Consider the following 922,746-nt stretch of genomic DNA (forward strand, 5'->3'; position numbering starts at 1 on the left):
CTGGCCGTCCGTTCTCGGTGGCGACGGCCAGGACGTGCCCCGGGCCGGGGTGGAGCAGGTCGAACCACCAGCGGGCATCGGTCCCCGCCGGCTGCTGCGGGTCGTGCACCGCGATCCGGTCCGCGGTCCGCGGCGCGAAGGAGAAGCCGCCGAGGCCCCGGGACAAACCGGTGCCCAGCGCCTTGAGATACGCCTCCTTCAGCACCCAGAACTCGCTGACCAGCGCGGCGCGGACGCCGGGAGGGGCGGCGGCGAGCTCCGCGCGTTCGGCGGGGGCGAGCCGGGGCGCGAGATGGGTCGTCAGCCGGTCCGTGGAGGGTGTGGGGCCCACATCGACGCCGCATCCGCGCCCCCGGGTGACGACGCAGGCGATGAGGCCTTCGGTGTGGGAGAGGTTGAACCGCACGCCCCCCTCGTCGGGTTCCGGTTCGGGGCGCCCGAAGTCGCCGGTGCGAAAGCGCCACCGGTCCGGCGGCCGGCCGGTGCGGGCGCTGAGCGCGTAGCGGCACAGCAGCCGCGCACCGAGGTACCGGCGCCGCGCACCCGCGGAGAGCCGCCGTTCCATCCCGGCGCGTTCCTGCGCCGTGAGCAGCCGCGTCCCGCCGAGCGCGGTGGCGAAGCCGTCCACGGCATGCTCGGGCAGCAGCCACAGGAACGTCGGGTCGGATTGCATCGGCGTCGGTCCCCGGCCCGTCAGCGCCGGGTGGCGGCGTCGTCGACGGTGCGCTCGGCGAGCGGGAACTGCCAGTGCGAGAACAGCAGGTTCTCGCGGTGCAGATGGCGCAGTACGCGCATCACCTCGTCGATGACCACCTGGTCCGTGACGGACTCGTACGGGTAGAGGTGCTTGCGCAGCCGTTCCATCTGGAGCAGCAGCAGGGCGCCGCTGGGCAGCGGGTCCTCCAGCACGTCGTGCGAGTGGACGAAGGTGAGCACGCAGGCCGCGGTGGCGTGGAGCAGGCAGTACTCCTTGGACAGCTCGAAGAGCTCCGTCGACTGCGCGTACTCGCGGCCCAGTTCGGCTTTGAGCGCCACCGACCGCTCACTCATCGAGGCGACCCGGCCGAGCAGCTCGTCGGCCACGTCGGCCGCCTTCAGCAGCCAGTCGCGCTCGTTGCCCTTGGCGTCCTCGGCCAGGACACGCAGCCGGCGTACCGCGTCGGGTCCGGCAAGCAACGCGTCGTCGAGCCCGCGGCTGAACATCTCCTGCTTCACCGGCTCGTACGGCGGCAGCTCGCTGTCCATGCCGAAGAGGGTGGCGGCACGTTCGGCCGATGCCTGACGGACCTCCGGGGCGGCGCCGCCCGCGCTGGTCAGCAGACCGCCCAGCTGCTGGCCGATGTTGCGCAGGTTCACCACGGTGTTGCCGTCGGCGAAGTTGGCGACCATGAGGTCCCGCAGCATCTTCTGGTGCATGCCGTAGTGCGGGTGGTCCCGCAGGAAGAAGCGCGCTCCGAGGATCACGTTCAGCTGCGACATGGTCTTCTCGAGCAGCGTCGGCACCAGGTACTTGACCACCGACGACCACACGCTGATCTGCTCGGGCGCCGCCTGCAGCGCGCGGACCGCGCCGAGGCTCACTGCGTCGGCCAGCATCAGGTCGGCGAAGGACTCGGTCAACTGGCGGCGGCTGTAGGGGACATCGCTGACGGTGTCGCCCATCAGCACCCGGACCTCGGTGAAGTCCAGTACGAGCCGCAGCGTCGTGTCGGCGGCCGACATCGCGAAACTGCTGATCACGGCGCGCGCCAGCTGGCCGGACTTGAGCGCGAGCTCCAGGCCCTGGCCCTCGGCTCCGATGCGCGCGGACTCGGGGACGAACGCCCCCTTGAAGCGCAGTCCGCTCAGGTCGAGTGCGCGCAGCCCGTGCAGCTTCTCGACCGGCAGCTCCTCGACGGTGTCGGCGTCGAGCAGCCACTTGTCCACCATGAGGATGGAGTGGGCCGCGGGGCCGCCGCGCTTGCCGGTGCGGGCGTGGACGGCCACCTTGTCGCACACGGTGGCGTTGCCGATCAGCCACTTCTCGCCGGTCAGCCGATAGCCGCCGTCGACCTTCTCGGCGACGACCTCGTTGGCGAGCAGATCGCTGCCGTGCTCGCGCTCGGTCAGTCCCCAGGACAGTCCGCGGCCCCGCTGCATCTCCTCGATCAGGGAGCGCTTCTGCTCGTCCGTACCCCCCACCCACGCGGGCAGGAAGCCGAGCACGTTGATGACCAGGGCGGTGGCGGTCGTCACGTCGCGACGGGCGACGAGCCGCATCAGGTTGAAGCCGGTCTCGATGTCGTCGGCCCGGGCGCCGTGTGCGGCGGGCAGGGTGTGGTCGAGCACGCCCCAGCGGCGGAGCTGGTTGACGAAGGCGTGCGGGTACTCCTGGTTCTCGTCGTGGTCCAGCACCCGGGTGAACGGAATCCGGCTGCCCGAATCGTGCGGGTCGCCGAGGTGCTCCTCCAACTGCGCGGCCAGCGCGGTCAGGTCGGCCTTGGACATGAAGAACTCCTATCGGGTGGTGGCCAGTCGGACGGGCAGGGCGGAGAACAGCCGGCCGGTCTCCCGCAGCGCCACGACGGCGTCGAGCGCCGGCGTCAGTACGGCCCCGTGGTGGCGGGGGTCCACGCCGTCGGCCCGCGCGAGCAGATAGCCGAGCGTCGCGCCCAGCCAGCCGGCGGAGCCGGGCTGCGTGCCGTACAGCGAGCGGTCCCGGTTGGCCCACCACAGATGGACGCAGGACGCGGCGGCGTGCAGCCAGGCATACCGCTCGGCGGCGTCGACCAGCGCGTTCGGGTCGGCGCCGCGCTCACGTGCGGCCCGGGTCAGATCGCCGAGCCCGGCCACGGCCCGGGCAAGCTGCCCGACCAGCTCGACGACGGGGGCCGCGCTCTCGTCGTCGCCCAGGGCGTCGGCCACGTCGGTGGCGACGTCCGGGAGTCCGGCGAGCACGGGGTCGACGCCCCGGGCGAACATGTCGAGCCTGGCGGGTTCGTACGCGGGCAGATCGGCGTCGAGGCCGTAGACGGCGGCCACGGCCGCCGGGTCCGGCTCCGCCGCGCCCTCCGTCAGCGTGGGCAACTGGCCCGCGAAGGAACGGAGGTTGGCCAGGGTGCTCGCGTCGATGACCCGGACGACCGCCGAGTCCCGCTGAAGCTTCTGGAACAGGCCCGCCCCCCGCTCGCCCTCACGCAGGACCGAGCGAGTGGCGAGCACTGTGCCGCAGCGGCGGATGAGCTCGTCGGTAGCCTCCGCCACTACGTGTTTGGCGGCCAGCGCCCAGACGCTGAAAGCCTCGGGCACCACATGGACGCCGCGGGCCGCGGTCAGCGCCACCGTGTCGGCGGCCAGCAACGCCGCGGCGGCGACGGCCAGTTCACGCCGGGGGTGCGGCGATTCGGTGAGGACGGTACGGCCGATCCTGCGGGTCGTGGCGAAGTCCAGCGCGAGCCGTACCGCGGTGTCCGCGATGCCCAGGCTGCCCGCCATGCTCATCAGCCGGACGGCCTGCTGGGCCTTGACGGCCGCCTCCAGCCCCTCGCCCTCCTTGCCGACCAGTGCCTTCTCGGGCACCGTCAGGCCGTTGAAACGCAAGCAGGCCATGTCGATGCCGCGCATACCGCCGGTTCGGACCGCGGGAGTGCGCTCCAGCTGCCCGTCGGGGACGTCCGCAAGATCGAGGAGGACCGCAGAGAAGGCGCCGGGGCCGCGCTCGCCGGTGCGGGCGATCACGTACACCGCCTCGCAGCTCATACCGAGGCCGACCATCCACTTCTCGCCGGTCAGTTCGCCTTCCGGGCTCAGCCGGACCTCGTTGGTGAGCAGATCGCTGCCGTGCTCCGCCTCGGTGAGCGCGAAGGCCACGGCCCCGCCGCGGGTCAGGATCTCGGCGGCCCGGCTCTGCTGCTCCGGTGTGCCGTGCAGTTGCAGACAGGTCGCGGCGATGATGCTGAACATCGTGCCGGGCATGATGTTGACGTCCCGGCGGGCCGCCGACCGTACGAGGGTCAGGCTGCGGTCGAAGGACTGCAGCTCACCGCCCCACTCCTTGGGCAGGTAGTTCAGGTGGAACCCGGCCCGGCGCAGCTCGTCGCAGAGCGCGGTGGGGAACTCGTCGCGCTCGTCACGCTCGACGGCTGCGGCGAAGCCGTACGGATTGGTGTTGTCGCCGGGGTCGCCGAGCAGCGCCTCCAGCTCGTCCGGCGTGAGCAGGGTCATCGCATACCCGCCGGGGAACCGTGGGCCGGGGTCTCCAGCGGCACCGGACGGTAGTCGCCCGCCGTGGAGGGGATGTGCACACCGGCGCTGCGCAGTTGCGCGAGCCGGGTGTGGAAAGCGGCACCGAGCATCAGGTGGTGGGCCACGTCGGCGACCCGCCGGTTGCCCGGGGTCTTCAGATAGCTGCCGGTCACCCAGTCGTTGAAGCTGCCCATCGCCGGGCCGCACCAGATCTGGTAGTCCATGGCGCGGTCCTTGTCGCCGACGACCGCCCAGCGCGAGGACATGCCCAGATACCAGCGGAAGATCAGCGCCATCTTGCGCTTGGGGTTGCCTGCCGCGCGGGTGAGCTGCTCCGGGTCGCGGCGCTGGAAGTAGCCGACGCACTCCTGCCAGACGTCCTCCAGCGGCCGCCGGAAGATCTGCTGCTCCAGCTTGGCCCGGTCGGGCGCGGGGATCGCATCGATGCCGTCGTAGGCCTGGTAGATCTGGTACAGCCGACGGGCCCGCATCGGGAAGAGGGTGCCCTTCTTCAGGACCTGGAGGTCCACCCCCATCTCGAACATGTCGGCGGCCGGGGCCATGTCGACATCGGCGATGCCCGCCTCGGCGAGCATCGCCTTGGACTCGGTGGACGCCCCGGACTCCAGGCAGGACTGGTTGACCGAGCCGGTGACGACATACGCGGCGCCCATCGCGAAGGTCGCGGCCACCGCGACCGGTGTGCCGAGGCCGCCGCCGGCCCCGACCCTGATCGGCACGGCGTAGCGGTGCTCGCGCTGGACGGTGTCACGCAGCCGCAGGATCGTCGGCAGCAGCGCGGGCAGCGGGCGCCGGTCGGTGTGGCCGCCCGAGTCCGCCTCGACGGTGATGTCGTCGGCCAGCGGCACATGGTGGGCAAGTGCCGCCTGGTCGTGGGTGATCAGGCCCAGCTCGAGCAGGGAGCTGACCAGGGTGGCCGGGGCCGGGCGCATGAAGCGCTCGGCCGTCTCGGCCCGGGAGATCTTGGCGATCAGCCGGTTCTCGGAGACCACCCGGCCGTCCTGGTCGGTGCGCAGTCCGGCCAGCCGGTAGCGCACGACATGCGGGGTGAGGTCCATGAAGGCGGACGCCTCCACACACCGCACACCGTGCCGCAGGAACAGCTCCACCGCCTCCCGCTCGAGCCGGTCCTCGCTGGGGCTGTGGATCAGATTGACGGCGTACGGAAGTCCCGGGATCTCGGCGGCGAACCGGCCGAGCGCCTTCTCGATCGTCTCGGGGAGCAGCCCGGCCGCGCCGTACGAGGCGAGGAAGCCCTCACGGGCCAGGGCGATCACCATGTCGGCCGAGGCGATCCCGCCCGCCATGGCGCCCGCCATGTACGGCTGGCGCACCCGGTGTGCGGCCAGGAAGGCGGCCGAACCAAGCCGCTGCGGGGGCAGCGGCTGGGCGGCGGCGAGCAGCGGCAGCCCCGTCGAGGAGGCGCTGCCGCCGGTCACCGAACCGCCGGAGACGGCACCGATCCCGTCCGGGGTGACGACGATGAAACAGGGCTGGTCCAGGTCTGCCAGCGCGTTGTAGATCCCGGCCGGGTCGGTGCTGGGGTACCGCTCTCCGGTCCACCGGAGAGGGGTGTCGCGAATATCCATGGGGAAACGAAGCTCCTTGGGCTGAGCGTCAGGCGCCGGCGGGACGGACCTCGATGGCCACGTCGGTGAGTTCGTAGATGCGCAGGCCCGGCTTCGACAGATCCGCGTCGGCGATGATCAGCAGGCGGTCCGCCTCGCGCCGGACCTCCTTGATGTGCACGTCGAACTGCAGCTCACGGTCGTGGCGCAGGATCTGGCCGCGGTACTTCCAGGCCATCTCCACATCGGTGGCCATCGCGAACCGGGGCTGCTCCATCCCGTCGGCGAGGTTCTGGTCGATCACGAAGAGGCGCATGGCCTGGAGGATCGCCTCGACGCCGAGCGAGCCGGGCATCACCGGGTCGCGGTGGAAGTGGCAGTCGAAGTACCACTCGTCGGGGCGGATCTCGCGGTACCCGTGCAGATAGCCGTGTCCGTGCCGGCCGCCCTTGTCGACGACATCGACCCGGTCCACGAGCGCGAACTGGCCGCCGGGAAGGTGCAGATGGCCGCCCGTCGGGTCGGTGAAGGCGGGTGCGCCCTCGGGGAGTTCGATCCGGCGGATCCGGTCGGCGGGGATCTGCTCGGTCTCGATCCAGGGGGCGACGTACTTCCCGTTGTCCAGGCCCACCTGGTTGGCGAGGGCCGCGTCGCTGAAGTAGCCGAACAGCGACTCGCCGGTGTAGAAGACCTCGCCGTCGGCGGAGAGTTCGTAGCTGAAGTTCTGCAGGACCGCACCGGAGACGGCGCTGGTCATCAGCAGCTTGGAGTGGTGGCGGATGGTCTTGCCGCGCAGGTCGATGTCCTTGACCAGGGTCGCCCGGCCGTCCAGGTTGCGGATCGCGTACTGCTCCTCGGGCCGGGTGAGGGTGGCGCCGAGGTAGTAGCCGAGGAAGATCGCCGCCTGGAGCGAACTCTCCATGTAGACCGCGTTCGGCATGTGCGGGTGGGAGTTCTGCTCGTAGTACCAGGCGTCGGCCGGGGAGTCGTACTCCGTGACCATCTCCGAGCCGGGGCTCAGATCGCCGCGGGTGCCCTTGAGGGACATGACGCGGTCGACGAACTGGAAGGCCCCGTTGGGGATGTACGGCGCGCGGCTGTTGCGGTAGACCTCGAACTCCGGTCCCATCGCCATGTCCAGCCGGCCCTTGGCGGCGTGCGCCAGGTGCAGCTCGTTGATCATCGCCGCCTCGCCGTCACGGTTGCGGCGGCCCAGGAACTTCGGCACACCGCCGGTCTCGGGACGGTAGGGCGAGCCCTCCTTCTCGCGGACCTGGAGGCCGAGGCCCTTCATCTTGATGACCGGCTTGTCGCCCAGGTAGATCAGCACGTCGGCGATCACCGTGGCGCGCGGCAGGAGCGTGAGCTCCATGACCTCGACCTCGTAGCGGATCTCCTCGTGCTGCTGGGTGATCTGGCCGCGGACCTGGACCTCGATCGGGACGTCGGTCACGCACTGGAAGCGCGCGTCCGGCAGCGTCAGGTGCATGCCCTGGTGCATCAGGTAGATCTGCAGCAGCTGCACCGCGCCCTCGGCCACCAGCGAGCCGGCCAGCACGTGGTCGTCCGGGAAGTGGCAGGTGAAGTACCAGGCGTCGGGCGTCAGCTTCTTGATCGCGCTGAGTGTGCCGAGCCCGCGCGGACCGGCCTTGCGGTCGATGGTGACCTCGTCGACCATCCGCAGCTTGGCGTCGGGCAGCCGGATCGCCGGGTTGATGCCCGGGTCCTGGGCATGGTCGGGGCCGAAGACCTCACCGATGCGGCCCTGGGCGAGCAGCTCCAGGTCGCCGGAGGTCAGATGGTTCTTCTCGGTGTACGCGAGCGGTTTGAACCAGCCCTTGGTGAGCTTCGCCCGCTCGGCCTTCTCCTTCTCGGTGATGACGACACCGAGGGGGGTGTCGAGCTCCGCCTGGCTGAAGAACCCGGCGCAGGCGTCGTGGAGTTCGAGGATCAGCTCACCGTCGGCGTAGCACTTGTAGCTGAAGAAGAAGAGCGTGGTGTCGCCCTGGTGGACGAAACGGTCGATGGAGATGTCGTAGCGCAGGGTCTGGCCGACCTGCGGCAGGTTGCCACGGAAGATCAGCGTGCTGTCGAGCAGCCGGTAGACGCGCTCGCCCTTGTTGCGGAAGTCGATGCCGAGGTAGCTGACGAGCAGCAGGTCGCACTGCCCGGCCTCGACGGTCACGGCCGGCGGCACGCCGCCGTCCACGGCGTACCAGGCGTCCTCGGGGACGTCGTACTCGGTGGTGATGGTGGCGGGCTTGAACTCGCCGGTCGTACCGCTGAGTTCGGTGACCCGGGTGACGAAGTGGTAGGGAGGTGCGGGCAGCCGGACGCGCTTGGCGTATCCGTCGATGACGCCGAACTCCGGGCCGAAGACCTTGGCGACGGAGCCGACGGCGAACTCCAGCAGATCCGCCTCGTCCCAGATCACACCCTCCTTGACCTCGCGGTCCGCGGGTGCGGCGGGCGGGGGCACGGGCGTGCCGGGACCGGACGCGACGGGCTCCGCGGGGCGGGCGGGAGCGGCCGGGGGCAGGGCCGGGCGTACGGCCTGGTCGGACACGGCCGCCGTCAGAGCCGGCTGCTGTGCGAGGTCCGCGGTACGCGGGGCGGGTGCGGGTGCCGGGGCGGTGGCCGGGTCGAGGAGCGCCTCCATCCGGCTGAGCGTGGCGCCCTGGAGGATGCGCTGGGTCTCCATCACCACCGAGTGGGTGGCGACCATCTGCCGGCGGATCTCGCGCACCAGATCGGCGGCAGGGTCCCCGGAGGCGGCGGCCGGGGCAGGGGCGGCCCCGGTCGCGGCAGCCGGTGTCGGCGTGGAGGCAGCCGGTGCGGCGACCGGCAGGGCGACCGGCGCCGAGGGCACCGGGCCTGCGGCAGCGGGCTCGGGTGCCCCGGGCGCGGGCGGCGCCCACGGCAGGAAGGAGATCGGGGTGCCGTCGAAGGCGATGACCTCCGCGTCAGCGAGAGTCGGGTCGGCAGGCATGACGGAGTCCTCCGGCGGTACGGACGGGACGGGCGCGGGCGATACGGGAACAGGAGCAGGGGCTGGGACGGGGGCGGACGCGGCGGGTGCCGCCGCGGCGGCCACGGGCCGGGGTGCTTGAACCGGGCCGGCCGCGGGAGGAGTTGCGGCGATCCCCCGGGCGACGCGCGCCGGTACGGGGTCACCGCCGCCCACCCGGAACCGGGAGGCCCGGGCGGACCTGGCCGGGGCCCGGTCCGCGTCGGTACCCAGCAGCGGCGTCAGGTCCAGCTGAACACCGTGGCTGACCAGACGGGCCACGAGCTGGGCGACGGACTTCGTGGCCGGCGCCCCGCGCCGGTCGACCGGCAGCGCGACATGGGCCGCGTCGCCGAGCGTGTCGTGGATCCAGCGCGAGCAGGTCGCGCTGGGGCCGACCTCCAGGAAGTAACGGAATCCGCGGTCGTGCGCGCCCTGGATGAGGCGCGGGAAGTCGATCGGGGAGCGCAGAGTGTGGGCGATGCGCCGGGCGATCTCCTTGCGGTCCAGGACGGGCAGCGCCTCGTAGTCGTAGGCGCTGAACAGCTCCAGATCGCCGAACGAGCCGGTGGGGTAGTCGTTCAGACCGGCCAGGCCGCCGACTTCGGCGTCGACGACCGGGCAGTGCATGACCGCGTTGACGGGAGAGCGCGCCGCGGGGCAGCCCAGTTCCTTGACCAGTGCCTTGCACTGGGCCGGGTCTCCGGCGATCACGAGCTCGTTGGGGGTGTTGATGTGCGTGAGGTGGACCCGGTCGTAGCGCGTCAGCGCGTCCCGCACGGTGTCCGCGTCGGTCAGCAGCACATGGCTGGCCCACACCTCCCCGTCGGGGACGGACCCGGGCAGGTCCCAGTACGCGCGCACCGTCCGCTTCGCCCCGCACAGCCGGTCCTTGAAGACAGGCGTATCGCTGATCACCTCGTCGCGGCGGCTCTCGGGCAGCCAGCCCCGGGTGGCGAAGAGCATGCTCGACTCACCCAGGCTGTAGCCGAATCCGCCGTGTGCCCGGACGCCGAGCACATCCCGGACCAGGTCGGTGTAGAGGATCGCGAAGCTGGTGCCGGTGGCGAGCATGAACGGGATGTCCTCGCCCAGTTCGGCCTCCAGGCCCATCAGTTCGCGCCGCCCGGGAGTGACCTGGGTGCGCGGGTAGAGAGCGCGGGAACGAAGGTGCAGTGCAGGCTCGTCGGCCTGGCTCTCGAACCGGTCGAGCAGCCCCGGGAAGGCACGGAAGAAGTCCCGGCCCAGCCCCGGGTAGGAGTTGAACGCGCCCGGGTAGACCAGGGCGACCTTGCCGTCGGGTCCGATGGGCCGGGCGGTGAAGAAGCTGCCGGCCGGAGTGGCCCACTCGGCGCCCTCGGCGTTCACGCCGGGCAGATCCCTTGCGGCGAGCTCCAGTTGGGCCCGCAGCTCGCCGCGGTCGCGGCCCACGAAGACCGCGCGCAGCTTCCTGCCGACGAGCTCCTTGGCCGCTTCGCGGGCCAGCGCGTACGGGTCGGCGACTTCCAGCAGTTCCAGATGCTGCTCGATCGAGGCGTGCAGGGCGTCGAAGGAGTCGGCGGCGAGGGGCAGTACGACGGGGCCGCCCGCGCGCTGCCAGTCGCTCGGCGCGACCGTGCCGCGGGTGGCGTCGGCGGAGAGCACGAGGTGGCCGTGGGCTCCGGAGGCCCCGATGAAGCTGAGCGCCGCGTACCGCCGAGCGTCCTTGGTCTCGCGAAGCCACGGGCGTGACGCGTCCGGGACGTACAGCGAGGAGGCGGCGAAGTCGTCGGCCAGCTCACCGGCGGGGCGGCTCCAGCCGCTGGTGCCGGGGAGATAGCCGTGGTGCAGACAGAGCACGGACCGGATGAGTCCGGCCATGGTCGCCGCACAGCCCGCGTCGCCGATCTGCGCCTTGGCGCTGCCGAGGGCAACACTGCCGCCGTCCGCCGGGTAGACCCGGGCCAGTCCGGCGATCTCGGCCCGGTCCTGGATGTCGGTGCCGCCGGCGTGGGCCTCCAGATAGCCGATGTCCGCGGCGGTGACGCCCGCGGCGGTCAGTGCTTCTTCGGCCGCGGAGGCCAGGGTCGCCGCGTCGGCCTCGGGCACCGCGCCGTCCACCGGTGCGGCATGCCGGATGGCGACCGAGTCCAGGCGCGCGTACACCGTCGACTCCCACTCGCCGGGCCGGGTGACGACGACGGCGCCCGCGCCCTCGCCGATACGGCGGCCGCGGCTGCCCTCGCCGAAGGTCAGCCCCGCCTCCGCGACCACATCGGGCCGCAGCAGCAGGTTCTCCGCCGAGCCCGCCAGGTCGACCGCTCCGACCAGGACCGCCTCGATGCTGCGGTCGAGCAGCAGCAGCCGTGCGACCTCCAGGGCCTCGGCGGTGCCCGAACCGTCGGACGAGACGGTGAAGGACGGTCCGGTCAGGTTCCACAGCGAGGAGATACGGCTCGCCATCACGTTGCCGATGAAGCTGAGGACCTCGTTGGCGACGATCGGGTCGACCACCGCGTCGCGGCCGACCGCCGTCACGGCGGCCAGCTGCTCCTCGTCGATCGCGACTCCGGCCCGCTCGAACTCCTCACGTACGAAGGCCCCGAGCGTGCGGCGGGTCAGCCGCAGATGCGTCATGGGCTCGATCTCCATGGCCACCACCACCGCGACCCGGCGCGGTTCGGGAGCCGTCCGGCCCTGGGCGACGGCGCGGCTGAAGCCGGCGTCGTGCAGGGCCTCGTCGGCCACCTTGCTGGCGAGCGCGTGCTGGAGGTTGTACGTCCGCAGGTCCGACGGCGGGATCTTGAGGTCCACGGGGTCGATGCCGAGCCCGTCCACGAAGGCGCCGTGCGGGAGCGCGTCGGGCGAGACGCCGGTGCCGTGCTCCAGGGAGCCGCCGCGGGTCTGGTCGAGGCCGCGCCAGCGGCGTTCGGGCAGCGGGCCCAGTGCGTCGCTGCCCTCGTGGACGGCACGTTCGAAGGCTTCGAGGGAGTCGAAGGAGCCGAAGTGCGCGCCCAGGCCCACCACATCGAGGGCGGGCACGGTGGCTGCGGCCGCCTCGGTGACGGCCTCGGCGACCGGCTCGGAGAGCACCACATGCGCGTTGGTGCCGCCGAAGCCGAAGGCGGAGACCGCTCCGCGGCGCGGGTCGTCCCCGCGCGGCCACTCCCGGCCCGTGCGGACCAGCGTGTCCTCGCCGACACGTCCGTCCTTGGAGGCGACCGGCTTCGAGACGCCGATGGTCGGCGGGATGTGGCCGTTGCCCATGGCCAGGATGACCTTGAGCATGCTGCTGAGCCCGGCCACGGTGAGGAGGTGGCCGATGTTGCCCTTGACCGAGCCGATCAGCGGGACCTTGCCCGCGTCACCGAAGAACGTGGCGACGGAGTCGGCCTCGGTCGAGTCGCCGATGGGGGTGCCGGTGGCGTGGCACTCGAGGTAGTCGATGGCAGTCGGGTCGATGCCGGCCTGCTGGTACGCCAGCTCGTACGACTGGAGTTGGCCGCCGCCCTGCGGGACCAGCAGATGGCGTCCGCTGCCGTCGTTCGTCAGGCCGATGCCGTCGACGACCGCGTGGATCCGGTCGCCGTCGCGCACCGCGTCGGCCAGCCGCTTGACGGCGACCATGCCGGCGCCCTGGCCGGTGAGGATGCCGCCGGACCTGTCGTCGAAGGGTTGGCTGAAACCGTCGCGGGGGTAGGCCTGAAGGTCCGAGAAGGAGAGGTGGATCAGCGTCGGGTCCGGTGCGCAGACGCCGCCGGCCAGCACCAGGTCGGCCTGGCCCGCGGCGAGGTGGTCGCAGGCCAGCTTGAGCGCGTAGAGGGCGGACGAGCAGGCGGCGTCGAGCGCGTAGCGGGGGCCGCCGAGGCCCAGCGCGGTGGCGGCGACCGACGACGGGGAGCCGCTGACCCGCAGGTCCTCCGGCTTCAGGGCGTCGCGGTCGATACGGCGGTCCTGCCCGGCGAGCGCGCCGAGCGCCGGGTGTCCGGCCCGGCGCAGCCCCTCCAGCACCGCCTCCTGGACCAGCGGCACGCTGACCTCGGCGGAAGTGGGCGTGGGAAAGGAGTAGTTGCCCAGGATCAGGCCGGTGCGGGCGAGGACCTCGGGGCGTTCCGCGTGTCCGCTGTCGCGCAGCGCCTCCCTGGCGACATGCAGGGACCAGTGGAAGATCCGGTCGAGCCCCGCGAGATGTCCGGGGTCCAGGAGATAGCCGGACGGGTCGAAGTCGAAGTCGGTGATGAAGCCGCCCCGGCTGCAGTAGATGCCGTGCTGGGGGTCGGTGTCCCGGGCGTCGAGGGCGGGGCCGAAGACCTCTTCGCCCCCTTCCTTGCGGCTGTCCGCCCCGGTACGGAGGTTCTGCCAGAACTCGGCAGGTGTCTCCGCTCCTGGAAACAGGCAGGAGAGGCCAACGATGGCGTACTTGCTCATGAGAGCTCTGGGGTCCCTTCTGAGGGGCGGCCGGCCCGGACGGCTGGGGCACACAGTGAGCGCCGTCCGGGCCGACCCGATCGCTTGCGTCAGCTACGAAGCGTCAATCAGCTGCTGATGAACTTGGCCGCCAACTGCGGGGCCGAGACCACGGATACGCCGTCGAAGCGGGTGAGCACCCGTCCGTCGGGGGCGCAGGCGGTGATGGTGAGCGAGGCGCCGATGCTGCTGCCCGACGGTGCGGGCTCCACCACGATCAGGAACGGCTCGCCGTCCGGCAGCGGGTGGTGCAGATCGGCCCGGCCCACGGAGAGGGGCAGCCCCGCGGTGCCGCGGAACAGCCTCACCCACACAAGGCCCGCCTGGAGCAGCAGGTCCGCCGTACCCGGCGCGAAGCGGGAGCCGCCGAAGGCGCCCCCGGCAGGCCGGAGTTCGGGCAGTTCGCACTCGAGGACCAGCCGGGACTCGTCCTCGGCCAGCACCCGGCGCACACCGCGCAGGGCAGGTCCGTGGAAGAGGGTCCCGTCGCTGTAGAAGCCGGCGGCGTCCCTTCCCGAGCCGAGCGCGGGCAGTCCGACGACGGTGGCGCCGGCGAGCGACGTGCCCGGGGTGACGACGGCCGCGTAGCGCGGTCGTGCGACTCCCTCCGCGTCGGTCGCACGGATGGCCACCTTGACGGCGTCACCGGCCGGGGTCATCGCGAGGCTGACCTGCTCGGGCTGCGTACCGTCGAAGACGATGCCCTTGTGGACCGAGAAGTCACTGACCTGCGCCACCTCGGTGGCACCGGCCCGCTCGACCGCGCCGATCGCCCAGCCGAGCGCGACGGCCGCGGGCAGCACCGGCGCATCGCCGATCACATGGTCGGTGAGGATCGGGTCGCCCGCCAGCTCGCCGAGCCGTCGCTCGACGGTGACGGTGTCCGTGGGAACGGTCCGCTCCGGCTCCGAGAGGGGCGTCGTCGGGCCGAGTACGGTCACCACGTCCCCGGCGTGCTCGGGGGCGAACTGCTCGGTGAACATCTGCGCTCCGACGTTCGCCGGGATCAGCGTGATGCCGCGCTCCTGGAAGACGGCCTTGACCTCCGGGGAGACCATTCCGCTGTCCCAGGCGCCCCAGTTGAGCGAGGTGACGCGGGCGGCCGGGTGGCGCTGCTTCCAGGAGGACGCCCAGGCGTTGAGGACCTCGTTGGCCATGGCGTAGTCCGACTGGCCTCGGTTGCCGAAGAATCCGGCGACCGAGGAGAAGAGCACCACGTGGCGCAGTGCGTCGGCGGGCAGCGCGGCGGTCACGGCGCGCAGTCCGGCCAGCTTGGGCGCGAAGACCCGCTCGATCTCGGAGGCCTTCTTGTTGGCGATGAGCTGGTCGGCCAGGACACCCGCACCGTGCACGAGGCCGCTGATGCGCACCTTGTGCGGGGCGAGCGCGGTGGCGACGGCGGCCGGGTCGGTGATGTCCACCGCCAGGTACTCGACCTGGCTTCCGGCGGCCCGTACGTCCTCGATGGTCTTACGGATCTCCCGGGCGCCGACGACGGCCCGGTAGAGCTGCTCGACCCGCTTGGGGGTGGGCTTCTCGCCCGCGGCCTTCAACCGGCCCGCCGCCGCGGCCTTGAGCGCGGGGGCCTCGACCCCGCGCGCCCACTGCGGCTCCTCGTCCAGCGGGGTGCGGCCGAGCAGCAGCAGACCGGGCTTGTACTGCCTGGCCAGCTCGATCACGCAGTCGGCGGTGATGCCGCGTCCGCCGCCGGTGACCACCAGTACGTCGTCGGAGGTGAGCTGCGCGATGTCGGCGCCCGTGCCGGTCAGCGGCCGCTCGGCGAGGGTGAGGCCGACCCGGCGCGTGCCGTCGTGACCCACCTGCACCGTGTCGGTGACGGCGTCGTGGACCTCGTTCAGGATGAGGTCGGCACCGGCCTCGGGGGTGAGAGCGGGGGCGAGGTCGAGTGCCCGGGTGAACAGCTGGGGCGCTTCCACCGCCAGGGTCTTGACCAGGCCCGCCACACCGCCGGCGGGGGCGAGCTCCTCGTCGACTCCGCCGAGGCCGAAGGCACCGTCGAGACGCGTGACGGTGACGAAGGCGGCCCGCCCGGCGGCGGCCGCGGTGGTCAGCGGCTCGACCGCGTGCTTGGCGACGAGCAGCGTGTGGGCGAGGCGGCGTACCGATTCGGTCCAGTCGCCGCTGTGCGCGGCGGAGAGGTCGAGGACCAGGCTGATCCGGTCGGCGAGGATCTCCTCCATCCGGTCGGCGAGTTCGGTCACTCCCCAGCCGGACAGGGAGTGGTCCTTGACGCCGCTGACGCGCTGGGCCACGCCCGGCAGCCGCAGCACGTGGACGTGGCGGCCCGACTCGATGAGACGGTTCACGACGACCGGCGCGAGGTCCGCACCGTCGTCCACGACCAGCGCGCCCGAGTCCTCCGGGTAGGCGCCGACCAGCAGGTCGGGGGTGGCCAGGGTGACGAGCGCGGCCTGGGCCCGGCCGATACCGGCGCGGGAGTTGTCAGCGGCGGGCTCGGGGGCGGTCGCGTCGGCGGCCGGGGTCGCGGAGGTCTGGGCGGCGACTGACGTGTCAGTGCCGCCCGCCATGAAATCCACGATGTGGCGGAGCGTACGCAGTTCACCGAGCTGCTCGGGACCGGCGGCGACCAACTCGCCGAACCGCTCCTGCATCACGCCCATGATCTCGACCCGCTTGATCGAGTCGATACCGAGGTCCGCCTCGATGTCCATGTCCAGCTCGAGCATGTCCGCGGGGTAACCGGTCTTCTGACCGACGACCTCGAGGAGCGCGGCTTCCAGACCGGCGGCGTCCGGACCCGCCGGAGCGGCGGTCTGAGCGGGGGCAGCGGCGGGCTGCGGGGCGGCGGGGGCGGCAGCGGAACCCGCGGCCTCGGCCATGAAGTCGACTATGTGGCGCAGCGTACGCAGTTCACCGAGCCGCTCGGGACCCGCGGCAACCGTCTCGCCCAGGCGCTCCTGCAACACGCCCATGATCTCGACCCGCTTGATCGAGTCGATACCGAGGTCCGCCTCGATGTCCATGTCCAGCTCAAGCATGTCCGCCGGGTAACCGGTCTTCTCACCGACCACCTCGAGCAGCACAGCCTCGACATCCACCGCAGGCCTCGCGGCAACCGCAGCCGCCGGAGCGGGAGCAGCAGCGGCGGCGGCAGCGGAACCCGCGGCCTCGGCCATGAAGTCGACTATGTGGCGCAGCGTACGCAGTTCACCGAGCCGCTCGGGACCCGCGGCAACCGTCTCGCCCAGGCGCTCCTGCAACACGCCCATGATCTCGACCCGCTTGATCGAGTCGATACCGAGGTCCGCCTCGATGTCCATGTCCAGCTCAAGCATGTCCGCCGGGTAACCGGTCTTCTCACCGACCACCTCGAGCAGCACAGCCTCGACATCCACCGCAGGCCTCGCGGCAACCGCAGCCGCCGGAGCGGGAGCAGCAGCGGCGGCGGCAGCGGAACCCGCGGCCTCGGCCATGAAGTCGACTATGTGGCGCAGCGTACGCAGTTCACCGAGCCGCTCGGGACCCGCGGCAACCGTCTCGCCCAGGCGCTCCTGCAACACGCCCATGATCTCGACCCGCTTGATCGAGTCGATACCGAGGTCCGCCTCGATGTCCATGTCCAGCTCAAGCATGTCCGCCGGGTAACCGGTCTTCTCACCGACCACCTCGAGCAGTGCGGCCTCGACATCCACCGCGGGCTGGGCGACCACGACCGCCGCCGGAGCGGGAGCCGGGGTGACCGGGGCGGGTGCGGGGGCGGCGGGCGCAGCCGCGGGCAGGGCCTGCGGCGCGGCGGGAGCCGTGGCCGAGGCGGCCGTCAGCGCGGCCGGGACCTGGGCGGGAGCCACGGCCTGCGGCGCCGTCGCGAGGGCGGCCGGTGCCACCTGTGCAGGGGCGGCCGCGCGAGTCGGGGCCGGGGCGTTGCCCAGCTCCAGGCCGGCCAGGTCGCGCAGGATCTCGTTGGCCCGCAGGTGGCTGCGGCCGATGTCCAGGCCGTGCTCCTTGACGGCGTTGACCCCGGCCAGCACCTGGCCGAGCTGCCCCTGGTCGGCGGCGCGCTCCAGCAGACCAGTGAGGCGTTCGGCGCTCTGCAGCTGGCCGTTGAGGTACTCGTCGTGCAGGGAAAGATGGTCGGCCACAAGATCGGCCAGGCGGTCACTGTCCACGTGGGCTGTCTCCATGACGGTGGGAGCGGGGGCGGGGGCGGGCGCCGCCTGAACCGGAGCGGGTGCGGGGGCCGTGGCCAGGGCGGTGGCGGTGGCGACGCCGGTCGCGGCGGAGGCGGGTGCCTGTGACGCGATCGCGGCGGGCTGTGCCGCCGGGGCCGGAGTCGGTGCGACCGCCGGTTCACCGGGGCTCCGCCCCGGTCCCCGGTCCTCGATCGCCGGACGGGCCGGGTGCGCCGGGACCGCGATGCGGTAGCCGTTGTCGATCGCGTCGCGGTAGGCCGCCTTGCGCTCGGGCGAGACGTAGTTGATGCCGTTCAGGAGGATCGACATCCCCTTGGTCGGCGCGTTCTCCACCGGCGCCGCCACATAACGGTCGGTGGTGGCCAGCGGCAGTCCGAGGACGGCGAGCTGGGCGACGGCCTGCTTGAGCGCTACGTCCGCGTCGCGTCCGGGACCGGCGTCGAGGTTGACGACCGTGTGCTCGCGGTCGCCGAGGATGCGGCGTACCAGCTGGGTGAGCACGCTCTTGGGGCCGAACTCCACGAAGACCCGGAACCCGGCCGCGTACATCTCCTCGACGCGGGCAGCGAAGTCGACCGGGTTGATGAGCTGTTCGGCCAGGACCGTGCGATTGGCGGCGACGTCGTCGCCGTAGACCGCGCCCTTGGTGTTGGCGAAGACGGTGCCGCTGGGCCGGCGGACCTCGAAGCGCTCCACGTCGCCGCGGAAGGCGTCGACCGCGTGGCCGACGAACGGGGTGTGAAAGGCGGCCGAGACCGGCAGGCGGCTGGCGCGCAGGCCCGCCTCCTTGGCGGCCGCGACCAGTCGCTCCACCTCCTCGGTGCCGCCGCCGATCACGATCTGGTCGGCCGCGTTGCGGTTGCAGACGGCCAGACCGGCACGATCGGCGAGCAGTTCGGCCACGCGCTCCTCGGGGGCGGAGACCGCGGCCATCGCACCGGCGTCGAAGCCGGTCTCCGGCGGCGGGGCCATCGCCTTGCCGCGGGCGCGGGCCAGCGCGAAGAAGGCGTCGTCGTCGAGTGCCCCGGCCGCCCACAGGGCGGTCAGCTCACCGAAGCTGTGACCGAGGAACCCCTCGGCTGCGAAGCCGAGTTCCGAGAGGTAGCGGAACTGCCCGGCTGACAGCGCGCCGATGGCGGGCTGGGCGTAGGCGGTCGCCTGGAGTGCGGTCTCCTGTGCCTGACGCACGGCGTCGCCGAACAGCGGCGGCGGGAAGGCGATGCGGGACAGCGGCTCGGCACCCTCGAAGTGCAGGTTGGCCCGGTCGAAGGCGGCGCGCAGCGGCGGCAGCGCCATGACCGCGCTCTGGCCGAGGTTGACGTACTGGCTGCCCTGACCGGCGAAGAGCGCGGCGACCTTGCCGGCGGGTGCGGCGGTGCGGCGGAAGTGGACGCCCTTGGGGTGCGACCAGGCGTCGGCCTCGGACCGGGCGCGCAGTTCGCCCAGTGCCAGCTCGCGGAGCGTCTTCAGCTCGTCCTCGGTGCGGGCGACCAGGGCGACGCGGGCGTGGCCCTCGGGGGCCGGGCCTCCGGTCGCGGGCGTAGTGGCGGCGAGGGCCTCGATGAGGGCGGCGGTGTCCGGGGCGTGCCACAGGTGCACGGCCGCGACCGGGTAGCTGACGCGCAGGTCGTCACCGTCGCCGTGCTCTTCGAGCACCATGTGGAAGTTGGTGCCGCCGAAGCCGAACGAGGAGATCGCGGCGCGTCGCTTGGGGCGCTCGGGGTCGCGGATCCAGGGGCGGGCCTCGGTGTTGACGTAGAACGGTCCGGAGTCGAAGTCGATGGCGGGGTTGGGCTCGTCCACGTTGATGGTGGGCGGAAGCACCTTGTGGTGCAGCGCGAGGGCCAGCTTGATCAGGCCGGCCGCGCCGGCGGCCGCCTTGGTGTGGCCGATCTGCGACTTCACACTGCCCACGGCCGCGTACTGGCGGCTCTCGTTGCCGTCGGAGACGACGGCCGAAAGGGCACTCAGCTCGGTGGCGTCACCGACGGCGGTGCCGGTGCCGTGGGCCTCGAAGAGCTCGATGCTCGCGGGCTCGCAGTCGGCGTCCTCGTACGCGCGGCGCAGCGCGACCATCTGCCCTTCCTTACGGGGGGCGTAGATGGACTTGAACCGGCCGTCGCTGGAGGTGCCCATGCCGCGCAGCACCGCGTAGATCTGGTTGCCGTCGCGCTCGGCGTCGGCGAGGCGGCGCAGGGCGAGCATGCCGATGCCCTCGCCGATCAACGTGCCGTCGGCGTCCTTGTCGAACGGGCGGATGCGCCCGGACTTGGACAGCGCGGGCGTCTTGCTGAAGCACAGGTACATGAAGATGGTGTTCTCGGCGTCGCAGCCGCCCACCAGCATCGTGTCGGAGCGGCCTTCGAGCAGCTCGCTGGCCGCGGCGCGGACCGCGCCGAGGGAGCTGGCGCAGGCGGCGTCGATCGTCATGTTGATGCCGCCGAGGTCGAGCCGGTTGGCGACCCGTCCGGCGACGACGTTGCCGAGCATGCCCGGGAAGGAGTTCTCCTCCCACGGCGCGTACGCGAGGCGGAACTTGGCGACGATCTCCTCGGCGTCCTCGGCGGACAGTCCGCAGCTCTGGACGACCTCCTTGAGCACGCCGCTCTGGAGTCGCGCGGTCAGCGGCTGGGTCAGCTGGTTGGCGCCGGTGATGCCGAGGACGACGCCGGTGCGGGAGGCGTCGTACCACGACTGACCGGGCTGATTGGCTCCGGCGTCCTTGAGCAGGTCGCGCGCGACGACCAGGCTCAGCAGCTGGAGTACGTCCGTGACCTCCAGCGTGTTGGGCGGAAGGCCGAACTCCAGGGGGTTGAACGGCACGTCGGGGATGAACCCGCCGCGCGTGGAGTACGTCTTGTCCGGCACCGTGGGGTCGGGGTCGTAGTGCTCGGCGACGTCCCAGTGGTCCGCGGGCACATCGTCGATGCAGTCGGCGGCCGAGACGACGTTCGCCCAGAACTCCTGCAGGTTGCTGGACTTCGGGTAGAGCGCGGAGAGGCCGACGATGGCGATGGGGTCCCGGGCGAGCCGACGGTCGAGGTCGGATTCCTGCGATGAGTTCACGGCAAGTCTCTCTGGATCTGGGCGAACAGGGACTTCGGTCTCGGCGCCTGTGGCACTGGGCCGGCGGTCCGAGGTGGACGGCGCACGCCCTCGGGGCGGCGGACCGGGTCGGCGAGGGTTGCGGCAGTGGGCGGGTCCGCGTCGTGGAGGGGTCGCCTGGTGCGGTGTGCGCGGCAGGGCCGTTCGGCGCGGGCCGGGGTGTGCTCGTCCCACGGGATGGCGGACGGGGCTGTGTCGCCTCTCCCGTGGGACGAGGCTCTGGGGCCGTACCCGCAGCGGCTGTACGGACTCGGGCGCCCGCGTACGGACGCGGCCGGCCGCGCTGTCCAGCGGCGCCGGCCAGTGCGACCGGCCGGGCGCCGAGGCAGCTACGCGGCGGCGGTGCGCCGCTCGCACTCCTCGGCGATGTGCGCCGCCAGGGCCTCGATGGTCGGGTGGTACCACAGCGCCGTCGTACCGAGCTCGAAGCCGAGCCAGCTCTCCATCTCACCGGCGATGATGAGCGCCTGGGTGCTGTCCAGGTCGAGCTCGTCGAAGTACTGGTCGGCCGGGACCTCCGTCGGCTCCACACCCAGTCGCTGTGCGATCTCGTCGATCAGCCATTTCTGGGCTTCTTCGGCCGTAACGTTCGCCATTTCCCATCCTCTCCCACGGCTTATTGCACGCCTTCGGGGACGTTTGGCATTCCCCGTAAGGGCGCCTCGCACATGGAGGCGCAAACATTCGTCAGCAATGACCGAAAACCCGGCCATTAATCGGGACTTGCCCGCGAGCCTGACCATAGGTCTGAGCCCCTGTCCGGGCAACCGAACTCCGCACCGGCAAAGGCCGATTTACCTCGTGGCAATCGTTCGTTCGGCCTGTGCCGGGCGGAATTCCCGTGCTGAGCTGCGGTGATTGAGTGGAAGAAGACGGGAGAAGACGTGCTGTCAGCCTCGCGCAAGGCTGTCAGCGGTCATGTCAGCCGGCGCCACTGGCCGTTGCCCGCATTGCGTGACCTGCTCGATGTCACGGACTGCTTCGACCTCAGCGCATATGAGTGGTCGGCCGCCCTTCTCGCGAGTTCTGCCACGAGTGCGTGGATCGAAAGGTGCGGTGTCGCCGCGAGCCTGGCGACGGCCATACGCAGCTCCAGCGGATACTGCCCGCAGACCGCCGCCAGTTCGGCCGTGGCCTCGGGCTCCGCCTGCGTACGCTCCGGACCGAGATGGGTCTCGATCAGGGCGTACGACTCCGCCGCGGACAGGACGTCCAGGGGAATGGACTGCGCGCCCTCACGGGTCACCAGATCGATCAGCGGTGATCTGCTGGTGACGACCACCAGGTTTCCCGGAGTGCCCGGCAGCAGTGCCCGGACCTGTGCCGCGTCCGCCGCGTCGTCGAGCAGCACCAGGAAGTGGCGGCCGGCGAGGAGGCTGCGGAACAGGGCGGACGACTCTTCCCGGGTGTCCGGGATCCAGGCGTCCGGCACTCCGAGGGACCGCAGGAAGCGGGTGAGCACCGTACGCGGGTCGACCGGCCGTCCCGTGGCTTCGGCGCTGCCCCGCAGATCGGCATAGAGCTGCCCGTCGGGAAACTCCTCGTGCCGGTGATGGGCCCACCGCACGGCCAGTGCCGTCTTTCCGATCTCGGGCGGTCCGTGGATGGCGGCAATACCCACGGAGGGATGGCCCTTGCGCTGGTGCGCCAGGAGACCGTCCAGAACCTCCAGTTGCTCCTGCCGCCCGATGAAGGGCGTGATGACCGGCGGGAGTTGCGCCGGTGGTGCCAGGCTTCGGGGACGGGAGTCGGACGACGAGGCCGTCCGCGGCTCCTGGGGCGCGGGCCAGGAGCCGCGGGCGGTGCCGTACGCCTGGGTCGTGGCCGAGCCGGGCGGTTGTGCGGCCGTGTGACCGGCGTGCCTTTCGGGGCCGTTCGGGCCATCGGGGCCGCTCGGGCCATCGGGGCCGTAGTGCGTCAGGATGGCGTTGCGGGCCTGCCAGATCTCTTCGCTGGGCTCGACGCCCAGTTCCTTCTTCAGCCGTATTCGCAGATCGGCGAAGAGGCGCAGCGCGGCCGCCCGCCGCCCGGAGCCGGCGAGCGCGAGCATGATCCGCGCCTGGAGTGCCTCGTGCAGCGGCTCCTCGTACGACGCGACCCTGAGATGTTCGACCGCAAAGGCGGAACGGTTCAGTCTGATGGCCAGATCGGCGAATTCGATGGCCACATCGATGTGCCGCTGCGCCACCCTGACGACGGCGGGGTGCTGCCACAGCTGCGACAGATCCTGGAGCAGCCGCCCCTGCCAGCCGCGCAGGGCCTGGCCGAACAATTCGAGTGCGGCCATCGGGTCGGCTGCCGCCGTCTGCTTGGCCTGTGCGCTGCGCTCCTCGAACTGACGGAGGTCCAGCTCAACGCCTCTACTGTTGAAGACGTATCCACCGCGCACCGTACTGATCCGGCGGGCTCCTCTTGCGTGCCTTCCCTGCCCCGGCTCAATGAGGCGGCGCAGTCGCGCCACATAGGTGTGCACCAATTTCTGGTACGCGGGCGGCGCTTCACCGCTCCAGAGCACATCCGCTATTTCTTCGTGGCTCACGGTCTGGTCCGGCTGCACGGCAAGCAGACCGAGAAGTGCCCGCTGTTTCAGTGGCATGGCCACGGGCAGCCCGGTGCACAGGACCGTCAGCGGCCCCAACAGGCGTATCTCGTAGTGGAATCCTGGCTGGTCGGGCTGCTGATCCGCATCGGGCTCACTGCCCGGTGCGGCGGCACCGTAGTCGTACCCGACCACCTCGGCCATCCGCGCCAAGGTCTCGTGGCGCGGGTTCTTCACCTGGCCACGCTCAATATGGCGGACGGTTCTGACGCTGATCTCGGCCCTTCGCGCCACTTCGTCCTGAGTTAATCCTGCCTTGATGCGTGCGGCCCGAAGACCGTCCCCCCTGGCAATCCTCAACCATCCCCCCACCCTTCAAGTGCATTTGGCCACGCCAGTTCACATAGGACTGGCACGTCTCGCCACCGGCCACTCTATTGTGAAGATTCTGCGGAAGTGAAGGCTCCGACTTTGTCATTGCCAACATTCGTACGAAACACGGCCCCAGGGTGTTGACACCAGGTGACCACGGACTGCTGCCTTACAAGAATCCAGTCGAAACCTCAACCAAATTCCCCCGGGTCCGCCGGTCGGTGACCGGCGGACCCACGCACCACTCTCAGGCGGTCCGAAGCGGACTTTCCGCCGCCGGCGACTGCCCGTCGTACTCGGGAACACCGGCGTCCGGCTGTTCGGCCGACCGGCGCACCAGCACCAGAACGAGCATCCCGGCGAGCACTGCCGCGATACCGCTGATCAGGAACACCTGGTCGAGACCCGCCGCCCAGGCGTCCTCGATCGCCGTGGTCGCCGCGGCCCGCGACTGCTCCGGGAGACCGGCGACCACGCTGGAGGCCTGACCGCTGGTGACCAGCTCGGCCACATCGTGCGTTCCGGCGAACGCCTTGCTGTCGTCGAGGTTCCGCCCGACGGCGCCCGCCAGGATGGCGCCCACAACCGGGATCCCGACCGCGAAGCCGAGCTGCCGGAACGTGTTCGCCGCGCCGCCCGCCATGCCCGCCCTGCTCGCCGGTGCCGCGGCCAGCGCGGCCGATGCAAGGGTCGGCGAGGCGATACCGACGCCGACACCGGTGACGATCATGCCGGGGAGCAGGGCCGTCCAGCCCGAGTCGCCGGTGACGAGCATCTCCAGGAGCGTGCCCGCACCGATCAGCAGAAGACCGATACCGATCGGCCACTGCGGAGCCGCGCTCGCCAGGAAGCGGCCGGCAAGTCCGGCGGCCAGGAAGGACATTCCGCTCAGCGGCGTGAGGATCAGGCCCGCCTTGACCGGGCTGAGGTCGAGCACCGACTGCGCCCACACCGAGACGAACACCAGGTTGGCGAAGGCCGCGGCGCTGAACACCACGGCTCCGGCCATCAGCCCGCCGAAGGACGGTGTACGCATCAGAGCCAGGTCCAGCATCGGATCCCGCTTGCCGCGCTCGACCAGGATGAAGGCCACCAGCGCGAGCGCCGCACCGCCGAACAGGGCGAGCGTCGTGTTCGCGCCCCAGCCGTCGTCGCCCGCGCGGATCAGGGCGAAGATCAGCAGCGTCGCCATCAGGGTGAAGCCGATCGTGCCGGGCAGGTCGATCCGGCGGTCGGTGCGGATGGCGGAGCCCTCCAGGTACTTGCGGCCGACGATCAGCGCGAGCGCCGCGACGGGCAGGTTGACCAGGAAGATCCACCGCCAGTTCAGATGCTCGGTGAGCAGTCCGCCGAGGATCGGACCGGCCGCGGCGGCGGCGCCGTTGACCGCACCCCAAAGGCCGAACGCGATCCCGCGGTCGCGACCGCGGTAATTGCCGGCCAGCAGGGCGGTGTTGGTGGCGAACATCGCTGCGGCACCGAGGCCCTGCACACCGCGCGCGGCGATCAGCGAGCCGCTGTTGTTCGCGAGGCCGCAGGCCAGCGAGGCGAGGGCGAAGACGGCGAGGCCGACGAGATAGACCTGCCGGGCGCCCTTGAGGTCGGACAGCGAGCCGATCGCCATCAGCAGGGCGGCCAGGACCAGCACATAGACGTCGACCACCCACTGCAGATCGGAGAACGACGCGTCGAGCGAGTCGGTCATCTGCGGCAGGGCGACGCTGACGATGGTCACGTCGATCAACAGCATGAAGGTGCCAAGGCAAACCGCCAGCAGCGGCATCCATTTGCGCATGACGCGGAGCCTCTCAGATTGCGGGACGAAAAGTGGACAAATGCACCGGCAAGCCGGTCGGGTCGCCCGGTGGCCGGGTCGTGCACTGCTGCTTGAAAAACCGGTGCCGCAGGACGCGGCGCCGGTGACGGGCGGTCTGTGCGGGCACCTCTTAGACAGTGGCTAATAGGTTAGGCTGACTCTATGCCCTGCGGGTCGCCGGGCGTCAAGTCGCTTCGGTCACACCCCCTCCAGCGTTAGGTTCCTCGTCATGTCTGGGTCAGCGCCCCGCCGCCGTTCACGGGCCTCGGCAGGCCTGCCGCCGATCACGGCGGACAAAATCATCGATGCCGCGGTCGAGTTGACCGCCGAGCACGGGCTCGACGGCTGGTCGATCCGGCAGATCGCCACCAAGCTGGACGTATGGCCAGGTGTGGTCGCCCATCACGTCGGCGACCGCGAGGCGGTGGTCATGGCGGTCACCGACCGGGTGATCGCACGCATTCCGGTGCCCGACGCGGACGTGCCCTGGCGCGACTGGTTCAGCGTGCTGATGCTCGAAGGGCGCGCCGTCCTGCGCCAGTACCCGGGCGTGGCCCGCCGCCTGGTCCTGGTCGGCCCGAACGTGCCGGCCGCCCTGCCGACGATCGACGTCGGCATCAAGGTGCTGCTGGGGGCGGGGTTCGGCAAGCACGCGACCGAGATCTACCGCTACCTGCTCAACAGCGCGTTCATGCTGGTGGCGGTGGAGGACGACCGCGACAACTACTTCCCGGCGGCACGCGCGGAAATGGGCCGCGCCATGGCCGCGTTCGCTGAGGACGAGACACGGCCCGGTCTGGCGGCGGCGGGTGCGCAGGCGGTCGCGAGCGACGATCCGGCGGATCTGGCCGCGCAGGATCTGGCGTTCTTCAAGCTGACGGTGGAACGGTCGCTGGACGGCGCGGAGGCGCTGCTGAAGGACTGAGCTGCCGCCCGGGGGCCGCCCCGGATGCCCCGGACCGGTTGCGCCGCCGCGATCAGTTCACGGGTCCGTGGCCGGTGGTGCCCCGCGCGGACGCGGCGATCAGCGCTGGACCCCGATGAACGGACCTGAACATCCCCGGAGCACAGAGACCCGCCGGCCGGCCTGGATGTCCAGGCCGGCCGGCGGGTCAATTCAGCCGCGGGGCAGGGGAACAGCCCCGCCCCAAGCGCGCCTACGCCGAGGTGCGCCGTTCCTCGTCCGCGTTGGCGGCACCCTCCCCCAGCACTCCCGCCAGGAAGCCCGCGATCTCGCTCACCGTGGGGTAGTTCCACAGCAGCGTCGCCGGCAGCGCCACGCCCAGGTCCCGTTCCAGCGCGACCCGTACCGCCGTCGCCAGCAGTGAGTCGACCCCTGCCTCGGTGAGCGGGCGGTGGACGCCGACGGCCGCGGGCTGGACGCCGAGGACTACGGCGACCCGCCGGCGTACGTCGTCGAGCAGATACGCGGCCAGTTCGTCCCCGGTGAGGCCGACCCAGTCGGGCACTTCGGCCGGCTGGGACGCGTCGTCCCGGGCCAGTTCCGCGAGCAGCGCGGGCCGCGGACCTGTGTGGCCGCGCAGCAGGCTCAGGACCGTGACCAGGGCGCTCGGCGCACGGCCGACGGTCTGGTCGAAGGCGCGCAGCGCCTGGTCGGGGGCGATGTCCGCGGTGCCCCGGGCGGCCAGTTCGGCGTCGGTGGCCGAGGCCGCCGTCGCCATGCCCATTCCGCGCCAGCTGGTCCAGGCGATGCTCACCGTCTCGTCGTGCCCGGTGGCCCGCCGGTGCGCGGCCAGTGCGTCGAGGAAGGCGTTGGCCGCCGCGTACGCACCCTGGCCGGGCAGTCCGAGCAGGGGGCCGCACGAGGAGAACAGGACGAAGAAGTCCGTCGACCCGGGCGGGAACAGCTCGTGGAGCACCATCGCGCCGTCGGCCTTGGGCCGCATGACGTCCCGCAGATGCCCCGCCTCCAGCCGGTGCATGAGCGCGCTGTGCACCGTGCCCGCGGCGTGGACCACGCCCCGGATCGGCGGCAGTTGGAGCGCGTCGAGCGCTGCCCGGGTCGCGTCGAGGTCCGTTATGTCGGCGGCCACGGTGGTGACGCTGACTCCGGCGGCCTCCAGTCGCCGCAGCGCGGCAATCCGGGGGTCGTCGTCGGACCACTGTGCCCGCGGGGGCACCGCGGTGCGGCCGAGGAGCACGATGCGGCGGGCGCCGCGCCGGGCGAGGTGCTCGGCGAGCACCAGGCCGAGCACTCCGAGACCGCCGGTGATCAGATACGTTCCGTCGGCCCGGCAGGTGAACTGTTCGCCGCCCTCGGCAAGTTCGGCCGGTACGAGCCGGGGCACCCGCACCTCGCCGTCGGTGACGGCGAGCACCGGCTCGGCCGGGCGCAGGTGCAGCAGGCTCAGCAGCAAGCCGGCGGGCAGTTCCTCCGTCGGTCCGGCCGGCAGGTCGACCACGCCGCCCCAGAATTCGGGGTGTTCGCTCGCGGCCACCCGGCCCATGCCCCACAGCGGGGCGTGGCTGAGCTCGTCGGCCGAGGCGGCTTCCCGTACTCCCCTGGTCAGGCACCACAGCGTGGGCTTGCGGCCGGGCAGCGCGGCGATGGCGCCGACCAGTTCGGCGAAGGCGACTGCGACGTCGGCGGCCGGTATCGCGTGCGGTGCGAAGAGCACATGGTCCGCGCCGTCCAGGTCGGCCCGGTCGACGCTGACCGTCGCGCCGTGCTCGGCGCAGGCGGGAACGAGCGCGCGGGCCAGGTCGTCGGGGCCGAGCACCAGCACCGTACGGTCGGGGAGGGCGGTGTGCGAGGCGGTGTCCACCGGGAAGGGCTGCCAGTCCAGTTCGAAGCGGCCGCTGGCGCTCTGCTCCTCCCCGGACAGGTCGCCCTCGAGCTCGCTGTAGCGCAGCCCGCGCAGGGTGAGTACGGACTCGGCGCCGTCTGCCTCGCCGCGGATGTCGACGTGCACGGTCGTGGGGTGGTCCTCGTCGAGCCCGACCGAGATCGTCGCCCTCCGGGGCGGCAGCCCGGTCCGGGTCACCTGATCCACGTACGAAGGCATGCGCAGCACGCCCGGGCCGGGGAAGATGACCGAGGCCATGGAGAGGGCGGCGTCCAGGACGGCGGCCCAGCTGCGGTCCAGGTCGGCGCTCGCGGTGGCGGTCAGTGTGCCCTCACCGCGGTGCAGTTCCTCGATCTGCCAGGGGTAACCCATGTCGGCGACGCCCAGTTCGGCGAGCCGCTCGATGACATAGCCGGGGTCGAGGGTCTCCGAACTCTCCCCCGTCCGTACGGGCTCGGGCTCCGCTCCCCCGCCGACGGTGGCCATCGTGTGGGTGGACCAGGCCGAGTCGGGTGCGCCGAGCCGGCGGGAGACGAGGGTCAGCGCGGTGTCGTCGCGGACGATCTGAAGTTCGCGCGTCTCCTGCTCCGGCACCACGACCGGCTGACGCAGCCGCAGATCGGTTAGCACATCGGTGCGGCCCGCGGTGAGGAAGGTGTTGACCAGTACGGCGGCCGGAACGATCTCCGTGTTCAGCACGGGGTGGCGACGCGGGTAGGGCCGGGTGCGCAGATCGAGTGTGGTCTGCCAGACCCGCAGTCGGGAGCCGTGGACCCCGGTCTCGCTGCCGAGCAGTGTGTCGACCGGTGACTGGCTGCCGCCGCGTGCGTCGACCCAGTGCCGGGCGTGCTGCCAGGCGGTGGTGGGCAGGTCGGTGCGGTTCCCGGCGGGCTGAAGGACCGACCAGTCGACCGGGACGCCCTGGCAGTGCAGTGCGGCGAGCGAGGTGAGCAGGGTGGTCCGCTCCGGGCGGTGGCGGCGAAGGCTGGGCGTGACCAGGGTGTCTCCGGCGCCCGAGACGGTCTCGTTGATCGAGTGGCCGACGACGGGGTGCGCGGAGATCTCCAGGAACAGCCGGTGGCCGTCCTCGAACGCGGCCTCGACCGCCTGCTGGAAGCGCACCGGATTACGCAGGTTGAGCCCCCAGTAGTCGGCGTCCTGGCGTCGCGTCGAGCGCGGGTCGTCGAGCGCGGTGAGGTAGAGCGGCACCTGTGCGGTCCCCGCCCGGAGATCGGCGACGGCAGCGGCGAGGTCGGCGCTGATCGCGTCCATGTGCGCGCTGTGGAAGGCGACGTCGGAGTCGACCCTGCGTACGGTCCAGCCCAGTTCGGCCCACTGCTCGGCGGCTTCGTCGACGGCGGGGATGTCTCCGGCGACGACGGTGGACGAGGGGGCGGCGGCGATGGCGGCGCAGAGGGTGTCGGTGGCTCCAATCGTCTCCTGCACCTCGTCGAAGGGCCGGTCGACCATGATCATCGCGCCTCTGCCCGCCACCTTGCGCAGCAGTCCCGAACGACGGCAGACCAGCCGCGCGCCGTCCTGTTCGGACAGCACTCCGGCGACGACCGCCGCGGCGATCTCGCCGACGGAGTGGCCGATCACCGCGCCGGGAGTGACGCCGTAGCGGCGCCACACCTCGGCGAGGCCGATCTGCATGGCGAACAGCATCGACTGGATGATGTCGACCGAGCCGAGGTCGCCGCTGGTGAGCACCTCGCGCGGGGTGACGCCCAGTTCCTCGGAGTAGATGGGGCCGAGCCGGTCGATGGCCGCGGCGAACACCGGCTCCTGGGCGAGCAGGTCCTGGCCCATGCCCGACCACTGGGCGCCGTGCCCGGAGAACACCCAGACGGGCGAGCGCGGCGGTCCCGACGTCTCACCGGTGACGACGGTGGGAAGCGCCTCGCCCTCGGCCAGGGCACCGAGACCGTCGGCCAGTTCGGCCCGGTCCGCCGCGACCACGACGGCGCGGGCGGACAGGTGCGCCCTGCGGTGCGCGAGAGTGTGCCCGACATCGGGGAGCGCGTGCGCGTGCAGCGCCTCGCCCAGCCGGGCGGCCTGGGCGGCGAGTCCGGGCGCCGTCGCCGATGACAGCGGGTAGACGGTGAGCCCGGTGGAGTTCGCCGACTCGGCCTTCTCGGCCTCGTCGGTGACGCCCGCGGTGACCGGGGCCTGTTCCAGGACCGCGTGCGCGATGGTGCCGCCGTATCCGTAGCTGGCCACTCCCGCGAGCCGCGGCCGGCCGGAGTCGGGCCACGGCGTGGCCTCACTGACCAGGCTGAGCCCGGACTCGGCCCACGGAATGTCCTTGCGCGGACCGTTCACGGTCAGGGTCGGCGGGATGATCCCGTGCTGCATGGCGAGCGCGGTCTTGATCAGCCCGGCGATGCCCGCCGCCGCCTCGCAGTGCCCGATGTTGGTCTTCACCGAGCCTATGAGGCACGGCCGTTGTCCGTCGGCACGGGCGCCGACCACCTCGGCGAGTGCGGCGGCCTCGATCGGGTCGCCCACCTTGGTGCCGGTGCCGTGCGCCTCGACGTAGTCGACGTCGGAGGGCGCGACGCCCGCCGATTCGTACGCCTTGCGCAGCAGATGCGCCTGCGCCGAGGAGCTGGGCGCCATGATGCCGTCGGTGCGGCCGTCCTGGTGCACGGCGCTGCCGCGGACCAGGGCGATGATCCGGTCGCCGTCGCGCTGCGCGTCGGCGAGCCGCTTGAGTACGACGATGCCGCAGCCCTCGCCGCGGCCGTATCCGTTGGCGGCCTCGTCGAAGGCCTTGGACCGGCCGTCCGGCGAGATGGCGCCGGCGATGTCGAGCACGGTGGTCAGCCCCGGGCCGGCCATCAGCATGATTCCGCCCGCGAGCGCGACCGGTACCTCACCGCGCTGGAGGCTGGCGCACGCCTGGTGCAGGGCGACCAGCGAGGACGAGCAGGCGGTGTCCACCGCGACGCTCGGACCGCGCAGATCGAGGGTGTAGGAGATCCGGTTGGGCACACCGCACAGCGAGGAGCCGATTCCGGTCCAGGCCTCGACTCCGGGAAGGTCCTCGAGGAGACGGCGGCCGTAGTCGTCGGTGCCCACGCCGACGAACACGCCGGTGTCGCTGCCCGCGAGGCTGGAGGCGGGGATGCCCGCGTGCTCCAGCGCCTCCCACGCCACCTCGAGCGCCATCCGCTGCTGCGGGTCGAGCTGGCGGGCCTCGGTGGCCGAGATACCGAAGAAGGAGGCGTCGAATCCGCTGATGTCACCCAGAAAGGCGCCGTTGGAGGTCACCCGCGACAGGACGGCGGCGTTCTCGCGCGACTGGGCGCGCTGCGGGGCCCACCGGTCCTCGGGAATGGGGCCGGACGCGTCGACCGCGCCCATCAGCAACTCCCACAGCTGTTGTGGCGAGTTGGCGCCACCGGGGAAACGGCAGCCGATGCCGACGATGGCGATCCGGTCTTCGGGGGTCGGCGGCAGGGGGGACAACTCACTCACCATGGGGGTCACCGCTTACGGGTCGGGCGTCGTCCACAGTGGACGACGACGGGACAAGAAGAAGTCGGCCGGAATCGGCGGGGCGCGCCCGGAGCTCGGGAACGGCGGGCATCAGCGGGAGGCGGATCATGCGTACATGACCGCCTTGTCCCAGTCCTCGCCCTCGCCGAACAGATAGCGGGCCTTGAGGATGTCGCGTTGCGCCGTGAGCGCCTCGCGGGGCACGAGCGTGCCCAGCGGCTGCCCGGTGATGCGGTGCGGTACGCCGAGCTCGCGGTCGATCAGTTCAGCCAGCTCCTTGGCCGCCGTGTCGCGGCTCTCGTCGGGTGCCTCGAACTCCACGCGCAGGACGTCCCGGTGGGCCATGGCCCGCCAGAACATCACCTCGTAGCTGCCGGGGAGGCTGAACACCAGCTCCTCGAGCCGCTGTTGGGTGACCGTCGACGCGCCGACCGGATAGCCGGTGCCGGAACGCCCGAGCACGCGGACCGTCGGCAGCAGCCAGCCGCAGGAGCACGCCGCGTGGGACACCTCGACGTCGTCGGCGAGGTTGTAGCGCAGCAGCGGCATGGCCTCGCGGTAGAGCGGGGTCACCACCAGCTGGCCGCGGCCGGACGCGGCCAGTTCACCCGTCTCGGGGTCGAAGACCTCGAAGACCGCGCGGTCCGCCCACAGGTGCAGGGCGCCGTTCGGGCACTGGCCGGCGATGGTGCCGGTCTCGGTCGAGCCGTACTCCTCGACGATCGGGATGCCGCCCCAGATCTCGCTGAGCCGGCGGCGGCGCACCTCGGTCAGAGGTTCCGCCGCGGTGAACATGGCCCGCAGTGCGGGGAAGTCCTGGTCCGGGCGGAGCCCGGCGGCCTTGGCCGCGGCGGCGAGCATCATGATCTCGGTCGGATTGCACCAGGTCAGCGAGACGTCCAGGGCCCGCATGACGCGGATCATCCGGGGCAGCGGGGTGGCGAGCGAACGGGCGTCGCCCGGCACGATCGTGGCGCCGCGCAGCCGTCCGGCGGCCTGGGCCAGATGCGCGGTGATCACCAGACCGTAGGGGGTGCGCACCAGGAAGGTGTCCGAGGGAGTGATGCCGACCCACTTGCGTGCGTAGCGTTCGGCGAGGTCGGCCCAGTCGTCGTCGGTGTAGTACGAGGCGGTGGGATCCCCGGCCGTGCCGCTCGACTCGTGGTAGGTGGCCAGCTTCTCGCGGTCCACCGCGAGCAGTCCGAAGGGGTACTGGTCGCGCAGATCCTGCTTGGTGGTCAGCTCGATGCCGGCGAAGTCCTCCGAGTCGCGCGGCACGGCGCGGCCGTCATAGCGGGCGGCGTAGAACGGCGAGCGCATCGCCTGGGCGATCACCCGCGGCAGCTCCGCCCGCTGCAGCTGCGTGAGTTCGGCGGGACTTGACCAGTCGCCCAGTTCCGGACGCGACCACGACATCGGATCTCCTCGTCTGTGCCGGGGGCCGCGAGCGGACGGCACGCGGCGGATACCCGCCCAGCACACACCGCGGTCCGGGCCCGGGCCCGAGTAGTCGCTACTCAAATCAGCCAACGGGGGACCGGACCGGCAGGGGCCGGATCACCTGCGCAGGGGACCCTAAGTCGACCCCTTTCTTAGACGCCGTCTAAGAGCGGACGTTGAGTACCGCCTACTCATGAGGCCCGTCAGCCCCCGTGTTGTGCTTGCCGCGAAACGCATCCACCCCACGAAGGAGTCGGCGCGATGAGGACCGAGAACCTGTACCTCGCCGGGATCGGCAGCCATCTGCCGCCCCTGTACCCGGCCGAGCGCGCGGTCGAGGAAGGCCTGTACGCCGAGGAGAGCAGGCAGGCCTCCGGCATGCGTTCAGCGGCCGTCAGCGAGTCGACACCCGCGCCCGACATGGCGATCGACGCGGCAAGGGCTGCACTGTCCGCATCCGGCCACGGGCCCGAGGACATCGGCATCCTGCTGCACAGCTACACCCACCACCAGGGTCCCGACGGCTGGTCGGCCGTGCACTACATCCTCAACAACACCGTGGACCGCCCGATCCCCGCCGTGGAGATCAAGCAGGGCTGCCTCGGCATGCTCGCCTCCGTCGAGGTGGCGGCCAACCGGCTGATCGCCAACCCCACCCACGACGCCGCCCTGATCACCACGGGCGACAACTACTCAACTCCGGGTGTGGAGCGCTGGCGTGCCTCCGGTCTCTTTGTGCTCGCCGACGCCGGCTCCGCCGTGGTGCTCTCGCGGCGCAGCGGCTTCGCCGAGCTGCTCGCGGTCGGTTCGCTGTCCGACTCCTCGATGGAGATCCTCCACCGGGCGGGCGAGGAGCTCTTCCCGCCGGGTGTCACCAGGGGCCGCGGCCTGAACTTCGGCGAGCGGGCCGAGAAGGTCCGTGAGCAGTGGGCGGCGGGCCAGGCCCCGCCGATCAAGAACTTCGGCGACAAGGTCGCCGAGATCGCCGAGCGCACGCTCAAGGAGGCGGACCTGACCTTCGATCAGGTCGCCAAGGTCTGCCACGTCGGCTTCGGCCGGCCCGCGCTGGAGGCCATGTTCCTGCTGCCCCTGGACGTCGACGAGGACAAGGCCCTGTGGGAGTACGTCAACACCATCGGGCACACGGGCGCGGCCGACCTGTTCCTGGGCCTTGAGCACGTCTGGCGCACCGGCCAGGTCGGGCCCGGCGACCACGTCCTGCTGATCGGCGCGAGCACCGGCATGGAGGCGGGCGCCGCCGTCGTACGCATCACCGAATCCGCACCCGAAGCCGAGTAGGAGCTCCTGATGCTTGCCGGATGCACTCCATGGCCGTCCGATGTCGCGCAGCGCTACCGCGAGCAGGGCATCTGGCGCGGTGAGACGCTCGGCGCGCTGCTGCGAAGCGCCGCGCGCCGCTACGGCTCCGCCACCGCGCTGGTCCACGGCGGCCGCCGGATCAGCTATGTCGAACTCGACCAGTGGGCCGACCGGCTGGCCGCCGGGTTCGCCGCGCAGGGCGTGCGCGAGAACGACCGGCTCGTGGTGCAGCTGCCCAACGTCCCGGAGTTCGTGGCGATCGCCTTCGCCCTGATGCGTATCGGCGCGAAGCTGGTCTTCTCGCTGCCCGCGCACCGCTCGACCGAGATCTCCCACCTCGTCGAGCTGAGCGGGGCCACCGGGTACGTACTGCCCGAGACGCACCGCGGGTTCGACCACCGCGAGATGGCACTGGAGATCCAGGCCTCGGCCCCCGAGCTGCGCACGCTGTTCGTGCTGGGTGACAAGAGCGAGGGCTTCGTCTCGGTGTCGGAGCTGGAGCTCGCCTCCGCCGAGTCCCGTCCGCTGCCGGAGCCCGATGCGGCCGATGTGGCGTTCTTCCTGCTCTCGGGCGGAACCACCGCGCTGCCCAAGCTGATCCCGCGCACCCACGACGACTACGTCTACCAGTCCCGGCGCGCGGCCCAGGTGTGCGAGCTGACCAGCAGCGACACCTATCTCGCCGTGCTGCCGGTCGAGTTCAACTTCGCGTACGGCTGCCCCGGGGTGATCGGCACCTTCCAGACCGGCGGAACCGTGGTCCTGGCCGACACCCCCAATCCCCTCGACTGCTTCCCGCTGATCGAGCAGCACGGCGTCACCGTCACCTCGATGGTGCCCTCGATCATGCAGCTGTGGCTGGAGGCCGCCGAGTGGAGCGAGGACGATCTGAGCAGCCTGAGGCTGGTGCAGGTCGGCGGGGCACGGATGACGCGCGAGTTCACCGAGCGCATCGCGCCGACGCTGGGCTGCTCGCTCCAGCAGGTGTTCGGCATGGCCGAGGGTCTGCTGACCTTCAGCAGGCCCGACGACCCGGCCGAGTCGGTGCTCACCACCCAGGGCAAGCCGATCTCGGACGCCGACGAGCTGCGCATCGTCGACGAGGACGGCAACGTACTGCCCACCGGATCCATCGGCGAGCTGATCACCCGCGGCCCGTACACCCTGCGGGGCTACTACGGGGTGCCCGAGTACAACAAGCGCGCCTTCACCGAGGACGGTTTCTACCGCACCGGTGACCTCGCCCGGCTCACCGAGGACGGTGACCTGGTGATCGAGGGCCGCATCAAGGACATGATCATCCGCGGCGGAGACAAGATCTCCGCGGGCGAGGTCGAGGACCATCTGCTGGCGCTGCCGTCGATCAATCAGGCGGCCGTGATCGGCGTGCCCGACGAGTTCCTCGGCGAGCGGATCTGCGCGTATCTCGTCACGGACGGCGAGCAGATGGCGCTGGCCGAGCTCAAGAAGGCCATTCACTCCCACGGCGTCGCGGACTACAAGCTGCCCGACGTGGTGCGTTATGTGCCCGAGCTCCCGCTCACGCCGCTGGGCAAAGTCGACAAGAAGGCGCTGGCCGTCATAGCCGCGTCCGAGCAGGAAGGCTGACGTGGACATCACTCCGACCCCTACTGAGCTCGATCTGCGCGCAACGGTCGCGCCGCTGCTGGGCCTTGAGCCCGAGGCGATCGAGCCGGACGCCAACCTGGTGGTTCTCGGCCTGAGTTCGCTGGAGATCATGCGGCTGGTCAGCCGCTGGCGCAAGAACAAGATCCCGGTCCAGTTCGACGAGCTGGTGGCCGCTCCCACGCTGAACGGCTGGCTCGCGCACTTCGCCTCCATCGCGTCCGCGTCGACCGAGCCCGGGGTGGCCTGATGAACGTCCAGCTGATCACCGGCGGCACCGTCTACACGGCGGACGCCGAGGAGAGCGTCCATGCCGGCGGCGCGGTGCTGATCGTGGACGGCACGATCGCCGCGGTCGGCAGCGCGCCCGAGGTCGAGGAGTCGGCCGCCGCCCTCGACCCGGCGCAGAAGGCCGCGATGAAGCGGACCGACGCGGGCCGCATGATGGTGCTGCCCGGCTTCGTCAACGCGCACTGGCACGAGATGTTCGCCATGCGCTTCCCGATGCGCGGCGCCCTGCGGCCGGTCTCCGACCGCGATGACCAGGTCGCGTTCATGGGCGGCGGCGGCGACATGCACCAGATCTCCGCCACCTTCGACCGCTTCGACGACCTCATCGACGGCATGACCCCGGACGAGGCACAGGCCATCGCCGAGTACTCGATGTGGACCCAGCTGCGCGGCGGGGTGACCACGCTCGGCGACATGGGCTCGCTCAACCGCCCGCAGTCGATGGTCGCCGCGGCGCAGCGCCTGGGCATCCGGTTCTCGGCGAGCACCTGGGCGAGCGACGCGATCTGCCCGCCCGACCAGGACACGTTCGTACGGACCAGGGACGCCGACGGCGTTCTCGCGAACTTCGAGTCGCTGCTCCAGCTGGTCAACAAGGACACTTCGGGGCGCATCAGGTGCCGTCCGAGCATCGCCTACGTCACGAACATGACCGACGAGCTGGCGCGCGGCATGGCCGACCTGGTCGCCGCGCACGACCTCGGGTTCGCGACGCACGTCGGCGCGCTGCGCAACGAGGTCGAGCTGATGCGCGCCTACTACGGCGAGACGGGTGTGCGCCGGCTGGCCGAACTCGGTCTCGTGGACGAGCGGTTGATGGCCGGGCACTGCGCGTTCCTCGACGAGCAGGAGCAGAAGCTCCTGCTGGCGGCCCGGGCCCACATCAGCCACTCCCCCGGCAAGTACGGGCCCTCCGGCGAGTCGTCGCTGACCGAGACCGGCGTCGTCCCGGCGCTGCGCAGGGCGGGCCTTGATGTGTCGCTGTCGACGGACGGCTCGTCGATGCCGAGCGCGGGGATCGCCGAGACGATGCGCGCCGCCTGGCAGATGTACAACGAGATGAGCGCCGACCAGACCGAGGTGCTGCCCAGCGATGCGCTGGCGATGGGCACCCGGATCGCGGCGAAGGGGCTGCGCTGGGACGACGCGGTGGGCAGCCTGGAGGTCGGCAAGCAGGCCGACCTGGTGCTCGTACGGGCGGACGACTGGCGCTATCTGCTCAACCCCCGGCCCCTGGAGAGCTTCCTGTGGCTGGCCGGTTCGGCCGATGTGGACACCGTGATCGTCGGCGGCCGGACGCTGCTGTCCGGCGGCAAGGGCGTCGAGGTCGACGAGGCGGGTCTGCAGGAGCGTTACCTCGAAGCGCTCGGCGCGTTCACGACGCGCACGCTGCGGGTGCCGTCGGAGGTGGTCGGGCGGGTGCTGGGCCCTGTCCGTTCGGCCGGACAGGGCCAGGTGACACGGTGACCGGCGGGCTGTCCGGAGTCGCCGTCGTCACGGGGGCGGCCGGCGGGATCGGTGCCGAGATCGCCAGGTCCCTGGTGGCCGCGGAGACGCCGGTCGCGCTGCTCGACCGCGACGTTCTCGCCCTGTGGGAGCTGGCGGCCGAGCTGGACTCGACCGGAGTGCGCGTCCTCGCGGTGGCCACCGATGTCACGGACAGCGGAGACGTGGACAGCGCGGTGGCCAAGGTCGAGGTCGAACTCGGCCCGATCGAGTACCTCGTCAATGCCGCCGGGGTGCTGCGCAGCGGCCAGGCCGCCCAGCTGACCGACGAGGAGTGGGACACCACCTTCGCCGTCAACGCGGGCGGGGTCTTCCACATGAGCCGCGCGGTGGCCCGGGTAATGGTGCCGCGCGGCAGCGGCGCGATCGTCACGGTCGCGTCGAATGCCGCGGCCACCCCGCGGATGTCGATGTCCGCGTACGCGGCGTCCAAGGCGGCGTCGGCGATGTTCACCAAATGTCTCGGCCTGGAACTGGCCGCGCACGGCATCCGCTGCAATGTCGTCGCCCCGGGCTCGACCAGGACGCCGATGCTGACCGCACTCCAGGGCGACGCGGCCGAGCGCGCCTCGATCGAGGGTGTGCCCGACGCCTACCGGGTCGGCATCCCATTGCGGCGTATCGCCGAGCCGTCGCACATCGCCGACGCCGTGCTGTTCCTGCTCTCGGAGCGGGCGTCCCACATCACCATGCACGACCTGACCGTGGACGGCGGCGCCGCGCTCGGAGCCTGACCGACCGACGAGAAGAGGACACGACCAGTGGCGATTGCGCCGATCGACTCCTATCCGATGCCGCGGCCCGTCGACCTACCGGCCAACACCGCAACATGGACCGTCGACACCCGCAGGGCCGTGCTGCTCGTGCACGACATGCAGCACTATTTCCTCGCCCCGTTCGCCGGCGGCAAGCAGCCGCTGACCGATCTGATCGCCCACACCGCCGCGCTGCGCGAAAGCTGCGCGGAGCGCGGCGTCCCGGTGCTCTACACGGCCCAGCCGGGCGGAATGACTCCCGAAGAGCGCGGCCTGCTCCAGGACTTCTGGGGACCGGGCATGTCGGCCGCGCCCGAGGACCGGGGCATTCCCGACGCCATCGCGCCCGGTGAGCACGACACCGTACTCACCAAGTGGCGGGCCAGCGCCTTCCACAAGACCGGGCTGCTCGACCTGATGTCCGCGCAGGGCCGCGACCAGCTGATCATCTGCGGTATCTACGCGCATGTCGGCATCCTGCTCACCGCCTGCGACGCCTTCGCCCACAACATCCAGACCTTTGTGGTGGCCGACGCGATCGCCGACTTCACGCCCGAGTTCCACCGGATGGCGCTGCAGTACGCGGCGACCCGCTGCGCCATGACCCTTCCGACCGCGACGGTGCTCCAGTCGCTCGCGACGGTGACCACCGCGTCCGTAGGAGACTCATGATGACCCCCCTCGACGAACTGGCCGCGGGCGGAAGGCCGTTCGCGGTGCTGCACCGTCCCGAGAGCGGCCGGGAGCAGATGGTCGACCTGCTGGTCGGCGAGTTCACCGAGGTCGCGGGCACCGCCGAGCTACCGGTCCCGGACCTCGGCGAGCCCGGCACGCACGAGACGCTGGTCGTGCTGCCCTACCGGGTGATCGGCGAGCGCGGTTTCGACCACCACGACGACGGCGAGCCCGTGCTGGCGATGCCGGTCGACGAGCAGTCGCTGCTGCCCGTGGACGAGGTGCTCGACCTGGTGCTGCGCTGGCCGATCGAGATGAGCGAGGGCACCTTCGACCTGGACGACCAGGAGTACGGCGATCTGGTGCGCCGGGTGCTCGCCGAGGAGATCGGCCATGGCGCGGGCGCCAACTTCGTCCTCAAGCGCACCTTCGTCACCGAGATGCCCAACTGGTCGGTGCGTACCGCGCTGGCGTTCTGGGGCCGGCTGCTGCGGGCCGAGCCCGGCGCGTACTGGACGTTCCTGATCCACACCGGCGAGCGCACCTTCATCGGCGCCAGCCCGGAGCGCCATGTGAGCCTCGACGACGGCGTCGCCGTGATGAACCCGATCAGCGGCACCTACCGCTACCCGGCCGGCGGCCCGGCCCCGGACGGCGTGCTCGACTTCCTCGCCGACAGCAAGGAGACCAACGAGCTGTACATGGTGCTCGACGAGGAACTGAAGATGATGAGCCGGGTCTGCGACGACGTGCGCGTGGTCGGGCCGCAGCTCAAGGAGATGGCGCACCTCGCCCACACCGAGTACCGCATCGTCGGGCACAGCCGCCGCGACGTACGGGAGATCCTGCACGAGACCCTGCTCGCGCCCACGGTGACCGGCAGTCCGGTGCAGAGCGCGTGCGAGGTGATCGCCAAGTTCGAGCCGGCCGGGCGCGGTTACTACTCCGGCGTCGCCGCACTCATCGGCCGGGACGCCGAGGGCCGGCGGCGGATGGACTCCGCGATCATGATCAGGACAGCCGATGTCGACCTGGAGGGACGGATGCGGATCGGCGTCGGGGCGACGCTGGTGCGCGACTCCGACCCCGCGAAGGAGGCGGCGGAGACCGCGGCGAAGGCGGCCGGGCTGCTCGACGCCCTGGGCCGCGTCGCCGAACACGCCCGCCCCGCGGGCCTCGACCAACACCCGCAGATCAGAGCCGCACTCACCGACCGCAACAGGGCACTCTCGGACTTCTGGCTCGCACCCGCCGTGCCCAGGATCGCCACCCGCGGCAAGCTGCTGATCATCGACGCCGAGGACAACTTCACCGCGATGGGAGCCTTGCAGCTGCGGGCGCTGGGCTTCGAGGTGACGGTGCGCCGCTTCGACGAGCCCTACCGGCTGACCGGCTACGACTGCGTCGTACTCGGTCCGGGTCCGGGTGATCCGCGCGACGAGAACCACCCCAAGATCGCGTATCTGCGGGCGGTGACCCGCAGCCTCCTCAACCTTCGTGTGCCGTTCGTGTCGGTGTGCCTGAGCCACCAGATCCTCAGCGGACTGCTCGGCCTGCCCCTGAACAAGCTGGACTTCCCGAACCAGGGTGTGCGGCGCACGATCGATCTCTTCGGCAGCCGGGAGCCGGTCTACTTCTACAACGCGTTCACCGCGAACTCCGGCAGCGATCTGCTGGAGAGCCCCCTGTGCCGGGACTTCGTGGAGGTCTCGCGCGATCCGGTCACGGGCGAGGTGCACGGCCTGCGCGGTCCCGGCTTCACCTCCGTGCAGTTCCACCCCGAGTCGGTGATGACCCGTCACGGATCAGCAATCCTCGACAGCCTGGTCACCGGTGCTCTCGCGCCGGTGCCTCACAGAGTGGAGCTCACGGCGTGACCCCCATGGTCGACGTCCCTTCCGCACGCGCCGGGCAGACCTGGCGCTCGCTCCCGGCCAAGCAGCAGCCGCAGTGGCCGGACCCCGCGGCGCTCGACGCCGCGGTCGACACCCTCGACGGCAGCCTTCCCCTGGTCGTACCGCGCGAATGCGACCTCCTCATGAAGCGGCTGGCCGCCGTCGCCCAGGGCGAGGCGTTCCTCGTCCAGGGCGGCGACTGCGCCGAATCCCTCGACGCGGTCAACGCCACGTCGATCAGCCGCAGCGCGAGCACCCTGCAGCAACTGGCCACGGTCTTCGGGTACATGATGTCGCTGCCGGTGGTCACGGTGGGGCGCATGGCCGGGCAGTACGCCAAGCCGCGCTCGGCGACGACCGAGACCCGTGACGGCGTCGAGCTGCCGGCGTACCGCGGCGACGCGGTGAACGGGTTCGCGTTCACCGCCGCCGCCCGTACCCCCGACCCCCATCGCATGGTGCGCGTCTACAACGCGTCCGCCGCCACTCTGAACCTGGTCAGAGCTTTCGGCACGGGCGAGTCGGCCAGCGCCGGACAGGCCCTGGAGAACATCAAGAAGTTCGCCGTGGACTCGCCGGAGCGGGCCCGCTACGAGAGCCTCATCGCCGAGATCGAAGAGGCCGGGGGCTTCACCGGAACCGACGGCTGGCACACGCCCGGCGAGCTGTTCATGTCGCACGAAGGACTGCTCCTCGACTACGAAGCCGCACTGACCCGGACCGACTCGGGCACCCAGAAGCCCTACGCCACCTCCGGACATCTGCTGTGGATCGGCGAGCGCACCCGGCAGCTCGACGGCGCGCACGTGGAGTACTTCTCCGGCATCAGCAACCCGATCGCCGTCAAGATCGGGCCGACCGTCGAGCAGGACGAACTGCTCCGGCTGATGGACCGGCTCGACCCGAGGCGCGAGCCGGGCAGGCTCACCCTCGTCGCCAGAATGGGCGCCGGAAAGGTACGCGCCGTACTCCCCGGCCTGGTCGAGCGGGTGACGGCCGAGGGCCTGCCCGTCGCCTGGGTGTCCGACCCCATGCACGGCAACACGATCAGCGCGCCGTGCGGGCGCAAGACCCGCAGGTTCGACGACATCCTCGACGAACTGTCCGGGTTCTTCGAGGTGGTCGGCGGACTGGGCGCGCACCCCGGCGGCGTGCACCTGGAGCTGACCGGCGACGACGTTGCCGAGTGCGTCGGCGGCGGTGCGGGGCTCGGATTCGACGATCTGCCCGCGGGCTACCGGTCGGTCTGCGACCCCCGGCTGAACCGGGAGCAGTCGCTGGACCTCGCGTTCCGGCTCGCCGACCTCGTCAGTGCCCGGACGTTCGGGTGACCGGTAGGGCCGATGTCAGCACCGTGGCGGAGCAGGTGGCCGCCGCGGGGCTGACGCATGTCTGGCTGCTGCCCGAGCACGCCGTGGACGCCTTCGCCGCCCCTCTCGGCGGCACCCGGCTCCTCACCGATGACGAACGCGCGCGCATGGACCGGCTGGTGACGGCCACGCTGCGGCGGCGCTTCCTCGCCCGGCGACTGCTGTGCCGGTACGCGCTCAGCGAGCGCACCGGCCGCCCGCTCGACCACTGGCGCTTTCGGGCCGGCCCGCACGGGCGCCCCGAGGCCGAACCGGACGACGACGGCATGCGGTTCAGCCTCTCCCACACCGAGGGGCTCATCGTCTGCGCGGTCGCACAGGGCCGGGTCTGCGGAGCCGATGTGGAACGGCTGCCCGCCACCAGTGAAACCACCGACTACGTGAGCCGCTACTTCGCCGCCGACGAGCGCGCGGAGCTGGCCGCTCTCACCCCCGCGGGGCGGATCGCCCGCGGCAGCGAGCTGTGGGTGCTCAAAGAGGCGTACCTCAAAGCACTCGGCACCGGTCTGCACCGGAGTCTCGACGGATTCTCCTTCGCCGCGCAGCCGGCGGGCAGAGCGGGACGCATCACCGTCAACGACCCCGAGCAGCGCGAGAGACCGGGCGACGGCTGGTCGTTCGAACTGCTCCACCCCGGTCCCGAGCACATCCTCGCCATCGCTGTCGAGGGAACGCACCCCGGTGCGCTGCGACGGACCGACTTATCCGGCATATAGCGCGCTGGTGCAGCGCAGAGATTGGAACCTTGCCATGAACCGAGACCTGCACATGAGTGTTGCCCTCTTCCCCGGGCAGGGCGCCTACCGGCCGGGGACCCTCGCGGGACTCTGGGAGCGCGGCGACGACACCGTACGCGACACCTACGAAGAGGTCGACGCGGTCGCCAAGGAAAAGCTCGGCCGCAATGTCTCCTCCACCGTCTTCCGGCCCTCGCCGCCGAGCCCCGCCACCCTGCTGGCATCCGCCCCGGACACCCTGCAACTGGCCGTCTTCACCACCTCCGTCGCCGCCCACCGACTGCTCGCCGAGCGCGGCGCGCAGGCCTCGGTGCACCTCGGACACAGCCTGGGCGAGCTGGCCGCGCTGACCTGCGCGGGCGCGTACGACCTGGCGGACGCCGCGGCCGTCCTCTGCGAGCGGATCTCCGTACTGCGCGAGCACGACCACAGCGGCGGCGCGATGCTCGCGCTCGGCTGCGGGCGTGAGCGTGCCGAGCGCGTCGTGGCGCTGATCGACCATCCCGACCTGGTCCTCGCCGTCGACAACAGCGCGGGCCAGGCCGTCGTCTCCGGCCCCGCGGACGCCGTCGCCACGGCCGCGGCGATCGCCGCGCAGCTCGGCATCACGTCCACTCAGCTGCGCTCCCCGCACCCCTTCCACAACCCGCTGCTCGCCGAGGCGCGGCGGCAGCTCGCCACCCGTATCGCTCCGCTGCGGACCCGGCCGCTCACCGCCCCGGTGTACTCGCCCATCCTGGGCCGCTTCTACCGCGACGGGGACGACCTCGCCGAGTTGCTGGCGCTGCACCTGGTCACGCCCGTCGACTTCCGTACCTCCTTGTCGGCGCTGCATGCCGCCGGTGCGCGGGAGTTCGTGGAGATCGGCGCGGGGCGCGTGCTGACCGCGCTGGTCACCGAGGCGCTGCCCGGCGTGCACGCGGTGGCGCCGCTGGCGGGCCGCGACGACGAGGCGGGCCTGACGGCGGCGGCAGGGGCTCTGCGGGACCCGCTGAGCGGGGACGCGGTGGCGCGTCCGGCCCCCGTGGCTCCTGCTGCCGCGGCGGCTGCTGCTCCTGCGGCGGCTCCGGCTCCGAGCGCTCCGGTCCGGATCGACGTCAAGGAACTGACCAGCCAGGTACGGGCGTTGTACGCCGAGGCGATGGAGTACCCCGACGAGGTCTTCACCGACGACGTGCTGCTGGAGGCGGACCTCGGGATCGACTCCGTCAAGCAGACCGAGCTGCTGAGCAGGCTGGGCGACCGCTTCGGGCTCGGCGTCCCGCCGGCCGGACTGCGAGTGGCCGACTACGACACCTTCGGCAAGGTCGTCGAGTTCGTCGCCGCCGGGATCGCCCCGTGAGCCCGCACCACCCCACGGCAGGTGGGGAACCCGAGTTCTCCGGGCGGATCGCACTGGTCACCGGCGGCGCGGGAAGTGTGGGCCGGGTGATCGTCGAGCGGCTCGCCGAGCGCGGCGCCACGGTCCTGCTCAACTGCTTCCACTCCTACGACTCCGCCAAGGAACAGGCCCGCGGCCTGGTCGAACGCGGCCTGGACGTCAGGGTGGTGCGCGCCTCGGTGGCCCGCCCGGCCCAGGTCGAGCGGATGTTCACTCAGATCGGCGAAGAGCACGGCCGCCTCGACATCCTGGTCAACAACGCGGCGGCGGGGTCGTTCGTCCCCTTCGACGAGATCACCGAGGATCTCCTCGACCGGACCTACGCCACGAACGTCAAGGGCCCCCTGTGGTGCGCCCGCTACGCCCGCCCCCTGCTCGCCGCGGCGCGGGGGCGCGGTGGCTCGGTGGTCAACGTCTCCTCGCTGGGCGCGGTCACCACACCGGCGAACTACCTGCCGGTGGGCGTGTCGAAGGCGGCGCTCGAGGCACTGACCCGCTATCTGGCGGCGGAGCTCGCCGAGGACCTGATCCGGGTCAACGCCGCGTCGTGCGGCCTGATCGACAACCCGGTCGGCCAGATGTTCCCGGACTTCGCGGGCGTGAGCGCGAACACGGTCGCGGCCACCCCGTTGTCCCGCCTGGGCCGCCCGGAGGACCTGGCCGAGGTCGTGCTCTTCCTGGCCTCGGAACGCTCGGGCTGGGTCACGGGCCAGACGGTCCTGGCGGACGGCGGCCTGACCCTGCTGAGGTCGGCAATGTCGCCACCACGGGAGGCGGCGGCTGCCCTCGAGGGTGTTGAGCCCCGGGCGGGGCTCACGGCCGACACCCTGCGGGGCGCCCCGGCAGACCTCGTAATCGACGGTTCGGCAGAGCCTCGGATCGAGACCCGGGCCGACCTTGTGGCCGAGGCCTCCCCGGGCGAAGTGACAAAGCCCCCGGCCGGGTTCGTGGCCAAGGCGCGACCGGACGTCGTGACCGGGACCCGCCTGGGCCGCGAGGCCCAGGCCCCGGCCGGCGCCTCGGCGGACTCAGGGGCACAACCCCTGGCTGGGAACGCGGCCAAGGCCCGGCCGGGCGTCGCGGCCGAGACCCCGGGCGAGGGGCCGATCAAGACCCGGGCCGACCTCGTGGGCCGCGCCTCGGTCGGGGCGTGGGCCGAGGCGGTGGCGGATGCCGTCGTCGAACCGGAGGTGCCGCAGGCCGAGTCGGGCGCGCCCCGCGACGACGAGGCGGACGACGATCCCATTGCCGTCGTCGGCATGGGCATGGCCGTCCCCGGCGCCTCGTCCCCCGAGGAGTTCTGGCGACTCCTCATCGACGGGGCCGAGCTCTTCGTCGACGCTCCCGCCGACCGCTGGGACATCGCTCGCTTCCACGCCACCGACCGCGGCGCCCCCGACAAGACGTACCAGCGCCGCTCCGGCTTCATCACCGGCTTCCGCCCGCACGAGAAGCTGCGCGCGGAGGGCCTGGCCGATGCCGGTCTCGATCACACCGCGCTCTGGCTGCGGCACAGTCTCCACCAGGCGCTCGAAGGGGTACGACGCCACGAGCAGGACCGGTTCTCCTTCTGCGTCGGCTACACCCCGGACGGCAGCCAGCACTTGGAGGAGGCCTTCGTCCTGCGCTCGGCGCTGGACACCCTGGCCGAGGACGGCGACGACGCCGTCGAAGGACCGATCGGCGACGCGCTGCGGCGGCGCTTCAGCCGCGGTGACGACCCGTCGGCCTCGTATCTGCCCCACCGCATCGGCCAGGACGCGATGGCGGGCATCCTGCCGCCCGGCACCCGGGTGCACATGGTGGACACCGCCTGCTCCTCCTCGCTGTACGCGATGGATCTAGGGGTGCGCGATCTGCTCTCCGGGCGCAGCGACATCGCCGTGTGCGGCGGTTCGTTCGCGCTGGCGCCCAGCGGCTCCATCCTGTTCGCCAAGCTCAACGGCCTCTCCGCGGGCGGTGCCGTACGCGCCCTGGACGCCGGCGCGGACGGTGCGCTGTTCTCCGACGGTGCGGGGCTCGTCGTGCTCAAGCGGCTCTCGCGCGCCCGCGCCGACGGCGACCAGGTCCTCGGCATCGTCTCGGCGATCGGGCTCTCGGCCGACGGCCGCGGCAAGGCGATCTACGCTCCCGCCCGCGCCGGTCAGGAGCTCGCCATCGAGCGGGCCTTCGACCGCAGCGGGCTCGGCCCGGACGACGTGGACTGGATCGTCGCGCACGCCACCGGCACCCCGGCGGGCGACGAAGCGGAGTTCACGAGCCTCGGCCAGCGGTACGCCGGTGCCCGGGGGACCCTGGTGACCTCCAACAAGTCGCTGGTGGGGCACTGCGGTTGGGCCGCCGGCGTGGTGTCGGTCATCCACACCCTGCTCGCCCTGCGGCACGGCACCATCCCGGCCCAGTACCGCTTCGAGCGGCTGCCGGACGCTCTGGCCGACGAGGCGGACGGGCTCACGGTGCCGGAGCAGCCGGTGCCCTGGCCCGCCCGTGCGGAGCGTCCCCGGCGCGCCGCGGTCTCCGGCTTCGGTTTCGGCGGCACCAACGCTCACATGATCATCTCCGAGGACCACCGGGGAACGCGGTCCGGCCACCCTGCGGCGCTGCCCGCACCGGTCGGCGAGGACCTGGTACTGGTCGGCTGGTCCTCGCACCAGCCCGGCAGCCCCGACTCGGACGCCGTCGCGGCCTGGGCGGCCGGTCGGGGCACGGATCCCGAGCCCTCGTTCGGGGCGACCTATCCGGTGCCGCCGTTCCAGCAGCTGCGTATGCCACCGCCCACCGCGCGCGCCACGGACCGTACGCAGCTGATGATGGTGCGCTGCATGCAGGAACTGGACGAAGCGGTACGCCAGTTGTGCCTGGACCACCACAAGACCACCGGGGTCGTGGTCGGGCACACCGGCGCCACCCGTAACGCCCTGCTCTACAAGACGCGTGCCTATCTCGACGAGATCGGGCATGCGGTGGCCGGTGCGGACGAGCGGGCCACGACGGCGAAGTTCCTCCAGCGGCTCGAAGAGCGGGCCACCGGCCTGATCGCCGCGCCGACCGAGGACTCCTTCCCTGGCGAGATGCCCAATGTCATCGCCGCCAGACTGTCGAACTACTTCGACCTCCGCGGTCTCAACATCACGGTCGACGCGGGCGAGGCCTCGCTCCTCGAAGCGTTCGACGTGGCGGGTTCCTACCTCGACTTCAGGGAGATCGATGTCGCCCTGGTGGCCGGAGTCAACGGAACGGCGCTGCCCGGCTGGAACGACACGGCGGGACGGAACGCCGCGGAAGGCGCCTTCCTGTTCGTCGTGACCCGCAGGTCGCTCGCCGAAGAGGCCGGTCTGCCCGTGCTGGCCGTCATGGAAAGGAGCGTGGGAGCGTGAGCGCCCCGCGTCAGGGTTCCACCACCCTGCTGGGCGCCGAGGGCGCCCGTGAACTGATCGCGTTCCTCACCGCCCCCGCGCCGTCGCGGTCCGCGGTGATCGAACGCGCCGTACAGGAAGGCGGCCCGGTCCACCGGCTGCGGCTGCGCCACCCGGAGGCTGCTGCGGCGGACGGGGGGCAGGAACCCGAGGCAACGGAACCCGAGGCGAAGGAACCCGCTGCCCCTGCCCGCCCCACCGAGCCGCATCTCCTCGACCGGCATGTCCTGCGGCTGGCGCCCGCGCCCCGTCCGGCTCGCGCCGAGGAGCCGCCGCCGCTCTTCCCGCCCGGCACCGCCGTCCTGACCAATCTCAACTCCGCGCAGCTGCCCGGCGGCAGCACGGTTCTCCAGGACGACGAAACGATCGAGGCCGACGTCCTGCGGGCACGCCCCCGCCATGTGCGCGTCCTGGTCGACCTGTCCTCCCAGGACAAGAACACCGGTCCCTCGGAGCGGCTACTGCGCCTGCACGACAGCCTCTTCCGTACCGCCAAGGCCTGCACCGAACTCCCCGAGCGGCCCGAGTCGTTCGTCGTGCTCGTCCTCGGCGGCATCGACGCGGCGCGGGTGCCCCACCCGTGCAGCGGCCTGTTCACCGGCTTCGCGAAGAGCCTCGCGCTCGAATGGCCGGACTCGTCCGTCGTCTCCGTCGTCCACGAGGCCGCCGACATCGCGTCCGCCGAGGCGGACACCGCGGCCGAGGCAGTGGCCGAACAACTGCTGCCCGTCGTCTCCTTCGCGGGCGGCACCCGGCTGCTGTGGCAGGCCGCCCCGAACCCGGGCCGGAGCCGGCCCCAGCAGCCCGGACCGGACAGAGAACCGGCCCCCTACACGGTGGTCGCGGCCGGCGGCGGACGCGGCATCGGCGCCGAACTCCTCGCCGCGCTGGCCCGCCGCGATCGCCCCCGTCTCCATGTCATCGGCTCCACGCGCCTCGACACGGTGAGAGAGGCCGACGTCCTGCTGACCCGCAAGGACTTCATCCGCACCCGCACGACCGCGGCCGGCGCCGACCGGCTCACCGTGCGGGAGGCGAACGCCGCCTTCGACCGGCTGTCCGCCGCCCGCGAGGTCAAGGCCAACCTGACGGCTCTGGAGGAGATCTGCGGCGCGGGCAGGGTCACGTACCACGCCTGCGACCTGCGGGACCGTGCCGCGGTGGACGCGGTCGTCGGGCGGATCAACGACGCGGAGGGTGGCGGCCACGTCGACCTGCTGCTCAATATCGCAGGGACCAACCGCGCCGCATCGGTGGACCAGAAGAGCCTCGGCGACTTCCGTACGGTCCGCGACCTGAAGGTGCGAACGTACGCCAATCTCAAGGCGGCCTTCGGCGGCGGACAGCCGCGCCGCTGGTGCAACTTCGGATCCTTCGTCGGCTTCACAGGACAGACCGGCGAGACCGACTACGGCGCGGCGAACGACTATTTCAACACCGCTGCCCTGTACGGCAGTTCACGCGGTGCACGGGAGTTCACCATCGGCTGGACGCTGTGGCGGGACGTCGGTCTCGGTGCCACACCGATCATGCGGACGTTCCTCGCGAAGAGCGCGCAGTTCACCGCGATGCCCACGGCCGAGGGGATCGACCACTTCCTGCACGAGCTCGACCAGGCCGAGCACACGCCGGTCACCGTCCTGTTCGGTGACCCGGAACGAGCCGCGATCGAGGCGGCCGTCCCCGGCTATCTGGACTTCTGCCGCACACCGCCGAAGCCGCCGGCGCCCACCGCGCCGGCACCCGCCCGCGCCCTGCCGGACTTCTTCGTCGACGACATCACAGGCCGCGGCCCCGACCGGCTCACCGTCGTACGCACCTTCAACCAGGACCGGGACGCCTACCTCCACGAGCACGTGGTCAACGGTTTCCCGACGCTGCCCGGCACCTTCGTGCCCGAACTCGCTGCGCAGGCCGCCATGCACCTCGTGCCCGGCCGTGTCCCGGTCGTCTTCGAGGACATCCGGCTCGACTCCTTCCTGCGCGTCTACCGGCCGGGCCGCGACGAGACCAAACGCATCAAGGCCCACCTCGTCAGCCACGGACCGCACGAGTCCGTCGTCGACATCGAGGTGACCGGTGACGTGCTGGCACCGGGCGGGCGGCTGCTCGTGAAGGACCGCCGCCACTTCTCCGCCCGCGTACGGCTGCGCGACGAGCACGTCGCACCGCCGCGCTGGGACCACTGGGACGACCAGGGCGCCGAGCGCATGGCCGACCCCTACCACGTGCCCAATCCGGCGGTGCTGCTCAGCGGTGTCTTCGTCTCCACCGCCGACACCCGTACGCATCCCAACGGCCGCCGCGCCCGCTACGTACCCGACCGGCCCGGCATCGAGCGCTGGTTCTCCTCGCTCGTCGTTCCGTCCGTCCTTCTGGACGGCCTGGCCCGTGTGTCGGTCCTGGACCGCAGCGAGGGCGACTGGACTCCCCTGGCCGTGCCGCGCACCATCCGCCGAATCGATCTGTACGGCGGCCACACCGACGCCTCACTCGCCTCCGCGGGCACCGGGGTCGAGCTCTACTCCCTGCCCTCCCGTCTCGATCTCGAGAGCGAGGAGGACAACAGGGCGCTCGCCGTCACCGCGGCCGGAGACGTCGTACTGCAGATCAAGGACATGACCGGCGTCGTACTCGGCCATGTGAACCAGTCCACCGGCGAGTACCGCGAGCGCCGGCGCCCCGCCGAGGAGGCAACAGCGTGACCGAGAAAAACGTGACCCAGGGCGTCTGCCCGGTGACGGGTGCCGGGCCCAAGCAGGTCGAGGGGCCGACGGGCTTCCCGATGTCCTCGCCGGTCATCTCCACCGTGCGGTACGCCGCCGATCCGCCGGGCTTCTCGCTGCGTGCCCAGAAGGACTACGGCACGGTCGTCAAGATCCCGATCCTGCCCCACAATCCGACGGTCCAGCTCTCCTCGCCCGAGGCGATCCGGCGGGTCCTCCAGGGCAATGCCGACAACTACTCCCGTGGCGCCTACTACGAGGCGTTCGAGCTGTTCATGGGCCGGGGTCTGCTCACCCTGGACGACGGTGACTGGCGCGGCCACCGCAAGGTCGTCAACCCCGCCTTCACTCCGAACGCGATCGCCGCGCGCGCGGCGGAGTCGGACGCGGCCGTCGCCGATCTGCTCGACCGCTGGGCCGAACACGCCAGGGCGGGCCGCTCGTTCGACCTGTTCACCGAGTCGATGAAGCTGACCTGCCGGGTGATGGGCCAAGCCCTGGTCGGCAAGGATCTGTCCCAGGACGGCGGCGAGTTCGCCGGCGCGGTGTCCGTCGCGCTGGAGGCGATCTTCAAGAACGTCGGCTCGGTGGACAAGGCGATCCCCTCGTTCATCCCGACCCCGTACCGCCGCAAGGTGGCCAGGGCACGGCGCACGCTGGAGCGCGTCATCGCGGAGGCCGCCCGGAACGTCGACCTCGGTGTGGGCGGCGAAGTGGCCACCCTCATCCGTGAGTCGGACCTGCCCGAGGACGCCCTCTGGGCCGACCTGGTGACCCTCTTCCTCGCCGGTGTCGAGACCACCGCGCTCTCCTTGTCCTGGACGCTGTACGAAATCGCCCGTGACCCGGTGGCCCGCGACCGTCTGGAGGAGGAGACGGACCGCGTGCTGGGCGGCCGGATGCCCACCACGAAGGACCTGGCCGACCTCCCGTACGCCGGCATGGTGGTGGACGAAGGACTGCGGATGCACCCGCCGGTCTGGCAGTTCACGCGCGAGGCGATCGAGGACGACGTGCTCGCCGACCACCACATCCCGGCGGGCACGCCCCTGCTGGTGTCCGTGTACGGCGCGCACTACAACCCCGAGCAGTGGGAGGACCCCGAGCGGTTCGACCCGGAGAGGTTCCGGCCGGGCAGTGCGCCCAGCCAGGACCGTTCGGCGTATCTGCCCTTCGGCGGCGGCCGCCGGCAGTGCATCGGCAAGAGGATGGGGCTCGCGCTGCTCCAGCAGGCGGTCGCCGCGGCATCCGGCCGGTTCCGGCTCACGCTCGCCCGCGAGGACGCCCGCTCCGGCGCGTTCATCACGCTGTTCCCCAAGGGCGGGATCCATGTCACGGCCGAGGAGCGGCACCGATGACGACCACAGATCTGCCGGCCGCCGGCGCGTGGCCCGCGATCCGCCCGCACCTGTCCTCCTTCGACCCGGACGCCTTCGTCCGGCCGGTCGACCGGTTCGTCTGGGAGCCTGTCCACGTCCCGCACACCGGGGCGCGCCAGGCCCGCCCGCTCGCCGGGCGCAGGCTGCTGCTCGTCGGTGAGTCGGCGGACCTGGTCGGCGCCGTCGCCGGGGAGCTGGGCGAGCGCGGCGCGCTGGTCGTCCGTTCCGATCCCGATACGCCGCTGAGCGCGGGCGGATGGGACGGCATCGTCGACCTCAACGTGATGGGCGAGACCTACGAACTGGGCGACACCACCTGGCGGTCGGCGCTCGCCCGCACCACCGAAGCCGTCCGCGGCGCCTACCAGCAGTGGGCCGCCGAGCCGCGCTTCGGCCGCCATGTCTATCTCGCCGTGACTCATCTCGGCGGGCACGCGGGTCACGGCGAGGGACAGGTGCCGCAGCCGCTGGGTGGCATCTGGGCCGGTCTCGCCAAGTGTCTGCCGCGCGAACTGCCCGCCGCAGGCATCGTCGTCGTGGACCTCGACCGTGCGGATGCCGCGGCGATCGCCGACGCGGTGGAACGTGAATACGTCAGCCCCGGGCACTTCGAGGTCGGCTACCGGGACGGCCGCCGCCATGTCCTGGTCGGCCGCCCCGCACCTCTCGGTCCGCCCGGCGAACGGCCTCCCGGTACGGATGACACCGTCCTGATCACCGGCGGCGCGCGTGGCGTCGGCTTCGCGGCGGCCCGCGCGTTCGCCGAGTCGTTCGGCTGCCGCGTCGTCGTCACGGGCCGGGGCGAGCGTCCCGCGGCGAACGAGGTGAACTCCCTGGACGACGAGGAGTTCGCCGCCTGGCGACGGCGGCGGCTCTCCGGTGCCCGTACCCCGCAGGACCTCGCCACGGCCCGGAACGAGATCCGCCGCGCGGACGAGGACCGCACCGTCCACCACAACCTCACGGGGGCGGCGAAGGACGGGCTGCGCATCGACTATCTGCGCTGCGACTGCACCGACATGGAGCAGGTCGAGCGGGCCTTCGCCGCACTCGGTGACGGCCCGCAGTTCGTCGTCCACAACGCCGGCATCGACGATCCGGCCCGTTTCGACCGCAAATCCGCGGACAGCGTGGTGCGTACGGTCGATGTCAAGGTCACAGGCTTCGCAAACCTGGTCGCCGCGATCCTGGCCCGGCCCGAACGCCGGGACGCACTGCGCCTGTTGAGCAATGTCGGATCGCTCGCGGGCCGGATGGGCGGGATGGTCGGCCAGATCGACTACGCGGCGGGCAACGAGGCCCTGGCCCGGCTCGGGTTCTGGGCGCGCGACAACCTCGGCCTGCCCGTGCAGACCCTGTGCTGGCCGACCTGGGAACGCCTCGGCGTGATCGCCAACTACTCTGCCGCCGTCCGCTATGTCTCCACACTCGACCCGGTGGAGGGCGCACGGCGCTGGACCGGGGAACTCGCCTCCGGTCACACCGACGAGGCCGTGTTCCTGGGCAGGATCGGCGCGGTGCTCGCCCCCGGCCAGCTCCGCGGCTTCGGCATGCTCACCGGCCACCCCGATCTGCCCCGGCTCCACGCGCTGGACCATCACCTCGGTGAGGTCGAGGAGTACGAGATCTTCCGGTCGCTGCGCACGACCCTGCGCCTGAACGCCGGTCAGCATCCCTGCCTGTCGGAGGTACGTGTCGGCACGGCCCCGGCGGTCCCCGTCAGTGTCGTGCTGGAGCACGCGGTGGCCGCGGGCGACTGGGTGGTGCCGGAGGGCTGGCCCCTGCTGCATCTGCGCGAGTTGCGCGCGCTGAAGGTCAGGCTCGACGGGCTGCGGTTCGGCGGCGGGCATCTCGATCTGCACCGCGAGGCGCGCGGCGGTTACACCGACGGCGAGTGGTGCGTAGAAGTGACCATTCGCGACCGGGAAGGCGCGGACATCGCGTCGGTGACACTCGTCTACGGTGCCGAGCCCGCCGCGCGGACCGCGGTGCCGGCCGAGGAGGGAAGCCGCGACCGGCCGACAAGGCACGACGGTTGGCTGAGCTGGGCCGGTGTGGTCTTCCCGGAGAGCGGGGCCCGGAAGGCAGGCCCGGGGCTGAGGCTCGACGTGACGCCCGTACTGCCCGCCGATCTGTGGACCGTGCCCTTCCCGCCCGACCCGACGGTCGCACCCGCGGCCGTCGAGGCCATCGTCCGTGAGACGGACCGCCACACGGCACGGGGCGCGGCCGGGACGCTGACGATCCGCCGGCTGGTGCTCAGCCCGGGCGCGCAGCGCGTCGAGCGCCTGTACGCGACGGACGGCCTCAGCTGCTGGGCGGGGACCCGCGAGGGGGTTGGGGTGCTTCTCGCCGAGGGCGTCGGCCTGACGGTGTGACGCCCGCCCTGCCCGCCCTCCTACGGCCTGGCGGCCGCGGGAGGGCGGGCAGGGGAACAGCCCCGCAGGGCGCTGGGCGCACCTCCACCGCTCACTCGGGTTCGGGGCGCCAGCCCAGGACGACGGCGCGCAGCGTGGCTTCGTAGCAGTCGCCGATGTCGAGACCAGGGGGCTCGTTCCCGGACAGCTCCAGCGATACGAGCCCGTGCGCGGAGCCCCAGCAGGAGAGCGCGATGACCTCGGCCGGCGCGTCGGGTGCGAACTGGCCGGCCTTCTGTCCCCGGACCACGGCGTCCACGAGCGGCTGGATGGTGTCTCCCACCTCGCTCTTGCGCTCGTCCGTCGGCTCGTACTCCACGGTGCGGTCGGCGAACAGGATCGCGTACAGGTGAGGATTTGCCAGTGCGTACTCGCGATAGGCGACGCCGAGCCTGATCACATCATTGGCCGGATCGTCGCTCGAATCGACCGTGGCCAGGCGCGCGACGAAGAGCCGGGCCGCCTCCCGGTACAGGCTGTCGAGCAGACCCGCCTTGTTTCCGAACAGCGAATAGACCGCCGTGGTCGAGGTCTTCACATCGGCTGCGAGCCGCCGCAGGCTCAGCGCCGCGGTGCCCCGGTCGAAGACCGTGGCGGCAGCGCGGTTGATCAGCCTGAGTCGGAGTGCTTCGTCGTAAGTCTTGAGCCTGGCCATACGTTAAATGTACCGCAACAGTGTTTTACAAGCCGGGTCGCCCTGCGTAGACACTTCCGGCCTACGCTCCTCGGTAAAAATTCCTCCGTACATCGATGCAGGTCAGAGCACACTTACTCGTGCTCACCCACCGACCACGACGCCCGGCTCCTCCCTGAAGGCGATTGATAACGGTGTTACTGTTGCCGTACCGTCGAAGCCAGGCAAGCAAGCTGCGCTCGCTGACGATCTAGGGAGAGACGTGATGTTCGAGGGGTTGGGGCGGTTCATTCACCGGGGGCGCAAGCCCCTGCTGATCTTCACGCTGTTGTTCGCCGTACTGTCCGGGGTCTATGGCGTCGGCGTCTTCGGCGACATGAAACCGGGTGGCTTCGAGGACCCGAAGTCGGAGAGCCGCCACGCGGCGGCCCTCGCCGAGAAGGCATTTCCCCAGCGGGCACCCGACGCGGTCGTGGTCTACCGCAACGACGACCTGACCGTGGACGATCCGGCGTTCCAGAAGGCGGTCACCAGCAAGGTGAACTCGCTGCCTCGCTCGGTGGTCACCGGGTCGGCCCACTTCTGGATGACCAAGATGCCGGAGCAGGTGAGCCGGGACCGGCACGCGACCTATGTCGCGATGAACCTGCACGGCAGCGACGACAACATCAAGGAAGAGTCCTACAAGGCGATCAAGGACAAGCTGGATCTGCCGGGCTTCAAGACCCTGCGCGGCGGTCCCGTCCCGACGGGCCATCAGGCAGGTGAGGAGATCGGCGAGGACCTCGGAGCGGCCGAGGGCTTCTCCTTCCCCGTGCTCTTCCTGTTCCTGGTGATCGTGTTCGGCGGACTGGCCGCGGCCAGCCTTCCGCTCCTCGTCGGCGGTCTGTCCATCCTGGGATCGATGGCGGTCCTGCGGGTGATCGCGCAGTTCACCGATGTCTCGGTGTTCGCGATGAGCCTGGTCACCGTGCTCGGTCTCGCGGTCGCCATCGACTACGGCCTGCTGATCGTCAGCCGCTACCGGGAGGAACTGGAGCGCGGGCGCACCGGGGCCGACGCTCTCTCGCGTACCGTCGCCACCGCCGGACGCACGGTGGTGGTCTCCGGAATCACCGTCGCGGTCGCCCTGTTCGGAATGACCTTCTTCCCCTTCGCCTTCCTGAAGTCCATGGCGTACGGCGGGGTGGCGGCGGTCGTCCTGTCCGTCTTCTTCTCGATCATCGCGCTGCCGGCGGCCCTGGCGGTCATGGGCCCGAAGGTCAACGCCCTCTCGCTGCGCCGCAAGAAGTCCGCCGCGCAGGCACCGGCGGCTCAGGCACAGGGCGAAGGCGCCTGGTACAAGCTGGCCCACGGTCTGATGCGGCGCCCGGTGGCCGTCACGGTCGTCACGCTGGGCGTGCTCGTCGCCCTCGCGGCGCCGTTCCTGCGGATCGACTTCGGCGCCAACGACGCCCGGCAGCTTCCCAACACCGCTGAGGGCCGCCAGGTTCACAACATGCTGGAGAAGGACTTCGACGGCGACGGCGTGAAGTCCATCGACTCGCTGCTGACCCTGGCGGGCGACGCCAAGTCCAAGGAGCAGGGCGCCGCGCTCCAGGCGTATGCCGACAAGCTCGGCAAGGTGCCCGGCGCGAAGGGCGCGCAGATCACCGGGGCCGAGGGCACGACCGCGCGGGTCTCGGTGAAGTTCGACGGGGTTGCCGTCTCCAGCCCGGCCCGGGACCTGGTGAACGATCTGCGCGAGGTGACACCGCCGCCCGGCGCCAAGGCGTACTTCGGCGGTGAGACCGCGGTGTTCGACGACACCCTGGACGCGCTCGCCGAGACGCTGCCGATGATGCTGCTCTACATCGCCGTCGCGACGTACATCCTGCTGTTCCTCGCCTTCGGTTCGGTGCTGCTGCCGCTCAAGGCGATCGCGATGAACCTGCTGTCGCTCTCGGCGACCTTCGGAATCCTGGTGTGGATCTTCCAGGACGGGCACCTCGCCGATCTGATCGGCTTCGATCCCACGGGCAGCATCGAGCCCAATATGCCGATCATGCTGTTCGCGCTGATCTTCGGGCTCTCCATGGACTACGAGGTGTTCCTGGTGTCCAGGATCCGGGAGCAGTACGACCTGCTGGGCGAGCCCACGGCCGCGGTGGCCACCGGACTGCAGAGCATCGGGAAGCTGATCGCCAGCGCCGCGCTGCTGATGTGCGTGCCGCTCGCGGCCATGGCGACCAGCGGTGTGCTGACCATGACGCTGTTCGGTGTGGGCATGGTCATCGCGATCCTGCTGGATGTGTTCGTGGTGCGGATCCTGCTGGTGCCTGCCGTCATGAAGCTGATGGGCCGGGCCAGTTGGTGGGCTCCGGGCCCGCTGCAGCGGCTGTACTCCAAGTACGGCATCAAGGAGGGCGAGGGCCTTGACGCCCCGGACTCCAGCGAGCGTGTTCCCGTCCCGAGCTGACCGGTCGCCGGTTCGCTTCCGGGCCGAAGTGCCGTGCTCCCCCACGGTACTTCGGCCCGGGCTCGGCGGTCGGCCCCCTGCCGTCGGGCTTCCTCCCGCCGTTCTCGCCGGTCACCGGTGATGTCCGGCACTACGTAACACCCGTCAACGCTTGACGCACCAAGTCGCGCGTCGGGTACAGTCATTCCATCTATTAGACACCGTCTAACTGAGCCTCTGGAGGACCGGATGGCCGCGGAAAAGGCCGCACTTGGCGAGATCCTTCGCCCGATCAAGGGACGGCTACGACTGGCCGTCGCCGCCCAGGCCGTTTCGGCGGTCGCCGGCGTCGTCCCCTTCATCGCCATCGCCGAACTCGGCCGGGTACTGCTCGACAACGAGCCCGACCGCTCCAGCGATGCATGGACCATCACCGCGATCGGCGCGGGCGCCCTCCTGGTGCGGCTGATCTTTCTGCTGGCGTCGGGCGCCATCTCCCACTTCGCGGACAACGAACTGCAGTTGCACATCCGGCGAAGCCTCGTGGACCGGCTCGGCCGCGTGCCGCTGGGCTGGTTCTCCGCCCGTAACTCCGGCTCGGTGAAGAAGGCCGTGCAGGACGACGTCGACGCGATGCACCACATGATCGCCCACTCGGTGCTCGACATGACGGCCGCGACGGTCGTGCCGGTCACCTCTCTGGCGTATCTGTTCTGGGTCGACTGGCAGATGACCCTGGTGACGATCGCCCCGCTGGTCATCGGGCTCGGTCTCTACAGCATCACGATGGCCGGGATGGCGAGCCACCTTCCCGAATACGACAAGGCGATGGGGCGGATCAACGGCAGCGCCGTCGAGTTCGTCCAGGGCATCGCGGTCGTCAAGACCTTCGGGCAGACCCGCAGGGCCCACCAGCAGTTCGCCTCGGCGGCCGACGACTTCTCCTCGTTCTTCCTCAACTGGGTGCGCTCCACGCTCAACTCCAAGGCCGCGGCCGAGATCGTGCTGTCCCCCATCGCCGTCCTGGTGGCGGTCCTCACCGGCGGCGCGGTGTTCGTGACGAACGGCTGGATCGCCGCCGTGGATCTGCTGCCGTTCGCCCTGCTCGGGATCGGCCTCACCGCGCCGGTGCTCGCCCTGTTCTACGCGAGCTACGAACTGCGGTTCGCCAAGGGCGCGGCCGAGCGTGTCAGCGAGATCCTCGCCACCGAGGAACTTCCGGTCTCCGACGCGCCCCGCACCCCGTCCGGGAACCACGTCAGCTACAAGGACGTGCACTTCTCCTACGACGGCAAGAAGGAAGCCGTGGCCGGCGTCGATCTGGAGCTCGCGCCGGGTACGGTCACCGCGCTGGTCGGCCCCTCGGGTTCGGGCAAGAGCACCCTCGCCACACTCCTTCCCCGGTTCGGCGACGTGACCGGTGGCTCGATCACCATCGGCGGCGTCGACATCAGGGAACTGGCCCTGGAGGACCTGTACAGCCGGGTCGCCTTCGTCTTCCAGGACGTCAAGCTGACCCAGGACACGGTCGCCGAGAACATCCGGATGGCACGGCCCGACGCCGATCTGTCCGAGGTGCAGGCGGCGGCCCGCGCCGCATGCGTCCACGATGTGATCGAAGCGCTGCCGCGCGGCTACGACTCGGTGATCGGCGAGGACGCACGGTTCTCGGGCGGCCAGGCGCAGCGCGTCTCGATCGCCCGGGCGCTGCTGGCCGACACCCCGATCATCGTCCTCGACGAGGCGGCGGCCTTCGCGGACCCGCAGTCCGAGGCCAAGGTGCAGGACGCGCTCTCCGAGCTGACCCGCGGCAAGATCGTGCTGCTGATCGCCCACCGGCTGTCGACGGTGGTCGACGCTGACGTGATCGCGGTACTGGACGACGGACGGATCGTCGAGCGGGGCACGCACTCGGAACTGGTCGCCCGGGGCGGCAGGTTCGCGCGGATGTGGCACGCCCACGAGAAGACGGCTCAGTGGCAACCCCACCAGCCCACGTTGATCACGACCGTGAGCGCCGCTCCGGTGGGAGGGAACAACTGATGATCCGCCAACTGCTCAATGTGGTGGGCCCCGAGCAGGGAGCTCCCGTACGCAGGATGCTCGTCGCCCTGGCGGTGGGCGCGGTGCTCCAGGGCATCGCCTTCGCCCTGCTCGTCCCTGTCCTTCAGGCGCTGTTCGGCTCCGATCCCGATTCGGTCTGGCCGTGGATCTGGTCGCTGCTCGGCGTGTCCTTCCTGTACTGCGTGGTCTATTACGACAGCCTGCGCACCGGCTTCCAGGCGGGCGCGACGCTCTCGAGGACCCTGCACCACCGGATCGGTGACCAGGTGGCCTCGCTGCCGCTGGGCTGGTTCGCGCCGGAGAGGGTCGGTCAGCTCGGCCAGCTCGCCACGAAGAGTGTCATGGACATCATGGGCGTTCCGGCGCATCTGCTGCGGCCCCTGGTGACCAGCTTCCTCACCCCCGCCACCGTCGTGCTGGTGATGTACGCCTTCGACTGGCGCCTCGCGCTGGCGGCCACGCTCACCGTGCCGGTGATCGTGGTGGTCTACCGCTGGAGTGCCGGTCTCAACCAGAAGGCCGACGCGGCACGGACCGCGGCGCACGCCGTGACCGGCGGCCGGGTCGTCGAGTTCGCCCAGCTCCAGCCTGTTCTCCGGGTCTTCGGCCGGGGCGGCAGGAACGCCGGTACGCGCGGGCTCGACGACGCACTGCACACCCAGTACGAAGCGTCCCGCAAGGTCCTCGTCACCGGGGTGCCCGGACTGATCAGCTTCGCCCTCGTGGTCCAGGCGGCGTTCACCGTCATCCTGGTGACCGGCACGTATCTGGCCCTCGACGGGGGCCTGGACGTGGCCAAGCTGCTGGCGATCCTGGTTCTGTCGGCCCGGTTCACCGAACCGATCGCCGAGACCGCGGTGCTGGGCTCCACCCTGCGGACGGCGCGCTCCGCGCTCGACCGGGTCTCCGACCTGCTCGAGGAGCCCCAGCTGCCTCAGCAGGACGACCCGCGGCTCCCGCTCGGCAACGCGATCGAGTTCGAGAACGTGTCCTTCAGCTATGACGGGACTCCCGTGCTCTCCGGGGTGTCGCTGGTCATGGAGGAGGGCACGATGACCGCGCTGGTTGGCCCCTCCGGTTCCGGCAAGACCACGGTCAGCAAGCTGATTCCGCGGTTCTGGGACGTGGACTGCGGTGTGGTGCGGGTCGGCGGCGTCGACGTACGGGACATCGATCCCGAGATGCTGATGTCCCGTATCTCCGTGGTGTTCCAGGATGTCTACCTCTTCGAGGGCACCATCATGGAGAACATCCGGGTGGGCCGCCCCGACGCCACCGACGGCGAGATCCGCGAAGTCGCCCGGCTGGCGCGGGTGGAGGAGATCGTGCAGCGGCTGCCCGACGGCTGGGACACCAAGGTCGGCGAGGGCGGCGCCCTGTTGTCCGGTGGTGAACGGCAGCGGGTTTCGATCGCACGGGCGATCCTCAAGGACGCACCGATCGTGCTGCTCGACGAGGCGACAGCCTCGCTCGACCCGGAGAACCAGCAGGCGGTCCAGGAGGCACTGAGCCATCTCACCGCCGGCCGGACGCTCCTGGTCATTGCGCACAGGCTGCAGACCGTGGCCGCCGCCGACCAGATCCTGCTGCTGGACGACGGCAGGATCGCCGAGCGCGGCAGGCACGAGCAGCTGATCGCCGCGGATGGCCGGTACGCCGACTTCTGGGCGGAGCGGAGTCGCGCTCAGCGCTGGCGGCTGACCCGTCAGTACTCCTGACGGATATTCAAATCAGCCACCGTGCACGGTCACTTGTCCCCGGTCCGAGGCCGGGGACGAGTGACATCCGGACCCGGTCGCGAAGGAGGCCCCTCCCCCCTCAGCACGGCAAACGGAACCCTCCAGCAGAACCCATGGCTTGAAGTCCCCTCAACCGGAACGGCGTCTTTCAGGATGTCAGAATTGCCGGTCCAGATTGCCGCTCCCCTGCCGCGCAGGACCCGAATGCCGGAACCACCAGGCAATTCCCCGTCTGCCGCCCCCGCCAGAATCATTCAAGTCCCGCTTGCAACATGCCGGTCTATACTTGTAATCGTCCTGATGACCCACCAGGTACGGATGACCAAAAAGCGGCGCTGATTTTCGGCCGACCCGGGGAGCAGAGTAGTTGAAAAAGCAGCTTTCACCCTGGTTACAGGCACATTAATCGGCCAAGACTTCACGTCACCTGAGGGTCCCGGGGCATTCATCGAAGGGTGCTGACATTCTTCCTGCGGGGGCTTGAGAACATATGTCAACAGATGTTGTTTTCCACTGGCCAATAACTGCACGAGATACCGAACTCCACGCCGTCGAAAGCGCCCTGGGGCGGGGCAGCGGAGCGATTCTGGTAGGCGGCTCCGGCGTGGGCAAAAGTCTGCTCCTCTCCACCGCACTGGAGCGAGCCGCCGACGAAGGCCGGACGGTCCTGTCCGTCGGCGGAGCAAGCTGGAACAGCGGCACACGGGCCAAGGGATTCGGATCGCTCGCCGAATGCCTGGAGTCCGTCGAGCCGTCCACGCTGGGCGGCGCCGCGGCCGAGCGCCCGGTCGTCGGCATCGACGACGCGCATCTGGTCGACGCGGCATCCGGCCACCGCCTCCACCGCCTCGTCGCGGCGGGACGCCTCAGCGTGCTCGCCACCAGTCGCAAGGACGCGATCACGCCGGCCGGCATCGACAAGCTCTGGGTCGACAGGCTCATAGACCACGTCGAAGTGGCTCCGTTCGACAGGGCCGCGCTGGGCGACGTCCTGCGCGCCCGCCTCGGCGGCCACACCGACACCTCCACGCTGGAGCGTCTGTGGGCAGCCACCCACGGAAACGCGCTGATGCTGCGCGAACTCATCGAGCACTCCCTCGAGGACGAGTCGCTGCGCTGCCTCAACGGAACCTGGGTCTGGCAGGGCCTGACCGAACGCCCCGGCAAGCGACTGTCCGACGTCATACGGCTCGGACTGCGCGATCTCAGCCACGACGAGAACGAACTCGTGAACATGCTCGCCGTCGCCGAGCCGCTCGAGGTCGACATCGCCGCCGCGTCGGGCCTCGCCCACGCGGCGGAGTCGCTCGACCTGCGCGGCATCGTGAGGGTCGAGCGCACCGGGGCCCGCGTGGACCTGCGGCTTGCGGTTCCGCTGAGCCGCGTGGTGGTCGCGTCCCGGATGTCCGACCTCACCGCGCAGCGGCTGCGCCGGCAGGTCGCCGACGCCCTGGAACGTACCGGCGCCCGCCGGGTCGAGGACGTCCTGCGCATCGTCTCCCTGCGGATGGAGGCGGGCATCGTACCCGAGCGGGACCAGCTCCTCGCCGCGGCCCGAACCGCGCTCCAGCGCCGGGACTTCTCACTCGCGGAACGCCTGTGCCTGCTGGCGCTGCGCGACACCCCCTCGAAAAGCGACTCGGCGCCCTACCGCCCCGTGCCGGACTCCGTGGAGTACGGAACGGACCTGTGCCACGTGGTGACCCGCGCCGCCCGGAGTTCCGAGCCCTCGGACTGCATCCGCGCCGCGCTGCTGCTCGGCCAGGTCCTGGTCGGCAAGGGATCCCACCAGGAGGCCGAGGCCGTCCTGGCCACGGCGCTCGAATGCGGGGTCGACGTGCCGCACGCCGAGTACATCGCCGCGGTGCACACCCGGGTCATCAACCTGGCCTGGAGGCTGCGGCGGGTGCCGGACGCCGGTGCCGTACTGGCCCACGCCATCAAGGCCGTCGGCTCCGAGCAGGCGGGAGTGCTGCACGGCAGCCGCGCCATGATCGCTGTGATGTCCAACCGGCTGCAGGACGCCGTCGCCATCGGTGACACCGTGCTGGGCGCCCAGACCGCCGGCCTTCCCGTCGCCCAGGCCCTGGTGCCCGTCGTCGCGTTCGCGCGGACCGAACTCGGGGACCCCGCGGGCGCCCTGGAGCTGCTGAACAGCTATCGGGACCTCTCGTACGACTGGGACACCGACGCCCTGGTCCTCCTCGACGCCGTCGCCGCACGCTGCTCCTACCTCTCGGGCAACCTCCAGGAGGCCGCCGAAACCCTGGACGCCCCGCGCCGCTACGACTCCACCGACCGCTGGCCCGTACTGGTACAGAGCATCATCGCCAGGTCCAGGCTCCTGCGGCTGCTGGGTCAGCCCGAGCGTGCCGTCGTTCTGCTGCGGCAGTCGATCGCCTTCGACACGGGCCACGAATGGCCGGCGACGCGGGCCTGGCCGCTGGCCCAACTGGCGGGTGCGCTCGCCGAGTCGGGGATGCACTCAGAAGCCCTTCGCACCCTCGTCGAGGCCCGCCTCGTCCAGCGCGAGGCGGTCTCGCACCCGATCGCCGAGGACGAGATCGCGCACGACCGCGCGCTGGTGCTCGCCCACACCGGGGACTTCTCGGGAGCCGTGTCCCAGGCCGTCGAGCTGGCCGAGGGCGCGGCGGCCTCGGGCCGCACCGGCACGGCGGTGATCGCGCTGCATCTGGCGGCCCGGCTCAAGGAGAGCGCCGCGTGCCGCTTCCGCAACCAGGCACGCGAGCTCGCCGCGCAGAGCACCGGGGGCCTGGTGCGGGTGATGGCCGATCACATCCAGGCGCTCGCCGAGGCCGACGGCAACGCGCTCTCCAAGGTCGCCAAGCAGTTCCGCGACATGGGAGCGCTGCCACTCGCCGGCGAGGCCGCCGCGCAGGCTGCGCGCGCGTACCGGGCATCAGGCCAGCGCCGCAAGGGCCGTGAGGCCTGGGCGGCCTGCCAGGACATGCTCCGCGCCTGTGGTGGCGCCCTGCCGCCGTGGATGGTGAGCGAGAGCCGCGGCGAGAGTGACATCGCGCCGCTGACCCCGCGGGAACGCGAGGTCGCCGCGCTCGCGGCGACGGGTCTGTCGAACCGTGACATCGCGAACCAGCTGGTGGTCTCCGTACGCACCGTGGAGAACCATCTGCACCGCATCTACCACAAGTTGGGCATCACCGCCCGCAACAACCTCAAGCAGGGTCTGGAGCAGGCGACCACGCAGTCCGACGGCACGAACCGGACGGCACCGATGCAGCTGATCCGCTCGGCAGAGCCCGGATCTCCGGCTCCGGAGATGAAGGACTCCGACCGGCGCACGCCCCGTCAGTCCGTCCTCCGGTTCGTCGACCGGCCCGCCTCCTGAGGTCCGGCGGCACTGAAGGGCCGCTGACATGACGGTGTCCCGCGAGGTTCCTCGCGGGACACCGTCGTTTTGTCAGCAGTTCACAGAACCGGGTCCGGCAGGACGTCATGACGGACGAAGTACGCCACATAGGCGGCGAACACCTTCTCGTCGATGTCCGGGCATTCGACCCCGGAGCCACTCAGGAACTCCCGTGTGTCGCCGTCGGCGAATTCCGCGACCTCGACCTTCTCCAGATCGACGATCATGGCCATCAGCGGGTACATGGAGTTGTGGATGTCGGCCGAAATGCCCTTCATCCACTTGATGATGCTGACTTCCTTCAGCTCGTAACCGGAGCTGCGGATGAGGCCCAGAATCTCGTCGGAGTCCAGCGAACCGGGGCTCACCTCGTGGAACGCCCTGCCGATGGACGCCGGGTCCCGGGAGATGGCGACGATCGCGGCGCTGACGTAGTCGACCGGCACCATGTTCATGTCGAGGCGGAACTTGCGCGGATACAGACCCGCCTGGATGGATCCCTTGATGAACCGCCAGACGAAGTCGTTCGGCTGGCACGCCCCCGTCCGCGTGTCACCCCACACCTGGCCGGGGCGGTGGATGGTCGTCGGGACACCCCTGCGTCCGGCCTCGCGGACGAGCTGCTCGGCAACCCACTTGCTCTTGGTGTACCCGAGCGACAGCTTCTCCGGCGGGCCGGTGGGGTCGGCCTCACGCCTCGGTCCCAGGGATGCCTTGGGCTCGAAGACGCCCGTGGTCGACACATGGTGCAGGGCGGCCTTCGCCGCGCACGCGAAGCGCAGGATCTCGTGAGTACCGTCGACCGTCGACTTGCGCAGCCACTTGTACAGCGTCAGGAAGTTGACCTTGGCCGCGGAGTGATAAATGGCGCCGATACGCCCGGCCACTTCGGCATAAGCGGGCTCATCCATACCGAACCGGGGCTTCGTCACATCCCCGGGAACGATCCTGACCCGGTCCAGATCGACATCGTCGATTTCGTACGTATCCAGGTTGGCCTTCAGCCGGCCGAGTCCCGCTTCGGCGTCGGCGGCTCGCACCAGACAGTGCACAACAAGGCCGCGCGCCAGCAGGTCCTTCAGCAGAAATGCCCCGAGAAAACCGGTCGCGCCGGTGAGGAACACTTCGGATACGGTGTGCGGATCCGGAGCCGTGAAACCGGTGATGTCTTCGTGCAGGACGACATCTTCGGCGAACTCCTCGGTGACTTCTGAATGCGTGAGCGAAGTCATCAGTTATCTTCGTTCCTTCCCCGGGACATTCGTCCGGTTCGGTGCCGCGGGCTATGCGCCGGCGGCGGCCTTTGCGATCGCGCCGGCGAGAAGCGACAGCGCCTCTTTCACGTCCTCGTCGGTCGCGACGATCGGCGGGAGCAGCCGCACGGTCGTCGGACGGCTGATGCAGGGCGAGACCACCAGACCGCTCTGGGCGAGTCCCGCGAGTACGTCGCCGGACAACTCGGGCGAACGAAAGTCGATGCCCCACAGCAGTCCACGGCCTCGCACGGCGACCACGATGTCGCTGTACTCCTCCTGGATCCGCGCGAGACCTTCCGCCATCGCCGCGGCGACGCGGGCGCCGTCCTCGGCGTGCAGCTCGATGGTGTCCAGCGCCACGGGAATCACCGCGGTGCCCAGCGGATGACCGCTGAAGGTGGCGGTGTGCTTCATCGGGTCGCTCAGCAGGGGCTGGAAGAGCCGGTCGTTGCCGACCGCGGCGGAGACCGGGACGACGCCGCCGCCCAGGGGCTTGCCCAGCAGTACGGCATCCACCGCCAGCCCCGCCTCCAGCGCCACGGACTTGGCGCCGCACCGCCGCAGGCCGACCTGGATCTCGTCGGAGATGACAAAGGCACCGTGCTCGTGGGCGTCGGCGCACCACTGCGCCAGGACGGCCTCGTCCAGCACCTGCACACCGTTCTCGGCCTGTACGGGCTCGAAGATGACGGCCGCGACGTCCTGTTCGGCGATGACCCGGGCAACCGCCTCGGGATCGCTGGGGTCGACATGGACGACGCCCTGGAGCAGCGGCTCCAGACCCGTCCTGAAGCGTTCGTTGTGGGTCAGAGCGAGGGCGCCGAGGGTCTTTCCGTGGAAGGCTCCGTCGACCGCGATGACGGTCATCCGGCCGGTGGCCATACGGGCGAGCTTGAGGGACACCTCGACGGCGTCCGCCCCGCCGCATCCGAAGTAGACCCGGTTCAGGGCTCCTCCGAAGTACTCCGTCAGGCTCTCCGCGGCCAGCGGGCCCACCGGGCTCTGGACCGTCCTGGTCGACGCCGGCATCACGTCCAGCTGGCTGCGTACGGCGTCGACGATCGCGCTGTTGCGGTGCCCGAGGAGCGCGACGGCGTACGAGCCGAAGTCGAGGACGGAACGGCCGTCCGAGAGGGTCACGCGGCAGCCGTCCGCCGAGGACTCGACGGCACCCTGCCCGGAGAATTTACCGGCCACCGAAAGCGCCGGAGAAAAATGCCGCTTCACGCGCCGGAAGGTTTCCTTGGCGTCGCCCGAGCGAAGGTCACTCATTGCTACTCCTTCTGGAGGCTCTGGTCCTGGATGCCCTGGCCCTAGAGGCTCTGGCTGACAATTCCGGCCTGGTAGCCTTCCAGCGCCTTGGCCACCGCGGGATGAATCATTTCGGCCACCATCGGCAGACCGATGTCGAATTCCACGTTCAGTTCGAGGCCGACTCCGTCGGTGTCCTCGACGACCTGCCAATAGCCCTCGTAGTGGGCGAGATCCCCTTCGGTCTGGCGGAACTCCAGACGCCGCCGCTCGACGTCGATGACGTCCTCCTGGTCCCACTCCATCTCGGAACCCTTGAGTTCGACCACCCAACTGCTGGTCCGGCGGCCGTCCTCCTCACCGGTGATGGTCACCTCGTTGACGCCCTCCATGTACGAAGGGAACGCCTCGCAGTCCAGAAGCACCTTCCACACCTGGTCCGGTGTCCCGGCACTCTTGTGAGTTGTGTGCAGCACGGCCACGGAAATCTCCTCTCAGAAATCGAATTCCCGCTCATCAGCTCATCAGCGATTCGCATCGTAGTTTGACGCGCCACTCACCTGGGCATTCAAATGCCCATATCTGACACGCAATTGACAGACTGACAAACGAGTCCGGCCCAGCACCCGGAGTTCACGCGGAATCCCTGCGCCGGGCAGGGAAGCGTTCCTCCACCAGTGCCATGAGGCGGTCGAGTTCCGAGCGGAGTGTGTGCTGTTCGGAGGTCAGCTGCTCGACCCGTCGTCGCAGCCGCAGAAGTTCGAGGCTGGCCGCACCCTCGCGGTGGGCGCTCTCGCCGTCGCCGTACTCCTCCGCCACCGCGTGCTCGACCGTGCCCTGCGCCTGCCACCGGCTCCCGGCCTCGTGGATCTGACGTACGGGCGCGGTCAGCACCGGCGCCGAGCCCGCAGCGACCTCGGCGGTGCGCCGTCGCCGTACGGTGTCGCGCACCGTACGGGCCTCCCCCGGCCGGCCACTGCGCTGGAGCGAGAGGGCCAGCTGGTCGCGGAAGCGCTCCCGCAGAGGGTGGTCGGCGACCAACTCCTCCAGTTGGGCGATCACTTGACGGTGCTGGCCCATCCGGAGCGAGGCGTCGCACAGGTCCTCCAGCGCGAGCAGCCGCTCCTCCTCCAGGCGGGCGGCGACCCCCGCGCTCAGCGGTCCGTGCGAGCCGCCGGCCAGCGCGGGTCCGCGCCACAGCTTGAGGGCCTTGCGCAGCAGCACACACGCGGAATGCGGATCGGACTCCAACTGCCGCTGCGCCCGCGCCACCAGGAGCCGGAACTGCACACTGTCGAGTTCGTCGGGCCGCGCCTGCAGCAGATAACCGGAACCCCGCGCGACAAGCCGCGGCGTATTGGCCCGGGAGGGCTCCACCTCGATCAGCTGCTGCCGCAGCCGGGACACGTGCGCCTGTAGTGCGTTGATGGCCTTGTCCGGTGCGTTGTGTCCCCAGAGCTCGTTGATCAGCGCTTCCGTGGGCACCGGAGACCCCATCCGGACCAGCAGCGCCCCCAGCAGCACCCGCTGCTTGGGACTGGTCAGCTGGACGCTCCGTTGTCTGACCTCGTCATAGATCTCGGGAGTCCCCAGTACACGGAATTGCATCCAAACCTCCACGGTCGTCGCGCGCTGCACCGCGCGGCACCATGAGCTGACCACGCGCCCGGACCCCGGTTCATGAGTACTCAGGTACTCAAACCCTTTTCGCGTCCCCAGTCTGCGGCGTCCCGACCCGGCGTGGGACGGCCCCCGGGCGGGGCGACGGCCAGGTGATCAGGGGCGGCCACAAGGTGAGTAGCCAGTACTCAGGCATGCGCGCGGGGGCGCGTGGTGGTGTGGACCCTGAGCACCTGACGACAGGCGGGAGTGAGTGGCATGACTCGGTGGGACGCTGAGGCTGCGGTCGTGGGACTCGGGGCCTGGGGCGCCTCGGCCCTGTGGAAACTGGCGGCCCGGGGCGTCGACGTCCTGGGCTTCGAGCGCTTCACACCAGGTCATTCGCTCGGCTCATCCCACGGCGGCGCCCGGATGTTCCGGCTCGCCTGTCTGGAAGACCCTCGGCTGGTCCCGCTCGCACAGCGGTCCCGTGAGCTGTGGTCTGAACTCGAAGACGCCGCGCAGGAGCAGCTGTTCGTCCCCACCGGCGGGCTCCTGATCGGACCCGAGAACGGCCGTATCGCCGGCGGCACCCTCCGCTCGGCCCGCGAACACGGCATCGACGTACGCACCTTCACGGCCCGCGCCCTGCGCTTCCAGTACCCGCGCCACACGGCCGTACCGGACCATCACATAGGTGTCTGGGAGCCGACCGCCGGGATCGTCCGGCCGGAGAGGGCGGTCCGCTCCGCCGTCGCACTCGCCCGGCAGGCGGGCGCCCGCGTGTACACCGACACCCGGATCACCTCGATCGAGAAGGTGCCGGGCGGAGTCCTGCTGCACACGGCGCAGCGGACCGTGCGGGTGCGGCAGGTCGTCGTGACGGCCGGCTCCTGGCTGGCGTCCCTCGAACCGGGACTGCCGCTGGAGACGGTACGTATGCCGATCACCTGGTTCCGGCAGCTGGAACCGGACGACAGCTTCACCCTGGACAGCTTCCCCGTCTTCATGAGGGAGCTGGACGACGTCCGGGTGCTGCGGGGCAGCGGGACGGAGGGCGGTCACGACATCCGGATCGGCCTGGAGGACCGCAGTGTGTCGGCCAAGGCGATCGACCCCGACGACAGCGACCGGTCCGTGGCGTCCGAGGACTGGTCGGACCTGGCGGCCATGCTGCCGGCCAAGATCCCGGGCCTCGAGGCGGTGCCCGCACGGGTCGCGGTCTGCATGGCAACCCGCACCCCGGACGGCCAGTTCGTGATCGGCCGCCCCGGGGGTGACCCCCGCGTGGTCGTCGCGGGCGGCGACAACGCGCACGGCTTCCAGCACGCGCCCGGCATCGGCGAGGCCCTGGCGGATCTGGTCCAGTCCCGGCCCACGAGGGTGCCGCTGGACTTCCTCTCGCCCGACCGGTTCGCCTGACCGCCGCCTGACCGTTAATCGTTGGCCGACGGCTGCGCCCCTCGGGTACAGAGATCGTCATGACGACCTGGACCCTGGCCCCCGAGGCCTTCGACTCCCCCGACGCGAGTTCGCTGCGTCGCGAGTACTACGACGAGGTCGCGAGCCGCTACTGGAAGCGGCCCGCGACCGACGAGGAGATCGAGCAGGGCCTGGACGGGGACGGGGTGGAGCGGCTCGTGCCACCCACGGGCCAGTTCGTCGTCGGCCGCTACGAAGGCAGGCCGGCGGCCTGCGGCGGCGTCCTGATGCTGGACGCCGAACGGGCGGAGCTCACGCGGGTGTATCTGCGGCCGGCTTTCCGTGGCAAGGGGGGCGCCGGTCTGTTGATGGAGCTGCTGGAGACGCAGGCGCGGCGACTGGGCGCCCGGCGCATGGTGCTCAACACGCGCCTGGACCTGGTGGAGGCGCGGGCGTTGTATGTGCGGCACGGTTACGGGGAGATCCCTGCGTATTGCACGGGGCCGTACATGGAGGTCTGGTACGGCAGGGAACTGTAGGGGCGCAGAATTCAGCCCCATGGGGACGCGCCGGACGGTCACGGCGCGTGGTGGTCCCCAGGCGGCGGAGGACTGTACGGACGCTCCGCGTCCGAGCCGCACAGCTCCGCCGTCAGCTCCTTCACCAGCTGCACCAGATCCGTCGGCCTCTCGGGCCCCCACCAGTCCCCCAGCAGTTCCGCGAGCGACTCCTCCCGCGCCTTCGCCAGCTGGACGGCGACCTCGTCGCCCCGGTCGGTGAGCAGCAATTGCAGCCCCTCGCGGCGGGCGAGGCCCCGCTCCTCCACCTGGCGTGCGGCCTCGGTGATGGCCCGCAGCGGCACCGGCGTGGTGTCCGCGAGCAGCACGGGCTGCACGGTGCCGTGGCGCCGGATGCGCAGCAGCAGCCAACTGGCCGCGGGCAGCAGGTCGTACCCGGCCCGCGCCGTGATCTTCTCGTAGATCTGCTGCCTCCCCTCGCGCGAGCCGAGCAGCGACAGCGCCCGCGACACCTCCTCGTGGGAGGAGCGCTCGACCGGGTTGGACGCCAGGGTCTGACTGGGGTCGGGCGCGGTGACCGAGCCGCGCAGTTTGTCCTCCTTGAGGAACCAGGAGACGAGGAAGGCGAGGAGCACCACGGGTATCGCGTACAGGAAGACATCCGTGATGGACGAGGCGTACGCGTGGAGCACCGACGGCCGCAGTGCGGGCGGCAGTTCGGCGATGGCGCGCGGGTCGGCGGCCAGCTGACCCGGGCCGGTGCCGGGTGGCAGGGGGTGTCCGGTGAGCGCGTCGGAGAGGTTGTCCTCCAGCCGGCCTGTGAAGATCGTGCCGAAGACGGAGACGCCGAACGCGGCCCCGATGGAGCGGAAGAACGTCGCGCCGGAGGTGGCGACCCCCAGGTCCTCGTATCCGACGGAGTTCTGGACGACGAGGACGAGCACCTGCATGACCAGGCCGAGCCCGGCTCCGAAGACGAAGAAGTAGGTACTCATCTCCCAGGTGGAGCTGGACTCGTCGAGCTGGTGGAGCAGCACAAGGCCGACGGCGGTGATGCCGGTGCCCGCGACGGGAAAGACCTTCCAGCGTCCGGTGCGGCTGACGATCTGCCCGGACGCGGTGGAGGCGATCAGCAGGCCGAACACCATCGGCAGCATGTGGACGCCGGACAGGGTGGGCGATACGCCCTGCACGACCTGGAGGAACGTCGGCAGATAGGTCATGGCTCCGAACATCGCGAAGCCGACGATGAAGCTGATGACCGCGACGAGTGTGAAGGTGCGGATCCGGAACAGTCTGAGCGGCAGCACCGGTTCGGCGGCGCGTCGCTCTGCGTACACGAAGGCGACCAGGAGTACGGCGCTGAGCGCGGCGAGGGTGATGATCTGCGCCGAGCCCCAGTCCCAGGTCGTGCCGCCGAGCGAGGCGACGAGCACCAGACAGGTGGCGAAGGAGGCGATCAGGAAGGTGCCGAGGTAGTCGATGGTGTGCCGGGTCGGGCGGACGGGGGGGTGCAGGACGGCTGCGATGACGAGAAGCGCCACGACTCCGATGGGGAGGTTGATGTAGAAGACCCAGCGCCAGCTGAGATGTTCGGTGAACAGACCGCCCAGCAGCGGGCCGAGCACGCTGGTCGCGCCGAACACCGCACCGAACAGGCCCTGGTACTTTCCCCGTTCGCGAGGCGAGACGATGTCGCCGACGATCGCCATGGACAGCACCATGAGGCCGCCGCCGCCCAGGCCCTGCAGCGCGCGGAAGCCGATGAGCTGTGGCATGTTCTGGGCGACGCCGCACAGCGCGGAGCCGATGAGGAAGATGACGATCGCGGCCTGGAAAAGCTTCTTGCGGCCGTACTGGTCACCGAGCTTGCCCCACAGGGGGGTGGCCGCAGTCGAGGCCAGCAGATATGCGGTGACCACCCACGAGAGATGGTTCAGGCCGCCGAGTTCGCTGACGATGGTCGGCAGGGCGGTGGAGACGATCGTCTGGTCGAGCGCGGCGAGCAGCATGCCCAGCAGCAGTGCACCGATGGCGACCATCACGGTCTGCCGGCTCTGCCCTTCGCCGGGGGCCGGGCTCACGGCCTCGGTGCTCATGTCCTGAGCCATGCCGATGTCACTCCTTGGTCTTCTTGACCACGCTCCTCCCCATCCTGGTGGGTGTGGCCGGTTATGGCCTGCCGAGTGCGCGACCCGGACGGGCGGGCGCCGTTTGGCGTCGCGACGGGCGGCTGCATAATCGCTCGCAGTGCAAGGGGAGGAACCAGCCATGGCCGGACACCAGTGTCCTGAATGCGGTACACCGCGAGATGCCGAGGGCGCAGCCGGGCCCGGCTGCGCATGTGCGGAGCGGGCCGCGGACGCGGTGCGGGCCGAGCGGGAGGCAGATGCGGTGCGGGCCGAGTTCGATCCGCTGCGAGTGCGGCCGTATGTGACGTTGCAGCACGTGGCCGAAAGCGGGGCGGCACCCGACGGGGCAACTGTGCCGCTGCCGCGCGTGGTGGATGCCGCGCCGCACGACGAGCCGGATGCTCCCGGGGCGGAGATGCTCGACCCGGTGAACCTCACGCGAGTGAACTTCACGCCGGTGCGCCACCGTCGGCGCAAACGCTCGTACAAGGGGCTCATCGTGGCCGCGGCGGCGGTGACGGTGGCCGGGACCGTTGTGTACGCCGGTGGCCTGTTCTCCGGGGACGACGATGACGAGAAGGCTCTGCCTGACAGGGGGACGGTCGCACCGACCAACCTCATGCCGGATCTGCCCACAGCCGGGCCGACCCGTACCGCGTCGCCCAATGCGTCGGCTTCGGCGTCCCGTACGGCGGCTACGTCCTCGGCCTCGGCGACACCGTCATCGGCGGCACCGTCCTCAACCCCCTCGCCGTCCACGGCGAAGGTCACGGCTGCACTGTCCCAGGACCCACAGCCGCAGAGCTCGGGCACGCTGCGCAGCGGGGACAGCGGACCGGCGGTCGTCGATCTGCAGCAGCGGCTCGCCGGGCTGCTGCTGTACATCGGTCCGATGGACGGGGAGTACGACCAGTCGGTCGCGGACGCGGTGCGGTCCTACCAGAACAGCCGGCACGTCAAGGGCGACCCCAAGGGCGTCTACGGCCCGAAGACGCGGCGGGCACTCGAGGCGGAGACCGGGTAGGCGGAGTGGACGCGGGAGCCCGCGCTTTGTATCGTGGTGGAACAAAGTGGTTCCGCCCGTATTCCCTGACCGGCGGGCGGAGCCGCTTGTTCCCTTCTCCCGCGCCCTGGAGTACGCCGATGCCGGCAGCCACACCGTCCGTGCTGACCACCCGTGCCCTCCTGCTTGACATGGACGGCACCATCGTCAACTCGGACGCGGTGGTGGAGCGCTGCTGGCGTCAGTGGGCGATCGAGCACGGCCTGGACCCCGAGGCGGCACTCGACGTCGTGCACGGCCGCCAGGGGTACGCCACCATGGCCGCGCTGCTGCCGGACCGGCCGATGGAGCAGAACTACGCCGACAACCGCGTGATGCTCGCCCAGGAGGCAGCGGACACCGATGGCGTGGTCCCCGTCGCGGGCGCCCCCGCCTTCCTGGCCGCGATCGCCGGGCTCCCGCACGCCCTGGTCACCTCGGCGGACGAAACCCTCGCCCAGGCGCGGATGACCGCGGCGGGCCTGCCGATGCCCCAGACGCGCGTCACCGCCGAACATGTCGGCGCCAGCAAGCCGGACCCGGAGGGCTTCCTCAAGGGCGCGGCGGAACTGGGCTTCGCCCCGGCGGACTGCGTGGCCTTCGAGGACTCCGAGGCAGGCATCGAGGCGGCACGCGCGGCGGGCATGCGGGTGGTGGGCGTGGGCCCGCGCGCGAAGTCGCTTTCCCCGGATCTCCACGTGGAGGACCTGACCGGCCTGCGGGTCACGGCGTCGCCGGACGGCACGATCCGCCTCGCTTTCAGCCCCTCCGGCGTCTGAGACGCCGGCCCCGCGGCGAAGCCCCATTGCCCGGCGCACCGCCCGTCACCCCGCCACGGCCTCCACCGGGCTCACCCCCGCCGGCCCCAGCATCACGCCCGCCGCCACCCTCGTGATCAGCCGCAGCGGCACGTACCTCATCAACGTCCGCCCGCCCAGGATCCCGATGGCCGCGACCGCCCACAGCGCCGACACCGCGCCGATCCCGACCGAGACGGGGCTGTCGTAGCGCGCCGCGAGATTCGCGGTGCGAGTTGGACCGCCGCGCGCACTCCCGCCACGGCGATCTCCCGCGCCCGGCCCAGGTGGGCGACAGCGGCCGCCGTCGCCGCCGCGGTCAGCAGCACGCGAGTACGACCCCGAAGGTGACATGGGCCGTCGGCAGCACCCTGCAACCCTACGACGCAGCAAGGTGTGTGCCGGGGCGTCAGAAACCTTGATATGACGTGCCCATGTCGCCACCCTGTTACCTGGCGCACCCCCCAAGGAAACCTGGCGCCTGAACCATGGCCACGCCCGAACGGCCAAGTTCCCCCCACAACAAAGGAGTTCGCATGCCTGGTGTCTACGCGCGTAATAGCCGCCGAATAGCCGTACTCGCCGCAACCTCCGCACTCGCCGCAACCGGCCTGCTGGCCACCGCCCCCGCGGCTCAGGCCTCCCCGCCCACCCCGGTCAGCGCCGCCACCGCCCGTACCTACCTCGGCGAGCTGACCGTGAAGCCGGAAGGCTCCTCCTCCGGCTACAGCCGCGACCTGTTCCCGCACTGGATCACCCAGTCGGGTGCGTGCAACACCCGGGAGGTCGTCCTCAAGCGCGACGGCACGAACGTCGTCCAGGACTCCAGCTGTGCGGCCGTCAGCGGCAGTTGGTTCTCCGAGTACGACGGCGCCACCTGGACCGCCGCCTCCGACCTCGACATCGACCACGTGGTGCCTCTCTCCGAGGCCTGGAAGTCCGGCGCCAACAGCTGGACCACGTCCAAGCGCCAGGGCTTCGCCAACGACCTCACCCGCCCGCAGCTGATCGCCGTCACCGACAACGTCAACCAGGCGAAGGGTGACCAGGACCCTGCGGAGTGGCTCCCCTCTCGCACCTCGTACCGCTGCATGTACGTGCGGATGTGGGTGGACGTGAAGCACTACTACAACCTGTCCGTGGACTCGGCCGAGAAGAGCGCGCTGCAGAGCGTCCTGAACGGCTGCTGACCAGCGACTGACGGTTCGGCCACGATCACGGCCGGAACCTGGCAGCCCGTCTCCGTCGTTCCGTACCGTACGGGGCGACGGAGGAGGGCACATATGGCGGGCCTGCGGCTCGGACCACTGCTGAGGTATGTCGACTGGGAGACCGGCGGGAGCGCGACCGTCTGGGTCGAGGCCGACCGGCCGTGCACGGCCGAGATCCGGTGCGCGGACGGCGCCCAGGGCACCTCGCGCACGTTCCAGATCGCGGGGCACCACTACGCCCTGGTCCCGGTCACCGGACTGACGCCCGGCACGGCGACCGCGTACGAGGTCGTGCTGGACGGCCGCCGCGTCTGGCCGCTCGAAGGCTCCGGCCTCCCGGCGAGCACCATCCGTACACCCGACGTGCCCAGCGACGGCGTCACCGTCTCCTTCGGCTCGTGCCGCTGGTCGGCCGCGCCCGCCGGGGGGCACGACCCGGTCGGCCCGGACGCCCTGGACACCCTCGCCGCCAAGCTCGCCGCCGAACCCGCCGCCGAGCGGCCCGATGTGCTGCTTCTGCTCGGCGACCAGGTGTACGCGGACGCGACGTCCAAGGCGACACAGGCCTGGCTCGCCGCACGCAGGGATCTGCGCGAGCCTCCCGGCACACAGGTCGCGGACTTCGAGGAGTACAGCCGCCTCTACGACGAGTCCTGGCTCGACCCCGAAGTGCGCTGGCTGCTCTCCACGGTCCCCAGCTGCATGGTCTTCGACGACCACGACGTGATCGACGACTGGAACACCAGCGCGTCCTGGCTGGCCGAGATGCGCCGGACGCCGTGGTGGCAGGAGCGCATCCTCAGCGGACTGATGTCGTACTGGGTCTACCAGCACCTGGGCAATCTCTCCCCCGCCGAGCTGGAGTCGGACGAGCTCTACGCGGCGGTACGGGCAGCGCCCGACGGGACGGACCTGCTGAGGAGCTTCGCCGCGCGGGCGGACGCCGACCCGGCCTGTGTGCGCTGGAGCTACCGCCGCGACTTCGGCCGGACCCGGCTGCTGATGGTGGACACACGCGCGGGCCGGGTCCTGGACGAGCAGCGGCGCTCGATGCTGGACACCGACGAGGCCCGATGGCTGCGCGAACAGGCGCTGGCCGGGCGGGGTTCGTACGACCATCTCCTGATCGGCACCTCGCTGCCCTGGCTGCTGCCGCCCCTGATCCATGACGCCGAGGCCTGGAACGCCGCGCTGTGCCGGGGCGAGCGGGGCGGACGATGGGCGCGCTTCGGCGAGGATCTGCGCAGACGGGCGGACCTTGAGCACTGGGCCGCGTTCCCCGACTCCTTCGAGAAGCTGACGCGGCTGATCGCCGAGGCGGGCAGCGGCCCGGACGCCCCGGCGACGGTGTGCGTGCTGTCTGGCGACGTACACCATGCATATGTCGCCGAACCCGAGTGGCCCGGCGAGGCGCCCGACGCCCGGGTTCTGCAACTGACCTGCTCGCCCGTGCACAACTCCATCCCCCGCTCCGTCCAGCTCGGCTTCCGCTTCGGCTGGAGCAGGACGGGGCGGCGGCTCGGTCATGCGCTGGCCCGGCACGGCAGGGCGGGAAAGCCGCCCGTCGACTGGGGGCGCACGGGCGGTCCCTGGTTCGGCAATCAGCTGATGACGCTGACGCTGCGCGGGCGTTCGGCGGCCCTCCGGCTGGATCAGGCGCGGGCCGTGGGAGCCGGCCGGGAGACGGGTCCGGGCGGTGGCGCGCGGCTGGTCACGGCGGAGGAGCGGGAACTGACCGCGCACCGTGATCCTTCCCACAGCACAGGGTGATACTCGGCCCCAGGGGTTCGACTCCCGGCGCGGTCCCGGCATGATGAGCCGGACACTCCGCTTCCAAGCACCCCAGATGCACCGGGAGTTCCCGTTTTGTCCGACGTACCCGACGACGCACGGTCCGCAGTTCCGCCTACCGACGCCCACGCCGTCGCAGTCGTCGGGGCGGGCCCGCGCGGCACCTCGGTCCTGGAGCGGCTCTGCGCCTCCGTGCCCGAGCTGACCCCGCGGACGCCGCTGACGGTCCACCTGGTCGACCCCGCACCGCCCGGCCCGGGCCGGGTGTGGCGCACCGACCAGCCGTCGGAGCTGCTGATGAACACGGTGGCCTCGCAGGTCACCCTGTTCACCGATGACAGCGTTGCCTGCGAAGGGCCGATACGTCCCGGTCCGAGCCTGTACGAGTGGGCGAAGGCGCACACGGACGAGCAGGTGGACCCGGACGACTATCCGACGCGGGCCTGTTACGGGCGTTATCTGGAGTGGGCGTTCCGCAGGACGGTGGACGCCGCCCCGCACACGGTCACGGTCCGGGTCCACCGGGCGCGGGCGATACGGCTCGAGGACGACCGGGACGAAGCGGCAGTCCGGGCCCACGCCCTGCACAATGCCGCTCGCGCCGATGACCGGGGCGAGGTCCGGCGTCCGCCCGCACCGCGGCAGACGCTCACGCTGGACGACGACACCAAGCTCACCGGCCTGTCCGCGGTGGTCCTCGCCCAGGGCCATCTGCCCGTCGTCTCCCGCCAGGCCCAGGCGCATCTCGCCGAGTACGCCTCCCGCCGTCCGCGCCTGCGCTACTACGAGCCCGCCAACCCGGCCGATCTCGAACTCGCCGCCGTAGCCCCGGGCGAATCGGTTCTGTTGCGCGGCCTCGGCCTCAACTTCTTCGACCACATGGCCTTGTTGACGACCGGCCGCGGCGGAACCTTCATACGCGACGGCAAGGCCGGCACGCTCGCCTACCGTCCTTCCGGGCGCGAGCCGCGCCTGTACGCCGGGTCGCGCCGCGGCGTCCCGTACCAGGCACGCGGCGACAACGCCAAGGGCGCATCGGGGCGGCACGAGCCTCTCCTTCTCACCCCTGATGTGATCGCGGTCTTCCGGAAGCGCGCGGACGAGGGCGATCCACCGCAGTTCCTCACCGAGATATGGCCACTGGTCGCCAAAGAAGTGGAGACCGTCCATTACGAGGCGCTCCTCGCGGGCCCCGACGGCCTTGTGCCCAGGGGCTTTCGGGCCCGCTATCTCGACGCCCCGCAGGGCAGCCCCCAGGAGACCGCCGTACTCGACGAGTTCGGGATCGCGCGCGCGGACCGCTGGTCCTGGGACCGGATTTCACGCCCGTACGAAGGCCTGAGCTTCAACAGCCCGGCCGAGCACCGCAGCTGGCTTCTCGCGCATCTGCGTCAGGACGCCGCCGAGGCCGCGCTCGGCAATGTCGCGGGCCCGCTCAAGGCCGCGCTCGACGTCCTGCGCGATCTCCGCAACGAACTGCGGCTGATCGTGGACCACGCGGGGCTGTCCGGCATGTCCCGGCGCGACCACCTGGACCGCTGGTACACCCCGCTGAACGCCTTCCTCTCCATCGGCCCGCCGCGCCGCAGGATCGAGGAGATGAAGGCGCTGATCGAGGCGGGTGTCCTGGATGTGGTCGGCCCGCGCACCTGCTTCGGGTCGGCGGACGGGGTCTTCACCGCCGAGTCGCCGGACGTGCCCGGATCGCTCGTGACGGCGACGACGCTCATCGAGGCGCGGCTGCCGGAGCCGGACCTGCGAAGGACCTGCGACGAGCTGCTGGGCCGGCTGCTGAAGACGGGCCAGTGCCGTCCGCACGCGATCGACGGTTACGAAACCGGAGGGCTGGACGTGACGCAGCGCCCGTACCGGCTGATCAACCGTCAGGGCCGTCCGCACTCCAGGCGTTTCGCGATCGGTGTGCCCACCGAAGGCGTGCACTGGGTGACCGCGGCCGGGGCCCGGCCCGGCGTCGACTCGGTCACGCTCTCGGACGCGGACGCGGTGGCACGCGCCGCACTGCGCACCCTCAAAGGGCCGCGGGAGAGCGAACCGGACGGCGGGACGGACAACGAAGCGGAATCCGCGGCGGAAATCGGCAGCCGATCAAATGTTGAACTTGCAAGTATTGATTAGGTCCGCCTAACCTGAGGCTCCCTCGTCGGTTCACGTCCCCAGACCGAAGGAGCCCCCATGGCACATCCCTCGCTGTCCACCCGCCTGAACTCGGCCCAGCCGTACGTGCTCAGCCTGTTCCGCATCGTCGTAGGCCTGCTCTTCACCTGCCACGGCGCCCGCTCGCTCTTCGGCGTACTCGGCGGCACCACCGTCCCGGCCGGCACCTGGCCCGACTGGTACGCCGCGGCGATCGAACTGGTCGGCGGCTCACTGGTGCTGCTCGGCCTCGGCACGCGCAGCGCCGCGTTCACAGCCTCTGGCTCGATGGCGTACGCGTACTTCAACGTCCACCAGCCCGACGGCCTCTTCCCGATCCAGAACAGCGGCGAGGGAGCCGCGATGTTCTGCTGGTCCTTCCTGCTACTGGTCTTCACCGGTCCCGGCCCGCTGGCGCTGGACCGGCTGTTCGCCCCTGGCGAGGGCCGGGCGGCGAACGAGGATCGGGGGGAGCAGTCCGCCCCGGTCACTGCCTAGCGTCCGTCCGGCCACCCGAATTTCCGTAGCGCCCGGGTCCCTTGGAGTGGATCCGGGAGTTCCGTTTTGCCCGACACATGACGATCACGACATCGCCCACCCTGGCGATCCTCGAGCCGAACCCCAGGCGTACGCTGTACAGCTGTACTTGCCGCCCCTGCCGCTCCCCTGCGACGTCGCGGCCTTATACGAAACCGGGGAGTTCGGGTGCTCGAGAGTGTGGGGTCGCTGACCGGCAGCCCATGGATCTACGCCGTGGTGGCGCTGTCCGTACTTCTCGATGTCTTCCTGCCCGTCCTCCCCAGCGGAGTGCTGGTGATCACCGCGGCGACCGCGGCCGCCGCGGGGTCGACCACCGCGGCAGGCGGCCCCGTCCAGACCGCGGCCGGGCACGTCCCGCACGAAGTTCCCTCGCTCCTCGTCCTCGTCCTGTGCGCGGCCACCGCTTCCGTACTGGGCGACCTCGTCGCGTACCGCGTCGCCTGGCGCGGCGGCGACCGGCTCGACCGGGCCATCGCCCGCTCCCGCAAGCTGACCAGCGCGCAGGAACGTCTTGGCTGGGCTCTCAGCCGTGGCGGCGGCGCCCTGGTCGTGGTCGCACGCTTCGCCCCGGCCGGGCGCTCGGTCGTCTCGCTGGGCGCGGGCGCGGCCCACCGCAACGTGAGGGACTTCCTGCCCTGGTCCGCCGTGGCGGGCGTGGCATGGGCGGGGTACAGCGTCGGCCTCGGCTACTTCGGCGGCCAGTGGCTCGGCGCGACCTGGATCGGCGCGGCCGTGTCCGTACTGGCGCTGTTCGCGGCGGGCGCGCTGGCGGCCTACGTCATGCGGCGTCCGACGCAGGAACCGGCTCCGGAGCCTGCTTCCTAGGCCCCGGCCGACTGCCACCGGACCCGCGCACCTCAAGCCCTTCGAGGAGCCTGCGGGTCGCCTCGGCTATCCCGTCGACGGCCTGCTCGAAGACCTCGCGATTGTGCGCGGCGGGGGCCCGGAAGCCGGACACCTTGCGTACGTACTGCAAGGAGGCGGCACGGATGTCCTCCTCCGTGGCCTCTTCGGGGAGGACGGGCGGGCGGAGAGTCTTGATGCTGCGGCACATGTATTCAGTGTGCCTCGCGGGTCTGACAGCCGCCGAGAAAGGCGTTCCGGGGGCCGCGATCCGTCACAGCACATGCACCCCCCGAAACGAGGACCGTCAGGCCGCGGCCGCCGCCCCCACCACCGCTTGCGCCAGCCGGTCGTTCTCCGCGGCTCCGCCACCCGGCGGGTAGGCGAAGCGCCGGCGCACATAGCCGTAGGCGACCTGGGATGCCGGGTCGGCGAAGCCCATCCCGCCCGCCGCACCGCTGTGCCCGAAGGCGTCCGGGGCGAGGAAGGGATACCGCACGCCCATCGCCTCGAAGCCGAGACCGAAGTGGTCCACATCGCCGGTGACCACATCCGTGCCCGCGGTGTGAAGGCGGCCGAATTCCGCGATCGTGTCGGGCTTCAGCAGGGGTGCCCGTCCGCCGGTCTCGCTGATCGCCGCCGCGTACATCCCCGCGACACCGCGCGCGTTGCCGACCCCGCCCCCCGACGCCTGGCCCAGTACGCGCGCGTCCCGCCTGTTGGCGAAGCGCACCAGGTCCGTGGGCGGCTTGGCGTGGGCGTTGAAGGCGATACCCATCAGGCTGTCGCGCGCCGGTGCGTTGGCCACGAGATCGGCGAGCTGCTCGCGCGTGGGCTCCATCGGCTGGACGTCGAGCCAGCGCGCCTCGAGCGGTTCGGGCAGGCCGAGGTAGAAGTCGAGACCGTACGGAACCCTGATCCGCTCCTCGAAGAGCTCCTGGATCGACTGTCCCGTGACCCGGCGCACCACCTCACCGGTGAGGGCGGCGATGACCAGGGCGTGATAGCCGTACGCCGTGCCCGGCTCCCAGAACGGGCGCTGGCCCGCCAGCCGTTCGGCGATCAGCCGGTCGTCGGCGAGCTCCGCCTTGCTGAAACCCCCGTCCGCGCCGATCACCCCGGACTGGTGCGTGAGCAGCTGTCGCAGCGTGAGTGCGCTTTTGCCCTCCGCCGCGAACTCCGGCCAGTAGTAAGCGACTTCGCGGTCCAGCTCGAGCGCGCCCTCCTGTACCAGCAGCGCCACGATCAGATGGGCCGCGCCCTTGGTGACGGAGTAGACGGCGGTGAGCGAGTCGCCCTCCATGTCCTGACCGGCCCACAGATCGACGACCAGCCTCCCGCCGACACAGACCGCGAGCTGCGCCCCCGAGGTGGTGATCCCCTCGTCGAGTACGGCGGCGAATTCCTCCCGTACGACCTCGAAGCCCTCGGCCACGGTCCCCTGCACGCCGGCTTCGGCGCTCATGCATCCTCCCCAGTCCGCTGCACGTTCCGCGCATCGCCCGCAACATACGTCACACCGCCTGCCGCGTCCGGCAGTTCACGACCCCGGACCGGTGCACCGGCGGTCACGGTCGCGCCGGGGCCGTACCCGCGGTAGCCGATCACGACCACGATGGTCGCGACGACGAGTGGGTGCCGGTACCAGCGCCGGTGCCGGTGCCGGTGAAGAGCACGAGGGTAGCGCCGCGACGAGGCTTGACAGCGGGCCACCCCAGGCGCATGCTCAACCTATCGGTTAAACAACTAGATGGTTGATTACAGATGCCAGACGACCCGCTCAGCACCACCTTCGGCGCCCTCGCCGACCCGACCCGCCGCGCCATCCTGGCGCGCCTCGCGGACGGAGCGGCGACGGTCAACGAGCTGGCCGAGCCGTTCGACATCAGCCTGCAGGCCATCTCCAAGCACCTGAAGGTGCTCGAACGCGCCGGCCTGATCACGAGGGGCCGCGACGCCCAGTACCGGCCCTGCCATCTGCGGGCCGGCCCGCTCAAGGACGTCACCGCGTGGCTGGAGCGCTACCGCAGCTTCTGGGAGGAGAGTTTCGGCCAGCTCGACGAGTACCTGATCGAACTTCAGGAAAGGCAGCGGAACAATGACATCGAAAGCCAGTGAGCACCCGACGACGCTGACCACCCCGTCGGACCGGGAGCTTGTCATCACCCGCGTCTTCGACGCCCCGCGCAGCCTCGTCTTCGAGGCCTGGACCAAGCCCGAACATGTCCGCCAGTGGTACGGACTGCGCTCGCTGACGACATTCGTCTGCGAGATCGACTTCCGCCCGGGCGGCGCGTGGCGCTGGGGCCAGAGGGGACCCGACGGAAGCGAGGTCGTGTTCTCGGGCGAGTACAAGGAGATCGTGCCGCCGGAGCGCATCGTCTACACGGAAGTCTTCGAACAGATGCCGGGCCCCGTCGTCCTGACCACCCTCTCCTTCGACGAGGAGGACGGCCGGACGACCCTGACCAGCCGCTCGGTCTGGCCCTCGGCGGAGATCCTCGCCGGAGCGATCGCCATGGGCATGGAGGCGGGAGTCGTCGAGCAGTACGAACGCCTCGACGAGCACCTGCGGACGATGACCTGAAAGGCGGCGGGGGCAGGTGCGGAGGGCGCAGGCCTCCAGCCGTGATCCGCTGGAGACCTGCCCTCTGACGAGTGTCAGGATGGCGAGGATCCGTCCAGCAGCCGCGTGCGCAGCCGCGAGATCAACGGTTCGTCGACGCCGAGGTGCTTCACCGCGTAGGCGGGCCGAGCCGCTCAGCCTGCTCGTGAACTCCCGGCGGACGCCATGTTCGTCGAAGACGCCGACCCTGGGGCGTACCCGGGTCCGTCCTCATGAGCGGTGAGCTCATGACGCAACACCATCACGCCGGTACGGATCCCGGACCGCCGCATCCGCACCAGGGTGCGGAGCTCCGACAGGCCCCTGCCGACCGCGAACGGGCCCGCGAGGACGAAAAAGACCTGACCGAGCCGGGGTCCTCCTGCAGCTCCTACGGCGCGCCGCAAACCGGAGCAAATGCTAGACTCAATCTAAGTAAGAATGAATCTACGTTTACTTGCTGCTACGGAGGCGGTCATGGAGTTCCGGGGCCGGGCTGCGGATCTGGACGCACTGAGACAGCAACTGAGTGAGATCGCAGCCGGCCGCTCGGCCACGCGCGGCCGAGCCGTGATCATGACGGGACGGCGACGCGTGGGGAAGTCACGCCTGGTCCAGGAATTCTGTGACCGGTCGGAGGTTCCGTACGTTGTTTTCCAGGCCACGCGGGGCCGCAATCCGGTCGCCGAGCGGTCGGACTTCACCGCAGCGATTGCGCAGTCGCCGCTGCCGGGGGCTGAGCTCGTCTCCGGTTTGCAGGCAGGAGACTGGAACCAGGCTCTGCGGTCGCTGGCTATGGCAGTTCCGGACGACCGGCCGAGCATTGCCGTCATCGACGAGGTCCCCTGGCTGGTCGAGCAGGACCAGGAGTTCGAGGGCGCTCTCCAGACCGTATGGGACCGGCACCTTTCCTCCAAGCCCGTACTGCTGATGCTGGTCGGCAGCGACATGTCGGTGATGGAGGCGTTGCAGTCGTATGGGCGTCCGTTCTTCGGACGGGCGGCGAAGATGACCGTTCAGCCGCTGCACCTGGCCGACGTGCAGGCCATGACTGACCTGGACGCGGCAGAGGCAGTGGACGCGCTGCTGATTACCGGTGGCTTCCCTGAGATCGTGCAAGCGTGGCGGCCGGGCATGGGCCGACTGGATTTCCTGCGGGAGTCGGCGGCCAATCCGCTGTCGCCGCTGCTGGTGGCAGGAGAGCTCACGCTGCTTGGCGAGTTCCCCGAGGCCTCGTACGCCCGGGCGGTGCTGGAAGCGGTGGGCAGTGGTGAGCGCACGTTCAGCACCATTGCAGCCAGGGCCGGAGGCGCCAGCGCGCTGCCCTCCGGCACACTTTCACCGCTGCTGAACATGCTGCAGGCCAAGCGGGTGCTGGCCACCGACCTGCCACTGTCGAACAAGCCCGACACCAAGAACAAGCGCTATCGCATCGCCGACCCCTACCTGCGGTTCTGGCTGGCGTTCCTGCAGCGTGCCATCCCACTCATCGAGCGGGGACGGGGCGATGTGGCGCTGGAGCGCATCGAGCGGTCGTGGCCGACCTGGCGTGGACGCGCGGTCGAGCCGGTGATCCGTGAATCTCTGATGCGGCTGCTGCCCGATGACATCTGGCCGGAGACGGAAGCGGTGGGAGGCTGGTGGAACCGGCAGAACAGACCCGAGATCGACTTGGTCGGTGCCGACCGTGAGCCGGTCGCCAGGAAGATCCACTTCATCGGCTCGGTGAAGTGGCTGGAGAGCCATCCTTTCGGTCGCCGGGAGTACGACGCCTTGGTGCGCGACGTGCTCGCCGTCCCGGGCAGCGAGCCGGACACCGCGCTCGTCGCGGTGTCCCGCTGTGGCGTGGCCGACGGTTTGCCGCTCGCCGCGCACTGGGGACCGGAGGACCTCGTACGGGCCTGGCAGCGCCGGTAGCCGCAGGCACCGCAGACGGGGTGGCGCGCACCGACCTCGTACTGCAACCGCGTTTGTGTCAATGGGGCGATACAGCCACTTTCCAACCAGTTCGCCAGGGAGGGGCAGGTGGCTTTGAACCGGTATCGTCCTCCGTTGCACCGCAGGTCCCCCGGGTCCCTATACTCTGCGCCCATGTCCTGGCAGCCTCAACACGGCAACGGCGCGTACGACGCAGGCGGCACCAATGGCGTGTACCACGCGGAACAAGCGAATCTCGCGGACGGCGCCCTTGGCGTGTACGCCGGAAACGGCGCCTATCAGGACTGTGGCGACACCCAGGGCCTCCCGCTCGTGGCTCCCCTGTACGGCGACAGCCCCCCGGCTTATGACGGATACGTCTATCCGGCGGCCGGGCATGGGTGGCAAGAGTCGGCGACGACCGGCCAGGGGGTTTCGCCCGGCGAGGCTTTCGGCCGTCCCCCAGAGGCGTACGACCGTCACGATGCGTACGGTGGCGGCCACGACACCCAGGAGGGGGGCTTCGGACCCCATGAGACCGACCGTGGGACCTACGGCTTCGAGCACGACCACATATATCGAGACGCCGGACACGCCCACGGCGCCAACAACGGCCAGGTCGACGCAGGGCAGGCTGATGGCTCGGTCTTCGTCGATGCATCGGGCCGCCGCAGTCGGCTGATCCGCCGCGCGGCCCTCGGTGTCGCGGCGGTCTGTGTTGTCTTCATAGCCGTCGTGATCGCAGGATTCTTCAGTCCGGTGCCGTCCGGCGGCGTGCTGCCCTGGAGCCAGAAACAGGAGCCGGAACGGGAGCAGGGACAGAAGCAGGAGGGCTCGACGACGGCCACGGGCCAGCCCGGCTCGACCGACCGGCCCACCGGTGGCCCTTCCGCCACGCCCGGGGAGTCAGCGGCCCCCAACCCCTCGCTCTCGGTGAGCGCCACCAAGACTGACGGCGCGACCACGGCCGCCCCCACCAAGGCGCCTACGACCACGGCCGCCCCCACCACAAGCGCGCCGGGCCAGGGGAACTCCGGCGACCACCCCGGCGGCGGCCAGGGATCGACCAGCGGCCAGGGATCGACCAGGGGACCTAAGTGAGTCAGGCACAGCGCGACACCGGAACGAACCGCTCCGCCGGCAGCAGCCGTTCCCCCCGCCCCAGACGCTCGGCACGGCTGCGGTGACCCGCTCATCGCAGACGGCGCCGCCTGCCAGAACCAACCGGCACGCCCTGCGGCGCGACCCCCGCGCCCACTGGCTGCTGCTTGTGCTCACTCTGGCAGTCGCCGCCACCGCGCTGCTGTTCAGCGGTTACGGTCGGCACGAGATAGCCCCCACCGCCGCCGCGCATCACTGCACCGCCGCCGCCCCCGCGGCGATACGCACGGGCGGCCCCGTGCTCAGCGAGGCCGGCGGAAAGCCGAACAGCGCGCGCCTGCCCGCCGGGAGGGTCGCCCTGACCTACGACGGCGGCCCTGATCCCACTTGGACTCCGCCCCTGCTCGACGTCCTGAAGAAGCATCACGCCAAGGCGACGTTCTTCCTGTCCGGCTCCCAGGTGGCTGCCCACCCGGACCTGGTGCGCAGGATCCACGGCGAGGGCCACGAGATCGGCTCGCACACCTACACTGACGCCAACCTCGCACAGGTCTCGGCGCCCCGCGCGCGGTTCGAACTCGCCATCACCCAGAACACCCTCGCCGGCGCCGTCGGCCTCGGTACCCGCCTGGTGAGGCTGCCGCATACCGGGGACATCGCGTCCATGTGCGCCGACCAGTGGGCGGCCGGGCGGCGCGCGATCGACGACGGCTACATCCTGGTTGCCGCCGACGCCGCCGACCGGAGCACGAAGCAGGGTGCGATCCGCCAGTTCGCCGGCTCGCAGGAGGCCGTCGACGCCACTGAGAAACTCTTGGCGTCCGCGCCGCACGGCGCGCGGTTCACGACGGTCGGAGCGGCGCTCCGGATGAACGGTGCCAGCTACCCCGTCTCGGAGACCACCGAGGCGAAGGGCACGGCCGTCCTGTGGGCGCAGACCCTGTCCCGCGGCTTCGCCGACTCCATGACCTGGTTGCTGGTGGCCGCGGGTGCAATCTCCGTGGGGCGCCTCGTGCTGTTGTTCACAGTCGCCCGCGTGCATGTGCGCCGCACCCGCCGGAAAAGGCGCCGCGGCAAGCGGCTGCCACCGGTCAACGACCCGGTCACCGTGATCGTGCCCGCGTACAACGAGGAGGCAGGCATCGAGGCGACCCTGCGCTCGCTGCTCGCCTCCACGCATCCGTACATCCAGGTCATCGTGGTCGACGACGGATCGAGCGACCGCACCTTCGAAATTGCCGAGTGGGTGCGGCAGGGGGATCCACGCGTAATGGTGGTGCGCCAGCCCAACGCAGGGAAGGCGGCTGCTCTCAACACCGGTCTCTCCTGGGCACACTTCGACATCGTGGTGATGATCGACGGTGACACGGTCTTCGAGTCGGAGGCGATCCGCAACCTGATCCAGCCGCTCGCCGATCCGCGCGTCGGTGCGGTCAGCGGCAACACGAAGGTCGGCAACCGGCAGGGCGTACTGGGCCGTTGGCAGCACCTCGAGTACGTCGTCGGCTTCAACCTCGACCGCCGCATGTTCGACGTGCTCGAATGCATGCCAACCGTGCCGGGAGCGATCGGCGCGTTCCGTCGGCAGGCCCTGACGGACGTCGGCGGGGTCAGCGAGGACACCCTTGCCGAGGACACCGATCTGACGATGGCACTGTGCCGCCTGGGCTGGCGGGTCGTGTACGAGGAGTCGGCGATCGCCTGGACGGAGGCGCCGTCCACCGTCCGACAGCTATGGAAGCAGCGCTACCGCTGGTGTTACGGCACCCTCCAGGCGATGTGGAAGCACCGCAGGTCGCTGTTCGAGACGGGGTCGGCGGGCAAGTTCGGCCGCCGCGGACTGACCTATCTCGCCGTCTTTCAGACGCTGTTGCCATTGCTCGCCCCGCTCGTTGACGTGTTCGCTGTGTACGGACTGCTGTTCCAGAGCGCCGCCCAGGCCGGGGCCGTGTGGCTCGGCTTCACGGCCGTGCAGGTGTTCAGCGCTCTCTACGCGCTCCGCCTGGACAAGGAGAAGTTCGAACCGCTGTGGACGCTGCCGCTGCAGATCTTCGTCTACCGGCAGCTGATGTACCTGGTGGTGGTGCAGTCGGTCGTCACGGCACTGCTGGGCAGCAGGCTGCGCTGGCACCGGATGCAGCGCACCGGTTCGGCCACGGACACGCTGCAGCGGCAGCCGGCGTGAGGTTGTACGGCCGGACGCCTCCAGGACGTCGCAGGCCGCGCGAACGGCAGCTCACGGTCCTTCTGGCACGGATGCGGCACGCGACAACTTCGCCACCCGAAGCCGGGCAACAGAGGGGCCCCTTGCATCCCCCAATTCATCAGGATCGGATAGGACGCAGGCAGGAGGCGACGACCAAAAAGGGCCACAGAGACTGAGCGGACGTCAGGACACGTTCAGCGATACCGGCAGCGCCGTGACCATGCAGTTCGATCAAGAACCATGCTGCGCCCACCCACATCAGCGCACTCACCACGATCGACACCGCGGGCCGGAGCCCCCACGGTGCAACTCCACTGCGATCCGCGGCCAGCACTGGCCACAGTGCCAGGAGAGCGAACCCGACCGCGACCACTGCGCCGTGTTCCAGGGAACCCCCGCTCCTCGGCACGGGGAGCAGCGCGAGCACAATCGCCGACACTCCACCAGCACCCAGCGCCACACGTCCGGCGAGCGCAGCTGGGCGCAGTCCACAAGCTGTGAGCAGGTGACAGATCCCCAGGGCGCCCAACGCCCCCTTCATCACCCAATAGCCGGGAACACCGTCGGCCGCCAAAACGCTGATCGTTTGAGTGACGGGCTCATAGCCGCGCCCCCGGAGCAGCGCCGCGACCAGCCAGCCACCGACCAACAGGAGAGGCGCAGACCCCGACGAAAGCAGGGCCCACCAAGACACAGGTCGCACCAGGAGACCGTAAGACTCCCGTTGTGGCGCAGGGCGCCGCGAACCGCCGACCTTTGATTTGTAAGTTTGCCTGCCTCGGATGAAGTTCCCGGGGCCCAGGCTTCCGGTTCGGTACCGGTGACCTGGGCCTTCGTCGTGCTGTGCACTGGTGGGCGCGGACGGTTTCGAACCGCCGACATCTGCTTTGTAAGAGCAGCGCTCTACCCCTGAGCTACGCACCCGTGGATGAGGCAACAGCGTACATGGCACATGGGGCCGCCCCGCAAACCCGTTCCCCGTGACCGGCCATTACGGGGGTTATCCCCACCCACACACGGTGGTCGCCCAGATCGTTCCGTCACCGCCCCTTACATAGGGTGATGGCACATCGGCGACACCGACTTCACCTGACCTTGGGGGACGATCACCATGCACGCGCTCCGCACCCGCCACACCCGCCGAACCGGCCGTCGTGCGCTCGTCGCGTTCGGGGGTACGGCAGTACTCGGTCTCTCGCTGACCGGGTGCGGGAGTGCCGATGCCGGGGAGGCGCCCGTCGAGAAGCGGGCCTTCCCGTTCGTGGGGAAGGCTCTCACCATCGACACCGACGACTCCGACATCGAGCTGCAGCCGGCCGATGTGAAGGACGTGCAGGTGACGCGGCAGGTCGACGGGTGGGCGTTCCTCGGGGACGGGCCGGAGGCCTCCTGGAAGATGGAGGACGGGAAGCTCACCCTCCGGGTGAACTGCGACGCCGTCGCCAGTGACTGCGAGGCGCGGCACATCGTGAAGGTGCCGCGGGGCGTCGCCGTGACCGTTGAGGACGACAACGGGAGCGTGACTGCCAGTGGATTCGACACCGCGCTGACGGTTCGGTCCGACAACGGTGCGGTGACGGTACGGGACTCCAGCGGGCCCTTGCAGCTGGACAGCGACAATGGGGAGATCGTCACCGAACGCGTCAGGGCCAGGACCGTGAGCGTCAAGGTGGAGAACGGGGACGTGCGGCTCGGGCTGCTCGCCGCGCCCGAGCGGGTCGAGACGGTCACTGACAACGGGTCGACCCTCATCGAGCTTCCGCGCGCCGGGGCTCCGTACGCCGTGACGGCCAAGAGCGACAACGGCGGCGTGGACGTCGACGTGCCGAACGACAGCAGCAGCACGCATGTCGTGAACGCGCGCAGCGACAACGGCAAAGTCACCCTGCGAAGCGCGAACTAACGGGCTGGTGTGTTCGTCCTTACCTGGTGGGAGAATGAACCGGGCAGGGCGACACAGCACGGGAGAGGGATGTGACGGCGACACACGCGCGGCCGTACGCCAGAGCGCAGGCGCGAGCGAGTGCCGTCCGAGACGTCCTCGCGCTTGTGTTGCTGCCCCTGCCCTTGATGGCCGTGGCGCTGCCGGGCGCGTTCGCCGGCGGGGGGACGCGCCGCTGGTTCGGCGGGCGGGGTGAGAGTCTGCGGGCAGATGCGCAGGCGGCGAAGGATGCCGCGGCCGCCGCCTTCTACGAGCTGGACACCGCCCAGCGCGATCTGCGGATCTCCATCGAGACGATCATGGCCGTCGACAGTTCGCCGGGCGCCCGCCGGGCCGTGGACGACTTCGCCGCCCTGGGACAGCGGATCGACGAGGTGAGCAATCGGTACATCACCGCCGTCGATGCGCACGATCTCGACCGGGACGATCTGGACGCGTCGGTCGCCACGCGGGCGCGCGGGGAGCTGGACCGGGCCAAGGACGAGCTCGTAAGGGTCAAGGGCGATCTCGACCGGTTCGCTCAGGGGCTCGGGCCGCTGCTCGACAAGGCGGAGACACAGCTCGCCCGGCTCGCTCCCGCCGTCGAGCGGGCAAGACAGGCGCTCCTTTCCGCGAGCAATGCTCTCGATTCGGTGCGGAGCTCCGGACTGCGAGCAGACGATCTCGCGGCCCGCCTCGCCGCCCTCGCCCCCGAGCTGACCATGCTCAATCAGGGCGCCGGCCGGCACGGCGTCGCCGAGACTCTCCAGCGCGCCGACCGGGTTCTGCGCGACGCCGAGGCCGTACGGGCCGAGGCCGAGCGGCTGCCCGAGCGCGCCGCCGAGACCGACAAACGCCTCGTCTCCCTCCGTACGCGCGCCCAGGCCCTCACCAACCGCGCCGGATCCGTCGAGCCCGTCCTCAGCGAACTCCGTCGGCGCTTCTCCGCCGCCTGCTGGCAGGACCTGCAGCCCGTCCCCGAGCAGGCTGCGGTCAGCGTCCGCCAGGCCGAGGAAAAGCTCAGGGAGGCAGCGAAGGCGCGCGACGAGCAGCGGTGGCCGGACGCGACGGCCCTGCTCAGCACGGTACGGGCGCTGCTGAACACCACCGATGAAGCCGTATCGGCCGCCGGCGACCGCCTGCAGCGACTCAACGCCGTGGCCAAGGACCCGCAGAACGAGATCGAACGCACCCGCTTCGCCGTCCGGGACGCGCAGCGCCTCGCCATGGCCGGGCGCAACACCCCCGATCCCCGGCACGCTCGACCGCTGGACGACGCGGTGGGGCGGCTGGAGCGGGCCGTCGCGGGGCTCGAGGGCCGTCACCCCGACTACTGGCACTTTCTGATGGAGACCGAGGCGGTACGGAACACGGCCGCACGCGTGGTCGAGCAGATCCGCGACGAGCGCGGCGCGGGCCACGCCTGAGTGCCGGCCACGCCTGAGTGCCGGCCACACCTGAGTGCCGGCCACACCTGAGCGACGGCCTCTGGGCAGCGGCCACGCCTGAGCGGCGGCCACCCCGACGGCCCGGCCCAGGCAGACCGGGCCCCGACCGGCCCGGCCCTTCCGCCCCACCGATTGAACGCTGCCGCACTCGGGCGGATCCTAGGAGTACGTACGTCCAAAGGAGGCCGGACATGGCCGCACACGTACCTGTCCCCAAAACCAGCCGGACCCGGAGCGCGCCCCTGCTCGACGAGCACCTCCCCGTCGACCACCGGCTCAACCAGGTCTACCGCGTAGGCGCCGGGCTGATGGGGCTCGTGCTGCTCGTCTTCGGGATTCTCGGGCTCATCGACGAAATCGGCTTCTTCGACACCCACGGCGACACCGTCGCAGGCCTCAACACCAACGGCGCGCTCAGCGTGCTGTCCATCTGCATCGGAGTGCTGCTCTTCGTCGGCATGGTCGTCGGCGGGAACTTCGCCTCGACCCTCAACATGGTCCTCGGCATCGCCTTCATCCTCAGCGGCTTCATCAACCTCGCGCTGATCGACACGACGTTCAACCCCCTCGCCTTCGAGATCCAGAACGTCCTGTTCAGCTTTGTGGTCGGCGTACTGCTCATGTTTTTCGGGATGTACGGAAGGGTCAGTTCGACGCTGCCGCACGACAACCCGTACTGGAAGGCCCGCCATCCAGGCAGCGCGGCGGCTCAGGAACAGCCCGCCGCTCCCGCCGAGGCAGGACCGGGCCCGGCCGAGGGCAAGGACGCCGGGGACGCCGAGAACGCCGAGGACAAGGACAAGGGGCGACAAGGGGCAGGGGAGCCTGGTCAGGGCGGCTAGCCTGAGGCCATGCCTCGTTACGAATACCGCTGCCGCAGCTGCGGCGACACCTTTGAAGTGAACCGGCCGATGGCCCAGTCCTCCGACCCGGCGAGCTGCCCCGCCGGACACGAGGACACCGTCAAGCTGCTGTCGGCCGTCGCCGTCGGCGGTACCAAGTCCGCGCCCGCGCCCAGCGGCGGAGGCGGAAATGGAGGCGGCGGAGGGGGCTGCTGCGGGGGCGGCTGCTGCGGCTGACCGCCCTCACCGCCGCCCGCCCCCACCCGCCCTGAGGCTGTCGCGGCGCCCCTGAGGCTGTCGCGGCGCCCTCAGGCCGTCGCGGCGCGGCCGAAGCGGCGCAGGATCTCCTCGCCCGCCGCGACTCCCGTCTCGGACAGCACCTCGACGTTCGGGGCGTCCCAGCCGGTGTCGGCGAGTTCGCCGTGGCCCGGGCGCCAGGCGCGGTCCGCGGCGAGCAGCAGATCGGCGTCGAGGAGGGAGTCCCCCGCCGCGAGGATCTGCTCCGCGCCGCTGCGGCGGGCCACCTCGCGCACCGCAGCGCTCTTGGTGAGCGGCTGCGGCACGGCGTAGATCTTGCGGCCCTGGAGCGAGACGGTCCAGCCGCGGCGCTCGGCCCACTCGGAGAGCTCCTTGACCCAGCCCTCGGGCAGCAGGGAGCGCTCGACGACGAGATAGGCGAACAGGTCCTCCGCGACCCGCTCCTTGAGAAGCCAGCCGGGGTCGGCCGCCGCCAGGAGATGGTCGCGGACCTCGGCGAGCGAGGCGCACTCGTCGGCGAGCCGGGCGGCGACCTGCCGCTGCCAGCCGCTGTCCGAGGCGCCGTCGACGAGCAGATGTCCGCCGTTGGCGCAGATCGCGAACTCGGGGGCGGGGCCCGGGAGATGGATGCGTTGATACTGCTCCCGGGTGCGGGTGGTGGTCGGTACGAAGTTGCTCGTACGGGCCACCTCGTCGAGCAGCCCGGCCGCGGTCTCCGTGATGTACGACAAAGGCATGCTCCCGTACACCTCGACGCAGAGCAGACGGGGCGCGTCGGCGTCCGGCATGCGCAGATCGAGCGCGGCGTTGGAGTAGATCAGGGTGCGGTCGAGATCGCACGCGATCAGGGTGGTCCCGGGCGTGCTCACAGCGCCGACACCGCCTTGCCGTCCGCGCCCGTCGCGCCGCGGGTGTACTGGGGGTGGATCAACCCGACGCAGGTGTACGGGAGTTCGTCGATCTCCTCCACCGGTACGCCGCGCTGTTCGGCGAGGAGCCGGACATGGTCGAGGTCGGCGCCCGCGCCGCGCTTGGCGAGGATCTTCCAGGGGACGCGGCGCAGCAGTACGCGGGTCGCCTCGCCGACACCGGGCTTGACGAGGTTCACATTGTGGATGCCGTACTCCTCGCTGATCCGCTCGACGGCGGCCCAGCCCTCCCAGGTGGGTGCGCGGTCCGCCGCGAGCAGTTCCTTGACCTCGGCGTCGACGGCGGTGGAGACCTCGTCGAAGCGGGCGGCGACGGTGTCCAGGAAGTGTTCCGAGACATCGCTGGCGACGAGTTCGCGGTAGAACTTCGCGCCGTGGAAGTCGCCCGGGCCGACCAGGTCGGCGCGCAGCACCGTACGCGATATCAGGCCGGAGACGGTGGAGTTGAGGCAGGCGGAGGGGATGAGGAAGTCCTCGCGGGTGCCGTAGGTACGGACGCAGCCGCCGGGGTCGGCGAGCACCGCGATCTCCGGGTTGAAGCCCTCGAACTCCTCAAGCGCATCGGCCAGTTCGCGGGTGATCGCGCCCTTGCCGGTCCAGCCGTCGACGAACACGACATCGGCCGGGTCGTGGTGCTGCCGCAGCCAGCGCAGGGCGTTGACGTCGATGCCGCGGCCGCGGACGATCGACACGGCGTAGTGCGGCAGGTCCAGGCCGTGCCGGTGCTGCGCCCAGCGGCGCATCAGCACGCCGACGGGGGTGCCGGCGCGCGCCAGCGACACGAGCACGGGGCGCGGGGACCGCTCGGCGATGACGGTCTCCGTGACGGTGCCGACGGCGCGGGCGATGCGGGCCGCGGACGCGTCCAGGGCGGACTTGAACAGTTCCTGGTACTCGGCGCTGGGCTGGTACTCGACCGGCAGCGACTCGGCGTAGTGCGCGCCGCCGCTCTGGATGGCCTCTTCGCGCTCCTCGGTCGGGGCCTCGAGATCGACCTCGGAGAGGTCCTGGAGCAGCCAGCCGACCTCGTCCGGGGCGTAGGAGGAGAAGGCGGGGCCGCGCAGGGGCTCGGGCAGCATGGACGCCCTTTCGGGGGCTTCGGGGGCTTCGGGTGCTCGGGGTACTTCGGGTACGTAGCTCGGTACGACGGCCAGGACGACGTGCGGGACATGCGCGGCGAGCCGGGCCAACAGGCCTTCGGGGGCGTGCAGTTGGGGCGTGTCGGCCGCCGAGTCCACCACGGCGACGACGGCGTCGAAACCGGCGCCCGCGACGTTGTAGGCGTACCGCTCGCCGGGGCCGTCGGCAGGGTCGTCGTGCGCGGGGAACACCAGCCGGGTGCGGATCGCGTAGCCGGGGTCGTCGACGGCGAGGACCGGTGAGCGGGTGGTGGTGGAGTAGCGGACGTCGGCGTCGAGGACCTGCTCAAGGGCGGTGCCGAGGCGCAGCGGGGCGTACATCAGCTCCTCGAAGCCGAGGACGAGTACGCGCGAGGCGTGGCCCACGGCCGCCGCTATTCGCTCTGCCATACCGGGCAGAGCCTCTTCGAACACGGCCCGCTGCCCAGGCGTGAAGCCGTGCCGACCGCCGTCGGGCACACCGCTCGGCCAGCCGAGCTCGACACGGGTAGGAGCAGAGACTGCCAGCAGGGCCTCGGGGGCAGCGACTGCCTTCGCCTCCTGCTCCGCCACCAGCGCCTGGCCCTTCTCCAGCACTCCCTCCGGGAGCCGGACGGTTCCCGATGCCAGGGCCACCAGGTCGACCCGTGCGCCGATTTCCCCGGCGAATCGCTCGAAGCGCTCGCGGTCCGCCTCCGAGCGCATGTCGACCAGCGCCACGATCACGTACCGCTCCCGCGGATACCGCTCGTGCAGGTCCCGGATCGTGTTCAGCACGGTGTTGCCCGTCGAGAACTCGTCGTCGACCAGGATCAGCGGTCCGTCACCGGCCAGCAGCGCCGGATCCTCCGGCAGCAGCAGATGCGAGGTCGCGTGCGAGTGGGACTCCTCGAAGCCGCCCGCCTGCCCGACCCCGTCGACCGGGCGGCGCGTGGAGTGCAGATACGGCGCGAGGGCGACCCCGTCCGCCACCGAGTGGCCCAGCCCCGTCGCCGTCTCCGCGTAGCCGAGGACGACCGCGCGGGCCGCCTCCTCGTCGCCGAGCAGCTTGCGGACCTGCTCGCCGAGCCCGTACCCCGCGTCGTACACCACCGACGGCGACTGCGGCACATGCTTGCCCAGCACGTTCGACACGAGCAGGTGCGCCCGCTTGGGATTGCGCCGCAGGGCCAGTCCCAGCAGTCCGCTCAGCTCGGCGTCTCCGACAAGCCCGACGCCCAGCCGTTTCGCGACCCATGCACCCGTCCACACCACGCTTACAGTCTCTTCCCTCTTCATGTCAGCCGGAGAGTCCGGCCGTGAGCAGCTCCACGAAGCCGACCTCTTCCCTGGCCACCCCGAAGACCTCCGCGCGCAGCAAGGTGCGCTCGGCCCAGGCCCGGTGGGGCTTCACTTCGTTCATCTTGTTCGTGTATGCGGAACGCATCACGCCTCCGCCGCCCCGCTCCGGCCGCACGATGTCCTGTGCGTCGCTGAACTCTTCGTGACTGACGACCGACAGAGCGTGCACGGGCGGTACGTGCGAGGGATGGATGCAGGTCTTGCCCTGCAGGCCGTTGGCCCGGTCCAGTTCGATCTCGCGGAGCAGGCCGTCCAGGTCGTGCTCGATCAGCGCGGTGCGCAGTTCCTCGGCCCGGCCCTCCATGAAGGGGCTGCGGCGCAGCTGGGGCTTGAACATGCGCTCCTGGAGCCGGAAGTACTCCCATACGGGTCCGGTCACCGTGAAGCCGGTGCCGTCCGCCCGCCCCAGCACGTTCACCACGTCGCCGATGACCGCGGCGACGATCTGGACGTCGTACGCCGTCATGTCGGGCGACCTGCGCAGCCCGTACGCGGAACAGAAGTCGGTGACGCCGAGCCGCAGCGCCAGGACCCGATCGCGGTACTTGTCGACGGTGCTCGCGATGCCGGTGAGCGTCTCGGTGCGGGTTTCGAGGTGGAGAAGTTCCGGGGATTCCAGGACGGGCATCGCGAAAAGCCGGTGTCCGCTCGCGCTCTCCGCTTCGGCGAGGGCTTCCAGGAAGGGCACGCCCCGCTCTTCGGTGAATTTGGGAAGTACGAAACCGGACAGCCGTCGGACCGAGGGCCCCAGCCGCTCCACGAGATCCGGGATCTGCCCGGGTTCGCGGACGCGGATGAACAGCAGCGGCAACTCGTCGCCCCGCGCGTCGAGGTCGGCGAACTGCCGGACGAGGTTCGCCTCGGCCCCCGCGACTTCGGCGTCGTCGATGGAATCCTCCAGGCAGAGCACCATGGAGACGACTCCGCGCCCGGCCAGCTTGAGCACGTCGTCGGCGAGCCGGGGACGGGTCGCGGGGCTGTAGAGCGTTGCGCCCAGCGCGGCCGCGAGGGTTCGCGCGGGCGAGGCGGCGCTGAATTCGCACGGCTCCTGATGGAACAGACTGTCACGCACAGCAGGCGAAATGTGCCCAAAGTGACGCATATATTTCCCCCGTACTGCCTTGGCGACCCAACTGGCGTGGCCGGTAATAGTACGTACGACTATGTGTCACGAGTTCCCCAAGCCCATGAAATCCAGGTAACCCGCTTGCACCATGCCCATGTCCTGCCCCGACGACAAGGGGGTCTGTGCCCGACAGGCCCCTGGAGCCCCCGCGTTGTAAGGGCGGCCACCGGGAAGGCAGGATGACGGACATGACGCACGCGATGGTGAAGGGCTCGAACGTTCCTCTCGATGCCACGGCCGTACGGGCCGTGCTGCGCTGGACCCCGGGCGCCGGGGTCCCCGACGTGGACGCCTCGGCCCTGCTGCTCGGCGGCGACGGGCGTGTGCGCTCCGACGAGGACTTCGTCTTCTACAACCAGCCGCGGCACCCGTCGGGCCTGGTGCGGCGACTGCCCAAGAAGCGCGTCGCGGAGCATCTGACGGACACCGTCGAGGCGGATCTCTCCTCCCTCGACCCGTCCGTCGACCAGGTCGTGCTCGCCGCCTCGTCCGACGGCGACACCTTCCAGCATGTACGGGACCTCCAGATATTGCTCTTCGACGCGACCCTGGCCGACAGCGACCCGCTCGCCGTCTTCGATGTGAGGCCGGAGACGGGCGCGGAGACGGCGATCATCTGCGGCGAGCTCTACCGGCGCGGGGAGGGCTGGAAGTTCCGAGCGGTGGCGCAGGGGTACCCGACCGGTCTGGTGGGTCTGGCCACGGCATTCGGCATCTCGGTGGACGAGGCGGAGGCGGCCGCCGAGCCGTCCGCCCAGCCCGAGCCGGCGCCCGACCCGCACCCCGCGCCGCCCGCGCAGTCCACGGCCCCCCAGCCCGGCTACGGTTACCCACAGCCCGCGTACGGTTACCCACAGTCGCCCGCGACCCAGCCGGTCCCACCGCCGGCGTACGGCTACCCGCAGCCCGCCGCCGCGGCGGCGCCCGCGCCCGACCCGAATTTCCGGCTGCCGCCCATGGGCCCTCAGTTCGTACGCCCCTGAGTTCGTGCCGAGCCCTCCGCCCCTACACCCGGTTCTTGTAGCCGCGTCCCCACTGCAGACCCCATCCGTACAGCCGGTCCAGCTCCGCCTGGAAGCCGTAGACGAACTTCACCTCCCGGCGGACCACCAGCTCCCCCTTGACGTGCTCCATGGAGAAGATCGCGCAGGAACGGGCCTGCGGCGCGCGTTCGTCGAGCTCTATCTCCACCCGCGGCCCGTTACTCGGGTAGAGCGTCACATGCGCGTGCGTACGGTCGAAGGCCGGTGTCTGGTCGTAGATGTACGCGAAGAACAGCAGCCGCTTGATCGACTCGCGGTGGTCCAGATTGACGTAGACCGTCTCGCCCGAGGGTGAGCCGAAGCGGTCGTCGCCGCTGAGCTTCACATAGGGCGGCTCGTTGATGTTGCCGAAGAAGCTGCCGAGGGGCTGCACCACACCCTTGCTTCCGTCCGTCAGCTCGTAGAGACAGCCCAGGTCGAGGTCCACGTTGACCACGCCCTGGGTGTGGGCCTGGACCACATCGGGCTGGAAGAGCTTGAAGGGGTGCCGCAGCAGTCTGCCGCTCTGCCGGGACCTGCCCTCGATGTCGGACGTACGCATCCGCCAGGAGAGATTGACGCGCAGATTGCCGGTGGCCGCGCCCTGCTTGGTGAGCGAGACCGTCGGGTGCCGTTTGGTCAGCTCGATCGAATTGGTCGCTGCGCTGCCGGAGTCGAACTGCAGTGACCTGCCCCGCCACAGGCCGTCCCAGAAGGCCATGCCCCACCCCCACATGCGTCGTTGAACCCAGCGGGGCGGCTCCGAGGCCCAGCCTCGGAGCCGCCCCGCTCAGAGCGTTCCTCAATCCTCTCCGGGTCACACCCCGGAGGTGACTTCCTGCTTCTCGTCGGAGCTGTCCCCGTCGCCCCCGGCAAGTGCCCGGTTGCGGCGGACGGAGGACCAGAAGGACCAGGCGATGAGGATGACGCCGACGAGGCCGGTGATGACTTCGTTGATCTCGTACTGGATGGTGACGAGGAGGATCACGGCGAGTGCGCCGATGGCGTAGTGCGCGCCGTGTTCGAGGTAGACGTAGTCGTCGAGGGTGCCCTGGCGGACCAGGTAGACGGTGAGCGAGCGGACGTACATGGCGCCGATGCCGAGGCCGAGCGCGATGACCACCGGGTCGTTGCTGATCGCGAAGGCGCCGATGACGCCGTCGAAGGAGAAGGAGGCGTCGAGGACTTCGAGGTAGAGGAACATGAAGAAGGCGGCCTTGCCGACGAGTTTGACGGCCGAGACCGGCTTGCCGGCCTTCCTGGCCTCCTCCTCGGCCTCGTGCTCGCGCTCCTCCTCTTCCTCGAGTTTGTTCTCGAAGTAGCCGGAGAGGCCACCGACGACCATGTAGGTGATCAGGCCGGCGATGCCCGCGGTGAGGACGGTGGCGGACTTGTCGGCGTGGTGCCCGCCGTACTGGTGGGCGTTGACCGCGAAGGTGGCGGCGGTGATCAGCAGGACGATCAGCGCGATGCAGGCGGCGAGCATGTCGACCTTGCCGAGCTTGGCGAGCGGACGCTCGATCCAGCCCAGCCACTTGATGTCACGGTCCTCGAAGATGAAGTCGAGGAAGATCATCAGCAGGAAGATGCCGCCGAATGCCGCGATCGCCGGGTGTGCGTCGGTGACCAGCTGCTCGTACTTGTCGTGGTTGTTCAGTGCGAGGTCGACGGCCTCGATGGGCCCGATCTTCGCGGTGATCGCGACGATCACCACGGGGAAGATCAGCCGCATCCCGAAGACGGCGATCAGGACACCAATGGTGAGGAAGATCTTCTGCCAGAACTCGCTCATCTTCTTCAGCACGCCGGCGTTGACCACCGCGTTGTCGAAGGAGAGCGAGATCTCCAGAACCGAGAGGATGGCGACGAGCCCGAAGGCCGACCAGCCCCCGTAGAACACCGCCGCGACCAGGCCGAGCGCAGTGACTGCGAACGACCAGCCGAAGGTTTTCAGTACCACTGGCTACCCAATCGTTGTGTACGGGTCTCCCCCGCGCCGAGTACGGGTCTCCCCCGGGTTACGCGCGGCTTTACGCTGCATTGCCCCGGGGAGGACCCCCGGACCCCCAGCAGACACCCCCGGGGACCGGCCCGGGTCTTTGATCAACCCGGACACGAGCTTTAGGAAACATTGACCCCGAAGTCTAGAGCGATGCCCCGCAGACCCGACGCGTACCCCTGCCCCACGGCTCGGAACTTCCATTCGCCGCCGTAGCGGTAGAGCTCACCGAAGATCATCGCGGTCTCGGTCGAGGCGTCCTCGCTCAGGTCGTAGCGCGCGAGCTCCTGGCCGTCCGACTGGTTGGCCACCCGGATGAAAGCATTGCTGACCTGGCCAAAGGTCTGGCCCCGGTTGTCGGCCTCATGGATGGAGACCGGAAAGATGATCTTGTCGACATTGGCCGGCACCTGCGAGAGGTCCACGAGAATCGATTCGTCGTCCCCCTCGCCCTCGCCCGTGAGGTTGTCACCGGTGTGCTCGACGGAGCCGTCGGGGCTCCTGAGGTTGTTGTAGAACACGAACCACTCGTCGCCGAGCACCCGGCCGGACTGGCAGAGCAGCGCACTGGCGTCGAGGTCGAAGGGCGCTCCGGTGGTGGAACGCGCGTCCCAGCCGAGCCCGACCAACACCTGTGTGAGGTTCGGTGCGGCCTTGGAGAGGGAGACATTGCCTCCCTTGGCGAGCGTGACGCCCATGTTTATGGTCCTCCCCGAGATGACGAAGCAAAGGTGGTGCAGGCGCGTCCGGCGCCGCACTGGAAGGTGCGGCGCCGGACAGGGAATGAACCGCTCGCTCAGACGTTGACGCCGAAGTCCTGCGCGATGCCGCGCAGACCCGAGGCGTACCCCTGGCCGATGGCACGGAACTTCCACTCCGCGCCGTTGCGGTAGAGCTCACCGAAGACCATGGCGGTCTCGGTCGAGGCGTCCTCGCTCAGGTCGTAACGCGCGAGTTCGTTGTTGTCGGCCTGGTTGACGACGCGGATGAACGCGTTGCGCACCTGGCCGAAGGACTGCTGGCGGCTCTCCGCCTCGTAGATCGAGACCGGGAAGACGATCTTGTCGACGTCGGCGGGCACCGAGGCGAGGTTCACCTTGATCTGCTCGTCGTCGCCCTCGCCCTCACCAGTGAGGTTGTCACCGGTGTGCTCGACGGAGCCGTCGGGGCTCTTGAGGTTGTTGAAGAAGACGAAGTTGCCGTCGTTGGCGACCTTGCCCTCGGCGTTGGTCAGCAGGGCGCTGGCGTCGAGGTCGAAGTCGGTGCCGGTGGTGCTGCGTGCGTCCCAGCCCAGGCCCACGGTGACCGCGGTCAGGTTGGGCGCGGCCTTGGTCAGCGAGACGTTGCCGCCCTTGCTGAGGCTGACTCCCACGAGTCCCTCCATTGTTTGTCAGGGGCAGCGCCCCCGTCGTGCGGTGATGTATCGGATCAACGAGTGGATCCTAGTGACCGGTTCCCGTCGAAAACACCCTTTCGGGCAGGGGTCGGCCGATGAATCGGGGCGTGCTCAGAGCGCTTCGAGCGCCCTGGCGTAGTCGTTCAGGTCGCGCGCGTCCGGCAGACCGTTGACGACGGTCCAGCGGACCACGCCCTCCTTGTCGATGATGAAGGTTCCGCGCACCGCGCACCCCTTCTCCTCGTCGAAGATTTCGTACGCCTGGGAGGTCTCACCGTGCGGCCAGAAGTCCGAGAGCAGCGGGTACTCCAGACCCTCCTGCTCGGCGAAGACGCGCAGAGTGTGGATGGAGTCGGTGGAGACGGCGAGCAGCTGGGTGTCGTCGTTGACGAAGCGCGGCAGCTCGTCACGGAGCGCGTGCAGCTCGCCGGTGCACACACCGGTGAAGGCGAAGGGATAGAAGAGGAGCACCACGTTCTTCTCGCCGCGGAAATCGGCGAGGCTCACGGTGCGGCCGTGGTTGTCCTTCAGCTCGAAGTCCGGGGCCTTGGTGCCGACCTCGATCGCCATGACGTTGCGTCCCTTCACTGGGCTGGGCCCGACTGGTCCGTTCGGGTGGGTCCACCCTACGCAGAGGGCCCCCGCCGGCGGTTGCCGACGGGGGCCCTCAGGGCGTACGGGGGCTCAGCGCTTGGATTTGGGTGCGCTCAGCCGGGTGCCCGACCAGTCCTTGCCCGCGTTGATGCTCTTGGTCTGGGAGAGACCGGAGGTCTGCGCGGCTTCGTTGATGTCGCTCGGCTCGATGTAACCGTCCCTGCCGGTCTTCGGCGTCAGCAGCCAGATGTCGCCGCCTTCGTCCAGCAGGCCGATGGCGTCCACCAACGCGTCCGTAAGGTCGCCGTCCTCGTCACGGAACCAGAGCACGACGACGTCGGCGACGTCCTCATAGTCCTCGTCCACGAGTTCCTGGCCGATAACAGCCTCGATGCCCTCACGGAGCTCCTGCTCGACGTCGTCGTCGTAGCCGATCTCCTGGACCACCTGTCCGGGCTCGAACCCCAGCCTGATGGCCGGGTTGGTCCGCTCCTCCGCGTGGTCCGCGGTCGCGCTCACGGCTTGCCTCCTGATCATGTTTGGAAAATGCTGCAGCCGCGCGCGTACGCGTGGCGTTGGCCGTAGTCCACACGGGCGGGGCGGATCGCGCAAGTACCCGGCCGTTCAGACCGCCGAAACGGTGACGTTTGCGGCCGTCTCGGCGCAACTCCTGACACGCTCAACCCCGTCTCGTGATGCTCGGCACACCATTCGGCCATCTTTGCGGCATTCTTCCCTTCGATGGGCCAATCGGAACCGAACAGCCAAACGAAACGCATTGGCGGGTTGCGCGTAAGGTTGCGATTTGACCGGACCCGGAACCGGGGTTGGGTCAGGATGTCAGTCAGAACAAGGGTTACCCCCCGGTAGAGATGACGTTTTCCTCCCCGCGGTACACGATGGGAGGCGGCGCGACACCGCTTGGACATCCCGTATCTCCCGCAGGGGCAGAACCCACCGAACAGCGAAGGATTAGCGTGGCTTCCGGATCAGATCGCAACCCGATCATCATTGGCGGCCTTCCCAGCCAGGTCCCGGACTTCGATCCAGAAGAGACCCAGGAGTGGCTGGACTCCCTCGACGCCGCCGTCGACGAGCGGGGCCGGGAGCGCGCCCGCTACCTGATGCTCCGCCTGATCGAGCGAGCCCGCGAGAAGCGCGTGGCCGTGCCCGAGATGCGCAGCACGGACTACGTCAACACCATCGCCACCAAGGACGAGCCCTTCTTCCCCGGCAACGAGGAGATCGAGCGCAAGGTCCTCAACGCCACCCGCTGGAACGCCGCGGTGATGGTCTCCCGCGCGCAGCGCCCGGGTATCGGCGTCGGCGGCCACATCGCCACCTTCGCCTCCTCCGCCTCCCTCTACGACGTGGGCTTCAACCACTTCTTCCGCGGCAAGGACCAGGGCGACGGCGGCGACCAGATCTTCTTCCAGGGGCACGCGTCCCCCGGTATCTACGCCCGCGCCTTCATGCTCGACCGGCTCAGCGAGGGGAACCTCGACGCCTTCCGCCAGGAGAAGTCCAAGGCCCCCGACGGCCTGTCCAGCTACCCGCACCCGCGGCTGATGCCGGACTTCTGGGAGTTCCCGACCGTCTCGATGGGCCTCGGCCCCATCGGCGCGATCTTCCAGGCACGGATGAACCGCTACATGGAGGCGCGCGGTATTGCCGACACCTCCAGGTCGCATGTCTGGGCCTTCCTCGGCGACGGCGAGATGGACGAGCCCGAGTCGCTGGGCCAGCTCTCCATCGCCGCCCGCGAGGGCCTGGACAATCTGACCTTCGTCGTCAACTGCAACCTGCAGCGTCTCGACGGGCCTGTGCGTGGCAACGGCAAGATCATCCAGGAGCTGGAGTCCCAGTTCCGAGGCGCCGGCTGGAACGTCATCAAGCTCGTCTGGGACCGCTCCTGGGACCCGCTGCTCGCGCAGGACCGCGACGGCGTGCTGGTCAACAAGCTGAACACCACCCCTGACGGCCAGTTCCAGACGTACGCCACCGAGACCGGCGCGTACATCCGCCAGCACTTCTTCGGCGAGGACCACCGGCTGCGCGCCATGGTCGAGAACATGACCGACGACCAGATCCTGCACCTGGGACGCGGCGGCCACGACCACAAGAAGGTCTATGCGGCGTATGCGGCGGCCAAGGCCCACGCGGGCCAGCCGACCGTGATCCTCGCCCAGACGGTCAAGGGCTGGACCCTCGGCCCGAACTTCGAGGGCCGCAACGCGACGCACCAGATGAAGAAGCTGACGGTCGACGACCTCAAGCGCTTCCGCGACCGTCTGCACATCCCGATCACGGACCAGCAGCTGGAGAGCGGCGCGCCGCCGTACTACCACCCGGGCCGCGACTCGGAGGAGATCCAGTACATGCACGACCGCCGCAAGGCGCTGGGCGGGTACGTCCCGACCCGTGTCGTGCGGTCCCAGCCGCTGGTCCTGCCCGAGAGCAAGACGTACGCCCCGGTCAAGAAGGGATCCGGCCAGCAGTCGATCGCCACCACCATGGCGTTCGTACGGCTGCTCAAGGACCTGATGCGGGACAAGGAGATCGGCAAGCGCTTCGTGCTGATCGCGCCCGACGAGTACCGCACGTTCGGAATGGACTCGTTCTTCCCGAGCGCCAAGATCTACAACCCGCTGGGGCAGCAGTACGAAGCCGTGGACCGTGAGCTGCTGCTCGCGTACAAGGAGTCGCCGACCGGCCAGATGCTGCACGACGGCATCTCCGAGGCGGGCTGCACGGCCTCACTGATCGCCGCCGGTTCGGCGTACGCCACGCACGGCGAGCCGCTGATCCCGGTGTACGTCTTCTACTCGATGTTCGGCTTCCAGCGCACCGGCGACCAGTTCTGGCAGATGGCCGACCAGCTCGCGCGCGGCTTCGTCCTGGGCGCGACCGCGGGCCGCACGACGCTGACCGGTGAGGGCCTGCAGCATGCGGACGGCCACTCCCAGCTGCTGGCCTCGACGAACCCGGGCTGTGTCGCGTACGACCCGGCCTTCGGTTTCGAGATCGCGCACATCGTCGAGGACGGTCTGCGCCGGATGTACGGCTCCTCCGAGGAGCACCCGCACGGCGAGGACGTCTTCTACTACCTCACCGTCTACAACGAGCCGATCCAGCACCCGGCCGAGCCCGAGAACGTCGACGCCGAGGGCATCCTCAAGGGCATCTACCGCTTCAAGGCGGGCGAGGCCGGTGCGATCCCCGCTCAGATCATGGCCTCGGGTGTGGCCGTGCCATGGGCGGTCGAGGCGCAGAAGATCCTCGCCGAGGAGTGGAACGTACGCGCCGACGTGTGGTCGGCGACGTCCTGGAACGAACTGCGCCGCGAGGCCGTCGAGGTCGAGCAGCACAACCTCCTGCACCCCGAGGAGGAGCAGCGCGTCCCCTACGTAACGCAGAAGCTCTCCGGCGCCGAGGGCCCGTTCGTGGCCGTCTCGGACTGGATGCGCTCGGTCCCGGACCAGATCTCGCGCTGGGTTCCCGGCACCTACCAGTCGCTGGGTGCCGACGGCTTCGGCTTCGCGGACACCCGGGGCGCGGCGCGGCGCTTCTTCCACATCGACCCGCAGTCGATCGTCCTCGCCGTGCTCACCGAACTCGCGCGTGAGGGCAAGGTCGACCGCTCGGTTCTGAAGCAGGCGGTGGACCGCTACCAGCTGCTCGACGTGGCCGCGGCGGACCCGGGCGCGGCCGGCGGCGACGCGTAGCACCTGTCGGCGTGAAGGCGGCGGGACCCGGCCGGGTCCCGCCGCCTTCACGCGTCTCTAGCATGCAGGCATGAAGCAGCGAACAGCGCAGGTCCGCTGGGAACAGCGCATGCAGACCCCCCTTCTGGTGCTCGCCGTCGCGTTCGGCCTCGCGTACGCCGCGCCGATCGTGGCGCCCGACGCCAACGGGTGGGTGATAACGCTCTGCACGATCACCGAGTGGGTGGTGTGGGGGACCTTCGCCGTCGACTACCTCGTACGGCTGGCGCTGGCACCGGCCAAGTGGCTTTTCGCACGCAAGCATCCGCTGGACCTGGTGGCGGTGGTGCTGCCGCTGGTGCAGCCGCTGCGCCTGCTGCGGGTCGTCTCGACGCTGCTGCTGGTGGGCCGCCGGGCCAGGATGGCACCGCAGATCACTCTGACGACGTATGTCGGTGGCGCGGTGGTGGGGCTGATGATGTTCGGCTCGCTTGCCGTACTGCATGTGGAGAGGGACGCGCCGAACGGGAACATCAAGACGCTCGGTGATGCGGTGTGGTGGTCGTTCACCACGATGACGACGGTCGGGTACGGCGATCATGCGCCGACGACGGGTCTGGGGCGGGTGCTCGCGGTCGGGCTGATGATTTCGGGGATCGCGCTGCTCGGTGTCGTCACCGCCAATATCGCGGCATGGTTCATCTCCCGCTTCGAGCGGGACGACGCCGAGGAACGCAAGCAGACGGCGCTGCTCCAGGCGCTGGCGGCGGAAGTGCGGGCGCTGCGGGAGCAGGTGGCCGCGCTGTCACAGGCCGGGGCGGTCACGGAGCTTCCTGCAACGGCGGTGCAGGCGGAAGCCGGGGCGGGCGCCATGCCCACCCCGGCCGGTCTGTCCGACGAGCCTGCGGTGCGTGGCTGACGATCACCACATCCCGCTTGCGGGAACCGTGGCTCCCGCGAGCCAGACGATCGCCAGCAGGGTGTCGATGCCGCCGAGCACGACTGCCGCCAGTGCCGGGACCGGCTGTGCACCGTTCCAGCGGCGGCCCATACCGAGCCATCCGCAGACGATCGCGATCGGGCCGAGGACGATCCCCAGCACGAAGAAACCGGCGATCGCACAGATCAGGCCGATGATTCCGAGTGCCGCGCGATCCGGCCCGCTCCTCGACCAGTTCCGGCCGCGTGAGCGGGGGTGCCTGCGCGTTGTGTGTCCGAAGCCCGCCATCATCACTCCTCGAGTCGTCGAATCGGGGCTCGGAGAGCGGGTACCCCGCTTCAGCGTTCCCAGACCTTGAACGCCCTGACCCGGTACGGGGATTGGGGCACCCAGGTGCCATCGCCCGGGTAGGTCTCGAACTCGCCGGTCTCCTCGCACTCCTGCGACTGGTACGTGGTGACCGGCCGCCCGGTCCGGTTGGCGAGTGCCTCGGCGCTGGTGCCGGGCGGCAGCGGAACACAGCTCTCGACATCGGTGCCGTAGAGCTCATGGACCTGGCGGATGCCCTTGAAGTCCCCTTTCTCCCACAGGCACAACTCGCCCACCGCGCACTCCCCGAGGCGGGGTGGCGCGGCGGCAGCCGTCTGCGGCGCCAGTAGGGCTGCGGCCAGGACTCCGGCCGTGAAGATCATGCGCATGTCGGTAACCCCCGTGTCGTACTGATCACTTGACCGCAGCGTGACCGGAGGCCGGCGGCCGGGGGAAGGGCGTTCGATGCACGTCACCCTGATAGGCGACAGTCCCGGCGGGTGGGAGCGGGGCGGGGCGCACCCCAAACCGGGTGACCGCAGCGGCGCGCCCGCGCACGGAATGTGACGACATTCCCTTCGTACTCTCTTCGGACACGTGATCTGCCTCACGGTCTTCGCGAGCCGCCTCGCGCGTCTCCTAGGGTGTCCCGCAGTGACTTCCTTCGACTCCTCCCCCACCCTCACCGCCTGGCGCGCCCTGCTCGCGCTCGCGGTCGTGTTCATGATGCTGGCGACCACCGGCTGGACCGCAGTACGACATCAGAGCGGTCCCCGCGACGGTCTCGAGGCTGAGCTCGCGGGCTGGGCCAAGGCCCGGGTCGGGGTGCGGGCGCTGCCCGATCCGGATTCACCGCCGCAGCGCCTCGCCGCGTTCTTCGGTTCCATCGGCAGCACGCAGCGGGCCCGTCTCGCCGACCGGTACCCCCTCCTCGTCGGCAATCTCAACGGGGCTCCGGTCACCCTGCGCTACCGCGCCAACCGCAAGGCCCTCGCGCTCTCGCTGACGGAGGAGCGCAAGCGCGCGAAGGACGTCAACCTGACCACGGCCGGCCATCACCAGGCCGTCCGCCGTATGCACCGCTTCGAGGCACTCATGAGCCCCGAGCGGCAGATCCTCGCCTTCGATCCGTCCGGTCCCGGCAAGGTCGCCGAGGTGCTCGGCGACCTCGACCGGGCCCAGCGGGTGTCGGTGATCGTCCCAGGCGTCGACACCAATCTGCTCACCTTCCAGAGGACCTCGCGCAAGTACACCGCGCCGGCGGGCATGGCGGAGTCCCTGTACGCCGCCGAGCGGGCCGCGTCCCCGCGTACGCGTACGGCGGTCATCGCGTGGGCCGACTACACCGCACCCGCCGGTATCGGCATGGACTCGGCCACGGGCCGCCGCGCCGAGGACGGTGCGGTGCGCCTGGCCGCACTCACGGGCGCGCTGCCCGGCCGCTCCAAGATCGCGCTGTTCTGCCACAGTTACGGCTCCGTCGTGTGCGGTGTCGCCGCGCGCCATCTGCCCGCCCGCGTGCGTGATGTGGCGGTGGCCGGCAGCCCCGGCATGCGCGCCGAGAACGTGGCCGGGCTCCACGCCCGGGCCCGCGTCTGGGCGATGCGGGATCGGGACGACTGGATCCAGGACGTGCCGCATCTGGCGGTCGGCGGCCTCGGCCACGGCGAGGACCCGGTCACCCCGGAGTTCGGCGCGCGGGTGCTGTCCGCGGCGGACGCGGTCGGTCACACCGGCTATTTCGAGCCGGGTACGGAGAGCGTCAGCAACTTCGCCGAGATAGGCGTCGGTTCCTACGACGGAGTGACCTGTCACAGCGGCGACGACACGTGCCGCAGTGGTATTTACGGCAACGAAGCGGCCTGACGCGCGTAGAGCATCGTGGCCGGGCCTGAGCACCGAGGGGCGACGCGAGGGCACGCGCCGCCTACGATGAGGCGTATGGGTGATGTTCTGGCCGGAATTCAAGCCACTTGGGAGTTCGAGACCGACTCCGTGCTCATCCGCTTCGAACGGGGACTCCGCGCGCCGAAGCTGTTCCAGACGCTTCGCGAACGCCGAATCCCCCACGAGGCGTTGGCGTCGGTGACCCTCTCCCCGGGCAAGCGCGGCACGGTGGTGCTGCACGCTGCGCCCAGACCCGGTGCCGATCCGCTGATGGATGCCGCGGCCGGGCAGCTGAAGGAGGGCTGCGACCCGTACCGGCTGGTGCTGCCCGCGGAGCGCGAGACACTCGCCGAGTACTACGCCGACGAACTGCGCGCCCTGCTCCCCGCCGATGCCGAAACCCCGGCCGAGCGGTACGCCGTGGCCGCGCCCGAGGGCCCGATGCACTTCAAGGCGTACGACGGAAAGGCCTTCTTCGACGGCTCGATGGTCTCGTTCCGCTGGTCCCGGACGGCCGCGTCGTCCGCCAAGTGGCGGGCGGGCGACCAGAGTTTCCCGGTGACGGAGCTGAGCGGCCTGGAGTGGCGCTCGCCGGAGGCGTTCGACGGGTATCTGAGGCTGCTGCGCCACGGTGACGATCCGGGTGACGAGTCGGCCGCGCCCAGGCAGGTGGACCAGGATCCTGCGTCGGTGCTCTTCGGGGTGAGCCGCGGGCCGGTGCACGAGTCGCTGCCCTTCGCCGCGGCGGTGCTGGAGTCCGTACGCAACAGTGGCTCCGCGCCGGTGATGGCGCTGCGGGCGGGGCGGCGCGACCCGGCGGACATCGCCGAGCGGATACGGCACCTCGGGGAGCTGCACCAGGCGGGCCTGGTGACGGACGAGGAGTTCAGCACCAAGAAGGCACAGCTGCTCGCGGAGCTGTGAGTCGTGTGCGAGTGACGGAGCCCGCCGCGGCACTGCTCGCGGCGGGCAACGCTTCGGCCCGTACGGCTACTCGCGCGCCGCCGACGTCGACGACATGTCCGGGTAGCGGTCCCCCGCCACCTGCCCGGCGATCGGCTCCAGCACCACCAGCTCCTCCGCGGTCAGCTTCAGCCGGGTGGCGCCGACGTTCTCGAGCAGCCGGCTGGTCCTGCGGGTGCCCGGGATCGGCACGACGGCGAGCGAGTGCACGTCGGCCCGATGCTGCACCCACGCGAGGGCCACATGCGCCGCCGTCGCCCCGTGCGCCGCGGCGATCTTGTGGACCGGCTCCAGGAGCGCGGCGTTGGTCTTGGCGTTGTCGCCGGTGAAGCGCGGCTGGTGCCTGCGGAAGTCGCCCTGGGACAGGTCCTTGCCCGCGTCGGCGAAAGCTCCGGTGAGGAAGCCGCGGCCGAGCGGCGAGTACGGCACGAACGCGACGCCGAGCTCGGCCGCCGCGCCCACCGCGCTGCGCTCCACGTCCCGGCTGAACAGCGACCACTCCGACTGCAGCGCGGCGATCGGATGCACGGCGTGCGCCTCGCGCAGCTCGGCACCGGTGACCTCGCTCAGCCCCAGGTGCCTGACGAGGCCGCGCTCCACCAGTTCGGCCATCGCGCCGACGGACTCGGCGAGCGGCACGGCCGGGTCGCGGCGGTGCATGTAGTACAGGTCGATGACATCGGTCCTCAGCCGCCGCAGGCTCCCCTCGACGGCCTTGCGGATGTACGCCGGGTCATTGCGGACAGCCCGGAACTTCGAGTCGTCACTCCGCTCGATGGCGAACTTCGTGGCCAGGGTGATCTCGTCGCGGTGCGCTCCGACGAACGGCGCGAGAAACTCCTCGTTCGCCCCCCGCCCGTACGCGTCCGCCGTGTCGAAGAGCGTGACGCCCGCCTCCAGCGCCGCCTCCAGGGTCTCCCGGGCAGCCGCCAGGTCGGTCTCCCCGTAGAACTCGCTCATGCCCATGCAGCCCAGGCCCTGTATGCCGACCAGCGGTCCGCCGGTGCCGAGCCGCACCTGGGCGATCTTGCCGTCACTCCTCGAGAATTCAGCCATCAGGTTTCAGAGCCTCTCCGACGCCCGCCGGGCGTCCGCATAAAAGTCGATCTTGTGATCCAGCACGGCGAGCGTGTCCTGCAGCTCCGCGATGCGCCTGCGCACATCGCGCCGCGTCCGCTGCAGCAGCTCCTGCCGTGCCTCGAAGGTGTGCTCGCCCTCGCGCACCAGCTCGGCATAGCGGACCATGTCCGCGACCGGCATCCCGGTCAGCCGCAGCTTGCCGACGAAGGCGAGCCAGTCCAGATCGCGATTGGTGAAGCGCCGCTGCCCGGTGTGCGACCGGTCGACGTGCGGCATCAGCCCGATCCGCTCGTACCAGCGCAGGGTGTGCGCGGTGAGCCCGGTGAAAGCGACGACCTCGCTGATCGTGTAGCGGTCCTGGCCCTCGGGGCGGGGATGCGCAGGGGGAGCCGACTTGCAGAGGTCCACTCGTACCTGCGTGCTCTCGATCAGCGTCATGTCCTCAACGCTAAAACCTTCGAGTGCACTTCAAGCAAGCAGAAATGGATGGCAGTTTCCCGGCGACGCCCCATAACCTCCAAGACCATGAGCCTCGCACGACGCGCCACCCCCGATGACGCCGAAGAGCTGGTCCGCCTCCGCAAGGTCATGCAGGACTCGTATCTCGGGCCGTTCCGCGAGCGCGGCGTACGCAAGATCGACCTGCGGGCCTCCTCCGACGGCGAGCCCCTGTACACCTCGCTCGGCTTCGTCCGCACCCCTGATCCGGCGATGAGACTCACCCTTTAGGCTCGTACGCATGCAGAGCCTGGCGATGATCGAGAACTGGCCGGTACCGACCGCGGCGGCCGCCGTCGTACGAGCGGACGGCACCGTCGCCGGATCGCACGGCCTGCTCGCGCACCGCTTCGCGCTCGCCTCCGTCACCAAGCCGCTCACGGCCTACGCGGCGCTCGTGGCGTACGAGGAAGGGGCCATCGAGCTCGACGAACCGGCGGGCCCCGAGGGCTCCACGGTCCGTCATCTGCTCGCCCACACCTCCGGCCTGGCCTTCGACGAGCACCGCGTGACGGCCCCGCCCGGTACCCGCAGGCTGTACTCCAACGCGGGCTTCGAGGCGCTCGGCGACCACATCGCCAAGGCGACGGGCATCCCGTTCGCGGAGTATCTGCGCCAGGCCGTCCTCGAACCACTGCGCATGACGGCGACCACGCTGGAGGGCTCCCCCGCGAAGGACGGCGTCTCGACGGTCGACGACCTGGTGCGCTTCGCCGCAGAGGTGCAGGCGCCGCGGCTGCTGGACGCCCGTACCGTCCTCGAGGCCATGACGGTCGTGCACCCGGGCCTGTCAGGCATCCTTCCCGGCTACGGGCACCAGAAGCCGAACGACTGGGGTCTTGGCTTCGAGATCCGGGACTCCAAGACACCGCACTGGACGGGCAGTTCGTCCTCGCCCCGCACCTTCGGCCACTTCGGGCAGTCGGGCACGTTCCTGTGGATCGATCCGGATGCGGGCGCGGCGTGCGTGGCGCTCACGGACCGGCCCTTCGGGCAGTGGGCGATCGACGCGTGGCCGCCGTTCACGGACGCGGTGCTGGCGGAGCTGAGCTGAGTACCGGTCTCAGGACCGGTCTCAGGACCGGTCTCAGGACCGGTCTCAGGACTCGTACAGCTCCCAGAGCAGCAGCTCGGCCTGAACCACGGCGGCCAGCTCAAGGCCGTCCGCGTCCGTGATCCGCGCCGCGTCCCCCTGGGCCAACTCCGCATCGACCAGACGCACTTCGCCCCGCACCACATGCACGTACACCGCCGGCGCGTCCGGCACTGCCGTGCGCTCTCCTGGGGAGAGGCGGCGGACATGCAGCATCGCGCCCGCCTCGGGGAGTGCGTAGGGCGTCGAGTCCGCGATACCGCGCACGATCTCGTACGCGGGATCGCCGCCCGGCGTCAGCGGAGCAAGCCACATCTGCACGAAGGTCAGCGGCACGTCCGCGTCATTGCGCTCCACATGACGCACGCCGTCCGCGGAGCTGAGCCGCTGGACGTCGCCGGGCCGGACGACGGTCGCACGGCCCGTCGAGTCGCGATGGGTCAGCTCGCCCTCGACGACCCAGGTGACGATCTCGGTGTGGCTGTGCGGATGCTCGTCGAACCCGGCACCGGGATCGAGACGCTCCTCGTTGCAGGCGAGGATCGCACCGAATCGCAGGTTGTCGGGGTCGTAGTGCTGCCCGAAGGAGAAGGCGTGCAGGGACTCGATGCCCGAGGCGGGATCGCCGCCGCGGAAGCGGTCGGCGGAGCGCCGTACGTCAATCACGACTCCCACCGTAGACCCGGGAAGGGGGCCCGATGCGCGTACCGGAGCCCCGCCACTCCGCTCAGCCGTCCCGATAAGGCAATCTTGTCCCCGTGCCCGAACCTGCAGCGAACTCCGCCCACCCGCATACCGCGACCCTGCGCCGTCTGGAGCAGTCCTCCGGCCGGCTCGCCGCGAACGCCATCGCACGCATGGACGAGACGCTGCCGTGGTACCGCGCGATGCCCCCGGAGAACCGGTCGTGGATCGGCCTTGTCGCCCAGGCCGGTATCGCCGCGTTCACCGAGTGGTTCCGGCATCCGGAGACCCCGCAGGCGATCTCGACCGACGTCTTCGGCACGGCTCCGCGCGAGCTGACCCGCGCGATCACCCTGCGCCAGACCGTCGAGATGGTGCGCACCACCATCGAGGTCATGGAGGCGGCGATCGAGGAGGTCGCGGCGCCCGGTGACGAGTCCGTACTGCGCGAGGCCCTGCTCGTCTACGCACGCGAGATCGCCTTCGCGACCGCGCAGGTGTACGCGCAGGCCGCCGAGGCCCGCGGCGCCTGGGACGCCCGGCTCGAATCGCTGGTCGTCAACGCCGTACTGTCCGGCGAGGCCGACGAGGGGGCGGTGTCCCGCGCAGCCGCGCTCGGCTGGAACTCCCCCGAGCACGTCTGCGTCATCCTCGGCACCGCGCCCGACGGCGACAGCGAACTCACCGTCGAGGCCATCCGCCGGGCCGCCCGGCACGCCAAGCTCCAGGTCCTCACCGGAGTCCTCGGCGACCGGCTCGTCGTCATCGCGGGCGGCAGCGACAACCCGCTCCAGGTCGCCAAGGCCCTGATCGGGCCTTATGCCGCGGGTCCGGTGGTCGCGGGGCCCGTCGTGCCCGACCTGCTCGCCGCCACCAAGTCCGCGCAGGCCGCGGCCGCCGGGCTCAAGGCGTGTTCCGCCTGGCAGGACGCCCCCCGCCCGGTCCTCGCGGACGATCTGCTGCCGGAGCGCGCGATCGCATCGGACCCGGGCGCGCGGGAGCAATTGGTGGAGGAGATCTACAGACCGCTGGAAGAAGCGGGGTCGGCGCTTCTGGAAACCTTGAGCGTCTATCTGGAGCAGGCGAGTAGCCTCGAGGGCGCTGCAAGAATGCTCTTCGTCCACCCCAACACCGTGCGCTACCGGCTGCGACGTGTGACCGACGTCACCGGATGGTCACCCTCCGATGTTCGCTCCGCGTTCACGCTGCGGATTGCGCTCATCCTCGGGCGTCTGGCCGACGCAGATTCGCAGCCCTAGACTTTTGTCGAACACCAACAATTCCCCTGACGTTTCTTGGTCCCTGTCCCCACGGGCGGTTGGAGCCGTCCACAAGAGAAAGTGTGAGGGTGCTCGTACTCGTCGCTCCCGGCCAAGGCGCTCAGACGCCCGGCTTCCTGACTCCCTGGCTCGACCTCCCCGGCGCTGCCGACCGCATTGCGGCCTGGTCCGACGCCATCGAGCTCGACCTTGCCCACTACGGCACGAAGGCCGACGCGGACGAGATCCGCGACACCGCCGTGGCACAGCCGCTCCTCGTCGCCGCCGGCCTGCTCTCGGCCGCGGCGCTCGGTGAGGTTCGCCCCGGCGCCGTCGCAGGTCACAGCGTCGGCGAAATCACCGCGGCCACATTCGCCGGTGTCCTCGACGAGGTCGCCGCACTCGGTTTCGTCCGTACGCGCGGACTGGCCATGGCCGAGGCCGCCGCGGTCACCGAGACCGGTATGTCGGCCGTCCTCGGCGGTGACCCCGAGCAGGTCGTCGCCCATCTCGAAAGCCTCGGCCTGACCCCGGCGAACGTGAACGGAGCCGGCCAGATCGTCGCCGCAGGCACCGCCGAGCAACTGGCGGCACTGGCCGAGAACAAGCCGGAGAAGGCCCGTGTCATCGCACTGAAGGTGGCCGGCGCGTTCCACACGCACCACATGGCGCCCGCGGTCGCGGCCCTCAAGGAGGCTGCCCGGAACCTCACGGTCTCCGACCCGGTCCTGCCGTACGTCTCGAACAAGGACGGCCACATCGTCTCCACCGGCGACGAGGTCATCGCCCGGCTGGTCGGCCAGGTCGCCAACCCGGTCCGCTGGGACCTGTGCATGGAGACCTTCAAGGAGCAGGGCGTCACCGCCCTGGTCGAGGTCTGCCCCGGCGGCACGCTCACGGGCCTCGCCAAGCGCGCCCTGCCGGGCGTGCAGACGCTCGCGCTCAAGACCCCCGACGACCTCGACGCGGCCCGCACGCTTGTCGCCGAGCATTCAGCCTGACAAGGAGCCGCAGAGCATGTCGACGAAGATCAAGCCCAGCCAGGGCGCCCCGTACGCACGCATCATGGGTGTCGGTGGCTACCGCCCCACCCGCGTCGTGCCGAACGAGGTGATCCTCGAGACGATCGACTCCTCTGACGAGTGGATCCGCTCGCGCTCGGGCATCGCGACGCGTCATTGGGCCTCCCCCGAGGAGACCGTCAGCGCGATGTCCGTGGAGGCGGCAGGCAAGGCGATCGCCGACGCCGGGATCACCCCGGAGCAGATCGGCGGCGTCATCGTCTCCACCGTCTCGCACTTCAAGCAGACTCCGGCCATCGCGACCGAGATCGCGGACAAGATCGGCGCGGTCAAGCCGGCCGCGTTCGACATCTCCGCGGGCTGCGCCGGCTTCGGCTACGGCCTCACCCTCGCCAAGGGCATGGTCGTCGAGGGCTCCGCGCAGTACGTACTGGTCATCGGCGTCGAGCGGCTGAGCGACCTGACCGACCTGGGGGACCGCGCGACGGCCTTCCTCTTCGGTGACGGCGCGGGCGCGGTCGTCGTCGGCCCTTCCAAGGAGCCGCAGATCGGCCCGACCGTCTGGGGCTCGGAAGGCGACAAGTCCGACACCATCAAGCAGACCGTGCCGTGGGACGACTACCGCAACGGCACCGTCGAGAAGTTCCCGGCGATCACCCAGGAGGGCCAGGCGGTCTTCCGCTGGGCCGTGTTCGAGATGGCGAAGGTCGCCCAGCAGGCGCTGGACGCGGCCGGAATCAGCGCGGACGACCTGGACGTCTTCATCCCGCACCAGGCCAATATGCGGATCATCGATTCGATGGTGAAGACTCTGAAGCTGCCGGAGCACGTCACGGTCGCCCGTGACGTGGAAACCACCGGCAACACCTCGGCCGCCTCGATCCCGCTCGCGATGGAGCGGCTCCTGGCGACCGGACAGGCCAAGAGCGGCGACACCGCGCTCGTCATCGGCTTCGGGGCGGGTCTCGTCTACGCAGCCACGGTCGTTACCCTCCCCTAGGCAACCGGATCTTCCGGACGCCACACCCTCTGATACAACACCGAAGGAGCGCCACATGGCCGCCACTCAGGAAGAGATCGTCACCGGTCTCGCGGAGATCGTCAACGAGATCGCCGGCATCCCGGTCGAGGACGTCCAGCTGGACAAGTCCTTCACCGACGACCTGGACGTCGACTCGCTGTCCATGGTCGAGGTCGTCGTCGCCGCCGAAGAGCGTTTCGACGTCAAGATCCCGGACGACGACGTCAAGAACCTGAAGACTGTCGGCGACGCCGCGGACTACATCGCCAAGCACCAGGCCTGAGCCTGAATCGCGTTTGTCGCCACCCGGCGGTGGCGCCGTGACAATTCAGCACCCTCTACACGTGGAGAAAGAATTCCTGTGAGCTCGACCAATCGCACCGTGGTCGTCACCGGTATCGGCGCAACCACACCGTTGGGTGGCGACAGCGCATCGACCTGGGAGGGTCTGCTCGCCGGGCGCTCCGGAGTGAAGCCCCTCGAGGGCGAGCGCTTCGCCGAACTCCCGGTCCGGATCGCCGCACCCGCGGCGGTCGACCCGGGCGAGGTCCTGCCGCGCCCGCTCGCCCGCAAGCTGGACCGCTCGGCGCAGTTCGCGCTGATCGCGGCCCGTGAGGCCTGGGCGGACGCCGGCTTCGGCGCACCGGCCGGTAAGGACGTCAACGTTCTCCCCGAGCGCCTGGGCGCGGTCATCGCCTCCGGCATCGGCGGCGTGACCACTCTGCTCGACCAGTACGACGTGCTCAAGGAGAAGGGCGTACGCCGCGTCTCCCCGCACACCGTGCCCATGCTCATGCCCAACGGCCCCTCCGCCAACGTCGGCCTGGAGGTGAACGCCCGGGCGGGCGTGCACACTCCGGTCTCCGCCTGTGCGTCCGGCGCCGAAGCGATCGGCTACGCCGTCGAGATGATCCGCACCGGCCGCGCCGACGTCGTGGTCGCCGGCGGCACCGAGGCGGCCATCCACCCGCTGCCCATTGCGGCGTTCGCCAACATGATGGCGATGTCCAAGAACAACGACGAGCCCGAGAAGGCCTCCCGCCCGTACGACACCGCCCGTGACGGCTTCGTCCTCGGCGAGGGCGCGGGCGTCGTGATCCTGGAGTCGGCCGAACACGCCGCCAAGCGCGGCGCGAAGGTCTACTGCGAGGTTCTTGGCCAGGGCCTGTCCGCGGACAGCCACCACATCGCCCAGCCCGAGCCGACCGGCCGCGGCATCGCCACCGCGATGCAGAACCTGCTGGAGGCGACGGACCTCAAGCCGTCCGAGGTCGTCCACCTCAACGCGCATGCCACGTCGACCCCGCAGGGCGACATCGCCGAGATCAAGGCCCTGCGCAAGGTCCTGGGCGACGAACTCGACCATGTCGCGGTGTCGGCCACGAAGTCGATGACCGGGCATCTGCTCGGCGGCGCCGGCGGCATCGAGACGGTCGCCACCGTGCTGGCGCTGTACCACCGCACGGCGCCGCCGACGATCAACATCGACGACCTCGACCAGGCGGTCGACGCGGACATCGTGCGCGGCGAGCCCCGCAAGCTCCCCGAGGGCACGATCGCGGCGATCAACAATTCATTCGGCTTCGGCGGCCACAACGTGGTGCTCGCGTTCCGCACCGTCTGATTCCTCTACGCCCGAAAGGGCCCCCACCAGGCTGGGGGCCCTTTCGGCTACGTCATTCAGACGACCTGGTGCAGCCAGCGGACCGGTGCGCCCTCCCCTGCGTACCGGAACGGCTCCAGTTCGTCGTCCCACGGCTTGCCCAGCAGCTTGGAGATCTCCCCCTCCAGGTCCGTCTCGCCCTGCGCCGACCGCGCCAGCGCGGCGCGAAGCCGGTCCTCGGGGATCAGGATGTCGCCGTGCATCCCGGTGACGGCGTGAAAGATGCCGAGTTCGGGCGTGGCACTGTAGCGCTCGCCCTCGGCCGTGGAGCAGGGCTCGGCGGTCACCTCGAAGCGCAGCATCTGCCAGCCGCGCAGCGCCGAGGCGAGCTGGGAGGCCGTGCCCACCTCGCCCTGCCAGGAGAATTCGGATCTCCAGGTACCGGGCGATGCCGGCTGACGGATCCAGTCGAGCTGGACCCGCACGCCAAGTACGCCCGCGACCGCCCATTCGACGTGCGGGCACAGCGCGCGCGGTGCGGAGTGAACGTACAGAACGCCACGTGTCGTCACCGGGACCTCCAGTGTGGGACGAGGATCGTCTTCCCAGCGGCCTCAGTAAACAGCATCGGGAGTGAAACTCCACAAAAGGGACAGCATGTGACGTGATGTAATTTACTGGGGCCGATGGGCACGGCACCTCTGGGTCGACGGGAAAAAGCTACCGTGAGTAGATGCCCGAGGGGTGACGTAATGTCGGTCACGGGGCCCGTACGCACCAAGCATTCACTCGGCAGGACGTCTGGGACCGATATTACGGAGGGGAACTGGGGATGCAGGAGACACGTCGGACGCGCCGCTCGCGCACCACGGCGGCAGCCCTGACGGCGGCCTTCCTCCTCATGACCGGCGCACTGGCCGGCTGTGACTCCTCCTCGGACCCGCACACGCACGGCTCCCCCGCCAAGCGGCGGCCCTCCCCCACCCCCGTCTGGGACCGCAGCCCGGACTCGATCGCCGCGGTCGGCGACTCCATCACCCGCGGGTTCGACGCGTGTGTGGTGCTCTCCGACTGCCCGGAGGTCTCCTGGGCGACCGGCACCGACGCGAGGGTACGCAGCCTGGCCCTGCGCCTCATCGGCGAGTCCCAGGTCGCCGAGCGCAGCTGGAACTACGCACGCTCCGGGGCCGATGTCGCCGACCTGCCTGGGCAGATGGCCCAGGCGGCGGCGAAGAAGCCCGAACTGGTGACGGTCATGGTCGGCGCGAACGACGCGTGCGCGGACACGGCGGAGAGGATGACGAGGGTCGAGGACTTCCGCCGGTCCTTCGAGGCCGCGCTGAAGCAGTTACGGCGTACGGCACCGAAGGCCCAGGTGTACGTGTCGAGCGTGCCGGACCTCAAACGGCTGTGGTCGGCCGGGCGCGGCAACCCGCTGGGCAAGCAGATCTGGAAACTGGGCATCTGCGCGTCGATGCTCGGCGACGCGGACGACGTCAGTGTGCGGGCGCAGACGCGGCGGACACGGGTGCAGGACCGGGTCGTCGCATACAACGAGGTGCTGAAGGACGTCTGCGGAAAGGACCCGCGCTGCCGGTACGACGGCGGGGCGGTGTTCGACTTCCGCTTCAGCGGCGAGCAGTTGAGCCGGTGGGACTGGTTCCACCCGAGCAGGGACGGGCAGGAACGCCTCGCGGAAATCGCCTACCGCAACGTCACGTCGTCGAAGCCGCCGGCCTGAACCGGGGCTCTGCCGCAAACCCGGCGTCTCCGATGTGACCTACTGGCGGGGGTAGTTGGGCGGCGGCGATACTTCCGCCACCCGACGGAAGGAATCCCGTGTCCCGGATACGCGTCCGCCTGCACTTAGTTGGCGCCGCTCTCGTCAGCCTCACCCTCGCCGGCTCACCTCTCGCCGCGGCCGAACCCGCCGCCGTCTCACCACCCACCGTGGAGGAGCAGCGGCTCGACCGGACCGTGCCCCAGGTGATCCTGCGGCGCAGCGGATTCGACGTGGTGGCACCACGGTTGGCGGACGCGCTGGCGGCGGCGCGGACCTACCGGCAGGCCGAGTGGGCCGTCGTACGCCAGGGCTCGCAGCTGTGGGACAGGGCCGTCGACCGCGCCCAGGGCCGCGGACCGGCACTCGGCGATCTGAGCCGGGACGACGACCGGCCGCTGTACTGGGCGCGGCTCGGAATGACCCGTGAACTGCGGCAGTGGCAGCCGGAGTTCGCGCTCTCCGAAGCGCGGCGGGCCCGGCTCCTCGACCGGCTCGAGCGCTCCTCCCGTGGCCAGGACTCGATGAATTTCCCCACGGGCAAGGGCATCAAGCGCATCGTGATGACGGGCTTCGACCCCTTCACGCTGGACCGTGACATCCGTATCAGCAACCCGTCCGGGGCGACGGCGCTGGCGCTCGACGGGACGTGGATCCGTACGGCCGACGGTCCCGCCCGTATCGAGACAGCGGTCTTCCCGGTCCGCTGGCAGGACTTCGCGGACGGCACGGTCGAGCGAACGCTGCGCCCGCAGCTTCCGAAGGCGGATCTGTTCACGACGGTGAGTCAGGGCCGGGTCGGCCGTATCGACATCGAGCGCACGAACGGCGCATGGCGGGGCGGGTTCGGCGACAACGACAACATCTCGCGTACGGAGACGGTGCCGGTGAGCGACCCGGCGTCGCAGCCGCAGTGGACGTCGACGACGCTTCCGTACAAGGCGATCGTGGCGGCGCGGACGGGGCGCTTCCCGGTGTACGACAACACGACGGTGACGGAGATCCCGGCCGGCGCCTCGGGCCCGGTGGTCCGCCCCGACGGGCCCACGGCGGGCTCGACGGCGCGGGCCGGGGGCGGGGGCGACTACCTGTCGAACGAGATCGCGTACCGGGCGACGCTGCTGCGGGACCGGCTGGGGCTGACGATCCCGGGGGGTCATGTGCACACGCCGGTACTGCAGTTCGGGCCGGGCAACTCGACGGAGATCACGGACCCGGAGTTCGTCCGCAACCGGATGGAGATCATCGCGCAGGTCCGCGCGATCATTCGCGTGGCGGCGGAGTCGGCTGAGTGATCCCGGGACTCAAACGCCGGAGGGGCTGAGGTTCAGCCCCTCCGGCGTTTGAGGGCGCGCGGCCGAAGGTCGCATACGGGGTCTGGGGCATTGCCCCGATGGGGAACAGCCCGCCGCAGGCGAGGACCAGGCCGTCTTCGGCCATTGTTGGCACCAGATTCGCCATGTACCGTTCAAGAGCGCGTCGTCCAGCGGTTCGCCGCCCGCTGTTCTACGCGCGCAGAATCGGCGCCCGCACCGCCTCTCCCCACCCCTCACGGAGGTACTGCCGGATGCTCGGATCCAGAAGTTCGAGAAGTTCGAGAAGTTCCAGAGGCTCCGGAAGACCCGGACGCGCCCGCGGACTCGTCAGCGCCCTCGCCGTCTTCGGCGCCCTCGCCGCCGGGACCACCGTTCAGGCCGCCACCGCCCCCGCCGCGGCCGCGGCCACTCCCCACCGGATTCTCTTCGACAACAGCAAGGCCGAGACCGCCGGCAACGCCGACTGGATCATCGGTACCAGCCAGCCCGACCCGTTGGGGCAGGACTCGACTCCCTCGGCGGAGACCGATTGGACCGGCGCCATCTCCGCCTGGGGTGTCGCCCTCCAGAAGACCGGCAACTACCAGCTCAAGACGCTGCCTTCCGGCAACAGCATCACGTACGGCACCGGCGCCGCGCTCGATCTGCAGAACTTCGACACCTTCGTGCTGCCCGAGCCGAACGTGCTGCTCAGCGCGGCCGAGAAGACCGCGGTCATGAAATTCGTGCAGAACGGCGGCGGGCTCTTCCTGGTCTCCGACCACACCGGGGCCGACCGCAACAACGACGGCTACGACGCCGTCGAGGTCATCAACGACCTGATGAGCAACAACAGCGTCGACAGCACCGACCCGTTCGGCTTCGTGGTCGACACGCTCTCCGTCTCCACCGACAACCCGCGCGCCATCAGCGACACCGCCAACCCGGTACTGAACGGCTCCTTCGGCAAGGTCACGGGCAGCATCATCCGCAGCGGTACGACCGTCACCCTCAAGCCCGCCGACAATCCGGCCGTCAAGGGCCTGGTCTACCGCACGGGTTACTCGGGCAACACCGGCGCGTTCTTCGCCACCAGCACCTTCGGCAGTGGCCGGGTCGCGGTCTGGGGCGACAGTTCGCCCATCGACGACGGGACCGGCCAGTCCGGCAACACCCTCTACGACGGCTGGAACGACACCGCGGGCACCAACGCCGCGCTCGCCCTCAACGCCACCGAGTGGCTCTCCGGCAGCACCGGCGGTGGCGGCGGCACCTGCACCGCCGCCCAGCTCGTCGCCAACCCCGGCTTCGAGTCCGGCGCCGCCTCCTGGTCCGCCACCAGCGGCGTCATCACCACCGGCAGCGGTGAGGCCGCCCGTACCGGCTCCTACAAGGCCTGGCTCGACGGCTACGGCTCCGCCCACACCGACACCCTGTCCCAGTCGGTGACCATCCCGTCCGGCTGCACGAGTGCGACGTTCAGCTTCCATCTGCACATCGACACGGCCGAGACGACCACCAGCACGGCCTACGACACCCTCAAGGTCCAGGTCCTGAGCAGCAGCGGCACGGTCCTGTCCACGCTCGCCACGTACTCCAACCTCAACGCGGCGAGCGGCTACACCCAGCGCAGCTTCAACCTCGGCGCTTACGCCGGCCAGAGCGTCACGCTCAAGTTCACCGGCACGGAAGGCTCCCAGCTGCAGACGTCGTTCGTCGTCGACGACACGGCGCTTCAGGTGAGCTGAGGCTGCGGCGGTCTCCCCCGGCAGGGCCACCGGGGGAGACCGTGTCCGATGATGGACGCATGAAGACAGCCGCAGGGCAGTTCACACCCGTACCCGGCGACATCGGGGCCAACGTCCACTCCATGTCCGCCCTGATCCGTGCGGCGTCCGCGCAGGGCGCTCGGCTCGTGGTGTTCCCCGAGCTGGCGGTGACGGGATACGACCTGAAGCTGATCGCGCAGGACCCGGGGCTGTGCGTGGCGCCGGACGATCCGCGTCTGGAGCCGGTCAGGGCCGCCTGTCGCGCCACCTCCACCGCGGCCGTCGTGAACTGCGCGGCGCGCGGATCCGGCGGGCGGCCCACCATCGCCTCGCTCGTCATCGGCCCGGACGGCGAACTGATCGCCCGCTACGACAAGCTGCATCCGTACGGCGACGAGCTCGACCTCTTCGAGGCGGGCACCGAGGACGGCCGGTTCACCCTCGACGGCGTACGGTTCGCGACGACGATCTGCTACGACAACCGCTTCCCGGAGCTCGCGGAGCGGGCGCGGGCCGACAACTGCCGGGCATACGTGGCGAGTTCCGCACTCGAGGTGGGCAATGACTCGTTCGAGTCGGTCTACCCCGTCCGGGCCCGGGCCAACGGCCTGTACGTGCTCCTCGCCAACCCGGTCGGCCCGAGCGGGGTCGGGGAGTGCGCGGGCGGCAGCGCGATCTGGGGCCCGGACGGCGCGCTGCTGACCACGGCGGGCACGGGGACGCCGGGCCTGGCGGTGGCGGAGCTCCGGCTCTGAACCAGCCCGTAGAGGTCCCGTCGGCACCTATGCCTTGTTCAAGCCGTACGGGGCCGGCGCCGGCGGCGCATCCGCATCGTCCGCATCCGGCCCCACCAGGTCCCGCACCATCAGCGTCGCCCCCGCCACCGCTCCCGGCATCAGGAACACCGCGACGAACGGCACCAGGAAGGCCAGCGTGAGCGGCACCCCGAAGCCGAGAGTGAGCAGCCGGCGGCCCCGGAGCAGACCGAGGCGGTCCCTGAGTTCCATCCCGCGCCGCTGGAGGGCGACCGCCGTGAGCTCCTCGGCGAGGAAGAAGCCCGAGACGCAGAAGCCGATCACGGGGACCACGGTCTGACCGACGACCGGGACGAAGCCGAGGGCGAAGAGCAGCACTCCGTACAGGACGACGCGCGTCAGGACCCGCAGCGAGTCGCGGGCGGAGATCCACAGCTCCCGCCACAGCGGCAGCCCGGACTCGGGCACGTCACCGCCTTCGGTGCGGTCGACCTGCTCGGACAGCGACTCGTAGAAGGGCTGGCCGACGAGCAGGGTCACCGCGGTGAAGGTGATCACCGCGGTGAACAGCCCGAAGCCGATGACGAAAGCGGTCAGGAAACCGCGGAACAGGCCCTGCCAGGGCGAGGACCAGTCGTCGGCGAAGGGTGTCGCCCACGCGGTCAGATCGTCGGCGCCGGAGCCGAGTCCGACCAGCGCGGCCGCGTACAGCACCAGGGTCACGAGCCCGGGCAGCAGCCCGAAGCCGAACCACCGGCCGTGTCCGGCGACCCAGCGCTGCCCCTTCATCAAGTAGCCGAAGCCAAGCCCGAGATCACGCATGCGGATCACCCTATCGGGGGGCTCTTGTTGCAGACCGGCTGGATCCGGTAGACCCCTGCGTACTGATCGTTGTTCTGTTCGATGACGACACGATGGAGGCATGTGCGCATGGGCATTCCCAGACCCGCCCTGGTCGCCGCCGCAGCGCTCGCGGGTGCGCTGTTACTCGCGCCGCCGCCCGCGACCGCCGTCCCCGGCGCACCGGGTCGCGACGGTCCGCAGCCCGTACGCGAAGGCGGCGGACGCGACACCGAGGTCGCGAAGACTCCTCTTCCGGCGGCCGTCAACGCCCTGCGGACGGGGACCACAGCGGCCCCAGGGCTCGCGAAGAGCGGCGGCTATCCACGCCGCACCGTCCTCGACGTGCCGCCCGTGAACTCTGCCGACAAGTCGATCAAGCTGGGGCTCGCGCCGTACCACGCACTCGCGCCGAGGCTCAACGCCCTGCAGAAGCTGGGCGACCGGGTCAGTGTCGAGGTTGCCGGGCGCTCCGCCGGCGGGCATGAGCTGTACCTGGTCACCGTCACCGCGCCGGAGAGCCCCGGGCAGGCCCGGGAACAGGAGCGGATGCGGGAACGGATCGAGAACTCCCCCGCCGCCGCGGCCGGGGACCGCCGTATCAAGGCCTCGTACAAGACGCCGGTGTTCATCAACAACAACATCCACGGCAACGAGTGGGAGGGCACGGACGCCGCCCTGCGGCTCGTCGAGCAACTGGCGAAGGCCAAGGACGCGCCGACCCGCGAGCTGCTGTCGAAGAGCCGTATCCATCTCAATGTGACGGCCAACCCGGACGGCCGCATCGCCGGTACCCGTACCAACGCCAACGGCTTCGACCTGAACCGCGACTTCATCACGGGATCCCAGCCCGAGGCGCGCGCCATCCGGCAGATCGCCATCGACAAGCAGCCCGCCCTCATGCTCGATCTGCACGGCTACGTGAACGGCACGCTGATCGAGCCGACGACTCCGCCGCACGGCGAGAACTACGAGTACGACCTCTTTCTGAAGAATGCCTATGCCAATGCGCTGGGTATGGAGAAGGCGGTCAACGGGCTCGGCTACACGCCCGCGAAGGACGGCGTCGAGCCGGCGGTCATCCCCTTCCGGGACCAGCAGGAGGGCTGGGACGACTGGCCGCCGATCTTCACCCCGCAGTACATGCCCTTCCAGGGCGCGGTCGCCGCGCACACCGTCGAGTTCCCGATGACGGTCAACAACGAGGAGTACGACTCGCTGCCGGTGGCCGAACTGCGCCGCCGGGCCGCGATCAACACCGCCATCGCGGGCGCGGCGATGCGCGCGACCCTCGACTACACGCGTACGCACCGCACGTCGGTGATCGCCGACCAGATCGAGACTTTCCGGCGGGCGGCGGCCGGCGAGGCGCAGCGTCCGGTGTCGGAGAAGACCGTGCCGGGTGTGCCGGGCATCGGTCCCGAGGATGTGTACACGACGACCTTCCCGCGCGCCTATGTCATTCCGGCCGGGCGCGGTCAGAGGTCGTCGACCGCGGCGGCCCGGCTCGTGGACCATCTGCTCGCCAATGACGTACGCGTGGAGCGGGCGTTGCTGCCCTTCCGGCTCGGCGGCCGCGTCTACCGGGCGGGTTCGTACGTCGTCGACATGCACCAGCCGAAGCGCGCCGTCGCCAATGTGATCCTGGACGACGGCCGGGACATCAGCGCGAAAGTCAGCACGATGTATGACATCTCGGGCTGGAGCCTCGGCCGGCTGTGGGGCGCGACGGTCGACAAGGCGGTCACGGGCGACCTGCATGTGGTGGGCCGGCCGGTGCATGCCGCGGCACCCACCGGCTCCGTGGCCCCCTTCGGGGACCTGCGGCTGCGGCTCGACGACCCGAAGGAGATCGCCGCGCTCAACTCGCTTCTCGCGCAGGGGGTTTCGGTACGGCGTACGGCAGACGGGTCCGCGATCGTGCCGGGGTCCGCGCGGGAGCGGGCCGCCGCGCTCGCCGACCGCTTCGGAGTCGCGTTCACCGCCACGAAGGTGCGCGGCGTCGCACCGCTGAAGCGGACCCGGGTGGCGGCTGCGGTGAGCGCGGGTGAGCTGTTCGCGCTGCGCGAGATGGGCTTCGAGGTGCTGCCGGTGTCGACTGAAGCCCTCAACGCGGGCTTCGACTGGTCGAAGGCGGACGTGCTGTACGTGTCGGCCGGGCTCGCGTACGGGAAGCTGAAGCCCGCCGCCCGCGACGCCTTGCGCAAGAGCGGTGTCGGCGTGGTCGGGCTCGGCTCGCAGGGAGCCGCGTTCAACGCGGACGCCGGGCTGCTGGCGGCCAAGGCGGTCGCGGGCAACGGCGACGCCAACGGTGTGGTGCGCGTGACCAACGCGGGTGGTGCGATCACGGGCGGCGCGCCCGCCCACGCCTTCGTCTACTCCCCGCTGTGGTTCACCGGCCTCGGCCGGGGTGTGCGTGCCGACCAGTCGTACGGCAGCGGCAACCCGCTGGTCGCGGGCCACTGGCGGGCGCTGGAAGACGGCACGGGAGGCCCACGGGACGCGGCCGGCCGGGCGTCGGTCGTCAGTGGTACGTCGGCATGGGGCGCACCGGTGGTGCTGTTCGGCACCGAGCCGCTGTTCCGCGACCACCCGAAAGGGGTCTTCGCACAGGTCGGCCGGGCGCTGCTGACGCACTGAGCATGCGCTGAGGGCCGCGCCCCCGTGGCGGTTTCTAGGGGTGCGGCCCTCACCTACGAGGTGGCGCTCAGACCGCGAGCTCGACCGTGATGTTGCCGCGGGTCGCCTTGGAGTACGGGCAGACCTGGTGGGCCTTCTCGATCAGGTCCCGGGCGGTGGCGGCGTCCACGTTCGGTATCGTCGCGGAGATCTTGACGATGATGCCGAAGCCCTCGTCGTTCTTGCCGATGCCGACCTCGGCGGTGACCGTCGAGCCGGAGACGTCGGCCTTCTCCTGGCGGGCGACGACACCCAGCGCACCCTGGAAGCAGGTGCTGAAACCGGCGGCGAAGAGCTGCTCCGGGTTGGTGCCCGCGCCGGAACCACCCATCTCCTTCGGCGGGTTGACGACGACATCGAGCTGACCGTCGTGCGTGGCGACGCGGCCGTCACGGCCGTTCTCCGCGGTGGCGACGGCTGTGTAGAGGACGTCGGAGTGCTGGATGGACATGAAGAGATTTCCTCCTGCCGATTCACCGCGGCTCGCGCCCACGACCGCGGTGGCTGGGGCCGAGACTACTGGGTGAGCGAAACGATCATCTTGCCGGTGTTCTCACCGCGCAGCAGGCCCAGGAAGGCGTCGTAGCCCTTCTCGATGCCCTCGACGACGGTCTCGTCGAACTTGAGCTCGCCCGAGGCGATCCAGCCCGCGACCTCACGGACGAACTCCGGCTGGAGGTCCTTGTGGTCGCCCACGAGCATGCCCTGCAGGCGCAGCCGCTTGCCGATGACCATGGCGAGATTGCGCGGGCCGGGGGTCGGCTCGGTGTCGTTGTACTGGGCGATCATGCCGCAGATGGTCGCGCGGCCGTGCACGTTGAGCGAGGAGATCGCGGCCTCCAGGTGCTCCCCGCCGACATTGTCGAAGTAGACGTCGATGCCGTCGGGGGCGGCCTCCTTCAGCTGCTGGGCGACGGGGCCGTTCTTGTAGTTGAACGCCGCGTCGTAGCCGTACTGCTCGACCAGGAGCTTGACCTTCTCGTCGGATCCGGCCGAGCCGATGACCCGCGACGCGCCCTTGAGCCTGGCCATCTGGCCGACCTGACTGCCCACCGCACCGGCCGCGCCGGAGACGAAGACAGCGTCGCCCTCCTTGAAGGACGCGACGTCGAAGAGACCGGCGTAGGCGGTGAGGCCGGTCATGCCCAGCACACCGAGGTACGCGGAGAGCGGGGCGAGGGAGGCGTCGACCTTGGTGGCGTACTGGGCGGGCACCTCGGCGAACTCGCGCCAGCCGAGCCCGTGCAGGACGTGGTCGCCGACGGCGAATCCCTCGGCGCTCGAAGCGATGACCTCGCCGACAGCGCCGCCCTCCATGGGGTGGTCGAGCTTGAAGGGCGGGAGGTACGACTTCACGTCGTTCATCCGGCCGCGCATGTACGGGTCGACCGAGAAGTAGTGGTTGCGCACAAGGATGCTGCCCTCGCCCGGCTCGGTCACCGGAGCCTCACGCAGAGCGAAGTCCTCAGCCTTGGGCCAGCCGTGCGGGCGGGCGATCAGGTGCCATTCACGGCTGGACGTGGGAAGTGCGGACATGCTGCGTTCCTCCTAGAAAAGCTTCACTATCTGAAACAACCATGCGCCTGGATATTTCATGTTGTCAAGTATCTGGGTATCCTGGCACCCATGGCCACTGAACGCACAGACCCCCTGACCATCGAAGTCGTCGAGCTCATCGGCGCCGTCGTGGCCCGCTACCACACGGAGTACGACCAGGCCGCCGCCAAGCACTCACTCACCGGGGCGCAGGCCCGGGTGCTGGGGCTGCTGGCCCTTGAGCCCCTTCCCATGCGGCAGGTCGCCGAGACACTGAAATGCGAGCCGTCGAACATCACCGGCATCGTCGACCGGCTGGAGGCACGCGGCCTGGTGGAGCGGCGGCCCGATCCGGGCGACCGCAGGGTCAAGCTCGCCGCCCCGACGGAGGACGGCATGGACACCGCGCGCCGGCTGCGTCAGTCGCTGGACTTCGCGCGCGAGCCGCTGGCCCAGCTCTCGGACGAGGAGCGGACGGTGCTGCGGGACCTGCTCAAGCGGATGCTGGGAGACCAGGCCCCCGCGGCGCGCTGAGCACTCCGCGCAGCCCCTAGATGCACCACCAGAGGAACTGGTCGCACGTCTGGCTGGGGCTGGGGGTCGGAACCGGGTCCTGCGGAGCGGGCTCGCCCGAGCCCGACGCGGTCGGCTGCGCGGAGCCCGACGGCTGCGCACTGCCCGAGGGATCCGGGGCGGAGGACGAGGCGGGCGGTCTGCCGAGCGAGCCGGACCGGGTCACTGTCGGCTTTCCGGTACCGCTGCCGCCCGTGGCGCGCCGGGTACCCGTTGCCCTCGGGCGCGGGGAACCGGACGAGGTCACCGCCGCCTCCGTCACCTCGTCGGGGCCCGGCGGAGTCACATCGTCCGTCGGCTCCGGAGCGGGCTCCGTCTCGACGCTGTCCTCTTCCTTGACCGCGGTGGCCGCGCCGTCGTCGCCCCCGTTCTCGTAGGCGAGCTCGGCGAGGCTCAGCGCACCCGCGGCGAGGACCAGACCGACCGTGCCGAACAGCACCTTGCGGCCACGCCGCTTACGGGCCCGGCGCCTCGCGGGCGCCTTCCGGCGGGGAGGGGGCTGACGGCGCGCACGCCTGTGGCCCACGGGCTCGGACACCTCGTCGAGTTCGAAGACGGTGTCCGCCGCGGGCGCACTGGGGCTGAGATGCCGTAGCTCCTCGACGGGCGTGCCGCAGCCCGCACAGGCCAAAGCGCCGTTGAGGTGCCGTTGACACTGGTGGCAGTAATCCATGGCGCCCGCAGATTATGCGGCCCGAGGGCACCAGCGGTGAATGACCTTGTGAGGGTTGTGTGTGGAATCCTCATCTCCGCGGAGAGTCAGCTTCTCCAGGTTGACGGCGCGTTCGAGCCGGTCAGCGGGGCAGGATGTCGGGCATGACCCCAGCCGCGCCTTTCGGCCCCCGCGACTTCCAACTGGTGCTGCTGCGCCGCATGGCCGACCATCAGCCGGGCCTCGTCGAGGACGCCCGCCACGAACTGGGGGCCTCGCTCGCCGAGATGCGCGAGGCCAACCGCCGCTGGCAGGCGATGGTCCACGCGCCCCGAAGCCGCGGCGCACTGGCCCGCTACCGCTCGGTGCTCGGCGAGCCGGAAAGGGTCGTACGCCGCAGGATCGGCGACCTGGAGTGCGACGCGCTGCTGTGGCCCGTACCGCTCTGGCCCGATCTGCGCTTCGAGGTACTGGTGGCGGGGCGCGGGGCCGTGTGGAACGAATGGCTGGTCCGCGCGCCCGGGGCGCCGGGCCCTTCGCTGCGAACGCCACAGGACCTCAAGCCGTGGTCGTGCACGGTGGACGAGGCGGCGAGGGCGTTCCCGCCCGCACGGCCGATGGAGGGCTCGGCTCCGACGAGATGGCAGCTGGAGCTGACGCTTCCGGGCGGCGAGCGGTGCGTGGCGGAGTTCACGTGGGGACTGCTGCAGAGGCTGCGCCCGTGAGTGTCACCCGTGGCACCCCTGGGGAACCCCTCGAACGGCGGAGCTGATCTGGCGGGTCGTCAGCTCCGTACCCCCGACCGGCTCACCCAGCGCGCGCACGTCTGGCGGCGATCGCACGATGCGAACACGTACCGCACTCGGGAGGATCCGCCGTGACCGTCAGCCTTGAGCAGTTGCGCCGTTGCCATGTCGCCGTCGACCTGGGAGCCGCGAGGACCAGGGTCTTCGTGAAAGGGGCGGGGCTCGTCGTCGACGAGCCGAGCGTCGCCGCCGTGAACACCCGCACCGGCGCGCTGATCGCCGTCGGCTCGTTCGCCGAGAAGATGACGGGCCGTACGCCTGACTACATCCGCGTCGCCCGCCCCGTCTCCGGCGGCACCGTCGTCGACATCGACATGGCTCAGCGGATGCTCCGTCACCTCCTCGGCGAGAAGCTCCGGCGCCAGCTGCGCCGCAAGCCCAGGCTGCGCGCCGCCGCCTGCACTCCGCACGACAGCGACCCGCTCGCCCAGCGCGCCGCCGTCGAGACCCTCGTCGGACTCGGCGCCCGCCGGGTCGAGCTCGTCGACACCCTGATCGCCGCGGCCGTCGGCTGCGGGCTGCCGGTGGAGCAGCCGGTGGCCACCATGATCCTCGTGTGCGGCGCGGCGACCACACAGGTCGCCGTCCTCTCGCTCGGCGCGATCGTCACCGCCGAGCGGATCCCGGTGGGCGGCAACGCCATCGACCACGCGGTGATCCAGCACCTGCGCCACCAGCACGAGCTGATGCTGCCCAGCCAGTCGGTCCGGCCCCTGCAACTCGCCCTGCACGGCAACGGCCTGACCCCTCACGGCCCGGCGTCGACCGAGATCCACGGCCGGGACGTGGCCACCGGCCTGGCCCGTTCGGTGCGCGTGGACACCGCTGCCGTACGCGACGCGATCCACACCCCGCTCACCTCCGTCCTCGACGGCATCGGCAAGGTGCTGCGGGACTGCCCGCCGGATCTGGTGGCCGATCTCGCCGACCGCGGGATCATGATGGTCGGCGGCAGCGCGCTGCTGCCGGGCCTGGACCAGATGCTGCGAGATGCGACCGGTATGCCTGTGCACATCGCCGAACGGCCGGACGTCTGCGCCATCCTGGGCCTCGGTTCGATGCTGGAGAACAAGATCCAGCCGCTGGTCCTCGATCCCCTCGCCGGGGCCGAATGAGCCAGGGGCACGGGACGATCACCTGGCAGGTCCCCCGGTAGCGGCCCGCAGCGCGATCCGGGTGCTCGACTGGGCGACGCCCGCCTCGCGCTTGAGGGTGCGCAGCAGTGCGTCCAGTTCGGCGGGGTCGGCGGCTCTGGCGCGTACGAGATAGTCGTGCGCGCCGGTCACGTGCACGACTTCGGTGATGCCGGGCAGCTTCAGCACGACCCGCTCGAACTCCTCGTTCGTCGTGTCGAGCCGGAGCGTGACGTCGATGAAGACGACGAGGCCCGCGCGGGAGTCGGCGGTGGGGTCGATGATCGTGGTGAACCCGCGGATGACACCGTCACGGAGCATCCGGCGCACGCGCTCGGCGGCTGCGTTGGCGCTGAGGCCCACGCGGACTCCGAGATCGCGGTAGGAGATCCGCGCATCCTCACGCAGGACACCGAGGATTTCGCTGTCGAGACGGTCCATACCGCGATTGTCGCAGTACCAGGCGGAATACGGCCGCGCCGTTGACAGCCGCGGCCGGACAGTGGCCGCCATGAACATGTGGACAACGGCGATGGCGGGGGCGGCGGCGGGCCTGGGAGTGGCGATGCCCCTGGGGGCGGTGGGCGTGCTGCTCATCCAGCAGGGCATGCGCGACCGCCGCGGAGCCGTGGCCGCAGCGGCCGCGGTCGCCGTCGTCGACTGCGCCTATGCCGCGGTGGCGACGGCACTGGGCCCGCTCGTCGCCGCCGCGCTGTCCGGCGTGGAGTCCTGGGTGCGGCTGGTGTCGGCAGCCGTGCTGGCGGTGATCGCGGTGCGCGGACTGCTCGCCTCGCGGCGCCCTCGCCCCGCCGCGGAGGGCGGAGACGAGGCCAGGGACGCGGGGGCCGTGCGGACGTTCACCCGGTTCGCCGCGATCACGCTGATCAACCCCACCACGGCGCTGTACTTCGCCGCCCTGACCACCGCTCAGGGGGCGAGCCTGAGCACCGGCGCGGCGGGGGCGGTGTTCGTCGGCGCGGTGTTCCTCGCCTCGTTCGGCTGGCAGCAACTGCTGGTGGCGGCCGGCGGGTTCGCGGGCGCCCGGATCTCGGACACCGCCCGTGCATGGACGTTCCGGATCGGGTACGGGCTGGTGGCGGTGTACGCGGTCAAAGTGGCGCTGCCGCTGCCGCCGGGACTCTGACCGGTCATCGGGCCGGCCTGGGCGATCGTGCTCGCAGGGGGCGGCGCGCCGTGCGCTGCCCCCGTGCGAACACGGTGGACCGGCGGTCAGGTGGTGACGCGCAGTACGAGCTTGCCGCGGGTGCTGTCGCTCGCGCCGCGGGTGTGGGCCTGGGCGGCCTGCTCCAGCGGGAAGACCTCCTCGACCTCCACGCTCACCTCGCCGGCGTCGATGAGTCCGGCAATGCGGGTCAGGGCCGGGCCGTCGGGCTCGACCAGGAAGGGGCTGGTGCGCAGCCCCCGGGACTGGGCCTCCTGGAGGAGTTCGGGCGAGACGCCGCCGGGGACCGCGACGATCAGTCCACCGGGGCGCAGCACGTCCAGTGAACGGGTGCTGGTGCGGTCGCCGGAGACCGGGCCGCCGGTGGCGAAGCAGCCGCCGGCCGGGCCGCCAGGGTGCTCGGTCATGGCGCCACCGGCGGGGCTCGGTCATGGCCGGGCCCGCTATGACTCCGGCACGGCCGCCCGATGAGCCTCCTCGTCAGCGGGGACCCGCGATTCCGGGGCGCCGGTCGCACTCTTGGACCTCGACTCCAGCAGGCTCGTCACCGCCGCCGGGCGCACCCGGAGCTCCCGCTCAGCGCCCGGGGCGACGGCCGGACCCGTACCGCCGCCGTCGTTGACGCGGCGCACGCTCGACCGGGTCTCGCCGTACCGCTGCGTCGGCGCCGGGTCCGCCGCGCCGCCCGTACTGGTGGGGTGCCCGCCGGAGCTGCCCACGGGCGGCACGTTGACTTCCTTGGTCGAGGGATGCCCCGTGTCCGCGCTCGACCGCGCTCTCGGCACCCCGGGGGCAACGTTGTCAGTGGCCCATCGCTGCCCCGGCGACCCGTCCCTCATCTTGACGACCACCGCCGACCCGGCCTCGGGCGACGCGGGCACGAGAGCCAGTCCGTCGTTCCAGCGCGGGATCACATCGCCCTGGATCGTCACGTCGTACCGCACGTCCCCCGCATCGGCCGCCGACGCCTGCGTACAGGCCCCGAGTTCGGCGACCCCGTCCAGCTGATGGGAGTCGAGGCAGAGATCGAGGGCCGCCGCGCTGCGCAGCAGCCCGTCCGTCTCGTACACCCATTGCTGGGTCACCGCCGACGAGCACGCCGCCAACGTCGCCTCGGCACCTGCCTCCACCCTCTGGTCCTTGATGTCGAGGCACAGATCCGCGCCGACATTGCGCAGCCTGGTGTTGAGCGGGCCGGTCGGCAGCGCGGCGGAGGTGGTGGACGGCTGGGGGCGTGGGCTGGACGGCATACGGGATCCGGGGGCGGGCATCGCCGTGACGGAGCCGCTCGGCACCGCGGGCCCCGCGTGGCTGCCGTCTTCCGGCCAGAGTTCGGTGACGACCGCCGCCACGACGAGGAGGCCGGTCACGATCCCGAGCCCGGTGACGACCGCGCCGCGCCCGCGCGGGGTCAGCGGGAGGCGGGGCAGCGCGCGCGGGCGTCCGCCCCGCGAGTGCCGTCCGGCGCCGCGTACCGCCGCGCGCACTCCGGCGACCCCGGATCCCCCCGCCGCCCTGGCGGCCTTCGCCTGGAAGCGGGCGTTGTTGCGGGCGGGCCGCGAGTCGAGATAGGGCTGGGCGGCCCGGCCGAGTACGGCCTCGGCGATCAGCAGGGCGAGCCGGTCGCCGACCTGGTCGAGTTGTTCCGCACCGAAGCGGCAGTGCTGACATTTCGCCAAGTGCGCCTTGATGTCCGGGATCAGCGTGCCGCCCCGCCGCAGGGATACGTCCAGCAGCCTGCTGAAGTGACGGCATTCGCTGTCCGGGGCCAGCTCCACGTGCAACCGCAGGCATGCCGCGCGGAAGATTTCCCGGGCCTGCTCCAGCTGGGCCGCCGCACCCCGCGGATCAATGGCCAGCAAACCAGCCGGTACGGATATGCCCTCAGCCTCGACCTCGGCGTGCCAGAGCAGGCATTGGGCGGGCCCGGGCAATGCCTGGAATGCCCGTGCGACGAGCGCCCGATTCTCCGGGATGGTGAACATGTCGACCGGAACCGAACGGCCGGTGTCCGGATTCTGGAGTTCGGGCAGTGCGGTGACCCGCTCGTCGGCCGCCCACGCCTTGCCGATTTGACGGGCCGTCACCAAGAGCAGCGGACGAAGTGCGGCCGTCGTCCGCACCTGCCGGAGATTCTCCAACACCTTGTTGCAGGCGGCGGTGGCGAGCATGGACGCCGCTGTGGCCGATGGAGAGCAGATCGACGTGTAGTCGAAGACGGGTTGCCAGTGCCTCGCCAGCAGCACCGCTACGGGACGTATCTCGTCCTTCCCCCCGCCGGTCCGCAGTGTCGCCGCGAGACCTTCGTCGGAGTCCCCGGAGCTGAGGCCGGTACGAGAGGGAGGGACGGGACCCGGAGTACGGGGATTTTGCATGACGTGTTCCATCCAGGGCATTGCGGTGGGGGGTTGAACGGTTACCGGTTCCCCGGCCCGAGTTGCCGGCCCGGAGAAATATCTGTCGCTTGAAAGAGTGCGCCCTACTTGGTCTGTACCGCAGTGAAATTCGAACGACTGAACAAGAATCACCATGTTCAGACGCGAGGAAGCTCACCCTTACACAAACCGCAGGCATGGAACAAGAGTTCCGGAACCGCGACCATTTCCCACTTCTGCCTGGTAAAGAAAAGGAGCGCTCGACTTTTGTTCAGGGTTGGCCGGTTCCTCGCCCCGCCCGGGGGTCATCACTCTCAGAGCGCGACAATCACGGCTTCCGTCACCCTGACACTCGTCCTACGGAAGTCCCGTCGGGCCTCGGCGCGCGGGACGCCATGGGCGCGCGGTTCGTAGGCCGCACCGAGGGCCCTACAGGGCTACATGGTTGACAGAGGGTCAGAGAATCCCCTGGTCGCCGTATGTCGGGCCGCCGCATCGCTCGCAAACCTGCTAGCTGTGGGCGCGATGCGAACCGAATATTTCCAGGGCAAATGACCAGGAAGTGCCGGTTCGGCTCGCCCCCACAGCGCTCACGAAAGGTCCGGGATGCATAAATTCTTCGGCGTCGCCGTCCTCGCTCTTGCCCTGCTGACGGCTTCACCGACCTCTACCGCGGCCACGGAGTCTGCCCCCTCCAGCCACTCGGGCCAGATCCCCGGCCGGTACATCGTGACCCTCGCCGACACCACCGAGGACGCCGCCGACATGGATGCGGCTGTGGACGCGTCTGTGCAGCAGGCTTCCACCCTCGGTGCGGTGGTGCGCCACGTCTATCGCTACGCGGCCCACGGCTATGCGGCAACCATGACCCCGGCCGCCGCAGCCGCGCTCGCCGCCGACCCGCATGTTTCGGTGCAGCCCGACCGGTGGGTACGAGTCGCCGCCCAGACGGTCCCGACCGGTGTGGACCGGGCGGAGGCGGACAAGAGCCCAACCGCCGCCATCGACGGCAAGGACACCCGGGTCAATGCCGATGTGGCTGTCATCGACACCGGAGTGAATCTGAGCCACCCGGACCTGAACGTGTACAGGGCCGGAGGCAAGAACTGCACGGCCCCCGCGCTGCCCTTCCTGCCCCCGATGCCTCCTGAGGACTACCACGGCCACGGCAGCCATGTCGCCGGAATCATCGGCGCCCTGGACAACAACACCGGAGTCGTCGGTATGGCACCGGGTGTCCGGATCTGGCCGGTGCAGGTGCTCAGCGCCAGCGGCTTCGGCAGCACGGCGGACGTCATCTGCGGCATCGACTACGTCACCCAGCACGCCGGCCAGATCGAAGTCGCCAACATGAGTCTGGGCGGCGAGGGCACCGACGACGGCAACTGCGGCAGGACCAACGGCGATGCCATGCACCGGGCCATCTGTGATTCGGTCGCCAAGGGCATCACCTACACCGTTGCGGCCGCCAACGACCACGCCGACGCGAAGAACACCACCCCGGCCGCGTACGACGAAGTGATCACCGTCAGCGCCCTGGCAGACTTCGACGGCAAGCCCGGAGGCGCCGGCCGGCCCACCTGCCGCACCGACCAGGACGACACCTTTGCCGACTTCTCCAACTACGGCGCCGATGTCGACCTGATCGCACCAGGCGTGTGTATCCGCTCCACGTACAGATTCGGCGGCTACTCGACGCTGTCCGGCACCTCGATGGCGGCACCCCACGTCGCGGGCGGCGCGGCACTGTACAAGGCCACCCACCCAGGCGCATCCCCCCTGGCCGTCAAGTTGGCCCTGCAGGCCGCCGGCGGCGTCGACTGGACCTGGCCCTCCCAGGACCCCGACGGCATCAAGGAGAAGCTCCTCAAGGTCTCGTCCTTCTGATCGACGGTCACAGAACTGTGGGCGCGCCCCGATGAGGGGCGCGCCCACGCGCGTCCGGCGCCTCCCGAGCGCCGCCGGGTGAAGGCGCCGCCGTGCCAGATTGCCTGGAGCATGCCGCAAGCGCGCCGACCGGCCGCCTCCCCCGCCCGTGGCTACGGTGCTTCCATGAGCCTGAGCATGCGCAATCAGATCCCCGGCACGGTCGTCTCCGTCACCCCCGGGGAGGTCATGGCGACCGTCGGGGTCCGCCTTCAGGGCGGCCAGGAGATCACCGCCGCGATCACTCTGGAGGCCGTCCGGGCGCTGGGCCTCGCGCCGGGCTCGGTCGTACGTGTCCTGGTGAAGTCCACGGAGGTCTCCCTGGCCACGGCCGCGGTCGAGGGCCTGAGCATCCGCAATCAGATCCCGGGCACGGTCAACGGCATCACCGCCGGTGCCGCGATGGCAAGCGTCAAGGTCGGCGTCGTCGGCGGCGAGCTGACGGCCGCGATCACGAAGGACGCGGTGGCCGATCTGGGCCTGGCGGCGGGGTCCTCGGTCGTCGCGCTGATCAAGGCGACGGAGATCTCCCTCGCGACGGACTGACGACCCCAGGTCAACCGTCGCATCGGTCCGTCCCGGCAGGCGCCGTGCCCCCTCCTGACGGCGCGAAGGGCATCGGTCCGGTCACCCTGGTGGCCGATGGTCACCCAGTTGGCGGATCCGGGCATCACAACGCTCCGTCACCACCAGAAATGCCGGGCCCGTGCTCCGCCGTGCTTCGCTGCGCGACGGAGCGGGTCAGCCGTGGCAGCGCGAGGAAGACCGTCGCGGCGGCGAGCACGGCCGCCGCACAGGACACGCGGTAGCCCGCCGTCGTGCCCGCCGCGTCGACCACCCACCCGGACGCGGCGTAGCCCAGCGCCACCCCGACGGATAGGCCCGAGACAAGCCAGGTGATGCTCTCGGTGAGCTGAGCGGGCGGCGCCAGGTGGTTCACCAGCCCCATCGCGGTGATCAGGGTCGGTGCGATGGCCACGCCCGCCACAAAGAGCATCCCGGCCAGCGCCGCGAGACTCGGCGCGAACAGCAACGGTGCCATCGTCACCGCCATCGCGCAGACGCTGACCAGCAACCGCCGTGTGATCGACCCCCGCGGGCTGATCGCGCCGAAGGCCATGCCCGCCAGGCCCGAACCGAGCGCGTACACGCCCAGCAGCACGCCGGAGAGCCCCTTGTGGTCGTGTGCGCCGGCGAACGCCACCGTCGCGACCTCCACCGAACCGTAGGTCACGCCCACCGACGTCAGCGTCAGTACCAACAGTCCCAGTCCCGGGACGCGCAGGGCGCTTCCCCCGGGACGTTGCGACTCGTGGCGCACCGGCGGTTCCGTACGCCGCTGGGCGGCGAACAGCAGGACGCCGACCGCGAGCAGGATCGCGGTCGCCAGCGGTCCGGCTTCGGCGCTGACGCTGGTCGACAGAGTGATCGCCAGGATCGGGCCGACGACATAGATCACCTCGTCGAGCACCGACTCCAGCGAGTACGCGGTGTGCAGCAGCCGCGGTGACTCCCGGTGAAGCTCCGCCCAGCGGGACCTGACGAGTGCGCCCATGCTGGGCATGCAGCCTGCTGCCGCCGCCGCGACATAGAGCGTCCAGGCCGGGGCGGCGTACCGGGCGCACAGCAGCAGCGCACCGATGGCGGCGACCGTCACAGCCATCGCCGGGACGACGACCCGGCGCTGGCCGTGACGGTCGACCAGCCGGGAGATCTGCGGTCCGATCGCCGCGGCGGCGAGCGCCTGCGTGGCGGAGACCGAGCCGGCGAGCCAGTACTCGTCGCCGAGCTGCGACAGCATGGTGACGATGCCGACGCCGATCATCGACATCGGAAGGCGTGCGATGAAGCCCGCGGCAGAGAAGAGCACACTGCCTGCGGGCGAGAAGATCCGGCGGTAATCGGAGAGCATGGGACTCCACGCTCCGTCAGGAGCCGATCGTCGCTGGGCGGATCCGGTTCGGTTCCGCGTCCACCATTCTCACGTATGGCGCGGTGTCTCGCGACGCGACGCGGTATCTCTCCGTGCGCGTGCGGGAAATGGCGAGCCGGGTAAGCTGGAGACACGGACACGTCGATGTCTTGGCGAAAAGGAGCCCGTACACCGGAGAACGACCACACCGGTGACTGCGTATTAGCGGCGATCGTGTTCCCTGGCGACCAGGCCGGTTCCCGGCCCCGGAGAATTCCCCTCACCCCAGCCCGATCCCACGGGCCTCTCCGCTGACGCCCGGTGCCGTTTGCCCTGCTTGGCCCGCCCGACAAGTGGCCCTCCCTGGAGGTGAGTTGGGGTGAACCAGCGACTGCGAAGCCAGTCCGCGATGGCCGTCGTCAGCGCATGCATCGTCCTGCTGACCGCGCTCTACTACACATTTCCGGAACAGCGGCTGATCTTCGTAGGAATTGGAGCGATCGGCGTTATCGGTATTGTCCTGGGTGTCTTTCTCAACCGCCCGGCGCATCGACTTCCCTGGCTGTTGCTCGCCGCGGGAAACTTCGCCTTCGCCGCGGGCCAGGCAACCCAGATCATCCTCATCGAGTTGCTGCACGAGGAGATGCCGTTTCCATCGATCGCCGACGGCTTCTATCTCGCGGCATATCCGCTTTATGCGGCCGGGCTGCTGGGCTTTGTCCACTGGCGCACGGGTTGGCGCGACCGCGCGAGCCTCGTCGACGCACTGACACTGACAGTTGGCCTGGCACTGCTGTCGTGGCTCTTCCTCATCAACCCGTACGCCCAGGCCCCGGGTCTCACCTGGGTGCAGAAGGCGTTCTCCATGGCCTATCCGCTCGGCGACATCCTCGTCCTGGCGATGCTGCTGCGGCTGCTCGCCGGCCGTGGCGGCAAGAGCCCCGCGCTGATGCTGCTCACCGCGGGCACCGTCGGCCTGCTCGTCGCAGACGTGATGTACGGCCTGATCCAACTGCACGGGACCTGGCGCACGGGTACCGCGGTCGAACTCGGCTGGGCCGTCCTGTACGGCGCCTGGGCGGCGGCCGCGCTCCACCCGTCCATGCGGACGATGACCCAACCGGCTGTTTGGCGCGGTGAGACCGGCATAGGCCGGCTGAGCCTGCTCACCCTGGCGTCGCTGATCGCACCGGCCATCCTCCTGAGCGAGGCGGTACGCGGCGTGAGCTCCAACGTCGGCGTCATCGGGGTGTTCTCCGCGGTGCTGTTCGTCCTTGTCCTCTACCGCCTGGCGGGCGTGGCGGCCACCCACCGACAGGCGCTCGGCCGGGAGAAGGTGTTGCGCAACGCGGTGTCCTCGCTGGGCGGAGCGGGCGATCTGCGGGATGTGGCCACTGCCGTCCACTCCACTGTGAAGGAGCTGGTGTCGCACGGCCCGCCGCGTTCCGCGCTGCTCACCGTCCCGGACAACACGCTCTGGGTGAACGGGGCGCAGGGTGTCCGCGGGGCGGCGTACACGCGTGTGAACGCGGCCATACGGGAACTGACCGCGTCCGGCGAGAACCACCTGGTGACCCTCGACGGTGTGGGGCCCGATCTTGCCGCCTACCTCACGAGCTCGGACGAGGTGCCGGGCCGTCAGGTCTACGCGCTGGTCTGCCCGCTCACCTCGCAGGATCACCCTTCGGGTGATCCGCTGGTCGGGGGGATGACCGTGGCCGGGGACGAGCAGGACCTGCTCGTACTCCGCGAAACGCTGGCGACTCTCGCCGCGCAGACGGCCCTTGCCGTCGCACGGGTCACCCTCGCCGAGGAGGTCAACCAGCGCAACAGCGAGGCGTACTTCCGCACGCTGGTACAGAACGCCTCCGACGTCATCCTGATTCTCGACGACGACGACCGGGTCCGTTACGCCAGCCCGTCCGCCGACCAGGTGCTCGGCGTTCCGCACCTCGAGGGCACCCACATCATCGATCTTGTGCCGCCGAAGGACAGCCGCACGGTGGTCGAGACGCTCGGCCGGATGCGGAGCCACGAGTACCAGACCAGGCGCGAGCACTGGCACATGGTCCGCACCGACGCGTCGACCATCGAGGTCGAGGTGAGGTGGAGTGACCTGCGCGAGGAGACGACCGTCGGCGGGGTGGTGCTCACCCTGCGGGACGTGACCGAACAGCTCAAGCTCGAACGCGAACTCACCCACCAGGCGTTCCACGACGCGCTCACCGGCCTGGCCAACCGCGTGCTCTTCCAGGACCGGGTCAGCCACGCCCTGGCACAGGCCCAGCGCGACGGCACGGTGGTCGGCGTGCTCTTCGTCGACGTGGACGACTTCAAGGTCGTCAACGACATACACGGCCACGGCGTGGGCGACGAACTCCTGGTCGCGCTGTCGCTCCGGCTGCAGACCACGGTCCGTGCCTCTGACACCGCCGCGCGCATAGGCGGTGACGAGTTCGCACTGCTGGTGGAGGGCTCGGCCTCCCTGGACGGCGTGGAGCGGTTCACCGAAAACGTGATGACCGTATTCGCCGAGCCGTTCCGGCTCAGTGTCGGGGCGGTGAGCACGTACGCCAGCATCGGCGTGGCGACGACCGAGGACAGTATCGACTCGGTCGAACTGCTGACCCACGCCGATCTCGCGCTGTACGCGGCGAAGACGGCGGGCAAGCGCCAGTGGCGCCGCTACTACCCGGATCTGCAGAGCGGCATGGCCGAGCGTGCCAAATTGCAGGAGGGCCTGGACAATTCGCCGATCGAGACATCGTTCCTGGTGCTCTACCAGCCCATCGTGGAGCTGGCCAGCGGGCGGATCTCCGGCTTCGAGGCGCTCGTTCGCTGGCCCCACTCCACGCGCGGCATGGTGCTGCCGGAGCAGTTCATCACGCTGGCCGAGGAGAGCGGGCAGATCGTCCCGCTCGGCGCCTGGGTGCTCAACCAGGCGACGGCCGAAGCCGTCCGGTGGCACGACTCCGTGCGAAGCGACGGGGCCGCCGGCCGCAAGGAACCGTACATCAGCGTGAACGTGTCGCCGCGCCAGTTCCGGGACGCGGAGTTCTGCAACGTGGTCCAGCGCGCCTTGGATCTCTCCGGCATCGAGCCGTCGTCTCTCGTACTGGAACTGACCGAGAGTGTGCTGATGTACAACGACGAACGAATCCTGCGTGAGATGAGTGAGCTCACCGATCTCGGGATCCGTATCGCGATCGACGACTTCGGAACGGGCTACTCGTCGCTGAGCTATCTGCGTGAGTTCCCCATCTCGATCCTCAAGATCGACAAATCGTTCGTCGACGACCTCGGGCGCTCGCCCGAACAGTACGCCCTGGTCGAGGGCATCGCGCATCTCGCCGACACACTCGGTCTCACGGTGATCGCCGAGGGAGTGGAGGACGTGAGGCAGCGGGAGTCGCTGATCTCCATGGGCTGCGAGCTGGCCCAGGGGTATCTCTTCGCCGAGCCGGTCAGCGCCCAGGAGGCGGAGCAACTCATCCTCGCGCCGCCGCTCGGCCGTCTGGCCGAAGTGCCTGAGGTGCACGCGGACAGGAAGCGGTGATGGCCGCGGCTTCTGCCGCGAGACGTGCGGGCCGTGCTCCGCAGGGCACCGCCCGAGGCAGGAGGCTCAAGGTGACAGAACGTGAGGACTCACCGGCAGAGTCGGCTGCGCCGAGCGTCGTGCTGGGCAACGACGAGGAGCAGTACGCCATTTGGCCCGCTGAGCGCCGGATTCCGGCCGGGTGGCGCCTGATCGGCGGACCGGCGTCCGCCGAGTGGTGCGGGAGCCAGGTCGAACGCCTGTGGACCGACATGCGGCCGGCGAGTGCCCGCGCCGAGCGGCGGCTCCCGGGATCCGGGCCGGGCATCGTGCCCGAGCTGGTCCGGGAGCGGGCGCGGCATGAGCCGTCCGCTCCCGCGGTGCTCTCGGACGAGGGCCGGCTCACCTACGCCGAGTTGACCGACCAGGCCGACCGGCTCGCCCGTGACCTGCGGGAGTCGGGCGTCGACGCGGAGTCCGTCGTCACCGTGTGCCTCGACCGCGTGCCGGAGCTGATCGTCGCTTTGCTGGCGGTGCTGAGCTCCGGTGGCGCGTTCCTCCCCCTCGACCCGGCGACTCCGCAGCAGCGGATCGTCGCACTCGTCGGGGAGACCAGTTCACGCGTCATCATCTCGAGCCGCGAGCACGCCCCGTTGTTCGCGGGATGCGAGGCGCGGATCCTCTACGCAGGGGAACCTGCCACGCAGGCGCCGCAGGAGAAACCGCGTCCCGCCCGCGGCCCCCGGCCGGACGACCTCGCCTATGTGATCTACACCTCCGGATCCACCGGCCCCCCCAAGGGTGTGATGATCACCCACCGGTCGCTGGCCCACTCCCTCTCCGTGGTGGCCCGGGCCTACGAACTGACGCCCGGCGACCGGGTGCTGCACGCCGCGGCGCTCGGTTTCGACACGTCGCTGGAGCAGATTTTCGCCACGCTGATCAGCGGCGCGACCCTCGTCCTCGCGGGAACAGGCACCTGGGCGCCCACCGATCTGCTGCACCGCCTCCCCGAGCAGGGCATCACCGTCGCCGACCTGACCCCCGCCTACTGGCATCGGCTCGTCTCCCTCGCGGACCGCGGCGACGTCCTCTCGTCGCTGAGGCTCGGCATCGTCGGCGGCGAGATCGTCACCGCGACGGACTGCCTCGCCATTCTGCGCCGGATCCCGGGCGGGCGGCTCGTCAACGCCTACGGACTCACCGAGACCACCATCACCTCCACGCTCTGCGACCTCAAAGAGGAAGTGCTCTCCGCGCCGGACACCGCCGTCGCCCCGATCGGAAGGGCCCTGGAGGGGAATCACATCCATGTGCTCGACGCCGAACTGAACCCGGTGCAGCCGGGCCGGCGCGGCGAGATCTACATCGGCGGCGCGGGGCTGGCGCGCGGTATCTGGCAGCAACCCGCTCTGACCGCACAGCAGTTCCTGCCCGACCCGCACGGCTCCGCTCCGGGGGACAGGATGTATCGCACCGGGGATCTGGGCCGACGGCGCCCGGACGGCAGCCTGGAAATACTGGGACGGGTCGACGACCAGATGAAGATCCGCGGCTTCCGGGTCGACCCGGCCGAGATCGAGGCCGCGCTCGCCTCCCACCCGGAGGTGAGCCAGGCGATGGTGGTGGCCCGGAGTCGCGACAACGGCGACCGGCATCTCATCGCGTACTACACACCCGCCGGACCGCCGGACGGCGGCGAGGCGGCGCTGCGCACCCGGCTGCGGTCGGAACTCGGCGAGGTCCTGCCGGGCTATATGATCCCGGCGGCCTTCCACGCGGTGGAACAGCTGCCCCTCGCGCCCAGCGGAAAGCTCGACCGCAAGGCCGTGCCGGAACCCAAGCCCGCGGCGACGACGGCCGACACCGAGGACCGTCCGGTGCCGCAGGGGATGGCGCAGTTGTGGAGCCAGCTCCTGGGTGTGGACTACGTCCGCCCGCAGGACGACTTCTTCGAACTGGGCGGCAACTCGCTGCTGGCCATGGAGATGCTCGCCCGGACCCGCGTCATCTTCGGCATAGGCGTCTCACAGATACGCGAGCTGACCCGTTCACTGCTGCGGCAGCCGATGCTCGGCGCGTTCACCGAGTCCGTGCGCCAGGCACGTGCCGGCACACTGGCCCACCCGGAGGGCGGAAGCGTCGACTTCACCGCCGAGACCGATCGGCGCGTTCCGGCAGTGCGACACAACGCGCCCGCTCCGCACCCCCGGCACCCCGGCGACGTCCTCCTCACCGGCGCGACGGGGTTCTGCGGCGCGTACATGATCGACGAGCTGCTGCGCACGGCCACGGGTCGGGTCCTCTGCCTGGTCAGGGCCTCCGACGAGCTGGAGGGAATGGAGCGGCTCCGCGAGAGCCACAAGCGGTACGTCCTCAGCGATCTTTTCAGCGACCGCGTGCAGCCGGTCGTCGGCGACCTGGGCAAGCCCGGACTGGGGCTTTCTCCCGGCGCCTTCGAGGAGCTGGGGTCGACCATCGACGCCGTCTACCACTTCGGCGGCCAGGTCAACTTCATCTACCCGTACCACGACTTGCGCGCGGCCAACGTCGAGGGAACCTACGAGATCATCCGCCTCGCCGCCGACAGGGCCGTGCCCGTCCACTTCACCTCCAGCATGGCGGTGCTCGCCGGGTTCGGGCCGGCCGGGGTGCGTGAGGTGACAGAGAACACGCCGCTGCGCTTCCCGGAGTATCTGTCGGTGGGATACGTGGAGAGCAAGTGGGTCGGCGAGGCGCTGCTGAAGAAGGCGTCCGACGCGGGCCTGCCGGTAGCCATCCACCGCCTGATGGACATCACGGGCGGCAGCACCACCGGCGTGATGAACACCAGCAGCGAGATGGCCGCCCTGTTCGGCTTCATCGCGCGGACCGGGCTGTGCCCTGACGTCCGGCTGCCGCTGGACTTCCTGCCGGCCGACCACCTCGCCCGCGCAATCGGGCACATCTCCACCCACCATCCCGCTCGTGGCGAGGTCTACCACCTCACCAACCCCCGTCCCACGCTGCTGGATTCGCTCGCCGAGCGCCTGCGCCGGCGGGGCTACCCGGTCCAGGCGATCCCGTACGCCGAATGGATCGCCGCTCTGGTGAAGTACGCGGCCGGGCACCCCACCGACCCGATAACCCCGTTCGTCCCGCTCTTCGTCGACCGCTGTGCCCGCGCCGACATGACCGTGAGCGAGATGTACTTCCAGGGCGTTTTCACGGAGTTCACCCGCGACAACGCGGAACGGGCCCTGGCGGACGCCGGGATCGACACTCCGCCGGTGGACGCGATGATGGACGGCTACATCGACTACCTCCAACAAGCCGACTATGTGAGGCCGGTGAAGAACCAGGAGCAGGGAGCGTCACGGTGGTGAGCCGATGCCCGGGCTGGGAGACGCTGGACGTGCTGGGAGCCGCGCCCGACGGTCCGGTGGCCTTCTCCGCCGACCTCAGTCCCACCAGCCTCCTGAAGGCGTACCGGGCAGGGGTCTATCCGTTCCCGGCATCCGACGAGTACACCCGCGTCCTCAACGAGGTGGTCTTCGCCGACCAGGTCGAGGACGGCCGCATCCCGCTCGTGGGGGAGGACTCGGCCGATCCCTACGCCGTCTCCTGGTGGTCGCCCGACCCCAGGCCGGTGCTGCCCGTCTCGGCCGCGCACCTCAGCCGGAGCCTCGCCCGGCAGCTGCGCAACAAGCTGCCGTGGTCGACCAGCATGAACCAGAGGTTCGAGCAGGTCGTCCGCGAATGCAGCACCGACCGCGACCCCCTGTGGCTCACCGAAGAGCTGATCGCGAGCCTGATCAGCCTCCACGAGCTGGGGCATGCTCACAGCGTCGAGGTGTGGGAGGGCGACGATCTGGTCGGCGGTGTCTTCGGCCTCCAGGTCGGATCGGTCGTCAGCATGGACTCGATGTTCTTCCATCGTCCAGGTGCCTCGAAGGTCGCGGTGTCCGACCTCGCGGCGCGCTTCGCCGAGGCCGGCGGTGAGCTGCTCGACGCGCAGCGGGACAGCCCGCACGTCCGCGGCCTGGGCGCCCTTCTCGTACCGCGGAAGGAGTATGTGCGACATCTCCGCGGCACCGGGCGCGACGGCCTCCCGATGCCCACCGCCACCTTGCCCGCCCGCCGCCTCGCCGAGCCGGCGGCCGGACACGGTGCTGGGGTCGCCCCGTCGCGCTGACACGAGCCACGCTCGATGGCACAGCCTCGAACTCGGGCACATGCAGCGGACCGGCGAACTCCAGTGCCGGTCGCAGGCTCCGCCCGCCCAGCAGCACAGCGTCCCGTAATAGTCGATGGTGAGCACCGAGCCCAGTCCGATGACCAGTGCCGCCAGATGTACGAACAGCGCGACCGTGCGGGCCGTTTGGCCGACGTCCACGTGCAGTCGGTATCACCTCGCGCGCCGACCTGATCCGCCGGTTCGCAGCCCGGACGTGCTCCGGCACATGATCCGCGGTAGCCGTCGCCGTGCAGAAGGCTGTCGGGCAGGTTCACAGACGGAGCGGCGTGCGGGTTGGCGGACCGTCAGTCGTCGAAGTGCGTCTGGGAACCGGCGGTGGACGTGGTGGTACCGCACGCCAGCAGCAGGTCGTGGTCGTTGACGGCCGGGCGCCCGTCGGACAGGACGTTCAACTGGAGCGTGGGGTCATAGGCGTAAGGGACCACGTCCGGGGCAGGCACGGCGGGACGGGCATAGTTCAGTGCGAACGGTCTCATGATGTCTCCTCATACGTGCCGGTGGGGCGGCAGGCTCCGAACTTCCTCATCGGGCAGGGGTGTTGGGGCGGTGGTTGCGCGCAGCCACCGACAACGTCCTTCCGGACCGCAACGACAGCCGCCGATTTCCGGGCCCGCCGAACGGGCACCGGCTGTCGCGCTCGTACGGATGACGGGTGACCGGGGTCCACGGCTGAGGTCGCATCGCGCTGCGCCTGGGCGAAGCGTCGACCAGGGCGACGTGTCAGGTCTCCGCGCGATGGTGACGCCGGACGGCACATCGATACGGGACAGCAGCCCGTACTGCGTGTACTCGCCGACGGCGTGCTTGATCAGGACCTCTAGCCGAATGTTTCGCCTCGGCCGACGGCACAGGCGCGGCTGACGAGCTGCCGGGTGGCGGCCTGGTGATGTGGGACGCGTTGTCGTCCGACTGCAGATGTCAAGGTGGCTCCGTACTCCGAACGCCTACGAGGTGAGCTGTCGGGTTCGGGCTGGAGTTGCCCGGCCGTGGTTCTCACGGCTTCACCCCAAGCCGCCCGGGTACGTGTTGTCCCGTACGGCGCAAGTGGGTCCCCCGCTCCTGCCAGGCGGTGTGGTGATGTGCTGCCGCGCGCCGGGGGCAGGATTAGGCGGTCCGGCCACGCGGTGTTCGACTTCTCCGAACGCCGAGCACGTTAGGGGGACCTTGCGTTCGAGCACAAGGTCTCCACAACCGGACTTGCATCAACTGGCTTTTCCTACAAGTGAGTTCGTGATAGGTACACCCGGTACCCCCGGTAAGGAGTGATGCGTGCAGGCGTTTGCGTGTCAGTAATCCAGGCTGCTAAGACGGTGCCGACCCGCGTCGACAGCGCTTGCCTTGCCGGCTCCGGACGGAGTGCGGGCACTCCCCCGAGCACGAGGCAAACGGGCGCTGCGGCCTTGATTACCGGGCCGCCCGACGGGGGCCGCGTGGTGCCTTCAGGGCGAGGAGCGGGCCGATGGCGAGAAGTACGGCGAGGGCGGCACAGCCGTGGGTGAGGGTGGAGAGAGCCAATACCGGCGACGAGGAGCGAGGTGACGGCGTCCTCGCTGAACCCGCCGAGGTTGGCGCCGATACCGTGGGCGCCGAGGGCGGGGTGAAGCCGGCGGCGTAGAGCGGCCACATGGCCCGCTTCGAGGCTATGGCGGTGGCGGGTCACGGGGTCGGCTCCTCGTCGGGGGCGTGCAGAGCGGCGAAGACGCGCTCTGCGTAGTCCTCACAGACGGCGGTGCAGTGTTTGAGGCGCCCCGGTGGCCTCGGTGGCCTCCGGGGCGCCAGTCACATCTCGGGAACCCAGGTAAGTACGGCCTTCCTGGAAGTCGTACCGGTCTGGTGAAACGATGTCCGTAGGCAGCAGCCGCCGGTGCGGCGCTTCTCCGTGCCCGCCCGGCCAGGAGCAGGGAGGCAGGAGCCATGCAGGGCGACCCCGAGGTCCTGGAGTTCCTCAACGAGCAGCTGACCGCGGAGCTGACCGCAATCAATCAGTACTTCCTGCACGCCAAGATGCAGGAGAACTTCGGCTGGCCCAAACTTGCGGCGCACACCCGGCACGAGTCGTTCGACGAGATGAATCACGCGGAGGTCCTGACCGACCGGATCCTCCTGCTGGACGGTCTGCCGAACTACCAGCGGCTCTTCCATGTACGGGTGGGCCAGAGCGTCACCGAGATGTTCCAGGCCGACCGCGAGGTCGAAGTCGAAGCGATCGACCGCCTCAAGCGCGGCGTCGAGGTGATGCGGGCCAAGGGCGACATCACCTCGGCCAACCTCTTCGAGTCGATCCTTGCCGACGAGGAAGCCCATATCGACTACCTCGACACCCAGCTCGACCTGGTCGAAAAGCTGGGTGAACCGCTCTATCTCGCCCAGCTGATCGAGCAGCCGGAGAGCTGAGCTCGCGGGTTCACACTCCGGCCGCGGTGACCACGGCGTCGGTGGCGAAGCCGAGCAGCAGGCCCAACAGGATCATCCAGGTGGTCAGTTCCTTCATGGCGGCCCGGCGGACAACGGCGAGCAGCTCGATGATCACGTAGAGGATGGACCCGGCAGCCAGGCCCAGGAAGGCGATGCTGAGGGTTTCGTTGACGACCTGCTGGCCGACCAGGGTGCCCACGAAGGTGGGACCGCCGCCGATCAGGCCGAGCAGCGCGAGGGTTCCCCACGAGGGCCGTTCGCCCTCTGCGGCCAGCGGGGCGACGATTCCGAAGCCCTCGGTCGCGTTGTGCAGCCCGAACCCGATGACCAGCAGGACGGCGAGGGAGATTTCGCCCTGTGCTGCGGAGTTGCCGATCGCCAGGCCCTCCGCGAAGTTGTGCAGGCCGATGCCCGTGGCGATCATGAAGGCGAGACCGGCGGCCCGTGAACGGGCCCTGGGGGCCAGTTCGGTGGCGGTTGCCGCCCCGGGCCCGTCGGGCGAATCCGCAGCGGAAGCCCGACGGCGGGAACTCCACCGGTCGTAGTACACAAGGCCGCACAGTCCGACGGCGAGGCCGGCGGTGAGAACCACGCCGCCCGTGGCCGCTGTCGCCCAGTGGTGATCGCTCAGCGAGGCGTCGGTCGGCTCCCAGGCTGCGCCGAGGACGTCCCAGAGCAGGAAGAGCAGGATGCCGACGGCAACCGCGTTGAGACCGGCGCTCAGGCGGGGAACAGGCCTGCGCAGTCGGCCGACGGGCAGGCCGAGACAGATGGTGAACCCGGCGATGGCGCCGAGCAGGGCGATCTGCACATCGGACACGGCTGTTCCAGGTGGGCGCTGTGCTGGGAGTGGCCTCGCAGCTTCAGGGAGGTAAGCCTTACCTAACAAGTTTCGCCCCGCCGAAGATCCGCCGCAAGTCGGGGCGGTTCCCCCAGCGCCTTACGTGATCTGGGCGGCTGCCCACTCTGCCCAGTCGCGGCGCATGGCGTTGAATCGCAGGCCGTATTCCAGAGCGATCCGGCCGTAGACCGCGAGGTTGTCGCCGCCCCAGTCGCTGGATTCCGCCAGTCGACGCAGGTCCTCCTCCCCCTGGGCGGACATCTCGATCAGTTCCATGAGATAGGCGCGCGCTTGCCCGGGAGTCAGCACGCCGAGGAAGAACACCCGCAGCAGGATGTCGCTGCGGGTGTTCCTCTGCGGCTGGGTCTCGGTCAGCCAGCGCCGCAGCTCGGCCAGCCCCGGGTCCGTAAGGGCGTACTCCTTACGGCCTCGCGGCCCTTCCGTGGCCGCGACGATCAGCCCGGCGTCTGCGAGCTTGCTCAACTCTGTGTAGATCTGGCTCTGCGTCGCGGGCCAGACGGCGGCCAGTGAGGTGTCGAACAGTTTCAGGAGGTCATAGCCGCTGGCGGGGTGCTCGGAGAGGAGTCCGAGCAGTGCGTGTCGGAGGCTCATGCCCGCACTCTACATTCCAGTATTGACATGTCACTACCAGACGCTCTAGTTTCGACATGTCAGAAGTGGAATGTCGAATGGAGAGCAACCGATGTCGTACCTGCGCACCTTCCTCCCGTGGATCGTCTTCGCGGTGCTGCCCTCCGGCCAGTGGCATTGGGCGGCGCTGGCCGCCATGGTCCTTGCGGTGGCATTGATCGCCTCGCAGGTTCGGGCCGGAGCCGGACTCGACTCCCTGATCATCGAGATGGGCTCGGCGGCGTTCTTCGCGGTCCTGGCCGTGATGGCCTTCGCCGATCCGCATTCGGGCGTGCACGACTACTCGGCGGCCCTCTCGTCGGCCACACTGGCGGTCATCGCCGGGATCTCACTGGCCATCGGCAAGCCATTCACCCTGGGCATCGCCAAGCACAGCACGCCGCGCGAGATCTGGGGCCTGGCGCCGTTCATCCGTACCAACGTGATCATCACCGCCGTGTGGGCAGCCGCCTTCGCCGTGACCGCCATCGCGCTCGCTGTCGTCGCGCACGCCGGGTACGCCCACTCCACTCCCGCCACCCTCATCCAGGTCGCCGGATTCGTCTGCCCGATGGTGTTCACGATCCGCTACGTCGCCGCCGTTCAGGCCAAGGCGGCCGGCGCCGGTGCCCGGTGACGTTCACGCCCACCGCCGGGCGGCAAACCCCCGCGCACCTGTTACGGGCAGTAGCGGTCGGCACTTCCGCCGGCCTGCGGGTCACCGGTTCGACGCAATGGTTCGGCAGTGGCGGCGAGCAGGGCGGTGTCGTCGTCGACCCGGTCGGGGGTGTTCAGCAGCTCCAGAGCCCGTTCGATGATCTGCTGGGGGTCGGTGCGGGCGGCGGCGGGCAGCGCGCCGCAGGTCTGGCGCAGGGCCGCCAGGCAGTCGTTCAGGGACAGAGCCCGGTTTTCCACCAGGCCGTCGGTGTACAGCAGCAGGCTGGTGCCGGGCGGGAACGCCACCTCACGGTCGACTGGGGTGCTGCCCAGTCCCAGCGGCAGCGCCGGGGGCAGCTCCAGGTAGCCGGTGTCGGCGGATACCAGCAGGGGCGGCAGGTGCCCGCTGGCGGCGTAGCGCAGGCGGTGGCGGTGTGGGTTGTAGACCGCGTACAGGCAGGTGGCGAAGCGTTCGGTGGCGAGGGACTGCAGGTAGGTGTCCAGCCTGGCAAGCACCAGGGCCGGGCCGGCGCCCTCCATCGCCAGGCTGTGCAGGGCGGAGCGGAGTTGGCCCATCACGGTGGCGGCTTCCACGTCGTGGCCCATGACGTCGCCGATGGCCAGCCCCACGGCACCGTCGGGCAGTGCGAGCACGTCGTACCAGTCGCCGCCGACCTCGGCGCCGCGGTTGCTGGCACGGTAGTGGGTGGCCAGGCGCACCCCGGGCACCTGGGGCAGGCGGTGGGGCAGCAGGGCGCGCTGCAGAGTCAGGGCGAGGCGGCGCTCGTTGCGGTACCGGGTGGAGTTGTCGTAGGCCAGGGCAAGGCGGTGGGCGAAGTTCTCCAGATACTTGTGTTCGACCGCGGAGTAGTCGGTGTGCCGGACCAGTACCAGGGCCCCCAGTGTCTGGTCGTGGGGGTGCAGCGGCAGGGCCAGAACGGCGGCGGGCGCCGGGTGTGGGCCGGCTGGGGCTGGGGCGGTGCCGTTGATCGCGTGGGCGGCGGCGGTGGCCAGGGCCTCGCGGGCAAGAAGGGGGGTGCCGGCGATGTATGCCGGGGGCGCCTGCGCCGGGGCGGGTGCCGCGGCGGAGAGGTGGATGCTGATCTGGTCGGCGAAGTCGGGCAGCAGGATCTGGCCGGCAGTCTGCAGTACCTGGTCCGGGTCGAGGGTGGCGGACAGCCGCAGGCCCGCGTCAGCCAGGGAGGCCAGCACGGCCAGCTGGTTGCGGGTCTCGGTCAGGACCTGTTCGCGCAGCCGGGACAGTTCCAACCCGGTGCGGACGCGCGCCAGCAGCTGGCGCGCGGAGAAGGGTTTGGCCAGGTAGTCGTCGGCGCCGGCGTGCCGGCCCTGCACGGATTCCTCCTCGCCGACTCGGGCGGTGAGCAAGACGATGGGCAGGCGGGCGGTGCGCGGGTCGGCGCGCAGCGCGCGGACCAGCTCGAAGCCGTCCATGCGGGGCATCATCACGTCGCTGAGCACCAGCTCCACCGGCTGCGCCAGGGCCATCTCCAGGGCGGCCCGGCCATCGGCGGCGAGCAGCAGGTCGTAGTCGGGCTGCAGGAGCTGGGTGAGGTAGGCGCGCATGTCGGCGTTGTCGTCGACGACCAGCAGGCGGGCCCGGTGGGGGCGGTCGTTTTCGTGCGGGCCGGGGCCGTGGGGGGCATCGTGGGTCGCCGGGGCGTGCGAGGTGCCTGCCGCGGCGGGGACGGGGTCGGTCGCCAGCCAGCCCAGCGCCTCGTCCACGTAGGCCGCGGCGCGGCCGGGCCGGCCGCCTCCGCCTTTCCTGGGGGTTTGCCCGAGGGATCCGGCGCCGGCCGCGGGCGGGTCCGGGCGGGGCCGGTGGGCGGCGGCGAAGGGGAGGTCGATGGTGACGGTGGTGCCCTGGCCGAGCCGGCTGTCCACCCCGACGGTGCCGCCGTGCGATTCCACCAGGTCCTTCACCAGCACCAGGCCGAGGCCGCTGCCCTCGTGGGAGCGGGAGCGGGCGCCCCGGACCCGGTGGAATCGCTCGAACAGGCGCGGCAGCTCGTCTGCGGGGATGCCGATGCCGGTGTCGGTCACGGTCAGCCGGACCCGGTCGCCGGCCGCGGCCAGCTGCACCCGGGCGCCGCCGGTGAAGGTGAACTTCAGGGCGTTGCTGAGCAGGTTGAGGATGATCTTCTCCCACATCTCCCGGTCCAGGGACACCGGCTTGGGCAGCGGCGGGCAGTCCACCTCCAGCGTCAGCCCGGCCGCCTCGAAGGCGGAGCGGAACACCCCGGCCAGCTCGGCCGTGGCACCGGCGAGGTCGACCGGCTCGAGGGCCGGGCGCATCTGCCCGGCCTCGGCATTCGCCCTGCAGTCGCTGGTGCGGCCGGTGCTGTCCGCGCACGGCGCCGGAGACTGGGGGATGACCGAGGAGGACATCTGGTGCCGGGTGAGCCCGCCGGACCGTCCATCCCGCGTCCAGGGATGGAAGCTGCACATCTCGGCCACCCCACTGTCCGCCCCCACAACGCTGCACAGGTCCGCGCAGGTCCTGATACGTCGCGGGTGCGCGTTCAAGTTCGCGGCCCGCACGGAGTACGTCGAGACCCTGACATCCAGCCGCAGCGACCGCGCGCAGTGCGGCAAGTTCATCACCGCCTATCCGGACGACGATCACTTCTGGGAGCTGGCGAAGGCGCTGGACGCGGCGACGGCCGGGCTGCCCGGTCCGGTGATCCTGTCGGACCGGCCGTACCGCAGGGGGAGCGTGGTCCACTATCGCTACGGCGCGTTCCGGGGGGTGCCCCACTGGAGTAACGACGGTGTGCTGGAGGCGCGCCTCCGCGCGCCGGACGGAACCGTCGTCAAGGACGAGCGCAAGCCCTGGTTCTGTCCGCCTCCGTGGGCGAAGCTGCCTCCCACGGAGGCGGATTCGGGGGCGGGGGGCGGGCCGCCCGCACCGCCCCCTCAGGTGCTCCTCCGCGACAGGTACGTGGTCCGTTCGGCGATCCGGCACTCCGCACGGGGCGGTGTGTACCGCGCGGTCGACCGTGAGACAAGGCGGAATGTCGTCGTCAAACAAGCGCGCGCCCATGTCGGTGCGGGATTCACCGGACTCGACGCGCGGGACGGGCTGCGCCATGAGGCGGCGGCGCTGGCCACGCTCCACGGCTTGAGCGCCGATCTGGTGGAGCTGTTCGAGCAGGAGGATCACGTCTTCCTGGTGGAGACAGAGATCCCTGGTGTCACGCTGGACCGCTGGGTACGGGCGGAGTTCCGCGCGCTGGACGCCGGTGACCTCGGTCTGCACACGGACCGGGTCGTCGCTCTGGCGGCGGGGCTGGCCGCTCTGCTGAGTGAGGTCCACGGCCGGGGGCTGGTGTACCGGGATCTCAGCCCGACAAACGTCATGGTGACCCTCGGGGACCGGCTGCGGCTGATCGACCCGGAATGCGTCGCACGGGCCGGGCAGTGGAGTCATCGTGTCCACACACCGGGTTACGGCGCACCGGAGTACGCGTCCGGGCCCAAGTACGGTCCGGCGCCGGAGCAGACCGCCGATCTGTTCTCCCTCGGGGCGATGCTGTTCTACCTCGCGACCGGCATCGACCCCGCCTTCGCGTCCGTCCCGGCGGACCCCCGGCCGCCTGTCGAACGGCTGAGCCGCGTGCTCGGCCCGGTCGGCCTGCGCAGCCGCTGCGCGCGGCTGCTGGCGCCGGCGATACGCGGCCTGTGCGCGCAGGAACCCGTGAGGCGCTGGTCGCTGGGACAGCTCAGAGAGTTCCTCGCCGATCCGGCGCCCCTGCCGGCCGCGGCGGCCGTCACCTCGTCGGCAGGGCTTGAGGGCGCGCTGCAGGAACGGCTGATCGACGACGGCCTCGCTCATCTTCTCGTCACCATGGGGGAGCACGGCGCCGACCGCCTGTGGCCCGTGGCGCCGTCCGGTGCGGGCACGGACCCGTGCAATCTCCAGCACGGTGCGGCAGGCGTTCTTGGTGTGTTCACCCGTGCGAACGAGCTGCTGGGACGCCACGACCTGCGTACGGCGGTCGCTCATGTGGCGTCCTGGATCGACGCACGCCGTGCACACGTGCCCACGGTGCTGCCCGGTCTCCACTTCGGCGGGGCCGGAATCGCGTGGACACTCCACGACGCCGCCCGGCATCTGGGCGATGACGAACTCGCCGAGCAGGCGGTACGGCTCGCGCTGGCACTGCCGGTGCGCTGGCCCAACCCGGACGTGTTCCACGGCGCCGCCGGCACCGGCCTGACCCAGCTGCGCTTCTGGCAGCTGACCGGGCGGCCGGAGTTCCTCGACCGGGCCATCGACTGCGCCGACGGCCTGGCCGCCGCCGCCGAGCACGCCGACGACGGCGTGTTCTGGCGGATACCGACCGACTTCGATTCCGTACTGGCGGGGGTCACGCATCTGGGCTTCGCGCACGGAGCCGCCGGAATCGGTTCGTTCCTGGTGAGCGCCGCCACGTCAACGGGCCGGGGGGACTACCTCGACCTGGCACACGCCGCAGGCCGGACCCTGGTCAACGCGGCCGAGCGCGGCCCCTGGGGAGCGCGCTGGCGCACCGACCGTACGGGCAGGGACGGCGAGGGGATGCTGCACCATCTCTGCAGCGGCGCGTCCGGGGTCGGCACATTCCTGGTGCGGCTGTGGACTGCCACCGGCGACCCGGCGGCCCGGGAACTGGCCGAGGAGGCGGCCGGTGCGGTCCACCGGGCCCGGTGGACCGCGGGATCCTCGGTCTGCCACGGGCTGGCCGGTGACGGCGAGTTCCTTCTCGACATGGCGCAGGCGTTCGGCGGTCCCTACCAGGGCTGGGCCGAGGAGTTGGCCGGGTGCCTGTACACCAAGCACACCGTGCGCGACGGGCGGATGGTCGTACCGGACGAGTCGGGCACGCACGTCCGCGCCGGCTTCGGCGTGGGTCTCGCCGGTGTGATCGGGTTTCTGCTCCGTCTCCGGTACGGCGGGCCGCGGTTGCTCATGGCCGATACCGACCGGCCGCGGGCCACGAAGGGCCCCCCGAAGGCCGCGCCTCGTGGGGGCGCACTGGCTCCCGGCTCCGCACAGCACGAGAGCCGGGGTTCGAGGAACAACCATCAGGAGGAAGCACCATGGAACTGACCATCGACGCACTGCAGATGCTCACAGCGGAGGAAGAACAGCAACACGGAGCCGATCCGGCGATGTGCTACAGCATCATCTCGTGCTGGTTCTCCGTGGATCCCGACGTCGACGGCGGTCGGCGGGAAGCGGCAACGGCGGCCGCGTCGACCTTCTGACGGCGTCCCGGACAGCCGAGGCCGGCGGACACCAGCCCATGGCGGTCGGTGTCCGCCCGGCACCGTTCACGGCCTCGACCGGCGGTCAGACCTGCGAACCGGTGCCTTCGTCGGCCTGATGGATCCGGACGTTGGCCGCGGAGAGATAGAGCGCGCTCTTCAGCTGAAAGGGCGTCATGCGGGGGTATCTGGACAGGATCCTGGCGCACAGCCCGGCGATGAACGGCGACGCGAAGCTGTTGCCGGTCGCGCGCACGGTCGTGCCGCCGAGCCAGGCGACCTCGACGTTTTGCCCGGGGGCGAAGAACTCCACCGGGGGGCGGGGGTTGTACAGGTAGAGGTCGGGATCGTCCTCGTGGTGACTGCCGACCGACAGGACCGATGCGAACCGCCAGGGGAAACTCTCCACCGGGGTGTTGTGCGCCGAGGCGACGATCACCGTGCGGTTGAAGTACGCCTCGTCGGCCAGCGCGTGGAGTTCCTCGGCGAACCGTGTCCTGGTGGTGGACAAGCTGAGGTTCACCACGTCGAAGCCCTGTCGCACGGCCCAGCGCAGCCCGGCGAGCAGGATCTCGCCGGTGCCGGCGGACCGTTCGTCCAGAACGCGGACGCTGTGCAGCTCGCAGCCCGGTGCGATCCGGCGGATGATGCCCGCGCAGGCCGTGCCGTGGCCGGAGGTGTCGCCCGTGTCGGTCTCGCGAACCCGGACACCGGTGCCGTCCTTCACGACGGCCCAGGAGCCCTCGACCTGCCCGACCAGAGGGTGGTCGCCTTCCACACCGGAGTCGAGCAGGCAGACACGTGTCCCCTGCCCGGTGCCGTCGTCGGGCTCCACGGACGGCGCGGGCTCGCCGTTCGCCATCACCTGTATGTCCTCGGGGCGTTTGCCCCGCAGGCTCCAGGTCAGCCCGCTGGCCGGCACGGTTGCGGCGGTCGTCATCGTGCTGCTTCCTTTCTCCCCGCGCGGACGACAGGGCCGTTCGCGCAGCCGTGGGCCCCACGTTGCTCACCCCGGAGGCCGGCGCCCGGCGGGATGAGCCGCTCCCCCGGTACGCCGCGCGGGCGCGCGGGCCAGGGCGACCCACAGTGTCCGTGCAGGCGGGTTCGGATCCGGTCGGACGGCGGTTCACAACCGGCATGTCCGCTGCTCGCGCGGGGCGGCCCGCTCTCCGCGCCGGCCGACGGGGAGGTGATCGGGTGTTGCCGCGCGGCTGCGCCCTTCCGCTGAGTTGCCGGAACACCGTTCCCATACCGCTGCTCGGACCGTATCGAACTCCCCCCGCATAGCTTCCAGTTCGCCGGGCCGCTCGAGTGCCGTCCGGTACCTCGGCGCCGGTCGGCTCTGCTCGTGACCTGAGCTGTCCGCGCCGAGCGTGTACATCCCGATTCCCCATGTGAGGAGATCACCGTGACCGACAACGCCGAGTACACCGCCCGACCGACCGAGGACGCCCCCGAGGTCGAGGCGCACGGCTCCGTCCTGGAGCTGCAGAACCTGTCCGTCCGTGAGCCCGAGGGCGGCGAGCTGGCCGAGTGGAGCACCTACAGCATCAGCTGCCAGAACACCAAGGCCCAGGTCTGACCTGACGCGTCCGGCATCCGCCGGGCGGGATCCCTCGCCCGGCCGCGCGAGGCGCCGTGCGGCGGCGCCGGATGCCACCCGCCCCAGTCCCTTCCCGACACGAGGAGATCACCGTGACCGACAACGCCGAGCCCACCACCCGACCGACCGAGCACACCCCCGAGGTCGAGGCACACGGCTCCGTCCTGGAGCTGCAGAACCTGTCCGTCCGTGAGCCCGAGGGCAGCGAGCTGGCCGACTGGAGCACCGCCAGCATCGACTGCGGCAACACCAAGGCCCAGGTCTGAGCCGACGCGGCCGGCATCCCCCGGGTGCCGGCCGCGGACCGTTACGTCCCCCTTCCCGACACGAGGAGATCACCGTGACCGACAACGCCGAGCCCACCACCCGACCGACCGAGCACACCCCCGAGGTCGAGGCCCACGGCTCCGTCCTGGAGCTGCAGAACCTGCCCGTCCGTGAGCCCGGGGGCAGCGAGCCCGCCGGCTGGAGCCTCGCCAGCGTCACCTGCGAGAACCAGACCAACAAGCCGGTCTGACGTGACCAGTGGCCGGCATCCCCCGGTGCCGGCCACATCCTTACCGCTCCCGCAGCCCCGGAAGGACACCGTGAACGGCAGTCCGCCTCTCCCCCTCCACCGGAACCGTGACTACCGGCGCCTGTGGGCGGCCCACGCGCTGTCCGCCTTCGGCTCCCAGGCCACATTCATCGCCCTCCCGCTGGTCCTGCTGGCAGCCACCCACTCAGTCACCGACTTCGGCATCGTGACCTTCGTGGAGATCGGCTCGTCCGTGTTCCTGGGACTGCCCGCCGGGGTGCTCGTGGACCGGATCTCCCACAAGAAGCTGCTGCTGTGCTGCGATCTGGGGCGCGCCTGCGCGTTCGGGCTCTTCGCCCTGGCCGTGCTGTCGCACCAGGTCTCACTGCCGCTCGCCGTCCTGCTCGCCGTCCTCAACAGCGTGCTCGGCGCACCCTTCGGTCCGGCCGCATCCGCCGCGCTGCGGGGCGTCGTACCGCCATCCCAGCTCGCCGGCGCGCTCTCGTACAGCCAGGCGCGCGCCGCCACCGTGACCCTGGCCGGACCGCTGGTCGGCGCGGCGCTCTACACCGTCACACCAGTCCTCCCGTTCATCGTCGACGGGCTCTCCTACCTCGCCTCGGCCGCCTGCGTCGCGACGGTCCGCCTCCCGGCCCGGGGTCCGGATCCCTCCCGTACGGCGGCCACTCCGCACTTTCTGCGTGATCTGACGACCGGGGTCCACGAGGTACGGCGCAGCGCCTTCCTGGGCTACACCCTGGTCAACGCGGCCGTGGTGAACTTCGCCTTCCACGGCATCTTTCTGGTGCTGATCGCCCAGGGCGCCGCCGGCGACGACGGGTCGGCCTTCCACAACGGCGCGATCATCGCGATATCGGGCGTTGGCAACCTGGTCGGATCGCTGTGCGCCGCCTGGGCGGGCCGGGTGTTCTCCCCGCGCGCCCTGGTGCTTGTCATCGGGTGGACCACGGCCGGCCTGGTCCCCCTTCTGCCGCTCAGCGGAAACGTCGCGTTCACCGGCCTGATCATCGGACTGTGCGGTCTCACGGCGCCGGCCGCCAACGTGGTGATCTCCGCCGCCCGCCTGCGCTCGATCCCGGAGCACCTTCAGGGACGGGTGCAGACAGCATGCGACCTCATCCCCGCGCTGATCGTCCCCTTCGGCCCACTCACCGCGGGGGCGCTGCTCGACCGGCTCCCGGCCGACACGGTGCTCCTGCTCTACGGGGCCGTACTTGCTCTCCTCGCGGTCTTCAGCTCCGCGAGCAAGGGCCTGCGGCGGATCCCCGACCTGCGGGAGACCTCGGTACCCGAACCCCACCCGGTGCGTGTCCAGCCCGAGACGCACCCCTGACCCGAGAGGACGCCGTGGCGCACGACAACCATCGCTACGCCGATGCCGATCCGCATTTCTACGACCACCCCGCCGATCCCCCCGACGAGCAGAGGTACACGGCCGCCGACCGGACGGCCCCGGCCGGCTGGCGCCGTGAGGAGAGCAGGGCCTGGGTGTATCTGAGGCCCGAGGACCTCCGCATGCCCGACCAAGGCTGGAAGATCCACGTGTCGGCGGCGCCCGGGAACGCCGCCGAGGTCATCGACGTCGTCAGCGCCTACTGCACCGGGGCCGGTGTCGCGTACAAGTTCCTGCCGAACCGCCGGATCCATCTGATCACCAACAGCAAGTACGCCCGTCGCGGCAGCAGCGGCAAGCTGATGACCCTCTACCCGACGGACGACGGGGCCCTGACCCGGACCCTGGAGGAGCTGGACCCGCTGCTTGCCGGGCAGCCGGGTCCGTACATCCTCGGCGACCTGCGCTGGCGCGAGGGACCGCTCTATCTGCGGTACGGCGGTTTCCGGGAGCTCTGGTGCACGCAGAAGACCGGCGAACGCGTGCTGGCCGTGGCCGAGCCGGATGGCACTCTCGTCCCTGACCGGCGCGACCCCGTCTTCCGCGTCCCCGAGTGGCTCACCCCGCCGGAGGTCATCACTCGGCAGCTGCGTGCCGACGAGGAGGCCGACCGGGACTGCCGCCTTCCTTACCCAGTCGAGCGCGCGCTGCACTTCTCCAACGGCGGCGGTATCTACCTGGCCCGTGACAGGGACACCGGAGACCCGGTGGTACTGCGAGAGGCCCGGCAGCTGGCCGGTCTGGACGGTTCCGGGGTCGACGCGGTGGCCCGGCTGCGCAAGGAGGCGCAGGTCCTGAAGGACCTGTCCGGCCTGGAGTTCGTCCCGGCGCTCCTCGACGAGTTCACGGCGTGGGAGCACGAGTTCCTCGTCGAGGAGTACATCGAGGGCGAGACGCTCCGCCAGTTCACCGCCCGCAACAACCCGTTGGTCAGACCCGACCCGCAGGCGGCCGACATCGCCCGGTACACCGGTAAGGTCCTGGACATCGTCGACCAGCTGCAGCGTGCCGTCGACGCCCTGCACGAACGCGGTCTCGTCTTCGGCGACCTGCACCCCTCCAATGTGCTCGTGCAGCCCGACGGCCGCGTCCGCCTGGTCGACTTCGAGGCCGCCCACCGTCCGGACGTCGATCCCCGTCCCGCGCTTCAGTGCCCGGGCTTCGTCGCACCCCATGCCGTCGAGGGCTTCGCCCGGGACCGGTACGCGCTGGACAGCATCAGGCTGACGCTCTTCCTGCCACTGACCGTCCTGCTCGACCTGGCTCCGGACAAGGTGGACGAGTTCGCCGACACCATCGCCGGGCTGTACCCCGTGCCGCCCGCCTACGTCAGCCGTGTCCGGGCCGGTCTGCGCAGGCCCGACCGGCCGGAGCCCAAAGCTCCCTCGGCAGCCGGGCTGTTCACCGGATCCTCGACCGAGGAACTCCGCTCGGCCCTGGCCAGGGCGATCACGGCATCGGCCACCCCCGAACGTGAGGACCGGCTGTTCCCCGGCGACCCCGCCGGACTGCACGACGGCGGCTACACCCTCGCCCACGGCGCCGCCGGCGTCCTGTACGCGCTGGCCACCACCGGACAGCCGGTGGACCCGGAACACACCGAGTGGCTGTGGCAGGCCGTCCGACGCGCCGCCGACCCCCGACCTGGCCTGTACAGCGGACTCCACGGAGCGGCGCTGGCCCTGGGCACCCTCGGCCGTGACGACCACGCCCTGGAAGTGCTCGGGCGGGCCATCGACGCGACCGGCCCGGACACCCCCGCGTCACTCCACGGCGGGCTCGCCGGAGCCGGCCTGACGCTGCATCACTTCGTGGCGCTCACCGGCGACGGCGGTCTGCGCGACGAACTGGCAGCCATCGCCGAACGGCTCGCCGGCGCGCTTGCAGCCCACGCGCCGGAGAAAGCCCGGGCCGGACTGATGCACGGACCCACCGGGACGGCCGCGTTCTTCCTCCGGCTGTACGAGACCGACCACGACCCAGCCTGCCTGGAACTCGCCCGGCAGGCCCTGCGCACCGACCTTCAGCGGTGCGCCACCAGCGACGAAGGTGCGGTCAACCTTCAGGACGGCAGCCGACTGCTGCCCTACATCGAACCGGGAAGCGCGGGCGTGGGCCTGGTCCTGGGGCAATATCTGCGGCACAGGTACGACGAGGAGTTCGCCACCGCCCTGCGGGGCATTCTGCGCGCCGCCCGGGGACAGCTCGTGACCTTCAGCGGTTTGTGGTCCGGCAGGGCGGGGCTGATGACCCTCCTGGCACAACACCCCGAGGACCAGGGCGCGGCCGCCGCACTCACCCGCCACATCCGCCAACTGGCCTGGCACGCCATTCCCTACCGCGGCGGCGTCGCCTTCCCCGGCGACCAGCTCTACCGGTTGTCGATGGACGTGGCGACCGGAACAGCAGGTGTGCTACTCGCCCTCCGTGCGGCGAGCGGTTCCGCCCCCGTCGCCCTGCCCTGCCTTCCCGGCAGAGCGACGGCCGCGCCTGCGCACTGAGCTGGGCGGGAGCCGTCGCCGGGAGGCACTCCTGGGCCGGTCACCACACCGGCCCAGGACCAGACCGTGTCTCCGCGTCATCCGGGGGCTGCGGTGCTTGGCGCGCCCCCTCGGGCTTCGAGCAGGGCGCACCCCAACCCCCGGGCTCTTCGAGCAGGGGGACTCGCGGCCGCGTTCGCCGACTGCCGACTTGGCCCCTCGGCCGCACTCGAGCAGGAGGCGCCCCTTCGCCCCGCTCACCGGCGTGCGTCACGCGCCGCACATCCGGGTCAGGCTGTTCCGGAAGGCACCGTCTGCACCTGCTCCGCCCCCGCAGGTCGGACGGCCATCTCATTGACGTAGAGATGGGTCAGGTACGACACGGCGTACAGCGCATCGGACACAGTCATCTCGCCCGCGGGAGGAGCGACCGCTCCCACCTCGATCAGGCGCTCTATCGTCCGCAGGGCCACCCTCTCCGCACAGCCGAGCGCCGAGGCCGCCTCCTGCAGGGTGAACAGCGGAGGCAGCGGTCCGAGGCGGAGCAGGGCGGAGCGGCTCGAGTCGTCCAAATGCCGCCACTGGTCGGCGACATGACGCCGCACGGCGATGTCGCCCGCGGAGAGCTCGTCCAGCGCGGTCGCGGGGTCGGAGAACCGGGCCGCGTACTCGCTGAGCGGCAGATGGCGCAGCACCGCCAGTTTCAGGCCGGCGGCCCGGACCGCGAGCGGCAGCATGCCGCAGGCTGCCACGATCCGCTGGGCGGCGGCCGGATCGGATCGCATCCTGCCCAGGCCGATGATCCGACCGAGCAGCTCCAGTGCCTCCGCCATCGCGTACGGCGGCACCTCCACCCGCACGACGGGAGCGAGCCCGGCGAGCTGGGTCCGCGCGGTCACGACGACCGACCCGCGACCGGTGCCGGGCGCCAGCAACCGGACGCAGTTCTCGTCGGCGGCGTCGTCGAGGACCAGCAGGGCCCTGTTGGCCGCCAGCCAGGCACGCCACAGCGCGGCGGCGCGCCTGGGGTCATCGGTCATCTGCTCTTGCATGCCCGCGAACGAGGTCAGTTCGGCAGTCAACGACGCGAGGGACCGGGGCCTGCCGTCGTCCCCCCGAAGCCGTACCAACACCTGGCCATCGGGGAACTCGTCGTGCAGGCGGTGCGCAACATGGACCGCGAGTGCGGTCTTCCCGGCACCGGGCGGCCCGACGACGACAGCGATTCGGGTGCTGCTCGTGACGGCTTCGCGCAGTTCCCGTATCTGGATGCCGCGCCCGGTGAAGTCCGCCGTGTCCGGCGGCAGCAGGGTGGAGCTCCCGGGGTGCGCGGACGGGCCGGGGCGGCCCGGCACGGTTCCGGGCGGACGGACGGTGCGTATTTGCCGATCGGTCAGGATCGAGTTGTAGAGCGACTCCAGCGCCGGGCTCGGCGACAGACCCAGCTCGCGCGACAACTGCTGCCGTAGACCGTCATAGGCCGCCAGGGCCTCGGCGCGGCGCCCTGAGAGGTGCAAGGCTGTCATCTGTGCGGCCCTCAGGCGCTCCCGTAAGGGGTGCTCCTCCACCAGGTCGGCGACGGCCTCGGCGACCTCGCAGGCGTGGCCCAGCTCCAGTTCGGTCTCGGCCCAGTCTTCGCAGACCGCCAGGTAGCGGTTGACCAGGCGGTCGGCCTCCGCCTGGACGGGTCGGGAGTTCCCGAGTTCCGGCAGCGGAGGTCCGGCCCACAGCTCCCTTGCCTGCCGGAGCAGCCGGGCAGCCGAGTCCAGGTCACCGCCGGCGGTGGCTTCGCGCCCGGCCCGGACCAGGGCCCGGAACCCCAGGGAGTCGAGGTCGCCATCGGCCAACTGGAGCAGGTAGCCCCCCGCGCGGTGGACGAGGCGGTCCCCCATCCCGGCTTCGGCCAGGAGTTTGCGCAGCGCCGAGATGTACACCTGGAGGTTCTTGCGCGCGGTTCTGGGCGGCTCGTCGTCCCAAACCGCCTCGGTCAGCAGGTCGACCGACACCAGTGCGTTGGGGCGGCACAACAGCATGGCGAGAACAAGCTGCTGCTTGTGGGGGCCGAGTGGGAGCACACGGCCGTCGGCATCGGCGGACAGGGGTCCAAGGATACGGAACCGCACCGCCCCCGGCGGCGGCCCGCAACCGGGGCCCGAGGCCTCAGGCATGGACCGTGTCCGGAGTGACGCCGCCTCTTCCGTCCCACTGACCGGGGAAGTGACCGTCGTCCGTACGCCGTAACCGCGCCGGCCTTCGCTCCGCTGGTCGTGCACGGCACATGGCTCAGCCATGGAGACTCCTTCCTGCCCCGCGTAAAGGCATGTGAGGAGCGGACGCTAGGAGCCATGATTGTGAAAATTCTGTGACCGGTCATGGCGGCTGGGGGCCAGGAGGGTCAAGAGGTTCGTCCGTTGCTCGGACATGGGGATCCGCCCCGCCGGCGGCCGCGGGACCGTCGCCCCGAGCAAGACGGTGAGGGCGGCGAGAGCCACCGCCGTGGTCGTCCTGCGCGGCATGCGGTTCTCCTTCTGCCCTCGGCTGTGACGTGTCGCCACTCCGGGCTAGGAGCTCCAGGAGCGGCCTTTGTGGGAACTCTGTGGCTCCGCGGTGTCCGCCGAGAGCCAGTTCCGGCGCATCCGGGGCAGCACCACGGTCGCCGTATCCTCTGTGCCAGTGAGGGGAAGACGTACCTCGAACCGCGTGCCGGGCCCGTCGTGCCGGTCCTGGACGGTGATCCGGCCGCCATGCAGAGCGGTCTGCTGGGCGACCAGCGTCAGTCCCAGGCCGGATCCAGGACTGTCGGGACGTCGGTGGAAACGCTCGAAGACCGCTGATCGCGCCGCGGCGGGAATCCCGGGACCCCGGTCGTCCACGGTGAGTACGGCGGTCGGACCGTCCTCGTCGTGGACGCGGCGCAGGGAAACCTCGACCTCCGCCGCACGTCCGCCCGTACGGCCGTGGACGAGGGCGTTGACCAGGAGGTTGTCCACCGCCGAGCGCAGCCCCGGCTCCCAGCCATGCACTCGCAGGCTGCCATCGGCTCGCACCACCACCGCCGCCCCCGGATGCAGCCGCCGCACGTCGGCGGCCGCTGCGTCGACCACCTCGGCCAGGTCCACGGATCCGAACGCGTCCACCTCCACCAGATCTCCCTCGGCGAGTGCACGCAGCATGACCAGCAGACCGAGCACCCGGCCGTGCTCCTGCCGCAAATCCTCCACCACCTCGGTCCGTTCGGCCTCAGGAAGTCGGGGGTGCCCGATGAGGATGTCCAGGTTGGTCCCCATGCTCATCAGCGGATTGCGCAGTTCGTGGGAGGCGGACGCGGCGAACGAACGTGCGGTGGCCAACGCCTCGGCCGTACGGGCGGCTTGCTCGTCGTAGCGCGTGAGGACGGTCCGCAGGGTGTGGGCCAGATCGTCGACCTCGGTGACCCGGGTCGGAACGTGCTCCAGGCGGGCGACGCTGGTCCGGGGATCGAGGCCGGAGGCGCGCTGCTGGAGCTGCCGCAGGGGACGGGCGGCGCGGGTGGTAGCCACCCAGGCCAGCAGGCCGGACACCAGGGCGGTGAGCAGGGCGATGGCCGCCACCCGCCGTCGTACGAAGCCCAGTTGGGTCCTCGCTGCGCTGTCCGGTGAGAACAGCCACAGGGTTCCGCGGCCCCCTGGCCCCGCCCCGGTCACCGACACTGAGAGCACCCGCCAGCGGGCGCCGTCCGCCCGCACCGTCACCGGAACGCGTGTGCCGGCGGGCAACGGCACGGAGGCATCCGGCTGCGGGCCTCCCGACACTGTGCCACCGGGGCCGGTGAGGCGAATGCCGACATCCAGCGCGGAGTCGAACAGCTGCCGTTGCCGGGCCTGCTCGGTAGCCTGCGGACGGTGCTTCGCCACGGCGCGCAGGAGTGCCCTTGCCTCGGGAACCACCGCCGAGGCACGCTCACGCAACAGGGCGTCCTGCTGTTTGTGCAGATCGTTCGCGACCATCCGCAGGAGCACGGCACCCCCCGCCAGGACGAGCAGCGGTACGAGCGTCCCGACGACCAGCGCCACCCGGGTGGACAGCCTCATCACCCGCCCCCGTTCGCCCGGTCGTCGCGCAGGACGAAACCCACGCCGCGTACGGTGTGCAGGATCCGAGGGCGGCTGCCGGCCTCCAGCTTGCGCCGGAGATAGCTGATGAACGTGTCCACCGCGTCGGTGCGCACATCGAAGTCGTACCCCCACACACGCTCCAGCAACTGGTCGCGGGTGAGCACCAGTCCCGCGTTGCGCGCCAGCACTTCCAGCAGGCCGAACTCGCGCCGGGTCAGCGTCAGCGGTGCGCCGTCCAGCCGGGCCACACGGGTCCCCGGGTCGATCACCACCCCCCCGGCGCGCACCTGGTCGGTGGCCGCCGGGGGCCTGCGCCTCAGCAACGCGCGCAGCCGCAGCACAAGCTCCTGCAGGGCGAACGGCTTGACCAGGTAGTCGTCACCGCCCGCCTGCAGACCGGCCACCCGGTCGGCGAGCTGGTCCAGGGCGGAGAGCATGAGCACCGGGACGTCGTCGCCCTCGTCGCGCAGCGTCCGGCACACCTCGATCCCGCTCAGCCCGGGCATCGAGACATCCAGCACCACAACGTCCAGCTCCTTGTCCCGCACAGCGGCGAGCGCGTCGCGGCCGTCGGCCGCCAGGACCACCGAGAACCCGTGCAGCCGCAGTCCGCGTTCCAGGGAGCGCCGGATGGCCGCGTCGTCGTCGGCGACGAGCACTCGCTCCGTCCCCTGCGTATCCGTCCTCACCGCGGCGATAGTACGGCCGCCGAGTCATGGTTTCTACGGGGTGAGGTCTGGGCACGGACTGAGGCAGTGTCTACGAGGCGCACGAGGCATTCGGAGCAGCAGGAGCCTGACCATTCCCGGACGCTTCGAGTTGCCTGCCCAGGGAGCCGACGTAACTGGCGTGTCCCAGGCCTCGCTGCTCCAGTCCGAGTCCCGTCGCAGATTCGGAAGTAGCCGTCGCGTACGTCGAGTTCGCACACGGTACTGTCGCCCGACGGGGTCGTTGCCAAGCCCGCCCTCCTCGAAGGCACCGCCGAGAAGTTCCTCCAGCCTGGAAGCAACCCGAGCGTACGTATTGGCCCTTGCTCCCACTGCGTAGAGGGATCACCCCGACGTGACAGTCTCAGTCGCGAGCCGTGATGCGGTGGTCGGCGGTGCGTACACCACCGGCATCGGCGGGTTGCCCGGTTCAGGGTCGAATCGCTTCGGTGTGCCCGGCCGGATGACGGGCGACAGCGCCCGCCATACCCGCAGCACGCGATCGTCGTTCGACCCCCGCCTGGAGTCCGCCCGGCGCCTCCTACCAGGACCTGATCGACGCCGCCCACGCCAAGGGCATGAAGATCTACCAGGACGTGGCCTACAACCATTCCTCCCGCCCGGCGCCCGGCCAGATCGGCACGGAGGGGCCGTACCTGAAGTGACGGCTCAGCTCCCGCGCGAGCCCGCGCCCGGCCCGAACAGGGCATCCACGATGCTCCTCACCCGGCCGGGCGAGGCTTCGTGTCCGGCGAGGTAGTCGGCCCGGTCAGGTGCGCAGCGCCGATGCCGGCGCCTCCGGATCGGCGCCCGAAGGCGCGCAGCCCTGCGCACGGGCCCGTTCGAGGACCGCGCGCGGGCGTCCCGGCGAGGCAGGACCGCGTGCTCGCGCCATCCGCGCAGAAGCCGCGGTGTATGGGACTCCTCGACCAGGCAGGCGCCCAGCACGGCCATGCCGTGCCCTTGGGTGCGTGCCTGGGCGAAGTCGTGGAGGAGCGTGGCCCGTCGGCGCGCGGGTCATTCGCCCGGTCGACGCCCTCCTGCGGGCGCGCCAGGGACGCGGCACGGTCAGGGCGCGGCGGCCAGGTCGGCCTTCGTCCACCACCGCAGGAGGACGGTCGTCTTGCTCACACCCGCGGCACGGGCGACATGGCCGAGGGTCACCCGGGTGAATCCCTGTTCGGCCGGCAGCGTCAGCGCCGCGTCGAGCATCTCCGCCTGTTTGCCCGGGCAGCGCGGCCGCCCCACCGTGACGGGGCCGTCGTCCCTCTCCGTCTTCCGCTTGGCCACCACCCTCCCGCTTGCAATACCGAACCACTCGGTTTAGTTTTTAGGGGTGCCGAGCGGAGGACGCGCGTCGGCACTCAATCCCGGAAAGGAAGCCGCCCTCATGCGCTACGCAGTCCTCGGCACCGGCATCGTCGGACAGACGATCGCCGGCAAGCTCGCCTCCCTCGGCCACGAGGTCGTCATCGGCACCCGAGACCCGCAGGCCACCCTCGCCCGCACCGAACCCGACGCCTACGGCAACCCGCCGATCGCCCAGTGGCTTGCGCAGCACACGCAGGTGCGGCTGCTGTCCTTCGCGGACGCCGCGGCCTTCGGTGAGGCACTGGTGAACACCACCGCCGGAGCCGTCTCGCTCCAGGCCCTCGAGACCGCAGGCGCCGACAACCTGGCGGGCAAGCTCCTGATCGACATCGCCAACCCGCTGGACTTCTCCCAGGGCATGCCGCCCTCGCTGAACCCGGTCAACACCGACAGCCTCGGCGAGCGGATCCAGCGCGCCTTCCCCGGGACGAAGGTCGTCAAGACGCTCAACACCCTGAACGCCGCGGTCATGGTGGAGCCGTCCCGGGTCGCCGGAGAGCACAACGTCTTCGTCTCCGGCGACGACACCGGTGCCAAGAAGCTCGCCACCGAGTTCCTCGCGGAGTTCGGCTGGCCTCGGGAGAGCGTGATCGACCTCGGCGACATCACCACCGCCCGCGGCACCGAGATGCTGCTGCCGATCTGGCTCCGCCTGTGGGGCTCGCTCGGCCACACCGACTTCAACTTCCACATCCAGGGCGCCCGCACCGGCGCCTGACCTCGAGCCGGGCGGCTGTGCGCCGGGGGTATCCGCCGAACCCCGGCACGCGGACGCCCCTCCGTCCACGACGTCCCGCTATCAGCCCTTCCGAGGAAACGCCCGCCATGACCGCTCTGCACATCGTTTCCTTCGACGTCCCCGTCGGCACCGAGGCCATCGCCCCGGTGCTCGCACCCATGGCCACCGTCATGGACGGCAAGACGTTCTGATCACCGGCGAAGGGATAGCCGGACCGAACCACTCGGTACGGTAAGCCATTATCCTGCGACAATGCGCGAAACGAACACGACGAAAGGCGCGGGGCGGCCGCGCTCCGCGGAGAAGGACGCGGCAATTCTCGGCGCAGCCCTGGAGTTGTTGGCGACCCACGGCTACACCCGTATGAGCCTGAGCCAGGTCGCCGCGGCCGCCCAGGTCAGCAAGTCCACCATCCACCTGCGCTGGAAGACGAAGGCGGACCTGCTCACCGCGGCTCTGGAGGCCATGCGCATGGCCGACGCCCCGCCCGCCTGCGGGGAGACACGAGCGGACCTCGTGGCGATCCTTCAGGACTTCGCAGCGACCGTGGAACAGGTGCGCGGCATGGCCCTCATCGGCACCTGCCTGGCCGAGGAGGCCCACACCCCCGACCTGCTCGTCCTGCTGCGCGAACGGACCGTACTGCCCCGCCGGGCCCTGCTGCGCCAGGTACTTGAACGGGCCGAACACCGGGGTGAGATCCGGCAGGGCTCCGACCTGGAGGCTGCCGTCTCCGCGCTCCTCGGTCCCTTCTACGCCGATTACATGGCAGGACGCGGCGGCCGCCCCGAGTGGGCCGAGCAGGCAGTGGGCCTTGTCCTGACCGGTCTGCGCGCACCTCGTGTGTGAGCCCGTGCTCGTACGGGCTCCGCGTCCGGCGGGCCTGCGACACCGGTGACACGCGGGGTGAGGCTTTGCTCTACCCCGCGGCCCCGGTGCGGGCCGCGCAGACGAGGTCGTCGTCATGCAGGCGTTCGTCGGCGAACGTCACCGCGGCCACCGGCCCGGCCGCCACACGCAAAGAGCGGGAGCAGCGCCACCGACGCTGCGGCCACCGACCGCCAACAGACCCGGCAGCGGTCATCGAGGCCGCCATCGGCCTGCTGACACACGGTGGCCGCGAGGCGGTCACCACCCGTGCTGTCGCCGATGCGGCGCCTGCAGCCACCGGCCCTCTACCGGCTGTTCGGCGACAAGGACGGACTGCTCGACGCGGTGGCCGAGCACGGCTTCACCGCGTTTCTCGCCACCAAGCACATCGACCCCGACCCGCAGGACCCCATCGAGGACCTGAGATCCGGCTGGGACGTCGCGGTCGAGTTCGGGCTGGCCAATCCCGCGCTGTACACGCTGATGTACAGCGAACCCACGAGGGCCACCTCAGCCGCCTTCAAGGCCGGCATGGAGATCCTGATGAGCCGTGTCCGGCGCCTCGCCGCCGGCGGCTGGCTCCGCGTCGACGAGGAACTCGCGACACGGCCGCCCGTCGGCCGGTTCCGGTCGTGGGACCGCAGGCCCTCCTGGCCAGGCCGAACGTAACTGGCCGCCGGGGCGGCGCGGTGCTGTCATGGGTGGGGAAGACGGGCGTGGACGAGGATGGCAGAGCCGCGGAGGCTGAAGCGCCGCGTCGTACGCCGGGCGGTCCGACCGCAGCCGCCCCGTCGCAAAGCGGAGGAGGTCGATGCCATGCTGCACCGCCGCACGGTCGGCGACGTGATGACCGAGGAGGTCGTCACCCTCCGCCCCGACACACCGATCCATGAGGTCGCCGCCCTGCTGGATGCGAATGACATCGTCGCGGCCCCGGTCGTCGAAGACGACGGCGGCGCCCCCATAGGCGTCGTGTCCGCGTCCGACGTGCTGCGGCACGAGACCGGCATGCCCGATCCGCAGGGGCAGCACGGGAACGACGAGCGCGCCTGGGGCAAGGCCCGGGCCCGGACCGCGGGCGCGCTCATGAGCAGCCCCGTCTTCACCGCCCGCGCCGACTGGACGATCCCCCGGGCCGCGCGGGAACTCCGCAGGCGGCACGTCAAGCAACTGCCGGTGGTCGGCGACGACGGGCTCCTCACCGGCATCGTCAGCCGCAGCGACCTGCTCGACGCCTTCATCCGCTCCGACGTCGAGATCCGCGTCGAGATCGAGCGGGATGTCCTGGGACGCATCCTCGGCCTGGACGAAGGCACCGTCGCGGTCGAGGTCCACGACGGTGTCGTCACCCTGCGGGGCCACGTTCCGGAACCGCGTCTCGTCCCAGTGGTCGTGGGCCTCTGCCAGGGCGTCGACGGAGTCGTCGCCGTGGACGCCCGCCTCGCCGCAACCCGACAGGGCTAGCGAGCCCTGTCGTCAAACTCCCACCTCCGGCGGCGACATGGGAACCGGGCTGTTCATATCCGATCCGTTCCCGGGAACAGCGGCAAGGGGGCAAAGCCCGTGCAGTTCGCCTTGCCGCCGGCGAGGGTCGTATGGCGCGCACAGGGGTCAACAGGCCCCTGGGAGCACCCCGGAGCCTTCGGAACACTGAAGGCGGCACGGGAAACGGAGCCTTGTGGACCACAGACAAAGGGGGTGTGCCATGGCTGGGTTGCTTGCCATCGGCGCCATCACTTCGATCGGTTTCGGCGCCATCCTCACCTTCGCCGTGGACTGGCAATGGCGCAGCGCCGACCGGCCGCTCGTCGGACTGATCATGATGGCTGTCGGGGCCATCGCGCTCGCTGTCGCCCCGAGCGCGGACCGCCAGGGCAGCGGGACGGGGAAATCGCCCTGAGTGCTCGCCGTGGGTGCGGACCACCCACGGCGGCCATCGTCGGACGCTCCTCACGAGCCATGTGCCCGGGTCCACGCCTCGCCGCGTCACGGGCTCCGGCGTCTCTTGCGCAGATGGTGGCGTCCGACCGCCAAGGCCGAAACCCAAGCAAGCGCGCCGCTGACCGCTCTCCTGCCCCTCGGTCGCGGCCATGAAGATGGTGTAAGAGCGCGACCTGATCCAGGAGTTGGCTCCGGCGTCGGGGGCAGCGGTCCGTTGGTGTTTTCGTTCATGCCCCCGTTGCCAGGGGCTGTGAGGGCCGGCGAAGTAGACCTGCAGCCAGGTGTCGATGTGGGAGTTGGGCATGCTGAGCTGGCTCCTTGCCGGGGACGCACTCCGCCGCGCACTGACCTGTGCTGGACTCCTTCACGTCCGCCGCCGCGACGAAGTCGTTGTCCACATGGAGCACGGCGTGGCCGTGGTGGACCGCCGTCGCGCAGACAAGGAGATCGATAGGGCCGGCCGCACGGTGCTGTCCGTGCTGGGTGAGCTTGTACTGGGCGGTGTCCACCCAGCGCCAGGCGTCCTCGGGACGCCCCGGCTACCGATTCTCGGACCCGAGCGTGTTCTCGAAGTCGATTCCAGGCACCCACGGGCACCCGGCCACCCTCCTCATCCCGTTCGTCGTCGGCGGCGGCGCGGGGCGCGGCGGCGACGGTCGCTGCCTCCCGACCCAACGGGACACAAACGCGATGCTGTCGGGACGGGTATCCGGCCGGACCGTTTTGCAGGCCCTGTCCACGCCCCGGCCCGGACGACCCGCCGCCGACCCCGACTTCGTCGTCTGGCACGGGTTGCAGGTCTTCAAACGGCCTGGAGCACAGGCTGCTTAGTTCATCGGGTCCGGCGGCGCCCCACATCAAGACGAGGGTGCGTAATCCGTCTCGCCCCGGGCTCCTCCATGTCGATGAGCCGCCTTCTTTGAGCGCCCTGACGGTCGCAGCGTCGTACGGCGGAGGGCTGTTGAAGCGTGCCGCGGTCAGGTGCGTACGTCCCGCTGCTGCACTTCCTTGAGTACCGCCGCCCCGGCGACAAAGTCGTTGTCCACGTGGAGCACGGTGTGACCGTGGTGCATTGCTGTCGCGCACACCAGGAGATCGATTGCGCCAGCGGCGCGATGCTGCCCGCGTTGAGTGAGTTTGTACTGGGCGGTGTCGACCCAGCGCCACGCGTTCTTCGGAACTGGCGAGAGCTGACACAGGGCGTCCAACTCCTCGGCGAGCTCGTCCCGGTGAGCCGGACTGGTGGCCGAGTAGAGGAACTCCGCCCTCGTGGGCTCACAGACGTGAAACACGCCGGCGGCGATGTGCCCTTCCCATGGCCGCAAGGCTCCCGGCGTACGGAACAGGTGCCACAGAGCCGACGTGTCGAGGAGATACGTGATCACTCGAAGGCCGCCCGCCGCGCGCGCTTTGCAGCGTCATGCGCGGCCGCCGCAGCCTCGAACTCGCCCCGCGAGGGCGGCCCCGGCGAAGGGCGCAAGGGCGGCTGCCACGTGGCCGGGCGCTGTGAGGAGTCCGGAAAGGCGGCCGTAGTGAGTGGTGCCCCAACGGTCGGTGACAGCGGTGGCCTGCAAGAGGGTGAGGTTGCCGCGGATGGTTCCCGCCAGCACTGTGAAAACGACGAGAAGGCCATAGGGGCCGGGCGTGATGGCGAGGGCTGCGGTGGTGAGGCCACCGAGCCCGACCAGAGCGGCCGTGCGGGCGGTCACGCTGGTGCGGCGGGCGAGTGTCGCGTACAGGGTCCGCCCGAGCGTCTGTCCCGCGCCGCCCAAGCCGAGTGCCAAGGCAGCCTGCGCAGTGGAGTAGCCGCGTTCGAGGAGGAGCGGAACGAGGGCGATGACGACGGCGTACATCGCGAATGCCGAGAGGGTGAGCGTGGCGGCCAGCATCCAGAACGGCCGACTGCGCACGACGTCCTTTGTTCCGCGGTGGAGGTGGGCGGGACCGCCTGCGGCCGGTGGCCACGGTGGGTTCAGCGCCAGGGCGTGGGCGGGAACAGTCAGCAGGGCGAGGATCCCGGCGAGCACCGTGTAGGTCGCGCGCCAGGACAGGTGGCTTTCCAGGGCCGCGGTGAGGGGGGCGAAGACGGTGGAGGCCAGGCCGCCGGCCAGGGTGACGATCGTCAGGGCGCGGACGTGGTCGGGCGCCCACCAGCGGGTGAGGGCGGCGAAAGCGGGCTGGTAGAAGGTGGATGCCATCGCGAGCCCGGCGAGCAGCCACCCGGCGGTGAATACGAAGAGGTTGGGGGCGGCGGCCACGATGAGAAGGCTCAGCACGCCCAGGATCGAGCCGGCGGTCATGACCGTGCGCGGGCCTCGGCGGTCGAGGATCCGGCCGACGTAGATCCCGGCGAGGGCGGAGACCAGGAGGGCGGCGGAGAACGCGGCCGTCGTCGCTCCGGCGGGCCAGCCGGTGGCCGCGGTGATGGCGGGGTTGAGGACGGGGAAGGCGTAGTAGACGATGCCCCAGCTGGTGATCTGGGTGGCGCACAGTGCGGGCAGTACGGCGCGCGGCCGCGATCGGACCCCCGTCCCGGTCGCGGCCGCGGTGGCCTGGGTTATGGGCACGGTGGTCAGCAACCGCCGGAAGAGGCGGGGACACCGATGGTGAGGGTGGTCGGGGCAGCACAGCAGCCTCCGCCGCCGGTTTCCTCAGCGGCGGGCTGGTCGAACAGGCCCGCGCCGCCGCAGACGCCGGTCTCGGGAAGGGTGAGTTCGACGCGGTCGGCGGCTTCGATGTCCCCGGCGATGGCCGCGGCGACGGAGCGGACCTGCTCGTAGCCGGTCATGGCCAGGAACGTGGGCGCGCGGCCGTAGGACTTCATGCCGACCAGGTAGACGCCCTGTTCGGGGTGGGACAGCTCGCGGTGGCCGTGCGGGTAGACGGTGCCGCAGGAGTGCTGGTTGGGGTCGATCAGCGGCGCGAGCTCGGTGGGGGCCTGGAGGCGCTCGTCGAGGCCGAGGCGGATCTCGGACAGGAACGACAGGTCCGGGCGGAGGCCGGTCAGCACGATGACCTCGTCCACCGGGTCCAGGCGTCGCCCGTCCTCACCGATCAGGACCAGGCGGTTGTCGTCCGTCCGGTCGATCGCCTCGGTGCGAAAGCCGGTGACTGCGACCGCGTGGCCGTTGTCGACGGCGGCCTTCGCTGCGAGCCCGAGGGCGCCGCGGGCGGGCAGCTGGTCGGCTTCGCCGCCGCCGAACGTGGAGCCGCTGATGCCGCGCCGCAGGATCCACACCGCGTGCGTGCCCGGCTCGGCCTCGGCGACGTCGGAGAGCGTGGCCAGTGCGGTGAAGGCGGAGGCGCCGGAGCCGATGACGGCGGTGCGCTTGCCCGCGTAGCGGGCGCGGATGGCCGGGTCCTTCAGGTCGGGGACGCGGTAGGTGATGCGGTCGGCGGCCGTCTTCTCCCCGAGTGCGGGCAAGCCGCTGGCGCCGGCTGGGCTGGGCGTGGTCCGCCGGAGGCGTCGATGACAGCGCGGGCAAAGACCCGCTCCTCATCGCCGTCTGGGGTGGCGAAGTGCACGACGAAGGGCTTGCCCTCGCGGTCGGCGTCCACGATCCGGTCGCGGCCGGTGCGGGAGACCCCGGTGACGGTGGCGCCAAAGCGGACGCGCTCGCCAAGGATGTCGGCCAGGGGCTGGAGGTACTGCTCGGCCCAGTCCCCGCCCGACGGGTACGTGGCTGCGTCCGGCTTCACCCAGCCGGTCGGGGCCAGCAGCTTCTCCGCGGCCGGGTCGGTGAGTTCGCCCCACATGGAAAACAGCCGCACGTGGCTCCACTCCCGCACCGCGGCACCGGCGACCCGTCCGGCCTCCAGAACCAGCGGCTCGAGGCCGTACTCGATGAGGTGGGCGGCCGCGGCCAGGCCGGCGGGACCGGCTCCGATCACGACGACGGGCAGCTCGGCGGTGGTGCTCTTACTCATCACATGTCTCCGGACTCGTACGAAGGGGCGGGGGCGGGTGGTGGGGTCGGCTTGTCAGCAGCAGCCGGTGCCGGTGGCGACGGCTTCGCGCTTGGCAGCCGGCTCGCAGCAGGCCCCGGCTGCCTTCGCGCCCTCGCTGGTGCCGCAGCACGGGGAGGACGCGGCCGGAGCCGTCACATCGGAGGGTTGTGCAGGAGCCGGTCCGCAGCATGGGGGCGCGGCCTCGGTGGAGTTGGGGGTGGTCCCGGTGTCCGGGGCGACGGGCTCGTTCATGACGACTCCTCGGTATTTCGATGCATGTCGATGTCTTGCGCTGCCAGCATGCCACCTGCTTCGATGAACGTCAACATAGACATTCATCGAATCGGAGAGTTGTTTCATGGAGCCCGTTGACGTCGCGGTGATCGGGGGGCGGCCAGTCCGGGCTGGCCACGGCGTATGAGCTGATCCGGCCCGGACTCAAGCCGGTGGTGCTGGAGGTGTCCGACCGGGCAGCCGGCTCGTGGCCGCGCCACCACGACAGCCTCACCCTGTTCTCACCCGCCAGGTACAGCTCCCACCCGCACCGCGACGAGGTCGTCGCCTACCTGACCTCCTACGCCGCACGCCCGGATGCCGACATCCGCACCGGCACCCGCGTCACCGAAGTCCGCCCGGGCGCGACCGGCTACATCCGCAGCCTGGAGGGCGGCGGCCGGCTGTCAGCGCGCGCAGTGGTCGCAGCGTCCGGGGCCTTCGGACGCCCGCACCGGCCGGCATTGCCGGGCCTTGAGCAGTTCCCCCGAAGGGTGCTGCACGCCGCCGACTACCGCGACCCGGCCACGTTCGCCGGACAGCGGATCGTCGTCGTGGGGGCCGGGAACTCCGCCGTGCAGATCGCGGCCGAGCTCGCCACCATGGCGCAGGTGACGCTCGCCAGCCGCCACCAGGCTAAATTCGCCCGCCAGCACGCCTTCGGCCGTGACCTGCACTTCTGGCTCAAGACGGCAGCCTCGACACCGCGCCGCTCGGCCGCTTTCTGCGCACTCCGCCGGGCCAGCTCGTCATCGACGATGGCCGCTACCGCGCCGCACTGGCCTCTGGCATGCCAGACCGCCGGGAGCCGTTCACCGCCCTGGAGGACCGCAAGTCGACGTGGACGGACCGCACGGCGGAGGAGATCGACGTGATCCTGCTGGCCACCGGATACCGCCCTGACCTGCCCTGCCTCGCCGGGCTCTGCACCCTCGAGGCCGAGGGGCGGCCGAGCCATCGCGACGGCGCCTCCCTGACGCACCCCGGGCTGGCGTTCGTCGGGCTGGAATGGCAGCGCGCGCTGTCGTCGAACTCGCTGCGGGGCGTCGGCCGGGGTGCCGCCCGGGCGGCCCGCCGCCTGGCTCACCGGCTCAGCCGAAGCTGACGGCCCCTGGCCGCGATAATTCGATGTATGTCAACATAGACGCATGTCGAATGTGAACGTGCTGCCGCTGCTTGAACCTGCCGAGGCCGTGGCGCCGTGCTGCCCGCCACTGACTGAGCGCCCCATGAGCGCCGAGGAAGCCGAGACCGCCGCGAAGATGTTCAAGGCCCTCGGCGACCCGGTCCGGCTGCGCCTGTTCTCCGCGGTCGCCTCCCACGAAGGCGGCGAGGCGTGCGTCTGTGACATCTCCGACGTCGGCGTCTCCCAGCCCACCGTCTCCCACCACCTGAAGAAGCTCAAAGAGGCCGGCTTGCTGACCTCCGAGCGGCGGGGCACCTGGGTCTACTACCGCGTCGAGCGGTCAGTCCTCGCCGCCATGGGCAAGCTCCTCGCCCCCACCGCCGCAACCGCCTGATCTCGGCACCGAGGGGGCCGTGAGCCCGCGACCGCCGCGCGGCCCTAACAGTCGCCTCGCGCACCGACCGTAAGGCTGTACCCGAGTACCGGATTCAAGAACGCGCTCCAACCACCTGTGAGCGTGGGCGCCCCCGGGCGGCAAGGATCAGGCGGCAAGTGCGCGACATCGTGAGACAGCGCCTCGAGTCCCGCGAACTGCACAGCGTGCCGCCAGAGGTTCCCCAACTCGGGGCGGCCGGCCGACACCCGCCGGAGCCGTACCTGGGTGCGGGTGCAACCCCGCGATCCGGTAGGCCACTTCGCCCGACCCCTTCCACCCATACCATTCATCGATTATCGTCGATAATCAATGAAGACGACACAGACAGGGCCGTCTGCCGCGCCGCTCAGCCCCGAAGACGCCGCGCTGTATGCCGGGTGGTTCAAAGCCCTGGCCGACCCCATGCGGGTCCGCGTGCTGAATCTGCTTGCCACCGTGCGGCGACCGATGGCGGTCGGGGAGATTGTCGAGCGTCTGCCGATCAGTCAGTCGACGGTCTCCCACCACCTGAAGGTCCTGGCCGATGTCCGCTTCGTGCTCCCCGAGCGGCAGGGCACCTCGACCCGGTATGAGGTCAACGACGCCTGCCTGGAATGCTTCCCGGCCGCCGTCCGAGCGATCATGGCCCAGACGTGAACATCTCGCCGCTGACCGCTGCGCACGCCGAGCAGGTTCTGCGCTCGCGGCGGCGGCAAACCCAGCGACGTCCATCACGTCGTTGGGGTAGACCAACGCGGAAGGGAAGCGCGCTGCGCAAGGACACGATCCCCACAGCGAATCGGACCCTCGACAACCCAGATCGCCGATCGGCCGCAACACAAGCAGCACGCTCCCTCGGCACCACTGGTAGCACCGGCATGCGCTACACCCAGTGCGCGCGGGTACGTGACCGAACGCGCTGCCGACGACGGCCCACGGCCGGCAAATGAGAACCGTCCCTGCCCGGAGTCCCGCCGAGGCGACGCATCCGCGCCGTCCTGGCCCCCGGGTGTCGCCCTCGAGCGCGCCTGCCCCTGCGGCCGACAGCAACCAGCACGGAGTTGCGGGCGCAGCGCATTCCGGCGAATTCTTGTTCCATCGCCGGAGCGCCGCGCCCGCACCCGGCTCAGGGGTAGCTGATCACGGGGCTGGTGCCGTACGAGCCGACGACCGGGGTGCCGACCTCGTTGACGGTGCGCTCGATGCCGCCGCTGCCGTCGAGGAAGACGGTCACCGCATCGTGGAAGCGCACCCCGGCCCGGTGTGGCGACTCGATCGCCCGGTCGCAGCGGATGTCGACGCCCTGGTTGAAGTACGAGTAGACGCCCAGCCCCCACGCCTCGTGCTCGCGGACGTCGTCGACGACCTTGTACGACGCCCAGCCCCGCCCGGTCGGGCTTTGCCAGGCGGCCTGGCTCGGCGGATCGTACGGCAGCTCGCTCTGGTAGAAGACGGTCCGGCCGCGCTCTCCGTTCCAGACGGTCTGCCACCGCTGGTAGTGCTCGACGAAGAGCCCGTACGCGATCACATCGTCGCCGTTGACCACCACGCCTGTGTCGGCGGTGTTGACGGTCCAGCCGATGGTGCCCGCCTTGCCGTGGTCGCCGCGCCAGGCCCAGATGTTGTCGATCAGGGTGTGCCGGCTGTTGACCACCAGGCTGGTGACCGCCCGGCCCGCGTGCGCGCCGCCGATCCGGAAGAAGACGTCCTGGAGCGAGATCGGGTTGGTCGCGTGCGACCGGTGACTGTGCCGCTTGCCGACCTCGACCAGCACCTCCGACTCGACCGGTCCGGCGTCGACCAGCACTCCAGCGATGCGTACGCCGTCCACATCCTCGATGCGCAGGGCCGCGTCGCCGGTGGTCGGGGCGAGGCTGGGCATGCCGAGGCCGAGCACCACGGTGTCCGGATGCTTGACCCGCAGCGCCCGGTCGAGGTGGTAGACGCCGGGGGTGAGCAGCAGGTGCCGGCCTCGGGACAGCTCCTGGTTGATCCGCTGGGCCGAATCGGTCGGCCTGGCGATGAAGAAGTCGGCCAGCGGCAACGCGGACACCGGCCGGGCGCCCGCGCCCCAGGTGGTGCCGACGGTGTCTCGCCGCAGCCCGGGTACGGCCACCCGCCAGCAGCCCTCCCCGTCGATGAAGAGGTACGGCTTCTCCCGGGTCAGCGGGCTGGTCGGCAGCGTGGTGTACGGCGGGTTCGGGTAGCCCTGCGCGGGCGCGCCGACCACGCCGGAGAAGACCTGGTTCCAGACCCCGTTGGTCCAGTCGCCACCGAGTTCGCTGTTCCGGGTCAGCCACTGCTGCTGAGAGCCGTTGATGGTGATGCCGTCCACCTTGGAGTCGGCGATGTACCCGCCGCTGGAGTAGCCGCCGTTGCCGGGCTCCAGCCAGAGGATGCCCTTGACGTGCACCCGGCGCATCGGTGACGCCTGGGAGACCGCCCACTGGTTGGACCAGTCGGTCGGGCTGATGGCGAGGTTCTCCACCGAGCGCCAGAAGTTGGTGAGGGCCGAGATCCCTGCCGGCGAGTTCGGGTCCGGCTGGCCGATCACGCGTACCGAGCCGTGGATCTCCACGTCGTCCGGGTGCGCGCCGAGGCCGGCGACGGTGGTGTAGTAGCCGAGCTTCGCGTTGACTTCGTAGCGGCCGGGCTTGAACAGCACGGCGTACCGGTCGGCGCCCATCTCGTTGCGTTCCTGCGCGGCGAAGAGCCGGTCCAGGGTGGCCTGGATCTCCTCGGCCGGGGTGTCCGGGCCGTACACGAAGACGTTCGGGCCGAGGTCCGGGTCGGCGCAGTCGGCACCATCGGCATCGCGGGGCGCGGCGGCGGCCGGCAGGGCCGGGAGACCGAGGGCGGTGAGGGACGCGGCCGAGGCGGCGGTGAGGGTGAGGAAACGGCGGCGGGAGCGGTCGAGTGGTTTCATCTGCCTGCCTGTCTAGGGGTAAGGACGGGCCGACCACGAGGAGAGAGCGCTCTCACGGTCGGGTGCTGCTGTTCCTGCCCCATCCAGCCCGACCACGCCTGCCTGCGCCGGTTCCGGAGCTACTGGGGGCCGTCAGTTCGCTGCTGTCGTCTCACCGCGATCCTCTTCTGTTGCGGCTGGGCGAACAGCGATGCCGGGACGAGGGCTCTGGGGCTGCGAGTCACCGTGCTGCGGCTGTCCACCGTCGACTACCTGCCGGCCGGCGTGGACACTCCCTTCCTGCCGGTCTGGCTGCCGGCTGGCGCGGCGTTGTCGGCCACGGCATGCGCCATGGGATGGTGCGAGAGCCGCAGCGCGCAGCGGTGACGCCTGCACGATCCGCACGGCGCACACTGCCGTGATCGGACAGCCGAGGAACGGTCAGGGATGGGATGACACTGCGTCGTTCCACCCCTGCCGATGAGTGTCAGGACTGAAGGATCTGCACATAGTCGACCACCATCGGGTGGCCGGGCTCGGTGGCGCCGGTCGGGCCGCCGCCGAACGCGTTCGGGAAGGCGCCGCCCATCGCCACGTTCAGGATGACGAAGAAACCGTGGTTGGTGGCGTTGGCCCAGGTCGTCGCGTCCATCTGGTTCGCCGTGACGGTATGGTAGTTGACGCCGTCGACGTAGAAGCGGATCGTCTCCGGGCTCGCCGATCGGTTCCACTCCATGGTGTAGGTGTGGAAGCCGGACTGGCACGTGGTGTTCGGGCACGCGGTGGAGTTGCCGATGCCGTTGGTCTCGTTGCACGGGCCGCCCGGGTTGGTGCCGCAGTGCATCGTCGCCCATGTGGTGTTCAGGCCCTGGACGTTCTCCATGACATCCAGCTCACCGATGCCCGGCCAGTTCTGGTAGTTGCCCCGGAAGGGTGCGCCCAGCATCCAGAACGCGGGCCAGTAGCCCTTGGCGGCGACGCCCGTGACGTTCGGCATCTGCAGGCGCGCCTCCACCCGCAGCTTTCCGCCCGCCGGAGGCTGGAAGTCGGAGCGGACGGTCTCGATGCGGCCCGAGGTCCACTTGTTGGCGCTGCGGCGCGGGGTGATGAGCAGGTTGCCGTTGCCGTCGAGCGCGACATTGTTCGTGCTGGAGGTCATCGTCTCGACCTCGCCGGTGCCCCAGTTGGCGGGGCCACCCGGGTACGACGTCCCGGTGGCGTACTGCCACTTAGACGTGTCGACGCCGGAGCCGACCGGGCCGTTGAAGTCGTCGAGGAAGACTTGGGTCCAGCCGGTCGGGGCAGCGGGGGCCAAGGCGTTTGCGGACGGCGTGGCGGCCGTGGCGACGGCCACGGCGAGCACCGTCGTGCTGAGGACGGCGACGAGCGCCCGCCTCAGGGAACGCCGTCTGCGGAGGGTGCCGGAAGTATCACTCATGGGGGCCTTCGGGGTACGGGGAGTGGACGCGCGAGCGACTGAGAGCGCTCTCGAGCGCTGGATGAGGGCTCAATGTGCTATCCGCCCCTTCTGCTGTCAAGAGGTGAAGCGGAGAAGGCCCTTCCGGGGAGGGAGGAGCCGGTAAGTCCGGCCGGAGGTGCGGAGAGGTCGGCCAGGCATCGCCCCCCTGGCATGTCGGCGCTGCCAGACGGCTCCGTCCTTTCCGGCCCCGACCCCACCACGGACCGCTGTACCTGCGTTGCACCCAGCACGAACGCACCGGGTTCATCCGTCAGGGCTGCGCGATGCACCGCCGCACGCACGGGGGGACCTCCCCGGCGCTGCGGCCGCCGCCGCGGTGTCAACCGCTTCCTTCCCACCACCACCGCTCCCCGCGGTGCGGTGCGCACCGGTCGCCAGCCCCACGCTCCGGCACACCTTGACCCTGCCGTTCCGTGTGGCCGGACGAGGCCCGCCGGCGACATCCCGGCCGGCGACCATCCCGCTGCAGCCGCCCGGCACGGGTGCACCAGGAAGCTCCCTGTCCCCCCTCAGCCCGGTTCTCGCGAAACAAGCCCGCCCCTGAACGTCGCCGACAGCGCCCCCGGCGGGCGGAACCGGGGGCGGGGCCGGCTCGGACCGATCCGTTACGAATTCGATTCTTGACGTGCCCTGCGCCGCTGCGGCAGTCTCCTGAGCACCGCTTGAGAGCGCTCTCTCGAGCGGTGCTCCACATCTCACGCCCCGCATCCCGTCCCGAAGCCATGGGCGGCTTCCATGCCCATCTCCCGAGCCGCCAGGCGCACCACCCTCAGACTCGGGGCGGTCGCACCGTGCGCCACCTCATCACGCTGGGACGTTCACGCATCGCGACCATCACCGGGCCGATGGACCAGACGGCCTCCGTGGACCGGCTCCACGGCTACCACGACATGCTCATGGACGCCGACCCGAAGCTCATCGCCAAAGGCGACTTCACCGAAGCAGGCGGCGCACGGGCGATGGCCGAGCTGCTGGACCGCGTCCCGGACCTGGACGCCGTCTTCGTCGCCTCCGACCTCATGGCCTGCGGAGCACTGCGCGCCCTGCGGGAGCACGGGCGCCGGGTGCCGGAGGACGTCACGGTCGTCGGCTTCGACGACATGGCCAAGGTGGCCGAGCTGACCGACCCGCCGCTGACCACCGTCCGTCAGGAGATCGAGGAGATGGGTCGGCTGATGGTACGGCTCCTTCTGCGCAGTCTCGGCCAACCGGCGAAGGAGGGCAGCGTCGGCCGCCCCCTGTCCTCTGTGATCACCCCCACCTGGCTGGTCCGTCGGGCCACCGCCCGACCCACGCCGACGCGCCGGCGGCCGACCGTGCGGCAGTGACCGGCGCAGGCGGTCTCCGGGCAGGCGTGGACAGCGCCGAGGCCGTCGGTCTCTGCGCACGGGCCACCGGGGTCGGTATGTGCAGGCTGTCGGCGCTCTCCCTCATGCGAACTCGGCGATGTCCGGCCAGAGCTGGTAGCTGCACCGCCAAGTGGCGCCCGTGGTCCGGAAGGCCGGCCAGCGGCCCTGAGCGGCGGCACGGTGACGTTGGATGGTTCGATCCCGCGCCGGTGTCCGACGGGCCCGCCCCCGGTGTCAAACCCGTACAGGACAGCACCGGTTGGCCGCGAGTGCGGACGAGTCGTACCGGCCCACTTGGGACCAGTAGGGCTCCAGCTGTGCCGCAGGTCGGCGTGCAGCGGGACGCAGCGGCGGGCGAGGTAGCCCCAGAGACACCGGGCGCGAGGCAGGTCGTCGTCCTCGCTGTGCGCGAGCGCCTGGTCTCGGGCCTCGTCTGGCCTCGCGTTCCGGCTAAGAAGCCCGCCGATCAGGACCAGGCTGGAGCCCGCCCTCGATATACAATGGATCAGGTATACTGATACACATTGCCGTATACACAGGGAGTTGCCGTGAGCCGAACTGTCATCGATCTCGACGACGAGGCACTGGAGGCAGCCGCCAGGGAACTCGGCACCACCACCAAGCGCGACACGATCAACACCGCCCTGCGCGAGGTCACCGCTCGCTACCGGCGCCTGCGCGCACTCGAAGACTCCCGGCAACTGGTGGCCGACGGAGCCCTGGACATCAACATCCTCCTGGACAAGAGCCAGTACCGGCCGTGACCGTCGCCGACTACCTCATCGACACCTCCGCCCTCGCCCGCGTCCTTCTCGCCCAGAACACGGCCGATTGGGACGACAGGATCGCCGCCGGCCTCGTCGCGATCTGCGACATCACGGAACTTGAGGTCCTCTACTCCGCCCGCTCTTCCGCGGACCGCGCACGGCTGAAGGCGGCACTCGACGCCCACTACGTCTGGTGTCCGATGCCGGACGGCATCTATCGCCGCTCCCGCGTGGTCCAGGAGCAGCTCACCGCGAAGGGCGAACACCGCAGCGCGGGCCCGGTCGACCTCCTCGTCGCAGCCGCCGCCGAAGAAGCGGGCCTCAGCCTGCTCCACTACGACCGCGACTTCGAAACCATCGCCCGGACCACGGGACAGCCGGTACGCACGATCGACCTCAGACAGTGATCCCTTTCCAACCTGACATTGGAACGTGGTAAAGGACGAGTACCGGCCTCGACGATCGCGGTGGCGCGGTTGGCGCTGCGGCAGACTCTCCGCAGGCGCCGGCCCTTGAGGGTGGCGTCGCCTGCTCGCCGGCACAGTGAATCCTGGCGCGAGCGCCGCCGCGCAAGCCGTCGCCCGCGGAAGGGGGCGCGGATCGGGCAGCCCGTTCCTTGGTGCGCCTTGTCCGCCCAGCATCTGATCCCGGCATCGGCCAGGGCTTCCACGATGCAGTGCTCGCCGTCGGCAGCCAGGGCGTGGGTGGTACCAGCCGGGGTGGGCGAGGCCCGCAGCAGGCGACCAGGCCGAATCCGGCGCCCGTGCAGAGCTTTTCACGGCTACGGTTCCCTCTCGCCGTTCACAACCGCCCCAATGTCCACGAATCTCTGACGACGGCACCTGCGGCACCCGCCGGATGCACCATGCTTGGAGGCCGTACGGCACAGCGCGTCTCGCCCGGCTGCCGGCGCGAAGCGTGGCGTTCCCCTCAACGAGGTGCACTGATCAGTGAAGTCCGGCAAGTCGACCCTCACAGCATGGCTCCACCGCCTCGACACCGAACACTTGGAGCAGGTACTCGCTGCACGGCCCGACGCAGTGTCCCCGTCGGCGCCCCGCTCGGTGAGCGAACTGGCCGAACGCCTACAACGCCCGGGCTCGGTCGCGCTCGCGCTGCCCCGGCTCCCGCTGCCCGCCCTGCAGGCAGCCGAAGCACTGGCGGCACTGAGTGCGCCGGCCTCTCGGGATGTCCTGGCGGATTTGCTGGACGCGACGGAGGACGAGGCCGCACGCGGTCTGACGACGGCGCTCCAGACGCTGGCCATGCATGCGCTGGTCTGGCCGGACAGCGAGGGAACACTGCGCATGGCCGCGCCCCTGCGGCAGGCGTGGGACACGCCGCTCGGACTGGACCGGCCGCTGGCGACGCTGTTGATGGACACGACTTCCGAGGAGTTGCGCCGCATGCTCACGGCTCTGGGCGTGCGGCCTCCCGGCACCAAACCGCAGCGCCTCGCGACGCTCGTGGAACACCACAGCGACCCGGCACGTGTCGCCGCGGTGGTCGCACAGGCACCGGCCGACGCCCGGAAACTACTGGACCGCAGGGCGGAGCCCGCGTACCGGCCACAGGCATTCGTCGTCATCGGGAGCCAGTCCGCCCCTGAACCGGGTGCACGCTGGGCGCTCGAGCGGGGACTGCTGGTGCAGGGTCGATACAGCTACGGCCCCGTACGGATGCCCGCCGAGGTGGCGCTCGCACTGCGCGGGCCGGGCTGGCATGCTCCCTTCGACCCGGCGCCGCCCGTCACACTGCTCGTACCCGTCACCCCGGCGGAGGTCGACAGTGAGGCGTCCGCCGCGGCCACGGCGTTCGCCGCACACGCCGCCTCGGTCCTGTCGGTGTGCGCGACAGCTCCGCCCGCCCGGCTGAAGTCCGGCGGCGTCGGAGCCCGCGAACTGGCCAGGATCGGCAGGGCGGCACGCTGCGAGGAGACCGTCGTGCGCCTCACCCTCGAGATGGCGTACGAGGCCGGCCTCATGGCCCGTGACCGTGACCGGGTCGCGACGACGGACGCCTACGACACCTGGGCCGAGTCGGAGCCCGCAGAGCGGCTCCCGGTACTGCTGCACGCCTGGTGGACACTCGGGCTCACCCCCTCGCAGGCCCGCGACGACGACAACAAGGCGCTGCCGGCCCTGGCCGGGGCCCCGCCCTGCGTCGGCTGTCTCCAGGCCCGGATGGGGCTGCTCACCGCCGCTTCCTGTCTCCCGGCCGGGCAGGGCGCGAAGAACTCGGCCGAACTGGGTCCTCTCACCCACTGGTCACGGCCGCTCGCCGAGGTGCTGCCACAGGACGCGACACCGTTCGCCACCGTGATCCGGGAGGCGGAACTCCTCGGCGTGCTCACCCGCGGCGCGTTGTCCCCGATCGGCGCCGCTCTGCTGGCCGACAGCACCGAGGGGCTGGCCACCGCCTGCCGTCGGCTCCTTCCCGCCGCCACCGCGACGGCTCGCTTCGGCAGCGACCTGACCGCCGTCGTCATTGGCACACCCGCCGCGCGGCTGGTCGTCCTGCTGGACTCGGTCGCCGATCGGGAGACCAGCGGCACCGCCTCAGCGTGGCGGTTCAGCCCGGCGAGCGTCCGCCGAGCCCTGGACGCCGGCCGTAGCCCGGACTCCATCGAGGCCGACTTGGCCGCCGTCGCCACCACTCCGCTGCCCCAGCCTCTGTCCTACCTGATCACGGACACGGCGCGCGGCCATGGGCGGATCCGCATCGCCTCGGCCGCCTGCGTCATCCACAGCGAGGAACCCGCCCTGCTCACCGAGATCGCCGCCCACCGCAAACTCTCCGAACTGGGTCTGCGGCCCCTCGCCCCGACCGTCCTTGTCAGCCGCACCCCGCTGGACAAGACCCTCGCCGCACTGCGGACCGAGGGATACGCGCCGGTCGCGGAGACAGCTGACGGAACCGTGCGCGTCGAACGACCCCGCAGCCACCGGGCGACCGCGCCGGTACCGCCCCCGCGCAGAGCGGTCAGGTCCAGCACCCCATCCCGTACGACCACCACCCCGAAGCAGGGAGAGCTGACCACGCTGGCCGCCCGACTGGCGGGCGCCTCACTCGCCCATCCCGCCCTCGACCCGTACAACGGCGTCTCCTTCGCCACCGATACGGAAAAAATCATCGCCGGACACACGATGCAGATTTCCCACGCCGATGTCCGTCAACTCGCCCACGCCGTGGACAGTGGGACGGCGGTCACCATCGAGTACGTCGCCACGACAGGCAGCCGCACGATCCGCACCGTCAGCGGCCTCGACCTCGACCCTCCGTATCTGTACGCCTGGTGTCATCTACGTGATGCGGAGCGGGTGTTCACACTGTCGCGGATCCACGGTGTGATGCCCCCGGCGTAACGCCCGGGCGGCGGGCCAGGGCATGCGAGGCGACCGTACCCATCCCGGAGCATCGTCACCAGGAACATGACCTCACGTGGTCGGTGCCCGCCCGCCCCACCACACCGCCGGCCAAGTGATCCGTGCTCGGCGCATTGGTATGACACCGCCTCGACGGACGGAGCTCTTCCGCAGCGGTTGCCGGCGTCAGGCACCTGCGTCCGGCTGCTGCACTTCCTTCAGTGACCGCCGCCCCAGCAGTGAAGCCGTTGTCCACATGGAGCACCGTGTGACCGTGGTGCACAGCAGTGGCGCACACCAGGAGAGCGATGGCCCCCGCGGAGCGGTTTAACCCCCACTGCGGGAGCTTCTTGGACCTGGACCAGGCCCCGCCACGGCTGCAGTGGACCGCCCGGCTGCTGCCGCTGCACCACTCGAACCAGCCATGCCGCTCTGTATTCAGCTCCAGGCCCTCGCGTCCACTGTGCGTCCACTGGATCTTGGAGCACGGAGCCGCGAGGTGGTTTCCAGCGCACCCGATCGCTCGCAGCACTGCAGGCAGGGGCCATGCCCGGATCAGTCAGGTCACTCTGCGGCTTCCAACAGCGTCCCTGAGCAGCGGATTCTCTCCGTTGAGCCAGAGTTCCTGATCTCCCTGCCAGAAAAGACGTTTCCGCAGGTCAGAGACCTGCACTGTGGGGCGGGTGGGACTCGAACCCACGGCCGACGGATTATGAGTCCATTGGTGATCGTGACGGCCTTTGCATCTCTAGTCTGACTCTTGGCGTTCTTGCTGGTCAGATGAGGTGCGCGCCACTGGTCTTGCTCGATGCTTGCAGATCTGTGCGAGTCCTTGTGTCCCCTCTATGTCCCCTGACAGCTGACTGGGGACAGCCGTGAGGCACCTGGCCTACGTCGCCCCAGCTCGCCGGAGCGGATCGAACCTGCGCGCGGCGGATTCCCCTTCCAACGCGGGTCGCGTGTCAAGCTCCTGCCAACGCCGCAGCCTGCGGCTGTCTTTGACTACCAACCACTGGCCACAACGTCCAGAGCGCCGGGAAGGGCTCGGTGACGCCCCGGCGGGTCGGCTCCGGGGGCCGGCATCCGGCACATGCCGGGTCCGGAGGGGAGTACGGTTGCGGCACCGAGCGCACCTCGCACGCCGTCATCAGTTTCGGCGTCGCCCTCGGGCCGTCGCCCTCGGGCATCGGCATAGGCCGGCGTACATCGGATCCGGCCGGAAATGAGCCGCCTCATGCCTCCTGGCTCGCACTGTCACGCCGTCTTCCGCATCCGGCGTATCCGGTCCCGCGCAGCGCGGTAGCGGATTTCCCGGCTTCCGGGATGCCCCGAGGCATTCCGGCATCTCGCACGGCCCTGGTCCGATCAGCACGTCCGAACCGATCAGCACGGCTCTGAACCGATCAAGAGGATGTAAGACGCATGTATTCACAGGACTCGATTTCCGGCCGTCGTCGCGGCCGTCCCGAACCGACCGCGGAGACGCTCTCCGGACTGGCCTGCCTCGTCTGCACCACCGACTACCGGAACGCAACCGACACGGAGGCAGTGGTGGTTTCCCACCGCGACGACCAGCAGCTTCTCGCCTGCCACTAGACGTGCGCACGCATGGCGAGCGGGGCGGTCAACGGTCTGGACGAGACGCCCCTCCCGCTGGCCGAGCACGTCCGCAGGCACCGGGCCGACGGGTCTTGACCGGGGTCGCGGGCAGCCACAACACGCACGCCAAGAACGACGCGAACGAAATGATGAGGAAGCGCATGAGCCTGATGAGTCTCGGAGTACTCGCCTCCTCCCGCAAGGAGAACGAGTTCCGCCTGCCGTTGCACCCCGCCCACCTCAACCGGATCGCCCCGGACGTACGCGAGAGGATCTTCCTCGAACAGGGCTACGGCGAACGGTTCGGCGTCGCCGACGACGCGCTCGGACCGCTCGTGGCCGGGTTGCGCTCCCGCGAGCAACTCCTCGCCGAGTGCGACGTGTTGCTGCTGCCCAAACCCATGCACGACGACGTCGCCGCGCTGCGCGAGGGCCAGGTGCTGTGGGGATGGCCGCACTGCGTGCAGGACGAGAGGATGACCCAGTTCGGCATCGACCGACGGCTGACTTTCATCGCCTGGGAGGCCATGAACCACTGGACGTCCACGGGCGCCTTCAGTGTCCATGTGTTCCACAAGAACAACGAGCTCGCGGGCTACTGCTCGGTGCTGCACGCCCTGCAGCTCGGCGGGCTGACCGGTAGCTACGGGCGGCGTCTGCGCGCCGTGGTCATCAGCTTCGGCGCCACAGCGCGCGGAGCGGTCACGGGCCTGGGGGCCATGGGGGTCTCCGACGTCACAGTGCTCACCCAGCGCGCCGCGGCAGCTGTGGCCTCGCCGATGCCGTCGGTCGTGATGAGCCACTTCGAGGAGGACGAGGACGATCCATCGCGTCTGCAGGCACTCACCCCGGCCGGACCCGTGCCGCTCGCGGAGTACCTCGCCGGGTTCGACATCATCGTCAACTGCGTCCGGCAGGACACTGACGCGCCGCTGACGTTCGTCAACGACGAGGAACTTGCCCTGTTCCGGTCGGGCTCCTTCTTCATCGACGTTGCCTGCGACGCGGGCATGGGCTTCGCGTGGGCCCGTCCGACCACCTTCAGCGAGCCGATGCCCACGGTGGGGCCGGGCTGCCACTACTACGCGGTGGACCACAGTCCGTCCCACCTGTGGAACTCGGCCACGTGGGAAATCAGCGAGGCGCTCCTCCCCTATCTGCGCAAGGTCATGAGCGGCCCTGCGGCATGGGAGGCCGACCCCACGGTCAGAAAGGCCATCGAGATCCGCGACGGCGTCGTCCTGAACCCGAAGATCCTCTCTTTCCAGCACCGGACAGCCTCCTACCCCCACACCCCCGAGATCCCGCCCCCCTCCCTCCCCCCGGTGCTGCACTCCGCCGCGCAGCCGGCCTGACATACCCCGAGCCGGGCGTGGTCTCTTCCCTTGCGGAGCGTCACCCGGCCAGTCATCCTCCGCGAAGAGTCTCCGTGCCTGACGGTCCCCGTGCACGTGCACGGCACGGCGCCCCGGCGTCGGTGTCACTCGCCGAGAGCCTCAGTCAGTTGGCGGATTTCCTGCTCAACCGGCCCGCTCAGGCGGAGTGATGGGCCAGTTCCAGATGCGGGTCAGGAGCATCCGGCGCTGGCACCGGGTCAGCGTGCACGAGAGCGGCTGTCAGTTTCGGGACGGCGTGCAGCAGCGCGTGCTCGGCGTCGACCGCGACGCGGTGGGCCTCTCGTGCACTCATCTCCCCGTCGACGACGACCGCGACCTCCGCGCGCAGCCGGTGGCCGATCCAGCGCAGCCGCAGCTCGCTCACCGCCCGTACGCCCGCGACCTCGCCCAGCGCGTGCTCGGCGGCGTCGACCAGAGTGGGATCGACCGCGTCCATGATCCGGCGGAAGACCTCCCGGCAGGCATCGCGCAGCATCAGCAGGATCGCGGCCGTGATCGCCAGGCCCACGATCGGGTCGGCGAGCCGCCAGCCGAGCGCGGCGCCGCCGACGCCCAACAACACGGCGAGGGAGGTGAATCCGTCGGTACGTGCGTGCAGTCCATCGGCGACCAGCGCGGCCGAGCCGATCTCGCGGCCGACACGGATGCGGTAGCGGGCCACCCACTCATTGCCGAGTAAACCAATCACAGCCGCGACGGCCACCGCGGGCAGGTAGCTGATTTCCTGCGGATTCAGCAGCCGGTCGATGGCAGTCCAGGCTGCGAAGGCGGCGGAGCCCGCGATGGTCAGCACGATGATGATGCCGGCCAGGTCCTCGGCACGACCGTAGCCGTAGGTGAAGCATCGGTTCGCCGCCCGGCGCCCCAGCACGAAGGCCACCCCGAGCGGCAGTGCGGTCAGGGCGTCCGTGGCGTTGTGCACGGTGTCGCCCAGCAGTGCCACCGAGCCCGACAGCACCACGACGAGCGCCTGCGCCACCGCCGTCACCCCCAGCACGACGAGTGAGGTCCAAAGCGCCCGCAGGCCCTTGGTCGAGGACTCCAGCGCCCGGTCGACCTTGTCGGCGGACTCGTGGGAATGGGGCTTCACCAGATGCCCCGCCTTGTGCCGCCAACGCGCCCAGCGGTCCGTCGCGCCGGGGCCGCGACCGTGCTGGTGCTCGTTGATGTGGGTGGGGCCTTGCTGCAGGCTCACGAGTCTGACCTTCCGACGCGGGACGGGGAGCTGGACGGGGGGAAGCGCTCCCTCATTACTGCGTATGAGTGCACGCACGCACCCGTCAACCGGGCACAGTTCGCACCCGCAAGCTCCGGGCGCCAAGCAGTTCACCCGCGCCGCCGAGGTTCTGGGCCGCTCGCCGACCGCACGTGCCTGGTGCTGCTGAACACTCTCGGCAACGGCGAGGCCGACGTCACCACGCTGACCGCCGAGTCAGCACCTGGCCAAGCTCCGCCTCGCGGGCCTGGTCGATGCCCGCAAGGACGGCCGCCGCGTCGTTTACGCCCTGACCGACGGCCACCTCGCCCGCCTGATCGGCGAGGCACTCAGGCACGCCGACCACGATCTGTCGGGCATCCCGCGCCACGGCTGACGGGGAGTGCGCCCTGCCGAGACCTGCTCCGCGCCAACCAGCGCCGTCCTGCCAGAGCAGCCGCAAGGTGTGCCACAAGACCAATGGCAACCATCGCCAGACCGACCTTCGTGCTGATCCACAGGTGCACCGCGACACCCGCGACCAGCAGCAGCGCGAAGGCGATCCGCAGAAGGCGGTTCATGAGCAGCATCCGGCTCACCGCACGATTTCCGGCCGGACGGCCTGGACATAGCGCAGGTGCGGGCGCACGTCGCCGCGTGCCCGCACCTCGAAGCCGGCCTCGGCGGCGAGGCCGTCGAGGAGATCCACCGGGTTGTGCTCCATCGCCGGGCCGGTCAGCGCGCCGATCAGGTGGCGGCCCAGCCGACTGCGCGGTGGCCGGAAGTCGGCGAGCAGCAGTCGCCCGCCGGGGCGCAGCACCCGGAACATCTCGCGCAGCGCGGCGGGCCGCACATTGGCCGGGATGTGATGGATCGCCAGGCTGGTGACCACCACGTCGAAGGAGGCGTCGGGCGCGTTGAGCGCCTCGGCGACCCCGGTCTCGTGTGTGCAGGCGGCGCCGGCTTTGCTCCGCGCGTAGCCGATGACGGTGGGCGAGGGATCGATGCCCACCGCGCTGCCGCCGGGTACCACCGCAGCGGCGACCAGCCGGGTCAGGTAGCCGGTGCCGCAGCCCACGTCCAGGACCTTGTCCCCGGGACGGGCACCGCTGAGTTCGACCAGGCGCGAGTACGCGCGGTGCCGCCGCCCGCCGAAGAAGACCGCGGTGAACACCTCGTAGGCGCGAGCCGGGCCGATCGTCTCTCCCCGTGTTGTCGTCTGCGGATCGCCGTGCAGGAGTCGTCCGAGGGCCATCACCCCTCCTTAACTTAGTCATGACTAAGAACGCTCGCCAGCTTAGTCACGACTAAGTATGCATGCAAGGGGGTTACGCTTTGCCCCGTGACCGACTCAAGATCCACCACCCGGAAAGGCGCGCCACGCGTCCGGCTCCCCTCCGCGCAGCGCAGGGAGTCGATCCTGACCGCGGCCACTGAGGTGTTCGCCGAATCCGGGTACCGGCGCGGCAAGGTCTCCGAGGTCGCCGCCCGGCTCGGGGTGAGCGAACCGGTGGTCTTTCAGAACTTCGGCTCGAAGGCGGCACTGTTCGCCGCCGTCCTGGACCGGGCCGTCGCCCGGGTCCGCGATGCCCTCAACGCGGCCCTCGACCAAGGCGCATCGGTGTCCGAACTCCTGGCGGAATTCCTGGCCCCCGACCACATGGACCGCTTCCACACACCGGGATCGCTCGGCTTCCTCTTCGCCGACGCCTCCTCGCTCACCGCCGAGCCCGGCGTCGATGACGCAGCCCGCCGCGCCCTCCAGCAACTGGCCGAGGCTTTCGCGAGCCTGCTCCGCAGCGGACAGCGCGACGGCGACATCCGCCCCGACCTGGACCCGGCTGTCGGCGCATGGTGGCTCATGTCAATGCTTTCGGCACGAACCTTCCGCGCCGCCGTCATCTCCGACCGGGCCGCGCTGGAAGCCCGGCTCACCGCCATGACACTCAACGCGCTGACCACACGGGAGCGGTCCGCCGAACCGTAGGCCGGAAACGGCGCTGCGAGCTCTTCCACTCTTCCGCCGCTCACAGACGTTGGCATCATCCGTTCCATACGGACTGTTTCACAACGCCCGCGCGTAGGTCAGATTCGAGCCTCGCCACTCAAGCCAAACAGGCGCATTTCAAACAGACCCTGTCCCCTGACTTGTCCCCAGGGGCACCATGGGCCGCCAAAGAGCCACTGCGAGGCTGCCGAACCAAACGAGCAGCACGAAAAACCGCAGGTCAGAACGATTCTCCTGACCTGCGGTGTAGTGGGGCGGGTGGGACTCGAACCCACGGCCGACGGATTATGAGTCCTTTGGTGATCGTGACGGCCTTTGTTGGGCTTGCTCAGTCTGTGAAGTTCTTGCAGGTCAAAGCGGTTGTGCGCTGGCATCCCTTGCCGGTGCTATCCGATCCGTGCAGATCCTTACGTCCCCTCACCGTCCCCTGGACGTCCCCAGGGGGCGTGTGCTGAGGCACAGTTGACCAGTCACTCCACTTCGGGACGTGGACTACAAATCTCTGCGCAGCGGAGAGCCTTACCGACGAAAGAGACCGGGGCCTTTCGCCCCCGGTGGCACAATGTGCCTCCACTGGGATCGGCACGCACGCCCACCAACTGGCGTGCAATCGCTTCCCAGGCCGTCTCCGCGCGCCGGCACTGGGCCACCGCCCAGACCGCAAGGTGCCGCACCTCGGCGTCCTTGTGTTCCAACAAGGGGAGAAGCAGCGGGAGTTGCGCAACCACTGCATCATGGGCTGCCCCGGCCCGGATATCGACCTCGCTTTCGGTCGCAGTGATGCGGCCCAGCATGTACAACAGCGCGGAGGTCGGACTCCCGCGGCGGCCAGCCGTGCGATGAAGGGCACGGTCGGCACTGTCGCAGGGAGCACCGTCTCCTGGTTCAACACCCGGTCGTAGAGATCTTCGATGGCCTCGTCCGAGTAATCTGGATCTGGGGATGTCAAAGCGCGTATCACGGTAGGGAGATCTGCCCATCCGTAGGACCACCACGGCACCCGATCAAGCTCTTTGAATTCCTGCCTGAGATTCATCGAAGCGCCACCTGCCAGGAAGCAAGCCGCACCTTCTCGGCGACATCAACTCGTGATCAAGCGCCTTTGGAGCGTCGCATATCGGCCCACTCGGTGAACTGCTTCTTGAGGGGAGAGCTGTCGTCGAGCTCGGACAACAAACTTTCCATCTCGTGACGCGAATACTCGTCAACCATCAACACAATCTCTGATTCAAGAGCGCCCCAGCGTCGGATGGACGGACTCTCTGTTGACCGGATCGCATCCAGGAGATTCTCTCGCACCAGCAGATGCCGAATTCTAGGCACGACATCGGACCGCAGAACATCACTGAGGATCTTCCCAGAAGCCTGGCGCGTATTTTCATCAAAAGCCCACCGAGTGCGCGCAAGCCCACCCGCCTCAGGGGTATGCGCTGCCTGCGGCGGCGGCACGACGGAGAATGCCGCGATAGCTCCGGAGGAATTGGGCTCAGGGACCCCTGCAGCCAAGTACTGCCTGTTCATCCACTGCCAATAGGGCTCCGGAACAATAAAGCACTGTGCGTGGAAGACCACGAAAGTCGAATCGATCCGGAAGGGCGAAAATTCAAGAAATGCAACATCCCCGGAACTCGCATCAATCCGAAATGCCGTCCCTTTCTTTTTGAATCCGGCAGACTTCGCCACAGGGGTTGCATACTCTTTCAGGAAATCATTAAGAAGCTTCATGAATAACCACCAAATATCGCAAGTGAGGGCCCTCGCGAACAGTATCATCCGCGAGGGCCCACACGTCAGGCTGCCAAGGCGTAAAGAGCTGCTACTCCCGCTCCTACTGCTACCTCAGGGCTCGCCATAGCCGCCCCTCCGACGACTCCGAGCGCCCCAAGTCCCAGCAATGGAATCACCAGGGGATCGAAACCACCACCGTCGGACAACGGTCGTGTTCCCACCCCCGGCTGATACGCCGTTCCCGGGTACTCGCCCGAACTGGGCCCGGCGGACGGCTGCGGCGTCGCATTCTGGGTCGCTTGTTGCGCCGCAGCCATGGGGCTGTTGTTGTAGATTTTCTGGAATTTCTTGTTGTTCTGCCTCCCGTAGATCACGGCGCCTTCGGTCGGGCCCATTACCTTGTCGCCATTGCCGACATCGTAAGGACCACCGATCATCCATCCCAGCACCGCTTTCTTCCCCTGACTCTTGAGGCGGTTCACATACCACTCAGCCTCGGGCACGGCCTTGCTGGCATCTCCTGCGGACTTCACTTCCCAGACGTAGTAGACATCGGATTTGGCGTCATACCCGAGGATGTCGGGCGTGCCATAGCTACAGTCGGGAACTGCCAGCCCTCTGTTCCTCCTAGGCGTCCCCTTGTTGCCGTTGCGAGGATACATGCATTCTTTGTTCGCCCCAGCAACCTTGGTGGGCGGCAGCACCTGGAAATCAGAGGCTCCGATGCTGGCAGCCTGAGATTCGATTTCCAGGATGGCACGCGCCTGTGCCTGATCGTGGCGCGTCAACTTGTTCCCGTACTTTCCGGGCAGCGCGGCCGCGGCGAATCCGACGTTCCAGCCTCCAGCACTGTTCATGGTGCAGGTGGCGCCGGGCTCGTTGCAGTCGGCGGGGCGGTGTCCATCAAGTTCGACGAGAGTCGATGGGTTTCCGCCGCCGAAGGCGTAGCGGTTGCCGGTGTAGGGGTCGGCACCGAGGTTCATGTCGGCGAGGGCGCCGTTGTACATGTCCCGGGTGGTGAAGCGGTTCAGGCCCGGGCTGTAGTCGCGGAAGCCCATGTCGTACGTGCCGGACTGGGCGTCCCAGCGTTTGGAGTTGAAGCGGTAGGGGTTGTAAGCCTCCCTGGTCGGGTCGGCGGCGTCGGGTTTGTCGATGCCGGTGAAATCGTCCTTGTCGTCGGCGCCATAGGCGGTGTAGCCGTATGTGGCCTTGGTGTCACCGTTCTGGTCGGTCACTGTCTCGACATCGGTGTGTCCGTTGTAGCCGTAGTAGCCGTCCTCCGCCGTCCCGTCGCTGTTGTGCTTGACCTGCGACAGACGCTCACCCCACGGGCTGTACTGGTACGACTTGGTCAGCTCGCCGGCGACCTTCTCGTCCAGGACCTCGCTGGAGAGGCCGAGGTAGTCGAAGTCGGTGGTCTTGCCGTCCGCCGACTTCGACGCGGTGCGGTCCAGCGGGTCGAAGGTGTACTTTGTGGACTTCAGCGCACCCGCATCGTCCGCCTTCTGGGACTCCACGACGTGGTCGAACCCGTCGTACACACTCCGCTCGATGACCTTGCCGCCGAAGGTAACCGACTCCTGTCGGCCGAACGGGTCATAGGTGTAGTTGGAGGTCTGGCCGCTGGCGGACGCGCTCAGCAACCGGTTGCGGTCGTAGTTGTATGTCGTTGTGGTGCCCTTGACAGTCTGGCTGACGACGTTGGCGTTGTCGTCGTGGACATACGTCTCAGTCCCCTGCCCGTTGCCGGTCTTAACCGACTTCGCCAGCCTGCTGACCGGGTCGTAGGTGTAGTCGGTCGTCGACGAGAGATACGCCGCGTGGTTGTCGGCGTTCATCTTCTTCGCGTCGTCCTGCGCCTTGTTCCCGTTGGGGTCGTAGGTGTAGGTGTGCGACGAGATGAGCGTGCCGTTCGGCTTCTTCTCCACGGTCGACCTCAGCGCACCGTCGAGGAAGTACGTGTAGTCGACGGTGTTGCTGTTGGCCTTGGTCTCCTTCAGTTTTTGGCCGCGATCGGTGTAGGTGTACGAGGTGGCCTTCGGTGAGGCGTCCGTGGACGACTTGCCGATCGACACCGTCTTGACCAGCTCACGTAGGTCGTACGTGTACTTGGAGAACTGGTCTGGGTGTGTGACCGTGTCCGGCTGGCCGTTCGCGTCGTACATGTACGACGTGGCCTTCTTCTCCTGACCGGCCAGCGCCTCGGTGACCTTCTGTACCTGATTCAGTCCGGTGTAGGCGATCGTGTACGCATCGATCCTCGCGCCGGAGGAAGTGTCGTCGATCGACGTCAGGTTGCCGTTGACGTCATACGCGTAAGCGAAGGACTTGTTCTCGGTGTCGGCAGGGTCACCGCTCGTGTCCCTTACCAGCTTCACACCGTCCGCGACGGCGATCCCGCCGCTGTTCTGGTCCAGCTTCAGCTTGGCGTCCTCGCCCTGCTTGAGGCTGTACGAGCCCAGCGACACCCAAGCCGCGGTGGCGGCGTTCTGGTCCTTCGTCACCGAAGGCTCAGTTGTCGTGCCGTGCGTGAGTGTGTACTTGGCCGTGGTCGCGGCGCCGGTCACCTTAGGGAACTTCACGTACGCGGTGTACGTGCCGTCCTGGGGGATGTTCAGCGTCCAGGTGAAGGCATCAGTGCCTGTAGCCGCCGCGTGGGTGCGGTGGTCGTAGCCCTGCTGCCCGACGACATCTCCCCCGGTCCAGGTACCTGTGGAGGAGGTGTTCTGGGTGTCGGAATTGTCGACGAGGACCACACTCTTGCCGACTGGGATGCCAGCGTCCGTCTTGGACTTGAGCTTTCCGTCCGGGTAGTAAGCCCACGTCATGGTGCGGTCGGAGGAACCACCGGCCGACGTCAGCGTGCGCTTGGTCTGCTTGCCCAGATCGTCGTAGTCGTACGTGGTGACGATGTCCCACGGGTCCGTCGACGACTTGGGCCAGTTGTTGTCAAAGTACTCGAACGTGGTGTCGCTGCGGACGGTCTGGCCCTCGGACGGCGGCAGGGAGGCCTTCGCCACTCGGCCCACCGCGTCATAGGTGGTCTCGGTGTAGACGTTCGCCTTGTTGTAGCGGGCGTCAGCCGGATCGTAGGGCTGGTACTGCCGCTTGGGACGATTCAGTTCGTCGTACGTTGTGCGGGCCGCGAAGTCCTCGGTATTGGCCGTCGCCGTGCCGCGCGGGGTGATCACCTTTGTTGTGTTGCCGACCTGGTCGTATTCCAGCTTGGCCGTCCGGTAGGTGATCGTCGAGGTGCCCTCGTGCGGGACCCTTATCTCGGTCTGCTTGCCGCGCTCGTCATAGGTGACGTACGAGATGTTGTTCTCGGCATCCTTGGTCTGGATGACCAGGGAGTCCTTGTCGTACGTCCGGGAGACGGACTTGCCCGCCGCATCCGTGACGGCCGTGACCCGGTGGTTCAGGTCGTAGTCGGTCTTGCTTGAGTAGTCGTCTGGATCCGAGGTGGCGTTCTTCTTCGGGTCCACCACCTTGGTGAGGTTGCCGACGGTGTCGTACGAGTATGAGATTTTGTCGCCCGCAGCATTGACTGCTGATGTCAACTGGTAGATCTCGTCGTACGAGTTGGTCGTCAAATAGTCGGTCGCGTCCGACGCCGTTAGGGAACCCTTCGGCTCCGTAGACGTCTTCGGATTGCCGACCTTGTCGTATGTGTAGACCGACCTGCGCTCGTCGGAGGTGGCTGTGTCCTTCGGTGCAGTCGCCGAGGTGACCTGGTCCGCGGCGTCGTACACCGCCGTGGAGACTGCGCCGTTGGGCGCAGTCGTCTTCGTGACGTTGTCGTTGGCGTCGTAGTCCGGGGCAGGGGTGGTGATCAGGACGCCCGCGCCCTTGTCCTTCGGTACCGTGTTGACCAGCGGACGTCCGAACGCGTCATAGGTCTGTGTGGTCTGCGTGCCCAACGCGTCCGTGACCTGCGTGACCTGACCCCGCTCGTCGTACACGAACGAAGTCGACTTGCTCAAAGCGTCCGTGATCGTCCCTGGGTAGCCGATCGGGCCGAAGTCACTGTTGAACGTGGCGTGCCCGTTGGCGTCCGTCACCTTGGTCATCTCGCCGTACGCGTCATAGTCGTACGATGTGGTGTAGTCTCCGGCCGTTCCGGTGGTCGCGACACCCTTAGGGTCCGTTACGGTTTTCAGATTGCCGAACGCGTCATAGCCGAACTGCCACTTCCGTCCCTCCGGAGAGGTCTTGGTGAACAGGTCGGCGGAGTAGCCGTCCAGACGGGTCTGGTACTCGTACTTCTGCGCGTTGGCCGGGTAGGTGCCCGGGGCGCAGTCCGAGGACGGCGGGACCCCTGCCTTGTTGTTCTCCGCGTCGCGCTGCCAGAGCGGGTAGCCCGTCTTCTGGTCGTAGCAGTACGCGGTCTTGGCGTTGTTGGCCTCTTCGAGGTAGGTGACGTTGTTGTCAGCGTCCCACGACATCTTCATGATCTGGGACTTGGCGTTGGTCGTCTGGACGGGGCGGCCGAAGTCGTCCGTGACGTACTTGGTGGAGTGCGTCTCCGCGTCCGTGACCGTGGTGTCGACGAACTTGGTGTTGCCCGCGTTCACCGCATAGGCGAAGCCGGTGTTCCCGTTGAGACGGTCGGTGATCGTCTTGGTCCACCAGTGGTACTTCGGGTCGTCACCGGCCTGCGGCGCGTAGTACGCCATGTTGGTGGCGTTGCCGCGCGGGTCGGTGGCCTTGACCAGCTTGACGTTCTTGTTCCCCTGCGTGGCGTCGTAGGTGAACTTGAACACCTTCGGCTGCACGGAGCCGTCACCGTCGGTGAACTGCCCCAGCAGGCCCTTGTCGGTGTAGTAGAAGGAGATCTTGCGACCGGATATGTCCGTCATGGACTTCACGTGGTCGTAGATCTTCGAGTTGGTCAGGTTCGAGCCGGTGACCTTCGCGCCCGTGGCGTCGATGTAGTCGTAGGACGCGTCACCCTTGTTGAAGTAGGTGATGGTCAGCGACTGCCGGCCAGCCGGGTCGGTGATGTACTTGAGGAACTTGGTCGGCTTGTTGTTGGACTTGCGCTCCTCGTAGGTGAACGTCTGCGTGTTGCCGTTCTTGTCGACCGTGGACGTCATGTAGCCGTCGCAGCCGAACAGGAAGCGGGTGCCGTCAGGACGGGTGAGCGTCCAGGCATCCGGTACTGGGTCCTTGGTCGGCTTGCAGTCCAGGCCGGACTTCATCGTGACCTTGTAGTGCACACCGGCGGGGGCCTTCCACACCGAGTTGGTGCTGTCCCAGCGGAAGATGTGCGTGGTGCCGTCACCGTCCGGGAGACGGATCTCCGTCGGGTTCGGGTTGGGGTGGAAGTCCAGCGGGGCGCCCAGTCGGATGGGACCTGCCGCCTGGAACGACCAGCCGTGACCAGCGACGGTGTCGCTCGTGTCCAGCGAGTTGTATGCGAACCTCGCAAAGGTGCTCAGGCCCCGGCCCGGGTTCGTGAACGCGTTGTACGACCAGACGCTGTTGCCCGAGGCCAGGTTGTTCATGACCGTGGAGCCGGCGCCGGTGTTCTTGCCGGTGTAGGAGTAGAACTTCTCCAGACCCAGGTCGTTCGAGGTCGGGTCCTCCACCGCCACGTTCTGCTTCAGCGACGGAATGGCGCCCGTCCCGGCCGACAGCCAGCTGCCGTCCGAGATCTTGCGGACGTCCCAGCCCAGCACGTACTCGGTGCGCTTGGAGCCGTTGTCCGAATTGATGGGGGTCTTGACCTGCGCCTGGATCGTCGCCGACTTGCCTGGCAGCAGCGCCGGGATGGCCGTGGACAGCTGGTTGCCGCCGTTGGTCATGTCCGTGCCGTCGGGCAGCTTCCAGGTGTAGGACAGCTCCCGCTCACCCGCAGCCCACGTCGTGGACGTGGTGTTGGTGACCGTGAACTCGACCGTGTACTGCGAGTTCGGCGTCATCCGGGCCGGCGTCTGCGGCGCGTAGTACGTGTCCTCCGTGGTGGAGTCGACGTAGATGACCTGCATGTACGGGCGCAGCTGCGGGTCGGAGGCCTCCGACGACAGGAACAGAGTGCGCTCCTGCGGGCCGGTGGTCGTCTCGTCCTTCAGCTTGACGGCCACGCCCTTGTTGTTGGCGGGTGTGCGTACCCAGGACTGCATGAGGCCGGTGGCGTCCCACCAGTGGCGGCCGACTTCGTCGGTGATCTGGGGGACGGTGTCGGCGACGGTGGCGGACATGTCGCCGCCCGGGGTGGTCCACGCGGTGGTGGACGTGGCGTTGTTCCAGGTGGCCTGGGTCTCGGTGAAGTCGCGGGTCAGTGAGTGGAGTTCGTAGATGGCACCGTTGGTGGTGCTGGTGGTCTCCGCTCCCCACATGTACATCTTGTTCTCCAGCACCGTGGCGGTGGTGGGAATGTCAGTGGTGGGGAACTTCAGCACCGCGCGGGTCTTGCCGTACGTGGTGGAGTTGTTGCCGACACTCAGCCAAGTCTGGCCCACACCGAAGGACTGGATGGCGTCCTGGTTGACGGTGGGCTGCGCGGAGGACAGCGTGGTGTCCGTCTGACCCGCCTGGATGATCTTCATCGTCCGGCCGGCCTTGGGGATGCCCACCACCCGGGTCGGAGAGCCGAGCAGCTCGCCGCTCTTGGTCTTGACCGCGAGCTGGTAGAAGTACGACTTCCCGATCTCCGAGGAGCTGGAGTCGGGGGTCGGTACCGCCGTGGTGTCCGTGTAGGAGGTCGCCGTGGACGCGATCGGGGCGATCAGGGTCGCGGCGGACGGGGTGAAGACCTGTTGCGTGGAGCGGTGCAGCTGGTACTCGACGATGTCGTCGTTCGCCGCGCCGCTGGTGTTCACATACGCGGGCCAGGACAGCTCCGGGCCCGTGGAGTGCACCACGGTCGGGGAGTTCAGCGCGGTGCCGATCTTGCCGTAGGTGACGGTCAGGCGCGGAATGGTGGAGGTCTCACCACCGTAGTCGCCGTCGCCCGCCTCGTAGCGCGGACCGCCGGTCAGCGTCCCGGCCAGGGTGTCGTCCTTGGCCTGCACCACGAACCCGTAGTTGGGATTGACCCCGGACACCCAGCGTTGGACCGTGTCGGTCACCGGGAACTTGTGCCACTGGTTGTACTTGCCCACCGGCTTCACGATCTGAGCCGGGTTCACCAGCCGGACCGAGTCCGCCAGCGTCCGCGTCGTCGAGCTGCCCGTGTCACCCAGCACGATCTTGCCGGTGTTGCCCTTGACGAAGCTGTACTCGGCGGCATCCAGGGTCTTCCAGACCCCGCCCGTACCGGTCTGGTTGACCGTGTAATTCTTTGTACCGCCGTTGTAGTTCACGGTGTACGGGGCTGCCGTGGCCGCGTCCGCCGCCGCCGGGTAGTGCACATCCACCCGGTAGGAATCGCTCTCCGCCACCTGCGGCTGCCAGGAGTACGACTCACCCGTCAACGCGTTCTTGTTGTACGCGAAATCGTCGTAGGTCGCAGCCCCACCAGTCGTGGTGCCCCCCGGCCACTCGCCAACCGCCGCCGTCCCCACAGCCCCGTCATCGATCATGACGGTGGTGGCGGACAACTCACCCGCCAAAGCACTGGTGTTGGACCACGTCGCCGTCGTCTCGTCCCACGCACCCGTCGCCCGGTGCGCCTCCAGGGTCACCGCGTTGGAGTTGGTGGTGTGCGCCTGGTCGTAGTACATCTCCAGGCGGGCGGCATCGACCTTCACGCCCGCCGGGACCTCACTCAGCGGGAACTTGATCAGCGACCGGGCGATACCGGTGTCCGTCTTGCCGGCCGACAGCTTCCACGTGGAGTTGAAGTTCACCCCGGGCTGATCGGACAGGACCATCGTGTCCTGCGAGTCCGCCGGCGACGGCGCGATGGTGATCGTCGGGTCGATCACCACCGGGTACTGACGCTCCTTCGCCGCCAGCCACTTCGCGTCCGGCGCAACCGTCAGCTTCCAGTTCTTCCCGTCCCGGGTCAGCTTCTGGGAGACCTTGGTGGAATACGTACCACCGGTCGGCGACAGCGCATCCTTCCTGGCGTCCGTCATATACGGAGCGGGAATCACCATCACCGGCGTGCCCGGCGCCTCACCGTAGAACGCGACCGAACCGTCCTTGCGCGTCTTCGGCGTCAGCCCCTCGGCATTCAGCGTGAAGGTGAACGACACCGGACCGGCCGGACGCTTGGCCAGGACGATGTTCTCCTTCACCTGCCCCCGGCCCACCTTGTACTGCAGATCCGCGCCCGAAGCGGCATCCTTGTACGTGACCGTGTCACCGCCGGCCTGCGGCTTCAAGGACTTGGCGGCCGCACCCGTCAGGCCCAGGCTGATGGCCCCGCCGCCCGCGGACTCAAAACGCAGCAGCCTGCCCGGATCAGAACCGAACCAGCTCCGGCCCGTGTTGGCCGTGTTCGCGAAGTCGAAGCCCGCCTCCTCGGTGGCACGCACCGCGGTGTCGATCGGCTTCCACGACGTCCCGGACTTGTACGAGACCGGAACAGCCGACAGCTCCGCCTCCACCCGGCCGTCCGACATCTGCCAGAACCGCGCCTGCGACGTGCGCCGCTCGGTCAGCTCCTTGACCCGCTTCGCCTTCGGACGCTTCTTGCCCTTCGGCAGCTTCTCGCGGCTCGGTATCTCCAGCTTCCCGCCGACGGGCGGCTTGCCGGCCTCTTCGTCGTCGTCCGAGAACCAGCCCTTGACGGTATCGACTATCCCCTTACCGCCGTCATCCGACGACGACGCCGGGGCCGCATAAGCGACCTGCGGCAGCAGCGTTCCCGCCACCGCCGAGACCACCAGACAGGAGATATATCTCCCGTACGGAACTTTCACCTTGAAACCTTTCCGCAGGCGCCCATTCCGGCCCAGGCAGAAATGGGCGCGCCAAACGAGCCGACGCGGAATGGCCCGGCCGCCCCGGTGCAGTGCGCCACGGCCGAAGACCCGAAGGCCATGCAGGCGAACCCTCCTGTTCAGAAGGCGCGCCAAGAGACACCTCACCCCTCCCGGCAGAACATCGATCGCAGCAGCGTGATTCTTATGCAGAGGACTGATATCCCGTCAACCCAGCACGCAATTAGGACAGTTGACCCTCGGAGTCGGTTCGATTCGCCCGGTTCTTCCGCTCGTTCGCCCTCACCGGATCCCATGGTGTATAACCGCCCGGTTCCACCCCGGGTTAATTGCTGAAAGCGGGCCCACATGTCATCCGCAGAATCCGCTGCATCCTGCGAGCCGACCGAAATCGCGGAGCCGACGAACACCGAGAAGGGCTGCCCGAACCGGCGCAGCACGGCCCGTACATGCGGTACGTGCACGCGGACGGCGAGCGTCGGGCCGCGCCGCGCCCGGTGGCTTGAGTGGCTGGAGGACTGGGCGCGCAGCGGGCGGCAAAGGTATACGTACCCGAAGCAGTCGGAGGCGACGGCCGAGTTCCTCGCCCGTCAACCCCCGATCGGCGAGTAGTAAAGGGCTGGTTCGATCGGCCCTTGCGGCTTCGCTCTGTCAGAGATGGCGGAGCGAAGGGCCGCGAAGTGGCTGGTGTGGACCCAGGCCCTCGCGGTGCCAATTAGGTGACGGGGCGATGCGGGTCAGGTTGATCGCTGTGAGTCGCCAACCTGCCGTACTTCATGCAGCACGCTTGGGGTCGCGCCACCTTCGGTAGATGCGCACCACGGCAGTCATCGATACCAGACGGCCCAGGGCAGGCTCGCAGTGGATACCAGCCTCTTCCAGCGCGAGTTGCAGCTCCATGGCTTGGCCCTTGCTCAAGCGAGCCCGCTGCGACTTCATCCACTCAGCAAGCACATCCCGCGGCTCGTCCGGCGGCTCGGCCTCGCCGGTCATACGCGGATCGTTCTTCCAGGACTCAAAGAGGCACAGTCCCTCTGCACGGCGCCAGATCTTCGTCAGCTCACGGCGGGGCAGGAAGACCGAGACCGAGTCCGTGTCCGCGAGGCGTCCGCGGATGTCGTCCACGGCGAGAGGTACGCGAGCGTCAACAGGCATGGCTGTCCTTCGACAAGGATTTTGTGGGCAATTCCGCGCGGCGCTCAATAATTAGAGGGTGCGGCGCAGGGCGGCGTCAACCCGTTCCCACAAGGAAGAGAGGAAGAGTTAATCTTTGCAGGTCAGAGCCTTGCAAGGCGTGGGCGATGTCCGATCTAACTTGGCGAGGGAATATTGATCCTCGCGACGCGAATTTAATTTCGGCGTCTGCCTTGTAATTGGATTTCGGGGTGAGTTATTTCGGGCGGGAGGGGGCCCTGAAGGCCGTGGCGGCTCTGGCGCCGGCTGCCCTACGCGTCCGCCAAGCCGTCACGGGGTCTGAGCTGCCGACCGCCTGCGAAGGGGTCTTGCCTGGCCTGCAACCCCAAGACGACCAGCGACGCCCGCCGAAACACCGAAGAAGACGGCCAAAGCCGACGACACACTGGGTACCACGGGACGAGGTGGGGAACCGCTGTCGACGACGCCCCGCGTCCCCTGCGCGTCCCCTCGATCTTGTATTCAAGACCGACAGCGGCCGCCGGGTAAGCCAGCTACAGCCTTGATCGCTTACATCATCGCAGGTCAGAGAAGTCGGCCACTCTTCGGGCCGCGCAGGCTGCACAAGGACCCAATGAAGTGAGCAGCGGATTCTCTCCGTTGAGCCCTACTTCGCGTACCAACGCAACCGTTGGCTCGTTCAATGCTTGCAGATCTGTGCGGGTCCTTGCGTCCCCTGGATGCCCCCTGGACGCAGCGTTCGCACGGTGGGTGGCCAAGGTCGGTGTGGCGGCACCGCAGTGGCTCAGGGAGCCGATGCAGTCCAGGGGGTCGCCGATGGCGAGGATGCTCCAGCGCGTCGGTGTGGTCGGCGGCGGACAGATGGGCGCCGGCATCGCGGAGGTGTGCGAGCCCTTCGTTGTGCCGCCCGCCGGTGAAGGTTGAGAAGACGATCACGGGCAGGACCTCGCGGGGACGTTACGTCATCACGGCGCGAGCAGAAGGCTGTCGCCGCGCTCCTTGGCGGCGGCGTAGCGCCGCGCGACATCCTGCCAGTTGACGACCTGCCACATGGCCTCGATGAAGTCCACCTTCTGGTTCTTGTACTGGGGGTAGAAGGCGTGCGACCAACCCGTTTGCTTCCAGGGCGTCCAGCAGGGGGCGGTGCGGGACGGGCAACCCGGACGGACCGTTTGTCAGTTCGGGCTGTTTTCAGTTCGGACCGCTTCAAGCCCAGCACCCTCGCCGACTCCCGCTTGTGTACCAGTGCCAAGACGAGCAGCCCCGCGAAAGTGATCTTGCTCTCCAGCACCCGAAGACGACCACACGGGGCACTCGCCAGACACCTCAGACCAGGCACACGAGACGTGGTCGTGGACTGCTACCAATCCCCCGCGTCCCCTCTACGTCCCCTGGATCTCGAATTCAAGCTCGACAGAGGCACAGGAGCCAGCCAACAGCGACCTTGATCGCTCACATCACCGCAGGTCAGAGAAGCCCTTTATCCCCGAGCAACATGAGGAACAGCATCCTCCGAAGACCTGAGCAGCGGATTCTCTCCGTTGAGCCCCACTTCGCGTACCGAAGCTCAAGGAAAGTCGTTTCCGCAGGTCAGGGCACTGCTGTGGTGGGGCGGGTGGGACTCGAACCCACGGCCGACGGATTATGAGTCCTTTGGGGATCTTGGCGGCCCTTGTAGATCTACGCCGATCTACGACGTTTTTGCTGGTCAGGTGAGGCGAACCGTGCCGGTGCTGCTTCGTCCTTGTCGGTTTGTGCCTGTCCTTGTGTCCTGACCGCGTCCCGAATGCGTCCCGGTTGGACAGGACCGAAGGGGACGAGAGCGATCTCGCCAGCTTGAAAAGGGACCCGAACGTCCGCGCAGCGGATTTCCCTTCCGACGCGCAGAGGCTCCGTCCTCCGGATCTTGCGTGTCCTACCAGCCCCACGTGGGCGGCCAGTTGGAGGGAAAGGCCGTCCGGCTCACAACTCAGGCGCCGACCGAGGCGCCCTGTGGGCCGCGACGGTGGAACGGATTACACGGGCTCAGTCGCCGCCTTCAGGTGCTGGGTCAGTACGTCGAGCGTGCTCCACGTCTCCGCGTTCGTCCCGTCGCCCAGGACGTAGTGGAGGGCCGGGTGCGTGGAGGGGCCGAGCTGGACGGGGCGGAGAGGGAGCGGGGGGCGGCGAGCGTGGGTAAGAGTGGTGTCGGCGACCGCGTCCGCGCCGAGCGTGAAGGCGACCGGGACGGGCGGCGATTCGAAGTGTGAGGGGACGGCCAGGTCGCGCCGTGCCGGGCGGACGGTGGTGAGCATTGTGGTGAGGCTGTGCTGGGCGACCAGGGCGGCGGCGAGGGCCTCGACGGCGTCGAGCGGCACGGTCTCGCCCGGTCCGTAGCCCAGCGTGAGAGTGATGTCCTCCTCGACGCCCGCCGTGGTGCGGGTGATCCGCGCGTTTGCGATGGCCGGGCGGTCCGGATGGCCGACGGCGGTGAGCAGTGTCGGCTCGGGGACACGGCTTCGGGCCAGATCGGTCAACTGCCTGGTGGACCATGGCAGGTTGACGGGTTCGGCTGTGCCCCAGCCGACGGGCGGCGCGCCCGTGAGCAGCTGCCAGGCGGTCTCCAGTGAGCGGCCGAGCAGCAGATCGTCATCGGCGTCGTACCGGGTGCGGAACGAGACGGTCAGCTGGCGTTCTTTGGAGGCCGTTACGCGGCTGAACGCCCTGGCCACGTGCGCGGCGCCTGATTGCGTACGTGCAGGGGCGAACGTACCTTCCTGCCATCGGAGTACGGCGCCGGACAGTCCGTCGTAGTAGCCGCAGTCGGTGTCCTGGACGACCCAGCGGTTGGGCGCGCCGCTGAGTGCCATGCGGGTGAGCAGGCTGAGCTGAGCGTGTGGCGGAGTGACTATCTGCAGGGCGCGGTTGGTGTTGGCAGTGGTGCGCAGTACGTCGGAGAGCCAGGCCGTCAGTGGGATGACTCGTCGGTCGGCGAGTACGACAGCGGTGGAATCGGTGACCACGTCGACGGCCGGCAGTGCGTCGCTCGGAGCGGGGACCGCGGCAAGGCCGGAGGTGACGGGGACAACATCGAGCGCAGTCGCTCCGGGAGGCCAGGAGGCGCCGCCGAGCAGGGCGGTCAGCCGGCCCACGACAGATCCCGCCAAGCGTTCGGCTTCGGGTACGGCGGTGGAGGCGCGGGTTTCGGTCCACCACACGGGCGTGTCCACGGCAGCGGCTGCCTCCGTGCCCAGGAGTCGGGCGATCTCGCCCGGGACCTGGACCAGGACGGGCGCCTCGACGGAGACGACGGGTCGCCCGCCATGGCCGCAGAGCTGGATGACTGCACCGTCGGCGGTGGCGGTCACGTCGAGGTCGGGCCCTCCGGCGTACAGGCCAGCCAGTAGGGCCCAGGTGTCGGGCATCCTCGGTGTGAGGGCGATGACGTCCTTGGTCATGGTGCGTCCCGGTGGGCGAGGGCGGTCTGGATGAGCTGGTGGGGGCGGCCGCGGCGTACGAGGGTGCCGCGGCCCGGGGGCTGGGCGCTGGCGTACAGGCCAGGGAACAGCTGGCCCTCGCCGCGCTCGCCGGTCATGACGAGGGCGGCGGTGCCGGTTTCGCGGAGGGTCGTCAGGAACGGTTCGTACAGGGCGCGCGAGGAGCCGGCGACGCGGCGGGCGACGATGAAGTGCAGTCCGATGTCCTGGGCGGAGGAGACGTACGGCAGGAATGGGGCCAGGGGCTGCTGCCCCGCGGTGGTGAGGATGTCGTAGTCGTCGACGAGGATGACAATGCGGGGACCGGTGAACCCGAGCTGGTCGGTGAGGGCATCGTGGTCGACGCTTTCATCGGGCAGCCGTTTATCGAGTTCCTTGGCGATTCCGGCCGCCAGCCCCGCGGAGATCTTTGCGTTGTGCGCGTAGCCGCCCCGGTACGGCTCGGGGACCACGCCGCGCAGCCCGCGTCGCGGGTCGAAGACGGCGAAGACAAGTTCCTCGTCCCGGTAGCGGTCGATGAGCTGCTGGGAGATCAGCTTGAGCAGATTGGTCTTGCCGCACTCGTTGTCGCCGAGGATCAGCAGATGCTGGTCGTGCTCGAACAGATCCAGCAGCACAGGCGCGAGGGTGTCTTGATCGACACCAATGGGCGTCTTCCGCGGTTCCGCGGCGGCCGATGGCAGCTTCGCACAGTCCAGGCGGGTAGGCAGCACCCGTATCGGAGAGGCAAGTTCGCCGTGCCAGGTGGCGCGGATCGTGCGGGCTGCCTCTTCCAAGGCCGGCCCGAGGTCCCCGGTGGACACCTGGGCGTCGATACGGGGAAGGGCTGCCTGGGCGAAGAGCTTGCTGTCGGTGAGCACTCGGCCGGGGGTGTCGGGCGACAGCGTCTCGGAGAGCTTGCGGTCCACGCCGGAGTCGGCCGGATCATTGAGCCGCAGCTCGACCCGTGTGCCGAACATCGACTGGTTGGCGATGCGTACGTCGTTCCAGCGGAGCATGCCGGCCACCACATGAATGCCGTACCCCCCTCCGCGCTTGAGCAGATCAGTGACCGCGTCGTCCAGGTTCGCGAACTCGTCGCGCAGGGAGCCGAGTCCGTCGATGAGCAGCACCACGTCCGTGGAGGGGAGCTGGGGCAGTCGGCCCTGGGAACGCAGATTTCTCAACTGGTCGATGGAGTCGATGGAATGCTCGCGGAAGAGCTGCTCTCGGGCCGCGAGCATGGCGCGCACCTCGGCCACGGTGCGGGCGGCACGCTCGTGGTCCGCGCGCCCCGCGATGCCGCCGACATGGGGCAGCCCGGCGAGCGCGGAGAGGCCGCCGCCCGCCAGGTCGAGGCCGTAGAGCGCCACTTCCTGTGGAGTGTGCGTAAGGGACAGCGACAACGCGATCGTACGCAGCAGGGTGGTCTTTCCGGATTGCGGACCGCCGACGATGGCGGTGTGGCCGCCCGCCACGGTGAGATCGAGCACCCACGGCCCCCGCCACTGCTTGGCAGGGTCGTCGAGGACACCCAGCGGCACTCGCATGGCACCCGGCCGGTGACTGAGGTGAAGCCCGCGCTCCGACGCCTGGACAGGGCCAGCAGCAGCATCGAGGGTCACGGCGTCGGGCAGCGGCGGAAGCCAGATGCGGCGCACGGGATCGGTGGCCGTGCGGAGCTGATCAACGATCACCGACATCACGGTCGGACCGGTCTCTCGCGCGGTGGCGGCGGGCCGATTCTCGTCGGGGACGGGGTCGGGCTCCTGAAGTGTGTTGAAGGTGGGGTAGGGCAGCGCGAGTGGCGCCTGCTCGTCTGCGTCCCGCGCGGTGGGGCCGCGGTAACCGCCCGACACGTAACCAGCTTTAAAGCGCGTATACGTGGACGTGTCGACCTTGAGATAGCCGAAGCCCGGCAGCGGCGGCAACAGGAACGCGTCCGTGGTGTCCAGCACCGTGCGCGACTCGTCGGCGGAGAAGGTACGCAGGCCCAGCCTGTACGAGAGATACGTGTCCAGGCCCTTGAGCTTGCCTCCCTCGATGCGCTGGCTGGAGAGCAGCAGATGCACACCGATCGACCGGCCGATCCGGCCGATCGACAGGAACAGGTCGATGAAGTCCGGCTTCGCGGTGAGCAGTTCACCGAACTCGTCGATCACGACGAACAGATGCGGCAGCGGCTCCAGGTCGGTCCGCTCTGCGCGCAGCGCGGCATAGTGCCCGATGTCCGCCACATTCCCGGCGTCCTTCAGTACCTGCTGACGGCGCTTGACCTCGCCCGCCAGGCTGGTGTGGACCCGCTCGACCAGCCCGGCCTGGTTCTCCAGGTTCGTGATCACGCCGGCGACATGAGGGAGCTGCTCGAACGGGGCGAAGGTGGCGCCGCCCTTGTAGTCGACCAGCACCATCGCCAGATCGTCCGGAGAGTGCGTGGCGACGAGCGCCAGCACCAGGGTGCGCAACAGTTCGCTCTTGCCGGAGCCGGTCGCGCCCACACACAGTCCGTGCGGGCCCATGCCCAGCTGTGAGGACTCCTTCAGGTCCAGCAGTACCGGCCTGTGCCGGTCGTCGACCCCGATCGGTACGCGCAGGAAGTCCCGGTCACCGCGCGGCGCCCACAGCCGGTTGGTATCCAGCGCGGCCGGATCATCGATGCCCAGCAGGGCGGGAAAGTCCACCGGGCCGGACACCGGGGTGCCCTCCGCGACCGACTCGGCGGACAGCCGCAGCGGGGCCATCATGCGGGCGATGCCCTCGGCGCCGGGGATGCTCACGGCGTCGCAAGTGCCCTGAGCGGCAGGGGCGTCAGTCGTGCGCAGGTCCTCGACAGTGATGTGGTCGCCCGTGACGGAGATCCGCACCGAGACCTCATCCGGCTCGTGCACCTGCTCGGCCAGCAAATGGAGGACAGTGATGCCCATGTCCTGCAGCCCTACGGCCGTGTCGGGACGGGGCAGTTCAGCTGCCGTCTCGCCGTACTCGTCGCTGATCACCATGAGCCGGCCGGTCAGCCGCAGGGCCTGCTTGTCGGAGAGCCCGCGCCGCACCTCGGCCGCATAAGACGCACGGCGGCGCAGATCCTGAGCGAGCACACCGGCCAGCTGCGGCAAGCTGGGCGCGATCCGTCGGGCAGCCACCGGCCCCTCGTGGTCTTGTGCGTCCAGTGCGTGGGGAAGCCACTTGGCCCACTGCCAGTCTTCCAGCCGCTCGCCGGGGACGCCGAGAGCGATGGCGACATCGTCCGGCGCATGCAGCACGGCCGTATGGACCAGCAGCGCCCGGGCCACCCGCAGGACCCCCTCACGGTCGCCGACGATGCTCACGTTGCCCGCCCGGTCCAGCGGGACCGTCAGCGGAAAGTCGTTCGCCCAGGAGAATCGAGACCGCAGGGCTCCGGCCTCGTTCAGCATGAAACGGTCCGGTGGGGTCAGCACGCCACCGCTGTTCTGGCCGATCGACAGGTTCTGCACCAGCACGTCGCCGGTACCCAGTCGCACCCGCAGGAAGTCCGCGTCGAGGCGGCGCCGCTCCCAGCACCGCGCGGGGTCGCGCACAATGTCGTACAGCGCCGCCGGCGGAGGATTGAGCAACCGTGCCTGATCGCGCAGTTCCCGTTCCGCAGCCGCCAACTCCTCGCGCAGCTCTTCCAGATACTCCAGATACCGCTCTCGTTGCGTACGACGGGTGCGCTGTGCCTTGCCGCGCTGTGACCAGAACAGGGCCACGGCACCGAGCAGCGCGAAGACCAGGACGATCGCCCCGACCGCGGCGAACTGGCTGTTGCGGATGACGGTCATCATCACGACCGAGCCCATCACACCGGCCATCGGCAACAGCGCGGTCGCTGGGGTACCGATCTTGCCTTCTGGCAGATTCGGCGGAGCCTCGATGATGCGCGCGGCGGCGGGGGTAAGCGGACGAGAGCTGCGGGCGGGTCGGTGGACGAGCTGCTGGGTCACCGGGCACCCGCCGCGCGCTGCAAAACCTCGGCAGCCAGGCTAGTGGTGGCCTGCCGGGTCTGAGCGCAGAGCAGGGGTGTACGAATCGCGCCGCCGGCGGCCAGATGCCGATCGTAGGGCAGCGTCACCACCTCCACCCCCGTCTCGCGCAGCTGCTTGACGGCCGCCGTCGTGTCCAGTGCCGCGTGCGGGGTGGCCACGGTCAGTGCCACGACGGTGCTTGAAAGAACGGAGACGGGCAGTGAGGTGAGCCAGTCGAGCACCGCGCGCGTGGAGGCCACGCCCTCCGCAGTCGCCGGGGTGACGAGCACCCGGGCGTGCGCAGTGTCGAGCGCGGTGCGGGCCACCTCGCCCGGCAGCGTCTCGCAGTCCACCACCGTCACGCCGAAGTAGCGGCGCAGCGCCACCATCACCGTCCGGTACGTCGCGATGTCCACGCGTGCGCCGATCCGCCCCTGGCTGCCGGGCAGCAGCCAGCCCCCGTCCTCCAGCGGGACGAGATAGCCGGTGATGTCGGTCAGCTGCATCGAGGGCCGCGCGATCTGAGCCAGGTCCGCCAGTGACCAGCGAACGGATTCCGCGCCCAGGCGCATCGGAAGAGTGCCGAGCGCGGCATCCGCCTCCAACGTGAGCACCGGATCATGCCGGTAGTGATTGAAGGTACGGCTCAGCAGCGCCGCCACCGTTGTCTTGCCCGCCCCGCCACGGATGCTGGTCACGATGATCTGACGACCGGTGGTGACCGGCTGCTGCACCTGCTGGGCGATGTGGGTCCGCTCGGCCACCGCGCGGGCGGCCGAGGAAGAGAACGTGTGGAGCAGCGCGCGCAGGGAGCGCCGTGCGAACGGATCACCGTGCTGAGGCCGACCCGAAGCGCCGAATGCCCCGGATCCGAGGACGGGTACGGACTCCGGCGTGGGAGCGGGCCCGCGAGTGGCGCTTTCGTAGGGCTGCGGGCGATGCGCGGGCTGTTCCGCGGGAGGCTCTTGCGCAGATTGCGGGAGCTGCGGTTCCGCTGCGGGTGCGGCAGGAACAGGTGGTGTGCTCAGGGCCCCCAGCTCGTTCAACACGCCTGACTGCCAGTCGTTCTGGGACATGCCGCACCCCTACGCGAATGTGCCGAGCAGCCGCCCGTACACGCCGAACACCCCGATGAGCAGAGGGAACAAGGCGATCACGCCGACCGATTCGGCGGTGTCCCCCATCCGCCGCAGCCGCACCCGCACATGCTCAGGAGGCTGCACGGCCAACACCGCCAGCGGAATCACCGCCAGGGCAACGAGCGTGGCCAACGATCCGTACGCTCCAGACCGCTGCGACCACACCATGATCAGCCGGACGGCCACGGCGGCTCCCGCCAGCAAAAGCACCACGACCTCGACGACCAGCGGAAACGCCCGCGCCCGCAGCCACAGCACCGCCGCGACGACCACCGCCAGCAGCACCGTCCACACATTCGGAGCCCGGAGCGCCATCACCCCTGCGGCGGCGCCAGAGACGGCCAGTACGACCGTGGCCAGCGCCAAGCCGCGATGCGTCGCACCGAGCGCCGTCGCCACCCGATAGCGGCTCACCGACGCCCCGCCCGAGCGGCGGTCGTCCAGAGCGGTCAGACCGGCTGCCGCCAGCGCGAGCCGCGGCAGCAGCCCCAGCACCACCACGGACGCCACAGCCATCACGTCACCTGTACGAGCCTGCTCCTGTGCCGACCCCGCGCCGCCCTGCGCCGCTGCGACAAGTTCCCAGCCTACGGTCACCACCGCGACGGCCGCAGCGCCGATCAACCCACCGCGCCCCAGCGGAGAGAACCAGCCCAGCAGGACCAGATCCAGCGTCAGTGCGGCGGCCACTACCGCGAGCCGCAGGGCACCGCTCCAGGCATGCGCGTCCGCCAGTGTCCACGCTCCCATCACACCCAGAGCACCTGCTGTGACGATCAGTGTGGTCGCGAGGCCACGCTGACCGAAGCGGCCGACCAGCCCACCGATGACGGCGGTTACCGTGGCCACGACCAGCAGCGCGACGGCGACCGTGGACCAGGCGAACTCGCTCCGTGCGAGCATTCCGGCAGCCAGTGCCCAGGCGGCCATGGCCGCCCCGGCCGTTACCCGCCGCGCGGCCGGGCGCCAGCGCCAGGCCCGTACATCCAGGTCCCGTGCGACCTCATCGGTGACGTCATGGACCACGGGCGCGGATGGCACGTCCTGGACCCGTACGAGCCGCAGCACCGCACCGTCCTGCACGGCGGACGCGTCCAGCGTGCTGTCATGAGGGAGAACCGATCCGTCGGCCATGACCAGATGCCGCAGCATGGGCTGCGCCGCCACCCGGTCGTCCAGCAGCCGGATAACATCCGGAAGTAGCCGCCCGATGGGTTCATGGGAGGGCAGGACGAGATCTATTCTTCGGCGCTCGCCGACCAAGGTGACCCGGCTCAATCCCGTACGTCTGGTTGCCCCCATGCTCACCACGTGCTCGAACTTATCATCGGGCCGAGGGCGTTGCGGCGGGCGTGGATTGCTGCACCGAAGGTCCCAGAGGCGACTTCCCGATCAGCCGATGCGAGATGAAAGACCAGCCCACACAACCGGCGCACAGCACCGCGGCGATGACCAGTCCCGCGAGCACCTTGCCCACGCGCTCGTCAGCCGAGCGCCGCGCGCGCTGTGCGCCGAACAGTAGGGCGTCACGCATGCGTCGGCGCCGCACCGACACCGACTCCAGCAACTGACTGTCGTAATCCTGCGCTGCCATGACCCCTTGTTACCAATCTGGCTTTCTGTCCGTGTGCCCGGCTGTCGAAGCCACTCATCAGCCACGTATCAGCAGCTTGCCAGGCAAGTCCCCTGGCTCGATCTCCCGTCAGAGCAGATCCGTGAGGTTGGGACCGCGCCCGTCGACGACGTCAGGGCCATGGATTCCGTACCCCACTGCGCGACCGAAATAGGTTGCCTCGCCAGGCTCCGCAGCCACTCCCAGCATTGCATCGAGCGCCTGAAGGGCCGCGGCGAGGCGTGGAGCATTATGCTTCCAGACGTCCGCGTGCGGCTGACCACGAAAGTCGAACTCGCCCCAGATGTCGTGGTGTACAGCGAGTTCCGCCGAAAGACCGATGGGGACGGGAGAGACAGAAAGATCCACCAGGCGAGGCTCGGAATGAGGCTTTCCCTCCGCGTCGATCCAGGTTCCTGAACCCACGACGTGGACGTCGTCGACTTCGGCATTCGGGAAGCCGGAAGGACGGCTGCGGAGAACCCGTTCAGGCAGACGCGCGTCGCCCAGCGGAACAGTCAGTGCCAGGCCGGTCGAAACGCCAATACCGCCCCAGTCGAGGACGTACCAATCGTATTCGAGCCTGTGCGGCGGCATCAGAAGGCCGTACTCGCCGAGAACTTCTGCCATCCGTGCCGCCATGACAAGCGCGGATTCCAGGCCGGGTGGGGCTACCTCTTCAAGGTCCCAGAACCATGAACCGCATTCGCGCGGAGCGCGCATCAGCGGGCGGCTATACGTCACGTTTCGAACTCGCCCAGCCAGGCCCTGTTGAGCAATTCACTGGGCAGGTATTCGGACTCGACCTCGATCGGGAAGCCTGCGTCGTAGGCGAGGCAGGTGATGGCCAGTGGGCCAAGGGCGACGAGCCCTTGGACGCTTCGTGTCCGTTTCTCATCGGCGGTCCAGTAGGCCTTGTGAGCCTCGAGAGCTTCCACGAGTGCCGCGTTGAAGCCTTCGTGGTCCTTGCGAAGGAAGCGGTGGAACAGGTTGATCGGCTGGTAAAGAATCTTCTCCAGAAGATCCCGGTCGGCGATACGGGCGATGTTCGGGTAGGACGCTTCGATCGCCGCGACGAGCTTGTCGAGCAGTCCTGGCCGTTCCAGCCAGTACGCCTGGAGAGCGTCCACCCAGTGATAGATGTACTCGTCGTACTCCTGACCGGAGGCGCGCAGCAGCTCAAGCGGCACCTCGCACAACTGGTTCATGCGGTTCTGGTCACGGCAGACGATGGCAAGCCAGAACGTGGTGAGCCAGTTTCCTGCGTTGGCGTAGGACTGTGGTCCTGTGGCTGGGATGGTCCGCAGTTCGTGGTTGATGCGGTACTGCACGGTTCCCTCGGTCGCGCTCGCCGTTGCGAACAGCGCGGACCCCACCTGCATCGCCGAGACCACGGCTTCCCAGGTGTCGATACCGGACCCGTCCGGATTGACCGCAAGGCGGGCCTGCATATACGTGAGTGCCTCGCTCAGCGCGATGTCGAACATGCGCGGAGACTGCTCCAGCGTGCCGAACGTGTCGGCGACGTCCTCGCCCAGCTCCTGCGCGTAGCCCTCGTCGTCGGGCCCAGGGCTGCCATGTCGGGGCACCCTCACCATCACCACGTACTCCTGTCAGCCGATGTCGAATTTACGCATGGTGTATCCAGCGTACTGGCCGGTGTTGGCGTTTCCCTTAACGAGGATGTAGTCCAGCTTGCCCTGTGCGAGGGCTTTCTTGAGCTCCCGCGCCAGTCGGCGTTCACTCGGGTTGTAGCGTCCCCGTTCGCGCATCTCGCGAAGAATGTCGTTGAAGTACTCCTTGGTTCCCTGCATGACGCGTTTTCCGTCCGCAAGATTGCGCGCACCTAGGTCCGTATTGACGCTGCTCTTCGCTTCGACCACCACATAGCTTCCGTCCTCGCGCCGCCATACCTGGTCGAACTGGTCGTTGCCGTTCGCGGGCCCGTCAAGCGTCTCCCGTGTGGAATTCGGGTAGTGCTCGGGAATCACATGGTGCTCGGCTATGGCCTCGCCGTACGCCTCACTCGCCTCCGACATGTGCCTGTGCAGCGGTTTGTGTGCAGCATCCGCTGCATCCGCTGCTGCTTGGCTCAGTGGCGTGTCCGTCTCTCCGAGCGCCTTCCTGGCGTCCTTGAGGGTGTCTTCGGCCAGCTGGTCCGCGGCTATCGCGGAGTGACGCGTGCGCGCCGCACCGTCGAGTGTGTGGAGGGCCTCGGCGGTCGCTGTTCCCCGGCCCGTCTTGAGGGGACCTCCGATGTACTTCTCCGGAAGCGGTGGCGGTGCATCGGAAGCCGAGATCCATTTGCCAGCGGGATCTTTCACCAGCTGGGGTGGAACGAGTCCGCTTTCGTCGGCCACCTTAGTGCTGAGCCGGTTGCCGTTGGACTTGTAGTACTTCTCGAAATACCCCGGCTCGTTGTTGGCCCGGTCGACTTGCCGACGCATGACTTCACTGGGGTCGGCGGAGGTGCCACCCTGGCCAGCCGTCCCGCGGTTGTCGCCACTCGTCCCACCACCATGTTGATCCGGGTGAGCGCCGCCATGCGTCACATCACCGGCGCCGCCGCCAGCGACATGACCAGCATTGGGCGCCCCGTTGTGGGGCGTGTCGCCGACCCGCGATCCGTCACCGTGACCGGACGAGCCGGATTCGCCATGGGCCGGCGAGGGGTCGCGCCCGCCGGGGAAGTTGTCGCCAACGTGAGCCCCGACCGCGACGGGTTCCCTTGGGCCCACCCTGACGGGATCGTGATGGGGTGTCGCGGGGGTGTGGTCGGCCCCGCGTTCGGCGGCGCTTACTTCCCTGGGGATGTCGTCAATGTTCTGGACGACTTTGCCGTTCTGGTCGAGCAGTGCTCCGGTCTTGCTGTTGAGGTAGACCGTCTTGCCCTCGGGGTTGACAAGCTTGACCGTGTTGTCGGGTAGCACGACCGCGTTCTGGGGCAGGCTGAACTTCCCGGCTGCCAGGTCGGTGTAAACGCCGGCGTTGACGTTCTTGAGGTTCGCGAACAGGTCGCCGACCTTGACTGTGGCGAACTTGCCGGCCTTGCCGACATACGTGATGGGGTCGATCAGTCGTCCTGCCTTGCCGACGACCGAGACAGCCTTGGCGACCGCCCCACCCTTCGCGGCGGCGCCCGTGCCGCCGGTGAAGACGGTGGTGACGACGTTGAAAGTCACCGCACCTGCAGCACGGGCGGGGTTCTTGCCCCATTCGTCCCAGGCGACGAGAGCTTTGCCGGTCTCCTTCAGCGCGGTACGGGAATCACGAACCCAGCTCGGCAGTTTGTCGTCGGGCAGGGCCCAGAAGGCGATGTTGACGCCGGGCGTGATGGTTATGGCCAGGCCGGTGGCCACCTTGGCCAGGCCGGTCCACGCCTGCCCGGCGGCGTCCCAGCCGTCCACTCCGACCAGAGTCCCCAGGCCGCGGATGGTGCCCCAGACGCCGTCAACGATGATGCCGTCCCAGACGAAGGACTTCGCCCAGTGGCCGATCTCCCACCAGCGGTGGGATTCCTCCACCTTTGAGCCCCAGGGAACACCCTCGGCGTGGTCGAGGTCGTCACCTTTGAAGCCGTACATGTTCTTGCCGTGGGAGCCGTCGTCAACCACGTAATGCGTGCCGCAGAACAGAGCGGTGATCTTGTTCGCGCAAGTGCGTTCGGCTTCCCAGAACGCGGCGACGGTGGAATTGACGTCGTGCAGCAGGTCGTTGTTCTTGTCGACCTTGTCTTCGTCGTCCTTCCAGTGCTCGTCGCCCCTGATGTCCCCGACGAAAGTGGTGGCCTCTTCCTTCAGCCGCTTGAGCTTGGCCGCGAGCGGCCGCACCTCCGTGGCGTACGCGTCCAGTGCTGAGGAGACAGTCTCCAGCTGGTCGGCGAAGAAGTCCGAGTCCGCTTTGACCGGAGCGGTGGTCGCGAACAGTTTCTCCGCCTCGGGGGCGGCATAGAAGGCGGACAGGCCTTGGAACTCGGAGTGCACCAAGGCACCGGAGGTTCGGAACATCACCGCATCCGCGGTGAGCACCAGCGTGTCCGTCTCCAGTTGTTCCAGATCCCCGGTGAACTGCGGTATCTCGGAGGGGTTGATGGCGTCGCTCACTTCGCCCCCTTGCCGTCGCCGACACCCGGCAGATCAATCTTGGGTTCCTTGAGCGCCTCGCGCTGCGCGTCGGCAGCCATGTCCAGGTCACCCTGCACATAGGCGTTGGTCGCCTTGGCCGCACCAGTTAGCGAATTGGAGGTACGCGCGGCGATGTACGCCAGTCGGCGCTGATGGGCCTCGATGAACTGGCCCAGGGCTCCCGCCACCAGGCCCATCGTGCCGTCCTTCTCATGACCGCCCTGGGTGACGGTGCCTGCTGACTTCGCTGCGCTGGTCATGGTGGTCTCCAGCGTCTTGCCTGCGTTCGACAGCCCCTCGGCCGCCTTGCCTGCCTTGGTGAGGACGCCCTGCACCCCGGAGGGCGAGATATCCCATCCCACGACGAAAACCCCCTGATCAAACACCCCGTATACGCACCCCTGCCCACTGGGCGCGCACTTTTGTCAGTCGACACCGTGCGCAGGTGCCGTCAGCCGATGCCGTCATCCGAGGCACCGGCAAGACCGTCGTCAGCCGATGTTGTCGACCGCCGCCTTGGCTTTCGCCAGAGTCGCCTGAGCGGTGCCGTCGTTCTGCTCCAGCGTCGAGCGGACGAGGCGGATGATGTCCCGCACCTCGTTGGCGGCTCGGTGCCAGCGGAGTTCCTTGCCGTGGTACTCGTCTGACACCCCGTCGGCAGTGAAGTCGGCCATCGCCGCCTTCACTGCGCGGTCACGGTCACTGAGCACTTGCTCCAACTGGCCGATGATCCCCTGGATGCCACCCTGCACCTCGACTGAGGCACCGGTGTCGTAGGACCGGCGGTCCTGGTTCTGTCCCATCGTGGATTCCCCCTGCCGCTTCAGCGCGCGCCGAAACGGGCGGCATCGAAGTTCGCTGACCCCATGTTCTGGTGGGCGTTGCTCTCTTGCTCCTGGTCACCGGTTCCGAACGCGCCGTCCATGCCCGTCTGACCGCCGAGAATCGCCTGCAGAGACCCGTTTAGGGCACCTGTAATCTCGTCCGCACGAGACTTGAACGAATCGAATGCGGCCTTGCCCGCTCCGTTGAACTTGCCCTCCAGCGGATCGGCCGCCGCGATCAGCAGTCTGATCAGCGTGCCCAGATCGCCGCTGGATCCCGTTGTGCTGTTGCCGAGGTCGGACAGGGCCGTACTGCCCATGTCGAACTTCATGCACTTACCCCCGAAGTGTCATGTGAGCGTGGCTCGTTGAGATCTGCGCCCGTACCACTGGCACCTTCCGGCACAGAGTTCATGTCTATCGAAGAGCGGCTGCAATCACAACGCAGTTGTGAGCCACACCGCGTGATGCTGCCCACTCGCAGCGGTCGAGGTCCGCCTCGACTTTGATGGCCCGTCAGCAGACCGACAGGCCTCACAAGTCCACCGCAGCAGCCGATCTCGCGCACCGCCAGTCCCCCACCTTCGGATCAGCGATTGAAGCCGTCGACTGCCAGTGCTCGGCGGCGCGAGCGACTCAGCTGAGCCAGCCTGCGTGCGCCTCATGCGCCGCCGAACAGCCGGTCGCGTTGCGCCTCCCGTGTCGTCCCGTCGCTTTCACCGCATAGCAGTTCGAATACAGGGATCATCAGCTCGGGGCATTCCGACCACCCGCCCTTGGCGATGTCGTGGCTGTGGTCAACCTCCAGGATCGGCCACCCGGAGTCCTTCACGTCGCTTGGCGCGCCCTCACATCCCCGGGACGTCATAGGCGCCGCCCCAGGGCGTCAGCAACGCGTCCCGCGCCTTGGCGCGGCGTCGTGTTCGGTCGCAGCGGCTCGGCGTACAGCCGCGCGAGGCTACCGGGCGACATCTAAGAGGTCCGGCAGTCCCGCAGAAGTACACACGCAACAGGGCCGACCGTTGCAACGCACTCGACCACAAACCACCGAGGTCGCATACACGGCCCCAAGGTCACTGAACCTTGCCCAGACCGGATCGCTTCCCCGCCCGGGACGTCGCATCGGCGCCCTACTCGACAGCCCCGAGGGCACGACTTGCGCCGCATGCCCCGTTTGCCGGAAATCGGCGTCCCGAATTCCGTCCCGCCGACCACGAAACCATGATCAATTAGGCTCGCTCGGACCTCTCGAGCACCCGACGAAACGACAAAGTCGCTGGTCAGAAGGTCTCTCCACGCGTAGCGCGCAGTGGGGCGGGTGGGACTCGAACCCACGGCCGACGGATTATGAGTCCATTGGGGATCTTGGCAGTCCTTGCCGATCAACGTCGATACACGACGTTTTCACAGGTCAGCGGCGGTGAGCCTTGTCAGCCCTTCCCCGCCTTTGTCAGTCTGTTCCAATCCTTGTGTCCCCAACGCGTCCTCAATGAGGCCCTTCGGGGCCAGGTCAAGGGCGGTGGAAAGGATTACCCCAGCTCGACAACGGGTTTCGAACCCGCGCGCAGCGGATTCCCTTTCCAACGCGCAGAGGCTCCGCCCCTGAGCATCGGGGTGGAGCCTCACGGCCGTTATTGCAGGCCAGACGTGGCCCCATCAGCCTATTCGACTCAGCATGCTTGTTCCAGGATGAGCTGAAGGCGCCCCTGGGTCGGTCATACGGGGTCAGGCGGTGCTGGCCGTCGGCGGCGCTTGGGAGTGGGCTTGCGGGGGCGCCCGTTCGCCGTGGGGCTGGTCTCGTCGGCGGAGGTTGGCTCCGGAGCTGGCTCGGGCGGGGCGTCGGCCTCGCGGTTCGGGGTCTTACCCTTCGGGTCCGGGTTCCTGGTTGGGCGAGGTTGCGGCTGAGCGCCTTCCTCGTCCTCCGGGGTGGGCTCGCGCTCTATTTCCCGGTCGGCGTCGACGCCCTTGGTGTCCTCGGGCTCGGTGTCCTCGTCGGTGTCGGCCGGGGCCGACGGGGCGTCGTGCTCCGCGGTGACGGCCGCGAGGGCGTTGTGGAAGAGGTCTATCCACGGCCTGTGGCCGACGTACCGGGGCTTGTACTCGAAGGCGGGGAGGAGGTCGTCTTCGAGGGTCCGCAGGATGATGACGGCAGGGTCCTCCTCTTCCTCGGTGACGAGGGTGGTCGCCTTGTTGTAGCGGTGCCCTTGTGCGAGGCGCGCAGCGATCTGCGCCTCGTGGGTGGCTCGTTCGGCGGGGGTGGCGTCGTCCGGAAGCGAGGGCGCGGCGTTGCCGGTGATCCAGAGCTGGACGGTGGCTCCACCGAAGATGGGACGGAAGCTGATGGCCCGTCCGTCGCTGTGGATGAGGTGGGCTGCGCCGTCGGCGGGCGCTTCCGGGTCCAGAGCCCAATCTCCCCCGAGCTTTTGGGTAAGGGTGGCCGCCGTTTCTCGGACTGCGGCGTCGGTGATGAGCATGCGTGTGTCTCCAAGAGGTCTGCTGGTGGAACGTCGGGCCCGCCCTTGTGCGGGGCGGGCCCGACGGGGCTATGCGGGGCGTACCTCGTCGCCGTCGTCCAGGAGCATCGAGAGGGTGGAGCCGCTGTCCCAGGTGACGTTGAGCTGGGCGAGGTTGGGGTCGTACCGCGTGACGGTGCCTTCGTCGCCTTCGGTGAGGTCGGTGTGCGGGTCGGTGGTGTGGACGAGCGCGATGCGGTCGCCTCGCTTGTAGGTCATCGGAACCCTCTCGTTAGTTCTATTCTATATGCGTTCAAGCCAAGGTCAAGATCACCTACAGAAGACTTGGGGGTATCCGCCCTGCTCAAGCGGCCACCTCGCGGACAAGGGCCTCGACCTTCTGCATCGCGGCGAGGAAGACGGCCTGCGAGTGCAACTCATCGCGCCGCTCGAAGGATTCGCGTGCCTGCTGGGCGGCCTTCTCGGTCAGGTTGCCTTCGCGCAGGGTGTCGCCGCAGGCGATCAGGACGTGCGGGCCGAGGTCCCAGATGATCGCGTTGACGGCGGCCCCGGCCGCCGCCAGGTCGTCAATGTCGGCCAGCGACCATCCGAAGTCGTGCGGGTCGATGTCCTTTTCCCGCATGACCTGCACAGCCGCGCGGTACATGCCACCGGTCCCGCCGGCAGGCTCATCGAACTTCATCCCGGGCTGGAGCGGCATGTCATCGAGGAGCATTCGGGCCATCAGTTCAGCGACTTCCGGGGGCGTGTGGATCTCCGCGAGGGCATCGTGGGCCCCCTGGGAGCGCATCACGGCCAGCAGCGCGCCCATCACGTCCGTGGTGGAGCGAGCGTCTGGGTCATCGCTACTGGTCAGGTGCAGCAACCCTCGAGTGAGAGCGGCCTCGACCACGGCCCTGACGGCGCGAGCGCGAGTCGGACCCGGCTTCTCGTCGTCAACCCACTTGTGCAGTGGCGTGGCTCGGTCGATGAGGTCAGGACGCATGATCCACCAGCGCGCCCAGCATTCACGGAAGGCTGTGAGGAGCTGGTCGTCATCGAGACTGAGCCACCAGTCGGCGGCGAGATAGGCTTCCGGGCCGCGCAGAGGCCACAGGGCGAGCGTGGCCACCACACCGATGGGGACTTCGATGCCTGCCCCGCCCTGGGCGTGATGCCAGGCGTAGCTGACGGCTTCGGCGATGTCGAAGGCGGTCTCGTGCGGGTTGCCCAACGAGGGGCGGTAGTGGGCCAGTTTTGGTTTGACCGTGGCCAGCTTGGGGCGGGGCTGGGCCGACATTGTGACGGGGGCTGGCGCCGGCGGGAGGTCGGCGAGGTATCTGCGGGGCGTTGCCGCGGGGGCGGGCGGAGCTGGGGGTTCGTTGGGAGTGTCGGCGTCGGCGAACAGGTCGAGCTGGCTCATGCTGTTCCTCCTGGATCGGTGAGTGTCGGGCGGCGCGTCGTTGCGTGGCGGCCCGCGCGGGTGCGGGCCGCCACGCAACGGGGGTCAGCGCGCTGCGCGATGCATGCGGCGGAGCGTCGCGGCGGCTTCCTCGGTGTGCCCAGCGGCCGACAGGGCGGTGTGTCGCAGCAGCTCGGTCATGTCCTCGGTGGTGACCTGGGCGAGGATGTCGGTGAGGCTCAGGTGCCGCTGATGGTGCGCGCGGTACGGGTATCCGGTGGCCAGCGTGAGCACGATGCCCGGTACGAACTGGTCGGTCTGCTCGTCGATGAGGCCGAGTCGGCGGCCGATGCGGTGGATCGCGTCGGGGTCGCCGAGGAGGACGGTCGGCGGGACGGCCCGGTGAGCACGCTTCGCGGCCGATATCTCCCGCTGTACGTACGCCTCCCAGTTCAGTCGGGCGTCAGCCTCCCTGCCGTCTGCCAGGAGTGCGCTGGATGAGAGGGTGGCCGCGAAGCGGGGCGTCTGGACGGCCGTGTCCATGTACTCGGCGGGCGTGAGTCCTGCTCGGAGGACCGCGGGGTTGTGGGATTGGGCGTGGAAGTGCTCAACGGTGGCGAGCAGTGCGCTTCGGGCGGCAGCGGGGTGGACGCCCAGTCGGCTGACCAGGCTTGCGCAAAGGATCTCCGACGCGATGGTGAGCATGTCTTTCTCCAAGGGGTCTAGTGGGTGCGGTAGTTGGGCGTCTGCTGCGGCCAGGCGCGCCGGGCTGGCGACGAGTTCTTCCGCCCAGACGCGCAGGGCGATGTCGCCGGCGGTGTCCGCGTCGGGGGCGGTGATGATGTAGGCGTGCTGTTGGGCTTCCTGGAGCTCAGCGCACCGCTTGTCGTGGGCGGTGTCGTCGCCGGGCGGGAGTTCGACTGCCACGACTTCGATCTCGGCGGGGCTGGGCTCCCGGTAGATGACCCACCACGGCTGCTGGGGTGGACTGGTCACAGGTCTCTCCTTCGGGTGTGGCGGCTTTGGCGGGCGGGTCAGCCCTGGGCCTTCGGCGAGGGGTGGTGGATGAGGAGTTCGGCGATCTCCCGGGCGATGTGCTCCATGAGGGTGCGGATCTTCTTCCTGTCGCCGCCCAGGTAAAGGGCCAGGTCGAGGACCTGGGGGGCGGCGGTGTAGTCGAGGAGCTGCCGGTACTGCTGCTGGCTGAGCGTCCCGAGATCGTCGGGTCGCAGCGCCCAGGACGCGGTTGCGGCGTTGTCCACGAGACGCGCGGCGGCGCGAAGGGTCGCGTCGTCGGGCGCGCGGGTGAGGATGACGAGGGACATGGCGCCGAGGTGGTGCTCCGGCGTACTGGTGACCGGCGTCGAGGGGCGGGCAGACATGGGGCCTCCGGTTCGGGGTGGGGGCGAACCACCTCCGAATGCTTCTTTTCTATAGGCATTCGGGGCAGGGTGCGCCCGTGGTCGGGACGGGAAGGGGTGGCTAGTTCTGGGGAAAGTCCACGACCGGGGCGGTCGCGTCGTCGGAGACGTCGTCCGGCACGGCGACTGTCAGCGCGTCAGCGACGCACGTCGTAGCCGCATCCTTGGCGTCGGTGGCGAGGTCGAGGATGTCGCCGACTCCGCGCCCCCGTTCGCCCAGGGGCACGTGGACCGTCGGGCTGGACGACCAGAGCAGGGGTTGTGGCGATCACTTGAGCGGTCCAATCGTGCGCGGGGCAAGGCCCCGGGGATTGGAGGGCAGGGGGATGGCGATGTCGCGGGGGTCCGGCAACGGATGGACGTAGAAGTAGCCGGGCGGATGGGTACGGAGGTCGGCCAGCCGGGCGAGGAAGCACACGTCGCCGGCGAGGGTATTCCATGCGGCGCCGGGCTCCTGAAGCAGGTCGAACTGGAGGAGGAGGCGCCCGTCGTCACCATGCAGGCGCCACAGGGCGTACCCCCTGGGGCCGTCGGTCCGCGTGGCGGTGATCGTCTTAATGCGCGGCTCGATCCCGGCTGCAGTCTCACTGAGGCGCCGCAGCACCGCACGCGAGAGGTCGCGAGTGGCGAGGCAGACCTGGCGGTCCGCGATCGGACAGGGGTCGACTGGTGTCACGTGTGTCCTCCTTGGCGTAGGGCCGCCCGGCGGCCGGGTTGTGATGCCACCGGCCGCCGGGCGGAGTTCGGGTGGGGTTTCCCCCTTCTTCTTAGTTCTATTCTATATGCATTCGTGGCGTGTGCAAGATTTCCGGTGAACTTTCTTGATCGACGCCTGCATTACTTCCGCAGCTCAGCGGGCGTTTCGGCCGCTGCCAGCTCTCGTATGTGGAGGACGAGGCGTGACCCGCTGACCACATGTCCGATCCTCATGTCCGGCCCGACGACTCGCGTGTGGTCGTCGTCGTCCAGGACACCTTGGTCCACGAGTCCGTCGACGCACGCCTTGAAGCTTGGGTACCAGTTGGCTGGGTCTCGCCTCTGCCGGTCCTCGGGGTGCAGAACGCCGATGATGTGCGCCCGCTCCAGGTGCGGGACGTCCCGCGAGGCTGCCCAGGCCGCGCGCCGCAGGACCCTGGTGATGTCGGCCCGGCGGTGATGGTGAAGCCTCTGGTTGGAGTTGAGGAGCAGCAACCGCGGGGGCATGGCGACCCTGAAACGGCGCCCCGGCCTTCCGTCGAACCAATCCGTCGTCTCGGCGGGAGGGTTGTGGAGCTGGCGCGGCGCCGACGGGCCGGTAACCCTGGGCGCGTCCTTCATGGCTGTCCTTCTGTGAGTTGGGGTGGAATGCGGCCGAGGTCAGGCGGCAGGCTCGCCGAGCGCCAAAGCCCAGTGGTTGGCGGCTCGGGGGGCGGCGTGTGGCACGTAGGCGACGGCCTCGACGGGGACGTCCGCGTAGCTGCCGTAGGTACGGCGGCACAGGTTGCCCTGCGCGGTAGTGGCCGGATTGGTGTGCGAGTCCGGGTCGTTGCTGCCGATCAGGTGTGCCCACCGCTCGTAGACGCCTGCCTGGGGCTGGTGGATGTGCAGCCGGACGCCCATGCCGTACTCCACGCCGGCATGGAAGATGGCGGCGAACTCGATGCCGGGCGCGGGCAGGTCAGGGTTGAGCTGCGCGATGAGCGCCACGGCCGCGACCGGTCCGAGCAGTGCGCGCATCGATCGGTTGTGGGTCATGTGTCCTACTCCTTCGGTGGATCAGGCGACGTCGGGGAGTTCGAGCTGCTGGGCGTCGGACTCGTCCTCGTCGTCCAGCGGGTTGGGCCCCGGTCTGTAGAAGGGCTCGCACCCGGGGCACTGCTGCTCGACTGCGCGGCGGTGGGCGCGCGACCCGGCGGCTGTTCCGCACGACTTACGGAAGACCGGCAGCGGCAGCTCGGACGGGTCGGTGTCCGGCAGGGCGTGAACGATCACGCCGTTGAGCCAGATTCGGCCGCCGCAGACGCCGTCGAAGCCGTTCTTGGCGGGCAGGACCTGTCGAATGCAGGCAGCCCGGTCGGGGCAGCCGCCGCAGACGTAGAGGACGGGTTCGCAGATGGCCACCAGGTCCTTGCCGTTCTTCCACCGGTTGTCGGCCACGGCGAAGTCGGGATCGCCCCAGCAGGGGGCGTGGCCGGTGACGTGCGTACCGGTCAGGGAGTTGCGAGAGCCGGTCACAGGACGGGCTCCAATCGCTGGCCTATCCACCGCGCGACGTTGACGGAGACCGCGTTGCCTGCCTGCATGGTCTGTTCCGCCTGGTTGCCGTAGACGACGTACTTCGCGGGGAACCGCTGCCCTTCGAGCTGTTCGCGGGGCTTGAGCATTCGGAAGTAGCAGTCGCTGATGTCCGGAGCGGAGCGGACCAGAGCGGCCGAGTCGCGGGTGGACAGGGTGTGGACGGGTTCGGTGGCCGTCTTCACCGCGGCCTTGCGGTACGGCACGACGAGGGTGTTCCGCGCCCGCTCGAGCACTCGGCCGGCGTGGGTGACCAGGCCGTGGTGATTGCCCTTCGCTGTGACTCCGCTCAGCGGATTGCTCGCGGGGCTGGCGGTGGCGTGGTTGCGGAACTCGACGATGAACGGGTTCACCGTCAGGAGGGCTTCGCTCTCGCGGGTGGTGCGGGTGCGCAGCGGCACGTCGACGGGAACGGCGTCGGTGTTCCATGAGCCGCCGGTCGGCACCAGGAGAGCGTCCCCCTGCTTGGCCGTGCGGGTCGGTAGTGGCCGTTCCTCGACGGCGTACGCCCTGTCGCCGCCCTCTTTGCCATGGGTGAGGGTGATCGAGCTGGGGCGGTATGGGAACTTGATGATGCCCGCGCGGATACGGTCCATCGTGGTGTCTACGAGGGGCTTCTTGCGGTCGCCGATGCGCGTGCCGAGGTCGTCCCAGTTGATGATGTCGCTGGCCGGGCGGACGTACGGCTCGACCATGGCGTGACGGCAACGGGCGTTGGGACAGCGGTAGATGTAGTCGCGCCGGTACTTCCCGATCCGTACGCCCTCGACGTTCCAGGACTGGACGGCGTGCACGTCCTCGCCGCAGTGCACACACGGCGCGAGCGGCTTGGGCTCCAGGTCCGGCTTGCGCATGGCCTTGAGGGTGAAAACCACGTACATCCGATCGCGCCACTGCGGTGCGCGCAGGTTGACGTCGTCCCCGATGTGGGCGCTGCTGACGCATACGATCTGGTACTGGTAGCCGAGCAGTTCCATCGCTTCGAGCCACTTCGGGAACAAGATCCAGTCGAGACCGAACTCAACGACGTTCTCCACAACGATGGCCTTGAAACGCTTGGCCTCGGCTGCCCGGACGACACACCAGCCGGTGACCCGGGTCCGTTCGAAGGCGTCCTTGGTCAGGGCCTCCCAGTCCTCGCCCTCATCGATCAGGTCGAGCAAATCCATCTGGTTGGTCTCGCGCCGTCGCCCGCCCGCAGGGCTGATCTCGGTGCAGATGACCGATGCCCACAGGACGTCGGCGTTGGGCAGGTAGCGCATCGGGAAGCCGGAGATGTCGATGCAGGCGTGGTCGGCGTTGCGGTGGTTGGCAGCGTGCGTGTCGATGGCGAGCTGCCAGTGGTTGATTCCGAGGATCAGTTCGTACCCGGCTTCTACGAGCCCGGTGCTGCTGCCTCCTGCGCCGCACAGCAGGTCGATGACGGTGGTCATGGTGGTGGTCGTTCTCCAAGAGGTCTGCGGTAGTCCGGCCCGTGGCGAGCGGGCCGGACGGGGGTCAGCGGTGGGCGGCGTGGCGGTGGTGCTGTTCGCCGCACGTGGTGCACCATGGGAGCCGGTCTCGGGTCTCCCGGCGCAGTTCGTCGACGACGAGCACGGCGAGGCCGGCGGCGACGCCGAGGGCGAGCGCGAGCAGCACGAACGTGATGGTCATCGCGTCACCGGCTCGTCGCGGGCCGGGCAGGGTTGCATGAGCTGCATGCAGGCGACCAGCACGGCGTGGGCGTCGTTGGTCGCCACTGCGTTGTCCAGCGCGGCCTTAGTGTGGGCTCGCTCCTCGGCGTTCTGCACGTGGGCGATCACGCAGATGCACGGGCGCTTGGTGGTTTCCTCAGCCGCGCTCGGCTGGCCCGCTTCCGCGCCGGGCATCAGGCGCTCACCTGACCGACGTGCGCGAGGTACACGGTGATGATCTCGCCGTTCAGCTCCCAGACGGTCAGCGGCCAGTCCGTGCCGCCCTGTTCGTGGATGCACCGCCAGCCGCGCTCCATCAGCTCGTGGGTGGCGTAGCCGTACTCCTTGACCGCCGCGTGGCGGTCATCGAAAGGGCCCTGTACGAGTTTGCTGATGCGCCTGTGGTCCTTCGTCACACCGTCGAGCTGGACGGACATGAGGTCGATCAGCTTGGGCGCGAGGCGCCGCGCCGTGACGAAGGTGGTGATCGCCTGGACGAGGGGGACGACGTTGTTGCCATGCTGCGCGTGCTCCCCGTCCTCGGTGGAGTTGTAGACCAACTCGTCGACGGTCGGGTTGTCCTCGTGGCCCCGCCTGACGTGCCAGCCCTCCACCTCCGTGGGGTCGAGGGGCAGGTCCTCGACCGAGGAGATCCACAGATGCGATCCGTCGGTGAGCTGCGCGGTGATGCCGAACATGCCGCCGCAGATCTCGACATCGGCGACGAGCGGGATGCGCCGCAGCGCAGTGATGACCGGCTCGTAGGCATTCCACAACTTGCGCCACAGCGGGTCGTCGGTGTTGTTGTGCACGGGCATCGGGGCCATCTGCGCGAGGTCGTCGCTCACGGGCTTCTCTCCAAGAGGTCTTGTGCCGCTCAACAGTACAGAGTTGGGATCTATTTTGGAACGGATTGAAACGCTTCGACTAGTAGACGGGGGGCTTCCGGCGCTCCTCTCGCGCCCCTCGCGCCACGGCGGTCAGGACCGCCAACTCGTCGGCGCGCTGCTGCGCCGCCTCGGCGATACGTCGCGCCTGGTAGGCGAGACTGCGCGCCTGCATGAGGGCGTAGTGGTTGTCGCGGGGGTCGAGGTGGATCTCCGCGCCACCGATTTCATTGAGGAGTTCGGCGACGATCTCGTCTCGCAGGTGCTCGGCGCGGCCGAGGCCGTCGAGGTCGCGCTCACGCTCGGCCTGGTCCTTGAGGCTGGCGACCTGGATGAGCATGTCGCCGACACCCTCGGGGTCTTCGCGGTAGAGGTCGGCGAGGGTGCGGATCAACTCGTGGGCGGCATCGCCGCCGTCGAGCACGATTGCACCCTTTTGCTCGTGACGAAGGGTGGGCAGGTAGCTCATGTCGTCCTTCCGATCCGAGGGGGCCTTTCCCCTTCTTCTGGTTCTATTCTATATGCAATACCAGGGATGTCCAGATTCCTGATGAAATATTCTTTCGGAAGCCTAAGTTTTTTGCTGCCTGCGGGCCTTGGAGTCGAGCACCGCCTGACGCGCAGCTCTGCGGGCGGCCTCCAAGGACTCGGGCCGCTCCTCGACCTGTTGACGGCGGCTGACGGCATCCTCGTGCCACTCGTCCCAGAAGTGCCCGTGCGCCTGACGCTCCGCCGCCTTGGCCTGCTCCCGCTCCCTCTCGCGCCCTGCGCGCGGATTGGTGCCGCATCCACGGCAGGAGGCAGCAGGGCGGCCTCGGTGGCGCACACAGCCCGTCTGCGGCGCCTCGCGGTCAGGCGTCGGGGTGCCTGTCGGAGCGGGCGCAGGCTCCCTTGCGGCGACAGCCGCGGGGGTAGGGGGGAAAGGAAGGACAGAGGAAGAACCAGGAAAGGAAGGGGTTTCACCGCTGGAACCCAGTGGGTTCCCCCCGTGAAACTCATCGGGTTCCACCGGTGGAACCCGGCCTTCTGCCCCCTCCGGGTTCCCCTCGTGGAACCCCGCCTCTCCCCCTGGGTTCCCCTCGTGGAACCCTGCGTCCACCTGCGGTTTTTCAGCCTTCTGCTGTCGTTGATCCTCGCGGGCTTCGACGTCCTGATACGTCATCGCGGGCTTGGCCGGAGCTGAACGCAGGACTCCGGAGCGGGCCTTGCGGGGGTTCTTGGGTGCGGCCCTACGGGCTTCCGCAGCCGCCTTGAGGTCCGATGTGGTCGGCGTGGGCGGTACGCCGAGCGGGAAGACCCGGTAGACCGCAGAACGGCCCGCCTTGCCGGTCGCGACACGTTCGACGAGTCCCTTGGCTATCAGCTCCGTGACGATGGTGATGGCGCGTTTGTCAGTCACACCGACCCAGGCGGCAAGGCGAGTCAGGCCGGGCCGCGCGAGACGCGTCTCGTCGTCGGCGCTGTCCGCGATCTTCATGAGGGCGAGTTTCTGGCTCTGGCTGAGCACGTCAGGCGGCAGATAGGCCGCAGCGATCATCAGTTGGATGGACACGGCTCCCCTTGGGCGGTACGAGCATGGCGGCAGGACGGGGCGCCCCGCCCGTTGTCCACGGGCGGGGCTGAGGAGTCAGGGGGTTCCGGGTCAGGCCGGCCCGACGTTGATGACCGGGGCCGTCTTCTTCCCGGTCTTTCGCTGCGGGACGGGCAGCCCGGCTGCCTTGAGGTTCTTGACCATGCGATCGGTGTCCGGCCTCATCGGCACGGGGATGCCAGCGACCTCGTGGAGGTCGACCATCGCCTTCACGTCGTCCTTCTCCTCGTCGTTCCCGCCACGCCAGGAGAGCCTGTTGGGCCCGTAGACCCCGGCCGGGGACTGGTCCAGCTTCTTGCGCGCGAACTTCTTGATCCGGTCGCCTTCGCTGGCGAGTTCGTGACCCTTCACGTAGTCGATGAGCGCCTGCTCGCGGTCGGTGTCGTTGTGGATGAGCGCCGTCTGCTCCGGTACACCCGGCGCCATACCCGGCCAGCACAGGGAGCGGAAGGGGCAGTAGTCACAAATGGCGTCTAGGCCAGGCCCGTTGAAGTCGCGCGGCATCTCTTCGGGGTCGCTGGTCTCGCGTACGCGCTCCACCCACCACTGAGCCTCGGCGGCCCGCTGAGGGTCGAAGTCGATCTCCTGGATGTGCTCCGCGCCGCTGTCGCGGTTGATGAAGCGGAAGCGGATGCGGCCGATGTCCAGTGGCCCCAGGCGGGACAGGTACCGCTGGCCGGGCACGTCTTCGAACCCGAACTCGTGCAGCGCGCCCGCGTACAGGTGGACCTGGCGCAGCTCGGCGGCCGTGGCACCGTAGCGCAGGACGCGGTCCCACATGTATGTGGACTTCGTCTTCACGTCCTCCACGGTGAGCACGTCAGCGGGTATCGCCGGTCTGTGACGGGCAGGCAGTCGAGCGGCTGTCGTCGCGTCGAGCTGCACGACGTCGACGTGGCCCCGGATCAGGTCGTCCTGGACGCTGCGCTCCACCAGCCATCTGTACTCCGTGCGCGCCGACTCCAGCAGGCCGTAGTGGATGAACGTGCCGAGGATCGCAGCGCGCTTGTCGGCGTGGTCGGTCGGAGCGACGCCGTGCAGGATGTAGGCGGCGCGTCGGCCGCACACGGTGTCGGATGCCCCGAGCTGGGTCTGTAGGGAGCGGGGGCGGCGCGCGTCGACGTCGTGGGCGGCGTCCCAGATGGAGGGTGCGGCGCCGTCAACGATGGTGGCTACGGACATGGGAGTTCTCCAAGAGGTGAGTGCGGGCCGGTCACTGCTCGGCGTCCGCGTCCTGCTCGGCGGCCTTCCGCTTGGCGGCGGCGCGGAGCTTGTCGGCGTCGGTCAGTGGGCCCTCGCCCATCTCCGAGCGCGGGTTGTCCAGTTCAGCCGCCCTTTGCTCGGCGGCGGCCCGGACGGTGGCGATCTCCTCCCGGCTGAGGCGGTTGGCCGGGTCCGGGACGGAGCGCCACAGTGCGCCGAGGGCTTCCTTGTCCTTGAGGTCAGCGATGCGGGTCAGCCAGGGCTGTACCACGTCACCGGCGAGCGCGGGCATGACACGCGGCTGAGATTCGATGGAGCAGCCCAGCCCGTTGAAGACCAGGTCCTCGATGCTGAAGTCCCGCAGGGTCAGGGGCTTCCTCTGCTCCACGCGCATGCGCAGGGACCGCACCTTGACGATCTGGGGGTCGGCGTCGCGCTTCATGCGCACCCAGCAGGTGGAGTCGAAGCCCAGGTCCTTCTGGGCTGAGACCTTCCACTCCGTCTGGTTCTGGATCGGCTGGCCGTTGTCGTCCGTGGCGCTGACCTGCTTGCCGCGGGCCAGGACGATGGCAATGCCGGGGAGAGTGCGCAGCAGGTAGATGATCCTGTTCCACCGCTCCAGCGCGTCATTCCACAGGTTCCGGCCGATGTCGAAGGCGGCGTCGGGGTCCTCCTGGAGCAGCTTGCGGTTCTTCCGCGTCCTGCGGCCCCGCTCGTAAGTCCAGTTGGTCAGCATCCGCCACAGGGCCGAGCCAGAGTCGATGGTCAGGACGACCGGCGACTCTCCGGCCGCCGCCGCGCGCCGCGCTTCGGCGTGCACGGCCTCGACCTGTTCGAGGATGTCCCGGTAGGTGCCGTCGTGTTCGATGATCAGGTAGTTCGCGCCCTCGATCGCCGCGTACTCGTCGGCCGACCCCTCATCGAGGTCGATCCAGTACATCTGGCCGATGCGCTCGGATGCGGAGAACTGGGCCGCCGAGTAGGTCTTACCGGCGCCTTCTTCCCCTTCGATGAGGATCAGCGGCCACGGCACGATGCCGGTCGGCTTGCGGGTCTTGAGCTTGATGGCGGGCGGCTTGGCGGCGCCCGCTGGTGCGTTCACGATCTGGCTCCAAGAGGTCGTGGTCAGTCCGTACGCAGGGCGCGGACTTCAAAGAGCGGTGACCACTCCGGGTGTTCGGCCAGCAGGAGCCGGACGTACCGGGAGCGGTAGTCGTTGTTCAGCGCGAACTCGTCGCCTCGGGTCGCCGCGCCGTACTGGTAGCGCAGGAGCTCGAAGAGCATCCCGATGCCGATGCGGCCGAACCCCTTCTCCGCGCAGTCGGCAGTCATCCGGGCCAGCGCCCTGAGAACCCAGGGGTTGAGCGCGTGGAACGCCTCGAACCGCTGCTGGATGGTCAGGTCGCCAACGTCGGCGGGGTGGCGAACAGGCTGGATAGTGCCGAACAACGGCGCTTGTTCGATCAGCAAGGCTCTCCCCCTCAGAGATGATACGAACACCTTGGAGTGTTGGAATCTATCTTCGGGCAAGAGGAATGTCGACCTACAACGCCATCGACCCCCGCCCGGCGGCCCCCTGGAAACCTGCATCTCACCCTCGATCAAATAGAAGCGCACCCCTTTGAGTGCGCTTCTATTCTATATGCAAATAGAGGTTAGATCAAGAACAAGTCGCCCTGAACAATGGTTAGTTGGCGGCCTTATGTGCGGCCTTACCGCGCGGCACGATCTTGGCGCCGGGCCCGTCGTACGTACCGTCGCGCAGCGCAGCCAGGACCCGTTCATCGACTGCCCAGTCCACACCGCGGGCTCCGGCCTGGAGCGCGGGCACGTCCTCCACCACCGGCTCAAGGAGCCAGATCGGCGACCCGGACAGGGTGTAGTCGGCTGGACGGAAGCGGCCCGTGCCGATCGCCTTCCTCAGCAGCGCGCCAGAAGGCAGCCGGAACAGCGCCACCAGCTCGGCCTGGCCCACCAGCGGTGGGAGCTGGTCGACCTCTCCGACCCAGCGCCCCGGGTCCTGCTCCTTGACCAGCCGCGCAAGCTCGATCTCGTTGACGTACTTCGTGCGCGGGGTGGTCTGACCGAAGCCCTTCACAAACTGGAGAAGCCAGTAGGGCGACCCGCTGATGATCTTGGCGTACCGGTAGTCAAGTGTGTGGTCACGGCTGATCCACTGGCTGACCTGGAGCCGTTTCACGTCGTAGAGCGCGGCGAACTCGGCCCCGCCGGCCAGGTACGGCTTCCTCGCCTCTGGCCTCTGATCCTCTGCCACTCCATCGCCTCCCGCTCGCGGCACGTATGCATATAGATTGTAACCAGTGTGGGAGCGGAGTCCGTATCCCCCGGAGACACGCGTAGTGTGGGTGCTTCCAAGAGGTCGAAGGCCCCCGTCGCGAGACGGGGGCCTTCTTCCTGTACCGACGGTCAGTGCGACGGCAGCGAACGCTGGCGGCTCAGGTACTCCGGGGGTCGCGCAAATCCCAGAAGCCAACCGAACCGCGGCGACAGATACTTCTCTGCCAGCCGAAACACGGCGTAGTAGACGAATATGCAGACCGGTGTCAGAACACCTGTGAGTGCCGTCGAGTCGAGGTCGAGGCCGTATCGGGTGGACAGGGCGAACAACCACCCCACGAGGGCGGGGATCCCTGTGCGGAGGAGGGAGGCGTACAGGTTCACGTCGTGCCTTTCTCGGTAGTGATGGTCAGGCGAAGAGCCGTAGCCAGGTCTCGGGGCCGGGGTAGCCGTCGGCGTCGGAGCCGGACCACTTCTGCGCGAGCTGGAATGCCTGCACGTTCAGACGGTCTGCTTCGCCCCATGTGCGGGAGGGGCCGACCTTGTAGTGCGTGCCGTAGCCCTTCTTCACGAGCTGCTGACCGAGCCGCAGGATCGATTCGTTGACCTTGCCCGGGCCGAACGCTGCGCGGCCGGGGTAGGCGGGCGCTTTCGGCTTCGGCTTCGGCTTCGGCGGCGGTTTGCTGTCGCCGTCCTTGAGCAGCTGAGCGACCCGCACCCGGAAGGAGTCCATCGAGAATCCGTGAGGATCTATCTTTCCGGGCTGCCATTCCAGGTGCCCGATTACCGATCGCTCTGTCCAACCGTGAGCGCGGCATAGTGCAGCCGCCCACCGGGCCGCTGCCTCGATCTGTTCATTGGGCCAGGGGTCCTTGCCGTCACCCCGGTTGATGAGCTCGGTTCCGTAGAAGTGAACGTTGCCATCTGCGTTTGCTTGTCGGTCGGCCGGGAGCGGCTCCTCGTTCTTGACTGCGGCGAGCACGGCCGCGTCGCCGCGACCGGCGTGATTGGCGCGCCCCCAGCCGACCATGTGGCAGTGGCCCGCTTTGTCGATGACGGTGTGGCACAGCGGACCGGGAAGCTCGGAGTGTCCGCTGTAGCACATGGCCACCATCTGGGCCTGGCTGGAATAGGTGCCGGTGTGATGGATCACCACACCATGCATCGGGCCCCAAGGGCCCTTGTGATTACGGTTATTGTCGCGCCAGGACCGGACCTGGATTACCTCCAGGCCAGCGGCCTCCAGCACGGCTACCGCCTGGTTTGCGGACAGAGGGGTTGCCATCGGGCGCTTTCCGTTCTCCCCCGCGCCTTGATGACTAGTGCTACGACAAGCCGAGTGCCGCCAGGACCACGGCGACGGTCACAGCCACCACAATGGGGGCGACCAGCGCGGACACGGCCAAGCGGCGATTAGTCCGGGCTTCGAGCTTTTCGCTCTCACGCTGCTGTTGAACGTCTCGCAGGTCGTCTTCAAGACTGGCCATGCGCTGTGCGGCCGCCCGTTGATCCGCGGCGTAGACGTCCTTTGTGACCATTTGCTCGAGTCGGGTACCCAGGGCGGCGAGGTCGGCCCGCAGGTCATCGCGCAGCTGCTGCATCGCGCGCATGAGTTCCCACGGCGTGGGGTCCTGATTGGGCGCGGTCACGTCGCTCCTCCGAATGGCGTTCCCGCACCGGTGATCAGCTTACGGGACTTCCGCGCTTCCTTGAGCATTGCTGGGCAGTTAGCTCTACGGGCCGTTTGCACCGCGAACCGGCTCGCGCGATCTGCTTGCAATTCGAACCGCCCACACACGGCCGTGCGGCAGAACATCGGTAGATGCCAATGACCGTTGCAGCAGTGAAAGTTGTGGTTATCCGTGGAAGGCGAGGACGCTGACGCCTTCGCTGTCGCCGATCGCCAGGGTAGTGCCGTTGGCGGCGATGGCCCGGACTTCTGATCGACGGCGCAGGGCCACAGGAGCTGTCGCCGCAGTGACGTCCCATAGCTGTAGCCAAGCTGCGCCTGCCGAGAGGACCACCAGGTGGCCGTCCGCAGTGGTGGAGACGGTCAGGAACTGGATCGGGCTGCGCCGGCCTCTGGGAGGTTCAGCGAGCTGCTCGCCGGTTACTGGGTCCAGCAGCCGTACGAACCCCTGGTCGTCACCGGTGGCGACCAGGCACCGGCCGCTGGAGGTGGTGCCGCAGACCAGCACACCGGGCAGCGGTGTGTCGCTGAGGGGGCTGTGAACGGGCTGCTTCGTGTGGCAGTCCCAGAGCCGGATCGATCCGTCGCTGCCTCCGGAGGCGAGCAACGTGTGTCCGTCCCGCCCTGTGCCGAACGTCGCCGTCCGCACGGCGTGCTGATGGCGATACAGCTCCTGCACCGCACCGCCGTCGCCGTCCGACAGCCACACGCGTCCTTCGTCGTCTCCGAGGGCGAGCACGGAGTGGTCCTCGGTCGAGAGGCCGAACGCGGCAGTGGTGATGGCGTGGCCGGTGCCGGTAGAGAGTTCGCCGATCTGTTCCCGCCGGTCCGGGCGCCACAGCTTGATCTTGCCCGTCTCGCCGCCGGAGGCCAGCACGCCATGCCTGGCAGGGTCCATGTCGAATGCCAGAGTCCGAGCGCCGGTGCGGTGCTCCCCGAGCCGGTGCGGCTCGCCGTTCCCGTCCCACAGTCGAACGCTCCCGTCGTCACTGCCGTACGCCATCGGGGAGCCGCTAGCTCCGTTCGGTCCGACGGCGACACTCAGCACATGTGTGTCCGGTGCTGGGAGTTCCTCGTGCCTGGCCGTGAGCGGATCCCACACCCGTACGGTCGTGTCCTCGCTCCCCGATGCCAGCAGGGGCCGTCCGTCAGGGCCAGCCACGGCGGCCACCGAACGCACGGCCAGCCCGTGGCCCGCCAGCGGAGGACACGCCGGGCTGCCGCTTGGAAGCTGCCAGACACGCACCTTGCCGGAGGGGTCGGAGTCCGCCACGTACAAGTGGAGTTTGCCGTCGGAGGATCTGTGCAGGTCCAGCGACCGCACGGCACCGTGGTGGTCGACGACGGGCTCGCAGAACTGTTCACCCGTTATGGCGTCGTCGATCTGGACGGCTCCGTCCTCGCCCGCCGAAGCCAAGAGAAGGCGATCCTCATGCGCGACGAAGGCCACCGCGTTCACTGGGCCCGTCCGCCTCGTCACCGCGCCCCTGAGTTCCTGCCCCGTGGTGGGGCTCCACAGGCGGACCGTCCCGTCAGCGCCTGCCGAAGCCAGCATGGGCTGGCCCTGGAACGTGCCGATGGCGACACAGTTCACCGGTCCCGCGTGGCCCCTCAGGGGACCCTGGAGGGCGCTGCCCGTCATGGGGTTCCAGAGCTGGACCGTGCCGTCGTCGCCCCCAGAGGCCAGCAGGAGTCGGCCGTTGCGGGCGGTACCGAAGGCCACCGAGTTCACTCTGCTGACGTGGGCGGGGATGCGCTGGATCTGGGTTCCGGAGGTCGCCTTCCATACCCGTACGTTCTGCCAGCCAGCGGAGGCAAGCAGCAGCGTTCCCTTTCTTGTTGTGCCGAAGGCGACGGTGCTGACGCTGCCGATGTGCATCCTTAGCGGTCGTTTGTACCTTAGGTTGGTGATCGGGTTCCACAGGCGCACGGTTCCGTCGTCGCTCGCTGCGGCCAGCAGGAGGTTGCCGTCGGCTCTCCTGCCGAAGGCGATGGCGTTGACCTTGTCGGTGTGTCCTGTCAGGGTCCATTTGCTCTGGTCGTGCCGGATCGATGCCAGGAGTGTGCTATACCAGGGGCGGATCGAGCGGTCTTCACGCGTGTGGGGCCCCCGGGCGAGAGCTGTGGCGGCTTCCTCCAAGTATGCGGCGTTCGCAGGCGGGTTGCTTGTGAGCAGAGGACGGGCTCGTCGGTAGATCCTCTCGACACCGGCCAGCGAGGGAGCCGCGGCCAGCGTTGACTCGTTGGTCAGCACGGGTGTCAGAGTGACCGGGTCAGCGACGGCCAGGAATCCGCTTTCCTCCATCAGCCGTGCGAAGACGTCGGGGCCCGCTTCGGCGGCGTGCTGGGCGAGGTAGGTGCGCAGATACAGGTGGGCTGAGAGCCATTCCCTGTGTCCCTCGGCGTCCTGCGGCACGGTGGCAAGGAGAGCGTTCGTGACTGCCTGTTCGACGCCGGCTTCGTGTCCTCGCCGATGCGGGGTCGCTGCAGGGGGCTCGTTCTCCGGTTCGCGGCGAAGGTGGGTGACGAGCGCAGGGTGGAAGGGCCTGAACACGGACTTCTCTCCAGGGCCCAGGTCTTCGACGATGTAGGCTCCCGCGTGCTTGAGTAGCCAGCGCACGTCGTAGTCGGTGATTGGTGGGCGGGATTCCCGCGGCCCTGTGTGTCGTCGGTCGGCGAGGGCTTGGGCAACCGGGACCCAAAGCTTCTCCCACGGCATTCCCGGTCCTCGGGCCCATGCCAGCGCCTCCAGGAGCGGGCGGGCCGAGGCGGCTCGCGTTCCGAGGTCTCGCAGGTCTTCGTCGAATGCCTCTCCCAGGTCGGCCGGCAACGACGTTCTCCATGCGGCGTCGGATGTGTCGACGCGCTCGGGCCGGCTGCGGATCGTGCGTGCCATCAGCTGCGCCGTGAGGAAGGACTGGGTCACGGAGCCGTCTGCGCTGACCTCAGTAGCGCGCTTGGCTATCTCTTCCGCCACCTGTGTGGTCGAGGCGTCGTCCGGGTACGGCGTGTGGATGCCGCTCTCACGCGAAGCGGTCAGCAGTTCGCGGACGTAGTCGGTAAGAGCTTCCGGGTCCTCGTACTCAGGCGCGTCCAGATCGATGGTCAGGTCGCTGGCACCCACCTGTGCCCGTTTGTTGCTTCGACAGCCCACGACGACCTTCAGTCTGCGGGCAAGAGGCTGGAGGAGGACCTGGCTGAGGGTGTCGGGGTGGGCGGTTTCGTCGACGGCGTCGACGACGACCGTGGCACCGATGGGATCGGGATGCGCGTTGAGGTCCTCGAGCAGCGTACTCACCGTTTCGGCCTCGCGGCCCAATGCGACGGCAATGGCGCGGGAGACTTGGTCGCCGTTGAGACCTCGAGCGTGGACGGCCACGAGTCGTGTCTCCTCCGGCAAAGCTTCGGCGGTCCGCGTGATCAGACGATCGGGCTTGGCCCCTTCGATGAGTGACCGGCCCCCCGGCCCGCAGAGGAGAACCGGCAGCGACAGCAGCGCCGACTTACCCGTCCCTACACGTCCCGTGACAACGGCCAGACCCCCGGCCTTGGGGTCGCGAGTCAGCCATTTCACGAGGTCCTGCGCTGCCTTTACCCGGCCGGTTCTGCCGGTGAGGTAGAAGCCAGTCATCGTTGCGTTCGGGGCGCCGCGCAACCGGGAGAGCCAATGCTGTTCGGCGGTGGTCAGCCCGGCGACACCTTCCTCAAAGAGAGGATTGGGTATGAACGGCGGAGTGACCGTGTCGCCCTTTGCGGGCGGAAGGCAATGGACAACCTGGCCCGAGCCTGGGTGGGCTGTATTGATGGCATCCGCGAGGAGGTTGACGGGGAGCCAGGGAGTGGAGCGCCCCAAGGGGGGAGGCTTGCGGAGGGCCTCGGCGAACCACTGAGCGAAGAGCCCTTCCTGGGCAAATTCCAGTCCTGAGGCACTGGCCAGGACCCACAGGTTCTCACTGCCGACGCCTCGCAACGCCTGATCGAGGATCTCGGTCCCGCCGGTGCCGGAGAAGCAACAGTCGAGGATCAGCAGGACCTTCGGTTGCTCGTAGACCTCACGCCCTTGGCTGCGCATGAGCTGCCTGGAGATCTCCGCGGCGGTCACAGCGGAGTCGTAGGCGCCTACTTGGGTTTCGTGGAGAACCAAGTAGTAGGCGTCGCGTTCCGGAAGGGCACCGTGACCCGTGTAGTACACGATGACGACCTCGCTCGCGTGCGCCGCGTACCTCAGTTTCTCGCACAGGTCCCCGCGCATGAGGTCGACGTCGTAGCCGGGCGGTTCGCCGATCGTGGCATAACCGAGGGGTTGTAGGGCCTCAACGACCGTACGCAGGGCCCAGGGAACCTTGGGGAGATCGTCGAACCCCTCCTGGTAGGTCGCCGTACCCATGGCCACCAGTTGAGAGTGGAGCCTCTCCGCCTGCTCAGCCGATCGCTTCATGGAGAGCACTTCCCGTCTGAGGTGCGTTGAGATAACGCTCGACGGAGTGCGCATCGCTGCCGTTGTCGACCAGCCGGTCGTCAACGTTCTCGGAGTCGGGCCCCGGGAACAGGCCAGCCAACTTCTTGCGCATCGCGACGATGTCGTTGACATCCGCCACGTTGACCCATGTCGGCACGTTTCCCGCCCAGGCACCTTTTCCGTCCTCCGGGCGGGGAGTCAACCGGTTGAACACCAGCTTGGGAATGCCGAGCGGTGATCCGAGTGTCAGCAGCAGCCTCACCGATGCCGGCTGGAACCGGCACATATACTCGTAGGCAACGACCGAACCCAAGGAGTGGCCGATGACCACCCGTGTATCATCGCCGATTCCGTCGTGGAGGCGGTCCAGCACTTGCTCCTTCAACGACTCGTCCTCGAGATAGCGGGTGACCTGCTTGAGGTTGCCGATGAAGGCCCTCTGTGCGATCCCGCCGAAGAGGGGCATGCTCAGCAGGTGCGCGAGCATCGCCTGCACGGGAACACTGCCGGGGAACATCGCTCCCTCGCCGGGCCCTAGGGAGGGATCTTGCTCCACTGCCGCCTTGTAGAGCGTCTCCAGGAGGTCCTTCTCCGGTCCTGCCTGGATGTCCGCGGCTGAGTACGGCGGATCCTCTGCCGCCATCGTGCCGGTACTCGGCCGGAACAAACCTCCGAAGAACATCACCCGGACGTCCCCTGGCTGTACCTGCTCTGCCTCCGCATCATGGCCCGCCTCTGCAAGTCCGTCCCTCAGTGCGCTCAGCCAAGCCTCGGAGAGGGAATACTTACCGCGATACTGTTGTCCGATTCCATGAATTCCGACAAAAGTAGCCATACATCCAGAATTGCCCAGTTGGTATGTCTTCGCATCCTCGACGGCAGCGGCGTCCACGACCGGCGCTGCGGTCACCGAGACGAACGCCCACTGCGCGCGGTTCCTCGGGCGTCGACTACCTGTACTACGTCGACAACCTGGGTGCCGCCGTAGTACACCGGGATCCACAGGAGTCCGTTCGTAGGGTTCAGAGAGGTTCTGAGACCTGCCTAGAAGAGCAATTCGTTGCGTGTGGGCGCGGGGCCGCAGGGGGAGTCTCGACCCGGTGCCGGAAAGGCAACGGCGTCCCCAGCTAAGGGTCCCGGAACGTCGAGATCCGGCTGTGCCGTGCCTGTTAGGGGTGGGCGAGGGTCAGCGAGGCTGCCTGTCCTAGCCAGCTGGTCGGCTCGTACTGACCAAGTCGTAACGGCGCGGCTCTCGTTTCATCTGCCGACGTCAAATCTCCGGCAGAGGCGGTCAGTCGACCGGAAATCGGATGTTGTTCAGGCTGAGGTAACCCGACCCTGTGGACAGATATGTGGCGGCTGCGGAGCTGATGTTATTGATGGTGACCGAGCCTGTGGCGCCGATGGTCAACGACAGGGCGCCCCCAACCGTGCCGGCATGGAGATTTACCTGGACGCTGATCGCTGGCCGATAGCCCGCAGGCAGCGTGAACAGCACCTCCCCGGCTGCGGGGGCACTGCTCTGGGTTCTGCGAATCAGGTCGCGCAGCGCGAGGGTGCTGTCGGGGTAGAGCCGGAATCGGCCGACACCGTACTGGCTGCCGTAGCCGGTCCAGCCGGAGGCGAAGGCGATCGGCTTCCACGCTTCTCCGCTCCTGGTGAGCCAGCCGTCCTTCGTTACTGTGAGGCTGTTGAGGCGGACGGTGTCGCCGTCCACGGACAGGCCGTCCTCAGTCAGAACGGTCTTGGCCAGCCCTGATCGCAGGAATACCTGGGTGCCCTCCACTATGGCGACTGACGCCGGGCCCGCAGAGCCGTCCTGTGCGAACAACTCGATCCGCGAGGCGCCGGTCTGCGTCGCGCCGCTGCCCTTGATGTAGCAGTAGGCGCGCGCACTGTTCGCATCCAACTCAAAAGAGCCCAGGCCTCCTTGAGCAGGCGAGCGCAGATACAGCTCGGCATGACCGGAGTCGACGCGCGGCGCCTCCAGACGTGCAACTGGCTGCAAGGCAGTGCCCACGGTAGTGGTGGTAGAGCTGACCGTTCCGGGCGCGGTCTCCTGGGGATGACCCGAGTAGAGCGCAAGCGCAGGAACACCCGTGCCCCCGGCGGTGGGTGACATCACCAGGCGGGTGCCGGACGTGCCGGTCTGGACGACGCCACCTGTGACGACCTTGCCGGTGATGGCGTCCGCGGCCAAGGCAGCGGCCGTGACGGACCCCGCCACGAGGTTGTCGGGACCGACGGCCCCGAAAGCCAGGTCGTTCCGGGATGTCTGGCGGGGCTTGGCTGTGACCGCTGCCGATGCCGGACCGGGGATGCCGGATGTGTTCACGGCGACGAGGCGAACCCACAGTCCTTCGTACGAGAACCGGGCGATGGTGACCGATGCCCCTGAGCCGGCCTCGATGGTCGCCGTGGGCGACCGCACGTCGGGGACGGCGTCGGCGGAGGGCATCAGGTGTACCTGGACGCGCGCAAGGTCGAGAGGCGCTGCCAGCGCATCGGCGAAGGCTCCGTCCCAGGTGACGTGGAGCCCTGCGAGTGCTGGTTCGACCAGCGGGAGGCTAGGCGTCGGCGGCGGGGGCCCGTTGACCGCGATCGCTCCGGTGGTGCCGTCCGGCTGTTGGCCGATGACTCCTCGCACGCCTCCGTCCTCGTCGTGGATCTCGATCGCGCCGTTCTCGATCGAGGAGTAGGCGAGCCTGGCTGTGCGGGAGGTGCGAGTCAGCTCTCGCTCCACCAGAGCCAGGCGGGCCGCGAGCTTCGAGAGTGTGTCCGTCACGTCAAGCTCCGTAGGTGAAGCGGTCGGCGCGCTGGAGCTGGACCACCATTTGCTCCTGCTGCTCTCCGCTGGGTGGTTTGATCTGCCAGCCGATGATGCGTGCCCAGCCGTCGAACTCGTTCCACTGGTCGTGCAGGCGGAGACGCACTTCGTCGCCGATCTGGAATGACCCGATGCGAGCGGCCGGATGGTCCCGAAGTACCACCTCGGTGACTTCGCCGATGACCTGGCGGGCAGTGCGCTCCGTGCGGGCTCGGGCGGCGAGGCGGTCGTTTCCCTTCTCGCCGGGGATCTCGAGGACGTGTTCCAGCCGCAGCCGTCCGTCTCGCACGGCGTCGACGGCACGGCGACGATTACGGCCCTCGCCAGCTCCCAGTCCAATGACGACCTGCGCATAGTTGTCGGCGTCGTATTCGACGGGAACAGCGGAAGCAATGTTGATGCCTGACGTGAATGCCAGGTCGGTGCGCCTGGTGCCCAACCGCGGCCAGCCGATCCGAATGCGCGGGGCAGGCTTGCCGTCGCTGGCCCATGCCACGGATTCGGTCCACTCGGGGCCTGACTCGACGGCAGTCATGTCTTCGATGACCGAGCCGAGGGTGGGTGCCTCCCACCAGTCGATGGCGTACGGCTCGGCCGGCGTACCCACAGTCGCTTTCGACATGGTCGAGTCGAGCAGCACGCGAAGGTCTCCGTCAGGCTGTTCCTGGCAGTAGGCCCACACGTCCCTGATGACCTTGCACGGGTCCGCGCGTACGTAGGGGCCGCGTCCGGCAAGGTTTCCGTGCAGGTCGTGGCGGCGGTGCGGGTACGAGCCGAATCCAGAAGCTTCTATTCGGAGTTGCTGGCCCTCGGGGTCTGCTCGCCACACGATCCCGCCCCACAGCAGACTGTCGTCGCGCTCCGCGAAGACCAAGGTGGTGCCTGGATCGAGCTGTTCGCGCGCAAGGTGGGCGAGCCGGGGCTCAACTACTGCCGTGAGAGAGCCTGAACCGTTGAGTTCCGGGCCGAACTCCACCTGGGACAACGGCAGGTCGGTCGCGAGCAACTCGCTGGTGAGAGCGTGCTGTGTGAGGTAGCGGTAGGAAGGCATCGTCAGATGACGCCCTCCGTGAATTCCACGTCGAGGATGAACGTCGTGGCACCGTCCACGACCAGGTCGCCGCTCTCGCTCTTGTACATGTAGGTGTCCAGGTGGATCGGCACCGTGGTGCCGCGCAGGGCGGGCGGTACGGCGAGGGAGTCAGCGATCACCACTGTGTTGCGACGAGTGTTGTTGCCCTGGTCATCGTCGATAGCGATGTGCTGACCAGTCACCGTGCCGATGACGTTCCGCATGAGAGCGAAGACATCTGCCCGCCGGAGGGCAAGGCCGGCAATCGTCGTCACGAGCTTCACATTCGTAGCCCACGGCGGCACGAGGATGTTCCATCGGGCGGCGGTAGGCCAGACATGCCACTTGTTGTCCGAGTACCCCAACGTCGAGGCGGTGCTGGGGAATGCGGTGAACAACTCACGCGTACGGCGCGGATTTGCGATGCCCCGCAGATCCTTGATCATCGCGGCGGTGATCGTGGCAGTGTTCGCCGGGATGTCGAGCCGGGCCAGGGGTATCGCCGTCATTCCCGCCGGCGGCGCAGTCGCGTTCGCGGATGCGCCACTGATCACGTGGAAGTAGCCGATGTCCTGAGTCTCAGGGTTGCGCGTTCCCTCGTACTCGGGGTCCTCCACCCTCAGAACCAGCAGGTCGGAGCGGGCCGAAGCGCCCGTCGGCGCGACTGGCACCGTGGCGTCTCCGACGTTGTACTGGGTGTAGGTGCCCTGTCCCCAGGCTGCACCACGGATCACGCCGGAGCCGTCGCCGACGCGTACACCCGCGCCTGGCGTGAAGAGCGGGCTGACTTTCAGGTCATTGCCCTCGGTCACGCCCGAGCTGCCACGAGCGAGGTCTTGGATCATCATCCGCATCGCTCGGGCGGGGTGCGTTCCGCCGTGGACCATCATCGGGGGCTGGATCAGCGCCATGGGTCGTTGGCCTCCTTATAGGGCGGTGTAGGCGTCGCGCCACGAGATGGCGAGGCGGGAGGTGTTGGTGTAGTCAGTGGCCGTCCACCGCAGTTCGCTGCGGCCGGGTCGGATCTGAAATAGATCCAGCCGGGAGCTCGTGGACAAGGCGGAGGAGGCGTTGCCTGACCCGTTGCGCAGGACCCATCGGGTGCCGGGGCGGGTGTCGATTTCGACGAACTCGCCAACGCCGATGGTCAGCAACAGTTCCAAGGACCGTCCGGTCTCGACGAACCAGACCCGCGGGTTGGTGACTGGGCCGTCGATGCGCAGCGTCGGGTGAGCGGCGAGGTCGCCGAGGTTGGTGAGCCATCCCGGACGGGCGGACGGGTTGGAGACGCCGGTGGTGATGGGCGCTGTCAGTGGCGCGCGGAAGCCGGGCACATTCTGCGAGATGTCCAGGGGCAGGGTCAGGGACTGCTGAACGTCGTCGTGGAAGCGCGGGTCGGTCGCGTTGAACTCCAGCTCAAGCGGGATCCAGCCGTGGATGCTCTGCGATGTGGAGATGGCTTCGGCTCGCCGGACGCGGCCGTACAAGCGACGCACATCCCGTCCTGGCCACTTCAAGCGCAGAACGGCGAGGGCGCCGGCTGCCTTTCGCACGGATGGAACTCCCGCGGCTTCGTGCAGACGGGCTAGAGCGTCTGTGGCGGCTGCCGGATCACCGGGCGTGCGGATGGAGGCTTCGATCCGCACGACGCGTCGGCCGTAGTAGTCGACCCCTGGATAGGCGCCATCGTCCACGGGGTTGTCGACATCTTGAGTGCGCAGTTCGGGAGCACCGAGACCGACCACGTCGGACACCAGGTACGGGGTACCCGGGCCCATCAGAATTCCCGCGAAATCGATTTGCCAGTCCTGGTTGAGACCCGCCATCACAGCCGCCCTCCTCGCTGTGCGTTGCGCAGCCGTCGCATGATTTCACCGGACAGTTCCTGTGGAGAGGTGTCGCGGCCTTGAACGGTGATCGGCATGTGCTCAACCAGGGCCTTGGTCTGCTGCTGGACAACGGTGACCTTGATGGCGGTCTGCGGTCGAGCCTCGACGAGGCGCATTGTGGGGGCGGCGGACGCGCTGGACAGGCGCATCCCGAACCGTGAGGCGACGTCGTTCAGGACGGCGGTGGCGCTGCTGCGCTTGGCTGCGCCGAGCGGGATGTACGCCTCGCCCTGCGCCTCCGGCTCGGCGAACTTGATCAACCCCCCGGAAGTTGCGTAGAGACCAGGGGTGAGGATGCCGCCGTTGGCGTACGAGAGCCCCTTGTTCGCTCGGGCCAGGTCGGCGAAGAACTTTGCACCCTTGGAGCCCAGTGCGCTCTTCAACCGCGACAGCGCGAGGTTGGCGATCTCGATGATGTGGTCCTCGTCGAGCCCGGTTGTGTTGGCCACTGCGTGCAGTCCCGTCGACTTGCTCTTGACCGCGCTGATGATGGCCACCAGATCCGGGAGGTCATCGCTGGGGACTGTCTTGCCTGCGCTGCGGGCGGCGTCGTTCGCGGCCTTGGCCTTCTTCTTGTCCTTCACGGCCTGGGCAGCCAGGTCGGCCGCGTCCTGATCGCCCTGCGCGGCAAGCCGCTTGGCCAGGTCGCCGTAGCCGCCAGCGGCCAGCTTCGCGAGGTTCGTCTCGAAGCCGGTCTGGTCCTTCACCGCCTGGCGGAGCTGCCCGGTGTACTCGCCGAGGTTTGCCTTGGACGCGGCGGCCAGGTCACGGAGGTCCTTCGCCATCGACCGCACATACCGCGAGCTGCCTGTGGCCATCTTGCGGGTGAGTGAGACTCCTTCCTCGCCCATCTCTGCCAGGGCGTTCGCGACGTCCTGTCCGGCGCGGCGGGCCACCGTGTCCAGGTCCTTGCGCCAACGCCTGGCGGTGGCGACAGAGGAGTGGAGCTTCTTGGCGAACAGGGAGAGGCTGAAGTTCCCCTTCTTGTCCTGAGAATCGCTCGCGATGCCGGACAAGGTGTAGAGCGACTGCGGCCGGTAGGTGAACCCGGACAAGCCACCGTCGGCGTGGTAGCTGACCTCACCGCCGAAGCGCCGCGCGACTTCCTCGAGGATGCGCTTCGACCGAGCTCGCTTGGCCCCGGCTAGCGGTATGTACGCCTCACCCTGTGTCTCTGGCTCCGCCCACACGCGCCAGGAGCCACCTGGTGCAATCTGTGCCGTGTGCTCTTCACGACGACGCATCCCGCCGTTGGCGTAGAAGTCGAGCAGACCGCCGTTCGCCTGCCTCGCGGGGGCCTGGATCATGTCGGGGATGCCGTTGGCGTCCTTGTCCGATGGTGTGGCCTGGACCTTCGCAAAGAAGGGGATGGTCACGGCGGCAGGCTTGTTGACGCTGACGGTGATGGTCTTCGTCCCAGGGATGCGGCCCACGGCCGCGCCGATCCCGTCGAGCTGTGTCTGTACGGCGGCCATGTCGCCGGACAGCAGCGCGGTGGTGAGAGCGGTGGCGGCCGCGGTTCCCTTGGTCTGGGACACCGCGACGATGAGGCTGAGCATCCCCGACCACTCGGAGTTCGACTGGACGCCTGCCGCCTTGAAGGCGTGGACCACTCCGGACAGGTCCGGGCCCTTGATGGGCATGTCCGCGCCGTACAGGTAGCCGAGCTGCGTGCGGATCTCCTCGACGTCGCCTTTGAGGAAGGACTGTGCGAGTGAAGTCGACGCTTCCTTGCCCCACTTGGCGGAGACGTCCGCCAGGAGGCTCATGCCCTGTTCGAGTTGTGCGGAGGCTGCCTTGGGCAGCTTCTTCGCGGCGTTCGCCATGTCCGTCACTGCCATGTCCTGCATGACGTGGGCGAGCTTGCCTGGGTCGTTGGTCGCCGCGGCGTCCGCCCAGGCCTCGGCGACCTTCTTCCCGTACTTGGCAGAGATCGCGGGCAGCTGTTCCAGGCCGGCGCGGAAAGCGGGGGTCGAGCGTGCAGAGGACTCCTGGATGATCGATTCGAGTTCGTCGGCGACCTTGCCCTTGCCGTTGCTGAGCTGCTTCACCAGCTCGTCGAGGATCGGTGCCGAGTCCGGGCCGAGATTGGAGAAGTGGTCGGCCAAGCCCAGGTGGCCTTCGGAAGCCAGCAGCCCCAGGTTCTTCTGGAACTCTCTCTGCGCCTTGAGCTGCTTACGAAGTTCCTCCACGTAGTCGGAAAGCGATGCCTTGGAAGCATCGGCGGATCGGCCTGCCTTCCGGTTCGCCTCGGCGACCTTGTCCTGGGCGGCCTTCCATGCCTTCGCGGGGTCAACGATCGAGGCGAGCGCCTTGCTCATTGCCTCCATCTGCTCGGTGAACTGCGGCGACCCGTTCTTGTCCGTCGGCAGGGCCTGCGTCAGGTCCCAAGCTCCGAGCATTTCCCTGCGGTTGTTCTTGATCTTGTTGTTGACGATGGCCATGTTTGCGGCAAGCTCGTTCTCCTTCTTGACCGCGTCGGACCAGATCTTGTGCTGCTTGTTCAGCACGTCCTTCGCTCGGTCGAAGGAGATGTCGTAGGTGTAGGCACCGCCGGGGAGGATTTCCCACGACTCGGCCTTCTTTGCCTTCAGGTCATCCTTGAGGCGTTGCAGCCTCTGACCACCGGAGGTGATCGCGTCGATAGCGGTGGCGACGTCGACACCGGCGTCCTTGAGCTTCTTCACGTCGTCGCTGTTGGTCAGTTGCTCGGTGAGGGTGCGCAGTCCCGCTCCCTGCTCGCCTTCGTCCCGTTCCTTGCGCAGGGCATCGACCAGTTCCTCAGTGGCGGCCTTGGCCTTCTGTTTGCTGGCCGAGTACGCGGCGTAGACCCCAACCCCGATCGCCATCAGTGCGGTCAGACCGGCGACGGCGATTCCCGCGCCGCTGAGGACAGCAGGAAGCATCGAGCCTCCGGCTCGGGCGGCTGCGAGCTGTGTGCGGAACAGCGTGAGCTGCGCGCCGAATCGCAGGAACGCGGCCTTGCCGAGCAACGCGGCTGCCGACAGGGCGATCAGGACACCCATCAGCGACTTCACCGGTCCCGGCAGGTCGTTGACGGCTCCGGCGAGCACGTTCAGGTACTCGCCGACAGTCTGCAGTGCGGGTAGCAGCACACGGGCCATGTCGATGCCGAGGGCAGTTGCCTGGTTACGGAAGAGACTCCACTGGCCTGCGGTCGTATCCATCTGGATCGCGTACGCCTTCTGAGTCGCCCCAGCTCGTTCGACCTCCAGGCTGATGCCCTGGTACACGGAGGCATAGTTCTCGCCGTCGGCCGCTGAAAGGGCCAAGGCTGCGCGGACGGCTCGGATGTCCTTGAGAAGAGGGACCATCTTGTCCGCTGTACCGCCGGTGGCGTTGCGGATCTTCTCCATGACGACGTACAGGCCGTCTTGCTGGAGAGCGGCGGCGGCCGACTCGTACCCGAAGCCCTTGATCATGTCGGACAGCTCTTGGGTGGGCTTCATCATGCGGGTCATCAGCATGTTGAGCGCGGTGACGCTCTCCGCTGCCGGGATGCCGGCGAGGGTGACGGCCGCGACTGCTGCACTGATGTCCTCGAACTTCACGCCCGCGGCGGCCGCCATCGGGATGACGTCGCCGAGCTGCTGGGCCAGCTCATCGAACGACACCACGCCGTAGTTGACCGTCTGGAACATGATGTCCATGACGTCGTTGGCCTGCGAGGCGTCCATGCCGTACGCCTTCAGCACCCCGAGCAGGGCGCGCGCGGACGTCTCGGTCGTCGTCAGGCCGGCTGCGGCGCCGCGGGCGGCGACTCGCAGGATAGTCATCGCGTCCGCGCCGTCGAATCCGGTCGAGACGACCTGGTACAAGCCCTCAGCGAGCTGGTCGGCGGTCTGGGGAAGCTGCGTGCTCAGTTCGACGATCTGGTTCGTGAACTGCTCGATGTTCGTGCTGTTGATCTCCTTGGAGATCGTGATCACGTTCGCCATGTGCTTCTCCAGCTCAATGGCGTTCCGCACGCCGATCACCAGCGCGCCGCCCAGTGCGGCGCCCATCAGCGTGAACCCGGTGACCATCGCTCGCCGGGTCCGGTCGGACCTCGCGGCAAGCTGGTTGAGGTCGCCGTCGAGACGGCGTATCTGTCCGCCGAACGCGGTCACTTGGCCTGCCGCAGTGCGCAGACCGCCGACTAGACCAGATACGCCCGCTTGAACCTGGACGTAGAGGGTGTAGGCCCCAGCCACTGGCTACGCCTTCTTCCTGGGCCGCAGCCCGACCTTCACCCCACGCCCCTCCGGACCATCCGGGACCTGCTCTTGCTCCATGGCGATCAGTTCGCAGCCGATACACCGGTGTGTCTCGGTGACGTACGCGAAGCGGTCGCCGCCCTCGCCCTCGTCCCACTCCTCCGGCCGGGTTCCGCACGACTCGCACAGCGACCGCGAGTAGGCGAGGTACGCGATGGCCTTCGCCCGGTCGAGCGCCGACCACCGTCCGTCTCCCGCTCCGGTGAACTGCGAATGCGGGATGCCGTACGAGGCACAGACCTCCATCTCCGCGCGGAAACCCGAGTCGGAGATCAGCCTTTTCCCAGGTCAGCCCTCAGCGTCTGGTTGACCAGGAGTGCGCACGTGAACAGGGCCTTGGCTTCGGAGTCCGGCCAGGCGTCGAGGAGTTCCTGCGCCTCCTGCTCGCTCATGCCGGGGACTTCGCCGCCCGAACCGTCGCGCTCGATGTGGCAGCCGGCGATGAGGGCAGCCGGGTAGGTCTCGACGTTGTACTCCATGCCCTGATCGGCCTGGGCTTCCGTCGGCGGGTGGTCGCGCAAAAGCTGTTCCCAGGCCGGTCGAGGCAGAGCCCGGAAGGTCAGGACGACCGTCGCTTCCTCCAAGGCACGTTCGGCGCTGTCGAGCCGCAGTTGCGCGGCGGCCACAGCCGGGCGGGCGACCGTCCACTCCTCGCGGTCAACTTCCGAGATCCCCTGCTCGATGGACTCGGCGCGGGCGACAGTGCGGGCCTTGGCCAACTCCAGGGCGGCGTCGGTGGCGTTCTTCTTCGCCTCGTCGTCATCGCACAGGCGGAGGCAGCGTTCCGGCAGCTTGCGCGCCTTGAGCCGAGCCATCTTGGCGGACCAGTGGGCGTCCCGGGCAACTGAGGCGGCGGGCGGTTCGATGGTCGTGGCGGTGGTCACGCGGCACTCCCGGCTCAGAGTGTCTTCGCCGGCACGGCGGCGTCGAGGGTGGGCTGGTCGGTGATGCCGAAGGTGACCTTGAACTTCGCCGGTTCGCTGGCTGTGCTGTACGACGGGCTACGGCTGCCGACTCGGACGGGGAACACGTCGAGTGACTTGGACGCGGGCACGTCTCCCTTGCGCAGGATCGCGATGAAGCCGATGACCCCCTTGGACAGCAGGGTCTCGATGACATCGCTGACCTTGTCCTCGTAGAACGTGAGCGAGGAGTTGTCCGCCTTGTCCTCGCCGGGAATCGTCGTGGCGAAGGTCGATCCCATGTCAGGGGTATCGATCGGGGTGTTCTCCAGCGACCACCCTTCGACGTCAGAGATGGTGTCCGAAAGGTTGGTGGCGTTGGCTGGCCCTAGTTCGGCGCGGGTGGGAATGTTGTCATCGGAGGCGATCTTCTGCAGGAAGTAGAAGAGGGTGGTGCCTCGGCGCATGAAACGCTGCTGCGTGGTGGACACGCGACTCTCACTCTCCGGGGACGCTGATGGCCCCGGAATACGGCAGACCCGTCCCCAACAGATGAAGCTGGGAGTCGGCCCGTACCGAGTGGTCGGGCGTCCGCGATGGCCCTCCGCGGTGAGGTGCGGCGGTTAGCTGCTGAGAGTGGTGGCCTCGATCGCGAACCGCTGAACGTAACTGTATACGCCGCTGATGACAGTCACACCTTCCTCTTTGTCCAGCTCACGGGACATGACCGCGTAGCCGGCGGCGGCAATCGGATAGGTGTAACCGAGAGCCGTACGGGCGAGCATCCCCGCACGCACCTTGTCCGCCATCCACTCGGCCTGCTCGGCAGTCGTCGCAACAGAGGTGACCTGATAGACGACTCGGGCATCTGCACTGGCGTCGCCGAACGGCGGCCCGTCGCTGGTCGAGCCGACCGGATAGAGCACGCTGTATGGCGTAGCCGCGCCGGTCGGCAAGCTGCTGGAGGTGGGGGCCGTTCCGTAGCCGCACGAGCGGCCGGTCGCGAGAGCGAGCATGGCCTGCACGGCAAGGCTGAGTACGCGTCCCGATACGGCCATCAGTCACCCACCGCCGCACCGATGGCGGCCAGGAAGGCGGGCCTGATCTGCTCGACAGCCGGTCCCACGTGGGGAAATGGGGGCTGGTTGTAGATCCTCCCGAGGATGTCGGCGCCGACGAAGCCGTATTCGAGGCGCCTGCTCTGCGGCTTGTTGGTCCCGACTACCGCTTCGACACTCATGCCGTTGGTGCTGATCTCGTGTGTCCAGGAACGGCGGTAGTCGCCGGTCGGGGCATTCGGCCCCGGCCTGCCGCTCGCATTGGCCTTGATCGCGGTCTCCAGCAGCATGGCGTAGTGCTGCACGACACTGGCCACAGCAGGTATCGCGGCTGCCGCGCGGGCATTCAGCCTCGCCGCAATCTGCGGGGCGTTGGAGTACGCCCCCGCACGCGGGTGCGCGTTGGGGTTTGGGTTCTGCGGGGATGCCATCAGCTCGTCTCCTGGGCTTGGTCGAACTCCCCCCGCGCCCACTGCTGGAGCTGTGCCAGAACCGCCTTGGTGAATCCGTGCGGACCGCCGTCGAGGTCGGGGCGGGTGAGGGCTGCTTTCTCCAGCAGACCCGCGTCAATGGCCGACAGGAAGTGGGCTGCGGCCGGCCCCGGCTCGTACGGGACTCCGACGGCTACCCGGGCGCAGCCTTCGAAGTCTGGGCTGGTCCTGCCCTTGGCGAACTGGATGACCAAGTCTGCTGTCTGCCCAGCCTGTTGATGGATCGTGTACCCGGATACGACGCGCGAGTAATCGATCCCGCCTATGTGTAGCGACGCCTTGCTGCCGTCCGCCGTGACCCTGACCTGCTGAAGGTCGGCGAGCGGCGTGTCCGTGATCTCCATACGCCGAGCGTAGGGCGATTCACGGAAGCCCCGATTCGCCTCATGACGGCGGCGTGATCTCGTCCAGTCGCGTCACCCGCACCAGTTCGACTGTTGACGCTTCGGCCGGATCGAGAACTTGCCACGTACGGCCGCCAGTTGCCGCGCTCCCAGAATGCGCGACGGTGACCTCCACTCGGTCATACCGGGCTGGTACGGGCGCGCTGAGCGGAGTCAGTAGCCGGTACCAGGAGACCGTGTCGTCGAGCCACTGCTTCCCGACGATGCCCTCCGCCGTGACCTGGCCATGCCCAGACAGCACCGCACCAGACCCCTCGTAGATCAGCTCGGCAGGTATGTCACCGAGGAGCCCGGTGTTCGGATCGAGAACCGGCGTACCGGTAGGTCGGGTCACCCGCACCGTGTCCAGGAGGAGCTTGGCCTCCAGCTCCTTACGGACTTCCTCCGGATCGATCGCTGTGGTCACTTCACGCCCCCGTCGTCTGGGTGTTCTGGTCCACCCACGTGGTGCGGACGATGCTCAGCGTGGAAGTCTCCCCGATGTCGATCACTCGCCAGGTCCGGCCGATGGCCGACTCGTCCTCGGCCGCCACGACGGCCACGGTGTCCTCGCGGGAGGCCACAGGCGCCGACAGCGGCGTCAGAAGCCGGTATCGGGACGGAGTGTCGTCCACGTAAGCCTGCCCGGCGATATGCAGGACGACGGATGGTCCGCCCGTGGGGAAGATCGCACCCGGGCCTTCGTAGATGGTGACGGGCGGACCAGGCTCGTACTGTCCGGTGTCAGGGTTGAACACGGGCTCACCCTTCCGCTCAACCCTGATCTTGTTGGTGAGGATCTTTCTCTCGACGATGGCGCTGACCGCCCCCAGAGTCAGCCCTTCAGTAGGCGCGCTCATACGTTCGAGCGTAGCCGTGCCAACCGAGAGCCCGGATTCGCAAGCTCTTGTTCTGTCTCATCGGGCCTCAGAGGCCGGACAACCACTGAGAGCTCGGCCACGATGATGAAAGGTGCCGCTCGGTGGGGTGACCAAGCGGTGCACTGCCGCGCACCGTTGAGCACGGCGCCTACCGAGGCATTCTCGCCGATACGGGAAGGGTCTGCGCCATGTTGTTCCTCGGATGGGTCTGATTGAGGAACCACTTTCGAGCCGAGACGAGCCACCACGTGCCGGCGCAGGCGAGCACCACTCCGACGGCGAGGGGAGCGTAATTGAACGTCTCGATAGTCACGGGCGCGGACTGGGGCAGCATGAAGAGCACGGTGATCACCACGACCCACGCCACTGCGAGCACACCGATGGGCTTGGACCAGCGGCCCAAGTGCCAGGGGCCGCGCCTGAAGTGTTCGCCTTGGCGCAGGCGCAGGAAGGTAGGGACGACGTACGCGATGTAGAGGCCGATGGTCGCGATGGAGGTCACGGCCGCATAGGCGGTCGTGTTGAACAGATAGGGCAGACCGAGGACGAACGCGCTACCGGCGGCGAGCCAGACGGCGTTGGTGGGGGTGCGGGTTCCGGGGTGCAGCTTGTGCCAAACCGTGGAGAGAGGCAGGGCACCGTCGCGAGAGAAGGCGTAGATCATGCGGGAGTTGGCTGTCACCGAAGCCATGCCGCAGAACAACTGGGCGCCGATGACGACGAGGAGCATCATTTCGCCGGCGCTGGCGCCGAGTGCGTCCATGAAGATCTGGGCAGGTGGCACGCCGGTCTCTGATTCGAGGGCACCGGCGTAGGACTGGATGGCGAAGGTCAGGCCGAAGAGCAGGACGAACCCGGCAGCCCAGGAGACGAGGATCGAGCGGACGATTCCCTTCGGCCCCTCCACAGATGCGTTTTTCGTCTCCTCGGTCATGTGGGCGGACGCGTCGTAGCCGGTGAAGGTGTACTGCGCCATCAGCAGACCAATGAGGCCGACGTAGACGGCCGACCCCCATCCGGTGTTGTTGACGAACTCAGTGAACACAAACTCTGGGGCTTGATGCCTGTCCGGGATGGCCAAGAGCGCGCCGACGATCAGCACGACACCGATCAAATGCCACCACACGGAAACGGTGTTGAAGAAGCCCACGACACGCACCCGGAAGGTGTTCACGACGGCGTGTAGCAGCAGGATGAGGCCGAAGAGCGTGATGGTGTGGCCGGGGGTGGCGGCGTAGCCGAACTGGAGGTTCAGATACGCATTGAGGAATGAGGCGGCGCCGAAGTCGATGCCAGCGGTGACCGCGACTTGGCCCAGGGTGTTGAACCAGCCGGTGAACCAAGCCCAAGCGGGGGCAGAGTGTTGGGGGGCAAGCTTGTGCGCCCAGAAGTAGAGGCCGGCGGAGGTGGGATAGGAGGAGCAGACCTCGGCCATGGCCAGGCCGACGAACAGGGTCATCAGGCCGACGAGCACCCAGCCCCACATGATCAGGGCGGGACCGCCGGTGTTCATGCCGAACCCGTACATGGTCAGGCAGCCGGACAAGATGCTGATGATGGTGAACGAGACGGCGAAGTTCTGGCGCCCCGACATGGAACGGTCCAACGTCTGGGTGATGCCTAGTTCAGCGAGGCGTTCCTCTTCTGACGGAGTGACGCTCGCTATGTCCAGAGGCATGAGGATGCCCTCTCTTGTCTTTGATGAACGGTGAACAGAAAGGCGCGGTTGGTGAAGGTCACCGCCGCCCGGGTTTACGGTGCGGACGCCCGGACCGCCCAGGTGCGATGGCGCGAGAACAGCGTCTGAGCGTCCCCGCAGTAGCTCCACGGCACATCGGTTGCATGCGGGCCGATGGCGTCGAAGACTTCTGCAGCGTCCTTGTGTCGGTTGGCGAACGACAGGCCGTGCGCAAGGTAGTTGGCGTCCTCATGGAACGCGGCATGGGGCCACGCAGGGGCCCGGTAGGCCCACCAGTTGTCCCACGCCTGCTGCGTCGACGGGTTGTCAGTCCACGGATGGACCGTCAGCCCATACCGATCGCCATGCTTCTCCATCCGCTGCCGGTGCGACTCGGCCAGGGCGACCAACGGAAGGATGTGCAGCGGCAGTCCGCGGGGAGCGTGCGCGCACCGCTCCTGCGCCCAGTGGAACATCTCGCCCCCCATGCCGTGCCAGGAGGGAAACATGTAGGTGAGGAGCTCGTGGTGCGCTTCCCGATTCCACCGGTCCCTCTGCTCCACCTGCTCCCATATCTGCCGCACCGTCGCCCGCCACCCCCGGTCGCGTGCTGGGGAGTGGAAGCGAAGCAGGGCAAGCATGACGATGTACGGCGCCGGGTCCGTCGGCAGGGCGTCGGTGGCGGCATCGCACGCTTCCCATGCCCGCTCCATCGCCTCACTGCGGCCCCTCCCCCGGCCGCCGGCCATGGACCGCAGGGCTTGCACATGGGCGTAGAGCACCAACGCATGAGGGGATCGAGGTTCGGCCTGCACCCACGTATCGGCAAACGTCAACCGTGCGCCGACACGGGCAAGGACCTGGAGACGGAAGATACGCCGGTCCCAATCCGCACCCGTTGCCGCCAGCATCTGCCGGGCACCTTCCCATCGGCCCATCGCCGCGTCCTCAACAACTCCTCTCAGAGCGGCATCGTCACGTGCGGGATGCCTGCTTAGGGTCGCGGCCGCGGAGGCGGGAGTGGCGCGCTGCCGTCCCTTCATGTCTCGACCCCCCAAGAAATCTCAGGAGTCTCGCCCCGGACGGAATCGAATGACACGTACAAGAGGAGTTCGCCTTTGAAGCGGAAGCAAATGGGCGCGTAACGGCTGGGCGCCTCGCTCGGGCGGTTGAAGTCCATTGCCGCCATGGGTGCAGCACTCGTATGCTTCCGATCAACGCGTTGACGGAGACAAGTAACTGCGGGATCACGCGAGCCGAGAGAGCTGCCGGGAGCTGGAAAGGCAGCCTTGCGTCCCAGGGTGAAGACCCTCCTGAGCGCGGGGAGAAAAGGTCCGATGGACCCAATGCCCCGCCGGTTGGCCCCCGTCATCGGGCATGAATGAGGCCATCGCCTTGTCGCGGTGGCAAAGGCGTGGTGGCACCGCGAGTACCCTTCTCGCCCACGCTCCCAAGGGATCATGACGACGCCCCTGGGAGGGCTGCGATGATCCACACCACTAGCCGCGTATTGGTCTCTGACCTGCGAGAACACGTCGGCAAAACTGTTTCGATCTCTGGCTGGGTGAACGCCCTCCGCCTGCAACGCAAGATGCAGTTCGTCCTCGTGCGGGACCACACTGGCACTGTCCAGGTGACCCGCAAGCGTGACGATGGGCCGCTGGAGGCCCAGCTCGAAGCCCTGACTCCCGAGTCCGCAGTCAAGATCACCGGCCGTGTCGTCGACGCCGCCCAGGTCAAGCTCGGCGGCCTGGAGATCGTCCCCGATGCGGTCGAGGTCTTGAACCTGGCCGCTACGCCGCTGCCGATCGACGAGCACACCGGCCTGGAGCAGCGGCTGGACTGGCGCTTCCTGGACGTGCGCCGCCGTCCCGCCACCCAGCTCATGTTCGCCGTACAGACGACCCTGGAGCAGGGGATGCGCGAGTACGCCTACGCGCAGGGCGCCACGGAGATGCACACCCCCAAGCTCATGGGCACCGCCTCGGAGTCGGGCGCGGAGGTCTTCAAGCTCGGCTACTTCGACCGCAGCGCCTACCTGGCGCAATCGCCGCAGTTCTACAAGCAGATGGCGATCTCCGCGGGCATCGACAAGGTGTTCGAGATTGGGCCTGTCTTCCGCGCCGAGCCGTCGTTCACCTCCCGGCACGCCACCGAGTTCACCGGCGTCGACGCAGAGCTCGCCTGGATCGACGGCGTCGAGGACGTGATGGCGTTCGAGGAACAGATGCTCGCCCACGCCACCGCCAAGGTCGCCGACGCGCACGGTGAGGCGATCCGCGAGCACTTCGGCGTCGAGGTCACCGTCCCCACGACGCCCTTCCCTCGCATCACGATGGCCGAGACACACGAGATCCTGCGCAAGGGCGGCTGGGACCCTCAAGGAATCAAGGAGGACTTGGACCCGGAGGGCGAGCGGAGCATCTCGGCTCACATCAAGGAGGCCACCGGGCACGAGTTCGTGTTCATCACGCACTACCCGGTGAGCATCCGGCCCTTTTACCACATGCGGTCGGCTGAGGACCCGAGCGTGACCTTGAGCTTCGACCTGCTGTGGAGAGGACTGGAGGTCACCACCGGCGCCCAACGTGAGCACCGGTACGACGTGCTGCTGAAGCAGGCCGCCGAGAAGGGCATGAGCCCCGAGCCGCTGCAGGACTACCTGAACGCTTTCCGGTACGGCTGCCCGCCGCACGGCGGTCTCGGCATGGGCCTTGGTCGGGTGCTGATGGTGATGCTCCGCCTGGATTCGATCCGCGAGGCAACCTTCCTCTTCCGCGGGCCGAACCGGCTCACCCCGTAACCGACCGTGGGTCACTTCCCACGACACGGGCCATTGCCTCGTGTCGTGGGAAGCGGTCTCAGTAGCGAACATTGCGCAGGTCATGCGTCCACGCCTCACCGGGGTTCTTGTCCCAATAGGCGCGCAGCGCCAGCTCCCGCTCGGAGAATCGGCCCTGGTGACACAGGCCCCCGTGGGAGAGAGTGACGCTCATGGCAAGCGCCGACTCGGTGGTGACCCAATGGGGTGTCAGCGCGTGACTCCACAGCTGGTCGCCGGGGCGCATGGTGACAGAGTGGCGATCAGCCGCATCGTGTGCGGGCGGCTCCTCACCGGTGGTCTCTCCGATGACCGCGGCTTCGGCCGACAGGTGCTTGCGGGGGTCGAGGTAGCTGTGGAAGGTCTTGATGCCATGCACCTGCCAGACCAAGCCGTGCGAATTGTCGTTGTGGTAGGTCGAGGACGCGCCCACGGTGGAGAGAAACAGGATGGGCGCGAGCCGCTGCCAGGTGAAGCCCCGGGCAGACAGATGAGTGCGCCAGGGGATCATGACCTCATGCTGGAAGCAGTCCAGGAGGTCGTCGTAGAAGCGGCTGAGGTTGAAGTGCACCAGCCGGAAGGGCCAGGTGACAATCTCCTCGAGCGGCGCGGTGCGGAAAGCAGCGGTGCGGTCCATGCGCACCTGCCAGTCCTCCTCCCCGAGAAGCGTGAACCGGACCTCCTCGTCCTTGCGGAGGTAGTCGAGGACGTCGACGGCGGGCAGGAACGTGTAGTCGAAGGGGACTTTCATCGGGAAGTTCGGCGGCTGCAGCCAGCGACGGGTGAAATCGCCGGTTGTCGTGATCGTCATAGAGCGGTCCATGGAGTCGTGGGCGTCGTGCCGCCCTCACGTCGGCGCGGAGCACGACGCACTGCGGTCGTCGGAGGTGGCGGAGGGGTGGCAGATGGCAGCGCAGTCCGGGATCACCCGGTCCTGCGCCGGACCGGTCAGGAACTGTCTGATCGCGGCACGGGGAGCGTGGGCGCTGACTGACGCCCGGCCGTAGGGACAGCGCCGTATGTGACCGTCGGCGGAAACGTACGCGGACGCCGAGCGGCACGACCATCGCTCGCCCCCGGTCGCGGGGAGCTGTAGATCCCGCAATTCGTCGAGGTAGGCCCGATACCGGTCGGACAGGTTGAAGTAGCGGCCCAGTGCGTCGGCATCGAGCTGCTGCTGCACCAGATAGTCCTGGACCGACTTGCCGTCGCGGCGCAGGGCACGCTCGTCGAGGACGACGGGGCTGAACTGGACCTCCACCCCTGCCTCGGACACGAGTTCGGCCAGGTTCTGGCACTCCCCGTCGCTGAGACTCCAGCAGGTGACGTGCAGAATCTTCGTCTCAGTGCTGATGGCGCGCAGCGTTTCGATTCCCGATGTCGCGGTGCGGGTGGTGCGGCCCAGCAGCATCGCGCCCTGTGAGTCGGCGGAGACGGTCAGGTTGGCCAGCAGACGCGCCACTCGGGAGAGAGCGATGACCTCGGCCACGGTACGGGCTGAGGTCACCATCGACACCGACATGCCGAACTGGTGGGCCAGCCGCACGAGCTGCCGGAGCTGAGGGTGGTGGGTCGGCTCGCCGCCAGTCAGGCATAAGCCCTCCACGCCTGTCTCCTTCAGCCGCGACAGGGTGCGGGTGTAGGTCGCGGTGTCGAGGAAGCCGTGGGCCCGGTCGGCCCGGAAGCAGAACCCGCAGGCCACCTTGCAGTGCCCGGCTGTGGAGATCAGCGCCGTACGCACGTGGGTGTTCATTGCACCCCCGTGTTGTCCCACACCGCGATCTCCACAGTGCTCGTGTAGAAGGTGCACATCTCAGGGTCCGGGGTGCCGCCGATGAGGGCCCGCTCGTTGCGCGACGGCCCGCCGCAGATGGCGAGTGCCGGGCAGTCCCCGCACTCGGGGATGGGTGCGACCTTCTTCGCCACGCCGGCCAGGAGGCCGGAGTCGGCCCGCAGTTCGTCGAGGGTGTGCAGGAACGACGGCTCGGTGAAGTTGATGTCGCACAGGCTGACCCGGTTGCCGGGCAGCAGGGCGGCGTTCAGGCTGCGGTCGCCTTGCATATGGTCGAACAGCATCGGCCGCCGGGTATCGAGGGCCTGGAAAGCGCGGTCCAGGACGGAGAACAGCATCCCGCCCCGCCCCAGGGCGGCCATGCGGGCCTCGTACAGCTCGCGGGCCAGGTCGGCGCCCTTGACCTGCCAGTGGCCCGCCGTGGGAATGGGCGTGTTGACGTAAATGAACTTCAGCCCGAGGTCATCGATGATCCACCGGACAGTCTCGGCAAGGCGCCCGATGTTCGCGGCCGTCGGGGTGAGATTGCAGCCCACGTGCAGCCCGTCGGCCTCGACGAACCGGGCGACGTTACGGCGAATCCGGTCGTCCGCGGGCTGCCCGCCGAGCAGAAGGCGATGGGCGGAGTTGATGCCCGGGGGACCGTCGACTGAGATGCCGACCCCGTACTCGTACGCGACGAAGTGGTCGAGGGCTTCGTCTGTCAGGCGGGCACCGTTGGTGACTACCGTGCGCCGCACCCTGGCAACGCCATAGCGGTCAGCGAGGGTGTCGGCGAACTGGTCACCGTACTGCATGAGATCGAAGCGGATGGTCGGCTCGCCGCCGAACCACTGGATGGACACCTCGTCCTGCCCGGCGTTCTGCTCGAAAAGGAACTCCAGCCCCTCCGAGAGCTCTTCCTTCGTCATATCCGGCTTGCCGGAGTTGGTGTCGACGAAGCAGTAGGTGCAGGCCATGTTGCAGCGGTCGGTGAGGACCACGCGCAGACCGCTGATACGGCACGGGGTGGCGTCGAGGCCGAGGAATCGAAGACGATCACGGAGTGCTTCGCGCCGGTCGGCCACGGGGCCGCCGGGGGTGAAGCCGAGCCCAGCAAGGGCGTCATGGGTCGCAGTCGGGGGGACCCCGGCGAGGTCGTGGACCTCGCCGGAGTCGATGAACACACTGTCCAAAGCGACCGGGTCGAGGAGAACCGCTTCCCCGTCCCGCTCGTACTGGAAGTACTTCCCCCACAGCATCCGGGGGGCGGCCATGGTGGTCAGGCCGCCGTTTCCTCTTCGGCGATCCCGAGCTCGCTCATGACCGCGCGGACCCTCTCCTCGGCGGAGGCCTGGAGCTTCCCCGATGTGGCGGGAGAGCCACCGTCGGCGAGGACGATGACACCGGGCAGCGTCGGGTTCGGCGCGATGACCGTAATGCCGGCCGGGTCGGTACCGATGACCAGGATCGCATCCTTCAACTCGACCCAGTCGGTCCGCTCCTTGAGCGCCTCGATGATGCGGCCCTGCTTCTCCTGGAAGGAGGCGCGCTCACCCATCCACACGCCCGCCTTGGACTTGGAGTCCACGACGTCCGCGTAGATCAAGTGATCCTTCTTGTCTCGCCTGGCTTGGGGCATGACTGATCCTCCTGTGTGCTGGATGTGCTGGAACAACCCCTAGAGTCCGCCGAGGTCCGGCGAGTACCACCCCCACTCCGAGAGTTGTGGGTGGGCGGCGCTTGGCGGTCCTGCGGCGACCGGGCACAGTGGCACCGGCCCTCGTCCCCCAATCCCGCCGTCCTGTGGTGCGCGGAGCAGTGTGACGGGACGTGGTTTCGTAGTGACGAAGTGCCATCATGCTGACCCAAGACGTCCTATTCGAGGACTCTGACAGGTCATCAAGCGGACTTATACAGGGCTTTGTTGCGGCCCCGTGGATGATTTTGCGCCGCCGTTAGGACATCGCATGTCACTCTCTGACGAGAGCTCGCCCCGGAGGAAATCTATGTCCCGTCCCTCAGGCAACACCAGGCTCAAGGCCGCACGCCTGGCCGCCGGATACAACTCCCAGCAAGCACTGGCCGACGCCATCACCAAGGCGGCGCCGAAGCTGGGCATCAGAGGTCTGGCTGTCGGCGTTCGGCAGATCCGACGCTGGGAGTCCGCTACACCACCCTGGCCGCAGCCCGATGTCCACCGAGTCCTGACTCACCTGCTGGGACAGAGCATGGTGGACCTCGGATTCACGCCTCCGTGGGGAAGCACGCGAACCCAGCCCAGCACAGCAATCGACAACACGCCGCGCGCTTCCCTGTCCGGAGCACGGCTAGCGTCCGTCCCCGCTCAAGGTGGAGCCCCAACGCAACCAGCAACTGTCGGCAGGGACTTCGAGGCTGTCACGCGCTCGCATCGGCACCTGTACTGGTCTGTCGCCCCTGCCGTGTTGCACCCGGCGGTCTTGGAGCATGCCCGTCTCGGCTGCGCCCTCCTCCCGGAGACGGCGAACCCGGCCCGACAAACCCTCGCGGCCGCGCTGGCCGAGTCCTACCTGCTGGCCGGCCGTATCGAGTTCTTCGACCTGCGACAACCCGACCAGGCTGCAGAGACTCTTCTTCGGGCCCTGCAGGCGGCAGGCGAAGCAGACGACCCACTGCTCGGAGCAGCCATCCTCACGCACATGGCCTTCATCCCGGGCTGGGCGAAGGACCGGGAGGCAGCGATCGAGCGCATGCTGGCCGCCCGTACATACGCTCGCCGCGGACAGGCGTCAGGGGAGTTCTGGGCGTGGCTGGATGCCGTTGAAGCGGAATGCGAGACACGCTGCGGAGATCCACACGCGGCGCTGCGCTTGATCCGTCATGCCGAGGACACACTTTCCACAAACTCTGAGCACGCCACTCCTGAGTGGCTGGACTGGTTCAGCCCTGTCCGCCTGTCCGCATTCAAAGGCAACACGCAGTTGAAGGCCGGCCACGTGCCGCAAGCGCGCCAAACACTCCACGAGGTGCTCGACGGCCTGCCACCCGAATCGGACAAACAGCGCACCGTCGTCCTCGGCGACCTAGCTGCGGTCGAAGCCGCGGACGGAAGGCCAGAGGATGCATGCCGCTACGCCATCCAGGCCCTCGACCAGTTGGCGATCACTTGGTACGCCACCGGCATGGACCGCATCCGCGAGGTCCGGCGCACGCTCGCCCCTTGGCAGAACGAGCAGTGCGTCCGGGACCTCGACGACCGTCTCTACGACTGGGGCACGACGGTCAGCGCCCTTCAGCGTTGAACTTGGCAATCTTCTCTGGCAGTTCCGCGAGCGAGTCGATGCGCATCGTCGTGATCGCATCCGCGTCCGGGTCGCGCTGCTGGATCGTGCCCCAGGGACCACGCCGGATCAGGGCAGTCAGTAGCCCCGCCTGCACGGCCGGGCGGATGTCGTTGTCGAGCCGGTCCCCGACATACAGAATCTCCCCCGGGTCAGCAGGCGTCGCGTCGATGACATGCTCGAAGAACTTCACGTCCGGCTTCGACGCCCCCCAGTCGTCACTGGTGGCGATCATGTCGGAGGGAAGGTCCAGCCCCCGCAGCAGACCGCCAGCCCGCACGGTCTGGTTCCCGGCGATGCCCACCCACAGCCCCGCCTCACGCAGAGAAGCCAGCGAAGGCCGGACGTCCGGGTACAGGTCACCCTCGCCGAACCACTCCGGCTTCCCGGCAGCCGCACGCTTCTCCCGCTCGTCGGTCAGGTCGAACCCGGGACGGAACTCCTGGAACGTCTCCCGGTAGTCGCGTCCCTGCGCGATGACCGCCCCGAACATCGCCGCGAAGGTGTGCCGCGGCACTCCCAGCCAGTCAGCCCACGTCCCGTACTCCCGGGTTTCGTCAACAAGACACTCGCCCACGTCGAATACCACCGCACGAATCATGCTCCGCAGGTTAGACGGTCCAGTACGACAACGAAGCAGCCCTTTCAGACTGCGTACGAGGGTTCCCCCCAGTCCCTGGCTTGATCACAGGGGCGGGCACCACGTTCCCAGCACTACTTGCCGGTGCGTCACCCCTTTCGATCACTGACCCGTTTGATCACCTAGCCCTGGGAATCGATCATCTAGGCCAACGCCCAATCAGGCCGCGGGCCAAAGGCACGTCGGCATCGAGGATGTGAGATCGGCCATTCCGCCGCTTCTTCAACCGTCCGGAGAGTCCTCGCAGCCTTGTCCGGGTCCTGGTGAGAGGTCCAGCCGCAGTCGAAGCCGTCGAAGACCTCCACCACGCTGAAGCCGGCCTGGCGGGTCCGGTTGAGCGTTCCCGCGTTGTAGGCGACGGCCGACTTGGTGAGCGTGGCGGCCTCGGCCCACGCGCGGACCGGAACCCGGGCGCCGTTGCGGTAGATGACATGAGTCAGCTTGTGGCTGGCGGCGAGCCTGTAGGCCAAGTTCTTCACGGCCTGCTTCGCCGTCTTGTTGCCCGCGGCGAGCAGCGGAACTTCTCGGCGTGCGGCTTCCCTTGCTGCTCGGTAGAACTGGTTCGCCATCCGCTCGGCTTCCTGAGAACGGCGCAGGAAGTCTGCGTACGAGTCGGAGGCGAGCAGCTGGAGGGCGTCGCGGTGGAATGTGGTCCAGGTGAAGGTCACCCCCAGGGCCTCGGCGGCGGCACGTCCGCCTTCCTCGTACAGGTGAGGCAGCTGCCGCTGGACGAATTGCTGGGCCTCCTGGTCGACACGTCGGCGGAAGGCCCGGATCGCCTGCTTGAACTCCTCCAGCGTCACAAGGGTGTGTGGCGTCCTTGGATTGTCCGCAAACCGGGCAATGACGGCGCGCTGTTTGTCAGCTAGACGCTGCCACGCTTCCTCGAGTACCGCCGCAACCCGGCGAGCGACCTCGTCCGGGTCGCCAGGCACCAGCGGTGGCCATTCGTACGGCATGCCGGTCTACCGTGCGCGGCGGGCGGGAAGGAGGGGAGCAGTCACCAGGTCGGCGCCAGCTTCGCCTGCTGCCGAGTCGTCCGGTGCGACCAGCCCGGCCAGTCCGGCGATCTGGCGTTCCAGGCCGGCGAGGTTGTTGCTCTGGTCGATGGTGACTACGCCGTCGACCGTCATGCGCAGCGGCTCGGCTAGGAGTTTGGCGCGGCGCTCGGCCAGGACTTCGGCGGCAACGGCGCGGGCTCGGCCGAGGCGCGCGTAGCGGCCCGCGAGTTCCTGCTCACCGGTGGCGGTGCCGAGCTGCGACCGCAGCCAGGCCAGAAGGCTCGGGTCCATCATTGCTCCCGCTGGATGGCCTTGCCCGCCCGCGCCCGGGTGAGGGGCGTGGGCGGGTGAGGTTGGTCGTCTGCTCTTACTCGCTGGCTTCGGTGGCCTTCCTGCGCCGCCTGGGCGCGGCGAGTTCCGGCTCCGGCTCCGGCTCCGGCTCCGGCTCCGGCTCCGGCTCCGGCTCCGAGGCAGTCTCCAGCGTTCCCGAACCTGTGAACCCGAACGCTGGCGACTCCTCGCCTCCTGCGTCCGAGGCGTCCGGCAGTTCGCCGTCCTCCCATGCTGCGGGGTTGGTGATCTCGGCCGCCAGCTCCGGACCGGGCTCCTCGCCCGGCTCCAGGACGACCCATTCCCGCGTGACGGGATGCTGGACATGGACGGCAACAGCGAGGCGAGCCATCAGATCACCTTCGCCACGATGTGGGCGTCCGGTGTGTGCAGCACCGGCATGCCGACCGCCGCACCCTTGGTCCAGATCTGCACCGGGTCATCCTGAGCACCTCGCGTGATGATGATGCCCGGACGGTCCTCCTTTATGATCTCCGGGTTCGTGCCGCGTGAGAGGGCCAGGCCCTCAGCGGTCACGCCGAAGATGGTCTGTCCCCACTTCGTACGGTCCGGCGGCAGCATGATCCACCGGTCCTCCGGCAGCACCTTCGTCTGCACGCCGTCGACTCGCACCTGCCCCTTGTAGAAGGTGACCGGCGGCAGGCCGTAGTTGTCGCGCACCACGTTGATCTGCTGCGGGGTCAGCGTCGCGGTCGGCGTGTTCGACGGGTTCACACTGCCGTAGTAGGCCGCCCGGTAGGCGTTGTTGGCAGCCAAGAAGCTGAACGCCTTCCGGCTGGTGAGCACCATGTCCGGGGCCGGAGCGCCCCGGTCATCGAGGTACTGAATCCACGCCAGCTCGTCCTTGATCGGGTCCGAGGTGGGGTCCGACCACAGCTTGGGCGCGGTCGGCATGTTGCCCGCCGGCACGCCCCAGTCGACTTCAATCGTCAGCCCGTTCTCCGCGTTCAGGGAGAACTTGCCGTCAGTGAGGACGTCGCCCCAGGCGAGTTCGACGCGAGAACGGATGGCCTCGACATGCCGCTCGGTGTCGTCGTACAGCAGCTCGATGAGCCGGTCCTCGTCCGCACCGCGAGACGCCTCCAGCAGGATCTGCTCCTGCTCGCCGACCAGGAGCTTCTGGCCGAGCGGCGGCAGCATGCCCTCGCGGGTGGTCTGCCACGCCTCGCGGCTGGCGAACGGCACCGAAGCGTCGAACGCCCGGTACTTGGCGACGTTGACGTACCGGCCGTTGTCCCGGATGCGCCACTTCACCTCGTCCTGCTCCAGCGTCGGGATGATCCCGCCGTCCTGGGTGAGCAGGTGATCCTTCTGCGAGGGGATGGCGCGGGCAAAGGTCGTCAGGTCGTGGGCGCTGACGTTCTTGATCAGGTCCTGGATAGTCATCGCTGGCCGCCCCTCACACGAACCGGATCTGAGGTCCGGTCACGGACGGGGCGACCTTGGTGGTGTCGATGCCGCCGGGCACCTTCGCGGCGACGACAACGCCATGCCACAGCAGAGCTGCGGGGACCTTCGTCGCGGTCGGCGCGAACAGCGTCTCGGCGAAGACGAGACCGGCGAGGGTCTGTCGGCCGTCGGTTGCGGCGGGGTCGAACGAGCCGTAAAGACCGGACGCGGTGATCTTGCCGACTGGTACGCCGGACATGACCCGGCTGTACGGCTGGGCGGTGTCCGTGGACGCCTGGGTGTGTCCGGCGTTGAGCTTGGCGACGTCGAGTGTGATGGTCTCGGTGGAGTCGGTGCCGTGCAGTGCCGCGAGCCAGGCGCGGTCAGCGGTGTACGACGTCGACGTGGTGATGGGCTGCAGTGTCACAGCCGTCCTCCCGGTGGACGTGAAGCGAATCGGATTCGCGCACTCACCGAGCGGTGGCGCCGTCCACGGGAGGAGAGAGGGGCGTGGTCCCCATGTCCGGCCTTCCCGCCGGTGGAGTCATGGCCGAGCATGACGGCGTGAGTGTGGTCAGTCGGTGATGAAGCCCCGGCGCCGAGCCATTTCGAGTCCGGCCGCGCCAGGCTTAGGCGGTACGCCGCCGCGCGACGGCGGTCCGCCGGCGGGAGATCCTCCCGGGGCGGGCGGCGTGGTCTCGCGGGTCTGGCCGAAAAGCTCCGGTCGCCGTTCCTTCAGCTGCTCGGCCGCCGCGGCGACCGCTTCCTCGTCGGCGTCGCGCTTGTCATCGAGGGCCCTATCGATGAGGAGCACTGCATCGGCCAGGTCGTCCCCGGCCGCGCCCAGCCCCGCCAGAGCGGCCCGTCGGCTGGCGGCGCGCTCCCGCGCTGTTGCCTGTGCCTCGCGCGCCTCGGCGGCCCTCAGCTTCTCGTCAGTGGCCTGTTCTCGTCGCTGGAGCTCCGTCAGCGCGGCCTGCTCGGCGTCACGCCTGGTGGTAACGAACTCGGTCAGGGCCTCGGAGTCTTCGAAGCCGAGTTCTCCGAGCAGCTTCTTGACGGCCGCGCGTCCGCCCTGCGTCTTCTCACGGGCGAGCAGCCGCGACAGGTCGTCCTGCGTGACACCACCACTCGGGGTGCCGCTGGCCTCACCGGGCCTGATCGAGTCGTCGTTGGGCGAGGGGCGTGTCATGCGTGAACCATCCACAGGTCTCGGCGCCCCCGCGCCAGTAATCAGTGTAGCGATCATCCAGACCGGGCCGTTCCCTCATGGGGCAGTTACCCAGCCCGGCAGCTCACATCGCGTGATGCCCTGGACCGTGGTATCACTCCTCAGGAATGGGAGTTACCGGGTGTACGGTCGTGGCAGCGTGTTCACAAGCGATCCGTCCGCGACGGGCACGAGCACCCCGACCGCGAACCATGCCCACCCCGGGACCTGAACTTCACGGTTGAAACGCGCTCTTTGCAGACGACGCCGTGCAGCGGCCCTCAGGCGCCAAGAAGAGGAGCATGCAGCCGCAACTCCACCGCCTACCGCAGATAGTCATCAGTCGTGTTTGCAGGCGGCTTCCCTGTTTGCCAGGCGATCAGGGAGAAGCGCAAACATACGCAGGCACCACGCAATTCAGCGGATCCTTCCGCCTCATGGCGCTGCCCACTTCAATTGTGGACGCATACCACTGGGCTCAGACCTTCACTCCGTAAGTCACCCCAAGCGCCTCCAGGCGACTCCTCAGCCTACCTATCACGCCCATCAGGTATTCATCTAGATCATCGGGGAACGGTATGCGGTTTTTTGATTGATTCTCTCCCCGTTCCCACGATATGCGCAGCAGTCTGACGTGTGCGATGAATTTACTCAGAATGTCCGGCGGAGGGAATGATTCATACAGTCCCGCCTTCGATGTCAGTATACTTTCAATCTCAGAATTGATTTCTAGTATCTGCTCGACGGCCTCCACTTCGGCATGGTCGGCGCCTGACTTGACATCTTCAATGTGATCGACCAGTCGCCACGGACTGCCATCAGCTTGCTCGTGGGGAAGGATATCGCGCAAACTCTCGCTGGCGCGCCTTCGCATATAAATTGGTCCGTATAGCTCGTTCAGTTGCTGACGAAGGAAATCTACCTTACGTTGCTTTTCCGCATTTGCAGCTTGAGACTTCGCCGATCGCAAAGACAGTACTGCCGCCGAAATTGCCGCAAAGGCTGCGATTCCAGCAACAACAAGCGTTACCCACCACTTCGCATTGTTGGCCTCCGCTGCTATCCGCGACAATATGGCCATCATCGACTCCTCCTGGCGTATACATTCACCCAATCGCCGCCGATTGTTCCAACTTCTGTGGTAACGTTCATTATTTCATAACCAGAAGCGTCTAGGGCATTTCTCATGTCTGCCTCTGAATAGCGGTGAAACCATCGTTCGCCCATATAACGGCACGCCTCCCTCCATTCCCCTGTGCCGTGGCGTACTGTTACGAACAAAGCTCCTCCCGGTTTCAGGACCCGCCAGAATTCTGCAAGCGCACGTGCCGCCTGCCCTGCAGACAAGTGAACAAGAGACGCGCATGACCAGACGCCAGAAAAGCTCATACTCCGAAAGGGGAGTGCTCGAATATCTGATTGAATGAGTGGAGTCGACGGCAAACGAGAATGAGCAATCTTTAGCAGTCCGTAGGACAAGTCACAGCCTACGACTCGGACGCCACTCCGCATTAGGGCTTCACAGTCCCGCCCTGCACCGCAACCAGCATCTAGGACCCAACCATTCCGACTTGGCAGTGACTCCAGAAAATACTGCCGGAGTGTCCGCAAGTCTGCATCCTCGAAACGTGCGGCATAGTGCTCTGATCTCAGGTCGTAGCTTTCAATGGTCTTCCTGAGGCGACTTTCGGCGATCGGTTCTTCCATTAGGATGAGCCACTTCCCATTGGGGAGAACTGTTTTCGTCAGATCGGCTGATGCGCGCCTCGCAAGCCCATTATCGCCTGCGATCAATTCTGCATAATCGGCGGCTTGATGGAGGCTTCTCTTAGGTCCTCCTTGCCGACGCCCTAAATAATAGGCTAGACCCATTGGCCTCTGACCGTCCACTCGCAACCGGTCGGCCCGGGCGACGTTCGCCGAGTCCGGCGTCGAGGAGCAACCAGCCACGCCACTGTTGCCGACGGCGGTTACCAGGCACCCTCATCCCGCACCGCCGCCGGGCCGTACACATCCCTCCGCCTCCATGACCGCCGTAGCCACGACACGCTTCCGCCTGGCCGAGCCACAGGCCCTTGGACGGCCTCACTCGCCCCTGCCCGTCGGCCACTCTTCGCCCTCGGTGCGTGTTGGGAACGTCGTCACGCCGTAGTGGCGCTCCGCACCCAAAAGTCCTGACGCCGAAAATACGGGCGACCACTGACATCGCACGCGCGATCCGTAAGGGCCCACGGGGAGAAGGGCATCGGCAACAACGGCGTCACTGTCCTCGCGGATGCCGGTCGCGCACCCGACTGGGTGCGTCCCGAGCGAGGATTTGCACCGCCAGCGGGCCAATGACGCGATGGCACAGTCAGGAGACGCGGCGGCGGACTCGTGATCCGGCCGTTGAACACCGGCCGGTCCACCCATCCACGTCCGCGTCAGAGATGGCAGACGGAGCAGCCGGCTTCGTCGTCGTCGGAGTCGAGCGCGTCCGAAAGGACTTCCAGGAGGGGCCGGTTGGGCTTGATGCGCTTGGCCGCGCGCTCAAGGGCTGCCTGATGCTTGGCCTCGATCTCGTCCTTGCGCTCTATGAGCTCTGGGAGCGACTCGCCCTGCGACCAGGTGTAGTTGCGGCCTTTCATGGCGGTGTGTCGGTATCGGACCTTGTCCTCATACTCCACGGCCTTGGCGTACAGGTCGGGGTGGCGTTCCTTGAGGCCGACCCACTCGTGCTTGCGCTGGAAGAAGCAGAAGTAGCATCCCGAGCGAGTGCGCCACTCGTAGTAGCCGGGCAGGCCGATGCCTGCCTCGTCGAGGATGCGCATGACGCCTTCCTTATCGATGCCTTCCTCTCGGAAAGGAAAGACGGCATCGATGTTCGGCTTGGTGCTGACGTAGCCGATGCGGTTCTCGTCCGCCCGGATGGCGACATAGGAGATGACCTTGTCGTCGCCAACCCAGTCTTCCAGGGGCTTGATCTTGAGGTTCTTGGTGCACCAGCGCATCTGAGGGCTGGGCAGGGTGCCCTGGTAGACCTCCATCCAGTGGTCGAAGTCGCGGTCGGCGTTCAGTCGCACGATGGACTTGCCGAGGGCGGCCTCAAGCCGGTTGAGGTACTCGTACGTTTCCGGGAGTTCGGCACCGGTGTCGCAGAAGAAGTACTCCATCTCCGGGACTCGGTTGCGCATGTAGACGGCGAGAGCTGAGGAGTCCTTGCCGCCGGAGATACCGAGAACGTGCCGGACCTTCTGGGTGTCGGCTCCATCGGTCATCCCTGTGCCTTCCTTTCACTCGCCGCTGTCGCGGCATCGGTCACGCGCTGGGCGAGGGCCGCGAGCAGGATCCTCGCTCCGTCCGGCCCGAGAGCCTTCTCGGCCTGCTTCAGGACGTCGGCCGCGAGGCTGCTTGCCTCGCTGCGGGCCTGTTCCGGCACGTAGATCAGGGTGCGTTGTTCCACGCCGGCGCTGTCAGTCAAGGTCAACAACTGAGCGTCGAGTTTCTCTTCCCGGCCGCGAACCTCCTTCCCGGCGTGGTGCAGGTGCCCGACTCGGTCAAGGGCCGCAGCCATCGACCGGGCCTTCTGCGGGAAGACCTCGGCTTCGTGGTCGTCCCAGTCACCGAGGGCGGAGTTGGTCAGGCGCACGACGATGGGCTCGAGCCAGTCGTCGTCCTCAAGGCTGTCACTGAGGACGAAGTCGACAAAGCCGCGTAGTTCCGGAGTCAGCACCGCGCCGGCGAAGCCGCGCAGCCGGGCAGCGAGCTGTGCGCGCAGTTCTGGCAGTTCGGCCGGCAGGCGGAACTCCTGTGCGAGGACGCTGATTACTTCGGCCCGCAGCTTGCTGTCGATGGCCACGAGTTCGTCGGCCGCCGCGGTGAGACGTTCAACGTGGATGTTCGCCGCTTCCGCATTGGCGCGGGTGCGGGCCGGGATCTCGGGCAAGCCGAGCGCCTTCGGCAGCGCATGGAAGATCAGATCGTCGGGATCCAGGGCTCCGACGATCGTGGTGCGTACGGTGCGGGCGTCGGCGGAGATGTTCTTGGTGGTGCGGGCATACTTGTGCAGGTCGGCCACACGCACGATCAGGGCGCTGGCTACGGAGAGGAGGTCGGGGTTGCGCAGGGCCTTGGAGCGCGGTGCCTCCACGCCGAGCGAGACCATCAGCTTCTTGATGATGCTGCCGCGCTGCCCGTCTCCGGCCGGCGTGTACTTCACCGAGAAGCGTGCCGGGCCCTTGACGAGTCGCTCGACCACGTCGATGGTCAGCCGGGGCAGGTAGGTGCCTTCCTCGAACAGGGCGATGTCGTGGCGGCGGATGACCAGGGCGGGGATCAGGAAGACCGGGACCACGCCGGCCTTGAGACCGAACGGCGGGCTCATCAGGACACGGATGACCTCCTCGATACTGACCCGCTCGGTGGCACTGGTCAGGACCTCGTTGAGGGCGTTCCAGGCGGGCTGGGCGTGCTCGTGGCCCTCGCCGGGCGGGGAGAAGCCGTACGGGAGCAGGCTCTCTTGCTGGCTCTCGGCCTGAGCCACCCCGTTCTCGCGGTGCAGGCCGAGGTAGGCCAGAACGCCGCTGTACATGGCACGTTCGGCCTTGTAACCGCCGCCAAAGCCAAGGTTCTCCTCCCCCGAGGAGGAGAGCATGGCCGTCAGCAGTATGCCGCGCGCCTGAGCGGCCTGGCTGGTGAGGACGTGCCGACCGAGCATCTCGTTGCGGATGTGCGGGGTGTGCGGGTACACCGACTCGCAGGCGAGGGAGACCAGGCCGCTCAGGCTGCGGGCCGTCAGGCCGGAGGCGGCGGGTTCTTCGCCGGGGGCGATCCCGGTGTGCCACAGGCTCCAGGACGCTTCGGAGGACGGCGGGTAGAAGGCGTACTGCAGCAGCTCCAGCAGCTCGGCCTCGGCCTGCACGAGCCGCTCGATGACTTCCCGCCGGGCGACGTGGTCGATGTCCTGCTGGTTGCTGAGTTCCTTCAGCGCAACGAGGTAGGTGGCCGTGGTCAGCACCACGTCGGGGTGGGGGGTGGTGCCGATGAGCACCGGCAGGGGCGAGTGGACATCGGGCCGGTCAGCGTCGGTACCGAGGTGAAAGACAACAAGGCCGTCAGCAGGCTCCTTCAGCTCGTCCGGGGCGGCGACAGACTTGGTCTCCGGGCCGCTGACCGCGGTGTAGAACACGCGCATCATGCCGGTGACCTGGCTGTGGCGGCCCGCCACGAATGCCTGCGGGACGAGGCTGCCGAGCCGGTTGATGACCGAGGCGTCATCGAAGCGGCTGATAATTTCCTTGAGCCGGCCGTCGATGTCGACGTCCGTGCCCTGCCAGACCCGGTATTCACCGCTGAACTCACGGTGGACCACAAAGCCCCGACGGACAAGGTCGGCGAGCCGCTCTTCGAGAGCCTGGAAGGCATCGGAGTCAGCGACGTCCGTGGGGTCGTGAAGCGCGAAGTGAATCATCGGCGCGGTGGCGCTGAGCGCCCCGTCGGAATCGATCAGGTTGAGGACACCGATGGTCTTCAGCACGTCCTGGTCGGCATCCGGGAGACCGTTGGCATCCCGGATGCGCGAGTCGACCTCGATCCACCGGCTCGCGTTGGCGGAGGCGAGCAAGGTCGTGCGCCCGGAGTTGAGGAAGTAGTCGTACAGCTGCGGCAGTCGCACCGTGCTGGCGTGCTCCGCCTTCTGGGTGCTGTGCCGAGACAGCGAGTGGCGGATGGTGTTGGGCTCCCCGCTGTTGAGGAAGCCCGACAGGCTGCGGTCGTGCTGGCCGATCTGAGCGGCAAGAATCGGCGCGGCCAACGCCGTGATCGGGTGCAGCGGGTAGAGGTCCGCGAAGTGGTCGGGGCCGAGTTCAGCCAGAACGCCGAGCCCGTGCTGCGTCCAGATGTCCGCGGATGCCTCGGCTGACGCGGTGATGAGAGCCTGCCCCGCCGAGTTGACGGCCGAGCGGTCGAGGCGGCGGCGCAGCAGGTGCAGGGAATCGCCGTGGTGGGGGACGAAGGTGATGTCTTCGAAACGCCCCTGGATCTTGGCCCATTCGCGGGTCTTGAGTTCGCTGGACCGTGAGGCGTAGTCCATGAACGACAGGTGCTGCAAGGTCATCAGGTAGACGGGCAGCCCGTTGGGGCCAGCCGCCCTCTCGGCGAGTTCCTGCAGCAGGAACAGGTCATGCTGGGCGTCGGCGAACTCGTTGTGACCGGCGAGGTGTTCCAGCGTCTTGCCGAACTCGTCGATGACGAGGAGCAGAGGCTGACCGTCGGCGGTCAAAGCCGTGACGGCGCCGAGAATCTCCTTGGCCCCGGCGCGCTCTGGGTCGGCGCACGCCGCCAGGGCGGCGGCGATGGTCTTCGGGACACGTTTGCCCCAGCGTCGCGCCGCCGCGGTGTGCAGGGCACGGGCGAGGGTGGCGACGACGGATTCGCGGCGCGCGGTGGCCACGCCGCCGAGGAATCCCTCGGGGGCGATGGCGTCGCGTGCTGTGGCAAGGCGCTGGGCGAGGGCGGGGCTGGCCTCTTCGAGGATGCGCTCGGCCTCGCCGCGCCGCTTGGCATCCCGCCCCAGCAGAGCGTCGATGATGTTGGACAGGGTGGATTTGCCGGAGCCGTAGGGGCCGGTGAATGACCAGGCACGGGTGCGGCGTTGGTCGGCCAGGGCGCTCGTGATGCGCTCCATAACATCGACGGCCCGGGCGCCGACGTAGGGGTCGTGCAGGGCGTCCTCGACATCGCGCTCAAGGTTGGTCGAGCGCATCTGGGAGCCGACAAGTTCGATGCCGACGGGGAACTGCGGGGCGGAGCTCGCCGGGCTGCTCGGGGTCCGCGCGGGGGTTGCGGTGGTCACGCGGTCTCCTCAGCAAAGAGCATCTCGGTGGTGTCGGTGGCGTCCGTGGCCTTGGTGGTGAGTTCCTTCTGCTCTGCCTTGGTGAGCTTGGGGAACTTGGCGGCCCACTCTTCACGGGTGGGGAAGCCCGGACGGCGGGTGACGAAGTCGTACTGCTCGTCGAGCACTTCCCAGGCCAGATCGAAGGGGTCGGCCGTGAAAGCGAGGCTGCGCTGTCCCACGGCCTCGGTCAGGTTGAGCTGCTGGTGGTCCGCAGTGACCTTCTGCAGCGCATTGACGATCTCGTTCTCCCTGACGCGGAAGGCGCGCCCCGGGGAGCCCGGTTCGTTGGCGAGGCGGGCCACGGAGATCGAGTTGGCCTGGCGGGAGAACTTGGCGGCGTAGTCGAGGCAGGCATAGGCCAGGACCCGGGCAGGCAGTGAGGTGCGGTGCCCGCTGGTGAACTGCCACTCGGGCTTGCCGCGCGTTCCTACGAAGGTGAGCAGGTCAAGGTCACGGAAGGGGCAGGCGAGCAGGTCCTCGTAGCTGCCCGGCGAGCCGGCCTTCTCCGGGGCGCTGCGCGCATACATCTTGGTGATGCAGTCGATGTCCCGGACGATCGACGCCTCTTCCGGACTCTTGTCGTAGGAGAAGTTCACATGCCGGGTGACCACCTGCGTCATGTCTGCGGTCGTAAAACGGGAGAACGGAGCCAGGTGGAAGGCCGTGTACCAGGCCGGCGCGTGACTCTTGGCTCCGGGGCGGGAAGAGACCAGCCACCAGTGCAGCAGCCACAGGCTGCCCGTCTCCTCCAGATACGGGTCCGCACCGTCCTCGTCCAGAAGCCAGCGGGCTTCCCAGGTGGGATAGGAGAACTTGGCCTGTGTGCCCTTCGAAGGCGAGTGCTCGCGGGTCAGCTTGAACGCACGTGACCAGTAGCGCATGGCGTTGACCATGTTTTTGCCCACACCGAGCAACACCGGCGCGTCGGCCGCGAGGAACGCACCCTGGTCGCTTTTGACCTGCATGTACGCCTTGTGCAGCCAGCCGAAGCGGGGCGCGAAAGTTTCGTGTCGCGCGAAGGCAAAAAGGGCGGCTTCCCCAAGCCGGCTGTCTGACATCTGGGACCTCTCTGTGTCCAATGCGATTGCTCTAACGAGGTGGCAAACGAGGTAACGGTCAGCGGGGACCGTCGGCTTCGGCCAGCGCGGCACGAACTTGCGCCACGGCGCGTTTGACGGCCTGCGCGGCGTACTCGATCTCGGCATCCGTGGTGGCGTAGCCCAGCGAGAAGCGGATCGTGCTGTCGGCGTCCGCCCGGGACAAACCCATCGCCAGGAGCACGTGGCTCGGCGTCGGAGCGCCGGATGCACACGCGCTGCCCTCCGAAGCGGCGACGTCGGGCATGGCCGCCAGGAGCGCGTCCGCCGGCACTCCAGGGAAGGTGAAGCTCGTCACGCCCGGCAGGCGCTGATCGCGCCGACCGTTGATACGGCATTCGGGCAGGGCGCCGGTCACCAGGTGTTCGAGGCGGTCACGCAGGGCGGCGACCCGTTCAGCCTCCTCGCCGAGACCGCGCGACGCGGCCTCGGCCGCCGCCCCCATGCCGATGATCCCTGCCACGTTCAATGTGCCCGCGCGCCAGCCCCGCTCCTGTCCGCCACCCACGAGGAGCGGACGGTGCGGGAGTGGGGTCCCACGCCGTACATACAGCGCGCCGACTCCCTGCGGTCCGCCGAACTTGTGGGCGGACAGCGACAAGAGGTCGACGTCGAATTCCGCGACGTCCGCGGGCAAGCGGCCGATGATCTGCGTGGCGTCCGTGTGGAGGAGCGCGCCGGCTTCACGGGCCGTCTTGGCCGCGACGCGGAGGTTAGTGAGGACCCCGGTCTCGTTGTTCGCCGCCATCAGGGAGACCACTCCCCCAGGACGCGCGGCGAGGACCTGATCGAGAGCGTCGAGATCCACCAGGCCGTCGCCGCCGACCGGCAGGAGCGCAAGATCTTCAGGACTCTCGGCGGTGACCGCGCGAGCCGTCTCCAGGACAGCCGGATGCTCAACAGGGCTTGTGACGAGGGGCTTTCCAGCGGTGAACGCTGCCCGGAGAGCCAGGTTGTTCGCTTCGGTCGCCCCGGAGGTGAAGATGATCTCGCCGGGCGAGCAGCCGAGAAGGTCGGCTACCTGCCGACGGGCGACGTCGACCCGATGAGCCGCCTGCCGCCCCGGGGGGTGCATGCTTGAGGCGTTGCCGACCGACTGCATGGCCTCGACGACGGCCGCGAGGGCCTCGGGCCGGATCGGAGCGGTGGCGTTGTAGTCAAAATAGGACGTATCCGACCCATTCGGCCCGTTCGTCATCTGCCACCCCGCCTCGCTCGTGTCGCACACCAATGTACTGCTGGTGGAAACCTTCTCCCGCATCCGGGGTTCCACCAGGAGCTCGCGGTGATCCTAGCCGCGAGCCGAGATCCACTCTTTGAATCACCCGAACGCGGGGTGTCGCAAGCCGCTTGCCGAACGAATGTTCTATGGCGCGCGCCTTACGCGCAATCCACATGCGGCAAGAGCCGTTCCTCGGCCGGGCAGACGGGCAGCGGTGTGGCCAAATGCCGTCCCTGGCTGGGCTATTCGCCTGATGGTGCTCCTGTTGTCAGTGGTCCCGATTAGGGTGGTCCGCACGCTTCATCGTCGCAGTAACTGGACGCTGAGCGCTGCTTGTTGTGCGTCGAGCTGGGGGAGGAACTTCACGATGATGGTCGGTCCGAGCGGCTCACGGCTCGTCGTCAGCCGCATCGGTCAGGTGAAGCTGTGACGACATGGTCACCGGGATTGCCCTTCGAGGCGCTCCTGGCAAACGCCCCCATGGACTACATCCGCCGGCACCTCGGCAAGGAGCTGTGCGGCCTCCTCGACCTCATCGAAGGGGGTACCGCCGGTGACGAGCGGTTGCGAGCTGTCGCCGCGATCGCGATCGATGCCGAGCTCCTGGTCGCCGACGAGGACGAGCGTGCCGCGCTGATCGGTCTCGTTCCCGCGCCCAAGCAGGGGGAGCTGGCGCAGCGGCTCGGGTCGCTGGGCGACCGGCAACCGCTGGAGTATCTGCACTCGTTGAAGTGGACACCTGACGAGCGCAGGGAACTTCTGGAGTTCTTCGGCTTCACGGTCGAGCGCGCACAGCCTCAACTCCCCTCCTTCAAGCGGGAAACGGCTCCCGACTACGCTCTGTTCCCTCATCAGCTCCGCGCGGCGCGCCGGACCAAGGAGCTGCTGTACGACGGCCCTCGGCGGGCCGTGCTCCATCTGCCGACGGGCGTGGGCAAGACGCGGACCGGCATGAGCATGATCTGCGACCACCTGCGGCAGCACGGACCTGCCCTGGTGGTGTGGCTGGCTCACGGGCAGGAGCTGCTGGAACAGGCCGCGACCGAGTTCGAGCGCGCCTGGAGCAAAGTCGGCGACCGTCCCCTGCCGGTTCTCCGTGTGTGGGGCAGCTCTTCCCCGGATCTCGCGGACGTGACCGACGGACTGGTCGTTCTCGGGCTGGAGAAGGCCGTCTCAATCGCCAGATCGGACCCGCAGTTCCTGCGCACGCTGGCCGCCCGCAGCACTCTGACCGTGTTCGACGAGGCACATCAGATCATTGCCCCCACGTTTCAGGGCGTGGTGGACGACCTGACGGTACGACATGACTCCAGCCTACTGGGCCTCACCGCGACCCCGGGCCGCACCTGGGCGGACATCGCCAAGGACGAGGAACTCGCCGACTTCTTCTCCCGCCAGAAGGTCATGCTGGAAATCGAGGGCTACACGAACCCCGTGACAGCCCTCATCGACCAGGGCTACCTGGCTAAACCGATCATGCGCACGGTGGCCGCGGAAGCCGGCATGCAGCTGTCGGCCCGGGACCAGCAGAGCCTGGCGCGAGCGTTCGAGATCCCGGACAGCATCATCGCCGAGCTCGCGAAGGACAAGCAGTGGAACCTCAAGGTTGTCCAGACGATCATGGAGCTGCTTGAGAAGCAGCACCGCCGCATCCTCGTGTTCGCGGCATCGGTGCAGCACTGCCGACTCATCGCATCCGTGCTGTCCGCGGCCGGCTTCGACGCGGTATTCGTGACCGGCGAGTCCTCCCCCAGACACCGAAGCGACGCCATCCGTCGTTTCAAGAGCGCGGCGCGACGCCCCATGATCCTGTGCAACTTCGGAGTTCTGACCACGGGCTTCGACGCACCGGCAGCCAGCGCCGCCGTCATCGCCCGGCCGACCAAGTCCCTGGTGCTCTACAGCCAGATGGTCGGCCGGGTCATCCGCGGCCCCAAGGCCGGCGGAACCGAAACCTGCGAGATCGTCACCGTCGTCGACCCGGAACTTCCCGGGTTCGGCGACGTCGCCGAAGCATTCACCAACTGGGAAGACGTATGGGAGACAGCGTGACCGGCGAAGGAAACAACTACCGGATCGTCAGCCCTTCGCTGACCGTCAAGGCCATGCGCGACAGCGGCTACAAGAACACCGCCTACGCACTCGCCGAGCTGATCGACAACAGCATCGACGCCGAAGCCGCGCTGGTACAGGTCTTCGCCTGCGAGGGCCCCATCGAGGGTGCCACCCAGACCAGGTACCGGGTGGACAAGATCGCTGTCCTCGACAACGGCAAGGGCATGGACAGCGAACTCCTACGCCGTGCTCTGAAATACGGAGACGGTCTCGGCGACGACCGCAATCGAATCGGCCGCTTCGGCATGGGCCTGCCCAACTCCAGCATGTCCCAGTGCACCAAAGTCGAGGTCTGGTCGTGGAAGAACAACGCTGCGAACGCTCTGTACACCTACCTTGACCTGGACGAGATCACCAACGGGCAGGATGAGGTTCCCGACCCCGTACCTCGCCGGGTGCCGGAGTGCTGGGACGACCTGAGCGAGGTGCCACTGGGCACCAGCGGCACCCTCGTCGTCTGGACGAACCTGGACCGCGTCAAATGGCACAGTGCTGGGGCCACCCTGCGCAACACCGCCGAGCTGATCGGTCGTGTGTACCGTCACTATCTGCACGACGGCTCCGTGGACATCAAGATGGCGCCCGTTCGCGACGGGAAGGTCCTCGAAGGGGACAACGGCGCTTACTACGCCGAACCCAATGACCCTCTGTACCTGATGGCGAAGACCGGAACGCCCGCGCCGTTCAGCAGCACTCCCATGTTCGAGCCCTTCCACATGGGCAACGAAGCGGAACCCGGGGTCTACCGCTATCCCATCACGGTCGATGGCATGCAGCACACCGTAACCGTGCGGGCGTCCATCGCCCGGCCTGAAGCCCGCCGTTCCGACGTCTCCGGCCATCCGTGGCCTGACACTGCCAACCCCAACCGGGACCCAGGTGCCCAGAAGTGGGGGCAGCACGCCCGTCGGAACATCGGCGTCTCCCTGGTCAGGAAGGGGCGCGAACTCGACCTCGATACTTCGTGGGCGATCGGCTACGACCCCGTGGAGCGGTGGTGGGGCGTCGAGGTGGACTTCCCGCCCGAGCTCGACGAAGTGTTCGGCGTCACCAACAACAAGCAGACCGCCGTCGTGTTCTCGTCACTCGCCGACTTCGACTGGTCGGCTGAACAGGACCCCGACGAGACGCCCAAGCAGTTCAAAGACCGCCTCCGCGAACTCGGCGACCCCCGACTGCCGCTGATCGACCTCGCCCAGTACCTCAAGGGTCTCCTGGGCAAAATGCGCAAGAAACTGAAGCAACAGACGCTGGGAGGCCGGAAGGGCAAGAAGCGGTACGACCAGGACGTCACCTCCAAGGCCACGGACGCCGTCAAGCGCCGGCAGGAGGACGGGTACACCGGTACGACCGACCTCCTCGCCGAGGAGGCGACGGAATCCGACAAGCGCCAGGAGCAGCTCACCGCGCTGACCGAGCGACACCACATCGACGAGGACACCGCCCAGACCCTGGTCGACGAGGCCCTGGAGAACGACTGGCGCGTCCGCTGGATCTCCAGCCCCCAGGACTCATCCGCCTTCTTCAACATCGACCTGCTCGCAGGCATGCTCCAGGTGTCCTTCAACACCGAACACCCCCTGCACAGCAAGCTGATGGCCGTCCTTGAGGACGTGCCCGAGGACGCGAACGAGGCAGAGCTCCGCCAGCGACTCGCCCGCGCGACCGAGACCTTCAAGCTGCTCATCTTCTCCTGGGCACGGATGGAGGACGAGATCCCCAACAAGAAGGCGCGCCGGGTCATCGCGGATGCCCGAAGCGACTGGGGCCGGTACGCCCGTGACTTCATCGAGGACGGGAGCGAAGAGGAGTGACACAGCCGGACCATGTCTGGCAGCAGATCGCGGACCTGATGGAGAACGCCACCGAGGAGGTGGTCATCATCGCCCCCTTCATCAAGAAGGCGATCTTCGAGGAGACCATCGCCGCGGTGCCCTCCTCCGTCCAGAAGATCACGTGCGTCACTCGCTGGACCCCGGCGGAGGTAGCCGCCGGGGTCTCCGACCCGGAGATCATCGAAGCTGCCCAGAGCGACGAACGCATTTCCATCGCCTTGTGCCCGTCCCTCCACGCCAAGCTCTACCGGGCCGACGACCGCTGTCTGGTCGGCTCCGCCAACCTCACCGGCAAAGCCACTGGACGCGTACCGAACGCCAACGTGGAACTCCTGCTGCAGGTGCCGGTCGACCACCCCGAAGTACAGCGCGTCCTCGGCCAGATCAACGCCCGCTCGACTACAGCCACACCCCACACAGCAGCCCTCGTACGGCAGCAGGCAGAACTCCTGAGAAGCGAGCGCGTCACCCCGCCGTCCGAGGACGAAGCAGCCCCGTACTGGTTCCCGGAGACAAGGAGACCGGAGAACGTCTACGCCCTCTACAGCGGGCGCCATAAATTCACCTCGCTGGTCGAGGCCGGCATCGTGCGAGACCTGGCCATGCTCGATGTTCCCGCCGGCCTCTCTGAAGACGCCTTCAACGCTGAGGTCGAGGCCCGCCTGCATGCGATCCCGGAACTCGGTCAGCTGACCGCAGACCAGCGTCTCAGCAACATCGAGCTTCAGCGGGCCATCGCCGAGCGGACAGGAGACACAGACGAACAGGCGCGCAGAACGACCGAGACGCTTGCGGCCTGGCTCCAGCACTTCGGCCGGTACTACACCGAAGTGGGCTCGTGGGAGCTGCGACCCGGCATAGAGCACGCCTAAGATCACAGCCACGGCGTGGCCTGCCAGCACACCGCCGACGAACGCGACCACAGGGTGATGGGGAAGGCCGTCTCATGGCAAAGGTACGCGTCCCGCTCCTCCTCGGGCACGCCGAGATTGCCTTCCTCTTCCACGTGGAGCGGCAGACATCCCAAAGATGGCGGACAGCGGGCACGCTCGACGATCCCGACCTGATCGCATCGGGCAACCCGTACTGGCTACTGAGCACAGTCATGCGACTCGACGGCGAAGGCGACCGAAAAGCCGACCGAGAACGGCTAGCGACGTACAAGGCCGGTATCCCTCTCGGCTACGACCTCGGGGACAAGGAGCAACTCCCGGTCGTCGTCGGTATCCAGGAGACAGCTCGCGTGCTCGGCCAGGACGCACAGGCCATCTCTCGGTGGCGCAACCGGCACAAGATCGCCGAGGCCGACCTGATCGTCTCCGGCTCTCCGCTCTGGCTCCTTGAGACGATCCTGGACGACGGGCGACAGCGGCAGCGAACCATCGTGGCCTCCGAAGTCGCCGCGCTCCGCGCCGGACAGCGTGCTAATCAGAAGCCTCGTGGCCGAAGGCTGAGCGCCCCCGAGGCGCGCCCTCCTCGACAGTCACCGCCCGCCCCACGGACCTTCACCAGCGCCGACCAGGGCGCCGCAGCCGAGTTTCTGGCGTCCGTCCTGGCTCAGGGGTATTCCGTCACCATCAAGGCAAAGCCGCAGCCCACCGCTTAGCTAAGCCTTGGTCGCCAGCGCCCGCCGCTAGCTTCCACTGTTCACCGACGCAGTGAGAGAAACACTTGCCCATCACCTTGCTCATCCATAGTATCTCTCATATGTCGATCTTGCAGCAGACCCCAGGAGCCCATCACGCCGATCCAACCGACCCCGCTCCTCGATCCGCTTCCAGCGAGCCCGACCGGCACCCCACGAAAGTCATTTCCTACGGCGGCGGCGTCCAGAGCACAGCCCTGCTCGTACTGGCCGCTCGCCGCGAGATCGACTTCAGCACCTTCCTCTTCGCCAACGTCGGCGACGACAGCGAGCACCCTGCGACGCTGGCCTACGTTCGCGAGATCGCCATCCCGTACGCCGCCCGCGCCGGGATTGAAGTACATGAGCTCAAGCGCCGCCGTCGGGACGGAACCACCGAAACGCTCATGCAGCGACTAAACCGGCCAGACACGCGGTCGATCCCCATCCCGGTCCGCATGGCCAACGGCGCTCCGGGCCGACGCAACTGCACAGCAGACTTCAAGATCAAGGTGGTCGGGCGGTGGCTCCGGGAGCACGGCGCCACCGCAGAGCACCCAGCGACGGTTGGCATCGGCATATCGCTCGACGAAATCCACCGAGCCAACCGCCGACGAAGGGAAGCCCACGAGGTCATCGAATACCCGCTGCTCGACCTCGGGCTCCGCAGGGACGACTGCGAGCGCATCATCGCCGAAGCCAGTCTGCCGGTGCCGCCCAAGAGCTCGTGCTTCTTCTGCCCCTTCCGTACGGTCGGCGCATGGCGCGACCAGCGTAGGCACGAACCGGAGCTGTTCGCCTTGTCGGTCCGGCTGGAGGAGACGATCAATCGGCGCCGGGCCGCGATCGGACGGGACGCCGTGTATCTCACGAGGTACGGCATCCCGCTCCCCCAAGCCATCCCCGATGCGTCCCCGAGTAATGGCAGCGTCGACGAGGACGAGGGCGCTTGCGACTCGGGATGGTGCATGACCTGAAACGCCCCGAGCAGGCCGCGAGCGGGGGCCGGCAGCCATGGCTGCCGGCCCCCGCTCGCGTTCCCCCTGAGGACGCAGGAGTGAAACCCTGCACTGGACCGAAGTCCGGGCGGAGCTGGCGATGTTCGCCGTCGATCCGGTCCGCAGCCCGCGGAGAGCAGACGGTGTGGTGACCTCAGAGCTCGGGCGGCTCGCCGGGGGCAAGGTGAAGAACGGCCAGATACTCGCCGTAGGGCATCTCTTCGTCCACCCACCGGCTGTCACCGGAGGCGTCGGGAATCCACATTCCGTCGAGGAGGTACTTGTCGTCGAAGGCCGCGACCCGATCCTCCTTCACCGCAGCTGCCATCAGCAACTGGATCCCCAGCAGAAGCACCGTGGAGGCTTCCCTTCCGGCGCAGACCTCAGCGTGCCCAGCGGCGAAGATCTTCATGTCCGCGTCGTTGGTCGGCTCGGGAATGCCCGCACTGCCGTGTACCGCCTTCTCGTGCAGGGCAATCGCCTGCGCCACTCCTGTCGCGACCGGCGCGTCGCTGCCACCCGCGTAGGCCGGAGAATGTGTCCCCAGATGCTCGGCGACCGCTCGTGCGTGCAGGGGCAGTGCTTCGGCGTGGTGCTGCAGCTGCCGCTCGGCCGCCTCGATGGCGAGCCCGGGCTGCGCGGCGTCGGGGTGCAGCAGCCGGACGAACCCTTCGAGTGCTGCGCGCAGGTAGCCGAACCGGACCTGGTGCAGCTGCCATTCCTCCATCATCTCTGTCCAGACGGCGTCGAAGTCGCCGCCTACCGAGCACATACCGCCATCGTCGTAGGACATGTCGAAGGTCATCGTGCGCAGCCCCTGGGCGAGGCGCAGCCACTTGTAGGCGTTGTCCCAGACCTCCTGCGCCCCCGGCACTCCGGTGACCGCGGAGGCGTGCTCGACCCAGTCGGTGAGTTCGCGGACGTGGTCCTCCAGCTCGGACAGTGCAAGGGTTGACTGCGTTCGGTAGGAGGGCAGACAAAAGCCGCCCGTTCGGGTGGTGGTCATGCACGGAGCGTCTCACGCACCACTGACAACCACACCGGGATCGAAGACTGGTCGGAGGCTCATGTGCTGGTGGTTCGCCGCACGAGCCGGTGGCCGCGCAATTCTCTTTCGCAGCGGACGAGTTCGCGTTCCCAGCCCTCTTCCGTACCGATCAGGTGCGGGCTCTCGTAGAGGCCGGCGCGCACTTCGGCATCGGTGAGCCGCCGATACTTGGGCGCATCGGGATCGTCCTCCGCGAGGAACTCGTGTTTGCGGTGCAGTAGGGGGCGGTTGGTCGAGTCTGCGTACGAGGTGAAGGATGACTTGAGGGTCTTCAGGTCGACGGCGTACGACGCGGCCAGACGTGGGTGAGGGTCTGTATCGAATTTCGGGTAGTCGAGCCAGCTCACACCGCGGCTCTGGTGGCGGAGCTTGACAACGGACCACTCGCCAGGTCGGCCGGCAGCGATACTCGCGCACTGCTCGTACAGGCGCAGCACGGTGGGGATCCGGTGGAGTGCGCGGCTGTGAACATAGAGGGCGGTCGCCGTGAACTTGCCAGCGATCGATCCGTTCATGGCCCGGCGAATGTAGGCGTCATCGCGCAACTTGAATAGCAGACGATCCGCTCGCTGACACGCTTCGGCATACGAGGGGAAGAAGGCGCGGATGTCCAGCTGAATGGGCAGCGGCAAACTGCTGACGGGACCTCGGCCGTGGAAGAGCTCCAGAGCGAGGAACTGCAAGGCATCGACAGCACTGCGTTCTGCACTGCGTTCCACCTTGAGTGGGTCCGCTTCCTGCTCGGCGAGGCGCTTCAGTTCGGCAGGACGAAGGTGGCCAAGCAGGCTAATAATCGGTTGGGGCATTTCTTCAAGATGCGGCATCCGACCGCGCTGTTCGAGATGTGAGACGACCGAGGTGATTGCCGACGCGGTGTCCTCGGACGCCAGCCATTCGCCTTCGGGGGCAATCTGGCGGGCCAAATAGCTAAGGCGCGTTTCGTCGTCCTTGAAGGCGTAGACGATGCCGGGCGCTGCCGACACGCAGCGCACGCCCGTCACTTCCTCAACGTAGTCGCGGAGCTCACCAGCCGCGAAGAGGCGTTGGAAGGTGCGGCGCTGGGTGAGGATGCCGTCACCGTATTCAATCCCCTTGATCTGGTTGCGCTCCCAGCGCAACCGCGCGGAGACGACTAGTACAGACTTGGCGAGATCCCAGGCACGTAGCAGCGTCTCGCGGCGTTCGGAGGGGTCCTCAATGACGTTCAACACGTAGGTCAGAAGGACAGCCTCGGCCGGCTTCCGCTCCCCATCGGGGAAGTGCACTGGATCCCACCCTGTGGCGTCCAGGCCCAGGCGCTGGAGAGCGCGTACATCGCCGCCCCTACCACAGCCATAGTCCAGCACTCCCAGGCCAGGGTCCAGTTGGAGATCACCAACGGCACGACGGGCAGGAAGTGAGAGACCGACCCGCCCGATTGCGGTGCGGTGCCTCTGACTGGTCCAAAGCTGCTGTGTCATCGGTGTCCCCTGATTCCACGGACAGGCCAGCATGCAACAGCACGGAACCCCACGTCGCGCATTGTGCGCACTCGGCCTTCAACGAGGCGCAGCCTATGAGGTCGCCAGGAGTCCCTCAATGAGCCGCGCCTTGCCCCAGGCTCCGCTACCCAAGAGGGACCTGCGGAATGTCGCTTGCGGCTTCCGGCAGACCGAGGTATTGGCGCACCGCAGCGTTGTCACCAGTTGCGTCGGCAAGCCGGGCGGCAGCGTCGAAAGCCCGCGCTTGAATGCGCTCGATCTCTGCCTGCACATCGTCGATCGGGTAGCCCACGTCGACGAGCATCCGGATGCCGGTCTCGACGGACAGCACACCGGCCCCGACGCCCTTTACGACCTCGTCGAGGACTGCGGCGCGGTCAGTCGGGGTGTGCGGGCCCCACATGAGGTGTGCGCGCACAGACTCCCCAGTGAGCCAGCCCTCAGCCTGCCCTGCCTGGTGGAGCCGCTGCACCATCCGCAGCAGGACAGCGTACTTGTGCCTGCGAGCCAGACGCATGGCCGCGACCAGCGAATCCAGAGGGCCAAGCGCGAGTTGCAGCGCGTACCCAGACGGCAGCGCGGTCGGGTCGAGGGTGCCAAGCCCAGCGGCGGTGAGGCGAGAGTTCGCTGCGATGCGGTCGAGTACGTGGTCGACCCGGGCCCGCAGTTCGGCGAGTTGCGCCGATGTGTCGAGGACGTCCATACGACCGTTGTCGTTGAGCTGCCAGACGGTCCCCGCCCGAACCTTGACTGGTAGCGGCTGGCCGGTGGCGCGGTCGATGGGCAGGCGAGCCCCTGCCAGGCCGATGATTGGGGAGCCGGTGGTGGCCGAGGCGCCGGAGCTGTCGGTGTCGGTGGCGGACAGCTCGTCGAGGGCCTGGAGGACGGTGGCCACGGTGGGTTTGCCCCAGTGCTCTCCGCTGGCGGGGATGCTGTTGGTGACGTGGACGAGGGGAATGAAGTCCACCATCAGGTCGAGGCGGTCCAGGACTTCTCCGTCCGAACGGACACGGTAGGTGGCCTTGTGCATCGGCAGGTCGTACAGCAGGTCGGCGTGCTTGAGGTCGTCCAGCTCCCATTCCGCGTCGGTGAGGTAGCACGTCCACGGCGTCGGCCGACTCGGCGCCCACGGGTAGGTCCGCGTGATGACACGCGTGTCGGCGTTGAGCGCGTCGCCCTTGACGAGGATCGGTTGGCCGTCGTCGGCGTACAGATACTCGCGCGCGGGACTGCCGTCCTTCGCCATGCCGCTCCGACTGGCCGGACCGATCGGGCCGAGCTCGTAGGTGACCCGCCGAAGCCTCGCCTTCAGGCCGCGCCGCTTGTCCTCCGGCAGCTCCCAGGCCAGGTGCACACGCAGCGGGAACTCCGCCCCATCTTGCTCACCGTCCTCCGGCCACTCCGGGAAGTACAAGCCCGGGTCCCACGTGCGCAGCAGGACGCGGCCCTTCCCCGGGTCCCAGGCCAGGGTGTAGACGGCGTCACCCAGGAGGATCGCGGTGCGCTCGGCCTGCTGGATGCGCAGGGGCAGCAGCTCCTTCTCCGCCCATGCCCGCAGCTTGTCCTGCACGGCCAGCGCCGCGGCTGCCTCGGAGGTCGGCTCGTCGTCGGCGTGCTCTGCGCCCGCGACGCTGATGGTCTGCTCGGAGCCGAGGAGGTAGCCGAGCGCGGTGTCGACCAGCTTGGAGGCGTCGCCGAGTTCCCTCCGTTCAGTTCCCGCATCGTCGTCCCCGGTTATCGCGGCGACCTGGCCGGCCTGGTTGGAGTCGTACGCGGCCAGGAGCCGGTAGGCGGCAAGACGCCGCAGGTCCTCGTCGGGCACCCACGATGAGGTCAGCTCCGCCCACGCGTTTCGGCCCGGTCGGCGCGGGTCGGCCATGGCTGGCTTGTAGTCCAGCCAGCTCCAGACGTCGGTGATCAGCTCGCGCAGGCCCACAGCGCCCCTCCAGGCAGTCGGCCCCGCGCCGCAAGATCAGGTTACGGCGTCGGCGTGCTGCCGCTGGCCTCGGCCACGGCGTCGTCGTAACCCGGCATGCCCGGAGCAGGGAAAGAGGAGCACGCGGCCACGAAGCCGCCGCGGCCACCCGCGCTCTGTTCCTTCTCGCCGAGCTGGTCCCACCGCGTGGTGCACTCCTGCTCGCTGGGACTGGAGAAGGCGGGCGCAGTGCCTCCAGCGATCTTCTGCCGCTGCAACGCCAGACCCTCGCTGCGCCCAAGCCGATGCGTCTCGCGTACACGGTCCACGTGCGCGGCACGCTGGTCCGCGCCGGTGGGTTCCTCGGTCCCCGACGAACAGCCCGTGAGGCATGTGACCGCCAGTGCTGCCGTGCACAGGATTCCCGTCCAACTCCCCCTGCTCCCCATGATCGTGAGGCTAGCAGCGCGCGGAGGGCCGCCGAGCGGGCTGGGCTGTTTCCTCTTGGGGCCGTTTTCGGGCGAGATGGGGGCAGCTTCAACGGCGGCCGTCGAAGCGGTCGTCGTCGATGTCCGTTGGCAGGGTGTCGAGTTGGTCGGGGTCAGCCAGTTCAGTCAGTCCGTGCACGGCAGCGTCCATACGGTCCGGGCTGTCCATTCCCTCGACCCAGGTCACCATCTGGTCCTCCAAGACGGGGTACTCGCCGACGTGGTGAACGAGCTGCTGCTCGTAGAGCTGAGCCACGGGGGCAGCACGTAGCCGTTTGCCGACCTTGGCGGTGACCTCCAGGATCATGGGCATGAGCAGCCCCTTGGTAACGCCCTCGCGGCGCAGTTGCTCCCATGCCTGGGTGACAATCTGCCTTGCCATGTCGCCGCCGTAATTCTTCTCGACGACGATCGCGTCGGCCTTCAGTTCGAGAGCCAGGCGGCACGCGGCCAAGCCCCAGTCGTTGGCGCCCATCGATCCGGACCGGTCGGCGAGGACGTACAGCTGCCGGTCGAAGTCCCGGCCCACGCCGATGACTCCCGTCTCGTCGCCGACGGTGGACTCTCCGCCAGCGGGGTCCACGGCGACGACGATGCGCGCCATGTCGAGGCCCGAGAACTGGACGGCGTTGATGCGGGCGGTGTCGATCCACTCGCGCTTCCACACGCCTCCCTCGGGCGGCCTGGGCTTCTGCATGTAGAGGGCGCCCCACACGCGTTCGCCCACTCGTTTGCGGGTCTTGGCGTGGTGGGCTGCGTCAAAGCGTTCGGGCCACAGCGGCTCACCGAGTGCGCGGCCGAGCGGGTCGTCGGGGCTGTCGGCGATGGCGGGCAGGTCGATGACGCGCCAGGCGTCCCGCTCGGTGGCGAGGATGCGACCGGCGAGATCGTCCTCGTGCCACCGGGTCTGGATCAGGCAGATGGCGCCGACGGGTTCGAGTCGGGTTTGGAGTACGGAGGTCCACCAGTCCCAGGCGCGTTTGCGCATGGTGGGGCTGTCGGCGTCGGCCATGTCCTTGACCGGGTCGTCGACGATGGCGATGTGGGCGCCGCGTCCGGTCAGGCCGCCGCCGATACCGGCTGCGAGAAGGCCGCCTTCGCCGCCCACGATGTCGAAGCGATTGGCGGCCTGACTCCCCGTCTTGAGCTGGATGCCGAGGTCGTCGCCCCAGGTGTAGATGGCGTCCCTGATCCACCGGCCGTGGTCGTCAGCCAGGTCGGCGGAGTAGCTGGCGATCATCATGCGGTGGCCGGGATTGCTGCGCAGGTACCAGAGGGGCGCCCAGCGTGAGGCGCGGCGGCTCTTGCCGTGCCGCGGGGGCATGGTCAGCATGACGCGGTCGCACCGGCCTGCGGCCATGTCGATGAACGCTTGGTCGATGAGGTCCAGGTGCGGTGCCTGCATCTCCCGGCCTCCGGTGAGGACGGCGGCGAGCGCACCTGGTGAGCGGTCCATGGCCAGGTGGCGTTCAGCTCGCGCGAGTTCGGCGCGCAGCGCGGGTGAGGCGGACTGCGCAATGGCCCGACGCTGCGCGGCCGGGAGCGTCTTGTAGCGGGTGATGATGCCCTCGTCGTCGCGCGGTCTCATTCGGTGTCCGGATCGGTGAGCGCGATCAGGGCGTCGAGTTCGTCGGCCGTCACGCTTTCGATCTGGACCGGACCACCCTCCGGGCCCGACAGCTCAGTGCGGACGGGCATGTCGAGGCCGAGGAGGCGCGCACGGCGCTCCATGATCCGCAGCGTCCGGTCGATGGCCGCGAGGTCCTGGTCCCGGACGGCCTTCTTGTATGCGACGAAGAACAGCCGGTCGAGTCGGTCGGCTTCAAGAGCACGCAACTCATCTACGTCGTCGTTCAGTTCGGCGCGGCGGTCGGCAAGTGCGGTGCGAACGTCCCGGCAGGTGGCATGGATCAGTGCCTCGTCGGTCGGCGGGTCCTGGTTCTTGCGGTACCGCTCGATGCCGTAACCCTGGGCATAGGCGATGCCGTCGGAGTTAGCGGTCGGGTCGGCGGCGAGCTTGCGGGCGATCGTCAGCCAGTCCACGCCGGCGAGACGTAGGTCGATGGCGTCCGAGCGGCGGCGCGCAATGGCCGCACGCGCGGCCTTGTCTGGGCGTCCCACGGCGGGAGTCCTTCACAGCTCGGGTGCGCCCCCGCGCCCGCATCCATGATCGCACCCTGACGCGTCAGCCCTTTCTCACCTTTGTGGATTCGTAACGGCGCTGATCGCACTGTCAGTTGAGGCCATCCGCGAGATATGGTGCGCGCACCCATACGCCTTTGGGCTTGGGCTAATCCGGTCTGGCTCCTTGCGCCGTGGAGTGTCCGACGACTCTCCTAGGCAGAGCCGGACGGTGGGTCGGCTCCCCCTGTCGGGGGACGATCGCAGTACCTGTACCGCCAGCAGGAGGGGATTGAGCCAATCAGTCCTCTGCAACACCTGAGTCTTCTGCGTCGGCATGGAGCTCAGTTCGATCACTCATGTGGTCGAACTGAGTGCGTCCATGCACACGGTTCGGCCCCGATTGGAAGGACGCCGACCGTTGGACACGACCGTCATCCTCCTGGCTTTCGCCTGGTCCGGGGTGTTGTCCGTTGTCATCTTCGTGAGCAAGGGGCTTCTGGACCAGCTCCCGCCCCTGATCGAGTCGTGGCGCCGCTTCCTCCGCGCGCTGCACGGCGATGGGGTGGGCAGCGACACAGCCAACCGGCGGGAGCGGAGACGAGACGAGACGGGGCCGGAGGATGGCCGCCCGACCCCGCCATCGTCACAGCAGTGACATCTGCTCGCCCTCGCCAGGCCGCGTGGGCGGCACGTACTCAGGCGGCGCGTCCGGCGCGTCGCGCTCGGTCCGCAGCCACCAGGCGAACTGCCAGTTGCGGCAGGTCCGGAAACGGACCGAGTTCCTGCGCGGCTCGTGCTCGGGGATGCTGTGCTCACCCCATCCAGTGATGGGGCGAGCGTTGTTGAGGTTCACGTGCAGGCCCGGAACAAGAGCAGGCCCTTCCCACTGCGCTCCTGGCGCGCCCTCGAAGGCGAGGTGTGAGTTCTCGCTCCACTTCCACGGGTTGGGCAAGGCGCAGAGGTACCAGGCCAGGGGAGGGTTGTGCTCGGGCAGTTCGAGGGTCTGATGCCGGCGGCGGACGTCTACCCGCGGTCGGTCGGGCTGGCCGAAGCTGCGCAGGCAGTGCTGGTCGAGGGCTACGTGCCGTACGCCTGCCAGCCACATGATGTGGTACCGAGTTCGTGATTCAATTTGGATCTGTATTCGCTGCGACATGCACTCCCCATTACTTCCTTAATTGGCGAGAGATTCATTTCTCCCTACTACCAATTTTATCAAATTTCCCACCAATTCCAGATGCCTGTCATGCCGAAAGCCATTCGGGTAAGGCATGTTGAATTCCTCCTCGAATGCCTTCTCGTATTCCTCTTTGGGGAGTGCGATGGGGCGGCGGCATGTGGCCTTGAGGTTGGACCCGCTGAGGTCGCTGACCTGCACGTCCTTGAAGTAGCGGCGGAGCAGGGGTTCTAGGGTTTCGGGCGTGTGGAAGCGGAGTTTTTGCCACTTCCCCTTGACGAAGTTCATCTCCACGTTGTCCTCGTCGAGGAAGCTCATCTTCGTGGTGGCGGTCTTGGAGGTGACCCGCTTGGCCTGCTCGTCGCGGAGTTCGCGGGCGAGGTTGCGAGTGCCGAGGCACACCACTCCGTCCGCCGCACAGAGGGCGTTGACGGTGGCGAGTACCCAGTGCTGGTAGGCGAGGGAGGTGGTGGCGTTGATGACGGAGTCGAGGACCACTACGTCGTAGAGGCCGTTGGCCTGGATGTCCTTGGCGATGTCGCGGATCATGCCGACGACGGCGCGGATGTCGACGGCGTACGATCCGGCGGCGCAGCGGTAGGGCTCGTAGTCGTGGATGTTGAAGCCCTTGGCACGCAGGTGCTTGGCGTAGTCGCCGTACCCGGCGCCGAAGTCGACGACCCGCTGCGTGGGCTTGAGCCAGGGCGTGACCAGTTGGTCCCATGTCTCGGAGCCGTAGGCAAGCTTCCCTGCCTTGGCCTTGGAGGAGAACTGCCGGAGCCTCTTAGGTTGGACGATGTGCTGGTTCCATACGGGGGCCTTGCCCTCAATGGCGGTCCAGTCGTAGACGCCGTACTCGCCGGTGAGGTCGGCGTGGAGCTGGGCGGCGTCGGCGGAGGTCACGGTCCAGGCGAGGACGTCGAACCGGGAGATGGAGGCGACGACAGCGTATTCGGCGTTGAGGACGACGCGGCCCTGGTCGTCGATGACGACGCTGCCCCAGGGGCCGTGGCCGGCAGTCATGTGGGCGATGGCGTTGACGAAGGAGAGATTCTTGCGTTCGGCGACGCGGATGGACGGCCACGGAATCCACGACCAGGCACCGATCTCGCCGGGCTCGGCGTACACGACGCTGGCCTCGGTCTCGACGCGGTTGTGGAGCAGGTTGAACTGGATCTCGTCCTGCAGCCTGACCTTGGTGCCGAGCATGACCGCGGGCGTGTGGGTCAGGCCGATGGCCTTGAGTCCCTTGGTCCTCTGGTGGCCTGCGACCAGAGTGCCGTCCGCGTTGAGGATGACCGGCTTCACGACGCCGTGGCGGCGCAGGGATGCCTGGAGCCGGACGAACGCGCCCTCGCTGAGGCGGCGCGGGTTGTAGTCGGCGGGGCGGAGTTGGTCGAGCGGGTACGCCTCGTGGAACGTCGTGGTGGGTGCGCTGCTCATGCGGGCTCGCCCTCCTGGTGTGCCTGCTGGAGGACGTGCCAGCCGAAGCCGAGGTCGCTGTTGGTGTCGTCCACGAACTTCGTGTAGGTGGCGTTGAGGGCTTCGACCTCTTCGGAGGTGATGCGTACGCGCTTGGACTCCCACTGGAGGTATCCCCACTGGAGGTAGTCGACGGTGGCGGCGGCCCCGGTGCCCGCTCCGTCGGAAGTGAGTTCCAGCGTCTCGGGGAGGGTCGTGTCGTCGAGGAGTCGGTCGACGCTCTCGCGGTCGTACCCGGTGCCGGCGAGGTCCGGAATCTCGGAGAGGACTTCGGCCAGGAGCGCGGTGTCGTATCCGGCGAGGTCGTTGGTCCGGTTGTCGACGATGACGATGCGGGCTGCTGCGTCGTCGTCCACGTCGACCCAAGTGACGGCGATCTGCTCCCAGCCGAGCTGCTGCGCGGCGGCGTGCGTGTGGTTGCCTGCCAGGATCTCGTTGGGGCGCCGGGTGAGCGTGCCCTTGTTGACGACGATGGCCCGGTACTGGCCGTTGACGGTCAGCGATTCGGCGATGGAGGGTATGTCGCCGCTGCGGGGGTTTCGGTGGTACGGCGCGAGGTCCCCGATGGGGACTGCGAGCGGCAGAAGCTGTTCAGGAATGTTGGCGAGCGTCGCGGTCACGGGCTGTCCCTCGGAGTAGGCCGATCCCCGCGCCCTACTCCGGTCCACACTAGACGATCTCTGGCCAGGGCTGTGGACTACGCCATTTCGTCGACATGCTTGGCGCACGCAGCTCGAATCTCGTCCAGCAACGGGCTGGCCTGGCTCCACGATAGATTTTCTCGATCAGCTTCGTCCGCTGCGGTGTGCAGATCAGTCATAAGCGTCTTGAAGGTGTCTACGGGCAGTACGCGAGTGCCGAGTTGCCGGTAGCCGGTGTTCAGCCGGGTATCGAGTGCCCGAGACAGGTCATCGATCTTCTCGTGACACTCCTGGCGCTTGTCCGGCAGCCTCTCGCTATTCTTGTTCAGCTCGCGCACGCTGTGTAGTGACTCCATGTGCCTCCGCACACCTGAGACCCCCTTGGTGATCTCCGTGCAGAGTTTTCGCGTCCTCGTGGTCGATTTGTTAACGGCGACTACGGAGCCGATTAACAGCGTCAGCGTAATTGTGACGCGCTGCCCATTCTGAAGGTCTGAATAGTGGCCGAGAGCTATGAAGTTGATGCCCAAGGCCGTCCCCACCAGGGCTGTGCTGTGGAAGAACACCTCGGTGAGGATGTGAACGTCGAGCTCTGGCACCGTCCAGCCCTGCTTCCGTGGAGATGCCAGGCGTACGGAGGCGGTGAGAATGAGGGCGACTCCGGCGCCAAAGAGACTGAAAGGGATCAAGGCAACTGTGGCGCAGAGACCCAGCAGCACGAAGGCTGCCCGAACCGTAAGCCGCCTCTGGCGCCTGCTCAACTGCCACAGCGCCTGGGCTGTTTCGCTCCGCGTTGCGAGCACCGCGTAATGGAGCAGCGCGGAGCACACCAACGCAAACGTAGCGGGCTGGGCTCTGTCGAAAAGGCCGCCCACGTATTCGAACAAGCTATCCCCCTGAGGTCTACGCGGCTGGCGCGGCCATGGTCCGTCATTCCCATGCCAGTAGAGAGCCCTCAAACATGATCGTGAAGCGATTTGAGGAGATTCAGAGGAGAGGGCGGCCGGGTGTGGGCGATCACCCCGGCTTCCGCCCAGCACGTCGTTTTGCCTTGAGGCGCGTCGCACCGTCGACGAGTGCGAGCGGGCCGAGGATTAGCAGCAGGCCGGCCGCAAGGATGTATCCACCACCGAGCAGCGTGACGAACCAGGCGAAGAGGCCGACGGCCGCCATGAGAACGATGGCCGTCGCGGTGACGATAGAGCGGATCACCGGTTGTTGCACCCGCAGACGCCCGTGGGCAGGCACCAACTGCCGCAGCCGTCGCACCAGATGGAGCCGGGAACGGGTGGGATCCGAGCGGGCTGCTCGGCCTGGGCGGGGGTTACGGTCATGCTGCTCGCTCCTATTTTCTTGAAGTGCGGGCGCCGATCGCGGCTGCGAGCTCCGCGTAATGCTGGGCCGCTTCGGGGTCTGGTGTGCTCAGTCCGGGCGGGGGCTTCTTGCTTACGCTCCGTCGCTCAGCGAGGAGTTGGGGCAGCGGGCCGTATCGCTCCTCCATGAGCCGGGCATACAGCTTGGGATCGGCTGCGCCCTCGGTGTTGTACGTGGCGGGCATGCGTTCTCCCGGTTGAAACGAACGGCCCGCCCTGGCGTGGACTGCCTGAGGGCGGGTCGCTTCTTGGGCTGTGGCGGACGTAGACATCTGTGGCCCCACGTGGGCGGAGCCGGTGCCTGGCGGGTAGGGCGCGGGGGATTGGCCACCCGCCAGGCACCGAAGGGGATGCCGCATGCCACGGCATGTTGGTGGGCCGGTTCCTCGGTTGTGGTCGTTCCCGCCAACGAAATAGAACGTATCACTCTTCAGTGTTGGGATCTATTTTTCCCGACGGAGTGATCCCTCCCGTCGTGCGGCGCTCCGTACCCGAGCCCGTCAAAGGGTGCCGTTCCGTGGGCAGTTGGCACGTCCGTGAGGAACAGGTCTTGCTGCACGGCGCGGGGCCGAGCCGTGAAGTCCTCGGGCCTGAGCGTGATCTGCTTGAGGACGTGAAGGGGCGCGACTTCACGGACCGGAATGACTGCGATCACCGTGGCCACCCTCACTGCGGGGAACGCGTCTGCGGGCAGCTCCCAGAGATTTCCCCGCGCCTCCCACACCCGGGCGAGGAAGTCCTTGGTCCTGCGGTCGCTCCGGTACGTGAGGCTGCCGTACATGATCGCGACGAGGTGGCCGCCGGGCTGGACGAAGCGCAGCGCCCGCTCCACGTGCAGGATGTCCTGGCGTCCGGCGAACGGCGGGTTCATGATGACCCGTTGGTATCGGCGCCTCACCTGCACGCTGAAGAAGTCGGCGGTCGTGACCTGCCGGGCGTACCCGCCGGCGCGGATGTGCTCGGCGCGAGCGGCGTCGAGTTCGACGCAGTCCACGACGGCCCCGCGGGCGGCGACCGCTTCGGCGATGGCGCCGCGCCCCGCCGAAGGCTCCAGCACCTCGCATCCGGGTTCGAGTTCGGCGAGGTCCAAGAGGCGTTCGACCGTGGGCTCCGGCGTCGGGAAGAACCCCAGGTCGACGTCGGTGATCACCTCGCCCGTAGCGAGCAGCCCGGCGATGGCGTCGGCGGCGTCGATGGTGAAGATGTGGGCCTTCTTGTAGCGGTGCCAGACGCCACCCGCCGCGCGAAGGGCGAGGTTGACGCGCTCGTATAGCTTGCGTTCGAGTTGGCCGTTCAGGCGGAGCGCCGGGCCGTCGACCGTGGCAGCGCGGAGGACGTCGAGAACGTCGGGATCTATCTTCATGACTGGGACTCCTGATCAGGCGTACTGGGTGCAGTTGGCGGCGAGCGGGTGGCTCTTGTGGTCCGCGCAGACGGCGTCGCCCGTGGCAGGGTCTGTGCCGCCGTCGCAGAGCTCGCACACCCAGTAGCCGCAGACGACACAGATCGCGGATGCGAGCTGGTTTTGGGTGTGGGCAAGGTCGGCGTCGCAGAGGCGACAGAATTCGGGTGGGAGGGTGCCGTCTTCGGGCCAGGTCTTGAGGCCGTTGATGCGCGCGGGCCGCTTCACGCGGACTGTCCCTCCGCCTCGCTGGCGGCATCGGCCTTGGCGACGAGCAGCGCCGCTTCGAGTTCCACCAGGCGCGCCGCGACCATGATGGGGAAGCGGACGTAGACGGAACGTCCGGCCTGGTTGAGGAGTTCGGCAGCAGCGAGGAACGTCGCGTTGCTGGCCTCGTTTATAGCCTGCGGGTCGTTGTCGCGGCGGGCCTTGACCAGATGCTGCGCGGCCTCACGAACGAGCTGGGCGGCGTCGGAGTCGTACTCCTCAAGGGCGTTGGCCGTGGCGGGCACCCCCTCGAACAGGTTGCGGTTGATGTTGCGCATGGCGTGGATGTCGTTCATCACTGCGGGTCTCCCGATGGAAAGAGGGGGCGGCCCGTTGGGGGCCGCCCCGGGTGAAGGCGTTTAGGCTGCGACGGCGACGGGCTCGGCCTCGGCGTCGTCTGCCTCCGACGCCGGGGCGGTCTCCTGCTCCGCGTCGTCGGCGGCCTCGGCCTGCGGGGCGGGGGCGGCGGGCCCCGTCTCCGTCTCCGCGACCGTCTCCGAGGTGACGTCGGAGGTGGGCTCCAGGCTGGCGAGTGCGGCATCGGCCTCCGCGACCAGGTCGGGGGCAGCCGCCGCGGGGTTGACCATGATCTCGCTGGCGTCGGCGTGCGCCTTGGCCTGGCGGAGCTGGAAGCGGGCCTTCTGGACGAAGTTGGCGACCCGGTCCATCTGCTCCAGCCGCTTGCCCACCTGTCCCTCCAGGGTGCGGGCCAGCTCCATCGGGTCCGCCTTGCCGATGCTGTCCAGCAGCTCGCACATGCGCTCGATGTCGTCAAGGTCGGTCTTGGTCTTGGCCTGCGTGCGGGCGCGCTGGGCCTTCTCCTCGGGGGTCATCTCCTCGACGTCGACCATGGAGTCCTGCTGGGCCGCCTTCTCCTGCTTGCGCATGGCATAGGCGATGTGGACGAGCTGGTTGTCGCTCTTGTCGCCCTTCTTCCAGTCCTCGAAGACAGCCTTCTGGTTGTCCCGGGAGAGGGCGGCGATCTGCACGGCGGCCTGGGTGCCGATGTGTCCGAGGTCGACGGCCGTCTGGATCTCGGGGCGCAGGTTGAGCAGGGCCAGGCGCTGGTTGACGTACTGGACCGACTTGGAGAAGGTCTTCGCGACGCTGGCGGGGTCGGCGCCCTCCTCCTCGTCCAGGACCTTCTTGAAGCCGCGCGCCTCCTCCAGCGGGAGCATGTCCTCGCGGTTCAGGTTCTCGGCCATGGCCTTCTTGAAGGACTCCATGTCGCCGATCTCGGCGTCACCCTCGGTCAGGAGGATCTTCGTCTCGATGGTGATGTTGCCCGCCAGCCCGTTGGCGCGGAAGCGGCGCTCACCGGCGACCAGCTCGTAGCCGCCCTCCGCGACCTTGCGGACGACGATCGGCTGGAGGAGACCGTGCTCCTTGATCGAGTCGGCCAGCTCGGTCAGGGCCTCCTCGTTGAAGGTCTCGCGGGGCTGGTTCAGATTGCGGCGGATCTGACGCATTTTCAGGGTCGCGTACTTGTGCGGCATTTCATGCTCCAAGAGGTCGGTGGGGGTTTCTTTTCTCCCCCTTCCTTGTAGTTCTATTCTATATGCATTCGGGGTAAGGGTCCACGATTTTCGAGAAGTTTTTGCAGGTCAAAGCCGAGGGGCGGACTTCCAACCGGAAGCCCGCCCCGTAATCGTCTCGCTACTTGACACCAGACAGCTCCTCGCCGCCCGTCGGCGCCTCGGCGGGATCAATGCACTGAAGGTCCACTACGGCCAGCGCACCCAGCACCGCGCTCGCTTCGTCCTCCCCTAGCTCCGCGTACGCGATCCCGCCGGACTCCTTGAGGCGAGCCAGAACTCGCTCCAGATCTATCCCCACCCGAAATACACCCCGTCACACCGCCGCCCGCCTCCCGGCAAGCCGAGCCCCTCCTTAGATCCCCACACAGTAAGAGTTGCGGCACATATCGCGTACGAGAGCGACTGCCGTGCACTCGCTGCGAGGACCAAGGCCGAACATCACACCCCTGAAAGCTCCGCGTAAGAGCACCGCCAGCCCCGCTCCTGACACTCTTGGGCATCCGGAGCGGGGCATTTCGATGTCCACTAATCCCAGTTGGGATCCATCGCTGCAGAAACGCCCGAAGATTCAGCGCCCGCCGGCGGCACAATGACCGTCACCGGCACGGAGTCCCAGTTGGGATCCTCAGCCAGCACACTGGTGTGCTGCTGGGGGGCCATAGCAAGCGCGAGGGCCGCGAGCGCACCCACCAGCAACGAGGCCGCAGCTGCTCGGAGCCTTCGTGTAGCGATCATCCTGCGGATACCTTTCCCCTTTGGGCACATGGGCCCTCCCCTGTCGACATGAGCAACCGCAGGCGCCATCAGTTCTCAATTTCGGACGACCCGCATATGCCCAGGACAGTAGGCTTACCGGCTCACTCACCAAGATCAAGCCATTCAGTGTTGCGTGAAGGCGCACTTCCGAAGGACGCAGCCCCAAACATGAGCGAAGCGGACAAACCTTCAAGCGACGCAGGCTACCCTCAACTCTCGGCAGAGGCTTGGGCGTTGTACCGGCGCGCGATGAGAGGCGAACGAATCACCCCTCAGGAGCCAGGCTTCGGCGAGCTGGACTCGATGGGACTCCTCGTCCCCGAGCCGTTCCGACCTGGCCTTCACGTGCCAGCCGAGCTGGCACACGTTGAAGGCCAACTACGTGCACTTGCCGAGCAGCGGCTCTCCACAGCTGTCAGCTTCATGTCTGGTATCCGCTCTCTCCTTCAGAGTGTGGAGGAGGAGCAGCACCGGCACCGGCGCCCGACAGGCGAGTTGGCTGCAGAGTTCATCGAGGGTATCGACGCCGTCCACAAGGTGATGGCGCCGGCTGTCGATGCGGCCCATGGCGAGGTCCTCACTGCCCAGCCGGGCAAGCGCAAGCCGGAATTGCTCGCCGCTTCCGCTCCCCGTGACATGGCGCTCATTGAGCGAGGTGTGAGCATGCGGATCGTCTACAACGGCAGCAACCAGGGGGAGGCCGCAGCGCGCCAGTACGCGAAGAGCATCATCTCCGTTGGTGGCCAGATCCGAACGATGGAAGCCCCGATCACGAAGATGATCATCGTGGACAACGACCATGCTTTCGTCCCTGACTTCGCAGAGGGCAGAGCCCCCGAGGTTGGCGCTTGGCACATGCGGCACCCCGCCATGGTGGGCTTCGTTCGGGCTATCTTCGAGGATTTCTGGCAGCGATCAACTCCTTGGGGCGCCACCGGCCTCAGCGAACAGTTCTATGCTCCTGGCGCCAGTGAACCGACATCAGAGCCGGTGACCACGCCCCTGCTGCGGTCCATCCTGCGTGGGATCGTCGCGGGCCAGAGTCATCGGCAGATCGGTGACCAACTCGGCATCAGCGAGCGAACGGTGACCAACCACCTCTCCGGACTGCGCACCACACTCGGGCTGACGACCATCCCTCAACTGACCTTCTGGTGGGCTGAGTCGGACGAGCGAAGGCTGATTTAGTGCTGCACGCCAGTTGGCCACTCTGGCGTGCCACTTGGCTGGACGCTGCAACGGGCACCCTCTGAGGGTGACTGCCTTTCTGAACCAGCTGCCTGCACTCATAGGTGTCATCGTCGGTGTCCTGGGGACGCTGCTCACAGCTCGGCTCAACGACAGGGCGCAGTGGGAGCGCGCACTCTCGGTGCGGTGGGATGAACGACGACTGGATGCCTACACCGAGTTCGGTCGAACGCTCAAGGAGGTCCACTTGCTCGCGCATCGTCTCACGGCGTCGTCGCGACCCTCGTCGCGGGCGCATCCGATCGATCGGGCCACGGGGCTTGAGCTGATTGCCCAAGCGGACGCCCAGCAGACCAAAGCGTGGGAGGCGGTGCTTCTGCTGGGTGACGCCGACACTGTGGCCGCCGCGCGCGAGTGGCGCTGGGCTGTGCTGCAGCTGGAGCGGGCGGCACGTGGTCTTGCCGACGACGACTTCGACTGGGTAGCTGCCGTACGACGCGCGGACGAAGGCCGGGACGGCTTCTACGTCGCTGCCAGGGCCAGCCTGACTGTGGGCAGAGGCGATGTAACCCAGGCGCGATGGCTCACCGACCGACAGATGAACGCGTAATTCCGACGTGGCTGTAGAGCCGTACTCGCCGGTGAGCGGCCAAGTGGCCAGCTGAAGCACCCAATGGCCAACTGGCATGCTCAGTCACAGCCGCATTCGCACACCCAGTGTGTCTCCCACGCGAAAATCGAATACATGCTCTAATCGAGTCATGGCGCGAACCACCTTCCCCGACGACCTGGTCCAGGCCCAGCGCGACTGGATCCGCACATACGAGGAGCTCGCCTGCCGCTCCCCCGTGGCGAGCACTACGGCGCTCAGGCGCCGCCTGATCCAGCTGCCGTGCGGTCTGGCCAGTCACCCGTTCTGGACCGAGGCGGGCCAATCCTCGGCGGCCCTGGCGGAGCTGCGGCACCACGCCCGTGCGCGCGGCTGGACGCAGCATGAACGAGGTCACTGAGACTCAGCGCCGGATCCTGATCTGCGTGCGTGAGTGGATCGCAGAGCACGGCGAGGGGCCGACGATTCGGGAGATCGGTCAGCATGTCGGTCTGTCCAGCACGAGTTCGACGGCGTACCAGCTCGGGAGGCTGGAGCAGCATGGGCTGATCAGCCGCAGTGCCCGGAGCTGGCGCTCCATCCGGCTCTGTTAGCCAAGCTTGCGCCAGTGCAGCTTGACGCGGCCGGGCTCGATCTCCCGTACCCCGCGGTCCCTCGCCGAGTAGACCTCCACCTTCTCCAACAGCAACATCGAGAGAGCGCGCTTGGACCCGAACGGCGCATGGTTCCACCACCGCACCAGGTCCCTCACCCCACCGAGAGAGAAGGAAGCCATCTGCTCGGCGTATCGCAGGCGCGACCGTAGCGCCTTCACCTGCCCGGTGATCTCCTGGTCCGCAGCCTTGAACGCATCGAGACGGATCTCGCCCCTGGCGTACGGGCCGGCGAGATCCGTCCGCCGCCTCTCCAACGCCTTGATCTCTTCCTGGAACTCCTCGGCCTGCTTGGCCACACGACGACGCGCACGCTCGATCTGGGCCCGAACGGCAGGCTTGGACAACTCCGCCACTACGTACTCGGCCACATGCGTCTCGAGCAAGGCGGCATCGATACGAACCGTGCCACAGCCGCCCCGTCCGTCCTTCTCCTTCGGGCGGCACCGGTACCCCGGGTTGCCCGCGTTCGTGCGAGCCCCTGACAGCTCCTGCTCACAGTTGCCGCATCTGCTCAGGCCTCCAGAGAGCAGATACTCGAAGGCCGGAGTCTTGCTTGCCGTCTTGCTCTCGGCCAGCGACTTCTGGAGTTCGACGAACTCTTTCCGCTCAATCGCGCCGGGATGCCCCGCGTCGACCAGCTGGCCGCTGTCGTCGTACGCGCAGCCCGCGATGGCCGGATTCTTGAACAACCGGCCCAAGGTCATGCTCGTAAACGGGGAACCCAGCGTGCCCACGTACCCCTCGGCCGTCATCCAGGCGGCGACCTCAGCCGTGGACTGCCCGGCCCTCCTGCGGCTGACGGCCTGCCGCAGCGGGCCCACCTCACTGTCACGAAGCCGCCGACGCGCTGAGTCGTCGAAGCTGTAAAGCCGTGGCATGCGGTCCCGTCCGTCTCTCTCTGCGCTCCCCCTGTGCAGCGCGAAGCTTAGGCCACAACACTCCGTTAGAGACGGTCTAACTCAACATCTGACGCACCGAAGGGTGAGCCGAGATCAACCTTGGGACTGAGGCGAAACTCCCAAGACCCCCCAAAGGGAGGCCGTCGGAACCTTCACCGTTCGCCCCAGGGTCAGCACTTCCACAGGGAACATGCCGCCCTTGATCAAGGCGTACGCCTTATGCGCACTGATGCCCAGCGCCCGCGCTGCCGTCGTCACATTCACCGTCGGCGGCAACGCAAGCAGCTCCTCCAAGGTCATGACCCGCCCCCCAGAGGTCTTCGTCGCAAGAGTGTCGTTCTCAGTCATCTCGTTGTCGCGTTCTCCCCCGCGCCAACTTGCACACAAGGATAGGGCAACTCTTCAGAGTTACGGCATCATGGGCGAAGATCTACAGCAACCAACACGGGACGTTCACAGCGTCGGGGCGGGTCGTGCTCCGAATCTGTGGATCTGAGGGGAGATGGGATGCTAAACCCCAACTACTACCGGCGCTGCGCGTGCAAAGCACCGGCCGTCGATTCCGACGGGGCTCCGATATTCGACGCCAACGGCTCGCCAACGTTGCGCATGCTCGGGGCAAGCTGCCCGAAGCTCCCACTGAAGGGGCACGGCTCCTGGTACTTCTACTTCGAGCTCGAAGCCGGGGAGGGCGGAAAACGTCAGCGCGTTCGCCGGGGCGGATTCGCCACGAAGGACGAGGCGAAGACCAAGGCAGCAGAGGTGTACCGCGACGTCATCGGCGGCGCAGACGTACTCAGCAACGCCACCGTCGGAGAGGATCTGAACACCTGGCTCAAGAGGAAGAGGAGCCTGGCCCGCACGACTCGGCACGGGTACGAAGAGCACATCACTCTCTACCTCACACCGCAGCTCGGCCACATCAAACGGCGTGACCTCAAGCTGCGTCACATCGAGGCCATGTACGACGCGATCGAACGAGAGAACGCGGAGCGGCTGCTTCACCACGCCAAGGTGATCGAGTTGCAGGAGGCACGCGACGCCGCCTACACGGCCTGGGTCCGTGCCGCGGGAAGGAAGGAGGAGCGCCGTGTCACCCGTCGGGGCTACCTCGATGCCAACGCCGCGCTCCGCGAGAGCCGCAAGGGCAAGCGGAAGATCACCAGTGCCGCGACGATGCACCGCATCAACGCCACCCTGAGCTCGTTCCTGGGCAGCGGCATCAAGCGCGGCGAGTACGCAACCAACTGGGCCGCGATGGTCGAGCTGCCGGCGGTCAAGCGGCCCAAGGCGCTGGTCTGGACGCCGGAGCGGGTTGAAGAGTGGAGGCGCACGGGCAACAAGCCCAGCCCGGTCATGGTCTGGACGCCGGAGCAGACCGGCGAGTACCTGGACTTCGTCAGCGACGACCGGCTGTGCGGCATGTGGCACGGGTTCATCTTCCGTGGCCCTCGGCGCGGCGAGATGTGCGCTCTGCCCTGGACGGAGGTCAATCTAAGCGGCTCATGGTTCCGCATCTCCGCGCAGATCGTCGAGGTCGCCTACAGGCAGTACGACGAAGCGCCGAAGCAGGACAGTGTCCGTACTGTCACCCTCGACTCTGAGACTCGTGAGCAGTGGCGGCAATGGCGGATCACTCAGGCCAAGGAACGTGAGCAGTGGTCCGGCAAAGACGCCTGGGTTGAGACCAATCGGGTCTGGACGCACGAGAACGGCCAGCCGTTGCACCCCGATTGGATCAGCCGAAGGTTCAATCGGCTCGTGGAGCTGTCCGGCCTTCCCCCGATCCGACTGCACGACACACGGCACCTGTCGGCCACGCTGGCGCTCCTAGGCAAGGCCGACATCAAGGTCGTCCAGGAACGGCTTGGACACAGCTCCCGCCAGATCACCTCGGACACGTACACCAGCGTCCTGCCTCAGCTCATGACCGCCGAGGCGGAGTCGACAAGCGCAGTCGTGCCCCGGTCCCCGCAAAAGGAGACTTCTCCACGCGGGAAGCGTCCCAAGCCGGAGGGCCAGGATGAGGGCGCCGGACAGCCGCCCGATGCCGACGAGGGTGGGCCGGACGAGGGACTGCGTCCCGCCGCGTGACCTGCGTCCTCAATTTGTCCTCACGATCATGAAAACATGATCGCGGCGGGCCGCCAAGGTCCTGGCCGTACTCGATCCAACCAGCAAAGATGCTGGTCAGATCGCTTCTCCACGCGTAGCGCGTTGTGGGGCGGGTGGGACTCGAACCCACGGCCGACGGATTATGAGTCCGCTGCTCTAACCGGCTGAGCTACCGCCCCTAACGGCGCGTCGCGCACAAATGTGCGCGCCGTCTGCCGCAGCATAGCCGCTCATACGATCTCCTGCCTCGGAGGGGCGGCCACGCTCAATCATGAGGACTGCGCTGCCCCCTGCCCGGTTCCAGAAGCCGTCGGATCTCGCAGATGACACACGAAAAAGGACCCCCCAGGGGGTCCTCTTCCGGTATCTGCTCCCCCGGCTGGACTCGAACCAGCAACCCTCCGGTTAACAGCCGAATGCTCTGCCAATTGAGCTACAGGGGATCGCGCTCCCCCGACTGGACTCGAACCAGTAACCTGCCGGTTAACAGCCGGCTGCTCTGCCAATTGAGCTACAGGGGATTGCTGCGTATGCACCGAACGTACCTACCCCGGGCGTCCCGGGGGGCGTGTGCCCGCTGCGACACATACATTAGCGCAAGCAGGGGGGTGCTCCGCCAATCGGTATGGCCCCGGGTGATCACGGGCGAGGACGGGTAGGCGGCCTGCACCGACGCAAGGGAAGGGTGGCTGCCATGCGGTACAAGCTCACGTTCGTCGCCGGACTTGCCCTCGGCTACGTGATCGGCGCGAGGGCCGGGCGCGAGCGCTACGAACAGCTGAAGAAGTCCGTCCGCCAGTTCTCCCAGAATCCCGCGGTGCGCAACGCCGTGGAGTCCGCCGCGCAGAACGGCCGCCAGGTGACGGGCAAGGCCTTCCACGCGGTGAGCGACAAGGTCGGGGACCGGATGCCGGACTCGGTGGCCGAGCGGGTGCGGTCCCTCAGGGAGCGGACCGCCAACGGCGAGGACGACTGGGGAACCAGCAACACGTGACGCCGATACCCCCCACGTGCGGCAGAATCTTGTGTCATGGGGATAGTCGCCGGCTTGGACAGTTCGTCTGCATTCACACGCATCGTCGTCTGTGATGCGGACACGGGTGCCGTGCTGCGCCAGGGGTACGCACCGCACCCCGCCGAGGCGAAGGCCACCGAGATAGATCCGCAGGCCTGGCTGCTCTCGCTCGGCGATGCGGCGGCCGGCGGGCTGCTCGAAGGCGTGCAGGCCATCGGCGTCTCCGCCCAGCAGCACGGACTGGTGCCACTGGACGCGCAGGGCAATCTCGTACGCCTCGCGCTGCTCGGCAACGACAAGCGGGCGCAGGTCGCCGCGGCTGATCTGATCGACGCGCTCGGCGGGCGGCAGGCCTGGGCCGAGGCCGTCGGCTCGGTGCCGCAGGCCGCCCAGCCGGTGTCGAAGCTGCGCTGGATGGCGCGCTCCGAGCCCGATACGGCGCGGCGCGTCGCGGCTGTCCTGCAGCCGCACGACTGGCTGGTGTGGCAGCTGCTCGGTCGTCCCGGCCGCCGGACCACGGACCGCGGCGGCGCTTCCGGCACAGGTTTCTGGTCGGCGGGAACCGGCTCCTACCGGCCCGATCTTGTCGAGCTGGCGCTCGGGCACCAGGTCGCGCTGCCCGAGGTGCTCGGCCCTGCCGAGGCCGCGGGGACGACGCCCGAGGGGCTGCTGATCTCCGCCGGGACCGGCGAGACGATGGCCGCCGCGTTCGGGCTCGGAGTCGGGATCGGCGACGCGGTGGTGTCGCTGGGGGCCTCGGGTTCGGTGATGACCGTGCACCAGGAGGCGCTGGCCGACCCGAGCGGGATGATTACGTCGTTCGCCGACGCGACCGGGATGCATCTGCCGGTGGTGCACACGCTCAATGCCGTACGGGCGCTGCGGGGCACGGCCGAACTGCTGGGGATCGGTGAGCTCAGAGAGCTGTCCGCGCTGGCGATGAAGTCGACGCCCGGTTCGTCGGGGCTTGTGCTGCTGCCGTATCTGGAGGGCGAGCGCACTCCGCAACTGCCGCACACCGCGGGGACGCTGAGTGGTCTGCGCCGCGAGTCGATGAAGCCCGAGCATCTGGCGCGGGCGGCCTTCGAGGGCATGCTGTGCTCGCTCGCGGACGCCCTTGATGTGCTGCGTGGGCGCGGGGTCGAGGTGCGCCGGGTCTTTCTGCTGGGTGCGGCGGCCGAGCTGCCCGCCGTGCAGGCCGCGGCGCCCGCGATCTTCGGGGCGCAGATCGTCGTACCGCAGCCCGCCGACTACGCGGCGATCGGCGCGGCCCGGCAGGCGGCCTGGGCGCTCGGGGTCTCGCAGGGGACGCTGTCACCGGCCGCTCCCCCGGCCTGGCAGGGCGCGGCGGCCCAGGTTTTCGAGCCCGGGGACGAGCTGGCGGTGGGTCAGGCGGTGCGCCGGCAGTACGGAGCAACGCGGGATCAGATCCACCCCGGGGCGTTCAACCCGACATCTTGACCCCTCCTTGAATTAAACCCTTGGGGTTCCACGGGGGGAGTGTCGCAAGATGGGGTGACTCCCCAGATCTTGCCGACTCCGAGAGACAGCGTGTGCTGATACGACTACTGCGGACACATTTGGGTCCGTACAGACGACCGATCACCCTCCTTGTGGTGCTGCAGCTGCTGCAGACCAGCGCCACTCTTTATCTGCCGACCCTCAACGCGGACATCATCGACAACGGTGTCGTGAAGGGGGACACGGGCTACATCCTGCGGCTCGGCGCGCTCATGATCGCGGTGAGCATCGTCCAGGTGTTCTGCAACATCGGAGCCGTCTACTTCGGGGCGAGGACCGCCGCAGCGCTCGGGCGCGACGTCCGGGCCGCCGTCTTCGACCGGGTACAGAGCTTCTCCGCGCGGGAGGTCGGCCAGTTCGGCGCGCCCTCCCTGATCACCCGCACGACCAATGACGTCCAGCAGGTGCAGATGCTGGTCCTGATGGCGTTCACGCTCATGGTGTCGGCGCCGATCATGTGCGTCGGCGGCATCATCATGGCCCTCGGCCAGGATGTGCCGCTGTCGGTTGTGCTGCTCGCGGTGGTGCCGGTGCTCGGCATCGCCGTCTCGCTGATCGTCAAGAAGATGCGGCCGCTGTTCCGGACCATGCAGGAGCGGCTGGACACGGTGAACCGGGTGCTGCGGGAGCAGATCACAGGCAACCGCGTCATCCGTGCCTTCGTACGCGACGACTACGAGGCAGGGCGCTTCCGCGGCGCCAACAACGAGCTGACCGATGTGTCCCTGTCCACCGGACGGCTGATGGCGCTGATGTTCCCGACCGTCATGACGGTCGTGAACGTGTCGTCCATCGCCGTTGTCTGGTTCGGCGCACACCGCGTCGACAGCGGCGCGATCCAGATCGGCGCGCTGACCGCGTTCCTCGCGTATCTGATGCAGATCGTGATGGCCGTGATGATGGCCACCTTCATGTTCATGATGGTTCCGCGCGCCGAGGTCTGTGCCGAGCGGATCGAAGAGGTGCTGGACACGCGCTCGAGCGTGATCCCGCCGATCAAGGCCGTACGGGAGCTGCGCAGTCACGGGCATCTGGAGGTGCGGGACGTGGAGTTCCGCTATCCGGGGGCCGAGGAGTCGGTGCTGCGCGATGTCACGCTGGTGGCGCGGCCCGGCGAGACCACCGCGATCATCGGGTCGACGGGCAGCGGAAAATCGACGCTGCTCGGCCTCGTACCGCGGCTGTTCGACGCGACGGACGGCGAGGTGCTCGTCGACGGCGTGGATGTGCGTGACCTCGATCCGGCGCTGATGGCGAGGACGGTCGGGCTCGTGCCCCAGAAGCCGTACCTCTTCTCCGGGACCGTGGCCACCAATCTGCGCTACGGGAAGCCCGACGCGAGCGACGAGGAACTGTGGCAGGCGCTGGAAGTGGCGCAGGCCGCCGATTTCGTACGGGAGCTGGAAGGCGGGCTGAACGCACCGATCGCGCAGGGCGGCACCAATGTCTCCGGCGGTCAGCGCCAGCGCCTCGCGATCGCGCGGACCCTGGTGCAGCGTCCGGAGATCTATCTCTTCGACGACTCCTTCTCGGCCCTGGACTACTCCACGGACGCGGCGTTGCGGGGCGCACTCGCCCGCGAGACCTCCGAGGCGACGGTCGTGATAGTTGCCCAGCGGGTGTCCACCATCCGTGACGCCGACCGCATCGTGGTCCTGGACGAGGGGCAGGTCGTGGGGGCCGGAAGCCATCACGAGCTGATGGAGAGCAATGAGACCTACCGAGAGATCGTGCTCTCGCAGCTGACGGAGGCTGAGGCCGCATGAGCGGGCCGGGCGGACGGATGATGATGGGCCCCGTCGAGCGGTCCATGGACTTCAAGGGTTCGGGCAAACGGCTGCTGCGGCAGCTCGCGCCGGAGCGCATGACGCTGTGGGTGATGCTCGCGGCGGCAGTGCTGAGCGTCTCGTTCAACGTGGTCGGCCCGTGGATTCTGGGCCGGGCGACCGACCTGGTCTTCGCCGGGGTCGTCGGCCGCGGGCTGGACACCGGCACCAGCAAGGAACAGGCGATCGAGGGTCTGCGGGACAAGGACCAGGGCGGGCTCGCTGACCTCCTGTCCGGCGTGGACTTCACCCCCGGCGAAGGCATCGACTTCACCGCCGTCGGCCATGTGCTGCTGACGGCGCTGGCGGTGTACGTCGCCGCCGGTCTGCTGATGCTGGTGGCGACCCGGCTGTCGATCCGGGTGATCAACCGGACCCTGTACCGGATGCGCGAGGAGGTACAGGCGAAGCTGTCGCGGCTGCCGCTGTCGTACTTCGACCGTGCCAAGCGCGGCGAGGTGCTCAGCCGGGCGACGAACGACATCGACAACATCTCGCAGACCCTGCAGCAGACGATGGGCCAGCTGATCAACTCGCTGCTGACCATCGTGGGCGTCCTGGCGATGATGTTCTGGATCTCGCCGCTGCTCGCGCTGGTCGCACTGGTGACGGTGCCGGTGTCGGTCGTCGTCGCCACGAAGGTCGGCAAGCGCTCGCAGCCGCATTTTGTGCAGCAGTGGAAGACCACCGGCAAGCTCAACGCCCACATCGAGGAGATGTACACCGGTCATGCGCTGGTGAAGGTCTTCGGGCGGCAGGACGAGTCGGCCAGGGACTTCGCCGAGCAGAACGAGGCGCTGTACGAGGCTGGATTCAAGGCGCAGTTCAACAGCGGGGTCATGCAGCCGCTGATGTTCTTCGTCTCGAACCTCAACTATGTGCTGGTGGCCGTGGTCGGCGGGTTGCGGGTCGCCTCCGGCGCGCTGTCGATCGGCGACGTGCAGGCGTTCATCCAGTACTCCCGGCAGTTCTCGATGCCGCTGACGCAGGTCGCCTCGATGGCGAATCTCGTGCAGTCGGGCGTCGCGTCCGCCGAGCGGATCTTCGAACTCCTCGACGCGGAGGAGCAGGAGGCGGACTCGCCCTTGGCCGAGCGGCCGGAAAGCTCCAAGGGCCGGGTCTCCCTGGAGAAGGTCGCCTTCCGCTACGACCCGGACAAGCCGCTCATCGAGGATCTGTCGCTGAGCGTGGAGCCGGGTCACACGGTCGCGATCGTCGGTCCGACGGGCGCGGGCAAGACGACCCTGGTGAACCTGCTGATGCGGTTCTACGAGGTCACCGGTGGCCGGATCAGCCTCGACGGGGTCGACGTCGCCAAGATGTCCCGCGAGGAACTGCGGTCCCGGATCGGGATGGTGCTCCAGGACACCTGGCTGTTCGGCGGCACGATCGCGGACAACATCGCGTACGGGGCCTCCCGGCAGGTGACGCGCGGGGAGATCGAGGAGGCGGCCCGCGCGGCGCACGCCGACCGGTTCATCCGTACACTGCCCGACGGCTACGACACGGTGATCGACGACGAGGGCTCGGGCGTGAGCGCGGGCGAGAAGCAGCTGATCACCATCGCGCGGGCGTTCCTGTCCGACCCGGTGATCCTGGTGCTCGACGAGGCGACGAGCTCGGTGGACACGCGTACCGAGGTGCTCATCCAGAAGGCGATGGCGCGGCTCGCCCACGGCCGCACGAGCTTCGTCATCGCGCACCGGCTGTCCACCATCAGGGACGCGGACGTGATCCTGGTGATGGAGAGCGGGGCGATCGTCGAACAGGGCACGCATGAGGAGCTGTTGGCGGCGGACGGGGCGTATGCGCGGCTGTACGCGGCGCAGTTCGCCCAGGCGGTGGTGGAGGTGGAGTAGCGAACCTGGGCAGGCCCGGGACCCCGCGCGAAGCGCGTACGGGGTCCCGGGCCTGCCCCGGTTCGGGAGGGGGGTACCTCCCACAGCCGCCGGCCGCGGGGTCGGGACAGGCCCCTGCGCAGCGGTCACGCCCCTCAGTCCAGGTAACCCCGTAGCTGGTCCGCGAACGCGTGGTCTCTGAGTTTGTTGAGCGTCTTGGACTCGATCTGGCGGATGCGCTCCCGCGTCACGCCGAAGATCCGGCCGATCTCCTCGAGCGTCCGCGGCCTCCCGTCCACCAGCCCGTACCGCAGCTGGACGACCTTCCGCTCGCGTTCGCCGAGCGTGGAGAGCACCGCCTCCAGGTGCTCGCGCAGCAGCAGGAAGGCAGCCGACTCGACGGGAGACGCCGCGTCGCCGTCCTCGATGAGGTCGCCGAGTGCCACGTCGTCCTCCTCGCCCACCGGCGCGTGCAGCGAGACCGGCTCCTGGGCGAGCCGCAGCACCTCGCTGACCCGCTCGGGTGCCAGGTCCAGCTGGACGGCCACCTCTTCGGGGGTGGGTTCGTAGCCGCGCTCCTGGAGCATCCGGCGCTGGACCCGGACGACCCGGTTGATCAGTTCGACGACATGGACCGGGACCCGGATGGTGCGTGCCTGGTCGGCGAGGGCCCGGGACATGGCCTGGCGTATCCACCAGGTCGCGTACGTCGAGAACTTGTAGCCGCGGGCGTAGTCGAACTTCTCCACCGCCCTGATCAGGCCCAGGTTTCCCTCCTGGACGAGATCGAGCATGGTCAGTCCGCGGCCCACATACCGCTTGGCCACGGAGACGACGAGCCGCAGGTTGGCCTCGATCAGCCGGCGCTTGGCCATCCGGCCCATGACGACCAACTTGTCGAGATCGACGGCGAGTTGGGAATCGTCGATGTCGGGGGTGTTGGCGAGCCTCTCCTCGGCGAACAGACCGGCTTCCACGCGGCGCGCCAGCTCCACCTCCTCGACCGCCGTGAGCAGCGGAATCCTGCCGATCTCCCGCAGATACTGCCGGAACAGATCGGAGGAGGGCCCGCCGCTGTCGACGCGGCCGGCCCGGGGCTCCGGAGGCTCGGGCACATCCACAGTTTCCTCGACAACGGTCTCCGGGGCCGCCTGGGGCACGGCCTCGGGTTGCTGTACTGCCCGGCTCTGCGCGGGGACCTGCGCGGAGACGGCCGCGACAGCATCGGTCTCGGTCAGGGTCTGGGTCTGCACGGGGGCGACCTCCAGGTGATCGCTGCCGGTTCGGGGGTGTGCGGCAGCGGGACGTGGGCGGCCGGGCCGCTTTCCGTCCCGTACACGATGAGCGGATCCGCGGGAGTGAGAGGCCCACTGTGGGTGGACCGGCCGCGCTCCGAGGACTCAGGCACCGCACCCAGTGTGGGGTACGACACACAGCCGCCACGAGGGGCGTGCGAGCACTTTTTGAGTCCCGTGTGTGACCGGACGGTTACCGCAGCGGGGGCTGCCGGCGTCTAGAGAGCGTCCGCGCCCTGGTTGCGCAGGGACTGGGCGTACTGCTGGAGCACCCACACCTCGTTCTGCGCGGCCGCAAGCTGCTCCGCGGACACGTTGCTGCCGAGCCGGGTGAGACTGCCCTGAACCTCGCTGATACGGCGGTCCACGGCCCGCACGCGGACCTGAACGAGCTGCATCCCGGCGTACGTCTCGTCGATGGACTTGCCGATGAAGACCTCGACGGCGAGTTCGGTGATGAGGCTGCGCACGGTGTCGTTGGGCGCGGCGTCGAGAACCTTGGCAAGGTACTCCCGCTCCTCGGCAAGGCCCTGCTCGGCGCCGCCCGCCTGCTCGATGCAGTGGCGTACGGCCGCATAGGGCGCGGCCGTGAACTCGTCGACGCCGTACGCGTCGAAGGCGGGCGACACCAGCTCGGGCCGTTGCAGGGCAAGCTTCAGCAGCTCCCGCTCGGTGCGGGCCGCCGGGCTGCGCAGATTCAGCGGCGGTCCTGAGCCGGCCCGCGCCGGGGCCTGCGGCAGCGGAGCCGAGCGGCGCTGCTGCGGCTGCTGGCCGCCCCGGTCGCGGGCCCAGCGGGCGAGCTGGGCGACGCGCTTGACGACGAACTGCGTGTCCAGGATGCCGAGCATGCCCGCGAGCTGCACCGCGACCTCGTGCTGCGCACCGCTGTTCTTGATGCGTGCGACGACGGGCGCCGCCTCGTCGAGTGCCGTCGCCCTGCCCGCGGGTGTTTCCAGGTCGTAGCGGGCCACGATCTGCCGCAGCGCGAACTCGAAGAGCGGGGTACGGGGCTCGACCAGCTCGGCGACCGCGTCGTCCCCCTTGGCGAGGCGCAGCTCGCAGGGGTCCATCCCGTCGGGGGCGATCGCGATGTACGTCTCGGCGGCGAACTTCTGGTCGTCCTCGAAGGCTCGCAGCGCGGCCTTCTGGCCGGCCGCATCGCCGTCGAAGGTGAAGATGACGCGGGCGCTCCCGTTGTCCATCAACAGCCGCCGGAGGATCTTGATGTGGTCGCCGCCGAAGGCGGTGCCGCAGGTGGCGATCGCCGTGGTGACCCCGGCCAGATGACAGGCCATCACATCCGTGTAGCCCTCGACGACCACGGCCCGGCTGGTCTTGGCGATCTCCTTCTTCGCAAGATCGATGCCGTAGAGCATCTGTGACTTCTTGTAGATGCCCGTCTCGGGGGTGTTGAGGTACTTCGGCCCGTTGTCGCTCTCGTACAGCTTGCGCGCTCCGAAGCCGACGACATCGCCCGAGATGTCGCGGATCGGCCACATCAGCCGACCGCGGAAACGGTCGATGGGTCCGCGGCGGCCGTCCTGGGAGAGGCCGGAGAGGATCAGCTCCTTGTCGCTGAACCCCTTGCCGCGCAGAAAGCGGGTGAGGTGGTCCCAGCCCTGCGGGCTGTAGCCGACGCTGAAGTGCCGGGCCGCGGCCTGGTCGAAGCCGCGCTCGGCGAGGAACGCACGGCCCGTCTCCGCCTCGGGGCCGTTCTCCAGCTGCTCGATGTAGAACTGCGCGGCGATCTTGTGTGCCTCGACAAGACGGATGCGCTCGCCCCGCTGGTGGGCCGGGTTGTAACCGCCCTCCTCGTAGCGCAGGGTGATGCCCGCCGTCGCGGCGAGGCGCTCGACCGTCTCGGAGAAGGAGAGGTGGTCGATCTTCATCACGAAGGCGATGGTGTCGCCGCCTTCCTGGCAGCCGAAGCAGTGGAAGAGACCCTTGCTCGGGCTGACCTGGAAGGAGGGGGACTTCTCGTCGTGGAAGGGGCACAGCCCCTTCAGATTCCCGCCGCCCGCGTTGCGCAGCTGGAGGTATTCGGAAACAACGGCGTCGATCGGGACCGCGTCCCGGACCGCCTTCACGTCGTCATCGTTGATCCTGCCTGCCACGCGTGAAGTCTACGGTGGCGCGATGACACTCCCGTCAGCCGTTGAGGGAAGTGAGCGGTACGGAAGGGTCGGCGAGGGCTTCCGGGTCCACCGGGGCACCCGAGCGGATCAACTGCTGGATGGGGTCGGTGACATCCCACACATTCACGTTCATCCCGGCAAGCACCCGGCGGTCCTTCTTCCAGAAGGCGATGAACTGCCGCTTGCCGGCGTCGCCCCGCAGCACCACCTGGTCGTACGAACCGGGCGGCGCCCAGCCCGAGTACTCCAGGCCGAGGTCGTACTGGTCGGAGAAGAAGTACGGGATGCGGTCGTAGGAGACCTCCTTGCCGAGCATCGCGCGGGCTGCCGCGGGGCCGCCGTTGAGGGCGTTGGCCCAGTGCTCGACGCGCAGCCGGGACCCCAGGAGCGGGTGGTGCGCTGCCGCGACGTCGCCCGCCGCGTAGATGTCGGGGTCGGAGGTGCGCAGGCTCGCGTCGACGGCGATGCCCCCGCCGTGCGCACGGTCCGCCATCTCCAGACCGGCTGTCTCGGCCAGAGAGGTGCGCGGGGCGGCCCCGATCGCGGCGAGGACGGCGTGCGCGGGGTGCTCGTCGCCGTCGTCGGTGCGGGCCGCGAGCACCATGCCGTCCTGCCCGGTGATCTCGGTGAGGCGGGCGCCGAAGTGGAAGCGGACGCCGTGCTCCCGGTGGAGCTCGGTGAACATCTGGCCCAGCTCGGGGCCGATGACCCGCTGCAGCGGGGTGGCCTCCGGTTCGACGATCATGACCTCGGCGCCGTAGCCACGGGCGGCCGATGCGACCTCCAGGCCGATCCAGCCCGCGCCCGCGATGAGCAGTTGGCCGTTGTCGCGGCCGAGCGCGGTGAGCGCCCGGCGCAGCCGGTCGGCGTGGGCGAGGCGGCGCAGATGGTGGACGCCGGCCAGCTCGGTGCCGGGGATGTCGAGCCGGCGCGGCTCGGCTCCGGTGGCCAGCAGCAGCTTGTCGTAGTGCAGGACGGTGCCCTCGCCGAGCCGGACGGACTTGGCTTCCCGGTCGATGGCGACGACGGTCTGGCCGAGGTGCAGTTCGACATCGGCCTGGGCGTACCAGCCGGGTTTGTGGACGAAGACGCTGTCGCGTTCGTCCTTGCCCGACAGATAGCCCTTGGACAGCGGCGGGCGCTCATAGGGGTGGTCGCGTTCGTCGCCGATGAGGATCACTCGTCCGGTGAACCCCTCGGCGCGGAGGGTCTCGGCGGCCTTGGCCCCGGCCAGTCCACCGCCGACGATGACGAATGTCCGATGTGCGTCGACCACTTGATGCCTCCTCTTTGCTTTCACGCTGCTCAGCCTTCAGCGAGCGTCCCGCACGGAGCGTTATGGCGGAAGAGGGAGTGACCCGTGGGCGTGTCATCGCGGACCCGCCCGGACTGCTCCCCCGGCTGGTCAGCGGCGTGTCGTGAGATGGGTGTGCAAGGTGCGGGCCGAGGCGTCCGTGAGGGATGCCAGCTGGTCGACGATCACCCGCTTGCGCGCGCGGTCGTCGGGCGCGGCGTCGAACTGGGCCCGGAACTGCGGTTCGAGACTCTCGGGTGCCCGAGCAGTGAGCGCCTCGGCCAGCTCCGCCAGCACGATACGCTGGTCGGCCCGGAGTGCTTCCTGTTCGGCGCGCTGCATCACATAGCGGTCGGCGACGGCCTTGAGTACGGCGCACTCGTTGCGGGTGGCGGGCGGAACGACCAGTTCGGCGGCGTACCGGGTGAGCCGGCCGGAGCCGTACGCCTCGCGGGTCGCACCCTCCGCGGCCAGGCAGAACCGGCCGATGAGCTGGCTGGTGGCGTCCTTGAGCCGGGCCTGCGCAACCGCTGAGCCGTCGTAGTGGTGCGGCCACCACTCCTGGTCGACGAGCCGGTCCAGGGCCTCGGCCAGCTCCTGCGGATCGGTGTCCTCGGGGACGTACCGGCCGATCGCGACCCGGAAGATGTCGCTGCGCTCCGGTTCGGCGAGCAGGAGGCCCGGGTCGACATGGCCGGCGTGCAGACCGTCCTCGAAGTCGTGCACCGAGTAGGCCACGTCGTCGGACCAGTCCATGACCTGGGCCTCGAAGCATTTCCCGTACGCGGGCGCTCCCTCACGGGCCCACTCGAAGACCGGCAGGTCGTCCTCGTAGACCCCGAATTTCACCGAGTCGGGGGCGGAGGGATGCCCGCCGCGCGGCCACGGGTATTTGGTGGCTGCGTCCAGGGCGGCGCGGGTGAGATTGAGGCCGACGCTCACGAGATCGCCGTATGCGTCGTGGACGAAGCGCTTGGGCTCGATACGGGTCAGCAGGCGCAGTGACTGGGCGTTGCCCTCGAAGCCGCCGCAGTCCTTGGCAAAGTCGTTGAGCGCCTGTTCACCGTTGTGCCCGAAGGGCGGATGGCCCATGTCGTGGGCGAGGCAGGCGGCCTCGACGAGATCCGGGTCGCAGCCGAGTGCCGCGCCGAGCTCGCGTCCGACCTGGGCGCACTCAAGGGAGTGGGTGAGCCGGGTGCGCGGGCTGGCGTCCCAGGCCAGATTGCGCGTGCCGGGGGTCACCACCTGGGTCTTTCCGGCGAGTCTGCGCAATGCCGAGGAGTGCAGCACACGCGCGCGGTCGCGCTGGAAGGCGGTGCGGCCGGGGCGCTTGTCCGGTTCGGGGGCGAAACGGTCGGTGGCTGCCTCGTCGTACGCGTCGTGTCCGTGGGGTCCGGGGGATCCGCCGGGGCCTGATGAGGTGGTGCTGGTGGTGCCTGCCATGCACCGAAGGTAACCGCAGCGGGTCGCGGACGGGCGACCGAGCGGGTTACGCGGTGGCGAGTTCGCGCCGCTGAGCGGCATGCCTCGGCGTGCTCAGTGCTTCTTCGTAGCGCCGCAGCAGCAGCCGGGCCAGGGCCGGATGCGCGCCCAGCGGTTCGGCGGCGATCCAGGGCGACGCGCTTGCACTGGCGGTGGAGAACTGTCCGGGGCATACGAAGTAGGAGGCGACGGCGATGCGGTGGCGGCCGCGTGCGGTGAGCGCACGGATGGCCGCGGGCACGGTCGGCGAGGCGGCCGAGGCGTACGCGGGAACGACCGGCACGCCGCCCAGGCGCTCGCTGAGCAGGTCGGCCGTGCGGCGGGTGTCCGATGCGGAGTCGGGGTCGCGCGATCCCGCCGCGGCCAGGACCACTCCGGCGCTGCGGCCGGTGCCGTCCTCGGGCCGCCAGCCCGCATCGGCCAGGCGGGAGCACAGCGCCTCGAGGAGGAGGGGGTGCGGGCCGAGCGGGGCGGCGATCCGTATGTCCGCATCAGGCAGCGCCGCGGCTGCCTGCGGCAGATCGTGCTTGACGTGGTGGCCGCGGCCGAGGAGCAGCGGGACGAGGACGGCCCGGGTGCCCTGTCCATGCCGCTCTGCGTGCAGCGCGGCGAGAGTGTCGGAGAGCAGTGGCTCGTTCAGCTCGATGTGGCCGAGGCGGACGTCGAGGCTGGGGCGCAGCTCACGGACCACGTCGAGGAGCGCGGTGGCGGTGCGCAGGGCGCGCGGGTCGCGGCTGCCGTGGGCGACGGCGACAAGGGTGGGCCGTTCTGTCGGTGGCATACGCCTGCGGGCTCCGTTTCGTGTGACGTGGCTGAGTTGGGTGCCCAGCTGGTCGGTGATGCGCGAGAGCAACTGCGCGGTGGTGGCGAGGGGCGTCGAGTCGAAGAGCCCGGCGTCCAGGGGCTTGGCGTCCAGGGGCAGGGACTCGCGAGGGTGTACTGCCGGCTCCGTCATGAACCGATCCTGCCGGGCCGAGATTGCAGGGTCGTTGCGTGACGGTGACGGGTGTTTTCCACGGGCTCACCGGCTCGGCCCCGGCTTTGTCGGACTCCCCACCTCCTGCGATCCACCGCCGGCTGCGCAAGCGCCGGCCGCGTGGACGGCACCCGACCGGTCCGGACCGGACCGATGCCGACCGATGCGGACCGAACCGATCCGGACCGAACAGCGTCTGACCAGGTGTGAAGCGACCTGGACTGAGATTGCCCCGCACCCGGCGTGCCCAGCGGCGGATCGTGCAGACGGTCATGCTCGGGTGCGTGCTCGCGCTCGCGCCCGCTACCTGGATGCATGCCGTCGCCGACAGCCGGGTCCGCGCCGTCGCGGACGTCCCCGCGCAGGATGTCGCCGTCGTCTTCGGGGCCGGGCTGTGGAAGGGCCGCCCCACGCCCTATCTCGCGCACCGCCTGGACGCCGCCGCCGAGTTGTACCGGGCGGGCAAGGTCAAGGTCGTACTGGTCACCGGCGACAACAGCCGCGTGGAGTACGACGAGCCGGACGCGATGCGTACCTATCTCACTACGCGCGGCGTGCCGGACCGGCAGATCGTCAGTGACTACGCCGGGTTCGACACCTGGGACTCCTGCGTACGCGCCAAGAAGATCTTCGGGGTCGAGAGGGCGGTTCTGGTGACCCAGGGGTTCCACATCCGGCGGGCCGTCGCGCTCTGCCGGGCGGCCGGGGTCGAGTCGTACGGCGTCGGGGTCGCCGAGCCGCATGACGTGACCTGGCTGTACGGCGGGACGCGCGAGATGTTCGCGGCGGGCAAGGCGGCGCTGGACGCGGCGTTCACGCCGGATCCCCGGTTCCTGGGCGCCGAGGAACCGGGTGTGAAGGAGGCACTGGCCGCTGCGGCGAGGTGATGCCGTGACCAAGCCGCGGCGACGCCCCCGCAATGCCCGCCGACACGCGCGTGCGCACGCGTGCCGCAGACTCGCGCCGGCATCCGCGGCGCGCGACAGTGAGGCGTATGGAAAACGACGTAGCCACCCTGCTCAGCCGTCACGCCGAAGCGCTCGCGTTCTTCACGGACCGCGTGCACGCCGTACGGGCCGAACAGTGGGACGATCCGACGCCCTGCACCGATTGGTCCGTACGCGATCTCGTCAACCATCTCACCGCGGAACAGTTGTGGGTGCCCGCCCTGGTGACCGACGGGCTGGGCGCCAAGGACGTGGGCGATGCCTACGACGGGGACGTCCTCGGCAGAAAGCCGAAGACCAGCTGGGACACCGCCGCACGCGCCGCGCGCAAGGCCTTCGCCGCACCGGGCGCGCTGGAGCGGACCGTCCGGCTTTCGTACGGGGAGACACCCGCGGTCGCATACTGCGCGCAGATGGTCACCGACGCCGTCGTGCACTCCTGGGATCTGTCGCGGGCGATCGGCGCGCCGGAGCGGCTGCCGGACGTGCTGGTCCTCTTCGCGCTCGACGAGGTCACGCCCTACGCCGCCGAGCTGGCCAAGTCCGGTCTCTTCGCGCCTCCGATCGAGCCGCCGCCGGGCGACAGCCACCAGACCAGGCTGCTGGCGCTGCTCGGCCGCCGCGAGTGAGGAGCGGCGGCCGTGCCTCACGGGGCGGCGGGGCGCAGACGGAGCCCGCCGTACCGCGACCGTAATCCGGGGCGCCCGCCCGTGTAACACGGACGACCCAACCTGGGCGTATGCCCGACGCCACCACCACGACCGACCCGGCCGCCCCCATCACGCCGACCCACTGTCCCTACTGCGCCCTGCAGTGCGGCATGAGCCTGCGCGGTGAGGCGGATGCGGTCGAGATCGTGGAGCGGCCGGACTTCCCCGTGAACCTGGGCGCACTGTGCGGCAAGGGCCGCACCGCGCCCGCGCTGCTCTCCTCCCGGGTGCGCCTGACCGAGCCCCTGGTCCGTCGCCCCGCCACAGGCAGGCTCGAGCCGGCCACCTGGGAGGAGGCTCTGCGCACGGTCGCGGAGGGACTTCGGCGGACGCGGACGGCGTACGGCCCCGACGCGGTCGGCGTTTTCGGGGGCGGGGGTCTGACCAATGAGAAGGCGTACACGCTCGGAAAGTTCGCGCGGGTCGTGCTCGGCACCTCGCAGATCGACTACAACGGGCGTTTTTGCATGTCGTCGGCCGCCGCCGCGCATCAGCGGGCGTTCGGTCTCGACCGCGGGCTGCCGTTCCCGCTGGAGGACATTCCGCGCACCGGATGCGTGATCCTGGTCGGCTCCAACCTCGCCGAGACGATGCCTCCGGCGCTGCGCTATCTGACCGAACTGCGGGAGAACGGCGGCACGTTGATCGTCGTCGACCCGCGCCGTACGCGGACGGCGGAGCAGGCCGATCTGCACCTCGCGCCACGGCCCGGGACGGATCTGGCGCTCGCGCTGGGGCTGCTGCATGTGGCGGTGTCGGAGGGGCGTACGGACGAGGAGTTCATCGCGGACCGTACGACTGGCTGGGAGGAGGCCAGGGCGGCGGCAATGGCGCACTGGCCCGAGCTGGTCGAGCGGATCACGGGCGTGGGTGTTCCCCAGCTGCGGGACGCGGTACGGATGTTCTGTGACGCCGAGTCGGGGATGGTACTGACGGCGCGCGGGCCCGAGCAGCAGTCCAAGGGCACGGACACGGTCAGCGCCTGGATCAACCTGTGTCTGGCGACGGGCCGTGCGGGACGGCCGCTGTCCGGCTACGGCTGTCTGACGGGCCAGGGCAACGGGCAGGGCGGCCGCGAACACGGCCAGAAGGCCGACCAGTTGCCGGGCTACCGCAAGCTGGACGACCCGGCGGCGCGGGCGCATGTCGCCCGGGTGTGGGGTGTGGAGCCGGAGACACTCCCGGGGCCGGGGCGCAGTGCGTACGAACTCCTCGACGCGCTCGGCGGGGACGTGAAGTCGCTGCTGCTGATGGGCTCGAACCCGGTGGTGTCCGCACCGCGCGCCGGGCATGTGGAGGAGCGGCTGCGTTCGCTGGACTTCCTTGCGGTTGCGGACGTGGTGCTGTCCGAGACTGCGGCGCTGGCGGATGTGGTGCTGCCGGTCACCCAGTGGGCGGAGGAGACGGGGACGACGACCAACCTGGAGGGCAGGGTCCTGCTGCGCCGCCGTGCCCTCTCGCCACCGCCGGGGGTACGGAGCGATCTGGAGGTCCTGGGCGGCCTGGCGTCCCTGCTGGGCCACGACAAGGGTTTCCCGTCGTCCCCCGAGGAGGTCTTCGAGGAACTGCGCAGGGCCTCGGCGGGCGGCCCGGCGGACTACTCGGGCATCACGTACTCCAGGATCGCCGAGGAGAACGGGGTCTTCTGGCCCTGCCCGGCACAGGACACCGCGGAGGACGCGCGCTCCGGCACCCCGCATTCCGGCTCCCCGCACCCCGGCACCCCGCGCCTCTTCCTCGACCGGTTCGCCACGGACGACGGGCGCGCCCGGTTCGTCGCCGTCGGGCACCGTGCCGCCGCCGAGGAGCCCAGTGAGGCGTATCCCGTCCTGCTCACCACGGGGCGCGTTGTCGCGCAGTACCAGTCCGGGGCGCAGACCCGGCGGGTCGACGAGCTCAATGCCGCCGCCCCGGGGCCGTTCGTCGAGCTGCACCCGCTGCTGGCCGAGCGACTGGGTGCCGTGGAGGGCGAGCCGCTCGCCGTCGTGTCTCGGCGCGGGCGGGCCGTCGGGCCCGCGCGGATCACCACCGGGATCCGTTCCGACACGGTCTTCATGCCGTTCCACTGGCCCGGCGAGGGCCGGGTCAACTCGGTGACGAATCCAGCGCTCGACCCGACCTCGCGGATGCCCGAGTTCAAGGTGTGCGCGGTCCGGGTGGAGCGTGTCCACGCGTCATAGCGCGGCTCAGCCGGACAGGCGGCCCGTCCAGTCGCCGCCCGGGATCGGTGTGCCGGTCGCCCGCAGCTTCCGTGCCACTCCCGGCGCCGCGACATACACCCAGGCCCGTACGGCCGTGCCGTCCGGGAGTCGGACCTCGCGCGCCAGCCGCTCGTACAGATTGCGCGGGTGGCCCGGCGCGACGCACTCCTCCAGCCGGTCGAGTACGCCGAGGAGTTCCCCGTACTCCCCCGGCGCCGCCGTCACCACCTCGCCCGCGACCGTGCCCCCGCCGGGTTCGAGCAGGGCGTACGGATAGCCGGGGCCCTCGTACAGCACCGCGTCCGCGAGCACCGCCGGCTCCTCCGCGGCCGTGCGGCCGTGCAGAAACAGATCGTGGTTGATCTCGCCCGGGCGCAGCGTGCCGTAGACGAAGAACGGAAGCTCCTCCCTGGGGCCCGCTCCTCTCACGGCGCCACGGTCTCCGCGTCGATCCACGCCAGATACGCCGCACCGCCGCCCACCACCGGCGTGGCGATGATCTCCGGCGTCTCGTAGTCGTGAGCCGCGATCAGGTGCGCCTCCAGCGCCGGATAGCAGGCCTCGGTCGTCTTGAAGAGGACCTGCCACTCCTCCGCGGTCTCGATGGCGTTCTTCCAGCAGAAGACGGAGGTCACGGGCGCGGAGACCTGCGCGCACGCCGCCAGCCTCGCCTCCACCACGCCCCGCGCCAGCCGCTCGGCCTTCTGTGCGCTGTCGGTCGTGGTCAGTACGGTGAGTACGGTCAGTGCCTGGGCCACCGACAATCTCCTTCGGGTCGAAGCGCGTTGGGTTAGCTCGTACGGGTGAGCCCGGGTCGGAGCCCGGACGTCGCAGCAGAGCGTAACTAGTGTCAGAACTCGACCAGCCCTGCGTACGAGCACTCCGAGGACTACCGTGACGACCATGATGGAACGGCCGACACCGATAGACACCCCGTCTTCCGGAGACTTCGAGAGCCTGCTCCGGACCGTGGAGGAACTGGACACACCTGACGGCTACAAGGCCGAGCTCATCCGGGGGAAGATCGTCGTGTCGCCGTGGTCCAAGCTTCGCTACCTGCACGCCATGAGGTCTCTGCGACGGCAGTTGGATACCCATGCGCCTGAAGGGCACATCGCAGAGACCTCACCGTTCCTGTTCCGCCTGCCCGCCTCGGAGCGAGCCTTCGGACCTGACCTCTTCGTCGCCGAGGAAGCAGCCTTCGACGCCGACGGCCGCCACGCCGACGGCGAGGCGCTCTCCCTCGTCGCCGAGCTCACGTCCGTCTCCACGAGGGACGCCGACTGGCAGGACAAGCTGGAGGCGTACGGCAGGCAGGTGCCTGTATATCTGATCCTCGATATGCAGGCCGAGGAGATCGCCGCGTTCTGGGACCCGTCGCCGCAGGGCTACCGATCCCGCACCACGGTGTCCTTCGGGAAGCCGCTGCATGTGCCCGCGCCGTTCGACTTCGACCTCGACACCACCGGCTTCGCCGCCGAGCCCGCCGAGCCCTCTGAGAAGCACCCCGAGGCAGAGCCTCGCACGTAAGCCCGTCACCCATTCGGCGCGGCCGTCACCTGATTCCCCGTCACCCGTGATGACCTGCGACAACGGATCCTGTCCAGTGCGACACGCCGAGCGGAACACATCAATCTGATTCCCCATCAGCAGGCGTCCGCGGCGGGCTGCGCCTTACCTCGGAGAGAAGACGCACTCTCGCACCACCCGTGCTTCCTCGGAGGATCACCATGCGCGCCACCGCCCGCCTGCTGGCCAGTACCGCACTGGCGGCCGCCGTGACAGGTCTCGGCGTGCACACGGCTTACGCCTGGGACTCCGGCACGCTGGAGGTTTTCCCGAACATCGCCGCTCCGGGCGCCGTCATCACCGTGAGCACCACTGTCTGCGGCCCCGGCGGCCACGGTGTGGGCGACGCCCGCGCTCTGGGCGCCGGTGAGTTCCGTCTGGCGCCCGGAACGCACAAGGATGTCGCGGTCGGCCAGTTCACGATCCCCCAGCACACCCACGCGGGGACCTACGCCATCACGGTGAGCTGCAAGAACGGCCGGCAGGCCTCGGGCGACGTGACCGTAGAGCACCACGGATGGCCGACCGGCCACGTCAACACCGGCGTCGGAGGCAGCGTGGGCCCCGACACCACCCAGATCGCGGCGGGCGTGGCCATTCTGGCCGCGGCCGCCGTCGGCGGGACCGTGCTCCTGCGCCGCCGGGCGAGCGGCGCGCAGGGCAGCTGACGGGGCGGTTTCCACCGCTCCGGTACCGCCGTGTCCCCGCTCCCGGCAGGCCCCGAGCCTGCCGGGAGCGGGCGAGAAGTATCCGGAGGACCGATGACCGCAGCGGGCCAGGGCAAGGGCTGGGTCATAGCCGTCGCCGTCTGCGCAGGCGCCTGGCTGGTCCAGAACGGCTCCGTTTCTGTGACCCCGCCGGTCCCCTCCGCCGCGGAGGCCTTCGCGGCCGGTCCCGACTACTACACGGACGCGGCCGCCGACCCCCTGCCGCCGTCCGTGCCCGTGCGCCTGCGCATACCCGAGATCCGCATCGACGCCCCGGTCATGCCGCTGGGCCTCGCCGGCGACGGCAGCCTGGAGGTGCCGCCGGCCACCGACCGCAACCTGGCGGGCTGGTGGCGGGACGGCGCTGCCCCCGGCGCGAAAGGAACGGCGATCGTCGCCGGGCATGTCGACAACGCGCGGGGTCCGTCGGTCTTCTACAGCCTGGGTGCTCTGAAGAAGGGCCACCGGATCGAGGTGACCCGCAAGGACGGCCGCACGGCGGTCTTCACGATCGACGCGATCGAGGTGTACGACGCGGGCTCGTTCCCCGACGAGAAGGTGTACGGGCCCAAGGACCGGGCCGAGCTCCGGGTGATCACGTGCGGGGGCGGCTTCACCGAGAAGACCGGCTACAAGGGCAATGTGGTGGCCTTCGCGCATCTGATCGGGGTGCGCGAGCCGAAGACGACGGGCTAGACGACAGACCCTCGGGGGCTGCCGGCAAGGACGGTGGCCTACGCGGTCCACTGGTCGAAGGCGAGCTTCGCAACCAGCGAGAAGACCACGACGAGCAGCACTCCGCGGACGAACTCGCTGCCCTTGCGCAGCGCCATCCTTGCCCCGAACATGCCGCCCGCCAGGTTGAACACCGCCATCAGCGCCGCCAGTTGCCACATCACCGTGCCCTGGTAGGCGAACATCGCCAGGGCCCCGCCGTTGGTGCAGATATTGACGATCTTGGCTGTGGCGGAGGCGGTCACCAGGTCGAGATGGAGCACGGCCGTCAGCGCGAGCACCAGGAAGGTCCCGGTGCCGGGCCCGACCAGGCCGTCGTAGAAGCCGATCCCGCCGCCGACGAGCACGATCGCGGCGATCGTACGGGCCCGGGTGACCGTCCGCCGCTCGGCATCGGTCGCGGTACCGAAGGCGGGACGCAGCATCACAAAGGCGGCGACGCCGAGCAGCACCAACATGATCACGGGCCTCAGTACGTCGCTGCTGATCCCGGCCGCGAAGAAGGCGCCGCCCATCGAGCCCGCGAGCGCGGCGAGCCCGATCCGTACCGCGGTCTTCACCTGCACCGGGGCCTTGCGCACGTAGGTGATCGCGGCGCCCGAGGTGCCGACGATGGCCACGGCCTTGTTGGTACCGAGGATCTGCGCGGTCTGGACGTGGGGCAGACCGAGCAGCATGGCGGGCAGGAGCAGCAGCCCTCCGCCGCCGACCACCGCGTCGATCCAGCCGGCCGCCGCGGCGGCAAGGCAGAGGAAGACGAGCGTGGTCAGCGATATGTCGGGCATGGCCGCGACCCTACGGACGTGATGCGTGTGGCGTCCATCGATCCCGGGAGAGTTGAGCGACGTCTGAGGTTCCGCGGCGCGCGCCGGTCAGGCCGACAGCCCGCTGAGCCTCGTTCCGATCACGACCGTGGCGTACAGCTCCTCGGAAACGGCCAGTGTCGTGCTCAGCCCGCTCCCGCTGAAGGCCTCGACGGCGAGCGGCGCCTGACGCTCGCTTGTCTCCACCAGCAGGCATCCGCCCGGCGCCAGCCACCGTGGCGCATCGGCCGCGACCCGCCGCAGGACGTCGAGCCCGTCCGCGCCGCCGTCGAGCGCGACCAGTGGCTCGTGTTCGCGGGCCTCCGAGGGCAGCAGGCCCACCTCTTCGGTCGGTACGTAGGGCACGTTGGCGGCCAGCACCTCGATACGGCCACGCAGCGCGACGGGCAGTGCCCCGAAGAGATCGCCCTCGTACACCCGGCCGCCGACGGCACCGACATTGCGCCGGGCGCACGCAACGGCGGCAGCGTCGATGTCGGCCGCGTACAGCTCGACCGGCCCGAGCGCCGCGGCCAGCGCGACACCCACCGCGCCGGAGCCGCAGCACAGGTCGACGACGACGGCACCGGGGCGGGCGCGGGTGACTGCCTGGCGGACGAGGAATTCGGTACGCCGGCGCGGCACGAAGACCTCTCGGTCCACGGCCACCCGCAGACCGCAGAACTCGGCCCAGCCGAGGACATGTTCAAGGGGCAGCCCGGCAACGCGCCGGTCCACCATGGCGGCGAGATCGGACGGCGTGCCTGCGGTGGAGAGGATCAGTTTCGCCTCGTCCTCGGCGAAGACGCAGCCGGCGGCGCGAAGCTTGGTGACGATGGCGGAAGAAGTCAGAGGTGACGGTGAAACCGACATGAGAGCCTTTCGGGAAACCGAAGGGCGCGCTCGGGAGGGGCGGTCACCCAGGACGTGTGACCGCGGGGTCCTGAGATGAGAGCACCCGGCCTGCGACAGCGGTAATGCGTCTCACCTCCTCGGTCCGTCCACGTCATGCGGAGACGGCAACCCTACCCGAGCGGGGCTGTTCCTGACCGGGGCTCCTCCCGGACCCCGCGCCTCGGACTCCCCAGTCCGGTGTTGGGGACAAACGGCCGAAGGTCGCATACGGGGCTCCGGGGGCGGAGCCCGGTTCGGGCTGGGGGCACCTCCCACGGCCGCCAGGCCGGAGGGGAAGGCAGGCAGGGTGACAAGCCCCGCCCCAGGCGCACCGTACGCCCCGCCCTCACACCCGCCACCCCGCCGCGCTGAGCGCAGCGTTCCCCCGGGGAAACAGCCCCGCACCTGCGGGGTAACACCGACCCCGCACGCTGCGGTCATGGCATCAGGAACCGTGGTGATCGGCAGTGGGACGGCAGGCGCGCAACTCGCGCGGCAGCTCGTCGCCGCCGGCGCGCCCGTCACCGTACTCGGTGAGGAGCCGCACGCGCCGTACAACCGCCTGCTGCTCGCGGAAGTGCTCGCGGGGCGCTACGCCCCGGAGGTGATCGCCCTGCCCGCCGTGCCGGTGCGCCGGGGTGTGCGGGCCAGTGCCATCGACCGGGAGCGGCGGCTGGTGCTCTGTGAGGACGGGACTCCGGTGCCGTACGACCGCCTCGTCCTCGCGACCGGCTCGAACCCCGTGCTGCCCGCGCTGCGCGGGATCAGCCAGGGCCTCCCGGAGGGCGTGCATCCGTTCCGTACGCTCGACGACTGCGCGGCCCTGTCCGCCGCCGTACGTCCCGGGATCCGGGCCGTCGTCGTCGGCGGGGGGCTGCTCGGAGTCTCCGCGGCCCGGGCGCTGGCCGAGCGGGGCGCGAAGGTCGTTCTGGCCCAGCAGGGCGAGCGCCTCATGGAGCGCCAACTCGATGTCTCCGCCTCGCAGCTGGTCCGCGCCCACCTCGAAGCGATGGGCGTGGAGGTGCACACCGAGTGCCGGGTGCGCGGACTGCGCGGCACGGACGTCGAGCTCGCAGACGGATACGTGCTGGACGCGGAACTCGTCGTCCTCGCCTGCGGGGTGCGCCCGCGGACCAAGCTCGCCCAGGACGCCGGACTCGACGTCCGCAAGGGCATAGTCGTCGACGACGAACTGCGCACCTCCGACCCGTACATCCACGCCGTCGGCGACTGTGCCGAGCACGAGGGGCGGGTGTACGGGCTCGCGGGTCCGGCCCTCGAACAGGCCGATGTACTGGCCTGCCTGCTCACCGGGAAGCCCGCCCGCTACACGGGCACCCGCGCCCTGACCCGGCTGACCCTCAACGGTCCCGGCGCGCTCGATCTGGCCGCGTTCGGCGACCCGACCCCGCGCCCCGGGGACGACGTCGTCCAGCTCGCCGACGCCACCCGCGGCGCCTACCGCAAGGTCGTCGTCCGCGGGGACCGGCTCGTCGGCGGGGTGCTGCTCGGGGATCTCGCCGCGGTCGGCGCGCTCGCCCGGGCCTGGGAGGGCGACGACGCCCTGCCGGAGACGGTCCCCCTGCTCCACCTGCTCACCAATGATGGAGGCCTCTGACATGACCGCTATGACCACCCCCACGACTCCCACGATCGTGGTCGTCGGCCATGGCATGGTCGGCCAGCGTTTCCTGGAGGCACTCGCCGAGCGCGGTGCGGCCGGGCGGGCGCGGATCGTCGTGCTGTGCGAGGAGCCTCGCGCCGCCTACGACCGCGTTCAGCTCACCTCGTACTTCTCCGGCCGCACACCCGACGAACTCTCCCTCGTCGAGGGCGACTTCATCGAGCGGCACGGTATCGAACTGCATCTGGACGACCCGGCCGAGACGATCGACAGGGCGGCGCGCACGGTCACCTCGCGTGTCGGCCGCACCTTCACGTACGACACGCTCGTCCTCGCCACCGGTTCGTACCCCTTCGTCCCACCGGTGCCGAACAAGGACGCCGAGGGCTGCTTCGTCTACCGCACGATCGAGGATCTGCTGGCGATCGAGGAGTACGCCAAGACGGCCCGCACGGGCGCGGTCGTCGGCGGCGGGCTGCTCGGTCTGGAGGCGGCGGGCGCGCTCAAGGGACTCGGGCTGAAGACGCACATCGTGGAGTTCGCGCCCCGTCTGATGCCGGCGCAGGTCGACGACGGCGGTGGGGCCGCGCTGCTGCGCACCATCGAAGGCATGGGGCTGACCGTCCACACCGGTACCGGCACGCAGGAGATCACCGTCGACGAGGCGGGCGCCGTGAACGGCATGGCCCTGTCGGACGGTTCGGTCCTGGACACCGATCTCGTCGTCTTCTCGGCGGGTGTACGGCCCCGGGACCAGCTCGGCCGTGATGCGGGTCTCGCGATCGGCGAGCGCGGCGGCATCGTGGTCGACGAGCAGTGCCGCACCTCCGACCCCGCCGTCTTCGCGATCGGCGAGTGCGCGCTGGCGTCGGACGGCCGGGTGTACGGACTGGTCGCGCCCGGCTACGAGATGGCCGAGACGGCGGCGGCCACGATCACCGAGGACGCCCGCAGTTTCACCGGCGCCGACATGTCCACCAAGCTCAAGCTCCTCGGCGTGGACGTGGCCTCGTTCGGCGACGCGCACGGCGCGGCGGAGGGCTGCCTGGACGTCGTGTACTCCGACTCCCGCTCCGGCGTCTACAAGAAGCTGGTGATCGGCAGCGAGGGCGAACTCCTCGGCGGCGTACTGGTCGGCGACGCCGACGCGTACGGCATGCTGCGCCCGCTCACGGGCTCCGTCCCGCCCATCTCGCCCGAGCAGCTCGTGCTGCCCGCGGGAATCGGCGCCCCGGCGGCGCTCGGCCCCTCCGCGCTGCCCGACGACGCCGTCATCTGCTCCTGCCACAACGTCACCAAGGGCACCATCCGCGGTGCGGTCACCGAGCATTCCTGCACGACGGTGCCCGAGGTGAAGAAGTGCACCAAGGCCGGTACGGGCTGCGGCAGTTGCGTCAAGGTGCTCGGCCAGCTGGTCAACGCCGAACTGGAGGCCTCGGGCGTCGAGGTCGACAAGGGCCTGTGCGGCTGCTTCGGGCAGAGCCGTCAGGAGCTGTACGAGATCGTGCACACGCTGCGCCTCACCTCGTACCAGGAGATCCTGGACCGGCACGGCCGGGAGACGGCCCGCGGCGGCAACGGCTGCGAGATCTGCAAGCCGGCCATCGGCTCGATCATCGCCTCGCTGGCCCCGACGATCGGCGCGGGCGGCTATGTGCTGGACGGCGAGCAGGCCGCGCTCCAGGACACCAACGACCACTTCCTCGCCAATATGCAGAAGAACGGCTCGTACTCGATCGTGCCGCGCATCCCCGGCGGTGAGATCACCCCCGAGAAGCTGATCGTGATCGGCGAGGTGGCCCGCGACTACGGCCTCTACACGAAGATCACGGGTGGCCAGCGGATCGACCTCTTCGGCGCCCGGGTGGACCAACTGCCGCAGATCTGGGCCCGGCTGGTCGACGCGGGCTTCGAGTCGGGGCACGCCTACGGCAAGGCGCTGCGCACCGTGAAGTCCTGTGTGGGGCAGACCTGGTGCCGCTACGGCGTACAGGACTCGGTCAGGATGGCGATCGACCTGGAGCTGCGTTACCGGGGCCTGCGCTCCCCGCACAAGCTCAAGTCCGCGGTCTCCGGCTGCCAGCGCGAGTGCGCGGAGGCACAGAGCAAGGACTTTGGCGTCATCGCCACGGCCAACGGCTGGAATCTGTACGTCGGCGGCAACGGCGGCGCGACACCGCGCCACGCCGATCTGCTCGCGCAGGATCTCTCCGACGCCGAACTGGTCCGGCTGATCGACCGGTTCCTGATGTTCTACATCCGTACCGCCGACCGTCTCGAGCGCACGTCGACCTGGCTGGAGCGGATCGAGGGCGGCCTCGATCACGTACGGGACGTGGTGGTCCATGACTCGCTGGGCATCTGCGTCGAGCTGGAGTCGCTGATGGCGGACCATGTCGCGAACTACCGCGACGAGTGGTCCGAGACCATCAACGACCCTGAGCGGCTGCGCCGTTTCGTCTCCTTCGTCAACGCACCCGACGTCCCGGACCCGACGGTGAAGTTCGTGCCCGAGCGCGACCAGGTCAAGCCCGACCTGCCGCTGTTGTCCATCCGTCCGCTGAAAGCCCTGGAAGGTAGCGCCGCCCGATGACGATCGCCCCCGAGAAGACGCAAACGCAGGTCCGGCTCCGCGTGGGCCAGGAGTGGGTCGAACTCTGCGCGCTGTCCCTGCTGACGCCGGGACGCGGAGCTGCGGCCCTGCTGCCCGACGGCACCCAGGCGGCGGTCTTCGTGGACCGCGAGGGCGTCGCCTACGCCATCGACAACCGGGACCCGTTCACCGGTGCCCAGGTCCTCTCCCGCGGACTGCTCGGCTCGTCGGCCGCCGGCCCCTTCGTCGCGTCGCCGCTGCTCAAGCAGCGCTTCGACCTGCGGACCGGTCGCTGTCTGGACGACGACTCGGTGTCGGTGACGGCGTACGAGGTGCGCGTGGGGTGAGCGGCCCGCCGCGCTCTGCCTGACATCCGCTGACGCGGGAGGGGCGACCGGATCAGATCTGGGCGCCGACAGTGGCTCCCCGGCCCGATCGTTCATAGGCTGAACTCAACCCAGTTTCCTTATTGAGGAGTTCAGCCATGTGGGGCTGGAACGCGAGCGACATACCGGACCAGGACGGGCGCACCGCCGTGGTCACCGGAGCCAACAGCGGCCTCGGACTCATCACGGCACGGGAGCTGGCCCGCCGCGGCGCGCGAGTGATTCTCGCCTGCCGCAGCGAGGCACGTGGCAAGGAGGCCGAGGCCCACATAGCGGGCCGGGTGCCGGGCGCGAAGGTGGAGTTCAGCCCGCTGGACCTGGCGGATCTCGCCTCGGTACGGGAGTTCGCGGCGCGCTACCCGTACGACGGCCTCCATCTGCTCATCAACAACGCGGGTGTGATGGCCCTTCCGTACGGGAAGACGGCCGACGGCTTCGAGACGCAGTTCGGCGTCAACCACCTCGGGCACTTCGCGCTGACCGGGCTGCTGATGCCGAAGCTGCTGCGTACACCGGGTGCGCGGGTGGTGGGTGTGTCCAGCTTCATGCACGCCATGGCGGGCGTCGACATGGGCGATCTCAACAGCGAGCGCCGCTACAGCCCCTGGACCGCCTACTCCCGCACCAAGACGGCGAACCTGCTCTTCGTGCACGAGCTGGCCAGGCGGCTCGCGACGGCGAGCTCCGAGGTCGTCGCTGCCGCCGCCCACCCCGGCTACTCGAACACCAACCTGCAGACCGCGGGCGCACGCATGGAGGGCAAGAAGGCGAAGGAGCAGTTCATGGTGGTCGGCAACCGGCTGTTCGCGCAGTCCGCCGAGTCGGGTGCGCTGCCGATCCTGTACGCGGCCACGGCCCCGGGGGTGCGGCCCGACTCCTTCACCGGGCCGAGGCTGCTCGGCTGGCGCGGTGGACCCGCGCCGTCGTGGCGGCTCAGCCATTCGAAGAACGACGCCACGGGTGAGCGGCTGTGGGTCGCGTCCGAGCAGCTGACCGGTGTGACGTACGAGGGCCTCAGGTCCTCCGTGTCCTGAGACCGCGTCCGGCGGGATGAGAAGGAGCCAGCGAACCGGCTCCAGGTTTGGGCTATTTGGCCGAAGTGTGCGTGGACCATTAGATGCCCGGGGCATCTAATGGGGACCGGCAAAGCGGACTCTTCGCTCGCGAGGTCACCATGACAGAGCCCATCCCCGCAGCACTCATCCCCGCAGCAGCCCTCACTACGGAAACGGGATCCGGGCAACCGGTCCCGTTCCCGCAGGACCGCAGTTGCCCCTACCACCCGCCCACCCCCTACGCCCCGTTACGCGACGCGCGCCCACTCTCCCGGGTCTCGCTCTACAACGGCCGCTCCGTGTGGGTCGTCACCGGGCACGCCACCGCGCGTGAGCTACTGGCCGACCCCCGGCTGTCCACCAACCGCGAGAACCACGGCTTCCCGAAGCCCACCGAGCGCTTCGCCGCGCTCACCAACCGCCGCGTCGCACTTCTGGGCGTCGACGATCCCGAGCACGGCGTCCAGCGGCGGATGCTGATCCCCAGCTTCACCCTCAGGCGCGCCACCGCGCTGCGACCGCAGATCCAGCGGACCGTGGACCGGCTGCTCGACACGATGATCGCGCAGGGACCGCCGGCCGAGTTGGTGAGCGCCTTCGCGCTGCCGGTGCCGTCGATGGTGATCTGCGCCCTGCTCGGTGTCCCGTACGCCGACCACGCATTCTTCGAGGAACAGTCGCGCAGGCTGCTGCGCGGACCGTCCGCGGCGGACACCGAGGATGCGCGCGACCAGCTGGACGAGTACTTCGGCGCCCTGATCGACCGCAAGCGCGAGGAGCCGGGCGACGGTCTGCTCGACGAGCTCATCCAGCAGCAGTCGGCCGAAGGGGCTGTGGACCGCCACGAGTTGATCAGCCTGGCCACGGTCCTGCTGGTCGCGGGCCACGAGACCACGGCGAACATGATCTCGCTGGGTACTTTCACCCTGCTCCAGCACCCGGAGCAGCTGGCAGAGCTGCGCCGGCAGGACTCCCTGATGCCCACCGCCGTCGAGGAGTTGCTGCGGTTCCTGTCGATCGCCGACGGGATGCTGCGGGTGGCGACCGACGACATCGAGGTGGCCGGAACGACGGTCCGGGCCGGCGACGGCGTCGTCTTCTCGACGTCCCTGATCAACCGGGACACCGCCGCCTACCCGGAGCCCGACGCACTGGACTGGCACCGCTCGCCCCGCCACCATGTCGCGTTCGGCTACGGCATCCACCAGTGCCTGGGGCAGAACCTGGCCCGGGCGGAGATGGAGATCGCGCTGCGTACGCTCTTCGACCGGCTGCCCGGACTGCGGCTCGCGGCTCCGGCCGAGCACATCCCCTTCAAACCGGGCGACACCATCCAGGGGATGCTCGAACTCCCCGTGGCCTGGTAGCCGCCATGGGGAGTGGCAGCGGTATCGGCATCGACAAGGACAGGTGCATCGGCGCGGGGCAGTGCGCGCTGACGGCGCCCGAGGTGTTCACCCAGGACGACGACGGACTGAGCACGCTGCTGCCGGGCCGCGAGGAGGGCGGCAGTCCGCTCGTACGGGAGGCGGCCCGGGCCTGCCCGGTCGGAGCGATCACGGTCCCGGAGGACTGAAGTACGACCGGCTCCTCGTCGGGCGGTATCACCTACAAGGTGACGGGTCCCTTCAGCAGCGCCGCCACCGGGCTCAGCAGGGCCCTGTCAGCCCGCGGCCTCCGCTGTAGCGCCGCCCCTCAGCAGGGCGGCGCCCAGCGGGGTGACCGTGTGCAGGACGGCATTGCCGTGGCGCAGGGTCACCACCAGGCCCGCCTCGCGCAGGACCGCCGCGTGCTGGCTGGCGGAGGCGAGCGACACCCCTGCCCTGCGGGCGAGTTCACTGGTCGTACAGCCGTAGCGAATGGCCTGAAGGACGACCGAGCGGGTGTGGCCGACGAGCTTGCCGAGCGAGGGGTCGCCCGACTCGCCGAAGGCCGGTGCGCAGCTGTGGGCCGCGGGATAGACGAGCACCGGCGGAAGGCCGGTGTCGCGGTAGACCACGGGGGTGCCCCGGCAGAAGAACGACGGCTGGAGCAGCAACCCCCGCCCGTTCAGATGCAGTTCGCGCTCGGCGGGATAGTCGGCCTCCAGCACCGGCGCCCGCCAGCGCAGCACCGGCGGCAGTGAGGCGAGCAGTTCTCCGGCGCCGCCGTCCAGCAGAGCGCGGCCGCGTACCGCACGGTCCGCCTCGACCGTGGCCTGGATGTGCGGCCAGTACGGTTCGATGGCGGCCCGGTGGTAGCTGCGCAGCGCGCCGACGAGACCGGCGAGCGCCTCGGGTCTGCCCTCCGCGAGGGCGGAGAGCCGGCCGGGCAGCCCGGGCGCGGCAGCCCGTCCCGCGGCGGCCAGGGCGAGTTCGGAGTGCAGCCGGCCCGGCGGGGTGGCCCGCAGGGCCTCCAGGCTCGCCTCCAGCCCGCAGGCGCCCTCTGAGGGCGTCAGAAAGTCGGGGAAATAGCCCCGCGGCGGAACCAGCGCGGCCAGCAGGCGCGTTTCACCACTCAACCGGACACGGGTTTCCGCGCGCCATTCGCCGAACATCAGGGCGCGCCTGCGCTCCCTCAATCGATGAAAGCTCAGAATGGCTTCCCACAGAACATCCGGTCTGGCCGCCATCCGAACTCTGGCTAGGTCATCCCCAGTGAAATGGATACGCAGCACCGAACCCCCCTGTTGCATCCGCAATCGCCCCCACCACTGAGTATGCATGCAATCACAGGACGTTACCACGGTGTTTCAGCCACAGTTGAAACGCCTCGCGAGGGTCGGGTGCCAACCGAAAGGCTGTACGACGTCGGGCAGGAAATCATCTGTCTCCGATGGACGCAGCGAAGACCGTGGGGGGCTTTGCGCGTCCGGCGGCGGGCGACAGAGGGTTGCGGCTCCCTGTCCGGCACGGGTAATGGGGCGCGGCCTGTGGATGGGGATCCACAGGCCGCGCTCCGCCCGTTGTTTGCGCAGTAAATGGCAGAAATTCGGTTCTTGGTAACGGTACGGAATTCAACATGGACTTTCCAACAACCTTGAAATAAGCGGAAGAGGCGGGTGCCCCGCACAGGCGCCCGCCTCTTCCTCTTCTGTGTTCCGGAACCATCACCGGGTCGGTGAGGGTCGTTGCCGATCTCCCGGGTGCCGCCGGGGCGGCCAGGGGAGACCGGTGACGGCTCCGGCGTCCTGAGGGCTGTCCCGCAATACCCGCCGGGCGCGCGACGACAGCTACGGCACCTCGCTGCGTTGTCGAATCACCCGAATACGCCCAGTATGAGGACGACTCTCCGCCTTGCGATGCACCGCATCTGACGCCGCGCGCTCATCCGCCGGGTATTGGGGGACAGCCCTTAGCGGGAGTCGCTGCCCTTCGACTCGGCCGCCGCGCGGCCGGCCTCCAGGCGCGCCACCGGGATCCGGAAGGGCGAGCAGGACACGTAGTCCAGCCCGACCTCGTGGAAGAAGTGCACCGACTCCGGGTCGCCGCCGTGCTCGCCGCACACGCCCAGCTTCAGGTCGGGGCGGGTGGCTCGACCGGCCTCGACGGCGCTGCGTACGAGCGAGCCGACGCCGTCCTTGTCGATCGTCTCGAACGGGGAGACCCCGAAGATGCCCTTCTCCAGGTAGGCCGTGAAGAACGAGGCCTCGACGTCGTCGCGGGAGAAGCCCCACACCGTCTGGGTGAGGTCGTTCGTGCCGAAGGAGAAGAACTGGGCGGCCTCGGCGATCTGACCGGCGGTCAGCGCGGCGCGCGGCAGCTCGATCATCGTGCCGATGGTCAGCTTGAGGTTCGTGCCGGTGGCGGCCTCCACCTCGGCGATGACCTGGTCGGCCTCCTCGCGGACGATCTCCAGCTCCTGGACGGTGCCCACGAGCGGGATCATGACCTCGGCGCGCGGGTCGCCCTTGGCGTTCTTGCGCTCGGCCGCGGCCTCGGCGATCGCCCGTACCTGCATGGCGAACAGACCGGGGATGACCAGACCGAGGCGTACACCGCGCAGGCCCAGCATCGGGTTCTGCTCGTGCAGCTTGTGCACGGCCTGGAGCAGCCGCAGGTCGTTCTCGTTGGCGTCCTTGCGGGACTCGGCGAGGGCGACGCGTACCGACAGCTCGGTGATGTCAGGCAGGAACTCGTGCAGCGGCGGGTCCAGCAGCCGCACGGTGACGGGCAGTCCGTCCATCGCCTCGAAGAGCTCGACGAAGTCCTTCTTCTGCAGCGGCAGCAGGGCACCCAGCGCCTGCTCGCGCTCGTCGTCGGTGTCGGCGAGGATCAGCCGCTCGACCATCTCGCGGCGCTCACCGAGGAACATGTGCTCGGTGCGGCACAGGCCGATGCCCTGCGCGCCGAAGCGCCGTGCGCGCAGCGCGTCCTCGGCGTTGTCGGCGTTGGCCCGTACGCGAAGACGGCGGACCCGGTCCGCGTAGGCCATGACCCGGTGCACGGCGGCGACCAGCTCGTCGGCGTCGTCGGCGCCCGCGTGCATCCGGCCCTCGAAGTACTCGACGACCGGGGAGGGCACGACCGGGACCTCGCCCAGGTAGACCTTGCCGGTGGAGCCGTCGATGGAGACGACGTCGCCCTCCTCGACGAGGGTGCCGTTCACCGTCATCCGGCGGCGCTTGGTGTCGACCTCGAGCTCCTCGGCGCCGCACACACAGGTCTTGCCCATGCCGCGGGCGACGACGGCGGCGTGGGAGGTCTTGCCGCCGCGGCTGGTGAGAATGCCCTCGGCGGCGATCATTCCGTCGAGGTCGTCGGGGTTGGTCTCGCGGCGGATCAGGATGACCTTCTCGCCGGAGCGCGACCACTTGACCGCGGTGTACGAGTCGAAGACAGCCTTGCCGACGGCCGCACCCGGGGAGGCGGCGATCCCGCGGCCGAGCAGATCCGCCTTGGCGTTCTCGTCGAAGCGCGGGAACATCAGCTGGGCGAGCTGCGCGCCGTTGACGCGCTGCAGCGCCTCGGCCTCGTCGATCAGGCCCTGGTCCACGAGCTGGGTGGCGATTCGGAAGGCAGCACCGGCCGTCCGCTTGCCGACCCGGGTCTGCAGCATCCACAGCTGGCCGCGCTCGATGGTGAACTCGATGTCGCACAGGTCCTTGTAGTGCGTTTCGAGGGTCTCCATGATCTGCATCAGCTGGTCGTACGACTTCTTGTCGATCGTCTCCAGCTCGGCGAGCGGCACGGTGTTGCGGATGCCCGCGACAACGTCCTCGCCCTGCGCGTTCTGCAAGTAGTCGCCGTAGACGCCCTGGTGGCCGCTGGCGGGGTCGCGGGTGAAGGCGACGCCGGTGCCCGAGTCGGGGCCGAGGTTGCCGAAGACCATCGAGCAGATGTTGACCGCCGTGCCGAGGTCGCCGGGGATGCGCTCCTGGCGGCGGTAGAGCTTGGCGCGGTCGGTGTTCCAGGACTCGAAGACCGAGCGGATCGCGAGATCCATCTGCTCGCGCGGGTCCTGCGGGAAGTCCCGGCCGGCCTCGCGGGCGACGAGCTTCTTGAACTGCTTGACCAGCTTCTTGAGGTCGGCGGCGTCGAGGTCGGTGTCGACGGTGACCTTCTTGGCGGCCTTGGCCTCGTCGAGCGCGTCCTCGAAGAGCTCGCCGTCGACGCCGAGGACGGTCTTGCCGAACATCTGGATGAGGCGGCGGTAGGAGTCCCAGGCGAAGCGCTCGTCGCCGGACTGCTTGGCGAGCCCGACCACCGACGCGTCGGAGAGGCCGATGTTGAGGACGGTGTCCATCATGCCCGGCATGGAGAACTTCGCGCCCGAACGTACGGATACGAGAAGGGGGTTGTCCGCCTGGCCGAGCTTCTTGCCCATCGACTGCTCGAGGGCGTCGAGATGGGCGCTCACCTCGTCGCGCAGCGCCGAGGGCTCCTGGCCGCTCTCGAGGTAGACCTTGCACGCCTCGGTGGTGATCGTGAAGCCCGGAGGGACGGGCAACCCGAGGTTGGTCATCTCTGCGAGGTTCGCGCCCTTGCCGCCGAGCAGGTCCTTGAGGTCCCTGTTCCCCTCGGTGAAGTCGTAGACGAACTTCTGATCTTTGTTTTCCGACACGGGTCTCGACTCCTCGAGGACTCGGTGGCTGCCCTGACGGCGAGGAACATACCCAGATCGAAGGCTTCTGGGTATGTCCACTTGTCCGTCATACGGCTGTAACCACTCGTCCGCCACCAGATCGAAAGTAACTGTCGGGTAGGAAATCTTTCACCCTCCGAAGAGGACTTGACTCAAACCAGACCCTCACCGCTCAAATGAGCACCCAACGCCGCCTTTGGGTTCAAGACTTGAACCCCCGAGGAATGGCACCCAGTGCCACCCTTCGGGAGGTGGATCCACTCAAAATCGCTCATCTGAGCGCCACCCTTATCAGGGGTGGCGAGAATCACGCGGCCGAAGAGGCTTCCGTCCCATCATCCGGACCCGTGTCGCGGGCCGCAACACACGGGCCCTCAGGACGAAACACGCCTGCTGAGCATCGCGAGATCCACAACCTCCAGGCTCTCGCGAAGACGCGTCCCAGGATGCGGGTACCGGCAGCAACGACGGCACCACCAGCACCGGGCATCCCGCGGCCTGCGCGGACGCACCTCCGTCCGCAGAGTCCCCACCGCCACACAGACCCCGGGAGCAGTACGCCGGGGCGCAACGGGCCCGGGCCTCCACCCGCTCGTGGAAACCGCCGGTCAGCGCAGCGGCCACCGACGTGGCACTCAGGGCCACCCGGTCCGGGGCGTCCCCTCCTGCAACCCGTATCAGATGAGCGGCCGTGTCCTCCACGGCCCGACCGACGACCTCCGGAGCATCCGCGTCCGTCAGCCGGCTCTACCAGTCCGGCAGGGCCGGGCAATTCAAGCCCGTCCGGCGGTGAGGCCGCGGGCGTCGCCCCTCAGCCGCCCGACGTGTCCAGTTCGGCTTCCGCGCTGATCCCGGCGCAGTCGTACGGGTCCTTCAGCCACCCGTCCGGCAGGACGACCCGGTTGTTCCCGGACGTACGACCGCGAGGCCCGTCCGCCCCCACCGGCCACGCCTGGTCCAGGTCCAGCTCACCCAGCAGCTCGTCCAGCTCCCCCAGCGAGGACGTGATCGCCAGCTTCTTGCGCATCTCGGAGCCCACCGCGAAGCCCTTCAGATACCAGGCCACGTGCTTGCGGAAGTCGATCACCCCGCGCGCCTCGTCGCCGATCCACTCCCCCAGCAGCTCCGCATGCCTCCGCATGACGACGGCGACCTCCTTGAGCGTCGGCGTCGCGTATGTGCCCGTACCCTCGAACGCCGCCACCAGGTCCCCGAACAGCCACGGCCGCCCCAGGCACCCGCGTCCCACGACCACCCCGTCGCAGCCGGTCTCGCGCACCATCCGCAGCGCGTCGTCCGCCGACCAGATGTCGCCGTTGCCCAGGACGGGGATCTCCGGGACGTGCTCCTTCAGCCGGGCGATCGCGTCCCAGTCCGCCGTGCCGCCGTAGTGCTGCGCCGCGGTGCGCCCGTGCAGTGCGATCGCCGTCACGCCCTCGTCGACCGCGATTCTGCCCGCGTCGAGGTAGGTGATGTGGTCGTCGTCGATGCCCTTGCGCATCTTCATGGTCACGGGCAGGCCGCCCGCGCCTGACACCGCCTCGTTCAGGATCGCCCGCAGCAGCGGCCGCTTGTACGGAAGCGCCGAGCCTCCGCCCTTGCGGGTCACCTTCGGGACCGGGCAGCCGAAGTTCAGGTCGATGTGGTCGGCCAGATCCTCGTCCACGATCATGCGGACCGCCTTGCCGACGGTCACGGGATCCACCCCGTACAGCTGGATCGACCGCGGCGTCTCGGTCTCGTCGAAGTGGATGAGCTGCATCGTCTTGTCATTGCGCTCGACCAGTGCCCGCGTCGTGATCATCTCGCTGACGAACAGTCCCTTGCCGCCGCTGAACTCGCGGCACAGCGTGCGGAAGGGCGCGTTGGTGATGCCCGCCATGGGCGCAAGCACCACCGGCGGCTGTACGGCGTGCGGGCCGATCGCGAGCGTCGAGGGGGACGGGGCAAGCGTGGTCATCCGTCCATTGTCACCTACGACCGGACTCGTTAGTTAGGCGTACTATCCAGGCATGGCCGAGCTCACACACCGACGGCGCCTGCTTGTGCTGGCGATCTGCTGTATGAGCCTGCTGATCGTCAGCCTGGACAACACCATCCTCAATGTCGCGCTGCCCTCCATCCGCCAGGAGCTGCACGCCTCCGTCGCCGGAATGCAGTGGACCATCGACGCCTACACCCTGGTCCTCGCCTCGCTGCTGATGCTCTCCGGATCGACAGCCGACCGCATCGGCCGCCGGCGGGTCTTCCAGGCCGGGCTGGTCGTGTTCTCGCTCGGCTCGTTGCTCTGTTCCCTCGCCCCGAACCTTCCCTCGCTGGTCGCCTTCCGTATGGTCCAGGCCGTCGGCGGCTCCATGCTCAATCCGGTCGCGATGTCGATCATCACCAACACCTTCACCGACCCGCGTCAGCGCGCCCGCGCGATCGGGGTGTGGGGCGGCGTCGTCGGCATCTCGATGGCCGCGGGGCCGCTGGTCGGCGGGGTGCTCGTGGACGGCGTCGGCTGGCGCTCGGTCTTCTGGGTCAATCTCCCCGTCGGTCTCGCCGCGCTGCTGCTGACCTGGCGCTACCTTCCGGAGTCCCGCGCCCCGAAACCGCGCCGCGCCGACCCCGTGGGCCAGCTCCTGGTGATCGCACTGCTCGGCTCCCTCACATACGCGATCATCGAGCGGGACCCCTCCTTCGCCGCGGTCGCCGTCGTCGCCCTCGCAGGACTGCTGCTGTACGAGCCAAGACGGCGCGAGCCGCTGATCGATCTGCGCTTCTTCCGCAGCGCGCCGTTCAGCGGGGCCACCGTCATAGCGGTGTGCGCCTTCGCCGCGCTCGGCGGCTTCCTCTTCGTCAACACGCTCTATCTGCAGGACATCCGCGGGCTGTCCGCCCTGCACGCCGGTCTGTACATGCTGCCGATGGCGGCCCTGACCTTCGTGTGCGCGCCCCTGTCGGGACGGCTGGTCGGCAGCCGGGGGCCGCGCCTCTCGCTGCTGATCGCGGGCGCGACGATGGCGGCGAGCGGGGTACTCTTCGCCGCCTTCGGGGCGGAGACGTCGGATCCCCTGCTGTTCACCGGATACGTCCTGTTCGGCCTCGGCTTCGGCATGGTGAACGCACCGATCACCAACACCGCCGTCTCCGGCATGCCCCGCGCCCAGGCCGGCGTCGCCGCCGCCGTGGCCTCCACGAGCCGCCAGATCGGCCAGACCCTCGGCGTAGCGGTCATCGGGGCGGTCCTCGCGGCGGGGGTCTCCTCCACGTCGTACGCGCAGGGCTTCGTCGCGGCGAGCCGCCCCGCCTGGTGGGTCATCACCGGGTGCGGGCTGGGCGTCCTCGGTGTCGGCGCGCTGACGAGCGGCGCCTGGGCCCAGGGGACCGCGCGGCGCGCGGCCGAGCGGCTGCAGACCCCGGACCGTGAGCAGTCGCCGTCCACAGCCGGCGCATAGGGACCGTGGGGCGTGGCTCACCTTCGCCCGAGACGGTGGTGCCGAGCAAGGCCGGTGGGCCAGGATTCGACGGCACCGCAGGCATCGCCAAACAGGGCGACCTCGTCCCGGCGGTGACCCGCTTCGCGGGCTGACCGGCACGCCGAACCCGGGCCCGGACCGCACGCCACGGTCCGGGCCCGGACCCGTGTGGAAATGCGCGCTCAGACCGCGGCGAGCGCCAGCGCATGGAGTTTCTCGAGCCGTTCGCGGCTTTCCGCGTCGAGAGGTACGTAACTGATCAGGCGCGGGCCCGCGTTCGGCCCCAGCCACAGGTTGTTGTGCTCCAGGTGCAGCAGCCCGACATGGGCGTTGCGGATGAGCTTGTTCCTGCCGCCGACGCCGACCACCTCGTGCCGCGCCCACACCTCGCGGAACTCAGGGGACTTCTCCAGCCGCGCCAGAAGCGACTTCCACGCGGGCTCGGCAAGGTGCTCGGCCATCGAGGCACGGAATTTGGCCGCCATCATCCGGTTGGCATCGCCGAGTTCGGCGACCGAGGCCCGCCAGTCGTCGTTGGTGAAGGCCAGGATCATGCAGTTGCGGTCCTCGGGCGGCAGTGAGTCGAGATCGCACAGCAGCCGTCCGTACGTGCGGTTGTAGGCGAGGATGTCGTACCGGCTGTTCTGGATGCAGGCGGGGATCGGCTCCAGCTGTTCGAGCATCGTCCGCAAGGACGGAGTCACCGTCGGGCACGACGCGCCGGGCGCCGGATCGGTCGCCCCCGCCAGGGCGAAGAGGTGGGTGCGTTCGCTCGTGTCGAGCATCAGGGCGCGGGCGATGGCGTCGAGGACCTGCGGGGAGACCTGGATGTCCCTGGCCTGCTCCAGCCAGGTGTACCAGGTGACGCCGACCGCGGAGAGCTGGGCGACCTCCTCCCGGCGCAGACCGGGAGTGCGCCGGCGGCGGCCGGGCGGCAGACCGACCTGCTCGGGGGTGATGCGCTCGCGACGGCTGCGAAGAAAGCCCGCGAGTTCATGCCGTCGTACGTCGGACTCCTGCGCCATCGTGGTCATACCTCCAGGGTGCCCAATGGCTCAGGCCATTGCCAGGTACTGCTTGTACCAGGATAAAGACACTCTGGTACCAGGCTCTGCAGGCGAGGATCGTCGAGGCCGTGAGTGAGACCCGTGTCCTTCCCCCAGCCCCCGTCCGCACCGCAGGCACCTCGAACGGACCTGCCCTCGGCCCGCTCGGCCTGTTCACCCTGCTGCTCGGTGCGGCACTTCCGCTGATCGACTTCTTCATCGTCAATGTAGCCCTGCCCACCATCGATCACGATCTCGCCGCAGGCCCCGCGCTGCTGGAGCTGGTGATCGCCGGCTACGGACTCTCGTACGCCGTGCTGCTCGTCCTCGGCGGACGCCTCGGTGACATGTTCGGCCGCCGCCGGCTCTTCCTGGTGGGCATGGCAGCCTTCGGACTGACCTCGCTGGCCTGCGGACTCGCACCGGACGCCTGGACGCTGGTGGGTGCGAGGGTGGCCCAGGGCGCCGCGGCCGCGCTGATGTTGCCGCAGGTGCTCGCCACCATCCAGGCGTCGACGGCCGGACCGCGCAGGGCCCGGGCGATGGGCCTGTACGGAGCGACCGCGGGCCTTTCGATGGTCGCCGGGCAGATCCTGGGCGGCGTACTCGTCGCGGCCGACATCGCGGGCAGCGGCTGGCGTGCGGTCTTTCTCGTCAACGTGCCGGTGGTGCTGATCGGCCTGGTCCTCGCGGCCCGCTCCGTGCCGAAGACACGCTCCGAGCACCCCACGCCCGTCGACGTGCCCGGCACGCTGCTGCTGGCCGTGGCCCTGCTGACGCTGCTGGCGCCGCTGACCGAGGGGCGTGCGGCGGGCTGGCCGCTGTGGACGTGGGTGGCGCTGGCGGTGTTCCCGCTCGCGGCGGTCGCCTTCTACCGGGTGGAGCGGCGCGCCGACCGGCAGGGGCGTACGCCCCTGGTGCCGCCGAGCCTTTTCGGCCTGCTCTCGCTGCGGCGCGGTCTCACACTCGTGCTGCCGTTCTCGATCGGCTTCGGCGGCTTCATGTTCGTGATCGCGGTGGCCCTGCAGCAGGGCCTCGGGATGGGGGCGGTCGCCTCCGGTCTGGCGCTGGTGCCGATGGCGGTGGCCTTCTTCGGGGCATCGCTGGCCGGTCCGCGCTTGGTCGTGCGGTACGGAACCCGGATCGTGACGGCGGGTTCGGTGCTCCAGGCCCTGGGCATCGCGCTCCTGGTCCTGGCCTTTCGCCGCGACTGGCCGGACCTGGGCTTCCTGGAGCTGATGCCGGGCGTCGCGCTGGCCGGGTTCGGCCAGGGGCTCCAACTGCCGGTCATCTTCAGGATCGTGCTCTCCGAAATACCGGCGGAGCGGGCCGGAGTGGGCAGCGGGGTGATGGTGACGACACAGCAGTCGGCACTGGCTCTGGGCGTGGCCACCCTGGGCTCCCTGTTCCTGTCGCTGGTCGGTTCGGGCGGGATGCGTCAGGCACTGACCGTCACGCTGCTGGTGCAGCTGGGGATGATCGCGCTGACGGCGCTGCTGAGCCTGCGGCTGCCGCGCACGGTGAGTTGAGGAAGGCCTGACACGCCCGTGGGCCCGGACCGCATCCGAGCGGTCCGGGCCCACGGCGATGATCAGGCCTGCTCGTCCTGCGGCGCCTCCGCGTCGCCGCTGCTGCCCTGGGCGCGCTCACGCATCTTGCGCACCAGCTCCTGTTTCTGGTCGGCGGACGCCTTGCGGTCGGCGTTGCGTGCCGGACCGTTGCCCTGCTGGTCGGCCCGAGACAGCTTCTTTCGCTGTCCGCCGACGCCGAGGAGGTTGTTACGGCTCTTGGCCATGGGGGTCTCCCATTGTGGTGAGAAGTGACTGGGGAATCGTCAGACGGGGGCGGGGGTGAACAGCCGCCCTCTCACTCGTAGATCGGGAGATGCGCATACATGCAGGCGACGGTACCGCGCCGGAGGCATCGGGCACACATTTTCCAGCGCGGTCGCTGCCGTGCACGCCGTCGCGGATCCGGTGCCACGGGCAGGACCGCCTGACCTGCTGGGGCCTTATGCGCTCGGGTCGACCGTCGCCTGGTGCGCCTCGGCGAGGTGTTCCTCGGCCTTGAGCCACGGCAGGAACTGCACCGCCTTGCGCCAGCCGCACGTGTCGCAGGTCAGTGTGCGCTGCATGCCCGATTTCGCTACGTGCACGACGTGTTCGCGGCCGTGCTGATCCCATCTGCTGACCTTGCTTGTGGTCATGGACGGCATCGGTCCTCCTGGTGACGATTGCGCCCAGTGTGCAGCACGAACAACATCAACAGCAGATTCTCGCTGCTCTGTTGCTCAGGCTTCACCGCCTGCTCGGGCGCCGCTCTGCAGAAAGCGGAGCACAGCCGGAGCCCCCGGCGGCCGTGACACCGGGGGCTCCTCGACGTACCGCGCAGTGTCTACTGCGTAGTTGGGGATCAGCAGCCGAGCAGACGGCTGCCCAGGTACTGCTGGATCTGGTCCAGGGAGACGCGCTCCTGCTGCATGGTGTCGCGCTCGCGCACGGTCACCGCGTTGTCGTCGAGGGTGTCGAAGTCGACGGTGACGCAGTACGGCGTGCCGATCTCGTCCTGGCGGCGGTAGCGACGGCCGATGGCGCCCGCGTCGTCGAACTCGATGTTCCAGTGCTTGCGGAGGTCGGCCGCGAGGCCCTTGGCCTTCGGGGACAGCTGCGGGTTGCGGGACAGCGGCAGCACGGCGACCTTGACGGGCGCGAGGCGCGGGTCGAGGCGCATCACGGCGCGCTTCTCCATGACGCCCTTGGCGTTCGGCGCCTCGTCCTCGCTGTACGCGTCGAGGAGGAAGGCGAGCATGGAGCGGCCGACACCGGCGGCGGGCTCGATGACGTACGGGGTGTAGCGCTCGCCGGCTTCCTGGTCGAAGTACGACAGGTCGTGGCCCGACGCCTTGGAGTGCGCGGACAGGTCGTAGTCGGTGCGGTTGGCGACGCCCTCGAGCTCGCCCCACTCGCTGCCGCCGAACTGGAAGCGGTACTCGATGTCGGCGGTGCGCTTGGAGTAGTGGGAGAGCTTCTCGGCCGGGTGCTCGTACCAGCGCATGTTCTCCTCACGGAGACCCAGGTCGCGGTACCAGTTCCAGCGCTGCTCCATCCAGTATTCCTGCCACTTCTCGTCCTCGCCCGGCTTGACGAAGAACTCCATCTCCATCTGCTCGAACTCGCGGGTGCGGAAGATGAAGTTGCCCGGAGTGATCTCGTTCCGGAAGGACTTGCCCATCTGGGCAATACCGAACGGCGGCTTCCTGCGCGAAGTCTGCTGCACCTGCGCGAAGTTGGTGAAGATGCCCTGTGCGGTCTCGGGGCGCAGATAGGCGACGGAGCCGGAGTCCTGGGTCGGGCCGAGGTGCGTGGCGAGCAGGCCGGAGAACTGCTTGGGCTCGGTGAAGGTGCCCTTGTTGCCGCAGTTGGGGCAGTTGAGGTCGGCGAGGCCGTTCGCGGGGAGGTGGCCGTGCTTCTCCTCGTACGCCTCCTCCAGGTGGTCCGCGCGGAACCGCTTGTGGCAGGAGGTGCACTCGGTGAGCGGGTCGGTGAAGGTGGCGACGTGGCCGGAGGCCTCCCAGACCTCGGTGGCAAGGATCACCGACGAATCGATACCGACGACGTCCTCGCGCGAGGTGACCATGTAGCGCCACCACTGGCGCTTGATGTTCTCCTTCAGCTCGACACCCAGCGGCCCGTAGTCCCAGGCGGCACGCTGACCGCCGTAGATCTCGCTGCACGGGTAGACGAAGCCACGGCGCTTGCTCAGGTTGACGATGGTGTCGATCTTGTCGGCGGCCACGGTGCTCTCTTCATTACGACGACGGGAATTAACAGGTGCGGCGCGGAGCGCCTCGGTGAGGGGTGGTGGTCGGGAGACGGCGGGCGAATGCTTCAGGTTACCGGCGGCCGCACCCCCCGGATCAAATCGGTTCGGGGTGCGGGGAGCTCAGGGACCTTGTTGACAATCGTTTCCAGTTTTGTTGAAAATGACTGTCATGAACGTACGCCGCCTCATACAGGCCACCGCCGCCGCCGGAGCTGTCGCCCTGGGGCTCACAGCCCTCTCCGCCTGCTCCACCTCCAGCGCCGCCGACGGCAGGAGCAGTGACGGCAGGCTCAAGGTGGTGGCGTCGTTCTACCCCATGCAGTACCTGGCCGAGCAGATAGGCAAGGAGCACGTCACCGTCTCCGGCCTCACCAAGCCCGGCGTCGAGCCGCACGACCTCGAGCTGGGGCCCCGCCAGACCGCCGAGCTGAACGAAGCGGGCTGCATCCTCTACCTCAAGGGCCTCCAGCCCGCCGTCGACAAGGCCATCGCCCAGTCCGAGGCGAAGAACAAGGTCGACGCCGCCACCCTCACCGAGCTGGAGCACCACGGCACCGGAGGCGGCCAGAGCCACGAGGGCGAGGAGGAGGCCGGTCACGACGATCACGAGGGCGCGGCGGGCGCCGACCCCCACATCTGGCTCGACCCGGTCAAGTACGCCGAGGTCGCCCGGGGCGTCGGCGCATCCCTCGAGAAGGCCGACCCGGACCACGCGGCGGACTACAAGAAGAACACCGACGCGCTGGTCACCAAGCTGAACGGGCTGAACACCGCCTACCAGCAGGGCCTGAAGAACACCGCGACCAAGACCTTCATCACCACCCACTCCGCCTTCGGCTACCTCGCCGAGCGGTACGGCCTGGACCAGGAGGGCGTCGCGGGCGTCGACCCCGAGTCCGAGCCCAGCCCCGCCCGTATCAAGGAGCTCCAGACCATCGCGAAGAAGGACAAGGTCACCACGGTTTTCTTCGAGACCCTCGCCAGCGACAGGACCGCGAGGACCCTGGCCCGGGACACCGGGCTGAAGACGGACGTCCTCGACCCCCTCGAGGGAATCACGGACAAGTCCAAGGGCGACGACTACCTGCAGGTCATGGAGTCCAACCTGGCCGCCCTGCAGAAAGCACTCGGCGCGAAGTGAAACCCATTGTGGAGGCAACCGTGGCATCGGTGAGCGAGCCCGTCATATCCGTCCGCGGGGCCAGGGCCACTCTCGGCTCGCGGCCCGTGCTCCGTGGCATCGATCTCACCGTCCAGCGCGGTGAGGTCATCGCCCTGCTCGGCGCCAACGGCTCGGGCAAGTCCACTGCCGTACGGTCCCTGATCGGCCAAGTGCCGCTCACCGACGGCGAGATCGCCCTGTTCGGCACGGAGCTGCGCGGCTTTCGCGCGTGGGCGCGCATCGGTTACGTACCTCAGCGGACCACCGCCGCGAGCGGGGTGCCCGCGACCGTGCGCGAGGTCGTCTCCTCGGGACGTCTTTCGCGCAGCCGGCTGGGGCTGATGACGAAGGCCGACCGGGCCGCCGTGCAGCGCGCCATCGAGCTCGTCGGGCTCGCCGACCGCGCCAAGGACTCCGTGAGCGCGCTGTCCGGCGGCCAGCACCAGCGGGTGCTCATCGCCCGCGCGCTCGCCTCCGAGCCGGAACTGCTGATCATGGACGAGCCGATGGCCGGCGTGGACCTGGCGAGCCAGGAGATCCTCGCCGGGACACTGCGCGAGCAGGTCGCCGCCGGTACGACGGTCCTGCTCGTCCTGCACGAGCTGGGCGCGCTGGAACCGCTCATCGACCGTGCGGTGGTTCTGCGCGACGGCTGCGTGGTCCACGACGGGCCGCCGCCCGAGGCCGTGGGCCAGCATGCCCTGCCCGGCCACGACCACGTACATCCGCATGCGGCCGACGAGCCGCACCGCACGGGACTGCTGACCTGATCATGGAAATCCTCCAGACAGCATTCATGCAGCGGGCGCTCATCGCCGCCCTTCTGGTCGGCATCACCGCCCCCGCCATCGGCATCTACCTGGTGCAGCGCCGGCAAGCGCTGATGGGCGACGGCATCGGCCATGTGGCGATGACCGGTGTCGGCCTCGGCTTCCTGCTGTCGACCAACCCGATCTGGATGGCGACGATCGTCTCCGTCGTCGGCGCGGTCACGATGGAACTGATCCGGGCGTACGGGCGCACCCGCGGCGACATCGCGCTGGCGATGCTCTTCTACGGCGGTATGGCGGGCGGTGTCCTGCTGATCAACATCTCGGACACCGGCTCCACGGCGAATCTCAGCTCGTTCCTGTTCGGCTCCCTGTCCACGGTCTCCGAAGCGGACCTCACCGCGATCACGCTGCTGGCCGGGTTCGTGATGCTCGTATCGCTGGGGCTGCGGCGTCAGCTGTTCGCCGTCAGCCAGGACGAGGAGTTCGCGCGCGTGACCGGTCTCCCGGTGCGCTGGCTGAATCTGCTGATCGCCGTCACCGCGGCGGTCACGGTGAGCGTGGCGATGCGGGTGGTGGGGCTGCTGCTGGTCAGCGCCCTGATGGTGGTTCCGGTGGCCGCGGCCCAGCAGATCTCCCGCTCCTTCAGGGCGACCTTCACGGCGGCCGTGGCGATCGGAATCGCCGTGACTCTGGCCGGAACCACCACCTCCTACTACCAGGACGTGCCGCCAGGAGCGACGATCGTACTGATGGCCATCGGGGTCTTCGTGGCGCTGACCGCGCTGGCTGCACCGCTGGCGAGACGGCGGGCACGGGACGTGGAGGCACACACGGCTCAGTGCACGGCGGACCTGCCGGGCACCCGGCGGTCCGGCGACGACGTCAAGGTCTGACAGCGGGCCTGGCAGAATGGCCCGACGGATGTGCGGGCGAAGCGAGGAGGCAGCTGTGGTGACGGCGCCAACCGGCGGGAACACGGCCCCGGTACGAGGCCGGTCGACACGTCAGCGGGCCGCGGTGGCGGCGGCGCTCGACGAGGTGGACGAGTTCCGCAGCGCGCAGGAGCTGCACGACATGCTCAAGCACCGCGGCGACTCGGTCGGCCTGACCACGGTGTACCGGACCCTTCAGTCGCTCGCGGACGCGGGCGAGGTGGATGTGCTGCGCACGTCGGACGGCGAGTCCGTCTACCGCCGCTGCTCGACGGACGACCATCACCACCACCTGGTGTGCCGCGTGTGCGGCAAGGCGGTGGAGGTGGAGGGCCCGGCGGTGGAGCAGTGGGCGGAGACGGTGGCGGCGCAGCACGGGTATGTGAACGTGGCGCACACGGTGGAGATCTTCGGCACGTGCGCGGACTGCGCGGGCTCCTCGGCGGAGGGCTGACGGTCCCTTCGGGGTTCCGGGGCACGGGTCGTTCGCGGGGCGGTCGTTCGCGGGGCGGGTCCTTCGCGGGGCGCGGGTCCTTCGCGGGGGGTCCTTCGCGAGGCGCGGGTTGCTGGGCGCGGGTCCTTCGCGAGGCGCGGGTTGCTGGGCGCGGGTCCTTCGCGAGGCGCGGGTTGCTGGGCGCGGGTCCTTCGCGAGGCGCGGGGGCTCGGGGCGCGGGCTTCCCGCTTGCCCCGCGCCGTGTGCGCATGGTCTGGGGCCGCTACGGGGCTCGTGTCCTGGACTGCTTTCTTTCAGTGCCCGTTCCTCAACCTGACTTTAGGATCTTGGGGTGGGTCTAGGCTGGCTGGGTGGCCGGGGTCAACGGGCCTGTACGTGAGCGGCATTGTCCCGGGTGCGGTTCCCGGTTGAGGCGAGATGCCGGCCCCGGGCGGTGTATTGCTCGGGGGTGTGTCGTTCCAGGCAGTGGCGCCGGGTCCGGCGGCTGCGGCAGCGGGTGGCCGCGCTGGAGCGGGGTGAGGGCCGGCGGGTCTGCCCGGAGTGCGGGCAGGTCTGGGTGGCCGGGGTGGACCGACGGGGCGACGCGGTGTATTGCTCGCCGCGGTGCCGGAAGGGGGCCTGGTGCCACCGGAAGGAAGCGTTCGGCCAGGCGTCCGATTGACGCTTGGACGAACGGCGACCGAGGATCGACTGCGACACCGTTCGGTCAGTTTCGTTCACTTTCGGTCATTGCCTGTGAGTGATCTATCGGATGCGCTAGGGCTGACGGCAAGGGCCGGGGCTTGTCGCCGGCGGTCCGGTCCGCGGGGCCCCGACCGCGAGGGGTGGTGGCCGCCATGGCCGTCACGGACAAGGTCGGAAGTGTCAGCCGGCAGCGTTACAAGCAGATCGCGGCCGAACTGCGGGACGTCGTACAGCAGCAGACGCGGGGTCAGTGGCTGATCGGTGACCGGGCCCTGGAGATAGAACCAATGCAGTTCAGGTGCGGACAGCACGAGGCCGCGCCCGGTGAGGAACTCCGGACGGTCCGCGAGGCGTTGTTCATGCTCGCCGAGGACATCGGGCTGTCCTACCGGGCGGTGGAGTACCGGCGGTGGACAGCTTCGCGGTTCCCCAAGAACCAGCGCCTGGACGGCATCTCCTACACGGTCTACCGGACGCTGGCTCACATCGAGGACGAGGGCGAGCGGTTCGGCGCGCTGACGCACCCGCCGCTGGACAAGCGGACCGGCCAGCACCGGTGGACCCCGGATGCGGCCAAACGCCAGGTCGGGCACCAGGTGGCCAGGCCCGTCACCCCGCAGGAGAAGATCAACGCCATCCACACCCTGGCCCGCGAGGAGGACGTGGCGGGCAAAGTCACCACGGAGATGCTGCACCGCCCGGACGTCGCCTTCCGCGCGATGACGGACGACACCGCCCGCCACCAGGTCAATCGCGCGCAGGTCGAACGCGGCCGCCAGGCCCGCGAGGACTTCGAGCGCACCAGCCCGGTCGCCCCGACCGTCAAGCGCATTGATCACGCGATCGAGTTCCTGGATCTGGTCTCGGCCTGCCACAGCTTCGTCGCGAACGCCGGGCGGGTCGTCCCGCGCCTGCGCGACCGGCAGCTGAACGAGGACGAACGCACCGTCGTGCACTCCAACGTCGCACGCGTGAGAGCGACGTTGGAGTGGATCGAGACGGCCGTCGACACCGGCGAGGTCGGCGTGGACGAGGAGCTGGCCCGGCTGCTGAAAGGCGAGTAGCCGTGCGCAAGCGCTCCCCGGCCGCGGAGCGCCACGCCGACCTGGTCCGTATCGCCCTGTTCGAGGTCGCCCCCGCCGGGATGACGCTCACCCGGCTGATGGCGTCCTGTGAACTGAGCCGCTACCAGACCAGGCGGGGCATCGCTGTTCGGCAAGGACACTCGGGGGTGGGATGAAGCCAAAAAGATCAATGGGAGGAAGAGGCACCTGATCTGTGACAACAGGGGCCTGGTGCTGCTGGTGATGGTCACCGCGGCCAATGTGACCGACCGTGACGCGGCCAAGGAGCTGCTGTTCCGCCTCGCGCTCATGCACCCCGAGATCGCCATCGTCGGGGCCGACTCCGCATACGCCGGGAAGCTGGTGACCAAAGGGCAAAGACCTACCTCGATATCACCATCAAGACGGTGCGCCGCCCGCCGGACGCGAAGGGCTTCGTGGTCCTACCGCGCAGGTGGGTAGTCGAGCGATCATGGTCGTGGATCATGCGGGCCCGACGACATTGCCGGGACCACGAACGGCTCCCCGAGATGAGCGAATCCCTGATCACGTGGGCGGCCATCACGCTGATGACGAGGCGCCTCACCCGCCGCAAGGCCCAGCTCGCCACCCGCCGCGACGCCACTCCGTACTACCTGCCACAGGCCGCCTGACCTGTGCAGGTCGCCATCGGCCCTCTCGTACGGAGCCGATAGCGGTGGGTGACCGTTCGGGATGCGCGGATGAGGGGGTGCTGTTTCGCTGGTGGGGCCCGCTGCCCCAACCACGGCGAGGAGTGATCATGAGCGTTGCAGGCGAGTCCGGCGGTCGTGCCCAGCAGCTGCGCCGCAGAGCGCTGGAGATGGAACAGGCCGCGGAGCGTGTCACTGATCCCGAGGAGCGGCAGCGGCTGAAGGAGAAGGCCCGGAGGCTTACGGAGCAGAGCGAGCAGGAAAGCGGAATGGGCGACCGGGACATCGACCCCATGCTGTAGCGGTCCGGCCCCGGGGGCGGCCGGTGGCCGCCTCTTTCATCCGGACAGGGCCGGCCGTGCTCCTGCGTACGCCACAGCACGGCGGCATGGCGATAAGGGTCGTCAGTCTGCGGACATGGCCACGGGCACCTGATGGCGGTCCCGATCCTGCGTCTGGTAGCTGGCGTGTGACGTGTGGAGGCAGGAGATGGAACCGGACCGGCCGACACCGAAGCAGTACGCGGCTGATGACGAGGAGCGGTTCCGGCTGCTCGTGAAGAACTCCGCGGACATGGTCTTCCGCCGCACGATCGAGGGTGCCTACCGGGAGGTGTCCGCAGCGGGGGCGGTGTTGCTCGGCCACCCGGTCGAGGAGATCGTGGGGAGCGCGGTCGCGTCCTGGGTGCATCCGGGCGATGTGGAGGACTTCGAGTCGGCTGAGCGGGATCTGCTCCGCGAGGGCCGGGTGGTGGTGTGCCTGCGGCTGCGGCACGCCGACGGACACTGGCTGTGGACGGAGTCGACGAACTGGGTGGTGCGCAACGCCGCAGGCGAGATGCTCGAAGTGCGCGGGTTCATCCGCGAGGCGCAGGGTCAGCGGCGCCGCGAGGAGGCGCTGCGGCTGCTGCAGGAGCAGGCTCGTTCGGTCATCGAGACGGCCCGGGACGCCTTCGTCTCCATCGATGAGGACGGTCTGGTCATCGACTGGAACCAGGCTGCGCAGGGGTTGTTCGGCTGGAGCCGCTGGGAGGTGATGGGCCGGCGGCTGGCCGATCTGATCATTCCTGAGGGCTACCGCGCTGCGCACGCGGCCGGTCTGCAGCGGGTGCTGGCCGGTGGGGAGCCTCATGTGCTGGGCCGTCAGATCGAAATTACTGCACTGCATCGCGACGGGCACGAGATGCCGGTCGAACTGGCCGTGTGGCGGCTGCAGTCGGGCACGCGGCGCTGCTTCAACGCCTTCGTCCGGGACATCACCGAACGCAAGCGAGCCGAGGAGGCGGTGGCGGCAGCCCGTGACCGGGCGCTGGAGGCATCGAGGGCCAAGTCGCAGTTCGTGGCCTCCATGAGCCATGAGATCCGTACTCCCATGAACGGTGTCATCGGGCTGAGCAACCTGCTCCTGGGCACTGAGCTGGATGGCGAACAGCGCCGCTACGCGCAGGGTATCCAGGCCGCCGGGACGGCCCTGCTGTCGCTGATCAACGACATCCTGGACTTCTCCAAGCTGGAGGCGGGCAAGCTCGACCTGGACGAGGTCGCCTTCAGTCCCCAGCAGCTGGTGGAGGAGGTTGTCTCGCTGGTGGCGCAGACCCCTCAGGCCGGCGGCCTGGAACTGCTCAGCGACTGCCAGCCCGACCTGCCCGTGATGGTGCACGGGGATGCAGGCCGGCTGCGGCAGATCCTGCTCAACCTGGCGTCCAACGCTGTGAAGTTCACCGAGTCCGGCGAGGTCCTGATACGCGCCCGCCCAGCCCCCGCACGGCCACCTGCGGAGCATGCGCCGTGGCTGCGCTTCGAGGTGGCCGACACCGGCATCGGCATCGCCGAAGCTCAGCAGGAGCGGATGTTCGACGCCTTCTCCCAGGCGGATGCGTCCACTACCCGCCGCTACGGAGGCACCGGCCTCGGCCTGGCCATCTGCCGCAGGCTCACCGATGCCATGGGCGGCTCCATCGGCGTCACCAGCCGGACCGGCCAGGGCAGCACTTTCTGGTTCACCGTTCCCGTGCGCGCCCCTGATACCACCGAGCGACCACCGGCCCAGGCCTCTCCTGCGACCCTTCGCGGGCTGCGGGCGCTGGTCGTCGACGACAACGAGACCAACCGGCTGATCCTCGATACCCAGTTGCGCAGGTGGCACCTGCAGCCGACCACGGTCGAGGGCGGGCCCCAGGCGCTGGTGGCCCTGCACGAGGCAGCGGCCGCGGGCCGCCCCTTCGACCTGGCCCTCCTGGACATGCAGATGCCCGACATGGACGGCCTGGAACTCGCCCGCCGGATCACCACCGACCCGGCCATCGGCCGGGTACCGCTGCTGATGCTCACCTCCAGCGTGCCGCTGGCCCCCGCCGAGCTCCAGGCGGCCGGAATCGCACGCAGCATGCCCAAACCCATCCAGCAGTCCCAGCTCTTGGACGCCGTGGTCGAGCTCACCGCCCAGTCACCGCCCGTCGAAGCTGCAGCGCAAGCGCCTTCTGCCGCCCCCACTGCCTCCCCGCCTGCCCACCGCGGCCATCTCCTGCTCGTGGAGGACAACGAGATCAACCAGATGGTGGCCCAGGGCCTTCTCACCCAGCTCGGTTACAGCGCCGATATCGCCGCCGACGGCATCCAGGCCCTGCAGATGACCGAGGAACACACCTATCAAGCCGTGCTGATGGACTGCCAGATGCCCCGGATGGACGGCTACACCGCCGTCCAAGAGCTGCGCCGCCGGGAAGAAGGCGGCGGCGGGCGCCTTCCGGTGATCGCCATGACCGCCGGCGCCCTGGCCGAGGACCGGGAACGCTGCCTGGCCGCGGGCATGGACGACTACGTCTCCAAACCCGTCGCCGCCGCCGACCTGGAACAGGCCCTGGCCCGCTGGATCGATCCTGCTCACTGCGGTGAAGAGCCCGACCACTCGACGGAAGAGGGCGAGGAGCCCCTGCGTGCCTCCATCGAGCGGCGGCTGGACGAACTGCGCGGCGCCGACGCTCCGGCCGAGAACGAACTGGTGAGCCGGCTGGTGGACCACTTCCTCGTCCGCGCCCCCGACATGACCAGCGCACTCTTCCACGCGCTGGACCGCCACGACACCACCGAGATCGCCGAGCAGGCACACAGCCTCAAAGGCGCTGCCGGCAACATGGGAGCCGAAAGCCTCGCTGCCTGCTGCGCGGAGCTCGAACAGCGTGCGAAGGCCGCAGACCTGGCCCCGCTGGCCGAGATCGCCCCCCGCCTCCAGGACGAACTCGACCGCACCTGCCGCATCCTCGAGACGCTCCGCTCCCGCCCTTCCGGCCACTCATAGGAGGTCCTGTGGGCAAGGTTCACGTCCCGTTGCCCTCCCGCCGCGAAGCGGTGGCCTGGGCGTATGGGGCAGCAGGGACCGCGGTGATCGTCACCTATCTGGTCACCTCCTCCGCAGCGCGTTACATGCTGGGCGCGGTGGTGTCTGCCTCGGTCGTCTTCGCGATCGTGGTGGGGGTGATCAGGAACAAGCCGCCGTCGGTCCTTCCCTGGTGCCTGTTGGCTGCGGCCATGGCACCGTACGCGGCGGCGGACACGATCTGGGGTCTCTACCAGGTCCGCGGCGTCGAGGTTCCGTTCCCAGGCGTGGCCGACTGGCTCTACCTGGGCGCCTACCTGTTGCTTGCCGCGGGCCTGGTGACGCTGGCCAGGCAGCAGGCAGGCCGCCTGCACTGGGCGGGGCTGCTGGACGCGGGAATCATCACGCTGGGAGCCGGCACTCTGACATGGGCGTTCATCATCGCCCCCTACCTGCGCAGCGAGATGTCCGCCTGGCCGCTCGCAGTATCCATCGCCTATCCCGTCACCGACCTGGTGCTCTTGTCCATCGCCGCGCGGCTGATGCTCACCACCGGCACGCGGACACCGTCGTTTCTTCTTGTCATCGGATGGCTGCTGGTCCTGCTCGCCGCCGATGGCCTCTACTACGGAACGCAGGCCACCGGGACCTCGATCCCCGAGGACGTGGCCGAAGTGGGGTGGATGGTCTCCTCCCTCCTGCTGGGGGCAGCGGCGCTGCACTCGTCCGTTGCCCAGCGGACCCAGATGGCGCAAGACCAGGAGAGGCTGCCCCCGCGGCGAATGTCGATCCTTATCGCGCTCATCCTCATGGGGCCCTTGATCGTGCTGGCCAATGTCGGCGGCGCCCAGGACCAGCCCGTGAACGTCAAGGTGATCGTCGCCATGATGGCGAGCCTGTCGCTGCTGCTGTTGCTGCGCATCGCGTTCCTGGCCCAGTACGCCCAAGGCCGGGCCACCGAAGCGAGGACGCGAGCCACCGAAGCACGGACGCACGCCGAGGCCCTCTCAGCATCACTGCGAGAGCAGGCAGAGCTCCAGAAGCAGCTGAGCCATCAGGCGACCCACGACCCGTTGACGGGTCTGGCCAATCGAGCACTGCTGAACGAGCGCCTGGAGTCCGTTCTCGGCCGGTGCTCCGCCATGTCCCCCAGCGGACTGCTGATGCTCGATCTCGACGGCTTCAAGGACGTCAACGACACGCTGGGGCACCCGGCCGGCGACGAACTGCTGGTCGACGTCGCACAGCGGCTGACGGCCAGGGTCCGCAAGCAGGACATGGTGGCCAGGCTCGGCGGAGATGAATTCGCACTCCTCGTGGACGGCGTGGACGCGAGCACACTGCACCACTACACCACGCGGATCCTCGACTCCTTCAGAGACCCCTTCACCCTCGCCCATGGCCATTTGGTCCATATGACAACGAGCATCGGAGCACGGAGCATCACCAGGCCGACCGCGCCTTCAGAAGCGCTGCGGGACGCCGACACCGCCCTGTACAAGGCCAAAACCGCAGGCAAAAACCAGGCCGCGTTCTTCGAACCCCCGCAGCAGTCTTCCTCCTCCACGGCACAGGAAGGCGTCAGGCGCAGCAGAGGACCTGAGAACTCCTGATGGTCGTCGCCCCGAGCCTCCTCAACCCGCCCGGCCCCACGCCGACCAACCAGCTCAATCCGGTGTCCTCTTCACCCATGCACGCCCGTCCAGACGGGCGTTCGCCACACCTTGGGCCAGAGAATCTCCCGCGCACCCGGAGCCGTACGGCCACGGAGGGTCCACGCCCGAGGACTGGCGCCCCGGGTCGCCGCGCCGCGAAGCCGCCCGGGCAGCTATCGCTGGGGCGTCGCTGTGTCGCGGCGGCGCGGAGTTCACGCGGGCTGCGGCGCGAACTGCCCGGCGCGGGAGCTTCCGATCCGGCCCCGGATCGCCCGAGGCACGAACGCCACCGGGGCATGTTGGCCGCCCCGGCTCGCCCAGGCACCCTAGGCTGTTGCTCGGGCTGCGGCGCGCACCACCCGGCGTGGAAGCCATCCGATCCCGCCCCGGATCGCCCGAGGCACGAACCGCCACCGCGGCGTGCGAACCGCCCCGGCTTTGCTCAGGCACCCGACGCCGTCGCTCGGGCGGCGTCGCAGCGGCGCCGCGACGCAAAGCTCCCGCAGGCTACGGCGCGCACCACCCGGCGTGGAAGCCATCCGATCCCGCCCCGGATCGCCCGAGGCACGAACCGCCACCGCGGCGTGCGAGCCGCCCTGCCCAGGCATCCGGCGGGTTGCGGCGCGCACCACCCGGCGCGGAAGCCATCCGGTCCGGCCCCGGCTCACCCGGATGCCGACGCTGCCGCGCGGGTATCGCAGCTGCCGCAAGCGGAGCGCGGGGCGTCAGCCCCAGCACCCCCACCCGACCCGCGCCTGCGGGCTGCAGCGCGCAGCTGGGGGTCTGGGGGCCCGCCCCCAGTTTCGGGAAGGGGCGGGGTGGGGGAAACAACCCCCGTCACCCACCCTCCGGCCGCCCCCTCATCGCCTCCAGCTCCTCGTTCGGAATCGCCCCCCCGAACCTCCGGTCCCGCTGCGCGTACTCCAGGCACGCCCGCCACAGGTCCCGCCTGTCGAAGTCCGGCCACAGCACGTCCTGGAACACCATCTCCGCGTAACTGCTCTGCCAGATCAGGTAGTTGGACGTCCGCTGTTCGCCGCTCGGCCGCAGGAACAGGTCCACGTCGGGCATGTCCGGGTAGTACAGGTACTTCGCGAAGGTCTTCTCGTTGACCTTCGACGGGTCGAGCTTCCCCGCCGCCACGTCCCGCGCAATCGCCTGCGCCGCGTCCGCGACCTCCGCGCGCCCGCCGTAGTTGACGCAGAAGTACAGCGTCATGGCGTCGTTGTTCTTCGTCTGCTCCTGCGCGATCTGGAGCTCCTGGACGACGGACTTCCACATCTTCGGCATCCGGCCGACCCAGCGGATACGGATGCCCAGTTCGTCCATCTCGTCGCGCCGGCGCCGGATGACGTCCCGGTTGAAGTTCATCAGGAAGCGCACCTCGTCGGGCGAGCGCTTCCAGTTCTCGGTGGAGAAGGCGTACAGCGAGAGGTTCTTGACGCCCATCTCCAGGCAGCCCTTGAGCACGTCGAGGACGACGCCCTCGCCGACCTTGTGCCCCTCGGTGCGCGGCAGCCCGCGCTCCTTGGCCCAGCGGCCGTTGCCGTCCATGACACACGCCACATGGTTGGGCACCAGCTCGCCGGGGATCTTCGGCGGGCGCGCGCCGGACGGGTGCGGCTCGGGAACCTTGTACTCGCGGCGGGACCGGCCCAGGATTCCGCGTCGTGCCATGCGGCTCACATCTCCTATTTCTCTACGTACCTCAGCGAGCGCAGGCCGCGCTCCAAGTGCCAGTGCAGATAGGCGGACACCAGCCCGCTGCCCTCCCTGACGTGGCGCGCCTCGCACGCGTCCGCCGTGGGCCAGTCGCCGGTCAGCAGCGCGCTGAGCAGACCGATGGCCTCCGCAGAGGGTACGACGCTGCCGGGCACCCGGCAGTCGCCGCATATGACGCCGCCCGCGGCGACGGAGAAGAACCGGTTCGGCCCGTGCATACCGCATTTCGCGCAGTCCTCGAAGCTGGGCGCGTAGCCGTTGACGGCGAGGGAGCGCAGCAGGAACGCGTCGAGGACGAGGTGGGGCGCGTGCTCGCCCCGGGCGAGGGTGCGCAGGGCGCCGACGAGGAGCAGGTACTGCTGGACGGCCGGCTCGCCCTCGTGGTCGGTGAACCGCTCGGCGGTCTCCAGCATCGCGGTGCCTGCGGTGTAGCGGGCGTAGTCGGTGACGATGCCACCGCCGTACGCGGCGATGGTCTCGCTCTGGGTGCACAGGGGCAGCCCGCGGCCGACGAGTTCGCTGCCGCGGGCGAAAAACTGCACGTCCACATGCGAGAAGGGCTCCAGCCGCGCCCCGAACTTGGACTTGGTCCGCCGCACGCCACGGGCGACGGCCCGCACGCGCCCGTGCCCACGTGTGAGAAGCGTGATGATGCGGTCGGCCTCGCCCAGCTTCTGGGTGCGCAGCACGACGCCGTCATCACGGAACAGGCTCATGGGGCCATTGTCCCGTACGGTCGGCAGCCGACCGCCATCGGATGCTCAATCCTCCACGCGCTCCTCGATGCGTACCGTCACCGAGTCCCCCGCCTCCTTGCCGATCGCCCTGCGAATGTCCGCCTTCACCGGCAGCTTGTGCGTGCCGTCGCCCAGGGCCATGAACGAGCTGCGGAAGGGATGACCGTCGATCGTCCCCCTGACCTTGACCAGGCCCCGGGTGCCGAAGTACTCGACCGACTCGGGCCACACCAGATACGTCCAGCCGCCCTTCTCAGGGCTCTTCTGCAGCGTCGCGTTGAATTGCCTGTCCATGCAGGGGGGACTGCGCGCGCCGCCAGAACTCATCGGGCGGGCGACGGGACGCGGACTCTCACTGGCCCCCGCCGACGGGCGTCATCGAAGCCGCCAAGGGGACCGCTTTCGTGGAGGGTGCTCACCTCCACGCGGTGTCATTTCCACATCCTTGTTGATGGCGCGGGCCAGGATCACCCCGATGAGGATCAGCCCGACGCCGAACCAGGACGCCGCCGCGTCGAAGATCAGCGAGACGACACCCACCGGGATGATCAGGGCCGCCAGCGGGGTCAGCAGGTTGCGCACGGGCGGCGGGGTCCCGGCGCCGTGGGTGCGGGCCTGGACGACCTGGGGGTACCACTCCGTGAAGCTCATCGCGGTGACCATCGCCGCGATCTGGATGATCCAGGCGGTCCAGAGGTTGTCCGGGTTGTGCAGGACGAGGTCGCCGAAGCCGCCCGCGAGGGCCGCGACGAGGAAGGCCGTCCCCCAGACGCCGGTGATCACATAGTTGATGTGGAGGAACTCCGGCGACTTCCAGTACTCGGGGCCGACCCGCTCGCGTCCGTACTGCATCGTGAAGGGCACCCGTACGGCCATCGAGGCGAAGGCGATGACCACCAGCATGAGGTTGGAGATCTCGCCCGCGTAGGTCTCCAGCCATCGGTGGGTGGCGGGCGACGAGGCAACTCCCACGACAGCCAGGACGGCGAAGAAGAGGACGTCCGCCACTTCGAGGATCTTGAGCGAGGCCCCGCGGTAGAGCCTCCGCGCCGCGCAGAAGACCGCCACCGAAAGGCCGAGGGCGAGGCCCACCGCCAGTCCGAAGCGGCCGGGGCCGACGAGGACCGAGAAGACGATCCACGGGGACATGCCGACGAACGGGCTTTCCAGCGCGGCGGCGAGGCGGCCGCCGGGTGCCGTGCTTGAGGCAGCTTTCATGGCGGGCCCCTTCGCCGGGCAGATCCTCCTGCTTTCAGCGTGCCGCGAGAACCCCCGCCGCGCTATAGCGGTTCAGATTGCGCGCGGGACGTCGACGATCCGGGAGTGCACGGGCCGGGGGCGCCGGGGGCGGTCCCGAGGCAGGAGGTTAGGGTGTCCTTACCCCGCCCCTCCCGGGCGCCGGGTCATAGATCAGGCTTATGGGTTCATAGGTACGGGGCGGGTACCGCGGTGGGAGCGCCATTGCCAGGGTGACGTGGAGAGTCGGCTCCCTCCCGCACGCGCCGGGCCGTCTCACTCGCCGGTCACGCCCGTGGACCTCGTTCGAAGGGAACCATTCATGCCCCGCCCTCTGCGGATCGCGATCGTCGGTGCCGGCCCCGCCGGAATCTACGCCGCCGACGCCCTGCTGAAGTCCGAGGCCGCCGTCGAGCCCGGCGTCTCCATCGACCTCTTCGAGAGGATGCCCGCGCCGTTCGGTCTCATCCGGTACGGCGTCGCGCCCGACCACCCGCGGATCAAGGGCATCATCACCGCCCTCCACCAGGTGCTCGACAAGCCGCAGATACGCCTCTTCGGAAATGTCGACTACCCGAGCGACATCGGCCTGGACGATCTGCGGGAGTTCTACGACGCGGTGATCTTCTCCACCGGCGCGGACGCGGACCGGGCCCTCGACATCCCCGGCATCGAGCTGGACGGCTCGTACGGCGCGGCGGACTTCGTGTCCTGGTACGACGGGCATCCTGATGTGCCGCGCACCTGGCCGCTGGAGGCGGAGAAGGTGGCCGTGCTCGGCGTCGGCAATGTCGCCCTCGACGTGGCCCGCATCCTGGCGAAGACCGCGGACGAGCTGCTGCCGACCGAGATCCCGCCGAACGTGTACGACGGCCTGGCGGCCAACAAGGCCCTTGAGGTCCATGTCTTCGGGCGGCGCGGGCCGGCGCAGGCCAAGTTCAGCCCGATGGAACTGCGGGAGCTCGACCACTCGCCGAACATCGAGGTGATCGTCGACCCCGAGGACATCGACTACGACGAGGGCTCCATCGCCACCCGCCGCGGCAGCAAGCAGGCGGACATGGTCGCGAAGACCCTGGAGAACTGGGCGATCCGCGATGCCGGCGACCGGCCGCACAAGCTGTTCCTGCACTTCTTCGAATCCCCTGCCGAAGTCCTCGGCGAGGACGGCCAGGTGGTGGGGCTGCGGACGGAGCGGACGCGGCTGGACGGCACGGGCAATGTCACCGGTACCGGAGAATTCCGCACCTGGGACGTGCAGTCCGTCTACCGTGCGGTCGGCTACCTCTCCGACGAACTGCCCAAGCTCCCGTTCGACTTCATCAGCGGAACCGTGCCGCACGAGGGCGGCCGCGTCATCGAGGCCGGCGAGCACCTCCAGTCGACATATGTGACCGGCTGGATCAAGCGCGGCCCGGTCGGGCTCATCGGCCACACGAAGGGCGACGCGAACGAGACGGTCGCGAACCTGCTCGACGACCACGGCAACGGGCGACTGGGTGTTCCGGCCGCTCCGGAAACGGAGGCGATCGTCAACTTCCTTGAGGGGAAGGGCGTTTCGTACACCACGTGGGAAGGCTGGCACCGCCTGGACGCGGCGGAGCGGGCGCGCGGTGAGGCAGAGGGTCGCGAGCGGGTGAAGATCGTGGAGCGCGAGGAGATGCTGCGGGCGAGCGGGGCGTAACCCCGAGGGTGCGCCGCCCCGCGACAGCGCCCGACCGATCCCACGGACTCCCGTCGGGGAGGGCGTAATACGTCGCGCGGGCGGCGGAAACAGTCTGGCTAGAACGGCGTACGCGCCGTGGCCAGCAGCCGCGCCGTGTCGTCCGCGCACAGCTGCAGCGCCGTACCGACCGTCGTCAGCACCTCCCGCTCCCCCGGGCTGTACGGCCCGTCCGCGAGCGCGATCCGCGCCCCCTGGAGCAGGATCGACTCCCGCCCCGCGGGCGCCAGATGGGGAGCGAGCGGCTCCAGCGCCTCGTGCAGTTCGATGGCGAGGGCCGCGCCATAGGGCCCGGTGTCGGTGACGAAGCGGCCGGTGTCCGCGGCAAGCGCCTCGATCAGGCCGGTGAGCTGGTCCTCCGTGCAGTCGTCGAGCCCGGCCGCGCGGACCGTGGCGACGGCGGTCTCCCGGACCGGGCGGGAGGATGTGCCGCCGGCGGCGAGGACCGCGAGGGCAACGGTGTGGACGGCGTCCCGGAGCATCGCGGAGAAGCGTGCGGTGGTGGGGTGGTCGAGGGCCTCCATGCCGAAGCGGCCGTGGCAGGCGGCGCATTCGACGACCGGGCCCGCGAGGCCGCGCGGCAGCAGGGGCACACCGAGGAAGGTGAAGCGGCGGCGGCCGGTACGGCGGCGGTAGTTGCGGTCGCCTCCGCAATCGGGGCAGAAGAACTCACCGTCCCCCACAGTGTTCCAAGAGGTATGAACGCCGCAGACCATCAGTTTTCGGCCGAACAGTCCCCGGTCTGGCTGCACGTCGCACCTCCGAAAAGCTCCGGCAACATTGCCGCATTGGCGTGATGCTAGCCACATCGGTGATGTCGCGTCAGCACCCATGGCAGCAGTGCGCCAGGACATGGCCGATTCCCTCGCCTGTTGCCCGCACGCACGATCGCCGGACGGGCTTGCTTTCAAGCCCGTCCGGCGATCTCGACCGGAGCCCCGTACGTCCGGGGGTTACTGACGTGCCGCGCGGTTGACGGCCGAGACGACCGCCTTCAGCGACGCACGCGTCGTGTTCGCGTCGATGCCGATGCCCCACAGCACCTTGCCGTCGATCGCGCACTCGATGTACGAGGCGGCCTGCGCGGACGCGCCCTCGCTCATCGTGTGCTCCTGGTAGTCCAGCAGCCGCGCGTCGACGCCCACCGCGCCCAGCGCCTCGAAGAACGCCGAGATCGGACCGTTGCCGGTGCCGGCCAGGATCGTCTCGGAGCCGTCCACGACCGCCTCGACGGTCAGCGTGTCGATGCCGTCCTTGTCGGTGGTGGACTGGCCGGAACGCAGCTGGATACGGCCCCAGGCGTTGTCCGGGTTGGGCAGGTACTCGTCCTGGAAGACCGACCAGATCGCCTTCGGCGTGACCTCGCCGCCCTCGGCGTCCGTCTTCGCCTGGATGATCTTCGAGAACTCGATCTGCATCCGGCGCGGCAGGTCCAGCTTGTGCTCGTTCTTCAGGACATATGCGACACCGCCCTTGCCCGACTGGGAGTTGACCCGGATGACCGCCTCGTAGGAACGGCCGACGTCCTTGGGGTCGATGGGCAGATACGGCACGGCCCACTCGATGTCGTCCACGGTCCTGCCCTGGGCCGCCGCGTCGGCCTCCATGGCGTCGAAGCCCTTCTTGATGGCGTCCTGGTGGGAGCCGGAGAAGGCCGTGTAGACCAGATCGCCCGCGTAGGGGTGGCGCGGGTGGATCTCCATCTGGTTGCAGTACTCGCTCGTACGGCGGACCTCGTCGATCTGCGAGAAGTCGATCTGCGGGTCGACGCCCTGCGAGAACAGGTTCATGCCCAGCGTCACCAGGTCGACGTTGCCGGTGCGCTCGCCCTGCCCGAACAGACAGCCCTCGATACGGTCCGCTCCGGCCATGATCGCCAGCTCGGCGGCGGCGACGGCGGTGCCGCGGTCGTTGTGCGGGTGGACGGACAGGCAGATGTGCTCACGGCGCGACAGGTTGCGCGACATCCACTCGAAGCGGTCGGCGTGCGTGGAGGGGGTCGAACGCTCCACCGTGGCAGGCAGGTTGAGGATGATCTCGCGACCTTCCTCCGGCTGCCAGACGTCGCACACGGCTTCGCAGACCTCCAGGGCGAAGTCCAGCTCGGTGTCGGTGAAGATCTCCGGGCTGTACTGGTAGCCGAAGGTGGTCTCCGGGCCCAGCAGCTTCTCGGCGTACTCCATCACCAACCGGGTGCCGTCCACGGCGATCTGCTTGATGTCGTCCTTCGAGCCGCGGAAGACGACCCGGCGGAAGGTGGGCGCGGTGGCGTTGTACAGATGTACGGTCGCGCGGTGGGCGCCGACGATGGACTCCACGGTGCGCTCGATCAGGTCCTCGCGCGCCTGGGTCAGGACGGAGATCGTCACGTCCTCGGGGATCGCGCCCTCTTCGATGATGGAGCGTACGAACGCGAAGTCGGTCTCGCCCGAGGAGGGGAAGCCGACCTCGATCTCCTTGTAGCCCATGCGGACCAGCAGGTCGAACATCTCGCGCTTGCGGGCGGGCGACATCGGATCGATCAGGGCCTGGTTGCCGTCGCGCAGATCGGTCGACAGCCACCGTGGCGCCTTGGTGATCCGCTTGTCGGGCCAGGTGCGGTCGGGGATGTCCACGGCCTCGTACGGGCCGTACTTGTGGATCGGCATACCGGACGGCTTCTGGGTGTGGGTCGCGTTGGTGACGGGCGTGGGGCGACCGACAGGTTGGTCAGACATGTGCGCAGGGCTCCTCGGGGTCCATCAGGTAGGACGGCCGACTGAGTCGAAGCAGCACCAGATCCCGCGGGGAGGGGGTCGGCCTACGACTACAGGCCCTCGCCGCGGCAGCTAAGAAGAAGCAGCCCGAAACGCATGATGCGGAGCAGCGTAGCCCAGTCAGGGCGGGGACGGCGGTGCCGTATCAGTATGCGGGACACGACTCCGCAAATGGACAAATAGTGACGTACCGCACTCGGGTGTCATGGCGGCGATACATGAGTGACGCGTGCTGCGGACTTCAGTCCTCCGTTATCACTCCATTTCACTAATCATGGTGGCAACTAGTGACAGCATCATGACCCAGTGCCACAGTCCGGGGGCATGGACGCCAACGCCCGCCGGGTCAACCCGGTCTTCTGCACCATCGTGCCGCCCCATGTCCTCGACAAAATGGCCCGCGCCGAGGACCCCGCGATCGCCGATCCCGCCGCCCGCACCCTCGAGCACGACGCCCTCCAGCGCACCCGCCGCCGTCTCACCACGGTGCGAGGCCTCGCGACGAGCGCCGGCCGCCGCCCGGTGTCGGACAAGCCGAACCGCACGATCTGTGACGCCGGGCATCAGGAGACCGTGCCGGGCAGGAAGGTCCACTCCGAGAGCGACAAGCCCGACAAGGACGCCACGGTCAACCGGGCCCACGCCGGCCTCGGCGCCACCTTCGAGCTGTATCTGAAGGCCTACGGCCGCCATTCCATCGACGACTCCGGCCTGCCGCTCAACGCGACCGTCCACTACGGCGAGAACTACGACAACGCCTTCTGGGACGGCGAGCGGATGGTGTTCGGCGACGGCGACAACGATCTGTTCCTGGACTTCACGCTGCCCGTGGACGTGATCGGGCACGAGCTCACCCACGGTGTCACTCAGTACACCGCGAACCTGGAGTACTTCGGCCAGTCCGGCGCGCTGAACGAGTCCATGTCGGACGTCTTCGGCTCGCTGATCAAGCAGTTCTCACTCGGCCAGAGCGCCGACCGGGCCGACTGGCTGATCGGCGCGGGCCTGCTCGGCCCCAATGTGTCGGGCATCGCGCTGCGCTCGATGAAGGCTCCCGGTACGGCGTACGACGACGACGTCCTCGGCAAGGACCCGCAGCCCGCGACGATGGAGGACTACGTCAGGACCGGCCGGGACAACGGCGGCGTCCACATCAACTCGGGGATCCCGAACCACGCCTTCTACCTGGTGGCCACGGCGCTTGGCGGCAACGCGTGGGAGCGGGCGGGCCAGATCTGGTACGACGTGCTCACCGGCGGACAGCTCGCCACGACCGCGCAGTTCGCCGACTTCGCCGCCCTGTCGGTGGCCGCGGCCCGCGAGCGTTACGGCGACGGCGAGGAGCAGGAGGCTCTGCTGAAAGCGTGGTCCCAGGTCGGGGTGCCTACCAACTGAGGCGCTCTCGTACTAGACAGGACCCATGCGTATCCAGGTAAGGCGCACGGGCGGATTTGCCGGCATCGAACGGTTCGCCGAGGTGGACACCACTGGGCGGACCGACGCGGGCGAGTGGCATGCCCTGGCCGAGCAGGCAGTGGCCGACGGCCGGGGCACGCCGCCCGTGGGCGTGCCGGACGGGTTCAGCTATCAGCTCACCGTCGACGGGCGGACGGTCCACTGCGCCGATCCGCGACTGTCCGACGCACAGCGCGAGCTGATCTCGCGGGTGCTCAAGGAAGGTGCGTGACGGGACCTCGGCCGGACAGGGCCTGGCCCGGCGCGGCGGCCGGGCCGGACCGGCACCGGGTCAGAAGCCCAGCTTCCGCAGCTGCTTCGGGTCCCGCTGCCAGTCCTTCGCGACCTTCACATGCAGGTCCAGGAACACCGGCGTCCCAAGCAGCGCCTCGATCTGGTGGCGGGACTTCACCCCGACCTCCTTCAGTCGCTTGCCCTTCGGGCCGATGATGATGCCCTTCTGGCTCGGGCGCTCGATGTAGACGTTCGCGTGGATGTCCAGCAGCGGCTTGTCCGCCGGGCGGTCCTCCCGGGGCAGCATCTCCTCGACGACCACCGCGATCGAGTGCGGCAGCTCGTCCCGTACGCCTTCCAGCGCGGCCTCGCGGATCAGCTCCGCGACCATGACCTGCTCGGGCTCGTCGGTGAGGTCGCCCTCCGGGTAGAGCGTCGGGCCCTCGGGCAGCAGCGGGATGAGCAGGTCCGCCACCAGCTTGACCTGTTTGTCGCCGACCGCCGAGACGGGGACGATCTCCGCCCACTCCATGCCCAGCTCCTTGCCGAGCCGGTCGATCGCGATCAGCTGTTCGGCGAGGGTCCTGGAGTCCACGAGGTCGGTCTTGGTGACGACCGCGACCTTCGGGGTCTTCTTGATCCCGGCGAGCTCCTTGGCGATGAAGCGGTCACCGGGGCCGAGCTTCTCGTTCGCCGGCAGGCAGAAGCCGATCACGTCGACCTCGGCCCAGGTGGTGCGTACGACGTCGTTCAGCCGCTCGCCGAGCAGCGTGCGCGGCTTGTGCAGGCCTGGGGTGTCGACCAGGATCAGCTGCGCGTCGGGGCGGTGCACGATGCCGCGCACGGTGTGCCGGGTCGTCTGGGGCCGGTTGGAGGTGATCGCCACCTTCTGGCCGACCAGAGCGTTCGTGAGGGTGGACTTGCCCGCATTGGGGCGGCCCACGAAGCAGGCGAAGCCTGCCCGGTGGGGGGTGTTGTTCTCATCTGTACGAGCGCTCATGGCGCCCATTGTCCCTGATGTCACGCGCCCCCGGTTACGCGCGCCCGCCGCCGGTGCACCCTGACCCACGCCCCGGCCCCCGCGACAGCAGCCACAAGCAGCAGAGCGACCAGCCACGGCAGCGCGAGGAAGGAGACCCCGGCCGACTCGCGCACATCGCGTGCACTGGCCGTGAGCCTTACCTCGCCCCATTCGAGCTGGGGTGCGCCCGACCAGCGTTCGGTGAGGCGGATCTTCTGGCGCGGCAGCAGTTCGGAGGGGACCTTCTTCAGGTCGCGGTCGAGCAGATCGCGCCCGAACAGGCCCTCGGCCTTGAGGGCGACGGTGGGGTTGAGCGTGACGTTGCCGCGGTTGTGGAGCGTGTACGAGATGAGGGCGCTGCTCTCGCCGGTGCCGGGGACGAGGGGCTGGTCGTGGCTGAACGTCACGTCCTCGACGGAGAGCGCGGCCACGGTGGGGCCGCCGACCCGCAGATAGACGCGGGCGCCGACGGCCTGCTGGATGCCCACCGCGACCGAGCCGGTCGCGGCGCCGATGCGCTCGTCGAGGGCGACCAGGGCTCCGGGATGGTCGCCGGGCTCGGCGTCCTCGGGGACGGTGAGGGTGTAGGGCACGGTGACCGAGCTCTGCGCCGGGACGGTGACCCGCTCGCGCTGCGGCCTGGCCCATGCGCCGACGCCGCGCTGCTTCTCGCCGCGCGTGCGTACGGCGAAGCCGCCGTCCCGTTCGGTGTTGTACCCGTCGGCCGCGTACAGCCGGAAGGTCAGCGGGGCCGCGGTCTTGTTGGTGACCGTCACCTGGTCGGTGAGTGTCGTGCCGGGATTGGCCGAGAGATGGAAGTAGGGCCGCCCGCCCAGTTCGGATGCGGCGGGGTAGACGGACCAGTTGCCGTTGTCGGCGGCCTGCGCGGCCGGGACGGCGCACCACACCGCTACGAGACCCAGCAGGATGACGGAGAGCTTGCGCATGGCGGACACCTCCAGGGAGGAAGCGGTGCGGGCCGCGTGGGCGGGCCGACCGGGTGCGCGCCCGGCCCGCTGTGCCTTCTTGTGGCTCAGGTGAGCGTGAGGGTCAGGACGCCGGAGTACGCGCCGGGGGCGGTGTACGCCGGGACGTTCAGCGAGACCTTCGCGTCCACGGTGAACTCGCCTCCGGTGAGCGCCCCGTTGGGAGTGGAGGCCAGGGTCGCGCCCGCGCTGCCGACGGCTCCCGCCGAACCGGCCACGCAGGTGCTGGGACTGCCGGGCTTGGTGGTGCAGGCCGGAGTCCAGCCGAGCTTTCCGGCGTCGATCTTTCCGCCGGGACCGGTGAAGTCGGTGACCTTGCCGGTCAGGGACCAGCCCGCGGGTCCGCCGCGGAAGTCCTTGACCGTGACCGTCCTCAGATCGCCGGTGGATGCCCCGCCCGTGCCGAAGTCGACCGCCGACATGGCGACGGTGTCACCGGCCTGGGACATGGACAACGTGCCTGCCGCGACGGAGGAGTTGAGCTTCTGGCTGTTGCCGGGCAGCGGGGTGTCGTCGATGACGGTGTACGCCGCCGGGCCCGCGCCCTTGTCGGCCGACCAGGCACTGCCCTCGTACGCGACGATGCCCGTGGTCGCCTTGTCGTTGACCGCGAGAGATGCCGTGAAGCCACCTGTCGCGTCGGCCTTGACGCTCGCCCTGTCGGCGGTCTCGGCCGCTCCGGACCGGCCGACGACGGTGATGTCGGCGAGCGGAGTGAACTTGGCGCCGGAGACGGTGACGTGGTCGCCGGGATTCCCGGAGGCCGTGGCGAGCTGGATGGAGCGCTCGTTGGCCCCGGGCTGGTCCGTCGCGGTGATCGTCTCGGAGACGGGTGCGGGCGGATTGATGACCGTGCAGGGGGTGTCCAGCTCCATGATGTAGCTGGTGTGGATGTTGTAGTCGCCGGGCGAGAGGGTGATGGAGCCGGGCGCGGTGACCGTGAACGTGCCGGTCATCGAGAACGGCGGGAAGGCCCCCTTGCCGGGGACCGGCGGGTTCTTCTTGGGCCCGGTGACCGTGACGCTTCCGGCCTGGGCGCCGCCGAGGGCGACCTTGCCGCTGGGCGTCATGATGTCGGCGGGAAGCGCGAGGTCGACCGGGTTGCTGGCCGCGGGTTTGGTGACGGTGTAGGTCACCGTGACGGTGTCGCCGACCTTCGGTGCGGCGTTGTCGACGGTGATCTGTGCGGTCGTGGTGCCGTCGATGGGCGGGATGCCGGCGATGGGCGGAGGTACGCAGTGGGTCGCGAAGTCCACCGGTGCGGATGCGGCGGCCTGGGCCTGCGCGGGTCCGGCGAGTGCCGCCGTACCCGCGACAAGGGCGACCGCTCCCAGCGCTGCGGTCCAGCGCCGCGTCCGGCCGGTGAAGCACCCGGTGGATCTTCGGGTGGGTCGGGTTGATGGTCTTCGGGTGGCTGTAGCCATGATGGGCCCCCTTCTGGAATGCCGGGGGCTATTGACGTGTCATGGCCGGAAGAAGTCAATGGAATCGAAATGCACCGTCTGATGACCCATCAGATACTGTCAAGATCCGCGTTCCCGCAGGCAGAAAGGGGAATCGTCGCCACCGGTCGGTGACGACGACCCTGTCACATTCCTGCTGTCACGCCTGCACCCGCCGACGCGGTCGGCCCGCGATCAGCCCGCGGCCACGGAGGACTTGAGCTCTCCGTCGGGACCGGCGAGCAGCACCGGCGTCCCGGGTCCGCCCAGATCACGCACCGCGGCGCGGTCCGCGTCGGAGGCGGCGTCCGCGTCGGAGACGACGGCGGCGGCTTCCAACGACTGCGCTCCGCTGGCCACGGCCATGGCGACGGCCGTCTGAAGCGCGCTGAGGCTGAGCGACTCCAGAGCGACGGTCCCGGCGACATAGGTACGCCCGGTCTCGTCCCGTACAGCCGCACCCTCGGGCACGCCGTTGCGGGCCCGGGCGCTGCGCGCCAGCGTGATGATCTTGCGGTCCTCGGGATCGAGGTCGGTGCTCTGCGTCATGCCCCGAGCATAGATCGGCCGCCCGGCACAGAGCCGAGCGGCCTGTCGGGGCGGCAGGAGCTCAGCCCTTGACTCCCTTGACGAACTTGTCGCCGACCCGCTGGACCAGGTCCTCGAAGTTCTTCTGCGCGGCGCCGCCGCCGTCGTTCACGTATGCGACGCGAGTGGCGCCGGTGCCCTGGTGGGCCACCAGCAGATTGGCCTTGATCTCCATACCGGGAGCGAACTCGATGGCCATCTGGAAGGCGTGCGACCCCTCGCCGACCTCGGGGGCCTGAAGCTTCTGGATTTTGACGGGGACCTTCTGGCCCTCCATGTCGAAGGAGACCTTGGTGCAGGTGCCCAGCGCCGTGCCGATGGCCTCGGTGAAGTCGGCAGCGCCCGTGCCGGCGAAAGTGAATACCTGCTGGCTCAGCTCGGACTTGCCGTCGGCCTGCTTGAAGTCGACATCGCTGCCCTTGGTGGAACCCTTGATCTCGTCGCCCAGCATGTCGGCGATGGGCTGGCAGCCGGGCGAATCGGCCTTCGGCGCCTTGTCGTCACCGGCGGAGACCTTGTTGGTCTTCCAGCCGGCCGGCAGGTCCTTGAGCTCCACCGTGGCGGCCTTCATCTGCGCCACGGTCAGCGGCGTGGTGGCGGCAGGCGCCTCCGTCTTGGTGGTCTCCTGCGGCTTGGCCGAATCCGTCGTGCCGGGCTTCTTGTCATCGCCGGACGAGCTCTCGCATGCGGCCGCCGTGAGGCAGAGCGTCGAAACGGCGACAGCGGCGACGACGCCGCGCATACGGATACGCATCAGCTGTAACTCCCCTTGAATCGGGCTCAAAAGCGCTCGTGGGGAGCTTCCCCCCTCCCCTCGTGACGGGCCGAGAATACACAGATGCCGAGGTCAGCCCGCCACCGGATACATCGAGCCGCGCCGGCCCCCGGGGCTCGCGAGCCACTCCAGCTTCCGCGCCGTGTCCGCCTGCGGCAGTGGCGCGTGCATCACGATCGCCAGATCGGGGCGGGCCGGTACCCGCAGCTGAGTCGCCTCCAGCAACAGCGTCCCGACCAGCGGATGTTCCATCTCCTTGCGGACCTGACCGCCGGGCGCGATGTCGTGCCGCTCCCACAGCTCCACGAACTCCTCGCTGACCGCCTTCGCCTCCTCCACGACCGCCTGGAAACCCTCGTCGTCCGGGTACTCCGAACACGCGGCCCTGAACTGCGCTACGACATAGGGGGCGTTCCGCTCCCAGCTCGTGGCCCGGGCCCGGTAGAGGGGGTCGGTGAAGAAGGCGATCAGACAGTTCTGCACGAGGCCGGGGCGCATGCCGAGGATCATCCCCGCGGCATCGTTGTACAGGACCGTGTTCCAGTACCTGTCCATGATGTGCGCGGGGTACGGCATCCACGCCTCGATCAGCCGCCGCAGCCCGGCGGACATGCCGGCGTCGCCCGGATCGACCTCGGGGGCGGGCGGATTCAGCCCGGCCAGTACATACAGATGGCGGCGTTCCGCGCTGCTCAGCCGCAGCACCCGGCCCACCGAGTCGAGGACCTGGGACGAGACGGTGATGTCCCGGCCCTGCTCCAGCCACTGGTACCAGGAGACGCCGACGCCCGCGAGAACGGCGACCTCCTCCCGGCGCAGTCCGGGCGTACGACGGCGGGCTCCGCCGTCCGGCAGGCCCGCCTCGGCGGGGCTGATCCGGGCCCGTCTGCTCCTGAGGAACTCGCGCAGCTCACCGAGGCGGTGCGCCTTCATCGCAGCCTGCCCGGCCGACGTGGCCACGTACTCCCCCTGTCCGTCTGTCCGTCTCCCTGTCGGTGCGATCGACGCAGGCCCGCCGCAGGCGAACCGTCAGCCCCGGTCCAGCCGCAGCCGGTCCGCCTTCGGGAGGCCCGCGACCACCAGGTCGTAGGAGTCTTCGATCAGCTCGCGGACCAGCCGGTCGGGCAGCTCCCCCACCGTCACCGTGTTCCAGTGCCGCTTGTTCATGTGATACCCGGGCGCGATCGCCGCATGATCCGCCCGCAGCTGAACCGCAATCTCCGGCTCACACTTGAGATTCACCTTCAGCGGCTCCGCATCCAGCGCACTCAGCGCGAAGAGCTTCCCCTGCACCTTGAACACAGATGTCTCGGGCCCGAAGGGAAACTCCTCCACCGCCGCGTTGAATTCCAGGCAGAACGCCCTCAGTTCCTGCGCCTTCACGCCGCCGCTCCCCCCTCCGGCCGCTTGGGCAGCGGCTCCGCAAGTACCGTCACGATCTTGTTCCGGCGGCCCGCCGGGGACTCCGCCGTCAGGCGCAGCTCGCGGCCGTCGGGCAGGTCGACGACCGCGGACGCGCCCGCGATCGGGACCCGGCCGAGTGCCTTCGCCAGGAGGCCGCCGACCGTCTCCACGTCCTCGTCGTCGAGTTCGTCGAGGCCGTAGAGCTCACCGAGGTCCCCGATGTCGAGCCGGGCGGTCACCCGGAAGCGTCCGTCGCCGAGTTCCTCGACCGGCGGAAGTTCACGGTCGTACTCGTCGGTGATCTCGCCGACGATCTCTTCCAGGATGTCCTCGATGGTGACGATCCCCGCCGTGCCGCCGTACTCGTCGATGACGACGGCGACATGGTTGCGCTCCTGCTGCATCTCGCGCAGCAGATCGCCCGCGTTCTTGGTGTCGGGCACGAACGCGGCGGGCCGCATCGCCGTCGACACCAGGTCGGACTCGGAGTCCCGGTTGATGTGTGTCTTGCGGACGAGGTCCTTCAGGTACACGATCCCGACGATGTCGTCCTCGTTCTCCCCGGTCACCGGGATCCGGGAGAAGCCCGAGCGCAGCGCCAGCGTCAGCGCCTGACGGATGGTCTTGTAGCGCTCGATGCAGACCAGATCGGTTCGCGGGACCATCACTTCGCGTACGAGTGTGTCGCCGAGCTCGAAAACGGAGTGCACCATCCGGCGCTCCTCGTCCTCGATCAGTGACTCCTGCTCGGCGAGGTCGACCATGGCCCGCAGTTCCGCCTCGCTCGCGAACGGGCCCTTGCGGAACCCCTTTCCGGGGGTGAAGGCGTTGCCGAGCAGGATCAGCAGCTGCGGGATGGGACCCATGATCCTGGCGAGCGGCAGCAGGACGTACGCCGCGGCCGTCGCGGTGTTCAGCGGGTGCTGGCGTCCGATCGTGCGCGGTGAGACGCCCACCGCGACGTACGAGACGAGGACCATCACGCCGATGGCGACGGTCAGCGCCTCCCAGGTCTTGGAGAACTCCTGCAGGCAGGCGTAGGTGACGAGGACCCCTGCCCCCATCTCGCAGGCCACCCGCACCAGCAGGGCGACGTTCAGATAGCGGGTCGGGTCGGCGGCGACCTGTTCCAGCTTGGCGGAGCCGCGGCGCCCGGAGCGGACGGCCTCGGCGGCGCGGAAGCTGGAGGTGCGGGCGATGCCCGCCTCGGCGCAGGCGGCCAGCCAGGCGACGACGACCAGCAGGATCGCGCCGAAGACCAGTTGGCCGGTCATGAGACGGTCGGCGCCGGGGACGGACCGGAAAGGCCCTTCTCCGCCCGCCAGCCGTCGACGATCGCAGCCTGGAGCCCGAACATTTCGGCCTTCTCGTCCGGCTCCTCGTGGTCGTAACCGAGCAGGTGCAGCACTCCGTGGACGGTCAGGAGCTGGAGCTCCTCGTCCATGGAGTGCTGTGTCTCGGCCTCTTCGCCCTGCTTCTTGGCGACTTCGGGGCAGAGCACGATGTCACCGAGGAGCCCCTGCGGGGGCTCCTCGTCGTCCTTGACCGGCGGGCGCAGCTCGTCCATCGGGAAGGACATGACATCGGTCGGACCGGACAGGTCCATCCACTGGATGTGCAGTTGCTCCATGGCCTCGGCGTCCACGACGATCACCGAGAGCTCGGAGAGCGGGTGGATACGCATCCGCGCGAGCGCGTAGCGGGCGATGTCGAGGATCGCCTGCTCGTCGACCTCGGTTCCGGACTCGTTGTTGACGTCGATCGACATGGCGCGCTTTGGCTACTTCCCGTTTTGGATGTCGTACTTCTCGTACGCGTCGACGATACGGCCGACGAGCTTGTGCCGTACGACATCCTGCGACGTGAGCAGCGAGAAGTGCACGTCGTCGACGCCGTCCAGGATGTCCCGGACCTGGCGCAGACCGCTCTTCGTGCCGCTCGGAAGGTCCACCTGGGTGACATCGCCCGTGATGACGATCTTCGAGTCGAAGCCGAGCCTCGTCAGGAACATCTTCATCTGCTCGGGGTTCGTGTTCTGCGCCTCGTCGAGAATGATGAAGGCGTCGTTCAGGGTCCGTCCCCGCATGTACGCCAGTGGCGCGACCTCGATCGTGCCCGCCGCCATCAGCCGCGGGATCGAGTCGGGGTCGAGCATGTCGTGCAGCGCGTCGTACAGCGGGCGCAGGTAGGGGTCGATCTTCTCGTAGAGCGTGCCGGGCAGAAATCCCAGCCGCTCTCCCGCCTCGACCGCGGGCCTGGTCAGGATGATCCGGGTGACCTGCTTGGACTGCAGGGCCTGGACTGCCTTGGCCATGGCGAGATACGTCTTGCCCGTACCGGCGGGGCCGATGCCGAACACAACCGTGTGCTTGTCGATCGCGTCGACGTAGCGCTTCTGGTTGAGGGTTTTGGGGCGGATGGTGCGGCCGCGGCTGGAGAGGATGTTCTGGGTGAGCACCTCGGCCGGGGTCTCGTCCGGCCCGTTGCCGGTCTCGCTCGCCTGGAGCATGGCGATCGAGCGTTCCACTGCGTCCTCCGTCATCGGCTGACCGGTGCGGAGCACCAGCATCATCTCGTCGAACAGGCGCTGGATCATCGCGACTTCCGCCGCGTCGCCGACCGCGCTCACCTGATTGCCCCGGACATGGATGTCGGCCGCCGGGAAGGCCTTCTCGATCACGTGCAGCAGGGCGTCACCCGAGCCCAGGACCGTCACCATCGGATGCTTGGCGGGGACGGTGAAGTGGGCTCGTGCCTGCCCCGGTGCTGGGCTCTGGGCTGTGGGTGTCTGAGTCATGGGCCGGCTCTGTGGCCTGCACATACCTCCCGTTACAGGGTTCTCGCTGCTCGACAACCTCTGAGATACCAAGCGTACGACCTGGCACTGACAAGGCCGAGGGCTTTTCTGCGGGCGTCCCTGCGTGCTCCGGGCCGGGTCCGCCGGGACCGACTGTCGTCGCCCTGCTACGCGGAGCGGCCGAAGCCGATGGTCGGGACCGCCCTGCGCAGCGGCCAGGGCCTGGCCGGGGCGGGCAGCAGCGCTTCCAGGAAGGCGTACCGCCGCAGGGCCGCGGGGTCCTGGTCGGCGACGACCTGAACGTGCTGCCACCATGCCGCGATCTCGGACCAGCCGGGCGCGGAGAGTGATCCGCCGAACTCCTGCACCGACAGGGCGGCCGTCAGCCCGGCGAAGGCGAGCCGGTCGGCGAGCGGCCAGCCGGCGAGGGTGCCGGTGACGAACCCTGCCACGAACACGTCCCCGGCCCCCGTCGGGTCGAGCGCCTCCACCTCGATGGCCGGAACCTGAGCGCTCTCACCGGTCGCCCCGTCCACCGCGTAGGCGCCCTCCGCACCCAGCGTGACGACGGCGACCGGAACCCGTTCTGTCAGCGCGCGGGCGGCTGCGCGCGGGCAGTCGGTGCGGGTGTAGCGCATCGCCTCCTCCGCGTTGGGCAGGAAGGCCTCGCAGTGCTCCAGATCGGCGAGGTCGTCGGGGTCCCAGCGGCCGGTCTCGTCCCAGCCGACGTCGGCGAAGATGCGGGTGCCCTTGCGGGCGGCCTGCGCGATCCACTCGGCCCGGCCCGGTGTCAGCGACGCGACGGCGGCGCGGGCGGGCGGCGGGCAGTCAGGGGCGGGCTCCGGCGGCGGGGCCTCGTGGCCGTGGGAGACCATCGTGCGTTCGCCCTCGTACGCCATGGAGACGGTGACGGGCGAGTGCCAGCCGGGGACGGTGCGTGAGAGGGCGAGGTCGATGCCCTCACCCTGTTCGAGGGCGTCCCAGCAGTACTCGCCGTAGTGGTCGTCCCCGAAGGCGGCGGCGAGCGAGGTGCGCAGCCCGAGGCGGGCGAGGGCGGTGGCCATGTTGGCGACGCCCCCGGGGCTCGATCCCATGCCGCGGGCCCAGGACTCGGTGCCGCGGACGGGCGCGGAGTCGAGGCCGGTGAAGATGATGTCCAGGAAGACGTTGCCGGTGAGGTAGACGTCGCAGGCCGGGTCGTCGGGGGTCCGCAGGCCCGCGAGCGGGTCGAGGCAGGCGGCCGCGTGGTCCCGTTGCTCTCCGAGTCGAGTGCTCACCGTGCCGCTCCTGGTACGTGGTGCAGATCAGGCCAGTCTGCCCGATGGAGCGGCTGGGGGCGCCCGGGCTACCAGCGCGGGACGGGCGGTGCGGCCCAGCCCGGCTCGGCGACCCGCATCGCCGCCGCGTCGTCGCGTTCGCGCATCGTGCCGTCGTCGTCGAGCCAGCGCCGGTTCAGGCGGGCGAGCTTGTCCCGGTCGAGTTCGACGCCGAGCCCCGGCAGATCGCTGACGGTGATACGGCCGTCCTTGAAGTCGAGGCGCTCGGTGATGACGTCCTCGGTCTGCCAGGGGTAGTGGCTGTCGCAGGCGTGGTCCAGACGGGGGACGACGGCGGCGACATGGGTCATGGCGGCGAGGCTGATACCCAGGTGCGTATTGGAGTGCATGGACAGGCCGACCCCGAACGTGCCGCAGATCGCGGCCAGTTCACGGGTGTTTAGCAGTCCGCCCCAGTAGTGGTGGTCGCAGAGAACGATCTGGACGGCGCCGCGCGCGAAGGCCTCCGGGATCTCCGCGAAGGTGGTAACGCACATGTTGGTCGCGAGCGGCACTCCGGTGGCGGCAGCCACGGCGGCCATCCGGTCGGTGCCGCTCGCCGGGTCCTCCAGATACTCCAGTACGTCCCCGAGCTCCTCCGCGACCCTCAGCGAGGTCTCGACCGACCAGGCGCCGTTGGGGTCCAGCCGTAGCGGCTGTCCCGGGAAGGCCTCCGCGAGCGCCCGTACGGCCGCGATCTCCTGGTCCGGCTCGAAGACGCCGCCCTTGAGCTTGAAGGAGGCGAAGCCGTACCGGCGCGAGAAACGCCTGGCCTGGGCGACCACACCCGCCGGGTCGAGCGCCGCGCCCCAGTCGTCCGGCTCCCCGGCCCCGCCCGGGTGTCCGGCCCAGCGGTAGAAGAGATACGCGCTGTACTCGACGGCGTCGCGCACCTTGCCCCCGAGCAGCGCGTGCACGGGCAGCCCCAGTGCCTTGCCGAGCGCGTCGAGGCAGGCGACCTCGAAGCCGGAGACGACGGACAGCCGCAGTTTGTCGGCCGTCTGCACCCCGCGCAGTCCGCCCGCGTCGACGGCGTCCGCGCCCGTGGCCCGGGGCGAATCGCCGCACACGAGGTCGGCAAGCCGGTCCAGGCCGTTCACATCGCTGACCTGGCGGCCGGGCAGCGCGTCCGCCAAGGGCGCTGCGAGGTCGAGGTACTTGGTGTCTCCGTAGGTTTCGCCGACGCCGGTGACACCGTCGGCCGTGACCACTTCGACGATGAGGCGGGGGGTGTACGGCTGGTGCACGCCCTGGGTGTTGAGCAGCGGCGGGTCGGCGACGAGGATCGGGGTGAGCCGCACCTCGGTGATCGTCAGGTCCCGCGCCACCGCCGTCTCCCTATGTAGATGCCGTACATGGATGAGAACGAGATCGAGACTAGATACAGCGCGGAGGGCAGTCAATGGGACCGTGTGCTGCTCACCGAACGGGTGATACGGCTTTCGCCTCGTTCACTGGTGCCTCTTGGGGAGGGGAACGCGCAACAGGTCCTGGGCGATGGTCAGTTCGCCGTCGAACCCGGCCGCGCGTGCCTGCCGCTCGAACTCGTCCGGGTCGCTGTAGCGCTGCGAGAAGTGCGTGAGAACCAGATGCCGCACTCCCGCGTCGCGGGCGGCCCGCGCCGCCTGCCCGGCGGTCAGGTGGCCGTGGTCCGTGGCCAGTTGTCCGTCCTCGTCGAGGAAGGTCGACTCGATGACGAGCATGTCGCAACCGTCCGCGAGCGCGTGCACGCCGTCGCAGAGGCGGGTGTCCATGACGAAGGCGAACCGCTGTCCCTTGCGGACCTCGCTGACCTCGGCCAGGGTGACGCCGTTCACCTCGCCCTCGCGCAGGAGCCGCCCCACGTCGGGACCCTTGATGCCGTGCGCGGCGAGCTCCTCGGGCAGCATGCGGCGGCCGTCCGGCTCGGTGACGCAGTAGCCGTACGACTCGACGGGGTGCGAGAGCCTGCGGGCTTCGAGGGTGTACGAGCCGGTCTCGGCCAGCACTCCGTCGGCGGCGACGGGGGCCTGGATCAGCTCGACGGTTTCGCGGTAGGCCGTCGCGTACCGCAGCCGGTCGAAGAAACGCTGCCCGCTTGCCGGGTAGTGCGCGGACACCTCGTGCGGGACCCGGTCGAGGTTGATGCGCTGGATCACTCCGGCGAGGCCGAGGGAGTGGTCGCCGTGGAAATGCGTGACGCAGATCCGGTTGATGTCGTGCGCGGCGACCCCGGCCCGCAGCATCTGGCGCTGCGTGCCCTCGCCGGGGTCGAACAGCATGCCCTCGCCGTCCCAGCGCAGGAGGTAGCCGTTGTGGTTGCGATGCCGGGTCGGGACCTGGCTGGCGGTACCGAGCACGACCAATTCACGTACGGACAAGGTGAGTCGGCTTCCTTATCCCGGGGGCCATTCGAGACCGCGGCCGCCCAGCAGATGCGCGTGGGCGTGGAAGACCGTCTGGCCGGCACCGCTTCCCGTGTTGAAGACGAGCCGGTATCCGGCGCCGTCCACCTTCTCCTCGGCGGCGACCTCACCCGCCTCGCGCAGCACATCGGCGGCGAGCTCCGGCTCGGCGGCGGCGAGCGAGGCGGCGTCACGGTAGTGCGCCTTGGGGATGATCAGAATGTGGGTGGGGGCCTGGGGGTTGATGTCGCGGAAGGCGACGATCCGTTCGGTCTCCCGTACGACGGTGGCGGGCACCTCCCCCGCGACGATCTTGCAGAACAGGCAGTCAGCCTGCGGTTCTCCCGCCATGCCGGGGTCCTCCTCGCGTGGGTCCACTACGGCTTGCATCGTATCGGCCACGCGCGCCGCCGCCGGGCGCCGGTCCGTGGGGACCGGCGCCCGGTGCGGCAGGCAGCCAGCGTCCTGGGTCGTGCCGTCACAGTCCCTGGGGCAGGTCCGGCGGGGACTTCGCCGGGTTCTCCGACAGCACCGCGAGCGCCATCCGTACCGCCTCGTCCAGCTGCGGGTCGCGCCCCGCCGCATGGTCCTGAGGGGACATCACCACCTCCACGTCCGGGTCGACGCCGTGGTTCTCCACGCCCCAGCCGTACCCCTCCAGCCAGAACGCGTACTTGGGCTGGGTCACCAGCGTCCCGTCCACCAGGGAGTACCGGCTGTCAATGCCTACAACGCCTCCCCAGGTGCGTGTTCCCACGACCGGGCCGATGCCGAGCGCCTTGATCGCCGCGTTGACGATGTCGCCGTCCGAGCCCGAGAACTCGTTCGCCACCGCGACCACGGGGCCGCGCGGCGCGTCCTGCGGGTAGCTGAACGGCTGCATCCCGCGCGGCAGGTCCCAGCCCACGATCCGGCGCGCCAGCTTCTCGACGACGAGTTGGGAGGTGTGCCCGCCGCGGTTCTCGCGTACGTCCACCACCAGGCCCTCGCAGGCGACCTCGATCCGCAGATCGCGGTGGATCTGGGCCCAACCGGGCGCCTGCATGTCGGGGACGTGCAGATAGCCGAGGCGACCGCCGGACTTCTCATGGACGTAGGCACGACGGTCCGCTACCCAGGCGTGGTAGCGCAGCGGCTCCTCGTCACTGAGCGGTACGACCACAGCGTGGCGCGGATCGCCGCCGCCCGCCGGGGAAACGGTCAGTTCGACGGGCTTGCCCGCGGCGCCCACGAGCAGCGGTCCGGGCCCGGCGACCGGGTCCACCGGCCTGCCGTCCACCGCGAGGATCGCGTCGCCCGCGCGGACGGCGACGCCGGGCGCCGCGAGCGGTGAGTGGGCGTTCGGGTCGGACGTCTCGGACGGCAGGATGCGGTCGATCCGCCAGGCTCCGTCCGCCGCACGGGAGATGTCCGCTCCCAGCAGGCCCTGGCGGGTGCTCGCGCTTCCGTACCCGCCGCGCGGCGTGACATAGGCGTGCGAGGTGCCGAGCTCGCCCTGCACCTCCCAGAGCAGATCGATCAGATCGTCGTGGGTGGCCACCCTGGACAGGATCGGGCGGTAGCGGTCCAGGACGCCGTCCCAGTCGACGCCGCCGAGGTCCGCGCGCCAGAAGTTGTCGCGCATCAGGCGCCCGGCCTCGTCGTACATCTGCCGCCACTCGGCGGCCGGGTCGACGCTGCCGCGCACCCGCGAGAGGTCGACGGTGATGTTGGTGTCGCTGTCCTCGTCCCGCGAGGCCCTGCGGTCGCTCGGGACCACCTTGAGCTTGCCGTCGGTGTACAGCAGCACCCGCTTGCCGTCTCCGCTGACGGAGAAGCTCGTCGCGTCCGGGGTGAGTTCCTCGCTCCGCTGCTGGACGAGGTCGTACCTCTCCAGAGCAGTCTGGGGCCCCGGGTCGTCCGGCGTCGCACGGGTCGCGCCGAGGACGCCGCGCAGCGGGTGGCGCAGCCACAGCAGTCCGTCCTTGGCGGCGCGCAGCGTGGAGTAGCTGGCGGCCTCGACGGGGAAGGGCACTATCCGGTCGGCGAGCCCTTCGAGGTCGATACGGGTCACGGGGACGCCACTGTCCTCGCCCTCCTGCCGTACCTGGTCCTTGTCCTTGTCCGTCTCGAACGCCCGGCCGTGGCGCTGCGGCCCGAACGGCGAGGGCGTGGCGGCCGCCAGCGTGATCAGATGCGGGCGGCAGCCGCGGACGAAGGCGAGGTCGAAGACATGCGTGTCGTAGACCGGGTCGAAGGCGCGCTCGGAGAGGAACGCGAGGTGCTTTCCGTCGAGCGTGAAGGCGGGCTGGTAGTCGCAGAAGCGCAGCGGGGTCGCCTCGGAGACCGACAGATCGGCGGTGTTGGCGAGCTTGAGCTGGCGCAGCGGGTCGGGTCCCGCGTGCGACCAGGCGAGCCAGCCGGAGTCGGGCGAGAAGGCAAGGCCGGTGGCGTCGCCGTGCTCACTGCGGTCGGCCTCGCGGACCTCACCCGACTCACGGTCGACGAGCAGGACGCGGCCGTCGTGCGAGGCGACGGCGGCCCGGCTGCCGTCGGGTGCGACGGCGAGGCTCAGTACACGGCCGAGGCGTCCGGCGCCGAGCCTGCGGGGTGTCGCGCCGGGCGCGGGGCCGGTGGCCGGGGCGAATTCGAGTGCGTCCTCGCCCTCGGCGTCGGTGACCCAGACGACGTGTTCCTCACCCTGGACGCGGAAGGTGCGGGGCAGCCTGGCCCGTACGCCGGGCTCTGCGGCGAGCGCCCGCGCGGGCCCCTCCCGGTGGGTGACCCAGTGCACGCCGCCGCGGACCTCCACGGCGCTGCCGCGGCCCGTGTGGTCGGGGGCCGCGGTGCCGAAGTGGTGGTCGGCCCTGACGGGGCGTGGGCGCAGATCGGTGCGCTGGCCGCCGAGGCGGATGTCGAGCCGGCGGGGTTCGGCGGCGTCCAGGTCGTCGAGGAGCCACAGTTCACCGGCGGATGCGTAGACGACGCGGGTGCCGTCGGTGGAGGCGTGGCGGGCGTAGAAGCCGTCGACCGGCGTGTGCCGCCGCAGCCCGGACCCGTCGGCCGCCGACGAATAGAGCGCGCCGGCGCCTTCGTGGTCGGACAGGAAAGCGATCCGGTCCCCCACCCAGAGGGGGTACTCGATGTTCCCGTCGAGCTCCTCGTGGAGGCGTACGAACTCGCCCTCGCCGTCCGGGTCGATCCACAACTTGCCCGCGGTGCCGCCCCGGTAGCGCTTCCAGGCGGCGGCCTCGCGGCCCATCGTGGCGGAGAGCAGCACGGTGTACGGCCCGTGCGCGACATCGCCGACGGGCCCGTACGGGAGTACGGCCGCGGGCCCGCCGTCGAGCGGCACGGCACGCGCCCAGGTGCGGCGCAGCGTGGCCTGGCCGTGGGTGGTGATCGCGAGGACCCGGCCGTCGGGGGTCCAGCCGCGGACGGACGTCTTGGCGCTGCCCCAGTACGTCAGGCGGTCCGTGGGACCGCCGTCGACAGGCGCGAGATGCACTTCGGGGGCGCCTGCCCGCTGTGAGGACCAGGCTATGTGCGTACCGTCGGGCGAAATCCTCGGATGGTTCACCGGAACGTTGTCGGCGCTGACGCGCCACGCGCGGCCGCCGTCGAGAGGGGCGACCCAGACGTCGTCCTCTGCGGTGAAGGCGATCAACTCGCCGTGGACATGCGGATACCGGAGGTAGGCAGGGTGCGTCACACCGTCACCCTAGGCAAGTGGCCGCCGCCCGGTCACGGCTTTCGGATCACTTGCCCGGCGCGTCGGGTGTCTCGGTCACGGTCACCGTGACGGTGACCGTGGGACGCCCGGGCCCGCCCGGCGGCCGGGTCACCGGCGTACTGCTGGGCGCGGCACTGCAGTTGCCGAGCATGCTCGCCTCGAAGACGACCTTGCCGCCGACCTTTGCGACGAGATCCCCGCGTACACACCTGCCCGAACGCTCGTCCGTCACCTTGCCCTTGACCGTGATCTTCTGCCCGGATTCGGTCTCACCCTGACAGTCGACGGTGGCCACGCTCGGCCCGGACGGCGACGCGGAGGCGGGCGCCTTGCCGCCGTTCATGGTGGCCGTACAACTGAGCCAGCGCACCTTGAAGCCGATCCGCTCCAGCGTGCTGGTCGCCGTCTTGTCGGTGGTGACCGCGACCGCGACGGAACTGAGCCCGCCGGTGGTCGGTTCACAGGCACCGACACCGACAACTGCGGCCGAGGCAGCGCAGACTGCGGCGAGGGTGCGCGGGTCGAGTACGCGTCTCAGAGCCCCCATGAGAGGCAGCCTCCCACTGTGTCACCGGCTGCGGTAGTCCGCTTGCCGCCACTCGTGAAGCGCCCGCCGTGCTAGGACCAGCGGCCCGTGCGGCCGAGCAGGAGCGCCGTCGCCGCCGTGCCCGCCGTCGACGTGCGCAGCACACTCCGGCCCAGCCGGTACGGCTTCGCGCCCGCCTCGGCGAACGCCGCCAACTCCTGTGGGGACACACCCCCTTCGGGCCCCACCACCAGCACGATCGACCCCTCCGCGGGAAGCTCAGCCGTGGCCAGCGGCTCGGCGCCCTCCTCGTGCAGCACCGCCGCGAAGTCCGCTTCGGCCAGAAGTGACGCAACCTGCTTGGTCGTTGCCGCGTCCGCGACCTCCGGGAAGCGGAGCCGGCGCGACTGCTTGCCCGCCTCGCGCGCCGTCGCCCGCCACTTCGCGAGCGACTTGGCGCCCCGTTCGCCCTTCCACTGCGTGATGCAGCGCGCGGCGGCCCACGGCACGACCGCGTCGACCCCGGTCTCCGTCATCGTCTCGACGGCAAGTTCACCGCGGTCGCCCTTGGGCAGGGCCTGGACCACGGTGATACGGGGCGCCGGCTCCGGCTCCGTCGGGAACTCCCGCGGCTCGACGATCAGCCGGTCCTTGCCCTCGGCCCGTACGACAACTCCCGCAGCCCCCCGCCCGCGCCCGTCCGTCAGCACGATGTCCTCGCCGGGCTGCAGCCTGCGTACGGAGACGGCGTGCCGTCCCTCGGGCCCGTCCAGAATGACGCTCGCCCCCGGGCCGACGCCCTCCAGGGAGTCGACGACGAAGACCGGCGCTGTCATCGGGAACCGCCCAACGCCAGAGCGGCGCGCGCGGAGTCCGTTTCGGCCACAAGGACGTCGATGAGGCGGCCGGCCGGCAGTTCACGCGCCAGCCGGTGGCCCTGCCCGGCCCACAGCGCCATGCCCTGCGGGTCGCCCGCCTTGGCCGCGGCCTTGCGCAGACCGCTGGTCAGGTGGTGCACCTGGGGGTACGCGGCGGGTGCGTACGGGCCGTGCTCGCGCATGAAGCGGTTCACGAGGCCGCGGGCGGGCCGCCCGGAGAAGGCGCGGGTGAGTTCGGTGCGTACGAACAAAGGATTCGTCATGGCCTGTTTGTGCAACGCGTTCGCACCGGACTCGGGGCAGACCAGGAACGCCGTCCCGAGCTGCGCTGCGACCGCCCCCGCCGCGAGCACGCCCGCGATCTGGCCGCCGCGCATCAGTCCGCCCGCGGCGATGACCGGAAGCTGCACGCTTTCGCGGACCAGGGCGACGAGCGAGAGCAGCCCGATTCCGGTGCCGTCGGACTCGGGGTCGTCGCGGTGGGTGCCCTGGTGGCCGCCGGCCTCGATGCCCTGCACACACACGGCGTCGGCCCCGGCCCACTGCGCTGCCTGCGCCTCCTCGGGCGTGGTGACGGTGACGACGGTGAAGGTCCCGGCCTTGGCGAAGGAGTCGAGCACACTGCGGGTCGGGCAGCCGAAGGTGAAGGAGACCAGGGGTACGGGGTCGTCGAGGAGGATGGCCAGCTTGGCCTCGTAGCCGTCGTCCCGCCCGGACTCGGGGTCGCCGAGAGGGGTCTCGTACCAGGTGGCCTCGCCGGCGAGCTGATTGCGGTAGACCTCGACGGCACCGGGGTCGGCGGTGTTGGGCTGCGGCATGAAGAGATTGACGCCGAAGGGCTGCGCGGTGAGCCCGCGAACCTGTTTGACCTCCTGGTACATGCCGTCCGCTGTCTTGTACCCGGCAGCGAGGAACCCGAGCCCGCCGGCTTCGGACACGGCGGCGGCAAGCTGGGGGCAGGATGCGCCGCCGGCCATGGGGGCCTGCACGATCGGATACCGGCAAAGATCGGTCAGTGCGGAGGACATGGAGGCATGGTGCCATGCGACCGGCGCGCCACCGAATCCAGCGTTCCGTTCGTTACCCGGGGCTTGCGCACCCTTCGGGCCTGTCCTCAAACGCCGGACGGGCTGACATCCAGCCCGTCCGGCGTTTGAGATGACGTCCGGGTCGCCCCGCTGCGGGTTCGCCCGCAAAACACCCACCGGACAGCCACCACCAACGCCCCCCCCGGCCCACGGCAACCACGAACCGTGTGACTGCAGTCACCGTCCGTTGAACGCGTCCTTCAGGCGGGAGAACAGTCCCTGCTGCCCCGGCTGGAACTGCCCCGTCGGCCTTTCCTCGCCGCGCAGCTTCGCCAGGTCCCGCAGCAGCCGCTCCTGGTCCACGTCCAGTTTCGTCGGGGTCATCACCTCGACATGCACGATCAGGTCGCCGCGGCCGCCGCCCCGCAGGTGCGTGATGCCGCGCCCGTGCAGCGGGATCGACTGGCCGGACTGCGTGCCCGGACGGATGTCGATCTCCTCGATGCCGTCCAGCGTCTCCAGCGGGCACTTCGTGCCCAGCGCCGCCGCCGTCATGGGGATCGTCACCGTGCAGTGGAGATCGTCGCCGCGGCGCTGGAACACCGGGTGCGGCAGTTCGTGGATCTCGACGTACAGGTCGCCCGCGGGGCCGCCGCCAGGGCCGACCTCGCCCTCGCCCGCGAGCTGAATGCGCGTGCCGTTGTCGACACCGGCCGGGATCTTGACGGTCAGGGTGCGGCGGGACCGTACCCGCCCGTCGCCCGCGCACTCGGGGCACGGGGTCGGCACGACCGTTCCGAAGCCCTGGCACTGGGGGCACGGCCGGGAGGTCATGACCTGGCCCAGGAAGGACCGCGTCACCTGCGAGACCTCGCCGCGACCGCGGCACATGTCGCAGGTCTGCGCCGAGGTACCCGGCGCGGCGCCCTCGCCCGAACACGTCGTACAGACGACGGCCGTGTCGACCTGGATGTCCTTCGTCGTGCCGAAGGCGGCCTCGTTGAGCTCGATCTCCAGGCGGATCATCGCGTCCTGGCCGCGCCGCGTGCGCGACCTGGGGCCCCGCTGCGATGCCGTTCCGAAGAACGCGTCCATGATGTCCGAGAAGTTCCCGAAGCCACCGGCGCCGAAGCCGCCCGCGCCCTGGCCGCCCGCCTGCGAGAGCGGGTCGCCGCCGAGGTCGTAGACCTGCTTCTTCTGCGGGTCCGACAGCACCTCGTAGGCGGCGTTGATCTCCTTGAAGCGCTCCTGCGTCTTCGGGTCCGGATTGACATCCGGGTGGAGTTCACGGGCAAGTCGGCGGAAGGCCTTCTTGATCTCGTCCTGGGACGCGTCGCGGCGTACGCCGAGTACGGCGTAGTAGTCCGTGGCCACTTACGACTCCGCCAGGATCTGTCCGACGTAACGTGCCACTGCGCGTACCGCTCCCATCGTTCCGGGGTAGTCCATGCGGGTCGGTCCGACCACGCCGAGTTTGGCAACTGCCTCGTCGCCCGAACCGTAGCCGACCGCGACGACGGACGTGGAGTTGAGTCCCTCATGGGCGTTCTCATGACCGATCTTCACAGTCATGCCCATGCCGCCCGCTTCCTTGGCCTCACCGAGCAGCTTGAGGAGCACCACATGCTCCTCGAGAGCTTCGAGCACCGGCCGGATGGTCAGCGGGAAGTCGTGTCCGAAGCGCGTCAGATTGGCGGTGCCGCCGATCATCAGCCGCTCCTCGGTCTCCTCGACCAGGGTTTCGAGCAGGGTCGAGAGCACGGTGGAAACCGTCCCCCGGTCCTCTGCCTCGAAGGAGTCGGGAAGATCCTGCACCAGCTGCGGCACATCCGCGAAGCGGCGACCCACGACCCGGCTGTTGAGCCGGGCCCGCAGGTCCGCGAGCGAGGATTCCGCGAAGGGCGCGGGGCAGTCGATCATGCGCTGCTCGACCCGGCCGGTGTCCGTGATCAGCACGAGCATCAGGCGAGCGGGCGCGAGGGAGAGGAGTTCCACATGCCGGACGGTGGACCGGGTCAGCGAGGGGTACTGGACCACCGCGACCTGCCGGGTCAGCTGCGCCAGCAGCCGTACCGTACGGCCCACGACGTCGTCGAGGTCGACGGCTCCGTCCAGGAAGTTCTGGATGGCACGGCGCTCGGGCGACGACAGCGGCTTGACGCCGGCCAGCTTGTCGACGAAGAGCCGGTAGCCCTTGTCCGTGGGGATACGCCCCGCGCTCGTATGAGGCTGGGCGATGAACCCTTCGTCCTCCAGCACCGCCATGTCATTGCGGACGGTGGCCGGGGAGACCCCGAGATTGTGACGCTCGGTGAGCGCCTTGGACCCGACGGGCTCCTCGGTGCCGACATAGTCCTGGACGATGGCGCGCAGCACCTCGAGTCTGCGTTCGCTGAGCATCGCGCACACCTCCAGCTGTGATTCCTCGGCGACTGCTTGGCACTCGATGCGTACGAGTGCCAGCATTTCCCCGTGCCAGTGTACGGCCGCGGGATACATCCCTAACAAGGGTGGCCGACCATCGCCACCGAGCGACAGTGCTGGTTGGTTACGGATAGCGTCGCGGTATGGACGTCAGTTGGGAAGACTTCGGCTGGGAGCGGCTGGCTGCCGGGGTGGGGCGCCGGCGGCTTCCCGGCTGGGACGCGACCAGCGGCCTGGTCGCCGGTGAGGACAGTGTCCTCCTCTACGACACGGGCTCCACGCTCCGCGAGGGAGCCGAGCTCCGGGCACAGGCGCAGGCCCTGCTCGGCGGTCGCCGAGTGACGCATATCGCACTGAGCCATCCCCACTTCGACCATGTGCTGGGCACGGCGGCGTTCTCGGGCGCGAAGGTGTACGGAGCGGTCGGTATCGGCGCGTTGATGCAGCGGGAGCGGGACGAGATCCGCGACACCGCGATACGTCACGGGGTCACCGAGGCCGAGGCGACGGAAGCGGCCGACGTGCTGGTGACGCCCCACCATCCGGTGTCCGGGGAGTGGACCCTGGACCTGGGCGGCCGCCAGGTGCTGCTGGCGAACGTCGGCCCCGGCCACTCCGGCCACGATCTGGCGGTCCTGGTGCCCGGCAGCCCGGAGGTCGTCTTCTGCGGCGACCTCGTGGAGGAGTCGGGCGAACCCCAGGCGGGCCCGGACGCGATCCCCTCCCGCTGGCCCGCGGCACTGGACCGGCTGCTGTCGCTCGGCGGCGAGGACGCGGTGTACGTACCGGGGCACGGCGCGGTCGTCGACGCGGCGTTCGTACGCGCCCAACGCGACCTGCTGGCGGCGCGCTTCGGGGTGTCGTAGCGTCTGCCGAATGCGCAGCTACAGCCCGGATCTGACCCCGCCCTGGAAGAAGTCTCAGCCGGCGCCCGAGGTGCCGGCCGAGCCGGATCTGGTCGTCGAGGAGGTCGGCACGGGCTACTGCGGTGCCGTGATCCGCTGTGAGAAGACGGCCGAGGGGCCGACGGTCACGCTGGAGGACCGCTTCGGCAAGCACCGGGTGTTCCCGATGGTCCCCCGGGGCTTCCTGCTCGAGGGCCGCGTCGTCACACTCGTCCGCCCCTCCGCCGCCGCTCCGGTGCGCCCGGCCCGTACCGCCTCGGGCTCGGTGGCCGTCCCGAGGGCGCGTGCGCGAGTGGCGCGGGCGGGGCGCATCTATGTCGAGGGCCGCCACGACGCGGAGCTCGTGGAGCGGGTGTGGGGTGACGACCTGCGGATCGAGGGCGTGGTCGTCGAATACCTGGAAGGCATCGACGACCTCCCGTCGATCGTCCGCGACTTCGGCCCGGGCCCGGACGCGCGCCTGGGAGTACTGGTGGACCATCTGGTCCCGGGCTCGAAGGAGTCCCGCATCGCCGCGGAGGTCACAGGAGAGGACGTGCTGGTGGTGGGCCACCCGTACATCGACGTGTGGGAGGCGGTGAAGCCGTCCTCGGTGGGCATCCGCGCCTGGCCGTCGGTCCCGCGCGGCCAGGACTGGAAGACGGGGGTCTGCCGGGCGCTGGGCTGGCAGGAGAACACCGGGGCGGCTTGGCAGCGGATCCTGTCGGCGGTGCGGTCGTACAAGGACCTGGAGCCGGAGCTGCTGGGCCGGGTGGAGGAGCTGATCGACTTCGTGACGGCGCCGGGCTGACATTCAGCCCCGCCGGCGTTTGAGGACCGCTCCCTCCCCCTAGGGCGTGTTTTAGAAGTCTCGCCTGGCACGCGACGCCTGGCACGCACTCCCCCGTAGCCCTTCGGGCACGGGAGGTGCCCCCACGCGGTGTTGTCGGAGTCGCCCGAGTACGTCCAGTACGAGGGCGATCCTCCGCCTTGCGATTGCACGCACCAGACGCCGCGGGGCCCGCCCTGCGGGCGGACGGCGCTACTTCTAAAACACGCCCTAGTCCACCAAGTCCCGCACCACCGCGTCGGCCAGCAGCCGCCCCCGCAGCGTCAGCACCGCCCGGCCCTCCCCGTACGCCCCCGCCTCCAGCAGGCCCTCCGACAGCGCCCGCCCCGCCGCCGCCAGCCCCGCCGGCCGCAGCAGCGACAGTTCGCATCCTTCACGCAGGCGCAGTTCCAGGAGCACCCGCTCCACCCGGCGGTCCTCCGGCGCGAGCACCTCACGCCCCGCCCCCGGCGAGCGGCCCTCTGCCAGCGCCGCCGCATACGCTCCCGGGTGCTTGACGTTCCACCACCGCACCCCGCCGACGTGGCTGTGGGCTCCGGGGCCCGCGCCCCACCAGTCCGCGCCCCGCCAGTACAGCTCGTTGTGCAGGCACCGGCCCGCCTGCGAGGTCGACCAGTTGGAGACCTCGTACCAGTCGAAGCCCGCCTCGGCGAGGACCGAGTCCGCGATCAGGTAGCGGTCCGCGTGGACGTCGTCGTCGGTCATCGGCACCTCGCCGCGCCTGATGCGCCGTGCCAGCTGGGTGCCCTCCTCAACGATCAGCGCGTACGCCGATATGTGGTCGGGGCCGGCCCCCACCGCCGCCGCGAGGGAAGCGCGCCAGTCGTCGTCGCTCTCCCCGGGGGTGCCGTAGATGAGGTCGAGGTTCACATGGTCGAAGCCCGCCGCCCGTGCTTCCGCGACGCACGCCTCGGGCCGCCCCGGCGTGTGCGTACGGTCCAGCACCTTCAGTACGTGCTGCCGCGCGCTCTGCATCCCGAAGGACACCCGGTTGAAGCCGCCCTCCCGCAACTCGGCCAGGTACGCCGGATCCACCGATTCCGGGTTCGCCTCGGTGGTGATCTCCGCATCGTCCGCGAGGCCGAACTCCTCCCGTACCGCGGCCAGCATCCGTACGAGATCCGAGGCGGCGAGCAGTGTCGGCGTACCGCCCCCGACGAAGACCGTCCTCACCTGCCGCGGGTCGTCGCCGAGCACCTTGCGGGCGAGGCGGATCTCCTCGGTGACCGTCGCGGCATAGTTGTCGCGGGAGGCGAGGACGCCGCCCGAGCCGCGCAGCTCGGTCGCCGTGTAGGTGTTGAAATCGCAGTAGCCGCAGCGGGTCGCGCAGTACGGCACATGCAGATAGAAGGCGAGCGGCCGGCCGGCGGCCTCTTCGAGGGCGGATGCGGGCAGCGCCCCGTCCTCGGGCATGGGCTCACCATCGGGCAGTACGGAAGGCATGCCCCCCATTGTCCGTCACCCGCGAGACTCACATCGCCTGCAGCACGAGCAGCGCGAGATCGTCGCCCGGCGGCGCCTCCGCGAACGCGTGCACGGCCTGCTTGATCCGTTCGGCGATCCCTTGCGCGGTCAGCCCTGCGCACCCCGCGAGCACCGTTGCGAGACCGTCGCCGTCGTCGAACATCCGCGACCCCGAGCGCCGCTCGGTCACCCCGTCAGTGACGCAGAGCAGCGTGTCACCGGGTTCCAGGTCGAAGGTCTGGCTCTGGTACGCCACCTCGTCCACGACCCCGAGCAGCACCTGCGGCTCCGCCGCCGTACGCACCGTGCCGTCGGGCCGCAGCAGCAGCGGCAGCGGATGCCCGGCGCTGGCGACGGTGCACCGCACGCCGCCCAGGGGCGAGCGCACCAGCTCGCCGTAGAGCAGGGACAGGAACCGGGCCTGCGGCCCTTCCCGCAGGCCCTGGCCGCCCGCCGCGGCGACCATCAGCGCGGCCGCCTCCGCCGCCTCCATCGCGTCGTCGAGCAGCAGTCCGTTCAGCCGGTCGAGCACCTCGCCGACCTGGTAGCCCTCGCGCGCGAGCAGCCGCAGCCAGGGCCGGGCGAGGCCCGTGACGACGGCGGCCTCGGGCCCGCTGCCCTGGACGTCGCCGAGCATGAAGCACCAGCGGCCGCCGGAGCTCGCGGGGAAGATGTCGTAGAAGTCGCCTCCCGCGACTCCGTCGTCGCTCGGCTCGTACACCAGGAAGCGGTCGACGCCGGGGATCTCACCGACCTTGCCGGGCAGCAGCCCCCGCTGGAGGACTTTGCTGATGGTTGCCTGCCGGGTGTACTGCCGGGCCGCGCCGATCGCGAGGGCGAGCCGCCGCGCGAAGTCCTCGATCAGCGCGGTCACTTCGTCGGGCACACGTGCCACGCCCTGCCGGGCGACGAGCAGCGTGCCGAGAGCGCGCCCGCCGGTGACAAGACGGTAGGCCAGAGCCGTCCCGTCGCCCGCGCCCGGCTCGCCCTCGCGCGGCCAGGGGATCGGCACGGGGCCGTTGCGCGGGGTGTCGGGCAGCGGCGGCGGCTCCTTGCCGAGGATGTCGCGCAGTTCCTCGATCCGCGACTCGTCGCTGTGCCAGACCCGGGCGAGGCGCGGCGCGGCTCCCGACGGTCCGCCCGTCCCCCACCTGGAGTGTCCGCCCTCGCCGTCGAGCCAGATCGCGCACCAGTCGGCGAGCCGTGGCACCAGCAGCTGCCCCGCGAGCGCCGCGACCATGTCCTCGTCGAGCTGTCCGGCGAGCAGGTCGGAGGCCTCGGCGAGGAAGGAGAGCGCTCCTCGGCTGATCCAGTCCGGGTCCTCGCGGGCGGTGCGCCGCGGCGAGGGGGCGAGGATCTCGGCGGCGCGCAGCCCGCGCTGGAGCGCGGGTTCGGCGCCGGGCATGGGGCAGGACTCCAGGCCGTCGACGGGCAGGCGGGCCCAGACGGTCTTGAGGGCGGCGAGATAGGTCATGCCCCAGCGCTCGGCGAGTGCCGCGACGAGATGGAGGCCGCGTCCGTATTCGGGCGTGCCGGTGCGGTCCTCGTCGTGCGGCTCGTTGCGTACGGTCCTGGCGGGGTGGTGGTCGGACACCTCGATCACCAGCGCGGCGGGCTCGCCCTCGGCGGCCTCTTCGAGCCGGCAGAGGAGTTCGACGGTGGTGCCCGCATGGACTACGGCGTTGGTGACGAGTTCGTTGACGACCAGTACGGCATCGTCCGCGAGCCGGTCCGTACTGTGCCTGCCCGGCGCGCAGCCGCCGCCGCCTGCCGTACCCCGGCAGAAGGCGCAGGTGGCGAGTAACCCGAGGTTGGTCCAGTCGGCCAGTGCGGCTCGTACGAAGCGGCGCGCGGCGGACGGCGCCAGCGGATTTCCGGGCAGGCTTGTGCGGGAAACCGACCGCGCGTCATCCCGTAGTGGGTACAACGGGGTTGAGCGCGGAAGGATGTCTCGCTGCATCGGAATGGGCCCCACGGTGCGGCTCCTGGTCGGTTCCGGCAATACGCCGCTTATGACACCGACAGAGTGACAGACTGAGCCTGCCCATAAGCGCCGAGTCACTGAAGTGGGCGGTTATGAACGATCAGAGACCTTTGTCGCCCGCCCAGCCGTCCTCCGGGCTGCCCGCGTCGCGGGCCCCGCGGCCGGGTGCCGAGCCGCCGCCCGACGGTTCCTGGATCCGGGCCTCGGAGCTCCGCCCTCTGCTGGCCTCCATGACGGCCCTGCGGGACGGGGACTTCAAGATACGCGTGGCGGAGACGCATGAAGGGATGTCCGCCGAGCTGGCGGCGATGTTCAACCAGATCGCGGTGCGCAATCAGCACTTCACGGATGAGCTGACGCGTGTACGCAGGGAAGTCGTACGGCACGGGCGCCTGGACGACCGGCTGGCGGCGAGCCCCGGTCAGGGCGCCTGGACCTCCGGAGTGAACAGTACGAACGCGCTCCTCGACGCGCTGGTGGTGCCCGCGGCGAACGCGACCCGGGTGCTGGACGCGGTGGCCGACGGCGATCTGACCCAGCGGGTCGATCTGCACGACGGCAACCGCCAGTTGCGAGGAGACCTCAGACGCCTCGGCCGAGCCGTCAACAAGATGGTCGACCAGCTCTCGCTCTTCACGGGCGAAGTGACCCGGGTCGCGCGTGAGGTGGGCACCGAGGGCCGCCTCGGCGGCCGGGCCAAGGTCCAGGGCCTGTCGGGGAGTTGGCGGGATGTGACCGAGGCGGTCAACACCATGGCCTCCCGGCTGACCGCGCAGGTGCGGGACATCGCGGCGGTGACCACCGCCGTCGCCCGCGGCGACCTGACCCGTACGGTCACGGTCGAGGCGACCGGCGAGCTGCTGGAGCTGAAGCTCACCGTCAACACGATGGTGGACCAGCTTTCCGCCTTCGCCGACGAGGTCACCCGCGTCGCCCGCGAGGTCGGCACGGAGGGCCAGCTCGGCGGCCGCGCCCAGGTCCGCGGCGTCTCCGGCGTCTGGAAAGACCTCACGGACAATGTCAACTTCATGGCGTCCAACCTGACCTCGCAGGTCCGCAACATCGCCCAGGTCACCACGGCCGTCGCCAACGGCGATCTGTCCCAGAAGATCACCGTCGACGCCCAGGGCGAGATCCTGGAGCTCAAGTCGACGATCAACACCATGGTCGACCAGCTCTCCGCCTTCGCCGACGAAGTCACCCGCGTCGCCCGCGAAGTCGGCACCGAAGGAAACCTCGGCGGCCGCGCCCAGGTCCGCGGCGTCTCCGGCGTCTGGAAAGACCTCACCGAGAACGTCAACTTCATGGCCGACAACCTCACGTCGCAGGTGCGGAACATCGCGCTCGTGTCGACGGCCGTGGCCCAGGGCGACCTCGGCAAGAAGATCACGGTCGAGGCGAAGGGCGAGATCCTGGAGCTCAAGTCGACGATCAACACCATGGTCGACCAGCTCTCCGCCTTCGCCGACGAAGTCACCCGCGTCGCCCGCGAAGTCGGCACCGAAGGAAACCTCGGCGGCCAGGCCCAGGTCCGCGGCGTCTCCGGCGTCTGGAAAGACCTCACGGACAACGTCAACTTCATGGCGTCCAACCTGACCTCGCAGGTCCGCAACATCGCCCAGGTCACCACCGCCGTCGCCAACGGCGACCTCTCCAAGAAGATCACCGTCGACGCCCGCGGCGAGATCCTGGAGCTCAAGGACACCGTCAACACGATGGTGGAGCAGCTGCGCGCCTTCGCCGACGAGGTGACAAGGGTCGCCCGCGAGGTCGGCACGGACGGCAGGCTCGGCGGCCGAGCCCAGGTCCTCGGCGTCACCGGCCTGTGGAAGGACCTCACCGACAACGTCAACTACATGGCCGACAACCTGACTTCCCAGGTGCGGAACATCGCCCAGGTGGCGACGGCCGTCGCCCAGGGCGACCTGTCCAAGAAGATCGACGTCGACGCCCGCGGCGAGATCCTGGAGCTGAAGACCACGATCAACACCATGGTGGACACGCTCTCCTCGTTCTCCTCCGAGGTCACGCGCGTGGCCCGCGAGGTGGGCAGCGAGGGCCAGCTCGGCGGCCAGGCGCGCGTCGAGGGCGTGTACGGCACCTGGAAGCGCCTGACGACCAATGTGAACGAGCTCGCGCTCAACCTCACCACCCAGGTCCGCGCCATCGCCGAAGTGGCCTCCGCGGTCGCCCAGGGCGACATGTCCCGCTCGATCACCGTCGAGACCCGCGGCGAGGTCTCCGAGCTCAAGGACAACATCAACCTGATGGTGTCCAACCTCCGTGAGACCACCCGCGCCAAGGACTGGCTGGAGTCCAACCTCGCCCGCCTCGCGGGTCTGATGCAGGGCCACCGCGATCTGATGGAGGTCGCCGACCTGATCCTGCGCGAGCTGACCCCGCTGGTGAACGCGCAGTACGGCGCTTTCTTCCTGGCCGACCCCGACGGCGACGGCACTCCCTCCCGTACGACATCGACCACCAAGGGACTCGCCTTCATCGCGGGTTACGGCTCGGCCCAGTCCGCCACCATCGACACGACGGGCATGCCGGGCCACGGACTCGTGCGCCAGGCGGCTCTGGAGAAGAAGCGCATCCTCCTGGAGGAGGCCCCGCCGGACTACATCAAGATCAACTCGGGGCTCGGCGAGGCGTCCCCCGCAAGCGTCGTCATCATTCCGATCCTCTTCGAGGACAAGCTGCTCGGCGTCATCGAGCTGGCGTCCTTCTCCCGCTTCTCCGATGTCCATCTGGCCTTCTTCGACCAGTTCGTGAACACCATCGGCGTCGCGATCAACACGATCATCGCCAACTCCCGTACCGAATCGCTCCTCGGTGAGTCCCAGCGCCTGGCCATCCAGCTCCAGGAGCGTTCCGACGAACTCCAGCGGCAGCAGGCCGAGCTGCAGCGCTCCAACGCCGAACTGGAGGAGAAGGCGGCGCTTCTGGCCACCTCCTCGCAGTACAAGTCGGAGTTCCTGGCGAACATGTCGCACGAACTGCGCACCCCGCTGAACTCCCTGCTGATCCTCGCCCGGCTGCTCTCCGACAATCCGGACGGCCATCTCTCCGACCAGGAAGTGCAGTTCGCCACCACGATCCACCGCTCTGGCTCAGACCTGCTCCAGCTGATCAACGACATCCTGGACCTCTCGAAGATCGAGGCGGGCCGGATGGACGTCCGTCCGAAGAAGCTGCCGCTGATCAAACTCCTCGACTACGTCCACGCCACGTTCCGCCCGATCACGCTCGACCGCGGGCTCGCCTTCGAGGTCGCGGTCGGCGAGGACGTACCGCGCGAGATGTACTCCGACGAGCAGCGGCTCCAGCAGATCCTGCGCAATCTGCTGTCCAACGCGATCAAGTTCACCTCCAGCGGCCGCGTCGAGCTGAGCGTGAGCCGGCTCAAGGACCCCGACAACAAGCTGCTCAAGGGCATCGACGACGTGATCGCCTTCGCCGTCAAGGACACCGGAATCGGCATCGCGCCGGAGAAACTGCCGGTGATCTTCGAGGCGTTCCAGCAGGCCGACGGGACCACCAACCGCAAATACGGCGGAACGGGCCTGGGCCTGTCCATCAGCCGGGAGATCGCCGGGCTGCTCGGCGGCCGCATCATCGCGGAGAGCGAGCCGGGCCGCGGCTCCACCTTCACGCTGTACGTCCCCGTCCTCTACCCCGGCCACATCGGCTCCGACAGCGACGGCTCCCACGACGGCCTGGGCATCCATGACGTCCACGATGTGCCGATGACCTCGCCGGAGCGCCATCACGCCGAGCACATGCGCGCCGACCTGGACGACGGCTGGCCGACCACGACCAAGCTGGAGGAGTGGAAGTTGGGCCGCGCGGGCCGGATCCTGAAGGGCCGACGTGTCCTCATCGTCGACGACGACATCCGCAACGTCTTCGCGCTCACCCATGTGCTGGGCAGGGTGGGCATGCCCGTGCTGTACGCGGAGAACGGCCGGGAGGGCATCGAGACGCTGGAGCGGAACACCGACGTCGAACTGATCCTGATGGACATCATGATGCCCGAGATGGACGGCTACGAGACGATCGAGGCGATCAGGCGGAGCCCGCTGTGGACGGATCTGCCGATCGTGGCCCTCACCGCCAAGGCGATGCCGGGCGACCGCGAGAAGTCGATAGCCCAGGGCGCGAACGAGTATGTGCCCAAGCCTGTGGACGTCGACCGACTGCTGACCGTCGTCTGCGCCCTGCTTGACCCGGAAGGCAGCGGGACGAGTGACCCGGACGGCGCGACACAGGGAGCAACACCCGCGATACCGGGACAGTCAGCCGGCGATGGGGATCCGGCCGTCCCACCGACCATGACATGAGGCAGACACGATGAGCACAGCCGCGACCACGGCCGACCGGGCGAGCATCCTCCTGGTGGACGACATGGAGGACAATCTCGTCGCCTTGGAAGCAGTACTGGGGTCCCTCAACGAACCGCTGGTCCGCGCGCGTTCGGGGGAGGAAGCGATGAAGGCACTGCTGCGGCAGAAGTTCGCGGTGGTCCTTCTGGATGTCAGGATGCCGGGCATGGACGGCTTCGAGACCGCGTCCAACATCAAGCGCCTCGACCAGACGAAGGACGTCCCGATCATCTTCCTGACCGGGACTGAGGCGGACAGCGGTTATGCGTTCAGGGGGTACGCGACGGGGGCGGCGGACTTCCTGACCAAGCCCTTCGACCCGTGGGTGCTGCGGGCGAAGGTGAACGTGTTCCTCGATCTGCACCGCAAGAACCGCCAGTTGGAGCGGCTGCTGGCCCGCGAGCAGGAACAGCTGGGCGAGATCGAGGAGCGGCTGACCACGATAGAGACGGAACTGGGCCGCAGCGGCCCGGTGGACGTGACGGAGCTGCGGACTCAGCTGACGCGCATGGAGGAACTCCTGACGGACCTGCGGCGCGGGCGGGGCGTGTAGCCGGAGGCCTGTAGCGGGGCGTGGCCGAACGGGAGGCCCGAAAGGGAAGAGCCCGGGCGGAAGCCCGGACCGGAGGCCCGCGTGGAAGGGCCCGGGCGGAAGGCCCGGGCCACCCTCGCGCCACTACGCCTCGCGCGACCCCGCGTACATGTCCTCGATCAGGTCCTTGTACTCCCGCTCGACAACCGGCCTCTTCAGCTTCAGGCTCGGCGTCAGCTCCCCGTGCTCAATGTCGAGATCCCTCGGCAGCAGCCGGAACTTCTTGATCGTCTGCCAGCGCTGCAGTCCCTCGTTGAGCCGCTTCACATAGCCCTCGATGAGCTGCTCGGCCTCCTTCGTCGCCACGACCTCCGCGTACGACTTGCCGTCGAGGCCGTTCTCCTTGGCCCAGCCGAGAATCGTGGGCTCGTCGAGCGCGATCAGGGCAGTGCAGAAGTTCCGGTCCGCGCCGTGCACCAGGATGTTGGACACGAACGGGCAGACCGCCTTGAACTGTCCCTCGACCTCTGCGGGCGCGATGTACTTGCCGCCCGACGTCTTGATCAGGTCCTTCTTGCGGTCCGTGATCCGCAGGTAGCCGTCCGCGGAGAGCTCACCGATGTCCCCGGTGTGGAACCATCCGTCGGACTCCAGGACCTCCGCCGTCTTCTCCGGCAGCCTGTGGTAGCCCTCCATGATGCCGGGACCGCGCAGCAGGATCTCGCCGTCGTCCGCGATGCGCACCTCGGTGCCGGGCAACGGCTTGCCGACGGTGCCGGTGCGGTACGCCTCGCCCGGGTTGACGAAGGACGCCGCGCTGGACTCCGTCAGGCCGTAGCCCTCCAGGATGTGGATCCCGGCGCCGGCGAAGAAGTAACCGATGTCCGGTGCGAGTGCCGCGGAGCCGGAGACCGCGGCGCGCAGCCGTCCGCCGAAGGCGTCGCGGAGCTTGGAGTACACGAGCACATCGGCGACCTTGTGCTTGACGCTCAGACCGAAGGGCACGCCGGCCGTGCCCGTGCGCCGGAAATTGTCCTGCGCGGCCTTGGCGTACTCGCGGGCTACCCCGGCAGCCCACTGGAAGATCTTGTACTTCGCACCACCGCCGGCGCGCGCCTTGGCCGCGACACCGTTGTAGACCTTCTCGAAGATGCGCGGCACAGCGGCCATGTACGTCGGCTGCACGACCGGCAGATTCTCGATGATCTTGTCGACGCGGCCGTCGACGGCGGTGACATGGCCGACCTCGATCTGCCCGGAGGTCAGCACCTTGCCGAAGACGTGCGCGAGCGGCAGCCACAGGTACTGGACATCCTCGGGGCCGATCAGGCCGGTGGCGGTCATGGCCTTGGCCATGTACGCCCAGTTGTCGTGCGGCAGCCGCACGCCCTTGGGCCGGCCAGTGGTGCCCGAGGTGTAGATGAGCGTCGCCAGTTGGTCGGGAGCGATCGCGCCGATGCGCTCCTTGACGGCATCGGGATGCTTGGCGAGGTACGCCGCGCCGCGCGCCTCCAGGTCGGCGAGCGAAAGCACCCAGCCCTCGGGGTCGCTTCCGTCCGGCTCCACGCCCGTCATGTCGAAGACGACGATGTGCGTCAGCTCCGGCAGATCGGCCCGCTTCTCGCGCGCCTTGGCGAGTTGGGACGCATTCTCGGCGATCAGCACCCGGCTGGCGGAGTCGGCGAGGATGTACGCCGACTCCTCGGCGTTCGTGGACGGATAGACGGTCGTGGTCGCGCCACCCGCGCACATCACGCCGAGGTCGGAGAGGATCCACTCGACCCGGGTGGCGGAGGCGAGCGCGACCCGCTCCTCGGGCTGTACGCCGAGATCGATCAGGCCGGCCGCGATGGAGTAGACCCGCTCGGCGGCCTGCCCCCAGCTCAGCGACTTCCAGTCGTCGGGTCCATGACCGGAGGCCGGGGCCACCGGATACCGGTAGGCCTCGGCGTCGGGCGTGGCCGCCACGCGCTCGGTGAAGAGGGTCGCCACCGAGGGCGGTCGGTTCTCGATCAGGGTTTGTGTGTCGCTCACGACGTCCTCCGGGCCTGCGGCAGCACTGCACGACTGGCTGGTTGTTTAACTGGCGAGTAACCATCGAGCCGTGATCAGAGTAGAGCGCACAAAGCCGGTGCGTAAGAGGCTGCGGGCTGCCGCTTCATAACGAACAGACGGCAGGATCACCCGTCCGAACCGATGATCGGTGTATCTCTCACGTATCGGGTGATCCGCTGCCTGACATGCGAAAAGCGCCCATCCGGACCCCCGGCGGGCGCTTTCGCTTGCCATACGGTCTGTCGGTTCTCGACGTCTCGGTCCCGAACTCCCTGGGCTACTTCGCTTGGGTTACTCCCCGGGCCGCTTCCGCAGGGAGACTCCCATGAAGGCTTCTGCCGGGCGATTCCGCAGAGCTTCCGCCTGGCTTCCGCCTGGCTTCCGCCTGGCGACTTCCGCAGGGCTACTTCTTCGCCTTGCCGCCCTCGTCGCTGGACAGCACCGCGATGAAGGCCTCCTGCGGGACCTCAACGCTGCCGACCATCTTCATCCGCTTCTTGCCTTCCTTCTGCTTCTCCAGCAGCTTCCGCTTACGGGAGATGTCACCGCCGTAGCACTTGGCGAGGACGTCCTTGCGGATGGCGCGAATCGTCTCGCGGGCGATGACGCGAGAGCCGATGGCGGCCTGGATGGGCACCTCGAAGGCCTGCCGCGGGATCAGCTCCCTGAGCTTGGCGACCAGCCGCACGCCGTACGCGTACGCCGCGTCCTTGTGCGTGATGGCGGAAAAGGCGTCGACCTTGTCGCCGTGCAGCAGGATGTCGACCTTGACCAGGCTGGAGGCCTGCTCGCCGGTGGGCTCGTAGTCGAGGGAGGCGTAACCGCGGGTCTTGGACTTCAGCTGGTCGAAGAAGTCGAAGACGATCTCGGCGAGGGGGAGGGTGTAGCGGATCTCGACCCGGTCCTCGGAGAGGTAGTCCATGCCGAGCAGCGTGCCGCGGCGGGTCTGGCAGAGCTCCATGATCGAGCCGATGAACTCGCTGGGGGCGAGGATCGTGGCCCGTACGACCGGCTCGTGCACCTCGGCGATCTTGCCCTCGGGGAATTCGCTCGGGTTGGTGACGGTGTGCTCGGCGCCGTCCTCCATGACCACGCGGTAGACAACGTTGGGGGCGGTGGCGATCAGGTCGAGCCCGAACTCGCGCTCAAGACGCTCCCGGATGACGTCCAGGTGCAGCAGCCCGAGGAAGCCTACGCGGAAACCGAACCCGAGCGCGGCGGAGGTCTCCGGCTCGTAGACGAGCGCGGCGTCGTTGAGCTGCAACTTGTCGAGGGCGTCGCGCAGCTCGGGGTAGTCCGAGCCGTCCAGCGGATACAGGCCGGAGAACACCATCGGCTTGGGATCCTTGTAGCCGCCCAGAGCCTCGGTGGCGCCCTTGTTGAGGGAGGTGATCGTGTCACCGACCTTGGACTGACGCACATCCTTCACGCCGGTGATGATGTAGCCCACCTCGCCGACGCCGATGCCGTCGGCCGGGGTCATCTCGGGGGAAGAGACACCGATCTCGAGGAGTTCGTGCGTGGCGCCGGTGGACATCATTTTGATGCGCTCGCGCTTGTTGAGCTGCCCGTCGACGACTCGTACGTACGTCACGACACCGCGGTACGAGTCGTAGACCGAGTCGAAGATCATCGCGCGGGCGGGGGCGTCGGCGACACCGACCGGGGCCGGAACGTCGCGCACCACGCGGTCCAGCAGGGCCTCCACGCCGACACCGGTCTTGGCCGAGACCTTGAGAACGTCCTCCGGCTGGCAGCCGATGAGATTGGCGAGTTCCTCGGAGAACTTCTCCGGCTGGGCGGCCGGCAAGTCGATCTTGTTGAGGACCGGAACGATCGTGAGGTCGTTCTCCATCGCCAGATAGAGATTCGCGAGGGTCTGCGCCTCGATGCCCTGCGCGGCGTCGACCAGCAGGACCGTGCCCTCGCAGGCGGCGAGGGACCGCGACACCTCGTAGGTGAAGTCGACGTGCCCGGGGGTGTCGATCATGTTCAGGATGTGGGTCCTGCTCTGATCCGGCCCCTCGGTCGGCGCCCAGGGCAGCCGGACGGCCTGGGACTTGATCGTGATGCCGCGCTCGCGCTCGATGTCCATGCGGTCGAGGTACTGAGCACGCATCTGCCGCTGCTCGACCACTCCGGTCAGCTGAAGCATCCGGTCGGCAAGGGTCGACTTGCCGTGGTCGATGTGCGCGATGATGCAGAAGTTGCGGATCAGCGCCGGGTCGGTACGGCTCGGCTCGGGCACGTTGGTAGGAGTCGCGGGCACGCAGGGTCCTGATTCTTGAGACGCGGGGCGTCTCGTCTCGGGCGATGTCGGATCGATACGTAGCTTCTATCGTCCCATGGCCGAGGGGCTGCGCCCGGTTTGGGCCGTCGGATGGACGGCTGGTAACCTGGGCAGCTGTGTCTCGTGCCCTCTCAGTGCGGGACACAACCTCAGAGATCGAAGTTTCACCGAACCTGAAAAGGCTCTTTCGTGGCGAACATCAAGTCCCAGATCAAGCGGAACAAGACGAACGAGAAGGCGCGCCTGCGCAACAAGGCCGTCAAGTCGTCGCTCAAGACCGCGATCCGCAAGGCCCGTGAGGCTGTCGCAGCGGGTGACGTCGAGAAGGCCACTGTGGCCGTCCGTGAGGCGTCGCAGAAGCTGGACAAGGCTGTCTCCAAGGGTGTCATCCACAAGAACGCCGCCGCCAACAAGAAGTCGGCGCTGGCCGCCAAGGTTGGCTCCCTGCAGGGCTGAACCTCTTGATTGTCGCCGGTAGGGACTCAGCGGGCCCTCTCTTCCGCTCCTGACCCGGCACCCTCCGCGCCGCACGCGGCCTGCGTTCGCCACGCGGGTGCGGCGCACCAAAGTCTGATCCGTGGCCCCGGTCACCGTCCTTCCCCAGGACGGGACCGGGGCTTTCGGCGTTTGGTGGGGCGGGGACGGGGGCGCGCCTGCTCGGGGTCGCCGCGAGACTGGGCCCTGCGCGGGCGCCAGGCGCAGGGGCACCGACCGCGTTCGCGCCGCGAAGCCAGTGCTCAGGTCGGGGGCCGCGTGGCACCGCGAAGCGGGGAGAGCCGCCGCAGGGCTCAGCGCCGCGACCTCGCCGCCCACGCCACCGCCACCACCGCCTTCTCCAGCGCGTACTCCGCGTCGTCCCCCCCGCCCTTGACCCCCGCGTCCGCCTCCGCCACCGCCCGCAGCGCCACCGCCACCCCGTCCGGCGTCCAGCCCCGCATCTGCTGCCGTACCCGGTCGATCTTCCACGGCGGCATGCCCAGTTCGCGCGCGAGATCCGCGGGCCGCCCGCCACGGGCCGAGGAGAGCTTGCCGATCGCCCGCACTCCCTGCGCCAGCGCGCTGGTGATCAAAACCGGCGCGACCCCCGTCGACAGCGACCAGCGCAGCGCCTCCAGCGCCTCCGCCGCCCGCCCCTCCACCGCACGGTCGGCGACCGTGAAGCTGGAGGCCTCGGCCCGGCCGGTGTAGTAGCGCCCGACGACCGCCTCGTCGATGGTCCCCTCCACGTCGGCCGTCAGCTGGGACACGGCACTGGCCAACTCCCGCAGATCGCTGCCTATCGAGTCGACCAGCGCCTGACACGCCTCGGGCGTCGCCGACCGGCCGAGCGCGCGGAATTCGGAGCGCACGAACGTGAGCCGCTCCCCGGGCTTCGTCGTCTTGGGGCAGGCGACCTCGCGCGCCCCCGCCTTACGGGCAGCGTCCAGCAGCCCCTTCCCCTTCGCCCCGCCGGGGTGCAGCAGAACGAGCGTGATCTCTTCCGCAGGCGCGTCGAGATACGCCTTGACATCCTTGATCGTGTCCGCGGACAGATCCTGCGCGTTCCGCACAATGACAACCTTGCGCTCGGCGAAGAGCGAAGGGCTTGTCAGCTCGTCAAGGGTGCCCGGCTGCAGCTGATCGGCGGTGAGGTCCCGCACGTCCGTATCGGCGTCGGCGGCCCGGGCGGCCGCCACCACCTGCTGTACGGCACGGTCGAGGAGGAGGTCCTCCTGGCCCACGGCGAGCGTCACGGGGGCGAGGGGATCGTCGGTCGAATTCTTCCTGGTGGCCATCGCGGTCCAGCATCCCACGCACCACTGACACCGCCCCCGGCCCCGCGACCACTACGCCCGCGGGGCCACTACGGCCGCTCGAGCCAGCCGTCCCACTCCCCCACGAACTCGTCCAGCTTCAGCGGGTCGAGCCGCCGCTCCGGGTCCTCGACCACCACCAGCCACTGCGCGTCCTCGGCATCGTCCTCACCGGCCAGCGCGTCCCTTACGAGCAAGGGCTCATCGGCGATGCCGAAGCGCTCCCGCAGGGCCTCGGCCGTCTCCTCCGCGGAGTCGCGGTCGGGCAGCACCAGTACATGTCTCACAGCACTCACGGGGTCATTGTTCAGGTCGCCCCTTGGGGAGCCGACGGCAGGCGGTCGAGAACCAGCCCGAAGTGCTCTCGGTAGGCCGCCAGCACCGCCGCGTCGTCGGGCAGCGGCTGCTCATGGCGCTCGCCCCGCACGGTGGTGACCAACTTGCGGCCGCTGAGCGTGATCCGCCCCTCCGGGTTGAGCCGCGAGCACACCACCGACCGCGGGAAGTGCGAGTCGGGTGAGGTGCGGTGCCACCAGGCCCCCGCCCGGAAGTCGTCCAGGACGCGCGGCCGCCGGTCCAGACGGAACTGCGGCTTCCCGTCGCGGTGGACATCGAGATCACCGCTCTCCGAAACCTCGACGATCCGGAACGTACCGGCCGGGTCCTCCTGATCACCCCGTTCGTCGAAAGCCAGCGGGTAGTGGCAGTGGTCGCCGAAGCCGACATCTGCCAGCCAGGGACCCGTCGAGTCCGCCGTCTCGACCAGCAGGGCGAGATGGTCGTACGGGATACCGAGGCGGCCGCCGTCGCCGAAGACCCGCCCCTGGAGAAGGCTGACACCGAAGCCGAGGTCGCGCAGCAACGCGGCGAAGGCACCGTTGAGTTCGTAGCAGAAGCCCCCGCGCCGGGCCTCCACGATCTTGGCAACGAGCGTCTTCTCCTCCAGCACGATGTCCTCGCCGAGGTGGATGGAGAGGTTCTCGAAGGGGACTGTCTGCAAGTGCCGCAGCTGCAGCTCGCGCAGTGCGTCGGCATCGGCGCGACGCGGGCGGCTCGCGCCAATACGGCGGAGGTAGGCATCCATGAGGAAAGTGTGGCGCGCGGGGTGTCGGCAGGCCATGTCCCGGCCCGTCCGCTGCGGCGGGTCGGGGCCTCGCGGCACCGCCCGCAGGTCCCGGCCGGCTCCCGTCACCGCGATCGCCCCGTCCGTGTCCGTTCGCAGCACCACCGCACCCCCGGCCCGCAGCGCGCCGACGGTCCGAGGAGAGGGATGGCCGTATGTGTTGTCCGCGCCCACAGAGATCAGCGCCAGCCGAGCACGTACACCGCGCAACAGACCGGGGTGCTGATGGGGTGAGCCATGGTGGGCGACCTTGAGGACATCGATGGGAGGGAGTGCCGGGAAGGCTCGTATCAGCCCCCTCTGGGCCGGTGGTTCGAGGTCACCGAGGAGCAGCAGGGTGGGGCCGTCCTCGATTCGTACCAGCAGCGTCACGCTCGCATCATTGGGGCCCTCCGGTAGATAGCCCGGCCCCGGAAGACCGAGCCCGGCCGCCCCGGACACGCGGGCGGCCGGCGGCCACAGCACCTGCCAGGCAAGCCGCCCCACTCTCCGCCGCTCCCCCGGCCCCGCACGGATCACGTGCACCCCGGCCGCGGCCGTCGTCCTCCGTACGAACACGCTCTGCTCCCAGGGCTCGTCGTATGTGGTCGTCTGGACCGCACCGACAGCTCTGCCCCGCAACACCCCTGGCAGCCCGCGGACATGATCGGCATGGAAGTGCGTCAAAAGGATCAAGGGAACCCGGGTGACGCCCAGGTCACGCAGGCAGCGGTCGGCAAGCTCCGGATCGGGCCCCGCGTCAATGACCACGGCCGAACCCTCGCCCGCCGCAAGCACGGTGGCGTCCCCCTGGCCGACATCGCACATCGCGAACGTCCACCCCGGGGGAGGCCAGCCGGACATGGCTCTGGTGAGCGGGGCCGGACGCAGCACGGCGAGCAGAAGCAGCAGCGTGCATCCTGCCGCCGACCAGGGATGCCGGGGCAGTCGGCGCGCGCCGAGCACCACCAGGCCCGTGACGACGGCCAGCAGCAGCCCGCCCATCCAGCCGTCCGGCCACGCCACCTCAGCCCCGGGCAGCGCTGCCCCGGTGCGCGCGACTGAGGCGATCCACCCCGCGGGCCACCCCGCACAGCGCGCCACCAGCTCGGCAACCGGCATCGCCACCTGTGCCGCGGCGAGAGCGGCAAACCCGAGCACCGTGGCCGGGGCGACCGCGAGTTCCGCGACCAGATTGCAGGGGATCGCCACCAGGCTGACCCTGGCCGCGAAGACCGCCACCACAGGAGCGCACACCGCCTGTGCGGCAGCCGCGGCCCCCAGCGCCTCGGCGAGCCGGGGCGACACCCCTCTGTGTTGAAGCGCCGCGCTCCAGCGGGGTCCGATGGTGAGCAGCGAGCCCGTGGCCAGAACGGAGAGCAGAAAGCCATAACTCCTCGCGAGCCATGGGTCGTACAGGACGAGCAGCAGGACGGCTGACGCCAGTGCGGGCAGCAGCGACCGGCGGCGTCCACTGCCGATGGCGAGCAGCGCGACGGTCCCGCAGGCCGCTGCCCGCAGCACGCTCGGCTCCGGGCGGCACAGGACAACGAACGCGAGCGTGAGGCCACCGCCAAGGAGCGCGGCTCCTCGCAGCGTGATGCCCAACCGGGGCGCGAGACCACGCCGTTCGGCCAGCAGGGCGGTGCCCGGCGGTCCGATCAGCAGTATGAGCACGACGGTCAGATTGCTGCCCGATACGGCGAGCAGATGCGTGAGGTCAGTCGCCTCGAAGGCATCCTGGAGGTCGGGATTGACCCGGGAGGTGTCTCCCACGACCAGCCCGGGGAGCAGAGCGCGGGCGTCCGGGTCGAGCCTGTCCGTCGCCGCGCGCAGCCCTGCCCTGAGTCCGCCGGCCGTCCGCTGAAGGGCGGTCGGCGGGCCGGTGATCCGCGGCTGACCGGCCCCGTCCGGGCGCAGGACCGCCGCGAACCGGTCGTCGGCATTCAAGGGCGGGGCGAGCCGTCCCGCCAGCTGGAGCCGGGTGGAAGGCAGGAGCCGCAGCCAGCGGGCGACGGACTCGCCCGCCTCCCCGGACGCGCCTGCCCGCACGATCAGCAGCACGGGCGTCCGGGTCGCGGTCACTGTGCCGCCCGGCCCCGTCACTCGTCTCACCTCCGCGTCCAGCACCACGGATCGTCCGGCCATCTGATCGCCGCGGACGCGGGGCCGGGTCAGCCGAGGATCGGATGTGACGGTCAACTCGGCCGTGACGTGGGCATATTGGTCCGCCCATTCCGGCAGTGGACCCCGCCGCAGATCTGCGCCGTGCAGACCGGCCGAGGCCGCACCCGCGGCACCGCACAGCAGCATGGCCGCCAGCGCGGTGGCGCTGAGCCTGGGCCGGAGCCGGCGGGCGGAGCTCGCATCCTCGCCGTCCGCCGCCGGATCCGCGCCCGCTCGGGCACGCATCGCCCGCGCCACCGCCGGAGCCAGCAACAGCCCCGCCACGAGAATGCCGACCGTCACGGCCAGCCCGGTCCACCAGCCCGGCACGCCGATGGCGAGAGCGGCGGCGGCCCAGGCAGCCAGGGCGGGGGGCACCAGCCGCAGATCCGCCGGTCCTTCCTGGCGCGGGTCGGACGCTCCAAGCCGATGGCCCGACGCGGCATGTACCTCCGGGCGCGTCATGGCCGTACGAGGGTCTGGAGGTCCGCGAACCGGCGGGCGCCGATCCCGTCGACCTCGCGGAGTTCGTCGACGGACCGGAAACCCCCGTGCTGGGCGCGGTAGTCGATGATGTGCTGGGCCAGCACGGGACCGACCCCGGGCAGGGTGTCGAGCTGCTCCACGGTCGCCGAGTTGAGGCTCACCGGCCCCGCCGCCCGAGACCCTGCCGCGCCTGCTCCGCCCGGGCCCGATCCGGTGGCGGGCAACCCCGGCGGTACGGCGACCCCCACCACCACCTGCTCTCCGTCCATGAGCACCCGAGCCCGGTTGAGCCCGGTCAGGTCCGTACCCGCTCTGACGCCACCGGCCGCCCTCAGCGCGTCTGCCACTCTGGATCCCGCCGGCAGCCGGTGGATGCCCGGCCGCCGCACCTTGCCGCTGACGTCGACGACGATCCGCCCGCCGCCCGGCCCCGTTTCGGGCGGTGGCCCCCCGCCGGGTGGTGGCGGCCCGGCGGACGGCGGGGGCTGCGGCATGGCGGCGCCGTGCTGGACGAGCTCCGGGGCGCGTACGGCCTGGGGCCGCCCCACCCAGAAGTGCTGGACCGCGAAGACCGCGGAGAGCACGAGAACAACGGCCAGAGCGGCGAGCGCCCGGGGCTCCAGCCCGCATCTGAGCTGCACCCACAGCGGCAACCGCTCCCGCAGTGCCAGCCGCATGCGCTGCCGGGCGCTCGTACCGATGTCCACATCCGCGCCGACGTCCATGTCCGCGGCTGCCACGGGCCCTTCGGCACGCGAGCGCCCGACAGCCGCGCCGAGGCCCGCGCCGGGCGGGTCGGCACGTCCCGTGACGCCGGCCGATCCGTCGAACAGGGCGTCCGCGCGGCGGCGGGCTGTGCTCGACGCGGCAGCAACTCGCCCGCCGCCCAGACGAGCGGCGCGGCGAGCAGACCGGCGATCGGTGCGGTGCACACGGCGGCCGGGGCCGCTGCCCGCGCCAGATGCGAATCCGGGGTCACGGCCGTCGCGGGCGCGGCCGTCGGACGCCGGGGCCCTGCCCGGGCCACTGCTTGCGGAACGTGTTCTCAGAGCCATGTCACAGGACGGTAGGCACATCCACACGAACCTGCTGAGCAGGCCCAAATTCCGTGGACAACCGCCCTGTTGTGGATAACTCAGTCACCCACAAGGGCGTCGGCAGCACCTCATCGAGGCGAGACAACAGCCCCCAGCAGCCCTGGTCCCGTATGCGCCCCGATCACCGCGCCCACCTCGCTCACATGCAGGTCCACAAGGCCCGGGACCCGCTCCCGCAGGCGCTCCGCCAGGGCCGCCGCCCGCTCCGGCGCGGCGAGATGGTGCACGGCGATGTCGACGCTGCTCGTGCCCGCCCGGTCGACGACGATCTCCTCCAGCCGGGCGATCGCCTTCGAGGCCGTACGCACCTTCTCCAGCAGCTCGATCCGGCCGCCGTCCAGCTGGAGCAGCGGCTTCACGGCGAGCGCCGAGCCCAGCAGTGCCTGAGCGGCCCCGATCCGGCCGCCACGGCGCAGATAGTCCAGGGTGTCGACGTAGAAGTAGGCCGACGTTCCAGCGGCGCGCTTCTCCGCGGCGGCCACCGCCTCGTCCAGCGTGCCGCCCCCCTCCACGGTCTCTGCGGCGGCGAGTGCGCAGAACCCCAGGGCCATGGCGACCATCCCGGTGTCCACCACCCGCACCGGCACCGGCGCGTCCTTGGCCGCCAGCACGGCCGAGTCGTATGTCCCGGAGATCTCACCCGACAGATGCAGCGAGACGATCCCCGTCGCCCCGGCCTCCGCTCGCACGCGGTACGCCTCGGCGAACACCTCGGGGCTCGGCCTGGACGTGGTCACCGGGCGTCGCTTCTGCAATGCGAGCGCCAGCGAGCGGGCCGAGATCTCGGTGCCCTCCTCCAGCGCCTGGTCGCCAAGTACGACGGTCAGCGGCACCGCGATGATGCCGTGGCGCTCCATCGTCGGCGGCGGCAGGTAGGCCGTTGAATCGGTGACGATCGCGACATGGCGGGACATGAGCGGGAGGTTACCCGCAGGGGCGGCCGTACGGCAGCCCGGGCCCTCGTCGTTGATCGCGTCGCTTGTCTGGTGGTTCAGTTCGAGGTCTCCGGACGGGCTGTCTTCTGCCACGGGTAGGAGGGCTGCTGCCGGGGATCGGGCGCCGTGATCGCCTGCGGCGGCTCAGCCACGGTCTGTCCCGGCCCGGCCCCGGCCTCCGGCCACGAAGCCGCCGCAGCCTCCGGCCCCGCCGCCTCCGACCAGTGCCGCAGCGCTCCCGCCTCCACATCGATCTGTGTGCTCAGCGCGTCCAGATCGTCGTCGGCGAACTTCCGTGCCCGGTCCCGCGCCGCCCACCGCAGCGACTCGGCCGAGCGCGTGATCCGCTCCGTACGTTCGCGCAGCCCGGGCAGCAGCGACGCCACCGTCGCACGGTCCGGCTCTCGCTCCAGTCGCTTCAGCTCGTCGTCGAGCTCATGTCCGTGGGCACTCAGCCGCTGGAACAGGCTCATCGACTCGGACAGCGAGGCGTCCTCGGCCACCCCGGCGTGCAGCGCGTCCTGCGTCGCCCTCATCGACGTACGCAGTGAAAGCCGCAGCTGTGCCAGCTCGCCGACGACCCCGCCCTGGCCGTAGCTCTTCGCGCGCAGCGTCGTCTCCTCGACGGTGCGGCGCGCCTGCGTGACGGTGCGCTCCACGCCTCGCTTGGCCGCGCCGATGGCCTTCACGCTGACATACACCCCCAACGTCACCAAGGCGACGAAAAGCAGCGCCAATATCAGAATCGCGGCTTCCATGAGCGCCCCTCCGGCATCGGCTGTTGTCCCTCCACGGTAAACGGAACGGGCAGGCCGCGGGTTCCACCGGAACCCCCAACCTGCCCGTAGGGGAAACCCCTGCCGTAAACCGGCCCTGCGCTACGCGGGGACGATGTTGACCAGCTTCGGCGCCCGCACGATCACCTTGCGGATCTCCGCGCCGCCCAGCGCCGCGACGACCGCCGCATCACCCAGCGCCAGCGACTCCAGTTCCGCGTCCGAAACCGACGGGGAGACCTCCAGCCGCGCCCTGACCTTGCCCTTGATCTGCACCACGCAGGTCACGGACTCGTCCACGACATAGGCCGGGTCGGCGACCGGGAAGTCCTGGTGCACGACCGAGTCGCCGTGGCCCAGCCGGTGCCACAGCTCCTCGGCGATGTGCGGGGCCAGCGGAGCGATCAGCAGCACCAGCCGCTCCGCCACGCTGCGCGACAGCGGGCCGCCCACCTTGGTCAGGTGGTTGTTCAGCTCGGTGATCTTGGCGATGGCGGTGTTGAAGCGCAGCGCGGCCAGGTCCTGTCCGGCGCCGTCGATCGCCTTGTGGAGCGCGCGCAGGGTCGGCTCGTCGGCCTCGGTGTCGACGACCGTGATCTCACCGGTCGCCTCGTCGACGATGTTGCGCCACAGCCGCTGCAGCAGCCGGTACTGACCGACAACGGCCCGGGTGTCCCACGGCCGCGAGACATCCAGGGGACCCATCGCCATCTCGTACAGACGCAGCGTGTCCGCGCCGTACTCGGCGCAGATCTCGTCCGGAGTGACTGCGTTCTTCAGGGACTTGCCCATCTTGCCCAGCTCGCGCTTGACGGGCTCGCCATGGAAGAAGAACTGCCCGTCCCGCTCCTCGACCTCGGCAGCCGTCACCGGGAAGCCGCGGCTGTCCCGGAAGACGTACGCCTGGATCATGCCCTGGTTGTACAGCTTGTGGAACGGCTCGACCGAGGAGACGTGCCCCAGGTCGAACAGCACCTTCGACCAGAACCGGGCGTACAGCAGGTGCAGTACGGCGTGCTCGGCGCCGCCCACGTACAGGTCGACGCCGCCGTGCGGCAGGCCCTCGCGCGGCCCCATCCAGTACTGCTCGATCTCGGGGTCGACCGGCTTGTGGCTGTTGTGCGGGTCCAGGTAGCGCAGCTCGTACCAGCAGGAACCGGCCCAGTTGGGCATGGTGTTGGTCTCGCGGCGGTAGCGCCTGACGCCGTCGCCCAGGTCCAGCTCGACGTCGACCCAGTCCTCGTTGCGCGACAGGGGAGTCTCGGGCTGGGTGTCGGCGTCGTCCGGGTCGAACGTACGAGGCGAGTAGTCGTCGACCTCGGGCAGTTCCAGCGGCAGCATCGATTCGGGCAGAGCGTGCGCGACGCCGTCCTCGTCGTACACGATCGGGAAGGGCTCGCCCCAGTACCGCTGCCGGCTGAACAGCCAGTCGCGCAGCCGGAAGTTGACGGTCCCCTCGCCGATGCCACGACCGGTCAGCCACTCGGTGATCTTCGCCTTGGCCTCGGCGACCGCCAGGCCGTCCAGCGAGATCTCGTCGTTGGAGGAGTTGATCGCGGGGCCCTGGCCGGTGAAGGCCTCGCCCTCCCAGCCCTCGGGGGGCTGGACGGTACGGATGATGGGCAGATCGAAGGCCTCGGCGAACTCCCAGTCGCGCTCGTCCTGACCGGGGACGGCCATGATCGCGCCCGTGCCGTAGCCCATCAGCACATAGTCGGCGACGAAGACCGGGATCTTCTCGCCGGTGACCGGGTTCAGGGCATGGGCTCCGGTGAAGACACCGGTCTTGTCCTTGTGCTCGGTCTGCCGCTCGACATCACTCTTCGTCTGGGCCTGCTTGCGGTAGGCGGCGACCGCCTCCGCGGGAGTGGCCGCGCCGCCCGTCCACTGCTTCTTGACGCCCTCGGGCCACTCGGCCGGAATGATGGAGTCGATCAGGCCGTGCTCGGGCGCCAGCACCATGTAGGTGGCGCCGAACAGCGTGTCGGGCCGGGTGGTGAAGACGGTGATCGGCGCGTCGTCGTGGCCGTCGACGGAGAAGTGGACGCGTGCGCCCTCGCTGCGGCCGATCCAGTTGCGCTGCTGCAGCTTGATCGCCTCGGGCCAGTCCAGGCCGTCCAGATCGTCCAGCAGCCGGTCGGCGTAGGCGGTGATGCGCATGTTCCACTGGCGCAGCTTCGCCTTGAAGACGGGGAAGTTGCCGCGCTCGGAACGTCCGTCGGCGGTGACTTCCTCGTTCGCCAGTACTGTGCCCAGGCCCGGGCACCAGTTGACGGGCGCGTCGGAGGCATACGCCAGCCGGTAGCCGCTCAGTACGTCGGCGCGCTCGACGGCGCTCAGTTCGCTCCACGCGCGCGTGGAGCCCGGCACGGCACGCTCACCGCTGTCGAACTGCGCGACCAGTTCGTCGATCGGACGGGCCTTCTGCGCGTCCTCGTCGTACCAGGAGTTGAAGATCTGCAAGAAGATCCACTGGGTCCACTTGTAGTACTCGGGGTCGATCGTCGCGATCGACCGGCGCTGGTCGTGGCCCAGGCCCAGCCGGCGCAGCTGCCGCTTCATGTTCTCCATGGCGGCCTCGGTGGAGACCCGCGGGTGCGTGCCGGTGGCGACCGCGTGCTGCTCGGCGGGCAGGCCGAAGGCATCGAAGCCCAGCGTGTGCAGGACGTTGTGCCCGGTCATGCGCTGGTGGCGGGCGAACACGTCGGTGGCGATGTAGCCCAGGGGGTGTCCGACGTGCAGACCGGCGCCCGAGGGGTACGGGAACATGTCCATGACGAACTTCTTGGGCCTTGCCGCCAGAACCGGGTCACCGGCCAGGTCACCGCTCGGGTTCGGCGCTTCGTACGTGCCCTCGGCTTCCCAGAAGTCCTGCCAGCGTGCCTCGATGTCGGCCGCCATGGCAGCCGTATAGCGGTGCGCTGCGGCCACCTCTGCAGCTGAATTCATCTCGCTCATGATCCTTGAAGCTCCATCGATTCGTCTCTGCCAGCGGAATCCAAAACGAAAAAGCCCCTCGCACAGGAGGGGACGCCGCGCCGATTCCGACCGGATCTTTCATCCGTCGGGACTGATCAGCGCGGCTCGCTAAGCAGAAGGCGTACGGCACGCATGGCGTCAGGGTACCGCAGCGAGCGAACCGGTCGCATGGCGCCGGTCGCGAGGGGTGACCGGACGACTCCGATACCCGACCCGGGAGATCCGGGCGGCACGAACAGCGCGTCTGCACACTTCCCCCACCGAACCCACGCGCACACCCCGCACATGACACCCACTGTTTCCCCGCCGAACCCCGGAATGATCTCGTCCGCGCTCGCGCGCCCCCGGCGCACCCCGGCCTCGAGCCCGCGCGCACATCCGATTGGCATAGGCCAATGCCAGCAATCCGCTCAAGTTACTCCGCGTATCGGGCCTATCCGGGGCAACCCCAGAGTCAGTTGACTGTGGTTCCGCTCTCTAAACGCGCAAACCTCAGACCACTTGGTATGGGTCGACCTAGCATGCGTGAACGGGACCGCATTTCCCGCACCATTCGGAGTCGCCCCATGAACCCTCATCGCAAAAGCCGTTCGTCGCCAGCGCCGGGCCCCGGGCTCAGTCGCCAGGTCCAAGGCGGCCTGACCGCTGCGGCGTTGGTACTCATACCCCTGCTCGCCGTTGGAGGGAGCGACGACTTTCGCGCCGCGCTCGACTTCACGACCGGGGTCCTGTCCCTGGTGTCCCTGACCGCCTCCGTGGCGTGGGGCCTGATCGCCACCGACCGGCTGCTGCTCTCCACGCGCCACCGCCTCCTCGCGCAGGGCATCCACCGCGGCACCGCGGTGGCCTCACTCGGCTTCCTGTTGCTGCACGCGACCGTGAAGGTGTCGCTGGGGCATGTCGAACTCATCGGCGCCCTGGTCCCGTTCGGACTCGGCGTCACCGGGACGTCCAGCCTGATCGGCTTCGGCTCGCTGGCCGGATTCCTGATGGTGATCGCCGCCACGACCGGCGCGCTGCGCAGCGCCCTCGCGGCCAACGTCAAGGTGGCGGGCCGCTGGCGGCCACTCCACATGCTGGCCTACCCGGCCTGGTGCTTCGCCCTTGTGCACGGGCTGTACACCGGCCGGCCGGCCGCGACGTGGGTGGTCACCATGTACTGCCTGACGCTCACCGCCGTCGCCGCGGCCGTCGCCGTACGGATGCTTCCGCGACCGACGAAACGGCGTCTCGCCGCCAAGATCCTTTCGATAGTCGGCTCTGCCGACGACAGGCAGGGCGCAGAGGAGAGGGCACTGCGCGATCTGAACGCCTCTCCGCTCCCCGGCGCGAGCGGAGTGACCGCACCGGCCGGACTCAACGGCATGAACGGCATTCCCTCACAGCGCCCGTACGAGGCAGAGTTCCAGCGCGAGGTCCCGCTCGACCCCTTCGGCTCACGAGCGCAGCCCCGGCGGCTCGCCGCCCCCTCGCCCCAGCTCTACGAAGCGCCTCCGCCCCCGATCGCGGAAGCGCCCGCCGAGAGGACCGCAGGTGGCGGCATGGGCCCCGGTACGGGGATCTCCGCCGCGTACCGCGCGGTGTCCCTCGCAGCCGACCAGGCGGCCCCTCTGGCCGAGCGCATCCCGATGACCGAGGAGATCCCCGTCATCACGGAGTCGGGCCCCAGGCCGGGCATGTGGCCGGCCCCCTCGCCGCCGCCTCCCGCGCAGGCCTTCGCCGAGCCGTCCGAGCCCCCCGCTCCTTCGGCTTACGAGCCCCCTCCCGTGTACGAAGCACCTACCTCCCCCTCGTACGGCACAGCCCCGTACGACACAGCCTTGTACGACACACCGTCCCCTTACGAACCCTCCGCGTACCAAGAACCCCCCTCCCCGTACCAATCCGGCACTGCCGGTGGCTACGAAGACACAGCGCCAATGCCCGGACCCCTCTTTCCGCCTCCGGCGGGAGAGCCCTGGAACGCGCCCGCAGGAGACTGACCGTGAACACCCCCCTCCCCGATGTCCCCGAGGTCCGAGTCGTCGGCCTTCCCCAGCTGACGCAGGGGTTCGACCTCGTCGAACGACTCGACCTCCCCATGCATCTCAAGGTGCACGGCCCTCTTGAACCGATGACCGGCGAGCGGCTCGCGCAGCTCGCCGAGGAGATATCCCTGCGTGGCCGCGGCGGCGCGGGCTTCCCTTTCGGGCAGAAACTCAGAGCTGTCGCGAAGTCCGCCATCCGGCGTGGGGTTCGGCCCGTGGTCGTGATCAACGGCAGTGAGGGCGAGCCCGCCTGCCGCAAGGACACGGTGCTGCTCAACCGCGCCCCCCATCTGATCCTCGACGGCGCCCTGCTGGCCGCCGAGGCGCTCGGTGCGCGCACTCTGGTCGTCGCGGTCACCCGCAACTCCACGGAGATCTCCATGCGCGCCGCGCTCGCGGAGCGCGGCCTGTCCGACCGGCGCGGACAGCAGCTGCGAGCGCGGGTGGTGCGTACCCCGGAGCGCATGGTCTCCGGCGAGGCCTCCTCCGTGATCCGTGCCGTCAACGGCGGCCCCGCGCTGCCACCGGGCCGCCGTGAGCGCGCCTCCGACACGGGCGTCGGCGGCGCGCCGACCCTGCTGTCCAACGCGGAGACGTTCGCCCAGCTCGCCATCGGCGCCCGCATCGGCTCACGCCGCTACAGCCACACCGGCCTGGACACCGAGCCGGGCACGGTCATGCTGACGATCTCCGGGGCGGTCGCACGTCCGATGGTCGTCGAGGTCCCCACGGGTGTGCCGCTGCGCTACGTGCTGCAGCTGGCGGGCGCCCCGCCGCTCCCCCAGGGCGTGCTGACGGGCGGCTACCACGGCAACTGGATCGACTCGGTCGCCGTCCATGAGTCGCTCGTCTCGAGAGAGTCCCTGGCCTCCGTGGGCGGCTCGCTGGGCGCGGGAGCGATCCTCCCGATCGGCCCCGAGACCTGCCCGCTGGGTGAGGCCCTGAGAGTGGCCAATTGGCTCGCCGCCGAGACGGCCGGCCAGTGCGGCCCCTGCAAGCTGGGCCTTCCCGCCGCGGCCGGCGGCCTGTCCGACGTCATCAACGGCGGCGGGCCGGCCGCCCTGGAGGCGCTGCGCGAGGTGACCCAGGCCGTGAAGGGCCGGGGCGCGTGCAAGCACCCCGACGGCTCGGCACGCTTCTTCGCCTCGACCCTGTCCGCCTTCACCGACGATCTCGCCGCGCATGTCCTCCACGGCGGCTGCGGACGCGAGACGACCGGCGTTCTGCCGCTCCCGCTGCCCGGCTACGAGGAGGCGGAAGAGTCGATTCCGAGCAGCGAGAAGGTCTTCATCGACTGGACGCTCTGCCAGGGCCACGGGCTGTGCGCGGACATCATTCCGGAACTGATCCGGCTGAACCCCGACGGCTACCCCTCGGTGGCCGACGCGGTCGTTCCCGTACACCTCCAGGGGCGCGCCCAGCGGGCTGTACGCCGGTGTCCCGCACTGGCGATGCGTATCGAGCAGATGCCCGCCGAGCGGGCCGCCGCGCCCTCCGGCCCGCGGGAACTGCCCGGCGGCAACCGTAAGGCCCTTGGCAGCGGCCGCGGTTGACGGACAGGGGACATGAGGAAGCGGGCCACCCGATCCGGGTGGCCCGCTTCCTTGTGTGAACTGTGTGATCTGTACTGCTTCTGTGGAGCTAAGGAGAATTGAACTCCTGACCTCCTGCATGCCATGCAGGCGCTCTACCAACTGAGCTATAGCCCCTTGAGGATGTCGCCCTGCAGGAGGGCTTCCCCCGCGGCGACGTCGACAACATTACACGGTCCCCCCGGTGCTTCACCAAATCGTTTCCGGGCCTCACGGGCACTCCGAGGGGACACCGCCGACGGCGCGAGCCGTCCTGTCACGCCGTGGCGAAGGAGTAGAACCGTTTCAGAGTGCAGTGCTCGTCGAGCAGTCGCCCGTAGATCGGCTCCCCTTCGAGTTCTCTGTACGTCTCGATGGGGTCGCCTTTTATGATCAGCGCCCGTGCACACTCCTCGCACCAGTACTGGAACTCGGGATTGATCGGGTCCATGTCCCGGACGATGGGCGTACCACTGCCGCACCAGTCGCATTTACGCCTGTGTGCACCCATCATTCAGCTCCAGCTGTGGCCGCAGGCCGTGCACACGTAGGACACTCCGCCATTGTCGCCGAGGACTTGGGCGACATGCGTCGATCCGCAGGACGGGCAGCTGAGACGAGCTCGTACTTCCGCCCCGGCAAGCAGGTCATCCTCGGCCTCCTCGCTCCCGCTGGCGGACATCGTGCTCTCCCTCCCGTTCTGGCCGGTGTCCCCTCCGGCCGTCCGATTCTGCCATGGCCACGCAAGAGGGTCAGCGGCGTTTGCGTACGAGACCGGCCACCGAACCCAAGATCGACGCCGCGGCGAGCGCGAGCGCACACACCCACAGCGCGTCAGCCGACCCCTGCGCCCCAGGTACTGTCTGCCGATTCAGGAAGAGTGTGCCGAATGCGGCGACTCCGATCAGTTGTCCCAGCTGCGCGATCGTCACGAGCAGACCACTGGCGTCCGCGGCGTCCTCCTGCCGTACGGTCGCGAGCGCGCCGGTGAGTGTGGGGCTGTAGGCGAGCGCGAGACCGGCTCCGACGCCCATGAACGCGGGGTACAGCCACAGCCCGCCGTCACCGCCGTCGCGCAGCGTAAGGCCGACCGCGAGACAGGCGACAGCGGTCAGCGCGAACCCGCCGGGGACAAGCGCCTTGTGCAGGCCCGCGTGCCAGCGCCGCCAGGTCAGCCCCACCACTCCGAAGATCACCGCGGTCGGCGCGAACATCACCCCCGCGCGCAGCGCACTGTGGCCGAGACCACCCTGGACATGCAGGGTGAGGGTGAAGAGGAAGCCCGCGTTCACCGCCATCACCAAGGTGATCCGCAACGCCGCGCGGCCCATGCCGGTGATGCGCAGCACTCGCGGGGCGATCAGCGGTGCGCCGCCACGCGCGGCCAGCCGTGACTCGTACGCGAGGAAGGCGCCGAAGAACATCACGGAGGCCCCGAGGGAGAGCCAGGACCAGGCAGGCCAGTCCTGCTCCTGCCCGAGCACCAGCGGCACCGTGAACAGCGACACGGCGCCCGCGAGGAGCACCAGACCGGGCAGGTCGAGACCGCGGGCGCGCTCGGGCTCCTCACGCCGGTCCCTGGGCAGTATCCGCGCGCCCAGGACGAGCAGTGCGAGGCCGATCGGGACGTTCACCAGGAAGACCGGCCGCCAGCTGGCGCCGAAGAGGTCGGCGCTGACCAGCACACCGCCCACGACCTGCCCGGCGGCGGCTCCGGTGGCCAGGACCGCCGAGTACGCACCGAGGGCTCGCACCCGTCCCTCGCCAGTGAAGTTCCGCTGGATCAGGCTGAGCACCTGGGGAATCATCAGGGCCGCGCCCGCTCCCTGGACCAGCCTGAAGGCGATCAACTGGCCGGTGTCCGCGGCGAGTCCGCAAGCGAGCGAGGCGGCCGTGAAGAGCAACAGCCCGCCCAAATAAGCCCGTCGGTGGCCGAGCAGATCCCCGAGCCGCGCGCCGGTGATGAGCAGGACGGCGTACGAGATGGTGTAACCGGCGATGACCAGCTGCAACCCGGCGCCGGAGGCGTCGAGTTCGGTGCGGATGGTGGGGGCCGCCACATTGACGATGAACGTGTCGAGGAGCGCCATGAACTGCGCCGCGAGCACGATCGCGAGCAGCAGGCGTGGCCGGTTGTCAGTGCCTGGGTCTTTACTGACGAGTGGAGTTTCCGCAGAGGTTGTCGTCATGGCTGCGAGCCTGACGGCATTCCAGTACGGGTAACGAGAGCCCACCGATGCTGGTACTGACAGCACCTGGCAAGGACGGGCGCGGGCCTCGACCATGGGGGATGTGACCACGATGACGGCGACGACCAGGACCGCAGGCGCGACGCACCACCGCCGCAGACCCGAGCTGGCCGCGTTCTTGCGCAGCCGCCGGGCTCGGGTGACGCCCGCCGACGCGGGCATGCCGCCCGGGCTGCGGCGGCGCACCCCTGGGCTGCGCCGCGAGGAGGTCGCCCAGCTCTCCGGCGTCGGCGTCACCTGGTACACCTGGCTGGAACAGGGCCGTCCGATCAATGCGTCCGCCCAGGTCCTGGACGCAGTGGCGCGCACGCTCCGGCTCGACCAGCCGGAGCGGGAGCATCTGTACCACCTGGCGGAGGTGCCGTACGCACCGGACAGGCAGGAGGGCGCGGAGCGCGTCGGCCCGGAGATCCAGGGCATCATCGACGCACTCGACCCGCGCCCGGCCGTGGTGTACAACGCGCGCTACGACGTCCTCGCGACCAACCCCGGCTATCGCGATCTGTTCGCCGGCCATCACACGAAGGGGTTCGAGCTGCGGAATGTGCTGTGGACGCTCTTCATCCTGCCCGAGCCGGACTGCCCGCTGGTCTTCCGGGACTCGGAGCTGCCGTTGATGGTGGCGCAGCTGCGCGGCGGGTACGGACGTCATGTGGGCGAGCCCGCCTGGGAGTCGTTCATCCACCGCCTCTTGGCCTCCAGCGACTACTTCACCGAGCTGTGGGAGAGCGGGAATGTCCTGCCGCCGGGGCCACGGGTGAAGACGTTCCGCCACACGGCCGTGGGCGAGGTGCGCATGACGTCCGTATCGCTGTCGATCAACGGAATGCCGGAGTGCCGGATCGTCGCCTACACCCCGGACGACGAGGCGAGCCGGGAGCGGATCGAGGCGCTGCGCGACCTGCGCGGCCGATGAGGACCGGATGACGACGAGCCGGACACCGACCCTGATGAAACGCGAAATCCCGCCCTCTGCTGAGGACGGGATCCGGATTGTGGAGCTAAGGAGAATTGAACTCCTGACCTCCTGCATGCCATGCAGGCGCTCTACCAACTGAGCTATAGCCCCGCGTGTTCTTCGCGCTCCGCGCTGCGAACAAGAAGAACTTTAGCCTGCGACCTGCCGGAAAGTGAAATCCGGGGTCGAGGGGCTGAACGCCGGGCCCGGAGCTGGTCAGTCGTCGTCGCCGAGGACCGGTTCCGGCAGCGTGCCGGCGTTGTGCTCCAGCAGCCGCCAGCCGCGCGCGCCCTGGCCGAGCACCGACCAGCAGCAGTTGGAGAGGCCGCCGAGGCTCTCCCAGTGGTGGGACTCCAGGCCGAGCAGCCGGCCGATGGTGGTACGGATCGTGCCGCCGTGGCTGACCACGACGAGCGTGCCGTCCTCGGGGAGCTTCTCGACGTGGTGCAACACCACGGGAGCGGCCCGGTCGGCGACCTCCGTCTCCAGCTCACCGCCGCCCCGGCGCACGGGCTCACCGCGCTTCCAGGCGGCGTACTGCTCGCCGTGCCGCTCGAGGATCTCCTCGTGGGTCAGGCCCTGCCAGGCGCCCGCGTAGGTCTCACGCAGGGCCGAGTCGTAGGAGATGTCGAGGCCGGTGATTCCGGCCAGTTCACCGGCCGTGGCTGCGGCCCGCTTGAGGTCGGAGGCGACGATCGCGTGGGGCCTGAGGGAGGCGAGCAGTCGGGCGGCCCGGCGCGCCTGGGCGACGCCGGCTTCGGCCAGGGCGATGTCCGTGGAGCCCTGGAAGCGGCGCTCCAGGTTCCACGAGGTCTGGCCGTGCCGCCAGAGGACGACACGGCGCCCCGTGCCGCGCTTGTCTGCGGTGTCTGTGCCGTTCAGCTCAGCTCACCGTCCGGGTCACCGGAGAGCCGGGCGTGCTCCTCGGCCTTGCCGCGCGTCTTCAGGGCGTCCTCGGGGAGGGGCAGCTCGGGGCAGTCCTTCCACAGCCGCTCCAGGGCGTAGAAGACACGCTCCTCGCTGTGCTGGACGTGCACCACGATGTCGACGTAGTCGAGCAGGATCCAGCGGGCGTCCCGGTCGCCCTCGCGGCGCACCGGCTTGGCTCCGAGTTCCTTGTTGAGCCGCTCCTCGATCTCGTCGACGATCGACTTGACCTGGCGGTCGTTGGGCGCGGAGGCGAGCAGGAAGGCGTCGGTGATCGACAGCACGTCACTGACGTCGTAGGCGATGATGTCGTGCGCGAGCCGGTCGGCAGCCGCCTGGGCGGCGGTGTTCACGAGCTCGATGGAGCGATCAGTGGCGGTCACAGGCAGGCTTTCGTCGGCGGTCAGGTACCCCTCAAGGGTCTCACGGACCACCGACACCCCTTGCCGGGATTATCGAGCCTTGATCATCAGCCGCCTGATGAGCTTCCGGACTTGAAGTCCTGGCCGAGCACGACGGAGACATCGGCATTGGGAGCGGGAGTGCCCTTCTTGACCGTGCTCGTCGCAAGACCCAGGGTCTTGGCGACCTCGATCGCCTTGGCCTTCTGCGCGTCGTCACCATAGGTGATCTTCGAGGAGAACTGCGCGTCCGCCTTGCCGGCGTCGAGGACCGCATAACCGGCGTTGACCAGGTCGATCCGGGCCTTCTCGGTGGCCCCGGCGTTCCCGGTGGCGTTCTTGATGCCCACCCGGACGGCAGCGTCCTTGTCCGGCGCGGTGACCGAGCCGCCCAGGATGTCCTTGACCACACTACTGGCGGCCTGCTGGGTGAGCGTGCCGTCCTGCTGGACCGGCAGCAGCGCCGTCTTGTAGTCGCCGCCCTTGGCGTGCTCGGCGAGCTTGGCCAGCGACGCGCCCAGGTCGCTCTCGCGCAGCGAGGGGTCGAGGATCTGCGCCAGCGTCTCCACGGTGACGGTCGCTGACTTCGGGTCGTCCGGGAACTTCTTGAGGACGCCCTGCATGACCTGGCCGAAACGCTGGAGCTGTTTCGCCTCGGCCTCGCCGGGCCCCAGGTAGGTGGCGTAGGCGACGGCGGCACGACCGTTGAGCGTCTGGTTCTCGCCCTTCTTCACCAGCGGCGCCTCGCCCTTCTTGGCGCCAGGCACCGCGGTGTCGGTCGTCAGGTCGATGGTGCCGACCAGCTCGACGAGATTTTCCAGGTACGGGGTGTCGAGCCGCCAGGTGCCGGTGATCTTGGCGCCCAGGAGGGCTCCGATCGCCTCGCGGGTGCCCGTCGAGCCGTCGTCCTCGACGGACTTGCCAAGGGTGGTGGCGGTGCCGTCGTCGTTCGCGACGGAGAGGGAGTTGGGGAGCAGAACCGTGGTGCCCTGCTTGGTGGTGGCGTTGTCGACGAGAAGGGCCGTGGAGGTGCCCTTCTTCTTGGTGTTGTGCAGATGCACCACGATCACGTCCCGCTTCTGCGGTCCGGTGGCGGTGCTGTTGTTCTTCTCGGCGTCCGCGAGACCGGGCAGCTTTCCCGCGTACCAGAGGTAGCCGACACCGCCGGCGAGAGCCAGCGCCAGAACGACGAACAGCGCGACGACACGGTTGCGGCCGCGGCGCTTGGCCTCCTCGCGCCGCTCGGAGCGGCTCTCGCTGAACTTCAGCCAGTCGATGACGTCTTCGGAGTCCTCGTCCGGCTCCTCGATGAAGGAGAACTGCTCGGTGCGGTAGTCACGATCGGGCGCGGGCCTGCGCGGACCGGGCACGGAAGTCTGATCCCCTGCCTGCCCGGGTGCCTGAGCGGGCGGGGCCGGGGGCCGGGGCGGGATGTTCCACTGCCCGGTGGTGTCGACGGCCGGCTGCTGGCCGGTGTCATAGCCGTAGCTGTCGTAGCCGTACCCCTGTGGCTGGCCCTGACCCTGCTGGGGGTGCGGACGGCCGTACTGGTCGTACTGCTGGGACTGGCCGGCGCGCGGCTGCGGCGCCTGCTGTTGCTGTTGCTGTTGCTGTTGCTGAGCGTACGGGTCGTAGCCGTATCCCTGGCCGGGAGCCTGCTGTTGCTGAGGGTGCTGCTGTTGCTGCTGCGCGTAGGGGTCGTACGGCTGGGGCTGCTGATAGACCGGCTGCCCGTACTCGTCGTAGCCGATGATCTGCGGCTGGTAGTACGGGTCGTACGGGTGGCTCTGCTGGTCGTTCACAGGTGCCCCTCTCCGTGGCTCACTCGCCGCGGTACAACTGGCGCTTGTCGATGTAGCGCACCACACCGTCCGGAACCAGGTACCAGACCGGATCGCCCTGCGCGACCCTCGCCCGGCAGTCGGTCGAAGAGATCGCCAGCGCCGGAACCTCCACCAGGGAGACGCCGCCCTCGGGCAGCCCGTCGTCCGTCAGATCATGACCCGGCCGGGTCACACCGATGAAGTGGGCGAGCGAAAACAGCTCTTCGGCGTCCCGCCAGCCGAGGATCTGGGACAGCGCGTCGGCTCCGGTGATGAAGAAAAGATCGGCGTTCTTGTTGAGGGAGCGCAAGTCCCGCAGCGTATCGATCGTGTACGTCGGCCCGCCGCGGTCGATGTCGATGCGGCTGACCGAGAACTGCGGGTTGGACGCGGTCGCGATGACCGTCATCAGATACCGGTCCTCGGCCGGCGACACGGCCTTGTGGGTCTTCTGCCACGGCTGCCCGGTCGGCACGAACACCACCTCGTCCAGGTGGAACAGGGCGGCCACCTCACTGGCGGCCACCAGGTGTCCGTGGTGGATCGGGTCGAACGTTCCGCCCATCACACCGAGTCGGCGCTTGCCGGAACCGGAACCGGTCGGCACTTCCTGCTCTCCCATGCGTGCAGAGCCTACTGGCACCACGGAACGGCCCCTACTCGCCGACCGCGGGCTCAGCGGTCGCGGTTGAAGCGCGTCGTGATCCACAGCAGCAGGAGCAGCGCGAAGAGCGCGCCACCACCGGTGAGGTACGGGCTGAGGCTTTCGTGGTTGCCACCGTGCTCGGCGCCTTCGGCGAGGGTGACCAGGCTGGCGGCGGTGCTGGTGAGGCTCATCTTCAGCAGGACCTATCGATCGGGAGTCGGAGCTCGGGAATCGGACGCCTCCGACGGAGCGGAGAGACTTCGCGCACATCGTATGCGGGGCGCCCGGGCACGCTCACGCCGACTCAGTCGTTGTCCTGCTCGGCGGTGCCGTCTCCGCGGTCTCCGCGCATCCGGAACCAGGCGAGAAGGGCTTCCCCGGCGAGCATGTTGCGGGTTGCCCACAGTTATCCACAGCCCCGCGACGCCGTGGCCCAAGCACCTACGCTGGGGGCCGTCAGGGGGACGAGCCAAACTCGCACCAACAGGCGCAACAGGGGGCTTGAATGACCGAAAGCAGTCACGAGAACGTGCCGAGCAGGCAGCGCAAGCGCTTCGCCGGCATCTCCTCACGAGCATACGAACATCCCGCGGACCGCTCGGCGCTCGTCGCGCTGCGCAAACTCAGCGGCTTCGACACCGTCTTCAAGGCGTTGAGCGGACTGCTGCCCGAGCGCAGCCTGCGGCTGCTCTTCCTCTCCGACTCGGTGCGGGTGAGCGACGCTCAGTTCGCCCATCTCAACACCATGCTGAGGGACGCTTGCTACATCCTGGACCTGGAGAAGGTCCCCGCGATGTACGTCACCCAGGACCCGCGGCCCAATGCCATGTGCATCGGCCTCGACGAGCCGATCATCGTCGTCACCACAGGGCTGGTGGAGCTCCTCGACGAGGAGGAGATGCGGGCGGTCGTCGGGCACGAGGTGGGCCACGCCCTCTCCGGCCACGCCGTCTACCGCACCATCCTGCTGTTCCTCACCACCCTCGCGCTGAAGATCGCGTGGATCCCCCTCGGCAATCTGGCGATCATGGCGATCGTCACGGCGCTGCGCGAGTGGTTCCGCAAGTCGGAACTCTCGGCGGACCGCGCCGGACTGCTGGTCGGCCAGGACCTGCAGGCGTCGATGCGCGGCCTGATGAAGATCGCCGGTGGCAACCATCTGCATGAGATGAACGTCGACGCCTTTCTGGAGCAGGCCGAGGAGTACGAGGCGGGCGGCGACCTCCGCGACTCGGTACTGAAGATCCTCAATGTGCTGCCCCGCTCGCACCCGTTCACCACGGTGCGCGCGGCCGAGCTCAAGAAGTGGGCCGCGAGCCGCGACTACCAGCGGATCGTGGACGGCCACTACCCGCGGCGTACGGAGGACAAGGACACATCGGTCTCCGACTCCTTCCGCGAGTCCGCATCGCACTACGCGGATACGGTCCGCACCAGCAAGGATCCGCTGATGAAGCTGGTCGGCGACATAGCCGGAGGCGCGGGCGACCTGGGCGGCAAGCTGCGGGACAAGTTCACCGGCGCGGCGGCGGGCAGCGGCTCGGGTTCCGGCGGCACGGAGAGCGGCGGCAACGGCAGAGGTCCGGCGGGTGAGGCCGGGGGCGGAGGCGGTCAGGGCGGCAGCTGAGCGCACAGCCGGGCGGGCGGCTGCCCGTCACGGGGAGGGCTGGGCGCCGGGTGAGAGGGAGCCGCAGAGCGCCGCGGTCGCCTGGCCCGTCGCATACGGGTCCGTACCCGCCGGGCCGTCCGCGGTCGCCCGCTCGCCGGCGAGCAGCGGTCGCAGAGTCCGGGAAGCGTCCACCGAGCAGGCCTGCGGGCCGGCCTGGACATAGCTGACCAGCAGCTCGGCGCGGTGCTTGTGCAGGTCGTCCCGGTCGAAGCGGAAGTGCAGCTCGCGGCGGACGGTGAACAGTGAGGCCCGGCCGGCCCCGGGTCCGCTGACGCCAACCGGGCGCAGCGCATAGGCGAAGGTGTGGTCCGACGTCACCTCAAGGGCGTCGGGCCCCGCCTCGGCGAAGCGCAGCGTGCCCTGTACTCGCACCTGCGGGTCGGCCAGCGCCACCTTCGCGGGGTCGAAGCGGACCAGCCAGCCGGTCGCGGCATGGCGACCGTCGGCGGCAGGTGTGGCCATGCTCCGGTCGAACTGCTCCAGCTGGTCCGGGTCGAGCAGCATCCGTACCGGCCGCACCGCGCCGCCCATGAGGACGTCGGGTGCCAGCGAGGACTGCACGATGTAGTCCTTCGCCGTGGTCAGGGCCGTCATGACCTGATCCTCGGAGAAGTTCTTGGTGCGCCGGGCGCCCGGGAGATTGATGCCCGAGGCTCCGAGGCGGAAGTTCGCGGCGGGGCTGTGGGCGTAGAGGTCGGCGGGGGTGCCGCCCGGGACGGGGCCCTGTGGTGCGAGCGGGATCATGGTGACGCGCAGCGGTTCGGCCTGCTTGGTGGCCGGTGTCTGGTAGGGGTGGCGTATGCCGAGGTAGATCGCGGTTCCGAAGGCCAGCGCTACGAGCAGGACGAGCACCAGGAACTGCTTGGAGCCGGTCCTGCGGCTCCAGGCTGGAAGGCTGCGCACAGCGCGCGCGTGCTCGCCCATCCGTTCCTGCGCGGAGAACTCCTGAAGCCGCGCAGCCCGCACAAACGATTCGTCGAAGACGACGGATCGGTACTCGTCCTCACCGCCGGGGAGTCCCTCGGGTGTCCCCTCAGGCGGGTCTCCGCGCCCAGCCATACTTTCAGGGTAGGTCCGGCGGGGCCTCGGTAAACGCGCTGGTACACGACAATGTCTGACGAGTTCTCACGCAGTCTTTCAAGCGGGCGCACAGCCCCTGATCAGGGCCTTGCCGGACGGCGGCCCCAAGGCCGGCCCCGGGGTGGCCGGGGTTCGGTCACGGAGTGCGCGGATCCGCCGGAACCGGCGGCCCGGGGTGGTCCGCGGAAGCGGAGGGCCCGCCCACCCGGTCGGCGGCGGGGCCACCGGTGGGGGTTGCGTCGACACCGGTCCTGGCGGGCGGCGGCACCTGGTCCTGGCGGCTGCCCGAGGCCCCGCGGTAGACGGCCGTGAAAGCGAGGGCGACCATCCCGATACCCATCAGCAGGGCCAGGATCCAGGCCACGGGACGGTGCCAGCGGGCGCTGCCGCGGTAGGGACGCAGGGCGCCGCCGTGGCGGCCGTACGGCCCGTTGTACTCGTCGTCGAAGTACGTGCCGTCGCCATCGTCGTCGTACGCCCGCTCGCGGTACGGACCGAGGCCGTAGACGTCGTCGTAGAGCTCGTCGTCGGGCACTCCGCCACGGGATCCGGGCCGCGATGCCTCGGCTTCGGCGCGGGCCTCGGCGGCAGCCAGAAGCCGCTCGACGGCGGTCGGCTCGTGGATCTCGGCAGCTCGCACGAAATCCTCGTCGAACACCACGGAGGCGAAGTCCTCGTCCGCGCCCCCGCGGTCGTCGTCGGGCTCCCAGCCGTCCGGGAACGGCCTGCCCCCCACGTCGTCCGGCACGCCTTCAGAGTAAACCTGGCCGATCGCTTTGGCAGGCAGAGTCCGAAGTCTGCCCGCCCGGGTGACCTTCGCGACCGTCACCGGGTGTGACCGTCTCCTGTCACGATGTACTTCGTCGAGGTCAGCTCCGGAAGGCCCATCGGGCCTCGTGCGTGCAGCTTCTGCGTGGAGATCCCGATCTCGGCGCCGAATCCGAACTGGCCACCGTCGGTGAAACGCGTGGACGCGTTCACGGCGACCGTCGTGGAGTCGACCAATTGGGTGAACCGGCGGGCCGCCGCCTGCGAGGTGGTGACGATCGCCTCGGTGTGCCCGGAGGACCAGAGCCGGATGTGGGCGACGGCCGAGTCCAGCGAGTCGACGACGGCCGCGGCGATGTCGTAGGACAGGTACTCCGTCTCCCAGTCCTCGGCCGTGGCCGCCACGACGGTGGCCTTGGTGGCGTCGCCGTACTCCAGCACCCGCTCGTCGCCGTGCACGGTCACCCCGGCCTCGGCCAGGGCGTCCAGGGCGCGCGGCAGGAACTCGGCCGCGACGTCCTGGTGGACCAGGAGGGTCTCGGCGCTGTTGCAGACGCTCGGGCGCTGCGCCTTGGAGTTGATCAGAATGTCCACGGCCATGTCGATGTCGGTCTGCGCGTCCACGTACACATGGCAGTTGCCGGTGCCGGTCTCGATGACGGGGACGGTGGACTCCTCGACGACCGTACGGATCAGGGATGCGCCGCCGCGCGGGATGAGCACGTCCACCAGGCCGCGGGCGCGCATCAACTCCCGTACGGAATCGCGGCTTTCACCGGGGACGAGCTGCACCGCGTCGGCGGGCAGACCCGAGCCGCCGACCGCGTCGCGCAGGACCTTGACCAGGGCGCTGTTGGAGGCGTACGCGGACGAGGAGCCGCGCAGCAGGACCGCGTTGCCGGACTTCAGGCAGAGCGCGGCGGCGTCCACCGTGACGTTGGGGCGGGCCTCGTAGATGATCCCCACGACGCCGAGGGGGACGCGCACCTGGCGCAGGTCGATGCCGTTGGGCAGGGTCGAGCCGCGGACCACCTCGCCGACCGGGTCGGGCAGCGCGGCCACGTCCCGCACGTCGGCGGCGATCGCCCGCACCCGCTCGGGGGTCAGGGTGAGCCGGTCGATGATCGACTCGCTGGTGCCGGCCTCCCGGGCCCGTGCGATGTCCTCGGCGTTGGCCGCGACGATCTCGGCCGTACGGACCTCCAGCGCGTCCGCGATCGCCAGCAGCGCGTCGTCCTTGGCCGAGCGCGGCAGCGGGGCGAGGTCGGCAGCGGCACCACGGGCCCGGTAGGCGGCCTGGGCGACGGGCGAGAGGTTGTCGTAGGGCGAGAGCGGCGAAGACATCGTCATGCCCGCAGGGTACTGCGCTTTGCGGGGCCTCCCGGCGGGCGTCGTCGGCTGTCCCGCACTGCGAGACAGATGCCTCAGAAGGGGTGCACGCCCACCGGGGCGGCCGGCGGCGGACCGTACCCCTCCGCGATGCGCTGGTGGTACGTCTGGCGGTCGATGACCTCCAGGCCCACGATCTCCCACGGGGGCAGCCGGGCGCTGGAGCGGTGCTCGCCCCACAGCCGCAGCGCCACCGCCGCGGCGTCGTGCAGGTCCCGCGCCTCCTCCCAGTAGCGGATCTCCGCGTGGTCGTTGGCGTACCGGCTGGTCAGCAGGAAGGGATGGTCGTGCGCGAGCTGCTCCAGACCGCGGCGCACCTCCTTGAGCGGGGCTTCGGCGCCGGAGACGCTGAGTGTGATGTGCCACAGCTTGGACTGCACACGGTCCTCGCCGTGGGTGTCCGTCTCCTTGGCGCTCTCCCGGCTCTGGGCGCCGTCGTCGAAGTCGGCGCCCGCTCCGACGCTGGTCAGAGCCCGTTCCTCGCCCACGGCCCTACGGGCGTGGGGGAAGCTCCCCGGCCCTCGGGGCACATCCCCTGGGCGCGCTCGTCTCACCGGCGGCCTCCTGTTGCATGTGTCGTGATGCTGTACCCCGCCATTCCTCCGCAACAAAGTTGACCAGTCCCAGGCGGCATGTGGGGCGCTTTTGGTGAAGGTCTCCGACAGATGACGGGACTTTCAGCCGAATCAGGGGTGCAGAACGACCAGATCGTCTCTGTGTACGACTTCGCGCTCGTACTCCGGTCCGAGTTCCTCGGCGAGTTCCCGGGTCGAGCGGCCGAGCAGCTGGGGGATCTCCTTGGCGTCGAAGTTGACGAGCCCGCGGGCCACGGCTCGGCCCGCGGTGTCGCGCAGCTCGACCGGGTCTCCCGCGCTGAACTCGCCCTCGACGGCGGCGATCCCGGCGGGCAGGAGCGACTTCCTGCCCTGCACCACGGCCCGTACCGCACCGTCGTCGAGGGTCAGTGAGCCCTGCGGCGTCGAGGCGTGGGCGAGCCAGAGCAGCCGGTCGGCCGAGCGGCGTCCCGTGCTGTGGAAGTACGTGCCGGTGGCGCGGCCCGCGAGGGCGTCGGCCGCACGGACGGCCGAGGTGAGGACGACGGGCACGCCCGCCGCCGCGGCGATCCTGGCGGCCTCGACCTTGGTGACCATCCCGCCGGTCCCGACACCCGCCTTGCCCGCGCTGCCGATCTGTACGTGCGCGATGTCGGCCGGGCCGCGCACCTCCTCGATCCGTGAGGTGCCGGGCCTGGCCGGATCCCCGTCGTACAGCCCGTCGACATCGGAGAGGAGGACCAGCAGATCGGCCCGTACCAAGTGGGCGACGAGGGCGGCGAGCCGGTCGTTGTCGCCGAAGCGGATCTCGTCCGTGGCGACGGTGTCGTTCTCGTTGACGACCGGGACGGCGCCCATGTCGAGCAGCTGGTCCAGGGTCCGGTAGGCGTTGCGGTAGTGGGCGCGGCGGCTGGTGTCGTCGGTGGTGAGGAGCACCTGGCCGACGCGTACGCCGTAGCGGGCGAAGGAGGCGGTGTAGCGGGCGACCAGCAGGCCCTGGCCGACGCTGGCGGCCGCCTGCTGGCGGGCCAGGTCCTTGGGGCGGCGAGCCAGGCCCAGCGGTGCGAGGCCCGCGGCGATGGCGCCTGAGGAGACCAGCACTATCTCCTTCTCGCCGCCGCTGCGCACCTTGGCGAGCACGTCGACGAGGGCGTCGACGCGGTCGGCGTCGAGCCCGCCCGATGCCGTGGTCAGCGAGGACGAGCCGACCTTGACGACGATCCTGCGGGCTTGCGTTACCTGCTGTCTTGCCACTGTCACACTGCCGAATCTATGCCAGGGCGCGGGGCGGGTGCGCGGCCATTTCACCGGCTGGACAGCGTGCACCCACCCCCGCCGCGGAGTTCAGCGCGCGACGGCGGTCGACTCCTGGGACTCCGCGTCCGGGGCCTCCGGCTCGGGGTCGAGCTCGCCGATGACCTCGCCTCCGATGCGCTGGGCCACACCGGCGTTGCGTGCCTCGGCCTTGGCCGTCAGGCGCCGTACGGCCTCATTGAACAGCTCGATCGAGCTGGGCTCCTCCGGTCCGAGCAGATAGCGCTTCAGTTCGCGCCTGGCGTCCGCCAGTTTGTCGCCGGAACGGTCCGCCACCGCGTCGAGCAACTCGCTCAGCTCCTCGGCGCTGTTGGAGAGGATGACCGCGGCCCGTACGGCGGTGTTCTGCCGCTTGAACTCCTCGTCGCCCAGTTCGGCCGAGTCGGTCACGGCGTAGGGCTTGCCGCTCGCGATGAAGTCCGAGACCACGCTGGAGATGTCGGAGACCATGCCGTCGGCCTCGTTGAAGCAGTCGTACAGCTTGGGCTCGGAGCCTGTGACGACCCGGTGCTCCCACCAGCCGCACGAGCGCCAGTAGGCGTCGTTCCACTCGGTCCGAAGCCTTTTGATCTCGGCCAGGCGCTCGGGGTCGGCGAGCGAGACCCGCGACTCCTCCGACTCGTCGCCGCCCGCGCGGCCGGGCTTGCCGAGCTCGGCCAACCGGGCCTGGATACGGGTCAGTTCGGCCTTCGCCGCGGTCTGGTCCGACTGGGCGGCGGCGGCTTCGCCGGCCCAGCGGGGGTCGACGGCACGCTCGGCGGCCGCGGCGCGAACCATCGCGGTGATCCGCTCGTGGACGGCCAGGGCCTTCTTGTTGCGGATGCCGGTGAAGGGGTGCGGCTTGTAGATGACGCGGACCGGCTTCTCGGCCTCCAGCAGCCGCCGGACGATGTTCTCGCCTGCCAGCAGCAGGGAGGTGTTGCCCGGGTTGTCGTCCCAGCCCTCCCAGGTGGGGGCGTACAGCACCGTGGGGATGGGGTTCTTCGGGGTGCCGGCCCAGGAGGTGATCGGTGCCAGCTGCGGGCGGCCCACCTCGATGATGTCCTCGTCGCGCACGCCGATGTCGGCCAGCGCGTAGCGGTCACGCCCCGCGCGGCCTGCGGTCCACACCTCGTCGTACACCTTGCTGAAAGGGTTGACGCTGGCCAGCTTGTCGCTGTCGCCGTGGCCGATGAAGACGTGCTTCATGGTCGGCACGCGCAGGATGTGGATGTTCTTGCCGACGTTGGCCGGGTACAGCGCGACACGGACCGAGGACAGGTCGAGATTCATCAGATGCATGCCGCCGGGCACGCAGATGACCGGTACGGCGGTCGTCGCGAGCTTCTTCACCAGGCCGCGCTCACGCATGATGATCAGCGGCCGGCCGTCGATCTGCTCCATCGTCTCGAGCCACATGTTGACCTGGTACGCGGACTCGTCCGAGCCGGAGAAGTACAGGACGACGGTCGGCTGGTACTCGCGCAGCCAGGTCTCGACGCCCTTGAGCACGGCGGCCGCGCCCGGCACCCGGCGATTGCGCCGCAGGTAGGGGACGAGGACGGCCGTGTAGAGCAGTCCGAGGGCAAGGGTTACGGCGACGCCCACATACCCGATGCCGTACGAGCCGGTTCCCGCGGCGATCACCACGCCGGCCATCGCCGGGATGTCGAGGTGGAGCATCTTCTCGCCGGAGCGGCGCAGCAGCGCGTTCGGCGGGGCGTCGGGGATACGGACGGCGTTCAGGTCCACGTTGCGCGTGACGACCGGCATGGTGCGGCGCAGACGGATCAGGGTCGTGAGCGCGCCCTGCGGCGCCTGGAGGCCGTAGAAGATCAGGAACCCGGCGACGGCCGCGTAGAAGAAGGTGGTCTCCGCCAGTCCCTCACGGGCGAGCAGCAGAACCAGCAGCAGCTCACGCAGCAGGAAGCGGATCGGCAGACCGGCGCGGACCTTGTTGAGCCGGTTGACCAGGTAGCTGCCCTTCTGGTGCAGATACCAGTCGGCAAGGTACGTCACAGCGGCGGCAGCCGCGAAGAACCAGAGGTTCGGGATCAGTGCGGCGATCATCACGCACGGATAGCCGAGTCCCATCAGAGCCGCTGCGGCCAGCTCTGACCGGCTGCCGACGCGAGCCAGTCGAATAGCGGTCGAAATCACGAAGAACCTGCTCCAAGGGGTGCCGGTTGTTTCACGTTTGGCGGGTTATGTGAAGGTGGGGCTTCACGAACTCGGGCCTCTGTTCTCGCCTCAAGGGTTTTCGCCTCAGGGCGACCACAAAGGCCCGATAATTACTTTAACGAACGAGTATTACACATCCTCCTGGCGGTCCAGGACCGCTTCGAGTGCCTTCTCGAAGTCCGAGGCCTCGCTCGCTTCACGGGTCGGATCCTGCTGCCGGACGTCAATGACGTGACCGGTGAGTTCGGACAGCAGCACATCCAGCGAGGTCCTTGCCACGGCCTCGGAAGAGAGCAGCGAGCCCTCCGGTTCCGCGCCGAAAGCCTTGGTGCGCATCGGAGTCGCGGTGCGCTCGGGATTCACGCAGTTGACGCGAATTCCGTCGCCCGCCCATTCGTCGGAAAGGGCCTGGGTGAGATTCACCATGGCCGCCTTGGTCGACGAATAGAGGCTGTACTCGGCGCGACCGCGGGTGTAGCTGGAGGAGGTGTAGAGGAGCAACTGCCCCTTTGTCTCCGCCAGATACTTGTATGAGGCACGCGCGATCTGCACCGGGGCCAGGTAGTTGACGTTCAGCGCTTCCTGAATGGTGCTGTTGTCGGTCTCGGCCAGCTTGCCGATACGCAGCACACCGGCCGTGTTGATGACGTAGTCCACCCTGCCCGTCTCGGCATACGCCCGCGAAAGGGCGTCGTCGACATGCTCGGGATTCTCCACATGCGTACCGGTGGTGGAGCGGCCCAGCGCGTAGACCTGGGCGCCGTACCGCTCCGCCAGAGCGCAGATGTCCGCGCCGATGCCGTACGAGCCGCCGAAGACCACCAGCGTCTTGCCGGTCAGCAGCTCCTGGTAGGCGGCGGCGTCGGCCTGGCGGGGGGCGGCGCTGGATGCCAGCTGGAAGAGCTTGTCGGCGATGAAGACGTCGACCGGCTGCGTGACCTTCATGTTGTACTCGTCGCCCGCGACCACATAGATCGGCACGTCGGGCAGGTACTTGAGCACCACGCTGCAGTCGTCGGTCGCCTGGAAGTTCGGGTCGCCTGCCGCGATCCCGTAGGCCCGCCGGATGGTGGAGAGCTTGAAGGCCTGCGGGGTCTGGCCCCGGCGCAGCCGCGAGCGGTCAGGGACGTCGGTGATGAACTCGCCGTCCTCGCCGTGGGTTCGGGTCACGATGATCGTGTCCGCGGACGGGATCGCGACATCGACGGCCTGATAGCGGTCGAGGGCGTCGACACAGTCCTTGATCACGCGCTGTGACAAAAGCGGACGGACAGCGTCATGGAAGAGGACGTTGGGGTCCTCACCCTCGGCGAGCCCCTCGCTCAGCGCCTCGATGGCGCGCTCGGTGGTCTCGTTTCGGGTCGCGCCGCCCTCAATCACCTTGGTCACCTTGGTGAGTCCGGCCTTGGCGATGATCCGCTCCACATCGGGCACAAAACCCGGCGCCATCAGTACGATGACGTTGTCGACGGACTCCGCTTGCTCGAAGATCGACAGTGTGTGCTCGATGACGGCCTTGCCGGCAATCTTCAGCAGCTGCTTCGGGATCGCCAGTCCCACTCTCTGACCGGTACCACCGGCGAGCACAACGGCTGTAGTGCGGGGCTTGGCTACGTGCGGCACAGACACAGACGACCGACCTACCTTGCGACGAATGGGGGACGGGCTGATGGTCGCACTCTCCGTGACGGTCTCGCAAGGCGGTGGCCAAGCGCCCCACACCTGCGTGAAACCGGGCGTTCACCCCCTGGACAGCGGCTACTGCTAGCTCCCGGCGCCGGGCCCGGGTGACCGAAACCACACGTGTCAACAGTGCGCACGGCTACTTGATCGCCTTGTCGACAACGTTCAGTACGAGCTCGTTGGCCGCGCTGTAGAAGACCTTCACCGCGACCCGTTCCTGCGGCTTGCCGCCCAGTCTGCGGACCACGGCGCGCAGGGTCCCCAGGGAACGCCTCCTGCGCAGGTCGACGGCGGGATACGGCAGGAGGGAACCCTTCTCCACCACGTCGTCCAGGACCCGCGCGAGCCTGACCGGCTCCTCGTCGGGCGCATAGCGCAGCCACAGGTCCCAGACGTCGTGCGCGTCTGCCCGGCGGTCCGCCGGAGCCGCGCACGGGACGCTGGCCCGGAAGCCGTCCGCTCCCTCGCGGCTTGCCGGGAACGTCAGCTCGGCGGGAGCCTTGCCGCGGCGGCGCAACAGCAGGGCCCGGTCGCCGCCGGGAGTGCCCGGGGCGAACAGCCGCCCGGAGACGGTGATCCTCTGCCGAGTGAGCCGGATCTCACCGACCTCGGCGTGGACCGGCCTGACCCAGGACCGAAGGGAGAGCACTCCCTGCTTCACATAAGGGACAAGGGTGCGGACCGGACCGCCCGCGGGCGTACGGGCCGCGGCCCGCATCGAACCGCGCTGGTCGACTGCCCGCGTCGCCAGCGCGATCAGCTCGCCGTCCGGCAGCTCCACCCGGCAGGTCCACACACCCTCCGGGAACCGGGCACCGGCGGGTACCGTCGCCCGCCCCTCCGCGTCGAAGGCGAAGCGCCTCGCCTCCACCGCGGCGTCCGGATGCGTACACACCAGGTGCAGCCCGGCATCCCGGCCGAGGGACCGGCCACCACCGGGGATCAGACTGACCGTCAGCCCGCCGTCATCGGCGGCCAGGCAGTCCGCGAGGGCCGCGAACGGCTCCCCCTCCCCCGCCGCCGGTGCAAGGTGGCCCGCGTCGCTGCCCCGCGATGCCGTGGCCGCTCCCAGCTCCGCAAAGAGCTCCTCGTACTGCTTGGCGACCGGACCCGGTGCGAAGCGACGCGCGTTGCGCAGCGCGGCCGCGCCCATCCGGCGGCGCAGTTCCTCGTCGTCGATGAGCTTCAGCAGGGCTTCGGCGATGGCCTCGACGTCGCCGACCGGGACGAGCAGGCCGTCCACACCGTCCGCGATGATCTCCCTCGGGCCGTAGTCGCAGTCCGTGCTGACGACCGGCAGACCGCAGCGCATGGCCTCCACGAGGGTCATGCCGAACGACTCGTGCCGCGAAGTGGAAACGGCGATCGCGCCCTTGACCCATTCCGGCTCGATGGGCGAGCGGGGACCCATGAGAAGGACGCTGTTGTAGAGGCCCAGCTCGTCGATCTTCCGGCGGAGCCGGTCCTTCTGGTTGCCCCAGCCGCAGATGCGCAGCGTCCACTCGGGCCGGGCGGCGACGACCTTGCCGAAGGCCTCGACGAGCACGTGGTACTGCTTCTCGGAGGCCAGACGCCCCGCCGCCACCACGGTCGTCCCCGAGGTGTCGGACGGCACAACCATCGGCTCGGGCACGCTGTTGGGGATGGCGAGCACGCGGGTGGCGGGCAGCGGCATCTGCGCGCGGTAGGAGGCGGCGTCACCTTCGGACACGGTCACAAAGGCGTCGAGCCGGGCGAGGTGGTCGTACATCTCGGCGCGCAGCTCGGGCTTGTGATGGTTGTGCGTCATGTGCTCCTGCCCGATGAGCACGGCGCCCTCGGGGCCGAACTGCGCGACGTACGCCACGAGTCCGGGCCTGGTCCCGATGACCACATCCGCGTCGGAGCCCGCGTAGTGGGCCTGCACCCGCTCGTCGGTGAGCCGGCTGTACTCCTTGTAGCGCGCCTCGTTCCGGGGCAGCAGCTCGGCGGGCTCCAGGTACAGGGGGTGCCGCTGCTCGTTGGCCGGGGAGGCGGGGCGGGTGTCGACGAGGGGTACGACGGTGATGCGCGGGTCGATGGCGAGGATCGGGTCGTCGCGGTGCCGGAAGACGGAGACGATTTCCACCTCATGCCGGTCGGCGAGTTCCTCGGCGAGGTTCAGCGTGGTCCGAATGGTCCCGCCGATGCCGTAAATCGTGTGGATGAGGAAGGAAATCTTCATCGCCGCTCCGTTCCGTGTGCCGGGGCGATACGCCCCACCCCCGGGTACAAGACGGTCATTGGGGGTGAGAGGTTGTGTCGCTTCACGCATAAGAGCGAATCGGACGGGTTTGTTGTCCAAGCCCGTCCGGCGACCGGCACGACGGTCCCTAGAAGGGATCGAACTCGTCGAACTCCCTCTGCGCGTCGTCCCGTTCCGCCTCGCGGTCCCGGCGGCGCTGGGCCGCGGGGCGCGGGGCCTCCAGGCGGTGGTCCTCGCCGCGGCGGCCGAGCATCTCCGCGCCCGCCATCATCGAGGGCTCCCAGTCGAAGACGACCGCGTTGTCCTCGGGGCCGATGGCCACACCGTCGCCCGCGCGGGCACCGGCCTTCATCAGCTGGTCCTCGACACCGAGGCGGTTGAGGCGGTCGGCCAGGTAGCCCACGGCCTCGTCGTTGTTGAAGTCCGTCTGGCGGACCCAGCGCTCCGGCTTCTCGCCGCGCACCCGGAACAGGCCGTCCTCCTCCTGCACGACCGTGAACCCGGCGTCGTCGACCGCCTTCGGGCGGATGACGATGCGGGTCGCCTCCTCCACCGGCTTGGCCGCGCGCGCCTCGGCGACGATCTCGGCCAGGGCGAACGACAGCTCCTTCAGGCCGGTACGCGCCACCGCGGACGCCTCGAAGACGCGGTAGCCGCGCGCCTGGAGGTCCGGACGGATCATGTCGGCGAGGTCCTGGCCGTCCGGGATGTCGATCTTGTTGAGGACGACGATGCGCGGACGGTCGTCGAGACCGCCGTACTGCCTCAGCTCCTCCTCGATCACATCGAGGTCCGAGACCGGGTCGCGGTCGGACTCGAGCGTCGCGGTGTCCAGGACGTGCACGAGCACCGAGCAGCGCTCGACATGGCGCAGGAACTCCAGGCCGAGCCCGCGGCCCTGGCTGGCGCCGGGGATCAGGCCGGGGACGTCGGCGATGGTGTAGACGGTCGATCCCGCGGTGACCACGCCCAGGTTCGGTACGAGCGTGGTGAACGGGTAGTCCGCGATCTTCGGCTTGGCCGCGCTGAGCACCGAGATCAGCGAGGACTTGCCCGCGCTCGGGTAGCCGACGAGCGCGACGTCGGCGACGGTCTTGAGCTCCATGACCACGTCACGGGCCTCGCCGGGCTCGCCGAGCAGCGCGAAGCCGGGCGCCTTGCGGCGCGCGGAGGCGAGTGCCGCGTTGCCGAGGCCGCCCCGGCCTCCCTGGCCCGCGATGAAGGTGGTGCCCTGACCGACGAGGTCGGCGAGCACGTTGCCCTGCCGGTCCAGGACGACGGTGCCGTCGGGGACGGGCAGGACCAGGTCCTGGCCGTCCTTGCCGGAGCGGTTGTCGCCGGCGCCGGGCTGGCCGTTGGTGGCCTTGCGGTGCGGGCTGTGGTGATAGTCGAGCAGCGTCGTCACCGACTGGTCGACGACCAGGATGACGTCGCCGCCACGGCCGCCGTTGCCACCGTCGGGGCCGCCGAGCGGCTTGAATTTCTCCCGGTGAACGGAGGCGCAGCCGTGGCCTCCGTTACCCGCGGCGACATGCAGCTCGACGCGGTCCACGAAGGTGGTCATGGGTGTGCCTCCAGTTAGGTACGGAATGTCTCTTGTGTAACAAGCGAAAGGCGGACCCGCTTCCCGGTCGACGGGAAGCGAGGTCCGCCCTCGCAAAGAAAACCGCTCTACGAGCGCCTGTGTCAGGCGACCGGAACGATGTTCACTACCTTGCGGCCACGGCGAGTACCGAACTCCACCGCGCCGGCGTCCAGCGCGAACAGCGTGTCGTCCTTGCCACGGCCGACGCCGTTGCCCGGGTGGAAGTGGGTGCCGCGCTGGCGGACCAGGATCTCACCGGCGTTGACGACCTGACCGCCGAAGCGCTTCACGCCGAGCCGCTGAGCATTGGAGTCGCGACCGTTCCGAGTGGACGATGCGCCCTTCTTGTGTGCCATCTCTCCTCAGTCCCTTACTTCGCAGCCGTGGGGATGCCGGTGACCTTGATCGCCGTGTACTGCTGGCGGTGACCCTGGCGACGGCGGTAGCCGGTCTTGTTCTTGTAGCGAAGGATGTCGATCTTCGCGCCCTTGTGGTGGTCCACGACCTCGGCCGTGACCTTGATTCCGGCCAGCACCCACGGGTCGCTGGTCACGGCGTCGCCGTCGACAACGAGCAGGGTCGAGAGCTCGACCGTGTCGCCAACCTTGGCAGTGGAAATCTTGTCAACCTCAACGATGTCGCCGACAGCAACCTTGTGCTGGCGACCACCGCTGCGCACGATGGCGTACACGCGGATCTCTCTCTCGCTCGGAACGGGCCCCCTGATGCCAGCCGCTCGCACGGGCCGAAGCCCGCAACGATCCGGAAGGATGAGCGGCCTCTCCTGACCGGCGGAGCCGTCGGGAGGGAGTTGCTCAGGGGTGGGCGTGCATGGAAACACACCGAGGGTCAAGGTTACGGGGCCCGCCCCAGGGGGTCAAACCGGGTCCCCGGCCCCCGTCTCTGGTGGATGCTCACGGCGGCCTGTTCAATATCAACTCGTGTCCCTGCGCTCCCTGATCACCATGCCTCGCATGCTCCGCCACGGCTCCGCCGTGGGCGCGGATCTGCCACCGGACGAGGCCGTCACCCTCGGCGCCGTCGCCGACCCCGCCCTGCGTGCCGCGCTCGCCGCCGCCGCGGACGGCGACGCCGCGCCCGCCCGCGAACTGCTCGCCGAGACCCGGTTGGGAGCCCAGTGGGAGCGGCGCAGTGCGTGCGTCTCGGAGCTCGCCGAGTGCGCCCTGCACAGCCCGGGCTGGCTGGAGGACTGGCTGGCGAAGTCGCCCGGCGACCCCGACGCGGTGCTGGTGAAGGCGGATCTGTGCATCCAGCAGGCCTGGGAGATACGGACCGGCTCCCGTGCCCGGCACGTGTCCGAGGACCAGTTCCGGGCCTTCTTCGCGCTCCTTGAGGACGCCGCTCCGGTCATCGCCGCGGCGGCCGAGCTGAACCCCACCGACCCGGTGCCGTGGGAGGTCGCGCTCACCCACTCCCGCGGCATCCAGGCGCCCCGCGATGTGTTCGACGCGTACTGGGCCAAGGCCGTCGCCCGCGCGCCGCACCACTACGGCTGCCATGCCACGGCCCTGCAGTATCTGTGCGACAAGTGGTACGGCTCGCACGAGGAGATGTTCGACTTCGCCGAGCGGGCCGCCGCGGGGGCGCTGCCCGGCTCGAAGCTGCACGCGCTGCCACTGCTGGCCGCGGTCGAGTACGAGGTGGTGTCCGGCGGCTCCACCGAGGACGGCCCGATCGACCGCGCGCGGGTCGAGGCCGCCGTGACCCGGGCCCAGGCGCTGTCGGGCTGGTACGAGCACGGCGACCCCGAAGCCGCCGGGTTCCGCAACCACCTGGCTCTGATGCTGATCTTCGCGGAACGCTGGAACGAGGCCCTGGATGTCTTCCGGGCGATCGGTGTGCACGCCCGCGAACTGCCATGGGCGTACGTCGGCGCCAGCCGCAAGGAGTTCCTGGAGTTCCGGCTCGGCGTCCGGATGCAGGTCGCCTCCCAGACCCCCTTCTTCGGCCGCCCGCCGGGGCCCGCCCGGCCGGCTCCCGTACCGGACGTCCCTGCGCCGCGCTCCCTCGCGATAGCCGCGGCCCGTCCCCACGAGGTCGCCGAGGCGGCCCTGATGTGCGGTGTCTCGCTCCGTATCGCCCCCGCCCCCTCGGCAACGGGGATGAGCTACGTCGAACTCGTCCCCGACGCCACTCCCGGCAGACGCGCAAGCCTGTCGGCCGGCGAGGGGATGCTGACGGCGGCCGCGGACAACTTCACCACCGGTGAGAAGTGGCCCGCCCTGGTGGTGCGCCGCACCGCCGACCGCTGCGGCTTCACGCTGTTCCACAAGGGCAGGGCCCGCGCCTCCCATCTGTGGGACCCGGCGGCCCCGGTCATCGACCATGCGGAGGCCACCGCCACCGCGCAGGCCCTCGCCGCCGTCTTCCCCGGGGTGGACCCGCGTCCGCTGGTCACCCTGCTGCGCGGCACCAACAGCCCGGCTCAGCGGCAGTCGGACCTGGTGGCCGCGCTCGGGCTGCCCCCGCTCCCGGACGGCTTCGGCGAGCGCGACGAGATCCTCCAGGGCTCGCCCGGAGCCCAACTCCTCGCCAGGCGCGGGGTGTTCAAAGGCATCCGCGACACCATGTCGACGGACCTGGGCACCCCGGCCCTGCCCGTCCCCCGCCGTCGGCGCTGGTGGGTGCTGCGACTCGTGGGCCTGGCGATCCTCTTCCCCGCTGCGGTGTACGCATGGTGGTCCCCGGACGTGAGCTGGTACCGCACGATCGTCCCGACGGCTGCCACGCTGTACCTGGCGCTCCAGCTCAGGAAGGCCCGGGCCCAGCGGCCATGAACGGGCCGCGGGCCGTATGCTCGCCGGGCGAAGCCGCGCACCGGAAGGCAGAACAGTGAACTACAGGGTCCAGCCCACCGCCCAGGTCGACGAGACCGCCGTCATCGGCGCCGGGAGCAGTGTCTGGGAGCTCGCCCAGATCCGCGAGGGCGCCAAGCTCGGCGAGGGCTGTGTCGTCGGCCGCGGCGCCTACGTCGGCACCGGCGTACAGATCGGCGACAACGTCAAGCTGCAGAACTACGCCCTGGTTTACGAGCCCGCCGAACTCGGCGACGGTGTGTTCGTCGGCCCGGCCGTAGTGCTCACCAACGACCACAACCCGCGCTCCGTCGACCCCGACGGCAAGCAGAAGCGCGGCGGTGACTGGGAGGCCGTCGGCGTCAAGGTCGCCGAGGGCGCATCGCTGGGCGCGCGCTCGGTGTGTGTCGCGCCGGTGCGGATCGGCCGCTGGTCCATGGTCGCCGCGGGCGCGGTCGTCACCAAGGACGTACCGGACTTCGCGCTGGTCGTGGGCGTGCCCGCCCGCCGGATCGGCTGGGTCGGCCGGGCCGGTGTCCGCCTCGTGGAGCGCGAGGGCGAGCAGGGCGTGTGGGAGTGCCCGCAGAGCGGCTCGCTGTACGTGGAGAAGGACGGTGTCCTTGCCGAGCAGGAGCAGGCGGTCTGACCGGACGGCTTCCCCAAGCTGACGAAACCCCCCGGACCCGGTCCGGGGGGTTTCCCATGTCTGCCCGCCTCAGGCCCGGGTCCAGGCCTCCAGCGCCAGGCCCGACTCCGCCTTCTGGCGCGTGACCCGCAGCGTCCCGTCCGTACCGAACGCCGCCATCACGACCCGGCCCCTCGCGTCGATCGCCAGCGCCGGAGCCCCCACGCAGGGCTCACCCGTCAGAGTCCAGCTGACCCCCGAGGTCTCGTCCTCGGTGGGATACGCGGCCAGCGCCGGGCGGCCGGTGTCGGCGTCGCGGTGCGCGAGGATCGTGCAGTCGTGACCGTCGACCGGGGTGCGCAGCAGCGCGACCGGTCCGGTGCCCCCACCGTTGCCGAGCGGGGCCGCGTCGGCGGTCGGGCGCCAGGCGCGAACCGTGTTGTCCCCCGCGTCGTGCCAGAAGTGCGTGAGCCGGTTGCCGCCGGTGCGTTCCGAGCTCAGCGAGTCGGCTCCGGCCTTGGCGGGGATGTCGTCGGCGCGCTGGAACTTGACGCCCGGCGTCTCCTGCTCCCAGCGCATGATGTGGTCCTCGGTCGGGATGAGCAGTTCCATCAGACCGTCCGGTGTCAGCGAGGCGGACACGGTGCCCAGCCCGCCGCTGCCCTTGAGGTCGGCCCACTTGTTCCACTTGCCCGAAGGCACCTGGGCGCGCCCGCAGACGCCGCCGCCCGCGTTGCGTACGAACACATGCAGCGAGCCCTCGGCATCGATGACCGCCGACGGGAGGCCGATCTGCTCGGCGAGACCGGGGTCGTTCGGGTAGGGGGTACCGAGCGGATACCAGTCACGCACGGCAAGGCCGGACTGGTACTGCACGGCGTACACCACATCGATGGCGGTCCGGCCGTCCGGGAGGGGCCTGCGGCGCAGGCCCACCAGGTGGACATAACCGTCGGCGCCCTGCGCAATGGAGAGATACGGCAGCACCCCCCGGGCGGGGATGACGTCGGGCCCGGTCCACTCGGGGCCCCCGGGCCGGGTCTCGGTCCAGCGCAGCACGCCGTCCGAGCCAGGTGCGTACGCCGTGAGCCTGCCGTCCTTGCCGCGCACCAGCCAGCCGGTGGTGGGGGCCAGCGAGGTGTCCACGGTAGGTATCGGAGTGGCCTTTCGGCTCGGCGCCGCGTCCGAGCGACGCGCAGATTTCCGTCCGGACCAGACCGCCATGGCTCACCATCGTCTTTCGCGTGACCGCCCGCAAAACGTGCGCGACGATAGTACGACAGGTTTGCGGCACGAACTCCCGCCGCTCCCGGGCCCTCTCCCCTGCCTCGTAGACGGCCCGTTCACGAAATCGTTATCCAGAACACGCGCCCCGCGCGAAGGCCCAGCCGCCGGTCCGCTCACCTCGGCCATTGCCTACCATTGCGGAGAACACCCCTGGGAGCGCGCGCTTGGCCGGGCCGGTCCGGCCGCCTCGGCGGTGGCGCGATCGCGCGGGGTGTCGGCCCGCAGTATGAGACCGTGACACGCCCCGCCAGTGACCTGACCCAGAAGAAGAGTGTTCAGTGAAAGTCATCAGCATCGTCGGTGCCCGTCCGCAATTGGTGAAGCTCGCCCCCATTGCGGCCGCGTTCGCCGAGACCGACCACGAGCACGTCATCGTGCACACCGGGCAGCACTACGACGCCGACCTCTCCGACGTCTTCTTCGACGGTCTCGGCATCCCCGACCCGGACGTCCACCTCGGTGTCGGCTCCGGCAGCCACGGCGTCCAGACCGGTTCTGTGCTCACCGCGCTCGACCCGGTGCTCGAGCGGGAGCAGCCCGACTGGGTCCTCGTCTACGGCGACACCAACTCGACCATCGCCGGTGCGCTCTCGGCGGTGAAGATGCACCTGCCGGTCGCGCACCTGGAGGCCGGTCTGCGCTCCTTCAACCGGCGCATGCCCGAGGAGCACAACCGCGTACTGACCGACCACTGCGCCGACGTCCTGCTGGCCCCGACCGAGGAGGCCATGCGCCACCTCGCAGACGAGGGCCTGGGGGACCGCGCCGTGCTGGCCGGTGACGTGATGGTCGACATCTGCCTGCGCATCCGCGACGCGGTGCTCGCCGGCGAACACGCCGCGCCCGCGCTGCCCGAGGGCATCGACCCCTCCAAGCCGTTCCTGCTGGCGACCCTGCACCGGCCCGACAACACCGACGACCCCGAGCGCCTCGCCGCGATCATCGGCGCCATGGCCAAGCTGCCCGTCCCGGTGGCGCTGCTCGCGCACCCGCGCCTGGTCGCGCGGGCCGAGCAGCACGGCATCGAACTGGCGCAGGGTTCGGTGCACGTCGGCCGACCGCTGCCTTACGCGGGTCTGGTCGCCGCGGTGCTGGCCTCGACCGGTGTCGTCACCGACTCCGGCGGCCTGCAGAAGGAAGCCTTCCTCCTGGAGCGGATCACGACGACGATCCGTCCAGAAACCGAGTGGGTCGAAACCGTCGACACCGGTTGGAACGTCTTGGTACCTGACCCGCACGAGCTCTCCGCCGACGAGTGGGCCGCCACGGTCACCCGCGCCGTTCCGACGGCCGACCCGGGCACTCCCTACGGCGACGGACGAGCCGCGCAGAACGTTGTCCGGATCATGGAAGAGTGGAAGGGGGGCAGCCGGCTCGTGTGACGGACAAGCGCCTCATTGCAGGCTCTAATCCGTACTTGTCACCGTGCTAGCGTCACCGTTTATGTCAGCGTCTCCCAGGTCCGGGCTGCCCTCAGAAGGCCCGCGCCCGCACGTCATTTATCTCGCCATCGGCTTCCCGCCGGCTGCAAAAAGCAGCGCCTACCGCATGCGCGAGACGGCGAACCAGTTCTGCTACGCAGGCTGGGACGTCACCGTCGTCAATATCGCCCAGGAGTCCTGGGAGCGGGACTCGGGTGTCGACCTGACCCTTCTGGAGCAGGTCGACCCGCGGGTGAAGATCGTCGAGCTGCCGCTGTCCCGTGAGGACCTGGAAACGGACATCCGGCTCTACAGCGAGGACCGCGCGCTCAACCCCAACAGCTGGGTGTCGCGGCTGCGCAAGCGGCAGCAGAAGACGTTCCCCGAGCCGAACTTCGGCGAGTGGCGCGGCGATCTGGAGCAGGCGGTGCTCGACATCCACCGGGAGCACCCGGCGGATCTGCTCGTTGCCAGCTGTGTTCCGTACGTGAATCTCGCCGCGGCCTGGAAGCTCTGGGAAGAGGCCAAGGTCCCGTACGCCGTGGACTTCCGCGACGGCTGGTCCATCGATGTGATCACCGGCATCGAGGCGTTCACCAAGGACTCCGAGATGGGCCGCTGGGAACAGAAGGTCCTCGACAACGCGGTCTCGCTGTGGGTGGTCAACGACCCGATCGCCGACCACTACCGCGCCCGTTACCCGGAGTTCGCCTCCCGTGTCGAGGTCGTGCGCAACGGCTACGACGCGGACAGCTCGCCCGGCCGCGCCCACAACCCCGACCCCGAGTCGGGTCTGGTCTTCGGCTACCTGGGCACGGTCAACTTCACGCCCGCGCACCTGGAGACGGTGCTCAACGCCTGGCGCGCGGCCCGTGAGAAGGAGCCGCTGCTCGCCAACGCGCGCTTCGAGGTACGCGGCCACATCGGCAACGGAGCGGGCCGCGAGGCCAACAAGCACTCCGAGATGCTAAAGCAGGCCGAAGCGGACGGCGTGTTCTTCGGCGGTCCCGCCGCCAAGGCCGAGGTCTCCTCCATCTACGCCCGCTGGGACGCCATGGTGCTCATCCTGATCGGCGGTCGCTTCGTGACCTCCGGCAAGGTGTACGAGTACATGGCCACGGGCCTGCCGATCGTCTCGGCGCACGTCGTCGAGCACGACGCCTCGAACGTTCTCAACGGTCATCCCCTGTGGACCGGTGCCGTCGGGATCGACGAGGAGGGACTGACGGAGTCCTTCGTGAGGGCGGCCCACATGGCCGTCGAGACGAGCGACGAGGTTCACGCGGAAGCGATGGCGCACGCCGACCAGTTCACCCGCGAGGCCCTGATGTCGGTCGCCGTGAAGAACCTCGTCGACCGGCTCGCCGCCGAGCACGGTGTACAGGCCGCGCCCGCGGAGGGCGTCGTCCCCCAGACTGCCGAAGCCACGGATGTGGACGACCTCTCATCGAAGTCGATCGTCGCCGGAGGATCCACCCAGTGACCGATGTGTTGCTCGTCGCCGCCGCCCAGCCGCAACTCGGCGTGCTGGCCGGCGCGGTGCAGAAGTTCCGCGCCCAGGGCGCGCGCGTCTACCTGGCCTGTGCCTTCGACACGAAGACCTGCCAGGAGGAGATCGACCGGCTCGAACTGGACGGGTACCAGCCACTGCCGTACGGCATAGGGCATCTGCGCACCGCGACCCGCCGCAAGCTGCGCAAGCTTCCGGCGAGCCGTCGCCTGTGGATCCAGATCCGCCGCAATCCGTGGCTTCGCCGCCACGGCCTGGGAGCGCACCAGCTCGTCGCACTCGACGCCAACGCCGTGTACACGGTCTGGCGGCTGTCCCAGTACACCGACGCGGACGCCAGTTTCGGCATCGCGCCGGCGCTGCGGGCCCTGTCGGACCCGCAGCGGTCCTCGGCCCCGGTCAAGCGCCGGACGCTCCCGCCGCGCTCGGTGATCGTCGGCGACGTACGCCGCCAAGCCAAGGCGCTGCCCGAGACCGTGATCCGTACGGCCACGGCGCGTCCCCTGATGCGCAGCAGCGTCGGTGCCCGGCTGTGGCGCACCGCGCTCGGCGCACCCGGTGTTCCGGCCAACGTCCGGGCGCGTCTGTCCCGCCAGGTGGCCGAGGGCATGCGCTGGGCAGGCCGGCCGGGCGGCGCGACGCTCGCGCTGACCACTGCCGCACAGAGCATCTCGAACCGCACGATCAAGGCGGGGCTGCTGGACGAGGCGGCCAAGACCGAGCTGAAGCGGGGTGTCCCGCCGCGCGCTCTGGACAGCACGCTCAAGGAACTGCTGACCGCCTCGGACGAAGAGTTCAAGGCGGGCGATCCCGCGACCGCGGCGTCCACGCTGGACCGTGCCCTCGTCCTCGGTTTCCACCGTGTCATCCACATCGACCAGCTCAGCTCGCCGCTGGCCGGCGACCCGGCCGCCTTCTCGGCGCCGGTGCACGCCTCGGCGGTCATGAAGAAGATCCAGCAGCCGCAGGGCAGGAAGACCCCGGCCGCGACGCCTCCGAAGGACCGGCCGCTGCGGCTGCTGGTCACCACGAGCGCCAACGACAACTTCCTCAAGCTGATCCTGTCCCACTACGAGGCCCACCAGGGCGTCGAGGTCCGCTACCTGGACCTGGCGTCCACCACGGCCATGAAGCGCATCGCATGGGCCGGCCGGCGGATGATAGAGAACCGTCTCGGGGGCGACGCGCTCTACGCGGAGCAGGTCGAGCAGCTGATGCGGCCCCATCTGGACTGGGCCGACACGGTGTTCCTCGACTGGTGTGTGGCGCCGGCCGTGATGCTCACGACGATCGACCCGGGCGACACCCGGATCGTGGTCCGGCTGCACAGCTACGAGGCCTTCACCCGGTGGCCGCACCTGGTGGACTTCTCCCGCGTGGACGACCTCATCTACGTCGCCGACCATGTGCAGGACCTGACGACCGCTCTGGTGCCGCAGCTCCGCGGTCCCGAGGCGCCTCGTACGCACATGATCGACAACGCCATGGACCTGAGCGCCTTCAACCGCGCGAAGCCCGCCGACGCCCGCTTCAACCTCGGGCTCATCGGTGTCTCCCAGGTGGCGAAGGACCCGCTGTGGGCCATCGACGTCCTGGAGCGCGTACGCAAGCAGGACGAGCGCTACCGGCTGCTGCTGGTCGGCGGGGACATGGATCCCAAGACCAGCCGTGCCACCAGCGACTACCTGAAGGAGTTCGAGAGGCAGCTCGAGCCGCTGGTGGAGTCCGGTGCCGTGGTACGTCTCGGGCCGACGGACGACGTACCGTCCGCGCTGACCGGGATCGGCACGATCCTGAGCTCGTCGGTGCGTGAGGGCTGCCACGTCGGTCTGATGGAGGGCGCGGCGAGTGCCGCCGTCCCCGTCGTCCGCGACTGGCCGTTCTACGCCGGACGCGAGCACAGCGCCCGCACCCTCTACCCCGAGGGCTGGGTCGTCGGCTCCCCCGAGGAGGCCGCGAAGCGGATCCTGGAGACCACGGCGACCGAGGAGAGCTGGCGCAACGCGGGCAAGCTGGCCTCCGAGCACGCGCTGTCCGCGTGGGACTGGCCGGTGGTGAGCCGCCGCTTCGACGAGCTGCTGCTCGGCGAGTAGGGCTGTTGAGGCAGTACGTCGAAGGGCCCCCGGGATGTCCCGGGGGCCCTTCGACGTACGTGCGGGGTGCGAGCGGGTCAGCCGCGAGCCTCCGGGTGGCGCAGGCACCAGCCCTCCCACGCCGAAGTCACCATCGCGCGCACATCGTGGCGGGCCTCCCAGCCGAGTTCCCCGCGGATGCGGTCGGCGGCGGCCACGACACGGGCCGGATCGCCCGGCCTGCGGTCCGTGACCTCGGCCTTGCTGTCCGCGTGCCCGGTGACGTCAAGGATGATGTCGACCATCTCCGCGACCGAAACCCCTTCGCCGCGGCCGATGTTGAGGACCAGCGAGGCCGAGGGGTCCGCGGCGAGCCGCCGCGCCGCCGCGACATGCGCGGAGGCGATGTCCTCGACGTGGATGTAGTCACGGATGCAGGTGCCGTCGGGCGTCGCGTAGTCGTCGCCGAAGATGCGCGGCGGCTCGCCCGCGGTGAGGCGCTCGAAGACCATCGGCACGAGGTTGAAGATGCCCTCGTCGCCCAGCTCCGCAGAGGCCGCGCCGGCGACGTTGAAGTAGCGCAGGGAGGCGGTCGCCATGCCGTGCGCCCTGCCGACGGCGGTGACCAGCCATTCACCGGCGAGCTTGGTCTCGCCGTACGGGCTCATCGGCAGACACGGCGTCGCCTCGGTCACCAGGTCGACGTCGGGCATGCCGTAGACGGCCGCCGACGAGGAGAAGAGGAACCGGCCGACGCCTGCCGCTGCCGATGCTTCGAGAAGGGTCCGCAGACCCTCGACGTTCTCGCGGTAGTAGAACAGGGGCTTCTCGACCGATTCGGCGACCTGCTTCTTGCCCGCGATGTGTACGACTCCGGTGATCGCGTGCTCGGCCAGGACACGGCCGAGCAGCTCACGGTCGAGGACGGAGCCGACCTCCAGCCGCACACCCGCGGGCAGCCGGCCGGCGCTGCCGGTGCTCAGATCGTCGAGGACGACGACGCTCTCGCCACCGTCGGTCATCGCCTTCACCACATGGGAGCCGATGAATCCGGCGCCGCCCGTGATCAGCCACGTCATGTCAATTCCCCTTGCGGAACGGCCCCGTCCCGGTGACTCGGGACGGGGCCTGTGTGTTGCTCCAGTACTGCGTACTACATCAGCCGCCGATGACGACCCGGCGTACGCCTTCCCAGCGCGCCGGGTCGGTGGTGCGCCGCCCGTCGACCAGGACGCGGACGTCCGGCAGGTCGGACGCGGCCAGCTCACGGTACTCGGCGTGGTCGGCCTGCAGGATCGCGGCGGTGACGGTCTGGCCCTCGTGCGGGGTCAGACCGTGCGCGGTGAGCTCGTCGGCCGTGTACATCGGGTCCGACACGAAGGGCACCGCACCGCGCGCCTTGAGCGCCTCGACGGTCGGGAAGACGCCGGAGAAGGCCGTCTCCTTCACACCGCCGCGGTAGGCGGCGCCGAGCACCAGCACACCCACACCGTCCAGGTCGCCGTAGGCGGCGGCCAGCAGGTCGACGGCGTACTCCGGCATGGCGGCGTTCGCCTCGCGCGCCGAGCGCACGACGGTGGCCTCCGGGTCGTTCCACAGATACATCCGCGGGTAGATCGGGATGCAGTGGCCGCCGACGGCGATGCCGGGCTGGTGGATGTGGCTGTAGGGCTGCGAGTTGCAGGCCTCGATGACCTTCTTGACGTCGATGTCGTTCTTGTCGGCGAAACGGGCGAACTGGTTCGCCAGGCCGATGTTGACGTCGCGGTAGGTGGTCTCGGCGAGCTTCGCCAGCTCGGAGGCCTCGGCGGTGCCGAGGTCCCAGACGCCGTTCGGCTGCGCCAGGTCCGCACGCTCGTCGAAGTCGAGCACCTGCTCGTAGAACTCCACACCGTGCTTCGTGGAGGCCTCGTCGATACCGCCGACGAGCTTCGGGTAGCGGCGCAGGTCGGCGAAGACCCGGCCGGTGAGCACCCGCTCCGGCGAGAAGACCAGGTGGAAGTCCTTGCCCGCGGTGAGACCCGATCCCTGCTCCAGCATCGGGGCCCAGCGGGTGCGGGTGGTGCCGACCGGCAGGGTGGTCTCGTACGAGACGAGGGTGCCGGGCCTCAGACCAGCGGCGATCGCCTTGGTTGCGGAGTCCATCCAGCCGAAGTCCGGCACGCCCTCGGCGTCCACGAACAGCGGGACGACGACCACGACGGCGTCGGACTCGGCGACGGCCGAGGCGGTGTCGGTGGTCGCGGACAGCAGCCCGGCGCCGACGGTCTCCTTGAGAAGACGGTCGAGGTCGTGTTCGCCCGGGAAGGGCTCGGTGCCGGCGTTGACCAGCTCGACGACCTTCTCGTTGACGTCGGCGCCGATGACCTTGTGGCCCTTGGCGGCGAACTGGACGGCGAGCGGCAGGCCGATCTTGCCCAGCGCGACTACACAGATATTCATCGGGTCAGTTTCCTCTTCACACGGGACAGCAGGGCGCGCAGGCGCGGGACACGGGACAGCAGGGAGCGCAGGCGCGTGGCCCAGCCGATTCTGGGCTCCCACAGGGGGGCAGTGGTGATGACCAGCCGTCCCTTGGGGTTCGCGTTGGCGGAGACGCGGTAAGGGATGGTCTCCCGCCACCGCCGTGCGAGCGGCAGCGGCAGCCCGCAGGTCTTCACCGGGATCTCGTACATCGAGCCTGCCACGTCCAGGTGGACGCGGACGCCGAGCTTGGCCCGCTGCGGCTCGACCGGGATCCGGGCCCGGAGCAGGGTGCCGCTTCCGTCGGGCATGGGCTCGCGGCTGAACTCGCCCACAGGCGCGGGCAGTTTGTGCCCGTCCAGCAGTTTGCGGCCGCCCGCCTTGTCCGAGCTCTTGGGCATGGCGCCGTTCACCAGACGGATGACGGCAGAGTCGGTGTCCCCCACCACACCGGCCCGTACGGCAACAGCGAGCGTCAGCTGATCTCCGGTCTGCTCCCATTCGGCAGAGACCAGGCCGGTGGCATCGGCCAGCACCGCGGGAAGGGACGCGGCGTCCGCCTCGAAGAGGCGGTCGGGCAGGTCCAGCCCAGCGGTGCGGAACCCCGGGTAGCGGACGAAAGCGCGGCCGTCCTCGACCAGGACCGGCGCCCCGGCCTCGTCGGTGATGGCCTGCACAAGCTCCTCGACCGCGCCCCGCTGGGCCAGCCCGATCCGCACCCGCCGCTTGACGTCCATGGAGTCACGCAGCGCGTCCGTGAAGTACTCGTCCGCGAGACGGGCGATACCGGCGCACACCTCGACGCGGGTCTGGGCGTCCAGCGACGGGAAGTCCTCCTGGACGAGCTTCGCGAGCTCCCAGGTGAAGTGCCGCTTGAGGAGGTGGTCCCGCTGAGGGCCCGCCTCGACGAGCCCGGCCGCGTGCTTCATGATCTCGGCCGTGCAGCGCAGCCGCGACAGATGATCGGCACGGTAGGTGATGTTGCTGGAGTCCCCGCGCCTCACGGCGTAGTAGCACGTGTAGTCCGCCATCACCGAGATCTTCCGGGCCCGGACACACGCCTCGATCGTGAAGGGCATGTCACTGCCGACCGGGAGGTCCTCGGGAAAGCGCAGCTTGTACTTGTCCACCAGCTCACGGCGGAACAGCTTGGTGTTGGCCAGCGTGAACGGCAGCTCCGAGTCGTACAGACTGATGTCCGGGTCGCTCTTCCTGAAGAGCGCCTGGTGGACATAGCGGCCGTTCGTGCCGACCATTTTGCCGATCACGACGTCGGAGTCGTGCTTGTCGGCGTACGCCACCATCCGCGCCAGCGCCTCTTTGCCGAGGTGGTCGTCGGCGCCGATGAAGTAGACGTAACGTCCGGTGGCCACGTCCAGCGCCCTGTTGCTGGGCGCGGCCGGACCACCGGAGTTCGCCTGGTGGATCACCGTGACGGTGTCCGGGTACTTCTTCGCGAACCGGTCGAGCTCCGCTCCGCTCTCGTCCGTGGAACCGTCGTCGACGGCCACGATCTCGAGCCTGTCCCGGCCAATGCTCTGCCCGACAAGGGAGTTAAGGCATTCCGTCAGATACGGCATCGTGTTGTACACGGCGACGACGACGGTGACATCAGGACTGGTCAAGGCTCCTCGCCCTACTGGGCCGCGGGGTACGCGGAGAGATCGACGGTGATGCCCGTGGCGGCGGACTCCAGAACGGCTGCTGCGACCTCGACCGTACGAAGACCCTGGCGCAGCGTGCAAATGTCGTGCGACTTCCCGAGGACGGCGTCACGGAAGAGTTCGTGCTCGACCAGCAGCGGCTCGCGCTTCGGGATGGCGTAACGGATCATGTCGCCCTCGGCGACACCGCGGAAGGCCTGCAGCGCCTCCCACTCGGTGGCCTGGGCGGCGTTGGAGTAGAAGGTCAGGTCGGCGGTGAGGGTGTCCGCGATGAAGCAGCCCTTCTCGCCGGTGACCGAGGTGAAGCGCTCCTTGAGCGGGCTCAGCCAGTTGACCAGGTGGTTGACCATGGTGCCGTCGGAGAGCTGACCGACCGCGGAGACCATGTCCTCGTGCGGACGGCCCGACTTGGAGACCGTACGCGCGGAGATCGAGGTGTACGTCTGACCGGTCACCCAGCCCGTGAGGTCGATGTCGTGGGTGGCGAGGTCCTTGACCACGCCGACATCGGCGATGCGGTGCGGGAAGGGGCCCTGGCGGCGGGTGACGACCTGGTAGACGTCGCCGAGCTCGCCGGCCTCCAGGCGCTGGCGCAGGGAGCGCAGCGCCGGGTTGCAGCGCTCGATGTGGCCGACGCCGGCGACCAGGCCGCGCGACTCGAAGGCATCGACGAGGCGGCGGGCGCCCTCGACGGTGTCCGCGACGGGTTTCTCGACGAGCGCGCCGACTCCGGCCTCGGCGAGTTTGAGGCCGACCTCCTCGTGCAGGGCGGTCGGGCACGCCACCACTGCGTAGTCGATGCCGAGCGCGATGAGCTCCTCGACGGTCGACAGCACCGGGGCGCCCTGGCCCCAGCCGTTCTTGTCACCCATCGGGTCGACGACGGCGACGAGTTCGACGCCCTCCAGGCCGGCGAGTACGCGGGCGTGGTGGCGGCCCATCGAGCCGATGCCGATCAGGCCGGCCCTCAGTCCCTGGGCGGTGGTCACAGGTTCTCTCCAAGCTCGTTCACGGCGGTGACGATCCGCTCGAGGTCCTCCGCGGACAGCGAAGGGTGCACCGGCAGGGAGACGACCTCGGCCGCCGCACGCTCGGTCTCGGGCAGGTCCCAGTTACGGCCGGCCTTCTGGTCCGGCTCCCAGTACGGCTTCAGCCGGTGGATCGGGGTCGGGTAGTAGACGGCGTTGCCGACGCCCGCCTCGGTGAGCTTCGCCATGGCGGCGTCGCGGTCTCCGGCGACCCGGATCGTGTACTGGTGGTAGATGTGACGCGCGCCCTCGGCGACGGTGGGCGTCTGCACGTTCGGCGCGGTGATGTGCTCGGTGAGGTACGCGGCGTTGGCGATGCGCCGCTCGGTCCAGCCGCCCAGCTTCGACAGCTGTACGCGGCCGACGGCGGCCGCGACATCGGTCATCCGCATGTTGGCGCCGACGATCTCGTTGGCGTACCGCTGCTCCATGCCCTGGTTGCGCAGGAGGCGCAGGGTTCGGGCGGTCTCGGCGTCGGCAGTGGAGATCATGCCGCCCTCGAGGGAGTGCATGTTCTTGGTCGGGTAGAAGCTGAAGGTGCCACCCGAGCCGAACGCGCCGACGGGGGTGCCGTTCAGCGCGGCGGCGTGTGCCTGGCAGGCGTCTTCGACGACGGCCAGTTTGTGCTTGGCGGCGATGGGCATGAGCTTGTCCATCGCGGCGGGGTGGCCGTACAGGTGGACCGGCATGATCGCGGCGGTGCGCGGGGTGATCGCGGCCTCGACGGCGGCGGGGTCCAGGCCGAAGCTGCCCGGCTCGATGTCTGCGAAGACGACATCGGCGCCGACAAGGCGGACGGCGTTCGCCGAGGCGGCGAACGAGAACGAAGGCACGATTACTTCGTCACCCGGGCCGATGCCCAAGGCCAGCAGAAGGAGGTGCAGTGCGGAGGTACCCGAGTTGACGGCCACGCAGTGGCGCCCCTCGACGAGCTCCGAGAAGCCCTCCTCGAACGCGGCGACTTCGGGGCCCTGTACGACCCTGCCGCTGCGCAGTACGCGTACTGCGGCCTCGATCTCTTCCTCACCGATGACCGGGCGTGCAGCGGGGATGGGCTGCTGGTTGCTGCTCGTCATGGACGTCCTCCTTGAACACCGCAAGAGCTCTATGTGGCAGAGGTCAGGGGCGGAGCGGACGTCTCACGAGGCCGCGCATACCCCTCCGGCGCAAAGCCAACGCCCTACCGAGGATCTGGGACCGGTCTTGTCCCGAACCGGGCCGGTCACCCACCGTAGTGTCCGGAACGGGGCCCTCACCCGGCAGCGACCGCCGTCACATTATCAGGGATTTCCTAGTCAATTTCGGGGCTGTTAACGCAGCCCTGCATCGATTCGGCGACAAAAACCGTGTCCCACCCCGCAGTCTGCGAGATGGGACACGGTGCGTTCACTGAAGGCTCATCAACTGTTCAGCTCTCAGTGGTCGCCGTCACTGTGGGCAGCGACTGCTGCTCGGCCGCCGCGGTGGACTTCTTCGCACCGGCCTTCTTCGCAGTCGTCTTCTTCGCCGCGGTCTTCTTGGCCGCCGTCTTCTTGGTGGCGGCCTTCTTCGCGGTCGCCTTCTTGGCGGTCTTGCGTGCGGCCTTCTTGGCAGGAGCGCCGTCGGCCCCGGCCTCCGGCTCCGCCTGGGGCTCGGCCGTCGCGGGAACCACGACGATCGCGGCCTCCTCGGCGCCCGACGGCGAACCGGCGGGAGCGGTGACCTTGCGGGTCACCCGGCGGCGCGCACGCGGCGGTGCCGAGACGGGAGCCTCATCGGAGACGGCGGCCTCCGGCTCGGCAACCGGCGCCTCGGCCTTGGGAGCCTCAGCCTTGGCCTCGATGACCACCTCCGCGTCGACCGGAGTCGTCTCGGCCGCCTTCGGGGCACCGGCCGGAGCCGTCGCCTTACGGGTGGCCCGGCGGCGAGTGCGGCCCGCCGGAGCGGCCTCGGGAGCGGGCGCCTCATCGGAGACGGCGGCCTCCGGCTCGGCAACCGGCGCCTCGGCCTTGGGAGCCTCAGCCTTGGCCTCGATGACGACCTCGGCCTCGGCCGCGGGGGCCGCGGCCTTCGGCGCACCGGCCGGAGCGGTGACCTTGCGGGTCGCCCGGCGGCGGCCACGGCCGCGCGTGGCGGCGGCCTCGGCCTCGGCGGCGCTGCTGTACAGCTCCTCGTCCGGCACGAACTCAGGCTCCGCCAGCGCCACCGGGGCAGCCACCTCGGCGGCAACCTCCGCCTCGGTCTCTGCCTCGGCTGCCTCGGTCTCTGCCGCGACCTCGGCTGCTGCCTCCTGCTCCTGGACCTGCTCCGCGCCGCCGCGGCCGCGCTTCTTGGAGCGCTTGCCGCCACCGCCACCGGGGGCGGTCGGCTGCTCCATGTGCACGATCACGCCACGGCCGTTGCAGTGGACGCAGGTCTCGGAGAAGGACTCCAGCAGACCCTGGCCCACCCGCTTACGGGTCATCTGGATCAGGCCCAGCGAGGTGACCTCGGCCACCTGGTGCTTCGTACGGTCACGGCCCAGGCATTCGAGCAGACGGCGCATGACCAGGTCGCGGTTGGACTCCAGGACCATGTCGATGAAGTCGACGACGACGATGCCGCCCAGGTCGCGCAGCCGCAGCTGGCGCACGATCTCCTCGGCCGCCTCCAGGTTGTTCCTGGTGACGGTCTCCTCGAGATTGCCGCCCTGACCGGTGAACTTGCCGGTGTTGACGTCGATCACGACCATGGCTTCGGTCTTGTCGATCACCAGCGAACCGCCGCTCGGCAGCCAGACCTTGCGGTCCAGCGCCTTCATCAGCTGCTCGTCGATCCGGTAGGTCGCGAAGACGTCGACCTCGGACGTCCACTTGGACAGCCGGTCGGTCAGGTCCGGGGCTACATGGTTGACGTACCCGTGAATGGTCTGCCAGGCCTCGTCGCCGCTGACGATGACCTTTGTGAAGTCCTCGTTGAAGATGTCGCGGACAACCCGGACGGTCATGTCCGGCTCACCGTAGAGAAGGGTCGGGGCGTTGGAGCTGCCGCCCTTGGCCTTCTTCTGGATGTCTTCCCACTGCCCCTGCAGACGCTCGACGTCGCGGCGCAGCTCGTCCTCGCTCGCGCCCTCGGCGGCGGTACGGACAATGACGCCCGCGTCCTCGGGGACGATCTTCTTGAGGATGGTCTTCAGACGGGCGCGCTCGGTGTCGGGCAGCTTGCGGCTGATACCGGTCATCGAGCCCTCGGGCACATAGACCAGGTAGCGGCCGGGCAGCGAGACCTGGCTGGTCAGGCGGGCGCCCTTGTGGCCGATCGGGTCCTTGGTCACCTGGACGAGGACCGACTGGCCGGACTTGAGAGCGGCCTCGATCCGGCGCGGACCGTTGGCCATGCCCAGCGCCTCGAAGTTGACCTCACCCGCGTACAGAACGGCGTTGCGTCCCTTGCCGATGTCGACGAACGCGGCCTCCATGGACGGCAGTACGTTCTGCACCTTGCCCAGGTAGACATTGCCGACGTAGGAGGTCGCCTGCTCCTTGTTGACGTAGTGCTCGACGAGCACGTTGTCCTCGAGGACGCCGATCTGGGTGCGCTCACCGCTCTGGCGGACGACCATCACACGCTCGACGGCCTCGCGGCGGGCGAGGAACTCGGCCTCGGTGATGATCGGCACACGACGGCGGCCCTGCTCGCGGCCCTCGCGGCGCCGCTGCTTCTTCGCCTCCAGACGCGTCGAGCCCTTGATCGACTGAACCTCGTCGGACGGCTCGTCGCTCTTGGCGCGGGCGGGGCGCGGCTCGCGGACCTTGACGACCGTACGCTCCGGGTCGCCGGAAACGGTCTCCTCGCCCTCGGCGGGCTCACCGCTGCGACGGCGACGGCGACGGCGGCGACGGCTGCTGGAGGTTCCGGCGGCCGAGGGAGTCTCGTTCTCGCCCTGTTCCTCCTCGGCCTCTTCGTCGTACTGGGCCTCTTCGGCGGCGGGCTCCTCGGAAGGCTCCTCCGAGGTCTCGTCGGTGTCGGCGGGCTCACCGCGGCGACGGCGACGGCCGCCACGGCGGCGACGACGCGAGGGGCGCTCGTCGAACTCGTCCGACTCCTCGCCCTCGGTCTCCGCCTCGGTCTCCGCCTCGGTCTCCGGCTCGGCCTGCTGCGCGGGGGCTTCGGCCGGCTCGGCGGCCTCACCACGGCGGCGACGGCGGCGACGGCCCGCGGGCTCGGGGGCGGCGGTCTCGGCCACCGGCTCCGCGACGTCCTCGTCCTCTTCCGGCTCCGTGTCCACGGCAGCGGCGGCGGCCGCGGCGGCCGTCTCCGGCGTCTGGAACATGGGCTCTGTGAAGACGGGGGCCTGGAACACGGCCACGGCGGGCCGGCCGGCCCGGCGACCGCGTGCGGGCGCCTCGGACTTCTCGCTCTCGGCCTTCTCGGGCTCTGCCTTGGCCGGCTCCGCCTTCGCGGGCTGGGCGAACTCGGGCGTGACGGCGCGACGGCGCGTACGCCCCCGGGTGGCCGCCTTCTCGGCGGCCGCGACCTCGGCCTCGGCGGAGGTGATCTGGGCGACGGTGCCGGTGGGCAGGCTCTCGCCCGCCTCGACGACATCCTCGTCCGCCTCGGCCTCGACGGCCTGCGTGGCGGGTGCGGTGACCTTGCGAGTGGCCCGACGACGGCTGCGCGGCGCGGCGGTCTCGGCCTCCGGCTCAGCGGCAACCTCAGGCGCCTCGGCGCTCTCCGCCGCCTCCACAGGCTGCGGCGCACCGGCGGGCGCTGATGCCCGACGGCGGGCACGGCCACGCGGCGCGGGAGCCTCGGCCTCGGTCTCGTCCTCGGCGGGCTCGGTGGCAGCGGGCTCGACAACCGGCTCGGGAGCGGTCACCTGGCGGGTGGCACGGCGGCGGGTGCGCGGCGCGGCGGCCTCGGCCTCCGGCTCGGCGGCTGTCTCGGGGGCCTCTGCGGGCTCCGGGGCGCCGGCGGGCGCGGTGACCTTACGGGTCGCACGACGACGGGTGCGCGGCGCGGCGGCCTCGGCCTCCGGCTCGCCGGCGGTCTCCTGGGCCTCGGGGGCCTCTGCAGGCTGCGGCGCCCCGGCGGGCGCGGTCGCCTTGCGGGTGGCACGACGACGCGTACGCGGCGCGGCGGCCTCGGTCTCGCTCTCCGCGACATCGGCCACGACAGGGGTCTCGGCGACGTCCGCCGTGACCTCAGCGGCCGTGGAATCCGCGGCCACCGTCGGCGGCCCTGCGGGACGCGATGCTGCACGGCGCCTGCGGCGCGGCGGCAGCGTATCGCTGGGTGAATTGTTCTCGGTCTCTCCGGCGGTGCCGGATTCGTTCGGCTCGTGCATGCGGGCGGTTCTCCCGTCACGCTCCCGGGCGCCACGCCTGATTCCGGTCCGGTCACGGCCCGCGTGATGTTCGCGGTGCCGCCGTCCGGGGCGCGGGCGCCGCACGGGAGCTGATGTATGGCTCGCCGGTTCCGTACGCGATGTACGTACGGCCTGGCGAAAGTCTCCTGTCAGTGCGCGGCCCGACCCAGGTGGCTCCCGAGTACCAGGGCTGCGCTACAACGACTGCCCTTACGCGGCGGGACCCGGCGCCGTCGCGGCGGCGATTCCGGCGGCCGTGGGTGTAGCGGCCGGAAATGCCTCGCGGTCGGGCGCGAGCGGGTCGGTCACCGTGCCGGACTCCTCGTCGAAGAGCCCCTGCGCCAGCCTGGTCACCGCTGCGGGGACCGGCGGCGCCAGGTCGGCCACAGCTCGGAGACCGGACAGGACGTCGTCGGGTCGCACGGCAGGTGTTACGTGCCGAACAACCAGCCGCAGTATCGCACAGCGCCCGTCCCCCGGCCTATTGATGTCGGCGGCGGCAGCCGCGCCGGTGGAGCCGACGCCGGCGTCGGACGGTGAATGGAGCGCCTGCAGGTCTGCCACGGCGCCTCGTGCGTCGAAGGTCCGCATGCCGTTCTTCGTCTTGCGCTCGACCTCTACGGTCTCGGCAGCGAGGAAGGCGGACACGGCCCGTGAAGCGTCGTCGGCTTCCACCCCGTCGAGCCGAAGCTCCCACACGGAAGCGGTGAGCCGGTCGGCGAGCCCGGACGTACGGGCTTCGACGGCGTCGGTGATGTCGAGCCCCCCGGGCAGCGACTCGTCAAGCAGCTCACGCAGCTTGTCGGGATCGCGGTGCTCGGTGAGGGCGATCTCCAGATACTCGGCCTCACTGCCCGTGCCGGTGGGTGCGGCATTGGCGTAGGAGACCTTGGGGTGCGGGGTAAAGCCCGCCGAGTACGCCATGGGCACCTCGGCACGGCGCAGCGCCCGCTCGAAGGCACGCTGGAAGTCTCGATGGCTGGTGAACCGGAGGCGGCCGCGCTTGGTGTAGCGCAGTCGGATGCGCTGCACCGCCGGTGCGGGCGGCGGGCCTTCGGGCTGTCGCTTGCCCAGTGGTTCTTCTCCTCGGTGCGGGGCGGGCGCGGGGGGCGCGCCGCCCTCGGACGTGCGGGGGTGTTCCCTGGGGGCCTGACCGGCTCACCCCTGCTTGTGCAGGGAGATCTCGGGTTCGGCCGCCGCGCCGGGAACGGTCCGTGTTTGTTGCGTATCACCCAGCCTACGCGCCTGCCGCGCCACCGGTTCCCCGGGCACGGTCGCAGGTGGCCCGCCGACCAGCGCCCTCCAGGCCTCTCGCCTGGCCTGTCGTACCGTCTCGCGGGCCGATCGCAGCGCTCCCCGGGCGGCCCGTCCCGCCTCGACGGCGGCCTTCTTCGCCGGACGCCAGATCCCGTCGCGCAGCGCGTGCCCGACGGGGGTGCAGACGACCTGGTAGAACCAGCGCACCGGGCGGCCGACCAGATTCCGGGCGAGCCACTTCAGGGCCATGCCGACGGCGTGCGAGAGGTATCCGGCGATGCGCCAGGCGAAAGCGAAGGCGTCGGCGATCTCGCGTCCGACGGGGGCGAGGATGCGCCGGTAGACCCAGGCGACAGGCGTCACCAGCAGTGTCACGACCAGCCAGACGACCGCCACCCACACCCCGCGGCAGACGGCGGCGATGCCGCGTCCCGTCACGCTGAGCAGCCAGGCAATGCCGTGGCCGAGCGGCGTCAGCAACTGCCGGTAGACCCACACCACGGGAACCACCAGCCCGTACGTCACCACCGGCACCACGACATACCGCCACAGCAGCACCCACGGCCACACGAAGAGCGCGTTGCCCAGCCGGCCGAGCACGGCGGCGATGCCGTGCCCGACCGGGATGAGCAGCCGTCGGTGGAGCCAGCGCGCGGGCGCGAGCAGCAGGTTCTCGACGAGCCAGGCAATGCCGTGGCCGAGCGGTGTCAGCAACTGCCGGTAGACCCACACCACCGGCACCACCAGCCCGTACGTCACCACCGGCACCACGACATACCGCCACAGCACCACCCACGGCCACACGAACAACGCCTTGCCGAGGAAGAGCGCGAGGGGTGCGAGCACGCTCTCGTACAGCCGGACCAGAGCGCGGCATGCCGGCCTCAGCAGGACGCGGTCCAGGGCGACCCCGCAGACGACGAGCAGGTCCCACAGCATCCGTACGGGAACGACCACCAGCAGCACCACGATCCGCACCGGGACCCGGACGACCGTGGTCAGACACCCCTCGCCTGGCTGGTAGTGGGCGGGCGCCTGATGACTCCCGTATGCCTGGGGGGACTTCTCGTACTCCATGTCAGCCATGACGCGCTACGACCCTGTCCGGATCCAGTACCGGCGCTTTCCCCCGCGCTCGTCCTCCAGGATCCCGTGATTCGCCTCAATGACCTTGCGGGAAGCGGTGTTGGTGGTGTCGCAGGTGAGGAGCACGCGATCAAGGCCGAGGGAGCGCGCACAGGGAAGGGCGTCACGGAGCATCGCCGTTGCATACCCCTTCCGTCGTGCGCCGGGCCGCACGCCGTAACCGATGTGCCCGCCGGCTTCACGCAGGAACGGGGTGAGGCGGTGCCGTATCTGGATACGCCCGAGATAGGTGCCCCCGTCCACATACCAGTACCAGCTGGCAGGCACGAAGCCCTCGGGCCGGCGGCCCTCCTCCAGCTCCTCCTCGCGGATCGCGGCGACATAGCGCGCGAAGCCGTCGGGCTCGTGCCAGGTCCCGCCGTACTCCCTGAGCTCCCTGATGAGGGTGTCGCCGAAGAACTCGCCCCGGGCGACGTCCTCGCGCATGGCCTCGACGAAGGAGACACGGAAACGGACTTCAGGCGTCACGAGCTGCGGCATCGCGCCATTGTGCCGGGACGCGCGAGGGCCCGGCCACGGGGATTTCCCCTGTGGCCGGGCCCTTCCCCGAGCTCTACTTGACGACCGTCAGCGGCAGCAACTTCTTGCCGGTCGGGCCGATTTGGATGTCCAGGCCGAGCTGAGGACAGACGCCACAGTCGAAGCACGGCGTCCAGCGGCAGTCCTCGACCTCGGTCTCGTCGAGCGCATCCTGCCAGTCCTCCCAGAGCCAGTCCTTGTCGAGACCGGAGTCAAGGTGATCCCAGGGCAGGACCTCCTCGTAGGTGCGCTCGCGGGTGGTGTACCAGTCGACGTCCACACCGAACTCGGGCAGCGTCTTGGCGGCACACGCCATCCAGCGGTCGTACGAGAAGTGTTCACGCCATCCGTCGAAGCGGCCGCCGTCCTCGTAGACGGCGCGGATGACGGCACCCACCCGGCGGTCGCCGCGCGAGAGCAGCCCCTCGACGATGCCGGGCTTGCCGTCGTGGTAGCGGAAGCCGATGGAACGGCCGTACTTCTTGTCGCCGCGGATCTTGTCGCGCAGCTTCTCCAGGCGGGCGTCCGTCTCCTCGGCGCTCAGCTGCGGGGCCCACTGGAAGGGGGTGTGCGGCTTGGGCACGAAGCCGCCGATGGAGACCGTGCAGCGAATGTCGTTCTGGCCGGAGACCTTTCGGCCCTCGGCGATGACCTTGACCGCCATGTCGCCGATCTGGAGCACGTCCTCGTCGGTCTCGGTGGGCAGGCCGCACATGAAGTACAGCTTCACCTGGCGCCAGCCGTTGCCGTACGCCGTCGAGACGGTTCGGATCAGGTCCTCTTCGGAGACCATCTTGTTGATGACCTTGCGCATCCGCTCGGAGCCGCCCTCGGGGGCGAAGGTCAGACCCGAGCGACGGCCGTTGCGGGTCAGCTCGTTGGCCAGGTCGACATTGAAGGCGTCGACCCGGGTCGACGGCAGCGAGAGGCCGATCTTGTCTTCCTCGTACCGGTCGGCCAGACCCTTGGCGATGTCGCCGATCTCGCTGTGGTCCGCGGAGGACAGCGACAGCAGTCCGACCTCCTCGAAGCCGGTCGCCTTGAGGCCCTTCTCGACCATGTCGCCGATGCCGGTGATGCTTCGCTCCCGTACGGGGCGCGTGATCATGCCGGCCTGGCAGAAGCGGCAGCCGCGGGTGCAGCCGCGGAAGATCTCCACCGACATCCGTTCGTGGACGGTCTCGGCGAGGGGCACGAGCGGCTGCTTGGGGTAGGGCCACTCGTCGAGGTCCATGACGGTGTGCTTGGACACACGCCACGGCACGCCCGACTTGTTGGGGACGACGCGGCCGATGCGGCCGTCGGGCAGGTACTCGACGTCGTAGAAGCCCGGAACGTAGACATTGCCCGTTCTGGCGAGGCGGAAGAGGACCTCTTCGCGCCCGCCCGGCCGGCCTTCGGCCTTCCACTCGCGGATGATCCCGGTCATGTCGAGGACGGCCTGCTCGCCGTCGCCGATGACCGCGCAGTCGATGAACTCCGCGATCGGCTCGGGGTTGAAGGCAGCGTGGCCTCCCGCGAGGACGATCGGGTCGTCGATCGTCCGGTCCTTGGCCGCCAGCGGGATGCCCGCGAGATCGAGTGCGGTGAGCATGTTGGTGTAGCCGAGCTCGGTGGAGAAGCTCAGCCCGAAGACGTCGAAGGCCTTCACCGGACGATGGGAGTCCACGGTGAACTGCGGGACCTTGTGCTCCCGCATCAGCTCTTCGAGGTCCGGCCAGACGCTGTACGTGCGCTCGGCCAGCACGCCCTCGCGTTCGTTCAGTACCTCGTAGAGGATCATGACGCCCTGGTTGGGCAGTCCGACCTCGTACGCGTCGGGGTACATGAGCGCCCAGCGCATATCGCAGGCGTCCCAGTCCTTGACGGTGGAGTTGAGTTCACCGCCGACGTACTGAATGGGCTTCTGCACGTGCGGCAGGAGGGCTTCCAGGCGGGGGAAGACCGACTCGACAGGCATCGCGGTGTCTCTCGTGGAGGCGGGCTGGGGTGACCATCAAGCGTACCTTGACGCTCAGCCGGTCAGGTCCGCCCGAAGTTTCGGGGCCGAAGCCTTCTCCCACACCCCCGGCAGCTCCGCCTCGCGCTGCGCCGCGGCCGCCTCCTCCTGGCCGTAGAGCAGTCCCCAGGCGAAGGCGGACTCCCCGGCCGCATGCGCCTGGATGGCGAGATTCCGCAGGGCCTCGCGGGCGACGACGCTGTCCTGGTGATCGCCGAGAACCTTCTGCACGGCCTTCATCCGCTTGGTGAACCTCTTGGCCGGCTTGCCGAGCAGGGGCGTCGCCGCCTCGCCCGCGTACCTGGCGCGCTTGGCGGCCTTACGGGCGTCGTGCATGGCCAGGTCCCTGGCCTCGCCGGACGGGAGTTCCAGGGCGTGGTGGATCCGCCCCTCCAGCCGGGCGTAGTCATTGATCACAGCCGCGGGGATCACCCTGGCGGCCGCGCCGCCGGCCGCCTTCAGCAGCGGTGGGTCGGCGAGCAGGGTGTCCAGGGACTCCAGAAGCGCGAGGTAGCGCCTGCTGTCGAGCACGGCGACTGCCTTGCGACGGGCGCCCGAGCCGTGGGCGACGCTCCACAGCCGCAGCCTCCCGCGCACGGGGCCGAGGAGCAGGGTCCTGGGCACGTCGTCGATCCTCGACTTGAGCCGTTCGGCGAGGACCTCCTGGTCCCGGGCGACACCGAGTTCGGCGGCGAGCCACTTGAGTTCCTCGCCGACCGGGTCGGTGACGGACCGGTCGAGGACCTTCCGGAATGTCTTGAAGGCGCTGCGCATCCGCCGGGTGGCGACCCGCATCTGATGGACGGAGTCGGGCAGATCGCGGCGTACGGCGGGGTCGTAGGCGAGCAGCGCGTCGGCCTGTTCCCGCACATAGGCGAGTACTTGGCCGCCGGCGGTCTCCGGGCCGGGATCGGCGGGCGGGGACGGCTGCTGCGGGGCGCGCTCGCCCTTGGGGGCGGTGTCCGCCAGCGCCCTCGCCAGCTTCGACGGCGCGGCGGCGGGCGCCAGTCCCGCCTTGCGGAACTTCTTGTCGACCGTGTCCAGGAAGGAGGGGTCACCGCCGTCCGCGAGCTCGACCTCGATCTCGTCCCAGGCGGCCTTGCCGCCGCCTTCGGTGAGGCGATCCGCACGGACGGAGTCCCGGCTCAGCTCGGCGAGGAGCGTGCCGTCGCCGTCCAGAAGGTGGCGGATGTCCCGGGAGGACCGCAGCCGTACGACGGGCACGAGTTCGGCGTCCCGGGTGCGGGCCCGGACCAGCCTGGTCAGACCGCCCGGGACCGTGTCGGACAGGGTCGCGGTGATCTCTTCGCGTACGCCTGGTGCGACGGGAAGTTTGAGGTGCCAGCCCGCGTCGCTCCCGCCCGTTCTGCGCCGCAGGGTGATCGAAGCGGCGGCGAGCCGCAGGTCCGCGGTGTCGTAGTAGACGGCGTCCAGCTCGACGACGCCCTTGTCGACGACAGCGGAGACCCCGGGCACCTTGCCGGGATCGGGCAGCCGGGTCTCGGGAGTGGCTTCGTACTTCCGCTCGATCTCACGCTTCGTGTCCGCCATGAACCGAATCTAGTCGCCCGGACGACCGCGCGGCAGCCCAAAATGTTCACCTAAGCCGTTATCGGCCTCTGAACACGGATCGACTGGAGCAGTCCGATGGCGATCCAGACCGCGAACATCGACGTGCCTCCGTACGACACGAACGGCAGCGGCAGACCAGCCACCGGCATGATGCCGAGCGTCATGCCGACGTTCTCGAACGACTGGAACGCGAACCAGGCGATGATCCCGGCGGCGACGATCGTGCCGTACAGCTCGGTCGTCTCGCGCGCGATCCGGCAGGCGCGCCACAGCACGATGCCGAGCAGCAGAAGGATCAGACCCGCACCCAGGAAGCCGAGTTCCTCGCCCGCGACGGTGAAGACGAAGTCCGTCTGCTGCTCGGGCACGAACTGGCCGGTGGTCTGCGAGCCCTTGAACAGGCCCGTGCCGGTCAGCCCGCCCGATCCGATCGCGATCCTGGCCTGGTTGGTGTTGTAGCCGACACCGGCCGGGTCCAGCTCCGGGTTGGCGAACGCGGCGAAGCGGTTGATCTGGTACTCGTCGAGCAGTCCGAGGGCCGTGACCAGCACCGCGCCGATGACCCCGGCGCCGATGAGCCCGAGGATCCAGCGGTTGGACGCGCCCGAGGCGAGCAGCACCCCGAGCACGATCACCGCCATCACCATGACCGAGCCGAGGTCCGGCATCAGCATGACGATCGCCATCGGAAGGACCGCGAGGCCCAGCGACTTGGCGACCGTCCGGTGGTCCGGATGCGCCAGGTCGCCCGCGTCCACGCGTGCGGCCAGCATCATCGCCGTCCCCAGGATGATCGTGATCTTCACGAACTCCGAGGGCTGGAGGGAGAATCCGCCGCCGATCACGATCCAGGCGTGTGCGCCGTTGATGGTCGCGCCGAGCGGCGTGAGCACCAGCAGGACGAGCACCACGGACAGCCCGTACAGCACCGGTACGGCGCCGCGCAGGGTGCGGTGCCCGAGCCAGATCGTGCCGACCATCAGCGCGAAGCCGATACCGGTGTTGAGGGCGTGCCGGAACAGGAAGTAGTACGGGTCGCCCTGGTTGAGCTCGGTGCGCCCGCGCGTCGCCGACCACACCAGCAGCGAGCCGACGAAGGAGAGTGCGATTGCCGAGAAGAGCAGCGGCCAGTCGAGCCTGCGCACCATGGAGTCACGGGCGCTCAGCTGGGACCACAGGCCGCCGCGGCGGGGCCCGTATCCGGAGACGGAGAAGCCGTTCGTACCGGCCATGGCTCAGTCCCTCCGCGCGGGCGGGCCCGCGAGCTGCTGGGTTTCGTCCGGTTCCTCTTCGGCCGGCCGGTACGGCTTGATCTCCGGGGCGTCGATGGAGCCGTCGGGCTGGATCTTGGGGAGCGCCTTCTGCGGCGCGGGCAGCAGGGCCTTCTTCAGGTCCTGGCCGCCCTTCCCGTCGAGTCCGTACATCGCCTCGTAGATCTTGCGCACGGCGGGACCCGAGGCGCCGGAACCCGTACCACCCTGGGCGATCGTCATGATGATCGTGTAGTCCGGGGTGTACGAGACGAACCAGGAGGTCGTCTGCTTGCCGTAGACCTCCGCCGTACCCGTCTTGGCGTGCATCGGGATCTTGTCCTGCGGCCAGCCGCCGAATCGCCAGGCGGCGGTACCGCGGGTCGCGACTCCCGCGAGGGCTTCGTCTATCTGGCCGCGGGTCTTGGAGTTCATGGGGAGCTTGCCGTGCGACGTGGGTCTGATCTGCCGCACGCTCTTGCCGTCCGCGCTGATGACCGCCTTGCCGATGGTGGGGTTGAAGAGCGTGCCCCCGTTGGCGATGGCGGCGTAGATCGTGGCCATCTGGATCGGGGTGACGAGTGTGTCGCCCTGGCCGATGGAGTAGTTGACGGAGTCACCCGCTCGCATACGGTTGCCTTCGAGGCAGTTCTCGTAGGCGATCTTCTCGACGTAGTCGCCGTTCTTCTTGCCCTGCTTGCACCAGCTGTCCTTGTTGGCCTCCCAGAAGCGCTGCTTCCACTGGCGGTCGGGGACACGGCCGCTGACCTCGTTGGGGAGGTCGATGCCGGTCTCCTTGCCGAGACCGAACTGGTGGGCGGTCTTGTAGAACCAGTCGTTGGGGTGCTTCTTGGGCTTCGTCCCACCGTCCTTCTGCCACTGCTGGTGGGAGAGGGCATAGAAGACGGTGTCGCAGGAGACCTCAAGGGCCTGGCCGAGGGTGATCGAACCGTGGCCCTGGGACTCGAAGTTCTTGAAGACCTGGCCGCCGATCGAGTACGAGCTGGGGCAGGGGTAGTGGCCGTCGAATTCGTATCCGGCGTTGACCGCGGCCGTCGAGGAGATGACCTTGAAGATCGAGCCGGGGGCGGCCTGCCCCTGGATCGCGCGGTTCAGCAGCGGGTAGTTGGAGTCCTTTCCGGTGAGCTTGGCGTAGTCCTTGGCGGAGATGCCGCCGACCCAGGAGTTGGGATCGTAGGTGGGCTGGGAGGCCATCGAGATGATCCGGCCGGTCCTGTTCTCCATCACCACGACGGCACCGGCGTCGGCCTTGTAGTTCTCGTCGGTGTTCTTGTCGAACTCCCCACGGGCCGTCTTCATCGCCTTGTCGAGCTCGTACTCCGCGACGGCCTGGACACGTGCGTCGATGGAGGTGACGAGGTTGGCGCCGGGCTGGGCCTCGTCCTTGGCGGCCTGACCGATGACGCGGCCGAGGTTGTCGACCTCGTAACGGGTGACTCCTGCCTTGCCGCGCAGCTCCTTGTCGTAGGTGCGCTCAATGCCCGAGCGGCCGACCTGGTCGGAGCGCAGGAACGGCGAGTTGGTGTCCTTGGCCTCGGTGATCTCCTCGTCGGTGACCGGCGAGAGATAGCCGAGCACCTGTGCGGTGTTGGCCTTGCCGGGAGCGGTGTAGCGGCGTACGGCGGTGGGTTCGGCGGTGATGCCGGGGAAGTCCTCGGCGCGTTCACGGATCTGCAGGGCCTGCTGCGTGGTGGTCTCGTCGGTGACCGGGATCGGCTGGTAGGGCGAGCCGTTCCAGCAGGGCTGAGGGGTCTTGGCGTCGCAGAGCCTGACCTTGTCCATGACGTCCTTCGGCTTCATGCCGAGGACGGCCGCGAGACGGGTGAGCACGCCCTTGCCGTCGTCGTTCATCTTCATCAGCTCGGTGCGGGACGCGGAGACCACGAGGCGGGTCTCGTTGTCGGCGAGCGGGATGCCGCGGGCGTCGAGGATCTCGCCGCGGACGGCGGGCTGGACGACCTGCTGGACGTGGTTGTTCTTGGCCTCGTCGGTGTACTCCTCGCCGTTGCGGATCTGGAGGTACCAGAGGCGTCCGCCGAGGGTCAGCAGGAGGGAGAAGACGAGTACCTGGATGATCACGAGCCGGATCTGGACCCGGGGGGTCCGCCCGGTCTCCGGAATGTTGCTCACGCTGCCCCCTCGGTCACAGTCGCTTGACTCCCTTGATGCGGCCGGCCCGTGCCGCCCGCGTCCTGGATGCCTTCACCCGCAGTCCGCCGCGCTGAGTGCCGATCCGCAGACCGGTGCCGGAGGAGAGCCAGCCGGAGGCGACGTCGCCGCCGCCGCTGCTCGAACTCTCGGACAGCGGATCGTTCTCGGCGCGTCTGGCGAGGGCCATGATCAGCGGCACGGTGAAGGGCGCGAGCAGCAGGTCGTAGACGGCGGCCGTGAGCAGCAGGCTGCCCAGGCCCACATGGCGGGCCGCGGTGTCGCCGACGAGGGCGCCGACCCCCGCGTACAGAAGCGTCGAGCCGATGGCGGCCGCGACGACCACGACCATCGGTCCGGTGGCGGACTTGAGCTGGCCGTTGTCGGGGCGCACCAGCCCCGCGAGGTAGCCGATGACGCAGAGCACGAGTGCGTAGCGTCCCGCGGCGTGGTCGGCGGGCGGGGCGAGGTCGGCGAGCAGGCCCGCGCCGAAGCCGATGAGGGCGCCGGCCATGTGCCCGTACACGAAGGCGAGGCCAAGAACGACGAGCAGCAGCAGGTCGGGGACGGCGCCGGGGAGTTGGAGGCGGGCGAGGACGGAGACCTGGATGACGAGGGCGACCACGACGAGTGTCGTGGAGAGCAGCATCCGGTTGAAACGCATGACGGATCAGCTCCTACGGCTCGTCGGTCAGGCCGGTCGCGTCCACACCGTCGCCGGGTGACGGGGTGACCGTCACCGTGACCGTCGGTGTGGGCTTCGGGGCCGCGGGCTTGGGCGGCAGGACCGCGTCGCGCGGATCGGACCGGGGTGCCTGGACGACGACGCCGACGATGTCGAGCTTGGTGAAGCCGACGAACGGCCGGACGTAGATGGTGCGGGTCAGGCCGCCGCCGGAGGGGTCGACACGGACGACCTCCCCGACCGGGACACCCGGCACGAACGGCTTGTCGGCCTGCGAGCCGAAGGTGACCAGGCGGTCTCCCTTCTTGACCTTGGACTTGCCGTTGAGCAGCTGTACGGACAGCGGACGGTCGCCCTGGCCGGTGGCGAAGCCCAGTTCGTCGGTCTTCTCCATGCGCGTTCCGACGGTGAAGTCCGGGTCGTTGGCGAGCAATACGGTCGCGGTGTTCGGGCCGACCGTGGTGACGCGTCCGACGAGCCCGTCGCCGTTGAGGACGGTCATGTCCCGCTGGATGCCGTCGCTGGAGCCGACGTCGATGGTCACCGTCCAGGAGAAGCCCTGGGCCGCCCCGATGGCAATGACTTCGGCGCCCTTGATTCCGTACTGTCCCGCGCCGGCCTTCTTGAGCATCTTGTCGAGCTCGCGCACCCGGCTGCGGTTGCGGTCGTCGCTGCCGAGTCTCTGCTTCAGCGCGGCGTTCTCGTGTTCCAGTTGGGTGATGCGGTCGTGGCGCTGTCCGGAGTCCCGCACCGCTCCGATCGCGTTGCCGATCGGGTCGACCGCTGCCGCGACGCCGTTCTCGACCGGTCCGAAGACCGTGGCGGCGGCCTGCCGGGCGCCGTCGACCGGTGAATCCTCGCCCCCGCGGATATCCACCGTGATCAAAGCGAACGCGATGGCGATCAGCAGCACCAGGAGCAGCCGGCTCTCTCGTGTGTCCCTCACGTGCGGCGGCCGTGCCTTCCTCGTAGGAATGTTGATGTCTGTATATCAACGATCCGCCGTACGGGTTGGCAGGCCCCCATACGGCGGATTGTCGCTGGTCCGTCGATGCCGCTAGCGGCGGGGCTGGGCGTCCAGCACCTGCTGGAGCGCCTCGAACTCCTCGACGCACTTGCCGGATCCGAGGGCAACCGAGTCCAGCGGATCCTCGGCGATATGGATGGGCATTCCGGTCTCGCGGCGCAGCCGCTCGTCCAGGCCGCGCAGCAGGGCGCCACCGCCGGTGAGGACGATGCCGCGGTCCATGACGTCGCCGGAGAGCTCCGGCGGGCACTTGTCGAGGGTGGTCTTGACGGCGTCGACGATCGCGTTGACCGGTTCCTCGATCGCCTTGCGGACTTCGGCCGCCGAGATGACGACGGTCTTCGGCAGACCGGAGACGAGGTCACGGCCACGGATCTCGGTGTGCTCGTCCTTGTCCATGTCATAGGCGGAACCGATGGTGATCTTGATGTTCTCGGCGGTCCGTTCGCCGAGCAGGAGCGAGTACTCCTTCTTGATGTGCTGGATGATCGCGTTGTCCAGCTCGTCGCCGGCGACGCGGATGGACTGCGCCGTGACGATTCCGCCGAGTGAGATGACGGCGACTTCGGTGGTCCCGCCACCGATGTCGACGACCATGTTGCCGGTGGCTTCATGGACCGGGAGTCCGGAGCCGATGGCCGCGGCCATCGGCTCCTCGATGATGTGCACCTGTCGGGCGCCCGCCTGCGTCGATGCCTCGATGACCGCGCGGCGCTCGACGCCCGTGATGCCCGAGGGCACACAGACGACGACGCGCGGCCGGGCGAGGTAGCGACGCTTGTGAATCTTCAGGATGAAGTAGCGGAGCATCCGTTCGGTGATTTCGAAGTCGGCGATGACGCCGTCCTTCAGCGGCCGGACGGCAACGATGTTGCCCGGTGTCCGGCCGATCATCTTTTTCGCCTCGGCGCCGACCGCGAGAATGCCGCCCGTGTTGGTGTTGATGGCGACGACGGACGGCTCGTTGAGGACGATCCCCCGGCCCCTGACGTACACCAGCGTGTTGGCGGTCCCGAGGTCGACAGCCATGTCACGGCCGATGAACGACATGTTGTTCCCCATGAGGATGCGTCTGGCCTTCCCAAGTCGAGCGTTGATGGCTTTTTAGGACGGCGAGGTGGGTGCTGTGGCGTGGAGGTTTCATCGTAGTGCCGCCTGCACGGACACCGCGCGGTGAGTCCACCTCTCAATGTGGTGACGAGGTGTCGGGGCGATGAGTTCCCGTAAAGCGCTCTTGTACACCGAAGGGCGACCGAAATTCCATCGGTCGCCCCAGGTGAAGAGCTCTGTATGGCTGACGGCCAATCAGGAAAGTCCGGGGAAGAAAATCTTGAGTTCTCGAATGGCGGACTCCTCGGAGTCCGAGGCGTGGATGAGGTTCTCCCGCACGATGGTGCCGAAGTCCCCACGGATCGAACCGGGCGCGGCGGCGATCGGGTCGGTCGGCCCCGCGAGGGCGCGCAGGCCCTCGATGACCCGCTCGCCCTCGACGACGAACGCGACGACCGGGCCGGACTGCATGAACTCGATGAGCGGCTCGTAGAACGGCCGTCCGACGTGCTCGGCGTAGTGCTGCTCGAGGATCTCCTGGTCGAGGGTGCGCAGCTCCAGCGCCGTGATCTGCCAGCCGGCCTTGGCTTCGATCCGGCCGATGATCTCGCCGATCAGGCCGCGGCGTACGGCGTCGGGCTTGAGCAGGACGAGCGTGCGCTGGGTCACGGTGCGGGCTCCTTGTTTACGGATTCGGGAGTTCAGAGGCTACAGGGCAGGACGGCGCGCCGATTACGCAGCGTCAGGCTCCGACGGGGCCTGCGCGGCCCATCTCGCCTTCACCTCGTCGATCTTGCGGCCGTAGTGGACCGAGGCCCACCACAGGCCCGCGAAGATCGCGCCGAGAAAGAACATCGTCGGCACTACGAAGCCACTGGCGATCAGTCCGATCTGCAGTGCCCAGCCGAGCTGCACGCCGCCGGGGCGGCCGATCATTCCGCAGAGCAGGATGCAGAGCAGCATCCCCGTGCCGGAGACCGTCCAGACGGTTGCCATGGAGAGGTCGTCGGACTTCATGGCGACGAGACCGGCGAAGCCGATCACGAAGAACTCGCCGATCAGCGTGGAAGCACAGAGCGTACGCATCGAATGTCAGCCCTTCCCCAGCAGCAGCCGGGCCTCGCCCACCGTGATCACGGAACCGGTCACCAGGACGCCCGCGCCCGCGAACTCGGACTCCTCCTCGGCGAGCGTGATCGCCGCCTCCAGCGCTTCGTCGAGACGCGGCTCGACAACCACCCGTTCGTCGCCGAAGACCTCGACGGCGACCGCCGCCAGCTCGTCGGCGTCCATCGACCGATGGCTCGAGTTCTGGGTGATCACCACCTCGGCGAAGATCGGCTCAAAGGCCTCCAGGAAGCCCCGGACGTCCTTGTCGCCGCTCGCGCCCACCACACCGATGAGGCGGGAGAAGCCGAACGACTCGGTGATCCCGTCGGCGGCCGCGCGGGCGCCCGCCGGGTTGTGCGCGGCGTCCAGGACGACCGTCGGGCTGCGGCGCACGACCTCCAGGCGGCCCGGAGAGGCCACCGAGGCGAACGCCTTGCGGATGGTGTCCATGTCGAGCGTGCGTGCCTGCTCGGAGCCGATGCCGAAGAACGCCTCGACCGCGGCGAGCGCCACAGCCGCGTTGTGTGCCTGATGAGCTCCGTACAGCGGGAGGAAGATCTCTTCGTACTCCCCGCCGAGTCCGCGCAGCGTCACCAGCTGGCCGCCGACCGCGACTTCGCGGGCCACCACGCCGAACTCCATGCCCTCGCGCGCGACGGTGGCATCGACCTCGACGGCCTTCTTCAACATCACCTGCGCGGCGTCCACCGGCTGCTGCGCCAGGATGACCGTTGCGCCCTCCTTGATGACACCGGCCTTCTCCACGGCGATCTCCGCGGGCGTCTCGCCCAGGCGGTCGGTGTGGTCCAGGTCGATGGGGGTGATGACGGCGACGGATCCGTCGATGACGTTCGTCGCGTCCCAGCTGCCGCCCATGCCGACCTCGACGACGGCCACATCCACGGGCGCGTCGGCGAAGGCGGCGTACGCCATGCCGGTCAGCACCTCGAAGAAGGACAGCCGGAACTCCTGCTGGGAGTCGACCATCTCGATGTACGGCTTGATGTCGTCGTACGTCTCGATGAAGCGCTCTGCGTCGATCGCGGCGCCGTCCAGACTGATCCGCTCGGTGACCGACTGGACGTGCGGCGAGGTGTACCGGCCGGTGCGCAGATCGAAGGCGCCGAGCAGCGACTCGATCATGCGGGCCGTTGACGTCTTGCCGTTCGTCCCCGTGATGTGGATCGAGGGGTACGCGCGCTGGGGCTCCCCCAGCACGTCCATCAGCGCCGAGATACGGGCTACCGACGGCTCCAGCTTGGTCTCGCCCCAGCGCGTCGCCAGGTCCGCCTCGACCGCGCGCAGCGCCTTGTCCACCTCCGGGTCTGCGGGCCGGGCGGGCACGGGGTCACCCTGGGGCGATCCGGCCTGCGCACGCAGGGTGCGACTGCCGGCCTCGATCACCGCCAGGTCGGGGTCACGGTCGGTCTCGGCGTCGACGATCTCGTCGAAGGGGTCCGGCTGGTTGCTCACGGGGGCCAGTCTACGGAGGGGCAGTGACAGGACGGTCGCCACGCCCCTCTCAGGGGTCGCCGTGCCCCGTGAGCAGCGGGGCACGAACGCGAGAGGCCCGGGCCCAGGGTGCTCCCCCGGGGCCGGGGCCTCTCGTACGTCGCGACTACGCCTGCGGCAGCCGGTCCAGCTGGGCCGTGATCCGCGCGATGTCCTCCTCGGCCTTGGCGAGGCGCGTACGGATCTTGTCGACCACGTTGTCCGGGGCCTTGGCGAGGAAGGCCTCGTTGCCGAGCTTGCCCAGCGCCTGGGCCTTCTCCTTCTCGGCCGCGGCCAGGTCCTTCGCAAGCCGCTTGCGCTCGGCGCCGACGTCGATCGTGCCGGACAGGTCGAGCGCGACCCTGGCCCCGGCGACCGGGAGGGTCGCCGTGGCGCTGAAGCCCCCACCCTCCGGCTGGAGCCGCAGCAGCTGCCGGATGGCGGCCTCGTGCGGCGCCAGCGCGGTGCCGTCCAGGCCGAGCCGGGCCGGAACCTTCTGCCCGGGCTGCAGCCCCTGGTCGGACCGGAACCGGCGGACCTCGGTGACGACGCGCTGGACGAGCTCGATCTCCTGCTCGGCGGCCTTGTCCCGGAAGCCGCTGTCACTCGGCCAGTCGGCGATGACGACCGACTCCTTACCGGTGAGCGTGGTCCACAGGGTCTCGGTGACGAACGGGACGATCGGGTGGAGGAGCCGCAGGGTGATGTCGAGGACCTCGCCCAGGACGCGTCCGGAGACGCGCGCCTGCTCGCCGCCCGCGAAGTACGTCGTCTTCGACAGCTCGACGTACCAGTCGAAGACCTCGTCCCACGCGAAGTGGTACAGGGAGTCGGCGAGCTTTGCGAACTGGTAGTCGTCGTAGTACGCGTCGACCTCGGCGACGACCGCGTTGAGCCGGGAAAGGATCCACCGGTCGGCCGCCGACAGCTGCTCGGCGGGCGGCAGTTCACCCTCCACCGTCGCGCCGTTCATGAGTGCGAAGCGGGTCGCGTTCCAGATCTTGTTGGCGAAGTTGCGCGACGCCTTGACCCAGTCCTCGCCGATCGGGACGTCGACACCGGGGTTGGCACCGTTGGCCAGCGTGAAGCGGACCGCGTCGGAACCGTAAGTGTCCATCCAGTCCAGCGGGTTGACCGCATTGCCGAAGGACTTCGACATCTTCTTGCCGAACTGGTCGCGGACCATGCCGTGCAGGGCGATGGTGTGGAACGGCGGGGTGCCGTCCATCGCGTACAGGCCGAACATCATCATTCGGGCGACCCAGAAGAAGAGGATGTCGTACCCGGTGACGAGGACGGAGTTCGGATAGAACTTCTCTAGGCTCTCGGTCTGTTCGGGCCAGCCGAGGGTGGAGAAGGGCCACAGGCCGGAGGAGAACCAGGTGTCCAGGACATCGGTGTCCTGCGTCCAGCCCTCGCCCGCGGGCGGCTCCTCGTCCGGTCCGACGCAGACGACCTCGCCGTTCGGCCCGTACCAGACGGGAATGCGGTGGCCCCACCACAACTGACGCGAGATGCACCAGTCGTGCAGATTGTCGACCCAGCCGAAGTACCGGGACTCCATCTCCTTGGGGTGGATGCTGACCCTGCCGTCACGGACAGCGTCCCCAGCGGCCTGCGCGAGGGGGCCGACCTTGACCCACCACTGCATGGACAGCCGCGGTTCGATCGTCGTCTTGCAGCGTGAGCAGTGGCCGACGGAGTGGGTGTAGGGACGCTTCTCGGCAACGATCCGGCCGTCGGCGCGCAGCGCGCCGACGATCGCGGAACGGGCTTCCAGACGGTCGAGACCCTGGAACGGGCCGTGCACGGTGATGACCGCGTGCTCGTCCATGACGGCGAGGTTCGGCAGGCCGTGGCGCTGGCCGATCTCGAAGTCGTTCGGGTCGTGGGCCGGGGTGACCTTGACGGCGCCCGTGCCGAACTCGGGGTCGACGTGCTCGTCGGCGACAACCGGAATCCGGCGACCGGTGAGCGGCAGCTCGATCTCCGTGCCGACGAGGTGGGCGTAGCGCTCGTCGTCGGGGTGGACGGCGACCGCCGTGTCACCGAGCATCGTTTCGGCCCGAGTCGTCGCGACGACGATCGACGCGTCGCCGTCGCCGTAGCGGATCGAGACCAGCTCGCCGTCGTCGTCCTGGTACTCCACCTCGATGTCGGAGATCGCCGTCAGGCAGCGCGGGCACCAGTTGATGATCCGTTCCGCGCGGTAGATCAGCTCGTCGTCGTAGAGCCTCTTGAAAATCGTCTGGACGGCCTGGGAGAGGCCTTCGTCCATCGTGAAGCGCTCGCGACTCCAGTCGACACCGTCGCCGAGGCGGCGCATCTGACCGGAGATCTGCCCGCCGGACTGCGCCTTCCACTGCCAGACCCGCTCAACGAAGGCTTCGCGGCCGAGGTCATGGCGGGACTTGCCCTCCTTGGCCAGCTCTCGCTCGACGACGTTCTGGGTGGCGATACCGGCGTGGTCCATGCCGGGTTGCCACAGGGTCTCGTATCCCTGCATCCGCTTGCGGCGGGTGAGGGCGTCGATCAGCGTGTGCTCGAAGGCATGCCCGAGGTGCAGGGAGCCGGTGACGTTCGGCGGCGGGATGACGATCGTGTACGCAGGCTTCTCGCTCTTCGCGTCCGCCTCGAAGTAACCGCGCTCTACCCAGCGCTCGTACAGCTTCCCCTCTACTTCGGCCGGCGCGTACTGGGTCGGCAGTTCGGGGTTGCTGGCTGGCTGCTGCTGAGTGTTCTCGGTCACGGGCTCAGTTTAGGGGTGTCACAGGGCCGTACTGAAACGGGAATCTTCCGTAACGGTGTGACCCCCACCGCCCCAGGGCGTTGGCGCTTGAGCCAGGATGTTCGAACCACATAAGTAACTGGAGGGGAACGCAGTAATGAGTTACAACCAGCCGGGCCCGTACGGCGGACAGCCCCAGCAGCCCGGACCGTACGGTCAGCCGGGTCCCTACGGCCAGCAGCCGCAGGCCCCGCAGCCCGGCTACGGCTACCCCCAGCAGGCACCTCCGGGCGTCCCGCCGCAGCAGCCGCAGCAGCCGGGCCAGTGGGGCCAGCCCCAGCAGCCGGGCCCCTACGGCCAGCAGCCCCAGTACGGCCAGCCCTACGGCGGCGGCCAGGTCCCGCCCCCGCCGGCTGCCCCGAAGAAGAAGACGGGCCTGATCGTGGCGGCCTCGGTCGTGGCGCTCGCGGTGATCGGCGGTGGCGCGTACTTCCTGCTGGGCGGAGGCAGCGGGAACGGGGACGTCTCGGCCGACACGAAGGGCTACAAGCTCACTCCAGCGGCGTCGGTCGACGACTACAAGAAGCAGGGCACCGACAAATCGGAGCCCATGTCCGCCAAGGACAAGAAGGAGGCCGAGGCGATCGGGATCAAGAACCCGACACAGGTCGGTGCCAGCTACAAGTCCGGCACCGAGAGCGAGCCGCTGAAGGGGAAGCTACTCAGCGTCAGCGGACTGTGGGGCGAGATCTCCGACCCCGAAAAGGCACTCGACGGTTACTTCAACAAACTCGCGAAGGGCGACGCGGAGGACAAGAAGAACGAAGTCACCCTCGTCGGCAGCCCGACGTCGGTGGCGCCTTCCGGGTTTGATGGCGCGTTGATGAAGTGCCAGAACATCAAGACCAAGCCCGGCTCGAGTTCAGCAGCTGGCCCCAAGGAGTTCGAGACTCCGATCTGCGTCTGGGCCGACTACAGCACGATCGGCGCGGTAACTGCCTTCGACATGAGCTCCATGCTGACCGGGGGCAAGGGCGCGTCGCAGGACCAGGTCGCCGAACTCGCGGCCAAGCTCTACAAGTCCTCCCGCACCAAGGTCTGACATTCACAGCGCAACACCGAGGGGCGCCCGGCCAGTTCGACTGGCCGGGCGCCCCTTTCGCGTGTGTGCAAAAAACCTACGCGGACTTCTCGTGCCGCCCGTCGTTCTTCACGATCCGCGGCTCCCTCGGCACCAGCGTCGGGTTCACATTGTTGTGCACCACGTCCGCAGTGATGACCACCCGTGCGACGTCCTTGCGCGACGGGACCTCGTACATCACCGACATCAGGACCTCTTCCATGATGGCCCGCAGGCCCCGCGCGCCCGTGCCGCGCAGGATCGCCTGGTCGGCGATCGCCTCCAGGGCCGGGAGGTCGAAGTCCAGCTCCACGCCGTCCAGTTCGAACAGGCGCTGGTACTGCTTCACCAGTGCGTTGCGCGGCTCGACCAGGATCTTCAGGAGGGCCTCGCGGTCCAGGTTGTGGACCGAGGTGATGACGGGGAGGCGGCCGATGAACTCCGGGATCATCCCGAACTTCACCAGGTCCTCCGGCATGACCTCCTGGAACTGGTCGCTCGCCTCGATCTCGCGCTTGGAGCGGATCGTCGCGCCGAAGCCGATCCCCTTCGCGCCCGCCCGCGACTCGATGATCTTCTCAAGGCCCGCGAAGGCACCGCCCACAATGAACAGCACGTTCGTCGTGTCGATCTGGATGAACTCCTGGTGCGGGTGCTTCCGGCCGCCCTGGGGCGGGACCGAGGCCGTCGTGCCTTCCAGGATCTTCAGCAGGGCCTGCTGGACGCCTTCGCCGGACACGTCACGGGTGATCGACGGGTTTTCACTCTTACGGGCGACCTTGTCGATCTCGTCGATGTAGATGATCCCGGTCTCGGCCTTCTTGACGTCGTAGTCGGCCGCCTGGATCAGCTTCAGCAGGATGTTCTCGACGTCCTCGCCGACATACCCGGCCTCCGTCAGCGCCGTCGCGTCGGCGATGGCGAACGGGACGTTGAGCATCCGGGCCAGGGTCTGGGCGAGAAGAGTCTTGCCGGACCCGGTGGGGCCCAGCAACAGGATGTTCGACTTGGCCAGTTCGATGGCGTCGTCCCGGCCCGCGCCCCCGCCGTTCTCGCCGGCCTGGACACGCTTGTAGTGGTTGTAGACCGCTACCGAGAGGGCCTTCTTCGCGGGCTCCTGCCCGACGACGTACCCCTCGAGGAACTCGTAGATCTCGCGCGGCTTGGGCAGTTCCTCCCACCGCACCTCGGAGGTCTCGGCGAGCTCCTCCTCGATGATCTCGTTGCAGAGGTCGATGCACTCGTCGCAGATGTACACACCCGGGCCTGCGATGAGCTTCTTCACCTGCTTCTGGCTCTTTCCACAGAACGAGCACTTGAGCAGGTCGCCGCCATCACCGATGCGTGCCACGAGGTGCTTCCCCTTCGCCTGGGAGCAGCTTGGTTCAGCCGACTCCTGGTGCCTCATATCCGACGGTACCTTGCCGGGCCCCCCGTTCGGGCCCCCCTTGGCGCGGTTCACATGCTTGTGCTCCGCGCCAAGGGCCCCGGACCGGTCAGGCGGCCGCTGCGGCCGTGCTCTTACGGGTCGAGACGATCTGGTCGACGAGGCCGTACGCAAGCGCGTCCTCGGCGGTCAGGATCTTGTCGCGCTCGATGTCGTCACGGATCTTCTCGATCGGCGTGGTGGAGTGCTTCGCCAGCATCTCTTCCAACTGCGTACGCATCCGCAGGATCTCGTTGGCCGCGATCTCCAGGTCGGAGAGCTGCTCGCGGCCGGTCTGCGAGGACGGCTGGTGGATCAGGATGCGGGCGTTCGGCAGGGCCATCCGCTTGCCGGGCGTACCGGCGGCGAGCAGCACGGCCGCGGCCGAGGCCGCCTGGCCCATGCAGACCGTCTGGATGTCCGGCTTCACGAACTGCATCGTGTCGTAGATGGCCGTGAGGGCCGTGAACGAGCCGCCGGGGCTGTTGATGTAGATGGAGATGTCGCGGTCCGGGTCCATCGACTCCAGGCACAGCAGCTGCGCCATGACGTCGTTGGCGGAGGCGTCGTCGATCTGCACGCCGAGGAAGATGACGCGCTCCTCGAAGAGCTTCGCGTACGGGTCGTACTCGCGCACGCCCTGCGAGGTGCGCTCGACAAAGCGCGGGACGACGTAGCGGTTGTCCACCTGCGGGCCGGTGTAGAGGCCGCTCGCGGAGAAGTTACTCATATGGGTGTTCACCATCCTGGTGGCGTTCTACGGGCGGGGGCTGGGGGCAGTCCGGCTCAGGCGCCGGTGCCGCCGCCGCCCGGAACGCCCGATGCGGCGGAGATGATCTCGTCGATGAGGCCGTAGTCCTTGGCCTCTTCCGCGGTGTACCAGCGGTCGCGGTCACCGTCGCGGATGATCGTCTCGACGGTCTGGCCGGAGTGGTGGGCGGTGATCTCCGCCATGCGCTTCTTCGTTCGAAGCAGATACTCGGCCTGGATCTTGATGTCCGAGGCGGTACCGCCGATGCCGGCCGATCCCTGGTGCATCAGAATGTCGGTGTTCGGGAGCGCGAAGCGCTTGCCCGCGGTGCCGCCGGTGAGCAGGAACTGGCCCATCGAGGCCGCCATGCCCATACCGATCGTGACCACGTCGTTCGGGATGTACTGCATGGTGTCGTAGATCGCCATGCCGGCCGTCACCGAGCCGCCGGGGCTGTTGATGTAGAGGTAGATGTCCTTGTCCGGCTCGGCGGCCAGGAGCAGCATCTGCGCCGTGATCTTGTTGGCGATCTCGTCGTCGACCTGCTGGCCGAGGAAGATGATGCGCTCGCCGAGCAGCCGGTTGTAGACATGGTCGCCGAGGCCGCCACCGATGGACGGCTCACCCGCGGCGTAAGGCTTCAGATTCGTCACGTATCCACCTGCTCGTCTCTGACGGCTGCGGCCGTCTCAGCATCTTTCGTACTGGGGCGGGACTCCCCTGCCCTCGTATTCAAGGACCCTAACGCGCAGGTGGGACAACGCCATCCCGGTTCCCCAACTGTTCGCTCGGAGCGCAAGGTGTACGGGGCCCGGCAGCCGCACGACTCGGGCCCCGGCGCGGTTGCGTCCGGGGCCCGAATCAGTGCTTCAGAGCGAGGCTCAGCCCTCGGTCTTCTCCGCGGTCTCCTCGGCCTCGTCACCCTCGACGACGGCCTCGACCGTCTCCGCGGCGACCTCGGCCTCGTCCTCGTCCTCGAGGTCGACGACCTCACCGTTGGTGTCGGTGACCTTGGCGGCCTCGACGACCACGGCGAGCGCCTTGCCGCGGGCGACCTCGCCCACGAGCATCGGCACCTGGCCGCCCTCGACGACCGCCTGGGCGAACTGGTCGGGGCTCATGCCGGAGGAAGCCGCACGCCGCATGAGGTGCTCGGTGAGCTCCTCCTGGTTGACGTTGAGCTTCTCCTTGTTGACCAGCTCGTCGAGGATGAACTGGGTCTTGATGCCCTTGATCGCCTGCTCGGACGTCTCGGCGTCGAACTCTTCCTCGGTCTTGCCCTGGATCTCCAGGTACTTGGCGAGGTCGATGCCCATCTGGCCGAGCTGGTGGTGCTCGAGGTTGTGCTTGCGGGTCTTGACCTCGTCCTCGAGGAGCTTCTCGGGGATCGGCACCTCGGTCAGCTTCAGCAGCTCGTCGAGGACGCGCTCCTGGGCCTGCGTGGCCTGGTCGTACTGCTTCATGTTCTCCAGGCGCTTGCGGCTGTCCGCCTTCAGCTCCTCGAGGGTGTCGAACTCGCTCGCCATCTGCGCGAAGTCGTCGTCGAGCTCGGGGAGCTCACGGGCGGCGACGGCGGTGACCTTGACGGTGACCTCCGCGTCCTTGCCCTCGGCGGAGCCGCCCTTCAGCTGCGAGGTGAAGGTGGCCTCGCCGCCGGCCTCCAGGCCGGTGACGGCCTCGTCGATGCCGTCGAGGAGCTCTCCGGAGCCGATGGTGTACTGCACGCCGGTCGCGACGCCGTCCTCCAGGACCTCGCCGTCGACCTTGGCCTCGAGGTCGATCGTCACGACGTCGCCCTCGGCGGCGGCGCGCTCGACCGGGTCGGTGGAGGCGAAGCGCTCGCGCAGCTGCTCCACGGACTTCTCGACGTCCTCGTCGGTGACCTCGACCGCGTCGACGGTGACCTCGATGCCGGAGTAGTCCGGGATCTCGATGACCGGGCGGATGTCGACCTCGGCGGTGAAGGCCAGCAGCTCGCCGTCCTTCAGCTCGGTGATGTCGACCTCGGGCTGGCCGAGCGGGTTGACCGAGGCATCGTTGACGGCCTCGGTGTAGAACTTCGGGAGGGCGTCGTTGACGGCCTCCTCCAGCACCGCACCACGGCCGAACCGCTGGTCGATCACTCGGGCCGGGATCTTGCCCTTGCGGAAGCCCTTGACCGTGACCTGCTGGTTGATCTTCTTGTACGCCGCGTCGAGGCTGTCCTTGAGCTCCTCGAAGGGCACCTCGACAGTGAGCCGAACCCGGGTCGGGTTCAGGGTCTCCACGGCGCTCTTCACGGTTCGGTCTCCTTGGTGGCTGATTCTGGGGTCTGCTGCGTCCGCCGCACTGGAGGCGGCTCAGCGGATTCGGCCCGGTCTCTCCGTCAGACTCGCCGGCTTTTCGCCGGAGCGTCGGACACACGGGCACGCAGCTTGCATAGTAGCCGCAAGCAGGATGAGCCCCACAAGGTGATCTTGAAGAGCGATGGTGATGATGGTCGGGGTGGCCGGATTCGAACCGACGACCTTCCGCTCCCAAAGCGGACGCGCTACCAAGCTGCGCCACACCCCGTCGGTGCGACACGTAGGGTACATGCCCGCAGGCCATCGGGCTGCCCCATTCTTCCGGAGGCGGCACGGGACGGAAATGCGGTGTGCGGCAGTGGCCCGGGACCCGCTACGATGCTCTTCGTACCGCGGCCCTCGTGACCTGCGGTGCGATGCGTGCGGGCGTAGCTCAATGGTAGAGCCCTAGTCTTCCAAACTAGCTACGCGGGTTCGATTCCCGTCGCCCGCTCTTCATGTCTCAGGCCCGGCCCGGTGGTTGACCACCAGGACCGGGCCTGAGTCGTTCTACCGGCCGCTTCGGCGCACGGCAGCCGGACCGGCCGAGCGATGCCAGGTCGGACGCTGATACGGAACGCCGGTTCAGAAGCTGATCTGGTTGATGGTTTCGGCTATCGAGTCGAGGAATTTATTGATCGACGGCGCCATGCCCGTCGAGGCGAGGAAGAAGCCGAACAGCACCGCGACGATTGCGGGTCCGGCCTTGATGGAGCCGCCGCGGATCAGCACCACGAGGATGATCGCCAACAGCAGCACCACAGACAGTGAAATGGCCACAACTGATCACACCCTCGGTCGGTCCGCCTTGCCGGCCCGGGAGCGTGCGGCCCAGCACACCCCCGCCATGACCATGGTGCCACCAACAGCCCCGTACATGCTCCCTGCTGACGAATCATCGATGACGGGATCGCGCCATACGCGCACCCGCGCGCACCCGCAAGCATGGCGCGGTTGGCCCGGCCGGGTGAAATGCGGGAAGGAATTCGGCCTGATCGTTTCCATGCCCCCACACAGCGGTCACGAGAAATTCGAAGGCGTCCGGTGGGGAAATTCACACGGTCACAATTGCGTGCCGATATGCACCATTTAAGGGGGATCAATTGGGGCATAGCGGGCGGTTGGGGGTCGTTTTCAGATTCGAATGGGAGACACGCGGACAGGGATTTACGAAATCGAATGGGCGAGGCTAGGGTGCCTCAGATGTTCCACGCTCCGCATGGATTCAGCAGGGCCCCGCTCCCCCAGGCCCGGGAGTCGGAGCCCGTCCCTACAACCGAGAAGTCAACCGCACCGGCCGTTGCCGCCGCGGCCGGGAAGGCGCCGGCGAAGTCCACCAGTCGAGACGCCTACTTCGACAACGCGAAGTATCTGGCCATCGTGCTCGTCGCCATCGCGCACGCATGGGAGCCGGTGATGGACGGCAGCCGTGCCTCCCGGTCGCTCTACCTGCTCGTCTACACCTTTCACATGCCGGCTTTCATTCTCATCTCCGGTTATTTCTCCCGGAGTTACGCCGGCAGGCCCGACCAGCTCAGACGGCTGCTGACCGGGATCGCGGTGCCGTATGTCGTCTTCGAAATCGTGTACTCCCTGTTCAGACGGTGGGCACAGCACGCCCCCGAGCAGCCGATCAGCCTGCTCGACCCCTTCTATCTGACCTGGTTCCTGGCGGCTCTGTTCATCTGGCGGCTGACCACCCCGCTGTGGCGGCTCATCCGGTGGCCGGTGCCCGTCGCACTCGCGCTGGCCTCGCTCGCCGCGCTGACGCCGAACATCGGCGCGGATCTCAATCTCCAGCGCGTACTGCAGTTCCTGCCGTTCTTCGTGCTGGGTCTCTCGCTGAAGCCCGAGCACTTCCAGCTGGTGCGGCGCCGGGAGGTGCGGCTGCTCGCGCTGCCGCTCTTCGCGGGCGCGGGCGCCTTCGCGTACTGGGCTTCCCCCCGGATGAACTTCAGCTGGCTCTACCGCTCCAGCAGCGCCCAGGAACTGGGTCAGCCGTGGTGGGTGGGTGTCGTGATGACGCTGGCGTTCTTCGGCTGCGCGGCGCTGCTCACGGCCGGGTTCCTGGCCTGGGTGCCGCGCCGCAGGACCTGGTTCACGGTGCTCGGCGCCGGGACGATCTGCGGTTATCTGGGGCACGGCCTGCTGATCAAGGCCGCGGACTACGGGCATGTCTTCGAGACATACGCGTGGCTGAGCGACCCGAGCGGCGAGATCGTGCTCACGCTGATCGCGGCGGCGGCGGTGACGCTGCTGTGCACGCCGCCGGTACGCAGGGCACTGCGGTTCGTGACCGAGCCGGAGATGGCCTGGGCGTTCCGGCGGGATGCGACGGAACTGGCGCCGAGGCCCTGAGCCGTCAGCGCTGAACTGTGCGGCGGGCGTGCCGTTACGGCGCGGGCCGGGCGGGCTCGGGTCACGCGGCCTTCCGGTCGGCCCCCCGTTCGGTCAGGCCCCGTCACCGTCCGGCAGGCCCAGCAGGCCGCGTACCCTCGCGTACTTCGCCGTCAGCCGCGTCCGCGTCGCCTCGTCGAGGACCGCGAGCCGCGCCGGGTCCGCGTTGTGCGCGAGGTCGGCCTCCTTGACGAGACGCGCGCCCGGTGTGGCCAGAATGCGCCTCGTGTACTCCTCCAGGTCCTCGCCCTTGCGCTTGGTGAGGGCGAGGACGATGTCCCTGACCGTCTGAGGCAGCGCGGCGTTCTCCAGCCACTCCCGGGACAGCGCGTCGTCCTCGACGGCGTCGTGCAGCCATCCCGCGGCGATCTGCTCCTCGCTGCCGCCACGGAGCCGCACCCCTTCCGCGACGGCGGCGAGATGCTCGGCGTACGGGCGTCCCGCCTTGTCCGTCTGGGCGGCGTGGGCCTCGCGGGCGAGAGCCTCGATCTCGGTGAGCGTGAGATACGGCATGGGACGACTGTACGGGTGCACGGCCGCGCCCTGCCGGGCAGTTGGGGCCGGCCCCGGTGAAGGGCAGCCCGCCCCGGGTCAGGAGCGGAAACCCTGTCCCGCGCTGCGCACACCCAGGTCGAGCAGCGCGCGGTCGCTCCCGCGGCCGCCGATCACCGCCAGCCCCACAGGCAGTCCGTCCACCGTCATCCGCGGAAGCACCAGGCACGGCAGACCCGCACCGCTCGCCGGGCAGGTGAGGCGGAACGTCGCCTGCCGGGTGGCGGCCTTGCGAGCGCTGTCCTCGTCGGGCAGCGGCGCCGGTCCGCTCGCGGCAGGCAGGAGCAGCACGGCGTCGTCCGGCAGAGCCGCGAGCAGGTCGCGGGCCGTGCGGTGGACCACTTCCTCCGCGGCGGTCCGCTCCTCGGGGGTGACCGCGGCGGCGCGGGCGAACCGGGCCTCGACGCCGGGCCCGAGCGTCCCGGGGTGAGTGCTCACCCAGGCCCCGTCGCACTCCCACACCTCCGCCGCCTGAGCCGTCGCGAAGGCCACCGCCCGCTGAGCCGGATCGCCTCCCGGAGACGGGACTTCCTCGGTCTTCAGGCCGAGGCACTCGGCCAGTTCCGCCGCCGCCCGGCCGAAGGCCTCACGTACTCCCGCGTCGGCGAGCGCGACGAGGTCCCTCGCCACCAGGGCTGTACGGAAAGGGCGTTGGGCCTCGGCGCCCCCTGCGGGCAGCAGTACGTCGCCCAGCCGTGCCAGCGTGCTCGCGTCCCGCGCGAGCCAGGCGACCGTGTCGAAGGAGGGGGCCAGCGGCAGCATTCCGGTGGCGGGGACGGCGCCGTGAGTGGGCCGCAGGGCGTGGAGACCGCAGTACGAGGCGGGCACCCGGATCGATCCTGCGGTGTCGCTGCCGAGCCCGGCGTCGGCCTGGCCGAGGGCGACCGCGGCGGCCGGCCCGCCGGAGGAGCCGCCGGGGACCCGGCCGGGTGCTGCCGGGTTGGGCGGGGTGCCGTAGTGCGCGTTCGTCCCGCCCAGGCTGTAGGCGAATTCGTCGGTCTGCGCGATGCCGGTCACGTCGGCTCCCGCGGCCAGCAGGGTGCCCACGGCCCACGAGTGCGCTCTCTGGGGTTCCGCCTCGGCCAGCCAGGCAGGATTGCCCGCCCCGAGCCGGTGACCGGCGACGGCGTGCACGTCCTTGACCGCCAGCCGTACGCCGCGCAGCGGGCCGCTTCCGGACCCGGCGACCAGCGGGTTGCCGCGCTCGCGCCAGATCGCGGTTTCTGTCGTCGCCATCAGGACTCCTCGGGACGCCGTCGTGGCGTTCGAGCATCTCAGAGCCCTGTCCGGCAATTAAGGACAAAACACCTGCCGGAGTGCGGTACGCCCTGACTACGCCTCACGCCGGAGCAGCAGCAGCGCGCGGTCGTCGTTGACGTCCTTCGCGACCGCCTCGATCAGATGCCAGGCCGCGCCCTCGAACCCGGAGGCGACATAACGGTCGGCCTCGCCGGTCAGGCGGTCTATACCCTCGCTGATGTCACGGCCCGACGCCTCCACCAGGCCGTCGGTGAAGAGCATCAGTACGTCGCCGGGGCGCAACGAGCCCTTGACCGGGTCGAACTGTGCCCCGTCGTACACCCCGAGGAGCGGACCGTCGGCGCCCTTCTCCTCCCAGCGGCCGCTGCCCGCGTGCAGCTGGAGCGCGGGCAGATGGCCGGCAGAGAACAGTTCGTAGTCGCCCGAGTCCAGGTCCAGGACGAGATGGACCGAGGTCGCGAACCCCTCGTCCCAGTCCTGGCGGAGCAGATAGCCGTTGGCCGCGGTCAGGAAGCCGTGCGGCGGCAGCGAACCGAGCAGCCCCCCGAACGCGCCGGACAGCAGCAGCGCCCGCGAGGCCGCGTCCATGCCCTTGCCCGAGACGTCGGTGAGGATGACCTCCAGGGTGCGGCCGCCGTTCGTGCGGGCCGCGACCACGAAGTCCCCGGAGAAGGACTGCCCGCCGGCCGGGCGCAGCGACATCTCGCGGTGCCAGCCCTTGGGGAGCCGGGGCAGGGCGCTCTGCACCCTGATGCGTTCGCGCAGGTCGAAGAGCATCGTTCCGCCGCGCCGCCAGGGCACTCCGACCCGGGCGCGGAACTGGGCTATCAGCAGTCCGAAGAAGCCGCAGGCCGCGACGGTGAGGACCGTTCCCGGGGTGACGCGCGCCGGACCGTCGCTGTAGGGGCCGAGCGTGACCGACTCGACGATCAGCGCCGCCGCTGCCGTCGCGTAGAGACTAAGCAGGCTCGCCGGACGCAGCAGCAGACCGCCCGCCACGATCGGCAGGACGAGGGCCGCCGGGGAGACCCAGAGGGGCACCACGACCGTGCCCCACGTGAAGGCCGGGATCGTCAGCAGCAGCCCGGCGAGCGCGATCCAGTCGGAGCCGTCGCCGCGGAAGTAGTCGACCCCGGACTTGCGCAGCGCGATACGGCCCCGGTGCACGGCTTTCCGCAACCGGGCCGTGAACGAGTCTGCTGCAGAGCCGCGGGCCATTGCCGTGGACCCTATCCACCCGCCCGCCTCCCGTGCAGGGGGACCCCGGTGACAATGCGTTCGAAATCGGGTCGCCGCGGCGCCGTTGCCCTGGTAGGCATGGCATATGACGATCGAACTTCGCGTATTGCGCAGTACCGAATGGGACCACTGGTACGGCAAGTTGGAGCGGGCGTTCGGTGGTGTGCCCGAGCCCCCTGAGGAGCGTGAGCTTTATCATGCGCTGACCGAGCACGAGCGCTCCATCGGCGCCTGGGACGGCGACGAGTGCGTCGGGACGGCAGGGGCGTTCACGTTCGGGGTCTCGGTGCCGGGCGGCGCGATGGTGCCCGCCGCGGGCGTGACGATGGTCAGCGTGGCCGCGACACACCGCCGTCGCGGGGTGCTCACCTCGATGATGCGCCGCCAGCTCGACAACGTACGCGGCTGGGGCGAGCCGATCGCCGTCCTCACGGCGTCCGAACCGGAGATCTACGAACGGTTCGGCTACGGCCTCGGGACCCAGCAGATCTCCCTGACGATCGACACCGTCCGGGGACGGATCGCTCCCCCTCTCCCCGAGGGCGCGGACGCGGTCCGGCTGCGCTTCGCGGACGTCGCCGACGTCGCGCGGGAGTGCGAGGCGGTGTACGTGCGCAGCATCGGAACGCGGCCCGGCATGCTTGCCCGCAGGCCCGGCTGGGAGCAGTTGCCGCTGCTCGACCCGGAGTCCCAGCGGCAGGGCGCCTCGCCGATGCAGTGCGTGGTCGCCGAGCGAGAGGGCGAAATCGTCGGTTTCGTACGCTTCCACACCAAGCCGGACTGGGATGCGAACGGCCCCAAGGGCAGCGTCGCACTGCGGCACATCGAGGCGCTCGACCCGGTGACGTACGCCGTGCTGTGGCGCTTCCTGTTCGACATCGACCTGACGGTGCAGGTGGTGGCGCGCAACCGGCCGGTGGACGATCCCCTGCTGCATCTGGTCAATGACATTCGGCGATGCGAAGTGCGGGTGCGGGACGGCATGTTCGTACGGCTCGTGGAGGTTGGCGTGGCGCTGGAGGCGCGCACGTACCAGACGCCGGTGGACGTCGTCTTCGACGTCGACGACGCCTTCTGCCCCTGGAACGCGGGGCGTTGGCGGCTGACCGGCGACCACAAGGGCGCGTCCTGCAAGCGGACCGAGGACGACGCCGATCTGGCGCTGTCCGTACGGGAGTTGGGCGCGGCCTATCTGGGCGGGGTGTCGCTTTCGGCGCTGGCGGGGGCGGGGAGGGTGCGGGAGCTGCGGCAGGGGGCGCTGGCCGAGGCGTCGGTGGCGTTCGGCAGTGACCTGGCGCCCTGGTTGCCGCACGGTTTCTGAGGCAGCGTCAGCTTCGCTGGCAGGCCGGACACCAGAAGAGATTGCGTGCGGCGAGACCGGCGGTGCGGATCTCGCCGCCGCAGACATGGCAGGGCAGGAGTGCCCTTCGGTAGACGTAGACCTCGCCGCCGTGGTCGTCGACACGCGGCGGGCGGCCCATCGCCTCGGGGGTGTGCTCGGGACGGACCGTGTCGATGCGGTTGTTGCGTACTCCCTCGCGCATCAACTCCACGAGATCCGACCAGATCGCGGCCCACTCGCCGTGGGTGAGGTCCTTGCCCGCGCGGTACGGGTCGATGCCGTGCCGGAAGAGGACCTCGGCGCGGTAGACGTTGCCCACACCCGCGATGATCTTCTGGTCCATGAGCAGTGCGGCGACGGTGGTACGGGAGCGGGAGACGCGGGCCCAGGCGCGGTCCGGATCGTCGGCCGGGCGCAGCGGATCGGGCCCCAGCCGCCCGTGTATCGCCGCCTTCTCGCCGTCCGCGATCAGCGCGCAGGCCGTGGGCCCGCGCAGATCGACATACGCCGTCGGGTTGGCCAGACGCAGCCGCACGGTGTCGGTCGGCGGCGGCGCGGGCGCGTCGCCGAAGGTGACCTTGCCGAAGAGGCCGAGATGAATGTGGACCCAGCCGAGCGGGCCGAAGCCGAGGAAGAGGTGCTTGCCGTGTGCCTCGGTGCTCTCCAGCGGCCGGCCGTCGAGCAGTGCCGCACTGTCGGAGAACTTCCCCTGCGGGCTGGTCGCCCGCACAGGTCGGCCGCCGAACCTCTCGAAGTGGTCGGCGGCCAGTCGGTGGATCGTATGGCCCTCGGGCACGCTCAGCCCTGCTGCGGGTGGTGGGCCGGGATCGGGGGGAGCTCGCCGGTCTCCTCGTACGCCGAGAGCATCTCGATGCGGCGGGTGTGACGCTCCTCACCGGAGTACGGGGTAGAGAGGAAGATCTCGACGAACTTCACCGACTCTTCCAGCGTGTGCATCCGGCCGCCGATGGAGATGACGTTCGCGTTGTTGTGCTCACGGCCGAGCGCGGCGGTCTGCTCGCTCCAGGCGAGCGCGGCGCGCACTCCCTTGACCTTGTTGGCGGCGATCTGCTCGCCGTTGCCGGAGCCGCCGATCACGATGCCCAGGCTGTCCGGGTCCGCGGCCGTCTTCTCGGCGGCACGCAGGCAGAACGGGGGGTAGTCGTCCTGGGCGTCATAGATGTGGGGTCCGCAGTCCACGGGCTCGTGGCCGTGGGCCGTGAGCCACTCGACAAGGTGGTTCTTGAGTTCGAAGCCGGCATGGTCGGAGCCGAGGTACACGCGCATGGTCCGAGTGTGGCATGCGGGTGCCCGGGTAGCGGTGACCGGGGTCAGGCCCGACACGGTCTTCGCTTTCCTGCTGAACGCGTCCGGTGCGGTCGCCCTGTTCGTGTGGCTGGTCATCTGCGTCAGGCAGCTGCGGATGCGCGGAATCATCCTGCGCGAGTCGCCCGACAAGCTGATCGTGCGGATGTGGCTCTTCCCGTATCTGACGTGGCTGACGATCGGCATGATCGTTTTCGTGCTCGGCTACATGGTCTACGACGGTGGCGACGCGCGGGAGCAGGTGCTGCTGTCGCTGCTGGTGGCGGTGATCGTGGTGGGCATCGCGGTGGTGCGCCAGTTGCTGGGCAAGGGCGGCGCGGGTGCGGTTGCCGATGCCGATCAGAGCGGCGTGAAGGACTCGGCCCCGTCCTCGTGAGGGGTGAGGGCAGCGTCCTGTGAGGAGATCGCCGCCTCGTGCGCGTGCGCACGAGGCGGCGATCTCCTGCCCCAGCGAACGTCGGTCCCGGCGGCCGATCGCCCCTGGGGACTTGCCAGTTGATGCGGGAGGGCGGGCCAGGTGAGGTGAGGTTGTGATCACCAGGTGTGAGCATCGTGCCCGTATAGCGGACATCCGTTCCGCATGAGCGGTACACGCACTCAGACTTGACCTTTCTCCCGTTTCAGCAACTGAACAGGGCACCCCCATGTCTCGGACCTCCGCGCCCGCGCCTGTCGACCAGCAGGCCGACACCCCGCTCTCGCACGGACTCAAACAACGCCATCTGTCGATGATCGCCCTTGGAGGCGTCATCGGAGCCGGGCTCTTTGTCGGATCGGGCGCGGGCATCGCCGCCGCCGGCCCGTCGATCGTCATCGCCTATGCGATCTCCGGCCTCCTCGTCATGCTCGTGATGCGGATGCTCGGCGAGATGTCGGCGGCGAACCCGGCATCCGGCTCCTTCTCGGTGCACGCCGAGCGGGCGATCGGCCCCTGGGCCGGATTCACGGCGGGCTGGGCGTTCTGGTTCCTGCTCTGTGTGGCGGTCGGCCTCGAAGGCATCGGCGCGGCGAAGATCATGACGGGCTGGCTTCCCGGCACGCCCGAGTGGGCCTGGGTCGCTCTGTTCATGCTGGTGTTCTGCGGCACGAACCTGGCTGCCGTGAAGAATTTCGGCGAGTTCGAGTTCTGGTTCGCGGCACTCAAGGTCCTCGCGATCGCGCTCTTCCTGGGCATCGGCGTACTGGCGATCCTCGGCATCCTGCCCGGCACCGACTCCCCCGGCACCGCCAACCTCACCGGCGAAGGCGGCTTCATGCCGAACGGCACGGAAGGTCTGGTCGTCGGACTGCTCGCCTCGGTCTTCGCGTACGGCGGCCTGGAGACGGTCACCATCGCCGCGGCCGAGTCCGAGCACCCCGTCCAGGGCGTCGCCAAGGCCGTGCGTACGGCGATGTGGCGTATCGCGGTCTTCTACATCGGCTCGATGGCGGTCATCGTCACGCTGATCCCGTGGGGCGACCCGAAGGTCGTCACGAAGGGCCCGTACGTCGCGACGCTGGACCACCTGGGCATCCCCGCGGCCGGTCAGATCATGAACGCGGTCGTGCTGGTGGCCCTCCTCTCGGCGATGAACGCCAACATCTACGGCGCCTCCCGCATGGCCTCCTCGCTGGTCTCGCGCGGCCAGGGCCCGAAGGCGCTCGGCCGGACCTTCAGCGGGGTGCCGCGCACCGCGGTGCTGGTGTCGTCCGTCTTCGGCTTCCTGTGCGTACTGCTCAGCTACTGGCGGCCCAACGACGTCTTCATGTGGCTGCTCAACATGATCGGCGCGATCATTCTGGTCGTCTGGACCTTTATCGCGGTCTCACAGCTGGTGCTGCGCCGGCGGACCGAGCGCGAGGACCCGTCGAAGCTGGTCGTGAAGATGTGGCTCTACCCGGCGCTGACGTGGATCGCGCTGGCGGGCATGGTCGCGGTCTTCGTCCTGATGGCACGGGAGCCGGACACGCGGACACAGCTTTACTACACGGGTGGACTGACGGCGGCGCTGGCGGTGATGGGCTACGTCCGCCAGGTGCTGGCGCGCCGCGTCGAGGCCTGAGCCTCAATCCCCCGGACCCCCGGTTCCCCGTCGCCGGGCGGGCTTGATCCTCAAGCCCGCCCGGCGATCTTCGTATGCTCTCTTGCTGCTAGTGTGCACTTGCATATGATGTGCAATAAGCAGCGGGGGGGCCGGACGAACATGGCCATGTACACGCTTCCCGAACTTCCCTATGACTACGCGGCACTCGAACCGGTCATCAGCCCGCAGATCATCGAGCTTCACCACGACAAGCACCACGCCGCCTACGTCAAGGGCGCCAACGACACCCTGGAGCAGCTCGCAGAGGCCCGTGACAAGGAGGCATGGGGGGCGATCAACGGCCTGGAGAAGAACCTTGCCTTCCATCTCTCCGGCCACATCCTGCACTCGATCTACTGGCACAACATGACCGGCGACGGCGGCGGCGAGCCGCTGGCAGCCGACGGCGTCGGCGACCTCGCGGACGCCGTCGCCGAGTCCTTCGGCTCCTTCGCCAAGTTCAAGTCCCAGCTGACCAGGGCCTCGGCGACCACCCAGGGTTCGGGCTGGGGCGTTCTCGCGTACGAGCCGGTCAGCGGGCGCCTGATCGTCGAGCAGGTCTACGACCACCAGGGCAACGTCGGCCAGGGCTCGATCCCGATCCTGGTCTTCGACGCCTGGGAGCACGCGTTCTACCTTCAGTACAAGAACCAGAAGGTGGACTTCATCGAGGCGATGTGGCAGGTCGTCAACTGGCCGGACGTGGCGCGGCGTTACGACCGGGCCAAGGGGAGTACGCCGCTCATCACCCAGTGAACCGGGCAGCCTGAAGCGTCCCGCCCGTGATCGTCTTCTCAGCCTTCACGTGCGGGCGGAATGACGAAGGACCCCTGCGAGAACCTGACTCGCAGGGGTCCTTCCATGAGCAAGGGGCAAAGAGGTCAGTCGAAGATCGGGCCTTGTGTGCGGGTGCGCTTGATCTCGTAGAAACCGGGGATGGACGCGACCATCAAGGTGCCGTCCCAGAGCTTGGCCGCCTCCTCGCCCTTCGGCGCCGGCGTGACGACCGGCCCGAAGAACGCGAGTTGCTCGCCGTCCGAGCCCGGGACCGCGATGACCGGGGTGCCGACGTCCTGGCCGACCTTGTCGATGCCCTCCTTGTGGGAGGCGCGCAGCTCGGTGTCGTACGCGTCGGAGTCGGCGTACTCGATCAGCTCGGCCGGGAGGCCCACCTCCTCCAGCGCACCGATGATGGCCTCGCGGGTCGAGCCCTCGCCGCGGTTGTGGAAGCGGGTGCCGAGAGCGGTGTAGAGGTCTCCGAGCACCTCGTCACCGTGCTTCTGCTGCGCGGCGATGACGACCCGGACCGGTCCCCATGCCTGCTGTATGAGCTCGCGGTACTTCTCGGAGAGCTCGTCGAGCTTGGGCTCGTTCAGGACCGCCAGGCTCATCACATGCCAGCGGACCTCGACGTCCCGGACCTTCTCCACTTCGAGCATCCAGCGCGAGGTCATCCACGCCCAGGGGCACACGGGGTCGAACCAGAAGTCGACGGGGGTCTTGCCGGTCTGACCGCTTTCGGACATTTCTCTCCTTGTTGTGACGCCACGTACGCCTCAAACGGACAACACCGATGGTCAGCGGACGATTCCCGGACGCACCCCGCTCAGGTGCGCATGCGAGGATCGGTCCTGTCCGAACGAGACACGAAGGAGTGCCCGTGCCCGGTGAGAATCTGTCCCGCGACGAGGCCCGACGACGGGCCGAGCTGGTGTCCGTCGACGGGTACGAGGTTGCCCTCGATCTGCGTTCCGCGGTCGGGGAGGCCACGGAGGGCTCAGGGCCACGCACCTTCCGCTCGGTGACCACGATCCGCTTCCGCTGCACGGAACCGGGCGCGTCGACCTTCGCGGATCTGCTGGCGCCCGCCGTGACGGCCGTCACGCTGAACGGCGAGAAGCTGGACACGGCCGCGGTCTTCGACGGCTCACGGATCGCGCTGGAGTCTCTGGCCGCGGAGAACGTACTGATGGTGGACGCGCAGTGCGCGTACAGCCGTACCGGCGAGGGGATGCACCGCTTCGTCGACCCGGAGGACGGCGAGGTCTATCTCTACACGCAGTACGAGCCGGCCGACGCCCGCCGGGTCTTCGTCACCTTCGAACAGCCTGACCTGAAGGCGCCGTTCCGCTTCGAGGTGACCGCGCCGGAGGACTGGACCGTCTGGAGCAACGGCGAGGGCGCACGGGACGAGGACGGGGTGTGGCGCTTCGCGGAGACGAAGCCGATCTCCTCGTACATCACGGCGGTCGTGGCGGGTCCGTACCACCACGAGACCGACATCTACACCCGCACCTTCGACGACGGGACGACGCTGGAGATCCCGCTCGGCGCGATGTGCCGCAAGGGACTCGCCAGGCACTTCGACGCCGAGGACATCTTCCTCGTGACGAGGCAGGGCCTGGACTTCTTCCACGACCACTTCGACTACCCGTACCCGTTCGGGAAGTACGACCAGGCGTTCGTGCCCGAGTACAACATCGGGGCGATGGAGAACCCGGGCTGTGTGACCTTCCGCGAGGAGTTCATCTTCCGGGGGAAGGTGACGCAGGCGTCGTACGAGCGCCGGGCCAACGTGATCCTGCACGAGATGGCGCACATGTGGTTCGGCGATCTGGTCACCATGGTGTGGTGGGACGACCTGTGGCTGAAGGAGTCCTTCGCCGACTTCATGGGCACCTTCTCGATGGTCGGGGCGACCCGCTTCACCAACGGCTGGATCACCTTCGCCAACAACCGCAAGTCGTGGGCGTACCGGGCGGACCAGCTGCCTTCGACCCACCCGGTCACGGCCGACATCCGCGACCTGGAGGACGCCAAGCTGAACTTCGACGGGATCACGTACGCCAAGGGCGCGTCCGTGCTGAAGCAGCTCGTCGCATACGTCGGCCAGGACGCCTTCCTGGAGGGCGCTCGGCGCTACTTCAAGCGGCACGCGTACGGGAACACCCGCCTCGCCGACCTGCTCGCCGTGCTCGAAGAGACGTCCGGGCGGGACATGGCGACCTGGTCGCGATCCTGGCTGGAGACCGCGGGCGTCAACTCGCTCACCCCCGTGGTGACATACGACGCGGGTGACCGGATCACCGAGCTCGCGGTGGTACAGGACACCGCGTCCGATTCCGCGGCTCCACCGAGCGGCGCGCTCAGGCCGCACCGGGTGGCGGTCGGTCTCTACCGCAACGAGGCCGGTGCGCTGGTGCGTTACGCCCGCGCCGAGGTGGACGTCACCGGGCCACGGACGATCGTGGACGCCCTCGCCGGCACCGAGCGGCCCGAGCTGGTCCTCGTCAACGACGAGGACCTGACGTACTGCAAGATCCGCTTCGACGAGGGCTCCCTCGCGACGCTGCGCAGCCACCTGGGCGACCTCACCGACCCGCTGGCGCGGGCCCTGTGCTGGTCCGCGCTGTGGAATCTGACGCGGGACGCGCTGATGCCCGCGCGGGACTTCATCGACCTGGTGCTGAGGTTCGCGGGGCGCGAGTCGGACATCGGCGTGCTGCAGATGCTCCACGCGTGGGCCCGCACGGCGCTGCACCACTACGCCGCGCCGGCCTGGCGCGAGGAGGGCGGGCGGCAGCTCGCGGAGGGCGCGCTGCGGGAACTGCGGCAGACCGAGCCGGGCAGTCAGCACCAGCTGACCTGGGCGCGGTTCTTCGCCACGACAGCGACATCGGCGGCGGATCTGCAGCTGCTGCGGGGCCTGCTGGAAGGCTCGGCGGAGATCGACGGGCTCGATGTGGACCAGGAACTGCGGTGGTCGTTCGTGGAGCCGCTTGCCGCACACGGGGCGGCGGACGAGACCTTCATCGCGGCGGAACTCGCCCGCGACGACACGGCCTCGGGCAAGCGCCACCAGGTCCGCTGCCTGGCGGCGCGCCCGTCGGCGGCGGTCAAGGACCAGGCCTGGGCGCAGGTCGTCGAATCGGACGCGCTGTCCAACGCGCTGGTGGAAGCGACGATCTCGGGCTTCGCCCAGCCGGGGCAGCGGGAGCTGCTCGCGCCGTATGTGCCGAAGTACTTCGAGGCGATCGAGCGCGTGTGGGAGGAGCGGTCGATCCAGATCGGCATGGACGTGGTGAAGGGCCTGTTCCCGGGCCTGCAGGACAGCGAGGCGACGCTGGCGGCGACGGATGCGTGGCTCGCGGCGCATGAGGGGGCGGCGCCGGCTCTGAGGCGGCTGGTGCTGGAGTCGCGGGACGACCTGGCGAGGGGCTTGCGGGCTCAGGCGTGCCACGCGGGGGCGTCGGCCCGGCAGTAACCGGGGGCTCCGCCCCGGACTCGTCCGGGCCTCCACGGGCTGTATGTGCGGCTGGGCCGCACATACAGCCCGTCCGTCGTTTGAGGACATACGGCCGGAGGTCGCACACGGGTCCGGGCCGGAGACACGGCACAGGGCCCGCGCGGCTGCGTCTGATCGGCAGTCGAACTCCCGTACTTTAGGACGAGGTTGTCCTGAATTGTCGACAAGCCTGTAACAGCGGTTAGCGCACCGACCCGCCGCGGGCATTCCCGTCGCATGAACCACAACGCCCCGCTCTCCCCCCTCCCTCTCTCCCACCTCTCCGACGTGCAGCGCCGCGTCCTGTCCGCCGCGCAGCTGCGGGCGCACGGTGTGTCCGCCGCCCGGACCGCCGAGCAGTGCCGGCCCGGTGGGCCCTGGCAGTTGCTGCTGCCGGGGGTGTTTGTGCTGCACCCCGGTCCGCCGACCAGTGAGGAGAGGCTGCACGGCGCGCTCCTGTACGCCGGGCGCCCGGTGATTCCCGCGCAGGGCGAGCCCCGGAGCGCCGCACCCCGCTACGGGGAGGCCATGATCACCGGGCTCGCCGCCCTCGCGCTGCATCAGTTCTCCTCGGTACCGCCGCTCCTCTCCCTGGAGCGGATCGACGTCCTCGTCCCCCGCACCCGGCGGCTGCGGTCGACCGGTTGCGCACGGCTCGTGCGCTCGCGCGAGCTGCCGGGGGCGCAGGAGATCACCGGCCTCCCCGTCGCGCCCGTGCCGCGTGCCCTTGCCGACGCCGTCGCGGAACTCGCGGACCCCAGTGCGGTACGGCAGCTGCTCACCGAGGCCGTCCGCCGCGGACACTGCGAACCCGCCGCGGTCGTCAGGGAGTTGAACCGGGCGCGGCTGCTGAACCGTCCCCATGTCGTCGACGCCGTCGACTCGCTGCTCGCCCAGGGCCGGGCGCTGGCCGAGGACCGTCTCTACGACCTGGTGCGCGATCACGGCCTGCCCGTCCCCCTGTGGAACGTGGACCTGCGCCTCCCCGGCGGTCCGCACGTGGGCGGCATCGACGCCTACTGGCCCGAACAGGCCGTCGCCGTCGAGCTGGACACCCGCGCTCCCCGCCAGGGCGAGGACGCGCTCCGGTCGGAGTACGCCCGTAAGCGCGAGCATCTGGAGCGGCTCGGCATCACCGTCGTACACCTCACGCCGCGCAAGCTGCGGGAGTCGCCCGAGCATCAGGCGACCGTGGTCCGCACCGCCCTGATGGCGGCGGCGGACCGCGATCCGGCCGCCTGTGTCGTGGTGCTGCCGCGCTGAGCGGTCAGCCGCAGAACTCCGCCTCCACGACGGCCCAGCTGTCCCCCGACCAGTCGCCGTTGAAGTTCATCGCCAGCGAATGACTCCCGTCCCGGGTGGTGAGCGCGTCGGACGAGGACCCGTGGATTCCGCCACCATGGCCCCAGACGTCCTTGCCGCAGCTCGTCTTGATCTGCATCAGGCCGAGGCCGTAGCGCTTGTCCTGATCCTTCGGGTCCATCGCAACGGTGGCGGTCATCTCCCGCAGCTGCTTGCGCGGCAGCAGCTCGCCCTTCAGCAGCGCCCGGTAGAAACGCTGCAGATCGGCGGAGTCGGAGACCATCTCGCCGGCCGATCCCGCGGCCGACGGGTTCAGCTCGGTCACATCGTGGATCTTCGCCTTCGGGTCCTCGGACAGCTTCGAGTAGGCCCGGCCGCTGGGGCGCGGCATCCGGGCGTCGGTCCCGGGCAGGGACGTGGCACGAAGGGAGAGCGGGCGCAGGATCCGGCGCTCGATCTCGGAGCCGTACGCACGTCCCGTCGCCTTCTCGACGACCATCCCGGCGAGGATGAAGTTGGTGTTGGAGTAGTGCCAGCTCGTGCCGGGCGCGAAGTAGGGCTCGTGTCCCATCGCGAGGCCGACCAGCTGCCGTGGGGTCCAGGTGTCGTAGCGGTGCTGGAAGAAGCCGTCGCCGAAGACCTTCTCCGCGAACCCCCGGTCCTCGGTGTAGTTGTAGATCCCGCTGGTGTGGTTGAGGAGTTGCCTCAGGGTGATGCGGCGACCGTCGTGGCCGCTGCCGTGCACGACGCCGGGGAGCCAGTGGTCCACGGTGTCGTTCAGGCTCAGTCTGCCCTCGGCCTCCAGCTGGAGAACGACGGTGGCGACGAAGGTCTTGGTGATGGACCCCACGCGGTAGCGGTCGTGCGGCAGGCGTTCGCGCCCCGTCTTCAGGTTCGCCACGCCGGCCGTGCCGTTCCACGTGCCGTCGCGGTCGCGCGCCTGGGCGAGGACCCCGGGAACCCCGTCGCGGACGGCGGCCTCGATCGCCCGCCGCGTGGCGCTGTGGTCACCTCCCCGGCTTCCTGCCGTCCCGCTGTCCGCGGCCGCTGGGCTCACCAGCGCGCCGGTGGCCAGGGCTGCCACCGCCACCGCTCCTGTCAACGCCGTTTGGACCGTGCGTGCTGAACGTCCTGCCATCTCGGTCTCCTGTCTGCGACTGCTGTCGCAGGAGGGGACTTCGGCGATGCGTACGGCGTTGCCCGGGGCGGCAGGGTTGAGCGTCTATCGGCCAGTCCGGTCGACCCGGCCGACCGGTGGCCTGGAACGCCACAGTTCCAGGCCGATGTCGACGAGTTCGACCCGCTCCAGACCGGTCACCGAGGCGAGCGGATGCCAGGCTGCGAGGTCGGTCGACCCGTTCGTCTCATGGCGCAGCTCGCCACCGGTGACCCTGCCCTCGTACACGATGCGCAGCCCCTGGAAGTCGGCGAACGCACCCAGTCTGCGGGGGTATTGGCGGCGGATGGTGTCGAGGCCGAGCAGTGCGGTCATCTCCGACGCGTAGCCGGTTTCTTCTTCGACCTCACGGACGACGGTGTCGAGGGGGTCCTCCCCGTGGTCCATGCCGCCGCCGGGCAGCGTCCACTTCTTGGCGCCGTCGCGAGCCACCCAGCGGGCGAGCAGGATCTGTTCCTCCCGTACGCACACGGCGTAGGCCGCAACCCTCAACTCCTTGTTCCGCAACTGCTTGTTCATGCGGTGAGGGTAGACGTACGCCCAGGATCCCTACCCCAGGGACGGGTTGGCGGGCGAGTATTCGGGCTCCGACCAGCGCAGCTCACTGGCCGCCCTGGTCTCGACGGCCTGATCGACGGTGAACCGGACGCTGCGGCCGGTGCCGGAGTACTCGGTGTGCGCGGTGCCGGTGAGCTGGAGGGTGGCGCCGGTGCTCCAGTCGAGGAAGAGCAGTCCGGCGCGCGGGTCGGTCTCCAGGTTGCCCAGCGTCAGGAACATCGCGTTCCCCGGATAGTCCGGCCACCCGAGACCGGTGGGCGAGGTGACCTGTACGAAGCCGGGGCTGCCGCCGCGGTGGCTGGCGTCGACGCCTTCCGGTGTGCCGGTGGCGATGAAGAAGGTGTCGGCGCTGCGGATGAACTCCTGCTGGCCGGCGGTGAGCCGACTGCCGTGCTCGGCCGTGCCGCCGCCGGCCGGGCCGGAAGCGTACAGCTCTCGCTTCTGCAGGTACTTCGGGCAGTTGGCGAACACCCGCTCTGTCTCGATCGCGAGACCGCGGGCGGACGGGCGGGCCGTGCCGCCCATGCGCATCCGGCGCCGGGTGCGGGGGTCGAGGGCGATCGTGCCGACGGGTGTCCCGCCGGCACCGAGGACAGACCGGAGCGGGTCTCCTGCGCGCACTTGGCCGGCGACCGAGACGGAGTGCGGCCCCGCGGCCCGTACGAAACCGGGCTCACCGGTCAGCAGCGAGGCCCACATCCGGCCGTCGCCGTCCGCCGCGCCGAGTACCAGCATCGGCTGGAGTCCCAGGAAGGCGGCGGCGACCGGTTTGATGCCCCGGCCTATGGAGCGGCCGACGTGCGCGGCCTGTTCGCGTACGCCGACGCGGTCCTGCACGGCGAGCGAGCCGTGGTGGTACGGGTCCACGGGAGCCAACTCCTCAGAAGAAGCCGCAGGTGGGCGCGGCGGCGGTCGGCACGGGGGCATCCTCGGCGCCGGTGGGGGCGTAGATCTCCAGCCTGGTGCCGTCCGGGTCGTGGAAGAAGATCCCGCCGGAGGCCGCTCCTTCACCGTGGGCGACCACGCCCTCGTAGGCGAAGTGGACGCCGAAGGTCTTCAGGCGGGTCTCGGCGGCGCGGACCTCCTCGATGGATTCCGTCTCGAAGGCGAGGTGGTGCAGCCCGGCGAGAGCGGGGGCGTAGGCCCCGTCCGCCTGCTGCCAGAGGGTGAGGACGAGCTGCCCGTCCCGCCCGAGGAAGGCGTAGCGGCGGCCGTCCTCCTTGCCCCGGCCGAGCACCTCGAAGCCGAGCGCGTCCCCGTAGAAGGGGAGGGAGCGGTCGAGGTCGGTGACATTGAGGCCGATATGGCCGGTACGCAGAGTGCTGGTCGCCGTCATGGCACACCTCTCGGACGTCGGAAGATCCGTTCGATCTAACCTCTCACTTTGACTTTAGTGGTTACAGTGGAGACATGCAACCGGTCACGTACTCTTGAGTGGTTAGCTACGAGAGGAGACGCGGGATGCCCGCCCTGTCCGACCCACGGCCGCTCACCGGCGAGCCCGTCTCCCTGGATCTGCTCAACACCCGATGGATGCACGACGGCGTACGCCAGGACCTGCTGACCGACGCCGGCGGACTGCTCGTCTGGCTGACGGCCAACGGCCTCGCCGACCGGTTCACCGCCGACGCGGCCACCCTGGAGCGGACGCTGACCGCCCGCGAGGCGCTTGCCGCCCTGGTCGACAACCCCGGCGCCGCCGCGGCGGCCGCACGCGTCGACGAAATCCTCGGCCACGGCCGCATCCGCGCCACTCTCGACACCGAAGGCCCCGGCGAGCGCGCGGAGTTCGCGGACCCGGCCTGGGGCCCGGGCTGGATCGCCGCCCGCGGCCATCTCGATCTGCTGCGCACCGCGCCCGACCGCATCCGCGCCTGCGCGCACGAGGCCTGCGTCCTGCACTTCTTCGACACGTCGCGGAACGGCACCCGCCGCTGGTGCTCCATGGCCGTGTGCGGCAACCGGGCGAAGGCCTCACGGCACTACGCCCGCAGCCGCGAGGACTGAATCACCCATTTGTCCCTGATGACGTACCGCCAACCGTGGCGGGTTTCCGCCATGACCACATCACAGCCATGACAACTCTCTACAAACCCCTGTCACTTACGCAAAGCTGAGCGGTCATCCGGCACCGAATTCCGGACCCTTCCTTTCACAAGCAGGGATGCTGATGACCCCCCAATCCCAGAGCCCTCTATCCGGGCGCTCCGTACCAGGTCACAGACGCGCGGCCCGCATCGCGGCCGCCGCATCGATCGTGGCCGCACTGGTGGCGGCAGGCGCCGTACCCGCCTTCTCGGCCGCGCCCGCCGACGATCCGGGCACTTCTGCCGGCGTCAAGGCGGCCTCGTCCGACAAGCTCGGCTCGGCCGACAAGGAACTTCTCGCCCAGGCCGAGGCCAAGGGTGAGAAGAACGTGACCGTGATGGTCGCCACCGCCCCCGGCTCGACCGAGCAGGTCGCCGGGCAGCTCGGCGCCGTCGAGGGAGCCGTGGTCGGCAAGACCTACGACCAGCTCGGCTATGTGCGGGCCACCCTCCCCACCGGCAAGGCGGAGGCCGCGCTCAAGGCGGCCGCCAAGCTCTCCAGCGTTCACGGCATCGACCTCAAGCACGAGGTCAAGCTGGACGACCCGACTCCGGCAGCCGACGCCGCCAAGGCCGCGGGCACCGCGGCCGCGCAGGCGACGCACTACCCGGCACCCGGCAAGGGCACCCCGGCGAAGAACCCGTACAACCCGTCCTTCGAGACCGGCGCTGTCGACTTCGTCAAGGCGCACCCCAAGGCCGACGGCCGCGGTGTGACCATCGGCATCCTCGACTCCGGCATCGACCTCGGCCACCCGGCGCTGCAGAAGACCACCACCGGCGAGCGCAAGATCGTCGACTGGGTCACGGCGACCGACCCGGTCTCGGACGGCGACGCCACCTGGCGCCGGATGTCGCTCGATGTCAGCGGCCCGACGTTCACCGTCAACGGCCGTACGTACTCCGCCCCGGCGGGCGCGTACAAGTTCAACCTCTTCGCCGAGGCCGCCACCAAGGGCGGCGACATGGCCGGCGACCTCAACCGGGACGGCGACACGACCGACGTCTGGGGCGTGCTCTACGACCCGGGCACCCGCACCGCCACGGTCGACCTCGACAACGACGGCAACTTCGCCAACGACACCGTGATGAAGCCGTACAAGAACGGCTTCCAGGTCGGCTACTTCGGCAAGGACAACCCGGCGACCGACGTCGTCGAGCGCATCCCGTTCGTCATCGAGGTCCGCAAGGACGTCGTCTACAACGCCGCGGGTGCCAAGGCCGACTACGTCAACATCGGCGTCATCGAGTCCGAGCACGGCACGCACGTCGCCGGCATCACCGCGGCCAACAGCCTCTTCGGCGGCAGGATGAACGGCGCGGCGCCCGGCGCCAAGCTGGTCTCCTCGCGCGCCTGCACCTGGAGCGGCGGCTGCACCAACATCGCGCTCACCGAGGGCATGGCCGACCTGGTCATCAACCGCGGTGTGGACATCGTCAACATGTCCATCGGCGGTCTGCCCGCGCTGAACGACGGCAACAACGCCCGCGCCGAGCTCTACACGCGCCTCATCGACACCTACGGCGTCCAGCTGGTCATCTCGGCCGGCAACGAGGGTCCGGGCACCAACACCATCGGCGACCCGGGCCTCGCCGACAAGGTCATCTCCGTCGGCGCCGCCATCTCCAAGGAGACCTGGGCGGCCAACTACGGCTCCCGGGTGACCAAGAAGTACGCCATGCTGCCCTTCTCCTCCCGCGGCCCGCGCGAGGACGGCGGCTTCGCGCCGGTCATCACCGCCCCCGGCGCCTCCATCAACACCACCCAGACCTGGCTGCCCGGCAGCCCGGTCAAGGAGGCGGGCTACGAGCTCCCGGCCGGCTACTCGATGCTGCAGGGCACCTCGATGTCCTCGCCGCAGGCCGCGGGCGCGAGCGCGCTGCTCATCTCCGCCGCCAAGCAGCGGCACATCGAGCTGACCCCGGCGAAGCTGCGCACCGCTCTCACCAGCACCGCGCACCGCATTCCCGGAGTGCAGGCGCACGAGCAGGGTTCCGGCCTGATCAACATCGTGGACGCCTGGGACGCCATCAAGGACGGCGCCACCGCCCACGAGTACAGCGTCAAGGCCCCGGTCGACACCGCGATCGACTTCGCGCTGAAGACCCCCGGCTTCGGCACCGGCCTCTACGACCGCGAGGGCGGTCTGAAGGCCGGGCAGAAGAAGTCCTACGACGTCGTCATCACGCGGACGACCGGTCCGGACCGCCCCGTTCGGCACGAACTGGACTGGAAGTACAACGACGGCACCTTCGGCCTGCCCGGCAGCGGCTCGGTCATGCTGCCGCTGAACACCCCGGTCACCGTCAAGGTCACGGCCAAGCCCCGGACGGCCGGCGTGCACAGCGCGATCCTCGAGGCGGACGACCCGCGCACCGAGGGCGTGGACAAACAGATTATGGCGACCGTGGTGGTCTCCAAGGAGCTCGCGAAGCCCGGCTACACCTTCTCGGCTTCCGGCTCGGTGCAGCGCAACAGCCACAAGTCGTACTTCGTCACGGTGCCCGAGGGCGCGAAGAACCTCGAGGTCGCGCTCGGCGGTCTGGCCGCGAACAGCCAGACCCGGTTCATCGGCATCCACCCGTACGGCGTGGGAGTCGAGGACAGCTCGACCATCTTCTGCTACCCCAATTACAACAATCCGGCGAACACCTGCCGTCCGGACTTGCGCTCGTACCCCGAGCCGACGCCGGGCGTCTGGGAGATCGAGGTCGAGTCGCGGCGTACGTCTCCGCTGCTCGACAACCCGTACAAGCTGGACGTCAGCCTGCTGGGCGCCTCCTTCGACCCGGCCGTCAAGACGCTCCCCGAGGCGAAGGTCGGCACGCCGGCCCCGGTCGAGTGGAAGGTCACCAACGGCTTCGCCGCGATCGACGGCAAGCTCGCCGGCGGTTCGCTGGGCTCGGCGAAGGTGGCCCGCCCGTCCATCAAGAACGGTGAGTCGCAGGAGTCGACGGTCACCATCGGTGAGGGCGTCGAGCGTCTCGACGTCGCCATCGGAGGGGTCTCCGACACCGGCGCCGACCTGGACCTGACGGTCCTGCTGAACGGTGTGCGGGTCGGCCAGTCCGCGGACGGCGACTCGGAGGAGGCGGTGAGCCTGCTCAAGCCGGCCGCCGGCACCTACACCATCGTCGTCGACGGTTACGCCGTCCCGGCCGGGACCACCGAGTACAACTACCGCGATGTGTACTTCGCGGCGTCGCTCGGCTCGGTCAAGGTCGACTCGACGAAGCCCGTCAAGCTCGCCAACGGAGCATCCGCGCAGGTCAGCGCCGAGGTTCTGGTGGGTGGCGCGGCTCCCGAGGGACGTCAGTTCTTCGGCGAGGTACAGCTGCTGAACGGCCGCGGCACCGTCGCGGGCGCCGGCAGCGTGGTGATCGAGAAGGTCACGCCGTAGCCCTGTGAGCAAAAGGAGGGGGCGGGCGTCCTGGCCGGACGCCCGCCCCTTCCGCATGCCGGACAATGGATTGGACAAGACGGCCAGGGACATACGCATGATGGGCAGGCTGCCCGCGTCGAAACCACAGAAGGAGTCACCGTGAGGGTCGGAATCGTCGGAGCCACCGGACAGGTCGGCGGAGTCATGCGCAAGATCCTCGCCGAGCGGAAGTTCCCGGTCGACGAGCTGCGACTCTTCGCCTCCGCACGGTCCGCGGGCACCTCCCTCACGTGGCAGGACCAGGAGATCACCATCGAGGACGCGTCCACCGCCGACTACTCCGGCCTGGACATCGTGCTCTTCTCCGCCGGTGGAGCGACCTCCAGGGTGCTCGCCGAGAAGGTCGCCGCGCAGGGCGCCGTCGTGATCGACAACTCCTCGGCCTGGCGCCGCGACCCCGAGGTGCCGCTGGTCGTCTCCGAGGTCAACCCGCACGCGATCAAGAACCGGCCCAAGGGCATCATCGCCAACCCGAACTGCACGACGATGGCCGCGATGCCGGTGCTGCGCCCGCTGCACGCGGAGGCCGGCCTCACCGCGATGGTCGCCACCACCTACCAGGCGGTGTCCGGCTCGGGGCTCGCCGGTGTGGCCGAGCTGCGCACCCAGGCCTGCGCTGTGTCCGAGACCGCCGACCAGCTCACCTTCGACGGCGAGGCCGTCGAGTTCCCCGAGCCCGCCGTCTACAAGCGCCCCATCGCTTTCAACGTCCTGCCGCTGGCGGGGAACATCGTCGACGACGGTTCCTTCGAGACGGACGAGGAGCAGAAGCTCCGCAACGAGTCCCGCAAGATCCTGGAGATCCCGGAGCTCAAGGTCTCCGGCACATGCGTCCGGGTGCCGGTGTTCTCCGGTCACTCGCTGCAGGTCAACGCGCGCTTCGCGCGTCCTGTCTCGGTGGAGCGGGCGTACGAACTGCTGAGGGAGGCGCCCGGGGTCGAGCTCTCGGAGATCCCGACGCCGCTGCAGGCGGCGGGCAAGGACGCGTCGTACGTGGGCCGTATCAGGGTGGACGAGACGGTCGAGAACGGGCTGGCGCTGTTCCTGTCGAACGACAACCTGCGCAAGGGGGCGGCGCTGAACGCGGTCCAGATCGCGGAACTGGTCGCGGACGAGCTCCGCGGGTAGCGGGCCGCGCCTGCGGCGGGCTTTCCCTGCCCGCCCTCCCCCTACGGCCTGGCGGCCGTGGGAGGTACCCGCATCCCGGACCGGGGCTCCGCCCCGGAACCCACGCCTCAAACTCCCCCAGACTTCGTCCGGGGGGACCCCCACGGGGCTGAGTGTGCGGCAGGGCCGCACACTCAGCCCGTCCGGCGTTTGAGGACACGCGCGAAGCGCGTACGGGGTCTGGGGGCTTGCCCCCAGATTCGGGAAAGGGCGGGGTGGGGAAAAGGCCCGCCGCAGGCGCACCGCCCACCCCCTACCCCCGCCGCACCTCGAAGAGGAAGCAGCCGTACTCCACCGCCCTGACGTGGACCAGCACCACCTCGGGGTCCGCGAACGCCTCCCGCAGCGCCCCGTCGAACGCCTCCGTCGCCGCCTCCGGGATGTCCAGCAGGCGGCCTCCCGCTATGCGGCCCTCCGCGTCATAGCGCCGCAGAGTCCGCAGTGCGCCCGGCCGCGCGAAGGGGTAGCCGTCCCCCTCGGCCGGGCCCCCCTCCGCCGGGCCCTCGCACTCCTCGGCGTGGATGAAGACGGGGCCCTGCTCGTCGTACGCGCCGGGCTTCGCCCATGTCTGAGCGGCCCAGCGACGCAGCGGTGCGTACGACACGAGGGCGATGCTTTCGCCGATCGCGCTCGGGCGCAGACAGCAGCGCAGCGGGGCCCCTGACTCGGTGTCGGTGTACGGGGCGCACGCGCGCCCCGCGTCATCGGTGTCGCGAAGCTGTTTGAGGGCGGCGGCCTCGATGGGCCGCGCCGTGAAGAGTGTCTCGGTCATGGGTTCAGCCTGGCGCCCGAGGGGCTCCGCTTCCGGCGGAAAACGGACAGGGAATCAACGGCGGGCAGCCCCACGGCACCGCGTGGAAAGATGGCCGCAAACGTCACGAAACCGAGGAGATGACAGCGTGCCTGGCACGAATCTGACCCGCGAAGAGGCGCAGCAGCGGGCGAGCCTGCTGACCGTCGACTCGTACGAGATCGATCTCGATCTGAGCGGCGCGCAGGAGGGCGGGACCTACCGGTCGGTGACCACGGTGCGCTTCGACTCCGCCGAGCAGGGCGCGCAGACCTTCATCGATCTGGTGGCTCCCGCCGTGCACGAGGTGGTGCTCAACGGCGAGGCACTGGACGTCGCCGCCGTCTTCCGGGATTCCCGGATCGCGCTGGCTTCCCTGCACGCGGGCCGAAACGAGCTGAAGGTCGTCGCCGACTGCTCGTACACCAACACCGGCGAGGGTCTGCACCGTTTTGTCGACCCGGTGGACCAGCAGGCCTACCTCTACACCCAGTTCGAGGTGCCGGACGCCCGCCGTGTCTTCGCCTCCTTCGAGCAGCCGGACCTGAAGGCGACGTTCCAGTTCACTGTGAAGGCCCCCGAGGGCTGGACGGTCGTCTCGAACTCGGCCACACCGGAGCCCAAGGACAACGTCTGGCACTTCGAGCCGACGCCCCGTATCTCCAGCTATGTCACGGCGCTGATCGTCGGCCCGTACCACTCGGTGCACAGCAGCTATGAGAAGGACGGGCAGTCCGTCCCGCTCGGTGTCTACTGCCGGCCCTCGCTCGCCGAGTTCCTGGACTCCGACGCGATCTTCGAGGTCACCCGCCAGGGCTTCGAGTGGTTCCAGGAGAAGTTCGACTACGACTACCCCTTCGCGAAGTACGACCAGCTCTTCGTGCCGGAGTTCAACGCGGGCGCGATGGAGAACGCGGGCGCGGTGACCATCCGCGACCAGTACGTCTTCCGTTCGAAGGTGACGGACGCGGCGTACGAGCTGCGCGCGGAGACGATCCTGCACGAGCTGGCGCACATGTGGTTCGGCGACCTGGTCACCATGGAGTGGTGGAACGACCTGTGGCTGAACGAGTCGTTCGCCACCTACACCTCGATCGCCTGCCAGGCCGCCCACCCGGAGTCGAGGTGGCCGCAGTCCTGGACCACCTTCGCGAACTCGATGAAGACGTGGGCTTACCGGCAGGACCAGCTGCCGTCCACTCACCCGATCATGGCCGATATCCGCGACCTCGACGACGTGCTCGTGAACTTCGACGGCATCACGTACGCCAAGGGCGCGTCGGTGCTGAAGCAGCTCGTGGCGTATGTCGGCCAGGACGAGTTCTTCCGCGGTGTGCAGGCCTATTTCAAGGCACACGCCTTCGGCAACACCCGGCTGACCGATCTGCTGGGCGCACTGGAGGAGACCTCCGGCCGTGATCTGAAGACCTGGTCGCAGAAGTGGCTGGAAACCGCGGGCATCAACATCCTCCGCCCGGAGCTCAAAATCTCCGAGGAGGGCTACGTCACCTCCTTCTCGGTGCGCCAGGAGGCCCCGGCGCTGCCCGCCGGCGCCAAGGGCGAGCCGACCCTTCGCCCGCACCGGATCGCGATCGGCTGCTACGACCTCGACGAGAGCGGCAAGCTGGTCCGCACGAGCCGGATCGAGCTGGACGTGGACGGCGAACTCACGGATGTGCCGTTCCCGCGGAACACCCGCCGTCCCTCGGTGATCCTGCTCAACGACGACGATCTGTCGTACGCGAAGGTCCGCCTCGACGAGGAGTCGCTGCGGGTCGTCACCGATCACCTCGGCGACTTCACCGAGTCGCTGCCGCGCGCCCTGTGCTGGGCATCGGCCTGGGACATGACCCGAGACGCCGAACTCGCCACGCGGGACTATCTGTCCCTGGTCCTCTCCGGTATCGGCAAGGAGTCGGACATCGGCGTCGTGCAGTCGCTGCACCGCCAGGTGAAGCTGGCGATCGACCTGTACGCGGCGCCCGAGTGGCGCGAGGCGGGGCTCACACAGTGGACGGACGCGACGCTGGCGCATCTGCGGGCGGCACAGCCGGGCAGCGACCACCAGCTGGCGTGGGCGCGCGCCTTCGCGGCGACCGCGCGCACGCCGCAGCAACTCGACCTGCTGCAGGCGCTGCTGGACGGTACGGAGACCATCGAGGGCCTGGTGGTGGACACCGAGCTGCGATGGGCCTTCGTGGAGCGTCTCGCGGCGGTCGGGCAGCTCGACGAGGACGAGATCGCGGCGGAGTACGAGCGGGACAAGACCGCCGCGGGCGAGCGCCACGCGATGACGGCGCGCGCGGCCCGGCCGTCCGCCGAGGCGAAGGCCGAGGCCTGGGCGTCGGTCGTGGACTCCGACAAGCTGCCGAACGCCCAGCAGGAGGCGGTCATTTCGGGCTTCGTCCAGACCGATCAGCGTGAGCTGCTGGCCCCGTACACCGAGAAGTACTTCGCGGCGGTCAAGGACGTGTGGGACTCGCGCACCCATGAGATCGCGCAGCAGATCGCGGTCGGTCTCTACCCCGCGCTCCAGGTCTCGCGGGAGACGCTGGACGCGACGGACGCATGGCTGGATTCGGCCGAGCCGAACGCGGCTCTGCGGCGGCTGATCTCCGAATCGCGCGCGGGAGTCGAGCGCGCGCTGAAGGCACAGGCGGCCGACGCCTCCGCCACGTAAGCGTGTAGAGGCACATCCGCGCAGGCAGACGCCCCGGGCCAATCGGCCCGGGGCGCATTCCGTTTCCCGGGCACGTGAATATCCCTCCAAACCAATGACCCGGCGTCATCTCCCGTAACTGGAAGGAGATATGCTCCCGCCCGTCGTCATGTGATCTTTCCGGTTCGATGGTTTGAGGGTGCTGATGGTTCGACAGGAAACGTCGACCGGAAGTCCGCGGAACGCGGCCGCTTTCGGGTGGCTCCTGCCCGTCGTCGCGTTCGCCGTGGCCGTCGCGGTGGCCGCTGCCCTGGTCTCCGCCCCGGCGCGTGCCGCGGTGGTCTGGATCGGTGTCGCGGCATTGGTGCTGGTCGCCGTGGCCTGCGCGGAAGTGGCGCGGCGCGGCCGGCGGATCGAAGAGCTGAGCGCCCGGCTCGCCGAGCGGGAGGCGGCACTGTCACGACAGCAGGCCGAGACCGCGCGGCTGGCCGGCGAGCTGCTGCCGCAGGTCGTGGAGCGGCTGCGCACAGGCGAGTTCCCCGAGGACGTCCTCGACTCGCTCGACGCCCCGGCCGAGCACCGGGCGGTGCTCAGTTCGGTGCTCGACGCGGTCGTCGCCGAGGAGGATCTGCGCGAGTCCGCGCAGCGCGCGTTCGTCAACATCGCCCGCCGGGTGCAGGCCATCGTCCACCAACAGGCCCAGGAACTGCGGGAGATGGAGGACCGGCACGGCAGGTCGCCCGAGGTCTTCGGCGATCTGCTGCGGATCGACCACGGCACCGCGCTGATCGGCCGGCTGGCCGACTCCATCGCCGTGCTCGGCGGTGCGAGGCCCGGCCGCCAGTGGAGCAAGGCCGTACCGCTCTACAGCGTGATGCGCGGCGCCATGTCGCGGATCATCGACTACCAGCGAGTCGAGCTCCACTCGGTCTCTGAGGTCGCGGTCGTCGGCACCGCCGTCGAGCCGCTGATCCACGCGCTCGCCGAGCTCCTCGACAACGCGACCCGCTACTCGCCGCCGCAGGCCAAGGTCCACCTGACCGCCGTCGAGGTGCAGTCGGGCATCGCCATCGAGATCGAGGACGGCGGTGTGAGCATGAGCGAGGAGGCCCGCAAGCGGGCCGAGCGTATGCTCCGCCAGGCCCAGCAGGGCATCGATGTCAACGACCTGGGCGAGACGCCCCGCCTCGGCCTCGCCGTGGTCGGCAGGCTGTCGCAGGTGTACGGCTTCCAGGTCTCGCTGCGCTCGTCGGCGTACGGCGGTGTGCGCGCCGTGCTCGTCGTCCCGCAGGCACTGATCACCACCGCGTCGTCGGCGACCGGTCTCGCGCACGGCATCGGGGCGTCCTCGGGCCCCCGCGCCACCGGGACGATCACCGAACAGCGGCCGTCCCGGCAGGTGACCGGCCCGATGACGGACGAAGAGGTCCCGATCGTGACCGAACGGACCCCGACCGGCCTGCCGCAGCGGCGCCGCAAGGCCCCCGTCACCGAACCGGCCACGATCGTCGCGGCCGCCGCATCCGAGCCGGAGGCCGCCCCCGAGGTGCAGCCCGGCATGTGGCTGAGCGCCTTCCAGAGCGGCCTCGCCGGTGAGACCACCCAGACGAGCAAGGGAAACACGCAGCCATGATTCAGCAGCATTCCACCCGGACCAACATGGACTGGATGCTCAAGGACCTGGCAGAGGGCGTACCCCAGACCCGAAACGTGGTCGTCCTGTCCGCCGACGGGCTGCGCATGGCCCAGTACGGTGCGGACACCGACACCGCGGACCGGCTGGCCGCCGCCTGCGCCGGGCTGCAGAGCCTCGCGGGCGCAGTCGCCTCCGAACTGCCGCACAGCGACGGCCGGATGCACCTCGTCGTCATCGAGATGAACGGCGGCTTCTTCTATCTGATGGCGGCGGGCTCGGGGGCGTTCCTGGCCGTGCTGGCCGACGAAGGAGTCGACGCCGGGCTGATGGGACAGCGGATGCGGGACCTCGTGCTGCGGATCGGGGAGCACATGAGCACGCCGCCGCGGCACGAGGGGCACACCGCGTGAGCAACCCGGGCGGGGACTGGGAGGAGCTCAGTCCCGAGCGGCTCTACGTCATCACGGGCGGCCGCAGCGGCTCCTCCGCGCCCACCGCCCTCGACCTGGTCACGCTGATCGTGGCCAAGTCGGCGCCCCGCCCCGGTACGCCGCCCGAGCAGGCCGCGATCATCCGGCTCTGCCACGCTCCGCTCTCGGTGGCCGAGATCTCCGCCTATCTGAGCCTTCCGGTGAGCGTCGTCACCGTACTGCTCAGCGATCTGCTGGCCGAGGACCGGGTACTGGCCCGCGCACCCGTCAAGCCCGCCCAACTCCCCGACCGCGCTTTGATTGAGGCAGTGATCGATGGACTTCAGAAGCTCTGAGCAGGCCGTCGGGCCGCGCAGCGAGGATGTGCTGCCGGAGACGGCCACGGCCGCCGTCAAGGTGGTCATCGTGGGCGGCTTCGGAGTCGGCAAGACGACCCTGGTCGGCGCGGTGAGCGAGATCCGGCCGCTGACCACCGAGGAGACGATGACGCAGGCCGGGGTCGGCGTCGACGACACGTCCGGCGTGGAGCGCAAGACCTCGACGACGGTCGCCATGGACTTCGGCCGCATCAGCATCAACGAGGAGCTGGTGCTGTACCTCTTCGGCACGCCCGGCCAGGAACGCTTCTGGTTCCTGTGGCGCGGACTGTTCGAGGGGGCCCTGGGCGCGGTGGTCCTGGTCGACACCCGACGCCTGGAGGTCAGCTTCGACGTCATCGGCCGCCTGGAGGAGCGAGGGGTGCCGTTCGTGGTGGCCGTCAACTCCTTCCCGGACGCGCCGGGTTACCCGCTCGACGAGGTGCGCGGCGCGCTCGATCTGCCGGATTCGGTGCCGATCGTCGCGTGCGACGCGCGTATGCGTGCGTCGAGCCGCGACGTGCTGATGACGCTGATGCGGTACCTGCAGTCGCTCGCGGTCGCCACGGAGGCTTCGTGATCAGAGCGGTGGCCGACTCCTAGCCGGACGGGCTAAGGGGCCGGAGGGAGGGCGGGGGATCAGCGCGACGCCCATCTCCGCTTCCAGCATCGCCAGGATCGCCGTCCAGCCCGCCGCCGAATGCGCCTGGACGTCCAGCGGGTCCGCCGGCAGCGGGATGCGGCTGAAAAATCGGCGAGGACTGACCGGCCTTCCGGACCTGGCCGAACAGAGTCGCGCCGAACGCCACCGCGACACATCGGGGCATGACAAGGGCGCCCCGGGGGTGCGTTCACACCCCTGGAGCGCCCTGGGAAGTCCGACTGAAGCCGAGAGCTGGGTCAGCCCTGCTTCTTGGACTTGTCGAGCACCATCACCAGACCCGCGATCAGCACGAAGAGTCCCAGCGGCGCGGCCACATAGAGGCCCACCGTCTCGGCCACACTCAGGCCCTGGCCCGGGTCGTCGCCGTCGTCGGGGGTCAGGGCGAGCGCGGGCGACGACAGGAGCAGCATCATCAGCGTCGTACCGGCCGCGACGGCGCCGGCGCGCAAAGCGTTCTTCTTGTCCACGGTGCCAACGTAGCGAACGGCTGTCACGGCCGCGCGTCCGGGGGTGCCGTACGAGGTCCGGGGCCGGGGCCCGGGTCGGGGCAAGGTTCCGGGCGGGGTTCCGGGCGAGCTGCGCGATCCGGGCCGAAGACCTCCATCAGCGCCCGCAGCCGGGGCGAGGCCGCCAGCTCCTCCAGGCCGACGGGCCGGCCGTCGGCGTCCGCGACCGGCAGCCGCCAGTTCGGGTACTGGTCCCAGGTGCCCGGCAGGTTCTGCGGGCGGCGGTCGCCCACCGCGTCCGGCAGCCAGACGCCGACCATGCGGGCTGGCGTGCGTAACAGAAAGCGGTACGCCGCGCGGATCTGCCCCTCCTCGTCGCCACTGCCCTCCGGCAGCAGGCCGAGACCGCCGAGCAGGTCCAGCCATTCCGCGACGTCCGCCGCATCGTCCGTGCGCTCCCGGTCCAGGGGGCCGGCGAGCAGGCCGAGGCGGTGGCGCAGCGCCACATGCTCGCCGGTCAGCCGGGCGGCCGTGGACGGCAGATCGTGGGTGGTCGCCGTGGCCACGCAGTCCTCGCGCCACCGCTCGGGCGGCAGCGGCCGCCCCGTACCCGCCCAGTCGCGCTCGAACCAGAGCACCGAGGTGCCCAGCACCCCCCGGCGCGCCAGGGCCTCGCGCACACCCGGCTCGACCGTGCCGAGGTCCTCCCCGATGACGGCGGCACCCGCGCGGTGGGCTTCCAGGACGAGAAGCGCGAGCATGGCCTCGGCGTCGTAGCGGACATATGTACCGTCGGTGGGCGGGCTCCCCTCCGGGACCCACCAGAGGCGGAACAGGCCCATCACATGGTCGATGCGCAGCGCTCCCGCGTTACGGAAGAGGCCGCGCAGCAGTCCGCGGTACGGGGCGTAACCGGACCCGGCCAGGACGTCGGGCCGCCACGGGGGCAGGCCCCAGTCCTGGCCGTGGGCGTTGAACGCGTCCGGGGGCGCGCCGACCGACATGCCGGCCGCGAAGGCGTCCCGCTGCGCCCAGGCGTCCGCACCGCCGGGATGCACACCGACGGCCAGGTCATGGACGATGCCGACGCCCATGCCCGCCTCGCGCGCGGCCCGCCCTGCGGCGGCCAGCTGCCGGTCGGTCAGCCAGGCGAGCCTGCTGTGGAAGTCGACCCGGTCCATCAGTTCGTACCGCGCCCGGACCGTCTGTGGCGAGTGCGGGTCCCGCAGGGCGGCGGGCCAGCTGTGCCACTCGGGGCCGTGCACCTCCGCGAGGGCGCACCAGGTGGCGTGGTCCTCCAGGGCCTGGCCCTGCCCGGCCAGGAAGGCGCAGTAGTCGGCGCGGCGGCCTGGCCCGAGCGGGACGCGGTGCACGATCTCCAGGGCCTCGCGCTTGAGAGCCCAGACGGCGTCGCGGTCGATCAACGCGCCCTTCCGCAGCACCGATTCGCGCAGCCCGGCCGCCTTCTCGCACAGCTCGTCCAGCCGCTGCCGGTCGCGGGCGCCGACGTACGCGTACTCGGGGATGTCCTCGATCCGCAGATGGACGGGGTCGGGGAAGCGCCGCGAGGAGGGCCGGTAGGGAGAGGGGTCGGTGGGCGCGCCGGGGACGGCCGCGTGCAGCGGATTGACCTGCACGAAACCGGCTCCGAGCGACCGTCCGGACCAGGTCGCGAGCTCGGCCAGGTCCCCGAGGTCGCCCATGCCCCAGGAGCGGGCGGAGAGCAGGGAGTAGAGCTGTACGAGAAAGCCGTAGGAACGGCCTTCGGGCTGCGGTGCTCTGCCGGGCGCGACGACCAGGGTGGAGCGGGCGCTGCGCCCGTCGGGGGCCCGGGCGTACAACTGGTGGACGCCGTAGGGGAGTTCCCCCCAACTCTGTCCCGGCTCCGCCACCGGCTGCGGGGCGAGCTCGGCTCCGTCCTCCGTCTCGACCCGCAGGACCGTGTCCGCGGGGAGCGCGGTCAGGGGCGCCGGGCCATCGCCCTCGGGCCACAGCACGAGTGTCGGTGGCAGCAGCCGCTCCGCGGCGGCGGATTCGGCGCGGGCCAGCGCGTCCCGTACCGCCGAGGGGGTCGAGGCGTCGACGCCGAGGGCGGCGAGGACCGCGACGACCGTGGCGTCGGGGACGGGGACGCTCAGGCCCTCGGACGGCGCGTAGGCGGTGGCGACTCCGTGCAGTGCGGCGAGCCGGGCAAGGCCCATTCAGACTCCAGGGGACTCCGTGCCGCCTGCCGTGCCAGGGGCCGTCGGCTCGCTGGTGAGGGGGGCGGCCTCGGCGAGCGGCGGCTCACTGGTCAGCGGTGCGGCGTCGGCGAGCGGGGGTTCACTGGTCAGCGGGCCGGGACCCGGGACCTGTTTGGACAGGGCAGAGAGCAGAAGGTGTGCGGACGCGGGCATGGTGGTCACTCCAGACGGACGGTAGCGGGACACAGCAGCCCTACCCAGCGGGCGCGACCGCAGACGTACATGATCCGTCAACGTGTTCCGCATCACATTCCGTTCCCGGCGCGGCAGTTGGATCAAAACGCCCATCCCCTCAGGCAAAAGGCGCACAACGGCCACCCGCATTGACACCCTCAGTACGGGGGTGGTGGGCTCGAAACCAACCGGAACGAGACCGGATCGAGACCGGAGCTACGGCGAGACGAGGGGGCGGGCGTGCGGCTCACGCGCAGGAGGCGCACCGCGACAGCCGTCGCGGTCGCTGTCATCGGCAGCCTGCTCGGCGGCGCGCACGGCGCGGTCGCGGCCCCCGACGATCCCGGCTCCCCCGTGGGCACCGCCCAGGACCCCGAGGGCGAGGCGGCGCTTCCCGCGGTATGGCCGCGCCCGCAGACGATGCGCGCGGCCGGCCCGTCCGTACCGCTCGGCGACGAGGCGACCGTCGTCGCGGACCGTGTCGCCGATCCGTACGCCGTCCAGCGCCTGAAGGAGCTGCTGCACGAGTCCGGCGTCAGGACCGTGCACGGTGAGCTGCCCGGCCGCGGACCCGTCATACGCATGGGCGGGAGCGGCGCGCAGGACGCACTGCGCGCCCTGCGGGCACGCGAACGCGCCGATCTCCCCTCCGGCGGCTACCGGATCGCCGTCGGCCGGGTGCAGGGCCGCGACACGATCGCGCTCGACGGCGTCGGCGACGACGCTCTCTTCCACGGCGTGCAGACGCTGCGGCAGCTCGTCAGGGACAGGACCGTCGCCGGAGTGCTCGTCCGCGACTGGCCGGGCACGGCCGTACGCGGCATGACGGAGGGTTTCTACGGCCGGCCGTGGAGCCATCAACAGCGGCTGGCACAGCTGGACTTCATGGGGCGCACCAAGCAGAACCGCTATCTGTACGCGCCCGGCGACGACCCCTTCCGGCAGGCCCGCTGGCGCGAACCGTATCCGGCCGGCCAACGAGCCCAGTTCCGTGAACTCGCCGAGCGTGCCCGGCAGAACCACGTCGTGCTCGCCTGGGCCGTCGCACCCGCGCAGGAGATGTGTCTGGCCGACGGCGGCGACATCAAGGCGCTGACCCGCAAGATCGACGCGATGTGGGCTCTGGGTGTACGCGCCTTCCAGCTGCAGTTCCAGGACGTCAGCTACAGCGAGTGGCACTGCGGCAAGGACGCGGACACCTTCGGCTCGGGACCGCAGGCGGCTGCGAGGGCTCAGGCGCGGGTCGCGGGCGCGGTGGCGGCGCATCTCGCGGACCGGCATCCGGGCGCGGAGCCGCTGTCCCTGATGCCGACGGAGTTCTACCAGGACGGGGCCACCGACTACCGGCGCGCTCTCGCCGACGAGCTGGACGGCCGGGTCCAGGTGGCGTGGACGGGCGTCGGCGTGGTGCCCCGCACCATCACCGGAAGCGAACTGGTAGGTGCCCGCACTGTGTTCAGGCACCCGCTCGTCACCATGGACAACTACCCGGTCAACGACTACGCCCAGGACCGCATATTCCTCGGCCCCTACACGGGCCGCGAGCCCGCCGTCGCGACCGGCTCCGCAGCCCTGCTCGCCAACGCGATGGAGCAGGCGTCCGCCTCCCGAATCCCGCTGTTCACCGCCGCCGACTACGCATGGAACCCGAAGGGCTACCGACCCCAGGAGTCCTGGAAAGCCGCCATCAACGATCTCGCGGGCGGTGACGGAAGGACTCGCGAGGCGCTGACCGCGCTGGCCGCGAACCACTCCTCCTCGATCCTCAGCCCCACCGAGTCTGGCTATCTGCAACCGCTGCTGAAGGAGTTCTGGCGCTCGCGCACGACGAGGGACACGGCGGCCAGGGACCGGGCGGCGGCCGAGCTGCGCGCCGCGTTCACGGTGATGCGCGAGGCCCCGCAACGGCTGAAGCAGTCGGCTGACGGGCGCCTCGACGACGAGATACGGCCGTGGCTCGATCAGCTGGCGCGCTACGGCCGCGCGGGCGAGCTCTCCGTCGACATGCTCCAGGCTCAGGCACGCGGCGCCGGCGAGACGGCCTGGCGGGCCTCGCTCGACCTGGAGCCGCTGCGTACGGAACTGAGGGCGAGCCGGGCGACCGTCGGCAAGGGCGTCCTCACCCCCTTCCTGGACCGGGCCGCGAAGGAGTCGGCGGCGTGGACGGGCTCGGACCGTTTCAAGGAGACGGCCGGCGAGGACACGGTGTGGCTGGTCCGGACGCGGCCCGTCGTGGCCGTGACCGCGATGACGGAGCCGTCCGCGGGCGCGGGATCAGGCGGCGCGGGATCCGTCGGCGCGGGCGCGGGATCCGGCAGCCTGGAAGCACACGTTCCGGGCGAGGGCTGGCGCCTGCTCGGCCCGCTCTCGGCGAGCGGCTGGACCCAGGCGGACGCCAAGGGCCTGCGGGTGGACGGGGTACGGATCACGTCCGCCGGGGAGCGGCCCGTCACCGTGCGGTCCGTGGTGCCCTGGTTCGCGGACGAGCCCCTTGCGGGCCTCGATCTCGTACGCGGCGAGGCCGACGCCGAGATCGGCGGCGGCCCCCAGAAAGCCGGGGTCCAGCTGACCGCGCGCCGCCCGGCCGAGGTGCGCGGCACGCTCACGGCGAAGGCCCCGCCGGGCATCAAGGTGACGGTGCCGAAGGAGACGACGGTGCCGCGGGGGCTGGGGACGACCGTGCCGGTCGAGGTCACCGTCCCGGAGGGCACACCGGCCGGGGAGTACCAGGTGCCGCTGTCCTTCGCGGGCGAGGAGCGCACCCTGACGGTGCGCGCCTTCCCCCGCACCGGGGGCCCCGACCTGGCGCGGGCCGCCGGTACCCTCGCGTCCTCGTCCGGCGACGAGACGGCCGACTTCCCGGCGGCCTCGGCGATCGACGGCGACCCGAAGACCCGCTGGTCCTCACCCCCCGAGGACGGCGCCTGGTGGCAGCTGGAACTGGCCCGTCCGGCGCGGGTCGGCCGGGTCGTCCTGCACTGGCAGGACGCGTACGCGACGAGGTACCGCATCCAGGTCTCGGCCGACGGCCGCACCTGGCGCTCGGCGGCGACGGTGGGCGACGGCAGGGGCGGGCGCGAAACGGTCCGCATGGACAGCCGCGACACCCGCTTCGTCCGGGTCCAGGGCGAGGCGCGGGCGACACAGTACGGCTACTCACTGTGGTCGGTGGAGGCGTACGCGGTAGCGGAGTAGGGCCGCCCCAGAACCTAAGGGCGCAGGACCGCGCGATCCAGCGCCCTTTCGCCGACGAACCAGCGCCCTTCCGCCAACAAAAAGGACCCGTTCTCAGGCAGAGATGCCGTCGATCCGGGCCATCGCGTCGTCCGCGCCGTACGGCTGCAGGTAGGGCAGCCAGCGCGGGTCCCTATGCCCGGTCCCGATGATGCGCCACGCGAGCCCGCTCGGCGGGGCGGGGTGCTGGTGCAGCCGCCACCCCAGCTCGCGCAGATGCCGGTCGGCCTTGACGTGGTTGCAGCGGCGGCAGGCCGCCACCACGTTGTCCCAGGCGTGCTGTCCCCCACGGCTGCGCGGAATGACATGGTCGACGCTGGTTGCGACGCCACCGCAGTACATGCAGCGCCCGCCGTCGCGGGCGAAGAGTGCTTTGCGGGTGAGAGGAACGGGCCCCCGGTAGGGGACCCGCACGAACCGCTTCAGCCGTACGACGCTGGGTGCGGCGATGACACGGGTCGCGCTGTGCATGAAGGCGCCGGATTCCTCGAGGCAGAGAGCCTTGTTCTCCAGGACGAGGATGAGCGCGCGGCGAAGCGGTACGACGCCGAGCGGCTCGTACGACGCGTTGAGGACCAGAACGTGCGGCACGGTGGATGCCTCCTTGTACGCCGGCGGCGCGTGGCTCGCGCCGGGACGATCTGCTCTTCAGTGTCTCCTCATGCCAGGTCCGAGCGCCACCACGTACAGGTAACGGGCTCGAGGTGTTTTGAACCACATGCCATCGACCAGTTCATCCCCGGGTGAGCCTCGTCTCTCCCTCGAACACCGCAACGGAGCACACCGGATGCCCCGTTAGGGTGGTTGGTCTGCCACCGCAATGCCTGGAGGTTCCCCTCGTGCCCCTTTCCGTCCTACTGGCCACCGGCCCGTCTACCGAGCCGGGCTCGCTCGACGAGGCCGCCAAGCAGGCAGGAGATGCCGCGGGCTACGTGGAACAGAACTGGTCCACGTGGCTGAACACCGGCCTGCGTATCGCCCTGATCCTGCTGGTCGCGCTGGTGCTGCGGCTGCTGCTGCGCCGCGCCCTGACCAAGCTGATCGAGCGGATGAACCGCTCCGCCCAGGCCGTGGAGGGCACAGCCCTCGGGGGCCTGCTGGTCAACGCCGAGCGCCGCCGTCAGCGCTCCGAGGCCATCGGATCCGTGCTCCGCTCGGTCTCCTCTTTTGTGATTCTCGGCACTGCGGGCCTGATGATCCTGGGTGCTTTCAAGATCGACCTGGCACCGCTGCTGGCATCGGCGGGCGTCGCGGGCGTCGCGATCGGCTTCGGCGCGCGCAATCTGGTCACCGACTTCCTCTCCGGCGTCTTCATGATCATGGAGGACCAGTACGGAGTCGGGGACAGCATCGACGCGGGCGTCGCCTCGGGAGAGGTGATCGAGGTGGGCCTGCGCGTCACCAAGCTGCGCGGCGACAACGGCGAGATCTGGTACGTCCGCAACGGCGAGATCAAGCGCATCGGCAACCTCAGCCAGGGCTGGGCGACGGCCGCGGTGGACGTCGTGGTCCGCCCGACCGAGGACCTGAACCACATCCGCTCGGTGATCAGCGAGGTCGCGGAGGAACTGGCGAAGTCGGAGCCGTGGAACGAGCGCCTGTGGGGCCCGGTCGAGGTGCTGGGCCTGAACGAGGTCCTGCTGGACTCGATGACGGTCCGGGTCTCGGCGAAGACGATGCCGGGCAAGGCGCTCGCGGTGGAACGCGAGCTGCGCTGGCGCATCAAGCAGGCCTTCGACACGGCGGGCATCCGCATCGTGGGCGGCCTCCCGCCGGTGCCGGAGGAAACGGCGACGACGGACCCGACGGCGGGGATGGCGGCACCTTCGGCGTACGCGTCGACGACGTCACCGCAGTCGATGGCGGCGACACCGATCGGGCCGCAGGCGAACATGTCGAAGTAGCGGTACGTAGAAAGAGGGCCTTGCCGTCCGGCAGGGCCCTCTTCTATGCCCGGATCCTTGAGGCGAAGTACCAACCTGGGAGCACCTGGGACCTACCAAGTACTAATCTGGGAGAAACTAGTAGATCATTGGTAGATGCCCGACACTCACGGAGGGCCCCTTCATGAAGCGTCCCATGCCGCCCCCAGACGCGGATGCCCTGATCGCGGCTGCCCTCCAGGCCGGCCCCAGCGCGCTGTCCCAGATCCTTCAGAAGCCGGGGGCCGGCCCCGCGGACCCCTACCTGCCCTGGGACCGGCTCAGGCACAAGACTCCGCCTCCGGGCCTCACCCACGAGGAGTGGTGGACCGGCATCAAGTTCACCCGCCGCCAGATGCAACGGGAACTGCCGCTGACTGACGCATCGGGCAGGCCATTCACCTTCGCGCTGCCCGATGTGGTGCTCGCAACACTGGAAGCGGTGGGCCGGGACACGGCCGGACAGATCTCCATCGAAGAACCTGTGGCGAACCCGGCGACTCGCGACCGCTACCTCATCAGCTCCCTCATCGAGGAAGCCATCAACTCCAGCCAGCTGGAAGGCGCGTCCACCACCCGCCGCGTGGCCAAGGAGATGCTTCGCGCGGGACGTCGCCCCCGCGACCGCGACGAGTTGATGATCTACAACAACTACCAAGCCATGCGCATGATCGGCGAGCTGCGGGACGCCCCGCTGACACCGGAGCTGATCTGCGAGATCCACCGAGTCGTCACCGACGGCACCCTCGACAACCCCGGCGCGTCGGGCCGTTTCCAGCTTCCGGGCGAGGAACGCATCGGCGTCTTCTCGGACACAGGCGTGCTGCTCCACACTCCGCCTGCCGCGACAGCCCTGCCCGAGAGGGTCGAGCGGCTCTGCCACTTCGCCAACGGTGAGCTGGGCGACGGCTACATCCCGCCCGTCCTGCGCGCCATCACCCTGCATTTCATGATCGGCTACGACCACCCCTTCGAGGACGGGAACGGCCGCACCGCCCGGGCTCTCTTCTACTGGTCGATGCTCAATCAGGGGTACTGGCTCACGGAGTTCGTCGCTATCTCCCCCATCCTCAAGAGCGCACCGGTGAAGTACGCGCTCAGCTATTTGCACACCGAGGACGACGAGAACGACCTGACGTACTTCCATCTCCATCAACTGGAGGTGCTCCGGCACTCCGTCACGCGACTGCACGAGTACCTGGGCAGAAAGACCCACGAGATGCGGGACTTGCAGCGCAAGATCACCAACGCCCCCACGACGTTCAACCACCGGCAGGTCGCGCTCCTCAATCACGCCTTGAAGAACCCGGACGCGGCGGTCACCATCCGCTCGCACGCCGGAGCGCACAACGTCGCGTACGAAACGGCCCGCCAGGACCTGACCGGCCTGGAACCGGGCGGCCTGCTGATCAAGCACCGTGCGGGCAAAGCATTCACGTGGACCGCGGCAACGGACCTGGAGTCCAGGCTGCACGCGCTGATGCCGTCCTGACGAGAGCCCCTGCCCGGCGGCGAGACATAGAACGGGGCCCTGCCGCCTGGCAGGAGCCCCGATCCATGTCCCGTGGCTCCCTCAGGGCAGTTCGGTAGCAAGCCCATCCGCGGACAACGCACCGCTCCAGATACGCAGTCGGTCCAGGCTGCCGGGGATGTAGTGGGCCAGGGTGCCGCCGTCGACGCCGCGGCCCACGGCCAGTTCACCCGTGCCCTGCGCCTGCGACGTGAGTCCCGCATGCGGGCTTGTCACCTGCTGGGTGCTTCCGATGAAGAGCCTGAGCCTGCCGGACGCGTCCGGATCACCAGGGGTGGTCGCTGCCGCGTCGAAGATGCCGGTCAGATCGATCGGGGTGTCGAAGTCCCCCATCACGTCGTCGGCCTGGACCTCGACTCGCTCGGTGACGTTGCCGGCCGCGTCCACAGCTGTCCGCACAAAGCTCCACGCGGAGACGTCGGTGTCGAACTTGGTGAGGACGAGCGCCCAGGACGACTCGCCCTCGAGCTTCTGGCCGGCCACGATTCCGCGGTAACCGATCGGCTTGGCCGCCCACTCGGCACTGTCCACACGCACCCGGGCCGACACCGTGAACGAACCGGTCTCGTCCACCGCCGGACCAGCGGCTGCGGCGTAGCCCTGCACTCCGTCGAGGGCAAGCATGCTCTGCCCCGCCTCGTCCGCCCGGAGCTGTGCCCCCGCTGCCGACAGGGCGAGGGCGGGTCGGCCGTAGCCGCTGACGTCCTTGATCTCACTCCCAACGGCGGGCCCGGCGTTCCAGTCCGCCACGAGCGCGGTGGCGGGCCCGCCCTCGGTCTCGAGTTGCGACACCTCGCGAACATCCACCGGCCTGAGCGCCCGCTGCCAGACGGCCACTTCGTCGACATAGCCGTGGAAGTAGCCCTGGTACCTGCCGTCAGCCCTGGTCCGGCCGATCTGAAGGCCCTTGGCGGACGACCACGGCTCGTACGCCGCAGCCTGGGCGGAGAGATTCACCGGCTGGCCCTGGGGGCGGCCGTTGACGAACAGTTGGACGGTGTCGTTCGTCTTGTCCGTGTCCCTCTTGGTGTCGAACACCCCTGCCAGGTGCGTCCAGACGCCGCCCGGCGGGTTCGCCGCATCACCGTAGGAGACGATGTCCGCCGTGCCGTCGGCGTCCTGAGCGCCACGGCCGAAGGCCCACTTCTTGTGCTCGGCGGAGTAGCGCAGGTTGAATGCCGCTTCGCGCGCCCCGGGAGCCGAGAGCACAACCTGATCGGACCTCGTATCGGCGAGATATGCCCAGGCGGAGACGGTGAACGACCCCTTGGTATCGACAGGCGGTTCGGCCGTCGCCGCGTACGCCTTCCCCTTGTCCGGGTTGGTGCTGTTCAGGCTGAGCGAATAGTCACCCCTACCGCGCCGTGCCCGGTCCGACCATGTCGCGCCACCCTTGAGCGTCGCGTCATGGCGCTCCGTGCCCTCGGTGGCGGAGTCCTTCGTGGTGGTCACCGCCGGGTCCGTAGGACGGTCGGCGAACTGCCACTGCCCGACCGCGCCCGAGGCCGGCTTCACCTTGAACGCGAAGTAGGCGGGTGTGCCCCACCGACCACCCCAGTCCTTGGCCTGCACTTCCAGAACCTGAGGACCGTCAACGTTCGGCACCACGGCGTACGGCGCCGGCTCGGCCCCACTGACCTCTGTGGCTCCGAACTCGCTCTGCAACCTCACGCGGTAGCCCGTGACATCCGTGCTCCCCGTCTCCGCATCGATGTCCGCCACGTTGGGCCGAAACGTAAACATCCCGGCCAGCCCGGGCTCGCCCTGCCCGACGCAGTCATTCGCCGTGCACTCGGTGTAGGGCCCGTTGCTGGTGATCCGCGGCGCCAGGGGCACCGGGTCGTCCTCCACGCCAAAGGCCGGAGTCGAAACCACTCCTGCCATCAATGCGGCACCCACCAGAACGCTCCATGGGCGAGCGCGTCTCCATCTGCCTGCAGGCATGACTGATCCCCTCCAAGGGCCTCCCCAGACCCTTCGTAGAACGGACAACTGTTTGAGTCCGTCGGCGAACCTTAACCCCGGGACAGCGGCCTTGATCGATTAGATGGTTCGACTAAGTCGGGCGAGTGCCTCGCGGTCAATCTCCCGGGGCGGATGGCCACAAGGCCCGGAGACGCAGCGATCAACGTTCGGCGGATCGGGGGCCGGCTTTCGGGGGTACGGTTTTGAGTGTTGCCGCAGAACGGAGTTCATCGTGCCGCAGAGCATTGACGAGCACACCGGCGCTCGGATCGCCCGCATCCGCAAGCAACGGGGCCTGCTGCAACAGGGGCTGGCTCTGCGTGCCAACGTCTCCAAATCCCTGCTGTCGAAGGTCGAGTGCGGGCAGAAGCCTGCGTCCCCGGCTCTCATCGCGGCCTGCGCTCGCGCGTTGGGTGTCACCACGTCCGATCTGTTGGGCCAGCCTTACGCCGAAGAGCTGCGCCGCGACCGCATGGATGCGCTGATACAGCCGATCCGTGAGGGTATGGAGAATTGGGATGTCGCCCTCGAATGGGAGACGGCGCCCCGTCCGTCTGCGCTCATCCGAGCCGATGTCCAACGAGTTCTCGTCCAGCGCCGTCAGGCGCAGTACACGGACATGGTGCGCGACTTGCCGAGCCTGATCGACGAGTCAGTCCAGGCAGTTCACACCAGCACCGGGGAGGAGCAGCGGCAGGCATACGAGTGCCTGGCGGGAGCCTTCCGCTGTGTGTTCACCGTGGCGTGGAAGTTCGGTTTCATCGACCTCGCCACGGTCGCGCTGGACCGGTTGGCGTGGACCGCGCCGCATGCTGATGAGCCGGGCCTGGTGGCCATGTACTCCTTCCTCCGCGCACAGACCACGTTGTCCTCTGGACGGTACGACGTCGGCATGCGCGTAGTCGACCGGGCCCTGCGGGATCTTGACGGTCAGGACGCCCGGCGTCCGGCGGGCCTGTCGGCTATGCGAGGCATGCTGCACCTTCGGGCGGCGGTGATCGCAGGCCGCGCGAAGGACCGGGACCATGCGGAGATTCGACTCGCCGAGGCCCGCGCTCTCGCCGCGGAGACCGGTGAGCTGCCCGACTACGGCGTCACCTGGGGGCCGACAAACGTCGGGGTCCACGCTGTGGCCATGGCATCGGAGATGGACGAATTCGGCCTGGCCATCGAACTAGCCAAGGATGTACGGATTCCGCGTGACTGGACCCGTTCCCGGGCCGGGCACCACTGGATGGACCTTGGCAGGGCGCACACCTGGGCAGGGCACCCGGACCAGGCACTCGACTGCCTGCAGCGCGCCCGACGCATCGCGCCGCAGCAGACGCGCTACCACCCCACCGTGCGGGAGACGGTGCTGGCCCTCAAGCGGCGCGAACGGGCTCGCAACGGCTCGCTGACCGAGTACGCGGAGTGGGTGGGGGTCTAGCACCTCACGGCGCATGGGAGATGCACAGTTCGGTGCAACTCACCTGCGCTGCCGGTCGGCAGGCTGACCACCAGTCCGTACCCCGCGACCGCTCGACCGGTCCGGGGCTTGGCCAACGCCGATTGGAGGCGTCGACATGCCGCACCGTATCGCCCATATCTTCGAGCCGCTGCTGTGGTTCATCTTGCCCATTCAGGGTCGCCATCGCAGATCAAACCGCCGATCCATCAGGGACCACATGGACGCCCCGGCCGAGGGCCTGCCGCGCGTGCCCGTTTGGCCGTTACGGGGTGAGGAGATCGGGATCGTCCGCCCTTACGTTGTAGTGCGCAAGCTGCGGGAGGCTCGCTGGAAGCGGGCTCGGCGGCGTGCACAACTGTGGCTGGCGGTGCAAGGCATCGATATCGGTCCCCGGCTGATCCACGGAGTCGAGGTGACCGCGTGATGAGCCTGATTGACGAGGTACGTCTCTTGCCGTGGACGGGGCCGGAGGGAAAGCCGTGCTATCTCTCCGGTGATGGCGTCGGATTCATGTCGCGCCTCGCCGACAACGTGGAGGCGGCTCAACTCGGCCTGGCCGGTGATCTCATCGAGGAAGCGCAGCAGGTCCTTGCCGAGCGGGCGTGGACGCCTGGGGAACTTCACCTGCTGGCCATGCAGTTGACCGAGGCGCTGGTGAATGTGCACCGGATCGCACAGAGCCAGGGAGCACGTCTGCCCGCACCCGCCTACGAAGAGCCCAATGCCATCGACGACGAGGAGGACTTGATGGCCAATCCGCGCGACTGACCTGCCAATAGCGGCCCCCCAGGCCGAGGCACTGGCCGTACTCGCGCCAACCGTCCGGCGCCGTCGGTGCGGCCGGTGAGCGGTTACGCGTCGCCGCTCAAGTGTGCTGTCTCATGAGATCTGCGCGCTGACGAGGCGCAAGGCTTGCTTTGCCAAGGCGCGGACTTCCTTACGGGCAGGGGTCTGCCGCTCCGGCGTGAGGCGACGCCATCGGCAGCCGATCTCCGTTCGACACGCGGCCAGTTGACGGGTGGGGTGGTGCAGGTGCGTGGTGGGCGGATCGATCGCTGGCGAGTAGTCAGGAACGCGAAGTTTCTGGAGATCGGTGGATCTTGGTCGTGACGCCGTCTACCAGGAGGTTCTTCGGTGGCGGTTCATCAGCCCAACCAGCGGGTTACCGGCAAGCTGACAAGAGCTCAGTGTGATGCGCGACACCATTGACCAACATGATCAATCCACACATGATCCTCACAGCTGTAATGAAAAGTTAAAGGGGATGGGTGGGGGCGTGTTTACGCAAAATCGGAGGCGCCGCTGGCGCCAGGCGGTGCGGAGCGGGGCGATAGCGGTCACGCTCCTGGGGGGTGGGGTTCCGATGGTCGGGGGCGGGGCGACTCCGGCGCTCGCCGATGACGGGGCGACCTCGGTAGCGGCTGACAAGACTCCGGAGTCGGAGGCGAGTGCTCTCGCGGCGAAGACTGGCAAGCGGGTGGCCGTGGACACGGCGACCACCGAGTCGTCGCAGGTCTTCGCCAATCCGGACGGCACCTTCACGCAGGAGACGAACGCGGCTCCGGTCCGTGCCCGGAAGGACGACGGCGCCTGGGCACCCATCGACACGACCCTCGTGCGCGATGCCGACGGCTCCGTACGGGCGAAGAACACGACGGCGGATCTCACCTTCTCGGGCGGCGGCAGCGGGAAGGGCCTGGTCACGCTGCAGGACGAGGGGCAGGAGCTGAAGCTCGGCTGGCCCACCGCGCTCCCCAAGCCCGGACTCGACGGCGACACCGCAACCTACGCCGGAGTCCTCCCGGACGTCGATCTGAAGCTGACCGCGCTGAGCACCGGCTACACCTCAGTGCTCGTGGTCAAGACTGCAGAGGCGGCGAAGAACCCGGCGCTCGCGACGATCAGGATGTCCGTCTCCGGGGTCGGCCTGGACATCGCCCCGACGGCTGACGGGGGTTTCGTCGCGCGCGACGGCGACGGCACCCCGGTCTTCGAGAGCCCGGCGGGGCGAATGTGGGACTCGGCCGGTGACACCCCGGCCGCGACCGGCGTCACCACGCAACTCGCCCGCACTGCTTCTTCGACAGAGGCAGAGGCCGAGGGTGAGCCGGAGACGACGGAGGCGGCCCCACTGCCCGCAGCCGAGGGCGAACCGATCCCTTCGGAGGGTCCTGGCAGCGGTGACGCGGAGGCCGAGCTCCCGCTCAGGGTCACCGACACCACCCTGGAGATCACGCCCGATCCGGCCCTGCTCCACGGCGAGGACACCGTCTTCCCGCTCTACATCGACCCGCCGACCAAGGGCATCGCGCTGGGCGACTGGACCGCTCTCGCCTCTAACGGCACCAAGTACTGGGAGTTCAGCGGGGACAAGGGCGTGGGGCGCTGCTCCAACTACGCCGGCTACCTCTGCTCCAGCAGCCCGTACACCCAGCGCATGTACTTCGAGTACCCGCTGTCGTCGATCCACGGCAAGAAGGTCCTGGACGCGACGCTTGAGGTGTACCAGGTGTGGACTTTCACCTGCGATCCGCACTGGTATGACCTGACCCGCGTGGACAAGGGCATCTCCTCCAGCACCACCTGGTCGACCCGCCCCACGGGGGTGGACCTGATGGGCGACCGGAATGTCGCTTACGGGCGGGGCACCTTGTGCAGCCCTTCTCAGCCGGCGGACTGGGTGCGCTTCAGCGACAACGTCTCCGGCGGGGAGACCAACGAGAACCTGACGACCACCCTCGCGTCCTACGCCGCTAACAAGCAGGCTGAGATCACCTTTTCGCTGACCGCGCATGACGAGTCCGACGCCGCCGCTTGGGCACGGTTCCGCAATGACGCGAAGCTGTCGGTGACGTACATCTCGTACCCCTCGGCGCCGACCGAGGCGAAGGTCCAGGACGGCACGAGCGGCAAGGCGTGCGGGACTTCCACCGTGCCGCAGGTCACCGGCGACACCACCCCGAAGGTGTATGGCACGGTGCAGTCGGTGGACGGATCGCAGGCGCAACTGCGTGCGATGTTCGAGATCTGGAAGGCGGACGGCTCCAGCCGTGCCTGGTGGGCGATCTCTCCCGACGGCGCCTGGGTGGCGGACAACGCGGTGCGTGACGCCACGTCCTCCGCGCTCGCCCCGCAGACGGACTACAAACTGCGGGCCAAGACACAGGCGTACTACATGACTGACCGTGGTGTGTCAGGAGTTCTTGACTCAGCCTGGTCCTCTTGGTGCTACTTCCGGGTGGACACCGATTCCCCGCCGCCTCCGGTGCTGTCCAGCTCGGACGGCCGCTACCAGCCTGCTGAGACGGGCCAGGGATCGGATGGTGTGGGTGTGACGGGCGAGTTCCTGTTCACGCCGGCTGACACAGACCCCGCTGTGGCTGGCATCCAGTCGGACGTCGTCAGCTACAAGTGGCGCCTGAACAGCGGCGAGGTGTCCGCGCCGATCACCGTTCCGAAGGGCACGGCCGGAAAGGCGAACATCACTCCGAACCAGGTCGGTGAGAACACCATCCAGGTCTGGGGCTACGACGCGGCCGGCCACAGCTCGCTCACCGGCTACTACAGCTTTCTCGTCAACGCTGGTGCGAAGCCCTCGGGTGTGTGGCACTTCGACGGCAACGGCAACGATTCCACGACCACAGCCACGCCCCATCCGCTGTCCAACGGATCAGGGGCCTCGTACAACGCTCCCGGCCGTGGAGGACCGGCTTCGCTGAAGCTGGACGGCACCACGGGCTATGCCCAGTCGTCGGGGCCGGTGGTGGACACGACCAAGTCGTTCAGCGTCTCCGCCTGGGTCCGGCTCTCGGACGTCTCCCGCAGCCAGACCGTTATCTCTCAGCAAGCCACTACGCTGTCGGGTTTCGCGCTGCACTACTCGGCCACAAGCAAGCGTTTCGCCTTCTCCCGCTACAACAGTGATGTCGCTACCCCGACGGCGAGCCGCTCTACCTCCCTCGCTGCCCCTGGGGCAGGGGTGTGGACCCACCTCACCGGTGTTTACGACGCTGTGGGCCAGACAGTGCAGCTGTATGTGAACGGCCGTCCCCAGGGAGCGCCTGTGGCCTTCACCACGCCCTGGGCGGCGACCGGACCGCTCCAGATCGGCAGGTTCCACAACAGTGTTGGCTACGTCGAGTACTTCAACGGGCTCATCGACGAGGTCCACGTCTGGTCCCGGGTCCTCGCTGATGCGGAGGTCGTCCAGGACGCCCGCTTCGAGGACGAGGACCTCAGCGACGGCAGTTCCGGCGATCCGGTGCCGGCGCTCGTCGCCAAGTGGGATGCCACCGACACGGTGAACGCGACCGGCACCACGATCAAGGACAACACCAGCGGCTTCGGCCGCGATCTGAACCTCAGCGGGGCAACGCTGGCCCAGATCACGACCGGTGCAGACCCGGACACCGGCGAGACCGGCACGACCAGGCAGACGATGCAGCTGAACGGCACAAGCGCCTATGCCTCGGCGACCGGACCGATCGTGGACGACACCGGCTCGTTCACGGCGACCGCCTGGGTGACGCTGGACCCCGCCAAGTTCGCCGACACCACCAAGTCGTACGCGGTGCAGGTGTTCGGGCAGTCCGGGGCGACCCAGTCTTCATGGGGCGTTTGGTACGAGCAGCCGGCCGGGAGCAGTCAGGGGCGCTGGACCTTCGGCCGCCCGGACAAGGACGGCACCGGTGCGATCTGGACGAAGAACGAGTCCGACGCAGTCAACGCTGCTCAACTCAACGGCGCTCCCGTCATGCTGACGGTCGTGTACGACGCGCAGACGGCAGTCGACACCCCCAGCGGCCCGATGCTCGGTTCGCTCATCCTCTACGTCGACAGCGCACGCATGGGCGCCGAGGACGGCGTGTCCTTCCCGGCTCCATGGCAGGGCAGTGGGGCATTCGAGGTCGGCCGGGCGAAGATCGACGGGGTTGCCACGCGCTACTTCCCCGGAACGGTCGACAGCGTCCGCGTCTGGTCCGGCGCTACGCCCACCAGCGTGATCGCCGACCGCTGGAATACCGAGCAGTAGTCAGCTCCCGGGTGGCCGGGCGGGACCTCCGCCCGGCCACCCGGCCTCTCCGCACCTTCCAGATCTCCGCTCCGGAATCGGCCCTGCCCCCGGAGCGGCTCCTGCCCATTCTCGAATCCAGGGAATCACGTGTCCCCATCCCCCTTCCGCACACGCTTGCCAGGGGCTGCCGTACGCCGCTGGCTCGGCCGCGGCGCACTGGTCGCCTCACTTTCTCTTCTGCCTCAGGTCGTGGCTCCGTCGGGCTACGACTTCGCCGCGCAGGCCAAGTCCGCGGCGGCCCGCAAGCCACTGGAGGACAGGCCCGACGCGAAGATCGACAAGGTGGGCGTGCTCAAGTCCGGCACGTCCAAGGCCCCGAAGGACAAAGCCGCTCCCGCTTCCACCCAGACCCGTGAGCGGCTGAAGAAGGCCGCATGGCCGAAGGCCGGGAAGTCCACTGCCGCCGTCTCGGCGACCGGCGCGGCCTCCGTCACCGTCGGTGGGCTCGGCGTGAAGCTGACCCAGGAGCCCGCCGCCCCGGCACCCAAGTCGGCGAAGAACAAGGTGGCGGCCAAGGCCACCGGTCCGGCCGAGAAGGTGGTGCTCAGCGTCCACGCCCAGTCGGCCGCGAGGAAGGCGGGCGTCAACGGCGTTCTCCTCACCGTCGATCCGGCCGGTGCCGCAAAGGATTCCACCGGCGACACCGACAAGCTCCGGGTCTCCCTGGACTACTCCTCCTTCAACGACGTCTACGGCGGCAACTTCGGCCCCCGTCTGCGCCTGGTCACGCTCCCGGCGTGTGCGCTGACCACCCCTCAGAAGAAGGTGTGCCGCACCCAGACCCCGGTGGCCGGCGCGGACAACGACGCGGAGTCCCAGACCCTGACGGGCACGGTCTCCGCCCGCTCCCTCTCAGCAGGCACTCCGATGCTGCTAGCAGCGGCGGCCGGCAGTTCGGGCGGCGGAAGCGACTACAGCGCCACCCCGCTGTCCCCGACCGCGACCTGGGAGGCCGGCGGCAGCACGGGTGACTTCACCTGGAACTACCCGCTGCGGGTTCCCCCGGCGACGGCCGGCCCGTCCCCGAACCTCTCGATCTCCTACAGCTCCGGGTCGGTGGACGGCCGCACGGCCGGGGAGAACAACCAGACTTCGGTGATCGGCGAGGGCTTCTCGATGACCGAGTCCTACGTCGAGCGCAAGTACGCCTCCTGCAAGGACGACGGCCAGGCCGGCAAGGGCGACCAGTGCTGGAAGTACGCCAACGCCACCCTCGTCCTCAACGGCAAAGCCGTCGAACTGGTCAACACCTGCGCGGACAAGACCGCCTGCGACACCGCCGCCCTGTCCCAGGCGTCCGGCGGCAGTTGGAAGGTGAAGAATGAAGACGGCTCCCGCGTCGAGCACCTGACCGGTGCCACCGGCAACGGGGACGACAACACCGAGTACTGGAAGGTCACGGACGCCTCCGGCACCCAGTACTTCTTCGGCAAGCACCGCCTGCCCGGCTGGAGCGACAAGGGCACTACCGACACCGCCGACGACGACCCGGTCACCAACTCGGTGTGGACGCTGCCGGTCTTCGGTGACGACTCCGGCGAGCCCTGCTACAAGTCCACCGGTTTCGCCGACTCCTTCTGTACGCAGGCGTGGCGCTGGAACCTGGACTACGTCGTGGACACCCACGGCAACGCCTCCACGTACTGGTACAGCAAGGAGACGAACTACTACTCCAAGAACGCCGACACCACCGTCAACGGCACCGCCTACATCCGGGGCGGCTACCTCAACCGCATCGACTACGGCCTGCGCAGCGATCTGCTCTACAGCAAGCCCGCCGCGCAGCAGGTCCGCTTCACCTACGCCGAGCGCTGCCTGACCTCGTGCACGAGCCTGACGTCGACGACGAAGGCCAACTGGCCCGACGTGCCTTTCGACATGATCTGCGCGTCCGGCACCAAGTGCACCACGCAGATCGGCCCGTCCTTCTTCACCCGCAAGCGCCTCACCGACGTCACCACCTCGGTGTGGACGGGCACCGGCACCACCCAGCGGGATGTGGACACCTGGCACCTGGAGCAGGACTTCCCCGACACCGGTGACGCCTCCTCGCCGAGCCTGTGGCTGAAGTCCATCCAGAACACCGGCAAGGCCAACACCACCGCGGCCGCGATGCCGCCGATCGTCTTCGGCGGCATCCAGCTGTCCAACCACGTCGAGGGCAGCGGTCCGGACACCCTGCGCTACATCAAGTGGCGCGTGCGCACCATCAAGACCGAGACCGGCTCGACCCTCACCGTCAACTACTCCGACCCCGACTGCATCTGGGGTTCGAGCATGCCGGCGAACCTCGACAAGAACACCCGCCGCTGCTACCCGGTCAAGTGGTCCCAGTCCGGGGCGACCCCGGTCACCGACTGGTTCCACAAGTACGTGGTCACGTCCACCTTCCAGGACGACCCCTACGGCCACGGCGACACCGGCGAGACGTACTACGACTACCAGGGCGGCGCCGGCTGGGGCTACGCCGACGACGAGGGCCTGACCAAGGCGTCCAACCGCACCTGGTCTCAGTGGCGCGGCTATGGCAAGGTCGTGCAGACCTCCGGCGACTCCGAGGGCCCGCGCAGCAAGAAGCAGACGCTCTACATGCGCGGCCTGAACGGCGAGAAGGAACTCGACGGCACCGCACGGGTGGAGAAGGTCACCGACTCCACCGGCACCGCCATTGACGACTCCCGCCAGTACGCCGGCTTCGTCCGCGAGACCATCGTCTACAACGGCGCCGAAGAAGTCAGCGGCACCATCAACACCCCGTGGTCCTACAAGACCGGCAGCCACGCATACAGCTGGGGCACCACCGAGTCCTGGATCGTCCAGGCCGGCGAGACCACCACCCGCACCAAAATCTCCACTGGTACCCGCACGGTCAAGCAGACGACCACCTACGACACCACGTACGGCATGCCGCTCACCGTGGAGGACAGCGGCGACACCGGCAAGACCGGCGACGAGACCTGCACCCGCACCAGCTACGCCCGCAACACCTCGGCCTGGCTGGTGAACAAGGTCAGCCGCGTCGAGGTCTACTCCGTCGGCTGCACGGCCATTCCGACGGCCCCCGGCGACGTCGTCTCCGATGTCACCACGGCCTACGACGGCCAGGCGGTCGGCGTGGCGCCCACCAAGGGCGAGATCACCGCCTCCTACCGGGTCGCCAGCTACGACCAGGTGACCAAGGCACCCGTCTACCAGCAGGTCTCCAGCTCCACCTTCGACAAGCTGGGCCGCCCGCTCACAGCGACCAACGCCCTGGGCCGCACAGTCAAGACCACCTACGTCCCCGACGACACCGGCTACGGCCCGCTGACGTCCAAGACCACCACCGACCCCAAGCTGTACTCCTCCACCACCGTGGTGGATCCGGCCTGGGGCACGGCCACCAAGACCACCGACGCCAACGGCAACGTCACCGAGTGGTCCCTGGACGCGCTTGGCCGTGTGCGCTCGGTCTGGAAGCCGGACCGCTCCCGCGCGCTCGGCGACGCGGCCACCCTGGTCTACGCGTACAGCATCAACAACGACAAGGAGACTTGGGTCCGCACCGACGCCCTCAAGGCGGACGGACAGACCTACAACAGCTCCTACGAGATCTTCGACGGGCTGCTGCGGTCCCGCCAGAAGCAGGTCCCCGCGCCGAACGGCGGCCGGGTGATCTCCGAGAGCCTTTACGACGACCGGGGTTTGGCGTACATCGCCAACGAGCAGGTCCACGACAACCTCGCCCCGTCGGGCACCCTGGCCAACACGTACCCCGGCTCCGTCCCCGCCTCCACCGAGACGGTCTACGACGCCGTCGGCCGCGCCACCGAATCGATCTTCCGGGTATACGACCAGGAGAAGTGGCGCACCAGGACCGAGTACCAGGGGGACCGCACCGCCGTCACCGCCGCCGCGGGCGGCACCGGCACCCTGAGCATCACCGACGCCCGCGGCCGAATCACCGAGCGCCGCGAGTACGGCGGCCCCGTCCCAACCGGCACGGACTACACCCGCACCCTCTTCGAGCACGACCCGTCAGGCCGGCTGACGAAGATGACGGGTACGGACAACGCCGTCTGGTCGTACGGCTACGACCTGCGCGGCCGCAAGACCACCTCCACCGACCCCGACAAGGGGACCGTCACCACCACCTACAACGACGCCGACCAGCCGGTGACCACCACCACGACCCTGGAGCAGATCACCCGCACGCTGATCACCGACTACGACGAGCTCGGTCGCAAGATCGGCACCTGGGACGGGGCGAAGGACAACGCCCACCAGCTCACCAAGTTCACCTACGACTCCCTCGCCAAAGGACAGGTGACCGCGGCCATCCGGTACGTAGGCGGCACCACCGGCAAGATCTACTCCCAGGTCGTCACCGGCTACGACAGCCTCGGCCGCCCCAAGGGCACCAAGACCGTCATCGCCGCCACTGACCCCCTGGTCGCCGCGGGCGCGCCGCAGACGTTCACCACCTCCTCCGTCTACAACAGGGACGGCACCGTCCAGTCGACCTCGATGCCTGCGGTGGCCGGCCTGCCCGCGGAAACCGTGGCCAACAGCTACAACGGCCTCGGCATGCTCACCGGCACCGACGGCATGACGGACTACGTCCAGAACATCGGCTACTCCCCGTACGGTGAGATCGAGGAGACCCGCCTGGGCACCTCCACCGGTGCCAAGCAGCTCCAGATCCTCAACCGCTACGAGGACGGCACCCGCCGCCTGTCCAACATGCACACCGTCGACCAGACCAACGCCGGTTACACGAGCGACGTCGACTACGTCTACGACGCCACCGGCAATGTCAAGTCGATCACCGACGGCGCGAGCGGCAAGGACACCCAGTGCTTCGACTACGACGGCTACCGCCGCCTGACCGAGGCCTGGACCCCGTCCTCCAACGACTGCGCCACCTCCCGCTCGGCGTCCACCCTCGGTGGCCCGGCCCCGTACTGGACCAGCTGGGCCTACAAGCCCGGCGGCCTGCGCGACACCCAGACCGAGCACAAGGCCACCGGTGACACCACGACCACCTACGGCTACCCCGCCGTCAACGCCACCGGCGCCGGCCAGCCCCACAGCCTGACCTCGCTCACCGTCGACGGCGGCACCGCCAAGTCCCTGACGTACGACGAGCAGGGCAACACCACCAAGCGCTACAGCCCCACCGGCACAGCACAGAGCCTCACCTGGGACATCGAAGGAGAACTCACCCGCCTCACCGAAGGCACCAAGACCACCGACTACCTCAATGACGCCAACGGCAACCTCCTGATCCGCCGCGGCATCGGCCAGACCGTCCTCTACCTGGCCGGTCAGGAACTCCACTACGACACGGCCGCCAACAAGTTCACCGCCCAGCGCTACTACCCGGCCGGTGACGTCACCGCCGTCCGCACCGAGACCGGTCTGTCCTGGATGGTCGACGACCACCACGGCACCGCCTCGATGACGGTGGACGCCACCACCCAAGCCGTCACCCGCCGCTACACCAAGCCCTTCGGCGAGACCCGCGGCGAGAGCCCCTCGGCCTGGCCCGACGACAAGGGCTTCCTCGGCAAACCCGCCGATGCCGACACCGGACTCACCCACATCGGCGCCCGCGAGTACGACCCGGCCACCGGACGCTTCCTCTCCGTCGACCCGGTCCTGGTTCCTGAGGACCACCAGTCCATGAACGGCTACGCCTACGCCAACAACACGCCCGTTACCAAGACCGACCCCACCGGCCTGCGGCCCATCACGGACTGCGAACGCGGGTGCAGCGACGGCAAGGGCGGCACCTACCACGACTACATGACGATGGGCCCGAACGGGACGTGGGTCTACCACTCCACCCAGACCTATACGACCAAGGTCCCGGGCACCTCCAACACGTACATCAGCGCCACGGTGACCACCCGCGCCGGCCGGACGACCTCCGTCGACGTCGCCGTCTTCAAGAAGCCGAGCTTCAAGAAGGGGCCAAACCCCGAGCCGGAGCGCAAGGAGGGCAAGAAGAGCAAGGTCATGGACCTCTCCGCCCAAGAGCTGGTCATGTTGTGGGCGAAGGGCGGACCGTCCGAGATCACCCTGCCGCCGGACGGCGAGTTCGTCCGGCAGCTGCGCACGGAGGACCACTTCCGGTCCTTCATCCGCAAGATGCAGGGCATGATCAAGGACGGCGTGTACACGGCGAAGGGATCGTTCGACAAGTCGCACGCCGACCGCAGCGACAGCGAGAAGATCTGGGAAGGCCTCACGGACTTCACCGGGTTCCTCACCGAGGGCATCTACGGGGCCAGCCCCGCGAGCATGGCGCTCGGTTCCTACAACCTCGACTACGAGCTGCTCGGGGTGGCCTGCGAGCCGCCCAGGACGGACTCGGAGTGGGACCACGGAGCCCTGGTCGGCCAGGCGAAGGTGTCGATCTCCAACACCATGACGGTAGCCTCGGCGACGCGCAGCCTCTCGGACGACGGATACAAGAACGGCAGCTCCAATCCGGTCATGAAGGCGGGCTCGGAAGTCGCGAAGCAGATCTGGCCCGACGGTCAGACGGACATCACCGTGAAGATCAACTGGATCGAGGAAATCTATGTGCCGTACTAGGAGAGGCAGACGGGTCCTTTCCGCCGCCGCCGTCTCCGCCGTCCTCGTCACGGGACTGTCCGCCTGCGAGGAGGAAGAAAAACTCCCCGTCCCCACGGGAAGCCAGATCGTCGGCTCCTGGAGCAACCCCGGAGGCGACCGGTTCACCTTCGAGAAGGGCGGGACGGGCACCATCTCGGCAGGAGCCCAGCTCCAGCTGAGCAGCCTGATGGAGAAGTCCGACACCAAGGCGGAATGCCCGTTCTCCTGGGGCGTGGACACCGTGCCCGCAGGAGGCAGCAAGTGGATCTCCGTCACCTTCGCGGCGGGGCAGTGCGGATCGGAGCCGGGTGAGTTCGGCCTGTACTACTACTACGACGAGGATTCCGGGGCTCTTCGGCTGTCACCGGCTGTGGAGTTCCCGAAACCCGACGAGATCTACGCCCGCTCGAAGGCGACCGCGTAACGAATGATCGGGGGTCACCGCTCCCCGGTGACCCCCACCCTTCGGCGGGGAGACGGCCTTCCGTCGCCCCGCCGAAGCGTCCCCTATCGTCTGGAAATGTCGCATGGCACACATCGTTCCCCTGGGTGTATTCGGGTCGATCGCGAGCCAGTTCACCTTTGCGGAAAACGCCGACGAACTTCGTCGGCGAGTGGGCGAGATTCCCGAGGGGGCGCGGAAAAAAATCGCCGAATATCTTCGCTCCGGCACTCCGATCATCGCCTTGATGGGATTCTCGGAGGACATGCTGGGCAACAAGTTCTCCCGCTTCGGCGGCACCGCCATCATGAGCGACGGCCGCTTCTTCTGGCGGCTGGACGCGGCCGACTACGTGGAGCAATACGGGATCGGGCTCCCGGAGGAGTTCATCGCCCACGGCACCGCCCGCCAGTGGATCGCCGCGGCCCTCTCTCGCGACGAGGTCATCGAGGTCGACGACCGCCTCGGCGAACTGAGGCGCGCCGGGGTCCTGTGATCTGAGCACCCCCACCGACGCCAGGACCGCTCCCGTGCCTATCCTCACCGGCGCCGGGATCACCTCAAACGGCTGCCCAGCGCGGAGAAACGAGCCGGCATCTCCGCAGCAACTCTCCCCGCTGACGCGGCATCTCTCTGCCCACCCCCCTCCCCGCCAATCCCTGGCCGACGCCTCCGGCGGTTGCCCCATAAACCGAGCCCCCTGTCGTGTCCAGCCCGCGTGAGGAGGAACCGCCCACGCTGCTGCAGCGGATCTTTCGCCGCGGTCGCTGACGAGATCAAAAAGGTGACCTTCTTCCTACGCGGTGAATACCTCTCCACCACGTACCTCCCGCAGCGCACGGCGACCTTCCCCGCGAACGTGGCCGTCACCTGTGTGAAGTTCGGTGCCGACGGGATCACCGGTTCCACCAAGACGGTGAAGTTCGCCAGTGCGTCCAACGCCCCCTTCGACCGCAGGGCCATCGTGAACGGCCGCCCCATGGTCCGGATCACCGCCGGCGGGCTCACCGGGTACTGGGCCCCCACCGCCCAGGTCCTCACCGACGGCCGCTGACGCGGCTCAGCAAGGCCACGGGTCCCTGCCACCCGGCAGGGGCCCGTTCCCGTGTCCGCGTCAGTGAACCCGGTTCCGCTGCCTGGAATCCCGTTCCCCTACCTGGCCCGGCAGCCATCCGGCGTAACGCTTTGGTTGCCCAGTCGGCGCCGACCATTGACTCCCGCCCGACCTGCGGCTTACCTTCCTCCCAGCTAAATAGGAAACTTTCCTAACAGTCCAGCTGAGGACATCCGCAGCCGAAGGGCAGGTGCATCCGTCGTGGCCGGAACAACCCCCGGGGCCAGTCCCGGAACCACACCCGGTACACCGCGCGTACTGCGCGCCATGAACGACCGGGCCGCGCTCGATCTGCTGCTTGAGCACGGGCCCCTGTCCCGCACCAAGATAGGGAAGCTGACCGGCCTCTCCAAGCCCACCGCGTCGCAGCTGCTCGCCCGCCTCGAATCCGCCGGGCTCGTCGTCGCCACCGGGACCACCGAGGGGCGGCCCGGGCCCAATGCGCAGCTGTACGCCGTCAACGCTCGCGCCGCCTTCGCCGCCGGGCTCGACGTGACGCCGCAGCGCATTCACGCCGCCGTCGCCGATGTCACCGGTGCCACCGTCGGGGAGTTCGAGCTGCCGACCCCGGGGCGGCGGGCCGAGAGTGTCGTACGGCAGGTCACCGAGGCGCTCGACGGGGCCGTGAAGGCCGCCGGGGTGACACGGTCCGATGTGCACCGGCTCGTGATCGGTACGCCCGGTGCCTTCGATCCGTCCACCGGGCGGCTGCGCTACGCCTCCCACCTGCCCGGCTGGCACTCCCCCACGCTCCTCGACGAGCTGGCCGCGGTGCTGCCCATGCCCGTCGAGTACGAGAACGACGTCAACCTGGTCGCGGTCGCCGAGCAGCGCCTGGGCGCCGCGCACGGGCACGAGAACTTCGTGCTGCTGTGGAACCAGGAGGGCCTCGGTGCCGCCGTCGTCATCGGCGGGCGCCTCCACAGGGGCTTCACCGGCGGTGCCGGGGAGGTCGGTTTTCTGCCCGTGCCCGGCACCCCGCTGGTGCGGCAGGTGACCAAGGCCAACAGCGGCGGCTTCCAGGAGCTGGCCGGTGCCCAGGCGCTGCCCCGCCTGGCGCGCGAGTTCGGGGTCCAGGGCGTCGGTCACGGACCGCACGCCGAGGTCGCCGCCTCTCTCGTCGCGCGGGCGGCAGAGGCCGACTCGGGACCGTACCGCAAGCTGCTCGACGCCTACGCGACCGGTCTCGCGACCGGTCTGGCCTCCATGGTCGCCGTACTCGACCCCGAACTCGTCGTCCTCTCCGGCGATGTGATTGCCGCCGGCGGGGAGCCCCTGCGCGAACGCGTGCAGGCGGAGCTCACCGAACTGGCCGCACCCCGGCCCCGTCTCGTACTCGGTTCCGTACAAGAACACCCCGTCCTGCGCGGCGCGTTGGAGAGCGCGCTGGCCACGACGCGCGACGAAGTCTTCGACACCTCCCGCTGATCCGTTGATCCCAACCTCCCACTGATCCCGCTGCTCCCGCTGATCCCGTCCGAAACAGCCGAAAGACCCGCCACAGCCCCACGACCCGTCACAGGGAGACTCCGCCATGTCCACACGCACCCGGAAGACGGCCGCCGCGCTCGCCGCGACAGCCGCGATATCCCTGTTCGCCTCGGCTTGTACGGGCTCGAGCGACTCCGCGGCCGACGACGATCCGAACGCGAAGACGACCATCACCTTCTGGCACGGCTGGAGCGCCCCCAGCGAGGTCAAGGCCATCCAGGAGAACGTCTCCCGCTTCGAGAAGGCGCACGGCAACATCAAGGTCAAGATCGTCGGCAATATGACCGACGACAAGATCAACCAGGCGCTGCGGGCCGGTGGTTCGAACGCGCCGGACGTCGTGAGCTCCTTCACCACAGACAGCGTGGGCAAGTTCTGCGCCTCCGGCGCCTTCGTCGACCTCAAGCCCTTCCTGGCGAAGTCGAAGATCGACGCGACGAAGGTCTTCCACAAGCCGCTGCTCGACTACACGCAGTTCGAGGGCAACCAGTGCTCGCTGCCGCTGCTCAATGACGCGTACGGCCTCTACTACAACAAGGACGCCTTCAAGGCCGCCGGGATCACCGCCCCGCCGAAGACCTGGAGCGAGTTCGAGAAGGCCGCCGAGAAGCTGACCAAGACCAAGGGCGACAGCTACGAGCAGCTCGGCTTCATGCCGAACTACCACGGCTACGAGACGACCCCCATGCACTACGTATCCCAGTGGGGCCCCACCTACTTCGACGCGGACGGCAAGTCCAACATCGCCAGGGACCCGGCGTTCTCGAAGATGCTGACCTTCCAGAAGGGCCTGGTCGACAAGCTGGGCGGCTTCACCAAGCTGGAGAAGTACCGCAACACCTTCGGTGACGAGTGGGGCGCCAAGCACCCCTTCCAGACCGGTCAGGTCGCCATGCAGCTGGACGGCGAGTGGCGCCTTGGCATGGCGAAGGACGCGAAGGTGAAGTTCGAGATCGGCACGGCTCCGCTGCCCGTCGCGGACGACCAGGTCGCCGACTACGGCAAGGGCTATCTCTCCGGCACGATCATGGGCATCGCCTCCACCGGCAAGAAGCAGAACGCCGCGTGGGAGCTGGTGAAGTACATGACGACGGACACCGAGGCGGTGGTGGCCTTCGCCAACGGCATTCACAACGTGCCCTCCACGATCGAGGCGCTCACGTCGCCGAACCTCAAGATCGACCCGGAGTTCAAGACCTTCATCGCCATCGCGCAGCACCCGAAGTCCAACACCACGCCCGCCAACGTCGACGGCGGCGCGTACCAGGTGACCTTCCAGGACTTCGGCTACCAGTACGAGTCCGGGAAGGCGAGCGACCTGAAGGCCGGGCTGGACAAGACGGCCAAGCAGATCGACACCGACATCGCCAAGCAGAAGTAGCAGAGAAGAAAGACAGTGACTACGCACACGCTGCGGACGAAGCGCCGGAGCTCGGCTCTGCGCACCGCGGCCTTCATGTCACCCTGGCTGATCGGCTTCAGCGTCTTCTTCGCCTACCCGCTGATCTCGACCGTCTACTTCTCCTTCATGAAGTACGACGGCTTCCGGCCCCCCGTCTTCAACGGCCTGGACAACTGGACATACGTCTTCACCGAGTACCCGATGTTCTGGCCCGCCCTGCGCAACACACTGTGGCTGGTCCTTGTGATGGTCACCTGCCGGGTCGTCTTCGGGCTCGGCATCGGACTGCTCATCACCAGGATCAAGACGGGCGCCGGGGTCTTCAGAACCCTGTTCTATCTGCCGTACCTGGCGCCGCCGGTCGCGGCGACACTCGCCTTCGTCTTTCTGCTCAACCCCGGTACCGGACCGGTCAATTCGATCCTCGACGCGATCGGACTGCCGACCCCGGGCTGGTTCACGGACGCCAGCTGGTCCAAGCCCGCGCTCACCGCTCTCGCGCTGTGGGGCATCGGCGACCTGATGGTGATCTTCATGGCCGCGCTGCTCGACGTACCCAAGGAGCAGTACGAGGCGGCGGAGCTGGACGGCGCATCGGCCTGGCAGCGCTTCCGCTTCGTCACCCTGCCGAACATCTCGCCGATCGTGATGTTCGCCGTTGTCACGGGCGTGATCCAGACCATGCAGTACTACACACAGCCGCTGGTGGCCGGAAAGGTCGCCTCCGGCATCATCGGCGGCAGCGGGCAGCAGTTCGAGCCCGGCTACCCCGAGAAGTCGACCCTGACGCTGCCGCAGCTCGTCTACAACGTCGGCTTCCAGCGCTTCGACTACGGTGCCGCGGCCGTCATCGCTCTCGTCCTGTTCGTGCTCTCCATGGTCTTCACCGCGTTCCTGATGCGCAGGCGCGGCGGCCTCGTCCAGGTGGGTGACTGACCATCATGACCCAGATCCTCGACAAGCCCGTCTCACCGGCAAGCATTGTCGGCGAAGCCGAACGCACGGCGCGCCGCAGGACGCTGCTGCACTGGATCGCCGTGCACTCGCTGGGCGTCGCGGCCGCACTCTTCTTCGTGCTGCCCTTCGTCTTCGTCGTCCTCACCTCGCTGATGAGCGACCAGCAGGCACTCACCCGCGATCTCGTCCCGACGACCTGGGAGTGGGACAACTACCGCCGGGTGCTGGACACTCCGGGCTTTGCGACCTGGTGGCGCAACACGCTGCTGTACGCGGGGCTCGGCACCGTTCTCACGGTGGTGTCCTCGATCCCGGTGGCGTACGCGCTGGCCAAGTTCCGCTTCCGCGGCCAGCGGCTCGCCCTGATGCTCGTCATCTCGATGATGATGCTGCCGCCCCAGGTGGTCATCATCCCGATGTACCTGTTCTGGGCGAAGCAGCTCGACATGGCGGGCACGCTGTGGCCGCTGATCATCCCGATGGCGTTCGGTGACGCGTTCTCGATCTTCCTGCTGCGCCAGTTCCTGCTCACCATCCCCAACGAGTATCTGGACGCGGCAAAGGTCGACGGCTGCAGCGAACTGCGCACCCTGCTCAAGGTGGTGCTGCCGATGGCCAAGCCGGGCATCGCCGCCGTAGCGCTCTTCCAGTTCTTCTACGCCTGGAACGACTACTTCGGCCCACAGATCTACGCCTCGGAGAACCCGGCTGCCTGGACGCTGAGTTACGGCCTGGAGTCGTTCAAGGGCGCGCACCACACCGACTGGAATCTGACCATGGCCGCGACCGTCCTGGTCATGGCCCCCGTGATCCTCGTCTTCTTCTTTGCCCAGAAGGCATTCGTCGAGGGCGTCACACTGACCGGAGTGAAGGGCTAGAGACCATGCTGCATTCAATCGGGGGGCAACCCCCGAACCCCCGGCAGACAAAGATTGCAGTCGTGGGTGGCGGATCCACCTATACCCCTGAGTTGATCGACGGCTTCGCCCGGCTGAGGGACACCCTCCCCATCAGTGAACTGGTCCTCATCGACCCCGCGACCGACCGGCTGGAGCTCGTCGGTGGCCTGGCGCGACGGATCTTCGCCAGGCAGGGCCACGACGGGAAGATCATCACCACCTCCGACCTCGACGCCGGAGTCGCGGACGCCGACGCGGTGCTGCTGCAACTGCGGGTCGGCGGACAGGCTGCCCGCAACCAGGACGAGACCTGGCCGCTGGAGTGCGGCTGCGTCGGTCAGGAGACGACGGGCGCGGGCGGTCTCGCCAAGGCGCTGCGCACGGTCCCGGTCGTCCTCGACATCGCCGAGCGGGTGCGGCGCAGCAACCCGGACGCCTGGATCATCGACTTCACCAACCCGGTGGGCATCGTGACCAGGGCGCTGCTGCAGGCCGGCCACAAGGCCGTGGGCCTGTGCAATGTCGCCATCGGGCTCCAGAGGAAGTTCGCGGCCCTCCTCGAAGTCGCCGCCGCGGACGTCCACTTGAACCATGTGGGCCTCAACCACCTGACCTGGGAGACGGGGGTGCGGCTCGGCGGCCCGGAGGGCGAGGACGTCCTGCCGAAGCTGCTGGCCGAGCACAGTGACGCGATCGCCGACGACCTGCGTCTGCCGCGTGCGGTGCTCGACCGGCTCGGCGTCATCCCCTCGTACTACCTGCGCTACTTCTACGCGCACGACGAGGTCGTACGGGAGCTGAGGACGAAGCCTTCGCGGGCCGCCGAGGTCGCGGAGATGGAGAAGCAGCTGCTGAAGATGTACGGCGACCCGGCGCTCGACACCAAGCCCGAGCTGCTGGCCAAGCGCGGCGGTGCCTTCTACTCGGAGGCGGCCGTGGATCTCGCGGCCGCTCTCCTCGGCGGGGGCGGCAACCCGTACCAGGTCGTGAACACGGTCAACAACGGCACCCTGTCCTTCCTCCCCGACGACGCGGTCATCGAGGTGCAGGCAGCCGTCGGCGCGCAGGGCGCGACCCCGCTGCCCGTGCCCGAGCCGGACCCGCTGTACTCCGGGCTGATCACCCATGTCACGGCGTACGAGGACCTGGCGCTGGAGGCCGCCCTGCGCGGCGGCCGCGACCGTGTCTTCAAGGCGCTGCTGTCTCATCCCCTGATCGGCCAGTACGAGTACGCCGATGGGCTCACCGACAAGCTGATCGCGCACAACCAGGAGCACCTCACGTGGGCCTGAACGCACGTCGGCCCGCAGAGACGAGCGTGCTCGCCATCGACGCGGGCAACAGCAAGACCGATGTGGCCTTGATCGGTGGGGACGGCGCCGTGCTCGCTGCCGCGCGCGGCGGCGGCTTCCAGCCGCCCCGGGTCGGCGTGGAGGCGGCGATCGACGCTCTGGCCGAGCCGGTCGGCCGGGCACTCGCAGAGGCGGGCGTGACGAGCGTCGTGCATGTCTCTGCCTGCCTGGCCAACGCCGATCTTCCCGTGGAGGAACGGGAGTTGGCCGAGGCCGTGCAGCGGCGCGGCTGGGGGCGTACGACCGAAGTCCGCAACGACACCTTCGCGATCCTGCGCGCCGGTGTGGACGAGCCGCGCGGTGTCGCGGTGGTGTGCGGGGCTGGAATCAACTGCGTCGGCATGCTGCCGGAGGGCCGCACGGCACGCTTCCCGGCGATCGGCAGGATCTCCGGGGACTGGGGCGGAGGCGCGGGCCTGGCGGAGGAGGCGCTGTGGTTCGCGGCGCGGGCGGAGGACGGGCGCGGGGAGCCGACGGCCCTGGCCCGCACGCTGCCCGCGCACTTCGGACTCGAGTCGATGTACGCCCTGATAGAGGCGCTTCACCTCGGGCACATCCCGGCGGGCCGCAAGCACGAGCTGACTCCGGTCCTCTTCACCACCGGCGCGGAGGGCGACCCGGTGGCCCGCTCGCTGGTGCACCGGCTTGCGGAGGAGGTCGTCGCGCTGTCCACGGTGGCGCTGGCCCGGCTCGATCTGCTGGACGAGGAAGTGCCGGTGCTCCTTGGCGGCAGTGTGCTGGCGGCCCGGCATCCGGAACTCGACGAGCAGATCGGCACGTTGCTGGCGGCCAGGGCTCCGAAGGCGGTCATCGAGGTGGTCACGGCCCCACCGGTGCTCGGCGCGGCTCTGCTCGGGCTCGACCATGTGGGGGCGCCGCCGGAGGCACGCGCCCGGCTGCGCGCGTATTACGCCCAGGGCCGGACAGAGCCCTGACACTCCTGGCACGGAGTCAATACGGCAGCGCCGTCCTCACTCGCCGGACGGGTTGTGAACTCGAACCCGTCCGGCGCCCTGTCCACCTCTCGCCAACGGGAACCGACCAAGGTGCAGGGGCGTATTCATGGTGGGGAGAACGGTCTGGCAGGATCCTGGATTGCTGCGACAGGAACAAGATCCAGTCAATGCTGCTGTGAATGTCGGTCACTCCGGCCATACTGCTGGCCGGGAGCAGTCTCCCGACCCGCCGGGGGGCGGGCCGACGTCAGGGACCGAGGGGGAGGTCACGTGACATACCCGCCGAATGTGCGCACCGCGCCCCAGTCGGCACCGGGGCACGCGCCCGCACAGCCACCGGTCCGGCCGGCTGCCCAGCCGCCCGCACACCGCGGCGCCTGGGCCATGGGCAAGGAGCGACTGCTGACCGCGGCGACGACCGAGCCGGGGCGGCTGCAGATCATCGGGGCCGTTCTGGCCGCGCTGGTCGTGGCGTTCGGCGCGGTGACCGCGTTCGAGATCTCCGACCGCGCTTCCGCGGCCGACGATGTGGTGAGCCGCAGTCAGCCGCTGAGCGCGGACGCCGCGTCCATCCACCGCTCCCTGGCCGACGCGGACGCGGCGGCCGCCAATGGCTTTCTCGCCGGCGCCGAAGAGCCCCGCGCGATCCACGAGCGGTACGAGAAGGACATCACCGCCGCCTCCAGGCTGCTCGTCAACGCCGCGGCGAACACGGACAGTGCGACCGAGTCGGGCCGCCAGATTTCCGCTCTCAACGAGCAGCTGCCCCGCTATACGGGCCTGATAGAGCGCGCCCGCGCCAACAACCGGCAGGGCCTGCCGCTCGGCGGCGCCTATCTGCGCTACGCCAACCTGAAGATGTCGAACGAGCTGCTGCCCGCCGCCGACAAGCTCTACCAGGCGGAGACGAAGCGCCTGGGCGAGGACAACGACGACGCACGCGACTGGCCGTTCGTCTCCCTCGGCCTGGGTGTGCTGGCGCTGGGCGCGCTCTTCTGGGCCCAGCGGCGCAACTACCGGCGTACGAACCGGATGTTCAACCACGGGCTGCTCGCCGCCACCGCCGCGTCGACCGTCGTCATGCTCTGGCTGATCGTGGGACACACGGTGGCCCGTGCCGAGCTGAACAACGCCATGGAGCACGGCCAGGAGTCCCTGAGGGCCCTCAACAGCTCGCGGGTACAGGCGCTGCAGGCCCGTGCCAACGAGAATCTGGCGGTCGTCTCCCGGGGCGCGGTCCTCACCCCGGACGGCAAGAACGACCAGTACGAATTCAATTACACGAACCGGATGGACGCGGTCGGTGTAGCGCTGACGTGGGCGAAGGACCTGGCTGACGACTTCGAGGGCCGCGATCCCGTCGCGAACGCCACCACGGCGGTCGCCGAGTGGCGCACCCGCCACAAGAAGGCGCGTGAGACCGACAACGGCGGAGACTACGACAGCGCGCTGCAGCAGATCATCGGCCAGAAGGCGTCGACGGGCCAGTCGTTCGACACGGTGGACGCGGCGCTGCGCAAGGCGATCGACCATGAGCAGCGGGAGTTCACGGCGTCGGCGACCTCCGGGCGCGGCGCGCTGGACGGGCTGCCGGTCGGTGCCGCCGCACTGGCCGTGCTCGGCGCGGCGGGAGCCGTACTGGGCATCAACCGCAGGCTTTCGGAGTACCGGTGAGAGGGGGCGCCATGAGGGACGTGAGGAGCAGGATCCGCGGCTGGGAGGGCGTCGCGGGGATGGCGGCCGCCTGCGCGCTGACCGCCGCCGTCATACTGCTGCCGCTCTCCAGAGGTACGCAGGAGCACGGCTCGGAGCCGGCCACCCAGGGCGTGGCCTCGGTCGTGCCAGCCAAGGACGACTGCACCAGCCCCGAGGCATCGCTTCCGTCGTCGACCGCCGGCGGACCGGCCATCGACGCGATCGTGAAGCGCGGCAAGCTGATTGTCGGCGTCGACCAGAACAGCTACCGCTGGGGTTACCGCAATCCCGCCAGCGGCGGCCTCGAAGGCTTCGACATCGATCTCGCCCGGGCCATCGCCAAGGACATCCTCGGCAGGCCCGACGCGATCATCTTCCGCGCCATCCCGACCAACCAGCGCATACCTGCCCTCAACAACGGCACGGTGGACATCGTCGTCCGTACGATGACGATCAACTGCGCCCGCATCAAGCAGGTCGCGTTCTCCACCGCGTACTTCCAGACCGGCCAGCAGGTGCTCGCCCCCAAGGGGTCGTCGATCACCGGATACAACGGGTCGCTGTCCGGGAAGAAGGTCTGCTCGGCCGAGGGCTCGACGGCCTACGAGGCCCTGGAGAAGAACTCCTTCGGGGCGACGTTCAAGGACGCTCACGACGGGCAGGCATCGGACGAGGACCAGCTCACCGTGCCCAATCAGCTCGACTGCCTGGTGCGGCTGCAGCTGGGCCTCGTCGACGCGGTCGTCACGGACGCGGCCCTCGCGGCGGGCCAGGCCGCCCAGGACCCGGCGGTCCAGCTCAAGGGCGGCAAGCCCTTCACCACCGAGTTCTACGGCGTCGCCACCAAGCTGGGCAACGACGACCTGGTGCGCCGTGTGAACAGCGTGCTCGACGACTACCGCAAGGGCCCGTGGACGGAGGCGTACAACAAGTGGCTGGTGGCCGATCTGCCCGGGATATCCGGGCCGCCCGCGCCGAAGTACCGCACCGGCTGAAGCCCGGCACGAACAACTAGTCCTGCAAGAAAGCAAGTCCTGCAAGGTAGAGCGGAGAGGTGATCGATGGGCGCGGCGGGACCCTCCCCCAGCTTCGCGGGGGGACCCCCAGGACCGGTGATGGACCGGGACGAGGTGGACCGTGCACTGGCGCGCCTCGGCGCGGAGCACGAAGCGATCGAGACGTCGCTCCTTGCCCTCCAGGACCATGCCGGCCGCCGGCTCCTCGAAGGCGCCGAGCTGACGGGCGTCACCAAGGACCGCTGGGCCTCCGCCGAGCAGGCGATCACCCTGCTGTGGGGGTACTTCGACGCGTACACCGCCGCCCTGAACGACACCCGTGAGCTGCGTTCGCGCCGTCGCTGGCCCAGCCGTGAGGATCTGGTGGAGCTGACCGAACGGCTGCGAGGCCGCAGTGTCACGGTCGCCGGCACGGCCACGCACACCGCGCCGTCCATCACCGGACCCGCCAAGCTCTCCGAGCAGTTCACGCTCGAAGAGCTGGTCGCCCGGATGAACGAGCTGTACGCGAGCTCGCTGGACATGGTCGTCACGGCCGACTCGGTGTGGTCGGCGCTGCCCGCCCGCATAGATCTGCTCTCCGCCGAACTGCAGCGGACCCGCTCACTCGCGCACTCCGTGGGCGTACGGCCCGGCGAGCACCCGGCCGGTGACGAGCTGGAGGCGATCACCCATGAGCTGTCCACGCTGCGCGCCCAGGTGATCTCCGACCCGCTCGCCTTCTGGCGGCCCGCGCCCGGCAGTTCGGCCCCGGGCGGCGGACGGCCCGACACCGACCGCTACGACCGGGCGGCCCGCGCCCTCGAGGACATCCGCCGCGAGATCGAGGCGGTGCTCCGCGTCCGGCAGGACTCCGAGGAGCGGCTGATGCGGCTGCGCGACGTGCTCTCGCGCGCCGACCGGACGCTGACCGAGGCACGGTCCGCGCGCGGCGAGGTGCTGGCGAAGATCGCGGCCTCCGAGGTGCCCGCGGTCAGCGGCCCGCCGACCGCACTGCAGGAGCGGCTTGCCACGGCCGCCGAGTACCGCAGGCACTCCCAGTGGCACCGGCTCTCGCCACTTCTCGAATCGCTGGAGCGCGAGGCCGAGGACGAACTGATGCGCGCCCGCGAGTCGTTGACAGCCGTGACCGCGCCGCTTGCCGTCCGCGCGGAGCTGCGCGGCCGTCTGGACGCGTACAAGGCGAAGGTGGCCCGGCACGGAATGGCGGAGGACCCGCTGCTGATCGAGCGGTACGACGCCGCCCGCCGGATGCTGTGGAGCGCGCCGTGCGATCTGCGCGTCGCGGAACAGGCGGTGCTGCGCTATCAGCAGGCCGCCGCCGAAGTACTGGTCCCGCGCCAGGCCGGGCCCGAGGACCGCAGGGGGGAATCATGAGCGAGAACAGCACGTGCCAGCGTCCCGGCTGCGAGGGCAGCTACGAGGACATGGGCGGCGGTGAGCTGTACTGCGACACCTGCGGGCTCGCACCCGTCGTCTCGTCGAACGGCATGGTGTCCTCGCAGCCCACCGGCATCACGGGCGGCGGCCGGGACTCCAGCTCCGCGCGCAGCAGTTCACGCTCTTCGCGGGCCTCGTCGCGCTCGTCGACCTCGCGGCGTTCCGTCTCCGGCCGGCTGTCGCGCTCGCTGACCGGGAGCAGTACGTCGACCCGGTCGGTCTCGGTGCGCAGTTCCGGCTCCTCCACGGGCGCGTCCGGCCGCAACCGGCTGGGCGCGGGCCTGGTCTCGGTGCCGGAGGTGCCGCGCCCCGATCCGCGTACGGCGGTGATGGAGAACCCCGAGGTCCCCGAGCGCAAGCGGTTCTGCTCGCGCTCCGACTGCGGGGCGCCGGTGGGCCGTTCGCGCGGTGAGCGACCCGGGCGTACGGAGGGTTTCTGCACCAAGTGCGGCCACCCGTATTCGTTCGTGCCCAAGCTCGCCGACGGCGACATCGTGCATGGGCAGTACGAAGTGGTGGGCTGCCTCGCCCACGGCGGCCTGGGCTGGGTCTATCTGGCGGTGGACCGCGCGGTATCCGACCGGTGGGTGGTACTCAAGGGTCTGCTGGACACGGGCGACCAGGACGCCATGGCCGCGGCGATCTCGGAGCGCCGCTTCCTCGCGGAGATCGAGCACTCCAACATCGTTCGTATCTACAACTTCGTGGAACATCTCGACCAGCGCACGGGCTCGCTCGACGGCTACATCGTCATGGAGTACGTCGGAGGCAAGTCGCTGAAGGAGATCGCCAACGAACGGCGCGACACGGCGGGCAAGCGCGATCCGCTGCCGGTCGAGCAGGCGTGTGCGTACGGCATCGAGGCGCTGGAGGCGCTCGGGCATCTGCACAGCCGGAACCTGCTGTACTGCGACTTCAAGGTCGACAACGCCATCCAGCAGCAGGACCAGCTCAAGCTCATCGACATGGGCGCGGTCCGCAGGATGGACGACGACGAGTCCGCGATCTACGGCACGGTCGGCTACCAGGCTCCGGAGGTCGCCGAGGTCGGCCCTTCGGTCGCCTCCGACCTGTACACCGTCGCGCGCACACTGGCGGTGCTGACCTTCGACTTCCAGGGCTACACGAACGTGTTCGTGGACTCCCTTCCGGACCCGGAGAACATCAAGGTCTTCCAGACGTACGAGTCCTTCTACCGGCTGCTGGTGCGGGCGACGGACCCGGACCCGGCGCGGCGGTTCGCCTCGGCGCAGGAGATGGCGGAGCAGCTGACGGGAGTGCTCAGGGAGGTCGTCGCGATCCAGACGGGCCGGCCGCGGCCCTCGCTTTCGACGCTGTTCGGGCCCGAACTGCGGGTCACGGACACGCAGTTGTTCGCGGAGCTGACGGGAGACGTGTCACAGCTGGGCGGGCGTGCGACGACTTCCGGCCGCGGACGCGGTAAGCAGTCGGCGGTCGCTGCGAACGACTCGGTGGCGGTGGGCGGCTCGGCCCCGTCGGGCGCGGGAGCCGACGGACACGGGCCCGGCGGAGCCGGCAACGCCGACCCGATCCCGGCACCCCGCGCCGGAGGTCTTGCCCCGCCCCCGGCGAAGCTCGCACCCCACCTCGCCGCGCTGGACCCCCGCGCGACCTCACTCGCAATGCCGGTGCCCCGCGTCGATCCGAACGACCCCAATGCCGGTTTCCTCGCGGGTCTCATGGCATCGGCCCCCGCCGAGCTGATCGCCGCCCTGCACTCCGCCTCCGCGGCCTCCCCGGAGACCCGGCTGCGTGAGCTGCGCGCCCGCCTGGAGATGGGTGAACTGGACTCCGCGAGCAAGGCGCTCGCGACCCTGGAGAGCCAACATCCCGACGACTGGCGGGTCGTCTGGTACCGCGGCCTCACCTCCCTGGTGACCGGGGAGAACGAGATCGCGGCGCTCTCCTTCGACGCGATCTACGACGCGTTCCCCGGCGAGCCCGCGCCCAAGCTGGCGCTGGGCGTCTGCGCCGAGGTGCTCGGCCAGCTGGACAACGCCGCGGAGTACTACCGCTTGGTGTGGACGACCGACCCGAGCTATGTCAGCGCCGCGTTCGGCCTCGCGCGGGTGCAGCTCGCGGCGGGCGACCGCGCCGGAGCCGTGCGGACGCTGGAGTCGGTGCCGGAGGCGTCGATCCACTACACGGCGGCGCGGGTGGCCGCCGTGCGGGCGAGGCTGCGGCGACGCGCCGTGCACGAGCCGCTGATCGGCGACCTGTTGGCCGCCGCCGCGCAGGTGGACGGCCTGAAGGACTTCGGTCTGGACGCGGTGCGGCGCGAGCAGTTGTCGACAGAAGTACTCGGCACGGCCCTGGACTGGGTACTCTCCGGTAGTCCCGGAGCCCCTCCGTCCGTACAGAACGCACCGCACGGGCCGAACGCACCGCACGCGGCGCACAGCACGCCGACCGTGCTGCTCGGCAGCGAACTGGACGAGCGCGGCCTGCGCTTCGGGCTGGAACGCTCCTACCGGGTACTCGCCCGGCTCGCCCAGCGCGGCGAGGAGCGGATCGACCTGGTGGAGCGGGCCAACCGCTTCCGCCCCCGGACGTGGGTGTGATGATGGCCTCGCAGATGCACCAGCCGGCCGCGGGGTCTGCCTGCCCGAGCTGCGCGGAACCGCTGGAGACGGGTGACCTTTTCTGCGGTGCGTGCGGACAAGACCTCTCGGCCGTGCCCGAGCAGCCGCTCGACCACCCGACCATCCCCATCGGTACGGCGGCCCAGTGGCCGGCAGCGACCGGCACGGACAGTGCGGGTGCCCAGGCGCCCACGCACCGGCCCGGCGACGTGCCGGGCACGGACTCGGGCGGCGGCCCGCTGACCGCCCCGGCGGCCGTACGGTACGACAACCGGCCGGGTCGTGAGGCACCGTCGACCGTGTCGACCGGCGCCACGGCCGTCCCTGCCCAGGACGTCTCGTCCAGTGGCGATTTCGAGCTGCCCGCACCCGAGGCAGCTCCCGCCGCCGACCCGCGCGCCGTGGACCCCGTCACTCCCCCGTCCGGCACCAAGCTCTGCGTGGCCTGCCGCGCCGGTCATGTCGACACCGACGGCTACTGCGAGAACTGCGGCCACGCCCAGCCCCGCGAACGCGACCACTGGGAGCGTGAGCTCGGCTCGGTCGCCGCGGTCAGCGACCGCGGACTGCGCCACCACCGCAACGAGGACTCGTTCGCGGTCTCCTCCACCGCCCTGCCCGACGGTTCACCGGCCGTTGTCGCGATCGTCTGCGACGGGGTGTCGTCGGCGACCCGTCCCGACGAGGCCTCCGAGGCCGCGGCGAGCGCCGCCAACGAACTGCTGCTGGAGACCCTGCCGCGCGGCACGCACCCCCAGCAGGCCATGCACGAGGCGATCGTCGCGGCCGCGGACGCGGTCAACTCCCTTGCCGCCGGTTCCGGTGAGGCCGAGGCGATGGAGCACCACCCGCACCGCCACCAGAACGCGCCCGCATGCACGATCGTCGGCGCGGTCGCCGCCGGTGGCCTGCTGGTCGTCGGCTGGGTCGGCGACAGCCGGGCGTACTGGGTGCCCGACGACCGCAGCGGACCGCCCGCCCGGCTCACCGAGGACGACTCCTGGGCCGCCCAGATGGTGGCGGCGGGCCTGATGAGCGAGGCCGAGGCGTACGCGGACGAGCGCGCCCACGCCATCACGGGCTGGCTGGGAGCCGACGCGTACGAACTGGAGCCGCACACCGCGTCCTTCAAGCCGGATCGTTCCGGTGTGGTCGTGGTCTGCACGGACGGCCTGTGGAACTACGCCGAGGCGGCCGAGGACATGGCCCGGGCGATCCCGGCCGATGCCGCGGACCGGCCGCTGCACAGTGCGCAGGTTCTGGTCGGTCATGCCCTGGACGGTGGGGGCCACGACAACGTAACAGTGGCCGTGCTGCCGTTCGCCGTGCCGCAGCAAGGGGCAGGATCGGCCTACAACAAGGCTTGAGCCCCGTTTTGTCCGCGGCTTGGGGTCCTTCATGCCGCTTCTCGCTGACCGATTCTGACCAACTCTGCCCGAGCGGAGCCTCAAGGAGCCGATTCAGATGGCTGTTTTCTCCAAGTCCCAGGTGCCGCAGTTCTCCGTCGAGGTCTACCAGAACGAATACCTGCCGGAGGGCGGCCGCGAGGTGAACGCGATCGTCACCGTCACCTCCACGGGAGGCGGAACCAGCGGCGGCGCTCCGCTCACGGGCGCCACCCCCTCCCCCTCTGCCATACCCGGGCAGGCACCGAGCGCGGCTGTAGTGATCATGGTCGACTGTTCCGGCTCGATGGACTACCCGCCGATCAAGATGCGCAATGCCCGTGATGCCACGGCCGCCGCCATCGACACCCTGCGCGACGGCGTCGCCTTCGCGGTGGTCGCGGGCACGCATGTGGCCGCCGAGGTCTTTCCCGGCGGCGGAAAGCTCGCCGTGGCCGATCCGGCGACCCGCGCCCAGGCCAAGGACGCCCTGCGGCGGCTGACCGCGGGCGGCGGCACCGCGATCGGCACCTGGCTGCGGCTGGCCGACCGGCTGCTCGCCACCTCCGACGGCGCGATCCGGCACGGAATCCTGCTCACCGACGGCCGTAACGAGCACGAGGCGCCGGAGGATCTGCGGGCCACGCTCGACGCGGTCGCGGGCCGCTTCACCTGCGACGCCCGGGGCGTGGGGACCGACTGGGAGGTCAAGGAGGTCACCGGTATCGCCTCCGCGCTGCTCGGCACGGCCGACATCGTCGCGAACCCGGCCGAGCTGGCTGCCGACTTCACCAGCATGATGGAGAACGCGATGGGCAAGGAGGTCGCGGACGTGGCGCTGCGACTGTGGACGCCTGTCGGCGTGGAGATCAAGTTCATCAAGCAAGTGGCGCCGACGGTCGAGGAGTTGACGGCAAGGCGTACGGAGGCCGGCCCGCGGGCCGGGGACTACCCCACAGGATCCTGGGGCGACGAGTCCCGCGACTATCACGTATGCGTCCAGGTACCGGAGGCCGGCATCGGCCGGGAAATGCTTGCGGCCCGCGTCTCGCTGATCATTCCGGCCGCGGACGGCGGCGCTCCGCAGGTGCTGTCGCAGGGTCTCGTACGCGCGGTGTGGACGGACGACATGGTGGCGTCCACCTCGATCAACCCGCAGGTCGCGCACTACACAGGTCAGGCCGAACTGGCACAAGTCATCCAGCAGGGGCTGGATGCTCGCAAGTCGGGCGACATCGACGGCGCGACAGCGAAGCTGGGCCGGGCGGTACAACTCGCGTCGGACTCGGGTAACGAGGACACTGCGAAACTGCTTTCGAAGGTGGTGGACGTCGTCGATGCTGCGACGGGTACTGTGCGACTGAAGGCGAAGGTGGCGGAGGCGGACGAGATGACCCTCGAAACGCGCTCCACCAAGACCGTTCGTGTCAAGAAGTAGCCAGCGAGAACCACCCAGATTCACCGATGTGAAACGGCCCCCGGGCCGGACGAGGAGAGGGGGAAGCGCCGACATGCCGACCTGCCCGAACGGACACCAGTCGGGTTCCGACGACTGGTGCGAGGTCTGTGGCCACCGCATGGCCGGTCCTGGCGCTCCCGCGGGTGCCGTGCCGCCTCCTCCACCGCCACCGCCCGCCTACGGCTACCCCGGCCCCCCTCCCGGCGCCGGTGACCCGAACGCCACCGCCCAGGCAGAGCTCTGCCCGCAATGCCGCACGCCGCGCGAGGCCATGGCCCCGTTCTGTGAGGAGTGCCGGTACAACTTCCTCACGCACACGGCGACGTCCTACACTCCGCTGGCTCCGCCGCAGCCGGTCGGCGGGCTGAACCTGCCGCCGGGCTTCCAGGCGCAGCAGGGGCCGCCGCAGCCTCAGCACCCGAATCCGCCGCAGCACGACCCGTACGACTACCAGAGCTCGCGGCCCTCGCAGATGAACCGGCCCGCCGAGCCGCTGACGAACGAGCCGCCGGCGCAGCACCAGCCACCGCAGGCCTTCCAGCAGCAGGGGCCGCCGCCCGTGCCGCAGGCGTTCCAGCAGCAACCGGGTCCGCCCCCGCCGCCCGCGTATCAGCAGCCCGCGCCTCCGGCGCCGCCGGGGCACCAGCAGACGGGCGGCGGGGACGACTGGATGCTGTCCCCGCCCTCGCAGACGCAGGCACCACAGCAGCCGCACCCGTTCCAGCAGCCCATGCAGCCGCAGTACAACCAGCAGCCAGACCCGCCGCAGGCTCAGCAGACCCCGCCGCAGTACCAGCAGCAGGCACCCGCGGGCTGGACGGCCGTCATCGCGCCCGACCGTGAGTACTTCCTGGCGATGATGCAGCGCAGCGGCCCGGACGCGAGCGGCCTCAACCTGCCCGCGTACTCCCCCGAGCAGCAGCTCCCCCTCGTCGGCAACCAGATCACCATCGGCCGCCGCCGGCACTCCACCGGCGAGTCCCCCGACATCGATCTGTCCGTACCGCCGGAGGACCCGGGCGTCTCGCACCAGCACGCGGTGCTGGTGCAACAGCCCGACGGCTCGTGGGCGGTCGTCGATCAGAACTCCACCAACGGCACCACGCTCAACGGCGCCGAGGACCCGATCCAGCCCTATGTCCCGATACCGCTGAACGAGGGCGACCGGGTCCATGTCGGAGCCTGGACGACGATCACGATCCGCCGGGGCTAGGGCGTGTTTTGGAAGTCTCGCCCGCCCCGCGACGCCTGGCACGCACTCCCCCGTAGCCCTTCGGGCACGGGAGGTGCCCCCACGCGGCGTTGTCGGAGTCGCCCAAGTACGTCCAGTACGAGGGCGATCCTCCGCCTTGCGATTGCACGCACCAGACGCCGCGGGGCCCGCCCTGCGGCCGGACGGCGCCACTTCTAAAACACGCCCTAGGTCGAGCCCGGCAAGATCGGCCAGACAGGGCCCTCGGCCGAGGGCTAGCGTTTGGGGCGCCCGAGGGGCCAGGCGTACGGCCCCTCGGGGTCGTCCAGCCAGGCCCACTGGTGGTGTCCGGTGACCGTGACCCCGAAGCGGTCCCGCTGCGGACGCAGCTCGCGCTCCCACAGCGACAGTGCCTCGTGCGGGTCGAGGCTGCCCGCGGTCAGCGTCAGCAGAAAGCGGAACAGCTCGTTCTCGATCGCGCGCCTCGGCAGCCCGCCGGTGTGCCCCTCACGTGCGGCCCCACCACCCCGCAGTGGCACGAAATAGGCTGCCGTCCGCAGAAAGCGCCCCTCCGCGGTGCGGCCGCGGTCGTCGTCGTGCACCCGCAGGGCGATCAGCCCGGTGGACAGCGGCGCCAGGATCCGCGCCCCAGGCCTGCACTGCGACAGCCAGTCGAAGGGGACGGACGGCAGGGTGCAGGTCGCGATGATGCGGTCGAACGGTGCACGCTCGGGGCAGCCCCGCGCGCCGTCGCCCGTGATCACGGCCGGGTGGTATCCCGCGGCGGCCAGGTGCGAGCGCGCGGACTCGGTGATCTCCGGGTCCACGTCGATGGTCGTCACCAGCTCGTCGCCGAGCCTGTGGGAGAGCAGGGCGGCGTTGTAGCCGGTGCCCGCGCCGATCTCCAGGACAGCATCCCCGTCGCGTACGTCCAGTTCCTGAAGCATCCGCGCCATCAGCGAGGGCTGGCTGCTGGAGGAGATCAGCTCCCCGTCGCGCACCCGCGTCGCGAGCGGCCCGTCGGCATAGGCACCCCGCAGCCAGCGGGCCCGCCGCCGCGGATCGGGGTCCTCGCACCACAGCCGCTCGTACGCGCCCTTGCCGACGCCGTCGCTCGGCGCGTATCCGCGGCTCACGAAGTAGTACGGCACGAACAGATGACGCGGCACGTCCTCGAACGCGGCCCGCCAGGCCGGATCGGTCAGCTCTCCGTCGGCCATGATGGTCCGCACCATCGAGCGCCGTGCCTCGGCCGCGGGCTCGGCGAACCCTTCAAGCTCGGTACCCATGCCTCCACTGTCCTGCGCGGCCGCCGCCGAGGCGAGCACCTGATAGCGGGCTGGGTCCTAGGCCCTCGGTCCTCGGCCGGTGCGTCTGAGACCATGGAGGCGTGACTGAGATTCCGCGCGGCACCCTTGAGGAGCAGACGTTCTACGAACAGATCGGTGGCGAGGAGACCTTCCGGCGACTCGTCCACCGTTTCTACGAGGGCGTTGCCGAGGACCCGCTGCTGCGGCCGATGTACCCGGAGGAGGATCTGGGTCCGGCCGAGGAGCGGCTCACGCTGTTCCTAATCCAGTACTGGGGCGGGCCACGCACCTACAGCGACAACCGCGGCCACCCACGGCTGCGGATGCGGCACGCGCCGTTCACCGTGGACCGGGCCGCACACGACGCCTGGCTGAAGCACATGCGCAGCGCGGTGGACGAGCTGGGACTCTCCGAGGCCCACGAGCGGCAGCTGTGGGACTACCTCACCTATGCCGCGGCCTCGATGGTGAACGCGGCCGACTAGGGCCGGGTGGCGTCAGCCGTGGCGGGTGGGCGTGACCGTCAGTCCGCCGAGGCCAGTCGTGCGTACAACGATCGACCCGAAAGGCGTACGCAGTCTGAGCCAGGCCCCCGTGGACAGCAGGGCGACCGGAACGCCAGGCCGCAGAAAGCCGAGCGACTGAGCGGCGTGCACGGCGCGCAGCGGCAGCCCGGTGGCGCCGACGGTACGCGACCAGATCTCGCGGCCGATCAGGTCCCGCTCCGCGCGGGTGCGGCGCTCGGCGGGCAACTGCTCGTCGCGGGTGCGGAATTCGGCGACCGCGGCGGCGACGGCTCCTCGCATCGCGGTCACTTCGGGCAGCCCGGGCAGCTCCCGCCAGCCACCGCGCGGCGGCAGCAACCCTGCCCACGGCGGCCCGGTGACCGGCGCCGGAACGGTGAACTCCGCGCCGCCCTCACCGCCCAGGGACTCCAGAAGCTCACCCGCCGAGACGGTGACATCCAGTTCGACGGGGTCGTCGAGCCGCGCCGTACGGATCGCGAGCACCTCGAAGGAGGGCGGGCGCCCGAAAACGGCGAGCGCGCCACCACCGGCCTGAAGGCGGACGGCGGCGGCGCGGTCGTAGTGGATCAGCCGGGCGAGGAAGGCGGCGAGATCCTCCGCCTCCCTCGCGTCGGCGAAGTGCAGACTCTGCACGGGCACGCTCATGCGGCGAGAGCACCCTCGCCGGCGTCGTCCAGGTACTCCAGGAGGAAGGACTTCTCCTCCGCGCTGATCCGGCGCGGACGCTCGGCGGCGAGGTCGTAGGGAACGACGATGGTCGAGGCCCGCACATAGACCTCCGAAGGGCCCTCCGCGTCCTTGACCTCGTACGCGATGGTCAGCGACGCCGCGCCTATCTTCGTCACCCACAGCTCGATGATCACCGGCTCGTGCCGGTGGACCAGCGGCCGCTTGTAGTCGATCTCGTGGCGGGCCACGACGGACCCGCCCGCGAAGGACGGCGACCCGTCCCCCGGCGCCAGCCGGAACATGAAGTCGATCCGCGCCTCTTCCAGATACCGCAGGAAGATCGTGTTGTTGACATGCCCAAAGGCATCCATGTCCGACCAGCGGAGGGGACAGCGGTAGATGTAGCGGGCCATGTGCGACTCAGCCCCGGGTGAGCTTCTTGTAGGTGGCACGGTGCGGACGGGCCGCGTCCGGGCCAAGGCGCTCGACCTTGTTCTTCTCGTACGACTCGAAGTTGCCCTCGAACCAGAACCACTTGGACTCGCCCTCGTACGCCAGGATGTGTGTGGCGACGCGGTCGAGGAACCAGCGGTCGTGGGAGACGACCACGGCCGCACCGGGGAACTCGAGCAGGGCGTTCTCCAGGGAGGAGAGCGTCTCGACGTCGAGGTCGTTGGTGGGCTCGTCGAGGAGCAGGAGGTTGCCGCCCTGCTTGAGGGTCAGCGCCAGGTTGAGGCGGTTGCGCTCACCGCCGGACAGGACGCCGGCCGGCTTCTGCTGGTCCGGGCCCTTGAAACCGAACGCCGAGACATAGGCGCGGGAGGGCATCTCGACCTGGCCGACGTTGATGTAGTCGAGCTCGTCCGAGACGACGGCCCACAGCGTCTTCTTGGGGTCGATGTTGGCGCGGCTCTGGTCGACGTAGGAGATCTTGACGGTCTCGCCGACCTTGATCGCGCCCGAGTCGGGGTCTTCCAAGCCCTGGATCATCTTGAACAGCGTGGTCTTGCCCGCGCCGTTGGGGCCGATGACGCCGACGATGCCGTTGCGCGGCAGAGTGAAGCTCAGGTCGTCGATCAGGACCTTGTCGCCGAAGGCCTTGGAGAGGTTCTCCACCTCGACGACGACGGAGCCCAGACGCGGGCCCGGCGGGATCTGGATCTCCTCGAAGTCCAGCTTCCGCATCTTGTCGGCCTCGGCGGCCATCTCCTCGTAACGGGCCAGACGGGCCTTGGACTTGGCCTGCCGCCCCTTCGCGTTGGAGCGGACCCACTCGAGCTCGTCCTTCAGACGCTTCTGGCGCTTGGCGTCCTTGGCACCCTCGACCTTGAGGCGGGAGGCCTTGTTCTCCAGGTAGGTGGAGTAGTTGCCCTCGTAGGGGTGGGCGCGGCCGCGGTCGAGCTCGAGGATCCACTCGGCGACGTTGTCGAGGAAGTACCGGTCGTGGGTGATGGCGACAACGGTGCCGGGGTACTTGGCAAGGTGCGCCTCCAGCCACTGCACGGACTCGGCGTCCAAGTGGTTGGTGGGCTCGTCGAGGAGCAGCAGGTCGGGGGCTTCGAGTAGCAGCTTGCACAGGGCGACGCGGCGCTTCTCACCACCGGAGAGGGTGGTGACGGGCCAGTCCCCGGGCGGGCAGCCGAGCGCGTCCATGGCCTGCTCGAGCTGGGCGTCGAGGTCCCAGGCGTTGGCGTGGTCGAGCTCCTCCTGGAGCTTGCCCATCTCCTCCATCAGAGCGTCGGTGTACTCGGTCGCCATCTGCTCGGCGATCTCGTTGAACCGGTCGAGCTTGCCCTTGATCGCGGAAACGCCGTCCTCGACGTTCTCCAGAACCGTCTTGGACTCGTCCAGCGGCGGCTCCTGGAGCAGGATGCCGACGGTGTAGCCGGGCGAGAGGAACGCGTCACCGTTGGAGGGCTGCTCCAGACCGGCCATGATCTTCAGCACGGTGGACTTACCGGCGCCGTTGGGGCCGACCACACCGATCTTCGCACCGGGCAGGAAGCTCAGCGTCACGTCATCGAGGATGACCTTGTCGCCGTGCGCCTTGCGCGTCTTGCGCATCGTGTAGATGTACTCAGCCAAGAGAAACCGTCCGGCAAAGAAGAGGGTGGGCAGATACACCCCATCTTGCCGTACGTCCATCCCTCGACGGAAACCGGTAGGTCGGGGCCCTGCATCGCCCGGCAACCGGTCCCGGCGTCGGCCCCCACGGACACGGCCCCGGCTCGCACGGGGCGTACCGGGGCCGTCTCGGCGCATTGTCACGTTGCGCGAGGGGGGCTCACTCCTCGGTGGGCGTTTCCTTCTTCTTGCGGAGGAAGAAGACCGCGCCGCCGCCGATCACGACCAGCCCGATCGCGATGCCCGCGATCATCGGGGTGGCGCTGGAGCTGCCCGTCGCGGCGAGGTCGCCCTCGAGGCCGCTGGATGTGCCACCGGCCGAGGCCGGGCTGGGCTGGGACGAGGGGGTGTCATCAGGTCCTGAGGCCCCGGTGGTCTTGCAGTCCAGGACGCCCTTGAAAGTCTTCGTGAAGCCTTCAGGCCCGGTGATGGTGAAGTCGTACGCCTGGTCCTCGGCGACCGGGATGGTGACCGTCCTGGACGCCCCGGCCGGGATCGTGTGCTTGAAGCCCATCAGCTCGAAGCTGAACGGGGCGTCGCCCTTGTTGGCCGCAGTGATGTCAAGGCCGCCCTTGGCGCAGTTCTTCTTCGCCGATAGTGCGGGGATCGCGCCCGCCTTCGCCCAGGTCGCCGTCGCGCTCGCGGAGACTGTGGACTCGCTGGAACCGGCCAGGATCTGGGTCTGGCTCTTGGTCGCACCCGCGAAGGCGCGGCCCACCGGCACGGAGGTGGTGGCCTGCGCCGTCAGCGTCGCCGAGCCGTCGACGGCACCGGCCGGCACGTCGAAGTAGAGCTGGGCGCCGTTGACGACCGCGGTGAGGGGCTTCCCTGCCACGTCAGTGATCTTGATCCCGTTGGCTGCCGCGTCGGCCGGCGGGGTCACGGCGACCTGCCCGGCATCGGTGCGGACCTTTATCGGGCCGAGCCGTCCGCCCGCCTTGCCGGAGACGGCGTTCGGCTCCAGGCTGAGCGAGGCCTTGGGCTCCGGCACGTTCTGGGCCTTGGCCTCCAGCCAGTCCGCGAGCTTCTCGGCGGCGGGGTCGAGCGCGTCGACGTCCGCGGCGTCCGAATAGCGCCAGATGGCCACCTGGGTGCCGGCCGCCGCGGTCCTCTCGGAGAGCGGCCCGGTGCCCGCAGACTTGGCCAGCGCCGCAAGGTCGTCGACCTGGGGGTAGGAGTGCTGCAGGATCCACCGGATCTTGCCCGCGTCCTTGTTGGAGCCCAGCGACGTCTGGTTCCAGGGTGTCTCCAGGTACTTCGCCTGGTCCTGGGTCGGGTTGTGGATGTCGATGCAGTACGTCTTCAGCCGGCCGCCGCCGTCGACGGTCATCTCGAAGACCCCGGCGGGGATTTCGTGATTCTTGCCGTTCGTGCGGAGCACGGCCCGGTCAAAAGTCTTCAGTCCGTCGAGAGTGGCAACCGCGCCACCCTGGTGCTGAACGTCGTCGTCGGCGGCAGCCGGACCCGCGGCGGCCATGGCGCCGGTCGCGATGAGGCCCGACAGCAAAGCCGCGGCAGTAAGACGACGAGCAGCGCCCCGCCTGCGTCCGACCGACGCAGAGAACACAGCAAACACAGAATTCCCCTCCGAGCGAGGCCCTGTTCGCGTGTGACGCGTGGGGGGAGTGCCTCGCCTGCAGACTCAAGTGCCCCGTGAGTACGCGGAAATCCTAGGGACGCGACGCACCCCAGTCCCCCGTCATACCGTCAGACAACCATTCCGACTCGGAATCGTTATCGCTCTCTCTGTTTCCATCGCCGAATCCCCGTTTCTGAACAGACAAATCTCCACAACTCCTGGTCAGGGCACGGTCATCCCGGTCAGGGCACGGCTACCGGTGCCGCACCCGCCTCCTCGGATCGCTCGCCGACGCGCTCCGCCGGACGGCCCGTCGGATTCGGTTCCGCCTTCATCACGCGCCGGAATGCCGAGGTCCCGCGCGTCAGATCGTGGCCGACCGCCACCGCGTCGATCTCCACCGATGTCCTGCGCTGCCCGTCCCGCTCCTCCCCGCGCACCTTCAACCGCCCATGCACGAGAAGTGGTTCACCCACCGAGACCGACCCGGCCAGATTTACGGCGAGCGACCGCCAGGCAAAGACCGTGTAGAAGCTGGTGTGCCCGTCCGTCCAGCTTCCGCTCTGTTTGTCCCATCGCCTCGGCGTGACCGCGAATCGGAATCGCGCCATGCCTCCCGCCGCCGATTCCCGGTACTCCACGTTCGTGGCGACATTGCCCACCAGCGTCACCATCGTGTCGTTCACGACAGCCACCTCCCCGTCCGGTTGTGCTGACCGATCTCCATGCTGGACCGGACGGGAAGACCCCGCCGACGCCTGTGGACAATCGCCCCTCTGTGGAAAACTCCGTCACCCCGCTCACCCCGCTCACCCCGGTCATCGCTGAGGCCATACCGACCCGCTCCCAAGTCCGCCCCCGTGCCCGCCCCCCGGACCGGCCACGGCAGCCGCCGCCTTTCCCGACGACACCGTCGCGAACTGCTCCCGCACCTCCCGGTAGCGCATGAGCTCCCCCGCGATCGGGTCCAGCACCCTCGCCCGCCCGCACCCGGCCGCCGCCTCCTGCAGCCGTCGCTGCGCGTCCTGTCCGTATCTCCGCGCCGGCCCCCGTACGGCCGCCCCGCACGCCCACTCCACGAGCGGCCCGCCCACGATCCCGGCGGCCATCAGCATCGCCGGTGTCAGCAGCCCAGGCTCCAGGACGCCGATGATCTGGGCCACCAGCCAGAGCCCGCCATAGATCTGAAGCAGCGTCATCGAAGCCTGTGCCAGGACCGCGGCCGGCCACCACGCCGGCCGCAGGGGCCGTTCGCTGGTCGCCGCGGCCTCACGCGCCGCCAGCCCGTCCAGCGCCTCGGGCAGCCCCTCGGCCCCACGCACCGCCGCCTCGCGCACTGCCTGCGCCCAGGGCGCTGGCAACCCCGCGGCCGCCTCGTCCGCGACCGTACGCACTGCCTGTTCGACCCGTTGGCGCGCCGTGAGTTCCTCCTCCAGCGGCGCCGCGGCCTCCGGAGCCCCGCTGCCGGGCGTGCGCTTGCCCTCGTACCAGCGCCACAGCCGCAGCCAGGGCGTCCCGCACGCCCGCCCGGCGTTTCTGCGCCACTCGCGCTCCGCCGTCTCACCGGCCGCCTTGGCACCGATCGCCTCGGCGAGCCGGGCCGCGAAGTCCTCGCGCGAGCGCTCGCTCAGTCCGGTCCTGCCGTCGGCCACGTACACCGCCCGCAGCTTGGCCGCGGCGGCTTCCACATCGGCGGACAGGCGTCGCGCCGCGGCAGAGCGCTCCTGCACGACCGTCCCTACCATCTCCCTCAGTTCATCGACGCCTTCCCCGGTCAGAGCGGAGAGGGCGAGCACGGTCGCGCCCGGTTCGCCGTGTTCGCCGAGCGCCATGCCGTCCTCGTCCAAGAGGCGGCGGAGATCGTCGAGCACCTGGTCGGCAGCCTCGCCGGGCAGCCGGTCCACCTGGTTGAGCACCACGAAGGTGATCTCCGCATGCCCGGCGAGCGGCCGCAGATACCGCTCGTGCAGTGCGGCGTCCGCGTACTTCTCCGGGTCGACGACCCAGATCACCGCGTCCACCAGTGCCAGCACCCGGTCCACCTGCTCCCGGTGCCGCACCAGTGCCGAGTCGTGGTCGGGCAGATCGACGAGCACGAGCCCGGACAGTTCCTCGGAGCCGCCCGCCAGGGGTCTGCGCCGCAGCCGCGGCGGGATGGCGAGCCGGTCGAGCAGCCCTGCGGCACCTTCCGACCAGGTGCAGGCGATCGGTCCTGTGGTGGTGGGCCTGCGCAGTCCGGTCTCCGAGATCGGCACCTGGGCCAGGGCGTTGAAGAGCGTCGACTTGCCACTGCCGGTGGCGCCCGCGATGGCGACGACGGTGTGCCTCGAGGAGAGCCGCTGGCGAGCGGCCGCCTCGTCGAGGACACGTCCTGCCTCGGCGAGCGTCTGCCCGTCCAGCCGGGTCCGTGACAGGCCGATGAGTTCGCGCAGGGCGTCGAGGCGTACGCGAAGCGGCCCGACGTACGCCCCGCCGATCGGAACGTGCTCCTCGCCCACCTCCTCCTCTACGCCCTCCCCGGTCTCCTCCCCGCCGTCGTCGCGGCCGCCTGCGCGCCGGGCGATCAGCCCGTCGTCCCAACGGTCCGGGGCCTCGTTCTCGTCGTCAGTGATGGCGGTCAAGCCGTCACCTCTCCTTCTGCAGTACGGACAGCGCGGCGATCAGTTCGGCCTGCGGCTCGGGAGCCACTTCGAGTGCGTCCAGGGGTGCCAGCCGTCGGTCGCGTTCGCCGTGGAGTACGCCGTCGATGTACGTCGCCATCAGCTCGCCACCCTTGTCGCGCAGACGCACCGCGCCCTTGGCGCCCATCCGTTCGGCGAGCCGCTCCCCCGCGCCGCGGGCCCGCCGGCCGCCGAGCAGCGCTGCCGCGACCAGTGCCGCAACCGTCTCGGCATCGGGCGCGAGGTTCAGCTCCAGCCCGCGCACCTCTGCGTCGCCGAGTTCCTCCAGCTCCCGTCGCCAGCGGCGCACGGCGATCCCGATCCGTTCCGCCGACTCCAGATCCGGCCGCCCTCCCCGCCCGACGACGGCCGCCGAGGCGGGCTCGCGCCGCCAAGCGTCCAGGACGCGTTCGTCGGCTGCGGCGACGGCACACTGCAGGAGTGCGGACAGGCCGCCCACGAGGGCGTCCAGCAGCTCGCCCGCGGAGCTGTCGCGCGGAAAGCCCCGCCAGCGCGTCCGCGCGTCGCCCGCGAGCACCGCGCCGCTCCGGAGCTGGGCACGTACCCGCTCGCGCTCCTTGTCGTACGCGTCCTCGACCGCGCTCGTGAGCCGTACGGCCGCGGCGTACTGTGCCGCCACCGCGGCTGCGAGCTCCGGCATCCGGGCGTTGAGCGAATCGATCACGCCCGACGCGGTGCGTGCGAGGGCCTGCTGCCGGGCCGCCGGATCCTGCGCACGGTGGGCCAGCCAGGCGAAGAGGGGGGCGACGGCGGTGGTGGGCAGCAGCCCGTTGCCTCCGCCCGCGGACTCGGGCAGCTCCGGGATCGTGAACCGCGGCACTTCCCCGAGTCCGGCCTTGGTCAGCAGCGCGGCGTACTGGCGCGAGACCTCCGCGACGACCTGGTGGGGCACCCGGTCGAGCACGGTGACCAGCGTGGCGTCGTACTCCTTGGCGGTACGCAGCAGATGCCAGGGGACCGCGTCCGCGTACCGCGAGGCCGTCGTCACCATCACCCACACATCGGCGGCGCAGATCAACTCGGCGGCCAGCAACCGGTTCTCGACGACGAGCGAGTCGATGTCGGGCGCGTCGAGCAGCGCAAGCCCGCGGGGCAGCCCGGCGGCGGTCTCGATCCGCAGGCAGTTCTTCCCGTCGGCCGCCTCGCGTGCGCCGTCCTGTTCCGCTTCGGTCTCCTCCTGTTGGGGCAGCCATACGCGGGTGAGGTGCGGCAGGACCCGCATCCCCGCGAACCAGTGGCGGTCGTCGGGATGGCATACGAGGACCGGCGTACGAGTGGTGGGCCGCAGCACCCCGGCCTCGCTGACCCGTCGCCCCACAAGGGAGTTGACGAGGGTCGACTTCCCGGCTCCGGTGGATCCGCCGACGACGGCGAGAAGCGGCGCTTCGGGTTCCTTGAGCCGGGGCACGAGATAGTCGTCGAGCTGTGCGAGCAGCTCGGCACGCGTCTGCCGCGCGCGCGGGGCGCCCGGGAGGGGAAGGGGGAGACGCACGGCGGCGACACGGTCGCGGAGGGCGGAGAGTGCGTCGATCAGCTGAGGCCGTGCATCCAAGGTCACCACATGCGAAGAATGCCCAATTTTAGTGACTTTTTGAAGCGTATAGCCCTCCCTGCGCGCCGGTCGGGGCGACGGGACACTTGGGGCGAGTGGGACGCAGGCATAACGAGTGCACAACACCCGAGACGCGGGGCGCTAAAAGCGGTGCGTGAATCGTGCCTGCCTGCAATTATCGGTTCGCTTCACCGAACCTCCACATCGTGCCACGCAGGTGAAGCAACGGGGTCAAGGCGATCGGAGCCCTATCCTTGTCCCCGGCAAGGTCAAGGACCACCCGACGTGGGCTCCAGGCCACCGAGGCCACCATTCGGCCCCCGTAGCTCAGTGGATAGAGCAGGCGCCTTCTAAGCGCTTGGCCGCAGGTTCGAGTCCTGCCGGGGGCGCTCTTCCCGATCGATGCACGGCCCTCCCCCGAGGAGGGCCTTCTTGCTGGTCAGGGGAGCGTAGCGGTGGCGGGTAGCAGAGGCGTAAGCGCCGGACCGCCCCCGGGTGGTCATGGGAGGGTCCGGCCCTGTCCGGCTGTCACCGTGTTTCTGCGGGTGGCTGCGGTGGATACATGGTGGGGTTCTCACTTTCGGAGTCAGCCATCGGCAGACGGCACGGCACGGCACGGCCACGGGGGACCGCGGATGCCCAGGCGTCGGCATCGTGCCTTCCTTGACTGTGGGCCGTGCCGGTCATCGTCTCCGACCGTTCAGGGGATACGCGGGCCCTCCAGTGCCTCTCCCGCCCAGCGGGGGCATCCCTTGATGAAACGAAACGGAGGCACGATGCCGCTCTACCTATCGAAGTTCAGCTACACGCCGGAGACGTGGGCGAGGCTGATCGGCCACCCCGAGGACCGCGCAAAGGCCGCTCAGTCGTACATCGAGTCCGTCGGCGGGAAGCTCCATGGCTTCTGGTATGCATTCGGCTCGCACGACGGCTATAACCTGTGGGAGGCTCCCGACGACGTGTCCATGGCCGCGGTTGCGCTGGCGATTAGTGGAGGCGGCGCACTTCGCTCGTTCGAGACGACCGTTCTCCTGACCATCGATGAAACGATGGATGCCCTGCGCAAAGCCGAGCGAGTCCAGTACCGGGCTCCTGGCGCGTAGCAGTCAGCTTTGGACCATCCGTGGACAGCTGGTCGCTCATAGAACCTTGGCGGGCGCTTGGCCTGTGAGAATGCCGGACAGTGAAGGGGCCGCCGGAGTCGTTCACTCGTCTGTCGGGGTCTTCACGGACAACGTAGAGGATGTGGCGGCGTGCTCGGCGCAGACAGCCCACCAGCTCTCGCCCCCGGAGTCTGTGACCCTCACACTCCACAGGGCAGGGTTCGGGCATGGCGCGCCCCAAGCACACTCACCGCGCCCAGAGGCTGTGCCGGCACGATGATGGCTTGCCGCCCACGGGGTCTTCTCTTCAATCTTCATGGCTGACAGTCAAGCTGAACCCGGCATCTCCGTGTGTCGAATGCGCGTCGAAGTTCCACAGCCCCCCATGGGCAGGGCGAGTTGCAGCAGGTCCGACTGTCACCCGTTTCCCCCTCGCTCGCGTCGCAACATGGATGTGCGGTGTCACGCGGGGCGGCGAATGCGCGATCGAGCGGGGTTCGGCAGACAGCCAGAGCGTGATCGCCCAGGGGACCTGAGCAGAGAGAGGCCGCATCCCAGCACGCACGATCGCTCGTAGGGCGGGGCAAGGCGCTTGAGCTGATCGCCGGCACCATGACTTCGAGTCGCCCCGCAGCAATCGCATAGGTTTTCGATTAAGATCGAGGCTTAAATATCTTCAGAAGCGATCATGCTTGCACGAAATAGGATGGAGCTGCTTAGGAGCGGGATGCAGGACCCCCCCCTCAAATACCACGAGACCGCTGGGCTATTCCACGGAAATTCGGCTACGTGTCGGCCGCACAGTATGCCCACTTCGTGGCAGCACCACTCCTGGCGGCTGCCGCCATATCGACTTAAGGAATAATGGCAGCCGATGCAGAAAAATTTCGTTGGCCCGGTCCCGCCATTCTAGTGATGACACTCTGTGTCGTATTGCTTGTTCCTGCATCCAGTGCAGCTTCAATGCCGTATCCCACCTAATGAGCCCAGCCGATCTGGATACTTGGTACGGAAACATGCCACGGCCCCCAGAGACCGTCTTGATGCAGATTCAGCAGCAGAGTCTCCGTGGGAACGGGGATCCGTCAAAGCAGACCTCTACAACTTAGGGGTGACCACCCTCGGATTGGGTGCAGCAATCGCGCTCGCGCCCCCGGAGGGTGCCTCCATCAAGCACGCGGCATTCCGCTGGAGTGCGTGCATCATCGTCGGCTTTGCCACAATTAACGTCTCGCTCACGACGGCGAGTGTTTGGCGAAAGAATCGAGCAAACCAGTGAGGTCATTTTGAGCGGATGGGAACCCGATCTAGACCTTTACCTTAGGGCGCGTAAATGCTGACCACTGTGTGCCGGAGTTTATGTGGAGGTAGAAAAACGAGGCGGCTTCATTAAATTCAGGAACCGTCAACCGCATTTCTTCAATCACTCAGACGCCTGTGAGGCGCAGGTCATCCCTACGATGCTTCGGCTGTACCAAAACGAGGCGAGCGTGCGAGCTGAAGTGGCTCGGATAAACTCCGGAGGCTCGGCGTGAGCGGTGGTTCATGACCGCTCGGACGGGACCCGAGCCCGGCTCGACGGGGAGTCGAGCCCTCCATGAAACGCAGGTGACCGTCCCCGTGCGAGCTCCAGCAGCACCGCTCTCTTCTGGGCGCGTGGCCGCAGGTTCGAGTCCTGACGGGCCGCTCTTCCCGACAGATGCACGGCTCTCCACTACAGAGGGCACTTTGGGCCGGTCAGGTACCTCTGGCGAGGGCGGCGCGGCAGCGACGCAAAGGCCCCATCGACGGAATTGCGCCATTTGTACGAAACTCCGGGGAATCCTAACGAGTTCTTGATACCCCACGGGTCCCTGTTTGGGTGCTTTCGTACCGGTGACCCGGCTTACGCTCGCGCCGTGCTGAACGTGACCGGGATACTCAAGCGGCTGGTGATCGGACCGGCCAGGCGGAGCGAGGAGCTGGGCGAGACCCTGCTGCCCAAGCGGCTCGCGCTGCCGATCTTCGCCTCCGACCCGCTGTCCTCGGTGGCGTATGCCACGCAGGAGATCCTGCTGGTCCTCACCCTTGGCGGCCTTGCCTACCTGCATTTCACGCCCTGGATCGCAGCCGCGGTCGTGACGCTGATGACCGTGGTGGTGCTGTCCTACCGCCAAGTCGTGCACGCCTATCCGAGCGGCGGCGGCTCGTACGAGGTGGCCTCGACAAACCTCGGCCCGTCGCCCGGTCTGGTGGTGGCCGCCTCGCTGCTGGTCGACTACGTGATGACGGTGGCCGTCTCGGTCGCCTCCGGCGTCGACAACATCATCTCGGCCGTGCCCGAACTGGCCGACCAGCGCGTCCTCATGGCACTCGTCTTCGTGGGCCTGCTGACCGCGATGAACCTGCGCGGTGTACGCGAGTCCGGGCGTCTGTTCGCCGCGCCGACCTACCTGTTCATCGGCGGCGTGCTCATCATGGTCGGCACCGGCCTGTTCCGCTATCTGATCGGTGACGCACCGGTGGCCGAGAGCGCCAAGTACGGCATCGAGCCGGTGCCAGGGGACGCGAACCTGGCGGGCCTGGCGCTGGTGATGCTGGTCCTTCGTGCGTTTTCCAGCGGCTGTACGGCACTGACCGGCGTGGAGGCGATCTCGAACGGCGTGCCCGCCTTCCGCAAGCCCAAGTCCCAGAACGCCGCGACCACCATGGCCGCGATGGGCATCATCGCCATCACCATGTTCGTCGGCGTCACCACGCTCGCCATCGTGGCGAAGGTGCACATCACCGACGACGCCTGCCGGCTGACCGGGCTGACCGACTGCGGCTCGTACACTCAGCGCACGGTGATCGCGCAGCTGGCCGCGTCCGTCTTCGGTGGCGAGAACAGCGTCGGCTTCTACTTCATCCAGGCCGCCACCGCCCTGGTCCTGATCCTCGCCGCGAACACCGCCTTCAACGGCTTCCCGCTGCTCGCGTCGATCCTCGCCCAGCACCGCTATCTGCCACGCCAGTTGCACAACCGCGGCGACCGGCTCGCATTCTCCAACGGCATTCTGGCCCTGGCGATCGTCGCCGGACTTCTGCTGTGGGGCTACAAGGCGAACGTCACCAGCCTCATCCACCTCTACATCCTGGGCGTGTTCACCTCGTTCACACTCTCCCAGACGGGCATGGTCCGGCACTGGAACCGCGAACTGCGCACCGAGCGCGATCGCGAGATCCGCCGCCGTCATCATGTCGCGAGGGTCGTCAACGCCACCGGCGCGGTCATCACCTTTCTGGTCCTGGTCGTCGTGCTGGCCACCAAGTTCACCCAGGGCGCGTGGCTGGCGGTGCTCGCGGCGACCTTGCTGTTCGTGATGATGCGCGGTATCCGCCGCCACTACGACAGCGTCGCGGCCGAGCTCACGGTCACCGACCTGCGCAGCGAGATGGTCCGGCCGTCCCGGGTGCTGGCCGTCGTGCTCGTGTCCACCATCCACAAACCGACCCTGCGGGCGCTGGCCTACGCACGCGCCTTCAGGCCCGACCGGCTGGAGGCCCTCACCGTCGCGGTCGACCGCGACGCCTCGACAGCACTCGAACGGCAGTGGGAGGACTACGGCATCGAGGTCCCGCTCAAGGTCCTCGACTCGCCCTACCGCGAGATCACCAAGTCGGTCGTGGAATACGTGCGCTCGATACGGCGCGACAGCCCGCGCGATGTGGTCGCCGTCTTCATCCCCGAGTACGTGGTGGGCCACTGGTGGGAGAACCTGCTGCACAACCAGTCGGCGCTGTGGCTCAAGAGCCGCCTGCTGTTCACCCCCGGCGTGATGGTGACCAGCGTCCCCTGGCAGCTGTCGTCCTCCGCCCGCGCCGACCACCCGGCCGCCCGCGCCCCCGGTTCCGTACGCCGTGGAGAACCCACGACGGCACCCGAGACCGACGACGTCGGCACGCACCACTAGCCGCCCGCGGACAGGAGGCGGAAGCGGCAGCGCCGACCTACGGTGGTTCGTGGGAACGCCGTCAGGCCGAACCGGGCGTTCCAAAGGAGGCTGCGATGAAGGAGCTATTCGTCTGGGTGACGACGCGCCGCATCAAGCCCGGCACGTTGGAGGAGTTCGAGAGGGCCTGGCGCCCGGACCCTTATCCGCAGGCCCTGCGCTACGCCTACGCGTACTGGACCGAGGACGGCCAGGAGATCACCGGGGTTTCGTTCTGGGACAACCAGGAGGCGTGCGACTCCTGGCGGACCTCCGAAGCGGAGACGCGACGGCACGAGGCCATGGCCCCGTACGTCGTCGAAGAGCGGGAAGGCTTCTACCGCGGCCGTGAACTCGCCGCGCCCGCGCCGTAGCGGGGCGGGGGCGGCCTTCGCCGCGACGGAGGGCGTGAAGCGGGGGAGAATTCAGGCAAAGGCAACAATCGGGACGATGCCAAAGGCGGAGACCGATGTCGAAATACCTCTTCAAAGTCACGCTGACCATGGACGGCCTGAATGGCCTGATCAAGGAAGGCGCCGCGTCGCGTCGCGAGGTCGTCGAACGCATGGTTCAGGGCCTGGGGGGCGGGATCGAATCCATGTACTGGGCGTTCGGCGAGGATGACGTGTACGTCATCGCGGACCTGCCGAGCAACGCCTCAGCCGCGACCATGGGCCTGGTCACCTCGGCGGCCGGTGGTGTTCGCACGAACACGGTCGTGCTGCTGACGGCCGACGAGATCGACGAAGCGGCCCGCCAGAAGGTGGAGTATCGCGCACCCGGCGCCTGACGCGCACGCTTCACCCATGCGTCCGTCCCGCCTCACCCGCATCGGCTCCCTGAGTCCTGCGGCTCAGAGCACCCGCCACCGCACCAGCGCGGCCAGCACCGCCACCCCCGGCAACAGCGGCATCCATACGGTGAGGAAGCGGAACCCGAGAACCGTCGCGGTGGCGACCACGAGCGGCGCGCCCACCGTGACGAGGGCGACGGCCAGGGCGGGTTCGACCGAGCCGATGCCACCCGGGGCCGGGATGAAACCGGCCGCGATGCTCGCCGCCAGATAGGCGATCACGATGTACGGCCACGAGACCGGCAGTTCGAGGGCGAGCGCGACACAGACCAGCACGCCGGCCAGCAGCGGGAAGGCGAGCGCCCCGCCCCACAGGGCAAGTGACCGGGCGGGCCGCTTGTGCAGTGCGCGTGCGTCGGTCAGCGCGGTACTCAGGAATCCGGTGACGAAGCGGCGTAGCCGCGGTATCGAGAGCAGCACGATCACTGCCATTCCGATCACGGCAACCGCGACGAGGAGCGCCGTCGGGACCGTACTCCCCGGCGGTAGGAGTTCGTCGAGCCGCAGCGCGTCGGGGAAAGCCAGCACGAGCCCGAGGAGCAGTCCGCTCCTGGCGACCGCCTCGACCAGACTGTAGAGCGCGAGCGCGGCCGTCGACCGGTCCAGCGGAATGCCGCAGCCGCGCAGGAAGCGCAGGGTGACCATATGCGCCCCGAGCCCGGCCGGGAGCAGGTGGTTGGCGGCTCCGGCGGCGAACTGCGAGGCGAGCAGGCGCCCGGTGGGGAGCCGTTCGACGACGGTTCCCTGGCGTACACAGGACGCGGCCACCCAGCACAGTCCGGTGACGACGGCGCCCATGAGCAGCCAACTGATGTCGGCGCCGCCGAGGCGGCCGACGCCGGAGGCCACGAGGGGCCAGTTCCCGACCGCCCAGACTGCGACCAGGACGAACGGGGTGAAGCAGACGATCCGGCGTACGGGCAACTGCCGCAGACGGTTCACCGGGTGCCGTTGCAGGGGGAGGGTCTCGGGCATGGCCACGTTCTCGGCCGTCCTTCTTTCATGGGGCCCGTCTCGCAGCGCGATCGCGTTACGAGACAGGAGGGCTGCCCGGGAACCTGCCCCTCTCCGTCTGCATCCCGGTGTCGCGAACCCGACATCCAGCGGATACGTCGGTGGCCTCTGGGGGCACCGGTGCTGTCACGTCGCTACAGCGCGGCACAGACCAGCAGGGCGAATGACGCGATCGTGAACAGCGTGCGGATCAGGTGGAGGACGTTCCAGCGGGGCTCGAGGGCCGCGCGGACCTCGCTGTCGGGCCCGGCCGAGGGATCGTTCTCCGACGTGGCGAGGGCGTTGTTCAGAGGGATGTTGCCGGCGACGGTGACGAGGTGATTGAGGACCGCGCACACCAGACCCGCGATGATCAGCCAACGCTGGGTGTCCGTACGCCCGTCGACGGGGACGGCGAGGGCCGCGACCGGGAAGGCGATGATCCCGAAGAAGATGAGCAGGAAGAGCGGGCGCGGTACGACCTCGTTGATACGGCGCATGGCGGTGAGGAACTGGTCGTCGGACAGCCGGGCGAGAGCGGGCATGACCCCGGTCCGGAAAGTCAGCATGAACCCCGCGTACAGACCGGTGGAGATGATGGCGAGGGCGAGCAGAAGGGTGGCCATGGTCCACATCATGTCCCGCCGCGCCTGGCCGACGCGACAGCCGTAGCGGCCGAGCTGCGCGCCGGGTCGCGAGGACGGGAGGAGCGGGGCGGGAGGAGCGCGGCGCGCATCGGGGCAGGACCCCAGTGCCGTGCAGCGCGCCCAGCCCGTCCGCCTCCGGCTCCCAGACACGCGGCCCCGCGGACGGGCCGCCGGTCGGATCAGGCCGCCGGCGCCGCCGCGCAGCCCGGCCGCGCCGAGCCCCGTTTCAGTCCCGCAGCCTCTGCGCCTGCCTGATCGCCACCGCCAGCTGTCGCACGGCGCCGTCCTCGGTCGACTTCGCCAGCGTCCCCGCACGCCCGGCCAGTTCGCCCAGACCCGGCGCGCCCGGCATCGAGCCGCCCCTCAGCGATTCGGCGAAATATGCCGCGATCGCCGTGACCTGGAGCCTCTTGGAGGCTCCGTCCCACAGCGCGCCGTCGATCGCATCCGTCTCGACCGAGCCCGTCTGCTCGTGCGGGGCACGCGTGCGTGGATCGAGCCAGCGGACGGTCGCCGTCGCGACATGGCCGACGGCGCCGTCCCGCAGCCGTACGGCATAAAGCGCCGTCGCCGTGTGGCCCGGGCCGACCTCACCGCCGTCCACACGGTCGTTGCGGAAGTCCTCGTCGGCGACCGCTCGGTTCTCGTAGCCGATGAGCCGGAACTGCTTGACGGTCTCAGGGTCGAAGGCCACCTGCGCCTTGGCGTCCCGGGCGCGCAGCTGGACATGGGTGGGCAGTTGGTCGACGAAGACCTTCCTGGCCTGCTCGCTGGTTGAGACGTACGTGGTGTGGCCGTCGCCCTTGTCGGCGAGCCGCTCCATCAGCTCGTCACCGTAATCACTGCCGACGCCCACGCCGAAGAGCGTGATGCCGTACTCCCGGCGCGCGTCGTCGATGCGGTCGAGGATCGCGTCGGCGTCTGTCTCGCCGGTGTTGGCGAGGGCGTCGGAGAGGAGCACGACGCGATTGGTCGCTCCGCGGCGACGGCCCTCGACCGCCTCGTCGTATCCGGTCCGCACTCCCGCCTCGACATTGGTGGAGTCTGTCGGTTCCAGGCTGTCGATCACGGAGTGGATCCGGTCGCGGCTGCCCTTGAGCGTGGTCATCGGCAGCCGGGTCTCAGCCTCGTCGCTGAAGGTGACGACGGCGATTGAGTCGTCGTCGCGCAGCTCGTCGGTGAGGATCCCCAGCGATTTCTGGACGAGGTCGAGGCGGCCCGGCTCTGCCATGGAACCGGAGATGTCTATGACGAACGTGAGGGCGGCGGGCGGCCGTTCGCCCGTACGGTCGGAGGGGCGGGTCGAGAGCCCCACGCGCACCAGCGACCAGTTCTCCCCGTCCGCTTCGCCCTCGGCGGCCCGGGGCCGGGCGCCGTCGACCGTCACCGAGAAGCCGTCGCCCTTCGGCCGCGGATAGTCCTGCCGGAAGCTGTTGACGAACTCCTCTGGCCTGATGTCACCGGGCTGCGGCCGATGTCCGTCGGCGAGTGTGCGGCGGGCATAGCCGTACGAGGCGGTGTCGACGTCGAGCGCGAAGGTCGACAGGTAGTCGGCCGCCGGCCTGGAATCCTGGAGCGCGTCCTTCCGCTGTCCTTCCGGCCCGCCGTCAACACCTGCCGCGGCGCCCCCTCCACCGTCCGGCACGATCGGCGCGGGTGCGGGTTTCTCGCCGTCGTTCGCCCGCCGCTCGCCGCTGTGAGAGGTCCGGTCGGCCTGGCCGCCCCCACTGCAGCCCGCGGCCAGCAGCATGCCGCCGACCAGTATCGCGGCTGCCGCTCCCCTGTACGTCCGTGTGCTGAGCTTCATTTGGGCTCCTCTGGATCGTCACTTGTGAATGTGACGTCCCAGACGGCTCCAGGGAGCAGTCGAACGAGTTGCGGATGAATCTCGATGCGGCAACGGCGGGCGGGAGTTGCCCTGGCCCCCGAATTCCAGCGAACTGGCAAGGACTCGCCACTCCCCGAACAGGCCTTGTCACCATGAGCATTCGTGTGGGTACATGGAGTGGCGTACGAATCCGAAGGGGACGGACCGTATGTCTGTGTGGATGACGGGGGATGATCTGCGATGGCAGTGGGGGTGGTTCCGGGCTCCGTGCTCGGTCAAGACGTTTCACGGTCTGTTCTGCGCGACGCGCCTGGGCAGCCTGTTCATGGAGTGGCGCACGTGAGAGCGGCCCTGACCAGGCTGGTCCGCTCCGCACGCCGTGAGCTCCTCAGCTTCGACGACCCGGCAGGTGCGCTGGGCCACGGCATTCCGGAGCCGTTCCTCGAATTCGCCGGTGCCTGCGTGCGTTCGGCCACGGGGCAGAGTGCGGCGGTCCGGCGTATCGCGCCACGGCAGGGACTCACTCATGTGCGGGAGCCGTGGCACTGCCCCGGCTCGGTCAGGGTGACGGACTCCATTCCGTTCAAGATGGTCGTCGCGGACCGCACGGTCGCCGCCGTGCCGCTGGATCTGGAGCTGCACTACAACGGCGTGCTGCTGATCCGCGATCCGGTTGTCGTCCAGACCCTGGTCCGCACACACCGCACCTGGTGGGACACGGGTGATGATCCGACCCGACATAGGGTGGCCGGCACCGCGCCGGCCCATCTGCGGCCCGTGCTCCACGCCCTGCTGGCCGGGCTCACGGACGAGGCGGCCGCAACCCGGCTCGGCATGTCGGGGCGTACGTACAGCCGCCGCGTCGGTGAACTGCTCACCGCTCTTGGCACGACGAGCCGCTTCCGGGCGGGAGCGGAAGCGGCTCGTCGGGGCTGGCTGTAGCGGTACGACTCTCCGGGCGCCTGCTAGGACACGATGTCCTTGCGGGAGAAGTTCCGGAAAGCGAGCGCGAACAGCACCAGGGCATACGCCACCGAGACCGCCGCGCCCTTCACCATGCCGTTCCACTCCAGCTGTGGCTGAAGCGCGTCGATCCATGCGAACTGCCAATGCGCGGGCAGCACATCACGCCATGACCCGAGTGCCGTGACCGCGTCCAGCACATTGCCGATGATCGTCAGTCCCACCGCGCCGCCGACCGCGCCCAGCGGAGCGTCGGTCTTGGTGGACAACCAGAACGCAAGCCCCGCCGTGACCAGTTGGGAGACAAAGATGAAAGCCACGACCAGCGCCAGACGCGGCAGCGTGTCGCCGGTGTCCAGGGAGCCGCCCGTGGGCAGCTCCAGCGGCCCCCAGCCATAAGCCATGGAGCCCGTCGCCAGAGCCACCAGGGGCAGCAGCAGCATCGCCCCCGCGCTGAAGCCGAGTGCCACCACAAGCTTGGACCACAGCAGCCGGGTGCGTGGCACAGGCGCGGCGAGCAGATAGCGCAGGGACGACCAACTGGCCTCCGACGCCACGGTGTCGCCGCAGAACAGCGCCACGGGCACCACGAGAAGGAACCCCGCCGAGACGAACAGACAGGTAGCCGCGAAGTTCGCCCCGGAGGCGGTGGCCGTGTCCGTCAGGTTTACCCGGCCGCTGTCCCTGCCGTCCGGGGTGCCGCCGATCGCGAAGGCGGCCATCAGAATGAGAGGCAGCGCGGCCAGCACCCCGGCCATGACCAGCGTCCGCCTGCGCTTCAGTTGTCGTAGGGCCTCGACTCGCAGCGGCAGGGTGTGCCGTGCCCGGTAACCCGGGGCCGACTCGACCAGCGTGCTCATACGGGTCCTCCGATCAGGGTGAGGAAGGCATCCTCCAGGCGGTGGTGCGGACCGACCCCCGTCAACGGCACTTCCAGACGGACGAGTTCGGCGATCATGCCGGTGGCCGTGGCCCCGTCGAGGCGTACGAGCAGTCCTTCCTCCGTGCGGGACGCCGAGCCGATTCCCGGCAGCGCGGCGATCTTCTCGACCATCGGCTCCGGAACCTCCTCGGCGGTGGTGACGAGCAGGGTGTCGCTCTCGCCGGTGATCTCCGCGACCGGTCCGGCCTGCACCAGTCGGCCGCGGTCCATGACCACGAGATGGGTGCAGGACTGTTCGACCTCGGAAAGGAGGTGACTGGAGACGATCACTGTGCGGCCGGCGGCCGCGTACCGGATCATCACGTCCCGCATTTCGCGGATCTGGGGCGGGTCGAGTCCATTCGTCGGCTCGTCGAGGATCAGCAGATCCGGCATGCCGAGCATGGCCTGGGCGATGGCCAGGCGTTGCCGCATTCCCTGCGAGTAGGTGCGTACGGCGCGGGCGAGGGCGTCGCCAAGACCCGCGATCTCAAGGGCCTCCTCAATATGCGCATCGCCGGCGGGGCGGCCGGTGGCCTGCCAGTAGAGCTCAAGGTTGTCGCGGCCCGAGAGGTGCGGCAGGAAGCCTGCTCCCTCGACGAAGGCGCCGACACGGGAGAGGACGGGCGCGCCCGGGCGGATGGCGTGGCCGAAGACGCGGATCTCGCCCTCGTCAGGTCGGATGAGACCCATCAGCATGCGCAGGGTGGTGGTCTTGCCGGCGCCGTTGGGGCCGAGCAATCCGAGGACCTGGCCCTTCTCGACGCGGAAGGACAGCTCCCGTACGGCATACCGGTCCGCGGACTTGGCATACCGCTTGGTCAAGCCGGTGATCTCCAGCGGCACTTCGGCCAGCTCGGGGTCGGGTGCGGGGGCGAGGGCCCGGCGCCGGGCTGTGAGCAGGAGCGCCGCCGCGATCAGTGCGCCCGCGGCCGGGAGTGCCCAGGTCCACCAGGGCAGTCCCGCAGCCTGGGTCTTCACGGCGGGAGCGGTGGGCACTGCCAGGGTGCCGCCTCCGGCGAGCGCGACGGTGTATGTGGCGGGGGCGGCCGGAGAGGCATAACCGAGGTCGGTGGCGGACAGGACCAGCCGCAGCCGGTGTCCGGCGTCGACCTGATGGTCCACGGCAGGCAGGGTCAGTGCGACGTTCCTCCCCTGCTTGGCGTCCTCGACCCGGACGGGGGCGACGAGCTGGGCGGGCAGCACCTGTTGTCGGCCGTCCGGCCCGACGTCGTAGACCTTTCCGAAGAGAACCGCTTCACCGCTGGAGGAGGTGACCTTGACGCGGACGGTCGGCGAGCCGGTGATCCGCAGGGGCTGCTGGAGGGGACCGGAGTCGAAGCGCGCGAACTGGCCTGGGAAGTCGAGGGAGAGACCGAGGCCGAGGGAGGAGAGTTGACCGAGGCCGCCGCCGAGGCCGGGGACTGCGGAGATGGCGGGCGGGGTGGCGCCGGCGGGGTTGGAGAAGCTCTGTTCGCGGCCGGTGAGCGCGATCGGCCGTGCGCCGCTCGTGAGCCCCGGGTAGCGGTCGCCGGTCGCCCCGCGCAGCAGGGCCTGTCCGTCGGTGGTGTCGATGCCTCCGGTCCGGCTGACGCGGAAGGCGGGTCCGGTGTCGGCGCCCTTGTTCAGCTTGAGGTACCGGTCGAACCAGTTGCTGATCCGCGACTCGATCCGGCCGGTCTCGCGGTCCCCGCCGTCGTGGCCGCCGGCGATCCAGTCGACGGAGACGGGCGCGCCGTTGGCGGTGATCCGCTTGGCCATGGCGTCGGCGTGTGCGAGCGGGAAGAGGGAGTCGGACTGGCCCTGCACGATCAGCGTGGGCACCTTGATGCGCTCACCGACGGCCGAGGGGCTGCGGCGTTGAAGGAGCTGCTCGGCGGCGGCGTCGGGCTTTCCGGCGACGGCGACGCGTTCGTACATCGCGCACAGCGCGGGCTGGAAGCTGCCGCAGCCGCCTGCCTTGGCAGGCCCTGCGGGGGTGGTGGCTGCGGCTGCGCCCTGAGTCCCGGCGCCGCCCGGGGGCGTGTCCCCGGCGGGCGGGTCGGCGGGTGCGTCGGCCGGCCGGTCTTCGGTGGTACCCGGCGCGCCGGCCGAGCCGGCGGAGAAGAAGATCCCGGCCCAGAGCTTCTTGAAGACGCCGTCGGGGAAAAGCGCGTCGGAGAGGTTCCAGTAGGTGATGGCCGGGGCGATGGCGTCCACGCGCTTGTCGTAACCGGCGGCGAGCAGCGAGATGGCTCCGCCGTAGGAGGCACCGGCGACACCGACCCGCGGGTCGCCGCTCGCGTCCAGCTGCACCTCGGGGCGTTTTGCCAGCCAGTCGATGAGCCTCGAGACGTCCTTGACCTCGAAGTCGGGGTCATTGAGCCCGATCTGCCCGGTGGATGCGCCGAAGCCGCGGGCGGACCAGGTCAGTACGGCGTATCCGTCGCGGGCCAGCTTCTCGGCCTGGGCTCGTACGTCGTCCTTGCTGCCGCCGAAGCCGTGGCCAAGGAGCACGGCGGGACGGCGCTCCTTGCCGCCCGTCGTGAAGTAGGAGGTGTCGATCTTCGCCCCGGCCATTTCCTGCACCCGGTCCTCACGCTGCACGGCCGGTGCGCCGTCTTCGGCGACCACGGTCCAGGTGCCCGCGCCGGCGAGGACGGCGAAGGCGGCGACGCCTGCGAGCCATCGGCCGCGGGGCCGGGGAAGTCGGATCTCCATGCTTGAAACCCTAAGCGGCTCCCCTGTGTCGCTCGGCTGCCGCCAGGCGGAACTGCTGAGCCTCCTCGAGTAGTACGGAGTACTGTCCTCGTACACCAGACGCGGTATGCACCGCCGCCCGAAGGGACCGGTATGACCCGTATGGACATCCGGCGCGCGACCACGGTGGCCGAACTCGTCGCGGCCGAGCATCTCTATGACGGGCCGGCGCGGGCGGAGTGGGCGGAGCGTTTCCTGGCGGCGCCCGGGCATCTGATGCTGATCGCCTATGTCGACGGGAGTCCTGCCGGCATGGTCTCGGGCATCGAGATGCTCCATCCCGACAAGGGCACGGAGATGTGTCTGTACGAGCTGTCGGTGGACGAGCCGTACCGCAGGCGGGGCATCGGACGGGCACTGGTGGAGGCGCTGCGCGTGGTGGCGCGCGAGCGTGGCTGCTACGACCTCTGGGTCGGCGTGGACACGGACAATGACCCGGCGCTGGCGACGTACCGCTCGGCCGGTGCGAAGGACGACGGGGTATTCGCGATGCTCACGTGGGAGTTCCCGGACGGGGAGTGAACACCGCCGCGCGAGCGCCGATTTGTGACCTTATGGGTGTTCACAATGTGTGGATCCGTCATGCGGCAAGTAGCGATGCTGTCTTGTGTCGCAGGTCACGTGCCGAGACCCTGGCCAGCGCATATGCAGCTCCTGGCACCATGCACGCCCGTACTTGTCCGTCATCGGTCAACGAAAGGTAGGTGCACGAGATGAGAGCCACTGCCCGACGCGTCGGGGCGCTGATACCCGTCATAGCCCTCGCCGCCGGTCTCCAGTTCGCCGCCTCCCCCACCGCGCAGAGCGCGCCCCTCGGCGATCTTCGTCTCGCTCCCACTGCAACTGCCATACAGAACAGCTGGATTGTCGTCTTCAGGGACGGCTCGACCCGCGCCGCCGATCTGGGCGTCACCCCAAAACTCACCTACCACAGCGTCCTCCGGGGCTTCTCCGCGACCATGTCCGGCGACAAGGCGGCGAAGCTCGCCGCCGATCCGCGCGTGGCGTACGTCGAGCAGAACGCCACGGTCCGTCTCAACGGCACCCAGCCCAACCCCACCTGGGGCATCGACCGCATCGATCAGCGGAGTCTGCCGCTGTCGAAGTCGTACACCTACAGCACCACCGCGCCGAACGTGAACGCGTACATCATCGACACCGGGATCCGCACCTCCCACAGCGAGTTCGGCGGCCGCGCGAGCGTCGGCACGGACACCGTGGGCGGCGGCCAGAACGGCCAGGACTGCAACGGCCACGGCACGCATGTGGCAGGCACGGTCGGCGGCAAGACGTACGGCGTGGCCAAGGCTGTCAAGCTGATCGCCGTACGCGTCCTGGACTGCCAGGGCTCGGGAACGACGGCCGGGGTCATCGCGGGCATCGACTGGGTGACCGCCAACGCGAAGAAGCCGGCCGTGGCGAACATGAGCCTGGGCGGCGGGGCCAACACCTCGCTGGACAACGCGGTGAAGAAGTCCATCGCCTCGGGCGTCAGCTATGCGATCGCCGCGGGCAACGGCAACTTCCTCGGCCTTCCCATGAACGCGTGCAACTCCTCGCCGGCCCGCGTCCCGGAGGCGATCACAGTCGGCGCGACGGACAACACGGACCGGAGGGCGTCGTTCTCCAACTACGGGACGTGCCTTGACCTGTTCGCACCGGGCGTGAACATCACCTCGTCGTGGAAGGGCAGCGACACGGCGACGAACACGATCTCGGGCACGTCGATGGCGACGCCGCACACGGCGGGCGTCGCGGCGCTGTATCTGGCGACGCACGCGACGGCGTCCCCGGCGCAGGTCAGGAACGCGATCGTGAACGGCGCGACGACGGGCAAGGTCCAGGACCCGCGGACCGGCTCCCCGAACAGGCTGCTGTACTCGCTGTTCTAGGTTCCAGCCGAGCAACTGCCTCAGGGGTTCCTGCCCGACCGGGCAGGAACCCCTGAGGCAATGCCTGTGCCCGTTCCCGTCGCCGAAAAACTCGTGCTCTCGTCAGTGAGTTGGACGAGAGATACTGAACGGGTCCGGCCCGCACGGACGGCGGGTCCGTGCGGGCCGGGGCGATCCGGGGTGGCGTCAGTGGTTGCGGGGGAAGCCCAGGTCCACGCCGATGTGGCCCTCCGACGGGTCCGGCCAGCGGGTGGTGACGACCTTGCCGCGGGTGTAGAAGTGCACGCCGTCGTTGCCGTAGATGTGGTGGTCGCCGAAGAGCGAGTCCTTCCAGCCGCCGAAGGAGTGGTAGCCGACGGGGACGGGGATCGGCACGTTCACGCCGACCATGCCCGCCTCGACCTCCAGCTGGAAGCGGCGCGCGGCGCCGCCGTCGCGGGTGAAGACGGCCGTGCCGTTGCCGTACGGGGAGGCGTTGATGAGAGCCAGGCCGTCCTCGTACGTCTCGGCGCGCAGCACGCACAGCACCGGGCCGAAGATCTCGTCGCGGTACGCGTCGGAGTCCGTGGAGACCTTGTCGAGCAGCGACAGTCCGATCCAGTGACCGTCCTCGAAGCCGTCGACTGTGTAGCCGGTGCCGTCGAGCACGACCTCCGCGCCTTGGCCCGCCGCGCCCGTGACATAGGTGGCGACCTTGTCGCGGTGAGCCTTGGTGATCAGCGGGCCCATCTCGGACTCGGGGTCGTTACCGGGGCCGATCTTGATCTTCTCGGCGCGCTCGCGGATCTTGTCCACCAGCTCGTCGGCGATGGAGCTGATCGCCACCACGGCGGAGATCGCCATGCACCGCTCACCTGCGGAGCCGTACGCCGCAGAGACCGCCGCGTCCGCGGCCGCGTCCAGGTCCGCGTCGGGCAGGACCAGCATGTGGTTCTTCGCGCCGCCCAGCGCCTGGACCCGCTTGCCGTTGGCGGATGCGGTGGCGTGGATGTAGCGGGCGATCGGGGTGGAGCCGACGAAGGAGACCGCGGCGACGCCCGGGTGCGTGAGCAGCGCATCGACGGCGACCTTGTCGCCGTGGACGACATTGAGCACGCCGTCGGGCAGGCCCGCCTCGGCGGCCAGCTCCGCGAGGAGGTGCGCGGGCGAGGGATCCTTCTCACTGGGCTTCAGTACGAAGGTGTTTCCACAGGCGATCGCCAGCGGGAACATCCACATCGGGACCATCGCGGGGAAGTTGAACGGCGTGATGCCCGCGACGACGCCGAGCGACTGGCGGATCGCGGAGACGTCGACCCGGTTGGAGACCTGAGTGGACAGCTCGCCCTTGAGCTGGGTGGTGATGCCACAGGCGAGCTCCACGATCTCCAGACCGCGGGCGACCTCGCCGAGCGCGTCGGAGTGGACCTTGCCGTGCTCGGCGGTGATCAGCGCGGCGATGTCGTCGCGGCGCGCGTCGAGCAGTGCACGGTAGCGGAAGAGGATGGAGGTGCGCTGGGCCAGCGAGGACGTGCCCCAGGTGGCATACGCCTCCTTCGCCGCGCTGACGGCGGCGTCGACCTCCTCCGTCGAGGCGAGGGCGACCTGGGTGGTGACGGCGCCGGTCGCCGGGTCGGTGACCGGGCCCCAGTTGCCTGACGCGCCCTCGACGGTCTTGCCACCGATCCAGTGGTTGACGGTCTTCATTTCATGCTCCTTCGCAGATGGCGGCGTCACAGATGGCGGCGTCGGGCAGAGACGTGCCGGTCGTACTCCTCCCGGGCCTTGACCGCCGACGGGCGGGTCGCGGTCTCGGCCACCGGAACATCCCACCACGCCTGCGCCGGTGGCGCGCCCGACACAGTGTCTGCCGTTTCGGTCTCGACGTAGACACCTGTGGGGACGTCCGCCTCACGCGCCTCGGCGAGCGCTTCGCGCAGGTCACGCACCGTTTTGGCGCGGATCACGCATAGTCCGAGGGAGGCGGCGTTGGCAGCCAGGTCGACGGGGAGCGGGGCGCCTGTGTACGTGCCGTCGGCGGACCGGTGGCGGTAGGCGGTGCCGAAGCGCTCGGCGCCGACCGACTCGGACAGGCCGCCGATCGAGGCGTATCCGTGGTTCTGCACGATGATCACCTTGATCGGGATGTTCTCCTGGACGGCGGTGACGATCTCGGTGGGGTTCATCAGATAGGTACCGTCGCCGACGAGTGCCCACACCGGTCGTCCCGGCGCGGCCATCCCGACGCCGATGGCCGCCGGGATCTCATATCCCATGCAGGAGTAGCCGTACTCGACGTGGTACTGGTCGGCCGAACGGGCGCGCCACAGCTTGTGCAGGTCCCCGGGGAGCGAGCCCGCCGCGTTGATCACGATGTCGTCGCCGGTGACCAGGGCGTCGAGTGCGCCGAGCACCTGGGGCTGGGTGGGGCGGGTGTCCGGGTCCTCGGCCTCGTAGGCGGCGTCGACGCGGTGCTCCCAGCGCTCCTTGTCGTCGCCGTACTCCGTCGCGTAGGCGGGCTCGACACGGAAACGGGTGCCGAGTGCCGCAGCCAGCTCGTCCAGGGCGGTACGCGCGTCCGCGACCAGGGAGAGTCCGGCCATCTTGTGGGCGTCGAAGGCGGTGATGTTGATGTTGAGGAAGCGGACGGCGGGGTTCTGGAAGAGGGTCGCGGAGGCGGTGGTGAAGTCGGACCAGCGGGTGCCGAGACCGATCACCAGGTCGGCGGTACGGGCCAGCTCGTCGGCCGTGGCTGTGCCGGTGTGGCCGATTCCGCCGACGTCACAGGGGTGGTCGTGAGTCAGCGACCCTTTGCCCGCCTGGGTGGAGGCGACCGGGATTCCGCTGGCGCCGGCGAAGGACCCCAACGCCTCCTCGGCCTCGCTGTGATGGACCCCGCCGCCCGCGACGATCAGGGGGCGGCGGGCGGATGCCAGCGCGCGGCGGGCCGCTTCCAGGGCATCCAGGTCCGGCCTGGGGCGGCTCACCTTCCAGACGCGCTCGGCGAAGAAGTCCTCCGGCCAGTCGTACGCCTCGGCCTGTACGTCCTGCGGCAGTGCCAGCGTCACGGCTCCCGTCTCGGCCGGGTCGGCAAGGACGCGCATCGCCTGCAGGGCAGCCGGAATGAGCATCTCGGGACGGGTGACCCGGTCGAAATAGCGCGAGACCGGTCGCAGGGCGTCATTGACCGACACATCGCCCGCGTAAGGGAGTTCGAGCTGCTGGAGGACCGGGTCGGCGGGGCGGGTCGCGAACACGTCGCCGGGCAGCAGCAGGACCGGCAGCCGGTTGATGGTGGCGAGCGCCGCGCCGGTGACGAGGTTGGTGGCGCCGGGGCCGACGGAGGTGGACACGGCATGGGCGGACAGACGTCGGGACTGGCGGGCGTAGCCGACGGCGGCGTGCACCATTGCCTGTTCGTTGCGGCCCTGGACGTACGGCATGTCCGATCCGGGCTCCAGCAGCGCCTGGCCGAGTCCGGCCACATTGCCGTGGCCGAAGATGCCCCAGGTGGCGGTGATCAGGCGGTGGCGGCGGCCGTCGCGCTCGCTGTACTGGCGGGCGAGGAAGGCGACGAGGGCCTGGGCGACGGTGAGTCGGCGCGTACTGCTCATCGGGCACCCTCTTCGGTTCCGGCTTCGTACAGGGGGAGGCGTGGGTCGACGGGCTGCGCGGGCCAGGTGTCGCGGATCCAGCCGTGGTCCGGGTGGTCGCAGATCAGCCACTCCCGGGTGGCGCCCGGGCCCGCCATCACATTGAGGTAGTACATGTCGCGGGCGGGCGGCGCGATGGATGGTCCGTGCCAGCCGTCGGGGATGAGGACCGCGTCGCCGGTGCGGACCTCGGCCAGCACGTCCGTGCCGCCGGGCCTCGACGGGGAGACCCGGTGGTAGCCCACGCCGCCACGGTCGATCTCGAAGTAGTAGATCTCCTCGAGCTCCGACTCAGCGCCGGGGCGGTGCTCGTCGTGCTTGTGCGGCGGGTACGAGGACCAGTTTCCGCCGGGTGTGAGCACTTCGACCGCGATCAGCCGGTCGCAGTCGAAGGTGTCGGCCGCGGCGAAGTTGTTGACCTGGCGCGAGCAGTTGCCCGCGCCGCGCAGCTCGACCGGTACCTCCGGCGCGGGGCCGTAGCGAGCGGGGAGTCGTCGCTCGCACTTCGCTCCTGCCAGGGCGAAGCGGCCTCCCGCACCGGAGGCGATCTGTGCATGGGCATCGCGCGGGACATAGGCGAAGTCCGTCACTCCGCCGAACACGCTTTCTCTGCCCTGCAGTTCAAAGATCTCGCCTTGTGTCCGCACCGTGCAACCGCCGGTGAGCGGCAGCACGATCCACTCACTGTCCCCGGCGACGAGGGAGTGTGAACCCCCCGGCTTGAGCTCCAGTACACGCAGGCTGGAGTACCCCCAGCCGGCATGTTCCGGGTCGATCCGCAGGGCATAGGGCCCGGCGGCCGCGCTTCCCGCCGGCAGGTACTGCTTCTGGTCGTCGTGGTCGCTCATGACTTCTCCGTACCCCCTACAACAGTCCTACGGCCGTATCGACCGCACCGGCGACGTCTCCGTCGACCGGATAGAGCAGCGAGCGTCCCACCACGAGTCCTTGGACGGTGGGCAGTTGCAGTGCACCGCGCCATTTCTCGTACGCGCCGTGCTGGTCGTCGCCGATCTCTCCTCCGAGAAGGACCGCGGGCAGGGTGGAGGTCTCCATCACCGACGCCATGTCGTCGGGGTTGTCGGTGACGGGGACCTTCAGCCAGGTGTACGCGGAAGTGCCTGCAAGCCCGGACGCGATCGCTATCGACCGGGTGACTGCTTCGGCACTGAGATCGTTGCGGAGCTGCCCGTCGGTACGGTGACAGATGAACGGCTCGATGAAGACGGGAAGCTGACGCTCCGCCATCTCGTCGACGACTCGTGCGGTGGCGTGCAGGGTCTCGAGCGAGCCTGCGTCCTGGTAGTCGATACGCAGCAGCAGCTTGCCCGCGTCGAATCCGAGGCGGTCCAAGTCCTGGGGGCGGTGGCCGGTGAAACGGTCGTCGAGCTCGAAGGTGGCGCCGGCCAGGCCGCCGCGGTTCATCGAGCCCATCACCACCTTGTCTTCGAGGGCGCCGAGGAGGAGCAGATCGTCGAGGATGTCGGCGGTGGCGAGGACGCCGTCGACGCCGGGGCGGGAGAGCGCCAGACAGAGCCGTTCGAGCAGGTCCAGGCGGTTGGCCATGGCGAGTGGACGGTCGCCGACGGCGAGGGCGCCGCGTGCGGGGTGGTCGGCGGCGATGATCATCAAGCGTCCGCTCTCACCGATGAGCCGGGGCCGCCTGCGCCTCCGGGACGCTGCTTCGGCAACGGCCTCGGGGTGGCGGGTGCGAATCCCGATGAGCTCGGTGATGTCGACGGGGCTCACGACAGGGCTCCGGGCGGGACCGGCCCGAGCGCGGGCACCTCGCCGGGCGGGACCGGTCCGAGCGCGGGCGGCGAAGGCGGTGGGGTCGGGGACGGCGGAACCGGGGCGCCGGAGAGGACCTGGTCGACCTCGGCGGCGTACGGCATCGCGGTGGAGCAGGCGAGCCGGGCGGCGACAATCGCTCCGGCGGCATTGGCGTACCGCATGATCCGCTCCAGCTCCCAGCCGGACAGCAGTCCGTGGCACAGGGCCCCGCCGAACGCGTCTCCCGCGCCGAGCCCGTTGACCACCTCGACCGGCACGGGCGGGACCTCGGCCCGCGTACCGTCCCGGTGAACGGCGAGGACCCCCTTGGGTCCCTGCTTGACCACGGCGAGCTCGACCCCGGCCGCCAGCAGCGCGCGGGCCGCGGCATACGGTTCACGCTCCCCGGTGGCGATCTCGCACTCCTCCGGATTGCCGACGGCGACGGTGGCGTGTGCGAGCGCCTCGGCGTAGTAAGGCCGCGCCTCGTCCGGGTGCTTCCAGAACATCGGCCGCCAGTCGAGGTCGAAGACGGTGGTCCCCGACCCGTCCCGGTGGCCGAGCGCGGCCAGCGTCGCCGTACGGCTCGGCTCCGCGCACAGACCGGTCCCGGTCATCCAGAACACGCGTGCCTCGCGGATGGCCGCCAGGTCCAGCTCGTGCTCGTGGATCTCGAGGTCGGGAGCCTTGGGCTGCCGGTAGAAGTAGAGGGGAAAGTCGTCCGGCGGGAAGATCTCGCAGAAGGTGACCGGGGTCGGGTAGGCGGCCACCGGCGTCACCCAGCGGTCGTCGACACCGAACTCCAGCAGCGCCTGGTGGAGATAGTCCCCGAAGGCGTCCTGGCCGGTGCGGGTGATCACCGCCGTCCGCCGGCCGAGCCTGGCCGCCCCCACCGCGACATTCGTGGCCGAGCCACCGAGGAACTTTCCGAACATGTCGACCTGCGCCAATGGAACCCCGGTCCGCAGCGGATAGAGGTCCACCCCGATCCGTCCCATCGTGATCACGTCGTACGGCTGAGGCATGCGCGTCCCTTCGGTTCGACGCCGGCTGCACCCAGGTCTAGTGCTCCCCCCTGAGCCCTGTCAACATTTTGTCCTGACATTCGGACGAAGCCTTGACACCCTTCTCCGGCGGCCGGAAAGCTGGCCGGCATGACCTCATCCGTCCCCTCCCTGAACCGCATCCGGGTCGGCTCGGCCCCCGACTCCTGGGGAGTGTGGTTCCCCGACGACCCCCAGCAGGTCCCCTGGCAGCGCTTCCTCGACGAGGTTGCCGAGGCCGGTTACGAATGGATCGAGCTCGGCCCGTACGGCTATCTCCCGAGCGACCCCGCCCGCCTCGGCGAGGAAACCGCCCGGCGCGGCCTGAAGGTCTCGGCCGGAACGGTCTTCACCGGCCTGCACCACGGCCCCGCCGTGTGGGACGAGACCTGGGCGCATGTATCGGACATCGCGGCACTGACACAGGCGATGGGCGGGGAGCATCTGGTCGTCATCCCCTCCTTCTGGCGTGACGACAAGACCGGCCAGGTGCTGGAGGACAGCACCCTCACGCCCGCGCAATGGCGCGATCTGACCGTTCAGACCGAGCGGTTGGGCCGCGAAGTGCGTGAGCGCTACGGGCTGAAGATCGTCGTCCACCCGCACGCGGACACACATATCGACAGCGAGGAGAACGTCAGCCGTTTCCTCGACGCCACCGATCCCTCACTGGTCTCGCTCTGTCTGGACACCGGGCACTACGCCTACTGCGGCGGCGACAGCGTCAAACTGATCGAGACCTACGGCGAGCGGATCGGCTACCTCCATCTCAAGCAGGTGGATCCGGCGATCCTGGCCGAAGTGATCGCGGACGAGGTGCCGTTCGGACCGGCCGTCGGCCGCGGTGTGATGTGCGAGCCACCGGCCGGGGTGCCGGCGCTGGAGCCCGTACTGGCCGCGGCCCAGGCGCTGGACGTCGAACTCTTCGCCATCGTCGAGCAGGACATGTACCCCTGCCCGCCCGACAAACCCTTCCCGATCGCGCGGCGGACACGCCGTTTCCTGCGCTCATGTGGCGCCTGACGCCCACACACCACTTCTGTCACGGTTGTCGCCCGACCGTCACGCATGTCTCCATTACGCTGGCCTTCCGTCACAGCTGATCAACAGGCCCTCCCCTCCCCGCACCCGAAGTCGTTCAACGGGCAAAGGCTCAGTGATCGCCAGCGTCCGCGCCGCAGCTCCCCCGACAGCCCCCGGCGCTGCGGCGCATGCAGGGAGGTACCACACCGATGACGGACAGAAGACTCTGGTCGTACAAGGAGATCGCCGCGCACATCAAGGTGCAGCCGGACACGGTCCGTTCGTACCGCAAGCACGGGCTTCTCCCGCCGCCCGACCATGTGGAGGCCGGCAAGCCCTTCTGGTACGCGGACACGATCCGCGTCTGGGTCGCCAATCGCCCCGGGAACAGGGGCCGCCGGGCCTGAGTACAGACGGGCCCGGCCGACAGGACAACCTGCACACCGGAGCCCCGCCCCCCCTGCTGCGGGGCTCCGTTGTGCTCGCGGCGTCAGGCCTCGACCTTGTCCCGTACCGCGTCGGGGTCTGTCTCCGGGCCCGAGTCCGTCTTCGGTACAGAGTCCGTCTTCGGTACAGAGTCCGTCTTCGGCTCAGAGTCCGTCGTCGGCCCCGGGGCCGACGGCGAGGCCGGCTGCGGTTCGGCCCGGGATATCTCACCCTCACTCAGCCCGAACCGCTGGTGGAAGCGGCGCAGAGGCCCGGGCGCCCACCAGGTCGAGGCACCCATCAGCTTCATCACCGACGGGACCAGCAGACTGCGCACCACCATGGCGTCCATCAGCACAGCCAGCGCGATTCCGAGACCGAGCATCTTGGTGTTGGTCACCCGTGAGGTGCCGATGCCCACCATCACGACCGCCAGGATGACGGCTGCCGCGGTGATCAACCCGCCGGTGCGCTGAAGGCCGAACCGCACCGCGTGTTCATGGTCGCCCGTGTGGTCGTACTCCTCCTTGATACGGGAGAGCAGGAAGACGCCATAGTCCATGGAGAGCCCGAAGGCGATGCAGAACATCAGCACGGGCAGCGTCGTCTCGATGTCCCCGGTGGAGGTGAAGGAGAGCAGTCCGGAGAGGTTTCCGTCCTGGAAGACCCAGACGACGGCACCGAACATCGCTGTCAGGCTCAGCGCGTTGAGCACGACCGCCTGGACCGGGATCAGCACGCTGCCGGTGAGCAGGAAGACCAGGAGCAGGGTGACCACTGCGATGATGCCCAGCGCCAGCGGCAGCCGGTCCGCGATGGCTGCCTTGGAGTCCTCCAGCACCGCCGCCCTGCCCGTCACCGAGGTCTCGAACGGGGCCGTGACATCGCGCAGTTCGTGCACGAGGTGCTGGGCCTCCCGGCCCACCGCCTCGCCCTTGGGCTGGACCGTGAAGAAGGCCGAACCGTTCGCGGCGACGGGCCCGTCGACCCGCAGTACACCCGGCAGGGCAGCGATCCGGGCGCGGTAGTCGGCGTACTCGGCGGGTGTCGTGCGGGACTCCGTGTCCTCGGCGAGGACTTCGAGACCCCCGGCAGGGCTGCCGGGGAAGCCGTCCCGTATCTGCTGCTGGACCACATGCGACTCGGCGGTCGACGGCAGCTGCCGGTCGTCGGGCGTACCGAACTTCACGCCCAGGAAGGGCAGTCCGAGCAGCACCAGACCCGCGATGGTGGCGAAGGCGAAGAGCGGGGCTCGGCGCATCACCAGGCCCGCAACCCGCCCCCATCCCGCACCGGCCTGCGCCGAATCCCCGTCCTCACCGGCAGCGCCCTCGGCGCGCCCCCGCCTAAAGAGGCGGCGCAGGTCCAGTGCGTTGACCCGATGTCCCAGGAGCACCAGCGCGGCCGGCAGCAGGATCAGCGCGGCGCCCGCCGCCAGCAGTACGACCGCGATCCCCGCATAGGCGAACGACCGCAGGAAATACTGCGGGAAGACCAGCATCGCGGCCAGCGACACCGCCACGGTCAGCGCGGAGAACAGAACCGTTCGCCCCGCCGTGCGCAGCGTGATGCCCACCGCCTCCCGCACCTCTGCCCCTGCGGCCAGCTCCTCGCGGAATCTGCGCACGATGAACAGGGCGTAGTCGATGGCGAGTCCGAGACCGAGGGCCGTGGTCAGGTTCTGTGCGAAGACCGAGACATCGGCGAACTCGGTGATGCCGCGCAGTACGGCATTGGTCCCCAGGATGGCGACGATGCCGACTCCCAGCGGGAGCAGCGCGGCGATCGCGCTGCCGAAGACCATCACCAGCAGCACCAGCGTCACCGGCAGGGCGATCATCTCGGCCCGAAGCAGGTCGTCCTGGATGATCGTCGTCATCTCGTGCTGCACGGCGACAGGGCCGCCGATGGAGACGTCCACCGGCCCATGGGCACCGCGGAAGTCGGGCGCTATCCGCTCCAGCACCTCGGCCGCGGCTTTCTCGTCGCCCTGGATGCGGGCTGCGATCAGGGCCTGCCGGCCGTCCTGGGCACGCAGCGCGGGCGAGCCCGTCTGCCAGTACGAACCGACGCCCGTGACGTCCTTCTCGGCGGCCAGCCGCTCCGCCAGCCGCCGTCCCTCGGCGGCGACGGCCGGGTCGTCCACGCTTGCCCGTCCGCTGTCCACCAGCAGGAGCACGTTCGGCTGGGAGGCGGGGAACTCCCGCTCCAGTGCCTTGGTGGCATACGTCGACTCCGCGGACGGATCCGCCCAGCCACCGCTGCCCATGCGCTCGGCGACTCCGCTGCCGGCGAATACGGCCAGTGCGGTGAGGACGAGGGCGGCGAGCAGCGAGAGCCGGGGGCGCGCGGTGACGAAGCGGGTCCATCCCCCGAGAGAGGGCGGGCTGTTGACTTCGGACATGGTGCGGTGTCCCCTTCACCGTGGCCCATGCGCCGGCTTCCCGTCAGGCAGCATGGATCGACCATTGCCATAGACTGGCAAACGCGAGCTATCGCTCGCATTAACCAAGAATGCGAGCGACCACTCGCGTTTGTCAACCGCTTGAGGAAGCTGGGGATTTCACGTGCCGGAGCCCACGACGCCGGAGCCCGCCGCGACCGCCAGGCGGGCCGGGACCACGACCGCCGAGGACGCGCCTGCCGCCAAGCCGCGCCGTCGGCAGGCCCGCGGTGAGCGCCGTATCGCCCAGCTCCTCGACGCCGCGGCCAGCGTCTTCTGCGCCAGCGGCTACACCGCGGCCAGCACCAACGCCATCGCCCGCGAGGCGGGCGTCTCCCCCGGCACGCTCTACCAGTTCTTCCCGAACAAGGAGGCCATCGCCGTCGAACTGGGCGGCCGGCTCCTGGAGCGGTGGCGCGAGTCCCATGGCGCGGCGCTGACCGCCGCCAACCTGGACCTTCCCCTCGACCAGCTGCTGGACGCGGTCCTCGATCCGCTCTTCGCCTTCAATCACGAGAACCCGGCCTTCGCCGTCCTGGTGCACGGCCCGGACGTACCCGGCCAGATCACCCAGGAGTTCGAGGCTCTGCATGCCGTGCTGCTCACGCGGATCGAGGAGATCATCGCAAGCTTCGTCCCCGACGCCCCGCCCGCCGAGCTCTCCCGCATCGCCACCATGACCTTCGCCGTTTTCAAGGCGGGCCTCGATCTGGTCCTCGCCCACGAGGGGGAGGAGCGGCAGGCTTACATCGACGAGATCAAGAAGGTCATGTTCGGCTACCTGGCCCCCATGGTCGGCCTCTGCCCGGCCGGACAGCGGGCCCCGAAGCAGCAGGGCGCGGACGCGGCCCCGCATTCGCATAATACCCCCTAGGGGTATAGTATCCGGCGATGTAAGGGAGCCTCGGCATTCCCGTGGCCCTCAGGCGCCCCATGACTTCGTATGTGTCACACCTCGAAGAGGAGAACCGCATGACCGCCGAGACGAACACCGAGACCGCCCAGGCGACCGGCTCCTGCTGCTCGTCGACCGGCTCCTGTCACGACGGCGCGGCCGACGTGCAGATCGGCGGCGTCACCGCCGTTTACCGGGTCACCGGCATGACCTGCGGCCACTGTGAAGGCGCCGTCACCGCCGAGATCTCCGAGCTCACCGGCGTCACCTCGGTGAAGGCGGTCGCCGCGACCGGCCAGGTGACGGTCGTCTCCGATGCCCCGCTGGAGGAGAGCGCCGTGCGCGCGGCCGTCGACGAGGCCGGGTACGAACTCGTCGGCCAGGCCTGAGGGAAGCCGGGTACGAACTCGTCGGCCGGCCTGAGCGCGGACACTCCGCCCACCGGGCGCAGGCCCCCTCCGCCCCACCCACACCCCCTCGAAGTCCCCGCCGGGCCGTACGCGACCACTCCGACGCTGGTCCCGTGCGGCCCGGCCCTCGTTTCGGACCCCCGTCCAGCGCCGAGGCGGTCGTCCAGTTGCGCGCCCTGGACCCGAGTCCGGTGCCGCCGACCGGGGACGGCAGGGCACCGACGCGGCGATCGAGGTCGGTGACCTGACACTCGTACGTGGGGATCCGAGGGTTGCCGCAGACGCGATCCGTCTTGCACGCCGGACGCCCACAACGATCAAAGAGAATCTTTACTGGACGTTCGACTGCCACGTCCCCGCGCCGCCTTTCACGGCATCAGGCCTGCTCAAGCCCATGATCACCGGATAAGCCACGGCCTTTTCGTCCGCATTTGCGGCCGCCGAAAGTCTCCGCCTGCGCTCCTTCTCGTGACTACAAATGGGTCACAAGACCTTCACAACGAGACCTAGATCACAGATATTGAGGGGTAACCATTAAGGCTCCTCGCGGGTCTAAATTGGCGATGCCGAGAACGTCTTGGGGGACGTTCATGGGATGTCTTGGGGGACGTCCCAGGCAAGCGTTGGCCGGGGCACGTGCCCGGGGAGCTTTGAGCGGCCCTCCCGTGCGTACGTACCCCGGCAGACCGCGTGAGGAGCTCCTGCAGCCAGCAGGCACCCGGCCGGATCCCGTGGGGGGAATCCGCTCCGGGGATATGGGAAGCGCCCCGCCCGCCGACCCGTGGGGGGATCGGCAGCGGGGCGCTTTCCGCGCTCTGCGGGGGCGTTCAGCGGGGTACGGTCACCGGCTCCGCCTTCGGGCCGGAACCGCCCGCCGCCGGCCGCCGCGGGCGCTGTGTCAGCGGGACTCGACCGGGACGAAGTCGCGGAGGACCTCGCCGGTGTAGATCTGGCGCGGACGGCCGATGCGGGAACCCGGCTCCTTGATCATCTCGTGCCACTGGGCGATCCAGCCCGGAAGACGGCCGAGTGCGAAGAGCACGGTGAACATCTCGGTCGGGAAGCCCATGGCCCGGTAGATCAGACCGGTGTAGAAGTCCACGTTCGGGTAGAGGTTGCGCGAGACGAAGTAGTCGTCGGAGAGCGCGTGCTCCTCCAGCTTGAGCGCGATGTCCAGCAGCTCGTCGGACTTGCCGAGCGCCGAGAGGACATCGTGCGCCGCCGCCTTGATGATCTTCGCGCGGGGGTCGAAGCTCTTGTAGACGCGGTGGCCGAAGCCCATCAGGCGGACGCCGTCCTCCCTGTTCTTCACCTTGCGGATGAAGGAGTCCACGTCGCCGCCGTTGGCCTGGATGCCCTCGAGCATCTCCAGCACCGACTGGTTGGCGCCACCGTGCAGCGGGCCCCACAGGGCGCTGATACCGGCGGAGATGGAGGCGAACATGTTCGCCTGCGAGGAGCCGACCAGACGCACGGTGGAGGTCGAACAGTTCTGCTCGTGGTCGGCATGCAGGATCAGCAGCTTGTCGAGCGCCGAGACCACGACCGGGTCCAGGTCGTACTCCTGGGCCGGGACCGAGAAGGTCATCCGCAGGAAGTTCTCCACGTACCCGAGGTCATTGCGCGGGTAGACGAAGGGGTGGCCGATCGACTTCTTGTACGCGTACGCCGCGATCGTCGGCAGCTTGGCGAGCAGCCGGACGGTGGAGAGGTGACGCTGCTTCTCGTCGAACGGGTTGTGGCTGTCCTGGTAGAACGTCGACAGCGCGCTGACCACCGAGGACAGCATCGCCATCGGGTGTGCGTCGCGCGGGAACCCGCCGAAGAACCGCTTGACGTCCTCGTGGAGCAGCGTGTGCTGGGTGATCTCACCCTTGAAGGCCGCCAGCTCGTCGACCGTCGGAAGCTCGCCGTTGATCAGCAGGTATCCGACCTCGAGGAAGGTGGAGCGCTCGGCCAGCTGCTCGATCGGGTAGCCGCGGTAGCGCAGGATGCCCTGCTCGCCGTCGAGGTAAGTGATCGCGGATTTATAGGCGGCGGTATTGCCGTATCCGCTGTCCAGGGTGACCAGGCCGGTATTGGCTCGGAGCTTCCCGATGTCGAAGCCCTTGTCACCGACGGTGCTCTCGACCACCGGGTAGGTGTATTCACCGTCCGCGTACCGCAGTACTACAGAGTTGTCGCTCACGTCATCCCTCACCGACGTAGTGCCTCTTCTTCGAGGTGCCCTGACTGTCTCTACCATCCCCCATTTGGCTCAGGAGAGTGCACTCGGGGTCGACCATTGGGCCTACTGGCGGCACTCAGTGCCGCCAACCTGCTCATCTTGCCCCGTTCGCCCAGGTTCCGGAAACCGGGGTGGCGTTTCCCACCCCCGGGGGCCGGTTGGCTTCCCCCGGCCGGCCGAGCCGACCGCGTCAGCCGCCGCTCAGCCGGTGGTCGAGCGCCGTGAAGCGTCTGCCTGCGGAAACGGTGCGCACTGCCTGTCCTATCGCCTTACGGGAGCCGACCAGCACGACGAGTTTTCTGGCCCGGGTGACCGCCGTGTACAGGAGGTTCCGCTGGAGCATCATCCAGGCTCCTGTGGTGACCGGGATCACCACCGCGGGGTATTCACTGCCCTGCGAGCGGTGGATGGTCACGGCATAGGCGTGGGCCAGCTCGTCCAGCTCGTCGAAGTCGTACGGAACCTCCTCGTCCTCGTCCGTCAGCACCGTCAGCCGCTCATCGTCCAGTTGGAGCGAGGTGACCACGCCGACCGTGCCGTTGAAGACGCCGTTCTTGCCTTTCTCATAATTGTTGCGAATCTGGGTGACCTTGTCGCCGACGCGGAAGACCCGGCCGCCGAAGCGCTTCTCCGGGAGATCCGGCCGCGCGGGAGTAATCGCCTGCTGAAGCAGCCCGTTGAGCGTGCCGGCACCGGCCGGACCGCGGTGCATCGGAGCGAGGACCTGCACATCGCGCCGCGGGTCGAGGCCGAATCTGGCAGGGATCCGGCGAGCGGCAACATCCACGGTGACCCTGCCCGCGTCCTCCGTCTCCTCCTCCACGAAGAGAAAGAAGTCCGAGAGCCCCGAAGTGATGGGCTGGACGCCCGAATTGATGCGATGGGCATTGGTGACGACACCGGACTGCTGGGCCTGGCGGAAGATCCGGGTCAGCCGGACGCTGGGCACCGGGCCGCCGTCCGCGAGCAGATCGCGCAGCACCTCGCCCGCGCCGACGCTCGGCAGTTGGTCGACATCGCCCACCAGCAGCAGATGCGCGCCCGGGGCGACCGCCTTGACCAGCTTGTTGGCGAGCAGCAGATCGAGCATCGACGCCTCGTCGACCACCACCAGGTCCGCGTCCAGGGGCCGGTCCCTGTCGTACGCCGCGTCCCCGCCCGGCTTGAGCTCAAGCAGCCGGTGCACGGTGGAGGCCTCGGCTCCGGTGAGCTCGGCAAGACGCTTGGCCGCGCGCCCGGTCGGGGCCGCGAGCACCACCTTGGCCCTCTTGGCGCGGGCCAGCTCCACGATGGAGCGGACCGTGAACGACTTGCCGCAGCCCGGGCCGCCGGTGAGGACGGCGACCTTGCTGGTGAGCGCCAGACGGACCGCCTGCTCCTGCTCGGGGGCCAGCTCCGCGCCCGTCCGCTCGGCCAGCCAGGCCAGCGCCTTGTCCCATGCGACGTCCTGGAAGGCAGGCATCCGGTCCTCGGCGGTGCGCAGGAGACGGTTCAGCTGAGCCGCGAGAGAGATCTCGGCGCGGTGGAAGGGAACGAGAAAGACCGCGGTCAGCGCGTCGCCGCCGTCAGGAGCCGGGACCCGTTCCCGGACGACCCCCTCCTCGTCGCCCGCGAGTTCAGCGAGGCACTCGATGACAAGGCCGGTGTCCACCTGGAGCAGCTTCACTGCGTCCGCGATCAGCTGCTCCTCGGGCAGGAAGCAGTGCCCCTGGTCGGTGGACTGCGACAGGGCGTACTGCAGGCCGGCCTTGACCCGCTCGCGGCTGTCGTGCGGGATGCCGACAGCCTGCGCGATCCTGTCGGCCGTGAGGAAGCCGATGCCCCACACGTCGGCGGCCAGGCGGTAGGGCTGGTTCTTCACGACCGAGATCGAGGCGTCCTCGTACTTCTTGTAGATGCGCACCGCGATGGAGGTCGAGACGCCGACACCCTGGAGGAAGATCATGACCTCCTTGATGGCCTTCTGCTCCTCCCAGGCGGCACCGATCAACTTCGTCCGCTTCGGGCCCAGTCCGGGGACCTCGATGAGCTTCTTCGGCTCCTGCTCGATGATGTCGAGGGTGTCGACGCCGAAGTGATCGACGATGCGCTCGGCGATTCTCGGGCCGATGCCCTTGATCAGGCCGGAGCCGAGATAGCGGCGTATGCCCTGGATGGTGGCCGGGAGGACGGTGGTGTAGTTCTCCACCGTGAACTGCTTGCCGTACTGGGGATGAGAGCCCCAACGGCCCTCCATGCGCAGGGACTCGCCGGGCTGCGCGCCGAGCAGCGAGCCGACTACCGTGAGGAGATCGCCGCCGCCGCGGCCGGTGTCGACGCGGGCGACCGTGTAGCCGTTCTCCTCATTGGCGTACGTGATCCGCTCGAGGACACCTTCGAGCACTGCCAGATTGGACATGATCCGACGCTACCGCCGGGGTCCGACAGTGCGGGCGGCCTGTGGACAACTCGGGCCGGGCCCGTGTCATGGCCGGTGCGGCGGCAGGCCAAGGGGGCCCGGTCGGCCGACCGGGCCCCTCGAACTCCCCCCTCCGTCAAGGACTCCCCGATCCCCCCGGATCCCCCCAGATTCCCCCCGGGAGCCTTGATGACAGGTACGACTCGTGTCACGGGGGAATGGTTGCACGACTGCGTGCGGTTATTTTTGCGGAATCCCGGATTGCCGACGAAACGGGATGATCGTTGCGTTTCGCCCTGCGTGGGTGCGGGTTGCGTTGGTCCCCCAACCCCGCCCCTTCCCGAAACTGGGGGCCGGCCCCCAGACCCCCCGGGGGGCGTGGGGCTGACGCCCCGGCCCCGGGAGCGGCTGCTTCGCGCCGCGCTGGGTGAGCGGCAGATCCGGGAGGCGCGCGGAGTGGCGGCTCGCGCCGGGGGGCCGAAGGGCCTCACGAGACGGCAGCCTCTCGCCACCGATCGGTATGCGAACGCCCGCCGGGCCGGTAGCCTGCGAGCCCCCGATGGGGCGGAAGCGTCGCACCACCGCGGCGGAGGGGCCGCCCAGACCGCCGAACAGCAGCCTCGCGCCAAGCGCCAGGAGGCCGAAAGACCCCACGAGACGACAGCCTCTCGCCACCGATCGGAAGGCCGGGAACCGCCACCGGGCCGCAACTTCGCACCACGGGGCCGGAGGCCGCGACGCCCCCAAGGCGGCCGCCGCGGCCGCCGTCGCATGTACCGGCAGGCGGCAGCCGTGGCGCCCGCCCAGGGGGTACAACCCCCCGAGCGGCAGCATCGCGCGTGCGGGGTGGACCGGAGCGTATGCCGGGACGCCGGCAGCCCGCGGGCCCGGCGGCCTCGCCGCGGCCGCTCCCCAGCGCGCCCGGACCCGCTCCCAGGGACTGTCCCCTACGCCACGTACTCCACGTACCGCGCCACCGTCTCCCGCAGCACCTCCACCCCGTCCCGCGCCCACAACCCCTCGTTGAACAGCTCCACTTCGATCGGCCCCCCGTACCCCGCCGCTTCCACCCGCTCCCGCCACGCGCGCAGGTCCACCACCCCGTCGCCCAGCCGGCCCCTGCCGTTCAGGACCCCGGCCGGCAACGGGGTGACCCAGTCCGCCAGTTGGAAGCCGTGGATGCGGCCGGACGTGCCCGCGCGGGCCACGGCCAGCGGGGCCGTGTCGTCCCACCATGTGTGGTACGTGTCCACCACCACGCCCACCTGGTCCGACGGGAAGTGTTCCGCCAGGTCCAGGGCCTGGGTCAGCGTGGAGACCACGCAGCGATCCGACGCGAACATCGGGTGCAGCGGCTCGATCGCCAGCCGCACGCCCCGCTCCCCCGCGTAGGGAGCCAGGACCGACAGGGCGTCCGCGATGCGCGACCGTGCCGCCGGCAGGTCCCGGCTGCCCGGTGGGAGGCCGCCCGAGACCAGGATCAGGGTGTCCGTGCCGAGTGCCGCCGCCTCGTCGATCGCCGTGTGGTTGTCGGCCAGGGCGCGGGCCCTTTCCGCCGGGTCGGTCGCGGTGAGGAAACCGCCGCGGCACAGGCTGGTGACCGTGAGCCCCGCGTCCCGTACGAGCTGGGCGGCCGCGTCGACTCCGTACGCCTGGACCGGTTCGCGCCAGAGGCCGACCCCGCCGATGCCCAGGGCGCCGCACGCCTTGGTGAGTTCGGGCAGGGGCAGCTGTTTGACGGTCATCTGGTTGATGCTGAAGCGGTTCAGGCGCGTCGTCACCAGTCGGCTCCGTACATCGTCAGCAGGGACTTCACACGGTGCTCGGCCAGCCCGGGATCCGGGAACAGTCCAAGTCCGTCAGCCAGTTCGTACGCCCGGCACAGGTGCGGAAGCGAGCGCGCCGACTGCAGGCCGCCCACCATCGTGAAGTGCGACTGGTGCCCTGCCAGCCAGGCCAGCAGCACCACACCGGTCTTGTAGAAGCGCGTCGGCGGCTGGAACAGATGACGGGACAGCCCCACGGTCGGGTCGAGAAGCTTGCGGAAGCCGTCGGCGTCGCCGGTGTCGAGGACCCGTACCGCCTGCGCCGCCAGAGGGCCCAGCGGATCGAAGATCCCCAGCAGCGCGTGGCTGAAGCCTCGCTCGTCGCCCGCGATCAGCTCGGGGTAGTTGAAGTCGTCGCCGGTGTAGCACCGGACACCCTCCGGCAGCCGCCGTCGCAGGTCGATCTCGCGCTGCGGGTCGAGCAGCGAGACCTTGATGCCGTCGACCTTGTCGGGGTGCGCCGCTACGACCTCCAGGAACGTCTCCGTCGCCGTGCCCAGGCCGGACGAGCCCCAATACCCCTCCAGCGCCGGGTCGAACATCGGGCCCAGCCAGTGCAGGATCACCGGCTCGGCGGCCTGGCGCAGCAGGTGGGTGTACAGGGCCACGTAGTCGTCCGGCGTCCCGGCCGCGGCCGCCAGCGCCCGCGACGCCATCAGGATCGCCTGCGAGCCGGTCTCCTCGACGAGCGCGAGCTGCTCCTCGTAGGCCGTACGGACTGCGGGCAGATCAGCCTGGCAGCCGGTCAGTTGGTCGGTGCCGACCCCGCAGGCGATCCGGCCGCCCACCGCCCTGGCCTCGGCCGCCGAGCGCCGGATCAGCTCCGCCGCGCCCGCCCAGTCGAGACCCATGCCGCGCTGCGCGGTGTCCATGGCCTCCGCGACGCCGAGGCCGTGCGACCACAGATGGCGGCGGAAGGCGAGCGTGGCGTCCCAGTCGACGGCGGCGGGCGAGTCCGGCGAGACATCGGCGTACGGGTCGGCCACGACATGCGCCGCCGCGAAGACCGTACGGGAGGTGGGCGCAGCGCCCCCCGCGAACACCACCGGCGCGGTTCGGGGCTCGTACACCCCCTGGGGGAGCCTGATCGTCACAGCGACAGCTCCGGCACCTCGAAGCGGCGGCCCTCCGCCGACGACTTCAGGCCGAGCTCGGCGAGCTGCGCGCCGCGCGCGCCCGCCAACAGGTCCCAGTGGTACGGCTCGTCAAGCGCGACATGGCGAAGGAACAGCTCCCACTGCGCCTTGAAGCCGTTCTCGAACTCCCCGTTGTCCGGCACCTCCTGCCACTGGTCGCGGAAGGACTCCGTCGCGGGCAGATCCGGGTTCCAGACGGGCTTCGGAGTCGCGGATCGATGCTGCGCGCGGCAGCGGCGCAGGCCCGCGACGGCCGAACCGTGCGTGCCGTCGACCTGGAATTCGACGAGTTCGTCGCGCATCACCCGTACCGCCCACGAGGAGTTGATCTGAGCGACGGCACCGCCCTCCAGCTGGAAGATGCCGTACGCGGAGTCGTCGGCGGTCGCGTCGTACTGCTTGCCGCGTTCGTCCCAGCGCCGCGGAATGTGTGTGGCGGCATGCGCCGTCACGCCGGTGACCCTGCCGAACAGCTCGTGCAGTACGTACTCCCAGTGCGGGAACATGTCCACGACGATGCCGCCGCCGTCCTCGGCGCGGTAGTTCCAGCTCGGGCGCTGCGCCTCCTGCCAGTCGCCCTCGAAGACCCAGTAGCCGAACTCCCCGCGTACGGACAGGATCCGGCCGAAGAAGCCGCCGTCGACGAGGCGCTTCAGCTTCAGCAGGCCCGGCAGGAAGATCTTGTCCTGGACGACGCCGTGCTTGATGCCGGCGGCGTCCGCCAGACGGGCCAGTTCCAGCGCGCCCGCGAGATCGGTCGCGGTCGGCTTCTCGGTGTAGATGTGCTTGCCCGCGGCGACGGCCTGCCTGATCGCGGAGACGCGGGCGGAGGTGACCTGGGCGTCGAAATAGATGTCGATGCTGTCGTCGGCGAGTACGGCGCCGAGGTCGGTGGCGACATGGGTGAGGCCGTGGCGTCCGGCGATCTCACGCAGCGCGTGCTCGCGGCGACCGACGAGGACGGGCTCGGGCCACAGGACGTCGCCGTCGCCGAGGTCGAGGCCGCCCTGCTCGCGGATCGCGAGGAGGGAGCGCACCAGGTGCTGGCGGTAGCCCATCCGCCCCGTGACGCCGTTCATGGCGATCCGTACGGTCCTGCGTGTCACGAAGTGGCCTCCCCGCGCCCTCGACGCCTGCCGTTTCCTTCGGCACCTCCGGTTCCCTCTACACGGTCGTACTCCCTCGACGCCCATGACAGAAAGCGCTTTCTGGACGGTATGACGCTAGCCTGCCGACAGCGGCCCGGACAAGGGCCCCGCCCCATCTCCCGCGGAGGAAAGATGAGTGTCACGCTGGCGGATGTGGCAGCGCGCGCCCGGGTGTCCCCGGCCACCGTCTCCCGTGTACTCAACGGCAATTACCCGGTCGCGGCGTCAACGCGGGAACGGGTGCTGCGTGCGGTCGACGATCTCGACTACGTCCTGAACGGGCCCGCGAGCTCCCTCGCGGCAGCCACCTCGGATCTGGTCGGCATCCTCGTCAACGACATCGCCGACCCCTTCTTCGGGATCATGGCCGGAGCCGCCCAGACCGAGATCGGCGGGCAGGAGGGCTCGGGGCGCGCGGGAGGCGAGAAGCTGGCCGTCATCTGCAACACCGGCGGCTCCCCCGAGCGCGAACTCACCTATCTCACCCTCCTCCAGCGCCAGCGCGCCGCTGCGGTCGTCCTGACGGGCGGCGCCCTGGAGGACCCGGACCACGTCGCGGCGATGACGACGAAACTGGCCAAGCTCGTGGACACCGGCACGCGGATCGTGCTCTGCGGCCGTCCGCCGCTGCCGGGCAGCGAGGCGTACGTCGCCGCGCTCGCCTTCGACAACCGGGGCGGCGGGCGGCGGCTCACCGAGCACCTGGTCGCGCTCGGACACCGCAGGATCGGCTATGTGGCGGGGCCGACCGAGCGCACGACGACCCGGCACCGACTGGAGGGCCACCGGGCGGCGCTGGCCGCGGCAGGCATCGACGGCGACCAGGACCGGCTCACGCTCCACGGCCCGTACGCCCGCCGCTCCGGATACGACGCGACCCTCGAACTGCTGTACCGCGACCCCGGTTTGACGGCCGTCGTGGCCGCCAACGACACCGTTGCCCTGGGCGCCTGCGCGGCCCTGCGCGACCAGGGCCTGCGCATCCCCGAGGACATCTCGGTGGCGGGCTTCGACGACCTCCCCTTCTCGATCGACGCGGCACCGGCGCTGACGACGGTCCGGCTGCCGCTGTACGAGGCGGGCGAACGGGCGGGCCGCCTGGCCATGGGCAAGGAGACACCGCCGCCGGGCGGCATCGCGACGATCGGGGCGGAGCTGATGGCACGGGCGTCGACGGCGCCGCCCCGGAAGGGGTGATGGCAGGCGGTTCGGCACGCCCTGACGTGACACTCGCGCGGGGCCCGGTCACCCCATCTTCAGTTCCGCCCAGACAGACTTGCCAATGCCGTGGCGTCGCGGGCAGCAGCCCCAGCGTTCCGCCAGAGCGACGACGAGGACGAGGCCACGGCCGCCTTCGTCGTCGACAGCGGCCGAACGAGGCTCCGGGCGGCGGTGGTTGGCGTCGGCGACCTCGACGCCCAGCATCCCGTCATAGCGAGCGAGCCGCACCCCGATGTGGCGACCGGCCGGAGTGCGGGCGTGCCGGATGGAGTTGGCGACCAGTTCCGAGAGCAACAGCTCGGCGGTGTCGGCCACTTCATGCTCGACCTCCCACATGGCGAGCTGCTTCCGAAGCAGCGCCCGCGCACGCCCGGCACTGCGTGGGCTCCTCGGGAGTTGCCAGCCGACTTCGACGGTGTGGGTGGTCGGCACGGGAGCCTCCGTATGGTCGCAACGCATGGAATGAACATCTCTAGAGATGTCTAGTGAAGCGCGGAGCGCCTGCGGCAGTCAAGAGTTCTCTAGAGATGTCCACGGCTGCTCGCGCATGCCAAAGGGGCGGCGAGTGATGGGCAGGAGGAGGCGCCTAGGATGTCTAGAGATGATCAGGGAGGACTGTCCATGGGTAGCCAGGGCGCCGGCCGACAGCCCAAATATCAGCGCATCGCCGCCGAGCTTAAGGCCGCGATCGAGGCGGGCGAGTACGGTCCCGGTGATCGGCTGCCCGGCGAGAACGACCTGATGGGCACCTACGAGGTCGCCCGCATGACGGCCAGGCAGGCACTCGGCGTACTCCAGTCGGAGGGGCTGGCCGAGGCGCGCAAGGGGGCCGGGGTCTTCGTGCGGGAGTTCAGGCCGATCCGACGCTGTGGCGTCCAGCGGCTCTCACCTGCGCTGTGGGGCGAAGGCCGGTCAGTCTGGGCAGCCGACACTGAAGGCCGGGATCTGGCAGTCGATCTGATCTCGGTGACCGAGGAGGACGCGCCGGAGGCAATAGCGCGCATTCTGGGCCTCGCCGAGGGCGCGCAGGCGTGCGTACGGCGCCGACGGTTCGTACTCGACGGCAGGCCGGTCCTGCTGGCCACCTCCTACCTGGACGCCGAGCTCGTGGCGGGCACTGCGATCACCCGTACGGACACGGGGCCCGGAGGCATCTACGCCCGGCTCGACGAGATCGGCTCCAAGCCGGTCCGATTCCGTGAGGAAGTCCGATCCCGCATGCCCACCGCAGAGGAATCAGACGGGCTCGGCCTGACAGCGGGTAAACCGGTCGTCCTCATCTGCCGCACGGCCTACGCGCAGGAAGGCCGCGCGGTCGAGGTGAACGACATGGTCCTGGACGCCTCCGCCTACATCCTCGAGTACGACTTCGACGCCTGAGGCGTCCTACCACTCCCGCAACCCGGGATCAGCCGACGGAAGCCCGGTCGGTGGCTTGTGATCGGCTCCCTGAGCGTCGTTCCAACGGCGTCAGCTGAGCGACGACGCTCGCGTAGAACCGGTCCACAGACTCGTCGACGCTGCGGATGAATCCGGATTCGGCGCTGCCGCGAGTGGCGCCCATGCCCTTGAACAATGACAGCCGGAAGCCGGTTATCCGAGCGCCGTCCTTGGGCAGTATGTCGGCCGGTTCAGGACGCAGCCGTTCCAGAGTGCCGCGCGGACCGCTGCCGCCCTCGACGAGGGTCTCGACATGGAGGTCCGCCGGTGCCTCGGCGAGTAGTCGGAGCAGGCGCTTGGCCGAGGTCAGGGGATAACTCCCTTCCGGAGCCTGGATTTCGATGGAGGTGCGAAGTCTGGCTGTCCGCAGGTCGGCCGTGATCCCGAGGACCCCCGGCGTTCCGTCGATGCGCAGCTCAGCGGCCAGGCGGCCTTCGTCGCAGAGGCGATCGGCGAGTACGGCACGCCGGGACTGCGGGTCAGTGCCGCGCTTGGCTCGCTGTACCGGCAGGGCTTTCTGGCCGAGCTCGCCGCCCAGGCGCAGGCAGACCTGGCGGATGAGCCGTTCCCAGCTCTCGACGACCTCCACGGCACGCGGGTCGCCCTGGCAGAGAGTTTCCGTGTCGATGCCGTTGCGTACCGGCACCCAGGCCGGTCCCATGTTCTGAAATCCGTGGCAGCCGGAGTTCTCGTGCTGGAGATAGTGCAGCAATTCCTGCAGGAGCCAAGCGTGGGCGGCATTGCCGACACCCTCGTGACGGATCAGCATCTGCGCCTGGTGGGCCACCTCGGCCCAGGACAAGTGCCACAGGACGACTTTGTTTCTGCGGCGCCCGTCGGTCTTGACGTCCACCAGCGGACTGCCTTCCAGAGCAACGTCGTTGGACAGCGTGATGACAGCCTCGTAGCCGCGACGGGCGGCGATGTCCATGTAGCTCTGGACCTGCTCCGGCTTGAGCGGGTTTCCATTGGTCTTCGTCTCGACCAGAGCTGTCCACAGCTTGCCCGCGCGCTCCACACGGATCACGCCGTCCGGACGCTTGGGGGTATCGCCGTGCGGGAGCGTGACCTCGGTGAAGGTCTGCATCCTTCCGGCCGGTGCGCCGAAGGCGGCGGTGAGCCTTCGCCCCAACTCGGGCACTTCGGCCATCACCGAGAGGAGAACGGAAGTGGCCCGCAGCTCGCGCTCCTTGTCGCTCTTGAGCGAGGGCGCCGGGAAGAGCCGGGCAGGCCGCCACGCGTCGTTCTCGGCGAGGGACTTCTTGACCGCCTTGGGCAGTGTGACCTTCTTTTTCGCGGTACGAGGGCCACGCGCGCGTTTTGTCGTGGGCTCCACGCCGAAGGGCTGCGCCTCGCATGCGGCCTGGGCGGGGATCGCCGCCACCGGAAGGTCGGCTGGTGGCCGCATCTCATCGGCCTTCGGTACGTGCTCCACCGCGGCCGCCGCTACGGCGTCGTCTGCGCTCTCGTCATCACTCTCCTCATCGATGTCGATACCAAAGTCCGTGGCAAGACCCGCCAGACCGGTCTCGTAGCCCTGACCGACGGCCCGGAACTTCCACTCCTCGCCCCGCCGGTAGAGCTCACCGAAGATGAATGCGCTCTCGACGCCAGCATCGGTGATGGAGAATCCGAGCAGAGCCTGACCGCTGCCATCAGCGAGCACTACCCGCAGGTCGTCGAGTTCACCGAAGCAGGAACCGCCGTACTGACTGGCCGCCACGACAATGCGTTCAACGTCCTCGGGCACGGCAGTCAGATCGAGGCTGATGCGGTCCTCGCTGCCGCTGTCGGTCGGCGTCTTGCCCAGCAGTTGCACGCTGCCGTCGGCCGCGGCCGGGTTGTTGTAGAAGAAGAAGTCGGCGTCGCTGCGCACCTTGCCATTGCCGTCCAACATCAGTACCGAGACATCGGCGTCGCCGTCCCCCGCTGCGCTGCTCCAACGCAGGCTCACGACCACCGATCCTGTGTCATCGCTCAGGGCTGCCAGGCCGACGTTGGATCCCTTGGCCATTTCGCGCATGCAGTCCCCCAGACGTACAGCCGCCTCAGGGCAGGCCCGAGCAGCGGCAACGTGTCGATCTGTGACGTAGCTCGCACTCGGCGCTACGAAAAGTACCGTAGCGCTCACAACCGGTGCGCGAGGAGGTGATGTGAAGAATCAACCATCGTCGTGCTTCCGGAGGTGGAGCTCCATCCGTCAGCCAGGCCCGCCCTCTTGCCGGGGCCCGGGCCGCGTCGTAGCGTTGACTCAGTCAAAGGTACGGTCAGAGATCGGCCGAGTAACCGGCCCGGAGCAGCCCATGGCCATCCAGGAAATCCGCGCCTTCAACCGCTTTTACACCAACCTCATCGGCGCGCTCGACTACAGCAAGCACCTCTACACCCCGTACACCCTCACCGAGTCCCGCGTCCTGTACGAGATCGCTCACAGCCCCCGTACGGACGCCGCCGATCTGCGGGCCGAACTCTCCCTCGACGCCGGATACTTGAGCAGGCTGCTCGCCAAGTTCGAGCGGGACGGGCTGGTCGGGCGGGCGCCGTCCGAGGTGGATTCGCGGCGGCAGCGGATCACGCTCACCGAGCGGGGGCGCGAGGCCGCCGCGCTGCTCGACGAGCGGTCGCGGGAAGCCGTGGGGGCGCTGCTGGCCAATGTGGCCGCCGACGAGCGGCCGCGGCTCGTCGGGGCGATGCGGACCGTGCGCGACATCCTCGGGCGGGGGCGGCCGGCCCACCGTGAGGGTCCCGTGCTGCGGGAGCCCGGACCCGGGGATCTGGGGTGGATCGTTCAGCGTCATGGTGCGCTGTACGCCGCCGAGTACGGCTGGAACGCCGACTTCGAGGGGCTCGTCGCCCGGATCGTCGCGGACTTCGCCCAGGACCACGATCCGCATCTTGAGCGGGTGTGGATCGCAGAGCTGGACGGGCGGCCGGTGGGGTCGGTCATGTGCGTACGGGACGACGCCCCGGCGACCGCGCGGCTGCGGCTGCTGCTCGTCGAGCCGGATGCCCGCGGGCATGGGCTCGGCGACCTGCTGGTGCGTACCGTCGTGGATTTCGCTCGCGATGTGGGGTATCGAGATCTGGTGCTGTGGACCAATGACGTACTGGCCGGTGCCCGCCGGATCTATCAGCGGGCCGGGTTCACCCTCGTCGCCGAGAAGCCGCACCGTTCGTACGGAGCCGATCTGGTCGGCCAGGACTGGCGGCTGCCCCTGCTGGAAGGAAGCATCTCGTGAAGTTCGCCTTCTCCACCCTCGGTGTGCCGGGCATGCCGGTCCCCGACGTGGTCGCGCTCGCCGTGGAGACCGGTTATCAGGGGGTCGAGTTGCGCGCGCATCCCGAGGAGCCGGTGCATCCGGGGATCAGCATGCCGGAGCGGGCCGCCGTGGTCGCCGAGTTCGAGCGGGCGGGCGTGGACCTTCTCACGGTGTGCGGGTACACGGGTGTCGCGGCCGCCGGTGACGACGCTCCGGTGTACAAGGAGCTCGACGAACTGATGTGGCTGGCCAAGGACTTGGGCGCCCCGTATGTACGCGTCTTTGCCGGTGCCGGCGACCAGGACACGGACGAGGCGGAGGCCACCGCCGCCCGCCGGCTCGGGACCGCCGCGGAGACCGCGGCCGAACTCGGCGTACGGATCCTGCTGGAGACCCACGACTCCCACCGCACCGGCGCCGGTGTCTCGCGCATCCTGGGCACGGTCGGCCACAAGCACGTCGGCGCGATCTGGGACGTGGTGCATCCCTGGCTCGACGGCGAGACCCCCGCCGCAGCGCATGCCGCGCTGGCTCCCTTCCTCGGCTACGTCCAGGTCAAGGACGTCGCGTCGGCCGACGACCTCGCGCCATTGCCGCTCGGCGCGGGCGTACTGCCGCTCGCCGAGTGTCTGGCCACGCTCACCGAGGAGACGTGGCTGTGCTGGGAGTACGAGAAGCGCTGGCATCCGGAAGCAGCCGATCTGCCGGGACTGCTGGTGCCGGGACGGGAGCACCTGGAGCGCCTGCTCGCGACAGTGAGGTGAGCGCGACGCCGCCGACCAGCAGCACCGCCGCGCCCCAGCGCAGCGGGCTCACCGACTCGCCGAGCAGCAGCGCCGCGGACGACATGCCGAAGACCGGGACGAGGAGCGAGAAGGGGGCGACCGCGGACGCGGGATAGCGGCGCAGCAGAAAACCCCAGGCGCCGAAGCCGAATACCGTCGCGCCCCAGGCGACGTAGACGATCGTGCAGGCACCGCTCCAGTCCAGGGAGCGCAGCGCGTCCGCATCGGCCCTGGGGCCTTCGAGGAGCAGGGAGAGCGCGAACAGCGGCAGCACGGGGACGGTGGAGACCCAGATCATGAAGTTCAGGGCGTCCGGCGGGGACGCCTTGCGGGTCAGCACATTGGACACGCCCCAGCAGGCCGCGGCCGCGATGAGGAGCAGGAAGGCGAGGACGGGACCCGAGGTTCCCTCGTCGACCGCCGCGAGAGCGATGCCGCACAGAGCGATGGCCATCCCCAGAATCCGTACCCTGCCAGGACGTTCGTGGAGGACGACGGCCGCGAACAGAGCCGTGAAGACCGCCTGGATCTGCACGCCGTCTCGGTCCACGGGTCCGTCGCCGCGGCGGCCGTCGCGCTCGGGTACACCCCGTCCGCCGTCTCGCAGCAGATCACCAAGCTGGAGCGGGAGACGCGTACGACTCTGCTGGAGCGCCGGGGGCGGGGCGTCGCGCTCACCGAGGAGGCGCGTCACCTGGCCGCCACCGCACAGGAGTTGCTCGCCATTGTCGAGCGCGCCGAGACCACGCTGGAGGAGCGGCGGGGGCAGCCGACGGGGCGGCTCACGATCGGCGCCTTCGCCACGGCGGCGCGTGGTCTGCTGCCCGGGGTCCTCGCCGAACTGGGCCGCAGGCATCCCGGGCTCGACGTCCGGATGACCGAGGTCGACCCGCATCTGTCCGTAGACCTGGTCGCCCGCGGCATGCTCGACGTGGCCGTGGCACACGACTGGGACATTGCGCCGCTGCCCGCGCCCGAGGGGTCTCCACCTGCTGGTCCTCGAAGTCGGGTAAGTGAGCGTAACCATGTATGGGTGAGTGTCGTTGTCGGAGCGTGAATCTGACGGAATGGGCGAAGACGCAGGGCGTGCATCCGCAGACCGCGTATCGCTGGTTCCGTGAGGGGACGTTGCCGGTACCGGCTCAGCGGGTCGGGCCACGCACGGTCCTGGTGAACATCGACGCGAACACCACGTCCGAGGCCATCGGCGGGCTGGGCCTGTATGCCCGTGTGTCCTCGCACGATCAGAAGACCGATCTGGAACGCCAGGTCGCTCGGCTCTGCGCGTGGGCAGCGAAGGCCGGTCACCGAGTTGTTCGTGTCGAGGCGGAGATCGCTTCCGGGATGAACGGCTGCCGTTCCAAGGCCCGGCGTCTGCTGGCCGACCCGCACGTGACCTGCGTGGTGGTGGAGCACAAGGACAGGCTCGGCCGGATGAACGTCGAGCTTGTCGAGGCCGCTTTGTCCGCGACGGGCCGTCGCCTGCTGGTCCTGGACGACGGCGAGGTCGAAGACGACCTGGTGCGGGACATGGTGGAGGTACTGACCTCGTTCTGCGCCCGCCTGTACGGGCGCAGGTCGGCGAAGAACCGCGCCCGCAAGGCACTGGAGGCCGCCAGGCGTGGCTGACCTCCGCCCGATCGCCGCGCCGTTCGTCGCTCTCGGCCCGTCCGGTGTGGCGGTACGTACCCGGCTGAAGGACCTCACGCCCGAGGATGAGAAGACTGCGCTTGGTGGGGGTGCACCTGGGCTCGCTCGCCTCGAAGGACCTCAAAGCGCGTTGCATGGACGGCCCGGAGCACTCCACCGAGTCATGGGCGGCCCGTAAGAGGGACCTGACGGCCGAGTCGTCGTCCAGGTGGGCCGGGTCGATCACGAAGGCCACGCATGACCAGTGGGCGCTCGCCCTGCGCGGCCAGGCCGCACACGTGCAGTCCCTCGAAGCCGGTATCACGACGATCCGTCACCGGCTGTCGCTGCCGGTCGGACAGAAAGGCACCAAGCGGGCTCCGGGCGGCTACCGCTCCGCGCACGAGTGGTTCCACAAAACACGCCGCCTGCATGTACTGGAGGACCGCCTCGAACAGGTTCGGGCCGACCGGGAAGCGGGCCGGGTGCATGTCGTGCGTGGCGGTAAACGTCTGCTGGGAACCCGCCACAACCTCGACACGGCGCAGCTCACCGAGACCCAGTGGCGCCGGCGGTGGGAAGCCGAGCGCTGGTTCCTCCAGGCGGACGGCGAGTCGGGGAAAAGGTTCGGCAACGAGACGATCCGCATCACGCCCCACGGCGAAGTATCGATCAAGATCCCGGCCCCGCTCGCCGACCTGGCGAACGCCAAGCACGGCCGGTACGTACTCACTGCGCAGGTACGCTTCCCTCACCGGGGGCAGGAGTGGGCCGACCGCGTGGAGGCCAACCGGGCCGTGGCCTACCGCATCCACTACGACACGGGGCGCGGGCGCTGGTACATGGACGCCTCCTGGCAGATCCCACCCGCCAAGACCATCCCACTCCAAGCCGCCCTCGCCGATGGCGTGATCGGCGTGGACACCAACGCCGACCACCTCGCCGCATGGCGCTTGGACACTCACGGCAACCCGATGGGCCGGCCGCGCCGCTTCTCCTACGACCTGTCCGGCAACGCCCAGCACCGCGACGCCCAAGTACGGCACGCCCTCACCCGGCTGCTGAACTGGGCCAAGAGCTGCGGCGTCAAGGCCATCGCGGTCGAAGACCTCGACTTCCAGGCCGAGAAAACCAGAGAGAAGCACGGACGCAAGCGCCGATTCCGGCAGCTCATCTCCGGCATGCCGACCGGCAGGCTCCGCGCCCGGCTGACCTCCATGGCCGACGCCACAGGTATCGCGATCACCACCGTGGACCCCGCCTACACCAGCAAGTGGGGCGCCCAGCACTGGCAAAAGCCGATGGCCGGCCCCACCCGTAAGACCACCCGGCACGATGCGGCGAGCATCGCGATCGGACGACGCGCCCAGGGGCACCCGATCCGGCGACGGACGACACCGCCCCGTGCATACCAGAGCGATGTGCACGGGCATCGGACCGTCCAGGCCGACCGGCGTGCCCCCGGGCGTGAGGGACCCCGCCCCCGCATCCCCGGACCACGGACACGATCCGTGCTGCCGGACGCGGCGAGTACGCGGGCGACCAGGACATCCAAAACCGTTCGGGATGTCCGCAGTGACCAGGCATGGGTCCAAGACTCACTCCTGCTCACTGATTAGGAACGGTGGAGCAGGCCGTCATCGGCGACGACCCCTGCGACCTGCTGGTACCGGAGGCGCATACGCTGGCAGCGCACGCGTCCGTACGCCGCGAGGATCTGGCGGGGCAGCGGTGGATCTGCCAGCCGCCGGGCACCGTGTGCCACGACTGGCTGGTGCGTACGCTGCGCGCGGCCGGGTGCGAGCCCGATCTCGCGCACCGGGCCGAGGAGTACCACACCCAGCTCGCGCTGGTCGCGGCCGGACTGGGCATCGCGCTGATCCCGCGACTCGGCCGGGGCACGCTGCCGGCAGGGGTGGTCGCGGTGGGCCTGGATCCCGTGCCGATGCGGCGGCTGTACGCGCTGTGGCGCGCGGGGGCGGCGCGGAGGCCGGCGATCACGGAGACGGTGGGGGTGCTGCGGGCGCGGTGGGCGGAGGGTTGAGGGCAGGGGGGTGAGGGCGGCGTCCGGGGTGGGCGCGCCCCGGACGCCGCCCCCAGGCGGCCCCCGTCCCGGTGACCTTCCGCGCGCCGCGCCGTCCTTTGTCTTGCCACGCTCTTGACCTGGCAGTAATTTTCGGGCTATCCGTGTGTCCTTGGAAGTTTCCTTCAACTCCCTTGTCGAGCAAGGCCGGAAGGAGCCCCATGCACGACCGGAGCCTCACCCGACGCACCCTCCTCACCGCGACCGCCGCGACCGCTGTGGCGGCGGGCGCCGTCGTCGGCGCCTCCCCCGCACTCGCCCTCCCCTCGCACCGCGACCGCCTCAAGCGGCTGATCTCCCGGATGAGCCTGGAGGAGAAGGTCGGCCAGCTCTTCGTGATGCGGGTGTACGGGCACTCCGCGACCACCCCCGACCAGGCCGACATGGAGCTGAACCTCAAGGAGATGGGCGTCCGCTCGGCCGCGGAGCTGGTCGCGGCGTACCACGTCGGCGGCATCATCTACTTCTCCTGGGCGCACAACACCCGTGACCCGTACCAGATCGCCGACCTGTCCAACGGCATCCAGCGAGCCGGACTCGCGCAGTCCACTCCCGTACCGCTGCTGATCTCCACCGACCAGGAGCACGGCATCGTGGCCCGCGTGGGCAGACCCGCCACCCTGATGCCGGGTGCGATGGCCCTGGGCGCGGGCGGCTCCCGTTCCGCCGCCCGTACGGCGGGGCGGATCGCCGGGGCCGAGCTGGCCGCGATGGGTATCCGCCAGAACTACGCCCCCGTTGCCGACGTCAACGTCAATCCCGCCAACCCGGTCATCGGCGTCCGCTCCTTCGGTGCCGACCCCGATGCGGTGGCCGGCCTGGTCGCCGCTCAGGTGAAGGGCTATCAGAGCGCGGGCATCGCCGCGACGTCGAAGCACTTCCCGGGGCACGGCGACACCACCGTCGACAGTCACACGGGCATCCCCGTCATCACCCACACCCGCGCGCAGTGGGAGGAGACCGACGCCCCGCCGTTCCGGGCGGCGATCGCCGCCGGGATCGACTCGATCATGACGGCGCACATCCAGTTCCCCGCGCTGGACCCGAGCAACGACCCGGCCACGCTCTCACGCCCCATCCTCACCGGCATCCTGCGCGAGGAACTGGGTTACGACGGTGTGGTGGTCACCGACGCGCTCAATATGCAGGGCGTGCGCGACAAGTACGGCGACAGCAGGGTGCCGGTGCTCGCGCTGAAGGCGGGCGTGGACCAGCTGCTCAACCCGCCGGACCTGGCCGTCGCCTGGAACGGCGTCCTCAATGCGGTCAAGAGCGGCGAGCTCACCGTGGCCCGCCTCGACGAATCGATCCTGCGCATCCTGCTCCTGAAGGAGAAACTGGGCCTGTTCCGCGACCCGTTCGTCTCCCGGCGCGACGTGGAGCGCACCGTCGGCGCCCGCGCGCATCTCGCGGCGGCCGACCGGATCGCCGAGGGGACCACGACCCTGCTGGTCAACGAGGACGGGCTGCTGCCGCTGGACAGGCGCAGCCGGCGCAGTCTCCTGGTGGTCGGGGCCGATCCGGCCTCGCCCACCGGGACGACCGGCCCGCCGACCTCCGTACTGGCGCAGGCGCTGACCGAACTGGGCTTCGCCGCGACCGCATTGTCCACCGGGATCACGCCGACGGCCGCGAAGATCGAAGAGGCGGCCCTGGCGGTGGGCGGCAAGGACGCGGTGATCGTCTGCACCTACAACGTCACGGCGGCGAGCCCGCAGCGGACGCTGGTGGCCCGGCTCGCCGCGACCGGTGTGCCCGTGGTCGCCGTCGCCATCCGCAATCCGTACGACGTCGCCCAGCTCACCGGCGTAGGGGCGGCACTCGCCACGTACTGCTGGACCGATGTCGAACTGCGCGCGGCGGCCCGGGTGATCGCGGGCCACGCCGACCCGGAGGGGAAGCTTCCGGTGCCGGTGCAGCGCGCGGACGATCCGCTTCAGGTGCTGTATCCCATCGGCTACGGCCTGTCGTACGACTGACCACCGGAAAGAGGCGACAAGCCGGTGGGCTGCGCCCGTCGCCTGTGAGGATCCCTCGGCGGCGGGCACAGCCCACTCAGCAGTGCGTTACGGCCGCAGGGCCGGTTCCCGCTCGATGTCGCGCTTGTCGAGCTTCGCGTCGTACGTGGTCAGCGGCTTCGCCTTCGCCTCGTCCTGCTGGACGGCGGCCGGGGCGACGCCCGCCCACTTCAGGATCGCGGCAGTGGCGGCCGCCTTCTGGTCGGGCACCAGACGGGCCACGTTGGCGCCGTGGTTGGCACCCGGAGCGACGTACACATGGCTGTCGCGGGTGCCGCTGCCCGGCCGGAACTGCTCCGAGCCCCACGGGTCGTTCTCGCCGTAGACGAACAGCATCTGGTTGGCGTTGTGCCGCACCCAGGTGTCCACGTCGCGCATGACCCACGGCTTGAAGCGCATCGGGATGTCACGCGGCACGAAGTTCCGAGGCGGCTGGTACCCGTACCGGGTCAGGCCACTGAGGTGCGGCTGCTTGATGTCGGGCGAGCCCAGCTCGGTGCCTGCCTGGTAGTAGTACGGGGTGTACGTCTCCAGGCCCTGGTCGGTGTAGGCGGAGAAGCCGGAGATCGCGTCGATGCTGTCGTAGATCTCCTGGTCGCCGGCGGTCGCGGCGACCGGGATCGATCCGCAGTCGGCCAGCAGGCTGTACTGCCAGAAGGCCCAGACATAGTCGAGGACGACCGCCTCGTACGCCTTGTCGAGGCTGCCGACGGTCTTGAAGGTGTAACCCTCGGCGGTCGCGTACGCCTGGTACTTGGCCTCCAGCGGCTCGCGCCGCACCAGGGCCTCGCGCTGGACCGCGTTCAGCTTGTCGCGGCACTCCTTGGTGCCGACCTTCTCGAAGAACCGGTCGTAGGCCGAGTCCTCCTTGTTCACCACGTCGTTGGGCGCGACGTACGCGACGACGCCGTCCATGTCCCGCGGGTAGTAGCGCTCGAAGTAGGTGGCCGTCATGCCGCCCTTGGAGGCGCCGGTGGCGAGCCACTTCTTGGTGTAGATCTTCTTCAGCGCCGTGAAGACCCGGTGCTGGTCGCTGGCGGCCTGCCAGATGTCCAGCTTCGACCAGTTCGCCGGGTCGGGCCTGGACGGGGTGAAGAACCGATACTCCAGGGAGACCTGGTTGCCGTCGATGATCGCCGTCGGCTCACTGCGGCGTGGCGTGGTGCTCACGTTGTAGCCGGAGGTGAAGAAGACGGTGGGGCGGCTGGTGTCCTTGTGCAGCAGGGTGATCCGCTGCTTGAACGTGCCCTTGTCGGGGTGCCGGTGATCGACCGGCTGCGTGTAGTTGAGGACGAAGTACCGGTAACCCGGGTACGGCTTCTCCTCGATGAGACTCATGCCCTCGATCGCGAGGATCCGGTCCTTGATGTCCGTCCCGGCTGTCGGCTCCGCGGCGGTAGCCGCACTCGCCGTCGCACCGGCCGCACTCATGGTGCCAATGAGCACCACGAGCGACAGCAGCCATCTGAGCGCCTTGCGCATTCACCCTCCCCTTGGTTCACCTGTGGTCGCGGTGAACCTAGCGGGGGCAACACCCGCCCCGCCAGCCCCAGTTGGGATCGGCCGGTCTGACCAGGTGTCATACGGAGGGCGAAGTCAGCACAGGATCCAGCCGGTCGAACGCGAGATGCCCGCGATCGAACCGGTGACCCGGACACAGCGGTTGAGCGCGTGGACCGTGACGGGGCCCGCCTGGCGGATGAAATGGCCCTCGTCGACGGCGGCCCGGCCGCCGCGTGCCTGGAGCGAGATGGACATGACCCGCCGCACGCCGGGCTTCCTCGCCACGGTCATGGCGCAGGCGTACTGCCGGTTCTTGTAGACCCGCAGCTCACCGGTGGCGAACTTGACGGTCTTCAGCGGTCGGCCGCTGCACGTGGAGGCGACGGCTTCGGCGTTTGACGCGCCGGGTCCGGCCAGTGTGAGCACTCCTGCTGCCATGAACACGGCGACACCCTGCGCGAGCAGCCGCCGTCGCCCCAGTCGTTTGTTCCCCGCCTCACCGAACACGCTCGCACCCCTTTGTCACGGCCCCGTACATGCGTACGACGCAGCGGGGCTTCCTACGGTTGCGATATCCGGCGATCCGTCATACCGCGGCGGGCTCGTCCTCCCCGATGAAGGTGCGCCAGAGCGTGGCGTAGCGCCCGCCCAGGGCGAGGAGTTCGTCGTGCGTACCGTCCTCGACGACCTTTCCGCCGTCCATCACGACCACCCGGTCCGCCCGGGCCGCCGTGGTCAGGCGGTGGGCGACGACCAGCGTGGTGCGGCGGCCCGTCAGCCGGTCCGTGGCCTGGTTGACCTGGGCCTCGGTGGCCAGGTCCAGGGCGGCGGTCGCCTCGTCGAGCAGCAGGATGTCCGGGTCCACGAGCTCGGCTCGGGCGAGCGCGATCAGCTGGCGCTGGCCCGCAGAGAGGTTGCGGCCGCGCTCGGAGACCTCGTGCAGGTAGCCGCCGTCGAGGGTGGCGATCATGTCGTGGGCGCCGACCGCGCGGGCCGCCGCCTCCACTTCGGCGTCGCTCGCTCCGGGGCGGCCGTAGGCGATGGCGTCCCGGACGTTCCCCTCGAAGAGGTACGCCTCCTGGGGGACGACGCCGAGCCGGTGACGGTAGGCCGTCAGATCCAGCTCGCGCAGATCGGTGCCGTCGGCGGTGACCCGGCCGCCGGTCGGGTCGTAGAACCGCGCGACCAGCTTGACGAGTGTCGACTTGCCCGCGCCGGTCTCGCCGACGAAGGCGACGGTCTGGCCGGCCGGTATGCGCAGGTCGATCGAGTTCAGGGCCGCCTCGTCGTCCCCGTAGGCGAAGTCGACGTTCTCGAAGGCGATCTCGCCGCTCAGCGAGCGCACGTCGAGAGGCGCCTTCGATGTGGCGGTCGACGTCGGCTCCTGGAGGAGCTCCTGGATACGGCCCAGCGACACCGTCGCCTGCTGGTATCCGTCGAAGACCTGCGAGAGCTGCTGCACGGGCGCGAAGAACAGGTCGATGTAGAGGAGGTAGGCGACCAGCGCGCCGGTGGTGAGAGTGCCCGCCTCGACCCGGCCCGAGCCGACGATCAGCACGGCCGCCACGGCCACCGAGGACAGCAGCTGAACGAAGGGGAAGTAGACCGAGATCAGCCACTGGCCGCGCACCCGGGCCCGGCGGTAGCTGTCGCTGCGGCCGGCGAACCTGTCCGCGCCGTCGCGCTCGCGCCGGAACGCCTGCACGATCCTCAGCCCGGACACGGACTCCTGGAGGTCGGCGTTGACGACACTGATGCGTTCACGGGCCAGTTCGTAGGCCTTGACGCTCTTCTTGCGGAAGAAGTACGTGCCGACGATCAGCACCGGCAGGGTCGCGAAGACGACCAGCGCCAGCTGAAGGTCGATGACCAGCAGGACGACCATGATGCCGAAGAAGGTGACCACCGAGACGAATGCGGTGACCAGGCCCGTCTGCAGGAACGTGGACAGGGCGTCCACGTCCGTCGTCATCCGGGTCATGATCCGGCCGGTCAGCTCGCGCTCGTAGTAGTCGAGTCCGAGCCGCTGGAGCTGCGCGAAGATCTTCAGGCGCAGGGAGTACAGCACGCGCTCGCCGGTGCGCCCGGTCATCCGGGTCTCGCCGATCTGGGCCAGCCACTGCACGATCACACTCGCCAGCGCCAGCAGGGACGCCGCCCACACCGCGCCGAGCGCCAGCTGTTCGACGCCCTCGTCGATTCCGTGCCGGATCATCACGGGCAGCAGCAGGCCCATGCCCGCGTCGGTCGCCACCAGCAGCAGGCTGATCAGCAGGGGCAGGCCGAAGCCGCGCAGCAGTCGGCGCAGGCCGTAGGTCTGCTCGGGACGTACGGCACGCGCCTCGTCGATCCGGGGGGTGTCGGTCGCCGGGGGCAGCGCCTCGACCTGGGCGAGCAGCTCGGGGGTGGCACCGGGTGCCGCCGACTCCCGGTCCCTTTCACCGCGCTCCCACAGGCGGGGCGTGATGCCGCGCTCGACGTCGAACTCGGCTTCCAGCTCGTCCCGTACGGTGTGGTCCTCTTCCGGTTCCGCGGCGGGCGGCGGGGTGTGTCCCGGCGATACGCCGCCGAGTCCGTCCGGGTCGGTCAGCAGCCGCCGGTACAGGGCCGAGCGCCGGGTCAGCTCCTCGTGCGTACCGATGTCGGCGAGGCGTCCGCCGTCGAGGACCGCGATCCGGTCGGCGAGACCGAGGGTGGAGCGGCGGTGGGCGATCAGCAGGGTGGTCCGGCCGGCCATGACGCTGCGCAGCGCCTCGTGGATCTCGTGCTCGACACGGGCGTCGACGGCCGAGGTGGCGTCGTCCAGGAGCAGCAGCCTGGGGTCGGTGAGGATCGCGCGGGCGAGCGCGATGCGCTGGCGCTGGCCGCCGGAGAGGGTGAGGCCGTGTTCGCCGACCTTGGTGTCGTAGCCCTCGGGCAGCTCGGCGATGAAGCGGTCGGCCTGGGCGGCGCGGGCGGCGGTCTCGATCTCTTCCTGGGAGGCGTCCGGCTTTCCGTACGCGATGTTCCTCCGCACGGTGTCGGAGAAGAGGAAGCTGTCCTCCGGCACCAGGCCGATGGCGGCGCGCAGGGAATCCAGGGTCAGCTCGCGCACGTCGTGACCGCCGACCAGGACGGCGCCGTGCGTCACGTCGTAGAAGCGGGGCAGGAGCAGCGAGACCGTGGACTTGCCGCTGCCGGAGGAGCCGACGACGGCGACGGTCTCGCCCGGCCGTATCTCCAGCGAGAAGCCGTCCAGGACGGGGCGCTGCTCGTCGTATCCGAAGGTCACGTCGTCGAACTCGACCGTCGCGGGCGCGTGGGCGGGGAGTTGTTTGGTGCCGTCCTGCATCGTCGGCTCGGTGTCGATGAGCTCCAGTACGCGTTCGACACCGGCACGGGCCTGCTGTCCGACGGTCAGCACCACGGCGAGCATCCGGACCGGGCCGACGAGTTGCGCCAGATAGGTCGAGAAAGCGACAAACGTGCCGAGGGTGATCTGGCCCCGGGTGGCCAGCCAGCCGCCGAGCGCCAGCATCGCGACCTGTCCGAGCGCGGGGACGGCCTGCAGCGCGGGGGTGTACACGGCGTTCAGCCTGATGGTCCGCAGCCGTCCCGCGAAGAGCTTGCGGCCGACCTCGCGCAGCTTGCCGGTCTCCTGGTCCTCCTGGCCGAAGCCCTTGACCACGCGTACGCCGGAGACGGCGCCGTCGACGACGCCCGCGACGGCCGCGGCCTGGCTCTGGGCGTACCAGGTGGCGGGGTGCAGCCGGACGCGGCTGCGCTTGGCTATGTACCAGAGGGCGGGGGCGACGGCCAGGGCCACCAGGGTGAGCGTCAGCGACAGCCACGCCATGATCACCAGGGAGATCAGGAAGAGCAGGATGTTCCCGATGGTCATCGGGAGCATGAAGAGCAGGCCCTGGATGAGCTGGAGGTCGCTGGTGGCGCGGCCGACGACCTGGCCGGTGGAGAGTTCGTCCTGACGGCGGCCGTCCAGACGGGTGATCGTCCCGTACATCTCGGTCCGCAGATCGTGCTGGACGTCGAGGGCGAGGCGTCCGCCGTAGTAGCGGCGTACATAGGTGAGGGCGTAGATGACGAGGGCGGCGGCTATCAGCAGACCGGTCCAGACGGCGACCGATCCCGCCCCCTCGCCGATCACGTCGTCGATGACGACCTTGGTGATCAGCGGGACGAGCGCCATGACGGCCATACCCGCCAGCGACGAGCCGAGCGCGAGCACCACATTGCGCCGGTAACGCCAGGCGTAACCGGCGAGCCTCCGTGCCCAGCCTTGGTCTGCCGCCGCCACGTGATGCCTCCCGGTCGCCCGATCCAGTTCTGAAATCGTGTTCTGGTCTACCGGAAAGCACCAACGCGGCGAGCAGCGGATTTCATCCCGCCGCAACAAGCGTCCGGCTCAGCGGGTGGCTTGAATCGCGTCCCTCGCGGCGGTCTCCGGGGTGGCCGGCAGGGCCTCCTGCGGAACGGCGGGCGGAGCGACGACCCCGGCCGAGCGGGCGGTGGCCGGGTTGAGGTCCTTGTGGATGGCGCGGGCAACGGCCTGGATGGTGGTGACCCCGTAGTCCATGGTCGCGTTGTCCCACGTCAGGACGGTGATCGTGTAGTCGTGGCCGTTGCCGGTGAAGGCGCCGATGCTGTGGACGCGCCAGCCGTGGGTGGCCCGGGACAGCCAGCCGTTCTTGACCTGGACCGTGACATCGGCGGGGGCTCCGGCCGGGGTGCCCCAGCGCTGGGAGGCGATGACCTTGCTCATCAGCTTGAGGGCGTAGGAGCGGTTGCCGTCCAAGAGCACGGTGTTCGGCACGGTCAGCAGCGCGAGCAGCTTCTGCTCGTCACGGGCGGTGATCTGGGTGAGGCCCCAGTAACCACCGGTGCCGGGGACCGTCTGGGTCATCCCGGCGGCCGTGAGGAAGCTCTTGATCTTCGTCAGGCCGAGCTGCTTCCACAGGGCGCTGGTGGCGGTGTTGTCCGACTTGGTGATCATGTCGGAGGCAAGCGTGAACTCGCGCTGGGTGAAACCGCGCTTCTGCCGCTGGGCGTCCAGCAGCAGGGCCCCGAGCACGGTCGCCTTCACCACGCTGGCCGAGTCGTACTTCTGGTCCGGGCGCAGAACACAACTGGTCTTGCTGACCCGGTCGTTGAGAAGCACCGCGGTCGTCGACGCACGGCCCGAGAGCGCGGCGGTGATGTCGGCGGTCAGCTTTGCGGCGAGCCCCGCGGTCTTGGAGGTGCAGGCGACCTGCGGCGTCGCGGCGGCCGCGGGCGCGGCGCCCGCGGCCAGGGGCACGAACAGGCCCGCGGCCGCGACGGCGGCGGCCGCCCGCGCGCGCCGCGATATGGGGTGGTGAGTCATGGATCCCTGTCTCCTGGTGCTGTCGCGGGTGCGCCTCTCCGGTGCACCCGCCACACATGACTCACGACTGGCGGAAAGGTTGTATGAGTTACGTCTCAGTGCCCGGCTCAGGCCGGCGGAAGACAGACCGAAAGCCGGTAGAAACGGGTGATTTGAGCGGAATTCTGGTTGTCGTCACTGGCCAGCAGGAGCTGGAGCCGCCCACCGGGTCCTCGCCAAGTGACCGCCATGGCCTCGATGTTGTCGAGCAGCGGATTGCGCTGGGGCTGCTTGGCCGGGGCGCCGAGGGAGGGGCAGTCGGCGAGGTCCGCGAGCAGCGTCTTGCGTACGAGCCGGATCCCGTCCTGCCCCGTCACGTACTCGGTCCCGCTGACGTCGGCGGCATGGCGCAGGTCGGCGAGATAGAGCCGGACGGTGTTGCCGACGCCCGCCGTGAAGCCTCGCTCCAGCACGAGCAGGCGGCCGTCCCCGGTGGCGGTGGTCTCGCTGATCCCGAGACCGGTGTCGGCACGGTAGGCGTACTGCTCGTCGAGCCGGAAGTCCTGATTCGGGCTGTGCCGCCGCCAGGTCTGCAGCCGCACGATCCCGGCCCCGTCACCGGCGATCGGCCCCTCCATGGCGGCGACGAGGGTCCGGCCGCCGGGCCCCAGCGTCAGCCCCTCGAAGGTGAGATTCCGCGTGGCCCGCCCGGCGGGGGCGACGCGCAGCGCCCCGGGCACGGGGAGGGAGCCGAGTATCGCGCCCTCGCGGCTGTAGCGGCGGATGGACGGCTCGGTCTCGGAGCTGATGAGCCGGGTGCCGTCCCGCTCGACGGCGAGCCCCTCGGAGTCGAGCTGCGCCCCCTTCTCGTCGGCGAGATGCACAACGCTTTTGGGCACAAGACTCGTGCGGTCGAGGCCGAACAGCTCCGAGCGGTCCGAGACCGCGGCCATGCCGCCGTCCGTGTCGACGGCGAGGGCGGAGAAGTTGCCGACGAAGCTGCCATGGAACTCGGTCTTGTCGAGCGCGTCGGAGTAACTGTCGATGCTCACCCGGGGCGAGCAAGTGCCGGGCCGAGGACGGGAGTCGGCGGGAGCGGCGGCGCCGAGGCAGGTGGCGACGGCCAGGCCGGCGGTGACGGTGGCGAGTACGGTTCGCAGACGCATGGCGCCACCGTAGGCCGGTCCGGGCCCCGCCCGGGTGGACTTCCCGTGAACAGCGAGACTGCGCCCCGCCGCTTCGGGCGAGCGAACGGCGGGGCGCAGAGGTCGGGAGCGGCTCAGAGGTGCTTCGGGGTGGCTCAGAGGTGCGTCGGGGTGGCTCAGAGGTGCGTCGGGGCGAACATCCGCAGGACCGCCGGGAGTACGACCATCGAAGGGCCCGGCTGCGTCAGGGACTTCGCGAGGTCCTGAGCAAGGGACTGAGGAGTCGTACGGACCGCGGGCACCCCGAAGGATTCCGCCAGGGCCACGAAGTCCGGGCGGGTCAGTTCCGTCGCCGTCGCCCCGCCGAAGGCGTCCGTCATGTACTCGCGCAGGATGCCGTAGCCGCCGTCGTCCACAATCAGCCATGTGACGGGGAGGTTGTACTGGCGGGCTGTCGCAAGTTCCGCGATCGAGTACATCGCGCCGCCGTCGCCGGAGACCGCGAGGACCGGGCGGGTGGGGTCGGCCGCTGCCGCCCCCAGCGCCGCCGGGAAGCCGTATCCGAGGCCGCCCGCGCCCTGCGCCGAGTGCATGGTGTTCGGACGGCGGGCGTCGAAGGCGGACCAGGCCCAGTAGGCCAGGATCGTCATGTCCCAGAAGCTGGGGGCATCGTCCGGCAGGGCCTTGCGGACCGAGGCCAGCACCTGCTGTTCCAGGGTGAGTTCCTGGGCCTCGATGCGGACCCGGACCTTCCCGAGCACCGAGCGTACGGATGCGGCCGCCGTGTCGTCCTCGCGCTCCTGCACCGTCTCCAGCAGCGCCGACAGGGCGATCCGCGCGTCCGCGTGGATGCCCAGGGCCGGGTGGTTGGACTCCAGCTTGCCGGCGTCCGCCTCGATCTGAACGACCCGGCCGCGCGGCGCGAACGTGTGGTAGTTCGAGGACAGTTCGCCCAGTCCGGAGCCGACGACGAGCAGGACGTCCGCGGACTCAAGGAAATCCGTGGTGTGGCGGTCCTCCAGCCAGGACTGGAGCGAGAGCGGGTGCTCCCAGGGGAACGCGCCCTTGCCGCCGAAGGTGGTGACGACCGGGGCGTTCAGCTTCTCCGCCAGCGCGAGCAGCTTGCCGGACGCGTCGGAGCGTACGACTCCGCCACCGGCGATGATCGCCGGACGCCTTGCGCGGGAGAGCAAGTCGGCTGCCACAGCCGTCAGTTCGGGGCGCGGCACGACCTCGTGCGGCGTCGCGTCCATCGCAGTGACGACCGGCAGCGTCGTCGGCGCCAGCAGGACGTCCTGCGGGATCTCGACCCACACCGGCCCGTGGGGAGCCGTCAGCGCCGACTCCCAGGCCGCCGCGATCGCCGACGGGATCTGGGACTGGGTGCGGGCCGTGTGGACGGACTTCACCACATCCCTGAACGAGGCCTGCTGGTCGCGCAGTTCGTGCAGATAACCGTGGCGTCCGCCGCCCAGCCCGGCCGTGGGCACCTGACTGCCGATCGCGAGGACGGGGGCGGAGGCCGCCGCGGACTCCTGCAGCGCCGCGAGCGACATCAGCGCACCCGGGCCGGTGGACAGCAGCAGCGGCGCCACCTCGCCGGTGATCCGGCCGTACGCGTCGGCGGCGAAGCCCGCGTTGTTCTCGACGCGCAGTCCGACGTACAAGAGCGAGGAGCGGCGCAGGGCGTCGAACATGCCGAGCGCGTGCTGGCCCGGCAGCCCGAAGACGGTCGTCGCGCCGAGACCGGCGAGGGTCTCGACGACGAGGTCCCCGCCGTTGCGGCCCGCCGGGGGGTTCAGCGCGGCCGCGGTCTGCGCCTCGGTCGGCCGGAGGACCAGGTCGTGACCGTGGGTCACTGCGCCGCCTTCGCCGCCGCGATCTGGCGGGACATGATCGTGGTCAGCTCGTAGGCCGTGTGGGAGGCGGCCACGCACGTGATCTCCGCGTGGTCGTACGCCGGGGCCACCTCGACCATATCCGCGGAAACAAGGTTGCAGGAGGCGAGCCCGCGCAGGATCTCCAGCAGCTCGCGGGAGGTCATGCCGCCGGCCTCGGGCGTGCCGGTGCCCGGTGCGTGCGCCGGGTCGAGGCAGTCGATGTCGATGGAGATGTAGAGCGGACGGTCGCCGATGCGCTGGCGCAGCTGGTCGGCGACCTCGTCGGCGCCGCGCCGGTAGACGTCGGCGGAAGTGACGATGCCGAAGCCCATCTTCTCGTCGTCGGTCAGGTCCTGCTTGCCGTACAGCGGCCCGCGGATGCCCACGTGGGACAGGGCGGAGGTGTCGAGGATGCCCTCCTCGACGGCACGGCGGAACGGGGTGCCGTGGGTGTACTCCGCGCCGAAGTACGTGTCCCAGGTGTCCAGGTGTGCGTCGAAGTGCAGCAGAGCGACCGGGCCGTGCTTCTTGGCGACCGAGCGCAGCAGCGGCAGCGCGATGGTGTGGTCGCCGCCGAGCGTCATCATGCGCGCGCCGGTGCCGAGCAGATCGTCGGCCGCGGCCTCGATCGTCTCGACGGCCTCGTTGATGTTGAACGGGTTCGCGGCGATGTCGCCCGCGTCGGCGACCTGGGCGAGCGCGAAGGGCGAGGCGTCCTGTGCCGGGTTGTACGGGCGCAGGAGCCTGGACGCCTCGCGGATGGCGTTGCCGCCGAAGCGTGCGCCGGGACGGTAGGAGACGCCGGAGTCGAAGGGAACGCCGACCACGGCGACATCGGTGGTGCCGACCTCGTCGAGCCGGGGCAGCCGGGCGAACGTCGCAGGTCCGGCGTACCGCGGAATACGGGACGAGTCGACCGGGCCGCGCGGCTGCTCGTTGCTGCTCATGCGTTTTGCCTTCTTTCCTACGATTCGTTGCGGTATTCGACTTTAGCTGGGAACGGCCTCGGTCCCATCTGGGGGCCCTCCGCTCCTTGTGCGATGACGGTAGGTGGCCGGAGTGTGGCGCTGAAGTGTACGTTTTATCCATTCTTCACCCCGCTGATGGATGGATCGTCCATGCCGGAGACCGCAGCAGCCCCACCGACCCCGCCGATCCCTCTCGCCGCACTGCTGGCCCGCGAGGATCTGGGTCTGCGCCAGATCGCCGGGCCGGTGGAGACGGGCGCGGCGGTGCACATGGTGCACACCTCGGAGATGGCGGACCCCTATCCGTATCTGCTGGGCGGCGAGCTGCTGCTCAGCGCGGGGGTGCTGCTGAAGGACCCCGACCGGTATGTCTCGCGCATCGTTCAGGCGGGGGCGACAGCGCTCGGCTTCGGGCTCGCGCCGGTGTACGACACGGTGCCGGCGAACCTGATCGAGGCGTGCGACCGACATGGGCTGCCGCTGCTCGAAGTGCCGCCGCAGACCACGTTCACGGCGGTGGCGCGGGCGGTGTGGCGACTGATGGCGGAAGCCCGCCACCGGGAACTGCGCCGGGTCACCCGGGCACAGCAGGGCCTCGCCGCGGCGGCGGCCCGCCCGGACCCGATCCCGGCGGTCCTGCACCAGCTGGCGGTACGGCTGGAGGGCTGGGCGGTTCTGCTGGGCCCGGACGGCACGGAAATGTCGTCGTCGGGCCGTGCACCGTCCCCCGAGGCCAGGGGGGGCCTGGCCCGGCTGGCGCGCGTGGTCCGCCCCGGCACCACGTCGGCAGGCACGTCCCGTCCCGCCCCGGCATCGGCGACGGACACGGTGCCGCCGCCACCGGCATCCGGGGCCGGTTCCGCCGAACCGGCGGAGCCGGGCAGCAGCGCCACGACCTCCTCCGCCCTCTCCCACCTCTCCGCGTACGCTCTCGGCGGCAGCCGGAGCCTGGTCCTCGGGCTCGCGGCACCCGCCCGCGAGGCCGGGGACCACACGGTCGCCGGGGTCGCCGTTGTCCTGCTCTCACTGCTCACAGCACCGCACCAGGGCGCCGACGCCGCGGGCCGCAGCGCCGCCCTCGTACGCATGCTGCTCGGCGCGAGTCCCGCCCAGACCGCCCCACTGCTGGGACCGGGGCCCTGGACGGTGGTCCACGGACAGGGCGGCGACGACAGCCCCTTTGCTGCGACGGCCCTGGGCGCGGCGCTGGGCAGCGCACTGGTCGATCCGGACGCGGACGACTGCGTACGGGTGCTGCTCCCGGCCGGACACGAGGTCGGCGCACAGCCCGGCTGGACGCTCGGCGTAAGCGCGCCCGCGTTTCCCGAGGAGCTCGCGGCGGCCGACGCGCAGGCAGCCAGGGCGGTACGCCGCGCCGTGGCCACCCGCAAGGACCTGGTGCGCCACCGGGAGAGCGCCCCCCTCTGGCTCGACCAGGCCCGCCACCGCCTCGCACCCCTTGCGGACTCCCCCGCGCTCGTCGAGACGCTGCGCACCTGGCTGTCCCTGCACGGCAGCTGGGACCGCACGGCCGCGGCGATGTCGATTCACCGCAACACCGTCCGCCACCGCATCGCCCGGTGCCAGACGCTCCTCGACCAGGACCTGGACGACGCGGACGTACGGATGGAGCTGTGGTTCGCGCTGCGGCACAGCTGAGGCGCCGCGGCCCGGGGTGCGGACGGTTCTGGCGAGAGCCCACCAATCCCGGCCTCGAAAGCTGTCTCCGAAACCTCAAGTCCCGCGTGGGGAAGGCATGTTGGAATCAAACATGACCACCACCGCTGACAGTTCCATGCACCTTGGCCCGGATGAGCCCTCGCGCCGCCTGCGCGCCGAGATCGAGCGTCTGCGCGACGAGGCGGCGCGGCAGCGCGCGCTCGCCCACCGGCGGGCGGAATTCTGGAACAGGGCCCACATCGTCCTGGGATTCCCCGCGGCTCTGCTCGCGGGTATTTCCGGTGCCGCGGGACTGGCCACGGCGGACGCCCGCGTCCCCGCGGCGCTGATCGCCCTCGCCTCTGCCGGGTTCGCGGCCGGGTCGGGCTTCCTGCGGAGTGATGCCCGGCGCGTGGCCAACAAGCGCGCCCGGCAGGCGTGGGCCGACCTGGAGGGCAGGGCAAGCGTGAAGCTGGCGCACGAGCGCCTGACCCCCGAAGACCTGCGCGAGCTACTGCAAAGCCGTCAGGCGGCGCTGGCGGCGTACGACGGCGAAGGACCTCAGCCGGGCCCGCAGCCGGTGCTGCCCGGCTGAACCGACGCGCCTCGCCGACGGCGCCACCGCGTGCGCCACCGCGCGATTCGGCCGCCTGACACCCGAAGGGGACATCACAGCGTGCTCATCATCACTCTGGACAGCTCTTGCGACTGCCGGGTAACTTATGACTGAGCAAGCGCTTAGATATCTGAACCCGGCACCGCGAAGGAGGCGTACCGTGCGCCGCACCGTTTACAACGAGGACCACGAGGCGTTCCGCGAGACGATCCGCGCCTTCATCGAGGCCGAGGTCGCACCCGTCTTCGACGAGTGGTACGCGGCGGGCCAGGCGCCCCGCGACTTCTACTACAAGCTAGGCGAGCTGGGCGTCTTCGGCATCAACGTGCCCGAGGAGTTCGGCGGCGCAGGCATGGACACGCACAAGTTCGAGGCCGTGCTCTACGAGGAGACCTCGCGCGCGGGCGTCAACTTCGGCGGCTCCGGTGTGCATGTGCTGCTCGCTCTGCCGTACATCAAGATGCTGGCGACCGACGCGCAGAAGAAGAACTACCTGCCGAAGTTCGTCACCGGCGAGGAGATGTGGGCGCTGGCGATGACGGAACCGGGCACCGGTTCCGACGTCGCGGGCATGAAGACCACCGCCAAGCTCTCGGAGGACGGGACTCACTACGTCCTCAACGGCGCCAAGACCTTCATCACCGGTGGTGTGCACGCCGACCGCGTGATCGTCTGCGCCCGCACCTCGGCCCCGCGCGAGGACGACCGCCGCTTCGGCATATCCCTGTTCGCCGTGAACACCAAGTCCGAGGGCTACTCCGTCGGCCGCAAGCTGGACAAGCTCGGCCTGAAGACCTCCGACACCGCCGAACTGGCCTTCGTCGACGTCAAGGTCCCGGTCGAGGACCTGCTCGGCGAGGAGAACAAGGGCTTCTACTACCTCGGCGCGAACCTTCCCTCCGAGCGCTGGGGCATCGCGTTCGGCGCGTATGCACAGGCCAAGGCCGCCGTCCGGTTCGCCCAGCAGTACGTGCAGGAGCGCACGGTGTTCGGCAAGCCGGTCGCGCACTTCCAGAACACCAAGTTCGAGCTGGCCGCCTGCCAGGCGGAGGTGGACGCCGCCGAGGCGGTTTCCGACCGTGCTCTGGAAGCCCTGGACGCGGGCGAGCTGACCGCCGCCGAGGCCGCCTCGGCGAAGCTCTTCTGTACCGAGGTCGCCCACCGCGTCATCGACCGCTGCCTCCAGTTGCACGGCGGTTACGGCTACATGAACGAGTACCCGATCGCCCGCCTCTACGCCGACAACCGCGTCAACCGCATCTACGGCGGCACCAGCGAGGTCATGAAGTCGATCATCGCCAAGGACATGGGCCTGTAGGGCAGTTGGCTCCTCAACTACCTTCACCCCATGAGCGAAGCACTTGACGATCTGCTCGATCTGCTCGACGTGGAGCAGATCGAGCAGGACATCTTCCGGGGGCGGTCCCGCTCGGCGATCGTCCCCCGCGTCTTCGGCGGACAGGTCGCGGCCCAGGCGCTCGTCGCCGCGGGCCGCACCGTCCCCGACGACCGCACGGCCCATTCCCTGCACGCGTACTTCCTGCGCATGGGCGACCCGGGCGCGCCGATCGTCTACACGGTCGACCGCATCCGCGACGGCCGCTCCTTCACCACGCGCCGGGTCGTCGCCGTCCAGCACGGGCAGCCGATCTTCCATCTCTCGGCGTCCTTCCAGACGTACGAGGAAGGCCTCGAACACCAGACGCCGATGCCGCCCGCGCCCGCCCCGGAGACCCTGCCTACAGCGGCAGAGATGCTGCCCAGGTACGCAAAGGACTTCGTCGACCCGGGCACCGTGGAGCGACTGCTGCAGGCACGCGCCGCGGTCGATCTGCGCTACGTCGACGATCCGCCGTACGGAACCGTGGGCCGGCCGCGCGAGGCGCGCTCGCAGGTGTGGTTCCGGGCCAACGGCAAGCTCGCCGACGATCCGCTGCTGCACGTCTGCCTGGCCACCTACGTCTCCGACATGACACTGCTCGACTCGGTGCTCCTCGCGCACGGCCGCGGCGGCTGGACGGTCGGCGACGTGGTCGGCGCCTCGCTCGATCACGCGATGTGGTTCCACCGCCCCTTCAGGGCGGACGAGTGGCTGCTCTACGACCAGGAGTCCCCGTCGGCGTCCGGCGGCCGGGGTCTGGGGCAGGCGCGGATCTACACCCAGGACGGCCGGCTGGCGATTTCCGTCATCCAGGAGGGCGTGGTCCGCGTCCCGCGGTGATCGGGCGGGTCAGGCGAGCCCCGCCGCGTCCAGCAGATACGCCGCCATCGGGTCGTAGAAGCGCGGATCGGTGACATGGTCGTCCAGCGGCACGGTCACCTGGAGCGTGCCCTCCGCCTCGCCGATGAAGAGCGCGGGGTCGTTGCAGTCCGCGTAGCCGACGGAGTCCAGGCCGCGCTGACCCGCGCAGCCTGCCCAGCCGTGGTCGGCCACCACCAGGTCGGGCTGCTCTCTGCCGTCCCGCTCCAGGCCGTCCAGGATCGCGGCCATGGGCGCCGGGGAGTGCGTGTGCCACAGGGTCGCGCCGCGTTCCAGCACCGCGACGTCGGCGAACTGGAAGACCATGCCCTCGTCGGCCGTAAGACCGCCTGGAATCCTCACGATCTCGCACCCGGCGGCCCGCAGCGCGTCGGCGGTCTGCCGGTGCACGTCGAGGAGACCGCCGGGATGACCGGTCGCGAAGAGCACCCGCTCCTGACCTGCGGCGGCCTTGCGCAGCCGCGCCGCGAGCCGCTCCAGGGCGTCGACGGTCAGTTCCGGGTCGATGGTGTCCTGCCCGGTCCGGTACTCGGGATCGTCGTTGACCCCGCACCGCTCGGCCATGACGGCGAGTACGTCCTGCTCGTCGGTCCAGCGGTCGCCGAGCTCCAGTCCCAGCCAGAAGTGACGGTCGCCGTTGGCCAGTTTGCGGTAGTGGGAGAGGTTGTTGTCGCGGGGTGTGGCGACATCTCCGGCGATACGTGTGCGGACGAGGTGGTCGACAAGGGCGGCACGGCTGGGTATCGGCATGAGCCCATTGTGCCGTCAGGGGCACACGCCGTGCCGGGCGTCCCGAAGGCTGGACGGGCCGATCGCGTCACCCGCAGGCGCGACGAACCTCGGGAGCGGCCGCAGGAGCGGACGTTCAGGCGTGCTTCACCCCTGGTTCGCCCAGAACTGCGCGCCCATCAGGACGAGCACTCCGAAGGCGAACACCGCCCCGACACCGGGATTCCTGCGCCGGCCCGCAGACCTGACGAGCAGGCCCAGGGCGGCGATCCATCCCGCGGTGTAGATGATCCAGGCGACGGTCGAGGCGGACGTGGCGTCGTTCTTCTGGAACAGCGCCCAGGACACGGCGACGAACACCGCGGGCGCCGCCCACAGGTTCCGCTCGATCGTCTCCCGGCAGTCGGGCCTGAAGCTTTCGGACATGAAACCCCCGTGGTCGACGAGGCTGGTCGGGCCTCGCTGCGCCGGTCGTGGCACCGACTGGGACTGTACATGGGCCGGCTGGGGCCCTTCCCGTACGCCGGGGCGGCTCAGGAACCGTCCGCCGCGGCCGCGAACGCCCCGCGGGCCAGGCGGTGGAGCAGGTCCGCGGTCGCGTCGCGGCCGAGGCGGGCGTCCGGGCGCCCGAGGTGCGGTGTGGAGTTGAGCAGGCCGAAGACCGCGTGGACCGCGGCCCGGGCGTCGGCCTCGGCCAGCGCCGGGTACATCGCGCGGACCGCCTGGACCCACAGCTCCACGTACTGCCGCTGGAGCTGCCGCACCAGCTTGCGGTCGCTCTCCCGCAGGCGGTCAAGCTCCCGGTCGTGCAGGGTGATGAGTGGGCGGTCGTCCAGCGCGAAGTCGATGTGCCCGTCGATCAGTGCGGCGAGCAGCACCTCGGGGTCGGTGGCGGACTCCTCGACCCGCAGCCGGCCGCCGCTCAGCAGCCGCTCGCTGATGCCCACGAGCAGCTCGGCGAGCATCGCGTCCTTGCCCGCGAAGTGGCGGTAGAGACCCGGCCCGCTGATACCGACGGCAGCTCCTATCTCGTCGACGCCGACCCCGTGGAAGCCGCGCTCGGCGAAGAGGCGCGCGGCCTCCTTGAGGATCTGCTCGCGGCGCGTCGGGGCCGTCGTCCTGGTGCTCATGGGAATTCATTCTAGACAGGGGTGTTAGCGCTCGTTAACCTAGAGGAAACACGTTAACGCTCATTAACTGAGCAAGGGAGCTCGAGCGAATGCAGCAGGCACCCGTGCTGGCGAGCGCGGCAGACCCCGCCTCCCCGGCCTGGCAGGCCAATGAGGCGGCGCACCAGGAGCTGGCCGACGCCCTGCGCGCCAAGCTCGCCGCCGCCCGACTCGGCGGAGGTGAGAAGGCACGCGCCCGCCACACCGCACGCGGAAAGCTGCTGCCGCGCGACCGCGTGGACACCCTCCTGGACCCCGGCTCCCCCTTCCTGGAGCTCGCTCCCCTCGCCGCCGAGGGGATGTACGAGGGGCAGGCCCCCGCCGCCGGAGTGATCGCCGGGATCGGGCGGGTCAGCGGCCGCGAGGTGGTCGTCGTCGCCAATGACGCCACCGTCAAGGGCGGCACGTACTACCCGATGACCGTCAAGAAGCACCTCCGCGCCCAGGAGGTGGCCCTGGAGAACCGGCTGCCCTGCGTCTATCTCGTCGACTCCGGCGGCGCCTTCCTGCCGATGCAGGACGAGGTCTTTCCCGACCGCGAGCACTTCGGCCGGATCTTCTACAACCAGGCGCGGATGTCCGGCGCGGGCATCCCGCAGATCGCGGCCGTCCTCGGCTCGTGCACCGCTGGCGGGGCGTATGTACCCGCCATGAGCGACGAGGCCGTGATCGTCCGCAACCAGGGCACGATCTTCCTCGGCGGCCCGCCGCTGGTGAAGGCCGCGACCGGCGAGGTCGTCACGGCCGAGGAACTCGGCGGCGGCGAGGTCCACTCCCGCGTCTCCGGCGTCACCGACCATCTCGCCGAGGACGACGCGCACGCGCTGCGGATCGTACGGAACATCGTGGCGACGCTGCCCGAGCGCGGCCCGCTGCCCTGGTCGGTCGAGCCCGCCGAGGAGCCCAAGGCCGACCCGGCCGGTCTGTACGGAGCGGTGCCGGTGGACTCCCGCACCCCCTATGACGTACGGGAAGTGATTGCCCGGATCACCGACGGCTCCCGGTTCCAGGAGTTCAAGTCCGAGTTCGGGCAGACCCTGGTCACCGGATTCGCCCGGATCCACGGCCACCCGGTCGGCATCGTCGCCAACAACGGCATCCTGTTCTCCGAATCCGCCCAGAAGGGCGCGCACTTCATCGAACTGTGCGACCAGCGTGGCGTCCCCCTGCTCTTCCTGCAGAACATCTCGGGCTTCATGGTCGGCAAGGACTACGAGGCGGGCGGCATCGCCAAGCACGGCGCGAAGATGGTCACGGCCGTGGCGTGCACACGCGTGCCGAAGCTGACGGTCGTCGTCGGCGGTTCGTACGGCGCGGGCAACTACTCGATGTGCGGCCGGGCCTATTCGCCACGCTTTTTGTGGATGTGGCCCAACGCCAAGATCTCCGTGATGGGCGGCGAGCAGGCGGCCTCCGTGCTGGCCACCGTGAAGCGGGACCAGTTGGAGGGGCGCGGCGAGGCGTGGTCCGCCGATGCGGAGGACGCCTTCAAGGCGCCGATCCGGGCCCAGTACGAGTCCCAGGGCAATGCCTACTACGCGACGGCCCGGCTCTGGGACGACGGCGTGATCGACCCCATGGAGACCCGCCAGGTGCTCGGCCTCGCCCTCACCGCCTGCGCCAACGCCCCGCTGACCGACCCCGCCTTCGGCGTCTTCCGGATGTGAGACGGACCATGACGATGTTCAGCACAGTCCTTGTCGCCAACCGAGGCGAGATCGCGGTGCGCGTCATCCGTACGCTGCGCGCGATGGGCATCCGCTCGGTCGCCGTCTTCAGCGACGCGGACGCGGACGCCCGGCATGTACGGGAGGCGGACACCGCGGTCCGTATCGGCCCGCCGGCCGCCGCCGAGAGCTACCTCAGCGTGGAGCGCCTGCTCGAAGCCGCCGCCCGCACGGGCGCTGAGGCGGTCCACCCGGGCTATGGCTTCCTCGCCGAGAACGCGGGCTTCGCACAGGCCTGCGCCGACGCCGGCCTCGCCTTCATAGGGCCGCCCGCCTCGGCCATCGAGCTGATGGGTGACAAGATCCGCGCGAAGGAGACCGTGCGGGCGGCGGGCGTCCCGGTGGTTCCGGGCTCCTCGGGATCCGGCCTGAGCGACGACCAACTGGCGGGCGCCGCCCGGGAGATCGGCATGCCGGTGCTGCTGAAGCCCTCGGCGGGCGGCGGCGGCAAGGGCATGCGGCTCACGCGCGTGGAGTCGGCTCTCCTCGACGAGATCGCGGCGGCCAGGCGCGAGGCGCGGGCCTCCTTCGGCGACGACACCCTGCTCGTCGAGCGCTGGATCGACCGGCCCCGGCACATCGAGATCCAGGTCCTCGCGGACGGGCACGGGAACGTGGTGCACCTCGGCGAGCGCGAATGCTCGCTGCAACGCCGCCACCAGAAGATCATCGAAGAGGCTCCGAGCGTCTTCCTCGACGAGAAGACCCGTGCGTCGATGGGCGCCGCGGCCGTGGAGGCGGCCCGGTCCTGTGGCTATGTGGGCGCGGGCACGGTGGAGTTCATCGTCCCCGGCAGCGACCCGTCCTCGTACTACTTCATGGAGATGAACACCCGGCTCCAGGTCGAACACCCGGTGACGGAGCTGGCCGTGTCGATCGCAGGCGGCGGCCTGGACCTGGTGGAGTGGCAGCTGCGGGTCGCGGCGGGCGGGCAACTGCCCTTCGTCCAGGACGATGTCACCTTCACGGGCCACGCGATCGAGGCCCGCATCTGCGCGGAGGACCCCTCCCGGGGCTTCCTGCCCTCCGGCGGCACGGTCCTTGCCCTGCACGAGCCGCACGGCGACGGCGTGCGCACCGACTCGGGACTCACCGAGGGCACGGAGGTCTCCAGCCTGTACGACCCGATGCTGTCCAAGGTCATCGCGTACGGCCCCGACCGCGCGACCGCCCTGCGCAAGCTGCGTGCGGCCCTGGCAGACACGGTCACCCTCGGCGTCCCGACGAACGCGGGCTTCCTGCGACGTCTGCTGGCCCACCCTGCGGTGGTGTCGGGCGACCTGGACACCGGACTTGTGGAACGGGACGCGGACAGCCTGGTGGTCGACGGCGTCCCGGCGGAGGTGTACGCGGCGGCGGCGCTGGTGCGGCAGCCGGCTCTCCCCCGCGCGGCCGGGGGCTGGACGGACCCCTTCGCAGTGGCCAGCGGCTGGCGCCTCGGCGGCGTCCCTGCCTGGACGGTCCACCACTTCCGCGTGCCGGGCCAGGATCCTGTGGCGATTCGCGTACGGGGCGAGGCGACGAGCGCGGAACTCCTGCCCGCCGCCGGGGAGATCCAGCGAGCCCGGCTCGTCAGCCTCGACGCTCGGCGCGTCACCGTCGAACTCGGCGGCCTCACCCACACCTTCACCCACGTCTCCTCCGCGGAGGGGACCTGGCTCGGCCGGGACGGCGAGTCGTGGCACGTCCAGGACCACGACCCCGTCGAGGCATCCCTCAGCGGCGCCGCGCACGCGGGCGCGGACACCCTCGCCGCGCCCATGCCCGGCACGGTCACCGTCGTCAAGGTCGCCGTCGGGGACGCGGTCGTGGCGGGCCAGGGCCTCCTCGTCGTCGAGGCGATGAAGATGGAGCACGTCATCTCCGCCCCGCATGCCGGCACCGTCAGCGAGCTGGACGTCACGCCCGGCTCGACCGTCGCCATGGACCAGATCCTGGCGGTCGTCACCCCGAGGGAGGAAGCATGACCGACGGGCTGCCCATGGCCGTTCCGGCACAGGGTCTGCCGCCCCGCGTGCGGATCCACGAGGTCGGTGCGCGTGACGGCCTGCAGAACGAGAAGACCGTCGTCCCCACCGAGGTCAAGGCGGAGTTCATCCACCGGCTCGCCGAAGCGGGCCTGACCACCGTCGAGGCGACCAGCTTCGTTCACCCCAAGTGGGTGCCCCAACTCGCCGACGCCGAGCAGTTGTTCCCCCTCGTCGGCGACCTCCGGGGTGTCGCTCTGCCCGTTCTGGTACCGAACGAGCGCGGTCTTGAGCGGGCTGCCGCCCTCGGTGCGCGCCGTATCGCCGTGTTCGGGTCCGCGACCGAGACCTTCGCCCAGCGCAATCTCAACCGCAGCGTGGACGAGTCGCTGGCCATGTTCGAGCCGGTCGTCGCCAAGGCCCGCGCGGACAGGATGCATGTCCGCGGCTATCTGTCCATGTGCTTCGGCGACCCGTGGGAGGGGCCCGTCCCCGTCCACCAGGTCGTCCGGGTCGCCAGGCGGCTCATCGACCTCGGCTGTGACGAGCTGAGCCTCGGCGACACCATCGGTGTGGCCACACCCGGCCATGTGCTGGCCCTGCTCGCCGCCCTGAACGAACAGGGGGTGCCGACCGATGCCATCGGCGTGCATTTCCACGACACGTACGGCCAGGCACTGGCCAACACCCTCGCCGCTCTCCAGCACGGCGTGACCACCGTGGACGCCTCCGCGGGCGGCCTCGGCGGCTGCCCGTACGCGAAGAGCGCGACCGGGAACCTCGCCACCGAAGACCTCGTGTGGATGCTCCAGGGCCTCGGCGTCGAAACCGGGGTCGATCTCGGCCGCCTGACCGCCACGAGCGTGTGGATGGCCGAACAGCTGGGCCGACCGAGCCCCTCCCGCACCGTCCGCGCCCTCTCCCACAAGGAGTGACTCCCCCATGTCCCTGGACCACCGGCTCACCCCCGAGCACGAGGAACTCCGCCGCACCGTGGAGCAGTTCGCGCACGACGTGATAGCTCCCAAGATCGGCGACTTCTACGAGCGCCACGAATTCCCCTACGAGATCGTCCGCGAGATGGGCCGCATGGGCCTGTTCGGACTGCCGTTCCCCGAGGAGTACGGCGGCATGGGCGGCGACTATCTCGCCCTCGGTATCGCCCTGGAGGAACTGGCCCGCGTCGACTCCTCCGTCGCGATCACCCTCGAAGCGGGCGTCTCGCTCGGCGCGATGCCCGTGTACCGCTTCGGCACGGAGGAGCAGAAGCGGCAGTGGCTGCCGCAGCTGTGCTCGGGCGAGATGCTCGGTGCCTTCGGTCTGACCGAACCGGGCGCCGGCTCGGACGCCGGCGGCACCAGGACGACGGCTGTGCGCGACGGTGACGAGTGGGTGATCAACGGCTCGAAGTGCTTCATCACGAACTCCGGCACGGACATCACGGGCCTCGTCACGGTCACCGCGGTCACCGGCCGCACGCCCGAGGGCAAGCCGCTGATCTCCTCGATCATCGTCCCCTCCGGCACCCCCGGTTTCACCGTCGCCGCCCCCTACTCCAAGGTCGGCTGGAACGCATCGGACACCCGCGAGCTGTCCTTCGACGACGTCCGGGTGCCGCTGGCCAACCTGCTGGGTGAGGAGGGCCGCGGCTACGCCCAGTTCCTGCGCATCCTCGACGAGGGCCGGATCGCCATCTCGGCGCTGGCGACGGGCCTCGCGCAGGGCTGTGTGGACGAGTCCGTGAAGTACGCCAAGGAGCGTCAGGCGTTCGGTCGGCCGATCGGCGAGAACCAGGCCATACAGTTCAAGATCGCGGACATGGAGATGCGAGCGCACATGGCCCGGGTCGGCTGGCGCGACGCGGCCTCACGGCTGGTCCAGGGCGAGCCGTTCAAGAAGGAGGCGGCGCTCGCCAAGCTGTACTCCTCCACGGTCGCGGTGGACAACGCGCGTGAGGCCACCCAGATCCACGGCGGCTACGGCTTCATGAACGAGTATCCGGTGGCCCGGATGTGGCGCGACTCCAAGATCCTGGAGATCGGCGAAGGCACGAGCGAGGTGCAACGGATGCTGATCGCCCGGGAGTTGGGGCTTACGGGCTGACCCGGTCGCCCTGGGGCGGGCTTGTGCCGGGCCGCCCACTGGACAGAAGCTAAGGTTAGGCTAACCTATCCTAGACCTGCCCAGTGGCCGACCCGGCACGTACGAAAGCGGACTCATCATGCCCAACGCCCGCCCTTCCCATCTCACCCGCCGCGGCCTGCTTTCCGCGGGCAGCGCCCTCGGGCTCGGCGCGGCGCTGGCCGCCTGCGGCAGCGAAGACAAGAAGGGCGGCACCGACAAGGCCGCCGAGAAGTCGGGCCCCTGGTCCTTCACCGACGACCGTGGCAAGAACGTCCAGTTGAAGGCGTTCCCGAAGAACATCGTCGCCTTCACCGGCACCGCCGCGGCCCTCCACGACTACGGCGTCGAGGTCAAGGGCGTGTTCGGCCCGACGACGACCAAGGGCGACAAGCCCGACGTCCAGGCCGGCGACCTCGATGTCACCAAGGTCAAAATCATCGGCAATTCGTACGGCGAGTTCAAGATCGAGCAGTACGCGGCCCTCAATCCCGAGCTGCTGATCACCAACATGTGGGCCAAAGACGACCCGTGGTACGTCCCGCCGCAGTCCAAGGACAAGATCATGAAGCTGGCCCCCAGCGTTCTGCTGTGGGCGGCCGAGACCACGATGCAGAAGGCGCTGGAGCGTCACGCCGAACTCGCCGCGTCGCTCGGCGGTGACGTCAAGGGCAAGAAGGCGACCGACGCCAAGGCCCGCTTCGAGAAGGCCGCGGCCCGCCTGCGCGCCGCCGCCAAGGCCAAGCCGAACCTCAAGGTGCTCATCGGCTCCGGCAGCCCGGAGCTGTTCTACGTCTCCGTGCCGAAGATGTCCGCCGACACCCTGTACTTCCAGGAGCTGGGCGTGAAGTTCGTCGAGCCGAAGGCCAATGCGCAGGGCTTCTTCGAGGAGCTCAGCTGGGAGAACGCCGGCAAGTACGGCGCCGACCTCATTATCCTGGACAACCGCACCGGGACCCTCCAGGCCGACGCCCTCAAGAGCAAGCCGACCTGGAACCAGCTGCCCGCTGTCAAGGCCGGACAGGTCATCCCGCGCGTCACCGAGCCGATCTACTCCTACGACAAGTGCGCGCCGGTCCTCGATGACCTGGCCAAGGCCATCGAGACCGCGAAGAAGGTCGCCTGACCATGACGACCACGACCGAGCTCGCCCCGTTCCGCTTCTTCGACCTGACGGTTGTACGGACCAGGCGGCTCGGCCGGTCCATGGTCCGTGTCACCTTCGGGGGCGAGGATCTGAAGACCTTCGCCGCCGGAGGCCGCGACCAGAGCCTCTCCCTCTTCCTGCCGCACCCCGGCCAGGAGAATCCCGTCGTGCCGGTGCCCGAGGACGGGGACCTGTACGCCGCGCTGGGCGTCTGGCGTGCGATGCCCGAGGACGTACGCGCAGTGATGCGCTCGTACACGGTGCGGGAGCAGCGGGCCGAACCCACCGAGGTCGACATCGACTTCGCCGTCCACACCGACGGAGGACCTGCCTGCCGCTGGGCCCTGAATGCCGCGCCCGGCCACCGGGTGACCGTGCTCGGCCCCGCCGTCGCCGACAACACAGCCGTGCGCTGCCGTCCGCCCGAGGACACCGACTGGGTGCTGATCTGGGCCGACGAAACGGCTCTTCCCGCCGCCGGGGCGATCCTGGAGTGGCTGCCGGCGGGAATGCGGGCCCGGGTCTGGCTGGAGGTGCAGCACACCGAGGACCGCCAGGAGTTGAGGACCGACGCTGACGCCCATGTCACCTGGCTCGTACGGGAGGAGGGCGCCCCATCGGCCCTGGAGGCGGTCAGCCGGGCGGAGTTGCCCGAGGGGACGGGGTACGCCTGGATCGCGGGCGAATCGGGCAGCGTGACGGCACTGCGCCGCCACCTGGTGCGCGAGCGTGAACTCGACCGCCGCCGCGTCACCTTCGTGGGCTACTGGAAGCGCGGCGTGAGCGAGGACGGCCTCCGCGAGCAGGCGGTGGCCGACGAGGCTGCCGACATGTGCACAACGGCATAACAGCCGTGCCCCGAGGGGGGCGTGGGACCACTGGCGCAGAAAGTTAGGTTAGGCTAACCTAACTCCAGCATTCCTCGCCCCCCTCGCTTGTCCGGAGGACATCGCATGCGCTCACACCTGCTCAATGACGTGACGGCGGAGAGCTATCGGCGCTCCGTGACCGAAGGAGTCGAGCGGGTGGCGCACCGACTCGCCACCACCCGAAGGCCGTTCACCGGCGTGACCGCCGACGAACTCGCTCCGCTGATCGCCGCGGTCGACCTCGACCGGCCGCTCGGCGACGCCTCCGCCGCCCTGGACGAGCTGGAGACCGTCTACCTGCGCGACGCCGTCTACTTCCACCACCCCCGCTACCTCGGCCACCTCAACTGCCCGGTCGTCATCCCGGCCGTGCTCGGCGAAGCCGTACTCTCGGCGGTCAACTCCTCGCTCGACACCTGGGACCAGAGCGCGGGCGGCACCCTCATCGAGCGGCGCCTCATCGACTGGACCGCGCAGCGGATCGGCCTCGGAGCCGCCGCCGACGGCGTGTTCACCAGCGGCGGCACACAGTCCAACCTCCAGGCGCTGCTGCTCGCCCGCGAGGAGGCCAAAACGCGGGACCTGGCCAAGCTGCGTATCTTCACCTCGGAGTGCAGCCACTTCAGCGTGCAGAAGTCGGCGACACTGCTGGGGCTTTGCCGCGAGGCCGTCGTCTCCGTCCCCGTCGACGCCAACAAGCGGATGCAGACGCTCGCACTCGCCGCCGAGCTGGCCCGCTGCACCCGTGACGGCCTGGTCCCCATGGCCGTCGTCGCGACCGCGGGCACCACCGACTTCGGCTCCATCGACCCGCTTCCCGAGATCGCCGAGCTGGTCGAGCTGTACGGCACCTGGATGCATGTGGACGCGGCGTACGGCTGCGGGCTGCTGGCCTCACCCGCCCGCCGCCATCTCCTCGACGGCATCGAGCACGCCGACTCGGTCACGGTGGACTACCACAAGTCCTTCTTCCAGCCGGTGAGTTCGTCCGCCGTACTGGTCCGGGACGGGGCCACGCTCGGCCATGCCACTTACCACGCGGACTACCTCAACCCCCGGCAAACCGTCGAAGTGGGTGCCCCTTCCGTGCCCCTGGGGCTACGGGGGAGCATTCCCAACCAGGTCGACAAGTCCCTCCAGACCACCCGCCGCTTCGACGCGCTGAAGCTGTGGATGACGCTGCGCGTGATGGGTGCCGACGGCATCGGGCAGCTCTTCGACGAGGTCTGCGAGCTGGCTGCGGCGGGCTGGGAGCTGCTGGCCGCCGACCCGCGCTACGACGTGGTCGTCGAGCCCCAGCTGTCCACGCTGGTCTACCGCTACATCCCCGTGTCGGTCACCAGCCCCGCCGAGATCGACCGGGCCAACCTGTACGCCCGCAAGGCGCTGTTCGCGTCCGGCGAGGCCGTCGTGGCCGGCACGAAGGTCGGCGGCCGCCAGTACCTGAAGTTCACCCTGCTCAACCCCGAGACGACGACCGAAGACATCGCCGCCGTACTCGATCTGATCGCCGGCCACGCCGAGCAGTACCTGGGAGAGAATCTTGTCCACGCCTCGTGAGCCCCTGGATTTCATCGGTATCGGGCTCGGGCCCTTCAATCTCGGACTGGCCTGCCTGGCCGAGCCGATCGGTGAACTGGACGGCCTCTTCCTGGAGTCCAAGCCGGACTTCGAGTGGCACTCCGGCATGTTCCTGGAAGGTGCCCACCTCCAGACGCCGTTCATGTCGGACCTGGTCACCCTCGCCGACCCCACCTCGCCCTACTCCTTCCTCAACTATCTGAAGGAATCGGGGCGGCTGTACTCCTTCTACATCCGCGAGAACTTCTACCCGCTGCGGACCGAGTACAACGACTACTGCCGCTGGGCCGCGGCCAAACTCGGCTCCATCCGCTTCAGTACCACGGTGACCCGGGTCGAGTACGACAACGAGCTGTACGTCGTCCACACCGAGGGCGGCGAACACTTCCGCGCCCGCCGCCTCGTCCTGGGCACCGGCACGCCGCCGTACATCCCCGAGCCCTGCCGGGGACTGGACGGCGACCTTCTGCACAACTCGCACTATCTCGACCACAAGGAGGCGCTGCAGCAAAAGGAGTCGATCACCCTCGTCGGCAGCGGCCAGAGCGCGGCGGAGATCTACTACGACCTGCTGTCCGAGATCGACGTGCACGGCTACCGGCTCAACTGGGTCACGCGCTCCCCGCGGTTCTTCCCGCTGGAGTACACCAAGCTGACGCTGGAGATGACCTCGCCGGAGTACATCGACTACTTCCACGCGCTGCCCGAGGCCACCCGCTACCGCCTCGAATCCCAGCAGAAGGGCCTCTTCAAGGGCATCGACGGCCATCTCATCAACGAGATCTTCGACCTGCTCTACCAGAAGAACCTCAAGGGCCCGGTCCCCACCAGACTGCTCACCAACTCCTCGCTCCAGAGCGCGCGGTACGAGAGGGGGACCTACACCCTCGGGCTGCGCCAGGAGGAGCAGGGCAAGGACTTCGAGCTGCGCACAGAGGGCCTGGTCCTGGCCACCGGCTACAAGTACGCCGAGCCCGCATTCCTGAAGCCGGTCGCCGACCGTATCCGCCGTGACGGGCAGGGCCGCTTCGACGTCGCCCGCAACTACGCCATCGACACGGCGGGCCGCGAGATCTTCCTGCAGAACGCGGGGGTGCACACGCACTCCATCACCTCGCCCGACCTGGGCATGGGCGCGTACCGCAACGCCTGCATCATCAGAGAACTGCTGGGATCCGAGTACTACGCCGTCGAAAAGTCCATCGCGTTCCAGGAGTTCGCAGTTTGACATCCTCCACCCCCTATAGGGGATGGATTCCAGCCATCGCTGGCTGGGCTTTCTGCTTCAGTGACCGTTGCCTGCCCGGAGGTCTCCGTTGGGGTCTTACACCGTCTCCACAGACTGTAACCGCCAGCCCGGCGGCCAGGATGTTGCGTGCCGCGTTGATGTCCCGGTCCAGCACCAGGGGACATCGGTCGCAGCGGAAGACCCGCTCCCTCAGCGGCAGGTCGCCCTTGACATGCCCGCAGGCGGAGCAAGTCTTGGACGAGGGGTACCAGCGGTCGATAACCACGAGGTCGCGGCCGTACCACTGGCACTTGTACTCCAGCTGGGAGCGCAGCTCCGTCCAGCTCGCATCGCTGATCGCCCGCGCCAGCGTGGGGGTCTTGACCATGTTGCGGACGGACAGGTCCTCGATCACGACCGTTTGGTTCTCACGGACGAGACGAGTAGTCAGCTTCTGCAGGTGGTCCCGGCGGCGGTCGGCGATCCGCGCGTGCACGCGAGCGACCTTGACGCGGGCCTTCTCCCGGTTCTTCGAGCCCTTCTCCTTGCGGGCCAGGTCCCGCTGCGCCCGCGCCAGGCTCGCGCGGTCCTTACGCTCGAACTTCGGGTTCACAACCTTGCCTCGGGCGTCGCTCAGCCCCTCGACCGGCCGCGACAGGGCGACCAGGGACGTGATCCCGACGTCGATCCCTACCGCGGCATCCAGGCGCGGCAGCGGCTTGACGGCCGGGTCCTCGCACAGCATCGAAACGAACCAGCGTCCCGCGCTGTCCTGCGACACGGTCACCGTGGACGGCACGGCGCCGCCGGGGAGCGGACGCGAGAACACGACATCCAGAGGCTCGGCCATCTTCGCCAAGGTCAACTGTCCGCCACGGAACGTGAACGCCGAGCGTGTGTACTCCGCGCTCTTGCGGGTCTTCCTCTTCGACTTGAAACGCGGGTACTTACCTCGCTTCTCCCAGAAACGAGTGAATGCTCCCTGCAGATGACGCAGTGCCTGTTGCAGCGGCACCGACGACACCTCCGCGAGAAACGCCAATTCCTCAGTCTTCTTCCAGGCGGTCAGCATCGCGGACGTGGCGTTGTAGTTCACCCGCTCCTGCCGCTGGTACCACGCCGCAGTGCGGGCTTCCAACGCCAGGTTGTAGACCTTCCGCACACACCCGAATGTGCGCGACAGCTCGGCTGCTTGCGCATCGGTCGGATAAAAGCGGTACCGATAGGCCCGCTTCACATGCTCGGTCTTCACCCCTAACAAACTAAGTCCCCATCCGGTAAGGAGCAAATCCCGTGCAGATCAGGACAGTTCGGAATATACTCCGGCGCTCCGCGCCTGCGAGCCAAGGACCCATTCTTTTCCAGCCTGAAACCCAGGACTTCCTGGGAGAAGAAGGATGACCTTCACCGTCCGCCCCCTCGATCCGTTCACTGACGCCGGGCTGGTGCACGGATGGGTCACCCACCCCAAAGCCGCGTTCTGGCTGATGCAGGACGCGAAACTCCAGGACGTCGAGCGCGAGTACATGGCGATAGCCGCCCATGAGCACCACGACGCCTTCATCGGGCTGAAGGACGGCGAGCCCGTCTTCCTGATGGAGCGCTACGACCCGGCGCACGTCGAACTCGTCGGGCTGTACGACGCCCGGCCGGGCGACGTCGGCATGCACTTCCTGGTCGCGCCGACCGACACGCCCGTGCACGGCTTCACCCGCGCGGTGATCACCGCGGTGATGGACACGCTGTTCGCGGACGAGGCCACCCGGCGTGTGGTCGTCGAGCCGGACGTGCGCAACAAGGCCGTTCACGCGCTCAACGAGGCCGTCGGCTTCGAGATCGTCAAGAAGATCGCGAAGCCGGAGAAGGACGCGTACCTGAGCATCTGTACGCGCGAACAGTTCCTGGCGGCGCGAGGAGCGGTCCGATGAGCCTCACCGACGCCGTATCGCATCTGACGCCCGAGCGATGGGAGCAGGCCAACCGGCTCCTCGTCCGCAAGGCGCTGGCGGAGTTCTCGCACGAGCGGCTGCTGGTCCCCGAGTCGCTCGGCGGGGGTACTTCCCGGGCCGAAGGCCCGGGAGGAGACCGCTACCGGGTCCTCAGCGACGACTCCGCGACCGAATACCGCTTCTCCGCACGCCGGTTCGCCCTCGACCACTGGCAGGTCGACGCCGACTCGATCACCCGCCACCGGGAGGGCGAACGGCAGCCCCTGGACGCGCTGGACTTCTTCATCGAACTGCGCGGCTCGCTGGGGCTGAGCGAGGAGATCCTGCCGGTCTATCTGGAGGAGATATCCTCCACCCTCTCCGGCACGGCCTTCAAACTCACCAAAAAGCCCGTCACCTCCGCCGAACTCGCCACGGCCGGCTTCCAGGCCATAGAGACCGGCATGACCGAGGGCCACCCCTGCTTCGTGGCCAACAACGGCCGGCTCGGCTTCGGAGTGCACGAATACCTCTCGTACGCCCCCGAGGCGGCCGGCGAGATCCGCCTCGTGTGGCTCGCCGCCCGTCGGGATGTCGCCACGTTCACGGCAGGCGCCGGACTCGACTACGCGTCGCTGATCCAGAGCGAGCTCGGCGAAGCGGCGCTCGCCCGCTTCGGCGGGCAGCTCAGTGCGATGGGCCTCGACCTCGCCGACTACTTCCTGCTGCCCGTCCACCCCTGGCAGTGGTGGAACAAACTGTCCGTCACCTTCGCCTCCGAAGTCGCCCAGCAGCGGCTCGTGTGCCTGGGCACCGGCGACGACGACTATCTCGCGCAGCAGTCGATCCGCACCTTCTTCAATACGAGCGCGCCGGCGAAGCACTACGTCAAAACCGCGCTGTCCGTACTGAACATGGGCTTTATGCGGGGCCTTTCTGCCGCGTACATGGAGGCGACCCCGGCGATCAACGACTGGCTCGCGGGCCTGATCGACAGCGACGACGTCCTGAAGGCGGCGCGCTTCTCGATCATCCGGGAGCGGGCGGCGATCGGGTACCACCACCGCCAGTACGAGCGGGCGACCGACCGCTACTCGCCGTACCGCAAAATGCTCGCCGCGCTGTGGCGCGAGAGCCCGGTGCCGTCGCTGCGGGCGGGTGAGCGGGCGGCGACCATGGCGTCGCTGCTCCACGTCGACCACGAGGGCTCATCGTTCGCGGGCGCGCTGATCGACGAGTCGGGCCTCGCCCCGGCCGACTGGCTGCGGCGGTACTTGGACGCGTACCTGACGCCGATCCTGCACAGCTTCTACGCGTACGACCTGGCCTTCATGCCGCACGGCGAGAACGTCATCCTGGTCATCGGCGAGGACGGCACGGTCCGGCGCGCGATCTTCAAGGACATCGCCGAGGAGATCGTTGTGATGGACGCGGACGCGGTACTTCCGCCGGCCGTCGAGCGGATCCGCGCGGACATCCCCGACGACATGAAGCTGCTGTCCGTCTTCACGGACGTCTTCGACTGCTTCTTCCGCTTCCTGGCGGCTACGCTGGTCGCGGAGGAGCGGATCGACGAGGAGACGTTCTGGAGGACGGTCGCCGAGCGCGTGCTGGCGTACCAGGAATCGGTGCCGCATCTCGCGGACAGGTTCCGGGAGTACGACATGTTCGCGGACGAGTTCGCGCTCTCGTGCCTCAACCGGCTCCAGCTGCGCAACAACAAGCAGATGGTGGATCTGGCGGACCCGGCGGCCGCGCTGCAGCTGGTCGGCTCGCTGGAGAACCCGATCGCGCGGTTCTCCCACTGAAACGGGGCGCGCGCCGGTGAATACGGTCCCTCACCGGCGCGCCCGTCCTCTCGCCCTCAGGTCATCCCGAAGGCCATGGCACCTGCGGGCTGCGGTAGAAGTCGATGCCCAGCGCCTGCATGCGCGGCCCCTGCGCCGCCAGCCGCACCCGGTATGCCTCCCAGTCGTGCGTGGAGGCAGGCGACCAGCCCAGCTCCGCGACGCCCACCACCCTCGGGAACGCCATGAACTCGATGTGGTCGCTCGTCGAGATCGTCTCCGACCACAGCGGTGCCTCGACCCCCGCCACCGCCGACGCCGGAGCCCCCGGCAGATACGCGCCCGGATCCCAGTCGTACGCCCTGCGCACCTCGACAAAGCCTGCCCAGTCCAGCCCCAGCGGGGTGTCCTTGGTGTACTTCATGTCGAGGTAGATACGGTCCGCGGGCGACAGGATCAGCCCTGTGCCGTTCCGCGCGGCCCGCGCGACCTGCGCCTTCTCCTCGGCGCCGGTGCCGTCCAGACCCCAGTACTGCGCGAGCGCGCCCTTGGCGGGCGTGGCGCCGGTCAGCTGGTGCCAACCGACCACCGTCTTCCCGTACTTGGCGACGATGGGCTGCACCTTGTCCATGAACGCCACATAGTCCGCGTGGCTGGTGGAGTGCGCCTCGTCACCGCCGATGTGGAGGTACCTGCCGGGCGTCATCGCGGCGAGCTCGCGCACGACGTCGTCCACGAAGTCGTACGTCACGGCCTTCGGCACGCACAGCGAGCTGAAGCCGACGTCCGTGCCGGTGTAGAGGGGCGGCGCGACGCCGTTGCAGTTCAGCTGGGCGTACGAGGCGAGCGCGGCGTTCGTGTGGCCCGGCATGTCGATCTCCGGGACGACCTCCAGATAGCGCGAGGCGGCATAGCCGAGGATCTCCTTGTACTGGGCCTTGGTGTAGGAGCCGCCGGGCCCGCCGCCGACCTGGGTCGAGCCGCCGTAGGTGGCCAGTCGCGGCCAGGAGTCGATGGCGATGCGCCAGCCCTGGTCGTCGGAGAGATGCAGATGCAGTTTGTTGATCTTGTACAGCGCGAGCTGGTCGACATAGCGCTTGACCTGGTCGACGGTGAAGAAGTGCCGGGAGACGTCGAGCATCGCACCCCGGTACGCATAACGCGGGGTGTCGGTGACGGTGCCGCCCGCGACCTGCCACGGGCCCCGCCGGGGGGTGTCCTTCTCCACGGCTGCGGGCAGCAGCTGGCGGAGCGTCTGCACGGCGTGGAAGAGGCCGGCGGGCTTGTGGGCGGTGAGGGTGAGCCCGGCGGGCGAGGACTGGAGCCGGTAGCCCTCGTCGCCGAGCGCACGGTCGGCTGCGCTCAGCCGCAGCCGGATGCCACCGGGGGCGGGGCCGTCGGTGACGGGCAGCGCGTATCCGGTCGACGGCCGCAGAATCCCGGCGAGATAGGTTCCTATCTGCCGCCCCTCACGGGAGTTCCCCTCGACCCGGATCCGGGTCGAGGGGGTGAGCGAGTACGGATCGCCGCCCGGGCGCACGGACGCGGGGGCGGGGACGATCTGCCCGAGGGGCCGGGGCGTGGACGCGGACAGGGCGGGTCCGGCTCCGATGGCGCAGATGCCCGCGGCGGCGACGAGCAGCAGCGAGCCGAACAGACGGGGTAACGCTCTGGGCTGTCTCACAGGCTGGGTCCCTTCGACGGGCGTCGCGACTGTGGTGCCGAGCAACCGAACGGCAGTCAACATGCGTACCGTGCACCCCAGTTGAGGTCAAGGTGTAGACCACTTCCTCAGGCCTCGGGCGAAAGAATCCCGCATGGCGGCTGTGCCGTCCCGGGGGCAGCCCCCGGACCCCCGGCCGAGAAACCCGCAGGCACACCCCCGGCCAACTCACCCTGGGCGAACCCCCGTACCCCACCCCCCGATGCGAGAATCCCCGCATGGCGGAAATCATCCAGAAGGACGGCACCTGGACCTTCGACGGGGACACCGTGCGCATCGTGCCCGGCAGCGACAAGAGCGTGAGCCTCCTGCGCAAGACCCTCGGGGAAGTCGCCGTACCCCTGACCGCGCTCGCCGGGATCTCCTTCGAACCCGGCAAGAAGTCCGGACGCCTGCGGCTGCGGCTGCGCAACGGCGCCGACCCGCTTCTGCAGATCACCGGCGGCAAGCTGGAGGACGGCTCCGACCCCTATCGGCTCACCGTCGAGAACGACCGCACCGGCGTCGCCGAGTACTTCGTCGACGAGGTCCGCAACGCCCTGCTGCTCGAGCAGGTGCCGACCGGCCCCGTCGACTCTTATCTCCTGCCGGGACCCGCCCTGCCCATCACCGTCGGCGCGGGCGACGGCACCGCCACCTTCGACGGTGAGCGGATCCGGCTGGAGTGGAACTGGAAGACCGAGGAGTCCAAGTCCTCAGGCGGCGCTCGCAGCGTCGCCCTGGAGGACGTGGAGGCGGTGGAGTGGCTGCCCTCGGCCGGTCTTGAGAACGGCTACCTCCGGTTCCGGGTGACCAAGGCCGGCTCCCCGCCCCCACCGAAGTACGACCCGTACGCCGTGGAGCTGTGGGGCTTTCGCAAGGACCCCCTGATGGCGCTGGTCGGGGCGGCCGTAACGGCAGGGATGCCGCATCCGTACGCACCGCAGGACGCCGTGCCGTCCCTCGCGCCCGGCAGCGACGATCATGACGCGCTGCTGCGCCGCCTGCGCGAGCTGGGCGAGCTGCATCACGCCGGGATACTGACGGAAGAGGAGTTCACCACCGCAAAACGGGCGGTTCTGAAGCGGCTCTGAGTGAGATGTGCCCGCGATCGGGCAGGATTCTTGCAATCTCGACAGGTGGCACCGCAATATCTACGGGTGCTCGAACGCCGCCCATCGTCCCACGACGATCTCATCGACCATCTGGTGCGCAGCACCGCGCTCCAGCGCGGTGAGGCGGCCCGGGTGGTGCTCGACGTGCTGGCGTACTTCGACGAGAAGACCGAGGAATTCGTCCGCCGCCGCCACCGTGAGCTGCAATCGGGTGGCCTGGCGAACACGGAGATCTTCGAGCGCATCGCGGCCGAGCTGCCGTACCGCGCCGTGGCGCCGCCGGAGCTCTCGCTCCGCCAATTGCGCCGCATCGTCTACGGCTGACCGGCCGGGCACACATCTGATCTACCGGAGGGCATAACTCTATGTGTGGAATTGTCGGTTACATCGGCAAGCGTGACGTGGCTCCGCTGCTGCTGGAAGGCCTGCAGCGGCTGGAGTACCGGGGCTACGACTCCGCGGGCATCGTGATCACGAGCCCCAAGGCCGCCGGCCTGAAAATGGTCAAGGCCAAGGGCCGGGTCCGTGACCTGGAGGCCCGGATCCCCAAGCGCTTCGCCGGCACCACCGGCATCGCCCACACCCGCTGGGCCACCCACGGCGCTCCCAGCGACATCAATTCGCACCCGCATCTCGACCCCGAGAACAAGGTCGCGGTCGTCCACAACGGCATCGTCGACAACGCCGCCGAGCTGCGCGCGAAGCTGGAAGCGGACGGCGTCGTCTTCGCCTCCGAGACCGACACCGAGGTGCTCACCCACCTGATCGCCCGTTCCCAGGCCGAGAAGCTCGAGGAGAAGGTCCGCGAGGCGCTCAAGGTCGTCGAGGGCACCTATGGCATCGCCGTCATGCACGCCGACTTCAGCGACCGCATCGTCGTGGCCCGCAACGGCTCCCCGGTCGTCCTCGGCATCGGCGAGAAGGAGATGTTCGTCGCCTCCGACGTCGCCGCGCTGATCTCCCACACCCGCCAGGTCGTCACCCTCGACGACGGCGAGATGGCCACGCTGAAGGCCGACGACTTCCGTACCTACACGACCTCGGGCACGCTCACCACCGCCACCCCCGAGACCGTCGAGTGGGAGGCCGCCTCGTACGACATGGGCGGCCACGACACGTACATGCACAAGGAGGTCTCGGAGCAGCCCGACGCGGTGGACCGCGTCCTGCGCGGCCGCATCGACGAGAAGTTCTCCACCGTGCACCTGGGCGGTCTGAACCTGGACGCCCGCGAGGCACGCGGCATCCGACGTGTGAAGATCCTCGGCTGCGGCACCTCGTACCACGCGGGCATGATCGGCGCCTCGCTGATCGAGGGCCTGGCCCGGATCCCGGCGGACTCCGAGCCGGCCTCGGAGTTCCGCTACCGCAACCCGGTCGTGGACCCCGACACCCTCTACATCGCCGTCTCCCAGTCCGGTGAGACGTACGACGTGCTCGCGGCCGTGCAGGAACTCAAGCGCAAGGGCGCCCGCGTCCTCGGCGTGGTCAACGTGGTGGGCTCGGCGATCGCCCGCGAGGCCGACGGCGGCGTGTACGTGCATGCGGGCCCCGAGGTCTGTGTCGTCTCCACCAAGTGCTTCACCAACACCGTCGTCGCCTTCGCGCTGCTGGCCCTGCACCTGGGCCGCATCCGCGACCTGTCGGTCGCCGACGGCAAGCGGATCATCGAGGGCCTGCGCAAGCTGCCCGCGCAGATCAGCGAGATCCTCGAGGGCGAAGCCGAGATCAAGAAGCTCGCCGAGGAGTACGCGGGCGCCAAGTCGATGATGTTCATCGGCCGTGTGCGCGGTTACCCGGTGGCTCTTGAGGCCTCTCTGAAGCTCAAGGAGATCTCCTACATCCACGCCGAGGCCTACCCGGCCTCCGAGCTCAAGCACGGCCCGCTGGCGCTGATCGAGCCCGCGCTGCCGACGGTCGCGATCGTCCCGGACGACGACCTGCTGGAGAAGAACCGCGCGGCCCTGGAGGAGATCAAGGCCCGCAGCGGCCGGATCCTCGCCGTCGCGCACCGCGAGCAGGAGAAGGCCGACCACACGATCATCGTGCCGAAGAACGAGAACGAGCTGGACCCGATCCTGATGGGCATCCCGCTCCAGCTTTTCGCCTACCACACGGCCCTGGCCATGGGCCGCGACATCGACAAGCCGCGCAACCTGGCCAAGTCGGTCACGGTCGAGTAGGTCCTGTCCGGTCGACCAGGCCGGATCAGTGAGCGGGATCTGGTGCGTGCGATCGCAAGGCGGAGGATGGGGGTCCCCCCGCCGAAGGCAGGGGGAGAGCCCACGCGGAGCGTAGGCGACTGACGACAACGCGGCGAGCGTGCGTGCCAGGGCACGCGAGCCCGGCAAGATCGACCGGACAGGGCCTGGGGGACCCGTCCCCGGACACCGGCGGTCCCCCCGCGCGCAGCCACCGATGCGCGCGGGGGGACCGCCTTCTGGGTAAGCCGGCGCGGCCCGGGCGCCGGCTTTGCGGCTGCCTCAGCCGGTGGCCGTCACTCCACGGCCGGCAGCGCGTCCGGAGAAGGTCGGCCACTTGGCGAGTGCGGCCGTCGCGCCGTACCAGGCGCCGAGGCCCGCGACCGCGCCGGCCCAGCCGCCCGCCTTGGCCAGGCTGTCGTTGTCAGCGAACGACGCGATGCCTATGAGCAGCAGTGAGACGAACAGCAGCCCGTAGACGCCCTGTCCGAACAGTCCGGTGCCCGCGGACGCGGCGGTCAGGGTGAGGGCGAGCAGCGCCCACAGCATCATGAAGAGGCCGGTCGCCTCGGCCGACATCTCGGTGCCGACCCCGGTTCCCCAGGTGAACCAGAAGGCGCCAAGTCCCGAAAACGCCGTGCCCGCACCGGCGTTGCCCGCGCGGTACTCGAGCAGACCGAGTACGAACAGTGCGACGCCACCGACCCACGTCGCGAGACCGGCGGCGTCGGTCGCCGCCACATTGTCGATCACACCGGTGTTGCCGACGCCGAACGCCAGCAGGGTCAGTCCGAGCGCGAGGTGGCCGAGAGTCGAGGTGGTAGCGCTTCCCGCAGAGACTTCGTTGTCCACGGCGGGCTCCCTTCGTGTCCTGTGCAATGTGCTGCTTCCCAGCCACCCTTATCTACCCTTCACAAGCGCACAATCCACCCCTACGGACGGGTAGTTTTCCGTGCACACCAAGGGAGTTGACCCCGCGCCACCTGCACGGAAAGCACAAGTGGAAGCGCGATTACGGGTTGGCTACGGGATGACGACAACAGGCCGCTGCGCGCGCTTCGCCAGCCGTCCCGCCACCGAGCCGAAGAGGCGCCCCACGATGCCGTGCGTCGAGCCGACCACGATCGCGTCGGCCGAATACTCCCGGCCGACCTCCTCCAGCTCGTGACAGATGTCGCCACCGCGCTCGACCAGGATCCAGGGCACCTCGGCGAGATAGTCCGCGCAGGCCAGCTCCAGGCCGAGCACCTCGGTGCGGTGATCCGGGACATCCACGAAGACCGGGGGCTCACAGCCCGCCCAGACGGTGGTGGGCAGCCGGTTGGCGACATGGACGATGATCAGGCCGGAACCGCACCGTCTGGCCATACCGATGGCGTAGGCGAGCGCCCGCTCACTGGATGTCGACCCGTCGAAGCCGACGACGACTCCGTGCCGGAAGGCCGGATCGCATGAATGACGTGTCTCTTCTGCCGCCTGGAGGTCCGACGTGGGGTCGGCGACCTGCTTGCGGTCCGCGGGTTCGGGGAATTCGTGACCGGCCATCGGTGTCTCGGCGTTCAGATCCTCATGGGAGGTGACGGTGGGCGGCAGAGCTGTGTCCGGGAATCATCTTCCCTGGCCCCTACCCCAAGGGTACGGCGACACTCCTTCCCTGCCCAGAGCCCACAGCCCCTCTCACGGCGTTCCAGGGAGCATGCCCGAGCCCGCCCCGTATGGCAATGCCGCTTGGTGTCTACAGCAGTCCGGCACACCGCCGGTGCCGCCCCAGGGTGACCGAACCGCTGCGGTTGTCGTTGGCACTTCGGTCACCCCGCCGCCTCCAGGGAGCTTCCGTGTCCGCACGACCGCCCGACCGGGCCTCCGCCCCCTCCCCGGCCCTGCAGCGCGGACGGCGCCGCGCGCCGCGACGGGAGCAGGAGGCGCCCACCGGGCCAGTCGGGCACGGCCCTCACCCCTCGTCCGAGTCCGCCGGCGACGTGATCCGCTGGGCGGCCTTCAGCTGCGTGCTCGTGCCTGTCGTGCTGGTTGTGTACGGGACATCCGTCGGCGGTGCCGCGGCCGCGGCCCTCGGCCTCGCGGCGGTGACCGCCGCCTGCCGGGTGCTGCTGCGCCAGTCCGAGCGCAGTGCCGCCCGGGCGCGCGCGGCCGAGGTCGCACCACCCCGCGGGCGCCGTGCGCGCCCCGGGCCGAGGGCGCACAGGAGCGGTCGGCACGGGGCGGGAAGTGCGCCCGGCGACTGACGGGTTCGTACACTCACACCCGCATGTTTTCAGCCAACTTCGCGCCAGTGGCTTCTCCTTGGCGAAATGGCCTGCCAACCCCCTTGCCACCAGGGAAGAAAGGACTATTCGCGGCCCTTGCGCCCTACGCGGTTGGGCCATGAGTGTCAGGCGCACTTCCCTGGGAGCCCGCCGAGTGGAACGCTTCGTGATCGAATGCTTCGCGCCAAGTTGCCATGTCGACATAGCGGGGCATGCCGAACTTGTCACGTCGGCGCCACGGGACACAGTAGATTCGATCATGAGTATCGAAGACTCGGGACTCGTGCAAAACCGAGGGGAAACGTGCAGGAGCGAAAGGCCCGAAACGAACGGGGAGACGCGAACACCGAGGGGGGCTTAGCGTCATGAGTCAGGACTCCGCCGCACCGGAGGCAGCGCGGAAGCTTTCCGGCCGCCGGCGCCGGGAGGTTGTCGCGGTGCTGCTGTTCAGCGGCGGCCCCATCTTTGAAAGTTCCATCCCGCTCTCGGTGTTCGGAATTGACCGTCAGGACGCCGGAGTTCCCCGCTATCGACTGCTCGTCTGCGGTGGCGAGGAGGGCCCGCTGCGGACCACCGGCGGGCTCGAACTGACCGCGCCGTACGGCCTTGAGGCCATCGGCAGAGCAGGCACCGTCGTCGTACCGGCCTGGCGGTCGATCACGTCACCGCCACCGCCGGAGGCGCTCGACGCGCTGCGCCGGGCGCATGAGGAGGGGGCCAGGATCGTCGGGCTGTGCACGGGTGCGTTCGTGCTCGCGGCGGCCGGCCTGCTGGACGGCCGCCCGGCAACCACGCACTGGATGTACGCGCCGACACTGGCCAAGAGATATCCCTCCGTCCATGTCGATCCGCGCGAGCTGTTCGTCGACGACGGCGATGTGCTCACCTCCGCGGGGACGGCGGCCGGAATCGACCTCTGCCTCCACATCGTGCGCACCGACCACGGCACCGAGGCCGCCGGGGCACTGGCCCGCAGGCTGGTCGTGCCGCCGCGCCGCAGTGGTGGGCAGGAACGCTATCTGGACAGGTCTTTACCAGAGGAAATCGGGTCGGACCCACTGGCCGAGGTCGTCTCGTGGGCGCTGGAGCATCTCCATGAACAGTTCGACGTGGAGACGCTGGCGGCCCGGGCGTACATGAGCCGGCGCACCTTCGACCGGCGATTCCGTTCCCTGACCGGCAGCGCGCCGCTTCAGTGGCTGATCACCCAGCGCGTGCTTCAGGCCCAGCGGCTGCTCGAGACCTCCGACTACTCGGTCGACGAGGTGGCGGGGCGCTGCGGCTTCCGTTCACCGGTGGCGCTGCGTGGCCATTTCCGGCGTCAGCTGGGCTCATCACCGGCCGCGTACCGGGCCGCCTACCGGGTCCGGCGCCCGCAGAGCGAGTCCGCACCGCCCGCGGTGGTGGAGGCCGTCGTACCGGCGCAGGCCGGCCCCCAGGCCAGAAGGGCAGCGGCGGCGGCCGGAGCGACGGGACCGGCGGCCACGTCGGCCGCACCGCCGGAGCTCGGGAAGCCTTCTTCCGCCGCGTACGCGGCGGGCCACGGCCGTCCGAGCCTGCCGGGCCAGCGGAGTGCACCATAGGCCGACCGGGCGCGACGCCGCTTCCCGACCGCCGGTCGGCCCGGGTCCTGTCCGGTCGATCAGGCCGGATCAGGGAGCGGGGTCCGGCGATGGGAGCCCCTCCCGTGCCCGAAGGGCTACGGGGGAGTGCCGTGCCAGGGCACGCGAGCCCGGCCGGGCCGGCCGGGCAGGACCTAAGGTAGGACGCATGAACGATCGCATGGTGTGGATCGACTGCGAGATGACCGGGCTCTCGTTGGCGGACGACGCACTCATCGAGGTGGCCGCACTGGTCACCGACTCGGAACTGAACGTGCTCGGCGAAGGGGTGGACATCGTGATCCGCCCGCCGGACGCGGCGCTGGAAACGATGCCCGAGGTGGTGCGGCAGATGCACACCACCTCGGGCCTCCTCGACGAGCTTGCGGGCGGCACTACGCTCGCTGCCGCCGAGGAGCAGGTCCTGGCGTACGTACGCAAGCACGTCAAGGAGCCCGGCAAGGCCCCACTGTGCGGGAACTCGGTCGGGACCGACCGCGGCTTCCTGCTGCGTGACATGCCCAAGGTGGAGCAGTACCTCCACTACCGGATCGTCGATGTCTCCTCGGTCAAGGAACTGGCGCGCCGCTGGTACCCGAGGGCGTACTTCAACAGTCCGGAGAAGAACGGCAACCACCGGGCGCTGGCGGACATCCGCGAATCCATCGCGGAGCTGCGCTACTACCGGGAGGCGATCTTCGTGTCGCAGCCCGGACCGGACTCGGAGTCCGCGAAGAAGATCGCGGCGAAGCACGTCCTTCCGGTGGAGTAGGACCGGAGGGGGCCCGCGCCGGGGGAAGCCCCTGAGGGGCGTAAACCCGGGCGCGAGCACCCACTGGGACCCTGTACACTTTTTCTCGGCCGGTCGGAAAGAGACCGGTCGTGGTGGGTATAGCTCAGCTGGTAGAGCACCTGGTTGTGGTCCAGGATGTCGCGGGTTCGAGTCCCGTTACTCACCCTGAATGATCAAGGCTCGGCCTGTGAGAACAGGCCGGGCCTTCTTCATGCCCGAACAGGCGTGGATCGATGCACTCTTAGCCGATCCACGCGGACCCGTCGGCCGCCCGTCGGCGAAGGCGGGTAGACGATCACGGGCAGCCCGGCCATGCCTCCTGCGTCACATCGCCAGTCACAGCAGCCCCAGCACAGTGTCCGGCCGGCAGAACTGGCACGCCTCAAGCCCCTCGCCAATCGCCCGCCGCGCATCCTCCTCGCTCACCGCCTTTCGATGCTTGGCCATGCGGCAGTCCCCTATGTGCACCTCGATGGGCCGCCGGTCGGCGCCGATGCCGTACGACACGCACCAGCCCGGGTCGGCGGGCGGCCGGGTGAGCTCCGCGCGGGCTGCCGCAGCCTCCCGCTGCTCCTCCTGATGAATCCACCGGTCGGTCTGCTGGAGCTGCTGCTCCTGGACACGGCGGAGGAAGCGGAGCAGCTCCAGCCGCGGCACATTTTCGGACACGTATTCGATTCTAGATCCAGCCAGACAACACAGAGCCCCGACCTCCAGCGAGGCGGGGCTCATGCGCGAGGACGCTACTCCTCGGCGGCGCCCTCCATCTTTGCCCGCGACGGGTCCCTCCCTGGGCCCGTGTAGCCCCGCTCGATGGCCTGCACGGTGGTCGGCGTGAGCTCCGCGACCTTGATCGAGTCGAAGACGGGGATGCCCAACCGCTCGACGACGCGGCCATGTACAGCGCGAGCCTCGGCGGCTCGCTCAAAGCCGAGGAGAAGCCCACCCCGGGCAAGCCTCAGTAGCCCTCGAACACCCGGTGTCAGCACCGTGAAGCCTCAGCCACTGAACACCCCACAGGCAGACAATTGCCTATCCACACCCACAAATCTGACGGCAGCAGGCAGAGCCCCTTCTCGCGCTGCGTGCGCGGGAGGGGGCTTTCGTCATACCCGGGTTGCGTGCAACCGCACCACCGCCGCGGCGCTCTGCAATCTGCCGCAATCCGCAAGCACACTCACGCTATCCGGCTCATCCTGGTCATCCCAACCAGCCAGCACGGAGGGCCCTATGACGCTCAGGTTCATCGGCACCACCAGCGACGGCGGCGACTGCCCCACCCTCTATGAGGTCGAGGCGACCGGTGACATCCTCGTCCAGGGCGAGCGCGTGACCGATCCCGAGCAACTGGCCGGACTCCGCGACGTGAAGGACTCCGACACGTTCGTCATCGTCCCCCGCGAACTCCTGACGCGCTTCGCCCCGCGGAGCGAGTCCGCGGACATGGTGCCGTTCGCCGAAGTCACCCACATGTTCCGCGACTTCAAACACACGGCCTGGCGGCTGGAAACCCGCCGCGGCTACGCCACCGACCGTAAGAGCGCGAAGTGGCAGGACTGGCTGGCGGGCGAGGACATCGCCTCCGAGCCGTTCGACGACTGGCGCACCAACGTCGCGGCGCAGACCGCACAGGGGAAGCGGTTCGAGCGCGTCCGCATCGTCGACACGCCGCCCACCGACGGGCAGCGGTTCCTCCTCGCCTCCGGGCTCGGCAACGTTGCCGCAGGCGAGGACATCCGCAACCTCACCCGCGCGGACGCCGAACGCTTACGCCTGCCGGACTTCGACTTCTGGCTCTTCGACTCCCGCACCCTGGTCCGCTTCGTCTTCGACGAGCAGGACACCACCCTCGGCGTCATCCTCAGCGAGGATCCCGCCGAAGTCCTCGCCGCCTGCCAGGCCCGGGACACGGCATGGCATCACGCAACCCGTACCGCCGACTTCACGAGGCAGGTACGTTCCACCGTGTGAGCACGGATTTCCAGCAGGCCAGGATCGTCCTCGGTGCGCGGCTGCGCGAGCTGCGCACCGGGGCGGGCCTGGACGGCAAAGGCATCGCCGAGCGGCTCGGCTGGCAGCGCTCGAAGGTGTCACGCCTGGAGAACGGAAAGCAGACGCCGTCCCGAACCGATCTGGCCGAGTGGGCGCGCGCGGTAGGCCGGTCCGACCTCGCCCCCGAACTGGCGGGGCGCCTGGCGGGGATGGAGACGCTGGAGACCCAGCACCGGTCGTGGCGGCGACAGTTGGCCGGTGGGCACCGGGCGCGGCAGGAGCTCGCGATTGCAGAGACGTCGGCGACGCAGATGATCCGCGGGGTGGAGGTGTCGCGGATCCCAGGCCTTTTCCAGACGGCCGAGTATGCGCGGTACACGTTCCAGTCGAACGCCGAGTTCCGGCAGATCGCGAAGGACGTTGAGGACGCAGTACGGGCGCGCATCCGCCGCCAGCAAGCTCTGTACGAGCCGGGCAAGCGCTTCCGCTTCCTGATCTGGGAAGGCGCCTTGTACGTGCGGACGTGCCCACTGGAGGTACACGCGTCGCAACTGGACCGGCTAGTGAGCCTGATCGGACTGGACACGGTCGAGCCGGGCATCGTGCCGCTCGGGGCGCAATTGCGGCGTACCCCGTCGCATGGCTACTGGATCTACGATCAGCGGCTCGTCATCGTCGAGACCATCAGCACCGAGATGTGGCTCGATGATGAGGACTCCATCCGGCTGTACGAGCGGGCCTGGGAGTGGCTTGCTGAGTCCGCGGTCTACGGGCACCAGGCGCACCGCGTTATCGGCCGGGCGCGGGCTTCGCTTGACGTGAGGTAAGCAACTGGGATCAACCCTTGGGGCGCCGCGCGCAACCACGCGCAATCGGCAGGCAATCGCGCAATCACGGTGCCTACGGTCCTGGCCATGGACCCAGCAACCCGCCCCTCGGGGGCCTCCGAAGCGGGCCCGTCCGGCTGGTGCAACTGGCACAGGGGACCCAGCAGGACAGCCTTGGTCGTCCAGGCCGTTGACCGGCCCTGCGGCCCGCCGTTCCCGCTGTCGGCGTGCGCACCGTGCCGTGAGCAGCGGCACCTCGTACCACTCGCGTCATGAAGCCGTACACGACCCCGGGCCGGGTGCCGCTCCCATTCCTCTGCTGGATTCGGAAGCCGGGGACTGAGCTGCGCTGCACACTGCGCCCGCACGACAAGGGGGCGCACTGGCACGCCCATTCGCGTACGGAATGGCCCCACCGCGGCCCGGAGCCGCAGTGAGCATCGCCGCGCGGTCGAGCCGCGCCGTGAAGATCTGCCGGGACCAGCCTGTCCCGTCGGCGGGCTCCCTCAACTGGGAGCAGTACGCCGGCCGGGCCTGTTACGCGTGCGGCCGGCGGCTGACGTCCAGAGCCATCCCTTGCGGGTGGGCACGCGGCCGACAGGGCGTGCACCTGCTGGACGTCGAGGTGTGGTCGTGCCCCTGATCTCCGCGCCCGCGGTCGCGCCGATGGCCGCGGGTAGCTGACGCCCCACTGAACGCCCGCCTCGGCCAATGCATCCGGCCAGGAACCCGGCCGAGGCGGAGACGGGCTCCTCGCAGAGCCCAGCACGCGGCGCGCGGACAGGCCTCGCGCCGAGCACACACAAGGGAGCATCGCATGACCGCTCTTGCAACAGAACTGACCCACGGGCGCACGCTCGTCAACGCCGAATTATTCGACCGTCTCACCGACTTCTGCGCCGAGGAGTACGGCCTCGAACGGAGCGTCGCCGAACGCGTGATGGATCAGGGCCTCGCGTTCCTCGACGTCATGGGGAGCACCGGCGAGACCCTGTCCCCCTCGAAGCTCATCGACCCTGCGTGGCACACATTCATGCTGCACAGCCCTCAGTACACGGCCTGGTGCCAGGAACGCTACGGCCGCTACATCCACCACGCACCGAACTCCCGGTACCGGGACAAGGCGGCGATGGTCGACGTCGTCGGGAAGATCCGCGCGGCCGGATACGCGGTCGATGAGTCCCTGTGGGGCACGAAGGCGGACTGTAACGAGCCGAGCTGCTGCGGCGACGGCCCCTGCTGCTAAGGGCTGTCCCGCAATACCCGCCGGGCGCGCGCCACTCACAGAACAGAGCCGCCGTGGTTGCCCTTCTCTCCGCCCGCAGCCGCATTACGGTCTTCCCGCTGGAGGCCCTGACCGTCGCGTACACCACACAGTCGAGCGACTCCCGGAACCTCGGGGAGGTCGCCATCGTCGGCGTCATCGAGCCGGACAACGCGACCGGCGACTACCTGTGGCGGCTGGCCGCGAGCATGTACACCAACCCGCCCACCAGCCAGACACAGGCCCGGTGGATCCTCACCCAGTGCACCAGGGCCCGCACCGTCCACGCGCCCTCATACCGCGATCTGCCCGACACGAAGTGGACCGGCCACCTGACCCGCAACTTCCACCTCGACGCCCTCTTCGCCAACCATGCCATCCTGCGCACGGGTCGACTCACCATCGAGTGACGGCTCAAGCAACCTGACCGCGCCGGCCTGCCACTCCCCGTCATGGGGCGGGCGGGGCCCTTCTCTGAACAAGAGGATCGCCCTCGCCGCGACGCACACGCCACTCTCCCTCGTAAAGCAGGAAGGCTCGGTAGGTATCCGCAGGCCCATCCAGACCGGCCCTCCGCAGCCTCCCCCAGGTGCGTTTGCCACGCCCGACCTGTGAAAACAGGTCGGGCATTCTTCATGCCCGACTCCGTCGTGAGGTGTGGGTCGCGCCCCTGATCTCCGCGCGCGCCGCCTCGGCAGAAGGCGAGAGCGACGCGCCCGCTGAGAAGGCGCGCGGCCGAATACGTACACCCCACTGATCCCCCGCCCCGGCCGGGGGGACTGCAAGGACCGAGCACTTCCACGAGAGAGGACACCGTTCATGGGCACACTCAGCAATCGCCGCGGCACGGTCTCGTTCGACAACTCGCATGCCCCCGGGCTGGACTGGCGCAAGGCGAGCAGGACCGACCTCGACCCGATCCTGAAGGACTGCGTCATCGTCGCCGAGGCGCCGGACGCGAAGGACCATCCGCACCACAGCATCCCGGACGGCACCCGCATGGTTGCTCTCTCGGACGACAAGGACGCGAACAGTCCGGTCCTGTATTTCAGTCGCGCCGAGATCCGGAAGTTCATCGAGGGCGCGAAGGACGGCGAGTTCGACGACCTCATGGCCAGCGACGAGGAGATGGAGCGGGCCGCCGCCGGCGCCGGCGCGCCGGCCGCCGCGTAAGTCCGCCTCTACCGGCCCCGGTCTGCCACTCGTCCTCCGCGTGGGCAGGCCGGGGCTTTTACTCCGCCCCGTCGCGACGGACGGGCCGCCCTCCGTCGTACAGCAAAGTGAGGGCGGGCGACATGGCGCCGGGCCGGCCTGATCGTTTTTACGAGGACTCGCGTACGACCAGCTCGGTCGGGAGCACGATCTGCGGAGGCTCCGGGGCCTGCTCCGTAATTTCCTGAAGCAGCAGCCGCGCCATCGTTCGGCCCATCTCCTCGATCGGCTGTCGCACGCTCGTCAGCGCAGGGTCCATGTGGCGGGCCATCGCCGAGTCGTCGAAGCCGACCAGCGCCACGTCGTCCGGGATCCGGCGGCCCGACTCGCGCAGCACATGTCGGGCGCCCGCCGCCATCACGTCGGAGGCCGCGAATACCGCGTCCACCTCGGGGCAGCGCTCCAGCAGGTCCCGCATCGCACGGCGGCCGCCCTCCTCGGTGAAGTCCGCGCGAGCCGTCAGCCGGGCGTCCGGGGGCAGGCCCGCCGCCGCCAGGGCGGCGCGATAGCCCTCCAGGCGGCACTGCGCGCCGTACACGTCCAGGCGTCCGGTGATCGTCGCGATCGTGCGGCGGCCGCGGGCGGCCAGGTGGGCCACCGCGCTGCGGGCGCCCTCGAAGTTGTCGGAGTCGACCGCGGCGAGCGTCTCGTCGGCGGAGCGGCGGCCGCTCATCACGGCCGGGATGGACAGTTCCTCCAGCATGTCGGGGATCGGGTCGTCGGCGTGCACCGAGACCAGCAGGACGCCGTCGACGCGGTGGGCGGCCAGATACTGGGCCAGGCGGCGGCGCTCGCGGTCGCTGCCGGCGAGGGTCAGCAGCAGCTGCATGTCGGTGTCGGCGAGAGCCGCGCCGACCCCTCGGACGATGTCGGAGAAGTACGGCTCGGCGAAGAAACGGTCCTCCGGCTCCGGGACGACGAGGGCTATCGCGTCGGTGCGGTTGGCGGCGAGGGCGCGGGCGGCGCGGTTGGGTACGTATCCGAGCTCGGCGACGACCGCCTCGACGGCGGCGCGGGTGGCATCGCTGACCCGCGGCGAGCCGTTGATCACGCGGGAGACCGTGCCGCGGCCGACCCCCGCGCGTGCGGCGACTTCTTCGAGGGTGGGCCTGCCCGTGCCGCGTCCACCGTTGCGCGTACCGATTGTGCGAGACACCATTTCCGCCTCCCCAGGCTTCCCGACCGAGAACATTACGTGCCGGGTGCCTTGACACCCCCGCGGCGAGCCGCGAACCTTCAACACATCGCTTATGGGAGCGCTCCCACCGTACCTGACTCATACACAACCCGCACGTTCCCCGCCCGAGCCGCACAACGTCAACACAACGGGGCCGCACACAAGTTGGCCGGGGGGTCGGCACGTCAGGGCACAAGGAGGACGCAATGCGCAGGGCAGTAATCCTCGCGGTCGTCGCCGCGCTCGGCGCCGGTCTGCTGGCCGGCTGTGCCGAGGACAGCGACGAACCGGCCGGCACGGCCTCCAACGGCGGCGGTGGCGGGGGCAAGGGCAGGACCACCCTCACCGTGGGTGTCTTCGGCGCCTTCGGCCTCAACGAGGCCGGTCTGTACGACGAGTACATGAAGCTCCACAAGAACATCGAGATCAAGCAGACCTCCATCGAGCGGAACGAGAACTACTACCCGCAACTGCTGACCCACCTGGGCAGCGGCAGCGGACTGGCCGACATCCAGGCCGTCGAGGTCAACAACATCGCGGAGATCACTGCCACTCAGGGGGACAAGCTGGTCGACCTCGGCACGACCGAGGGCGTGCAGAAGGACGCGTTCCTGCCCTGGAAGTGGGCGCAGGCAACCACCAAGGACGGCAAGACGATCGCGCTCGGCACCGACATCGGGCCGCAGGGCATCTGCTACCGCAAGGATCTCTTCGCCAAGGCCGGACTGCCCACCGACCGTGAGGCGGTCGGCAAACTGTGGGCGGGCGACTGGAACAAGTACCTGGCCGCGGGCAAGCAGTTCCGGGCCAAGGCGCCCAAGGGCGCTGCGTTCGTGGACTCGGCGACCGGGGTGATGTCGGCCATCACCGGCAGCAACGAGAACCGCTTCTACGACAAGGACGGCAAGATCGTCTACAAGACCAACCCGGCCGTGAAGCAGGCCTGGGACATCGCCGCGGCGTTCGCGACGGAGTCTTTGACCGGCAAACTCCAGCAGTTCACTCCGGCCTGGGACCAGGGCTTCGCCAACGGCACCTTCGCCACCGTCTCCTGCCCCGCCTGGATGCTCGGCTATATCCAGGACAAGGGCGGGGCCGCGGGCAAGGACAAGTGGGACGTGGCCGCCGCGCCCAGGCCCAGCAACTGGGGCGGCTCCTTCCTGACCGTGCCCGCCGCGGGCAGGAACAAGGAGGAGGCGGCCAAGCTCGCCGCCTGGCTGACCGCGCCGGAGCAGCAGGCGAAGCTCTTCGCCAAGCGCGGCAGCTTCCCGAGCGCCAAGGCCGCGTACTCCCTGCCCGAAGTCTCCGGCGCCAAGCACGCGTACTTCGGCAACGCGCCCATCGGGGAGATCTTCTCCAAGGCCGCCGAGGGAGTGCCGGTCCAGATCATCGGGCCGAAGGACCTGATCATCGCGCAGAACCTGGGAGACGTGGGCATGCTCCAGGTCGACCAGAAGGGCCGCTCCCCCAGGCAAGGATGGGACGCGGCGGTGAAGGCGATCGACAACGCCCTGGACCAGTGACCGATATGGCACGTGACGCACAGGCTGCCGCGCCCTCCCAAGGGGAGGAGGGCGCGGCCCCGCGCACACACTCCGGCGCGCCCGCACCGCACACCGGCCCGCCCGCTCCGTCCGAGTCGCGCACACCGTCCGAGTCGGCGGCCGACCGGCGTCGCCGGGCCCGGCGCAGCCGCCGCTACCGGCTGGACGTCAGGTGGAGTCCGTACGCCTTCGTGGCGCCGTTCTTCGTGTTCTTCCTGGCCTTCGGGCTCTTTCCGCTGCTCTACACCGGCTGGGCCTCGCTGCACCGGGTGGAGTTGACCGCGCCCACCGACATGGAGTGGGTGGGGCTGCGGAACTTCTCCCGCCTGCTGGAGGACGAGTTCTTCTGGAACGCGTTGAAGAACACCGTCACCATCGGGCTGATCTCCACGGTGCCGCAGCTGCTGATCGCGCTCGGCATCGCGCATCTGCTGAACTACCGGCTGCGCGGCTCGATGTTCTTCCGGGTCGCCGCGCTGACTCCGTACGCCACCTCGGTGGCCGCCGCGACGCTCGTCTTCGTGCTCCTCTTCGGGCGCGACTACGGAATGATCAACTGGGCGCTGGGGCTGGTCGGCTTCGACAGGATCGACTGGCAGAACGGCACCTGGACCTCCCAACTGGCCGTCTCCACCATCGTCATCTGGCGGTGGACGGGCTACAACGCGCTGATCTATCTGGCCGCGATGCAGGCCATACCGAACGATCTCTACGAGTCGGCCGCCCTCGACGGCGCCTCGCGCTTTCAGCAGTTCCGGCATGTCACCGTCCCCTCGCTGCGCCCCACGATCCTGTTCACCTGTGTGGTCTCGACGATCGGCGCGACCCAGCTCTTCGGCGAGCCGCTGCTGTTCAACGGGAGCGCGGGCGCGACCGGCGGGGCCGAGCACCAGTTCCAGACGCTCGGGCTCTATCTGTACGAGCAGGGCTGGGTGAATCTCCACCTCGGCCGGGCCTCCGCGATCGCCTGGTCGATGTTCCTGATCCTGCTGATCATCGGCGCGGTGAACTGGCTGCTCACCCGCCGTCTGAGCAAGAGCGCCTAGGGGGTATGTGACGTGACGACTTCGCTGAGCGCCAAGCGTGCCAAGGGCCGCGCCGGACGCCATCTGCACGGCGGCCGGATCACCTATGCCGTACTGATCGTTTTCACCATCGGCTCCCTCTTCCCCTTGGTGTGGACGGCTGTCGCCGCCTCCCGCAACAACACCCGGCTCGCGCAGACCCCACCGCCCTTCTGGTTCGGCGGCAATCTCTTCAAGAACCTCCAGTTCGCCTGGTCGGACGCCAATATGGGGACCGCCCTGCTCAACACCACGATCGTCGCGGGGTCGATCGCGGCCGGGACCGTCTTCTTCTCCACACTCGCCGGCTTCGCCTTCGCCAAACTCCGCTTCCGCTTCAAGAACCTCCTGCTCGTGCTGGTGATCGGCACGATGATGGTGCCGCCCCAGCTCAGCGTCGTGCCGCTGTACATGCTGATCGCCGAGTTGTCCTGGACCGACCAGCTGCAGTCCGTCATCCTGCCCACCCTGGTCAGCGCCTTCGGCGTGTTCTTCATGCGGCAGTACCTCATGGAGGCACTGCCCACCGAGCTGATCGAGGCGGCACGCGTGGACGGCGCGAGCAGTTGGCGGGTGGTGTGGCATGTCGTCTTCCCCGCCGCGCGGCCCGCGATGGCGGTGCTGGGGATGCTGACCTTCGTCATGGCCTGGAACGACTTCTTCTGGCCGATCATCGCGCTGACCCAGAACGGCAGCCCCACCGTGCAGGTCGCGCTGACCGGGCTCGGCCGCGGCTTCATCCCCGACCAGTCGGTGATCATGGCGGGCGCTCTGCTGGGCACGCTGCCGCTGCTGATCGCCTTCGTCCTGTTCGGGAAACACATCGTCGGCGGCATTATGCAGGGCGCCGTCAAGGGCTGACCTGAGGACCTCCTCACATCCTCGTACCTACGCACATGTTGGGAGCACACCCATGTCCGTCGCGCCCATGACCTTTCCGCCCGCCTTCCTGTGGGGCACCGCAACCGCCGCGTACCAGATCGAGGGCGCGGTGCACGAAGGCGGCCGCACGCCCTCGATCTGGGACACCTTCAGCCATACCGCGGGCAAGGTGGAGGGCGGTGACACCGGGGACACGGCCGTCGACCACTTCCACCGCCGCGCCGAGGACGTCGCGCTGATGGCGGGCCTCGGCGTCAACGCCTACCGCTTCTCCGTCTCCTGGCCGCGGGTGCAGCCCACCGGCCGCGGCCCCGCCGTCCAGCGAGGCCTCGACTTCTACCGCGGCCTCGTCGACGATCTGCTGGAGCGCGGCATCCGTCCCGTGCTCACCCTCTACCACTGGGATCTGCCCCAGGAGCTGGAGACGGCGGGCGGCTGGCCCGAGCGGGACACCGCGCACCGCTTCGGCGACTACGCGCGCATCGTCGCCGACGCCCTCGGCGACCGCGTGGATATGTGGACCACCCTCAACGAGCCCTGGTGCAGCGCCTTTCTGGGATACGGCTCCGGAGTGCACGCCCCCGGCCGCACCGATCCGGTCGCCGCCCTGCGGGCCGCCCACCATCTCAACCTCGGCCACGGACTGGCCGCCCAGGCGCTGCGCTCGGCGCTTCCCGCGGGCGCCCAGCTCTCCGTGAGCCTCAACCCGAGCGTGGTCAGGGCTGCCGGCCAGAGCCCCCAGGACCTGGACGCGCGCCGCCGGATCGACGCGCTGGCGAACCGGATCTTCGCTGACCCGATGCTGAAGGGCACGTATCCGGACGATCTCCTCGCGGACACCGCGCGGCTCACCGACTGGTCCTTCGTCCACGGCGACGATCTCGCAGTCATCAAGCACCCCCTGGACTCGCTCGGACTGAATTACTACGCACCTGCAGTTGTATCGGCTGCCACTGACAATCACGCCGAGCGCAATGACGGCCACGGCGCGAGCGATTACTCCCCCTGGCCGGGCGCGGACGCGGTCTCCTTCCACCAACCGCCCGGCGACCGCACCGAGATGGGCTGGTCGATCGACCCGACGGGGCTGTACGACCTTCTGCTGCACTACACCCGCGAGGCCCCCGGCCTGCCCCTGATGATCACCGAGAACGGCGCGGCGTACGTCGACAAGCCCGCCGCCGACGGCTCGGTCCACGACCCCGACCGCATCCGCTATCTGCACGGCCATCTCCTCGCGGTCGGGCGGGCGATCGCTGACGGCGCTGATGTGCGCGGCTATTTTCTCTGGTCCCTGATCGACAACTTCGAGTGGTCGTACGGGTACGGCAAGCGCTTCGGCGCGGTGTACGTGGACTACGAGACGCTGGCCCGTACGCCCAAGTCGAGTGCGTACTGGTACGGGGAGCTGGCGCGGACGGGGGTGCTGCCGGAGCCTCCGGCGTAACTCACGGCCGGGGACTCACGGCAGGGGACTCACGGCAGGGACTCACGGCGGGGGACTCACCGCCGGAGCCTCACGTGCTTCACCGTCGGCGCTTCGCCGCCGGTACGGAGCGCGCTCGATGTCCGCGTCGCTCCTGTCCGCCACGGCGTCGTCGTACAGAGCCTGCGCGTCCTTGCCGTACACCGGCGAGTACGTGATCCAGTCGACGTTCTGGTCGTTGCCTCCGCCGTTGTAGCCGCCGGTGTTGCCGATGACCTTGCCGGTGCGCTTCGCGGGGTCGTAGTCCGTGATCCAGGGGCCGCCGGACACCCCTCCGTGGAAGCCGGCACACGTCATCTGCATCTGCCGGAAGCCGGTGAGGCGCGAGGTGGTGACATCGCAACGGAGCGCCTGGTGCTTCTTGTTGACGGCTTCGCCGCTGGGATAGCCGATCACGGTGACGTCGTGGCGGTAGCCGGCGGCCCGGGTGAAGGTGAGGGAGCCGGTGACGTCCTCGGCCCTGCCCCTGTTGTTGGGGGCGAGGCGCACGAAGGCGACGTCCAGGTCGGACACGGCTTTCTTGCTGTTCTGCTCGTAGCGCGGGTCGACGAAGACCCGCTGTACCTCGAAGATGCCGCTGGGCTGGCCGGCGCCGGGCGCTCCATGGCGGTACTGGGGGACGAAGATGCTGTGCGTGGCACTCTTGAGGCCGTTGGCGCAGTGACCGGCGGTGAGAACGAGGTCCTTGGTGCTGCTGTGGACGACGCTGCCGGTGCAGGAGGTCGCCTTTCCGCCCAGCGGTCTGCCGTCGTAGAAGAAGGTGCCGACCATCGGCAGGCCGTCGAAGTACTCCCCCTTCTTGACCCCGTCAGGCGCGGCCGCCGGCCTGCCGGACGCTCCTTCAGCCGAGTCGACCGGTTCGGCGTCGGCCATGCGCTGCGCCGTCCAGTACCCGTCTCCGTCAGGGGTCGGGCCCGGGGTCGCGGCATGGCCCGGAGCCGTTGCGAGGGCTACCGCGCAGAGGATGAGCGCGAGAACGGGCAACCGCTGTGAGCGCAACAAACTGTCCTTCCCGTGGATGATCAATTGCCCGGACTCAGTGAATCAGCTCGAACCAGGTCGCCTTCCCCCTGCCCGGTCCGTGGCTGCAGACACCCCACGCGTCGGCGCCGTACGAGATCAGTTGCATGCCCCGACCGCTCTCGTCCTCCTCCGCGGGCGTCCGGCAGGCCGGAACTCCGGGCGCCTCGTCGTGCACGAGAATGCGCAGGCGGTGGGTGTCGGTCCAGCCTGCGAAGAGGGTCACGGGGGCGGTGCAGCCTTTGAGCACGCAGGCGTTGATCGCATTCGTCACGGCCTCGGAGGTGAGCAGGACCGCGGTGTCCGTCAGTTCGGTCCGCCGGGTCGCGCCGAGAAGCGTACGAACGGTTTCGCGCGCCGCGCGGACCCACATTGGATCGGGCGGGAAGACCAGCGAGACATCGCCGGTCGGGGGATCCTCCATGGGGCGCCTCCAGGTGGGGGATGCGGTGCCTGAGACCCTCTGTTGCCCCTGTTGGTACGGAGTCGGGCGAAGAATCACTCAATGGCGCAAGAAAGCACGCGCCCCGGCCGGATGGGGGGCGGTCCGGCCGGGGCGCGCGGGTGGGGGGCGCCAACGTGCTCGCAGGGGTTACTTGAAGGCGCCGAAGGCCTTCGTGAAGGCCAGCGGCTCCTGGACGATCGAGGAACAGGTCGCGTCCGCGGTCGGCTTCGCGCCGCCCGCGCACTGCTTGTCACGCGCCGACGACCACATCGCCAGCCAGCCGATGTCCTTCGACTTCGCGAACTCGACCAGCTGCGTGGCGTCGTCGATCTTGAAGATCTCGGTCGCGACGTCGTTGACGCCGATCATCGGGGTGACGGCGACGGCCTTCCACGCGGCCGCGTCCGACAGACCGAGCACGCCCTTGATCTGCGCCTGGGTCGCGGTCGCGGCCTGGATGGCGTACTGGCCCATGTCGCCGCTGTAGGCGGGCCCGTAGTCCATCGCCATGATGTTGACCGCGCTGACCTTCACGCCGTTCTTCTTGGCGTCGGCGATCAGATCCACGCCGGGCTGGGTCAGTCCCTCGGGCATCACGGGCAGCGTGAAGGAGACGTCCAGGCCCGGGTGGGACTTCTGAAGCTGCGCGATCGCCTGCGAACGGCGGGAGTTGGCGGCGGTGTCCGGCAGGGCCGCCCCCTCGATGTCGAAGTCGACCTTGGTGAGCTTGTATGTGTCGATGACCTTGCCGTACGCCTTGGCGAGTTCGTCGGCGGAGGAGCACCTGAGCCCGAGCTCGGAGCCCGCGGCACCGCCGAAGGAGACGCGGACGTCGCCGCCCTTGGCGCGCAGCGCGCCTATCTGGGAGGCCACCTTGTCGCTCCCGAGGTCGGTGACGCCGCCCCAGAGGGGTGCGCAGCTGCCGCCGGAGGTGACGAAGGCGAGGTTGAACTCCTTGACCCCTGTCTTGGTCGCGGTGTCCACCAGGTCGTACGCCGGATAGAGCGAGGTGTCCACGTACGGGGCGAAGCGTGCGCCGGTGCCGCCGCCGGGTGTCCCGGTCGGTGTCGGCGTGGGCGTGGGCTTGGGGGTCGAGGTCGGGGGCTTGGTGGGAGTGGCGCTCGCCGTCGGCGTGGGCGTCGGCTTGGGCCGCTCGGTGGGCCGGCCGCTGGGCTGCGGTGTCGCGCCGTCGTCCAGCGAGCACTTGACCTTGTTGATGAGGCAGGAGGTCGGGTCGCCCGCGCTCGCGGTGGTGCTCGCGGCGGTGACGAAGCCGACGGTGACCGAGGCGCCGGGGGCGAGCTGCTTGTTCCAGCTCGCGGGCTTCACGGTGACGTGCCGGCCGCTGACCGTGTGCTCGCCGTTCCACAGCGAGCTGATCGTGGTGCCCGTGGGCAGATCGAATTCGAGCGTCCAGTCCGTCTGCGCCGTGCCGGTGGCATTGGTGATGACGTACTGGCCGGTGTAACCGCCGGTCCAGGAGCTGGTCTTGGTGTACGCGGCGCCGACGGACGCGGCCTGCGCGGTGCCCGTGAGGGCGAATGCCGCGCCGCCGATCACCGCGGCCGCGACGACGGCGCCGACCGTCTTGGTCCTGACGCTCGCCCTGCGCCGGTGCGTGCTGCTGCCCATTGCGTGCCTGCCTCTGCGTTACGGGGGTGGGGGGTGATGAGGCAGCACGCTAGCGATACGGAAAAGGACAAATGGCCAGTTCTGGGCGGGGGTTGATGTTCTTAAAGCGGCCTTAAGGAAGGCATGGGAAGCGATTAATGGTAGAGACCAGTTGCCTTGATCCGCTTGCGTCCCCGGACCGGTCCGCGGTGACCGCGGCGGCGCTCGCGGCTCACGCCCTCGCGCGGGTCGAGGCCGATCCAGATCCGCACCTCGGTGCCGCCGAGCACCGAGCTGCCGATCCGTACGTCCCCGCCCGTCGACTCCGCCACCCGGCGCACGATGTCCAGGCCGAGCCCGGTCGAGCCGTCCCTGTGCCCGCTGTTGCCGCGGGCCATGGCCGCCTCCGGGTCGGTGATGCCCGAGCCTGCGTCCGAGACCAGGACGATGACCGCGTCCTCGCCGTTGTGGAGGTCGACCGAGAAGGCCGTGCCCTCCGGGGTGTGCCGGAAGACATTGCCGAGCAGCGCGTCGAGCGCGGCGGCCAGTTCGGGGCGGGCGACCGGGATACGTACGGGACGGTCGATGCCCGCGACCCGGACCTTGCGGTCCTCGTCCTCGGCCAGCGCCGACCAGAAGTCCATCCGCTCCCGGACGACTTCGGCGGCGTCACAGCCCGCGCCGGGACCGGCCGCCATGGTCTGCGGCTTGGCCTCGCGGGCGGTGCGGATGATCGTGTCGACCTCGCGCTCCAGCTGCTCGACGGCGGCCCTGGTCTGGTCGGCTGCGGGGCCTTCGCCGAGCGAGGCGGCGTTGAGACGCAGCACGGTGAGCGGTGTACGCAGCCGGTGCGAGAGGTCGGCGGCCAGTTCACGCTCGTTGGCGAGCAGCTGGACCACCTGGTCGGCCATGGAGTTGAAGGCGACCGCGGCGAGGCGCAGTTCGGTCGGGCCCTCCTCGGGTACACGTGCCCCGAGCTTGCCCTCGCCGAGGTCGTGCGCGGCACCCGCGAGCCGCTGTGCGGGCTGCACCATCCGTATGCCGAGCCGGTCGGCGATCGCGACCGAGCCGACGATCAGCGCCAGACCGACGCCCGCGAGCACCAGCCAGGCGGTGTCGACGCCGTTGGACACCTCTGCGTCGGGCACGAAGACCTCGACGACGGCGATCTGGCCGGTGCTGATCGCCGTGGGCTGGAGCAGCGCAGAGCCACCGGGAACCTCGGTGATGGACGCGCGGCCGAGGCGCTGCGTGGTGAGCAAATCCTTCTGGGCCGCCCGGCGCGTGCCGATGTCCACGGGCGGGTTGCCGGGCTCGGGGGAGGCCGGAATGTGCACGGCCATCCGCCCGGCCGAACCGGCCTGGGTGGAGAGCACGGCGCGCTCCAGCGGATCGCGTTCGGCGGTGATGGAGAGGGTGGGTCCGATGGCGGCGGCCTGCCGCTCGGCGTTGGAGAAGGCCCTGTCCCTGGCCATCTCCTTGATGACGATGCCCAGCGGGACGGCGAAGGCGACCACGACCATCACCGTGACGGCGAGGCAGACCTTGACCAGTGCCCATCTCATGACATGTGTCCGTTCGGAGGTTCGAGCTTCACACCGACACCCCGCAGGGTGTGCAGATAGCGGGGCCTGGCCGCCGTCTCACCGAGTTTGCGCCGCAGCCAGCTCAGATGGACGTCGATGGTCTGGTCGTCGCCGTAACTCTGCTGCCACACCTCGGCGAGCAGTTCCTTGCGCGCAACGACGACGCCGGGCCGCCCGGCGAGAAAGGCCAGCAGGTCGAACTCGCGGCGGGTCAGGTCGAGCGCCGCCCCGTCCAGCTCGGCCTGGCGGCGCAACGGGTCGATGCAGAGCCCGCCGACCTGGATGACGCGCGAGGGCGGGGCCTTTCCGGCGGCGGCCCGCGAGCGGCGCAGCACGGCGGCCATCCGCGCGGACAGGTGCTCCACCGAGAAGGGCTTGGTGAGGTAGTCGTCGGCGCCGTCGTTGAGCAGCCGGACGATCTCCGTCTCGTCGTCCCGCGCGGTGGCGATGATCACCGGTACGTCAGTGATGCCGCGCAGCATCTTCAGCGCCTCGGCCCCGTCCAGATCCGGCAGACCGAGATCGAGGATGACCACGTCGAAACGGAAATGGGCCACTTCGCGCAGCGCCTCAAGGGCTGTGCCGACGCTCCGCACCGTGTGGGAGGCCTCGGTCAAGTGCCGGATGAGGGCGGAGCGCACGAACTGGTCGTCCTCGACGACGAGCACACTTGCCATGGGCGGCACCGTACGCCATCCGGAGTACGGGAGTCCCCGTCAGACCCTGTCCGGGACAGAAGACCCTGTCCGGGACAGACGTGGGGCGCGTGGTGCAGTATGGCCGGGATGCATCGAGGACTCGTACATGCCATGGCGTGGTCGCTGTCCACCGGAGCCGCAGTCACGCTCTCCTGGTGGGGCGTCCATACCGTCATGTCCGGTACCGCGTACGACCGTCCGCGCGCGCTGCCCATCAGCGCGGACGCGACTACCACGCAGGGCGCGAAGCCACAGGTGTCCAGTACACAGCGGCCGGCGAGCGCGACCGCGTCGGAACCGGCCGCGCCGGACAAGAGCCGCAAGCCGTCGGCCACCGCTTCGGCGGGCAAGCCGAGCGAAACCAAGCCGCCCTACTCGCAGACCCCTTCGCCGCCGACGGCGGGGAACGTGAAGGGCTACACCGTCGACGGTGGCCGGGTCGTCTTCGACCTCCGCAGGACATGGGCCGAGTTGGTGTCGGCGACTCCGGACGCGGGGTGGCAGATGCAGGTCTGGAAGCAACCGGAGTGGATCCGGGTGACGTTCACCCGGGACGGCCATGAGAGCTCGGTCTTCTGCACCTGGAACGGCCATCCGCCGATGGTGGAGTTCGACCAGCGTTAGGCGTTACGCGTCAGGCGTCAGGCGTCAGGCGTCAGGCGTCAGGCGTCAGGCGTTACGCGTTACGCGTTACGCGTTACGGGCGGAAAGCGGCGGGCGGCGGGATCGGTGACGGCTTCGCGCTCGCGTCCGTCACCGCGGGCGCGCCTCCCGTGAAGTCGGCCAGCGCCCTGCCGTGTTCGACCCGGCCGGCGTGCGGGTCTCCCGCCACGCGGCGGGTCAGTTCCGCGACGGGCAGCGGGACGTCCGAGGCGAGCAGCACCGCATTGCCGAAGCGGCGCCCGCGCAGCACCGTCGGGTCGGCGGCGAGCGCGAGTTCGGGGAAGACCGCCGCGGCCGTGGCGACCTGGGCGCGCAGATGCGCCAGCGGCGGCCCGTCGGCCAGGTTCGCGGCGTAGAACCCGCCCGGCGCCAGGACCCTGCGCACCTCGGCCAGGAATTCCGTACTGGTCAGATGCGCGGGGGTGCGAGCGCCACTGAAGACATCGGCTATCACCAGGTCCGCCCAGCCGTCCGGCACCTTGCCGAGACCGGCGCGGGCGTCGGTGGACCGGACACGTATTCGCGCGCTCGGATCCAACGGAAGCTGCCGGCGCACCAGTTGGACCAGCGGGGCGTCCAGTTCCACGATCTGCTGGGTTGAGCGGGAGCGGGTCGCCGCGATGTACCGGGCGAGCGTGAAGGCGCCGCCGCCGAGATGAACGGCCTGGAGGGGGCGGCCGGGCGGGGCGGCGAGGTCGATGACATGGCCGAGGCGGCGCTGGTACTCGAAGGAGAGATGGACCGGGTCGTCGAGGTCGACATGGGACTGCGGCGCGCCGTCGATGAGCAGCGTCCAGCCGCGCGGCCGCTCACGGTCGGGTATCAGCTCGGCGAGCCCGCCGTCGACCTTCTCGACGACAGGTTCGGGGCTGCCTGCCCCGCCCGTGCGGCTGCGGCGCCTGTTTCTTGCCATCAACCCATTATCGGCACAGAGCCGGTGCGAGGGCTCAGCGGCAGTTGTCGGCGGCCTCGATCAGCCTGGCCGCCTCGCCGAGCGCCTCGCGCAGCATCTCAGGGTCGGTGACCGGGTCCGTGCCGTCCGGCGGAAGCAGCCAGCCGGAGCCGGTGACCGGGGGCACCTCGGGGATGCGCAGGCCGCGTCCCGAGGTCTGCGTACAGGCACTGCCCGGCATGTCCCAGCCGTCGGCGGTGCCCGGAGGCACCAGGAAGCCGAGGGTGTCGCAGCTGCCGTCGTGAAGTACGGGGCCGACGGCGGGGGCGGCACCGCGGCGCAGGATGTCGACCGCTTCGAGCCCCTGGCGGGCGGGGACGGTCACCAGGTCGCAGGGCTCGGCGGATCCGGCTGATCCGGTGGGCTCGGCGGCTTCGACGGGCGGCGGGGTGTGGTCCGGTGCGTCGTGAGGTGGTGCGCTGCTGTCCGGGGTGGGTCTGTGGCGAGCTGTCGTCGCAGTCGTGCCTGAGCCGCCAAGGGCGCCGGTCTCCATGCCGACCTCCGACAAGGGGATCCCCTCCTCGCTCGAGTGGAGACACGTACCGCGCCTCCATGTGGTTCAACGCCCTTACGCGTCAAGGGCTACGGCGGCACGCCGCCGCAAAGGATGGCATTTCATGGCAGATCGAGGTGGAGATATCCCTTTTGTAGCCAAACCGAGCGTGTACGAGCCGTCACAGCAGGTACGTTCTTGCTCCGCCGGAACACGGTGCACCAAGAGAGGGCTCCGCCATGGCGTCGTCGTCACAGGCATCAGAGCAGGCACGGCAGGCATCACGGGCGGTTCCCAATCTCGCCTTCCGCAGGCTGCGAGGGCAGCGCTCGCCGGGAGAGTTCGCGGCGGCGGTACGCAAGGCCGCCCGGGAGATCGGCGAACAGGTCTCGTGCGACGCCCGCTACGTGGGGCGGGTCGAGGCCGGTGAGATCCGCTGCCCCAATTACGCGTACGAGCGGGTGTTCCTGCACATGTTCCCCGGCCGGACGCTGGCCGACCTGGGCTTCACGGCACGGGAACGGGTGCGGGGCGGGCGGGGCGGACGGGCCGCACAGGGCAGAGGGCCCGAGCCGGCGCATCCCTACCGCCCTTTCGACATCCACAGCGACATCAACGAGGAGAGCGACGTGCTGCGTCGCGCATTCATGACGAGCGGCACCACCACGGTGGCGGCCGCGTCCCTCGGGCTCGGACCAGGTCTTGTGCCCAGCGGGCGCCGGGTCGGCGAGGCGGAGGTCAACGCCGTCGAAGAAGCGGTACGGCGGATCCGGCTGCTCGACGACCGGCACGGCGCGGACGGGCTCTACCAGCAGGCCGCACAGCCGCTGCGCACGGCATACGCCCTGCTCGACGCGGGCACGGCGGCACGGCGCTCGACCGCGGACCGGCTGCACTCGGGTGCGGGCGAACTCGCCATCTCCGTGGGCTGGCTGGCGCACGACTCGGGCCGCTTCGAGGATGCGCGCTCGCACTACGCGGAGGCGCTGGCGACGGCGCGGGTGGCGGGCGACGCGGCGCTCGAGGCGCACGCCTTCTGCAACGCGTCGTTCCTGGCCCGGGACGCGGGCCGGTACCGGGAGGCCGTGCGCTCGGCCCAGGCGGGCCAGGGGGCGGCACGCCGGGTGGCCTCGGCGCGGCTGCTTTCGCTGCTCTCGCTGCGGGAGGCCGGGGGTTGGGCGGGGCTCGGGGACCGCGGCGCCTGCGAGAAGTCCCTGGCGCGGGCCCACGCCTACTTCGACCGTGGCCCGGCGGACACGGACCCCGAGTGGATGTCCTTCTTCGGCGAACCGGAGCTGGAGGCGCTGCAGGCCCAGTGCCGGTCGGCCCTCGGCGAATGGTCCCGGGCGGCCCGCCACGCCCGCCGGGCGGTGTCCCTGCAGGACCACCGCTTCACCCGCAACCTGGCGCTGTACCGGGCGGAACTGGCCCTGGACCTTGCCCACGCGGGCGCACCGGCCGAGGCGGCGTGGGCGGGCCAGCAGGTGCTGGACATGCTGGAGGAGGTCCGGTCGACGCGCATCCAGTCGATGCTGTCGGAGACGGCGCGGGGGTTGGGGAAGCAGAGGGGGGCGGAGGGGGTGGATGCGTTCCTCGACCGGGTCGGGGACTCGGTGCGGCGGGCGTAGGCGGGCGCGGGGCGGCTGCGGGGGGCCTGTTCCCCACCCCGCCCCTTCCCTCGACTTCGTCCGGGGCCCCACCGGACTGAATTACAGCTCCATGTGACCCGTGTCATTCCAGCGGTCCAGCGCCGGCTCCCCGTACGCCCACCCCAGTACCGACAGCGACGTCGGGTCCAGCCGGATCGTTGCCGCGAACGACGGGTCCAGACCCAGCCACCGCGCGCCCAGGACACGCAGGATGTGGCCGTGGGCGAAGACCAGGACGTCACGGTCCGCCGAGCGCGCCCACTGCACCACCTCGTCCGCGCGGGCGCCGAGTTCGGCCAGTGTTTCTCCCTCGGGGACGCCGTCGCGCCAGATGAACCAGTCCGGGCGGTCCGCCCAGATCTCCCCCGGGGTCAGGCCCTCGTACGCCCCGTAGTCCCACTCCATGAGCGCGTCCCAGTCGGTCGCCCGTTCCGCGAATCCCGCCAGCGCGCAGGTCTCGCGCGCCCGCACCAGCGGGCTCGTGCGGACCTCGACGGACTCCAGGCCCGACCAGGGGGCGCGGTGCAGTCGCTCGCCCAGAAGTTTCGCCCCGCGCCTGCCCTCTTCGAGCAGGCGCAGGTCCGTCCGGCCGGTGTGCCTGCCGGAGAGCGACCACTCGGTCTGGCCGTGCCGGGCGAGCAGGATGCGCGGTGCCATGAGAGCTCTCCTGAGGTTCACGAGCCGTTCACGAGCGGTGTCGTTCCATCATCTCGCACCTGAACTCAAGGCAACCTCCTGGAGGATCTCAGCGTCCTCCAAAAGTCGGGACCCGACGCCCGAGCATCCTCTCGTACACCGTACGGTTGAGCGGTTGGCCGATGGCCGCCTGAACACAAATGGAGAAACGTTCGGATGCCGTACACCGCGCCCCGCCATCGGCCCCGCTGGTGGACCGAGCTGACGCTGATCGCCGTGGTCTACGCCGCCTATTCGGCCGGCCGGCTGCTCGCGCGGGGGGACGTGACCACCGCGGTCGACCACGGCCTGGCGATACTCCGGGCCGAGAAGGCACTCCTCCTCAACGCCGAACACCCGCTCAACCGCCTCTTCACCAGCACCCCCGCGCTCGGCATACCCGCCGACTTCGCGTACGCCTCGCTGCACTATCTGGTCACCCCGGCCATCCTGGTCTGGCTCTTCCGACGGCGCCCCGCCCGCTACCGGGCCGCCCGCACCTGGCTGATGCTCTCCACGCTTCTCGGCCTCGTCGGCTTCACGCTCACTCCGACCTGCCCGCCACGGCTCCTCGACGCGGGCCACGGCTTCGTCGACACCATGGCGCAGTACAGCTCGTACGGCTGGTGGGGCGGCGAGGCGAGCGCCCCGCGCGGGATGGGCGGGATGACCAACCAGTACGCCGCGATGCCGAGTCTGCACGTCGGCTGGGCTCTGTGGTGCGGCGTGATGCTGTGGCGCCACGGGCGTACGCCCCTGATGAAGGCACTCGGTGTCGGCTACCCGCTGCTCACCACGCTCGTGGTGATGGGCACGGCCAACCACTACTTCCTCGACGCGGTCGCCGGATGCGCCGTGATGGGCGCCGGCGCCCGTCTGACCAGGCCCGCGCTGCGTCTCGCCGACCGTGTGCGCACGCACTTCGCGACCACCCCTTCCGGCTCGCAGTCCCCGATTGTCGGTGCCGGATGCGAGACTTCCGCGGGTGAGCGAATCCCTGGACAGCGGACCACCTCCGCAGGCGCCGACGACAGCACTACGGCAGCGGCTCGCTGAGCTGCGCGGTCCCGCCGCCCAGCCCCATCCGCTCGACGCCCGCGCGCTGGCCGCCCTCGCCGCCAACCCCGGCTGCAAGCGGCGCGCGCTGCTGGACGGAGCCGGGGTGGACAAGGCGGCACTCGCCTCCGCGCTGGGATCCCCGGCGGCGTTCGGTCAGTCCCAGTTCGCTTTCATGCGCGGCAATGCCTTCGAGGCGAAGGTGAAGGCCGACGGCGGCAAGGAACTCACGCGGCTGTTCGGTGTGGACACCCCTGCCGAGGTCCGGGTGCCGGATCTGTCGGCCGCCGGGCCCGAGGGCCGGGCCGCGCGTACGGCGCTGGCGCTGCGCGAGGCGACCGCCGCGACGGTGTGGACGCTGCTCGACCACCCCATGCTGGCGCTGGAGGTGGCGGGCTCCCCCGCCTATCTGGAGCCGGACGCGGTCGTCGTCCACCCGGACGGGACGTGGACGGTCGTCGAGATCAAGTCCTTCCCGATGATCGACGCCTCGGCGGACGCGGCGAAGGTGGGCGCGGCCGCGCGGCAGGCCGCGGTGTACGTACTGGCGCTGGAGCGGGTCGCCTCGCTCACGGACGGGGCGCGGGTGGCCCATGCGGTCCTGCTGGTCTGCCCCAAGGACTTCTCAAATCTGCCGACCGCGTCCGTCGTCGACGTACGCAAGCAACTGTCGGTCACCCGCCGCCAGCTGGCCAGGCTGACCCGGATCGAGGACATCGCCGCGGCTCTGCCCGAGGGCACGACCTTCGATGTGGAGCGCCCGACCGACGAGCTGATGGCAGCGGTCGAGTCGGTATCGGCCGCGTACGCCCCCGAGTGCCTGGCCGCGTGCGAGCTGGCTTTCCACTGCCGTGACCGTTCCCGTGAGGCGGGCGCGGTGGAGGCGCTGGGGCGCGGAGTGCGCGGCGAGCTCGGCGGTCTGACAACCATCGGCGACGTCCTGGCCGCTGCCCGTGGCACGGCAGGCGACCCCGACGACCCGGCGGTCGCCGCCCTGCGCCGGGCCGCGGCCCTGCGGGCCGAAGCGCTGGAGGCGGCCGGATGTCGCTGATCTCCACGCTCGCCCGGCTGGAGGCCGTGGAGTCGGGGCGGGCCACACCGCTCGCGACGGTGCGGCACCGGCATCTGTCCGAGCGTCCGCTGGTTCTCGTACCGCTGACGACGGCCGGTGAGGCGGGGGCACCACTGGGCGCGCTGGTCGGCACCGACGAGGACGAGCCGCGGCTGCTGGTCGTGGCTCAGCCGCGCGACCGCGATCTGCGCTTCGCTTTTCTCGCCGAGCTCGCCGACGCCGTACTGCCGCACCTGGACGCGTACGCCGACGACGTGGAGCCCACCGAGCGTTGGGGCACCTCCCGGCCGAAGGCTGGGGGAGAGAGCGATCCCGAGACCGGGAAGCGGGTCAAGGTCGAGGTCGAACTGTGCGCGGACGCACCGCAGTTGATCGTGCCGAGCCGGGCGGGCATCGACTTCGTACGGCTGCTGGGGCGCTCGATGCGCTTCCGGCGCACCGCGGAGCAGGACCCCGACGCGCCCTATCCCGCGCCGCCGCGCGTCCCGCTGCTCGGCCGCTGGCTGACGCACTACGGCGAGCGGGCCCGGGTGCCCGGCTCCTCGCTGCTGCTCGCCGCGACCGATCTGCTGGGGCGGCACTGGGCGACCGGACAGTCCTCGCTGGAGGACCAGCACCTCGGTGCGCTGCTCGCCTGGATCGATCCCCCCGAGGGCGAGTCGGGCGCTCAGGCGGCGCTGCGGGCGGAGCTGGCCCGGGACGCCCGGGGCCAGTTGCTGTGCCCGCCCGCCGGTCCGGCCACCGACCCGGCCTTCGACAACAGGCTCTTGGCCCCTGCGGTCGAGCGGTACGACCGGGCACGCCAGGCCCTCGGGGCTGCCGAGGACGGCGCCGAGGCGGATGCCCGGCTGGGTGAACTCGCCCTCGCCGAGCGGGAGATCCGCCGCCTTGTGCTGACCCAGCTGGAACCCACCTGGCACGCGGTGTGGCGCAGCCTGGAGCTGCTGCGTGCCCTGCCGGAGGGGCCCCGAGCGGCCGACCGCTGGACGCGGGACCGCTGGTCGTTCACCGCGCACCGCGACCGCGTCCGCGCGGGCGAGCCGCCGCAGCCACGACGCGACGACGCGGTGACGGCCGCACAGAAGCTGGCCTCCCGCGAGACGGCTCAGGCTCAGCTGGAGGCGCAGGAGGCGCTGGACGACCCGCTGGTGCTGGCCGGGCGGAGACTCGCGGGCGAGGCGTTCCTGGGTGAGGTGACCGAGGTCGTGATGGCCTGGTCCGATTCGAAACGGCCGAGCCCCCGCCCGCTGCTCACGGTCCGTACGGACGACCGGCCGCACCTGGGCGAGCGGGCCAAGGTGTACCGCTCGCTGGACGGCAAACCGCAGACGGCCCAGTTCGTGCGGTACGAGTCGGACGGGACGCTGGTGCTGCGACTCACCGACCGGATGGGCCGCTCCAAGGACCCTGCAAAAGGCTCCGTACCGGAGAAGGGCGAACGGATCGCCTGGACCCTGTTCGAGCACGACCAGCGAGGCGGCCCGAAGCTGCCGGACCCGGAGGAGACCCCGTGGACCCACGGAGGGCCTCCGGGCACGGCCGCGGAGAGTCCGGACCCGGTGACTGCGGAGGATCTGCTGTGACGCGGCACGCCTTCGACCCGGCCGCCGAGGCCGCGCGGGCCACCGGCGCGATCCTCGCCGACACTCTGGACGGCGCCCACCGCGGCGTCGTCGTCGACTCACCGCCCGGCGCGGGCAAGTCCACCCTCGTGGTGAACGCCGCATGTGAACTGGCCGCGGCCGGACGGCCGTTGATGGTCATCGCACAGACCAACGCCCAGGTGGACGACCTCGTACTGCGGCTCGCCGAGAAGGAGCCCGAGCTGCCGGTCGGGCGGCTGCACAGCAATGACCCCGACCCGTACGACAAGGCACTCGACGAACTGGACAACGTCCGCACGTCGGCGAAGGCCGGCGACCTCGCGGGCCTGGAGATCGTCATCTCGACCGCCGCGAAGTGGGCGCATGTGCAGGGCGTCGAGCCCTGGCGCCACGCCATCGTCGACGAGGCGTACCAGATGCGCTCCGACGCGCTGCTCGCCGTCGCCGGGCTCTTCGAGCGGGCGCTGTTCGTGGGCGACCCAGGTCAGCTGGACCCGTTCTCGATCGTCGGCGCTGACCAGTGGGCCGGCCTCTCGTACGACCCGTCCGCGAGCGCCGTCTCGACGCTGCTCGCCCACAATCCGGAGCTGCCGCAGCATCGGCTGCCGGTGTCCTGGCGGCTCCCGGCGTCGGCCGCGCCGCTGGTCTCCGACGCGTTCTATCCGTACACGCCCTTCCGCAGCGGCACGGGCGAGTCAGAGCGGCGCCTGGCCTTCGGGGTGGCGTCGGGCGGCTCGGGCCCCGACCGGGTGCTGGACGAGGCGGCCGAGTCGGGCTGGGGCCTGCTGGAGCTGCCGGCCCGGCACACGCCCCGTACGGACCCGGAAGCGGTACGGGCCGTGGCCCTGGTCGTCCGCAGGCTGCTGGACCGCGGCGGCGCGGCCGTCTGTGAGCGCTCCCCGGATCCGGTCCCGGTGACCGCGGACCGGATCGCGGTCGGCACGGCCCACCGCGACCAGGCGGCGGCGGTACGGGCGGCCCTGGCGGAGGTGGGCGTCGCGGATGTCACGGTGGACACGGCCAACCGCCTGCAGGGCCGGGAGTTCGACGTCACGGTCGTGCTGCACCCGCTGTCGGGCCGCCCGGACGCGACCGCGTTCCATCTGGAGACGGGCAGGCTGTGCGTGCTGGCGTCACGCCACCGCCACGCGTGCATCGTGGTGTGCCGCGCGGGTGTGAGCGACCTCCTGGACGAGCACCCCTCGACGGAGCCGGTCCAGCTGGGCGTCACGGTCAAGTTCCCGGACGGCTGGGAAGCCAACCACGCGGTGCTCGCGCACCTCGCGGAACACCGCGTGAGCTGGCGCCCGTGAGTCGCGCTGCCCGCCCACCTGGCGGAACGCGGCGTGAGCCGGACTCCGCAGGCGCTCTTGCGCGGGCCGCGACAATAGAAGACGGCCATGGGCAGAAATCGGCCGGAAAACAGATCAGAGAACAAGGTCAACGGGGGGCGGCCGGGACGGGGCCGAACCTGTGCGAGGAGGAGAACCACATGGCGCAACCCGAGCGGAGCCAGCGGAAGCTGCGACCGGCACCGCTGCTCTTCGAGCCGTCGGAGGCCGCCGCGGACCCCGAGCACTTTTTCGACCTGGAGTCGATCGAGGACCCCCGGGAGCTGCTGGCCCGGGCGACCGAGCTGACCCTCGCCTTCCGGGCGGCCACCGACCGGGCGGTGGAGTTCCAGGCCCTCGCGGCGGCCCAGCTCGCCGACCCCGGCCGTTTCGACCGGCTGACCCCCGCGGACATCGCCGAGCGGGCGGAGTGGACGGCCGACTATGCCAAGAAGATGATCGAGTTCGGCCGCGAGCTGCAGCGCAAGGGCACCCCCTAGATCACCGGTGACGGCCGCCCCACGCCCCCGGAACATCCCACCCTGCATATGCCGGTGCGCAAGATACTCCCGCCCGTCACATCCTGTCCCCGTTTTCGCCAACTCTCAGAAACCGAGCCGTCACTCCCGGTAGATCTTCTCGCATGAGCGCATGGCTGCGAGAACACTCCCTGCTGAGCCCCGGCGCCGGTGACGACGAGCGCCGGACCGACATCTTCGCCCTCCTGAGGGGCGAGGGCGGGCACCACACCGCCCATGTCACACACCCCGGCGGCAGCTGGCTCACCTCCGCCGGCCCCCATCCGCGCTCCATGCTCGCCCTCTGGGAGAGCCGCCCGACCGCCCCCGCCGTGCTCCCCTGCGGCTCGGTCTTCGATGTCGTGAACGTGCCCGCGGTCTTCGGCCGCCGGATGCTCGACGCGCTGTGGGAGGAGGGGCCGGGATCCGGCCCCGTCGCCACGCACCGCGGCCGGATGCTGCTCTTCACCGCCCCCGGCACCGCGCAGCGGCTGCCGTCCCTGCTCGACTGGGAGGAGTGGGGCGAGGCGGTGCCTCCGCTGTTCTGTCACGGCATCGGCGACGCGGTGACCGTCCCCCCGCTGACCCAGGGCCACACGACCTCCGGACCGCGTTGGCTGGTGGCTCCCGACACCCGGCACCCCTGGCTTCCGGGGCCCGAGGTGATGCTCTGGGCATGCGTCCGGGCGGCCCGTGCGGCAGCGTCGCCGAGCGTCCGAGTATCGATTTTTCCTCCCGCCGACCAGGATGCTAAGGTCTACGACGTCAGCAGGCGCCGCTAGCTCAGTTGGTTAGAGCAGCTGACTCTTAATCAGCGGGTCCGGGGTTCGAGTCCCTGGCGGCGCACAGACGGAAAAGGCCCCTCGCGGAAGCGAGGGGCCTTTTCGTGCGCCCGGAAGTCACCGGCAGCCACCGCAAGGAGCCATCCGGGAATCGTCCAGAAGCCGCCCGGAAGCCACACGCCCCGCGGGCTACACCGTCGAGATCCGGACCGTCCACCCATCGGCGCGGGTACGGTCCGCCACCTCCACCCGCGTCCGCTCCCCCGGCGCCCCCGGCAGCGTGAACGTCTCGCCGACCCCCAGCGGCGCGTCCGCGAGCGGCGGGTACACCGACTCGTCCCAGCACGCCGCCGTCCGCGGGTGTGTGTCCACGACCTCGACCGGGCCGCCGCCCGAGACCTCGTCGGACTGGACGCGGTAGATCAGCACACCCTCCGTGCAGGTCGCCTCGTCATTGCCCGTCGCGCTGCGCGCCTCGATCGCGAGCGCCGTGTCCTCGCCGGTCCTGACGACCGCGAGCCGGGTGCCGAGGCTCGCGCCCGGCGCCGGCGCGGCGGAGATCGGCTCCAGCGTGATCAGCCCCGTCCTGGTCACGCACCGCACGGCCTGCCGGTCCAGCCACCCCAGCTTCCACTTGTGCCAGCCGAAGAGGTCCGGGGACAGTCCGAACTGGCTGCCCATCACATCCCAGTCGCCGACGTAGGTGTCCCAGTCGCCCTGCCCGTCCACCGGCCGGTGATAGAGGTCCGGCAGATCGAAGATGTGCCCGGTCTCGTGGGCCAGCACATTGCGGTCCGGCGGATGCCGCTCGAAGACGGTGACGACCCGGTTGATGTCGGTTCCGTCGGCGCGCAGCGGCTGGTCGAGATTGACGACCTTCGTCGCGTCGGAGTCCACGCCGGGCGCGTCCGGGTCGGCGACCAGATAGACGATGTCGTAGCGCGAGAAGTCCACACCCGCGTCGGCGGCGCCGAGCGCGTCACGCAGATAGGCGTTGCGCTGCTCGGACCCCCAGTCCCGTCGTATCCCGTACTCCGTCGAGGCCTTCGGCATCGTCACCCACTGGTGCTGCGGATCGGCCCGCAGCGAGAACCTGCCGTAGGAGGCGCGCGTGAAGAACGTGCTGGTGGCCGGGAAGTGGTCGGCGGCGAGCTCCGCCGGCGCGTTCTCCGGCACATGGTCCGGGAACGACAGGAAGACCACGACCGCGTTCAGGGTCCGGGCGGGTCGCGGATACGCAGGGTTCCAGGTGTCGACGCCCAGGGAGTGGTGCGCCGCGGTGCGGTGAAGGGCGCAGGGGCCCGATGCCGTGGAGGCCACCGCGGGGCCCGCGACCAAGGAGGTGGCGGCGAGCGCCATGAGGGACGTGAGCGCGGCGGCGGCGCTGCGCAGACCTACGCGTTCCACTCCCCCGGGTGTTCCCTCGGCTGAGTGCTGACCCTCCACGTGGACCTCCGGCTGCGGAATGGGGGACACCTCAACCACCCTGTGCTGTTTTGAGGTAGTACGCCCTGTTCCGCTGCCCCACCTGGGTGACCGACCCGACACCGTCCCGACACCGACCCGAGACCCGACGACACTCCGATGGCTCACGGAACGTCACATTCGGTCAGGACGGAGTCGGGCCCTGCCAGGACCTGTGCAGAAACGATCGGCCGAAGGCGTGGAGGGGACTGCTCGCGAGCCTCGTCGCTGGAACGGCCCAGGCGCCTGGCTCTATGATCGGCTCACTTTCCCGACCTCTTCCCGACCACATCTGTACGACCCTGGACGACACAACTGCACTGCGGGAGCGAGCCGTGAGCGGAACCTCCGAAGGAACAGGGCCCGCGGGAGTCGCAGTCCCCGGGAATGTCCGACCATCGGTCACGGAGCGTCACAATGCCGGCGCCAAGGAACTGCGTGACCACTGGGCCGCGTTCAACGCGGCGCACCTCGCGATGGCGGTCGTCGACCACGAAGGCCTGGTCGTCACGGCGAACGCGGCACTCGCCACGCTGCTGGGCACCGAACCCGTGACCCTGCAGGATCAGTTCGCCGCGGATCTCGTGGACCTGGCATCGGACCGCCGCACCTGGCACGCGTACCGGGAAGTGCTGCGCGGCCGACGGTCCCGCTTCCGCTGCGCGCGCCGCCTCAAGAACCCCGACGGACGCACCCTGTGGGCCGAGGTGACCGTGGCGCCCGTGCCCGACAGCCGCAATGTCCTGCTGTCCATCGCGGACATCAGCGACCGCCGTGAACTCCAGGCCCGGCTGCGTCATCTCCAGATGCACGACGCCGTGACGCGGCTGCCCAACCGCGCGCTGTTCTTCGAGCGGCTGTCGACGGCACTCGAATCATCGGCGTACGACCACGGCTCGACCGGGCGGATCGGCCTCTGCTATCTCGACCTCGACGGCTTCAAAGCGGTCAACGACACGCTCGGGCACCGGGTCGGTGACCGGCTCCTCGCCGCGGTCGCCGCGCGGCTGACCGAGTGCGCGGACAGCGACGGCTACGCGCGCGGCGGCGGGCACCTGGTGGCACGGCTGGGCGGCGACGAGTTCGCGATCCTGGTCGAGGACTCCACCGGCACGGAACAACTCGCCGATCTGGCGCGGGGCGTACTGGCCACGCTGCAGCAGCCGTTCGACCTGGCCGGGCAGCGGCTTTCGGTGTCGGCGTCGATCGGCGTCGTGGAACGGTCGGTCTCCGGGACCACCGCCACCGGCCTGATGCAGGCCGCGGACACCACGCTGTACTGGGCGAAGGCGGACGGCAAGGCCCGCTGGACGCTCTTCGACCCCGAGCGCAACGCGTACCGGATGACACGTCAGGCGCTCTCGTCGACCCTGCGGCCTGCCGTGGAACGCGGGGAGTTCACGCTGGAGTACCAGCCGCTGGTGGGGATGGCGGACGGGGTCACGCGGGGTGTCGAGGCGCTTGTTCGGTGGAATCATCCCCAGTTCGGCACGCTGGCGCCGAATCGGTTCATCGGCATTGCCGAAGAGGACGGCTCGATCGTCCAGCTCGGGCGGTGGGTCCTGCGTACGGCGTGCCGCCAGGCCCGCCAGTGGCAAGAAGACCACCCCGAGGTACCGCCGCTCTTCGTGAGCGTCAATGTCGCCGTGCGGCAGGTCTGGGACTCCGACCTGGTCGCCGACGTCGCGGGCATCCTGGCCGAGACGGGACTCTCGCCCCATCTGCTGCAGCTGGAGCTCACCGAATCGGCGGTGATGGGCTCGGCGGGCCGCCCGCTCCAGGCGCTCCAGGCGCTGAGCGACATGGGCGTGCAGATCGCGATCGACGACTTCGGGACGGGCTACTCGAACCTGGCGTACCTGAGCCGGCTGCCGGTATCCGTACTGAAGCTGGACGGATCGTTTGTCCGCGGCTTCCAGGACGAGGCGCACCCGAACCCGGCGGACGAGACGATCGTCGAGGCGATGGTCCAACTGGCGCACCGGCTCGGGCTGACGGTCACCGCGGAATGCGTGGAGACCTCGGGGCAGGCGTCACGGCTGCGGCGGATCGGCTGCGACACGGGGCAGGGGTGGCTGTATTCGCGGGCGGTGGCGCCGGAGCGGATCGCGGAGCTGATCGGCGAACCCGCGCTTCAGGTCTGAGCGTTACGGCGGGCCGCCCGTGCTCCTGCATGTCCGCCGGTCGATTCACACAGCCGGCAGATCGTAGGCATCCGCGATCAGGCCATAGCTCCGCAGCCGCGCGTCGGCGCCGTGCGCATTCGCCGTGATCATCAACTCGTCGGCGCCCGTGCGCTTGTGGAGGTCGTCCAGGCCCGTGCGTACCGCGTCGGGCGTGCCGTGAATGACGTTCGCCAGCCAGCTGTCCACGAACTCCCGCTCAACGGGGCTGAATTGGTAGGCCGCCGCCTCATCGGGCGTCGGGATCAGACCCGGGCGGCCGGTGCGCAGCCGGACCATGGACAGCGCGCCCGTCAGGACCTGGCAGCGGGCCTCCTTCTCGTCGTCCGAGGCGAGCGCCGAAACACCGATCAGGGCGTAGGGGGCATCCAGCACCGCGGACGGCCGGAAGGTCTCGCGGTACAGGTCGAGCGCCGGGACCGTGTTCCGGGCCGAGAAGTGATGGGCGAAGGCGAAGGGCAGACCGAGGACCCCGGCCAGCCGGGCGCTGAAGCCGGAGGAGCCGAGCAGCCAGATCGGCGGGCGGGCGGAGCGGCCCTGCACGGGGCCGGGGACGGCGTGGATACGGGCGTACGGATGGCCGTCGGGGAAGTCGTCGTCCAGGAAGCGGGTGAGTTCGGCCAGTTGCTGCGGGAAGTCGTCCGCGCCCTCGTTCAGCCGCTCGGTGCGGCGCAGTGCGGCGGCCGTCGCACCGTCCGTGCCGGGTGCCCGCCCGAGGCCCAGATCGACACGGCCCGGCGCGAGGGCCTCCAGGGTGCCGAACTGCTCGGCTATCACCAGCGGCGCGTGGTTCGGGAGCATCACACCGCCCGAGCCGAGGCGGATCCGCTCGGTGTGGGCGGCGAGGTGGGCGAGGATCACGGCCGGGGAGGACGAGGCGACGCCCGGCATCGAGTGGTGCTCGGCGACCCAGTGGCGGTGGAAGCCGCGGCTCTCGGCGAGGCGGGAGATGTCCACGCTGGTGCGCAGCGCGTCGCTCGCGGTGCGGCCGACGCCGACGGTCACCAAATCCAGCACCGACAGCGGTACGGGTGCGGTGCCGGTCGCCGTGCCTCGGATCTCGTCCACCGGTGGGTCCTCCTGCGCATGAAGTGGGTTCAGCGCAGTCAAACAGGAGGGCTTCTCCGTTTATTCCGGGTGCCCGGAGGATATTCCGGGTGCCCGGAGGATTCGGGGGGCTCGGCGGGTTGCCCGAACTCCCGCTTCTGGAACAGCCTGCCGAGCTTCGGGCCGTACACCCACGCCCTGCGCTCCGCCAGCCGAAGCCCCTCCCACACGGTCACCTGGTTCGCCGTGAGCACCGGTTTGCCGACGGCCTCCTCCAGATCGGCGAGATGTGCCGCCGTGTGCAGGGCGGTGTCCGGCAGCAGGACGACTTCGGCGTCGGGGTGGTCCCCCGCGCGCGCCAGTTCCAGTACTTCCTCCCGGCCCCAGGTGCCCACCTCGGCCGCCGTGACGATCCCGCTCGCCCGGTCGGCCACGACCTCGGCCCCGGACGCCTTGAGGAAGGCCGTGAACAGGGCCGTGACGTCCTCCGGATAGGTCGCCGCGACCGCGACGCGCGAAGCGCCCAGCTCCCGCAGGGCATGCGCGAAGCCGAACGACGTGCTCGACGCGGGCAACCCCGCCGCCAGGGCGAGCGAGCGAATCTGCTCGTGCGCGCCCTCCCAGCCGTACACGAAGCTCCCGCTGGTGCACGCCCACACCACCGACTCCGCACCCGCGAGCCGCAGCTCCTCCACCCGCGCCGCGAGCCGGTCCGCCGCGCCCATCCGCAGCAGCGCGTCGACGCGGTGCGCGTCCTCGCCGATGTCGGTGTGGACGACGGGCAGCCTGATGTCGGTGTCGAGCAGCATCTCGAGCCGGGGGTAGTCGTCCTCGGCGGAATGGCCGGGGTAGAGGAGTCCGACCGTGGTCATGTCCAGCCTTCCTGTTCGTCGGGGCCGGCGGGCTGAGCGGGCGGCGCCGGCTGCGCGGGCTCCGCGGGCGCGGCCTCGGACGCGGGCGGCACGTCCGCCTGCGCATCCGGCTGAAGCAGCAGGCCCTGATACGGACCGACCGCGTGGACGCCGATCCGGCGCAGCGCCGACCACATCGTCACCTGGTTCGCGGAGAGGACCGGCATCCTCAGTTCGGCCTCCAGCTGCGGGATCGCGTCGTACGTCGGCAGATTGGTGCAGCTGATGAAGAGCACGTCGGCCGCGCCCACCACCGCTTGGCGCGCCATGTCCACCACCGACCGGTACGGCACCTTCCAGATGTGCCGGGTCAGCCCGAGAAAAGCGCGTCCGGTGACGGTTGCCCCGGCCTCGCCGAGATACTCCTGCAGCGCCTCGGTGACCGATTCCGTGTACGGAGTGACCAGGGCGACACGGCAGGCGCTCAGCTCGTCGAGTGCTTCGAGCAGGGCGCCGGACGTGGTCAGCGAGGGCACTTCCCCCGCCGCCGTCATCGCCTCGCACATGGCGCGCTCACCGGCGAGACCGCCGACGAAGCTCCCTGACGTGCAGGCGTAGGCGACCACCTCGGGCTCGGACGCGCTCAGGGCCCGTACCGCGTCGCGCAGAGTCTCGTGCTCGCTCACCAGGCGCGCGAGGTCGAGGGAGACCTCGACGGGCACGTACGGCGTACGGGTCACCCGCAGAGAGACATCGTCGGGGACCCAGCGCCACAGCTCACGGTCCAGCGCGAAGTCGAAAGGGGCGACCACGCCGACACCGTGCTGGGGCTGTGGTCCGCCGAGGAACGAGACATCCATAGCAGGCCCCCTTATGGCCCTGACCCGTTGTTGACGACGTTAGGTTCGGGTGCGAGCGTGGTCAATCCGTACATGTCAGACTCCCGCGTAAACCCCTCGGGCACGGGGGGTGCCCCCGTCGAAACGGCTTCCGCTCGATGTCCGAACCCACTCTTCTGGTGCTTGCGGCCGACCCTCCGCCCCGTCTCGGCCGGCTGGCCGGACGGGTCCGCGTCCAGTACGCCGGCGAGCAGACCCTCGCGTCTCAACTTCCGCACGCCGACGTGCTGTTGGTGTGGGACTTCACCTCCGAGGCGGTACGCGCCGCCTGGCCGGGCGAGGGGCCGCGCCCGCGCTGGGTGCACACCCCGAGCGCGGGCGTCGACCGGCTGCTCTGCCCGGAACTGATCGCTTCCGACACCGTCGTCACCAATGCGCGAGGAGTCTTCGAGGAGCCGATCGCCGAGTACGTGGCCGGTCTGGTCCTGGCCATGGCCAAGGACCTCCCGGGCACCCTGGAACTCCAGCGGCAGCGGCGCTGGCGCCATCGCGAGGGCCTGCGGGTAGCGGGCACCCGGGCCACCGTCGTCGGTGCGGGCCCCATCGGCCGGGCGGTGGCCCGCACCCTGGAGGCGCTGGGTGTCACCGTGGCGGTCGTGGGCCGTACCGAGCGCGTCGGCATCCATGGCGCCGAGGACCTGGATCCGCTGCTCGCCCGCGCCGACTGGGTGGTGAGCGCCGCGCCGCTCACGGAGGCGACGCGCGGGATGTTCGACGCGCGGCGCTTCGGTCTGATGCAGCCGTCGGCACGGTTCATCAACATCGGTCGCGGGCCCCTGGTCGTCGAAAACGATCTGATGGCCGCGCTGAACAAGAGGTGGCTCGCGGGCGCGGCACTCGACGTCTTCGCATCGGAGCCGCTCACGCCCGACAGCCCGCTCTGGGACGTGCCGGGGCTGATCGTCTCGCCGCACATGAGCGGCGACACGGTGGGCTGGCGCGACCGGCTCGGGGAGCAGTTCGTGGAGCTGTACGAGTTGTGGGAGGCCGGAAAGCCGCTCCCGAACGTGGTCGACAAGAAACGTGGGTACGTCCCCATGCATGACGTCTCCGCTGACTGACCTCACCGCACGCCAACTGCTCACAGGCTATGAAAAGGGCGACTTCACGCCCGTCGACGCGACCCTCGCGGCGCTGGAGCGGATCGAGGTGGTGCAGCCGCTGGTGAATGCCTTCGTCCGGGTCGACGCCGAACAGGCACTGGCCCAGGCCCGCGCATCCGCCGGGCGCTGGCACCGGGGCGAGCCGCAGGGGATGCTCGACGGGGTTCCGGTGACCGTCAAGGACCTGCTGCTGCAGCGCGGCGGCCCGACCCTGCGCGGCTCGAAGAACATCTCGGAGCAGGGGAGTTGGGACGAGGACGCCCCGTCCGTCGCACGGCTGCGCGCGCATGGCGCGGTCTTCCTGGGCAAGACGACGACCCCCGAGTTCGGCTGGAAGGGCGTGACCGACTCCCCGCGGCACGGGGTGACGGGCAATCCGTACGATCCGGCGCGCACGGCGGGCGGCTCCAGCGGTGGCAGCGCCGCGGCCGTGGCGCTCGGCGCGGGTGCGCTCTCGATCGGCACGGACGGCGGCGGTTCGATCCGTATCCCCGCGTCCTTCTGCGGCGTCTTCGGGCTGAAGCCGACGTACGGGCGCGTGCCGCTGTACCCGTCGAGCCCGTTCGGCACGCTCTCGCACGCGGGCCCGATGACCCGCGACGCCGCGGACGCCGCGCTGATGCTCGATGTCATCAGCGGCGAGGACTGGCGGGACTGGTCGCATCTGGGCCCGGCGGCGGGCGTGCGCGGCACGCTCGCGGAAGGCGTGAAGGGGCTGCGCATCGCCTACTCGCCGTCCTTCGGCGGACAGGTGGCGGTGCGCCCGGCGGTCGCGTCCGCGGTACGGCGGGCGGTGGGGGCGCTCGCAGGACTCGGCGCGTACATCGAGGAGGCGGACCCCGACATCGCCGACCCGGTGGAGGCGTTCCACACCCTGTGGTTCAGCGGTGCGGCCCGGCTGCTCCAGCCCTACGGGCCCCGCCGGCGGGAGCTGCTGGACCCGGGGCTGCGGGAGATCGCCGGGCGTGGCGCGCGGTACAGCGCGCTGGAGTACCTGGCGGCCGTCGACACCCGGATGGCGCTGGGCAGGCGGATGGGCCGCTTCCACACCTCGTACGACCTGCTGGTCACCCCGACCCTGCCGATCACGGCGTTCGAGGGGGGCGCGGAGACCCCGGGGCGTTCGGAGCACCGGCGCTGGACGGGGTGGACACCGTTCACGTACCCCTTCAACATGACGCAACAGCCCGCCGCGACGGTGCCGTGCGGCCTCGACGAGGACGGGCTCCCGATCGGGGTCCAGCTGATCGGCCCGCGGCACGCGGACGCGGTGGTGCTGCGTGCGGCGCACGCGCTGTACGAGTCGGGTGCGGCGGCGATCCCCGCGCCTACGCTCCCGTAACCGGGGCTCCGCCCCGGACCCGGCGCCTCAAACTCCCTGACTCGTGGTGGAGGCTGGTCCCGATCACGCGGGCGCTCGTGCGCAGTGCGGCCGCGAGTTGGTCGCCCAGCTCACTTGGGAGAGTCCCAGCTCCGAGTGCGCAGGCGTGGAGCAGAGCACGGCAGTCCTGCGCCTCCCGATCGGTGGCGAGGGCAGTGAACAGCGGGTGCGCCAGGCTCTCTCGGGCGGCGTAGCCGTCGGTCGTCTTCATCGTCCGGCGATGCAGTTCCGCAACCACCAGGCGCGCGGCCGGGGCCTTGACCGAGTCGACCACGTCCAGCACTGCGAGCCCGAGCCTCACGTCGAAGACGGCCATGTCGTCCCTGTCCGGGCGTTCGAGGTAGGTGGTCACCAGGTTCTGCAGGGAGCGCCGCCAGGCCCGCCCCGTTATGCGGCGGCACAGGACTGTCAGGCAGTCCGTGACGACGCCTTCCCATCCCTCTCCGGGCACTGTGTGGGCCAGGAGGCTGTTGGCGCCGAGGCTGTTTCCGCTCGCGAGGGCGGCGAGGACGGCGACTTGTCGGCCGTCGAGCATGTGCTGTCCTACGCCGCGGTGCGCCTCGACGTGGGCGAGTGCTTCGGCCCAGCGGCCGGCAGTGGTCAGGGCGCGTGTGCCGTCGGCGAGGAGGACACTCCACAACCAGACGCGGACCTCTTGTCGGTCGTCGGCGTTCGCTACGAGGTGAGCGGGTACGGAGATGTCCTCGACCTGGGCGGGGCTCCCGGCGGTGACGGCGTCGAAAAGCGTCAGGAGGCGTTGGCGGCCGTCGTCGGCCTGTCCGGCGCGGAGTTGGAGGCGCGCGAGGTTGACGACGGGTTCGAGTGCGCGGATCGCGGTCCTGCCGGGCAGGGGGGCGGCCTGCAGGTAGGCGGCGGCGTGCTGGTGGCACATCGCGCGAGCGGTGTCCGGGGCGCCTATGTCGGAGGCGATCAGCGCTGCCTGGTTGTAGACCGTGGAGGCCATGCTCGGGTCGCCCAGGTTCGCTGCGGTGTCGGCAAGTTCGACCAGGGCGTACACCCGCTGGGGCAGAGGGAGGCAGGCAGGACGGGGGCGGGCGATGAGCGGGAAGCGCTGGGCGATGGCGTCAGGGGGTTTCCACACGGTCCGCAGCGGTCCTTTCGATGGTGGGGTCGGGGCCGAAGATGACGGTCTTGGCGGCGGCTGCGAGGGCGGCCTGCGTGAGGTAGGGCAGGCCGATCCGGTTCCAAGCGAAAAGCACGTGGTGGGCCAGGACGTCACGCAGGCCGCGGTGCAGCTGCCCGGAAGCTGTGAGGTGGGCCAGTTCCCGTCCGGCGTCGGTGTAGGCGCGGACCCATCCGGCGATGTGGGCCAGTGGTCCGCCCGTGCGTATCAGGTCTTCACCTTTCACAGAGATCAGCCGTTGGACGGCTGTGTGAAGTCGATCGCGGCTGTTCCGTTCGGTACCTCGGGGCTGTGCACGGTGGGCACCGACGCGTGCCCAGACGTCTCCCTGCTCGTACCAGTCCAGTCCGGCGGAGCGCATCAGGAGGCTGCAAAGCATGAGGGATGTCTCGCGTCGGTGTTTGCCGGCGTCGACCTGGAGGTGGTCCAGCAGGCTTCGGCTGTCGCGGTGGAAGAGGCGGTGAGCGGATGCCATGGCTTCGGCGCCGCCGAAGGCGTGCACCTCGGGTTCGTAGATGATCTCCGTCCACCCTTTGATGTACCCGTCGGCGATCAGCGCGTCCAGGCCCTGGCCGATGCGGTCCTGCGCGTAAGCGACAGGGAGGTAGCGCACGCGCCAGCACGGGTGTTTGCGGACGAGGAACCACGCGGTGAGTGCGCCTTCGTCCTCTGCGGTGCGCAGGAGCGGGGCGAGTTGGGCCAGAGCCACTATCTCGGCGCGTTCCCAGTCCGGGAACGCGACGTTGGCCTGGCACCAGGTGGGTGAGTTCATGAGGCGGCCTCCGGGGTGTTCACGCCAGGGCGAGGAAGGTGTCCCAGTGCGGTGCGGGCGCGCTGCCCGTGCCGAGGGTGTGCAGGGCGAGGGCTGCTCCGGCGGCTCCGTCGAGGAGTTCCGGGTCGTGGTCGTCCTGGTCGAGCGCGGTGATCAGACGGTCGGCCAGGCGCGGCAACTCCGCGGTGATGGCGGTGTTGCCCGTCTCGGTGGACATCCGCCACGCGGCGTGCAGCAGCCCGGCCATGCCGTGGCACAGCCCGATCTCGGGGAGCTTGTCCAGTTGGAGCGGGTCGCGCAGGGTCGCAAGGATCGCGTTCTCGGCTGCACGTACGCGTACCGGGTCGCGGAGGGCGAGTCCGGCCAACTGCTGGGCGCGGGCGGTGCCGCTGACGCCGTAGCACCAGGAGGGCCGGGGCCGAAGGTCTGGATGGACATGCCCGTCGGTCGCCTGCTCCATCGAGATCATGCCCGGCCACCAGGGGCCGGTCTCGTCACCTTGGCGCCACTGGTCGGTCCAGGCACAGATCCGCTCGACCGCATCGACCATGCCGGGCACGGCCAGGTCGCGCAGCAGAGCCAGAGACAGCACGGACAGCGCGGAGCCGATGCCGTGGGAGAGCCCGAAGTTCCCGTGCCCCTGGTGGTAGTCGGCGCTGGGTGCACCGGTAGTCGCGACGTTCATCCACCACGGCGGCAGCCCGGCCGGATTGGGCAGAGGCTCGGTCAGGCGCACCAGGTAGGCCAGGACGTCATAGGTGATCTCATGATGCGGGTGTCGGCTCAGGTGGTAGGCGCCCAGCCCGGACAGGCCCTGGATCAGGTCGAACTCTTCCATGGGGGGCCGCTCGGCGCGGTCGATGCGCAGGTGGGCCTCGGCCAGACGGGTCCGGGTGACAGTGAGGGTCGCCTCGTCCAAGCGTTCCAGGACGCGCAGGTACCGGCTCGATGCGCTGGCCGCGCGGTGCGTAATGAACGCGAGGGCCGGGGCGCCGAAGTACAAGTTTGCGTTGGCCGCTGCGCTCACTTCGCCGTGCACGGCCGCGGCCAGCCAGGTGTGCGCGGTGTCCCAGTCGCCGCGGCCGGTCCGGGCGCGCTCGATGTGCAGCAGCGCGATTCCCGAGGCTCCTCCGGCGAGAGACTGCGGCCACGAGCGGCCGACGTCCGGCCGGCCGCCGGGCCACACGGCGCGGGGGTCGGCCAGGCCGTGCGCCAGCCGGTCGGCGGTCGACAGCGCGGCGGGGGCGGGGGCTGTCGTGGTCACGGTGTTCTCCTTGCTCGTGCCGTCCAGCTCAGGGCGGCGGCTCTGGCCAGGTGCAGGTGTGCGCGTTCTTGGGGCAGTCCCGGCCTGCACATCCGGACGTGGTGGAGATGCAGCAGGTCCGCGAGCAGGTCTTGCGGATGCAGCGTCTTCGCGTCCTCCAGCGCACTGCGGTAGGCGTTCAGCGCCACGCGGCGTGCGGACCAGCTCGCGGTGACGCGCGCGTCAAGGCCCGAAGGGTCGGCGTTCACCAGGTCGACGGCTTGGCGGTAGACGGCGCGGGGCGGCGCGGTCGTGTCCGTGCGGGTGTGCTCGATCAGCCAGCGCATCGCCTCGGCGTCGTCCCCGATGAGGCCGGTAGCGATGTCCACCATGCTCGCCGCGGTCACCGCGCGGCCGTCAGGTGCGTTCTTCCCGGCCTGCGCGGCGAGTTGGGCCAGGGCGGCGTCGGTGTCGGCGGCGAAATACTCCTCGGCCGCGTCCATCGCCGCAGGGCCGCCGAAGCGGCCGGTCTCCGGGCGGTAGGTCTCCACGCTGGCGTGGGTGATCAGGCCGCTGTGCCGAAGCTGCCGGGTCCACTCGCCGACCTTCTCGATGGCGGAGCCGAGTGCGCCGGGCGCGCAGGTCAGACGGACGCGGAGGTGGTCCTCGGGGTCTCGGTAGCGAACGAACCACCACCGGGCTCCTCCCAGTTCTTCGAGCAGGGTCGGCAGGCGCTGGGTCAGGAGGGAGTCTTGCCGGTCGCGGTGCCCGTGGAGCTGAAGATAGATGCGGTTGTCGCAGCCGGGCAGATGGCCGTGCTCGCGGCCGACGACGTGGCCCGATCCTCGGACGGGGGCGACGGATTGATATGCGGCGGCCAGGGGGATGACGACCTCGTGAGCGCGGCCGCCGGTCCATCCCAGGTCCCTGGGCCCAGGCGCGGGGCGCAGCGTCACCTTGCCGTCGCGGTCCAGGTGCGTACGTAGCAGGGCCCGGTGTGAGGGCTCCGCCAAGTCCAGGGCCATGCACTGGTCGGCCTCGCTCAGGTACACCCGCTCGGGCAGATGAACGTCACGGCGCCATTGGGTCAGGGCTTCGTCCCACTGCGGCCACGGTGCCGACGCGCCGGGCAGATCGTCGCTGGTGAGGAGCCAGCGGGCCGGAGACAGGATCGTGCGCCCGTAGCGCAGCGCGGGCAGGAACGACAGGTTGGAGGCGGCGCTGCCCCACATGAACCCGGTGCACGGAACGGCCAGCGCGACGGGTGCCTCGATTAAGAACCGTGCCAACGGATGCGTGTGATGGCCCAGATCCACCGCGTTCAGCAGCAACGTGTGCACCGGGCGGCGGCGGGAGAGCGAGACCAGGTGCAGCCGTTCGGCATCGGCGGTCACCGCCAGATCCGTCACGGGAACCAGGCTCGTGTCCGAGTCCTGGTAGTCGCCGAGTGAGATCACCAGCTCTGTCGCCCGCGGGGCGCGCGCGACGTTCTCGGCGCGTACGTACAGCGGAGTGGAGCTGATCTGCGCGACGAGCGCGTCCCGGTGGACGCCGGGCAGTTGGGCGTACACCTCGGTCATGCGATGGCGGTCCTCGGCGTCCAGCAGGCCCAGCAAGCGGCCGGTGGTCGCTCCGGCCGAGCGTGCCACCCCGACGACGTGAAGCGTGAACTCGCCCTGTTCCAGGGCCGGAACGCCCGCGGCGTGGATGCGGACGGTCACCTCAGTGCTCGGCTGCACGGGGTGGCCAGGATCTGTGGCAGCCAGTTCCTCGAGCTCGGCATCGTCGAGCTGGACTTCGAGGCGGCGCCGCATCCCGGCGGCGTGGGCGAGCGTGATGAGTCGGCTGTCGCGGTCGGGCAGCGGGGAGGGCGCCTGCGCGGTGGTGGCCCCGAGGTAGCCGGACGGGTACCCGAGCACGTCGACGGCGTCCACGACGGGTACGACCGCCCTTGGCCCGTACCGCTCAAGGAACCGGCTGTGCCACTCCGTCCATCCGGTCAGCGCCGCACGGGGTGCGAGGCGGGTGAGCGCCTTGGCGGCCGCTGCCGCCTCCTTCGCCACCGTCTCCGGGACGACCAGATCCCAGTCCACCCGCAGGTCGAGCGCGGGCTTGGGGGCGTCGCGTAACTCTGCTGACTCAGCGGGCGCGAGATGCTGCGCGTGTTTGAGGAGGGCGGCGAGCGGGTCGGTGACCGTCATCGCCGGGCGGAGGCTGGTGATCAGGAATCGTTGCCTGACCAGGCTCGCGAGTAGCTTCTCGATCGCGGCGAGCGGCGCGGTCGGGAAACTGGCGGAGAGCTTGGCGGTGAGGTCGCTCCACAGGATCGGAGTCCGCGCGCTGTCCAGGGCTTCGCGGACCGGTACGGTCATGCGTATCTGCACGTGTTCGGGACCGCCGTCGCGCGCGCCGCGTGGGCGGTGCTCGATCACCACGTACCCGTCGTACTCGACGGTGAGGTTGGAGGTGAGCAGCATGAGATGGGGCCGCAGTCCGCTGTGCTCCTCGAACCGGTCGATGAGGGCCGTGGTCCATGCCGCGTCGGGCCTGGCGGCTGCCTGGTGCCCGGTGCCCACGCGCAGCGCGGGGGCGGCGCCTATTCGCGCGGCCGCGACCCCGGCGAACAGACCGAACGGGGTGGCGCGCGTGCGGGCGCGCAGCAGGTAGCGCAGCACGGACAGCACCGTGCGGCGTACGTCGGGGTCCGGCAGCGACTGGCCGGCACAGATTTGGTTCACTCGACGCGTGAGGTCTGGGCTGGCGGATGTGACGGCGGTCGCGAAGTCGGCCGTCTGCCAGGCCTGTTGCAGCCACGCCCGCCACGACGCGGTGTTCGCGGACGGTTCGGTCAGCTCCGGCCAGGCCACCTGACGGTCGGGGCTCCACGCGGCCGCCCTTACCACTGCTGCATCAACGTAGCGATACACAACGCCTCCTGTGGCCATGCGGTGCCCGGCCGCGCCCATGGGTCAGGATCGGCCGGGTACCGCGATCAACGCCGGTCTGGTGCTGCTACGGGCAGCTCACGCACGCGGTCGCGCACGTCGAGTTGCAGCCGTCGCTCGTCAGGCGGATGAGCTGGTCCGCGGCGGGGCCGCCTTCGACGATGGTGATGTCCAGGTCGAAGTCAGCCAGGCCGGGCGCCTGCTGGTCTTCGCCGGCCGGCTGCGCAGGAGCAACCGGGCGCTCCAGTTGAACGGTCATGTATGCCTCCATGGGGCAGTGGGCTGATGGTGCAAGGTCCCAGGGCCCGAGAGGGGCCCTGGAGTCTTAGTGCCAGGACACCGTGACGATGCCGTGGCGCTTCAGCACGGCGTCCTGGGGCAGGGAGGACGGAGCGGGGCCCGGGAGGTACCGGAACGTCGCAGCTCCCCGGCGGCGGTGGTTTTGGGCCCAGCGGCGGAGCAGGTACACGTACGCCTCCGCGAGGGCTTCGGCCTGCGGACCGTGGGCGATTACGCCGCTCTCGAATCCGCCGGTGTCCTCGTTCTCACGGCGGGTGCGATAAGCGATGCTGTCCTCGCCGACCAGGGCGGGCACGCCGTACAGCGCCGAGGGCTCCACGAGCCCCTGCTCGACGATGTGCTCAGCCGCGTGCAGCCGGGCCGCGCGCGGAAGGTTGAGCGAGAGGTACAGCTCCAGCTCGTCCGGCAGGTCATAGGCTGCCCCAGACCAGCGCTCCAGCCTCGGGGTGTCCAGAGCCTGGTTCAGCGCCTGGCCATCGAGGCGCACCCGCACGTCATCGGTCTGCACAGCAACGCCATCACGCAGCATCACCTTGCGCTCCTCGGCGGCGCCGTCGCCCTGCATGGGCACGAAGCGCGCCAGGCAGTAGGAACGGCTGAGCAGGTCCCCGCCGTCGCGGTCGAACGCGATCGAGCGGGTAGTGCCGCGTGCCGTCAGAGGGACGACGAGCCTGCCCTTCTCGGCAAGCTCGCTGATCCACGACGGAGGGATGTCCCACGCGGCCGCGGTGACGATGATCCGGTCGTACGGTGCCCCGTCGGGAACGCCTGCCTCGCCGTCGGCGAGTGCCGTCTTCACCTGGCCGTACCCGGCGTCGTCCAGGCACATACGGGCGCGTTCGACGATGTCGCGGTCGATGTCGACCGTGGTGACCGCCCCGTCGCTGCCTACGATTTCCTGGATGAGCGCGGCGTTGTAGCCGCCGGAGCCGATCTCCAGGACCTTCATGCCGGGCTCGATGTCGGCCTGCTCCAGCATCACGGCCTGGAGGTGAGCGGCGGACATGACGCTGATGTCGAGGCCGTGCTCGTCCTTCTTGACCGGCACAGTGCGGTGGAGGTCGTAGGCGAGTTCCAGGGGCGCGTCGGGTGCGAACCGGTGCCGCGGCACTGCGACGAAGGCAGCGGCGACCGGCTCGGACGTGACCGCGCCCTCTTCACGGAGTGCGCTGACCATAGCCGCGCGCAGTGCGGCGGGTTCACCAACAGTCGAGTCGCTGGCAGTTGTCATGCCGTTACCGTCATTTCCCTTTGTAGTTTCTGGGCGCCTGGGCCTGGTGGTCGGCTGCGACGCTAGCCAGGTCGCCGCGCCTTGAGCGCGGATACGCGCCGCCGGGAGTGGCAGCCCGCGGACTTCGGCTGAAAAGCAGTTCCGTGGCTCGTGCTGACGGGGTCAGCGGCGCTCGGTGGATCCAAGGTCCGACACGAAAATCCAGACGTCCTTGCCGGCATCGGTGGTCGAAACGGAGGACTCATCGACCAGGGCGCGCACGAGGGCCAGGCCGCGCCCGCACTCGGCGAGCGGATTGGCAGCCACTGGCACCGGCGGGCGGGGGTCGTTGTCGCGCACGATCGCAGTGACTCCGTCGGGGACTTGCTGGACGAGAAGGCTCGCCATCCGGAACCCGTTGTCATCCCGTGCGGTGTGATCCAGAACGTTCGTCAGCAGCTCGTTTACGGCGCTGAGCAGTCGGTCGGAGGCCTCAGCGTCAACGCGCCACCAACGAAGGTGCTCACGCACGATGCGCCGGACGCCGGCCAGGAGCTCGGCCTCCATGTTGAGCGTCATGTCGAGCTGGCCGCGCCTGCTTCTGGACGTCGTTCGACCAGGAGTGCCCGTGTCGGGGGTGACGAGGAGTGTGCTCATGGCTGCTCCGTCCGTTCTGCCGGAACCCCCTTCAGCAGGGGGGCGGTTGCGGTGTGTACTGGGACCAAACCGATCAGCAACCATTCATGCAGAGCGCGCCGAGATCGTGCAGAGCCTGATGCCGAGAGCTGAAATGTTCGGCATCACGACGACGGGGACGGGACATGCCGCAGCCAGAGAAAAAGCTCGACCCGGGGGCATCCCCGCAAGAGTGGTTCGGCTACGAGCTACGCCTTCGACGCAAGGCAGAGGAACTGTCGGCCCGCGCATTGGGGCGCTTAGTGCAGGTCAGCGACGATGTGATCTTGAACATTGAGAAGGGGAAATACCCGTCGTGCCAAAGGGAGTTGGCGCAGCGCCTCGACGGCATCCTTGAAACCGGAGGCGTCTTCGACCGGGCATGGCCCATGGCTTTCGACCCCCGTGATGCCGATAGAAAACGCTCTGATGCCGACAAGCGCCCTGCGGGCAGGCGGGAAGGAACGGTTCAGGTGCGCGAAGGCCGCATCCTGGGCAGAGACGAACCATCTCCTCGCCCTGGGAGCCCTGAGCCCGTGGACCGACGCTCGTTCCTCCAAGTCAGTGGCCTTGCCGCCATCGCCCCCATAGACCTCACCCAGGCTTTCGCCCCGTCCGGTCTGACGCTGCCCGAGTCCGTCGGCGCGAGCCACATCGACCAGATCCAGGAAGTTGCAACCTCAATCAGCAGCTGGGACAACACGTTCGGCGGCGGCGGTATGGTCCGCGACGTCGCCGGCCGAGCCATGCAATGGTCTGCAGGCCTTCTTCAGGCCCAGTGCCCGGAACACATGCGCGCCGACCTCTTTGCCGCCGTTTCACGTCTCGGCGTCGTCGTGGGGGCTTCCGCGTTCGACTCCTACGCGCACGAGGAAGCCACCACGACCTTCAAGTTCGCAGCGGACTGCGCAGAGGAGGCCGGGGACTGGCACTTGCGCGCCAAGACATACAGCTTGCTCGCCCGGCAGGCCGTGTGGATCGGACAGCCCGACGACGGGCTGACCTACGCCGAGAAGGGCTTGGTTCGCCGCGACCGCCTGACGGCGACCGAGCAGGCGATGCTGCACACGGCGCGCGCCCGAGCGTTCGGAAAGATGGGCAATGTCCGCGATTGCATGGCCGCCGTCGGAGAGGCCGACGATGCATTCACGCAGGCCCGCCCCGCAGAAGACCCCGCGTGGATGGCGTACTACGACGAGGCCCAGCACAACGGTGACACAGCCCACGCACTGTTCGACCTCGCGATCCTCGCCGGCCAGGACCCCGGGCGGGCAATCAGGCGCTTCTACACCGCGGTGAAGGGGCACTCCGAGGCCTTCAAACGGTCCCGGGCGCTCTCCCGCACCAAGCTCGCCGCGCTCCTGATGGCCAAGGGCGACCCGCGGCAGGCCGCAGTCATCGGGCATGACTCCCTGGACGAGGTCGGCCGACTCACCTCCCGTCGCGCCGCCGATGATCTTCGGCAGCTCGGGGCCTTCGCCTCCAAGCATCCGAAGGTTCAGGACGCCGTAGGCCTGCGCGAGCGCATCACCGCTACCGTCTCGGCATGACCACGTCGGCTGCCGCACCCGCCCACACTGCCCTCGAAGAGGCCTGCTCGGCTGTCGGACTGGATGCCGACGGTGCCGAGCCGGTACGGCTGGCCGAGAACCAGATATGGCGGCTACCGGGCCAGCAGGTGATCGTGCGCATCGCCCGTACCGGGCAGTCTGCGGCCGCCAGCCGGGAGGTCCGCGTCGCCCGTTGGCTCGCCGAGAACGACGTTCCGGCCGTGCGCGTGGTCGACGTCGAGCAGCCGGTCGAGGCAGGGGGAAGGCCAGTCACCTTCTGGAAAGAGCTCCCATCCCACGAACAGGGCACACCGCGCGACATCGCGCAGTTGCTCCGACAGCTCCACGCGCTCGGCGCCCCTGATCTCGAGCTCGGTTACCTCGACCCGTTTGTCCGGATCGCCGAGCGGCTCCAGGCGGCGACGACCCTGGACGAGGCCGACCGCGCGTGGCTGCACGGTCTCCACCAGGACCTCGTCGTGGCATGGTCCGATCTGCCGGCGGGGCGCGCAGACTGTGCCGTGCACGGTGACGCCTGGCCAGGCAACCTCATCCGTACGGGCAGTGGGCCAGTGATGATGGACCTGGAGCGGTTCTCGCTCGGGCCGCCGGAATGGGACCTCGTCTCAACTGCCGTACGCACAAGGACAACCGGCGCGGTCACCGCGGCCGAGTACGACAGTTTCTGTGCCGCGTATGGGTTCGACGTCACCGACTGGGCCGGTTACGAAATCCTGGCCGGCGCCCGGGAGCTCCGGTTGGTGACCTACGCAGCCCAGCACGCGGCCGGCAACCCCGTATGGGCGGATCAGGCCCAGTACCGGGTTGACTGCTTGCGCGGTCGCCACGGTCCCCGCCCGTGGAACTGGAAAGGGATCTTGTAGCTATCGGGCGCCCACCGAACGCAACCGGTCGGCGATGTCGAATGCGTCAAGCCGCAGCGCCTTGATGTCCTCGATCAATCCAGCCCGTCCGGACATTGAGGATACGCCCGCAGGGCGTACGGGGCTCGGGGCGGAGCCCGCACCCGGCGGAGACGCAGAATGTCACAGCGGGAATGGGCGGGTGGGGGCTATCCACCTCGCCGGAAGCTGAGCGTCTCGCCCAGCGCGCCCGCCCGCCACAGGTCCTGGCAGGCCTCGGCCATCCGGTCCAGGCCTTCCACCACCGTGCCCCAGACGATGCCGGGCACCCACCCGGTGTCGCCGTTCAGCAGGAGGTTGTTCCGCTCGTAGAACAGCGCCAGGTCGACCGTGACGGCGCGGGAGACGTCGCGGTCGTATCCGTACGCCGCCGTGCTCAACTCCGTACCGCTGAACGTGAAATAGCACAGGTCGCCCGGAATCGGGGTCACCGTCGGGTTCTCCAGCGGTGGCTCCTGTTCCGCGAACGCCGGGAACAGAGCGTAGATCTCATTGCGTGCGTACTTCGCGTGGTACACGTCCCCGGCGAGCGGCAGCGCGTCCCACACGGCCGCGCAGGTGAGCGGGGCCTTGTCGTCGAGGAGCTTCGCGGTGCAGCGGACACCGCGCTTGTCGAGGGCTACGGTCATGTATCGGTCGGCCATCTCGTACGCATACCCAGCCAGGAGCCGGGTAGCCGCGCGCCCATGGCTCGTACAAGAGTGACAGGATCCATTCGCAGACGCACAGTGCTGTTCGGCACCGCCGGTGCCCTCGGCGCCGCGGGAGCGGCGGGGTGCAGCCGGGTTCCCTCGGGTGACGCGCTGGCCCGGCTCAAATCGCAGCGCACGGTGCGCCTGGGCATCGCCGGCGAGGTGCCCTACGGCTATGTCGACGACCAGGGCGAGTTCACCGGGGAGGCTCCGGAGCTGGCCCGGGTGATCTTCAAACGGCTGGGGATCGACAGCGTCCAGCCGGTCGCCACGGACTTCGCCTCCCTCATCCCCGGGCTCAACTCGCAGCAGTTCGACGTCGTCTCGGCCGGGATGTACATCAACAAGGAGCGCTGCGAGCAGGTCATATTCGCCGACCCCGAGTACCAGATGCTCGACTCTTTCATCGTGCGCAAGGGCAATCCCAAGAACCTGCACACCTACGAGGACGTGGTGAAGGCGAAGGCCACGTTCGCCACCGGCACCGGCTATGCGGAGATCGACTACGCGGTCGCGGCCGGCTGTCCGGAGAAGGACATCGTCATCCTCCAGGACCAGGTGGCGGGCCTGAACGCCGTCGAGTCGGGCCGAGTCGACGTCTTCGCGGGCACCGCGCTGACCACCCGCGAGGTGGTGAAGAAGAGCCGGAAGGCCGAGGCGACCGAGCCGTTCGCGGCCGTCGTGGACGGTGACAAGAAGATCGACGGCGGCGGTTTCGCCTTCCGCCCCACCGACACCGAGCTGCGCGACGCGTTCAACACCGAGATACACAAGATGAAGAAGAGCGGCGAACTCTTCCGCATACTGCGGTCGTTCGGCTTCACCAGGAACGAGATGACCGCCCTCACTGCCGAGGAGCTGTGCCGATGACAGCCGGACTCTGGCAGAACTGGGTACTTCCGGGCATCTGGATCACCGTCCAACTGCTGCTGTACAGCGCGGTGCTGGCCGGCTTCGTCGCCTTCGCCGTCGGTATGGCCCGCACCCACCGCTCCCGCTTCGTCCGCTTCCTGGCGGGCTTCTACACCGAGATCTTCCGCGGCACGTCCGCGCTGATCCTGATGTTCTGGCTGTTCTTCGTGCTGCCCCCGCTGCTGGGCTGGCAGCTCGTCCCGATGTGGGCCGCGGTGCTGGCACTGGGCCTGTCCTACGGCGCGTACGGCGCGGAGATCGTGCGCGGCGCACTGAACTCGGTGGCTCCGGCCCAGCGCGAGGCGGGCGTCGCGCTCAGCTTCTCGCCCTGGCAGCGGATGCGGCTGATCCTGCTGCCCCAGGCGGTGCCGGAGATGATCCCGCCGTTCTGCAATCTGCTGGTGGAGCTGCTCAAGGGCACGGCACTGGTGTCGCTGCTCGGGGTGGGCGACGTCTCCTTCGCGGCGTATCTGGTGCGGCTCGCGACCCAGGAGAGCGCCCAGATCTACACCATCAGCCTCGTCATCTACTTCGTGCTCGCCTTCGCCATCACCCGCTCCATGAAGGCCCTCGAGAAGAAGACCAAGAGCAATATCGGCGTCACGGTCCTGGGAGGTGGCGCGAAGTGAACTGGGACTGGTCCGCGGTGGCGGACTTCATGCCGCGCTTCTGGGACGGCGTGCTGATCACGCTGCAGATCCTGGTGCTCGGCTCGCTGATCTCCTTCACGCTCGGCCTCCTCTGGGCGATCGGTTTCCGCGCGCCGACCCGCTTCGTACGGTGGCCGGTGAACCTGATCACGGAGTTCATCCGCACCACACCGCTTCTGGTGCAGCTCTTCTTCCTCTACTTCGTACTGCCGGAGTGGGGCGTGCAGTTCTCGGCGCTGACCACCGGCACGATCGCGATCGGGCTGCACTACTCGACATACACCGCGCAGGTCTACCGGGCGGGCATCGATGCCGTCCCGGCCGGTCAGTGGGAGGCGGCGACGGCACTGAGCCTGCCGGCCCACCGCACCTGGTTCGCGGTGATCCTGCCGCAGGCCGTCCGGCGCATCACACCGGCACTGGGCAACTACGTCATCGCGATGCTCAAGGACACACCGCTGCTCGCCGCGATAGGCGTCCTGGAGATGCTCCAGGAGTCCCGCCTGGAGAGCGCCTCGACGTTCCAGTACACCGAGCCGCTGACCGTGATCGGCGTCGCCTTCATTCTCATCGCCTATCCGGCTTCCCTTCTCGTACGAGCCCTGGAGCGCCGCCTTGTCCGCTGACACCGCCCCCACCGATCCGACGTCCGAGCTGATCCGCTTCGAGACTGTGACGAAGCGCTTCGGCGACAACACCGTCCTCGACAACCTCAGTTTCTCGGTGAAACCCGGCAAACACGTCACACTGATCGGTCCGTCGGGCTCCGGGAAGACGACGATTCTGCGGCTGCTGATGACGCTGGCGACTCCCGACGAGGGCACGATACGGGTGAACGGGAACCGGCTGTTTCCGGCCGCCGAGAAGGAGCGCCGGGAAGCGCGCAAGCAGATCGGCATGGTCTTCCAGCAGTTCAATCTGTTTCCCCATATGACCGCTCTGCGGAATATCACCGAGGCGCCGGTCCGGGTGCTCGGCATGTCCAAGGACGAGGCGGAGGTACGGGCCAAGGAACTGCTGGAGCTGGTCGGCCTCGGCGACCGCTGTGACGCGAAGCCGACGCAGTTGTCCGGCGGCCAGCAGCAGCGGGTGGCGATCGCCCGGGCGCTGGCGATGCGCCCTCAGGTGCTGCTCCTCGACGAGGTGACCTCGGCACTCGACCCCGAGCTGGTGGCCGGCGTGCTGGACGTGCTGCGGGACATCGCGCGTTCGACGGACATCACGATGCTGTGCGTCACGCACGAGATGAACTTCGCCCGGGACATCTCCGACGAGGTGCTGATGTTCGACGCGGGCAGGGTCATCGAGTCCGGATCGCCGGAAAAAATCTTCTCCGATCCGGAGCAGGACCGTACTCGCGAGTTTCTCGGTGCGGTGCTCTGACCTTTCACTCCGGTCAATAAGTGTGACCCTGGCATATGCCAATTGGATGCGCCCCAGCTTATGCGGCTGGGGCGCACCATCATTCCGGCCAACAGCCGCCCCGGAAACGGCTCTTGACCGCTATCGTGGTAGAGAAGCTTGCGGTAACAACCTGCTAGGGGGAAACCGTGGCGCTGAAGCCCGAGCCGACCGCGCCGTTCCATTCGGTGCAATACGTCTTGCGTGTCCTGGAGGCGATCTCGAAGCACGGTGGCGGTGTCACCGATGTCCAGATCGCACGCGAGACAGGTCTGCCGACCGGCCATCTGGCTCCCATGCTGTCGATGCTGCGCCGCGAAGGCTATGTGGAGCAGGTCGCGGACGGCGCGTACGTGATAGGCGACTCCCTGGTGCTGCTCGGCTCGGGGATCACCCGCCGGCAGGCGCTGGAGGCGAAGATTCAGGAGACGCTCACCGAGCTGCGCGACTCCGTGGGCGCGGCCGTCTACATCAGCCGGTACATCGACGGCGAGGTCAAGATCACCCAGTACGCCGACGGCCCGCGCGCCCCGAAGGTCAACGAGTGGGTGGACTTCCGCTCGGCGGCCCACGCGAGCGCGGTCGGCAAGTGCCTGCTGACCCAGCTGGATGTGAACGGCCGCCGCGACCACCTCTCGCGCCACAAGATCGCCCGCCTGACCTCGCGGACGATCACCAGCGAGAAGCTGCTCTTCTCCAAGCTGGACAGCCAGCCTGCGACGGTCCCGGTGCTCGACCTCCAGGAGTACGCGGTGGGCACGGTCTGCGCGGCGGTCCCGCTGACGGCGGGCTCGGCCGTGGGGTGCCTGGCACTGTCCATGCCGGTCGAGCACGCCCACCGACTGCGCTCGGCGGCCGACCTGCTGAACCGCAAGGCAGCGCCGGTGGTGCTGTCGCTGGCGATATAGGGCCTGTCGCTCGGATCTTGCCGGGCTCGGTGCCCCGCGGCGCCTGGGGTGCCCCCGGGGGGTGTCAGGAGCACCCCGCCGGACCAGGTACTATTTTCTCAGCAGGCGCCGCTAGCTCAGTTGGTTAGAGCAGCTGACTCTTAATCAGCGGGTCCGGGGTTCGAGTCCCTGGCGGCGCACAGACAGAGAAAGCCCCTCGCTCAGGCGAGGGGCTTTTTCGTGTGGACCACCACCTGTCAGAACTGAACGTCGGAACAGGCATAGAAGGCATTGCCGGTGTCGTGCACGGTCCACACCGCGAGGATCAGATGCCTGCCGGACTTCGACGGCAGCCTCCCGGAGTGGCTGAGCGTGGACGGCGGGCGCTGGCCGTTGTAGGGGATTGTCAGGAACGGCTGCGGGTCGAGCGAGGCGCGGGTGAGTTTCTGGCCCGGGCTCCAGCCGTTCTTGGTGATGTAGTACCTGAAGTCGGTCGTCGCATGCATGGCGGTGAACTGCCACCGGAAGGTGTAGTTCTGGCCCGATGAGACCTTGGTCGTGGGCCAGGCGCCGCCGCGCGGGTCGTCGAGCTGCGCGAAGCGGCTGTTGCCGCCGGCGCAGATCGTTCCGTCGGCCGGGCCGGCGGCCGGGAAGCCCTTGGGGCCCTCGACACTCTGGGGTTCGTAGATGATCTCGCCGCAGTCGGCGACCGTGCGGTTGGCGCAGAGCTTCTGGCGGCTGATGGGCGAGTCGGTGTAACCGTGGCTGCTGGCGCTGCCGGTGGCGAGCACAGTGGTGCCCACCACGGCGAGACCGACCACGGCCGCACTTATCTTCTTGCGCATGCTTCGCTCCTGGAGAACGTGGGGGAGTTCAGGCGAGCCGTGCTGCACATGTGCGGTGGTACGCATTCCGGTCTAGACCAAGTCCCAGGGTATTAACGGAACTTGAACATGTCCAGACCAATCACGTACCTTCCACCGGCCCGGAACGCCCGGTGTAGAAGGCGATCGTGAGGTCCTTCACCAGAGCCTTGCGCTCGTAGTCGTCGAGCTCCACGAGCCCCCGCGCGGTGAGCCTGCTCACCGTCTCCTCCACCGCGTCCACCACCGAAGTGAGCACGCTGTCACGGTGTTTCGCGTCGATCGCCGCGATCCGACGGCGCTGCATCGCGGCCGCCACCTCCGGCGCGTACTCGATTCCCGTCGGCTGCGCCGAGAAGATCTCGATCCCCACCGGCGCACAGTCCGCCGACAACATCCGGGTCAGCGCGTCGCCGACAGCCTCCGCGTCGCGCAGCGTCGGAGCCTCCTCGTGGAAGGCATCGGCGGGCAGCTGCGAGAGCACCCGCGCCATCGCCGCCTCGACCTGTTCCCTCAGATAGGCCTCGTGGTCCTCGACACCGAGCGCGGCGCGCGCCGTGTCCGCCACCCGCCACACCACGAGCACGACGACCCGCAGCGCGGTGCCGTCCGCGTCGACCGCGGGCATGGGTTCGCCGCGCCAGTGGCGCAGCCGTACGTCCACGCGGCGGCGAAGGACCAGCGGGCTCACCCACACCAGCCCCGTACGCCGCACGCTGCCGCGGTAGTCGCCGAACAGTGTGAGCACCCAGGCCTGGCCGACCCGGCCGCGGCCCAGCCCGCCGAGGGCGAAGAGCGCCAGGATCACGCCCAGCGTGAGCAGGCACCACAGTCCGATCCCGATGCCGTTGTACGGGGGCGGGGTCAGCCCGAGCATGCGTGCCATCGGGCCCGGCACCGCCCCGGCCCCCCACAGCAGTACGCCGATCCCGCCGAGCGCGCATGCGCCCGCGGCCAGACCGGTCCAGCCGGGCAGCGCGGACGCGGCGCGCTCGACCAGGTCCGGATCGACGGGAGGCGCGGGCCGCGAGGGCACGGAGGCCGGGCGGGGCGGCACGGGCCTGCGCACCTTCGGCTGCTCACCGGTGCCCTGCCGCCGCGCCACCACGGCTGAGCCCAGGGCGATCGGCGGCGCGTCGTCGTCACGGAAGAGGAGGTGCACCGGGATCTCGGTGGTCACTTCCTGGGCGATCACGGGGGTGCGCCGCGGGCCGTCGAAGGGTGTGTCGCCGTCGGGCTCCGGTGCCGGGGTGTTCATGACTGCCGCCTCCACTGATGTGTTCGTGCGTGTCTCAGGCGAAGAGCCGACGCCATGTCTCGGGCCCGGGGAATCCGTCCGCCGCCGCGCCGCGCCAGCCCTGGGCCCGCTGGAAGGCCTCGACACTGCGCCGGTCCGCCTCGCCCCAGAGCGGCCCGGTGACAGTGGTGTAGTGCTTGCCGAAGCCGCGCTCGATCAGCTTCTTGCGGAGCTGGGTGACATGCGCGCTGGACCGGCCGGACCTGAAGTGCCGGGACCCCGGGTACGCGGGCCCCGCCGTGCTCGTCCCGCCGGGGCCCGGCGCCCCCGCCGTGCTCGCCCCGCCGGGGCCGGGCGCCCCCGCCGCCGGAATGTTCCTGCCCTGCTTGGTCACCAGGAGCTGCCAGGTCTCCGCGCTCGGCATTCCGTCGGCGCGCGCGCCGCGCCACCCCTGGGCGAGTTGGAAGGCCTCGGTCGCCCGCCGGTCCGCCTCGCTCCATGCCGGCCCGGGGCCCTTGGTGTAGAAGTGCTTGCCGCCGCGTTCGACGAGCAGCTTGCCGAGCTGGGTGATGTAAGCGTTGTTCGCGCCGGGACCGAACAGCGTCAGGCCCGGATACGCGTCTACTGTCACGCCGGGAAAGGCCTCGGCCGTCACGCCCGGATACGCCTCGGGGGAGACCGGCCCGCTCGCGGCGGTGGTTCCGATGAGGCCGTTGTATCGGTACGGCAGATAGCGGTCGGAGTTGGTCCAGTACGCCATGGGCGTCGGCTGCTTGCGGGTGTACGGCTTCGTCTGCTCGTACGCCACGTAGTAGGTGTGCGTGTAGTCGGTCCAGCCGCCGAAGATCGTGACGTGCGAGCCCTTGGTCGGATCGTCCGGGTTGTGGAAGAGCAGGATGTCGCCGGGCTCCAGTTGCTCGCGCGTGATCCGGGTGGCGAACTGCGCGAGGCTCCCGGTCCACTCGTTGCTGCCCAGGTTCCAGGCCATCGAGACATAGCCCGAGCAGTCCTGGCGATACCCGTCGGACCAGTACGCGTTCATGCTGTACGGGACCTTGGCGGCGACCCATTGCTTGGCGCGATTGATGATCTCGGCCCGGGTGACCGGGCGCAGCGGGGCGGGGGCCGAGTCGGGTTTGCCCAAGGGGCCGTGGAGCGGTGCCGTGCCACCCTGCTCGTGGACGGAGTCGGGATCGTCGGCAAAAGCGGCCACCCCGGGCGCGGCCCCCGGCGCGGAGCCCGGCGGGGAGGGGACCCCGGCCGCCGTAGCCGTCGCGGCGGCTGCTCCCCCACCGCCGCCCAGGACGACACCCGCCGCCGTCAACAGCACGAGCGCCCGGCGGCAGCCGTGCGCGGACGGGTGCTCCCCCGCGGCCAGGGCCCGGCGCTGCTGCGCGCACCCGGTGCAGTCGCAGTCGGCGGCGGGCTCGAACTCCTCGAAAAACGGCACGGTCATACGTGGCCCCTGTCACTGATCCATCTGTCACGTTTAATCGCATTTTGACCGAATAGCGGTAATAAACGACGATCCGACAGGCCGGAACGATCAGATAATGGTCAGGAGCACACTTCGCCGTCCGGTAGAGTTCTCCAGGTCAGTAGGCGCCGCTAGCTCAGTTGGTTAGAGCAGCTGACTCTTAATCAGCGGGTCCGGGGTTCGAGTCCCTGGCGGCGCACGCGAATCCGAGGCCCCCTCACATTGAGTGAGGGGGCCTCGGTCGTACGTATCCATGTGAGCGAGAGGGCGTCGACCGTACGTATCTACAGCGATTTTCGGCCGCCTTCATCTCCACACACCTCTCACGCAAGCCCGCCTCAAATCGTACATATATCCGCTTAAGTACTTGATTCGCCCTTGCGATCATGGCTGGGGTCGTAGAACCTGTCCTGGAGCCAAAGCCTCCAATAAAGCATCCGTTTCGCGTAGTTGGAGGTAGTGCAGGCGCATCGTTCCGTTACCGGACCGCGGGGAAGGGGACCCCATTCACGGTCCGAACACGTGCCGGGCATGATGCAACCGGCGAGTGACTGTTTCGTGTCTGTAGAGACGGTGGCCCGCCACTGATGTGTCCAGGGCAACTGGTCGAGGGGGACCGGGGTCAGGACGAAAGAACCGACCACATCACACGCAGCCAGCATGCGTGCGGGGGGATGACTCATGACGTCGACGCCGAACGGCGCCGGGCAGCACCACGACCCTTCCCGGACGACTCAACTCCGGGTACCCGCCCACCTGCGCGCCGGAGGCCACCGGCTGCGCCCGAAGAAAGCACTTCCCCGGTACGACTACGAGCACTACAGCCGGCTCGCAGGCCCCCTCACCCAGCCCGATCCCACCAAGCCGTACACCGTGCAGTACCGCTCCCTGCTCTCACAGGAGCCGCACCGGATACGGGCTGCCCTGCTGCTGGGAGCCGCGCCGCTGGTGTCGCTCGGCCTGTTCGCCTGGCTGATGCAGCCTCAGCACTGGACCGAGCGCGATCCGAACCTGAACAACGACACACTGCTCATCCTCGACGTCGTCATGCTCGTCTCGATCGGCCTGATCGAGCTCTTCCGCACGATGAACGTCCTGTCCAACGCGCACGCGACGCTGGTGGCGCGCGATCCCGTGCCCGTGGTGCCCGAGAACGGTACCCGGGTCGCCTTCCTCACCTCCTTCGTACCGGGCAAGGAGCCCCTGGAGATGGTGACGAAGACCCTGGAGGCGGCCGTCAAAATCCGCCACCGCGGGCTGATGCACGTCTGGCTCCTCGACGAGGGTGACGACCCCGCGGTGAAGGAGGTGTGCGCACGCCTCGGCGTCCACCACTTCTCCCGCAAGGGCGTCCCGCACTGGAACCAGGCCAAGGGCGCGCACCGGGCCAAGACGAAGCACGGCAACTACAACGCCTGGCTCCAGGCGCACGGTGACGCGTACGACTTCTTCGCCTCCGTCGACACCGACCATGTCCCGCTGCCCAACTATCTGGAGCGGATGCTCGGTTACTTCCGCGACCCTGACGTCGGTTTTGTCATCGGCCCGCAGGTCTACGGCAATTACGACACCTTCGTCACCAAGGCCGCCGAGTCCCAGCAGTTCCTCTTCCACGCACTGATACAGCGGGCGGGCAACCGCTACGGCGCACCGATGTTCGTCGGCACCTCCAACGCCGTCCGTATCAAGGCGATCAAGCAGATCGGCGGCCTGTACGACTCGATCACCGAGGACATGGCCACCGGCTTCGAGATGCACCGCGCCAAGAACCCGGACACCGGCAACAAATGGCGCTCGGTCTACACCCCGGACGTCCTGGCGGTCGGCGAGGGCCCCACAGCCTGGACCGACTTCTTCACCCAGCAGCTGCGCTGGTCCCGGGGCACCTACGAGACGATCCTCAAGCAGTACTGGAAGGGCTTCTACTCGCTGCCCGCGGGCAAGCTCTTCAACTACACGATGATGATCATCTTCTACCCGATGTCCGCCCTCAACTGGATCCTGGCGGCGCTGAGCTGTGCGCTGTTCCTGGGCATGGGCGCCTCGGGTGTGCAGATCGACCCCACGATCTGGATGATGCTGTACGGCAATGCCTCGGCGCTCCAGATCGGCCTCTACATCTGGAACCGCCGCCACAACGTCTCGCCGCACGAGCCGGAAGGTTCCGGCGGACTCGCGGGCATGGTCATGTCCGCACTCTCCGCGCCGATCTACGCACGCTCGCTGATGGACGCCGTACTGCGCCGCAAGAGCAAGTTCGTCGTGACTCCCAAGGGCGACTCGTCCAGCCCGGACACCCTCTTCGGCACCTTCCGGATCCATCTCTTCTTCATCCTCGTCTTCGGCGGATCGCTCGGGTCCTCCTTCTACTTCGGGCACGATCATCCGGCGATGATCACGTGGGCGACGCTGGCCCTGCTGATCACGGCGGCGCCGATCTTCGCCTGGCGCCACGGCATCCGCACAGAGAAGAAGAAACGCACACGGCGGCACGGCGGCGGGCGGCCGCCGGCCGCTCAACCCGAGACCCATGTGCCGCAGCAGCGGCCGGCCGCCGCCGACCAGACCATGCAGATCGCCCTTGGGGGACGTAAGAAATGAGCACGCTGCCCGTCCGGCCGAACCACCGCAAGAACCGGGCCCGCCGGATAGCGATCGGCGCCGCGGTGATCGTCGCGGTGGCCGGGTTCAACGGGCCCGCGCTGTGGCGCTTCGGCTCGGAGCAGTACCACGACTACAAGATCAACAAGCCCGAGTACAAGGCGGAGAACGGTCACTGGGACTTCCTGGATGTCCCTTCCGAATTCCGCATCAACACCATCCACGCGGCGCTGCTGCACACCGGCAAGGTGCTGCTCATCGCCGGATCGGGCAACAACCAGAAGAACTTCGACGCGAAGAAGTTCGAGTCGGTGCTGTGGGATCCCAGGACCAATGAGTTCAAGAAGATCCCCACGCCCAAGGACATGTTCTGCGCCGGGCACACCCAGCTGCCCGACGGCAAGCTCCTGGTCGCGGGCGGCACCAAGCGGTACGAGAAGCTCAAGGGCGACACCACCAAGGCCGGCGGCCTGATGGTCGTGCACAACGAGGACCCGGACGAGCCCAAGACCCTGCCCGCGGGCACCAAGTTCACCGGCAAGAAGAACGGCAAGACGTTCGTCTCCAAGGACCCCGTCCTGGTGGAGAAGGCGAAGAAGATCTTCGATCCTGCAACGGGCCGGTTCCTGCGGACCGAGCCGGGCCTCGGCCGTATCTACGTCGAGGCCGAGGAGTCCGGCAAGGACTTCGAGACCGGCACCGAGGACAACTACCGCGTGCAGGGCCTCAAGGGCTCCGACGCCCGCAACATCTACGGCATCGCGCAGAAGCTCGCACTCGACAAGAAGGACTTCCAGGGCATCAAGGAGGCCTTCGAGTTCGACCCGGTGGCGGAGAAGTACATCACCGTCGACCCGATGAACGAGGCCCGCTGGTACCCCACGCTGACCACGCTCAAGGACGGCAAGGTCCTCGCGCTCTCCGGCCTGGACGAGATCGGGCAGATCGTCCCCGGCAAGGACGAGATCTACGACCCCAAGACCAAGAAGTGGCAGTACACCGGGATCATCAGGAAGTTCCCCACCTACCCGGCGATCTTCCTGATGGACAACGGCAAGCTGTTCTACTCCGGCTCCAACGCCGGGTACGGACCGGCCGACGTCGGCCGCGCGCCGGGCGTCTGGGACCTGAAGACGAACAAGTTCGTCAAGATCCCCGGGCTGAGCGACCCGGACAAGATGGAAACCTCCGCCACGGTCATGCTGCCGCCCGCCCAGGACCAGAAGTTCATGGTCATCGGCGGCGGCGGGGTCGGCGAGTCCGAGAAGGCGAGTGAGAAGTCCCGCCTGGTCGACCTCAAGGAGAACAACCCCCGCTTCAAGGACGGCGCTTCGCTGGACAAGGGCACGCGCTACCCGAGCGCCTCGCTGCTGCCCGACGACTCGATCCTGGTGACCGGAGGTTCCTCGGACTACCGGGGGCGCGGCGGCTCGAACGTGCTCCAGGCGCGCACGTACGACCCGAAGACCGGCACATACAAGCGGGTCGCCGACCCCGCGGTGGGGCGCAACTACCACTCGGGCTCGGTGCTGCTCCCCGACGGACGTGTCATGATCTTCGGCTCGGACTCGCTGTTCGCGGACAAGGCGAACACAAAGCCGGGTGTCTTCGAGCAGCGCATCGAGATCTACACGCCGCCGTATCTCTACCGGGACGCCAGGCCGGTCGTCAGCGGCGGGCCGAAGTCCATCGCGCGCGGGGACTCGGGGACGTTCAAGGTCAAGGACGGCGCGTCCGTCAAGACGGCGAAGCTGATGCGTCCGAGCGCGGTCACACACGTCACGGACACGGATCAGCGGTCGATCGCGCTGGACGTGAAGAAGGTGGCGGACGGGATCGAGGTGACGGTGCCGTCCAACCGGGCGCTGGTGCCCTCGGGTTGGTACATGCTCTTTGTGACGGACGAGAAGGGGACGCCGTCGGAGGGTGTGTGGGTCGAGGTCCCGTAGGTCCTGTCCGGTCGATCAGGCCGGATCAGTGAGCGGGGTCTGGTGCGTGCAGTTGCAAGGCGGAGGAAGGAGCCCACGGAGCGTAGGCGACTGACGACAACGCAGCAGATGTGCGTGCCAGGGCACGCGAGCCCGGCAAGATCGGCCGGACAGGGCCTGAGGGTTCCCGCCGGTCGGCCTGAATTCTCAGGCCGACCGGGCCCCGTAGCGCCTACTTCGACGCCTGTGCCAGCCCCAGCGCGTACTCCGGCCACCACTCCCCCGCCCGGGGTCCACCCCTGCACTCCCCGTCCGACTCCCCCGGCCGCTTGACCCACAGATACGCGTCGACCAGCGCGTCGCCCGTCTGCGTCGCCGGCTTCTCGCCCAGCGCGCGGCCCGGCGGGTTGCACCACGGGTCCTGGCCCCCGGTGTACGGGCCGTTGCCGTTGCGGCTGGTGTCGATCACGAAATGCTTGCCGCCGACCTTCGCGGACAGCTTGCGGCCGAACTCCTTGCTCGCCGCGGTCGGGTAGAAGTTGGAGACGTTGACCGAGAAGCCGTCGGCCTTGTCGATCCCGGCCCGGCGCAGCGGGTCGAACAGCGCGTCCGGCTGCGACCAGCCCGCGTTGCCCGCGTCCAGGTACACCTTCGTCTTCGGCTGCTGCTTCAGTCTCTCGACGGCACCCTTGAGCAGGTCGAACCGCTCCTCGTGGAACTCCTGCGGCGTGCACGTGTCCACGAGGTGCAGCACCGCGTCCGGCTCCAGGATCACCGTGGCCCGCCGGTCGCCGATCCCCTCCGCGACCTTGTCGACCCACTCCCGGTAGGCGTTGCCGTCGGCCGCGCCGCCCTTGGAGAACTGTCCGCAGTCGCGGTGCGGGATGTTGTAGAGCACGAGCAGTGCGTCCCGGTCGGCCTTCGCGGCCGCCTCGGTGAAGCCCTTGGCCTCGGCCTCCGGATTGTCGGGGCCGATCCATTCGGCGACGGGCTGCTCGGCGATCTTCCTGATCAGTCCGGCGTTCTTGTCGTCGCCGTCCTTGAGGTAGGCGGAGACCTGCCGCGCGGCCTTCCCGTCGGGGTTGACCCAGTAGGGATCTTTCGCCTTCGGCTGCTGGCTGACCGCCGGTTTGCCGTCCTCGCCGTCGTCGGAGGAACACCCTGCGAGCGACAGCAGCACCGCTGCCCCCGCCGCCGCGGCCACGCACAGGCGGGCACGCCCCGTGGAACTCCCGTACATCCACTCCCCCTTGGTGCACTTGCCGGTGTCCCGCCCCCAGGCTTTCTCCCGGACAAGACAGGTCGAATCCATCCTGGCACACGCCCGCCGGCGGCCACGAGCCCGGACCCGGGGCCGCCGGCACTGAGGGCGACGACTCCACAACAAGGCGTCATCCACCCTCTAGGCCCGGCCCGCCAACCGTTCTAGAGTGTCGGGCATCCGGCCCCGGCCCCTTGCCATGAGCGCGACCGGACCATCCAGAACCTCCCGTGCCGGTGCCGGGCTTCTCCCGCAGCCCGGGCGCCCGCGGTCGAGGACCGGCTCGGCCGACGGCCCTGGGGGGAGCATGTCGTCGGTCGAGCCAGGTTGGACCCTGACGATCGCTTCCCGGCCCGACTCCCGCCTCCCGTTTACGACTTCACCACTGCGGTCAGATACGCGGAGACGACCACATTCGCGTTGTACGTGCGCTTCACCCGGTCGAACGTGCCGCCGCAGGTGATCAGCCGCAGCTCCGCCCGCCCGTCCTCGCGCGGCCCGTAGACCTTCCGCGGATCGAAGTGGTCGCGGCCGAAGACCTGGACGTCGTCGATGGTGAACTCCACGACCGAGCCGTCGGTCCTTGTCACCCGGACCTTTTCGCCGGGGCGGGCTGAACTCAGCCCGTAGAAGACGGCGGGTCTTGTCTCTGTGTCGACATGGCCCACCAGCAGCGCCGCACCGGACGCGCCCGGCTGCGTACCGCTGTCATACCAGCCGACGGTGTTCTGCATGGCGTACGGCGGAGGGTCCACCGCACCGGCGCCGTCCAGCCCGCGCGGGACGACCGGGGCGGCGACGCCTATCGCAGGTATCTCCACCCGGTCGGGCCTGGCAGGGCTCAGCGGATCGTGAGCGGGGGGTAGAGGCACCCCTGGCGGCCGTCCGACCGCCGCCACATCCCCAGTGGTGGGAGCGGAGGTACCACCCCAGCCGCCGGTGAACCCGCGGCCCCAGAGCCACAGCCCGAGCAGGAGCACCGCCCAGGCCACTCCGGTGACCAGCCGACCGTTCCCCGCCGAGCCTTCGGCGGAGGACATGTCAGTCCGATTCCGTCCGGCGCCGCCGTGAGCCGTGGAACGCCACGGCGATCGCAGCCACGCCCGCGAGGACGAGGCCGATCACGGCGTGCGGAGTGCCGGGGCCCGCGCCCTCGACGCGGTCCGTCGTGGCCACGGCGAGGTTGGCCGCGCCGCCACCGCCCGCGCGGACCGGTGCGACGGGGGTGTGCTGGTCCGTCGGCGCCTGGACGACCTTGATCTGGCCCTTCGCCGGGTGGCGATGACCGTCGCAGACGACGCTGACCTCGTACGCGGCAAAACTCACGCCGGCTTTCACGGTCGTCTGTCCGGAGAACTGGGAGCCCTGCTTGGTGGAGAGCTCCACGTCCGCGGCGAAGGCCTGGGACGTGACGGTGGCCGTGGTTCCAGCGCAGCCCGAGACGCTGATCGCCACCTGATCGCCGGGGACGACGGTGGCCGGGGCGACGGCGACTTGCACGGAGTCTTCGGCGTGTGCGGCGGTGGCGGCGGGCGCCAGGACCAGGACCGTGGCCGCCCCAGCGGCACGGAGAGCTATCGAGCATGAACGCATCGTGAACCTCCTGATACGGAAAGATTCACGCGTCTGGGGCGTTTTCGCATCCGCTGGAGCGGCCCGGTGGTCCATATGAGCCCCCTGACGTGCACAAATGCATCAGACCCGTTCGGCCTCAAACAGATCGGCGGGACAGCGTTCGGCGTCAGATCCGGTCGACGAGATCCGCGATCGAATCGACGACCTTGGAGGGCCGGAAGGGGAACTTGTCGATGCCCTCGGGGCTGGTCAGCCCGGTGAGCACCAGGAACGTCTCCATGCCCGCCTCGAGACCGGCCAGCACATCCGTGTCCATCCGGTCGCCGATCATGGCGCTGGTCTCGGAGTGCGCCCCGATGGCGTTGAGCCCGGTCCGCATCATCAGCGGGTTCGGCTTGCCCGCGAAGTACGGGTCCTTGCCGGTCGCCTTGGTGATCAGCGCGGCGACCGAGCCGGTCGCGGGCAGCGGGCCCTCGGTGGAGGGGCCGGTCTCGTCGGGGTTGGTGCAGATGAACCGGGCCCCGGCGTTGATCAGCCGGATCGCCTTGGTGAGGGACTCGAAGCTGTACGTACGGGTCTCGCCCAGCACCACGTAGTCGGGCTCGTGGTCGGTGAGGACATAGCCGATGTCGTGCAGCGCGGTGGTCAGACCCGCTTCGCCGATGACGTACGCCGTGCCGCCGGGGCGCTGGTCGTCCAGGAACCGCGCGGTGGCCAGTGCCGAGGTCCAGATGTTCTCCACGGGCACGTCCAGGCCCATGCGGGCGAGCCGTGCGTGCAGGTCCCGCGCGGTGTAGATGGAGTTGTTCGTCAGGACCAGGAAGGGCCTCCCGGTCTCCCGCAGCTTCTTGATGAAGGAGTCGGCGCCCGGGATCGGCACGCCCTCGTGGATGAGGACTCCGTCCATGTCGGTGAGCCAGGATTCGATCGGCTTGCGCTCTGCCATGGGGACGGACTCCTGCCGTACGCAGTGTGCTGGGGACGCCGCGACGACGGTGTGGCGGCGTCCCCAGCCTAATCAGGAAGCGATGACCTTGACCCCGTCGATGACCCAGTCCCTGACGGCGTACGCCTCGGTGTGGCTGGCGAGCGAGAGCGGCTGCTCCAGCTTGGCGCCCGCGACGACCGTGCCGCGGCCCTGGCGGCGCAGCCGGCCCTCCAGCAGGAGTTCGCGCAGCGCCTGACGCACCGTCTCGCGCGAGACCTCGTACCGTACGGCGAGATCACGTTCGGTCGGCAGCAGTCCCCCTTCGCCCAACTCCTCGATCAGGAGGGATATATGGGCCTTGACGGCGTAGTACTCGGGGATGCGTCCGTGCTCCGGGATGCCGGAGCGGACAGGGGCGCCGGGCGCCCGGTCGTTCGGGTAGTCCACCAGGGGTGGTTCGCGGACGTGTATGAACGATCAACGGCGGCCCGCGCGCATCCGGCGCTGCGCGAGCATCAGGACCCCGGTGCCCAGCAGGATCACACCGGCGGCCGCGCCGAAGCGGAGGAGAGTGCCGGTGCCGGTGGTGGCGAGTTCGTCGAAGGGGAGGGTGGTGCCGGGGATGTGGTCCTTGTCGAGGACGGCGAAGCGGTAGTCGCCGGACTCCCCCACCCAGTCGCCGTCGTCGCCCCGGCGCTGGACGACGGCGGCGTTGACCGTGACCTGGTTGGGCGGGGTGCCGGCGGCCAGGGCGAGGCGGACCTTGATGGTGACCGTCTTGCGGGCGGGGACAACGAAGCCGGGGAAGCCGTCGTCGAACGCGCCGACGATCTCGTCCTCGGAGGTCGTCTCCAGGGTGACAGGACGCCAGCGGGCCGCCGCGTCGTCGTGGAACTCCAGCGTGATCCGGGCGGGGGTGAGTCCCGGGTCCCGGCCGGTGAAGACGATCACCGGGTGGATGTTGCCGCAGTTCTCGCCGGTGGTGTTGGCGAGGTCCACGGACCACTCCTCGAAGCCCCCGCCCGGGTGGTGGACGGCCGGTCCGCCGTGGATGCGGGTGTCGATGGGGAAGTCGGGGTCGGACACCGTGCCGCAGGTGGGCAGCGAAACGTCGGGGCGTGCGGGCGGGGGCGGCGTGGCCGGCCCCGCAAGGGTCCCGGCGGCGGCGCGGGCGGTCACGGCCGCGGCCGCCGCGGCCGAGCCGGTGAGCACGGCGGGCGCGATGGTGGCTGCGGTGACTCCGACGGCGAGGGCATTGCGCAGTCGCATGGGGGACCTTTGCTGCTCGGCTGCGTACGAACCCCGGGGGGACACCGGGTCATGCAGCGAGACCCTGCCACGCGCGCGCGGCAGGGTCCCCTCGCCACGTCCGGGCCGAGCCGGTCAGCCGCACAAATCCGCCCTATCAGCCTATTTTCGGTGCGGTGAGTTCGACCTCGGCCCGCCCGAAGAGGGGAGCGAGGACTAGCTGCGCGGCGCCTTCGGCGACGACGTGCGCGCCGCCTTCGGCGAGGGCCACCGGGATGCCGACACGCTGCCCGACCCCCGGTACGAACGACCCGGCGTCGTCGACGACGACCCGGCCACCGAGCAGCACGCGGTCGATGTCGAGCAGCTCGACGAGATTCGCGGCGCCGATACCGAGAACACCGGCGGCACGGTCGAGTTCACCGCGCCCGACGGCCTGGAGACAGAGCGCCTCGATGCACCCACGCTTACCGCACACGCACTGGGGCCCGTCCAGCTCGATGACCTGATGCCCGAACTCCCCCGCACCGGTGCGGGCCCCCCGGTAGAGCGCCCCACCGAGGACGAGCCCGGCACCGAGCCCGGTACCGAGGTGGAGATACGCGAACGACTCCCCCGCTCCACGGAGGGCGAGGGCGAGGGCGGCCGCGTTGGTGTCCTTGTCGAGTACGACGGCCAGCCCGAGCCGCGCGGCCAGCGCGTCCCGCAGCGGAAACCCGTCCCACTCGGGAAACCCGGTGACCCGGTGGGTGACGCCGGTGGCGTGATCGAGGGGCCCGGGCATGGCGACGCCCACTCCGAGGACGCGCCTGCCCGCCGGGTCCAGCGCCTCCACCTCGCCCGCCACCCGCTCCACCACCGCTTCCGAACCCGCGCCGAGGTCGAGAGGAGCGGTGCGCACCGCGACCGGCGTGCCTGACAGGTCCAGCAGGATCGCCGTCATTTCGTCGCGATCCAGGTGCAGGCCCACCGCGTGCCCGGCCGAAGGAACCAGACGAAGCGCCGTGCCGGGTCTGCCGCCGGTGGACGCCCGTCGGCCCGCCTCCGCCGCCAGGCCCGCCTCCCGCAGCCGCGCGGTGATCTTGCTGACCGCCTGCGGTGTCAGCCCGGTGCGGTCGGCCAGCTCCATCCGGCTGATGCCTAGCTCACCGGCCGTACGCAGCAGGTCGAGCACCAGGGACGCGTTGTGGCTGCGCAGCACGGGCAGATTCGCTCCGTTGATGGTTCGGTTCATGGGCTTCACGGATCCCATTGTCCTCTGCCCTTGCACTTTGGCAACACCGTTGCTTAAGTGGAAGGCATGACCGGTACCGGCACCCGCACCCCGCTTCGCGTCGGACTCGTGGGCTACGGCCTGGCAGGGTCCGTCTTCCACGCCCCGCTGATCGCGGCCACCGAGGGCCTCACGCTCGACACGATCGTCACCTCGAACCCGGAACGGCAGCAGCAGGCCCGCGCCGAGTTCCCCGATGTGCGCCTCGCGGACTCGGCCTACGAGCTGGGGGACCGCACGGACGATCTCGACCTGATCGTGATCGCCTCCCCCAACAAGACGCACGTCCCGATCGCCACCGCCGCCCTCAAGGCCGGTCTCCCGGTCGTCGTCGACAAGCCGGTCGCCGGCACGGCCGCCGAGGCGCGTGAGCTCGCCGCCCTCGCCGAGGAGTGCGGCCTGCTGCTCTCCGTCTTCCAGAACCGCCGCTGGGACAACGACTTCCTGACCCTGCAGCAGCTGATCGCGGCCGGCGAGCTCGGCGACGTACAGCGCTTCGAGTCCCGTTTCGAGCGCTGGCGGCCCGGACTCAAGGGCGGCTGGCGCGAGTCGGGCGACCCGATGGAGTTCGGCGGCCTGCTCTACGACCTGGGCAGTCATCTCGTCGACCAGGCGCTGACCCTGTTCGGCCCGGCCACCCGGGTGTACGCCGAGGCGGACGTACGACGCCACGGCGCCGAGACCGACGACGACACCTTCATCGCGCTCACGCACACGAGCGGCGTCCGCTCGCACCTGTACATGAGCGCCACGACCGCACAGCTCGGTCCCCGCTTCCGGGTCCTCGGCTCGAAGGCCGGATACGTGAAGTACGGCCTCGACCCGCAGGAGGCCGCCCTGCGCGACGGCCTCCGCCCCACCGGCGACATGGACGCATGGGGCGTCGAGCCCAAGTCCCTGTGGGGCCGGGTCGGCGTCGGTGAAGGCCCGTTCCAGGTCGAAGCCTCTGGGGAAGAATCCCCCCTGACCGACGGCAGCCGCGCCGTCGAGACGGCACCGGGCGACTACCCGGCGTACTACGCGGCGATCGCCGCCGCCCTGCGCGACGGCACACCGCCGCCGGTCACCACCCAGGAGGCCGCGGCCGCGCTGGACGTCCTGGAAGCCGCCCACCACTCCGCCCGTGAAGGCATCACCGTGGAGGTACCGGCATGACCGCTCCCCTCCCCGCCCCGCTCACCGTCGAGGAGATCGAGGCCCAGGAACGCAAGCTGACGATGCGCCGCTTCACCCACGACGACGCCTGGGCGCTCGGCAGCCTGCTGGTCGAAATGGCGCACCTGCGCGAGGCCCCGGTCTCCATCGACATCCGCCGCGGGACGCAGCAGCTCTTCCACTGCGCGCTGGCGGGATCGAGCGCCGACAACGACGCGTGGATCGACCGCAAGCGCAGGGTCGTCGAGCGCTACGGCGAGAGCTCGTTCCTTGTCGGTGCCCGCCACCGCGCGAAGGGCACCACCTTCGAGGACGCCTCGCGCCTCGACCCGAACCTGTACGCGGCGCACGGCGGCTCGTTCCCGATCACCGTCGAGGGCACGGGCGTCGTCGGCACGATCACGGTCTCGGGCCTGCCCCAGGCCGAGGACCACGCCATGGTGGTCGAGGCGCTGGAGCGCTTCATCTCCGCCCACCGAGGCAGCCACTGACTCCGGCGCGGGGATATGGGACCGGTCCCGAACCCCGCGCCGGACCTCCATGCGAGCGCCCTACGCGTCCTTGAGCTCCTGGCGCTGCCGCCCGAGCCCGTCGATCTCCAGCTCCACCACGTCGCCCGCCCGCAGGTAGGGCTTCGGCTCCGGCTGCCCCAGCGCCACGCCCGCCGGCGTGCCCGTATTGATGACGTCGCCGGGGTAGAGGGTCATGAACTGGCTGACGTAGCGCACGACCTCGGCCACCGGGAAGATCTGGTCCGCGGTGGAGCCGTTCTGCTTGAGCTCGCCGTTGACCCACAGCTTCAGGCTCAGCGCCTGCGGGTCGGGGATCTCGTCCGCCGTCACCAGCCAGGGACCCAGCGGGTTGAACGTCTCGCAGTTCTTGCCCTTGTCCCAGGTGCCGCCGCGCTCGATCTGGAACTCGCGCTCCGAGACGTCGTGCGCGACCGCGTACCCGGCGACGTACGACAGCGGGTCCTCGTCGTCCTCGATGTAGCGGGCCGTACTCCCGATCACCACCGCGAGCTCGACCTCCCAGTCGGTCTTGCGGCTGCGGCGCGGCACCAGCACGGTGTCGTGAGGCCCGATGACCGTGTCGGCGGCCTTGAAGAAGACGACCGGCTCGGCCGGGGCGTCCGCGCCGGTCTCGGCGGCGTGGTCGTGGTAGTTCAGCCCGATGCACACCACCTTGCCGACACGGGCGACCGGCGCACCGATCCGCAGGCCCACCGCCTCGAGCACGGGCAGCTCGCCCGCGTCCGCCGCGGCCCGTATCCGGGCGAGGGCGGAGGCGTCGGCGAGCAGTTCCCCGTCGATGTCCGTGACAAGGCCGGTCAGGTCCCGCAGGGTCGTACCGTCCTGGTCGAGCAGGGCCGGTCGCTCGGCGCCCGCAGCGCCGACACGCAGCAGCTTCATGGTCTTTTCTCCCCTTGTCGAGTGCGAGCCCCGACGATGGGTAGCGGCCATCGAGAGGATCGGAGGATTGGCTGATCCTCCAAGACACCGAACCACTCTGCAAGACCCCGTTCACAACCTGGACCGTTACCCGGCAGTAGCCAGCGCGCCCGCGACCGGCATGTCCCGGTAGAGGAACGCCCGCTCGACGGCGGTCCAGGTGGTGCTTGTGACGACGTAGAGCGCGGCGGCCAGCGGCACCCACGCCACGGTGAGCAGCGTGAAGAAGGACATCAGCGGCATGATCCTGGTCATCGCGCCCATGCCCGGCATGCCTTCCTGGGGCACCGGCGCAGCCGCCAGCTGCCGCTTCGTACGCAGGTAGTTGTACGTCGCCACGGCGGCGACGATCGCGAAGAGCACGACGTACACCGCCCCGGCCCCGCCGAAGACCCCGCCGTGCGCGAGGGCGTCGGACCAGCGGCCCCCGAGGGGCGCGGCGAAGAGGGTGTGCGAGAGAAGGCCGTTCGCCTCGCCGCCGATCCGCGAGCTGGAGAACAGGTGGTACATGAGAAAGAAGGCGGGCAGCTGCAGCAGGCTGGGCAGACAGCCGGAGAGGGGCGAGACCTTCTCCTCGGCGTACAGCTCCGTGAGCGCCTTCTGCATACGGTCCGGGTTCTTGGCGTGCTTCGTGCGCAGCTCGGCGATCTGCGGCGAGAGCCTGGCCTTGGCCTTCTGGCCGCGAGCGGCCGCCCGTGAGAGGGGATGGACGGCGAGGCGTACGAGCGCGGTGAACAGGATGATCGCGGCTGCGGTGGCAGACGCGTGGAACAGCGGCTGGAGCAGGTCCGCGAGGTGTGCGACCAGGCTGGCGAAAACGGACATGGGTGAGCCCTCCGAGGGTCTCGTCGTGCCGGAATGAGGACATACGTCGGCATGACGCCCGCGAGGGGTGTGTACGAGTGGGTCCCCCTGCGGGGGCTTCCCTACGCGGCCGTCAGGAGGGCACGGCCGGGCGCTCGGGGCCTGGTCCGCCCCTTCGCGTCGGGATCGCGCTGAGGCAGGAAGGCGGTGCGCTGCTCACGGTCGCGGATGGCGGTGCGGACCCGGGTGCGGGGCACGACGGGAGCACAGCGCGCGCTGATGACCGCGCAGACGACGAGCGCGGAACCGGCGGCGGCGGTGGCGGTCGCGGCGAGCGCGACCGCGGCGGTGAGGCTGCCGCCGTCGATGAGGAGGACCTCGACGAGGAGGAGAAACAGGAGCGCGACGGGCCGGAGGGACTGCATCGCTCGACGCTGTTCCATACCTGCCCCTCTCCTGTCGCTCCTCGGATCCTCCAGCCGTTATACACGACGGCTGCTAGCTCCGGCGGGGCCGCATGGCCTTCAGCTTTCCCCAGACGACGAGCCGGTAGGTGGAGGTGAACTCGGGCGTGCAGGTGGTGAGGGTGAGGTAGTAGCCGGGCTCGCTGTATCCGGCGGAGGGCTTCACGATGCTGCGCGGGATGCGGGCGATCACTCCCGTGTCGCGGGGGGAGGTCTGCGCGATGCCTCTGTCGACGACGTACAGATACACCCCCTCCCGCGTCTCGACCTGGACCTGGTCACCTTCCCGGAGCCGGTTGATGTGGCGGAAGGGCTCGCCGTGGGTGTTGCGATGCCCGGCGACGGCGAAGTTCCCGGCCTCGCCGGGCTGGGCGGTCCCCGGGTAGTGCCCGACGTATCCCTTGTCGAGGACTCCCCTCTTGGCGATGCCCTGGGCGACGGGAGCGACGACGCCGAGGCGCGGGATGCGGAGGACGGCGTAAGCCTGGTCCCAGCGGGGTTTCGGCCGGCTGGGCGGACCCGGTTCCGGGCCGGGACTTTCGGGCTCGCCCGGCACCGCAGCTCCGGGAAGGGTCTCCCCGCTTCCTCCAGAGATGTCCTGTTCCTCACCCGGTGGTGTGCCCCACTCCTGTTCCAGGGCCCGGACCTTGTGCTCGGCGCCGACGCGGGCCTGCCGGTTGGTCCACCACAATTGGTGCACGACGAGCAGCAGCACGACGATCCCGAGGGTGACGGCGACCTCGGCGCCCGCCCACAGCCCATGAGCGAACGCGGCCCGCCTCCGCGAGCCGCGCCCCTGAACGACGACCGCCAACCGCTCTCGCACGGGCGCACGATAGGGGCTGATCGCCCAAGTCACCAGATCCGTACGGCGGCAGGACCGTCCCTGTCGTATGGGCTTCACCCCGCCGAACCGCCGTACAGCAGTACGGTGTCCACCATGCGCCCCGACACGCCTGCCGACCACATCGCCGAAGCCGAGCGCCTGCTGCGTACCGCGGCACAGTACCCCGAGGACGACGAGCAACTGCTCCTCCAAGCCGCCGCCCACCTTGAACTGGCGGGCGACCGCGAACGTGCCTCCACTCTCTACGACCGCCTCCTCACGACGGACCCCGACCACACCCTGCTGATCAAGGCCCTCCAGGCGGCGAACCTGTGGGAGTACGGCCACGAGGCAGAGGCACGCGCCCTGATCAACGGCATCCGCACGGCGGCCCCGGCGGACGCGGCACCCTGGGAGATCATCGCGGAGACCCTGGAGTCCCACGACGAGCTCGAGGCGTCCCACGACTGCTTCACCACGGCCCTGGACCTGCTGCTCCCCGCGGACGACGACGAGGTCCCCTACGCCACCCAGTCCCTCCTCGCCGGCCGCCACCGCGTCCGCCGCCTCCTGGGCCTCCCCCACGACGGCCGCGACGCCCTGGCGGACCGGGTCCACCCGGGAGACATCTCCCTGGACGAACTCCACGACCCGAAGCGCCTGTGGGCCCTGGGCTCCGACAACCCGGCCGAACTCCAGGCAGAAATCGCCCGCCTCCGCTCCGAACTCGGCTCCTACCGCTCGGCGTTGTCCCGCCCCTTCCCGGTGGCGGTCCTCCACTGGCCGGAGCCCGAACTGGACGAACTGCTCGCGGCGTACCCCGAGTTGGAACGCGAATACCCGACCCACGAGGCCCACCTGACGGACCTGGAGGCGTCCTTGCGGGACCTGTCGTCCACGGGTACGGAAAACCTGGGCATCGTGACGGGCACGGTCCCGTCGTACGAGGCCTTCGCAGCCTCGGAACAGTCATCCCCGTCGAACGCGGACCTGCTCCCGCAGTACGCGACGACACTGGCGGCAAGGGGCCGTGCGGCGGCGTGGCCTCCGGCGAGGGGGGCGGCGTGCTGGTGCGGGTCGGGGGCGGCTTACAGGGATTGTCACGGGCGGCCAACTCACGTGTGAGTCGCCTCTGCTGTATGTACTACGCCCTGGTTCCAGGCTGACTCGACGTTCCGACGAGCGCTCCGTCCTCGACAGTGACGGCGCGCTGAATCCCAGGGCAGCATCGGCGATCGCAAGAACAGCCTCCCGACACAGCCCTTCTCTGATGCAGTGTCTGCCATGAGCGTCCCTTCGCCGAAGCCTCGAAAATTCCCAAAGCGGACCCAGGAGAGTTCATGCTCGACATTCCAGTCGAACAGCAGTTGCGCCGTAGTGAAATACATGACACCTACGGTGGGAATCGGCAGCAGGGGATTACGCCAGCCACGAAAGCCGACGGCGAGTTGATGCTCTTCAGCAGCCTCAAAGCTCGGCGACTCTACGGCTATTTCGATGACTGGGGAGCCGACGGCCACTACCACTACACGGGCGAAGGCACCGTCGGCGATCAGGAAATGACTGGCGGGAACCGCAACATCCTTCGCCATCGGAAAGAGGGTCGCCCCCTACATGTATTCCGCCCAGTAAAGTCAGGCGTTGTGCAACACATCGGCGAGTTTGCCATCGCAGACGACAACCCTTGGTACCGAACGGACCGCCCCGACAAGAACGGCGAGATGCGGAGCGTCATTACGTTCCGCCTCGCGCCGGTCTCTGCCACCCCCGCTCACGCATGTCAGATAGCGCCTCACCACACAGAAACCACGGTGGAGGACGTAGAGGTGGAGCGGCGGAAGACTGAGCGCTCAAGTGTCGGCGCTCAGCAATCCAGGGAAGCGGAACGGCGCGAGTCGCTCCTAGTTACTCGTTACCTCGTTCACCTTAGGCAGCGTGGCCTGAGAGCCACCAGCAAGAGGATCACACTCGGCGACGAGCGGACAGTCCTGCGCACAGACCTGTACATAGCTCAACACGACTTCCTCATAGAAGCCAAGGGGACGGTCAGCCGAGAGGCTATACGCATGGGCATAGGGCAACTATTCGACTATCAGCGCTACATCCAACCGCGCCCAGCACTCGGCCTCCTGCTGCCCCATCGACCTCACAAAGAAATGCTCGACCTCTGCGCCGCACTCTCAATTACCAGCATTTGGGCGGAGGGCGACTCCTTCAACCGCACGACGAGCCTGACTGGGGGCGAGATGGGCGAACAGGGAGTAGACGACAATTAGCCCAACTCCGCCTCAAAGTGCGTCTGGGCCCGATCCAGAGCCTCGTCCGGATCGCGGCCGTGGGCGCGATGCCAGTGAAGAAGGTCGGCGATCAGATGCACCGAGACATCTTCGGCGACGGCGAGGCTGAGTGGTGAGGCGCTTTGCCTGCGCAGCGGCTCGCTGTCCCCGTAGAGCGCTAACACAGCCTCAGCCTTCGAGACGCGCGGATCATTGACGTGCCCATTAGCCGCCGACAGTTCCGTGGCTAGCTCAACCCAGGTTGTCTTGCCTGATCCAGTGAGGATGACGCCCCAGCGGTCGGCCACCGTGTCGACGAGCGACAGCCCTCTGCCAGCTTCTTCGGCCGGGAGCGCTGAGACCAGCATTGGAAGCGCCTGAGCGTCAGGGTCTTGCACTTCGAGGCGGAGATATGTGCCTTTCATCGAGACCGCAAGTGTCGTTGGTGTTCCTGCTCCAACGTGCGTGATGACGTTGGCGACGAGCTCACTCACACAGAGCTGGGCAGCCTCGACCGCACCTCTGAGCCCCCAGTGGTTCAAGTGCAGGCGCATGACTCGGCGGAGGCCCGCAACTTCCTCGGGTTCGGCCAGGAAGGGCAACACCCAGCTCTTCCTTGTGACTTCGTAACGGCATGCACTCATTTGAATCAGCCCTTCAGCAGAGTCGCAGCGATCGCGCTGTGTAGTGGTTCAGTTCTCCAGAGTGGCAGTGGAACTCTCAATATGGAACTCTCACATACGAGTTGGAGGAGCACTCACTCGCACTACGCGCCCCCGGCGTGCGCTGTCTTGTCTGTTGCGCACCACACCGTGCACGCTCAAGGTGATCGACACGAAGGGTCTCGACCATGGCAGTTGGACCAACCACCCGCAGGCGCCAACTTGGCGCCGATCTACGCCGCCTGCGCGAGCGCAAAGGCCTCACGCTGGAGGAAGCAGGAGCGTTGGTTGGCGTCTCCAAGGCCACCTTGAGTCGCTACGAGAAGAAGGAAGGCGCGGTCAAGTGGCCTGCCGTCGACGCGCTCTGCCGCGAGTACGGGGCGTCGGACCAGGAGCGCGAGACACTTGTCGAATTGGCTAAGGGCGCCAAGATCCAGGGCTGGTGGCGATCGCTCGCTGACCCGATCCCCGAGTCGATGAACCTGATGCTGACGCTTGAAGACGAGGTGGTACGCGAGGATCACTACGCCTGCATGTACGTACCCGGTCTGCTCCAGACCCGCGCCTACGCAGAGGCAGTGCACCGTGCATCCGAGATGAGGTGTACGGATCAAGAGATCGCGCACATGGTCGACATCCGTATGAAGCGGCAGGAGCTCCTAGATCGAGAGGAGCCGCCGCACATCTGGGCCGTGATCGACGAGGCCGTCATCCGGCGCATGGTCGGCGGCCGTGAGGTCATGCGAGAGCAGCTGCGCCACCTCTTGGCGCGGGCGGAGGAGCCCCAAGTGACCGTACAGATACTGCCGTTCACCGCCGGAGCTCATGCCGCCGCAGTTGGCAGCTTCGTCATCCTGGGTGGACCGACCCCGGAACTCGACGTCGTGTACGTGGACATCATCGGCGGTGGCCTGTTCATGGAGAAGCCGCAGGAACTGGAGCGCTATAAGTTGGCGTTCGAATACCTGCGCGCGCAGGCGCTGGACATTGGCGCGTCAGCCGCGCTCTTGAATCGGGTCTGCAAGGAGCTGTGATGGACCAGGAACACGTCCGCTGGATCAAGTCTTCGTACAGCGGAGGGAGCGGCACCGAGTGCGTCGAGGTCGCTGCATCGGGCACGGACGTGGCTGTGCGGGACTCCAAGGTTCCTCAGGGCGCGCGGCTAGGTCTCGGGTCCGCCGCCTGGACACAGTTCGTCGCCGCCCTGCGGCAGGAGAAGCTCAAGTAGGAGGCGTACCCAGGCATTCCGTGCTGTCCCCTCCCGCTGCGAGCGGACACGGGGCGGGCAGAGCGCACTCGGCCACGTTGGCCAGGTACGGAGTCGTAATCGGGAGGCCGTGCCGGTGAGACATACGGCAGACTCCCCGGGTGATCGTCGTGCAGCCTGTCCTGGAGATCTGTGCCCCCGACGGCTTCGCCCTCTGGCCCATTGCCGAGTTCGAGTCGTACGGCTTCCTGCCACTCAGTGGCGCGCTCAGTCCGGCCGAGACCGGCAAGGCGGTCATGCGGATCGCCGACTACAACGACGTCGATCCCGAGGACGACAGCCCGCCGCGGCCCGCCGATCCGCTCGGGGCCTCCCTGCACGGACTGCTGACCAGGGACGATACGCGGATGCCGGTGACGCCCCATGCCGCGGACCCGCGTGTCCCATGACGGAACGCCGTTGTCCATCCGGCTGCCACCAAAAGGGCGGACAGTGCGCAGAGGACCCAGGAAATGGCCAGCCATGGCGTGGAAGGCCGTGAGGAGTCTGATCGCCGCCAGCGGCGCAAGCACCAGAAGCGGCAGCGTCCACGTGCCCTCGGTAGCGGTGCGGGGGAACTTGGTATCGGTCATCCGGGATGCGTTTTGGTACTCAATCCTGCCCCTGTGCGGCAGTCCCCTCCTGGTCGGGCGTCCAGGCCGTGCGTCGGCCCAGACTGCGTCGAAAGCTTTGGACGTACGTGTCGAATCAGCGGGGTGTGAGGCCGACGTGCGACCGTACCGTCACCCCGACACCGGCATGACCAGCGTCCGGACGAAGTCGACAGCCCCCTCCCGCTGGTAGAAGCGCACCGCGTCCTCGTTGCCCGCGATGACCGAGATCTTCATGACCTGGACCTTCAACTCGGCCAGACGCTCGCGTGCGGCCCCCACAAGGGCCTGCCCGACTCCGGTGCCGCGCGCGTCGTCATCCACCACCAGCGTTTCCAGTACGCCGACCTGATCACCCCACTGCCAGGATCCGGGGGCGTCGAGGACACGTACAACCGCGTAACCGAGCAGGCGATCCCCGTCCCGCGCGACCAGCACGGTGGTGCGTGGCTCCCGCAGCCATTCAATGTACTGCTCACGCCGGAGGCGCCAGGACTCCGCGGGAGAGCGCAACGCACCCAGCTCAGCCAGGTGCGGGGCTTTCTTACTGTGGTGGGCCAGCAACTGCCCCCACAGCCCTTCCAGATGGTCGATCTCGGAAGCAGCCAGTACATCGATCACAGGATTCACGCTGGGGAGCATAGACAGCGAGAGTCCCCAGCCACGACCAATTACTGAGCTGGCCATGGAAGTTGAGCCACCAGCAGATCTCGTACCGATCGTGCGGTACGGCCCGCGACCACACAGCCGAGCACTCGACCCGCGCCGAGATCGGCCAGGGCGCCGTCAGCGATCAACCGCATGGGGTCGTGTGTGCGAAGAAACGACACGCCTGCCTGGCTACCCCGGACAGGAAAGGGGCATTCACCTTCTTTCGTGTGATGACAGGCGAACTGTTTAAGAAGGAGGGTAAGTCGGCACCCACAGGAGAGCTGAGGATCACAGATGGCCGTTGGAGCCGACCAGGAAGCCGTGCAGGCACAAGCGTCCGGGCAGCAGAGTCTGGCGACGTCCGCCGCGCGGAAGCTGGCGACGACCGCGAAGTCCGTTCCGCAGATGCAGGAGACCTCCTCACGGTGGCTGCTACGGATGCTGCCGTGGGTGGATGTGCAGGGCGGGACCTACCGGGTGAACCGGCGGCTGAGCCATGCCGTGGGTGACGGGCGGGTGACGTTCGTGCAGACCGGCCGGCGGGTCTCGGTCGTCCCGGCCGCGCTGGGGGAGCTGCCGGCGCTCAGAGGGTACGGCGACGAGGCGGTACTGGCCGAGCTGGCCGGTCGTTGCGAACAGCTCGACTGCGCGCCGGGCACCGTGCTGGCCCAAGCCGGCGACGCGAAGGACCGCGTCTTCCTGCTGGCGCACGGCCGCGTCGACAAAGTGGGCACCGGACCGTACGGCGCAGACGCCGTGCTCGGGTTCCTGGCCGACGGCGCCTACTTCGGGGAGCAGTGTCTGACGGAAACGGAGCCGGCCTGGGAGTGCACGTTCCGCGCCACCACCGCCTGCACGGTGCTGGTGCTGTCCAGAAGGGATGTCGACAACCTCGCCGCACGCGCCCGGTCGCTGGGCACCCACCTGGACACGGTCGCGGCGCTCCCGCAGCAGCGCACCAACAGGTACGGCGAGGCGGCGATCGACCTCGCGGCCGGACACGTGGGCGAGCCACGCATCCCCCACACCTTCGTCGACTACGAGCCCGAGCCGCGCGAGTACGAACTCTCCATCGCGCAGACGGTCCTGAAAATCCACAGCCGCGTCGCCGACCTCTACAACGACCCGATGAACCAGACCGAGCAGCAGCTCCGTCTCACCCTTGAGGCGCTGCGCGAGCGCCAAGAACATGAACTCGTCAACAACCCGGAGTTCGGGCTGCTCAGCAACTGTGACTACGCGCAGCGCCTTCAGCCTCACGACGGGGTGCCCGGTCCCGACGACATGGACGAGCTGCTCTCGCGGCGGCGCGGCAGCAAGTTCTTCCTCGCCCACCCCCGGGCCATCGCCGCGTTCGGCCGCGAGTGCAACAAGCGCGGCCTGCTCCTGAAGCCGGTGGACATCGGCGGCCACCGCATCCCTTCCTGGCGCGGCGTGCCGATCTATCCGTGCGGAAAGATCCCCGTGAGTGAATCGCGTACGACCTCGATCCTGTGCATGCGTACGGGCAGAGACGACCAAGGCGTGATCGGGCTGCGGCAGTCGGGGATCCCGGACGAGATCGAGCCGAGCCTGTCGGTGCGGTTCATGGGCATCGACGAGCAGGCGATCATCTCCTACCTCGTCACCGCCTATTACTCGGCCGCGATCCTCGTCCCCGACGCTCTCGGCATCCTGGAGAACGTCGAAGTCGGCCGCTGGCGCTGACCGGAACCGACAGGCACCCAGCCGCCCCGTTGCGCCGCTGCCCCGGCGCGATCGGCCGTACGCCGTCCGCGGTCGCCCGGGCCGCCGTACGCCGTCCGCGGTCGCCCGGGCCTTCGCCCACGTGAGACGCCCCTCGTAAGGCGCCCCTCGTATGACGCCCAACGCAGGCATACCGCGCGCGCCCTCGCACACGCGGCCACCAGCACGCGCGCCCAACGGCAGGCGCGCGCCCACCCCGTCCCATCCGAAAGGCACTCCTCGCATGACCCCCACCAGTGGCGCCGGCGTCCCTCCGTGGACATGGAACGGGCCGCCGGCCGCACACCCACCAGTCGCCCTCGCCACCCCGACACTCACTACGACCGCGCAGGCCCTACCGGCCCCGCCCGCGCCCGTCGCGCTTGAGCGCCTGCTGTCCGGCCCCGCCGGGCCGGGCACGGCCGCCGCCCGCGCTTTCCGCTCCCTCGCCCCGTCCACGGCATCGCAGGCGCCGCAGTCCGCCCGACAGGACGAGGTCCCGCCGTCCGCCGAGCAAGCCCCCTCGGCCGGCCAGGACACAGCGGTGCGGATCCCGCCCCTGTACTGCCCCGACGCCCTGCGCGACGACCCCGCCCTCGGGGAGGAGGTCAACAACCGCCTGGTCGACTGGGCCGCGGAGATCGGCATCTTCACCGGCCGTCTCGAACGCCTGCGCTCGCATCAGTTCGGGCGGCTGTTCATGCTCGCGCACCCCGACTGCGACGACCCCGACCGGCTGCTGGCCGCGGCCCGCTGCGGGCTCGCGGAATGGGCCGTGGACGACCACTGGGTCGACGAGGGCGACGACACAGAACCGGAGCTCCTGGGCTCCCGCCTCGCGATGGCCCACGCAGTGATCGACCCCGTCCGCCTCCCCGGCCGCTACCTCGCGCAGTTCGAGGAACTCGTTCAGCGGCAGCCCGTCCTGCGCGCCTTCCGATCCTGCCTCGCCCACCTGTCCCAGTTCGCCAGCACCACCCAAGTGGCCCGTCTGCGCCACGAACTCGACGTCATGTTCGTCGGATACGGGCAAGAGGCCGAATGGCGCAGCAGCGGGCGCAAGCCCGCGGTGTGGGAGTACCTCCTGCACCGTTACGAGAACGCCTTCTACCCCTGCATGGTGCTCATCGACCCGGTCGGCGGTTACGAGCTGCCCGCCCACGAGTTCGCCGACCCCACGGTGCGCCGCACCTACCTCTACGCGGGCATGGCCAACGTCCTGCTCAACGACCTCTACTCGATGGCCAAGGAAGACCCCTCAGACAACAACCTGCCCAACCTCATCGCCGTTGAGGACAGCTGCTCCCTCCAAGAGGCGGTCGACCGCACGGCAGCCATCCACGACGAGCTGATGCACACCGTCGAGGCCGACTGCGCCGTCCTGGCAGCGGCCGGCTCCCCCCAGCTGCGCCGCTACCTGGCCGGTCTGTGGGCGTGGATGGGCGGCAGCAAGCAGTGGCACGCCACCAGCCCCCGTTACCAGAACGCGAACTGAACCCGTACAGACCCCCGTATAGAACCCGTAAACAAGGAGAAGCCATGACCGTCCAGGACACCGCCACCCACCCTCTGCGCAGCCTCTACCAGAAGTCCGTCGCCACTTACTGGAACCAGGAGAAGAACCCCGTCAACCTCCGCCTGGGCGAGGTCGACGGCATTTACCACCACCACTACGGCATCGGCGACGTGGACTGGTCCGTGCTCGAGGGACCCGAGGAAACCCGCCAGGAACGCCTCACGGCCGAGCTTCATCGCCTGGAATGCGCCCAGGCCGATCTGCTGATGACCCACCTCGGCGACATCACCCCTGCGGACCGCGTCATGGACTCCGGTTCGGGCCGCGGCGGCAGCAGCTTCGTTGCCCACAGCCGCTTCGGATGCAGCGTCGACGGCGTCTCCATCTCGGAAACCCAGGTCGCCTTTGCCAACGATCAGGCCAAGGAACGCGGGGTGGACGACAAGGTCAGCTTCCACCTCAAGAACATGCTGCACACCGGCTTCGAGAGCGACAGTTTCCGGGCCATCTGGAACAACGAGAGCACCATGTACGTGGACCTGTCGCTGTTGTTCCCCGAATACGCCAGGCTCCTCAAGCACGGTGGTCGCTACGTCACCATCACCGGCTGCTACAACGACGCCTACGGACTGCCGTCCCGGGCCGTCAGCGAGATCAACGCCCACTACATCTGCAGCATTCACCCCCGCAGCAGCTACTTCAAGGAAATGGCTGCCAACCGCCTCGTCCCCGTCAACGTCGTTGACCTCACCGCGGCAACCATCCCCTACTGGGAACTGCGCGCCAAGTCACCTCTGGCCACCGGCATCGAGAAGGCCTTCCTGGACGCCTACAAGGACGGCAGCTTCCAGTATCTGCTGATCGCGGCAGACAAGGTCTGAACGGCGCCAGGACGTTGAGGGCGTCCGCCTGGCCGGCGTCGCCGCACGCACGGCACCACAGGTGGACGTCCTTGGCTGAGGGTGCGGAGTGCGCGTACTCGATGCGGGAGGGGCAAAGCCGGTCACTCGAGGGCTTCGATGGCTTTCACGATCAGCGACCGTGCCACCGCTCCGTACACCGCCATCGACCGCAGTTCCTCGAACGCCTTCAGGTACAAGGCGATCTCGGTCGGCTGTGTGACGTTCACCTGTGCCGACAGGAGCTCCACCGACACGAGGGTGTCGTCGTAGATGCTGAAGGTCTCCTGTGCCCATAGTCGTCGCTCGGGCGTTGCAGCCGGGATGACGCCGAGTGACACGGACGGAAGCGCGCCGGCTGTCAGTAGATGGCCCAGCTGCGCGGCCATGGCCTCGGCGTCGCCCAACTGATAGCTCAGTGCGGCCTCTTCGACCAGAAAGACGAACCGGTGCCCTGGCTCATGGATGACCCGGGATCGCTCCAGGCGTGCAGTTGCGGCCTGTGCCGCGTCGTCCGGAACGTCGCGAAACCGGGCATTCGCGCTCAGGAGCCCCTTCGCATATCCCTCCGTTTGAAGCAGACCCGGTACCAGCGTCGAGCAGTACACGCGGAACAGTTGTGTCGATTGATACAAGGGCACATAGCTGTCCTGGAGTTGGCGCAGCCCTGTGCGGACCCGCTGGCGCCACTCGGTGTACATGGACTCCGCGTGCCGTGAGGCGGCAACGAGGTCCGCGGCCTGGTCCACCGCGTCGCACGCGTTGCACCACTTACGAATATCCCTAGGGGACGGAGGTGTCTTCGCGTTCTCGATCCGTGACGTCTTCGCATGGTGCCATCCGCATCGCAAGGCCAGCTCAGCCACTGTCAGCCCGGCTTCCTTCCTCAGGTCGCGGAGTTGCCGCGCGACATTCTCGCGAGCGGCCTGAGCCGAGGACGATGGGGAGGTGGGCATGTGCTGGCCTGTTCGATGAAGGTCGTCAGTGGATCTCGTACTGCTCGTGCGGGACTGCCCGCTGCCAGACTGCTTCGAACGCGTCCATGCACCGTTTGGCAACGGCGGGCTCGGTACGCAGTTCCATCCCGAGGTCCTGCCAATCACCGTTGCCGGTGAAGTGATTGAACAGCACGGTCGTACCGTCGAAGATCCACAGGTCGTTGCCAGGCAGGAGAAGGTCTGAAGCCCGACGCCGTGACAGCCAACGAACCTGCTCGCCGGCATGGAGGTTGACGGGGGTTCCGGAGTACTCGTACCGGATGTAGTCCGTCACAGGCTCGGACACCACCCGTGCACGGCGGACGGTCACGCCGCGAGCAACCGCGCGGGAGACGAGATCTACCCACGGGCGCCAGTACGCCGACTCCGGGTCTGCGTCGCGGAGTCCGGTGCGCTTCCAGTCGGTGAAGTCATCAGCCTCGTCTCCGACGCCGTAGACATCACGCATCTCAAGGTGCACGGCGGAGTGTCGCGCCGCCTCCATGAGGTCACTAAAGCTGGGCTCGTTCTGCGGCATCGCACGCCTCCCTCAGCATTGGCACCATCCGGAGGGGGATCCGGATCACTGTCTCATGGGCGGGGATGCCCTTCGCGTGTCCCGGTGCCGTGTTCTGCGCGCACTCGGCCCGCGTCTTCTCGTCGGCCGTGTAGCTCTGCACGATGATGTCTCGCGTTTCCGTGTCCACCCAGGCTGTTGGTGAACCGTTCTGCCCCGTCTCGGGGTCGATTCCGATGAACGTTAAGGCCATGGCCGCCTCCTGCGCCTAGCCGGTGCGCTGATGTGCGCCACTCTCCAACTCGGGATGCCAGCCGTCAAGGGCGCAATGCAGCCACCATCACAGTCTGAACGCGTGTACGCACATTGGTGCACATCACTGGCCTGCGCACCCACGGGTTCCCTACGGTCAGGGCATCGCTGCTGACGACTTGACGGGGGACGGCCCGTGATGACCATCAAGGTGTACCGAGTGGACGCGAGCGCACGCCGTCGGCTGGAGGTCCGGCGACTGTCGGTCCCGATAGGCGACCCCGAGCACCTCCCCGATTCGCTCGCCTTCCCGCCGTGCGCCTGCCCCCGTTGCCGGGTCGTCCGGTGACTGCGCCCACGGCCGGCGCACGCGCGCTGCCCGCAGCCGGAGACCTGAGCTGGGAGCAGTACGCGGGACGCGCCTGCGTCTGGTGCGGCAAGCCGCTGACCGTCGGCGCGCGCAGTGTCGGCATTTCGCGCGGTCAGGAAGGCGTACACGTCCTCGACATCGAGGTGTACGCGGGCCCGTGCTGCCCGTAGACCTCGTCCGATGACCCCGCCCCGGCCGACGACTCCGGCCAGGAACCCCGACCGAGGCGGTGCCGGGCCCCGAGGGGCCCGAGTGCACGACGGCGCGCGGGAAGGCCTCGCGCCGAGGAAGCACCCAAGGAGCATCGCATGAACGCTCTCGCGACAGAACAGACCAGCGGGCGCCGACTCGTCGACGCCGAACTCTTCGAACGGCTGGTCACCTTCCTCGAGTTCGAGAAGGACATGAACCGGCCCGAAGCCGAACGCGTGATGGACCAAGCCCTCGCCTTCATCGACATGGCAGGGCACCGGAACGACGTGCCGCTGTTCCCGTCACGCAGGGTCGATCCTGGCTGGCACGCCTTCATCCTGCACAGCCGCGAGTATGCGGACTTCTGCCAGCGCCGCTTCCGCAGGTTCCTGCACCACAGCCCGCTCAAGGAACAGCGCCTGCGCGACGGCGTGTCCATCAAGCGCACGGTCCAGGCCATCGAGGAACTGGGATACGCAGTCGACCACGAGCTGTGGGGCACTGCCGCGGAGTGCAACCCGCCGGCTTGCTGCGGCGACGGCGACGGCTGCTGATCCGAAACTCTCCCGCGCGGCCGCGAAGGCGGCCGCGCCTACCCCACAGGACGGAACCACCGCTGTGGCCAGGCCCCTTCACTTCGCCCGCAGCCGCCTCACTGTCTTCCCGCTGGAGCACCTGACCGTCGCGTACACCACACAGTCGAGCGACCGCCGCGGCCTCGGTGATATCGCCGTCGTCGGAGTCGTGGAGCCGGAGGGGGCGACCGGCGAACACCTGTGGCGGCTGGCCGCGAGCATGTACGCCAACCCGCCCACCGGGCAGGTGCAGGCGCGGTGGATCCTCACGCAGTGCACCCGGGCCCGCATCGTCAAGGCCCCCGCGTACCGCGATCTCACCAACGCCGAGTGGACCGGTGACCTGACGCGCGAGTTCCGTCTCGATGACCTCTTCGCCAACCACACCGTCCTGTGCACAGGTCGCCTCACCATCCGGTGACACACCCCCGGGCTGGTCTCGATCCGCCTCGGCTCGCGCGCCACCCTCGCGCGCGGTTTGTCGAAGGTCGCCGAGGCTTAAGGGTGGCGGCGCGGGTGCGTGACTCCCGTTGAGCAGTTCGTGGCACTTCTTGTCCTGGGTTGATTGGTTACGCACACCAACGGACGGATCTGACCGCCACATGCACGCTTCCATCACAACTGAGATACGAGATTCCGCAACAGCCTCGGCGCGCCAACCGGAATGTCATGCTCAGCACCCTCGGTTCGGATCCATACACCTTGGGGGACAGATGTCAGGGATAGGCAGTACGGGCGCAGACAGGCGCTTCGCGTTAATCGCCGGAGCCGTGGTCATGGCCCTGGGGGTCGTGGGGTGCGGGAGCGGTGGACAGGAGAATCCGAAATCCCTCGCGGCCACAGCGGGCCCCGCAACGACCACCTCCGCGGCGCCCACGCCGTCCGTCCAAGCCGCTCTCGGTCTCGTCGACGACCAGGAGAGCGCCGACGCGGGGAAGGCCGTCGAGGTGAAGGTGCTGGGCAACGACAGCGTCACCCTCAAGGACGGCAGGACCGGGAACGTTGAAACCGCCCTTACTGCAGGGCAGTTCACCATTTCCGTGGACACCGCGCCGGTTCACGGGACCGCCACGGTCGACGGAAGTGTCATCACGTACACCTCCAGCCCCGGCTACGGCGGCGGCGACGAGTTCACCTACCGCGTCGACGTGGCCGGGCAGAGCCTCACCGGCACCGCCGTGGTGCGGATCACCGTCACCGCGCCGAAGCCGACCCCGAAGCCCGCGCCCAAGCCCCCGAAGCCCGCGGTCTCGTACGCCAATTGCGATGCCGTACGGGCCGCCGGCGCCGATCCCATTCACAAAAGGGAGCCGGGCTACGGGACGCACCTCGACCGGGACAGGGACGGCGTCGGCTGCGAGTCCTGGAGCGGGGGAAGCGGAACAAGCGGCGGCTCCACCGCAGGGAGCACCGGAGGCAGCACCGGCGGTGGAGGCGGGAGTACGTACTACGCCAACTGCTCCGCCGTACGGGCCGCGGGCGCCGCGCCCATCCACGCCGGGGAGCCCGGCTACGGGCGGCACCTCGACCGTGACGGTGACGGCGTCGGCTGCGAGTGACATTCCGGCATGACAAGCCGGGCAACACGACTGCGGCGGCCGGGGATTGGACACGGCCGCCGCAGGTTTATCGGTGGGGCAATGTGAGCTGAGACACGAAGTCCGACCACAGAAGTCGAGCGACGGCAATCGGTAAAGGCGAGAGACTCCTTTATGAAGGACGCATGAATTCCGGGTACCGAACGAACATCACGCCGCCTTCTTGACGAGCTTGCCGTCCGCCGCGATCACGAACCACTCGCCGTCCAGGCCCTGCCCGTTCACATCGCCGGGCCTCGAGTCGCCCACGTAGTAGTACAGCGGCCAGCCCCCGTACACGGCCTGTTCGGCCCCCTCGCCGAGCTTTGCTTCCTTCAGCAGGGCGACGTCCGTGCCCGATCCGGCCTTGACGTCCTTGGACGACGTGAGCGCGGGCCAGACCGCGATGCAGTCGGCGTCACACGCGCCGGTGCCGGGCTTGTCCTTGGTGAATCCGTACAGCGTACGGCCCGAATCGTCGACCAGGATCGGGCCGAGATCCGAGTCCGCCGTCTTGACCGAGACGGTCTTCGCGGACTTGGCCGCGGGCTTCGCGCCGTCGTCGCCGGACGAGTCGCCGGAGCCGCCGCAGGCCGCCAGGGTCAGCAGCGCCGCCGAGACCAGCGGCGCCGCGAGCAGAGCTTTGGGACGGGTACTGCGCATGGTTGTTCCCCCGGTTGGTGTGTGGTGTGAGTGAGTGGTGCGTACACCCGGTGGTACGGCGGCAACTGACTGGCGGTTCAAGCGAATTAAAAGAAATTCCCACTGAACAAATCGAGCGGGAGGCGCGTACTCCATCGCGACCGGCACAAGAAGGTGCCGGGTCCAACGGGAGGATGAAATCAATGCAGAAGCGTTATCTCGCTGTTACCGCCGCCACAATTGTGCTTGGTGTTGCCGGTGTAACTCCTGCGGTCGCGCACAGCGGTCACGGCGGAAATAGCGGCCACAGCGGAGGCTCCAGCAACAGCAGCAACGCCGGTGCCCACACCAAGCCCTCCAGCGGGCACGCGCTCGCCTTCGTCGCCCAGCTCTCCGGAGCCCACGAGGTGCCCGTCCAGGGCGGCCCCGCCGTGAACGACCCCGACGGCCACGCCGTCGCCCTCGTCAAGGTGAAGGGCGACCGCGTCACCTTCGCCCTGCAGTGGAAGGGGTTCACGCCGAGCCTCGGGCACATCCACGAAGGTGCCGCCGGGAAGAACGGCGCCGTGAAGGTCCCGCTCTTCGGTACCGCGATGCCCGACTCCGTGAACTCGGCGGCCGGGCAGGTCGCCCTCACGGACGCCAAGCTGGCCGACGGCATCCGTAACAACCCGTCCGGCTTCTACGTGAATCTGCACAGCGCCGAGTTTCCGGGCGGAGCCGTACGAGGGCAGCTGAAGCCGCTGCACAAGAACATCAACCCGCTCGACATCATCAAGGGCGGCAAGCTGCGGGCCCTGTCCAACGGCGACCAGGAAGTCCCGAAGAACGACGCCTCCAAGGTGGGCGACCCGGACGGGCACGCGATCACCTTCCTGCAGCCCAAGGGCACGTCCGTCGGCTACTCGCTGGCCTGGATCAACATCAAGGCGCCCGCCAAGGGCCATGTCCACAAGGGCGCCTTCGGCAAGAACGGCGACGTCGTCTTCGACTTCTTCAACCGGCCCGTGCCGGACGGGATCTTCGCCGTCTCCGGCAAGATCGAGGACCAGAACCCCGACGTCGTCGAGCGCGTCCGCGCCAACCCGTCCAATTACTACGCCAACATCCACACCTCCGAGTTCCCGGACGGTGCGGTGCGCGGGCAGCTCTTCCACTGATTCGCCGCCCCCGTTGAACGCGTGCGTCCCCGCGCACGTACTCCTTGGCACCTCCCCAAGGTTGCTGGGCGCGTGGCCGTACTGGCAGGGACCGGTCACGCGCCCAGCGCGTGTGCCACGGTGTAGATGAGCAGCCCGGCCAGCGCGCCGACCACGGTGCCGTTGATCCGGATGAACTGCAGATCGCGGCCGATGTGCGCCTCGATCTTGCGCGAGGTGTGCTCCGCGTCCCAGCCGGCGACGGTCTCCGAGATCAGCGAGGTGATTTCGGCGCGGTACGTCGTCACCAAGTACACCGCCGCGTCCTCCACCCAGCCCTCCACCTTCGACTGCAGGCGGCCGTCCGTCGCAAGCCGCGCGCCCAGCGACAGCAGCGAGGCGCGGGCGCGCAGCCGCAGTTCGCTGCGGTCGTCCTCGGCCGCCGAGATGATCATGGTGCGGATGGAGGACCAGGCCGAGGCGATCACGTCCTGCACCTCCGAGCGCGACAGGAGATCCGACTTCATCCGCTCCACCCGGACCCGGGTGTCCGTGTCCGACTGGAGGTCCGCCGCGAAGTCCGTCAGGAAACGGTCGATCGCGCCGCGGGCGGGGTGGCCGGGCATGTCCCGCATCTCCGTGACGAAGCGCAGCAGCTCCTTGTAGACCCGCTCGCCGACCTTCCGGTCCACGAAGCGGGGGGTCCAGCCCGGTGCCCCGCCCTCGACCGCGCCCATCACCGAGTCGGAGTGGAGGACCAGCCAGTCGTGGGCGCGGGCGCAGACCAGGTCGACGGCACGGTGGTGGGCGCCGTCGGCGACGACCTTCTCCAGGGTCTTGCCGATGCCGGGGGCGACCTCCGCGCTGTCGGCGCGGCGGGTGATCGCCTCGCCGACGACGGCCTGGACATCGGAGTCGCGCAGCACGGTGAGCGCACCCCGCAGTGCGGTGGACAGCTCGGCGGTGACCCGGTCGGCGTGGGCGGGCTCGGCCAGCCAGGCACCGAGGCGGCCGCCGATCCCGAGGGCGTGCAGGCGCTCCCGTACGACGCCCGCGGAGAGGAAGTTCTCGCCGACGAACGAGCCCAGGGTGGCCCCGAGCTGGTCCTTCTTGTTCGGGATGATCGCGGTGTGCGGGATGGGCAGGCCCAGTGGGTACCGGAAGAGCGCGGTGACCGCGAACCAGTCCGCCATGGCGCCGACCATGCCCGCCTCGGCCGCGGCCGCGACGTAGCCGGCCCAGGGGCCCGCGCCGGAGTTCTTCGCCCAGGTGGTGAGGGCGAAGACCAGCGCGACGAACAGGAGCGCGCCGGTAGCCGTCGACTTCATCCTGCGTACGCCGCGCATCTTCTCCGCGTCGGCCGCGGTGTACGCGATGGAGGGGAGCGGCGTGCGGCGGCGGGCCCCGCCTGCTCCGGCGCCGGGCCGGCCGCTGCCGCCCTCGATCGACTTCGGCTCCGTACGCTCCGGATCTGCCCGCTCCGGATCTGTAGGCTCCGGCTCTGTACGTTCCGGCTCTGTGCGTTCCATACGCTCCACCCGTCCGCGCGCGCCCGTACGCTATGTCCCTACCTCAGGTACTCCCGGGACGCACGTCGAGTTCCCACGACATGTCGCATGATGTGCTCATGTACAAGCGACGCAGGTACGCGAGCCTCGCCGCCCTCACCGCCGTGGCCCTCCTGATCAGCGGAGCGATATACCTCGGCGTCGGAGCCCTGCCGGGACGCGCCGCCGCCCGGCCACCCGCCGCCCCGGCCGCGGTCTGGGTCGGGACGTGGTCGGCTCCGCCCGTCGAGGCCGCGGCGGACGGCGACCCGGGGGGCGGCGACCCGCGAGAACCCGGGGCCCGCACCGTACGCAACGTTGTGCACACCAGCATCGGCGGGACCGCCGCCCGCCTCACCCTCTCCAACCTCCTCGGTCGCCGCCCGCTCACCGTCGCGCAGGTCTCGCTCGCTCTCCGCGCGGGCAGCGGCGCGGACGCCGTGCCCGGCACCCTGCGGCGAGTGACCTTCCACGGCCTGCGCCGGGTCACCATCGCGCCCGGCGGGCAGTCGGTCAGCGATCCCGTCGTGCTGAAGATCCCGTACGACGGGGACCTCCTCGTCAGCGTCGCGACGCACGGCGGGCCCGTCACCGTCCACCCGCGGGCGCGGCAGACCTCGTACGTCGCGGACGGCGACCGTACGCAGGACGTCGGCGGTGAGGCCTACGCCTCGCGGATCCACACCTGGCGGCACCTCACGGCGGTCGACGTGCTGACCCGGGAGGCGGACGGCGCGGTGGTAGCGATCGGCGACTCGATCACCGACGGGACCACCGCGACGAGTGACGCGAACCGGCGCTGGCCGGATGTCCTCGCCGACCTGCTGGAGCGTCGGGGCACGCCGCACTACGGCGTGCTCAACGCCGGTATCGGCGGCAACCGCCTTCTCGAAGGGGGCCGCGGTCCCACCGCGCTCGCCCGCTTCGACCGCGATGTGCTCGCGCGGCCGGGGGTGAGAACGGTGATTGTGGCGATCGGCATCAACGATCTGCTGCGCGCGCCGCGCACCGCGACGGCGGACCGGATCACGGCGGGGTTCGCCGAACTCACGCGCCGGGCGCATGCGCGGGGCCTGCGGGTCGTCGGGGCGACACTGCTGCCGTGCGGTGGGTACCGGGGATGTACGCGGTCGGTCCAGGCCGTCCGCGAAGAGGTCAACGGGGCCGTGCGCGGAGGCGGGGTCTTCGACGGGGTGGTCGACTTCGACCGGGCGCTGCGGGATCCGTATGCGCCGGGACGGCTGAAGACGGCGTACGACAGCGGAGACCATGTGCATCCGAGCGATGCGGGGTATGCGCGGATGGGCGGGGCGGTGGATCTGGCGGGGCTGTGACGGTCTGCCTCTCGGGGTGGGCACCTCGGGCTCGGGCGGTCCAGTGCACCCCTGGCACTTCCCCCGCCCCGCCCCTTCCCGGCTGTGACATTTTACGGCTCCGCCGCGTGGGGTGGGCTCCGCCCCAGACCCCGCCGGGGGCCGGTTTTCGAGGGCTCCGCCCCCGGGACCCCCGCTCCTCAATCGCCGGAGGGGCTGGATTTCGCCCGGTAGCGCGCATCAGCCGGGCGCGAGGCTGAAGGGGCTCAGCCCAGTTCTTTGCGATCGGGCTTCGCTTCCTTCTCCAAGCGGGCCCGCTTCTTCTCCGCCTTCGTGCGCTTGCGCTCGACTCCCACGCCACCCATCAGCGCGAAACCCGAGATGATCACGCGGGGCGCCGACGGGTCCGGATTGCCTTCGCCGTGTTCGCCGAAGCCGCCCATGAAGCCGATGCCGCTGACCTCGACGTTCAGGTCGGGCGGTACGACGATGCTGACGCCGCCCATGATCGCGAAGCAGCGGATCACGGTCACCCGGTCCTCGAAGCGGGCCTCGCGCAGGTCGAGTTCGCCGCCGCCCATCATCGTGAAGGTGGTGAACTTGCGGGCCACCGTCCAGGTGCCCTTGCGCCCGAAGCCGCCCCAGAAGGCGAACGCGCCCTTCGAGGTCGGTGGGCCGCCCACACGCTGGGCCCAGGTGCCCGAGCCGGTGGTGACCGCCGGTGAGGCCGGGGTCGTGCCCGTCACCGGCAGGTCGCTGACCAGGGGCTCCAACTCGCCGTGCGTACGCGCCTGGTAGGCCGCGTCGAGCCGCTGCCCGAACTCCTCCATGTCGAGCCTGCCATCCGCCACCGCCTCTCGCAGCCGCTCGGCAATCCGCTCACGCTCAGCGTCGGAGGCGCGCATTTCCGGGAGTTCGCTCATGCGGAAAGAATATCCAGCGCCGCGCTGCCCCGCAGCGCCGGGCCAGGTCCTAGAGGCCGGAGCGCTCCGCGTACATCTTGGCGATCACGGCCTCGATGTCCGGCTCCCGTACCGACAGATCCACCAGCGGATACTTGTCGGCGATCGCGGCCACCAGCGGGGCGGCGGACTGGGACGCGGGGAACGCGAGCCACTGGCGCGGGCCCTCGATCCGCACCGTGCGGGCCAGGTCCACAACGATGGGCGGCAGTTCGCGTTCCAGGTCCACGACCAGCGTCCGCTCGCTCTCCCCCACCTCGTGGAGCCCGGCGAGCGCACCGTCGTACATCAGCCGCCCGTGGTCGATGACCATCACGCGCTTGCACAGCTGCTCGATGTCGGTGAGATCGTGCGTCGTCAGCAGCACCGTCGTCTCCCGCTCGGCGTTGAGGTCGCGCAGGAAGTCCCGGACCTTCGCCTTGGAGATCACGTCGAGCCCGATGGTCGGCTCGTCCAGATACAGCACTTCGGGGTCGTGCAGCAGCGCCGCCGCGATGTCGCCGCGCATCCGCTGGCCGAGCGAGAGCTGCCGTACGGGCACGTCCAACAGCTCGGCCAGGTCCAGGAGTTCGACACAGCGGTCGAGGTTCTCGCGGAAGCGCCTGTCGGGAATCCGGTACATCCGGTGCACGAGGCGGTACGAGTCCTTCAGCGGCAGGTCCCACCACAGGGTCGTGCGCTGGCCGAAGACCACGCCGATGCGCTGTGCGAGGCGCGTGCGCTCGCGGGACGGGTCGATGCCCGCGACCCGCAGCCGCCCGCCGCTGGGGGTCAGGATGCCCGTCAGCATCTTGATGGTGGTCGACTTCCCCGCACCGTTGGGGCCGATGTAGCCGACCATCTCGCCGCGCGGCACCCGGAAGCTGATCCCGTCGACCGCGCGGACCTGGTGTTTCTCGCGGCGCAGCCTGCCCGCCTTGCGGCGTACGTCGAAGACCTTCTCGACGCCGTCCAGCTCGATGAAGTCCATGCGCTCTCAGCTCCCCGTGCTCCGGTACGAACGAAGGGCCGTCCGCCACGCGAGTGCGGTGAGCAGACAGCAGGCCGCGGCGACGAACGGCGGCAGGAAGGCCGTCCAGCCCGGCACACCGGCCGGAGCGTCGCGGCCCAGGACGTACAGCGCGGGCAGCCAGTTGACGAAGGCCAGCGGTACGACGTACACGACCCCGCGCACCAGGTCCTGCGCGAATATCGTCGGCGGGTACTGCAGCAGCGTATTGCCGCCGTAGGTGAAGGAGTTGGTGACCTCCGAGGCGTCCTGCGCCCAGAACTGGAAGGACGCGCCCGCCACCATCACCGCGCAGAAGATCAGCGAGCCGCAGACCACCATCAGCGGCAACATCGCCACCTTCACGGCCGTCCACTCCACGTCGAGCATCACCAGCGACCAGATCAGCACAAGCAGCCCCTGGCTGACCCGTCCGAGGCGGCGCAGCGCGAACCGGTCCGCCGCCACCTGGGCAAGCACCGGCACCGGCCGTACGAGGAGTGTGTCGAGGGTCCCGTCCCGCACCCGCCTGCCCAGCCTGTTGACCTGTCCCATCGCCAGGTCCGCGAGCCCGAAGGCGGTGCTGGTGGTGCCGTACAGGAAGGCCACCTCGGCGAAGGAGAAGCCCCCCAGGCCGTCCACCTGACTGAACATCAGCACGATGACCACAAAGTCGAAGATCGTCGCGGTGAAATTGGAGAAGAGGGTCATCGCGAAGGAGAAGCGGTACGTCATCGTGGAGCGCACCCACATCATCGCGATCATCCGGTACGCACGCCAGGACTCACCCACCCTGCACCACCACCCTCCGGGTGGCCGCGGACTGGACGAAGCGCCCCGCGGCCAGCAGGACGACCGCCCAGCCGAGCTGGAACGCGTACGCCCCCACCAGCGCCCACCCCGTGCGCTTCTCCAGGAAGACATCCGCCGGGACCTGGAGCATCGACGCCCAGGGCAACGCCCGCGCGACCTCGCCCAGCGCGCCCGGGAAGACGTTCAGCGGCAGCAGCATCCCGGAGAAGAACATGCCCGCGAGCCAGGCGATCTGCGCCGTACCGGCGCCGTCCATCAGCCAGAACGCGCTCAGCGCCACCAGGTACCAGACCGCGAAACTGACCGTCACACCCAGCGCCACCGACAGGAGGAAGGCCGGCCAGGTGAGCGCCCTCGACGGCAGCGCGAGGTCGAAGGCGAACGCGCCCACCACCATCGGCACCACGCCGCGTCCGAGCAGATGGAACAGGGCGCGCCCCAAGTTGGCCGAGAACCACCACAGTTGGAGGTCCACTGGCCGGTACAGGTCGATGGCGATGTCGCCCGTCTTGATCCGCTCGATCAGCTCGTCCTCGAAGCCCCCGCCCATCAGCCCGGCGGTGGCCAGCAGCGCCTGACCGATCCACACATAGGCGAGCGCCTCGGCCATGTCGTAACCGCCCAGGTGGGGCCGCTCGTCCCAGAGGGCTCTGTAGGTGTACGCCAGGATGAAGCCGAAGACGGTGTTGGTGAACACCCCCGCCGCCGTGGCCATCCGGTAGGTCGCATGGCGCCGGAATCCGCCCGCCGCAACGGCCGCGTACAGCCGCACCTGGACTCCCTCCCCCTGAAGGCACCAAAGCGCACGACCCTAGCCCAGCACCGCCGGCCCACGCGACGGCTTTTGCGCCCGGGGGTCCTGGCTCCGCTGGATAACCCACCCAAAAGGGCAGTATGTGCCTATGAGCGACGAGCCACAGCGGCAGGGCTGGACACCTCGGGACGCGACCGTCGCCGGACCGGGGCCCGGGGCCGGGCCGGGGAAGAAAGGCACCAAGACCCGTCCCGGGCGCACCGGGTGGCGCCGCCTCGTCCCCACCTGGCGGATGGTGCTCGGCGCGTTCCTGCTCATCACCCTGCTGCTGATCGGCGGCTTCCTGGCCGGCTACATGCTCGTCGACATCCCGTCCGCCAATGCCGCGGCCACCGCCCAGTCCAATGTCTACCTCTACAAGGACGGCACACAGATCGCCCGTGACGGCGAGGTCAACCGCGAGAACGTGGGCCTCGCGCAGGTCCCGCTGACCGTGCAGCGGGCCGTACTGGCCGCCGAGGACCGGGACTTCTACTCCGAGCGCGCCGTCGACCCCAAGGCGATGGTCCGCGCCGCCTGGAACACCCTGACCGGGAAGGGCAGGCAGTCCGGCTCCACCATCACCCAGCAGTACGTCAAGAACTACTACCTGGGCCAGGAGCAGACGATCTCGCGGAAGTGGAAGGAGTTCTTCATCGCGATCAAGCTGGGGCGCGAGGAGAGCAAGAGCGACATCCTCGAGGGCTATCTCAACACCAGCTATTTCGGACGCAACGCATACGGCATCCAGGCCGCCGCCCAGGCGTACTACGGCAAGGACATCAAGGACCTCGACACGGCGCAGGGCGCCTACCTCGCGTCCCTGCTCAACGCCCCGAGCGCGTACGACGTCGCCACGCACCCGGAGAACCGGGCCGCCGCGCTCGCCCGCTGGAACTACACCCTCGACGGCATGGTCACGAAGAAGTGGCTCAGCCCCGCCGCGCGCGCGGCCATGACCTTCCCGGTGCCGCGGACCGCGAAGCCCGCGACCGGACTGTCGGGCCAGCGCGGCTATATCGTCCAGGCCGTCGAGGACTACCTCACCAGCAACAAGATCATCGACGAGAACACCCTGGCCACCGGCGGCTACCGGATCACGACCACACTGCAGCGCGACAAGCAGAACGCCTTCAGACAGGCGGTCGACGACCAGGTGATGTCCAGACTCGCCCCGGACCGCGAGGCCGACCGCATCGTCCGGGTGGGCGGCGCCTCCATCGATCCGGCCACCGGGAAGGTCCTCGCCATGTACGGCGGCGTCGACTACACCAAGCAGTACGTCAACAACGCGACCCGCCGTGACTACCAAGTCGGCTCCACCTTCAAACCGTTCGTCTTCACCTCCGCCGTCGAGCACGGCTCCGAAACCCAGGACGGCCGGCACATCACCCCCAACACCGTCTACGACGGCACCAACAGGCGCCCGGTCCAGGGCTGGAGCGGAAAGCCCTACGCCCCCGCCAACGAGGACGACTTCTCGTACGGGCCCATCACCGTACGCACCGCCACCGACAGGTCCGTCAACGCCGTGTACGCGCAAATGGCCCTGGACGTCGGGCCCGCCAGGGTCAGAAAGACGGCGACCGCCCTGGGGATCCCGGCGAACACCCCGGACCTGCACGCCTCCCCCTCCATCGCGCTCGGCCCCGCGACCGCGAGCGTCCTCGACATGACGGAGGCCTACGCGACGCTCGCCAACCACGGCAGGCACGGCACGTACACCCTGGTCGAGAAGGTCTCCAAGGACGGCATCGACGTCCCTCTGCCCAAGGCGGGCCCCGAACAGGCCGTCAGCCGGGAGGCCGCCGACACGACGACCTCGATCCTGCAGAGCGTGGTCGAGGGCGGCACGGGCACCGAGGCCCGCTCCGCGGGCCGCCCGGCCGCCGGCAAGACCGGCACGGCGGAGGAGGACCAGGCCGCCTGGTTCGCGGGCTACACCCCGGACCTGGCGACCGTCGTCGCGGTGATGGGCCAGGACCCGGCGACCGGGGCGCACAAGCCGCTGTACGGGGCGCTGGGGCTGCCGCGGATCAACGGCGGCGGAGCACCGGCGAAGATCTGGGGCCAGTTCACCGGGCTCGCGCTGGAGGACTCCGACATCGAGGAGTTCGACCTGGAGCTGCAGGAGGGGGCGGAGGAGGCCGAGCCTCCGGAGGAGCCCGAGCCCCCGGACGATTCCCCACAGGCTCCTGGCTCCAGCCCGCCGAGCCTGCCCCCCGGCCAGACGCAGGGCCAGGACCAGGGCCAGACGCAGGGGCAGAACCAGGGGCAGAGTCAGGGGCAGACCGGTGGCCAGACGGACGGCGGCACCGACGACGGCGGCACCACGGACGGCGGGCAGACGGACGGCGGGCAGACGGACGGCGGGACGACCACCGGAGGAGGCACCGACGGGGGCACGGCCACCGGAGGGACGGCGGACGGGGGCACGACGACCGGCGGAATCATCGGCGGGAACGACACGGGCGGCGGGACGGCGGACGGGGGCGTGGACAGCAGACCCGCGCCCAGCCGTCGCCGGCCCAGTCAGTGACCCCCGTCGCTGAGCGGGGTCAGTGACCCGAGGTCGCCTTCAGACCGACCACCGCGACCAGCAGCAGACACACGAAGAAGATCCGGGCCGCGGTCGCGGGCTCGTTCAGGGTGACCATGCCGACCACGGCCGCACCGGCCGCGCCGATGCCGACCCAGACGCCGTACGCCGTGCCGATCGGCAGACTCCTGGCGGCGTACGACAGCAGCATCATGCTGGCGACGATCCCCAGACCGGTGAACATGCTCGGCCACAGCCGGGTGAACCCGTCGGTGAACTTCATGCCGATCGACCAGCCGACCTCGAGCAGACCGGCGACAACAAGCAGAACCCAGGCCATGACGGCACCTCCGAGACGCGGAACTTCAACGGGTGCGTCGTCTTTGCGGCAACCCGGTACGGCGCGTCTCGTCGGGTGCATCCACGGTAGCAAAGGGCAGGCAAAAGGGCCGGTGACCTGGGCCACCAGCCCTTCGCCGTCCGTACAGATGCCGCTAGAGATACAGCCCGGTGGAGTCCTCGGAGCCCTGGAAACGGTCCGCGGCGACGGCATGCAGATCGCGCTCGCGCATCAGCACATACGCGACACCCCGCACCTCGACCTCGGCGCGGTCCTCGGGGTCGTACAGCACCCGGTCGCCCGGCTCCACGGTGCGCACGTTCTGCCCGACGGCAACCACCTCGGCCCAGGCCAGCCGCCGGCCGACGGCCGCGGTCGCCGGGATGACGATGCCGCCGCTGGAACGCCGCTCACCCTCCGGGATGTCGGTCCTGACCAGCACACGGTCGTGCAGCATCCGGATCGGCAGCTTGTCATGGGTGGTACTGGGGTCATGGCTGTTGGCGCTCACGAGTCGAACCTACCTGCCCGGGAGCGCTCCGCACGCGCGAGGGTCACCCCCGCCGCCTTCTCGCCGACACCGCGAGCAGCCCCACAATTCCCACGACCACCAGTGCCACCGGCACCAGGCGCTCCAGGCGCGGGCCCCCGTCCTCATCGACGAACTGTGCCTTCACGTCGGTCACCGTGCGGTTCACCGCGACGACGGCGCGGCCCGCCGTCTGGTCCACGGACGATGCAAGCCTGGCCCTGGCGTCGCCGATGACCGTCTTCGGGTGCACCCGCACACCGATCTCGTCGAGCGTCTCGGCGAGCTGCTCGCGCCTGCGGACGATGTCCGCCTCGATCTGCGCAGGGGTCCTGGCATCCGACACCGCGCTGCCTCCGTCGTCGATTCCGGTAGTCCTTCCTCGACAGTCTGTCAGCTCGGTCGCTCCCGCACTCCACGGCACCCCTATTACGCTCGGCGGCGTACACCCTCACCTCACCCCCCGCACGTCTTCGAGGAGAACCATGAGCGAGCGACTCCAGCCCGGCGACACCGCCCCCGACTTCACGCTGCCCGACGCGGACGGCAACGAGGTCTCGCTCGCGGACCACAAGGGCCGCAAGGTCATCGTCTACTTCTACCCGGCCGCCCTTACCCCTGGCTGCACCAAGCAGGCCTGCGATTTCACGGACAATCTTGAGCTGCTGGCGGGCGCGGGCTACGACGTGATCGGCGTGTCCCCGGACAAGCCGGAGAAGCTGGCGAAGTTCCGTGAGAAGGAGTCCCTGAAGGTCACGCTGGTCGGCGACCCGTCGAAGGAGACGCTGGAGGCGTACGGCGCTTTCGGCGAGAAGAAGCTGTACGGCAAGACGGTGACCGGTGTCATCCGTTCGACGGTGGTCGTGGACGAGGAGGGCAAGGTCGAGCGTGCCCTGTACAACGTGAAGGCGACCGGCCATGTCGCCAAGATCATCAAGGACCTGGGTGTCTGAGCCTCCCGGCTCCCCGAACGACTCGCACCGGAAAGCAGTGCGGGCCGTTCTGCATTTCGGACGCGACCATCCGATAAGCGGCTCGTTACTCAGTGCGATGCTGCGAACGCGCAGCCGGATGGAGGGAACCATGCCGGTCAGGTACACCCGGGAACTACTCGACGAGGCGGCCCGCGAGACGACGAACTTCGACGACGCGGTCCGCTGGTGCGGCGGCAACCCGACACCGGGCAGCAGACGCTACATACGCGCCAAGATGGCAGCGGCAGGCATCGACACGTCGCACTTCACCCCTGCCGGTGTGCGCCACACCGAGGAAACATTGCGCGAACTGGTCGCCTGTTCCAGGAGTGTGGCCGAGGTCGTACGTCGGTTGGGAATCAACCCTGTGGGCGGCAACCAGGCTCACATCGGCCGCCGGATAGCCGCGTTGCGCATCGACACCTCACACTTCCTGCGCGCGCCCCGGGGCCGGCCGAAAGGGTCCCTGGGAAACCGACTTGTCCTGGGCTCGCCGGCCGACGGCAGGATTCCGGGCGAACGCCTGCGCCGCGAACTGCTCCGGACCGGGATCCAGGAGTCGTGCGCACTATGTGGCACAGGAACGGAATGGAACGGCAAACCGCTCCGACTCGAAGTCGACCACCGCAACGGCGACTGGTGGGACAACCGCCCGGAGAACCTCCGGCTACTCTGCCCCAACTGTCATGCGGTGACTGACACTTACCGTGGCCGCAATCGGAGGCATACGGCATGAGCAATCGCCACGCGTACCCTCGTGACCTGCTGGTCCGGACTGCCGCCACCTCCACGAGCCTCGTCGACATGCTGCGCAGACTGGACGTACCCCTGGGCAGCGGTCCGTACAGGTATCTGCGGGACCGGTTGCGGCAGTTCGGCATCGACACCTCGCACTTTGACCACGAACCCCTCCCCCGACGCAAGCCCCACTCGTACACGCGGGAACTGCTCGCTGAAGCCGCAGCCAGTTCACAGAACATCCGCGGGATGCTGGAGTTCATGGGTGTCGCGCCCTACGACAGTGTGTACAGCCACCTTCGCCGGAAGCTCGACCAGTTCGGGATCGACACGTCTCATTTCACGGGGCGGCGCGGAAACACTCAGCGAGAACCCTTTTCGCAAGACGAACTGGCCAGAGCCGTGGCGGAGTCGTACAGCCTGGCCGAGGTGCTTCGCGCTCTTGGCTGCCCCAGTGGCGGCGCCGGGCGCGCTCGTGTACAGCGAAGCATCGCCATCCACGGCATCTCCACGGCCCACTTCGTGGGGCAGGGCCATCAGCGCGGCCGACCGTCACCCACGCGCAAGACCGCTGCGGAGATCCTTCGTCGACTCGAACCCGGATCTCCACGGACGACGACCGCGCTGCTGCGCCGTGCGCTCGGCGAGTCGGGGGTACGCCAGGCATGCGGCGAGTGCGGCACCGGGACCACTTGGCAGGGCAAGCCGCTCGTCCTGGAGATCGACCACATCAACGGCGACCGTCTCGACAACCGGTTGGAAAACCTGCGCTTCCTCTGCCCGTCGTGCCACAGCCAGACAAGATCCTTCTCGAACCCTCGGGGCGAGGCACAGTACAGTGGGCGCCGCGGGTCCGTACCCCAGCTGGCCAAGAGGGCGCCGGTTTAGGTCCGGTGTGTCGTGGGTTCGAGTCCCACCGGGCCCACAGCGAAGGGCGCAGCACCGCATCGGTGCCGCGCCCTTCGGCGTACCCGGCGTCAGCCCAGCAGCTCCCGGACCACCGGAACCAGCGCGCGAAACGCGTGTCCCCGGTGGCTGATCGCGTTCTTCTCCTCAGGGGTCAGTTCCGCACACGTGCGCGTGTCGCCCTCCGGCTGCAGGATCGGGTCGTAGCCGAAGCCGCCCGAGCCCTCGGGGGCGTAGCGCAGGGTGCCGCGCAGACGGCCCTCGACGACACGTTCCGTGCCGTCGGGCAGGACAAGGGCGGCCGCGCAGGCGAAGTGGGCGCCGCGGTGGAGTTCGTCGATGTCGGAGAGCTGGTCCAGGAGCAGGGTCAGGTTGGCGCGGTCGTCGCCGTGGCGGCCTGCCCAGCGGGCGGAGAAGATGCCGGGCGCGCCGCCGAGGACGTCGACGCAGAGGCCGGAGTCGTCGGAGACGGCCGGGAGGCCGGTGGCCTGTGCGAGGGCGTGCGCTTTCAGCAGCGCGTTCTCGGTGAAGGTGACGCCGGTTTCCTTGACGTCGGGGACTTCGGGGTAGGCATCCGCGCCGACGAGTTCGTGGGTGAGGCCCGCGTCGGCGAGGATGGCCCTCAGCTCGGTGATTTTCCCGGTGTTGCGCGTGGCGAGGATCAGTCGGGTCATGCTCCTGATTATCGGGGCTCGTGGACCCGCGGACCGTTTGTCAGGATGTGCAGACCTTGCCGATCTCGCCGGCAGCGTCGGTGATGGGCTTGATGTCCGGGGTGCTGTCGCCGTTCTCGATCGACTTGCGGACGTTGGCGACGCCTGTGTTCAGCTTGTCGACTGCCTTGCTCAGGTCGGCGTTGTCGGTCTTGTCGCTGAGGTTCTTCAGTTCCCGGTCGATGTCGTCGAGTGCTTCTTTGGCCTGCGTCGGGTCGTCGGCGGCGGTCGAGACGGCCTGCTGGAGCTTGTCGACGCTGGTGGCGATGGCATCGGCGGTCTCGACGCAGTCGAGTGCCTTGTCGATGGCGCTGCAGCCGACCGTGATCGGTACGAGCAGCGCGGCAGTGGCGAGCGTGATGGCTATGCGGCGGCGCGCAGGCATGGAACGGTCCTCCCCGGATACGGACGGGCGCACGGTTCGGCCCGTGCGCCCGTAATGGCGGTGACGCCCCGCGGGGCGTTCTTGGTTGCTTCTTTACCCTTCGAGTGTGTGGTCGAGGGCATCGCGCTGGAGCGCGGCGAGGTCGGCGCAGCCGCCGGTTGCCAGGTCCAGGAGCGCGCCCAGCTCCTTGCGGTCGAAGGGCTCGGCCTCGGCGGTGCCCTGCACTTCCACGAAGCGGCCGTCGCCGGTGCAGACGACGTTCATGTCGGTCTCGGCGCGTACGTCTTCCTCGTAGCAGAGGTCGAGCAGCGGAGTGCCGTCGACGATGCCGACGCTGACGGCGGCGACGGTTCCGGTGAGCGGCCGGCGGCCGGCTTTGACGAGCTTCTTGTGCTGGGCCCAGGCGACGGCGTCGGCGAGGGCGACATAGGCGCCGGTGATCGCGGCGGTGCGGGTGCCGCCGTCGGCCTGCAGGACGTCGCAGTCCAGGACGATGGTGTTCTCGCCGAGGGCCTTGTAATCGATGACCGCGCGCAGCGAGCGGCCGATGAGGCGGGAGATCTCGTGCGTGCGCCCGCCGATCTTGCCGCGTACGGATTCGCGGTCGCCGCGGGTGTTGGTGGAGCGCGGCAGCATCGAGTACTCGGCGGTGACCCAGCCTTCGCCGCTGCCCTTGCGCCAGCGCGGGACACCTTCGGTGACGGAGGCGGTGCAGAAGACCTTGGTGTCGCCGAAGGCGATGAGGACGGAGCCCTCGGCGTGCTTGCTCCATCCGCGTTCGATGGTGACCGGGCGGAGCTGTTCGGGGGTGCGGCCGTCGATTCGAGACATGGCGTCGAGCCTAGCTGCCTGAGGTGGGGCGGGTGCTCCGCCCCCGGACCCCGCTGCGGCGCGGACAGGAGGTGGGGGCGGGGCCCGGGAGAGAGCGCGCTACATCATGTCTTCGATGTCCGCGGCGATCGGGTCGGCGTCGGTGCCGATGACGACCTGGATCGCGGTGCCCATCTTGACGACGCCGTGTGCGCCTGCGGCCTTGAGGGCGGCTTCGTCGACCTTGCTCGGGTCGACGACTTCGGTGCGGAGGCGGGTGATGCAGCCCTCGATCTCTTCGATGTTGTCGATTCCGCCGAGCCCGGCGACGATCTTCTCAGCCTTGCTGGCCATGTCTTTCTCCCTGCGTATCAAGAGCGCCCGTACGGGGCGCTCAGTGCTGCCTCGGCCCACCATTGGTCCACTTTGTCACGGTAACGCACGGTTGGCCCACGTTCGCGGGCGCGTAACCGCCTCGTACCGAATGATGACGATCACTGGTGCCCGCCCCCGCGACCGGGGCCCGGGACCGTACCGCAACTGGTCTACACCAGTCTGCAACACCTGCCAAACCACGGCCTGTTCCGGGAGGACCCCAATGAGCTCCGACAGCGCCGCCGCGCCGCAGCAGAAGCCGCAGCGGACGTGGTGGACAGGCGCCTTCCAAGGGCTGCAGAAGATGGGCCGCAGCCTCCAGCTGCCCATCGCCGTACTCCCCGCCGCCGGCATCCTCAACCGCCTCGGCCAGCCCGACGTCTTCGGCGCCGACGGACTCGGCTGGGACAACGTCGCCAAGGTGATGGCGGGCGCGGGCGGCGCGCTGCTGGACGGCAACCTCGGCCTGCCGCTGCTGTTCTGCGTGGGCGTCGCGATCGGCATGGCCAAGAAGTCCGATGGCTCCACCGCGCTCGCGGCCGTGGTCGGCTTCCTCGTCTACTACAACGTGCTGCGCCAGTTCCCCGAGGACTGCGCGGAAGGGGCCAAGGCGGTGGTCACGGGCTGCCAGGCGCCCGACGGATCGGTCGCGTCCTTCACTTACCAGAATCCGGGCGTCTTCGGCGGCATCGTCATCGGCCTGCTGAGCGCCTACTTCTGGCAGCGCTACCACCGCACCAAGCTGGTGGACTGGCTGGGCTTCTTCAACGGCCGCAGGCTCGTCCCGATCATCATGTCCTTCGTCGCGATCGGGGTCGCGGCCCTCTCCCTGTGGGCCTGGCCGCCCCTCGGCGACGCGCTCGAGAATTTCAGTGACTGGCTGGTGGGCCTGGGCTCCTGGGGTGCGGGCATCTTCGGCGTCGCGAACCGGGCGCTGCTGATCATCGGCCTGCACCAGTTCCTGAATGTGCCGATCTTCTTCCAGTTCGGCAGCTACACCAAGCCCGACGGCATGGTGGTGCACGGCGACATCACCATGTTCCTGGCGGGCGACCCGGACGCGGGCCAGTTCACCACGGGCTTCTTCCCGATCATGATGTTCGCTCTCCCGGCCGCCGCGCTGGCCATCACCCACTGCGCCAAGCCGCACCGCCGCAAGGAGATCGGAGGCCTGATGCTCTCGGTCGCGCTGACGTCGCTCGTCACCGGCATCACCGAGCCGATCGAGTACTCGTTCTTGTTCGTCGCCCCGCTGCTGTACGCGGTCCACGCGGTGCTGACCGGTGTCTCGATGGCGGTGAGCTGGGGGCTCGGCGTACACGACGGGTTCAGCTTCTCGGCCGGCCTGATCGACTACGTCATCAACTGGGGCCTGGCGACCAAACCCTGGCTGATCATTCCGATCGGACTCTGCTTCGCGGCGCTGTACTACGTGATCTTCCGGTTCGCGATCACCACGTTCAACATCCAGACACCTGGGCGCGAACCCGATGAGATCGGGGACGAGCTGGAGCGGGAGAACATCAAGTAGCCGCGTCACACGTAACACCCCATAAGGCCCCTGGACCCACGGTCCAGGGGCCTTATGTCACGAATTTCGCACGATGCCCCAGCCCACAAAATTCATAGGTTCCTTATCCGCCACTCACATGCTAAAACAGGTCTACACCACTGAGTGGTGTAGACCACGCGGGTCTGACCGCGTTCCCCATGAGACGCCGCCCTCCCCCGTTTTCTGTTCCCCGGCGGCGCCTTGCCCACTTGGAGGAAGTAGATGACCACGGCAAGCGCCGCCCCCGCGGCGGACAAGAAGAAGACGGGCGCAGGTGCGATGGCTGTCATGCAGCGCATCGGCCGCAGCCTCATGCTGCCGGTCGCGGTGCTCCCCGCCGCCGCACTCCTGGTTCGTTTCGGCCAGCCCGACATGCTCGGCAGGGAGTCCTTCCCGGACTTCGTCACCAAGCTCGCCGGCTACATGGCGGCCGGCGGCGACGCGATCCTCGCCAACATGGCACTGCTGTTCGCCGTCGGTATCGCGATCGGTTTCGCCAAGAAGTCCGACGGCTCGACCGCGCTCGCGGCCGTCGCCGGTTACCTGGTCTTCAAGAACGTGCTGGCCACATTCACCGACCCGAACCTGGCCAAGGTCGCGAAGGTCGTCGACGGCAAGATCGTCATGACCGAGGCCCCTGTCGACGCCAAGGTCCTCGGCGGCGTCGTGATGGGCATAGTCGTCGCCCTGCTGTACCAGAAGTTCTACCGGACCAAGCTGCCCGACTGGGCGGGCTTCTTCGGCGGCCGCCGGCTCGTCCCGATCCTCTCGGCCTTCGCGGGCCTGGTCATCGGCATCGTCTTCGGCCTGATCTGGCCGGTCCTCGGCACCGGGCTGCACAACTTCGGTGAGTGGCTGGTCGGCTCGGGCGCCGCGGGCGCGGGCATCTTCGGTGTCGCCAACCGTGCGCTGATCCCGATCGGCATGCACCACCTGCTCAACTCGTTCCCGTGGTTCCAGGCCGGTACTTACCAGGGCAAGAGCGGTGACATCGGCCGCTTCCTCGCCGGTGACCCGACCGCCGGACAGTTCATGACCGGCTTCTTCCCGATCATGATGTTCGCCCTTCCGGCGGCCTGCCTCGCGATCGTCCACTGTGCCCGCCCGGAGCGCCGCAAGGTCATCGGCGGCATGATGTTCTCGCTCGCGCTGACGTCCTTCGTCACCGGTGTGACCGAGCCGATCGAGTTCACCTTCATGTTCATCGCTCCGGCGCTGTACGCGATCCACGCGGTCCTCACCGGAGTCTCCATGGCGCTGACCTGGTCGCTCGGAATGAAGGACGGCTTCGGCTTCTCGGCCGGCGCGGTGGACTTCTTCCTGAACCTGGGCATCGCATCCAACCCGTGGGGGCTCGCGCTGGTCGGCCTGTGCTTCGCGGCCGTCTACTACGCGGTCTTCCGCTTCGCGATCATCAAGTTCAACCTCCCGACGCCGGGCCGCGAGTCCGACGAGGAGCTGGCGGAACTGCAGAAGGCCGAGGCGAAGTAGGCCTCACGCCTTCCCAGGGCATTCGCACCGAAGCCCCTGCTTCCCGGCGGAAGCAGGGGCTTCGGCTGTGCGGAGATCAGACCTCGTAGACCGCGCCGGGGACGGCCAGCTCGGCGGGGCCGTCATATACCGCGCGGGCGTCGGCAAGGTTCTGCGCGCCGTCCGTCCACGGCGGGATGTGCGTCAGCACGAGCCGCCCGACGTTCGCGCGCCGCGCGTGGGCGCCGGCCTCGCGGCCGTTGAGGTGGAGGTCCGGGATGTCCTCCCTGCCGTAGCTGAAGGACGCCTCGCACAGGAACAGGTCGGCGCCGTCGGCGAGTTCGTGCAGCGGCTCGCAGACGCCGGTGTCGCCGGAGTACGTCAGCGTCCTGCCCGCGTGCTCCAGGCGGACGGCGTACGCCTCGACGGGATGGGCCACCCGCTCCGTACGGACGGTGAACGGGCCTATGTCGAAGCTGCCGGACTTCAGGGTGTGGAAGTCGAAGACCTCGCTCATGGAAGTGGGCGAGGGGGTGTCCGCGTACGCGGTGGTCAGACGCTGCTCGGTGCCCTCCGGTCCGTAGACCGGCAGGGGGCTGCAGCGGCCACCCTCCTGGCGGTAGTAGCGGGCGACGAAGTACCCGCACATGTCGATGCAGTGGTCCGCGTGGAGATGGCTGAGAAAAACGGCATCGAGGTCGTAGAGACCGATGTGGCGCTGCAGCTCGCCCAGGGCGCCGTTGCCCATGTCGAGAAGCAGCCGGAAGCCGTCGGCCTCTACGAGGTAGCTCGAACAGGCCGATTCCGCGGACGGGAACGACCCCGAGCAGCCGACGACGGTGAGCTTCATGGAGCTTGAACCTCCGTTGACTCGTGCGGGGCTCTTGGGCTGAAGGGTGGGCGGGGGGACATACGGGTTGCTGCCGGAGGGTGCATCAGGTGTCCGGCAACGGCAGGGGAAGGTCGTGCGGTTTGTCGAGCGTAAGGCGCGAAACGGCTGGTCGCTCCTCGGTGGCGGGCCGTTGTGGGGGAACTCACCTGCGCTGTCACCGGTTCGGACGGCGCGCGCGCGTCCGGCCGTGCGCCGGTACGGTCTGCGGTATGGACACGTCGTGGTGGCTCGCGGTGCTTGCCGTGGTGGTGATCGCGCTGGTCGCCGCGGTGGTGGACGGGCGCGGGCGCTCGGACGCCCGCCGCCCCGGCGGGCGGGCCCGCCCGCCGGTCCGCCCGACCGGCCCCCGCCGTACCCCGAAGCGGCGCCCGCAGCCGGGCGAAATCTGGTGGGCGGAAGTCCCTTACGAAGACCGCCCCCGCACGAAGGACAGGCCGTGCCTGGTGCTTTCGGTACGGGGCGACACGGCGCTGGTCGCGAAGATCACGAGCAAGTACCACGACGAGAGGCCGGGCGTGATCTCCCTGCCACCGGGGACGGTGGGCGACGCGCAGGGGAGGGCGAGCTTTCTGGAGACGGCGGAGCTGAGGGACGTGGGGGTGTGGGGGTTCAGGAGACGGGTGGGGGTGGTGGACCCGGTGGTGTGGGACCAGGTCCGCCACTTGGCGGTGTGAGGGGTTTCTTTCCCCACCCCGCCCCTTCCCCGAACCGGGGGCAAGCCCCCGGACCCCGGGGAAGGTGGGGGTTTCTGCCCGGGCTGACGCCCTGCACCCCGGGATGCGCCGGCTTCGCGGCGCGAGGGCTCCTGGCCGCACGGGCCGTCGGGTTCGCGGCACAAAGGTCGTGAGGAACCCGACGTACGACTCGCATGGCAAGGACTCAGCCGCCCGGTCTCGCAAACCCGAAGACCTCCTGCGCGGCTCCACGTAAGCCCCGGCCACGCGGGACGAGCACTCCGGGCCGCGCGGGCCCGCCAAGCAGCCCGCGACCCAGCCGCACGGTTCGCGGCTGGGCGGCCACCGGAACCCACGCCCGGCTCGCACCGCAGGGCAACGTCCCCGTCGCGGCGTGAGCGCTACGCCCAGAGCTGGCCCTGCAATGCCTCGATGGCCGCCTCCGTCGTCGGGGCCGTGTAGACGCCCGTCGACAGGTACTTCCAGCCGCCGTCCGCGACCACGAACACGATGTCCGCCTGTTCGCCCGCCGACACCGCCTTCTTGCCGACGCCGATCGCCGCGTGCAGCGCCGCTCCCGTCGACACTCCCGCGAAGATGCCCTCCTGCTGGAGGAGTTCACGGGTTCGCCTGACCGCGTCCGCCGAGCCCACCGAGAAGCGGGTCGTCAGGACCGAGGCGTCGTACAGCTCGGGGACGAAGCCCTCGTCCAGGTTGCGCAGGCCGTAGACGAGGTCGTCGTAGCGCGGCTCCGCGGCGACGATCTTGATGTCGGGCTTGTGTTCGCGCAGGAAGCGGCCGGCTCCCATCAGCGTGCCCGTCGTGCCCAGGCCCGCCACGAAGTGGGTGATCGACGGCAGGTCGGCCAGAATCTCCGGGCCGGTCGTGGCGTAGTGCGCGCCCGCGTTGTGCGGGTTGCCGTACTGGTAGAGCATCACCCAGGTGGGGTTCTCCGCGGCCAGTTCCTTGGCGACGCGGACCGCCGTGTTCGACCCTCCCGCGGCCGGCGACGAGATGATCTCCGCGCCCCACATCGCGAGCAGGTCCCGCCGTTCCTGGGACGTGTTCTCCGGCATCACGCACACGATGCGGTAGCCCTTGAGCTTCGCCGCCATGGCGAGCGAGATTCCTGTGTTCCCCGACGTCGGCTCCAGGATCGTGCAGCCCGGCGTCAGGCGGCCGTCCTTCTCCGCCTGCTCGATCATGTGGAGCGCCGGGCGGTCCTTGATCGAGCCGGTCGGGTTGCGGTCCTCGAGCTTGGCCCAGATGCGGACCTCCTCCGAGGGGGACAGCCGTGGCAGGCGGACCAGCGGGGTGTTCCCGACGGCCGCCAGCGGGGAGTCGTACCGCATCAGCGCCTTCCCACCCGTCGCCCGGTCGCCATGCCAGCCGGACGCGGCTTCGCCGCGGCAGATCCTCCGGCGACGGCAGGAAGGATCGTGACGCTGTCGCCGTGGGCGAGCTTGGTGGAGATGCCGTCCAGGAAACGGACGTCCTCGTCGTTCAGGTACACGTTCACGAAGCGGCGCAGTTTGTCGCCGTCCACGATCCGCTCGTGGATGCCGTTGTGCCGGGTCTCGAGGTCTGCGAACAGCTCGGCGAGCGTGTCACCGCTGCCCTCGACGGCCTTGGCGCCGTCGGTGTACGTACGGAGGATGGTCGGGATGCGGACCTCGATGGCCATGACATGGGCTCCTGTCGGGAGTGTGGCGGGGTGTGTAACGGGCGCGCGGCTTCTGCCCCCCGCGCAGGGGGTGGTGCTGTGGATGCGCTCAGAGCGCAGCGCGGTCCGTACACATCGCGCTTGCGAGGCGGCACAGGTCGACGTGCAGCCGCGCAACGAGCAGCGGCGTGCCCGGCGTCCTGTCACTCACGTCATGGGGAACCATGCGGTCATCGTATCGATTCCCCGTCCGGGTTCCGGTATGTGATCTCGCATGCTGGACGAATTCCGCTCAGTATGCGGAAGGGGTCCTGCTCGGCAGGCTCAGTACGCCTCGACGACCTTGACGTCTTCCTCGGTGATCTCGCCGTCCACGATGCGGAAAGAGCGGAACTGGAACGGGCCCGTGCCGTCGGAGTCCGCCGTGGAAACGAGGACGTAGTGCGCTCCGGGCTCGTTGGCGTAGCTGATGTCCGTACGGGACGGATACGCCTCGGTCGCGGTGTGCGAGTGGTAGATGATCACTGGCTCTTCGTCGCGGTCGTCCAGCTCCCGGTAGAGCCTCAGCAGATCCGCCGAGTCGAACTCGTAGAACGTGGGCGAGCGGGCGGCGTTCAGCATCGGGATGAACCGCTCGGGGCGGCCGCTGCCCTCGGGGCCCGCGACCATGCCGCATGCCTCGTCGGGGTGGTCGGCGCGGGCGTGCGCGACGATCTGGTCGTACAGGGCCTCGGTGATGGTCAGCATGACCGACAGGATAAGCAGGAGGGCGGGCCCGTACCGAAGACCGGTCGGGCCTGCCCGAATGCTGGACGTCGGTGACGCCCCGCCAAGGGTTTCAGCGCTTGGCGAAGGCCGCGCCCTGCGGGTTGCGCCTGCGCAGCACCATGTAGGAGACGCCGAGGATCAGGCCCCACAGGGGTGCGCAGTACAGCGAGATCCGCGCGTCCTTGTCGATGCCCATCATCACGATGACCATGCCGATGAACAGCAGCGCGAACCAGCTGGTGTACGGGGCGCCGGGCGCCCGGAAGGTGGACTGCGGCACCTCGCCGCGGTCCGCCTTGGCGCGGTAGCGGATCTGGCAGACCAGGATCATGATCCAGGCCCACATGCCGGAGATGGTCGCGAAGGAGACGACGTAGTTGAACGCGTCGCCCGGCCACTGGTAGTTGATCCAGACGCCGACCAGCATCAGCGCCGCGGAGACGGTGGTGCCGACCAGCGGCGTGCCGCTCCTGGTCAGCTTGGTGAAGGCCTTGGGGCCCTGGCCGTTGAGCGCCAGGTCGCGCAGCATGCGGCCGGTGGAGTACATGCCGGAGTTGCAGGACGAGAGCGCCGCGGTGAGCACGACGAAGTTGACGATCGCCGCTCCGATGCCGAGGCCCATCTGCTCGAAGGCGGCCACGAAGGGCGAGATGCCAGGCTGGAAGTGGGTCCACGGGACCACCGAAAGGATCATGATCAGCGCGCCGACGTAGAAGACGGCGATACGCCACGGCACGGTGTTGATGGCCTTGGGGAGGGTCGTCTCGGGGTCCTTGGACTCGCCGGCGGTGACACCGACCAACTCGACCGCGAGGAAGGCGAACATCACGATCTGAAGGGTCATCAGTGTGCCGCCGATGCCCTTGGGGAAGAAGCCGCCGTCGGACCACAGGTGGGTCACGGACGCGGTGTCGCCGGCGTCGGAGAAGCCGAGCGTGAGCACCCCGGCGCAGATCAGGATCATGCCGATGATGGCGGTCACCTTGACCATCGAGAACCAGAACTCGAGCTCACCGAAGAGCTTCACGGAGATCAGGTTCGCGCCGTACAGGATGATGGTGAAGACGAGTGCGGACAGCCACTGCGGGATGTCCCACCAGTACGTCATATAGGTGGCGGCCGCGGTGACTTCGGTGATGCCGGTGACGACCCAGAAGAGCCAGTACGTCCAGCCGGTGACGAAACCCGCGAAGGGGCCCACGAATTCGCGTGCGTACTCGGAGAAGGACCCCGAGACCGGGCGGTACATGAGCAGTTCGCCCAGCGCCCGCATGATGAAGAAGATGACCAGGCCCGCGATCGCATAGGCCAGGATGAGGCTGGGTCCGGCCTTGGAAATGGCCTTGCCCGCGCCGAGGAACAGACCCGTGCCGATGGCCCCGCCGATCGCGATCATCTGGATCTGACGAGCACCCAGTCCGCGCTGATAGCCCTCGTCGGTGCCCGCCGCGGACCCTGCGGCCTCATTGCGATCGTGCTTGTCGACCTGCAGTGAGGTCATGTGATGCGCCCTTTCTCCATGCTGGTCCGCGCACCGCGGCTGCGGACCAGGTCCTGATCCCCCGGATGTGGATGGAGTGCTACCGGCGGTCTGCCGGCCCAAGCGCCCCCGGGGACATGGGTGGCGTCCTCCGGGCGGTCGTGAAGATTTATCACGGTCGTAACAGTGATCAACCCGGGGAATTGTGGCGCACGCCACAGAAAGAAGCGGGCATAACTCCCTCACCGCGGCAAAGCATGCCGATGCGGTGATGCGATCGTTATCCGGATTTGAGTGTCCGTTGAGCGAACAGAACGGGACCTCGGAGGATCAGGACATCAACGTCTCAACGAGCGTCTCCTGGAGCGCGCCGAGCCAGAGATAGGCCATCACCATGGGCTTGCGCGGGTCGGAGTCCGGCAGCCGGTACAGCTCGCCGTTGTCGTCCTCGTCGGCCACCTCGAGCCGCGTACCGATGGTCAGGCGCAGGTCGTTGAGCGCGCCGAGCCAGTGCAGGCAGTCGTCCGCGGTCAGCTTCAGCACGGCGCCGCCGTCACCGGCGGCCGTCAGCGAGTCGAGGGTGCGCACGACGCTGAGAGCGTCGTCGCGCTTGCGGGAGCGCAGGTCGTTCTCGGTGAAGCGCCTGAACTCCGCGGAGAGCGAGCGCAGTTCCTCGTCCTGCTCGTCGGCGTCGGGTCCGCCGTACGCCTCCGGGAACAGACGCGCCAGCGCCGGGTCCGCGGGCGGCTCGCTCGGCCCCTCCGCGAACAGGGCGGCCAGCGGGTCCTCACCCTCGACCGGCTCGTCACCGGGCCCGATCAGCTCAAGAAGCTGTACGGCCAGCGAGCGAAGGATGGAGATCTCGACCTCGTCGAGCGCGACGGCGGCGCCACCGCCGGGGACGGGCTCGAAGTGAGATGCCATCAGCCGCGGTCCTGGGAGAGGGTCGCCCACAGGCCGTAGCCGTGCATGGCCTGCACGTCGCGCTCCATTTCCTCGCGGCTGCCGCTGGAGACGACGGCGCGCCCCTTGTGATGGACGTCGAGCATCAGCTTGTGCGCCTTGTCCTTGGAGTAGCCGAAGTAGGCCTGGAAGACGTAGGTGACGTAGCTCATCAGGTTCACCGGGTCGTTGTGGACGAGCGTCACCCACGGCACGTCGGGCTCGGGCACGGCGAAGGACTCCTCCGCCGACTGCGGGCGTTCGATCTCTGTGGGAGCAACACTCACCTGGTCCATGCTGCCACCCGGGAGGGCTCATCGCACAAACGACTCCCACATCTCGTCACTCTGACGAGATGTGGGATAGCATCCGCCGTATGAACCCTGCGGACCTTGGGCTGCCGGTGGACGTGCCGTCGACAGCGCTCTTCACCGACCAGTACGAGCTCACCATGCTCCAGGCGGCCCTGAAGGCGGGCACGGCCGACCGTCGCTCCGTCTTCGAAGTGTTCACCCGCCGGCTGCCGGAAGGCCGCCGTTACGGCGTCGTCGCGGGCACCGGCCGGGTCCTCGACGCCGTCGAGAACTTCCGCTTCGACGCGGGCGTGCTGCGCTTTCTGCGCGAACAGAAGATCGTCGACGAGCCGACGCTGCAGTGGCTCGCCTCGTACCGCTTCAGCGGCGACATCTGGGGCTACCCGGAGGGCGAGGTCTACTTCCCGGGCTCGCCGATCCTGCGGGTCGAGGGCTCCTTCGCCGAGTGCGTACTGCTGGAGACGGTGATCCTCTCGATCCTCAACCACGACTCGGCGATCGCGGCGGCGGCGTCGAGGATGTCGGTGGCGGCGGGTGGGCGCGGGCTGATCGAGATGGGCGCACGGCGTACGCACGAGCTGGCCGCGGTCGCATCGTCCCGGGCCGCCTACGTCGGAGGCTTCAACTCCACCTCCGACCTGGCGGCGGGCTTCCGCTACGCCATTCCGACGGTCGGCACCAGCGCACACGCCTTCACGCTGCTCCACGACAGCGAGCGCGACGCCTTCCGGGCGCAGGTCGCCTCACTCGGCCGGGGCACCACGCTGCTGGTCGACACCTACGACGTGGCCGAGGCCGTCCGCGCCGCCGTGGACATCGCCGGACCCGGGCTCGGCGCCGTACGCATCGACTCCGGGGACCTGCTGCTGGTCGCGCACCGGGTGCGGCAGCAGCTGGACGATCTCGGCGCCGTCGACACCAGGATCGTGGTCACCTCCGACCTGGACGAGTACGCCATCGCCTCGCTGGCCGCCGCGCCGGTGGATGCGTACGGTGTGGGAACGCAGCTGGTCACCGGCAGCGGACACCCCACCTGCTCGATGGTCTACAAGTTGGTCGCCCGCGCCCATTCGGCCGACCCGAAGGCCCCGCTGGAGCCGGTGACGAAGAAGTCCCTGGGCGGCAAGCTGTCCCTCGGCGGCCGCAAGTGGGCCGCGCGGCGCCTCGACGCGGACGGGGTCCCCGAGGCCGAGGTGATCGGCACCGGCGAGGTGCCGTCCGAGCTCATGGACCAGCAGCTGCTGACCGAGCTGGTGAAGGGCGGCGACGTCGTGGCCCGTGAGCCGCTGGACGCGGCACGCGAGCGGCACATCGCGGTACGGGCCGGGCTGCCGCTGTCCGCGACGCAGCTGTCCAGGGGGGAATCGGTCCTGCCCACGGAGTACGTGGATATGGCTCCGTGAAGCCCCCTCCCGCACGGCGGCCCGAGTCTCTAGGCTCAGTAGCCTCCGCACCTTCCCGTCCCACCCCATCGAAGGACACCCCTCATGCACCGCGCCTTGATCGTCGTGGACGTTCAGAACGACTTCTGCGAGGGCGGCAGCCTCGCGGTGGCGGGGGGTGCCGACGTCGCTGCCGCGATCACTGACCTGGTCGGTCAGGCACAGCCCGGCTACCGCCATGTCGTGGCCACCCGCGACCATCACATCGAGCCGGGTGACCACTTCTCCGACCACCCGGACTACGTGCGCTCATGGCCGCCCCACTGCGTCGCCGGGACGGAAGGGGTCGGCTTCCATCCGAACTTCGCACCGGCGGTCGCCTCGGGCGCGATCGACGCGGTCTTCGACAAGGGGGCGTACACCGCGGCGTACAGCGGCTTCGAGGGCACGGACGAGAACGGCACGACGCTGGCGCAGTGGCTGCGGGCGCGGGAGGTCAGCGAGGTTGACGTGGTCGGTATCGCGACGGACCACTGCGTACGGGCCACCGCGCTGGACGCGGTCCGCGAGGGCTTCACGACGCATGTGCTGCTGGACCTGACGGCGGGGGTGGCCGAGGCGACGACGGGGCGGGCACTGGAGGAGCTGCGGGCTGCCGGCGTAGAACTCTCGGGCAAGCCGGTGGTCTGACGGGGCCCCGCCCGCCCCTTTCCGCTGTGACCTGTGCGGCTCCGCCCCGTGGGGAGCGCACCCCGGCAGCGTCAGGCGTTTCCGGCGATCGGCGAGCGCGGCTCGGGGCGTCGCACCGCATCGGGCTGCGGCAGCGTCAGCCTCGGCGCCGGCTGGGGCGCGGGGTCAGGCGCTTTCGGGGCCTCCGGGGCGGCGGAGGCCCAGGTCCCCGGGCCCAGCAGCGCTCTTATGGGGCGCCAGAGCTCTCTGTGGTCGGCCGGTGTCTCCCGCCACAGCAGGCCGTCCGGGTGGTGCAGCACCGCCGTGATCTCGTCCGGGGTCGGCGGTTCCGCGTTGCCCCGCAGATACACCGCCCGCAGCCCCAGATTCCGCAGCCGCGTCAGCGCCCTGGCGCGGTTCAGGGCGTGCACGAGAAAGCGCACCGTGCTGCCGTCGCCTGCCGGACTGGGCAGGCTGAGCGCCACCACCACGCTGCCGTTCGGCAGCTTGCTGAAACCTCCGCCGGGCAAGCTGATCCACTCCCCCCGTTAGATGCCGTGTCAATAGGAACCCCGTAGGACGCACCTAAACACGATCGGCCGCCGCCCGCTAGAGGGCGACGGCCGATCATGCTGTGACCTGCGATTATCCGGAATTACTTGCCCGAGGGGCCAACCTTGACCGTGATCGTCTGGCCGCTCAGCGGCTCGCGCACGATCGAGATCCTGGTGTTGGTGTCAGTCACCTTGACACCCGCGGTCGGGTTCTCGGCGAACCAGTAGACGCCCTTGCGGTCGTCGAAGACCGGGTTGCCGGCCTGCGGCCTGATCCTCTGCGCGACATCCGCCTTGTGCAGCGTGAAGCCGTCGGTCCGCCACATGCTGAAGGGCGAGTCGAACGACTGGATCTTGTTCCGCATCAGCGTGCCGTCGGCCCACTTCATGGCCTTCGGGTGCGCGTCCACGGGCAGGACCAGACCCTGGCCCGGGTGCTGGCTGGTGTTGTTGTCCTTCTGGGAGGTGTCCCAGTACCAGATCATCAGGCCGTTCTGGTACGGGTAGTGCTCGACCCAGGAGTCCTTCGGCGCCTTGAAGCCGAAGTTGTACGGACCGACCTTGAGGGTCTTGTCGTACGACACGTACTGACGGTTCTCGGCCAGGTAGTACTGCTCGTACTCCTTGGTGAAGGACTCGCCGATGCGCGAGAAGCCCGTCGCGGTCCAGCCCGCGTCGTCACCCTCGGCGTTGTCGGTGAACAGCGGCGTGCCGTCGGCCACCACGCTCAGCGCGTCGGCCGCGAAGCCCTTGCCGCCCGCGCCGCCGTCCGTCTGGTAGCGGAAGCGGACGTCGAACTTCTTGCCCGCGTAGGCGTCCAGCGAGTACGCCAGCTTCTTGTACGCGCCCGACGCGCCGGTCAGCGCCGGCTTGTCGGAGGCGTCACGGGTGATCGGCTTACCGTCGGCCGTGCCGTCCACCGGCGTCCAGTTGGCGCCGCCGTCCGTCGACACCTCGGCGTAGAGGTAGTCGTAGTCGGCCTCGATGTCCCACCAGCCCGACAGCTCGAGGGACGCCTTGGACTTGCCGGTGAGGTCGACCGAGCGGGTCAGGGTGTTCTTGAGGTTGTCACCCATGTCGCTCCACCACTGCTTGGAGCCCTCGGCGGGCTTCACGACAGTCGTGGTGACGGGCTTCTTCGGCAGCTCGACGACAAGCGCCTGCGGCTTCCTGGTGTTGTACTCGGCCACACCCAGCGTGTGGGTGGACTTCGTCGCCGCCTTGGCCTTGGCGTAGTTGAGCCAGCCCAGCTGCAGCTTGTCCCAGGCGTTCATGTCGCCGGGCATGTCGCCGATGGAGTCCTTGCCGGTGCCGAGCCACGAACCGCCGGACATCAGCGTCCAGAAGCCGGTGGAGTTCTCGGCGCCGCCGCCCGAGGTGTCGTAGTGGTCGGGCAGACCGAGGTCGTGACCGTACTCGTGGGCGAAGACACCGAGGCCGCCGTTCTCGGGCTGCATGGTGTAGTCGCCGACCCAGATGCCGGTGGTGCCGATCTGGGTGCCGCCGGCCTTGTTGTTCGCCGGGCCGGTCTTGCCGGCGTCGGTGCCGTACGCGTACCAGCGGTGCGCCCACAGAGCGTTGGTGCCCTCGGCGCCGCCGCCCGCCGACTCGTCCTCGCCCGCGTGGACGATCTGGAAGTGGTCGATATAGCCGTCGGGCTCGTTGAAGTTGCCGTCGCCGTCGAAGTCGTAGCGGTCCCAGAGGTCGTACTTGGACAGGTCCGCCTTGATCTGCTCGTCCGTGCGGCCCTTGGCCTTCTGGTCCGCGGCCCAGGCGGTGACGCCGTCCTTGACCGTGTCCCAGACGTTGGAGCAGTTGGTCTGGCCGCAGTAGTTGGAGCCGTAACGACCCTCGTTGTAGTCGACCTTGACCCAGTCGGCGACCTCGCCGTCGACCGAGTAGCGCCCCGAGGAGGTCTTCTCGTAGTAGGTCTTCAGGGAGTGCTTCGGCTGCCCGTTCTTGTCCTTGCCGGTGCCGAAGTAGAGGTCCTGGAAGTGCTGGCGGTTGTAGTCCGCCTGCCAGGCCGTGGAGTTGTCGACCTTGCGGTCCGGCTGAGCGATCTTGTTGTGCTGGGGGCCCGGAGGCCCGCCGTACTTCTTGACGGGGGGCTTGGGCCCGTCCGGGCCGTCGGGGTCGAACATCGTGGTGTCGTCGACCTTGTCGCCGAACTCCACCAGGATCGTGAAGATCTTGTCCGTCTTCTCCCGGGCGAGCTCGACGTACTTCTTGTCGCCGAGCTTCACGACCTTGGAGGCGCCGCGCTGCTGCACGGTCGCGTCGCCGGATATCACCTGCTCCAGAGCGGCTTCGCGCTGCTGGTCCTGCTGCTTGCTGAACGGGCCGTCGAGGTCGTGCTCGACCTGGCCCTGGCGCGGCGCCGGGTCATGGCGCTCGATGCCCGCCGGGTCCGACGACCTCTGGTTGTCGGCCTGGGCACTGCTGAACGCCGAGGCCGACGCAGTGGTCGCGGCCAGAGCCACGAGCACCGCGGACGCTCTGATCGTCCGTCGCTTGGTGGTCACTTGGTGTTGTCCTCCCCCGCGCTCCGTCGCAGCGGACCGGATGTGGGGTCGTCCGCGCGCGGTGTGCGCGTCACAAGTGACGCCATTCGACCGGAGTCACGGGAGAAAAGACAGTCCTTGACTTGAACAAGCCAACTGCATTATGCAGGAGTGGAGTTCCGGTATGCGGACGTCCGGCATATGGGACAACAGGCGCATGGGATTGAACACTTGGCCGAGCGATGACTCCGTGCGCCCCCGATGCACCGGCACCGTGGGTTAGGTCACGCTTACCGCTGGTTCCTCGCGGGCATCCACCGTCGTAGAGTCATTGACAGTGCGATCGAGTTGAGAGACACCCCCCTGACCATGTCCCGAGGACGGATACTGTCATGCCGCGTCCGACTGCCGCACAGCTTGCCTACGGTTCGGCCACCGTTGTCTTCTCGACCCTCGCCTTGCTGCTGCTCACCCGCCCCACCGCCGTCCTGGGCGTCGCCGCCGTCGGCGTCGGCTCGATGGCGTTGGGACTGCTGGTCGCATGCGCCCTGCCGGTGGGCAGGACAGGAGTGAGGAGGGTGAAGGCGGCCCACACGGTCCGTACGAACCGTGCCGCCGCCTCCGGAACTGCCACCTCGGCCGCCTCCGCCGACGGCCGCACCGCCCGGGTGCCCCTTCCCCCCGCGCGCATGGGCGCCGGGGCCCGGGCCGGCGAGCACTCACTGCGCCGCTGACACGACCACCGTCTTGCCTGCCTTGTCGTGCAGACCCTGTTTGTACGGCTTGTCCGTCAGGATCGTCAGGATGATGACGATCCACCAGAGACAGAAGCAGCAGACCAGCGCCGGCACCCAGAGCACCACGGCGCGCATCAGCGCGGAGGGCGTGTCGGGCACGCTTCCGTCGTTGAGCATCGCGACACGAATCTTCATCAGGGACTTGCCGACGGTCTGCCCGCTCCTCCGGCTGGTCATCAGCGTGTCGTAACCGACGTACGCCACCAGGGAGATGAGCGACCACAGCCACTGCCTGCCCGAGTTCATCTCGTTGGTGATCTCGTCCCAGGTGTCGTTGTTGTCGGTCGTGAAGTCCCAGCCGCCGACCAGCAGCGAGATCACCGCCAGCGGCACAAAGATGATCAGCACGTCGACGACCCGGGCGACGAACCGCTTGCCGAAGTCCGCGAGCGGCGGCATCCCCGCAAGCGGGTCCACTCCGCCGTACGCCCCGCCGTAAGCGCCCGGATCGTAGGGAGGGGGCTGGTCGCGGCCTCCGTTGTACGGAGAGCCCGGAGGCGGTCCCTGAGGGGGCCCCTGAGGGGGTCCCTGAGGGGGTCCCTGCGGAGGCGGGGGCTCCTGAGGACCACCGGCCGAGGGCGGCGGAGTGTCCGGTGGCTTCTTGCGGAAGGGGTCGTCCTCGGGCGGTTGATCGGGCGGCGGCTGGTCGTTGCTCATGGGGGCAGTGCACCGCGCCGGGAGGGCCCCCGCAACGGCTCGCGCGCCGTTCGGGGGAACCTCGTCCGGGAACTCTCAGCCCGTCACACGGGAACTGTCAGCCAGTCACAAAGGTGCGGGCCGCCTTGTCGTGCCAGCACTGCCGCCACGGACGGTCGAACAGGCACCACAGCACATTGAGTACTCCGACGGCGATCACACCGAGCACGCCGTAGACCAGCCAGCGGCGCAGCGCGGCCCCGAACGACGGCGGCTCGTGGGACTCGATGTCCCAGACCCTGATGCCGCACAGCTTCTTGCCGAGCGTACGGCCCCACCTGGCCGTTGGCAGCGCCTCGTACAGCACGCCGAGAACCAGCAGCGCGCCGAGGACGATGCCGAGCCGCCCCGCGATGGTGCCGTCGACAAGCCAGACGGTGACCGTCTCGCCCGACTGCTTGGCCGCCTCGATCTTCTCGTCGATGTGAGTGCGCGCCTCGGACACGAACGGTACGGCGACGGCTCCCACCAGCGCGCCGAGCAGCAGGGTGTCGATCAGCCGGGCGGCGAAGCGCCTGCCGAGCCCTGCGGGACGGGCCGCCGCCTGGGCCTGGGCGGCCTGCAGGAAGGGATCGTTGACGGGCGGCTTCCAGGGCACGACGGGCTGCTCGGCCTCACCGGCGCCGTCGCCCGACCGGGCGAGTTGATGGACCTGCTGCGCCCAGGAGGCCGAGCCGCCGCCGGGTCCGTTGGTCACGGGCGGCTGATTCTGCGCGGGCACCTGCGGCTGGGCGCTCTCGGGTGCCTGGGACTGTTGCGGCCGGGCGGGTGACTGGGGCTGCGGCGTGCGCTGGGCCGGAGTCTGTGGCTGGGTCTGTGCGGGCGCGGTCGGGGCCGATGCCGCGCCAGGGGTCATGGACCGCACGGACAGCGGCCCTTCGGCCCCGCCGACGCTCGGATCGCCGCCTGCCCGCTGAGCGCGGACGGTGTCCGTGCCGTCGGCCGGCGGCTGCGGCCCCCGCCTGCCACGGCGCGCGGACTCGCCCGGGTCCGCGGCGGCCGGACTCGCCCCGGTGGGTGAACCCCTGCCGGGCCGCAGCGCGCGGATCGCGACAGTGCCGTCGACGGGAGGTTCACCACCTGATTGCGGGCCCAGCGAGCGTACGCCGGGCAGGGCGCCGCCCGTCGGATCGGCCGAAGCCCCCGAAGCGGCGGCACGGCGCGGATCGGCGGGCGCGCCTGAGGCGTCCGGCGCGCCCTGGTCGGCCGAGGTGCGCGGGTCCTGGGTGCCGGGGGCGCCGCCCCAGGAGACCCGGTTGTCGCGCTCACCGCCGAAGCCGGTCTGGCGAGCCGTGTCGGCATGCCACGCGGTGGCCGGCTCGGGGCGCGAGGGTTCGTCGTTCGGCTCCTCGTCGAAGAAGACCGGACCGGTCTCCTCCAGCCGGGACGGTGCGGGGGCTTGTGCCGGGGGCACCGCGGGTTCGCCGGACGAAGCCGGGCCGGGGGCCGTGGGCATCGCCTCGCCCGTCTTCGGTTCGGGCCGGCTCGTACCGGGCACCCAGGCCGCTCCGTTCCAGTACCGGACATATCCGGGGATGGACGGATCGGGGTAGTAGCCGGGCGTGGGGCTGCCGTCGCCGGTGGCCGGGGTTGGGGCGCTCATCACCGTGGTCCCGTATCTCCTCGAGAGCCTCAATTCAAGGGTCCACATCTATCAGACCCTTGCCCGCGCCCGGGCCGGTCCTGCCGTATGGACCACTTTCCGGTCACTTTGGGGTCGGAGACCGTTCCCAAAAGTCGTTCCCGAAAGTGGCGTCATAGCTGCCTGGATACGTGCTCTCCCCTTGCAGGGCCCGCCACAGGGCCTGTCAACAGGAGGGGGAGCACTCTCATGCACACCGTCGTGGAACGCGATCTGGAGCTCGAACTGGTGCTGTCGCCGGGACTCACCGTTCCCGTCCCGGCCCGGCTGACCTACCGCGCGGACGACCCCTATGCCGTGCACATCACCTTTCACATCGGCTCCGACAGCCCCGTCAACTGGACCTTCGCCCGGGAGCTGCTGGTCGAGGGGGTGTTCAGGCCCTGCGGCGAGGGCGATGTCCGCATCTGGCCGGCCATGGCCGGGGGCCGCAGCGTGGTCCTGATGGCCCTCAGCTCCCCCCACGGCGAGGCGCTCCTGGAGGCGTCCGCGACCGTGGTCTTCGCCTGGCTGGAGCGGACCCTGCGGGTGGTTCCTCCGGGCTCCGAGTCCGGGCAACTCGGAGTCGACGACGGCCTCGCCGGGCTGCTCGCGCCCACTCCGGCGGACGAGTCCAAGGACGGCGACGCTTAGGTCCTGCCGGCCGATCTTGCCGGGACTCGACCTAATCGATGACGTAGGTGTGGGTGATGAACTCGAGCGAGTGACCGTCGGGGTCGTCGATGTAGACCCCACGGCCGCCGAAGTTGTGGTTGATGCGCTGGGCCCGCTCGTGCATCGGGTCGGCCCAGTAAGGGAGTTCGCGCTCCGTTATCCGGGTGAAGATCTCGTCGAACTCCTCCTCCGAGACGAGGAACGCGAGGTGCTGGGGGACGATCGTGTCCCGTTCGTCGAGATAGTCGAGAGTGACGCCGCCGGCCAGCGGCAGGCTCGCGAAGGGGCCGAAGGGCCTCGGTTCGGGCTCTCCGATGAGCTCGGCGAGGAAGCGGGCCCCCGCGAAGCGGTCGCGGCTGTGGACGATGGTGTGGTCGAGGCGTGCCGGCACGGCTCCTCCTTCGTCGACGCTTCATCGGACTCTGCGTCGGTCTCTGCGTCGGTCTCTTCTTTCATCCCTCTCTTCACGCTAGGCGGGCAGCCGGGTCCGTTCCATCGGGCCTTGGGCGTACGTCCGAAGCCTCAGAAGATCTTGCCCGGATTGAGGATGCCGAGGGGGTCGAAAGTGTGCTTGATGCCGCGCTGCAACTCCACGCCCACCGGGCCGAGTTCGCGCGCCAGCCACTCCTTCTTGAGCACGCCGACCCCGTGTTCGCCGGTGATGGTGCCGCCGAGTTCCAGGCCGAGCGCCATGATCTCGTCGAAGGACTCGCGGGCGCGCCGGGACTCGTCCGGATCGGCGTGGTCGAAGCAGACGACGGGGTGGGTGTTGCCGTCGCCCGCGTGCGCGCAGAGACCGATGGTGAGGTCGTACTTGTCGGCGATGGCGGCCGTGCCCTCGATCATCGCACCGAGCTGTGAGCGCGGCACACAGACGTCGTCGATCATCGTGGCCGGCCTAACGGTCTCCAGGGCGGTGAGCGACAACCTCCGTGCCTGCAGGAGGAGTTCGGACTCCGCGACGGTGTCGGCCGGGACGACCTGCGTGGCGCCGGCGGCGCTGCACAGCTCCCCGACGGCGGCCAGGTCGGCTGCCGGTTCCGGGGTGTCGAAGGCGGCCAGCAGCAGCGCCTCGGTGGTGTCGGGCAGGCCCATGTTCGCCATGGCGTTGACGGCCCGGACGGTCGTACGGTCCATGAGTTCGAGCAGCGAGGGCGTGTGGCCGCGTTCCATGATCGCGCAGACCGCTTCGCAGGCGGCGGCAGCGGAGTCGAACTCCGCGGCGAGCACCAGCTGCGCGGGCGGCTGCGGCCGCAGGGCGAGCACTGCTTTGACAACGATGCCCAGGCTGCCCTCGGAGCCTACGAACAGCCTGGTCAGGTCGTATCCGGCCACGCCCTTGGCGGTGCGGCGGCCGGTGCTGAGCAGTCGGCCGTCGGCGAGGACGACCTCCAGGCCGAGTACGTACTCCGCGGTCACCCCGTACTTGACGCAGCACAGGCCGCCGGAGGCGGTGCCGATGTTCCCGCCGATGGTGCACATCTCCCAGCTGGAGGGGTCCGGCGGGTAGTACAGGCCGTGCTCGTTCACCGCCCGGGACAGGTCGGCGTTGACGACGCCCGGCTCGACGACGGCGATCCGGTCGACCGGGCTGATCTCCAGGATCCGGTCCATCTTGGTCAGGGACAGCACGATGCAGCCGTCGGAGGCGTTCGCGGCACCCGACAGACCGGTGCGGGCGCCCTGCGGGACGACGGGGACGCGCAGCGCGGTCGCGGTGCGCATGACGTGCTGGACCTGCTCGACCGTGCGGGGCAGCACGACGACGGCGGGGCTGCCCGCCTCGCAGAAGCTCGCCATGTCGTTCGCGTAGGAGGCCGTGATGTCGGGGTCGGTGATGACGGCCTCGGCGGGCAGACCGGAGCGCAGCCGGTCGAGAAGATCGTCCATGGGACCCAGCCTCGCACCGGGGGCCATCGGTGTGAACCCGTGGGCCATCCGGTTCCCACGGCCGCTTGCGTTCTTCGTATTTGCTGCGCGCTGTCGCACAGTGAGCCGCATGAGGAGCGAAGTCGTGAAGAACGCCGCGATCAGCACGCTGGTCGGCGCGACACTGGTCTTCGGAGTGATCACCCTCGCGCCCGGGTGGGGCGAGGACGGACCACGGCGTGAGCCGGGAGCGGCCGAGCGGGCACTGGCCGCGGCCGGTGCGGGTGCCCCCGCGGCGCTCGTCGATCTCACCGCGCTCATCTACGACCGGGAGGAATGGGTACGGACCCACCCCCGGGACGAGGAGTCGTGGGCGGTGCTCGGGTCGGCGTATGTGGAGCGCGGCTCCCGGCTGGCGGACCCGGCGTACTACCGGAAGGCCGACAGTGCGCTGCGGCGCTCGCTGGAGCTGCTGCCGGGCCAGAAGGGCAATGTGAACGGCTTGGTGGGACTCGCGGCGCTGGCCAATGCCCGCCACAACTACGCCGAGGCCCGGACGCTGGGTCAGAGTGCGATGAAGCAGCAGCCGAACCGGTGGACGCCGTATCCGGCGCTGATCGATGCGTACAGCGGGCTCGGCGACTACAAAGCCATGAGCAAGGCGATGGACAAGCTCACGGAGCTGCATCCGGGCGCCCAGACGCTGAGCCGGGCGGCCGTGGTCTACCGGAAACTCGGCCGGCGCGAGGATGCGGCCGCGATGGCGTACGACGCGGTGGGCAGCGCGCAGGCGCCCCAGGAGAAGGCCGCGGCGCGGCAGCTGCTGGGCGACCTTGCGTGGGAGCGGGGCGAGCCCGCGGAGGCGCTGACGGAGTACGAAGCCGCGCTTCGGCTGGCCCCGGACGACGACCCGGTGCTGGCGTCGCGGGCGCGTGCGCTGGCCGCGCTGGGGCGTACGGACGAGGCCCTGCGCGACTACCAGGCGGCCCTGGACCGGGTCGAGCGGCCCGAATACGCCCTGGCGGCGGGCGAGTTGTACCAGTCGCTGGGGCTCGACGGGGACGCGGCCACGCAGTACGACCAGCTGCGGACGAGGGTGGAGCGGGCGGGGGCGGACGACGTCGTCGACGAGGTCGTACTCGGCCTCTTCGAGGCGGACCACGGCGACCCCGGGTCGGCCGTGCGCCGGCTGAAGGCCGAATGGGCGCGGGGCCACCTGAACATGAACACCGCCGACGCGCTGGGCTGGGCGCTGTACCGGGCGGGCAGGCCGGAGGAGGCACTGCCGTACGCGAGAAGGGCGTCGGAGCAGGGGCTGCGCAGCGCGCTGTTCGCCTACCACCGCGGCGAGATCGAGCGCGCGCTCAAGCAGGACGGCCCGGCCCGCAGGCATCTGACCGAGGCGCTGGGGATCAACCCGTACTTCTCGCCGCTGCTGGCTCCGGCGGCGCGGCGGGCTCTGGACTCGCTCGGGGAGCCGCCGCCGGGGGGACCGAAGGATGTGACGGGTCCGGATTGGGACGGGGTGACGGAGGCGGAACCGGAGACGGAGACGGAGACGGAACCGGAGACGGAGGCACCGACGCTTTCGCCGTCGCCGACGCCGTGGGATTCGCCATCGCTTTCACCGACGCTCTCGCCGACGCCGACGCTTTCGCAGAAGCCGGAACAGCCGCGGGCCGGTGCGGGTGCGAATGCGAGTGCGGGTGCCGGTGCGAGTGCCGTGGAGTGAACGGTCGTCGGACGGCCCCGGTCAGATCGCCGCGGTGCCGATCAGGGCATTGCGCGACACCAGCGCCGCCAGTTCCGCCTCGGTCAGCGACTCGGTGTTCTCCGGGCGGCGCGGCAGCACCATGTACCGCGTCTCCGAGGTCGAGTCCCACACCGTGATCTCCGTGTCCGGCGGCAGGTGCAGCCCGAACTCCTCCAGTACCGCACGCGGTTCACGCACCACGCGCGAGCGATAGGCCTCGCTCTTGTACCAGCTCGGGGACGGGCCGAGGAGCCGCAAGGGGTAGCAGGAGCAGAGCGTGCAGACGATGACGTTGTGCGTGTGCTCGGTGTTCTCGACGACGCGCAGACGCTGCGGCTGCACTCCCCCGGCCGTCAGGCCGAGTTCGGCGACGGCCGCGGTCCCGTCGGCGAGCAGACGGGCGCGGAAGGCCGGATCGGTCCAGGCCCGGGCCGTCACCTTGGCCCCGTTCGCAGGGGACGCGCTGCTGAGGAAGGCGTCGAGGGCTTCGTCGAGCCCCGCGCCCACGACGATGCCGCGCTCCTCCAGGAGCGTTTCGAGACGGCGTACGCGGCGGGAGATCAGGGCGTCCGCGTGGGTTCCGGTCACGGCTGGTCGTCCTCCAAATAGCTCTCGGACAGGTCGAGTACGACATGGTGGTCGCCGTCGCCCCACAGCTCGCGGGCCGCGAAGCGCACGGCGTAGACCTGCTCGACGGGGGCGTCGTCGCGGCCCTGGGAACGGATGTCGGGAAGCGGCGCGCTCCCCTCGGGCTCGACGACGGTGCCGTGCTTGCCGCGGGCGTACCGGGGCAGCCGGGTGTGGTGCGGCGGATCGTGGTGCACGGTCCGCACCCGAGTGCCCGGCGCGAAGCGGTCGGTAGTGGCGTCAGTCATCCAGCTCACCCGCCGCGATGACGCCCTTGCGCTCCAGGAGGCTGACGATGGCGTGGAACCAGCGCTCGTAGTACGAGGCAGCGAGGTATTCGGCCGGCGGCATGGACTCGATCGCGTCGCGGAATTCGTCGAGGTTGAAGACCTTGGCGGCGACGAGGGCGCGGTTCAGGGCGAAGACCCTGGCCTCCCAGTCGGCGTGGAAGGGCTCGGTGTCGTCGGTGGTGTCGATGGGCCCGAAGCCCTGCATGCCGCCGACGTCATTGATCCTGGCCATGCACCCAGCGTAGGCGGTACGACGCCACTTCGTGGGGGCCCGTGGCGGCCGCATGTTCACGAACGCCGGACGGGCTGAAATCAGCCCGTCCGGCGTTCGGCGATCGGGGGTCCGTGGCAGCGGCCCCCCGCAAGGTGTCCGGGGCGGAGCCCCGGTCAGAGGTTCCCGCGCTTCTCCTGCTCGCGCTCGATCGCTTCGAAGAGTGCCTTGAAGTTGCCCTTGCCGAAGCCCATCGACCCGTGCCGCTCGATCATCTCGAAGAAGACCGTCGGCCGGTCCTGCACCGGCTTGGTGAAGATCTGCAGCAGATAGCCGTCCTCGTCACGGTCGACGAGGATCTTCAGCTCGCGCAGCGTCTCGACGGGCACGCGCGTCTCGCCCGCCCACTCGCCGAGTGTGTCGTAGTACGAGTCGGGGGTGTCCAGGAACCGGACTCCCGCAGCCCGCATGCTCCGCACCGTCGCGACGATGTCGTTCGTGGCGAGCGCGATGTGCTGGACGCCCGCCCCGCCGTAGAACTCCAGGTACTCGTCGATCTGCGACTTCTTCTTCGCGATCGCGGGCTCGTTGATCGGGAACTTCACCTTCAGCGTGCCGTCGGCGACGACCTTCGACATCAGCGCGGAGTACTCGGTGGCGATGTCGTCGCCCACGAACTCCTTCATGTTGGTGAAGCCCATGACCTTGTTGTAGAAGGCCACCCACTCGTTCATCTTGCCGAGCTCGACGTTGCCGACGCAGTGATCGATGGCCTGGAAGGTGCGCTTGGCGGGCGGCTCGACGATCGGGTCGGCGGCCACGAAGCCCGGCAGGTAGGGGCCGTCGTAGCCGGAGCGGTCGACGAGGGTGTGACGGGTCTGGCCGTACGTGGCGATCGCGGCGAGGACGACGGTGCCGTGCTCGTCCTTCAGCTCGTAGGGCTCGGTGATCCCGCGGGCGCCGTGCTCGGTCGCGTACGCGTACGCGGCGCGGGCGTCCGGCACCTCGATGGCCAGGTCGACGACCCCGTCGCCGTGCTCGGCGACATGGTCGGCGAGGAAGCGGCCCCAGTCCGTTGACTGCTTGATGACAGAGGTGAGGACGAAGCGGGCGCTGCCGTTCTCCAGGACGTAACTCGCCGTCTCACGGCAGCCGTTCTCCGGTCCGGAGTACGCGACGAGCTTCATGCCGAAGGCCGTGGAGTAGTAGTGCGCGGCCTGCTTGGCATTGCCTACTGCGAAGACGACCGCGTCCATTCCCTTCACCGGGAAGGGGTCGGCCTCGCGCGCGGTGTTCAGGGTGTGATCAATGGTCTCAGTCATAACGGCAGGCTCCACCCGATCCACAAGGTGCGCAATAGTTCGTGTTTCCTCTGGGCAATCTGCATAGCGCAGGAGGAAGATGGAAGGGCTATCTGTACAGGATGACCATCCAGGGAGCCGTCATGGCGATCGATCATCTGGACGGCCGGCTCATCGTCCTGCTGGCACGTGAGCCGCGTATCGGGGTTCTTGAGGCGTCCCGGCGGCTCGGGGTCGCCCGCGGCACCGTACAGGCGCGGCTGGACCGCCTTCAGTCCAATGGGGCCATCCGCGGCTTCGGCCCCGACGTCGACCCCGCGGCGCTCGGCTATCCCGTCACGGCCTTCGCGACGCTGGAGATCAAACAGGGACAGGGGGCGGACGTACGGGCACATCTGAGCGGCGTACCGGAGGTGCTCGAACTGCACACCACCACCGGTCACGGCGACATGCTGTGCCGCCTCGTCGCCCGCTCCAACGCCGATCTTCAGCGCGTGATCGACCGGGTTGTCGGCTTTGAAGGAATCGTCCGGGCGTCCACGGCGATCGTCATGGAGAACCCCGTGCCCTTGCGGATCATCCCGCTGGTGGAGCAGGCGGCGGAGGACGAGGACTGAGGTGGCGAGTCTCCGCGGCCGCAAAGCTCACCGGTCCCCGGCGGCCGGCCCGGCGGTCAGCAGCTCGGAACCTTCCCGCCCTTCTCCAGGGCCCGCAGCGAGTCCACGGCGCCCTTGAGGGTCGTGACGGGGATCAGCCGCAGCCCCTTGGGGAGCTCGGCCCGCGCGTCGGAGCACTCCCCCTTGGGCACGAGGAAAACGCTCGCGCCGTCGCGCTTGGCGGCCTGAGTCTTCAGCGATACACCCCCGACCGCCCCGACCTCGCCATCGGGGCTGATCGTCCCCGTACCCGCGACGGTCCGTCCCCCCGTGAGGTCGCCGCCCGAACCGTCGCCGTCGAGCTTGTCGACGATCCCGAGTGAGAACAGGAGCCCGGCGCTGGGCCCGCCGACATCGGCGAGACGAAGGGTGACCTTGACCTTCGCCGGATCCTCGCCGAGGAACGAGAGTGCGGCGCTGGTCGCGACGTCCTGGGACTTCTCCATGTCCTTGAGGTTGTGCTCGGCGACCTCTTCGTCCGACTTGCCCCGCGGATAGACGGAGTCATGCGGCAGCACCGCGCGGTCCGTACTGAACCAGGCGTCGACCACATCCCCGAGATCCACGTCCGCGGACGGCCCGGTCGCGATGATGGTCGTCATCCGCAGCTCGCCCTTGGTCGTACGGGGCGGGGCGCCGGAGATGGTGATGACCGGGGTGCCCTTGACGTCGCCCAGCACGTCGGCGGTCGAACCGGGCTGCGCCACGGCGTACGGCAACGGCGCGAGCCCGACGACGGCGAAGAGCGCGACGAGGGGGAAGGCGCAGAGGGCTAGGGCGCGGGGGCGCGTGAGGCTGAAGGGCACGGTGTCAATGTATCGGGAGGCGGAGGCGTGGCCGCGGGGGCCGGGGGCGGGAGACGGGCCTGCTGCTCCCCCGCCCCGAACCGCACCGGCACCCCGTACGGGACGCGTCAGCGCAGCGCGTCCGCCACTTCCCTCGCCGCGTCGACCACTCTTGGGCCCACCCTTTCCGGGACCGAGTCGGCGAGCATCACCACGCCCACGCTCCCCTCCAGCCCCGTCACCCCCACGAGCGCCGCGGCAGCACCGCTCGCGCCCGCCTCGAGTTCGCCGTGGGTGAGCGTGTATCCGGGCTCGTTCCCCTTGTTCTGGCGCGCCGCGAGGATCGCCTTGCCCGCCGCGCCCCGGTCCAGCGGGTGACGGAACCCCGCCCGGTACGCAACGTGGTAGTCCGTCCAGGTCGGCTCGACGACCGCGACCGCGAGTGCCTCCGCGCCGTCGACGAGGGTGAGGTGAGCCGTGGCCCCTATGTCCTCCGCGAGCGAGCGCAGCGCGGGCATCGCTGCCTCCCGCACCAGCGGGTGCACCTGGCGGCCAAGGCGCAGCACGCCCAGGCCCACCCGGGCGCGGCCGCCCAGGTCACGGCGGACGAGGGCGTGCTGCTCAAGGGTGGCGAGCAGACGGTAGACAACGGTTCGGTTGACGCCGAGTTTGGTGGACAACTCGGTGACCGTCAGGCCGTGGTCGGTGTCGGCGAGCAACTTGAGGACACGCAGTCCCCGGTCGAGCGTCTGGGAGGTTTCCGCGGTCACGACGCCCCTCTCCTTCGGAGTGAGTGACGGCGGTCCACGGAAGCAGCGACACCGGTCCCATCGGCGACGCACCCCAGAGGCCGCCGGCAGGCTCTGGCACACCGGCTGCGCTCCGCGGCGGCGCTGCCACGGGGCGTATGCAATGCGGGGACAGTAGCGAGCCGGTCCGCTCAGCGGAAGACCTCGTCCAGAATCCGGTCACATGTGCGGGTCATATGGCTGACCGATCCGCGTTGGGCGGGTGCGTCGGCACGGCTCACCGGACACCGGATGCGGCCGACAGCCGATGGTGCGGGAGAGCCGCTGAGGCAGGACAGCCGCTGAAGCAGGACAGCCGATGGCATAGGAACGCACGAGCGGGGACCACCGCGCACCGGTGTCCCCGCCCCTGTCAGCCCCGCCCCACGGATCACCGCATCCGGGTAGCCCACTCCTGAACCTTCTTGATCCGCTCCCGGATCTGTCCGGCCGTCGCCTCCGCACTCGGCGGCCCGCCGCACACCCGCCGCAGCTCGGTGTGGACGACCCCGTGGGGCTTGCCGCTCTGGTGGACGTACGCGCCGACCATCGTGTTGAGCTGCTTCCTCAGCTCCAGCAGCTCCTTGTGGGAGACGACGGGACGCCGCTCGGCCGGCAGTTCCAGCAGATCGGCCTCGTCGTCGGGCCTCTTGCGGCTGTGCGCGATCTGCCGTGCCTGCCGCTTCTGGAGCAGGAGTTGCACCTGGTCGGGTTCGAGGAGCCCCGGGATTCCGAGGTAGTCCTGCTCCTCCTCGCTCCCCGGGTGCGCCTGCATGCCGAACTCAGCGCCGTCGTACAGCACTCGGTCGAACACCGCGTCGGACTCGAGCGCTTCGAAGGGGAGCATGTCCTGCTCGCCGGTGTCCTCGTCCTGCTGCTTCTCCGCCTCAGCCATGTCCTTCTCGGACTCGGCGTACGGGTCTTCCTCCCCGTCCTTCTTCGGCTTGTCGAGGACGTGGTCGCGCTCGACCTCCATCTCGCTTGCAAAACCAAGGAGGTTGGGGATGGTGGGCAGGAAGACGGACGCGGTCTCGCCGCGCCGCCGGGACCGTACGAAACGTCCCACGGCCTGCGCGAAGAAGAGCGGCGTCGAGATGGTCGTGGCGTACACGCCAACAGCGAGGCGCGGCACGTCGACACCTTCGGAAACCATGCGGACCGCGACCATCCAGCGGTCCTCGTTCTCGCTGAACTCCTCGATCCGCTTGGAGGCGGCGGCTTCGTCGGAGAGTACGACGGTCGCCTTGGTGCCGGTGATCTCGCGGATCAGCTTGGCGTACGCACGCGCCGTGTCCTGGTCGGACGCGATGACGAGACCGCCCGCGTCCGGGATGCCCTTCCTGACCTCCGTCAGCCGCTTGTCGGCGGCGCGCAGCACGTTCGGCATCCAGTCGCCGCGGGGATCGAGCGCGGTGCGCCAGGCCTGCGAGATGGCGTCCTTGGTCATCGGCTCGCCGAGGCGCGCGGCGATCTCGTCGCCTGCCTTGGTGCGCCAGCGCATGTTGCCGCTGTAGCTCAGGAAGATGACGGGCCGTACGACCCCGTCCCCGAGAGCGTTCCCGTACCCATAGGTGTAATCGGCAGCTGACCGCCGGATCCCGTCGTTCCCTTCCTCGTACTGCACGAAGGGGATGGGGTTGGTGTCGGACCGGAAGGGCGTACCGGTCAGCGCGAGCCGCCGGGTCGCCGGGTCGAAGGCCTCCAGGCACGCCTCGCCCCACGACTTCGAGTCACCGGCGTGATGAATCTCGTCGAGGATCACCAGGGTCTTGCGCTGCTCGCAGCGGTTGCGGTGGAGCATGGGCCGTACGCCGACACCCGCGTAGGTGACGGCGACGCCCTGGTACTCCTTGCTGAGCGGCCCGGCGCTGTACTCCGGATCGAGCTTGATGCCTATCCGCGCGGCGGCCGCGGCCCACTGCTTCTTGAGGTGCTCGGTGGGGGCGACGACGGTGATCTGCTGGACGACGTGGTGGTGCAGCAGCCAGGAGGCGAGGGTGAGCGCGAAGGTGGTCTTGCCGGCGCCGGGGGTGGCGACGGCGAGGAAGTCCCGTGGCTGCTCGTGGAGATACCGCTCCATGGCTCCCTGCTGCCAGGCACGCAGCTTGCTGGCGGTACCCCAGGGGGCACGCCCGGGGAACGCGGGCGAGAGGTGGTGGGAGGCGGTAGTAGTCACGGTCTCCGGTTCACGGCTCGGGGGCTCGGGGTGCACGTCGGTACGACAACCGGGCCACCTTACCGGTGAGCGGCGAGGGGGTCCGGCCGAACGAGGCCGGACCCCCTCCGGGTGCGACTCAGCTCACATCGCTTCGTGCAAGGCGCGCAGACGCAGGGCGATCTGACTCACGTCTTCGAGATTGCCCATGGCCACTTCGATGACGAGTTTGTACGACTCGTCCTGATCGACGTCGACCATTTCGGCGCCGTTGAAGTCGAGGAAGACGACCGTGGACATCCACGCCATCCGCTTGTTTCCGTCCACCAGGGGATGGTTCACCGCCAGCGACTGGAGCAGTGCGGCGGCCTTCTCGAAGAGATCGGTGTAGGCCTCAATGCCGTACATCTGCGACTGCGGGCGATGTACCGCCGAGCTGAGCAGGCCCAGATCGCGCACCGCGACGTGCTGCCCCTGGCAAGCGAGCTCCGCGAGGTCCAGAACCTCCTGGACAGTCAGGTACTTCACCTATTCGCCCAGCCGCTTCAGCAGATCGGCGTGACGCACGGCGTACTTGGCGCCGAGGCGGCGGACAGCCTCCCGGTCCGCCTCCTGCTCCAAGTACCGGTCGATCGCCTGAAGCACTATGGCGTGCATGCTCCGGCCCTCTTCCTCGGCCCGGAGCTTGAGGGCCTCTTGCTGGTCTTCGCGGAGACGCAGGTTCATAGCCATACCAAAAAGATACCACTCATGGGGTCACTTTGGTACTAGAATGAGGCGCCGCGCACCCGCAGGCGAGTCGCTACCCACGCACCGACCAGCGCCACCCCCGACATCGGCAGGAACACCACCGCGAACGCCACCGGGTGCGAGCCCGCCGTCCCCGACGCGACATGCGTCGCACCCACCGCTCCCCCGCCGAGAGCCGCGAAGGCCGCGCCTCCGGCCGCCAGGAGCAGTACGTTCGACAGCCCGTCGGAGATCTGGAGCGCCGCCGAGTTCGCGCCCGCCTCCTCCGGTGCCGAGAGCTTCAGCAGCAGCACGCTCGTCGAGGCGAGCACCAGGCCCATCCCGAAGCAGCCCACGCCCCACGCGACTCCCACGACCCACACCGGCACCGAGGCGATCAGCACACTCGGAGCCGTCGCGATCGCCGTCGCGACGAGCACCATCCCGGCGACCATCAGCGGCTGCCGGTACGGCTCCAGCCGCGGCCGGGCCTGGACGTACGAGCCCAGCGCCCAGGTCGCCCCGCCGACCGCCAGCGAGAGCCCGGCCATCGTGGGCGACAGTCCCCGCTGGGTGACCAGCATCAGCGGTACGAAGGACTCCGCCGCGATGAAGGACCCGGCCGCGATCCCACGCAGCAGTACGACGGAGGGCAGCCCGCGTGCGGCCCGGTAGGTCCCCCGGGGCAGCAGCCCGAGGACAGCGGGCACCAGAAGCGCGGCGCCCGCCACTGCGGGGAACACCGACAGCCACCTCAGCTCCTGTCCCGCGTACTGCAGCAACCCGGCGCCCACCGAGATCGCGAGCGCCAGCCGGATCCGCCGCCCGTCGAAGGACTGCCGCGGCGCGTCCGGATCGGCCGGCCCGGACGCCATCCGCCGGATCGCGGGCAGCGCGAGGGCCAGCGGGAAGACGACGAGTACCGGGATGCCGATGAACACCCAGCGCCAGCCGAGATGTTCGGTCACGGTTCCGGACGCAAGCGGCCCCACAACCGAGGGGACCACCCAGCTCGCGGCGAAGGCCGCCATGATCGCGGGCCGCAGCCGCTCCGGGTATGCCCGGCTGACGACCACGTACAGGGCCACGATCACCAGCCCCCCGCCGAGCCCCTGCACGGCTCGCCCGACGATGAACAGCCACATCGCACTCGCGGTCCCGGCAAGCAGCAGCCCCGCCCCGAAGGCCGATATCCCGGCGGCGAGCGGCCGCAACGGCCCGTCCCGGTCCGCCCACTGCCCGGAGAGAACCATCGCGAAGAGGCTGGTGGTGAAGTACGCGGAGAAGGCGAAGGCGTACAACTCAATGCCGTGCAACTCCCGTGCGGCAACGGGCATCGCGGTCCCGACGGCGGTCGCCTCGAAGGCGATCAGCACGACGACGGAGACGATCCCGATGCTGAGCGCACGATGCGCCCTGCCGAGAACGCCCTGCCCACCGGGCACCACGTCTGCGTCGTCTGCGTCGTCGGTCGGCGGCGTGACGCCGACGTCACGGGGTTCGAGGGCGCTCATGGACCTCAGAGTAAGGGGCATGGCCAGAGATGGACCCTGTCGCTGGACGGGACCCGACTGGTCCCTTGGTCGTACGACCCGCATGCGATCCGCGTACGACCATGAACGCGGTGTGGCAGTCGCATTGCAGCCCGGACCGTTCCCTTGTTCGCCAGCCGCGGCCCGGCCTACGGTCGACGCACTGGAGACACAGGGCCGTGTGCCCGAGTGGTTGAGGGGCTCGCCTGCAAAGCGAGTTACGCCGGTTCGATTCCGGTCACGGCCTCCACGGACGCGACGGCGGCCGCCCCATGGTGCGGGGGCGGCCGCTTTCGTAAGCGGCAGAAGCCCTCAGCACGAGCCCTCGTCAGCGGTGGCCATCAGGTCGTATTCGGGCACGACCGTGCTCGACCCGTCGGCACCAGGCACGGCGAACCCGCCCTCCTCCGACTCGGCCTGCGTGACGTGCATGCGGAAGACGAAGTCTTCACCGCGCGCGGTGATCTCGTAGTCGTCGCTCTCGCCTACGGCCTCGACCTGGACCTCGTAGGACGGACCCTTGCCCTTGAGTCGCATGGAGACGCCCGCTGATGCGTCAGCTCGTGCGCTCGCCCATTCCTCGTCGCACGACATCGTTCCCCCGCTGCTGAATGCTCACGTGGCTGCCGGACTGTTGTCTCATGGACGCCTGCGGCGGTGATAGCGGTTCCGCTTGGCAGGCCCCACGTCCCACGCGTACCACGGGTCGCGCTCAGCCCACAACGTTCGGCGGGCCGCCGACCGGGACTGACATCCCAGACGAGGGCTCGCCTCCAACAGCTTCCTCAGGCCGCGGGCTTGGGCGCCCCGCTCACCAGCTTGGTGTCATTCTGGCAGCCCAAATCGGCGGCGACCTTGCGCGCGGCGGCGTTGACCACGGTGGTCTGGTGCGTCCTGATGTCCTTATCCGGGGCCTTGTTGCCCTCCGGTCCACGCAACTGCGCGGCGATGACGATCTCGTGAGCGGGGGCCTTCATACGGCACTTGAAGTAGACCGAGGCGAGACTGTCGGACGACGAAGCCCTCTCACCTGTGGAGAAGTAGGTGACCTTCAGCCGGGCATCCCGTTCCGGAACTTCCGCAGCCTCACGAAACTCGATGCGGAGGTCTGCCTCGCCGCCATTGGCCTGCAGTAGCCAGCAGAAGGGGATGCCCTGCATGCGCTGCTTCCCGCTATGTTCCGTTCGGGCAGCCTCGCGAAGGGTGTCGAGCACCTTGCCCGGCTCAGAAAGGTTGCTTCTGAAATTCCCCTCACCCGCGATCGCCTTGATCGCGGCTGAGGCTGTCGGGTCCTTCGCAAATGCTCCGCAGACCTCTCCGGCCGGCTTGCCCTGAGCTCTATCCCCGCCATCGCTGTCGGAGGAACAGCCCGCCGTCACCGCCATGGCGACGACGGGCATCAGGAGCATTCTCAGCATGGTTCGCATGTTCACGGCTTCTCGTATGGGTCGGGAAGAGAATTGTCCTTCGAATTGTTGCGCGCGTTCCTGACGTTTTCGACCAGTTCCTCATCGAGGTAATTGGAGTCATTGTCGCTCCATCCTGGAGCATTGGCGTATGCCTTGCCGGGGTTCAGGGAATTCTCCTTGCCCGTGCGCAGCGCATCGTTCTTCAGGTCGTCCATGTTCTGCTTGAGGATGTTGTCCTTCTCGTACTTCTCCGCGATGTCGTCGGCTTCCATGCCTAGGAAGGTCACCACGGCGCCGCCCACGGTTTCCGTGGCCAGCGGAACAAGCGCTCCGCCTGCTCCCCCGGTCAACGCCGCGACGCCTCCAGCAGCGGCCGCGCCCACACCGAACTTGACCCACTCCGTGTTCCGGCCGATCGCCTTCTTGTGCTCCTCGGCGTCATGTTCGTAGTCCTTGTCGATCTGGGCCATACGCGTCTCATCCATGAGACCCTGAGCCTCACTGCCGATACGCAGAGTGGTCCTGGCGTCTGTGAGAACCCGATCATCCGTGAGGTCCGTGCCAGGCTTCGGACCGACGTCGTCCAGGACGCTAGCCGTGTACAGCATTTGGGCCTGCGACAACGTGGAGTGGCCCGACTCGCTCTGCGCCACGATGCCCATAAAGTTGACCGCGTCGCCCCGCTTCCAGAGCAGTTCGGTGTCGAACTTCTCACCGAACCGCGAGTGACCTTCCTTATTGTTGTTACCGAAGGGGGAGTTCTTCTTCTCCTCCATGATCTCGTCGCTGTCCTGCTCAAGCGACCGGTCCAACTCGTCGATGTATGCCGCGCCCATCTTGCCGAGGCTGTCGTCGATGCCCGGCTGCTCATGCATGTGCTTCGGATCGCTGCTGTAGTACTCCACAACCTTCTGCATGACCTCGGCATTGTCCGCCGTACGGACATCCTTGAGACCCTCGGGCAGAGCGTCGTAAGGGTGGCCCGTCGTGGCCGACTCCAGCGCATGGCCCAGGGAGTCGTACCCTGGCTCCTTGCTCATATGACCCTTGTCATTGAGCTCTTCGGGCCAGTCCCGGTCCTTGGAGAAATAGTCGAACGCGTTGAGCTTCTTGTCGTCCTTGCTGTTTTCCGGCGTGAGGTCGATGTCGCTGTTGAAGAAGTCGGTCGACGCCTTCGGGTTGTGGCCGAGCGCCTCCATGAACCCAGACATCGGGTCCTGGCCCGCGCCGCCGCCGATCCAGTTGAGGTGGTTCTGCGGCGTCTGGTACCAGGCCCGGCCCGGGGGGTTGGATCCGCCGTGCGTGATCTTGTCCTCGGCCACCACGAGCGCGTTGCCGTAACTGCGCAGGAACTTGTTGTCGTAGTTCCCGACGCGCATCAGGTTGCTCATGACCTGGAAACCGTACGGATGCGTCCCGCGCGTCTGGATCGGCTCGCTGCCGGCCTTGATCATGTCGGCCTTCCACTGCTCCATGTCATGGCTCGTGGAGTGCGTGGCGGTGGCCAGAGTCATGCTCCAGTTCTTCTGAAGCTCCTTCAGCTTGTCGGGGTGGTCGACGCCGAGGCGGTTGCCGTCGCTCGCGTCACCCATGTCCGCCCAGTACTCAAGGTTGCCCTTCGCCCCCACTTCGACGGCGAAACGCTCGGCGAAGTACGGGTCGTCCTTGTTGTCCTTGAAGTACTTGTTGAGCCTGTCGATCTCCTCCGGCGTCGCGTCGTCGCCCTTCTCCGCGAGCTTCGCCGCGGCCTTGGCGTCCTCGGCGTCCTGCGCCTTCGACTCGTCCTCAAGAGATTTGTACTCGGTGCCGGAGAAGTTGTTCTCGTCCGTGCCGACGACCGACTTGAGCGCCCGAGAGGCGATTTCATCGGCTTCGTTCGCCTTGTCGATGGCGGACTTGAGGGCAGACCTCACCGCCTCGAAGTCCGCTTCCTGGGGCTTGGGACCGTCGTAGTCCTCACTCCTGCGATCGGGGTGGATCAGGTAGCTGACCACACCTTTGGAATCGATGCGGATTCCCTTCGCGGGCGCGTCTTCGATCTGCTTCTCCAGGGCTTCCTTTGCCGATTTAAATTCGGCCATTGCGTCCCGAAGGATCTTGCGGATACTGTCCGCCACTTTGGCGGCGTCGGAGAACTCTTTGGCCGTCTTCGTGACGAAGGGGCGGGTCACCCCGGCGTTCTCTCCCGACCAGTCGGCCTTGTCAGCCTTAGCACGAAGACCGATTTCCGCCTTCTCCTCAAGCTTCGTCAGCTTGTCATGCGTCGATCCCCAGTCCGTGATGGCATCGTTGAGGCTGCCGAGCCGGACGTGGAGGACCTGGTCGAACGTCAGCATCTGCGCGCCCCTCAGCTGAAGTGCTCGGAAATCTTGGACATGGTGAAGTTGGTGACGAGCACTTCTTCGTGATTCGTGTGACTGAGGATCGTGTCTTCGAGGTGATTGTGGATGTGCGCGCAGGCGCTCAGGAGCGTTTCGGACTGCGTACGCCACTTGTCCCAGGCGGTCCACATGCCCGAGCCGATCTTGAAGCCGTCCTTGTCAAGACTCGTGGAGGCGGTGTCGTGGTTCGCCCCCGCGTGGAAAGCGGCGGTTTCGAGACTGTGGTAGAGCTCCTGGGCCTCATTGCCGATGGCTCGCAGGTCCTTGGACGTGACCTTGTAGTCGGAGTCTCCTCCGCCGCCCCCGCCACCACCCTCGGCAGGCAACTGGTTGAGTCGCATGCTGGTCGCACCGGATCGTGCGCTGGCCCATTCCTCGTCGAACGACATCAGTCTTCCCCGTTGCTGAGTCCCGGCCACGGCCTGGACTGGAATTGGCAATGCTGGCTTTCTACGGCGGATGCTTGACCCGATGTCCCACCGTGGGCCGCTTGCTCCCCAACTGCCGTAGCTTCAGAGGCCACTGTAGCGAGCGGGTCGAACCAGCGCACACCCGTGGATTGCTTACGCAATGGGTGTCACATCGTCACGAGTGGGGCATCGCGACCACTACTCATCCGCCACTTCCCCGAATGCGAATGTGCAGAACTTGTGACGCCGCAACGGAAAGGGTGCCGTCGCGCAGAGCACGACGGCACCCAGACCCCGGAATCCCGGAGGTCAAACGCTGCGGCGCCGGGAGCGAATGACGGGGACAGCGACCGCGGCACCGATGAGGGCGGCCGCGCCTACGCCGAGGACGATCCAGAGGGTGGTGTTGCTCTCGTCGCTGGAAGCGACAGGGTTGGCAGCCTGCGGCTTGTCGGGCTCCGCACCGCCGGCGGCCTTGGAAGGCTGCGAAGAGGGCGACTTGGGGGGGGCGGCCGCGAGGTCCGGGAGCGGGTACTCATCGGCAGGGCCCGGGTCGCCCGGAGTCTTCAGGGCAATGCGCGGGCGAACGGTCCCGTAGCCAAGGAAGTCGGTCCGCTTCTCTCCGCTCCTCGGGCTGCCAACAGTGTTGAGCATGACGCGCAGGACCTGGTTGTTGGTCCACTCCGGGTGCTTCGACCAGATAAGCGCGGCAGAAGCCGCGGCTAGAGCGGTCGCGTCACTGGTTCCCCTGCTCTTGCACAGTCGGGTTTCCTTAGTACAGGGTCCGACGATGTCCGCGCCTGGTGCAACGAAGTCAACGAGTGGCCCATATTGGGCCTCTTCAATCTTCTTGCCGTCCTTACCAATCGCCCCCACGCCCACTACGCCGGGCGTGGCGGCCGGGAATTCGATGTCGGTGTCGCCATCATTGCCGACGGCGGCAAAGATGAGCGACCCCTTGTCGATGGCGTACTTCACAGCGTTCGTCAACTCGGGCGATCCGTGAATGACACCTTGGGAGATGTTGATGACCTTCGCGCCGCGGTCGGCCGCGAAGCGGATGGCTTCACTCGCCGGTTTCTGGTACTCGTCGGCCTGATCCTGCTTGCTGCCCTGTGCGTCCGTATCCTCGAAGCGGATGGGAAGGATCTTGGTTCCCGGAGCCAACCCGAAGGCGCCGTTTCCGCCGTCCATCTTGCCCGTGCCAGCAATGATGCCGGCCATGGAGGTGCCATGGCCTTGAAGGTCAGTCCATTCGTCGCCCGACTCCCCGGACATAAAGTCTTTGCCGCGGAGGACCTGGCCCTTGAGGTCCGGGTGGGTGGCATCGACCCCACTGTCAATGAGCGCCACCGTAACGCCCTTACCCGTGCTGACCTTCCACATCTCTTCCGCATGCATGGCATCCAAGTGCCATTGCATGGAGCGGTTCGATTCAGCCTGCGCCGGTGCGGCTGCAGAGCCCACCAGCAGTAGGCCCAACGACGCCGCAACAACAACCCGGCGTCGACGCGATCGATTACTACTGGTAGGCATCTGCTTCCTTTGACCTATTTTGTGGGAGGGGTCAGTCGATGACCGGCGGTACCACCCGCCGACTGCCCTGCTGCCAGGTCTCTTCCTCTTCCGAGAGGTAGTCCGGGCGCTCGCCGTTCTGCTCTTCACGGCGGGCATTGGCACCGTGCGACCCCGGGGGGATCGCTCCGGCTCGGCCTACCTGGCCGGTGTGTACTCCGCTGCCAGCACTTGCAGTCCCGCCTCGGACAAGGCCAGATCCACCCGGCGTGAAGGGGCGAGCGCTCGGCTGGCCCGGCTGCTGAGGCCGGCCTCCGACAACGCCGCCCCCCTCGGACGCCAAGCGACGCCCACCGGAGATGCCGCCCTGACCAGTACCGCCCATCTGCCCACCGCCGTGCATGCCCTGCATACCCGGCATGCCACGGCCCATCGGACCTCGCGTGCCCGTGGTTCCTTCATGGCCGATCACCGTGCCACGGGGAAGCCCGCCCGTGGGGCGGCCCGTGTTCGGCGTGACGGGTCGGCCGCCGGTGATGCCTTCACGCGGCATTCGCGAGTTGATTCCCGGCTGTCCGGGCGGCACGAGACCGCGAGCACTCGGAAGCGCCTTTCCGGACGCACTCGTGGTGGGCGGGGGGGTGCCGCCGAACGCAGGCGGAATCAGCCCCGGCTGCATGATGTTTGGCCCTTCGGGCTTTCCTGCCGGAGGAACATTGGGGGTGGACGGAGGGAGTTGCGTCTGCGGCGGCAGCGTGTCCACGCTGTCGATCCCCAGGTGGGTGGGGCGCTCAGGCTGGATCAGCCCGTGCTTTTCCGCGGGCACCGCCGGCTGAGAGGGGTCCGATGAGGTTGAACGCTTGCTGTCGCTCACCGAAGGATCGGTGCCGAGCTGGTCGGAGCTCTGCCTCTGTGATCCGACTGACTGCGTTTCCGAGCTCTTGCCGTACAAGGGGGCCGCTGGAACGAAGCGGTCCGGCGGCGACGGAAAGGTAGGCACCTCTTGCGAGTTCATCTGGAGGGCGCTCTCCGAGTACGACGCAGCCAGCCTCTCCATATTGCGTGCCGCTGCTTTGCGGGCATCTTCTCGCGCCTTGGCCGCCACTGCCAGGGCCTCAGGAGACACCTTGCCGTTCTCATCCGGCGGCGGCTGGAACTTTTGGATGGTCGATCGAGCGCTCGCGCCAATCGGCGCCGAATCAGGATCGTTGTGGTACTTACGCGCGGCATCGGCACTGGCCTGCGCTGTGCCCAGACTGTCAGGCATGGCGCTGTGAGCCTCGGCGATCGCCGTCGAGGCGAGCGACAGCCACTTCGCCGAATCCTTGCTGTACATACTGAGAAGCCGAGTGGAATTGGCGGTGTCCGCCCCCCAGTTACGGAAGGCGTCCCCGGCCTCGCCGTGCCAATGCACGGTCTTCATATGCGTCGTGAGGTCGGTGGCAAGCTGGTCGAGAGCCTTGGATGCCTCCGCCAGCCTGTCAGAAACACCCTGGACCGTCCCACTGCTCGAAGGCGTCAGCCATGCCCACAACTCGTCATGGGTCATGCTGTGGAAGTCGGTCTGCACTCCACCACTGCCCTTGGCACCGTTACCCATGTGCCGTCACCCCTTTCCCCCGTTGTCCTCGGCCCAGCTTCATCAGGTGTCAGCACCCTGGTCGACCGGCTGATCCTTGGCGTGCTCCCTGGCCCACTCGCCCGTGCGCTGGTTCAGGGCACGCATACGACGCTTGACGTCGTCGTCCATTTCCTCGTAGCCGCTCTGCGAGGCCTGGATCGCGATGCTCAGACCCTCCACGGAGTCTGACAGCATCTTGGACAGCTGCTTCAGCTGCGCGACAACCGTCTCGTACGCGCCGAAGAGCTCCTGCGCCTCGATGAATGCACTCTGCCCCCCGCCCAGCTCATCACGCACCAGCTTTTCGTCGGCCAGCTGATTCGGCGAAGCCTGCGACCCCAGCAGCTTGGTGAGGATCTGGTCAGCCTTCTTGCGGAAATTCGCCAGCGTCTCGGCCTCAACGAGCATCGCCTGCTGCGGATTGACGTTCCACAACGTATCCATCGAGCTTGGCGGCTTAGGTACCGGCGGCCCATACACCGGTAGCGGCGGGCCGTACACCGGCCGCCCTGTCCCGTCGTCCTCTGCCACGAACGCCTCCCCGTTTACACACGTCTACAGGGATCACTGTACCGAGCACCAGTGACACCGCGCATCCCTGGATTGCAGAAGCAATGCGCGTCACACGGCTACGAGTTGGGAACCGCCACCGCCGCCTGAGCCCTGATCGGGAGCCTGTTGATCGGGCGGCCCGTCGCCGCGCGGACCGCGGAAGCCACCGCCGCAGGTGAGGTGACCACCGGTGCCGCGCTTGCCGGCTTGGCGCCGAAGGGGGCCACCACGTCCCGTTCCTCCACCAGTTTCACGATGCGAATGTCCGGGGCGTCCAAGGATGTCGGGAGTGCGTAGCCCGTCAGGTCCGGGTGGCGGACCAGGCCGCGGGCTGTGCGGAGGTTTTCTGTCAGGGCCGCTCCGACGCCCTGGGTGATGCCCGCTTCGATGCGGGTTGCCAGTTGGGCCGGGTTGAGGACGCGGCCCACGTCCTGGGCGACCGCCATTTCGACCACGCGGATCGAGCCCAGTTCGATGTCGACGTCGACGACCGCGCGGATCGCGCAGAAGGCCATGCCCACGAAGGCGTCGCCCTGGCCCGCGCCGTCGAGGGGCTCGGTGGGGTGGGGGCGGCACTGGGCCGTTGCCCAGAGTTCCTTGCCGTCCATCGCCTCCGTGACCGTCGTCGACAGGACGCCGTCGTACGACGTGATCTTGCCGTCGGTGATCTGAAGGAGCTCCGTCGACATGCCGAACTTGTGGGCCAAAGGTTGCAGTAGCTGCGTGCGGACCATCCTCGTCGCCCGTTCGACGGCGCCGCCGGAGACCCAGGTGTGGCGGCCGTGGGCGGCCGGGCCGGCGGGGGGCTGGTCCGTGTCGACCGAGGCGACGTGGACCTCTTCGAGGCCCAGCGTCTCCTGGACGATCTGGCGGGCGAGGGTGGAGAAGCCCTGGCCGGTCTCGACCGCCGCGCAGATCACCGTCGCCACGCCGTCGTGGACCTTGACCGTAGCCGTGGAGACCTCGTCGGTGCCTTCCGCCCCGAGCATGTGAACCATGCCCAGCGCGTAGCCGACGCCGCGGCGGATGGCGCCGGGCTCTCCCGCGCCCTCCGGGCCGCCGGGGAGGAGCCAGGCCGCCTCCGGGGTGTCCTTGGGGAGGGTGGGGAGGGGGAAGTCCCGTACGGCCTGGAGGAGTTCGGCAACGGGCGCGGGGCAGGTGACCGTCTGGCCGGTGGGGAGGATGTCTCCCGTCGCGAGCACGTTGCGCAGGCGCAGGTCCACGGGGTCGAGGCCGAGTTTCCCGGCCAGCTTGTCCATCTGGGCCTCGTACGCCGCACACACCTGCATCGCGCCCTCGCCGCGCACATGGCCGGAGGGAGGGTTGTTCGTACGGACCGCCCAGCCCTCGATGAAGGCGTGCGGGACGACGTACGGACCGCAGGCGAAGGCCACTGCGGCGGCCAGCGACTCCGACGACGCGTCGGCGTACGCGCCCGCGTCGAGCAGGAGTTGGGCCTCGACCTTGACCAGGTGGCCCTCGGCGTCCGCGTGGTGGCGGTAGCGCAGCAGCGTCGGGTGGCGGTGGGCGTGGCCGAGGAAGGACTCCTCGCGGGTGGCGGTCAGTTTGACCGGGCAGCCGGTCTTCAACGCCAGCAGTCCCAGCGGGAGTTGGAAGCCGGGGTCCTCGCGGTCGCCCGTCGCGCCGGGGACGCCGGTGACCACGACCTTCACCCGGTCGGGCTCCAGGCCGAAGCACGCCGCCGCCAGATCACGGTCCGTGTGTGGGTCGGTCGACGCGGCGTACAGTTCGACTCCGCCGTCGGGGCGCGGTACGGCGAGGCCCGCCTCGGCGCCGATGGGAGCGGGGTCCTGGCGGCCGATGCGGTACAGGCCCTCGACGATCACCTCGCCCGCCGCGTCCGGGTCGCCGTAGCGCAGCGGGATGTGGCGGATGAGATTGCCGTCGGGGTGCAGGGGTTCGGCGGCGAAGGCCTTCTCGGGGTCGGTGACCGGGTCGAGTACTTCGTACTCGACGGCGATCGCCGCGGCCGCGAGGCGGGCCGTGTCGGGGTGATCCGCTGCGACGGCCGCGATCGCCTCGCCGTGGTGGCGGACGATGTCGGAGGCGAAGACGGGACGGTCGGCGATACGCCTGCCGTACGACGAATCGCCCGGAATGTCCTTATGGGTCACCACGGCTCGTACGCCGGGCATCTCGAGCGCCGCCGACGTGTCGATCGAACCGATCCGCGCGTGCGGGTGCGGGGAGCGCAGAATTGCCGCCCACAGCAGGCCCTCGGCCCACAGGTCGGCGGCGTACGGGAACGTGCCCTCGGTCTTGGCGCGGGCATCGGCCTGCGGGAGCGACGCTCCGAGGCCGTGGGCGGGCACATCGGGCTGCCCCCCGTCGGCCGTCCGGGGCGTCGCGGTGGTGGCCGCGTCGTTGCTCACGCCATGCCTCCGTCGTGCGGGTGGGGCTGCACACTACCGGCGCCGGGGGGCGCCTGGTGCGGGATGCGGGCTTCCTCGCTCGCCTCGGTGGCGGCCGCGGCGCTCGCGGCACGTTCGGCGACCACCTCGCGTACGGCGTCGAGGACGCCCCGGTAGCCGGAGCAGCGGCAGAGGTTGCCGCACAGGGCCTGGCGGGTCTCGAGCTCCGTGGGGGCGTGGTTGCCCTCCAGGAGGTCGTGGACGGTCATAGCCATGCCGGGGATGCAGAAGCCGCACTGGACCGCGCCGCAGCCCGCCAGGGCGCGCTGCACGTCGGAGGGCTCGCCGTCGGCGGCGAGGCCTTCGACCGTACGGACCTCGGAGCCGGCGGCGGTCGCGGCGGGGACGAGGCAGGAGGCGACCAGGCGGCCGTCGACCTGGACGTTGCAGGCGCCGCACTCGCCCTGCGAGCAGCCGTCCTTGGCGCCGGCGAGGCCGAGGCGCTCGCGCAGCACGTAGAGCAGGGATTCACCGATCCAGGCGTCGGTGACGGGGCGGTCGGTGTCGTTGACGCGCAGGACGTAGGAGGTGGGCGGGTGTTCGTCGCTGTCGGTGGAGGAGCTGAGGGCAGCGGCCTCCCGCCCGGGCTCCGAGGCCGCCTCCGCCGCCTCCTCAGGGGTAGTCCCCGGGGATGCCTGCCGGGCCTCCCCGGGCCGCTGCGAGGGCTCGCCGTGGGCCTCCTGAGGCAGCGCGGCGGTCCCCAGCGGCTCCGGTACCGGCTCCTCGGCCGCGGCGGGCTCCGGGGCCGTCGCCCAGGGCGCGATCGCACCGCCCGGCAGCGTGGCCGGGGCGTCCGGGGACGGCGCCCACGGGGCGCTCGCACCGCCCGGGAGCGTGGCGGGCGCGGCTCCCCACTGGGACCGCAGCGCGGATGTCGTGAACTCGCCGGACTCCTCGGGCAGATCACCGTCGGCCACCGGGATCGTCCACTGGCCGGTCAGCTCGGAAGGGGACGCGGCCGGAGCCGGAGCGGGCTCCGCCTCGCCGAAGGTCCACTGGCCCGTGGCATGCGGGTCGACGTGCTCGGCGTGCGGCGACTCGGGCTCCGGCCACCGCACCGACGCGGGCTCACCCGTCGGCTGGTGCACGGCCCATCCGCCCGTCGCGCCGGGATCTGCCGCGGGGTCCGGTACCGGCGGCGTGATCACCGGCGGTACGTAGCCGTGCCCCGGCGCCTCCAGCGGCGCGGCGTCCGGCATGCCCTCGGGCGGCAACTGCAGGAAGGCGGTGGCCTCGGCGTCGTACTCACCGCCGTGCGGAATGGGCTGCCAGCCGCCCTGCTCCGGCGGGAGCTCGTGCGGCATTTCGCGCGAATTGTCCTCATTGCTCACGACAGCGCCCTCCCCAGTGCACGTCGGGCCAGCGCGGCGACGGTGCGCCGCAGATGCAGTACGGCGGGCGGCAGCACCTGCTGTTCCTCGTCCTGCGCGGCCGGCGCCGGATCCGGAATGCACGCCGCCGAGACGTACTCACCGAAGGCCGCCAACGCCTCGCTCGCGAGGCCACGCTCGCCGTCCCAGTCGATCAGGGACGCGATCCACCGCTCGGCCTCCAGCGGCCGCAGAGGCATCGGGGCGATCGCGCCCACCGCGCAGCGCACGCCTCGCCGGGCCGGATCGAGGACGACCGCGACGGACGCGCCCGCGCGGCCCGGTCCGGTGCGCCCGGTGGCCTTCAAGAAGACCTGCGGCGCGTGCAGCAGCGGTACGCGTACGAAACCGATCAGTTCGGCGGGGGCGAGCATCTCGCGGCCCGCCAGCAGGTGGGACACGGGAATCTCGCGGCGAGTGCCGCCCGGGCCCGCGATGACCAGGTCCGCCTCCAGGGCGGCCAGCACCGGCAGCGTGTCCCCGGTCGGGGAGGAGGTGGCGATATTTCCGCCGAGCGTGCCCGCATTGCGGATCTGGGGCGGGCCCGCCGCGCGCGCGGACGCGGCCAGCGCGGGAATGAGGGCGGCGAAGTCCGGCCGCCCCATCCGGGCGTGGGTCAGTCCGGCGCCGAGCAGTGCGTGTCCGTCCTGGTAGCTCCAGCCGCGGATCTCGCTGATGCGGCCGAGGCCGACGAGGCCGGCGGGGCGGAGCTGCCCTCTGTTGACGGCGGCCATGAGGTCGGTGCCGCCCGCGACAGGCACGGCGGCAGGCATGGCGGTGAGCGCCGCCACGGCCTCGTCGAGCGAAGCCGGCAGCGTCACCGACTGCGCCGCCTGCGGTGCGTGCGTGGTCACCCAGCTGCCCCTTCCCGGTGTCCCGGCTGTCCCGCCTTGTTGCCGTACCGTACGTGCTCACAGCCCGGACGTGGCAACTCTGGCACATCTTCCGGACCGACCGACGAGAGGGTCCACGAAGGGCATATCCGTCCTGGATATACCGGCTCACGACGTTGGTCCGTTTTGGAACACCGTCGGCGCCACATGCGCATTGCCACCCTTCGGCGACCGATGTGCGACTTATTCCTTACACGGTTCAACCGTCGCAGGGCAGCGTGAGCGGACGACGCGGGTTCCGGCCGGGCTCACACGTTTGGGGGCGCACCCTCGATCGGGCGTCCGATCACGCCGGGGCGCTTCTGCCACGGCAACGGGCCCCCGGGCGGACGGTAGTCGACGCCGAGCGCGTCAAGCCGCCCGTAGTGGGCGGTCATTCGCCGTTCGAAATCAGCGAAGTCGCGCTCGGCGGGGGCCGGCAGCGCGGACCAGGCGACCTCGGCGAAGGCGGCGAGCCTCGGGAAGACCTGGTAGTCGACGCGGGAGCGGTCCTGCATCACCTCGGTCCAGACATTGGCCTGGGTACCGAGGATGTGCGCTGCGGCCTCGGCCGAAAGAGCCGGGGGAACCGGCTCGAAGCGATAGACGTCCTCAAGTGTGCGGACATATCCGATGGGCATCGGCTCGTCCGGGCCGCCGTGCTGACGGTGGTCCAAGTAGACGTGCTGCTCAGGGCACATGACGACGTCATGACCTGCCTGGGCGGCCGCGATACCGCCGGCGTATCCGCGCCACGACGAGACGGCGGCACCGGGCGCGAGGCCCAACTGGGTCGTCTCGCCTCCCGGCGCTCGTACGCCCTGTCGGTTCCCGCCCTGAAGGATCTCGTCCCAGCCGATGAGGCGGCGGCCGCGCTCGGCGAGCCAGGTGGCGAAGTGCCGGATGAACCAGGACTGGAGCTCATCCTCGTCCTTCAGCCCCAGCTCGTCGATGCGCGCCCGGGCGGCCGGGGACGCCTTCCACTGGTCCTTGGGGCACTCGTCGCCGCCGACGTGGACGAAGGTGGAGGGGAAGAGGCCGAGGATCTCCTCGAAGACCCCCTCGTAGAAGCGCAGGGTGTTGTCAGTGGGGGCGAGTACGTTCGGAGATACGCCCCAGTTGTCCCACACGGAGAGGGAGGTCGTGTCGATGACGTCGGTGTTGCCGAGTTCCGGATACGCGGCGATGGCGGCCTGTGAATGGCCGGGGATGTCGATCTCGGGAACGACGGTGATATGCCGCTCTGCGGCGTACGCCACGATCTCGCGGATGTCGTCCTGCGTGTAGTAACCGCCGTGCGGCCGTTCGTCCCAGAGTTCGGAGGCGCGATGGCCGTATTTGGTGCGTGCGCGCCAGGCTCCGACCTCGGTGAGCCTCGGGTACCGCTTGATCTCAAGGCGCCAGCCCTGGTCGTCGGTGAGGTGGAAGTGGAAGACGTTGAGCTTGTGTGCTGCGAGCAGATCCAGGTAGCGCAGGACGTCGGCCTTGGGCATGAAGTGCCGTGAGACGTCGAGCATGAGGCCGCGCCAGGGGAAGCGGGGGCTGTCCTCGATGACCTGGTCCGGCAGTGCGGCGGCGGCCGTGGCGACGGACGCCTGGCGAAATGCCTCCGCGCCCAGCAGTTGACGCAGCGTCTGGGCGCCCCAGAAGACGCCCGCCGCGTCGCCGCCGACGATCTGGGCGCCCACCGTCGAGGTCACCGTCAGCCGGTACGCCTCGGGCCGCAGGGAGTCGTCGATGCGCAGGGCGAGCCTGTTGCTCGTGGCCGGCGGCCCCGGCGGAAGCGGCAGCCCGAAAGTCGCGCCGAGTACGGAGCGCAGCCAGCGCTCCGTCCGCTCCGTGCCCGGTCCGGCGGTGAGGGACGTACGGCTGTCCATGACGAAGCCGCAGCGGTACGGGCCCTCGATGCTCGACGGGGCCGGAATCAGGTCCATCTCTCACTCCTTGACGGCGCCGCCCAGGCCGGAGACCAGGCGTCGCTGTACGAGTACGAAGAAGACGAGCACCGGGACGGTCATCACGGTCGACGCCGCCATGATCCCGCCCCAGTCGTTCTCGTCCGGCTTGAAGAAGACGAGCAGAGCCATCGGCAGCGTCGACTGCGAGGTGTCGCTGATGATGAAGGACTTGGCGAACAGGAAGTCGTTCCATGCCGAGATGAACGAGAACACGCTCGTCGCCACGAGGCCCGGGAAGACGAGCGGGAAGAGGATCTGCCACAGGAAGCGGGTCCTGCTCGCGCCGTCGATGTGAGCCGCCTCCTCAAGTGCCTCCGGAACCGCCTTCACGAAGCCTCGCAGCATCCAGATCGCGAAAGGCAACGAGAAGGCGATGTGGGGCAGGATCAGCGAACCGAGGGTGTTCAGCTGTCCGAGGTCCCGCATCAGGAAGAACAGCGGGATCGTCAGCGCCTCGACGGGCACCGTCTGCGCGACGAGAAACATGATCAGCAGGGTCGTGCGGAACCGGAAACGGAACCGGGTGACCGCCGTCGCCGCAAGGAAGGCGATCAGCGCGGAGGCGAGGACGACCACGCTCGCGACAAACAAACTGTTGAGGAAATAACGGCCGAATTCCTGCTGTTCGAAGACGCGACGGAAGGAGTCGAGCGAGGGGGAAAGCGTCCAGGGGCGCGCCTTCGTCGACTGGATCTCGCCTGCCGGTCTGAACGCTGAGAGTGCCATCCAGTACAGGGGGAATGCGACCACGACCGCGATGACGAGCGCGGAGCCCTCGGCAGCGAGGCGCCAGGGGCGCTTGGGGAGCCAGGGGCGCGATGGGCGGATGGGACGCCGGGGGCGCCAGGAGGGGTGAATGCGGGGCAGGCTCACAGCTCTTCTCCCTGGCGTCGCAGCAGGCGCAGATATACGAGGGTGACCGCGAGCAGAATCAGCAGCATCACGACCCCGATGGCCGAGCCCAGGCTGTACTGCGACGAGGCGAAAGCCTTCTGATAGGCGTACACATTGAGCACGAGATTCTGTCCGGCGATGCCACCGCCGTTCGTCATCACATAAATCTGGGTGAAGACCTTGAAGTCCCAGATGATCGACTGGATGGTGACGACGACCAGAATGGGGCGCAGCATCGGTGCCGTGACGGAGCGCCAGGTCCGCCACTGCGAGGCGCCGTCGAGACAGGCGGCCTCCAGGACTTCGGCGGGGATCGCCTTGATGCCCGCGTAGACGGTGACCATCACAAAGGGGAACGAGCACCAGACGACTTCGAGGAGCACGAGTGTGAAGGCGCTGTAGCGCCCGTACGTCCAGGAGTGGTCGCCGAGACCGATGACCCGGTTGACGGGCCCGTAGTCCGGGTCGAAGAGGAAGACCCAGACGGTGGAGCCGGTGACGGCGGGGGTCGCCCAGGCGCCGAGGGCGGCGAGCATGAGGGCGAGGCGGGGGACGGCGCGTACGCGAGTGAGCAGGACGGCCAGGACGCAGCCGACGGCGAGCGTGGCGAGGACGCAGGCGGCGGCGAAGACGAGCGTGGCGAGGAGGACCTGCCAGAACTGGCTGTCGGCGAAGAGGGTGCGGTAGTTGCCGAGCCCCTGGAAGGCGGTGGGTTCGCCGCCACTGACCTGCGCCTGGGTGTACTCCAGGAAGGAGATCAGGCCCAGCTGGTAGATGGGATAGACGAGCAGCCCGCCGAGCACGACGAGCGCGGGTGCGAGGTAGAGCCATGGGGTCCAGGCCCCGTGCCCCCGCCGCGGGGTGAGCGAACGCCTGGCGGACTTGGGCCGGTTGGCCGGAATCGCTCCGGTTGGTTGGCCGCGCAGTTCTTCCTCGACGTGCCCCGAGGTCACCGCACGTGGGCGGTCCGGGCCGCACGTCCCGCCCGGGGGCGCGACGCCGGCGGGCGCATCCGTTTCGCCGAAGGGCGAGTCAGCGCCCTTGTGCGGGCCCTCTTCGCCCTGCGCCGGGATCCCCGGGCTGCCCATGGCGCCAGGCCCTGTGACCGCGCCCTGGGGCTTCCGCCGGCATTGGTGTCGTTCGTCATCGCGTCAGCCCGCGGCAGCGAACGCCGCGTCCATCTTCTGTGCCGCGTCGTCCGACGCACGCGCCACGTCCTTCTTGCCGCTCACGATCTCCTGGAACATCGTCGGCAGCACCAGCGACGCGTCGATCCGGCCCCAGCCCGGCGACGCCGGCACGAACTTCGTGCCCGCACCCAGCGTCCGTACGAACGGCTCGACGAAGGGCTCCTTCGTCGCCACCTCCCCGCGCACGTCCGTGTACGTCGGCAGGAAGCCCATGGCCTCGAACAGCTTGCGCTGCGTTTCCTTGCCCGCGAGCTGCTTCATCATGTCCACGGCCAGCGTGCGGTGCGAACTGCTCCTCAGTACGCCGATGTTGTTGCCGCCCGCGAACGCCGGTGCGATCGAGCCCGGCTGCCTGCCCGGCAGCGGCACGACCGCGTATGAGCCCTTGACCGCGCCCGCCTCCACCGCCTGGTGGCTGAAGTCGCCGCCGATCGCCATCGCCGCCTTGCCGGAGGCGAACGCCGTCACCGTCGCGTTGCCCCCCATCGAGGCGCACTTCGCGGCCGGGCAGTTGTCGTCGCCGAAGAGCGAGGTGTAGGCGGTGATCCCCTTCCGTGCCGCCGGACTGTTGATCGCGGCCTTGTACGCCCCGCTGCTCTCCTCGGCGAGTTCGCCGCCCTGCGCCCAGATGAACGGCATCGCCCCGTACGTGTACGCGCCGCCGACTGCGAGGCCGTACAGCTCCGGCTTCGCCTTGTGGATCTTCTTGGCGGTGGCGATCAGCTCGTCCTGGGTCCTTGGGGCCGCGATCCCCAACTCCTTGAAGACGTCGGTGCGGTAGTACAGCGCCCGTACGCCGACGAACAGGGGCGCACCGTAGATCCTGCCGCCGACCGTGACCGAGGTCCGCGCCGTCGGGTCGGTGTCCTTCGCCTCGGGCCACGCTGCGAACTCCGCGCCGACATCGGCCAGTCCGCCGTCCTTCACGTATCCCGCCGTGTCCGTGTTGCCGTACTCGATCAGATCCGGCGCGCTCTTCGGGTCGTTGAACGCGGCCTTGATGCGCTGGGTCCGCGTCTCGACGGGTATGTACTCGATCTCGGCCTTCGCCTCCTTGTGCGCCGTGCGGAACGCGGCGACGGCGTCGGCGACGACCTTCTCCTTGGGCTTGTTGTTGACCTCTTGGAAGAGCCAGACGCGCAGGGTGCCGCTCTTGTCGTCCTTCTGGGCGCTGTTGTCGGAGGTCTGAGGTGCGCAGGCGGTGCCGGTGAGACCCGCCAGCACAAGTGCCGCGGCCGGGGCGGCGATTCGGGCGATCAGCTTCATGCGTGGTCCCCTCCGAATAGTCGTTGCAACATATGCAACGAGCGTTTCGTTCTGCACAACACGCAGGAGGCTAGAGCCGCGGCCGACAACCGGGCAAGAGGTCTCAACCACTCTGTGACCGGCGGACGCACCCCGCGCAACGGGGGGGGGAGAAACGCGAACGGCCCCCGGGACGCGCGTCAACGCGCGTCCCGGGGGCCGTCCCCTGCGGCAGGACTGCCGCAGTCAGACCTGTCGGCCGTCAGACCGGACCTGTTGGACCGGTCCGGCTACTTCTTGTCCTTGCCGCCCTTGTCCTTGTCGCCACCAGGACCCATGGACTCGTAGATCTCCTTGCACATCGGGCAGACCGGGTACTTCTTGGGGTCGCGCCCCGGCACCCAGACCTTTCCGCACAGTGCCACCACGGGAGTGCCCTCGAGGGCACTCGCCATGATCTTGTCCTTCTGGACGTAATGGGCGAAGCGCTCGTGGTCGCCGTCGCCGTGCGACACCTGCGGCGTCGGCTCTACGAGGGTCCCCGCGCCTGTCCCGCGCTCGGGCTCAAGAGTGCTCATAGCTGCCAAGGGTACTGAACGCCGCAGCGCTCAGTTCAGCGACGGGTCGTCCGGATAGGTGGCGAACATCGCGAGCTCACTGCGCTGCCTGCGCAGCACCGCCCGCCACAGGCCCTCCGGCCGGGGCGAGGACACGTCACCCGGCTCCGACTCGACGACGTACCAGGCGCCGTCGCTCAGTTCTTCCTCCAGCTGGCCGGGCCCCCATCCGGCGTAGCCCGCGAAGATCCGCAGAGACCCGAGCGCCCCGCCGAGCAGCTCCGGCGGCGCCTCGAGATCGACCAGTCCGATCGCGCCGTACACCCGCCGCCAGCCGAGCGGGCCCTCGTCACCCGGGATCACGGCGACGCCCAGCGCCGAGTCGAGGGAGACCGGGCCGCCCTGGAAAACCACCCCCGGCTCACCGGCCAGCTCGGCCCATCCCTCCAGGATGTCGCCGACCACGACCGGGGTGGGCCGGTTGAGAACAACACCGAGGGAGCCCTCGTCGTCGTGATCGAGCAGCAGGACCACCGCCCTGTCGAAGTTGGGATCGGCGAGGGCGGGAGTGGCGACGAGCAGCCGCCCTGTGAGCGAGGACACCTCGGTCATGCGAGACATGATCCCGCATCTTCGCCCTCCGCGGGGAGCGGGCGGCACAGTGTGAGCCCGCGCAGCTCAGAGCGCGACCCGGGCCCCGGTCGCCCGGAGGCAAGGCAGTGACGCTGTGCGAGCTGTCGTAAACCGAACGTGTTGTGCCCAATTCATTACGCTCACGAAGCGTCCTTGGCCTTACGGGATGGGGGTGGACGACCCTTACCCTTTTCACTTGGTCCCTGTCCGTCCACTCCGGAACGCGAGATTCATGACCGGCACAGACGATGTACTGCTTGTCCACGGCGGAACCCCGCTGGAGGGCGAGATCCGCGTCCGCGGCGCGAAGAACCTCGTGCCCAAGGCGATGGTCGCCGCCCTGCTCGGCAGCGAGCCGAGCCGGCTGCGCAATGTGCCAGACATCCGCGACGTGCGCGTCGTACGCGGACTGCTGCAGCTGCACGGTGTGACGGTGCGGCCCGGCGACGAGCCGGGTGAGCTGGTGCTCGACCCCTCGCACGTCGAGAGCGCGAACGTAGCCGACATCGATGCCCACGCGGGCTCCTCGCGTATCCCGATCCTCTTCTGCGGTCCTCTGCTGCACCGGCTGGGGCATGCGTTCATTCCGGGCCTCGGCGGCTGCGACATCGGCGGCCGGCCCATCGACTTCCACTTCGAGGTGCTGCGCCAGTTCGGCGCGACGATCGAAAAGCGGGCGGACGGCCAGTACCTGGAGGCCCCGCAGAGGCTGCGCGGCACCAAGATCCGTCTGCCCTACCCCTCGGTCGGCTCGACCGAGCAGGTGCTGCTGACGGCCGTGCTGGCGGAGGGCGTCACCGAGCTGTCGAACGCGGCCGTCGAGCCGGAGATCGAGGACCTCATCTGCGTACTGCAGAAGATGGGTGCGATCATCTCGATGGACACCGACCGGACGATCCGGATCACCGGTGTCGACAAGCTCGGCGGCTACACCCACCGGGCCATCCCGGACCGCCTGGAGGCGGCTTCCTGGGCGTCGGCGGCGCTGGCGACCGAGGGCAACATCTATGTACGCGGCGCGCAGCAGCGCTCGATGATGACGTTCCTGAACACCTACCGGAAGGTGGGTGGCGCGTTCGAGATCGACGACGAGGGCATCCGCTTCTGGCACCCGGGCGGCGCGCTGAAGGCGATCGCCCTGGAGACTGACGTGCACCCCGGTTTCCAGACCGACTGGCAGCAGCCGCTGGTGGTGGCCCTGACGCAGGCGGCGGGCCTGTCCATCATCCACGAGACCGTCTACGAGTCGAGGCTCGGCTTCACCTCCGCGCTCAACCAGATGGGTGCACACATCCAGCTGTACCGCGAGTGCCTGGGCGGCTCCGACTGCCGCTTCGGCCAGCGCAACTTCCTGCACTCGGCGGTCGTGTCGGGCCCGACGAAGCTCCAGGGCGCGGACCTGGTCATCCCTGACCTGCGCGGCGGCTTCTCGTACCTGATCGCGGCGCTGGCGGCGCAGGGGACGTCGCGGGTGCACGGGATCGACCTGATCAACCGTGGCTACGAGAACTTCATGGAGAAGCTCGAGAAGCTCGGCGCGAAGGTCGACCTCCCGGGCGGCAAACTCGTCTGACCGGACGGGCCGGCTGCGCAGCCCGTCGACCGGGCCCCTGCACAGCAAAAGGGCGGCCACCCCCAGCCGGGGTGGCCGCCTTTGCTGTTGCCTAGGGATTACTTGCCCTTGGCGGCTTCCTTGAGCTTGGAGCCCGCGGAGACCTTCACGCTGTAACCGGCCGGGATCTGGATCGGGTCGCCGGTCTGCGGGTTACGAGCGGTCCGAGCGGCACGGTGGGTGCGCTCGAAGGTCAGGAAGCCGGGGATGGTGACCTTCTCGTCGCCCTTGGCGACGACCTCGCCGACGGTCTCGGCGAGAGCGGCCAGCACGGCGTCGGCGTCCTTGCGGGTCACCTCGGCGCGGTCGGCCAGCGCGGCCACCAGCTCACTGCGGTTCATGTTGTTACTCCCGTGTTCTTCTTGCCTGTGAGGCGTGAGATCGAAGCCGATGCTGCCAGGGCCCTCGGACAGTCCCCGGACCCGGGTCTGCTGTCAGACCCTCGCGCCCGATTACGCATCCTGCCCCCACCAGCGGCGGGAAAGCCAATCCGGCACCCTCCGGAGTCACACGAAAGGCGCCACTGCCTCGTCGTGGTGACGTTCCGTCGACTTGGTGGAGACTCGTTGTGGAGACTCCGCGGAGCCTCGGGGCTCATGGTCCGCCACCCTAGAGCGGCAATCACGGCCCCGCGACTCGCGACGCGCCGTGTGTCAGCCCGACGTGGGGCCTGTCACAGAGGCGCCGACCGCCCTGGCGGCGTTGCGGACGGCGCCCGCAACCGCTCCGGCGACCTTCTCGTTGAAGACCGACGGAATGATGTAGTTCGGGTTGAGCTCGTCCTCGGTGACCGTCTCCGCGAGGGCGGCAGCCGCCGCGAGCATCATCTCCGTGTTGACCGTACGCGACTGGGCGTCGAGCAGGCCACGGAAGACACCCGGGAAGACCAGCACGTTGTTGATCTGGTTGGGGAAGTCGGAGCGGCCGGTGGCGACAACTGCCGCCGTCTGCCGTGCGATTGCCGGCTCGACCTCGGGGTCCGGGTTCGCGAGCGCGAACACGATCGCGCCGTCGGCCATCGCCGCGACATCCGCTCCTCCCAGCACGTTCGGGGCGGAGACGCCGATGAAGACGTCAGCGCCCGCGACCGCTTCCCTGAGGGTGCCGGTGGCGCCCTCGGGGTTGGTGTTGTCGGCGATCCATCGCAGCGGCGAATCGGGGGCCGCGTCCACCAGGTCCTCGCGGCCCGCGTGCACCACGCCCTGGATGTCGGCGACGACGGCGTGCTTGACACCCGCCGCGATCAGCAGTTTCAGGATGGCGGTCCCGGCCGCGCCCGCGCCGGACATGACGACCCGCACGTCTCCCACGGTCTTGCCGACCACGCGCAGCGCGTTGGTCAGTGCGGCGAGGACGACGATCGCGGTGCCGTGCTGGTCGTCGTGGAAGACCGGGATGTCCAGGGCCTCGCGCAGCCGTGCCTCGATCTCGAAGCAGCGGGGCGCCGAGATGTCCTCGAGGTTGATGCCCGCGAAGCCGGGGGCGATCGCCTTGACGATCGCGACGATTTCGTCGGTGTCCTGGGTGTCCAGGCACAGCGGCCAGGCGTCGATGCCGGCGAAGCGCTTGAACAGGGCTGCCTTGCCCTCCATGACCGGGAGGGCGGCCTTGGGGCCGATGTTGCCGAGGCCGAGGACCGCGGAGCCGTCCGTGACCACGGCGACGGAGTTGCGCTTGATGGTGAGGCGGCGGGCGTCCTCGGGATTCTCGGCGATCGCCATGCAGACCCGCGCCACACCCGGCGTGTAGATCATCGAGAGATCGTCACGGTTGCGGATGGGGTGCTTGGACTGCATCTCGATCTTGCCGCCGAGGTGCATCAGGAACGTACGGTCGGAGACCTTGCCGAGCACGACGCCCTCGATGGTGCGCAGCGCTTCGACGATCTCGTCGGCGTGCGCGGTCGAGGTCGCCGCGATCGTGACGTCGATCCGCAGTTTCTCGTGGCCGGAGGCGGTCACGTCCAGGCCGGTCACGGAGCCGCCGGAGGACTCCACGGCCGTGGTGAGCTGGGAGACCGCGGTTCCGCTCGCGGGCACCTCCAGCCGGACCGTCATCGAGTACGAGACGCTGGGCGCCGTTGCCATGACCGGGTTCCTCTGCTTTCCCTAGCTTCATTGCCGTGCGGCCGCGGCGATTGCCCGGCGACGCATTCCGATGGTCGCACCTACCTGCGGGTAGCAGGTAATAGTGGTCTTTGAGTTTTCGGAAACTGGATTTCACCACACGAGATTCGACCTCCTGGGCAGAAGCCGGGGGTGGCACCGGAGCCGCAAAAGAAACAGGTCCGCGTCACCCAGTGGTGACGCGGACCTTGTTCCCTGCGAAGAGGTGGCACCGACCCGCCATGCTCGCCTCGCGGCAAGTGGTCGCTCGAAGCGACGAAGGTTGGGCCCGGGGGCTTGGATCGAGCCGGTGCCAGCACCCAGGCTAACAAACGACCCCAGAACCTGATTCCCGCATCGCAGGTTGACTCCCCGTCAGGCGCTCACGAGACACCGGTTCAGTCTCTCAGCAGGTCCGGCACACCCTCCGCGTCCGGCTCGTCGCGCCGGCCGGAGACCACCGTCAGCTGCTGGGTCGCCCGGGTCAGCGCCACGTACAGCACGCGCAGCCCGGCCGGGGACTCGTCGGCGATCTCCGCCGGGGACACGACGACGGTCGCGTCGTACTCGAGGCCCTTCGCCTCCAGGGAGCCGAGCGCGACCACCCGTCGGCCGAGCCCGGCGAGCCAGCGCGCCGCCTGCTCGCGCCGGTTCATCGCGACCACCACGCCCACCGTGCCGTCGACCCGGTCGAGCAGACGCTGCGCCTCGGCCCGTACGGCCTTGGCCAGATCCCCGTCCGGTACCACCGAGAAGCGCGGCCGCACGCCCGTGGAGCGGACCGCGGACGGGGACTGCATCCCCGGCATCGCCAGCGCCAGCACCTTGGCCGCCAGCTCGGCGATCTCGGACGGGTTGCGGTAGTTGACCGTGAGCTGGAAGCGGCGGCGGGGGCGGGTGCCCAGCGCCTCGTCGCGGGCCTCGGCGGCCTCGTCCGGGGACGACCAGGAGGACTGCGCCGGGTCGCCGACAACCGTCCAGGTGGCGTGCCGGCCACGGCGGCCGACCATGCGCCACTGCATCGGGGTCAGGTCCTGCGCCTCGTCGACGATGACGTGCGCGTACTCGGTACGTTCCTGCGCCAGGCGCTCTGCGCGTTCGCGCTGCGACTCCTCGCGCTGCGGCATCAGCTCCTCCAGACCGGTGAGCTGGTCCAGCGGGTCGAGCTCGCGCCTGCGCTTGGGGCGGGCCGGGGTGCCCAGCAGCGTGTGCAGCTCGTCCAGCAGCGCCACGTCGTGTACGGACAGGGTCTCGCGCTTGAGGGATCGGGCGAGGCGGCGCACCTCTCCCTGGTTGAGGATCCGGCGTGCCCAGCGGGCCAGCCGTCTCTCGTCGGCCATCGCGGTGAGCACGCCGCGCGGGGTGAGCTCGGGCCACCAGGCGTCCAGGAAGCCGATGAAGGCGTCCTCGGACGCGACGTCCTCGTCGAAGGAGGAGCGCAGCTCGGCGGCGAGCTCGGGGTCGCCGAGAGAAGAAGATGCAGCCCGCGTCCCGTTGCCTGACTTGGCGTACAGGGCATCCAGCAGCAGCCTGCGTGCGCGGGGGCGCAGCAGGTTCACGGGCGCGGTGCCGCCCAGGACGCCCAGGCGGATGCGCTGGAGCTCGTCGGCCTCCAGCTCCAGCCGCCGCCCGAACGCGACCACACGCAGCCGCGTGGGCGTCTCCGCGGGCCCCCGCGTCCCCCTCTCGGGCTCCTCACCGAACGCGAGCTGTGCCGAGGGCGTGGGCGTCGGCAGCTCAAGCGCGCCTCGCGCGGCCTTGCGCAGCACCTTCAGCATCCGCGAGGAGCCCTTGACGCGGGCCACGGCCGGATCGTCGTACGCCGTCGCCTCCGCGCCGTCGACCAGATTGCCGACCGCCCGGATCGCAACCTGCCCCTCCTCCCCCAGCGAGGGCAGCACGCCCTCGGTGTACGCGACAAGCAGCGGGGTGGGCGAGACGATCAGGATGCCGCCCGCGTAGCGTCTGCGGTCCTGGTAGAGCAGATACGCCGCCCGGTGCAGGGCCACCGCGGTCTTCCCGGTGCCCGGCCCGCCCTCCACATAGGTGACGGACGCGGCGGGGGCCCGGATCACCAGGTCCTGCTCCGCCTGGATGGAGGCGACGATGTCGCGCATGGTGTGGCTGCGTGCCTGCCCCAGCGCGGCCATCAGCGCGCCGTCCCCGATGACCGGCAGCTTCGCCCCGCCCAGCGTGGCGCTGAGCTCCGGGCGCATCAGGTCGTCCTCGACGCCGAGGACCCTGCGGCCCTTGGAGCGGATGACCCTGCGGCGTACCACCCGGCCCGGATCGACCGGTGTCGAGCGGTAGAACGGGGCGGCGGCCGGGGCACGCCAGTCGATGACCAGCGGCGCGTAGTCGGAGTCGAGTACTCCGATACGGCCGATGTGCAGGGTCTCCGCGATGTCGGCGGTGTTGTCCTCGCGTACGGCGTCGTCGGCGGGCTCGATCGAGGTGTACGCCCCGTCCGGACCCTTCTTGCCGTCCTTGCCGCGCAGCAGATCAATGCGGCCGAAGAGGAAGTCCTCGAACTCGTTGTTCAGCCGGTTGAGGTGAACACCGGCCCGGAAGACCTGGGCGTCCCGCTCCGCGAGCGCGCCCGGGGTGCCGACCTGGCCGCGCTTGGCGGCGTCGTGCATCAGGAACTCCGCCTCGTGGATCTTCTCCTCGAGGCGGCGGTACACCCGGTCCAGATGTTCCTGTTCGACGGCGATCTCACGGTCTCGCACCGAGTCGACGGCGGATTCGACCATGGAATCAACAGCGGCATCCTGCGCGGCCACCGAGGCCCCCTTCTGACGTGCATGGGCAGCCGTCAACCGTACGCGAAGGGGGCGAATCTGTCAGGCGTCAACCTCCACGAGCCGCTTTCCGTCGAAGGTGCGGACCTCGAAGTGGTCGATGTCGTTCCGGTCCATCGCGGCTCCGCCGTGGACGTAGAGCGGGTTCTTGGCGGTCTTGACCGGGCTGTCGGGGATGCCGTAACCCCACTTCGGGACGGCCCAGGAGGTCACGACCTCCTCCTCGCCGGTCTTGGAGACGGCGATCAGACTGCACTTGAGCGGGCCCTTGACGTTCTTGAGTTCAAGAACGGTGTGGGTGCCCCAGGCCTTCTTCTCCAGGCCGACGGTCGCGCTGACCCCGCTCGTCGTGTCGGTGGCCTTGACCTTCTCTTCCATGTGGTTGAAGAAGGCGTCCTCGGCGGGACTGGTGGGGTGCGGTTCGCTGACCGCCTGTTTCGTGCCCGTGTCGTCGGCCGTGACCACGACCGCGACGGCGGGCCCGCCGATGATCAGGGCCGCGGCGGCCGCGACCAGATACATCCCGCGCCTGCGCTTGGCCGCCCGCTTGGCGGCGACCTCGTCCAGCAGACCGCCGAGCAGCTGCGGGCTGGGGGCGGTGGGCACCACGGGGACCGCCCGTGGCGGGAAGTCCGACCAGCCGGGCTCGGACTGCCTGCCGCGCATGTTCAGCACGTTCGACTGCTGCGGCGGCGCCGGGGCCTCGGCCAGCATCGCCAGCATCGGCTCCATCCCGGAGAACTCTTCGAGGTGGGCCGCGCAGATGTCGCACCCTGCCAGGTGCATCTCGAAGGCGGAGGCGTCCGCGTCGTCGAGAATGCCGAGCACATACGCGCCGACGGCGTCGTGAACGGACTCTTGCTCGTACATGGTCATGCCGTGACCCCCCTCTCCTCCAGAGCGAGCTTCATGGAACGCAGTGCGTAGAACACCCGCGACCGCACCGTCCCACTGGGTATGCCGAGCGTCTCGGCCGCCTCATTGACCGTGCGCCCCTTGAAATACGTCTCGACAAGCACTTCCCTGTGGGCGGGCGTCAAATCATCGAGTGCATCTGAGAGCGTCATCAGCCACAACGCCTTGTCGATCTCGTCCTCCGCGGGCATGACCTCCAGCGGCGACGGATCGACCTCCTGCGGCCGGGCCTGCCGGCTGCGGTGACCGTCGATGACGATGCGGCGTGCGACCGTCACCAGCCAGGGTCGGACAGAGCCGGTCGCTCGGTTGAGCTGACCGGCGTTCTTCCAGGCACGGATGAGCGTCTCCTGCACCACGTCCTCGGCTCGCTGGCGATCGCCGGCGACGAGACGGAGTACATAGGCGAGCAAAGGTCCCGCATGTTCGCGATACAGCGCGCGCATCAGCTCCTCGTCAGGTGCTGAGGAGTCGTTGCGTGGCTTCTCGCTGCGATGGCGGGCCCTTTGCGGACGGTCATCGGCCACGGCGGCATCCTTGCGCACCTGAACCTCCCGGTCGAGACCCTGTTTTTTCGGCTGACTGCTTCTCCCCCTTCTCTACGGGGGCCACAGACGCATCACTCAATGTCCGCGGAAAAAGTTTCAAGATCTTTTAGAGGTGTGCCGCCGCTGATCTGCGCCGGTGCCTCGCGACACGTTCGCGGTTCCCGCACACCTCGCTGGAGCACCAGCGGCGGCGCCGCCCGCGGGAGGTGTCCAGGTAGACGCGGCGGCAGTTGTCTCCCTCGCACTGCCGCAGCCGGGCCCGGGCCACCGGGTCGGTCAGGAGGTCCACGGCGTCGCGGGCGATCGCGGCCATCAGCGCCCCGCACTCGGGTGCGGCGCCCAGCGCCCGTACCAAGGAGCCCTCCGCGTCGCGTACCGCTCGGATGGCGGGAGGCGCCCCCGCCGCGAGGGCGTTGACGCGTTCCAGCGCGACCCCTGCGCGCCGGCCGTCGATCTCGGCCCGTACCAACTGGCCCACGCATTCCCGCAGTTCGACGAAGCGCGCCACCCATTGGATGTCGACGGCCGGGAGTGCCGTCTCCGCGGGCACCAGGCCCGCGCCCACCAGCCATCGGCCGAGCCGCCCGGCCTGGGCCAGCGCCTCACGCCCGTCGGAGGCAGATTCCGCGGTCGCCACCAGATCCAGGCAGATCCGCCCGGAGTCGAACCTCCACTCGTAGGAGGCTGCACCCGTCGCGCCTGCCGTCATGCGCCTGTCACCGCCTAGGGGTCACTGCCGGGTATCCCCTCCAGAGTGCCCGCCCGAACGTGCGGCCGGAACCCCTCCTCCCCAGAGGTCCGGCCGCACCCCCTCGTATCAGTCGCGCGCGACGTCCGGTGCGATGTCCTCGTAGCGCGGGGCGGGCGATGAACTGCGGGCGCTCGGCGCGGCGGCCGGCTTGCCGCAGAAGGCCGCGTCCAGCGTCCTGGCCATCGTGCCGAGCACATCGCCGTTGTTGGAGGTGTTGGCGAGCGCGGTGATGCTGCGGCGGCCGTCCTTGGAGGTGAAGGAGTACGTGTAGTAGCCCTGCACGGTGCCGGTGTGCCCGTACACGGAGACACCGCAGGACAGATCACGGCGTCGCAGACCGAGGCCGTAGCCCTGGGTGCTGTTGACCGGCACCCACTGGAGCATCTGCGTCAGCTGTGGGGCCGGGAGCAGCCTGCCCTTCAGCAGCGAGGAGAAGAAGGTGTCCAGATCACGGGTGCTGGAGATCATCGCGCCCGCGCTCTGGGCCCAGGAGACCGTCTGCCGGGTGGAGTCGACGAGGGGGGCTCCGGCCTCGTCGGGCCGGAGATAGCCCTTGGTGTGGCGGCCCGGAAGCGCGGTGTCGGGGTGCACGTAGAAGGTGTCGCGGAGCTTCAGCGGCTCGATGATGCGATGGCGGTACTCGTCGCGCAGCGAGTGGCCGGTGAGCTTTTCGATGAGGAGTCCGACGACGACGAAGTTGGTGTTGGAGTAGTCGTAGACGGTGCCCGGCTGGACCGTCAGGGGTTTGGCGAGCGAGAGGTTCACGAGCTCCTGGAGCGTGAAGACCTTGTTGCGTACGGACTCGAAGCCCGGCACGGTCTTGTCGAACATGTCGTTGGTGTAGTCGTACAAACCGCTGCGGTGGCTCAGCAGATGACGGACCGTGATCCGGTTGTCGGGCAGCAGACCCGGCAGATAGGTGTTGACCGGCGTGTCGAGGTCGAGCCTTCCCTCGCCGACGAGTTGCAGCAGGACCACCGAGGAGAAGCTCTTGGTGACGCTTCCGATGCGGAAGCGGTCCTCGGTACTGATGGCCCGTCCGGTGGCTCGGTCCGCGACCCCCTCGTTCGCCTTGTACACCGTGCCGTTGTCGTCGATCCTCGCCATCGCGCCGGGAGCGCCCTTGGCCAGCGCGTCGTGCAACACCGCCCGCAGACCCGCGAGATCGGGAGCTGTGTCGGTGGCAGCGGCTAACGGCGCCGCGGAGGGTGCCTGCGCGGACGCGGCCTGTACGGGGACTGCCAGCAAAGACAGCAGGACGGCGCCGACGGCCGTACCTCTGCCCACCATGCCTGAGACCATCTGGTTGTTCTCCATTCCGGTGCGAGCCGCGCCGCGGATGCGGACGTCGGCGACATCTGTACGCACCGGAACCCCGGAAGGTTGCAACGAGACCTACGTCGAGGCCATGCGGAACATGCCGTCCACCGCGGCGCGCCTCAGGCGTCCGCGTACTTGGTGTCGGCGGCCGGATCCAGGGCCAGCCGGTAGCCCCGCTTGACCACGGTCTGGATGAGCTTGGGCGCGCCGAGCGCCGTACGCAGCCGGGCCATGGCCGTCTCTACGGCGTGCTCGTCCCGCCCGGCGCCCGGCAGGACACCCAGCAGGTCGGAGCGGGAGACGACCCAGCCGGGGCGGCGGGACAGGGCACGCAGCAGGGCCATCCCGGCGGGCGGCACGGGCCGAAGTTCCTCGTCGACGAGGACGGCGTGGCCGCGGATCTCGACGCGGCGGCCCGCGACCGGGAGCGTACGGGCCCGGGCGGGCAGCTCCTGGCCGATCAGCTGCACCAGCGGGCCGAGCCGGAAGCGTTCAGGCTGCACCGTGGAGATGCCCTTGGCCTGCAGCGGGAGCGCGGTGACCGGCCCCACGCAGGCGGCCAGCACATCGTGGTCCAGGGCGAGCAGCAGCTCGGGGAGCATTCCCCGCGCCTCGGCGCGCGAGAGCAGCGAGAGGGCGGCGGGGGCGCTGGTGAACGTGACGGCGTCCAGGGAGCGTGCGACGGTCGCGTCCAGAAGCCGGTCGATGGGCGCGAGGTCCTCCGGCGCCATCCACCGGTAGACGGGCACGACGACGACTTCGGCGCCCCCTGCCCGCAGCGACTCGACAAATCCGGGCAGCGGCTCGCCGTGCAGCTGGAGCGCGATCCGGCGGCCCGCGACACCCTCGGCGAGCAGCCGGTCGAGGACCTCGGCCATGGACTCGGAGGCCGGAGACCACTCCTCGGTGAGCCCTGCGGCACGGATCGCTCCCTTGACCTTCGGGCCCCGGGCCAGCAGCTCGACCCCGCGCAGCCGCTCCAGGAGCTTCTCGCCGTGTCCCCAGCCGTCGGCGGCCTCCACCCAGCCGCGGAATCCGATGGCGGTCGTGGCGACGACCACATCGGGTGCATGGTCGATCAGTTCCTGGGTGGCTGCGAGGAGTTCGGCGTCGTCGGCGAGCGGGACGATGCGCAGGGCTGGGGCGTGCAGGACGCCGGCGCCGCGACGGCGAAGGAGCGCACCGAGTTCGTCGGCGCGCCGTGCGGCGGTGACGCCGACGGTGAAGCCGGCGAGCGGCCCGTGCTGATGGTCTTGCATAGTGCGTCCCCAGACGTGGTACCCCAGACGTGCGGATGGGACAACCGAGCCTGCCAACGGTGCGTGACAGGCTCGGTTCCCCGGGATTTCGCGGGTGTTACACCTCCGCGTAGCTGAGCTGCGGTTTCGCCTCCGCGACGGGCTGCGGCGCGCCGGCCGGCCGGCGGACGTATACCGCCCAGGTCACGGTGAAGCAGGCCGCGTAGAAGACGAGGAAGGCGACGAAGGCGGAGGTGCCGGTGCCCGCGGTCAGGAAGGACTGGCGGAATGCGAGGTTGATGCCGAGCCCGCCGAGTGCGCCCACCGCACCGATCAGCCCCATGGACGCGCCGGAGAGCCTGCGCCCGTAGGCGGCGGCCGCCTCGCCGGACATGCCCTTCGCGACCGCCTTCGCCTGGAAGATGCCCGGGATCATCTTGTACGTGGAGCCGTTGCCGACCCCGGTCAGCACGAAGAGTGCGATGAACGCGGTGGTGAACAGCGCCAGCGACTTCTCCACGGAGGCGGCGACGACGCCCCCGGTGGCCAGGCCCATGGCGAGGAAGTTCCACAGGGTGATCCGTGCACCGCCGTAGCGGTCGGCGAGCCAGCCGCCGACGGGGCGGATCAGCGAGCCGAGGAGCGGGCCGATGAAGGTGATCGAGGCGGCCTGCAGCGGGGTACGCCCGAACTGGGTCTGTAGCACCAGACCGAAGGCGAAACTGTAGCCGATGAAGGATCCGAAGGTGCCGATGTAAAGGAAGGACATGATCCACGTGTGCGGGTCCTTGACGGCTTCCTTCGAGGCCCCGGTGTCGTTCTTGACCGGGGCGAGGTTGTCCATGAAGACCGCGGCGCAGATCGCGGAGAGAGCGATGAGCGGGATGTAGATCCCGAGCAGCACGCGCGGTCCGCCGGCCGCGCCGATGACGGCGAGCGCGGCCAGCTGGACGACGGGCACTCCGATGTTGCCGCCACCCGCGTTGAGGCCGAGCGCCCAGCCCTTCTTCCGCAGCGGGAAGAAGGCGTTGATGTTGGTCATGGAGGATGCGAAGTTGCCGCCGCCCACGCCCGTGAGCATCGCGACCAGCATGAAGGTCGTGTACGAGGTCCCCGGCTTCATCACCACAAAGGCGGCGAGCGTCGGCAGGAGCAGCATCGACGCGGCGATGATGGTCCAGTTGCGGCCGCCGAAGCGGGCGACGGCGAAGGTATACGGGATCCGGACGAAGGCCCCCACCAGCGTGGCCATGGCCACCAGGAAGAACTTCCCGGCCGGGTCGATTCCGTACTCCGGTCCCATGAACAGGACCATGACGGACCACAGGGTCCAGATCGAGAACCCGATGTGTTCGGAGAGAATCGAGAAGGCCAGATTGCGCCGGGCGATCCGCTCGCCCTTCGCCGCCCAGAACGTCTCGTCCTCGGGGTCCCACTGTTCGATCCACCGGCCAGCCATCACGTGCCTCCACGGTCCTCGGGGTGTGAAGGGGACGTTATGGATGGCGCGTTTCGGCCCCGGTGGCGGCAGGTCACCGGGGCGAAACCTTGCTCTCACCCGGCCCTCAGCGCCGGTGTGAGCCGCTCTCCGTCTGCCGCGCCTTCCTGCTGCCGTCTGGCCACATACGCGGACGCCGCTTGGCCGCCAGGTCCTCGATCCAGCCCACGGCGACGATCATCAGCCCGATCAGCGGCCAGACCACGAGGAACATCAGAATCGTGTACGTCGCCTCCAGCCCGCCGCCCAGGTGAGCGTCCACGAAGGGGATCTCCCACAACAGGTCCAGCACGGGGATCGTGGCCATGATCAGGGTGTTGTGCCAGAGGTAGATCGTCACCGCGCGGTTGTTGAACAGCGTGACGTACCTGTCGAAGCGGGCGAGCTTTCCGGGCAGCTCCTGCCAGGACGGGGAGAACTGCAGCAGGATCACCACGAAGCCCAGCGACCAGGTGGCCTGGGCCAGCGGGATGTCGTTCAGGTCCCAGCCGTCCACGGTCTGGTGGCCGGAGGCCCACCACAGCCCGAAGGCCATCATCACAGCGGAGCAAGACATCACGACAAAGCGCGGAAGCTGCTTCAGCAGGCCCTCGTGGTGGGCGAAGCCGAGCACCCAGCAGGAGCCGAAGACCGCGAAGTCCGAAACGGCATTGCCGGTCTCGCCGGGGATCGTCACCAGGCCGGTGCCGACGATCGCGGTGAGGCCGAGCGGCGCGAGCAGTGTCACCCAGGGCAGCCTGCGAAAGGCCCAGAGCAGCAGCGGCGAGGCGATGACGAACCACAGGTAGGCGCGCAGATACCAGAGCGGACCCACCGCCTGGACCGCCCAGGTGTCCTCCAGCAGACCGGCCTTGTCACCGATGCTCCAGGGGAATTCGGGGGCGCCGACCGGGACGATGTAGCAGAACAGCCTGGCGAACCACCACAGCCCCTCCTCCCTGACCGGCTTCCAGCCGGCCACGAAGAGCATGGTGAGCATGACGGCGCTGAACGCCCACAGCGGCGGGAGCAGCCTGCGGACACGGCCGCGGATCACTGCGAGCGCGGGCCGCGACAGCGAACGCGCCATCAACGAGCCGGCGAGCGCGAACATCACGCCCATGGAGGGGAACAGGATCGTCAGCCAGGCCCAGCCGAATATGTGGTAGACGACGACACGGACGAGGGCGACGGAGCGCAGCAGGTCCAGATAGCGGTCACGGCCCGGCCGGGCGGCGGGAGCGGGCGGCTTGAGGTCCGGCGCCGCGGCTGCGGTGGAGCTGTGGCTCACGCGACCGGCCTCCGGTCCTCACTGCTGCGCCGCGGGCTGGGTATGACGCCGGGCGCCTCCACCGCTCCCGTACGCCGCAGTTTCTGCCAGCGCAGCCGGCCGCCGGTCAGGGCGGTGATCCAGGACTGCAGCAGCACGACGTACATCAACTGCCGGTACAGCAGCTGCTGGAGCGGCAGCGAGATCAGATGGAGCATACGCTCGCGGTCCAGCCGGAAGGCGTACGCGGCACACACGAGCTGGATGGCGAGTACACCCAGCCAGGCGGCGATCGTCTTCTGGGTGGGGCCGAAGACCAGTCCGTACAGCAGGAAGACGTCGATCAGCGGGGCCAGCAGCGGGGCCAGCACCATGAAGAGGGAGACCAGCGGCAGGCCCACACGGCCGAAGCGGCCCGAGGGACCGCGCTCCACGAGGGCGCCCCTGTGCTTCCAGATGGCCTGCATCGTGCCGTACGACCAGCGGTAGCGTTGCGACCACAGCTGCTGCACGGTCTCGGGGGCCTCGGTCCAGGCGCGGGCCCGCTCGGCGTAGACGACGCGCCAGCCGTCGCGGTGGATGGCCATGGTGATGTCGGTGTCCTCGGCGAGGGTGTCCTCGCTCATGCCACCGACGCGGTCCAGGGCCTGTCGGCGGAAGGCGCCGACCGCACCGGGGATGGTCGGCATGCAGCCCAGCAGGTCGTACATGCGGCGGTCGAGGTTGAAGCCCATGACGTATTCGATGTGCTGCCAGGCACCGATCAGGCTGTCTCGGTTGCCGACCTTGGCATTGCCCGCGACCGCGCCGACGCGCATGTCGCCGAAGGGCTGGACGAGCTCGCGCACGGTTGACGGCTCGAAGACGGTGTCGCCGTCCATCATCACGACGATGTCGTAGCGGGCGTTCCTGATGCCGTTGTTGAGGGCCGCGGGCTTTCCGGAGTTGGGCTGGCGCAGGACCCGGACGCCCGGAAGCAGCATCGCCTCGACTATGTCCGCGGTGCCGTCCGTGGAGCCGTCGTCGATGACGACGACCTCGATGGGGTGGTCGCTCGCCGTCAGCGAGCGGACCGTGTTGGCTATGCACTCGCGTTCGTTGTACGCGGGGACCAGCACCGACACCGGGCGGGTGACCGCCGGGCCCCAGCTGAAGCCGCGCCTTCGCACCTTGCGGGCGTGCGCGAAGGAGAGCACCAGCATCAGCCCGAAGCGCGCGAAGACGAGCACGCCGATCGCCGCGAGACCGACGACCAGGACTTCGGTCGTGTTCTCGGAGAAGGCGACCGCTGAGACGAAGGCCTTGCCCTTCCACAGCTCGGGGCCGGTGACCTTGGTGTGGGCGCTGGGCGCGTCGAGCGCCTCGGTGAGGTTGGTGAAGCGGTAGCCGCGCGCCTTCATCTGCGGCAGGAAGCGGCCGAGTGCCTCGACGGTCTGCGAGCGGTTTCCGCCGGAATCGTGCATCAGGACGATCGAGCCGCTGGTGCCCTTGGGAGTGGCCTGCTTGATGATCGCGTCGACGCCGGGGCGCTTCCAGTCCTCGGAGTCGGTGTTGTTGAAGGCGGTGATGTAGCCGCGGCTGCCGATGTACTGGGTGACCGGCCAGGACTTGTCGTCCAGGGCGTCGGAGAAGGAGGAGTACGGCGGGCGGAAGAGCGAGGTGTGGATGCCTGCCGCGCCCGCGAGCGCCAGCTGGTTCTGCGAGAGCTCCCAGTCGATGCGCGCGGTCGACTGGTAGGACAGGTCGGGGTGGTTGAAGGTGTGCAGTCCGACCTCGTGGCCCTCGCGGACCATCCGTTCCACCAGCTCGGGGTGGCGCGAGGTCATGGTGCCGGTGACGAAGAAGACGGCGTGGGCGTCGTACTGCTTCAGCTGGTCCAGGACCTTCGGCGTCCAGACGGGGTCCGGGCCGTCGTCGAAGGTCAGCACCAGCCTGCGGTCGGGGATGCTCAGCGCTTTGGGCGCGGCCTTGTCGCGCGCGTCGATGACCGGTCCGCCATTGAGAATCTCCTCGGGAACCTGGTGGGTCGGGGCGGGCGGGCGTACGCGGTGGTCGGCCAGGATCTCGCTGTGCACATAGCCGCGCAGCATCAGCATCGCGAGCAGGGCGACCAGGATGAGGACGGGCAGGAGATAGCGCATGGGCATTCTGCGCCGCGCGACGCGCCGGGCCCTGCGGCGCTGCCGCGGGCCCCTGATGTCGGGGTGTGTCATTTAGAGCGCGCCTTCTTGCACGGGTGGATCAGTGGGATTCGTCGACGGGCCCGGATCGGACGGTGCGGACACCGACGGACTGGGGTCCGGCTCGGGCCCGGGGGCGCTACCGCCGCCGCCCGGAGTGGCGGACGCGGATGCCCCGGGCACGGGCACTCCCTTGCCGGAGGGCTGGGGAACCGCGGAACCGGAGGTGGCGGGGCCCGGTCCGGCCGGGAGCCCGCCGGGGCCGCCCGAGGCGGAGCCGGAGGGGCGGGGCAGGAGGGCGCCGGTGGAGTCGGTGGGGGCGGGCGCGCCGGGTACACCGCCGGGTGGGACCTGCGCGGATGTGCTGTCGCTGGGGGCGGGCTGGATCTCGACCTTGTCGGTCCCCTCCTTCTCGCCCGTGCCGAGCCCGGGCAGCAGGGGCGCGGCGGAGTTGCCGCCGACGAGGGCGACGACGAGCGTCACGGCATAGCAGGCGCAGGCAATGGCCAGGACCCAGCCGAGACGGCGGAACTTCTTGCTGCGGCGGCCGCTCTCGTCGACGAACACCGGCCCGTCGGAGCCCTCTTGGACGACAGAACCGCCGGAACCGGACGTACCGGCCGGCAGATCGCCCAGAAACCGGCCACGGCCGTCAAGCTGGATCGTTACCTCGCTCGGCTCATTGGTATAGCCGAAACGGGCATCTTCTTGCCAATTTTTCACTGTTGTACGCACATCCCCCACTGGCTGGAATCGAGTGCGCGCACGACTGCCCGGACACTGCCGGACTGGGTCCCCACCCAACCTGCGCACCCTTTACCCCACTCACCCGGACCAAGAATGTAGCGCACACCGGTGACACCCCGTGCCCTTGTGTCAGTTGTTGTCACCCATCAGCGACATATCACTTTCGGGCAACCAGGCGTTGGCGTCCCGTTCCAGCCAGCCCTCTTGCCCGGCCAGCTCTGCGGCCGCCGACCGCAGCGCATCCACCCCTGGGTGACGGATGCTTTTTCGCCACACCATCGAGACCGGCGACAGCGGTACGGGGTCCACTATCGGGCGCAGCACAGTGCCGGGCATGGCCGGAAAGTCCACCACCGCCAGTACCGGAGTACGCGTCTTCGCCATCACCCGCCGGAACTCCTCGAAGCCGATCGCCACAGGTGCGGGCGGCGCGATCGTGATCCCGCGCCCGGCGAAGAGCCGCCGCGCCAGATCCGTCCACTCCAGGGTTGCCGGATTACCCGCACCGGCATATACGGTCTCGCCGGCGAGCGCGTTCAACGGAATCTGCTCCCGCTCTGCGAGCGGGTGGTCCAGCGGCAGCAGGACGGCCATCGGCTCGTACCGCACCGGCTGATGGGACAGAAGCGCCCGCACGGCCGGTTCCAGTCCGGCCATGCGGCCGAAGGAGACATCGAGCCGCCCGGCGACGATCTCGGCGGCGGCGCCGGTGAGACCGCTCTGGAAGCGGGCCATCAGCTCACAGTCCGGCGCGAGTTCCCTCGCCCTGGCCAGCACCCGGCCCGATGCCATGCCCTCGGTGTTGAGGTCGACGAGCAGCGGCCGCGAGGCTCCCGCCGCGGCCGCGAACAGTTCGTCCTGCGCGTGGAGAACGCCACGCGCGTAGGGAAGCAGCCGCTCGCCGTCGCCGGTGAGCGTCACCTGCCGCGTGGTCCGAACGAAGAGCTCGGCAGCCAACTCCCTCTCCAGCCGCCGGATGTCACGGCTGAGCGCCTGCTGGGCGACATACAGCCGGGCGGCGGCACGGGTGAAGTGCAGCTCGTCGGCGACGGCGACGAAGGCGCGCAGCAGGCGGGGGTCGAGGTCTCTGGCCACGCTCCGAATTTACAACAGGGGTGTGTCAATGAGGCCTGAGCAGGTGTTGGACGGTTCGAGCGCCTGGCGGCGAGGGTTGCTCCATGCCGCATCCAGCCGACGTCGAACACCCTCCAGCCCCTCCGGCGATCGAGGAGCGGGGTCCGGGGCGCAGCCCCGGCGCGCGCCCCAGCCCCTACCGCCGGCTCTTCGCACCGACAGGCGCCGCCGCCTTCACCGCCGGCAACCTCCTCGCCCGTCTCCCCATGGGCATGTTCGGCGTCAGCGGCGTCATCATGATCGCCGGAGCCCGCGGCTCGTACGCCCTCGCCGGAGCCGTCACCGCGACCGGCCTCGCCGCGACCGCACTGGTCGCGCCGTGGACCGCGCGGCTCGTGGACCGGCACGGGCAGGCCCGGGTCGCGGTGCCCGCGACGGCGCTCGCCGTGCTGGGTTCGCTCGCCCTGTTGCTGTGCGTACGCCTCGGCGCACCCGACTGGACCCTGTTCGCCGCGTACGCCGCGACCGCCACGACCCCCAACACCGGCGGCATGTCCCGCGCCCGCTGGGCCCATCTGCACCGCGGCGACCCGGCCGCGCTGCACACCGCGAACTCCTTCGAGCAGGCCGCCGACGAGCTGTGCTTCATGCTCGGCCCCGTGCTCGCCGCGTTCCTGTGCTCAGCGCTCTTCCCGGAGGCGGGCACTCTGACGGGCGCGATCCTGCTGCTCACCGGAGTCCTCATCTTCGCGGCCCAGCGCGACACCGAGCCGCCGGTCACCGCCCTCCCGGCGCGCACCCGCTCCCCGCTGCGTACGCCGGGCATGGCGCCGCTGCTCGCGGTTTTCCTCGCGACCGGCGCGGTCTTCGGCTCGATGGAGGTCGTCACGATCGCCTTCGCGGACGGCCGGGGGCAGGCCAGCGCCGCGGGCGCGGTGCTCGCGCTCCAGGCCGCCGGTTCGTGCGCGGCGGGCCTGGCGTACGGCAGGTTCCGCCCCGCCCGGGTCCTCCCCCGCCGCCTGATGATCTGCCTCGCCGCGATGACGGTCCTCATGTCGCTGCCCCTGCTTGCCGCGGCCACGGGTTCCCTTCCCGCCGTCGCCGTTGCCCTCCTCGCGGCGGGCATGGCCACGGCCCCGACGATGGTCACGGGGATGACGGTGATCCAACGCCTCACGCCCGAGGGCCAGTTGAACGAAGGCATGACGCTCGCGGTCACCGCGCTGCTCGGCGGCATAGCAGCCGGTTCGGCGACGGGCGGCTGGACGGTGGAGCACGCGAGCACGGCGTACGGATATCTGGTCCCCCTCGCGGCGGCGGCGACCGCCCTCCTGCTGGCCTCGGCGGGCCGGAGCAAGCGGTACTGAGAGCCGCGGCACCACACGACGAAGGCCCGGTCTGCCGTAGCAGCCGGGCCTTTGACGCATGGGATGAGTGGAGATGGCGGGAATCGAACCCGCGTCCAACGGTGCAGAATCAGGGCTTCTCCGAGCGCAGTCCGCTTCGATTTTCTCGGCCCCGGAGATCACACGGACAAGTCTCCGACGGGCTCAGTCACTGTTTGATTTCCCTCTGAACCCCGTGACCGGGCTTAGAGGTTTAGTTCCCTAGCTGATGCCAGGATCCGGGTCGGGAACAGCCCCGGGCTGACAAGTTCGCTAGTCGCTACTTAGGCAGCGAGGGCGAACTGAGTGCTCTTGTTATCGGCACTTATTGGTTGCGACATATGGTTAACGAGATCATTGCCGCTTCCTCGGCTCGCTTCCCCTGCTTCGACATCCGCTGTCGAAACCGATCATCCCCATGTTGATTTTTCAAACCACGCCCCTGCTGTGAGGGGCAGATGCCATCGTACGTGACCAACGCACGACGGTGCCAGCCCATTACTCCGGGCCGGGAACCTGCAGGTCACGTCCGTAGGAGTCCCGCAGGAGGTCGGGCCGGCCGGAGATCAGGCCCGCTGACGCTTCTTCGCGGCCGAGATGGCACGGTCCGTCTCGCGCCGGTCCTGCTTCTCACGCAGCGTCTGGCGCTTGTCGTACTCCTTCTTGCCCTTCGCCAGCGCGATCTCGACCTTGGCCCGCCCGTCCTTGAAGTACAGCACCAGCGGAACGATGGTGTGGCCGGTCTCCTGCGACTTCGACTCGAGCTTGTCGATCTCGGCTCGGTGCATCAGCAGCTTCCGCTTGCGCCGCGCGCTGTGATTGGTCCACGTCCCCTGCGTGTACTCCGGTACGTGCACGTTGTGCAGCCACGCCTCGTGGGCGTCGATCTGGACGAAGCCGTCCACCAGCGAGGCCCGCCCCTGACGCAGCGACTTCACCTCGGTACCTGTCAGCACGAGACCGCACTCGTAGGTGTCGAGGATGGTGTAGTCGTGCCGCGCCTTCTTGTTCTGCGCGATCAGCTTGCGCCCTTTTTCCTTAGCCATAGTGCGGTCATTTTCGCACTAAGACCCGCCCCCGAGGCCACCCAATACCGTCTGGGCCCGATCCTCGGCCCGCTCGTTCGCCGTGAGGTCCGGGGTGATGCCGCGCCCGTCGACGCTGTGACCGGCCGGAGTGCGGTAGTGGCCGACGGTCAGCTCGGCGACCGAGCCGTCGGGCAGGCGGCTGGGCATCTGGACCGAGCCCTTGCCGAAGGTGCGCGAGCCGACCGTGATCGCCCGGCCGCGGTCCTGCAGCGCCCCGGTGACCAGCTCGGCCGCGCTCATCGTGCCGCTGTCGACCAGGGCGACGACGGGTCTGGTGGTGTCCCCGCCGGGCGACGCGTACAGGGCACGCTGCTCGCCCCTGATGTCGTACGTGGCGACCAGACCACCGTCCAGGAAGGCGGAGGCGGCAGTGACGGCCTCGGCGACCAGTCCTCCGGCGTTGCCCCGCAGGTCCAGCAGGACGCCTGCGCCCGCGGGGGCGCCGGCGACCGCCTCGCGCACCCGGGCGCCCGAACCCTTGGTGAAGGAGGCGACCTTGATCATTACCGCCCCGCCCTGGAGGTGCTGGACGGTGACGGCCCGAGTGCTCAGCGTGGTGCGTACCAGCCTCTCGGTCCACACCCGGCCGCGCCGCTGAAGACCGAGGACGACGCTGGTGCGTTCGCCGCCGCGCAGCAGTGCGACCACCTCGGTGACGGGGCGCTCGGCGACCGGGAGGCCGTTGATCGTACGCAGCCGGTCACCGGCCCTGATGTCCGCCTTTGCCGCGGGGCCGCCGGGCTGGACCTCGGCGACCTCGACCTGCCCGCCGGCGGCGCGCCTGGCCGTGAGGCCGACGCCGGTGTACTGGCCGTCGAGGGCCTGCTCGAACGCCTCGTACTCGCTCTTGTCGTAGACCGCGCCCCATCTGTCCCCGCTGCGGCTGACGACTGCCTCGGCGGCCTCGGTGCCGGACTTGCCGTCGGCCATCGCCTCGGCTGCGGCCCGGGCGACGTCGTCCACGGTCGCGGCGGCCGTCTTGGCGGCAAGGCGCGGTGCGTTCTCGCCGTCGTGCGGCAGGGAGTTGGTGGCGGCCGCGGTGGCCAGAACACTTGCGAAGACCAATGTCAGGGCCGCCCCGCGGCGGATGCGGCGGGGCCGAGGGCAGAACTCCGAGCCCGGCATGGCGCCCACTCTAGGACAAGCGAACGGCGCCGTACGGCGGTTGGCCGGACGGCGCCAGGGGCGCTTGTCACACCTTGAGATACTTGCGCAATGCGATGAAAGCCGCCATGGCGGGCATCAGCAGCCCAATCGCGATCACCAGTGGCAACTTGGTGACCACGGCGTCCCAGCCGATGAAGTTGACCAACTGCATCTTCTCGGAGAGCGCCAGACCGTGGTCGATCAGGAAATACCTGCCGACCAGCAGCATCGCGGAGGCGACAACGCCGCCCAGCAGACCGGCGAATGCGGCTTCCATGATGAACGGCATCTGGATGTAGAAGCTGGATGCGCCCACCAGCCGCATGATGCCGGTTTCACGCCTGCGGCTGAACGCCGAAACGCGCACGGTGTTGACGATCAGCATCAGCGCAATGACCAGCATCAGCGCCATCACGAAGAGCGCGGCGATGTTCATGCCGTTCATCAGGGAGAAGAGGTTCTCCAGGATGTTGCGCTGGTCCTGGACGGACTGCACGCCGTCCCGGCCCGCGAAGGCGGTTGCCACGACCTTGTACTTCTCGGGGTCGTCCAGCTTGACCCGGAACGACTCCTGCATCTGGTCCGGCGTGATGGTGGACGCGATGGGGGTGTCCCCGTACTGGTCCCGGTAGTGCTTGTACGCCTCTTCGGCCGTTTCGTGGTGGACGACATCAACCACGTCCATCTTCTTCAGATCGGCCTCGATCTGCTGCTTCTGCTGACCGGTTACGGCTCCCTTGGCGCACTTGGGAGAGGTCGCCGCGTCGTTCTTGTTGCAGAGGAAGATCGAGACGTTGACCTTGTCGTACCAGAAGTCCTTCATCGTGCTGACCTGCTCACGCATGAGCAGCGCACCACCGAACAGGGCGAGTGAAAGGGCTACGGAGACGATGACGGCGAAGGTCATCGTGAGATTACGGCGGAGACCGACGCCGATCTCCGACAGGACGAACTGGGCGCGCATGGCGTCCTTTCAGTGCTGGTAGCCGTAGACGCCGCGTGCCTGGTCGCGAACGAGACGGCCCTGTTCGAGCTCGATGACGCGCTTGCGCATCTGGTCGACGATGTTCTGGTCGTGGGTCGCCATGATCACCGTCGTACCGGTCCTGTTGATCCGGTCCAGCAGCTTCATGATGCCCACCGAGGTCTGCGGGTCGAGGTTGCCGGTCGGCTCGTCCGCGATCAGCAGCATGGGGCGGTTGACGAAGGCCCGCGCGATCGCGACGCGCTGCTGCTCACCACCGGAGAGCTCACCGGGCATCCGGTCCTCCTTGCCGCCGAGGCCGACAAGGTCGAGAACCTGGGGCACGGCCTTGCGGATCTCGCCGCGCGGCTTGCCGATGACCTCCTGGGCGAAGGCCACGTTCTCGGCGACAGTCTTGTTGGGCAGGAGGCGGAAGTCCTGGAAGACCGTGCCGAGCTGGCGGCGCATGTGCGGCACTTTCCAGTTGGACAGTCTGGCGAGGTCCTTGCCGAGGACGTGGACCAGGCCCTGACTGGCGCGCTCCTCGCGCAGGACGAGCCGCAGGAAGGTCGACTTGCCGGAACCGGACGAGCCGACGAGGAAGACGAACTCCCCCTTGGCGATATCGAGGGAGACGTCCCGCAGGGCGGGGCGGCTCTGCTTGGGGTAGGTCTTGGAGACGTTGTCGAATCGGATCACGGGTGCACCACGGTCAGCCGGGGGTAGGTGAGCGTGACACTACGCGACGCGGGCTCCGACTCGCAGTCGGCGTCACGGGTTGTGCGGTTTGTCCCGTCACGGAACGGGTGTAATCCGGCGGGCCGCGCCGAAAAGCGCCCGAGCTGGCACAGTGGTAGGGGAACATTTGCGTTTCCCTGAGCGTTGTCGATAGAGAAGTGTGCTTACGGTCCGCGCCTGCGGCTCCGGCGCGCGGGAGAGGAGAGCGCATGACCTACGACCGATTGGTGTGCGCCAACTGCGCGGCCCCGGTCACAGAGGGTCGCTGCCCGGTCTGCCGGGCGAACCGCGAGCGGCTGCAGCAGGAGGGCCCCTTCGGCGGCCTGAGCCCGGTGGCGCTGGTGACGCTTCTGGTGCTGCTGGTGGCGGCTGTGGTGCTGCTGGCCACGAACCAGAGCGCGTGGGCGGTCTAGGACGTACAGGACGTACCGCATACGCAAAGGAGGGCCCGGGGCGCTGAGCGCACCCCGGGCCCTCCTTGCGTGTGCTGGTTAGTCGCTTACAGACGGTTACGGCTCAAGGTCCGCTCACGCCCGCGCACGCCCGCTCAGACGGCGGTGCGGCCACCACCGACGAGGCGCGGCAGCATACGGAAGCCGATGCCACCGGCGATCATCGTCGCGGCACCGATGAGCAGGAAGGTGGTCTCGGCGGCACCGGTCTCCGCCAGCTCCTCCTTGGCCTTGCCCTGCTCGACCGGCTGGGAGCCGGCACTGTCGGTGTCGGTGTTGTCCGAGCCACCGTTGGGGTTGTTGTCGTTACCGGAGCCACCGTTGCCCGGGTCCTCGGAGGGGTCCTCGGACGGGTCACTGGTCGGCTTGCCGGGCTTGTCGGGCTTGCCAGGCTTGTCGGGCTTTCCAGTGGGCTTGTCGGTGGGCTTGCCCGTCGGGCCCGGGTCGGTCGGCTCCGTGGGAATCGGGTCGGTGGGGACCGGGTCAGTGGGGACGGGGTCCGTCGGGCCCGGGTCGTTCGGCTCCGTCGGAACCGGGTCGGTCGGGGTCGGGTCCAGGTCGTCCACACCGATACCGGCGTCAACGCCGTTGGCGTTGCCGTTGGCCCGCACCTCGAGAGGACCCACGTTGATGTCGACACCGACGGCTGAGGCGGCGCCCGCGGCGGTCAGCGACGCACCGGCGGCGATCACCGCGCCGGCCGCTATACGCGCTACACGGATCCGCGTCTTCTTCGTCATCTGGCTGCTACCCCCAGTAGCTAATTGTCAATGGAGCAGCGTCGGGGCAACTGCCGCTGGGGGCGCTTTAGTTCGGCCCCAGTTCACACGCGCCCCAGTAGATACGCATGCCACGCGCCAGCTTTCCGAGTTTCCGCGGACGCGTCAAGCTCGTTGCGCGTGCGATGTCCGGAATAGGGGTGGTTGCCTGACCTGCGGGGATGCAACTGTGACACAGAAGGGAACTGCCGCCCCGGGGGCGGCAGTTCCCTTGTCGACAAAGCGTCGTGTTACTTCTCCTGCTGCTTGCGCCAGCGAATTCCGGCTTCGAGGAAGCCGTCGATCTCGCCGTCAAGTACCGCCTGCGGGTTGCCCACTTCGAACTCCGTACGCAGGTCCTTGACCATCTGGTACGGGTGCAGGACGTACGAACGCATCTGGTTTCCCCAGGAGTTGCCGCCATCGCCCTTGAGGGAGTCCATCAGCGCCTGCTCCTCCTGGCGGCGGCGCTCCAGCAGCTTCGCCTGAAGGACGTTCATGGCGCTCGCCTTGTTCTGGATCTGGGAGCGCTCGTTCTGGCAGGAGACGACGATGCCCGTCGGGATGTGCGTGATCCGGACAGCGGAGTCGGTCGTGTTGACGCCCTGTCCGCCGGGGCCGGACGCGCGGTAGACGTCGACGCGCAGTTCGGACTCGTCGATCTCGACATGGTCGCTCTGCTCGACCACGGGCAGCACCTCGACGCCCGCGAAGGACGTCTGGCGGCGGCCCTGGTTGTCGAACGGCGAGATACGCACCAGGCGGTGGGTGCCCTGCTCGACGGAGAGCGTGCCGTAGGCGTACGGGGCCTTGACCACGAAGGTGGTCGACTTGATGCCGGCCTCTTCCGCGTACGACGTCTCGTAGACCTCGGTGGAGTAGCCGTGCCGCTCGGCCCAGCGCAGATACATGCGCTGCAGACGCTCGGCGAAGTCGGAGGCGTCGACGCCACCGGCCTCGGCGCGGATGTTGACCAGCGCCTCCCGTTCGTCGTACTCACCGGACAGCAGCGTGCGGACTTCCATTTCGTCCAGCGCCTTGCGGACGTCCAGCAGCTCGGACTCCGCCTCGGCAAGGGTGTCCGCGTCGTCCTCGGCCTCGGCGAGCTCGAAGAGCACGCTCAGGTCGTCTATGCGGCTGCGGAGCGCCTCGGTCTTGCGGAGCTCGGCCTGGAGGTGCGAGAGCTTGCTGGTGATCTTCTGCGCCGCCTCCGGGTCGTCCCAGAGGGAGGGGGCCGCGGCCTGCTCCTCGAGCACGGCAATGTCTGCCCTCATCTTCTCGAGGTCCAGGACGGCCTCGATCGACCCCATGGTCGAGGAGAGGGACTTCAGCTCTTCGGATACATCGACGACTGCCACGGGTCCAGCGTAACGGCTGGCCGCGGGAGCCAGACCCCTCAGGCCCGACCTAGGGTTCCGCCGGGCTCGACTGCTTCGAGTCCTGTGGGGGCGCCTCCCCGCCGTCGTCGCTCGTGGCCAGCCAGCCGCCGACGCCCACAGCGGCCGCCACGGCGAGTGCCGCGACGCCCAGGGTGATACGGCGCTTACGGACCGCGTCGGACTTGTGGCGGGCCGAGCCGGGGCGGCGCTGGCCCGGGGTACGAGGTGCGCGGGCCGTGCCGCGGGCGCCGCCCGCGAGTTCGTCCGGGGCCGGGACGCGCATCGAGGTGTGGGTGTCGCGGTTGGAGTCCGCGGGGGCCGCGCCCGGGACGAGGGGGACGGCGCCGCGGCGGCGGGGTTCGCCTGAGGTGGCGGGGGCCAGGTCCTCGTACGACTCCGGCGTGGGCTCGGCGTCCGGCTCGTCGACGTCCAGTGGGGGCATCCCCGCCAGAAGCGGGAGCAGCTCGTGCAGACGGCCGGCCAGCTCGGATGCGCGCAGCCGGGAGGCGGGGGCCTTGGCCAGGCACTGGACGACAAGCTGCCACAGCTCGTCGGGGACGCCGGGCAGGGGGACCACGGTCTCGGTGACATGGCGGCGCAGCACCGCGCCCGGGTGGCCGCCGCCGAAGGGTGTGAAGCCCGCGAGAAGCTCGTAAAGGACGGTCGCCAGGGCGTAGATGTCGACCGCGGCCCGGGGCGGCAGGCCCTCGACGAGCTCGGGGGCGAGATAGTCCGGGGTTCCGATGATCCGGGTCGCCTTTGTGCGGCGCGGTGTGTCGATCAGCTTCGCGACGCCGAAGTCGGTGAGCAGCGCGGGGTGGGCTCCGGCCGGGCCGAGGGGGCCCTCCATGTCCAGGAGGATGTTCTCCGGCTTGACGTCGCGGTGGACGATTCCGGCGGCATGGGCCGCGGCGAGGCCCTCGGCGACGTCCGCGATGATCGCCACGGCCGCTTCGGGGGCGAGGCGGCGCTCGCGGTCGAGGCGGGTGCGCAGATCCGTGCCGCGTACGAGGTCCATGACGAGGGCGAGGTCGTTGCCGTCGACGACCAGGTCGCGGACTCCGACGACCTTGGGGTGGTCGAGTGCGAGCAGGGCGGTGCGTTCCTGTACGAAGCGTCCGACCAGCTCCTGGTCGGACGCCAGGTCCTCGCGCAACAGCTTGATGGCGACGGGCCCTTCGGGGCCCTCGCCGAGCCACACCGTGCCGGCGCTGCCCCGCCCCAGGATCTGGTGGGCCGCGTAGCGGCTGCCGATATTCCGTGCCAAGACTGCTCCCTCAGCGGCTGGCGTTGCCCACAAGGTACGCGGGCATCCGGGGGCTGTGTGCCCCGGATGGCGTCAACCGTCACTTCTGCGGGGGAAATCACCCCGCAGAAGTCGACAAATCTGCAGAGTCGCTACTACTGCCCCGTAGTGGGGGTCTGCGGAGTGTCCGGAGCGCCGCCGAGTTCAGAGATCCAGTCCGACACCTTCGTGACGGCGTCGCCGATCGCCTCCCAGTAGCTCTTGCCCTGGGCGACCCAGCCCTGGAGCGGTGTCAGCTCCCAGATCAGCCAGCCCGCAACAAAGAGCAGGACCAGCGTGAACAGGCAGCCCTTGAGGCATCCGAGGCCGGGGATCCGCATCGGGTTGGAGCTGCGCTGGCGCGGCGGCCCCGGCTGACGCGGTGCGGGCTGCTGGGGCGGCGGCTGCGGAGGCGCGTACTGCTGTTGCTGCGGCGGCGGGGCGTACTGCTGCCGCTGCGGCCGGCGGCGCTGGGGCTGGGGCTGGGGCGCGTACTGCTGCTGCGGGTGCATCGGCGGCTGCTGGGGCCGCTGCTGCTGGCGCTGCGGGCGGCGGCGCAGCGGGTCCTGGCTCGGGTCGAGGTACTGGACCTGCGTCTGTTCGTTGCGGTCGCGGGCCGCCTGCAGCTGGGACTGCCAGGGGTGCGGGTCCTCCGGGCCCGGCCGACCGGGCGGGAGGGGCGGCATGACCGCGGTCGGGTCGGCGCCCTGCTGCTGGTTGCCGGACTGCGGATTACCGGTCTGCTGCATGACGCTGGTCGCCGCGTTGGGGTCGTACGAACCGGCATTGCCCGGCAGGACCTGCGTAGCGTCGGAGGCCCCGGGAACCTGCGGGACCTGGGCGGGCGCGGGGTCGGGGGCGAGCAGCACGGCAACGCCGAGCGCGGCCTCGACCTGCGCGGCGGACGAGTGCACCCCGATACCCGCCGAGACCGTGCGCAGCCCGCGGGCCAGGTTCTCGGCGCTGGGCCGCTCGGCGGGCTCCTTGCGCAGACAGCGCTCTATGACCGTCCACAGCGGCTCGGGGACGGTGGTGGGGCGGCGGGGCTCCTCGCTCAGGTGTCGCTGGAGCACTTCGAGCGCGGTGCCGCCCGCGAACGGGGGCCTGCCGGTGACCAGTTCGTACAGCAGAATGCCCGCGCCGTAGATGTCGACGGCGGACGTCTGCGGGCGGCCCTCGGCCGACTCCGGCGCGACATACGCGGGCGTGCCGACGAATTCGTGCGTACGGGTCAGGCCCGGGGAGTCCGCGAGGCGCGCGATGCCGAAGTCGGTCAGCATCGGGTGCATCTGGCCGTCGGCGTCGGTCTTGAGCAGGACGTTCGCGGGCTTGAGGTCGCGGTGGACGACGCCGTCGGCATGGCTGGCGGCGAGCGCGTCGGCGATCTGGGCGGTCAGCAGGGAGGCGGCGACCGGGGTGAGAGGGCCGTTCTCGCGGATGTAACGGTGCAGGTCGGGGCCGTCGACGAGGTCCATGACCAGCGCGAGGAGATCGCCCTCGACGACCAGGTCGCGGGTGCGCACGATGTTCGGGTGGGTCAGGCGGAGCAGGACGGAGCGCTCGCGCAGGAAGCGCATCACCACGTCCGCGTCGTTCGCCAGTTCCTCCTTGAGGACCTTGATCGCGACGGTCTCGCCGGGCTGGCCGGCCACGGCCGCCTCGGCGCCCGCGGTCTCGCGCTGGCTCGCTCGCCAGACGGTGCCCGTGGCGCCGCGCCCGAGGGGCTCCTCGAGCAGGTACTTGCTGCCTACCGGCCGCACGTCATGTGCTCCCTGCTGATCGTGGTCCTTGCGTGGTCCCGTGGCACTGTGCCCGGCCATGGGTGTCCGACCCACTTTAGTGCCGCCGCAGGGGCACCGGCCGGTCGTCGCCATCTCCCTCGTGCGGTTCCTGTTCCAGTGCCTCTTACGGTTCCGCTTCCGGTCCTGTTCGAAAGGAAGACGTCGGCATCGTACGGATGGTTGCCGAACGTCTGTGCCGTAGACATCACTGTGGTTCCGGAGCAGGCCCCAACCAGGCATTTTTGCGGCCAGAGCCGAACATTCAAGATCACTTACAGGCGACCCCCGGGCGTGTTGTCAGTGGCAGGTGCGAGGATGCCCTCAGCACGGAGTCGTGAGGGAGGGAGCCTCTCGGCGCGTGCCGACCTGCCGGGTGGGGGATCACAGGGCGGCTCCCCTGCCGGGCACCCCGCGCAGAAGGGATTGCTGACGGCGATGCAGATCCGGCTGACTGTCCTCGCGCCGCGCTGCGGGCAATCCGCGGCCGCGGGACCCTCCCCTGCGGACCAGTCCTCGGCTGGACGCTCCTGCGACGTGCTGGTCACCGCGCCCACCGGGACGGCGCTGGCCGCCGTCGCCTCCGGTCTGGCCGCGGCCGTCTCGGGCCCCGACGCCTCGGGCTCCGTCGTGCTGTACGCGGGGCAGGAAAGGCTCGACGCGCAGCGCCGCACGCTGGGCGAGCCACCGCTGGTGGACGGGGCGGTGCTCTCCCTCCAGGTCCCCGGCGAGGACGACGTGCCCGGTACGGACGCCTCGGCACAGCTCCATGTGGTCGCGGGCCCCGACGCGGGCGGCGTTCATCTGCTGCACGGCGGCCAGATCAGGGTCGGCCGCTCCGTCGACGCGGACGTGCCGCTGGACGACCCGGACGTCTCGCGCCTGCACTGCGCGGTCACGGTAGCCGAGGACGGCCGCGTCACGGTCGCGGACCTCGGCTCGACGAACGGCACGACGCTGGACGGCACCGCCGTGGGATCGCACCCGGTGCGGCTGCCGGCGGGGGCGCTGCTGCGCCTGGGCGAGTCCACGCTCCGGGTCACCCAGGGCACCCGCGCGCAGTCACTCGCGACGGCGCCGGACGGCGAGGGCCACTTGCGGGTGACGCGGCCGGATGGGGCGGATCCGGGGCCGGGCGGCGCCGGTGGCGGCGGTCCCGCGGGGGCGGGCGGCGCGGCCTTGGGCGGCGGGTTCGCTCCCGGTGACCGCGGATCCGGCGGTACGGCTCCGGGTGAGTCCGGCTCTCGCGGATCTTCCGGCCGGTCCGGTTACGGCAGCTCCGCTTCGGATGGCTCCGGGTCACTCTGGTCCGACGGCTCGCCCTCCAACTGGTCCAATGCCGCGGCATCCGGCGGGTCCGGTCCAGGACCGTCCGGACCCGGCGGGTCCGTATCGGGCCGGCCGGCCCCCCGCTGGGCACGCCAGGACGACACCCGCGGCAGCAGCGGCACCGGCACCGGCACGAACGCCGGTCCCGCCGGCCACCCCGACCCGCACCGCGTGCCCCCGCAGTACGACCCCGCCCCACCGGTCGCGCCGACCGGCGCAGCCCGCGGCGACGCCGGGACGCTCTATACGTACAGCCCTGAGAACATGCACTCCAGGGCGGCCGATGCCCCGGACGAGGCTCCCTCGGCCCACAGCCGTACCACCGGAACGACGCCTCCGCGCGGCACGCGGCTGCCCGACAGCACTCCCCGTAAGCGCGGCATAGGCGCCTGGGCGCGGCGACTCGCCGGAGGGCGGGAGGAGCCGGTCTCCGAGCTGCCCGTTCAGCCCGGTCCCTCCGTCGCCGCCGCGCCCCTCGTCGAGAGCTGGCCGGACCCCGCCGCGGTTCTGCTCACCGCGCTCGGCCCCGGCCCCCGTCTCTGGGAGCGCGGACCCGCGCATCCCGAGTCGCTCGTGCTGCGGCTCGGCACCGCCGACCGGGCCGAGCTGCCCTCGGTGCCGGTGACCGTCGGTCTGCGCGAGGCAGGTTCGCTCGGGCTCGCCGGGCCCCGGGCGCGGCTGGCCGGACTGGCCCGGTCCGCCGTGGCCCAGCTCGCCGCGCTGCACTCGCCCGAGGACCTGGAGATAGTCCTCATCAGTACGGACCGGGCCCGCAGCCTGGAGGAGCGCAGGGCGGAGTGGGCGTGGCTCGGCTGGCTGCCGCATTTGCGCCCCGCGCACGGCCAGGACTGCCGTCTGCTGCTCGCTTACGACCGGGACCAGGCCACCGCCCGTACCGCCGAGCTCACCCGCAGGCTCGACGACGGCCCGCTGGGCCCCGGCTGGCCGAGCGCGGATCACCGGTCGCTCGCAGATGCCGCCGAGCGGTACGACGGCGCCCGTACGGTCGTCATAGTCGACGGCGACCCGGGCTCTGCGGTGCTCCGCGAGACGACGGCCCGGCTGGCTGGGGCGGGCTGGGCCGCGGGGGTCCATCTGATCTGTCTGGCCGAGACCCCGGCCGCCTCGCCCCTCTCCCCGGTCGCAGCGACGTACGAGTCGGCGTGTGCGGCCTCGCTCGCGTTCCGCGAGTGCGGGGCGGTCGCCCTGCTCAGCGGCGATGTGGCGACCGCGCTGCGGCTGATGCGTACGGCCGGGGGCCGGCCCGTGGGCCATGGCACGGTCGGCGCGGTGGACGCGGTGTCGGCGGCCTGGGCGGAGCGTTTCGGCCGTGCGCTCGCGCCGCTGCGCGCCGAGGGCGGGGGCGCACACGCGGGCAGGGCCACGGCGCTGCCCCGTTCCTCGCGGCTGCTCGACGAGCTGGAGCTGGCCCGTGCCACCCCGGCCTCGCTGATGGCGCGCTGGGCCTCGGCGGGCGACGGCACCGTGGTGCTCGGCACCGGCCCGCGCGGCCCACTCGCCGTCGATCTGACCGACGAGGGCCCGCATCTGCTGATAGAAGGCCCTGCGGGCAGCGGTCGTACGGAACTGCTGCGCTCCGTCGCGGCCTCGCTCGCCGCCGCCGGCCGCCCCGACCGGCTCGGCCTGCTGCTTGTCGACGGAGCGGGCGGCGAGCGCGGCGAAGGACTCGCGGCCTGTACGGAACTGCCGCATGTCACCGAGCACTTGGTGGCCTCGGACCCTGTCCGTATGCGGGCCTTCGCCCAGGCCCTGGGCGCCGAGCTGAAGCGCCGCTCCGAGGTGCTGGGCAGCGGGGGCTTCGCCGAGTGGCACACCCGGCGCGAGGTCGCCGACCGCATGGTGGGCCAGCGCCCGCCGAGCGCCGCCGAGCAGCGCGGTGACGTGGACTCCCCGTTGGGGGTCCCCCCAGCGGAGCGAGGGGGAAGGACGCTGCGCCTGCGCCCCGGTGCTCGTACAAATCCGCAAGGCCCTGCCCCGCTGCCGCGGCTCGTGGTCCTGGTGGACGACTTCGACGCACTGGTCGCTCCGGCGCTCGGCAGTACGGGACGGCCCGCGGCGGGTTCCGTCGTACGGGCGCTGGAGGCCGTGGCACGCAACGGCGAGCGGCTCGGCATACATCTGGTGGCGACGTCCGCGCGACCGGACCGCACCGTCGACACGGATCTGGCGCAGGGCGCCCGACTGCGCGTCGTGCTGGACGCGCCGCCTGCCACGCCGGGGCCGGAGGATCCTGCTCCGGGGCGGGGCAGGCTCGGACATCCGGACGGCCGGGTGACACCGTTCCAGAGCGGCCGGGTGACGGGACGCATTCCGCGTACGGCGACCTCGCGCCCCACTGTCGTACCGCTCGAATGGGAGCGGATGGGTGATCCGCCCACCCGCCGCCCTGTGCGTGAACTCGGCAACGGCCCAACGGATTTGGCGCTGCTGGCCAGCGCGCTGGAGCGTGCCGCGCGCTCCGTGGAGGCCGCGCCCGTGCCTCCGCTCTCATCGGCCCGCCCCTGACCGATGGCGTACTCACGCCAATTGACATGACATCACGTCACAAGGCCATCACAAAAGCCTTGTTGACACCTGACGCGGTATTGCGACGCCTGCTTACCGGGCGTAGACCTGTCGGCACGGGTAGGCGTTCGGGAAGGTGCGCGGGACAGCGCACGGATCGCGCACGGAAGAGACGGGGCAGTGATGCGCACAACTCTTCGTACCGGCAGGGCCGCAGTGTTATTCGTCGCCATCGGCGCTCTCGCCGTCGCAGGCTGCGGAGACAACAAGGACGACGACAAGGCGAAGCCGGGCAAGAGCGGCGGCAAGGAATCCGCGGCGAGCGTCCAACTGCCCAAGCTGAACGGCGAGAAGATACAGGTCGCCGCCGTGTGGAGCGGACCCGAGCAGGAGAACTTCACCAAGGTCCTCAAGGAGTTCGAGAAGCGCACCGGAGCGACGATCACCTTTGTGCCCGCGCAGGACCCGATCGTCAACTTCCTCGGTACGAAGATCGCGGGCGGATCTCCCCCCGATGTGGCGATGCTCCCCCAGGTCGGCGCGATCCAGCAGGCGGTACAGCGGAAATGGGCCAAGCCCGTCGGTCCCGAGGCGAAGGCGCAGCTGGCGAAGAACTACTCCAAGGGCTGGCAGGATCTCGGCGCGGTGGACGGCACGCAGTACGGCGTGTACTACAAGGCCGCCAACAAGTCCCTGGTCTGGTACAACAGCGCAGCCTTCGAGAACGCGGGCGCGAAGGAGCCGAAGACTTGGAAGGACTTCCTGGCGACGGCCGAGACGCTCTCCGCGTCGGGCGTCACCCCCGTCTCGGTGGCGGGCGCGGACGGCTGGACGCTCACCGACTGGTTCGAGAACGTCTATCTCTCCCAGGCGGGCCCGGAGAAGTACGACCAGCTCGCCCAGCACAAGATCAAGTGGACCGACGCGTCCGTGAAGACCGCGCTGACCACGCTCGCCGAGCTCTTCGGCAAGCCCGCCCTGATCGCGGGCGGCGCGGACGGCGCGCTGCAGACGGAGTTCCCGGCCTCGGTCACCCAGACCTTCAGCGGGGGCGACCAGCCCAAGGGGGCGATGGTCTTCGAGGGCGACTTCGTGACCGTCAACATCGCGCAGACCGAGTCCAAGATCGGTACGGACGCCAAGGTGTTCCCCTTCCCGGCGGTCGGCGCGCTGGCTCCCGTGGTGACGGGCGGCGACGCGGCGGTGGCGCTGAAGGACAGCAAGGGCGCCCATGCACTGCTGACCTTCCTGGCCTCGCCGGACGCGGCCAAGATCTCGGCCTCCGCGGGCGGGTTCCTCTCGCCGAACAAGTCGCTGGACCTGTCCGCGTACCCCAACAATGTGCAGCGGGACATTGCCAAGGCGCTGATCGCTGCGGGCGACGACTTCCGTTTCGACATGTCGGACCAGATGCCGCAGTCGTTCGGCGGCACGCCCGGCAAGGGTGAGTGGAAGGCCCTGCAGGACTTCCTCAAGAACCCGAAGGATGTGGCCGGGGCCCAGCAGAAGCTGGAGTCGGACGCCGCCAAGGCGTACAAGAGCTGACCGGTGAAGACCGCGGCGACCGCGGGGGGTCCGGTGCGTCCGGCTCCCCCCGCCGACAAGCGCAAGAGCGTGACAGGCACACGTAAAATGGTCGCGGTCGGCTTTCTGCTGCCCGCGCTGGTGCTGCTGGGCGCGCTCGTCGTCTACCCCATCGGGTATTCCCTCTACCGGTCCTTCCTCGACCAGTCCGGCAGCTCGTTCGCCGGGCTCGACAACTACCGGGAGATCTTCACCGAGGACAGCATCCTGACCGCGGTCAAGAACAACGCGATCTGGGTGGTCCTCGCGCCGACCGTCTCGACGGCGCTCGGCCTGATCTTCGCCGTGCTCACCGAACGGGTGCGCTGGGGCACGGCGTTCAAGCTGATCGTCTTCATGCCGATGGCGATCTCGATGCTCGCGGCGGGCATCATCTTCCGGCTCGTGTACGAGCAGGATCCCGACCGTGGGGTCGCCAACGCGGTCTGGGTGGGCGTGCATGACACCTTCGCCGAGTCGGCTGGATTCCCCAAGGCGCATCCGCTGGCGCTCCATCCGCTCAAGGAGGGCGGCGGCGGGTCGTTCGTCACCAAGCAGCCGGTGGCCGCTGGCCGGCGGGTCCAGCTCCCGCTGGTGGGTGTCGCGGCCGAGAAGATGCCGTCCGGCGCGAGGCCCGCGAAGGCGGCGCAGCCGGACGACGGGAAGATCACCGGAACCGCCTGGCTGGACTTCACCAAGGGCGGCGGCGGCACAACGAATGCCATCGACGCGAAGGAGCTGGGCCTCAAGGGCATCAAGGTCGAGGCGGTCAAGGACGGCAAGGTGGTCGCCTCGACGCAGGCGGGCGCGGACGGTACGTTCACGCTGCCCGCGTCGGCGGACGGGGCCCAACTGCGGCTGCCCGCCGACAACTTCCGCGAGCCGTACAACGGCGTCAACTGGCTCGGACCCTCGCTCGTCACCCCGGCCATCATCGGCAGTTATGTGTGGATGTGGGCCGGCTTCGCCATGGTGCTGATCGCGGCGGGGCTGGCGAGCGTGCCGCGTGAACTGCTCGAAGCCGCGCGGGTGGACGGCGCGAACGAGTGGCAGGTCTTCCGCAGGGTCACGGTCCCGCTGCTGGCTCCCGTACTCGCGGTGGTGCTGGTCACTCTGATGATCAATGTGCTGAAGATCTTCGACCTGGTCTTCATCATCGCGCCCGGGTCCGCGCAGGACGACGCCAACGTCCTGGCGCTCCAGCTCTATCGCTCCTCGTTCGGCACGGACTCGAATCTCGGGCTGGGCAGCGCGATTGCCGTACTCCTGTTGCTGCTGGTGGTCCCGGTGATGCTGTTCAACATCCGGCGCATGCGAAGGGAGGCCCGCCGATGACCACGGCCGACGGTGTGGTGAAGGCGAAGCAGTCCCTCCCGGCTCGGATCGCGGCGCGCACGGGCGGCGGCGTGATGCGCGCCCTTCTCGTCCTGGTGGGCCTGTTCTGGCTGCTGCCGACCTTCGGGCTGCTGCTGTCCTCGCTGCGGGGGCCCGCGGACATCGGCGAGAGCGGCTGGTGGAAGGTGTTCAGCGCGCCGACTCAGCTCACCTTCGACAACTACTCCCGTCTCCTGGACAACGAGGCGATCACCGACTCCCTGCTGTCCAGCGTCCTGATCACCGTCCCCGCGACACTGCTGGTGGTGGTGATCGGCTCGCTGGCCGGCTACGCCTTCGCCTGGATGGACTTCCCCGGCCGCGACTGGTGGTTCATTGGGGTCGTCGCCCTCCTGGTGGTCCCGGTCCAGGTCGCGCTGGTGCCGGTCTCCAAACTGTTCGGCTGGATCGGCATCTTCGAGACGACAGTCGGCGTGATCGTCTTCCATGTGGCGTTCGGGCTACCGTTCGCGATCTTCCTGCTGAGGAACTTCTTCGCGGAGATCCCGAGGGAACTGCTGGAGGCGGCAAGGCTGGACGGTGCGGGTGAGATCCGCCTGTTCACGCGCGTGGTGATGCCCCTGGGCGGCCCGGCGATCGCGTCACTGGGCATCTTCCAGTTCCTGTGGGTCTGGAACGACATGCTGGTCGCCCTGATCTTCGCGGACTCGGAGAGCGCGCCGATCACGGTGGCGCTGCAGCGCCAGGTGAGGCAGTTCGGCAACAACATCGATGTGCTGGCGCCGGGGGCCTTCGTCTCGATGATCATCCCGCTTGCGGTGTTCTTCGCGTTCCAGCGGCAGTTCGTGACGGGGGTGATGGCGGGAGCGGTGAAGTGACGCGCGGGGGAACATTCGGCCCATCCGGCGCGTGAGGAGCTTGGTCCGGGGCCGAGCCCCTCGGGTTGGGAGGGCCGGGTCGGGGATTCAAACCCCGGCCGCGCCAGGGAACCCCGCGCCGCCGTCAGGCCTTGAGCCCCGCCACCGCCGCCCTCGCCAGTTCGTCCAGGTACCCCTTCGGCAGGCCGCCCCGCACCACCACGAGCCGCCAGTACAGCGGCCCCACGATCAGGTCCAGCGCCCGGTCCGGATCCGTTCCCTCGGGGAGTTCGCCCCGGGACACCGCCTCGCGGACCACCACCGCCGCCACGCCCTGCTGGCTGTCCAGCAGCGCCGCCTTGATCGCGTCCGAGATTTCCGGGTGGCGCGCGGCCTCCACCAGCAGGTCCGGGATGACCTGGGAGGCCACCGGGTGGCGCAGGGCGTGCGAGGCCACTTGCAGCAGCGCCCGTACGTCTCCGTACAGCGAACCCGTCGCCGGCGCGGGAAGCCCCTGCGAAGCGAAGGCCGAGACCAGGTCGAGCACGAGCGACAGCTTGGACTTCCAGCGCCGGTAGACGGCGGTCTTGCCGACTCCCGCGCGCCGGGCGATGCCCTCGATCGACATCCGGGCGAAGCCGACCGCCGCCAGTTCCTCGAAGACGGCGGCGCGAATCGCGTCGGTCACGTCCTCCCGGAGCACTGCGGCTCCCGCGGGGGCGCGGCGTGGGGTCCCAGGGTCCGTGGTCATGCCCGGATCCTACCGTCACGACGACACGGTTGCGTTGCGACGTCATACCGCCCTACTCTCACCGTAGCGACGATACGGGTCCGTCCCATCGCCAGCGTTCACCCTGCCCCCGTCGAAAGTGGCCGCCCTGTGAGCACCCAGACGATTGCCACTCCCCCCTTCGTGGAGGATTTCGGTGAGCTCGCCCTCAGGCACGGGCTGACCGTCAGCGGTGCCCGGCCGACGCTGCCCGAGTACATCCGGCAGCTCTGGTCACGGCGCCACTTCATCGGCGCATTCGCCACCGCCCGCCTCACCGCGCAGTACAGCCGCGCCAAGCTCGGCCAGGTCTGGCAGATCATGACCCCGCTGCTGAACGCGGCGGTCTACTACTTCATCTTCGGCATCCTTCTCCAGACCAGCCGCGGCGTCCCCGACTTCGTACCGTTCCTGGTCACGGGAGTCTTCATCTGGACCTTCACGTCCAGCTCGATCATGACCGGCAGCGGCGCCATCCGCGGCAACATGGGCCTGGTGCAGGCGCTGCACTTCCCGCGCGCCACCCTGCCCATCTCCTACGTCCTGCTCCAGCTCCAGCAGCTGCTGTTCTCCATGGGCGCGCTGGTCATGATCCTGATGTGCTTCGGGGAGTTCCCCAAGCTCACCTGGCTGCTGGCAGTCCCTGCCCTGATCCTGCAGGCCGTCTTCAACACCGGCCTCTCGATGATCATGGCGCGGCTGTGCGCCAGGACCCCCGACATCGCCCAGCTGATGCCCTTCATCCTGCGCACCTGGATGTATGTCTCCGGCGTGATGTGGAGCATCAAACAGGTCCTCAAGGGCGAGCACCTGCCGCATGTCGTCATGGTCGCCCTGGAGTGCAATCCAGCCGCCGTCTTCATCGACCTGATGCGGTTCGCACTCATCGAGAGCTACACCTCCGCCCAACTGCCCCCGCACGTCTGGGCCGTTGCCCTCGGCTGGGCGCTCCTGTTCGGAGTGGGCGGGTTCATCTACTTCTGGAAGGCAGAGGAGGAGTACGGCCGTGTCTGACTCCCAGGTAATCCCCGCACCCGAGGACACGCGGTTGAGCGACGACCGGGTCCCGACCGTGGTCGTCGACAACGTCCACATCAAGTACACGGTCCACGGCGCCCGCGGCGGCAAGGGCAGCGCCACCTCCGCCCTCAGCCGGATCGTCTCGCGCAAGAAGTCCTCCGGCGTCCGCGAGGTGCACGCCGTCAAGGGCGTCAGCTTCGCGGCGTACAAGGGCGAAGCGGTCGGTCTGATCGGCTCCAACGGCTCCGGCAAGTCGACGCTGCTGAAAGCGATCGCGGGCCTGCTGCCGGCAACCGAGGGCAGGGTCTTCACCCAGGGCCAGCCCTCCCTCCTCGGCGTGAACGCCGCGCTGATGGGCGATCTGACCGGTGAGCGCAACGTCATCCTCGGCGGTCTGGCGATGGGCATGACCCGGGAGCAGATCCAGGAGCGGTACGAGCAGATCGTGGACTTCTCCGGGATCAACGAGAAGGGCGACTTCATCTCGCTCCCCATGCGAACGTACTCCTCCGGTATGGGCGCCCGGCTCCGCTTCTCGATCGCCGCGGCCAAGAGCCACGACGTGCTGCTCATCGACGAGGCCCTGTCCACCGGCGACGCCAAGTTCCAGCGCCGCAGCCAGGAACGCATCACGGAGCTGCGCGAGGAGGCCGGCACGGTCTTTCTGGTCAGCCACAGCAACGGCGCGATCACCCAGACCTGCGACCGGGCGATCTGGCTGGAGGCAGGACGGATGCTGATGGACGGTCCGGCGGCGGAGGTCGTTGCCGCGTACGAGAAGTACAACAACACCAAATAGCCAAGAATGGCCCAATACGCCCTAAGCTTCTGGTCAATGACGACCCATCGGACCGGGCCGCCCCCGTCCTCCTCCGGCTTCTCCTCGGTGCCGGGGTTCACCCTCCTCGGCACCTCCCGCTCCCGTTTGCGGACCGACCGCGGCGCCGCGCTCGCCGCGGTCTGGGCGGCCACCCGCCTCGGAATGCTCGGGCTGCGCTGTGGGCCGCCACCGCGGCGGGACAGGTCCCGCGGTCGCGCTGCGCGGGCGGGCGGGACGCGACGCAGGGGACTGAAGGCGAAGGCGCCCGGCACCGATGCGGTGCCGGGCGCCGACTCACCGCCCTGTCAGCTGGGCATCTGTGTCAGCTGTGCGTCCGCAGCAGCTGCCGCATCGTCCGCATCGCGACCGACAGATTCGCCAGGTCGAACGTGTCCGAGCCCTGGATCTCCTCCAGCGTCGTACGCGCCCGGGCCAGGATCGACGCGTTCTTCTGCTCCCAGTCCCTGAACCGCTCCTCGGGCGTCGAGGTGCCGTTGCCGACGGTCAGCACGTCCGCCGTCAGCGCGGCATGCGCCGCATACAGGTCCTCGCGGATGGAGGCACGGGCCATCGACTGCCAGCGGTCGGCCCGCGGCAGCTCGATGATCCGGTCCATCAGCTGGGTGATCTGCAGCCGGTCCGCGAGGTCGTAGTACACCTCGGCGACCGCCATCGGCTCCTTCTTGGTGCGGTCCGCGATCGCGACGATGTCGAGCGTCGGGAAGGCGGAGGAGAACCCGGCGACCCGCAGCGCGAGCTCCTCGGGGACGCCCTCCTCGGTGAGCTCTTCGAGAATGCTCTGGTACCACTCCAGGTCCGCGCCCCGCAGCATCTTCGCCAGCTCGGCCCAGACCTGCTCCACGCGCTCGGCGAAGAAGCCGATGGTGTCGGCGAGTTCCAGCGGCTGCGGCCGGTTGCCCAGCAGCCAGCGGGTGCCGCGCTCGACGAGGCGGCGCGAGTGCAGCCGGATACGGGTCTGGACGGAGGCCGCGACCTTGTTGTCCATCGCCTCGACCGCGTCCCACACCGCGCCGAGTCCGAAGATCTCGCGGGCCGCGGTCTGTGCCCGCACGACCTCCTCGATGGACGCGCCCGTCTCTTCGCGCAGCCGGTGCAGGAAGGTCGAACCACCGGTGTTCACCGTGTCGTTGACCAGCACCGTCGTGACGATCTCCCGGCGCAGCGCGTGCCCGTCGATCGCCTCGGGGAACTTCTCGCGCAGGGCCTGCGGGAAGTACGCGTGCAGCAGCCGGCGCAGGTACGGGTCGTCCGGCAGCCCGGTCCCGATCAGCTCGTCCGCGACCGTGATCTTGGTGTAAGCGAGCAGCACGGCCAGTTCGGGCTGGCTGAGCCCCTTGCCGGCGTTGAGCAGCTCACGGATCTGCCGGTCATTCGGCAGGAACTCCAGGGCCCGGTCCAGGTGCCCGTCCCGGCCCAGGCGCCGCATGAAGCGCTGGTGGGCGTGGAGCAGGGAGGGCGACTGGGCGACGGCGTTGGCGAGGGCGACGTTCTGCGCGTAGTTGTTGCGCAGGACCAGCGCTCCCACCTCGTCGGTCATCTCGGCGAGCAGCTTGTTGCGCTGCTTGACGGTCAGGTCGCCTTCCGACACCAGGGCGTTGAGCAGGATCTTGATGTTCACCTCGTGGTCGGAGGTGTCCACGCCCGCGCTGTTGTCGATGGCGTCGGTGTTGATCTTGCCGCCGCTGCGGTCGAACTCGATCCGGCCCAGCTGGGTCAGACCCAGGTTGCCGCCCTCGCCGACGACGTTGACCCGCAGGTCCTCGCCGTTGACGCGGATCGCGTCGTTGGCCTTGTCACCGACGTCCGCGTTGGACTCCGAGGAGGCCTTGACGTACGTACCGATGCCGCCGTTCCACAGCAGGTCCACCGGGGCCTTGAGGATCGCCTTCATCAGGTCGGCGGGCGTCATCTTGGAGATGCCCGCCTCGATGCCGAGGGCCGCGCGCATGTGCGCGTTGACCGGGATCGACTTGGCCGTACGCGGGTGGATGCCGCCGCCGGCCGACAGCAGCTCCTTGTCGTAGTCGGCCCAGGAGGAGCGGGGCAGCTCGAAGAGCCGGCGGCGCTCGGCGTACGAGGTGGCCGCGTCCGGGTTCGGGTCGATGAAGATGTGCCGGTGGTCGAAGGCCGCGACGAGGCGGATGTGCTCGGAGAGCAGCATGCCGTTGCCGAACACGTCACCGGACATGTCGCCCACACCTACGACCGTGAAGTCCTGGGTCTGGGTGTCGTGGCCGAGCCCGCGGAAGTGCCGCTTGACCGACTCCCAGGCGCCCCGGGCGGTGATGCCCATGGCCTTGTGGTCGTATCCGGCGGAGCCGCCCGAGGCGAAGGCGTCGCCGAGCCAGAAGTTGTAAGCGAGGGCGACCTCGTTGGCGATGTCGGAGAAGGTCGCGGTGCCCTTGTCGGCCGCGACGACGAGGTAGGTGTCGTCCTCGTCGTGACGTACGACCTCGGCGGGCGGCACGACCTCGCCTGCCACCAGGTTGTCCGTGATGTCGAGCAGCGCCGAGATGAACACCTTGTAGGAGGCGATGCCCTCGGCCAGCCACGCGTCCCGGTCCACCGAGGGGTCCGGCAGCTGCTTGGCGACGAAGCCGCCCTTGGCGCCGACCGGCACGATCACGGTGTTCTTGACCATCTGCGCCTTGACCAGGCCCAGGATCTCCGTACGGAAGTCCTCACGCCGGTCGGACCAGCGCAGACCGCCGCGCGCGACCTTGCCGAAGCGCAGGTGCACTCCCTCGACACGGGGGGAGTAGACCCAGATCTCGTACGCCGGGCGGGGCGCCGGCAGATCCGGAACGGCCTGCGGGTCGAACTTCATCGACACATAGCCGTGGTGCCCGCCGCCCGCCGCCTCCTGGAAGAAGTTCGTCCTCAGCGTGGCCTTGATGAGAGTGAGGAACGACCGCAGGATGCGGTCCTCGTCCAGGCTCGCGACCTGGTCGAGCGCGCCGTCGAGCTCCTCCAGCAGAGCGTCGGTCAGCTCGATGCCGCCGCGCTGGCGGTCGGGGGACATCCGGGCCTCGAAGAGGGAGACCAGCAGCCGCGTGGTGTGGACATTGGTGCAGAGGGTGTCCTCCATGTAGTCCTGGCTGAAGGTCGCACCGGCCTGGCGCAGGTACTTGGCGTACGCGCGCAGCACCATCGCCTGCCGCCAGCTCAGACCGGCGCGCAGCACGAGGGAGTTGAAGCCGTCGTTCTCCGCCTCGCCGGTCCAGACGGCCGAGAAGGCCTCCTGGAAGCGTTCGCGGGCATCGTCGGCCAGATAGTCGCCGTTGCCGGTGGCCAGGGGCATGCGCAGACCGAAGTCGTAGATCCACGCGTTCGTACGGTCCGAGCAGCGCAGCTCGTAGGGACGCTCGTCGACGACTTCGACGCCGAGCCGGTTGAGGACCGGCAGTACGGCGGAGAGCGAGACCTGCTCACCCGTGCGGTAGATCTTGAAGCGGCGCTCGCCGGGGCCCGCGCCGACCGGCTCGTACAGGGAGAGTGCGAAATCCTTGCCGGAGTGGGTCAGTTGCTCGACATGGACCAGGTCGGCGACGGCTGCGCGCGGCGAGTGGTCGGCCTTGTAGCCCTCGGGGAAGGCGTGGCCGTAGCGGCGCAGCAGCTCGGCGGCTCGCTCCTCGCCGCACTCGGCGTTGAGCGCCTCGGCGAAGCCGTCGGCCCAGGAGCGGGCGGCCTCGACGAGCCGGGCCTCGATGCGGTCCTTGTCGGCATCGGTGAGGTCGGGGAGGTCGGTGCCGGGCTGGACACGGATGACGAAGTGCAGCCGGGACAGCACCGATTCGGTGTGCAGGGCGGTGAAGTCGACCGGCGGGCGGCCGTTCAGCTCCTCCAGCAGGATGTCGGTCAGGCGCAGCCGTACATCGGTGGTGAACCGGTCGCGCGGCAGGTAGACGAGGGCCGAGTAGTAGCGGCCGTACTCGTCCTGGCGCAGGTACAGCCGCAGCCTGCGGCGCTCCTGGAGGTAGAGGACGGACGTGACGATGGAACGCAGCTGGTCGACCGGGGTCTGGAACAGCTCGTCGCGCGGGTAGGTCTCCAGGATCTGCAGCAGGTCACGGCCGTCGTGGCTGTTGGGCGCGAAGCCCGCGCCTTCGAGGACTTCCTGGACCTTGCGGCGGATGACCGGCACGCGGCGCACGGACTCGGTGTACGCGGCGGAGGAGAACAGGCCGAGGAAGCGGCGCTCACCGATGACATTGCCCTCGGCGTCGAACCGCTTCACCCCGATGTAGTCGAGGTAGGAGGGCCGGTGCACGGTCGAGCGGCTGTTGGCCTTCGTCAGCACGAGCAGCTTGTGCTCGCGGGCCTTGGCGCGGGCGTCGGCGGGCAGCCTGCTGAAGGAGGGGCTGACGGGGTGCGCCTCGTCGGTGCTGTGCTGGGGGTCGGAGCGCAGAATGCCGAGGCCGGTGCCGGGCACGGCGGCCAGGGCGTCGGTCTCGGTGAGTTCGTACTCCCGGTAGCCGAGGAAGGTGAAGTGGTCGGCGGAGAGCCAGCGCAGCAGCTCCCGTGCCTCCTCGACCTCCTGGTCCCGCAGATCGTTGGCGGTCGGCTCGCTGGGCAGCTCTTCGGCGATGCGCAGCGCGGCGTCTCGCATCTTCTCCCAGTCCTCGACGGTCTCCCGGACGTCCGAGAGAACCCGCAGCAGATCGGCGGTGATCTGCTTGAGGTCGGACCGGTCGGTCTCGCGGTCGATCTCGACATGGATCCAGGACTCGCGGACCGCGTCGTGCGCCAGGTCCCCGCCGTTCGCCTCGATCGGCAGAACCTCGATGAGCTTGCCGGTGACGTCCCGGCGGACCGTGACCTGCGGGTGGATCACGACGTGGATGCCGCGGCCCTGGCGGGAGAGCTCATTGGTGACCGAGTCGACGAGGAAGGGCATGTCGTCGGTGACGACCTCGACCACGGAGTGGCTGCAGGTCCAGCCGTTCTCCTCGACGGTCGGGGTGTGGACCCGCACATTGGCCGTCCCCTGGGGACGGTTCTCGGCGAGCCGGTAGTGGGAAAGTGCCGCGCCGAAAACGTCGACCGGGTCCCGGTCGGCCAGGTCCTCCGGAGCGGTGTGCAGGTAATAGCGCTGGAGGTACCGGAGAACGGTGTCCTGGTCCGGGCTCTTTCCGTGCTCCGCCCCAGTCGGAAGGTGCCCCCCGACCGGGCTGTGCTCAGCGACCCGGGCAGCCCGTTCGAGCAGCTCGGCCTTGGCTTCGTCCAGCTTGGTCTGCATGTCCTCTGGCTCCTGTCGCGCGCCGTTGCGTGACGTAGGTGGAAGAAGCGACGCAACGCCTCGACGCGGGGTGTCCGGTCGGAGTCGACGCTATGCCGCGATGAGAGATGTCCGAGCCGTAATTGGCCACAGTTGGCGGCGGGGCCGGAACAGGATGATCAACGATCGCCCGGACGCTGTGGCGCTCCGGGCGCTGGCCGGGGGCTTCGCTGCCCCCACGGCATATAGCGCTGATCACGGGTCAAGGCTATCGCCCCGCCCCCCCGACCCGTCATGAGCCGTATGTGTACAAAAGCGGGGCCGGAAGTTTGACAGTCTGGACAGCGACACAGGGCCTCTCTTGGCAAACAGCCCGCCGCGGTGCACGTTGGCGGTGACGACACGGCGCCAGCGCGAGCGACGCCGCCCTGCACCGACGGCAGGGGCACCGTCGACAGCCCGACACCGGGAGCAGCCATGACACCGAAGATCCTTATCGTCACCGGCGATGCGGCCGAGTCCCTCGAAGTCCTCTACCCGTATCAGCGGCTGCGGGAAGAGGGGTACGAGGTCCATATCGCGGCCCCCGCCCGCAAAAAACTACAGTTCGTCGTGCACGACTTCGAGCCTGGTTTCGACACCTACACCGAGAAGCCGGGCTACACCTGGCCGGCGGACCTGGCCTTCTCGGAGGTCGAGCCCGGACAGTACGAAGCGGTGGTGATCCCGGGCGGCCGCGCCCCGGAGTACCTGCGCAACGATCCCGAGCTCCGCAAGATTCTGAAGTCCTTCTTCGACGCGGACAAGCCCGTGGCCCAGATCTGCCACGGCCCGCTGCTGACGGCGGCGATCGGCAGCCTGGAGGGCCGCAGGGTCACGGCCTATCCCGCGCTGGAACTGGACATGCAGGCAGCGGGTGCCAGCTTCCAGGACACGGAGGCGGTCGTCGACGGCACTCTGGTGTCGTCGAGGGCGTGGCCGGATCACTCGGCGTGGATGCGGGAGTTCCTCACCGTGCTGCGGGCGAAGGCGCCGGTGACGTAGGGCCGTGACGGGGCGGCCCAGCCCCTCGGGGTATGGGCCGCGCCCGGTTCGGGCACCCGGACGCCGCGCCGGCCTCGGCCACCCCGCCGGGGTGGGGAACAGGCCGGCCTCGGGCGAACCGACCCCTCACGCCACCAGCCGCGTCGCCACCTCCACCGCCTCCGCGAGGCTGTCCACCACCGGCACCCCCGCCGACTCCAGGCTCGCCCTGCTGTGCGACCCCCCGGTGTACAGCACCGCCCGCGCCCCCACGTGCGCCGCCGCCACCGCGTCGTCGACCGCGTCACCTATCACCACGGTCCGGTCCGGTGCCGCGAAGCCGCCGAGCGCCGCGAGGTGGCGCTCCATGTGCAGCGCCTTCGTGCCGCCGGACGGCCCGGTCCGCCCGTCCACTCGTATGAAGTGGTCCTCGATGCCATAGCCCCGTACGACCGGGACCAGCTCCTCGTGCACGTACATACTCAGCAGCGACTGGCTGCGGCCGGCCAGCCTCCACTCGTGGAGCAGCTCCTCGACACCCTCGGTCAGCAGACACCCGATCCGGTGCTCGCTGTAATGGCGATGGAAGGCCTCGTCCATGACCTCCCACTCCGCGTCCGACGGAAGCCGTCCCATGAGCCTCTCGTAGAACAGGGGAATCGGCACGCAGTACATCTGGCGGTAGCGCTCGAGCGTTATCGGCTCCAGGCCGATCTCCTCGAAGGCGGCGTTGGTCGCCCCGATGACAGCCGTGATGTCGTCGAGCAGTGTGCCGTTCCAGTCCCAGACCAGATGCGTGTTGTGCTTCCCCATACGAAAAAGGTACCGGCCGGGTCTGACAGCCTGCCGCGCAGCGGCCTTCGTCGCGTCAGCCGATGAGGTTCGGGATCTCCTGCACCCCGTACCAGAGCAGCTCGTGGTCCTCCGCCCCGTCCACCGTGAACTGAGCGTCGTCGTCGCCCTGGTCCGCGGCCCCCAGGGCGTCCGCCGCGGCCGCCACGTCACCGATCGCGTCGTCCGCGTCCACATGCACCGCCGCCGCCTTGGACAGCGGCACCGCGGTGGCGACCCGCACCTCGCCGAGTGCACTCACCACGAGCGCCCCGTCGGGATCGGCGACCGCGTCCTGGTCCCGTACGTCGACCGCGACGACGACCCGGCGTCTGACCGCCTCCGGGTCACCGGCGAGCAGTCGCAGCGAGGCGGCCGCGGCGCGGTTCAGCGCGGCGTACTCCAGTTCCTCGATGTCGTCGGAGACGTACCACTCGCGCAGTCCCGGCGTGACGGCATACGCGGTCAGCGGCCCGGGGCCGAGTTCGCCCGTCTTGTGCGCCTCTGCGAGACCGGGGAGGGTCAGGGGGACGTAGACGCGCATGGCTGACCGCTTTCGTAGTCGGAAACGCCCTCAGGATACGTGCGAGGTCCGTCCGAGGTCCCCCTTCGGGCTGCTGCCCCGGGCCCCGCGCACCGTCCACCGGAGACGTACCGCGCACCGGCTCACAACCGCCTGCGGCGGGCCCTCGTCACCCTGATAGGTGAACTGTGGCTCCTGTCGCCGCAAGGCGACCGCGCATTGCGGTCCGCCGAGCCCGCCCCGTAGAAGGTCACCAACAAAGTTACCGCCCGGTATCGCACCGGGCCCGGCATATCGGGGGCGATCTGCATGAGCATCAACAGGACGAGGCCCGCGGGGCGGCACGACCAGCGCCGTCCCGCCACGGTGGCGGCAACCGCGATGGCACGCGCACGACGGCAGCACCAGCCGCACTACTGGTTCGCCGACCGCCTTCTCGCGGTGCTCAGCGGCCGGCGGCCGGTGCACTGGATGCTCGGGCACACCATCGGAGAGGCGTACGAACAGCTCGTGCGGCTCGCCCCGGGAGCCCCGTTGCGTCCGGCGGAGCGGGTCACGCCCGTCGTACGGCACTGCGGGGAGTACCACCCCGGCCCCGGGGTGATCGAGGCCTTCGCCAGGATCGGCTCCGGCGACCGGGTCAGCGCGATGGCCTTTCGCCTGGAACAGGGCGCGGACCAGCGCTGGCGCTGCGCCGCGGTGGAACTCGGCGGGGAACGCGTCGGCACATCCGGCGGCCGGTAGCCCGGCGGATGTGCCGACCACAGGAAGCCGCAGGCGGTCCGCTCAGGCGCCTGCGCGCCGAGCGGGGCCGCCTTTGGTCCCTCCTGCACCTGCCGGGCCGTTCGGAGGAAGTCCAGGACCGTGGCGAGCCGTCCCGGCCCGGACTCGATGCCGTCGAAGATGTCCCGCGCTTGAACCCCACCAGCCGGTGCCTGGGCCGGTGCCCGGCGCCTGGGCCTGGGTCGTGCGGCCTCGATTCCTTGAGCGAACGCGAGCCCGTCAGCGAAACGGCCGGGGCCGGACACCGCAATCGGTGTCCGGCCCCGGCCGCTGGCAAGAGTCAGGCGCAGCGAGTTACTTCTTGCGGCGGCGCCCGGCGCCCTTCTGGGCCTTCCGGCGCTCCGCCCGCGTCAGGCCGTCCCCGTCCGAACGGGCCTGACCGTCGTCGCTGATGAAGTCGCCCTCGACGATGCCGCCCTCGCCGTCCACCTTCGGCGCCGAGAAGTGCAGCCGGTCCGGCCGCTGCGGGGCATCGAGCCCCTTCGCGCGGATCTCCGGACGGGAGGCTCCCGCCGGCACGGCGTCCTCCTTGGCCAGCGAAGGAGCCGCGTCCTGCACCGGGACCTCCTCGACCTGCTGCTCGACCTGGACCTCCAGGTTGAACAGATAGCCGACGGACTCCTCCTTGATGCCCTCCATCATGGCGGTGAACATGTCGAAGCCCTCGCGCTGGTACTCCACGAGCGGGTCCTTCTGGGCCATCGCGCGCAGGCCGATGCCCTCCTGGAGGTAGTCCATCTCGTAGAGGTGCTCGCGCCACTTGCGGTCCAGTACGGACAGCACCACGCGCCGCTCCAGCTCACGCATGATGTCCGAGCCGAGCTGCTTCTCACGCTCGTCGTACTGCTCGTGGACGTCGTCCTTGATGGACTCGGCGATGAACTCGGCGGTGATCCCCGCGCGGTCGCCGGCCGCGTCCTCCAGCTCCTCGACGGTGATCTTCACCGGGTAGAGCTGCTTGAACGCGCCCCACAGCCGGTCCAGGTCCCACTCCTCGGCGAAGCCCTCTACGGTCTCCGCCTGGATGTACGCGTCGATGGTGTCGTCCATGAAGTGGCGCACCTGCTCGTGCAGGTCCTCGCCCTCCAGGACGCGGCGGCGCTCGCCGTAGATGACCTCACGCTGGCGGTTGAGGACCTCGTCGTACTTCAGGACGTTCTTGCGCGTCTCGAAGTTCTGCTGCTCCACCTGCGACTGCGCCGACGCGATCGCGCGTGTGACCATCTTGTTCTCGATCGGAACGTCGTCGGGGACGTTCGCCATCGACATCACGCGCTCGACCATCTGCGCCTTGAAAAGACGCATCAGGTCATCGCCGAGGGACAGGTAGAAACGGGACTCGCCCGGGTCGCCCTGACGGCCGGAACGACCGCGCAGCTGGTTGTCGATACGCCGCGACTCGTGCCGCTCGGTGCCCAGCACATAGAGCCCGCCGATGTCGGTCACCTCGTCGTGCTCGGCCTTGACGGCCGCCTCGGCGCGCTCCAGCGCGGCGGGCAGGGCCGCGGCCCACTCCTCGACGTGCTCGACCGGGTCCAGGCCGCGCTGGCGCAGCTCCGCCTCGGCGAGGTCGTCGGGGTTGCCGCCGAGCTTGATGTCCGTACCACGGCCGGCCATGTTCGTCGCGACCGTGACCGCGCCCTTGCGTCCGGCCTGGGCGACGATCGTCGCCTCCCGGTCGTGCTGCTTGGCGTTGAGGACCTCGTGCTGGATGCCGCGCTTGTTGAGCTGCTGCGAGAGGTACTCGGACTTCTCGACCGAGGTCGTGCCGACCAGGATCGGCTGGCCCTTCTCGTGCTTCTCGGCGATGTCGTCGACGACGGCGGCGAACTTGGCGACCTCGGTCCGGTAGATCAGGTCGGACTGGTCCTTGCGGACCATCGGCTTGTTCGTCGGGATCGGCACGACGCCCAGCTTGTAGATCTGGTGGAACTCGGCGGCCTCGGTCATGGCCGTACCGGTCATGCCGGAGAGCTTGCCGTAGAGGCGGAAGAAGTTCTGCAGGGTGATCGTGGCGAGGGTCTGGTTCTCGTCCTTGATGTCCACCCCTTCCTTCGCCTCGATCGCCTGGTGCATGCCCTCGTTGTAGCGGCGGCCGGCGAGGATACGGCCGGTGTGCTCGTCGACGATCATGACTTCGCCGTCGATGACGACGTAGTCCTTGTCCTTCTTGAACAGTTCCTTGGCCTTGATGGCGTTGTTCAGATAACCGACGAGCGGGGTGTTCACCGACTCGTAGAGGTTGTCGATGCCCAGCCAGTCCTCGACCTTGGCGACACCCGGCTCATGGATGGCGACGGTCCGCTTCTTCTCGTCGACTTCGTAGTCGCCGGTCTCCTCGATGCCCTTGAGGGGGTTGCCCGCCTCGCCCTTGGACAGGCGCGTGACCAGCTTGGCGAAGTCGCCGTACCACTTGGTGGCCTGGTCGGCCGGGCCGGAGATGATCAGCGGTGTACGGGCCTCGTCGACGAGGATCGAATCGACCTCGTCGACGATGGCGTAGTTGTGGCCGCGCTGGACGAGCTCGTCCTTGGACCACGCCATGTTGTCGCGGAGGTAGTCGAAGCCGAACTCGTTGTTCGTTCCGTACGTAATGTCGCAGTTGTACTGTTCGCGGCGCTGAGCCGGCGTCATGTTGGCGAGGATGCAGCCGACGCTCAGGCCCAGGAACTTGTGGACCCGGCCCATCATCTCGGAGTCACGCTCGGCCAGGTAGTCGTTCACCGTGATCAGGTGGACGCCCTCGCCCGAGAGCGCGTTGAGGTAGGCGGGGAGCGTGCCGACGAGGGTCTTGCCCTCTCCGGTCTTCATCTCGGCGACATACCCGAGGTGCAGCGCGGCGCCGCCCATCATCTGTACGTCGTAGTGGCGCTGGCCGAGGACGCGCTTGGCGGCCTCACGGACGGTCGCGAACGCCTCGGGGAGCAGGTCGTCCAGGCTCTCACCGTCGGCGTACCGCTCCCTGTACTCATCGGTGAGAGCCCGCAACTCGGCGTCGGAGAGGTTGACGAAGTCCTCTTCGATGGAGTTGACCTGGTCCGCGATGCGGTGCAGTTTGCGCAGGATCTTGCCTTCGCCTGCACGCATGAGCTTGTTGAAGACGGACACTGAGGTTGGTCTCCTTGCCGATCGGGCCTGGCACTGGGTCTTGTTATGGACACTGGCGCGGGCACGGCAGGTGGGCCCCACCGCAACGGCCATCGTAAGCGAGGACCGGGCCGTGTCGGGAGGTCCGCCCTCTGCCAGGCCTGCTGTCACCCGCAAAGAGAACGCGCGGGACGCGCGGAAGGTGCCGGTGAGGTACGAAAAGTGCTCGCATCCCTGCGCGGACATGACCAGAATCCGGTCATGGAGCCCATCACCCTCACCACCGAACGCCTGCTGCTGCGGTCCTTCACGAGCGACGACACGGAGGCGGTCTACCAGGCGTGCCAGGATCCCGACATCCAGCGATGGACGACCGTCCCCTCGCCCTACGAGCGCCGGCACGCGAGCGAATTCACCGGACAGACGGTCCCGGAGGGCTGGCGCTCGGGCACGATGTGCACCTTCGCGGTGCTGCCGCGCGCGGGCGGTGCGCTGATGGCATCGGTCGCGGTCAGCCTGCGGACTTTCTCGGGCACCTGGGAGATCGGCTTCTGGACGGACAAGGAGCACCGGGGGCGCGGCGTCATGGCGGAGACCGTGGGTGCCGTGGCGCACTGGGCCTTCACCACGCTGGGGGCCACACGTCTGGAGTGGCGGGCGGAGGTCGGCAACGAGGGCTCGCGGGCCGTCGCCGAGAAGGCCGGCTTCGTGATCGAGGGGTCGCTGCGGGCCGCCCTTCTGAACAAGGACACGCTCAGGGATGTCTGGGTGGGGGCGCTGCTCCCCTCTGATCTGGGGCTGTCGAGCACCCGTCCCTATCTGCCGCCCAGGGGCTGACGCCTGTGGGTGGGGCAGGCGGCGAGGCGCGGTGGCCGTGTGGGGGACGGGCTGCGGGACGGCGGGCGGGCCTGAGGCCAGGACCGATTGTCAGTGCCGCCGTCTAGGGTGCGGACCATGACCCCTGTGCCGCCGCCCGCCGCCGAACTGTCCGCCGACGAAGCACGCCGCATAGCCCTGCGCGCCCAGGGGTTTCTCGGCGCGCCCGACCGGCGCGGCGGGGTGCGGGGCGTGCTGCGTCATCTCGGCGCCGTCCAGCTGGACACGATCTCGGTGCTGGCGCGCTCGCACGAGCTGATTCCGTACGCGCGCCTCGGGGCTGTGGGCCGCAGGACGGTCGAGGATGCGTACTGGACCGAGGGCCACAGCTTCGAGTACTGGTCGCACGCCGCCTGCATTCTGCCCGTCGAGGAGTGGCCCCACTTCGCCTTCCGCCGCCGCGCCTACCGCGCCCGCCCGCACTGGAACCACGACCTCCCCGAGGGCGCCTACGACGCGGTGATCAAGCAGCTGCTCGCCGAAGGCCCGCTCACCGCGACGGAGTTGGGCGGCGCGAAGAACGGCGGCGAGTGGTGGGACTGGTCGGCCTCGAAAGTCGCCGTCGAGCGCGCGCTGATGTACGGCGAGGTGGTGTGCACCGAGCGGCGCGGCTGGAAGCGGGTGTACGACCTCGCCGAGCGGGCCATCCCCGATGATCTTCTGCACGACGAGCTGGACGACCCGGAATGCCTGCGCCGGCTCGTCCGCCTCGCGGGTGAGTCGCTCGGTGTCGGCACCCGCGCGGACATCGCGGACTACCACCGCCTCAAGGGCGAGCAGTTCGACGCCGTGGTGGCGGACTCGGGGCTGGTCCCGGTCACGGTCGAGGGCTGGCCCAAGTCCGCCTGGGCGGATCCGCAGGCGCTCGCCTCCGAGCCGCGCGGCCGGCATCGTACGACCCTGCTCTCACCGTTCGACTCGCTCGTCTGGGAACGGGCACGCACCGAGCGGATCTTCGGCTTCACGCACCGCCTTGAGGCGTATGTCCCCAAGCCGAAACGGGTGTACGGCTACTTCGCGATGCCGCTGCTGTCCGGCGGGAAGCTGCTGGGCCGTGTCGACCCGGCCCGCGAGGGCACGACGCTGGTGGCGCGCCAGGTGTCGCTGGGCAGCGCGAAGGCGGTGGCACCCATGGCCCAGGCGCTGCGCGAGGCCGCTCAGTGGGTCGGCTGCCATGCGGTACGCATCGAACGGGTAGACCGCGCCGAGCTGACCGCCGACCTGGTCAAGGCAGTCTCCTGAGCGCCACCGGTGATCAGTGCCGGTAGTCAGTACCGGTGAGCACTACCGAATCTCGAGGATCTTCTCCCGCATCGCGTAGACCACGGCCTCCATCCTGGAGTGCAGCTGCAGCTTCTCCAGGATGTTGCGAACGTGGTTCTTCACCGTGTTCTCGGAGATGAACAACTCCTTGGCGATGTCCCGGTTGTTCATCCCCGTGGCGACCAGCTTGAGCACTTCCAGCTCCCGGTCGGTCAGCCGGGGCGCGGGCACGAGCCTGCGCTCGTCGGTGCGCTGGATCATCGACTTGAACTCGGTCAGCAGCTTGGAAGCCATGGACGGGCTGATCTGCGACTGCCCGTCGGCCACCGCGCGGATCGCCGTGGCCACCTCGTCGGTGGAGATTTCCTTGAGCAGATAGCCGGTTGCGCCCGCCTTGATCGCGTCGTAGAGGTCGGCCTCCTCGTCGCTGATCGTCAGCATGATGATCTTCGCACTGGGAGCCACCTCCTTGATGGACGTACACGCTTCGATGCCGCCGCGCTTGGGCATCCGCACATCCATCAGCACGATGTCGGGAAGAAGATCGGCGGCCTTGTCGACCGCTTCGGCGCCGTCGCCCGCCTCGCCCACGACCTGGATGTCCTCCTCCTGCGCGAGGACGATCTCCAGTCCCCGCCGGAACAGGGCGTGATCGTCGACCACAAGAACCCTGATGGGCTCCTTGCGGGAGTCACCGTGTCCCGCGCCGCCTTCGGCGACTGTGGAGCCGGCGTCGCCCGTGTCGCTATGAACCGGCCCGAAGCTGTCCGCCATCGTTCCTCCCCCTGAAGGCCGCGGCCTGAAGATCATGTCTCGTCCGCCAACGACATTACAGAGTGCATCGGTTGGCCTGGGACGCCATGCTTTCATGCCCGGGCGGCAGAGCGGTGCTCCTTGTGGTCGCACGGTGGTGCCCCTGGGGGCGCACGTTGCACTCCAGGGGCACCATCTACCAGCCTGGCGGCCGCTATCCGCCGAGCGCACCTCCGGCCCCGCCCGCCTCGGATCCGGCCAGCGGGTCGGTCTCCAGGTGGATGACGCCATAGTCGTAGGCGTGCCGTCGGTAGACGACACTGGGCTGCTTCGTCTCGGAGTCGACAAAGAGGTAGAAGTCGTGCCCGACCAGTTCCATCTCGTAGAGGGCCTGGTCGAGCGTCATCGGTGCTGCGGTGTGGACCTTCTCGCGGACCACCAGCGGTCCCTCGCCCTGGATTTCGAGCGAGCCGATCCTGGTGGTGGGAATGGATGGGGGCGCCTCTTCGACGAGGGGCCGGCCGTTGGCGTTCAATTGGGCGACGCCGGGGACGACATCGGCTACCTCGGAGGCCGAAATCCGGCCACTTCCACGGCGGTTGTAGCGCTTCTCGTGCTGCTTGCGCAGCCGGGCCTCAAGCTTGCCGGTGGCGAGGTCGAGCGCTGCGTACGGGTCGGCGGCTGCGGCCTCCGCCCGGATCACCGGGCCTCGGGAATGGAGCGTGATCTCCACACGGTCGGAACGGTCGGCCTGCCGCGGGTTGTGCTCCTTGGACACCTCGACGTCCAGGCTGATCACCTTGCCGTCGAGCTTCTGGATCTTCTCCAGCTTCAGCTTCTCGGCCACGTGCTTGCGGAACCGCTCGGGCACCTCGGTCTTGCGGCCCTTGACGACGATGTCCACGCAGAACTCCGTTCCCGGATAGCTCCGTCCGCTCGCAGGCTGCGGAGCGTCTCCCTCTTGCACCAGACTCCGGTGATCACCGGAGTCTCGGACTTGGCGACTTTCACCTCCTCCTCCCCAGTCGACAAGATCCCCACCCACCACTTTCGAGGTTTTGTGTCCCTCGAATCCCTGGCCGCAACCGGCCCTGCTTTCGGTGCGGTACGGCAATCGCCATTCCTCACAACCGAACATATCTCGCCCGGACCTGTGTCGGCACCCGCTACCAGCGCGTACCTCCATTCGGGCCTTATTCGGCTCTCACTACCTGCAACGATGCAAGTTCTCGGTCAGTTCCGACGCATTTCGAAAGACAGCGGCGGGACGGCGACCACCGCGGCGCCAAGCCACAGCGGTCCGGGAAATCGCAGCGCGGAGGCCGCACGGAGCGCCCGCGCCGCCTCGGCCAGCGACGCCCCGGTGGTCATGAGGTCGTCCACCAGGACCACCCTGCCGTCTGCCAGAAGCCGTCCCCCCGCGGCGGCGACATCCAGGGCCGCCGCCAGATTTTCCACCCGCATACGGGCCGTGAGACCCGCTTGGTCGGCCACGTCCCGCCGCTGGCGCAGCACCGGGAGCACCCTGGCCTCCGTCCCCGTCCGCCGCAGCTCGCCCGCGGCGGCCAGCGCCATACGCCGCACGGCATCGTGCCCCCGCGCCCGCACCGCACGCCGCGCCGACGGCACCGGTACGAGGAGCAGCGGGCCAGTCCCCCGGCCGGTTGACGACGCCGAGCCCCGCACCGCCCCGGCGAGCGCGACACCCAGCGGCCGGGCCAGCCCCAGCATTCCCCGCTCCTTGTGCGCCAGCAGCAGGGCACGCACGGCATCGGCATACGGAGCGGCGGCGTGCACCACCGGCAGGCCCGGGGGCTCGGGCACCGGCCTCGCCCTGCGCGCCAGGCTGCCGTACAGCGCCCACGCGCACTCCTCGCACAACGGCGTACGAGGAGTGCCGCAGCCGCCGCAGGCGACCGGCAGCACCAGACCGGAGATTTCCCGCCACCATCCCCGCATGACAACCACTGTGCCGATGACTGGAGCGCCGTTCCACCCCTGTGGATAACCTCCACTCGGGACAGCTCCGGCGGGCCTCCACGGGCCCTGTGAGGCGTCGCAGGGCCCCTGTTTCCGGCAACCTGTTACCCCGGGTAGACCGGCGACGAGCCCTTCTTGACGAGCGTCTGCCAGTTCGCGCCGGGCGGCAGCTTCACGATGCCGTCATCCTCCGAGTACGCCACCAGCGGGCTGCTCTCGTCGTCGGAGGCGGCGACAGCCTTGACCCGGTTCAGACCCGGCAGGACGCTCGTGTCCGAACTCGAGCCGTCCGTCTGCATGTACCGCACCTGCTGCACTCCGCCGGACTCCTTGCCGACCACCACGAGCCTGCTGGGTCCCGCCCAGGAAACAGCCGTCACCGTCTCCATCTGCGGCGCCGCGGGCCGCAGTTCCGCGACGGACACCACGGGGTTGGCTTTCGGGCCCTGGCGCTCGACACGTCCGATCTTCAGCGTCGTCTTGTCGTCCTTGGTCAGCAGCAGCGCGACGCGCACACCGTCGGCCGAGACCCTGACCGCCTCGATCCGTGCGCCGTCGAGCCCGGGGATGATCTTGACGGTCTGCGGTGCACCCGCGCCCTGCGCCAGGCGCAGCAGCGCCGGATGACGAGGATCACGATCGGCGACCCACAGATCGTTCCGGCCGTCCCAGCTGGGCGCCGAAAGCCGGTTCGCGGGGCTGTCGCCGTGGCTGCGGACCAGCGGCTGGCCGAGCTCGCTGTCCGCCATGAGGGACGACACGTACAGGCTGCTGTAGTCCTTCGCGACGGCCGCCGCGGTGCGCTCGTCGCGAGCCACCCCGACCATGCTCATCTGCAGGCGGCCATTGCCGAACGGACCGAGCACATTCTCCGGCTCGGTTGCGTCCTTGGCGGCGCCCGACAGCAGCGCCAGTTGGTTCTTGCTGTCGACGAAGTACTGGTTCATCGACTGGCCCGAGACGTGGCCCCCTGCGTACCCCTCGGCCTGGCTGCTGTTGACCACGCACAGCTGCGAGCCGTCCGCACGCTGCAGCTCCACCTGCTCGACCCTGGTGGACGTCAGATCCTTCAGCGTGAACAGAATCTGCGCCGCCATCCTCGAACACTGCAAGCGGCCCACATTGGACGCCTTCTCGTTGAGTGGCACCTTCAGCGCGTTCCGGTCGTCGAACGCCAGCGACTTGGTGCCCTTCTTCAGCGTCGTGCCGGTCGGGAAGGGCGACTCGACCACAGGCTTCAGCCAGTTCGTCGGACCGTCGAGCAGCGCCTTGACCGACTGCGTGACCGGATCCATCCGGGTCACGGGGTCGAGCCGCTGACGGATGTAGACCGGGTCGGCCACCATCGTGGAGGCCTGGCCCGAGGCGAAGTAGTACTTGTTCACCGAGATGTAGTTGCGCCGGAAGTCGGACGCGCCGAGCACCAGCCCCGGCGGCAGCTTGTCGATCCGCCACTCCTTGCCGTCCGGACCGCTCTGCTGGGTCAGGTGAATCGTCTCGCTGTACGGGCTGGGCGTGACGGCCTGGTAGGCATGCTCCGGGTCCACCGTGGCGATCTGCGTGCCCAGGAGCGGATAATCGACTCCCGGATTCTCCCGGCCGCCGGTTATCGCCTGCCCAGAGCCGGGCGCGGCCGACAGCACCGTGGTGCCCGCGTCCGGCCGCCACTTCTTGGAGGTCTCCGGCATCAGATACGTCCGGGCGATGGCGAAGTCCGTATCGTCGCTGGTCATCGCCTCCAGGAAGCCAGTGACGATCTCGATCGGACTGGCGCCCTTGCGCGGCGGCACCGCGTACACGCGCACCTGCGAATCCGCACGCTGGGACGCCTTCACCGCGTGGATGTCGCCGCTGTCGGGCATCGAGGCGCACCCCGCCAGGAGCACACCGCTGCAGCCCAGCAGGGCGGAAACCTTGAGCGCGCCTCGGCGGCTGTCGCGTCGGGGGTCAGCGCCCACGAGTCGTGTCCTCCCGGTCCGAAGAAACCTGTGCTGCCGAGTCGCCACGCCGCTCCCCCAGCGGTCGTGCCACCACGCGGGCGCCGTTGCCCGGCAGAGCCGCCGGGTCCACACCCGCCGGGCTCGTGGGGGGCGGCACCGGAGCACGCGGCGGCACGGGCAGGACCGAGCGGTCGGTCGCCGGCTGCGTGGGTACGGCCGCCAGCCGGTGTCCGTTCATCTCCGGGACGGCGGAGTCGGCGCGCTCGCGGTTCTGCCGCGAATCCTCCGGCTCGAGGGGTATCGGCGAACCGCGCAGCGGCTCGTCCGCCGTACGCGGCAGGGTCAGCCGGAACTGCGAGCCCCCACCGGGCTCGCCCCACGCCTGCAGCCAGCCGCCGTGCAGCCGGGCGTCCTCGACCGCGATGGACAGACCGAGACCGGTGCCGCCAGTCGTACGGGCCCGCGCCGGATCGGCCCGCCAGAAGCGGCTGAAGACCCGGGTCGCCTCCCCCGGCTTCAGCCCCACTCCGTAGTCACGCACCGCGACAGCAACGGCCCCTCCTGCGACCGCCATCCGCACCACCACGTCCCTGCCCTCACCGTGCTCCACGGCGTTGACGACCAGGTTCCGCAGCACACGCTCCACACGCCTGGCATCGGCCTCGGCCACCACCGGCTGCTCGTCGCCGATCACGCGTATCCGGGTGCCCTTGCGCTCGGCCAGCGGCTCGGCGCCGCCGATCACCCGCCGCACCACCTCGCGCAGATCTATCGGCTCGGCCTCCAGCGCCGCCGCGCCCGCGTCGAAGCGGCTGATCTCCAGCAGATCGGAGAGCAGCGACTCGAAACGGTCGAGCTGGTCCCCGAGAAGCTCCGCCGAGCGCGCCGTCACCGGATCGAAGTCCGCCCGCGCCTCGTGAATGACATCGGCTGCCATCCGCACGGTCGTCAGTGGCGTACGCAGCTCGTGCGACACATCCGAGACGAAGCGCCGCTGCATCCGGGAGAGCTCCTCCAGCTGCTGGATCTTGAGCTGGAGGTTCTGCGCCATCTTGTTGAAGGCCTCGCCGAGACGGGCGATGTCGTCCTCGCCGGTGACCTTCATCCGCTCCTGGAGACGGCCTGCGGAAAGCCGCTCGGCGATTCCCGCAGCCATCCGCACAGGTGTCACGATCTGCCGCACCACAAGCCAGGCGATCGCTCCCAGCAGGACGACGACGAACAGCCCGGCCGTGGCGAGGGTTCCTCTGACCAGGTTGAGCGACTGCTCCTCCTGCGCCAGCGGGAAGAGGTAGTACAGCTCGTACGGATTGCCCTCGATGTCGTTCAGTCGCGTACCGACGACCAGTCCGGGCTCTGGCTCGTGCTCGTTGTTGTACTTGATCTGCATGTACGTCTCGTACGTGCCGGTCCCCTGGTCGACCGCGTTCCTCAGGCCCTCGGGAATGCTCTCGAAGGCCACGCTCCCCGAGGTCCGAGGCCCGCGGCCCGCATCCTCGGAGTCGGCACTGAGCGCCACCACGTGGAACGCGCCCTGCCCGCCGCTGGAGAGCTGCTGCACCAGATCTGACCGCCAGGAACTGCCCGCGGTCCTGCCGTCCGCGACGGCGCCGTTGCGCCCGCTTCCCGGACCGTTGAGAAGGTTCGCCTTCTCGCGCGCCACGGCGAAGCCGCCGGCCGCCTGGCTCTGGGCAGCCTTGTCCTTGGCGTCGAGCAGACCGTTGCGCACCTGTCCGATCACGACGAAGCCCAGCAGCACCACCACGCCGAGCGACATCAGCAGCGTGCTCGCAACCACCCTGAGCTGGATGTTCCGCCGCCACAGCCGCACAGCGGGCAGCAGCGGACGGCGCACCCAGCGCATCAGGAGCCGAAGAACCGGGCCCCCCGGCGCACTGCCGGCGGACAGCCGTCCCCCCTGGAACAGACGGCCGAATCGCGAGGGCTCATTCCCCGGTCCGGCAGCCCGCCCCGTACGGACTCCCGGCTCGCCGGGCTTCGGAGCAACGCTGCCTTGGGACATGTCAGCTCGGCCCGGCCTTGTAGCCGACACCACGGACGGTCACGACGATCTCCGGACGCTCAGGGTCCTTCTCGACCTTGGAACGCAACCGCTGTACGTGCACATTGACCAGCCTGGTGTCGGCGGCGTGGCGATAACCCCACACCTGCTCCAGCAGCACCTCGCGGGTGAACACCTGCCACGGCTTGCGTGCGAGTGCCACCAGCAGATCGAACTCGAGCGGAGTCAGGGCGATCGACTGCCCGTCCCGCTTCACGGAGTGTCCGGCCACATCGATGACCAGATCCCCGATCGTCAGCTGCTCCGGCGCAGGTTCCTCCGACCTCCGCAGCCGCGCCCGGATCCGGGCGACCAGCTCCTTCGGCTTGAACGGTTTGACGATGTAGTCATCGGCCCCGGATTCCAGGCCCACCACCACATCCACGGTGTCGCTCTTGGCCGTGAGCATCACAATCGGCACGCCGGACTCCGCCCTGATCAGCCTGCACACCTCGATGCCGTCCCGTCCGGGAAGCATGAGATCCAGCAGTACAAGATCGGGTTTGGCCTCACGGAAAGCGGCAAGCGCCTTGTCACCGTCCGCCACGAACGACGGCTCGAAACCTTCACCACGCAGCACAATGCCGAGCATCTCGGCCAGTGCGGTGTCGTCGTCGACGACAAGGACTCGTCCCTTCATAATCGACATCATCCCATTAGCTAATCGTTACCTGGCGTGACCTGGCCCACAGCTCCGCTATTCCACCCCCGGTGACCGGGGACAACGCACCCTGCTCGGTGACGATCGCCGTCACCAAATCCGGCGGTGTGACATCAAACGCCGGGTTGTACGCCTGGGTTCCCAGCGGGGCGACGGACAGCCCGCCACCCGCTCCCCCAGCCACCGCGATCTGCGGCGCTGTGACCTCCGTCACTTCCTGCCCAGGTCGCTGCTCCACCTCTATCGAGGCCCCGTCCGACGTACTCCGATCGATCGTCGTCGTCGGCGCGACCACGATGAACGGCACATGGTGGTACTTCGCAAGCACCGCCAGCGGATAGCTCCCCACCTTGTTCGCCACCGATCCGTCGGCGGCGATCCTGTCGGCCCCGACCAATACCGCATCGACCTCTCCCGCCGCGAACAGCGAGCCTGCGGCATTGTCCGTGAGCAATGTGTACGCCATTCCGTTCCGCGCCGCCTCATAGGCGGTCAGCCGGGCGCCCTGCAGCAGCGGCCGTGTCTCGTCCACCCACAGCCTCCGCAGCCTGCCCGCGCGGTGCGCCCTGAGCGCCACGGCGAACGCGGTGCCCTCTCCGCCCGAGACCAGCGCCCCGGTGTTGCAGTGGGTCAGGATCCGGTGACCGCCGCCCGGCAGCAGTTCGTCGAGCAGCACCAGACCGTGCTCAGCCATCCGGCCACTGGCCGCGGCATCCTCCTGATGGAGCGCCTTGGCCGTGGCCAGCACCGCATGTGCCGCCTGCTCGGCATCCGCCTTCTTGTCGACCGCCGCACGGTATGCGGCCACCGCACGCCGCACGCCGTACCCCAGATTCACCGCGGTGGGCCTCGCCCGTTCCAGCAGCTCGGCCGCCTCTTCCACGTCGTAGCCCCGCACGGCCGCGAGGGCCACCCCGTAGGCCCCCGCGATACCCAGCAGCGGCGCCCCGCGCACGGCGAGTGTCTGGATCGCCCGCACCAGTGCGGGCACATCGGTGCAGACCAGCTCGATCTCGTCGGCGGGCAGCCGGGTCTGGTCGAGCAGTACCAGTACCGGCCCTTCCGGCGGCTCGTCCCAGCGCAGCACCGGAAGCGGGGGCGACTCGGTACCAGCCGGGTTTTGTACGTACTGATCAGCCATCCGCCCAGTCTGCCCGGTGAGCCACCGACATTGAAGGTGCGAGGGAGATACATGCCCCCGCCCACCCGCGGCCGACGCGTGGCACGATGGCCACCAACCTGCCGTCTCATCCAAGGGACAGGCACCTCGAACGTGCCGGCTCGGCGAGCCGGTCCCGCGACCAATCCATGAGGTGGACGACCGTGAACGACACTCCGGGCTGGGCCTCGCCCGGATCTGCTCCCTCCGACGGGCAGGACGCCGACGTTCCCCGGCCTGCCGCGCCTGACGGCGAGAGCGGCCCCGCCTCGAAGTGGTCCGCCGAGCAGCCGCCGCCGGGCCGGTGGTCCGCGCCGACCGTCCAGGGTGCCGACCGGATCCCCGCACCGCCGCCTGCCCCCGGCTGGGGCGGACAGCCACGCGGCAGCTGGGGCACGCCACCGACCGCCGCCAAGCCCGGCGTCATCCCTCTGCGCCCCCTGGGCGTCGGCGAGATCCTCGACGGCGCTGTTTCCACCCTGCGCGCCCACTGGCGAACGGTGCTGGGCATCACGATCACCGTCTCGGTGGTCTCCCAGATCTGCAACATCCTCGTCGAGCGCTACCTGCTCCCCGAGCCGCCCGAGGTCAACCCGGACGCAACGCCCTCGGAGGCCCTGAGGCAGTCCGTGGACTCGCTCCAAGCCAGTCTGCTCGCCATGGCCCCGGCGCTGGTCATCACTTTGATCGCCACTCTGTTCACCACGGCACTCCTCACCATAGTGATCAGCCGCTCCGTGCTCGGCCGCCCGGTGACGCTCTCCGAAGCCTGGCAGGAGGCACGGCCCCGGCTTCCCCAACTGCTGGGCCTGACCCTGCTGTTGCCCCTGATCAGCGCTGCCATCATGACCGTGGCGATTCTTCCCGGTGTGCTGCTCGGGGGCGGAGGGGGAGTCGCGCTTGCCATGCTCGGGGGCTTCGCCGCCTGCGGGGTTGTCCTCTGGCTGATGATCCGGTTCGCCCTCGCCTCTCCCGCGCTGATGCTGGAGCGCCAGGGTGTCGTCGCGTCGCTGCGCCGCTCGGCCAAACTGGTCCAGGGCGCCTGGTGGCGGACCTTCGGCATCGTCGTGCTCACCCTGCTGCTGACACTGCTGGTCTCGATGATCATCGCCGTGCCGTTCACGGTGATCGCGTTCGCGGTGGACGGCAGCGGCTTCAGCGAACTCTTCGCCGGAAACGGCCCCGACTTCGGATGGCCGTTCCTGATCATCACCGGCATCGGCTCGGTGATCGCCTCCTCCATCACCTACCCGATCTCTGCCGGCGTGGCGGTCCTCCTCTACATCGACCAGCGCATCCGCCGCGAAGCTCTCGACCTGGAACTCGCACGGGCCGCGGGCGTCCCCGGCTACGGCTCCGCGCCCCCGGGCCACCACACCTCCAGGAGCTGATGCGGTGTCCACCACGGGGGGCGTGATGACGGCGCGGCAACTGATCCGCGCAAGCGACGACGTACCGGTGGACACTCCCCGCATCCCCGCACGGGAGGCGGCGGAGCGGGAACTGTCCAAGCCGATGTACCACGAGAACGACCCGAGCCTGCTCCAGCGCGCCCTCGACCGCTTCTGGGACTGGGTCGGCGGCATATTCGACTCCGCGTCCGGCGCCACCCCCGGCGGCCCGCTCGGACTCCTCGTGGTCATCCTGCTCGTGATCGGCCTGGTCACTGCCCTCTGGTGGCGCCTCGGCACGCCCCGGCGCACCCCCGGCTCCGCAGACTCCCTCTTCGACAGCAGCCCACGCAGCGCATCCGAACACCGCACGGCTGCCGAGGCCCACGCCGCCGCCGGACGCTGGAACCAGGCCGTCCAGGAACGCATGCGGGCCATGGTCCGCTCCCTGGAGGAACGGACCCTCCTCGACCCGCGCCCCGGCCGCACCGCGGACGAGGCAGCCGCCGAGGCCGGGCGTTCCCTCCCCGCCCAGTCCGACGGACTCCGTTCCGCCGCCCGGGAGTTCGACGACGTCACATACGGCGGCCGGACCGCCGACCGGCAGGCATATCTGCGTCTGCGTGACCTCGACCTCGAGTTGGAACGCACAAAGCCCCAACTGAGCAGCGCGGCCCAGGGAGCAGCCGAATGACGGCGACTTCCGTCAGCCCCACCTCCATGGCCCCGACGAAGCGTCAGATGTGGACCCGGACTCGCGGCCTGCTCCTCGCCCTTGTCATCCTTGTCGCAGCCGGGATCGCCATGGCCGCCCTGCGTTCCGGGGACCAGCACGGCCGCCTCGACCCTCGCTCCGCCGACCGCTACGGCAGCCGCGCCGTAGCCGAACTCCTCAAGGACCGCGGTGTCTCCACCCGCGTGGTCACGACCCTCGACGAGGCGGTCACGGCAGCCGGACCCGACACCACGCTGCTCGTCACCGTCCCCGACCTGCTGACGGAATCTCAGCAACGCACGCTTCGGAACGCGATGACCGGCTCCGGCGCGCGCACGGTTCTCCTCGCCGCCGGACCCGCGTCGCTCGGCACCCTGGCCTCCGGTGTCCACAGCGAAGCCCCGGCTCCCGTCTCGGCACGCACCCCCCAGTGCTCCCTCCCCGCTGCCCGCAGCGCGGGCAACGCCGACCTCGGCGGTGCGCGTTACTCCACCGAGACGCCCGGCGCCGACCGCTGTTACCCGAGCGACGGCCTGCCCACTCTTCTCCGGATCGACGAACGGGGCGACGGCGACACCGTCCTGCTCGGCTCTCCCGACATCCTCTACAACCACCGCCTGGACAAGCACGGCAACGCTTCCCTCGCCCTGCAACTCCTGGGCTCCCGCAGCCATCTGGTCTGGTACCTCCCTTCGCTCGGCGACACCTCCGCCGCACAAGACGGCGCTGACGGCGACACCGACAGCACGTTCTTCGACCTCATCCCCTCCGGCTGGCTCTGGGGGACACTCCAGCTCGCCGTCGCCGCAGGCCTGGCCGTGATCTGGCGCGCCCGTAGTCTCGGCCCGCTGATCACCGAACGGCTTCCTCTCGCCATCCGCGCCTCCGAGTCCACCGAGGGCCGCGCCCGCCTCTACCGCAAGGTGAACGCCCGTGACCGCGCGGCCGCAGCCCTGCGTTCGGCCACCCGTACTCGCATCGCGCCGACACTCGGCGTCCCCCCTGCGGACGCCCACTCCCCCGATGCCCTGCTCCCGGCTGTCTCGGCCCATCTCCCGACCGGCGAACGAGACCTCAACGGCCTGCTCTTCGGCCCGGCCCCGGCCGACGACACCGACCTCATTTACCTCGCTGACCAACTCGACGCCCTCGAAAGAGAGGTACGCACTTCATGAGCGCCCCGACCACCGAGACAGCTGAGAACTCGGATCGCGCCCGCGCCTCCCTGGAGGCCCTGCGCACCGAGATCGCCAAGGCCGTTGTCGGCCAGGATCCGGCTGTCACCGGACTCGTCGTGGCTCTGCTCTGCCGCGGCCATGTCCTCCTCGAAGGAGTACCGGGCGTCGCCAAGACACTTCTGGTCCGCACCCTCGCCGCATCCCTCGAACTCGACACCAAGCGTGTCCAGTTCACTCCCGATCTGATGCCCAGCGACGTGACCGGCTCCCTCGTCTACGACGCACGCACCGCCGAGTTCTCATTCCAGCCCGGCCCTGTTTTCACCAACCTTCTTCTCGCGGACGAGATCAACCGCACGCCGCCCAAGACGCAGTCCTCTCTCCTGGAGGCGATGGAGGAACGCCAGGTGACCGTCGACGGCGCACCTCGCCCTTTGCCCGACCCCTTCCTCGTCGCCGCGACCCAGAATCCCGTTGAGTACGAGGGCACTTACCCGCTGCCCGAAGCCCAACTGGACCGCTTCCTCCTCAAGCTCACGGTCCCGCTTCCCAGCCGCGAGGACGAGATCAACGTCCTGACCCGTCACGCCGAAGGCTTCAACCCCCGCGACCTGGAAGCGGCAGGCGTACGCCCCGTCGCCGGCCCGGCTGACCTGGAAGCCGCCAGGGCAGCCGTCGCCAAGACCTCGGTCTCCTCCGAGATCGCCGGCTATGTCGTCGATATCTGCCGCGCCACCCGTGAATCCCCCTCACTCACTCTCGGTGTGTCCCCCCGAGGCGCCACAGCGCTGCTCTCCACCGCCCGGGCATGGGCATGGCTTACAGGCCGCGACTATGTCATCCCCGACGATGTGAAGGCCCTGGCCCTGCCCACCTTGCGCCACCGGATCCAGCTGCGGCCCGAAGCGGAGATGGAAGGAGTCACCGCCGACTCCGTCATCACCGCGATCCTCAGCCATGTCCCCGTCCCCCGCTGAGGAGCTGCCCCATGGCCCTCACCGGACGAACCGCACTCCTCGCCGCTCTCGGCTCTCTCCCCGTGGGCATCCTGGCCCCGAGCTGGACCGGGATGCTTGCTGTGAACGCGCCTCTTTCCCTGGCAATCTTGTGCGACTACGCCCTTGCCGCGCCAGTGCGAACGCTCCGATTCACCCGAAGCGGCGACACGTCAGTTCGATTGGGTGACGGCGCCGAGGTCCACCTCACGGTCACCAACCCGTCCGGCCGCCCTCTGCGGGCCCACTTCCGCGACGCCTGGCCCCCCAGCAGCTGGATCACCGGCACCGAACAGGCCGCGTCGCGCCACAAGCTGACCGTGCCCGCCGGCGAACGCCGCCGGGTCACCACGCTCCTTCGCCCCACCCGCCGTGGGGACCGCCAGGCGGAGCGCGTCACCATCCGCTCCTACGGACCGCTGGGCCTGGCCGCCCGCCAGGGCAATCACAAGGTCCCCTGGACCGTTCGCGTCCTGCCGCCCTTCACCAGCCGCAAGCACCTGCCCTCCAGACTGGCCAGGCTGCGCGAGCTGGACGGCCGCACGAGTGTCCTCATCCGCGGCCAGGGCACGGAGTTCGACAGCCTTCGCGACTACGTGCCAGGCGACGACACCCGTTCCATCGACTGGCGAGCAACCGCCCGTCAGACCACCGTCGCAGTGCGCACCTGGCGCCCCGAACGCGACCGCCACATCCTCGTCGTCCTCGACACCGGCCGCACATCTGCCGGTCGGGTCGGAGATGTCCCGCGCCTCGACGCGGCCATGGACGCGGCACTGCTGCTCACCGCGCTGGCCTCACGCGCCGGCGACCGGGTGGACCTCCTGGCATACGACCGACGTATCCGGGCCCAGGTCCAGGGACGTTCGGCCGGTGATCTCCTGCCCGCCCTGGTCAGCGCACTCGCTCCCCTGGAGCCGGAACTCGTCGAGACCGACGCCCGTGCTCTCAGCGCCACCGCCCTGAGCTGCGCCCCGCGCCGCTCCTTGATCGTGCTGCTCACGAGCCTCGACGCCGCGCCCATCGAAGAAGGACTGCTCCCAGTTCTCCCTCAGCTCACACAACGGCACACGGTGCTCGTTGCCTCGGTCGCTGACCCTCATATCCAGCAGATGTCCACCTCCCGGGGCACCATCGAGGCGGTGTACGACGCCGCGGCAGCCACCCAGACTCAGGCCCAGCGCCGCCGTACGGCAGAACAGCTCCAACGGCATGGCGTCACTGTCGTCGACGCGACTCCCGACAACCTTGCACCAGCTCTTGCAGATGCCTACCTCGCGCTGAAAGCTGCCGGCCGACTCTGAACGAGTCTGGAGGCATCGGGCCGTGAAAGCAGGAAAGCCCCGCACCAGGAGGTGCGGGGCTTTCCCACAATGATTGTTCGGCGGCGTCCTACTCTCCCACAGGGTCCCCCCTGCAGTACCATCGGCGCTGAAAGGCTTAGCTTCCGGGTTCGGAATGTAACCGGGCGTTTCCCTAACGCAATGACCACCGAAACACTATGAAGATATCCGACACCGGAATCCCCCGGCCAGGGGGGACTCGACAGTTCGTTACTTCAGAACTGACACAGTGGACGCGAGCAACTGAGGACAAGCCCTCGGCCTATTAGTACCAGTCAGCTCCACCCCTTGCGGGGCTTCCACATCTGGCCTATCAACCCAGTCGTCTACTGGGAGCCTTAACCCCTCAAAGGGGGTGGGAGTCCTCATCTCGAAGCAGGCTTCCCGCTTAGATGCTTTCAGCGGTTATCCTTTCCGAACGTAGCCAACCAGCCATGCCCTTGGCAGGACAACTGGCACACCAGAGGTTCGTCCGTCCCGGTCCTCTCGTACTAGGGACAGCCCTTCTCAAGACTCCTACGCGCACAGCGGATAGGGACCGAACTGTCTCACGACGTTCTAAACCCAGCTCGCGTACCGCTTTAATGGGCGAACAGCCCAACCCTTGGGACCGACTCCAGCCCCAGGATGCGACGAGCCGACATCGAGGTGCCAAACCATCCCGTCGATATGGACTCTTGGGGAAGATCAGCCTGTTATCCCCGGGGTACCTTTTATCCGTTGAGCGACGGCGCTTCCACAAGCCACCGCCGGATCACTAGTCCCGACTTTCGTCCCTGCTCGACCCGTCGGTCTCACAGTCAAGCTCCCTTGTGCACTTACACTCAACACCTGATTGCCAACCAGGCTGAGGGAACCTTTGGGCGCCTCCGTTACCCTTTGGGAGGCAACCGCCCCAGTTAAACTACCCATCAGACACTGTCCCTGATCCGGATCACGGACCCAGGTTAGACATCCAGCACGACCAGAGTGGTATTTCAACGACGACTCCACCTGAACTGGCGTCCAAGCTTCACAGTCTCCCACCTATCCTACACAAGCCGAACCGAACACCAATATCAAACTGTAGTAAAGGTCCCGGGGTCTTTCCGTCCTGCTGCGCGAAACGAGCATCTTTACTCGTAGTGCAATTTCACCGGGCCTATGGTTGAGACAGTCGAGAAGTCGTTACGCCATTCGTGCAGGTCGGAACTTACCCGACAAGGAATTTCGCTACCTTAGGATGGTTATAGTTACCACCGCCGTTTACTGGCGCTTAAGTTCTCAGCTTCGCCACACCGAAATGTGACTAACCGGTCCCCTTAACGTTCCAGCACCGGGCAGGCGTCAGTCCGTATACATCGCCTTACGGCTTCGCACGGACCTGTGTTTTTAGTAAACAGTCGCTTCTCGCTGGTCTCTGCGGCCACCCCCAGCTCACGGAGCACGTCCGATCACCAAAGATGGCCCCCCTTCTCCCGAAGTTACGGGGGCATTTTGCCGAGTTCCTTAACCATAGTTCACCCGAACGCCTCGGTATTCTCTACCTGACCACCTGAGTCGGTTTAGGGTACGGGCCGCCATGAAACTCGCTAGAGGCTTTTCTCGACAGCATAGGATCATCCACTTCACCACAATCGGCTCGGCATCAGGTCTCAGCCTCAATGTGTGACGGATTTGCCTATCACACGGCCTACACCCTTACCCCGGGACAACCACCGCCCGGGCTGGACTACCTTCCTGCGTCACCCCATCGCTTACCTACTACCACCTTGGACCGGCGGCTCCACCACTCCCCTTCACCCGAAGGATCCAGGACGGCTTCACGGCCTTAGCATCAGAGGGTTCAGTACTGGGCGTTTCAAAGCGGGTACCGGAATATCAACCGGTTGTCCATCGACTACGCCTGTCGGCCTCGCCTTAGGTCCCGACTTACCCTGGGCAGATCAGCTTGACCCAGGAACCCTTAGTCAATCGGCGCACACGTTTCTCACGTGTGTATCGCTACTCATGCCTGCATTCTCACTCGTGAACCGTCCACCACTCGCTTACGCGGCGGCTTCACCCGGCACACGACGCTCCCCTACCCATCCACACTCCCGTTGGGGATCATGTGTGAATGACACGACTTCGGCGGTACGCTTGAGCCCCGCTACATTGTCGGCGCGGAATCACTTGACCAGTGAGCTATTACGCACTCTTTCAAGGGTGGCTGCTTCTAAGCCAACCTCCTGGTTGTCTCTGCGACTCCACATCCTTTCCCACTTAGCGTACGCTTAGGGGCCTTAGTCGATGCTCTGGGCTGTTTCCCTCTCGACCATGGAGCTTATCCCCCACAGTCTCACTGCCGCGCTCTCACTTACCGGCATTCGGAGTTTGGCTAAGGTCAGTAACCCGGTAGGGCCCATCGCCTATCCAGTGCTCTACCTCCGGCAAGAAACACACGACGCTGCACCTAAATGCATTTCGGGGAGAACCAGCTATCACGGAGTTTGATTGGCCTTTCACCCCTAACCACAGGTCATCCCCCAGGTTTTCAACCCTGGTGGGTTCGGTCCTCCACGAAGTCTTACCTCCGCTTCAACCTGCCCATGGCTAGATCACTCCGCTTCGGGTCTTGAGCGCGCTACTAAACCGCCCTGTTCGGACTCGCTTTCGCTACGGCTTCCCCACACGGGTTAACCTCGCAACACACCGCAAACTCGCAGGCTCATTCTTCAAAAGGCACGCAGTCACGACGCACAGAGCAAGCTCTGCACGCGACGCTCCCACGGCTTGTAGGCACACGGTTTCAGGTACTATTTCACTCCGCTCCCGCGGTACTTTTCACCATTCCCTCACGGTACTATCCGCTATCGGTCACCAGGGAATATTTAGGCTTAACGGGTGGTCCCGCCAGATTCACACGGGATTTCTCGGGCCCCGTGCTACTTGGGTGTCTCTTAAACGAGCCGCTGACGTTTCAGCTACGGGGGTCTTACCCTCTACGCCGGACCTTTCGCATGTCCTTCGCCTACATCAACGGTTTCTGACTCGTCTCATCGCCGGCAGACAATGAAAAAGAGATCCCACAACCCCGTATGCGCAACCCCTGCCGGGTATCACACGCATACGGTTTGGCCTCATCCGGTTTCGCTCGCCACTACTCCCGGAATCACGGTTGTTTTCTCTTCCTGAGGGTACTGAGATGTTTCACTTCCCCTCGTTCCCTCCACACTGCCTATGTGTTCAGCAGCGGGTGACAGCCCATGACGACTGCCGGGTTTCCCCATTCGGAAACCCCCGGATCAAAGCCTGGTTGACGGCTCCCCGGGGACTATCGTGGCCTCCCACGTCCTTCATCGGTTCCTGGTGCCAAGGCATCCACCGTGCGCCCTTAAAAACTTGGCCACAGATGCTCGCGTCCACTGTGCAGTTCTCAAGCAACGACCAGCCACCCACCACCCCACCCAACAGGGCGAGTTCACCGGGGCCGGCATCCCGAAGGACGAGCTCACGCTCGCACCCTCAGACACCCAACAGCGCGCCCGGCACGATCCCCTGACCACACGTTCCACGCCGAAGCAGTACTAGTGAAGCCCTGAAACCGTGCCGAATAGTCAACGTTCCACCCATGAGCTGACCACCGTCGGACATTTGCCGACGTAGTGGCTCTGGACCCCTGTGACAGGGCCTAGATGCTCCTTAGAAAGGAGGTGATCCAGCCGCACCTTCCGGTACGGCTACCTTGTTACGACTTCGTCCCAATCGCCAGTCCCACCTTCGACAGCTCCCTCCCACAAGGGGTTGGGCCACCGGCTTCGGGTGTTACCGACTTTCGTGACGTGACGGGCGGTGTGTACAAGGCCCGGGAACGTATTCACCGCAGCAATGCTGATCTGCGATTACTAGCAACTCCGACTTCATGGGGTCGAGTTGCAGACCCCAATCCGAACTGAGACCGGCTTTTTGAGATTCGCTCCGCCTCGCGGCATCGCAGCTCTTTGTACCGGCCATTGTAGCACGTGTGCAGCCCAAGACATAAGGGGCATGATGACTTGACGTCGTCCCCACCTTCCTCCGAGTTGACCCCGGCAGTCTCCTGTGAGTCCCCATCACCCCGAAGGGCATGCTGGCAACACAGAACAAGGGTTGCGCTCGTTGCGGGACTTAACCCAACATCTCACGACACGAGCTGACGACAGCCATGCACCACCTGTATACCGACCACAAGGGGGGCACCATCTCTGATGCTTTCCGGTATATGTCAAGCCTTGGTAAGGTTCTTCGCGTTGCGTCGAATTAAGCCACATGCTCCGCTGCTTGTGCGGGCCCCCGTCAATTCCTTTGAGTTTTAGCCTTGCGGCCGTACTCCCCAGGCGGGGAACTTAATGCGTTAGCTGCGGCACCGACGACGTGGAATGTCGCCAACACCTAGTTCCCAACGTTTACGGCGTGGACTACCAGGGTATCTAATCCTGTTCGCTCCCCACGCTTTCGCTCCTCAGCGTCAGTAATGGCCCAGAGATCCGCCTTCGCCACCGGTGTTCCTCCTGATATCTGCGCATTTCACCGCTACACCAGGAATTCCGATCTCCCCTACCACACTCTAGCTAGCCCGTATCGAATGCAGACCCGGGGTTAAGCCCCGGGCTTTCACATCCGACGTGACAAGCCGCCTACGAGCTCTTTACGCCCAATAATTCCGGACAACGCTTGCGCCCTACGTATTACCGCGGCTGCTGGCACGTAGTTAGCCGGCGCTTCTTCTGCAGGTACCGTCACTTGCGCTTCTTCCCTGCTGAAAGAGGTTTACAACCCGAAGGCCGTCATCCCTCACGCGGCGTCGCTGCATCAGGCTTTCGCCCATTGTGCAATATTCCCCACTGCTGCCTCCCGTAGGAGTCTGGGCCGTGTCTCAGTCCCAGTGTGGCCGGTCGCCCTCTCAGGCCGGCTACCCGTCGTCGCCTTGGTAGGCCATCACCCCACCAACAAGCTGATAGGCCGCGGGCTCATCCTTCACCGCCGGAGCTTTCAACCCCCCAAGATGCCTCGGGAGGTGGTATCCGGTATTAGACCCCGTTTCCAGGGCTTGTCCCAGAGTGAAGGGCAGATTGCCCACGTGTTACTCACCCGTTCGCCACTAATCCACCCCGAAGGGCTTCATCGTTCGACTTGCATGTGTTAAGCACGCCGCCAGCGTTCGTCCTGAGCCAGGATCAAACTCTCCATGAATGTTTACCCGTAATCGGGTTCAACACCACAAGAGCGGGACAACCAGTCGGAATAAGACCAGTCGTCCACAGCGTCCTCGCTGTGTTTTCGCCTGCCCGCCACAAGGGCCGACAGGACTTTCAAAGGAACCTCCAACCCACCGAAATGGGCCGGGGTTGTCAATCTGGCGTTGACTTTTGGCACGCTGTTGAGTTCTCAAGGAACGGACGCTTCCTTCGTACTCACCCTCACGGGCTTTCCTCCGGGCGCTTCCCTTCGGTCTTGCATTTCCAACCTTACCAGACTCTATTTCCGCTCCGTTTCCGGTGAGGAATTCGATTCCAGCGGCCGTTGGAAGGCCATTGCCTTTCGGCTGACCCGACTTTATCAGAAACATTTCGGCCGAGCTAATCGACCTTGTGATCCGGATTTGAATCGGAAGGCTCTGCGGAAATTGAATTTCCGTTGAGAGCGAGAGAGACACTAGCGGTCACACTCGAACTTGTCCAGTTCCAGGCAACCGTTTGAATCTACCTCCCCACTCGTGCCGTGTCAACGGTTTTGTGGGCGGTGAGGAGACTAGCAGGTCAGAAGTGGTGGTTGCACATCAGGCAGCCGCCGGGAGCTCGGCGCTGCGGTCTGCTGCGTCCAGGTCACCCGTGTCACCATCTCCGGCCGCTCGGCCGCCCAGGATGTAGACGTACGCCAGAAAGGCCAGCTCAGCAGCGATGCCGATGGCGATACGCGCCCAGGTCGGCAGCCCCGAAGGGGTCACGAAGCCTTCGATCACTCCGGACACGAACAGGACGAGCGCGAGGCCAATGGCCATGCCGATCGCCGCGCGGCCCTGCTGGGCGAGGGCTGTCCGGCGGGATTGGGGGCCCGGGTCAATCACCGTCCAGCCCAGGCGTAGGCCCGTGCCCGCGGCGACGAAGACGGCCGTCAGCTCCAGCAGACCGTGCGGGAGGACAAGGCCCAGGAAGGTGTCGAGGCGGCCCGCCGACGACATGAGGCCGATGCCGACGCCCAGGTTCAGCACGTTGAGGAAGAGGATCCAGATCACTGGAATGCACAGGAACGCGCCAAGGGTCAGGCACATGGCCGCGGCCTGGGCATTGTTCGTCCAGACCTGGGCGGCGAAGGAGGCCGCGGGGTGGCTGGAGTAATACGTCTCGTACTCACCTCCCGGGCGGGTGAGCCGGCGGAGCTCTTCCGGTGCGGCAATCGTCGCCTGGACCTCGGGGTGCGTGCCGATCCACCAGCCGATGATCGCGGCGAGGACCGTGGAGAGGACGGCGGTGGGTATCCACCATTGCCGTGATCGGTAGACGGCCGCGGGGAAACCGGCGGTGAGGAAGCGGACCGCGTCGCGCCATGTGGCGCGGCGCGTGCCCGTCACCGTCGAGCGGGCGCGAGCGACGAGCTGGGTGAGCCTGCCCGTCAGCATCGGGTCCGGGGCGCTGGACTGGATGAGCGAGAGATGGGTCGCCGTGCGCTGGTAGAGGGCGACCAGCTCGTCGGCCTCGGCGCCGGTGAGGCGGCGTCCTCTGCGCAGAAGGTGATCCAGGCGGTCCCACTCGGCACGGTGGGCGGTCACGAAGACGTCGAGGTCCATGGTCGGCTGCTGCTCCAGGCACTGGGTGCGTACGGTCCGTACTACTGCGGCGCGCTGCGGGCCAGCTTGGCAGACTGAGGAATCAAGGGGCGGAGTAGGTCGATGGCGAAGGGCGGGCAACAGTGAGTGCGCTTGTGACGGGGGATGCGGTCGTACTGGGGCTGCAGCCGGCGAAACTGCCGAGCCGGGCACTCGCTGTCGTGATCGATCTTGTGGTCGTGTTCGCCGCCTATTTCATGGTGTCGATCGGGCTCGCGGTGGCGACGGCCTCGCTGGACGAGGCGGCGGTGATGGCCGTGTCGATCGCGACGTTTCTGCTTGTCCTTGTCGGGGCGCCGATAGCCGTGGAGACGCTCAGTCATGGCCGCTCCCTGGGGAAGCTCGCCTGTGGGCTGCGGGTGGTGCGTGACGACGGAGGGCCGATCCGGTTCCGGCACGCGTTGGTGCGCGGGGCGATGGGTGTGGTGGAGATCCTTATGTCGTTCGGGGTCATTGCCTGTATCGCCTCGCTGGTGTCGGCCAGGGGGCGGCGTATCGGCGATGTGTTCGCGGGCACGCTGGTAATAAGGGAGCGGATGCCGGCCTCGCGGGGAATGGTGACACCGCCTCCGCCGCCGTGGCTTGTGGGGCGGTTCTCCGAGCTGGATCTGTCGGGGGTGCCGGACGATCTCTGGCTCGCGATACGTCAGTACCTGACGCGGATGAGGCAGCTGGACCCGGCCGTGAACTGGTCGATGGCGGTGCGGCTGGCCGGCGATCTCGCGGCGCGCACGGGGGCTCCGGCGCCGGACGGGGTGCCGCCGGCGGCGTTTCTGGCAGCCGTGGTGAACGAGCGGCAGGCGCGCGATGCGCGGCGGGCTTTCCGCGTGGGAGCCAATGCGCGGGCGGACGGCAGCAGCGCGCAGGCGACCGGGCTGCCGGGTGCGAACGTTTCGGCCACCGCGGGGGCATCGGCTCCGTTGGTGGGGGCTGCGCCTTCCGGCGGGGTGACAACAGGAGGCGAACCGGCGCCGTGGCCTTTGGCCCGCGCCGCGGCCGAGTCGCCGCAGCCGCAGCAGCCGCCGTCGCAGCCTCAGCCGCCGCAGCAGGCCACGGGGTTCGCGCCGCCTGCGTAGGTCGTGACCGGGTGAGCCGATCACCGACGTAGGCCTGCCCGTCGCACCCACATTGGTCGTCAGGGGAAGACCGAGGGGGGGCTCTCCAGGTCTTCGAGTTCGATGCCGGGGGCTGCCAGCACCACGTCCCCGGCGATGTGCACGACGTGCTGCTCTCCCGTGTCCAGGGCGCTGACCTGGTATTCGTCCACGGTCAGGGGGCCATTGTCAGTGGCATGCGCTTCACTCTTCATCAGGGCCCAGGACTGATCGAGTGTGCGGGGGGCGAGGACAGGATCCGTGAAGGCGACGAGGCGTACGCGCGTCGCCGGGGAGTCGGGGGTGAGGCGCAGGAGACGTGAGAGGGCGACAAGGAAAGCGGGGGATCTGCCCGTGAAGGCATGGGCGCGGACATTGCCTTCGGTGGCATGCGTGCCGGTGGGGTCGGTACGGACCCAGGTGACGCCGTCGATGGCGGCACCGCGGACCTGCCAGCTCCCGGCGTGGAGTTCGAGACGGATGGGACGGCCGAGTTCGTCGAGGGCGAGATCGACGGAGCCGGCGTGATCGCCGGAGGGGGTGGTGATCTGGGAGACGTAACGCCAGCCGGAGGGGCCGGGGGCGCATTGGAAGTGTTCTTCGCCGAGGGGGGTGTGATCGTGCGGATCGTGGAGCGAATAACGGCCGCGGGGCATGGGGGCGTAGGTGTCCTTGTGCGGTGAGGCTCGTGCGGTGGAGCCGGAGCCGTTCGGGGAGGGTATGGGGCAGGCCCCCGACACGGGGGTGCGGGGGCCTGCCTGGTACCGCTGGTACCTGTCGCCGATGGCTGCCGAGGTGTGTCAGTAGCCGATCAGAAGTGCTGACTGATCAGGAGTGGCCGATCAGTAGCGGTAGTGGTCGGACTTGTACGGGCCGTCGACTTCGACGCCGATGTAGGCGGCCTGCTCCGGGCGGAGCGTCGTCAGCTTCACGCCGAGTGCGTCCAGGTGGAGCCGGGCGACCTTCTCGTCCAGGTGCTTGGGCAGCACGTAGACGTCGGTCGGGTACTCCTCGGGCTTGGTGAACAGCTCGATCTGGGCCAGCGTCTGGTCCGCGAAGCTGTTGGACATCACGAATGAGGGGTGACCGGTCGCGTTGCCCAGGTTCAGCAGGCGGCCTTCGGACAGCACGATCAGCACCTTGCCGTCGGAGAAGGTCCAGGTGTGCACCTGCGGCTTGACCTCGTCCTTGATGATGCCCGGGATCTGCGCCAGGCCGGCCATGTCGATCTCGTTGTCGAAGTGGCCGATGTTGCCCACGATCGCCTGGTGCTTCATCTTGGCCATGTCCGCGGCCATGATGATGTCCTTGTTGCCGGTGGTCGTGACGAAGATGTCGGCCTTGTCGATGACCTCGTCGAGCGTGGTGACCTGGTAGCCGTCCATGGCGGCCTGCAGCGCGCAGATCGGGTCGATCTCCGTGATGATCACCCGGGCGCCCTGCCCACGCAGCGACTCGGCGCAGCCCTTGCCCACGTCGCCGTAGCCGCAGACGACGGCGGTCTTGCCGCCGATCAAGACGTCGGTGGCGCGGTTGATGCCGTCGATCAGGGAGTGGCGGCAGCCGTACTTGTTGTCGAACTTCGACTTGGTGACGGCGTCGTTGACGTTGATCGCCGGGAACAGGAGGGTGCCGTCACGGTGCATCTCGTACAGGCGGTGAACACCGGTCGTGGTCTCCTCGGTGACGCCGCGAATCTCGGACGCCAGGTGGGTCCACTTCTGCGGGGACTCGCCCAGCGTGCGGTTCAGCAGGGTGAGGATTTGGCCGTACTCCTCGCTGTCCGCAGTCGAGGGGTCCGGGGCCGCGCCCGCCTTCTCGAACTCCACGCCCTTGTGGACGAGGAGGGTGGCGTCGCCACCGTCGTCGAGGATCATGTTCGGGCCGCCGGTGGGGGTGTTCGGCCAGGTCAGCGCCTGCTCCGTGCACCACCAGTACTCCTCCAGCGTCTCGCCCTTCCAGGCGAAGACCGGGACGCCCTGGGGGGCTTCCGGGGTGCCGTTCGGGCCGACCGCGATGGCCGCGGCCGCGTGGTCCTGGGTGGAGAAGATGTTGCACGACGCCCAGCGGACCTCGGCGCCGAGGGCGACCAGGGTCTCGATGAGTACGGCGGTCTGCACGGTCATGTGCAGAGAGCCGGTGATGCGCGCACCCGCCAGAGGCTGGCTGGCGGCGAACTCCTTGCGGATGGACATCAGGCCGGGCATCTCGTGCTCGGCGAGAGTGATCTCCTTGCGGCCGAAGGCGGCGAGGGAAAGGTCGGCGACCTTGAAGTCCTGGCCAGTGGCGACAGTCGACATGCGAGCTGCTCCTCGTGGTGTGGGTCGAGGGTCTGGGTACGGCTGGCTCTGCGGCGGCGGACACAGGAATGCCCGGGCGCTCGCATTGCAGTCCGTCGGAGGCCCTCTCTCCCTCGGCCGGTCCCGGCAAGGGGACCGCCCGACCGCCATCAGCAGCGACGTCTGACTCTGGTCACGAATCTACACCGATCGACCCGGCGTACCCCAGCCCGCCCGGGGCCGGGATCCGGTCAACCGCGGTCTCACCGGGCCGATCGACGGGTTCGCACGGCTCAGTGTGCGGCGTCCGGGCCCGGGCCGCCCGGGGCCTTGGCCGGGTTGGCGCCCGCCGCGGCCGCCGACTCGCTGTAGATGTCGGGCTCCAGGTAGATCACGCGCGCGATGGGCACGGCGGTGCGGATACGGTCCTCGGCGGCGTTGATCGCATTGGCGACCTGGGCGGCCGTGTCGTCGTGCTGTACCGCGATCTTCGCGGCGACCAGCAGTTCCTCCGGACCGAGGTGGAGCGTGCGCATGTGGATGATGCCGGTGACGCCTTCACCGTCGACGGCGGCCGCCTTGATCTTCTCGATCTGATCCGTACCGGCCGCCTCGCCCAGCAGCAGGGACTTCGTCTCGGCCGCCAGGACGAGCGCGATGACGATGAGCAGGACGCCGATGCAGAGCGTTCCGATGCCGTCCCAGACGCCGTCGCCCGTGGCCAGGGCGATGCCGACGCCGCCGAGGGCCAGGACCAGACCGACCAGCGCGCCCAGGTCCTCAAGGAGGACGACGGGGAGTTCGGGGGCCTTGGCGCGGCGGATGTACTCCGTCCAGGAGAGCTCGCCACGTGTCTCGTTCGACTCCTTTATGGCCGTACGGAACGAGAAGGACTCGGCGACGATCGCGAAGACGAGGACGCCGATCGGCCAGTACCAGTCCTCGATCTCGTGGGGGTGCTTGATCTTCTCGTAACCCTCGTAGATCGCGAACATGCCGCCGACCGAGAAGAGCACGATGGAGACGAGGAAGGCATAGATGTAGCGCTCGCGGCCGTAGCCGAAGGGGTGCTGCGGGGTGGCCTCACGCTCGGCCTTCTTGCCGCCGAGCAGCAGGAGGCCCTGGTTTCCGGAGTCGGCGACCGAGTGAACCGCTTCGGCGAGCATCGAGGACGAGCCACTGAAGAGGAACGCCACGAACTTCGACACCGCGATCGCGAGGTTGGCGGCAAGTGCCGCCACGATCGCCCTTGTTCCGCCTGAAGCGCTCATCTGTTCCTGCAGTCCCTTCGTATGCCCTGGTGCCGTTCGCCTGCCCGGTGCCGTACGCCCCGTGCCGTACGCCTCATGGGCTTTGCCCGTCCTTTGCGGTGCGTCATTGTTGCAGCCCGCGGCTGAGAGGGCGCGTCAGACCACCACGGTGGCACGGAAGACCGTGCCAACTCCGGACACTTCGACCTTTTCGCCCGCCGGGACAAAGACGGACTGGCCCGGGGAGACGGCGAGTTCACCGACGCGGACCGTGCCCGCCGTGCAGAGCAGGATCTGCGGGGTGCGGGCCGTCAGGTCGCGAGGCGCGGCTCCGGCCGCGACGACATAGCGGGAGAGCCGGAACTCCTCGATCGGCGTTTCGTACACCTCCTCGCCCTCGGGCGAGGCCTCGGGGCGCAGGATGCCCGGGTCGCCCGCCTCGAAGCGAACGACACGAAGCAGTTCGGGAACGTCCACGTGCTTCGGCGTCAGTCCGCAGCGCAGCACGTTGTCGGAGTTGGCCATGATCTCCACGCCGAGGCCGTCGATATAGGCGTGGGGGACTCCGGCGCCGAGGAACAGGGCCTCGCCGGGCTGCAGTTGGACATGGTTGAGCAGCATGGCAGCGATCACGCCCGGGTCGCCTGGGAAGTGGTGCGCGAGGGCGGCGTAGGGGGCGTAGTCGCCGCCGAGCCTCTCGCAGGCGGCCGCGGCGTCGGTGACGGTGGCCGCCATCTCTTGGGGATCGGCGCCCAGCACCGCGGTCAGGACCTCGCGCAGTGCGGCCGCCTCCGGGTGGGCGTGCAGAAGGTCGACGTACGGCTTGAGCGAGTCCACGTCGAGACCGGCGAGGACATCGGCGGCTTCAAGGGGCGGGCGGAAACCGCACAGGCCCTCGAAGGGGGTGAGCGCGCAGATCAGTTCGGGCTTGTGGTTGGCGTCCTTGTAGTTGCGGTGCGGGGCGTCGATCGGGACGCCCGCGCTCTCCTCAGCTGCGTAACCCTCCTTGGCCTGGGCGAGGTTCGGGTGGACCTGGAGGGAGAGGGGGGCGCCGGCCGCGAGGATCTTGAGGAGGAAGGGCAGACGGGGGCCGAACCTGTCGACGGCGGCGGCGCCCAGTTCGCGTACGGGGTCGGCGGCGATGACCTCGGAGAGCGGTCGCTCCTCATGGTCACGCGTGACGCGCGAGGGTGCCCCGGGGTGGGCGCCCATCCACATCTCGGCCTGGGGCTCGCCGTTGGGGGCGATGCCGAGCAGCTCCGGGATGGCGGTCGTGGATCCCCAGGCGTAGGGGCGCACGGTGTTGGAGAGGCGGTCCATGGTCTGTGTTCTTCCCGGTTCTCGTGGTGACGTCTTGCGCGCCGTTAACGGCTACGGGGGACGCTTGCGCGCTGTGGCGGCTGCGGCGTGGCGGTGCCGTGCACGAGCAGCGTCGGGACGGTTACGGGTGCGCGCCGGTGTCCGCCAGAGCCAGGTAGACGGCGGCGAAGTCGGTGATCGCAAGAAGTTCGGCGATCGACTCCAGCTCGGAGCCGTCCTCCGGTTCGAGCTCACTGATGGGGGTGTCGTGGCTGAGCGCGAGTTCGCGGGCGGCGGGGGCGGCGGTGAGGCCGCCGATGGGGCGGTCTCGCAGCAGTACCACCCGGGCATGGAGGGCCTGCGGCTCCTCGACGCGGTCCCGGAAAAAGTCCTCCGGGTCGGCGCCCAGGGCGAAGTCACCCACGAGAAGCCCGCCGTGCGCGGGCAGCGCCTCGGGCAGCTCGGCGACGAGGGCGGGGCAGCCGGCCAGCTCGGCCAGTACGGCCGTGAAGCGGCGGCCGGCCGGGCCGGCGCCCGGGCCCTCCGTCCAGATCAGCGGAAGGCTGTCGGCGAGCTCGGCCGCGAGTGTCTTGGCCGGATTGCTGTACGTGGCGATGGCCGGGCCGCAGCGTTCGGCGGTCTTGTCCAGGCGGTCGGCCACCTTCGCCAGGGTCTCCTGAGAAGCCTCCAGAAGTCCGACCCGGTCGAGGAGGGCCAGGAGCGGGGTGAACAGGGCCCACAGGGCGCCGGGGCTCGCGGCCTGCGTCTCCTCATACAGCTCGTGCGGGGCCTTGGCCATCGGGACGACCATGCCGTGGGTTCCGTCGACGGCCTCCACGAGCGGGGAGCCCAGCGGAGCCACGGCGACGACCGTGGACCCGCGGCGGTACGCCTGCTCGGCGAGGAGGGCGAGGCCGGGTTCACTGCCGTCGGTGGTCGCGATGAGCAGCAGGTCGAGGGAGCCCGCCCAGCCCGGGAGCGCCCAGCGCAGGGCGCCGGCGGCGGGTGCGACGCCGGTGGGGTGCAGCCGGGTGACAGGGGCGGACGCACCGGCCAGGGCGCCGATCAGGTCAGCGACTCCGGTGGCGGCATGGCCGGGACCGGCGACGAGGACGGCGCGCGGGCGGCCCTCGGGCTTCAGCTCGGCGATACCTGCCTCGGCGGCGTGGCGGGCCGCGGTGCGTACGCGCGCCCCGGCCTCGGCTGCGCCATGGAGCAGACCTCGGCGATCGGCGCGGGCCAGGGCTTCCGGGTCGTCGAGGAGTGACTCGTCGAGCATGGGGTTGGGCCTCCGATCGCCGTGCGGTTGTGGGTCAGGCGGGGCGGCGTGCCTCGTCGACGAGGAGGACGGGGATGTCGTCCCGGACGGGGTAGGCCAGGCCGCAGTCCTTGCCAGTGCAGATCAGCTCGGGGGTCTCGGCTGCGGAGCTGTCGCTGAGGGGGGCGTGGCAGGCGGGGCAGGCGAGGATCTCGAGGAGGCCGGCTTCGAGCGGCATGTGCGGGGGTGTCCCTTCGGGTGGGGCGGCGCGGTCGCTGGCGCGGGTCGCTGCCGCGGTTTGCGGTGCTGCGGCCCCCGGGTCGGACTTGCGGTCGCGGGTCTGTGGATCAGGCCACGTCAGCGTACCGCCGGGGGGAGGGGTGCGGCGCGTTCTGTGGGTACGCGGGGCGGTTCGCCTCACGCCTGCTCTCTTACTGCGGCTTGGCGGCCGTGGGAGGTACCCCATCCGGAAACCGGGGCGAGGCCCCGGGCCCCCGGCGTCTTCGCCTGCCCATGGACCGGCTTCGGCGCCGGGACGTTGGCGACGGACGCGCGCGCCGTGTTGTGGAGGGCCTGCCTGGCCCGCGGGGGGACGGCGCCGCTTCCACAAAGTGGCCTGGGCGGACACCGCCGGCCCGGGTGCGGGCACCTTGGTGCCAGGGATCCGGACGGCATCAGTGGAGCGGCCGATCCTGGCCGGATCGACTCGGCCGGTCGGCGGACGGACGGCCCGCCGACCCAGATACCGGCGGGCGGCAGCTTCACGCCGTGAGCAGGGCGCGACGATCGGCCGTCGGAAGGGATGTCGGCCGCACCACCGGTCCGGCTGCTCCCCCGAGCACGCGGGTTCGTCGGGCCGCGGCGCCCGGCGTGAGCGGCTTCCATGCGGGTCCATGCGGGTCCATGCGGAGGTGACGCCTCACCGGCGCCGCGCCGCGGGACCACGTCAGCCGCTACCCGCCGGACCCCGGTGGGCTCGGGGCCCCTGGTCCCACCGCGGCCCTGCCCCGCACACGCGGCCCGGGGTCACCGTGCCGTCAGCCCGGTGCCGCAGACACGGGTCCGCCCCGCCCCCGCCGCTCCTCACGTACCCCGGACGAGCCCCAGCACCTCGTCCCTCACCTTTGCCATTGTCTGATCGTCCCGGGCCTCAACGTTCAGCCGCAGCAGCGGTTCCGTGTTCGACGGACGGAGGTTGAACCACCAGTCCTGCGTGGCGACCGTCAGGCCGTCCAGTTCGTCGATCGTCACGTCGTCGTGGGACGCGTACGCCGCCTTCACCGCCGCCGTGCGGCCCGTCTGGTCGTCGACCGTGGAGTTGATCTCACCCGAGCCCCTGTAGCGGTCGTACTGCGCGACAAGTTCCGACAGCGGGCCCTCCTGCGAGCCCAGAGCCGCGAGGACGTGGAGGGCCGCCAGCATGCCCGTGTCCGCGTTCCAGAAGTCGCGGAAGTAGTAGTGAGCGGAGTGCTCGCCGCCGAAGATCGCTCCCGTACGGGCCATCTCCTCCTTGATGAAGGAGTGGCCCACCCGCGTGCGCTCCGGAGTCCCGCCGTTCTCGCGGACGACCTCGGGGACGGACCACGAGGTGATCAGGTTGTGGATCACCGTGCCGCCGGGGTGCTTCGCCAGTTCGCGCGCCGCGACCAGCGCCGTGATCGCCGACGGCGAGATGCCCTCGCCGCGCTCGTCGACGACGAAGCAGCGGTCCGCGTCCCCGTCGAAGGCGAGGCCCAGGTCCGCGCCCTCGGACCGGACGCGGGCCTGAAGGTCGACGATGTTCGCCGGGTCCAGCGGGTTCGCCTCGTGGTTGGGGAAGGTGCCGTCGAGCTCGAAGTACATCGGTACGAGGGTGACGGGCAGGGACTCGAAGACTGTGGGGACCGTGTGGCCGCCCATGCCGTTGCCCGCGTCCACGACCACCTTGAGCGGGCGCATCGCCGACAGGTCGACCAGCGAGAGCAGATGCGCCGCGTAGTCGGTGAGCGTGTCGCGCTCGGTCACCTTGCCCGGCTCGGCCCCCGGCTCCGGAGCGCCCTGTTCGGACCAGGACTCGACCAGTTGGCGGATGTCCGCCAGGCCGGTGTCCTGGCCGACCGGCGCGGCGCCCGCGCGGCACATCTTGATGCCGTTGTACTGCGCCGGATTGTGCGAGGCCGTGAACATCGCACCCGGCAGCCCGAAGTGCCCCGAGGCGAAGTACAGCTGGTCGGTCGAGCAGAGCCCGATCAATGTGACATCCGCGCCCCTGGCCGCAGCCCCCCGCGCGAACGCCCCCGAGAGCCCCGGCGACGACGGCCGCATGTCGTGGCCGACAACGATCGCCTCCGCGCCCGTCACCTGGACGAAGGCCGCCCCGAACAGCTCGGCCAGCGCCTTGTCCCACTGATCCGGCACCACCCCGCGGACGTCGTACGCCTTCACGATCTGCGACAGATCAGCAGTCACGGGCCCAACCCTCCTGAAAGTCCCTGAAGTCTCTGCGGTCACCTCAAAGCCTCAACGTACCCGCACGGGCTTGGGAAGCATTCAGCCCCGTGCGGCCGTGCGCACGGGCGCGGAGCCGAAAACGTTCGCTCAGGAGTCCTCAGGAGTCCGGGGAACGCAGCACCCGCAGATGGCCGCGGCGCGCGACCTCCATCGGGTCCGCCGTGCGCCGGCCGTTCTGCGCGCCCGCCTCGGCCGTACGCCCCTGGGGACGCGCCGCTTCCCGTACCGCATTGGCGAGCGCTTCGAGATCGTCGCCGCTGGGGCGGGCGGGGGCTGAGCCGTCGGTGAGGCGCACGACCTCCCATCCGCGCGGGGCGGTCAGGCGCTCGCTGTGCTCGGCGCACAGGTCGTAGCAGTGGGGCTCGGCATAGGTGGCGAGCGGGCCGAGGACCGCGGTCGAATCGGCATAGACGTACGTCAGTGTCGCGACGGCGGGGCGGCCGCACGCGGTGCGCGAACAGCGACGTACAGGGCTCACGACGTTGGACGGTACCGCACTCTTGAGCGGGCTGCGACGACTCTCCACCAGGTCACTCCACCGTGTCGTGGTGCAACTCCCGACATACGGGCTCCCGGAGCAACTGGCCTGACCTGCACGGGAAGAGAAGCGCACGCGCAGCCACCGCCGGTGATCCGGTCATGACTTGGCGTAAATGAGGTCAATCACGATGAGATCCGCGATCGCTGGAAGATATTTAACCGGACCCAAGCTTGGCCGGAATGTTCAATTAGCGACAGGCTTCCAACCCGGCGCGCGCACTCGATCGCCGCGCGCCCTGGAGAGCTACGCTGCGTCAGTGATGGACAGTCCTGTACCGCCCCGCCCGACCGAGCCACGGCCGCGCCGTCGCGACCGCCACGGCCGCGGTATGCGAGGGCCGGTCGCGCCTCCTCAGGTACCCCTGGCCGCGAGCCGCGGCGAGTCCTTCCGTGATCTGGTGCAGGACTCGGTGGAGCGGCTGGAGCGGCGCTGGCCGCAGCTGGCCGACGTCGACTTTCTCGTGCTGGACGTGCCGGGCGCGCCGGAGGAGTCCGTGCCGCTGGGCAGCTCGGTCCCGGCCGACAAGGGGCGCCCGGCACGGATCGTGGTCTACCGGCGGCCTGTCGAGATCCGTACGAAGAACCGTGACGAGCGGGCGCTGCTGGTGCACGAGGTGGTCGTGGAGCAGGTGGCGGAGCTGCTGGGGCTGTCGCCGGAGTCTGTGGACCCGCGGTACGGGCAGGACTGACGGGAGCCCTCAGCCCGCTCAGCCCCCTCTGCGCCCCCTCAGCCCCCTCAGCCGCCTCGCCGTCTCGGCCGTCTGTCGTCTCAGTCGTCGAGCACCGACAGGTCCTGCTCCGCCTCCGGAACCGCCACCGTCCCCCGGTCGTCCGGCAGCGTCTGCACCGTGAACATCGGGATCCCGTCCTGCGGCAGCGCCAGCGTGCGCGAGGCATGAACCGGGCCCCCCGACACCATCTCCACGGTCAGCGCATACGAGCCCTTCAGCCCGGCGGGCACCGGCGGCACGACCGCGAGGGTCGTGCCCGCCTTGACCTTGTAGGTCTTGATGACCTGGGTGCCACCCTCCGTGCCCGCCGACGCGGTGACCCTGACCTCGGCCGCCGCGCCCGGGGCGGTCAGTGAGAGCGTCGAGCCCTTGGCACGGTTGTCGGCGACGCTCGCCCGCTCCCCCACCGGCGCGGTCGCCGGAATGAAGGCGACCTCCTGCTTGTCACCCTTGCCGCGTACGACACGCAGCGCCGCCACCACCGGAGTCGCCCGGCCGCTCTGGGACGGGCTGAGGATCAGGGAACCGGCCTCGCCCTTGGTCACGTCCAGCAGATCCGCGCTCGCGGTCATCCCGGACTTGACGTGCAGCGTCTCGTGTCCGGCCGGAATGATCTTCCCGCCCGGGCCGGCGAGTTGCACCTTGAGGTCGGCGTCGTCCTCGCCGGGCGCGAAGGCCACCAGGCGTACGGAGGTGGCGTCCGCGGGGATGCCCGGCAGCACGGCGGTGCCGGACGGGTCGGCCGATGCGGTGAGCCAGTCGCTGCCCGCCTTGTCGTCGGCGGCCCGCAGTACGGCGCCCACGCGGCCCGTGCGGGTGGTGACATGGACGGTCAGATCACCGGCCGGGGCGGAGGCCAGGGTGGACAGCAGGACGGGGACGCTCGATCCGGCCGGGACGGGGATGCCTTCTGTCAGCGTGGTCTTGAGGGCACCGTCCTTGCCGAACAGCTCGATGTCGGCCACGGCGGGGGTGTCGTCCGGGTTGGTGAGGTGGACGTAGTCGTGACGGTCCTCGGCCGTGGACGCGCCCGGGAACCAGAAGTCGGTGTCGGGCCCGGTGCAGCTGACACCGAGCAGGCCGCGCGCGTCGCCCGCAGTCTCCGTGGTGGTCTGCTGGGCGGTCCAGCCGGGGGCGAGGCGGCCGGTGGCGGTGCCGACGAGCGCGGGTGCCTCGCCCCCGCTCGCCTTGGCGGCGACGGGCTTGCCGGGCTCCTTCAGCGCGAGGACCGCCTTGTCGGGCGACGGCTTCTTCGCGTCCTTGGCCCCCTTCGCGCCCTTCGCGGCGGCGCCCTTCTTGGGCTTGTCCTTGGCCGGGGCGGTGTCCGTGTCGGCCAGTGCGGCGGCGGACGGCTTCAGTTCGGCCGTGCCGTCCTTGGCCGTGCCCTCTTTGGCGTTGCCGCTCCTGCCCGCCGGCGTGAACGAGGTGTACGCGGTCTCGGCGAGCTCCGAGGTGCTGGGGACGGGGCACAGCAGGCTGGAACGTTCGACGGGCAGCCGCGCCGGGGCCTTCGCCTCCGTCTCGGCGCCGCTGCCGGGCGCGGTGAGCGCGGCCAGGCCGGTGATCGCGGCGAGTGCGGTGGCGGTGGCGAGCAGGGAGATCGTTGTGCGGTTCACTCTGACTCGCCTCGCGTCGCGTTGCCGGTGGTGCCGTCGGTGCCGGGCTGCTGCTCATTGTCGCCGCCGTACGCGTAGGGGTCGTACGGCTGCCCCTCCTGGTACTGGCCGTCGCCGTAGCCCGCGTTCTGGTAGGGGTCCTGGTACTGGTCGGCCTGGTACGGCTGTTGCTGGTACTGCTCGCCGCCGTACTGCTGCTCGCCCGCGTACTGCTGCTCACCACCGTACGGAGCGCCCTGGTACTGCTCGTTGCCGTACGGGGCGGTGTATCCGCCGTCCGCGTACGACTGCCCGTCCCACTCGCCGTACTGCGGCTGTTGAGGCACAGCCGCGTACGGCGAAGGCTCGTCGAACGACTGCGGTTCCTCGAAGGACTGCGGCGCGTACGCCTGTTGCCCCTGCTGCGCGAAGGCATCCTGGGCTGCGGGGTGTTGGGCGTGCGGATCCGCTTCGGTCTCCTCCTGCGAGGACTCCCCTTCGGCCTCCGCCTGGGCACGCAGCCTGCGTGCCCTGCGTCCTTCGCCCTCCACCGCCTGCGCGGGTACGGCGATCTCCTCGTCGGGCAGATCGTCGTCGATCTCCCGGCTCCTGCCCGGCAGCGCGAGCACCAGCAGCACAAGGGCGAGAAATCCCTGCGCCCAGATCCAGCCGGTGTGCGTGACGGGGTCGTCGTAGGACAGATCGAGCCGGCCGCCCTCCGCGGGGAGTTCGAAGCCCTGGGCCCAGCCGTCGACGACCGTCTTGTTCAGTACACGTCCGTCGAGGGTGGCCTGCCAGCCCTCGTCCGCGCGGTCCGCGATGCGCAGGATCCGTCCCGGCGCACCCGAGGGGATCTTGGCGTGGGCCTCGACGGCATCGGACGCGACGGGCAGCGGGTCGCCCTTTCCGCTGACGATCGTGGCCCGCGCGACCTGGCGGTCGACGCGCCACAGTGCGCTGCCGTCGAGCTGGCTGAGCCTGCTCAGGCCGGGCGTCGCGTCGAGGACGCGGCTGGTCTGGCGGGGTGCTCCGTCGCGTACGAGGACGTACCGGATGGCGAATCCGCTGAGCTCGCTGGTCTGGTCGGCGCCGGAGCCCGCCACGAGGTTCGCGACGATCTTGTCGAGACGGGCGTCGCTGCCGCCCGCCACTGCCAGTTCCGCGTCGCCGAGCCGCCCGCCGGAGCCGCGTACGAGGCTGTAGGAGACCTTGGCGGCGGATGTTCCGCCGAGGACGAGGGTGCGCGGCTGGTCGCGGGTGTCGCTCTCCTCGGCCACGAAGGCGGGGACCTGGACGGGGTCGCGCCGCTCCAGCGGGTGCGCGGCGCCGCTGAGCATCCAGTTGAACGCAGCGAGCAGGGGCGCGATGGCGGCGGCGAGGGCGATGAGGGCGGCGACGGGCTGGCGCCAGCCGAAGTCCTGGGCGGCGACGCGGGTCCGGCCGCCTTCCGCACCCAGGACGGCGGCGGTCAGCAGGGCGATGCCGTAGACGAGGGTGGCGGGTCCGGCCCAGCCGCTGCCGTTGGCGATCACCGCGAAGATCAGTCCGGTCAGCGCGACGGCCCAGGAGGCGCGGATCGCGAACTGCCGCTCGCCGCGCAGCAGGGCGGCCAGCGCGGCCAGCACGATGCCGATGAGCAGGATTCCCCCCGCGGCCTTGGGACCACCGGGACTAATGCCGAGAAGGTCGAGGGCCGAGGCCGATCCGGTGCCGAATTCGAGCCCTGCTTCGCGGAAGAAGGCGGACGGCCCGGTCAGCAGGGTGAGCGACCAGGGGGCAAGGACGAGCAGCGGGGTGCCGACTGCGGCGAGGAAGCGCAGCCCGTACGCCGTGATGTCGTCGCGGCGCAGGACCAGTACGGCGATGCCCAGGACGAGCGCGAGCGGCCACACGATGGGGGTGAACGCCATCGCGAGAGTGAGCAGGAGCGCGTAGGCCCAGGTGGCGCGCCAGCTGCCGCGCCCGCTGCCGCTGATGCGCAGTCCGTGTGCCGCGACGCCCGCGCGGGTCATGAGCGGCAGCAGGATCGCGAGGACCGCGGTGCCAAGGCGTCCGGTCGCCAGTGCGCCGGTGGCGGCGGGCAGGAAGGCGTACGCGATGCTCGCCCAGGCCCGCAGCAGCCGGGAGTCGACGACGGGGCGGGAGGCGAAGTACGCGCTGAGTCCGGCGAGCGGGACCGAGCAGACGAGCAGCACGGTCAGGGCGAAGCCGGTGGAGCCCAGGAAGAGGGTGGACAGGCCCGCGAGGACCGCGAGGTAGGGGGGCGCGGTCTGGGTGCCGCCGGTGCCGAGGGGGTGCCAGTTGTCGGCGTAGCGGGACCAGAGGCCAAAGACGTCGGACGGCGCGGGCAGCAGGGCACCGCCCGCGAGCGATCCGCCCCCGAACAGGTCGCGGCAGGCGATGACCGAGACGAGGAGCAGCAGGGCGAAGAGGACAGGACCTGGCTTGCGGGCGATCTTCTTCAGGCGCGCGAACTGCTCGATCTCCAGGAAGTCGGCGTCGTCCCCGCCGGGTCCCGATTCGACGGCGCCGTGGCGTGAGCCGCCCGAGTCGGCGTCGGATCCGGCGCCCAGGTGGCCCGCGACCTGTTCGACGGTGGCGCGGACGGTCGCGCCGGGCGGCGGGAAGAGGTGGCGCAGTTCGCTCGCTTCCACCGAGCCGCCCTGCTTGGCTCTTCTGCGGCGTCCGGCGATGATCCGTTCGGGCCGCAGCAGGGTGCCGAAGAGCCCCATGACTTCGTCGACGGCCTGGCCGGGCACCTTGCCGACGAGGTAGGCGAGGGTGCGCAGCAGGGTGCCGAAGACGATGCGCAGGAGGACATAGGGGAGGGCGACGGCGCGTGCGTTCGTCAGCAGGGTGTAGACGGCGCCGGCCTTGTCGACGCGGTGGGGGCTGGCGACGGAGCGGCCCGCGCAGTCGACGGTGCGGCGTTCGCGGGCGGCGGCTTCGGCGTGCCGCATGACGGCGTCGGGTGCGACGAGGACACGGTGTCCGGCGGCGTGGGCGCGCCAGCACAGGTCGACGTCGTCACGCATCAGGGGCAGGCGCCGGTCGAAGCCGCCGAGCTGCTCGAAGACATCGCGGCGGATGAGCATGCCGGCGGAGGAGACCGACAGGACGGTGCGGATCTGGTCGTGCTGTCCCTGGTCCTGTTCGCGTCGGTCGAGTCCGGTCCAGCGACGTCCGCTGTTGGCGATGGAGACGCCTGCTTCGAGGAGTTGCTTGCGGTCGTACCAGCCGCGGAGTTTGGGGCCGATGATCGCGGCGTGTTCGTCGGAGTCGGCCACGCGCAGGAGTTCGGCGAGTGCGTCGGGGGCGGGCGCGCTGTCGTCGTGGAGCAGCCACAGCCACTGGACGGGTTTCCCGTAGGGGAGTTCGGGCATGTCGTACGCGTCGTCGCGCCAGGTCCTGCTGACGGGGTCCCAGCCGCTGGGCCGCTTCAGGTAGGGCAGGTCGTCGGGGGTGAGGACGCCCGCGGTGCGGGCGGCTTCCTCGACGGCGGTGCCGAATCCGGTGCGGCGTGCGAGGTGCAGTACGCGTTCGGCGCCGAGCGCTTCGGTGATCAGCCGCGCGGAGTCGTCGGCGCTGCCGGTGTCGGCGGCGACGACGTTCTGTACGGGGCGTTCCTGGCCGATGAGTCCGGCGAGGGCGTCGGGAAGCCAGCGCGCGCCGTCGTGGGAGACGAGCACGGCGGTGACGACATGCCGCGGGAACTCTGGCGGTTGCGCCGGGGCGAACGCGGCTGTGGTGGCGGACATCGAGGTACGGGCCCTCCGGCCGGGGGGTCGCCCCGTAGGGGCGTTGGAGCGTCTCGGACGGGGCCCCACCCTAACGGCTGGTACAAGAGCGGTCCGCCGATTGCTGAGAGTACGCAGTCGGCGGACCGTGGTTTACGTACTGATTTGCGCGCATTCGTCGGGCCCTGGTGGTCGTCCGGGCGCGGGTCTCGGCCCCGGCTATCCGTGCGGCGTTCAGACGGCGGCCTTCTTGAGCCGGCGGCGTTCGCGCTCGGACAGGCCGCCCCAGATACCGAATCGCTCGTCGTTGGCAAGGGCGTACTCGAGGCATTCGGAGCGGACCTCACAGGCCAGGCAGACCTTCTTGGCCTCGCGGGTGGAGCCGCCCTTCTCGGGGAAGAAGGACTCGGGATCGGTCTGGGCGCACAACGCGCGCTCCTGCCAGCCGAGTTCCTCGTCCGCGTCCTCGACCAGCAGTTGTTCGAACAGCTCGGTCATGTGCGCCCCTCGTCTGTTTTTGCGTCCCCGTGATGTTGCCGCTATCGATTTCGGCCGAACGACACGAGTGAAATTACAAGTGCGGTGCTCCGGGCCAGTCAAGCCGAGATCTGCTATCGGGCCTGGTATTCACTCTGCGGAACCAAAGCTATGCGGAAAGTGTGCAAATCATCAAAAACCTGACACCCGCCGATGGCACCTGCCCGCGCCCCCCTCTCACGGGAGGAGACGCCGCACGGTTCGATCTTGTTGCAATCCAGCCATTTAAGCGATCCGGATCACAGTCCGATCACGAGGCCGCAGCGGCGTTTACGGGCGCGGCTGTTGCGCCATGTCTCCCGGGTCGCCGGTGCACAAACCTTTCTCCGAGCGGAGTAACCGGATGAGGTGAAACATTGACGCCAAATCGGGCATTGGGTTGACAAGCAAAGAACCCACCCGTCACCTTTGATCCCATGCCAGCGACCTCAGTGCACCTCGCGACCCCGCTCCGTGGGTTCCGCAGCGCTGTCCAGGCCCGCTGTTGCTGTTCCAGCTGTTGATGCGCCCGTAGCGCTCCGGCTTCTTCTCCGCATGCAGCTCAGCCCGCATGTCCTTGCGACTCCCTGCACTGCACATTCTCTGCCGAGGAACCACCGCACCCATGAACAGCGACAGCGACCTCCAGATCGCCGGCGACATCCTCGCCGTACAGCACCTTCTCCAGCCCGCCCGCGAGCACCCGGCCACCGTCGCCGACTTCGTCGGTCTTGCCCGCTCCATCGCCGCAGACCGTGCGCAGTGGGCCCATCTCGTCCAGTACGACACGACGACCCGCTGGTACCACCGGCTGCGTACGGGCCCCGGCTACGAGGTGTGGCTGCTGTCGTGGGTCCCCGGTCAGGGCAGTGGACTGCACGACCACGGCCTGTCCTCCGGCGTGCTGACGGTCCTCGACGGCGAGCTCACCGAGCACACCGAAGCGACGTCCCGCTCGCTGCCCTCGGGAGCGCAGCGGGTGTTCGCACCCGGATATGTGCACGAAGTGGTCAATGACTCGCTCGAGCCTGCCGTCAGCCTGCACGTCTACTACCCGGGTCTGACCGAGATGCCGATGCACTCCGCGCAGTGCTCCCCGGCCCTCCGGGATGTCGTACGCGCCTGACACACTGCTGTGCATGCGCATTGTGGTTCTGGCCGGCGGCATCGGCGGCGCCCGTTTCCTCCGCGGTCTCAAGCAGGCCGCGCCCGAAGCGGACGTCACGGTGATCGGCAACACCGGTGACGACATCCATCTGTTCGGGCTGAAGGTCTGCCCCGACCTCGACACCGTGATGTACACCCTCGGCGGTGGCATCAACGAAGAGCAGGGCTGGGGGCGTACGGACGAGAGCTTCCGGGTCAAGGAGGAGCTCGCGGCGTACGGCGTGGGCCCCGCGTGGTTCGGTCTCGGCGACCGTGACTTCGCCACGCACATCGTCCGTACGCAGATGCTCGCCGCGGGCTACCCGCTCAGCGCTGTCACCGAGGCGCTGTGTGCCCGCTGGAATCCGGGCGTGCGGCTGCTGCCCATGTCCGACGACCGCGTCGAAACGCATGTCGCCGTCGAGGTCGACGGCGAGAAGAAGGTCATCCACTTCCAGGAGTACTGGGTGAAGCTGCGGGCGTCCGTGGCCGCCGAGGCGGTCGTGCCCGTCGGTGCGGACCAGGCGAAGCCCGCGCCGGGCGTGCTGGAGGCGATCGCTTCGGCCGACGTCATTGTCTTCCCGCCGTCCAACCCCGTCGTCAGCATCGGCACGATCCTGGCGGTGCCGGGGATCCGGGAGGCCATCGCCGACGCGGGCGTCCCGGTGGTGGGGCTGTCCCCCATCGTCGGGGACGCGCCCGTGCGCGGGATGGCCGACAAGGTGCTCGCCGCGGTGGGCGTCGAGGCGACCGCCGGGGCCGTCGCCCGGCACTACGGCTCCGGACTGCTCGACGGCTGGCTCGTCGACACCGTCGACGCGGGCGCGGTGGCGGGGGTCGAGGAGGCGGGGATCCGCTGCCGGGCGGTGCCGCTGCTGATGACGGACGTGGACGCGGCCGCCGAGATGGCGCGCCAGGCACTCGCGCTCGCCGAAGAGGTACGGGCGTGAGTTCGCCGTCGTACCGCGTCTGGGCGCTGCCCGGTCTCGGCGAGGTACGGCCGGGCGACGACCTCGCCAAACTGATCTCCTCGACCGAGCCGGGTCTGGCGGACGGCGATGTCCTGCTGGTCACGTCCAAGATCGTGAGCAAGGCGGAGGGGCGGGTCGTCGCGGCGGACGACCGCGAGGCCGCCATCGACGCGGAGACGGTACGGGTGGTGGCGCGCCGCGGCGCCCTTCGCATCGTCGAGAACCGGCAGGGCCTGGTGATGGCCGCGGCCGGGGTCGACGCCTCCAACACCCCTGCCGGGACCGTGCTGTTGCTGCCCGCCGATTCCGACGCGTCGGCGCGGGCGATCCGCGAGGGGCTGCGGGAGACACTCGGCGTGGACGTCGGCGTGATCGTCACGGACACGTTCGGGCGGCCCTGGCGCAACGGTCTGACCGATGTCGCCATCGGCGCGGCGGGCGTGCGTGTCCTGGACGATCTGCGCGGTGCCACGGACGCGTACGGCAATCCGCTGAACGCGACCGTCGTCGCCACCGCGGACGAACTCGCCGCGGCGGGTGACCTGGTCAAGGGCAAGGCGGAGGGCCTGCCGGTCGCGGTGGTCCGGGGCCTGGGCCATCTGGTGGGCGGCGAGGACGGCGCACGCGCGATGGTGCGGGAGGCCGCGGACGACATGTTCCGGCTCGGGACGTCCGAGGCGGTACGGGAGGCGGTGACCCTGCGGCGTACGGTCCGCGAGTTCACCGACGAGCCGGTGGACGGCGGCGCGGTCCGCCGGGCCGTCGCCGCGGCCGTCACGGCGCCCGCGCCGCACCACACGACGCCCTGGCGCTTCGTCCTGCTCGAATCGGCCTCGGCGCGCACGGAGTTGCTGGACGCGATGCGGGACGCGTGGATCGCCGACCTGCGGCGCGACGGCAAGTCCGCGGAGTCGGTCGCCAAGAGGGTCCGGCGCGGCGACGTGCTGCGGCGCGCGCCGTATCTGGTGGTGCCGTGCCTGGTGACGGACGGCTCGCACCACTACGGCGACGAGCGCAGGGACGCCGCCGAACGCGAGATGTTCGTGGTCGCGGCGGGCGCGGGCGTCCAGAATTTCCTGGTGGCGCTGGCGGGTGAGCGGCTCGGCTCGGCGTGGGTGTCATCGACGATGTTCTGCCGCGAGGTCGTACGGGACGTGCTGGGCCTGCCGGAGGGGTGGGACCCGATGGGGGCGGTGGCGGTGGGACACGCGGCACAGGCGCCACGGCCGCGGCCGGAGCGGGAGGCTTCCGCATTCATCGAGGTGCGCTGAGCCCTGCGATCACAAGCGAAGAGTCCGGGTGTTCGAGCCGTTGAACGGAGTGAACACCCGGGCTTTTCAGTCGGATTCGGTCGGACGAGTCGGCCTCGCGCCAGCCCACCGGTACGTCCATCCCCTTCACCATGCTCGCCTGTCCTCGGCGTTCTACAGGCTCGCGATGTCGCCGCGGGGCATCTTCGGCGTGCGGCGGGCCGGGGTGCGGCCGCTCAGGAGGATGAGGCGGGCCGCGCGGTGGCGCTGGCCCGGGTAGGGGGCCAGGAGTTCGAGCATTGCGGCGTCGTCGGCGTGGCGGTCGCCCGCGAGCGCGTAGCCGACGATGCCGGGCAGGTGCAGATCGCCGACGGTGACCGCGTCGGGGGCGCCGTTGCTGCGCTGGATCGTCTCGGCAGAGGTCCAGGGGCCGATGCCCGGGATCAACTCCAGCCGCTCCTGGGCCTGTTCGGGCTCCATCGCGGCGGCCTCCTCCAGTCGGCGCGCGACGCGGACGGCGCGCAGGATCGTGGAGGCCCGCTTGTTGTCGACGCCCGCGCGGTGCCACTCCCAGGACGGGATCAGCGCCCACGTGCGGGGGTCGGGCATGACATGCAGCCGCCCGTCCGGGCCCGGAGCGGGCTCGCCGTACTTTCGGACAAGCAGCCGCCAGGCCCGGTACGCCTCGTCCGTCGTGACCTTCTGCTCCAGGATCGACGGGATCAGGGCTTCCAGCACGAGCGAGGTACGGGTCAGACGCAGGCCCGGCCGACGGTGCTGGGAGACGGCGACAAGGCGGTGGCGGGGGGTGAAGGCGGCCGGATCGTCCCCTTCGCCGAGCAGGGCGGGCAGCTGGTCGAGCAGCCACTCCGCGCCGGGGCCCCACGCCGCGCCCTCGGCGGTGCCGCTGTCCGCCCGCAGCGCGACCCTGAGCGTGCCGGGCCCTGCGGGTGTACGGCTGGCGCGCCAGACGGAGCCGTCGGGGGACGTACGGAAGGTGGGATCGGCGGGGCCGCGGCGCAGAGGCCCGAGGACCAGGCCCAGGTCCAGGGGGCCGGGGGGTGTCCAGCGGCGGGTGCGGGGGGCGGTGGCCTGGCGGGGAACGGCCCCTCCGGGCAGGGGGGTGTGACCTCCGCGCACGGTGGTGCGGGTGGGTCGGTTCGGTGCGAAGCGTCCTGCCACGGTGTAAGAGCCTACGGGGCGACGGCCCCGGGGCTACTGGTCCGGGGAAAAGCGGACCGACGACGCCGGGAGGACCGCGTCGCACCACACCCTCGCACCGTCGCGGAGTTCGTTGTCCGGGCCGACCACCGCGCCGTCGCCGACCACCACGCCCGACAGGACCGTACGGGCGCCGATGCGCGCGCCCACGCCGATCAGGGAGGCGAAGACGACCGCGCCCTCCTCCACGATCGCGCCGTCGAGGACCGTGCTGCCGTCGATGCGGGCGCCGTCGGCGATCACCGCGTTCGCGCCGATGACCGTGCCGCCCGTCAGTTTCGCGTCGGGGGCCACCCTGGCCGTCGGCAGGACCAGGCGGTCGCCGCAGCTCGCCGGGACCGCGGGGGACGGGGCACGGCCCGTGACCAGGTCGGCCGAGCCGCGGACGAAGGCCTGGGGGGTGCCGAGGTCCAGCCAGTATGTGGAGTCGACCATGCCCTGCAGGTGCGCCCCTGATGTGAGCAGGTCGGGGAAGGTCTCGCGTTCCACGGACACGGGACGGCCGGCCGGGATCGTGTCGATGACGGAGCGGCGGAAGACGTACGCCCCCGCGTTGATCTGGTCGGTGACGATCTCCTCGGGCGTCTGGGGCTTTTCCAGGAAGGCACGGACGCGCCCGTCGGCGTCCGTCGGCACCAGGCCGAAGGCGCGGGGGTCCTCGACCCGCGTCAGGTGCAGCGAGACGTCCGCGCCGGACGACCGGTGCGTGGCGACCAGCGCCTCGATGTCCAGGCCCGTCAGGATGTCGCCGTTGAAGATCAGCACCGGCTCGTCGGCGCCCGACCGCAGCCGGGACGCGACATTGCGGATCGCGCCGCCCGTGCCGAGCGGTTCCTCCTCGGTGACGTACTCCAGGTGGAGCCCGAGAGCCGAGCCGTCGCCGAAGTACGGCTCGAAGACCTCCGCCAGATACGACGTCGCCAGCACGATGTGCTCGACCCCCGCCGCCCTTGCCCGTGCCAGTTGATGCGTCAGGAACGGGACGCCCGCCGCCGGAACCATCGGCTTCGGAGTGTTGACGGTGAGCGGACGCAGTCGGGTGCCTTTGCCGCCGACCAGGAGGATCGCTTCTGTCACCTTGTCGTCTCTGCTTCCTGCTGGGGCCGGCATGGTCACTCGTTCGAGACCGGCAGTGTATGCAGTTGGTGTGGTGCACTCCCCGTCAGCGACCCTGGTACGCGGCCGAGGCGCTCCGGACCGCGCCGAGCTTGCCGTAGAGCAGGGCCCCCGGGCACTCCGTCAGGAATCCGTCCCGGTGGCCGGAAATGACGTTGAAGGTGACCTTCTGGCCCTTCGCGTACTTGCCACTACCCCCGGACGTCAGCAGCACCTTGCCGAGCGGGTTGCCTGCGAACAGCCCGAGCTTCCAGGCCGTCAGTTGGGCGATCGCGGTGACCGCCGCCGCGGGCGGAGTGGAGGAACTGTACGTGCCGAGCACGGCGATTCCCATGCTGTCGGTGTTGAATCCCAGGGTGTGTGCGCCGAGTACGGCCTTGGCCACGCCTCCCGCACGCCCTTCGTAGATGTTTCCGCACTTGTCGATGGCGAAGTTGTAGCCGATGTCGCGCCACCCGCTGCTCACTACGTGGTAGCGGTAGATACCGCGCAGGACGGAGGGTGCCTCCGCGCAGGTGTAGGCGTTGCCCGTGGCGGTGTGGTGCACAAATGCCGCTTTGACCGTGTTCGTGTAGACGAAGCCGGGCTCGCGCAGCGACTCGTCGGCGCCCCAGCCCTTGCGTGTGACGATGCGTGGGCGCGGTCCGATGTACGGCGCTCCCGCCGCCTTGTCCACGCCGGCGTCGGCCTCCGTCTCTTCCTGGGAGAGGGCGGGGAGTTCGTCCGCTGCCGTCTCCGGTTCCGCGGGGAAGAGAAGTCCCGGTACGGGCAGGTCGACCACCGGGCCCTCGGGCTGGTCCGCCGCCGGTTCCAGTGGCGCCGGTTCCTGCGGCGCCGGTTCCTGCGGCGCCGGTTCCTCCGCCGCCCGTCCCTGCGGCATCGGTGCCTGTGGCGCCGGTGCCTCGCCCGGGTCGACGAGTTCGAGGTGCAAGCCCTTGGGCAGCTGCGCCGGTTCGGACGGATCGTCCGCCCGTACGCGTACCTCCACGCCGTCAGACGCCCCCACCCACAGCGGGGCGGTTGAACCGCGCACCTTCCGCGAGCCCCCCTCCGCCGTGCCGGGATCCGCGCCGTGCTCGTCGTTGTGGGTCTCCACGTCCTGCCAGTCCGACCACCGCCCGGAGGCCACGGACCGCGTGCGGACCTGGACGGTGCCGTGCAGCTCCGCGTTCACGTCGTCCCAGACGACACCGACGAGGGAGAAGGGTCTGACGTCACGGCGGGTCAATCCCTGTTCCGCCGACGGGCCAAGAGACCGGTCCGACGCTCCGTCCCCGATCGCCTTCAGTGCGAGCGACTGGGTGGAGCCGGGCAGGTCCGGCGAGGGTGGCGCCGCGGCCACCGTTCCGGACGACAGCCAGAGGGGAAGTATCAGCGCGGCTGAGCACGCGGCGCCGATCGAAGAAGCCAGGAATCCACGCATGAGGCCGATCCTGAGCCGGGGCAGCCCATTCCGCCTTTCGGGAAACCGACGGCCCATCAGTCCTTCCGGTGTATCCCGTCACCCGTACGGCGGCCCGGTGCCGCCGCCGCCGCGTACCCTTGCGCGGGTGAACGCCAGCGACCGTACCCCCGCCGACCTGCTGCGATCCGCGCTCGCCGCGGACCCGGCACGCCCCTTGGTCACTTTCTACGACGACGCCACCGGTGAGCGCGTCGAATTGTCTGTGGCCACCTTCGCCAATTGGGTGGCAAAGACCGCGAATCTGCTCCAGGGCGATCTCGCCGCCGCGCCCGGCGACCGGCTCGCGCTGCTGCTTCCGGCGCACTGGCAGAGCGCGGTCTGGCTGCTCGCCTGTTCGTCGGTCGGCGTATGCGCCGAGGTGGGCGGCGATCCGGCCGACGCGGATCTCGTGGTCAGCGGTCCGGACACCCTGGAGGAGGCCCGCGCCTGCTCCGGGGAGAGGGTGGCGCTCGCACTGCGCCCGCTGGGCGGACGTTTTCCGCAGCCCCCGGCGGGCTTCGCCGACTACGCGGTGGAGGTGCCGGGACAGGGCGACCGCTTCGCGCCGTACGCGCCGGTGGACCCGGCCGCGCCCACGCTCGTCGTCGGCGATACGGAACTGAGTGGCGCCGGCCTGGTCGAGCGGGCTCGCACCGACGCGGCCGAACTGGGCCTCGGGTCCGGCTCCCGCTTGCTGACCGGGCGCTCGTACGACACGTGGGAGGGGCTGTCCGCCGGGCTGTACGCACCGCTCGCGGCCGGCGGATCCGTGGTGCTGTGCCGAAACCTCGGCACACTGCCCCAGGAGGGCCTCGAAAAGCGGATCGCGGACGAGCGCGTCACCAACACCGCTGTATGACAAGCCTCTGAGGTCCACCCGTGTGGCGCACACCCGGGCCGAGCCCCCCGGATCCTGCGTCAACTCCGGTGGATGATCGGCGATACGCGTGCTTCAACGCACAACCACGCGCCAGGTTCCGCCGTCTAGTCCTGCGATCGGCGACCCAGCGCGCCGCCGACGCCATGAAGGATGGACGCAGACGTGACGGAGAGTGCTGGCACGCCCGCCGAACCGGACGGCCCGGCCGGGGCCGGCGAAGCCGGCAAGGACCCGGGCGTGGAGGGCAGGGGAACCGCCCCCGGTACCGGGCCGGGCAGAAACGCCGGTACGGACCCGGACGCCGGTACGGACCCGGACGCAGCGGACACCGGTGCGGGCCCGGACGCCGGTGACGGTGCCCGTTCGGGCACTGACGCGGATGCCGAAGCCGACGCCGAACCGGCGACGGAATCCCGTACCGACGAAGCCCGGGACGACGGGGCCGACCCCAGCGAGGCCGACCCCGACGAGAAGGGCTCCGACGAGAAGGGTCCCGACTCCGAAGCCCCCAACCACAAGCGCCACTGGCTTCGTTGGGCGGCCCTGGGCACATCCGTCGTCGTCCTCGCCGCTGCCGGCGTCGGCTGGTGGTTCTACCGCAAGCTCGACGCCAACATCACCACGGACACCACCGCCGCCTCCGAGCTGGAGACATACGAGAAGCAACGCCCCAAGCCCGTCTCGCTCGACGCGCAGAACATCCTTCTCCTCGGCTCCGACACCCGCTCCGGCGCCGGCAACAGCAAATACGGCCGCGACGACGGCGGCAGCCAGCGCTCCGACACCACGATCCTGCTGCACATCGCCGCGGACCGGCAGAGCGCGACCGCGATGTCCGTCCCGCGCGATCTCATGGTCGACATCCCCAGCTGCCGCAAGCCCGACGGCACCCGCACGAAGGCACAGTTCGCTCAGTTCAACTGGGCGTTCGAGTTCGGCGGCGCGGCCTGCACCATCCGTACCGTCGAGGGGTTCACCGGCATCCGGATCGATCACCACATGGTGGTGGACTTCCGGGGCTTCAAGGCCATGGTCGACGCGGTGCACGGAGTCGAGGTCTGCCTCAAGGAGCCGATCGACGACGCCGACGCGCATCTGAGGCTGCGGGCGGGCATGCAGAAGCTCAATGGCGAGCAGGCCCTCGGTTTCGTACGCGCCCGCAAGTCCATCGGCAACGGCAGCGACACCGAGCGTATGGAACGGCAGCAGCAGTTCCTCGGCGCACTGGTCAAGAAGGTGCAGAGCAATGGCGTACTGCTCAATCCGATCCGGCTCTACCCGGTGCTCGACGCGGCGACGAAGTCGCTGACGACGGACCCGGGGCTGGACTCGCTGAAGGATCTGTACGACCTGACTCGCTCAATTCGCAACGTACCAACCGAAAAGGTGCAATTCCTTACGGTTCCGCGCCAGCCGTACTCTGCCGACCCGAACCGTGACGAACTGGTCGAGCCGGAGGCGAGCGAGCTGTTCAAGCGGCTGCGCGAGGACAGGCTTGTCCGGGTCGTCCCGGACAAGGACAAGAACAAGAACGGGGAGGACAAGAACGGGGAAGCGCCCACAGCTCCGACCGATGAGAAGCCGGATGGCACCGGTTCCGCGAGGCCGACTCCGGCACCGACCTTCTCCGGCACAAACGCCGCTGTGGGCATGTGTGAGTAAAGCGATGACCAAGCCAGTGTCGGAAGTCCATGAAGATTGGGCGTATTGCCCGGTTGTAAGGACCGTGGAATTTGTCACGGGCGTCGCTTCCCGTTGAACTGGGCGGATAGTGTGACGCGATCCGGTGCTTCCGACCTCGGGTCGCGCACTGCCGGATCGAAAGACCGAGCGCCCTTCGGGGGAGGCGCCTCGCGTGGCACCGACGGAGGACTCAAGCAACCGTGGATGCACAAAGCCGTGAGCGGGCGGACGAAATCGACCCCGCCGACCAGTGGGTTCTCAACCCGCACACCGGCAATTACGAATTGCGACTGGACCGATCCGCAGCGCAGTCGTCTCCGTCGGGAAGCACCGGTTCGAGCCGGGGCGGATCCAGGCGCGCCGGTGCGAGGCCGCCTGCTCCGAGAAGCCCCGGGGACGATCGCAGGAGCGCGGCCCCGGGCAAGGACGTGCCCGGGCAGCGCTCACGCCGTACCGGCAATGCCACGGGCGGTACCAATCCCCCCACCGCGGGCCGCCGCAAGCGCAAGCAGCCCACGTCGCGCAAGAAGAAGGCGCTGCTGTGGACGGGTGGCGTGATGGCTTTCCTCGTGACCGCCGGAGCCGTCGGCGCGTACCTCGTCTACCAGCACTTCGACTCGAACCTGAACACGGTCGATGTCACGGGAGCGGGCAGTGACGGCTTCAAGAAGGACCAGGCCGTCAACATCCTGATCATCGGCACGGACAAGCGCTCGGGTGCGGGCAACGACGGCTACGGCGACAAGAACAGCGTCGGGCACGCCGACACCACGATCCTCTTCCATGTCTCCAAGGACCGGACGAACGCGACCGCCCTGTCCATCCCGCGCGACCTGATCACCGACATCCCGGACTGCGAGACCAAGACGTCCGAGGGCAACAAGGTCATAGGCGGCACCACCAAGACGCGGTTCAACGAGAGCCTCGGCCAGGAGGGCCGCGACCCGGGCTGCACCATGCGGACCGTCAAGCAGATCACCGGCGTCACCGTCGACCACTTCATGATGGCCGACTTCAACGCGGTCAAGACGATGACCTCGGCAGTCGGCGGTGTCGAGGTCTGTCTCGCCAAGGACATCAACGACAAGGACTCCAAGCTCAACCTCCCGGCGGGCAAGCACGTCATCGAGGGCGAGCAGGCGCTGGCGTTCGTGCGCACGCGTCACTCGGTGGGCTTCGGCGGCGACCTCAGCCGGATCGAGATCCAGCAGCAGTTCCTGAGTTCACTGATCCGGAAGATGAAGTCGAGCGACACCCTCTCCAGCCCCACCAAGATGTGGGACCTTGCCGAGGCCGCCACCAAGGCGCTCACCGTCGACACCGGCATAGGCAAGATCTCCCGGCTCCGCGACCTCGGTATGGAGCTCAAGAAGGTCAACCCGAAGAACATCACGTTCGCCACGGTGCCGGTGGTCGACAACACCGACGGCGCGACCGTGCTGCTCAACGAGAGCAAGGCAAAGCCGCTGTTCTCGATGATCCAGAACGACACCTCGCTCACCGAGGTGAAGCAGAAGGAGCAGGACGCCAAGAACCAGCAGGCGAGTCTGCTCAAGGGGCCGAGGGCAGAGGCGTCCAAGGTCCGGGTCGCGGTCTTCAACGGCAGTGCCACACAAGGAGCGGCGCTGGCGACACTGACCTGGCTGCAGAACGAGCAAGGCGTCCTGAAGTCGAGCAATGAGGGCAACGCCCCGCAGAAGCTCGCCAAGACGACGCTGGTGTACGCGCCGAACCAGGCCGACCAGGCCCGCAAGCTCGCGGACCTGATGGGTCTGCCTGCCACGGCGCTGAAGCCGGGCACGAAGAACGCCGTGGGTCTTGAGGCCATGACCCTGACCCTCGGCGCCGATTTCCAGGGCGCAGGGGTGCCCATCACCGCTCCGGCGAAAGCGCCGGAGGGTGTGCAGAAGGTCGAAGCGGACAAACAGGTGTGCGCCAAGTGACCCCGGAACACCGGGTCATGCGGCGAGCCTGAAGGACAGGGGGGACCCGGGGTGGGACAGAACAGCGTGCAGGGGGAGGGGACGCGCGAGCACGTCCCGCACGCCCGTGACCTGGGCTGGGACGACAGCCTGTACGGACAGAGGGGCGAGGGGGCCGGCAGGGGCCGCCGCGCCCGGATCGGCCGTCAGGCCCGGCCCGGCGAGCACGACCCCGAAGCCGGGGCCGGGGACGAAGAAGGCGCTCGGGGCGCCGGTGACGATCCGGAATCAGGTCACCGGCACGGTGGCCGGCGGCCCGGGAAGCGCGGCAAGCGCCGCATCCTGCGCTGGGTCGCCTCCGTGCTGTCGCTGCTGATACTCGGCACGGCCGGCGCCGGATACCTCTACTACGAGCACCTCAACAGCAAGCTCAAGAAGGACGACCTGACGCTCGGCGGCAGGATGCGCGAGCACCAGGCGAACGCGGCGGGCCAGACGCCGCTGAACATCCTGCTGATCGGCTCGGACGCACGGGACTCCAAGAAGAACCAGGAGCTCGGCGGCGCCAGGGACACCTTCGGCGGGACACCGCTCGCGGATGTGCAGATGCTGCTGCACGTCTCGGCGGACCGCAGCAACATCTCGGTGATCAGCATGCCGCGCGACACCGTGGTCAAGATGCCCGAGTGCAAGGACCCGGACACCGGCAAGACGTACGCGGCGACCGGCTGGACGCTGACGAACGAGTCGCTCGGCCGCGGCGGACCCGGCTGCACCGTGGCCACCTGGTACGAACTCACCGGCATCACCATCGATCACTTCATGATGATCGACTTCTCCGGTGTGGTCTCCATGGCGGACGCCATCGGCGGCGTCCCGGTCTGCGTCGAGAAGAACGTCTTCTCGCGCAACCGCAAGGGCCAGGGCTCCGGCCTCAAGCTGGAGGCGGGCACGCACCCGGTCAAGGGCGAGCAGGCCCTGCAGTGGCTGCGGACGCGGTACGGCTTCGAGGACGGCACCGACCTCGCCCGTACGCACGCCCAGCACATGTACATGAACTCGATGGTCCGTGAGCTGCGCAAGAACACCAAGCTCACCGACCCGGCCAAGCTGCGCAACCTCGCCGAGGCCGCGATCGACGCGCTCACCGTCGACAAGGGCATCGGCTCGGTCAAAGAGCTCTACGACCTGGGCGAGGAGCTCAAGAGCGTCCCGACCGACCGGATCACCATGACCACCATGCCGAACTTCTACACCCAGCGGCCGGGCTTCAGCGGCAAGGTCGAGCCCAAGCCGGGCGACGCGGATCAGCTGTTCCGGATGGTCCGCGAGGACATCCCGCTGGACGGCAAGGCACCGAAGAAGAAGCCGGCTACCACCCCGGCCGCCTCCAAGGACCCGGCGGCGGCACCCGGCGAGATCGCGGTGATGGTGCAGAACGGCACTTCGGGCGACGGTCAGTTCGCCGCGAAGGGCAGGGCGACGGCGGTCGCCGGGATCCTTGAGGGCAAGGGCTTCACCCGTGCCAAGGCCGACGCCACGACCAATCCGCAGGCGAAGACGGTCATCCGGTATTCCAACGCCGAACTCGAGGGCGATGCCCAGGCGGTCGCCAAGTCCCTCGGGATCCCCCTGACTTCGGTGAAGAAGTCGACGGACGTCACCGGCATCACTCTGATCGTGGGCGCGGACTGGCGGCAGGGTGACACCTACCCGAAGACGGCGCCGAAGGACGACAACAAGACGCCGACGTCGGCACGGCCGCTGAACGGTGCCAACGACACGGAGTGCATGGCGGTCCAGGAAGGCTTCACCTGGTAGGCCGTACTCACCATGAGAAGGGGCCCGGGCGATTGCCCGGGCCCCTTCTCCTCTTTACGGGTCCTTCTCCTCTTTGTATGTACGCGGTATCAGGCGGACGAGGTCCGCACGGCCGGGCGGCGGCTGGCGATGACCTTCTTCGCCAGCGCACGCGGGCTGGTCAGGAAGCCGTATCCCCACGACATGTGCATGGTGGCGAGCGCCACAGGGATCTGCAGGCGCGCTCTGAGCGGCAGGCCCTTGCCCGCGGGGACCGACCCGGCGGCGATCGCCGCGAGGTAGCCGGCCGGGACGACGAAGCCGAGGGGCGTGAGGGCCGCGCCGACCACGACGCCCGCGGCGATCGCGCACAGGGCGGTCGGCGGCGCGAGGTAGCGCAGGTTGATGGAGCCCTCGTGGTAGCGGGCGACGACATGACGCCAGCGGCCGTAGTCCTTGTACTGCTTGGCGAGCGCCTTGACGGAGGGCCGCGGGCGGTACTGGACCTTGAGCTCGGGCGAGAACCAGATCAGGCCGCCCGCCTCACGGATGCGGAAGTTCAGCTCCCAGTCCTGGGCGCGTATGAACTCCTCGTTGTAGCCGCCCTGCTGCTCCAGCGCCTTGCGGCGGAAGACACCCAGATACACGGTTTCGGCCGGGCCCGCCTGGCCCCCGGTGTGGAAGGCCGCATTGCCCACGCCGACCTTCGACGTCATCGCGGCGGCGACGGCGTGCTCCCAGTCGTTCTCGCCCTCGGCGTGCATGATGCCGCCGACGTTCTGCGCGCCGGTCTCTTCGAGGAGGCGCACGGCGGTGGCGATGTAGTTCGCCGACAACATGCCGTGGCCGTCGACGCGCACCACGATCGGGTGGCGCGACGCCTTGATGGCGGCGTTCAGGGCGGCCGGGGTGCGGCCGGTCGGGTTCGGCACGGTGTGGACCCTCGGGTCTTCCGCTACGAGCTCGGCGGCGATCTCGTCGGTACGGTCCGTGGAGGGCCCGAGCGCGATCACCACCTCCATCTCGCCGTCGTACTCCTGCTCGAGGATGTGACGGACCGAGTTGCGCAGATGCCGCTCCTCATTGAGGACCGGCATGATCACGGAGACTGGGGGCATGGCGGAGGGCGTGGCGTTCATCGGTCGCCACGTTACCGCGAACGGGGGACACGGACGCGCGGCGGCCGGGGCGGTGCCCGTGGGCGCAGATCGTATCGGCCTACGGTGTGCGGGATTCCCCTGTCGCTCGCGGAGGTGTCCCCCCGTGCCCACGCCGCCCCGCTCCCGCCGTCCCGGGCCGAGTGCCCAGTCCAGGACCACACGGCCGGTCGCACGGCCGCGCTGGGGCATGCGGGTGGCGACGTCGCTCTCGGTCCTGGTGCTGGGGGCGGGCGGCATCGGGCACGCGGTGGTGACCAGCCTGGACTCCGGTATCGACCGGGTGGACCCCTTCAAGGACATGAAGAACCGGCCCGAGCCGGGCCGCGGCATGAATCTCCTGCTCGTCGGCACGGACGGTCGCGACAAGATCACGCGGGACATGAAGCGGAAGTACCGGCTGGGCGGCGCGCCCTGCCGCTGCACCGACACGATGATGCTGGTGCACATCTCGCGGGAGCGGGGGCGGGCCAGCGTGGTGAGCCTGCCGCGGGACAGTTATGCGGAGATCCCCGAGCACGTCGACCGGACGACCGGCAAGCGCCACAAGCCGCACCCGTTGAAACTGAACGCGGTGTACGCGGAGGGCGGGCCGAACCTGACCGTGCGGACCGTTGAGAACATGACCAAGGTGAAGATCGACCACTATCTGGAGATCGACTTCACCAGCTTTATGAACACGGTGGACACGCTCGGCGGGGTGGAGATCTGCACGGCCCGGCCTATGAAGGACACGTACACCGGTCTGGATCTCGCCGCCGGAAGGCACAAGCTGAATGGCGGGCAGGCGCTGCAGTACGTGCGCTCGCGCCATATCGACGGGGCGGCCGACCTGGGCCGGATGCAGCGCCAGCAGCGTTTTGTCGCGGCGCTCATCCAGCGGGCGACCAGCAGCGGGGCGCTGCTGAACCCGGTGAAGTTCCGCCAGGTCAGCTCGATGATGCTGGGCTCCGTACGGGCCGACGAGGGCTTCGGGACGGAGGAGATGCTCGCGCTGGGCAGGGCGATGCGGGGGTTCACGGCGGCCTCGTCGGAGTTCACGTCCGTGCCGGTCCGCGGCGTCGGTCACTACGTCAAGGGCGTCGGCTCCACGCTGAAGTGGGACGAGGCGAAGTCGAAGAAGCTCTTCCAGAGGTTGCGCGAGGACATGCCGCTGGCGCCGCACCGGCCGGCGGGGCCGAAGGCGACGACGGTCGACGTGGCGCCGCAGCAGATCCGGGTGCAGGTCTTCAACGGGACGCGCGCGGACGGCCTGGGGCGCAGGCTCGACGACGCGCTGAGGGCCACCGGCTTCAACACGACCCGCAACCCCCTGAACCGGGCCGGCGCGGAGGTGCGGCGCACCTATGTGAGATACGACCCACGCTGGGACCGCTCGGCGAAGTCGCTCGCGGCGGCGCTGCCGGGCTGCGAACTGCTCAAGGTGAGGGGCCAGGGCCCGACGCTGAAGGTGACGGCAGGGACGGACTACAAGGGCGTGACACCGGTCCGGGCGGAGGACAAGCGCCAGGGCGAGTTCGGCGCGGTGACGGGCGACCAGGTGCTCTGCCCGTAACCGGGCCGGCCCGCACAGGCGGGTTCCCGGCGGAGCCCCGGTCAGTCGTCCAGGCCCTCCGACGCGTGTTTCTCGCGCAGCTCCTTGATCGCGCGGCGCCTCGCCAGCCGGTGCGTGCGCCGGATCTGCGCCTCCTGGTAGCGCCGCTGGTCCTGTTCGGTCTCGGGGATCACGGGCGGTACGCGACGCGGCTTGCCGTCCCCGTCGACCGCGGCGAAGACGAGATACGCGGTGCCGACCCGCGTCGCGGGGGTCGACTCGTTCCAGCGTTCGGCGAGCACCCGCACGCCGACCTCCATGGAAGACCGCCCGGTCCAGTTGACCTGGGCCTTCACATGCACCAGATCTCCGACGCGTACCGGCTCCAGGAAGACCATCTCGTCCATGGAGGCCGTGACCGCGGGCCCGCCCGAGTGGCGGCCCGCGACTGCGCCCGCCGCGTCGTCCACCAGCTTCATGATCACCCCACCGTGCACCGTGCCGAGAAGGTTGGTGTCGGTGCCGGTCATGATGTGACTCAAGGTGGTACGGGACGCCGAAGTGGGCTTACCCGGAATCTCTGATTCCGGGCGCTGGGCCAGGTCTGTCATGCGCTCCACCATATGCCGGGCCGCATTGCATCAGCTTGGCAACAGCCCTGACCCTATTCCCCACCCGCTCTGTGAGGCACAGGCCCCGGCCTGCACACTGGTCCGCATGAATGAATGGCCCGATGGATACGGACGCGGCAGCCAGGCCGAGCCCGAGGGCGCTCGCGCGATGCGCCACGTGCAGCGACGACCGGTCCCGCAGCAACAGTCGCAGGGGTACGACGACGGTTACGACGCCCCCTACGACAGCGGCTACAACACGGGCCAGGTCTACGGAGGCCAGGGCGGCGGAAACGGCGGACCCCCGCAGGGCTACGCACCCCAGGCCGGCCCCGACTGGCGCCGACGGCTCAAGATCGGCTCGCTGACGCTGGTCGTCCTGCTGCTCGCGGTGTCCATAGGCACGTATTTCTGGGCCGATTCCAAGCTCAAGCGCGAGGTCGACCTCTCGAAGGTCATCGAGCGCCCCGGCGCCGGCGAGGGCACGAACTATCTGATCGTGGGCTCCGACAGCCGTGAGGGCATGTCGGAGGAGGAGAAGAAGAAGCTCCACACGGGCTCCGCCGAAGGCAAGCGGACCGACTCGATGATGATCCTGCACGACGGCGACAACGGCCCGACGCTGATCTCGCTGCCGCGCGACTCCGACGTGGAGATCCCCTCCTTCAAGGGCTCCCAGTCCGGCAAGCTCTTCCCCGCGAAGGGCCGCCACACCAAGCTGAACGCGGCGTACGCGGAGGACGGCCCCGAGCTGCTCGTCCGCACGGTCGAGTTCAACACGGGCCTGCACATCGACCACTACGTCGAGATCGGCTTCGCCGGCTTCGCGAACATCGTGGACGCGATAGGCGGCGTGGAGATCGACATCCCCAAGGCCTTCAAGGACAAGAACTCGGGCGCGGACTTCCAGGCGGGCAAGCAGACGCTGGACGGCGAGCAGTCGCTTGCGTTCGTACGGACGCGGTACGCCTTCGCCCAGAGCGACCTGGACCGTACGAAGAACCAGCAGAAGTTCCTCGCGGCGCTGGCCAGCCAGACGGCGACGCCGGGCACGATCCTCAACCCGTTCAAGTTCTACCCGACGATGGGCGCGGGCCTGGACACCCTGATCG

756 protein-coding genes, 16 tRNA genes, 3 rRNA genes, 1 other RNA gene, 20 pseudogenes and 2 riboswitches (2 of these 798 running past the window's edge) are annotated in these 922,746 nt (G+C 69.3%); of the genes and pseudogenes, 329 read left to right on the plus strand and 467 right to left on the minus strand.

The window, feature by feature from the left end; translation table 11 throughout:
• The 9 genes from FBY35_RS28480 to FBY35_RS28520 form a co-directional block, all read right to left on the minus strand.
• A protein-coding gene (locus FBY35_RS28480; RefSeq protein ID WP_142216826.1) for a 4'-phosphopantetheinyl transferase superfamily protein crosses the window boundary here: on the minus strand, window positions 1-673 show its 5' portion. The gene continues 59 nt to the left of window position 1, outside the view; the window shows 673 of its 732 coding nt (coding positions 1-673); it begins with the start codon at window positions 671-673; its stop codon lies off the left edge, out of view.
• A gap of 20 nt (window positions 674-693) precedes the next feature.
• On the minus strand, window positions 694-2,487 hold the full coding sequence (locus tag FBY35_RS28485) for an acyl-CoA dehydrogenase family protein (RefSeq protein WP_142216827.1): 1,794 nt from the start codon (window positions 2,485-2,487) through the stop codon (window positions 694-696).
• 9 nt (window positions 2,488-2,496) lie between these two features.
• On the minus strand, window positions 2,497-4,203 hold the full coding sequence (locus FBY35_RS28490; protein ID WP_142216828.1) for an acyl-CoA dehydrogenase family protein: 1,707 nt from the start codon (window positions 4,201-4,203) through the stop codon (window positions 2,497-2,499).
• Window positions 4,200-5,834 (minus strand): PfaD family polyunsaturated fatty acid/polyketide biosynthesis protein, encoded by a 1,635-nt coding sequence (locus FBY35_RS28495; RefSeq protein WP_142216829.1) that lies wholly within the window; start codon window positions 5,832-5,834, stop codon window positions 4,200-4,202. The genes FBY35_RS28490 and FBY35_RS28495 overlap by 4 nt, the downstream gene beginning before the upstream one ends.
• 28 nt (window positions 5,835-5,862) lie before the next feature.
• Window positions 5,863-13,227, minus strand: coding sequence for a beta-ketoacyl synthase N-terminal-like domain-containing protein (locus FBY35_RS28500; protein WP_142216830.1), 7,365 nt, complete (start codon window positions 13,225-13,227; stop codon window positions 5,863-5,865).
• Between the two features lie 107 nt (window positions 13,228-13,334).
• Window positions 13,335-20,504: a type I polyketide synthase gene (locus FBY35_RS28505; protein WP_142216831.1), complete on the minus strand. Its 7,170-nt coding sequence runs from the start codon at window positions 20,502-20,504 to the stop codon at window positions 13,335-13,337.
• A 368-nt stretch (window positions 20,505-20,872) separates the two neighbouring features.
• On the minus strand, window positions 20,873-21,139 hold the full coding sequence (locus FBY35_RS28510) for an acyl carrier protein (RefSeq protein WP_142216832.1): 267 nt from the start codon (window positions 21,137-21,139) through the stop codon (window positions 20,873-20,875).
• Window positions 21,140-21,459: 320 nt separating this feature from the next.
• Entirely contained in the window at window positions 21,460-23,454 is a 1,995-nt protein-coding gene (locus FBY35_RS28515) for a BTAD domain-containing putative transcriptional regulator (RefSeq protein ID WP_142216833.1), read from the minus strand.
• Between the two features lie 247 nt (window positions 23,455-23,701).
• The gene (locus tag FBY35_RS28520; RefSeq protein ID WP_260848843.1) at window positions 23,702-25,249 is read right to left on the minus strand and encodes an MFS transporter; all 1,548 of its coding nucleotides are present in this window, start codon (window positions 25,247-25,249) and stop codon (window positions 23,702-23,704) included.
• 250 nt (window positions 25,250-25,499) lie between these two features.
• Here FBY35_RS28520 and FBY35_RS28525 point away from each other — a divergent pair, with 250 nt between their 5' ends.
• Window positions 25,500-26,195, plus strand: coding sequence for a TetR/AcrR family transcriptional regulator (locus FBY35_RS28525; protein WP_142216834.1), 696 nt, complete (start codon window positions 25,500-25,502; stop codon window positions 26,193-26,195).
• A 232-nt stretch (window positions 26,196-26,427) separates the two neighbouring features.
• Here FBY35_RS28525 and FBY35_RS28530 read toward each other — a convergent pair whose 3' ends face one another.
• Window positions 26,428-31,563, minus strand: a complete 5,136-nt coding sequence (locus tag FBY35_RS28530) for a type I polyketide synthase (protein WP_186357088.1) — start codon at window positions 31,561-31,563, stop codon at window positions 26,428-26,430.
• Between the two features lie 123 nt (window positions 31,564-31,686).
• On the minus strand, window positions 31,687-32,997 hold the full coding sequence (locus FBY35_RS28535) for a phenylacetate--CoA ligase family protein (RefSeq protein WP_142216835.1): 1,311 nt from the start codon (window positions 32,995-32,997) through the stop codon (window positions 31,687-31,689).
• Window positions 32,998-33,282: 285 nt separating this feature from the next.
• On the opposite strand from FBY35_RS28535, the gene FBY35_RS28540 reads away from it, so the two are divergent.
• Genes FBY35_RS28540 through FBY35_RS28605 form a run of 14 tightly spaced genes read left to right on the plus strand, consistent with a single transcriptional unit; the run spans window position 33,283 to window position 54,476 of the window.
• Window positions 33,283-34,320 (plus strand): ketoacyl-ACP synthase III family protein, encoded by a 1,038-nt coding sequence (locus tag FBY35_RS28540; protein ID WP_142216836.1) that lies wholly within the window; start codon window positions 33,283-33,285, stop codon window positions 34,318-34,320.
• 9 nt (window positions 34,321-34,329) lie between these two features.
• The gene (locus tag FBY35_RS28545; RefSeq protein WP_186357089.1) at window positions 34,330-35,949 is read left to right on the plus strand and encodes a (2,3-dihydroxybenzoyl)adenylate synthase; all 1,620 of its coding nucleotides are present in this window, start codon (window positions 34,330-34,332) and stop codon (window positions 35,947-35,949) included.
• 1 nt (window position 35,950) lies between these two features.
• Window positions 35,951-36,217, plus strand: a complete 267-nt coding sequence (locus FBY35_RS28550; RefSeq protein WP_142216838.1) for a phosphopantetheine-binding protein — start codon at window positions 35,951-35,953, stop codon at window positions 36,215-36,217.
• Window positions 36,217-37,725 carry an amidohydrolase family protein gene (locus FBY35_RS28555; RefSeq protein ID WP_142216839.1) on the plus strand — a complete coding sequence of 503 codons (1,509 nt, stop codon included), beginning with the start codon at window positions 36,217-36,219 and terminating at the stop codon, window positions 37,723-37,725. Before FBY35_RS28550 ends, FBY35_RS28555 begins: the two co-directional genes overlap by 1 nt.
• Window positions 37,722-38,498 carry a 2,3-dihydro-2,3-dihydroxybenzoate dehydrogenase gene (locus FBY35_RS28560; protein ID WP_142216840.1) on the plus strand — a complete coding sequence of 259 codons (777 nt, stop codon included), beginning with the start codon at window positions 37,722-37,724 and terminating at the stop codon, window positions 38,496-38,498. The genes FBY35_RS28555 and FBY35_RS28560 overlap by 4 nt, the downstream gene beginning before the upstream one ends.
• Before the next feature lie 27 nt (window positions 38,499-38,525).
• Window positions 38,526-39,191, plus strand: a complete 666-nt coding sequence (locus FBY35_RS28565) for an isochorismatase family protein (protein ID WP_142216841.1) — start codon at window positions 38,526-38,528, stop codon at window positions 39,189-39,191.
• Window positions 39,188-41,071, plus strand: a complete 1,884-nt coding sequence (locus FBY35_RS28570) for an anthranilate synthase family protein (protein ID WP_142216842.1) — start codon at window positions 39,188-39,190, stop codon at window positions 41,069-41,071. The genes FBY35_RS28565 and FBY35_RS28570 overlap by 4 nt, the downstream gene beginning before the upstream one ends.
• Window positions 41,072-41,076: 5 nt before the next feature.
• Window positions 41,077-42,420, plus strand: coding sequence for a 3-deoxy-7-phosphoheptulonate synthase class II (locus FBY35_RS28575; RefSeq protein WP_142218221.1), 1,344 nt, complete (start codon window positions 41,077-41,079; stop codon window positions 42,418-42,420).
• Window positions 42,417-43,175, plus strand: a complete 759-nt coding sequence (locus FBY35_RS28580; RefSeq protein WP_260848844.1) for a 4'-phosphopantetheinyl transferase superfamily protein — start codon at window positions 42,417-42,419, stop codon at window positions 43,173-43,175. Before FBY35_RS28575 ends, FBY35_RS28580 begins: the two co-directional genes overlap by 4 nt.
• Before the next feature lie 34 nt (window positions 43,176-43,209).
• The gene (locus FBY35_RS37815; RefSeq protein ID WP_142216843.1) at window positions 43,210-44,538 is read left to right on the plus strand and encodes an acyltransferase domain-containing protein; all 1,329 of its coding nucleotides are present in this window, start codon (window positions 43,210-43,212) and stop codon (window positions 44,536-44,538) included.
• On the plus strand, window positions 44,535-47,954 hold the full coding sequence (locus FBY35_RS28590; RefSeq protein WP_142216844.1) for an SDR family oxidoreductase: 3,420 nt from the start codon (window positions 44,535-44,537) through the stop codon (window positions 47,952-47,954). The genes FBY35_RS37815 and FBY35_RS28590 overlap by 4 nt, the downstream gene beginning before the upstream one ends.
• A complete protein-coding gene (locus FBY35_RS28595) occupies window positions 47,951-50,698 on the plus strand; it encodes a KR domain-containing protein (protein WP_142216845.1) in 2,748 nt (915 codons plus the stop codon). The genes FBY35_RS28590 and FBY35_RS28595 overlap by 4 nt, the downstream gene beginning before the upstream one ends.
• The gene (locus FBY35_RS28600) at window positions 50,695-52,077 is read left to right on the plus strand and encodes a cytochrome P450 (RefSeq protein WP_142216846.1); all 1,383 of its coding nucleotides are present in this window, start codon (window positions 50,695-50,697) and stop codon (window positions 52,075-52,077) included. Before FBY35_RS28595 ends, FBY35_RS28600 begins: the two co-directional genes overlap by 4 nt.
• On the plus strand, window positions 52,074-54,476 hold the full coding sequence (locus tag FBY35_RS28605; protein WP_142216847.1) for an SDR family NAD(P)-dependent oxidoreductase: 2,403 nt from the start codon (window positions 52,074-52,076) through the stop codon (window positions 54,474-54,476). Before FBY35_RS28600 ends, FBY35_RS28605 begins: the two co-directional genes overlap by 4 nt.
• A gap of 91 nt (window positions 54,477-54,567) precedes the next feature.
• Here the strand turns inward: FBY35_RS28605 and FBY35_RS28610 are convergent, their stop codons facing one another.
• Window positions 54,568-55,170 (minus strand): TetR/AcrR family transcriptional regulator, encoded by a 603-nt coding sequence (locus tag FBY35_RS28610; RefSeq protein WP_142216848.1) that lies wholly within the window; start codon window positions 55,168-55,170, stop codon window positions 54,568-54,570.
• A 244-nt stretch (window positions 55,171-55,414) separates the two neighbouring features.
• Between FBY35_RS28610 and FBY35_RS28615 the strand changes: the two genes are divergently transcribed.
• From FBY35_RS28615 to FBY35_RS28630, 4 genes are all read left to right on the plus strand, one after another.
• On the plus strand, window positions 55,415-57,607 hold the full coding sequence (locus FBY35_RS28615) for an MMPL family transporter (RefSeq protein ID WP_142216849.1): 2,193 nt from the start codon (window positions 55,415-55,417) through the stop codon (window positions 57,605-57,607).
• Window positions 57,608-57,835: 228 nt separating this feature from the next.
• The gene (locus FBY35_RS28620; protein WP_142216850.1) at window positions 57,836-59,629 is read left to right on the plus strand and encodes an ABC transporter ATP-binding protein; all 1,794 of its coding nucleotides are present in this window, start codon (window positions 57,836-57,838) and stop codon (window positions 59,627-59,629) included.
• Window positions 59,629-61,368, plus strand: coding sequence for an ABC transporter ATP-binding protein (locus FBY35_RS28625; RefSeq protein ID WP_142216851.1), 1,740 nt, complete (start codon window positions 59,629-59,631; stop codon window positions 61,366-61,368). The genes FBY35_RS28620 and FBY35_RS28625 overlap by 1 nt, the downstream gene beginning before the upstream one ends.
• Window positions 61,369-61,993: 625 nt before the next feature.
• Window positions 61,994-64,756 (plus strand): LuxR family transcriptional regulator, encoded by a 2,763-nt coding sequence (locus FBY35_RS28630; protein WP_160159332.1) that lies wholly within the window; start codon window positions 61,994-61,996, stop codon window positions 64,754-64,756.
• 80 nt (window positions 64,757-64,836) lie between these two features.
• Here FBY35_RS28630 and FBY35_RS28635 read toward each other — a convergent pair whose 3' ends face one another.
• The 4 genes from FBY35_RS28635 to FBY35_RS28650 form a co-directional block, all read right to left on the minus strand.
• Window positions 64,837-66,009, minus strand: coding sequence for a thioester reductase domain-containing protein (locus FBY35_RS28635; protein WP_142216853.1), 1,173 nt, complete (start codon window positions 66,007-66,009; stop codon window positions 64,837-64,839).
• A gap of 51 nt (window positions 66,010-66,060) precedes the next feature.
• Window positions 66,061-67,305, minus strand: a complete 1,245-nt coding sequence (locus tag FBY35_RS28640) for an aspartate aminotransferase family protein (RefSeq protein WP_142216854.1) — start codon at window positions 67,303-67,305, stop codon at window positions 66,061-66,063.
• A gap of 41 nt (window positions 67,306-67,346) precedes the next feature.
• Window positions 67,347-67,760: a type II toxin-antitoxin system RatA family toxin gene (locus FBY35_RS28645; protein ID WP_160159333.1), complete on the minus strand. Its 414-nt coding sequence runs from the start codon at window positions 67,758-67,760 to the stop codon at window positions 67,347-67,349.
• A 157-nt stretch (window positions 67,761-67,917) separates the two neighbouring features.
• A complete protein-coding gene (locus tag FBY35_RS28650) occupies window positions 67,918-68,892 on the minus strand; it encodes an AfsR/SARP family transcriptional regulator (protein ID WP_142216856.1) in 975 nt (324 codons plus the stop codon).
• Window positions 68,893-69,162: 270 nt separating this feature from the next.
• On the opposite strand from FBY35_RS28650, the gene solA reads away from it, so the two are divergent.
• A complete protein-coding gene (solA, locus tag FBY35_RS28655; protein WP_142216857.1) occupies window positions 69,163-70,305 on the plus strand; it encodes an N-methyl-L-tryptophan oxidase in 1,143 nt (380 codons plus the stop codon).
• 59 nt (window positions 70,306-70,364) lie between these two features.
• Window positions 70,365-70,844: a GNAT family N-acetyltransferase gene (locus tag FBY35_RS28660; protein WP_186357090.1), complete on the plus strand. Its 480-nt coding sequence runs from the start codon at window positions 70,365-70,367 to the stop codon at window positions 70,842-70,844.
• A 38-nt stretch (window positions 70,845-70,882) separates the two neighbouring features.
• Here FBY35_RS28660 and FBY35_RS28665 read toward each other — a convergent pair whose 3' ends face one another.
• Window positions 70,883-72,934 (minus strand): MFS transporter, encoded by a 2,052-nt coding sequence (locus FBY35_RS28665; RefSeq protein ID WP_142216858.1) that lies wholly within the window; start codon window positions 72,932-72,934, stop codon window positions 70,883-70,885.
• 160 nt (window positions 72,935-73,094) lie between these two features.
• On the opposite strand from FBY35_RS28665, the gene FBY35_RS28670 reads away from it, so the two are divergent.
• Both FBY35_RS28670 and FBY35_RS28675 read left to right on the plus strand, forming a co-directional pair.
• Entirely contained in the window at window positions 73,095-73,979 is an 885-nt protein-coding gene (locus FBY35_RS28670) for a peptidoglycan-binding protein (protein ID WP_142216859.1), read from the plus strand.
• Window positions 73,980-74,098: 119 nt separating this feature from the next.
• Window positions 74,099-74,776, plus strand: a complete 678-nt coding sequence (locus FBY35_RS28675; protein WP_142216860.1) for an HAD-IA family hydrolase — start codon at window positions 74,099-74,101, stop codon at window positions 74,774-74,776.
• A 45-nt stretch (window positions 74,777-74,821) separates the two neighbouring features.
• Here the strand turns inward: FBY35_RS28675 and FBY35_RS28680 are convergent.
• A pseudogene (locus FBY35_RS28680) lies at window positions 74,822-75,025 on the minus strand (TMEM165/GDT1 family protein); the annotation flags it as partial.
• 305 nt (window positions 75,026-75,330) lie between these two features.
• Between FBY35_RS28680 and FBY35_RS28685 the strand changes: the two are divergent.
• The 5 genes from FBY35_RS28685 to FBY35_RS28705 all read left to right on the plus strand — a co-directional run bounded on the left by FBY35_RS28685 (window position 75,331) and on the right by FBY35_RS28705 (window position 81,315).
• Window positions 75,331-75,984 carry an HNH endonuclease family protein gene (locus FBY35_RS28685; RefSeq protein WP_142216861.1) on the plus strand — a complete coding sequence of 218 codons (654 nt, stop codon included), beginning with the start codon at window positions 75,331-75,333 and terminating at the stop codon, window positions 75,982-75,984.
• A gap of 93 nt (window positions 75,985-76,077) precedes the next feature.
• On the plus strand, window positions 76,078-77,775 hold the full coding sequence (locus FBY35_RS28690; protein WP_142216862.1) for an alkaline phosphatase D family protein: 1,698 nt from the start codon (window positions 76,078-76,080) through the stop codon (window positions 77,773-77,775).
• A 96-nt stretch (window positions 77,776-77,871) separates the two neighbouring features.
• Window positions 77,872-79,932 carry an FAD/NAD(P)-binding domain-containing protein gene (locus tag FBY35_RS28695; protein WP_142216863.1) on the plus strand — a complete coding sequence of 687 codons (2,061 nt, stop codon included), beginning with the start codon at window positions 77,872-77,874 and terminating at the stop codon, window positions 79,930-79,932.
• A gap of 57 nt (window positions 79,933-79,989) precedes the next feature.
• Window positions 79,990-80,448 (plus strand): DoxX family protein, encoded by a 459-nt coding sequence (locus tag FBY35_RS28700; protein ID WP_142216864.1) that lies wholly within the window; start codon window positions 79,990-79,992, stop codon window positions 80,446-80,448.
• Window positions 80,449-80,655: 207 nt separating this feature from the next.
• The gene (locus tag FBY35_RS28705; RefSeq protein ID WP_142216865.1) at window positions 80,656-81,315 is read left to right on the plus strand and encodes a DedA family protein; all 660 of its coding nucleotides are present in this window, start codon (window positions 80,656-80,658) and stop codon (window positions 81,313-81,315) included.
• Here FBY35_RS28705 and FBY35_RS28710 read toward each other — a convergent pair.
• Window positions 81,269-81,544, minus strand: a complete 276-nt coding sequence (locus FBY35_RS28710) for a DUF2277 domain-containing protein (protein ID WP_142216866.1) — start codon at window positions 81,542-81,544, stop codon at window positions 81,269-81,271. The two genes, FBY35_RS28705 and FBY35_RS28710, sit on opposite strands and share 47 nt — an antisense overlap.
• Window positions 81,545-81,640: 96 nt before the next feature.
• On the minus strand, window positions 81,641-82,798 hold the full coding sequence (locus FBY35_RS28715) for a serine hydrolase (protein WP_142216867.1): 1,158 nt from the start codon (window positions 82,796-82,798) through the stop codon (window positions 81,641-81,643).
• A gap of 299 nt (window positions 82,799-83,097) precedes the next feature.
• Here FBY35_RS28715 and FBY35_RS28720 point away from each other — a divergent pair, with 299 nt between their 5' ends.
• From FBY35_RS28720 to FBY35_RS28740, 5 genes are all read left to right on the plus strand, one after another.
• Window positions 83,098-83,451: a helix-turn-helix transcriptional regulator gene (locus tag FBY35_RS28720; protein WP_142216868.1), complete on the plus strand. Its 354-nt coding sequence runs from the start codon at window positions 83,098-83,100 to the stop codon at window positions 83,449-83,451.
• Window positions 83,432-83,920 carry an SRPBCC family protein gene (locus FBY35_RS28725; protein WP_142216869.1) on the plus strand — a complete coding sequence of 163 codons (489 nt, stop codon included), beginning with the start codon at window positions 83,432-83,434 and terminating at the stop codon, window positions 83,918-83,920. Before FBY35_RS28720 ends, FBY35_RS28725 begins: the two co-directional genes overlap by 20 nt.
• Window positions 83,921-84,415: 495 nt before the next feature.
• Window positions 84,416-85,855 (plus strand): ATP-binding protein, encoded by a 1,440-nt coding sequence (locus FBY35_RS28730; RefSeq protein ID WP_142216870.1) that lies wholly within the window; start codon window positions 84,416-84,418, stop codon window positions 85,853-85,855.
• Between the two features lie 174 nt (window positions 85,856-86,029).
• Complete coding sequence (locus FBY35_RS36225) at window positions 86,030-86,956, plus strand: hypothetical protein (RefSeq protein WP_160159334.1); 927 nt, start codon at window positions 86,030-86,032, stop codon at window positions 86,954-86,956.
• An 82-nt stretch (window positions 86,957-87,038) separates the two neighbouring features.
• Window positions 87,039-89,141: a bifunctional polysaccharide deacetylase/glycosyltransferase family 2 protein gene (locus FBY35_RS28740; RefSeq protein WP_260848845.1), complete on the plus strand. Its 2,103-nt coding sequence runs from the start codon at window positions 87,039-87,041 to the stop codon at window positions 89,139-89,141.
• Window positions 89,142-89,280: 139 nt separating this feature from the next.
• On the opposite strand, the gene FBY35_RS28745 is transcribed toward FBY35_RS28740, so the two are convergent.
• Together FBY35_RS28745 and FBY35_RS28750 are read right to left on the minus strand one after the other, a co-directional pair.
• On the minus strand, window positions 89,281-89,865 hold the full coding sequence (locus FBY35_RS28745; RefSeq protein ID WP_142216871.1) for a DUF998 domain-containing protein: 585 nt from the start codon (window positions 89,863-89,865) through the stop codon (window positions 89,281-89,283).
• Between the two features lie 146 nt (window positions 89,866-90,011).
• Window positions 90,012-90,086: transfer RNA gene (locus tag FBY35_RS28750), tRNA-Val, on the minus strand.
• A gap of 187 nt (window positions 90,087-90,273) precedes the next feature.
• On the opposite strand from FBY35_RS28750, the gene FBY35_RS28755 reads away from it, so the two are divergent.
• The 4 genes from FBY35_RS28755 to FBY35_RS28770 all read left to right on the plus strand — a co-directional run bounded on the left by FBY35_RS28755 (window position 90,274) and on the right by FBY35_RS28770 (window position 93,610).
• Entirely contained in the window at window positions 90,274-91,065 is a 792-nt protein-coding gene (locus FBY35_RS28755; RefSeq protein ID WP_142216872.1) for a DUF4097 family beta strand repeat-containing protein, read from the plus strand.
• 71 nt (window positions 91,066-91,136) lie between these two features.
• Window positions 91,137-92,510 carry a hypothetical protein gene (locus FBY35_RS28760; RefSeq protein WP_142216873.1) on the plus strand — a complete coding sequence of 458 codons (1,374 nt, stop codon included), beginning with the start codon at window positions 91,137-91,139 and terminating at the stop codon, window positions 92,508-92,510.
• 212 nt (window positions 92,511-92,722) lie between these two features.
• Window positions 92,723-93,373, plus strand: a complete 651-nt coding sequence (locus FBY35_RS28765) for a DUF4383 domain-containing protein (RefSeq protein WP_142216874.1) — start codon at window positions 92,723-92,725, stop codon at window positions 93,371-93,373.
• Window positions 93,374-93,382: 9 nt separating this feature from the next.
• Window positions 93,383-93,610, plus strand: a complete 228-nt coding sequence (locus FBY35_RS28770) for a zinc ribbon domain-containing protein (protein WP_142216875.1) — start codon at window positions 93,383-93,385, stop codon at window positions 93,608-93,610.
• A 71-nt stretch (window positions 93,611-93,681) separates the two neighbouring features.
• On the opposite strand, the gene FBY35_RS28775 is transcribed toward FBY35_RS28770, so the two are convergent.
• Genes FBY35_RS28775 through FBY35_RS28785 form a run of 3 tightly spaced genes read right to left on the minus strand, consistent with a single transcriptional unit; the run spans window position 93,682 to window position 98,121 of the window.
• A complete protein-coding gene (locus tag FBY35_RS28775; RefSeq protein ID WP_142216876.1) occupies window positions 93,682-94,500 on the minus strand; it encodes an HAD family hydrolase in 819 nt (272 codons plus the stop codon).
• The gene (locus tag FBY35_RS28780) at window positions 94,497-96,956 is read right to left on the minus strand and encodes a phosphoribosyltransferase (RefSeq protein ID WP_142216877.1); all 2,460 of its coding nucleotides are present in this window, start codon (window positions 96,954-96,956) and stop codon (window positions 94,497-94,499) included. The genes FBY35_RS28775 and FBY35_RS28780 overlap by 4 nt, the downstream gene beginning before the upstream one ends.
• Before the next feature lies 1 nt (window position 96,957).
• On the minus strand, window positions 96,958-98,121 hold the full coding sequence (locus FBY35_RS28785) for an HpcH/HpaI aldolase/citrate lyase family protein (RefSeq protein WP_142216878.1): 1,164 nt from the start codon (window positions 98,119-98,121) through the stop codon (window positions 96,958-96,960).
• Between the two features lie 203 nt (window positions 98,122-98,324).
• Here FBY35_RS28785 and FBY35_RS28790 point away from each other — a divergent pair, with 203 nt between their 5' ends.
• Window positions 98,325-99,128 (plus strand): TerD family protein, encoded by an 804-nt coding sequence (locus tag FBY35_RS28790; protein ID WP_186357091.1) that lies wholly within the window; start codon window positions 98,325-98,327, stop codon window positions 99,126-99,128.
• A gap of 22 nt (window positions 99,129-99,150) precedes the next feature.
• Here FBY35_RS28790 and FBY35_RS28795 read toward each other — a convergent pair whose 3' ends face one another.
• The 6 genes from FBY35_RS28795 to FBY35_RS28820 all read right to left on the minus strand — a co-directional run bounded on the left by FBY35_RS28795 (window position 99,151) and on the right by FBY35_RS28820 (window position 103,675).
• Complete coding sequence (locus tag FBY35_RS28795) at window positions 99,151-99,888, minus strand: Tellurium resistance (RefSeq protein WP_142216880.1); 738 nt, start codon at window positions 99,886-99,888, stop codon at window positions 99,151-99,153.
• Window positions 99,889-99,984: 96 nt separating this feature from the next.
• Window positions 99,985-101,127, minus strand: coding sequence for a DUF475 domain-containing protein (locus FBY35_RS28800; protein ID WP_142216881.1), 1,143 nt, complete (start codon window positions 101,125-101,127; stop codon window positions 99,985-99,987).
• 161 nt (window positions 101,128-101,288) lie between these two features.
• Complete coding sequence (locus FBY35_RS28805; RefSeq protein WP_142216882.1) at window positions 101,289-101,864, minus strand: TerD family protein; 576 nt, start codon at window positions 101,862-101,864, stop codon at window positions 101,289-101,291.
• 98 nt (window positions 101,865-101,962) lie between these two features.
• Window positions 101,963-102,538, minus strand: a complete 576-nt coding sequence (locus FBY35_RS28810) for a TerD family protein (protein WP_142216883.1) — start codon at window positions 102,536-102,538, stop codon at window positions 101,963-101,965.
• A gap of 135 nt (window positions 102,539-102,673) precedes the next feature.
• Window positions 102,674-103,132 (minus strand): peroxiredoxin, encoded by a 459-nt coding sequence (locus FBY35_RS28815; RefSeq protein ID WP_142216884.1) that lies wholly within the window; start codon window positions 103,130-103,132, stop codon window positions 102,674-102,676.
• 114 nt (window positions 103,133-103,246) lie between these two features.
• A complete protein-coding gene (locus FBY35_RS28820) occupies window positions 103,247-103,675 on the minus strand; it encodes a DUF3052 domain-containing protein (protein WP_142216885.1) in 429 nt (142 codons plus the stop codon).
• Between the two features lie 458 nt (window positions 103,676-104,133).
• Here FBY35_RS28820 and aceE point away from each other — a divergent pair, with 458 nt between their 5' ends.
• Together aceE and FBY35_RS28830 are read left to right on the plus strand one after the other, a co-directional pair.
• On the plus strand, window positions 104,134-106,881 hold the full coding sequence (aceE, locus tag FBY35_RS28825) for a pyruvate dehydrogenase (acetyl-transferring), homodimeric type (RefSeq protein WP_142216886.1): 2,748 nt from the start codon (window positions 104,134-104,136) through the stop codon (window positions 106,879-106,881).
• A 70-nt stretch (window positions 106,882-106,951) separates the two neighbouring features.
• Window positions 106,952-107,779: a potassium channel family protein gene (locus FBY35_RS28830; RefSeq protein WP_142216887.1), complete on the plus strand. Its 828-nt coding sequence runs from the start codon at window positions 106,952-106,954 to the stop codon at window positions 107,777-107,779.
• Window positions 107,780-107,782: 3 nt separating this feature from the next.
• On the opposite strand, the gene FBY35_RS28835 is transcribed toward FBY35_RS28830, so the two are convergent.
• Window positions 107,783-108,091 carry a small hydrophobic protein gene (locus tag FBY35_RS28835; RefSeq protein WP_142216888.1) on the minus strand — a complete coding sequence of 103 codons (309 nt, stop codon included), beginning with the start codon at window positions 108,089-108,091 and terminating at the stop codon, window positions 107,783-107,785.
• Between the two features lie 47 nt (window positions 108,092-108,138).
• On the minus strand, window positions 108,139-108,498 hold the full coding sequence (locus FBY35_RS28840) for a peptidase inhibitor family I36 protein (protein ID WP_142216889.1): 360 nt from the start codon (window positions 108,496-108,498) through the stop codon (window positions 108,139-108,141).
• A 265-nt stretch (window positions 108,499-108,763) separates the two neighbouring features.
• On the opposite strand from FBY35_RS28840, the gene FBY35_RS28845 reads away from it, so the two are divergent.
• Window positions 108,764-109,975, plus strand: coding sequence for an alpha/beta hydrolase (locus tag FBY35_RS28845; RefSeq protein WP_142216890.1), 1,212 nt, complete (start codon window positions 108,764-108,766; stop codon window positions 109,973-109,975).
• A gap of 75 nt (window positions 109,976-110,050) precedes the next feature.
• Window positions 110,051-110,920, plus strand: a complete 870-nt coding sequence (locus FBY35_RS28850) for a DUF4429 domain-containing protein (protein ID WP_186357092.1) — start codon at window positions 110,051-110,053, stop codon at window positions 110,918-110,920.
• A 66-nt stretch (window positions 110,921-110,986) separates the two neighbouring features.
• Here the strand turns inward: FBY35_RS28850 and FBY35_RS28855 are convergent, their stop codons facing one another.
• Both FBY35_RS28855 and FBY35_RS28860 read right to left on the minus strand, forming a co-directional pair.
• On the minus strand, window positions 110,987-112,015 hold the full coding sequence (locus tag FBY35_RS28855) for an aldo/keto reductase (protein WP_142216892.1): 1,029 nt from the start codon (window positions 112,013-112,015) through the stop codon (window positions 110,987-110,989).
• Window positions 112,016-112,021: 6 nt separating this feature from the next.
• Window positions 112,022-112,477 (minus strand): MerR family transcriptional regulator, encoded by a 456-nt coding sequence (locus tag FBY35_RS28860; RefSeq protein ID WP_142216893.1) that lies wholly within the window; start codon window positions 112,475-112,477, stop codon window positions 112,022-112,024.
• A gap of 87 nt (window positions 112,478-112,564) precedes the next feature.
• On the opposite strand from FBY35_RS28860, the gene FBY35_RS28865 reads away from it, so the two are divergent.
• Both FBY35_RS28865 and FBY35_RS28870 read left to right on the plus strand, forming a co-directional pair.
• A complete protein-coding gene (locus FBY35_RS28865; RefSeq protein WP_142216894.1) occupies window positions 112,565-112,768 on the plus strand; it encodes a hypothetical protein in 204 nt (67 codons plus the stop codon).
• 10 nt (window positions 112,769-112,778) lie between these two features.
• On the plus strand, window positions 112,779-113,591 hold the full coding sequence (locus FBY35_RS28870) for a serine hydrolase (protein ID WP_142216895.1): 813 nt from the start codon (window positions 112,779-112,781) through the stop codon (window positions 113,589-113,591).
• Between the two features lie 45 nt (window positions 113,592-113,636).
• Here the strand turns inward: FBY35_RS28870 and FBY35_RS28875 are convergent, their stop codons facing one another.
• Window positions 113,637-114,296 (minus strand): pirin family protein, encoded by a 660-nt coding sequence (locus tag FBY35_RS28875; protein ID WP_186357093.1) that lies wholly within the window; start codon window positions 114,294-114,296, stop codon window positions 113,637-113,639.
• A gap of 92 nt (window positions 114,297-114,388) precedes the next feature.
• Here FBY35_RS28875 and FBY35_RS28880 point away from each other — a divergent pair, with 92 nt between their 5' ends.
• The 5 genes from FBY35_RS28880 to fabF all read left to right on the plus strand — a co-directional run bounded on the left by FBY35_RS28880 (window position 114,389) and on the right by fabF (window position 119,240).
• Window positions 114,389-115,573: a CdaR family transcriptional regulator gene (locus tag FBY35_RS28880; protein WP_142216896.1), complete on the plus strand. Its 1,185-nt coding sequence runs from the start codon at window positions 114,389-114,391 to the stop codon at window positions 115,571-115,573.
• An 89-nt stretch (window positions 115,574-115,662) separates the two neighbouring features.
• On the plus strand, window positions 115,663-116,574 hold the full coding sequence (locus tag FBY35_RS28885) for an ACP S-malonyltransferase (protein WP_142216897.1): 912 nt from the start codon (window positions 115,663-115,665) through the stop codon (window positions 116,572-116,574).
• Window positions 116,575-116,590: 16 nt separating this feature from the next.
• Window positions 116,591-117,595: a ketoacyl-ACP synthase III gene (locus FBY35_RS28890; RefSeq protein WP_142216898.1), complete on the plus strand. Its 1,005-nt coding sequence runs from the start codon at window positions 116,591-116,593 to the stop codon at window positions 117,593-117,595.
• 55 nt (window positions 117,596-117,650) lie between these two features.
• Window positions 117,651-117,899 carry an acyl carrier protein gene (locus FBY35_RS28895; protein ID WP_078077492.1) on the plus strand — a complete coding sequence of 83 codons (249 nt, stop codon included), beginning with the start codon at window positions 117,651-117,653 and terminating at the stop codon, window positions 117,897-117,899.
• Between the two features lie 78 nt (window positions 117,900-117,977).
• Entirely contained in the window at window positions 117,978-119,240 is a 1,263-nt protein-coding gene (gene fabF, locus FBY35_RS28900; RefSeq protein WP_142216899.1) for a beta-ketoacyl-ACP synthase II, read from the plus strand.
• A 56-nt stretch (window positions 119,241-119,296) separates the two neighbouring features.
• Here the strand turns inward: fabF and FBY35_RS28905 are convergent, their stop codons facing one another.
• A complete protein-coding gene (locus FBY35_RS28905) occupies window positions 119,297-119,791 on the minus strand; it encodes a DUF3145 domain-containing protein (RefSeq protein WP_142216900.1) in 495 nt (164 codons plus the stop codon).
• Between the two features lie 260 nt (window positions 119,792-120,051).
• Between FBY35_RS28905 and FBY35_RS28910 the strand changes: the two genes are divergently transcribed.
• From FBY35_RS28910 to FBY35_RS28925, 4 genes are all read left to right on the plus strand, one after another.
• Complete coding sequence (locus tag FBY35_RS28910) at window positions 120,052-120,960, plus strand: SGNH/GDSL hydrolase family protein (protein WP_142216901.1); 909 nt, start codon at window positions 120,052-120,054, stop codon at window positions 120,958-120,960.
• A gap of 98 nt (window positions 120,961-121,058) precedes the next feature.
• On the plus strand, window positions 121,059-122,294 hold the full coding sequence (locus tag FBY35_RS28915; RefSeq protein ID WP_142216902.1) for a pyroglutamyl peptidase: 1,236 nt from the start codon (window positions 121,059-121,061) through the stop codon (window positions 122,292-122,294).
• A 272-nt stretch (window positions 122,295-122,566) separates the two neighbouring features.
• Window positions 122,567-124,042, plus strand: coding sequence for a hydrolase (locus tag FBY35_RS28920; RefSeq protein ID WP_142216903.1), 1,476 nt, complete (start codon window positions 122,567-122,569; stop codon window positions 124,040-124,042).
• Between the two features lie 59 nt (window positions 124,043-124,101).
• Complete coding sequence (locus tag FBY35_RS28925) at window positions 124,102-124,818, plus strand: carbon-nitrogen hydrolase family protein (protein WP_142216904.1); 717 nt, start codon at window positions 124,102-124,104, stop codon at window positions 124,816-124,818.
• Window positions 124,819-124,845: 27 nt separating this feature from the next.
• Here the strand turns inward: FBY35_RS28925 and FBY35_RS28930 are convergent, their stop codons facing one another.
• Window positions 124,846-125,640 carry an EI24 domain-containing protein gene (locus tag FBY35_RS28930; protein ID WP_142216905.1) on the minus strand — a complete coding sequence of 265 codons (795 nt, stop codon included), beginning with the start codon at window positions 125,638-125,640 and terminating at the stop codon, window positions 124,846-124,848.
• A 108-nt stretch (window positions 125,641-125,748) separates the two neighbouring features.
• On the opposite strand from FBY35_RS28930, the gene FBY35_RS28935 reads away from it, so the two are divergent.
• Window positions 125,749-128,298, plus strand: coding sequence for a M14 family zinc carboxypeptidase (locus FBY35_RS28935; protein WP_142216906.1), 2,550 nt, complete (start codon window positions 125,749-125,751; stop codon window positions 128,296-128,298).
• Between the two features lie 67 nt (window positions 128,299-128,365).
• On the opposite strand, the gene FBY35_RS28940 is transcribed toward FBY35_RS28935, so the two are convergent.
• Both FBY35_RS28940 and FBY35_RS28945 read right to left on the minus strand, forming a co-directional pair.
• Window positions 128,366-128,788 (minus strand): organic hydroperoxide resistance protein, encoded by a 423-nt coding sequence (locus FBY35_RS28940; protein ID WP_142216907.1) that lies wholly within the window; start codon window positions 128,786-128,788, stop codon window positions 128,366-128,368.
• 65 nt (window positions 128,789-128,853) lie between these two features.
• Window positions 128,854-129,873 (minus strand): NADP-dependent oxidoreductase, encoded by a 1,020-nt coding sequence (locus tag FBY35_RS28945; RefSeq protein WP_142216908.1) that lies wholly within the window; start codon window positions 129,871-129,873, stop codon window positions 128,854-128,856.
• Window positions 129,874-129,963: 90 nt separating this feature from the next.
• On the opposite strand from FBY35_RS28945, the gene FBY35_RS28950 reads away from it, so the two are divergent.
• Window positions 129,964-130,407 (plus strand): MarR family winged helix-turn-helix transcriptional regulator, encoded by a 444-nt coding sequence (locus FBY35_RS28950; RefSeq protein ID WP_142216909.1) that lies wholly within the window; start codon window positions 129,964-129,966, stop codon window positions 130,405-130,407.
• Between the two features lie 16 nt (window positions 130,408-130,423).
• On the opposite strand, the gene FBY35_RS28955 is transcribed toward FBY35_RS28950, so the two are convergent.
• On the minus strand, window positions 130,424-131,119 hold the full coding sequence (locus tag FBY35_RS28955) for a hypothetical protein (protein ID WP_260848847.1): 696 nt from the start codon (window positions 131,117-131,119) through the stop codon (window positions 130,424-130,426).
• Between the two features lie 143 nt (window positions 131,120-131,262).
• On the opposite strand from FBY35_RS28955, the gene FBY35_RS28960 reads away from it, so the two are divergent.
• Window positions 131,263-131,823, plus strand: a complete 561-nt coding sequence (locus FBY35_RS28960; protein WP_142216910.1) for a hypothetical protein — start codon at window positions 131,263-131,265, stop codon at window positions 131,821-131,823.
• A gap of 152 nt (window positions 131,824-131,975) precedes the next feature.
• Complete coding sequence (locus tag FBY35_RS28965; protein ID WP_142216911.1) at window positions 131,976-133,019, plus strand: rod shape-determining protein; 1,044 nt, start codon at window positions 131,976-131,978, stop codon at window positions 133,017-133,019.
• Window positions 133,020-133,037: 18 nt separating this feature from the next.
• On the opposite strand, the gene FBY35_RS28970 is transcribed toward FBY35_RS28965, so the two are convergent.
• Complete coding sequence (locus tag FBY35_RS28970) at window positions 133,038-133,478, minus strand: Lrp/AsnC family transcriptional regulator (protein ID WP_142216912.1); 441 nt, start codon at window positions 133,476-133,478, stop codon at window positions 133,038-133,040.
• A gap of 70 nt (window positions 133,479-133,548) precedes the next feature.
• Here FBY35_RS28970 and FBY35_RS28975 point away from each other — a divergent pair, with 70 nt between their 5' ends.
• Entirely contained in the window at window positions 133,549-134,181 is a 633-nt protein-coding gene (locus FBY35_RS28975) for a LysE family transporter (RefSeq protein WP_142216913.1), read from the plus strand.
• A gap of 86 nt (window positions 134,182-134,267) precedes the next feature.
• Here the strand turns inward: FBY35_RS28975 and FBY35_RS28980 are convergent, their stop codons facing one another.
• Complete coding sequence (locus FBY35_RS28980; protein ID WP_142216914.1) at window positions 134,268-134,627, minus strand: zinc-binding dehydrogenase; 360 nt, start codon at window positions 134,625-134,627, stop codon at window positions 134,268-134,270.
• A 36-nt stretch (window positions 134,628-134,663) separates the two neighbouring features.
• A complete protein-coding gene (locus tag FBY35_RS28985; RefSeq protein ID WP_160159335.1) occupies window positions 134,664-136,595 on the minus strand; it encodes an RICIN domain-containing protein in 1,932 nt (643 codons plus the stop codon).
• A 606-nt stretch (window positions 136,596-137,201) separates the two neighbouring features.
• Here FBY35_RS28985 and FBY35_RS28990 point away from each other — a divergent pair.
• Window positions 137,202-138,482: a S8 family serine peptidase gene (locus tag FBY35_RS28990; protein WP_142216916.1), complete on the plus strand. Its 1,281-nt coding sequence runs from the start codon at window positions 137,202-137,204 to the stop codon at window positions 138,480-138,482.
• 165 nt (window positions 138,483-138,647) lie between these two features.
• Window positions 138,648-139,067 (plus strand): molybdopterin-binding protein, encoded by a 420-nt coding sequence (locus FBY35_RS28995; protein ID WP_142216917.1) that lies wholly within the window; start codon window positions 138,648-138,650, stop codon window positions 139,065-139,067.
• A gap of 124 nt (window positions 139,068-139,191) precedes the next feature.
• On the opposite strand, the gene FBY35_RS29000 is transcribed toward FBY35_RS28995, so the two are convergent.
• Complete coding sequence (locus tag FBY35_RS29000) at window positions 139,192-140,433, minus strand: MFS transporter (RefSeq protein ID WP_142216918.1); 1,242 nt, start codon at window positions 140,431-140,433, stop codon at window positions 139,192-139,194.
• A gap of 379 nt (window positions 140,434-140,812) precedes the next feature.
• On the opposite strand from FBY35_RS29000, the gene FBY35_RS29005 reads away from it, so the two are divergent.
• The 3 genes from FBY35_RS29005 (at window position 140,813) to FBY35_RS29015 (ending at window position 148,142) form a co-directional block, all read left to right on the plus strand.
• The gene (locus FBY35_RS29005; protein ID WP_142216919.1) at window positions 140,813-143,989 is read left to right on the plus strand and encodes a bifunctional diguanylate cyclase/phosphodiesterase; all 3,177 of its coding nucleotides are present in this window, start codon (window positions 140,813-140,815) and stop codon (window positions 143,987-143,989) included.
• A gap of 71 nt (window positions 143,990-144,060) precedes the next feature.
• Window positions 144,061-147,333 (plus strand): amino acid adenylation domain-containing protein, encoded by a 3,273-nt coding sequence (locus FBY35_RS29010; protein ID WP_160159336.1) that lies wholly within the window; start codon window positions 144,061-144,063, stop codon window positions 147,331-147,333.
• On the plus strand, window positions 147,330-148,142 hold the full coding sequence (locus FBY35_RS29015) for a leucyl/phenylalanyl-tRNA--protein transferase (RefSeq protein ID WP_260848848.1): 813 nt from the start codon (window positions 147,330-147,332) through the stop codon (window positions 148,140-148,142). The genes FBY35_RS29010 and FBY35_RS29015 overlap by 4 nt, the downstream gene beginning before the upstream one ends.
• Window positions 148,143-148,489: 347 nt before the next feature.
• Here FBY35_RS29015 and tgmA read toward each other — a convergent pair whose 3' ends face one another.
• A complete protein-coding gene (gene tgmA, locus FBY35_RS29020; protein ID WP_142216922.1) occupies window positions 148,490-148,681 on the minus strand; it encodes a putative ATP-grasp-modified RiPP in 192 nt (63 codons plus the stop codon).
• 449 nt (window positions 148,682-149,130) lie between these two features.
• Window positions 149,131-149,287: riboswitch (cyclic di-AMP (ydaO/yuaA leader) on the minus strand.
• A gap of 377 nt (window positions 149,288-149,664) precedes the next feature.
• On the opposite strand from tgmA, the gene FBY35_RS36230 reads away from it, so the two are divergent.
• Both FBY35_RS36230 and bfr read left to right on the plus strand, forming a co-directional pair.
• Complete coding sequence (locus tag FBY35_RS36230) at window positions 149,665-149,820, plus strand: hypothetical protein (RefSeq protein WP_160159337.1); 156 nt, start codon at window positions 149,665-149,667, stop codon at window positions 149,818-149,820.
• Between the two features lie 299 nt (window positions 149,821-150,119).
• On the plus strand, window positions 150,120-150,599 hold the full coding sequence (gene bfr, locus FBY35_RS29030) for a bacterioferritin (protein ID WP_142216923.1): 480 nt from the start codon (window positions 150,120-150,122) through the stop codon (window positions 150,597-150,599).
• A gap of 10 nt (window positions 150,600-150,609) precedes the next feature.
• On the opposite strand, the gene FBY35_RS29035 is transcribed toward bfr, so the two are convergent.
• Both FBY35_RS29035 and FBY35_RS29040 read right to left on the minus strand, forming a co-directional pair.
• Window positions 150,610-151,440, minus strand: coding sequence for a ZIP family metal transporter (locus FBY35_RS29035; protein WP_142216924.1), 831 nt, complete (start codon window positions 151,438-151,440; stop codon window positions 150,610-150,612).
• 120 nt (window positions 151,441-151,560) lie between these two features.
• Window positions 151,561-152,073, minus strand: coding sequence for a PadR family transcriptional regulator (locus FBY35_RS29040; RefSeq protein WP_142216925.1), 513 nt, complete (start codon window positions 152,071-152,073; stop codon window positions 151,561-151,563).
• Between the two features lie 91 nt (window positions 152,074-152,164).
• Between FBY35_RS29040 and FBY35_RS29045 the strand changes: the two genes are divergently transcribed.
• Window positions 152,165-152,728 carry a hypothetical protein gene (locus tag FBY35_RS29045; protein ID WP_142216926.1) on the plus strand — a complete coding sequence of 188 codons (564 nt, stop codon included), beginning with the start codon at window positions 152,165-152,167 and terminating at the stop codon, window positions 152,726-152,728.
• A 41-nt stretch (window positions 152,729-152,769) separates the two neighbouring features.
• Here FBY35_RS29045 and FBY35_RS29050 read toward each other — a convergent pair whose 3' ends face one another.
• A complete protein-coding gene (locus FBY35_RS29050; protein WP_222123164.1) occupies window positions 152,770-155,154 on the minus strand; it encodes a SpoIIE family protein phosphatase in 2,385 nt (794 codons plus the stop codon).
• On the opposite strand from FBY35_RS29050, the gene lanL reads away from it, so the two are divergent.
• Complete coding sequence (gene lanL, locus FBY35_RS29055; protein ID WP_142216927.1) at window positions 155,138-157,858, plus strand: class IV lanthionine synthetase LanL; 2,721 nt, start codon at window positions 155,138-155,140, stop codon at window positions 157,856-157,858. The genes FBY35_RS29050 and lanL overlap by 17 nt on opposite strands.
• Window positions 157,849-158,016: an ALQxL family class IV lanthipeptide gene (locus FBY35_RS36235; RefSeq protein ID WP_160159338.1), complete on the plus strand. Its 168-nt coding sequence runs from the start codon at window positions 157,849-157,851 to the stop codon at window positions 158,014-158,016. The genes lanL and FBY35_RS36235 overlap by 10 nt, the downstream gene beginning before the upstream one ends.
• Before the next feature lie 85 nt (window positions 158,017-158,101).
• Here the strand turns inward: FBY35_RS36235 and FBY35_RS29060 are convergent, their stop codons facing one another.
• The gene (locus FBY35_RS29060; RefSeq protein ID WP_142216928.1) at window positions 158,102-158,956 is read right to left on the minus strand and encodes a S8 family serine peptidase; all 855 of its coding nucleotides are present in this window, start codon (window positions 158,954-158,956) and stop codon (window positions 158,102-158,104) included.
• 468 nt (window positions 158,957-159,424) lie between these two features.
• Here FBY35_RS29060 and FBY35_RS36240 point away from each other — a divergent pair, with 468 nt between their 5' ends.
• The 5 genes from FBY35_RS36240 (at window position 159,425) to lanKC (ending at window position 164,051) form a co-directional block, all read left to right on the plus strand.
• The gene (locus tag FBY35_RS36240; protein ID WP_160159339.1) at window positions 159,425-159,598 is read left to right on the plus strand and encodes a hypothetical protein; all 174 of its coding nucleotides are present in this window, start codon (window positions 159,425-159,427) and stop codon (window positions 159,596-159,598) included.
• Window positions 159,599-159,711: 113 nt separating this feature from the next.
• Entirely contained in the window at window positions 159,712-159,885 is a 174-nt protein-coding gene (locus FBY35_RS36245; protein WP_160159340.1) for a hypothetical protein, read from the plus strand.
• Window positions 159,886-159,959: 74 nt separating this feature from the next.
• Complete coding sequence (locus tag FBY35_RS36250) at window positions 159,960-160,136, plus strand: hypothetical protein (RefSeq protein WP_160159341.1); 177 nt, start codon at window positions 159,960-159,962, stop codon at window positions 160,134-160,136.
• A gap of 70 nt (window positions 160,137-160,206) precedes the next feature.
• A complete protein-coding gene (locus FBY35_RS29065) occupies window positions 160,207-161,490 on the plus strand; it encodes an MFS transporter (RefSeq protein ID WP_160159342.1) in 1,284 nt (427 codons plus the stop codon).
• Between the two features lie 14 nt (window positions 161,491-161,504).
• On the plus strand, window positions 161,505-164,051 hold the full coding sequence (lanKC, locus tag FBY35_RS29070; RefSeq protein ID WP_160159343.1) for a class III lanthionine synthetase LanKC: 2,547 nt from the start codon (window positions 161,505-161,507) through the stop codon (window positions 164,049-164,051).
• A gap of 269 nt (window positions 164,052-164,320) precedes the next feature.
• On the opposite strand, the gene FBY35_RS29075 is transcribed toward lanKC, so the two are convergent.
• Entirely contained in the window at window positions 164,321-166,321 is a 2,001-nt protein-coding gene (locus FBY35_RS29075) for a BTAD domain-containing putative transcriptional regulator (RefSeq protein ID WP_260848849.1), read from the minus strand.
• Window positions 166,322-166,451: 130 nt separating this feature from the next.
• Here FBY35_RS29075 and FBY35_RS37515 point away from each other — a divergent pair, with 130 nt between their 5' ends.
• Window positions 166,452-166,574, plus strand: coding sequence for a hypothetical protein (locus tag FBY35_RS37515; RefSeq protein WP_260848850.1), 123 nt, complete (start codon window positions 166,452-166,454; stop codon window positions 166,572-166,574).
• 17 nt (window positions 166,575-166,591) lie between these two features.
• On the opposite strand, the gene FBY35_RS29080 is transcribed toward FBY35_RS37515, so the two are convergent.
• The 3 genes from FBY35_RS29080 to FBY35_RS36680 form a co-directional block, all read right to left on the minus strand.
• Window positions 166,592-168,100, minus strand: a complete 1,509-nt coding sequence (locus FBY35_RS29080; protein ID WP_142216931.1) for a sensor histidine kinase KdpD — start codon at window positions 168,098-168,100, stop codon at window positions 166,592-166,594.
• A complete protein-coding gene (locus FBY35_RS29085; RefSeq protein ID WP_142216932.1) occupies window positions 168,100-168,813 on the minus strand; it encodes a response regulator transcription factor in 714 nt (237 codons plus the stop codon). The genes FBY35_RS29080 and FBY35_RS29085 overlap by 1 nt, the downstream gene beginning before the upstream one ends.
• Window positions 168,814-169,899: 1,086 nt before the next feature.
• Window positions 169,900-170,121 carry a helix-turn-helix domain-containing protein gene (locus FBY35_RS36680; protein ID WP_222123165.1) on the minus strand — a complete coding sequence of 74 codons (222 nt, stop codon included), beginning with the start codon at window positions 170,119-170,121 and terminating at the stop codon, window positions 169,900-169,902.
• A 100-nt stretch (window positions 170,122-170,221) separates the two neighbouring features.
• Between FBY35_RS36680 and FBY35_RS29100 the strand changes: the two genes are divergently transcribed.
• The 5 genes from FBY35_RS29100 to FBY35_RS29120 all read left to right on the plus strand — a co-directional run bounded on the left by FBY35_RS29100 (window position 170,222) and on the right by FBY35_RS29120 (window position 173,711).
• Window positions 170,222-170,920, plus strand: coding sequence for an NADPH-dependent F420 reductase (locus FBY35_RS29100; protein ID WP_142216933.1), 699 nt, complete (start codon window positions 170,222-170,224; stop codon window positions 170,918-170,920).
• Between the two features lie 273 nt (window positions 170,921-171,193).
• Entirely contained in the window at window positions 171,194-171,790 is a 597-nt protein-coding gene (locus FBY35_RS29105) for a TetR/AcrR family transcriptional regulator (RefSeq protein ID WP_142216934.1), read from the plus strand.
• A gap of 300 nt (window positions 171,791-172,090) precedes the next feature.
• Window positions 172,091-172,480, plus strand: a complete 390-nt coding sequence (locus tag FBY35_RS29110) for a TetR/AcrR family transcriptional regulator (protein ID WP_186357094.1) — start codon at window positions 172,091-172,093, stop codon at window positions 172,478-172,480.
• A gap of 147 nt (window positions 172,481-172,627) precedes the next feature.
• Window positions 172,628-173,275, plus strand: coding sequence for a CBS domain-containing protein (locus tag FBY35_RS29115; protein ID WP_142216935.1), 648 nt, complete (start codon window positions 172,628-172,630; stop codon window positions 173,273-173,275).
• Window positions 173,276-173,516: 241 nt separating this feature from the next.
• A complete protein-coding gene (locus FBY35_RS29120; RefSeq protein WP_142216936.1) occupies window positions 173,517-173,711 on the plus strand; it encodes a hypothetical protein in 195 nt (64 codons plus the stop codon).
• Window positions 173,712-174,117: 406 nt separating this feature from the next.
• Here the strand turns inward: FBY35_RS29120 and FBY35_RS37520 are convergent.
• Window positions 174,118-174,282: pseudogene (locus FBY35_RS37520) on the minus strand (VapC toxin family PIN domain ribonuclease); the annotation flags it as partial.
• Window positions 174,283-174,484: 202 nt separating this feature from the next.
• On the opposite strand from FBY35_RS37520, the pseudogene FBY35_RS38145 reads away from it, so the two are divergent.
• Window positions 174,485-174,583, plus strand: a pseudogene (locus FBY35_RS38145) (restriction endonuclease); the annotation flags it as partial.
• A gap of 146 nt (window positions 174,584-174,729) precedes the next feature.
• Here the strand turns inward: FBY35_RS38145 and FBY35_RS29135 are convergent.
• The 4 genes and pseudogenes from FBY35_RS29135 to FBY35_RS29155 form a co-directional block, all read right to left on the minus strand.
• Entirely contained in the window at window positions 174,730-175,137 is a 408-nt protein-coding gene (locus FBY35_RS29135) for a PIN domain nuclease (RefSeq protein ID WP_142216937.1), read from the minus strand.
• Between the two features lie 33 nt (window positions 175,138-175,170).
• Complete coding sequence (locus tag FBY35_RS29145; protein ID WP_142216938.1) at window positions 175,171-176,319, minus strand: MFS transporter; 1,149 nt, start codon at window positions 176,317-176,319, stop codon at window positions 175,171-175,173.
• Between the two features lie 5 nt (window positions 176,320-176,324).
• Window positions 176,325-177,679: pseudogene (locus tag FBY35_RS29150) on the minus strand (NAD(P)-binding domain-containing protein).
• 54 nt (window positions 177,680-177,733) lie between these two features.
• The gene (locus FBY35_RS29155; RefSeq protein WP_142216939.1) at window positions 177,734-177,952 is read right to left on the minus strand and encodes a hypothetical protein; all 219 of its coding nucleotides are present in this window, start codon (window positions 177,950-177,952) and stop codon (window positions 177,734-177,736) included.
• Window positions 177,953-178,146: 194 nt separating this feature from the next.
• Between FBY35_RS29155 and FBY35_RS29160 the strand changes: the two genes are divergently transcribed.
• From FBY35_RS29160 to FBY35_RS29170, 4 genes are all read left to right on the plus strand, one after another.
• On the plus strand, window positions 178,147-178,848 hold the full coding sequence (locus FBY35_RS29160; protein WP_313904715.1) for an NAD(P)/FAD-dependent oxidoreductase: 702 nt from the start codon (window positions 178,147-178,149) through the stop codon (window positions 178,846-178,848).
• Entirely contained in the window at window positions 178,845-179,078 is a 234-nt protein-coding gene (locus FBY35_RS37820) for a hypothetical protein (RefSeq protein ID WP_313904716.1), read from the plus strand. Before FBY35_RS29160 ends, FBY35_RS37820 begins: the two co-directional genes overlap by 4 nt.
• 43 nt (window positions 179,079-179,121) lie before the next feature.
• Window positions 179,122-179,493, plus strand: coding sequence for a helix-turn-helix transcriptional regulator (locus tag FBY35_RS29165; RefSeq protein WP_142216940.1), 372 nt, complete (start codon window positions 179,122-179,124; stop codon window positions 179,491-179,493).
• A 351-nt stretch (window positions 179,494-179,844) separates the two neighbouring features.
• Window positions 179,845-180,171, plus strand: coding sequence for a helix-turn-helix transcriptional regulator (locus tag FBY35_RS29170; RefSeq protein WP_142216941.1), 327 nt, complete (start codon window positions 179,845-179,847; stop codon window positions 180,169-180,171).
• 469 nt (window positions 180,172-180,640) lie between these two features.
• On the opposite strand, the gene FBY35_RS29175 is transcribed toward FBY35_RS29170, so the two are convergent.
• Complete coding sequence (locus tag FBY35_RS29175; RefSeq protein WP_142216942.1) at window positions 180,641-182,440, minus strand: adenylyl cyclase; 1,800 nt, start codon at window positions 182,438-182,440, stop codon at window positions 180,641-180,643.
• 469 nt (window positions 182,441-182,909) lie between these two features.
• Window positions 182,910-183,857: pseudogene (locus tag FBY35_RS29180) on the minus strand (glycoside hydrolase family 16 protein); the annotation flags it as partial.
• A gap of 818 nt (window positions 183,858-184,675) precedes the next feature.
• Between FBY35_RS29180 and FBY35_RS29185 the strand changes: the two are divergent.
• From FBY35_RS29185 to FBY35_RS29200, 4 genes and pseudogenes are all read left to right on the plus strand, one after another.
• Window positions 184,676-185,227, plus strand: a pseudogene (locus tag FBY35_RS29185) (substrate-binding domain-containing protein); the annotation flags it as partial.
• Between the two features lie 569 nt (window positions 185,228-185,796).
• On the plus strand, window positions 185,797-186,012 hold the full coding sequence (locus tag FBY35_RS29190) for a type II toxin-antitoxin system VapB family antitoxin (RefSeq protein ID WP_018889935.1): 216 nt from the start codon (window positions 185,797-185,799) through the stop codon (window positions 186,010-186,012).
• Entirely contained in the window at window positions 186,009-186,422 is a 414-nt protein-coding gene (locus FBY35_RS29195) for a PIN domain nuclease (protein WP_142216943.1), read from the plus strand. The genes FBY35_RS29190 and FBY35_RS29195 overlap by 4 nt, the downstream gene beginning before the upstream one ends.
• Before the next feature lie 543 nt (window positions 186,423-186,965).
• Window positions 186,966-189,380 (plus strand): helicase C-terminal domain-containing protein, encoded by a 2,415-nt coding sequence (locus FBY35_RS29200; RefSeq protein WP_142216944.1) that lies wholly within the window; start codon window positions 186,966-186,968, stop codon window positions 189,378-189,380.
• A gap of 675 nt (window positions 189,381-190,055) precedes the next feature.
• Here the strand turns inward: FBY35_RS29200 and FBY35_RS36255 are convergent.
• Window positions 190,056-190,128: transfer RNA gene (locus tag FBY35_RS36255), tRNA-Met, on the minus strand.
• Window positions 190,129-190,802: 674 nt separating this feature from the next.
• Between FBY35_RS36255 and FBY35_RS36260 the strand changes: the two genes are divergently transcribed.
• Both FBY35_RS36260 and FBY35_RS29210 read left to right on the plus strand, forming a co-directional pair.
• A complete protein-coding gene (locus FBY35_RS36260; RefSeq protein WP_160159344.1) occupies window positions 190,803-190,976 on the plus strand; it encodes a hypothetical protein in 174 nt (57 codons plus the stop codon).
• A gap of 164 nt (window positions 190,977-191,140) precedes the next feature.
• A complete protein-coding gene (locus FBY35_RS29210) occupies window positions 191,141-192,334 on the plus strand; it encodes a N(5)-(carboxyethyl)ornithine synthase (protein WP_142216945.1) in 1,194 nt (397 codons plus the stop codon).
• Window positions 192,335-192,512: 178 nt separating this feature from the next.
• Here FBY35_RS29210 and FBY35_RS29215 read toward each other — a convergent pair whose 3' ends face one another.
• Window positions 192,513-193,571, minus strand: coding sequence for a cation diffusion facilitator family transporter (locus FBY35_RS29215; RefSeq protein ID WP_142216946.1), 1,059 nt, complete (start codon window positions 193,569-193,571; stop codon window positions 192,513-192,515).
• A gap of 64 nt (window positions 193,572-193,635) precedes the next feature.
• On the opposite strand from FBY35_RS29215, the pseudogene FBY35_RS37530 reads away from it, so the two are divergent.
• Window positions 193,636-193,968 (plus strand): annotated as a pseudogene (locus tag FBY35_RS37530) (ArsR/SmtB family transcription factor).
• A 198-nt stretch (window positions 193,969-194,166) separates the two neighbouring features.
• Here the strand turns inward: FBY35_RS37530 and FBY35_RS29225 are convergent.
• The gene (locus FBY35_RS29225; RefSeq protein ID WP_142216947.1) at window positions 194,167-194,826 is read right to left on the minus strand and encodes a class I SAM-dependent methyltransferase; all 660 of its coding nucleotides are present in this window, start codon (window positions 194,824-194,826) and stop codon (window positions 194,167-194,169) included.
• Window positions 194,827-194,913: 87 nt separating this feature from the next.
• Between FBY35_RS29225 and FBY35_RS29230 the strand changes: the two genes are divergently transcribed.
• On the plus strand, window positions 194,914-195,558 hold the full coding sequence (locus FBY35_RS29230; RefSeq protein WP_142216948.1) for a TetR/AcrR family transcriptional regulator: 645 nt from the start codon (window positions 194,914-194,916) through the stop codon (window positions 195,556-195,558).
• A gap of 1,113 nt (window positions 195,559-196,671) precedes the next feature.
• Here the strand turns inward: FBY35_RS29230 and FBY35_RS29235 are convergent.
• The 54 genes and pseudogenes from FBY35_RS29235 to FBY35_RS29485 all read right to left on the minus strand — a co-directional run bounded on the left by FBY35_RS29235 (window position 196,672) and on the right by FBY35_RS29485 (window position 260,024).
• On the minus strand, window positions 196,672-197,304 hold the full coding sequence (locus FBY35_RS29235) for a hypothetical protein (protein WP_142216949.1): 633 nt from the start codon (window positions 197,302-197,304) through the stop codon (window positions 196,672-196,674).
• A gap of 65 nt (window positions 197,305-197,369) precedes the next feature.
• On the minus strand, window positions 197,370-205,124 hold the full coding sequence (locus FBY35_RS29240; RefSeq protein ID WP_260848967.1) for a DNRLRE domain-containing protein: 7,755 nt from the start codon (window positions 205,122-205,124) through the stop codon (window positions 197,370-197,372).
• A 1,791-nt stretch (window positions 205,125-206,915) separates the two neighbouring features.
• Complete coding sequence (locus FBY35_RS29245) at window positions 206,916-207,296, minus strand: hypothetical protein (RefSeq protein WP_142216950.1); 381 nt, start codon at window positions 207,294-207,296, stop codon at window positions 206,916-206,918.
• A 965-nt stretch (window positions 207,297-208,261) separates the two neighbouring features.
• Window positions 208,262-208,405, minus strand: a pseudogene (locus FBY35_RS29250) (Fe-Mn family superoxide dismutase); the annotation flags it as partial.
• A gap of 906 nt (window positions 208,406-209,311) precedes the next feature.
• Window positions 209,312-210,733, minus strand: a complete 1,422-nt coding sequence (locus FBY35_RS29255; RefSeq protein ID WP_142216951.1) for a DUF6177 family protein — start codon at window positions 210,731-210,733, stop codon at window positions 209,312-209,314.
• The gene (gene eccCb / locus FBY35_RS29260; protein ID WP_142216952.1) at window positions 210,730-214,713 is read right to left on the minus strand and encodes a type VII secretion protein EccCb; all 3,984 of its coding nucleotides are present in this window, start codon (window positions 214,711-214,713) and stop codon (window positions 210,730-210,732) included. The genes FBY35_RS29255 and eccCb overlap by 4 nt, the downstream gene beginning before the upstream one ends.
• Window positions 214,710-215,498: a type VII secretion protein gene (locus FBY35_RS29265; RefSeq protein ID WP_313904717.1), complete on the minus strand. Its 789-nt coding sequence runs from the start codon at window positions 215,496-215,498 to the stop codon at window positions 214,710-214,712. Before FBY35_RS29265 ends, eccCb begins: the two co-directional genes overlap by 4 nt.
• A gap of 321 nt (window positions 215,499-215,819) precedes the next feature.
• Window positions 215,820-217,175 carry a type VII secretion integral membrane protein EccD gene (eccD, locus tag FBY35_RS29270; RefSeq protein WP_186357095.1) on the minus strand — a complete coding sequence of 452 codons (1,356 nt, stop codon included), beginning with the start codon at window positions 217,173-217,175 and terminating at the stop codon, window positions 215,820-215,822.
• A 22-nt stretch (window positions 217,176-217,197) separates the two neighbouring features.
• Window positions 217,198-217,467: a hypothetical protein gene (locus tag FBY35_RS29275; protein ID WP_142216955.1), complete on the minus strand. Its 270-nt coding sequence runs from the start codon at window positions 217,465-217,467 to the stop codon at window positions 217,198-217,200.
• A 108-nt stretch (window positions 217,468-217,575) separates the two neighbouring features.
• Entirely contained in the window at window positions 217,576-218,208 is a 633-nt protein-coding gene (locus tag FBY35_RS29280; protein ID WP_142216956.1) for a hypothetical protein, read from the minus strand.
• Window positions 218,209-218,225: 17 nt separating this feature from the next.
• A complete protein-coding gene (locus tag FBY35_RS29285) occupies window positions 218,226-219,086 on the minus strand; it encodes an immunity 49 family protein (RefSeq protein ID WP_186357096.1) in 861 nt (286 codons plus the stop codon).
• 12 nt (window positions 219,087-219,098) lie between these two features.
• Complete coding sequence (locus tag FBY35_RS29290) at window positions 219,099-221,588, minus strand: hypothetical protein (RefSeq protein WP_142216958.1); 2,490 nt, start codon at window positions 221,586-221,588, stop codon at window positions 219,099-219,101.
• On the minus strand, window positions 221,585-221,971 hold the full coding sequence (locus tag FBY35_RS29295; RefSeq protein ID WP_142216959.1) for a DUF6507 family protein: 387 nt from the start codon (window positions 221,969-221,971) through the stop codon (window positions 221,585-221,587). Before FBY35_RS29295 ends, FBY35_RS29290 begins: the two co-directional genes overlap by 4 nt.
• A 129-nt stretch (window positions 221,972-222,100) precedes the next feature.
• The gene (locus FBY35_RS29300) at window positions 222,101-222,412 is read right to left on the minus strand and encodes a pore-forming ESAT-6 family protein (protein ID WP_142216960.1); all 312 of its coding nucleotides are present in this window, start codon (window positions 222,410-222,412) and stop codon (window positions 222,101-222,103) included.
• A 20-nt stretch (window positions 222,413-222,432) separates the two neighbouring features.
• On the minus strand, window positions 222,433-222,765 hold the full coding sequence (locus tag FBY35_RS29305; protein WP_142216961.1) for a hypothetical protein: 333 nt from the start codon (window positions 222,763-222,765) through the stop codon (window positions 222,433-222,435).
• 1,383 nt (window positions 222,766-224,148) lie between these two features.
• Window positions 224,149-224,907: a hypothetical protein gene (locus FBY35_RS29310; protein ID WP_142216962.1), complete on the minus strand. Its 759-nt coding sequence runs from the start codon at window positions 224,905-224,907 to the stop codon at window positions 224,149-224,151.
• A gap of 69 nt (window positions 224,908-224,976) precedes the next feature.
• Window positions 224,977-225,168: pseudogene (locus tag FBY35_RS29315) on the minus strand (DUF4314 domain-containing protein); the annotation flags it as partial.
• 82 nt (window positions 225,169-225,250) lie between these two features.
• Window positions 225,251-226,309 carry an N-6 DNA methylase gene (locus FBY35_RS29320; protein WP_142216964.1) on the minus strand — a complete coding sequence of 353 codons (1,059 nt, stop codon included), beginning with the start codon at window positions 226,307-226,309 and terminating at the stop codon, window positions 225,251-225,253.
• Window positions 226,310-226,393: 84 nt separating this feature from the next.
• Window positions 226,394-227,284: a hypothetical protein gene (locus FBY35_RS29325; RefSeq protein ID WP_142216965.1), complete on the minus strand. Its 891-nt coding sequence runs from the start codon at window positions 227,282-227,284 to the stop codon at window positions 226,394-226,396.
• Window positions 227,285-227,322: 38 nt separating this feature from the next.
• A complete protein-coding gene (locus FBY35_RS29330; RefSeq protein WP_142216966.1) occupies window positions 227,323-227,670 on the minus strand; it encodes a hypothetical protein in 348 nt (115 codons plus the stop codon).
• Between the two features lie 100 nt (window positions 227,671-227,770).
• Window positions 227,771-227,935, minus strand: coding sequence for a hypothetical protein (locus tag FBY35_RS36270; RefSeq protein ID WP_160159346.1), 165 nt, complete (start codon window positions 227,933-227,935; stop codon window positions 227,771-227,773).
• 42 nt (window positions 227,936-227,977) lie between these two features.
• Window positions 227,978-228,385, minus strand: coding sequence for a hypothetical protein (locus FBY35_RS29335; protein ID WP_142216967.1), 408 nt, complete (start codon window positions 228,383-228,385; stop codon window positions 227,978-227,980).
• Window positions 228,386-228,546: 161 nt separating this feature from the next.
• Window positions 228,547-229,026: a hypothetical protein gene (locus tag FBY35_RS29340; RefSeq protein WP_142216968.1), complete on the minus strand. Its 480-nt coding sequence runs from the start codon at window positions 229,024-229,026 to the stop codon at window positions 228,547-228,549.
• A gap of 39 nt (window positions 229,027-229,065) precedes the next feature.
• Window positions 229,066-229,443 carry a hypothetical protein gene (locus tag FBY35_RS29345; RefSeq protein ID WP_142216969.1) on the minus strand — a complete coding sequence of 126 codons (378 nt, stop codon included), beginning with the start codon at window positions 229,441-229,443 and terminating at the stop codon, window positions 229,066-229,068.
• Window positions 229,444-229,464: 21 nt separating this feature from the next.
• Window positions 229,465-229,923, minus strand: coding sequence for a hypothetical protein (locus tag FBY35_RS29350; protein ID WP_142216970.1), 459 nt, complete (start codon window positions 229,921-229,923; stop codon window positions 229,465-229,467).
• Entirely contained in the window at window positions 229,920-231,416 is a 1,497-nt protein-coding gene (locus FBY35_RS29355) for a DNA cytosine methyltransferase (protein WP_142216971.1), read from the minus strand. The genes FBY35_RS29350 and FBY35_RS29355 overlap by 4 nt, the downstream gene beginning before the upstream one ends.
• Window positions 231,417-231,480: 64 nt before the next feature.
• On the minus strand, window positions 231,481-231,636 hold the full coding sequence (locus tag FBY35_RS36275) for a hypothetical protein (protein ID WP_160159347.1): 156 nt from the start codon (window positions 231,634-231,636) through the stop codon (window positions 231,481-231,483).
• A complete protein-coding gene (locus FBY35_RS29360; protein ID WP_142216972.1) occupies window positions 231,633-231,851 on the minus strand; it encodes a hypothetical protein in 219 nt (72 codons plus the stop codon). Before FBY35_RS29360 ends, FBY35_RS36275 begins: the two co-directional genes overlap by 4 nt.
• On the minus strand, window positions 231,851-232,504 hold the full coding sequence (locus FBY35_RS29365; protein ID WP_142216973.1) for a hypothetical protein: 654 nt from the start codon (window positions 232,502-232,504) through the stop codon (window positions 231,851-231,853). The genes FBY35_RS29360 and FBY35_RS29365 overlap by 1 nt, the downstream gene beginning before the upstream one ends.
• A gap of 79 nt (window positions 232,505-232,583) precedes the next feature.
• On the minus strand, window positions 232,584-233,012 hold the full coding sequence (locus tag FBY35_RS29370) for a hypothetical protein (RefSeq protein ID WP_142216974.1): 429 nt from the start codon (window positions 233,010-233,012) through the stop codon (window positions 232,584-232,586).
• Between the two features lie 102 nt (window positions 233,013-233,114).
• Window positions 233,115-234,095, minus strand: coding sequence for a helix-turn-helix domain-containing protein (locus FBY35_RS29375; RefSeq protein ID WP_142216975.1), 981 nt, complete (start codon window positions 234,093-234,095; stop codon window positions 233,115-233,117).
• Between the two features lie 90 nt (window positions 234,096-234,185).
• Window positions 234,186-235,316 carry a PD-(D/E)XK nuclease family protein gene (locus FBY35_RS29380; protein ID WP_142216976.1) on the minus strand — a complete coding sequence of 377 codons (1,131 nt, stop codon included), beginning with the start codon at window positions 235,314-235,316 and terminating at the stop codon, window positions 234,186-234,188.
• Between the two features lie 31 nt (window positions 235,317-235,347).
• The gene (locus FBY35_RS29385) at window positions 235,348-236,439 is read right to left on the minus strand and encodes an AAA family ATPase (RefSeq protein WP_160159348.1); all 1,092 of its coding nucleotides are present in this window, start codon (window positions 236,437-236,439) and stop codon (window positions 235,348-235,350) included.
• Between the two features lie 23 nt (window positions 236,440-236,462).
• The gene (locus FBY35_RS29390) at window positions 236,463-236,807 is read right to left on the minus strand and encodes a hypothetical protein (RefSeq protein ID WP_142216978.1); all 345 of its coding nucleotides are present in this window, start codon (window positions 236,805-236,807) and stop codon (window positions 236,463-236,465) included.
• Between the two features lie 217 nt (window positions 236,808-237,024).
• Window positions 237,025-237,612 carry a hypothetical protein gene (locus FBY35_RS29395; RefSeq protein WP_142216979.1) on the minus strand — a complete coding sequence of 196 codons (588 nt, stop codon included), beginning with the start codon at window positions 237,610-237,612 and terminating at the stop codon, window positions 237,025-237,027.
• 432 nt (window positions 237,613-238,044) lie between these two features.
• Entirely contained in the window at window positions 238,045-238,920 is an 876-nt protein-coding gene (locus FBY35_RS29400; RefSeq protein WP_142216980.1) for a peptidoglycan-binding protein, read from the minus strand.
• 40 nt (window positions 238,921-238,960) lie between these two features.
• Entirely contained in the window at window positions 238,961-239,284 is a 324-nt protein-coding gene (locus tag FBY35_RS29405) for a hypothetical protein (RefSeq protein WP_142216981.1), read from the minus strand.
• A 207-nt stretch (window positions 239,285-239,491) separates the two neighbouring features.
• Entirely contained in the window at window positions 239,492-243,763 is a 4,272-nt protein-coding gene (locus FBY35_RS29410; RefSeq protein WP_160159349.1) for a WD40 repeat domain-containing protein, read from the minus strand.
• Window positions 243,747-244,619: a hypothetical protein gene (locus tag FBY35_RS36280; RefSeq protein WP_160159350.1), complete on the minus strand. Its 873-nt coding sequence runs from the start codon at window positions 244,617-244,619 to the stop codon at window positions 243,747-243,749. The genes FBY35_RS29410 and FBY35_RS36280 overlap by 17 nt, the downstream gene beginning before the upstream one ends.
• Before the next feature lie 456 nt (window positions 244,620-245,075).
• Window positions 245,076-246,569, minus strand: coding sequence for a hypothetical protein (locus FBY35_RS29415; protein ID WP_142216983.1), 1,494 nt, complete (start codon window positions 246,567-246,569; stop codon window positions 245,076-245,078).
• Between the two features lies 1 nt (window position 246,570).
• Entirely contained in the window at window positions 246,571-247,662 is a 1,092-nt protein-coding gene (locus tag FBY35_RS29420; RefSeq protein ID WP_142216984.1) for a hypothetical protein, read from the minus strand.
• Window positions 247,663-247,664: 2 nt separating this feature from the next.
• Window positions 247,665-248,594, minus strand: coding sequence for a hypothetical protein (locus tag FBY35_RS29425; protein WP_142216985.1), 930 nt, complete (start codon window positions 248,592-248,594; stop codon window positions 247,665-247,667).
• A gap of 15 nt (window positions 248,595-248,609) precedes the next feature.
• Window positions 248,610-249,509 (minus strand): phage distal tail protein, encoded by a 900-nt coding sequence (locus tag FBY35_RS29430; protein ID WP_142216986.1) that lies wholly within the window; start codon window positions 249,507-249,509, stop codon window positions 248,610-248,612.
• A complete protein-coding gene (locus tag FBY35_RS29435) occupies window positions 249,509-253,786 on the minus strand; it encodes a phage tail tape measure protein (RefSeq protein WP_142216987.1) in 4,278 nt (1,425 codons plus the stop codon). Before FBY35_RS29435 ends, FBY35_RS29430 begins: the two co-directional genes overlap by 1 nt.
• Window positions 253,787-253,789: 3 nt before the next feature.
• Entirely contained in the window at window positions 253,790-254,095 is a 306-nt protein-coding gene (locus tag FBY35_RS29440) for a hypothetical protein (RefSeq protein WP_260848851.1), read from the minus strand.
• A 26-nt stretch (window positions 254,096-254,121) separates the two neighbouring features.
• Window positions 254,122-254,733: a hypothetical protein gene (locus tag FBY35_RS29445; protein ID WP_142216989.1), complete on the minus strand. Its 612-nt coding sequence runs from the start codon at window positions 254,731-254,733 to the stop codon at window positions 254,122-254,124.
• Window positions 254,734-254,747: 14 nt separating this feature from the next.
• A complete protein-coding gene (locus FBY35_RS29450; protein WP_142216990.1) occupies window positions 254,748-255,242 on the minus strand; it encodes a hypothetical protein in 495 nt (164 codons plus the stop codon).
• 132 nt (window positions 255,243-255,374) lie between these two features.
• Window positions 255,375-255,809, minus strand: coding sequence for a hypothetical protein (locus tag FBY35_RS29455; protein ID WP_142216991.1), 435 nt, complete (start codon window positions 255,807-255,809; stop codon window positions 255,375-255,377).
• Window positions 255,809-256,240: an HK97 gp10 family phage protein gene (locus FBY35_RS29460; protein WP_142216992.1), complete on the minus strand. Its 432-nt coding sequence runs from the start codon at window positions 256,238-256,240 to the stop codon at window positions 255,809-255,811. The genes FBY35_RS29455 and FBY35_RS29460 overlap by 1 nt, the downstream gene beginning before the upstream one ends.
• Window positions 256,240-256,644, minus strand: coding sequence for a hypothetical protein (locus tag FBY35_RS29465; protein ID WP_142216993.1), 405 nt, complete (start codon window positions 256,642-256,644; stop codon window positions 256,240-256,242). Before FBY35_RS29465 ends, FBY35_RS29460 begins: the two co-directional genes overlap by 1 nt.
• A gap of 40 nt (window positions 256,645-256,684) precedes the next feature.
• Window positions 256,685-257,110: a DUF6093 family protein gene (locus tag FBY35_RS29470; protein ID WP_142216994.1), complete on the minus strand. Its 426-nt coding sequence runs from the start codon at window positions 257,108-257,110 to the stop codon at window positions 256,685-256,687.
• A 1-nt stretch (window position 257,111) separates the two neighbouring features.
• Entirely contained in the window at window positions 257,112-257,543 is a 432-nt protein-coding gene (locus tag FBY35_RS29475; RefSeq protein WP_142216995.1) for a DUF6093 family protein, read from the minus strand.
• 169 nt (window positions 257,544-257,712) lie between these two features.
• The gene (locus FBY35_RS29480) at window positions 257,713-259,242 is read right to left on the minus strand and encodes an amino acid permease (protein WP_142218231.1); all 1,530 of its coding nucleotides are present in this window, start codon (window positions 259,240-259,242) and stop codon (window positions 257,713-257,715) included.
• Window positions 259,243-259,316: 74 nt separating this feature from the next.
• Entirely contained in the window at window positions 259,317-260,024 is a 708-nt protein-coding gene (locus tag FBY35_RS29485) for a hypothetical protein (RefSeq protein WP_260848968.1), read from the minus strand.
• 704 nt (window positions 260,025-260,728) lie between these two features.
• Between FBY35_RS29485 and aspS the strand changes: the two genes are divergently transcribed.
• Window positions 260,729-262,045, plus strand: a complete 1,317-nt coding sequence (gene aspS / locus FBY35_RS29490; RefSeq protein ID WP_142216997.1) for an aspartate--tRNA(Asn) ligase — start codon at window positions 260,729-260,731, stop codon at window positions 262,043-262,045.
• 58 nt (window positions 262,046-262,103) lie between these two features.
• Here the strand turns inward: aspS and FBY35_RS29495 are convergent, their stop codons facing one another.
• The 4 genes from FBY35_RS29495 to FBY35_RS29510 are packed head-to-tail and all read right to left on the minus strand — an operon-like array spanning window position 262,104 to window position 265,476.
• Window positions 262,104-262,874, minus strand: coding sequence for a hypothetical protein (locus FBY35_RS29495; protein ID WP_142216998.1), 771 nt, complete (start codon window positions 262,872-262,874; stop codon window positions 262,104-262,106).
• Window positions 262,875-262,910: 36 nt separating this feature from the next.
• Window positions 262,911-263,816: a radical SAM protein gene (locus FBY35_RS29500; RefSeq protein WP_142216999.1), complete on the minus strand. Its 906-nt coding sequence runs from the start codon at window positions 263,814-263,816 to the stop codon at window positions 262,911-262,913.
• Window positions 263,813-265,111 carry a radical SAM protein gene (locus tag FBY35_RS29505; RefSeq protein ID WP_142217000.1) on the minus strand — a complete coding sequence of 433 codons (1,299 nt, stop codon included), beginning with the start codon at window positions 265,109-265,111 and terminating at the stop codon, window positions 263,813-263,815. Before FBY35_RS29505 ends, FBY35_RS29500 begins: the two co-directional genes overlap by 4 nt.
• 5 nt (window positions 265,112-265,116) lie before the next feature.
• Entirely contained in the window at window positions 265,117-265,476 is a 360-nt protein-coding gene (locus tag FBY35_RS29510; RefSeq protein WP_142217001.1) for a hypothetical protein, read from the minus strand.
• A 367-nt stretch (window positions 265,477-265,843) separates the two neighbouring features.
• On the opposite strand from FBY35_RS29510, the gene FBY35_RS29515 reads away from it, so the two are divergent.
• Complete coding sequence (locus FBY35_RS29515; protein ID WP_142218232.1) at window positions 265,844-267,118, plus strand: lipopolysaccharide assembly protein LapB; 1,275 nt, start codon at window positions 265,844-265,846, stop codon at window positions 267,116-267,118.
• On the opposite strand, the gene FBY35_RS29520 is transcribed toward FBY35_RS29515, so the two are convergent.
• From FBY35_RS29520 to FBY35_RS29580, 13 genes are all read right to left on the minus strand, one after another.
• The gene (locus FBY35_RS29520) at window positions 267,099-267,758 is read right to left on the minus strand and encodes an HAD family hydrolase (protein WP_142217002.1); all 660 of its coding nucleotides are present in this window, start codon (window positions 267,756-267,758) and stop codon (window positions 267,099-267,101) included. The two genes, FBY35_RS29515 and FBY35_RS29520, sit on opposite strands and share 20 nt — an antisense overlap.
• A 182-nt stretch (window positions 267,759-267,940) precedes the next feature.
• Complete coding sequence (locus FBY35_RS29525; protein WP_142217003.1) at window positions 267,941-268,756, minus strand: hypothetical protein; 816 nt, start codon at window positions 268,754-268,756, stop codon at window positions 267,941-267,943.
• 6 nt (window positions 268,757-268,762) lie between these two features.
• The gene (locus FBY35_RS29530) at window positions 268,763-269,092 is read right to left on the minus strand and encodes a hypothetical protein (protein WP_260848852.1); all 330 of its coding nucleotides are present in this window, start codon (window positions 269,090-269,092) and stop codon (window positions 268,763-268,765) included.
• Between the two features lie 73 nt (window positions 269,093-269,165).
• A complete protein-coding gene (locus FBY35_RS36520; RefSeq protein ID WP_186357097.1) occupies window positions 269,166-269,480 on the minus strand; it encodes a hypothetical protein in 315 nt (104 codons plus the stop codon).
• Window positions 269,480-270,535, minus strand: coding sequence for a major capsid protein (locus FBY35_RS29540; RefSeq protein ID WP_142217004.1), 1,056 nt, complete (start codon window positions 270,533-270,535; stop codon window positions 269,480-269,482). Before FBY35_RS29540 ends, FBY35_RS36520 begins: the two co-directional genes overlap by 1 nt.
• 13 nt (window positions 270,536-270,548) lie before the next feature.
• Window positions 270,549-270,965 carry a head decoration protein gene (locus tag FBY35_RS29545; protein WP_142217005.1) on the minus strand — a complete coding sequence of 139 codons (417 nt, stop codon included), beginning with the start codon at window positions 270,963-270,965 and terminating at the stop codon, window positions 270,549-270,551.
• Window positions 270,966-271,112: 147 nt separating this feature from the next.
• A complete protein-coding gene (locus FBY35_RS29550; RefSeq protein ID WP_142217006.1) occupies window positions 271,113-271,727 on the minus strand; it encodes a hypothetical protein in 615 nt (204 codons plus the stop codon).
• Window positions 271,728-272,223: 496 nt separating this feature from the next.
• The gene (locus FBY35_RS29555) at window positions 272,224-272,829 is read right to left on the minus strand and encodes a hypothetical protein (protein WP_142217007.1); all 606 of its coding nucleotides are present in this window, start codon (window positions 272,827-272,829) and stop codon (window positions 272,224-272,226) included.
• Window positions 272,826-273,617: a class I SAM-dependent methyltransferase gene (locus FBY35_RS38150; RefSeq protein ID WP_142217008.1), complete on the minus strand. Its 792-nt coding sequence runs from the start codon at window positions 273,615-273,617 to the stop codon at window positions 272,826-272,828. Before FBY35_RS38150 ends, FBY35_RS29555 begins: the two co-directional genes overlap by 4 nt.
• Window positions 273,618-274,168: 551 nt before the next feature.
• The gene (locus FBY35_RS29565; RefSeq protein WP_076684136.1) at window positions 274,169-275,002 is read right to left on the minus strand and encodes a phosphoadenosine phosphosulfate reductase family protein; all 834 of its coding nucleotides are present in this window, start codon (window positions 275,000-275,002) and stop codon (window positions 274,169-274,171) included.
• Complete coding sequence (locus tag FBY35_RS29570; protein ID WP_142217009.1) at window positions 274,999-278,577, minus strand: ATP-binding protein; 3,579 nt, start codon at window positions 278,575-278,577, stop codon at window positions 274,999-275,001. The genes FBY35_RS29565 and FBY35_RS29570 overlap by 4 nt, the downstream gene beginning before the upstream one ends.
• Window positions 278,574-279,677 (minus strand): DUF4007 family protein, encoded by a 1,104-nt coding sequence (locus FBY35_RS29575; RefSeq protein ID WP_142217010.1) that lies wholly within the window; start codon window positions 279,675-279,677, stop codon window positions 278,574-278,576. The genes FBY35_RS29570 and FBY35_RS29575 overlap by 4 nt, the downstream gene beginning before the upstream one ends.
• Window positions 279,678-279,735: 58 nt before the next feature.
• Complete coding sequence (locus FBY35_RS29580; protein ID WP_142217011.1) at window positions 279,736-280,914, minus strand: cysteine desulfurase family protein; 1,179 nt, start codon at window positions 280,912-280,914, stop codon at window positions 279,736-279,738.
• 450 nt (window positions 280,915-281,364) lie between these two features.
• Between FBY35_RS29580 and FBY35_RS29585 the strand changes: the two genes are divergently transcribed.
• The 5 genes from FBY35_RS29585 to FBY35_RS29605 all read left to right on the plus strand — a co-directional run bounded on the left by FBY35_RS29585 (window position 281,365) and on the right by FBY35_RS29605 (window position 287,489).
• A complete protein-coding gene (locus FBY35_RS29585) occupies window positions 281,365-282,990 on the plus strand; it encodes a DEAD/DEAH box helicase (RefSeq protein ID WP_260848853.1) in 1,626 nt (541 codons plus the stop codon).
• On the plus strand, window positions 282,987-284,867 hold the full coding sequence (locus tag FBY35_RS29590) for an ATP-binding protein (RefSeq protein WP_260848854.1): 1,881 nt from the start codon (window positions 282,987-282,989) through the stop codon (window positions 284,865-284,867). Before FBY35_RS29585 ends, FBY35_RS29590 begins: the two co-directional genes overlap by 4 nt.
• Window positions 284,864-285,760, plus strand: coding sequence for a phospholipase D family protein (locus FBY35_RS29595; protein ID WP_186357098.1), 897 nt, complete (start codon window positions 284,864-284,866; stop codon window positions 285,758-285,760). The genes FBY35_RS29590 and FBY35_RS29595 overlap by 4 nt, the downstream gene beginning before the upstream one ends.
• Before the next feature lie 74 nt (window positions 285,761-285,834).
• Complete coding sequence (locus tag FBY35_RS29600) at window positions 285,835-286,494, plus strand: hypothetical protein (protein WP_142217013.1); 660 nt, start codon at window positions 285,835-285,837, stop codon at window positions 286,492-286,494.
• A gap of 101 nt (window positions 286,495-286,595) precedes the next feature.
• A complete protein-coding gene (locus FBY35_RS29605; RefSeq protein ID WP_260848855.1) occupies window positions 286,596-287,489 on the plus strand; it encodes a phosphoadenosine phosphosulfate reductase in 894 nt (297 codons plus the stop codon).
• A 175-nt stretch (window positions 287,490-287,664) separates the two neighbouring features.
• Here the strand turns inward: FBY35_RS29605 and FBY35_RS29610 are convergent, their stop codons facing one another.
• The 6 genes from FBY35_RS29610 to FBY35_RS29635 form a co-directional block, all read right to left on the minus strand.
• A complete protein-coding gene (locus FBY35_RS29610) occupies window positions 287,665-288,516 on the minus strand; it encodes a hypothetical protein (protein ID WP_142217014.1) in 852 nt (283 codons plus the stop codon).
• A gap of 59 nt (window positions 288,517-288,575) precedes the next feature.
• A complete protein-coding gene (locus FBY35_RS29615) occupies window positions 288,576-290,051 on the minus strand; it encodes a DNA phosphorothioation-associated putative methyltransferase (RefSeq protein ID WP_313904718.1) in 1,476 nt (491 codons plus the stop codon).
• A gap of 112 nt (window positions 290,052-290,163) precedes the next feature.
• Entirely contained in the window at window positions 290,164-291,975 is a 1,812-nt protein-coding gene (locus tag FBY35_RS29620; protein ID WP_142217016.1) for a hypothetical protein, read from the minus strand.
• A gap of 41 nt (window positions 291,976-292,016) precedes the next feature.
• The gene (locus FBY35_RS29625) at window positions 292,017-292,403 is read right to left on the minus strand and encodes a hypothetical protein (RefSeq protein ID WP_142217017.1); all 387 of its coding nucleotides are present in this window, start codon (window positions 292,401-292,403) and stop codon (window positions 292,017-292,019) included.
• An 88-nt stretch (window positions 292,404-292,491) separates the two neighbouring features.
• A complete protein-coding gene (locus FBY35_RS29630) occupies window positions 292,492-294,030 on the minus strand; it encodes a terminase large subunit domain-containing protein (protein WP_142217018.1) in 1,539 nt (512 codons plus the stop codon).
• Window positions 294,027-294,563 (minus strand): hypothetical protein, encoded by a 537-nt coding sequence (locus tag FBY35_RS29635; RefSeq protein WP_142217019.1) that lies wholly within the window; start codon window positions 294,561-294,563, stop codon window positions 294,027-294,029. Before FBY35_RS29635 ends, FBY35_RS29630 begins: the two co-directional genes overlap by 4 nt.
• 421 nt (window positions 294,564-294,984) lie before the next feature.
• Here FBY35_RS29635 and FBY35_RS29640 point away from each other — a divergent pair, with 421 nt between their 5' ends.
• Window positions 294,985-295,221 carry a hypothetical protein gene (locus tag FBY35_RS29640; RefSeq protein ID WP_142217020.1) on the plus strand — a complete coding sequence of 79 codons (237 nt, stop codon included), beginning with the start codon at window positions 294,985-294,987 and terminating at the stop codon, window positions 295,219-295,221.
• Here the strand turns inward: FBY35_RS29640 and FBY35_RS29645 are convergent.
• The 12 genes from FBY35_RS29645 to FBY35_RS29695 all read right to left on the minus strand — a co-directional run bounded on the left by FBY35_RS29645 (window position 295,210) and on the right by FBY35_RS29695 (window position 302,744).
• Window positions 295,210-295,671, minus strand: a complete 462-nt coding sequence (locus FBY35_RS29645; RefSeq protein WP_142217021.1) for a hypothetical protein — start codon at window positions 295,669-295,671, stop codon at window positions 295,210-295,212. The two genes, FBY35_RS29640 and FBY35_RS29645, sit on opposite strands and share 12 nt — an antisense overlap.
• 69 nt (window positions 295,672-295,740) lie before the next feature.
• Entirely contained in the window at window positions 295,741-297,186 is a 1,446-nt protein-coding gene (locus FBY35_RS29650) for a ParB N-terminal domain-containing protein (RefSeq protein WP_142217022.1), read from the minus strand.
• Complete coding sequence (locus FBY35_RS29655; protein WP_222123167.1) at window positions 297,183-297,845, minus strand: ParB/RepB/Spo0J family partition protein; 663 nt, start codon at window positions 297,843-297,845, stop codon at window positions 297,183-297,185. The genes FBY35_RS29650 and FBY35_RS29655 overlap by 4 nt, the downstream gene beginning before the upstream one ends.
• Window positions 297,846-297,922: 77 nt before the next feature.
• On the minus strand, window positions 297,923-298,753 hold the full coding sequence (locus FBY35_RS29660; protein WP_142217023.1) for a hypothetical protein: 831 nt from the start codon (window positions 298,751-298,753) through the stop codon (window positions 297,923-297,925).
• A gap of 130 nt (window positions 298,754-298,883) precedes the next feature.
• Window positions 298,884-299,078 carry a hypothetical protein gene (locus tag FBY35_RS29665; RefSeq protein WP_142217024.1) on the minus strand — a complete coding sequence of 65 codons (195 nt, stop codon included), beginning with the start codon at window positions 299,076-299,078 and terminating at the stop codon, window positions 298,884-298,886.
• Window positions 299,075-299,200 (minus strand): hypothetical protein, encoded by a 126-nt coding sequence (locus FBY35_RS37535; RefSeq protein WP_260848856.1) that lies wholly within the window; start codon window positions 299,198-299,200, stop codon window positions 299,075-299,077. Before FBY35_RS37535 ends, FBY35_RS29665 begins: the two co-directional genes overlap by 4 nt.
• Before the next feature lie 11 nt (window positions 299,201-299,211).
• Window positions 299,212-299,424: a hypothetical protein gene (locus tag FBY35_RS29670; RefSeq protein WP_142217025.1), complete on the minus strand. Its 213-nt coding sequence runs from the start codon at window positions 299,422-299,424 to the stop codon at window positions 299,212-299,214.
• A gap of 245 nt (window positions 299,425-299,669) precedes the next feature.
• Entirely contained in the window at window positions 299,670-300,602 is a 933-nt protein-coding gene (locus FBY35_RS29675) for a methyltransferase (protein ID WP_142217026.1), read from the minus strand.
• Window positions 300,603-300,617: 15 nt separating this feature from the next.
• Window positions 300,618-300,869: a hypothetical protein gene (locus FBY35_RS29680; protein ID WP_142217027.1), complete on the minus strand. Its 252-nt coding sequence runs from the start codon at window positions 300,867-300,869 to the stop codon at window positions 300,618-300,620.
• Window positions 300,866-301,204 (minus strand): hypothetical protein, encoded by a 339-nt coding sequence (locus FBY35_RS29685; RefSeq protein WP_142217028.1) that lies wholly within the window; start codon window positions 301,202-301,204, stop codon window positions 300,866-300,868. Before FBY35_RS29685 ends, FBY35_RS29680 begins: the two co-directional genes overlap by 4 nt.
• A 63-nt stretch (window positions 301,205-301,267) precedes the next feature.
• Window positions 301,268-302,404 carry a ParB/RepB/Spo0J family partition protein gene (locus FBY35_RS29690; protein WP_142217029.1) on the minus strand — a complete coding sequence of 379 codons (1,137 nt, stop codon included), beginning with the start codon at window positions 302,402-302,404 and terminating at the stop codon, window positions 301,268-301,270.
• 160 nt (window positions 302,405-302,564) lie between these two features.
• On the minus strand, window positions 302,565-302,744 hold the full coding sequence (locus FBY35_RS29695; protein ID WP_142217030.1) for a hypothetical protein: 180 nt from the start codon (window positions 302,742-302,744) through the stop codon (window positions 302,565-302,567).
• A 626-nt stretch (window positions 302,745-303,370) separates the two neighbouring features.
• Here FBY35_RS29695 and FBY35_RS29700 point away from each other — a divergent pair.
• The 4 genes from FBY35_RS29700 (at window position 303,371) to FBY35_RS29715 (ending at window position 305,593) form a co-directional block, all read left to right on the plus strand.
• The gene (locus tag FBY35_RS29700) at window positions 303,371-304,390 is read left to right on the plus strand and encodes a LuxR C-terminal-related transcriptional regulator (RefSeq protein ID WP_160159352.1); all 1,020 of its coding nucleotides are present in this window, start codon (window positions 303,371-303,373) and stop codon (window positions 304,388-304,390) included.
• A 67-nt stretch (window positions 304,391-304,457) separates the two neighbouring features.
• Window positions 304,458-305,000, plus strand: coding sequence for a hypothetical protein (locus FBY35_RS29705; protein ID WP_142217032.1), 543 nt, complete (start codon window positions 304,458-304,460; stop codon window positions 304,998-305,000).
• A 151-nt stretch (window positions 305,001-305,151) separates the two neighbouring features.
• On the plus strand, window positions 305,152-305,400 hold the full coding sequence (locus tag FBY35_RS29710) for a hypothetical protein (protein ID WP_142217033.1): 249 nt from the start codon (window positions 305,152-305,154) through the stop codon (window positions 305,398-305,400).
• Window positions 305,384-305,593 (plus strand): LexA family transcriptional regulator, encoded by a 210-nt coding sequence (locus FBY35_RS29715; RefSeq protein ID WP_142217034.1) that lies wholly within the window; start codon window positions 305,384-305,386, stop codon window positions 305,591-305,593. The genes FBY35_RS29710 and FBY35_RS29715 overlap by 17 nt, the downstream gene beginning before the upstream one ends.
• Here FBY35_RS29715 and FBY35_RS29720 read toward each other — a convergent pair.
• On the minus strand, window positions 305,590-306,534 hold the full coding sequence (locus tag FBY35_RS29720) for a zinc ribbon domain-containing protein (protein ID WP_142217035.1): 945 nt from the start codon (window positions 306,532-306,534) through the stop codon (window positions 305,590-305,592). The genes FBY35_RS29715 and FBY35_RS29720 overlap by 4 nt on opposite strands.
• Before the next feature lie 114 nt (window positions 306,535-306,648).
• Entirely contained in the window at window positions 306,649-306,903 is a 255-nt protein-coding gene (locus FBY35_RS29725) for a DNA-binding protein (RefSeq protein ID WP_260848857.1), read from the minus strand.
• 159 nt (window positions 306,904-307,062) lie between these two features.
• Here FBY35_RS29725 and FBY35_RS29730 point away from each other — a divergent pair, with 159 nt between their 5' ends.
• Entirely contained in the window at window positions 307,063-308,649 is a 1,587-nt protein-coding gene (locus FBY35_RS29730; RefSeq protein ID WP_142217036.1) for a tyrosine-type recombinase/integrase, read from the plus strand.
• A gap of 126 nt (window positions 308,650-308,775) precedes the next feature.
• Here FBY35_RS29730 and FBY35_RS29735 read toward each other — a convergent pair.
• The 3 genes from FBY35_RS29735 to FBY35_RS29745 all read right to left on the minus strand — a co-directional run bounded on the left by FBY35_RS29735 (window position 308,776) and on the right by FBY35_RS29745 (window position 309,191).
• Window positions 308,776-308,849 (minus strand) — tRNA-Ile (locus FBY35_RS29735).
• Window positions 308,850-309,040: 191 nt separating this feature from the next.
• A tRNA-Asn gene (locus FBY35_RS29740) sits at window positions 309,041-309,113 on the minus strand.
• 5 nt (window positions 309,114-309,118) lie between these two features.
• Window positions 309,119-309,191, minus strand: a tRNA-Asn gene (locus tag FBY35_RS29745).
• A gap of 173 nt (window positions 309,192-309,364) precedes the next feature.
• On the opposite strand from FBY35_RS29745, the gene FBY35_RS29750 reads away from it, so the two are divergent.
• The 4 genes from FBY35_RS29750 to FBY35_RS29765 all read left to right on the plus strand — a co-directional run bounded on the left by FBY35_RS29750 (window position 309,365) and on the right by FBY35_RS29765 (window position 314,891).
• Window positions 309,365-309,664 (plus strand): YtxH domain-containing protein, encoded by a 300-nt coding sequence (locus FBY35_RS29750; RefSeq protein WP_186357099.1) that lies wholly within the window; start codon window positions 309,365-309,367, stop codon window positions 309,662-309,664.
• A gap of 36 nt (window positions 309,665-309,700) precedes the next feature.
• Entirely contained in the window at window positions 309,701-311,146 is a 1,446-nt protein-coding gene (locus FBY35_RS29755) for an FGGY family carbohydrate kinase (protein WP_142217038.1), read from the plus strand.
• Window positions 311,147-311,238: 92 nt separating this feature from the next.
• Window positions 311,239-312,972 carry an ABC transporter ATP-binding protein gene (locus FBY35_RS29760; RefSeq protein WP_142217039.1) on the plus strand — a complete coding sequence of 578 codons (1,734 nt, stop codon included), beginning with the start codon at window positions 311,239-311,241 and terminating at the stop codon, window positions 312,970-312,972.
• Window positions 312,969-314,891 (plus strand): ABC transporter ATP-binding protein, encoded by a 1,923-nt coding sequence (locus tag FBY35_RS29765; protein WP_142217040.1) that lies wholly within the window; start codon window positions 312,969-312,971, stop codon window positions 314,889-314,891. The genes FBY35_RS29760 and FBY35_RS29765 overlap by 4 nt, the downstream gene beginning before the upstream one ends.
• A 134-nt stretch (window positions 314,892-315,025) precedes the next feature.
• Here the strand turns inward: FBY35_RS29765 and FBY35_RS29770 are convergent.
• From FBY35_RS29770 to FBY35_RS29790, 5 genes and pseudogenes are all read right to left on the minus strand, one after another.
• Window positions 315,026-316,278 (minus strand): annotated as a pseudogene (locus FBY35_RS29770) (RNA polymerase sigma factor).
• Between the two features lie 105 nt (window positions 316,279-316,383).
• Window positions 316,384-318,279: a DNA primase gene (gene dnaG, locus FBY35_RS29775; protein ID WP_142217041.1), complete on the minus strand. Its 1,896-nt coding sequence runs from the start codon at window positions 318,277-318,279 to the stop codon at window positions 316,384-316,386.
• Window positions 318,280-318,313: 34 nt separating this feature from the next.
• A complete protein-coding gene (locus FBY35_RS29780; protein WP_142217042.1) occupies window positions 318,314-319,576 on the minus strand; it encodes an NAD(P)/FAD-dependent oxidoreductase in 1,263 nt (420 codons plus the stop codon).
• 129 nt (window positions 319,577-319,705) lie between these two features.
• Window positions 319,706-321,037, minus strand: a complete 1,332-nt coding sequence (locus FBY35_RS29785; RefSeq protein WP_142217043.1) for a deoxyguanosinetriphosphate triphosphohydrolase — start codon at window positions 321,035-321,037, stop codon at window positions 319,706-319,708.
• 46 nt (window positions 321,038-321,083) lie between these two features.
• Window positions 321,084-322,031 carry a sirohydrochlorin chelatase gene (locus FBY35_RS29790; RefSeq protein WP_142217044.1) on the minus strand — a complete coding sequence of 316 codons (948 nt, stop codon included), beginning with the start codon at window positions 322,029-322,031 and terminating at the stop codon, window positions 321,084-321,086.
• Between the two features lie 293 nt (window positions 322,032-322,324).
• Between FBY35_RS29790 and FBY35_RS29795 the strand changes: the two genes are divergently transcribed.
• The 3 genes from FBY35_RS29795 (at window position 322,325) to FBY35_RS29805 (ending at window position 325,889) form a co-directional block, all read left to right on the plus strand.
• Window positions 322,325-322,939, plus strand: coding sequence for a vancomycin high temperature exclusion protein (locus FBY35_RS29795; protein WP_399209506.1), 615 nt, complete (start codon window positions 322,325-322,327; stop codon window positions 322,937-322,939).
• Between the two features lie 107 nt (window positions 322,940-323,046).
• A complete protein-coding gene (locus FBY35_RS29800) occupies window positions 323,047-323,628 on the plus strand; it encodes a TIGR03086 family metal-binding protein (RefSeq protein WP_142217046.1) in 582 nt (193 codons plus the stop codon).
• A gap of 110 nt (window positions 323,629-323,738) precedes the next feature.
• Complete coding sequence (locus tag FBY35_RS29805; protein ID WP_142217047.1) at window positions 323,739-325,889, plus strand: molybdopterin oxidoreductase family protein; 2,151 nt, start codon at window positions 323,739-323,741, stop codon at window positions 325,887-325,889.
• A 6-nt stretch (window positions 325,890-325,895) separates the two neighbouring features.
• On the opposite strand, the gene FBY35_RS29810 is transcribed toward FBY35_RS29805, so the two are convergent.
• Together FBY35_RS29810 and cutA are read right to left on the minus strand one after the other, a co-directional pair.
• On the minus strand, window positions 325,896-326,339 hold the full coding sequence (locus FBY35_RS29810) for a gamma-glutamylcyclotransferase family protein (protein WP_142217048.1): 444 nt from the start codon (window positions 326,337-326,339) through the stop codon (window positions 325,896-325,898).
• Entirely contained in the window at window positions 326,336-326,668 is a 333-nt protein-coding gene (cutA, locus tag FBY35_RS29815) for a divalent-cation tolerance protein CutA (protein ID WP_260848858.1), read from the minus strand. Before cutA ends, FBY35_RS29810 begins: the two co-directional genes overlap by 4 nt.
• Before the next feature lie 145 nt (window positions 326,669-326,813).
• Between cutA and FBY35_RS29820 the strand changes: the two genes are divergently transcribed.
• The 3 genes from FBY35_RS29820 (at window position 326,814) to FBY35_RS29830 (ending at window position 328,882) form a co-directional block, all read left to right on the plus strand.
• Complete coding sequence (locus FBY35_RS29820; RefSeq protein ID WP_142217050.1) at window positions 326,814-327,440, plus strand: Uma2 family endonuclease; 627 nt, start codon at window positions 326,814-326,816, stop codon at window positions 327,438-327,440.
• 200 nt (window positions 327,441-327,640) lie between these two features.
• Window positions 327,641-328,147: a hypothetical protein gene (locus FBY35_RS29825; RefSeq protein ID WP_142217051.1), complete on the plus strand. Its 507-nt coding sequence runs from the start codon at window positions 327,641-327,643 to the stop codon at window positions 328,145-328,147.
• Between the two features lie 93 nt (window positions 328,148-328,240).
• Window positions 328,241-328,882, plus strand: coding sequence for a class F sortase (locus tag FBY35_RS29830; protein ID WP_142217052.1), 642 nt, complete (start codon window positions 328,241-328,243; stop codon window positions 328,880-328,882).
• A 38-nt stretch (window positions 328,883-328,920) separates the two neighbouring features.
• Here the strand turns inward: FBY35_RS29830 and FBY35_RS29835 are convergent, their stop codons facing one another.
• Entirely contained in the window at window positions 328,921-329,706 is a 786-nt protein-coding gene (locus tag FBY35_RS29835) for a TSUP family transporter (RefSeq protein WP_142217053.1), read from the minus strand.
• Between the two features lie 87 nt (window positions 329,707-329,793).
• Window positions 329,794-330,597 (minus strand): putative protein N(5)-glutamine methyltransferase, encoded by an 804-nt coding sequence (locus FBY35_RS29840; RefSeq protein WP_142217054.1) that lies wholly within the window; start codon window positions 330,595-330,597, stop codon window positions 329,794-329,796.
• A gap of 460 nt (window positions 330,598-331,057) precedes the next feature.
• On the opposite strand from FBY35_RS29840, the gene FBY35_RS29845 reads away from it, so the two are divergent.
• From FBY35_RS29845 to FBY35_RS29870, 6 genes are all read left to right on the plus strand, one after another.
• A complete protein-coding gene (locus tag FBY35_RS29845; protein WP_142217055.1) occupies window positions 331,058-332,236 on the plus strand; it encodes an NAD(P)/FAD-dependent oxidoreductase in 1,179 nt (392 codons plus the stop codon).
• Window position 332,237: 1 nt separating this feature from the next.
• A complete protein-coding gene (gene nirB, locus FBY35_RS29850; RefSeq protein WP_142217056.1) occupies window positions 332,238-334,835 on the plus strand; it encodes a nitrite reductase large subunit NirB in 2,598 nt (865 codons plus the stop codon).
• Complete coding sequence (nirD, locus tag FBY35_RS29855) at window positions 334,832-335,182, plus strand: nitrite reductase small subunit NirD (RefSeq protein WP_142217057.1); 351 nt, start codon at window positions 334,832-334,834, stop codon at window positions 335,180-335,182. Before nirB ends, nirD begins: the two co-directional genes overlap by 4 nt.
• A 137-nt stretch (window positions 335,183-335,319) precedes the next feature.
• The gene (locus tag FBY35_RS29860) at window positions 335,320-336,255 is read left to right on the plus strand and encodes an oxidoreductase (protein ID WP_142217058.1); all 936 of its coding nucleotides are present in this window, start codon (window positions 335,320-335,322) and stop codon (window positions 336,253-336,255) included.
• Window positions 336,256-336,395: 140 nt separating this feature from the next.
• Window positions 336,396-337,643: a cytochrome P450 gene (locus tag FBY35_RS29865; RefSeq protein ID WP_142217059.1), complete on the plus strand. Its 1,248-nt coding sequence runs from the start codon at window positions 336,396-336,398 to the stop codon at window positions 337,641-337,643.
• Between the two features lie 5 nt (window positions 337,644-337,648).
• Complete coding sequence (locus FBY35_RS29870) at window positions 337,649-337,852, plus strand: ferredoxin (RefSeq protein WP_142217060.1); 204 nt, start codon at window positions 337,649-337,651, stop codon at window positions 337,850-337,852.
• A gap of 87 nt (window positions 337,853-337,939) precedes the next feature.
• Here FBY35_RS29870 and FBY35_RS29875 read toward each other — a convergent pair whose 3' ends face one another.
• From FBY35_RS29875 to dusB, 3 genes are all read right to left on the minus strand, one after another.
• On the minus strand, window positions 337,940-338,932 hold the full coding sequence (locus tag FBY35_RS29875; protein WP_142217061.1) for a helix-turn-helix transcriptional regulator: 993 nt from the start codon (window positions 338,930-338,932) through the stop codon (window positions 337,940-337,942).
• A 677-nt stretch (window positions 338,933-339,609) separates the two neighbouring features.
• Window positions 339,610-342,318 (minus strand): pyruvate, phosphate dikinase, encoded by a 2,709-nt coding sequence (gene ppdK, locus FBY35_RS29880; RefSeq protein WP_142217062.1) that lies wholly within the window; start codon window positions 342,316-342,318, stop codon window positions 339,610-339,612.
• Between the two features lie 832 nt (window positions 342,319-343,150).
• Entirely contained in the window at window positions 343,151-344,299 is a 1,149-nt protein-coding gene (gene dusB / locus FBY35_RS29890) for a tRNA dihydrouridine synthase DusB (RefSeq protein WP_142217063.1), read from the minus strand.
• 52 nt (window positions 344,300-344,351) lie between these two features.
• Between dusB and FBY35_RS29895 the strand changes: the two genes are divergently transcribed.
• Together FBY35_RS29895 and FBY35_RS37540 are read left to right on the plus strand one after the other, a co-directional pair.
• Window positions 344,352-345,779, plus strand: a complete 1,428-nt coding sequence (locus tag FBY35_RS29895) for an MFS transporter (RefSeq protein WP_142217064.1) — start codon at window positions 344,352-344,354, stop codon at window positions 345,777-345,779.
• Window positions 345,780-345,784: 5 nt separating this feature from the next.
• Window positions 345,785-345,913 carry a hypothetical protein gene (locus FBY35_RS37540; RefSeq protein ID WP_260848859.1) on the plus strand — a complete coding sequence of 43 codons (129 nt, stop codon included), beginning with the start codon at window positions 345,785-345,787 and terminating at the stop codon, window positions 345,911-345,913.
• A gap of 69 nt (window positions 345,914-345,982) precedes the next feature.
• Here the strand turns inward: FBY35_RS37540 and FBY35_RS29900 are convergent, their stop codons facing one another.
• Complete coding sequence (locus FBY35_RS29900) at window positions 345,983-346,834, minus strand: helix-turn-helix transcriptional regulator (protein ID WP_142217065.1); 852 nt, start codon at window positions 346,832-346,834, stop codon at window positions 345,983-345,985.
• Window positions 346,835-346,935: 101 nt separating this feature from the next.
• On the opposite strand from FBY35_RS29900, the gene FBY35_RS29905 reads away from it, so the two are divergent.
• A complete protein-coding gene (locus FBY35_RS29905) occupies window positions 346,936-348,375 on the plus strand; it encodes an MFS transporter (protein WP_142217066.1) in 1,440 nt (479 codons plus the stop codon).
• 62 nt (window positions 348,376-348,437) lie between these two features.
• On the opposite strand, the gene FBY35_RS29910 is transcribed toward FBY35_RS29905, so the two are convergent.
• The 3 genes from FBY35_RS29910 to FBY35_RS29920 form a co-directional block, all read right to left on the minus strand.
• Window positions 348,438-348,641 (minus strand): DUF6243 family protein, encoded by a 204-nt coding sequence (locus FBY35_RS29910; protein ID WP_142217067.1) that lies wholly within the window; start codon window positions 348,639-348,641, stop codon window positions 348,438-348,440.
• A gap of 216 nt (window positions 348,642-348,857) precedes the next feature.
• Window positions 348,858-349,061: a hypothetical protein gene (locus FBY35_RS29915; protein ID WP_142217068.1), complete on the minus strand. Its 204-nt coding sequence runs from the start codon at window positions 349,059-349,061 to the stop codon at window positions 348,858-348,860.
• A 197-nt stretch (window positions 349,062-349,258) separates the two neighbouring features.
• Window positions 349,259-350,641, minus strand: coding sequence for a glycine--tRNA ligase (locus FBY35_RS29920; protein ID WP_142217069.1), 1,383 nt, complete (start codon window positions 350,639-350,641; stop codon window positions 349,259-349,261).
• 196 nt (window positions 350,642-350,837) lie between these two features.
• Between FBY35_RS29920 and FBY35_RS29925 the strand changes: the two genes are divergently transcribed.
• From FBY35_RS29925 to FBY35_RS29970, 10 genes and pseudogenes are all read left to right on the plus strand, one after another.
• Window positions 350,838-351,809 carry a metal ABC transporter substrate-binding protein gene (locus FBY35_RS29925; protein WP_142217070.1) on the plus strand — a complete coding sequence of 324 codons (972 nt, stop codon included), beginning with the start codon at window positions 350,838-350,840 and terminating at the stop codon, window positions 351,807-351,809.
• A gap of 20 nt (window positions 351,810-351,829) precedes the next feature.
• Complete coding sequence (locus FBY35_RS29930) at window positions 351,830-352,600, plus strand: metal ABC transporter ATP-binding protein (protein ID WP_142217071.1); 771 nt, start codon at window positions 351,830-351,832, stop codon at window positions 352,598-352,600.
• A 2-nt stretch (window positions 352,601-352,602) separates the two neighbouring features.
• Window positions 352,603-353,496: a metal ABC transporter permease gene (locus FBY35_RS29935; RefSeq protein ID WP_142217072.1), complete on the plus strand. Its 894-nt coding sequence runs from the start codon at window positions 352,603-352,605 to the stop codon at window positions 353,494-353,496.
• Window positions 353,497-353,551: 55 nt separating this feature from the next.
• A complete protein-coding gene (locus FBY35_RS29940; RefSeq protein ID WP_142217073.1) occupies window positions 353,552-353,989 on the plus strand; it encodes a Fur family transcriptional regulator in 438 nt (145 codons plus the stop codon).
• Window positions 353,990-354,825: 836 nt separating this feature from the next.
• A complete protein-coding gene (locus tag FBY35_RS29945; protein WP_142217074.1) occupies window positions 354,826-355,737 on the plus strand; it encodes a DUF6192 family protein in 912 nt (303 codons plus the stop codon).
• Window positions 355,738-355,739: 2 nt separating this feature from the next.
• The gene (locus tag FBY35_RS36285; RefSeq protein ID WP_160159353.1) at window positions 355,740-355,913 is read left to right on the plus strand and encodes a hypothetical protein; all 174 of its coding nucleotides are present in this window, start codon (window positions 355,740-355,742) and stop codon (window positions 355,911-355,913) included.
• A pseudogene (locus tag FBY35_RS29950) lies at window positions 355,876-356,338 on the plus strand (transposase); the annotation flags it as partial. The gene FBY35_RS36285 and the pseudogene FBY35_RS29950, both read left to right, overlap by 38 nt.
• Before the next feature lie 180 nt (window positions 356,339-356,518).
• On the plus strand, window positions 356,519-356,710 hold the full coding sequence (locus FBY35_RS29960; protein ID WP_142217077.1) for a DUF6381 family protein: 192 nt from the start codon (window positions 356,519-356,521) through the stop codon (window positions 356,708-356,710).
• A gap of 187 nt (window positions 356,711-356,897) precedes the next feature.
• Entirely contained in the window at window positions 356,898-359,705 is a 2,808-nt protein-coding gene (locus FBY35_RS29965; RefSeq protein WP_142217078.1) for a response regulator, read from the plus strand.
• Between the two features lie 8 nt (window positions 359,706-359,713).
• Window positions 359,714-361,336: a GGDEF domain-containing protein gene (locus FBY35_RS29970; protein WP_142217079.1), complete on the plus strand. Its 1,623-nt coding sequence runs from the start codon at window positions 359,714-359,716 to the stop codon at window positions 361,334-361,336.
• An 879-nt stretch (window positions 361,337-362,215) separates the two neighbouring features.
• Here FBY35_RS29970 and FBY35_RS29975 read toward each other — a convergent pair.
• The 4 genes from FBY35_RS29975 to FBY35_RS29990 form a co-directional block, all read right to left on the minus strand.
• On the minus strand, window positions 362,216-363,055 hold the full coding sequence (locus tag FBY35_RS29975; RefSeq protein ID WP_142217080.1) for an isoprenyl transferase: 840 nt from the start codon (window positions 363,053-363,055) through the stop codon (window positions 362,216-362,218).
• Window positions 363,056-363,069: 14 nt separating this feature from the next.
• A complete protein-coding gene (recO, locus tag FBY35_RS29980) occupies window positions 363,070-363,816 on the minus strand; it encodes a DNA repair protein RecO (RefSeq protein WP_142217081.1) in 747 nt (248 codons plus the stop codon).
• Window positions 363,817-363,861: 45 nt separating this feature from the next.
• Complete coding sequence (locus tag FBY35_RS29985; RefSeq protein ID WP_142217082.1) at window positions 363,862-364,131, minus strand: DUF1905 domain-containing protein; 270 nt, start codon at window positions 364,129-364,131, stop codon at window positions 363,862-363,864.
• Between the two features lie 81 nt (window positions 364,132-364,212).
• The gene (locus tag FBY35_RS29990; RefSeq protein WP_186357101.1) at window positions 364,213-365,055 is read right to left on the minus strand and encodes a hypothetical protein; all 843 of its coding nucleotides are present in this window, start codon (window positions 365,053-365,055) and stop codon (window positions 364,213-364,215) included.
• Between the two features lie 340 nt (window positions 365,056-365,395).
• On the opposite strand from FBY35_RS29990, the gene FBY35_RS29995 reads away from it, so the two are divergent.
• A complete protein-coding gene (locus FBY35_RS29995; RefSeq protein WP_142217083.1) occupies window positions 365,396-366,757 on the plus strand; it encodes an FAD-dependent oxidoreductase in 1,362 nt (453 codons plus the stop codon).
• A gap of 98 nt (window positions 366,758-366,855) precedes the next feature.
• On the opposite strand, the gene FBY35_RS30000 is transcribed toward FBY35_RS29995, so the two are convergent.
• Window positions 366,856-367,548, minus strand: a complete 693-nt coding sequence (locus tag FBY35_RS30000; protein ID WP_142217084.1) for a TerB family tellurite resistance protein — start codon at window positions 367,546-367,548, stop codon at window positions 366,856-366,858.
• A gap of 201 nt (window positions 367,549-367,749) precedes the next feature.
• Complete coding sequence (gene leuA, locus FBY35_RS30005; RefSeq protein WP_142217085.1) at window positions 367,750-369,513, minus strand: 2-isopropylmalate synthase; 1,764 nt, start codon at window positions 369,511-369,513, stop codon at window positions 367,750-367,752.
• Between the two features lie 363 nt (window positions 369,514-369,876).
• On the opposite strand from leuA, the gene FBY35_RS30010 reads away from it, so the two are divergent.
• Both FBY35_RS30010 and FBY35_RS30015 read left to right on the plus strand, forming a co-directional pair.
• Window positions 369,877-370,947 (plus strand): M4 family metallopeptidase, encoded by a 1,071-nt coding sequence (locus tag FBY35_RS30010; protein WP_142217086.1) that lies wholly within the window; start codon window positions 369,877-369,879, stop codon window positions 370,945-370,947.
• A 25-nt stretch (window positions 370,948-370,972) separates the two neighbouring features.
• The gene (locus FBY35_RS30015; protein WP_142217087.1) at window positions 370,973-371,239 is read left to right on the plus strand and encodes a protealysin inhibitor emfourin; all 267 of its coding nucleotides are present in this window, start codon (window positions 370,973-370,975) and stop codon (window positions 371,237-371,239) included.
• A 60-nt stretch (window positions 371,240-371,299) separates the two neighbouring features.
• Here FBY35_RS30015 and era read toward each other — a convergent pair whose 3' ends face one another.
• From era to hrcA, 20 genes are all read right to left on the minus strand, one after another.
• Window positions 371,300-372,250, minus strand: coding sequence for a GTPase Era (era, locus tag FBY35_RS30020; RefSeq protein ID WP_142218239.1), 951 nt, complete (start codon window positions 372,248-372,250; stop codon window positions 371,300-371,302).
• A gap of 11 nt (window positions 372,251-372,261) precedes the next feature.
• The gene (locus tag FBY35_RS30025) at window positions 372,262-373,209 is read right to left on the minus strand and encodes a WxL protein peptidoglycan domain-containing protein (protein WP_142217088.1); all 948 of its coding nucleotides are present in this window, start codon (window positions 373,207-373,209) and stop codon (window positions 372,262-372,264) included.
• Window positions 373,210-373,295: 86 nt separating this feature from the next.
• Window positions 373,296-374,672 (minus strand): beta-xylosidase, encoded by a 1,377-nt coding sequence (locus FBY35_RS30030; RefSeq protein ID WP_260848860.1) that lies wholly within the window; start codon window positions 374,670-374,672, stop codon window positions 373,296-373,298.
• 213 nt (window positions 374,673-374,885) lie between these two features.
• Window positions 374,886-375,239 (minus strand): cytidine deaminase, encoded by a 354-nt coding sequence (locus FBY35_RS30035; RefSeq protein ID WP_142217089.1) that lies wholly within the window; start codon window positions 375,237-375,239, stop codon window positions 374,886-374,888.
• A gap of 61 nt (window positions 375,240-375,300) precedes the next feature.
• Window positions 375,301-376,032, minus strand: coding sequence for a hypothetical protein (locus tag FBY35_RS30040; protein ID WP_142217090.1), 732 nt, complete (start codon window positions 376,030-376,032; stop codon window positions 375,301-375,303).
• 93 nt (window positions 376,033-376,125) lie between these two features.
• Window positions 376,126-376,986 carry a helix-turn-helix transcriptional regulator gene (locus tag FBY35_RS30045; RefSeq protein ID WP_142218241.1) on the minus strand — a complete coding sequence of 287 codons (861 nt, stop codon included), beginning with the start codon at window positions 376,984-376,986 and terminating at the stop codon, window positions 376,126-376,128.
• A gap of 96 nt (window positions 376,987-377,082) precedes the next feature.
• On the minus strand, window positions 377,083-377,436 hold the full coding sequence (locus FBY35_RS30050; RefSeq protein WP_142217091.1) for an MmcQ/YjbR family DNA-binding protein: 354 nt from the start codon (window positions 377,434-377,436) through the stop codon (window positions 377,083-377,085).
• Window positions 377,433-378,731 (minus strand): hemolysin family protein, encoded by a 1,299-nt coding sequence (locus tag FBY35_RS30055; RefSeq protein WP_142217092.1) that lies wholly within the window; start codon window positions 378,729-378,731, stop codon window positions 377,433-377,435. Before FBY35_RS30055 ends, FBY35_RS30050 begins: the two co-directional genes overlap by 4 nt.
• Complete coding sequence (gene ybeY, locus FBY35_RS30060) at window positions 378,728-379,225, minus strand: rRNA maturation RNase YbeY (protein WP_142217093.1); 498 nt, start codon at window positions 379,223-379,225, stop codon at window positions 378,728-378,730. Before ybeY ends, FBY35_RS30055 begins: the two co-directional genes overlap by 4 nt.
• A 12-nt stretch (window positions 379,226-379,237) precedes the next feature.
• Window positions 379,238-380,254 (minus strand): PhoH family protein, encoded by a 1,017-nt coding sequence (locus FBY35_RS30065; RefSeq protein ID WP_142217094.1) that lies wholly within the window; start codon window positions 380,252-380,254, stop codon window positions 379,238-379,240.
• A gap of 167 nt (window positions 380,255-380,421) precedes the next feature.
• Window positions 380,422-381,531: a carbohydrate kinase family protein gene (locus tag FBY35_RS30070; RefSeq protein ID WP_142217095.1), complete on the minus strand. Its 1,110-nt coding sequence runs from the start codon at window positions 381,529-381,531 to the stop codon at window positions 380,422-380,424.
• Between the two features lie 68 nt (window positions 381,532-381,599).
• Entirely contained in the window at window positions 381,600-382,898 is a 1,299-nt protein-coding gene (locus FBY35_RS30075) for a glucarate dehydratase family protein (RefSeq protein WP_142217096.1), read from the minus strand.
• Window positions 382,899-383,021: 123 nt separating this feature from the next.
• Entirely contained in the window at window positions 383,022-383,930 is a 909-nt protein-coding gene (locus FBY35_RS30080) for a ribonuclease Z (RefSeq protein WP_142217097.1), read from the minus strand.
• Window positions 383,931-383,945: 15 nt separating this feature from the next.
• The gene (locus FBY35_RS30085) at window positions 383,946-384,305 is read right to left on the minus strand and encodes a histidine triad nucleotide-binding protein (protein WP_142217098.1); all 360 of its coding nucleotides are present in this window, start codon (window positions 384,303-384,305) and stop codon (window positions 383,946-383,948) included.
• 127 nt (window positions 384,306-384,432) lie between these two features.
• Window positions 384,433-387,645 carry a S41 family peptidase gene (locus FBY35_RS30090; protein WP_142217099.1) on the minus strand — a complete coding sequence of 1,071 codons (3,213 nt, stop codon included), beginning with the start codon at window positions 387,643-387,645 and terminating at the stop codon, window positions 384,433-384,435.
• 46 nt (window positions 387,646-387,691) lie between these two features.
• The gene (locus FBY35_RS30095) at window positions 387,692-388,213 is read right to left on the minus strand and encodes a hypothetical protein (RefSeq protein ID WP_142217100.1); all 522 of its coding nucleotides are present in this window, start codon (window positions 388,211-388,213) and stop codon (window positions 387,692-387,694) included.
• A gap of 71 nt (window positions 388,214-388,284) precedes the next feature.
• Complete coding sequence (locus tag FBY35_RS30100; protein ID WP_142217101.1) at window positions 388,285-389,028, minus strand: 16S rRNA (uracil(1498)-N(3))-methyltransferase; 744 nt, start codon at window positions 389,026-389,028, stop codon at window positions 388,285-388,287.
• Window positions 389,025-390,098 (minus strand): nitronate monooxygenase, encoded by a 1,074-nt coding sequence (locus FBY35_RS30105; RefSeq protein WP_142217102.1) that lies wholly within the window; start codon window positions 390,096-390,098, stop codon window positions 389,025-389,027. Before FBY35_RS30105 ends, FBY35_RS30100 begins: the two co-directional genes overlap by 4 nt.
• Window positions 390,099-390,335: 237 nt before the next feature.
• Complete coding sequence (dnaJ, locus tag FBY35_RS30110; protein ID WP_142217103.1) at window positions 390,336-391,472, minus strand: molecular chaperone DnaJ; 1,137 nt, start codon at window positions 391,470-391,472, stop codon at window positions 390,336-390,338.
• Window positions 391,473-392,498: a heat-inducible transcriptional repressor HrcA gene (gene hrcA, locus FBY35_RS30115; protein WP_142218242.1), complete on the minus strand. Its 1,026-nt coding sequence runs from the start codon at window positions 392,496-392,498 to the stop codon at window positions 391,473-391,475.
• 167 nt (window positions 392,499-392,665) lie between these two features.
• On the opposite strand from hrcA, the gene FBY35_RS30120 reads away from it, so the two are divergent.
• Window positions 392,666-393,388 carry an MBL fold metallo-hydrolase gene (locus tag FBY35_RS30120; RefSeq protein ID WP_142217104.1) on the plus strand — a complete coding sequence of 241 codons (723 nt, stop codon included), beginning with the start codon at window positions 392,666-392,668 and terminating at the stop codon, window positions 393,386-393,388.
• A gap of 10 nt (window positions 393,389-393,398) precedes the next feature.
• Window positions 393,399-394,217, plus strand: coding sequence for a DUF3097 domain-containing protein (locus FBY35_RS30125; protein WP_142217105.1), 819 nt, complete (start codon window positions 393,399-393,401; stop codon window positions 394,215-394,217).
• 249 nt (window positions 394,218-394,466) lie between these two features.
• Here the strand turns inward: FBY35_RS30125 and hemW are convergent, their stop codons facing one another.
• Together hemW and FBY35_RS30140 are read right to left on the minus strand one after the other, a co-directional pair.
• On the minus strand, window positions 394,467-395,699 hold the full coding sequence (hemW, locus tag FBY35_RS30135) for a radical SAM family heme chaperone HemW (protein WP_142217106.1): 1,233 nt from the start codon (window positions 395,697-395,699) through the stop codon (window positions 394,467-394,469).
• 28 nt (window positions 395,700-395,727) lie between these two features.
• The gene (locus FBY35_RS30140) at window positions 395,728-397,680 is read right to left on the minus strand and encodes an ATP-binding SpoIIE family protein phosphatase (RefSeq protein WP_142218243.1); all 1,953 of its coding nucleotides are present in this window, start codon (window positions 397,678-397,680) and stop codon (window positions 395,728-395,730) included.
• A 254-nt stretch (window positions 397,681-397,934) separates the two neighbouring features.
• Here FBY35_RS30140 and FBY35_RS30145 point away from each other — a divergent pair, with 254 nt between their 5' ends.
• Both FBY35_RS30145 and FBY35_RS30150 read left to right on the plus strand, forming a co-directional pair.
• The gene (locus tag FBY35_RS30145) at window positions 397,935-402,047 is read left to right on the plus strand and encodes a HAMP domain-containing protein (protein ID WP_260848970.1); all 4,113 of its coding nucleotides are present in this window, start codon (window positions 397,935-397,937) and stop codon (window positions 402,045-402,047) included.
• A 10-nt stretch (window positions 402,048-402,057) separates the two neighbouring features.
• On the plus strand, window positions 402,058-402,642 hold the full coding sequence (locus tag FBY35_RS30150; protein WP_142217107.1) for a two-component system response regulator: 585 nt from the start codon (window positions 402,058-402,060) through the stop codon (window positions 402,640-402,642).
• 123 nt (window positions 402,643-402,765) lie between these two features.
• Here FBY35_RS30150 and FBY35_RS30155 read toward each other — a convergent pair whose 3' ends face one another.
• On the minus strand, window positions 402,766-404,655 hold the full coding sequence (locus tag FBY35_RS30155; RefSeq protein WP_142217108.1) for a long-chain fatty acid--CoA ligase: 1,890 nt from the start codon (window positions 404,653-404,655) through the stop codon (window positions 402,766-402,768).
• Window positions 404,656-405,079: 424 nt separating this feature from the next.
• A complete protein-coding gene (gene lepA / locus FBY35_RS30160; protein ID WP_142217109.1) occupies window positions 405,080-406,945 on the minus strand; it encodes a translation elongation factor 4 in 1,866 nt (621 codons plus the stop codon).
• 210 nt (window positions 406,946-407,155) lie between these two features.
• On the opposite strand from lepA, the gene rpsT reads away from it, so the two are divergent.
• Window positions 407,156-407,422: a 30S ribosomal protein S20 gene (gene rpsT, locus FBY35_RS30165; protein ID WP_142217110.1), complete on the plus strand. Its 267-nt coding sequence runs from the start codon at window positions 407,156-407,158 to the stop codon at window positions 407,420-407,422.
• Window positions 407,423-407,754: 332 nt separating this feature from the next.
• On the opposite strand, the gene holA is transcribed toward rpsT, so the two are convergent.
• From holA to leuS, 8 genes and pseudogenes are all read right to left on the minus strand, one after another.
• Window positions 407,755-408,741, minus strand: a complete 987-nt coding sequence (gene holA, locus FBY35_RS30170) for a DNA polymerase III subunit delta (protein ID WP_142217111.1) — start codon at window positions 408,739-408,741, stop codon at window positions 407,755-407,757.
• A 68-nt stretch (window positions 408,742-408,809) separates the two neighbouring features.
• Window positions 408,810-409,055, minus strand: coding sequence for a hypothetical protein (locus tag FBY35_RS36685; RefSeq protein ID WP_142217112.1), 246 nt, complete (start codon window positions 409,053-409,055; stop codon window positions 408,810-408,812).
• Window positions 409,056-409,066: 11 nt separating this feature from the next.
• Window positions 409,067-409,879: an arylamine N-acetyltransferase gene (locus tag FBY35_RS37545; RefSeq protein WP_313904728.1), complete on the minus strand. Its 813-nt coding sequence runs from the start codon at window positions 409,877-409,879 to the stop codon at window positions 409,067-409,069.
• A gap of 30 nt (window positions 409,880-409,909) precedes the next feature.
• Window positions 409,910-412,492: pseudogene (locus FBY35_RS30180) on the minus strand (ComEC/Rec2 family competence protein); the annotation flags it as partial.
• Entirely contained in the window at window positions 412,489-413,568 is a 1,080-nt protein-coding gene (locus tag FBY35_RS30185; RefSeq protein ID WP_142217114.1) for a ComEA family DNA-binding protein, read from the minus strand. The gene FBY35_RS30185 and the pseudogene FBY35_RS30180, both read right to left, overlap by 4 nt.
• Window positions 413,569-413,678: 110 nt before the next feature.
• Window positions 413,679-414,524: a DegV family protein gene (locus tag FBY35_RS30190; RefSeq protein ID WP_142218244.1), complete on the minus strand. Its 846-nt coding sequence runs from the start codon at window positions 414,522-414,524 to the stop codon at window positions 413,679-413,681.
• Window positions 414,525-414,601: 77 nt separating this feature from the next.
• Entirely contained in the window at window positions 414,602-415,303 is a 702-nt protein-coding gene (locus FBY35_RS30195; RefSeq protein ID WP_142217115.1) for a hypothetical protein, read from the minus strand.
• Window positions 415,304-415,423: 120 nt separating this feature from the next.
• The gene (leuS, locus tag FBY35_RS30200) at window positions 415,424-418,279 is read right to left on the minus strand and encodes a leucine--tRNA ligase (RefSeq protein WP_142217116.1); all 2,856 of its coding nucleotides are present in this window, start codon (window positions 418,277-418,279) and stop codon (window positions 415,424-415,426) included.
• 587 nt (window positions 418,280-418,866) lie between these two features.
• On the opposite strand from leuS, the gene FBY35_RS30205 reads away from it, so the two are divergent.
• Entirely contained in the window at window positions 418,867-420,282 is a 1,416-nt protein-coding gene (locus FBY35_RS30205; protein WP_142217117.1) for a hypothetical protein, read from the plus strand.
• Window positions 420,283-420,284: 2 nt separating this feature from the next.
• A complete protein-coding gene (locus FBY35_RS30210; protein WP_142217118.1) occupies window positions 420,285-421,880 on the plus strand; it encodes an NADH-quinone oxidoreductase subunit NuoF family protein in 1,596 nt (531 codons plus the stop codon).
• A gap of 83 nt (window positions 421,881-421,963) precedes the next feature.
• Here the strand turns inward: FBY35_RS30210 and FBY35_RS30215 are convergent.
• The 4 genes from FBY35_RS30215 to FBY35_RS30225 form a co-directional block, all read right to left on the minus strand.
• Window positions 421,964-422,036: transfer RNA gene (locus FBY35_RS30215), tRNA-Ala, on the minus strand.
• A gap of 139 nt (window positions 422,037-422,175) precedes the next feature.
• Window positions 422,176-422,409 (minus strand): hypothetical protein, encoded by a 234-nt coding sequence (locus FBY35_RS30220; RefSeq protein ID WP_028797521.1) that lies wholly within the window; start codon window positions 422,407-422,409, stop codon window positions 422,176-422,178.
• 3 nt (window positions 422,410-422,412) lie between these two features.
• Window positions 422,413-422,580, minus strand: coding sequence for a hypothetical protein (locus FBY35_RS36525; RefSeq protein ID WP_186357103.1), 168 nt, complete (start codon window positions 422,578-422,580; stop codon window positions 422,413-422,415).
• A gap of 70 nt (window positions 422,581-422,650) precedes the next feature.
• Window positions 422,651-424,087 carry an MFS transporter gene (locus FBY35_RS30225; RefSeq protein ID WP_142217119.1) on the minus strand — a complete coding sequence of 479 codons (1,437 nt, stop codon included), beginning with the start codon at window positions 424,085-424,087 and terminating at the stop codon, window positions 422,651-422,653.
• Window positions 424,088-424,181: 94 nt separating this feature from the next.
• Between FBY35_RS30225 and FBY35_RS30230 the strand changes: the two genes are divergently transcribed.
• Window positions 424,182-425,063, plus strand: a complete 882-nt coding sequence (locus FBY35_RS30230; protein ID WP_142217120.1) for a helix-turn-helix transcriptional regulator — start codon at window positions 424,182-424,184, stop codon at window positions 425,061-425,063.
• Between the two features lie 80 nt (window positions 425,064-425,143).
• Here FBY35_RS30230 and FBY35_RS30235 read toward each other — a convergent pair.
• From FBY35_RS30235 to FBY35_RS36530, 6 genes are all read right to left on the minus strand, one after another.
• Window positions 425,144-425,216 (minus strand) — tRNA-Ala (locus FBY35_RS30235).
• Between the two features lie 105 nt (window positions 425,217-425,321).
• Window positions 425,322-425,987, minus strand: a complete 666-nt coding sequence (locus FBY35_RS30240; protein ID WP_142217121.1) for a histidine phosphatase family protein — start codon at window positions 425,985-425,987, stop codon at window positions 425,322-425,324.
• On the minus strand, window positions 425,984-426,415 hold the full coding sequence (gene rsfS / locus FBY35_RS30245) for a ribosome silencing factor (RefSeq protein WP_142218245.1): 432 nt from the start codon (window positions 426,413-426,415) through the stop codon (window positions 425,984-425,986). The genes FBY35_RS30240 and rsfS overlap by 4 nt, the downstream gene beginning before the upstream one ends.
• A gap of 86 nt (window positions 426,416-426,501) precedes the next feature.
• Entirely contained in the window at window positions 426,502-428,235 is a 1,734-nt protein-coding gene (locus tag FBY35_RS30250; RefSeq protein WP_142217122.1) for an LCP family protein, read from the minus strand.
• Between the two features lie 19 nt (window positions 428,236-428,254).
• Window positions 428,255-428,878: a nicotinate-nucleotide adenylyltransferase gene (nadD, locus tag FBY35_RS30255; protein ID WP_142217123.1), complete on the minus strand. Its 624-nt coding sequence runs from the start codon at window positions 428,876-428,878 to the stop codon at window positions 428,255-428,257.
• A 53-nt stretch (window positions 428,879-428,931) separates the two neighbouring features.
• The gene (locus tag FBY35_RS36530; RefSeq protein ID WP_186357104.1) at window positions 428,932-429,093 is read right to left on the minus strand and encodes a hypothetical protein; all 162 of its coding nucleotides are present in this window, start codon (window positions 429,091-429,093) and stop codon (window positions 428,932-428,934) included.
• A 314-nt stretch (window positions 429,094-429,407) separates the two neighbouring features.
• On the opposite strand from FBY35_RS36530, the gene FBY35_RS30260 reads away from it, so the two are divergent.
• Window positions 429,408-430,529 carry a M48 family metallopeptidase gene (locus FBY35_RS30260; protein WP_142217124.1) on the plus strand — a complete coding sequence of 374 codons (1,122 nt, stop codon included), beginning with the start codon at window positions 429,408-429,410 and terminating at the stop codon, window positions 430,527-430,529.
• A gap of 27 nt (window positions 430,530-430,556) precedes the next feature.
• Here FBY35_RS30260 and FBY35_RS30265 read toward each other — a convergent pair whose 3' ends face one another.
• The 11 genes from FBY35_RS30265 to rplU form a co-directional block, all read right to left on the minus strand.
• Window positions 430,557-431,630 (minus strand): hypothetical protein, encoded by a 1,074-nt coding sequence (locus FBY35_RS30265; protein ID WP_142217125.1) that lies wholly within the window; start codon window positions 431,628-431,630, stop codon window positions 430,557-430,559.
• A gap of 157 nt (window positions 431,631-431,787) precedes the next feature.
• Window positions 431,788-432,399, minus strand: a complete 612-nt coding sequence (locus tag FBY35_RS30270) for a hypothetical protein (RefSeq protein WP_142217126.1) — start codon at window positions 432,397-432,399, stop codon at window positions 431,788-431,790.
• Window positions 432,400-432,476: 77 nt separating this feature from the next.
• Window positions 432,477-433,769, minus strand: coding sequence for a glutamate-5-semialdehyde dehydrogenase (locus tag FBY35_RS30275; RefSeq protein WP_142217127.1), 1,293 nt, complete (start codon window positions 433,767-433,769; stop codon window positions 432,477-432,479).
• Between the two features lie 74 nt (window positions 433,770-433,843).
• Window positions 433,844-434,362 (minus strand): hypothetical protein, encoded by a 519-nt coding sequence (locus tag FBY35_RS30280; RefSeq protein WP_142217128.1) that lies wholly within the window; start codon window positions 434,360-434,362, stop codon window positions 433,844-433,846.
• Between the two features lie 132 nt (window positions 434,363-434,494).
• Window positions 434,495-435,622, minus strand: a complete 1,128-nt coding sequence (proB, locus tag FBY35_RS30285) for a glutamate 5-kinase (protein WP_142217129.1) — start codon at window positions 435,620-435,622, stop codon at window positions 434,495-434,497.
• An 84-nt stretch (window positions 435,623-435,706) separates the two neighbouring features.
• The gene (locus tag FBY35_RS30290) at window positions 435,707-437,815 is read right to left on the minus strand and encodes a hypothetical protein (RefSeq protein WP_142217130.1); all 2,109 of its coding nucleotides are present in this window, start codon (window positions 437,813-437,815) and stop codon (window positions 435,707-435,709) included.
• 150 nt (window positions 437,816-437,965) lie between these two features.
• On the minus strand, window positions 437,966-439,465 hold the full coding sequence (locus FBY35_RS30295; RefSeq protein WP_142217131.1) for a bifunctional cytidylyltransferase/SDR family oxidoreductase: 1,500 nt from the start codon (window positions 439,463-439,465) through the stop codon (window positions 437,966-437,968).
• Between the two features lie 193 nt (window positions 439,466-439,658).
• Window positions 439,659-441,722, minus strand: coding sequence for a glycosyltransferase family 4 protein (locus tag FBY35_RS30300; protein WP_142217132.1), 2,064 nt, complete (start codon window positions 441,720-441,722; stop codon window positions 439,659-439,661).
• A 148-nt stretch (window positions 441,723-441,870) separates the two neighbouring features.
• Entirely contained in the window at window positions 441,871-443,307 is a 1,437-nt protein-coding gene (gene obgE / locus FBY35_RS30305) for a GTPase ObgE (protein WP_142217133.1), read from the minus strand.
• Between the two features lie 122 nt (window positions 443,308-443,429).
• Window positions 443,430-443,684 carry a 50S ribosomal protein L27 gene (gene rpmA, locus FBY35_RS30310; protein ID WP_142217134.1) on the minus strand — a complete coding sequence of 85 codons (255 nt, stop codon included), beginning with the start codon at window positions 443,682-443,684 and terminating at the stop codon, window positions 443,430-443,432.
• A gap of 14 nt (window positions 443,685-443,698) precedes the next feature.
• A complete protein-coding gene (gene rplU / locus FBY35_RS30315; RefSeq protein ID WP_114036861.1) occupies window positions 443,699-444,019 on the minus strand; it encodes a 50S ribosomal protein L21 in 321 nt (106 codons plus the stop codon).
• Window positions 444,020-444,302: 283 nt separating this feature from the next.
• On the opposite strand from rplU, the gene FBY35_RS30320 reads away from it, so the two are divergent.
• The gene (locus FBY35_RS30320) at window positions 444,303-446,126 is read left to right on the plus strand and encodes a hypothetical protein (protein WP_186357164.1); all 1,824 of its coding nucleotides are present in this window, start codon (window positions 444,303-444,305) and stop codon (window positions 446,124-446,126) included.
• A 55-nt stretch (window positions 446,127-446,181) separates the two neighbouring features.
• Window positions 446,182-446,790 carry an acyltransferase gene (locus FBY35_RS30325; RefSeq protein ID WP_142217136.1) on the plus strand — a complete coding sequence of 203 codons (609 nt, stop codon included), beginning with the start codon at window positions 446,182-446,184 and terminating at the stop codon, window positions 446,788-446,790.
• Window positions 446,791-446,859: 69 nt separating this feature from the next.
• Here the strand turns inward: FBY35_RS30325 and FBY35_RS30330 are convergent, their stop codons facing one another.
• Complete coding sequence (locus FBY35_RS30330; RefSeq protein WP_186357105.1) at window positions 446,860-447,915, minus strand: hypothetical protein; 1,056 nt, start codon at window positions 447,913-447,915, stop codon at window positions 446,860-446,862.
• 419 nt (window positions 447,916-448,334) lie between these two features.
• Between FBY35_RS30330 and wecB the strand changes: the two genes are divergently transcribed.
• The 3 genes from wecB (at window position 448,335) to FBY35_RS30345 (ending at window position 453,080) form a co-directional block, all read left to right on the plus strand.
• The gene (gene wecB / locus FBY35_RS30335) at window positions 448,335-449,438 is read left to right on the plus strand and encodes a non-hydrolyzing UDP-N-acetylglucosamine 2-epimerase (RefSeq protein WP_142217137.1); all 1,104 of its coding nucleotides are present in this window, start codon (window positions 448,335-448,337) and stop codon (window positions 449,436-449,438) included.
• A 166-nt stretch (window positions 449,439-449,604) separates the two neighbouring features.
• A complete protein-coding gene (locus FBY35_RS30340; RefSeq protein WP_222123186.1) occupies window positions 449,605-450,960 on the plus strand; it encodes a glycosyltransferase in 1,356 nt (451 codons plus the stop codon).
• Window positions 450,957-453,080, plus strand: coding sequence for a glycosyltransferase family 4 protein (locus tag FBY35_RS30345; protein WP_142217139.1), 2,124 nt, complete (start codon window positions 450,957-450,959; stop codon window positions 453,078-453,080). Before FBY35_RS30340 ends, FBY35_RS30345 begins: the two co-directional genes overlap by 4 nt.
• A 77-nt stretch (window positions 453,081-453,157) precedes the next feature.
• Here FBY35_RS30345 and galE read toward each other — a convergent pair whose 3' ends face one another.
• From galE to FBY35_RS30445, 20 genes are all read right to left on the minus strand, one after another.
• On the minus strand, window positions 453,158-454,138 hold the full coding sequence (galE, locus tag FBY35_RS30350; RefSeq protein WP_142217140.1) for a UDP-glucose 4-epimerase GalE: 981 nt from the start codon (window positions 454,136-454,138) through the stop codon (window positions 453,158-453,160).
• A gap of 79 nt (window positions 454,139-454,217) precedes the next feature.
• Window positions 454,218-455,501: a nucleotide sugar dehydrogenase gene (locus tag FBY35_RS30355; protein ID WP_142217141.1), complete on the minus strand. Its 1,284-nt coding sequence runs from the start codon at window positions 455,499-455,501 to the stop codon at window positions 454,218-454,220.
• Window positions 455,498-457,147: a glycosyltransferase gene (locus tag FBY35_RS30360; protein WP_142217142.1), complete on the minus strand. Its 1,650-nt coding sequence runs from the start codon at window positions 457,145-457,147 to the stop codon at window positions 455,498-455,500. Before FBY35_RS30360 ends, FBY35_RS30355 begins: the two co-directional genes overlap by 4 nt.
• Window positions 457,148-457,158: 11 nt before the next feature.
• Window positions 457,159-458,175, minus strand: a complete 1,017-nt coding sequence (locus tag FBY35_RS30365) for a Gfo/Idh/MocA family protein (RefSeq protein ID WP_142217143.1) — start codon at window positions 458,173-458,175, stop codon at window positions 457,159-457,161.
• Window positions 458,172-459,290: a DegT/DnrJ/EryC1/StrS aminotransferase family protein gene (locus FBY35_RS30370; RefSeq protein WP_142217144.1), complete on the minus strand. Its 1,119-nt coding sequence runs from the start codon at window positions 459,288-459,290 to the stop codon at window positions 458,172-458,174. The genes FBY35_RS30365 and FBY35_RS30370 overlap by 4 nt, the downstream gene beginning before the upstream one ends.
• Before the next feature lie 332 nt (window positions 459,291-459,622).
• The gene (locus FBY35_RS30375; protein WP_142217145.1) at window positions 459,623-463,519 is read right to left on the minus strand and encodes an Rne/Rng family ribonuclease; all 3,897 of its coding nucleotides are present in this window, start codon (window positions 463,517-463,519) and stop codon (window positions 459,623-459,625) included.
• Window positions 463,520-463,750: 231 nt separating this feature from the next.
• The gene (locus tag FBY35_RS30380; protein WP_142217146.1) at window positions 463,751-464,572 is read right to left on the minus strand and encodes a TIGR03936 family radical SAM-associated protein; all 822 of its coding nucleotides are present in this window, start codon (window positions 464,570-464,572) and stop codon (window positions 463,751-463,753) included.
• A gap of 126 nt (window positions 464,573-464,698) precedes the next feature.
• Entirely contained in the window at window positions 464,699-465,883 is a 1,185-nt protein-coding gene (locus FBY35_RS30385) for a hypothetical protein (protein ID WP_142217147.1), read from the minus strand.
• 6 nt (window positions 465,884-465,889) lie between these two features.
• On the minus strand, window positions 465,890-466,423 hold the full coding sequence (locus tag FBY35_RS30390) for a GNAT family N-acetyltransferase (RefSeq protein WP_142217148.1): 534 nt from the start codon (window positions 466,421-466,423) through the stop codon (window positions 465,890-465,892).
• A gap of 73 nt (window positions 466,424-466,496) precedes the next feature.
• A complete protein-coding gene (locus FBY35_RS30395) occupies window positions 466,497-468,422 on the minus strand; it encodes a TIGR03960 family B12-binding radical SAM protein (RefSeq protein ID WP_142217149.1) in 1,926 nt (641 codons plus the stop codon).
• A 54-nt stretch (window positions 468,423-468,476) separates the two neighbouring features.
• Window positions 468,477-470,012 carry a CYTH and CHAD domain-containing protein gene (locus FBY35_RS30400; protein ID WP_142217150.1) on the minus strand — a complete coding sequence of 512 codons (1,536 nt, stop codon included), beginning with the start codon at window positions 470,010-470,012 and terminating at the stop codon, window positions 468,477-468,479.
• A 50-nt stretch (window positions 470,013-470,062) separates the two neighbouring features.
• Entirely contained in the window at window positions 470,063-471,265 is a 1,203-nt protein-coding gene (rodA, locus tag FBY35_RS30405) for a rod shape-determining protein RodA (protein ID WP_142217151.1), read from the minus strand.
• A gap of 3 nt (window positions 471,266-471,268) precedes the next feature.
• The gene (gene mrdA, locus FBY35_RS30410) at window positions 471,269-473,434 is read right to left on the minus strand and encodes a penicillin-binding protein 2 (RefSeq protein WP_142217152.1); all 2,166 of its coding nucleotides are present in this window, start codon (window positions 473,432-473,434) and stop codon (window positions 471,269-471,271) included.
• Window positions 473,435-473,447: 13 nt separating this feature from the next.
• Complete coding sequence (gene mreD, locus FBY35_RS30415; protein ID WP_142217153.1) at window positions 473,448-474,116, minus strand: rod shape-determining protein MreD; 669 nt, start codon at window positions 474,114-474,116, stop codon at window positions 473,448-473,450.
• A 13-nt stretch (window positions 474,117-474,129) separates the two neighbouring features.
• Entirely contained in the window at window positions 474,130-475,083 is a 954-nt protein-coding gene (gene mreC, locus FBY35_RS30420) for a rod shape-determining protein MreC (protein ID WP_142217154.1), read from the minus strand.
• A gap of 111 nt (window positions 475,084-475,194) precedes the next feature.
• Window positions 475,195-476,214 (minus strand): rod shape-determining protein, encoded by a 1,020-nt coding sequence (locus tag FBY35_RS30425; RefSeq protein WP_142218247.1) that lies wholly within the window; start codon window positions 476,212-476,214, stop codon window positions 475,195-475,197.
• A gap of 255 nt (window positions 476,215-476,469) precedes the next feature.
• Window positions 476,470-476,883 (minus strand): nucleoside-diphosphate kinase, encoded by a 414-nt coding sequence (ndk, locus tag FBY35_RS30430; RefSeq protein ID WP_142217155.1) that lies wholly within the window; start codon window positions 476,881-476,883, stop codon window positions 476,470-476,472.
• Window positions 476,884-476,946: 63 nt separating this feature from the next.
• The gene (locus tag FBY35_RS30435; protein ID WP_142217156.1) at window positions 476,947-477,300 is read right to left on the minus strand and encodes a DUF4233 domain-containing protein; all 354 of its coding nucleotides are present in this window, start codon (window positions 477,298-477,300) and stop codon (window positions 476,947-476,949) included.
• Window positions 477,301-477,306: 6 nt separating this feature from the next.
• Window positions 477,307-478,797 (minus strand): bifunctional folylpolyglutamate synthase/dihydrofolate synthase, encoded by a 1,491-nt coding sequence (locus FBY35_RS30440; RefSeq protein ID WP_399209147.1) that lies wholly within the window; start codon window positions 478,795-478,797, stop codon window positions 477,307-477,309.
• A 145-nt stretch (window positions 478,798-478,942) separates the two neighbouring features.
• The gene (locus FBY35_RS30445) at window positions 478,943-481,564 is read right to left on the minus strand and encodes a valine--tRNA ligase (RefSeq protein ID WP_142217157.1); all 2,622 of its coding nucleotides are present in this window, start codon (window positions 481,562-481,564) and stop codon (window positions 478,943-478,945) included.
• Between the two features lie 136 nt (window positions 481,565-481,700).
• On the opposite strand from FBY35_RS30445, the gene FBY35_RS30450 reads away from it, so the two are divergent.
• On the plus strand, window positions 481,701-482,645 hold the full coding sequence (locus FBY35_RS30450; protein ID WP_142217158.1) for a hypothetical protein: 945 nt from the start codon (window positions 481,701-481,703) through the stop codon (window positions 482,643-482,645).
• A 76-nt stretch (window positions 482,646-482,721) separates the two neighbouring features.
• Here FBY35_RS30450 and clpX read toward each other — a convergent pair whose 3' ends face one another.
• The 5 genes from clpX to FBY35_RS30475 form a co-directional block, all read right to left on the minus strand.
• Complete coding sequence (clpX, locus tag FBY35_RS30455) at window positions 482,722-484,014, minus strand: ATP-dependent Clp protease ATP-binding subunit ClpX (protein WP_142217159.1); 1,293 nt, start codon at window positions 484,012-484,014, stop codon at window positions 482,722-482,724.
• A gap of 145 nt (window positions 484,015-484,159) precedes the next feature.
• Window positions 484,160-484,834, minus strand: coding sequence for an ATP-dependent Clp protease proteolytic subunit (locus FBY35_RS30460; protein ID WP_313904719.1), 675 nt, complete (start codon window positions 484,832-484,834; stop codon window positions 484,160-484,162).
• 41 nt (window positions 484,835-484,875) lie between these two features.
• Window positions 484,876-485,493 (minus strand): ATP-dependent Clp protease proteolytic subunit, encoded by a 618-nt coding sequence (locus tag FBY35_RS30465; RefSeq protein ID WP_142217161.1) that lies wholly within the window; start codon window positions 485,491-485,493, stop codon window positions 484,876-484,878.
• A 228-nt stretch (window positions 485,494-485,721) separates the two neighbouring features.
• A complete protein-coding gene (gene tig / locus FBY35_RS30470) occupies window positions 485,722-487,119 on the minus strand; it encodes a trigger factor (protein ID WP_142217162.1) in 1,398 nt (465 codons plus the stop codon).
• 197 nt (window positions 487,120-487,316) lie between these two features.
• Window positions 487,317-487,393 (minus strand) — tRNA-Pro (locus tag FBY35_RS30475).
• Between the two features lie 154 nt (window positions 487,394-487,547).
• Here FBY35_RS30475 and FBY35_RS30480 point away from each other — a divergent pair.
• Window positions 487,548-487,618 (plus strand) — tRNA-Gly (locus FBY35_RS30480).
• A gap of 131 nt (window positions 487,619-487,749) precedes the next feature.
• Here the strand turns inward: FBY35_RS30480 and FBY35_RS30485 are convergent.
• The gene (locus FBY35_RS30485) at window positions 487,750-487,944 is read right to left on the minus strand and encodes a hypothetical protein (protein WP_142217163.1); all 195 of its coding nucleotides are present in this window, start codon (window positions 487,942-487,944) and stop codon (window positions 487,750-487,752) included.
• Window positions 487,945-488,367: 423 nt separating this feature from the next.
• Here FBY35_RS30485 and FBY35_RS30490 point away from each other — a divergent pair, with 423 nt between their 5' ends.
• Window positions 488,368-489,522, plus strand: coding sequence for an acyltransferase family protein (locus tag FBY35_RS30490; protein ID WP_142217164.1), 1,155 nt, complete (start codon window positions 488,368-488,370; stop codon window positions 489,520-489,522).
• 93 nt (window positions 489,523-489,615) lie between these two features.
• Here FBY35_RS30490 and FBY35_RS30495 read toward each other — a convergent pair whose 3' ends face one another.
• The 3 genes from FBY35_RS30495 to FBY35_RS30505 all read right to left on the minus strand — a co-directional run bounded on the left by FBY35_RS30495 (window position 489,616) and on the right by FBY35_RS30505 (window position 492,591).
• Window positions 489,616-490,074: an HD domain-containing protein gene (locus FBY35_RS30495; protein WP_142217165.1), complete on the minus strand. Its 459-nt coding sequence runs from the start codon at window positions 490,072-490,074 to the stop codon at window positions 489,616-489,618.
• Between the two features lie 78 nt (window positions 490,075-490,152).
• Window positions 490,153-491,349 (minus strand): amidase, encoded by a 1,197-nt coding sequence (locus FBY35_RS30500; protein ID WP_260848862.1) that lies wholly within the window; start codon window positions 491,347-491,349, stop codon window positions 490,153-490,155.
• A gap of 96 nt (window positions 491,350-491,445) precedes the next feature.
• Window positions 491,446-492,591, minus strand: coding sequence for a PP2C family protein-serine/threonine phosphatase (locus FBY35_RS30505; protein WP_142217166.1), 1,146 nt, complete (start codon window positions 492,589-492,591; stop codon window positions 491,446-491,448).
• Window positions 492,592-492,697: 106 nt separating this feature from the next.
• Between FBY35_RS30505 and FBY35_RS30510 the strand changes: the two genes are divergently transcribed.
• Entirely contained in the window at window positions 492,698-493,933 is a 1,236-nt protein-coding gene (locus FBY35_RS30510; RefSeq protein WP_142217167.1) for a GNAT family N-acetyltransferase, read from the plus strand.
• 7 nt (window positions 493,934-493,940) lie between these two features.
• Here FBY35_RS30510 and FBY35_RS30515 read toward each other — a convergent pair whose 3' ends face one another.
• Complete coding sequence (locus FBY35_RS30515) at window positions 493,941-494,750, minus strand: Fpg/Nei family DNA glycosylase (RefSeq protein ID WP_142217168.1); 810 nt, start codon at window positions 494,748-494,750, stop codon at window positions 493,941-493,943.
• 2 nt (window positions 494,751-494,752) lie between these two features.
• Window positions 494,753-495,241: a ribose-5-phosphate isomerase gene (locus tag FBY35_RS30520; protein ID WP_142217169.1), complete on the minus strand. Its 489-nt coding sequence runs from the start codon at window positions 495,239-495,241 to the stop codon at window positions 494,753-494,755.
• Window positions 495,242-495,290: 49 nt separating this feature from the next.
• Here FBY35_RS30520 and FBY35_RS30525 point away from each other — a divergent pair.
• The 3 genes and pseudogenes from FBY35_RS30525 to FBY35_RS30535 form a co-directional block, all read left to right on the plus strand.
• Window positions 495,291-495,656: pseudogene (locus FBY35_RS30525) on the plus strand (amino acid transporter); the annotation flags it as partial.
• 268 nt (window positions 495,657-495,924) lie between these two features.
• Window positions 495,925-497,322, plus strand: coding sequence for an amino acid permease (locus tag FBY35_RS30530; protein ID WP_142217170.1), 1,398 nt, complete (start codon window positions 495,925-495,927; stop codon window positions 497,320-497,322).
• 141 nt (window positions 497,323-497,463) lie between these two features.
• A complete protein-coding gene (locus FBY35_RS30535; protein WP_142217171.1) occupies window positions 497,464-498,099 on the plus strand; it encodes a superoxide dismutase in 636 nt (211 codons plus the stop codon).
• A 125-nt stretch (window positions 498,100-498,224) separates the two neighbouring features.
• Here the strand turns inward: FBY35_RS30535 and FBY35_RS30540 are convergent, their stop codons facing one another.
• Window positions 498,225-498,869: a DsbA family protein gene (locus tag FBY35_RS30540; protein ID WP_142217172.1), complete on the minus strand. Its 645-nt coding sequence runs from the start codon at window positions 498,867-498,869 to the stop codon at window positions 498,225-498,227.
• 134 nt (window positions 498,870-499,003) lie between these two features.
• On the opposite strand from FBY35_RS30540, the gene pepN (FBY35_RS30545) reads away from it, so the two are divergent.
• Together pepN (FBY35_RS30545) and FBY35_RS30550 are read left to right on the plus strand one after the other, a co-directional pair.
• Complete coding sequence (pepN, locus tag FBY35_RS30545; RefSeq protein WP_142217173.1) at window positions 499,004-501,607, plus strand: aminopeptidase N; 2,604 nt, start codon at window positions 499,004-499,006, stop codon at window positions 501,605-501,607.
• Between the two features lie 258 nt (window positions 501,608-501,865).
• A complete protein-coding gene (locus FBY35_RS30550) occupies window positions 501,866-502,891 on the plus strand; it encodes a hypothetical protein (RefSeq protein ID WP_142217174.1) in 1,026 nt (341 codons plus the stop codon).
• A gap of 4 nt (window positions 502,892-502,895) precedes the next feature.
• On the opposite strand, the gene FBY35_RS30555 is transcribed toward FBY35_RS30550, so the two are convergent.
• The 4 genes from FBY35_RS30555 to FBY35_RS30570 all read right to left on the minus strand — a co-directional run bounded on the left by FBY35_RS30555 (window position 502,896) and on the right by FBY35_RS30570 (window position 506,001).
• A complete protein-coding gene (locus FBY35_RS30555; protein ID WP_142217175.1) occupies window positions 502,896-504,068 on the minus strand; it encodes a serine hydrolase in 1,173 nt (390 codons plus the stop codon).
• Between the two features lie 84 nt (window positions 504,069-504,152).
• Window positions 504,153-504,626: an NUDIX hydrolase gene (locus tag FBY35_RS30560; RefSeq protein WP_142217176.1), complete on the minus strand. Its 474-nt coding sequence runs from the start codon at window positions 504,624-504,626 to the stop codon at window positions 504,153-504,155.
• A gap of 30 nt (window positions 504,627-504,656) precedes the next feature.
• Window positions 504,657-505,532, minus strand: a complete 876-nt coding sequence (locus tag FBY35_RS30565) for a pyridoxamine 5'-phosphate oxidase family protein (protein WP_260848863.1) — start codon at window positions 505,530-505,532, stop codon at window positions 504,657-504,659.
• A 13-nt stretch (window positions 505,533-505,545) separates the two neighbouring features.
• The gene (locus tag FBY35_RS30570) at window positions 505,546-506,001 is read right to left on the minus strand and encodes a VOC family protein (RefSeq protein ID WP_142217178.1); all 456 of its coding nucleotides are present in this window, start codon (window positions 505,999-506,001) and stop codon (window positions 505,546-505,548) included.
• A 125-nt stretch (window positions 506,002-506,126) separates the two neighbouring features.
• Here FBY35_RS30570 and FBY35_RS30575 point away from each other — a divergent pair, with 125 nt between their 5' ends.
• The 3 genes from FBY35_RS30575 (at window position 506,127) to FBY35_RS30585 (ending at window position 511,323) form a co-directional block, all read left to right on the plus strand.
• Window positions 506,127-506,672 carry a CGNR zinc finger domain-containing protein gene (locus FBY35_RS30575; RefSeq protein WP_142217179.1) on the plus strand — a complete coding sequence of 182 codons (546 nt, stop codon included), beginning with the start codon at window positions 506,127-506,129 and terminating at the stop codon, window positions 506,670-506,672.
• A 157-nt stretch (window positions 506,673-506,829) separates the two neighbouring features.
• Window positions 506,830-510,153, plus strand: a complete 3,324-nt coding sequence (locus tag FBY35_RS30580) for a S8 family serine peptidase (protein ID WP_142217180.1) — start codon at window positions 506,830-506,832, stop codon at window positions 510,151-510,153.
• A 141-nt stretch (window positions 510,154-510,294) separates the two neighbouring features.
• Window positions 510,295-511,323 (plus strand): aspartate-semialdehyde dehydrogenase, encoded by a 1,029-nt coding sequence (locus tag FBY35_RS30585; RefSeq protein WP_142217181.1) that lies wholly within the window; start codon window positions 510,295-510,297, stop codon window positions 511,321-511,323.
• Between the two features lie 292 nt (window positions 511,324-511,615).
• Here FBY35_RS30585 and FBY35_RS30590 read toward each other — a convergent pair whose 3' ends face one another.
• Window positions 511,616-512,134 (minus strand): DUF1203 domain-containing protein, encoded by a 519-nt coding sequence (locus FBY35_RS30590; RefSeq protein WP_142217182.1) that lies wholly within the window; start codon window positions 512,132-512,134, stop codon window positions 511,616-511,618.
• Window positions 512,135-512,261: 127 nt separating this feature from the next.
• On the opposite strand from FBY35_RS30590, the gene pepN (FBY35_RS30595) reads away from it, so the two are divergent.
• The 5 genes from pepN (FBY35_RS30595) to FBY35_RS30615 all read left to right on the plus strand — a co-directional run bounded on the left by pepN (FBY35_RS30595) (window position 512,262) and on the right by FBY35_RS30615 (window position 517,814).
• Window positions 512,262-514,832, plus strand: coding sequence for an aminopeptidase N (pepN, locus tag FBY35_RS30595; protein ID WP_142217183.1), 2,571 nt, complete (start codon window positions 512,262-512,264; stop codon window positions 514,830-514,832).
• Window positions 514,833-515,016: 184 nt separating this feature from the next.
• Complete coding sequence (locus tag FBY35_RS30600; protein WP_142217184.1) at window positions 515,017-516,444, plus strand: sensor histidine kinase KdpD; 1,428 nt, start codon at window positions 515,017-515,019, stop codon at window positions 516,442-516,444.
• Window positions 516,441-516,857 (plus strand): roadblock/LC7 domain-containing protein, encoded by a 417-nt coding sequence (locus tag FBY35_RS30605; RefSeq protein ID WP_142217185.1) that lies wholly within the window; start codon window positions 516,441-516,443, stop codon window positions 516,855-516,857. Before FBY35_RS30600 ends, FBY35_RS30605 begins: the two co-directional genes overlap by 4 nt.
• A complete protein-coding gene (locus FBY35_RS30610) occupies window positions 516,854-517,213 on the plus strand; it encodes a DUF742 domain-containing protein (protein ID WP_142217186.1) in 360 nt (119 codons plus the stop codon). The genes FBY35_RS30605 and FBY35_RS30610 overlap by 4 nt, the downstream gene beginning before the upstream one ends.
• The gene (locus tag FBY35_RS30615) at window positions 517,194-517,814 is read left to right on the plus strand and encodes an ATP/GTP-binding protein (protein ID WP_142217187.1); all 621 of its coding nucleotides are present in this window, start codon (window positions 517,194-517,196) and stop codon (window positions 517,812-517,814) included. Before FBY35_RS30610 ends, FBY35_RS30615 begins: the two co-directional genes overlap by 20 nt.
• Window positions 517,815-518,134: 320 nt before the next feature.
• On the opposite strand, the gene FBY35_RS30625 is transcribed toward FBY35_RS30615, so the two are convergent.
• From FBY35_RS30625 to FBY35_RS30635, 3 genes are read right to left on the minus strand one after another with little or no spacing between them, the layout of a single operon-like run.
• Complete coding sequence (locus FBY35_RS30625) at window positions 518,135-518,365, minus strand: hypothetical protein (RefSeq protein WP_142217189.1); 231 nt, start codon at window positions 518,363-518,365, stop codon at window positions 518,135-518,137.
• Between the two features lie 23 nt (window positions 518,366-518,388).
• A complete protein-coding gene (malQ, locus tag FBY35_RS30630) occupies window positions 518,389-520,545 on the minus strand; it encodes a 4-alpha-glucanotransferase (RefSeq protein WP_142217190.1) in 2,157 nt (718 codons plus the stop codon).
• Window positions 520,546-520,740, minus strand: a complete 195-nt coding sequence (locus tag FBY35_RS30635; RefSeq protein WP_142218250.1) for a hypothetical protein — start codon at window positions 520,738-520,740, stop codon at window positions 520,546-520,548.
• 261 nt (window positions 520,741-521,001) lie between these two features.
• Here FBY35_RS30635 and FBY35_RS30640 point away from each other — a divergent pair, with 261 nt between their 5' ends.
• Window positions 521,002-523,956 (plus strand): beta-N-acetylglucosaminidase domain-containing protein, encoded by a 2,955-nt coding sequence (locus tag FBY35_RS30640; protein ID WP_142217191.1) that lies wholly within the window; start codon window positions 521,002-521,004, stop codon window positions 523,954-523,956.
• A gap of 93 nt (window positions 523,957-524,049) precedes the next feature.
• Here FBY35_RS30640 and FBY35_RS30645 read toward each other — a convergent pair whose 3' ends face one another.
• A complete protein-coding gene (locus FBY35_RS30645) occupies window positions 524,050-524,586 on the minus strand; it encodes an HNH endonuclease (RefSeq protein ID WP_142217192.1) in 537 nt (178 codons plus the stop codon).
• Between the two features lie 248 nt (window positions 524,587-524,834).
• Here FBY35_RS30645 and FBY35_RS30650 point away from each other — a divergent pair, with 248 nt between their 5' ends.
• Both FBY35_RS30650 and FBY35_RS30655 read left to right on the plus strand, forming a co-directional pair.
• Window positions 524,835-525,899, plus strand: coding sequence for a mechanosensitive ion channel family protein (locus FBY35_RS30650; protein WP_142217193.1), 1,065 nt, complete (start codon window positions 524,835-524,837; stop codon window positions 525,897-525,899).
• Between the two features lie 163 nt (window positions 525,900-526,062).
• A complete protein-coding gene (locus FBY35_RS30655) occupies window positions 526,063-527,409 on the plus strand; it encodes a Fic family protein (RefSeq protein ID WP_142217194.1) in 1,347 nt (448 codons plus the stop codon).
• 81 nt (window positions 527,410-527,490) lie between these two features.
• Here FBY35_RS30655 and FBY35_RS30660 read toward each other — a convergent pair whose 3' ends face one another.
• Complete coding sequence (locus FBY35_RS30660; RefSeq protein ID WP_160159355.1) at window positions 527,491-529,347, minus strand: LamG domain-containing protein; 1,857 nt, start codon at window positions 529,345-529,347, stop codon at window positions 527,491-527,493.
• Window positions 529,348-529,645: 298 nt separating this feature from the next.
• On the opposite strand from FBY35_RS30660, the gene FBY35_RS30665 reads away from it, so the two are divergent.
• The 21 genes from FBY35_RS30665 (at window position 529,646) to FBY35_RS30765 (ending at window position 561,964) form a co-directional block, all read left to right on the plus strand.
• Window positions 529,646-530,842: a helix-turn-helix domain-containing protein gene (locus FBY35_RS30665; RefSeq protein WP_142217196.1), complete on the plus strand. Its 1,197-nt coding sequence runs from the start codon at window positions 529,646-529,648 to the stop codon at window positions 530,840-530,842.
• Between the two features lie 136 nt (window positions 530,843-530,978).
• Window positions 530,979-531,287, plus strand: a complete 309-nt coding sequence (locus FBY35_RS30670; protein WP_186357106.1) for a hypothetical protein — start codon at window positions 530,979-530,981, stop codon at window positions 531,285-531,287.
• The gene (locus tag FBY35_RS30675) at window positions 531,287-531,631 is read left to right on the plus strand and encodes a hypothetical protein (protein WP_142217197.1); all 345 of its coding nucleotides are present in this window, start codon (window positions 531,287-531,289) and stop codon (window positions 531,629-531,631) included. Before FBY35_RS30670 ends, FBY35_RS30675 begins: the two co-directional genes overlap by 1 nt.
• Window positions 531,632-532,226: 595 nt before the next feature.
• On the plus strand, window positions 532,227-535,895 hold the full coding sequence (locus tag FBY35_RS30680; protein ID WP_142217198.1) for a LamG domain-containing protein: 3,669 nt from the start codon (window positions 532,227-532,229) through the stop codon (window positions 535,893-535,895).
• A gap of 231 nt (window positions 535,896-536,126) precedes the next feature.
• The gene (locus tag FBY35_RS30685; protein WP_260848864.1) at window positions 536,127-542,519 is read left to right on the plus strand and encodes an RHS repeat-associated core domain-containing protein; all 6,393 of its coding nucleotides are present in this window, start codon (window positions 536,127-536,129) and stop codon (window positions 542,517-542,519) included.
• A complete protein-coding gene (locus tag FBY35_RS30690) occupies window positions 542,506-542,964 on the plus strand; it encodes a hypothetical protein (RefSeq protein ID WP_142217200.1) in 459 nt (152 codons plus the stop codon). Before FBY35_RS30685 ends, FBY35_RS30690 begins: the two co-directional genes overlap by 14 nt.
• Window positions 542,965-543,067: 103 nt before the next feature.
• Window positions 543,068-543,478, plus strand: a complete 411-nt coding sequence (locus FBY35_RS30695; protein ID WP_142217201.1) for a hypothetical protein — start codon at window positions 543,068-543,070, stop codon at window positions 543,476-543,478.
• Between the two features lie 288 nt (window positions 543,479-543,766).
• Window positions 543,767-544,036: a hypothetical protein gene (locus FBY35_RS30700; RefSeq protein ID WP_186357107.1), complete on the plus strand. Its 270-nt coding sequence runs from the start codon at window positions 543,767-543,769 to the stop codon at window positions 544,034-544,036.
• A 327-nt stretch (window positions 544,037-544,363) separates the two neighbouring features.
• On the plus strand, window positions 544,364-545,524 hold the full coding sequence (locus FBY35_RS30705; RefSeq protein ID WP_142218252.1) for an ROK family transcriptional regulator: 1,161 nt from the start codon (window positions 544,364-544,366) through the stop codon (window positions 545,522-545,524).
• 106 nt (window positions 545,525-545,630) lie between these two features.
• Window positions 545,631-546,968, plus strand: a complete 1,338-nt coding sequence (locus FBY35_RS30710; RefSeq protein WP_142217202.1) for an ABC transporter substrate-binding protein — start codon at window positions 545,631-545,633, stop codon at window positions 546,966-546,968.
• Window positions 546,969-546,983: 15 nt separating this feature from the next.
• Window positions 546,984-547,925 (plus strand): carbohydrate ABC transporter permease, encoded by a 942-nt coding sequence (locus FBY35_RS30715; protein WP_142217203.1) that lies wholly within the window; start codon window positions 546,984-546,986, stop codon window positions 547,923-547,925.
• 5 nt (window positions 547,926-547,930) lie between these two features.
• A complete protein-coding gene (locus FBY35_RS30720; RefSeq protein ID WP_142217204.1) occupies window positions 547,931-548,824 on the plus strand; it encodes a carbohydrate ABC transporter permease in 894 nt (297 codons plus the stop codon).
• 5 nt (window positions 548,825-548,829) lie between these two features.
• Complete coding sequence (locus tag FBY35_RS30725) at window positions 548,830-550,137, plus strand: 6-phospho-beta-glucosidase (protein WP_142217205.1); 1,308 nt, start codon at window positions 548,830-548,832, stop codon at window positions 550,135-550,137.
• A complete protein-coding gene (locus FBY35_RS30730; RefSeq protein ID WP_260848865.1) occupies window positions 550,128-551,132 on the plus strand; it encodes an N-acetylglucosamine kinase in 1,005 nt (334 codons plus the stop codon). The genes FBY35_RS30725 and FBY35_RS30730 overlap by 10 nt, the downstream gene beginning before the upstream one ends.
• 291 nt (window positions 551,133-551,423) lie before the next feature.
• Window positions 551,424-552,827, plus strand: a complete 1,404-nt coding sequence (locus FBY35_RS30735; protein WP_142217206.1) for a hypothetical protein — start codon at window positions 551,424-551,426, stop codon at window positions 552,825-552,827.
• 11 nt (window positions 552,828-552,838) lie between these two features.
• Window positions 552,839-553,843, plus strand: a complete 1,005-nt coding sequence (locus tag FBY35_RS30740) for a glutamate ABC transporter substrate-binding protein (RefSeq protein WP_142217207.1) — start codon at window positions 552,839-552,841, stop codon at window positions 553,841-553,843.
• 66 nt (window positions 553,844-553,909) lie between these two features.
• Window positions 553,910-555,241 carry a hypothetical protein gene (locus FBY35_RS30745; RefSeq protein ID WP_186357108.1) on the plus strand — a complete coding sequence of 444 codons (1,332 nt, stop codon included), beginning with the start codon at window positions 553,910-553,912 and terminating at the stop codon, window positions 555,239-555,241.
• Window positions 555,238-557,886, plus strand: coding sequence for a serine/threonine-protein kinase (locus FBY35_RS30750; protein ID WP_142217209.1), 2,649 nt, complete (start codon window positions 555,238-555,240; stop codon window positions 557,884-557,886). The genes FBY35_RS30745 and FBY35_RS30750 overlap by 4 nt, the downstream gene beginning before the upstream one ends.
• Entirely contained in the window at window positions 557,886-559,274 is a 1,389-nt protein-coding gene (locus FBY35_RS30755; RefSeq protein WP_142218254.1) for a PP2C family serine/threonine-protein phosphatase, read from the plus strand. The genes FBY35_RS30750 and FBY35_RS30755 overlap by 1 nt, the downstream gene beginning before the upstream one ends.
• Before the next feature lie 97 nt (window positions 559,275-559,371).
• Window positions 559,372-560,730: a VWA domain-containing protein gene (locus FBY35_RS30760; RefSeq protein WP_142217210.1), complete on the plus strand. Its 1,359-nt coding sequence runs from the start codon at window positions 559,372-559,374 to the stop codon at window positions 560,728-560,730.
• Window positions 560,731-560,803: 73 nt separating this feature from the next.
• Window positions 560,804-561,964 (plus strand): FHA domain-containing protein, encoded by a 1,161-nt coding sequence (locus FBY35_RS30765; protein WP_142217211.1) that lies wholly within the window; start codon window positions 560,804-560,806, stop codon window positions 561,962-561,964.
• Between the two features lie 254 nt (window positions 561,965-562,218).
• On the opposite strand, the gene FBY35_RS30775 is transcribed toward FBY35_RS30765, so the two are convergent.
• The gene (locus FBY35_RS30775) at window positions 562,219-563,232 is read right to left on the minus strand and encodes a methyltransferase domain-containing protein (RefSeq protein WP_142217213.1); all 1,014 of its coding nucleotides are present in this window, start codon (window positions 563,230-563,232) and stop codon (window positions 562,219-562,221) included.
• Window positions 563,233-563,333: 101 nt separating this feature from the next.
• Here FBY35_RS30775 and FBY35_RS30780 point away from each other — a divergent pair, with 101 nt between their 5' ends.
• Window positions 563,334-563,738: a globin gene (locus FBY35_RS30780; protein WP_142217214.1), complete on the plus strand. Its 405-nt coding sequence runs from the start codon at window positions 563,334-563,336 to the stop codon at window positions 563,736-563,738.
• 12 nt (window positions 563,739-563,750) lie between these two features.
• Here FBY35_RS30780 and FBY35_RS30785 read toward each other — a convergent pair whose 3' ends face one another.
• From FBY35_RS30785 to FBY35_RS30815, 7 genes are all read right to left on the minus strand, one after another.
• The gene (locus FBY35_RS30785) at window positions 563,751-564,425 is read right to left on the minus strand and encodes a hypothetical protein (protein ID WP_142217215.1); all 675 of its coding nucleotides are present in this window, start codon (window positions 564,423-564,425) and stop codon (window positions 563,751-563,753) included.
• Complete coding sequence (locus tag FBY35_RS30790) at window positions 564,422-564,862, minus strand: thioesterase family protein (protein WP_142217216.1); 441 nt, start codon at window positions 564,860-564,862, stop codon at window positions 564,422-564,424. The genes FBY35_RS30785 and FBY35_RS30790 overlap by 4 nt, the downstream gene beginning before the upstream one ends.
• Window positions 564,863-564,869: 7 nt before the next feature.
• Window positions 564,870-566,534, minus strand: a complete 1,665-nt coding sequence (gene ettA, locus FBY35_RS30795; RefSeq protein ID WP_142218255.1) for an energy-dependent translational throttle protein EttA — start codon at window positions 566,532-566,534, stop codon at window positions 564,870-564,872.
• 199 nt (window positions 566,535-566,733) lie between these two features.
• Window positions 566,734-568,149, minus strand: a complete 1,416-nt coding sequence (locus tag FBY35_RS30800; RefSeq protein WP_399209168.1) for a Cys-Gln thioester bond-forming surface protein — start codon at window positions 568,147-568,149, stop codon at window positions 566,734-566,736.
• A 245-nt stretch (window positions 568,150-568,394) separates the two neighbouring features.
• The gene (locus FBY35_RS30805; RefSeq protein ID WP_142217217.1) at window positions 568,395-568,838 is read right to left on the minus strand and encodes a single-stranded DNA-binding protein; all 444 of its coding nucleotides are present in this window, start codon (window positions 568,836-568,838) and stop codon (window positions 568,395-568,397) included.
• A gap of 132 nt (window positions 568,839-568,970) precedes the next feature.
• Window positions 568,971-570,773 (minus strand): YfjP family GTPase, encoded by a 1,803-nt coding sequence (locus FBY35_RS30810; RefSeq protein ID WP_142217218.1) that lies wholly within the window; start codon window positions 570,771-570,773, stop codon window positions 568,971-568,973.
• Between the two features lie 4 nt (window positions 570,774-570,777).
• A complete protein-coding gene (locus tag FBY35_RS30815; protein ID WP_142218257.1) occupies window positions 570,778-572,385 on the minus strand; it encodes a dynamin family protein in 1,608 nt (535 codons plus the stop codon).
• A 316-nt stretch (window positions 572,386-572,701) separates the two neighbouring features.
• Between FBY35_RS30815 and FBY35_RS30820 the strand changes: the two genes are divergently transcribed.
• The 5 genes from FBY35_RS30820 (at window position 572,702) to FBY35_RS30840 (ending at window position 578,228) form a co-directional block, all read left to right on the plus strand.
• A tRNA-Arg gene (locus tag FBY35_RS30820) sits at window positions 572,702-572,774 on the plus strand.
• A 387-nt stretch (window positions 572,775-573,161) separates the two neighbouring features.
• A complete protein-coding gene (locus FBY35_RS30825) occupies window positions 573,162-573,488 on the plus strand; it encodes a GYD domain-containing protein (protein WP_142217219.1) in 327 nt (108 codons plus the stop codon).
• A 1,898-nt stretch (window positions 573,489-575,386) separates the two neighbouring features.
• On the plus strand, window positions 575,387-577,420 hold the full coding sequence (locus FBY35_RS30830; RefSeq protein ID WP_142217220.1) for an APC family permease: 2,034 nt from the start codon (window positions 575,387-575,389) through the stop codon (window positions 577,418-577,420).
• Between the two features lie 95 nt (window positions 577,421-577,515).
• Window positions 577,516-577,812 (plus strand): hypothetical protein, encoded by a 297-nt coding sequence (locus FBY35_RS30835; RefSeq protein WP_142217221.1) that lies wholly within the window; start codon window positions 577,516-577,518, stop codon window positions 577,810-577,812.
• A gap of 95 nt (window positions 577,813-577,907) precedes the next feature.
• Window positions 577,908-578,228: a GYD domain-containing protein gene (locus FBY35_RS30840; protein ID WP_142217222.1), complete on the plus strand. Its 321-nt coding sequence runs from the start codon at window positions 577,908-577,910 to the stop codon at window positions 578,226-578,228.
• A 63-nt stretch (window positions 578,229-578,291) separates the two neighbouring features.
• Here FBY35_RS30840 and FBY35_RS30845 read toward each other — a convergent pair whose 3' ends face one another.
• The 3 genes from FBY35_RS30845 to FBY35_RS30855 form a co-directional block, all read right to left on the minus strand.
• A complete protein-coding gene (locus tag FBY35_RS30845; protein ID WP_142217223.1) occupies window positions 578,292-579,266 on the minus strand; it encodes a lysylphosphatidylglycerol synthase transmembrane domain-containing protein in 975 nt (324 codons plus the stop codon).
• A 173-nt stretch (window positions 579,267-579,439) separates the two neighbouring features.
• Window positions 579,440-579,910 (minus strand): DUF1772 domain-containing protein, encoded by a 471-nt coding sequence (locus FBY35_RS30850; protein WP_142217224.1) that lies wholly within the window; start codon window positions 579,908-579,910, stop codon window positions 579,440-579,442.
• 247 nt (window positions 579,911-580,157) lie between these two features.
• Window positions 580,158-581,738 (minus strand): VWA domain-containing protein, encoded by a 1,581-nt coding sequence (locus FBY35_RS30855; protein ID WP_142217225.1) that lies wholly within the window; start codon window positions 581,736-581,738, stop codon window positions 580,158-580,160.
• Window positions 581,739-582,098: 360 nt separating this feature from the next.
• Here FBY35_RS30855 and FBY35_RS30860 point away from each other — a divergent pair, with 360 nt between their 5' ends.
• Window positions 582,099-582,701: a DNA-binding response regulator gene (locus tag FBY35_RS30860; RefSeq protein WP_260848867.1), complete on the plus strand. Its 603-nt coding sequence runs from the start codon at window positions 582,099-582,101 to the stop codon at window positions 582,699-582,701.
• Between the two features lie 23 nt (window positions 582,702-582,724).
• Here the strand turns inward: FBY35_RS30860 and FBY35_RS30865 are convergent, their stop codons facing one another.
• Together FBY35_RS30865 and FBY35_RS30870 are read right to left on the minus strand one after the other, a co-directional pair.
• Window positions 582,725-583,582: an ABC transporter permease gene (locus tag FBY35_RS30865; protein WP_142217227.1), complete on the minus strand. Its 858-nt coding sequence runs from the start codon at window positions 583,580-583,582 to the stop codon at window positions 582,725-582,727.
• Window positions 583,579-586,344 (minus strand): alpha/beta fold hydrolase, encoded by a 2,766-nt coding sequence (locus FBY35_RS30870; protein WP_142217228.1) that lies wholly within the window; start codon window positions 586,342-586,344, stop codon window positions 583,579-583,581. Before FBY35_RS30870 ends, FBY35_RS30865 begins: the two co-directional genes overlap by 4 nt.
• A gap of 141 nt (window positions 586,345-586,485) precedes the next feature.
• Here FBY35_RS30870 and FBY35_RS30875 point away from each other — a divergent pair, with 141 nt between their 5' ends.
• Window positions 586,486-586,905, plus strand: coding sequence for a GNAT family N-acetyltransferase (locus tag FBY35_RS30875; protein ID WP_142218258.1), 420 nt, complete (start codon window positions 586,486-586,488; stop codon window positions 586,903-586,905).
• Between the two features lie 182 nt (window positions 586,906-587,087).
• Window positions 587,088-588,275 (plus strand): S8 family peptidase, encoded by a 1,188-nt coding sequence (locus tag FBY35_RS30880; RefSeq protein WP_142217229.1) that lies wholly within the window; start codon window positions 587,088-587,090, stop codon window positions 588,273-588,275.
• Window positions 588,276-588,461: 186 nt separating this feature from the next.
• Here the strand turns inward: FBY35_RS30880 and FBY35_RS30885 are convergent, their stop codons facing one another.
• The 5 genes from FBY35_RS30885 to iolC are packed head-to-tail and all read right to left on the minus strand — an operon-like array spanning window position 588,462 to window position 594,705.
• Window positions 588,462-589,961, minus strand: a complete 1,500-nt coding sequence (locus tag FBY35_RS30885; RefSeq protein ID WP_142217230.1) for a CoA-acylating methylmalonate-semialdehyde dehydrogenase — start codon at window positions 589,959-589,961, stop codon at window positions 588,462-588,464.
• A 26-nt stretch (window positions 589,962-589,987) separates the two neighbouring features.
• Window positions 589,988-591,868, minus strand: coding sequence for a 3D-(3,5/4)-trihydroxycyclohexane-1,2-dione acylhydrolase (decyclizing) (gene iolD / locus FBY35_RS30890; protein ID WP_142217231.1), 1,881 nt, complete (start codon window positions 591,866-591,868; stop codon window positions 589,988-589,990).
• Window positions 591,865-592,755, minus strand: coding sequence for a 5-deoxy-glucuronate isomerase (iolB, locus tag FBY35_RS30895; protein ID WP_142217232.1), 891 nt, complete (start codon window positions 592,753-592,755; stop codon window positions 591,865-591,867). The genes iolD and iolB overlap by 4 nt, the downstream gene beginning before the upstream one ends.
• 16 nt (window positions 592,756-592,771) lie before the next feature.
• Window positions 592,772-593,656 carry a deoxyribose-phosphate aldolase gene (locus FBY35_RS30900; RefSeq protein WP_142217233.1) on the minus strand — a complete coding sequence of 295 codons (885 nt, stop codon included), beginning with the start codon at window positions 593,654-593,656 and terminating at the stop codon, window positions 592,772-592,774.
• Window positions 593,653-594,705 (minus strand): 5-dehydro-2-deoxygluconokinase, encoded by a 1,053-nt coding sequence (gene iolC / locus FBY35_RS30905; protein ID WP_142217234.1) that lies wholly within the window; start codon window positions 594,703-594,705, stop codon window positions 593,653-593,655. The genes FBY35_RS30900 and iolC overlap by 4 nt, the downstream gene beginning before the upstream one ends.
• A gap of 129 nt (window positions 594,706-594,834) precedes the next feature.
• Here iolC and FBY35_RS30910 point away from each other — a divergent pair, with 129 nt between their 5' ends.
• Window positions 594,835-595,746 (plus strand): sugar phosphate isomerase/epimerase, encoded by a 912-nt coding sequence (locus FBY35_RS30910; RefSeq protein WP_142217235.1) that lies wholly within the window; start codon window positions 594,835-594,837, stop codon window positions 595,744-595,746.
• Between the two features lie 209 nt (window positions 595,747-595,955).
• Window positions 595,956-596,153, plus strand: a complete 198-nt coding sequence (locus tag FBY35_RS30915) for an AlpA family transcriptional regulator (protein WP_142217236.1) — start codon at window positions 595,956-595,958, stop codon at window positions 596,151-596,153.
• A gap of 83 nt (window positions 596,154-596,236) precedes the next feature.
• Here FBY35_RS30915 and FBY35_RS30920 read toward each other — a convergent pair whose 3' ends face one another.
• Window positions 596,237-598,576 (minus strand): MMPL family transporter, encoded by a 2,340-nt coding sequence (locus FBY35_RS30920; protein WP_142217237.1) that lies wholly within the window; start codon window positions 598,574-598,576, stop codon window positions 596,237-596,239.
• 163 nt (window positions 598,577-598,739) lie between these two features.
• Here FBY35_RS30920 and FBY35_RS30925 point away from each other — a divergent pair, with 163 nt between their 5' ends.
• The 3 genes and pseudogenes from FBY35_RS30925 to FBY35_RS37550 form a co-directional block, all read left to right on the plus strand.
• A complete protein-coding gene (locus FBY35_RS30925; protein WP_142217238.1) occupies window positions 598,740-599,489 on the plus strand; it encodes a TetR/AcrR family transcriptional regulator in 750 nt (249 codons plus the stop codon).
• 98 nt (window positions 599,490-599,587) lie between these two features.
• Window positions 599,588-599,899 (plus strand): heavy-metal-associated domain-containing protein, encoded by a 312-nt coding sequence (locus FBY35_RS30930; RefSeq protein ID WP_142217239.1) that lies wholly within the window; start codon window positions 599,588-599,590, stop codon window positions 599,897-599,899.
• 235 nt (window positions 599,900-600,134) lie between these two features.
• Window positions 600,135-600,326, plus strand: a pseudogene (locus FBY35_RS37550) (heavy metal translocating P-type ATPase); the annotation flags it as partial.
• Window positions 600,327-600,818: 492 nt separating this feature from the next.
• Here the strand turns inward: FBY35_RS37550 and FBY35_RS30940 are convergent.
• The 5 genes from FBY35_RS30940 to FBY35_RS30960 form a co-directional block, all read right to left on the minus strand.
• Window positions 600,819-602,108: a citrate synthase gene (locus FBY35_RS30940; protein WP_142217240.1), complete on the minus strand. Its 1,290-nt coding sequence runs from the start codon at window positions 602,106-602,108 to the stop codon at window positions 600,819-600,821.
• A gap of 229 nt (window positions 602,109-602,337) precedes the next feature.
• Window positions 602,338-604,545 carry an ATP-dependent RecD-like DNA helicase gene (locus FBY35_RS30945; protein ID WP_142217241.1) on the minus strand — a complete coding sequence of 736 codons (2,208 nt, stop codon included), beginning with the start codon at window positions 604,543-604,545 and terminating at the stop codon, window positions 602,338-602,340.
• A 947-nt stretch (window positions 604,546-605,492) separates the two neighbouring features.
• On the minus strand, window positions 605,493-606,290 hold the full coding sequence (locus tag FBY35_RS30950; protein ID WP_142218259.1) for a sugar phosphate isomerase/epimerase: 798 nt from the start codon (window positions 606,288-606,290) through the stop codon (window positions 605,493-605,495).
• 32 nt (window positions 606,291-606,322) lie between these two features.
• Window positions 606,323-607,465 (minus strand): dihydrodipicolinate synthase family protein, encoded by a 1,143-nt coding sequence (locus tag FBY35_RS30955; RefSeq protein WP_142217242.1) that lies wholly within the window; start codon window positions 607,463-607,465, stop codon window positions 606,323-606,325.
• Window positions 607,462-608,613: a Gfo/Idh/MocA family protein gene (locus FBY35_RS30960; RefSeq protein ID WP_142217243.1), complete on the minus strand. Its 1,152-nt coding sequence runs from the start codon at window positions 608,611-608,613 to the stop codon at window positions 607,462-607,464. The genes FBY35_RS30955 and FBY35_RS30960 overlap by 4 nt, the downstream gene beginning before the upstream one ends.
• Window positions 608,614-608,787: 174 nt before the next feature.
• Here FBY35_RS30960 and FBY35_RS30965 point away from each other — a divergent pair, with 174 nt between their 5' ends.
• Window positions 608,788-609,852, plus strand: coding sequence for a LacI family DNA-binding transcriptional regulator (locus FBY35_RS30965; RefSeq protein ID WP_142217244.1), 1,065 nt, complete (start codon window positions 608,788-608,790; stop codon window positions 609,850-609,852).
• Window positions 609,853-609,900: 48 nt separating this feature from the next.
• On the opposite strand, the gene FBY35_RS30970 is transcribed toward FBY35_RS30965, so the two are convergent.
• Window positions 609,901-610,308: an ATP-binding protein gene (locus FBY35_RS30970; protein WP_260848868.1), complete on the minus strand. Its 408-nt coding sequence runs from the start codon at window positions 610,306-610,308 to the stop codon at window positions 609,901-609,903.
• Window positions 610,309-610,497: 189 nt separating this feature from the next.
• On the opposite strand from FBY35_RS30970, the gene FBY35_RS30975 reads away from it, so the two are divergent.
• The gene (locus tag FBY35_RS30975; RefSeq protein ID WP_142217246.1) at window positions 610,498-611,256 is read left to right on the plus strand and encodes a GntR family transcriptional regulator; all 759 of its coding nucleotides are present in this window, start codon (window positions 610,498-610,500) and stop codon (window positions 611,254-611,256) included.
• Window positions 611,257-611,284: 28 nt separating this feature from the next.
• Here the strand turns inward: FBY35_RS30975 and FBY35_RS30980 are convergent, their stop codons facing one another.
• Complete coding sequence (locus FBY35_RS30980; protein WP_186357110.1) at window positions 611,285-613,330, minus strand: TerD family protein; 2,046 nt, start codon at window positions 613,328-613,330, stop codon at window positions 611,285-611,287.
• 289 nt (window positions 613,331-613,619) lie between these two features.
• Between FBY35_RS30980 and FBY35_RS30985 the strand changes: the two genes are divergently transcribed.
• Entirely contained in the window at window positions 613,620-614,555 is a 936-nt protein-coding gene (locus tag FBY35_RS30985; protein ID WP_142217248.1) for a helix-turn-helix domain-containing GNAT family N-acetyltransferase, read from the plus strand.
• A complete protein-coding gene (locus tag FBY35_RS30990; protein WP_260848869.1) occupies window positions 614,552-615,340 on the plus strand; it encodes a sugar phosphate isomerase/epimerase in 789 nt (262 codons plus the stop codon). Before FBY35_RS30985 ends, FBY35_RS30990 begins: the two co-directional genes overlap by 4 nt.
• Here FBY35_RS30990 and FBY35_RS30995 read toward each other — a convergent pair.
• Window positions 615,291-615,896, minus strand: a pseudogene (locus FBY35_RS30995) (EamA family transporter); the annotation flags it as partial. The gene FBY35_RS30990 and the pseudogene FBY35_RS30995 overlap by 50 nt on opposite strands.
• Here FBY35_RS30995 and FBY35_RS31000 point away from each other — a divergent pair.
• From FBY35_RS31000 to FBY35_RS31020, 5 genes and pseudogenes are all read left to right on the plus strand, one after another.
• Window positions 615,885-616,343, plus strand: a pseudogene (locus FBY35_RS31000) (LysR family transcriptional regulator); the annotation flags it as partial. The pseudogenes FBY35_RS30995 and FBY35_RS31000 overlap by 12 nt on opposite strands.
• Before the next feature lie 71 nt (window positions 616,344-616,414).
• The gene (locus FBY35_RS31005) at window positions 616,415-616,990 is read left to right on the plus strand and encodes an IS607 family transposase (RefSeq protein WP_142213218.1); all 576 of its coding nucleotides are present in this window, start codon (window positions 616,415-616,417) and stop codon (window positions 616,988-616,990) included.
• Window positions 616,983-618,609 (plus strand): annotated as a pseudogene (locus tag FBY35_RS31010) (IS200/IS605 family accessory protein TnpB-related protein). The gene FBY35_RS31005 and the pseudogene FBY35_RS31010 overlap by 8 nt, the downstream one beginning before the upstream one ends.
• Before the next feature lie 5 nt (window positions 618,610-618,614).
• Window positions 618,615-619,034 (plus strand): annotated as a pseudogene (locus FBY35_RS31015) (LysR substrate-binding domain-containing protein); the annotation flags it as partial.
• 200 nt (window positions 619,035-619,234) lie between these two features.
• Window positions 619,235-621,052, plus strand: a complete 1,818-nt coding sequence (locus FBY35_RS31020) for a glycoside hydrolase family 3 protein (protein ID WP_142217249.1) — start codon at window positions 619,235-619,237, stop codon at window positions 621,050-621,052.
• Between the two features lie 87 nt (window positions 621,053-621,139).
• Here FBY35_RS31020 and FBY35_RS31025 read toward each other — a convergent pair whose 3' ends face one another.
• From FBY35_RS31025 to speB, 7 genes are all read right to left on the minus strand, one after another.
• Complete coding sequence (locus tag FBY35_RS31025; RefSeq protein WP_142217250.1) at window positions 621,140-622,573, minus strand: S28 family serine protease; 1,434 nt, start codon at window positions 622,571-622,573, stop codon at window positions 621,140-621,142.
• A 114-nt stretch (window positions 622,574-622,687) separates the two neighbouring features.
• Entirely contained in the window at window positions 622,688-623,101 is a 414-nt protein-coding gene (locus FBY35_RS31030; protein WP_399209180.1) for a hypothetical protein, read from the minus strand.
• 79 nt (window positions 623,102-623,180) lie between these two features.
• The gene (locus FBY35_RS31035; RefSeq protein WP_142217251.1) at window positions 623,181-626,888 is read right to left on the minus strand and encodes an ABC transporter ATP-binding protein; all 3,708 of its coding nucleotides are present in this window, start codon (window positions 626,886-626,888) and stop codon (window positions 623,181-623,183) included.
• A 108-nt stretch (window positions 626,889-626,996) separates the two neighbouring features.
• Window positions 626,997-627,953, minus strand: a complete 957-nt coding sequence (locus tag FBY35_RS31040; RefSeq protein ID WP_142217252.1) for a serine hydrolase — start codon at window positions 627,951-627,953, stop codon at window positions 626,997-626,999.
• 107 nt (window positions 627,954-628,060) lie between these two features.
• Window positions 628,061-629,098, minus strand: a complete 1,038-nt coding sequence (locus tag FBY35_RS31045; RefSeq protein ID WP_142217253.1) for an esterase-like activity of phytase family protein — start codon at window positions 629,096-629,098, stop codon at window positions 628,061-628,063.
• A gap of 155 nt (window positions 629,099-629,253) precedes the next feature.
• Window positions 629,254-630,936 (minus strand): thiamine pyrophosphate-binding protein, encoded by a 1,683-nt coding sequence (locus tag FBY35_RS31050; RefSeq protein ID WP_142217254.1) that lies wholly within the window; start codon window positions 630,934-630,936, stop codon window positions 629,254-629,256.
• Entirely contained in the window at window positions 630,933-631,904 is a 972-nt protein-coding gene (gene speB / locus FBY35_RS31055; protein WP_142217255.1) for an agmatinase, read from the minus strand. The genes FBY35_RS31050 and speB overlap by 4 nt, the downstream gene beginning before the upstream one ends.
• 171 nt (window positions 631,905-632,075) lie before the next feature.
• Here speB and FBY35_RS31060 point away from each other — a divergent pair, with 171 nt between their 5' ends.
• The 4 genes from FBY35_RS31060 (at window position 632,076) to tesB (ending at window position 636,421) form a co-directional block, all read left to right on the plus strand.
• Entirely contained in the window at window positions 632,076-633,584 is a 1,509-nt protein-coding gene (locus FBY35_RS31060) for a PucR family transcriptional regulator (RefSeq protein ID WP_142217256.1), read from the plus strand.
• 112 nt (window positions 633,585-633,696) lie between these two features.
• On the plus strand, window positions 633,697-634,179 hold the full coding sequence (locus tag FBY35_RS31065; RefSeq protein WP_260848870.1) for a hypothetical protein: 483 nt from the start codon (window positions 633,697-633,699) through the stop codon (window positions 634,177-634,179).
• Window positions 634,180-634,360: 181 nt separating this feature from the next.
• Window positions 634,361-635,518, plus strand: coding sequence for an acyl-CoA dehydrogenase family protein (locus tag FBY35_RS31070; RefSeq protein WP_142217257.1), 1,158 nt, complete (start codon window positions 634,361-634,363; stop codon window positions 635,516-635,518).
• 30 nt (window positions 635,519-635,548) lie between these two features.
• The gene (tesB, locus tag FBY35_RS31075) at window positions 635,549-636,421 is read left to right on the plus strand and encodes an acyl-CoA thioesterase II (RefSeq protein ID WP_142217258.1); all 873 of its coding nucleotides are present in this window, start codon (window positions 635,549-635,551) and stop codon (window positions 636,419-636,421) included.
• Window positions 636,422-636,430: 9 nt separating this feature from the next.
• On the opposite strand, the gene FBY35_RS31080 is transcribed toward tesB, so the two are convergent.
• From FBY35_RS31080 to FBY35_RS31090, 3 genes are all read right to left on the minus strand, one after another.
• Window positions 636,431-637,210, minus strand: a complete 780-nt coding sequence (locus tag FBY35_RS31080) for a phosphatase (RefSeq protein ID WP_142217259.1) — start codon at window positions 637,208-637,210, stop codon at window positions 636,431-636,433.
• A gap of 126 nt (window positions 637,211-637,336) precedes the next feature.
• Window positions 637,337-637,615, minus strand: coding sequence for a hypothetical protein (locus tag FBY35_RS31085; RefSeq protein WP_142217260.1), 279 nt, complete (start codon window positions 637,613-637,615; stop codon window positions 637,337-637,339).
• Between the two features lie 107 nt (window positions 637,616-637,722).
• Window positions 637,723-638,319, minus strand: a complete 597-nt coding sequence (locus FBY35_RS31090; RefSeq protein WP_142217261.1) for a TetR/AcrR family transcriptional regulator — start codon at window positions 638,317-638,319, stop codon at window positions 637,723-637,725.
• A gap of 89 nt (window positions 638,320-638,408) precedes the next feature.
• Here FBY35_RS31090 and FBY35_RS31095 point away from each other — a divergent pair, with 89 nt between their 5' ends.
• The 8 genes from FBY35_RS31095 (at window position 638,409) to FBY35_RS31130 (ending at window position 648,998) form a co-directional block, all read left to right on the plus strand.
• Window positions 638,409-640,025 (plus strand): carboxyl transferase domain-containing protein, encoded by a 1,617-nt coding sequence (locus tag FBY35_RS31095; RefSeq protein WP_142217262.1) that lies wholly within the window; start codon window positions 638,409-638,411, stop codon window positions 640,023-640,025.
• 14 nt (window positions 640,026-640,039) lie between these two features.
• The gene (locus FBY35_RS31100; RefSeq protein WP_142217263.1) at window positions 640,040-642,052 is read left to right on the plus strand and encodes a biotin carboxylase N-terminal domain-containing protein; all 2,013 of its coding nucleotides are present in this window, start codon (window positions 640,040-640,042) and stop codon (window positions 642,050-642,052) included.
• Window positions 642,049-642,987 carry a hydroxymethylglutaryl-CoA lyase gene (locus FBY35_RS31105; protein ID WP_142217264.1) on the plus strand — a complete coding sequence of 313 codons (939 nt, stop codon included), beginning with the start codon at window positions 642,049-642,051 and terminating at the stop codon, window positions 642,985-642,987. The genes FBY35_RS31100 and FBY35_RS31105 overlap by 4 nt, the downstream gene beginning before the upstream one ends.
• A 7-nt stretch (window positions 642,988-642,994) precedes the next feature.
• On the plus strand, window positions 642,995-644,155 hold the full coding sequence (locus tag FBY35_RS31110; protein WP_142217265.1) for an acyl-CoA dehydrogenase family protein: 1,161 nt from the start codon (window positions 642,995-642,997) through the stop codon (window positions 644,153-644,155).
• Window positions 644,156-644,273: 118 nt separating this feature from the next.
• A complete protein-coding gene (locus FBY35_RS31115) occupies window positions 644,274-645,299 on the plus strand; it encodes an ABC transporter substrate-binding protein (protein ID WP_142217266.1) in 1,026 nt (341 codons plus the stop codon).
• A 2-nt stretch (window positions 645,300-645,301) separates the two neighbouring features.
• Complete coding sequence (locus FBY35_RS31120) at window positions 645,302-646,168, plus strand: siderophore-interacting protein (RefSeq protein ID WP_142217267.1); 867 nt, start codon at window positions 645,302-645,304, stop codon at window positions 646,166-646,168.
• A gap of 105 nt (window positions 646,169-646,273) precedes the next feature.
• Window positions 646,274-647,749: an aspartate aminotransferase family protein gene (locus FBY35_RS31125; protein ID WP_142217268.1), complete on the plus strand. Its 1,476-nt coding sequence runs from the start codon at window positions 646,274-646,276 to the stop codon at window positions 647,747-647,749.
• Window positions 647,733-648,998 carry a lysine N(6)-hydroxylase/L-ornithine N(5)-oxygenase family protein gene (locus FBY35_RS31130; RefSeq protein ID WP_142217269.1) on the plus strand — a complete coding sequence of 422 codons (1,266 nt, stop codon included), beginning with the start codon at window positions 647,733-647,735 and terminating at the stop codon, window positions 648,996-648,998. The genes FBY35_RS31125 and FBY35_RS31130 overlap by 17 nt, the downstream gene beginning before the upstream one ends.
• Window positions 648,999-649,011: 13 nt before the next feature.
• Here FBY35_RS31130 and FBY35_RS31135 read toward each other — a convergent pair whose 3' ends face one another.
• A complete protein-coding gene (locus FBY35_RS31135; RefSeq protein WP_142217270.1) occupies window positions 649,012-650,250 on the minus strand; it encodes an RNA-guided endonuclease TnpB family protein in 1,239 nt (412 codons plus the stop codon).
• Window positions 650,251-650,395: 145 nt separating this feature from the next.
• Here FBY35_RS31135 and FBY35_RS31140 point away from each other — a divergent pair, with 145 nt between their 5' ends.
• Complete coding sequence (locus FBY35_RS31140; protein ID WP_142217271.1) at window positions 650,396-650,926, plus strand: GNAT family N-acetyltransferase; 531 nt, start codon at window positions 650,396-650,398, stop codon at window positions 650,924-650,926.
• Entirely contained in the window at window positions 650,923-652,734 is a 1,812-nt protein-coding gene (locus FBY35_RS31145) for an IucA/IucC family siderophore biosynthesis protein (protein ID WP_142217272.1), read from the plus strand. The genes FBY35_RS31140 and FBY35_RS31145 overlap by 4 nt, the downstream gene beginning before the upstream one ends.
• 61 nt (window positions 652,735-652,795) lie before the next feature.
• Here FBY35_RS31145 and FBY35_RS31150 read toward each other — a convergent pair whose 3' ends face one another.
• Window positions 652,796-654,397, minus strand: coding sequence for a beta-N-acetylhexosaminidase (locus FBY35_RS31150; RefSeq protein WP_260848871.1), 1,602 nt, complete (start codon window positions 654,395-654,397; stop codon window positions 652,796-652,798).
• Between the two features lie 257 nt (window positions 654,398-654,654).
• On the opposite strand from FBY35_RS31150, the gene FBY35_RS31155 reads away from it, so the two are divergent.
• From FBY35_RS31155 to glmS, 3 genes are all read left to right on the plus strand, one after another.
• On the plus strand, window positions 654,655-655,509 hold the full coding sequence (locus tag FBY35_RS31155) for a DUF4429 domain-containing protein (protein WP_142217274.1): 855 nt from the start codon (window positions 654,655-654,657) through the stop codon (window positions 655,507-655,509).
• A 66-nt stretch (window positions 655,510-655,575) separates the two neighbouring features.
• Complete coding sequence (locus FBY35_RS31160; protein ID WP_142218262.1) at window positions 655,576-655,854, plus strand: hypothetical protein; 279 nt, start codon at window positions 655,576-655,578, stop codon at window positions 655,852-655,854.
• 41 nt (window positions 655,855-655,895) lie between these two features.
• Window positions 655,896-657,713 carry a glutamine--fructose-6-phosphate transaminase (isomerizing) gene (gene glmS / locus FBY35_RS31165; RefSeq protein ID WP_142217275.1) on the plus strand — a complete coding sequence of 606 codons (1,818 nt, stop codon included), beginning with the start codon at window positions 655,896-655,898 and terminating at the stop codon, window positions 657,711-657,713.
• A gap of 300 nt (window positions 657,714-658,013) precedes the next feature.
• Here glmS and FBY35_RS31170 read toward each other — a convergent pair whose 3' ends face one another.
• Together FBY35_RS31170 and FBY35_RS31175 are read right to left on the minus strand one after the other, a co-directional pair.
• Window positions 658,014-658,583 carry an acetate uptake transporter gene (locus FBY35_RS31170; RefSeq protein WP_142217276.1) on the minus strand — a complete coding sequence of 190 codons (570 nt, stop codon included), beginning with the start codon at window positions 658,581-658,583 and terminating at the stop codon, window positions 658,014-658,016.
• Window positions 658,584-658,754: 171 nt separating this feature from the next.
• Window positions 658,755-659,276: a universal stress protein gene (locus FBY35_RS31175; protein ID WP_142217277.1), complete on the minus strand. Its 522-nt coding sequence runs from the start codon at window positions 659,274-659,276 to the stop codon at window positions 658,755-658,757.
• A 290-nt stretch (window positions 659,277-659,566) separates the two neighbouring features.
• Here FBY35_RS31175 and FBY35_RS37825 point away from each other — a divergent pair, with 290 nt between their 5' ends.
• From FBY35_RS37825 to FBY35_RS31195, 4 genes are all read left to right on the plus strand, one after another.
• A complete protein-coding gene (locus FBY35_RS37825) occupies window positions 659,567-659,974 on the plus strand; it encodes a hypothetical protein (RefSeq protein ID WP_313904720.1) in 408 nt (135 codons plus the stop codon).
• 386 nt (window positions 659,975-660,360) lie between these two features.
• A complete protein-coding gene (locus tag FBY35_RS31185) occupies window positions 660,361-661,578 on the plus strand; it encodes a GlxA family transcriptional regulator (RefSeq protein ID WP_142217278.1) in 1,218 nt (405 codons plus the stop codon).
• Window positions 661,579-661,765: 187 nt separating this feature from the next.
• Entirely contained in the window at window positions 661,766-662,368 is a 603-nt protein-coding gene (gene orn, locus FBY35_RS31190) for an oligoribonuclease (protein WP_142217279.1), read from the plus strand.
• A gap of 113 nt (window positions 662,369-662,481) precedes the next feature.
• Window positions 662,482-662,554, plus strand: a tRNA-His gene (locus FBY35_RS31195).
• A gap of 171 nt (window positions 662,555-662,725) precedes the next feature.
• On the opposite strand, the gene FBY35_RS31200 is transcribed toward FBY35_RS31195, so the two are convergent.
• On the minus strand, window positions 662,726-663,058 hold the full coding sequence (locus tag FBY35_RS31200; RefSeq protein WP_142217280.1) for a DUF6233 domain-containing protein: 333 nt from the start codon (window positions 663,056-663,058) through the stop codon (window positions 662,726-662,728).
• Between the two features lie 74 nt (window positions 663,059-663,132).
• Window positions 663,133-663,267: a hypothetical protein gene (locus FBY35_RS37555; RefSeq protein WP_260848872.1), complete on the minus strand. Its 135-nt coding sequence runs from the start codon at window positions 663,265-663,267 to the stop codon at window positions 663,133-663,135.
• 352 nt (window positions 663,268-663,619) lie between these two features.
• Between FBY35_RS37555 and FBY35_RS31205 the strand changes: the two genes are divergently transcribed.
• The 5 genes from FBY35_RS31205 to FBY35_RS31225 all read left to right on the plus strand — a co-directional run bounded on the left by FBY35_RS31205 (window position 663,620) and on the right by FBY35_RS31225 (window position 667,645).
• Window positions 663,620-664,360 carry a DUF6879 family protein gene (locus FBY35_RS31205; protein ID WP_142217281.1) on the plus strand — a complete coding sequence of 247 codons (741 nt, stop codon included), beginning with the start codon at window positions 663,620-663,622 and terminating at the stop codon, window positions 664,358-664,360.
• Complete coding sequence (locus FBY35_RS31210; RefSeq protein ID WP_142217282.1) at window positions 664,357-665,208, plus strand: helix-turn-helix transcriptional regulator; 852 nt, start codon at window positions 664,357-664,359, stop codon at window positions 665,206-665,208. Before FBY35_RS31205 ends, FBY35_RS31210 begins: the two co-directional genes overlap by 4 nt.
• Window positions 665,209-666,025: 817 nt before the next feature.
• Window positions 666,026-666,454 (plus strand): hypothetical protein, encoded by a 429-nt coding sequence (locus tag FBY35_RS31215; protein WP_186357111.1) that lies wholly within the window; start codon window positions 666,026-666,028, stop codon window positions 666,452-666,454.
• Between the two features lie 53 nt (window positions 666,455-666,507).
• A complete protein-coding gene (locus tag FBY35_RS31220) occupies window positions 666,508-666,882 on the plus strand; it encodes a hypothetical protein (RefSeq protein ID WP_142217283.1) in 375 nt (124 codons plus the stop codon).
• 409 nt (window positions 666,883-667,291) lie between these two features.
• Complete coding sequence (locus FBY35_RS31225; RefSeq protein ID WP_142217284.1) at window positions 667,292-667,645, plus strand: DUF397 domain-containing protein; 354 nt, start codon at window positions 667,292-667,294, stop codon at window positions 667,643-667,645.
• Between the two features lie 148 nt (window positions 667,646-667,793).
• Here the strand turns inward: FBY35_RS31225 and FBY35_RS31230 are convergent, their stop codons facing one another.
• Complete coding sequence (locus tag FBY35_RS31230) at window positions 667,794-668,843, minus strand: LacI family DNA-binding transcriptional regulator (protein ID WP_142217285.1); 1,050 nt, start codon at window positions 668,841-668,843, stop codon at window positions 667,794-667,796.
• Between the two features lie 224 nt (window positions 668,844-669,067).
• Between FBY35_RS31230 and FBY35_RS31235 the strand changes: the two genes are divergently transcribed.
• Genes FBY35_RS31235 through FBY35_RS31250 form a run of 4 tightly spaced genes read left to right on the plus strand, consistent with a single transcriptional unit; the run spans window position 669,068 to window position 673,798 of the window.
• Entirely contained in the window at window positions 669,068-670,384 is a 1,317-nt protein-coding gene (locus tag FBY35_RS31235; protein ID WP_142217286.1) for an ABC transporter substrate-binding protein, read from the plus strand.
• Between the two features lie 5 nt (window positions 670,385-670,389).
• Entirely contained in the window at window positions 670,390-671,451 is a 1,062-nt protein-coding gene (locus FBY35_RS31240; RefSeq protein ID WP_142217287.1) for a carbohydrate ABC transporter permease, read from the plus strand.
• 12 nt (window positions 671,452-671,463) lie between these two features.
• On the plus strand, window positions 671,464-672,330 hold the full coding sequence (locus FBY35_RS31245) for a carbohydrate ABC transporter permease (protein ID WP_142217288.1): 867 nt from the start codon (window positions 671,464-671,466) through the stop codon (window positions 672,328-672,330).
• 52 nt (window positions 672,331-672,382) lie between these two features.
• Window positions 672,383-673,798 (plus strand): GH1 family beta-glucosidase, encoded by a 1,416-nt coding sequence (locus FBY35_RS31250; RefSeq protein ID WP_142217289.1) that lies wholly within the window; start codon window positions 672,383-672,385, stop codon window positions 673,796-673,798.
• A 42-nt stretch (window positions 673,799-673,840) separates the two neighbouring features.
• Here FBY35_RS31250 and FBY35_RS31255 read toward each other — a convergent pair whose 3' ends face one another.
• The 5 genes from FBY35_RS31255 to FBY35_RS31275 form a co-directional block, all read right to left on the minus strand.
• Window positions 673,841-674,710, minus strand: a complete 870-nt coding sequence (locus FBY35_RS31255) for a serine protease (protein ID WP_142217290.1) — start codon at window positions 674,708-674,710, stop codon at window positions 673,841-673,843.
• A 163-nt stretch (window positions 674,711-674,873) separates the two neighbouring features.
• On the minus strand, window positions 674,874-675,281 hold the full coding sequence (locus FBY35_RS31260) for an ATP-binding protein (RefSeq protein ID WP_142217291.1): 408 nt from the start codon (window positions 675,279-675,281) through the stop codon (window positions 674,874-674,876).
• Window positions 675,282-675,449: 168 nt separating this feature from the next.
• Window positions 675,450-676,934 carry a cellulose binding domain-containing protein gene (locus tag FBY35_RS31265; protein WP_142217292.1) on the minus strand — a complete coding sequence of 495 codons (1,485 nt, stop codon included), beginning with the start codon at window positions 676,932-676,934 and terminating at the stop codon, window positions 675,450-675,452.
• Window positions 676,935-677,068: 134 nt separating this feature from the next.
• Window positions 677,069-678,478 carry a HAMP domain-containing sensor histidine kinase gene (locus FBY35_RS31270; protein ID WP_142217293.1) on the minus strand — a complete coding sequence of 470 codons (1,410 nt, stop codon included), beginning with the start codon at window positions 678,476-678,478 and terminating at the stop codon, window positions 677,069-677,071.
• Window positions 678,475-679,176: a response regulator transcription factor gene (locus FBY35_RS31275; protein WP_186357112.1), complete on the minus strand. Its 702-nt coding sequence runs from the start codon at window positions 679,174-679,176 to the stop codon at window positions 678,475-678,477. The genes FBY35_RS31270 and FBY35_RS31275 overlap by 4 nt, the downstream gene beginning before the upstream one ends.
• Window positions 679,177-679,275: 99 nt before the next feature.
• On the opposite strand from FBY35_RS31275, the gene FBY35_RS31280 reads away from it, so the two are divergent.
• Window positions 679,276-679,821: a hypothetical protein gene (locus FBY35_RS31280; protein ID WP_142217294.1), complete on the plus strand. Its 546-nt coding sequence runs from the start codon at window positions 679,276-679,278 to the stop codon at window positions 679,819-679,821.
• Window positions 679,822-679,894: 73 nt separating this feature from the next.
• Here FBY35_RS31280 and FBY35_RS31285 read toward each other — a convergent pair whose 3' ends face one another.
• Both FBY35_RS31285 and FBY35_RS31290 read right to left on the minus strand, forming a co-directional pair.
• Window positions 679,895-680,773, minus strand: a complete 879-nt coding sequence (locus FBY35_RS31285; protein WP_142217295.1) for a spermidine synthase — start codon at window positions 680,771-680,773, stop codon at window positions 679,895-679,897.
• 34 nt (window positions 680,774-680,807) lie between these two features.
• Complete coding sequence (locus FBY35_RS31290) at window positions 680,808-681,305, minus strand: hypothetical protein (protein WP_142218266.1); 498 nt, start codon at window positions 681,303-681,305, stop codon at window positions 680,808-680,810.
• Window positions 681,306-681,544: 239 nt separating this feature from the next.
• On the opposite strand from FBY35_RS31290, the gene FBY35_RS31295 reads away from it, so the two are divergent.
• On the plus strand, window positions 681,545-682,933 hold the full coding sequence (locus FBY35_RS31295; RefSeq protein ID WP_142217296.1) for a tetratricopeptide repeat protein: 1,389 nt from the start codon (window positions 681,545-681,547) through the stop codon (window positions 682,931-682,933).
• Between the two features lie 81 nt (window positions 682,934-683,014).
• Here the strand turns inward: FBY35_RS31295 and FBY35_RS31300 are convergent, their stop codons facing one another.
• The gene (locus FBY35_RS31300) at window positions 683,015-683,611 is read right to left on the minus strand and encodes a histidine phosphatase family protein (RefSeq protein WP_142217297.1); all 597 of its coding nucleotides are present in this window, start codon (window positions 683,609-683,611) and stop codon (window positions 683,015-683,017) included.
• A 195-nt stretch (window positions 683,612-683,806) separates the two neighbouring features.
• Here FBY35_RS31300 and FBY35_RS31305 point away from each other — a divergent pair, with 195 nt between their 5' ends.
• From FBY35_RS31305 to FBY35_RS31335, 7 genes are all read left to right on the plus strand, one after another.
• Window positions 683,807-684,685 carry a phosphatase PAP2 family protein gene (locus tag FBY35_RS31305; RefSeq protein ID WP_142217298.1) on the plus strand — a complete coding sequence of 293 codons (879 nt, stop codon included), beginning with the start codon at window positions 683,807-683,809 and terminating at the stop codon, window positions 684,683-684,685.
• Window positions 684,615-685,736 (plus strand): hypothetical protein, encoded by a 1,122-nt coding sequence (locus FBY35_RS31310; protein ID WP_142217299.1) that lies wholly within the window; start codon window positions 684,615-684,617, stop codon window positions 685,734-685,736. Before FBY35_RS31305 ends, FBY35_RS31310 begins: the two co-directional genes overlap by 71 nt.
• Entirely contained in the window at window positions 685,727-687,340 is a 1,614-nt protein-coding gene (locus tag FBY35_RS31315) for a hypothetical protein (RefSeq protein ID WP_142217300.1), read from the plus strand. Before FBY35_RS31310 ends, FBY35_RS31315 begins: the two co-directional genes overlap by 10 nt.
• Window positions 687,337-688,674: an AAA domain-containing protein gene (locus FBY35_RS31320; RefSeq protein WP_142217301.1), complete on the plus strand. Its 1,338-nt coding sequence runs from the start codon at window positions 687,337-687,339 to the stop codon at window positions 688,672-688,674. The genes FBY35_RS31315 and FBY35_RS31320 overlap by 4 nt, the downstream gene beginning before the upstream one ends.
• Window positions 688,675-688,853: 179 nt before the next feature.
• Entirely contained in the window at window positions 688,854-689,192 is a 339-nt protein-coding gene (locus FBY35_RS31325) for a hypothetical protein (protein WP_142217302.1), read from the plus strand.
• Between the two features lie 143 nt (window positions 689,193-689,335).
• Window positions 689,336-689,992, plus strand: a complete 657-nt coding sequence (locus tag FBY35_RS31330; RefSeq protein WP_142217303.1) for a bifunctional DNA primase/polymerase — start codon at window positions 689,336-689,338, stop codon at window positions 689,990-689,992.
• Window positions 689,983-690,056: transfer RNA gene (locus tag FBY35_RS31335), tRNA-Lys, on the plus strand. The genes FBY35_RS31330 and FBY35_RS31335 overlap by 10 nt, the downstream gene beginning before the upstream one ends.
• Window positions 690,057-690,181: 125 nt before the next feature.
• Here the strand turns inward: FBY35_RS31335 and FBY35_RS31340 are convergent.
• A complete protein-coding gene (locus FBY35_RS31340) occupies window positions 690,182-691,438 on the minus strand; it encodes a M6 family metalloprotease domain-containing protein (protein ID WP_399209514.1) in 1,257 nt (418 codons plus the stop codon).
• 353 nt (window positions 691,439-691,791) lie between these two features.
• On the opposite strand from FBY35_RS31340, the gene FBY35_RS31345 reads away from it, so the two are divergent.
• On the plus strand, window positions 691,792-693,600 hold the full coding sequence (locus FBY35_RS31345; protein ID WP_142217304.1) for a bifunctional diguanylate cyclase/phosphodiesterase: 1,809 nt from the start codon (window positions 691,792-691,794) through the stop codon (window positions 693,598-693,600).
• 45 nt (window positions 693,601-693,645) lie between these two features.
• On the opposite strand, the gene FBY35_RS31350 is transcribed toward FBY35_RS31345, so the two are convergent.
• Genes FBY35_RS31350 through FBY35_RS31360 form a run of 3 tightly spaced genes read right to left on the minus strand, consistent with a single transcriptional unit; the run spans window position 693,646 to window position 696,397 of the window.
• Window positions 693,646-694,707, minus strand: coding sequence for an LLM class flavin-dependent oxidoreductase (locus tag FBY35_RS31350; RefSeq protein ID WP_142217305.1), 1,062 nt, complete (start codon window positions 694,705-694,707; stop codon window positions 693,646-693,648).
• Between the two features lie 38 nt (window positions 694,708-694,745).
• Window positions 694,746-695,558 carry an aspartate/glutamate racemase family protein gene (locus FBY35_RS31355; protein ID WP_142217306.1) on the minus strand — a complete coding sequence of 271 codons (813 nt, stop codon included), beginning with the start codon at window positions 695,556-695,558 and terminating at the stop codon, window positions 694,746-694,748.
• On the minus strand, window positions 695,555-696,397 hold the full coding sequence (locus FBY35_RS31360) for a decarboxylase (protein ID WP_142217307.1): 843 nt from the start codon (window positions 696,395-696,397) through the stop codon (window positions 695,555-695,557). Before FBY35_RS31360 ends, FBY35_RS31355 begins: the two co-directional genes overlap by 4 nt.
• A 137-nt stretch (window positions 696,398-696,534) precedes the next feature.
• Between FBY35_RS31360 and FBY35_RS31365 the strand changes: the two genes are divergently transcribed.
• Window positions 696,535-697,497, plus strand: a complete 963-nt coding sequence (locus FBY35_RS31365) for a D-2-hydroxyacid dehydrogenase (RefSeq protein ID WP_142217308.1) — start codon at window positions 696,535-696,537, stop codon at window positions 697,495-697,497.
• Window positions 697,478-698,881, plus strand: coding sequence for an amidase (locus FBY35_RS31370; RefSeq protein ID WP_142217309.1), 1,404 nt, complete (start codon window positions 697,478-697,480; stop codon window positions 698,879-698,881). Before FBY35_RS31365 ends, FBY35_RS31370 begins: the two co-directional genes overlap by 20 nt.
• On the opposite strand, the gene FBY35_RS31375 is transcribed toward FBY35_RS31370, so the two are convergent.
• The 7 genes from FBY35_RS31375 to FBY35_RS31405 form a co-directional block, all read right to left on the minus strand.
• Window positions 698,868-700,022 carry a hypothetical protein gene (locus FBY35_RS31375; RefSeq protein ID WP_142217310.1) on the minus strand — a complete coding sequence of 385 codons (1,155 nt, stop codon included), beginning with the start codon at window positions 700,020-700,022 and terminating at the stop codon, window positions 698,868-698,870. The two genes, FBY35_RS31370 and FBY35_RS31375, sit on opposite strands and share 14 nt — an antisense overlap.
• Window positions 700,006-700,836, minus strand: coding sequence for a thiopeptide-type bacteriocin biosynthesis protein (locus FBY35_RS31380; protein WP_142217311.1), 831 nt, complete (start codon window positions 700,834-700,836; stop codon window positions 700,006-700,008). Before FBY35_RS31380 ends, FBY35_RS31375 begins: the two co-directional genes overlap by 17 nt.
• Window positions 700,837-700,855: 19 nt before the next feature.
• Window positions 700,856-702,100 carry a lanthionine synthetase C family protein gene (locus FBY35_RS31385; RefSeq protein WP_142217312.1) on the minus strand — a complete coding sequence of 415 codons (1,245 nt, stop codon included), beginning with the start codon at window positions 702,098-702,100 and terminating at the stop codon, window positions 700,856-700,858.
• On the minus strand, window positions 702,097-705,006 hold the full coding sequence (locus FBY35_RS31390; RefSeq protein WP_142217313.1) for a lantibiotic dehydratase: 2,910 nt from the start codon (window positions 705,004-705,006) through the stop codon (window positions 702,097-702,099). Before FBY35_RS31390 ends, FBY35_RS31385 begins: the two co-directional genes overlap by 4 nt.
• 85 nt (window positions 705,007-705,091) lie before the next feature.
• On the minus strand, window positions 705,092-705,283 hold the full coding sequence (locus FBY35_RS31395; protein ID WP_142217314.1) for an FxLD family lanthipeptide: 192 nt from the start codon (window positions 705,281-705,283) through the stop codon (window positions 705,092-705,094).
• A gap of 66 nt (window positions 705,284-705,349) precedes the next feature.
• Window positions 705,350-706,555 carry a methyltransferase, FxLD system gene (fxlM, locus tag FBY35_RS31400; protein ID WP_142217315.1) on the minus strand — a complete coding sequence of 402 codons (1,206 nt, stop codon included), beginning with the start codon at window positions 706,553-706,555 and terminating at the stop codon, window positions 705,350-705,352.
• Between the two features lie 162 nt (window positions 706,556-706,717).
• A complete protein-coding gene (locus tag FBY35_RS31405; RefSeq protein WP_160159356.1) occupies window positions 706,718-707,113 on the minus strand; it encodes an ATP-binding protein in 396 nt (131 codons plus the stop codon).
• 242 nt (window positions 707,114-707,355) lie between these two features.
• On the opposite strand from FBY35_RS31405, the gene FBY35_RS31410 reads away from it, so the two are divergent.
• On the plus strand, window positions 707,356-708,759 hold the full coding sequence (locus FBY35_RS31410) for a helix-turn-helix transcriptional regulator (RefSeq protein ID WP_260848874.1): 1,404 nt from the start codon (window positions 707,356-707,358) through the stop codon (window positions 708,757-708,759).
• Entirely contained in the window at window positions 708,756-709,643 is an 888-nt protein-coding gene (locus tag FBY35_RS31415; RefSeq protein WP_142217317.1) for an aminoglycoside phosphotransferase family protein, read from the plus strand. The genes FBY35_RS31410 and FBY35_RS31415 overlap by 4 nt, the downstream gene beginning before the upstream one ends.
• A 188-nt stretch (window positions 709,644-709,831) precedes the next feature.
• On the opposite strand, the gene FBY35_RS31420 is transcribed toward FBY35_RS31415, so the two are convergent.
• On the minus strand, window positions 709,832-710,326 hold the full coding sequence (locus FBY35_RS31420; protein ID WP_142217318.1) for a DUF3830 family protein: 495 nt from the start codon (window positions 710,324-710,326) through the stop codon (window positions 709,832-709,834).
• A 42-nt stretch (window positions 710,327-710,368) separates the two neighbouring features.
• On the opposite strand from FBY35_RS31420, the gene ehuB reads away from it, so the two are divergent.
• The 6 genes from ehuB to FBY35_RS31450 all read left to right on the plus strand — a co-directional run bounded on the left by ehuB (window position 710,369) and on the right by FBY35_RS31450 (window position 714,424).
• Window positions 710,369-711,244, plus strand: a complete 876-nt coding sequence (gene ehuB / locus FBY35_RS31425) for an ectoine/hydroxyectoine ABC transporter substrate-binding protein EhuB (protein ID WP_142217319.1) — start codon at window positions 710,369-710,371, stop codon at window positions 711,242-711,244.
• Window positions 711,241-711,915 (plus strand): ectoine/hydroxyectoine ABC transporter permease subunit EhuC, encoded by a 675-nt coding sequence (gene ehuC, locus FBY35_RS31430; protein WP_142217320.1) that lies wholly within the window; start codon window positions 711,241-711,243, stop codon window positions 711,913-711,915. The genes ehuB and ehuC overlap by 4 nt, the downstream gene beginning before the upstream one ends.
• Entirely contained in the window at window positions 711,912-712,562 is a 651-nt protein-coding gene (gene ehuD / locus FBY35_RS31435) for an ectoine/hydroxyectoine ABC transporter permease subunit EhuD (RefSeq protein WP_142217321.1), read from the plus strand. Before ehuC ends, ehuD begins: the two co-directional genes overlap by 4 nt.
• A complete protein-coding gene (gene ehuA, locus FBY35_RS31440) occupies window positions 712,552-713,319 on the plus strand; it encodes an ectoine/hydroxyectoine ABC transporter ATP-binding protein EhuA (RefSeq protein WP_142217322.1) in 768 nt (255 codons plus the stop codon). Before ehuD ends, ehuA begins: the two co-directional genes overlap by 11 nt.
• A gap of 167 nt (window positions 713,320-713,486) precedes the next feature.
• A complete protein-coding gene (locus tag FBY35_RS31445; protein ID WP_142217323.1) occupies window positions 713,487-714,245 on the plus strand; it encodes an IclR family transcriptional regulator in 759 nt (252 codons plus the stop codon).
• Window positions 714,246-714,350: 105 nt separating this feature from the next.
• Window positions 714,351-714,424, plus strand: a tRNA-Lys gene (locus FBY35_RS31450).
• 57 nt (window positions 714,425-714,481) lie between these two features.
• On the opposite strand, the gene FBY35_RS31455 is transcribed toward FBY35_RS31450, so the two are convergent.
• The 3 genes from FBY35_RS31455 to FBY35_RS31465 form a co-directional block, all read right to left on the minus strand.
• Window positions 714,482-715,069 (minus strand): lytic polysaccharide monooxygenase, encoded by a 588-nt coding sequence (locus FBY35_RS31455; RefSeq protein ID WP_142217324.1) that lies wholly within the window; start codon window positions 715,067-715,069, stop codon window positions 714,482-714,484.
• Window positions 715,070-715,190: 121 nt separating this feature from the next.
• On the minus strand, window positions 715,191-716,345 hold the full coding sequence (locus tag FBY35_RS31460; protein WP_142217325.1) for an SPFH domain-containing protein: 1,155 nt from the start codon (window positions 716,343-716,345) through the stop codon (window positions 715,191-715,193).
• Window positions 716,346-716,379: 34 nt separating this feature from the next.
• A complete protein-coding gene (locus FBY35_RS31465; protein ID WP_142217326.1) occupies window positions 716,380-717,780 on the minus strand; it encodes a peptidoglycan-binding protein in 1,401 nt (466 codons plus the stop codon).
• Between the two features lie 146 nt (window positions 717,781-717,926).
• On the opposite strand from FBY35_RS31465, the gene FBY35_RS31470 reads away from it, so the two are divergent.
• The 3 genes from FBY35_RS31470 (at window position 717,927) to FBY35_RS31480 (ending at window position 722,351) form a co-directional block, all read left to right on the plus strand.
• Window positions 717,927-718,000, plus strand: a tRNA-Lys gene (locus FBY35_RS31470).
• 482 nt (window positions 718,001-718,482) lie between these two features.
• Window positions 718,483-720,402, plus strand: a complete 1,920-nt coding sequence (locus FBY35_RS31475) for a glycosyltransferase family 2 protein (RefSeq protein WP_142217327.1) — start codon at window positions 718,483-718,485, stop codon at window positions 720,400-720,402.
• Window positions 720,399-722,351, plus strand: coding sequence for a galactose oxidase early set domain-containing protein (locus FBY35_RS31480; protein WP_142217328.1), 1,953 nt, complete (start codon window positions 720,399-720,401; stop codon window positions 722,349-722,351). The genes FBY35_RS31475 and FBY35_RS31480 overlap by 4 nt, the downstream gene beginning before the upstream one ends.
• A 211-nt stretch (window positions 722,352-722,562) precedes the next feature.
• Here the strand turns inward: FBY35_RS31480 and FBY35_RS31485 are convergent, their stop codons facing one another.
• The 7 genes and pseudogenes from FBY35_RS31485 to FBY35_RS31515 all read right to left on the minus strand — a co-directional run bounded on the left by FBY35_RS31485 (window position 722,563) and on the right by FBY35_RS31515 (window position 728,576).
• The gene (locus FBY35_RS31485; protein ID WP_142217329.1) at window positions 722,563-723,570 is read right to left on the minus strand and encodes a glycoside hydrolase family 6 protein; all 1,008 of its coding nucleotides are present in this window, start codon (window positions 723,568-723,570) and stop codon (window positions 722,563-722,565) included.
• A gap of 392 nt (window positions 723,571-723,962) precedes the next feature.
• Window positions 723,963-724,631, minus strand: a complete 669-nt coding sequence (locus FBY35_RS31490) for a class F sortase (RefSeq protein ID WP_142217330.1) — start codon at window positions 724,629-724,631, stop codon at window positions 723,963-723,965.
• 1 nt (window position 724,632) lies between these two features.
• Window positions 724,633-725,184 (minus strand): hypothetical protein, encoded by a 552-nt coding sequence (locus FBY35_RS31495; RefSeq protein ID WP_142217331.1) that lies wholly within the window; start codon window positions 725,182-725,184, stop codon window positions 724,633-724,635.
• Between the two features lie 148 nt (window positions 725,185-725,332).
• The gene (locus FBY35_RS31500) at window positions 725,333-726,112 is read right to left on the minus strand and encodes an HAD-IIA family hydrolase (RefSeq protein ID WP_142217332.1); all 780 of its coding nucleotides are present in this window, start codon (window positions 726,110-726,112) and stop codon (window positions 725,333-725,335) included.
• A 109-nt stretch (window positions 726,113-726,221) separates the two neighbouring features.
• Window positions 726,222-726,541: pseudogene (locus FBY35_RS31505) on the minus strand (GntR family transcriptional regulator); the annotation flags it as partial.
• Window positions 726,542-726,571: 30 nt separating this feature from the next.
• Entirely contained in the window at window positions 726,572-727,363 is a 792-nt protein-coding gene (locus tag FBY35_RS31510; protein ID WP_142217333.1) for a hypothetical protein, read from the minus strand.
• Between the two features lie 136 nt (window positions 727,364-727,499).
• Entirely contained in the window at window positions 727,500-728,576 is a 1,077-nt protein-coding gene (locus tag FBY35_RS31515) for an ROK family transcriptional regulator (RefSeq protein ID WP_142217334.1), read from the minus strand.
• Window positions 728,577-728,642: 66 nt separating this feature from the next.
• Here FBY35_RS31515 and FBY35_RS31520 point away from each other — a divergent pair, with 66 nt between their 5' ends.
• Together FBY35_RS31520 and FBY35_RS31525 are read left to right on the plus strand one after the other, a co-directional pair.
• Window positions 728,643-729,770 (plus strand): Gfo/Idh/MocA family oxidoreductase, encoded by a 1,128-nt coding sequence (locus tag FBY35_RS31520; protein WP_142217335.1) that lies wholly within the window; start codon window positions 728,643-728,645, stop codon window positions 729,768-729,770.
• The gene (locus FBY35_RS31525; RefSeq protein ID WP_142217336.1) at window positions 729,767-730,261 is read left to right on the plus strand and encodes a heme-degrading domain-containing protein; all 495 of its coding nucleotides are present in this window, start codon (window positions 729,767-729,769) and stop codon (window positions 730,259-730,261) included. Before FBY35_RS31520 ends, FBY35_RS31525 begins: the two co-directional genes overlap by 4 nt.
• 60 nt (window positions 730,262-730,321) lie before the next feature.
• Here FBY35_RS31525 and FBY35_RS31530 read toward each other — a convergent pair whose 3' ends face one another.
• The 4 genes from FBY35_RS31530 to FBY35_RS31545 form a co-directional block, all read right to left on the minus strand.
• Window positions 730,322-731,182 carry a fumarylacetoacetate hydrolase family protein gene (locus FBY35_RS31530; protein WP_142217337.1) on the minus strand — a complete coding sequence of 287 codons (861 nt, stop codon included), beginning with the start codon at window positions 731,180-731,182 and terminating at the stop codon, window positions 730,322-730,324.
• A gap of 126 nt (window positions 731,183-731,308) precedes the next feature.
• Window positions 731,309-732,046: a YidC/Oxa1 family membrane protein insertase gene (locus tag FBY35_RS31535; protein WP_142217338.1), complete on the minus strand. Its 738-nt coding sequence runs from the start codon at window positions 732,044-732,046 to the stop codon at window positions 731,309-731,311.
• Window positions 732,047-732,147: 101 nt separating this feature from the next.
• Complete coding sequence (locus FBY35_RS31540; RefSeq protein ID WP_142217339.1) at window positions 732,148-732,468, minus strand: DUF6412 domain-containing protein; 321 nt, start codon at window positions 732,466-732,468, stop codon at window positions 732,148-732,150.
• 55 nt (window positions 732,469-732,523) lie between these two features.
• Window positions 732,524-733,315, minus strand: coding sequence for a class E sortase (locus FBY35_RS31545; RefSeq protein ID WP_260848876.1), 792 nt, complete (start codon window positions 733,313-733,315; stop codon window positions 732,524-732,526).
• Window positions 733,316-733,429: 114 nt separating this feature from the next.
• Here FBY35_RS31545 and FBY35_RS31550 point away from each other — a divergent pair, with 114 nt between their 5' ends.
• Both FBY35_RS31550 and FBY35_RS31555 read left to right on the plus strand, forming a co-directional pair.
• On the plus strand, window positions 733,430-734,440 hold the full coding sequence (locus FBY35_RS31550) for an SEC-C domain-containing protein (protein WP_142217340.1): 1,011 nt from the start codon (window positions 733,430-733,432) through the stop codon (window positions 734,438-734,440).
• A gap of 215 nt (window positions 734,441-734,655) precedes the next feature.
• A complete protein-coding gene (locus FBY35_RS31555; RefSeq protein WP_142217341.1) occupies window positions 734,656-735,591 on the plus strand; it encodes a restriction endonuclease in 936 nt (311 codons plus the stop codon).
• Here FBY35_RS31555 and FBY35_RS31560 read toward each other — a convergent pair.
• Complete coding sequence (locus FBY35_RS31560; RefSeq protein ID WP_142217342.1) at window positions 735,588-736,235, minus strand: ATP-binding protein; 648 nt, start codon at window positions 736,233-736,235, stop codon at window positions 735,588-735,590. The genes FBY35_RS31555 and FBY35_RS31560 overlap by 4 nt on opposite strands.
• A gap of 206 nt (window positions 736,236-736,441) precedes the next feature.
• Between FBY35_RS31560 and FBY35_RS31565 the strand changes: the two genes are divergently transcribed.
• From FBY35_RS31565 to FBY35_RS31575, 3 genes are all read left to right on the plus strand, one after another.
• Entirely contained in the window at window positions 736,442-737,287 is an 846-nt protein-coding gene (locus FBY35_RS31565; RefSeq protein WP_142217343.1) for a helix-turn-helix transcriptional regulator, read from the plus strand.
• Window positions 737,287-737,481: a DUF397 domain-containing protein gene (locus tag FBY35_RS31570; RefSeq protein WP_142217344.1), complete on the plus strand. Its 195-nt coding sequence runs from the start codon at window positions 737,287-737,289 to the stop codon at window positions 737,479-737,481. Before FBY35_RS31565 ends, FBY35_RS31570 begins: the two co-directional genes overlap by 1 nt.
• Before the next feature lie 140 nt (window positions 737,482-737,621).
• On the plus strand, window positions 737,622-737,909 hold the full coding sequence (locus FBY35_RS31575; protein ID WP_142217345.1) for a hypothetical protein: 288 nt from the start codon (window positions 737,622-737,624) through the stop codon (window positions 737,907-737,909).
• Window positions 737,910-738,242: 333 nt separating this feature from the next.
• Here FBY35_RS31575 and FBY35_RS31580 read toward each other — a convergent pair whose 3' ends face one another.
• Entirely contained in the window at window positions 738,243-738,740 is a 498-nt protein-coding gene (locus FBY35_RS31580) for a GNAT family N-acetyltransferase (RefSeq protein ID WP_160159357.1), read from the minus strand.
• A 315-nt stretch (window positions 738,741-739,055) separates the two neighbouring features.
• Between FBY35_RS31580 and FBY35_RS31585 the strand changes: the two genes are divergently transcribed.
• The 3 genes from FBY35_RS31585 (at window position 739,056) to FBY35_RS31595 (ending at window position 742,883) form a co-directional block, all read left to right on the plus strand.
• Entirely contained in the window at window positions 739,056-740,468 is a 1,413-nt protein-coding gene (locus tag FBY35_RS31585) for a family 2B encapsulin nanocompartment shell protein (protein ID WP_142217347.1), read from the plus strand.
• Window positions 740,469-740,730: 262 nt separating this feature from the next.
• Window positions 740,731-741,981, plus strand: coding sequence for a family 2 encapsulin nanocompartment cargo protein terpene cyclase (locus FBY35_RS31590; RefSeq protein WP_260848877.1), 1,251 nt, complete (start codon window positions 740,731-740,733; stop codon window positions 741,979-741,981).
• Window positions 741,982-742,025: 44 nt separating this feature from the next.
• The gene (locus FBY35_RS31595) at window positions 742,026-742,883 is read left to right on the plus strand and encodes a geranyl diphosphate 2-C-methyltransferase (RefSeq protein WP_142217348.1); all 858 of its coding nucleotides are present in this window, start codon (window positions 742,026-742,028) and stop codon (window positions 742,881-742,883) included.
• Between the two features lie 122 nt (window positions 742,884-743,005).
• On the opposite strand, the gene FBY35_RS31600 is transcribed toward FBY35_RS31595, so the two are convergent.
• Genes FBY35_RS31600 through FBY35_RS31610 form a run of 3 tightly spaced genes read right to left on the minus strand, consistent with a single transcriptional unit; the run spans window position 743,006 to window position 744,648 of the window.
• On the minus strand, window positions 743,006-743,857 hold the full coding sequence (locus FBY35_RS31600) for a helix-turn-helix transcriptional regulator (protein ID WP_142217349.1): 852 nt from the start codon (window positions 743,855-743,857) through the stop codon (window positions 743,006-743,008).
• A gap of 25 nt (window positions 743,858-743,882) precedes the next feature.
• On the minus strand, window positions 743,883-744,416 hold the full coding sequence (locus tag FBY35_RS31605; protein WP_186357113.1) for a DUF6879 family protein: 534 nt from the start codon (window positions 744,414-744,416) through the stop codon (window positions 743,883-743,885).
• Window positions 744,391-744,648 (minus strand): hypothetical protein, encoded by a 258-nt coding sequence (locus tag FBY35_RS31610; protein ID WP_142217350.1) that lies wholly within the window; start codon window positions 744,646-744,648, stop codon window positions 744,391-744,393. Before FBY35_RS31610 ends, FBY35_RS31605 begins: the two co-directional genes overlap by 26 nt.
• Before the next feature lie 198 nt (window positions 744,649-744,846).
• On the opposite strand from FBY35_RS31610, the gene FBY35_RS36290 reads away from it, so the two are divergent.
• The 5 genes from FBY35_RS36290 to FBY35_RS31630 all read left to right on the plus strand — a co-directional run bounded on the left by FBY35_RS36290 (window position 744,847) and on the right by FBY35_RS31630 (window position 747,343).
• Window positions 744,847-744,996 (plus strand): hypothetical protein, encoded by a 150-nt coding sequence (locus FBY35_RS36290; RefSeq protein WP_160159358.1) that lies wholly within the window; start codon window positions 744,847-744,849, stop codon window positions 744,994-744,996.
• On the plus strand, window positions 744,993-745,187 hold the full coding sequence (locus FBY35_RS31615) for a hypothetical protein (protein WP_142217351.1): 195 nt from the start codon (window positions 744,993-744,995) through the stop codon (window positions 745,185-745,187). Before FBY35_RS36290 ends, FBY35_RS31615 begins: the two co-directional genes overlap by 4 nt.
• A gap of 138 nt (window positions 745,188-745,325) precedes the next feature.
• Window positions 745,326-745,763 carry a hypothetical protein gene (locus tag FBY35_RS31620; protein ID WP_260848878.1) on the plus strand — a complete coding sequence of 146 codons (438 nt, stop codon included), beginning with the start codon at window positions 745,326-745,328 and terminating at the stop codon, window positions 745,761-745,763.
• Between the two features lie 64 nt (window positions 745,764-745,827).
• Entirely contained in the window at window positions 745,828-746,205 is a 378-nt protein-coding gene (locus tag FBY35_RS31625) for a hypothetical protein (RefSeq protein ID WP_142217352.1), read from the plus strand.
• A gap of 355 nt (window positions 746,206-746,560) precedes the next feature.
• A complete protein-coding gene (locus FBY35_RS31630) occupies window positions 746,561-747,343 on the plus strand; it encodes an excalibur calcium-binding domain-containing protein (protein ID WP_260848879.1) in 783 nt (260 codons plus the stop codon).
• A gap of 189 nt (window positions 747,344-747,532) precedes the next feature.
• Here the strand turns inward: FBY35_RS31630 and FBY35_RS31640 are convergent, their stop codons facing one another.
• Window positions 747,533-748,024: a hypothetical protein gene (locus FBY35_RS31640; protein WP_160159359.1), complete on the minus strand. Its 492-nt coding sequence runs from the start codon at window positions 748,022-748,024 to the stop codon at window positions 747,533-747,535.
• Window positions 748,025-748,206: 182 nt separating this feature from the next.
• On the opposite strand from FBY35_RS31640, the gene FBY35_RS31645 reads away from it, so the two are divergent.
• Window positions 748,207-749,163, plus strand: a complete 957-nt coding sequence (locus FBY35_RS31645) for a CHRD domain-containing protein (protein ID WP_142217354.1) — start codon at window positions 748,207-748,209, stop codon at window positions 749,161-749,163.
• Between the two features lie 95 nt (window positions 749,164-749,258).
• Here the strand turns inward: FBY35_RS31645 and FBY35_RS31650 are convergent, their stop codons facing one another.
• Window positions 749,259-750,671 (minus strand): DUF445 domain-containing protein, encoded by a 1,413-nt coding sequence (locus tag FBY35_RS31650; protein WP_142217355.1) that lies wholly within the window; start codon window positions 750,669-750,671, stop codon window positions 749,259-749,261.
• A 98-nt stretch (window positions 750,672-750,769) separates the two neighbouring features.
• Here FBY35_RS31650 and FBY35_RS31655 point away from each other — a divergent pair, with 98 nt between their 5' ends.
• The gene (locus FBY35_RS31655; protein ID WP_142217356.1) at window positions 750,770-752,023 is read left to right on the plus strand and encodes an SGNH/GDSL hydrolase family protein; all 1,254 of its coding nucleotides are present in this window, start codon (window positions 750,770-750,772) and stop codon (window positions 752,021-752,023) included.
• Window positions 752,024-752,268: 245 nt separating this feature from the next.
• Here the strand turns inward: FBY35_RS31655 and FBY35_RS31660 are convergent, their stop codons facing one another.
• The 4 genes from FBY35_RS31660 to FBY35_RS31675 form a co-directional block, all read right to left on the minus strand.
• Window positions 752,269-752,907, minus strand: a complete 639-nt coding sequence (locus tag FBY35_RS31660) for a DUF1707 domain-containing protein (RefSeq protein WP_142218272.1) — start codon at window positions 752,905-752,907, stop codon at window positions 752,269-752,271.
• A gap of 67 nt (window positions 752,908-752,974) precedes the next feature.
• Window positions 752,975-753,934: an ATP-binding cassette domain-containing protein gene (locus tag FBY35_RS31665; protein WP_142217357.1), complete on the minus strand. Its 960-nt coding sequence runs from the start codon at window positions 753,932-753,934 to the stop codon at window positions 752,975-752,977.
• Window positions 753,935-753,940: 6 nt separating this feature from the next.
• Window positions 753,941-754,717 (minus strand): ABC transporter permease, encoded by a 777-nt coding sequence (locus FBY35_RS31670; RefSeq protein ID WP_142218273.1) that lies wholly within the window; start codon window positions 754,715-754,717, stop codon window positions 753,941-753,943.
• A 19-nt stretch (window positions 754,718-754,736) separates the two neighbouring features.
• Window positions 754,737-755,537, minus strand: a complete 801-nt coding sequence (locus FBY35_RS31675) for an ABC-2 family transporter protein (RefSeq protein WP_142217358.1) — start codon at window positions 755,535-755,537, stop codon at window positions 754,737-754,739.
• Window positions 755,538-755,667: 130 nt separating this feature from the next.
• Between FBY35_RS31675 and FBY35_RS31680 the strand changes: the two genes are divergently transcribed.
• Entirely contained in the window at window positions 755,668-758,097 is a 2,430-nt protein-coding gene (locus FBY35_RS31680; protein WP_142217359.1) for a transglycosylase domain-containing protein, read from the plus strand.
• A gap of 19 nt (window positions 758,098-758,116) precedes the next feature.
• Here the strand turns inward: FBY35_RS31680 and FBY35_RS31685 are convergent, their stop codons facing one another.
• The 3 genes from FBY35_RS31685 to FBY35_RS31695 form a co-directional block, all read right to left on the minus strand.
• Window positions 758,117-758,437 (minus strand): multidrug efflux SMR transporter, encoded by a 321-nt coding sequence (locus tag FBY35_RS31685; RefSeq protein ID WP_142217360.1) that lies wholly within the window; start codon window positions 758,435-758,437, stop codon window positions 758,117-758,119.
• A gap of 31 nt (window positions 758,438-758,468) precedes the next feature.
• Window positions 758,469-758,533: riboswitch (guanidine-III (ykkC-III) riboswitch) on the minus strand.
• 58 nt (window positions 758,534-758,591) lie between these two features.
• A complete protein-coding gene (locus tag FBY35_RS31690; RefSeq protein ID WP_142217361.1) occupies window positions 758,592-758,948 on the minus strand; it encodes a co-chaperone GroES in 357 nt (118 codons plus the stop codon).
• A gap of 43 nt (window positions 758,949-758,991) precedes the next feature.
• On the minus strand, window positions 758,992-759,312 hold the full coding sequence (locus FBY35_RS31695) for a DUF3618 domain-containing protein (protein WP_142217362.1): 321 nt from the start codon (window positions 759,310-759,312) through the stop codon (window positions 758,992-758,994).
• A 139-nt stretch (window positions 759,313-759,451) separates the two neighbouring features.
• Here FBY35_RS31695 and bcp point away from each other — a divergent pair, with 139 nt between their 5' ends.
• Entirely contained in the window at window positions 759,452-759,919 is a 468-nt protein-coding gene (gene bcp / locus FBY35_RS31700) for a thioredoxin-dependent thiol peroxidase (protein WP_142217363.1), read from the plus strand.
• 130 nt (window positions 759,920-760,049) lie between these two features.
• Window positions 760,050-760,676: an HNH endonuclease gene (locus FBY35_RS31705; RefSeq protein ID WP_142217364.1), complete on the plus strand. Its 627-nt coding sequence runs from the start codon at window positions 760,050-760,052 to the stop codon at window positions 760,674-760,676.
• Window positions 760,677-761,230: 554 nt separating this feature from the next.
• On the opposite strand, the gene FBY35_RS37560 is transcribed toward FBY35_RS31705, so the two are convergent.
• Window positions 761,231-761,470 carry a hypothetical protein gene (locus FBY35_RS37560; RefSeq protein ID WP_260848880.1) on the minus strand — a complete coding sequence of 80 codons (240 nt, stop codon included), beginning with the start codon at window positions 761,468-761,470 and terminating at the stop codon, window positions 761,231-761,233.
• On the opposite strand from FBY35_RS37560, the gene FBY35_RS37565 reads away from it, so the two are divergent.
• Together FBY35_RS37565 and FBY35_RS31715 are read left to right on the plus strand one after the other, a co-directional pair.
• Entirely contained in the window at window positions 761,399-761,566 is a 168-nt protein-coding gene (locus FBY35_RS37565; RefSeq protein ID WP_260848975.1) for an HNH endonuclease, read from the plus strand. The genes FBY35_RS37560 and FBY35_RS37565 overlap by 72 nt on opposite strands.
• Window positions 761,528-761,603: transfer RNA gene (locus tag FBY35_RS31715), tRNA-Leu, on the plus strand. The genes FBY35_RS37565 and FBY35_RS31715 overlap by 39 nt, the downstream gene beginning before the upstream one ends.
• A 52-nt stretch (window positions 761,604-761,655) precedes the next feature.
• Here the strand turns inward: FBY35_RS31715 and rdgB are convergent.
• The 4 genes from rdgB to FBY35_RS31735 form a co-directional block, all read right to left on the minus strand.
• Entirely contained in the window at window positions 761,656-762,258 is a 603-nt protein-coding gene (gene rdgB / locus FBY35_RS31720) for an RdgB/HAM1 family non-canonical purine NTP pyrophosphatase (protein ID WP_142217365.1), read from the minus strand.
• 40 nt (window positions 762,259-762,298) lie between these two features.
• Entirely contained in the window at window positions 762,299-762,682 is a 384-nt protein-coding gene (locus tag FBY35_RS31725) for a hypothetical protein (protein ID WP_142217366.1), read from the minus strand.
• Window positions 762,683-762,775: 93 nt separating this feature from the next.
• A complete protein-coding gene (gene rph, locus FBY35_RS31730) occupies window positions 762,776-763,513 on the minus strand; it encodes a ribonuclease PH (protein WP_142217367.1) in 738 nt (245 codons plus the stop codon).
• 99 nt (window positions 763,514-763,612) lie between these two features.
• Entirely contained in the window at window positions 763,613-763,846 is a 234-nt protein-coding gene (locus FBY35_RS31735; RefSeq protein ID WP_142217368.1) for a glucose PTS transporter subunit EIIB, read from the minus strand.
• 244 nt (window positions 763,847-764,090) lie between these two features.
• On the opposite strand from FBY35_RS31735, the gene FBY35_RS31740 reads away from it, so the two are divergent.
• Both FBY35_RS31740 and FBY35_RS31745 read left to right on the plus strand, forming a co-directional pair.
• Window positions 764,091-765,398 carry a PTS transporter subunit EIIC gene (locus FBY35_RS31740; RefSeq protein ID WP_142217369.1) on the plus strand — a complete coding sequence of 436 codons (1,308 nt, stop codon included), beginning with the start codon at window positions 764,091-764,093 and terminating at the stop codon, window positions 765,396-765,398.
• Between the two features lie 243 nt (window positions 765,399-765,641).
• Window positions 765,642-766,910, plus strand: coding sequence for a PTS transporter subunit EIIC (locus tag FBY35_RS31745; RefSeq protein WP_142217370.1), 1,269 nt, complete (start codon window positions 765,642-765,644; stop codon window positions 766,908-766,910).
• 76 nt (window positions 766,911-766,986) lie between these two features.
• On the opposite strand, the gene FBY35_RS31750 is transcribed toward FBY35_RS31745, so the two are convergent.
• On the minus strand, window positions 766,987-767,739 hold the full coding sequence (locus tag FBY35_RS31750) for an MBL fold metallo-hydrolase (protein WP_142217371.1): 753 nt from the start codon (window positions 767,737-767,739) through the stop codon (window positions 766,987-766,989).
• Between the two features lie 251 nt (window positions 767,740-767,990).
• On the opposite strand from FBY35_RS31750, the gene FBY35_RS31755 reads away from it, so the two are divergent.
• Complete coding sequence (locus tag FBY35_RS31755; protein WP_142217372.1) at window positions 767,991-768,455, plus strand: type II toxin-antitoxin system PemK/MazF family toxin; 465 nt, start codon at window positions 767,991-767,993, stop codon at window positions 768,453-768,455.
• 401 nt (window positions 768,456-768,856) lie between these two features.
• On the opposite strand, the gene FBY35_RS31760 is transcribed toward FBY35_RS31755, so the two are convergent.
• The 7 genes from FBY35_RS31760 to clpS form a co-directional block, all read right to left on the minus strand.
• On the minus strand, window positions 768,857-769,807 hold the full coding sequence (locus tag FBY35_RS31760; RefSeq protein WP_142217373.1) for a PLP-dependent cysteine synthase family protein: 951 nt from the start codon (window positions 769,805-769,807) through the stop codon (window positions 768,857-768,859).
• Complete coding sequence (locus FBY35_RS31765) at window positions 769,807-770,139, minus strand: MoaD/ThiS family protein (protein WP_142217374.1); 333 nt, start codon at window positions 770,137-770,139, stop codon at window positions 769,807-769,809. Before FBY35_RS31765 ends, FBY35_RS31760 begins: the two co-directional genes overlap by 1 nt.
• Window positions 770,140-770,227: 88 nt before the next feature.
• Window positions 770,228-770,344 carry a putative leader peptide gene (locus FBY35_RS37830; RefSeq protein ID WP_313904722.1) on the minus strand — a complete coding sequence of 39 codons (117 nt, stop codon included), beginning with the start codon at window positions 770,342-770,344 and terminating at the stop codon, window positions 770,228-770,230.
• A gap of 98 nt (window positions 770,345-770,442) precedes the next feature.
• Complete coding sequence (locus FBY35_RS31770; RefSeq protein ID WP_142217375.1) at window positions 770,443-770,865, minus strand: Mov34/MPN/PAD-1 family protein; 423 nt, start codon at window positions 770,863-770,865, stop codon at window positions 770,443-770,445.
• 91 nt (window positions 770,866-770,956) lie between these two features.
• Window positions 770,957-772,387, minus strand: a complete 1,431-nt coding sequence (locus FBY35_RS31775) for an amino acid permease (protein WP_142217376.1) — start codon at window positions 772,385-772,387, stop codon at window positions 770,957-770,959.
• A gap of 309 nt (window positions 772,388-772,696) precedes the next feature.
• On the minus strand, window positions 772,697-773,290 hold the full coding sequence (locus FBY35_RS31780; RefSeq protein WP_142217377.1) for a DUF2017 domain-containing protein: 594 nt from the start codon (window positions 773,288-773,290) through the stop codon (window positions 772,697-772,699).
• Entirely contained in the window at window positions 773,290-773,604 is a 315-nt protein-coding gene (gene clpS, locus FBY35_RS31785; RefSeq protein ID WP_142217378.1) for an ATP-dependent Clp protease adapter ClpS, read from the minus strand. Before clpS ends, FBY35_RS31780 begins: the two co-directional genes overlap by 1 nt.
• Window positions 773,605-773,684: 80 nt before the next feature.
• Between clpS and FBY35_RS31790 the strand changes: the two genes are divergently transcribed.
• Entirely contained in the window at window positions 773,685-775,025 is a 1,341-nt protein-coding gene (locus FBY35_RS31790) for a nicotinate phosphoribosyltransferase (protein WP_142217379.1), read from the plus strand.
• Window positions 775,026-775,109: 84 nt separating this feature from the next.
• Window positions 775,110-775,694: an isochorismatase family protein gene (locus FBY35_RS31795; RefSeq protein WP_142217380.1), complete on the plus strand. Its 585-nt coding sequence runs from the start codon at window positions 775,110-775,112 to the stop codon at window positions 775,692-775,694.
• A gap of 215 nt (window positions 775,695-775,909) precedes the next feature.
• On the opposite strand, the pseudogene FBY35_RS31800 reads toward FBY35_RS31795, so the two are convergent.
• Together FBY35_RS31800 and FBY35_RS31805 are read right to left on the minus strand one after the other, a co-directional pair.
• Window positions 775,910-776,203, minus strand: a pseudogene (locus FBY35_RS31800) (hypothetical protein); the annotation flags it as partial.
• A gap of 125 nt (window positions 776,204-776,328) precedes the next feature.
• Complete coding sequence (locus FBY35_RS31805) at window positions 776,329-778,749, minus strand: immune inhibitor A domain-containing protein (RefSeq protein WP_142217381.1); 2,421 nt, start codon at window positions 778,747-778,749, stop codon at window positions 776,329-776,331.
• A gap of 371 nt (window positions 778,750-779,120) precedes the next feature.
• Between FBY35_RS31805 and FBY35_RS31810 the strand changes: the two genes are divergently transcribed.
• Window positions 779,121-779,462: a hypothetical protein gene (locus FBY35_RS31810; protein ID WP_142217382.1), complete on the plus strand. Its 342-nt coding sequence runs from the start codon at window positions 779,121-779,123 to the stop codon at window positions 779,460-779,462.
• Here the strand turns inward: FBY35_RS31810 and FBY35_RS31815 are convergent.
• Both FBY35_RS31815 and FBY35_RS31820 read right to left on the minus strand, forming a co-directional pair.
• On the minus strand, window positions 779,448-780,182 hold the full coding sequence (locus FBY35_RS31815) for an RDD family protein (protein ID WP_142217383.1): 735 nt from the start codon (window positions 780,180-780,182) through the stop codon (window positions 779,448-779,450). The genes FBY35_RS31810 and FBY35_RS31815 overlap by 15 nt on opposite strands.
• Window positions 780,183-780,279: 97 nt before the next feature.
• Window positions 780,280-781,824, minus strand: a complete 1,545-nt coding sequence (locus tag FBY35_RS31820; protein WP_142217384.1) for an RDD family protein — start codon at window positions 781,822-781,824, stop codon at window positions 780,280-780,282.
• Between the two features lie 228 nt (window positions 781,825-782,052).
• On the opposite strand from FBY35_RS31820, the gene FBY35_RS31830 reads away from it, so the two are divergent.
• Entirely contained in the window at window positions 782,053-782,496 is a 444-nt protein-coding gene (locus tag FBY35_RS31830) for an SsgA family sporulation/cell division regulator (RefSeq protein WP_142217386.1), read from the plus strand.
• A gap of 31 nt (window positions 782,497-782,527) precedes the next feature.
• Here the strand turns inward: FBY35_RS31830 and FBY35_RS31835 are convergent, their stop codons facing one another.
• Together FBY35_RS31835 and FBY35_RS31840 are read right to left on the minus strand one after the other, a co-directional pair.
• On the minus strand, window positions 782,528-782,908 hold the full coding sequence (locus tag FBY35_RS31835) for a VOC family protein (RefSeq protein ID WP_142217387.1): 381 nt from the start codon (window positions 782,906-782,908) through the stop codon (window positions 782,528-782,530).
• Between the two features lie 131 nt (window positions 782,909-783,039).
• Entirely contained in the window at window positions 783,040-784,407 is a 1,368-nt protein-coding gene (locus tag FBY35_RS31840) for an FAD-binding oxidoreductase (RefSeq protein WP_142217388.1), read from the minus strand.
• A gap of 109 nt (window positions 784,408-784,516) precedes the next feature.
• On the opposite strand from FBY35_RS31840, the gene FBY35_RS31845 reads away from it, so the two are divergent.
• Entirely contained in the window at window positions 784,517-786,118 is a 1,602-nt protein-coding gene (locus FBY35_RS31845) for a lipopolysaccharide assembly protein LapB (RefSeq protein ID WP_142217389.1), read from the plus strand.
• Window positions 786,119-786,139: 21 nt separating this feature from the next.
• On the opposite strand, the gene nthA is transcribed toward FBY35_RS31845, so the two are convergent.
• The 4 genes from nthA to hppD all read right to left on the minus strand — a co-directional run bounded on the left by nthA (window position 786,140) and on the right by hppD (window position 788,589).
• Entirely contained in the window at window positions 786,140-786,727 is a 588-nt protein-coding gene (gene nthA, locus FBY35_RS31850) for a nitrile hydratase subunit alpha (RefSeq protein WP_142217390.1), read from the minus strand.
• Window positions 786,724-787,014 carry an SH3-like domain-containing protein gene (locus FBY35_RS31855; protein WP_142217391.1) on the minus strand — a complete coding sequence of 97 codons (291 nt, stop codon included), beginning with the start codon at window positions 787,012-787,014 and terminating at the stop codon, window positions 786,724-786,726. Before FBY35_RS31855 ends, nthA begins: the two co-directional genes overlap by 4 nt.
• Window positions 787,007-787,288 carry an SH3-like domain-containing protein gene (locus FBY35_RS31860; protein ID WP_142217392.1) on the minus strand — a complete coding sequence of 94 codons (282 nt, stop codon included), beginning with the start codon at window positions 787,286-787,288 and terminating at the stop codon, window positions 787,007-787,009. Before FBY35_RS31860 ends, FBY35_RS31855 begins: the two co-directional genes overlap by 8 nt.
• A gap of 155 nt (window positions 787,289-787,443) precedes the next feature.
• A complete protein-coding gene (gene hppD, locus FBY35_RS31865; protein ID WP_142217393.1) occupies window positions 787,444-788,589 on the minus strand; it encodes a 4-hydroxyphenylpyruvate dioxygenase in 1,146 nt (381 codons plus the stop codon).
• Window positions 788,590-788,711: 122 nt separating this feature from the next.
• Here hppD and FBY35_RS31870 point away from each other — a divergent pair, with 122 nt between their 5' ends.
• Window positions 788,712-789,185 carry an Lrp/AsnC family transcriptional regulator gene (locus FBY35_RS31870; RefSeq protein WP_142217394.1) on the plus strand — a complete coding sequence of 158 codons (474 nt, stop codon included), beginning with the start codon at window positions 788,712-788,714 and terminating at the stop codon, window positions 789,183-789,185.
• A 56-nt stretch (window positions 789,186-789,241) separates the two neighbouring features.
• Here FBY35_RS31870 and FBY35_RS31875 read toward each other — a convergent pair whose 3' ends face one another.
• From FBY35_RS31875 to FBY35_RS31900, 6 genes are all read right to left on the minus strand, one after another.
• The gene (locus FBY35_RS31875; protein ID WP_142217395.1) at window positions 789,242-790,030 is read right to left on the minus strand and encodes a S16 family serine protease; all 789 of its coding nucleotides are present in this window, start codon (window positions 790,028-790,030) and stop codon (window positions 789,242-789,244) included.
• Window positions 790,031-790,137: 107 nt separating this feature from the next.
• A complete protein-coding gene (locus tag FBY35_RS31880) occupies window positions 790,138-790,779 on the minus strand; it encodes an IclR family transcriptional regulator (protein ID WP_142217396.1) in 642 nt (213 codons plus the stop codon).
• Window positions 790,780-791,188: 409 nt separating this feature from the next.
• Window positions 791,189-792,973 (minus strand): DEAD/DEAH box helicase, encoded by a 1,785-nt coding sequence (locus FBY35_RS31885; protein WP_142217397.1) that lies wholly within the window; start codon window positions 792,971-792,973, stop codon window positions 791,189-791,191.
• 123 nt (window positions 792,974-793,096) lie between these two features.
• Window positions 793,097-793,480 (minus strand): type II toxin-antitoxin system death-on-curing family toxin, encoded by a 384-nt coding sequence (locus tag FBY35_RS31890; RefSeq protein WP_142217398.1) that lies wholly within the window; start codon window positions 793,478-793,480, stop codon window positions 793,097-793,099.
• Window positions 793,481-793,678 (minus strand): Arc family DNA-binding protein, encoded by a 198-nt coding sequence (locus FBY35_RS31895; protein WP_142217399.1) that lies wholly within the window; start codon window positions 793,676-793,678, stop codon window positions 793,481-793,483.
• Between the two features lie 41 nt (window positions 793,679-793,719).
• Window positions 793,720-795,195, minus strand: coding sequence for an MFS transporter (locus FBY35_RS31900; RefSeq protein WP_142217400.1), 1,476 nt, complete (start codon window positions 795,193-795,195; stop codon window positions 793,720-793,722).
• A gap of 193 nt (window positions 795,196-795,388) precedes the next feature.
• Between FBY35_RS31900 and FBY35_RS31905 the strand changes: the two genes are divergently transcribed.
• Window positions 795,389-795,463: transfer RNA gene (locus FBY35_RS31905), tRNA-Cys, on the plus strand.
• A gap of 62 nt (window positions 795,464-795,525) precedes the next feature.
• Here the strand turns inward: FBY35_RS31905 and FBY35_RS31910 are convergent.
• From FBY35_RS31910 to FBY35_RS31985, 16 genes are all read right to left on the minus strand, one after another.
• The gene (locus tag FBY35_RS31910; protein ID WP_142217401.1) at window positions 795,526-795,750 is read right to left on the minus strand and encodes a hypothetical protein; all 225 of its coding nucleotides are present in this window, start codon (window positions 795,748-795,750) and stop codon (window positions 795,526-795,528) included.
• A gap of 248 nt (window positions 795,751-795,998) precedes the next feature.
• Window positions 795,999-796,640: a hypothetical protein gene (locus tag FBY35_RS31915; RefSeq protein WP_142217402.1), complete on the minus strand. Its 642-nt coding sequence runs from the start codon at window positions 796,638-796,640 to the stop codon at window positions 795,999-796,001.
• A 2-nt stretch (window positions 796,641-796,642) separates the two neighbouring features.
• Complete coding sequence (locus tag FBY35_RS31920) at window positions 796,643-798,958, minus strand: DUF6571 family protein (protein ID WP_142217403.1); 2,316 nt, start codon at window positions 798,956-798,958, stop codon at window positions 796,643-796,645.
• A gap of 11 nt (window positions 798,959-798,969) precedes the next feature.
• Window positions 798,970-799,392: a hypothetical protein gene (locus tag FBY35_RS31925; RefSeq protein ID WP_142217404.1), complete on the minus strand. Its 423-nt coding sequence runs from the start codon at window positions 799,390-799,392 to the stop codon at window positions 798,970-798,972.
• A 330-nt stretch (window positions 799,393-799,722) separates the two neighbouring features.
• Complete coding sequence (gene mycP / locus FBY35_RS31930) at window positions 799,723-800,949, minus strand: type VII secretion-associated serine protease mycosin (RefSeq protein ID WP_142217405.1); 1,227 nt, start codon at window positions 800,947-800,949, stop codon at window positions 799,723-799,725.
• A 31-nt stretch (window positions 800,950-800,980) separates the two neighbouring features.
• Complete coding sequence (locus tag FBY35_RS31935; protein ID WP_142217406.1) at window positions 800,981-802,528, minus strand: WXG100 family type VII secretion target; 1,548 nt, start codon at window positions 802,526-802,528, stop codon at window positions 800,981-800,983.
• 42 nt (window positions 802,529-802,570) lie between these two features.
• Complete coding sequence (locus FBY35_RS31940) at window positions 802,571-803,080, minus strand: hypothetical protein (RefSeq protein ID WP_142217407.1); 510 nt, start codon at window positions 803,078-803,080, stop codon at window positions 802,571-802,573.
• Window positions 803,081-803,178: 98 nt separating this feature from the next.
• A complete protein-coding gene (locus FBY35_RS31945) occupies window positions 803,179-805,494 on the minus strand; it encodes a xanthine dehydrogenase family protein molybdopterin-binding subunit (RefSeq protein ID WP_142217408.1) in 2,316 nt (771 codons plus the stop codon).
• Window positions 805,491-806,837 (minus strand): (2Fe-2S)-binding protein, encoded by a 1,347-nt coding sequence (locus tag FBY35_RS31950; protein ID WP_142218275.1) that lies wholly within the window; start codon window positions 806,835-806,837, stop codon window positions 805,491-805,493. Before FBY35_RS31950 ends, FBY35_RS31945 begins: the two co-directional genes overlap by 4 nt.
• Before the next feature lie 23 nt (window positions 806,838-806,860).
• Window positions 806,861-807,757, minus strand: a complete 897-nt coding sequence (locus FBY35_RS31955) for a xanthine dehydrogenase family protein subunit M (RefSeq protein WP_142217409.1) — start codon at window positions 807,755-807,757, stop codon at window positions 806,861-806,863.
• A 287-nt stretch (window positions 807,758-808,044) separates the two neighbouring features.
• Complete coding sequence (locus tag FBY35_RS31960) at window positions 808,045-809,709, minus strand: beta-N-acetylhexosaminidase (protein WP_142217410.1); 1,665 nt, start codon at window positions 809,707-809,709, stop codon at window positions 808,045-808,047.
• A 3-nt stretch (window positions 809,710-809,712) separates the two neighbouring features.
• The gene (locus FBY35_RS31965; RefSeq protein ID WP_186357169.1) at window positions 809,713-810,591 is read right to left on the minus strand and encodes a carbohydrate ABC transporter permease; all 879 of its coding nucleotides are present in this window, start codon (window positions 810,589-810,591) and stop codon (window positions 809,713-809,715) included.
• 11 nt (window positions 810,592-810,602) lie between these two features.
• The gene (locus FBY35_RS31970; protein ID WP_260848882.1) at window positions 810,603-811,715 is read right to left on the minus strand and encodes a carbohydrate ABC transporter permease; all 1,113 of its coding nucleotides are present in this window, start codon (window positions 811,713-811,715) and stop codon (window positions 810,603-810,605) included.
• A 63-nt stretch (window positions 811,716-811,778) separates the two neighbouring features.
• A complete protein-coding gene (locus FBY35_RS31975) occupies window positions 811,779-813,083 on the minus strand; it encodes an extracellular solute-binding protein (RefSeq protein WP_142217411.1) in 1,305 nt (434 codons plus the stop codon).
• 269 nt (window positions 813,084-813,352) lie between these two features.
• Window positions 813,353-813,640 carry a DUF3039 domain-containing protein gene (locus tag FBY35_RS31980; RefSeq protein WP_142217412.1) on the minus strand — a complete coding sequence of 96 codons (288 nt, stop codon included), beginning with the start codon at window positions 813,638-813,640 and terminating at the stop codon, window positions 813,353-813,355.
• Between the two features lie 30 nt (window positions 813,641-813,670).
• Complete coding sequence (locus FBY35_RS31985) at window positions 813,671-814,231, minus strand: YqgE/AlgH family protein (RefSeq protein WP_142217413.1); 561 nt, start codon at window positions 814,229-814,231, stop codon at window positions 813,671-813,673.
• Window positions 814,232-814,484: 253 nt separating this feature from the next.
• On the opposite strand from FBY35_RS31985, the gene murA reads away from it, so the two are divergent.
• Window positions 814,485-815,825 (plus strand): UDP-N-acetylglucosamine 1-carboxyvinyltransferase, encoded by a 1,341-nt coding sequence (gene murA / locus FBY35_RS31990; RefSeq protein WP_142217414.1) that lies wholly within the window; start codon window positions 814,485-814,487, stop codon window positions 815,823-815,825.
• Window positions 815,826-815,923: 98 nt separating this feature from the next.
• On the opposite strand, the gene FBY35_RS31995 is transcribed toward murA, so the two are convergent.
• The 13 genes from FBY35_RS31995 to FBY35_RS32055 form a co-directional block, all read right to left on the minus strand.
• Entirely contained in the window at window positions 815,924-816,205 is a 282-nt protein-coding gene (locus FBY35_RS31995) for an HU family DNA-binding protein (RefSeq protein ID WP_004571953.1), read from the minus strand.
• 312 nt (window positions 816,206-816,517) lie between these two features.
• The gene (locus FBY35_RS32000) at window positions 816,518-817,951 is read right to left on the minus strand and encodes an NAD-dependent malic enzyme (RefSeq protein WP_142217415.1); all 1,434 of its coding nucleotides are present in this window, start codon (window positions 817,949-817,951) and stop codon (window positions 816,518-816,520) included.
• A gap of 416 nt (window positions 817,952-818,367) precedes the next feature.
• Complete coding sequence (locus tag FBY35_RS32005; RefSeq protein WP_142218278.1) at window positions 818,368-820,722, minus strand: UvrD-helicase domain-containing protein; 2,355 nt, start codon at window positions 820,720-820,722, stop codon at window positions 818,368-818,370.
• Between the two features lie 90 nt (window positions 820,723-820,812).
• Window positions 820,813-821,646: an anti-sigma factor gene (locus FBY35_RS32010; protein ID WP_142217416.1), complete on the minus strand. Its 834-nt coding sequence runs from the start codon at window positions 821,644-821,646 to the stop codon at window positions 820,813-820,815.
• Window positions 821,643-822,230 carry a sigma-70 family RNA polymerase sigma factor gene (locus tag FBY35_RS32015; protein WP_142217417.1) on the minus strand — a complete coding sequence of 196 codons (588 nt, stop codon included), beginning with the start codon at window positions 822,228-822,230 and terminating at the stop codon, window positions 821,643-821,645. Before FBY35_RS32015 ends, FBY35_RS32010 begins: the two co-directional genes overlap by 4 nt.
• Before the next feature lie 109 nt (window positions 822,231-822,339).
• Window positions 822,340-822,942 (minus strand): ABATE domain-containing protein, encoded by a 603-nt coding sequence (locus FBY35_RS32020; RefSeq protein ID WP_142217418.1) that lies wholly within the window; start codon window positions 822,940-822,942, stop codon window positions 822,340-822,342.
• A 108-nt stretch (window positions 822,943-823,050) separates the two neighbouring features.
• The gene (locus FBY35_RS32025) at window positions 823,051-824,286 is read right to left on the minus strand and encodes a serine hydrolase (protein ID WP_142218279.1); all 1,236 of its coding nucleotides are present in this window, start codon (window positions 824,284-824,286) and stop codon (window positions 823,051-823,053) included.
• A gap of 137 nt (window positions 824,287-824,423) precedes the next feature.
• Window positions 824,424-825,563, minus strand: coding sequence for a uroporphyrinogen-III synthase (locus FBY35_RS32030; RefSeq protein ID WP_142217419.1), 1,140 nt, complete (start codon window positions 825,561-825,563; stop codon window positions 824,424-824,426).
• A 97-nt stretch (window positions 825,564-825,660) separates the two neighbouring features.
• On the minus strand, window positions 825,661-827,001 hold the full coding sequence (locus FBY35_RS32035) for a NarK/NasA family nitrate transporter (protein WP_142217420.1): 1,341 nt from the start codon (window positions 826,999-827,001) through the stop codon (window positions 825,661-825,663).
• 106 nt (window positions 827,002-827,107) lie between these two features.
• Window positions 827,108-828,310: an acyltransferase gene (locus tag FBY35_RS32040; protein ID WP_142217421.1), complete on the minus strand. Its 1,203-nt coding sequence runs from the start codon at window positions 828,308-828,310 to the stop codon at window positions 827,108-827,110.
• Window positions 828,307-830,430 (minus strand): bifunctional polysaccharide deacetylase/glycosyltransferase family 2 protein, encoded by a 2,124-nt coding sequence (locus FBY35_RS32045; RefSeq protein WP_142218280.1) that lies wholly within the window; start codon window positions 830,428-830,430, stop codon window positions 828,307-828,309. Before FBY35_RS32045 ends, FBY35_RS32040 begins: the two co-directional genes overlap by 4 nt.
• A gap of 72 nt (window positions 830,431-830,502) precedes the next feature.
• Complete coding sequence (locus tag FBY35_RS32050; RefSeq protein ID WP_142217422.1) at window positions 830,503-831,192, minus strand: hypothetical protein; 690 nt, start codon at window positions 831,190-831,192, stop codon at window positions 830,503-830,505.
• A 153-nt stretch (window positions 831,193-831,345) separates the two neighbouring features.
• Entirely contained in the window at window positions 831,346-832,311 is a 966-nt protein-coding gene (locus FBY35_RS32055) for a LysR family transcriptional regulator (protein ID WP_142217423.1), read from the minus strand.
• 83 nt (window positions 832,312-832,394) lie between these two features.
• Here FBY35_RS32055 and FBY35_RS32060 point away from each other — a divergent pair, with 83 nt between their 5' ends.
• Entirely contained in the window at window positions 832,395-833,657 is a 1,263-nt protein-coding gene (locus tag FBY35_RS32060; protein ID WP_260848883.1) for an MFS transporter, read from the plus strand.
• Window positions 833,658-833,722: 65 nt separating this feature from the next.
• Here the strand turns inward: FBY35_RS32060 and ssrA are convergent.
• The 5 genes from ssrA to ftsE form a co-directional block, all read right to left on the minus strand.
• Window positions 833,723-834,093: a transfer-messenger RNA gene (gene ssrA / locus FBY35_RS32065) on the minus strand.
• A 148-nt stretch (window positions 834,094-834,241) separates the two neighbouring features.
• On the minus strand, window positions 834,242-834,721 hold the full coding sequence (gene smpB, locus FBY35_RS32070; RefSeq protein WP_142217424.1) for an SsrA-binding protein SmpB: 480 nt from the start codon (window positions 834,719-834,721) through the stop codon (window positions 834,242-834,244).
• Between the two features lie 18 nt (window positions 834,722-834,739).
• Window positions 834,740-835,888 (minus strand): S41 family peptidase, encoded by a 1,149-nt coding sequence (locus FBY35_RS32075; RefSeq protein WP_142217425.1) that lies wholly within the window; start codon window positions 835,886-835,888, stop codon window positions 834,740-834,742.
• A gap of 67 nt (window positions 835,889-835,955) precedes the next feature.
• Window positions 835,956-836,873 carry a permease-like cell division protein FtsX gene (ftsX, locus tag FBY35_RS32080; protein ID WP_142217426.1) on the minus strand — a complete coding sequence of 306 codons (918 nt, stop codon included), beginning with the start codon at window positions 836,871-836,873 and terminating at the stop codon, window positions 835,956-835,958.
• Window positions 836,874-836,882: 9 nt separating this feature from the next.
• Window positions 836,883-837,572 carry a cell division ATP-binding protein FtsE gene (gene ftsE / locus FBY35_RS32085; RefSeq protein WP_142217427.1) on the minus strand — a complete coding sequence of 230 codons (690 nt, stop codon included), beginning with the start codon at window positions 837,570-837,572 and terminating at the stop codon, window positions 836,883-836,885.
• A gap of 248 nt (window positions 837,573-837,820) precedes the next feature.
• Between ftsE and FBY35_RS32090 the strand changes: the two genes are divergently transcribed.
• Window positions 837,821-838,024 carry a hypothetical protein gene (locus FBY35_RS32090; RefSeq protein WP_142217428.1) on the plus strand — a complete coding sequence of 68 codons (204 nt, stop codon included), beginning with the start codon at window positions 837,821-837,823 and terminating at the stop codon, window positions 838,022-838,024.
• A 134-nt stretch (window positions 838,025-838,158) separates the two neighbouring features.
• Here FBY35_RS32090 and FBY35_RS32095 read toward each other — a convergent pair whose 3' ends face one another.
• The 4 genes from FBY35_RS32095 to FBY35_RS32110 all read right to left on the minus strand — a co-directional run bounded on the left by FBY35_RS32095 (window position 838,159) and on the right by FBY35_RS32110 (window position 843,245).
• Window positions 838,159-838,803: an LPXTG cell wall anchor domain-containing protein gene (locus FBY35_RS32095; RefSeq protein WP_142217429.1), complete on the minus strand. Its 645-nt coding sequence runs from the start codon at window positions 838,801-838,803 to the stop codon at window positions 838,159-838,161.
• A gap of 269 nt (window positions 838,804-839,072) precedes the next feature.
• Window positions 839,073-840,179, minus strand: a complete 1,107-nt coding sequence (gene prfB, locus FBY35_RS32100) for a peptide chain release factor 2 (RefSeq protein ID WP_142217430.1) — start codon at window positions 840,177-840,179, stop codon at window positions 839,073-839,075.
• A 49-nt stretch (window positions 840,180-840,228) separates the two neighbouring features.
• Complete coding sequence (locus FBY35_RS32105) at window positions 840,229-841,467, minus strand: serine/threonine-protein kinase (protein WP_142217432.1); 1,239 nt, start codon at window positions 841,465-841,467, stop codon at window positions 840,229-840,231.
• A gap of 134 nt (window positions 841,468-841,601) precedes the next feature.
• On the minus strand, window positions 841,602-843,245 hold the full coding sequence (locus FBY35_RS32110; protein ID WP_142217434.1) for a serine/threonine-protein kinase: 1,644 nt from the start codon (window positions 843,243-843,245) through the stop codon (window positions 841,602-841,604).
• Window positions 843,246-843,701: 456 nt separating this feature from the next.
• Here FBY35_RS32110 and FBY35_RS32115 point away from each other — a divergent pair, with 456 nt between their 5' ends.
• The 4 genes from FBY35_RS32115 (at window position 843,702) to FBY35_RS32130 (ending at window position 850,894) form a co-directional block, all read left to right on the plus strand.
• Window positions 843,702-847,118 (plus strand): FHA domain-containing protein, encoded by a 3,417-nt coding sequence (locus tag FBY35_RS32115; protein WP_142217435.1) that lies wholly within the window; start codon window positions 843,702-843,704, stop codon window positions 847,116-847,118.
• A gap of 183 nt (window positions 847,119-847,301) precedes the next feature.
• On the plus strand, window positions 847,302-848,663 hold the full coding sequence (locus FBY35_RS32120) for an ABC transporter substrate-binding protein (RefSeq protein WP_142217436.1): 1,362 nt from the start codon (window positions 847,302-847,304) through the stop codon (window positions 848,661-848,663).
• An 87-nt stretch (window positions 848,664-848,750) separates the two neighbouring features.
• Window positions 848,751-850,016, plus strand: a complete 1,266-nt coding sequence (locus tag FBY35_RS32125; protein ID WP_142218282.1) for a carbohydrate ABC transporter permease — start codon at window positions 848,751-848,753, stop codon at window positions 850,014-850,016.
• Entirely contained in the window at window positions 850,013-850,894 is an 882-nt protein-coding gene (locus FBY35_RS32130) for a carbohydrate ABC transporter permease (protein ID WP_142217437.1), read from the plus strand. Before FBY35_RS32125 ends, FBY35_RS32130 begins: the two co-directional genes overlap by 4 nt.
• A 124-nt stretch (window positions 850,895-851,018) precedes the next feature.
• Here the strand turns inward: FBY35_RS32130 and FBY35_RS32135 are convergent, their stop codons facing one another.
• Window positions 851,019-851,624 carry a TetR/AcrR family transcriptional regulator gene (locus FBY35_RS32135; RefSeq protein WP_142217438.1) on the minus strand — a complete coding sequence of 202 codons (606 nt, stop codon included), beginning with the start codon at window positions 851,622-851,624 and terminating at the stop codon, window positions 851,019-851,021.
• Window positions 851,625-851,753: 129 nt separating this feature from the next.
• On the opposite strand from FBY35_RS32135, the gene FBY35_RS32140 reads away from it, so the two are divergent.
• Window positions 851,754-852,656 carry an ABC transporter permease gene (locus FBY35_RS32140; RefSeq protein ID WP_142217439.1) on the plus strand — a complete coding sequence of 301 codons (903 nt, stop codon included), beginning with the start codon at window positions 851,754-851,756 and terminating at the stop codon, window positions 852,654-852,656.
• Window positions 852,649-853,461, plus strand: a complete 813-nt coding sequence (locus FBY35_RS32145) for an ABC transporter ATP-binding protein (RefSeq protein WP_399209243.1) — start codon at window positions 852,649-852,651, stop codon at window positions 853,459-853,461. The genes FBY35_RS32140 and FBY35_RS32145 overlap by 8 nt, the downstream gene beginning before the upstream one ends.
• A 343-nt stretch (window positions 853,462-853,804) precedes the next feature.
• Here the strand turns inward: FBY35_RS32145 and FBY35_RS32150 are convergent, their stop codons facing one another.
• Window positions 853,805-858,742: an NAD-glutamate dehydrogenase gene (locus tag FBY35_RS32150; protein WP_142217440.1), complete on the minus strand. Its 4,938-nt coding sequence runs from the start codon at window positions 858,740-858,742 to the stop codon at window positions 853,805-853,807.
• A 456-nt stretch (window positions 858,743-859,198) separates the two neighbouring features.
• Here FBY35_RS32150 and FBY35_RS32155 point away from each other — a divergent pair, with 456 nt between their 5' ends.
• Window positions 859,199-859,765: a DJ-1/PfpI family protein gene (locus tag FBY35_RS32155; protein ID WP_142217441.1), complete on the plus strand. Its 567-nt coding sequence runs from the start codon at window positions 859,199-859,201 to the stop codon at window positions 859,763-859,765.
• A 126-nt stretch (window positions 859,766-859,891) separates the two neighbouring features.
• Here FBY35_RS32155 and FBY35_RS32160 read toward each other — a convergent pair whose 3' ends face one another.
• The gene (locus FBY35_RS32160; protein WP_142217442.1) at window positions 859,892-860,557 is read right to left on the minus strand and encodes an HAD family hydrolase; all 666 of its coding nucleotides are present in this window, start codon (window positions 860,555-860,557) and stop codon (window positions 859,892-859,894) included.
• 55 nt (window positions 860,558-860,612) lie between these two features.
• Entirely contained in the window at window positions 860,613-861,119 is a 507-nt protein-coding gene (locus tag FBY35_RS32165) for a DUF6912 family protein (protein ID WP_142217443.1), read from the minus strand.
• A 288-nt stretch (window positions 861,120-861,407) separates the two neighbouring features.
• On the opposite strand from FBY35_RS32165, the gene FBY35_RS32170 reads away from it, so the two are divergent.
• Complete coding sequence (locus FBY35_RS32170) at window positions 861,408-861,842, plus strand: Rv3235 family protein (RefSeq protein ID WP_186357115.1); 435 nt, start codon at window positions 861,408-861,410, stop codon at window positions 861,840-861,842.
• 333 nt (window positions 861,843-862,175) lie between these two features.
• Here FBY35_RS32170 and secA read toward each other — a convergent pair whose 3' ends face one another.
• Window positions 862,176-864,989, minus strand: a complete 2,814-nt coding sequence (gene secA, locus FBY35_RS32175) for a preprotein translocase subunit SecA (protein WP_142217445.1) — start codon at window positions 864,987-864,989, stop codon at window positions 862,176-862,178.
• 240 nt (window positions 864,990-865,229) lie between these two features.
• On the opposite strand from secA, the gene FBY35_RS32180 reads away from it, so the two are divergent.
• Together FBY35_RS32180 and FBY35_RS32185 are read left to right on the plus strand one after the other, a co-directional pair.
• A complete protein-coding gene (locus FBY35_RS32180; protein WP_142217446.1) occupies window positions 865,230-865,805 on the plus strand; it encodes a GNAT family N-acetyltransferase in 576 nt (191 codons plus the stop codon).
• Window positions 865,806-865,922: 117 nt separating this feature from the next.
• Window positions 865,923-867,086 (plus strand): winged helix-turn-helix domain-containing protein, encoded by a 1,164-nt coding sequence (locus FBY35_RS32185; protein WP_142217447.1) that lies wholly within the window; start codon window positions 865,923-865,925, stop codon window positions 867,084-867,086.
• A gap of 42 nt (window positions 867,087-867,128) precedes the next feature.
• Here FBY35_RS32185 and FBY35_RS32190 read toward each other — a convergent pair whose 3' ends face one another.
• The 7 genes from FBY35_RS32190 to mtnA all read right to left on the minus strand — a co-directional run bounded on the left by FBY35_RS32190 (window position 867,129) and on the right by mtnA (window position 875,644).
• Window positions 867,129-867,881, minus strand: coding sequence for a response regulator transcription factor (locus FBY35_RS32190; protein WP_142217448.1), 753 nt, complete (start codon window positions 867,879-867,881; stop codon window positions 867,129-867,131).
• A 193-nt stretch (window positions 867,882-868,074) separates the two neighbouring features.
• Window positions 868,075-868,764 carry a ribosome hibernation-promoting factor, HPF/YfiA family gene (gene hpf, locus FBY35_RS32195; protein WP_142217449.1) on the minus strand — a complete coding sequence of 230 codons (690 nt, stop codon included), beginning with the start codon at window positions 868,762-868,764 and terminating at the stop codon, window positions 868,075-868,077.
• Window positions 868,765-869,093: 329 nt separating this feature from the next.
• Entirely contained in the window at window positions 869,094-869,819 is a 726-nt protein-coding gene (locus tag FBY35_RS32205) for a ComF family protein (RefSeq protein WP_142217451.1), read from the minus strand.
• Between the two features lie 125 nt (window positions 869,820-869,944).
• Entirely contained in the window at window positions 869,945-871,798 is a 1,854-nt protein-coding gene (locus FBY35_RS32210; protein WP_142217453.1) for an LpqB family beta-propeller domain-containing protein, read from the minus strand.
• Entirely contained in the window at window positions 871,788-873,803 is a 2,016-nt protein-coding gene (gene mtrB / locus FBY35_RS32215) for an MtrAB system histidine kinase MtrB (RefSeq protein WP_142217454.1), read from the minus strand. Before mtrB ends, FBY35_RS32210 begins: the two co-directional genes overlap by 11 nt.
• Window position 873,804: 1 nt before the next feature.
• Window positions 873,805-874,494, minus strand: a complete 690-nt coding sequence (gene mtrA / locus FBY35_RS32220; RefSeq protein WP_187740742.1) for a two-component system response regulator MtrA — start codon at window positions 874,492-874,494, stop codon at window positions 873,805-873,807.
• Window positions 874,495-874,498: 4 nt separating this feature from the next.
• Complete coding sequence (gene mtnA / locus FBY35_RS32225) at window positions 874,499-875,644, minus strand: S-methyl-5-thioribose-1-phosphate isomerase (protein ID WP_142217455.1); 1,146 nt, start codon at window positions 875,642-875,644, stop codon at window positions 874,499-874,501.
• Between the two features lie 182 nt (window positions 875,645-875,826).
• On the opposite strand from mtnA, the gene FBY35_RS32230 reads away from it, so the two are divergent.
• Genes FBY35_RS32230 through FBY35_RS32250 form a run of 5 tightly spaced genes read left to right on the plus strand, consistent with a single transcriptional unit; the run spans window position 875,827 to window position 881,245 of the window.
• Complete coding sequence (locus FBY35_RS32230) at window positions 875,827-877,053, plus strand: hypothetical protein (RefSeq protein WP_142217456.1); 1,227 nt, start codon at window positions 875,827-875,829, stop codon at window positions 877,051-877,053.
• 4 nt (window positions 877,054-877,057) lie between these two features.
• Window positions 877,058-877,747, plus strand: coding sequence for a DUF4129 domain-containing protein (locus FBY35_RS32235; protein ID WP_186357116.1), 690 nt, complete (start codon window positions 877,058-877,060; stop codon window positions 877,745-877,747).
• Window positions 877,744-878,943: a DUF4350 domain-containing protein gene (locus tag FBY35_RS32240; protein ID WP_142217457.1), complete on the plus strand. Its 1,200-nt coding sequence runs from the start codon at window positions 877,744-877,746 to the stop codon at window positions 878,941-878,943. Before FBY35_RS32235 ends, FBY35_RS32240 begins: the two co-directional genes overlap by 4 nt.
• Window positions 878,940-879,923, plus strand: a complete 984-nt coding sequence (locus FBY35_RS32245; RefSeq protein ID WP_142217458.1) for a MoxR family ATPase — start codon at window positions 878,940-878,942, stop codon at window positions 879,921-879,923. The genes FBY35_RS32240 and FBY35_RS32245 overlap by 4 nt, the downstream gene beginning before the upstream one ends.
• A gap of 11 nt (window positions 879,924-879,934) precedes the next feature.
• Window positions 879,935-881,245 (plus strand): DUF58 domain-containing protein, encoded by a 1,311-nt coding sequence (locus FBY35_RS32250; RefSeq protein ID WP_142217459.1) that lies wholly within the window; start codon window positions 879,935-879,937, stop codon window positions 881,243-881,245.
• A gap of 75 nt (window positions 881,246-881,320) precedes the next feature.
• Here the strand turns inward: FBY35_RS32250 and rrf are convergent.
• The 4 genes from rrf to FBY35_RS32270 form a co-directional block, all read right to left on the minus strand.
• A 5S ribosomal RNA gene (rrf, locus tag FBY35_RS32255) occupies window positions 881,321-881,437 on the minus strand.
• Window positions 881,438-881,529: 92 nt separating this feature from the next.
• A 23S ribosomal RNA gene (locus tag FBY35_RS32260) occupies window positions 881,530-884,653 on the minus strand.
• Between the two features lie 298 nt (window positions 884,654-884,951).
• Window positions 884,952-886,477, minus strand: a 16S ribosomal RNA gene (locus FBY35_RS32265).
• Together the 16S, 23S and 5S rRNA genes form the textbook arrangement of a ribosomal RNA operon.
• Window positions 886,478-887,063: 586 nt before the next feature.
• Window positions 887,064-888,071, minus strand: a complete 1,008-nt coding sequence (locus FBY35_RS32270; RefSeq protein ID WP_142217460.1) for a stage II sporulation protein M — start codon at window positions 888,069-888,071, stop codon at window positions 887,064-887,066.
• A 122-nt stretch (window positions 888,072-888,193) separates the two neighbouring features.
• Here FBY35_RS32270 and FBY35_RS32275 point away from each other — a divergent pair, with 122 nt between their 5' ends.
• Window positions 888,194-889,186 (plus strand): RDD family protein, encoded by a 993-nt coding sequence (locus tag FBY35_RS32275; protein WP_186357117.1) that lies wholly within the window; start codon window positions 888,194-888,196, stop codon window positions 889,184-889,186.
• A 59-nt stretch (window positions 889,187-889,245) separates the two neighbouring features.
• Here FBY35_RS32275 and FBY35_RS32280 read toward each other — a convergent pair whose 3' ends face one another.
• From FBY35_RS32280 to FBY35_RS32320, 8 genes are all read right to left on the minus strand, one after another.
• The gene (locus tag FBY35_RS32280) at window positions 889,246-889,860 is read right to left on the minus strand and encodes a hypothetical protein (RefSeq protein ID WP_142217461.1); all 615 of its coding nucleotides are present in this window, start codon (window positions 889,858-889,860) and stop codon (window positions 889,246-889,248) included.
• 186 nt (window positions 889,861-890,046) lie between these two features.
• Window positions 890,047-891,504, minus strand: a complete 1,458-nt coding sequence (ahcY, locus tag FBY35_RS32285) for an adenosylhomocysteinase (RefSeq protein WP_142217462.1) — start codon at window positions 891,502-891,504, stop codon at window positions 890,047-890,049.
• Window positions 891,505-891,776: 272 nt separating this feature from the next.
• Window positions 891,777-892,754 (minus strand): cation diffusion facilitator family transporter, encoded by a 978-nt coding sequence (locus FBY35_RS32295; protein WP_142217464.1) that lies wholly within the window; start codon window positions 892,752-892,754, stop codon window positions 891,777-891,779.
• Window positions 892,755-892,889: 135 nt separating this feature from the next.
• Window positions 892,890-894,053 carry a mannose-6-phosphate isomerase, class I gene (gene manA / locus FBY35_RS32300; protein WP_142217465.1) on the minus strand — a complete coding sequence of 388 codons (1,164 nt, stop codon included), beginning with the start codon at window positions 894,051-894,053 and terminating at the stop codon, window positions 892,890-892,892.
• Between the two features lie 121 nt (window positions 894,054-894,174).
• Window positions 894,175-895,311, minus strand: a complete 1,137-nt coding sequence (locus FBY35_RS32305) for an SIS domain-containing protein (protein WP_142217466.1) — start codon at window positions 895,309-895,311, stop codon at window positions 894,175-894,177.
• A gap of 34 nt (window positions 895,312-895,345) precedes the next feature.
• Window positions 895,346-895,528, minus strand: a complete 183-nt coding sequence (locus FBY35_RS32310; protein WP_142217467.1) for a Trm112 family protein — start codon at window positions 895,526-895,528, stop codon at window positions 895,346-895,348.
• 845 nt (window positions 895,529-896,373) lie between these two features.
• Window positions 896,374-897,738 (minus strand): phosphomannomutase/phosphoglucomutase, encoded by a 1,365-nt coding sequence (locus FBY35_RS32315; protein ID WP_142217468.1) that lies wholly within the window; start codon window positions 897,736-897,738, stop codon window positions 896,374-896,376.
• A 139-nt stretch (window positions 897,739-897,877) separates the two neighbouring features.
• Window positions 897,878-898,306, minus strand: a complete 429-nt coding sequence (locus FBY35_RS32320; RefSeq protein ID WP_142217469.1) for a DUF3499 domain-containing protein — start codon at window positions 898,304-898,306, stop codon at window positions 897,878-897,880.
• A gap of 274 nt (window positions 898,307-898,580) precedes the next feature.
• Here FBY35_RS32320 and FBY35_RS32325 point away from each other — a divergent pair, with 274 nt between their 5' ends.
• The gene (locus FBY35_RS32325) at window positions 898,581-899,009 is read left to right on the plus strand and encodes a metallopeptidase family protein (protein WP_142218287.1); all 429 of its coding nucleotides are present in this window, start codon (window positions 898,581-898,583) and stop codon (window positions 899,007-899,009) included.
• 80 nt (window positions 899,010-899,089) lie between these two features.
• Here FBY35_RS32325 and FBY35_RS32330 read toward each other — a convergent pair whose 3' ends face one another.
• The 3 genes from FBY35_RS32330 to FBY35_RS32340 form a co-directional block, all read right to left on the minus strand.
• On the minus strand, window positions 899,090-900,667 hold the full coding sequence (locus FBY35_RS32330; protein WP_142217470.1) for a DUF5719 family protein: 1,578 nt from the start codon (window positions 900,665-900,667) through the stop codon (window positions 899,090-899,092).
• On the minus strand, window positions 900,664-904,404 hold the full coding sequence (locus FBY35_RS32335) for a glycosyltransferase (protein WP_142217471.1): 3,741 nt from the start codon (window positions 904,402-904,404) through the stop codon (window positions 900,664-900,666). Before FBY35_RS32335 ends, FBY35_RS32330 begins: the two co-directional genes overlap by 4 nt.
• Window positions 904,405-904,617: 213 nt before the next feature.
• Window positions 904,618-904,881: a WhiB family transcriptional regulator gene (locus tag FBY35_RS32340; RefSeq protein WP_023541320.1), complete on the minus strand. Its 264-nt coding sequence runs from the start codon at window positions 904,879-904,881 to the stop codon at window positions 904,618-904,620.
• A gap of 643 nt (window positions 904,882-905,524) precedes the next feature.
• Here FBY35_RS32340 and FBY35_RS32350 point away from each other — a divergent pair.
• The 3 genes from FBY35_RS32350 to FBY35_RS32360 are packed head-to-tail and all read left to right on the plus strand — an operon-like array spanning window position 905,525 to window position 908,287.
• On the plus strand, window positions 905,525-906,025 hold the full coding sequence (locus FBY35_RS32350; RefSeq protein WP_142217472.1) for a cysteine dioxygenase family protein: 501 nt from the start codon (window positions 905,525-905,527) through the stop codon (window positions 906,023-906,025).
• A gap of 13 nt (window positions 906,026-906,038) precedes the next feature.
• On the plus strand, window positions 906,039-906,995 hold the full coding sequence (cofD, locus tag FBY35_RS32355) for a 2-phospho-L-lactate transferase (RefSeq protein ID WP_142217473.1): 957 nt from the start codon (window positions 906,039-906,041) through the stop codon (window positions 906,993-906,995).
• Window positions 906,992-908,287 carry a coenzyme F420-0:L-glutamate ligase gene (locus FBY35_RS32360; protein WP_142217474.1) on the plus strand — a complete coding sequence of 432 codons (1,296 nt, stop codon included), beginning with the start codon at window positions 906,992-906,994 and terminating at the stop codon, window positions 908,285-908,287. Before cofD ends, FBY35_RS32360 begins: the two co-directional genes overlap by 4 nt.
• 153 nt (window positions 908,288-908,440) lie before the next feature.
• Here the strand turns inward: FBY35_RS32360 and FBY35_RS32365 are convergent, their stop codons facing one another.
• The 3 genes from FBY35_RS32365 to FBY35_RS32375 all read right to left on the minus strand — a co-directional run bounded on the left by FBY35_RS32365 (window position 908,441) and on the right by FBY35_RS32375 (window position 912,026).
• On the minus strand, window positions 908,441-909,448 hold the full coding sequence (locus tag FBY35_RS32365; RefSeq protein WP_142217475.1) for a DNA-3-methyladenine glycosylase: 1,008 nt from the start codon (window positions 909,446-909,448) through the stop codon (window positions 908,441-908,443).
• A gap of 33 nt (window positions 909,449-909,481) precedes the next feature.
• A complete protein-coding gene (locus FBY35_RS32370) occupies window positions 909,482-910,564 on the minus strand; it encodes a sugar phosphate nucleotidyltransferase (protein WP_142217476.1) in 1,083 nt (360 codons plus the stop codon).
• Between the two features lie 85 nt (window positions 910,565-910,649).
• A complete protein-coding gene (locus FBY35_RS32375; RefSeq protein ID WP_142217477.1) occupies window positions 910,650-912,026 on the minus strand; it encodes an N-acetylmuramoyl-L-alanine amidase in 1,377 nt (458 codons plus the stop codon).
• A 127-nt stretch (window positions 912,027-912,153) separates the two neighbouring features.
• On the opposite strand from FBY35_RS32375, the gene FBY35_RS32380 reads away from it, so the two are divergent.
• The 4 genes from FBY35_RS32380 (at window position 912,154) to FBY35_RS32395 (ending at window position 918,353) form a co-directional block, all read left to right on the plus strand.
• Window positions 912,154-912,906: a TIGR03089 family protein gene (locus FBY35_RS32380; RefSeq protein WP_142217478.1), complete on the plus strand. Its 753-nt coding sequence runs from the start codon at window positions 912,154-912,156 to the stop codon at window positions 912,904-912,906.
• 171 nt (window positions 912,907-913,077) lie between these two features.
• Complete coding sequence (locus tag FBY35_RS32385; RefSeq protein WP_142217479.1) at window positions 913,078-914,589, plus strand: LCP family protein; 1,512 nt, start codon at window positions 913,078-913,080, stop codon at window positions 914,587-914,589.
• A gap of 221 nt (window positions 914,590-914,810) precedes the next feature.
• On the plus strand, window positions 914,811-916,553 hold the full coding sequence (locus tag FBY35_RS32390; RefSeq protein WP_142217480.1) for an LCP family protein: 1,743 nt from the start codon (window positions 914,811-914,813) through the stop codon (window positions 916,551-916,553).
• Window positions 916,554-916,604: 51 nt separating this feature from the next.
• Window positions 916,605-918,353 (plus strand): LCP family protein, encoded by a 1,749-nt coding sequence (locus FBY35_RS32395; RefSeq protein WP_142217481.1) that lies wholly within the window; start codon window positions 916,605-916,607, stop codon window positions 918,351-918,353.
• An 89-nt stretch (window positions 918,354-918,442) separates the two neighbouring features.
• Here the strand turns inward: FBY35_RS32395 and FBY35_RS32400 are convergent, their stop codons facing one another.
• Window positions 918,443-919,471 carry a glycosyltransferase family 2 protein gene (locus FBY35_RS32400; protein ID WP_142217482.1) on the minus strand — a complete coding sequence of 343 codons (1,029 nt, stop codon included), beginning with the start codon at window positions 919,469-919,471 and terminating at the stop codon, window positions 918,443-918,445.
• Between the two features lie 208 nt (window positions 919,472-919,679).
• On the opposite strand from FBY35_RS32400, the gene FBY35_RS32405 reads away from it, so the two are divergent.
• The gene (locus FBY35_RS32405) at window positions 919,680-921,044 is read left to right on the plus strand and encodes an LCP family protein (protein WP_142218288.1); all 1,365 of its coding nucleotides are present in this window, start codon (window positions 919,680-919,682) and stop codon (window positions 921,042-921,044) included.
• Between the two features lie 41 nt (window positions 921,045-921,085).
• On the opposite strand, the gene FBY35_RS32410 is transcribed toward FBY35_RS32405, so the two are convergent.
• Window positions 921,086-921,634, minus strand: a complete 549-nt coding sequence (locus tag FBY35_RS32410; protein WP_142217483.1) for an acyl-CoA thioesterase — start codon at window positions 921,632-921,634, stop codon at window positions 921,086-921,088.
• 106 nt (window positions 921,635-921,740) lie between these two features.
• On the opposite strand from FBY35_RS32410, the gene FBY35_RS32415 reads away from it, so the two are divergent.
• Window positions 921,741-922,746 carry the 5' portion of an LCP family protein gene (locus tag FBY35_RS32415; RefSeq protein WP_142217484.1) on the plus strand. Its footprint extends 200 nt past the window's final position, so the window shows 1,006 of its 1,206 coding nt (coding positions 1-1,006); it begins with the start codon at window positions 921,741-921,743; its stop codon lies off the right edge, out of view.

This window comes from Streptomyces sp. SLBN-118 (genome assembly GCF_006715635.1).
Taxonomy (GTDB): Bacteria; Actinomycetota; Actinomycetes; order Streptomycetales; family Streptomycetaceae; genus Streptomyces.

What these genes read in the sequence shown, in the direction of transcription:
- FBY35_RS28485 (WP_142216827.1), bottom strand. Translation starts at nt 2,487, where the DNA reads ATGTCCAAGGCCGACCTGACCGCGCTGGCCGCGCAGTTGGAGGAGCAC.
- FBY35_RS28490 (WP_142216828.1), bottom strand. Translation starts at nt 4,203, where the DNA reads ATGACCCTGCTCACGCCGGACGAGCTGGAGGCGCTGCTCGGCGACCCC.
- FBY35_RS28495 (WP_142216829.1), bottom strand. Translation starts at nt 5,834, where the DNA reads ATGGATATTCGCGACACCCCTCTCCGGTGGACCGGAGAGCGGTACCCC.
- FBY35_RS28500 (WP_142216830.1), bottom strand. Translation starts at nt 13,227, where the DNA reads ATGAGCAAGTACGCCATCGTTGGCCTCTCCTGCCTGTTTCCAGGAGCG.
- FBY35_RS28510 (WP_142216832.1), bottom strand. Translation starts at nt 21,139, where the DNA reads ATGGCGAACGTTACGGCCGAAGAAGCCCAGAAATGGCTGATCGACGAG.
- FBY35_RS28520 (WP_260848843.1), bottom strand. Translation starts at nt 25,249, where the DNA reads ATGCGCAAATGGATGCCGCTGCTGGCGGTTTGCCTTGGCACCTTCATG.
- FBY35_RS28525 (WP_142216834.1), top strand. Translation starts at nt 25,500, where the DNA reads ATGTCTGGGTCAGCGCCCCGCCGCCGTTCACGGGCCTCGGCAGGCCTG.
- FBY35_RS28530 (WP_186357088.1), bottom strand. Translation starts at nt 31,563, where the DNA reads ATGGTGAGTGAGTTGTCCCCCCTGCCGCCGACCCCCGAAGACCGGATC.
- FBY35_RS28535 (WP_142216835.1), bottom strand. Translation starts at nt 32,997, where the DNA reads ATGTCGTGGTCGCGTCCGGAACTGGGCGACTGGTCAAGTCCCGCCGAA.
- FBY35_RS28540 (WP_142216836.1), top strand. Translation starts at nt 33,283, where the DNA reads ATGAGGACCGAGAACCTGTACCTCGCCGGGATCGGCAGCCATCTGCCG.
- FBY35_RS28545 (WP_186357089.1), top strand. Translation starts at nt 34,330, where the DNA reads ATGCTTGCCGGATGCACTCCATGGCCGTCCGATGTCGCGCAGCGCTAC.
- FBY35_RS28555 (WP_142216839.1), top strand. Translation starts at nt 36,217, where the DNA reads ATGAACGTCCAGCTGATCACCGGCGGCACCGTCTACACGGCGGACGCC.
- FBY35_RS28570 (WP_142216842.1), top strand. Translation starts at nt 39,188, where the DNA reads ATGATGACCCCCCTCGACGAACTGGCCGCGGGCGGAAGGCCGTTCGCG.
- FBY35_RS28575 (WP_142218221.1), top strand. Translation starts at nt 41,077, where the DNA reads ATGGTCGACGTCCCTTCCGCACGCGCCGGGCAGACCTGGCGCTCGCTC.
- FBY35_RS37815 (WP_142216843.1), top strand. Translation starts at nt 43,210, where the DNA reads ATGAACCGAGACCTGCACATGAGTGTTGCCCTCTTCCCCGGGCAGGGC.
- FBY35_RS28605 (WP_142216847.1), top strand. Translation starts at nt 52,074, where the DNA reads ATGACGACCACAGATCTGCCGGCCGCCGGCGCGTGGCCCGCGATCCGC.
- FBY35_RS28610 (WP_142216848.1), bottom strand. Translation starts at nt 55,170, where the DNA reads ATGGCCAGGCTCAAGACTTACGACGAAGCACTCCGACTCAGGCTGATC.
- FBY35_RS28615 (WP_142216849.1), top strand. Translation starts at nt 55,415, where the DNA reads ATGTTCGAGGGGTTGGGGCGGTTCATTCACCGGGGGCGCAAGCCCCTG.
- FBY35_RS28620 (WP_142216850.1), top strand. Translation starts at nt 57,836, where the DNA reads ATGGCCGCGGAAAAGGCCGCACTTGGCGAGATCCTTCGCCCGATCAAG.
- FBY35_RS28625 (WP_142216851.1), top strand. Translation starts at nt 59,629, where the DNA reads ATGATCCGCCAACTGCTCAATGTGGTGGGCCCCGAGCAGGGAGCTCCC.
- FBY35_RS28635 (WP_142216853.1), bottom strand. Translation starts at nt 66,009, where the DNA reads ATGACTTCGCTCACGCATTCAGAAGTCACCGAGGAGTTCGCCGAAGAT.
- FBY35_RS28640 (WP_142216854.1), bottom strand. Translation starts at nt 67,305, where the DNA reads ATGAGTGACCTTCGCTCGGGCGACGCCAAGGAAACCTTCCGGCGCGTG.
- FBY35_RS28650 (WP_142216856.1), bottom strand. Translation starts at nt 68,892, where the DNA reads ATGCAATTCCGTGTACTGGGGACTCCCGAGATCTATGACGAGGTCAGA.
- solA (WP_142216857.1), top strand. Translation starts at nt 69,163, where the DNA reads ATGACTCGGTGGGACGCTGAGGCTGCGGTCGTGGGACTCGGGGCCTGG.
- FBY35_RS28660 (WP_186357090.1), top strand. Translation starts at nt 70,365, where the DNA reads ATGACGACCTGGACCCTGGCCCCCGAGGCCTTCGACTCCCCCGACGCG.
- FBY35_RS28665 (WP_142216858.1), bottom strand. Translation starts at nt 72,934, where the DNA reads ATGGCTCAGGACATGAGCACCGAGGCCGTGAGCCCGGCCCCCGGCGAA.
- FBY35_RS28670 (WP_142216859.1), top strand. Translation starts at nt 73,095, where the DNA reads ATGGCCGGACACCAGTGTCCTGAATGCGGTACACCGCGAGATGCCGAG.
- FBY35_RS28675 (WP_142216860.1), top strand. Translation starts at nt 74,099, where the DNA reads ATGCCGGCAGCCACACCGTCCGTGCTGACCACCCGTGCCCTCCTGCTT.
- FBY35_RS28685 (WP_142216861.1), top strand. Translation starts at nt 75,331, where the DNA reads ATGCCTGGTGTCTACGCGCGTAATAGCCGCCGAATAGCCGTACTCGCC.
- FBY35_RS28690 (WP_142216862.1), top strand. Translation starts at nt 76,078, where the DNA reads ATGGCGGGCCTGCGGCTCGGACCACTGCTGAGGTATGTCGACTGGGAG.
- FBY35_RS28700 (WP_142216864.1), top strand. Translation starts at nt 79,990, where the DNA reads ATGGCACATCCCTCGCTGTCCACCCGCCTGAACTCGGCCCAGCCGTAC.
- FBY35_RS28710 (WP_142216866.1), bottom strand. Translation starts at nt 81,544, where the DNA reads ATGTGCCGCAGCATCAAGACTCTCCGCCCGCCCGTCCTCCCCGAAGAG.
- FBY35_RS28715 (WP_142216867.1), bottom strand. Translation starts at nt 82,798, where the DNA reads ATGAGCGCCGAAGCCGGCGTGCAGGGGACCGTGGCCGAGGGCTTCGAG.
- FBY35_RS28720 (WP_142216868.1), top strand. Translation starts at nt 83,098, where the DNA reads ATGCCAGACGACCCGCTCAGCACCACCTTCGGCGCCCTCGCCGACCCG.
- FBY35_RS28725 (WP_142216869.1), top strand. Translation starts at nt 83,432, where the DNA reads ATGACATCGAAAGCCAGTGAGCACCCGACGACGCTGACCACCCCGTCG.
- FBY35_RS28730 (WP_142216870.1), top strand. Translation starts at nt 84,416, where the DNA reads ATGGAGTTCCGGGGCCGGGCTGCGGATCTGGACGCACTGAGACAGCAA.
- FBY35_RS36225 (WP_160159334.1), top strand. Translation starts at nt 86,030, where the DNA reads ATGTCCTGGCAGCCTCAACACGGCAACGGCGCGTACGACGCAGGCGGC.
- FBY35_RS28755 (WP_142216872.1), top strand. Translation starts at nt 90,274, where the DNA reads ATGCACGCGCTCCGCACCCGCCACACCCGCCGAACCGGCCGTCGTGCG.
- FBY35_RS28765 (WP_142216874.1), top strand. Translation starts at nt 92,723, where the DNA reads ATGGCCGCACACGTACCTGTCCCCAAAACCAGCCGGACCCGGAGCGCG.
- FBY35_RS28770 (WP_142216875.1), top strand. Translation starts at nt 93,383, where the DNA reads ATGCCTCGTTACGAATACCGCTGCCGCAGCTGCGGCGACACCTTTGAA.
- FBY35_RS28780 (WP_142216877.1), bottom strand. Translation starts at nt 96,956, where the DNA reads ATGAAGAGGGAAGAGACTGTAAGCGTGGTGTGGACGGGTGCATGGGTC.
- FBY35_RS28785 (WP_142216878.1), bottom strand. Translation starts at nt 98,121, where the DNA reads ATGCGTCACTTTGGGCACATTTCGCCTGCTGTGCGTGACAGTCTGTTC.
- FBY35_RS28790 (WP_186357091.1), top strand. Translation starts at nt 98,325, where the DNA reads ATGACGGACATGACGCACGCGATGGTGAAGGGCTCGAACGTTCCTCTC.
- FBY35_RS28795 (WP_142216880.1), bottom strand. Translation starts at nt 99,888, where the DNA reads ATGGCCTTCTGGGACGGCCTGTGGCGGGGCAGGTCACTGCAGTTCGAC.
- FBY35_RS28805 (WP_142216882.1), bottom strand. Translation starts at nt 101,864, where the DNA reads ATGGGCGTCACGCTCGCCAAGGGAGGCAATGTCTCCCTCTCCAAGGCC.
- FBY35_RS28815 (WP_142216884.1), bottom strand. Translation starts at nt 103,132, where the DNA reads ATGGCGATCGAGGTCGGCACCAAGGCCCCGGACTTCGAGCTGAAGGAC.
- FBY35_RS28830 (WP_142216887.1), top strand. Translation starts at nt 106,952, where the DNA reads ATGAAGCAGCGAACAGCGCAGGTCCGCTGGGAACAGCGCATGCAGACC.
- FBY35_RS28835 (WP_142216888.1), bottom strand. Translation starts at nt 108,091, where the DNA reads ATGATGGCGGGCTTCGGACACACAACGCGCAGGCACCCCCGCTCACGC.
- FBY35_RS28840 (WP_142216889.1), bottom strand. Translation starts at nt 108,498, where the DNA reads ATGCGCATGATCTTCACGGCCGGAGTCCTGGCCGCAGCCCTACTGGCG.
- FBY35_RS28850 (WP_186357092.1), top strand. Translation starts at nt 110,051, where the DNA reads ATGGGTGATGTTCTGGCCGGAATTCAAGCCACTTGGGAGTTCGAGACC.
- FBY35_RS28855 (WP_142216892.1), bottom strand. Translation starts at nt 112,015, where the DNA reads ATGGCTGAATTCTCGAGGAGTGACGGCAAGATCGCCCAGGTGCGGCTC.
- FBY35_RS28860 (WP_142216893.1), bottom strand. Translation starts at nt 112,477, where the DNA reads ATGACGCTGATCGAGAGCACGCAGGTACGAGTGGACCTCTGCAAGTCG.
- FBY35_RS28865 (WP_142216894.1), top strand. Translation starts at nt 112,565, where the DNA reads ATGAGCCTCGCACGACGCGCCACCCCCGATGACGCCGAAGAGCTGGTC.
- FBY35_RS28870 (WP_142216895.1), top strand. Translation starts at nt 112,779, where the DNA reads ATGCAGAGCCTGGCGATGATCGAGAACTGGCCGGTACCGACCGCGGCG.
- FBY35_RS28890 (WP_142216898.1), top strand. Translation starts at nt 116,591, where the DNA reads ATGTCGACGAAGATCAAGCCCAGCCAGGGCGCCCCGTACGCACGCATC.
- FBY35_RS28895 (WP_078077492.1), top strand. Translation starts at nt 117,651, where the DNA reads ATGGCCGCCACTCAGGAAGAGATCGTCACCGGTCTCGCGGAGATCGTC.
- FBY35_RS28910 (WP_142216901.1), top strand. Translation starts at nt 120,052, where the DNA reads ATGCAGGAGACACGTCGGACGCGCCGCTCGCGCACCACGGCGGCAGCC.
- FBY35_RS28920 (WP_142216903.1), top strand. Translation starts at nt 122,567, where the DNA reads ATGCTCGGATCCAGAAGTTCGAGAAGTTCGAGAAGTTCCAGAGGCTCC.
- FBY35_RS28925 (WP_142216904.1), top strand. Translation starts at nt 124,102, where the DNA reads ATGAAGACAGCCGCAGGGCAGTTCACACCCGTACCCGGCGACATCGGG.
- FBY35_RS28930 (WP_142216905.1), bottom strand. Translation starts at nt 125,640, where the DNA reads ATGCGTGATCTCGGGCTTGGCTTCGGCTACTTGATGAAGGGGCAGCGC.
- FBY35_RS28935 (WP_142216906.1), top strand. Translation starts at nt 125,749, where the DNA reads ATGGGCATTCCCAGACCCGCCCTGGTCGCCGCCGCAGCGCTCGCGGGT.
- FBY35_RS28940 (WP_142216907.1), bottom strand. Translation starts at nt 128,788, where the DNA reads ATGTCCATCCAGCACTCCGACGTCCTCTACACAGCCGTCGCCACCGCG.
- FBY35_RS28945 (WP_142216908.1), bottom strand. Translation starts at nt 129,873, where the DNA reads ATGTCCGCACTTCCCACGTCCAGCCGTGAATGGCACCTGATCGCCCGC.
- FBY35_RS28950 (WP_142216909.1), top strand. Translation starts at nt 129,964, where the DNA reads ATGGCCACTGAACGCACAGACCCCCTGACCATCGAAGTCGTCGAGCTC.
- FBY35_RS28955 (WP_260848847.1), bottom strand. Translation starts at nt 131,119, where the DNA reads ATGGATTACTGCCACCAGTGTCAACGGCACCTCAACGGCGCTTTGGCC.
- FBY35_RS28960 (WP_142216910.1), top strand. Translation starts at nt 131,263, where the DNA reads ATGACCCCAGCCGCGCCTTTCGGCCCCCGCGACTTCCAACTGGTGCTG.
- FBY35_RS28970 (WP_142216912.1), bottom strand. Translation starts at nt 133,478, where the DNA reads ATGGACCGTCTCGACAGCGAAATCCTCGGTGTCCTGCGTGAGGATGCG.
- FBY35_RS28975 (WP_142216913.1), top strand. Translation starts at nt 133,549, where the DNA reads ATGAACATGTGGACAACGGCGATGGCGGGGGCGGCGGCGGGCCTGGGA.
- FBY35_RS28980 (WP_142216914.1), bottom strand. Translation starts at nt 134,627, where the DNA reads ATGACCGAGCACCCTGGCGGCCCGGCCGGCGGCTGCTTCGCCACCGGC.
- FBY35_RS28985 (WP_160159335.1), bottom strand. Translation starts at nt 136,595, where the DNA reads ATGCAAAATCCCCGTACTCCGGGTCCCGTCCCTCCCTCTCGTACCGGC.
- FBY35_RS28990 (WP_142216916.1), top strand. Translation starts at nt 137,202, where the DNA reads ATGCATAAATTCTTCGGCGTCGCCGTCCTCGCTCTTGCCCTGCTGACG.
- FBY35_RS28995 (WP_142216917.1), top strand. Translation starts at nt 138,648, where the DNA reads ATGAGCCTGAGCATGCGCAATCAGATCCCCGGCACGGTCGTCTCCGTC.
- FBY35_RS29000 (WP_142216918.1), bottom strand. Translation starts at nt 140,433, where the DNA reads ATGCTCTCCGATTACCGCCGGATCTTCTCGCCCGCAGGCAGTGTGCTC.
- tgmA (WP_142216922.1), bottom strand. Translation starts at nt 148,681, where the DNA reads ATGAGACCGTTCGCACTGAACTATGCCCGTCCCGCCGTGCCTGCCCCG.
- FBY35_RS36230 (WP_160159337.1), top strand. Translation starts at nt 149,665, where the DNA reads ATGGCGAGAAGTACGGCGAGGGCGGCACAGCCGTGGGTGAGGGTGGAG.
- bfr (WP_142216923.1), top strand. Translation starts at nt 150,120, where the DNA reads ATGCAGGGCGACCCCGAGGTCCTGGAGTTCCTCAACGAGCAGCTGACC.
- FBY35_RS29040 (WP_142216925.1), bottom strand. Translation starts at nt 152,073, where the DNA reads ATGAGCCTCCGACACGCACTGCTCGGACTCCTCTCCGAGCACCCCGCC.
- FBY35_RS29045 (WP_142216926.1), top strand. Translation starts at nt 152,165, where the DNA reads ATGTCGTACCTGCGCACCTTCCTCCCGTGGATCGTCTTCGCGGTGCTG.
- lanL (WP_142216927.1), top strand. Translation starts at nt 155,138, where the DNA reads ATGACCGAGGAGGACATCTGGTGCCGGGTGAGCCCGCCGGACCGTCCA.
- FBY35_RS29050 (WP_222123164.1), bottom strand. Translation starts at nt 155,154, where the DNA reads ATGTCCTCCTCGGTCATCCCCCAGTCTCCGGCGCCGTGCGCGGACAGC.
- FBY35_RS36235 (WP_160159338.1), top strand. Translation starts at nt 157,849, where the DNA reads ATGGAACTGACCATCGACGCACTGCAGATGCTCACAGCGGAGGAAGAA.
- FBY35_RS29060 (WP_142216928.1), bottom strand. Translation starts at nt 158,956, where the DNA reads ATGACGACCGCCGCAACCGTGCCGGCCAGCGGGCTGACCTGGAGCCTG.
- FBY35_RS29075 (WP_260848849.1), bottom strand. Translation starts at nt 166,321, where the DNA reads ATGGCTGAGCCATGTGCCGTGCACGACCAGCGGAGCGAAGGCCGGCGC.
- FBY35_RS37515 (WP_260848850.1), top strand. Translation starts at nt 166,452, where the DNA reads ATGGGGATCCGCCCCGCCGGCGGCCGCGGGACCGTCGCCCCGAGCAAG.
- FBY35_RS29080 (WP_142216931.1), bottom strand. Translation starts at nt 168,100, where the DNA reads ATGAGGCTGTCCACCCGGGTGGCGCTGGTCGTCGGGACGCTCGTACCG.
- FBY35_RS29100 (WP_142216933.1), top strand. Translation starts at nt 170,222, where the DNA reads ATGCGCTACGCAGTCCTCGGCACCGGCATCGTCGGACAGACGATCGCC.
- FBY35_RS29105 (WP_142216934.1), top strand. Translation starts at nt 171,194, where the DNA reads ATGCGCGAAACGAACACGACGAAAGGCGCGGGGCGGCCGCGCTCCGCG.
- FBY35_RS29110 (WP_186357094.1), top strand. Translation starts at nt 172,091, where the DNA reads ATGCGGCGCCTGCAGCCACCGGCCCTCTACCGGCTGTTCGGCGACAAG.
- FBY35_RS29115 (WP_142216935.1), top strand. Translation starts at nt 172,628, where the DNA reads ATGCTGCACCGCCGCACGGTCGGCGACGTGATGACCGAGGAGGTCGTC.
- FBY35_RS29120 (WP_142216936.1), top strand. Translation starts at nt 173,517, where the DNA reads ATGGCTGGGTTGCTTGCCATCGGCGCCATCACTTCGATCGGTTTCGGC.
- FBY35_RS29155 (WP_142216939.1), bottom strand. Translation starts at nt 177,952, where the DNA reads ATGAACGAGCCCGTCGCCCCGGACACCGGGACCACCCCCAACTCCACC.
- FBY35_RS29165 (WP_142216940.1), top strand. Translation starts at nt 179,122, where the DNA reads ATGTCGAATGTGAACGTGCTGCCGCTGCTTGAACCTGCCGAGGCCGTG.
- FBY35_RS29170 (WP_142216941.1), top strand. Translation starts at nt 179,845, where the DNA reads ATGAAGACGACACAGACAGGGCCGTCTGCCGCGCCGCTCAGCCCCGAA.
- FBY35_RS29175 (WP_142216942.1), bottom strand. Translation starts at nt 182,440, where the DNA reads ATGAAACCACTCGACCGCTCCCGCCGCCGTTTCCTCACCCTCACCGCC.
- FBY35_RS36260 (WP_160159344.1), top strand. Translation starts at nt 190,803, where the DNA reads ATGTATTCACAGGACTCGATTTCCGGCCGTCGTCGCGGCCGTCCCGAA.
- FBY35_RS29210 (WP_142216945.1), top strand. Translation starts at nt 191,141, where the DNA reads ATGAGCCTGATGAGTCTCGGAGTACTCGCCTCCTCCCGCAAGGAGAAC.
- FBY35_RS29225 (WP_142216947.1), bottom strand. Translation starts at nt 194,826, where the DNA reads ATGGCCCTCGGACGACTCCTGCACGGCGATCCGCAGACGACAACACGG.
- FBY35_RS29235 (WP_142216949.1), bottom strand. Translation starts at nt 197,304, where the DNA reads ATGAAGCTTCTTAATGATTTCCTGAAAGAGTATGCAACCCCTGTGGCG.
- FBY35_RS29240 (WP_260848967.1), bottom strand. Translation starts at nt 205,124, where the DNA reads ATGGTCCTGTCCGATCAGCCCGGGGTGAACTTCAACTCCACGTGGAAG.
- FBY35_RS29245 (WP_142216950.1), bottom strand. Translation starts at nt 207,296, where the DNA reads ATGCCTGTTGACGCTCGCGTACCTCTCGCCGTGGACGACATCCGCGGA.
- FBY35_RS29255 (WP_142216951.1), bottom strand. Translation starts at nt 210,733, where the DNA reads ATGACCAAGGACGTCATCGCCCTCACACCGAGGATGCCCGACACCTGG.
- eccD (WP_186357095.1), bottom strand. Translation starts at nt 217,175, where the DNA reads ATGGGGGCAACCAGACGTACGGGATTGAGCCGGGTCACCTTGGTCGGC.
- FBY35_RS29275 (WP_142216955.1), bottom strand. Translation starts at nt 217,467, where the DNA reads ATGGCAGCGCAGGATTACGACAGTCAGTTGCTGGAGTCGGTGTCGGTG.
- FBY35_RS29280 (WP_142216956.1), bottom strand. Translation starts at nt 218,208, where the DNA reads ATGCGCGCTCCGCGCGAATGCGGTTCATGGTTCTGGGACCTTGAAGAG.
- FBY35_RS29300 (WP_142216960.1), bottom strand. Translation starts at nt 222,412, where the DNA reads ATGGGACAGAACCAGGACCGCCGGTCCTACGACACCGGTGCCTCAGTC.
- FBY35_RS29305 (WP_142216961.1), bottom strand. Translation starts at nt 222,765, where the DNA reads ATGAAGTTCGACATGGGCAGTACGGCCCTGTCCGACCTCGGCAACAGC.
- FBY35_RS29310 (WP_142216962.1), bottom strand. Translation starts at nt 224,907, where the DNA reads ATGCTCATCACCGACGCCGCAGTCCGAGAAACGGCGGCCACCCTTACC.
- FBY35_RS29320 (WP_142216964.1), bottom strand. Translation starts at nt 226,309, where the DNA reads ATGAGCCAGCTCGACCTGTTCGCCGACGCCGACACTCCCAACGAACCC.
- FBY35_RS29330 (WP_142216966.1), bottom strand. Translation starts at nt 227,670, where the DNA reads ATGTCTGCCCGCCCCTCGACGCCGGTCACCAGTACGCCGGAGCACCAC.
- FBY35_RS29340 (WP_142216968.1), bottom strand. Translation starts at nt 229,026, where the DNA reads ATGAAGGACGCGCCCAGGGTTACCGGCCCGTCGGCGCCGCGCCAGCTC.
- FBY35_RS29345 (WP_142216969.1), bottom strand. Translation starts at nt 229,443, where the DNA reads ATGACCCACAACCGATCGATGCGCGCACTGCTCGGACCGGTCGCGGCC.
- FBY35_RS29355 (WP_142216971.1), bottom strand. Translation starts at nt 231,416, where the DNA reads ATGACCACCGTCATCGACCTGCTGTGCGGCGCAGGAGGCAGCAGCACC.
- FBY35_RS36275 (WP_160159347.1), bottom strand. Translation starts at nt 231,636, where the DNA reads ATGACCATCACGTTCGTGCTGCTCGCGCTCGCCCTCGGCGTCGCCGCC.
- FBY35_RS29360 (WP_142216972.1), bottom strand. Translation starts at nt 231,851, where the DNA reads ATGCCCGGCGCGGAAGCGGGCCAGCCGAGCGCGGCTGAGGAAACCACC.
- FBY35_RS29370 (WP_142216974.1), bottom strand. Translation starts at nt 233,012, where the DNA reads ATGAGCTACCTGCCCACCCTTCGTCACGAGCAAAAGGGTGCAATCGTG.
- FBY35_RS29380 (WP_142216976.1), bottom strand. Translation starts at nt 235,316, where the DNA reads ATGTCCGTAGCCACCATCGTTGACGGCGCCGCACCCTCCATCTGGGAC.
- FBY35_RS29400 (WP_142216980.1), bottom strand. Translation starts at nt 238,920, where the DNA reads ATGGCAACCCCTCTGTCCGCAAACCAGGCGGTAGCCGTGCTGGAGGCC.
- FBY35_RS29410 (WP_160159349.1), bottom strand. Translation starts at nt 243,763, where the DNA reads ATGAAGCGATCGGCTGAGCAGGCGGAGAGGCTCCACTCTCAACTGGTG.
- FBY35_RS36280 (WP_160159350.1), bottom strand. Translation starts at nt 244,619, where the DNA reads ATGGCTACTTTTGTCGGAATTCATGGAATCGGACAACAGTATCGCGGT.
- FBY35_RS29420 (WP_142216984.1), bottom strand. Translation starts at nt 247,662, where the DNA reads ATGCCTTCCTACCGCTACCTCACACAGCACGCTCTCACCAGCGAGTTG.
- FBY35_RS29425 (WP_142216985.1), bottom strand. Translation starts at nt 248,594, where the DNA reads ATGGCGCTGATCCAGCCCCCGATGATGGTCCACGGCGGAACGCACCCC.
- FBY35_RS29430 (WP_142216986.1), bottom strand. Translation starts at nt 249,509, where the DNA reads ATGGCGGGTCTCAACCAGGACTGGCAAATCGATTTCGCGGGAATTCTG.
- FBY35_RS29440 (WP_260848851.1), bottom strand. Translation starts at nt 254,095, where the DNA reads ATGGAGGTCTGTGCCTCGTACGGCATCCCGCATTCGCAGTTCACCGGA.
- FBY35_RS29455 (WP_142216991.1), bottom strand. Translation starts at nt 255,809, where the DNA reads ATGGCCGTATCGGGACGCGTACTCAGCCTTGCCGTGCAGGCCATGCTC.
- FBY35_RS29460 (WP_142216992.1), bottom strand. Translation starts at nt 256,240, where the DNA reads ATGGCATCCCCGCAGAACCCAAACCCCAACGCGCACCCGCGTGCGGGG.
- FBY35_RS29465 (WP_142216993.1), bottom strand. Translation starts at nt 256,644, where the DNA reads ATGGAGATCACGGACACGCCGCTCGCCGACCTTCAGCAGGTCAGGGTC.
- FBY35_RS29475 (WP_142216995.1), bottom strand. Translation starts at nt 257,543, where the DNA reads ATGAGCGCGCCTACTGAAGGGCTGACTCTGGGGGCGGTCAGCGCCATC.
- FBY35_RS29480 (WP_142218231.1), bottom strand. Translation starts at nt 259,242, where the DNA reads ATGCCTCTGGACATAGCGAGCGTCACTCCGTCAGAAGAGGAACGCCTC.
- aspS (WP_142216997.1), top strand. Translation starts at nt 260,729, where the DNA reads ATGATCCACACCACTAGCCGCGTATTGGTCTCTGACCTGCGAGAACAC.
- FBY35_RS29495 (WP_142216998.1), bottom strand. Translation starts at nt 262,874, where the DNA reads ATGACGATCACGACAACCGGCGATTTCACCCGTCGCTGGCTGCAGCCG.
- FBY35_RS29500 (WP_142216999.1), bottom strand. Translation starts at nt 263,816, where the DNA reads ATGAACACCCACGTGCGTACGGCGCTGATCTCCACAGCCGGGCACTGC.
- FBY35_RS29505 (WP_142217000.1), bottom strand. Translation starts at nt 265,111, where the DNA reads ATGGCCGCCCCCCGGATGCTGTGGGGGAAGTACTTCCAGTACGAGCGG.
- FBY35_RS29510 (WP_142217001.1), bottom strand. Translation starts at nt 265,476, where the DNA reads ATGCCCCAAGCCAGGCGAGACAAGAAGGATCACTTGATCTACGCGGAC.
- FBY35_RS29515 (WP_142218232.1), top strand. Translation starts at nt 265,844, where the DNA reads ATGTCCCGTCCCTCAGGCAACACCAGGCTCAAGGCCGCACGCCTGGCC.
- FBY35_RS29520 (WP_142217002.1), bottom strand. Translation starts at nt 267,758, where the DNA reads ATGATTCGTGCGGTGGTATTCGACGTGGGCGAGTGTCTTGTTGACGAA.
- FBY35_RS29525 (WP_142217003.1), bottom strand. Translation starts at nt 268,756, where the DNA reads ATGCCGTACGAATGGCCACCGCTGGTGCCTGGCGACCCGGACGAGGTC.
- FBY35_RS29530 (WP_260848852.1), bottom strand. Translation starts at nt 269,092, where the DNA reads ATGATGGACCCGAGCCTTCTGGCCTGGCTGCGGTCGCAGCTCGGCACC.
- FBY35_RS36520 (WP_186357097.1), bottom strand. Translation starts at nt 269,480, where the DNA reads ATGGCTCGCCTCGCTGTTGCCGTCCATGTCCAGCATCCCGTCACGCGG.
- FBY35_RS29540 (WP_142217004.1), bottom strand. Translation starts at nt 270,535, where the DNA reads ATGACTATCCAGGACCTGATCAAGAACGTCAGCGCCCACGACCTGACG.
- FBY35_RS29550 (WP_142217006.1), bottom strand. Translation starts at nt 271,727, where the DNA reads ATGACACGCCCCTCGCCCAACGACGACTCGATCAGGCCCGGTGAGGCC.
- FBY35_RS29555 (WP_142217007.1), bottom strand. Translation starts at nt 272,829, where the DNA reads ATGATGGCCATATTGTCGCGGATAGCAGCGGAGGCCAACAATGCGAAG.
- FBY35_RS38150 (WP_142217008.1), bottom strand. Translation starts at nt 273,617, where the DNA reads ATGGGTCTAGCCTATTATTTAGGGCGTCGGCAAGGAGGACCTAAGAGA.
- FBY35_RS29565 (WP_076684136.1), bottom strand. Translation starts at nt 275,002, where the DNA reads ATGACCGATGGAGCCGACACCCAGAAGGTCCGGCACGTTCTCGGTATC.
- FBY35_RS29575 (WP_142217010.1), bottom strand. Translation starts at nt 279,677, where the DNA reads ATGTCAGACAGCCGGCTTGGGGAAGCCGCCCTTTTTGCCTTCGCGCGA.
- FBY35_RS29580 (WP_142217011.1), bottom strand. Translation starts at nt 280,914, where the DNA reads ATGACGAACGGGCCGAATGGGTCGGATACGTCCTATTTTGACTACAAC.
- FBY35_RS29600 (WP_142217013.1), top strand. Translation starts at nt 285,835, where the DNA reads ATGGCAAAGGTACGCGTCCCGCTCCTCCTCGGGCACGCCGAGATTGCC.
- FBY35_RS29605 (WP_260848855.1), top strand. Translation starts at nt 286,596, where the DNA reads ATGTCGATCTTGCAGCAGACCCCAGGAGCCCATCACGCCGATCCAACC.
- FBY35_RS29610 (WP_142217014.1), bottom strand. Translation starts at nt 288,516, where the DNA reads ATGACCACCACCCGAACGGGCGGCTTTTGTCTGCCCTCCTACCGAACG.
- FBY35_RS29615 (WP_313904718.1), bottom strand. Translation starts at nt 290,051, where the DNA reads ATGCTGGCCTGTCCGTGGAATCAGGGGACACCGATGACACAGCAGCTT.
- FBY35_RS29625 (WP_142217017.1), bottom strand. Translation starts at nt 292,403, where the DNA reads ATGGGGAGCAGGGGGAGTTGGACGGGAATCCTGTGCACGGCAGCACTG.
- FBY35_RS29630 (WP_142217018.1), bottom strand. Translation starts at nt 294,030, where the DNA reads ATGAGACCGCGCGACGACGAGGGCATCATCACCCGCTACAAGACGCTC.
- FBY35_RS29645 (WP_142217021.1), bottom strand. Translation starts at nt 295,671, where the DNA reads ATGTGGCTGGCAGGCGTACGGCACGTAGCCCTCGACCAGCACTGCCTG.
- FBY35_RS29650 (WP_142217022.1), bottom strand. Translation starts at nt 297,186, where the DNA reads ATGAGCAGCGCACCCACCACGACGTTCCACGAGGCGTACCCGCTCGAC.
- FBY35_RS37535 (WP_260848856.1), bottom strand. Translation starts at nt 299,200, where the DNA reads ATGACCGTAACCCCCGCCCAGGCCGAGCAGCCCGCTCGGATCCCACCC.
- FBY35_RS29670 (WP_142217025.1), bottom strand. Translation starts at nt 299,424, where the DNA reads ATGCCCGCCACGTACAACACCGAGGGCGCAGCCGATCCCAAGCTGTAT.
- FBY35_RS29675 (WP_142217026.1), bottom strand. Translation starts at nt 300,602, where the DNA reads ATGAAGATAGATCCCGACGTTCTCGACGTCCTCCGCGCTGCCACGGTC.
- FBY35_RS29685 (WP_142217028.1), bottom strand. Translation starts at nt 301,204, where the DNA reads ATGAACGACATCCACGCCATGCGCAACATCAACCGCAACCTGTTCGAG.
- FBY35_RS29690 (WP_142217029.1), bottom strand. Translation starts at nt 302,404, where the DNA reads ATGCCGCACAAGTACGCGACCCTGAAAATGCGTCAGATCCGCCGCAAT.
- FBY35_RS29700 (WP_160159352.1), top strand. Translation starts at nt 303,371, where the DNA reads ATGAGCGAAGCGGACAAACCTTCAAGCGACGCAGGCTACCCTCAACTC.
- FBY35_RS29710 (WP_142217033.1), top strand. Translation starts at nt 305,152, where the DNA reads ATGGCGCGAACCACCTTCCCCGACGACCTGGTCCAGGCCCAGCGCGAC.
- FBY35_RS29715 (WP_142217034.1), top strand. Translation starts at nt 305,384, where the DNA reads ATGAACGAGGTCACTGAGACTCAGCGCCGGATCCTGATCTGCGTGCGT.
- FBY35_RS29720 (WP_142217035.1), bottom strand. Translation starts at nt 306,534, where the DNA reads ATGCCACGGCTTTACAGCTTCGACGACTCAGCGCGTCGGCGGCTTCGT.
- FBY35_RS29725 (WP_260848857.1), bottom strand. Translation starts at nt 306,903, where the DNA reads ATGACTGAGAACGACACTCTTGCGACGAAGACCTCTGGGGGGCGGGTC.
- FBY35_RS29730 (WP_142217036.1), top strand. Translation starts at nt 307,063, where the DNA reads ATGCTAAACCCCAACTACTACCGGCGCTGCGCGTGCAAAGCACCGGCC.
- FBY35_RS29750 (WP_186357099.1), top strand. Translation starts at nt 309,365, where the DNA reads ATGCGGTACAAGCTCACGTTCGTCGCCGGACTTGCCCTCGGCTACGTG.
- FBY35_RS29755 (WP_142217038.1), top strand. Translation starts at nt 309,701, where the DNA reads ATGGGGATAGTCGCCGGCTTGGACAGTTCGTCTGCATTCACACGCATC.
- FBY35_RS29765 (WP_142217040.1), top strand. Translation starts at nt 312,969, where the DNA reads ATGAGCGGGCCGGGCGGACGGATGATGATGGGCCCCGTCGAGCGGTCC.
- FBY35_RS29785 (WP_142217043.1), bottom strand. Translation starts at nt 321,037, where the DNA reads ATGGCAGGCACCACCAGCACCACCTCATCAGGCCCCGGCGGATCCCCC.
- FBY35_RS29790 (WP_142217044.1), bottom strand. Translation starts at nt 322,031, where the DNA reads ATGACGGAGCCGGCAGTACACCCTCGCGAGTCCCTGCCCCTGGACGCC.
- FBY35_RS29795 (WP_399209506.1), top strand. Translation starts at nt 322,325, where the DNA reads ATGCTCGGGTGCGTGCTCGCGCTCGCGCCCGCTACCTGGATGCATGCC.
- FBY35_RS29800 (WP_142217046.1), top strand. Translation starts at nt 323,047, where the DNA reads ATGGAAAACGACGTAGCCACCCTGCTCAGCCGTCACGCCGAAGCGCTC.
- FBY35_RS29805 (WP_142217047.1), top strand. Translation starts at nt 323,739, where the DNA reads ATGCCCGACGCCACCACCACGACCGACCCGGCCGCCCCCATCACGCCG.
- FBY35_RS29820 (WP_142217050.1), top strand. Translation starts at nt 326,814, where the DNA reads ATGATGGAACGGCCGACACCGATAGACACCCCGTCTTCCGGAGACTTC.
- FBY35_RS29825 (WP_142217051.1), top strand. Translation starts at nt 327,641, where the DNA reads ATGCGCGCCACCGCCCGCCTGCTGGCCAGTACCGCACTGGCGGCCGCC.
- FBY35_RS29830 (WP_142217052.1), top strand. Translation starts at nt 328,241, where the DNA reads ATGACCGCAGCGGGCCAGGGCAAGGGCTGGGTCATAGCCGTCGCCGTC.
- FBY35_RS29835 (WP_142217053.1), bottom strand. Translation starts at nt 329,706, where the DNA reads ATGCCCGACATATCGCTGACCACGCTCGTCTTCCTCTGCCTTGCCGCC.
- FBY35_RS29840 (WP_142217054.1), bottom strand. Translation starts at nt 330,597, where the DNA reads ATGTCGGTTTCACCGTCACCTCTGACTTCTTCCGCCATCGTCACCAAG.
- FBY35_RS29845 (WP_142217055.1), top strand. Translation starts at nt 331,058, where the DNA reads ATGGCATCAGGAACCGTGGTGATCGGCAGTGGGACGGCAGGCGCGCAA.
- nirB (WP_142217056.1), top strand. Translation starts at nt 332,238, where the DNA reads ATGACCGCTATGACCACCCCCACGACTCCCACGATCGTGGTCGTCGGC.
- nirD (WP_142217057.1), top strand. Translation starts at nt 334,832, where the DNA reads ATGACGATCGCCCCCGAGAAGACGCAAACGCAGGTCCGGCTCCGCGTG.
- FBY35_RS29860 (WP_142217058.1), top strand. Translation starts at nt 335,320, where the DNA reads ATGTGGGGCTGGAACGCGAGCGACATACCGGACCAGGACGGGCGCACC.
- FBY35_RS29865 (WP_142217059.1), top strand. Translation starts at nt 336,396, where the DNA reads ATGACAGAGCCCATCCCCGCAGCACTCATCCCCGCAGCAGCCCTCACT.
- FBY35_RS29870 (WP_142217060.1), top strand. Translation starts at nt 337,649, where the DNA reads ATGGGGAGTGGCAGCGGTATCGGCATCGACAAGGACAGGTGCATCGGC.
- dusB (WP_142217063.1), bottom strand. Translation starts at nt 344,299, where the DNA reads ATGACCACGCTTGCCCCGTCCCCCTCGACGCTCGCGATCGGCCCGCAC.
- FBY35_RS29895 (WP_142217064.1), top strand. Translation starts at nt 344,352, where the DNA reads ATGGCCGAGCTCACACACCGACGGCGCCTGCTTGTGCTGGCGATCTGC.
- FBY35_RS29900 (WP_142217065.1), bottom strand. Translation starts at nt 346,834, where the DNA reads ATGACCACGATGGCGCAGGAGTCCGACGTACGACGGCATGAACTCGCG.
- FBY35_RS29910 (WP_142217067.1), bottom strand. Translation starts at nt 348,641, where the DNA reads ATGGCCAAGAGCCGTAACAACCTCCTCGGCGTCGGCGGACAGCGAAAG.
- FBY35_RS29915 (WP_142217068.1), bottom strand. Translation starts at nt 349,061, where the DNA reads ATGCCGTCCATGACCACAAGCAAGGTCAGCAGATGGGATCAGCACGGC.
- FBY35_RS29925 (WP_142217070.1), top strand. Translation starts at nt 350,838, where the DNA reads ATGAACGTACGCCGCCTCATACAGGCCACCGCCGCCGCCGGAGCTGTC.
- FBY35_RS29935 (WP_142217072.1), top strand. Translation starts at nt 352,603, where the DNA reads ATGGAAATCCTCCAGACAGCATTCATGCAGCGGGCGCTCATCGCCGCC.
- FBY35_RS29945 (WP_142217074.1), top strand. Translation starts at nt 354,826, where the DNA reads ATGGCCGTCACGGACAAGGTCGGAAGTGTCAGCCGGCAGCGTTACAAG.
- FBY35_RS29960 (WP_142217077.1), top strand. Translation starts at nt 356,519, where the DNA reads ATGAGCGTTGCAGGCGAGTCCGGCGGTCGTGCCCAGCAGCTGCGCCGC.
- FBY35_RS29965 (WP_142217078.1), top strand. Translation starts at nt 356,898, where the DNA reads ATGGAACCGGACCGGCCGACACCGAAGCAGTACGCGGCTGATGACGAG.
- FBY35_RS29975 (WP_142217080.1), bottom strand. Translation starts at nt 363,055, where the DNA reads ATGGCACGACGCGGAATCCTGGGCCGGTCCCGCCGCGAGTACAAGGTT.
- recO (WP_142217081.1), bottom strand. Translation starts at nt 363,816, where the DNA reads ATGAGCCTGTTCCGTGATGACGGCGTCGTGCTGCGCACCCAGAAGCTG.
- FBY35_RS29985 (WP_142217082.1), bottom strand. Translation starts at nt 364,131, where the DNA reads ATGGACAGGCAATTCAACGCGACGCTGCAGAAGAGCCCTGAGAAGGGC.
- FBY35_RS29990 (WP_186357101.1), bottom strand. Translation starts at nt 365,055, where the DNA reads ATGAAAGCTGCCTCAAGCACGGCACCCGGCGGCCGCCTCGCCGCCGCG.
- FBY35_RS29995 (WP_142217083.1), top strand. Translation starts at nt 365,396, where the DNA reads ATGCCCCGCCCTCTGCGGATCGCGATCGTCGGTGCCGGCCCCGCCGGA.
- leuA (WP_142217085.1), bottom strand. Translation starts at nt 369,513, where the DNA reads ATGTCTGACCAACCTGTCGGTCGCCCCACGCCCGTCACCAACGCGACC.
- FBY35_RS30010 (WP_142217086.1), top strand. Translation starts at nt 369,877, where the DNA reads ATGGACGCCAACGCCCGCCGGGTCAACCCGGTCTTCTGCACCATCGTG.
- FBY35_RS30015 (WP_142217087.1), top strand. Translation starts at nt 370,973, where the DNA reads ATGCGTATCCAGGTAAGGCGCACGGGCGGATTTGCCGGCATCGAACGG.
- era (WP_142218239.1), bottom strand. Translation starts at nt 372,250, where the DNA reads ATGGGCGCCATGAGCGCTCGTACAGATGAGAACAACACCCCCCACCGG.
- FBY35_RS30025 (WP_142217088.1), bottom strand. Translation starts at nt 373,209, where the DNA reads ATGCGCAAGCTCTCCGTCATCCTGCTGGGTCTCGTAGCGGTGTGGTGC.
- FBY35_RS30030 (WP_260848860.1), bottom strand. Translation starts at nt 374,672, where the DNA reads ATGGCTACAGCCACCCGAAGACCATCAACCCGACCCACCCGAAGATCC.
- FBY35_RS30035 (WP_142217089.1), bottom strand. Translation starts at nt 375,239, where the DNA reads ATGACGCAGAGCACCGACCTCGATCCCGAGGACCGCAAGATCATCACG.
- FBY35_RS30040 (WP_142217090.1), bottom strand. Translation starts at nt 376,032, where the DNA reads ATGCGTATCCGTATGCGCGGCGTCGTCGCCGCTGTCGCCGTTTCGACG.
- FBY35_RS30045 (WP_142218241.1), bottom strand. Translation starts at nt 376,986, where the DNA reads ATGAAGGCGCACCGCCTCGGTGAGCTGCGCGAGTTCCTCAGGAGCAGA.
- FBY35_RS30055 (WP_142217092.1), bottom strand. Translation starts at nt 378,731, where the DNA reads ATGACCGGCCAACTGGTCTTCGGCGCGATCCTGCTGGTCGTCGTCGCC.
- ybeY (WP_142217093.1), bottom strand. Translation starts at nt 379,225, where the DNA reads ATGTCGATCGACGTCAACAACGAGTCCGGAACCGAGGTCGACGAGCAG.
- FBY35_RS30065 (WP_142217094.1), bottom strand. Translation starts at nt 380,254, where the DNA reads ATGACTCAGACACCCACAGCCCAGAGCCCAGCACCGGGGCAGGCACGA.
- FBY35_RS30085 (WP_142217098.1), bottom strand. Translation starts at nt 384,305, where the DNA reads ATGGCGGGAGAACCGCAGGCTGACTGCCTGTTCTGCAAGATCGTCGCG.
- FBY35_RS30095 (WP_142217100.1), bottom strand. Translation starts at nt 388,213, where the DNA reads ATGGGGGCTCTGAGACGCGTACTCGACCCGCGCACCCTCGCCGCAGTC.
- FBY35_RS30100 (WP_142217101.1), bottom strand. Translation starts at nt 389,028, where the DNA reads ATGACAGCGCCGGTCTTCGTCGTCGACTCCCTGGAGGGCGTCGGCCCG.
- FBY35_RS30105 (WP_142217102.1), bottom strand. Translation starts at nt 390,098, where the DNA reads ATGTCCTCCGCACTGACCGATCTTTGCCGGTATCCGATCGTGCAGGCC.
- hrcA (WP_142218242.1), bottom strand. Translation starts at nt 392,498, where the DNA reads ATGCTCAGCGAACGCAGACTCGAGGTGCTGCGCGCCATCGTCCAGGAC.
- FBY35_RS30120 (WP_142217104.1), top strand. Translation starts at nt 392,666, where the DNA reads ATGGACGTCAGTTGGGAAGACTTCGGCTGGGAGCGGCTGGCTGCCGGG.
- FBY35_RS30125 (WP_142217105.1), top strand. Translation starts at nt 393,399, where the DNA reads ATGCGCAGCTACAGCCCGGATCTGACCCCGCCCTGGAAGAAGTCTCAG.
- hemW (WP_142217106.1), bottom strand. Translation starts at nt 395,699, where the DNA reads ATGCCTTCCGTACTGCCCGATGGTGAGCCCATGCCCGAGGACGGGGCG.
- FBY35_RS30140 (WP_142218243.1), bottom strand. Translation starts at nt 397,680, where the DNA reads ATGCAGCGAGACATCCTTCCGCGCTCAACCCCGTTGTACCCACTACGG.
- FBY35_RS30145 (WP_260848970.1), top strand. Translation starts at nt 397,935, where the DNA reads ATGACGGCCCTGCGGGACGGGGACTTCAAGATACGCGTGGCGGAGACG.
- FBY35_RS30150 (WP_142217107.1), top strand. Translation starts at nt 402,058, where the DNA reads ATGAGCACAGCCGCGACCACGGCCGACCGGGCGAGCATCCTCCTGGTG.
- holA (WP_142217111.1), bottom strand. Translation starts at nt 408,741, where the DNA reads ATGGCCACCAGGAAGAATTCGACCGACGATCCCCTCGCCCCCGTGACG.
- FBY35_RS37545 (WP_313904728.1), bottom strand. Translation starts at nt 409,879, where the DNA reads ATGGCCTGCCGACACCCCGCGCGCCACACTTTCCTCATGGATGCCTAC.
- FBY35_RS30185 (WP_142217114.1), bottom strand. Translation starts at nt 413,568, where the DNA reads ATGGCTCTGAGAACACGTTCCGCAAGCAGTGGCCCGGGCAGGGCCCCG.
- FBY35_RS30190 (WP_142218244.1), bottom strand. Translation starts at nt 414,524, where the DNA reads ATGTCCCGCCATGTCGCGATCGTCACCGATTCAACGGCCTACCTGCCG.
- FBY35_RS30195 (WP_142217115.1), bottom strand. Translation starts at nt 415,303, where the DNA reads ATGGAAGCCGCGATTCTGATATTGGCGCTGCTTTTCGTCGCCTTGGTG.
- leuS (WP_142217116.1), bottom strand. Translation starts at nt 418,279, where the DNA reads ATGAGCGAGATGAATTCAGCTGCAGAGGTGGCCGCAGCGCACCGCTAT.
- FBY35_RS30205 (WP_142217117.1), top strand. Translation starts at nt 418,867, where the DNA reads ATGAACCCTCATCGCAAAAGCCGTTCGTCGCCAGCGCCGGGCCCCGGG.
- FBY35_RS30220 (WP_028797521.1), bottom strand. Translation starts at nt 422,409, where the DNA reads ATGGGTGCACACAGGCGTAAATGCGACTGGTGCGGCAGTGGTACGCCC.
- FBY35_RS36525 (WP_186357103.1), bottom strand. Translation starts at nt 422,580, where the DNA reads ATGTCCGCCAGCGGGAGCGAGGAGGCCGAGGATGACCTGCTTGCCGGG.
- FBY35_RS30225 (WP_142217119.1), bottom strand. Translation starts at nt 424,087, where the DNA reads ATGACGACAACCTCTGCGGAAACTCCACTCGTCAGTAAAGACCCAGGC.
- FBY35_RS30230 (WP_142217120.1), top strand. Translation starts at nt 424,182, where the DNA reads ATGGGGGATGTGACCACGATGACGGCGACGACCAGGACCGCAGGCGCG.
- nadD (WP_142217123.1), bottom strand. Translation starts at nt 428,878, where the DNA reads ATGGGAGAGCAGGAAGTGCCGACCGGTTCCGGTTCCGGCAAGCGCCGA.
- FBY35_RS36530 (WP_186357104.1), bottom strand. Translation starts at nt 429,093, where the DNA reads ATGAGCCTCACCAGCACCGCCGCCAGCCTGGTCACCCTCGCCGAAGGC.
- FBY35_RS30260 (WP_142217124.1), top strand. Translation starts at nt 429,408, where the DNA reads ATGACCGAAAGCAGTCACGAGAACGTGCCGAGCAGGCAGCGCAAGCGC.
- FBY35_RS30265 (WP_142217125.1), bottom strand. Translation starts at nt 431,630, where the DNA reads ATGGCTGGGCGCGGAGACCCGCCTGAGGGGACACCCGAGGGACTCCCC.
- FBY35_RS30275 (WP_142217127.1), bottom strand. Translation starts at nt 433,769, where the DNA reads ATGACGATGTCTTCGCCGCTCTCGCCCTACGACAACCTCTCGCCCGTC.
- FBY35_RS30300 (WP_142217132.1), bottom strand. Translation starts at nt 441,722, where the DNA reads ATGAAGATTTCCTTCCTCATCCACACGATTTACGGCATCGGCGGGACC.
- obgE (WP_142217133.1), bottom strand. Translation starts at nt 443,307, where the DNA reads ATGACCACCTTCGTGGACCGCGTCGAGCTGCATGTCGCCGCGGGTAAC.
- rpmA (WP_142217134.1), bottom strand. Translation starts at nt 443,684, where the DNA reads ATGGCACACAAGAAGGGCGCATCGTCCACTCGGAACGGTCGCGACTCC.
- FBY35_RS30320 (WP_186357164.1), top strand. Translation starts at nt 444,303, where the DNA reads ATGCTCCGCCACGGCTCCGCCGTGGGCGCGGATCTGCCACCGGACGAG.
- FBY35_RS30340 (WP_222123186.1), top strand. Translation starts at nt 449,605, where the DNA reads ATGCGCGAGACGGCGAACCAGTTCTGCTACGCAGGCTGGGACGTCACC.
- galE (WP_142217140.1), bottom strand. Translation starts at nt 454,138, where the DNA reads ATGACGTGGCTGATCACGGGCGGCGCCGGATTCATCGGCTCCCATGTG.
- FBY35_RS30355 (WP_142217141.1), bottom strand. Translation starts at nt 455,501, where the DNA reads ATGAATATCTGTGTAGTCGCGCTGGGCAAGATCGGCCTGCCGCTCGCC.
- FBY35_RS30370 (WP_142217144.1), bottom strand. Translation starts at nt 459,290, where the DNA reads ATGACGAGCAGCAACCAGCAGCCCATCCCCGCTGCACGCCCGGTCATC.
- FBY35_RS30375 (WP_142217145.1), bottom strand. Translation starts at nt 463,519, where the DNA reads ATGCACGAGCCGAACGAATCCGGCACCGCCGGAGAGACCGAGAACAAT.
- FBY35_RS30385 (WP_142217147.1), bottom strand. Translation starts at nt 465,883, where the DNA reads ATGGCTGACATGGAGTACGAGAAGTCCCCCCAGGCATACGGGAGTCAT.
- FBY35_RS30390 (WP_142217148.1), bottom strand. Translation starts at nt 466,423, where the DNA reads ATGCCGCAGCTCGTGACGCCTGAAGTCCGTTTCCGTGTCTCCTTCGTC.
- FBY35_RS30395 (WP_142217149.1), bottom strand. Translation starts at nt 468,422, where the DNA reads ATGCCTGTCGAGTCGGTCTTCCCCCGCCTGGAAGCCCTCCTGCCGCAC.
- FBY35_RS30400 (WP_142217150.1), bottom strand. Translation starts at nt 470,012, where the DNA reads ATGGCGGACACGAAGCGTGAGATCGAGCGGAAGTACGAAGCCACTCCC.
- rodA (WP_142217151.1), bottom strand. Translation starts at nt 471,265, where the DNA reads ATGGCCGGTACGAACGGCTTCTCCGTCTCCGGATACGGGCCCCGCCGC.
- mreD (WP_142217153.1), bottom strand. Translation starts at nt 474,116, where the DNA reads ATGCGTTTCAACCGGATGCTGCTCTCCACGACACTCGTCGTGGTCGCC.
- FBY35_RS30425 (WP_142218247.1), bottom strand. Translation starts at nt 476,214, where the DNA reads ATGTCGTTCATCGGCCGTGACATGGCTGTCGACCTCGGGACCGCCAAC.
- FBY35_RS30435 (WP_142217156.1), bottom strand. Translation starts at nt 477,300, where the DNA reads ATGCGTACGCTCTGTGCTTCCACGCTGATCGGCGAGTTCTTCGTGATC.
- FBY35_RS30450 (WP_142217158.1), top strand. Translation starts at nt 481,701, where the DNA reads ATGAGTTACAACCAGCCGGGCCCGTACGGCGGACAGCCCCAGCAGCCC.
- FBY35_RS30460 (WP_313904719.1), bottom strand. Translation starts at nt 484,834, where the DNA reads ATGGTGAACACCCATATGAGTAACTTCTCCGCGAGCGGCCTCTACACC.
- FBY35_RS30490 (WP_142217164.1), top strand. Translation starts at nt 488,368, where the DNA reads ATGTTCCACGCTCCGCATGGATTCAGCAGGGCCCCGCTCCCCCAGGCC.
- FBY35_RS30495 (WP_142217165.1), bottom strand. Translation starts at nt 490,074, where the DNA reads ATGCCGTATCTCACGCTCACCGAGATCGAGGCTCTCGCCCGCGAGGCC.
- FBY35_RS30500 (WP_260848862.1), bottom strand. Translation starts at nt 491,349, where the DNA reads ATGGCGACGACAGAAACCGCGATCTGGCGCGAGCGCGGCAACCCGCTG.
- FBY35_RS30505 (WP_142217166.1), bottom strand. Translation starts at nt 492,591, where the DNA reads ATGGCCCGCGGCTCTGCAGCAGACTCGTTCACGGCCCGGTTGCGGAAA.
- FBY35_RS30510 (WP_142217167.1), top strand. Translation starts at nt 492,698, where the DNA reads ATGACGATCGAACTTCGCGTATTGCGCAGTACCGAATGGGACCACTGG.
- FBY35_RS30520 (WP_142217169.1), bottom strand. Translation starts at nt 495,241, where the DNA reads ATGCGCGTGTACCTCGGCTCCGACCATGCCGGCTTCGAACTCAAGAAC.
- FBY35_RS30530 (WP_142217170.1), top strand. Translation starts at nt 495,925, where the DNA reads ATGTCTCGGACCTCCGCGCCCGCGCCTGTCGACCAGCAGGCCGACACC.
- FBY35_RS30535 (WP_142217171.1), top strand. Translation starts at nt 497,464, where the DNA reads ATGGCCATGTACACGCTTCCCGAACTTCCCTATGACTACGCGGCACTC.
- FBY35_RS30540 (WP_142217172.1), bottom strand. Translation starts at nt 498,869, where the DNA reads ATGTCCGAAAGCGGTCAGACCGGCAAGACCCCCGTCGACTTCTGGTTC.
- FBY35_RS30550 (WP_142217174.1), top strand. Translation starts at nt 501,866, where the DNA reads ATGAACCACAACGCCCCGCTCTCCCCCCTCCCTCTCTCCCACCTCTCC.
- FBY35_RS30555 (WP_142217175.1), bottom strand. Translation starts at nt 504,068, where the DNA reads ATGGCAGGACGTTCAGCACGCACGGTCCAAACGGCGTTGACAGGAGCG.
- FBY35_RS30560 (WP_142217176.1), bottom strand. Translation starts at nt 504,626, where the DNA reads ATGAACAAGCAGTTGCGGAACAAGGAGTTGAGGGTTGCGGCCTACGCC.
- FBY35_RS30570 (WP_142217178.1), bottom strand. Translation starts at nt 506,001, where the DNA reads ATGACGGCGACCAGCACTCTGCGTACCGGCCATATCGGCCTCAATGTC.
- FBY35_RS30575 (WP_142217179.1), top strand. Translation starts at nt 506,127, where the DNA reads ATGCCCGCCCTGTCCGACCCACGGCCGCTCACCGGCGAGCCCGTCTCC.
- FBY35_RS30580 (WP_142217180.1), top strand. Translation starts at nt 506,830, where the DNA reads ATGCTGATGACCCCCCAATCCCAGAGCCCTCTATCCGGGCGCTCCGTA.
- FBY35_RS30590 (WP_142217182.1), bottom strand. Translation starts at nt 512,134, where the DNA reads ATGACCGAGACACTCTTCACGGCGCGGCCCATCGAGGCCGCCGCCCTC.
- FBY35_RS30600 (WP_142217184.1), top strand. Translation starts at nt 515,017, where the DNA reads ATGGTTCGACAGGAAACGTCGACCGGAAGTCCGCGGAACGCGGCCGCT.
- FBY35_RS30605 (WP_142217185.1), top strand. Translation starts at nt 516,441, where the DNA reads ATGATTCAGCAGCATTCCACCCGGACCAACATGGACTGGATGCTCAAG.
- FBY35_RS30615 (WP_142217187.1), top strand. Translation starts at nt 517,194, where the DNA reads ATGGACTTCAGAAGCTCTGAGCAGGCCGTCGGGCCGCGCAGCGAGGAT.
- malQ (WP_142217190.1), bottom strand. Translation starts at nt 520,545, where the DNA reads ATGGGCCTTGCCCGGCTCGCCGCACTGCACGGAGTCGCCACCGCCTAC.
- FBY35_RS30635 (WP_142218250.1), bottom strand. Translation starts at nt 520,740, where the DNA reads ATGCCCGCGTCCGCACACCTTCTGCTCTCTGCCCTGTCCAAACAGGTC.
- FBY35_RS30655 (WP_142217194.1), top strand. Translation starts at nt 526,063, where the DNA reads ATGAAGCGTCCCATGCCGCCCCCAGACGCGGATGCCCTGATCGCGGCT.
- FBY35_RS30670 (WP_186357106.1), top strand. Translation starts at nt 530,979, where the DNA reads ATGCCGCACCGTATCGCCCATATCTTCGAGCCGCTGCTGTGGTTCATC.
- FBY35_RS30675 (WP_142217197.1), top strand. Translation starts at nt 531,287, where the DNA reads ATGAGCCTGATTGACGAGGTACGTCTCTTGCCGTGGACGGGGCCGGAG.
- FBY35_RS30680 (WP_142217198.1), top strand. Translation starts at nt 532,227, where the DNA reads ATGGTCGGGGGCGGGGCGACTCCGGCGCTCGCCGATGACGGGGCGACC.
- FBY35_RS30690 (WP_142217200.1), top strand. Translation starts at nt 542,506, where the DNA reads ATGTGCCGTACTAGGAGAGGCAGACGGGTCCTTTCCGCCGCCGCCGTC.
- FBY35_RS30695 (WP_142217201.1), top strand. Translation starts at nt 543,068, where the DNA reads ATGGCACACATCGTTCCCCTGGGTGTATTCGGGTCGATCGCGAGCCAG.
- FBY35_RS30705 (WP_142218252.1), top strand. Translation starts at nt 544,364, where the DNA reads ATGAACGACCGGGCCGCGCTCGATCTGCTGCTTGAGCACGGGCCCCTG.
- FBY35_RS30710 (WP_142217202.1), top strand. Translation starts at nt 545,631, where the DNA reads ATGTCCACACGCACCCGGAAGACGGCCGCCGCGCTCGCCGCGACAGCC.
- FBY35_RS30720 (WP_142217204.1), top strand. Translation starts at nt 547,931, where the DNA reads ATGACCCAGATCCTCGACAAGCCCGTCTCACCGGCAAGCATTGTCGGC.
- FBY35_RS30725 (WP_142217205.1), top strand. Translation starts at nt 548,830, where the DNA reads ATGCTGCATTCAATCGGGGGGCAACCCCCGAACCCCCGGCAGACAAAG.
- FBY35_RS30740 (WP_142217207.1), top strand. Translation starts at nt 552,839, where the DNA reads ATGAGGGACGTGAGGAGCAGGATCCGCGGCTGGGAGGGCGTCGCGGGG.
- FBY35_RS30745 (WP_186357108.1), top strand. Translation starts at nt 553,910, where the DNA reads ATGGGCGCGGCGGGACCCTCCCCCAGCTTCGCGGGGGGACCCCCAGGA.
- FBY35_RS30750 (WP_142217209.1), top strand. Translation starts at nt 555,238, where the DNA reads ATGAGCGAGAACAGCACGTGCCAGCGTCCCGGCTGCGAGGGCAGCTAC.
- FBY35_RS30755 (WP_142218254.1), top strand. Translation starts at nt 557,886, where the DNA reads ATGATGGCCTCGCAGATGCACCAGCCGGCCGCGGGGTCTGCCTGCCCG.
- FBY35_RS30760 (WP_142217210.1), top strand. Translation starts at nt 559,372, where the DNA reads ATGGCTGTTTTCTCCAAGTCCCAGGTGCCGCAGTTCTCCGTCGAGGTC.
- FBY35_RS30765 (WP_142217211.1), top strand. Translation starts at nt 560,804, where the DNA reads ATGCCGACCTGCCCGAACGGACACCAGTCGGGTTCCGACGACTGGTGC.
- FBY35_RS30775 (WP_142217213.1), bottom strand. Translation starts at nt 563,232, where the DNA reads ATGGGTACCGAGCTTGAAGGGTTCGCCGAGCCCGCGGCCGAGGCACGG.
- FBY35_RS30785 (WP_142217215.1), bottom strand. Translation starts at nt 564,425, where the DNA reads ATGAGCGTGCCCGTGCAGAGTCTGCACTTCGCCGACGCGAGGGAGGCG.
- FBY35_RS30790 (WP_142217216.1), bottom strand. Translation starts at nt 564,862, where the DNA reads ATGGCCCGCTACATCTACCGCTGTCCCCTCCGCTGGTCGGACATGGAT.
- FBY35_RS30825 (WP_142217219.1), top strand. Translation starts at nt 573,162, where the DNA reads ATGCCGCTCTACCTATCGAAGTTCAGCTACACGCCGGAGACGTGGGCG.
- FBY35_RS30835 (WP_142217221.1), top strand. Translation starts at nt 577,516, where the DNA reads ATGAAGGAGCTATTCGTCTGGGTGACGACGCGCCGCATCAAGCCCGGC.
- FBY35_RS30840 (WP_142217222.1), top strand. Translation starts at nt 577,908, where the DNA reads ATGTCGAAATACCTCTTCAAAGTCACGCTGACCATGGACGGCCTGAAT.
- FBY35_RS30845 (WP_142217223.1), bottom strand. Translation starts at nt 579,266, where the DNA reads ATGCCCGAGACCCTCCCCCTGCAACGGCACCCGGTGAACCGTCTGCGG.
- FBY35_RS30850 (WP_142217224.1), bottom strand. Translation starts at nt 579,910, where the DNA reads ATGGCCACCCTTCTGCTCGCCCTCGCCATCATCTCCACCGGTCTGTAC.
- FBY35_RS30855 (WP_142217225.1), bottom strand. Translation starts at nt 581,738, where the DNA reads ATGAAGCTCAGCACACGGACGTACAGGGGAGCGGCAGCCGCGATACTG.
- FBY35_RS30865 (WP_142217227.1), bottom strand. Translation starts at nt 583,582, where the DNA reads ATGAGCACGCTGGTCGAGTCGGCCCCGGGTTACCGGGCACGGCACACC.
- FBY35_RS30870 (WP_142217228.1), bottom strand. Translation starts at nt 586,344, where the DNA reads ATGGAGATCCGACTTCCCCGGCCCCGCGGCCGATGGCTCGCAGGCGTC.
- FBY35_RS30875 (WP_142218258.1), top strand. Translation starts at nt 586,486, where the DNA reads ATGGACATCCGGCGCGCGACCACGGTGGCCGAACTCGTCGCGGCCGAG.
- FBY35_RS30885 (WP_142217230.1), bottom strand. Translation starts at nt 589,961, where the DNA reads ATGAAGACCGTCAACCACTGGATCGGTGGCAAGACCGTCGAGGGCGCG.
- iolD (WP_142217231.1), bottom strand. Translation starts at nt 591,868, where the DNA reads ATGAGCAGTACGCGCCGACTCACCGTCGCCCAGGCCCTCGTCGCCTTC.
- iolB (WP_142217232.1), bottom strand. Translation starts at nt 592,755, where the DNA reads ATGAGCGACCACGACGACCAGAAGCAGTACCTGCCGGCGGGAAGCGCG.
- iolC (WP_142217234.1), bottom strand. Translation starts at nt 594,705, where the DNA reads ATGCCTCAGCCGTACGACGTGATCACGATGGGACGGATCGGGGTGGAC.
- FBY35_RS30910 (WP_142217235.1), top strand. Translation starts at nt 594,835, where the DNA reads ATGACCTCATCCGTCCCCTCCCTGAACCGCATCCGGGTCGGCTCGGCC.
- FBY35_RS30915 (WP_142217236.1), top strand. Translation starts at nt 595,956, where the DNA reads ATGACGGACAGAAGACTCTGGTCGTACAAGGAGATCGCCGCGCACATC.
- FBY35_RS30920 (WP_142217237.1), bottom strand. Translation starts at nt 598,576, where the DNA reads ATGTCCGAAGTCAACAGCCCGCCCTCTCTCGGGGGATGGACCCGCTTC.
- FBY35_RS30930 (WP_142217239.1), top strand. Translation starts at nt 599,588, where the DNA reads ATGACCGCCGAGACGAACACCGAGACCGCCCAGGCGACCGGCTCCTGC.
- FBY35_RS30945 (WP_142217241.1), bottom strand. Translation starts at nt 604,545, where the DNA reads ATGTCCAATCTGGCAGTGCTCGAAGGTGTCCTCGAGCGGATCACGTAC.
- FBY35_RS30950 (WP_142218259.1), bottom strand. Translation starts at nt 606,290, where the DNA reads ATGACCGTCAAACAGCTGCCCCTGCCCGAACTCACCAAGGCGTGCGGC.
- FBY35_RS30965 (WP_142217244.1), top strand. Translation starts at nt 608,788, where the DNA reads ATGAGTGTCACGCTGGCGGATGTGGCAGCGCGCGCCCGGGTGTCCCCG.
- FBY35_RS30975 (WP_142217246.1), top strand. Translation starts at nt 610,498, where the DNA reads ATGGGTAGCCAGGGCGCCGGCCGACAGCCCAAATATCAGCGCATCGCC.
- FBY35_RS30980 (WP_186357110.1), bottom strand. Translation starts at nt 613,330, where the DNA reads ATGGCCAAGGGATCCAACGTCGGCCTGGCAGCCCTGAGCGATGACACA.
- FBY35_RS30985 (WP_142217248.1), top strand. Translation starts at nt 613,620, where the DNA reads ATGGCCATCCAGGAAATCCGCGCCTTCAACCGCTTTTACACCAACCTC.
- FBY35_RS31020 (WP_142217249.1), top strand. Translation starts at nt 619,235, where the DNA reads ATGCACGACCGGAGCCTCACCCGACGCACCCTCCTCACCGCGACCGCC.
- FBY35_RS31025 (WP_142217250.1), bottom strand. Translation starts at nt 622,573, where the DNA reads ATGCGCAAGGCGCTCAGATGGCTGCTGTCGCTCGTGGTGCTCATTGGC.
- FBY35_RS31040 (WP_142217252.1), bottom strand. Translation starts at nt 627,953, where the DNA reads ATGACTCACCACCCCATATCGCGGCGCGCGCGGGCGGCCGCCGCCGTC.
- FBY35_RS31045 (WP_142217253.1), bottom strand. Translation starts at nt 629,098, where the DNA reads ATGCGTCTGCGAACCGTACTCGCCACCGTCACCGCCGGCCTGGCCGTC.
- speB (WP_142217255.1), bottom strand. Translation starts at nt 631,904, where the DNA reads ATGAGCAGCAACGAGCAGCCGCGCGGCCCGGTCGACTCGTCCCGTATT.
- FBY35_RS31060 (WP_142217256.1), top strand. Translation starts at nt 632,076, where the DNA reads ATGCCGGAGACCGCAGCAGCCCCACCGACCCCGCCGATCCCTCTCGCC.
- FBY35_RS31065 (WP_260848870.1), top strand. Translation starts at nt 633,697, where the DNA reads ATGACCACCACCGCTGACAGTTCCATGCACCTTGGCCCGGATGAGCCC.
- tesB (WP_142217258.1), top strand. Translation starts at nt 635,549, where the DNA reads ATGAGCGAAGCACTTGACGATCTGCTCGATCTGCTCGACGTGGAGCAG.
- FBY35_RS31080 (WP_142217259.1), bottom strand. Translation starts at nt 637,210, where the DNA reads ATGCCGATACCCAGCCGTGCCGCCCTTGTCGACCACCTCGTCCGCACA.
- FBY35_RS31085 (WP_142217260.1), bottom strand. Translation starts at nt 637,615, where the DNA reads ATGTCCGAAAGCTTCAGGCCCGACTGCCGGGAGACGATCGAGCGGAAC.
- FBY35_RS31090 (WP_142217261.1), bottom strand. Translation starts at nt 638,319, where the DNA reads ATGAGCACCAGGACGACGGCCCCGACGCGCCGCGAGCAGATCCTCAAG.
- FBY35_RS31095 (WP_142217262.1), top strand. Translation starts at nt 638,409, where the DNA reads ATGCAGCAGGCACCCGTGCTGGCGAGCGCGGCAGACCCCGCCTCCCCG.
- FBY35_RS31100 (WP_142217263.1), top strand. Translation starts at nt 640,040, where the DNA reads ATGTTCAGCACAGTCCTTGTCGCCAACCGAGGCGAGATCGCGGTGCGC.
- FBY35_RS31105 (WP_142217264.1), top strand. Translation starts at nt 642,049, where the DNA reads ATGACCGACGGGCTGCCCATGGCCGTTCCGGCACAGGGTCTGCCGCCC.
- FBY35_RS31110 (WP_142217265.1), top strand. Translation starts at nt 642,995, where the DNA reads ATGTCCCTGGACCACCGGCTCACCCCCGAGCACGAGGAACTCCGCCGC.
- FBY35_RS31115 (WP_142217266.1), top strand. Translation starts at nt 644,274, where the DNA reads ATGCCCAACGCCCGCCCTTCCCATCTCACCCGCCGCGGCCTGCTTTCC.
- FBY35_RS31120 (WP_142217267.1), top strand. Translation starts at nt 645,302, where the DNA reads ATGACGACCACGACCGAGCTCGCCCCGTTCCGCTTCTTCGACCTGACG.
- FBY35_RS31125 (WP_142217268.1), top strand. Translation starts at nt 646,274, where the DNA reads ATGCGCTCACACCTGCTCAATGACGTGACGGCGGAGAGCTATCGGCGC.
- FBY35_RS31140 (WP_142217271.1), top strand. Translation starts at nt 650,396, where the DNA reads ATGACCTTCACCGTCCGCCCCCTCGATCCGTTCACTGACGCCGGGCTG.
- FBY35_RS31145 (WP_142217272.1), top strand. Translation starts at nt 650,923, where the DNA reads ATGAGCCTCACCGACGCCGTATCGCATCTGACGCCCGAGCGATGGGAG.
- FBY35_RS31155 (WP_142217274.1), top strand. Translation starts at nt 654,655, where the DNA reads ATGGCGGAAATCATCCAGAAGGACGGCACCTGGACCTTCGACGGGGAC.
- glmS (WP_142217275.1), top strand. Translation starts at nt 655,896, where the DNA reads ATGTGTGGAATTGTCGGTTACATCGGCAAGCGTGACGTGGCTCCGCTG.
- FBY35_RS31175 (WP_142217277.1), bottom strand. Translation starts at nt 659,276, where the DNA reads ATGGCCGGTCACGAATTCCCCGAACCCGCGGACCGCAAGCAGGTCGCC.
- FBY35_RS31185 (WP_142217278.1), top strand. Translation starts at nt 660,361, where the DNA reads ATGAGTCAGGACTCCGCCGCACCGGAGGCAGCGCGGAAGCTTTCCGGC.
- orn (WP_142217279.1), top strand. Translation starts at nt 661,766, where the DNA reads ATGAACGATCGCATGGTGTGGATCGACTGCGAGATGACCGGGCTCTCG.
- FBY35_RS31205 (WP_142217281.1), top strand. Translation starts at nt 663,620, where the DNA reads ATGACGCTCAGGTTCATCGGCACCACCAGCGACGGCGGCGACTGCCCC.
- FBY35_RS31215 (WP_186357111.1), top strand. Translation starts at nt 666,026, where the DNA reads ATGACCGCTCTTGCAACAGAACTGACCCACGGGCGCACGCTCGTCAAC.
- FBY35_RS31225 (WP_142217284.1), top strand. Translation starts at nt 667,292, where the DNA reads ATGGGCACACTCAGCAATCGCCGCGGCACGGTCTCGTTCGACAACTCG.
- FBY35_RS31230 (WP_142217285.1), bottom strand. Translation starts at nt 668,843, where the DNA reads ATGGTGTCTCGCACAATCGGTACGCGCAACGGTGGACGCGGCACGGGC.
- FBY35_RS31235 (WP_142217286.1), top strand. Translation starts at nt 669,068, where the DNA reads ATGCGCAGGGCAGTAATCCTCGCGGTCGTCGCCGCGCTCGGCGCCGGT.
- FBY35_RS31240 (WP_142217287.1), top strand. Translation starts at nt 670,390, where the DNA reads ATGGCACGTGACGCACAGGCTGCCGCGCCCTCCCAAGGGGAGGAGGGC.
- FBY35_RS31250 (WP_142217289.1), top strand. Translation starts at nt 672,383, where the DNA reads ATGTCCGTCGCGCCCATGACCTTTCCGCCCGCCTTCCTGTGGGGCACC.
- FBY35_RS31255 (WP_142217290.1), bottom strand. Translation starts at nt 674,710, where the DNA reads ATGGCCGACGCCGAACCGGTCGACTCGGCTGAAGGAGCGTCCGGCAGG.
- FBY35_RS31260 (WP_142217291.1), bottom strand. Translation starts at nt 675,281, where the DNA reads ATGGAGGATCCCCCGACCGGCGATGTCTCGCTGGTCTTCCCGCCCGAT.
- FBY35_RS31265 (WP_142217292.1), bottom strand. Translation starts at nt 676,934, where the DNA reads ATGGGCAGCAGCACGCACCGGCGCAGGGCGAGCGTCAGGACCAAGACG.
- FBY35_RS31270 (WP_142217293.1), bottom strand. Translation starts at nt 678,478, where the DNA reads ATGAGATGGGCACTGGTCAAGGTCTGCCTCGCCGTCACGGTGATGGTC.
- FBY35_RS31275 (WP_186357112.1), bottom strand. Translation starts at nt 679,176, where the DNA reads ATGGCAAGTGTGCTCGTCGTCGAGGACGACCAGTTCGTGCGCTCCGCC.
- FBY35_RS31280 (WP_142217294.1), top strand. Translation starts at nt 679,276, where the DNA reads ATGGCCGGGATGCATCGAGGACTCGTACATGCCATGGCGTGGTCGCTG.
- FBY35_RS31285 (WP_142217295.1), bottom strand. Translation starts at nt 680,773, where the DNA reads ATGGCAAGAAACAGGCGCCGCAGCCGCACGGGCGGGGCAGGCAGCCCC.
- FBY35_RS31290 (WP_142218266.1), bottom strand. Translation starts at nt 681,305, where the DNA reads ATGGAGACCGGCGCCCTTGGCGGCTCAGGCACGACTGCGACGACAGCT.
- FBY35_RS31295 (WP_142217296.1), top strand. Translation starts at nt 681,545, where the DNA reads ATGGCGTCGTCGTCACAGGCATCAGAGCAGGCACGGCAGGCATCACGG.
- FBY35_RS31300 (WP_142217297.1), bottom strand. Translation starts at nt 683,611, where the DNA reads ATGGCACCGCGCATCCTGCTCGCCCGGCACGGCCAGACCGAGTGGTCG.
- FBY35_RS31305 (WP_142217298.1), top strand. Translation starts at nt 683,807, where the DNA reads ATGCCGTACACCGCGCCCCGCCATCGGCCCCGCTGGTGGACCGAGCTG.
- FBY35_RS31315 (WP_142217300.1), top strand. Translation starts at nt 685,727, where the DNA reads ATGTCGCTGATCTCCACGCTCGCCCGGCTGGAGGCCGTGGAGTCGGGG.
- FBY35_RS31325 (WP_142217302.1), top strand. Translation starts at nt 688,854, where the DNA reads ATGGCGCAACCCGAGCGGAGCCAGCGGAAGCTGCGACCGGCACCGCTG.
- FBY35_RS31330 (WP_142217303.1), top strand. Translation starts at nt 689,336, where the DNA reads ATGAGCGCATGGCTGCGAGAACACTCCCTGCTGAGCCCCGGCGCCGGT.
- FBY35_RS31355 (WP_142217306.1), bottom strand. Translation starts at nt 695,558, where the DNA reads ATGACCACGGTCGGACTCCTCTACCCCGGCCATTCCGCCGAGGACGAC.
- FBY35_RS31360 (WP_142217307.1), bottom strand. Translation starts at nt 696,397, where the DNA reads ATGGATGTCTCGTTCCTCGGCGGACCACAGCCCCAGCACGGTGTCGGC.
- FBY35_RS31365 (WP_142217308.1), top strand. Translation starts at nt 696,535, where the DNA reads ATGTCCGAACCCACTCTTCTGGTGCTTGCGGCCGACCCTCCGCCCCGT.
- FBY35_RS31370 (WP_142217309.1), top strand. Translation starts at nt 697,478, where the DNA reads ATGACGTCTCCGCTGACTGACCTCACCGCACGCCAACTGCTCACAGGC.
- FBY35_RS31380 (WP_142217311.1), bottom strand. Translation starts at nt 700,836, where the DNA reads ATGAACTCACCCACCTGGTGCCAGGCCAACGTCGCGTTCCCGGACTGG.
- FBY35_RS31395 (WP_142217314.1), bottom strand. Translation starts at nt 705,283, where the DNA reads ATGACCGTTCAACTGGAGCGCCCGGTTGCTCCTGCGCAGCCGGCCGGC.
- fxlM (WP_142217315.1), bottom strand. Translation starts at nt 706,555, where the DNA reads ATGACAACTGCCAGCGACTCGACTGTTGGTGAACCCGCCGCACTGCGC.
- FBY35_RS31405 (WP_160159356.1), bottom strand. Translation starts at nt 707,113, where the DNA reads ATGACGCTCAACATGGAGGCCGAGCTCCTGGCCGGCGTCCGGCGCATC.
- FBY35_RS31410 (WP_260848874.1), top strand. Translation starts at nt 707,356, where the DNA reads ATGCCGCAGCCAGAGAAAAAGCTCGACCCGGGGGCATCCCCGCAAGAG.
- FBY35_RS31415 (WP_142217317.1), top strand. Translation starts at nt 708,756, where the DNA reads ATGACCACGTCGGCTGCCGCACCCGCCCACACTGCCCTCGAAGAGGCC.
- FBY35_RS31420 (WP_142217318.1), bottom strand. Translation starts at nt 710,326, where the DNA reads ATGGCCGACCGATACATGACCGTAGCCCTCGACAAGCGCGGTGTCCGC.
- ehuB (WP_142217319.1), top strand. Translation starts at nt 710,369, where the DNA reads ATGGCTCGTACAAGAGTGACAGGATCCATTCGCAGACGCACAGTGCTG.
- ehuC (WP_142217320.1), top strand. Translation starts at nt 711,241, where the DNA reads ATGACAGCCGGACTCTGGCAGAACTGGGTACTTCCGGGCATCTGGATC.
- FBY35_RS31455 (WP_142217324.1), bottom strand. Translation starts at nt 715,069, where the DNA reads ATGCGCAAGAAGATAAGTGCGGCCGTGGTCGGTCTCGCCGTGGTGGGC.
- FBY35_RS31460 (WP_142217325.1), bottom strand. Translation starts at nt 716,345, where the DNA reads ATGAACACCCCGGCACCGGAGCCCGACGGCGACACACCCTTCGACGGC.
- FBY35_RS31465 (WP_142217326.1), bottom strand. Translation starts at nt 717,780, where the DNA reads ATGACCGTGCCGTTTTTCGAGGAGTTCGAGCCCGCCGCCGACTGCGAC.
- FBY35_RS31475 (WP_142217327.1), top strand. Translation starts at nt 718,483, where the DNA reads ATGACGTCGACGCCGAACGGCGCCGGGCAGCACCACGACCCTTCCCGG.
- FBY35_RS31480 (WP_142217328.1), top strand. Translation starts at nt 720,399, where the DNA reads ATGAGCACGCTGCCCGTCCGGCCGAACCACCGCAAGAACCGGGCCCGC.
- FBY35_RS31485 (WP_142217329.1), bottom strand. Translation starts at nt 723,570, where the DNA reads ATGTACGGGAGTTCCACGGGGCGTGCCCGCCTGTGCGTGGCCGCGGCG.
- FBY35_RS31490 (WP_142217330.1), bottom strand. Translation starts at nt 724,631, where the DNA reads ATGTCCTCCGCCGAAGGCTCGGCGGGGAACGGTCGGCTGGTCACCGGA.
- FBY35_RS31495 (WP_142217331.1), bottom strand. Translation starts at nt 725,184, where the DNA reads ATGCGTTCATGCTCGATAGCTCTCCGTGCCGCTGGGGCGGCCACGGTC.
- FBY35_RS31500 (WP_142217332.1), bottom strand. Translation starts at nt 726,112, where the DNA reads ATGGCAGAGCGCAAGCCGATCGAATCCTGGCTCACCGACATGGACGGA.
- FBY35_RS31510 (WP_142217333.1), bottom strand. Translation starts at nt 727,363, where the DNA reads ATGCGACTGCGCAATGCCCTCGCCGTCGGAGTCACCGCAGCCACCATC.
- FBY35_RS31515 (WP_142217334.1), bottom strand. Translation starts at nt 728,576, where the DNA reads ATGAACCGAACCATCAACGGAGCGAATCTGCCCGTGCTGCGCAGCCAC.
- FBY35_RS31520 (WP_142217335.1), top strand. Translation starts at nt 728,643, where the DNA reads ATGACCGGTACCGGCACCCGCACCCCGCTTCGCGTCGGACTCGTGGGC.
- FBY35_RS31525 (WP_142217336.1), top strand. Translation starts at nt 729,767, where the DNA reads ATGACCGCTCCCCTCCCCGCCCCGCTCACCGTCGAGGAGATCGAGGCC.
- FBY35_RS31530 (WP_142217337.1), bottom strand. Translation starts at nt 731,182, where the DNA reads ATGAAGCTGCTGCGTGTCGGCGCTGCGGGCGCCGAGCGACCGGCCCTG.
- FBY35_RS31535 (WP_142217338.1), bottom strand. Translation starts at nt 732,046, where the DNA reads ATGTCCGTTTTCGCCAGCCTGGTCGCACACCTCGCGGACCTGCTCCAG.
- FBY35_RS31540 (WP_142217339.1), bottom strand. Translation starts at nt 732,468, where the DNA reads ATGGAACAGCGTCGAGCGATGCAGTCCCTCCGGCCCGTCGCGCTCCTG.
- FBY35_RS31550 (WP_142217340.1), top strand. Translation starts at nt 733,430, where the DNA reads ATGCGCCCCGACACGCCTGCCGACCACATCGCCGAAGCCGAGCGCCTG.
- FBY35_RS31555 (WP_142217341.1), top strand. Translation starts at nt 734,656, where the DNA reads ATGCTCGACATTCCAGTCGAACAGCAGTTGCGCCGTAGTGAAATACAT.
- FBY35_RS31560 (WP_142217342.1), bottom strand. Translation starts at nt 736,235, where the DNA reads ATGAGTGCATGCCGTTACGAAGTCACAAGGAAGAGCTGGGTGTTGCCC.
- FBY35_RS31565 (WP_142217343.1), top strand. Translation starts at nt 736,442, where the DNA reads ATGGCAGTTGGACCAACCACCCGCAGGCGCCAACTTGGCGCCGATCTA.
- FBY35_RS31570 (WP_142217344.1), top strand. Translation starts at nt 737,287, where the DNA reads ATGGACCAGGAACACGTCCGCTGGATCAAGTCTTCGTACAGCGGAGGG.
- FBY35_RS31585 (WP_142217347.1), top strand. Translation starts at nt 739,056, where the DNA reads ATGGCCGTTGGAGCCGACCAGGAAGCCGTGCAGGCACAAGCGTCCGGG.
- FBY35_RS31590 (WP_260848877.1), top strand. Translation starts at nt 740,731, where the DNA reads ATGACCCCCACCAGTGGCGCCGGCGTCCCTCCGTGGACATGGAACGGG.
- FBY35_RS31595 (WP_142217348.1), top strand. Translation starts at nt 742,026, where the DNA reads ATGACCGTCCAGGACACCGCCACCCACCCTCTGCGCAGCCTCTACCAG.
- FBY35_RS31600 (WP_142217349.1), bottom strand. Translation starts at nt 743,857, where the DNA reads ATGCCCACCTCCCCATCGTCCTCGGCTCAGGCCGCTCGCGAGAATGTC.
- FBY35_RS31605 (WP_186357113.1), bottom strand. Translation starts at nt 744,416, where the DNA reads ATGCCGCAGAACGAGCCCAGCTTTAGTGACCTCATGGAGGCGGCGCGA.
- FBY35_RS31610 (WP_142217350.1), bottom strand. Translation starts at nt 744,648, where the DNA reads ATGGCCTTAACGTTCATCGGAATCGACCCCGAGACGGGGCAGAACGGT.
- FBY35_RS36290 (WP_160159358.1), top strand. Translation starts at nt 744,847, where the DNA reads ATGACCATCAAGGTGTACCGAGTGGACGCGAGCGCACGCCGTCGGCTG.
- FBY35_RS31620 (WP_260848878.1), top strand. Translation starts at nt 745,326, where the DNA reads ATGAACGCTCTCGCGACAGAACAGACCAGCGGGCGCCGACTCGTCGAC.
- FBY35_RS31630 (WP_260848879.1), top strand. Translation starts at nt 746,561, where the DNA reads ATGGCCCTGGGGGTCGTGGGGTGCGGGAGCGGTGGACAGGAGAATCCG.
- FBY35_RS31640 (WP_160159359.1), bottom strand. Translation starts at nt 748,024, where the DNA reads ATGCGCAGTACCCGTCCCAAAGCTCTGCTCGCGGCGCCGCTGGTCTCG.
- FBY35_RS31645 (WP_142217354.1), top strand. Translation starts at nt 748,207, where the DNA reads ATGCAGAAGCGTTATCTCGCTGTTACCGCCGCCACAATTGTGCTTGGT.
- FBY35_RS31650 (WP_142217355.1), bottom strand. Translation starts at nt 750,671, where the DNA reads ATGGAACGCACAGAGCCGGAACGTACAGAGCCGGAGCCTACAGATCCG.
- FBY35_RS31655 (WP_142217356.1), top strand. Translation starts at nt 750,770, where the DNA reads ATGTACAAGCGACGCAGGTACGCGAGCCTCGCCGCCCTCACCGCCGTG.
- FBY35_RS31660 (WP_142218272.1), bottom strand. Translation starts at nt 752,907, where the DNA reads ATGCGCGCCTCCGACGCTGAGCGTGAGCGGATTGCCGAGCGGCTGCGA.
- FBY35_RS31665 (WP_142217357.1), bottom strand. Translation starts at nt 753,934, where the DNA reads ATGGACTTCATCGAGCTGGACGGCGTCGAGAAGGTCTTCGACGTACGC.
- FBY35_RS31670 (WP_142218273.1), bottom strand. Translation starts at nt 754,717, where the DNA reads ATGATCGCGATGATGTGGGTGCGCTCCACGATGACGTACCGCTTCTCC.
- FBY35_RS31680 (WP_142217359.1), top strand. Translation starts at nt 755,668, where the DNA reads ATGAGCGACGAGCCACAGCGGCAGGGCTGGACACCTCGGGACGCGACC.
- FBY35_RS31685 (WP_142217360.1), bottom strand. Translation starts at nt 758,437, where the DNA reads ATGGCCTGGGTTCTGCTTGTTGTCGCCGGTCTGCTCGAGGTCGGCTGG.
- bcp (WP_142217363.1), top strand. Translation starts at nt 759,452, where the DNA reads ATGAGCGAGCGACTCCAGCCCGGCGACACCGCCCCCGACTTCACGCTG.
- FBY35_RS31705 (WP_142217364.1), top strand. Translation starts at nt 760,050, where the DNA reads ATGCCGGTCAGGTACACCCGGGAACTACTCGACGAGGCGGCCCGCGAG.
- rdgB (WP_142217365.1), bottom strand. Translation starts at nt 762,258, where the DNA reads ATGACCCGACTGATCCTCGCCACGCGCAACACCGGGAAAATCACCGAG.
- FBY35_RS31725 (WP_142217366.1), bottom strand. Translation starts at nt 762,682, where the DNA reads ATGCCTGCGCGCCGCCGCATAGCCATCACGCTCGCCACTGCCGCGCTG.
- rph (WP_142217367.1), bottom strand. Translation starts at nt 763,513, where the DNA reads ATGTCTCGAATCGACGGCCGCACCCCCGAACAGCTCCGCCCGGTCACC.
- FBY35_RS31735 (WP_142217368.1), bottom strand. Translation starts at nt 763,846, where the DNA reads ATGGCCAGCAAGGCTGAGAAGATCGTCGCCGGGCTCGGCGGAATCGAC.
- FBY35_RS31740 (WP_142217369.1), top strand. Translation starts at nt 764,091, where the DNA reads ATGAGCTCCGACAGCGCCGCCGCGCCGCAGCAGAAGCCGCAGCGGACG.
- FBY35_RS31745 (WP_142217370.1), top strand. Translation starts at nt 765,642, where the DNA reads ATGACCACGGCAAGCGCCGCCCCCGCGGCGGACAAGAAGAAGACGGGC.
- FBY35_RS31750 (WP_142217371.1), bottom strand. Translation starts at nt 767,739, where the DNA reads ATGAAGCTCACCGTCGTCGGCTGCTCGGGGTCGTTCCCGTCCGCGGAA.
- FBY35_RS31755 (WP_142217372.1), top strand. Translation starts at nt 767,991, where the DNA reads ATGGACACGTCGTGGTGGCTCGCGGTGCTTGCCGTGGTGGTGATCGCG.
- FBY35_RS31760 (WP_142217373.1), bottom strand. Translation starts at nt 769,807, where the DNA reads ATGCGGTACGACTCCCCGCTGGCGGCCGTCGGGAACACCCCGCTGGTC.
- FBY35_RS31765 (WP_142217374.1), bottom strand. Translation starts at nt 770,139, where the DNA reads ATGGCCATCGAGGTCCGCATCCCGACCATCCTCCGTACGTACACCGAC.
- FBY35_RS37830 (WP_313904722.1), bottom strand. Translation starts at nt 770,344, where the DNA reads ATGGTTCCCCATGACGTGAGTGACAGGACGCCGGGCACGCCGCTGCTC.
- FBY35_RS31770 (WP_142217375.1), bottom strand. Translation starts at nt 770,865, where the DNA reads ATGCTGACCATCACCGAGGCCCTGTACGACCAGATCGTCGCGCACGCC.
- FBY35_RS31775 (WP_142217376.1), bottom strand. Translation starts at nt 772,387, where the DNA reads ATGACCTCACTGCAGGTCGACAAGCACGATCGCAATGAGGCCGCAGGG.
- FBY35_RS31780 (WP_142217377.1), bottom strand. Translation starts at nt 773,290, where the DNA reads ATGGCATCTCACTTCGAGCCCGTCCCCGGCGGTGGCGCCGCCGTCGCG.
- clpS (WP_142217378.1), bottom strand. Translation starts at nt 773,604, where the DNA reads ATGGACCAGGTGAGTGTTGCTCCCACAGAGATCGAACGCCCGCAGTCG.
- FBY35_RS31790 (WP_142217379.1), top strand. Translation starts at nt 773,685, where the DNA reads ATGAACCCTGCGGACCTTGGGCTGCCGGTGGACGTGCCGTCGACAGCG.
- FBY35_RS31795 (WP_142217380.1), top strand. Translation starts at nt 775,110, where the DNA reads ATGCACCGCGCCTTGATCGTCGTGGACGTTCAGAACGACTTCTGCGAG.
- FBY35_RS31810 (WP_142217382.1), top strand. Translation starts at nt 779,121, where the DNA reads ATGCCGCGTCCGACTGCCGCACAGCTTGCCTACGGTTCGGCCACCGTT.
- FBY35_RS31815 (WP_142217383.1), bottom strand. Translation starts at nt 780,182, where the DNA reads ATGAGCAACGACCAGCCGCCGCCCGATCAACCGCCCGAGGACGACCCC.
- FBY35_RS31820 (WP_142217384.1), bottom strand. Translation starts at nt 781,824, where the DNA reads ATGAGCGCCCCAACCCCGGCCACCGGCGACGGCAGCCCCACGCCCGGC.
- FBY35_RS31830 (WP_142217386.1), top strand. Translation starts at nt 782,053, where the DNA reads ATGCACACCGTCGTGGAACGCGATCTGGAGCTCGAACTGGTGCTGTCG.
- FBY35_RS31840 (WP_142217388.1), bottom strand. Translation starts at nt 784,407, where the DNA reads ATGGACGATCTTCTCGACCGGCTGCGCTCCGGTCTGCCCGCCGAGGCC.
- FBY35_RS31845 (WP_142217389.1), top strand. Translation starts at nt 784,517, where the DNA reads ATGAGGAGCGAAGTCGTGAAGAACGCCGCGATCAGCACGCTGGTCGGC.
- FBY35_RS31855 (WP_142217391.1), bottom strand. Translation starts at nt 787,014, where the DNA reads ATGACTGACGCCACTACCGACCGCTTCGCGCCGGGCACTCGGGTGCGG.
- FBY35_RS31860 (WP_142217392.1), bottom strand. Translation starts at nt 787,288, where the DNA reads ATGGCCAGGATCAATGACGTCGGCGGCATGCAGGGCTTCGGGCCCATC.
- hppD (WP_142217393.1), bottom strand. Translation starts at nt 788,589, where the DNA reads ATGACTGAGACCATTGATCACACCCTGAACACCGCGCGCGAGGCCGAC.
- FBY35_RS31870 (WP_142217394.1), top strand. Translation starts at nt 788,712, where the DNA reads ATGGCGATCGATCATCTGGACGGCCGGCTCATCGTCCTGCTGGCACGT.
- FBY35_RS31895 (WP_142217399.1), bottom strand. Translation starts at nt 793,678, where the DNA reads ATGAACCTGCGTCTCCGCGAAGACCAGCAAGAGGCCCTCAAGCTCCGG.
- FBY35_RS31900 (WP_142217400.1), bottom strand. Translation starts at nt 795,195, where the DNA reads ATGAGCGCCCTCGAACCCCGTGACGTCGGCGTCACGCCGCCGACCGAC.
- FBY35_RS31910 (WP_142217401.1), bottom strand. Translation starts at nt 795,750, where the DNA reads ATGCGACTCAAGGGCAAGGGTCCGTCCTACGAGGTCCAGGTCGAGGCC.
- FBY35_RS31915 (WP_142217402.1), bottom strand. Translation starts at nt 796,640, where the DNA reads ATGCGAACCATGCTGAGAATGCTCCTGATGCCCGTCGTCGCCATGGCG.
- FBY35_RS31920 (WP_142217403.1), bottom strand. Translation starts at nt 798,958, where the DNA reads ATGCTGACGTTCGACCAGGTCCTCCACGTCCGGCTCGGCAGCCTCAAC.
- FBY35_RS31925 (WP_142217404.1), bottom strand. Translation starts at nt 799,392, where the DNA reads ATGTCGTTCGACGAGGAATGGGCCAGCGCACGATCCGGTGCGACCAGC.
- mycP (WP_142217405.1), bottom strand. Translation starts at nt 800,949, where the DNA reads ATGCCTACCAGTAGTAATCGATCGCGTCGACGCCGGGTTGTTGTTGCG.
- FBY35_RS31935 (WP_142217406.1), bottom strand. Translation starts at nt 802,528, where the DNA reads ATGGGTAACGGTGCCAAGGGCAGTGGTGGAGTGCAGACCGACTTCCAC.
- FBY35_RS31950 (WP_142218275.1), bottom strand. Translation starts at nt 806,837, where the DNA reads ATGCCGCACGAGCTCCCGCCGGAGCAGGGCGGCTGGCAGCCCATTCCG.
- FBY35_RS31960 (WP_142217410.1), bottom strand. Translation starts at nt 809,709, where the DNA reads ATGGACCTGATTCCGGCCCCGTCGAGCATCGAGGGCCCGTACCGCTGC.
- FBY35_RS31970 (WP_260848882.1), bottom strand. Translation starts at nt 811,715, where the DNA reads ATGGGCAGCCCGGGGATCCCGGCGCAGGGCGAAGAGGGCCCGCACAAG.
- FBY35_RS31975 (WP_142217411.1), bottom strand. Translation starts at nt 813,083, where the DNA reads ATGAAGCTGATCGCCCGAATCGCCGCCCCGGCCGCGGCACTTGTGCTG.
- FBY35_RS31980 (WP_142217412.1), bottom strand. Translation starts at nt 813,640, where the DNA reads ATGAGCACTCTTGAGCCCGAGCGCGGGACAGGCGCGGGGACCCTCGTA.
- FBY35_RS31985 (WP_142217413.1), bottom strand. Translation starts at nt 814,231, where the DNA reads ATGACCGAGGTGTCCTCGCTCACAGGGCGGCTGCTCGTCGCCACTCCC.
- murA (WP_142217414.1), top strand. Translation starts at nt 814,485, where the DNA reads ATGACCGGCACAGACGATGTACTGCTTGTCCACGGCGGAACCCCGCTG.
- FBY35_RS31995 (WP_004571953.1), bottom strand. Translation starts at nt 816,205, where the DNA reads ATGAACCGCAGTGAGCTGGTGGCCGCGCTGGCCGACCGCGCCGAGGTG.
- FBY35_RS32000 (WP_142217415.1), bottom strand. Translation starts at nt 817,951, where the DNA reads ATGGCAACGGCGCCCAGCGTCTCGTACTCGATGACGGTCCGGCTGGAG.
- FBY35_RS32005 (WP_142218278.1), bottom strand. Translation starts at nt 820,722, where the DNA reads ATGGTCGAATCCGCCGTCGACTCGGTGCGAGACCGTGAGATCGCCGTC.
- FBY35_RS32010 (WP_142217416.1), bottom strand. Translation starts at nt 821,646, where the DNA reads ATGACCATGTACGAGCAAGAGTCCGTTCACGACGCCGTCGGCGCGTAT.
- FBY35_RS32020 (WP_142217418.1), bottom strand. Translation starts at nt 822,942, where the DNA reads ATGACGGCAGGCGCGACGGGTGCAGCCTCCTACGAGTGGAGGTTCGAC.
- FBY35_RS32025 (WP_142218279.1), bottom strand. Translation starts at nt 824,286, where the DNA reads ATGGTCTCAGGCATGGTGGGCAGAGGTACGGCCGTCGGCGCCGTCCTG.
- FBY35_RS32030 (WP_142217419.1), bottom strand. Translation starts at nt 825,563, where the DNA reads ATGCAAGACCATCAGCACGGGCCGCTCGCCGGCTTCACCGTCGGCGTC.
- FBY35_RS32035 (WP_142217420.1), bottom strand. Translation starts at nt 827,001, where the DNA reads ATGGCTGGCCGGTGGATCGAACAGTGGGACCCCGAGGACGAGACGTTC.
- FBY35_RS32045 (WP_142218280.1), bottom strand. Translation starts at nt 830,430, where the DNA reads ATGCGCTATCTCCTGCCCGTCCTCATCCTGGTCGCCCTGCTCGCGATG.
- FBY35_RS32060 (WP_260848883.1), top strand. Translation starts at nt 832,395, where the DNA reads ATGCCGCATCCAGCCGACGTCGAACACCCTCCAGCCCCTCCGGCGATC.
- smpB (WP_142217424.1), bottom strand. Translation starts at nt 834,721, where the DNA reads ATGGCTAAGGAAAAAGGGCGCAAGCTGATCGCGCAGAACAAGAAGGCG.
- FBY35_RS32075 (WP_142217425.1), bottom strand. Translation starts at nt 835,888, where the DNA reads ATGCCGGGCTCGGAGTTCTGCCCTCGGCCCCGCCGCATCCGCCGCGGG.
- ftsX (WP_142217426.1), bottom strand. Translation starts at nt 836,873, where the DNA reads ATGCGCGCCCAGTTCGTCCTGTCGGAGATCGGCGTCGGTCTCCGCCGT.
- FBY35_RS32090 (WP_142217428.1), top strand. Translation starts at nt 837,821, where the DNA reads ATGACCTACGACCGATTGGTGTGCGCCAACTGCGCGGCCCCGGTCACA.
- FBY35_RS32095 (WP_142217429.1), bottom strand. Translation starts at nt 838,803, where the DNA reads ATGACGAAGAAGACGCGGATCCGTGTAGCGCGTATAGCGGCCGGCGCG.
- FBY35_RS32115 (WP_142217435.1), top strand. Translation starts at nt 843,702, where the DNA reads ATGCAGATCCGGCTGACTGTCCTCGCGCCGCGCTGCGGGCAATCCGCG.
- FBY35_RS32120 (WP_142217436.1), top strand. Translation starts at nt 847,302, where the DNA reads ATGCGCACAACTCTTCGTACCGGCAGGGCCGCAGTGTTATTCGTCGCC.
- FBY35_RS32125 (WP_142218282.1), top strand. Translation starts at nt 848,751, where the DNA reads ATGGTCGCGGTCGGCTTTCTGCTGCCCGCGCTGGTGCTGCTGGGCGCG.
- FBY35_RS32130 (WP_142217437.1), top strand. Translation starts at nt 850,013, where the DNA reads ATGACCACGGCCGACGGTGTGGTGAAGGCGAAGCAGTCCCTCCCGGCT.
- FBY35_RS32135 (WP_142217438.1), bottom strand. Translation starts at nt 851,624, where the DNA reads ATGACCACGGACCCTGGGACCCCACGCCGCGCCCCCGCGGGAGCCGCA.
- FBY35_RS32150 (WP_142217440.1), bottom strand. Translation starts at nt 858,742, where the DNA reads ATGCAGACCAAGCTGGACGAAGCCAAGGCCGAGCTGCTCGAACGGGCT.
- FBY35_RS32155 (WP_142217441.1), top strand. Translation starts at nt 859,199, where the DNA reads ATGACACCGAAGATCCTTATCGTCACCGGCGATGCGGCCGAGTCCCTC.
- FBY35_RS32160 (WP_142217442.1), bottom strand. Translation starts at nt 860,557, where the DNA reads ATGGGGAAGCACAACACGCATCTGGTCTGGGACTGGAACGGCACACTG.
- FBY35_RS32165 (WP_142217443.1), bottom strand. Translation starts at nt 861,119, where the DNA reads ATGCGCGTCTACGTCCCCCTGACCCTCCCCGGTCTCGCAGAGGCGCAC.
- FBY35_RS32170 (WP_186357115.1), top strand. Translation starts at nt 861,408, where the DNA reads ATGAGCATCAACAGGACGAGGCCCGCGGGGCGGCACGACCAGCGCCGT.
- FBY35_RS32180 (WP_142217446.1), top strand. Translation starts at nt 865,230, where the DNA reads ATGGAGCCCATCACCCTCACCACCGAACGCCTGCTGCTGCGGTCCTTC.
- FBY35_RS32185 (WP_142217447.1), top strand. Translation starts at nt 865,923, where the DNA reads ATGACCCCTGTGCCGCCGCCCGCCGCCGAACTGTCCGCCGACGAAGCA.
- FBY35_RS32190 (WP_142217448.1), bottom strand. Translation starts at nt 867,881, where the DNA reads ATGGCGGACAGCTTCGGGCCGGTTCATAGCGACACGGGCGACGCCGGC.
- FBY35_RS32205 (WP_142217451.1), bottom strand. Translation starts at nt 869,819, where the DNA reads ATGCGGGGATGGTGGCGGGAAATCTCCGGTCTGGTGCTGCCGGTCGCC.
- mtrB (WP_142217454.1), bottom strand. Translation starts at nt 873,803, where the DNA reads ATGTCCCAAGGCAGCGTTGCTCCGAAGCCCGGCGAGCCGGGAGTCCGT.
- mtrA (WP_187740742.1), bottom strand. Translation starts at nt 874,494, where the DNA reads ATGATGTCGATTATGAAGGGACGAGTCCTTGTCGTCGACGACGACACC.
- mtnA (WP_142217455.1), bottom strand. Translation starts at nt 875,644, where the DNA reads ATGGCTGATCAGTACGTACAAAACCCGGCTGGTACCGAGTCGCCCCCG.
- FBY35_RS32240 (WP_142217457.1), top strand. Translation starts at nt 877,744, where the DNA reads ATGACGGCGACTTCCGTCAGCCCCACCTCCATGGCCCCGACGAAGCGT.
- FBY35_RS32245 (WP_142217458.1), top strand. Translation starts at nt 878,940, where the DNA reads ATGAGCGCCCCGACCACCGAGACAGCTGAGAACTCGGATCGCGCCCGC.
- FBY35_RS32250 (WP_142217459.1), top strand. Translation starts at nt 879,935, where the DNA reads ATGGCCCTCACCGGACGAACCGCACTCCTCGCCGCTCTCGGCTCTCTC.
- FBY35_RS32270 (WP_142217460.1), bottom strand. Translation starts at nt 888,071, where the DNA reads ATGGACCTCGACGTCTTCGTGACCGCCCACCGTGCCGAGTGGGACCGC.
- FBY35_RS32280 (WP_142217461.1), bottom strand. Translation starts at nt 889,860, where the DNA reads ATGCCCCGCGGCCGTTATTCGCTCCACGATCCGCACGATCACACCCCC.
- ahcY (WP_142217462.1), bottom strand. Translation starts at nt 891,504, where the DNA reads ATGTCGACTGTCGCCACTGGCCAGGACTTCAAGGTCGCCGACCTTTCC.
- FBY35_RS32295 (WP_142217464.1), bottom strand. Translation starts at nt 892,754, where the DNA reads ATGAGCGCTTCAGGCGGAACAAGGGCGATCGTGGCGGCACTTGCCGCC.
- manA (WP_142217465.1), bottom strand. Translation starts at nt 894,053, where the DNA reads ATGGACCGCCTCTCCAACACCGTGCGCCCCTACGCCTGGGGATCCACG.
- FBY35_RS32305 (WP_142217466.1), bottom strand. Translation starts at nt 895,311, where the DNA reads ATGCTCGACGAGTCACTCCTCGACGACCCGGAAGCCCTGGCCCGCGCC.
- FBY35_RS32310 (WP_142217467.1), bottom strand. Translation starts at nt 895,528, where the DNA reads ATGCCGCTCGAAGCCGGCCTCCTCGAGATCCTCGCCTGCCCCGCCTGC.
- FBY35_RS32325 (WP_142218287.1), top strand. Translation starts at nt 898,581, where the DNA reads ATGGACAGTCCTGTACCGCCCCGCCCGACCGAGCCACGGCCGCGCCGT.
- FBY35_RS32335 (WP_142217471.1), bottom strand. Translation starts at nt 904,404, where the DNA reads ATGTCCGCCACCACAGCCGCGTTCGCCCCGGCGCAACCGCCAGAGTTC.
- FBY35_RS32340 (WP_023541320.1), bottom strand. Translation starts at nt 904,881, where the DNA reads ATGACCGAGCTGTTCGAACAACTGCTGGTCGAGGACGCGGACGAGGAA.
- FBY35_RS32350 (WP_142217472.1), top strand. Translation starts at nt 905,525, where the DNA reads ATGAACAGCGACAGCGACCTCCAGATCGCCGGCGACATCCTCGCCGTA.
- cofD (WP_142217473.1), top strand. Translation starts at nt 906,039, where the DNA reads ATGCGCATTGTGGTTCTGGCCGGCGGCATCGGCGGCGCCCGTTTCCTC.
- FBY35_RS32375 (WP_142217477.1), bottom strand. Translation starts at nt 912,026, where the DNA reads ATGCGTGGATTCCTGGCTTCTTCGATCGGCGCCGCGTGCTCAGCCGCG.
- FBY35_RS32385 (WP_142217479.1), top strand. Translation starts at nt 913,078, where the DNA reads ATGGACGCAGACGTGACGGAGAGTGCTGGCACGCCCGCCGAACCGGAC.
- FBY35_RS32400 (WP_142217482.1), bottom strand. Translation starts at nt 919,471, where the DNA reads ATGAACGCCACGCCCTCCGCCATGCCCCCAGTCTCCGTGATCATGCCG.
- FBY35_RS32405 (WP_142218288.1), top strand. Translation starts at nt 919,680, where the DNA reads ATGCGGGTGGCGACGTCGCTCTCGGTCCTGGTGCTGGGGGCGGGCGGC.
- FBY35_RS32410 (WP_142217483.1), bottom strand. Translation starts at nt 921,634, where the DNA reads ATGACAGACCTGGCCCAGCGCCCGGAATCAGAGATTCCGGGTAAGCCC.